The sequence below is a fragment of the Paenibacillus sp. FSL H8-0282 genome (assembly GCF_037963825.1).
Lineage (GTDB): Bacteria > Bacillota > Bacilli > Paenibacillales > Paenibacillaceae > Paenibacillus_AQ > Paenibacillus_AQ odorifer.
In genome coordinates this window covers 346,028-1,268,773 of sequence record NZ_CP150146.1, presented here as the reverse complement: position 1 = coordinate 1,268,773, position 922,746 = coordinate 346,028, and the positions used below count along the sequence as shown (strand labels likewise).

Sequence of the window (922,746 nt, the reverse complement as noted above, 5' to 3'; positions counted from 1 at the left end):
GGGCCGTGGGGAGTGTTGTCTGTGCAATCATTGCACCTATCGGTGGTGTACTAGGTATTGTTGGCATCCAAGGAATAGGACTAAATGCCTTTCCAGATTATGATTTACCGAACATTCTCAGCCTTCCAATCGGTCTCTGCCTCTCCTTACTTTTGTTCATTTCTTTCTATTACACTCGTCGTTTATTGCGTGGATGCCTGCATTTTATTAAAAACTAGCGAACTGTAACAAGCTTGTATTCTCTTTGTTAATAGAAAGTGACCTACAACGCGCTGTTTTATTCTATACTTAAGGGGACTGGACTTTATCCTGGAGGTAATTATGAATAAAATCATCGCTATCGGAGCTATCACGCTCTTTTTGGCCGGATGCGGAGCATCGGCAACCATAGATATGGATACAACAATGGCTATTAACCAAACACAAGCTACTTCAGCACCACTGAAACTAATCGTCGACGGCGAAGCCGTTCTTCCTACCCTCTCCCCTTTTTTCCTAGATGCTAAGGTCTATGTACCTGCAAAAGTATTAATGGAATACTACACCTCAGAACAAAAATGGGATAATAACTTAAAGACCTTAACCATCTCTGACGGAAGCAGCAGTTATGTTCTGACGCCGGACAATGAGTATATGCAAGCTGACGGATATCAAACCTCACTTGAAGGACCAGCTATTCTACGAAACGGTATTTTATATATTCCAGCCGATTCCTTAAACTCTCTGTCTGGTGCCACTGCGCAGCTGAATGCAGCTGAAACTGAAGTATTAATAACATCAGGGGATGTTAGTACTACCGTCAGAACACCCAGCGAACCTCTTGCTATTGCTACAGAAAATGACCAAGTGAAGCTGTATGCTGCCCTTAAAGATGGCGGTACCTATGAGGGATTTGTTGTAGAGGTGAACGGTAACAAGCATACATTTGATTGGGAAGCACCCAGACTCTTAAGTTACCCTCCTGAGATTCATTATGCCGACGTCGATCAGGATGGGCAGGAAGAAATCGTTGTCATTCTGTGGCTCGGAACAGGTACGGGCATGTCCATGCAAGAGCTTCACGTGATTAAGCCTAACCAGTGGGAAGAAGTCACTGTCCTTTCTGCAGATAAAGCTGCCTCCGCATTGGTTACGTCAAAAATTTCTAATGAAAAAGGGGACGCCCTGATTCAAATTCAAGTTAAAGGCTCAACTCCATCCATGGTGACTTTGCGATATCCAGATCGTGCTGAGGATGGCAATCTAGGCGAAGAAGCCGGCATTGGTGCTGTTACTCACTACATAGTGGAAGAGGGCAAGCTAAAGGCGGAAACAAATGTTTATATTGGATTTCTGGAGAGTATTGGCACACTAACTTTTGCCTACAAACCGGGAAAAGATGGAATGGAACCCGACTCTATTCGCTTTGAGGTTCATGAGGAATTAGCTTCTTACGTGGAGGGTGAACAGTTATGATTGATGCCCATATACATTTAGAGCAATATGAACCTGAAGTTGCCGAACAGATACTGAGTGAACTGCCTGAAATGGGAGTTAAAGCCCTTATCGCTGTCTCTATGAACTTGGACTCTTGTATACGCACCCAAAGACTTGCAGCCATAAATCCCGGCGTGGTCCGTCCAGCTTATGGCTTTCATCCAGAGCAACCCTTGCCGCAGGATGCTGAGCTGGCTGCTCTACTGAAATGGATCGAGAGTCAATCTAGTGAGGATTATATTGCTGTGGGGGAAATCGGGCTACCTTACTATTCGCGTGCTGAAGCCTTAGAACGTGGCGAAACCTTTGATATGGAGCCCTATATTGAGCTGCTGGATCAGTTGCTTGGGTTAGCTTCCCGTCTCAATAAACCTGTGGTGCTGCATGCTGTCTATGAAGATGCGCTTATTGCTTGTGATCTCCTGGAGAAACATAACATACAGCATGCCCACTTCCACTGGTTCAAAGGTCCGGAAGAAGCCATTGCCCGCATGATGAAGAACGGCTACTATATCTCCTTCACCCCGGATATCCTGTATGAGCCGGAGATACAGGCGCTTGCCCGCCGTTATCCCCCAGAGCTAGTCATGGCTGAAACCGATGGTCCTTGGCCGTTCGAAGGACCTTTTGCAGGGAAAATCACCCATCCGTCTATGATTCGTGAAGTCGCCGCTGCTTGGGGAGCGCTCCATGGTTACACTCCCGGTGAAGCGGAAGAGTTATTGACTGCGAATACTAAGAGATTTTATAGCTTGTAGATGCTCTATAGCTTGTAGATAGATCTATTCTAGGAGTAGAGGAAAGTCAGGGCCTTAGCTATCCTAGCCTAACGCCAGACCAACATTATGAATAAACACAGCTTGGCTTGTGAATCCGTATTTTTCATAGTGGAAGTACTGTTCACAAGCCAACTTACTTAATCCAGATCCCCTTACCAATTTTCGTTTGATTCGGTAATATTTTCGCGTACATATTTTTGCGTATGTATTTACGTGTACTTATACATGCACGTATTTACACAAGCGTATTTACACGTACTTATACCTGCACGTATTTACACAAACGTATTTACACGTACTTATACCTGTACGCATTTACGCAAACGTATTTACACGTATTATACCTGTACGCATTTACACAAACGTATTTACACGTACTTATACCTGCACGTATTTCCACAAACGTATTTACACGTACTTATACCTGTACGCATTTATGCGTGCTTATTTACCTGTACATAGTTACGTGTACGTAGTTTACGCGTACTTATTTATCTGTAGTATTTACGTGCACGTAGTTTACGCGCTTATTTACGTGTATCTATTTATCTGTACGCAATTACACGTGCATATTTACGCGTGTGAAGCCGCTATCGGACACCGCTGACCTTATATGCAGCAATTCCCCACTTTTGGGATGAGAACGGACCCCAGAGTCGCTATTGGTATAAAAAATACCCAATAAGGTGTTCTTTTTAAGGTATAACGACGCTGGAGTCCGAAACCATGCTCCAAAGGCTAATAATCTGTGAATAATGTCAACTGAGTCCGTAAGTCTCAGGTTGATGATACTCGAGGTGCCTGTAGGCAGCCCCCAATAATCATAACCGCTCCACACCCACTAACGTTCCGCCTGTGAACTCCATTTTATAAATATCCGGCTTTGTGGTTTGAAGTAAAAAATTCAGATCATATTTGGCATCAAAATAGTTCATCATAAGCGTCATGACTGCACCGTGAGTTCCAATAGCAACCTTTTGACCGCTGTGATTACTCAGAATTTCTGCCAGTACACTAACTGAACGCTTCTGACACGCATGAATGGATTCCCCACCAACTGGGACAAAATCCGGATCTTCAAACATTTTTGCCAGTAATGGATACAGTTCCTGATCAGTCATAATCGTACTTCCGTCCGAGAAATGGATCTCCCGCAGGTCTTCAACACTTTGAATCTCTGCTCCTAACTCCTGCGCCAATCCAGAAATCGTATGTATAGCCCGAAGGTATGGACTTGAATAGAAGACTTGAATTCCTTCCAGACGTAATTTTTCCGTTATCTTGCAGGCATCTGCCTCCCCTTTCGCGGTTAGTCCGCGAGTCCTTTCAGTTCCTCCGGGCAGTTTGGGCGACTCACCGTGCCTCACCATATAAATAAAAGTAGCCATCCTTTCCCTCCTTTACCTCTACAAATTCTAATGTTCTAGCCAATCTCCTCTACACACTAAAAAAGCCCTTACGGACGAGAAACTGTCCTATCGGGCTAGGTAATATTGTAACTTATAACGTTTCGTGCAGCAGTTGCTTTAGATCACAAAGTAATAACTTATTGAGAAGTCACTTATTAAGGAGATACTTATTGAGAAGTCACTTATTGAGATATCACTTATTGAGAAATCGCTCACTGAGAAGTCACATATTAAGGCGACTATGACTAAGGAGACTATTAATTGCACTATATACAACTATTAAGCGGTAAAAGAGGCCTCCTGAGCAAATAAGTGTACTCTGTGCAACTAAAAATCATCTTTCCTAGACTAAAAGGGAGAAAATCAAATAATAACTGCACAAAGTACAACTAAATCCCAGTTCGATCGCTGAAAGGGAATTTAACTGCACATTCTGCAACTAAATGCTAGAAAGTCACGCTAGTTTCTCTCTCCCACTCAAACTTTCTAGTCCGCTAGGGATCGGCTAGAGAGTCACCCAAGATTCTCTCTCCCACTCAAGCTTTCTAGTACCGCTAGGAAGTCACGCTAGCTAGACTAGCGTGCTACCTGCTAGCTACCCTCCATCACCTCAACCGTCCTAGCCTGCTCCGCAGAGCTATCGCTCTTCTCTTTCTGCGTAGGCCACAGTACGCGCCCGAAGGCGATGCCCAGCACACCAATCAGAGCGATTACGATGCCAAAATTCAAAAAGATACGGCTAGGCCCAGCAACCTGCACCATCACTCCGCCGAGGAGTGGCGCGCCAATCATAACTCCGCTAAGAATGGTACTCTGAATACCGAACACACGCCCTGTCATGTGCGGGGGTGTTTCTTTTTGCAGACAATAATTGAAGGTGATCATAAACATTCCATTCCCGAGACCCAATAAAAATCCTAGCAGCAATACAGTAAGGATGGAGACTCCCGGCTGAAGCAGGCCCAGCCCTCCGACCGATATACCAATAAGCGCGTAACCCGTACCCAGCTTCCAGCCGTAGCCTGTTCCCCTGTTCAATTTGTTCAGGACCATGATCATGAATACAGCCCCCACGCCTGTTGCCGCAACAAGCCAGCCCAGCATAGATTCCTCAGAAGGTGCAATAATTCTGAATAGACTAGTGAACTGGAAATCGATCATCTGAATGGCCAACGCACCAACTAAACCAAACAGCATGCTGTTTAGAAGCAGTCTGCTGCGCAGCATAAAGCTCCAGCCTTCTTTCCACATCGTACGGAGGGGGACACGTTCCGCTTGATCGCCCTTACCTTCTGTGCGAACTTGTTCTACATCACTTTTCTTAACTGTAAGTAGAAGCAAATAGGAACAGCCTCTGAGACAAGCATTGATCAATATACACCACTGAGGCGTAAGAACAGACAACGCGAAACCGCCCAGTAAAGGTCCCGCGATTTTCGAGCCTTGATTCACAAGCCCATTAAGCGAGGTGGCTTGGAGCAGCTGATCTTCTCTAACCATACTACGGGTCATCGACTGCTGAGCAGGCACGTTTAACGTAGAAATGGCAGCACGCAACATCAGTAATGGGAGCAACCACACCATACTGGGTGCAAATAATACGAATACGGTTAACAGTGCCGTAAGCAGATCACACATTCGCATCAGCTTCAGCTTGTTCAGTCGGTCAGCCACTACCCCTGCGAACGAGCCCAGCAAAATCCCCGGCAAAGCTATGGAGACCGGAATCAAAGCCAGCATTAGCGGGCTGGCCTGCCAGCGGTACCCTACGAGTACCTGAATCGCCAAGGCGTCAAACCAATCCCCAAAGGTCGCTGTCGCAAATGCGCTGTACACACGCATATACACCTTGTTCTTAAGCAGGCTCGTGCCTGCTTGTATTGAAGCATTCATTAAACATTCCTCCAAATTACAATTAAGAACTTATTAGCATGACCTTAATGTAATGGAGAATTGTCAGAGAATTATCAGGGGGCAGTCACAAGGTTCGTAAGCACGGTATCCAAGGATTGTTCTAACCGATGGAACCCCCGCTCTTCCTTCTCTCGTTCAAATAAATTCACATATTTGCGATACAAAGCTGGCTTGGGTGGAAACTCGTTACAAAAATGAACTATTCGATACAATGCATATATCCGCATCGGCACGAACCCTGACATCTCAAGCACCTGAAGTGCCTCATCCAACAGTTGCTCGGCTTCACGCCAAGACTTGCGCCGTAGAAACCACAAGCCCCTTGTAACTTTATAACTACCGATCTCACGCAAATAAGGTTTCTCCAGCAAAAGCGCTTCAATGTCTGTTGCCATCCGTTCTATTACGTGATCTTCTGTTCCCATCCACAAGTGTGCAAGCATTTCTGAGGTCGCCGTAATAGGAATGAAACTCTCATACCCCGGCTCTTTAATCACTTCATATGTTAGCTTTAGTCGTTCCAATGCTTTTTCCGGTTGCCCAGCCAGTATGTACAAATCCAGAATATTAAGGATCTCCACTTCTCGATGCTGAGGCGGCAAAAGAATCTTTTTCTCAAGGACTAACTCGCAGAACTCTAGTTTTTTCTTAGGATCACCCAATAGAACATAACAGATTAATAAGGAATAAAACCGTTCCTCTATCCCCACCTCGGTTGTGTTCAGCAGCCAATCCAAATCTCCCTGTACAAAATGAATATAGATCGAATAAAACGGATCCATCGCATACCCCAAAACATCCTGTTGGCGTGCGAGGATTAACATCGAGCGACCTTGGCCATATAGGTGATATTTCTTGAATACTTCCCGCATCGTCTTTTGCATCTCTAAGTCATATGTAGTCGGATTGGCCATAGCAGCTGAGGGCTCCTGCATAGTCAGACTATAACCAAATCCCCGAACAGTCTTAATATCTAAGTCTTGAAGCTTGCCTAGCTTTTTACGAAGCCGATAAATATGATCATCTACCGTTCGCTCTACCGGATATTCAAGCGGCCATACTTTATCCAATAGTTGTTCTCGACTGAATGTACGCCCTCTATTTTTGTACAAGAACTGAAAAAGCGTAAATTCTTTTGGGAATAATTCTATCGTTATCCCTTCTGCGGTCACTTTATATTCACTTTCATTTAATTCCAGCTGCATGATAGAACCTCACTTTCCCCGAACCCGCTCATTGGTTACATTATAACAGTCCGTCCAAGGCCTACTCCACCTCAAAAAAGAACATACAAAAAGAGCAACCCACAGATTCCTCTGCATGATTGCTCTCTCCTCTTCTAACCCATGCCACTTACCCAGCCATATTGTTAAAAGAATCCTGTTCACTAAATACGGATATGTGATCTACTGTACCGGTCGAGCTTGGAATAATAAATTTCAGCTGGTATTGGTCATTGGCTTGATAGGTGTAAATCTTATCCTCTCCGTTCACTTTGGTATCGTCAGGCTTACCGAGTGTTGCCTCAATTTGCTTCAGCGTCAGCTTTTGCAGCGCGGAATCACTTGAACGAACATCGAAGATTAAACTTCCTTTATTAAATCCAAACACGACATGTTTGTCAGTATAGGTTGCATAAATACCTTTTCCCGCTGACTCTTGTTGATCAGGTTTGCCCCAATCCGCTTCGACCTCATCAATGAGTCCGGTATGAGCGGCATATTTCACACCGGGTACCTTCCCCTTTTTGGCAAGCTCGAGTAACTCTTTAAGCTGTTTGTCGCTATTTTGTGAATTTGAGCTGGTTGAATCTTTATCAGTCTCCGTAGGGGAGGAAGTCGCTGCTGGTGCAGTTTCTGGTGCAGTTGCTGCTGGGGTGCTTGCTGGGCTCACTTCCGGCTCAGAGGTTGCTGTTACAGCCGTTTCTGTTGGCGCCGTTGCCTGGGATTCTGAATTCCCCGCCTCATTGTTCGAACTGCATCCAGCAAGCCCAATCATTCCTGTGAGCAGGATAGAGCCTGCTATTAATTTTATCTGTACTGACATGATGTCATCTCCTTAGTGGATTACCTTAAAGTCGACTTGCAAAAAATGAAACTGAACATACAGACGAGGTGAAAATCAAATAGTTGCAGGATAGCGGCAATACTTCTGGCTAACCCTCTTTTACCCATATCTACAAATATAAATTCATAAACACTCTATTTTTCTACATAAAACCCTTTTTTCCGACACCTAACTCAAGTAAGTTTCTCTTTAAAATCTCCACATAACTCCATTTAACTATAAACTCGTGAACTCATAAGCTCATAAACTCATGAACCATATGACCTTAGACGTCATTCCCTGCCTCGAAGGTTTCATTGCAGAACGTACAATAGAAAGGAGATAATCCTGCTTAAAAAGCAATCCATTGCATTCTGTGCAATAGATTCCAAAAGTAAACTGGTATCCGGCGTCCGGCATCCGGCGTCCTTCTGAGTACACGAACTGTAATCGCGACATTTGTTGAAGAATTTTCCATTCAAACGCAACCTTAATCCTCCAAGCCGCATCTTATTAGTAAAGGGAGGGGAGCTGCATCTGAATATTATAGAGAGAATTGTGGCAAAAGATGAGTCAGCTCTCCGCCTGTTAATGGACGAATATGGAGATATGCTGCTGCGAACCGCTTCTTTACTGCTCAAAGATAGACAAAGTGCCGAAGAAGCGGTACAAGATACTTTTATTCAAGCTTATGCCAAAATGAGTCAGTTACAGGAGCCGGATCGGCTGAAGGCATGGCTAATACGGATAGTGGTCAATCGCTGCCGCATGAGGCAACGGACTTGGAGCTGGCGTAATATTTTCCCGGCGGGAGGGTCAGAGCTGCAAACCAACGGGGATGCTGACTTCACAGCCGGAGCAGAAGAGCTTTTTATGGTGGAATGGCATAATGTCAGGCTCACCGAGTCCCTGAAAAATCTCGATTATCTATACCGGGAATGTCTAACTTTATATTACTTTCATGAGATGAGCATCCGGGAAATTTCCGAGCAATTAAATACATCTGAAAATACGATCAAATCCAGACTCGCCAGAGGCCGGACGCTCTTAAAAAAGATTTTGGTGAAGGAGGGACATTTCTTATGAATACAGAACGCGATGTGGTCAAAAAGCAGCTTGATGAAGAATTAAAAAACCTCCAGTTCACTGGACACGACCGGGTCATTAAGCAGACTCACCCTCCAACCTTTGGAGCCCGTTTATTGGCGCTGTGGAATAAGGAAATTGAGATCCCTGTCAAACCTATAGGTGCGATCGGTGCCATTATTCTAATCGTTTCGCTGACCCTGCATCAGCCAGAGATTAAACAACAGCCACAACAAAACACCCCGCAGCGTGCGAACCGAGAACTAATCGAAGCTGGAGGAAATACGTATTGGAAGGATATCTACGAGCAGGCGGTGAAAAAACATGAGAATTAAGATAAAAATCAAACATCTGGTGTTATTCGTGTTGCTCCCTGCCTCCCTGCTTATTCTTCTGTTTAACTTCTTACCTTCACAGAGGCAGATAGATCAGAGCACAGCTATTCAATCTAACATAGCTAGAACTGATCTTCTGCAAAAGCTGGCATCCACAACCGGGAGTAAACGTATGGAGCTAATCCGCACAAACATCCTTGATAAGGATCACAGCTATGATCCCTACAGATATGACGTTAATGTCAGTCCTTCGATGAGCCAGTGGAGTAATGATGAAACCCAGCGTTCCGGTTTATTACCGGAGGACATAGTACCTTTACTTGAGGAATATATCCTTGAGGGGCCTTCGGATAATACACGTATATTTGCGGCTAAGCAGTTAGCTTATGAATATGATGCTCTTGGCCGAAAGGAAGATGGAGATCAAGCGCTAATCACCGCAGCGAAACAGTTAAACAGCAGCTCCTCTGTAGCTAAACAGCTGGAGCTCCTTCGAGCGGAGCGGGCCCTAAATAGTGGCGATATAACAACCGCTGAAACAATTCTTGAACAAACCCCCTTTCCATCCGAGTCTCAGGAAGAGCTAAACGCACAAAAGGCATGGCTTACCGGGCGTTTACTCTTTACAAAAGGCGAAGCGCAGGAAGCACTTACCGTAGTAAACGATGGCTTGGAGAGCTACAAAAAATTCTGGCAGGATATTCATAAACAAATGAACGCTGCCACCAGCAGTTCGAACGAAGGCTCCAGAGACAATACAGGATCAGCAGCAGCACCAGAAGCTGGGACTTCAGATACTGAAAGACAGCTGGAATCGCTTCGAACCGCAATTCAGTCTGCTATAGATATGGGAAATACCTCAACTGCTGTCGTCTCCGGTACCCTTACACGAAGCGATGGCACCCCAGTTCCGCGGGCAGGTATTTTTCTCCGCGCTGAAAGCGAAGTTAACCATAGCATCACTTCTGCTGAACCGTACCGAATCGTCACAGATGCTGAAGGACGTTTCGAATTTCACGGTGTGATTCCGGGCTTTTATCAGTTACAGCTTGGACTTGGCTATGATCAGATCGACGGCTGGACTTGGCCTGTACAATATGACGATTGGATTGAAGTTAAACCATATGACAGGTTGAATGAGAGCATAGTTCTACAACCTCTGCTTGAACTGCAGTCTCCCATTAATCAGGAAACCCTAACAGGCAAGACCATAGATTTCCGCTGGAAAGCTGTTGAAGGAGCAGCTTACTATCGTTTAAGCGGTGGCGGGGAGGGGGCCGTGTTGGGCGTACAAATTCGGGATCGTATTGTAGATAACCATATCTCCATTCCTGTAGAAGAACTTTACGATGGCGGCGGTTTTTCCTATGGCAGCAGTGGAGATGGCTGGGAATCTATTGATCCCCTCTCCCTTCTCGGATTTATGAATCCCGAAGTGCGCTTTTCTTGGAATATTGAAGCCTTAGATGCAGATGGACACTTGATTACCCGCAGTAATGGCTACAGATTGAACGAAGACACCGTCGGCAATCTGCCGTTCTTTTATCTCAAGGAAAGAGAGCTTACTACGGCTGACCAACTCTTACTGGATAAGAAAACGGATCAGGCACTAGAAATGTACCAACAAAATATTGCCGATGACCCACAGGATGTTCATGCCCTGCACATGCTAGTAAAGTTGATGCTGGCAAAATCATCTCTCACAAAGGATACAACATTAGAAGATAAGGCGATTCCTTTACTCGAAAAGCTAATACAACTACAGCCTTCTACTAATTATGCCTTCACATTATCGCAGTACTATTTTGACCATGCGGACTGGAAGTCGTATAACGAATATTATTCCTACTACAACGAACTAAACGGACCCAATACTAACGGTTATGTACTTTCTATTAACGCTACAGCCCTCATGCAACAAGGGAAGCTTGAAGAAGCTCGTAAACAATTCGCGATCGCCCTAAAGTATGATGATAGCCATCGTTTTATTGGCAGCTTTTTGGCGGCAGAATTATACGCTGGTGAATCACTCTCTTCGGTAATGACACTTGCTGAGCGTTATCCTGAACACAGCTTTGGTCATAGTGGATACCGTTGGCCACAAATGATTAAACAACTGTTAGCGGAACGAAAAAATCAACCTAAAGTCTTTGACCAAGAGTTAAAAGAGAAGCTTGGATGGTATGTGAATGGTCAAACTGATGAGTTAAAGCAATGGATCGCAAATGCCAAACCCTCCGCTTTGAAGACCTTTATGCAGGCAGTTTTAGAGGTAAGCTAATTCATTAAAATAAACAAAAATCCGGTCCCGCTCGACAAATTCGAGCATGGACCGGATTTTTAATTACACATAATCTTTTATTTAGATTTAGCTTCCATCATGTAATTCTGGAAATCCGTGATACTTGGGTTAGACATATAGTGGCCACCCTCTACTTCAATCGTTTGGCCTGTGATGAATTTGGATTCATCCGATGCCAGGAACAAAACCGTATTGCCGATATCATCAGCTTCACCGTGATAAGGAAGCGCGTTGAATTTTTGGAAAATATCCAATACCGCTGGCGGCATATTTCTTGCAGCGGCAGGTGTTAGGATCAGCCCTGGTGCCACCCCGTTACAACGGATTTTGTCTTTACCATATTGTGTAGCGATGTAACGAGTAAGGTTCACAACAGCTGCCTTAGAGGAGCCATAAGCAGTACGCAATGAATCTCCAGCAAATGCTGACATCGAAGCTGTGTTAATGATCGAGCCTCCGCCCGCTTTAATCATATGAGGAATAGCAAACCGGCTGCCTAACAGAACACTTTTGGTATTTACGTTCATCAGGCGATCCCACTCTTCCAAATCTATATTGACCACATCAAGGTCTTTTTGCAGATTAGTTAGACCTACATTATTAAACAATATTGTGATGGTGCCATACTGAGCAACTGTGAAGTCAACAGCTTCCTTGATCGAATCCGCTTGGGAGGCATCTAAGAAAAGACCTTCAGCTTCTCCGCCTTCATTTTTAATCTTAGATGCTGCTTCTTTGGCTGCTACCACATTAAAATCGGCAATAACAACCTTTGCTCCTTCTCTAGCTAATAGAGTGGCAGCTGATAAGCCAATACCTGAAGCGCCTCCAGTTACTAATGCAACTTTACCTTGAACTCTTCCCATGTTCATACCCCTTTATAATGTTATTGTGCTTCTAAGATGACTTGGTTTATGTTTCAGAGCTATCAAAGCTCGTTAACAACTTCTCATAGATTTTCAAGAATTGCTGCAGTTCCTCCTCATTGAGCTTTTGGAACATTTCAGCTCTTAGCTCCTGTCCCTTAAGCTGTGCTTCCTTCAAAACGTCTTTTCCTTTGTCCGTGATAGATAGAAGTACATTCCGTCGATCATCTTCGTTATATTTTCGCTCGGCCATCTCCTGCTTAATTAGTCGATTAGCAATGTTAGTCATTGCTCCCGGCGTATATCCTAGTCTCTTAGCCAAAATAGTCTGCTTCAAGGGGCCTTTTTTATTCAATTCGCCCAAGACTAGAACTGGAGATATCCCAATATTGTGATCAAATGCGTTCATCCATCGGACAATAACTTCATTCGTAAATAATTCAACTGCATGTATTAGCTTAAAAATATCTGGATTTTCCAAGAGGTTCTCCTTTGGCATTCATGATGATCGGCTGCTTATAGAAGTATTTTAACACTAAAATATTTAATAGTAAAATATCTAATATTAAAAAAAAGAATGCTTGGTGAAAAGCATTCTTCAAATTGCGGATTTCTCAACAACATAAGTGCCAGCCAGCAAATCGTGAATCGCACGTTTACGGCGATGTAATCCAACCAACAAGTAATCCACCAGCATGATTGGACCCAGGACTTGAGTGAGGTCAAAAGCCAAATCCGACCATAAGGATAATTTGGCGGAAATAACGGTAAAGTCATAGCTGCTGACCGCAATTACCATTGAAAGAATCATACTAATCATTCGGAAAACATTTCGAATCAGAGCTTCCTTCACTGTAAGGTAATTCCCTTGCTCATTGACAATTTTTATTTTTAAAATCAGCTTCCCTGGAGTTCCGCCAAATCTAACGATCATAAAGATATCAAATGCGATAAACAAAATGTACTCCAGGATAATAGGTATCTCCGAGTGTAATGAAACAGCTAATGAATTGAGTATCAAGTATACGATAACCCCAGGTATTCCAATGACTAAGAAATCAAGAATGGAAGCCAGCACTCTTTTCCAAAACCCTATAAAATTCTCCTGATCCAAATGCTCGGGTAGAATGTTATCCATGCAAGCACTCCTCTCTCTATCATTTACTTTGTCGCTCAATCCCTATTTAACAATCCCTTAGGAGGATGCGGGTTTCCCCTCGCCCCTTAGTTCCTGTATTTGTCGCTGCAAATTAACGATTTCCGCCACTAGCGCTGCATTCTCCGCCTCAGAATCCACACCGCTACTCTGAATCAGCTGATTCAGACGCAGCTGCAGGAGGGCAAGGTTATCCTCCCGAGCCTGTTCTATACCAGTAAGCAGACGGGTTCTGTCTTTTGCGAAGTATTCAGCATACGTTCCTTGAAAAAACTTTGGTGCCTGAGACGGCTCTAATATCACCAAGCGATTAGCCACTTTAGAGTGAAGATAACGGTCATGCGAGACCATTACTAACCCGCCGGGATACACCATAAGTGCCTCTTCTACTCGTTCCCTAGTGTCAATATCCAGATAATTAGTGGGTTCATCTAAAACCAATAAATTCGCTTTTCCAAAATACAACTTGAGAAAAGCCACACGGCATTTCTCTCCCAGACTCAAATCCCCAATCCGTTTAAATACATCGTCCCGCGTAAATAAAAAGCAACCCAGAATCGTACGCGCCTCCGTTTGGGTCATTCCCGGCAGTTCAAGCAAGCTATCCAGAATCGTAGAGTTCATTTCTAAGTTATCTAGCTCTTGTGCAAAATAACCGATTGTCGTCCGTGGATGCAGCCGCACTTCACCTTTTGTAGGCTTATTGATCCCTGCAATCAATTTCAGCAGCGTAGACTTTCCAACACCATTAGGACCCAGAATAGACAGTCGGTCTCCCCGGTTTAGCGACAAACTGAAATCCCTAAGAAAAGGCGCACTCCCCTCATAGGCAAACTCTATCTCACGGAGTGTCAGTAAAGAATCTGCCAGAAACTCTTCGCTTTCCAGCTTCATCTTCAGCTTGCCAGTCTCGCGGGGCAATTCTACACGGTTCTTATTTAACCGTTCCAGTGCAGCTTCCTTGGCATGGAAACGAGACACATTCTTCTTGGATTTCGAACGCAGAAAATCATTTTGTCCGGCAGCACGATGCGCTTGCTGGAACCATTCTGCATACCGCCTAATGCTCTCCAGCAGCTTCTCCTTTTCTTGCTCCTGCTTTTTATATTGTCCCTCCAATGTTCTCAGCTCTATAGTCTTCTGCTCCCGGTATTGTGTATATCCACCCGAATAACGCCGGCACCCCTCCGGACTAAGCTCCAGCACAGACGTCGCAGTTCGATCGATAAATGTACGATCATGCGATACATAAAACACGGTTCCAGGGTAGTTGCACACCCAATGCTCCAACCACTCCATCGTTTCTCCATCTATGTGATTGGTCGGTTCATCCAGAATCAATAGCTTGGGCTGCCGGGCTAATAATGCTGCTAATTGCACCCGTGTCTTTTGCCCTCCACTAAGTGAGGCGTATGGCAAATCCCAGACTGCATGTTCAAGATTGAGCTGCTTTAGACTTTTTTCCGCTTTGACCTCCCAGCCATATCCATCAAGCTGCAAGTAACGATCGTACACCTCTGCATATTCAGCCAATTCAGCTTCGTTATCAGCTTTCTGCTCCTGCAGTCTCTGACTGAGGGCTTCGAGCTGGCGTTTTAATTCAGGCAGCTGTGCTGACCCTGAAAGAACGTAGTCCAATGCGGTTACTTCCCCCGGTACCTCAAGCTGTTGATCGAGCACACCCCATTCTTCAGATGGCAAACCATGATAGATACTTCCCTCTTCAAAAGTAAGCCGACCGATCAGCCCCTTAAGCAGTGTGGTTTTGCCAATCCCGTTTCGTCCGAATAAAAGCACGCGCTCTCCCTCAGCTATCTCAAAGGATACCTCCTTAAATAAAGGGATCCCATTCCATTCCTTACGTAAATTCTTCACTTTAATTACAGTCATCTTTCATTCCTCCGATTTCATTGCAAATAAAAAACCGCAGCCAACGGTCTGCGGTCGAATAGCGTATGAAGGGGGAATGTGCCCAGACATGGATAAACTACGGCCGTGTTCTCCTGCTGGATGCAGAGTAAACCAACACAATAGATAGAACTATCCATATAAAAGCATCGTAAGACCCCCGACCGACACACGTATCCCTGACCGTTATCACCCTGCGCGGGTGCTCCGTGACTTGTGCATATGCACTTCACAAACTTTATGGTCTGTTTCAGGAAACGTGTTAGTTATTCATCAGTCGGTGGCCCTCCGTAATTGTCCGTATTTTAGAATAAGTACAGTATATAACAATTTAAATCAGAAATAAAAGGCCAAGAACAATTATAACTTAATCTTTACCACCTGAGTCTGCGCATTCCACTGCACCTGAACAGCGAATAAATCAGGTAAGATACTCAGCGGAATTAGTAATCGGTTATTTTCGTTGCGTGACGGTAAAATCGTAATGGATTTCCCATTCACAATAGCCTTATTGGATAATGGCTTATGTGTCACCGTACGATTGCCGATCGTAATTATCAGTGCTCCTGTCCCCGCTTCACTATGCAAAGTACCACCCAGTAAGGCCACGGATTCTCTCAGCGGAACAAACACACGGGAATTTTCCAATATAAAAGGATCCTTCAGCTTTGTTGTCGTCCCATTGATCTCAAAAGTTCCCGCAAACTTATTACTTCCCACAGAGTACCCGTTTTTAGTTGCAATATTCTCCATAGCCAGTGTGCTCGTTGTAATGATAACTCGAGTATTCTTGGCTACTTTTGGATACAGCCAATGAATATCATCATTATGCATTCGAATACAACCGGCGCTAACGTACTTCCCTATCGATGACTCATTATTATTGCCGTGAATCGCATACGTCGTGCCATAGGTCCCGTTCACTTCCAGCCCCAGCCAGCGGTCGCCAAGCGGATTGGCCGGATCCCCACCGGGAATTTTCTCTTTGTAGTAGGGTCTGTTTTTTACTTTAACCACCATTTTGAAGCTACCTTCTGGCGTCAGTTCCTTCGACTTTCCTGTGGCAACCGGAAAAGTCTTCACCAGCTTGCCGTCACTGAAATACGCGAGTTTGTTTGTTTTTTTGTTCACGATAATCAGATCTGAGCCAGCAGCTTCCACCCTTCCAACTCCTGTAAAGCAAGCAGCGAACAAAAGTCCAAATACAAGCATCAGTTTAATGTTCCGCTGTAAAAAAGTTTGAAACCGGCCTCCCGAAAAGCATAAATTCATCTTGCTCCACCTCCGTTATATAAAGACGAAATCATTTCAAATATGTTGCGTACCAGCCTGTACCTATTCTTTTCAACTCGTCCACTCCCGCTTGACGCAGAGATTGCAATACTGTAACCAGTGAATGCATGACAAAAAGCCGACCTTTAGATACGTAAAGCTCAGCACGCGCATAAACACATAAGTTGCGGACTCCAGAGACCCTATTTGCAACTATTGCGCTGTTTTGGGATGCTATCGGACTCCAGCGCAGTTATTTGCTCAAATACCCTCGAATTCCTTGCTCTTCACGACCAATAGTGTCTCTCAGGTCCGAAACTCGCTCCAAAAGGCCTAAAACACGCGAATAGCTGCATCTGAGTCCGTTAGCACAGTTACCTACCACATCTCCACTACAACTCCACCACATCTCCACCACGCTCCTGACGCTCCAGCCCTAAACTAACTGCGCTGCACATTTGCCCGTATCCCATTATCCCGAAGCTCAACTCACCAGCCTCCAAACTAACTACGATTTTACCGTCGAAGATCAGCTAGCGCATAAGCGCATAAGTCGCGGACTCCAGAGACTCTATTTGTAATATTTTCGCCGTTTTGGGATGCTATCGGACTCCAGCGCAGTTATTTGCTCAAAAACCCTCGAATTCCTTGCTCTTCGGGACCAATAAGGTCTCTCGGGTCCGAAACTCGCTCCAAAAACCCTAAAACACGCGAATAGCTGCATCTAAGTCCTTTGGCAAACCAGTTAGTTTCAGGTTGGTTTCTAGTTTGTTTCCAGTACATTTCTGGTTAGTTTCTAGTTCGTTTCTTATTAGCTACTACTCGTCCCTACCTCCTCCCTATCTCTTTGTCAGCTCGTTTCTACTCCCTTCCGTTCTTCCTTCCGCTCTTCCGTTCTCCCCTCCCGTTCTCCCGTTCTCCCGTTCTCCCGCTCTCCCGTTCTCCTGTTCTCCCGTTCTCCCGCTCTCCCTACATCCCCATTACACACAAAAAAAGCCTTGATTCTCTAAATAGAGAATCAAGGCTTTCTAATTCGACCTTACACCCACCACATACCCTGAGGCTGGTCATGAATAAGAATGGATTGCAAATTGGTTACTGCACGTTGGAAGCCTTCGTCAACCGTCATAAGAGGGTCTTCATGCTCGATGCTCACCACGTAATCATAACCGTAAGTGCGCAGCGCGCTCATGATATCTGACCACTCAGATATGCTGTGGCCGCAACCAACGGAGCGGAAGGTCCATGCGCGGGTCTGCACATCGCCATAAGGTTGCATATCGGTCAGACCATACATATTGATGTTGTCCTGATCCAAGTAAGTATCCTTGGCATGGAAATGGTGAATCGCACCAGCTTTACCGAGAATCTTAATGGCACCTACAGGATCAATACCTTGCCACCACAGATGGCTCGGATCCAGATTAGCTCCGATAGCATCGCAGGTTGCTTCTCTAAGCTTCAAAATCGTATAAGGAGTATGGCACAGGAAGCCGCCATGCAGCTCGATGCCGATCTTAACGTCATGCTCCTCGGCCAGCTTGCCGATTTCCTTCCAGTAAGGGATCAGCTTATGTTCCCACTGCCAGGTTTTGATGTCGCTGTACACGGTAGGCCAAGGTGTGACTGGCCAGTTCGGTGCTTTTGCCTCATCGCTGTCCCCAGCCGTTCCCGAAAAAGTGTTCACGACCTTAACACCCATGAGTGAAGCCAGCTTGATCGATTTACGGAGAATTTCATCCCCGGCGCGGGCTTCTTCTTTATCTGGTGAAATCGGGTTATTATGGCAACTGAAGGCACTGATCATAATGCCACGCTTCGTGAACTTTTCCAAATATTCTTGACGTGCTGACTCGCTCGCAAGCAGCTCATCTGTCGGACAGTGAGCATTACCGGGATTACCGCCCGAGCCGATCTCTACCGCATTCAAACCTGCGGCGGCGATTTTATCTAACATCTCGTCAAGACTCAAGCTTCCAAATACAGGATCAAATACGCCTAATTTCATTTATACGACCACCTTTTCTTTAATAGGCTCTAAGGCTTCAGAATGTCCGTAAACCGGATAGTCACGTTTCGTTGGTGCACACCAGTTCACGCCATTGATGATAACTTTTTGAATATCCTTGTTGTAATAGGTTGGATAAGATTCATGACCAGGCTGGAAATAAAAGATCTTCCCGCTGCCTCTACGGTAGGTCGATCCGCTTGGGAAGACGTTGCCGCCTTCGAACCAGCCGACAAATACAAGACTCTCTGGTGCTGGCACATCAAAATGCGCACCGTACATTTCCTCTTGCTCCAAGTCGATGTATTCACCAATGCCCTCAGCAATCGGGTGACTTGGGTCCATGACCCACAGACGCTCCTTCTCCTCAGCTTCACGCCATTTCAGATCGCAGCTGGTGCCCATTAATTTAATAAAGATTTTGGACATATGGCCCGAATGAAGCACTACAAGTCCCATACCTTGCAGCACTCGCGCATGTACACGATTTACAATCTCATCACTTACTTCATGATGGGCGATATGTCCCCACCAGATCAGTACATCCGTGTTATCTAATACCTCTTGCGTCAGTCCGTGCTCTGGTTCATCCAGCGTAGCTGTCTGAGTGTCCAGTCCTGCCTCTTGAAGAAAACTTGCCAGTTGTCCATGAATACCTTGCGGATAGACCTTAAGAATTCTTTCTTCCTGACGTTCATGACGGAATTCATTCCATACGGTTACTCTTGTCACTTGAGACACGCTCCTAGTTCATATTTATCTATGACCATCGAATTTGCTTGATTATTCAAAAAACACAGGCATTCCAGTTTCAGAGGATTTATAAATAGCCTCCAAGATGCGAGTCACAACCAACGCCTGCTCCGGCTTCACTACAGGCTCGGTGTCATTTACAATGCTGTCAATCCACTGAGCTGCCTCTATCACCGCAGGATCATCTCCTGCACCATCATAAAAGTCGACGCCACCGGCATCCAGACCGATATGCTTTTCAAAGGTTTTACCGTAGGCTTCTCCGTTAATGCGCAGACCCTTCTCCATATCTGCTCCGCCTTCAGTCCCACAAAGTACCGTTTTGGCCTCACCGACATCGAGTGTATTCAGTGCCCAGCTTGCTTCTAAGACGATGGTAGCCCCATTCTCCATAGTGATGAATCCAATGGCGGAATCCTCCACTGTAAACTTCTCAGGATCCCACGGGCCCCAAGCATTTGCAGCATTTTTACGACCGGACAGCTTATGATAAGCGTTGCCCACGACATATTTAGGTTTGTAATTATCCATCATCCACAGGGTCAAATCGAGCGCATGGGTGCCGATATCAATCAACGGACCGCCGCCTTGCGCTTCTTCATCCAAAAACACACCCCAAGTTGGGACAGCGCGACGACGGATAGCCTTAGCTCTGGCGTAATAGATCTCACCAAGCTCATTATTCTCACATACCGCATGCAGATAAGCTGAATCTGGTCTGAAACGGTTCTGATAACCGATGGTCAGCTTTTTCCCAGTTCGCTCTGAGGCCTCGATCATCGCTTGTGCTTCTGCCGTGGTTTTAGCCATTGGCTTCTCACACATTACGTGTTTGCCTGCTTCCATAGCCGCAATGGAAATCTCCGCATGGGAAATGTTCGGCGTACATACATGAATCACATCTATACTTGCATCGTTAAGAAGCTCTTTATAATCTGTGTAAACTACGGACTGCTCATCTCCAAACTCCGCTTTTGCCTTCTCGGCACGTTCAGCGACGATATCACAAAAAGCAACCATTCGCGCACCTTCTACTTTTTTTAACGCTGGCATGTGCTTGCCGTTCGCAATACCTCCGCAGCCGATAATTCCTACTGTTAAAGTCATTCTGGTCTAACCTCCACTTATTCCTGTTTTGATATCTCTATCATACAAATCTGAGGAAGGGCTTTCTTCCTGTAATCTTGCTGTATTATTCCCGAATATTGTCTTGTGGTATTTCAGCGGGGATATCCCCGTTGCTTCCTTGAAAAAATGATGGAAGGTCTTCACGCTGCCAAACCCGGCTGCTTCCGCCACGGCAGACATCGGCAGATCTTCATTGATCAAGATCCATTTGGCTTTGTTAAGCCGGTATTCGTTTAAGAACGCGATAAAGGTCATGCCCGTGTTTTTCTTGAACAATTTGGTAAAATAATAAGGACTAAAACCCATATAATTAGCTACCTCATTCAGCGAAATAGCCTCCTGATAATGCTGCTCCACATAAATAAAAATTCGCTCTAGTCTCTCCAGTGTTTCTCTGGATTGATTCAGTGTATCTTCTGAGAACTTAGGCTGTTTATTGATCGAACTTTTCGGTACCTCACGTAAAATAACGGTCAGCAGTTCAAATAATCTAGCCTTGATTAGAAAAACATACCCTTCTCTTCGCTGTACATCTTCCTCGTAAATACTCTCAATCAGCCCTTTGACCTTCGCGGCAGTTGCCACGGGCCATCTAGAACTGGAATACTCCATAAGCGTAAAGACCTCACGAAGTGAGTAGTCATTACCGTTCAAAGCGGCTACTTCTTGAAACAAATTCAGGTCAAATTGAATCACTACCCGTTCACTCTCAGGGGAAGAGAGAAAATAATGCACATCCCCACCATTGATAAACTGAACCTCGCCCTGTTCCATGTGAATAGGGGTATCATTAATTCCCAGATTCAGGCTTCCTTTGGTAACATAGATAATTTCAATTTCTTTATGCCAATGCGGATAACACAACGTATCACCATTGCAAAGTAAACTGCGGTAAGGAAAGTGCTTATCCACATCCGGAATCTCGAGATAAATATTCATAAATACAACTCCTTATCCGAGTAAATCATTAAAACCAGGGCTTGCATGCCATATTTAAAAGTTTTACGTAAGCGTTTACTCTCTAAATGTTAGACCTCCAATATTCTTTTGTCAATTACATGTACAAATGATCTGTACAATCAAGTTATCACCTAAAACTAAACTGTGCTCTCTCCATTATTTTAAGTAATTTTTTGGTATATGTATCGCTTTCATTCTATTAAAAGAACTCTTGGTTTTACGTAGCTTTGATCATTTTTTTATATTTAAGTAGAGTTGACAAAAATACCTATCAGGATTTATATTCAGGGTAAGCGTTTACGTTGTTCGATGAATATAAATTCATTATTCACTACGTAAGCGTTTAATTCAAGGATAACCGTAGTTTAAGGAGCTCATAGGAATGAACCCAACGATTAAAGATGTTGCACAGAAAGCGAACGTTTCCATTGCCACGGTCTCTCGCGTGCTAAACAATTTAAGTGGGTATTCGGACAAAACGAAACAAAAGGTAAATGAGGCGATCAAAGAAATTGGTTATCAACCTAACGCGATTGCTCGTGGCCTAATCAATAAGCGTACGCAGACTATAGGTGTAATGTTTCCAAGTGTTTCCGGAGCTTTCTCCTCCAATCTGCTTAAAGGCATTGAGGAATTGGCCAATGACCGAAATTACAGTGTGATGGTTTGTAATACCGATCAGGATGGTAAGCGAACGCTGAAGTATTTGCAGTTGCTCAGAGAGAAGCAAGTCGATGGCATTATTTTTTCAAGTGAAGTCTTGAAGAAAGAATATTACGATGTGCTAGAAACCATGAAAATCCCAGTTGTGCTGGTCTCTTCCCAAACGGAATTTGCCAGTGTACCTTACGTAAAAGTAGATGATTACCAAGCTGCCTATGATGCTATCCTTTACTTAATTTCTAAAGGTCACAGAAAAATAGCCATGATCAGCGGAGATCAAAACGATATTATTGCGGGTGCACCCAGAGCTGAGGGATATCGTAAAGCACTTGAAGCAAATGGCATACCTTTTGACAGCCGTTATCTAACTTTTGGAGACTTTCATTATGAAAGTGGGAGTATTGCAATGGAAGCTCTCTTGGATCAAGCTCCTGATCTCACTGCCGTCTTTGCCGCTAGTGACGAAATGGCGATTGGCGCCCTTTCCACTGTCATCAAATATGGTTTAAGCGTTCCTGAAGATATCTCTATTATGGGGTACGATGATCTCGGAATGGCTAAAATGGTTATTCCACCGTTAACTACAGTTCGTCAGCCACTGTACGATATTGGTAAGATCGCTGTGGAAAAACTGATCCAAATGATTGAAACGGGCGAGACTGTGAATAGCAGAATCGTCGACCACCTAATTGTGGAAAGACAAACGGTAAGAACACTTACCTAAGTCTTTTGTCAATATAACGTAAACGTTTACTCTTTATCTTAATGTATATCCTCCGCCTATAAGTAGCAGAATATCTTTTAAGTATATGTTCAGAGTAAACGTTTACCCTTCTCTTCATCATCAGAATAACAAATTATTAGGAGGAATTATCATGAAAAAAACAATCAAACCTGTAGTGGTTAGCCTAGTGGCTATGTCCGTGCTTAGCGCCTGTGGCAATAACGCGGCTGACAACAGCACAAATAGCAGTGGGAATTCCTCCGGTGAAAAGGTAAAAGTCGAATTCTTCCAAGGTAAGTCTGAAGCCAAAGCCACCTTCGACAAGCTAGTCGCGAAATTTAATGAAGCCAATCCGAACATCGTAGTCACTCAAGTGAACCCGCCGGATGCTGAAACTGTGCTGAAGACTCGTGCGGCTAAAAAAGACATTCCTGATGTCGTGGGTATGGGTGCCACCGACACCTACAAAACTTTATCCGCAAGCGGTCTGTTTGAAGACTTCACTTCTGATCCGCTAGCTAAGAATATTCAACCTGCCTATGTCCAAATGATGAAAGACCTGACGGGTACAGACACGTTGAATGCTCTTCCATTCTCCTCCAATGCAAGTGGGGTCATATACAATAAAGCGATGTTCGCTGAAGCGGGCGTTACCGTACCAACAACCTGGGATGAGTTCATGGCTGTCGCTCAAAAGTTCAAAGATAGCGGTAAGAATGCTTTCTATCTGACTTTTAAGGATGCTTGGACAACACTTACACCTTTCAATTCCCTCTCAACGATCATTAAAGGTAATGATTTCTTCAAGGAGCGTACAGCAGGCACTGTAACCTTCGCAGACAGCTTTAACGAGGTTGCCGAAAAACTGCTTAAGCTGACGGAATACGGACAGAAAGATATCTTTGGAAAGAATTACAATGACGGCAACACAGCATTCGCTAAAGGCGAATCAGCAATGTACCTGCAAGGCGTATGGGCGATTCCAGAAATCGTGAAAGCCAATCCATCCATTGAACTTGGCGTATTCCCGTTCCCAGCGACAAATGATGCTGCCGATGCTAAGGTCATTTCTGGCGTAGACACATTACTGACTATTTCCAAGAACACTAAACATAAAGAAGAAGCCAAGAAATTCATTGACTTCCTACTTCAACCTGAGAATGTCACCCTATACATCAACGAACAAAAAGCATTCCCAGCAGTACAAGGTGTAACACAGGATGATCCAACGATGGACGGATTCAAAGCATCTTTTGAAGCAGGTAAACTCGCTGACTTTGCTGACCACTACATTCCAAGTGCAATGAAAGTTGAAACCATCAACCAAGCCTTCTTACAAAAGAAAGATATTAATGCTTACCTAAAACAGCTTGATACAGAATGGGATAAAGTAGCTGACCGGAAATAACCAGATCAGACAAACATGAACCGCGAAAGAGAACGGGGCTTCCCCTCTTCTCTTTCGCTTTTACAATGAGGAGGATTACATGATGGCCAAACGCCGAGTCGCCTTTTATCTGATGACTATACCGGCATTACTTCTTTTCTTTGCCTTTCATACCTTTCCTGCACTGCAGGGTATATATTATTCGTTCACAAACTGGGACGGCTTTAGTGACAGCTTTGATTACGTAGGATTTAAGAACTTCGTCAACATTTTTCAAGACGAAAATGTGTTGAATTCATATGTGTTCACTTTTAAATATGCCATCCTGACCACTATTCTTATCAACATCATCAGCTTGTTGATTGCGTTAGGACTAAATGCGAAAATTAAAGCCAAAAACTTTTTCCGCGGGGTATATTTCCTTCCTAATATCCTTAGCGTATTGATTGTCGGTTTTATTTTTAACTACTTGTTCGCTAATGTATTCCCTATTTGGGGTGCGAAACTCGGCAGTGAATTTTTATCACAGAACATTCTCGGTAACTCGGACTGGGCTTGGATCGGTATCGTCATTGTAGCCGTTTGGCAGGGGATTGCTTATAACACGATTCTCTATCTGGCGGGTCTGCAGACCATTCCTCATGATCTTTACGAAGCTTCCAATCTGGACGGCGCTAGCCGCTGGAGAGAATTCTGGAGCATTACTTTTCCAATGCTTGCTTCCTTCTTCACGATCAATATGGTACTCGCGATGAAGGGCGGCCTGATGGTATTCGACCAAATCGTTGCTTTGACAGGTGGGGGACCAGGACGTTCAACTCAATCCATTGCCCACTTAATCTACACAGGCGGCTTCCAAGGCGGAGAATTTGCCTACCAATCGGCGAACGCCGTGATTTATTTTATCGTGATCGTCGTTATCTCCGCCCTTCAGCTTAAATTTCTGCAGAAACGGGAGATGGACTTATGATCAAAAAATCAACCAACTGGCCTGTAACGACGCTTATCGCCCTAGGCTCACTGCTGATTCTTTTTCCGCTTTACATGACTATTGCCATCGCGCTCAAGAATCCCGAAGAAATGGCTCAATCTATCTTTTCGCTGCCGACTGGCCTGCATTTTGAGAACTTCGCCAATGCGATTAAGGCAACGAATTTCTTCAATGCTTTAGGAAATAGCACCATTATTACTATTACGACTGTTGTGTTCATATTGCTTACCAACTCCATGGTAGCCTATGCTATTGCACGTAATATGAAGCGGAAATTTTTCAAAGTGCTTTACTTCTATTTTATCAGTGCTATGTTTATCCCTTTCCAGATTATTATGCTGCCTGTGGTCAAAGTGACAACGGATCTGCACATGAACAATATTGTAGGGATTATTATTCTATACGTTGTTTATGGTCTGGCCTTTAACGTTTTTGTATACACCGGCTATATCCGCTCCATTCCGTATGAATTGGAAGAAGCGGCTACAGTAGATGGCGCATCGACCTTCGGAACGTTCTGGAAGATTATTTTCCCACTCCTCGCTCCTGTCAGTGCAACAATCGGTATCCTGTCTTGTTTATCGACTTGGAATGACTTTATGCTACCGCTGGTTCTGCTCGGAGATCAAGATTCCTACACGCTTCCGCTTGTACAATATGTCTTCCAGGGCCAGTTCAGCACGGATTTTAACTTAGCATTTGCTTCATATCTGCTCGCATTAACCCCGATGCTCATCGTCTATTTGTTCGCGCAAAAATGGATTATCAGCGGACTAACATCTGGATCCATTAAATAACTAAGATTTATATAGAGAGATAGGAGAGTTATACATGGATAAGAAATGGTGGAAAGAAAGCGTAGTGTATCAAATTTACCCCCGCAGCTTCAAAGACAGTAACGGGGATGGCATTGGTGATCTGCAAGGGATTATCTCGAAACTCGATTATCTAAATCATCTTGGTGTCGACGTAGTCTGGTTGTGCCCAGTGTACCAGTCGCCTAATGACGATAACGGTTATGATATCAGTAATTATCAAAGTATTATGGATGATTTCGGAACGCTCTCCGATTGGGAGGAACTGCTAGCTGGACTTCACAGCCGCGGCATGAAGCTGATTATGGACCTTGTGGTCAACCATTCCTCAGATGAACATGCCTGGTTCGTGGAGTCCCGCAAATCGCAGGATAATCCTTATCGTGATTATTATATCTGGCGTCCTGGTAAGGACGGACAGCCGCCTAACGACTGGGGCTCCTTCTTCAGCGGATCGGCTTGGGAATTGGATGAGAAATCGGAAGAATATTACCTCCATCTCTTCTCCAGAAAACAACCAGACCTGAATTGGGACAATCCAAAACTGCGCCAGGAAATCTATGATATGATGACCTGGTGGCTGGATAAAGGAATTGACGGATTCCGCATGGACGTGATCAACCTGATCTCCAAAGTACCGGAATTACCTAGCGTTTCTACGGAAAGTAACGTAGAACAGCCTACTTACCACTTCGGTGGAGACTATTTCGTTAACGGTCCCCGCGTACATGAATATATGCAGGAAATGAACCGTGAGGTGCTATCCAAGTACGATATCATGACAGTGGGCGAAGCTGTTAATGTTACTCCAGAAGAAGCTTCACTGTATGTTTCCGAGGATCGAAACGAGCTGAACATGGTATTCCATTTCGAGCTCATGGATGTCGATTCCGGTGCTGGAGGTAAATGGAATGTACAGCCTTGGAAACTGGCGGACATTAAGTCCATTATTTCCAAGTGGCAAGTTGCACTGGACGGTAAGGGTTGGAACAGCTTGTATATGAACAACCATGATCAGCCGCGTATGTTATCCCGCTTTGGGGATGATAAGCTGTTCCCGAAAGAGTCTGGAAAAATGCTGGCAACACTGCTTCACACACTCCAAGGTACACCTTACATCTATCAAGGTGAAGAAATCGGCATGACAAATGTACAATTTGCTTCCATCGATGACTACAAGGATATTGAAATTCTAAATATGTATAAGGAATACTTGGCTGCCGGTCACTCGGAAGAAAAAATCATGAATTCCATTTACATCAAAGGTCGGGACAATGGCCGTACGCCGATGCAATGGAACTCGGAACCGCAGGCAGGCTTCACCACCGGCACACCGTGGCTGGCTGTGAACCCTAACTACGAAGATATTAATGTGGAGCAGGCTCTGGCAGATCCCGATTCTATTTTCCACTACTATAAGAAGCTAATTGAGCTGCGTAAGCAGCATGAGATTATCGTATACGGAAGTTATACAATTCTGGCTGAGGAGAATGAACAGGTATATGCTTATCTGCGTACTCTTGGAGAAGAACAGCTACTGGTTGTATTGAATTTCTTCGGAGAGCCCGCGACCTTCGAACTTCCTTCTACTGTGAAATTCCAAGCGAAGGAATTGCTTATTGCCAACTACGAAGTAAATCCAGAAGAAGAACTAAACACAATTCAGCTTCGTCCTTATGAAGCTCGTGTGTATAAGCTTAATTAAGTACCCCCTTGCATGAAAAAACAAAAAGGAGCCTCCGGGCTCCTTTCTGCTTTTTCATAAACACTTTTGAGTTATAGACTTACATTTTAAACCGTTCCTTTTACCGGATTGACCTGTACCTGTCCCGCGTTCAATTTCTCAATAATCGCCAGTAAGAAGGTTTCGGCTAGGCTGTTCTTTTTAATCGCTCTGGCGGCTTCTTCCAAGGTAAACCATTCAGCATGATCAACCTCAGTACTCACCTGGCTCAAGTCCTCCGAATCTGCAACACCTATAAAATTCAGCATTAGCGTATTGGATGGTGCGAAGTACAAGCTGCGCATATATTCATAAGCGACAATATCAAGTCCTACCTCTTCTTTTACCTCACGTACGAGAGTCGTTTCCGCATCTTCACCTTTGTTCACGTATCCTGCGAGTAATATATAGTCTGGCCGATTATATTGCTGAATTAATAAAATCTTGTTTTTCTCCCTGTTTAATACTGCTGTACTAATCGCCGTGCTGAAAATAGGGAATCGGAACATTTCACACTCATTGCAATAAGGTACCTGCCCTTCCCCTTCACTTTCTTTCATTACTAACTCTGTCCCACATTCCAGGCAATACTTCAAACTGATCGCTTCCTTCTATTCTAAGTTAGCCTAATTCTACTCCAATTGAGGAGGAATCCGGTGATACGTAGCTTGTTCAAACCCGTATGCTAAGGCTATGAGCGTAGGCTCGCTATAAGCTTTTCCGGAAAAAACAACACCAAAAGGTCCCTTGGTCGAATCCCCATCCGCATCAATAATGCCTTGAGATACATATCCCGCCGGAACGGTAACTAATGGATAACCTAAGCGTGCCGCAATATACATGCCATCTACATCACCAGGCAGCAATAAGGCGTCTAAACCATATTGTTCCAACACATAATCTATTCCTTGCTCAAGTGCTAATTCCTTGTATTCTTGTTTCTTCTCTTGATAGACTTCTTCAGTTAAAGTTACTTCTTCTGATCTCGTCAGGGTGTCTTGCCCATATCGCAGGGCAATCTCAGCATGTCTTTCATTATAGGCTATCAATTCTTGCAAAGAGTGAATCGGAACGGAATCATCTACTTGTGCTAAATACTGGTTGAGCCCTTTTTTAAATTCATAACAAATCACATCATTATTCCAATTCTGTTGTTCAACATGTACTGTGACAGGATCTATAATGGTAGCCCCTTCATTCTTCAAGGTCAAGATAGCTGCTTCCATAATTGCAAGCCTCTCAGCGTCTAAATGCTTATAATAATGCCGTGGAATACCTATTCTTGCTTGTCGTATAAAGCTTTTATCTAAACTTGAAGTATAGTCTGTATAAGCGTATTTTTCGCTTGAAAATGTTGCTGAATCGTTGGCGTCCACTCCGGTTAACGCCCCTAAAATAATTGCCGCATCTGTAACCGTTCTAGCTATAGGCCCAGGGGTATCCTGGCTTACTGAAATAGGAATGACTCCAGAACGGCTCACTAATCCCACCGTAGGTTTGATTCCGACAAGAGCATGTTGGCTGGCTGGACCGACAATAGATCCTGCGGTTTCCGTTCCGATCGCTGCTGCTGCCAGATTCGCTGCTACGGCTGCCGCAGGCCCAGAGCTGGAACCACTGACAAATACCGTCCCAGGTCCATACGGATTCAGTACAAACCCGCCCCGCGAGCTATATCCCGCAGGCATTGTACTAGACATAAAATTAGACCACTCCGACATATTCGCCTTCCCAAGTAAAATAGCCCCCGCCAATCGAAGCTTGGCCGCTACAAATGAATCTTTTGCCGCAATTGATCCAGCTAAAGCTACAGAACCGGCACTCGTATGCATCTTATCCGCGGTGTCTATATTATCCTTCAATACAATAGGAATACCGTGCAGGCTCCCGCGGCTCCCTTTTTCTGCTCGTTCTTTATCGCGTGCTCGCGCGATTTGTATAACCTCTGGATTTATTTCTAAAATAGAGTTTATGTCTATATCGTATTTTTGGATCCGCTCCAGATATACTTGAACTATATCCTCTGAGGTAATTAAACCTGCTTCCAGAGCCTCTTGCATTTTAATTATATCCGTCTCAATAATCCATTCCTGAAGTTTATTCTTCATACGAATAACTCCTTCCAAAAAAATAAAATTGCCTCTAGTATAAACCTACCACAAAATTTCACCTCAATAATATGGAGAGTTTAACTATAGTTATATTCAGCTATTTGACTCCCTCGGCTACAGATGATAGGGTATTTTCGAAGTTAAATTTTTCCGGGAGGGAACACCCATGACGGAAGTAAAGCTTAGTATTGGATACGACGAATTCGAAGAAGGTCAAAGAATTGGCGAAGCAATTGAGAAGTTAAGCAGCAGCCCTGAAGGTGCATCGCTGACCAGCCTAATTATCGGTGATTGGGGGCAAGCCTACGAGAATAGCTCGGAAGAGGTTGTAGAGGCACTGGTTACGCATAGCGCCAGCTTCCCGGCTTTACGCAAGCTTTTTATTGGTGAGATGGGCTATGAGGAATGCGAGATTTCATGGATTACCCAAAGCGATCTATCACCGTTGCTCCCTGCTTTTCCAGAATTACAATCACTCACGATTCAAGGCGGGAATGAGCTGAGCCTCTCAGAGCTAAAGCATGACAAGCTGGAGGAACTGATAATTATTAGTGGCGGCTTAAGTAAAGCCGTACTTGAAAATATTGCAGCCAGCCAATTGCCGAATTTACGCAAGCTGGAACTCTATCTTGGCGTAGATAACTACGGCTTTGACGGAAGCCTCGCAGATATTCTACCTCTTATAGAAGTAGGAAAGTTCCCTAAACTTACCTATCTGGGATTAAAAAATAGCGAAATACAAGATGAAATCGCCGGTGCAGTAGCAAATGCGCCTATCTTAGATCAGCTGGATACGCTAGATCTATCTCTGGGTACCCTCAGCGACGAAGGTGCTGAATTGCTTCTTGCCAGCGAGAGAATCAAGGGACTAAAAGCATTGAATCTAAGCCATCATTTTATGTCCGACGAGATGATCAGCCGGTGGCAGCAGAGTGGATTACCTGTCGATGTCAGCGACAAACAGGAAAGCGATGATGAGGAAGACTGGCGTTATCCTTCCATCACAGAGTGAGCCCCCTATGCGGCCGATGATCGTTATCGGTATTCCTGGGGATAAACGGACTAGCGGCATTCAGCAAGCACGTTCCGATCTCGGAATGCCACCTGCCATCATTTTATCGTACGCTGAATTTCTGCAAGGCCAATCGTTAGGTGATCTGCTGGAAGTGCAGAAGCAGCTGTTATCCAGCCAGCCGGCTGTTTATAACGGAATAGATCTCAGTGCGGCTCCCCCGCTGCTGAGATTGGAATCGCCTGGCAGCAGCTTTGAAGTAGAACGTGCCTTAATCGCTCTTGGCGCACCTGATGCCGTTGATGTTGACGATTCGCTGCATCCCTACGCTGAAAGACCTGATCCGCGCCCACTCCGTGTGAAGGTAGCCCATCAATTGAAGGAGATGCAGGGTGTCCTGCATCATCCTTCGCAATGGTTCCGCGGTTATTGCCGCATGCTGGCTAGACTACAGCGCGAAGCCAAAGAGGTTTGTCCAGGCTCGCTATGGTTAAATGACCCCGCTGACATTGCGGCCATGACCGATAAACGGCGGGCACAACAGATTCTGAGTGAGGCAGGCATCCCTATTCCTCGTCCATTAGGCGAGGAACAGCAGCCTACCGACTATGCCTCTCTCCGTGAGATGATGATCTCCCGGCGAATGCACCGGGTATTCATTAAGCTAGCCTTCGGCTCTGCCGCTTCCGGGGTGATCGCCTATCAGCTCCATCCCGTTACAGGTGCCGAAATTGCCTTAACTACAGTGGGGGTCGAGAATTACATCACCCGACCGCCCATTTACTATAATTCCGGTAAACTGCGGCGATACACAGATACCGCCACGATCTCCGGCATTATTAACTGGATTTATCGGCATGGTGGTTATGCCGAGCAATGGATCCCTAAGATCGGCCATAACGGCAAAGCCTTCGATATCCGCCAGCTCGTGGTTCTCCGTGAGGCCTGTCATACAATTGCTCGTGTAAGTTCCACCCCAATTACGAATCTGCATTTACGCAGCCAGCGGATGTCTCCTTCAGAAGCCGGTTTATCAGAATTCATACAGGAGCAGGTACGAAATACCGCGTTGCAAGCGCTGGCGGCATTTCCCCGTTCTGGAGTTGCCGGGATAGACGTGCTGATATCTGGAGGATCGCAGCAGTGTTTTGTCGCCGATGTTAATCCTTTTGGCGATTTGCTGTACGATGTGAAATACCGCGGCTGCAGCACCTACGAATGGGAAATGAAGGTATTGACCGCCAGAGACTATATTACTCATCCCTCAACACCGCTTATAAAGGAAGGATCCTCTTAATGGATATGAACACTATCGTTGGCACCCATGACATTCTAATGATCACACTTGATACCCTTCGATACGATGCAGCTACTATGGAGGAAGCGAACTGCCCGAACCTGTGCGGAACGGGATCCTGGGAGAAAAGACATACTCCCGGCAGCTTTACTTATGCGGCCCATCACGCTTTTTTCGGCGGCTTCTTGCCTACTCCAGCTACAACGGATAAGACTGAGCATATCCGCATGTTCCATTCCCGAAACACCGGAATGAAGACGCATCCCCATACATGGCTGTTCGATACGCCGGATATCGTGTCAGGACTTGCTGCCGAGGGCTATCGCACGGTTTGTATTGGAGGTGTTATTTTTTTCACCAAAAAAAATCCACTCGCTCGTGTGTTGCCAAGCTATTTCCAGCAAAGCTACTGGCGGATGACCTTCGGTGTGACCAATCCGCGTTCCACAGAGCATCAGGTGAACCATGCCTTGAAGCTGCTAAAGGATACTCCTAGCGAGCAAAGATTGTTTATGTTCCTCAACGTCTCTGCCATTCACGGACCAAATCATTATTTTGTACCTGGTGCTAAAAAAGACTCCGTAGACAGCCAGCGCGCCGCTCTTCGTTATGTGGACGGTGAACTGGGCCGGTTGTTCGATGCGTTCCGGGAACGCGGCAATCCGGTCTTCTGCCTGGCTTTTTCAGATCATGGAACCGCTTATGGGGAAGATGGCTATCAGGGGCATCGCCTTGCCCACGAGACGGTATGGAACGTCCCTTATCGGGAGTTTATTTTATAATATTTATAACAAGGAAAGGATGGAGAACTGATATGACGTTATCGTCCTTCTCTTTAGAAGAGCTTCACAAGTGGAAAGACAGCATTACTGCTCACCCTTACCGTTCTTATCTGTATTCCTATCCACACAAAACGGCTTACAGGGATTTGCAGCCTCCGATGCCGCTAGAAACACTCTGGCGTGATGAGCCTGCGGAATCTTTCTTTCTATATATGCATATTCCGTTTTGTGGCGCACGCTGCGGATTCTGCAACCTATTTACCCTGCCTGATAAACGCGCAAATGTTCATGCCACATACGTGGATGCCCTGGAACGCCAAGCAAAGCAATGGGCGGAATTCACCAGACATAAACCTTATGCGCGTTTTGCGATCGGCGGTGGAACTCCCACCCTGCTGGCAGCAGATCAGCTCCGCCGCTTGTTCCACATTGCCGTTGATACGATGGGACTGGACACAAATACAGCCTCCATCTCAGTAGAAACTTCACCGGAGACGATTACCGAAGAGAAGCTGAATATTCTAAAAGAGTATACGGTGGATCGGGTCAGCATGGGCATCCAAAGTTTTGTCGCTGCTGAATCGGCGGCCATCTATCGCCCACAAAATCCGGATGAGGTATATCGGGCACTAGAGCTGCTGGGGAAATATGATTTTCCCATACTGAATTTAGATCTGATCTACGGGCTTCCGGGGCAGACGGTCGACTCTTGGCTATATTCGCTCAATCAAGCGATCAGCTTTGAGCCAGAGGAAATTTTCATCTATCCGCTCTACACCCGTGAGCATACGATTGTGAAGCCTGGTGATATCCAGCGTCAGGACGATATTCGCCTAGATTGCTACAAAGCCGCTGGGCAGCTGCTTAGAGCGAGAGGATATCGCCAATACTCCATGCGTCGTTTCGCCAAGGAAGACGCAGGAACAGCTAAACCCATTCTCGATTATAGCTGCCAAGAAGAAGGAATGGTCGGATTGGGCTGCGGAGCAAGATCCTACACCCGCCATGTGCATTACGCTTCCCGTTATGGGGTAAGCCGTAAAGCAACCGAGAGCATTATTGCTGATTACGTTGCGACGGATCGTTACGATACTGCGGATTACGGGATTGTGCTGAGTCTTGAAGAACAGAAACGCCGCTTTATTCTGAAGGCGATTCTACATAGCGAAGGGCTGAAGCTTGAAGATTACAGCCAGCGTTTCGGTCAATCGCTCTGGAGCGATTATCCTGAGCTGTCCAACCTGCTTCATTCCGGTCTTGGGCAGGAGGAAGATGGCATCCTGCGCCTTACCACCGAAGGGATGGGTTACTCTGATTCGATTGGGGATTGGTTTATTTCTGGGGAGATCCGAGAGCAGATGGAAAGGTTCGTATTGCCATGAATGCGGTCCTCTACTACCGCGGTTCCCTCACGTCCTGCAACTATGATTGCCCCTATTGTCCTTTTGGCAAAACAAGAGACAGCGCAGCTACGCTCGCCAAGGACCGCCAGGGGCTGGAAGCCTTCGTAGCGTGGGCCTCTGAGCAAGGTACGGCAGGTCATCGGCTTTCTATATTTTTTAATCCCTATGGCGAAGGGCTAATTCATCGCTGGTACAAAGAAGCAATGATTGCCCTCTCCAATATGGACCATGTAGAGAAGGTAGCGATTCAGACCAACCTATCTGCCAACCTGGGTTTCATCTCCCAGCTGAATCGTAAAAAAGTGGCCTTTTGGGCCACCTACCACCCCGGACAAGTGCGGGAGGATAAATTTCTGGCGCAATGTTTGACTTTATATGAGAACGACGTTCCATTTAGTGTGGGAAGCGTTGGAATACGCAGCGCTTTTTCAGCGATAGCTTCACTTCGTTCTGCGTTACCAGAGAACGTGTACTTATGGGTCAATGCTTACAAAGATAAACCTGATTATTATACAGCTGAGGATTTTGTCTTCCTTAGCGAGATTGATCCACATTTTTCTGTGAATGCTATGGATTATGAAAGCCTTGGCCAAGCCTGCAATGCAGGAAAAGATGTTTTTTACGTACAGGGCGCTGGGCTTGTGAAACGCTGCTATAAGGACAGAGGGGTCATAGGCAATCTTTACCGTGATGGGCTAGAGGGTCTCTCTGCGGTTAGAAGCTGCCGAATGAAGGTATGCGATTGTTATATCGGTTATATTCATATGCCCGAGCTGAAGCTGCGGAGCATCTATGAAGCTGGACTTTTGGAACGAATCCCGTATGGCGCTATGAATAACTGATTTAAAATTCCAGACAGGGTTTCTTTACTCTCTGTGGAATATGACAAGTAGCCCCCATCTATAGGGGCATAGCAAACACTAAGGTTGGAGGGACAATAACTTATGAACAACATCATTAATTTTGCGCATCGTGGAGCGTCGGCAGTGTGTCCAGAAAATACTATGGCAGCATTTCGCAAAGGTCTTGAGCTGGGTGCAACCGGAATAGAAACTGATGTACAAATGACCAAGGATGGCGGCCTAGTCCTCATTCATGATGAAACTCTAAACCGCACAACAAGCGGAACCGGCTATGTGAAGGATCATACACTCGCAGAACTGCTGGAAGTGGACGCAGGATCATGGTTCGGACCTGAATTCAAAGATGAGCGCCTTCCATTGCTGGAAGATTTATTAGATCTGCTGCAAGGTAGAGATACCATACTAAATATCGAGCTTAAAAATGGCACTTTTTTATATCCGGGTATGGAGGAAAAAGTGATCGCGGCCGTACGGGATTTCAAGATGAGCGATCGCGTCATTTTTTCGAGCTTCAACCATTATTCACTAGCTTACTGTCAGTCGCTGGCACCGGAGATCAGAACAGGAATTCTGTACGGGGAAGGCTTGTATCGTCCTTGGGATTATGCAGCTACACTTGGAGCGACTGCGTTGCATGCGTATCATTTTGCAGTACTGCCTGAATTCGTCGAAGAAGCGGCGAAGCATGGCGTTGTCTACCATCCTTGGACCGTTAACGATCCCGAGCGGATGAAATATTTAATTGAAACTGGTGTATCAGGCATTATTACCGATCATCCAGACCTACTCGCTGGACTCCTGGCTGACAAGGGAGTGTGATGGTGTGAAAAAAGTCTGGCTGCTCGGATTCGGCTTTTTCAGCATCAGCATTACATGGAGTCTGTATAACGCATTTGTACCTTTTTTCCTCGAAAAATATGTACATAGCGTGGCCCTAATCAGCTTCATGATGACGATTGATAATTACTTCGCCTTATTCTTGCAGCCTTGGATCGGCAATCGGAGTGACCGCACGACCTCGCGTTTTGGACGCAGAATGCCTTATCTTATGATCGGTATGCCCTTCGCTGCCGTGCTGACTATGCTGATTCCGTTTCATACCGGACTATTTACACTGCTTTTATTTATGATGCTGATGAATTTAGCCATGAGTTTATACCGTTCCCCTACCGTCGCTCTCATGCCCGACATAACACCTGAAGAGCAGCGTACAAAGGCTAACGGATTAATTAATTTCATGGGTGGATTCGGATCAATTCTGGCTTTCGGCGTGGGTTCGATCCTCTATAAATCAAATCCTGCGCTGCCATTTCTCGTTGCTGGACTGATTACCCTGTTATGTCTGTTTATCGTATCGCGCTTCATCAAAGAAAAACGGGATGGTGTGAATATAAGCCCTACGCTTCTATCCGATACAGCGGGGAGCCCTTCTGCGACGATAGTTAAGCCTTCCAGAGTCTCCTTTCGCGGCCAGCTGGATCGTACTACAGTCTTTCTACTGGCAGCGATTTTCTTCTGGTTTGTAGCTTATCAAGGGGTCGAAACCTTGTTTACATTGTATGGCAAAAACCATCTGGGCCTCAGTGAACAAGCAGCCTCCTTCTCCCTTACCTTCTTCTCCCTTGCCTTTGTGCTGTTCGCTATTCCGAGCGGTTGGCTGGGTGGGCGATTCGGGAAAAAGAAGATCATTATCATCGGCGTATGTGGCCTGATGACGGTCTTTGCGCTTGTTGGGTTTGCACAGGACCTGCTGGTGCTTCGAGCGTTACTCCTGACAGGAGGAATCTTCTGGGCTTGTATCAACATCAACTCTTATCCTTATGTTGTTGCAACGGGAACTGAGGAGAGTATCGGTACTCGAACAGGGATGTATTATTTGGTCTCTTCACTGGCAGCGATCAGCTCGCCACCTTTGCTGGGGCTAATGATTGATATTTTTGATTACTCCATCCTGTTCTATGTAGCAGCGATTAGTATGGCGGTTGCCCTGCTCTGCCTCTTCTTGATGAAGGGACGCAAGCAAGTCCCCCACAAGTTTCACACACCGGGAGCCTAAAAAAAAGCGTCAGCCTTAGACATCTATTTATGTCCAGGGCTGACGCTTATATTTTACACTTAACAAACTAATTTTTATAAACTGAATAACGACCTGTACCCAGCTGTTTGGCGGTGTACATCGCTGTATCTGCTTCGTGCAGCAGCCTGAAATGATCCACCTTGCCATGACTAATGCTGATGCCTATGCTCGCAGATACAAAGAGGTTGTGCTCTCCCAGCTGATAATGTCTGGTCGTCTTCTCCAGAATCTGCACCGCTAACTGCTCCGCTTCCTTCTGATTGCAGCCTTTAGCTACAATCACAAATTCATCGCCGCCTATGCGGAAAATATGGCGTTTTCTTTTGCTGGAGAATTGACTTAACCTTCCTCCCACCTCTTGCAGCAGTAAATCGCCCACATGATGTCCTAAGCTGTCATTGATTGATTTGAAACGGTTCAAATCCATAAACAATACGGCTAGTTGCTCATTTACTTTGCAGCGATCCCAAAAGTGATCCATTCCATTCTTGTTTAAGAGCCCCGTTAAGCCATCCTTATAGGCAAGTTCCTTAAGCTGCTCTCTTTCCGCCAAAACAAGGTTCAGCCGTGTAAGCAAAAACATTAAAACAGCTATCGTAAGCGCGTATATCAATAACGGAGTGAAAATCCCCCCATTGACCTCTATAGTTTCTTCTAAGGATTTTTTGCCTAGCTGATGCATTGCCCACAATCCAACGACAATAGTTATAATGGAAAGGCCCGTGTAAACTGCTCTTTGTTTTGGTTCCTTACTAGCAACATCCCGGTAAAATCTTAATACTAAATAACCTACAACCCCTGCGATGATAATGGACATTAACGTTTGTAAATAAATCTGAACCTCTACCACCTTTAATTCGCACATCCTTCTGAACTACAAATAATTAGCTTACTGTACTGCGATACCAATATATAAAAAAGCTCTGAACATTATCTGAACACTTACTCTTTCTCCAAATGCCGCGCACAATTATATAACTCGCAGTTCCAGGAGCCATCCGATTCGGATTTTGTTATTCGCGTAATTGACGTATTGTTCAATAATACTGTGCCGTCCAGTTCTGGAAGTAGTCTTCTAAGGCTACTGCGTAAAATTGCACCATGGCTAACGATCAGAATATTACTGCCTGGATGTCTCGCCGCAATTTCTTCAATGACTTCGCTGCCTCTGAGCTCGCTGGCTTCTGGAGTTTCCAAACCCAAATCTAACGTCTTCCAATCGGTTCCCCATCGTTCAATCCGCTCTTGCTGCGTAGTTCCTTCAATAAGTCCCGCATACATCTCTCGAATGCCCGGCGCTAAACCCGTGATCTCAAGGCCTAATCTTTCTGCAATAACCTCTGCCGTTTGCCGCGCTCTGAGTAAATCACTTGAATATATGTAATCCCATTGTTCTGTGCTAAGACGTTCAGCCAGTAGTTGTGCCTGTTGCAGGCCTTCAGCATCCAATGAATTATCCGTATGCCCTTGCACTCTGCCTTCTTTATTCCACGCGGTACTTCCATGGCGAATTAAACCTATCGTAGTCATAAAAATCTCCTTTTAGCTATTGAGTCTAGTGGCAATTGTGATGCTGGTTATGGTGCTAGTTATGGTGCTAGTTATAGTGCTAATCTCAGTGCAATTTCAGTGCTAATATAAATAATATAATCTATATTCTATCAGATTCACCCTATGAACATTTAAAAATAAAGGTTATCCAAGTTTTTGAACATGAGGTATAATAAACCTTGTCGTTTTTTACAACAGCTACAAGATAAGGAGTAATTGTTTATGATGAAAAAGCTAGGGTCCACTCTGTTTCTTACCTTCTTACTGCTCGTTCCGCTTGTCGCCACTTGCCCATCCACTGTTGGTGCAACACCAGTTCCTAAAAACACCGTCTATGTGGACAAGAATAACCATTCATACATACCACTGCGTCTCTTAAATAGCTTCACTGGTATACAGTCTGTATGGAATCCTAACGAAAAACGTATAAGCATTACGAATGCAGACACCACCATAACGCTTACATTAGGTCAAACCGCTGCGCTCGTCAATGAAAAGTCGGTTACACTAACTGATCTTGCTTTCAGTGATAATGGCACGGTATATATCCCGTTGTCTTTTATCAGCACAACGCTTGGCATTCAATTAACTTGGGATAAGGAAGCCTCTTCATTAACCCTTAAGAGTAATGATATTGCAACCACTGTTCCTGTACAGTCCGGCGCACTAATCAAAGCGGATTCTTCACCAGTTGTCAGCGCTAGTAAAACCTTCAAAGTTGGCGGCAGATCCTTCAAAGCCCAGACGGTTACAGTGTCCCTGCTGCATCCTAAGGTGAAACTTGATGTCGTACTGGCTGGAAATACGGTCGGAAAAGTAGAGGACCTAAGCAGTCTGGCTAAACGTAATAATGCCGTAGTTGCGATTAACGGAACATTTTTTGATGCCTATACAAAAGGAGCATACAAAGCTCCATACGGCTACATTGTCAGCGGCGGAAAAATGCTTAAAAATAGCTCCGGGGATCGCCGGACGATTTTTACCTATGACAGCAACCATCTGGCGTCACTGATTCCTGGGCTGGAATTCACAAGCCGCTTCGCTTCCGGTTCTATGGAAGGAGCTCTTCAAGCCGGCCCGCGTCTTCTTGTGAACGGCAAGGTATCCCTAAATGTCGCGGCAGAAGGCTTCAAAGATCCAAAAATCTTAACCGGCGGCGGAGCACGCAGCGCGCTCGGATTAACACGCGACCATAAGCTCATTCTACTGACCACTGGTGGAGCCACCATCCCACAGCTGGCAGAAATGATGAAGCAAGCTGGAGCGTATCAAGCCATGAATCTGGATGGTGGTGCATCCAGCGGGCTCTACTACAACGGCAAATATCTTACGTCCCCTGGGCGTCAGATCAGCAATGCAATTGTAGTCAAATATCAATAAAATCTCTTGGCCAGACGGCTAGTTGCGAGTGCTGAGCTTCGTGATTTGGCTTGGCTTGGCTCAGCTACGCTACTGCTCGGCTTCGGCTTCGGCTACTAAGAATATTGTACAAAGTGCAATCTGAGGCAGTTTGCAGCGCATAATTGCTATAGCGGTATGATTGCTGTGCGACGTATGAGATTACTTTGCAGCATATGATTGCCGAGCTCAAACCCAAAAATCCCCTTGATGACTTACCCATCAAGGGGATTTTTCATAAAACGTTGCCAGTTTAGATACTGCTGACAGATCCAATGTTAGGGGCAGCCGGTGCAACTTAATCTGTGTGACCTGAATATTCCCACACCTGCAACCAAACTTCTGTAGTAAAGCCCAATTTCTCGTAGAAAGGCTGCATCGAACCTACGTAAACTTTACTAGCTCCGAGTTGTTTTAAACGGTTAAATCCTTCGTGTAGAACCGCCCGTCCCAGTCCCAGCTTTCGATAATTAATGGATGTGCCTACAGGCTCCAGAGCACCAATTCTATTGCTGCTGTCCCAAAAAATATTACAAAAGGAAACCACTTCGCCCGCGTCATTCACAACGCTAAGATCGAGCTGCGGATTATAGCTTGGAGCGTTACTCATATTCCCATAATGCAGCAGCGTAAGCTCTGCCTCCGCCGTTTCTGCATAGTCGAAGGCCATGATATGTCCGAGCGCTTTTGCAGTAACCTCGATCTCATCTCCGCTGCATATTCTAAAGCCAGAGGGGAGCTCCACAGGAAATTCCTTATCCAATCGCAAGGAGTTTACGCTTTCCTTACCACCCGTTTGATGATACCCCCTCTTACGAGCAACCTCCGCCGCAGAGGTCATATTCTCCGGTATTGGCACATACAGCTCTACGTAACCACCGTTCTCTTCCTCAGCTTTTTGTTCAGCAAAAGCAAACATTTCTTCAAGTAATTTTTCCGGAGGATTCATCTCAGCACACTGAAAATAGAACCCATCGTCCCTGCACACTACAGCTGCAAGCTCTCCATTGTCATACTCCCATAAGCCCACTTTTTGTTCCCACTGCTCCAGCGTTCCACTTCTCGTCTCCTGAAAAAAAACAACAAATTCCCAGCGGTCTATAAGCCAGGTATTTGGAGTCTTTAGCTTACTATAACTTTGTATAAGAAAATGACGTACCTTTAGCAGATCTTCAGAACGGTAGCTTCTAAAATTAAAGTTCATTTTCCACGCCCCTCTCTTTAATTTCATATTAAGGGAGATGCAAAATGAAGCATATATCATAATTAGTTATTATTATTTTATACTACCGAATATGATCCGTACGTTCACAAAACAAACATTTCTTGAGTGAAAATTATGAGCTCCACGCATCCGTTAACTGCATTTAGTGCAACTATTTCCTCAGAATGCTCATTCAAAAGATAGTTAGTTGTATTTTGTGCAGTTAAATTTCTGGTTTTCCTTTAATTGCACCGAATTCACCCTTTTTAGCTGCACGAAGTGCAATTAAATGGCTTCTAGGGACTATTTACGGAGAAATAAGTGTACAAAGTGCAATTAGAGAAAGTTTTGGCGTTCGCGATCTCTTCCAGAGGAAATAGTCACTGATCAAGCTTTCTCAAGCGATAATTATGAGCTCCACGCATCCGTTAACTGCATTTAGTGCAACTATTCCTCAGAATGCTCATTCAAAAGTTAGTTTAGTTGTATTTCGTGCAGTTAAATTTCTGGTTTTCCTTTAATTGCGCTAGATTCACCCTGTTTAGTTGCACAGAGTGCAATTAAATGGCTTCTAATGAGTATCTATGCAGAAATAAGTGTACAAAGTGCAATTAGAGAAAGTTTGTTGAGTGGGCGATCTTCTTCCGAAGGAAATAGTCACTGATCAAGCTTTCTCAAGCGATAATTGTGAGCTCCACACATCTGTTAATTGTATTTAGTGCAACTATTCCTCAGAATGTGACTTAAAAAAATAGTTAGTTGTATTTCGTGCAGTTAAATATCTGGTTTTCCTTTAATTCCACTAGATTCACCCTTTTTAGTTGCACGAAGTGCAATTAAATGGCTTCTAGGGACTATCTACTCAGAAATAAGTGTACAAAGTGCAATTAGAGAAAGATTGTTGAGTGGGCGATCTTCTTCCGAAGGAAATAGTCACTGATCAAGCTTTCTCAAGCGATAATTATGAGCTCCACACATCTGTTAATTGTATTTAGTGCAACTATTCCTCAGAATTCTCCTTCAAAAGTTAGTTTAGTTGTATTTCGTGCAGTTAAATTTCTGGTTTTCCTTTAATTCCACTAGATTCACCCTTTTTAGTTGCACGAAGTGCAATTAAATGGCTTCTAGGGACTATCTACTCAGAAATAAGTGTACAAAGTGCAATTAAGTCTGGATAATCCGCTTGAGCGAAATCTGGATTGCTTAGAGCTAGATCAGCTAAAGCTAGATCAGCTAAAGCTAGTTCAGCTAGAGCTAGATCAGCTAAAGCTAGATCAGCTAGAGCTAGATCAGCTAGAGCTAGATCAGCTAGAGCTAGATCAGCTAGAGCTAGATCAGCTAGAGCTAAGTCAGCTAGAGCTAGATCAGCTAGAGCTAAGTCAGCTAGAGCTAGATCAGCTAGAGCTAAGTCAGCTAGAGCTAGATCAGCTAGAGCTAGGCCAGCTAGGCTAGACCAGCTAGACTAGGCCAGCTAGGCTAGGTCAGCTAGACTTAGATCAGCCAAATTCCCCTTCGGTAAAACTAGCTAGATTCTTACGTTGACCACGAATAAGAGTACTCTTTTTGCATAATTTTCCTTGTCCATGTTACTGTATAACTGAACAAAGGAGTGAAAATATGGAGACGATTCTAATCATAGAGGACGATGCCAAGCTGGCAAGCTTGCTGAGCACGTACCTATCGAAATATGGGTTCCATACAATTATTGTAGAGGATTTCAACAGAGTGCTGGAGACTTTTAATGAAAGCTCGGCTGACCTTATCTTACTGGACGTCAATCTGCCTAAATACGATGGGTTCTACTGGTGCCGCCAGATTCGTTCCCTCTCACTCTGCCCGATTCTGTTCATTTCTGCACGGGATAGTGGAATGGATCAGGTGATGGCGCTTGAGAATGGCGGGGACGATTATATCACTAAGCCTTTTCACTATGAGGTTGTACTTGCCAAAATCCGCAGCCACATACGTAGAGCATACGGTTCATACTCACAGACTCAAGAAGAGCATAAACTCCAATCTGGAGGTTTAATCCTCTATCCTGAACGATATATGATCCAATACGACGGGCACACGAGTGAGCTAACCCAGAAGGAAGCGGTTCTACTGGAAGCTTTACTGCTTAAGGAAGGACGAGTGGTTAACCGGGAGCGTCTGCTCGATCTCATGTGGAAGGATCAGCATTTCATAGATGACAATACATTAAATGTCTACATAACCCGTGTCCGCAAAAAGCTCAAGGATCTCGGTCTTGGCGACATTGTGGAAACCGTAAGAGGCGCTGGCTATCGGCTTAATGTTTCTAAGGATACGCCATGAGGCTTTTTTGGAGAGACCAGATCTCACTGATCCTATTCTATCTGCTTCAGATGCTGCTTATCCCTTTGCTGTATTGGCTGTCTGGTGAGAACAGACCGATCTCTATCATGCTTTATGGAATCGCCTTGAGTACCGTAGTTCTATTGCTATATCTAGGCTACCGATACGTTCAGCACCGGAGATTGTATGCAGCATTAAGCGAACCTATGGACATGCTCCAAAAACATCTTGTTTCCTTAGGAGACACTCCTCTTTCAGAAGCTATCCATGAGTTATTGCAGCTGATTGACCGCCAGTATCAGGAGCAAGTGAATGCGCATGCGCGCCAGATGGATCAGCATATCGTATTCATGAATCGCTGGGTTCATCAAATGAAGACCCCGCTCTCTGTAATTCAGCTTACGCTAAAGGATCTTGAAGAGGAGGCTGCCGCAAGTATTCAGGAGGAACTGGAACGTCTGCGCAGAGGGCTGGAGATGGTTATCTACACTTCAAGACTTGACCGATTTGAAAATGATTTTCAAGTTGAACCGTTACTTCTGCGCAAAACCGTTAGTGAGGCGGTAGCCGAAAATCGCAGACTATTCATACGCCGGGGTATAAAAGTAGATGTACAGGTGGATGCCAATCTCGCGGTATATAGCGATGCTAAATGGTTAATGTTTATGCTGGCCCAAATCTTAACCAATGCCGTAAACTATACCTCCGGTACTGGCAAGACCGTTACCCTCTCAGCTCAGCGTGTAGGCACCGACACGATTCTGGATATTACCGATCAAGGGATCGGCATTTCTCCTGAGGATCTGAAGCGGGTCTTTAATCCCTACTTTACGGGTGACCGCGGACGACATTATCATGAATCGACAGGGATGGGGCTGTATCTCGTCCGGGAGATTTGCAACAGGCTCGAACACAAGGTGGATATTCAGTCCCGGCTCGGGGAAGGAACCCGCGTGCGACTTATTTTTAGCAACAGTGATCATCTACAGAAATAATATTGAGGGGACTTCGTCGTCATTATTCATGGCTTTGAAGCCTCCTTCTTCTTTATAGGCTACTTATCTCTCAACCCATTCTCCACAAGGAGAAAGGCGAACATAACCTTAACGTCTCTGTAAGGGAACCTTAAGGTAAATCCATAGCAGCTAATCTCTCAATCTTATAAATTATATACATAACCCGTTCCCCGAATAAGGCGGATGAAATCATTTTTGTATTGGAAGGAATGAATGATATGAACGTATTGGAAGTCAAAGGACTTCATAAGGTATACCCCGGCAAAATAGTGACCCAAGCCCTCACCGATATTCATCTTAATATTGAAAAAGGTGAATTTGTCGGAATTATGGGACCGTCTGGTAGCGGTAAAACAACACTGCTCAATATGGTATCCACAATCGACCAGCCGTCCTCTGGCGAAGTGAATATCAATGGCAGCAACCCTTATCTTTTGAATAAAAAAGAGCTCGCCCACTTTCGCCGAAAACAGCTAGGCTTTGTGTTTCAGGACTTCAACCTGCTTGAGACGTTAACCGTCGCCGAAAATATTGTGCTGCCCCTGACTTTGGATAACCGTAAGCTCTCACAGATGGAGATCTTGCTTCAAAGAGTCGCTGAACGCTTAAACATTACCGATATTCTGAGCAAACGCACCTATGAAATTTCAGGGGGACAACGTCAGCGGACCGCAATTGCCCGGGCGATCATCACCTCTCCTTCGATTATTTTGGCCGATGAACCTACGGGTGCGCTTGACTCCAATTCTTCGCGGATGGTGATGGAATCGCTGGAGGATATTAACCACAAAGAAGGCACCACGCTAATGCTCGTAACACATGATCCACTGGCAGCGAGCTACTGCAACCGAATTGTTTTTATAAAAGACGGCAAACTAGCAGCGGAAATTCACCGGGGAGATAACCGTCAGGCCTTCTTCCAAAAGATTATCGATACACTTTCGTTCTGGGGAGGGAATAGTCATGAACTTTCCTCAATTCGCGTTTAATAACGTACGCCGTAATTCGCGCGCTTATTTTGCTTTTTTCTTAAGCAGTGCTTTTATGGTCATGATCTTTTTCTCTTATTCAGTCTTTATTTATCACCCTAGTATTACCAACATCGCGCTGGGTGCGAATTCAGCCTCCGGCATGCAAATTGCTTCTTACATTGTGTTTATCTTTGCGTTCTTTTTCGTACTATATTCGATTAGTGCGTTTCTGAAAATGCGTAATCTGGAGTTCGGCATACTGATGATTTTAGGCGCACGCCCTGGCCAGATCAACAAGCTGATTCTTATAGAAAACATGCTGATCGGACTGCTCTCTATAGTAACAGGTGTGTCTTTCGGCATGCTTTTATCCAAGTTATTCTTGCTGCTAAGCACGACAATTATGGGCATGGAGCCACTGCCCTTTTATTGGCCAATGAAGGCGTTAATGATTACTTCTATCTCTTTCATTTCATTATTTCTGGTCATTTCGATCTTCACATTATTGTTCATTCGTAAACATCAAGTTCTTGAACTGCTTAAGGGAAATGTTAAACCTAAAAAAGAACCCCGTGTCTCCTTGTTGTTCTCGCTCTTTGGGCTTCTACTGTTGACCGTCGGCGCTCTCGCGATTCGGAAGCAATTGTCCCCGTCCTCACTGTTAGTCGCCGCTGTCACAGGTATCGCTGGAACCTACTTTTTCTACTCTCAGTTATCTGTATTGGGCATTCGCCTACTAAAACTAAGACGCAAACGGTTATGGCGCGGAACCAATCTGCTGTGGATTTCCGAGATGAGTTATAAGATTAAAGACAATGCAAGAATGCTGTTCCTTGTAACTGTGGTTACCTCGCTTGCCTGCATGGCTTCGGGAATTCTTTTATCGATTAATCAAGCGAACTCAGACCTCTATAAAAAATCCCCATTCGCTGTGAGTTATACGATTTATGATCCGAAGGATGAAACACCAGATTTAGAGCCCATTCACACTAAATTAAAGAATGCTAAAGTCGAGTATACAGAGAATAAAGTAGATCTAATCTCTGCTTCCATTCAAGGAATCGATAAGGAAATAATACTTGGAATTGATCTGATCTCCCGCTCACAGTTCAATCAACTGGGCTTACAGATGGATGTGTCCGAGGTTGGACCCTTGTCTGAAAAAGAAGCTGTATTGCTGCTGAACCCACATATGGATTCACAGAATTATGCTGCTAATCGAGCGATTCATTTGAAGGTTCAAAAAGATGAGGAACTGATGTTAAAAGAATTACGAACACCAAAGGTACATCCAGTAGATCCAATGGCCACCTCACTTCTAATCGTAGATGACAACTTATATCATAAGATTTCTAATTCAACAGAGAAGTACACGAGACCTTATGTGAAATATCTATACAAAATCCCTGCATGGGACGGTCCTACACCTAATGACAGCTCAGCTGAAGCTGTTGTCACCAGAGACCTTATCCAATGGAATAAAGCCGCTAACAAGGCTAACCATCAATACAGCTCTATACTGGGATCGCGAGCAGACAGCTATCTATCGACCAAACAGGGAGCCGCCATGCTTAGCTTTATAGGGATTTTTATCGCACTGATCTTCTCGCTTTCATCGGCCAGCTTTCTCTTTTTTAAGCTTCATACTGAGCTCAATACAGATAAGCAAATGTATAATGCTTTGTCCAAAATCGGTTTAAGTACTAAAGAAATGTCAGCTTCTGCTACCAAACAGATTTCTGTGCTTTTCTATATTCCGATTATTATTGCCACCATTCAGACCCTTGTCGTGATACGCCCGATACTGAAACAGATTAATATCACAAATGTAACTGTGCCCGTGCTTACTACATCTGCTGTATTTCTGGTTGTGCAAACTATCTATTTCCTTATTGCGAGATCACGGTACATTCATAGTCTCAAGAAAATAATGGTGTAACACCATGTTGAAAAGAATCGTAACCCTGGATGTACTTCGCGGCTTGGAACTTATGGCAGCACCAAAAGGTTCTCTAGCTGATCAATAGGCAATTTGCTATAGTTAGTGAACTATTACTAATTAATGAAGCAAGGAGGTTCCTGATTTATGTCCAAGGCTGATCACATGATATCCATTCTCTGGATGCTCAAGCAACGGGGAAGAACCGCCGGGGAACTAGCAGAAGCGCTAGAGATCAGTGTCCGCTCTGTCTATCGTTACATCGACGCGTTATGCATCAGTGGCGTACCCATTATCGCGGATAGTGGACCTGGTGGTGGCTATAGCCTTCCGGAGCATTTTTCCGAGGTCCCGTTATTCTTTGACTCCGACGAACAACGTTCCCTCCTGCAAGCCGCCTCCTTTGCGCGGGGAACTGGATATCCTTATGTAGAAGCTCTAGATCAAGCAATCGCCAAACTGAAACGATACAGCAATGCGCAGCAATTAGAACAGATGGAGCGTCATGAGTGCGGGATAGAAACCATCCACTCCCCTGCTGCGCCGCTTCCCCACCTGCTGCAAGAGCTTGAATTAGCGACGGCGAACGGACATACCCTCCAGATGGAATATCGGAAGGGAAACGGGGAGACGATTTCTTCCCGCGCTATTGATCCTTATGGACTTGTCCTGTGGAAAGGGCAATGGTACACCGTTGCTTATTGCCATCAGAGGCAAGAAATTCGGTCTTTCCGAGTCGATAGAATAACTGAACTGCACCGCACAGAAGCTCTGTTTGCCCGTCCTGCTGACTTCTCTGCACGGGATTTTTTATTAAAAAGCTTGCTGCCCACACCAAATACTCCAGAGAAACTCATAGCAGTAGTCATCGCCGCCGATGAAGGAATCCTGAACGATCTATGCAGTCATTGGCTGTTTGGACATACGCTGGTCCAGCGCATTGACGGACAAGCCCGTTTTCAAGTCGATGAGACCTCCTTACTGACTTATGCGCCTTACTTCTTGTTGCCTTATGGATCAACACTACGAATCCTAGAGCCTTTAGCTCTGAAACAAAAGCTGTCCGCTATAGCTACCGATCTGGCAGCTTATTATAAGACTTAAAATGATTATTTTAGGATCACTGACCGTAGTTGTCAGTGATCCTTTTGTATAGTGTAAACAAGTCTAAGGGAATAAATGATTGTACAAACCAAGGAGGAATAAGGAATGAAAGAACTTCACTATGAATTTTATATTGGCGGAACACCTGAGCAGGTATGGGAGACTTTGATCTCTCCCGAAGGTACTAAACAGATTTACTACGGGAGCGTAATCCAATCAACTTTTAAAGAAGGTGAATTGCTTGAATATGTTGGTCCCGGTGCAGATGGCGATGAAACGATACATGTATATGGGACTCTGCTGGAGTTCACTCCACAAAAAGCGTTTCGTTTCACGCATAAGGTCGGCCCCTCCTATCATAAGGGTACAGAAAGATATGAATCGCGTATATCTTGGCTGCTTGAACCGGTGGGTGGAACTACTAAGCTTACGCTTATCCACGATGAATGGCATCCTGATGATCCTTCATATGCTGGCAGTATCAACGCCTGGTGGCAGGTTCTGAGTAATATTAAAACCTTGGTCGAGACCGGACGTACACTTGATTTTGGCAGCTGGTCGTAATTTTAATGTTAATTAGGAATTAAGCTCAACCCTGCGGAAAAGAGCGTACAAGCCCTCTTTCGTCAGGGGCTTTTTTTGCTTAATTTTATTTTGCCTAAGGGAAACATTCTTGTTGCAGGGACAAAGTTGTTGCCATATACTAATGTTGTGCCAGACTACAAGAAATGTTCTAATACACAAAATAAAAACCGTAGGCGGTAAAAATATAAATGAAAGAAGGGATCTCATGACTGGAACAACTATTCCTTTATCAGAGGCTGCAAAGGGTAGCACGCTGCGCATCAGCGACATTGAAGTTCAAGGTGTGCTTAGAAGAAGATTACTGGACCTCGGGTTCGTAGTCGGGAATATCGTAGAGGTGTTGCGGCGTAGTCCATTAGGAGATCCTATAGCTTTTCGGGTAAGCAATACGACCATTGCACTGCGTAGAGAAGAAAGTTCTTTAATATTCGGAGAATTAATTGGAGGTGTAGAAGCATGAGTCAGTTCACCGTCGCTTTTGCAGGCAATCCTAACACCGGAAAAAGTACACTATTCAACCTGCTAACCGGCATGCGACAGCATACTGGAAACTGGGCAGGTAAAACCGTCATTACTGCCGAAGGCGAATTCAAACACAATAACCATTCATACCTCGCGGTAGATTTACCAGGAACGTACTCCTTATACTCAAATTCCGCGGATGAAGAAGCGGCTAGAGATTATATTATTTTTGAACAGCCAGACGTGACACTTGTAGTGCTTGACGCTACTTCGCTGGAACGTAATCTCAATCTTGCCTTGCAAGTGCTGGAGATTACCGGACGGGCGGTTGTCTGCATCAACCTCATTGATGAAGCACGTAAGCTGGGCATCGACATCAACCTGAAGAGTATCTCCAAACGTCTCGGCGTACCCGTCGTTGCGATATCGGCACGCAATAAAATAGGGATCGATGCCTTATTGGATCAAGTGGAGCGAGTGGCTACAGGCTCATTCACAGCGCAGCCGCTGCGGATTAGTTACAACGAAGAGATCGAACGGGGAATTGCCGAGCTTACACCATTGGTAGAGCAAACCATCGGTACCAAATATCCCGCTCGCTGGATTGCACTGCGCTTATTGGACGGTGATGACAGCCTGCTTACTTCACTTAAAGAGCATATGAAAAGCAAGGATTTACCCGAAGCAAAGGAGGTCATCGGCCATGGAGTCACTGCCTATCACTAAGGGATCTGACGCTCTAGATTCCCTATTGTCCACCGCAAAAAAGCTCGCTGACGGCGGAGCCATTCGGGATGAGATTGTCAGTGGTATATATGGCGTATCCGCAGGCATCTGCGGAGATGCAGTTACTTATCGGGATAAGAAGAAACTGAACAGCACTTACAAGCTGGATAATATCGTGACCTCCAAAATTTGGGGTTTTCCCATCATGCTCGCCATTCTCGGTGTCGTATTCTGGATTACGATTGCCGGGGCTAACTACCCTTCTAGCTGGCTCGCTTCCTTCTTTGGCTTCATCGAAGGATATCTGACAGCGGGATTTGAGGCTCTCCATGCCCCAGCTTGGCTGCACGGCGTGCTTGTGCTTGGCTTGTATCGAGGCACCTCATGGGTAATCAGTGTCATGCTGCCACCGATGATGATCTTTTTCCCCGTATTCGCTCTGCTTGAGAATTTCGGGTATCTGCCACGCGTTGCTTTTAACATGGACCGACTGTTCAAAAAATCAGGTGGTCATGGCAAGCAAGCTTTAACCATGTCCATGGGCTTCGGCTGTAACGCGGCCGCTATCCTCTCCACACGAATCATCGAATCGCCGCGTGAACGAATGCTGGCTATACTGACCAACAATTTTGTCCCTTGCAACGGCCGCTGGCCCACGCTGATTTTATTGTCTTCCTTATTTATGGCAGGAGCCGCTACGACAGGCGCGCTTCGTACATTCACCACTGCCTCCGTCCTAATGGGAATGGTTCTAATCGGCATCATTGTTACCTTAACCGTTTCCTGGGTCATGTCCAAAACTGCGCTGCGTGGGGTTCCCACACATTACACTTTGGAGCTTCCTCCCTACCGCCGTCCACAAATCTGGAAGACCATACTTATTTCCTCCAAAGATAAGTCCCTTAACGTACTTACTCGGGCTATCGTCGTTGCTGCCCCTGCCGGGATTATCACTTGGATTCTAGGCAATCTGTTTATTGGCGGCGATTCTGTACTGAATCATATGGCTGCATTCTTTGATCCGTTCGCACATTTGCTCGGCATGGATGGCTTTATCATCATGGCCTTTATTCTTGGACTTCCTGCGAATGAAATCGTATTGCCTATCCTGCTTATGGGCTATATGTCCTCAGGCGCTATGGTTGATATCGACAGCTTAGGCAGTATCAAAGATGTCTTTCTCTCACATGGCTGGACCTGGCTGACCGCACTCAACATGATGCTGTTCTCCCTGCTCCACTATCCTTGTGGTACAACACTCGTGAACATTTACAAGGAAACAAAAAGCATGAAATGGGCCGTTCTCTCAGCAGTCATTCCGCTGGGTATCGCCATCGGAGTAACCTTTGCTGTCGCTCAGCTTGCCCGGTTATTTGGGTGGGTGTGACGAGGTAGGCTTGCGATCTAAACTCAAGTGACTTCACAACTCACTTCAACTGATTTCAACTTACATCGCAAAAATTCATCATTAACTCACTAAATTCACCTTAATCACATCACCCAAATTAACCTTGCTACACGGAATTCACCTTACTTTACCTTACAATCTAAAGTTCAACTTGCTTCACTTTGCAGCACCTACAATATCTAGAGTTCATCTTGCTTCACTTTGCAACACCTACAATATCTAGAGTTCATCTTGCTTCACTTTGCAACACCAACAATAACTAGAATTTGCTTCACAAAGTTCCGCCCACTTTGAAATCATATTTAGGGAATTTCTCCCTAATAATCGAACTTTATAAGCACATATTGAACTTTTTGCGGAATTTCTCCCTAATAATTAGCCGATTATAGGCAAAAAAGGCAATTTCCGCAGAATTTTAGGGAGCAATTCCCCAATTATCGCTAATAATGAGTAAAACACGATAAAATCAGGGAGGATTTCCCTAATTATTGATTCTAGATGATTCCGAGCTACACTTGAGCACCAGCACCAGCACCAGCACTAGACCTGCATCGCCCTTCCACACATACCAACTCTAGACCTACGCCGCCCTTCAGCACACACCAGCATTAGCATCAGTACCTTTTCGCCCACCAACATACTCCACCACTGGTCCACCAACACAGCCCAACACCAGTTACTCAAGGTCTTCTCAAACAAATAAGCGGTCGCTCGGATGTTTATCCCGAGCGACCGCTTATTTTATCACAACCCCTTATATACTCTTACGTCCTAACTTGATCCCACCATTACATTACATGACTTGACTCTACATTTAGAGTCATTTTTTGCGCGTTCCATCATTTCTACGACGGTATAGAACAGCCCCAGCTATAGCTGCTAGAACGATAATTATTCCAATAATCCCCACATTAACAAGTGAAAAGGAATCACTGTCCCCAGCCGGGTTCCCCGTTTGATCAGGCTCATTACTCCCAGCTTCTGACTCCGGTGAATTATTCGGGGTTACCTCCGGAGAAGCGGTAGGCGTCGTTGCCGAAATACCCGGTCCCAGCTCTTTTAGATCCACTGAGTCAGCGGTTAGCCGCTTAGTTCGACTGCATAAACTAGCCTCCAGATTACCAGATTCTCCACCGTCTCTAGCATAAGCATAGACAATGTAACTTTCCCCTTCCACAAATTCAAAGCCGCAGCTTGCAGAAGATAAAGCCGTAGTCAATGTAACTTGGTTTCCCTCGACCCCTTTCCAGCTGGAATCCACCTCAAAGGTTACCTTTACTGGATCAGCAGAAGAAATTATGTTCCCCTGTGACGGCTCCTTCATGTCCACTACTTTCCCGACAAAGACAGCTGTACTTTTCTCAAGAGCTTCCAGTGGCTCCGCAGGCATAACACAGGAACATGCATAAGTGACTGAGGGCCTCACCGTCAGCAAAGCCGTAAATATTAATAGGACACCTAGAAATATCATCATTGGACTTCGGAAATTGAACTTTCGGAAATTGATCTTTCGCACTTTGATAACCCCCTTCTTTACTTTACAGACGGAGCAAACGTGGAAAGTGTTACAGGAATTTCCAAACAAGTGATACAAGTCTATCCGGCAGCAATTAATCTAATCTTCTTCTTTAATTCCTCTAATCCTCTTTAACTCCTCATATCCTCTTCATTAATCCCCCATACCTGCTGTACCACTCACAGACTGTGCGCGATCCCAATCAAACGCTGTATTCCTTCGCGCAGCACCGCTTCGCTTGCAAAGGAATAACTTAGGCGAAGCCTTGACTTCATTTCCCCCAGTGGATCAAATAACTCCCCAGGAACAAAAGCGATCGACTGCGCCATACTTGAAGCAAACAGGCGATCCATCGTAAGATGCTCCGGTAGTTTCACCCATAGATTTAATCCGCCTTGCGGAGTCGTCCATTCCCAGCCAGTCCCCGCCAGCTCCTCTTCTACAATTTCCTTATGCACTTGAAGCGCAATGCGCAGCTTACCAAGATGCTGTTGCAAGCGTGGGGAGGTGTAGTAATGTAGAAATATTTTTTGATTCAGCAGCGGAGTGCCATTGTCTGCGAGTGATTTGGCCGTGATTAGACGCTCCATAAATGGATATCGGCAGGCCACCGCACAGATTCGTAAGCCAGGGGCTACATATTTACTGAAGCTGCTGATATAGATCACCCACCCCTCCGTATCATAAGCAAAAAAGGGCGGCGGCGGCTCCTCATCAAAATACATATCGCGGAACGGGTCATCCTCCACCAGTAAACAGCGATAACGTTCGGCCAGTTCTACCAACAGCTTGCGCTGTTGCACAGGCACCGTGTATCCAGTTGGATTGTGATGCGTTGGATTAATGTAGAACATACGCGGCTTATGCTTTTTCATCAAAGCTTCTACTTCCTCCAGATCATATCCCTCCGGAGTGATCTCTACCGGGACCAACCGTGCCCCCTCCCGGCGAAAAATATCCATAGCAACACTATAAGTAGGCCGCTCCACAAGCACCGTATCCAGAGGACCAAGCACAATCCGGGCAATCAGATTGATCGCCTGCTGCGCACCCGAGGTAATAAGCAGCTCTTCCGAAGTTAACTGCAGCCGATGTTGCTTCCGAAAGTGGTGGCTTAACGTCTCACGCAGCTCGTTATCCCCCTGGACCGAGGCATACGTTCCCATTACCTTGGGATATAGATCGAACACTTTTTTGACATAGTCAGATAGAAAAAGATTCGGCAGCAGCCCCGGATCAATCAGCGCCTGCGAGAACTGATACTTAACTGGCACTCTCTGAATATCAGACAGCGGATTAGTGAGCGCATAAGCCGATACTTCGGCTCCTACTTCAATAGCAGGAAGCGAGATTATGGGTGCCACGTAATATCCTGATTTATCTTTTACATAAACCTTTCCATCCTCCGTCAACCGTCTGTACGCTTTGAATACGGTCAGTCGATGTACCTTAAGCTCCTCCGCCAGCAGCCGTATAGAAGGAAGCTTATCATGTGCGACCCACTCCCCTCGCTCCATGCGATTTAATAGAAATTCATAGACCTGCCGAAACAAAGGATGATTATGCTCCGCTCCCACAACCTTTTTCATCTGGCTACAACTCCTCTCCGAACAACCTTGTAATCATATTGTACACGATTTCTGAATTAATCTGTTCTACACAAGGCAATCTGTTCTGTCCTCTCCCCTATATGATTAACAAAATGCCAGCTTATAAATTCTTATATTTTATAAAGCACACAAAAGGGGACTTTTCAAAATGATCTTATTTGCTTATGCACTTGTATGTCTGATCTTCGGCACGACCTTTCTAGCTATCAAAATCGGCGTAGATGCCGGTGCGCCTCCTTTCTTTTCAGCGGGCTTAAGATTTTTTGTCGCAGGCGCTGTTCTATTCCTATGGATGGTCTGGAAACGAAAAGCCAGCTTCTCCTTGCTGTTGCGCAAAGAAATGTTGTTCACCGGGTCTGCTCTAACCTTCGGCACCTTCGCGGGTCTCTACTGGGCTGAACAATATGTTTCTTCAGGGCTTGCAGCTGTACTCTCTGCCACTGGACCGATCATGATCCTGCTGCTCCAAACCTCTATTCTTCGGCAAAAAGCACCCGCCATCTCCCTATATGGCTGCATCATCGGCTTCACTGGCGTACTGCTGCTGGTTCTCCCCAATCTCGCCGTTGATATTTCACCACTGTGGCTCATCGGTTGCGCCGTAGTCCTAATTGGAGAGTGTTGCTATGCTGTAGGTGCGATTTACTCCAAAAAAGTAATTAACAGTATGCCTGAGGTCTCACCGATTGCGCTGAATGCGGCTCAAATGATGTATGGCGGTGCGTTGTTATTCATTCTTTCTTTTGCCACGGAAAAAGTACATCCTGCATTTCTCTTCTCATTCGAAACAGCAGGTTCACTGCTCTATCTCACAGTTATCGGCTCCATGGTCGGCCATACCTTGTTCTACTGGCTCGTAGCTAAGACCAACCCAGTGTTTCCTTCTACCTGGCTTTATATTTCTCCACCGATTGCGGTGGGTGTAGGCTTTTTCTTTTACAAGGAGTCCGTATCTTGGATTACGATTCTCGGAGTGTTCACCATCATTGCCGGAACAATCCTAGTGAATGCTGATGCTCTAAAGCAATTACTGCAAAAAAAGAAGATCAACACTGTTGCGTTAAAAAAATCAAATATATGACGTACTATATATTGCATTTATGACCACTATTGCGTATTATATAAACAAGTTAAATTAAACACAGCTAAATATGACTCATATATGAAAGGAGGATTCGCTTAACGGCGCTTCTTTTCTAAAGAGGAATGCCTTTTTTATCGGAAGTGGAGGGAATTGTGATCGAACTGACATCACGTCAAATAGAGATTATCGATATCGTTAACAAAAGAGCTCCGATTACCGGCGAACAGATTGCCGAAAGTTTGAATCTTACCCGGCCAACAATTCGCTCGGATCTGTCTGTTTTGGTTATGCTCAAATATATCGACGCCAAGCCGAAGGTCGGGTACTTCCCAGGATTGAAATCATCCAGTCGTCAGGGAAGCGGTTATCTGCTGCAGGAAACGATGGTCAAAGAAATTCAAAGTGTACCTATAGTTATCCGTGAGACCACAACTATTCAAGATGCCGTAGTTACGCTTTTTCTACAGGATGTAGGCACTCTTATTATCTGTGACGAAGAGGGTAAACTCACGGGCGTTGCTTCACGTAAGGATTTCTTAAAGGTAACCTTGGGTAACCCCGGTGCAGTCTCCATGCCCGTAAGCATGGTTATGACGCGCCAGCCCAAAGTGGTCACAACTTCACCGGATGAGCCGGTGCTTGAAGCTGCACATAAGATGATTTTTCACGAGGTAGACAGTTTGCCGGTGGTTGTTCCCAGCGCTGCTGAAGACGGTGGTACAAAACTGGATGTGGTAGGACGTTTAACAAAAACCTCCATCATCAAACTTCTCCTCGAACTTGAAGCCAAAGGATAACAGGAGGAACCCATGAGCATCGAGCAATCTTCCAACTTAATAACGATATGCTCGGATTCTATAGGAGATACGGCAGAGGCTGTCGTGCAGGCCGTTATTCACCAATTTCAGAATCAGCAGGTCACCATTAAAAGATACGGCAATATTAGGCATGAAGACGAGCTACGCAAGCTTATGGAAGAAGCAGCTCAGCATCAAGGTTTTGTCGCCTATACATTAGTGCAGCCAGAATTAAGAGAAATGATCCGCGAGGAAGCGGTACGTCTTGATTTACGGATCGTTGATATCATGGGCCCTATGATGCAGGCCTTCATTGATACCTTCGACGATGCTCCTCAGCAGCGGCCAGGTCTTCTACACCAGCTCGACGAGAATTATTTCCGCCGCATAGAAGCTATAGAATTCACCGTCGCCTGTGATGACGGCCGTGATCTGGGCGCCATGCTCAAAGCCGATATCGTTCTGCTGGGCATGTCCCGTACTTCAAAAACACCGCTTAGCATCTTTTTGGCCCATAGAGGAAAAAAAGTCGTTAACTATCCGATTATCCCGGAGATTGGTCCTCCGCAAGAACTATTAAGCTTGCCGCCGAACCGGCTTATCGGATTAACCATGAAAACCGAGTACATGCTGAAGGTCCGCTCTGAGCGGCTTAAGGTTCTCGGATTACCGACAGGTTCCCAATATGCAAGTCTGGAGCGGATCACCGAAGAGATGGAATACGCCGCTTCATTGTTCAACAAGCTGGGCTGTCCTGTAATTGATATTACTGACAAGGCTATAGAAGAAACCGCTGGTATTATTATGGGTTATATCTAAATTTCAGTTTACAAAATATATAGAATGCACTGGAGGGAATTAGAATGGAGCGCGAACTGGCCCTTGAGATTGTACGGGTAACTGAACTAGGTGCTTTATCCTCGGCTCGTTGGATTGGGCGGGGCGATAAAAATGCGGCAGATGATGCAGCCACGACTGCGATCCGTTCCATGTTCGATTCTGTGTCCATCGACGGAACTGTTGTGATAGGTGAAGGAGAGATGGATGATGCTCCAATGCTCTATATTGGTGAGAAAGTCGGGAACCAAAAAGGTCCTGCTGTCGATGTAGCCGTCGATCCTCTCGAAGGAACTGAGGTTGTTGCCTGCGGCCTGCATAATGCGCAATCTGTTATTGCTATAGCAGATAAAGGCAGCCTGCTGCATGCCCCAGACATTTATATGGAGAAGTTAGCCTGCGGGCCCGAGCTTGCCGGTAAGCTTAGACTCGAGGACCCTGTAGAGATCACTCTGCAAAAAGCCTGCCATTACACTGGCAAATCCCTCTCCGAGTTAACCGTAATGGTGCTGGATCGCAAACGGCATGAGCAGCTGATTAATAGCCTGCGTGAAGCCGGGGTACGAATTAAGCTGCTTGGTCACGGAGATGTCGCTGGCGCTATTGCGGCTGCACTGCCAGACAGCGATGTCGATTTATATATGGGTTCCGGTGGAGCACCCGAAGGTGTTCTTGCTGCCGCTGCACTGAAATGCCTTGGTGGTGAAATGCAGGGCAGATTGCTCCCGGATGGACCAGTAGAGCTACAGCGCTGTGTACGCATGGGAATTGCCAATCCAACGCGAGTGCTATACATGGAAGACATGGTTGGCACGGGCGACGTCCTCTTTGCCGCCACGGGTGTAACGTCAGGTGAGTTCCTGAACGGCGTCCGTTTCATCGGTAAAGAACGCGCGGAGACACATTCGGTAATTATGCGGGCACAGAGCGGGACGATCCGCTATATCCGCAGCATTCATTTCCTGCCAGGAAAAGAAATACCGACTGCGCTAACCGTTAGGCAAAATGCTGTCTCTCTATAAAACTGCAAAAAACAGGCTATCTCACTAGCAGTATCCTTTGCTAGTGAGATAGCCTGTTTTGTTTTTTTACACTGAATGCTAATTGCTTCTTATTTATTTCCAATACGTTCACTCGCTAATGGATCTATATTAGCAACTTTCTCAAAGCGTTCTGCGTTCAGGCTGTTATACTTTGCGAAGATTTGTTTCGCTTCTTGCTCCTTCTGCTCGCCTTCCACATCCACCATTACTAGAATATGACCTTCATCCACGTAATTATCGTAGCTCTCTGCTTCCTCTTCAGGGATGCCAAGGCCAATAAGTCCGCCGACTAACCCGCCACTGCCTGCGCCTATCGCCGCTCCGGCTAGTGTTGCCGCAAGGGGTCCGGCTGCAATAATAGGTCCAATACCAGGAATAGCCAAAGCGCCAATTCCCATCAGCAGCCCCGTTACTCCACCCAGCAGACCACCAGTAGCTGCACCTGTAGCCATACCCTCCGGGGCCACGGTTCCTGACTCGTCTCTAAGAGTTTCCTCATCCGCTTTATTTCTCGCGATAATCGAAATATCCTCTGTCCTACAGCCCTGACGCTTCAACTCCTCAATAGCTCGCGAAGCTTCGTATTCGGCAGCAAAGACACCCACTATTCTCTTATTCATCTCCATTACCTCCTATTGATGTAGTTAGCTCATACGTTCAGCTTCATAGCTTACTTAACCAAACTGGACAAGGATAAACTACGATCTTTGAATTGTCTGCAATTCCGAGTTAATATTCCTTCTAAAATATGCTGTATAATAAAAGTAAGCGGGTACAACTACCCTAGATCAACTCTATAGAAGAAAGAGAAGGAATCATCCATGGCGATATTTAACTATAATTCTGAGCGTCCCTTCCGAGGCAATCCCGACCTGCATCTCCATTACTGGGGGCGGGAGCAGTGTCTTCCCGGGCATTTTTTTGGGCCTGGGGTCCGTGACGTATATAAGATACATTTTATCCATGCAGGAACAGGTGAAGTTACTGTGGGTGAACAGACCCATTATCTTAAACCAGGACAAGCTTTTCTCACCTATCCGCATATCGTAACTGCCTACACAGCAGACATAGCAAATCCATGGGCCTATTCTTGGGTAGCTTTTACCGGGGAGCAGGTTGATTATATTTTGGCCAAAACCGCCTTGTCACCTGAGCACCCGATCTTTCCAATGGATGAACAGCTTATGCCGAAATTATACGAGCTCCTGACACAAGCAGCTGAAGCTTCGGACAGTCTGGATCTACCTCTAAAAGCAATTATGTATGAGTTCTTTTCTCTGTTACTTCGAGCGGTGCCAGCAGTTCCAGATGTACTTCCTTTACCACGTCAAAAGAGTATTTACGTCGAGCAATGCCTGCACTTTTTGCATACACATTATTGTGAAAATATTTCGGTTGAGATGATGTCCTCTTCGCTCAAGCTGGATCGCAAATATTTATCCTCCTTGTTCAAACGGACAATAGGTATGCCACCCCAGCAGTATTTATTAAATTTCCGCATCGCTAAGGCGTGCGAGTTGCTGACAGAGACCCTATGCACGATTGGTGAAATCTCACGTTCTGTGGGCTATCAGGACCCCTTACTCTTTTCGCGGATGTTCAAGAAGGTGAAAGGTTGTTCGCCAAAAGAATACCGTAGCCGTCATCTCGAAAATGACATTGTACTATAAACTTCTTCCTTGCTGACATACGTTTGTCCGCGATCTTTCGCTACAATAAGGACGTAACGTACTAAGTAATAAGTGTTTATAGGAGGAATAAATCATGTATAACGCAAGCGCTACCAGATATGACAATATGAAATATAATCGCACCGGAAAGAGCGGTCTACTCCTGCCAGCGATCTCGCTTGGTCTATGGCATAACTTTGGCGGCAACGACTTATTTGAGAATGGCCGCGCCATGGTAAGAAGAGCTTTTGATCTTGGAATCACTCATTTTGACCTTGCCAATAATTACGGTCCACCCGCAGGCTCCGCCGAAGAAAGTTTTGGCCAAATTCTTAAAAAGGATCTGACCCCTTATCGTGATGAGATGGTTATCTCTACTAAAGCTGGTTATTATATGTGGGCTGGTCCTTATGGTGAATGGGGCTCCAAAAAATATCTCGTCTCCAGCCTAGATCAAAGCTTAAAACGTATGGGACTGGATTATGTTGATATTTTTTATCACCACCGCCCAGATCCAAATACACCACTGGAAGAAACAATGGCTGCGCTGGACCTCGTGGTACGCCAAGGTAAAGCGTTGTATGTCGGGATTTCGAATTACGGACCTGAACAAACACGCGAAGCGGCACAAATTCTGCGTCGACTTGGCACGCCATGCCTGATTCATCAGCCAAACTATTCCATGATGTCCCGCTGGATTGAAGATGGCTTGCAGGATGTATTGTCTGAAGAAGGCATCGGCTCCATTGTGTTCTCCCCGCTACAAGGTGGCATACTAACCGATCGCTATCTAAACGGAATCGCTCCTGATTCCCGTGCCGCTGGCCCAAGTGTATTCCTGTCTGAGAATGCCATTACCGAAGAGGCGATCGGCAAGGTTCGCAAACTGAACGAGGTTGCTGCTGCACGTGGACAAAAAATGTCTCAGCTAGCGTTATCTTGGGTACTCCGTGGAGGCAAAGTAACTTCTGCATTGATCGGCGCAAGTAAGGTAAGCCAGATTGAAGACGCCGTCGCTTCCTTAAATGCCCCAGAGCTTAGCGCTGAGGAGCTAGAGCAAATTGAGGCAATTCTGCGGGGATAAAGCTTAGTTATAACAGCAAAGACCAATGAGGTCAGGCAGCTTAAAGCTGCTCTGGCATTTCATTGGTCTTCTTTTTTATAGATTAGAGTTAATTGCTCACCCAAATATCTGCGTGATGTACACCATGATCAATAATCCAAAAATAAAAGAATACGTCGAAGGCCGCTCATAACCATGGCCATGACTCTCCGGAATCAGCTCCTTGTAGACGATAAAGAGCATAGCTCCGGCTGCAAAAGCGAGACCATAACCCACAACATTATGCAGGTAACTGGCAGTAAAATACCCGATCACCGCAGATACCATCTCCATTAAGCCGGTAAGCGTAACGATTCCTAAGGCTTTTAGCTTGCTAGTTCGCGAATTCATCAGAAAGACCGCAAGAATCAAACCTTCCGGCATATTCTGTGCGCCAATGGCAATCGCCACGGTAGGACCTAAACTGGCCTGTTCGCTGGCATAACTGAAACCTGTACTGAGGCCTTCTGGTATGTTGTGGATGAACAGCGCAATCATAACAAGCAGCGCTTTTGAATCCATATTGGTATAACCGGGCTTATTCTCCACATCGATATGCGGGATGTTATTTTCAATTAAATCAAGCAGCAGCACTCCGGTAATCAAGCCCAAGGTTAAAGCGATGATCCCCGATTCTTTGATCGATTGCGGCATGAGTCCAAACGTGGAGGCGGACACCATAATCCCCGCAGTGAAGGCTACGAGGATATCTTTCCACTTCTCGGATAACCTCTTCACGAACAGGATCGGAAATGCTCCAAGAACGGTAGCCATTGCCGATACAAAGCTGCCAATAAGCGCAGATTCCAAACCTTCAACTCCTTTGGTACAAGTCGGATAGACCAACATATGTTTCAGAAAAAATAATTATTACTTTTTCATACATTTTCGAATGGTCCAATATAGTATGGATCATATCATAAAAGACCTCCCCTAGGTTCGGTTCATACCCTAAGGAGGTCTTTGTCTCACATATCATTATGCAACTCGGTTACACCAGCTTCTTCCGGATCTTGCCGGAAATCAAATCAATAATTGTGATCATCGCAATGATACCTAGCAGTATAATCCCCACGCGGTCCCAATTCCGTGAACTGAGCGCGAAGATTAACGGTGTGCCGATCCCCCCTGCTCCAATCACACCTAGAATCGTAGCCGAACGAACGTTAATTTCGAATCTATATAAGGTATAGGATAAGAATCCCGGCAGCACCTGCGGCAACACCGCAAACCACAATACCTGCATGCGGCTGGCACCAGAAGAAATTAAAGCTTCGAGTGGACCGTTGTCGATATTCTCAATCTCATCCGCGAACAATTTGCCGAGCATGCCCACCGAATGTAGTCCCAGAGCCAGCACACCTGCAAAAGAACCCGGTCCAACAGCTTTGATAAATAACAAAGCCATAATAATCTCAGGGAAGGTTCGTATAAAGCTCAACATCAGCTTGCCGGAACCTGAAATTACCTTTCCCTTGCTCATGTTAACTGCAGCCCAAAATGCAAAAGGAATACATAAAAAGGTCGAGATAAAAGTGCCTAGGATTGAAATAGCTAACGTCTCGAGCAATCCCCGCAGGAGATCCTCCCCATCTGGTAAATAAACGAAGGCCCAGTCAGGTGAGAATATCCCGGCAAAAATTGCTTTAGTAATGATCCCGGCGGTTTCTTTGAATCCATTAAACGGCACTCCCGAAAAAGCCCAAATATATAACGCGGCTAGGGCTACATAAATCAGCCAACGAAAACGATTTTTACGGGGTTTAGGGACAAGGGTATTCCATGATTTACTCATATTAATTTCTCCCGCAGCTTAGTGCTTACATAATCAATAATCAGTACTACTGCTAATGTGAACAAGATGATGGTGCAAGTCTTATCGTATTCCAAAAAGCCTAGGGTGACTTCATAATAGTGGCCGATCCCACCCGCTCCTACCAGACCTAAAACCGCCGCAGCACGAACATTAATCTCGAAGGCATATAGGACATAAGACATAAAATGAGCCTGTACCTGTGGAATGACTCCGAACATAATGCGTTGAATCTTATTAGCCCCCACTGAAGTCATTGCTTCCAAAGGTCCTTGATCAATCGTCTCCATCGTTTCATAGGTAAGCTTGGCGATCAGCCCCAACGAAAATATCGTCAATGCAAATATCCCAGGAAGCGCACCGAGGCCGAAAATAGCCACAAAGATAGAAGCCAACAGCAGATCGGGAATCGTACGGATCAGGTTCAGCAGCATACGGACCGGATAATGAAGCCAACGGCTATGCGTAATATTGCTTGCACACAACAGCGCAACCGGAACCGCAAGAATGGCACCAAACGTTGTGCCAACCAGCGCCATCCGGATCGTCTCCAGCATCGCATCTATAATGTTGTCAAAATACCCCCAGTTCGGGGGAAACATTTCCTTAAGCAAATCAAGCATATTCGGCAGACCGGAGATCAGCTCCCCGAAGGATGAATCGGTTAAGACAGCACTTCTCCACAGTAATACTACTAATATAATGGCTGTGAAATAATGTTTTATCTTCCTTGGCGGTTTGGGATGTAGCTTCTCTGCATTCACACTCATCTCACACGCCTCCGAGTACAGGCTCACCTAACAACTCATCCTGATGAATCGGTCTGCCGTAAATCTCAGCAAACCTCTCATCGGTTGCCTCTGATACAGGACCATCGAAGACAACCTCTCCTGCCCGGAGCCCGATAATCCGGGTAGCGTATTCTCTAGCCAGATCAATAAAATGCAAATTCACAATGGTTGTAATCCCGAGTTCCATATTAATCTTCTTTAGATCATCCATAACCTGCTTGGTTGTGAGCGGATCTAGTGAAGCTACAGGTTCATCTGCGAGGATAATCTGTGCCTCCTGCGCAAGAACACGGGCAATAGCTACACGTTGCTGCTGACCTCCAGATAGCTGATCTGCACGTGTATAGGCCTTCTCGGCGATATTTACCCGATCAAGGGATTCGAAGGCTAAATCGATATCCTTTTGTGGGAATCTGCCAAGTATCGTCCGCAGTGTGGAATGATAGCCCACCCGTCCTGCCAAAACATTACGAAGCACCGTCGTACGTTTCACTAAGTTGAAGCTTTGAAAGATCATTCCGATATTCCTACGGATCATTCGTAGCCGGCTTCCTTTTGCATTCGTGATGGACTGCCCGTTAATAAGAATATTACCTTCGGAAATATCATGAAGCCGGTTAATGGAACGCAGCAAGGTCGACTTCCCTGCTCCCGAAAGACCAACAATAGCTACAAATTCTCCGGCTGGAATGGTCAGGTTAATGTTGTTTAATCCTTTGGTTCCGTTTAGATACGTTTTGGATACATTACGAAGCTCTATCATGAAATCATCCCTTTATGTGTTTTCGTATATTCGTATAAAAGAGATAGCCAGATCCGGGGGGGAATCCGGAGCTGGCTATCCTTAATGCCTGTTATACACCAACATCGTTGTATCCTTGAACGGCCTGTTCTACTCTGTTTTTACTTTACTGTTGTATTCGCGAACAATGTCAAAGTTGCTGTCTTGTGATTTCACATAACCTTCATGAGAGTAAATGTCTTTGATAATCTCATGGCCTTCTGTGTCAGCTGCGATATCAATGAATGCCTGCTGGATTTTTTCTATCCATTCTTTATTCATATCTGAACGGACCGAAATCGTATCGTTAGGAATTTTATCAGTAAAGGCGAGAACTTGAGTATCTTCAAATACTTTTGGATAATCCTTAACGACCGTGTTCCGGGCATCTTGGAAAATAGCTGCTGCATCTACGTCACCATTCAGCACAGCAAGCACGCCTTGATCATGACCTTTAACCGTAATGGCTTGTACATCCTTCAACGGATCAAGTCCTGCATCCATTAGTGTTGCAGCCGGCCATACAAAACCTGCTGAGGATGTAACGTTTTGATAGGCAATTTTTTTACCTTTCAAATCGGCAACCGATTTGATCGCAGAATCCTTCTTGACGATAATCATAGATTTATAGAAATCCGCTAATTCATCTGTTGGACCACCGGTTTCATCATTTACACCAAAACGTTGAGCCTGAAGAATAACCTCAGCTGCTCCTTTTTCTTTAGCTAACACGTAAGCAGTTGGAGGAAGGAAACCTACATCCACTTTTTTAGAGGCCATAGCTTCGATAACGGTGTTGTAATCAGTAGAGACACTTACTTCTACAGGAATACCGAGCTTGTCACCCAGTAATTTTTCAAGAGGTTTCGCTTTAGCTTCGAGCGTATCTGCATTTTGAGAAGGAACAAATTGTACAGTAAGCTTCTCTGGAACATAACCCTCTGCTACAGGAGCTGCCGTTTCCTTCGGTGCATTTGCCCCGTCCGTCGATCCTTGGTTTGCATTATTTGTAGTGTTGTTAGCGCCACAACCACTAAGCAATGTAATAGACATCATTAGCGGCAATACGAATTTACTGATTTTTCTCAAACGAAAGACCTCCACTGTTTTCTATTTTTATTTTTGAGTACTTCTAAACTATAGATGTGTTTTATTAAATCAATAGCAACCAAGCATCAAATATATGTAAAATTTATTCCAATCTCTTAAAGTTACCAAATTATCTGCTAGAATGAGGTCTGAACTTATTATCAGGAGGAGCTACCTATGAATAAAGAGAATTCAATAACCTGTGAAATCCTCGTAACAAGTGATCTACATGGACATTTTGGGCCCGTCGATTACCGCACGGGGGAGAAACGACCAGCAGGCTTAGCAACAATTGCTACCCTCATTAAACAAGAAAGATCCCATACTCCTGAGCTGATCCTTATAGATAACGGTGATCTTATTCAAGGCACACCGTTAACTTATTATACAGCTACACATTATAGTAATGAGCTGAATCCGGGCATAGCTGCACTAAATGAATTGAAATATGACGCTGCAATTATTGGCAACCATGAATTCAATTTTGGCAAAACTCTGCTGAATAAAGCCGTTCAGGATTCCCGCTTTCCTTGGTTATCAGCTGGAATTATAGATAACACGACAAATCAACCCGCCTTTGGTAAACCCTATATCATCAAATGGGTAGATAAAATCAAAGTAGCCGTTCTAGGGGTTACGACGCATTACATCCCCCACTGGGAGAACCCTAGCCATATTGAAGGGCTTCAATTTGAGGATTCGCTAGAGACTGTAAAGCATTGGTGTGCCATTATACGGGCAGAAGAGCAGCCTGATCTGCTCGTTGTAGCTTACCACGGCGGATTCGAACGCGATCTAAGCAGTGGAGAACCTGTAGAAAGACTAACGGGGGAGAATCAAGCCTACGCCATGTGTACAGAGGTAGAGGGCATAGATGTGCTAATTACCGGACATCAGCACCGCTCCATAGCTGGGGAGTTGAACGGTGTTACAATCATACAACCTGGTTGTAATGGACTTTCCCTCGGTAAAATTTCGGTTATTTTCCAAAAAGAAAATACACACTGGAAGATTCAGCGTAAACATGCCGAGCTCCTTAACGCTAATGAGACAACAGCTGCAGATGATGTAATCCTAGAGCTGAACAGGACTCTTGAATCAGAAACACAAACTTGGCTGGATGAGAGAATAGGAACGGTTATCGGGGACCTGTCTATTTCCAGTGCTGATGAATGCCGCTTAGCTGACCACCCTTTTATAGAATTTATGAATAAGGTACAAATGGAGGCTACTGGCGTAGATATTTCTACAGCAGCCTTACTCAGTAACGATTGCAAGGGTTTCAGCGAAACCATCACACGCAGAGACATTTTATCGAACTTCATTTATCCCAACACCTTAACCGTCCTAAGACTGACAGGACAAGATATTAGAGAGGCCTTAGAACAAACCGCTAACTATTTCCAACAAGACGAAAACGGAATAATAATCGTTAACCCCGCCTACATCGAGCCTAAACCGCAGCATTACAATTATGATATGTGGGAAGGAATACAATACGAGCTTGATACCGCTAGACCTGCAGGCGAAAGAGTCCTCCATCTGCTGTACCAAGGACAGCCTATAGAGGACTCTAAAGAATATGAGGTTGTTATGAACAATTATAGAGCCAGCGGTGGCGGAGATTATGAGATGTATAAGGGTAAACCGATTGTTCAAGAAATTATGATCGACATATCTGAAATTGTCACGGACTACATTGAAAAGCATGGCCAAATTGAAGCTACCTGTGACCATAATTGGAGAGTTGTTTAGGCTTTAGCGATGAACACCCCAATGTCGCTCTCTATTAGCTTCAATGCACTTCTCCAGAAGTCGATGGAGTGAACATCTAGATCCATTGTTTTTGCTACATCAACAATATTATGTTTGCTGGTATCCCTAAGGAACTGGCGATACTTAGGGGCGAACTCTTCGCCCCTCTTTAAATATTCCGCGTACAGTCCTTTAGAGAATAACAAACCAAAGGAATACGGGAAATTCAAAAATTCATTACTAGCCATAAAATATCCAGCTTTGTTCATCCACATGTACGGATGGATTGTACCCGGGTCAATGCCCTCACCATAGGCTTCCACCATACAGGCAATCATCAATTCATTTAGCTCTTGAACAGACAGCGGGCCTAATGCTCTTCTCTCATATAATTTGATCTCAAATAAATAACGGGCATAAAAGTCTACAAGATAATAACCGGCATCAGAAATACTTCTCTCCAGAATAAGCAGAGCTTCCTTCTCCGTTGAATTTGTAATTATGGCATGGTTCACTATCGTCTCACAAAAAATCGAAGCCGTTTCAGCAATCGGAATCGGGTAATCCGTATTCAGCATCGTTTCATTAGCCAGACAGGAGCTATGATAGGCATGGCCGAGCTCATGTGCAAGGATACTAATATCTATGGCATTTCCGGTGAACTGGGTCATAATTCTGCTCTCGCCAATCGGAAAAATATCAATGCAAAGTCCATACCCCCCTTTGCCTGATCTAGGTTCTGCATCAATCCATTGCTGATCAAAAGCCTTCTGAGCAAAACAAGACAGTTCCTCACTAAAGGTTGCGAAGCTCGAGAAGATTGTATCTTTGGCGTTAGCGTATGTAATTTTCCCGTTTTCTACACCGACTGGTGCAAAAATATCGTAAAAAGGCAGCTTTGCCGGATGTCCCAGCAGCTCGGCTTTCTTTTGATAATAGGTATGAAAGGCTGGCAGGCTCTCCCGAAGAGCAGTGAGCATAGCGGCTAAAGTCTCACTGTCCATTCTCGAAGCGATTAACACTTTTTCCAAAGAAGATTGATAACCCCGCATGCCATAAATCGTCAGCGCCTCACCACTAATGCCATTTAAGCTGGCTGCGCAGACCTCAGCAATACGACTACAGGCTTCTGCCTCCGCTTCATAAGCAGCTTTTCTTAAGCTGGCATTATTCTCATAAGCCATACTTCTTAGCTCCGCAAGTGTCACTTGTCTAGTTTCCCCATCTACCACTAAATCTGCAAGTGCACTTGAAGTCCTCTCCATATACAGTCTGCTCCATGCTTTGGATCCTGTACTCTGCATTTTGGCTATGGCCATTTCAAGTTCTTCGCTTAACTCATAGCGGGATTGTAACAGGAGTTCTCGCAAATAAAATTGATGCTCCATTAGATAAGGTGAGCTAACGATAAGCTCATCCATATGATCACAAGTGCTAAACCAGCGCTTAAAAGCCACAACTACCCCGATGATTTCTGAATTGGCCTCCTCAATATCATCAGCAAGATTCATGGCTTCCTCGGAGCCACGATCTGCGCTGAGTGTTAACTCTGCATAAGCTAACAAGCATACATATATGCTTTTATAATCATTATAAATTCTTAAAAAGCCCTCCACAGGCATGGTTGTAACGTCTTTTACTTTCAAATGGTGCTCAGCCCACCGCTTTAAATCTTGTATATGCTGGTCCAGTAGCTTGCGATCCCTTTTTAACTGCTCCGATTCAAAGGAAGGATATAAATTATCTAAGTTCCATGTCATATTCATTCGCAAATCTCTCCCCCTTCGATTCCTATTCTTCTAAGCATAATCCATACCACCAGAAAAGTGCATCGACATAATGTACTTCTTCTCTTCATACACAAAAAAAGGACCCTGCCAACGTCCGGCAGGGTCAAAGTCTATATTATAAGGGGGTTATGTGATTACTATAACCCTCTTAGCTTAAAATAATATGAATAGCAGATAAAGATTGGCTTAATCTCCGAACCCTATTGACTTAAGGTTGAAGGATTCACTCTAGCCTTGTTAATCTGAATTCCCACATACACGATAAGGAACAACACCATAAACCCAGCCGAATAACGATACATTATCCCATAATCAGTTGCTGCCGAGATTGCCCCCAGAATAATGGCTCCGCTGGCTACACCCAAATCCGTTGAATTATAAAACATACTGTTGGCCATACCATATTGTGCAGGTGTTGAGGTGCGAAGCATCCAAGCCTGGATCGTTGGCTGAATAGCACCGAAACCAAGTCCATATAGCAGTGCAGAAACGATGAGCATTGGCATAGAGGTCGTATAAGAAAGCACAGTTAAGCTTGCAACGACGCAAACCGCCGCCGGAATTAGGACAGAAGCTGGTCCTCTTTTATCAAATAATCTGCCGGAGATAGGTCTTATAATGATGATCGTAACCGCATTAAATAAAAAGAACAAACCCACTTGCTCCAGATGAACTGATTCGCCGAATAAAGCGATAAAGCTTAGCAATCCCCCGTAGGTAATTGCCAACATGACATTTAGAATGGCGGGCAATACTAACTTTGTATTAAACGGAACCTTGAGAGGTTTGGTGGATTCGCTTTGAGTTGGGGTAGGCTTTTTTTTCGGTTGAGCTGGAAGTGAACGAGAAAATAAAAGTACTGGAAAAGCAAGAAGTAAAGTTACCATACCGATCATAGCCAGTGTTCCAAAACCCGATTGTTTCATCACATTCAAACCAATCATTGGACCAATCGACATCGCCAGACTGGTAGATAAACCGAAATAACCTATCCCTTCACCCATTCTTTTGCTTGGAATAATCTGTGAAACAATCGTTGGGATAATCGTGCTGGCAATCCCGAATCCAATCCCATAGCCCACACGCATCAGCAGCAGTGATCCGATAGAATCTGCTACAACATAAAGGCCGGTAATAGCGGCGGCAATTGCTAAGCCAATATATAATAATACATTGCGGCTAACCTTCCGCATCAGAAAAGCGGTCATAAAACGTGAAGCGATCGCAGTTAATGCAAAGACGCTGGTAACGAGGCTGACCATGATATCTCCGGCCTGAAATTCGCTTTTTACGTAAGACGGAAATGAAGATAACAACATCTGTAAATTCATAAATAAAAATAAAGCACTAATCGTTAAAGCAATAAAAGATTTGGTCCATAATTTCGTACGTAGTTCTTGTTGTTCTAACATAACTTGCCTTCCTACTCTCCATCTGTTATTTGATCTACATGATTGTTTATTCTTAGCAGCAATTCCATGAGCAACTCATATTCCTTACTAGAAATACAGTTCATAATCTCTTCTGTCACCTTATCTTCAATAGGAACGGTTTCCTTCACCAGAGACCTTCCTTTTTCCGTAATATAGACTTTAAAAGAACGCCGATCGTTCTCACCGGTTCTTTTATAGATCAGTCCCTTTCCTTCCAAATGATCCAGAATTCGCGTTGTAGTTGGCTTATCCTTACCAGAGCGCTTAGCAATGTCCTTCTGAATCAAACCTTCCGTTCTGTCAATATGAAAAAGGACTGACCATTGCTCCGGTGTTATATCATGTTCTTTCAGCCCACTTTGAAATAACATGCTTAATTTACGATAAGTCGTGCCCATCATAAATCCTAACGTAAGCTCGGATTGGTTATGCTTTGTCGTCATGATCGTATCCCTTCTCAATTAACACTGTTTTAATAGTTGCTTAAACAATTATATTCCTAACAACTAATTTTGTAAAGGTGAAGCAAAGCTATAAACTAACTATTATAAAGTTGCTTGACAAAGCACACTATGTGCGATATTATTATCTCATATTAAAGATACTTAACTTAAAGACAACCAGAGTTTACTACTCTTTTGATAATAATTTTTAAAGGTTGTGTAATTGATGGGATTCCTAGACAAACTATTTGGTAGAACAAAAATTGAGGAGGAACAAACAATGTCAAAATTAAACATCGGTATTATTCTCGGAAGTACTCGTCAAGGTCGTTTAAGCCCGCAAGTAGGAGAATGGGTTAAAAAGATTGCGGATGCACGCGGGGATGCTAATTATGAGATCATAGATATTGCAGATTTCAAGCTTCCACTATTGGGTGAGGCTGATGCAACTGAACAAGCAACAGCATGGAACACTAAACTTGCTACACTAGACGGTTTCGTATTTATCGTACAAGAATATAACCACAGTATTTCTGCATCACTGAAAAATGCGCTCGATTATGCCCGTGAAGCTTGGAATAATAAAGCAGCAGGTATCGTAAGTTATGGTTCCGTAGGGGGCGCTCGTGCAGCTGAACATCTACGCGGAATCTTGGGAGAACTATCTGTAGCAGACGTTCGTGTACACCCTGCATTGTCACTGTTCACTGATTTCGAGAACGGAACTGTGTTTAAACCAGCGGATCTGCATCTTACCAATCTTAATGGGATGCTGGATCAAGTCTTGGCTTGGAGTGGCGCATTGAAAACTCTACGTTAAGATAGCGCCTTACCCCTCTGTTATGTTATGAAGTACACCCTTTAGAATAGACATTTGATAAACCTTTGGTTTGTCCGGTCGATTCTAGAGGGTGTATTTTTTATGTGTGATGAAATGAGCACCCTGTGTAGAATCTAATCTGGTATAATCGGCGGGGATTTTAATCTACAGCAAGGAGCAATGATTATGTGGTTTATGTTTGCATTATTAACAGCCTTCGCTTGGGGAGGGGCTGACTTATTTTATAAAAAGGGGACCGATAGTCAGGATCGGTATAGCCATATTAAGATTGTCATTATCGTGGGGATAGTCATGGGTATTCACGCAACAGCTTATATGCTCATTCAAGGATTAACCTTTGATCCTATGGACTTAATCCGATATTTCCCTGTGTCTGCACTCTATATCCTGTCGATGGCAGTTGGTTATATTGGACTCAGATATATTGAGTTATCCATTGCCTCCCCCGTACAAAATTCATCTGGCGCTGTAACGACGATATTATTATTTATCTTTTTCACCCATGAGCTAGGGGCGCTTGAAATCGTTGGTGTTGCCGTTATCACCTTGGGCATTATCGGGATCGCCATCTTGGAAAAGAAAGCAGAACACCAAGCGCTTCAAAACAGCACCACACAGATTGATAAAAAATATCAGATTGGCGTGATCGCCATCATTTTTCCAATCCTATACTGCCTAATCGATGGACTTGGCACCTTTGCCGATGCTATTTATTTGGATGAACTCAGCCTGATTAGCGAAAAAGCAGCTCTGCTCGCGTATGAATACACCTTCTTTATATGTGCCATCTTGTCTTTTACATACCTGAAATTTTTTAAAAAGGTAAAGTTCAACCTATTTAAAGAACGGGATAAGGGCTTCGCAGCCATTCTGGAAACGACCGGACAATTCTTCTACGTATTTGCTATGTCCAGCAACGCGATTATCGCGGCACCACTTATTGCTTCATACAGCATTTTTTCCGTAATATTATCGCGAATCTTCCTCAAAGAAAAACTAAGCAAGGCACAATATGCCGTTATTATCGTTGTGATTCTAGGGATTGCTTTGTTGGGGGTTGCGGACGAGCTGTAGCTTCGGTACACAAAAAGACCTGCTAAGTAGGCTTCATTGCTTACTAGCAGGTCTATTCTATAGTTGCTTATTCCGGCCTATCTATTGTAAAAATCTCTCCAAGGGTTGCGTAATTATTTCCCGCCAAACGGCTCACAGCGTTTAGAACTCTCGGGTCAATATGCCCTTCCTGATAGATCGATTCATCGATATGGAATTGAACAATTTCGCCAATAAACAAGTCACTCCCAGGTTCTTCGCCCCCTAGAGGAATTGCTTGAACAAGCTTGCACTCCATCCGCACCTTCGCTTCCAAAACGCCAGGCACAGCTACACTTGTACTTTGAATCGGTGTAAGATTCGCCAATTCAATTTCACTTTCAGAAGCAGGTAATGTGGCTGCAGTCTGATTGATCTTCGCAACATTCTCCTCATCTACAATATGCACAACAAACTGTTGATTATCGTAAATATTACGGGCTGTATCTTTTAAACGACCTGCCGGTCTTTGAATAGCCAATGAAACCATTGGAGGATTGGACGAAACGATATTAAAATAGCTAAATGGTGCACCATTTAAGAGACCCTCTTCTGATTGTGTTGTGACAAAGGCTATTGGCCTAGGAATAATAGTGCCAATTAATAATTTGTAATTTTCCCGTTCACTGTTGTGCTTTGGATCAATTGAAATCAATTTCCTCAGCCCCTTCTTCACTCTTTCACAAAGTCGATCGTACTTCTAACGGTATCAATAGGACGGACTAACTTCTCAATTTGCTCACGTTTAGGTTCCAAGAAAGGTGGCAAAGAAAGCTTCTCGCCAACGGTCTCATATTCCTCATCTCCCATAAATCCTGGCCCGTCAGTGGCAAGCTCAAACAATATTTGTGGTGCAACACGTGTATACAACGACTCGAAGAAGTGACGATCTACATATCCTGAAGTTTGGAATCCAAAGCCTTCAAAACGCTCTGTCCACTCGTCCAGCATCGCACGATCCTCTACACGGAAAGCAGCATGGTGAACAGTCCCAAAACCTTGGCGTGAATTCGGTAAGAACTCATTATGCTCTACAATAATTTGTGCACCGTTTCCGCCTTCGCCAACTTCAAATAAATGATACGTCTCTTCCTGAGCAATTTCTTTAAACAACATCACTTTCTCCAATACTTCTTTGAAGTAGTTGAAATCAGCAATTCGTACAAAGATCGGTCCCAAGCCAGTTATTGCATACTCCAAAGGGATAGGTCCTTTTTGCCACGGTGTACCTGATACGACACCTTTATTCAATTCATCTGAAATAAGTTGATACTGTTGATCATCGAAATCTACGAAGGATAATGTCTTTTTGCCGAATTGCTCTTTAATGCCGGTATGCTTCACTGCAAGCCGATCAAAACGCTTAACCCAGTAGTCTAATGCTGCATCTGTTGGTACCCGGAAGGATGTTTTCGCAATCTCGTTAGTTCCATGAACCCCTTTAGGGATGTTAGGAAAATCAAAGAAGGTCATATCTGTTCCGGCGCTGCCCTTATCATCTGCAAAAAACAAATGATACGTCTGAATATCATCTTGATTAACTGTTTTCTTCACTAGACGCATACCTAACACGTAAGTAAAAAACTCGTAATTTTTCTCTGCACTGCTTGTGATGGCTGTAACGTGGTGAATCCCTTTTAAGTTTCTCATTGTTATACACTCCTAATGTTTAGTTGATTTTGACTCGTAATATAATTCCCAAGAACAAAAAGGTTTAGTTTAATTATCTTAATGTTAAGATATCACTTAAAAAAAAGATCTTTTTCTACTGTACAAGCTCTTTGGTGGATAGCATCGAGTTTTTTATCTTCACTTTAAATATCTTTAACTTAAGATAAGTTTAGCACTGAATCTGTAGGAAGTCAACGCTTTGAAGCTTTCCATATAAAAAAGGCTCCACACAAGTTCAATGAACTCGTATGAAGCCGGGATATTTTATATCATCTCATTAGGTTAAGTTATGATGCTGAGTGATGACCGCTGCTTGGCTTTGATGATCCATCTTATAACATATCAACGTAATCACACAGGCCAATATCGCCAGGATGGCAGCAGCTACAGGAAGAGAGATTAATCCTCCATGCCCGGCAACCACTCCACCGATCGCGGACCCGCCTGCAATTCCCAGGTTTGAGGCTACTGGATTCAATGAGGCAGCAAGATCCTTCGTTTTTGGTGAGAACTGCTTAGCTAAGTCAATCAAATAGAGCTGCGCAGGGGCGCTCACAATACTCGACATCATGGCTAGAGCCATTAGCACAATCATTCCTAGAATGGAAACAGATGCGGTCATACTAAAGATAACATAGACCACAGCTTGGATAAGGAACACGAATCTCAGCTTACTAACCGCATTACCGGTCGCAACCTTGCCACCAATCCAGTTGCTGACAATCGTGGCAATTCCGTATACAAACAGCACACCGCTAACCGAGCTTTTAGGAACGTTCATGACTTGCTCCAGAATAGGCGTAATGTAAGTGTACATCACAAATACGGCTCCCACTGCCGTAACCGGAATGAGAAATGCAAGAATAATGCGGCCGTTTGTGAGCAGTCCGATCTGATCCTTGAGTGAGCTAGGCACAGGTTTCGGTAATTGGCGTGGAATATAGATATAATTTAGGACTATGGCAACTCCAGCTAATATCCCATTCAGAACAAACGCTGCTGGCCAATTAAAAAACTGCCCGACGAAAGTACCGATCGGCACACCAAAAACATTCGCAATAGCAAAACCACTCAAAATTGTAGCAATCGCTTTGCCTCTCTTCTCCTGATCAACCGCTTCATTCGCTACCGTAATGGCTACAGAAAGAACAAAGCCACATAGTATGGCAGTAACTATTCTAGTCACCAGCAGCATACTGTAAGTTCCAGTTACAGCACTCCACAAATTTAGCAGTAAAATCAATACAAGTGATACAAGAATCGTAATCCGTTTCGGAACACGGCTGCATAAGGACATCATAATTGGTGTGCCAATGGCATAAGAAATCGCGAAGCCAGATACCAATCCCCCGGCTGTCGCAAGCGTAACTCCGAGGCTTGAGGATATTTCAGAGAGTAAACCAACAATAATATACTCCGTCGTCCCCAGAATAAAAGCCATAAAAGTAAACGAGAAAATCAATGCGTTCTGACGTGTTGTTTTCATGGTGCTCTCCATCCTGTTTATCTCTATTTTTATATGAACATACCTTACTCATAATACTCATTTAGACTATATTGAGCAATCCTATTTTTCATAAAAAAGAAGCTTCCCACAAGTTCAAAGAACTCATGAGAAGCTTCTAGTTTAAGCCGGTGGCAAAATAATTAAGGTAATGACTTGTTCCTCGGAATAAGATCTGGCTGTTCCAGGTCCATCCGCATCTGCTTTGAACTTAATGAGATAGGTCCCGGGTGCCGGCATCACTTTATTATGAAGTTCAAAAGCGATATCCGAAACACCTATGTTACTTCCTGTGAAAGTTAACGTATGCCCATTATTGCTAATTTGATCACTCGTCGGATGTGTCCATCCACTAATGGTATAATAGTCGTTTGTGGTAAAGGTAATGCCTTCCAGCGTTACCTGAATTTCAGCATTCGTAAAGCTTTCTCCGGAGAAAAAGTCGAAGCGAATGCGCGATTGTGTAGAACCCGTTATCAGTTGTTTTGTTTTTGAACCGCCGCCTCCGTCAAAGCCATATATAGAGCTAGTAACCGTAGGTGTGGTCAGAATACCATTAACAAGCTCAATCGTAACCGCATGTACAGCATTCTTCGCTGATTCATTATTAGATGAATCCTTAGCGGTAATCACGAAACGATACGTTCCTACGGTCAGATCCCCAATATTGGCCGCACTCACAGCTCCGTCTGCTTCGCTGGTGCCTAATGCGATGGCTGTTCCTAACTCGTCAGTATCTACTTCACCGTTCTCATTCGCATCCGTCCACAGGTAGGCTTGTACCGCTGCTCCTTGCTCGCCAATGGCTCCCGCTAACCCGCGAAGCTGATCTTGTGTCCCGTTGTAGTTGTCGATCGCCTCGAACTTGGCTGCGTCCACTACCGGTGCAGTCGTATCCGGAACTTCGTTTTTGCTTAAGGTCACCGTAACCGCATGTGCAGCGTTCTTCGCTGATTCATTATTGGATGAATCCTTAGCGGTAATCACGAAACGATACGTTCCTGCGTTCAGATCCCCAATATTGGCCGCACTCACAGATCCGTCTGCTTCGCTGGTGCCTAATGCGATGGCTGTTCCTAATTCGTCGGCATCTACTTCACCGTTCTCATTCGCATCCGTCCACAGGTAGGCTTGTACCGCTGCTCCTTGCTCCCCGATGGCTCCCGCTAACCCGCGAAGCTGATCTTGTGTCCCGTTGTAGTTGTCGATCGCCTCGAACTTGGCTGCGTCCACTACCGGTGCAGTCGTATCCGGAACTTCGTTTTTGCTTAAGGTCACCGTAACCGCATGGGCAGCGTTCTTCGCTGATTCATTATTGGATGAATCCTTAGCGGTAATCACGAAACGATACGTTCCTGCGTTCAGATCCCCAATATCGGCCGCACTCACAGATCCGTCTGCTTCACTGGTGCCTAATGCGATGGCTGTTCCTAATTCGTCGGCATCTACTTCACCGTTCTCATTCGCATCCGTCCACAGGTAGGCTTGTACCGCTGCTCCTTGCTCCCCGATGGCTCCCGCTAACCCGCGAAGCTGATCTTGTGTCCCGTTGTAGTTGTCGATCGCTTCGAACTTAGTTGCGTCCACTACCGGTGCACTCGTATCCGGAACTTCGTTTTTGCTTAAGGTCACCGTAACCACATGTGCAGCGTTCTTCGCTGATTCATTATTGAATGAATCCTTAGCGGTAATCACGAAACGATACGTTCCTGCGTTCAGATCCCCAATATTGGCCGCATTCACAGATCCGTCTGCTTCGCTGGTGCCTAATGCGATGGCTGTTCCTAACTCATCGGCATCTACTTCACCGTTCTCATTCGCATCCGTCCACAGGTAGGCTTGTACCGCTGCTCCTTGCTCGCCAATGGCTCCCGCTAACCCGCGAAGCTGATCTTGTGTCCCGTTGTAGTTATCGATCGCCTCGAACTTGGTACTTTCAACCATAGGTGCATTTGTATCTGAATTGCTGCTATGCTCACTTTGCGAAGAGGAAGACCCTCCAACAACAGGAGTAGGCACTGTTACCGGCTCTTTACTCGGTTGAGCAGTTGGGGTGGAGGCGGGCTGCTCAGTGTTTCCGTTCTCCTTAAACTTCAGAAACTTAGAGGCTACTAGAGCTACGGCCTGACGATCTACTTTGGCATCAGGATTAAAAAAATTATTATATCCGGTAATCAATCCATATTCCACAGCAGCAGCTATAAAATCTTTGGAATAATCAGCAATTTGGCTACTATCAGCAAATTGCAAAGTTCCAGCTTTACCCGTAGGATTGACTCCCAATGCTCTCACGAACATGACGACCATATCCTGACGTGATAAATTTTGCCCCGTACCGAAAAGATTACTGCCTGTACCCTTAATCAATCCGGCTTTGACAGCTGCCTCTACATAGCTGTATGCGTAGTTGCTTGTGGGAACGTCCAGAAAGGTTGGCAGTGCAGGAGGGTTTGAAACATCCAGCTTTAATGTCTTTGCTAAAATAATTGCAAAATCCTGCCTTGTAATATTCGACGTAGGATAGAACTTACTCTCTCCGACACCAGTCACTATCCCCTGATCGAATAGCTCAACAATCGCTTTCTTTGCATATGAGCCATCAATATCAATAAAGGAAGCCGCTGCCGATCCTTTGGTCGGCATAATGATAGGGCTTGATAATACAGCAGCAGCCAATATAGAGCTTATCCATTGCTTTTTGTTCACTTGCTTATCCCCCTGTTCTTTGGATGCGTTATGTCGTTTGTCTATAATCGATTCGTTAACACGATTCGACTTTATATTACAAACTTTTCATCTACAGGATTATAACAAGTATCAATAAACAGATTATAAACAAATAGCCGTGGATGAACATTCTCATATCATTGATTCTGTGCATTAAACGAAAAAAAATGATACTATGTATGATGGGTATAGGACTTTGCTATCCTTATATCGTTTTTATATATTACAACAAGAGGAGATAATATGAGTAACGAACAAAACTTTTGGCTTGATTTACCGAAGCCGTTTTTTATATTAGCGCCCATGGAAGATGTCACAGATGTTGTATTTCGGCACGTCGTTAGTGAAGCTGCAAAACCCGACGTATTTTTCACAGAATTCACAAATACAGAAAGCTATTGTCACCCTGTAGGAAAAGACAGTGTACGTGGTCGATTAACGTTCACAGAAGATGAGCAACCGATTGTCGCTCATATTTGGGGTGATAAACCCGTATTTTTTGAACAGATGAGCATTGATATGAAAAAACTTGGTTTTCGTGGTATCGATTTAAACATGGGGTGCCCAGCACAAAACGTCGCATCGAATGGAAAAGGTGCTGGATTAATAAAACATCCTGAAGTTGCAGCAGAAATTATTCAAGCAGCAAAAGCAGGTGGATTGCCGGTTAGTGTTAAAACAAGATTAGGATACTCTGATATTGACGAGTGGCGCGACTGGCTAGGACATATATTGAAACAAGATATTGCGAACCTTTCCATTCACCTTCGTACAAAAAAAGAGATGAGTAAAGTAGAGGCACACTGGGAACTAATCCCTGAAATAAAAAAATTACGCGATGAAATTGCTCCAAATACGTTGTTAACTATTAATGGAGATATTCCTGACCGCGCAACAGGATTAAAATTAGTAGAACAATACGGCGTTGATGGAGTCATGATTGGCCGCGGCATTTTCACCAATCCATTTGCCTTTGAAAAAGAACCTAAAGAACACAGCGCGAAGGATTTTCTCAATTTACTTCTTTTACAGTTGGATCTTCACGATAAATATTCAAATGAACTTGAGCCACGTTTATTTAAACCACTTCTTCGCTTTTTCAAAATCTATGTTCGTGGATTTAGAGGTGCAGGCGAACTAAGAAACCAATTAATGGATACAAGATCAACTGATGAAGTACGTCGTTTAGTAAAAACTGTTTTAGAGCAAGAATTAGATTAAATTATACCCACAAAAAAAATGAGAGACCTCTCAAAAGTTCAATGAACTTATGAAAGGTCTCTCATTTTTGTACTATGTGGTCAAATGGTGTTTCCTCTCAAGGAAACTCATCATCGAATTGCTTCGATAATGATTTCCTTACATCATGCCGCCCATTCCACCCATGCCGCCCATATCTGGCATGCCGCCGCCTTTTTCAGGCTCAGGCTTGTCAGCGATAACTGCTTCAGTAGTCAAGAACATAGCAGCTACGGATGCAGCATTTTGAAGCGCGGAACGAGTTACTTTAGCAGGGTCAACGATACCCGCTTCGAACATGTTCACCCATTCACCAGTAGCAGCGTTGTAGCCGATACCTACTTCTTCTTTTTTCAAGCGGTCCACAATTACGGAACCTTCTTGACCAGCGTTAGCTGCGATGGTGCGAATTGGCTCTTCCAACGCGCGAAGCACGATGTTAACGCCAGTTTTCTCGTCGCCAGTTACGTCTACAGCAGCAACAGCGTTATATACGTTCACAAGAGCTGTACCCCCACCGGATACGATACCTTCTTCAACCGCTGCGCGAGTTGCGTTCAGGGCATCTTCGATGCGAAGTTTGCGCTCTTTAAGTTCAGTTTCAGTTGCAGCGCCAACTTTGACAACGGCTACGCCGCCAGCCAATTTAGCCAGACGCTCTTGCAATTTCTCTTTGTCGAACTCGGAAGTTGTTTCTTCCAGTTGAGCACGGATTTGGCTTACGCGTGCATTGATGTCCGCTTTGTCGCCGCTTCCGTCTACGATTGTTGTGTTTTCTTTAGTTACGCGTACTTGACGTGCGTTACCCAGTTGTTCAATGGAAGTGCTCTTCAGATCAAGACCGAGCTTCTCAGTGATCACTTGGCCACCAGTCAGGGCAGCGATATCTTGCAGCATAGCTTCACGACGGTCGCCAAAGCCAGGAGCTTTAACAGCAACAGCGTTGAATGTTCCACGCAGTTTGTTCACGATCAGCATAGCTTGTGCTTCGCCTTCGATATCTTCAGCGATAATAACAAGCGGTCTAGCTTGTTGAACGATTTTTTCAAGCAATGGAAGAATTTCTTGAGTGCTGCTGATTTTTTTATCAGTGATCAAGATGTATGGATTCTCCAAAACAGCTTCCATTTTGTCTGTATCAGTAATCATGTATGGGGAAATGTAACCACGGTCGAATTGCATACCTTCTACTACTTCAAGCTCAGTAGCGAATCCACGGGATTCTTCAACAGTGATAACACCGTCTTTACCTACTTTTTCCATAGCTTCAGCGATCAATTGACCTACTTCATCGTCAGCAGCAGAGATAGCAGCTACTTGAGCGATAGCTTGGGAATCTTCGATAGGCTTAGCGATTTTTTGCAATTCTTCAACAGCTGCACGAACCGCTTTGTCGATACCTTTACGGATAACCATTGGGTTAGCACCAGCAGTTACGTTCTTCAGACCTTCGCGGATCATAGCTTGAGCCAGAACCGTTGCAGTTGTAGTACCGTCACCGGCTACATCATTAGTCTTAGTAGCAACTTCTTTAACCAGTTGAGCACCCATGTTCTCGAATGCATCTTCAAGTTCGATTTCTTTAGCGATCGTTACACCATCGTTAGTGATGAGTGGGCTACCAAATTTCTTCTCAAGCACCACGTTGCGGCCTTTTGGTCCAAGTGTAACTTTTACCGCGTTTGCCAGAGCATCTACACCACGAAGCATAGAACGGCGAGCTTCTTCACTGAATTTAATTTCTTTAGCCATTGTGTAATTACCTCCTAGAATTTTTTGTATATCATATTACTTTAAGTAGTTTAGATTTAGCTTATGATCGACTCTTGCTTAGTCAAGAATCGCGTGAATGTCGCTTTCTTTCATAATCAAATATTCTTTACCTTCATATTTGATTTCTGTTCCTGCATATTTTGAGAAAAGAACACGGTCGCCTTCTTTAACTTCAAGTGCTACACGTACTCCATCTTTCAAAGCTCCGCTGCCTACTGCAATAATAGTTCCTTCTTGTGGCTTTTCTTTCGAGGAGTCCGGAAGCACAATCCCGAATGAAGTTGTTTCCTCCTGCTCGCTCGGTAGCACCAATACGCGTTCACCTAATGGTTTGATCATGAAAAAATAGCCTCCTTTAAAATTATGTTATTTTGCTTCAAAACATAGTTTAGAACTTACCGGTCAAACTTAGAATGCTGTGATGTTCTTGAAAAATATCAATGGAACCCTGCTAATCTCCAGCCCATCTCCTATTTTTCAAGAGCGTTAGCACTCAACAGCGTGCAGTGCTAACAACAATTTTTATGATACTCAACTTGAGCCCGGATTTCAAGTCTTTTTACACAAATTCGTATTAGTTTTCGCAAAAAAATACGTTTCAATGCTTGTCCAAGCACACACTCTATTACATTGTATCCACGGGTTTTGAAAATATGCGTAGGATTCCAGCGCTTTCCTCTCACCCCTTATAGATATGAACGTTGCTAGAATGGTTAGACCTTTGCATCTAATGATCGTGATCGATCGATAACAATTACTTATTAAGTGTATTCAATCCAACTAATGAAATCAACTTATAGCAAAAAAGCTGCCACATTCGTAGAAAATCTACTTAGCGGCAGCCTCTCTCCTCACTCCTGCTTCTGAACATACCGTTCATCCCGTGCCGCGTCCGCAGCAAGTTGCTTGCGATAGACAAATGCAGATAAAAATACACTGAACTCATACAAAATGAGCAGTGGAATCGTCACGAGAAAGTCTGAGATAAAATCCGGGGGCGTGATAACTACAGCAATAAAAACAAGCGTGAAATAGGCGTACCGACGCATTTTACGCAAGCGTAGCGGGTTGAGTACTCTTAGTTTGGTCAGAAACATCACCAGCAATGGAAGTTCAAACAGCAATGCCAGCGGCAATACCAGGCTGAACATGAAGTTAAAATACTGTGCAATCCCGTAGGTCTCTTCCAATCCCATGCTTCTGGTAATTGAGATCGTGAACGAAAGTGCCATTGGAAAAACAATATAATAAGCAAAAGAAAGACCGATAAGGAAAAGAACAAACACATAGGGAACATAACGAAGTGTCGCATTTCGCTCCTCTGGCCGCAGGCCCGGACTGATAAATGCCCACAGCTGGTAGGCAATAAACGGGACAGAAATCACTAGCGAAACGGCCATCGCGATCTTCATGTACATCCCAATGCCATCCCAGAATGAGAATGCATGCAGAACAAAACCTTGCGCCAGGTCCGTGCTAATCAAATAATCGTAAATAGGCTTTGCACAAAATAAACCGCCAATTAATCCAAGGACAAATACGACTAACACATAAATAATCCGTTTGCGCAGCTCGGTGAGATGATCCACCACCGACATTTCTTCCGATTTCAGAGACATCCAGACACCATCCCATGACAAGAGTAAAAAAGATAACACTAACTTTCTTCAAAGCAGTGTCCGTTGCTGCGGAAAGCAAAGAAAAAGGGGCGTCTCCTCAAGTCTAGTAGACTCCTGAGATTGCCCCATTGAAAGATCTTCTATTATTCCGGCAGGCGTTTGTCCTGAGGAATATCTGCAGCGACCGTTTGCGGGGCCGTCGGCACAGGAGCTTCGCTCTTCTTCACCGGTTCATTATCCCCGATGATTTCACGCGCGCCTTCCTTAAATTCACGGAAGGTTCGTCCAACTGCACGGCCTAGCTCTGGCAGTTTATTTGGGCCAAAGAGCAGAAGTGCCAGTATGACCAACAAAATAATACCAGGAGTACCAATTCCACTAAACATTATTATTCCTCCTTGTCCACCTGTCCGTTCATGGTATCGTTTACTTTAATTTAATAATACCATAACTTATGTCACAGTTACATCCACTTTCTTCTATAAATAGATTATCATTGTGACGTGACAAGAAGATGACAAAGGGTTATTGACGGTATTGGCCAGTTACCATGAGCAGTGCTTCCGGTAATTGATCCATAATAGCTGCCAGATTCTCATGAACACCCTTCGGCGTTCCAGGTAAATTGACAATCAACGTGCGACCGCGAATGCCGCATATCCCACGAAAAAGCATAGCTGCACGGTTTTTTTGCATCACTGTGCTTCGCATAGCTTCTGAGAGCCCAGGCACTTCCCGTTCTACCACTCGCCGAGTAGCATCCGGGGTCACATCACGAATCGCCAGATCTGTGCCTCCGGTGGTCAGTACCAAATCTGCCTGAAAATAGTCCGTCAGTTCAATCAAGGCTGCGATAATCTCATCTTGTTCATCGGGAACGATTCGATATTCAATGATCTCGCCACCTAGTTCCTCTTCCACCAGCTCCCGAATAACCTGGGCGCTCGTGTCTTCCCGTTCGCCCCTGGCCCCTTTATCACTGGCCGTTAGGATTGCTGTCTTCCACGCCATAGGTTTGTCCTTCCTCTCTATATGTATAGTTGGCTGTACAGTTCAGCCTGCTCGCCTCAGCGCTTCGAACAAAAGCAGCTGATACTTATTCGAGCGCATAATCTCCGTTCTTGCCCCCGCTCTTAGATACCAGAAGCGTCGGTCCGATAATCATATCCTTCTGAATAGCCTTACACATGTCGTACACCGTTAGTGCTGAGGCAGAAACAGCGGTTAAGGCTTCCATCTCTACTCCGGTTTTTCCTGTAGTACGGACTGTTGCTTCTATATAAAGTTCATCTTCGCTGTTATCGGAGAAGCTGATATCAATACCGGTAAGTGGCAGCGGGTGGCACATCGGAATCCAGTCTGACGTCTTCTTAGCCGCCATAATCCCGGCGATCTGTGCAACAGCAAGGACATCACCTTTGCTGATCTTGCCACTCTTAATGGCGCTCAGCGTTCCAGCAGCCATCTTGATCATACTCCGCGCGACAGCTGTCCGCTTCGTAATCTCCTTCTCACTCACATCCACCATACGAGCTCTTCCCTGCTCGTTGAAATGGGTCAATTCCATGGCTCACTCTCCTTTTCGGCAGTGCACTATACCATTTTCAGTAATCAGCATGTCCATTAAAGCATCATGCTCATCCATCGGCACCCTTGGAACCAACTGCATGCCGTAAGCTAACCCGATCCATATCGGGGGCTGTGCGCTAACGTACCCGGCTTTCTCCCAAGACGCACGTAGCCGGTCATAGTATCCTCGACCGTAGCCAAGCCTGCCGCCTTGAAGATCAAATGCTAGCCCTGGTACGAACACAACAGCAGGTAGCTTAATCTCTTCAATCTCTAATAAATCTCTGCTGGAGACAATAGGTTCATGGATACCATAAGCCCCCGGCTCTAAATCGCTCCATGCATTCACCGCGTGGACACTCATTTCACCGCTTGCTGGAATTACACGCGGCAACAGCACCTTACGCTGATCTTTCCACGCCTGTGTGATAAGTGGGCGGGTATCAAGCTCTGAACGAAAAGACACATAGGCCATTAGTGAAGTTATACCCTTCGTCTCCAGCCACTCCAATGCATAGTGGCAGACTTCAGATGATAGTTTACTTCTCTGGTCCGAAGACAGCTCGTTTCGGGCGATGGTCTTCTCGGTTCGTAATTGTTGCTTTACTTTGGAGATCTCCGACTCCTTGCTGGACATTGTCGGCCTCCCCCTCTTATTCATCCCTAGCTTATCCTTGTTTGTAAATCCAGTTTACCACTCTTCTCCCCGGTTCGCCAAGGTGGATAGAACTGTGTTATCGGACTAGGTCGTTATTCCCTCCTTACATTAGATCGAACCCTCGCTTGGGAAACGCTTTTCATGTAAACTATAGAATAAGTTGTTCATACGGCTGAGGGATAAATACCAAGGCGAAATATGCAAGGGTGGAGGTTTCATCGTTATGCTTCTTCAAGCGACAGGAATTACTAAATCATATGGTATACAGAACGTACTGGATGGCATAAGCCTACAGGTAAATGAAAAGGAACGTGTCGGGCTAGTGGGTGTGAATGGTGCCGGCAAATCAACTTTTCTACAAATTCTGGCCGGTGAGATGTCTTATGACAGCGGTCAAATTCATAAATCAAAAGAAACAACAATCGGATATTTAGCTCAGAATAGCGGACTGCAATCTGACAAAACCATTCATGAAGAAATGATGGCGGTCTTCGCTCCGCTGATCGAAGCCGAAACTGAGCTGAGAGAGTTAGAAGTAAGTATTGCTGATCCTAAGCTCGCGGAAGACCCCAAGCGGTACGAAGAACTGCTTGAACGATATGCGCGGCGCTCGGATTGGTTCAAGGACCACGGCGGCTATGAAATGAATACACGGATTCGCAGTGTCCTACACGGCATGGGCTTCAGTGATTTCCCACCAGATACACCCATTTCTACCCTTAGTGGAGGCCAAAAGACCCGGCTCGCGCTGGCCCGTATTTTGCTTCAGGCTCCAGATCTTCTGATGCTGGATGAGCCTACTAACCATCTGGATATCGAAACGTTAACGTGGCTGGAGGATTACCTCCGCAGCTATGCTGGCGGGATTCTGGTTGTATCCCATGACCGTTATTTCCTAGACCGTCTCGTGACCACTATTGTAGAGATCGAGCGGCACCAGTCCCGGCGTTATACGGGTAACTACAGTCGTTATGTAGATTTGAAGGCTGCCGAATATGAAGCACGGATGAAGCAATATGAGAAGCAACAGGATGAAATTTCTCGAATGGAGGATTTCGTTCAGAAAAATATTGTCCGGGCTTCCACCACAAAACGTGCGCAGAGCAGACGCAAAGCGCTTGAGAAGATGGATCGTCTAGATCGTCCAATGGGTGATCTGAAGAAGGCTAGCTTCTCCTTTGAGCCAGACTTCATGTCTGGAAAAGAGGTGCTTCAAGTGCGCAATGTTGCGGTTGCCTTTAATGAAGGTTCACCTTTATTCAAGGACGCTTCTTTTGAGCTTCGTCGCGGGGAGACTGCTGCCCTGATCGGTCCCAATGGTATCGGTAAATCCACATTGCTGCAGTGTATGACCGGAACCCGTGAGCCTTCTGCTGGAACGGTGAATTGGGGCACTAAAGTAAAAATTGCTTATTATGATCAGGAACAGACCCGCCTTAATCCACAAAATACGGTTATGGAAGAACTGTGGAGTGAATATCCAATGATCGAGGAAGCCAGAATTCGTACGATCCTTGGTAATTTCCTTTTTAGCGGAGAGGATGTTCTTAAGAAGATTTCCGCACTCAGCGGCGGCGAAAAAGCTCGGGTTTCCTTATCTAAACTAATGCTCCGCGGTGCAAATATGCTAATTCTCGATGAACCTACCAACCATTTGGATCTGGTCAGCCGTGAGGTTCTGGAATCTGCTTTAATTGATTTCGAAGGCACCCTGCTGTTCATCTCCCATGACCGTTATTTTTTGAACAAAATGGCTGAAAGGGTACTGGAGCTGCATCCCGAAGGGATCGACCAATACCTCGGCAACTACGATGACTATGTCGAGAAGAAACGAGAATTAGAAGAGATTGCAAAAGATGCCGCTGAACTAGCTACTAAAAACGTCAATAAGGACGCTGCTGTACCTGAAAAAAGCGCTGTAACCTCTTTTGAAGCAGACAAGCAGGCTAAGCGTGAAGAGCGTAACCGCAAACGGCGTATCGCAGAGCTTGAGGAGAACATCGCCTCACTTGAAGAATCAATCGTATTTATAGAGCATGAAATGACTAAACCTGAAGTTTATCAGGATTATTTAGCACTTCAAGGTTATGAAGAGGACCTGAAGAACAAAAAATCTCAGCTGACAGATTTCTTTAGCGAATGGGAAATCCTTGCTGACGAATAATGTAAATCCTCCTTATAAATATTTTTTCATCGTTCTAGATTTGTTCATAAATAGTTATCCACAGCTCTATACACAGGTTCCGTGTATAACTCCCTACTTCAAAAGACCCTTCGGGGTCTTTTTTATGCGTTAAATCGGTATTTTCAAGGAAAAGGAATTATTATCCACGGATCTATCCACATTATCCACAATTCTCACAGTGTTTCATTGCCAACAAAATTGTTTATTAGAGCATTTTGAAAAAAGCCGTTATTGCTGATTTTACGCACTTTTTACACAACTCAGGCAGAATATGTGGATAACGTTGTCCACAACTTGACAAAAGACGTAACCCCATTTTACAAGACTGATTTTATGCTAAAAAAGAACCCGCTATCTCCTAAACTGACAGCGGGCACGTCGTATTTTAGACAATCTGTGTAGAGAGCAGGGCAGCATTACAGGCTGCGATATAAGCGATGCCTGCCGCCATAATTATATCTTGGTGAGTGGCCGTGCCTCTGAATTTAAGGCCCTCCCACTCCACCATCACCGCTGCTTCTGCTTGCGCATTCTCTCCGCTTCCAAGCGAATGAAGCTCGAGTCCTGCAAAGTCTATCTCCTCAGCAATCCCTTGCCCAATAGCGGCGATAATCGCTTCAAGCGGGCCTTCACCAGTGCTGGTATGTGACGTTTCCCGGCCAGTCTGCAGATGGCGTACCGTAACTGCAGCTACACGGCGCTGGGCACTGCCCGCCAATACCTGAACCTCACCCAGCTCATAGACCTGAGCTTGTTGTCCAGTTGTACTGCTTACCATTTGCAGCAGCTGGTCATCACTGACGACCTTTTGACGGTCAGCGGTCTCTTTAAAGGACTCATAAAGTGCATCCAGCTCCGCAGGCTCCAGCGTTATTCCATACTTCGCAGCCCGATCCTTCAGCGCATGTCTGCCAGAATGTTTGCCCAGAATGATCATGCTGCGGGGGATGCCCAGCCGTTCGGGATCCATAATCTCATAGGTACTACGATCCTTGAGCAGGCCATCCTGATGAATCCCGGATTCATGCTGGAAGGCATTTCTTCCGACGACCGGCTTGTTATAGGCGATTGGAAAATGCATCGCTCCACTAATCAGCCGTGAAGTATCATACAGTTTATCGAGCACGATGCCTGTTTCTGCACCGATTGCATCGCCGCGGGTTTCGAGCGCCATAACAAGCTCTTCCAGTGCGCAGTTCCCTGTGCGCTCGCCTACACCATTCACGGTGACTTCTATCTGAGTCGCCCCTCCATCAATCGCTGCCAGACTGTTAGCTACAGCCAGCCCCAAGTCATTATGACAGTGGGCACTATAGCTGACCTTGCCACCACCTCTTGCTCCCTGCCGCACTCTCCGGAACATCTCGCCATATTCATGTGGCAATGCGTATCCTACTGTATCCGGCAGGTTAATAATGGAAGCCCCTTCCTCTATAACTGCCTCAACCATTTCAATCAGATCATCAATCCCTGTCCGCGCAGCGTCCATGGCCGTGAATTCAACTACATCACAGAATTGTCGCGCATAAGCCGTCATCTCGCGCGCTTTAGCTACGACTTCAGCTCTGCTCATACGCAGTTGATGCTGCAAATGAATATCAGAAGAGGAGATGAACAAGTGAATCCGCCGACGTTCAGCATCTTGAGTCGCCCGGACTGCAGCATCGATGTCTCCTTTTACGGCCCGCGCGAAACCACAAATCTCCACGTTGCGCACCTTGCGCGAAATCGTCTGCACCGCTGCAAAATCTCCAGGACTCGATACCGGGAACCCCGGCTCCATTACATCAACACCCAGATCAGCTAGCTTATATGCCAGCAATATTTTTTGCTCAGGAGTCAGACTAGCCCCAGGGGCCTGCTCACCGTCACGCAGGGTCGTATCGAAAATTTGAATACGTTTCTTAACTGGAATAATCATCTGAATTCCTCCTAGTTTTGTTTTCATGTAATTGGATGCCTTATCTCTATCCTATGCTTCAGCGCAGAACCACACGTCGACTTGCGGTTCTGCTCATTTCCCACCCACTGCTGCCGGCAGCTGAAACAAATGAATCTCTGCACAATGTGCAGAGTGTTCACTTTTGGCGTCTTATGTAGCGTTGAGTCCATTCCCCGGACTTCTTCTACAAGAACGCAAAAACCCGCCGTCTCTAATAAAGAGACGGCGGGTTACCCCTCCGCGGTACCACTCTTTTTGACGCATCAGCTGTCACTAATAACAAGCCTCAAAGCTGCGTCCAGCTCTTCTTCCCGGTTCAAGCTGGCATGCCAGCTTAAATCCGGAAAGGTCCGATAACGAGGACAGCCGTAGGCAGCGTACTCTTGTTCCGCCGCTCCGCTCCCGGGCGAGCTTCAAGAAATCCGGTGACTGCGTCGCACCAACCCGCAGCTCTCTGTTCACCGTCAAACTCTACTACTCCCGTTCTTAGCGTGTATTATATAAATTACTCACCACTCTAAATCCATACAAAAAAGCCTGCCATCTCATTCAAGAGACGACAGGCTGTTAACCTTCGCGGTACCACTCTTGTTGATGCTCTGTATCGGCTAAGTTCCTGCCGATTCCAATTGAACATCCACTCTACGGTCCAGTATGTTAGGTACTAGACCACCCTATCACGGAGGTTACCCGTAAACGGTGTACAAACGTTCCGGCGACAATTGCCAGTAATGCTTCCACCGCTCCGCTCCCAGACGAGTTCAGGACTCCTTCGACTGCGTTGCACCCACCCGCAGTTCTCTTATCCCAGAGTATCCTTACTACTTCCGCTCATCGCGTTTGCTTGTTTAATTGAACTGATTATACTCGTTAGCTCCAAATGATGTCAATAGGCAGATACAGACCATTGTTCCAGTGAGAATCCAGGGTCAGCTACCATATCCAGCGGTATTCCACCGTCATGCTGCCACTTCACGTATGCAGCCGCTCCAATCATCGCCGCATTATCCGTGCAATACACCGGTGGAGGAATAATAAGTTCAATGCCCTCCGTTTCACAGCGCGAAATTAATGCCGAGCGGAGTCCACCATTAGCAGCGACCCCCCCACAGAGCAATAACTGTCTGGAGTTAGTGGCTTTAACGGCGCGTACCGCCTTTTCCACCAGCACTTCAACTACGGATTCTTGGAACCCCCGGGCGATGCCTGCGACATTGGGTTCAAGACCTTTCATTTTGCTCTGATTCACCACATTCAGCACCGCCGATTTTAGACCGCTGAAGCTGAAATCATAAGAGTTCGGCTCCAGCCATACCCGCGGCAATGCAACAACTTCCGTCGCTTCGCGTGCCAGGCGATCTACATGGGGTCCGCCGGGATAAGGGAACCCTAGCGCCCGAGCCACTTTATCATATGCTTCACCTACAGCATCATCACGCGTGCGGCCGATAATTCGAAACTCACCCTCACGCTCCATATGAACCAGTTCAGTATGTCCACCTGACACCACTAGTGTCATACATGGATACTGCAGCTCTGCAACCAGACGGTTAGCATAGATGTGGCCTGCAATATGATGCGTGCCAATTAACGGCTTGCCCCATGCAAGAGCAAGGCTTTTAGCTGCTACTACCCCGACCAGTAAAGCTCCCACCAAACCCGGGCCTTGAGTCACCGCTACCGCAGTCAATTGTTCGGGTGTAACGCCTGCCTTGGCGAGCGCTTCCTCGATTACGAGCGTAATTACCTCCACATGTTTACGGGAAGCCACTTCTGGCACCACGCCCCCAAAAGCACGATGTGTCTCTATTTGACTCGAGATGATGTTGGATAACACTTCTGATCCGTTTTTGACCACGGCCACCGAGGTTTCATCACAACTGGTCTCTATAGCAAGTATTAGTACAGGTTGAGCTGCGCCCGTTTCTGTCTTCATTTCAAGTCCACGCTTCCTTCCAAATAGCCATGCTCCTTATACTCCGGTAGATCCGCCCACATAATGAGTGCATCCTCGCGATTATCGGAATAATATCCTTTGCGCGTACCGGCAGAACGAAAGCCTTTTTTACGATATAAATTCTGAGCTACCTCATTGGATACCCGCACCTCAAGCGTAATGGATTTCATGCCTACGTAAGAGGCAGTATTCATTAACTCCTCCAACAGGCGCTCCCCCCATTTACGTCCACGATAAGCTTCGAGTAAGGCAATATTCGTCACATGCGCCTCATCCACGATAGCCCACATTCCAGCATAGCCAATTATATGACCTGCCAGCTCCATGACCATGTATTTAGCAAAATGATTATGCGTCAGCTCATTCCGGAAAGCTTCCTCCGTCCACGGCATGGTAAAGGCTTCGCGCTCAATAATAAGAATGTCCGGAATATCCTCCAGCTTCATCAGACGAAAAACAAGGTCAGCCTCTTGTGCTCTCAATGATTCCACTTCCGTCATCGTTTTAAGCCTCCTTTACTACTTAACCGCAGATTGGCCTCCGCTTCCGAAATCTGAGTATAGTTAGGGATCAAGCTATGAATATCATCATTCTCTACTTGCAGCCGGGCTTCACCAAGGAAGCCTGTCCAGCGGCCCTCCAGCTCATATGGAATAGCTACAGAAGTGCCGAGTTCCGCCAGCGGATGTAGTGATTCTTCGCTGCCATGTACAGCGGTTTCTCCAACAAACCATAGAATAGCTGGTTTAGTTCCTTCAGCTGAAGCCTGTTGTAAACGTTCTGCCAAGTACTCCACCCAGTCGGCCATCAACCGGATGGCATCTGGTTCAAGGCGGCTAAGAGAACTATTCCCATCCGCTGCGAATAATCCTGTGTAGACCTGTCCCCGACGCGCATCCATCAGTGGAATGATCCAGTCTGGACCGTAGCCACTGTTCGCAGTGGCTTGTCCTGACTCTGCTGTCGTCTTATTCTTAAGGGCTGTTTCATACCCACCCCATGCCACAGCATGCAGGCTCGAAATACCAACTACCGGGACATTCCATGCCCAAGCCAGTGTTTTGGCAGCGGTAACCGCGATCCGTGTTCCCGTATAAGATCCCGGGCCCACACCAACCGCAATCCCGCCCAGATTAGCAACGGTTGTTCCCGAAGCTTGCAGCGCCTGCTCTATAATCGGCAGCAAATGCACCGAATGATTCCGTTCACCGGAAGCATTAATTTCATGCAATAATTCTCCATTCTCGGTCACTGCAACCCCCAATACGGCAGTTGATGTATCCAGCGCTAAAAGCCGCTTGCGCGGCTCTGTATTCTCGTTCGTCATTTTTATTAACCCCACTTCTGGATCAGCTCCCGGCAAAGTTCACCATAAGGCTCCCCGATTCCGGTCACCGTAATGATTCGTTCCTCCGGTCCAACTGTTTCCATGTATATATGCATATGCCGCGGCGGCATTAAATCCGTAATAATACTACTCCATTCTACCAAACAAACACCCTGACCATAGAAATACTCATCCAATCCAAGCTCATCTGCTTCCTGAAGTGAAATCCGATATACATCCATGTGATATAACGGCAGACGACCTTCGTACTCTTTAATAATAGTAAAAGTAGGACTGTTTACGATCCCTTTCACTCCAAGATGGCGAGCGTAACCTTGCGAGAAGGCCGTTTTTCCTGCGCCTAGATCACCGTCCAAACCGATAACCATGCCTGCCGTTGAAGCAGCAGCTATTGCACTTGCCAGTTGCTCCGTATCCTGCAGATTATAAGAACGGTAAGTGAACACCGTTTCGACTGTTTTGTCCAACTACAACTACCACCTTTTAAAATATACCTGTCGAAAACCATTACATTCAATTATATCGGTATGGTCCATCCACCGCAACAACTGTCCCTGCCCATTGTTTAAGCCGAAGGAGGTACAGCCCTCTTCTTCACTTGCGTGGTTAAGCTGAATTTCGATACCGAACGCTGCGAGATTGGGTGGCTTCGACTGCCGCTAATCCGCTCATGCTGCTCCTACCATATCTGTAGCCTGAAAGAATAATACTGTGGCAATAACTCCTGAACACAGCGCAACAATAATGGACTGTCCTGCCTGATCCAATATATTGGTTTAAATCTTACACCGTCAACCTTGATGTCAGTTATGCTCCAAATCAAAAAGAGACCTTTACGCAAACTTAAGCATAAAAAGTCTCTTTTTTTAAAAACTATAATTCAGCTTTAACGTACGCTCTAAGTAGACCTTTGTTAGTGCTCTTGCTCTTCGAGTCGTTCAACACCCACAGTGTGCGTATTGGTTGGTCGAGAGCCAACTTGTACCGTAGCCATTCCGTTCTCTTCATCCACATGTTCAATCCATACAGGCTCCCCATCCAAATGTACACTTACAGTTTCTTTAGAAGCATAAATATCCTGTGCCCGTTTGACGTCCACAACTGTTCTCCTCCTTTATCTTTCCTAAAGTTTACGATTCTAAGGGTGACGTATCTTCGAGGGTTCGTTCCGCATCTAGCTTTTCCGAATCGGAAACCTGACTGGCCTCCGTGGACGCAATAATGCTCTCCCAATCCACAACTGTGGCCGGAATATCCTGCTCGCTCAGCGCATCGCTCCATTCGTTATCTCTTGGTTCCATACCTTAGATTCTCCTCCTCAACTTCACAGGTCCGAGTTTATTTTTTCCCAAGCTTCTCAAAAAATGCACCCGGCTAGAAAAGCCTTTCCTGCCTCATACTAACCCAAAGCAAATCAACTTAGATCAGGAGGTGTTTCTCATGCATACCGTTTGGAAAGGAGCCATCAGCTTCGGGCTTGTGCATGTTCCGGTTAAAATGTTCTCCGCTACGGAAGACAAGGACATTTCTCTGCGTTATATCCATAAGGAGTGTGGCAGCCCGCTGTCGTATGTACGCAAATGCCCGGTGTGTGACAAAGAGGTAGCTTGGGAAGAGATCGGTAAAGGATATGAGTATGAAAAAGGGAAGTTTGTGCTCTTCGACAAAGAGGAATTGGATCAACTATCCGACGAGACCAGTAAAAGCATCTCCATTCTCGACTTTGTAGACCTGACGGAGATCGATCCGATTTATTTTCAAAAAACCTATTATTTATCCCCGGATCAGGCAGGCTCAAATGCTTATCGACTTCTTATGGAGGCCATGAAGCAGACAGGTAAAATTGGTATCGCCAAAATTTCAATCCGCTCAAAAAGCAGTCTGGCAGCGATCCGTGTGCTTGAGGATTGCCTTGCGATTGAGACCATTTTTTATCCTGATGAGGTGCGGCCGATCTCGCAAGTGCCTGGTCTGCCCGAAGCAGGGACAGTGAACGATAAAGAGCTGGAAATGGCTAAGCTGCTGATCTCACAGCTATCCACTCCTTTTGATCCGGCAAAATATACCGATGATTATCGCCAGCGTATGCTTGATCTGATCTCACATAAAATTGCAGGCGAGGAATTTCATATCGCTCCTGCTAAACAGGAAAGCAATGTGATTGATCTAATGGCTGCCTTGCAGGCTAGTATTCAAGCTGTGCAGCATATTCCTTCAGACCCTGGTCCTTCATTAACAGGCAACACAAAAACCAAAACTAAAGCGGCTCCTGCTGCCAAAAGAAAAACAGCCAAGACCAAAACAACCGCCGCGGAACCTGCGGAGCAGCAAAACGAGGTCTCCGGGCCGACTCCAGTCATCACGCCAAAACCGAAACGCCGCAGCACGAAAAGCAAAACAACCGTATCTTAGGAGGCTCTGCGGATGAAGCTTCAGCCCATTATTCCTTTTGAACCTATACTGGCTGGGCAGCTTCCAGCAGGTGACCAGTGGATCGCACAAATTAAATGGGACGGCGTACGGATGTTGTCCTATTACGATGGAAGCACTACTCAGCTTATTAACAGACGTGGCAATTACCGTACCACGCAATATCCAGAACTTACTGATGTATCTGCTTACTGCAAGGCTGACTCCGTGATTCTTGATGGTGAGATTATCGCACTCAAGGACGGCAAACCCTCATTTCATGAGGTGATGCGGAGGGACAGTTTGAAAAATGGTTCCACGATTTCCGTCGTTAGGCATCAGGTTCCTGTCATTTATATGATATTTGATATTCTGTTTTATAATGGCCAATCGACGATGGATCAACCATTATTCTTGCGGCAGCAGCTGTTAAGTGACATTCTGCTGCCGCATCCCCATGTTCAAGCTGTGCCAAGTTATACCGATCCTACAGAACTCTTCGCCGCCACTCAGAACCAGGGCTTGGAAGGAATCGTCTGTAAGGACATCAACAGTACTTATGCTCCGGGCGGAAAAGATAAACGTTGGCAGAAACGCAAAATCAGTTCTGATATTACAGCTGTAGCCGGGGGTGTGACGTTCCGTGACGGTATCGTCAACGCACTACTTCTTGGTCTTTATGATGATAAAGGAAATTTGCATTATATCGGACATGCCGGTCCGGGAAAATTGACTGTGCAGGATAAACGCGACTTAACTGCGGAGGCACACCGCCTTAAGCTGGATCGGATGCCCTTTGCAGATGTTCCACAACGAGGTAAGGGTGCTTTTTGGATAAAGCCGGAGCTCGTCTTCAAAGTTCATTTTCTGGAATGGAACACCTCGGGCACTCTGCGTCAGCCTGTTACTCAAGCTAAAGTGAATCTTCCCCCGGAGGCATGCACAATGGAGCAAAAAGGATAAAAGAACGTCCTCCCAATCTGAAATGGGAGGACGTTTCTTATTGTGCTGTAAAACTTGTTACAAGGGCCTCAAGCTCTGCCTTTGTCTGCGCAGTATTTTTTGTACTCGTAAGTGTATAATCGACACTTCCATCAGCACTGGACCATACCAGCTGGACTTTAAGATCACCGTGATGAGGCCCAAAAACTGTGTAAATCGCCTCAACCCCGTTGATGGTCAAGCTCTCATCCTGATCCCCAGGCAGCTGGGCCAAAGTCACCCCTTCCGGTAGCGTGTATGCAGGTGCAGATCTTAAATTCAACCTCTCTCCATTTCGTAGATAGGTGATAGAGGTTTCTGTATTGCTCCACTTCAAGCTTTGCGAAATCACCTTTTTACCACCAGCTTGGGCTTTAGCTTTTAACTGATCCCTAAGGGTTTTATACTCTGAGCTAAAAAACATTGGAATCACTGGATTTAAAACGACATCCTGTAACTTATAATCCTCTGGTAGAGAAGTAGGTATCAGGAGTGACTTCCCGCTTAATGAAAGTAACTTCTGCGCCGCTTCGTTTATAGAACTGAATCTATATGGCATATAGCTTATACTCAAGGTTTCATGTGGATTAGATTTCTTATCATTTACATACAGGATCTTAAGTTCGCCTGCTTGTAAGGGAACTGTATTTTCTTTGGCAATCAAAGCTTCAATCGTTGAAGATATGGGCGTATTCTGCTCAACGGGTGCGGTAGCTTTACTTTTATTATTACTCCCCGCAGGCACTGCGCCTGCTGTTCCACTCACCGCACTTATCAATACTAATAAGCTTAAGGCTGTAATCGCCGCGCTTTTCTTAATCATCATTATAATATCCTCCTTTAGCCCCTTGGTTATTTGATCATGGTTTTAGCTACCGCCAGCATTTCATTTGTCGTCAGCGTACTGGCCCGATTGTCTGAAAGGGTATATTGTATCGTGCCTGAGTTATCCAGCCATACTAGCTTTGTGTTAAAGCTTGCGTCTTTAGCGGAATCAGTTGTAAGTACTACTTTCCTGCCGTTGACCGTTAATTCTTTTTTAGATTCCGAGGCTCTTACAAAAGGTACCGCTCCTTCCGGAAGTTTGGCGGGCGGCGACCCAGTTACAATGCTAAAATTGGCTTTTCCTTTGGCATACAGCTGCATAGACAAATTCGTCTGGTTCCAGCTGATGATTTTACTAAACAACTGTTTATTAGAATTACCAGCAACCGCTGCTGCCTTCAATTCCTGCTCTAGTTGCAAATACAGCTCTGAATCATTAGCTACAGCCGGTGGATAGATGATGGCTCTCGCCAGAGTGAAGCCTTTAGGAAGATTTCCGGGCTGCGGAATAGACGGACCCCTTAGCGCTTTAAACTTCGCAGCAAAGGATTTATAGTCCTTAAAAACAAACCCTTTGCCAGAGAAGCTGATCGCATCCTGTGGATTGGAGACTTTATCCCGTACGTAGTAGGCCAAAAGCGTACCTTCCTTCACTCCAGCTACGAGTGCCTGCAATTCCTTTTGGGTCTTCTGATCGGTTTGTGATGCAACCTGCGCTCCTGATGCCGCCGCAATTGTAAGAGACAAGCCGGGTACATCCACACCCCCGGCCACTCCTGTTCCCAGCAAGATTGCTGCAGAGAACGCGATAACTGTTTTTTTGAAATCAGAATGGAGCTTCAATTTCTAACATCCTCTCCTTCAATAAGGTAAATGTATTTTCACCCCTGTTTTTTAACTACACTTCTATAACAATCCAACATTAGAAAAAGGGACATTTTTTCACAAAAAAGAGGCTGTCCCAAAAGCCATGAAATAGTTGCTTGGGACAGCCTCTTTTTTGTTCTTAACATTACAAGTGCCGCATCAAGTGACGCTCCTAATGATGCAATAAGTGAAGCACTTATAGAACAATTGGGGAATTTCTCCCTAAACTTCAGAGATTTCTGTTCATCGGACCTATAATTAGGGAAAACTTCCCTGAAATTCAGCCAATTCGGCAACGAATAAAGCAATTCTCCTGATTATTAGGGAGGAATTCCCTGATTTCGTTCATTTAGAGCAAATAGCGGCTATTTTCAGGGAGTTTTTCCCTAATTAGTTTAAAGCATTCTATACATTGCACAAACACAGAACGTATCGCCCATAGTCCACCGTCACATATACCACTAATTCCACAAATCATCTACTGCAAGCCGCACGAAAATCATACATAGCACATCGCACATCGCCCACCGTCCCAACCATTAGCATAGAACTCTACGCGTGGCATATCGTCACATGGCACAGTAAAATCCATTATTCCCCTATTCCATAAAAAAGCTGCCTCCCAAGTAGAATTCACTACTTTTGAGACAGCTTCTCCTAATGTACAGTTAGAACAGTAGCTAGTGAATAAAACTGGTGGCAATCTTTTGCCATTGCTCACGAGTCAGTTTACTCTCCTGCTTGTCGCTTAGAGAAAAAACCATCTGGGTGACTTCATCATACCAATACAATCGATTCTGAGAAGACCAAGCATTCTTCCCTTTTCCAGTACCCGCCGCGATAAATATTGCCTCTTTACCTGTACCTGTCACAGACCATTTTTCAGCAGTCTGGCCTTCCAAGATAGACACTTGCATGGTATAACCCTTAAAAACACTCTGCCTTAAGGATAGTGTAATTCTTTGATCTCCGTTGTGGTAGGTAACCTCAGCATTATCTATGGAATTTGCAGCTATCTTCTCCATAAACAAGTTTTGTCCAGTTTTATCGGTTGTAGCCTTTTTTTGAAATTGTTCAAGGATTTCTTCATATTCTGTGTCTAGCGACTTGTATAGGGGAGCTGCATTAAAAGTTCCTTGCTCGAATTCATAACCATCAGCTAACGAGGAAGGCAACCCTGGCCAGAAATCGCCAACCGTTTTTAATTCTTTTACGAAGTCTTGATATTTCGAATACACCGGCGAAATAAAAGCAAACTGCAATTGATTTCCATAGCCTAACCCTAACTCCAGCTTATTTAATTCAGCATCCTTCACATAATAAGCAGCCATTTCCCCAGTGTTTAAACGAGCAAGCACTTGCTCTTTATAAGTCATAGATAAGCTCTGATACTTTTCTATCGCAGGCGAGGTTGTCGGATCAGGCGTATTATTATGCACCGTCTTCACAACAGCCTTCCCTCCGCTGTTCACTAGTGTAATAATACCACCTTGGGGTTTTGAGATATCAATTGTAACCTGGCTACCTTGTTTCGATAAATCTCCATCAGCAGATAGCTGAAAAGCACCCAACCCGATAATCCCTAGCAATACAGCCGCGGAGACTCCAGTGAGCACTCTTTTTCTAAACCTAGACGGGTGTTGGGGCATCTCTTTTTGCTTCTGCATAATAGGATCTTCCGGTTCTGGAAACGGATTCAGCTCGATAACGATGTTCGTCCTTTCACCGTCAATCCTATTCTGTTGTTCATGAATTGCTCTTACCCGCTTCATAACAGCTGCTTTTACATCCAGCTCTTCGCAGCTCCCTACCGCATCCATTTTCTTGATCATTTTCTCTTCAACAAAGCCTCGTTGCCGCACCATTCCGTTCCCCCTTTCTGAGCATTCAGCATTTTGCCAAGCTTCGTAATCGTTCGCCTGTATTTTTTCTTCACAGCATCAGTATTCTTATCCAGAATCTCCGCAATCTCCGGGAAGCTCTGTTCCTCAAAGATTCTAAGTACTAACAGGTTTCGCTCCTCTGTCTTCAGCTTCTCGAGGGCAAAAGTCAGATGTTCGTTAAATATGTAACGGTCCATCAACTGTTCCGGGCTTTCTGCAGGCGGATCTGGTTGAAAAAGCGCCATAAACTTTATTTGGCTTTGACGTTTGCGGATCAGACTGAGGCAATGATGGTAGGCAATTTTATATAGCCATGAAGAGAAGCTCGCGATAGGGCGGTATGTGCCTATATGCTGATATGCCTTTACCAGAATTTCCTGTACTGCATCCTCCGCTTCAGTACGGCTCCCAAGCAGCCGACAGCAATAGCGGTAAATCGGCTTTTGAAAAGCCTCGACGATCAAGGCGTAGGAATCTACCTCGCCTGACTGTACCCGAACAACAGTGTGCTCGATCCCGTCCAAAATCAGCAAACTCCCCTTTCTCATTAACGTATATCCTTATAAGTCTTATGATCATCCAAAAGGGACACTTTGGGAATATTTTTTTCATGAAAAGGAGCAGACTGACACATAATACCTTCATTCCTATCACAGAAAGGAGTTTCCCCGATGCCGGCAGCGATCAAAGGTACAATTACCATCGACGGAGAAGAAATCATCATCACTAACCCAGAGAAGCTGCTGTGGCCTGAATGTGGCATTACCAAACGGATTTATCTGCAAAAGCTCGCTGCACTCTCTCCCTATCTGCTGCGTTATTGCCGAGACCGGCTGCTTACCGTCATTCGTTATCCGCACGGCATCTCTGGAATGTCCTTTTATCAGAAAAATGCGCCTGATCCTCTTCCGGCCTTTGTCCAAACCGCTGTGCACGAGAATATTAACTATATCAAGCTGCAAGGTTTACCTGAGCTGATCTGGCTGGGGAATCTGGCTGCTTTGGAATTCCACCCTTCCCTGCATTATGTAGGCAGCGAGCTGCCCTGTGAGTGGATGATTGATCTTGATCCGTCACTTGAGATCGAACCTCGCATCATGGAAGCAACTGCGATCGTTGGGGCGGTCTTAACCTCTCTTGGCCTCTCCTCTGTACCCAAAACCTCCGGTGCTACCGGGGTGCAAATCATCGTCCCTATCGAGACTGGCGTTACTTTTGATGGATTGCGGAAAATCGGGCATTTTGTGGGTCGTTATGTCACCGAAAAGCATCCCAACCTGTTCACCCTGGAACGTCTAAAAAAGAATCGCGGAGATAAAATTTATTTTGACTACCTTCAGCATTATAGCGGCAAAACATTAGCTGCACCTTACACACCACGCGCAAGACCATTTGCTACAGTTTCTACACCCTTGCTCTGGGAGGAGGTTCAGCAAAATGTATCTCCCTCTAATTTTCATCTGCTCAATATCGAGGAACGCCTTCTGCGTATGGGAGATCTTTTAGAGAAAGTGCCCCCACAGCCCGTTGAACAGCTCATTGCTAAGCTCCCATAAAGGAGCAATCCCATAGAAAAAAGACCCTAAAAACAGCAATAAGCCCGCAGCATCAACTACATGCTACGAGCTTATTTGGCGTCCCACTCAAGGACAGAAGGTATACTATATAAGAATACGGCAGGCCGAGCTTTGTTCACCGTATTTATTGCTTTTTTATCCGTAAAAATACCTTCTTTCAGTTAATGATACTTAAGAGCTACGCTAGTGGATGGATTTCTTCTTGAAGCGGCCACCTTTAACATCATGGATGTTACCTATTGCGATGAATGCATCAGAATCCCAATCTTCAACAATGGTTTTAAGCTTAGCTTCTTCCAGACGGGTGATAACTACAAAGATCACTTTCTTGTTCTCACCGGAAAATCCGCCTTCTCCATCTAAATAAGTAACACCACGTCCAAGACGCTCTGTCAGAGCTTCCCCGATATCGCGGAATTTATCACTGATAATCCATACTGATTTCGATTGATCCAGACCCTCAAGGGTGATGTCAATAACCTTAAATGCAATATAATAAGCAATTAGGGAGAACATCGCGTTATTCCAACCGAACACAAATCCAGCTCCGGACAAGATGAACAGGTTGAAGAACATAACTACTTCACCTACAGAGAAGGGAAGCTTCTTGGCTACCAAAATCGCAACAATTTCTGTACCGTCTAGAGATCCCCCGAAACGTACAACTAATCCAACACCTACACCTAGAATGATACCGCCAAACACGGCAGCAAGCATCGGTTCAACTGTAAAGGCCTCTACATGATGCAGCATTGAAGTGCCGATAGACATAAGTAAAATCGCATATAAGGTAGATAAGGCAAATGTCTTACCGATTTGCTTATAACCGATTAACAGGAACGGAAGGTTGAGCAGTGTCAATAATATACCCAGAGGAATGTCAAATAAATGTGATAAAATAATGGAGATACCGGTAATCCCGCCATCAATCATTTGATTAGGTACTAGGAATATCTCAAGTGCAACAGCCATCATGGCGGCCCCTACGGATAACATGATCATACGCTGCGCGAACTTAGCCATTTTATGGGCACCGGTCTTCTGCAGTTTGTTCTGCTCCTCTTTGGTAAACATTTGTGGACTCACATTCATAGAACTCCCCCTACAATTTAACAGTATAGTTTTGAAACATTCGGAAGTATAACTACAATCTATACTTTCTTACATTTCTTCTTATACAATTATTATATCACAAAATATGCTCTAATAATGAATGGAACACGTACTATCCTTCGAAAAATTCAGATTTAGTCCTCTTTCCGGTCATAACAGCGGTGATAACAACTGACATAGCCCTTCACCGAGTTTGACAATTCTCCCTCTCTCCTTAAATTTTACAGGATCAATGAATTCACTGTTCTTTTGATCCTTTTCAAACCCCGCGACTAGCTCTGCTATCGTCTCAGGATGCAGCAAAACCGCTGTCATTTCGAAATTAGAATAGAAGCTGCGCATATCCAGATTCGCACTTCCCACCGTACCCAGCAGATCATCCACAATCATGACTTTAGCATGCATAAATCCTTTGGTGTAGCGATAGAACTTCACGCCTGCATCTTGTAAATTCTCCAGATAAGACAAAGAAGCATGATAAACAAGCTTATTATCAGGCTTCGCCGGAATGATGATTCTAACATCCACTCCACGAAGGACTGCACTCTTCAAAGCACGACAAATCGCAGGATCCGGAATAAAATACGGTGAAGTAATCCAGATCCGTTCCCTAGCAGAGCAAAAAGCGGCAAAATACATCTCCTGAGAAGCATCGATCGCAGCATCCGGTCCACTTCCTACAATCTGCACGGCCTCTTGCTCCTTGCAAGAGTGCTCAGGGAACAAACGAGGATGACTCATACCTTCACCAGAGGCCAGTCTCCAATCCTTCAGGAAGACATACTGAATATAATAAACAGAATCTCCTTCTAAACGCAGATGGGTATCGCGCCAGTAACCCATCTTGGCGTCCTTTCCTAAGTAATCATCACCGATATTCATTCCCCCCGTAAAACCAATCAATCCGTCCACCACTAGGATCTTCCGATGATTGCGGAAATTAAACCGACGATCCAGTAAAGAACTAATCGGAGGTAAAAAAAAGTGGAACTCCACCCCGGCATTTCTCAGGGTTCGAATAAACCTACGGCTTAATCGATGACTGCCCAGTCCATCACAAAGCAAACGCACCTTTACTCCCTGCCGCGCCTTTCGAATCATAACGTCCTGAAACTGTTCTCCGATCTCATCATCACGATAAATATAAAATTGCATGTGGATATGTTCTTTTGCCTCTTCCATGGCTTCCAGCATAGCGTCGTAAGCTTCTCTTGCAGTTGACAGCACTCTGCTTTTGTTATGGCCTGTAATAGGCCCTTCCGAGAGCTTTGCAAGCAAAACCAATAAACCCTCGTTATTCTCAAACTGAGCGTTTCCAGTATCCGACGCTTGTTTTACTACCTTAATCTTACCAGTGACATACGAACGGATTTCCCGGAAGAGTGAAGTACATCTTTTGTTCAATTTTCTATTCTGTCTGTAGTCACGACCTAGAAAATAATAGAATGCCAGACCGAGCGGTGGACAACAGAAGGAAATAAACAACCATGCTATAGCCCTTTGCGGGCGTCGGTACTCCAGAAATACAATCAATGCAATCTGTATGATAAAAAGAATTAGAATTATCGCGAAAATCTTCAATTCTCTACCCCCTCAATTAATAAAAACAGATGCAATAGACTCTCTGCGATGACTCTAGTACAGGTTTTGCCGTAACTCTCCTTCTTTATTCAAACAAACCGTTGTCATGTTCCTGAAAGATATGGAATACATAGAGTAGTAGGACAATTCGGATGAGCCTAATGGAAGAAAAGTCGTTAGCCTCAGGTATCGCAAGCGGCTGCCATAAGCCGCAGAAAGGAGAAGCCATGAAGAGTCAGCCAGATCATAAACGGATTACGCTGCTTGTCGTAAGGGATGCCGGACGTCCAGTCAAACAGCTCCACATTTCCAAACCGCTAGCGTTCGCCTTACCGGCAGCAGCAGCCCTGTCTATCTCCAGTCTGGTCACCTCTATGCATTTCCATGCCTCTCAGTCCATCTCACAGCTAGAAGCCGAGGCAGCCGCACTATCGCTAACCAATCTCCGCATGGAAATGAAGGTCGCCGACAAGGATAAAGATTTAACACAGCTTCGTAGCCAGGTCAGCGAACTTTCGGAAGAGGCAGATAACATTAAAGACAAGCTGAAGAGTGTAAATGCACTGGAACAGGAGCTGCAAGCATTGATTAACAAAAGCAAAGGTGCTGCTGCCGCTACAGACACGAATGAATCTCAACCGGAGAAATCCGCAACAGAAAAATCAAAAGCTGGATCGGCCACTTCAAATTCAACATTAGGTTTATCGAACCGTCTTTCTTCTCCTGTTCCTAAAGAGACTTCCTTTAAGCAGAGTACTGAAGTGAACTCATCTTCCACTTCTCTATCCGCCATAAGTTTCCGCTTTGGGGCCATCACCGCAGCCCTTCCAAAAACACTCACCCCGCAGGTTGGTGGAGAATACATCGCGGTGTATCAGAACGACGCTACGAGCTTGGTGGAAGAAACTAAGGATGACTTTGAGGAGATTCACGGGATGCTTGATGAAATGGTGGAAAGTATCACACAGACGATCACACAGGCAGAGCATGAGAATAACGTACAGGCAAATCTGCAAGCTCAAAAGGCCCGTGCAGAAAAGGCTAAACTTAACGCTGTACCGCTCTGGCCTACCGAGTCCAAAGTCATTTCTTCAAGCTTCGGCTACCGCTCAGATCCATTCAAAGGTTTGTCTGCGTTCCATTCCGGTGTCGATATTGCTGGGAACATCGGTGATCCTGTATATGCTGCCTTAGATGGCGAGGTTATTACTGCGGAACAAATGGGCGCACGCGGAAAATACATCGTGATTAAGCATTCAAATGGATTGGAAACCTGGTACATGCATTTGAACGGAATGATCGTATCTGCGGGAGACAAGGTTAGCAAAGGGCAGAAAATCGGCTTGCTTGGAAGCACTGGCCGAAGCACAGGTCCTCATCTTCATTTTCAGGTTGTGAAGCAGAATAAAACAGTCAACCCTTTGGCGTATGTCAAACCCTAAAGGGTTGCATTTAATTTCAAAATAGGAGGAATTTATAAATGTGGAACAAACGGCAGCAGCGTGTCCCCTTTAAATCTACCGATTCCCTAATTGGGCATGGAGGAACACTGGAGGGTAAGGTGCAATGTGATACAAACCTGCGGATTGAGGGTACCTTTAGCGGTGAGATTATTTGCAGTGGTGTCGTGACTGTAGGAGAAGAAGGAACAGTGCGCTCCAGTATTAAAGCGGAAGAAATCGTGATTGCCGGCAAAGTATACGGGGATGTTACGGCTGATCGCAGACTCATTATGACCGGAACCGGAGAATTGCATGGCAATATTTCAGCAGGAGCACTTAGCATTATGGAAGGCAGCCTCCTGAATGGCTCCATTGCCATGCAAGAACAGCCCACCTCTGAAAAAGCAGGTGAGCCCAAAAGTAATATGAAAAAGGACAAGGCAGCCAAGCGCTCCTCCAAAGCTCAAGGAACACTTGAAGCCGGCTAGACTTATTTCTATGAAGCAACGTCCCTTTTACGGAAGACAATCCAGGAAATGGCCAGGAATAGGATATAGTACACCGCTAATACAGCTATGGAGAAGCCAAGTGTTGAGCCCCCCGGACCCGTATCCGACAATAGGTAACCTCTTAGATCCATATGTGTGAAGATCAAGTATTGGGCCCATTCAAACCGTTCTGGACTAAAAATAACCGTAAAAATACTCTTGGCAAACATAATAAATAAGGATAATCCAATAGCCAGCCCACTTGCGCGGAATACGCTAGATACCATGAAAGCCAGAGCAGCAGTCAGGAAAAGCTCAATGTAACGACATAGGAGATCTAGGAAGGAATATTCCGCTGGACTCCAAGCCGTAATGGATGACATCGTATCTCCCGAAGATGAGGAGAAGATTAACGAAGCACCAAACCCAAAAGCAATCAATACTGCGGTGCTAAGCAAACTGAATAACACCATGGAAATATATTTCGAGAGCAGGATCTTGGAGCGACTCCACGGGCGAATCAGCAGCAGCTTAATGGTTCCCCAGGTAAATTCGCCCGCTACGGAGTCAGAAGCCACTACAACGGTAAAGATTGTATTCAAGAAGAACGCAATACTCACCGTCATCTGAAAGTTGTCCCAAAGCCCCATAAGCGATGAATCGCCTTCGCTTGTGAAATAAATAAGCGCAGGAAGCAGCACGCTCATCACTGCAAGAATAAGCAGCATAATCCATGTGCGGACACGGCTGTATATTTTGATATTCTCATTATGTATGAGAGCTGTAAACTCACCCAATTCCTTCACCTCCTGTAACCTCTAAGAATTGATCCTCCAGCGTACGGGCAAGGGTTCTGATGTTATACACCTTAATCCCACCTGCCACTAGCTTGGCATTTAATTCTGCAATCTCCTCACGCTCTGCCTCAAGCACAAGTCCCCCACTCTTAAATACTCCACGTCCAATGAGGGCTAACGCAGCCTCAGCATTATCAACCTCGAACAAGGTTTCTCCCAGAGGCATTACAGTATTGCCTACCCCTTTCAGCTGCTTCACATCCACCAGTCGTCCATTTTGGATAATCGCAACGCTGTCACACATGAGCTCCATCTCGGAAAGTAAATGACTGGAGACGAATACAGTTGTTCCTTCTTCCTGACATAAACGGCGTAAATAGTCTCGGAGCTCGCGTATCCCTTGTGGGTCCAGCCCGTTGGTTGGCTCATCTAGAATCAGCAGCTTGGGTCTGTGCAGCAGTGCTTGAGCCACTCCCAGCCTCTGACGCATACCTAGCGAATAGGTCTTAACTTTGTCATGAATTCTTTGACCTAGTCCGACTAGCTCGACAACCTCATCTATCCGTTGCTTTGTTACCCCTGGCACCATCCGTGCATATTGGCGCAGATTCTGATAACCGGTGAGGAACTTGTACATCTCTGGATTTTCTACAATGGCCCCTATATTTGCGATAGCCTCTTCAAAATGGTTTTTAATACTACGGCCACAGATCAAGATGTCTCCACGACTAATGGAAATCAATCCTACCATCATCCGTATTGTAGTAGTCTTACCTGCTCCGTTCGGTCCCAAAAAACCGAAGATTTGTCCAGGCGGGATGTCCAGCGTTAAATCGCTCACCAGCGTTTTCGAGCCGATTTTTTTGGTGACTCCCTGCAGGCGGGCAACAGGCTCCATCAATATTTCTGTATTCGACATAGTCTCACTTCCTTTCATCTATAACCTAGTTTACCACATATACCCTTTTTTTCGAAAATCACTAGAGGATAAGAGTCTGCCAGCTAAAAAAGGAACCTGACTTCTCCGGTATTAGGAAGAGTCAGGTCCCCTTATTCATTTAGTTCCTATTTCATTCAAGTACAACAGTTTAACCGCCAACACGGGCAAGCTCGCGCATATTTGCTTCAAATGCAGCCATCAACGCAGCTTCTCCGGTCAATCCGGTTTGTTCTACCTTGCGAATTTGCTCCATCATCCGTTTGTAATCCTTCGGAATGACACGAACGAAGTTCGGCAAGCTATCTGCCCACTGATTCAGTACTCGTGCGCCAGCCGCACTACCTGTAAGCTCGGTATGGCGGATAATCAGCTCACGCAGCTCTTCGATCTCCTCAGACTCTTCCACTCTCTCGAGCAGTACCATTTCGAGATTGCAGCGGCCGATGAAGGTTCTATCTGGGTCGTAGACATAAGCGATACCGCCTGACATCCCTGCCGCAAAGTTACGGCCAGTTTCACCAAGGACAACCACTCGGCCTCCAGTCATGTATTCACAGCCGTGGTCACCCACGCCTTCTACAACAACCTTCGCTCCGGAGTTACGGACGGCAAAACGTTCACCAGCGATACCGTTAATATAAGCTTCTCCACCTGTTGCACCGTAGAATGCAGTATTTCCGATAATGATATTGTCCTCAGCAGCAAAGGTAGCTTTCGGAGATGGCTTGATAATAATCTTACCACCCGACAATCCTTTACCTACATAGTCATTGGAATCTCCTTCCACCGTAAGCGTGATTCCCTTAGGCACGAATGCACCCAAGCTTTGACCAGCAGAACCGGTGAAATGAAGCCGAATCGTATCATCCGGCAAACCTGCGGCCCCATACTTGCGGGTCAGCTCGCTGCCAAGGATAGTTCCGACGGCACGATTAACGTTCGTGATTGGCAGTGATGTCTCAACAGCCGTACCTGATTCCAGTGCAGGTGCTGCCAGGTCGAGCAGCTGCGAAACATCCAGTGTCTCTTCCAGACCATGATTCTGGTATTTACTGCGGAAGCGTGTGCTTCCTTCCGGTAATTCCGGTGTATGCAGCAGGCTGCTCAAATCTATGCCTTTCTTCTTCCAATGCTTCGACGCCTGAGTTGCGTCTAGACAATCGGTACGGCCTACCATCTCTTCAATTGTACGGAAGCCGAGACTTGCCATAATTTCACGTAGATCCTGTGCCACGAAGGTCATAAAGTTAACTACATGCTGCGGATCACCGGTAAAGTTCTTACGAAGATCCGGATTCTGTGTAGCTACACCAACCGGACAAGTATCCATTTGGCAGACACGCATCATAATACAGCCAACAGATACTAGCGGAGCAGTGGCAAAACCATACTCTTCGGCCCCAAGCAATACAGCTACAGCCAAATCGCGGCCACTCAGCATTTTACCATCTGTTTCCAGAACTACACGGTCACGCAGATTGTTGAGCATCAATGTCTGATGGGTTTCAGCCAAGCCAAGCTCCCACGGAAGACCCGCATGACGAATGGAGTTCATCGGCGATGCCCCTGTACCTCCATCATAGCCACTAACCAAGATAATATCAGCGCGCCCTTTGGCTACACCCGCAGCAATCGTACCCACTCCAACTTCCGATACGAGCTTAACATTAATGTTTGCACGTGGATTTGCATTTTTCAGATCATAGATCAGCTCTGCCAAATCCTCGATAGAGTAAATATCATGATGCGGTGGAGGTGAGATCAGACCGACACCTGCTGTTGAGCCACGTACTTCAGCGACCCAAGGATAAACTTTACGTCCCGGAAGCTGTCCACCTTCCCCTGGTTTAGCGCCCTGAGCCATTTTAATCTGGATCTCATCAGCGTTAACTAGGTAGTTCGAGGTAACACCAAAACGTCCAGAAGCTACTTGTTTAATCGCACTGCGACGTGAATCACCATTGCTATCCGGAATATAGCGGGCTGGATCTTCGCCGCCTTCACCTGTATTACTCTTGCCACCGATCCGGTTCATCGCAATGGCCAATGTCTCATGTGCTTCCTTACTAATGGAACCAAAGGACATTGCACCCGTCTTAAAACGTTTCATAATGGACGATGCAGATTCTACTTCTTCCAGTGGAATCGGTTCATAGGCTGACTTGAATTGCAACAAGGAACGAAGCGTCAATTGCTTCTCGCTTTCTCCTTGAACAAGGGCAGCATATTTCTTGTACATATCATAATTCCCGCTACGCACAGAGTGCTGAAGCAGATGAATCGTCTGTGGATTGAATAGATGCTCTTCCCCATCATTACGCCATTGATAATCGCCACCGGAGTCAAGCACCTTATCATTTCCGTCTTTTTCTGTAAAAGCACGGTTATGATGGATAAGCGCCTCAGTTGCCACTTCCTCCAGGCCAATCCCCCCAATGCGGGAAGGTGTCCAAGTAAAGTAACGATCCACGAACTCAGAGTTCAGACCCACAGCTTCAAAAATCTGCGCACCGCGGTAAGATTGAATCGTCGAAATTCCCATTTTGGAAAGAATCTTAACTACGCTCTTAGTCGCAGCTTTAATATAGTTCTTCACTGCTTTTTCATGCGAGATTCCCCGCAATAAGCCTTGGCCGATCATGTCATCCAAGCTTTCAAAAGCCAGATAAGGATTTACTGCACTCACACCATAACCGAGCAGCAGCGCATAATGATGGACTTCACGTGGTTCACCGGATTCCAGCAAAATACTAACTTTCGTCCGTGTTCCTTGGCGGATCAAATGGTGATGCAGACTCGATACCGCAAGCAGAGCTGGAATCGCAGCATTCTCACTGTCCACACCGCGGTCAGTCAGAATCAGAATGTTATGCCCTTTAGCCATAACACGGTCAGCAGCCTCGTTCATGCGCTCAAGCGCGATGCGTAATCCTTCTGCCCCAAGCTCAGCCGGGAAAAGAATTGGAATAGACATCGATTTGAAGCCTGCACGGCGAACATGGCGAATCTTAGCAAAATCTTCGTTCGAAAGAATTGGCGTTTGCAGCGAGATCTGGCGACAGCTTTCCGGTTCCGGTTTAAGCAAATTACGCTCTGGTCCAATCGTAGTCTTTGTAGATGTAACCAGCTCTTCACGAATGGCATCGATGGGTGGATTCGTTACCTGAGCAAACATTTGTTTGAAATAGTTATAGAGACGTTGCGGGCGGTCCGAAAATACGGCGAGCGGAGCATCATAACCCATGGAACCGACAGCCTCAGCACCAGTAGATGCCATTGGCTCAAGCACCTTACGCAAGTCTTCAAAAGTATAGCCGAAAGCCTGCTGTAGCTGTTGTACATTGTCATGCTTAGGATTTGGCAGTTCAGGTGCATCCGGAAGCTCATCAAGACTGATCAAATGCTCATCCAGCCACTGGCGATAAGGCTTCTCAGAGGCGATAGCCGATTTAACTTCCTCATCGGAGATAATGCGGCCTTCCTTCGTATCCACGAGCAGCATGCGTCCAGGCTTCAGGCGGTCTTTATATAGGATGTCCTCTGCTGGAATGTCCAGTACACCGGCTTCTGAGGATAAAATAATCATATCGTCTTTCGTTACATAATAACGAGCAGGACGCAGGCCGTTACGGTCCAGAATAGCGCCGATTTGTATCCCATCGGTAAAGCCCATTGCAGCAGGCCCGTCCCATGGCTCCATTAGAGTACTGTGATATTCATAAAATGCTTTTTTATCAGCATCCATACTATCATGATTGCTCCATGGTTCAGGAACCATCATCATGGCTACCTGTGGCAGGGAGCGTCCGCTCAAATAGAGAAACTCAAAGGTGTTATCGAACATTGCAGTGTCCGATCCATCCGGGTTAATAACAGGCTTGATCTTATTCAGATCTTCACCAAACACTTCGCTCTTAAACAATGACTGGCGCGCATGCATCCAGTTCACATTACCACGCAAGGTGTTGATCTCACCGTTGTGGATCATAAAGCGGTAGGGATGCGCACGTTCCCAGCTTGGGAAGGTGTTCGTGCTGAAACGGGAGTGAACTAACGCGATCGCTGATTCCAGCTCTTCGTTCTGCAAATCAAGGTAGAATTGTCCGACTTGTTCTGTAGTCAGCATGCCTTTGTATACAATCTTACGGCACGACAAGCTTGGAATATAGAAGGATTCATCCTCTTCTGCACCACCGTAACGAATGGCAAGCTCTGCACGTTTGCGGATTACATAAAGCTTACGTTCAAAAGACAACTCATTCGTGACTGAAGCCGAGCGGCCGATAAATACTTGACGCACAAAAGGCTTAGCAGCTTTCGCTGTCTTGCCAAGCATTTCATCATAGGTAGGCACATCACGATAGCCGAGTACTATTTGACCTTCTTCAGCAATAATATTGCTTAAGAGAGCTTCATGCTGCGCCCGAACTTCTTCGTTATGAGATAAAAAAATCATGCCCACGCCATAATGGCCTTGTTCCGGCAAAGCAAAGCCTAGCTTCTGAGCTTCGCTTGCAAAGAAACGGTGCGGAATTTGAAGCATGATACCTGCTCCGTCACCAGAATTGGGTTCGCTACCTTGGCCTCCCCGATGCTCCATATTAAAGAGCATTGTCAAAGCATTACTTACGATATTGTGAGACGGTGTGCCTTTAATATGAGCTACAAATCCCATGCCGCAAGCATCTTTTTCGAACTGGGGATCATACAGGCCCTGTTTTACGGGCAGTTCAGTGTGTTTCATCGAACGCAACCTTTCTATTATAAAGTATGCAATGTCTTAGGAAAATTTTTCACATGAAAATCTTAATAATTATTCAATCCAGATTAGTGCTATTATTTTATCACCGAGGTATCATCAGCGCAATTTAAACTTTTTTATGATGCTGATTAACAATTGTTTTTGCATCACAGCTTTAGCGAGTAAAAGTTTAAAAAAACTTCATGTTGCATAATTATGCATAAATAACGCATAAGTGCATATGCAATGAAAGCGTTGCAAGATTTTTCACTCCTTCTAATATGTTTGCAAGAAAAAGGGTTTTTATGATTTTAAATCAAAAAAAGCGTCTCCCGGAGGAGACGCTTTTTTATACTTTTTTTTCAAAAAATTTATCAGTTTATACAGTCAAAACTTGTTCACTATTCACTCCAACTTCATTCTCACGGCTACGAGTCATGAAGTAAGCGAAGGTAAGAGCAAGGAATCCAAGACCAAAGATTGCCAGGATACCTACATCTCCCCACATTGCACTGAAGTCACCTGTAGAAATTACTGCTTTGAGACCACTAACTGTGTAAGTCATTGGAAGCAGTGGATTAAAGAATTTCATCCAGTTAGGAATCAATTCAAGTGGGAATGTTCCGGCACTAGTTGTTAATTGGAAGATAAGAATAACGATAACAACGAAACGTCCCGGTTGATCCATCCAAGTAACAATCGCTTGAACTACCCATGTGTAAACTAAGCTTGTTAAAAATGTAAATACGAAGAATAGCGGTTTACTTTGTACTTCCAGTCCAAGTCCGTACAATACAACCACAGCAGCCAGCATAGACTGGATAAAGCTCATCATTGTGAAGGTAAGCGTACGGCTGATGAAACGGTTCATACGGCTAGCACCAAGGACAGCCGAATCACGCATTGGAATAACAATTGTTGAAATCAAAGCACCTACAAATAATCCAAGGGATAGGAAGTAAGGAGCAAAACCTGTACCATAATTCGGAACATGATTCACAACTTTATCCTCAACCACAACTGGTTGTGCGAACATTTCCATCATTGCATCTGTTTTGTTCACACTGCCTGTTTTTTCAGCAGCATCGCCAAGCTTAGTTGCCAGTTCTGTTGATCCAGATTTTAGATCATCCATACCATCTTTCAGCTCGCCTGCGCCATCAGCCAGTTTTTTCGAACCATCTGCAACCGCACTGATACCGGAACCTAGTTCGCCTACACCGCTAAGCAGTTTTGAGGTACCATCACCAAGTGCTTTACCGCCTTCAGCCAGCTTGCTGCCTCCAGCTGCAGCTTCTTTAAGCTTCGCACCAAATTGTTGCATTCCTGCATTCAGCTTATCGCCACCAGTTACAAGTGCAGATGCGCCTTGTGCCAGTTTTTGTTGTCCTGTCAACAGCTGTGTGCTACCAGCATTTAATTGCTTTGCTCCATCATGCAACTGAGTTACACCAGCAGCTACCTGCTGTGAACCCGAGTGCAGTTGAGTTGCACCTTGTGCCAGTTGCTCTTGCCCACTGTGGAGTGCAGTAGCACCCTGTGCCAGCTGCTCTTGGCTTTGTTGCAGTTGCTCACTGCCTTGTGCCACGGCTGCACTAGCTGCCAGCAGCTTCTGTACCGCTGGATTTTGTGCCAGCTCAGGACTAGCCTGTGCCAATTGCTCCAATCCTTGAGCTACCGCTTTAGCACCCTCAGTTACCTTCGTGCTGCCTGCGGCGGAAGCTTGCAAACCCGCTTCCAGTTTCGCGCTGCCATCTACGGAAGAAGTTAAGCCCGCTTCCAGCTTCGCGCTGCCATCAACTAAAGATTGTGTTCCTGCTTGTAGTTTAGAAGTACCATCCACAGCAGACTGTGTTCCCGCCTGAAGCTGTGTAGCACCTGTTACAGCTTGTTTCAAGCCGTCACTAAGCTGTTTACTGCCGGCAGAACTTTGTGCAACACCGTCTTGAAGTTGCGTATGTGCAGTAGACAATTGTTGCAATCCGCTTGCCAACGTGGTTGATCCTGTTTTAAGCGCCGTAGCACCTGCATTCAAATCAGTCACACCTTGTGTAAGGGGTTCTACACCATTTTGAAGTTTACCTGTACCATCTGTCAGTACAAGTAGATTATCTTTCAGCTTCAAGGCTCCGTCATCTAGCTTACCAGCGCCATCAGCGATCTTGGAAGCACCATCTCCGGCTTCGCCCAATCCATCAGATACTTCTGTAATCTGATTGAATACAGACTCAACATAAGCTTCTGTTACTTTAGCAGATACTTTATTTTTAATTTCTGCTACAGCCGTACCACCGATCTGACCAGCCAAGAAGTTATAACCTTCATTTGGCTCATAAATAATTTTTGCCGGCTGTGGTTCATCATCCATAAGAGTAGTAGCTTTAGCAGAAAAGTCTTCCGGAACAATGATCGACATATAATAAGTATTGTCCTTCATTCCTGCTTCCGCTTCTTCAAGGGAAACGAAGTTCCACTGGAAGCCGTCGGTTACCTTCAACTCTTCTATAAGATCATTACCGGCTTGTAGTTGCTTGCCTTCATAATTAGCGCCGACATCCTGGTTGACCACAGCAACCGGAAGTTCATTCATCTTGCCATACGGATCCCAGAATGCCTTCAGGAAGAATCCGCTGTACATCACCGGAATAAATAGGATAGCAATCATCGGAATCAGCACCTTCGGATTTCTAAGGGCTGCTCCAAGATCCTTGGTAAATACGGATAATGATTTCATTCTGGTTCTCTCCTTATGAGCTTATGCTCTCTTTAAAATGCTTTGTTTGCGAAATATTACGTAACACTAAGTGACTGTTTTCCCCATTCGGTCAATTCAGGGTATAAAAAAATGCCTTGCGGCTCTTCTTCAATGCCTAATCATCTTGAGAATTGTTAAGGGAAAGCGAATCGAGTGATGCTGAGAACGCCATCCCTATCCTGAATCAACCCTTACTGTGCCAATCCTTCGGCGAGAAACAAATGAAAATACATCTTGATCTGTTCCTTGTCCAAGGGAGTATGTGTTTTATTCAGTTCAGCAGTCAATACAATATATAATCTGAACATGACTACCGAGACGATTTTGGGATCGCAAGGTTTGATTTCTCCCTGTTGGAGCGCTTGTTGCACCTCCCGTTCTAAATATTCTAAAACTACGTTCTCGATCTTCTCGAGTCCTTCTCCAGCCTGCGGCGTACCGAATTCGCGATTCTCCTGGGAAAGTTTTATGAATAGCTCCTGCTCACTTCGAAACTCAAGCAGAGCATCCAGCACACGATGCAAGTTATCAAAGAAAGGTCTGTCTCGCCTGATCTCCCGTTCAGCTATCGTCTTCATTTCCATCATCATATCGCGCAGGATCTCGTCAAACAATTGCTCTTTGTTTGTAAAAAAGGTGTAGATGGTTCCCTTACCGACATTTGCAATCTTAGCAACCTGATCCATTGTAGTTGCCTTATAGCCAAATAATGAAAAAGATTTCGCTGCGGCCTGAAGCACCTGCTGTCTTCGATCCACCACTGCCACCTGTGCACACTTCCTTTCTCCAGAAAATATCGTTCCCGCTGACTTCTGACCACTTTACTAATCCGGTCAATTGGTCATTCACTACTTTATCATGTTGTTTTCTAGTTTGCAATACTTTGGGCGAACCTTTTATTTTTTTATTTATTGCAGGGTTTTAACTTTCTATTTACGTCTTACTTGTATAATGTGAGTATAGTATAGATTTCCTAGTATAATTAGAAGAAGGAAAGCATTTCTATAGAAAAGGAAAGTAGCAGGTGAACTTATGCGAAAGAAAAGAGTACTGCTGTTTTCGGAAGGCTTCGGTACGGGCCACACAGGAGCAGCCTATGCTCTGGCCGAAGGAATAAAGCTGCTGAATCCGGATGTCCAGTGCCGAGTCATCGAGCTGGGGAAATTTCTTAACCCGACGGTCGCCCCTTGGATTCTTTCCGCTTACCGCAAAACAGTTAGCAGCCAGCCTAAGCTGGTCGGCATGATGTATAAGACACAATATCATAAATCATTGAACCCGTTGACTAAAATGGCGCTTCACCGGATTTTTTATACACATGCTTCACAGGTGATCGAACAGCTAAAGCCTGATTTGATTATCTGCACTCATCCCATTCCGGCTGCGGTCATTTCCAGACTAAAGCGTCGTGGATTAAATGTGCCTCTGTATACATTAATTACAGATTATGATGCACATGGGAGCTGGGTAAATTCCGAGGTCAATCGTTATCTCGTATCTACCCCACGCGTCAAATCCATTCTGACAGGCCGTGGGATCGCTCCAGAGCTAGTAACCGTCACTGGCATCCCAGTGCATCCAAAGTTCTGGGAACGCTCCAACAAGACGCTGCTGCGCAAGGAACTGGGATTGGCTGATATCCCAACCGTACTCATTATGGGTGGAGGCTGGGGGTTAATGTTCGGCAAAGAGATTATGCATTCCCTCACCGCCAGAATGGATGATATTCAGCTCGTGTTCTGTATGGGCAGCAATGAGAAGCTAATCGCCAAAATGAAGTCCAATCCACTGCTTAATCATCCCAATGTTAAAATTCTGGGATATAGCAGTGAAATCAATAAATTGATGGATGCCTCAGACCTGCTGATCACGAAGCCTGGAGGGATGACCTGCACAGAAGGTCAGGCTAAAGGAATTCCGATGCTTTTCTATAAAGCTATTCCAGGTCAGGAAGAGAAAAACTGCCAATATTTCGTAGAGCTTGGGCTGGCAGAGGTGCTCGACTCGGAAGTAGTGAACAAATGGTTCACTATGATGCTTCGTGAATATTCAGTTCTGGAAGAGCAACGCAGACGACGTCTCGCTCCAGATAAACATCAACCGCAAAGCTGTGCGACTACTGTTCTGAAGATGTTAGGTAACCCCGTAAGCGAGGCAACCGAAATCAGAGGCTCTAGAGCGCAAGCACGTAATGAAGAACCTGTATGTATTACACCTTAAAGAATAAGCAGGTAGTCAGGGAATTTCCCCCGGCTACCTGCTTTTTTTAATATAAATCGGATTGGTTTAAATTTCTACACTCTCACCAGCTTTAAGCGGGAAACCTTCTACTCCCTCTTGGTGCAGGCGATCGCAGAAATCAGCACCATCCTGAGCAATATCCGGAAATGTATTGTAATGTAGCGGGATCACCTTATCCGCCCGCAGCCAGCGTGCGGCCAGCAAGGCGTCATCTGGTCCCATGGTTAGCATATCGCCTATAGGCAGAGCTGCCAGGGCAATCGCATTCCTTTCTCCAATGAGGCGCAGATCGCTGAATAGCGCGGTATCCCCCGCATGGAAAATCGTCTTGCCCTCAATCGTCAACAAAATCCCCGCGGGTTGTCCAGCATAAATCCAAGAGTCGCCCTCCTGAATGGATGAGGAATGAAATGCCTGCGTAAATTTCACAGTCATCCCGGCATAGGTATGACTACCACCTATATTCATGTGCTTTACCTGTGCACCCTTCATCCGGCAATATTCGGCAAGCTCAAACACCGCAAAGATCGGACAATCATTCTGTTTGGCAATTTCGACAGCATCTCCAAAATGGTCAGAGTGGCCGTGAGTAAGCAGAACGGCATCAACGGAAATATCGGCAGGTGAAATACCGGAGTTCGGATTGCCTGACAAAAAAGGGTCAATAATAACCTTCACGTTCCCCGTCTCTACCAGCAGAGCTGAATGTCCATAATAAGTGATTTTCATGGTTATCTTCCACCTCCAGATTCATATAGTTTAGTTTACCCTATATAGCGCTGAGGTTCACAGATCCACCAAATTTATTTATAAAAAGTATGATTGCCAATGGTTTTAACATAAGTCTGTGTATGATGTACGGTCAGATCCTGTGCAAGTTTTAGCGACAAGAAAAAGTAAGTATTATCGGGAACTTCCTTTACTCCGGAGAGTGCAGCATTCACCGCTTTAATACTATCATCGTTAGGCTTCACACGGTTAAGACGCCCGTTAGCTACAGGGCTGAACTGGCTCTTCTGATAAATAACCTTATATATCGTGTCGGGGAAATTGGCTGACCGCAGCCTATTCAGAACAACGTTGGCAACTGCCACCTTGCCCTTGTACGGTTCACCTTCCGCCTCTGCCATTACAATTTTTTGTAGCAGAAGCAGTTCTTCTTCGGATACAGCGTAGCGCCGGGTTGCTTTACTTTGCTGCTCCTGGCTTAATAGCTCTGTCCGAGAGAAGTACAATGTTGTGAGGGGATGTTTCTGAGAAGCCGAGACTGTCTTCGCTGTCGCCTGACTACTCTTTGTTGCTGTTTCCGCCAATTGCGACGCTTTTTGCGCAGCTGGCTTGGATTGTACTACATCAGCCTTCACCCGAATAATGGAAACGTTCGATGTGTTTTTTGTGTTTTTTTGTTTTAATTTTTTTACACTAAGCCATTCCACACCCTTCGCCGGTTTCCAAGCGGAACTTAAAAGACTGAATGTGTTATTAAGCTTATTGGCTTGTGTAACTTCAGTAATGCCCCTCGTAATGCTACTCGTTATACTAGACTTCGATTCATCTTGCAAAAGAGAAAGTACGGATGCACGGCTAGTGGATTGCAACTTATCCATCTGCACCCTGTCCACCTTCCCTTCCGCAACTTGTTCGGGTTGCAATAAGCTTATGGCAGAGAAACACACTAGTATAACGCCAACGAGCAACGCAATATAGCGGTTTTGTTTAAAAATTAACATGATATTCCTCCTATTTCACGGCACATTCCTATTGTATGTAACCGAAAACGGAAGCTTTGAAAACTTTATTATCGATTTTAAACTGTAAACTTTTCAATAATTTCATACATAGGAATGGCATACATTCTGGTAGCATACAACACAAAACTATCAATCGTCCAGTCTCTCTGATAGTTTTTTAGGTTCCAATCATCATCCAATTTCAGTAAATTTTCCAGCAATTTATCATCATATGAATTTTTTCCCCGGTACTTTCGAGCCACAGTAAGATGCGGTTTATAGGCCCTGGATTCGCCTGAAAAACCTAGTGGAAACGTCGCTGAATGCACTCTGGCAGCTAATTGATTTAATGCCTCTATTTCGCCGGAAACCCCTATCCACAGGACTCTTGGGGAAGCTGGAAGACCAAATGTGTCCCATTTGTCCAAAGAGAGATTGAAGGGTCTGCCTTGCCCCGCAGTCTTCCTCAAGGATTTCACTAAATCTGGAATTTTGGCCTTTGGGGTATCTCCTAAAAATTGCAGGGTAATATGATAATCTTGCGGATTTGTCCATTTAGCAAAATCAAAATTTTCAGATAGCTTTGAACATGCCTGCGCCACTATTTCTTGCAGCTCAGAAGGTAATTTCACAGCTAAAAAAAGCCGTTCTGATTCGTTCTCTGATGCTTTAGCATCCATGGTCAATTTCACCTTCTCCAATAGATTTGGTATTCTTAACCTATAACATGATCCATATCCATTAAACCACAAAGTAGGAGGAACACATCATGACTAAGTCTATAGTATGTCTACAACCACTTACATCTCAGCAGCAGGAAAGGATCAAAGCGGCTGCCCCAGGCTATACATTTACACAAGGAGACGCAAAAAATCCGGATTTGCAGCTGCTTGCAGAAGCAGAAATTGTAATTGGCTGGGCAAAAGGTATTTCGGATACACTCCTTCGCCCCGAGTCCTCCCTTCGCTGGGTTCAGTCCTGGTCTGCTGGTATTGAGAAGCTTCCCCTCGATCGTCTTAAACAACAAGGAATCCTGCTCACCAGTGGGAGCGGAGTTCATGCCGAACCTATTTCTGCGGTAATCTTCGGGTTCATACTTCTCTTCACCCGTAATTTGCATACAGCTGTACGCAATCAGCAGAACCGTATTTGGAAATCTGATGGCAGTGAAAGCGAGCTGTTCGGTAAAACAGCCGTAATAGCTGGAACTGGAGCGATCGGCAGTGAAACCGCCAGAATTGCTAAAGCCTTCCGGATGAAGACTATCGGTGTCAGCCGTTCCGGTAAGCCAGTCGCAGACTTTGATCAAATCTATACAACAGATCGTTTATCCGAAGCTGTAAGTCAAGGCGATTTCATCATCAATACCCTTCCTATTACCGATGAGACCAAGCATTTATTTAATGCCACCAGCTTCTCCGCGTTTAAAGAAGGCTCCTATTACATTAACATTGGCCGGGGCGCAACTACCGATACAGAGGCGCTGATCGACGCATTGAATCGCGGACAACTCCGTGGTGCTGGGTTGGATGTTTTTGAGACCGAACCCCTTCCGCAGGATCATCCGCTTTGGTCTATGGAGCAGGTTATTATCACTCCACACTCCGCTGGAATTACAGATCAATACGCTGACCGGATCGTTAATATTTTTACCGAAAATGTGAAGTCTTACTTATCATCAGGCACACCTTCTCTAAATCTTGTTGATTATGACCGGCAATATTAATAATAAGCTTTACAAAACAAGAACATCTGTTCTATAATAATAAAATCCAAAGTTATCCATAAAGAGAGGGTTAGTGCAATGAAGGTCACGGTCACAGAATTTAACGAACAATGGAGTCTAATGTTCAACGAAGAAGCTCAGAAGATTAAAGATATCTTTGCTGATGCCCTCGTTGATATTCACCACATTGGCAGCACTTCTGTTTCCGGACTCAAAGCGAAACCAATCATAGATATAATGCCAGTAGTACGAAATATCGAAGCTGTAGATGAGTTCAACCAGCAAATGACAGCACTTGGTTATGAATGTATGGGTGAGTTCGGTATCAGTGGCAGAAGATATTTCAGAAAAGGCGGAAATAGCAGAACCCATCATGTTCATGTCTTCCAAATGGATAATAAGATAGATATCGGTCGTCATCTGGCTGTAAGAGACTACCTTCGATCATATCCGGAGGCGGTTAAACAGTACGGAGATTTAAAAGATACTCTTGCCAAACAATTCCCAGAGGATATTGGAGCTTATATAGACGGGAAAGAAGAATTTGTGGTTAATCTTGAAAAAACTGCATATGAGTGGTATTTAAATCAATAATCCTTATAAAAATAGCCCCTGCTGTTCATTTAGATCATCCTAAATGAACAGCAGGGACTACTTGTCTAAGAGCCTCTAATCCAAATCATAAATCGAGCCGACTTTCAGTCCGTACAGCTCATTATATATTTTCTCTGCAAAAGCATCAGTCATCCCTGCGATATAATCAATCACCATATGCTCCCAAGTCCAAATCGGCTTTGCCTGCTTCTGATCTTTCTCAAAGCGCTGCAGCCAATCCGATGGAATAATGGCTTTAGAGGTCTGTGGATCCAGAAATGCTCCCCATAGTCGGCGCAAAATCCACTCACTACGTTTCTGCAGCCGCTGCACACGCAAATCACGGATCATAGTGACCCATGCGAAGCTTTTCAACACACTGACGGTCCGCAGCATATCTTCATCTTCTTTTCCTTCCTTTATAAAGGTGACCTTCTTCCAGTCTCCATCTTGGATCACTCCCAAGCTTGCGACAAAGGTACTTACCCAATAAGCCTTAACTTCACGTCGAGTGCGGGAATAGTCGTTTTCACAGGTTGGCATTTTTTCCTTCCAAACCCGAAGAAATGAACTGAGCACTTCCTCGACCTTCGCGCGAATGCCTTCCTCTTCCCAGCCCTTCCAAAAGAAATCCTCGAGCGTGGTGATTTTCTCCACGATTAACCGTTGGATATAAGAATCATGCATAAAGTGTTCATGCACTTCAATCTTTCCGGCTTTAATCCCATCCTCCAGATCATGTGCAGAATAAGCGATATCGTCACAAAGGTCCATAAGCTGAGCCTCCAACGTTTTCTTACCTGCTGGTATTCCCCACTCTTTGCGGATCTCCGAAATATATCCCCATTCGTGCAGGTACATCCCCTTCTTCAGCGAGGTGCCGGGAAAAGGATACTTGTTTATGCCTAGCAGCACAGCATCCGACAGATTTAGGCCATCAATATTTTCACGCTTCTCCAGAAACATAATCAGCCGATAATTGTGGGCATTGCCTTCGAAATGCTCATAACGTTGCTTCATCTGCTCATGGATCAGCAGCCGATCCACACCCGTTGCGCCTGATTGCAGCGCAGCTTCGTTAGTTTTCTTTTCAATAAGCTGTTCCAAAATATTATCCAGCACTTCTTCCCCTTTATGTCCAAAGGGAGGATGGCCAAAATCATGAGCGATAGCTGCGCATTCCACTACCTCTGGATCGATAACAAGACCCGGATTCTCCGCCTTAGTGGTTTCCACTTCTGGATACGATCGCAGCAGACTTTTCGCCGCCTCACGGGCAATCTGCGCAACTTCAAGTGAGTGAGTCAGACGCGTACGGTAATAATCACCGGTCCCTGCTCCGAATACTTGTGATTTACCTTGTAGCCTACGGAAAGTAGGCGAATGAATCAGGCGTGAATAATCACGCTCATAAGCAGCTCTCGACGTTTCAAGGCGGGTAATCTCCGGATATTGCCGGTGTTCTCTTTTTTCAATAAGTGTCATATTCCCACCCCTAACCAAATGTCTGTATATAGTACTTCATTATAAGGCATTTTCATAACTATTTTCACATCAAAATACAAAAGCTAATTTAATTATAAACGGGCATGTCGATAACTATGTAATCATCAGAAGCCAAAATGAATCTCATAACCTGTACATGAAGGATAGTAGAAAGAAGAAAGAGCACGAAAAAAGACTGGTTGTCTTTACAAAACTTAAACTATGAATATACCGACCCCCAAAAGGAGCACTCTAAAATAAAAAAAACAGGTGAAATGATGAAAACTCGCAGCAAAATTATGATGATCACCCTTACACTCTTTTTATGCTTCACGAACTCTGCTCTAGGCAGTCCAAGCAAAAACCGCGACTACTACGAAAAAAGAGGAGACATGATTTGGGAAGTACATACTAACCAAAAAGTGATTGCATTGACGTTCGATGACGGTCCTGACCCTACTGAAACCGATCAAATCTTAAAGGTATTGAATCAATACCATGCGAAATGTACCTTTTTTGCGATAGGAAAAAGAATTGCAGCCTATCCAGAGGTAGCGAAACGAGTGATTGCTGAGGGGCATGAATTAGCTAACCATACCTACAATCACGTTTATTTTAAAAGACCTATTAATGAAGCCCAATTTGAGCAGGAGCTAAAATTGACCGAAGAAGAGATTATAAAAGTCTCCGGTAAACATAGTTCACTGTTCAGACCACCAGGCGGCATGTATGACGAGACCTTAGTAGATCTGTCTAACAATATGGGCTTGAAGCCCATATTATGGTCCTGGCATCAAGATACACGTGACTGGAATCGCCCAGGGGTATACAGTATTTCGAACAAGGTCATTCGAAATGCACGTAATGGAGACATCGTTCTGTTTCATGATCATGTGCACGGGCAGTCACAAACTAGAGAAGCGCTTAAAATTATTTTGCCCGAATTAGAAAAGAAAGGCTTTCGATTTGTCACTGTCTCTGAGTTGATCAAATTATCCAGTACACAACAGGCTGGGAAACAACAATAGCCTAATTGCACAGGACTTCAAAATAGGGTAGTCTTGTCCTAATATGAAGTTCTGGAGGCTTTTGTGATGTCCGATAATACATCCTATACGACAGAGGAAATTGCCCGCTTATTAAAAATATCAAAATTAAAAGTATATGATCTAATTAAAAAAGGGGAGCTCCCCTCCTACCGTGTAGGAAAACAAATGCGCGTGGATCAATCCGATTTGGAAGCCTACAAACAAAATACACGGAGTGGGGTGTCTACCGCTAACCCTACTACTATAATGGGCCAGACTCCACCAGCAATCCCCTTGGTCTTTTCCGGTACAAATCCAGCTCAAATGCCAGCACAATCTCCTCACCTTAAAGCTGTAGGACACAGCTTGGTGATTACAGGTCAGGATATGTCACTGGATATTCTAGCTACCTATTTAGAACGGGCTCTGCCTACTGAACGTCCTCTTCGTTCTTATGCCGGGAGTCTAGACAGCCTGATTGCCATGTATAAAGGGGAATCGGACATTGTCAGCACACATTTACTCGACGGGGATACTGGAGAATACAACCTACCCTATATCCGTAAAATACTCGTCGGATGTTCTTATGTTGTGGTTCGCCTGCTAACCCGAAGTGCTGGTTTATACGTACAAAAAGGGAATCCCAGAGGTATTCAGGAATGGTCTCACTTAGAGCAGGATGGACTCACGCTGATCAATAGAGAACGAGGCTCAGGTGCACGCGTATTATTGGATGAACAGCTTCGATTGCATGGCATTCCAGCAGCCACCCTATCAGGCTATATGAACGAGGAGAACAGCCATTTGGCAGTTGCCGGTAAAGTGGCCCGGGGAGAAGCTGATGTAGCCATCGGCACCGAGAAAGCCGCCAAGATTGTCGACGGCGTTGATTTTATTCCTATGATTCAGGAGTGCTACGACCTGGTGATGATAAAAAAACCGGAGCATGAGCAATGGATCGCTGCCGTGATTGATATTTTGCGTTCACCAGCCTTCCAGAGTGAGCTTGGATCCATTCACGGATATGATCTCACGGAAACTGGTACGATAATTTATGAGACTTAATGGTCGCAGACAGAAGAAGGAAGCACTCTGCAGAAGCGTTTAACTGTATTTCGTACAACTATATTACTTCGAACAACTAGCAAATTAGATATAACTGTATTTGGTACACCTATTTCTTTTGATTTACTACCCCATAGGCGTCTTTTCTAGTTTTAGTTGTATAGAATACAATTAAAACTAGAACGTTCCCTTATGCAGACCGAATAACTGGATAGAATGCAGTTAACTCACAGACTCCATCAAAATTTGGCGGTGCTAAAAGCTGCATCAAAGTCGCCGGGTTTCCACTTGCTCAGCATCCGCTCAACCGCCCGCTCCAAACCAAAAACACCAGACAGCAACTCTCCCATAACCGGAGAATCGCTGTCTGGTGTTTTTTTTAAGAACGCCGATTCACAAACATCAGCATAGCAGCTGAAATAACAATAATTGAGCATACCCACATCCACGCGAGCGTCATATTGCCTCCATCTACCGCAACATAGATCGCTGTGGGTAAGGTTTGCGTACGGCCCGGAATATTGCCAGCTACCATGATGGTAGCACCAAACTCCCCAAGACCGCGGGCAAAGCCAAGAACATAACCGGCTGCCAGCGACCGGCCCGCAAGCGGCAGCGTGACATAACGCAGTACCTGCAGTTCACTTGCCCCTTGTGCCCGCGCTGCATCTTCAAGATCTGCTTCTATCCCTTCGAAACCCGCCTTCACTGTGCGGTATACGAGTGGAAAAGCTACAACTACAGCAGCGATAACAGCTGCCCCCCATGTGAACAGGATCGTCTGCTCCGTCATCTGTTCATACCATCTGCCGATCCAGCTTCGTCGGCCTAAAATAACTAAAAGCACAAATCCTACGACCGTCGGCGGCAAAACGAGCGGAAGCAGCATTATAGTCTCTACCAAGCTGTGGCCGGGAAACTTCCGGCCTGCCATGGCCTTCGCAGCAGCTGTTGCCAAAATGAATACAATAATGCTGGTAATCACAGATATTTTTACGGAAAGCCATACCGGGGCGAAGAAATCAGTCCAATTTATTTCCAACCTTATTCCACCCGCTTCTACTCGTAATTTCTATTTAAGGAAGCAGGAAGCCATAACTTACAAAGATATCATTAGCTTCCTTGCTCTGAAGGTAACTATACAACTCCTTAGCTGCCTTTTGATTCTTCGAGCTCTTCACGATGCCTGCCGGATAATTAATGGCTTTGTGTACATGTGGACCGACCGTCAAAGCGATTTTAGTTTTCTTTGAAGTAAGCGCATCTGTCTTATAGACAAAACCGGCATCGGCATTTCCTGTTTCTACATAAGAGAGAACCTGACGCACATCCTTGGCAAATACAAGTTTGCTTTGCAGCGGATCCCATACCTTTTTCGCTGCCAGCGATTGCTGAGCATATTGACCCGCCGGCACAGATTCAGGCTGTCCTACTGCCACCTTCTTAAAAGCTTTATCCGTAAGCTGAGTAATTGTAGTTAATTTAACCTTTGAATCTGAGGGTACAACTACAACCAATTGATTCTTAAGCAGAACCTTATGATCGGAGACAAGTCCACCTTCCACCAGTGCATTCATCTGTTTATCACCTGCCGAGAAGAACAGATCCGCCGGCGCCCCTTGCTCAATCTGCTTTTGCAGAGTGCCACTTGCTGCATAATTAAAAACCAAATCAATATCGGGATGTTTCTTTTCATAAAGGAGAGCAATCTTATCCAGGCTGTCTTGCAAACTAGCCGCTGCGGAAACAATAATTTCGGTCTTCTTGGTGGCTGCTTGCACCTCTACACCTGAACCTGCAGATAAATTTACAACCAGAAGGATTGCCAATATCCCCATCACGGAGAGTGCCCATTTCTTAAACATTTCCATTCCTCCCAATTTCGTATGTATATATTTAGATGCTATTCTAGCATACAGTTTTTCGTTTTTCTACAACTACAGTTGTGTTTGGATATGTTTAGTTATATATTGTTATAATTAGACAATATATAACGATGATTTTGGCTTTTTGCACACAAAAAAGATGCCTTTGACGCCCCTAAATAGGGCTGCAAAGACACCACACGAATGATATTAATTCTTCACGTTAAAGCCCAGTACCGTCAACATAATGGATAATCCACTTCCCCAGGAATCTCACCCGGATTAATATATTCATTTTTAAGAATCAAATGAATCTTGAGAATACTTTTCTTCTATATAAAATTGAACAAAGGTCAAATTCGAGGATAAAAATAACCCTATAAATTATAATTATGTTATTTAATGTATGATGATATTATAAAAAGACTCACCAAACAAGAGAAATATTCTATAATTTTTGATTTGTAACAATATATGTAAACGAATATTTCATTTGAAGGTGAGAACCATCTTATTTATATTGTGATATCCATTTCTCCAACTGCTGCCTGAGCACTTCACGATAATATAACGGCTCTATGATTTCAGCATCCTCTTCGAATCTCTTAATCCAGCGGACAAACGCAATATCTTGTTCCAACGCGACTTTAAAATAACAACACCGAGCTTGACGGTCTACTTTATTCGGCTTATAGGGCAGATCCTCTCTCTTAAGCCCTTCCATGATTCGCTCCGAAAATTTCACTTTAAACTCTACCTGCAAACTATCGCGGTCAAGTGACCATTTTTTCTTCATAAAAGCTTGCAAATCAAATGATTCCTTTGAGAAGCAGCGGTTTAGTGGCTTCACGTTTGAAAAATCGTTGATATGATATGTACGAATAACACCCTGATGATGGCAAAATCCAATGAGATGATAACGATTTTCCAGTGGGACTAAACAATAAGGATCGATGGTTATTTCTTTCTCCTCCACCGCATTCTCACAATAATTCGCTTGAATACTCCTCTGCTTTAATAAAGCCTCCAATATAGGTGTTAAAAAAGATTGATGCTCCATCTGTGCACCGCTTCTTTCCAACCAGCTTGTACCTGCTTCTCTTCTTGCACGTTCTATCGTTTCTTCCCGCTCCGCCTTTCGCTTGTATTCAGCTGCAACTACTTTTTCATAAGCGCCTTCAAAATCGATAGGCAGAACGGGTTTAATATCTTCCATAATATAGCGTAGTTGCGAAAACGCAGACGCCTCTTCTTCCGACCAATCCAAAGGATAAAGTGCAAAATTGCCAATAAAAGCATAGCCTTTTCCATGTCCAAGGTGGGTTATAGGAATATGCATGGCGCTAAGCGCGTCCATATCCCGGTATATCGTTCTCTCGCTGTTGCCGCAGCGTTCCGCCAATTCACGGGCTAATATCCCTGGCTTGGCTTGAACAAGTGTAATAATGCGCATCAGTCGGATTAATCGGTCTGTCATATTCAGTTCCCCTTGATTTATGGTTAAATAGACCCATTATTTTATGAAAAAAAGTAATAGTGTGATAGAACTTTTTTACTATGTTACCACATTTTATATTACAATTCTTCTGATTATTTTCCGCCGAACCCGCTGACAAAACAAATTTATGTATAGGTCTTTTTTCGTCAATATGCATCTTCTAGTTGTATGTCCTATATCAATTTCCAGTAGCAGTTTTCCCCCGCTTCTGATACTCGAATCCAATCTGTTTATACAACATTTCGGCCTCTTTAAGTAGTAAAGGATCTCCAGAACGTACGGCTAGTAATAGTAATTTATCTGCGTGACGGCAAAGCATTTCATGAGCTTGACTATGTTGTCCTTCATTTTGCAACGTGGTTGCCTCCTCAATCGTTTCAGCTGTTTTTAACAATTCCAGATGTTTCTCTACGTGAAAGCAGCAGGTTTCACTCAGAACCTGAGTATGATGGGTGTATTCTAGCTCAAGAACCTTTACTGGAAGCTCTTGAACACGCTCTACGGTTGGCTTTTTATATTTCCACTGTAAGGAAAGAGCTTCATATCTACCTGCAATAGTAGTAGAGATATTGAATTCCAAAGCAATAAACTTTCGTTGCCCCGTTTTTATTTTGCCAAGCTTAAGAAGTAGCGATCTGCCCTCACCGACTTCAAACTCACACCCATACGAACGCTTAAAAGTTACATGGGGTTCAAGCCAAACCCGCAGCTCAATTTCACGCGCAACCACTTTATAACTGCTGGGTCGGCTGTGCTCTGCAGGTATATTCCCTTTCCATTCGACAAGCAAAATAACATTACGATTGCCGCCTGCAAAAATACGATTTTGACTCCATGTGAATACGGGATGAATACTTTCTATCATTATTTCCACCTCTTTCTTTTTTTGGGTCTTCTATTAATGTACCAATAATGGCGGACAACTCCATGTCATGGAATGTATGTTCGGTTCTATATTATCGACAAAAAAAGAGTCATTCTACATGCTTAGTAGACTGACTCTTGTAAAAACAACTCCTTTTGTCTATTTATGACGAAAATTTTATGTTTTTTTCTCATCGACTCCCTAATTTAGTCTGCATTCGCTCTCGCTTGAAAAATAGTCCCAGTGCCCATTTGGCACACCACAGAGAAAATATAAAAAACAGTGTGGCCCAAAATATAGCGGGTATGGGAGTCATTCTTGCCAGATTACTGGCATCTCCTGCACGGGACGGTGATACAGCAGCCGCGTATACCAAAAATAAACTTCCCATTACAGACTCCTCCAAGGTTAAAAAGGCCAATAACAAATAATAATATTTGCTGGCCGTCTTCCAAACCAGCAGCATTAGAATATTTAGCGCAATAAATCCGCCCAACCACATCATGCCAAAGCTTCCTCGCACGTATAGCAGGAGCATAATCAACGCCACACCCGTAGCTAAGATAAGGCCCCAATCATGGCGTCCCTTACTGTATAAATAGAAGAGCAGAAGTGCAAATAAGGAGGCTAGCAAATAACCCGAGAGGGAAACTAATATTGCCTTGCCCCCTTCTTGAATGGCTGAATAGGTTACACCGCTATGATCTGCGTATAATTCAATCCTCAGCACACTACCCGACAGTAGTAAGGTCATCAGAGCATGACCAAATTCATGAATCATCGTGTCTAAATTCCGAAACAAAGATGAAAATGGGATCAATCTAGTCAAAAAAGCAGATCCGATCAGAAGCAATATTGTTTTAAGCCATTTGTTCAATCGACAGCAGCCCCTTTCGTCCAAAGTATACGATAAATAGTACCTCTTCTCAATCGAGATAATCACGGACTGATCGTGTTTAATAATGAGTAAACGAAAACCTTAAGGAGGTAAAAATTACTTTCATTATAAGCATTACCAGTCCCATGGCGTACGCTGTCAGAAGCTGTCAAGCTGTGTTAAAATAAAAGAACTACAAGCCTAAATTGGGTGGTGATTATATAGATGAAACGACATAAATCCCGAGCATATCTACAGCTGTTATATTCGCTCCTGTTCTTGCTGACGCTTACTGTATGCCTGCCAGCTCCTGTAGCAAAAGCTAATATATTCAGTGATATCTATAATGGAGTTAAAAATTTCTCCGAGCTGCCAAACGAAGTGAATGAATTAAAGGAAGGTTTTCAGCAAACCGCTGAAGAGCTTCAGCAGGCAAAGGATAAGCTCGCGAATACCACGCAGGAGATAGAAGCTTACCGGATACAGAACGAAAGCCTACAAGAGCAGAATCGCCAACTAACGCAGATGGTTGATGAATTAAAAAATGACCGGACGGCACGCGAAGAATATTATCATAAAATCAAAGTGACTATTTTTACAGGGATTGGACTAATCCTAGGTTATTTTATACTGATACGTTTTATTCGTTTCAGCATGCTTTACCGTTCGCGAAAAGGCGACCGTCTGCGTTAGTCTTACGTATTCATTGAAGATCACAGTCACAGCATGAGGGAGATGAACTATGAACATCGATATCCAAGATGAAAGCGACAGTGGAAGCGGACAAGCCGTAGCCTTCTCCCTTGGGGAGAAAGAAGAGGTTCATATACTCCATCCACAACAAATTATCGCTTATCAAGGTCCTTCCTCAGGACGAGCGGACAGATTTATGGATGTGAAGGGCATATACCGCAAGCGAAAGTTGATTCGTTCCGATATGGCAGGTCCTTGCCATTTCGTCGCCGCCCTTCCACCAGGCTATCGCATAAAAATCCTGCAGCTCGATGGCAAAAGCGATCTGCTGTACGACTTTAAGCATCTCTTCTTCTACAGTATAGGTATTTCACTGGAGACCCGGGTGCTAAGCATGAAGAATGTGCTCGTTACACGGGATATTGTAAAGGTGAAATTCTCGGGCAATGGCATGATTGGCATACTGACGGAGGGTACGGTCTGTGAAGCTGTACTGCACCCGACCAACCCCCTTTATGTCGATGCAGGCAGCATTATTGCCTACCCTGAGAATGCCAAGCTGGAGCTCACCGTTTACGGCAACCATTTGGCTAGCCAGCATATGAGCTATCACTGGAAGATGACAGGTCACGGGCCTGTGCTGTTTCAGGCAGGACGTCAGAACCGCCGATTCGAAAGAGATAACAACGATGATGGAATTGTTAAACGATTTCTACGCGAGGTAGTTCCCTTCGGGGGTGTGTTTATTAAATAGTTGTGTTCAGTAGTAAAACAACAAAACAAAGAGCGCCATGCGTAGCCTATACGCAGGCGCTCTTTGTGGTTCTATCCTTTATAAGAATGTTGTCTTAGGCGATAAAAGCATTCAACATCCAAGCATGTTTCTCAATGCTGCTTCTAATACCAATCAGCAGATCCGCAGTGGGTTGATCAGCCAGTTCTTCTGCAGTAGCAATCGCAGCCTGCAGTTCTTTAGAAACAGTTGTAAAGTCTCTAACCAGCTCCATTACCATACCCTTGGCATCTTCGCCGCCACGAGCTTCCTGTAAATCGGAAAGCTCCAGATATTGTTTCATAGAGGAGGCAGGTTGTCCACCAATAGCAAGCAGGCGCTCAGCCAAATCATCTGCATAACCAGCAGCTTCATTGTAGAGTTCTTCAAACTTCTCATGCAGCGTGAAGAATTGGGATCCGCTAACATACCAGTGATAATGATGAAGCTTTACCCCAAGCAGGAACCAGTTCGCGGTCTGGCGGTTCAAAGCAGCGTGCAGTTCAGTTTGGCTCTTTAGTTGTGTAGTCATTAATAAAACCTCCTATGGTTAATTTATTATATTGTATTTAGACTCGTTCTAAATCTATATACAATTTAACACATCCTTTTGCTTTTTGCAACCACTCTGAAGATTTGCATGTTGCCGATTCTAGCATAACTTTTGTTATAACGCCTATTATCTCTGTCACACTCTGGATAACGTCCTCTTTCTAGACTTAAATCAAAGATATATTTTCCTCCGCCGTCTTCCCTTTCTGACTCCGGAAAAAAGCCCTCATCTCATCGCGTTTGCTCTTTGGACTTAAGACATATACAGTATCCCCTGGCTCAATGACGGTACTGCCATGGGGGGTGACAATGCTTTTATTCCGGATAATAGCAGTAAATAAGATATCATCTGGCAGTCCGATATCGGAGATTTTCTGCCCGGCAATGGGCATGTAAGGTTCAATTCCTATGTGGTTGAACTCGGAATCCGTCTTGCCAAGGGCGACCAGCTCCATCAGTGATGGCTGTGCTGAATCCTCTTGCCCCACCAGCTTCAACCGGGAAGCCAGCGGTGAAATGCTTGTTCCTTGAATCACTGCTGAGGTCAGCACGACGAAGAATACTACATTAAAGAACAGTCGGCCGTGGGGAAGATTAGCTAGCAGCGGATAGGTTGCCAGCACAATTGGAACGGCTCCGCGCAGGCCGGCCCAAGAAATTAGTGTTTTTTCACGAATAGAGAATCTGGAAAAGAGCAAGCTTATAAACACTCCTATTGGCCTTGCCACAACCATCAGAATGACGGACAGCAATATACCTTGCCAAGCCACCTCTGCCAGCTCCTGTGGAAATACCAGTAGACCCAGCAATATAAACATAAATATTTGCATCATCCAAGCAAAGCCATGACTAAAATTCATAATGGTTCGATGATACATCAGCTCGGAATTGCCAAGGGTAAGACCCATTACATAGACAGCCAGCAAGCCGCTGCTATGAACGAGTGCAGATAAGCCGTAGGTTAGGACAGCAAATCCAATTGCCAATACCGGGTAAAGTCCCGTAGAATCCAGGTTAATTCGATTGATAAGATATACTGCGACTTTACCAAGTACAATCCCTATCACCAAACCAACTGCCATCTCCCATATAAAGGACAGCACAAGTCCCCATATCGCCATATCCGGATGCTGAATCCATTCGATCAGCGATACTGTCAAAAATACCGCCATAGGATCGTTGCTGCCTGATTCCGCTTCGAGTGTCGAGGTCAGTCGTTTGTCAATATTCTTACCGCCTAATACCGAAAAGACCGCAGCAGCATCAGTCGAACCCACGATAGCTCCGAACAGAAAACTTTCTGCCCATGACACCTCAAGAATCAGCTTAGCGAACACCCCAACGATAGCTGTCGTTAACAATACGCCTACCGTGGATAAGGATAATGCCGGCCGAATAATAGGCTTGATATCCTTAATACTGGTCTGCATCCCACCTTCGAACAAGATAACAACCAGCGCAAAAATCCCAGCCATTTGTGTTAAGGAAGCATTGTTAAAAAAGATAAATTGACTCAGTACCATCCCCGCAGCAAGGAAAAGCACTAGAGCTGGCATTCCAAATTTAGTGGAGAATTTGGTGGAAAACACACCTACAAGTAAGAGAGCTGCCAGCAATAATATGATATTATCTGCAAGTTGGGTCACCGTTTATTCACTTCCCTTTCGCTTCTAGCTTAAAATATAAGCTTCCTTATTTATGTACGTTATTACCCTTATCCACCTCCTTTTGAGACATTGAATAATATAAGCAGGATTGAAGATTTCATCCGCTGGGGCTTATACTTAAAATAATTCCTTTCTACCCTACTCGTATTTACATATAAGGAGGCTGACTGTATATGCAATTGAGATTAATTAAACCTGCGGAGCTGGAGCAAGCCGCTCTTCTAGCCCATTCCATCTTTCGTAAAGCTGGAGACACTTCTATGAAAGAGCTGTTTCCGCTGATTTTCAGCCCTGGTTACACTCACTCTTATGCAGCCGTTGCCGAGGACGGTAACATCGCTGCTTTTATGGGATTGGTGCCCTCCACGATCTGCACTGGAGAAGCTTTCCTGAACGTGTTCTCCATCGGCGCGGTTTGCACAGATCCTGCTTATCGCGGCCAGGGACTAGCCGGTCAGCTTCTACAGCTATGCCAGACCCATGCTGCGAATGCCGGCGCATCGCTTATCTTTGTCTCGGGTGACCGCTCGCTGTATACCCGAGCGGGATGCGTACCGTTCGGCGGTACGCAATTTGCCGAGCTGAACGCAAGCTCGGCTCACGCACTTGCTGCCGCAGCAGGGGAAGAATGGACGCTGCGGCCCATGCAGCCGGGCGACTTCTTCGCCGTCAACCGGCTGCTGAATGAACGCGAAGCCGGACAGGTGTACAGTCCGGGTGAGCTGGCGCTGCTGCTGGGTGCCGAGGCTTACGCGGGTGTGCTGGGCTTGTCCCAGCGCACACTCGTAGCCGTGCGGGACGGCAGCATCGAGGGGTTCGCCGCGATGGCTGTGCCTGCGGCGGATGTGCCGGCGCCGAGCCCAGCGACGGCGGTGGAATGGGCCGGCCAGCCGCAAGCGGTAGCGGCGTTGCTGGCCAAGGCGGCTCTGTGCGGCGGTGTCGGCACGCTGCAAGTGCCTGTGCCGTGGCAGGAGCGCAGCCTGCTCGCGCTTCTGCGGGACGCCGGCGCCTCCTTAAGCGCCGGCGCGAACAGCGGGACGGTCTGCATCGCAGACCGGGAAGCGCTTTTGCGGCAGACGGAAGTATGCCGCAAGCGTAGCCTCGACTTGTCGTCTGTGGACGACAAGGAGCTGATCTCGCTGCTGTTTGATCCAGCGAGCCCGCTTCGCACCTCTGATTCCTTGGGGGAATCAGAGGCAATCCCTTTACCTTATATGTCAGGCCTCCATTTTATTTAAAGCACAAAAATAACCTCAGCGGGAGAAGGATCCCGCTGAGGTTATTTAGTATGCTCTATTAACAGTTATATAAATTCAAATAATTCTTATTCTCTGGAGTACACCTGTAGCTCTTGAATAGACCAATAATTCCCGCCGGCTCCGTTCTGCACAATTTTGACATACCTCGTCTTCACTTTAGAAAAGGATATCTTAGTAAGCTCTTTCGTACCTTTACCAGACGTGAGTTTTTTCCAGTTTTGAGCATCGTCAGAAATATAGACTACATAGTCTCTTGGATAATCAAACGGTGATAACGTGCTATCCAAATCTATTCTTTCAATTTCATGTGCTTCACCCAGATCAATCTGAAAATACTCACCGGAAACCTGATGTTTCCCCGTATCCCAGCGCGTGCGCCGATCCCCATCGATAGCCAGACTAGGAGCTGATGCTGCCGTATTCACATTTGAGGATACCTTCCATTTAGTACGATCCAGAGGAACCAGTCCAGTGGCTGTAATCTGAACTTTATCGGACAGTAAATTAGAGCCGGATACCCTTACCGCGTAGGTATATAACGTCCCTTCACGTAAATTATGATCCGTATATTCTGTAAGCTTCACATCGGTGGCCACCACCTTCATTTCCCCGCCGCTACCTTCAGCGCGAAGCAGCTCATAGCTTGCTCCTGGTGCCTCCAACCAATTTAATTTTACAGCTAAACCTTTTGTTGCTGCGGCTTTGAATCCTTTAGGTGCCGACGGCTTTACTTCAGAGGAAGGCTGCAAAATATACTGCACAGCCTCTCCTGGAGCAAGGGTCTCCGTAAAGGTTAACGTAGGAGTAGCCTTTTTACCTGTTACATAACTTCTTGCTTTTTCATACGTATCCCCGTTTCCAAAACGTTCCCCTTCATACACCCCGTTCTTCGGCATAGTCACATTTACACTCACAGTTTGTGGAGTAGACTCAAAGTTAACGAAATTAACCAGCACCTTATTTGAGGTCGCTCCACTTCCCGCAAGAGGCTTCAATGTAGAAGTATCCACGGCCCGAACATATACCAGCTTGTCGGCTAATACATCTTTGTTGGCAATTTGATAAGTTAGCGGAGCTCCATGTGTAGCATAGGCAAGACTGAGCCTTCTCATAATGCTGACACGTGAATCCTCATTTTCTTTTGTATAATAAATCTCTGTGGTCGCCGGATCATGCTCTTCTAAATTAAACCCGTATTTGAATAAACTGAAATCCTTAAAAAAAGCAGCATGCTGCACAAACATATCCGCATAACCAATATGTGCACGCATGATCCGGTCGAATACAGCCGCTGTCCGATCCGTTGCCCCGTATTGATAGGCATCCACATGACTGTCCGAGGTACCAAATTCAGTGGTCAGCATTTTTTTGCCGAGTCCATTGTCTGCGCCAGTGAAGGTCTTCAAATTCTCAGTAAAGCTTCCTCCATTACTAAAAATATAAGAGTCACCGTAGGAATGTCCATTGGTCAAATCCGTAACCTTCTCCAACTCCATACGTTGCTCTGGATCACGTTCCCAGCCATCCGGATCTCCACATTCCTTCCCAGTTCCCTTCTGATTACCACAGGAATCCTCACTGTAGCTCGGCCAATATGCCCAGCCCGGAGCAACAGTTTGTAAATGGGGCGCGATTTGCTTGCCCTTTTTATTCAGCCAGTCCGCAATTGCCAGGTTCACTGCCTTAGAACGATTGAATAATCCTGGCTCATTATCTACCTCATAATATTGAAAATAGGGGCTATATTGCTCAAAATAATCTGTCAGCTTTTTCTCCGCGTCAGCAGGCAACGATCCATCTGCCTTAAGCTTAATATCACCAGTATGCAAATACAAAGCAACCGCCTGCATGTTGTAATCCTGCAATACCTTGTAATATTCCATCATATCCGAGCAGGATCTCCCGACATCACTGGCACAGCTAGTACGCATCACATTCCCGCTATAAGCCATCCCTAGCCATTTGATAACATAAGGCAAGTGCGTAACTGCACCTTCATCGAAATAAAATTGTTTATTATTCACTACTGTTCCCGTCAGTGTATAGCTGCCATGGATAGGCTCAGAAATTGGAGCGTTAAGAGATTCTAAACGGAGATTATCCCAAGTCCACCAGGAATATTCGTCTTCTTTGTCACTGCAATATAAACAGCGAACCGTTTGCAGCTTCAATTCATTCGTTCCTATCTTTAATTGCTCCTTGGGAATATATAATTCATAGGTCTTTTGAAAGTTATATTCGCTTTCTGTGCCAGCAACGCCCGCAATTTGAATGATCCCCGACAATTGATGATTGGAGAACACACTCATTTGCGGCACGGATTTATAAGCATCCAGAATACCTACGCTAAATAAGACCCCATTCTCCGGGATCTTATTTAGCTGATAGGTGATTGTTAATTCCGGCTGGGTCTTTCCATTCAAGCCTGCAGGCAAGCTCTGCAGAGCCGATGATTTGAGCACCGAAGAAGTAACATTAAATTCCTTCTTGCTGCCAGAAGTGCCACTCGCAGCGAATTCAGCTGCTGAGCCATCATGTTGTCCCAGATTCCAGATCACAGTACCATCCGGTATTTCTGCTGCAGCATCAGTTCCTGCAGATAGTCTCGGTATATTGACACCTACCTTATAATCGTTTGTCCTATTTGTTCCGAAGACAGAGACAGACAACAGAAACAAGACGGTTAATGCGGCGAATTTTAGTAATAACAGTAATGGTTTGTTTGCAGATATCTTATTTTTTCTATTAGATATTCTCCTCGTTATTCCCATCCATAGGTCCTCTCTTTCTTCCGGAATGTCTTACCCTATCATTTCATTAGATTAAGGAAGGAACAATGCCCCTTGTGGAATTACCTGCTGCTTCTGGCTGGAACTCTCCCATAGCAAACGAAGATTGGCATCTCCTTCATTCTCATAATATTCAATTTGGATATCATAAAGCGTTCCGGCTGTGAGCGGGATACTTCCTTTATGAAGGGTTGCACTTTGATTTTTCCAATTGTCGATGATCAGCTTTCCGTCAATCCAGACACGGACTCCATCATCAGAGGATGCCGAAATCGTATATTTTTCACTGAATTTAGGTTTGAGTTTCCCTTTCCAGCGTACAGAAAAGTGATCTTCATTTATCTCTGAGGCAGGGGACCCACCATGCCAATTAAAATCAATCTTACGGTCATTGCGGATAAGTACCGCTTCTCCATCTAAATCAGTATTGTTATAGTATTCTCCAGTTAAACCCGTTAGGGTTACCGGAGTTACGGGTGCTATCGAAGGACCTCCTGTTGTGAGAACATAGTCCTCTCTCGATACTATAAATGAGTCTTTAAAAAAGCTTTTAATTGACTGTAGCGTATTATTTTCTGTCAGTAATTTTCCCCAGGTCATCATATAGACCCATTTATTTTGTTTCTCAGTTAATACATCCGGGTTCGGCAATTGCCCACTCTCCCCGATTCCGATAGGTTTACCCTCGGCCAATGCGAGCAGATCCTCATAGTAGGACTGTTTATAATCGTTATTGTAGATATCCGCAGCCAGAACATCGAGTTTATCCCCACCGGGATAATATGCAGCATATGGATCTGACCATTCATTCGGTGCATTCGGATTCCACACCCACAGTAGATTATTTAGCTTGTGTGTGTTTACAAAACGATCATAGACAATACTCCACAGCTCTGAAAAATTGTCCTTTTTCCCCCACCAAAACCAACCACCATTCATTTCATGGTAAGGTCGCCATAAGACCGGCACTCCGGCATCACGCAGCTGACCCAAATATCCAGCAACCTCGTCTAGATCTGAAATTAGCCTCTTATACTGAGCTGTCCCAGGTGTAACATAAGCATTAAATTTCTCTTGACTGAGACTTCTGTTTACATTGGACCATTCTGCTGAGGTTCCCGGTAAGCTCTGATGGAAGGTCATGGCTACAATGCCACCCTCTTGATGCCATTCAATTGCACTGTCTATAACAGCTTGCCGCTGTTCTGCGATCGTCCCTTCGGATTGATTATTAATCGCCCCTAATTCATAACCATGTAGAACGGCATTTTGTCCCGAAGTATTCTTCAGCTTATGAACCAGTTCATCTGGACTTTCTAGATAATCATGCTGGCCGGACAAGATCCCTTTGCCACGTAGATTCACCAAATTACTCAGCAGTTGCTTGGCTTCTTCAGAAGCCGAAGGATTGCTTGGTATAGCCGGAGGTAGAGAGGAAGAAACACTCATAGCCTTCGGAAGACTTTTAACCTCTCCCCAAGGCAGCAAGGAAAAAATAATAAACACCGGTAACATAGTAAACAACAATCTGTTTTTCTTATAATATTTACGCAAATAAATCCTCCTTTCGGTAGCTGTACTGCCTCCACAGGTGTTAAAAACATACCTGTTATCGGACAATCGTCTTCTGACCTAATGAGGACTATAGCTTAGTAGCTCTGCAATAACGCAGAGCCACTAAGGATCGACCTTTAATTTTCATCAATCAGGAGACATCCGGAAGAAAAAGTGCACTTGCTGGAACTGTCTCTTTAGCTTGACTAGCACTTTCCCACATCAAGCGGACTCTCGCATCGCCTTCATTCTCGTAATACTCCACCTTGATATCATATAGCTGGCCAGCCTTCAGCGTTATAATGCCCTTACGCTCAGTACCACTTTGCTTAGTCCAACTATCAATCACGGATTCCCCATTCACCCAGACACGGATACCATCATCTGAGGTAGTGTAAAATGTATATTGCTCATTATATAATGACTTAATTTTACCGCTCCAACGTATGGAGAACCGATCAATCCCGAGGGCGGCATCCGGCGAGCCTTGCCGCCAATTGAAATCGATTATTGCATCAGTTCTGTTAAGAGCTGCTGCTCCCGACAATTGCATGTTGTTGTAATACTCTCCTGCAAGCCCCTTCGCGAGAGGAATTGCTGCCTCCCCCTCTTCTTCAGAAGGTGCCGGCGCTGGTGCGGCGCTAGGTGTCGGTGCCAGACCAGTATTTAATTTATCTCTGGTCAGGGTATAGTTGCTATTCATAAATGTTTTGATTGTGTCTGCACTGTTATTCTCGTAAAGCATTTTTCCCCAGCTCATCATATACGTCCATTTACTTTGCGATTGCTGAAGCTTCTCCAGATTAGGCATTTCACCATTTTCCCCGATCGCAATCGGTTTGCCTGCGGCTAGACTCAATAAGCTGTCATAGTATTTTTGCTGGTAATCATTTTCGTATATATCTGCTGCCAGAATATCTACTTTATCAGCACCTGGATAAGTTAGCGCATAAGGATCTGACCAAACATTGGGAGCATTCGGACTCCACACCCATAACAAATTATTTAATTTATGAACGTTAACAAAACGGTCATACATAATATTCCATAGTTTAGAAAAGTTATTTTTCTTCCCCCACCAGAACCAGTTCCCGTTCATTTCATGATAGGGTCTCCAAAGCACCGGAACATTGGCATCGCGCAAGCTTTTTAAAGAGACGGCCACCTTATCAAGCTCAGCGATCAGATTGTTATATTGCTTGGTACCCGGTGTAACGTAACTATCGAACTCACTCTGGCTAAGTGTTTTTTTCACATTATCCCAGTCATAAGAGGTGCCCGGCAGGTTAGCATGAAAAGTCATAGCTACGATCCCGCCCGCTTTATTCCAGTTGATGGCGCTGTTCACCACATTTTGACGTTGCCAAGCCATCGTTGCTTCGGACTGGCCACTGATCGCACCCATTTCATAACCGTGAAGAGCCGCATATTGTCCGCTGGTTCCCTTCAGCATATTGTTAATTTCATCTGGACTTTCTAAATAGTCATGTTGACCGGCAATAATACCTTTTCCTGAGATCGAGTAAAAATAGTTAAGCAGCTTTACGGCTTCAGGTGAGGCACCTGGGGTAACTGGCGTTCCAGAATTTGAAGCAGCTATGACAACAGACGGCGAAATTCCAACAGCAAGCGGAAGTGCAGTCAGAAACAGGACGAGTGACAGAAATGCACCAAACAATCGATACGTACGGTAAGCTTTCAAAATAATCTCCCTTTCGGTAGCCAGGCTGCCACTCTTTCGAAGGCCCTATAGCTTTGCGTCCCTACCTTTCGATAGGTTTGCCTTTTCAATTTAAGAGAAATAATCTCTCTTACCGTAAGTATCGACGACAATTAATGATATATTTAGTGTTTTTATGACTTTTTTTGATAATTGAGTCAATTTACCTGTTTCAAGAAATTTTGAATTGGTTAAATAGATAGGTTAGACCTATGAAATGAATTGTTGTAGTTCTATATCATTCCAGTCTAAAGTAATACGTATGTTATCTTCTTCTACTAATTCAGACCCCGTCTGTACCTCTATAAACTCAACATCCGTCAAAGCAAGGATCGCGTGCTTCGTTCCTTCCGGTATACGTACCACGTCCCCAGCCTTCACATTATGTTTTTTCTCATTCAGCACAATACTTGCTTCGCCGCTGACGATTGTCCAAATTTCACTACGCTTGCGATGTAATTGATAGCTGATATTATTCCCCTCGGATATAAAAATCCGTTTGGTCAGCACTTCATTGCCTTCATCATATTTCACATAATCAATAACTTTGTAATGACCCCAACGGCGTTCCTCGTACATCGGTCTTTGTTCAAAGGTCTTCAGCACTTCTTTAATCCGTGGGCTCTCAGCTTTATGGGTAACTAGAATCCCATCCGGGCTAGCCGCAATGATCAGATCCTTCGCACCAATTACCGTAATCGGAATGTCCAGCTCATTAATCAAGCAAGTCCCCTCAGAATCCGCCGTCACAAAACCTTTTCCTACATGCTTGCTGCTCATTTCCTCTGTCAGCGTATTCCACGTTCCAAGATCCTTCCAGAATCCATCATACGGCTGCACCACAATATGTTTTTCTTTCTCCACCACTTCATAATCAAAGCTGATGGAAGACAATAGCTTATACTGCTTCTGCAATTCTTCATATCCTAAAGGCAACCCTTTACGCTGCAAAATATCTAACAAGTACCCTAAGCGGAAGGCAAACACTCCGCAATTCCACAAGGCATTTTGTTCGATGAGCTGTTCTGCTTGTATGCGGTCTGGTTTCTCTTGAAAGTGACTCACCTTCATAAAACCATTTTCCCCCGCCTCTTCGGTGGTAGGAATAATATATCCGTATTTCTCTGAGGCATGTTCAGGAACAACACCCATTAGAGCCAGATTTGCTCCACTTTCCAGCATGGTCTCCTCAAGCATAGCTATGGTATCGAAAAAGGATGCTTCTACATAAGGGTCAACAGGCAATATTGCTACCGTCTCCGCTGGAGAAACACCTGCCACTGAATAAAGATAGGTAGCTGTTAAGGCGATAGCCGGAAAAGTATCCCGACGCTCCGGTTCAACGATAATCGGCACATGACTTCCCAGTTGGCTTTGTATCATTTCTACTTGGCCGCGGCCGGTGGCCAGATAAGATGATTCTGCCATCCCTGCTTCCTCCAACTGTCTCCAGACACGTTGTACCATGGATTCTGGTTCACCTTGAGGGCTTTCAAGTACCTTTAGAAATTGCTTTGAACGTGAGTCGTTGGACAACGGCCATAACCGTTTACCTGAACCGCCTGATAGAAGTACCATTTTCATAGAATGAACCCTCCTTGAATTATGGAAATCGAGCATATTTGAATTGTTATCAAAACGTCAGCTTCCACTTAGCCTTATTTCGAGCGGATGCACTAAAAAAATTTGTTAGGTAGAAACCACTCCAAGGGATTTTGGACTTCCGATCGCTGTTATCCTCAGATTTCCTTATTGAACCGCTTCTAGCGGTAGAAATCCGAGGATAGCATATGCTTTCGAAGCTAGCTTTCCTACGGAAATCTTTCGGGCGAACACTCCGTTTCTACAGTTCCAAATTCCCTTTCCGTTCTTCACCTAACCAACTTCTTCTTAATACTTGATCCGTGCGTACCGGGCTGTTCCAGCCGGAAGCAAGCACGTTTTTCTAAAGATTTGCTTCTGCTCCGGGGGAGGCAGCTGCAACTGCAAGAACTGTAAGAACAACTGCAAGAACAACTGCAAGAACAACTGCAACTACAAGAGCAAGACTAATTGCCACCACAGAGACAGAGACAATGACAATGACAACTACAAATGCTACTGCTACTGCGGTATATAATCAGAGTACCTAACTTTATAAATTGCTTAGAAACTTAAGATAAGGGAACGGAGTGACGGAGGGGAATTTTGGAACTGTAAGAGCGATAGCGTCCGCCTTTGTCTGCGGATTTCTACCGCTATTAGCGGTTAGAATCAGGAAATCTGCAGACAACAGCGGCTGGAAGTCCAAACATTCACCGCAGTTGCGACTGACACTTAACTCAAATCATTAAACCGCTCCAGCCACACTAGCAGAATAACCGCTCAATCCACCCATCTGCGGGCGACCGACAGAATGATAAACGAGGCCGGTACCCTCGATTTGCTCCTTGGAATACACGTTGCGTCCATCGATCAGCACCCCATTGCGCATGCTTTTCGCCAGCTGATGCAGATCAATGTCCTTCAGTAGGCTCCAATCGGTCAAGAGGCATACGGCATCGCTGCCCTCAGCCGCCTCCTCTGGCAGATTGCACCAGCGAAGCTGCGGATGATCGTATTGCTGCCTGAAATTTGTAGCTGCGATTGGATCATATAGCTTGACTGTTGCCCCTTCAGCCACCAGTGCCTCAACAATCTCTCTGGCTGGAGCTTCGCGGACATCATCAGTGTTAGGCTTAAAAGCAAGCCCCCATATCCCAATTGTCGAACCGCGCAGGCTGCCAAGTGATTCATGCAGCTTGGAGATGATCATAAACCGTTGTCCCTTGTTCACTTCGACTACAGATTTCAATAATTTGAATTCGTAATCGACGTTGCCCGCAATTTGAATGAGCGCATTAGTGTCTTTCGGGAAACAGGAGCCTCCATAACCGATACCAGCCTGCAGGAAGGATGACCCGATTCTTTGGTCCATACCCATTCCTTGTGCTACCTCGGTTACATCAGCTCCCACTTTTTCACAAATATTGGCGATCTCATTAATAAAGGAGATCTTCGTGGCCAAAAATGCATTCGAAGCATATTTGATCATTTCAGCACTGCGTATATCTGTTACAAATACATTTTCTGTGAAACCCTTATGAAGCTCGCGCATGGTTGGTTCCAGCTCTGGATTATCAAGGCCAATGATAATTCTATCAGGATGGAGGGTATCGCGAATCGCTGACCCTTCACGTAAAAACTCAGGTGCAGACACGATATCAAAAGAATGTTGGGTATACTTAGAGATCATTTGAGAGATTTTTTCATTTGTTCCTACTGGAACTGTAGATTTAGTCATTATAATTTTGTGCCCTTCCATCGCTTTGGCGATTTCAGCGGCTGCACCCTCAATGTAGGTTAAGTCTGCTTCACCGTTAGGCAATGATGGCGTACCTACAGCAAGAATGATAATATCTGAACGGCGCACCGACGCTTGAAGATCTGCAGAAAAAGATAACCGTTCCTCACGAAGATTCAGTTCAATCAGTTCCTCGATTCCCGGCTCATAGATGGGCGATTCCATCTGTTTCAGCTTCTTAATCTTTTCCTCGTCCTTATCCACACAGATGACATGATGTCCGCCCAGTGCAAAGCACACGCCAGATACAAGACCCACATACCCAGTACCGATTACTGTCAGCTTCATATAATCATCCTCCTTTTAGAAAATTGACGTACGCCTGCTCAACATACTGCTTGAACTTAACCATAAACGCCTGCTCATCGAATTTACGTGCATGCTCCATAATTTGATCGATATCCCAAGCGTAGGACTCTACTTCATAAATAGCCTTAAGTAGATCCTCCACTTCTTGATGCTGAAAGAACACACCATTTACATAAGGAATAATAGTATCTAGTGCCCCACCTGCTTGATAAGCAATTACCGGTCTTCCTGCAGCGTTCGCTTCCAGCGGTGTAATTCCAAAGTCCTCTTCTCCTGGAAAAATAAATGCTCTACACTGTGCCATCATTCCAGTTACTTGTTCATCTTCTAGCCGGCCCAGAAACGATACATTATCCTTAGCCATGCCTTCGAGACGCTTGCGATCCGGTCCATCCCCTACGATATAAAGCTTAAGACCGTTACGATTGAAAGCCTCTACTGCCAGATCAATCCGCTTGTAGGAAACAAGCCGGGAGACAATTAAATAGTAGTCACCAATGGTAGAAGAGCTTGTAAACCGGGCTGTATTAATCGGTGGAAATATGACATCTGCATCCCGGTGATAATAATTCTGAATTCTCGTCTTCACTACTGAAGAATTGGCTACGAACTGATTCACATTTTTGGAAGTCCGTTGGTCCCACGTTTTGAGCTGCTGCATGTATACCTTAAGCATTTTTTTGAACAGCCCGGAATTCGACTGACGTTCCATGTAGGTGTCATAATCCCATGCGAAGCGCATAGGCGTATGGCAGTAACAAAGATGAAACGTATGTTTAGGAACTTGAATACTTTTCATAAAAGCACTGCTGGAACTCAGGACGATATCGAAACCGCGAAAGTCCAAATCACGGATGGCCATTGGATAAAGTGGCAGCACCCCTTTAAAATTGGTCTTTACCCCCGGAATCTTTTGCAGCCAGGAGGCACGGATATCCGCATCTTTGAGATTGTCAGTAAGGCGGCTTCCGTTAAAAACCGTTGTGTAGATTGGAGCCTCGGGATACATGTGATGAAAGACTTCCACCACTCTTTCCGCGCCGCCCATTTGGATTAAGTAATCGTGCGCTATCGCAATTTTCATGTGAATCATCCTCAAAGTTTTATGGAGCATCATCTTCAGAATTACCGCGTCATCTCATCTGTCAGGTGCCCGCCAACAAACCTTTATAGTAGTCAACGATGTCCTTGACCGTATTCTCGATAACAAAATGCTCTTTCACTCGTTTCATCCCATTGTCCGCCATCCGCCGTCTTTCCTCTGGGTGATCCAGCATCCATTTAATGGAGTCTGCCAGTATCGCCGCGTCACCAGGCTCTATCAGTAGCCCTGTCTCACCTTGAACTACAATTTCTACCGGCCCGCCTTCATTGGAGGCGATCACCGGCAATCCCGCTGCCATTCCTTCAACGATAACTTGGCCAAAAGGCTCAGGAGTTACCGAAGTGTGAATCAGTAAATCAGCAGTATTCATAAGGCCTTGAATATCATCCACATGCCCTAGCATGCTTACATTAGTAAGCTCGTCGTTTTTTATCTTTTGCAGCAATTCCTGCTTATAAGCCTCTTCTCCAAACAGAGCGTCTCCGGCCAGCCAGAATTTCACACGAGGTTCGTTCTTAAAGCTTTTTGCGGCTTCCAGCACAATATGCTGACCTTTCCAATGCGCCAATCGACCAACTAGCAGTACGTTAAAATCCTTCTGGTCCCGCATACCGATCCCATTACCAATCGCTTTAGCGAAAGCAGAGTATACGACCAGCGTTTTTTTCGAACGCGGCAGCTCCAAAGCATTCAGCGTAGAATGTGAATTTGCGATGACTCCATTGGGGAGCAGACGCGACAGCAAACGAATTCCTTTGGCAACGATTGGCTTTAAATAAGGAGCTCCAATATGATCCCGGATGTGCCAGATCAATGGAACGCCCGCTATTTTTGCAGCGATGGCTCCGTATAATGCAGATTTCAGGGAATTGGTGTGCACGCAATCTACCTTCTCCGCTTTTAAAAGCGGCGCAAGCTTGCGGCCATAAGCCAACAGCTTGAAGGCTGCAGCAGGTGCTCCCAAGTTGACTGCATTTCTACCACGACTTCTGATGCTCTCATCCAGCGGAATAATACGGACATCCATTCCTTTTTCACGTAGCCGTTCAGCCAGGGCACCATCCTCAGCCAGGATTACCAGGGGATCGATCTGTTCTCCAATATGGGTAAGGATGTTAAACAGGGCAACTTCTCCACCACTCCATTTAGCAGTGTGATCTATATAAGCCACTCTAAGCATTACGTGGTCACCTCCTCTCCTAAAGCTTGTAGGAACACGGATTCTACTTGATCCGTAACATGCTCCCAGGTATATCTCTCCAGTACATGCTCCCTACATTCATCCCGGCTCGGAAGCAGTTTTCGATTGCTAAGCATATGGATCATGCCTTCAGCCATGTGGTCGCTACTTGAACTCTTAAATAGCAGCTCCGGCCGGAAGCCTTGCAAAATTTCCTTATTGCCGCCAATCGGTGTAGCCATCACTGGCAATCCTGAAGATAAGGCTTCAACGGTTATCAAACCAAAGCCCTCCAATGCCTGTGAGGGAACCACGAACATGTCCGCTGCCTGATAATAAGAGGCCAGTTCATGATCAGGAATGTAGCCTAGCAGTCTTACCTTGTTGCTTAAGCCATAGTCGGCGATTTTTTCTTCCAGTTCCCCCCGCAACGGCCCTTTACCACCAATCAGCAGAATTGCATTTGGGAATCGCTCGGCAACTTGCTTCCAGGCTTCAAGCAGCTGGAGTAGTCCCATCCGATTGACCAAACGCCGGACAGTCAGCACGGTTGTTGCTCCCTCAGGTAAATTCAAGGTCCGGCGAATCGCCAATCGATTCGTAGCGGGAATAAAACGTTCCACATTAGCTGCGCCTGGAATCACAATAATTTTGTGTAGTGGCACTCCGTGCAGCTTATGGAGAATATCGCGGAACGTCTCACTAAGCACGATGAACTTATCCGCAAGCTTATAGGCTCTATGTTCAATGGATTTGGCGATGGTTGTTTTGACCCGGTGCTTAATGCCTTGGCCTTCGATTTTCATTTCTTCATTCCATGGGCCATGAAAAGTCATCACTACAGGAATCCCACGTTTCTTTGCTTCCAAGGCTGGACCAATACCATAAGGAGCAAAGTGAGTGTATAAAATATCTATACGGCCACTGCCCTCTCCCATCAGATCGGCCGCCTTACGCTGGAAAGCATCCTTACGTTTCCAGATCCCATCTTTTGGATCTCCGGCATTGTGAATAATCAATTCCTCAGGGGTAGCAGGCGTCTCTTGACTGCAAATCAGCGCATGCACCCGATTACGTGAGGAGAGTTGCTCGCAAACGGATTTGAAATACGTGTTAAGCCCACCCGGCTGTAGCGACGGCCAGCTAAGGCCTGTCGTCATAATGTTCAATCCGTCACTGTACGGCATAGCTTCTCTCTCCTTTATTCTCCTTCTCGGTCTGACTCGTCTTCGCATTGTGCTGAGTCAGCTTTCCCGATCTAATTAATTCGTAATGCTTGAAGCCGACCATGAATTCATACATGACCCAGAATACGGATACTCCGAAACCTGACATTCCCTTCTTGAACAACCCGTGTAAGAAATACTTTTGCAGGAAACGGGCTGGTGGTCTTAACAGCAGATGACTGACCCGAAATCGTTTGCCCTTGGCATACGCACTTTCAGCTTCCAAGTCAGTGTACTTATTGAAACGTGCCACATGATCGTTAATACTGCGGTAACCATAATGCCAGAGGGTTCCTGTCAAACGTATGGTTCGCTCTTCAGAGACCTCGGGCATCTCGTGCACCAAGCTATTTCGAATTCCATACGCTTTGCGGTTGTAAAGGCGCACTAGATATTCGCCACGATCCAGCCATCTGCCCATAAAATCGCCAATCCGGTAGATAGAATAGGCAACCGATTGATCCATAAGCCCCGGTTTCAGTTCAAGAATACTCGCGGCCAACTCGTCGCTGACCACTTCGTCAGTATCAATAAGGAAGACCCAATCATGAACCGCGCGTTCTACTCCGAACTCCCTCTGTTTCGCATATCCGGGCCAAGGGTTGACGTATACACGACAATTCAAGCTTTCAGAAAGCTGTACTGTCCCGTCTTTGCTGCCTCCGTCAATCACAACCACCTCGTCGGCGAATAACCTGCAGGATTGTATGGCCTTAGATATTCGAACTTCGTCATCCTGAGCGATGATGACAGCCGATATTGGATAATTGCCTTGGCCGCCTACCACGCTTTTTACTGAATCCATGAAGGTTTCCTCCTTTATCTTTCGCATTATCCATTCATATCCATAGGTTTCTTGCGAATGTAAGAATTCATCGTCGTCTTCATCCACTGAATGTCCTCCCGGGTAATGAGCAACCGCGGAAGTTTAACTTTTAAGGTGTACTTTATATTGAGAACAATGAAGAAAAATCGCAGGATTGCTGATGACAACATCGCTATCCCTGCTCCGAGTAAGCCAAATTTAGGGATGAGCAGGAACAACATTGGGATAACCAAAAGTAAGCCGAAACCTTGAAGCATCGAAACCACTTTTGGCTTGCCTAACGCCATAAATGCCTGCGCCAGAATGATCGTCCCTCCGCTAATGGTCACTTCAAGGAGCAATAAGCGAAACACGGTTAATGCCGCATTGAAGTCTTTGCCGTACATCAACGGAATTACTAAAGGGGCTAAGAGCATCAGGAATACCCCGCCAAGCATGGTGAAGGTCGTACTTATTCGGAAGGCTTTGAATGTTAACTCAACTGCCTGTTCTTTGGACAGCTCAGAAGCCTTAGGAAACAACACGATCGTAATTGAGCTTGAGAAAAAATTAACCATTCGTGATAGACTCACAGCCACTACATACAGCCCCAAATCAGCAGGTCTTAACAAACCGGCAATAACGATCTGATCGATATAGGTAGAGAAATTGCCAAGCAAGTCATTGCCGTAGGAACCAAGTCCGTAAGTAAACAATCTTTTTAAATTCTGATAGGCCCCTCTCATCTTCACCTTATAGGTACGAAGCAAGGAAATCGTCATTCCGATAAACAGCGGCGCTCCCGGAAGAAGATAGGCAACTGCAGTTGTAAATGGATTCATCTGATCCAGCGCGATCAATATCCCGATCATCGTCAGTGTAAGCAACGGCACTAGATAGCGAATCCAATTAAACCTCTTGTATTCACCTCTGAATTGAAAAGCTGCATTGTTAATTTGAGAGATCACTATAATCGGACACAGAATCATAGACCACTGAGCAAAGGTCACGACCTCCGGACTGAAGGATTTCAGCCAATAAGGCAAGACCACGATACCTATAATCATCGCTATGACTCCAAAAATGGTACCGAGCAGCAATGCCATACGATAAAGCACTCCGGCATCCTCCGGATTTTTCTTAGCGTTATAGATGAGAGCTGAAGGAATGCCAAAGCTCATGCTAAACGCCAGAAACTGTGACCAGTTAATCATTGCCGTCTGTTCCCCACGACCTGTCGGTCCAAGATAACGTGCGGTCAGTACACCAGTTAACATGTTAATCAATAGGATCATGACACTGACAAACATAGTTTTTACGGCTGCCGAGCTGTTGTCCTTGCTCTTGGCGAACAATCTAAAAGATGACCAGATTGTTCTAGCGGGGAGAGATTTTGCATTCAACTGCTGCATACGGTGTTCCCTTCCTTCTACTTTGAGTAATCTCCCTTGCGCTGAGGCCAAGACCGATCAGCATCCAGATTAAGTATCCCTTGAGTCCGGGAAACCCATTATCTGAAACTAGACTGACAATCGCACCGGTCCAAGTAGCTAACGCAAGTCGGGCGTAGGGCTGCAATTGGTCCCTGCTGATTACTCTAGCGAATATCTGTTTGACAACTGCGCCTAAAGCTCCGAAGAAGAAAACAGCACCCAGAACACCAAAGGTAAGCAGTAAAGCGATAACTCCGTTATCCATAATTCCGTACTCTCCAAGCTCGCCGTCATTACCAAGCTTAGTCCCTTGGCCTACACTACCAATTCCCTGACCTACTGGATTGGCGGCAACCATCGGCAGCATGTTTTGCCATAAGCTTAGCCGTTCATTATAAGAGTGATCTTCTTGAACAGAAGAAAGTGTCTCTACCCGAGCAACCAGTCCTTCGGCACCAGGCAATTTCGGCACAACCCAGAACAACGCAGCAGCCACAAAAACTAATTGGATCAAGGTTTTCCACTTTCCCTTAGAAGGAGAGGTTCCAATATACATGAGCAGCATCACCAGGAGTATCAGCCATGCCGCACGTACCAAAGTAGTCAGCAGGCAGATTACAACTAGCAGAACGCCGATCCAGCGCAATGTTCCCCGCCATTTTTTCTCCAGTATCATCGGAACTAAAGCAAACGCTAAGAAGGTTGCAGCCGGTCCGGGCGAATTCAGCGTAGAGAACACTCGGATTTCCAATGGATATGGATTTCCAATGGACATCATATCCGCATGTTTCATCCAGAACACATCCCAAGGTGGCACCGTCAAATACTGAACAATCCCGTAAATGGCAACTAGGACTGCAATATTGGCAAAAGCGGTAAGCAGTCGATCGATATCCTTCGGCTTGAACTTCGTGACGGCAAAGTACGGCAATAACAGCAGTGGCACAATATAATTCGCTAAGTCATAAACTGAGCCCATGCCATTCTTAGCCAAACCGATTAAAGCACCATAACCCAGCGCAACTGCGAACATTAACATGATCCGCGTGGAGGCTTTTTGAATATTATGAATCTCCTTCAGCAGCGGAATGATCAAGGTTACACCGGTTAACAAGGGAGCTAAGCTCAGCAAGGATACAGAGTGATACACTCCTTCTGACCAGTCAGCAATGCGGCGCAGCTCTGGAGCTACGGCCCAGATTAGCAAGGTATAAGCAACCAGCATTTTCGGTCTAAGTATGGCTAACAAGAAAGCTGGGAATAGGATGGCTGAGAGAATGGCTCCCTGCAGACTGTTCGATGAACTCAGCATCGCACTGGAGAAGCCGATGATCAGCGGAAGAGAGACACCTACAGCAGCAGTCCCCCCTATTAATCCAACTGTCTTGATGAACCTAAGTGATGGGGGCGTAAATACACTCATTCCAAGCCTCCTTCCTTCACCTTATCCCGCTTACGCAGTTCCTTAAGTAATAAAAGTAGAAATTGTGCATCGTCCACAAGATATCTTTTCCAGAGCCGGCCCGGCTCCTGGCTAAGCCGCCAGAACCATTCGAACCCTGTTTTTTGCATGAAGCTAGGCGCTCGTTTCACTGAGCCTGACAGAAAATCAAAGGTCGCTCCCACTCCGATCGATATCGGAGCTTGATAAGAGGTATAGTGGCGGTAAATCCACTTTTCCTGCTTAGGTGCTCCTACACCAACAAACACGATATCTGGCTGGCACTCTGTCAGCATTTCTATAATGCGTTCATTCTCCTCCTCATTGTGCTCGAATCCATAGGATGGAGAATAACAGCCAACCACATTTATTCCGGGATGTGCTGTTTTCAAATTCATCGCTGCCCGTTCCGCCACGCCTTCAGCTGAGCCTAAGAAGAACAGCCGGTACTTCCTTTGCTCAAAGGCGTTGCCCAATCGATTAAATAGATCCGCGCCGGATACCTTCTGCTTAAGCGGCTTGCCTAGCATTTTGGATGCCCAGATCAGTGGCATTCCGTCAGCAACAACTGCGCCTGCCTTCGAATATACCGTTTGAAATTCTTTATCCTTACGAAGCTTGATCACATGATCTACATTGCAAGTGAGGATATAAGACTGATTCCTCTCCTGAATGGTTTTATCAATGTAATCAAGCAAATCCATGAAATCATAGTTATCAAAATTGACATCGAACATATTCACTTGACTCATCGTATCACTTCTTTTTGTGGGGAATCGGTTGGCTGTGAAGATCGATACAGGCAGTTCAGGTACCAACAGAACGGAATAATAAATTGGACCGTCGACAGCGTGTTATCGGAGAATGAGTAGATTAAAAACGCTGCAATAAATAACAGATAATAAGGTTTGATCGGCGGAGCCAATGCTCTGTACACCAGAATAAATACAGCCAATAAAGAGAACATCAACAGAATAGCGCCAATATATCCCCCATCGAAGTAAAAGCGGATATACTCGTTGTGCGGAACTACAAAACCCTTATACAATGTTCCATCATTTGCTACCGTCACTGCTCCAAGCCCTCTACCAGACCAAGGAGAGTCCGCAGCCTTGTTTAAGAAATACTCCCATGCCTCTGACCTTCCTGATAAATCAACAGCCGTATCTGTCTGTCTCTCAAAGGAACGTTTCTCAAAATTATCGAGCTGCCAGAAAACGGCGACCATAATCAGGAAAAATGCACCCATCAACGGAATTAGCAGATAGGTTCTGCCCTTCAAATATTGGCGGAGAATATCATAGAAGTAATAGAGAACGGTAAGTCCAAGTGCCAATATAGGCCCTCTTGTTCCTGTTCCAATCAAGATAAAGAAATTTAGAACTAACATGATATAGAAAAAGCGTGCTTGCTGCGGATTCCGCTTCACCTCTATAAATGGAATCGCTACTCCCATAAAGGCCAGCATCGCTAAATGCGCAGGAATATTAGCCCCCTGAATCCGTACAGCGCCTGTATACTCGATGTTGAGAAAATTATGAACATGCGCAAGCTGCAGCAACAAACCAACCACTACACTAACAAGGGGAAGCATACAGATAATTTTGATTTGCAGCTCGGCTACATTCTTTTTCCAGTTGATTAATAAAAATACGAATGGAATGGATAGACCGATAAAAGCTTTAACTGCAATGGATGAGGTCATTTCCGGCAGCCAGATCGAAGACCCAAAGGTAATCACCAGCAGCGCTACCATTGCCCACAAGGGGTGACTCAGACGAAACCGCAAGCCATTGACCAGAATACAAGGAACAAGCAGCATCACGATAACCAATTTATAAAGGGACAGTATCTCCATTCCGAACATGCTGCCATCATATAAAAAGTTAATCGATATTGCCGTCGTGATTAGAACGAAATAACTGATCAGTTCAGGCCGTGAAATCGAGATTCCCAGCAAAATAATCAGAAGCACGGCAGCTATCGCAATCATCGGCTGGTAGATGACCGCCGTTCCAAAGAACAGGGCCGACATGAGATAGAGCATCCCGTATGGCAAAACATTTAATTTGGAGCCCCACTCAAAATTTGTCATGTTAATCCCTCACCCCGCTGCGGAATGCCTCTCCCGATTGAGAATCATATGAAGCGTTCCACGAATACTCTCCAGCCTGCATTTGTTCAAAAGCCTTCTTCCTTTACTTCTTGAGAGGATAGAATCAGCCAGGATATACACGAGCTTAGCGGCTGTCTTTCCCACTAGAAGCAGCTTGCCTTTTAGTCCTTCGCTTTTCATAGCGTTAGAGATACCTTGGCTATAATAGCGCCTCATAATCCAGTCTTCCGTCAAACGGGCCGCCGGCACGAAATGGTCAACCGCCATTTCCGGATGGTAGAGGATGGAATGCCCTTCTTTTTGAATCTGTCCGAATAACCAGGTCTCTTCACCAGAGAGCAGAGAATCACCCTTTCTTCCGAGATCTAGGGGAAAAAGACTGATGTCGAATACGAGCTTCCGCATCGCCATATTGGCCCCACAAGGATGAAGTTGCTTGGGATATTCCTTAATCCGGCTACCTAAATCAACAATCGTGTACGGAAGCTCAAAGGGTTTAATCAACCAGTCCGGACGTTTACTTTCAAATATCGGAGCGATTTTGCCTCCCATAGCCATGACCTCCGGTTTACTCTCGAAAGTACTGACAATCGTTGTTATCCAACGCTGGCAAGGTATCGCATCATCATCGAGAAAGGCAATCAGCGGCGATTTGGAAGCCAGAATTCCTGTATTTCTAGCCGCTGAAAGCCCCTGCATCGGCTCCATCATGTAGCGGATATCCACATCAGCTCCATGCTTTCCTATAAACTTTTTGACGCAAGCTTCAGTATCATCCTTGGAACAATTATCCACAACAATGATCTCCGCCTGCTCTAAGTGATCCAGCTTTAAAAGTGACTGAAGCGTCTTGATCAATAAAGGTGCTCTGTTGTAGGTACAGATGATAATGGAAAGCTTAGGAACGTCTCCGTATTCACGCATCGGCATTCACCTAATTTCCACATTATTAATAAGCATCTTTTGAACCGAGTAACATCAGTCCGGTTTTAGCAATGATTTTTAGATCCAGCATGGTGCTCCGAATATGGATGTAGGTTAAGTCCAGCTGTACCATTTCGTCGAAGCCGACACTGTTTCGGGCATTTACTTGCCAATATCCGGTACAACCTGGGGTAACCGTCAAACGCTGTTTGTCATAATCCGTATACTGAGCCACCTCTTCTGGCAGCGGAGGACGAGGACCGACCAGACTCATTTGACCTATCAGCACATTCCACAGCTGAGGTAGCTCATCGATGCTCGTCTTGCGCAGGAATCTCCCTATTTGTGTGATCCGCGGATCGTTCTTAATCTTGAACATGGCACCGCTCACTTCGTTATAGGCCATCAGGTTTTCTTTTAACTCCTCAGCGTTACTGACCATGGATCTGAACTTATACATCGGGAATTGCTTTTCATTCTTCCCAACCCGGTTTTGCCGAAAGAACACCTTTCCTTTCGGATCCTCCAGCTTGATCAGAATCGCCACGACAACAAATAATGGCATTAACACGAGAAGACCAAGAGCGGAAAAAAAGATATCGATCATCCGTTTCATTATCAAATAGGACTCTGCTTCTTTCCTTCTCTCATCGGTATGCAGCATGTAAAGTTTCGGCAGGACCGCCTCGTAGTCTTCCGGCAGTTTTTGCATGCTCATCCTCCTCATCTAAAATTTTGCGAACTCAACTTAACTACTCAAGCTGGTTTGTCCCATTTTATTCAGCCATTCCGCCATTGCATCCATCACCGGATAGCGCAAATCTTCGCTTTGCAGTGCAAATTCAAGTGTTGTCAAAATATATCCAAGCCGCTCGCCGACATCATATCTTGTTCCGTCAAAATTATAGGCATATACCCGTTCGCTCTGATTCAGCTTCTGAATGGCATCTGTCAACTGGATCTCTCCGCCAGCGCCTTCTTCCATCAAATCGAGATACTTAAAGATCTTCGGCGTAAACACATACCGGCCCATGATCGCAAGATTGGAAGGTGCCGTACCTAGTGGCGGCTTCTCTACAAAATTGTTAACCCGATACAATTTACCGTCCTGCAAATCCGGTTCAATAATACCGTAACGATTCGTGAATTCATCAGGAATCTCTTGAACTCCGATAACCGAGTTTTGTGTTTCTTCATATTGATCGATCAGCTGCTTAAGGCAAGGTACGGCTCCTGTGACGATATCATCGCCTAACATGACACCGAATGGCTCATCTCCGATAAACCGTCTTGCACACCATACGGCATGCCCCAGACCCTTCGGTTCTTTCTGGCGGATATAGTGAATTTCTACCTTAGCTGAACGTTGAACCTCTTTAAGCAGATCCAGCTTTCCATCTTCCAGAAGCCTAGACTCCAGCTCAAACGCATTGTCAAAATGATCCTCAATGGCTCTTTTACCTTTACCAGTAACAATGATGATATCTTCAATACCGGAAGCAATAGCCTCCTCAACAATGTATTGAATGGTTGGTTTATTGATAATCGGAAGCATTTCTTTAGGCATGGCTTTCGTTGCAGGAAGAAAGCGCGTACCTAGTCCTGCCGCGGGTATGATTACTTTTTTTACCTTTTTCATCGCACTTTACCTCCTAAAAGTTTTGTGAGCATTAGCTTCAATGATTTGACTTCGTACAAAACTCACTTCGAAAGCATAAACTTAAGTTTTGTGAGCATTAGCTTCAATGATTTGACTTCGAGCAAAACTTACTTCGAAAGCATAAACATTTACTTCGCCTGGTTCATGGCAATTCCGATTAGATTAGAGCCGGTCTGTTCAAGCAGCGTCTTCGCTTTGCGAATCGATTCCCGTTTGGACTTTCCGTATCTGGCCACCAGAATCACGCCGTCCGCTTGAGGTGCCAATATACGAGCATCACTGAAATCGACTGCCGAAGAAGAATCCAGCAGGATCAGATCGTAGTTTTCTTTTAGTTCCTCAAGCAAAGCGGTCATTTTGGGGTTCCCCAGCAAATCCGGCGGACTAACATGAGTTTTTCCTGCCGGGATGACTGAAAGATTGGCTAAGTTTCCGAGGACTGCGATGTTATCTGCTTCCTCTTGCCCACTTAAATAAGCCGCAAGCCCGTCACTCCCCTCTACTTCAAACACGGTGTGAAGACCGGGATGTCTCAGATTGCAGTCAACCACCGCTACCTTCTTGCCGTCCTGGACGAAAGAAACCGCGAGATTCGACAAGATTGTCGTCTTGCCTGCCCCAGCTTCTGCTGATGTAAAGAGCAGCACTTTTCCTCCGCCGCCCTGCGCTAGTTCAAGCTGACGTATATATGTGCGCAGTGATCGGAACGATTCGGAGATATGCGAGGATGGATTAACGTCTGTAACCAGACTCTTATTTAGCCGCAACATAAGCACCCTCCTTCACTCTGGTGTCGCCTGCCGCCTTACCCAAATCACGTTTGCGAATGGTTGCGATCGAAGCAATTACCGGTAGACCAAGGTCATATTCCGCTTCCTTTTCAGACCTTAATGTGCCGTTAAGTGTTTCCATCAGCAAAATAATTCCTAAGGCAGCCATAAGGGATACAACAAAGCTAATGATGAGATTCATCGCAAACCCGCCGTTCGAGGGCCCTGGAACATCAGTCGGATCGGCCGGTGTCAGCAAGGTAACATTGTCTACCCTCATCAGCGACGGCAATTCACGAATGAATGTCTGCGATACCGCATTTACGATCCCGGCAGCTTTGGTGTAGCTTTCATCCTGAACATTGAGGTTGATCACCTGACTCTTCTCTGAAGTTTTAATCTCAAGCTTCTGACTTAGTTCATCGGCCGTGAGACCAAACTCCGGGTGATTTTCTATTACGCTTTTCATGATGGTTGGTGATTTCATAATTTCCTTGTAACTCTCAATTAAATTCAGGCTAAAGCTCAAATCGTTAAGATTGTTGCTCTCGGGAGCTTTGGCAATGTTGTTGACAAGCAGCTGTCCGGAAGCGGAATAGACGGGTTCAACGAAGTTTTTGCTAACATAGTAAGTCGTAGCACAGGAGATCAAAACGAACACCATGATGAGCCAAAACCTTTTTTTAATCAGGTTAATGTAATCCAGAATCGTCTTTTCCACAGTAACCCTCCTTCCGCTAAAATTACATTCTGAAAGCATTCATGAAAGTTTCAGTTGTTGCTTTAATTCTATCAATCCACACCATTCGCCACATGGCTCATACCATCACTTTCCTCTTCACTTTGGAGTAAGACGTTATACCTCTTAAGAGGGGGATTAGGTATACTTTAGTGCCATATATAGGGCTGATTTAAGTTTTAACGCACAAAAAAACACGGACAACCTGTCCGTGTTCATGTACAATGCTTACGAATTATTTCAATTTTCACTCGTATGACATTTCATATTTGGTTAATCCGACAGCATTTGCATAAAGCGCTGCCTGTGTACGATCAGCCACCTGTAATTTTGCTAAAATCTGACTGACATGCTTTTTCACCGTAAATTCGCTAATGAAAAGACGTGAAGCAATTTCTCTGTTGCATGCGCCCTGCCCCAGCTCGATCAGGACTTCCTTTTCTTTGGGTGTCAATTCATCCGTTGGGCTGCTTCCACTCATGCGCATTTTATCTTCCATCAGACCAGGATCGTAATACTTTCTTCCCTTGTGCACCAATTGGATAGCAAATAGTAACTCCTCAGGCAACGCCTCTTTCAGTACATATCCATCTACCAGTACTTCTTCAGCCTTCAGGAAATCCTCTCTGCTCGCAGATGACGTCAACAAAATGAACTTACTAACGATACCACGAGCACGTGCTGTCTTAATGACATCCAATCCCGATTCATCTGCTAGCTTAAGATCAATCAATACGAGATCAGGCTGCGTCTCCTCAATCACAAGAAGCGCTTCTTGGCCATTCGTTGCCTCACCTGCAAACTGCACATTCGGCTGCATTGAAATGACAGATGCCAGTCCTCTTCTAACTAAAGGATGATCATCTACAATGACGATTTTCACAGAAACGACCTCCCGCCTAAAGTTTATGCATTCTTTAATTCAGCTACACCGACAGGAATCGAAATCATAATTCTTGTTCCTGTGCTCTCATTACTGGACAACTGAAAGTCGCCGCCGAGCGACTGGGTCAAATATTGCATATTCTTCATGCCAAGTCCGCTTACACTATCTTCAGATTCAATCCATAACAAATCAGTATCAAAACCAACACCATTATCACAAATCAATAATCGAATCCAAGTCGGCTTCAGAGACAGTTCTACCTCCACTCGACTGGCAGCGCCATGCCTGATGGCATTACCAGTGGCTTCGGAGATAATCCGAAAAAGCGCTTTGTGGTAAGGATAAGGGAGACTGAAATCATCGCCCGTTATTTTTAAATCAATATCAACATCATTTAACCTGGATAAGCTCTTCAAATGTGATCTTACCATGCCCAACCAAGTAGGACCGCCACTCTTCTTGGAGCTAAGACTGTAGATCGTGATCCGCAGTTCTTTAGCAACCTTTGTAGCAGAGTCATGAATAAGCTCAATTTGTTCTTCTAGCTCATGATCTGACATTCTCTTCCACGATTCCTTCAGCGAATGCGTCGCATACACAATACCAAAAAGGCTCTGCGATACACTGTCGTGCATTTCATCCGCAATCCGGTTCTGTTCGTTCGTGATGATCAACCGGTTCTCGATCACACCAAGCTCATGTCTTTCAAGAATATTCGCACTTAGCTCAGATAAGAATATCAATTGTTGAATATACCATCTGCGGCCTTCCAGCCCCTCTGTAGACTCCAGCTTGAGTCCAATCATCCCTACAAAACGGGTGCTCATCCGTACAGGCATCAGCAGGAAATCTCCTAATCCCGGCAGATTTCTAAAAATAGGCTCTCGCTGCAATCTCCATTCATGCTCATGTTTTCCCAGTTCTGAGAATAGGAACTGTTCCTCTTCCTGCTGCCAGCCGGTCTGCCTGCTCTGCGGAGCTGGTTCTCCGCTTTTCTTGGCGAACCAAAACAAAGCCTTATCCAGCTTCGTTAGCTTAACAACATAATCGGTGATCACTTGACCGATATTCATGAAATCATGTTGGCTTGAGGTTTCCACGATATGGTACAGGGATTTGATATGCTCCATCGTCTCTTTCGTGCGAGCATTCGATTCTTCACGTTGCCGCTTCATCCGATTAACGATCTGCATTATTATAACCGTAAGTACCAGTGTTAGAAACAGATTTCCATTTATAAATACAATTTCTAGAAAATTTCTGTTCGCAGAATTGATAAAAAAATAACAGAGCACCGCAAAAATACTGATGTAGCTTAAGAGCAACGACCATCCAAAATAAATGGACAATGAGCCTGCAGCAATCAATACAGGATTTAGCACATAAAGCCTAAAAGAGCTTTCGTACCCACCCGTAAACAAGGTCAATGCGATAATTCCCACCATCTCTATACTAACAGCCAGGACGAGAGTCTTCGGCCTGCTGCGTAGCCTTCGATAACAAAATGAGAACGTTTGTGCAAACATAACAAGTATAGCAATAATAAGTGATTTATAAATTATGGAAGGTCCCGTCTGATCTAGAAGATACATGAGTGATGTGAGGGACAATGAAAAATACCTGTAATACGCAATCAGTTTGTCTTCTGCAGTTGGTTTGATTTTCATCCCACCACCCTATTCTCCAGTTTTTTGGAAAATGCAAGATTGTACTGTGCTCGATAAAAGCATCATACATGAGAAAAATCACAATAACAAGTTGACATTTCCCATGTTTGCGCTTCCATTTGAAAAATAGTTACAAAAAATTTATTATTTTTTTAGTAGGTTTTATCACTAAAATTTGGAATTTTATCCACTATAGTTAATAAGAACTAACGTATTTATGTAATATTAATCCATAATTTTCAACATATCTTATAAAACGACAACAATTATACAAATTATAACAATTGCTGTTGGGACTCTAGTAGGATGATTTCGATTTAAATGTTATTCCGGCAAAGCTGGGGTGCGATCCCCATATATTTTTTAAATAAACGAGAAAAATAGAACGGATCATTATAATGAAGCATACTAGAAATTTCCTTAATTTGTAATGAGGTGTTGAAAAGCAACTTTTTGGCTTCCGCCATTTTTAGACGGTGAATATATTCATGAAGCGGGTATCCACTGCTGCGCCGAACAAGACGACGAAGCGTAGACATCGAAACATGATGTTTTGCCGCTATTTGTTCTAGGTCCATTTCACCATAAATGCATAAGTTCAGGTCTTCCCGAATCTGACGCATATAATCAGCCTGAGAATTCCAACTTTTTTCTTCTATTATAAAAGAACACTCCAGCAGCATTCTTTCGAGCAATAATGCTGCCCGATCCGCATCTACAGGTTCTCCGCTCTCCATCCGTTCCAGCACTTCTTCAAATAAGGTAGTAAGACCTACTATAGATTGGGCTTGAAAAACATTTCCCCCGGCTATGAGGCCCGATTCCAGCCATTCGGATACACGCGTGCCATTAAAGTTAATATAATACTCATCCCAGCTGCCTCCCGGTGGTGGACCAAAGTTATAACTGTAACCTGGGCGGAAAAAGTATAAGCTGCCTTCACGCACCTGCTGCTCTTTTCCCCCAATCTCCATGTAGGAGCCACTACCTGACACTATGTAAACAATGGCCCAGTGCTCAAAAACTACACCTGAACGGAATAACGTTCTTCCTGGCAGATGTCCTGCCTGTCCCACCCTTATATTCTTGAGCTTCAGCTTGGAGGATTCAACCTTGGGATCAATAATTCTTATTGGATATGGACTGATCATATAATCCATGTGCTTGGACATTATAGGCATTCCTCCCCTTGTTTAGTAGTGATAAGGTTATTGTGAAGATGATCATATTCTACATGAATAAGAGGTGTCCACGCTATGCTTAATCATTCTACACTACTGCTTTTCCCTAATCCGCGTGAAATCACATTGTCACAAGGCTCCTTCCATTTCCCAACAAGCGGAAGCATCGTGCTTCCTAATATGGAAGAACAATCTGCCATGCCAGCTGCACGAAAACTACAGGAAGTAATTGCACAAGCATTGAATCTGCAGCTGACTTTATCCATTGGCTTACGTCCAACCGTTGTATCTGTCTGTAACTTTAACTATGTGCCATTATTATCTGCACAGGCCTATGAGATTGTTGTCGAACAGAAGGGTATTGTTGTCTCCTATAGCTCTCCTGTAGGCGCTTTCTACGCAGCAGCAACCCTGAAACAAATCATAGAACAAAGTGGAAAATCTATACCTCAGCTGCATATTCGCGATGAACCTGATTTTGGAGCCAGAGGCCTGCTCATAGATATCAGCCGCAATAAAATCCCGAAGCAAGAAACCTTGTACCGGATCATTGACCTTATGGCTGATTTGAAGATGAATGAACTTCAGCTATATATAGAAGGTGCTCCGTTCGCTTATGAATCCTTCCCTCAAGTCTGGGAGCTTGAAACCCCAATTACCGGAGAGGAAATCCTGCTTCTGGATGCCTATTGCAAAGCACGTTATATAGAGCTTGTTCCCAATCAGAATAGCTTTGGGCATATGGAGGGCTGGCTTTCTCGTCCAGAATTCAACGCTTTAGCTGAAATTCCCGAAGGCTTTATGCTTCCGAAGAATTTGTATGCGCAGGACGTTTATCCAGAAGGCTTATTTATGCACCCTGGTACTTTTGATACCGAAGATCCTGCTGTACTACCTCTGCTAGACAAAATGTTTGACGATCTGCTGCCCTACTTTAGCTCCAATCAGTTTAATGTAGGCTGCGATGAGACCTATGAACTCGGCCTTGGTAAAAATAAAGCTCTGGCAGAAACTCAAGGCAAAGGTCAACTCTATTTATCATTCCTGCAAAAAATTTATGAGTTGGTTACAAAACGTGGCAAAACGATGCAATTCTGGGGCGATATCATTATCCAGCATCCCGAACTGATTCCTCAGCTTCCTAAGGATATTATTGCTATGGAATGGGGTTATAGCGCGGAGCATCCCTTCGAGTCCGATACGCTCAAATTCCGTGAAGCAGGTATTCCTTTTTATGTCTGCCCAGGCACCAGCTCATGGAACTCCATTACAGGACGCACAGACAATATGTTAGCCAACCTGCGCAGTGCAGCTATTCATGGCAAAAACAACGGCGCTATCGGTTATCTCATTACGGATTGGGGAGATTTTGGACACTGGCAGCATCTGCCGGTCAGCTATGCCGGCTTCGCCTACGGCGCAGCCCTATCCTGGAGTGTAGATCATAATCTGGAAGCAGATACTGCACAGTATTTAAATAGATTTATTTTTGCAGATCGTTCTGAGGGAATTGGCCAACTGCTCCTGGATCTCGGCAATTACTATCAGCTTGAATCCAGTATCAACCGTTCAAATGATGCAGAAATGTCCCTGCTGCTGCGTACCCATCTGGACAATTTCCTAATCATAGAGAAGCTTACTGAGGAACACTTCAATCATATCGAAGAATATCTACTCTCCATTGAGGCGCGGCTATCGGGGCTAGATCTTCAATGCGAGGATGCTGCTCTTGTGTTGAAAGAACTGAGTAATGGCATCCATTTCGTGAAGCATGCTGTGCAGCTTGGCAGAATCAAGCTACAGTTGACATCAGCACCAGATTCGCTTGATCCTGCGCTGATTACAAAGCAAATCAATGATCTTGATGTACTCCTTCACCAATATCGTCTCTTGTGGACGGAACGCAACCGGCTCGGCGGCTTGGAGCAAAGTATCTCGAAACTTCAACGCCTGCGGAGTCAATATGAAGCATTAAAATCAGAGCTCTCCGCATCCGTAAGTTCCTAATCCCTCTTATTAAGATTCACTATATAGCTGCTGTTGGGTAATCGAACGTTGAACTAACGTTTTCGGTTCGCCCAACGCAGCTCTTCATATTGATTCTCAAGCATCTCCCGCTCACGTTGCTCGTGTTGTTCCCTGCCAATTCCCTCCTGCTGGCTTTCCTGATCCTCATAGATTCGCCATAGGTCAGAGAACAGATAGTCTTTAATTTCTACCACTTTTCCCTGCAGGATTCCGTTTATCCAAAAAAGTCCTGTGGAGGTACGCATAACCATGCGGCCATCCGGTGTTTCCGCCTTTTGGCCCATTCGAATAGCCATAAGCATTTGGCCGAAAGTATACCATTCCATATTTGCTAATACCTCCTAAATTTTAGTTGTAATGGAATAAAGAGAAAGCTATAATCAGGGCAAAAGAACCATTTTCGTAAAAATTTTATAGGAGGATTGTTATGGATTGGCTAAATGACTACGAAGATGAACTGCGCTTGGTATTCCAAGAAAGCAGACGGATTATTTCCGAATTTCCAGAACCTCTAAATCAACAAGGCATGTCCTATCTTGAGCATTTTAACGTATTTAACGCTGAAAGCCACAAAAACTACATATGTTATCTTTTACCCTTTTGGCTGCAGAAGGGATGCGGAATCTCTGCAGAGGTTACTCGCCAGATGTCGATGGGCAACGTCTTTTTTATGTTGTATTTCTTCATACAGGATGACCTGATGGACAGCCAAGAATCCTCCGCATACGAAAAATTGCCCTTGGCAAATTTGCTTTATGTCGAATTTTTAAATATCTACCGGATACTATTTCCGGAGCCATCCGCTTTCTGGATCTTATTTAATCGTTATATCATGGAGTGGGCAGATAGTGTTAGCAACGAAAATACCAGTGACTATTTTCTTAATGATCGGGTCAAAATCTCCTATAAAGCCAGTCCGCTCAAGCTATCCAGCACTGCTGCCCTTCTGATGTCTGGAAAGAGTGATTTAGTGCCGCAAGCTGAAGAACTTATCCATTCGGTTTTGCTTACACTGCAAATGCTGGATGACTATGAGGACTGGAAAGAAGATTTATCCGCGGGCAACTATAATTGTCTTCTCTCCCTAACTCGCAAACATCTGCCAAACAGCAGTGCAGCTAAACTCACTACGCAAGAGGTCGAATTTTATCTATTCACTGCAAATGGTCTACATACCTATACGCAATTAGCACACGACACACATAACAAAGTTACAGCTTCCGACCTTGATGCCCCTCATCTTATTGCGTTCCATTCCATGCTAGTAAGTAACTTACAGCAGATCTCTGATTCCATCGAAGCGGACAAGCAGCTCTTGCTAAACGGAGGATTATATCATTGGTTGTCAAAAAATGTACATTAATTCTATTATTTTGTAATAAAAAGAATAGTATTAGTAGTTTTGCTATGTTATATTATTAAAGGTAAATATATACAATTTGGGAAGGGTGATTATTATGTCAGAAGCAATTCTTAGAAATCAAGTCATTCAAAAGGCATGGGAAGATCCAAGTTTCAAGAAAAGACTACTCTCAGACCCAAAAGCGGCTCTCCAAGAAGCATTAGGCGTAATCATTCCCGACAGCGTTACCTTGAAAGCCGTTGAAGAAGGCTCCAACGAATTCTATCTTGTAATTCCACCAAGTCCTACTTCCGATGTATTGAAGGCAACCGCAGCACCACGCGGTTCGTGGTAAGACAACAAGATTAACCCCCTAAGGAGTGAGAATCATCCGGAGCTTCTGCCAATGGCAGTATGGTGATGGATTCGGTTCCCACTCCTTTTTTGCTTGTAAATTTCACTTTACCTTGCATAGCTTCGATGATACGGAAAGTGACCATTAATCCAAGACCTGTCCCTTTATTCTTTTTAGTGAAATAAGGCTCTCCCAATCGGTGCAGGACATCCGCGTCCATCCCTTCCCCGTTGTCTTTGATATGAATGATTACGTTCTCCTCTTCCGCATACACCGACATATAGATAAACCCTTCGTCACGGAAAGATTCAATGCTATTTTTGATAATGTTGATGAAGGCTTGCTTAAACTTTGAGGAATTCCCCTTCACCCATAATTCGCCCGATACATCGAGAATCATTTTTCCTCCATTTAAATGACAAAGTGGCTGCATAATACTCTCAATATGCTTAAATTCATTATACAAATTCAGACTGGAAATCGTCTCAAATTCCGGTTTTGCGAAGGTTAAGAAATCCGTAATGATCCCGGAAGCACGATCCAGCTCACTAAGGGCCATCGACATAAATATTTCCTCTTCCCCAACGGATTTCTCGCTAAGCAGCTGAAGGAACCCCCTAGTTACCTGGAGTGGATTCCGCACTTCATGAGCAACAGATGCAGCAAGCTCGCTAATAATTTCCATTTTTTCTGAACGCTGCAATTCGTTGTTAAAACGCTCTAATTCTTTAGAATAGTTAACAACCTGTTGATGGCTATAGGCTAGTCTTCGCTCCAGAATTACGATCAAGGAGATTATGAAGGCAACAATGCCCCACTTCCACAAGAATAAATCATAGTTCCCCTTATGAATGTAATACCACAGTAACTCTGACACTACAGTAAATGCAGCCGTTCCAAAGCCAATGGCAAAAATGATAGCGTCCCTATTCCCTTTAAGCGAAAATATAATCACACATACGATCAGCAAGATGAACTGAAGGATGAGGATGAACCCGATAATAGTGGTGGATACAAAATAATAAAACTCAATATAGCTATTATTCGATAGAAAATTGATCAAAAGACATAGCAAACAAAATGAGGAGTAAATGACTTGAAATTGACGAAAACGACGGACGATCGCATATTTTCCACTGCCAAATATTTTTTCAAATAAAAGAGTAAGCGCCGGTAAAAGTGAGAATAAAGCCAAATCAAGAAATACATTACTAATCGCGCCTAAATCGCTGTAAAAGGTATAAATAAAAGGAGAATAGGTTATCGAGAGAATTCCGGTTGAACCTATTACAACGGCTAGTGAAGCCACACTGGAAAAATAGTCCCTATTAATGTAGAGAGAGCTTATAAATAGAACGATAGCCACAAGAAAAAAAGCACAGCCCAAAATCACATCGCTGAGTCCATTTTTAATATAATCATTGATTAACAGGTTGTGTTCACCGATCACTACTTCATTTTTAATTCCGATTCTATCCTGCAGCGTTTCAGTCCAAATGTATAATGTTTTCCCACTATCGCTTTGACTCAAAGGCAACAACAAAGAATAGTTATCCTTAATATAATTACGATCTTCCTCGAAGATCAAACGGTCGTTCACATACACCTTCACATGAAGAGCATATAAAGTATCAATGTAGATTGAAGGGGAGATATAACTAAAGTTAGGTATGGAAATACGAGTCCAAGAAGTGGATACGCCTGATGGCAGATGTGGGATTTCCTTCGTAGCATTCACATTTATCCAATACTGCTGGTCATTATTCTGTGGAACCTCTATGCCGCTGTTTTCGGTTCCATCGCCCCATCTCATCTGCCAACTGGTAATTTCTTGGGATGGATATGGGGTCGCTGCTGATACAACAATTGAACTATATCCTATCAGAAGGAGAGTAAGAGCTATTGCTATATGTAGGACTTTAATCATCAAGCGCATATATGCACCTCAGAAGTAAGTATCAGAAACAATATTCTGTCTGTACTACTTCGCTCAGCCCCTCACTCTTTCCTTCTAAAAAACGGAATTATCATAAATTACTTCTAAATTCTTCTAAGTTCTGGTATTTTTACTATAATTTCAGTCCCTTCCCCTTTCTCACTGCGAAACTCAGTGCATCCCTCCATCGCCTCAATAATCCGAAAGGTTACCATCAGTCCAAGCCCCGTTCCTTTGGTCTTATTGGAGTAATATGGTTCCCCTAACCGAGCCAGCTCATTCCGGTTCATCCCTTCCCCATTATCATGAACACTGATTATTATATGTTTTCCAGACTTCCAGGCTGTGACTTTAATCAGCCCATTGTCCTTTAAAGCTTCAATACTATTTTTGAGTATGTTGATAAACGCTTGCTTGAACTTGGCAGATGATCCAGTAACGTAAAGTCCTGGCTGCAGATTAAGTTCAATGACGCCCCCTTGCAGATTCGCTAACGGAGAAAGAATACCCGTCACATGCCTCAACTCTTCGGACACATCAAGCTGCTCTACGGTTTCAAGTCCTGGTTTAGCGAAGGTTAGGAAGTCTGTAATAATGAGCGTAGCTCGATCCAGTTCTGTCACTGCCATTTGCAGATATTCCCGCTCCTTTTGATCTGAACGCTCCCCAAGAATCTGCAGAAACCCCCGGGTAACCTGCAATGGATTCCGTACTTCATGGGCAACCGAAGCTGCCAGCTCACTAATAATCTCCATCTTCTCCGAGCGCTGCAAATCATTATTGAACTTCTCAAGCTGATGGGAATATTCAATAAGCTGTTCATGGTTTCGAGTAAACCTTCTTCCCAGAATGACGATTAAGGCAATTACGAAAATCACCATTCCCCATTTCCACCAATATAATTGATAGGATTGCCCCGATGCATAGAACATGACCAGTTCACTAAGAGACATGAAAGCAAATATTGAGAACCCTGAAGTAAAAATAACAGCATCTACATTGCCACGGTTCGCGTGTATAAAAGCTAAGCTGATCAAAAGTATAATTTGTACAATCATAAGAATACCTAGCACACTCGTAGTCATCAATCGATAAAAGTCATCCAACTGATAGGACAGAAGAATATTAATAACCATTAGGGAAAAACAAAATACAGAATAGACAATTTGAAACTTACGGAATCGTGTAACGATTCTCTTTTTCCCTGGACCAAATATTTTCTCAAAATAAAATGTAAAGGATGGCAAAAGCGTATATAAAGCTACATCAAAGAAAACAAGTACGATCTCTCCATAATCGCCGAGGATTGTCGGCAGGAATGATGAATACGTTACCACTAAGACGCCAATGGATAAAATAATCAGCACCAATAGAAATCCGCCTGAAAAATAGCCTTTTCTCATGAATAGCGAGCAGATCAGCAGTACAATCGCAATAAAAATAAGCGTCGTTCCAATGATCAGATCCATTAAGCCCTGCTTTACATAAACAGATAACAGCTCATCGTATTGGCCTACTCTTATTTCGCCGTGGATCCCTAAGTCTTTGCTGCCACCATGGGTCCATAAATATAGCTGTTGTCCTCCAACACTTTTGGACAGAGGAATGAAAACCTTACTGCCATTGAAATTAAAATCTTTTCCGGAATCATATATTAATTCGTTATTTAAATAAGCCTTAACATTATTTCCATATACTTTATCTATGAATAACGCAGATTTATCACTAATTTGTGGTAAAGTAAACCGCAGCCAGGCTGAGGTTGCTCCACTTGGAGTCTCTGGGCTTTTCCCATGAGGCATAACACGAGTCCATTCTTCATCAAGAGCTGCCACAGCTTCTTCAATATGATCTATTTCTATACGTTCAAATTTAATCTCCCAATTGGGCAGCGTAGAGTCTGATGATTCAGCACTCACTATCGCCGTACCAAAAGGAACCATAGCGGTCAGCAGTAGAATTAATAAAAAAGCAGCCGCTATATTGGGCTTTGGCAACTTCATCGTAGCACCTCAGTAATTCATTAGTTGTTTAAACGTTCATATATGCTTCTTAATTTCGACAAGCTTCGCACTATCCCTGCCTATTCTTGTAAATTTTCTCGAAAAAGAACGTTTTTCATCGGCTTTTGCTTTCACCCATTTTTTACTAATCTAATATAGACATACCCATTTATTGGATCAGCGATTCGATCATGGTCAAACGGGTAAAGATAAACATAGGAAGTTCAAATTTTATCATAAAAAAGGAGTGAACGGCTATGGATAGTTCACCAAATAAAACTGAGGCTGACTTTGAATATGAACGTTATATACAAGCTGATATGGATGAAGAGGATATTGTTGATGATGACGCAGATCCTGTCTTGGTTGGCGATAAATACTTGGCAGCAGATATTGGTTTAAACTCACCTAAGGATGTAATCGAAAGAGATGAGTTAGTGGAATCCGATGCATATCTAGCCGCTGAAACCGCAGGATTAACCCTAGATGATACGGATTATACTAAGGATGAGGAACTCTTGGAGATGGAAGAAGAAGATCAGCCGCTAGAGGATGTTCCAGATGCAGACGATGTATATCCAAATTCCATTATTGACCCTGCCTCCCCGCCAGTGGATGTTATGCCGGGAACAGACGTTTTGAACGGTTCGCAGGGAGAATAGCAGCTTAATATGAATAAAGCCGCCGGGCTATGAGCCCGGCGGCTTTATGTTGTTTCTAAATAACGACATGCTCATTGAGTTAGCAGTTAACCCTGCATCGTTGTTGGCTGTTCTGCGGGACGAGCAGCGGCGATTTGTGCTTCCAGCTTGCGGGTCTTAACCAATATCGCTGCTACCAGCAGCATCACTCCATTGATTACAAACACCCAGCGAATTGGAATCACCGCGCCTAATAAGCCGCCGATAATCGGTCCAGCCATCGTCGCAAGCTGAGATGCCGCCTGATTCAGGCCAAAGGCCCGTCCACGGAATCCCGGCTCAATTACTTGTACAATCATGGCATTCACTGACGGCAGCACACCTGCATAGAACAGGCCGTAAGCAAAGCGAAGGATAGCGAACTCTACATAGCCCGAAACAAAAAACTGCAGAATATTACCGATGCCGCCCCCGATCAGTCCAATAAATAAGATCATCCCAAAGCCTTTTCGGCTGCCGAGTCTGCCCCACTGCGGAGCCATCAGCACCGTAGCAATCCCCACAGCGGAGAATACGATTCCCGAGCTTAGCGAGGCACTATTTTTGGAGATCCCCATGTCCAGTAGATAAATTGGGATTAACGGTTCCAGAATCATAACGGAGAAGGTACTGATTCCCGCCAGCGAGAGCAAAGTAATAAAAGCTCGGTTACTTCTCGCTTCCCTGATATCATCACTTACATGTGACCTTGGAGCCGAACGGTCGAAGTTCTCCTCTTTTGCAAAAAAAGTAGCAATGAGCGCTGAGATAAGTACAATACCCGCTGAGAATAAAAAAGCAATCCGGTTGCTGGTATAATAGCTCACTACACCGCCAATTAATGGTCCAATAATACTACCTGTCGCTCCGGCTGTAGACATAATACTTAAAGCGTACCCCGTCTTATGCTCAGGTGTATTGGTGGCTACCATTGCAATAGCTGCTGGAACAAAACCGGCAAGCAGTCCTTGCAGCACACGCACAATCAAAAAAACATAAGGATCATGTACAAAATAATTAATAAGGTATAAAGCTGCCAGACTAAAACCCGAGCGAATAAGCATCGGTTTCCGACCATACTTGTCGGCTAGCGAACCCCAATAGGGAGAGATTAAAGCGCTGGCAAGAAAGGTTATTCCAAAACTAACCCCTGACCAAATCTCCAAATGATTTGAAACCCCAAGTTCGTCGCTCAAAAAAATGGAAAGGAAGGGAATCGAGATCGAATAAGCTGTACTACAAAAGAAAACCCCTATCCAAAGCACGATCAAATTCCGCTTCCACGAAAAGAGCATCCTATGCACATCCTTTCTCGATGTTCTCTTTGGAAACATCCTACCATTGTAAACTTCTTTTTAAGATGTGCCAATCCCAGAAGTCATAACTGACCTTTGCATGTAATAGGACAAAGGAGGTATTATGGGAAGTACCTACGAGATTATTCAATAAAAAGGAGAGATTATTTAGTGAAGTCTACACGAACAAAATCCGCTATTCTTCTGATCATGTTATGCCTGGTCATGGTTATTGCGGCAGGTTGCGGTAACAAACCAAACAATAACAATGCAAGCAGTAATAATGGAAGCAGCGGATCAGCACCTGGGGAAGGTGCAGCCCCAACTGAAGGCGTTCCTTCAGCTACGGCAAGTCATCCCTTAGTAACCATTGAAATGGAAGACGGGGATATCATCCAAGCTGAGCTATACCCTGAGGTTGCCCCTAACACCGTAAACAATTTCATCTCACTTATTCAAAAAGGATTTTATGATAACACTATATTCCATAGAGTAATTCCTGACTTCATGATTCAAGGCGGCGACCCTGATGGTACAGGTATGGGAGGCCCGGGTTACAGTATCGCCGGAGAGTTCTCTGGCAACGGGTTCACCAATAACCTTCTGCATACAGAAGGTGTTCTATCCATGGCAAGATCACAGGCTCCTGACTCTGCCGGTTCCCAGTTCTTTATTATGGATGCAGCTTACCCTAGTCTAGATGGAAGCTACGCCGCTTTTGGTAAAGTAACTGAAGGTATCGAAGCTGTAAAAAGAATTGTGAGCCTGCCTCGTGACGGTTCTGATCGTCCAGATGAGCCACCAGTCATGAAAAAGGTGACGGTCGACACCTTCGGCGTCACTTACCCAGAACCGCAAAAGGTTCAGTAATTAGGAATAAGCAGAAACCACGTTACCGTCCTCGAAAGAGAATAAACGTTTCTTGTAGAAATAAAAGAACATAAAAAACTCGGCAGTCCCTCCGAAGTTGTAATCGGATGGATCTTGCCGAGTTTTTTTACAGCTTATCCCCGCAGCGATCTTCTGCTAAGTGCATGTTGACCATTACGCAGGAAGGTGCTGCGGCTATTTCTTAATAGCGCTATCCGGTCCTCTGCAAGCTGGTTCGCAGCGGCATAAGTAGGTATTCCGTTCAAACGGGAAATTTCCATTACGCGGGTAATATTGTCGTAAATCTTCGCGACCTGCTTAAAGGCACGTTCCTTATTATAGCCGTTCAGCTCGTCCGCAATATTAATGACGCCACCTGCATTAATCACGTAATCTGGAGCATATACAATCCCCATCTCATGAAGTGCATCACCATGCGAGGAATCCTTCAGCTGATTATTAGCAGCTCCTGCAATCACTTTCGCCTTGATTACCCGTAAGGATTCATCGTTAATTGTCGCTCCAAGAGCGCAAGGAGCATAAATATCACAATCTACACTGATGATATCGCCTGGATCTACAGCCTTGGCGCCATAGGCCTCTACTGCACGTTGAACGGCTGGTTTATGGATGTCCGTTACGATAAGCTGTGCTCCTTCTTCATGAAGATGTTTGCACAGTGTAAAGGCCACGTTCCCCACACCTTGAACAGCTACTGTCTTCCCTTCGAGCGAATCACTGCCAAAGGCGGCTTTAGCGGCTGCCTTCATTCCTTGGTAAACACCGTAAGCCGTTGCTGGTGACGGATTGCCCGAAGAACCGTACGTAGGTGAGGTGCCAGTAACATAATCTGTCTCTTGATAAATAATGTTCATGTCCTCTTCCGTAGTCCCTACATCTTCAGCAGTTATGTACCGTCCATTTAAACCTTGTATGTATCTTCCGAAAGCACGGAACATGGCTTCATTTTTATCCTTCTTGGGATCTCCAATGATTACTGTTTTCCCACCACCCAAATTCAGGCCGGATACTGCATTTTTATAGGTCATCCCTTTTGCTAATCGAAGCGCATCAACAATAGCTTCCTCTTCTGTAGCGTAGGTCCACATCCGTGTTCCACCCAGTGCTGGTCCCAGTGTCGTGTCATGAATCGCGATGATCGCCTTTAATCCCGATGCCTTATCCTGACAAAATAATAATTCCTCGTAGTCGTCCCGTTCCAATGCTGCAAACAATTCCATTTCCAATATCCCCTATCCCTTTGTCATATTCCTCATGCTGGTTCAAAGTTCATGCAATTGGAAGAGGATCAGTTGGATCCCCTCCCAAAATATTGTAGCAGAATACGCCGTAAAACAAAAAGAACTCATGTCACCATCTTAACTACTGATGGGGCATGAGCTCTTTTTATCCAATCTACTCTCATAGACAGGATTTCTATTGTACAAAATACAACGCAACTGTCAAAATGCTTTACAGTTTAGCAATTGTCTCTGTAAGTACCGGTACGATTTGCGATTTACGGGATACTACACCCTTAAGAAGCGCTTTATTGTCATCAAGCTTCACGTTGTACGCCTGTTCTACTGCACCTGCAACACGGCCCAGAGCCAGACCCACCGAATCGTTGTTGAGGATATCTGTAACTACGAACAGGAACAGATCCAATTCTTTTTCAGCAATAATGGAAGTCAGTGCAGTTTCCAGTTCAGCCTGCTTGGAGAGTACATCATTAACGTCGACCGCGTTCACTTGGGCGATTTCTACTTTGTATTCACCCATTTTGAATTCCTTAGCATCCAAGGAGATCAGTTGAGCGATACTCTTGTCGCTAAGGTCAGCACCAGCCTTCAGCATATCAAGGCCGTAGCTTTCTGCATTTACACCAGCGATTTCAGCCAATTCGCGTGCTGCAGCTACATCTTCAGCGGTGCAGGTTGGAGATTTAAACAGCAAGGAATCAGAAATGATTGCAGACAACATCAATCCGGCGATGTCTTTAGGGATAGCTACACCGTTTTCTTTATACATTTTGTTAAGAATAGTAGCAGTACAGCCTACTGGCTCAGCACGGTAGTATAACGGATGTGCAGTCTCAAAATTAGCGATCCGGTGATGGTCGATAACTTCAATTACACGCACTCGATCAATGTCATTCGCACTTTGTTGGCGTTCGTTATGGTCAACAAGAATAACCTGATTAGCTTCTCCAGCTACGTTCTCTACCAGACGAGGAGCCTCTACTCCGAAATGATCAAGCGCAAATTGCGTTTCACCACTAACGTCTCCCAGACGAACTGGCTCAGCATCCCAGCCTAATTCTTTTTTGAGTGCTGCATAAGCAATTGCCGAACAAATAGTATCCGTGTCCGGATTTTTGTGTCCAAAGACCAATGTTTTTTCCATTTCCAATCTCCTTACTATGTTTTAGTGAGATTAATATACCATACATTGATAGCGGCTTCCAGATTGTGCGTGCTGAAAAAATGGTTTAGCCTCTCCCACCTACGGTTGTTCACGTCTGGTCTTTGGAAGCGGATCTGGTTTGGACTCACCATGCAGCGGTTCATTATCGGAGAAAAGATCAGGATTCTCTTTTAGCATCAGGCTTAAAATATCCGTCGTTTCTACTGTTCCACACACTCTAACTAGTGCATCCCCGAAGTTTCCCTTATGCATGGCACCGCCTTCCTCAAGCTCGCGTTCCACTTTCCAAAAATGCTCCGACCAAGAGAGACCACAATGTCTGCGAGAAGGCACCATGATTTCATCGCCACCCGGCGTCACCGTATATAATTCCTCATGACTATCCGTCATTCTGCCCGGAATATCCACCCACTCTTCAATACCGTGAATGAACGTATTCCGCCGCAGATCGACGCCCAGCAGTACTATTTCCGCCTTCCGATCAAGCAGCTTGCCCCACACTGAACCACGGGCGCATGGCGTATCCCAACGTTCATCCCCTGCAGTAAACGCCTCAGCATCAACACCCAAAGCCGCTACAGAGTGAGTCGGATGCCAAGAGCGGACAACACTTGGACGTTTTCTGAACAGCTCCGGTAATATCCCTACACAAGATGGGGAATCTTGAACAAAGAAGCGCGGATTATCCGCATTAATATAAGCCCATGTATGCGTTGGCAAAACAAGCAGCCCATCCTTCATATATTCACTGAGTGCATCCAGCACCGTGTTCGCGCCTCCTTCTACTTCGCCAACACTTTTTAACGAGGAATGAACTAGAATGGTCCCCCGTGGATCAATCCCTAACTCCTGTAATTGTTTCATCAAGCTTGTTGTTGTGTGCACTATACTCTCTCCTTATGTATGAATTAAATTTCATGAAACATTAATATCCACTTGCAAAAGTTTCTTATTACTATTAAAATTATAGTAACTTAATAATATTCACCAAAGATTCTATCGATATATTAAAAATAAATTAAAATAATCCACAAACCCAAAGCATTTACAAGGAGGTAACTACCATGAGTTTAACGTTAAAAGGACTTCACCATGTCTCAGCTATTACAGGCAAAGCACAGGAGAACTTTAAGTTCTATACAGAGGTACTCGGACTGCGTCTCATTAAAAAAACAGTAAATCAGGATGATATTTCAGTGTACCATTTATTCTATGGAGATGAGAAGGGTAATCCCGGAACCGAATTAACCTTTTTCGAGCTTCCGATGGCAGGCCGCAACCGTGAGGGCAATAACAGCATCTCCGCGCTCTCCCTTCGAGTGCCAAGCGATGCCGCACTTACCTACTGGGAGCAACGCTTCACCGAGCTTAACGTGGAGCATGGGACGATACAGGAACTTGGTGGACGCCAGACTTTATCCTTCCGCGATCACGAGAGCCAACGTTTCATTCTCGTATCCGACGAAAATGATAACGGTGTTGCCGGCGGTACTCCTTGGGCTAAAAGCCCAGTACCTGCCCAATATGGCATTGTAGGCTTAGGACCCGCACATCTCACAGTAGAAAGTGCAGAACATACAGCGGTAGTGCTGGAGCAGTTGCTCGGCTTCCGCCGTATAGGAACCTACCCTTCAACAGTTGCCGGTCAGCCAGATGTGCTCGTATTCGAGACTGGTGAAGGCGGATCAGGTGCTGAGGTTCATCTGGAGGAACGCAATGATCTGGAGCAAGAGCATTTGGGACGTGGCGGGGTACATCACGTCGCATTCCGCGTAGATAATGAAGACGAATTGAAGCAATGGATCGAACACATCCGCCAGGCACAGCTTCCTAATTCCGGTTTCGTCGACCGCTTCTACTTCCGTTCCCTCTATTTCCGCGAGCCTAACGGCATCCTTTTTGAGTTGGCTACAGACGGACCAGGCTTTGCTACAGATGAGCCTATGGAAAGTTTAGGTGAATCCCTTGCGCTGCCGCCATTTCTGGAATCGAAACGCCAGCAAATCGAGGCTTATCTGAAGCCGCTGGATACTCGGCAATAAACCTCTTCAGGTTACTAAATAAAAGGTGTGAGCCGCTTATGCGCTCACACCTTATTTTTTTATTGAAGGTTAGTAGCTTTCCCTACAATATCTAGTAGCTCCGACAGGTTTCGGATTTCGTATTTTGGCTGAACGCCGGACTCATTAATCTTCCCTAGCGGGTTAAACCAGCAGGTATCAATCCCATAATTAATTCCGCCTTGAATATCAGAGGTTAAGGAGTCACCCACAATCAATACTTTTTCCTTATCCTCAATCCCCAATTTGGCAAAAGCATAATCAAAAATCCCCGTCTCTGGCTTCTGACATCCTGCCTCCTCTGAGATAATGATCTGCTCAAATGTATCACTCAGCAGCGAGCCTTGGATTCTGGAAGTTTGCACATCCTTGATTCCATTCGTGATAATCGCCAGGCGGCAATCTGCAAGCTCTCCGCATAGCTCGATTGCTCCCTGCATCAGAAAGGTTCCTTCGCCTAAGAAACGTAGATAGGCCTCACTGAATGTTTCAGGATCAAGCTCAAGCGCATGTGCAGCAAACAACCGATTAAACCGCTCTACCCGCAACGCCGCAGATGAAATCCTTCCTTGTTCTAGATCCCTCCACAATGCGTGGTTAATCTCTTGATAACTGGCAGCATAATCTGCTGCACCTGTGGGCATCCCAAAGTGTAGAAAGGCATTAGACAACGCGTGACTTTCTGCCATTCCATAATCAAACAACGTATCGTCGGCATCAAATAAAATAACATCGTATTTCATAAATATCCCCCAAAGGCTTTTCTCAACAAGGTACTACAGCGTTGCTGGCAAGTCAACTTCACACCCCTCACGACAAAATTTTACTTTTTTAAGGTAGATTTAATCGATCTGTGGTATTTTAAAAAGAAAACGGTGGTGAGCGTCATTTTATACGTTTTATCATTTCTAATGTCATTTCTTATCGTCTACTTTCTAATTCCGCCGCTCGGCAAGCTTGCTTTTCGGCTTGATTTTGTGGACAAGCCTCGGCAGGACGTTGAGCGTAAAATTCATAGAGAGCCCATTCCGCTAACGGCCAGCTACGCCATATTCATCGGATTTTTTATCACTTATCTGGTGTTCGCGCGTGATTTCTCCATGGAGACTGTCGCATTATTTGTAGGTGGCGTACTATTGCTGACCATAGGCACGGTGGATGATTGGTACAAAACGAAAGGCAAAGATTTCCCAGCTCTGCCCAAGTTAATTGTACAAGTTAGCGCAGCGATCCTGGTTTATGTTTCTGGCAACGCCTTTACCGGATTCTACAATCCATTCTCAGGCGATTATATCGTTTTGCCTGTCATTCTATCGTTTCTGCTGACGATTATCTGGATCTTCGGTGTAACCACAGTTATTAATTTCTCGGATGGCATGGACGGTCTGGCTGGTGCCTTGACGGCCATTTCGGCGATTACGTTATTTGTTGTCGCACTGGCAAAGGGGCAATCCTCATCTGCCATTATGGCAATTTCACTGATTGGCGTTACGCTTGCTTATCTGCGCTACAATAAGCCGCCCGCCAAAATCTTTATGGGCGACGCCGGGGCAACCTTTCTCGGCTTCATCCTTGCGGTCATTGCACTCGACGGCGCGTTCAAGCAAGCCACCGTCCTGTCGCTGTTCATCCCGATTCTGGCGCTGGGCGTACCGATCTTCGACAACATTTTTGTCGTAGTCAAACGTTTCATCCAAGGCAAGTCCATTTATCAAGCCGATGCCACCCAGGCTCATTACCGCCTGCTTCGGGCAGGCCTGAACCAGAAGCAGGTCGTTGCCGTGCTTTGCCTGATTAGTGTTTGCCTATCCTTATCCTCTATCATTCTGCTGCTGATTGAGACCTAATGTATTAGGGACTAAGGGCATGTCTCATATACTGAGACTGCCCTTTGAAGTTATAAAAGGAGCAAGATTCCGATATGGAATCTTGCTCCTTTTGTGTTTGAGGGTAGCGAGAGATAACTGAGATGCGAGAGTTTGCCAGACCTTACGAGAGCTACGGGATCTGCGGGATCTGCGGGATCTGCGGGATCTGCGGGGTCTACGGATTTACGGAGATCCATGGCCAATTTCCCCAGCTTTTACTCTTACGGACTCAGGCGCCGTTATTCGTGGATTTTCGGCCATTTAGTCGTGTTTTCGGACTCCAGAGACGCTATCTACCCAAAATGGACTCATATTCAGTCTATTTCCACCCAATAGCTGCATTGGTGTCCGATAGCGCACAAATTAGAGTGATTTGTTACTTTTAGCGACTCCTGTGTCCTTTAGCACCCTACCTCCGAATACATCAATCACCCATCGTTCTCTTGCGTAAACTCGGCTAATCTGCGATAAATCCCAACGATCTCTTCCATCGGCATTCTAACTAATCCGCTAGAAGAGGGTGCAACAAATTCACGGACACCATCTACCTTTGGAGGTACGTCCCCTTGAAATCCCCAGTTAGCTTTTGTTCTGCGGCTAAACTCTGTATACACACCCTTACCTACAAAACAGGCGACTTGAGGCCGATATTTCTCCAGCTTGGAGCGAAGCATTTCCCGACCCTCCTGGTATTCTTCACGAGTAATATCGTCGATTCCCCGTGTGGGACGGGCAACAATATTTGTAAACCCATAGCCCAGCTTAAGCAAGTCCCCATCCTCAGACGCATCATACAACCGGGGAGTAAGTCCAGACTGATGTAATATTCTCCAGAAATTATTCCGCGGATTCGCGTAATGATGTCCTACCTCGCCAGAACGGATACTAGGATTGAATCCAATAAATACAATCTGTAATCCGTGATCTAAGTGATCTGGAATTTCATCCATGTTATTATGCCTCCTGACCAAACGTCGATCTAGTTCAACTTACGGGGTACACCTTAAGACAGGAAGGCGGTATATGACCTGCCAACCATACCTTATTACCCGCCTTATAAAAGGTTACACCCATTTGACCCGCTCTAATCGTATCAACGGTTAACAATATCAATTTCCCTCTGCGGACTTCCGGCTAAACTGGCAAAATGAGTCCCTTCAGACAAATGAACATACTGCCGTCCCATCGATTGGAGCCCCTCCTCCAAAATCACAGAAAGCACACCAGAATGAGTTCCGTGAAAAAGTATAGCAGGCGGAGTCCCCGGCTCATAAGTGATTTTTGTGTGGCTATGCCCGTACCGGGCTTTGATCCGGTCATCAACGATTTCCAATCGTTGCTTGTCGCAACCTGCAACCACTTGCCGAATATCTCCCACAGTCACCTCTGACCATCTAGGAGTGCTTACAATAACAAACAGTAAATCATCCAACCTACAGGAACCATCCTCTGGATCCAAAATAAGACCATATTGCTCCGGGGTATGCCGAAGCAGCTTAGTCATAAATTTACTTAACGACACTTCCGCTGTATTGCTTAACATTATATTTTCACCTCAATTTTTCCTATTTATATTATTCTACTAAAGGATCTCTTCGAAGCAGATTCCAGAGGCATTACAGCAATCACACATCCATGTATTACCTCTTACTATGCAAAAAAGACCATGGACTCTATCGTCCATGGTCGGGCTTCACCTAAATACAAAACTCCTTACCAGTTAATACAGCGATGTTATTTTACCGGAACGAATATACTGGTTCAGAGGCTGATCTAAAAGTTCCATTTCATCCTTCTCCTATCTCCAAAAGCATAATCCAACTATCCAGTTTATGTCAACCAGTAGTCTTTTATCTGTAATCTTTTACTTACCTTATTCTTAACTTATTCTTAACTTATTTCAGCAATGCTTTCAATTCAGGCGTCATATCCGATTCTTTTAACATTACGAAATCGCTATAACCCTCTTTGTACATCAACTTCACAATGTAGTTGCCATTCTCAACACCATAATGGAAATGATGGTCCAAAATATCTGTTAATAATGTCTTATCCTTCGTAACAGCCGTACGATTCTTTTCGCGTGCAAGCGCTACTCTTTGTTCAGGACTAGTAGGGTTCTTAGGTGTTTGCTCGTCCATATAATCATCTTTTATAATCTCTGCCGATTGGATATCTTCAGCTGTTATTTGTATTTTATCGGCATAACCTTTTTCGTTCATCCACTTTTCAAGCTCATGGAAAGAAGATTTCCATGGATAATTATAACCATAACTTGAAGAAACTTGATTGCTGTCCTCTTTTGCCTTTACCTCTATTTGGATATTAGCCACATCAGGTATTCCATCCTTATCTATCTGTACTTCGTAGGACATATTCAAAATTTCGCGTTTGATAATCTCCTTTAGCTCTAAAATTTCCCCGGGATCAGAGATCGCTACTTTTTTATTCCTGTTAGTAACCCACATATAATCCAGGTCTTTGTCTAAGAGAGCTAAATTATACTTTTCATACTTGTAAGCTTCGGTATCCTTAACCGCCTTGAGCTCTGATTCAAACCCCTTATTAGGGATCCAGTATTCCCTCACTAGCTTGTGACCATTCTCCAATTGATAAGCCAGAGTAAAATATTCATAAACGTATTGTTGTGAGGTAAGTTCTGGACGTACCGCAACTACCGCTTGATGGAGTTTACGGACAGCTTCTATATAATCTTTATCATCGGAAAAAGGGTTCTGCCCCATGTAGGGTGTAGTGTACAAATCATCCGTTGGGGCATACAACCGGTAGTTAGCTCCCATATATACACCGCTAATCTTATCACCGGAAGGCACTCTGGCTTCATACCCCGTAACACTTGATACCGGGATATACAGAAGTAACCCTATCATTACCGCATAAACTGCAAACTCAGCTACCATTTTACGCGTCATAATCTGCCATGTTTTCCGAACAATCATTTCTGCGGCAACATAACCAATAATGGCTCCGATGGCATATCCACCAATCACCCAGCCCATTTGCTGTTGCTTCATTTGCGCAAAATAATTACCGGCAATAAGCATGGCACATAACATAACCCCTGCTTTAAACAGTGGGTTGAAATATCCAAAGGCAATAGCCTGACCCGCTTTTTCCGTATTACGTTTACGGTATAACAGGTACGACAACCCGATAAATAGAAGTGCCAATACCCCATAAATCCATAATTCTGTATTGGTGAAGGGTTTGCCGGTAAAATAATACACGATATGAACAAAAGGAGACCATATCTGCGAAATAGAATCACGCAAGTTAGAGTTTGCATTTGCATATCCATAAAGATACATAGCTAAATGGCTGTGGATTAATGAGATCAGTACAGCAGGAAGAATAAGCAAAATATAAATGATAATTCCCTGAAGAATAGATTGGCCCGTACATATTCCCACAAAAACACTAAAGCAAAAGAGGAACAAAGTCAGAATACTAACTGTAATACACCATTGCCAAATATCTGCGCCTTGAAAAATATAAAAATTACCACTCCACGGCTTAACAACGGCAACCACCCCAGCAGTTAACCAAACAGGCAGCAATAGTAAGGTAAGTCCACTCGTCAGATGAGCTGTAAATATATGCTCTCTGCGTAAAGGCAGGCTATGCCAAAGATCTGCAGGTGATTTTGCCTGAAGGTATCGGAATAAGAATAGTCCTGCGGCAACTGGGATCGTAATGATAAACAAGGCTTGCACACTACCAGCTATGCGAAATAAATGATCAACTTCCTGCGGTTTTGCATCCGGATTGCTGCTCATGAAGAGCTGTAATGGAAGTGCAAATAATAAGCCGAGTGCATATATAATCCCTATCCAGCCATGCTGGCGGAAGTTCTGGCGAAAAATACTGCTATTAAAGTAGTAATGGCTGCGCATCATATCCGACATCCCCCATTTCATAAATAAAGATCTCTTCTAACGTTAATGGAAGCAAATCGAATACGTATGGCTCGTACACCTGAAAAGCCGCTTTGATCCGTTCACGATCCCCTTTTACAATATATAGGTTCACACTTCCCCGGCGCTCTTGATGCAGAACTTGTAACTTGGCAGCTAACGGAATCTCATGCCGTTCATCTCGGAACACCACTTGAATCTTATGTGTATCCGCCTTAAGATCATCCAGATCCTTCTCAATCAACATCTTCCCACCATGCATAATCCCGACATGATCGCACAGATCTTCAATCTCACGAAGGTTATGGGAAGAAATGATTACCGTCAACTCGCGTTCAGCAACCTCCTGAAATAGCAGGTTTTTGATCTGACGCCGCATCACCGGATCTAATCCGTCAATCGGTTCATCCATAATCAGCACATCCGGCATACAGCTTAAACATAACCAAAATGACGCTTGCCGCTGCATCCCTTTGGAGAAACGACTGAGTTTGCGTTTTTTATCGAGCTGAAATACGGTTCCCAAATCTTCAAAACGCTTCTGATTCCAGCTCGGATAAATCGAGCGATAGAAGGCCGCCATTTGCAGCATGGTGGATTGTGGGAAAAAGTAAGGAGCATCCGGCATAAAAATAACCCGTTGCTTAGTCGTCGGGTGTTCGAATACCGCTTCACCATCCACCCGCACGGTCCCCTTATCTAGAGAGTAGATGCCCGCCAATGTTTTGAGCAGCGTAGTTTTACCCGCGCCATTAGAGCCGAGCAGCCCATAAATTGTTCCTTTATGTACCGTTAAAGAGATATCGTCGACTGCCTTCTCGCCTTGAAATAACTTGCTGACTCCCCGAATCTCAATCATCACTCTTCCCTCCTTCTCTTTGCTTCTCCACTTGTTGGTACAAAGAACTAATCTCAGCTGCGGTGAACCCAAGGTATACCGCCTCCGCCATCAGCCTCAGCAACTCGTTCCGGACTTCCGCTTTTTTGATCGCATTTTGTTCTTTTTTCACTGGGGCTACAAAACTTCCTTTCCCCTGTAATGAATAGATATATCCCTCACGTTCCAATTCACGGTAAGCCTTCTGAATCGTATTGGGATTCACGGTTAGCTGCTGGGATAACGTCCTTACAGAAGGTAGCTGTTCATCCGTCTGCAAAATACCATGCAGAATCATCTCCTTGACCTTATCGGTCAGCTGCTCATAAATCGGCTTCCGACTACGAACGTCCAGTTCGAACATAACCTTCCTCCTTCCACTATCTTGCATTAAATCCATTATGATGTGTACTAACTGTACTACTATTATTAATACAGTTTTATTTATATGTCAACAAAAAAATCCCCAAGATTTTCCTTCGGGATTTATCTATTCCTTGCTATTAATCAAAATTACGTCCCATCGCGCCGAGCCAACCTCATCCACAGTAGTTTTAGGACCCTGATGACGCTGATTTCCGCTTATAAGGTCATCTGAGTCCGACAGCGCCGTGCCATCCTCATCCCCCGTAGCTTTCGGACTCAGATGACGCTATTCGCACATTTTCCGCCTTTTGAGCGAAGTTTCGGACTCCACTGCAGCTATTGTCTAGAAAGACGCTCATTTCGGGCGTTTTTCACACCAATAGCGACTTTGGGGTCCGTTACCACTCCAAATGACGCTGTTTCCAGCTTTTAAGGTCACCTGAGTCCGACAGCGCCGTGCCATCCTCATCCCCCGTAGCTTTCGGACTCAGATGCCGCTATTCGTACATTTTCCGCCTTTTGAGCGAAGTTTCGGACTCCAGTGCAACTATTGCCTAGAAAGGCGCTCATTTTGGGCGTTTTTCACACCAATAGCGACTTTGGGGTCCGTTACAACTCCAAATGACGCTAATTCATGCTTTTAAGCTCATCTGAGTCCGATCGCGCCAAGTCCCCCTCATCCCCTATGGATTTCGGACCCAGATGACGCTATTCGCACATTTTCCGCCTTTTGAGCGAAGTTTCGGACTCCACTGCAGCTATTGCCTAGAAAGGTGCTCATTTGGGGCATTTTTCACACCAATAGCGACTTTGAGGTCCGTTACAACTCCAAAAGCCGCTGTTTCCTGCTTTTAAGCTCATCTGAGTCCGATCGCACCGAGCCACCCTTGTCTCACGGGGCTTTCGGACTCAAAAGCCGCTGATTTCCGCTTTTAAGCTCATCTGAGTCCGATCGCGCCGAGCCTCCTTATCCCCGCTAGCTTTCGGACCCAGATGACGCTATCCGCATATTTTCCGCCTTTTGAGCGAAGTTTCGGACTCCACTGCAGCTATTGCCTAGAAAGGTGCTCATTTTGGGCGTTTTACACACCAATAGCGGCTTTGGGGTCCGTTACAACTCCAAATGATGCTGATTCCAGCTTTTAAGCTCAACTGAGTCCGATCGCGCCAAGCCCCCTTATCCCCCTGGCTTTCGGATTCAGATGACGCTATTCGAACATTTTTCGTCTTTTGAGCGAAGTTTCGGACTCAAATGACGCTATTCGCACATTTTCCGCCTATTGAGCGAAGTTTCGGAGTCCCGTGCAGCTATTGCCTAAAAAGATGCTCATTTCCGGGCATCCGCTACAACTAACCTCCGAAATAAACGCAAAAAAAGAGACGTCCCTAAGCCATTTTGGCTTTAGAGACGTCCCTTTGAGTATTAGTGTCTGTAATTAAGCATACCAGCCCCATACGAAGATGAAGAGCGTACCGAATATCGTAACTAGACCAACGAATAAGGCATAGGCGATATTGATGTAAAGTTCTTTCTTGGTATCTGCTGATTCACCAATATGCATGAACAGGAAGAGCTGCAAGGAAGCCTGAATGAGGGCTGTAACAAGCAGGATAGCCATGTTCGCAGTGTTGGATAGATCAAGGTAGATTACAGCAAGTGCAGCCACAGAAAGGACAAGAGAGGCTAAGAAACCCATCACATGGCGAATTGGAAACAATTGCTTCATCATGCTACATCAGTCCTTTCAGATAGACGAAGCTGAAAATAAAGATCCAGACAACGTCCAAGAAATGCCAGTACAGCGAGAAGATAAAGGATTTATTGGCCGTAGCCGGATTAATACCTTGACGCTTCAACTGGATTAGAATAGCCGCACCCCACAGGAAACCGAACGATACGTGAGCTCCGTGTGTTCCCAGCAGTACAAAGAGACTGGATAGGAAACCACTGGTTTGAAGTGTAGCCCCTTCGTGAACATAAGTGACAAACTCCGTGATTTCAATACCAAGGAAGCCGAGACCCATTAGAAGGGTTAGTCCGAAAAAGACCATCATGGCTTTTTGGTAACCATGCCGCATGGCATGAACTGCAAGACCAATCGTGAACGAACTTGTCAGCAGCAGCAATGTTTCGATCATTACTGGACCAATTTCGAAAAGATCCGGCCCGCTAGGGCCGCTGGCAAAACGGTCTACCATTACAAAATAAACAGTGAACAACGTAGCGAACAGTGCAATCTCCGCTCCTAGAAAAACCCAGAAGCCAAAGATTTTATTACTATTCTCTTCTGTTGAGTATTCAAGCGGCTTAGACGCATCTATTTTCATACTGTCTCACCCCGCAATTTCTTTTCAGTAGCAATAACTTCTTCTGCTGGGATGTAGAATCCGTGATCCCGATCAAAGGACATAGCAGCTAGAACAATGAGGATACCTACTCCAGAGAGGATCGCTGGAATCCAAAGACTGAAGACCAGAGAGAACCCTGCAATGAAGAAGATAACACCCAGAACAAATGGTTTTCCTGTGTTGCTAGGCATATGAATCTTAGTAATCTTATCTTCAAAAAGCGGTACTTTATCTTGTTTAGCAGACCAGTAAGCATCGCGTGTTTTTACATTTGGAACCACTGCGAAGTTGTAAGCTGGAATCGGGCTTTTCGTTGCCCATTCCAAAGTACGTGCATCCCACGGATCTCCATCAGTATCTCTTGGTTCGTAACGAGTACTCCAGTAAATGTTATAAACCAGGATTACAAATCCAATAGCGAGACCGATCGCACCTACGAATGAGACCATACTCAGCGGGCCAAATCCGGTATCCGCAGAATAGGTGTATTGTCGGCGGGTCATACCCTTAAGTCCGAGAATAAACAGCGGGAAGAACGATACGTTAAAGGAAATGATAATCCACCAGAAGGCATGCTTGCCAAGACGTTCATTCAGACGGAAACCGAATACTTTAGGGAACCAGTAATGGAACCCTGCGATAACGGCGAAGACCGCACCTGGAATAAGAACGTAGTGGAAATGGGCAACCAGGAACATCGTATTATGGTACTGGTAATCGGCACTGGCCATAGCCAGCATGACACCTGTTACCCCACCAATCGTAAAGATCGGAATAAAGGCCAGGGTGTATAGCATAGGTGTCGTAAAGGTTATTCGCCCTTTTCGTAAGGTAAATAGCCAGTTAAATATTTTCACACCTGTTGGTACGGCAATGGCCATGGTTGTAATCGAGAAGAAGCTGTTAACCATAGCACCTTGACCCATTGTATAGAAATGGTGAGCCCATACTAGGAAGGACAAGAGGGAAATGATCAACATACTGAATACCATGGATGTATATCCATACAGGTTCTTTTTAGAGAAGGTGGCGATAATTTCACTATAAATACCGAATGCCGGTAAGACAACGATATATACTTCAGGGTGACCCCATACCCAGAACAGGTTGGCCCATAACATATCCATACCGCCATTGGCCATCGTAAAGAATTGAGAGCCGAACAACCGGTCGAACATCATCAACGCGAGTGCAACCGTAAGCACAGGGAATGCGAATACGATAATTACGTTGGTGATCAATACGGACCAAGTAAACATCGGCATTTTCATCAACTTCATGCCTGGTGCACGCATTTTCAGAATCGTTACAATAAAGTTAACGCCTGTGAGGAGCGTACCAATACCTGAAATTTGTAGTGCGAGCGAGTAATAGTTATTACCCACCGTTGGACTGAACTCTAAACTTGCTAGCGGGAAATATGCGGACCAACCAGCATCTGGCGATCCCCCGATAACAAACGAAATGTTAAGCAGCATAGCTCCAAAGAAGAAGAGCCAGAAGCTGACAGCATTCAGACGCGGGAAGGCAACGTCTCTAGCACCGATTTGCAGCGGAACGATAACATTCATCAGACCGATAATAAACGGCATGGCCATAAAAAGGATCATAATCAAGCCGTGTGTTGTAAATACCTCGTTGTAATGCTGTGCGTCAAGAAATTTCATGTCCGGGGCTGCTGTTTGCAGCTTCATCATAATAGCGTCAACGCCGCCGCGGAAAAGCATAAGCAATGCAGCGAGGATATACATAATCCCAATACGTTTGTGGTCAACAGTAGTCAACCATTCGCGCCATAAATATCCCCATTTTTTAAAATAGGTCAGGCCGACGATAATCCCGATTGTAGCCAGAACAATACTTGCCATAGCTCCGTATATCAGGGGTTCGCCGTGGACCTTAAATTTATCCCAATCCATTAGGAATCGCTCCTTTCAAGTTGTTCAATTAACATTGACTAGTGTCCGTCATGTGTTGTGCTCTCTTCTAATGGAGAACTAGGTGTCGGCTCATCCAGTTCTGGATTAGGCTCGGTGTTGAATTCCGTCTCGCTGGATGGTGCTGGAGTCGGGTGAATTTCTTTATTATCCTGATGCTCCATACTTCCGTTATCCGTATCCATTTCAGTGCCACCATTACTCATATGGTCACCATGGCTTCCCGGAGGCGGGCTAAAGGATAAGTGAGTATTCGTATACGTTTTACGTCCGACATGTTCCATTTCCAAAAGACCTTTAAATTCATCTTCCGTCAGTGGACCCGCCGTTTCTTTAACGTCTTTCACCCATTCCTGATAGTCCTTATCTGTCATCGCAAGTGTTTCAAACTCCATGTGGGCAAAACCCTTACCATTAAAGTTCGCATTTCTTCCGACATAAGAACCTACAGTATCAGCTGAAAGATGCAAGGTTGTGATCATATCGCTCATCGCGTATTTTTGTCCTCCCAATTGTGGGATCCAAAGACTTGAGATCGTACCGAAAGAATACAGTCTGAACTCTACAGCGCGGTGAACTGGAATGTTAACGTAGTTTACTGTTTCGATACCTTCTTCTGGGTAGCTGAAGTGCCATTTCCAGTTAGAGGAGGAAGCATAAATTACAAGCGGTTTCTGATCTTTATAATCCGCTGCAACATTTTCTACATCTACTGTTGTTTTGACGGTGACTACGGAGAGGAATGCCACGATAATAATCGGAATGGTAATCCAGATAGCCTCCAGCCATTTGTTTCCTTCCTCGTGAGGAGGAATATAATCTTCGTTGCTTTTTTTAGCACGGTATTTCAAAAGCACAAAGACATATAAGATGTAGACAACTGCCAGAACGCCGAGCATCATAACAATGGAGAGAATGATCGTGTCAGATAAAGTTCTTGCAGCCGGCCCCTTCGGATTCAGAACAGCGATTGAACTGCATCCTGGCAAGAGTAAAATTAGGCTGAGAAATAAAGCGTATAACGGTCCCTTTTTGTTCATGCTTAAGCTCCTTCCTTCAATACTTCTTTTATTAACCCTCAACATTAACCTTAATATATAGTAAGAATTTATGGGGAAGAAAGCAAAAGACTTATTTTTCCATTTAGCCTAAAAAAGACCTTAATAATGGCGAACAAGTTAAATATGTGTGATCAATTTGTTACAAGTTTCTAATAGTATGATAAAGATCACTGTAACGGCGCTGTTTATGGGTTGAAAAATTCCGTTCAAACTTTGTTCAATAGTTTACTAAAGTTGCTAATTTAGACACATCTATTCTGCGCAAAACGGGGTGATTTTAACCATTTTTTGTTGATGCGCCAGTATTTAGCCGGAGTCGCGTGCTTTTTATGATTGTGGTTGAAATCACAGTTAACTTCTAAAAGGTAACAAATTATTCTGCTGGGGGTTACAATCTCTCAAATTTCATTCTATCAATGTATGTTAAGGTAATAGACAAATATACATAGATAGGAGATTTTTGACGATGTCTTTAAAGAAAGTATGGCTATTATTAATCGTATTATTCATTGGTTCCGGATCAATACGAGCGATAGATTCAGTGAATGCAGCAGGTGCAGGCTCCCTTAGGTTAGGTGTGAACGATAAGTTAACAACTATTGAAGCAGTTTCGGTAAAAGATACCTATTACGTTCCTCTACGTGATCTATCACAGGAACTTAAGTTAACGCTAACTGGAGTGAGCGATGGGATAAAAGTTACAGGTCAGAACAGATCAATCAAACTGCTGAATGATCATGCAACAGCTACTCTAGGCGATGGAAAGACCATATCCATGAGTACATTTTTGAAAAACGGAAAAACAATGGTTCCACTGAAATTGACCTCTTATCTTGGTTTTGGAATTTCTTTTAAAGCAGATCAATATTTATTGCGTGTAAAAGATGGCTCGGCTACATTAGATGATGCAACATTTGTAAGTAAGTTTAAAAAGGAATTGAAGCCAACCGCAACTCCTGGAACTTCTACGCCAACTGTTGGGAAGCAAGGTAAGACCGTATACCTCACCTTTGATGATGGGCCAACGGCTACAACTTCTACATTGCTTGATATTTTGGCAAAATATGATGCGAAGGCAACTTTTTTCATGATCGGACCGAATATGAACCAGCATACTGCGCAAGTGAAACGGATTGCGAATGAAGGGCATGGTCTCGCATTGCATGGAATGACGCACCGGAAAGAGAAGTTTTATGCTTCACCTGCGGCTGCGCTGGGAGAGATGGATAACGATAATGCCATTTTGAAAAAGATTACAGGTCAAAGCACTACACTGATTCGTCCTCCTTATGGAAGCAAGCCTTATTTCACAAAGGCCTTTAGAGATAAAGTGCTGGCTCAAGGTTATCATCTATGGGATTGGAACGTGGACTCAGAGGATTGGAAATACAAGGATGCTAGTACGACGATCTATAATTCGGTAATGAATCAGGTTCATAAGCTGCAGAAATCGCAGACCAATCCAGTGATTCTGATGCATGATCAAAAAGCTACACTTAAAGTACTTCCGCGTATCTTAGAGTCATTGAAAAAAGAAGGATATACATTCCACGTCATTAGCTCAGATCTGAAACCTCTGAATTTCTGGAAGGATACACGCTGAGTTTTTTTGAAAAAATCAAGAGGGAATCCCAACAGCTGTGAACTAGCTATTGGAATTCCCTCTTTTTTTGGTCTTGAACTAAACACTAATTTTTGTTTAATCCAACCACATTCATGCTCCCGAGTTTTTCTATCGGACCCAGATGACCTTAATTGCTGGATTTGCCTCTGTTTCGGGTGCTATCGGACCACATAGCCGCTATTGGTGCAAAAAACACCAGTTATCAGTGTTTTCCACACCAGCTGCACTGGAGTCCGAAACTTTGCTCCAAGGGCGATAAATGGGCAAATAGCGGCTGCTGTGTCCTAAACTTCGCTCCTATGGCGACAAATATGCGAATAGCGGCTACTGTGTAGTCCGAAACTCCACTCCCAAGCCACTAAATGAGCGAATGGCGTCTGCTGTGTCCGATAGCCTATGGGGATGAGTATGGGCCCACGCTATCGGATCCAGATGACCTTAATTGCTGGATTTAGCTATATTTCAGATGCTATCGGACCTCATAGCCGCTATTGGTGCAAAAACCACCAGTTATCAGCGTTTTCCACACCAATAGCTGCACTGGTGTCCGAAACTTTGCTACAATGGCGATAAATATGGAAATAGCGGCTGCTGAGTCCTAAACTCCACTCCCAAGCCACAAAATGAGCGAAGGGCGCCTGCTGTGTCCGCTAAACCAGTTGGGATGAGTATGAGTCCACGCATCGGACCCAGATGACCTTAATTGCTGGATTTAGCTATATTTCGGATGCTATCGGACCTCATAGCCGCTATTGGTGCAATAACCACCAGTTACCAGTGTTTTCCACACCAATAGTTGCACTGGAGTCCGAAACTTTGCTACAAAGGCGATAAATGGGCAAATAGCGGCTACTGAGTCCGATAGCAAATGGGGATGAGTATGAGCCCACGCTATCGGACTCAGATGACCTTAATTGCTGGATTTAGCTATATTTCGTATGCTATCGGACCTCATAGCCGCTATTGGTGCAAAAAACACCAGTTATCAGCGTTTTCCACACCAATAGCTGCACTGGTGTCCGAAACTTCACTACAAAGGCGATAAATGGGCAAATAGCGGCTACTGAGTCCGATAGCATATGGGGATGGATATGAGCCCACGCATCGGACCCAGATGACCTTAAACTGGGGAATATCAAGTAGACAGTGTGTTTGAAAAACTAGAGATCAGCCGGGAACACTAGGGTTACGGGTTACGGGTTACGGGTTATGGGTTATGGGTTACGGGTTACGGGTTACGAGGTACAGGGTACGAGGTACAGGGTACGAGGTACAGGGTACGAGGTACAGGGTACGAGCATACCGATCATCTCCAAGGTTTTTATTGTTTCCACGCCTCCGTCTTTCCACTAGTGTCGCTGGAGATCACATAGCATATGTTTGCCCGCAACTTGCTGGGACCAGCTTACGTCTATACGCTCCTGCTGCTGAGACCAGCTTACGTCTATACGGTCCTGACCTGCTGAGATCAACTTACATCTCTCCCCCCTGACCTGCTGAAACCAGCCTACGTCTATACGCTCCTGACCTACTGAGACCAATTTACATCCCTCCCCCTTGACCAACTGAGATCAGTTGGCTCGCACTTGCTCCCAATCTGCTAAAACCACAAACAGCAGAGCAGCGATCTCCGTTACTGGAGAACCGCTGCTCTGCTGGTTTTAACAATATTATGAAGCCTATAGTTTGAAGCTGGACAATGTCTTTTGCAGATCTTCTGCGAGCACCGCTAAATACTGAGCTGAAGCCGACATTTCCTCCATTGCGGATAGTTGCTCCTGACTCGCTGCACTTGTGTCCTGAACACCTTCTGCACCTTTGCTAGATATAACGTTGACCTGTTCCATAGCTGCTGCCACACCTTGTGATTCCATGGCCACATGAGCAACCGCTTCTCTAATCTCCGCTGTCTGTAAGGTAGCTTCTTTAATGGAAGTCTGAATCTCATGAAAAGCTTGAGATACCAGATGACTTTGAACTACGCCATTGGTGACTAGCTCAGTACCCAAAGCCATGGATTCTACTGCGCTTTCGGTTTGCTTTTGGATATGTGTAATAATATCTGTAACCCGCAAAGAACTATTTCTAGTTGCTTCCGCCAGATTACGAATTTCTCCAGCAACTACAGCAAATCCCCGTCCATGCTCACCGGCCCGTGCTGCTTCTATAGAAGCGTTGAGCGCAAGCAGATTCGTCTGTGTAGCAATACCGTTAATCGTTGTAATAATTGTATTAATCTCTTGTGACAATGTCCCCAGATTAGAAACAATCTCCTGACTCTGAGTTACACTGAGGTCAATTTCCTTCATCTGCACAATGATTTGGTCTACAGCCTCTACTCCACGATCCGATGAACCGGAGACTACTCCCATAAGATCCGACATTTCATAGCTACTGCCCTCTACGGCTGCAATATCATTGGTCATTGCTTTTATGGAACGTGTTGTACTGTTAATGCTCTCTGTCTGCTCATCAAATCCCGCAGCAATCTCTCCAGAAGATACAGCGATCATTTGTGAAGCCAATGAGGTCTGCTCAGCACTAGCGCTCATCTCTTCCGATGAAGCTGACAGCAGTTCTGCACTCTCTGCAATCCCTTGCATCATCTTCCGCAAGCCCTGCAGCATATTGTTAAATGAACTGTTAATTTGGCCGATCTCATCCTTAGCGGTGTAAGTTGCTACCACAGTCAAATCTCCATCTTCTGCCCGCTTCATTAGTCCTTGCAGTTCTTTAAGGGGTTTTGTTATCAGTCGAATAATTGCAATACTAATTACGAAACAAATCACCCAGGCGAACGTAATCATTATGGTATTGTTTACCCGCATGCTTTTAGCGGTTGCCATGGAATCTGAATTGTGTTCATCAGCATCTTTAAGCAAAGAATCACTAATTCCTTTAAGTAGGTTGATCATTTTTTCACGGGATTCGTTAAATTCGCCTGAAAATACTTTATAGGCCTCTTGATTATGATTACTATCAGCAATCTTTATAATGTTATCCCGCTGTGCACGATAATCTGGCAAAAAGGACTCATACTCTTTGATTTTACTTACAATAGCAGGATCATTATACTGAATCGCTTTCACCTTGTTCATAAGTTCATTATTATCCTGAACCTTCACTTGGATACTCTCAGAAAGTTCTTTGTTTTTGCTGGCATTTACGCTAATCAAACGCTCCAAAAGATAGGATTCAATAGCCCGATTATTCGTACGCATCTGCCCTACGTAAGAAACAGGCAATAAATTTTCATTATATGTCTCATTTGTTTTTTCGGCCATTTGGGTCATCGTAATGATGCCTATGCCACCTACAACATTAACCATGATTACAGCGAATACCAAAAGCAACCCTATTTTGTATTTCACTTTCAAATTTTTCATCTACACTCCGCCTTCACATTATCTTATGATCTATCTATTTTTATCGGTCGGAAGGGCTAAGAGTTTGATGATTTTTTAAATATTGTGTCGAATAAAAGTATATATTGTCATAAAACGACTTTCCTCAAATATAAAAAGGACGGGCACCCGATCCGCTATTACTCCGAATCCAAGTGTGCCCGCCTACTCAAACTTCCTCTTCCTTATTCTCCAGAGGTATAGTACCAGTACAAAGTATCACCGTTCTGCAAAATATAACTGTCTGCACTGATGCTTGGATCCGCATCCCGGTTCGTTTTATACTTCCATCCGCTGCTTGGGCCTCCATCAAATTCAGCCAACCCTTCAATAGATTTCACGTAGATGCTTCCAGCGTTGCCGGATGATACTACCTTAGTCCCTAATTGACTGACTAGTAAGCTATAAGCCGTTTCGCCCTCTTTTAGAGCTACTGTTGTACTGGCTAGGATGGTTCCTTTCCGGCTATCTCCAATCACTGAGAGGGTAGCGGTAGCTTTTGCTGGAGCAATAACAGACGATCCGACAGTCAGAGACTGAGTATAACGCGCTACGCTCGGTACGCTGTCTTTAGTATAACCGGTAACAGTCAGTGTATAGCTATTTGCCGGGAGACCCCCATCAACAACAGCTACACCTTGTTCATTCGTGATTACCTTCTTATCACCAATCGAAACCTGCACACCTGCAGCCGGTGAGATAACCGGATCAGAAGTGAAGCTTTCCTGATTCCACACCCACTTTTTCTGTGAAACCTTTACAGTAAAAGCTTCATTAGCTTTTGGCTGTGATGGGGAAAGCACCACAGAATCTACAACCTGTGTATTTTCTCCTGCATAATAGACAAGCACACGATCGGATTCCTGTAGTTCGAACGCATCCATACCCACACTTGGATATATCCACTCCCCGCCGCGTGATACCACGAAGCTCCACCATCCGTCGTAAGTACCTTGCGAAACTCCATGGATACCTGATACAAAGTTGCCATAAGACGATTTGGTGATATCTACTTTAAAATCATCGGTAGACCCTAGTTGTTGCAACGCTTCAAGGGCATTGGAGGCTTTTAAAGTCCCCTCACTAATCAACCCTTCCGGGCCTTCAACGGTAAGCGAAGCTGTTACATTCTTAGAAATCACCTTTAGAGCTTTTGTATATTTAGCAATCGTTGGGGCTTTACCTTCACGGTAGCCAGTTACAGTCAGTGTATAGTCACCTGCGGGCATATTTCCTGAGAATACGGCCTCACCTTTAGCATTCGTCGTTACCTTGTGAGCTCCAATTTGGACCTGAACACCCGCAGCTTTTGCAGTTACAGGAGAGGAAGTATTCGTAGCAGCGTCCCATTTCCACGTCTTACTAGTTACAGTGACGGTAAAAGAATCGCCCTCTTTAAGATTTGCTTTGGAAAGCGTAACGGAATCCACAAGCTTAGTGTCGTCTCCGGCATAATAAACCAGTACCTGATCTGAATCTTTAAGTACAAAATCACTCATGCCTACATCGGGATTAATCCATTTTCCGTCACGCGATACAACATACATCCATCCGTCATAACCACCAAAGCTTCCAGCAACAATATTTCCGATGCCAGTCACATAACTGCCCGAAGGATTCGTGATCGGCAAGTTCGTTTGAAGCGCCAGCTTCTCTAACGCTCCAAGTGCGTTGCCAGCATAGGCGTACCCTTGTGCCAACGTGGCCTGTGGTCCCTCAATCGTTACTGGAGCGTAGATGAGTGAGCTCTGAATGGAGGATTTGGAAAAATCGTATAGCTTACTGTTGCTTCCTTTATACAGCAAATTATAGGCAACCAGCGCCTGAAGCCCTTGCTCTGTCGCCAGAATATTACTGCTTCCACCACGGCTATGGGTGAAGCTACCATCAGCTAGACGATAGCTAAGCAGGTTCTCCATTAGATCCACTTTGTTTTTGGTGTATTCTAATCCACTAGGATCAACTCCGAAGGATGTGAGTCCAAGGATTGCTTGTGCGCTACTTTCAGCACTGTCACCGTAACCCCCATGGCTATCTTGAGCTGCGGATAACCAGGCTACGGCTTGTAGCCCTGCTAAGTAGGCTTCGGGATTATTTTTATGTGCCGCCAGAGCCGTCAAGGTTATCGCTGTCATATCAGGCTCACTTGCGCCTGAGGTTAGTGCAAAGCCCCCATCCGGATTCTGTTTGGAGAGAATCTCCGTAAGGAGTTTATCCGCCGTCCATTTCGCGTCACTTGGGATATTATATTTACCAGAATCCAGCGCAAGTAAAGCATATACCGGATTATTAAGCGTCTGTTCACTGAGCTTGCTATTATTATAAATTTTCTCAATCAGATTATAGCCAGGAGTCGTTCCGTTACCAGCAAAGCTAGTAGGATCTGCACCAATCGCTCTCACTGCGAGCACGATTCGAGCATAATCGGTTACATTGGTGAAATCGCCAGCTGCATCCTTTACTTTTTTCTCAAGCTCTGAAAGGTAACTAGCCGGCAGCTTGTACCCTGCTTGCGCTAATCCAATGGCTTGCCAATCCGATTGCACGCCACCTTTCAAGAGATATTCTGCAGCCGCATAAGTCGCATCCGCAACATTAATCCGCTCCGCAGCAGTTGCCTCCAGACCGGCGCCAGCGCTCGCTTCTGCAAATATTTGTCCTGCTGGAGCAAGAGATGTTCCTAGAATTGAAATGACCATGAATAAGGCCAGCCCAAGTGCTACAAACTTGGAAGACATGATTTTCTTCATTGTTTAACCTCTTTCTGTATAAGAATGGGTACTGCCGGGAATAAGACGCATAACATAAAGACCGCCCCTTTGGAGGGCGGTCAGGGAAGATTACAAATCGAGGCTGCGGCGCTTGCTTCCTGCCAACAGTCCATCTGTATATGTTCCACATTCTTACCCCACGAAGAATAGAAACGCTCACGAAAAAGGCAGGTCTCCTGGCTAATGCTTCATCGCTGTTCTTCACCTTCCCACCCTACCTTCGGGGCAGTGGTTTATAGAAGAAACGCTCCGCACATACAGTGGCGGGACCGCGCCGGACTCTTGCACCGGACTTCCCTTTTAAGCAGACGACTAGATTGATAGAGTCTGCACCTTTTCCAGTATGTAGTATCTTATTTTGACATCCATAATCATATCTATTAATACATAGCATGTCTATAGAAAAGCTAAGTATGGGCAGCAAAAAAAATGAACAGCAATACCTCCCGGTAGGTATTGCTGTTCAGAAAGCTTGTTATTCTGCTGTTCCTTCCGGACTTGCAGTCGGGGAGGGTTCAGCACTTGAATCAGAAGCTGGTGGAATATTAGGGTCGGGATCTACGATCAGTGTAAATCTTCCGGCTTTGATCATACTTTTCTCTAGAATTGTCACTCCAGGCTCCAATGTAACCTCAACCTGATAGGAAGGTTGTTCACCTTCAGTCACAGCTGTTGCGGAAGGCAACCCAGTGCTGTCCTCAGTATCAGAGGAAGGCGTAGGAGACGGAGATGCATCAGCTACAGCATTAGTAGCATCTGCACCTTCTGCTGTTCCTCCAGTAGTGCTAGCGGTATCTGACTCGTCAGCGGTGTTTCCCTCATCCGTCCCATCCGTTAACGGCACTGGACAAGTGCCATTCGTGGCAGCGACCTTAAAGCTTTTATCTATCTCTGTAGACGAAGACATTAAACTAATCTCAGTCGGTTGAAACTGCACACAGTCATCTGCACTTGCGAAGGTGAACACCAATATGCTGCTCCCCTTATCTCCTTCGACGCTCTGATCCTTCAAGTATACTGAAGCTGGAGGCAGCATATTGCCTGCACTCTGAACAGGGGTCGGCTCAGGGCTTGTCCCCGGCACAGCCGTCTTCGTATCATCCGGACGCAGCATACTGAATACGATAATTGCAATAATCACCAGAATACCCGTAATGGAGCCGGAGATTAAGAGTCGAAATCGGCTGCGGCTGATCCAGCGCGCCAGCGGGGAAGCCAGTTGGGAGCGGGCTTCATTGTACACATTTTGCAGAGCAGGCCGAGCTGCCGCGACATAGTTCTTTCGGAATTCCCGATTCTTGAACGCTTCACGATCACTGCTCAGGAAATACTTCAGAATCGCCTTACGGTAACCCGGTTGCAGCTTTTTATTCGAAACCGTAAATAAAGGATTGCCTTGCGACCAAGCAAAAAACCGATAGATGATTTCTTTGTCGGAACCGGCTTTACGCTTTAACAGCTCCAGAAGCGCATCGTAATCCAGCGGACCCCCTTCACGCTGAGTTGTATAGTAAAAGGCTAGCGGAAGCCGTTCAAAGGGTTCCAGAACACGCGCCTCTTTTAGCAAACGACGACCCAGTAGCTGCACATCGTCTAGTTCCTGCGGAGACAATCCTGTAAAAATCTCCTCACTCGGCTTCTCTTCACCAAACCAGCGGTAAGCGGCACGCAGCGCATTCTCTTTCTGCTTGCTAATCCTATCCAGTGGCGGCTGCCAATCGACAACATTACCATACCGTAAAAAAACTACCTCCAGAAGCTCCTCCTGCGTCATATCAGAAAGCGATAAGCGGTTCAGTAAGAATCTATCTGCTGAAGCAGCAAGATCCTGCATTAGGGAGAGTGCCTTAGGAGCAACTCCTGTTCCTTTGCGGCGATCTTTTTCTGCCTTATCTACAATTTCATGAATTTCCGCCACAGAAGCCACCGGATCATGCTCCAGCTGGAGCTTTTCTAGCAAATAATCCTTCACAGCATTTTGAGCAAAAGACTGCTCTAACGCCACTGGCAGGAACCGCCCCCAATGGAGCACAAAGCTCAGAATATCCGCAGATCTGGACGCCGCAGCTAGTCTTGATTCCATATAAGGCTCAAGTAGCTGCTTACGGAAATAAGTTTCAGACATCACGCGCTGGAAGTAAGCTGCACTTAACTCATCATTACTCTCAATGATCCCGTAAGCAGCACTCAAAATATCCTTGCGGCCCGCTTCCACACTATGAAGCATCCCATTGATGAAATAATCCACGATTCTGACCCTGTAATTGTGATCCTTAAGTACAAAATACTCTTTAAAGCATTCCATAATCGCCGGATCTGGCACATTTCTTTGCCGAATCAGATCAAATTCCCGGTCAAACCGTTCTAAGAAAATATCATTCAAGCGGATTCTAGAATGAATTGCACCGTCTGGTTTAAGGTAAGAAAGCAAACCACTTAGCACCGCACTCTTGTTTTCCGTATATAAATGCTCGTTCCCTTGCTCAATCTCATAAAATATAGCCAGCTCATTATAGAAAGAAAGGGATAGCTTGTGCTCAGGACTCTCTCCACGGAGAATCTGATCGGCGAAGCTTACGAAGTCGTTAATATCTCCTGGATTCAGCAGTAATAGCTTCCACACCAAATCAGCATAAGGCTGGCGGGTCTCGCCAAAATCGACATTCCCCATCCGTCCGGAAGCCAAATCAAAGGTATAATCCTTCTCAATACTGCGGTCACCGGGACGAAGTGAACCTTTTTCCACAAAGCTAAGATGTATATATTTACGGCTTTGCGGTTCATTCGCATACGTAATCACGCCTAATCTACGGCGGAATTCATACGGCAGCACGCTATACAGAATTTCTGTAAGCTCCACCGCCCGCGCGGACAACTCGGTGATAGGTACGTTTAGAGCCACATAGATTTTTTTCTTACCTGCTACAGAGAGCATTACGGCTTGCAATAACGCCTTGAATATCCCTTCATCAATCCCTAACAAGCGTAAGCCTGCGATTGGATCAGGGCTGCGGTCTGTGCGAACAACTGGAATAGAGGGCAGCTCCGGCAAGGTTCCACCAAGCTCTCCCGTATAACGCTCTGCAAAATCAGCATGCAGCCAGTCTCCATAGCTCTGCACAATTTCTTCGGAACGTGAAGCAGGAACTACATAGTTATGTGCAAAAAAAGCGCTTCGTTGGCCTGTGAAATCGGCCGCTTGATAACGACTAAGCCCAATAACTGTATCCCCGTTCTCAGCATGAAATAGGTGCAGCGCACCAGGATATGCAGCCTCATCCTTCTCTCCACGTGCGGTTAACTCCGCAGGAGCATCGTAGAGGCAGAAGGGATGAAGGATTTTTTTCACAAAATTATTGTCTAGACTATCTGATTTCGCTACCGTATCGAAGCCTTCTGTGGAACGAAACACTCCGCGACGTTCGCGGGTGTACATCTGTTGGGCGATTGTTGACCCTGAGAAAACATTCACGGGCCGTCGCTCCCCTCAATATACTTCAGCTTATGCAGCAGCCAAATAAAAGGCTCGTCTACACGAATCGGGCTTACTACACCCTCAATCTTTTGATTCACAGGATTGCTGCCCAACGCAGATACTGCAAAATAACCCGTATTCGCGAAATAAACATCCATTGTATCTTTAAAGGGTCTGTCCACCTTACCAATAAATCTGCGAATTTCCCCGTCGATATTATGGAACTCGTCCATGTTTAATGTTTTGCGGTGAACATAGTTATTGAACACATTGCTGTTGGACTTGATGTAATCGCCATCCTCATCCTTCAGCGAATGCAGCATATCACTTTTGGCAAGCACAACCGCTGTTGGAATGTCTGTCTTACTCTTTTCCTGATAGGCAATAAAATCACCGAACATCGTCAGCACCACATCGCGCGGCTCGTCATATTGTGAGACCCATTCTCCCGGGCGGTCACCGATGTTAATATGAATCTTTTCACGGATAGAACGGATTTGCAGCGGATCGACCATAAACAAAATACCCGCAGAGTTCTTGATATGCTGACCATGAAGTCCAAGATAATCCTGATCCACCATACCCTCACCTGCTACATCAAAGAATACAAGTGTCAGTGGCGGTTTATTTTCATCCTTAAAGACAAATTGAAAGATAAAAGGCTCCTGCATTTTTTCCTTCTGTGTAGAAGCCAACAGATCTCCACGCTCAAAAAGCGGTTCCTCATACAATGTACGGAACTTACGGCTAATCTCTGCATTAAGCGGCATACAAGCGGCATCAAAATGACCTGCTGTAGTATGCTGCAATGTGTGGATCAGCGAGGTCATATACACCGATTTCCCGACTTGGGATGCCCCGATAATCGAGATGATGTTACTTGGCACCTTCCCGGCAGTCACCGGCAGCTCATTATGGCAGGACGGGCAAAGCCGTCTGCGCGTAAGCACACCGTAACGATCCGTAAGCCCAGTTAACACATGATCCGTGTAATGATGATATTCTTCCGGAATATCCGCCGGGTTGATAATCGCTTCTATGTCATCTACCGTATCAAGCCCAAAGCGCTCACGGTATTTGTTCAAGGCGTCATCCTCACCCAATGCGTAATTTTCATCGTCCTCCCGGCTGTGCATAGCCCGAAAGACGACATCCTCCGGAGAGAACTTGGTGAAGCAATACGGACACACTATATCGTAAAAAAGCGGCCGCGGCTCCGGCTGATTCTTTTTCATAAAACGGCTAAAAAAAGACATCTACTCATCCTCCCAAAAGTTGTATCTACGTACTTGCTATGAACGCCACTGCTCATTACCCGCTTGTACGTGTAGACCGAGTCTCACTCCGGTACCAATTCGTAATAAAGCCCATATTTCTTGCCATCGGTGAAAAAGATGCGTACAAAATCATCCTTACCGATTTCAATCGGCGGAAGTACATTGCGTCCAGGAGCGAAATCCTGGACGAAGGGAAAGAGAATACCATCCTCTTTCCCTGCCGGATGCCCTCCACGTTTCTTGACATAACAGAGGACATCCCGTGCCACGGGCACTTCTGCCGTAATCGCCATATGTACGGTCTTTTGTTTTCCGAATAAGGCCTTTTTTTGTTGAATGGAATAATAGATCCGGGCTTTGCCTGCACTGACCATCACCCGGTTCACACCATCATTTTGCCTCACCAGGGCAGTCTCACCGTTCTCAGCAAGACGAGCAAATATCGTATAGGATATCAATCCGATCTCATCCAATCGATCACGATAACCATTGTTAGATTTGTATTCCTCACGAGTGTAGAGCTTCATCCCGATCGGCGGATCATCTCCGGTTCCCATGTCAGCCGCTTCTGCGGAGGTTTTGTGGATGTACACCGCCTGCACGCCGTCCGGCCAGCGCCATCTCAGCGTACAGAATCGGTCATCCACTTGGGATGTCACATCCGTTATTCCCAGAGCGGAAGCATTAACCTCGGCGTACCTCATTACTGTAAACCCCTTTCCGCTACACTAGAATCCTTTGCTGTTCCGGCTTCTGCGCCGACCCGGAAAGTTATCCGATGCTGGTGCAGGCGCTGCGTTATTGTTTCTTCTATTTCGATAAATACGTCCTTCTCCTACCGGAATGACGCCTGTAAATAATGCAATAATAGCAGCTAATATAAGAACAGCCAGAAGACGAATAAGACTATCTGTAAAGGAGTCACCGCTAAGTCCAAATTCCAGAATCAGTCCTGCGAACAAGCCTGATATTACGCCGCCAATCCCAAAGCTTTTAGCCAAATGACGGTTATCAAACATAATTCCCAGACCTAATCCAAACGCAGCTCCCATCAACATCAGTGACAAAATACGAACCGCAGCATAATAAGGACTGTCTGCCGTTGAATCACTGCGCTCAGTTAGCAGCGTCCGATCTCCCAGACGGTCATAGATCTGCTGGAATACATCGCCCAGAAGGGCTGAATCCTTGACATCATAATAGTGTCCGCCTGTCACTCTCGCAATATCCTGCAACAGCTGAGTGCCTGCTGGATCATTCAAGCCCAGACCAATGGTATTCACGGCAATACCGCGCTCTACATAAGCCTGCAACTCTCTTGTGGTATCGAAATTACTCACTCCGTCAGACAACAAGATGACCATGGCTCCTTGGTCTTTTTTGCCGTCACTGTCAATCTCCTTGAGTGCCTCCGAGACCGCACCGCTAATATTCGTGCCGCCTTCGGTTGGCTGCAGATTATCGATTGCAGTCAGCACCTTCTCACGATTCTCCGAATTTGAAAGTGGCGTTAAAGGTTGGACAACTACAGCTTCATTGTTAAAGGTCACCACGGCTACCTTATTGTCAGTGTCCATTTTTGTAATTAACGCTTTTGCTGCGGAATACCGGCTATTATCGGGATCACTCTGTGTCATACTGCCTGAGTCATCGATAGCCATTACTACATTCTTAACTGGTCTGGCTCCGCCAAAATTCAGCTCATAAACAAACTCCGTTAAGGCTCCAACACCAAGTGCAAGAACAATCATCAGAGGCAGCAGCTTCCACGATAACCCCAGATAGCGCTGCTTCCATGAAGCTCCGTTCAGTCGTGGCGAGATCATCTCTGCAAGCAGGCAGCCTACACCGACTCCCATCGCCACAATGGCAAAATAAATACCCACAAGCAGGATGGAAGGCAGATCGTTATACCAGCTTAGCAGCCATTCGCCAAAAAGAAAGGCGACCCCGCCGCCGATCAGACTGAAGAAGAGCAGCAGCAGATTGATTTTTCTCTGCATCGTTATACTTCCTTTCCGGGTAAAATCTGAATTGTACTCTTATCCTTTAAACATTCCGGGGGTTATGCTGCCTGATAAACGGGCTACCCGGATGTGTTATCATCCCCCAGATTGCACTTTGTGCAATAGAATGGAATAGGAGAAACATCTATTTCTATTCTATTGCATAGTGTGCAGTGGAAATAAGGAGAAATGTCCCTATCCCGGAACTCTAATTAAGAGTTATATCCGATGACTCTATTGCACAAAGGCAATAAAGGGACTCAAAGTGAGGGGACCTATCTATTACGCCATCAGCGCATCTCAGGAAGCTGATCTTCACTCAGCCCATGGAGCTGATAGCCATTCTGAGCATAAGTCTCATAATAGACCTTACCGTTGCGATAATAGAGCAGGTCCTCTAAATGAAAGCCGCCCATCAGGTTTAGCTTCTCCACTCCGCTCCTCCGCTGCTCATGCACGAATCCTAACCGGTAAATCCGGGTTGTCTCATCTACTCCAAAGGCGTAGCGTAGAAACTCTGATGAACTGTCTCCAAAGAAATATTTCTCCTCATGACGATGCTCTTGCGTATATTCGAATAACCGAACATTAATGGCCGCGCCCTCTTCTAAATTATGATACAAGCGCTTGAACAGCTCTTCCCTCGATAGAACCTGACGATTCTCATAGGCTGCCGCAACATTTGCACGCCGCAGAAGCTCTTCCTCAAAAGATAAATTGAAAGGTTCTGCTGTCAGCAGCTCCCGACGGCAAATATCAATCAAACGCTCAATCACAGCTTCTTTCCCTTGTTCTAAGAGCTTGGAGATACTGCCCATGTACTTCTCACTGAAGAATATTCCAGGTCCACGCCGGGTTTCGATATCCTTCATCACTTCTTCTGTGACTACGCGGTAGTATTCCATTACGTTCTGGCCCGTTGTTTCGTTTGTTCGCCCAATGCTGTCCATAACAGTAATACGCAATTCTTCCTCCAAAGTCTCCATAGCTTTCACACGGGCCATACTTTCCATATGAAGCTGCTCAAGTGCAGATTCCAAACGACTGCATAGGGCAAGCTCACTTTCTAGGCCCAATAGTTCATATTTTTTGCCATATACGGCTGAGAATAAATAATGAATGAAGTTACGTACTGTTCTTTTATCAAAAAGCGGCACACGCTGGAACGGCTGGCGCTCCACGCTTTCTGCGTAAAGGTCCTCAAGCTCCTCCTGCATGGAGAGAATCGCGGAACGCAGGCCTGCCATATGCTGACGTAAAAGATGGAGCACACTTCCGGCTTCATCACGATCTGCCGTCCACTCCGCAAGCTGATAAAAGCTTACCGCTGGCGTAGATGTTTCCTGTGCCGCCAGCATAGTGCGCCATTGGCGTAATGGATTCATTCCCTCTACTCTCCGGTTTGACTCTGCCACAAAGTTATTGCGGAAATAAGCTTCGCCCCCGTCACCGAACAACTGCCGTTCAGCTTCACGAAGTGACAGCTGCTTCAGTTCATTATAGGTAGGGCGTCCGTGACTCATTAACCCCGTCATTTCATTCAGGCCGTCTTTCTCCGGAAGTAGGTGTACCGCGTGTTCCCGCAAGCTGTCAGGGTCCAGCCCTAACAACGCCTGCCGTTCACGTATAGTCCACGAACTGCCCTCACGCATATCGGAGACAAGCCGCCGAAACGCATGATACAGCACCGCCAAAGCAATTTGAACATTAGGTCTTCTTACCCCGGAAAAGCCAGCAGAGGCGTAGCCTTGTCTTCCAGTGCTGCCCCTGATGCCGCTTTTGAAGGTCATATTGTTATATCCGCCATGACCAGTAGCCTGATCAGAAGCCGGGCGGACCCGATTTTTGAGCAGACTAATATGAGAAATAATCTCGTAGTTGTCATCCATACCGTGTGCAGACATCATACCGCGCTCATTCTTATCGGAGAGCAGATACACAAGGTCAAATAATGCGGAAGGACCATGGGCAACTGGAATCGACAGACCGTCTTCCGTCACAAGTAACGGCGCATTAAACTTATAGTCCGTAGCTTGCATTCTGTCCAATTCACGCAGAAAAGCCAGCCCTACTGAGCTGGAAAATCCAAAATTATCCCCTTGCTCCCGCTCATTGATCAGAGCGTAGAGATCTGTCTGTACGGACTTAAAGGACTGGCCGAGTACAGCACGAGCCAACAGTGTAATTTCCGGCAGCAATACATTAAGCGGATCATCAACCCGCGTAATGATAGAGAGATGGATGACGTCAAAAGATGAATATAGACGTCCATAATCCGCTATACTGTTGCTCAGCCGCCGGATAACTTTATTCATTTCAGCAAGATAACGTGTATCCTCATGAAACTTGCGGTAAAGTTCATGACGCACAGTGCGTGGATCTGACCCTGCCGTTTCCGGCAAGGCCATGGCCAGCACCCGGTCTTTTCCTCCCGCAACAGATCCACTTATACTTCCGTCTATTCCTTCTTTTGCCGCACCTGACACAGCATGTAATGCCATAACACCGCCGGCGTTATCCCATTTTCGTTCGCAGCTATCCAGCACCGGACCGATGGCCGGAGCAACCTTGTCGCCTACGAACAGAAACAGGGCAGGGTAATGGATGCTGCTGCGTCCATCCCCTTTGCTGCGCTGTGCCTCTTCCTGTACCGCATATTGTTCACCATAAGATAATGCCTGTGTTTTGATCATAGGCCTATTTCAACTTTCTGCGGATACTGCCGAGCTTGCTAGTCATGCTCTTGTAGAATCCGTACATCTCATCGCCGCTCTCATACTCTACCCGTTCGTACTCCAAGCTATCGCGTGCTTCCAGGAATGATACATACAGTCCTTCCAGCTTATAGAGCAGCGGGGTAACGTCTTCAGCGGCAGTCATTTCACCTGCACGACGTGCTGCCTTACGCAGCAGTACGCTGCGGCTCTTCTCATCCAGCTCCCGGAAGTGCCGATACACGGCATACTCTACGTAGCTGCGCTCTTTCATCAAATTAGCAAACGGCTCCCAAGCGTCCTCTTCTTCATCACGGTCATAAACGTAGAGTGCGCCTTTTTTGATAATGCTGTCCGTATACAAAGCTTCAATGAACTGATCCATCCACTTATCTTCGTCCAGATATTGATGAAGCACACCTTCAAGCTCAGCGGCTTTGGCAGTCAGTTCAGCATATTTAGCCAGCTCCACACGAACACGTGAAATCAGCTGCGGTGAACGAATGAGATTCTCCTGCGCCATGTCCTTGTTGATGCTGCCAAAGATATCTTTAATGCCTTCCCGCTCCAAGCCCTTCTCACGCAGGCTCTTCAGCTCATCAACCGCCTTCTTCACTTCACCGAGATTTGGGCGTGTAGATTGCAGCTGCATATCGAAACCGTTCAAAATGGCGTCCAGATCAAAAGGTTTGGTGAACACAACAGAATATCTGTTACTTGTGTTCTCATCTACACCTTTTTCAATAATGACTCCACTTGCCAGCGCTTTTGCAAAGTCTGCACGCACTCTAGCGTTATAATCACGTACACGAGAATTGACGTAAGTGTCGCCCCATGATTTTTCTGGAATCGGAGAAGGCAGGTACGTCCAGTTGTTCTTATCCGTCATCACGAGATGGCGGCCGATCCCTTCCTTGTCGAGAATGGTCCGCTCATAGTTTTCTTCAAACACCCGCAGCGGCGTGTATACGAAAAGTGGCACACCATTACGTGTATTAAGCCAGAAAATACGGTTTTTCACTTGGCTTTCCTTGATCGTAAATTGCGATTTGCCAAGCGCATTATTCTGATAATTACGAATCCCTTTTAGGATACCCGGCGCTTTAACAGGCACGGAAACGAAACCCCATGATGGGAAATGTAAGCTGCCTGAGCTATTGCTAAGGTGGAAGGTAGGCACAGCCTCTTCGTCCAATTTACCGGCAATAATCCGCTCAACGAATTTATCCAGCGGCTCTTCATGGCCGAATTTCATCACAAGGAAATCCTCCATCGAACGGGTAATCAGATCCCCAAACTTATCGCTAAGGAATTCCGAAATTGAGCGAACGATATCAATCTCCTGCTCTTTGACCCAACGTCCGGAATGCTTCAGCATTTCACGGGTGAAGTCGCGAATCAGGTCGTCGCCGTCCTTCTGATCCATGATCTTGGAGATGGTCGCCGAAATATCCGGCACGTTCACAATGTTCCAATAATAAGTTTTGTTTCCTTTATAGTCTGCCTGCTCTTCGCCATTGATAAGGATGTCCCCGTTCTTGGCAAAAATCGAGCTAAGCGCACTAAGAATCTCTGTAAACACACCGTAAATCCGGCTGTTCTCATCGTTTAATAGCTCATATAAGTCCTCGTAAAATTGAATCATTTGTTCAGTGCGTTCTACATCGGCGTGCAGCCAATACTCATTGATTTTAGCCTCAATATAGGCATTTTTCTTCTTCTCTTTGGAGACAAAAGCACTGCGGGCATCGCTCAGCTTCTCATCCGCACTGTCCTGCGCCGTCTCAATATCACGTGGCAAACGCAACAAGCTTTCACGTAAAGCCTCAATATAAGACTGAATCAGCTTTAAAATACAGAAGCCCTTCTCGGTATACAGCAGGCGGGAAACGTAGAACGGTCCTTGCTCTGGGTGCAGGAAGATGCGCTCCAGCTCTTCACTGAAACGTCCCACAATTTCGCCAGGCAGCTGCTTTTTCGATTTGATATATTCTTCACGGGCACGAGCCAGGAAGTTCTGCTCCAGCTCTGTATCCATGCTTACCACTTGATTCTTAACAACATTGGCATGGCTCAAGCGTTCGCTGTTCTCGTAGCCTGGCAACGGCTCAGGCACACGGGATTCAAATGTCTTAATCATACTGTCGAGATCAATCCCAAGCTTACGTGCGAATTTCTCTACATCCTCTTGACCTGGCGCCTGCTGGAACATTTTTTCCATTTTATCAAACAAGCGGAAAGCCAGGTAAGTCGTCATTTCCTCAATCGGAAGCACAGCGGACGAGGCACCGATAATGTTGTATTCATAGTTAGCTGGGTAGGTCTTGTTCATCTGCGCAATGTTAGTGCGGATATTACTGATATAGTCATGGATGGCGAATTCTTCACCAGACTGTTTTTCTTCACTCGCCATAAAGTTCGTGATGTTCTCCGCCGTTACGTTCATACAGTAATCGTACGCATTCTCCAGCAGCTTACCCTCGGTATTCGTTGCAGAGATCAAATGACATAGATTAAATGGAGGCAGCGGTGAATTTACCGTCAAAATATTACCGTATTGCTGCTGGAACCGCTCACCACGACTGTCCACATTCATCCAGTAATCCAGCTCTTTTAGCGCTGCATAACCGTTCTTGCGAATATATTCACGCGTGTGCTCGCTTAGACTTTTATTAGACAAATTCACGTCAGGTGTAAAGAGGTACCCCAGTGTGTTCACACGGTCAATACCAGCTGATCCATAGTCACGTTCAATAATACCGCGCACGATATAGGCAATATCCAAGAAAGCCCCACTGCCTGTACCGCCCGACAGACCTGTCAGGAGAAAGACCATCAGCTTTTTGTTAGTGCCTACGGATAACGTCTTGATCTTCTTATCAATCGCGCCTACAACCTGATTAATCTTGGTGAACAAAAGCAGACGTCCAGCCTGCCGCACACCAGCAGCACCATTCATACCATCTGTAATACTCAGCTCAGGTGACAGCCAATCCGTAATATAGGAATCGAGGATACTGCGGTTCTGCAACAATCCGCCGATTTCGGCATTCGCCAACAGTACAAATTCATTTTGCGGGTCCAGCCCAATGCCTTTGTATTTTTTTCCACGATCCTGTTCATTCGTCTCAAAAGCTAGAAATTCCACATTATCCGGCTTGTCCCGTTTCTTCTTGGATATCGGATCCTCCGGCAGCTTAAAGCGGCGGTTAATCTGATATTTAAGACGCAGCAGGGCATCAATGCCCGTGCCGCCTAGTCCAATGATCAGGATCGGATTATCAATCGTATCCACCCTGATTTTATCGCTGACAATCCCGCCGCCTAGTGATACATCCAACTGCTGTATATGCTCTCTTACTACTGGTTTCATATGCTTATCCTCCTAAAAGTTTTGCGGAAGCTGTACTTCAGATATCTTGCAGCAAAACTGTTTCTGCGGCATACATTGCCATTGCCTACTATACTAAATATTCCAGATAAATCGTCTTATCTACCGTCTGTAGAGATACTGAAACGCGGTCCCCACTCTTCAGTTCAAGACCACGCGAAGCATCCGCAGCACGTCCGGATCTCTCCACAGTAACACCTTCTCCGCTGCGTAACAGCAATCGGTCATTCTTAGCCGGTGTGAAAATAACAGTTTCGCTCTCCTTCAGTTCAGGCGCCAATTGCAGCAGCTGATGAAGGGTGAACTTGCCCTTGAAGCCTGCAAGCTTCTTATATTGTGGGTAGGTCTTCTCACCCGTATTGCTGTCTTTAACCTCTACTACCAGCTGTCCAACAAAACCACGTGCCGATTTCTTATTCAGCACATACCATGCTGCACCCGCTGCCAGCACTAAAAGAATGCCCCCTATAATGTAATACAGGGTTTTGGATGAGGCTTCCTTCAGGGGTTCTTCGTTGCCAGTCCCTGTAGAAGGTGCTGTTGTTGCTGCTCCGCCTGTCTTCGCGCTGATCTGGACAGGTGCACTTTCCCGATAAAAGCTGCTTTCCTCTGCCCGTACCTTCAACTCGTAGTTATGGCTTTCTTTTACCTCAAATGTACCCTTGAAGACAGCTCCGGAGTTATCCAGTTCGATTTCTTGCACATCACCTGTATCAATATCTGTAGCAAGCAGTACCGCCTTCATATCTTGATACAAATTACTGAGTGTTACCTGAGTACCGTTGCTGAACAGATGGGAGGTGATGTCGATTTTATCACCCTTTTTATAGGTTGCTGATGGCAGCGCATCGATCTTAAGCTCCAGGTCATAGTTAAAGACTAGATTAATATCAATCTTATCCTTTGGCACACCTTTAACCTGAAGTTTCCAATCTCCTTCCTGCGGTGACAGTAGCTTAATCAAGCTATAAGTAGAAGACTTGGACAGCAGGACATTGTTTGAGGGGATCGCAACTTCTTTACCTGACGGGTCCGTTAATTTCGCTGTCACAGGCTGTGAAGACATAATTGAGATATTGGCTTCCAAAACACTGCCGTTAGGCACGTTGACGGTCACGTCCTGATAATCGCCATTTGCAGTAATCGACTGCACAGGCACTACCTTCAGCTTCAAATGGCTGGCAAAAATCTCACTCAGGATTTGCGGCAGATCGTCTGCTGAGTCCGTCGAAAATGCTTTACCACCCGTCTCGTTGGACAGGTCGGCGAGGCTTTGTTTATTCAGCTTGCCATCTGCATTAAGTCCAATGGTATAGATGGGATAGCCATTTTTTTTGGCAACCTCTACGGCCGCCTTCAGCTCTTTATCTGATTCACTTTGCGTCCGGCCTGTCGCTTTGTTGAAATCGTTATTGCCGTCAGCGAGCATTACAATGATAGGCTCATGGGAAGGGTCACTTCCATTCTGCAGAACCTTTACAGCTTCCTCTACGCCAATAGCGATATCGGTGTAAGCTCCTCGGTCCAAACCATCAATAAAATCCTTCAAATCCTGCTTATCGCTCTCCGAGCTAATTTGCAGCAGGGCCTTTTCCCGTTGCACCTTGTCGGTATAGGCAACAATACCTACTTTATCACCTTGGGTGGATAACATATCTATGAACATTTTCATCGCTTCGTTGGCGATTTTGTTCTTGTCACTAGTCTTCATGGAGTTGCTGACATCAATAAGAAGCACAGCGTCAATGTGAGATTGCGCCGACGTTGCCGCATAGGCCTTAACAGCTGCAAAAGGCGAGGCAGCTAGACAAAGAGCCAGGAGCAATGCCGGAAAGATACGTAGAAAGAGAGTCTTGGTTGTTCTAATACTTTGATATTTACGAAGCATAAATAGGGCTCCTCTTGTGTTATATTAGGCACATATGACAGGTTCAGCACTATCGCTAAAATCTGTAAATAGCATGCCATTATGATATAATTAAACCTTGTAAACTTCAACTTTAGGACCGCCGGACCCAGTGCATTGATGCATAGAAGATTATCATTCTAAAAGCCATCTGGACTGCAGAGCGTCCATGAGAAAGGATTGTTCCATGATTTCATACGTCATTCTTGGGATTACGTTCCTAATTGCCGTAATTCAGATTTCCATTTATGCCGCACATCAGCGCAAACCACTGACACGTGATGATATTAACGATCGACTGCTAGCCGCTTTGAACGGAGGCGATAAAGGCCGTGAATAAGAAAAGACCCGTTACCTTCCGGCCTTTCAAGGCCCCGCGTTACGCTTATGACAAGCTGCGCATCTGTCGCCACTGCGGGCGGTATACCGCTCTTGGCGAAGACCGCTGTGGCAAATGTGGCAGAGCCTCACTTATTGCTGTAGAGCAGCACGCAGCATCACTAGCCAGACGGAAGATGCATACCCGCCTACTATTCATCTTACTGCTCACACTAGCCTCTGTCTATTTTGGAAATAGCATCCAACAAATGATATTGTGTGGTGCCGGGGGTCTTGTGCTTGCTGGACTATTGTACTATACGCAGCGAAAAGTAAGGCAGAACGAGAATCTTCGTTCTCTCAATGAGCTGCTTGGTCGTGGGATCGGCATCATCAAGGAAGGGCTGGAGGTCAACCGTCAGGAAGCTGTCTCCGTACTCCGTGAGGATGATGTTCTTGCCTATGAGAAGCTGCGCGAGCTCTCCATCCTGCTTCGCGGCGACCGGATCGCGCGGCAGCGAGTGGCTTTGCTGCATGGATTTTTACTCCGCAAGGATATGGATCTAGAACTGGAGCAGCTTCTTCTAAAAGACTTCGAACCACTGCTAGCCGAATATATCGGCGAGATCGCTAAAGTCCGTCCCGATCTCATTAAGGATCGTACACTACGCTACGTGAAGAACTATGAAGTGGAGATTCGCCAGATGGCTAACGGCTTAACCATCCTTACGAGCGTTGCAGGAGCGGCGGTAAGAATGAAGCGTTATGCCCTGCTCTACTCCAATATGATTGGCCGATACGTGCAAGATCTGCCCAAGGACCGTTTCTTGCGGTTGTCCAAACTCATTGCTGCGAATCCCGATGAACCTTGGAACGGCTTAGACCTCAGGGTAGCTGACATTCGTGAAGCCAAATACCGCTGGGACCCGGAGGTCCAATAGACCTGAAAGCTAAGATGAACCAATATAAAGCAAACATCCTTATTGATGACAACCAACCGTTTCTCAAAGAAATATAAGGATGTTGTATACCGTGAAACTTATACTTTCTTAGGCTTTCTTATATTTTGAAAAAAGAGGCTACTCTATATGACGTTCAAACAATTAATAACCCTGCGAAACTTTATGATCATTTTGTGTATATGCATGCTTGTGCTGCTTGGACAGAAGGTTTTTCTCATCGCAGATAAAATACAAATCACCAAAGAAGCCGACCGTCTCTACGCTGCCGGGGATCTGATTAATGCAGAGGATCAGTACCGTCAAGCAGCGGCCAACTATTCCATTGATTACCAGGAAGAAAGAGTCGCAAAACGTCTGGATGAATTAGCTCCAATCACAGACATCCGCAAAGTTCTGAATGATTTGGTAGCCTCTACTAAGGAGGAAGCAGCGACTAAGGATTTTGCCGGATTTATGAAAAGCTATCAAGCTCTGCTCAGTTTAAAAGCTACATATATGAAGCCAGGCGGTCCCTATGAATCCTATTATCGCCAGTTATCGTCGGCCTCAGGCATTTCAGACCAGTTCACCTCTTATTTCCGTCAGTTTAAGGAGCAGTTCCTTGCCGATCTTGCCCAGAACCAGAGCGGAGGGGTGAGTAATGAAGAGAACTTCAAATGGAATCTTTTGCAGATTCCTGATGCTTATTATGGAAGTGCAGCTTCCAAAGAGGATTTACTAGCCTCAAAGTTTAAAAGCCATGACACAGCTATATTAAAATCCTTAGCAGGAGCAGGAAACTTTACCGGCATGCTGGAAAGCACCCTGTCCCTGTTGAGTGCTTATAGCCAGCATAATTACGAAGCTCCTTGGGTACTTCAACAAGCAGAAAGCAGCGGGAAGATCATCCTGAACAAAGATCTTGAAGGTGACAATATCACAGCTTTTGCTGGGCATGCTGTAGCTTATCGTAATTTTGCAGGATCGGCAGGCATCACGTCATCCAAGGTGCTGACTTTGATCGATACTAGTAAGGCTAAGCTACTAAAAAACGCCAAACGTCTGACAACTAAAGGTCAATATGCTGAAGCGATACAATTATACGGAGATCTTGCCCCGCTAGAAGATACTTCGACAAACATTGCCGCTACTAGGCTGGCTTGGAATATCGCAGAGCCTGTTCGCCTCCTTCCTGGCGGTGAAGAGCAAGACAAATACAACAACGTCATCTCCCGCAAAGGACTATTGGGCACAAAAGTGATCGTTGCCGGGACGGATAATAGTAGCGTGCTCTATTATGCCGCGATGAATAACGACGACAATGTGGTCACATTAACCGGAAACAGCTTGCCACGCTTCGAGAGTCTGCGCAGTCTTACTTTTAATGAACAGTTGGCAACCTCTTCAGGTGTACCTGTGGTTTTAGCCCAATCTGAGGTTGAAGGTGGACGCACCCTTTTCACAGCGTATGAGATGAAATCAAATGGTATTTCACAGTTATTTTCTTTAGCTGGCGATAGTTATGAACTGCAGTCCGATGACTCTATTCTCGTGCCTAATGCGGATCTTGGAGACGGTGTTGACGGGCAAACGGCACTTTACCGTAAAGTAGACGGCAGCTATCAATTCGCGGAGATTGTTCAGGAGTATGCTGTAATCTCAGCTGCGGATCTTACCACTCATCCTTTTGAAAAGGTCACTTTTCATTGTGAGATCATCGTAGATAACTTCGGCAATAGTCTTGCTTACTCGGATGGGATTTATATTTTGCTCCAAGGAGAAGTGGGTTCCGTTACAGGTAACGCGTTAGTTAGTGGCCAATATCAGAATGGATATGAGCTCGTTGGAACAGACATGGGCGAGCAATATGTGCCTGTGTTTATAGTGGAATCCGTAGGTAGCATGAGCTTTGGGCGGTAGGGATTTGGGATACAGGATACGGGATACGGCATACGGGATAACCTTGTCTTTGTGTCGGCTCGACGATCCTGTAAGCTCCACCACTTATAGCAACTAGCGTTGGACAGCGCTTCGATGGTTAATAGGTACGTAATGCCATGAAGATCACATAGCTCGTTAATCATTCGTAATTATCCTGTAGTCTAAGTCTCGTTAATTTACCTATTGTGGATGTTTTTAACAAACCATTGAACTTTCAAGTAATCTGCTCTAGACGCTTTCACACCATTGGTTACGCATCATCCCTTATGTGATCTACGTTTGATGTAACATCTTCAAGCAAATTTGCCATTGTTAGCAGTACCTGTTGCTAGACAAAAAGACACTAACCGGGGGTTGGTGTCTTTTTGTCCATGTACTAGCAGTCTATGGATAGATGAAAAAAATCAAAAAGTAACCTGTTACGGGATAATGTCGTATTGCATTAAGCACGGTGACTTTTACTCAGCTACTCAATTGGCACTTTTAATTTCTAAAGCACTTCTATATAGGTTCCACTTAACCATTTTTTGATGAAATCAAATTCAAAGGTTTAAATCGGTGTTCTCGTTTACATAGAGCTCGCTGGGTTCAATTCGATGTTGGTGAGTATGCAACAGCTCTGGCAAACGCCCCATCCGCTCAGCCAAACGGGATAGCTTTTGCTCATGAAAATTAGATAATCCCGTATGAATCCGGTCTTGGAAAGGCTCAAGCCATCTTGTTTCCAGGCTGTCAGAACCAAAATAAACCCCGAGCAGAGAGCCTGCTGTTGCTCCAAAACTATCCGTATCGTTGCCTTGCATCACCTGCTTGCATATCCCGTCACCGACATTGTCTGCAAATCGAAATGTATTAATTAAGGTACCTATTTCCTGATAAACCTGACAGTGACCATAATTTGCATACTTATGGTTAATGCTCTGATAAGCTTCCAGCCAGTTATCTGCATTCGCTACCCTCTGCAGGCAATCCTGAGTAATCTCATAGAATCGGCTCCTTCTAGGTACGAATTGCAGTGCAGTACTTATTATTTTAATAGGATCGCGCAGTACTTGCGCAACTGCAATCGCAGCGGCGATGAACATCGTGGCGTAGATCCCCGTCCGGCGATGTGTAAAACTTGCATCACGCCAAGCTAGCTCAGCGGCAAGAGCGGGTTGACCGGGGCAGGCATAACCGTAAGCATCTGCGCGAATCGCTGCTCCGCATAGTTCTGTATCTTGCACCATGAAGTCGGGCCAAGCCTCTATTTCAGAATGATTGAATAGTTCTCTATCATGCTCCAAATAGCTAATCCCCGATCGAAGCAAGATGGTCCTCTCCGGCCCCCAAGTAGTACTTATCGGAAGATGATTTATCCATAAATCTCTTAAATTTCTTTTCGTAAAACCATCGCCAAATTGTTCTAACGCCATCATTCCCATTAATGTGTAATTGATATCATCATCAGGTGCCACATAACGAATTCGCCCCCGCGTCGTCTCAAACCAAGACCAATGTCGACGATCCAAAGCATGGAGAACTTCATCAGAAATGTAATCATTCAGTGGCCATTCCCCTACAGAAGTTAAAGCTTTACGCAATTCCGACAAGCTGGGGTTTACCTCAATCGGTTTGCCTAGCATTGAACCACAGACTGAAGCGAGGAATCCCGCCTCTACACGTTTGGAGCTATCCTTAAGATTCAAGATTCCGACTTGGCCTAAAGGTCGAGCCGGATCGCATTCCTGCCATATCTCTTCTAAATCGTTTGGTTCATAGTAAGGCCAATTGTCCCTCATTGGAATGTCAGCCAAGCTATGAGCGAATTCCAGATAGGCATCGTAGCTTGCGGGAAGCTGTTCCAGCTTGGCTAAATAACCCGAGGTTAGATGCCCCTGTGCAAATTTATTGCGTAAAATCCCCTCTAATTGACGTTTAAGAAATGCGAGTGATGGCAGCATGCTGTATCTCCTTTGTCCGTTTATTAATCTACGTAAAATAACTTCTACATGAGAATGTAAACGATGATTGATGGAAAGCAGCCCATCCCATCGCCTTCATTATAAGTTTAAATAAACGAGCATGCGATGATAGAAATAACAGTAAAAGCAATAAGTTTAATAGACTATTAAATAGGGAAAGACACTCTAAAAAACCTCCAATGGGATGCCAAATGAATCGTCACCCTTATGTCCTTCATTTTTTTGATTACGGGATTACAGGTTACAGGATTACGGATTACGGGATTACTTGTTGCGTTCAATTAGCTTATTACTTTGCCTAATGAGATCGAATGTAATGGTTTATAGCATACACTGTATCCACCTAGTGAACATTTATAATGAGTAGTCAAGCAACTATAGCGACTTGGGTGTACATATACGAAGCAGACAACTTTGAACGACTTGGGTAAACAATCCCTACGGATAGTACGCTCCTTCTGCTGACCATGAGAATGGGAACTCCTGTCTGGTCAGTTTTTTTGTCCAAGAGGTGTGGGTAGCCCGTCTATACTCTTTGTGTTTTTCTCTTGTCTATATTCTCTCAGCCCTGCCTCACCCTTTTGGATAGACCAACGCTGCAACGTATCCCGCTCACCCTCATAACTCATGAATGGGACCGAAAATCCGCAGGAAGTCTGTACTTTATGAACATCTATCAAAATGATCTGTCTAGCTCCAGGCAGAGATGTAAACAATGGGGACAGTGTTTCCCATTCTGCTGATTCAGGCAAAATCACAGCCCCTGTTCCATACAGTCTTAAAATATTAGGCGGCCCCTCAAACGCACAAAACATAACCGTCACTCTTCCATTTTCCAGCAGATGCGCGCTCGTCTCATTACCGCTGCCAGTCATGTCTAGATAAGCCACCTGATTAGGAGACAATATCCGAAAACAATCATGTCCCTTCGGCGAAAGGTTAACATGCCCATCTTCTGAAAGCGGCGCCGACCCTACGAAAAAAAGATGCTGCCGAAGAATAAACTCTTCATGTACAGGTAGTATAGTGGTAAATTGTTTTCCCATTTGGCATTCTCCATTTCTGTATATTTGTGTGTTGGCTAATTGGTCATCTCTACTCAACTCTATCGGATCTGCCGACTCAATGAGTTCCATGAACTACATGAACTACATGAACTACATGAACTACATGAACTACAGCAGCTTCACCAATTATCTCAGTTCCATCAACCACATTTGCTTAACTAACTAGCTTTGCCGACTACATTAACTTCTATAGTTACATTAGCTCTATCAACTCCGTTAGTTTCACCAACTGGATCAGTTCCTTAAGCGCATTAACTCCACTAACAATAACAGTTCCACTAGCTCCTCCAGCAAACTAACTTTGGGTTGGGGCACCTAATGTAGGGCATTTTTGACTCTCTTTCTTGCTATTTTAGCTCGGGGCGGCTAATGTAGGGCATTTTTGTCTCTCTTTTTTGCTATTTTAGCTTGGGGCGGCTAATGTAGGGCATTTTTGACTCTCTTTCCTGCTACTTTAGCTCGGGGCGCCTAATGTAGGACATTTTTGTCTCTCTTTCCTGCTATTTTAGCTCGGTGCGGCTAATGTAGGGCATTTTTGCCTCTCTTTCCTGCTACTTTGGCTCAATGCGGCTAATGTAGAGCACTTTTGCCTCTCTTTCTTGCTACTTTAGCTCAGTGCGGCTAATGTAAGGCATTTTTGTCTCTCTTTCTTACTACTTTGGCTTGGTGCGGCTAATGTAAGGCATTCTTGCCTCTTTTTCTTGCTACTTTGGCTTGGGGCGGCTAATGTAGAGCACTTTTGCCTCTCTTTCTTGCTACTTTGGCTCGATACCGCTAATGTAGGGCACTTTTGCTCTTATTTCTGACTAATTCGACGCTATGCAGCTGATGTAGAGTATTTTTACCGTACATTTCCCCACTTTGGCTCAATCCAACTATTCTACGGGATTTTCACCGTACATCCCCGCCACTTCTGCCCAATCCAGCAATTCTACGGGATTTTTACCGTTCATTCTCGCCACTTGAGCCCAATCCAGCAATTCTACGGGATTTTTACCGTTCATTCTCGCCACTTCTGCCCAATCCAGCAATTCTACGGGATTTTTACCGTTCATTCTCGCCACTTGAGCCCAATCCAGCAAATCTACGGGATTTTTACCGTACATCCCCGCCATTTCTACCCAATCCAGCAAATCTACGGGATTTTTACCGTATATTTTTCCGCAGACATATTAGTTAAGTATATATACTCTAGGGCTTTTCTTATGTCTCCCCCCGTCTGCCTAAATGCAAGCCTCAGCAAGGATTAACAACACATCCCGAGAATTTTAAGCTGTTTAAATTCTCTTCCACCGTCAAGTAACCCTTCTCCCCGGTACCTGGCCGTCAGCAAAAATAGGGACTACCTCTCGGCAGCCCCCTTTCTCTCGCAAGCTGCTTGATACTACTATCAGAAGCAACTCCCTTAAATCCCTTTTTCCCTATAAAATACTTCCCTTTAAACACTTCCCTATAACACTTTTCCCTAAAAAATCTCCCGCTTAAGCACTTAACCCACTAAGCACACAAAACCATCCTTCCCCTATCTATTCAATCGCAATATAAATCTCAACCTGCGTGTCAGCAGGGTCGAAATTCCGTGAATCATAAATCTCAAAATCCCCCGTGTAAGTTCTTACCTCCCCAGACTCCTTAAAGTACGCCCAAATCTCCCCCCACGCTTGCGCGACTACTTCAAATACCGGACCTTTTTTCGTCTTAAAAACCATGTATTTGCTCTCCGGTACAGCCGCATAGGAGAACTGGTTTTCCACTAGTTCGCTTTCCTCTAGTTCGCTTTCCTCTAGCTCGCTTTCCTCTAGCTCGTTTTCCTCTAGCTCGCCTTCCTCTAGCTCGCCTTCCTCTAGCTGACTTCCCTCTAAATGTCTCTCCTCAGCTACTTCATGCCCGATCACAACGGTATACGCTCCGCTCGCATCACTCTCATAATCCGTATACAAAGCATAGATGTACTCAGGATTTACCGTAGCTATCTGCCCCGCAATATTACTCTGAAAATAAGTTTCCCACAGCTGCGACAAACCTCCATCAGGTCCCATTTCTGCTTCATTAGTTGTGCGTATGCTAACCCCCGCCAAGGTCATTTTTGCTTTCTCTACAAAATAAGTATTCATCCATTCTCCCTCATTTCCTGTGATTGAACTTAGTATACACAGGCAAAGTGGACATCTGTCTGTCCAGTTCGAATAGATTGATTTCATTCTGGGTTATAAAGACCCCTTTAGGGTAATTAATAGTATGGAACTACACTCGAAGGGAATGACTACAGCATGTCAAAAATCAAATTAGCTGTCATCTACTACAGTGCCACAGGAACTAACTACCAGCTAGCACAATGGGCCGCGGAAAGCGCAGAAAAAGCAGGAGCTGAGGTAAAACTGCTGAAGGTGCAGGAACTGGTCCCCGAGGACAAAATTCAAGCAAATCCAGCCATGAAAGCCCTAGCTGAAAAAACAAAAGATATCCCAGTCGCCACACCCGACGATATAGTCGAAGCGGATGCGATTATTTTCAGTTCCCCAACCCGTTACGGTAACATTGCTTCCCAGATGAAGCAGTTCATTGATACAACCGGTGGCATTTGGGGCAAAGGACTAACAGTAAACAAAGTCGTCAGCGCCATGAGCTCAGCACAGAACCCGCATGGTGGACAAGAAGCTACGATTTTGGCACTCTATACGTCGATGTATCACTGGGGAGCCATTGTTGCAGCACCCGGTTATACCGATCCAGTCACATTTGGTGCGGGAGGCAACCCTTACGGAACAAGTGTCAGTGTAGATGGAGACGGTAAAATGATCGAAGATCAGGATCGGATCCGTGACGCTGTTTTTCATCAAGCGAAGCGTACCGTTGAAGTGGCCGGCTGGGTCCAGACAGGCAAAAACGCCAATAATCAGAACTAGCGCAGCTTAGTTAATATAACAACACCCCTCGGAGCTACTTGTGTAGCACTGCACCGAGGGGTGTTTAATTTATATTTTAATTACTCTCCAGGGTATTTAAGCCCCCACTGTGCACGCACTTGATCCAGCAGTTTCAGAATCGCTAACGATTCATCCAATGTCATCACCGGACTCTCTGTAAGCCCTGCCTGAAGACAACGTCCTACTTCCTCCGCTTCAAAACAATATCCAATAGAAGCACGGTCGTCCACAAAGCTCTCTACCTTCTCATCTCCTATATAAAGCGCAGCCGATTTCGGGTTCACTAATGTACCCTCTACAATAATACGGCCTTCTGTGCCAAACACATGCGCTTCCTCCAACATGTTAAGACGAATACCACCGTTCAACGAAGCGGTTTTCCCGTTACCATATGACAACAGCATCGAGAAATGCTCGTCCACTCCAGTCTCACCTATGTGCACTGTGCTGGAAATAGACTCAGGATGAGGTCCAAACACCATGGAGGCAAAAGAAACCGGATAAATCCCCACATCCAGCAGCGCTCCCCCGCCCAGCTTCGGATTCAGCAATCTGCCTTCCGGATTCCAGTCGGTACGAAACCCTAGATCTGCCTTCACCAATCGAACATCACCGATCTTGCCCTCAGCAATCCATTCTCTAACCTTCACAATCGCCGGGATGTAGCGACTCCACATTGCCTCCATCAGGAATAGCTTATGCGCTCTAGCATAGGCCACAACTTCTTCCAATTCCCCGCTGTTTACGGTAAAAGGTTTCTCACACAGGACAGCTTTGCCTGCACGCAGCGCCATTAAAGCATTTTCTTTGTGAAAAGGATGCGGCGTTCCAATATATACCGCGTCTACATTCGGGTCATTCAGCAATTCCTCATAGGTTGCATAGGCATGCGGAATCCCATGATTTTTAGCAAATTCATCGGCACTTTCCTGAGATCTTGACCCAACGGCATAAGCCACACCATTACTGGCATGCGCCAAATCAGTAACAAATTGATGAGCAATCCAGCCTGTGCTAATAATTCCCCATCTCACCTTGTAAGCGTTGTCCATTTTCATTTGCATGTTCCTCCTACTCCTTCTGCTAAGTCTCTTTAATTCTATCAGACCATTCTAATGAATGTATAGGAACTGATGCCAGCAAACACCACCGTCACCACCAAAATAGCAATATTCCAGATCTTGCTCAAGGCCGCTGAGTGCTCGTTAGAGTTTTGAATAAACGCTTTTTGCAAAAGGAACTGTAAAAGCTTCATAATTATGAATCCCAAACAACCCAGCCCGCTTTGCAAAATAACTTCCAGACTAGCTTTACTTACAAATCGATCTGCCATGTTCCCATCATAATGAATCGGGACGGTATCCGGCATTTTGGAATAAAGGAATAAATAAATAGCTACAGGAATCAAGGCCACCACACTGCTTAAGATCATCGTCAGTTTGGTTTTGAACAACGTTTTACCCTCCTTGTGCGGAAAAATAATCTCCCCGTTATTCTCCTTCCACTTCAATCAGATATATCCCCTTCTTAAATCTACCGCGACGTTTAGCTTTCTCTGCACGTTGCTTCTCCAGCTCCACGCTATTGCTCCCATGTGTCTCCGCCAGAGCCTGAATCACTTCCATCATATCGGCAAGCTCCTCCAGAGCTTCTTCATCACTTGCTGCCTGAAAATATTCCTTCGACTCTTCTTGCAATTTTTTACGTAGTTCAGTTATGTATTCTTTGGACTCTAATATCCTTGTGTTAAAATCTTTACCTTGAGAAGCTATCAAATCGGGGATGCCGTCACGCACTAGCTTTTCATATACAGGCATTTAAGCTCTTCCTTTCTTCTATATTATATCTCCCTTCAATCCGGCTTTGATTCCATCACTAGACGTTCTACAAAAGGAAGATCTGCCGGAGCAAACATGAACTGATCCAGTTCAGCCGGTAGCACCCACCTATGTTCGTCGTGATCCACCAGATCAATTACACCTCCCTGATACCGCGCTTTCCAAGCAATCAATTGGATCTTTATCTCTCCATAGTTATGCTCGTTCATGCCAAAGCTCTCATAGGGAAGGATTGTGATCCCCATCTCTTCCTGAAGCTCTCTTTGCAGACACTCTGCGATGCTCTCATCCTGCTCTATTTTGCCACCAGGAAATTCCCACAGACCTGCCTGCAATTTACCTTGCCGCCGCCGGGCAATAAGAATCTGCCCTTCTTCATTATGTATAATTGCTGCCGCCACCTTGATCACAAAGAACACCTCCACTATTGCTAGTTATTCGACAGATACTACTATTAAAACATACAATTCATTCCAAACCAAAGAGACTCTCCCAAACGCCAACACGGCCTGGGAAAATCTCTTCAGTACAGTCTCTCTATAAATTTCACAGCAGCGTTATCCTTACGAAAGAGCTACTATTTTGTCAGCACAAGCTCCAAACGAACCTCAAGATTATTTTCTGTATCCAGTACAACGGTGTGGGGATTGCTTAGACCAAAGTCAGAAAAGGCCACTGTTGTCGTTCCCGACAACATCAACTGTCCCCCGCTATACGCCGCTTGCGACTGAAAGGTGACGTCCTTTTCTACTCCTTTTACGGTAAGCGTCCCCTGCATTTCAACAGGCACAGTTGCTCCTTCAGTCCATTCTGCCGGCAGCTCCGAAAATGACTTCACTACAAACGTGGATTGTGGAAATTCCGTTACGGATAGAAAATCCTCTCCTTTTACATGCTCGTCCCGTTGGCTATTGCCAGAATCCAGAGCGCTCATATCCACTGTCCCTTCCCCGGCCATCGAAGTAGAATCCTCTATATTTACCTTCCAGGTACCCTGAACTTTGTTGTCTACGAAGTTTACTGTTTCTTTAGAGGTCGTCACTGACCAATAGACTTTAGAGGTTTCCCCAAGGGTCCAATCCCCGTTTAATTGTTCGGCTGTGACCGCCACCCCTGCTGATGCTCCAGTGTTATTTGTTGTCTCTCCAGCATCTGCTGTGGTTGTTTGATTTGGAATCACGGACTCGATCTCTACATTATTGCCCAGCGATTTATCCAGTAATGTATAACCTGTGACTACTCCTACGATAATAACTCCTGCAGCGATCAAGGCTATTCTTTTTCTCTTCATCCTGTTCCCTCCAATATTCATAATTTCTGTATGCTTTCAAGCTCGTCCCTCATTCTAACAAAGCAATATGTCGGGAAGAAGTCAGAGCAGAACGGGCTATGATGTGTTAAACTTGTCGTAAATTTTATGGACTGGAGGTACTCCAATTTGACGAAATCCATTCTTGTTGTAGAAGATGAAGAAGCCATCTCTAGGGTCCTCAGTGCTTATCTGAAAAAAGCAGGCTTTCAAGTCACCCGTGTAGCTGATGGACGCGCTGCGCTGGAGTCTTTTGCTATATCTCCTCCTTCATTAGTATTACTAGACATCATGCTGCCAAACATGGACGGCTTTGAACTGCTTAAGCTCATCCGTGAAAAAAGCAGCTGCCCTGTGATCATGCTGACGGCAAGAGATGGGATCAATGACCGGCTAGCCGGCCTCGACGGTGGTGCGGATGATTATATGTCTAAACCTTTTATTCCCGAGGAGGTGGTAGCACGCGTGAACGCTGTCTTACGCCGTCCCTCGCAGTGGTCTGATGGCAGCCGTAAACGGCATTATGGCAGTTTGTTTATCGACTTCACAGCACGTGCTGTCTTTTTAAATGGGGCTGAGCTGAGTCTTAGTCCTCGGGATATGTCAGTGCTGTTATTTCTCGCTGAAAGACCTAATCAGATTTGTACGCGTGAGCAATTAATAGAATTTGTATGGGAAATGGATTATGAAGGAAGCGACCGGGCGGTAGATTTGTCGATCAAAAGACTACGCCAAGCGTTGTCGCACTGGCCTACTAGTGAGGGGGAAATCCGTACCCTAAGGGGGACGGGATATCAATTATGGACAACTTAAAGAGAAACAACGCCAAACGTACCTCTATCCTTTCTTACTGGACGATACGTTATCTACTCATTATTAGTGGAGGCCTGCTCCTCACAGCTTTAGCTACATTATGGTGGATCCGTCAGGAGGCTATGAGCAATCGTCTGCAGACTGCGGGGCTTTTGGCACAGGAGATTGCAGATCGCAGCTTAAATATGGAAGGCTCCATTGAAATCAGCCATAATCTCGAAAAACTGATCGAAGACCGGAAGCGGTTTTTCAAGTTAACCATAGAGATGTGCGTGATCATTACTGATCAACAAGGTCAAATGCTATTCTCCCTGCCACCTCTAACTGACAAGGAAATGAGATATAAGCTAAATGATAGCCTGAACGACTCCCGCAGTCCTGAGTTTAAGGCTGCTGTGGCTCCCATAAATTCGGATGACAAAACACTGGGACAGGTTATTGTCCTGCAATCCAAAAAATCGCTGCGGCATATTCCACAGGAGGAGATCATATTTTTCTCCATACTGCTGCTGTTTCTAATCATCTTAAGTTGGCTAACCATTTACCTCTTATCTCGTAAACTGGCAAAACCCATTCAGAAGGTAGTCGAGGCTGCGGCTCAAATCAGCCATGGCCGTTATGATATCGTTCTAGATAAGGATGCTAAAGAGCGGGAAATTCATGAGCTGATGATGTCTTTTGAAGAGATGGCAGGCAAGTTACAGCAATTTGAGCAGTCTCGAGCCGTAATGCTGGCCGGAGTCTCCCATGAGTTGAAAACACCCGTAACTTCTATTAAAGGCTTGGTGCATGCTGTACGCGAAGGGGTCGTTGAAGGTGATGAAGCTGCGGAATTTCTGGATATTGCCCTGCTGGAGGCTGGACGGTTGCAGCGAATGGTAGCCGACCTTCTGGATTACAATGCCCTGACTGCAGGAATGGTTTCTGTTCGTCACGACCGACTGGATGCCGTACCACTACTATCAGAAATCGTATATCAATGGAAACTGACACAGGCGGAAGATGTTGCTGAACCCGTGCTTCATATGCCGATTAATCCCTTATTTTTGCGTGGGGACTCCCTTCGTATCCAGCAGATAATCGTCAATCTACTTAATAACAGTGTACAAGCCAAAGCTCCGGATCGAAAGGTGCAGCTTACAATAGAACTGCTGGATCAGCAAGGTCATGGCTTTGCCGAAATCCGTGTTCAAGATAATGGGCTTGGCATCTCATCCAATCATAGTGAGCATGTCTTCGAAGCCTTCTTCCGGGGCAGCGATAAGCAGAGCACACTGCGTGGTCTGGGACTCGGCCTAACCTTCAGCCGTCTGTTGGCCGAATCTATGAACGGAAGCCTCGTGCTTGAGGAGCACTCAGACAAAGGCTGCACCTTCGTGCTGTCTCTGCCGCTTGATGATTAAAAAATAGTCTGCGATCCATCGACATGGTATAATCATGTGCACAATCACACCGAAAACCGGAGGCTGTATATGCTTACTTTTGAACAAAAATTAGCGATTCTCGACTCTTACCCCCAGCTGGAACGCAAAAATGTATCCCTTGGGCGCGTGAACTATCACTACGAGGAAAGCCAGCATGATAAGAAAACCGTGGCTTTTCACCTGCATCCAAATGGTAATGGCTATGTGTTCGCAGGCTTACTGCGGGGCTACGAGACAGACGATAAGGGCTTCGTGAATATTCGCGACTACTCGGAATTCGAGCTGCGTAGTTTGCTGGATGCCTCCATCACCTCACTGTCTATTTACATTCCTGATGCTCCTGTAGCCAGCAAAAGAAAGAAAAAGGCTGCGGCAACTGCCGATACACTCTGGACTAATGATGAGGGCCAAACCCTAACCCTAAAGCTTGAGGATGATTTATGGTATGTCTATGCCGACCTCAATCTGGAGATGGCGTTTGAAACGCTTGAGGAAGCTAAAGAATATTTAGCGGAAGAGGGATTTACAGCAGCGCAGTAGTAATTGTCAGACTTTAATCTACACACTCACAACAAAAGAGGTGTCTGAGCAGCCATTTATTTTGGCCGTTCGGACACCTCTTTTCTAATAAAACGATCCTTAATATACAGGTTCCGTATATATGTAACTATAAATACCCAAATCGAGCTCAGAAACCACTTCATAATCTAGTTGGAATTCTATAGTCTTATTTGATAGACCTCCTACAAAATAACTGCCCTCCACAACCAACCTATCCTTCCCTCCAACTGGGGCGACCAAGATCAGCTGTTCAGCTTTATTGGCTGGGATCACAAAGTTTTGCAGCCCACCCGTCTGATCTTGAATATATTTACGGACAGACACGAGGTTACTGCCTAATTCCGAGAGGCCGGAATTGTTGTTCCGCCATACATCAAGCGCATCTTGTTGGGATTGGTTGGAACTGACACACGCCTGATTAACTGAAAATTCCGGGATTTTATATATATTCCCGCCAATATTATCGATAACTACTTTATGGGTTACTTCCGTACAATTTTCAATTTTCAGAGTCGGCATGGGGTCCTTTTCCTTTGAGAATGTCTTTATGATTTTTTGATCACCGGACTTAAAATTTATTGAGATGTCTTTATTATCCATGTTAGAAAATTCGAGCAAGCTATACAACTGATTATTTTTAATTCCGTAGTGCTTTACGATTATAACAAACCTGTTTCTCTCATCTGATAACGATTTTGATTGCTCTTGGCTTCCTACTGAAATTGTTCTGTTGACCGGGGCAATAATCTTCTCCTCGGCAACTGGTGAGGTTATGTAAATAGATTTTGTACCTTCATCCCAAGTGACACTACTACCCAACACTTCGCTAATAAATCTTAAAGGGACTAGTGTATTATTTTGAAAATTGATACCCTTTAAGACTTGCTCATGCTCTTTGGCGTTTACAATTACTCTTCCTTCCTTGACCAGATAAAAAATGTTAATATCCCCTTTAATCGCTGAGACCGACTTCGCATGATTATCCCATTTAATAGTTGCGCTTAAAGCTTCAAAGATCGCCCGCATAGGTACGTATGTAACTCCATCTTTCAGTATAGGACTTACATTAAAATGTAATTGCTTACCGTCCAAATAACATTTGAGATCACTGTCTTCCGCAAAGGCTTGACTTGAAGATAAAACAGCAAAACTTATCATCACCACAAAAAAAGTGATAATTTTTGAAGCAAAGTTGTGGTTTTTCATGTTCTTAATTTAGCTCCTAATCTAGAAAAATAAAAAAATTACAATGCAGACCTGAATATATCAAATGGCCAATCAAAATGTAAGTCTAAAAAGAAAACTACCAACGACACCCAAATTATGGTTAGATGAAGGAGAAGCCATATCCTAGAGGGAAAGAAGCGTGAACGCATATGAGTTTTGAAATCGTAGAGGCCACCATACCGGACATCCAAGCCGCATTAGAAGCCGGAGAAATTACGTCAAAACAACTAGTTCTCATGTATTATGAACGCATTGCTGATCACGACAAAAACGGCCTGACGATTAACTCTGTACTGGAGATTAATCCTGATGCGTTGTTTATCGCAGAATCTCTGGATGTGGAACGGGCAATTAATGGCCCACGCGGCCCCCTGCACGGGATACCTGTGTTATTGAAAGATAATATCAATACTGGGGACAAAATGCATACAAGTGCGGGTTCGCTGGCTTTGGCGAATTCTTTTGCCGGGGAAGATGCGTTTATAGTTACCAAGCTGCGTGAAGCCGGCGCCATTATTATGGGTAAAGCCAATATGACCGAATTCGCCAATTTTATGACGAACGGCATGCCCTCCGGTTACAGCTCCCGCGGCGGGCAAGTCCTTAACCCCTACAATATTTCTACGCCAACCGGCGGCTCTAGTGCGGGTTCAGCAGTAGCTGTCGCTTGTAATTTCTGTACGGTCTCTGTTGGCACAGAAACTTCGGGATCGATTCTTAATCCCGGTAATTTGGGCTCCATCATCGGCATTAAGCCAACCGTGGGGCTGCTCAGCCGTTCAGGAATCCTGCCGCTCTCCAATACACAAGACACCGCAGGCCCTATGGCTAGAACCGTTCATGATGCCGTGTTACTGCTAAACGCCATGCTGGGCAAGGATCAACGCGATGCAGCTATGGGAACAAATACAGGTAGAATCCACGAGGATTATACTGTATTCCTTGATCCGAATGGTTTGCAGGGCGCTCGAATTGGGATACCACGTGATTATTATTTTGAGGAGCTCACAGTTGAGCAGCTTGCTTTGTTCAACGCTTCCGTCGACAGAATGAGAGAGCTTGGAGCGACCATCATTGATCCTGCGGATATTAAGACCGCCCGCGAAATTAGTTACTCTTCGGTGGTATTAAACGAATTCAAAACAGCACTGAATGCTTATTTATCTCATTTGGGCCCCGGAGCACCTATGCGAACCTTGAAGGATATTATTGATTTTAATCATGCACACCCTGTGGAGACTTTGAGATTTGGTCAAGCTACATTAATAGATGCGGAATATACCTCCTCCGGCACACAAAGCGAAGCTCAATATTTACGCCATCGTGCGACTGACCTGAAGCTGTGCAAGGAAGAAGGGATCGATGCCACTATGAAAGAATACAATCTGGATGCCCTGCTGTTCCCTGCCGATTTTGGCGCCAGAATTACTTCCAGAGCAGGATATCCGTCCATCGTCGTTCCTTCTGGATACACTTCGGCCGGCGCTCCCTTTGGTGTAACCTTCTCAGCAAAAGCTTATCAGGAGCCTACGCTTATCAAGCTAGCCTATGCCTATGAGCAGCATTACAAAGTGCGAAAAGCACCTTCGCTAAAAAGCTTCATTTGATTAAACCTATTCCTGGAGTGGAACAATACCTAAATGCCTGTTTCCCTCATGGGACAGACTCCATGTACGCACTTCATAGCTACGAATGCCAGACAGCACGTAAGGATCTTTTTCGGCAAGGAGAACGGCTTCTTCGCGTGAGTTCGCTCTTACAATAACCATACCGCCAGGACAATCACTAAAGGGACCACACAGCACTAATTGTCCTTTACGGTCCAGCTCTTGTAAATGCTTAACATGACCACGAATAATCTCCATGTCTCTACGGTCTTGATTCGTCGGGCTAAGCAAAATAACATAACAAATATCTGCTTGATTGACCTCACTCATCCTATTCTCCGCCTCTCGTTCAAATAGAAACTAAAGCCCGTAACGGTGATTTCCCAATGCCGATTCGGGCTTTTTTATTTCGCGATGTCTTCGTTCGTAGCTTTATTCATAATCTCGCTGATTTTCTTCATCGGCAATATTTTGAATCTCATCAGAATGAATAAGAAACAGCTCGTAGTCCCCCTCTGCATGCAGCTTCAGCGCTCGTTCTTTAAAAAACTTCGGGCTGCCTTCCGCCGCATCCTCATCATAAAAGAGCAATATCCCGTCACTTTTGCGGAACAACAAGTCATCTCTGGCCCTGAACTGCCAGCTGCCGTCATAAGGGGCATTACTGACCGCCCTGCAAAAGTCCGCACCCGCAATAATACGTCGGTATTCCTCCTGCTTCTCTTCCTTCCACTTCTCTTCCTGTCCAGTATGCGCCGTAATGATCCCCAATTTCAATTCAGGATATTGAGTCTTGAGTTCACATACCACCTCACAAGCCCAAAGATCGACACCATACTGGCCAGGGGTAATAATCCATTCGACGCCTTCTTCAATTAGCGGCTTTAATCTGTTAGACAGCGCCTTTTTGATATAAGGAATTCCCGGATGCTTATTGTCAAAAATACCGAGCTCATGCGCACGGTAGCCTGTTACGAGTAAATTCTTCATGTACTGCCTCTTTCCTGAACGTTGGTTATCTCTTACCATGACTTACCTTTGTAGAGTTTTATCCCACTTATATGATTATTATATAGCATTTACATGATCTATTTCTTTAGGCAAACTTTCAGCTGATCTTAAGCAACCTTTCAGAACCGTCTGATATATTTCTCCTAATCAATCTAAAACTATTAAGGAGAGAAAATAAATGAAGAAATTAATACCGATTATGATCTCAGGAAGTCTAGTCGCTTCTCTACTATTGGCTGGCTGCAGCACCAATTCGGAGTCCGAAGGAACAGCTGTTGCTAATAACCCAGCGAACACGGCACCCGCAGATAACACTGAGGCACAGCAATCTCAAGGAAACGGCAATCAACAAAACGGCAGACCCGACATGTCCATGAATTTCGGCAAGATTAAGAGTATTAGCGACAACACAATTACAATCTATACGTCAGAAATGCCTTCCCCGCCCGCACAAGGCACTGGAGATACGGCTGGAGCCGATATGCAGAACGGCCAGGCTGGTACTCCACCGGAAAGACCCGAAGGTGATCAAGGCTCAGAAAACGGTACACCTCCAGAGGGGGGAATACCGGAAGGCGGAGCCCCTGACGGCGGTGGACAAGGTGGTGGACCACAGGGCGGCGGGATGCAGCAAACCTTCTCCGAGGAAACCACAGATATTACAATTGATGCTGATACCAAAATTGTAACGATGACCTTTGACAATGGTACGCGTCAGGAGAACACGATCAGCTTAGCTGACCTGAAAGCTGATGACATTATCCAATATACACTTAAATCAGATTCCACTGTGGCGGAGAGCATTACCTTAAGCAGCGGAAACCCCGGCGGATCCGCTCCAGACGGTAGCACGGGCAGCAGCAGCTAATCAGTTTCTTCACAACAAAAAAACTTTCCGGGGACAAGCTATGCCCGGAAAGTTTTTTAAAAATCGTATACTATAAACTATTTTTTATCCGACAAAATCAATACTCCACGACCCGGTACAACTGCTGAACCACTGATTACATTACCTGTCAGTAGATCAGTACGCTCAGCTGCCCCAATATCCGCGCTTAAATCCCCGGCAGTGTGGTTCAGTAAGAACAAGTAAGATACGCCATCCTTCACACGTTGAACAGATTCGATACCTTCCGGTGCAGTTACCAGCGGCTGAATGTTCTTTTCGGCACATAGATTCGCTAGGAATCCTTGTAGGAATCCAGCTTCTGGGCTAGTCGCCACATAATAAGCTTTACCTTCGCCAAATTTATTCACAGTCAACGCAGGCATTCCTTTATAGAAATCAGAACCGTACTCTGCCAAAACTTCTGCCCCTTCGGCATGGATCAGATCGCAGAGCAGATCACATTTATAAGAACCACTCAAGCTACCCCACGTTTTATCCAGCACGAGCTCATTGCTCATACCTGGCAGTAATGCATCGATTTCCTCTGCCCAAATTCCAAGCACTTTACGCAACTCGCCTGGATAACCTCCAACCGTCACGAGGTCGTTCTCATTAACAATACCGCTGAAATAAGTTGTAATGAATGTGCCGCCCGCTTTTACAAAAGCTTCAACCTTCTCTGCAAAACCTGGCTTGACCATGTACATTACGGGTGCGATAACAATTTCATACTTGGACAGGTTCTCTTCGACCCCGATCATGTCGGCTTCGATATTTTGCTGATACAGCGCATCATAATATTTGTGGACTTCATTCACGTAATCCAAGGCAACCGACGGACCGCTTGAGAGATCAAGCGCCCAACGATTTTCCCAATCGTAGATGATCCCTACTTTAGCTGCACTGCGCGCATCCAGTAGTTGATCTCCAAGCTGCTCCAGCTCTTTACCCAGCTCAGCACATTCACGGAATACCCGTGTGTGTTCATGACCCACATGCTCAATTACCGCTCCATGATACTTTTCACAAGCCCCTATCGAACGACGCAGTTGGAAGAACAACACAGTATCTGCACCACGCGCCACAGCCTGATAACTCCATAGACGCATAACGCCTGGACGTTTCAAAGAGTTGTACGGTTGCCAGTTCTGCTGGCTCGGTGTTTGCTCCATCAGCATGAACGGTTGGCCATTTTTTAATCCACGCATAAGATCATGTGTCATTGCTGTAAAGCTGACCGGTGTGTCCAGTGAAGGATAGTTGTCCCAAGAAATTACATCCATATGCTTGGCCCACTCAAAATAATCCAGCTCCGGATAAAAGCCCATCAGGTTCGTTGTAACAGGTACGTTGGTGCTGTGTTCTTTGATCGCTTCGTATTCGATTTTGTAACATTCGAGCAAGCTATAAGACATAAAACGGCGATAGTCCAACGAGATTCCTTGGAAGTTAGTACGGTTACCGTTCCATTCTTCACTCAGCTCATTTGGCACCACAATTTCTTCCCAATCATAAAACGTATGTCCCCAAAAGCGTGTATTCCAAGCCTTGTTCAAAGCATCCAGCGAACCATAACGCTCCTTCAACCAGACACGGAAGGCAGCAGCGGACTGTTCGGAATAATCATAGCCACCATATTCATTAGAAATATGCCAAGCTACCAGTGCCGGATGATCCTTGTAGCGTTCTGCCAGCTTACCAGCCAGCTTCGCTGCATACTTGCGGTAAACTGAACTGTTCGGATTGGAGTTATGACGTCCGCCGAACTTACGTTTTCTGCCCTGCACATCGACACGGGTCACTTCAGGATAACGATGAGCCATCCAAGCTGGATGTGCTCCTGTTCCTGTAGCTAGACATACATAAGTTCCATTTTTATATAGTCTATCCATTAATTCATCCAATGAGGAGAAATCATAAGTATCTTCGGAAGGTTGGATTAAAGCCCAGGAAAACACATTAATTGTGGCAACATCAATTCCCGCCAGCTTGAACATCCGTTCATCCTCAGCCCATACTTGCGCATCCCATTGCTCCGGATTGTAGTCTCCACCGTACCAAATTTTAGGTAATTTATCGTTAATCACACTTCGCACACCCTTTATAGTATAATTATATATCTATTGTAAATGGTTAAGGTTGCCCTTTAAATATAAAATAATATCTCATACATATAAGAATATAGAACTAACAGGAGAGGATAACATTGTCCGAAATCATGCATCGCAGGATCGTATTCGTCCATGAAGGTGGACAGCACTTGCCAATCACTTTAGACAGTATGGGGCACAATCATGATCAGGAAAAAGTATCCCGCCCCGATGGTTATGACACGTATCATTGGCTTCAAACCTCAGAAGGTGAAGGGATCATCCATTTTGACAATAAAACCTTTTCCCTGCCCGAAGGCAGCGGCGTATTACTACTTCCTTATACACCCCATCGTTATGAGGCTTCCACCAAAAACTGGGGTACCTATTATCTAACGTTTGGTGGCGATTCGGCACACTCTATTTTGGAGACGCTTGGGATGAATAGTAATTCTTTTTACCGTTGGGAAAATGAAGCGCCTCTCCCAAATCTGCTGAAGGAGATGCTGGATCGTCATGATGCCTATCAGGATATGTTTGGTCTCGGCGCCTCAACAGATGCTTATCGTTTTTTGCTTACTTTGAGTAAATATGGCCAGCTTCAAAATAATACGGCGATTTCCCGCAATGTAGATAAGCTGCAGCCACTGCTAAAATGGATGGACAGCCATTATGGCGATCCTGATCTTGGACTGAACGATCTAGCCGATGAACTAGGCGTATCTGGGCGCTATCTTAACAACCTATTCGTCCAAACTTTCGGACTCTCGCCTTATGCCTATTTCGTACGTTTACGCATCCGGAAAAGCAAAGAAATGCTCGTAAGCCAACCCGATCTTACGGTAAAAGCTATCTCCCAGCTAGTCGGCTTCCGCGATGTCAGCCATTATGTAGCCACATTTCGCAAGCAATCCGGGACTACGCCGGAGCAATTTAGACGCCTTCATTAAACATGCCCCGCCTGCTGTGGAGAAATTGCTCGCTGGGAATATGCGGCTAGAACGTAGTAAGAGTATGGTATGCGCTACTATTGTGTAGAAATGGGCGGTACGGTGAAGTGCGGTACGTTACGTTGGCCGGGTTCATTTGGCTGCGAGTGTACGGCACCTCTGAGATGGATCGTGCAGATCTGCTCATGGTGGAGTCCTTGTGAAAATCTGCTCATGGTGGACTCCATGGGGAATCTTGCTCATGTTGGGACTCCATGTGGAAATCTGCCCGCTTTGGACTCCATGTGGGAATCTGCTCATGTTGGGACTCCATGTGGAAATCTGCCCATGTTGGACTCCATGTGGAAATCTGCCCATGATGGGGACTCCATTGTGCAGCTCTCTTCAGTTCAGTATGAGTAAGTCAGACGAAATAATTGCACTTTGTACACTTAAAATAGCCTGCACGGCAGAAATTATCCATATAAGTGTATTTTGTGCAACTATATTCTCGGAATATGGCCTTGCAGCGGGATTAGCCAATTTTTAGCTGCACAAAGTGCAACTAAAACCAATTAAATACTCCAACACTTCAAATAAGTGTACGAAGTACAACTATTTTCTGTTGTGCTTCTGTTAAAGTTTCTGCATGCCCTACTCCACTCATTTTTTACTCCACACTTCCACTTACTTCACTATTCCTACTCCACACATCCCTCACTCCATCTTCACCAACCTTCACTTCACCCTACTCCACACATCCCTCACTCCATCTTCACCAACCTTCACTTCACCCTACTCCACACATTCCCCTCTCCACTTTCCCCTCTCCTGCCACACTCCCAAACCCACTCCAAAATCTCTTTACTCAAAACCACTCAAATCTCCAGCACCTCAACGCCATACGGCTCGAGCTGGAGCTCTCCCGATCGAATCTTATTATCCAGCAGGCTGCCGTATTCTCGTGGCAACGGAACGATCACCGACTCGCGGCTCAGGTTAAGCAGGAACAAGAAGCTTCCCTGATCTCCAGTCCGCACGGAGGCTTGTACTCCGTTTGGCAATCCTTCAAAGCGTAACAACCCTTTTTCCTTAGCCAGGTTCTCCAATAGAACTGTCCAGTATTGCTCATCCGCATGGGTTCCAAAGTAATAAACCTGACCTTTGCCGAAGGAATTAACAGTTACAGCGGGTGTGCCGCGATAGAAATCATCACCATACCAAGAAATTGGCTGAGCCACTACAGGTCGGAGGATGTCGCACCACTGCGTACATTCATATGGGTTACCCTCCCCATCCACGATGACATGTGCTTCAACGCCAATCGGATCATACTCAAGCACTTCAACGCCGGTACAATAGCTCAGCTGCCCAGGCAGCGGTTGCATGACTGCGATGTTGTTTATATTTTTGACGCCACTACGGTTGGTGATCAGCAAGGTCCCGCCAGCGAGGGCAAAATCCTCCAGATTTCGTACGATCTCCTCATCCAGCAAATATAAATTTGGAGCGATCACTACTTTGTATCCATCAAGCGGTTGTCTGAGGTCGATAACATCGCACCCCATGCCAAGCTTGGTCACCGCCCGGTGAATCTGCTTAATGTTCTCATAATAATCAAAGCCCTCTGCCTGCGGCTGAATATCCAGCGCAGCCTTCTCTTCATGAGAATGGAGGATAGCCACTTCGTTTTTCAGCATCGTTCCTTGGAGCTTGCCGCTCAGCCCATTAACCTCATGACATAGCTGCGTGAACTCCGCTAATCTGCGTCCGGGAACATTGCTGTGATCAATCAGCCCGTGCCAGAATTGTTCTGCTCCTGAAGTTGCACTTCTCCAGCGAAAATGAACAACAGTATCCGCACCTCTAGCAATCGCCTGCCATGCATAGGCACGAATCAGTCCCGGATAAGGGGTTCGCCACATCGGCATCCAACAACCCGGAGATCCACTCAACTGCTCCATGATCCAGAAGTTTTGGCGTTTGATGCCACGGGTTACGTCCAATGAAAGTGCTCCGCTATAAGGCGTTGTCTCTTGTTTGGTTGGCGAAGTATTCGGATAATAATCAAACGCAGCCACGTCCAGATCTGCACCCACTGCGTACATATCGAGACGCTGCGGATAGCTGTGAAAGTTATGGGTTATGAAATGCTCTGGACAAATCATACGCAAAATATTGATCTGCGCTGTCTGAAACGCTACCACCGAATCCCACTGAAACCGCTGAAAGTCCAATAGAAAAGATGGATTCTGATGAGGTGATCCGCCCAACGGCACGGTAAGCTCATTCCAATCGCTGTACTCCCCGCTCCAAACAACGGTTCCCCATTCTGCATTGACCTCAGCCAGTGTTCCGTATTTAGCTTGTACCCATGCTCGAAAAGCAGTATTACAAGTGTCACAATGACAATCCAACATGCCAAATTCATTATCAGTCTGCCAGCCTATGACAGCCGGGTGTTCACTGTAACGCTCGGCAAGACGCAGAATAATACGGCTGCCATACTCACGCAGTGATGTGCTGTTATAGCAGCGGTGTCCACGTACCCCCGGGTGAAAGGTCTCTCCATTAGCAAACACCGGAAGCACATCCGGAAATTTCGTCGTTAACCATCTTGGCGGTGTAGCTGTTGGCGTACCCATCACAACCTGCAGATCATATTGATGAAAAAGGTCCAGCGCACGGTCCAGCCACTCAAACTGGTAATTCCCCTCAGTAGGCTCCAGTCGGCTCCATGCGAACTCAGCAACCCGGACTACTTTAACACCTGTTTCTTTCATCAACTTGATATCTGGTTCCCACATGGATTCATCCCAATGCTCCGGGTAATAGTCCACTCCCATCTGAACATGATCATATCGTTTCATTGGCGCTTCTCCCCATCCCTTGATATTCAGCCCTGTTTCCCCAAAAAAGCGCTCCCCGTCTCAAATTGATGAGGTATACGGAGAGCGCTTCTGTTAACCACTAATATCCATTAAATCTTCTCTATAATGTGCTTTACTTATTTTTTTAGCTTGTCCCATGCAGCTTGCATACCAGTCATCCAGCCGTTAACGTCAACCTTGTCAGCGATGAACTGTTGGATCACGCTGGCAAATTCTTGCGTTACACCATCAGGGAATTTGGAGGATTGCAGGCCATAAACTTTGTTTTCTTTTACATAGTTCCATACGTCTGCTCCAAGCATACCGATGTCTTCAGGTGTTGCTTCGATTGTGGACAAAGCAGGGATGAATTTCCATTTTTTAACGATGTACTCTTTACCCATATCGGAAGTTACCAACCAGTTCAAGAAAGTTTTTGCTTCTTCTTTAGAACCGGATTCTTTGTTGACTACAAGGTTCGCAGGGATACCAACAGTCATTTTGTCATTCTTCTCAGCATCTTCATTGATTGGCATAGGGAACATACCAATGTTCATATCAGGAGTGATGTTATCAACAAGAGTTTGTGCCCAGTTACCTTCTTGCATCATTGCAGTTTCGCCTTTTGCGAACATTGCCAGGTGAGTGTTAGCATCTGTGGTCAAAGGATTCTTTTGTCCGTATTGTAAAGTCAGTTTGAGATACTTGCTCCACTCTTCAAACGTTTTATTTCCTACAATTGTACCAGTTCCTTCATTCAAACCTTTGATGAATTCATCTACATTATCTTGTTGTGCAAAGGCTACGCTGATCCCTTGGTTACCTAGCAGCCACCATTCCTGATATGCATTACCAAAAGGAGTTACGTCGATAGCTTGCAGCTTTTTAGCTGCTTCTTCAAGCTGTGACAATGTTTTTGGAGTTTCAGTGATTCCCGCTTTAGCAAACAAGTCCTTGTTATACACAATACCGATACCCTCAAGGTTCATTGCCATACCGTATACTTTGCCATCTTTAGTCATAGGCTCTGCAGCCATAGGAATCAGATCTTTTACCCAAGGTTGGTCGGACAGATCTTCCATCTTGTCTCCCCAAAGTTCCATTTCTGCATATCCACCATTGGAAAAAATATCAGGCGCATCGCCGGAAGCGAATTTAGTTTTCAATGCTGCTGCGTAGTCCGCACCACCACCAACTGTTTGGATATCCAGCTTGATGTTAGGGTATTCTTTTTCGAATTCTACCTTAAGCTCATTGAGGCCTTCTACGATTTCAGTTTTGAATTGGAAGATCTTAACGGTCTTCACTTCACCTGAATTTGTGCCAGCGCTTCCATTTTGTGAGTTACTAGAAGCGTTATTATTACCACCACATGCCGTTAGAGCTAAACTCATTGCCATTACTGCTGATAGAGCAACTGCGGAGTGTTTCTTCTTCATTATATATTCCCCCTTAAAATAGTGGACTGCTTAAAAAATATTTGGAACGGAGGGCTCGGTGTTAACCTTTCACCGAGCCAGCCGCTATTCCCTCAACAATGTAACGTTGCATAAACAGGTAGAAAATGATAATTGGTGCGACCCCAATTACGAGAGCCGGAAGTGCCATATCCCATTGTTTGGTGTATTGACCAAAGAAGGAGAAAGTCGCTAGTGGAATGGTCCGAAGCTCTGGTGCCTGAAGAATCAAGGATGGCAACAGATAGTCATTCCATATTCCAAGTGCGTTTAGCACGATTGTTGTCATCACCATTGGCTTCAGCAAAGGAAGCACAATACGGAAGAACACGGTAATAGGATTACATCCATCTACTGTAGCCGCCTCTTCAATTTCAAGAGGAACGGACTTGATAAAGCCGTGGAACAGGAAGATCGCCATCGGAACACTGATTCCTAGATTCGTGATAATCAAACCAAGGAAAGAGTTATTTACTCCAATAACATTTACGACCTTCAGAATAGGAATCATAATCGTTTGGAACGGAACTACCATTGCTGCTACAAAGATAAGCAGCAAGAACTGATTGAATTTCGTATTCGCCCGAACCATACGATAGGATGCCATCGCACTGAACAGAGAGATTAGAATAACACTGATCACTGTGATAATAACCGAGTTTCGGAATGCTTCACCGAAACGGGCTAATTTCCAGGCGGTTGAATAGTTCGACCACATAAATACCTTTGGCCAGCTTGCCGCATCACTCAGAATTTCACCGAAGGATTTCACCGAGTTTGCGAGCAAGAAATAGAATGGAGAGAGAAAGAGCAGCGCCAGAAGGATCATTATCACTTCCGTACCAATATTCCATCTCTTTTTTTCCGTAGGTTTCATTACGCTTCAACCTCCTTGCTCTTCGTGATACGGACCTGAATCAGAGTAATGATGGCTACAATTACAAAGAACAGCAGCGCTTTTGCAGTACCCAGCCCGTAACGATTGTTCAGGAAGGCTTCATTGTAAATATTCATAGCAACGGATTCCGTCGATTTGAACGGTCCGCCCTTCGTCAAGGACAAGTTAAGGTCAAACATTTTGAATGACCAGGAAATGGCCAAGAATAATCCGATAGTTACAGCAGGCATAATTAGTGGAACTACGATATTGCGTAGCACCTGCCAACGGGAAGCACCATCAATATCAGCCGCTTCTAGTACTTCTTTAGATACGTTACTCAACGAGGCAATGTAGATAACCATTAGATAACCGGAAGACTGCCAAACAAAGACCATTACAATCGCCCAGAATCCTGTTGTGGCATCACCGAGCCAAGGAAGATTAAAGAAGGACCATCCTGTCAGGTCGCCCATAGTGGCGAACCCTTTGATGAAGATAAATTGCCAGATGAAACCAAGCAACAATCCCCCGATAACGTTCGGCATAAAGAAAATAGTCCGAAGCATGTTACGTGTCTTTAAAGGTTTAGTTAACAGATAAGCTAAGAAGAAGCCTACCACGTTAGTCAAAATCACACCTAACACCGTAAATCTTACCGTGAACCAAAAGGAAGACCAGAAGTCAGGGTCATTTGAGAAAATAGTGGAAAAGTTTTGAAATCCGACCCAACTTACATTACCGGATACACCGTTCCAATCTGTGAAAGAGTAATACATCCCCATCAAAAATGGGATAATCGTTATTAAGGTAAAAAACAAAACTGCCGGACCAACGAAAAAAAGCTGTTGACCTAACTGGGACAACTTAGTGCCGCGCATTTATTGCCCCCCCCTTTCTTTTGCTCACTTACTTGTTTATGCTTTATACACATATTATCTGTTTTTTTCAGGGTACCTCACACCTACTAAAGTGATCTTTCAGGTGTAAAATATTGATCGGATGTGACAAATTTCGATGAAATGGAACACGATTCGCACAAAATTGATCGTTTTTATCCTACTGCCAACGTTAATCTGTATTATGGCCACCATGTTTATTAGCTATCACTATAGCACTCAATCCCTAAGAACAAGGGCAGTAGATGAGAATACGAACCTCCTCTTTCAAGGCAATAGAAACATCGAAAGTCTGATTCAGGAGATCAATCGTCTCTCCCTTATCGTCTATTCAGATTCAGATTTCTACAGACTGCTCGAAGCGGGATACGAGGATATGGCAGCAAATACACGAATTTATTCTTCTCTAAATTACATTTCTTCATCCATGCCAGATATATCCCAGGTGTATCTTTACGGTGTAAAGGATAGAAAAGCCACTTTGCTCACCCAAAATACACCCAAACGTTGGCAGGGTATCCCCCCTTATGCCGACTCAGAGATCACTAGCAGTTCTCCTGTGTTTATACAAAGTACACATATAAGTCACAGCTATGGCCTAACTTCACCTATCCCGCAACTCATACCGGAGCCTGTGTTCACATTGCATAGACGAATTGAAAGGATTCCAACTACCACCCCACTCGGCTTCCTGTCGATCGATGTTAAGCTAACGGCTCTTACCGACATCGTCAGCCAGTTATATGATCAGAAGCAGGAGAACATTTGGCTGCTGGATGGCGATGGCAGGATTGTATATGGAAGCAACAGTGAGGAATACGGCAAGCGCCTACACGCTTCTTGGTACAACAAGCAAATCGCCACAACTCAAAGCTCGCAAGGGTATTTTGAAGAGGAAGATGCTGTGTTTATTTACCAAAGAATCGAAACCCAAGGTTTAAATTGGACCCTCGTGAAGCAGATTCCTACGTCCTATCTTTTCCGGGAAGCCAATGAGGCGGCAGCGATCAATATAATCCTCCTTGTTCTACTTTTGATTACAATTGCCACGTTAACGACCCTGATCTCTTTTCGAATCACGGCTCCTATCAAGCAGTTGACTCGTTACATGAATCAGGTGCAGACCGGTAATCTTGATGTTGAAATTCAACCTATGGGCAAAGATGAGATTGGCGTGGTTACCGAGCGATTCCGCAGTATGATGGACACGATCAACAACCTGATTTTAAGAGAGTACAAGCTGGAATTGTCCAATAAGACCAATGAACTGCGGGCACTGCAGGCACAAATCAACCCGCATTTTCTGAATAACACGTTACAGATCATTGGCACGCTGGCCTTAGAGCTTAAAGTGCCCCAAATTTACTCACTTCTTTCAGCTCTAGCCAAAATGATGCGCTACAGCATGTACAATGAGGAGAAGATCGTAACTGTTAAGGATGAGCTGGATCATGTCAAAGCCTACATTGAACTGCAAAAGGAACGTTTTGAAAATAAGTTCAGTTTCCGCTACGATATGGAGGAATCACTTTTAGAGACGTTTATGCCGAAAATGATTTTACAGCCTATTGTAGAAAATTATTTCAAACACGGCTTTAATCTTTCCCGGAGTGACGGATTCATTGAAATCACCGCAGCAAGAGTGGATGACAACCGGATGGAAATCTGTATCCAAAATAACGGAAATGCGATCCCTTCAGCGAAGTTAGATCTTTTAAAGCAGAAGCTACAGCATCCTACTAGAACAGATATAGATTTATTAAGAAATACAGAGCAAACCAAGGAAGCTACAGGATCAGGTATTGGTCTGCCGAACGTTCTGGCTCGACTCAAGTTTGTGTGCGGAGATAGTGCCACTTTAACTGTGGATAACCTTAGAGCAGGCGGAGTAGTAGTGAAATTGGAAATTGAAATTATAGCGGAGCGTGAAAAGATATGAAGGCGTTGATTGTTGATGACGAGGCAAGAGTTAGAAAGGCAGTCAGACTGCTTGTCGACTGGGACGCCCATCAAATAGATGAAATTCTGGAAGCCGGAAATGGAAATGAAGCCATCGAGATCATCCGGCAGGCTAAACCAGCATTAGTCATTATGGATATGATGATGGAATCAGGTAATGGGATAGAGTTAATGACCTGGGTGAACGAATTCGCCGGCAACACTAAGTTTATTGTGGTCAGCGGACATAATGATTTTGAGTTCGTACGGCAGACTGTGCGGCATGGCGGGATTGATTATATCTTGAAGCCCATCGAAGCCGAGGCAATCAATGTAGCGGTAGCTAAAGCAGTTGCAGCCTGGCGCTCAGAAGAAGACGACCGAAGCGAACGGCAGAAACAGAGTATTCAGCTTAATGAGTTCAAGCCCATTTATGGGGAAAAGCTATTATCTGCACTAATTGATGATCCGATCAATTCTGATTTATCTTTGCGGAGGTTATGCAGTGATGGTATCATTCCGGAAAACATCCATTCCGCTCGGTTAATATTGGTGCAGACAGATGCGGGTAACAATCCGTTGATTAAACGTTTTGGCGGAGACACCGAGCTAATGAACTACGCTATCGTCAATATTTGTAATGAATTTTTGCACAGTCCGCATAAGGGTGTTGCTTTTCGTTATTGGGGAGGTCCTCCGGAGATTGCGATTATTCTGTGGGATATTCAAACCTCTGTTGTCGAGCTAATAGGCAGAATCAATCATGGCATCTACTCTACCTTGCAGGTCCGAATGCATTTTGGAATCAGCAGCATCGGCAACTTACCTAAGCAGTTACCTTATCAGCGTGCAGAGGTGGCAGAGGCCTTACAGCGCCGAAACTTATTAATTCATGAGGATTACTGCCATTTCTCCTCTTCCTCCGAAGAATTCAGAGATCGTAAAGAGATCGCCAAAGCAGAGGTTCGCGGTAATGTATCAACAACGAACTTTGCTGACGTCAAGGAAGATTGGAAAATGGCAGTCATCAGCGGAAGTCCAGAGATATTATCAACAGCTGCGCAGCACTGGGTAGATGAGCTTAGCCGAGGCGGAGTTGTTACGCCAGAAATCCTAAACTCATGGAAAAATGATGCTCTACTATTTCGTTCCCAGCTGGTACGGGAAATGTTAGGCCCTGAAGCTGAAGGCGCACTGGCCGAGCTTGAACAGGCCGACCAGCTTCACCCAGCTCCTTATACGAACGGTTACTCGTTCTCCTTATTCGCTTGGCGTGACTGGTCGTATACCCTAATGCAGGAGCTGGCCGAAGTAATCGCCCTGAAACAAGCTAAAGAACGTAATCCGATGCATGATATCGTCAAATACATCGAGCTTAATTACGCTTCCGACCTGTCCTTACAGGAAGTGGCCGGAAAGTTTTTTGTTAGCCGTGAATATATTTCCCGCCGATTCAAACAGGAATACGGGATTAACTTCTCCGACTTTATTGTTAATATCCGAATAGATAAAGCTAAACTACTATTGCAGAATCCTCGTCTGAAGCTGGCCCAAATCTCCGAAATGGTCGGTTTTCATGATGTTAAATATTTCAGCAAAGTGTTTAAGAAGCAGGTTGGATCTTCACCTAAGGACTACCGGGACACATTTAAGAGTTGATCAATACCAGTTTAAAAAGGCGTCCGCAACCGTCTTACCGGCTATGCCGTTCGGATGCGGGTCGTCTTGTCCACTCATATATTCCGGTCTGATCCGGTGATCGTCTGGTGCAGGCAACGATAATAGGCTTGCTATATCAAACACACGGTCTACTCCAGCGGGTGGGTTAGTCAGGATTTCATGATTCACTCTACGCCAAGTCTCTTCTCTTGCCTCCTGAAAATTAAACGGCGGCACCGTACTTAGAATAATACTAGCATCAGCATTTGCTGTTTTGATCTTAGCAATAATAGTTGTCAGATCACCAAGTAACTCATCTGCAGAGCGGCAGCCAATATCAATATCATTTACGCCGAGGACAATCATCAGTTCATCACTCTGTTTAGCTTTGTGAAGCCAAGGGCCATCCGCAGCCACATCATACGCTCTAGCCCAGCCTGAGCCGAGATTCCATACGCCAATCTCTGCACCAAGACCATCCGCAATTCTCGCTGCCCAATATTCGTATCCGTCCTTTAATGTCCGCACACCTTGAGTAATCGAATCTCCCAAAAATACTAGCTTCTTATTCACAGCTTTCTTATATCCGATATAGCTTGGCAGTACCAAAAGCTTGTCAGATTCTGTAAACCCATCGGCTGATTCCTGTGCAGCCAGATTTCCGGGCGCATCATAAGCGGTTGCCAGCATCCCTTCTACGTTGAAAGGAATGGATTTACCCGCAGTAGTTGTCTTAATCGTCCATGTAAACGCTAAGTAATGGCCATCAGGTAGGTTGATGCTTGTCTCATCACTCCAGAAGCATTCACCGGCCGCTACTGACTTGGAGACATTGCCTTCAAAAGTGACAGCATGTTGTGTATGCTCAATAATAGCTCCGTTTGGCTCAGTGCCCCCATCCGCGATAAATGCCGATTCGATCACCCAACTGCCCCCAGGTTCACTGCCCGAAGCTTCAAGCCCTTGGTCCCAGGTGGAATCCACCGCATTGCTATGCCAAAATTTCAGCTGCACCGGGCCGTTTTCCCGTAAACGAATATAAGTCCGGAAGGTATGTGTAAAAGGTTCTTGCCTATTCATAATAAAATTAGCGGCGGTTGAAAGAACCGTAGCAGAGGTATAGTCCGTCTGATTCAAAACTCCACTTCCCTTAATTAAATTAGTATTCATAACGTTTCCCCCGTTATTAGTTAAGATTGTAACACTAAAACCTCTCCTATAAACCAGGGAACGGATCGTTCACCCAGTCTACAAGAGAGGTTATGGCTATATCAATATGCTTTAAGAAATCATCTTATTTCAGTGTAATGGTAAACGATACAGATTTTGCACCTGCGTTTACTTTCACTGTAGTCTCATCCACTTGCTCTGCACCTTCTACGGAAGCGATAGCTCCCAGATCTTTAAGGGAAAGCGAAAATTCTTTACCGCTGCCTTCTGCAGTAACTGTTACGCTGTTGCCTTTGCGGACAGCCTTCACAGTCAATTCAGGAGCACCTTTAAGATCACGTACGGTTGCAGAAGTAGTAGTACCTTCTTCAAGTGAATACAGGCCAAATTTCACGCCATCCGCAAAGTCATAATCCGGTTTGTTGTCGATGCTGCCGATTGCCAGCAAGGAGTTCTGACGAACGAACAGTGGCAGGCTGAAGAAATCATATTTCTCTTTGCGCCATGATCCGCCTTGTACAGTTTCACCAGATAACAGGTGAGTCCAGCGACCTGCTGGCAGATAGTATTTCACTTCGCCGTTTTCTTGGAAAATAGGCGCTACGAGCAAGGAATCACCCAGCATGTATTGGCGATCGAGCACTTCGCATGTTGGATCTTCCGGGAATTCCATAACCATCGCCCGCATAGAAGCCCAGCCATGCTCTGCAGCCTGCCCAGCCACATCATACAGGTAAGGCATCAAGCTGCATTTAAGCTTCGTGAAGAAGCGGGTAACATCACAAGCTTCATCATCGTACGCCCAAGGCACACGGTACGAAGTGCTGCCGTGCAGACGGCTGTGGCTGGACAACAGTCCAAAAGCTAACCAGCGTTTAAATACATGTGCCGGAGCAGTGTTCTCGAAACCACCGATATCGTGACTCCAGAAACCGAAACCGGACAAGCCCAGAGACAAACCGCCGCGAAGGCTTTCTGCCATGGATTCATAATCTGCGTAGCAATCTCCGCCCCAGTGAACTGGGAATTGTTGGCCGCCAGCAGTTGCAGAACGTGCGAACAATGCTGCCTCATTCTTACCAAGCTTCTCTTCCAATACTTCAAATACAACTTTGTTGTACAGTTGAGTGTAGTAGTTGTGCATTTTCATCGGATCAGATCCGTCGAAATAAACTACATCTGTAGGAATCCGCTCACCGAAGTCTGTCTTGAAGCTGTCTACGCCCATATCTACCAAATCACGCAGGTAGCCGGCATACCATTCACAAGCCGCAGGGTTAGTGAAATCCACCAGTCCCATACCCGCTTGCCACAGGTCACATTGATAAACATCGCCGTTAGGCTTTTTGATCAGGTAGCCGTTTTTCTTGCCTTCTTCAAACAAGCGTGAACGTTGACCAATATAAGAGTTGATCCATACGCAGATCTTCAGACCTTTTTCCTTCAGGCGTTTCAGCATGCCCTCTGGATCTGGGAATACACGTTTATCCCATTCAAAATCAGTCCATTGATACTCACGCATCCAGAAGCAGTCAAAGTGGAATACATGCAGCGGCAGATCACGTTCTGCCATACCTTCTACGAAGGAATTTACAGTCTCTTCATCATAGTTGGTAGTGAACGAAGTTGTCAGCCACAAGCCAAAAGTCCATGCTGGTGGAAGCGCTGGTTTACCAGTAAGAGCAGTATAGTTGCTAATAACGTCTTTAATGGTAGGTCCATCAATCACAAAGTATTCCAAGCTTTCTCCAGCTACGCTGAATTGGGCTTTTTTCACTTTTTCTGAAGCGATTTCATAGGAAACCAATTCCGGATGATTCACGAATACGCCATAACCTTTGCTTGATACGTAGAAAGGAATGTTTTTGTAAGCTTGCTCAGAGCTAGTGCCGCCGTCTTTGTTCCAGATATCAACGGTTTGTCCATTTTTCACGAAAGCGGTAAAACGTTCGCCCAGACCATATACGAATTCGCCTACGCCGAGATCCAGCTCATCACGCATGTACGTGTTACCGTCTTGGTCGGTGATGTAAGCCATGGATTTAAAGCCACTGCCTGTAATACGTTCTTCGCCGCGATAGAAATCCACCGCCCATTGTTCGCCTTTGCGAATCACTACACGAAGTCCGCCGCTGATCAGCACGGTTTCGAGATCCGTTTCTTCAATCTTCACATGATCGCCAGTACCTTTAGTCAGTTCGAAAACCGGACCACGTTCCTGTACACCATCATGATGAATAATTTTAATGCCTACCACGCCTGGAAGCGGAGAATGGAATTTTACAGTAAGCAGGGTTGAATTCAGCGTTGCTGCGCGCCCTGTGATTGGAGTCGTTTGTGTAATTGCTGTTAATCCTTCGGGAGTCTTTTCTACAACATAATTTTGAACTGCGCCGTTAATCGTGATACCTTCACGAACCAGCCAGAGACCATCAGTAAATTTCATTGTGTACTTGCCACCTTTCAATTTGGTGTTTATAGTTGCATTATACCGATAAAAAATGAACAAAACTAATACTATATAGCTCATTTATAACACTATTTTGATGTTTTTCTAAGAAAAGAGGCCTTTATATGGACCGTACAACTCAGAGTTTGCTAAAAGAAAACAGAGTTCATGGAGATAGTATGTTTCCACTCGCAGCTTATTGGATAGAACTTCCATCCGGAACGCATGTACTCGATACACATTGGCATGAAGAAGCGGAGTTCTTTATGCTGCTAGAAGGAGAAATTCTGTTCCAAGTAGACACAGAATATTTTCCACTCCGCGCGGGCGAAGCGGTATTTATCGAATCTGGCGATATACACGCCGCCTATGTGCTGAACGAAGACACCCCCTGCAAATTCTGTGCGCTTGTATTTCTGCCTGATCTTTTGGCTAGCGCCCAGTACGATACGATCCAGCAAAACGCGATTTTGCCACTGCAAGAGAAGCGCCAGAGCTTTCCGAGACATATTACACCAGATGTCCCTTGGCAGCAGGAGCTGCTTCATCATCTGGAGCAAATGATGGAGGCATACGCTAATAAAATGCCCGGATTTGAGACCTTTATGAAAGGAACTTTGCTAATCATGCTTTCCAAGATTACCGCAGAGGGCCGATTTGAGAACCGCAGCCAATCGGATGATGCTGATACCACCAAAATTAACCGCCTTAAAAAGGTGATCCTTTATATCCAAGATAACTATCAGGAACCGATACGTACCCGTGATCTATCAGAGCTTATTCCCATGAGCGAGGGGCAATTCTGCCGCTTCTTCAAAATGATGACTCGTAAAACGCCAGTCGATTACATCAACTCATACCGGATTCGCCAGGCTGCCGATCTGCTGCAACAAAGTGAAAGAAAAATATCCGACATCGCATTCGAGGTCGGATTTGATAATGTAAGCTATTTCATAAAGGTTTTCCGTAAAGCGATGAAATGCTCGCCTTCGGAGTTCAGGAAAGGTGCAGGCTAGTTTCATCTACATCATAAAAAAACGATGGATTCCAATTGGAGGCTCGCGATGAACTCACCGATTCTTAGCTTTATCACACCGCCTATTCCTTATTTCATAGACTGTGGTCGTGCTCACTACAATGCTGGAGACTATCATATCAGTCGTAATTGCATCGGCGTATTTGATCTAATCATTGTTAAAAAGGGGATGTTGCCCATCGCCGAGAACGAGGTGCACTGGGAGCTAAAGGAAGGAGAATTCCTCATCCTTCGTCCAGATGCCCATCACTATGGTTTTGCCCCTTGTCCTATCGAAACAGAAATCATCTGGATTCATTTCCAGACCTTCGGCAGCTGGATCGAGTGTCAGGATATGAACGAATGTCTGGAGAATCAGAGCGAGCTCATCGAAAGCCATAAACAAAAAGCTTATTTAAATCACTGCGATGTATGCTCGATCTTTATTCCGAAGTATACGGAAATATCAGAGAAGGCAATGGAGGTATTAGAGTTCTTTTTCCATCTGGAACAAGAACCCCAGTCGATGCGCAACTGGAAGCGCCAAGCCTCCTTTCAACAGTTCCTGCAATTCTTGGACCGTGATCTGGCCGAGGCATCCGATGCAACCGCCATTCATCTTGCCGAGAAGATTGAATTGTTCATTCGGCAAAATTATACTCGTGATGTCTCTAACTCCTTACTTCAAAAAGAACTTAACTATCATCCCAACTATCTCGCCAAAAACATGCTAAAAATATACGGTGTGACCCCTATGGCCTATCTCCTGTCCTATCGTCTAGAACAATCCAAACGGCTGTTAATTCAAACTTCCTGGTCCATTGCCCGCATCGCTGAAGAGGTTGGCTTCCATCATATTACTTACTACTCTTCCTGCTTCTCCAAGAAAGAAGGCATTTCTCCCTCTAACTTTCGACAAAAATTCACCGGTAAATAGACATTACAAAGCCTGGAATCGAAAATATCTTCCTCTTCCGGGATAGTTTGGACAAAGAAGCTGTTAAGCGTCCATCAAACAACGCTGCGGCTAACAGCTCTCCTTATTAAGTATTGCTGCTGATTTACCGATATATTATAGATAGATCTTATCGTCGTAGGAGGATAATGAACCATGCACATAACGAATATGACCGCATCTATGGGAACGAGGTTTAATGTATCTGTTAGTCACCAAACTAATGATAAAACTATGAAATCAAACAGCAATACTAGTGGTAATGGTAATGGAGATAAATTATCAATAAGTAAATCTGCAAAGGCTGCTTTTCAAAATCAATCCAAAATGGACGGAATGGTTAACTCCCTGCTTAAACAAAAACAAAATATCATCGACAGTAAGAACAGTCTGATTGAAAGAACTACCAAAAGTTCACATAATCTCGAATCTATTCAAGATCAACTTAAGGAGTTCAACAAGCAGCTCCAAACGATTGACCAACAAATTGCAAAATACAGCTTCGAAGAGCAACAAAAGAACTTAGAAGATGCTCAAAAAGCTAATCCAAAGGATGAACCTAAAACCGAGCAAGAGATACAGAACGAAAGATTGAATACGATTGTTTCAGTAAGCCAAGATGTTAGCCAAATGGAGGTAGTTTCTTCTACCCACACTAAGATGCGTGGCGAGGCAAAAGTTCTGACCAAGGAAATAGAGCTGGATGAGGCTCGTTCTACTCATTCCGCAACAGCCAAACGGGAGCAGTTATCCAAAATCGAAACTAAACTATCGGAAATGAACGAAACGTTAGGCGATGCCATGAAAGACACGGGAGATAAAATTAAAGATCAGATCGATAAAGCAGGTTCAACAGAAATTAAACCTTCTGAAGAGAACACCAATGAGCGGACAGAACAATTAGCTACCTATCAAGAAATTCAACGTTTAGCCGAAGAATCTGATAAGTCGCAGCTAGAAGTACTAATCTAACAAGGGCACGAATCTCTATATAAAAAAGCAATCGGATCTCCTCCGCATCAGAGGGTCTGCCGATTGCTTTTTTTTAGATGCAGCTGATGTATTTTTCGGCTATTCCTTCCGAATCACAATAAAGCAGGTGCTGTCCGGCAGCGCCACTTCCTGTCCGCTCTCATCCATGAACCTTACTCTATCACGCAGAGCTTCGGTATAACCTTCTTGCAAGTAATGCCGGAAGACCTCAATCTTTGCCTGCTCTCCTAAAATCTGTTCAATAAATGAGGCAAACTCCGTAGGGGTGAAATAACCAAACTGTTCTTGGACTTCGTGAATATAAGCCTCTTCGCCCCAGGTATAAGTATATAAAAATTCCATGGCATCATTAACGGGCATGAGCACTTCTTGTTCCCCTAATCTCTGAAACTGAATCTGACGTCCAGCAAAATCCTTCGCATAACGCTCCAGCCACACCAGACCATCCTCTTCCAGAAAGCGAACTCTCCGCAGCAATGATGCAGGTTCAGTCATGATCCCATCGCGGATAATGATAACCCCGCCAGCTGACAATACAGCAAAGGCACTTCGCAGAGCTGCGGAGACGGTGTCGTGATTGAACTTATTACCATTTAGCGGCACATAAGAATATAGCTCATGCAAAATCGAAGAGAAAATTACCGTGTCCACCGTTCCGGCCTCCACGAAATCTTTAAGGTTCAACGCATCTCCCTGCAGCACCTCCCAGTGGCGACCTTCCCGCTGCTTGCGTTGTCGCAAGGCTTCCACTACATTGCTTGATATATCAATGCCGATAGGAGTAACCTCGGGCATACGCTCTTCCAGTAAATCCAGCAGCACACCGCCGCCCGGACCGATATCCAGCACTTTTTGTCCAGTGACATGATCTAGAATTACAGCTTTATAATCTGCTGTATTATTCATTTGGCTTAAGTAGGTATCTTCATTATGAAAACGGTCAAAAGCATCCCTGCGCAGCTCGAATAGATCGAATAACAGCAATACAGCACGTTCATACAAGGGTGATTTTTCAGCTTCCATACAAAATTCGATCAGCTTCTCTGCCGCTGCCGAGAATTGGAATTGAAAAAATACCGTGTCTGGCAGATGTTCCTTAGAATATTGCCGCAAGAGTAGGTGAGGGTTCTCAGCAGGCAAAGTCCCTTGCTCGATATCCTTCCATGTAAGCTCCGCTAAATATTTTTCGATAATCCGCTTCTTATAAACATTGGTCTTCTTAACACCCTTGTAATCGTAGTAAATGCTGTTCATGACATGCTCGAAGCTGATATGGCTTAAGGATTCATTCTGCGCCCTCTGGGCAGCAAGCACCATCACCTTCAGAAATTGCTCCAGCGAAAAGGTCTGTAGTGCAGATTCTACATACCAGAAGGTAATCTTACTTAATGACACCAACCGTTCAGCATGGAAACCTTCCTGCGTCAGCTTAGCCCATTCCGTAGTGAAATCCTCTCCTCTAGAGATCGGACCCAGCCGCATTCTGCGCAGTCGTTCCTTCATCGGCATAGGACTAGCAAGATTGCCTGAAGAAATCAGCTCAATAAGCTGCTTCACTTCATGCTGCACATTCTGCCATAACTCGGGAGACACAGCTCCGATGATGCAATGATTGAGCACGGTCAGAAGGCGTTCCAGTTCCTCCGCGGTCAGCAGCTGATCTTCCACTATATCATGGAGTGGCTTATTGACTTCCGGCGGCACTTCTCCGCGAATTTGCTGTCCTATAAGTCCATGAGTCTCAATAAGCCGCTGAATCATCGTACCTTTCTCGGAGACAGCCTTCCCTAAATATCTCTCATATAACTGTGCGGAACCTAAATTATGTACAAAACAATTGATCCCTTCCTCCTGCCAAACCAGCCGCTCCTTTGCTGTACCTCCCTTAGCCGTTTCTGACCAAATTAACGTTTCTTCCACCAGCTCTTTTATCCAAATAGACCGGGGAAGTTGGTCCAGAATCTGCAAGCTACGTTCCACATAGTCCAGTACGGGATTCCTGCGATCCAGCTCCTCCAGAGATTCCACACGTTCCAAATTTACAATCTGCTCCTCCGCTTGGACAATAAGCTTCAGCCAGAGGTGATCCTCCAAATGATCTTGCACACCTTCACGGTATAAGGCGATGGCTTCCAGTGATTTCAGCATATGCTCCTCCTTCGCTCCAAAGTAGAGACTATAAAGACCTATTATTATATATATACAATCCCGTTAATTAAAAAACAGAACCAGGACTCATGAAATAGCCATGTCCCGGTTCTGTTTGCATTCCAATCATTAGGTTCCGAACCGCTGCCGATACCCACATTTGCGGCACAGCTCCTCCACCGCTTCTCTACGTGAGAAGCCATAGAATAAATTGTTCGCCCGCTCCCCCTCTACAATCTCTGAGAACGGAGTTTCATGGATGTTGCCTAGGTTAATTACTCCTTCACCATCCAGACAGCATGGCACAACCGTGCCATCCACAAGGATTGCCGCTTGGCTCCGCAGGGCATGACAGAACCCTTTTCCGTCATCTTCCGGCTCATTCAGCGCTGGCCAACGGAACTCATGATCCTGATTAAGGTAGACGCGTGGGGCAATCTTGACACCACTGCCAGGCATAACCTTTTCTTCGATCTTGAAATCCAAGTTGAAGGCTTCCTCCAGCAGGGCAAGGGTTTCACGGTTACGGTTTCTCTCCAGATTCGTCAGATTATCCTCCGTCAAATTCCACAAGCGGAAAGAAATAATAACCCCTTGCGCTGAGGCTTCCCGTACAAAAGAAATTATCTCTGAAAGATAGCCTTCACGGTTCTCTGACCCTTCATGCCCATCAAAGCTGTGCAGAGAAAAGTTCATCTGACGCAGTGCGGGCTTACCAAGAATTTTAGGTCCGGCTTTATGAATTAACGTGCCATTGGTTGTAATATTAACCTTGAACCCTTTGGCATGAGCAGCATCCAACAGTTCACCGATCTTGGGATGCAGCAACGGCTCCCCTTTGACGTGAAGATAAATATGATTGCTGTGTGGTTTAATTTCATCCAATATCGTATTAAACGTATCAAGCTTCATGAAATTTTTCGTCCGGGCGGTTTGTGGACAAAAGCTGCAGGCGAGGTTGCAGACGCTTGTTATCTCAATATAAACCTTTTTAAAAGTCTTCAAGTCCTGCTCCCCATTCTATTTATTATAAATCTGAGGCATAGCGGAGACCGATCTGTGCTCTGGCTTCCTCCATAATCTCTGCTGCGGCCATGGAGTTCTCATGAGTATTAATTCTGCTCTCCCGTTCACCATTCTTAATCAAGTTGATGAATTCTTCCACCTCATAATACATAGGTTCAAACACCTGAGGCAACGTAAGCTCCTCAACTGTACCATCACGATAGTAAATTTTCACCTGATAAGGCTCATTGATTTTGTCGATCACCATCGTACCGTTCTCTCCATGAATCTCAGCTGGCAGATAGGAGTCGGAAATCTTGGAGTGCATAACTACCGCATCCATATCGTCATACTTCATAATGAGACTTCCTTCACCATCCACACCTGACGAGAGCATGACACCCACTGCCTGTACTGATTGAGGCTTGCCAAAGAGCACTACCATTGGATACAAACAGTACACTCCAAGATCCATTAACGAGCCATTGGAAAAAGCGGGATTAAACGCATTTAACACAGTCCCCTGCCGGTAGGCATCATATCTGGAGGAGTACTTACAGTAACTTGCAAAATAACGGCGAACTTGGCCGAGTTTATACAAATTATCACGAATCACTCCAAAGTTCGGCATAAAGGTCGATTTCATCGCCTCTACCAGTAGCACATCATTTGTGCGCGCAGCTTCAATCATAGCTTTAAGCTCCGTACTGTTGGATGCAGCCGGTTTCTCGCAGAGCACATGCTTGCCGTGATTTAAGCACATAATCGCTTGTTCTGCATGCATAGAATTTGGGCTGGCAATATATATAGCATCTACATCTTTGCTTTTCACCATATCTTCCAAATTCGTATAAATTGTAGCTCCCGCATATTTAGCAGCAAAGGCCTGACCTTTCTCCATTGTGCGAGAGTACACGGCTGTCAGGATAAACTCCTCATTCTCCAAGCCGGCTTGCACGAAGCGGTCTGTAATAAAGTTTGTTCCAATGACCCCGAAACGAATTGTCATGATGTTATCCCGTCCTTTTTAGTTATTACTAACTCTACATGCTATTTTCTCACTCATAGGTAGTCATGTCTACTTTTTAAGGCAAATTAACGACAATTTCTGATAAATTCAGCAATTCTCTTGTTACTGGCGGAGCACCGCTCATCGTACAACGCAAAAAAAGGCGTATCCCAGCCACCCTTTCATGGCTTTTGAGATACCCTTTTTTTGGAGTTACAATCATTCCCCGAGCTTACAGAACCAGATGAGCTCTATATAATCGTCCAGCCGCCATCTACAAACAAAGTCTGACCTGTAGTGTAGCTGGAAGCATCTGAAGCAAAGTAGAGCACGGCGCCGTTTAGTTCTCCCGGATTACCAGGGCGCCCCATCGGACACACTGCGTTGTACATTTTTAGCGCTTTTTCTGCAAATAACGTATTCTCAGTCATTTCAGTTTTGAACAAGCTTGGTCCAATCGCATTAACAGTGATACCATGCTTAGCATAAGTTGCCGCCACCCCTCTTGTCAGATGGATCACTCCACCTTTAGCAGCATTGTAAGAATGCGTAGGAACCGAAGCTGAAGCTGTAAGGCCTAGCATTGAGGCTGTATTGACGATTTTGCCGTAATTCCGTTCCTTCATATGCCGGATCACATGTTTCGACATCAGGAAAACACCTTTTAAATCCGTATCCAGTACCCGATCCCAAGCTTCTTCTTCCAGCGCCTCAATCGGAACCGCATCCACCACACCAGCATTATTCAGCAGAATATCAATTTTGCCAAAGGCTTCCATAACCTTTTGAACAGCCACAATAATCTGGTCCTCTTTTCTTACATCACACTCGATAGGAATTATTCTGCGTTCAGGGTATTTAGCCCGGATATCCTCGGCTACTGCTACAAGCTTGTCATATCTTCTGGCCAAAATAGCAATGTCTGCTCCTTGCTCAGCAAGCATCTCTGCGAATTGTACCCCGATCCCACTGGATGCTCCTGCGATAATAGCTGTCTTACCCGTCAAATCAAAAAGGTTAGTCATTCTAATTCCTCCTAATGTTTGGTTAGCCGATCCTTCTTCGGTTTCATTTCGTACAAACTCACTTCAAACACGTAGGCTTATACTGAGGAAACAGGTTGCAAATTGTTCTCCCACCAGTCCCAGCGGAGATAGCAGTATGGAAGATACTCCATTGGATTCAGAGGCTCCAGAATTTTACCTTTTTCAAGCACATTTGTACTGACGGTGTAAACCGCGCCCAGCATATTCACAACTTCAAGCTCACTCCAAGGATCATGCGGGGAGTCTTGGAAGGTGATAGAGGCTTCAGCCGCTTTATAGACTTTAACCTCACTTACTAAACGCTGTGTGACCAAGGATGGCATCAGATCGAAGCCGTTTCCGTCAATTGCATTGGCATATTTGATGTTATACAAAGGGATATCTTTGCCGTAATATTCCTCCAGAATCTTCTCGGCTCCATTGTCATTGAAGTGTCCATCCATAGTGGCTTTTACGTTGAAAAAGTCAATGCCATGCCGGCCGATTGCCCCATCAATGCCATCTTCTGAGGTGTTCATACGCACATCGGCCATTTTCTTAGGCAGCCCACATACTTCCCGGCCCATAGCCATCCCGATATCGCTTGTAATAGGCATCGACAGGCAGTAGTTGCCTAATTGTCCGTTATAGTCCGCTAGAACGAACAATCCAGCTTCACGATAAGGTGGACAAAAGTTCGTAGCTGGGTAATTGGCGATAAAAGCATTTACCAGCGGCCGGCTTGTTGGCTTCAGTGGCTTCGGCAACAAACGCTCGATAATCTCTGGTTTGGTCTCCCAATACACCGTCAGCATCTCTGCATCATAAAAGGTGGTTGGCTTGCCTCCGTATTTCTGCATATCTGCGAAACTTTTCACAAAACTCACCATGAATGAACCCTCCTTAGATTAGTAACCCTTTAGTTCAGCACAAAAGCCGTTTCGAATCCAGATTGAATGGCCTGTCCGATTCGGCCTGGCTTGCCTGCATCGCCGATCACCTTCACATTAGGCAGTACCTGCTTCAACTCATCAACAAATGAGCGATCGGGTGTAACACCAATGGATAATACAACAGCATCCGTCTTTTTCAGCGAAGTTTCCCCCGTGGACGTATTCTCAAGCACAATCGCGCCATCCTGCACTTCTACCAGCTTGGTTGATGCTAAGAGCTCCACGCCGTTCTTTTTCAGTCTAGTCACAATGTCGATCAGATTTGGCAGATAGGCATCTGGACCAACCCGCGGCTGCATTTCCACCACCGTGACCTGATTTCCCATATCGGCTAAATATTCAGCCGTTTCCAGCCCTGTCATGCCGGAGCCGATGACCACAGCCTGCTTGTTCTTAATCACAACTGACCCACTAAGTACGTCAACAACGGTGCAGACCGCTGCCTTCTTTACTCCCGGAATAACAGGCACTATAGGCTGTGCCCCAGCAGCAACAAATACCGCATAAGGGTTCAGTTGCTTCAGTTGTTCCAGCGTAGGTTTCGTAGAGAGACGGACATCAACATCCAGATCCTCTAACTGATGCTGCATATTATCAATAAACCAGTTCAGCTTCTCCTTCAATGGTGGCCGGCTTCCCAGCTCCACGCTGCCGCCTAGCACATCTCTGGCTTCGAACAATACAGGTTTAAAATCTCTGAGCGCCAGAATCCGTGCTGCTTCCATACCTGCTGGACCCCCGCCGATCACAGCTACTACTTTGCCAGCGCCATCTTTGGTTGGTTCTGCAAATTCAAGCTCACGGCCCACTCTGGCATTGACAGCACACTTGATTACCTTGCACTCCATTACTTCCTGAATACAGTACAGGCAAGAGATACAGGTTCTGATCTCTGCTTCTTTGCCTGCTGCCGCTTTGTTACCCCACTCCGGATCGGCCAGTTGGGCTCTTCCAAGGGCTACAAAATCCGTGTTTCCTTCCTGTAGCAGACTCTCAGCAAATTCAGGCTTACGGATCACATCACAAGCAATCACTGGAATTTGCACCGCTTGCTTAATGGCTGCGGAGAGATGTTTTTTCCAGCCTTGCGGGTAGGATATCGGCTCAATGATCGTATTGGATGATTCATAAGTGCCGGAGCTTACATTTATGCAATCCACTCCGATGCTTTCCAGATGTTTCGCAGTCTGGATAGCCTCATCCAGTGTAATCCCGCCTGAGACAAATTCATCGCCGTCGATTCGCACCGATACAGGGAATCCTGCGCCACAGGTCTTTTTGATGCCAAGCACAATTTCGTTCAGGAATGACATTCTACCTTCCAGTGAACCGCCATATTTATCAGTTCTCAGATTGGTAAGTGGGCTCAGAAACTGTCCTACGAGATAGCCGTGGGCACCATGGATCTCCACACCATCAATACCTGCTGTTTTAGCTATATAAGCTCCGAACACAAATTTACGAACTAACTCTTCTACCTCTTCAGTAGACAGCTCCCGGGGCATTTCCCCAATCGCTGAAGACATCACTGCGCTAGGAGCAACAATTTGTTTGCCTCCAATAAGCCGTCCGTGATTTTGCCGGCCCGGATGCTGGAGCTGAAGGAATATTTTGCTGTCATGACGATGCACAGCTCTTGCCAGTTTCTCCAGACGTGGCACAAACAGCAAGTCACTTGCATTCAGCTGGTTCGGTGTACCTACTCCGGTCTCATTATCCACACGCGTAATTTCCGTAATGATTAGACCACAGCCACCTGCGGCACGTTCCTCATAAAAAGCAATCATTTCATCCGATGCTTCACCACTGGCCGCAGCCAGTGACGTTCCCATAGCCGGCAATACAATTCTATTCTTAAGTTCAAGGCGTCCAATTTTACCTGCTGCAAACAGTTTTTCATATTTCATCTGCTTAGCACCTCCACCTTTAGTTTAAGGCGTCCAATACTTTGTGAATATATTTACAAGCACCAAAAATCACTTCTTTATAGTGCATATTGCACTATTATTGAACTAGGGGGCGATATGAATGGATGTTTCCTTAAATGAGCAAGTATCAGGTAAAATCGAAATGGAGCATTATACCGCATCTTTGTTTACTGCATACATTTCAGGTGCAGGCCTTTCAGCTATCGTACAGACAGCTGCCGAGCTACTGCAGAATCCCGTCATTGTATTTGATTGCAGCTTCAAAATTGTAGCTCACTCTGACCTTTCCGATATCGACGATTACATATGGAGTGATAATATCCGCAAAGGTTATTGCTCTTACGACTTCATTGCGGCTGTGAGCAAAATGAACAGTGTCCAGCGTGGGAAACAAAGCGATGAATCTTATGAGGTAACCTGCGAGGAAACGTCAAACTCCAAACTGATCTCCAAAATAAAAGTAGCCGGCAAACAAATCGGCAATGTATTGCTTCTAGGATGCACAAATCCTTTTCGCGCCAGAGATAACGAGCTGCTGTCCATCACCGCTACCATACTTGCCGAAGAGATGGGCAAAAATAGCTACTATCGCAACGCCAAAAATATAAAAGTTGAAGATTTTATCTGCGCATTGCTAGAGGAACAGCTTCAGGACAACCGGATTATTCAGGACAGGATGCGGAGTGCAGGACTAAAGTTCGGGAATCAGCTGCTTGTGCTGCTGTTCGATCTTACCTGGTATGAGGGTTCAGGCCGTTATGATGATTATTTAAGAGAACGTTTGCAACAGCTTTTTCCGGGCAGTCCTTCCACCTATTATGACGGGCAGATTGTAATGATCCATGATGGAAACCTCTCCAAAGAGCTTGTAACTAAGCAGCTGCAGGAATTTCTAGCCCAAACCGGCATCTCGCTTGGCATCAGCAATATGTTCACTAATCTTACGCAATGTAGGAGACACTATCTTCACTCCCGAAATGCTATTCGGATCGGTTCCATTCTCAGCCCGCAGCAGCAGCTGACTTACTATTCAGATATCCAGCTCTATGAGATGCTCTCTGCTGATGTTGTGTTTAACGAGGATAATAACTACTACCATCCAGAGCTGCTCAAGCTTCAAGAATACGATACTTTGCACCAGTCCAATCTGTATCATACCTTTTACGTTTATCTCAAAAATAACCGGAACATGCAGATTACCTCAGACGAGCTGTACATTCACCGGAATACACTCAGATATAAGCTCGATCTTATCAGCAGACTGCTGGACACCGACTTTACCGATTCTGAAAAAATGCTGGCGTACTATGTCTCTTATAAGGTCGCTGCTTTTTGTGAAAAAGCTAGGGAGCAGACCCGTACGCCGCAACGTTAATGTTAGAAGCTACTATAAACGCACAAACAGCCCCCGTCTTTATCCCAAGAACGGGGGCTGTGCTGTGAAGTAGGACTGTATATGATATTACAATCCGTAAAAAGCTTGCAGCTGACGCACGATTTCATTCTTGTCATGATCCACTACGGTTTGATGTTGTGGCATCTCGAACAATGCTTTAATCTGTGCCGGGAATTCCTGCTTAATATCAATCAAAGTAATTGCCTCATCGAACTTAGCTGGATGTGCAGTCGCAAAGGTAATGCCAATCTCATCCGGGCCATTAAAGGCTTCGTAAGCCGCGATTCCACATGCTGTATGTGGATCAAGCAGGTAGCCGTATTCTTTTTGATACTTAGCGATCGTATTCAAGCATTGATCATTCTTCACACCCAGCGCTGCAAAATCCTTCTGCACCTGCTGAAGCGCCTCGCCTTCAACCGTAATCTTGCCTTCGGTTTGCAGCTTGGACATATACGCGGATAACTTCTCAGAATCCTCGCCTACCAGATAATACAGATACCGTTCGAAATTACTTGCCACTTGGATGTCCATCGAAGGGCTGTAAGTGCTTGTGAAATTACCTGGTTTGTATTCGCCAGTATTCACGAAACGCTCCAAAATATTATTTTCATTCGTAGCAATGATCAGCTTGTTAATAGGAAGCCCCATTTGCTTAGCCAAATAACCCGAGAAAATATTACCGAAGTTACCGGAAGGCACGCTGATATTAATCTTTTTCTCGTTGCTGCCATCGACATGCAGATATGCATAGAAATAATAAACAGTCTGCGCCAGAATCCGCACAAAGTTAATGGAATTAATTGCACGCAGATGATACCGACCTTTAAAGTCCAGATCTGCGAACAGATCCTTAATCACCTTCTGGCAATCATCAAAGTTACCATGAACAGACAGATTCAGTACATTGCTGTCGTCCACCGTAGTCATCTGCAGCTCTTGCACTTTACTTACCTTGCCGTGTGGATGGAGAATACAGATCTTGATGCCTTCTTTGCCGCGTACACCTTGAATGGCCGCCGCTCCAGTGTCCCCAGAGGTTGCACCGAGGATGTGGATGATTTTGTTTTGTTTTTTGGAAATATACGAATACAGCTCACCCATAAACTGCAGCGCTACATCCTTGAAAGCAAAAGTAGGCCCATGGAACAATTCAAGGACATATAAAGAATCATCCACTTGGTGTATAGGTGTTACTTCAGGTGTGCGGAAATTAGCATAACTGGTGTTGACCATTTCCTGCAAATCCTGGTAAGGAATCTCACCATTGGTGTAATAGGCAACAATCTTCAGGAACAACTCCTGATAGCTGAGACTTCTCCACTCTTCCAACGTTGCTGCTGAAACCACTGGAATCTCGGATGGAACCATCAGCCCACCGTCGTCCGCAAGTCCCATCAACACCGTATCAATAAAACCTTTAGGTTCCACATTACCTCTTGTGCTTATAAACTTCATGCTCATCCTCCTGAACCCCTCGTTAATATATGACAAGAATATATGATAAGAAGAAACAACGTTGTCGTCCTATATAGAAGACAACTGTTTCTCGCAGAAATATAAGGCTGTTATAGTTGCACCACTTATAAATTCTTATAATTAACTATAAGTTTCACCCTAAACGTTATCCTTAAGCTAGTTAGGGATGATAAAGCTATTTCTGCTTGTTTTCCCTATATACTACCACGTTTACGCGCTAAAGTCCGTTAATTCTTTGTCTTATTTTGCAGCTCTCTCCAGACCGTTTTGTTGCTGTACTGCCGTTCTGTACTAACATCCTTACCGAACCATTCCGGCTCTTTAAAGCTTTCCGCTTCCTCCAGAGATTCAAATTCAACCTCCAATACGGACAATTTCAGCTGGGAATATACGTCGATCTCAACCGTTATGCCATTCCACACCGCTGTAATTCGCTCTTTGACCAAAGCTACCGCATTTACCGCTTCGATCATCTGATTATATAAACCCTCTGAGATAAAATATTCGATCTCTTCGCGTTTGATCCCTTTGCCATCCTTAAACGTATGCGTGTAGGTTACCTCACCTGAGTCCAGATCCGTAATTTTACGCACACGAAGCTCTTGACCACCATCTATCGCCAGATATGTCTGATCGATATTATGACGGGTAACAATCTTCAACTCTCCCTTTTGAATCAGCTGCTCCGGAAATTCCGGCAGCAGAAACTTGCGTTCGATCTCCAAAGCCATGATGTTTCGCTCCTCTTCGTGTCATATATTTTTATATTAATAATCATCATAGGGGTGTGACAAACCCAAGTCAATGTGGATTATAGGGAAATAGGACATGCTCTAGCTTAAAAAGGCTACCGTGGTGCTCATTGTGGGATTTATGGAGGCTGTGGAAGATGGAGCTCACCGTAGATTACTGGAAACTACGGATAATTAGCGAGTCAGCCGGCGATCATTGGAAAGCACCATTCGATGAGTTACTCCGTGTGCCACTGGTGAGGCTCCCCCATTCGATGAGTTGGTTCCGCTCCACTGGTCGCACTCACCTATTCGATTAGTTGGTCACGCTCCACTGGTCGTACTCACCCATTCGATTAGTTGGTCACGCTCCACGGGTCGTACTTACCCATTCGATTAGTTGGTCACGCTCCACGGGTCGTACTCACCCATTCGATTAGTTGGTCACGCTCCACGGGTCGTACTCACACATTCGATTAGTTGGTCACGCTCCACGGGTCGTACTCACCCATTTACTTACGGACCGTATAGCCACTATTTGCGAAAAAAACGCATATTTGAGATGGTATCGGACTCAGGTGCAGCTATTTACTCCAAAACACCCCATATGGTCGCGATAATTAGCCAATAACGTCGCTGGGGTCCGAAAGTAGCCTCAATTGCCTCTTTTCTAGCAAATAAGGACTTCTGAGTCCGATCCGAAGCAGGGTACCTAGGAACCTAGTAGCAGCCAAGGGACTCTCCATCATATGTAGCCGACGCCTTCTCATTCTTATCCCAGACCAAACCTAAAGATTAGACCATCGTTACTGGTGGCACTCCCCCATATCTTACGGACTAATAAAAAACCGAACGAAAATCAGAGGAAATCCTGAAATCCGGTCGGCTCGACGGCAGCACTTATTTTATTTCTTTCATAAATGCCTGAAAGTCTTTTACGATTTCTTTTGCTTTAGTGCGATATAAATAATGTCCCTCTTCAAACTTCACTATTTTTCCATGCACAGAGTCCTTGATTTGCTTTTCATGCTCTGGTATCCATCTATCCGTTGCTGGTTGATTCGCTTGTATAAAGAAAATAAGAGGAAGATTTTTAGGAAATGTTAAGCTTTCAGCTGATTTAAAATTAGAATACATCATTCCAGCTTCATTTAATTGGGTGGGATTAAATATGTTTTTGCGATTGATCAGTCTCATTTGTTCTTTTGTTTTATCATCAAATGGTAGTTCAGCAATTGGGTCAGCACTAAATTTCATTTGCAATCTGATTAAACCTGATTTTTTGAGCAGATTTATAGTTCTTAATTCCGAAGCTTCGATCTTCCTCTCGCTTATCGATGGGACACTACTATCAAGCCCGACAAATGCACTCACTTCATTTTCATACTTGTTAACATAATCTAGTCCATATATGCCTGAAATAGAGTGGCCCATTAGAATATAACGGTCAATATTAAGAGCCTGTAAAGCTTCATGAATTTCACTTACAATATTCTCCGTGCTGCGCTCCTTTTTGGTCAGATCACTTAATCCATACCCAAAAGGCTCAATCATGACAACTTTGTAAAACGGCGACAGTTCATCTATTAATGCTTTAAAATCAAGAGCTGGCGCTGCTGTGCCATAACCCGGTAGTAGCACGACTGTTTCTTCACCTTTTCCTTGAATATAAACATTCATGTTTTTCCCATCTACGGGCACTAACTGACCATAGGGTTCTATTTTATTTTGTTCCGATTTATTGCTGATCAAATTAACTGTATAGACAATAGCGAGAAAAAGCACGATTGCGATGATTATTGCTCCTACTACTTTAAGTAGTATGTTTAGTGTTTTACTTGTTCTCGTGCCCGCCTTCATTTTCATTACTTCTTTTATTTCCACTCGTATCTTCCCCTGTCATCAGCTGTGTATTGGACTACCATAACTAACTGCTAGGCTAAGATTAACCAATGAAGATGTACTCCCTATGACCTCAATATGAACGGAATATGAACATGCAAAAAAACTATAGCGTCATACACAAGGTAGCTTCACAGGATGCCATAACAGGAGGAATATGGAGGTGGATACGATCAAGGCTGCCTTGCCATCCGCAGCTTCAGCTGATTCAAATTCATCTTTGAACAAAAAAAGCAAACCACGAGCTAGGCTCATGGCTTGCTGATGACTTGCAATAAACTCTATTCCTGCACCTTCAATTTATAACATCCGCTAACAAAATCCTGCTGGATATCCGGCAGAGCCAGCCCAGCCTGCATTAGCCGATCACCACCGTAAACCTCACCACTTGCCTCCAGAATGTAATCCAGCTCCGGATTTAAACCATTCAGCTTCAGGCTACGGCGGGGCGGGTGCGGCACAGCCATTACCCGGAAGTAATAAACTAATGCCTCTCGCTGATCATCGGACACGAACATCCATGCTGTCTCATTGCCCTCAAACGGGCTTTGCAGCCGGTACAGATTCCCTTGCTGCACAAGACTGCGGATTTGTTTATAGTTCGCAACCTGTTCCTTCACAAGTTCCTTCTCTTCGTCTGTAAACTTCGTAAGATCCAGCTCATAACCGAAATTACCGGACATAGCTACATCTCCACGAAAAGACAGCGGGGTGATCCGTCCTACCTGATGATTCGGCACGGCAGACACATGCGCGCCTATCGAACTAACCGGATACACCAGACTTGTTCCATACTGAATCTTCAGTCGTTCCACAGCATCTGTATCGTCACTGGTCCAGGTCTGCGGCATGTAATGCAGCATGCCTGGGTCGAAGCGGCCGCCACCACTACAGCAGCTCTCGAACAGGATATGCGGAAACTCTGAAGTTATTCGCTCCAATAGCTCATACAGACCAATCACATAACGATGAGCGGTTTCCCCTTGGCGTTCAGAAGGTAACTCTGCAGAGCCAATCTCCGTTAAACAACGGTTCATATCCCATTTCACATAACTAATGGGCACGGTCGAGAAAATCCGGGACAGTGACTCATAAATGTACTGGCGCACATCCTCCCGAGTATAGTCCAGCACCAATTGCCAGCGGGCTTCGCTGCGGCGGCGTCCCGGCACATGCAGACACCAGTCGGGATGCTTACGATAGAGCTCGCTGTCTGGCGAGATCATCTCCGGCTCGAACCAGAGGCCAAACTGCAAGCCTAGATTGTTCACACGCTGCGCCACATCAGACAATCCGCCTGGAAGCTTGCGCAGATCCTCTACCCAGTCTCCGAGAGAGGAGTTATCTGCATCTCTTTTGCCAAACCAACCGTCGTCCAGTACGAATAGCTCTATCCCGAGTTTCGCTCCTTCCGCCGCAATCGACTCCAATTTATCCGCATCGAAGTTGAAATAGGTGGCTTCCCAATTGTTGACCAGAATGGGCCGTTCCTTATCTCTATATAACCCTCTGCATAAACGGGTCCGGTACAGGCGATGATAGGTTCTCGACATTTCCCCGATCCCCTCGGAAGAATACACCATCACTACCTCTGGGGTCTGGAATTGTTCGCCCGGCTCCAGCAGCCAGGAGAAATCAAAAGAATTCAGCCCCATCGTAAACCGGGTCATCCCGAAGGAATCGACCTCTGCCTCAGCTTCAAAGCCTCCACTATATACAAGACTGAAGCCGTAGGCCTCTCCATGATTTTCATCCGTTTCAGGTTTCACCAGCGCTGCAAATGGATTTAACTGGTGGCTGCTCATCCCTCTGCGGCTCCCAATGGTCGTACCCCCTTGCACCAGACGTCTACGGGTCAGATTACCTTCCCTTGACCAAGCTCCTGCCAAATAGATCATATCCATATCGCCAGACGAGAAATCGACACTAGCACTCAGTGCACGCTGCAATCGCAGCTGTGTTTCCCCCGCATTGGTGAACTCCACAGAGCGGGTGATTACGTTGGTATGTTCAAAAACCGTATAGCGCAAAATAACACTCAGCTTGGCGTAATCATCCTTAAGTGTAAGCTCCAACGTCTGTGCTTCTTGCGCAGACTCAACATATACAGATGGCAGACCCGGCAGTGAGGGTTTACCCTCAACTACCCGGTACCCGCTGTATTTCAGCTCTGTAATACGAGTGCCGTCTTCGAGCCGAACTTGATAAGCTGGTGTTCTGAAATCTCCCGTGCCGTATTGGGGATATTCCTGCGGGAGCCGGTCGAGACCCGTATTTCCTCCCAGATTCAACAGCCCTTCCAAATTGCTGCCACTACGCAGCTTCTTACCCCAATACACATGTGCCGGATAATCATTAACAAGCTGAAGAATATAACTCATCCCTGCGCTCTGTAAATGGAATAATCCCTTATCTTCCTGAACTAAAATCCCCATGTGCCAGTCCTTCTCTCCTTAGGATTTACAGCAAATCTTCGCTCACAAAATCAACCATCGATTGAACCTTTAGCCCTTTAGGTGCGGCAGGAATCCAGTCTCTTCCATCGTTCCCGCGTTGTGAGAACTCTATCGTCTTGGTCTGACCTGGGAGAAGGTCAAAATAATTGTCAGAGAATATTCCTTCCTCTTCCGAAGTCAGGTATACACCTCTAGCCAATACATCACTGGTCACGGTGAAGCTTAATCCACCGCTCTCTGGAGTTTCCAGCACGGTAATTACTGAGCGCTGCAACGGAATTTCTTTTTCCGGAGTAAAATAATGCAGCTTGTGATCTATCACCTGGCCATCCGCCTGCAAGCCAATTCCAAGCAATACATCACCCACCCCTTGACCTTCTAGCAGCTCTGCCACAGGAGACGAGAATACGATAGCAGCAGAATCAGCTTCCAGCTCAACGGGATGTGTCCACTCTCGCAGCACCGAACCGTTAAACTGATACAAAGTAAGCACCAACTCAGCGCTCACTGCTGTTCTTAAATCAGATACGACATGAATGTCTACCTTCTCACGGTCTGTACCGTCGATAGACAACAGAACATCTTGGAAGCTTGAACGCACGGTATATTGCAGGGCTTTCCAGCGCCCGTTATAATCCATGCCCGCCCAAGAAGCCACCGGCCAGCAATCATTCATCTGCCAGTATAAAGTGCCCATACAATAAGGTTTATTTCTTCTGTGGCTTTCAATCGCGATTCGGATCGCTTCGGCCTGCAGGATTTGACTCATATATAAAAAGGCTTTGAAGTCCTTTGGCTGCGGCAGATACATATCCATATATTCTTTGATCAGCAGATTACCGCGACCATTCTTCTGATGCGCCAGCATCACCTCTGAGGTAAGCTCCAAATCCTGCTCTTCTGCATAGCTCATTACCGTTTTTAGTTCCGGGAACGACTGGAAGCCATATTCACTCATGAAGCGGCCAACCTTTGTATTATAGTTCTCAAAAGGCTCGATCCCGTGCCACACGCCCCAGTAATGCACATCCCCTTCGCCCACAATCCGTGTCGCATGCTGATTAATATCGCCAGTCAGCTCCCGCAGCGGCGAAGACGGCCAATAGTCCACACCTGGATGGAACGCGGCTACAGCCTCCGGCAGAATACGGTGGAAGATTTTAATATAATCGGCCCACATTGTCGCTCTTTGCTCAGCGCCGAGTTTTTCTTTCCAGCCCCAGCCCATATTTTCCTCGAACTGTGACCAGGCCGAATCAATCTCGTTGTTGCCACACCATAAGGCGATGCAGGGATGATTGCGCAATCTTTTGACGTTGTATTCGGCTTCTTTTTTCACATTTTCAAGGAACGCCTCGTCTCCGGGATACATACTGCAAGCGAACATAAAGTCCTGCCAGACCAGCAGTCCGTATTCATCACAGAGCTGATAAAAAATATCTTCTTCATATATACCGCCGCCCCAAACGCGCAGCATATTCATATTCGATTCTACTGCCGTGGCAATTTCATGCCGATACCGCTCCTCGGTTACTTCTGTGGTGAAGCTGTCATTTGGAATATGATTGGCACCTTTGGCGAAGACGGAAACTCCATTCAGCGCAAAAGAAAACGAAGCTCCTTTGGCATCACGCTCCCGAATCAATTCAATACTGCGGAGTCCGGTTTTTACACTTTTGCTAACCTCTACTTCCGCATTTTGTACCAATTCTGCCTGGAATGTATATAAATGAGGCTCTCCGAACCCTCTGCACCACCAGAGCTGTGGCTCGGATATAACAATATTCATCTCTAATTGCTGCATGCCTTCTTCTAAAGTAACCGCTTGCATCCACTCCAAACCATCGGCACTTATTCGCAGCATTCCCCGCCAAGCAGCTGGAGCATCCACTTCTACAATTGCGGTCAGGCGAGCTTCTTCCTTAGCAATCACATTTTGACGGATATAGAGGTCTGTAATTTGAACGGTGTCACGTCCCACCAGAGCTGCCGCACGCCATATTCCACTGGTCAAGAAACGCGGGCCCCAATCCCAGCCGTAATGATAAGGTGCTTTGCGCGCAAAAATACTAATCCGTTGTTCATCTAATCCCCCAAGCTCGGATTGATCATTCGAGGCAGGCAGCGCGTAACCCAGCTTCGCTAATTTCGGTAAATCTTCCTTAACCGCAGAGCGGAACTTCACCCGTATATTATTTTCTCCAGTCTTTAACTGATCTTTGACATCCACTTTCCATGCCAGAAACATATTATCAGCAGCGAGCACATGTACATTATTCACGTACACATCTGCATAAGTATCCAGTCCCTCAAAAACTAGCTCCGTACAAGCAAGCTCCTGCCACTCTTCCCCCAACTGCAACGAGGTTTGATATTCCCAGTCCTTCTTATCGATCCACTGTAGATCATGTTCATTTGTTCCATAAAAGGGGTCTGAAATCTTCCCGTTCTTTAGTAAATCCGTATGGACTGTACCTGGCACAGTCGCCGGAAGCCACTCCTCATCACCACAGCCTCTAAATTCCCACTTCGCAAGATTCATATGCAAATGTTTCATAATACCTCCTAAAAGTTTTGTAAGCATAGACTTCTCTGAATGACTTCGCGCAAAACTCGCTTCGAAAGCAGATGCCTAAAGTTTTGTAAGCATAGACTTCTCAAAAATAGCATAAGACTTCAATTAATTCATTGAACCCTTTTGATATTCTTTGTATTTTGTTATCTGATTGTTAGGTACATGCTAATTATAAACGCAGAAACAAAACAAATAAAGACAATAAATAATAATACAATACATTTATTAACGGCTTCGATAAAGCTATAATGTTCATGTAAACGCTAACAATAAAAACGAAAAGGGGATTAAGCTATGAGAAATAAGTTATTTTCGTTATCCTTTGTTATGATTATGGTCTTATCTTCAACACTTGCTGGCTGTGGTTCGAATAATGACAACACCACGAATAACGGTGCTGCCGCAACTGAAAAGCCCGCAGCAACTAACGCAGAGAATACCGGCGGTGACACGAATGCAACTGCCGAACCTGCAGCAGGAGCTGATATCAGCGGCAAAATCACCTTCCTAACTAACAGAACAGACATGATCGGCAAAGAATATGACGAATATTTAAAGCGCTTTAATGAAAAATACCCGAACATTAAAGTCGAATTCGAAGCTTCCCAAACCGACTATAACCAACAGGCTAAAGTCAGAATGGCCAGCGGCGAGCTTCCAGACGTTATGTTTATTCCTTCTATCCCTAACTCGGACCTGCCAAAATATTTTGCTTCACTGGATGATCTCGGCTTGAACGATCAGATCACCTTTAAAGACTTCAAATCCTTTGATGGTAAGCTTTACGGAATTACTACAGGGAACTCTACTTCCGGTATTGTTTATAACAAAACAGCATTCACTGATGCCGGCATCACCGAAACGCCTAAGACTTGGGATGAATTCCTGGCTGCCTGCGAGAAGCTGAAAGCAAAAGGTGTTATTCCAATGTCCTCTAACTTTAAAGACAAATGGCCACTTGGTACTTGGGCTTATGACACACCACGCTTAATTGAAGGCAATCCTGATTTTCCAAATGCTAAGCTGAACTCTGAAACACCATTCACTATGGACAACGGTTATGGCAAAGCCTTCAGCCTACTTAGAGAGCTCAATGAAAAAGGCTATCTGGAAAAAGACATCAACTCCACCAACTGGGAGCAATCGAAAAAGGACATCGCTTCCGGCAAATTCGCTATGTACTATCTTGGCAACTGGGTTATTAACCAAGTTATCGGAACAGGCGCTTCTTCAGACAATGTTGGCTTCTTCCCATTCCCTTATGACAATTCGGGTAAACCATCTGCTACCCTTAGCCCTGACTTCTTCTATGCCGTTGCCAAAAACAGCAAAAATTTAGAGGCAGCTAAAGCCTTCGTAAAATGGATGATTGAAGATTCAGGTTATGAGGATTTCGCCGGCTTTATCTCTCCATTAAAAGGCAAGGAATCCAATCTGACTCAGCTGAAAGAATTCCAAGCTACCGGAGTAGAACTGGTAGAAGGAACTGTTGACGATGCAAAGGTTACAGAAATCGGCAACAAGGCACAGCTGGATCTCCCTGCTGTTGTACAGGAATTTGTACTTGCCAAAGATCCACAAACCGTATTAGACAAGTGGAATAAAGCTTGGGCTAAAGCCAAGAAGGACCTCGGTTATTAATTTGAGCTTTTGATTCGAAGTACACTACGGAGCAAAATGGATTATTGCTTTTACGGATAATCCATTTTGCCTTTCCATACCACGTTTTTATGAAAGAAGGGCTAGCGATGTTCGGAACACTTTCCTATAACAAACAGAAGACGATTATCATTGTATCCTTCCTCACGATTCCTTTGTTGCTGCTCGCAACATTCACGTATTATCCGGCACTCAAGCTGATTTATTACAGCTTTACGAACTGGGATGGCTATAGCCCTGAGAAGCCTTGGGTCGGTCTCGATAATTACCGCGAAGTCTTCTCCAACCCCGATATTTTCAAGGTATTTACCCATAACTTTGCTTATTTCGCGATGGGAATTCTCCAGAATATCGTCGCTATTTATTTTGCGATTGTGCTCAATAGTAAGTTGAAAGGAAAAAATGCATTTCGAATCTTACTGTTCCTCCCTTACATTATGAACGGTGTCGCCGTCGCCTTTATGTTTGGTTATGTCTTTGACACCACCAATGGCTCTCTGAATATGTTCCTGAATAGCATCGGTCTTACCGGACTAGGACAGACCAGTTGGCTTGGAACAGAAGGACTGGTTAACTATTCTCTGGCGTCCACAGGATTTTGGCGTTTCATGGGTTATAACATGGTAATCTACATCGCCTCCTTGCAGGCCATTCCAAACGATATCTATGAGGCCTCAAAGATCGATGGTGCCGGACCTTTTCAAACACTTTGGAGAATTACTTTACCGAATATGAAGCCAGTCATCCAGCTTAACTTATTTCTTACCGTCACAGGGGCACTGGAAGTATTCGATCTCCCCTTCGTGTTGACCAAGGGCGGCCCCGCAGGCGCCAGCGAAACATACGTACAAAAAGTTGTAGATACTGCATTTGCTTACAATAATTACGGCCTCGCTTCTGCCATGAGTATTATCTTGCTTTTCTTTGTCGTCATCGTACTGTTAGTACAGCAACTAGTTCTAAGCCGGGGAGGGGACAAATAGATATGACATACTCCAAATTTCGCTTCACAGATGTTATTAAATACTTCTCGCTGCTTATCGGCGTATTTGTTGTACTCTTTCCTCCGTATGTGGTCATCGTCAATGCCTTTAAATCCACTGACGAATTTAACAGCAGCAGCTCCATGGCACTGCCAAAAAGCTTTTTGAATTTCGATAATTTCACTGCCGTTTTCCAGCGCGGGGGTCTACTTAACGGATTTGGTAATGTGTTAATCATTATAGCTATTACTTTAATTCTGAACATTCTGTTCGGCACTATGGTAGCATTTGTATTGGGACGCTTCTCTTTCAAATTGAAACCCGTTGTCTTCGGTGCATATCTAGTAGCCACCATTATTCCTAGTATCACGACACAAGTGGCGACTTTTGGTATCATCAAAAGCATGGGGCTTTACAATACACTTGGCGCCCCGATCGTGCTTTATATTGGAGCGGATGTAATTCAAATTATTTTATATCTGCAATTTATCCGTAATATTCCCGTGGATCTCGATGAAAGTGCGATGGTAGAAGGTGCCTCTCTGTTCAGAATCTATCGGTCGATTATTTTCCCTTTACTTACCCCAGCTACGGCTACTTTGATTATTCTGAAAACCATTAGCATTTACAATGACATGTACATCCCATACCTCTACATGCCGAAACAAAGCCTTGGTGTAGTTACGACGATCCTAATGCGTTTTCAAGGGGTCAATTCGGGGGAATGGAATTTAATCTGTGCGGCTATTCTGCTTATCCTGCTGCCAACAGTAATTTTATATTTCTTCCTGCAGCGTTACATCTTTGAAGGCGTAACCAGTGGAGCGGTCAAATAAGGTAGGTAGCTTATTACAGGAAAGGAACAACGCAAATGCTATCATACATCCGGTTAACTTTACGCAAAATGTGGTTGTTCCTTGCCAATCTACCGATGGAGCGCAAGCTGATTGTTATCTTTGTCTTTCTGATCTCTCTGCCGATTACTTATGTAAGTTATCTATCGTCCCGCTCCATGTTCAACTCGGTTCTTGTGAATGCGACTGACGGTGCGGGTCAAATGACATCGAATGCTTCAGATACCATCGACCGATATATTGCCGACCTCAAAAGGTATACAGCCCTGCCGCTGTATAACACCGATGTGCAAGTCTACCTGACACAGCAAAATACCGACTGGGAAAAAAATACGGGCATGGCGATGTTCCTTAGCTATTTGAATCATACTAAGGAAGAAATCATTGCCGTGTATTTGGTGGATCAGTACGGTTCTGTCTTTTATGATAAAGACGCTGGAATTAATGAACTGTATCCCGAGGAACGATTAGCCAAATGGAGAACCATGAGTGAAGATGCCGGAGCAGCGCCTGTCATTCAGGGCAGACATACGATCCGCACCAACTCGAATGTCCATAAAGAGGTCTTTAGTGTTCTGCGTACGATTAACTCTGTAAGCACATTGCAGAATATAGGAATTCTCGTTTTCGATGTAGACATCAATCTGTTTAAGGGCATTATCGATCCCGTAAATGCAGTTACGCAAGGAAACACGTTCATTGTAGATAACAACGGAGATCTGATTTATGCCAGTGAAGATTCCGCGGTTCCGAATCTGGCTGCCGATACACAAAAAACTCTGAATACAAAGCTGTTGCTGCAGCAAGTAAATCAGCAGCAGGATCATTTTCAAATAGACTTGAATGGCCAGTCTTATCTTGCAGTGTATACCGTCTCGAAACAGACCGGGTGGACCACTATGGTTACGATTCCTTTAACACGTATCCTGTCCCCTGTACAAAAGAATCGTAATACGCTTATCTTGACCACACTGATTATCATTGCTTTTGCACTTTTTGTTGCGACTATAATTTCCCATGCCCTGACCAAACCCCTTAAATCCTTGGTCCGCTTAATGAAACGGGTGCAGCATGGTAATCTGGATGTCTGGCAGCATTCCAAATATAATGATGAAATTGGGATGCTGGGCAGTCATTTTAATCGGATGATCATAAGGATCAAAGATCTGTTACAAGAAGTGTCCATCACGGAGAAACGGAAGCAAAAGGCTGATATGCGGGCGCTTCAAAACCAGATTAATCCCCATTTTATTTATAATACGCTGGAATCCATCCGCATGCTTGCAGAGAGCAATGATGATCCACGTGTGGCGAAGCTAACCTATTTACTTGGGCTTCAAATGCGTTACAGCATTGTCCGAAACGAAGAGGCTGTTACAATTAGACAAGAGCTGGATCATGTGAGAAATTATTATCAGCTGCTGGAAATCCGATTCCCAGACAAGTTCAGACTTAACATCGACGTGCCGGACGAATTCCTTCATCTTCCTGTTATTAAGCTTGTCTTTCAACCGATCGTAGAAAATGCTGTCTTTCACGGTTTGGATCAAAAGGTAGGACCGGGCACCTTGAGCATCACCGCATGGAGCGAGCATGGAGATGCCGTATTCTGTGTAGAAGATGATGGGATCGGTATGGATGAAGCCACCCTTCGTTCCTTAAACAATAGTCTGCAGACTGGAACGGACAATGAAAGGTTCGGGATTGGACTACGAAATGTAAATGAAAGAATTCGCCTGCATTACGGCAGTTCGTTTGGTCTGCTTGTTGAGAGTGAGCTTGGAATCGGCACTCGTGTTACCCTGCGCATTGCGGATATTAACGCTAAATACAGTGAAGATGAATTTATTTAGGAGAGGGGCTGCTCAGATTGCTGCGTATTGCGATTGTGGATGATGAGATCTTAATCCGCGAAGGACTGGCCCGAATGATCAGTAAAGAAAGCGCCGAATTCCTGGTCATCGGCACCTACTCCGATGGAAAACATCTATTAGATAAGTTAAGCACACTTCAACTTGATGTTGTGATTACAGATATTCGTATGCCGCAAATCAATGGCTTGGAGCTGATTAAACAGTTAAAAGCCACCCATCCGCAGATCTACTCTATTCTAATGAGTGGATTTGTTGAATTTAATTATGCCCGAGAAGCCATCCGCAGCTCAGCTGTAGACTATTTATTAAAACCAATTAATAAAGTGCAGCTGTTCGAGTTGCTTTATCGGCTAGACAAAGAACGGCAGCTCGCGCGCGACAAGGAAGAACGCCACCGTTCCGGGCTTTTATTGACAGTCTTACATATCGAAGAGCCCTCTTCCCCTCTCCTATTATCCAGCCTTACCTTGCCCCAGCCTTATTTCTCGGTCTTTGTCCTCAAAGGGAGCGCCAGAGAAACCGTCTGCTCCTGCGCAGACAGTCTGCGGCAAGAGAAGGCGTTGAGCTTCGACAGCTTGGAGATTCAAAAAGGACTCTACGTCTGGATTGTATATTCTGCTGAGCCGCTGTCAGACAACGATTTAAAAGATATCGGTGACATTATGCGGATATCTGCACACGGAAAGATCCTACATGTAGGTACCAGCGGTTGTTATAATGAGGTATCCAAGCTTAGACAGGCATACCTAGATGCTAAACAAGCCTGCAACATGGGCATATATAATCCGGGGCCTGTACATTACGCGAATATTCAGAATATTCAACAGCCGGAGATGAACCTCCTGGATCACTTTAATACAATTAGAGAACCGCTGATCCATAACCTGCAGATTCTGAATGTGACAGGCGTCTTAGAATGGATTCATGACCTGTTCTCAGTGCTGAAAGCACAACAAGCCGGTCCTGACCAAATTCTCCGGGTCTGTCGATGGGTTGAAGAAACTGCACAAAAGGAACTGCAAGAATTCGAGGCCCGCAATAAAAGTGCTCCCGACCTCAGGTTGGACGACAGAATCGCGTCCAGTATGAGCTTTTGCGACATTGAGGAGATGTTTACCGCTCATTTCACAAACATTCTGACCGAAATCAGAACCCATCGTCTGGAGATGTCCGGCACAGCCATAGAAACCATAAAACGCTGGATATCCGCTAACTATAATCAGCATGCGGATCTGAACACTTTGGCGAATATGGTTTTTTTGACTCCAAGCTATTTAAGCAAGCTGTTCAAGCAAGAGACCGGACTTACACTGACGGACTACATCACGGAAATTCGGCTGCGCAAAGCCAAACATCTACTCAAGAATGCTCCGGACCTGAAGGTTCACGAGATTGGGGCAGAGGTTGGATATGGCGATCCTGCCTACTTCAACAAGCTTTTTAAACGTGTTGTCGGGGTTACACCCAATGAATATAAACGAATTAGTATTGTATAAGGAGATCGATCACTTGCATTCAGAGCTTCAAAGAAATAGCGAAAATCATGAAATAACCGTCTACGACACAACAGAACTATATGGTGAAAAAGGCTCCTTCCGTGTTATGCAGTTCTCGAATCATGCCACTCAAGGTGCGATGGATCTTAATGACCCGCAACGAGTTCTCTTTGAATATCCGCGGGCCATCATTCACTTCATGGAGTTCAACCTCCCTTCTTTTGAGGATGTTTTTCTTATTGGGCATGGAATTGGAACAATTGCCGGACATTTTCCGGACAAAAGATTTAAAGTAGCCGAGCTAGACAAACAAGTAGTCGAATTAAGCCGCCGCTGCTTTGGATATAGTCAAGATAACGTAGTGATCGGTGACGGACGTCAGATCCTTGAAGGCGAAGACCCGCAGGTATATGATTACATCATTTTGGATGCCTTTACTGCCGCTGGTACACCAAGGCATTTGATCTCCCGTGAATTTTTCAGTATTACCCGTTCGAAGTTGACCACAAGCGGATATATTCTCATGAATCTAATGGGAAAAGGTGAAAATGACCCGCTGATCAACGCGATTTATACGACGCTAGCCGAAGAGTACGCCTATATCAGAGCCTTTTCCCTGCCTTCAGAAGGGGCCGCCGATATCCAAAATATCATTATGGTTGGCGGCAGCACCCCTATCCGCTTTCAAGCCCGCCATTTGGCTGGCTTCAAAGAAATACAGCTGGGACAAGGATATCTGATTCAGGATTAAATCAGGATTAACTATAAAAAATGACCTCATCCTCCACTTCACTGTGGATTTCGAGGTCATTTTTGGGTTGTTTTCATACGGCACCATTTAAACCGGATTAGGCACAAAGCTGCCACCACGGCAATATTTCAAGTAATTCAATGCATGCACCTGGCCGGTCATTTCCAGCTCATCACGATACACTGGATCATGCCAGCCTTCGATATCAATCGTACCTTTATAACCCGCTTGGCGCAGGATGGTGATTACATCTACCCAATTGGTATCCCCGAAGCCAGGGGTTCGGTCCCATACATAAGGTTTGGGGCCATGAATACCGTATTCCTTGACGATGTCCCAAGCGATGGTCGCATCCTTGCCATGCACATGGAATACTTTATCCATCCATTTGCGCAGCTGCGGAAGCGGATCAATCAATGCGATCATCTGGTGGCAAGGCTCCCATTCCAATCCCAGATTATCCGCCGGAACGGCATTGAACATCTTCTCCCAGGCCGAAGGATTGTGAGCGATGTTCCACTCTCCGCTCTGCCAGTTTCCGCCCATAGCGCAATTCTCAAAAGCAATCCGCAGGCCACGATCTGCCGCTCTCTTCGCCAATTCTCCGAACACCTCTGTAAACTTCGGGATGGACTCGTCAATGGACAAGCCTGGCAATCGGCCGGTGAACCCGCCTATAATATCTGTGCCAAATAAATGTGCATGATCAATCAGCCGCTCCCAGCTGGCCAATGTGTCGGCATTGTCGCCGCTGCCATTCAGCGGATTGCCATAGATGCCCACAGAAGAGATGACAAAATCATGTTCAGCAGCTAACTCCCTCAGTCGTGCAGCCGTTTCTATCAAATCGGTTTCGCCGGTGGTCTGCCAAAAATTCAGATTAAATGATTCAAATCCATGCCCCACAATTTGTGGAATGACCTTAACGGCTTCTCCACCACGAACAATCGTACCTATTCTCAGTGTATCTTGCATTTGGGTTCCACTCCAATAAAGGTTTATAGTGTGATCTTAACGAGGTTTAATCATCTTGCAGGAACCACGCTTGAGCAATACCGCATCATAGACAATATGCTGATGGTTTGACCGTCCGGAAATGAGGTCGAAGAGAACACCTACACTGGATAAGGCCATTTCCGTACCCGGCTGGCTGATTGTATCAAGAGAAGGATGATAATATTCAGCCATCTCGATCCCGTCAAAGCCAATGATCGAAATGTCATCAGGGATAGATAACCCCGCGGTAAGCACCGCTTTGGCAGCACCGATGGCAATCGTGTCGGAAGCGGCAAATATAGCTGTAATTCCCTTATTCTTGTTGAGCAGTCTTCGCGCAGCATTAAATCCCGAGCTGGGACTGTATTCACAATCCTCAACCAACCCTGAATCATAGGGCAGACCCTGCTCTTCGAGTGCTTTTTTGTAGCCTAAATACCGCCGGTTGCCCGTGGTTTCATCCAATAATGGAGACTTGGCTAAAAAGCCGATATTCGTATGACCTAATGAGATCAAATAATTGGTAGCCTTATAGGCTTCCTTCGTTTCATTGATAATAACGCTGGAAAAAATAAGCGGGTTCACCTCCTGCGTTGAGGTGATCGTTGTCAGCACAAACGGAACCGTCAGCTGTTTGAACTTCTCTTCAGAATGATCATAGGTTCCACCCATGAAGATAATCCCACACAGATTCTTCTCCTTCACCAGTTGAATTGCAGCATTGATTTCATCGGTCCCATCCTCTACTTGCTGGATAAGAAACGGGTAGCCCCGCAGATTGACCTGCCGTTCAATTTCTCTGATCATATTAGAGAAAAAAGGATTGGTAATCCCCTTGACCATAAGTGCAATGTTCTTAGATTGTGTAGTTTTCAAATTCCGCGCGTTGGAATTGGGAATATAATTGTATTCCTTAACCACACTCATCACTTTCTCACGTGTAGACTTGCTCACCGGTCCCTTGTTATTGATTACCCTGGAGACCGTCGAGATGCCCACACCGGAAATCCGCGCGATATCCTTGATATTTACATCCACTTTACTCCCCCATTTATGGGTAAAGGAGCTATATCGAATTATAGCTCCCTTACACCCCTTAACTTTCTTTAGTTGACAGGAACAAACGCAGCCAATTGCTTCTCTACTTCGGCAATGACCTTGTCAACTCCTGCTTTTTTCAACTGATCACGGTACTCCGCAACAGCTGCTTTTGGATCTTTGCTTGTTTTACCAAGCATCAATTGAATACCGAGCTGTGAATTCACGTTGGAAATCGAAGCAATTTCAGTTGTAACATTGGTTGGATCAAAGCTGAAGCCATTGTAAGGATCATCGATAGCCACTTTATCCCATTCTGCGAATAAGGAGTTACGGATTGGGTTTTCTGTATCCGTAGGAACTACGAATTTGTCATTACGAAGTGACCAAGCAGCGAAACCTCCGCCGTCCGTTTTATCGTTGAAGCCTGCAGGCTGCTTTTTAACACCATTTTCCATCACATATTGTTTGCCTTCAATACCGTTTTGGATGAGGTTGTAGTAGCTTTCATCGGTCATGAACTTCTCGATCACCATCAGAGCGCGCTCTGGATTAGCTGAGTTCGTGCTGATTACAGTCGAGTTGTCAACGCCCATCTTACGTTTGATCTTCTTATTAGCTTCCGCAAAAGTAAAGAAGTAAGGATCTGATTCCGGTTGCGCCTTCAAATCCGCACCGTATTGGCCGATCCAGTCCTGAGCATGAGTCAAATAACCTGCGGAGTTAGCTGCTCTGAAGTTATCCTTGCTGCCTAGGGTTGCAGACAGCACATCTTTACTCCAGTAACCCTTATCCGCCCATTCACGCATCTTCACAGCCCAATCTTCAAATTCCTGAGTGAAAGCTGGATGGAAGACGGTCTTGTAGTCCTCTGGACTTTTGGTCACAAGATTCAGCTCATTCAAAGATATACCAGGAGCGTTAAGCCACATCCCTGTAGTATCTACGAGCATTCTGAACATATTGGCTGCATCTTCTGCCTTGCCGTTAATTGGTGGGAAGGACTCATTAGCAACCACATTATCCATGTATTTAACCATATCATCAATGGAAGTGATTTTGTCCATTCCATATTTCTTCAGCAAGTCAGAACGATAGGCATAACCGGCAGGTGTGTATTCGCTATAAAGACTTGGTACACCGTAAATTTTGCCTTTGTATTTTGTATTCTCCCACACACTTTCCGGGATTTCCGCTTTTAGCTTAGGAGCAACTTTATCCAGCATATCTGTAAGGTCCACTAGAGCGCCTTCACTAGCCAATGTGAAATAAGACACCGGAGCTCCGGGAGATGCATGCGACATATCAAATTCTTCGCCTGAAGCAAATAGCAGCGGGTACTTAGTAGCGATATCCGGCCAGTCAATATACTTCACTTCAATCGTAGCGTTTAGATCAGCCTTGAGCTTCTTGTTAATCTCAGCGAGGATTTCTTTATTTTTAACTCCTTCGCTGCCCCACAGGTAGTACACCAGCTTAGCTTCCTTGGAAGTATCCACTCCGCCTGCATTGGCTGAAGCCTCTGGAGCTTTCGTGGCTGCCGGATCATTACTCGGCTCATTGTTGTTCTTGGATGTGCAGGCTGTCAGTGCTCCAGTAAGCATGAGGACAGCAATTAAAGAAGACGCGATCTTTTTACCTTTCATTTAGGTAAGCCTCCCTTTTCTCTTCTATTTATGAAACTTTCATTTATAATAAACGCTCTTCGAAAAGAAGATTGCGTCCATTAACCCTTTACAGCCCCGATGGTGAGGCCTGTTACGAAATAACGCTGTACAAATGGATACAGGAGAATAATCGGTCCAGTGGCCAGCACAGCTGTAGCCATCTTGATGGATTGCGTCGGAAGATCAGCAGTATTGATGACCGCTCCCGAGTTGATTAGCGCTCCTAAGTTCGTCTGATTGACCATTCGCTGCAAAAAGTATTGGAGCGGATATTTCGTCGGACTGTCAATATACAACATCCCGTTATACCACTCATTCCAAAAGCCTAGTGCTGAGAAAAGTCCAATAGTAGCCAAGGATGGAACCGCCAGCGGAATAAATATCCGCCAATAGATGCGAAAGTCACCAGCACCGTCAATGGTAGCGGATTCATATAAGGAATCCGGAATCGCCTTCATGAAATTACGCATCAGGAAGATGGACCATGCACCAACTACACCCGGAAGAATCATGGCGAATAAGCTGTCCTTCATATGCAGGTGCTTAACCATCAGGATGTATGTCGGAATCAAGCCGCCACTGAATAGTGTTGTAAAGTAAATCAAGAAGGAAAAGAAGTTGCGGTACTTGAAATCCTTACGGTTGAGCACGAATCCGGCCATCGACATCATAAACAGTCCGAGTACCGTACCCACTACGGTGATGAAGATAGTTACCTGATAAGCATTCACCAGCTGAGTAGAGTTGTTGAATAGCATCTCGTAAGCCTTAAAGGAAAATGCCTTCGGCAGCAGCTTGTAGCCTTCACGAACAATTTCCTGCTCGTTCATGAACGATGAGGAGATCATCAACGCGAAGGGAAATAAACAGAATAGCGCAAAGATAGCGATACAGATATAACTGACTGCTTTTATGAGAATGCTTCCGGAATCCTGTTTGATTGTACTCTTTTCCATATTTATCACCCCTGTTTCGTGTCTAGTCTTAGAACAAAGCGCTGTCCGGTTCTACCTTGCGTACAATAAAGTTAACTACAAGCACCAGGATCAGACCGAATAAGGATTGGTAGAAGCCCACTGCGGCACCCATAGAGAAGTTGAATTGTCCCACCAGTGAACGGAAGACATAGGTATCGATGATATCTGTCTGCGGATACAGTACAGAGTTCGTACCGATCAGATTATAGAAAAGGTCAAAGGATCCCTTGAGAATTCCACCCATACCGAACAGTAGAAGCAGAATAAAGGTTGGCTTCAGAATCGGCAAGGTCATATAACGGATTCGCTGCCAGGTAGTCGCTCCATCCATATAAGCAGCCTCGTACAGATCATGATTAATCCCTGTGATCGTTGCCAGATAAACAATCATTCCATATCCGGTACCCGCCCAGATCTTGAAAGCCACAATAATATATTTCCAGATGCCCGGATCGGAATAGAACTCGTAACGGTCTAGCCCCATTCCAGTTAACATCGTATTGATAAACCCGGAATTGAAATTGAATATATTGTAGGCAAACACACCGACGATAACCATGGAGATGAAATTCGGTAACAGGATAACGGATTGTGATATTTTTTTGAACCACTTGCCTGAGATCTCAGACAACATAATTGCAAATACTATTTGAATGATATTACCTAAAGCCAGAAAGACGATATTATAGAGCAGCGTATTCTTGGTAATATTCCATAGATCCCCATTTTGAACCAGAAACTCAAAGTTCTTGAGGCCGATAAAGTTACTTCCAAAAATCCCCTTATTGAGCTTGTAATCTACAAATGCGACGTAAGCTCCAGGCATTACAGCATAGTGAAAGATAACGAAATATACGATTACAGGCAGCAACATTAGAAAAAGAACTTTGTTCTTAATGACTTCCCGAACAATGTTTCCACCCACAAGCTTCAGTCTCGCCAAAGTGCCCACCTCCAATTTGAAAGATGCATTCAGTCACATGCATAAATTACCTTCCTTTCTTGTCCAGCAGCCAGAATAAAAACAGTTTGCCCAACCTTCATAAAAAAGTGTATCGAGTGTTGTAGAAACGTTTCCAGTGTTTCTGTAAAACTCTCTGTGTGAGAAGCATACTCCCAAAATGTATGCGCTGTCAATTCATTTTATTTTTGAATTACAAGTACTAAAGTTACATATTTCACGTAAAAAAATATAAATTAGCTGTTTTTCCAAAGGCGATTGACTTTTTTTGGTGTTCAGACTAATATCGAGGTGTATCGTTTGTGGAAACGTTTTTATACTTTTCTTTCATAGACATGTCAGTCTCCATATGTAACATCTTAATGATGCAATCCTCTTCTGATTTAATTTATGCCTCATCCCTGTATCCGAAGAGAGAAATGCTATGATTTTCACAACAAATGAACCTGATTATAGCTCAGGCCCATTCCGCATCTCGGAGCTGTGTGCCAGGAGAGTAAACGGTTCACTCCCATCCTTATCGCCTATCTAACGTAAGTTTTGCTAATAAAATCATGCTTACGCTGCCCGGCGGGGAACTACACATCTATTTAACAAACTAACTTTCAATGCGCTCACGAGGAAGGAGTTAACCATGACTAAAACGTTTATCCAAGATCTTGTGAACGATATGACCCTGGACGAAAAGCTGGCCCAATTAACCCAGCTAGGTCCTCACTATTGGGGTTTGGACGATACCGTGGATTTAACCGGACCATTTAAGGAACTGAACATTAAACCGCAGGTAATGGAGAGCATCGGAAGTGTTCTGAACGGTATTGGAGCCCGGAATGTAATCGAGCAACAGACCCGACATTTGCAAACCAGCCGACAAAAGATTCCTCTGCTCTTCATGGCGGATGTCATTCACGGCTACCGGACCATCCTCCCTATTCCGCTGGCCATGGGCAGCAGCTTTGACCTTGAAGCCTGTGAAAGGTTTGCTGAAATCGCCGCCAAGGAGAGTGCGGCTGCCGGCATTCACGTCACCTTCTCGCCCATGACTGATCTCGTACGCGACCCGCGCTGGGGACGTGTCATGGAGACATCTGGTGAGGATCCCTATCTGAATGCCCGTGTCACCGAAAGTATGGTGCGGGGTTATCAGGGCAAGGACCTAAAAGAAAAAGGACGCATCGCCGCCTGTGTGAAGCACTTCGCTGGTTATGGTGCTCCCGAAGGCGGACGGGAATACAACACGGTGGATATGTCTTCCGGCGTATTGCGTGAGTTCTACCTGCCAGCCTATAAGGCTGCCGTAGATGCTGGTGTGGCCATGGTGATGGCCGCATTTAATACCATTGACCGTATCCCGGCAAGTGGTAATTCCGAGCTTCTTCGCGGGATTTTACGGGAAGAATGGGGCTTCAACGGCGTTACCATCGCCGATTTCAATTCCGTTAATGAGCTGATTCCCCATGGCGCCGCGATAGATGGCCGTGAGGCAGCCGAGAAAAGTCTGGCTGCTGGGCTGGATATTGAGATGATGTCCACTCACTATCTAAACCACGGCGCTGCTCTGGTCGAGGAAGGAAAGCTTGATATCGCCTTGATCGATGAAGCTGTTATCCGGGTGCTTGAGCTCAAGGACGCGCTTGGCTTGTTCGATAATCCATTTAAGGATGCAGATCCGCTGGTGGATGAGGCTCCGAAACCTAGCGCGGAGCATCTGCAGGCCGCACGGGAGCTTGGAGCTAGCTCAGTTGTACTGCTCAAAAACGACAATGATGCTTTGCCCCTTAAACGTGGCATGAAGATTGGTCTGGCTGGTCCTTTCGCCACCTCCATTCATGTGCTGGGCGGTTGGGCCGGGACAGAAAAAGATCCGGCTGTATCACTCTACACCGGCATTTCGCAAAAAACATCTGCCGAAAATATTTTTACGGCCATGACTGGTGAGCTGGGAAGCATGCTTGAGGGTGTTTTTGATGTGGAGGATGAAATTGAAGACGCCTACCAGGCGCTGAAGGATTGTGATGTAATTCTCGCCGCTGTCGGTGAGAATCAGCAGGATACCGGGGAAGGAGGAAGCAAATCCAATCTCCGCCTATCAGCCAATCAGGAGAAGCTGATCTGGCGTCTGAAGGATACCGGAAAAAAGGTCGTCACCATTGTATTCAGCGGCAGACCACTGGAGCTGAAACCCGTTCTTGATGCCAGCGACGCTCTGCTGCAGGCTTGGTTTCTGGGTACAGAGTCAGGAAATTCGCTGGCCGATGTGCTGTTCGGAGATTATAATCCTTCCGGACGTTTATCGATGAGCTTCCCCTACTCGGTTGGGCAAATTCCTGTCTACTACAATGCTTATCAAACGGGACGTCCTTATGATCCTATGTATCCTAATGTGCGTTATGTGACCCGTTATCTGGACTGCCCGAATGACCCGCTGTTCTGTTTTGGTTATGGCCTGAGCTATTCCAAGTTTGCTTACAACAGCTTCAATGTTGAAGCTGCGGATCGGGTTGTTGCCTCCATTGAAGTTGAGAATACTTCGGACATCGCCGGCAAGGAAACCGTTCAGCTCTACATCCACGACGTCAGCGCAAGTGTCGTGCGCCCGGTCAAGGAACTGAAAGGCTTCCAGCAGATTACACTCGCACCGCATGAGAAACAGGTGGTTTCCTTCGAAATCACCAGAGAAATGTTAATGTTCTACGGAAAAGACGATCAGTTGGTCTTCGAGCCTGGGGAATATGATATTATGATCGGTAGAAACTCTGGAGATCATTGCACTCAGCGGATCTGGATCGGCTGACCTGCGTATAGCTATGCTTCTAACGACGTCATCCCTCAACGCCCTCTTGGCGCAATGAGGGGTTGGCGCCTCCACAGCTTGCTATTCAATATTCGATAGTAAGGGAGATTATTCTAATGAGACACAGTTTATCATTTCAGCAAGATGGCACTTTTAAAATCGTACAATTTACAGATCTGCACTGGATGGATGGAAGAGCTGAGGATCAGCTTACCGAGGCACTGATGGAACGCATTCTGGATGCGGAACAACCTGATCTTGTGGTTTTCACGGGAGATCTTATTTACACGGGTCCTGTATCACCGGGAAACAAGGCATGCGAGCACCCCGCACAAGCTTTTCGTGAAGCTGTCGCTGCCGTGGAGAGATCCGGCATCCCTTGGACCTTTGTATTTGGCAACCATGACACAGAAACTCTGATTTCAAAGAGTGAACTGATGCAAATTGCCCTGGAACATCCCCACTGCCTGACCGAAGCCGGTCCAGAAGAGCTGGAAGGCTCGGGCAATTACACTCTTGAAATTAAAGATCAGGAGGACGACTCGGCTGCTATTTTGTATTTTCTGGACTCTGGCGGCTACTCCGAATATGAGGATATCCCGGGCTACAATTGGGTTGGGCGGAATCAGATCAACTGGCTGACGGCTGAATCTGCGCGGCTGAATCCGAAGACTACTGAGAACAGGCTGCCTGCCTTGGCTTTCTTCCATATTCCAATTCCCGAATATCGGGATGTCTGGTCTACACAAGTCTGTCATGGGCATAAGTTTGAGCGTGTATGCTCACCTGAGGTGAACTCGGGCTTATTCTCGGCTTTGCTGGAAATGGGTGATGTGCTTGGCACCTTCTGCGGACATGACCATATCAACGATTTTAGCGGCAGCCTGTATGGCATACGTCTTTCTTATGGCCGTGCTACCGGCTACAATACTTATGGAAAAGAAGGCTTTATGCGGGGAGCACGCGTCATCGAACTGGTCAAAGGCACTCAAGACTTCAATACCTGGCTTCGTCTTGATGACGGATCCGTTATAAATGAACAGCCGATTCATATGCCTGAACCTGCTGCCGATTCAGGACATTAATCTTTTATAGGATTAAATTTTAATAGTGATTAAATGAACCAGTGCGCAGATGTTACGCTGGTTCATTTTTTTGTGCAAATATTAGCTTGTCTCCATATTCCCCATTACATCACTTTTTTTGTTAAAATAGAGAAGTCGACGTATTAAGCACTACAGCGTCAGTCATGGAAACGGAGGCAAGTACCTGTGGATTATATTATTCTGGACATCGAATTCAACGGCCGTAAGTTTGCCAGCGAGCACCCTATGGAGGTCATTGAGATTGGAGCCGTCCGGTTAGACTCTTCACTGCAGTATAAGGATGAATTTTCTTCCTTGATCAAACCTATATATTTCTCCACCCTAAATTCCTTTATTAAGAAAAAAACGGGTATCCCTCAAGAGGAAATCGATATTGCCGCCCGCTTCCCCAAAGTCATCACTGCTTTTAGAGAGTGGCTTGATCTAAGTACAGACGGAGTTCTGCTGCTTACCTGGGGTGGCGAAGACATGAAGCGAATCATTCAGGATGTGCGCATGCACAAGATGGACGAATCCTACTGGATGTCCGCTACGTATTTCGATTTGCTCAAAGGAGTTCTTCGTGCGCGTGGTCTTAGCAATGATGTCAGCGTGGAAAGCGCGATGGCATTGTTTGAGCTTGAGCCTACTGGATCTGCACACCGGGCGCTGGATGATGCACGGATGACGTCAGAGATCTTCCGCGCCGTGTTTAAGGATCTGGATTTTGAGCGTTCACAGCATTACGTAGATACCTTCTCCAATGCCAAAGAACGCAAAACAGTTAAGGTAGCCATAAAGGCTATGACCTCACAAAAAATTGTACCTACCTGGGACCTTGTCGTTGAACACTACTTCTCAGACAAAGCAACCCTTGCGGACCCTCGTAAGCTGGAGGAATTGCACAATTATTTCACAGCACAAATGGGTCATAAATAAATTCAAGCAGCAGCAAAGCTCAACATAGCTCAACATTATAGACTTATTCATAGCAGCGGCAGACTTCCCCATGATCATTCAGAGGGTAGCTGCCGCTGTTTTGGATATGCTAAAAAAACCATTTGACCTTCACGTTACGTAAAGGTGTACATTTGATTTGTAGGAGGTGATACTACGGAATACACAGTGCAGAAGCTCGCAGAGTTAGCTGGAATCAGCACACGGACCCTGCGCTACTACGATGAGTTTGGCATTCTTAAGCCGGCGAGAATCAACTCTTCGGGGTATCGTATCTATGGCCGTACCGAAGTAGATCTACTACAGCAAATTTTATTTTATCGGGAGCTTGGCTTAAGTCTGGAACGTATCAAGGCTATTATGACAGAGCCCTCATTCGACGGAGCCAAAGCGCTGCGGGAGCATCATGACAAGCTACTGGAAAAAAGACAGCAATTAGATCTATTAATCGCTAACGTCGAAAAGACGCTGGCTCAAAAAGAAGGGAGAATTACCATGAGTGATACTGAAAAATTCGAAGGCTTTAAACAAAAGCTGGTAGATGACAACGAAAAGAAATATGGCCAAGAAATAAGGGAGAAATACGGAGATGACACCATTAATCAATCCAACCAAAAGCTTAAAGGAATGACAGAAGAACAATATGCCGCTATACAACAGCTTGAGGAAGAGATGTTCGAAACACTCTTGCAAGCAATGGAGCATGGTGATCCTGCCAGTGTATTAGCGCAAAAAAGTGCAGACCTACACCGTGAGTGGCTCTCCTTCTACTGGAATTCCTATTCCAAAGAAGCTCATGCTGGTGTTGCACAATTGTATGTTGATGATGAACGTTTTACCGAATACTATGACAAACGCCGCCCTGGACTCGCTGCGTTTCTAAGAGATGCCGTACATGTATATACGGGAAAAAATGCGTAAGCGCACGAACAATATTTTAAAATAGAAAAAGGCATCCGGATACTCCGGATGCCTTTTTTTTGAGGCAATAGCAATCAGCAGAAATCACAGACTGCGGTGCAGCAGCGACAATGTATTCCGAAGCTCAGCGACAGCTACCTGGCCAGGTGCAGAAGGTTTATGTGCAGCTCCGAAGGTAAGCGCTGAACCAAAAACTTCACCTGCCAAACGGCTGATCACCCCGGCTCCCGCCATAGACATCGTTATAATCGGACGGTCTGCATATTTTTCCTTCATGATGTGTGTAGCTTCCAGCAAAGTTAGCACATCGCCTGCATCTTGGGGCATAACGGCAATTTTGGGCAAATCCCCGCCAAGCTCCTGCGCCTTGCATAACCGTGAGATGATCTCCTCTTTAGGAGGTGTACCCTGAAAATCATGATTTGAAATAATGACAGACACGTTATGAGCATGAGCAGCTTCGACCAGTAGCTTTACATCCTGCTCATCATTAAATAGTTCAACATCTATTATATCTACTAGACCGCTCTCGGCAGCAGCTTTATTCAGTGCTGTGTAATATTCCGTGCTGACTTGCTTCTCTCCGCCTTCTTTTGCACTCCGAAAAGTAAAAATCAGCGGCAGATCTGGAATCACAGAACAGATTTCGCTTAGTGCGTTCTTTACAGCTGCAACGTCTTCCACTTCAGCAAAAAAATCCGTCCGCCACTCCACCAAATCAGGTTGCAGTACTTTCAGCGCTTCCGCTTCCTGCTTCAGCTCAGACAAGGTCGCTCCAATTAGCGGAACACATATCTTAGGGATTCCTTCGCCGATGATCACATTTTTAACGGTTACTGTTCTGCTCATTATTTAAGCTCCTTATCCTATCTCATCTAGTATAGATCTTGAATATCCTGTACTGTCTATTCTACAGCGATTTACGTTTTAGAAATTGCTCGACCTCGGACAACTGCGGCAATGAAGGGATCGCCCCTTCTTTCCCTACAGCCAATGCACCTACAGCATTAGCGAAGCTCACGGCTTCCTCCATGGTCTTCCCTATGACCAGCTGCTGGGCTAATGCGCCATTAAATGAGTCACCGGCAGCAACTGTATCTACCGCCTTTACCGGGAAGCCTGGAACAGCCTTGGCACCTTCAGCATTCACAATCAGGGCACCTTTTGAACCCAAGGTTACAATTACGTTCTGTACTCCTTTTTGCAGCAAAATACGGGCTGCCTGCTCAGCAGTCTCTGCGCTATCCACAGTCATTCCGGACAAAATCCCGGCTTCCGTCTCATTAGGTGTCAGGTAAGATACCTGAGCCAGCATCTCATCCTTTAGCACTCTAGCTGGTGCAGGATTAAGGATGACCGGAATCCCCTTACGATGGGCAATCGCAATCGCCTGCTCACTCATCGCCAGATCCATTTCAAGCTGCAGCACAATGATCTTAGCCTGGCTAATCACAGCCTCCAATGCCTGAATATCCTCTACCGTAAGCTCAATATTCGCTCCAGGTACCACGATAATCCGATTTTCTCCATCTTCTTCAATAACGATTGAGGCGACTCCTGTTGCCTCATGTTCACTTACAGAAATATGCTCTATATGAATGCCTTCATTCCTGATAATCTCCAGCATTTCGCTACCAAAGGTATCTTTTCCAACTCTTCCGATCATACTAACCTCTGCACCCAGACGTGCTGCGGCAACGGCCTGATTTGCCCCTTTTCCGCCAGGAGATAGAGCAAAGGCTTGTCCAATCAGGGTTTCTCCTGCATTTGGTGACCGGTTTGTACGTACCACCATATCCATATTCAAGCTTCCAATCACAACTATATCCAACTTAGACACCACCATTAATTATTTCTTCAATCTCTTTATCTTAGGGGCTTCTGTCCACTTTATCAATCAATTCCGCTCAATTGGATTCAAAATGGTTGTTTTCACCAAATTGACGTTATGCTTTTATTCATCGAGTGTGCTAGAATAGTGGTGCAATCGCTTCCACAATGATTGCCTGCACTATTTTGAGCAAACGTTTGCACCTAAGATAATGCCCGCAGCTTCACTGCAATTTAATCTAATCCGTGATTAGGAGGCTTATCAAGTGAACGAACAAAAATTACCGTCAGTCGCTTATTTTAGTATGGAGTACGGGCTGCATTCCGATTTCAAAATGTATGCCGGAGGTCTGGGCATTCTTGCCGGAGACTACATCAAGGGTGCAAAAGATATCAACGCCCCTATCATCCCTATTGGGCTGAAGTGGAAACAAGGTTACACGGACCAAAAGATTGATGCCAATGGCAATCCGTACGACTCCTATCACAATTATGTTTATGAGTTTCTTGAAGATACAGGGGTTAAGGTAACTGTTAAAGTCCGAAAAACCGATGTGGTATGCAAAGTATGGAAAACTGATTATTTTGGCAACAGCACATTGTATTTACTGGATACGGATATTCCCGAGAATAATGATGCCTGGATCACAGGCCAATTGTACGGCTGGTTCGGCGAAGAACGGATCGCACAAGAGATCGTGCTTGGGATTGGTGGAGTCAAAGCTATGCGTGCGTTGCAAATCCCTATTGATGTCTATCACTTCAATGAGGGTCATGCGGCTCTAGCGGCTATCGAACTAATCCGTGAAAAAATGTCCGGAGGCCATACCTTCGAAGAAGCGTGGAAAGCCACTCGCGAAGAAGTCGTATTCACTACCCACACACCAATCAAAGAAGGCAACGAAACCCATCCTCTCGACCGACTTGAGTATATGAGTGCGTTCAACGGCTTAACACGTGACCAGATGGAGCGGATCGGCGGCGAGCCATTTAATATGACGGTTGCAGGTCTAAGACTATCACGTATTTCCAACGCAGTAGCCCAGCTACACGCCGATACGGCTAATAAAATGTGGAAGGAAGTAGCCGGAAGATCGGAAATTATAGGCATTACTAATGCCATCCATACTCCTACCTGGGTAGATGATAGAATGACGCAAGCCTACGAACAGGATGGAGACTTATGGGCAGTGCATAAAGAGATCAAGGGCGAACTGATCCAGTTCATCAAAGAACGTTCCGGCATTAGCTTAAATGCTGACAATTTACTCATCGGCTTCTCACGCAGAGCAGCTCCATATAAACGAAGCGACCTGATCTTCTCGCAGCCAGAAATTATCGAACCTTATCTGGAGTCTGGAAAGATACAAATCGTATTCTCCGGCAAAGCGCACCCACTCGATGATAACGGTAAAAAAATCGTCAGTAACCTAGTAGCGATGATGAAAAAGTATCCAAAGAGTGTTGTGTTCCTCGAGAATTACGATATGACGATTGGTGCCCAGCTGACGCGCGGTGCTGATATTTGGCTCAACAATCCACGCAGACCATTGGAAGCCAGCGGCACCTCCGGGATGAAAGCAGCTATGAACGGTGTATTGAACTGTTCTATTCTGGATGGCTGGTGGCCGGAAGCCTGCATCGATGGCGAGAATGGCTGGCAGATTGGAGACGGCTTCGAAACTACAGACTTTGAGGTTCTGGATAAGCATGATAGTGATGCACTGTACAACACCTTATTGAAACGTGTGCTCCCAACCTTTTACGAGAATCGTGAACAGTGGGTACAAATGATGAAAAAGAGTATCGAAACCACCCGTACGGAGTTTGCCACCAAAAGAATGTTAGATGAATATTACAACAGAATGTACATTAAAGCCTAAGTACAAGAACCGAATATCTTCTATATCAAAAAATGCAGCGCACCCCTTCAGTGATGGTAGGGATGCGCTGTTTCTTTTTTAATTCTGCTAAGCAATTAATCACTTTGTCTATCATATATATCTGAATGTGCCAACGATGTATTGACGATTACCACATATTGTAATGAGTCAATTATTTAAAAAGTGTTGCAATTTCTCTAAAAAACATTAATATAGAACTTATACTAAATCTAAAATCAAATCTTATGAGGTGATTCTATTAATGAGCTCCAATAATAATAATCTTACAACCAGCTGGGGTGCTCCAGTAGGCGACAATCAGAATTCAATAACAGCCGGTGACCGCGGTCCCACTTTACTGCAAGATGTCCATTTGCTTGAGAAATTAGCCCACTTTAACAGAGAACGTGTTCCTGAACGTGTCGTTCATGCTAAAGGTGCAGGCGCTCACGGGTATTTTGAAGTTACAAAAGATCTAACCCAATACACAAAAGCTAACTTTTTGTCTGAAGTAGGCAAACGTACACCGTTGTTCATTCGTTTTTCTACTGTAGCTGGTGAATTAGGTTCTGCTGATACCGTACGCGACCCTCGTGGATTTGCCGTGAAGTTCTATACTGAAGAAGGAAACTATGATCTCGTAGGTAACAATACGCCTGTATTCTTCGTTCGTGATGCGATTAAATTCCCGGACTTTATTCATACACAGAAACGTGATCCACAGACACATCTGAAGAACCCGAATGCTGTATGGGACTTCTGGTCTTTATCGCCTGAATCTCTGCATCAGGTAACGATTTTGATGTCGGATCGCGGAATTCCAGCTACGCTGAGACATATGCATGGGTTCGGTAGCCATACCTTCAAGTGGGTAAATGCCGAGGGCAATGCAGTCTGGGTGAAATACCATTTCAAAACAGAACAAGGCATTAAGAATCTAGATGCAGACCTTGCTGCCAAAATCGCTGGGGAAAACCCGGATTATCATACAGAGGACTTGTTTAATGCTATTGATAAAGGAGATTTCCCTGCTTGGAAGCTCTACGTGCAAATTATGCCAATCGAGGATGCGAAGACTTACCGTTTTGATCCATTTGATGTAACAAAGGTCTGGTCGCAAAAAGATTATCCGTTAATCGAGGTTGGACGTATGGTATTGGATCGCAATCCGGAGAACTACTTTGCTGAAGTAGAACAAGTTACATTCTCCCCCGGCTCTTTCGTTCCTGGTATTGAAGCTTCGCCTGATAAATTGCTACAAGGCCGTCTGTTCGCTTATGGTGATGCACACCGTCACCGGGTTGGTCCCAACCATAACAGTTTACCTATCAACCGTCCAAAAGTAGAAGTGAAGAACTATCAACGTGATGGTGGCATGGCCTTGGGCAACAATGGCGGTTCCGGTGCCTATTACGAGCCTAACAGCTTAGGAGGACCTAAAGAATCACCGCAGCATAAAACATCTCCGTTCGAAGTCTCTGGTTATGCGGATAGTGTCTCCTACAATAGTGACGATCACTATACACAACCAGGTGACTTGTACCGTCTAATGTCTGAAGAAGAACGTACCCGTCTAGTTCAAAATATCGTTGGCGCTATGACTCCTGTTGAAAGTAACGATATCAAACGTCTCCAGATTGAGCATTTCTTTAAAGCTGATCCAGACTTGGGACAGCGTATCGCATCCGGTTTGGGTTTATCTGTACCAGACGGAATGTAAGATTGTAAATGCACTTATAACTAAAGAGGACCTTTGCCCGTAGATGGGAAAGGTCCTCTTTTTGCTAATTAGCTGAAAACATAATAAATGATGACAATCACAACGCCCAGCGTGGAGACAATGGATAGACATGAAAAAAACGTGTTCCAGTTATTGCCTTTCATTTGTCTTATACACGACCAGTATAGTGGTTCTTTGGTGCTCTGCCCCATCACGTGATGATTTAACTACCGAACCGTAACAGATATTCACAATCTGTTCCTCCCGTAGTCCTGCCAGGAACTCATTAGCTTTATTCTCTGCATAAGAATTGTCAGCATCTACAAACTCTTTAACTTGAATCATCCTGATCTCCTCCTTTAATAAATTAAGTAGTTATTTTATAGTTCTGGAATCTATATGTGAACTCAACGAAATGTACATGGCGTATCACTCCCCAGGTAACAATTAATGTAAAAATATCTTCAAAATACAGTATAGGCATTTCGCAGTTTTCTACGAAATGCCTATGCATCAGCCTATCATAGCACCCAAGTATGTAATAGTCAAAGGTTTTCATTACAATATTTAGAAGGTTTTAATTCCCCTTTTAAAATGGATTGGATTTACAAATAGAAGCTGGTATACTGATCAGAAGGTCTCCATTGGGGGACCTCTATTTGTATAGGAGGGATTTTAAGATGGCAACACACCATAACAGGTTTACAAGGAATGTGCTACTTAGAGGGGGTGAAATCTACTATGAACCATAGTCTTATCTATGAAGGCTCACGGACACAGCTGCTTCAGCAGCTTATCTATTTTGATGAGGAAAAAATCGCATTTCTAAATCAATACTTTCCGGTACGGAGCAAGGATAGAAGCAACGCTGAAACGCTGTTATCCCGTTATTGCTCCGAGCTGGAACAATTACTAACTGTGTTCAATGGTGAAGATTTAAATTCACAGGTCTTTATCGGAAGTCAGCTGCAGCTTCGTTACTTGGACGATAATACTACAGATATCTATACCATCGTATTTCCTAACCAAGCAGAACCTAACGATAACAAGATTTCTATGTTGTCACCTATAGGCATGCAGCTGCTGCTGGCTGAGCTCGGCAGTACTTGTCAGCTAGCGATTCCTTCAGGTCAACTAGAGGTGAAGATCGAAAGCATTAAGTTCGTGAATAATGGTGAAGTAGGCGTTCTTATATAAGGACGATCCCTTATATACCCACTACAGCAGCGTCCCTTTCCAGATATTAAGGAGGAGGACGCTGTTCTATTATTTAAGCCTCAAACCTTCTTCCAGCTTATTAACTGACTTCTGGATCCTTGCTGCTCTGGTTTCCGGTCTTTTCGCCCCTTCGATCCAGCTCACATATTCCTTCCGATAGGAATAAGCCAAGCTGTTATAATATACCTCTGCCTGCTCATTGCTGCTTAGTGCGTCCAGAAAATCTTCTGGAGCTTCTATCTCTCGCAATTGATGATCTTGTTCCATTGTCACCCGAACTATATCTCCAGGTTGAGCATGGGCTAAGTCTCGCAGTTCTTTTTTCACGACCATAAAATGTTTCCCATTACCATGCGGCATGAGTGTTCCTCTATAGGGAATGTCATTCAGGCTTCCTTTAACTTGTATCCTTGATTTAGTTTCATATATTTGTTCAGCGTCAAAAGGAACCGTAAGATATGTCCAACTCCCATTCGTATCTGGTCTGACTAACCTTGCTTCAAATTCAAACATTGGCCCCTCCTCAAATAAAATCTCTAGTTCCTATTGTATCCATACGTGCTTAACTATACAAAAAAACACCCGCCTAATACCGGCAGGTGTTTCTCATTATAAGCGGGTGATGGGAATCGAACCCACGCTATCAGCTTGGAAGGCTGAAGTTCTACCATTGAACTACACCCGCAAAGGTATAAAATCGGGATGACACGATTTGAACATGCGACCCCCTGGTCCCAAACCAGGTGCTCTACCAAGCTGAGCTACATCCCGTTAACAATACTATAACTGCTTAGTAATAAAAATGGCGCGCCCTGAGAGATTCGAACTCCCGGCCTTTTGATTCGTAGTCAAACGCTCTATCCAGCTGAGCTAAGGGCGCAAAATCTATATGGAGCGGACGACGGGAATCGAACCCGCGACCCTCGCCTTGGCAAGGCGATGCTCTACCGCTGAGCCACGTCCGCAAAAACATGGTGCGCGTGAAGGGACTCGAACCCCCACGTCGTGAAACGCCAGATCCTAAGTCTGGTGCGTCTGCCAATTCCGCCACACGCGCACACTTTAAAGAAAATGGTGAGCCATGAAGGACTCGAACCTTCGACACCCTGATTAAAAGTCAGGTGCTCTACCAACTGAGCTAATGGCTCTCATAAATGGCTGGGGATATAGGATTTGAACCTATGCATGACGGAGTCAAAGTCCGTTGCCTTACCGCTTGGCTAATCCCCAATAATAATTAACTAAATGGCGGAACCGACGGGATTCGAACCCGCGATCTCCTGCGTGACAGGCAGGCATGTTAGGCCAACTACACCACGGTTCCATAGACATAATGCATAAGTGTAAATTGGTTGCGGGGGCAGGATTTGAACCTGCGGCCTTCGGGTTATGAGCCCGACGAGCTACCGGGCTGCTCCACCCCGCGTCATTAATTAGTATATACTATTCATTTTCACCATACCAGCTTATCCCTAAACATAATGTATAAGAGTAAATTGGTTGCGGGGGCAGGACTTGAACCTGCGACCTTCGGGTTATGAGCCCGACGAGCTACCGGGCTGCTCCACCCCGCGTCAGTGAAAAAAATGGTGGAGGCTGAGGGGATCGAACCCCCGACCCTCTGCTTGTAAGGCAGATGCTCTCCCAGCTGAGCTAAGCCTCCATGATATGACCCGTATGGGATTCGAACCCATGTTACCTCCGTGAAAGGGAGGTGTCTTAACCCCTTGACCAACGGGCCATGCTAATAATTTTATGGCGGAGAGAGAGGGATTCGAACCCTCGAGACGCTTGTGGCGCCTACACGATTTCCAATCGTGCTCCTTCGGCCAAACTCGGACACCTCTCCATAAATGGCTCCCCGAACAGGACTCGAACCTGTGACAACTCGATTAACAGTCGAGTGCTCTACCAACTGAGCTATCAGGGAATATGGTGGGCCTTAGTGGACTCGAACCACCGACCTCACCCTTATCAGGGGTGCGCTCTAACCAGCTGAGCTAAAGGCCCTTCTAAGACATATTAATATTAAGGGCAAAAAAAATACCACGGGTAATGTGGTTGTCCGCTTGGCGGCGTCCTACTCTCCCAGGACCCTTCGGTCCAAGTACCATCGGCGCTGGAGGGCTTAACGGTCGTGTTCGGGATGGGTACGTGTGGAACCCCTCCGCTATCGCCACCAAACGGGCATTTACAGCGTAAATGCTCAGGCTTAATCGCCTGAAAACTGAATCCGAATTGAATTTGCGTCGCCCGTCATCTCTTCGGGGCCCCCGGAAAGTATTCGGAATTAGCTTCGCAGCCTTTTCTTCACTTTTTGGGGTATTTTTAGGATAAGCCCTCGACCGATTAGTATTGGTCAGCTCCATGCATTGCTGCACTTCCACCTCCAACCTATCTACCTCGTCGTCTTCAAGGGGTCTTACTAATTGGGAAATCTCATCTTGAGGGGGGCTTCACGCTTAGATGCTTTCAGCGCTTATCCCGTCCGTACGTAGCTACCCAGCCATGCTCCTGGCGGAACAACTGGTGCACCAGCGGTACGTCCATCCCGGTCCTCTCGTACTAAGGACAGCTCCTCTCAAATTTCCTGCGCCCACGACAGATAGGGACCGAACTGTCTCACGACGTTCTGAACCCAGCTCGCGTACCGCTTTAATGGGCGAACAGCCCAACCCTTGGGACCTACTTCAGCCCCAGGATGCGATGAGCCGACATCGAGGTGCCAAACCTCCCCGTCGATGTGGACTCTTGGGGGAGATAAGCCTGTTATCCCCAGGGTAGCTTTTATCCGTTGAGCGATGGCCCTTCCATGCGGTACCACCGGATCACTAAGTCCGACTTTCGTCCCTGCTCGACTTGTAGGTCTCGCAGTCAAGCTCCCTTATGCCTTTGCACTCTGCGAATGATTTCCAACCATTCTGAGGGAACCTTGGAACGCCTCCGTTACTCTTTAGGAGGCGACCGCCCCAGTCAAACTGCCCGCCTGACACGGTCCCCGTACCCGATAAGGGTACTAGGTTAGAACCTAGATACGATCAGGGTGGTATCCCAACGGCGCCTCCACCGAAGCTTGCGCTCCGATTTCTACGGCTCCCACCTATCCTGTACAGATCGTACCCAAATTCAATATCAAGCTGCAGTAAAGCTCCATGGGGTCTTTCCGTCTTGTCGCGGGTAACCTGCATCTTCACAGGTATTAAAATTTCACCGGATCTCTCGTTGAGACAGCGCCCAAGTCGTTACGCCATTCGTGCGGGTCAGAATTTACCTGACAAGGAATTTCGCTACCTTAGGACCGTTATAGTTACGGCCGCCGTTTACTGGGGCTTCGGTTCATAGCTTCGGGTTACCCCTAACCACTCCCCTTAACCTTCCAGCACCGGGCAGGCGTCAGCCCGTATACTTCGCCTTGCGGCTTCGCACAGACCTGTGTTTTTGCTAAACAGTCGCTTGGGCCTTTTCACTGCGGCCCCCTCGTGCTATTCACACTACCGGGGCACCCCTTCTCCCGAAGTTACGGGGTCATTTTGCCGAGTTCCTTAACGAGAGTTCTTCCGCGCGCCTTAGAATTCTCTTCTCGCCTACCTGTGTCGGTTTGCGGTACGGGCACCTTCTCCTGGCTAGAGGCTTTTCTTGGCAGTGTGAGATCATGACCTTCGCTACTACAATTTTCGCTCCCCATCACAGCCCAGCCTTAACGATGTGCGGATTTGCCTACACATCAGCCTCACTGCTTAGACGGACATCCATCAGTCCGCGTCACTACCCTCCTGCGTCACCCCATCGCTCATAGCGGATTACGGTGGTACAGTAATTTCAAACTGTTGTCCTTCGACTACGCCTTTCGGCCTCGCCTTAGGTCCCGACTTACCCTGAGCGGACGAGCCTTCCTCAGGAAACCTTGGGCTTTCGGCGGATCAGATTCTCACTGATCTTTTCGTTACTCATACCGGCATTCTCACTTGTGTAGTGTCCAGCGCTCTTTTCAGTACACCTTCAACCCCTACACAACGCTCCCCTACCCCAGATGCAAAGCATCTAGCCATAGCTTCGGTGGTGTGTTTAGCCCCGTTACATTTTCGGCGCAGAGTCACTCGACCAGTGAGCTATTACGCACTCTTTCAATGGTGGCTGCTTCTAAGCCAACATCCTGGTTGTCTGTGCAACTCCACATCCTTTCCCACTTAACACACACTTGGGGACCTTAGCTGATGGTCTGGGCTGTTTCCCTTTTGACAATGGATCTTAGCACTCACTGTCTGACTCCCGGCAATAAGTATATGGCATTCGGAGTTTGACTGAGCTTGGTAATCCTTGCGGACCCCGCACCCAATCAGTGCTCTACCTCCACTACTCTTATACCGAGGCTAGCCCTAAAGCTATTTCGGGGAGAACCAGCTATCTCCGAGTTCGATTGGAATTTCTCCGCTACCCCCACCTCATCCCCGCACTTTTCAACGTACGTGGGTTCGGGCCTCCAGTGCGTGTTACCGCACCTTCACCCTGGACAGGGGTAGATCACACGGTTTCGGGTCTACGTCCACATACTAATTCGCCCTATTCAGACTCGCTTTCGCTGCGGCTCCACCTTCTCGGCTTAACCTTGCATGTTAAACGTAACTCGCCGGTTCATTCTACAAAAGGCACGCCATCACCCATTAATAGGGCTCTGACTTTTTGTAAGCACACGGTTTCAGGTTCTATTTCACTCCCCTTCCGGGGTGCTTTTCACCTTTCCCTCACGGTACTGTTTCACTATCGGTCGCCAGGTAGTATTTAGCCTTAGCAGATGGTCCTGCTGGATTCATACGGGGTTTCACGTGCCCCGCACTACTCGGGATCCGTCTCGGAGAGAATACAGTTTAGGCTACAGGGCTTTTACCTCTATCGCGGGCCTTTCCAGACCTCTTCACCTACCATATTCCTTTGTAACTCCATGTGAGACGTCCCACAACCCCTAAGAGCAAGCTCTTAGGTTTAGGCTGTTCCGCGTTCGCTCGCCGCTACTGACGGAATCACTATTGTTTTCTCTTCCTCAGGGTACTTAGATGTTTCAGTTCCCCTGGTCTGCCTCTACATTTCCTATGTATTCAGAAATGAGTAACTGCGAATTACCACAGCTGGGTTTCCCCATTCGGACACCCCCGGATCAAAGCTTGCTTACAGCTCCCCGAGGCAGTTTCGTTGTTCGCCACGTCCTTCGTCGGCTCCTGGCGCCTAGGCATCCTCCGTGTGCTCTTATTAGCTTAACCTTGATTCTTCCGAAGAAAAATCTCACTAATAACATTTACTTGTTTGCACAAGTTGCTAAAAGATGTTCTAAAACGCAAATTCGTTTCGGTATCCAGTTTTCAAGGATCAAGTCTTACTTGAGAGCTTAAACTCTCAAAACTGAGCAACGAGTGAGTAACAGGCCTAAACCTGAGTTTTGGAAGCTTAGCTTCCGATTTGAATGTTCTCATTGCAGAGAACGATTCTCCATAGAAAGGAGGTGATCCAGCCGCACCTTCCGATACGGCTACCTTGTTACGACTTCACCCCAATCATCTACCCCACCTTCGGCGGCTGGCTCCCTTGCGGGTTACCCCACCGACTTCGGGTGTTGTAAACTCTCGTGGTGTGACGGGCGGTGTGTACAAGACCCGGGAACGTATTCACCGCGGCATGCTGATCCGCGATTACTAGCAATTCCGACTTCATGCAGGCGAGTTGCAGCCTGCAATCCGAACTGAGACCGGCTTTGATGGGATTGGCTCCACCTCGCGGCTTCGCTTCCCGTTGTACCGGCCATTGTAGTACGTGTGTAGCCCAGGTCATAAGGGGCATGATGATTTGACGTCATCCCCACCTTCCTCCGGTTTGTCACCGGCAGTCACTCTAGAGTGCCCAGCATTACCTGCTGGCAACTAAAGTTAAGGGTTGCGCTCGTTGCGGGACTTAACCCAACATCTCACGACACGAGCTGACGACAACCATGCACCACCTGTCTCCTCTGTCCCGAAGGCCGCTGCTATCTCTAGCAGATTCAGAGGGATGTCAAGACCTGGTAAGGTTCTTCGCGTTGCTTCGAATTAAACCACATACTCCACTGCTTGTGCGGGTCCCCGTCAATTCCTTTGAGTTTCAGTCTTGCGACCGTACTCCCCAGGCGGAGTGCTTACTGTGTTAACTTCGGCACCAAGGGTATCGAAACCCCTAACACCTAGCACTCATCGTTTACGGCGTGGACTACCAGGGTATCTAATCCTGTTTGCTCCCCACGCTTTCGCGCCTCAGCGTCAGTTACAGCCCAGAAAGTCGCCTTCGCCACTGGTGTTCCTCCACATATCTACGCATTTCACCGCTACACGTGGAATTCCACTTTCCTCTTCTGTACTCAAGCCACCCAGTTTCCAGTGCGACCTCAGGTTGAGCCCAAGGTTTAAACACCAGACTTAAATAGCCGCCTGCGCGCGCTTTACGCCCAATAATTCCGGACAACGCTTGCCCCCTACGTATTACCGCGGCTGCTGGCACGTAGTTAGCCGGGGCTTTCTTCTCAGGTACCGTCACTCCGGTAGCAGTTACTCTACCGGACGTTCTTCCCTGGCAACAGAGCTTTACGATCCGAAAACCTTCATCACTCACGCGGCGTTGCTCCGTCAGGCTTTCGCCCATTGCGGAAGATTCCCTACTGCTGCCTCCCGTAGGAGTCTGGGCCGTGTCTCAGTCCCAGTGTGGCCGTTCACCCTCTCAGGTCGGCTACGCATCGTCGCCTTGGTGGGCCGTTACCCCACCAACTAGCTAATGCGCCGCAGGCCCATCCCTCAGTGACAGATTGCTCCGTCTTTCATTCTTCTCTCAGGAGAAAAAAGAAATTATCCGGTATTAGCTACCGTTTCCGGTAGTTATCCCAGTCTGAAGGGCAGGTTGCCTACGTGTTACTCACCCGTCCGCCGCTAAGTTATTTTGAAAGCAAGCTTTCAAAATAACTCCGCTCGACTTGCATGTATTAGGCACGCCGCCAGCGTTCGTCCTGAGCCAGGATCAAACTCTCCAATTAGTATTGAAAAGAGCGATATGCTCATTTTGAAACATCTGACGAGAAAATTAATTCTCTAATTTGGATTTCACTTACGTGATTTCCTACTCACTCGTTGTTCAGTTTTCAAAGATCAAGTTCTCGTTGGCGCCGTTTAATGTCTCAGCAGCAACTCTTATACTATATCATGTTCGGCTATTTAATGTCAAGCTCTTTTTTCAACTTCTTTTTCGAGCTCGGCATGCGTACTTCTTGGCCGGACTTAGAATATATCATGTATAGAGATCCATTGCAAGCTTTATTTTAAAAAAACTAAACACATACTTCTACGCAATTGTATCGCAACCGTATTCCCCTTTTCCGCGTCTATCTATTTAACATCAGAGCCCCTTCATACATAGGTATCAATTCCATTATTTTTTGGCAAAGAGGTGATTCATATAAAGACCTTGCATGATCTCTAGCTTCCCTCTAAAAGGAGGTTGGAGAATCAATGAGCAGAAGTGTGAAAAAGCAACCCGTGTGCAGCGACCAACAGAAAGATGGTTCATCATGGGCTAAAAAACAAGCCAATAAAGCCGTCCGCCGTTACCCTGGCGACATCCCTAAAGGGAAATGGTATCAGAAACTGTATAACAGCTGGAACATTTGCGACTACAGCTTTTACCAAACTAAACAGCAGGCGATTCATGAATGGGAAACAAACAATTGGATCCAGATGAGATTCCCCTCCCGCCAAGAGGCCATTCAAGATTGGCACAAGTCTTATAGAAGAAAGTAAATCAAAAGATGCCCCGGCAGGGAAGCCCCGGGACATCTTTTTACTTAGAAGCTTAATTTCGCACCTACAGTTACAATCTCAGATGGTCCGACCTCTAAGTGGTGAACCGAAGACGTTGCTCCTTGTAAAGCAGGGTTAGGCTGCTCTAAGATATTGCTTTTAAATAAATACTCTTGAGGACTGTTCACTTTCAGTTGCAACTCTGTCTGCTGAGCGGACATATTGTACCAACGCAAAAACAAGTCGCCGGAAGCTCCGTTCATTTTCATGGATGAGAAGGCCATGTTGTCTCCCTCCCAAACCAATGGGGTATATCCAGAGTTCAACTTCCCGCTATGCAGGCCGGTCTGACATACCGTCCAAGGAGTCTGGAATTGATAGGCCTCCGTAAATGCCCGTTGTTCACTTCCCTCACCAGAATGAGGAATCAGCTCCAGTTGTGCTGTGTATTCGCCCAGGCACTGAGCTTCCGGAGTTGGGAACCAGCCCCAATCCCCCAATTCCCCTACGCTGCGTAGCAAGGTGACGGCAATAGTATTGCGTCCATCCCGCAGAACCTCATATTCGTTCAATCCCTGGTTGGCTACCGTAAGTCCTACATTGCCATTGCTGACATCGACAAAGGATTGCTGATGTTGAGTGTTGCTCGGATTTGCCCATTCTGGTGCCGGATTATTGTCCCGTGTAGCCACTTCAAACATAGAATCCACACGATGCACATCGGTAGACAGATCGGTCGGGAACAGCATTCGTATCCGGTGATCCTTGGCTTGGTTATTAATTGTGGATTCAATATGCACACCTTTGCCTTCCCGCTCCAGCGATACGACGGTACGAAGCTTCAAAACCACCGTATTTACACTCCGCTGCGCTTTACGCTCAGGATAATACACAAGTGCACGCTGTTCCGCCTCCAAGGTGTCATCCGCCGAAGCCGGAATCTCCCAGTCTATTCGGATCTCAATGGCCGCACGGAAGGGAGAGTCTTCAATCACCTTAATAACTGCAGGCTGGCCTTTGGTCGTCAGCGCTTGTTCACCTTCTGGCTGCTTGTACATGTATTCATTGCCTACGTCTCCGGTATTCTCGTAAATCCCCAACTCACGATAAGTGGTACCGCTATGCTTATCCAATAACGTAAATGAACCATCCTCAGCAACAACTACCTTGAGAGATGCATTCTCCAAGCTGCGCTCTCCTTCTATTAAAGAGCTTCCCTGAGCGGATTCCGTAGTTGATTGTACCCAAGCGTAAGTACAAAGCCCAAGTGCAGGCACATTGCGTGCTTCAAAAGTAAGTCTCACTTTGCGGCACATATACGGCTGACGGAATTGGTCATCAGGCAGATCATAACCAAAGCTTAAACCCAGATCTTCCACTGTAGACGCTAATTCCTCCCCTGTGTGATCGACGAGAATCCTGCCGGACAAATCAACAGCCAGCATTCTGCGGGCGGTCTCATCCAAAGGATAACCCTCGCGCAGATATAACCGTTCAGCATCCAGCTCTATAGTTACCGTTCCCGTACGCTTCCACCCCGTGGTATTCATCACTACAAAAGGAACTGCATCTTCCCCATATGCGGAAAAGCCAGAAGTCTCCACTTGATCTGCGATAAACTTAGCACTGTCATCTATGATGCTCTCAGCAACATGCCGGCTTTTATCAAAACGAGTTACCATCTCACGATGCACTTCATCCACACTACAACCACAGATACTGTCATGCGGATGGTTCTGCATCAGCGTCTTCCAGGCATAGGTGAATAGATGGTGCGGGTAGTCCTGTCCGGACAGGCGGGCGATGGAGGCCAGCGGCTCGGCTACTTTTTCCAAAAGAGTCTGGCCCAGCTGGTTCATCTGCTTCAAATAAACCCGGGCTGAGGCTGTGTTCACTAAGGTGCCCCATCCGTCTGTACGCTGGCTGCGCAGTTCCCCTGTAACGGTGGAGAGCTCCCGCTGACCCGAGGATAATTGCTGATCCAAGGCTTGCAGATAGTCCGGGAAATTTGAATGCACGAACTTCACTTCAGGGTATAGCTTTTCGGCGGTGCGGATAGCTTCCGGCAAATCCAATTGCAGAGGCTGGTGGTCGCACCCGTTCATGAACAATAACTCCCCCGTTGAAGCATACTTCTCTGCATCCGCAAGCTTACGGTCCCAGAATTCCCGAGCCGCACCTTCCTCAACAGGAACTTCATTGCCGTTAGAATACCAGTTGGCAAATAGGATACCGAGAATTTTGGATCCATCCGGCCCTTCCCAGATCAGCTCGGAGAAAGAGGACTCATAACCTGCATCCGATACAGTGTTGTTAAATCCCGTAGGCTTCACCCCGCGTCCAAAAAAAGCATTCGTAATCCCTGACTGCAACATCAGCTGCGGAGTCTGTCCGACCAATCCAAAGGTATCAGGAAAATAACCGATTTTGGAAGGCTCACCGTATTTCTCGGCATCCTGATGGCCGATCTGCATATTCCGCACATTTGCCTCGCCGCTCGTCAGGAATGCATCCTGCAAAATGTACCAAGGTCCAATCAAGATTCGCCCATCCCGGATATACTTCTCCAGCTTCTCTTTGTTCTCTGGCCGAACCTGAAGATAATCCTCCAGAATAATGGTTTGCCCATCGAGGTAAAAACTGCGGAAGGCGGAATCTCCGTCCAGCTTGGCAAGCAGTGCATCCACCAGCTGAACCAGACGGACGTGGTGTTTCTCATAGGGCAAATACCATTCACGGTCCCAGTGAGTATGGGACACGATATGGGCTGTTTTGGTTGTTGTGTGGGTCATCTGTGCGTACACCTCAGTTCTTCAGCATTTATTAAGCGTAATGTTAACCTCTTCAGGTCTGTAGACAGCTACCAGCTTGCCCGCTGAATCAGCTGCAAACAACACCGAACGTTCTTTCTCCAGTAAAAATGAGTAGTGAGCTCCAGTTGCAGGATCTTTTATTTCAAGTCCGGCATCCCAGGCGTATTCAGATACGAAGATATACAATGAACAACCTTCTGCAAAAGCAAGCTTTCGCCCGTACACACCTGGCAGGTCTCCACCGCTGATCCATTCCAGCCCGGTTTCGATACCTGCGGCTTGTGCAGCATATTGGTAGAGCGCGGCGATCGGCTCGTCGCGGTCATTCAGTTCTAAAGGTAGCGGGCACCAGATCAGGCGACCTGTGCCAAGCTGGCGTTCGATGAGGTAATCACCCACACCACCTGAGCTAGACGAATCAACATCTGCATTTGCTGGCATTTCTTTGACTAGCTCCGCGATTCGCTTCTGTCCATAGGACACCGCAAACTTGCGTCCGTTCAATAGAAGCTGCTCCTCACGGTGCATGTTGCCAAGTTTACGGGCTCCTACTATTGCGTCCATACGATCCGAAGGCTGCCAATACGCATCTACCCCCAATGCTCCAGTAATGAGCAGAACGGCACCTGTACGCTCCACTATGTCGAGCAATTGCTGAAGGGCGTCATTATCCAGATTGTGCACACTCGGCAGGAGAATCAACTTAGCCGGCTCTGCCTCCAGCGGAGCCAGATCGTATTCCGATACGGCGCGGAAAGGCAAATGAAGCTGATAAGATAAGATCCGTGTCAGGCGGGTAGTCGCATCATAGGCGAGCTTCCGGTTAGAGAAGTCATTAGAGTAAGGGAAAACCACGGCAATCTCTTCCAGCTTCCGCCCGTCAAATAATCCCCCGGCTTCGCCGATGAACCGCCCAAAATCATAAGACACATCCGCTTCCGGCTTCTCAGTCCCATCGGCCCGCAGCGCACCGATCTGTGATTCATTGGCATTATCCATATAAAAGTTCGTGTTCCAGATCCATTGCACAGCCCCGGCACCTCCAGAAGCAAACGCATAGGCATATTTGCGCTCCAGCATGGCCCGCAATTCTTCCTCACTGCGTTTAGCCCGTCCGTCTGGCGTCTCTACGTACATGATGCCGGTCTCCTGAATGAGGTTCGGTTTGTGATGGGTTTTGGCAAAAATTCCATCCCAGAGCAGATTGTCATTCAACCACCAGCTGTGAACAGTGGTGTAATCGACTTCGCGCTCATAAAAGAACGGCGATGGCCGTTGGGCACCTAAAGCCTCATCCTGCCCTACGGTCACTAAATGATCTGGGCAGAGTTCCTTGATAGTCCCGCTAAGCTCCCTTGCCCATACGTTGTGCATGTCCATGGAGAACAGGCAGTAGTCGAGCCAACGTGTGCCGCGCTTCCCGGAATGAATATCCTGCACACTAAAGTTAATCTCTTCTCGCTCAGGAGGTTGTGCAGCCGCAAAATCCGGCAATTCCAGCGGCGTCATATTCCAGCGCTCTTGCAGCAAAGTTATATCACCATGGCGTTCTTCCAGCCAAGCAGAGAAAGCAGCGTGTTCATATTTATCTCGCGCCGAGCTCGGTCCGTCCGAGAAAATCCGCGGCGGATCGAACATTGACGGTTCATTGATCAAATCCCAATCCACATGGGTTGTCGTGCGATGCCGTGCGATGATGGAGCGGATGAACCGTTTTTGCGCTTCTACACTGCGCGGATCGAGATAAGGATTCGTCCCTTCCCAAGTCTCCGGTGTAAAGGAGAAGAACGTAAAGGTTACCTGCAGCTCATGCCGCTTCGCAGTCAGTAGAAAAGCATCAATCGCCCGCAGCACTTCTTCCGAGGCATGACCGTCTACCTGCATAATATTGCGGTAGGCTGTCCAGATGCCAGTACGAATCCAGTTGATGCCTGCCTTCCGCATCTGTGCCATATCCCGATCCCAGACATCAGCATTTGGCAGGAATAGAAACTTCCGCGCTACGTCAGAGGTCATATAAGTCATGCCGACAACAGGTAAAGGCTGACCGTCTTTGATAAAATAATCTCTTCCAGCCTTAATCGGTTCCCCCTGCGATAACAGGCCCACGTCATATCCCCAAAAGCCTTGACGCAACATCCGCACTTCGCCTTCTTCCGATACAGCATGGCAAGAAAGATGATACAGGCCAGGTTGAATTTCTATAGCAAGCGGTACACGTAGGAAGTTCAGCTCGCGACTGACCTCAAGCTTGCACTCGTGAGTGAAACATGGGATAGACTCCCCGTCTTTGTTCAGAGTGATGTTCAGGGTCCACTGCGCTGATGTCGGTGACGATTGGCTACGGCTTAGCCGCTGACCCTGCAAAAACAGCAGCGGCCGCTCGCCTTCTTCATAAGAAGCATAGTTAGGCTTCAGCCACAGCTCTGTTACTCCCCGAGCGGCAAAGGTTGCCCAGCGGGTTAATGCTTCCGTTCCGCCTTGATTCCAGAAATCAGGCGTAAGCGGTTGGCCGATGAAGATCCAGCGGCCACCGGCAAAAGGCCCGCCGATATGCTCCCACAGCACAGCTGGAGCTGAAACTTCCCTTCCGGCGGCGGTAATGCCCTTAAGCAGCGGATAGATCCGCGTGTCCATGGGTCCACTGGAACCCATCTGCTCCGGCAGGTCACTGCTTTTAGTGACATGCGGCACCAGGTTCCAGGTATCCGCCAGAGCCAGCAGCTGCTCATCGCCTACGAAGAGCGGAATGTCTCTAAGCGCGACATGCTGCTGTATGCGATCTGCGCTGCTCACACGCAGCGCTTCATGGATATGCAGCTGGCGGTGATAGGCAGTCTGCTCAGCTTCGATCCGCCACTCTTCAGCGACTAGGCGGACTGGATGCTTAAACGGGGCACCGCCAATGCTGATCAAGCTGCCGCCTCTGCTCAAATAAGCGACGATGGAAGGCCAAGCTTCCTTCGGGAAGTATGGAGCATGGAAGCTAACGAAGCAGTCCCCGGCCTTGGCGCTGTCCAGCGTTTCGGCCAGCTGTGCTGCATGAACAGGAGGGTCAGTATGATGTATTCCTATAGACTGTGCCTGTTCCGCTGTCAGTCCGCCCGCTGCGGTATACCCGGGAAAAGACGGGTCCGCGAACAGGATGATACGGCCCCCGCTCACAGAATACCTTCGTTCATCGCCCGATAGACAAGCTGCGAGAACAAGCTGTTCGACCATGCAAACCAGCTGCGGGTAAATACACTAGGATCATCCACATGGAAGCCTTCATGCATATATCCGGTTCCGGCATCCGTACTTTCCAGCATCGCAATCAGTTCCAGCTTCTCTTCGGCAGTCTGAGCCGTAATGCCCTGCATAGACAACGCCATATGCCAGATATAGTTCTCCGGAGTGTGCGGGCTGCCGATCCCTTTGGCAGCTGTGCCTTCATAATAGAACGGATTTTCTTTGCTCAATGCGAAACGTCTGGTGTTCTGGTAGATGGGATCATCCGCCGAAGCGTAACCCAGATACGGAATGGAGATCAGTCCGGGCGTTCCCGCATCGTCCATCAGGCAGTAATTGCCGAAGCCGTCGGTCTCATAAGCATAAATCGGACCAAACTCCGGATGGCGATAAATGCCGTAGAGCTTGATGCCATGATCCACTTCAAATTCCAGCTCTTTAAGTTCAGCCAGGAATTCTAGGTCGCGGAAGACCCACTCCGCGAATTCCTGCATCTGGCGCAGCGCGACAACAGCGAACATATTGCCAGGAATGTTGTAGTGGAAATCACAGGCATCATCGCTGGACCGGAAGCCCGACCAGATCATTCCGGTATAGTTCACCGGCATGCCGAGACCGCTATTGCGCAGAGAATCTTCCGGAATGCCGTTATTGCGGCTGAACCGGTACGGAGACTGCTCGAAATGCCGCTGCTCTCTTTTGAACAAATCGAAAATCTGGCGCATGGCCGACTTGAACCCAGCGTCGAAGAAATCAGTCAGGCCCGTCTCTTTCCAGTAGGTATAAGCGAGGCGCACAACAAAACATAACGAATCAATCTCAAATTTACGCTCCCACACCCATGGCGACATCTCGGTCACATCCGTAGTGTTCCAGTGCCAGTCATTGGCCGACTCATTAAATGCATTGGCGTAAGGATCGATATGAATATACTGAATATGGCGTTTGATAAGACCGCCGATAATGCGCTGGAGATCGGGATCGTTTTTGGCCAGAGGCACGTATTGAATTACCTGCTCCACTGAATCACGCAGCCAGGAGGCCGGAATATCGCCGGTAATCACAAAGGTGGTTCCGTCATCCAGCAGTTTAGTCGTCGTCTCCAGCGTATTCGGAAAACAGTTCTTGAACAGCTGCAACAGCTTCGGGCGATGTGCCAGCTTCTCCTCTGCTTCGGCAAGCACTTCTTGTACGGCCTGCGGCAGCGGCAGCTGGGGCATTGCTATTTTGGGTAATCGGAATTGTTCCAAGTGAGTTATGCTCCTTTGCATCTGTGATGTGATTATTTAATTTCTGATGTAGATTGTTTTGATCTCGTAAGGGGCAAAGTGAAGTTCCAATTCACCGCCAGCCGTGTGTTCGATCAGTTCCAGCTGCTCTTCCAGAGCATTGGACAGGTAGACGCTCTGAACTGGATGCTGCCATTTGAGCTGAACCCGCTCGCGGCCTCCCGAGGATTCGTAGAAACGGAGAACAGTCCCCTGCCCGTCCTCGGATGGCTTAATCGTATCCAGCACCACATGCTCACCGGAGAATCCGATAAATGAGCCTGTTGGCGGCTGCTGCCCCTGTGTTGATGAAGCGGCAAAAGTATACAGCTCATGATTTAGCTCTGCTGCACGGCGAACAGTATGAGCCTCCCGCCAATCCCCACAATGCGGATATAGCGAATAGGTGAAGTCGTGCTCGCCGAGATCCGCAGTAGCATCCGGCCATTTCGGCGCGCGCAGGAGCGACAAGCGAATGGTACTGCCTTGAATGTCATAGCCGTATTTGCAATCATTCAGCAGACTGACGCCATATCCACGTTCGGATACATCGGCAAAACGATGCCCGCAAACCTCATACTGCGCCTGCTCCCAGCTGGTGTTGCGGTGGGTCGGACGTTCCAGCGCACCAAATGGAATCTCGTAAGTCGCCTTATCCGCGACAACATCAATCGGAAACCCTACCTTAAGCAGCTTATGGGCTTCGTTCCAGCTCACATGCGTCTGGAAATCAATCCGGAGATTATGGTGATGTAGAATCATATCCTGAGTAATCTCGGATTGGCCCAGCTTCCAGCGGAAGCGCAAAATATCCTGCACCGCACCAGTGCGGATCACTGCCTTTTCTATAAGTTCAGCCTCCCCGGCGGGTTGGGCTTCATAACGGTTGTCAATGTCCCAGGCATCCCAAAGCGTCGGACGGTCGTGGAAAAAGTGGAAGCGGTTCGCCGGCTCACCGGATTTTACGATCTCCCGGTTTCCTTTTTTATCAAAAAGACTGGTGATTTCTCCCCGCTCGTTAAAGGTAATACGATAATAGTCCGTCTCCCAACGGTCGCCGAAGGGAACAGCTCCTACAGCTGTTTGATTATGTTCAGCAGCGGCAGATTCTGCATTATTTTCAACGGATGTGTTCTGAGACAGATCACGAATCCAGATCGTTTTGTAACCAAAGGCTGGAATCTCCGGAACGAGAACCGAGACACCAGAAACTGCTGTCTCCTCCGTCAGGACATCTGCTTCCAGCAGTACGTTATCCTCGCCATACACCGCAAAGTTTCCGCTAGCGACTCCTTCTTCATTGAGGGCAAGTTCGACCACGGCATCCCGCATCCAACCCAAACCATTAAAAACAATGTAAGGTGTACCCTCGCCTGTCGTGTTAATGTTCCCGGCCAATGCCGCAAGCCCCGGCTGAAGCGCATCACGGCCAAGCTCAAATACCTCTGCGTATTCCTTCTCCGAGGTCTCGTAAGCTTCGGTAATCGCCGAGCCCGGAATAATATCATGGAACTGGTTCAACAAAATCAGCTTCCAGCCCTGATGCAGCTGCCCGGCAACTACGGCATGTTGCTCCGTGTCCAGCTGCGGCGAAGCTAATGTCTGCCACAGCTCCGCTTCACGGTACAACACTTCCGCCTTGCGGTTGTTCCGCTTGTTGCGGCCGTGCGTAGTGTAGGTGCCGCGGTGCAGCTCCAGATACAGATCGCCCCGCCACTGCGGCAACTGCGGCTGACAGCGTGTAATGCCTGCGAAGAAATCCGCGGCATTACTGTATTTACTCTCCGGCTGGCCGACCATTAGCTCGGCACGCTGGATATATTCCAGCATCTCGCGGGTGACCCCGCCGCCGCCGTCACCATGCCCATAGAGCAGCATCTGCTCATTATGTTTATCTTTTTCGCGGAAGGACTGATAGTGTTCATGCACATCTTTGGGCAGCGTATTCTCATTGACCCCATGATTCAGGTAAGACAACATCGGCGTGCCGTCAATGCCGACCCAATGGAACAGATCGTAAGGGAAGACATTTGTGTCATTCCAGCCCAGCTTGGTGGTCATAAAATATTTGATGCCACCATGCTGCAGAATCTGCGGCAGAGAAGCGCAGTAGCCGAAGGTATCCGGCAGCCACTCAATCTGCGAGGTGCGCCCGAACTCTTCGAGATAAAAGCGTTGACCATATAGCATTTGCCGCATCAACGATTCTCCGCTCGGAATGTTCAGATCCGGTTCGATCCACATCCCACCGACCAGTTCCCAGCGTCCTTCACGGATGCGTGCCTTGACCTTCTCATAGAGTGCCGGGTCATTGTCTTTCAAATATTCGAACAGCAGCGGCTGGCTCTGCGCATATTGATAGTCAGGATATTCGTCCATCAGGGCATTCACCGTCGAGAACGTCCGGCTCGTCTTGCGCACGGTCTCGCGCGCAGGCCACAGCCAGGCAATATCGATATGGGACTGGCCCACCATGTGGATTGTTCCTTCGGCATGACCGCCGATCTCCCCGACTCTGCCCCGCAGCTTCTGCTCGATTCGCGAAATCTCACCACCCTCGCGGATCTCCTGCGTGGTAAGGCCAACGAATTGATCCATTGCCACATACAAAGCTTCCAGCATCCGCTTACGGCGCTGGTCCTGCTCAGGCAGCAGAATTGCCGAATCGCGAATCACTACTGCCGTGTACATTAGACTCTGCACAGGTCTATTCACCAGCACCAGCTGGCTGTGGATCATCCGAATCGGCGGCTGGATCACCGCCTGTTGATTTAATGGGTCCACCGGCTCGGGGACCGGATCGAAGAGTTCGATTTCCAGGTCCAACGGACGGCCAGATGGATCACCTGTCAGGGTCACAAAGGTATGATTGCGGTCAAGTCCTTGCCGCGATTCACCGTTCACCCGCAGCAGCCCTTCCCCACCTGAAGCAAAAATCAGCCCGATGTGGCCCGGCAGCCAGTTAGCCGGAATCTCCAAAGTACGGCGGAAGAAATAGGTCGTTCCTTGCACACTCGGGAACAGATCATAATTGCTGCCGTCCTTATAAGGCTGCAGCTTGTCATACTGTCCCGGCAATTGATACACCGAGGACAGAATCTCCCAATCGCGCAATTCCTCCACCTCTAGCCATTGCTGCTCGGAGAGCTCGCGGATGAAGCGTTTAATGCGTTCCATGTCTTTACCCCCTCACCGTCAAATCGGTGCTCAGTGTATCATTTACATGCTTACCCACCAGCACTTTAAACGCTCCTGGCTCTACAACTGGTCTTAAATCCGGTCCGATATATTGCAATTGCTCCGGTCCTACCGTGAACAACACGGTTTGCTTCTCACCCGGAGCCAACTTGATTTTGTCAAAAGCCTTCAATTCCCTGGCAGGGCGCGTGACCTTACTGGCGACATCTGAAATATACAGTTGCACCACCTCTGCGCCCTCACGGTCTCCTGTATTCTGAACGTCCACGGAAACTGTAGCCGTCTCCCCAGCCGCAATTACTTCCGGTTCCACCTTCAACCCGGAGTACGTAAATTCAGTGTAGCTAAGCCCGAAGCCGAACGGATATTGAGGCTGGGAATCGGCCTCCAGATATCTTTTGCCACGGGAACGTTTGCCGTTGTAATAGACCGGGAGCTGGCCCACATGCTTCGGCACGGATACAGTCAGCTTCCCGGACGGGTTCACATCGCCGAACAGGATATCTGCAACAGCGTGCCCGCCTTCTTGGCCTGGATACCAGGCTTCCAGAATGGCATGTGCATGCTCGTCAATCCAAGGCTCACTCACCGGACGGCCGTTAATATAAACAACGATCACAGGTTTGCCGAGCTGATGAACCTGCTGGATCAGTTCCAGCTGCACTCCCAACAGGGTCAATGACACCCGGTCAATGCCTTCGCCGCAGTCCATATCATTCCAGGCATTCTCCGTCACCTTGGACGCGCCTGTCTTAAGATCAATACTGCCTTCCCCGAAATCGCGTGCACTGGAGCCGCCGACGACCATAACAACGGTATCGGCCTGCTCTGCACAAGCGAGCGCGGCTTCAAAACCTTCGCGCGAATCGCCTTTGATCCGGCAGCCCGGTGCATAGAGCACCCGCTCCGGCTCTGCAGCCAGCTTGCTGCGGATGCCGCTGAGCACGGTCGCTACCTTAGCCGGAGGCTGCGGTGAGGTATAATCGCCGAGCTGGTTATACCCGGCATCGGCGTTAGGGCCAATGACGGCGATCGTGCCGGCGGTCTTGGACAATGGCAGCACACCTGCTTCATTTTTCAGCAGGATGATGCTCTCGCCCGCCACTTGCCGGGCCAGCTCTTGATGCGCTTTGCTGCCGATGACGCGTTCAGCCGCATCGGGATCAGCGAATGGCTGCTCGAACAGGCCCAGCCTGAACTTGAGCGTCAACACACGGCGGACCGCCCGATCCAGCAGTGCCGGGTCCAGCTTGCCTTCACGAACGGCATCCACCAGGTATTTGCCGTACATTTCCCCGGACATCTCCATGTCGATGCCGGCTTCCAGTGACTGCACTGCTGCATCCATGCCATCTTCAGCCACATCATGGCCAGAGGCCAGCATCTCTATAGCTCCGCAGTCGGTAATGATTAGACCCTCAAACCCCCATGCTTCGCGGAGTATATCCTCTAGTAGTTCTGTATTTGTCGTGCAAGGCACGCCGTCTATTTCGTTATAAGCAGGCATAATGGAGACTGCACCCGCTTCGACCGCTTTTTTGAAGGGCAGCAGATCCACTTCCAGCAGTTCACGCCAGCCCATGTGCACAGGTCCGGCATTCCGGCCGCCTTCTGAGCTGCCGTATCCCACAAAATGCTTCAGCGTAGCCCCCACGCTGCCGCCGCTCTGCAAGGATTCCCCCTGCAGACCTTCAACAGCCGCAACCGCCATCTCGCTGATCAGGTAAGCGTCCTCGCCGAAGCACTCCTCGGTGCGGCCCCAGCGGGGATCGCGCACCACATCCAGCACCGGCGAATACGTAACCGCGCCGCCCTGACTGCGTGTCTCCAGCGCTACGGCGCGGCAGACCTCACGATACAGCTCCACATTCCAGGAGCTGCCGAGCGACAGGGGCACCGGGAATACGGTGGCCCCGATCGCCATGTGGCCATGCGAGCATTCCTCGCCGATCAATACAGGAATGCCCAGCCGCGAATGCTCCAGCACATACCGCTGGAGCGTATTCACCGCTTCCGCACCTTCACGCGGAGACAGGCCAGTAGCCAGCGTCACACCGGTCCACGGGTCAGCGCGCAACATCCCGTAAAGCGAGCCCACGCCGCCCCCGGCAACCTTCTCCTTGAAGCTTTCTGTCAAGGTCATCTTACCGTCTCTATGTTCATAGGCCTGCCAGCCAAAAGGCTGAATCAGCTGACCGGCCTTCTCTTCCAAAGTCATCAGTCCGAGCAGATGCTCCGCCCGTTCTTCAGCAGGTAAATTCGGGTTTGTATAACTCATTCCTTAACAGCCCCTATGGTAAGACCTTGAATGAAATAACGCTGGAAGAACGGATAGGCAAAAATAATCGGCCCTGTCGCCAGCACGACCATCGCCATCCGCGATGTATCCTGCGGCATGGAGCGAAGAGCTTCCAGACTTAGCGAACTGTTCTGGGAGTTCTGCAAAATAAACTGCATACTGGTCTCGATCCGCATCAGCATCGATTGCAGCGGGACTAAATTCGGGTTGTCGATGTACAGCAGCGCATTGAACCAGTCATTCCAATAGCCGAGGGTGCTGAACAAAGCAATCGTAGCCAGACCGGGCAGTGATAAAGGCAGCACCAATTTCAGGAAGATACGGAACTCGCCCGCCCCGTCGATTTTGCCGGATTCGATAATGGCATCAGGCACACTCGTGCTGTAGAAGGTGCGCAGAATCATAATGTAAAAAGCATTCACCGCCAGCGGCAAAATCAGCGCCCAGATCGTATCCTTCAGGCTTAGAAACTGCGTAACGATAATATAAGTCGGCACAAGTCCACCGTTGAACAGCATGGTAAAAAACGCGAAGAACGAGAAAAAATTGCGGTAACGGAAGCTTTTCCGGGAAATGGCATACGCATAAAAAGCGATAAACAAAAGGCTGATAATCGTCCCTATCACCGTTACAAAAATCGTCACACCATAAGAACGCAGCAGCATATCTCCGGATTCAAACACATAACGGTATGCGCCGAGACTCCATTTTGCCGGAATCAGCTTATAGCCATCCCGCGCCAGCGCCACCTCATCGGTGAAGGAGATGATCACGACGAACAGAAACGGAAACACGCACAGAAACGCAAAGATGCCGGCTATCAGATTAAAAGTGATATTCCAGGGCGTCGAGAGATGGTGGAAATCACGTTCTTTTTTAGTCTTAGTAATGGAAGACATATGGCCCACTCCTTTCATGAGGTTCTAGAACAAAGCGCTATCCTTGTTGTATTTGCGGACAATATAGTTAGAGGTCATCACTAGCGTAAAGCCGACAACCGATTGATACAGACCTGCGGCAGTGCTCATACCAATCTCACCCGTTGTTTTGAGGCCTTGATAGACATAGGTATCAATAACATTCGTGACACTGTAGAGCGTACCGGAATTACGAGGCACCTGGTAAAAGAGACCGAAGTCGGCGTAGAAGATTTTACCGATGGCCAGCAGGGTCATGATCGTGATAATTGGACTCAGCAACGGCAGTGTAATATTGCGAATCTGTTGGAACTTACTAGCTCCGTCGATCATCGCCGCTTCATACAGCGACTTGTCGATCCCCATAATAGCTGCGAGATAAACTACGCTGTTGTAACCAACTGCTTTCCACAGATAGACTAGGATCAGGATGAACGGCCAGTAGGCTTTTTCCGAGTACCACTGAATTGACTCTGCGCCAAAAAAGCCCATGATCTGGTTCAGCATCCCGCGTTCGGAGCTCAGGAAACTAAATGCAAAATAGCCGACAACGACCCATGACAGGAAGTAGGGCAGGAACATGCCGGTCTGATACACTTTGGCCAGCTTCTTGTTCACAATCTCGGACAGCACAATCGCCATCAGAACCGACAAGATCAAGCCAAGCAGGATAAATGCTCCATTGTAGAGCAAGGTGTTGCGGGTAATAATGTACGCGTCATTGGTGGTGAACAAAAACTTGAAGTTGTCTAACCCCACCCATTTGCTGTTGATAATACTCGCCCAGAAGCCGTCGCGGCTAAAGCGGTATTCCTTGAAAGCAATAATCGTCCCTATCATCGGCAGGTAAGAGAAAAAGAGAAACCAAAGCGCACCTGGTAAAACCATGAGCAGCATAATCTTGTTATTCATAATATTTTTTATAAATCCGCTGATTGTCTTCACACTTAGATCCCTCCTGTATGTCCTTATATTTCAAAAAAAGACCGGGTCCAGAGGCCACGCCCCTGCCCCGATCTTCTCTTACGTTGATGTTTTACTTGTTGTTGGACGCTTTCCAGGCATCAATTTGCGATTGCGCTTCAGCGATAATTTTGTCCAAACCAGCTGCCTTGAATTTCTCAATAGCTTTCGGTAGATACTCGTCAGGATCAACGGTTCCAGTCATCAGTGGTGACCAGTATTCTTCTTTTACGTTCTGAACCGCAGCGATTTCAGTAGTCACCTTGGAAGTGTCGAAGTTAAAACCAAGCAGCGGTGCATTTACACCGGATTCATTAAACTTTTTGAACTCTTCCCATTTGTTCTCAGGGTCACCCTCGTTCAAATAGTTGATCATGATATTGCCCAGCGAGAAGGTTGGCATGTCATAGTTCTTGGATTCATCCAGGTTCTTCATGGAATTCTCACCAGTCTTCTCGTAGTGCACGCCTTCGATTCCGGAGTCAATCATGTTGCGCAGCACCGGATCGGTGTTGAGCAGGTTCAGGAACTCCATCGCTTTCTCCGGATATGCGGAGTTAGCCGAGATGGCTTGCATCGAACCCATAACGGACCAGTTGTAAATGTAAGGTTTGCCAGCTGGCGTGGAAACTACAGGATAGCCGTAGCTTGCCGACCACAGATTGTCCGCCATCGGCTGGGTAGCCGCACGATCCATGAACCAGTTCGAAGATTTATAGAGATCATCCACCGAAGTTGTAGTTGCTACTTCCGGCGAGATATAACCTGCCTTGTAATATTTGCGAACGGTTTCAAGAGTGCTTTTGAGTTCAGGTGTTTCCAGAATGTTCACGATCTTGTAATCCTTTGTGTCCATATAAACAGCCATTGGCATCTTTTCAATGATGTAATCGAACGGCAGTACTGGCATGAAATCCTTCACCATAGCGTAAGGCGTGATGCCCGGTTCATTCTCTTTGATCGTCTTCAGCAGTGGTTCAATGCTTTCCATTGTGTTCACCCCGGAAATGTCGAGGTTATATTTGTCGAGCAGCTCTTTATTGAAGCGCCAAACTTCTTGCGCCGGAAGCTCTTTGTTGGCAGGTACGGCATAATTATGTCCATCTACCTTGGAGCCTTCCAGGAATGCCGGATCAATCGTGTCCACGATGCCTTTTCCATATTCATTAAGCAGGCTGTCCAATTCCATAAAAGCGCCTTTGCGGGCATTTTGCACATAATCGAACGCCCAGGAGCATGTAAAGAGAATGTCCATGGGTTCACCAGCGGCTACTTTAACCTGCATTTTTTGTGTATAATCGCCAAAATCAATCATATTCATCTTCAGGGTGACATTTATCTTCTCTTTAGTGTACTTATTGACTTCTTCCACGACACGGTCCAGATCCTTCTGCGGTCCGCCGATCGTGTACCAGATCAGTTCGACCGGTTTCTCGGATGATGCACCGTCGCCGCCCGCTCCTGAACTGTTAGTTGCCGCGTTGTTTGAATCGCCGCCACATGCGCTGAGCGCAAGCGAGAATGCCATAAGTGATGTCAGTAACAGGGAAAACCTTTTTCTTTTGTTGTTGCCCATTCCTGTATAACCTCCCCTTTGTTTACCTCAAGATCGCTGGCCTAATCCGGAATTAAACCAGCAGCTTTCTCCTTCAAGGACTATCTTTACTGTAATTTATGAAAGCATTTTCAAACAGAAGCTAAACTAAATAAATCATGTAGAAAATAAAGAAAAAGCTTGCAGCGGGGGTCCGCTAGACAAGCCCTTTGTACTCCGTAGGAGATATCCCGACATGCTTCTTAAATTGTTTGTAAAAATAGCCGGTCTCCCAATAGCCTACTTTGAGAGCGATTTCATGAACTTTAAGTGAGGTATTCCGCAGCAGCTCCTTCGCCTTCTCAATCCGGTATTTATTGATATATTCGGTGAATGACTCATTCACCTCTTTATGGAACAGCTGTCCCAAATACACCGGGTGAATATGGTATTGGGCACCGAGGGTCTTCAGTGACACATCTTCATTGTAGGACTCATGGATATAATTCAGCACCTGCTGCACGACTGGACTCTTTACGTCCCGAACTAAGGCGTCTACCGTAATGGTAGCGGCTTCCTGAATAATCTGAGTCAGTTCATTTATGGAAACTGTAGAGCGAATGAGGCCAAAACCGTCTGCGAAAAGCTCCGGTTCTTCCACATGACGGATCTCCTGCAGCTGCATCTTGAAGCGGATCAACCATTCCATGGCAATGCCTTGCAGCAGCACGGGTGTAATCCCCTCCATCCGCCGCAGCTGCTCAAAATGATCCTGGATCCGCACCAGCAGCGCTTCCTTATCCTTCGCCATAATCAGCTTGAGATCATCTTCCCAATTCAGCGGCATACCTTGGACGGCAACCTCATGCCTGTCCTGAACTTCCTCATAATGCAGCAAATTCCGCTCTGGAAACAGCATGAAATATTCCTGAGTCATCTTTGCATGGGCGTAACTCTGAGCCGCCGCCTCCTCCATCTCCTCCACCGTTCCTACGGACAGACGCATTGGCGGACCGCCAGTTAGGGATAACAGCAGCTGCGCATGAAGCCTTTCCACCGCTTCTTTACCCTGCTGATACTCACTAAGCAGATGCAGCAGCACGGTATCTCCATCCATATCCCGGAATGCAATCAAAGACGGGTTACCGCCTACAACCTCTTCCACCGCCTGAAATAGCTCGGCAGCGTCCTGTTCAGGGCGAAGCAGGGCTACCTGCACCAGCGGCTTATCTAGTCTAAGTCCCAGAAAATCAGTCCGTTCGCTGAATTCCTTCGGACCAATCTGGCACCGCAGCCAACGGTACATCACATTATCGCGCAGAATGGAAATACTATGCGCATTGAATTGACTCTCTTGACGGGAGACACCCAGCTTCTCGGCGGCAGTCACTAATGTTGCCCGGAACTCTTGCAAATTAATAGGCTTGAGCAGATAATTTTCAATGCCGAGCGCCATTCCTTCCTTAAGATAACCGAACTCATCAAAGCCGCTGAGGATAACAACTTTGATCTCCGGCTGGATCTCCCGCACAGCCCGGATCAAATCCAGCCCGTTCATCAGCGGCATGGAAATATCCGTAATCAGAATATCTGCTGGGACAAACCGCAACGACTCCAGCGCTTCCTGGCCGTTCTCGGCGTGGCCGACAATCTCCATCCCCAGTGCTGCCCAATCCACAATGTCATATAATCCTTCGATAATAAAAGGCTCGTCGTCCACAATGAAAATTTTATACATGGTTTGGATCATCCTCTCCCAGATCGGGAAAATACACAGTCACGGTTGTGCCGGTACCCGCTTCGCTTTGTAATTCAATGCCATACTCACTGCCATAAAGCAGCTTCAAACGCTCATGAATACTGCGCAGACCAAATGATTCCGATTGTTCATCTGGCTGCAAAAGACCTTCTTTGAGCTGGACCAATCTGTCCGGAGCAATCCCCCGCCCATTGTCTGTAACTACCGCACGCAAATATTTGCCGTCCTTGGCCACAGCCACACTGATGTGATTATCATTCTTGTCCACGCGCATCCCATGTAGAATGTAGTTTTCAATGATGGGCTGCAGCGACATTTTGAGTACAACTCTTCCGGTAAGCTCTTTCCCGCATTCCATTGTATAAGAGAATTTATCCTTATAACGGATGCGGAACAGCTCCAGATATAAACGGCAGGCCTCTAGTTCATCCTTCATCGTATGCTTGGGTTTCTGGTGAACATAGCTTTTGAACAACACCGACAAGCTGTAGATCATCTCCCCGACATCTGAAGCTCCTTGAGAGATTGCCCTCATTCGGATCACCTCCAAGGTATTGTAGAGAAAATGCGGGTTTACCCTGGCTTCAAGCGCGGCGATTTCGGTATGTTTTTGCTTGATTTCAGCCTTGAACACACGGTCTATATGAAGATTCAGCTCATCCAGCATATCGTTGAAGCTCTTGGAGATCTGCCCCAGCTCGTCTTCTCTGACATCGGTAATCCGGGCATCCAGGTCACCGTTTTTCACTTTGCGGGTGAACTTGATAATTTTATGAGTCCGTCTGGCAAAATTATTGATAAATAAAGTGGGTGTAATAATCGCAAACAACAGGCAGATCAAGCAGATAATGAAGATCATGTTCCGCAATCCCCTATAAGTGGCGGCTAATTCCTGCTTAGGTACAGCACTCAACACAGTAAATCCGCCTTGGGTGTGAGTCTGCTTAGTAATGATCATCCCGCCGACTTCTTCACCATCTGTATAGGCAGAATTCATCTGCTCGGGATAAGGATAGCGCTTTCCATAATAGGTGCCCGAGGTATCAAATAACACATCCCCATCCGCTGCCAGCACCAGAATCTTTCCCTTGAAGTCATCCTTATAATTGCCCATACTCCCCCAGACCTCGCTGGCATCAAAATAGACTAGAAGCTGACCAATGTTGCGCAGTGATATCTTGTTATTGACCGGGGTACGAACCGTAAACATCGGCCCCTCCGGAGATGAGATCGCCTGACTGACCCAAGTGTTTGGGGCGGTGACACTGCCTTCCTCCTCCAGATACAGCGCATCCGGTACAAAAGAGTGGGCTGCATTAGTGGAAATAATCTGAAATTTGCCTTGGTCGTTATAGACATACAACTGCTGCTCAGCTGCACTGTAGAGCATTAAACTGCGGATATCAGGATCATCTTCAACTTGATTGCGAAAAAACTGCACGGTATCCGTCGTAGCATTACTTTCGTTGAAATAGCGGTCCAGCCGGTACCTCACGTAATCTTCATACGGATGCTCCAGCAAATACGACGTATTAGCAGTCAGCTCCGTGTCCCGGTACACGTCCCGCATCATAGACTGTACAGAGTCATATTTCTGCTCAATATAGCTGTTGATGCTCTCCACGGTACGTTTCTGAATCTCCATCTGCCGCTGCACTACAGCCTGAGACATGAGCAAGAACATCAGGTAGGAGAAGGTGATAATGGTGACCACGGCAATGACTGAGAAGAGCAGGATGATTTTCATAAACAGATTATTCTTCAGATACTTTCTGTACAATTTCCCCGGAAACATCAGCAACCTCCTACAGCAGGGGGAAGACTAAGCTTCGCTGCTTGTCATTATGAATAAAGTATAGCATGAGGTGCTTCCTGCCTGTGGCTGGTAAAAGCTTGCAATCCTCCGCCAAGCAAAGACAGTCTGCCCATGGAGCAAAGGGCTCCTTGGGCAGACCGTGGTGAGGCTATATAATCTACCGGATGTAATTCAAGATGAACTGCGCAGCCTCGGCACGGGTCGCCAAGCCACCGGGAACAAACTTCCCGTCCGTGCGGCCATTCACCAGACCCAGTGATGAAGCAGCATTCACGCTGTCTGCCGCCCAGGCTGCTACCTCACCGGAATCGGTGAATGTTGCCGGGGCTGATGACTGAAGCGCTCCATGCTCCAGTACATAGGCACGCATTAGCATAGTGACAATCTCCTGGCGGCTGATGTTCGCACTCGGATCGAACTGCTCAGCAGTGCGTCCGCCTACAATACCTGCCCGGACCAGACGCGCCAGGTCCTGCTCATACCAGACACCAGAAGGCACATCACTAAATTTCAATTCCGCCTGATCTTGCAGTCCCAGCACGCCAGCCAGCAGCTTCACAAATTCCGCTCTTGTAATCCTGCGGGCGGGTTCAAATCCATTTTCGGAAGTGCCTTGTACCAGATGTTTAGCCGCCAGCTGGCGGATAGTGTCCGCAGCCCAGTGAGTAGACGGAACATCAGCGAAGGATTTATTGTACTCCAGCACAGCCAGCCTGCCTGTTCCGCTAAACTCCCCTTGCAGGAAGCCATTCGCATACACTCCGCCGAGATAGGTAAGCGAACCCCCTTCAGCAATAGCATATAAACCAAGCAAATTAGTATTATAATCCGTATTTGTTGCACTCCATTGTAAGGTTACTGGTTTGCTGAAGCTTGGAAGACGGCTAGATGTGCCATTCCCCGCGATGACGCTCAGATCAAACGTCATACCCGTACCCCGCAAGACCACCCCACGCTCTGCTTTCAGTGTGCTCATGTTCAAAGTCTCCGGGCTGAGCTTCACCTGAATCTTGCTGCCTGAAGCTTGGGCTTCATTAAGCAGAGCCTTCAATTGCACCAGCAATTCCGGCGCAATACCAAGTGTGGTTCCCGAAGCGGACAATTCAAGTTGACGGATCCCTAGCAACTCACCTGCATTTACAGGCAGCTCGATAGCTGTAACGCCTGCCGGCACCTTTACCGTCAATTTGCCGTTCTCAGTAGATGTACTGAGTGCACTTGCTGGAACTGTCAAAGTTGTGCTAGTAGGACTTGGAAGCGGCGTTGCTGTCGCTGCCGGAGTCGTCCCACCAGTTCCCGTACCTGTCCCTGGAGCCGATGTCGGCTGCGGTGTAGATACAGGAGTATTGTGGACCTTGAAATTAATAATTCCGCTCTTTTGAACAGCCGTATAAGGGTGACCATTCAGTATTTTGGTGTTGGTGACTACGGCCGTGTACTCGCCGCTGTCTGTTTCTTTTGCAGAAGGAATCGTATAATTACGCTCCACAGCACCTTCAATGGCCTGCCCGTCTTTCAACCATTGGTAGCTTAACTCGCCATAAACTGCAGAAGCTACTACGGCAAAAGACACCTTATCACCTACAACTGCCGGATTCTTATCTACACTATTAGAGGTGATAATTGGCGCATCGGGTGCCGGATGTACTGTCACCGTAAGTTCATTACCGGTTCTTGTTGAAGGCTCCGTTCCCTCTTTTCCAGTCAGAACCACACGGAACTGCGTACCGCTGTCTGTTTCAGAAGCAGTAAATGCGTATACCGCCGAAGTCACGCTCTCCGCCACAGTCCATTCCTCTGCGGTTGCTGCCTTCGTCTCCCAGCGAACCGATTCCACATCCCCGCGGATCTGTACGAACAGCTTCACTTCTTCACCAGTAATGACATCAAGTGCAGACGGAAGATCGGTTATGAAATCAGGCGCTTCCCATGGTGCTTCAGCCGGAGTTAAGTTAATTGTGTACTCTGCTTCACTGCTGTCACCAGATTCATTGGTGACGATGACCTTGTACTTATTGCCATCCATCCCGGTAGTCAAAGCAGGGATAGTATAGGAGGCGGACACTCCCAACGCATCTCCATAACCGCTGCCTGTGTCCGCATACCAGGCATAAGTCAGCTGCCCTGCGCCAGTGGCAACTGCCGTTAGTGTCGCGGACGTATTTTCACGGAAGGAACCTTCCCCTACGATCTGCACCTTTGGAGCTTGCAAGGCCCACTTCGCCTGCAAGTTCAGTTCACCGGTTATTAGATCTTCGGTAAAATTCCATCTTCGCGCACCTTCTCCTTCTCCAACATACCAGCCTTCCAGGTCATAACCCTCTCTGGCAATGCCTGTAGGCTCCATCAGCAAAGTGCCATACACAGCCTCGGCCACAGTATTTGCTGGTTCACCCCCATTAGCATCAAAGAGAACGGGATAGCTTCCTTTCAGATAGACAGATTTGGAGCGGTTGCCTGCATAATCCTCCATCACCACATGCACAACTTTTGCCGACGAGGTGAAGCTTAAGCTCGCCTTAGTTGTCCGTCCACGGATAATCATCGGCTTATTGCCAGAGCTATACGTTGTGGCAAAAGATTTTGCATTCCCATCCTCATACACATACATATACCGCCAGTCTCTAGTATTCGGCATCGGCAGATTCAGCTTACCGTCCGTCCAGGACCATTCTTCCGCGTAAGGTTCCGCAACCGTGTCGATGAACTGGCCGCTGACCGAGACTGGATCGGTGTTGCCTGCGGTAACGGTGACAATGTAATCATCGCCGTTTACCGGCATCCCCGTGAACAGCGCAGTGCTTGCACCTGCCGGGACAACCACTTGCTGTGACACCGGTTCGGATGTCGTAATCCAATTCAAAGACTGCACTCGAACGGTAATGTCACCGGAAGCTTGGGCGGAGTTCGTCCAATTCACAGTCAACTCCCCGTCCGGACTTGAATCCACCTTCACTCCGGAAACCGCCGCATCCAGATCAAAAGCCAGCGTTGCCGCTTCACCCTCCACTCCATCCGCACCCACTGCAACCACTTTAAGGGTTCCGGATTTCACCGGGAGATGCTTCAGGTAGAACACCTCATCGTATTTGCCGCCCATAAATACATCATTCACGTACACATTATATTGCTTGATCTTAGTGTAATCGGGATCTAGCTTCCACTTCACAACCATCTCACCTGTATCTGTAAAAGCTTCCGCAACTGCTAATTCCGCAGGAGCTGCGGGCTTTACGGCAGACCCGTCATAGACGCGCAGCTGTCCGACGTTCATCTGGTAGGTGGACGCTGTTCCTTGCCCGGGATCGAAGACCAGTCCAAGGGCTGCAATATTATGACCCGCGTATGCACTGAGGTCCAGCTCCTTTGTCAACCAACCGTCCGAGTGCTGACCACTGTTTGGAACAGCGACCTCTACGACGGTATTCGGATCATCAGCCAGGATGAGTCCTACTGCCATCGCCGAAGCATCTGTGGCAGATGGCTTGTTGAAGCTGATCGACAGCTTGGAGTTGCCATTGACCTCCAGCTCTGTTTTGTACAGACGCAAGAAGTTCTTCGCATTCAGATTGCCGTTCACCACCAGTGAACTGCCACCGTTATACGCACCGATCTGCTCATAGTTGTAACGGTTTGTACTCGCAAGGTTGTACTCCGGTCCATAATCAAAATCTACAGTAAGCTTATTGCCAGCAGTATCCTGCCACCACTGCCAAGTCACTGGGATATCCTGCAGGCTCATATTAGACCACTCATCCGGGTTCGATACTTCACCGTTCACGGAATAGGACAAGCCCTGTCCAGTGTTAAAATTGGTGTAAAAGTTCTTGTCCTTAATCACCGAACGCTCCGCAATGACGGACGAGATTCCCGGCCAGTAACGGTTGTCGGCATAAACATCGGCAACGGTATTGGTTGCCGATTTGACCGTATTCTTAGGGTCCACGTTCGGGCCTGACCACCATAGCTGCTCACGCAGTTTTGTCATCCATTGGTAGTCATTTTCGGATCTGTGCGAGACCGGGTAAGACAGGTTCATGTCCTCATCCAGACCGGCATGAACAAAGTCCGCACCGAGTGTAGCCAAGCTGAGCCGTGGCAAGCCATTGCTGTCCAGCTTGTTCATCAACGCTGTTCCGTTAACGGACTTGAACCGGTCACGGCCTGCTTCCAGCCCTGCAAAACCAACTTCAAACAAGTTGTAGCTTGTTCCCAGACTGGCATTCAGATTGCTTAAGTAACTAGCCGCGTTGGTAATCTGTGTATTGCCAGCCCCGTAGTCGAAGAAAAACGAATTGGAGACGGGTTCCTTGGTGCTTTTATCCACTAAAAAGGAGATATTGGTATCATTAATCGTCCGGGCGAACGTATTAGCACCGGTATTGGTGTTCAGCGAGTCGTACCACTGTACATACAGGCCGCCCTCTTGCAGCACCTTCATAAACGCGATGTAATCGGGGATATCCTGGGTCGCTACATTCGGATTCATCTCTTCCTGATTTACAAAATAACCGTCAAACCCGAAATACCCGGCCATCTCGATCAGTTTATCCGCCACCGGAAAATTACCATTCTCATCTTTAACTATCATTTGTTTGTACGTCTGCTGTCCACGGTCATTATTGGAAAAAAAGATCCCCGCCAATGACAACACGCCGTTTTTATGCGCTGCATCGGTGTAGGTAGGGTTCGGGATGTTCAGCATGCCGAATTCGAACCATTTTTGCTGCCAGTCCTTCTGGGCCAATTCATCATAATATTCCGGCGGGGTATACGCAGTCGCTGTACCATGCCAGTAGGAGTAGTAATCGATATATTGCCAAAAGTTAAAATGATACTGCGCAAACTTGTTCGTATACGGCGCGTTCTCAATAAAAGCATTCCCGTAGTCGCCAGCAACGTTGATCATCTGTGTATCTGCGCTAAGCGCTGGGTTAGCTTGGGTTGCAGCAAATGGGGCATTCCGCTTCTGCAGCGGCACCCGCGATCTCAACAGCTCTGCATCCGGATCGGTTGCCGGACTCCAGTTCGCAATATGGCTGCTCGTATATCCATGTACATTAGGCTGATTGGCACCCGGCGCACTGTCTCCTGTAAAAGGCCACGTATCGCCGGCGTAAGCCGTTAGGGGAAGTCCTGAAACTAGCAAAGCTGCCGCCAGAACAGCTGATGTCAGCTTACGACGCGCCTTTTTACCGGTGTGAAGGTTCATTTTCCACTCTCCTCGTCCTGTAGTTGTTTCGGTTACTCTCATCCATGAAGCGTAATGTGTCTCACTATGTCGCCGAACAGCAAGTAGATTACTTCTGTTGTCCCGTCCCTCTGCTGCTCCTACCCTCTTCTACTTCTACTTCTACTTCTTCTTCTTCTTCTACTTCTACTCTCTTCTGCCTACAGATTCTGTATCCAACCACATTCGTGCAAGCACATTCTGTATTCAACCCCGATCGTGCAAGCGCATTCAATTTTGTCGGCAACCCTCCTGCCTTACTTTGATTAGTCCACCCTAATCTAACCCAGATCTTTCCTTACAAATAGCCGCAAAATTAAAGATATGCTGGATAAATTAAAGATTATCGTGCTATCAGGGCTCGATATCCTGGCAATGAGTGGGTCGTTAAACATATGTTGGTTGAAAATATAAAGAGGATGAAGGAGCGTGGTCTCTTTTGCCTCTTATCTCCGCCACTCCGCCGCATTCACTCATTTCAAAGGCATTTTTGCCTCTCTTTTACGCCACTCCGCCATTTCACTCCAATCAGAGGCACTTTTGCCTCTCATATCCGCCAATCGCCGCATTCGCTCATTTCAAAGGCATTTTTGCCTCTCTTTCACGCCCATCCGCCGTATTCGCTCAAATCAAAGGCACTTTTGCCTCTCTTTCGCACCACTCCTCCGAATTCACTCATTTCAAAGGCACTTTTGCCTCTCTTTCACGCTAATCCGCCGCAATCGCTCATTTCAGAGGCACTTTTGCCTCTCTTTCACGCCAATCCACCGCATTCGCTCAAATCAGAGGCACTTTTGCCTCTCTTTTACGCCGCACCACCGTATCGCCGCCTCCCTCACACTACCCAGCTACGAAAAAAAGATTGCCTCTCCGTCATCAACGATGACCTTGAGGCAATCTTTTTTCAAACCATCCGATTTAGTTACTTTCCTTGCTTCTCCAGCAGGTTCAGAATGATTGTTACTGCTTCGGCCCGGGACGCTACCTGGTTTGGTGCGAAACGATTTTGTCCTATGCCATTCACAATGCCCGCTTCTGCTGCTGCCGCAATATATGGTACTGCCCATGCGGGTACATCCTTAGCATCATTGAAGGTTAAGGTCGCTTTTGGATCTACTGTAATACCCAGAGCCCTAACAACCATAACTGCTAATTCAGTGCGAGTAAGCTCCTGCGTAGGACGGAAGGTACCATCATCATAGCCGCTGATAATTTGCAAAGCTACTGCCTGAGCTACAAAGGACTTGGCCCATGCCGGAATCTTCGCTGAATCTTTAAAGCTTGAAGTGCTACCACTGTCCGGCAATTGCAGGGCACGAGCCAGCATAGTGATAAATTCAACCCGATTTACTTTCTGATTAGGACGGAAAGTATTATCCGGATAACCGCTAACGAAGCCCCCTGCTACTGCTTTCTCAATAGCCGCTGCTGCCCAATGGCTGCCAGTATCCGTCAATGATGGTTTGACTACTGGTGTTGCAGTTGGTGTAGGCACCGTTGTTGGTGCTGGTGTAGCTGTTGGTGCTACTGTTGGCGTTGGCGTTGCTGTCGGTTTTGTTGTTGCCACTGGTCCTGTTGATGATCCTGTTGTTGGTGCTGTCGTTGGCGCCGTTGTCGGTTCCGTTGTCGGCGCTGTTGTTGGTTCCGTTGTCGGCGCTGTTGTTGGTTCCGTTGTCGGCGCTGTTGTTGGTTCCGTTGTCGGCGTTGTTGTCGGTTCTGGTGTTGGGTTTACTTCAGGATCTGCTTCCTTAATAATACCGAACTCTTCCAGAACGTATGGTTTAGCATCATTAATATTCTGATCGATCTCATAAGATACAGCTGTTAATTTGCCAGCATCTACAGTAATACCTACAAAGGTCTGAACTTGACCGCGTTTGGGACGCGTAGCATCACTTGGGTCCGGTCCGTATTTAGCTGCTGTATTCTCATTTGCTACTTCGAAGAGATTATAATACGCATCTCCCAATTCTGGTTTCATGTTCTTGTAGTAAACCTTCGCTCCCGCTGTAGCTGGGATCAGATAGATCGTTCCATCTGGATTTACTGTGTACTCTACAGTTTGACCATTGAAGCTTTCCTTGATCTTCACTGTGTCTGCCGCAGTTCCATCAGCTTTAATTGGCTTGGTCCGGGCATAAATATGGTCGTGGCCTTGAAGAACTAAGTCAATGCCCAGTTCAGCCATCATTGGAGCAACCTTCGCTCTTTCTCCATTTGTACCCATAATGTCTTTGTCAGTAGCATGGTTAGAGGTTGTGTATGGACCTTTATGCATAGCTACGATAATCCATTTCGCACCAGCAGCTTTCGCTGCTTTTACGTCAGCCTTCATCCAATCCAACTGTGCTTGGCTGAAGTTAGCAAATTCATCGGAATTCTCATTTGTATTCAGGACTACAAAGTGAGCATTACTGTAATCATAGGAATAATAAGCTCCCGTTTCTGTTGCAGAGCCCGGTGCTTCCTTAATATTGTAGTGCTCATAGAAGGCATTTGCCTTATCCTCATGATTCCCTGCCACTGGCACGATTGTCGTGTTAAGCAGGGTGTCTTGCGAATGACCAAGCAGCCAATTCCATTGGGATTCATTAGTTCCGGTATCCACGATATCTCCGTTAATCGCCACAAACTCAGCATTCGGGAACGTCGTAAGTGCTTTTGCCATCGTTTCACCGGAAAGAATCGCTTCATCTTCGGTCTTAGCCTGTGTATCAGCCAAATCGATAAAAGTAAATGCTCCTGTCTTAGCGGCAGTTTCAAAAGTTCCCACTGCACTCCACAGGCCTAGTGCTTTATCCCCTACACGGAAGTAGTATTTTGTATCAGCTTTCAGGCCAGAAGCTTCCGCTTTATGAACTAATTCATCCTTTGAATTTCTGGAAACCGCCGAACGTCCTGTAAACTCAGCAGCCTTAGCAAAGTCTGGAGTAACGCCCGTATTTTCTACAACCTGCAGATCGTTTCCAGTAGACTTCAACGCTGTGTACCAAGTGAAGCCTTTTGCACTCACTGGGTCGCCATTAAAGGTAACTGTAACTTTTTTAATCGAATCCGTTGAAGCGATAGCAGCTTCTGAATTTGTTCTGTCACTTACAGCTTTGATAACAAATTGATAGGTTTGGTTTGGATTAGTATTTTCTACAGTGTAAGTATAAGAGGCTTTACCTTCTTCATTAGGAACACTGACCGTCCAATTTGCCGATACCAGATCATTTTGCTCATAAATACGATATCCAGACACTGGTGCACCGGAAGCTGGCGCATCCCAAGTCAACGTTATTTTACCACCATCTGCTGCAGTAGCCTTTGCATTTTGCACAGGTTTAACTGCTACTTCCGATTTATGAATGCTGTAGTTATCATACAAGTCTGTAGAACCACCAGTTGTTGTGGTGTAGGCTTCGTAAGAAAGCTCATCATTCGTTACCGTCATCCCCGTGAACATTTCCTTACCAGGCTGTCCGTATTTAGCTGCAAACGGGAATGTTCCTGAAGCTACGTTGTATTTCTTGTTGCCCGCTGCATTTGTAATCAGGTATAAAGTACCCTTAGGATCAGTTACTACTCCGTTTGAGTCCGGAACAATATCCGTCAATGGCTTGTTGTTGTACATCTGATAACTTCTAGCAAAGGTGTGGTCATGCCCGCCAATTACCATGTCAATGCCAAGCTCGTCAAATACCTTCGTTAATTGCGCTCTGTAAAAAAGTACATCTGTATCATTGGTGTGATTGGCAACGGAATAAGGAGATTTATGCAGAAGCACAACCTTCCATTTCTGATTGCTTTTTGCCGCTTCGCTACGAAGCCACTCCACTTGTTTATTGTAAATTTCGTTATTCTCAAGATTTGAGCTTGCACCATAATATTCTGTATTAATTACCATAAAGTGCGCTGAACCGTAGTCAAAAGAATATACAGAACCATCAGGTTTCGCGCCTGTATTCGAAACATTCGGCAAATTAAAATGAGCGCTATAATTGCTATAATTTTTGCTTTCATGGTTGCCTACCAAAGGGACCAACGGAATATTCGCTAAAATATCCTTAGGCTTATTGAAAAACCATCCCCATTGCTCCTCAATATCACCGTTATCCACCAAATCACCAGAATTCAGAATAAACTCACTTTCCGGGAATTTAGCTAATCCTTCTTGAAGGGTATGATTCCAGATATCAAAATCTTCTTCAGTTGTTCCTTGGGAATCCGTTGTATATAAGAATTTATAAGCCTGATTACTGGAGCTTTCTGTTTTAAAAGTTCCTACGTCACTCCAGTTATCAGCTTGTCCATCCCCAGCACGGTAAGCATATTCCGTTCCCGGCTGCAGATGATCCGCTATTACCTTATGGCTGGTTAGCACAACTGGTTTTTTAGCTGATTTATCCGCTTTTGTCATATACACACTAGTTGTAACGGATGTCCCTTCATAAGATTGAGCGCCTGCCGCTGGAAACTGGCCATTCTCCAATTTAGAAGCTTCTACTACTTCCAGTTTGGTGCCAGTCACACTTTCAGGTGCATACCAGTTGAATCCCATACTAGTCTGCGGGTTGCCATTAAAAGTAATTGCGATAGAATCAGGCTTCCCAACTCCAGGTTCTACTGTCTCCACTACAGGATAAGCAATCAGGCTCATATCCCAATAAAGGTCAGAGCTAGTGTCGCCCGTCTGGTGAACTTCAGCTGAAAGCTCATTACTTCCATCCTTCAGATTGGCTTTTACGATTTCCGTTAGGTCAACCTTTGTATACTCATTTGGATCACTGCCATTAGTTGTACTAAGTGTCTGATAGTCGATTTCACCAGCTGGCATAGCCTCGCGGTAGATTTCTGCACCATTCAGATACAGCACTACTCCGTCATCAAATGCAAAATTACCTAATACTTTATCCGATTTCGTAATTTCTTCCTTATTCACAGTTACATTTGTCCGGAAATAGGAAGTACGATATTTCTTCTTTTTATCCGTGCCGTAGCTTATATTTGTATTCAGAGCACCAAATTGCTTGCTGCTGACTCCGGCCCCAGAATCTTTATAACCAAGCGGCGCTTGGCCTGATGCCCATGTAGAATCATCGTAAACAGACCGCCATACCGAACCTTGATCCGTTCCGTTATCTAGATATTTCCATGTAGAATTGCCCGCCAGTAGTGTTATTGGCTCTAGCGTTTGTAATTGCAGTAATCCAGCATCCTCATTGCTGTCTTCTGCAAAAGCTGGCATTCCTGTAAATGTAAGTCCCAGTACCATAACGAAGGCTAGTGTCATGGATACTGCTTGTTTTAATAACCTGTTCATAATCAGTCTCCCTTACTGTTATTATGAAATGCTTGCATCCATTCATAGTAACTACTAAATATTTTCACAATGTACGGATTGATCCACTAGTTTGTAAAAACGGCTTGTGTATTTAATCAGGCAAAAGTGGTTACAGTAACGGCAAGGTTATGATCAAGGAGGACAAACATGGACGATACTCAGGCTTTTGTAGACAAAGTACACGACACCCAGAAGAAAGCAGAAAAGAACAAACAGAATCACGGTAAAGGAACACCAAGCCAAAAGCTGCCTAATAAACAGCACAGTAAATAGAACACGCCTACACGAAAACAAAAAAAGCAGCAAACCCTCCCGGATCGGAGTGACTTGCTGCTTTACTTTTTGTATATTGAGCTTTGCTTTTAAAGGAGTTATTTACTCCATTTCACCACATTGACGGCTACCTTCTCTAATTGCGCCTTGCTCAAAGCCTTGTCTGGAGAACTAATCGTCACAAAACGATCATCCAGTTTATAGGTCAAAAACAATGAATCGCTGGTAGGGCTGTACCACTTAGCTTCTGTACCATTGGAAAGCTTTACGGTATCGCCTTTGTAATCATAGGAGTAGTCACGTGGAGAAACGTTCACCCTCATATGGTCGAACAAAAAGTACACTCCATCTTCAGAGCTAGCTGCTTTTTGAAAAGCGTCTCCACTCACCATTTGTGCTGGTGCATAAACCGTTTTAAACCCATCGAAATTTGCAAAAGCTTTAGAAATTTGTTCTTTTTGAGCGTTGCTGTACTGTACTGGTGTTAATGTATCTTTATCCGGCACCACAGTTCCAGTACCCAGAATGACCTGATTCGCTGCCGCATCAAAAGTCACTGGCACCTTCAACACATCAGCCAAGGCACGTACAGGAAGATAGGTTGTATTGTTATAAGTAATCGGAGCTAATGTGTTACCTTTATTATCAACAGGCGTATAAGCTGCACCATTCACTTTAAATCCAATGCTGTGATTGAGGTATGCGGTGATTTTTTGCAGCTTAGTTCCTGCGTACACACCAGCCGAACCTGTAATTGCCATCCCAAATACCATCGTTGCTATAATGAACTTTTTACTTTTCATATGTTATGCCTCCTTAGAAGATCAATCTCGGTTTTTACTTTAGCTCAAGTTTTAAAGGAATATGTCTCTAAGTTGTATTTAACTTGTACCCAATTTGTAAAGAAACTATTCATCTGGAGCTCTGGTTTGTATAAGAAAAACAGCAACCCGCTTATCCCATAAGGAATTAACGGATTGCTGAGGGCTTTAACCTTGATACGGAGTTGTAACCTTATACACTTCTGAATATAAAATTTCTCTATAAAGTTGGAATTCTTCTTCATCAACAGGGTTAGGGTAAGTCATAATTAAGAGTGGTAAATCTTCATTTCCTTCACGCAAAGGAGGCTGCACATAATCGTAAGGGTTCAAATGAAAGCCCAGCCGCTCATAAAAGCCGATTCTCCGCTGCTCCATTTCACCCAGTGGCCGCTCAACTTCCAAAAGGACAGGCTTGTTAGATAGACTGATGTATTCAGTCATCAGCTTTTTGCCAATTCCTCCACCTCTGATGCTCGGGTCGACTGCTATATGTTCTACAAAACGAAAGCCGGGAAACTCCCAGCAGGCCATAAAAGCAACAATTTTACCCTCAGAATTCATCTCGGTAATGAGACGATAATCTGGAACGTCCAATAACTCCTGTTGTCCCTCAAAGGTTCTGATCTCAGAAGTAGGAAATGAGGCTTCCATAATAGCGAATATTTCATCAAAAGTTGTGTGATTCATAACATAAGTTCTCACTTTCTGGATTTGTGGTCTATTATAAGTTTACCTTACACATATTATCTTAACCCGAAATTCATTAAGAACTCAAGGTACTAGTACCTGGTACTAGGATAACGTGATATACTAAATAGAACAGTTATACACATCTTGTTTGATATAGGAGAGGTTCATATTGGATAATCAGCAATGGATCGCACCTGAGTTCTACAATCTCACTTCGGAAATGGAAAGCCATGCTCCTGAGAAGATTGCGCTTAAGTGGTTAAATGAGCAAGGAGATTATGAGGAAATTACTTACGGTGAATTACGCAAACAAGCTAACCGGCTGGCCGGAGGACTTGCGAAGCTTGGGCTGCAACAAGGGGATCGTGTTCTTGTTATGGTTCCACGCCGCATCATCGCTTATGTCATCTATTTAGCTTGTCTGAAACAAGGACTTGCCATCATTCCATCCTCAGAAATGCTGCGTGCCAAAGATTTATCCTACCGCCTGCGCCATTCTGAAGCCAGAGCCGTTATTGCTTGGTCCGAAGTAACCGGGGAAGTGAATAAAATCTCAGAGGATCTTCCTGCTCTCGATTACCGTCTTTCCGTATCTGGCAGCTCAGACGAACTCGGTGAAGGCTGGCTGGATCTAGAAAGTCTGATGGTTGGACAACCAGATACCTTTACAGCAGTCGCAAGCCGCCGGGATGATATGGCTATTCTCGCCTACACCTCAGGTACTACCGGCAACCCTAAAGCGGTCGTTCATAGTCATGGCTGGGGTTATGCTCACTTGCGGATCACCTCACCTCAATGGCTGGATATTCAAGGATCTGACACCGTCTGGGCAACAGCAGCTCCCGGCTGGCAAAAGTGGATCTGGAGTCCCTTCTTAACCGTTCTTGGTAACGGAGCTACAGGTTTTGTATATAGTGGATCCTTTCATCCCAAAAAATATTTGCAGCTATTGCAGGATCACAAAATTCAAGTATTATGCTGCACCCCAACGGAATATCGTCTAATGGCTAAAACAGAAGACTTAGGTCGTTACGACTTGTCTACCCTGCGTTGTGCAGTATCTGCCGGAGAGCCATTAAATCAAGAGGTCATTAACACCTTTCAGCGTGAGTTCGATATCACAATCCGTGATGGTTACGGCCAGACGGAAAGCACCCTAATTATCGGAACACTCAAAGATACTCCAATACGCATTGGTTCTATGGGTAAATCAATCGCTCCCGGCTTAGTCGAGGTTGTGGACGAAGAGGGTAAGCCACTACCTGCTGGAGTGGTTGGTGATATTGCCGTACATTTGAGTATGCCAGCCCTGTTCCACACTTATTACAAAGATCCCGGTAGAAAAGAAAGCTCCACACACGGCGAATTCTTCATAACCGGCGACCGGGCAAAAAAAGATGAAGATGGTTATTTCTGGTTCGAGGGTCGTGGGGATGACATCATCATTAGCTCAGGTTACACTATCGGTCCTTTCGAGGTAGAAGAAGCATTGATGAAGCATGCCTCCGTCAAGGAATGTGCGGTCGTAGCCAGTCCAGACGAGATCCGTGGGCACATTGTTAAAGCATTTATCGTGCTCAAGGATGAGATTGTTGGTTCACCAGAGCTTGTAAAAGAGCTGCAATCCCATGTTAAAGAGTGGACAGCCCCTTATAAATATCCGCGCAAAATCGAGTTTATTCAGGATCTTCCGAAGACGACCTCCGGTAAAATACGGCGAGTAGAGCTTCGTGAGCAGGAGAACCAAGCTGCGCAGGAATAAACATAGCCATATAAAATTCACCTTATTAAAAAATAAAGAGCAGCTAGTCCATAAATGGACTGCTGCTCTTGTTTATTTGGCATCAGGCCGTTACTCGGACCAATATTTCGCATCCGGGTTCAGCGCCGCACCAACTTCGCCTTCTAATACTAAATCGCAATCGAGGTAGCCCTCTTCATCCAGGAAATAAACCTCCTGCTTGTAGAACTCGCATAAGGTCTCCAGGAATTTATCAGGCGAATCATACATCACAATTAAATCACCGAAATCATGGAGCAGGTCACATACCTGTTCCACACCCTCAGCAGACTTGTAATAACAAATGAAATCACTGCCATAGTTCGTTAAGATAGGCAAGATAACTCCATCAGGATGTTGACCTTTTTCCTCCAATATCCCAGCTAATACCTTCATCTCCTCTTCATATTCATCCATATGAATCAGGCGGTACCCTGGAATAAATTCGATAAGGCTTGGTTCCTCTTCCTCACTGCTTGTCCCTGAGACAGTGCTATAAATAGCTTTCAGCAGTTCAGGAGTCTCCGGCAAAACAGCCGTAATCTTTGCTTCGTTACCACCCTTGCCCAAGCTGGCAATATAATCAGGGCGTAATTCTGCGGACAGCTTAAGGTATTCTTGAAATTGTTCTGTCAATTTATTGGTGTGCATATTGTCATCCTTTACTTATTTGCGGAAGTCCACATCTTCATCAGCCACGTATCGAAGTCAGCGCCTTTTTCACCTTCATAAGCGTCGTACACGTCAACTCTCATCTTCTTCAGCTTCTCTTTGAAGTCCTCGTAAGAATGATCTCTTGGCAGGCTCTTTTTAATTCTCAGCAGGATCTTGGATACGCCTTTAACTAGTTCAGGCTTGTTCTTCGATGGCACCTTAACGTCTTCACCAAAAGCCTTCAGCTTAAGGTAAGCAGCTTCTTGAACTGTATATACAGGATCGCTCTCCATTAAACGCGTCAGGATATCGATAATTTGTTTGTGGTTGGTCTGTCCCAGCTCTTCAACTGCTTCTAGACGCGCTCTCCAATCCGCAGAGCGGTTGGCAGCTTTCTTTAATTCCTCATAATTCTCCGGTAGTTCATTGTTCAGTTCTTCGATCATTCCGTTCAATCCCCTTCTATTAAAAACTATCTATCTTACAGTAACAGTATAACCAACCATTGCGCAAGCTAAGAGAGGAAGATCTTTGCATGAATTCATGTGAATATCATATTTCCGCAAAAATATGGGTAAAGTATCCGGAGTAAGTCCCCAGCGCAACATTCTATCGACTATATACGTTAGTAACTAGAGAAATTCAGACAATACATCAAGGAGAGTGACCTAAGTTGAAAAAGCATACCTTCATGCTAGCGTTAACCATTGTACTAAGTGTGGTGCTTGGCGCCTGTTCCAGCAACAACAGTAACAATGGGGCTGCCATTGAAACGAATCTAACTGCAAAAGAAATGGTCGATCAAATGCTGAGCAAAGTAGAGCAGCCATCATTAATGGAGCTTGATGCGGCTACAGTCGAACAGCTATATCATCTCAACCCAGAATTGCTTGAAGATTATAGCATTAGAATGCCTATGATGAATGTGAAAACTAACGAAATCGCCGTTCTGAAAGTTAAAGATGTAAAAGATATGACTACTGTTGAGGATGCCATCAAAGCGCGTGCAACAGATGTTCAAAAACAATTCGAAACCTATCTGCCTGATCAATACGAAAATGCCAAGAACTATAAACTTATTAAAAAGGGTAACTATTTCCTGTTCGTTATTGCTGATCCTGCGGATCAAGATAAACTCGTAGCAGACTTCGATACTTACTTCACAGAAAAATAAATAACCATGGTATTCAGCAGCCTACTTTTCCTATTCCTATTCCTGCCGGCTGTCCTAGCGCTCTATTATGTTTCGCCCTGGCGAATCAAAAACCTCATATTGTTTTTAAGCAGCCTGTTTTTTTATGCTTGGGGCGAACCTGTCTACATTGTAATCATGTTGCTGTCCACCATTACAGATTACAGCTTTGGTCTACTTCTCAGCAGACCAAAGCTGACTGCGGTGCAGCGCAAGTGGATTGTGGTTAGTTCCGTCATTATTAATCTAGGCTTATTGTCGTATTTTAAATACGCAGATTTTCTCATCCAAAATATAAATGGACTCCTCGGTACACATATTCCTTTAACGGATTTACCTTTACCTATTGGGATTTCATTTTATACTTTTCAATCCATGTCCTACATTATTGACGTCTATAGAGGAACTACGAAAGCACAACGCAATTGGATTGATTTCGGTACATTTGTAGCCCTGTTTCCACAGTTAGTAGCAGGTCCGATTGTTCAATATAACACCATTGCCGGGCAACTACGTGAACGTACGGTCGATATCCCCATGTTCGCAGAAGGTGTACGGAGATTCATAATCGGATTAGCCAAAAAAGTACTGCTCGCCAACAACATCGGTCTGCTCTGGCACACCATATCCAGCTCCAATCTAGATTCCCTGCCTGCTTTTACCGCTTGGCTTGGGGTTATTGCGTTTGCTTTTCAGATCTATTTTGACTTCAGCGGGTATTCGGATATGGCTATTGGTCTCGGTCTCATGTTCGGCTTCCGCTTTAATGAGAACTTCAACAAACCTTATATCTCTCAGAGTATTACTGACTTTTGGCGAAGATGGCATATTTCCCTTAGCAGTTGGTTTCGTGACTATGTCTACATCCCGCTTGGAGGCAACCGCCAGGGGTTAGGCGTTCAAGTGCGCAACATCCTCATCGTATGGCTGCTCACGGGTATCTGGCACGGGGCCAGCTGGAATTTTCTGCTCTGGGGATTATACTTCGGGGTCATTCTTATCTTTGAAAAATGGTGGGGATTAAAGCTATTAAGCCGCCTCCCCCGTTGGACAAGACATTTATATGCTGTAGTACTTATACTCATCGGATGGGTCTTGTTCGCTTTTGAAGAACTTCCTCTGGTCATTGGCTACTTACAAGCGATGCTTGGCTTTAATGGACAGCCGTTATGGAATAACACCACTTTATACTTCACTTACACGAACGCAATTCTACTCGTGGTGTTAACCTTTGCCTCTACACCTGTGAAAATCTCCAAGCGGATAGATTCTAGATCGGTTCCTGCTCTTGTTTGGTATGGCGTGTTATTTTTCCTATCTGTTGCCTACTTAGTAGATGCAACCTTTAATCCATTTTTATATTTCCGGTTCTAACCATTAGGGGGTGATTGTTTATGAAGCAGAAGACGGATCGAATCCTGGCTGGGGGATTTGTTGCAACGTTATTTCTGGTCGCTATCCTCTTTTTCTTACTGCCTGTTCAGCGTTTCTCTGAGCTTGTGAACCGGTATTTGCAAAAGGCCCCCCATCTGACATGGGACAATTTATTATCCCATACCTATGCGGAAGAGGCCGAAAGCTTTGTAACTGATCATTTTCCATTTCGGGCCAAATGGGTATGGGTGAAATCGGCGGTGGAACAGATGAGGCTACAGCAAGAGAATAACGGAATCTATAAAGGAAAAGACGGCTATCTTTTCGAAAAATTCGCAGCACCTGATTACACTAAAGTTCAGCAATATGCAGCAGCTGTGAAACGCTTTGCCGATAACAATCCCGATGCAAACACCACTTTCTTATTGGCACCTACATCGGTTGGCTTGTACAAGGAACGTCTACCCTGGTTAGCTCCTGTCTACTCGCAAGCTGAGGTGAATCAAACAATAGCTAAGGATGTAGGAGATAGCCTTACTTTTATAAATGGATTTGATGTTCTTAGCCCACATGCCGCAGAACCCATTTACTATCGGACCGACCATCACTGGACAACCTACGGTGCCTACTTAGCTTATGTAGCCTATGCTCAAAGCATGGGCTGGCAGCCTCTGTCCCAGAGCGAATACCAGATTCAGACTGTGAGTAATTCATTTCTCGGAAGCTATCATACCCGGGGGCAATTTATCGGGGTCACACCTGATTCCATTCAAATGTACAAACCTAATCATGAGGTATCCACCCAAATGTACATTCAAGATACCGGTGAGACTTTAAAAAGTATGTATGACCTAAGTTATCTGGAGAAAAAGGATAAGTACTCTTATTTCTTAGGGGGCGTACATGCGCTAATGAAAATCACCAGCCAGCTTGATCCAACAACGGTCAAACAGAAAAAGCTGCTCGTCATCAAGGACTCTTATGCACATAGCGTTATTCCTTTCCTGACTCAGCATGTGCCTGAAATCCATGTGATCGATATCCGTTATTATAATGGAAACATCAGTGATTATATGGCTCAAAATGATATCAAGGATGTCTTGCTGCTTTTTAATACGGCTACTTTTATTGATAATGCGGCGCTATTGAAGTTAAATTAAAGGCACTCAGGGAATAGGTGTTGTACGTAACTGCGGGAATGTTGGACTTTCGGTCGCAGTTGTCTCCAGATGTTTTTGATTTTACCGCTATCAGCGGATAACCTCCGGAGACAGCTTATGCTTCCGATGCGAGCTTTCCTTAGGAAAGCTTTCAGGCGAACGCTAACGCTCCTACTGTTCCAAAATTCCCTCCTTAACTTCAAACCAAATACTAAAACTAATATATGAGTCCTCTAATCTGGACTCGTATTTCAGATCGTTTTTAGCAAGTATCTCCGCGACGATGGACAGGCCAAGTCCAGTACCGGAGATTTCTTTATTTCGAGACTCTTCAATTACATAGAATGGGTCCCAGATATACGCTAAATGTTCCGTTTTCAGGCGAGTGGTTTTATTGGAGATCGTAAATTTTAATGTACGCGTAGTGTCACTCCGTAGTTTTATTTCAAAAAAATCCTCTTCACCATATTTAATGGCATTACTAATTAAGTTGTTGAATACTATCTCGATTTGGCTGATATCTTCTTCAACGATAGAGGATTCAAGCGAATGAAAGTCGCTCATTAAGGTTATGTTTTTATTTTTTAACGTAATATTATAATGTGAGATCACTTTTAGCAGAAGCTCTTTAAGATCAAAAGGCTCTTTATGCACTTCTGACTTCTGGATCTTGGACAATTTAATTAAATAATCCACCATATCCGACGTATACTTCACTTGCTCCAAAATGATATCCGTATACGTGCCATCATCCAGACCGTCCTGAATGCCAATCGTATAGGCTTGGATTAAGGATAATGGTGTTTTCACTTCATGCGAAATGCTTGAGATAAGGGTATTTAAACTTTGATTTTTCTCCTCTAATTTGGCATGGGTGCTCTTTAGACGCTGACTCATCTGATTGATGCTTTTCGAGAGCTCTTCGATTTCATCCCCCGTTTGAATCGTCACTTGTTTAAAATCGAGATTGGATATATCCTTCGCGACATCCTGTAATTGTTCTAACGGTGTAATGATCTTTTTTGAAAAATAAGCCACTAACAGCAAACTGATAATAATCCCCAGTAGAATGGAGTAAAAGCTGAATTGATTTACGAGGGTCAAGGCATCTGTATTGTGCACAACCACAGTTCCTATGAGGATTAGACTGCTATCCTGCTCGTATATTTTCGTTAACAGACTCGATTTCAATTTGCCCTGATTAAATAAAAGATTAACCGTGTTGCCTTGTTTTACTTTTTGTAATACCTCATCTGTGATCCAAAATTTATTAAGTGCCACCTTATCTTTAAACAACGCAAATTGAATATTTTCGTTAATTTCTGCTGTACTTCCACTGTTTTCAACCCTAACAATCGTTACGTTATTATTGTTCTCGATCCTGCTTTCATTTTCCATGAGTTGATCCAAACGGAGATCCTTTACTTCGTCATAAATGGTGTTGATCTTGGTTTTCATTTTGTATAGGTAATAATCTGCTGAGAAATAGTTGTGCAGGAAATAAGACGTACCAAAAACAATCAGCAAAATAATGCTCACCATGATCAATAACTTCGTACTTATTTTATGAATTTTTATCATGGAAGCTGTACCCCATTCCCCTATGCGTGATCACGTGGTCAGCCCCAATTTTATCGCGCAGCCTCTTAATATGCGTATCTACCGTTCTTTCTTCGCCCAGATAATCCATTCCCCAAACCGCAGACAATAAGGCATCTCTGGATAAAATACGTCCTTTATGCTCATACAGGAAGGTTAGCAATTCAAATTCTTTTTTATATAACGCCAGTTCGGCCCCATTCTTGTACACTTTCTTCCGCTCAAAATCGATTTCTAAATCCCTAATCGCAGCCACTTTTTCAGTGCCTAGCATTTTTTTAATTCTAAGCATCAAAATCCTTGGGTCGAATGGTTTTCTTATATATTCATCTGCTCCTATATCCAAGGCACTGAATTCATCATCATGGGAAGACCTTGCGGTCAGCATTACAACTTTAGCCAAACTAACCTTCTTGATTTCATTACAAACCTCAAGCCCGCTTCGCTTAGGCATCATCCAATCCAGCACCACAAGATCAATCCTATTGGAAAAAAAGAGCTCTAGCGCTTCCTCACCATCCGCTGCTGTCCAAACGTTATAGCCTTCTTTTTCAAAATAAGTCTTCAATATAGTGGTCATGTGTTTCTCATCATCCGCAATTAAAATATTCAAAGTAGATTCTCCTTCCTATAGTTATCAGAAGAAAAAGGCGAAATCCTTTACAGGTTTCACCTTTTCATATATTTTCATGCTACGTTATTGCAACTTCTCTAGCCCCTTCGTCAGTACGTTCCATATCGGGTTATCGACTGTCTTTCGATCAGGCTGTTCACCCTTCTCTATCGCTTCCCAATACTCCCAGGTTGGAGGCTCAGTGCCAAGTTCATAATCCATGCCATCCCAAGTATCCTCCCGGAACGCATAAAACGCCCAGTGCCAGCCGTAATCATCAAAAATCGAGATTAAATCAGCCAAGTATTGATCTGCTCCTTTTACAAGCCGGTTCGTGCCAAATTCTTCAGCGACAATACGATTAGCAGGGATGTTATTTTTTTCTGCCCACTGTGCGATAGGTTCTAGAAAATCCTTTAAGGCTTTCTTATTGAATGCTTTTTCCGTCTTCTCCTCACCTACTTTAACTGTTCCAGGATATTCATAGGTTAAGCCTTTTTTCTTATTTTGGCTGGTGAGTTCGTAGGGTTCGTACATATGAAAAGCATATAATACATTCGCATCATCGATGGGTTTCAAATATTTAAAGGCCCATGGTGTAGCATACAGACCAGAATTGACGATAATAGGGGTTTCCGTATCTACGGTTCGAATCGCTGTCACAATAGTCTCATATAAAAGATTCAAATCCGCCGGAGTATTCTCCACTGAGCTATACCATTCGTTGTAATCCTCTGTCCAGAAATCATTAAATCCAGTAGCTTGTTCAGGATGTGGCTCATTAATAAGATTATAGCCGACCACCGCAGGATGATCTTTTAATCTTTCCGCAAGATCCTTCCAAAATGTTGCCGCTTGTTCATGATAACTGAAATCCTTCCAGATTCGATCATCATTTGTATAATTATTAAACTGCCGCCACCGATCGCCGGGCAAACTAAGGACTGTCAGCACTACTTTTGAACCCCGCGCCTCGGCTGCATCCAAGTCTGCTTTTAACGCTGTAAAATCATCCTCAACAAGCCCCTCGTATTTATCTGCATTCCCTATTAAAAAGTCTTTATCTGGATTAGCATCCGGTTGATCGTTAAACAGGAAATCACTATCTTTTGCCCATTTATCTGGCGCAAGTCTAATGAACTCTATATTATTTTCTTTCGCTGCATCATAATTTTCGGGTATAGATTTGGAATTCATGAAATTTGTTCCTTTACGCTGTTGATCCCAGAAAGCGATCTTCTCATTGACCTCTTCCTTTACCTCCTTCTCCGGTTCAAGATTTGCTTGTGGTGTTGCTGCACTGCATCCTACGACTGCCAACAAAATCAATACGATAAATCCTTTAAACTTCTTCATTCTCTCACCTCGTAACCTATCGTAGCCAATCTCTGTTACAAGAGTGTCACAAGAGATACCTAAAAAGACTGCCCTAAGGATGTCGGCAGACATTCTAGGACAGCCCGATCATATTCATAGAATATAAAATAAATGCTTACTGATTAGTACTTCGACGGGAATGTGACTCCGCATAGGCATCATGACGAAAGTTCAGAATAGGATCTTCAGAGCATTCAATGCCGGCAGGTACAACTGTCGGATCAAAGACGTACTCTTGAGCCTTCTCGTCTGCCACGCCGGTGATCGACAAATGGCCGACAACAATCCGTTCCCGGTCTTCAGGCCAAGCAGACGTCGGGTCATCCGTAGGATCTCCCTCCTGTCCGAGGATTACTGTCAATTGAAACGCCACAGGACCTTTGGACAGTCTCTCGATTAGTTCATCCTCCAAATAATCGGGAGATCGATTCTCCACCTCTTCCTGGGCCAGAAAGTGCAGACCCGCTTCCGGTTCCCACTCATATTTAATAGCCCGCCGCTCGCCAGCAGCATTGGTGAAGTAATAGGCATGAATGGAATGATAAAGGTTGGTTGCAAAACTGAGTGGCGGTTGCAGCATTTTCACGGCTTGAAGCCCAGCCCGGCTTTCCGAATACTTCTCCATGACGGCTTTGAATTTGTCTGCAATAGTCGCTCCCTCAAACGAATTTTCTTTAATTGTACGTAAGATATTAATAAAGGATTGCGGTGTTTTGGCAAAAAAGATCGGCAATGTAATTGTCACCAAACTTGTCACGCCCCCATCAGGCAATACAAACTGAACCGCCATTCCTTTTGCAGGCGAAAAAACATCAGGGATGGACGGATTAGTCGAGCTATTGGAGAAGCGTACGAGAGCTTGCACCTCTTGATTTTGCAAATGTGCAGCTGTTGTTAAAGGACCCGCTTGGCCGTTAGGGGTGAACACCGCCTGGTAGACAACACCTTTGGCGTGCGCGCGTCGATAACCCGGATATTTGCCTGCTACCTCCTCAATGGAGTTTACCGCTTCTTCTGCGAGTTCAGACGACACTAATTTATTATTGTTCATTTTCGTTCACCTCTTTGTAATTTATCAGAAAGGAAAAGGGGACAAAGCCCCCTTTTCTAGTTATTTAGCTTTGTGATGCGTCAAGCAAGTCGTTCCAGGCCTTCGTAATTCGCTGTCCGCGCCAAATATCTCTGACCGTGGCATCGGGATAAGCACTGTACCAGCCGGATGCAGTGATCTGATGATTGGCGATGAAGTCTTTCGCTTCCGAAGATTCAATTCCCGGAAAATCCTTCACTTCATTAAACATGTTATTCAACAACTCTGGAATTTCAGTTCCAAAATCATCGATATAACTATCCCAATCTCCATCATAAGCCGTCGCGAACAACAGCCGCGTGTCGTTATCAAAGATTACGAAGCGCATGTCGTGAACGGTCGCGATCTTCGCCATCGTTTCGGCTTGTCTTGATGCGCTTTTTTTCAGCTTCTCACGGAGACGATCCGCCCCACCTTCTTTAAGCGGCGCAATGATGGTAAGCTCAGATATTTCACCTTCCCGCAGGCCGGCACGTCCAGCGCTTGTAATCGGATTAGTCTGATCTTGTCCTTCTAACATGTTAATTCCTCCTTAGATATATGTTGATCCAACTCTGCCATCCACCGTAATGCAGTCATACTGGGAACAAAGAAATACTCCCCGCCTTTGGTGATTGAAAAACTTGGAATTTCTTTCATCCGGTGGCGAATAGGTTTGTCCGGAATGGTAAACATCCCTTCCCCCTCATTCTTACCGGTAATAGGGTCTTTCTCGGTTGACATGCCCGCGAAATTGCCTCCATTTAACCAATCGCTCTTGATAAACTCGAATTGGCGGGACAATGAGCTGCATATACCTGCAAAAATAAGGCCTCTATCCTGACCATCATCCTCCATTACACCTTTTGGCAGTATAGGGCCATACATCGTTGACCGCCGGAGCAACCGGTGAATGTTCACATTAACAACCGAATCCTGCAAGCTGTCTCGGGGAAATGCACGACGGATATGCGAGCTTACCGGACATTTCAACCCTTTATGATCATCCCCGTACGTAAATGCGTTCCGTCGGCTGACGTCTTCGCCCAGTGCCGGGTCATCTGCTTCAGGAGCCAGACTTAAAGGGGCTCCGCTCGGCCATCTTCCTACCATTTTAGCGGCCAAAAGTTCTTCCTCTTCCCGGTTATCCGCATGCTCCCGCAAATAACGACGGAAAGTCGCGACCCTCATATGCAATTTACGGAAACTGAGGTAACTTCCATTGTGGCCAAGTTCTGCCGGCTGTGGTCCCTGTGTTATAGTGCCGGATTCATTTAAATGCCCGAACAGGAATTCACCGGCTTTAATCTCCGCTTCCTGCCCCACCGCATTGGGTATATGGTTTCCTTCGATTCTCGGATTGCTGATTCCATCCATGAAGCCCAGATGAGTACGTCCGTCAGGATTCATTCCGACATCCAGCTGGTAAACGACGGATACACCATTCAGTTCGCAGTGGATTCGATGGGCTGCTTCTTCTGCTTGAAGCAGCGCTTCTTTGGTAGGCGCGAACAGAGCAAGCGCCACATCGACTTTGTCAGTACCCAGCGGGTCTTCCCAGTGCTCCGGGCTGCTTTCGTTTACATCCCCTAGCTTAGCTGCCCGGGCAGCCATGCCCTCCCGGAACTCCAGGTCGAAGCTGTTGAGTGACTCCTTGGGAATCCCCAGCTTCTGGAGTCCTTGATAGGTAAAACCAACGTTGACCCAAGCACCTTCGTGAGGATTATTCCACTGTCCGGCCGACGTCACTTCGTCGAGAAGCCGCTTCAGCATCACTTTCCCGTCCTGTTGATGATCGATAGACAGCAATACATAGGTTCCTACGTAGGGGGTAGGCCGTTCTTGTAAGACGATTCCTTGAATGTCATCATAATTCAGTTCTTCCGTTTCTGTACCTATGACGCTCACTCCTCCCTCGTCTTAAAGTTGTTTTCATAATATTAAAAACGGGTATTCTCTCATCCGTCTCTCGATCTAATTAAACTTAGCCCTAAATGGTTAATCAGGTTAACAGTCCTCCCCAACTAGACAATAACGGTACATTGTCTAAAAAATAGACACATCGTTAGATTTGTCTAAAATCGAGACAAAAAAAGAGATATTCCAAAACCGGACCGGCTTTAGAACATCTCTTATCTTCGACTAACCTCACAAATCATATTCATAGTTATCAAACTTGCCATCTGATGCGAAGACATATTCGCAGCTGTTCTCACCCCATCTAGCTATAACACTAAAGACGCGACCCGAAGTGGGAATATCACTGGTGGATGCTGGAGGGTTCACAAATTCATATTTCCCTTCGACGAGTGTTACAGGAACTTCTACAATTGGAAGCTGCGATTCATCAAAGCTCTCAGTTAGATAGGCCATCTTTACTGTGACTTCACTCGGTGCGTAATCTCCAAAGTCGACCTGCAGTTTCTCCCCTGGTTTCAAACGATGCAGCCCCGTTAGAAGCGTAGGTTCACTATGCCAAGCCGTATAGTAAAAGGAAGCCCGATCATAGTCCGCTCCATTCCAGCTCGTCTTTAGAATGACATAATTCTCTATAGCATCTGTACTATTCTCATGTGTAATGATAAGGGGCGATGGCTCAGCAGGGCTTTTGAAAGAGCTCTCGGATTTACTCATTATTCCTCCGCGTTCCCCAAGCACCACCGCACCAATGATAACTACTGCCAACAGCATCAATGAAATCAATAATATCCTTTTAGACTTATTCCTATATTTGATAATAGCTCCCGCCTTTCCTTAAACTTCTAACCCTTCTTTCATTTAACACTTGATCATCAAGCCATGCAAGTAGGTAGCTGATGAATTATATAGAAAATCCAAGAGTTAACTCTCCTTCTATCATATTCTATTTCTAGGAGGTGAATATAAGATGACCATTCAGTTTGTAGATTTAAGACTATCCAACCAAGCTGCTTCTGATGCTACACCAGCAGTTATTCCACTAGCAGCGACTCCCCTTGTTTTTGGAGATATTGGTATTCAGACCGCAGGCGTGTCGGCTGAGAATCAAGGCAATGTCCGCGTACTTTTGACCGGATTTCTAAAAGTAGAAAACAATCCTCTTTTCAATACCAATACCGTTAATGTTCGCAGAAACGGAACGATCATTTTCACCACGACATTTGGGGTTGCGATCAGCAGAGAAAATGAAGCTTTCGGTTTTACAGCAGTAGATATTCCACCACCAGCGGCTGTCGCAACAGGGCAAATTCAGTACACAGCAGAGATCTTCACAAATGCAGCTGCAACAGATCCCTTTAATAATGTCCAAGCCAGAAACTTTAGTGGCGTTGCAGCTGCGGGTAACTCCTAACATGAACATGTAGTGGGTGAGGGAGCGAATTGCCCCTTTAAAAACAGAAGCTCAACCAAAGGTACTGGTTGAGCTTCTGTTTATTCCCCAAATAATAGATTCAGAATCCGTTCATCCGCCTTTCGGTTCTTCCCTTTATAAGGATAACAATGAATATGAATCGCTGGATTAAAGTTAATCTCAATAACGCTATAGTTCGTATCATTGGCTTCTTCCTTGATGTCATCAATCATCATATCCACTCCACAAAAAGTGGCGCCCGCAGCTTTAGCCGCTTGAATCGCCCGAGCCTTATAACTATCTGGGATCTCATCCGTAAAATCCAGGCTGTCACCACCCGTGCTAATATTAGAGTTCTCCCGAAGATAGATGACTTCGTTTAATGGAGGAATATCACTCCAAGCCTGAGCGTGGTTGTTCAAGAACATCGCTTCTGCTTCACCGATCTGAATTTTCTCAAGTGGTGTCTTATACCCACGGCCTCTTAACGGATCCTTATTTTTCTCGTGCACTAGTTGTTCAATCGTATGTACACCATCTCCAATCACATTTGCAGGAACCCGGTGCAATACTCCGACTACTTCATCACCCATGACAAGAAAACGATATTCTTTACCCGTCATGAATTCCTCTAGTAGCACTGTTCGATCAAACTCGAAGGCGATTTCGAAGGCTTTTTGATAATCTTCTTTAGAGAAGTCGTCTGTAAAAATAGTAATGCCGAGTCCAAAATTGGTTGATTTGGGCTTAATCACAATAGCCTTGTTACGGTAAGTGCCATGCGCATTCATTGCCTCTTCCAGATTTCGAAAAGCTTCTCCTGCGGGAACACGAATGCCTTGCTGTTTAAGAACTTCTTTCGTAACGATCTTATTCTCCATGATTAATACCGTACTATAAGAATCAAGGGAGGTCTTCGTAGCTTGCTTAATATATTCTTTATGATCACCTTGCGTAAGAACTACAAAGTTCTCTTCCCGATCGATCAATTGAAACTTAATGCCACGTTTAACCGCTGCCTTCAAAAGAAGCTGTGTAGATAGCTCCAGATCCTCATATCCCACAAAACGGTATCCATTCGCAAGACTTTCCTTAGCATATTGTTTAGCTTTATTCAGATGGTATTGTACAAAAGAGGATTGTTGAACTTCCGACTTCACAATAGCTGCAAAACTCCGGTCTGGCTCTACAATTTTATTCTTAGCTCCATGCAATACGTTCAAAAACACTTCATTCTCCGGGTTCAACAGTTGGATCATATTCTGCATCTCATGAATACAAGTTAATGCCTGCTGCTCCATCGTTGTACATGAATCCCCGTAATCATGCAAACATCCCTTTATTCCTTCCATGATTAGTTGATCATGATTAAGATTCGCCATCTTCTGATCCTCTACTCCGAACGGTTCGTCCTCCTTCAGCAGCATATACAGGATAAAAAGATGAATGAAAATCATCGTTTCTTTGCCGATTCCTATTTTGTAGAGTGGATTCAGATCAATAAACCGAAGCTCCAAATAAGCTATCCCATCTTGCATCAGTTCCTCTAAAGGGTGTTTGCCTCTTGCTGTCTTCACTCTAACCGGACTATAAAACTCTTTTACACTTAATAATTCTTCCGATTCGATCAAAGCTTGTAAATCATGAACATAATCCTTTAACGAAGCAAAAGATACATAAAGAGGTTTTTCATTTCGATACCCACATTCGCTATTCCGCAGTGAATTCATATTCTGATAATAAAAGCTTTTGTCGTCATCTGTTTCCCCGCGAGCTACACATTGTTCCATATAAGTCTTATCAAAAACAGGGCTGGCGCCTGTTAAATAGATAAGAAGCCAACGGTACCTCAATAGGTTACGGGCTATTTTTAAGTAGGTAGCGTCTTTGAATTCTTTAAAGCTCACCTGTGGATCTGTTATGTCATGAAGCTGTCTCAGAAATTGTTCATCAAAAGAGAAATTGTAATGGATTCCGCTCAGCAATTGTCTTTTGCGACCGTATTTGTCTGCTAGCTGATGTCTGTATTCATCCTCAATCGGATTACCCATCTTGGCAATGGGGATGTCCTGATCATTCGGTAGCCTTGGAGGATTACTACTCGGCCACAGATATTCTTCCTTGAGCTCAAGCGACACAATATCCTGCAGCGCCTCCAGAAAGTTATAAGTCTCATCAATAGAATCAAAAGAAGGGGTGACCATTTCAATTTGACTCTCTGAGAAATCGGTTTGAATATACGGGTTCTCCATTTTGTTGCCAAAAGCTTTAGGATGTGGTGTCAGCGCAAGCCTTCCCTCTGGATCCACTCTGACATTTTCTTTTTCCAGTCCAAATTCGCCGTGAAAAAGCTCCTTATTCAAATGGTTATCCCTCAGAAGCTGTATGAGTTTACGATTTAATAAAGCCATTTCAACGATCATCCTTTGCTTAGTAGTTTATCTGCTGTTTGTTCATTTTGAATAAAGATCTTCTAAACCAGAACACAAGAATAACCCCTTTAAACACACTGCTTAGAGCAATCGACATCCACACCCCATTCAGGCCAAAAGGTTCGGATAAAATCAAGGCTAGTGGAATTCGCAGTGCAGTAAATGTAATACTGAAGATCGGCGGGATATGAGTTTGGCCAATGCCGTTAAACGCACCTACTGTCATTAATTCCATACACATAAATAATTGAGAGTAGCCAATGATGCGCATATAATCAGTGCCTAATTCCAGGCTTGTCTGATCTGATAAAAACAAGGAAAATAGCTGCTGCGGGAACGCAATAAATATAAGCGATATGATCACGCCAAAGATGGAGGTTAAGATCAAAGCCTTACGATATCCCTGCCCTATACGGTCCAATCGGCGTGCTCCATAATTTTGTCCAAAAAAGGCAGCAATAGCTCCCTGTAGTCCTCCAATAGTCATATAAGAAATAGATTCAATTTGAATCCCTACTTTTTGCACCGCAATCGCATCCGCCCCAAAACGTACAATGATCTTAGCAATGACGATCGATATGAGCGTAAAGGTGACCCGTTGGATTGTGATCGGAAGTCCCATACGAATTACTTCTTTCATTTGACGACTGTCCCATGCTGATGTGTTCGAAATGATTTCTGACTTTCTTGTCTTTATGATAAAAAGAGCCGTAACTAAGATGTTCGCTGTCAATGTTGCCGTGGCTGCCCCCGCTACTCCCCAACCTTCAAAACTGCCCCAGCCAAAAATTAAAAATGGATCAAGGACGATATTAACCATAAGACCAACAGAGAAGATCTGAAACGGTTGTTTACTATTTCCCATCGAGTTTAAGAGTGTGGCAAACAAAGTATTTACGATGGAAAATACCGTCCCGAAGATCGAAATCATTAAAAATTGTCGTGCCATCCGTTCAACTTCATCACTTCCAAGACCAAAAAAACCAATCAACTGATTGTTGGTCAACAGAACTAAACTCATATAGAGAAGTCCTAATAAAATAGACATCGCAAACCCGTTTTTCATATAAGATTTAGCCTTCTCTATCTGGCCAGATCCCATACAAAACGCAACCTTAATCCCTGTACCGATCGTAATCATAGTCGACAATGCAATCGCTAGATTAATGAAAAAACTCGCCGTGCCAATCGCGGCAACAGGACCACTTCCCAATCTTCCAACCCAAATCATATCGACGAGGCCATAGGTTGTGGAGATGAAATTCGTCGCAATAATGGGAAGCGTTAATTTCATTAAGGTAGGCATAATAGGACCCTGAGTCAAATCATTCATGCCCTGAAATTCCTTCAAATCTAAAAACACCTTCTTCATCTGAGTTTCAGATTTATTATATAACCAAACACTTATATAATCAATTGATTATATTTGAGCAATCTACTCAGAACTCCTAAAAAGTATATAAATTGTGTAGACGTCAAAAGACAGTTCCTAATGCACAAAATGTGCCTACCGGAACTGTCTTTTTTTCGTAATTAAAATTTCTTTTGTTTTCAGTCGAAAAGCTATTGAAAATGGAATATAGTTCGTTTACAATAAAACCAATAAAAAGTTCTATAATTATAGAACTAATAAATGTTTCAGTAACTTACTCAAAGGATGGAGAAGCTCATGGAATATAAAGTAGAAGTCGATTTTGCCCCCATGTATGAATGTGTGAACAGTATGACTGCTTTTCTAAGCAAGCAGAACCATACTGCTATGGATTCCGGTAAGCTCTGGGTACGTGAAGTCCAAGCAAGATTTGCCCCGATGTTGCTTCGTAAAATGCAAGAGGTCGTTAAGAAACTTGATGATTTCAGTTTGGCTCCCTACATTTGGTGCTGTCCAGTAGAACGTTCGGTTAGCAGCTTTCTGGATTGGTTTGATCGGTTAACTTCGGGTGAACTGTATGAAATATCTGGACGTTTCGGCCAATCGGTCCCCTCTAATCTTTCCGAGCTAAGGGACACTGCCTCTGACATCCTGCGCGAATGGAACGCGGGTTACTTCAATGGAATCGACCCTAATATCCTCAAAGGGCTTGAACAGGAAGCCGAGTCAAGACGAACGATACTGAATGGGAACAATGATATGGAAGTCTTTGAAGCAGCAACCGACGGAATGCGTCTCTATCCAACCGAACGTCTGAAGCAGGTCATTATCATTCCGCAATATCATGCCCGCCCACTGGTCACCACCTCTATGTTTGATGAATTCGTGTTCACTAGCTACTCTTGTGATGTTCTCCCTCCGGAAGCTGGCCGGCCTGCTCCAGCACTACTTCGCCTTACCCGGGCACTCTCGGATGAGACGCGGCTGTATATCCTTCGTTTGCTTACAGGCAAGCAGTTGAATTTCACGGAAATCGTGCGGGAAGTCGGACTTTCTAAAAGTACAATCCACTACCATCTGATCGCGCTGCGCGCAGCAGGACTGGTCATTGTCCATACCAACGTTAAAAGCACATCGTATAGCCTGCGATTGGAAGCCTTAAATGGGCTACCGCAACAGATTGGGTCATATCTAGAGAATCAAGCATAAACGCCTTAAGCGTCCTTATAAGGACTGTAAGCGTATATGCGAGAAATATAAGAAAGGAGCGAACAGGCTATGATAAAACGCAGCTATTATGGTTTACTCTCAACCATAACTTTAAGTGCTTTTGGGGATGCTTTTGGCTTGTTGGCTATGGAATGGCTCGTCTATGAGCTGACGGGTTCCAAACTAGCGATGGGAGCACTCGCACTCAGCTCCGGCATACCTGAGCTGCTGCTGCGCTTGCTGGGCTCGCCGCTGTCCGACCGACTCCACCGGGTACGCTTTATGGCCTGCTTGGCAGCCATTCGCCTGCTGGCTATAGCATTGCCACTTGGCATGGGTCTGGCTGGCCAACTGCAGCTGTGGCATCTGTTTGTCGCCGCTGGTCTCAGCGGGGCCTGCGCCGCCCTGTTCATGCCAACAGCCATGGCTGTTATTCCCGGCGTTGCCGATAGCCGGAAGCTGGTGCGGGCTTTTGCTATCATCGATGGCAGCAAAAGTGCAGCAGTCTTGCTGGGCCCCGCCCTGGCTGGGGCGTTGACCGCTGCCAGTGGCGCGCTGCCAGCCCTTAGCATCAACATGTTATGTTACGTTGCGGCCATCACTACCTTGCTGTGCCTGCAGAAGCTACCCAAGCCCTCTCCAGCTCCAGGCCGTTTCTCCATTGCCATCTACGTTCGCGAAATAGCTGAGGGCTTTACCTTCTATAAACAATTCCCCGCCATGCTTACGATAATGATGATGGCCTCTATTAGTAATCTAAGCTCCATTGCCGTCTGGACCATGATGGTTCCTTTTGTACGCGAAGTGCTCCACCGTGATGCGGCGACGATGGGCACACTTAGTACAGTTTTCGCACTTGGAACCTTAGTCGGGCTAAGCGTCATTTCCATGATAGGGGAAATTAAAAAGAGGCGGTTTGTCATGCTCGGAAGTCTGGGGACCATCGGTTTAGTTACAACATTATGGGGGTTGTTTCCTAGTTTTTCTTTTGCTCTCGCCGCCGTATTCGCCACCGGAACGATAGGCCCCTTCTTCGGCTCCTTAAGCTCTTCACTCCATGGACGTCTGGTTCCGAGCAATCTGCAAGGAAGAGTCAACTCCATCCGTTTTTTAATCGGTGGCGGTTTACAGCCTTTTGGTGCTTTTGCCGGCGCCGCGATTGCTGAACTCTATGGTGTGCCTGCGCTTTTTGTCATCGCCGGCTTGCTTCCAATGCTCTGCGCCAGCGCAGCCTTGCTGCTCCCCGGACTCAAAACACTGGACGGCGACCTCTCCACACTTGAAGCCACTCATCGGCGCCCCGTGGTGCAAAGTTCATCGCAAAGTGTTGTAACTGAGCGATAGATGGAAATAGGCTTAAAAAAATTCATTTTAATTATTTATGATGAAATGAATAAAAAAAAGAGATGCTTATAAGCATCTCTTTTTTTGACTATACAGTTAACCTTTGTCTCGGATAACTCGCCGTCACGCACGATTATTTTATGTATAAATAATAACATATATTCTAAAATTAATAAAGAAAAAATCATTTAATACCTAGTTTAAACCAATCTGAATGCTTTCCCCGCCCCATTCTTTCGAACATCTTTACCATTAAGCTTTTTTCACGTTTTGAATTACAACGTCTAAAATAAAAATCTTTAAATAGCTTTTCTATATCTTTTAGACTTTCAAACTGGGAAAGTACTAATAAAGTGTCATATAGTCTTATTTCATAATAAGTTGAAATTCCTGCAGTATTAATTTTGGTTCTTAAACCTAAATCATTTATCAAACCCGAATCAATCCTTAAACGATTCGATGTCCGAAATCTATTAACTAATTGAAAATGTGCACAAGTATTTCTTAATTCAATAAAAATTCGTACTGAGTTGATAAACTTTTGTTTATCAATGTACTTCATCCCCATATCTTCAATGACCTTTTCAAAAACATCTCTTTCAAATCCTAATAATAAACTAAAGAGAGAACCAAACTCAAGGACTTTAATAGTCACCCAGAACGGCGGGTGATCATAAGTAGATATATAAGGATATTTAGCTCTGCAATGCTCAATGAAATTACTATACGTAGCCCCATTGAAATAAATATTTGTCTGAAATATTTTATGTCCTGAAATATTCTTAGCTAAATCTTTAGGTAAACTCAAATGATTTGAACGTGGATTCGTATACTTATTAATATCAATGTAACATGCAGAATCAGAAGCATTTAAATAATGTTTTTCACAAAACCGATATGCCATAGAAGATTTCAAACGGATTTCAAATTTATCTAAAATTTTCAAAATCTCTAAATTCAATTTTTTATCAAAATCATACAACAATAAAAAGTCTTCAAAAAAAAGACCATTGTATTCTTTATTAGTAGCTTTTGAATCAGTTAATAACAATGTTTCAAATCCATTTATCAAGTCAAAATAATTCTTTTCTAATAAATGTCGTTTAGCTTTTTCTTCATCTCTAATAATTAGTTTTCTTTCTTTTAATAAATCAATTTGTTGGTGTAAAGACTTGAATGTTTTGGTAACATGTGTGCTCAAATAAATCTCCCCATTATTTTTAATCTATTTATTTAAAGGTTCTATAATTTTCTAAATGAGCGAGCTACCTAGTTTACTTCCATTTTTCATAAGAAAATGTTAAAAACCACTCTGAATTATACATTAAATAAAAAAATAGGGATATGAACTTCTAGGACGTTTGGCATAATGAATGAGATACTCCACAGAATCGACAAAAACAGGCGATACCGGATACCGGAACATCGCCTGTTTTTATAAGTTTTCACCTAGGAGCATCGCTACTAGGTATATTCTCTTTTCAGTGGCTTGTCACAGTGGCCTGATTCGTAGCCACTAGTTCCCCTCCCCCTTCCGCTAAAAACCGAAGCGGGAGGCGTTGAGCCTTTAGTTTGTATTTGTGTTTGTGTGTTGGTGTTTTGGAATTCGCGCTGATAGCAGCGGAGAGAACGGACTGATTGTGGAAAAGCGGAGCGTCCGCCAGCGTAAAAAGCGCACAAACCTCCAAAAGCTAATACCAAGAACCTAAGGCTCAATCAACCCATATTTCGTTTTTATCCGATCCAACTTCTCAATCATAGGATTAGCAATAAAAAATAAAAACACCACCGTCGAGATCGCATGCACCATATCAAACCAAAAACCTGAAATATAAGTGGTCATTAAAGCCGGCCATGAGAACTCTGAAGTGAACATCATCAACGAGCCTATATTGATAATGCCTCCGTATACGAAAAACGTCGCTAAGCCTCCGAATATACACAGCGACAGCTTATTCTTTTTAAGCAGACCCTTCTTGAAGAAAATGCCCGCCAGGAAGCCAATGATGCCAAAACAAAACATTTGCCAAGGCGTCCAAGGCCCCTGCCCAAAGAAGAAATTCGAGACAAAGCCTGCAACAGCGCCAACCAGAAACCCTGCCTCCGCACCCAAGCTTACCCCTGCGATGATGACAATAGCAACCACTGGCTTAAACTGCGGCAACATAAAAAAGGCTGCGCGTCCCGCCACGGCAATGGCTGCTAACACCGCTATAACGATCAGCTCCCTCGCCTGCGGCTTCCGGTTCTCGAATACCATCGCAAAAGGAATCATCGTATAGATAACAATTAATAGACTGATAAAATAATACTTCCGATCATTTAGCACAAAGATGCCTAATAAAATCGTAGCTGGAATGACTATGAGGATTAGTAGTGCCGCTAATAAAGTTCGACGACTCAAACGACGATCCGTTATCTGCTTCTTTGACATAAATCAATCACACCCTCTATCGTTACTCCCTCATTCCATACATGACGCGCCATACGGTTGGCGGCCGTTGTATAGAAGCTGTTTCCCGCAAAAAACTTCTGTGCTTCATTCGTAGTGATGATACTTCCATCAAAAAACATGGCGCAGACCTCAGCGTATTTGGCACAAAATTCAACATCATGCGAGACCATTACAATAGTAACGCCTTCGGCATTGAGCTTTTGCAGGAATACGGCTAGCTTCTCTTTGAAGGGTCCATCCAGTCCTTTGGTCGGTTCATCCAACAGCAGAATCTTTGGTTCTAACAAAAGCACCTTCGCCAACGCTGCACGCTGTTGTTCTCCCCCGCTGAGATCATACGGATGCATGGAGAGGAGATGTTCCAGTTCTGCGAACTTTACCACAGCTTCAACTCTGGCGGTTTTTTCTTCCTTCGTCAAAGAGAGCTGGGATAACATTTCATATAAATCTAGCTCGACTGTTTTTTTCACAAATAAGGTTTGCGGATTTTGCGGAAGGATGCCCAGATTGTTAGTAAACAACGCTTTGGCATTCATCTTCGCAGGGTTGTTCCCACCGATTAGAACTTTCCCTCTGTATGGCTGAAGGATCCCGCTCATCAGCGACAGCGTCGATGTCTTCCCTGTTCCATTCCCGCCAACAATACAATAAAATTGCCCTTGCTTCACTTCAAACGACAAATCTTTAATGATATCCGGTCCATTTTTATCATATTTAAACCATACGTCCTTAAACTTTATGACTACAGGGCCGGCCTCTTTCGTGCTAGGCTGAGTTTCTGCCATCGTTGCAGGAGTCTTACCCTTTAGAAAAGCATCCAACCATTGGCGCCCTTCCTTCACAGTCACAGGCCACGCTAAGTCATGATCTACTCCTGCAACAATCTGCATCGGTGAGGGCATGGACAGAAACATCGGATGGTTCAGCTTACTTAAAGCCTCGCCCACCTTTTGCGGGGTATCATCGGCGATCACAACTCCCTCATTCAGCACAATCAACCGATCTGCAAGCGGAAGAACATCCTCTAGACGATGCTCGGTCATGATCACGGTTGTTCCCAGCTCACGATTTATTTTTTTGACCGTCTCCAGAAAATCGGAAGCCGCAATAGGATCTAGCTGGGAGGTAGGCTCATCGAGGATTAGAACCGAGGGATGCATAGCCATTATGGAGGCTAAGTTAAGCAGCTGCTTCTGGCCGCCTGATAACTCAGTCACACTTTTATGAAACCAGGTCTGGATCCCAAAAAAACTGGCCATTTCCGCCACACGCAGACGAATAGTAGAATGATCATACCCCAAACTCTCCAGCCCAAAGGCAAGCTCATGCCATACTTTATCTGTCACTATTTGATTGTCCGGACTTTGGAGTACATAACCAATTTCCGCTGCCTGCGTTCTTTGATCAATCTCCTCTACAGGTTGACCCTTATAATAAATTGCCCCTTGGCGACTGCCATGTGGGGTTAGAATTGTTTTCAGTTGTCTAAGCAGAGTGCTTTTGCCACAGCCTGACTTTCCACAAATAGTAATGAAGTCTCCACTTTCAATCGTAAGATTAATATTCGAAAGAGCCGCTTGCTCTTGTTCAGGAAAAGTAAAGCTTAGTTCTTCGATTCGATAGATTTCCATTTCATTGCCTCCACCATATTGATGAGCACTGGGAACATACATAACGCAAAATAAGCGATATATATAAGAATACTAAAAGGCGTAATTGCGCTCGCTTTAATCGACGGATAGAATCTCATGGTGTTCTCACCCATCACTGCCCCTACGGCTACCAGCGCAATTAAGCCTGTCATGATCAAGAGGGCTACTTTGTCTCGGGCATCTAACCGAAAGATAGAAAAGCTTGTACGGCCCGGCAATCCATACCCTCTCGATCTCATGGAATCCGCTGTCTCAATCGCATTTTCCAAAGCCCAGGTGGTCATAATGGAGAGGATCGTAATCCCATTCCGCGCACGCGCGAGGAGATTTCCCTGTGAGACATCCCGACCTATACATTTTTGAGCATTAGAAATCACCTTGATTTGCGCTAAATATCTAGGAACAAAACGAAGCACCATCGAAAAAATCAACGACAGTGCCGGCAGTATTTTTCCGAATATATAAATAAACTTATCCGAGGTCATCACGACGTTATAACAGGAGAACCAAATAATTACCGTCACAAACATACACGCCGCTGCCACGCCATAAAGAATCGATTCCTTCGTAATTGGGTTCCCGTTGTTTAAATAGAACAAGATCGTTACCCCTTGATGATTAAAAACAGGATTCATCACTGCCATAAACAGCAGAAAAGGAATCATGTAAAGCAGATTAAATCGGATGCCCTTTTTTCCTTTTAACATAATTGAGTAGGCTACAGCACTAATAAGGGCAATCACTTGAAATATAGGATGCATGAACACCATGCTAAACAGCAATACAACAACAAAATATAGAAAATTCACAAACGGATGAAAGGTAGAAAAGCTATCCTTCATTATTTCTGAGCTCCTCCTGTGGCTACATAACCACCCACATCTCGACCTAGATCACAAGTGTATACCCAATCAATGACATCGCCATCTTTGAGAACATAACGGCTACTGCCGTAGTTAGGGAACCAGCCATTTACTTTGTACATCCATCCACTGAGCTCTCCAGCGTCGAATTCATACAGATTATTTATGCCTTCAATATAATTACTGTTATAGATCGGCGTCATGCTAAATTCCATATGGATTTTATTCTTTTTCATTTCTCTTAGTAAAACATCAAACACAGACTCACCTTCATAAAAAGTTACCTTCTGCGCTTTATAAATGATACCATCTGCCGGCAATACTTCAAGCTTATCCTGATTAAAAATATCCATGTTATCTAAAATTGTTGCCGCTGAGACGGACAAGGTAGCCGTTAATTGCTTCTTCTTATCTACCGTTGCATCTTGCCATTCCACTGGTTTAGGTTTCCCGCTCGGCACTGGATCGGTAAGAAATTTATCCTTTTTCGATTCCTGCTTGGTTTCTGTTGTCGCTACTTTTGAATCAGGTTTTGTTACGGGTTTTGCCGTCGCTTTCGTTTCCGGCACGGACGTTTTAGCCGCTTTCGGCGTTGCGGTCGGTTGCTTCGTTGCAGCAGGTTTTGTTGTTGCGACCGGTGTTACAACTTCTGTTGGTGCTGAAGTTCCTGTTGGTGTTACAGCTTCCGTTGGTGTTGCCGATTCATTTGGTTTTAGGGTTTCAATGGGCTTAGCTGTTTCACTTGGCGTAGCTGACGGTGTTATCTCTGTTGTCTCGGTAGCGATTGCCTCAGTGGGTTCAACATCATCATTTGTTGCGGAAGCAGTGTTCTCTGGCTCTATAACCTGTGTCTCAACGCTACTATTTGCGACCTTGTTTGGGCTCTTCTGGTAATCCCCGCCCCAAAAGAAGGCGATAGCCAATACACCTATGATTAGTATCGCGGTTAACCATTTCTTCTTGTTCATTTCTCTAGTCCCACCTTAAATAATAAGCAAGGGTATACACGCTACCCTTGCTTATCTCTCTAAATATAATTCTATTTGACGTCTGTCATATCATAAAGACGGGTCTGGCCATTAACGAGCCGATCATAGGAAACCAGTGCATACATCGCCTGATCCGTAGCCATAAGATCTACTTCTCCTGGTTGCGCGCCTCCATTGCCTACTCCACCCTGCTTCACGTGATAAAAACCACCTTCAGGTGCAGCAAAACTAAGCAATGCGTCTACTGCGGAATGTCCATTTTTAATAAATCTGGAATCCTTATGCGGGTCAATACCAAGGCCAGTTAAAGCTACAATCACCTGAGCGATGCTTTCGGAATTTGTAGATTCCCAGCTTGCAAAACCACCGTCTGCTGTCTGTGTTTTGGATAACCAAGCAATCCCCCGGTCCACAGCAGCTGTTACTTTGGCGTTGGTTTTGTAATAAGGCGTTAAGCCTTGAATGACCATCCCCGTGATATCTGGATCAGCCGCTGTAGCATTACTGCCTAGTGCCCATCCACCACCGCTGATCTCTCTGCCCAAAATATAATCAATGAGCCTCTCTCTAGTCGTCTGCGTCTTTACATCCTTAACCACTGGAATGTCGTAATGATTACTGTCCAGTGCAATGAGAGCAAACACAGGTCCGTTAATACCTTGCTTAATTACAGTATCAAAATCCGCGAGCGGTTCCAGTAGGTTATAACCCGCCACTTTATCAATATTTTTGTTGATTGAAGTTAATGCCAAAATAACTCTATCATATTCCGTATATTTTACGCTATGCAGCTTCCCAGCTTTTTCTTTAAGAGTTGCTTCTACATTCGCGTAGTACTTAGTGTAATAACTATCTGGAACCTTCACGCCTGAACGTGCCAGCCCGAACACTGTCCAGTCCCCGCCAACCGAGGAGATAACCGGGTTTGTTACTGTTTTTTGCAAAAAGGCAGCTGTGTTCTGAATATAAGAACTAACTGCTTTATTCTGAATAGTCGGACTAACCACTTTGTTCCCACTCTTATAATCATGGGTTCTAGTAGCTACAACAGCCGCCATTTCTCTAGTTACAAGCTCTTTAGGTTTAAATTGATTATCATCACCTAACATCAAACCAGTCGCAACAACGGTCTCTACATCTGCTTTGGCCCATGCCGATACGGTGTTGATATCTTTAATCGCTGTTCCTGGCTTCGTCGCCGGGATGGCCAATGCTCTGACGATAATTGCTGCCATCTGCTCACGAGTAATCTTGTCATTTGGCTTAAATTCATTATTAAAGCCTGTGATTAGACCTGCCTTATGCGCAGCATTCACATATGGATAGAACCAATCGCCTAGAGCGACATCCTTATAGGTAATGCCTTTATCACTCTTAATATCAAGTTCTAATGCAGAAACGAGAATCTTAGTGAACTCCGCTCTTGTGATATAAGCTTTCGGATTCACCTGGCCATTATTACCTTGGATATATCCTTTTACTGTAGCTGTTTCAATCGCTGAATAGGCCCAGGAAGAGATCTTATCAGCATCTGTATACAGTTGTTTAATATCATTCGTGTTCTGGGTAGGATCCTTAGGAGTCACTGTTGGAGATGGACTCACATTTGGATCAACGCCGGCTTCCGGATTAGCTCCCCCACCAGGAGCAGGAGTAGCACCAGGCTTAGGCGTTGGGCTTGGAGTAGGGCTTGTAGTTGGTATCGGTGCATTTAGATCCACACCCAAATTCGTAGTATAACGCCACTGAATTCTGTCCCCGGAACTTAGGTCATATGAAGATGCTCCATAATTAGGATATTTCCCATTCACATTATACATCCATCCACTGCCGCTGCCATGGTCAAATTCTCCATCGCCTGCGATCGATTCTACATACACACTTCCATATTTACCGCTCCAAGAATCTCGATATTCGATACCGCGGCTATCTAATGTTCTTTTTAGTACAGACCACACCGTGTCACCAGATTGTAGCTCTACCTGTACAGATGGAACAACATATCCCTTATTAATTGTAAGCTTATCCACGGACAGGGTTACATATGGTTTCGATGGAGTGGTTTCGCCACCATTGTTGCCGCCATTTCCTTCACCATTTCCGCTACCACCGTCGCCGCCAGGTGTTTGTACTGCACTGGAAGCATACGCAATGTAGTCAGTGAAGTGATTGGTTTTTACAATTAAGTCATTTCCACTATCATAGGCATACTCAGACTTACCGCTTGCAAAACCTAAGTCATCACTTGCAAATTTTTGAATGGCATGAGGGGTGCCATTTTGAATATAAGCAGCTTCTTTTCCTTTAAGGTCCTTAAAGGTTAACGTAATAAATTGACTAAATTCTACTCTTGCACTACCACCCATGGAAAATGCTTGAAGAATGTTATCAAGCTTCTTGTCCCCAGGAATAATCTGATACACACTATCTTTTAGTGCAGATTCTGCACCGGTTAAAGCTGAAATCAGTTCAATCGCAGAGGCATCCCCACTTGTAACTTTTGCACCCTTAGGAATGACTACAGATACGTTACCTTTTATGGCCTCTATCTGAGGAAGGTCGCTGTTACTTGGTAAATTGACACTAACCTTCGATTGATTTTCTTCCGAAATAGCTACTGTGATTTCTTTGTTGCTATCTCCAGTGCTGATCGGAACGATATAATCATTAGCGTCATTTGGGATTTCAACTTTCGGGTTCTCCCCAGAAGGTAACGGAAGTTCTTTCGGACCCTCTGGTTGCCCAGGCCCCGGTTCTTCTGGTTGTTCCAGTTGCACATCATTCATATCAAAGAGACGGTTGCTATGATTGATCAGACGATCATAGGACACAAGAGCATACGTACCTTGGTCCGTCGCCATATTGTCCACTTTGCCTGTGAGGATATGCTTAAATCCACCCTCAGGTGCAGCAAAGCTAAGTAATGCATCAATAAGCGAATTTCCACTTTTAACAAATCTAGCGTCAGTGTGCGGATCTACGCCTACACCAGTTAAGGCTACAATTACCTGCGAGATACTTTCGCTGCTAGTGCTTCCCCAGCTTGTAAATCCGCCTTGATTGTTTTGGTTATCGGACAGCCATTGGATGGCCCGATCCACAGCAGCTTTTACATCATCACGGGATGCATAATAAGGTGCAAGAGCTTGCATCGCCATCGCAGTCATATCGACATCGGCTTTGGTTACGCCTAATGCCCAGCCACCAGCTTCTGCTGTACCTTTTTTAACCTCTTTATCTAAAATATACTGAACTAGTTTTTCTCTTGTGGTCTGTTCTGTAACTCCATCAACTACAGGAATTTCATAGTTATGGCTATCTAGCGCAATCAGAGCAAAAATCGGACCATTATTGCCTTGCTTTTGGATATATTGATAATCAGCGAGTGCTTTTCTCAGATCATATCCCGCAACATTTGTGATATCTTTTCCGATAGAGGTAAGTCCTAATATTGCTCTGGAATTCTCTGTGCTTTTATTGGCGTCGAGTTTTCCATCCTCTTTAATGATTGATGCTATTTTCGTTGCTACATTGTTGTAATAAAGATCGTAATAACCGTTAGGTACTGTATAGTTCGCCCGGGCCAGAGAAAGGATTGACCATTCTCCACTGCCTGTTCCAAACGACGGGTTCTTTACAGTGTTTAAAATATAGGCAAGGCTTTTATTTAATTGTTGTTTGGCTACAACAGTAGTAGGTTGTTCTAATTGCACATCATTCATATCAAAGAGACGGTTGCTATGATTGATCAGACGATCATAGGACACAAGTGCATACGTACCTTGGTCCGTTGCCATATTGTCTACTTTGCCTGTGAGGATATGCTTAAATCCACCCTCAGGTGCAGCAAAGCTAAGTAATGCATCAATAAGCGAATTTCCACTTTTAACAAATCTAGCGTCCGTGTGCGGATCTACGCCTACACCAGTTAAGGCTACAATTACCTGCGAGATACTCTCGCTGCTAGTGCTTCCCCAGCTTGTAAATCCGCCTTGATTGTTTTGGTTATCGGACAGCCATTGGATGGCCCGATCCACGGCAGCTTTTACATCATCACGGGTTGCATAATAAGGTGCAAGAGCTTGCATCGCCATCGCAGTCATATCGACATCGGCTTTGGTTACGCCTAATGCCCAGCCACCAGCTTCTGCTGTACCTTTTTTAACCTCTTTATCTAAAATATACTGAACTAGTTTTTCTCTTGTGGTCTGTTCTGTAACTCCATCAACTACAGGGATCTCATAGTTATGGCTATCTAACGCGATCAGAGCAAAAATCGGACCATTATTGCCTTGCTTTTGGATATATTGATAATCAGCGAGTGCTTTTCTCAGATCATATCCCGCAACATTTGTGATATCTTTTCCGATAGAGGTAAGTCCTAATATTGCTCTGGAATTCTCTGTGCTTTTATTGGCGTCGAGTTTTCCATCCTCTTTAATGGTTGATGCTATTTTCGTAGCTACATTGTTGTAATAAAGATCGTAATAACCGTTAGGTACTGTATAGTTCGCCCGTGCCAGAGAAAGGATCGACCATTCTCCGCTGCCTGTTCCAAACGTTGGATTCTTTACAGTATTTAAAATATAAGCAAGGTTTTTATCTAACTGTTGTTTGACGGCAACTGTAGTTTCCAGTTTGTAAGTAACCTGATAAGTTACATTTGTTTTGTTTCCAGCTCCGTCAAGAGCCGTTACAGTAATTGCATTACTGCCTGAATTCAGAGTAGCTTTGTACTCCCCATTTGCAGGTGATAAAGTAACTCCATTCAGCTTCACTTCTGGAGTAATGTCACTATATACATTGTCTGTGACAGCTACTTTGAAGCTTATTTCTTTATTGGATACTTCCTGTTTATCTTGTATGCCACTTACTGTAATAACAGGGGGTTCTATGTCTAATGCATTATTAAGACCGACAAGCGCATGATCTACACTTATTTGAGAGCTTGCCATGTTTTCGAGCACGGAATAGGCTTCATAAACTGCCGATTGCACTACTGGTCTGTCCAAAATAGTTTCTTTATTAGGGGCACTGTTAATCTCGGCGATTTCCGCAGTTAAAGCATCCTTATTGGCAAGTTGAACTGGGATTTCCCCCCAGCCGCCAAGATCAGAACCATAGCCATAAGTGGTGAACTGAGTTCGAATGATGTCACCGTCTTGAGGCTTATAATCGGTCATCCCAAACGGAGGAAACACATTATTTACTGCATACATCCAACCCGACATGGAGGTGTAGTCAAACTGACTTAACCAATCTGGGTCTGCTTTAGTGCCGACTGTATTCCCATCGGCTGAAATCATATCTAAAATATATTGTGGAATATTGACTTCACTTCTGCCACTATCTTTAACTTCTGATAAATAAAAACCACTATCTATATTTCCTAAATATCTATAATTGCCATCACCTAGCGCACGTGTTATTAAAGATGCGCCATTATCGCCTTCATAAATCGGAACTTTAATAGGTTCCTTAATATACCCTTGGCCTAAGGTGAATTTCTCTACGGATACAGATACATACCCTTTAAGGGTAGAGCTTGCTCCATCTGCTTGAGCCGGGATTACACTTGTAGAGAATGTCGTAATAAATACAGCTACAATAAGTAACCACGCTAAAAACTTATTTTTCTTCATTTTTCCATAACCCTTCCCTTCATACCTATGATAAAAAACAGAATAAACTTTCTCATAACCACAAAAAAACCACTCAACATAAACGTCAAGAGGTTAAGATAGTGAACCACGATAATAGCTGGCAAACACTATTCAAGCACCTCTCTATCGATCGTAGAGTTTGATGGTGTAACAGAAAAAGGCAGATATTCTGGCTCAAGTATCATCACCCTTGCTGCCTTCCCAGTTTCCCAGTGGCATTTTGCAAGGACTCCTCTTTCACAGCGGCGGGACCGCGCGGGATTCACACCCGCTTTCCATTTAACCAATCTATGATTGTACTTCCGCAACATTCATAGTTGGCACCTATTTCTAATTTTAAATTTTCATGCTTCATCATAACTAATATATATGCTTTTGTCATGTTATATTTCTTTTTTGTATAACGGGCAGCTAGAGATAATCCTATTGAATAACCAATTTCTACGAGTAGGGTTATTCAAATAATTTCTTTATCCAACTGTGGGGCAAATTAATTTAAATCACTAATTCTTATATGAATTTACCACAAATTAGTAAGGTACTCGCTAAGTGTATTCTATGTTAGGGTATATTCAGAAAGCGTTTACAAAATAAAACTGGAGGTGTTTGCGTTCATTTAACCACCAAGTACAGCGTCAAAGCCAGGTCCAAGCATCCTAAATTTATCTCACAAAGGAGAATTCAATGACTACGCGAATCCAGAAATCCTTCTTATCATTGACACTTGTCACCGCTCTTCTGCTCTCTCTGTTCTCATCCATGGCCGCAGCTGCAACTAAGGACGAGCAACAAGCTAAGGCAGCGCCAAAGAGTAAGATCCAATCCTATGTAGACGAAATGCAGCCCGGATGGAACCTTGGCAATACTTTAGATGCTACAGGTGAGGATGAAACCTCCTGGGGCAATCCACGTGTGACCCAAGATCTTATTAAAAAGATCGCCGCTCAAGGCTATAAAAGCATTCGGATTCCTGTGACCTGGGATACTCACATGGGTGCGGCACCAGACTATACCCTAGAAAAGGCCTACCTCGACCGTGTGGAAGAAGTTGTCGGCTGGGCACTGGACGCCAAGCTTTATGTCATGATTAATGTCCACCATGATTCCTGGCTATGGGTAAGCCATATGGAAGAAAAACACGATGAAACGCTGGCACGTTATAATGCAGCTTGGACTCAAATTGCCGATCGCTTCAAGGACAAATCCGATAAGCTGATGTTCGAGAGCATAAATGAACCTCGGTTCACCGATGGTGGAAGCACAGACGAAGCAAAAATGGAGCAAATGCTTACTGAACTTAATAACTCTTTCTATCAAATCGTGCGGAAATCCGGTGGGAAAAACGACCTCCGCCCACTTGTATTACCTTCATTAGAGTCTTCACCTACGCAAACAAGAATGGATCATCTCTATAAGACGATTACGGCTCTGAACGATCCAAATATTATTGCGACCGTTCACTTCTATGGCTTCTGGCCGTTTAGTGTGAACATTGCCGGCTACACCACATTTGAAAAAGATACAAAAAATGATATCACTCAAACTTTTGATAACGTTTACAATACATTTGTACCTAAAGGCATCCCTGTCATCGTCGGCGAATTTGGTTTATTAGGTTTCGATAAAGACACGGGTGTGATTGAACAGGGCGAGAAGCTTAAATTCTTCGAGTATCTGACTTATTATTTGAAAGAAAAGAAAATGACTTCCATGCTCTGGGATAACGGGCAGCATTTCAACCGTAAAACTTATAAGTGGTCTGACCCTGAACTCCACAATGTATTAATGTCTGGTCTGAAGGAGCGTTCCTCCAGCACCGAAAGCGATTTGGTCTACCTAAAAAAAGGTGCACAAATCAAAGATACCAAGGTTAAGCTGAACCTGAACGGAAATAAGCTAACCACCATTAGTGCCAACGGAAAGTATCTGACCAAAGGTAAAGATTACACCTTAAATGGTGAGGAGCTCATCCTCAAAGCCAGCCAACTTAAAAAGCTCACAGCTTCCCAAAAATACGGTGAAAATGCCGTGCTGACTCTGAAATTCAACAAGGGTGTTGCGTGGAGACTTAAGGTGATTGTGTATGACACAGCTAAATTAAGCGATGCAAAAGGCACGACTGAATCCTTTGCCATTCCGACCACCTTTAATGGTAACCAGCTTGCCACAATGGAAGCTGTATATACCGCTGGTGGCAATGCAGGTCCGCAGGACTGGACTCCATTTAAGGAATTCGGCAATACCTTCTCACCTTCTTATAACACTAAAGAAATCAAGCTGCTTCCCGCGTTCTTTAAAGATGTTAAAGACGGCGAGGTAATCCTGAAGTTCCACTTCTGGAATGGTGATATCATCACCTACAAGATCACGAAGAGCGGAACAAACGTTGTAGGAAAGTCCTCTTAACCCCCCGTCCTGTTAACAACACAAATAGGGGTGTCCTTCGCAGGAACATCCCTATTTGTATTGCACCGATCACATATAAACCTCGTCATACGAAATTATCATCAACCGATAAATTAAATAAACGCCAAGATAGGCTCCGGTAATAAGAAACATTGGATTTAAAAATATCGCATGGATCGAGGTCATAAATACAGCATGATCTCTTAATATTTCGTAAATTGCCAAGGCAGAAATATTTCCAAAGATAATCGTACTTAAGATCGAAACAACATTAAAAACCATACGCCACTTTATCGATTTCCCCTGTAACATCAGCATAACAATGGGAACAAGAATACTACCAAGTACGATTAGAAATTTCATCCAGCTCACCTCGGTAATTTTTTAATCGTCCAGTTCCACACTTTCGATTTGTCCGTCTGCATTTACCGTCCACTCGATTTCAACGCCATTGTTCAATCCGAGCTTGTCTTCATCTTCAATGACTATATGATCAGGAATCGTTAAGGTTTGCTCTTTACCGCCCTCCACTTGAACAGTAACCTGTTTACCCTTAACCGCAGTGATCCTTCCGTCATATTCAATCTGCTGCAAAACAATCTTTTGATTCGGATCTGTGATGGTGACCCGCTTGCCTCCGTCAGTTAGCAGCTCAACCTTTTTATGATAGTTATCTTTTAACGAAACCTCCTTGATAACTCTCTGAATGCTAACCCCCTCTGGAAGTTTCCCAGTATTTGAGCCGGGTGACGCAGATGTTAGGGGTTGTTCTGTTGCGTTATTCGTAGGTACAGGTGTAGTTGCTTCTGCAGAAGGTGCTGCGGTTTCTACTTGAGCTGTTGGAGTAGGCACTTGAGTCTCATCCGCTGCTTTAGTGCAACCACTTAGCAATACCGTACATGCACAAATACAACAAAGAATTGTAGCCCTGGTAAAACGTTGTGTTGTTCCTTTATTCGATATCATCTTTTACCCCCGCATTTTAATGTATTTTTTTCTCTATAGTGGACATAGTTTTACCTCTTATCTTCCTTTTATTCACCAGAATATGGCCATCTGAAAGCAACAGTTAGATAACAATTCATGAATATGTCAAAAAACCGCCCTGATTTAGATCAGTGGCGGTCTCCATGAAATGATGAGATAAATTAGATCCTATTAATTTACAATATGTGTGCCAGCCTGTTGGCTCATCGCAGCTTTCATATTTTCCGGATTGGTAATGATAACTCTGCGTCCCTCTTTTTTCAAAAAGCCAAGACTTGCTTCAATTTTAGGCTGCATACTGCCAGCAGGAAAATGACCCTGCTCCGCATATACCAACATTTCTGCCGCTGTAACTTCTTCAAGAGCCTTCTGCTCAGGCGTACCGAAATTCACACATACCTGAGGAACTCCTGTTGTAATGATAAGAGATTCTGCATCGATCTGTTCGGCCAGCAGACTTGTAGCAAAGTCTTTGTCAATGACTGCATCGATACCTTCGTAGGTATTATTTTCGGTTTTGATCACAGGAATCCCGCCTCCGCCAACAGCGATTACCACATAACCCGTCTCAATGAGTGATTTAATGACGTCTTTTTCAACGATATCAATCGGCTTAGGCGATGGAACAACACGGCGGTAACCTCGTCCTGAATCCTCAATGATGACCCAATCTGGCTTGGCACGCTTCATCTCCTCTGCTTGCTCAAGCGTGAAGAAGGAGCCCACTGGTTTCGAGGGAGACTGAAAATTCGGATCATTTTTGCTAACCTCGACCTGAGTAATGACTGTGGCAACCTTTTTGTCTAATCTGCGATGAATGAATTCATTTGTTAAGGCCTGCTGAATTAAATAGCCTATGCCCCCTTGCGTGCCCGCCACGCAATTGACCAGCGGAGTAACATCCATTCCAGTGACTTCCGAAGCCACCTCGCTTCGTCTCAGCTCGAATCCAACCTGTGGACCGTTGCCGTGAGTAACCACCACATCGTTGCCTGCTTGCACCAGATCAGCGATATTCACAGCAATTTCACGTACTGCCTCAGACTGATCCTCTATAGAATCGCGGCCATTGTCTTTCACCAATGAATTACCGCCAATGGCTACAACTATAAATTTACTCATTCCATTCCTCCTGACGGATCAGTTGATCCTCATTTATTAGCGTTTAAGGGCCAGCTGAAATTGTTCCTTCGCGGAGTGAAAATCCGGATTGGCAGGATTATAGCTGATAGCAATATCTATTTCTTGAATGGCCATTTCATGATCACCAAGTAAACCAAGTGACTGTGCCTTATGATGATGATATAAAGGATTGCTCGGATCGTTAGCAATTGCGTTCTCAATCGCCTCAACTGCCTCTTGATGCCGGCCAAGTGATCTCAAGCTGTTCGCCTTATGAAACGAGAAATCATACCGTTCAGGCTGCTGTTCCAGAAGCTGATCCATAACTTTAACCGCTTCCTCATGCCTGCCCAACTCTCTTAAATAATTGGATTTATGATAGCGGAAGAAGCTTTCGCCAGGATCGCGTTCTATCGCTTTGTCATACTCTGCTAACGCTTGCTCGGATCGCTTCATCATTCGGTAGGCATTTGCGGTATAGAAATAGAAATCAAGGTCATCCGGTTCGATAGTAAGTGCCTGTTGATAGGCTGCCAAAGCTTCCTCATATCTCCCGAGTTCCCCTAAGAAGTATCCTTTATAGTAATAGAAGTCTGAATTATTACTGTCCTCTTGCATTGCATGTTCCATAACCAAACTTGCTTTCAGGAAATCCTCTGCCCGAGCTAGCTCTTGAGCGCTTTGAATACTTGGATGAATCGTTAGCTTTTCTTTATTGAGAATACGGATGACCCTCTCCTGTCCCAGCTCTTCTGCATGCTGCAACGATGATTTGCCGTCACGATCCGGCAATTGAACATCCGCTCCAGCATCCACCAACAACTGAATAATATCAGAGTATAAACGGCCACCATTCCCGAGAATTACTGCCTCCAACAAGGCAGACCATCCCAGATTGTTCATATGGTTAACTGCAACGCCTGCTTCCAGGCATTTCTGAACAGTTCTTAGATACCCCTTCTCGCTGGAAGGAAGCAGTGTAGTTCCCCCAAAACGATTTACACTGGTTGTATCCGCACCTGCGGCAAGAGTTAAAGACAGAATCTCATGGAATCCATTGGCACCGGCACACAGGTAGGGTGATAACATAGTGATATCTCTTGCATTCACGTCACTGCCTGCTTCAATCAGCTTTTGAGCGAGAGGAATATGATTTTTTTGCGTTGCCGCCATCAGCGCAGTACGACCACTGGCATCCTTATGATGAACATCGGCACCACGAGCTAAAAGCTGTTCTACGGCAGCTAAATCCCCGCGATCCGCTGCTTGAATTAAATCTTCTGACAGAGTTTGATTAGTCATGGCTCTAGCTCTCCTATTTCTTTTTATCAATTATTTATTCGGATTGCAGCTTGTTCGCTGGGTCACGAAGGTCTGAAAAATGCTTATAAACAAATAATCCTGCAACCATCAAATAGGCGTATACGAACGGCATAAGTGAAGCTTGAGCAAATCCAACAGTCGGCGCGTGAATGATCCCAAATAAAGATAGGCCAGACGCGATTACAGCAAAGACAGCAGCCCGCAGTGGTTTATTCAGGATAGAGAAAATAGTGATGGAGCCCCAAATCAAGCTGCTAAGCGGTGCACCATTTCCTAAATGCATCAGGCCGTTGTAATAAACCCCTTTACTTAATAAGAGATCAATCCCCACCTTAGAAGCCGAAGTTTCAGCCGCATTAAAAATGTTGTTCGCAAGCGTTAAAGCCCAGTTAGCAATCCATGGGAACAAGGTGATAAAGATAACGGGAACTTCATTTTTAGGTGTCTCTCGAACCACCTGATTCGCCGTAACGACCCCGACATAGACCAGAATCGGAACAATCGCCACAACAGGTATGATAGACAACAGCAGTGCCCCTATACCAAAGAGACAAATAATTAACATGGAGAAACCAGAAGCTATGGTATAACCAAGTCCAGCCCCAATAGATTTCCAGCCTGCATGACCAATGTACACAGTTACCGGGAACGGATTACCTGTAAAAGCACCAATACTTGAAGCAACCCCGTTCGTTAGCATGACGTTACGAGTGTTATAAGGATCTCCCGCAGCATGTGCGCTCTCAATATTTTCAAGGTCAAAAATATAATTCGCCAGTCCCAATGGAATTGCAGAAGCCAGGTATGGCAAGGCATGCGGAATCCCTTGAATTAAGCTGGTAATATGCACCTCAGGTGGATTAAACCCCAGTGTTGAAAGAGCCGTTGTGATCGCTTCTGGATTCTGCAAGCCGAATATCCAAGCCAGCGCGGTTCCTGCAATCAGCAGCAGGAATCCTGTAGGAATTTTTTTGAATATCGGCGATTTGCCAAACCAGTTAATAAAGATGATCACAAGTACAACAAAAGCAACCACTGGTGTTTCGAAGGATTGCAGCATCGGGTTCATGGCCAGCAATAACAATCCAAGTCCAGATAAACAAGATAAAAGTACGGTTCTTGGAATAACCTTACGCAGCACATCTCCCAGAAATGAGCCGACAATAAGGATCAAAGCTTCGAACAGGCACCATACGAGACCAATTTGCAGCGCAAATGATGCATCATTGGTTTCTCTAAATACGGGAATTAACACTAGAAAAGTTACCGTAAAAATCGATGGAGCACTAGGTCCTGAAGGTAATGCGGTTATATCCGTTCGGCCTGTTTTTTTGGCTAGCTGATATCCAAACCAGCCATAAGCAATACTTGCGATAAAAATCGCGAGTCCAAACGCAGGAACGACTCTGCCGTAAACCATACCTTCCGGAAATCCTACTACAAAAATTAACAATGAAATCATCGTAAGCAGATTGGTTAAATTGTTAGCAAGCAGCCCGAAAAACGCGGCCCAATCTCCCTTTTTCCAGAACATCTTCATAAATACTTGATCCATAATAAATCTCCCCCTAGATCGTTAGCGCTTACATACCAATGGCTTATGAAGCCCTCAGGCCCTTGAATAGGCCTGAAGGGCGGGTGGTTCTATGAATGCATGCTCTGGCTAAAAGCGAGAATGGCTTGCTCGAAACACTCGATTGGAGGATGAGTGATTCCGGCTCCAATCATTCCGATGCCTGGATCCTTATGGGCAATAGCCGTGTTGATCACTGGCATAATGCTGGTTTGACCCACTTTACGAATATCGATTCCAGTAGGAATTCCGCGGAAGTTCAACAAAGGAATCGTCACATTTGGATTCTCCGTCGTAGTAATTTCCTTCATTTTCACAGAATAGTTCATGGCATCATCTACGGTTCCCCCAACTAATGCTACAATCGCCGGCGCGGTTGCCATGGCGAAGCCACCTATACCATACGTTTCGGTAATCGCACTGTCACCGATATCGAGTCCCGAATCTTCCGGCTTATACCCTGCAAACATCGGTCCGACAACCTTTTGCGCAGGGCCGGTAAACCAGGTATTGCCTGGCATTCCACTGACACGAATACCGAATTCCACGCCATTGCGGGCCATCGTTGTTACGATGGTGCTATGCTCGATGCCATGGGCAGCATCAAGCGCACATTTACAAAGAGCCATCCAGGTTGGTCCGGAGAAATAATCACTCATTGCCACAAAATCGAACACTTCGATTTTCTGCTCATTAGTAAAATCCGTTCTCAGGATAAGCGGCGTTAATGCCTGAATCAAAAGAGTCGTTCCAGCGTTGTTGCGGTTATGGCATTCATCTCCCATATGGAGCGCCTGTGATAACATGAGCCGCAGATCAATGCCGTTCTCAGAGAACTTCATCGCCTCACGCAGCATCGGTCCAAGCACATCTCTCATCCAGATCAAACGGGCAACGACCGTTTCATCGTTTGCACCCATCCGCAAGATTTTCGACAGTTGCTCACTAAGGTTCGTATAAGCGATGTTGCCATACGTTTTATTCTCTACAATGTGCATGAACATAGAGGCTGAGGTTACCCCTGCCATGGACCCCACACAATTATGCTCGTGACAAGGGGAGAACGTAATCTCACCTGATGCCGCTAGTTCGGCAGCTTCATTCAGATCCTTCGCCAAGCCCTCAAAGACCAAAGCGCCGGTAACTGCACCTTTCATGGGACCACTCATCTTATCCCAGGTAATCGGAGGCCCTGCATGTAATATCGTAGTCTTAGTCATCCCTGGTACGACATTGATCGCTTGATCAAAACCAACCAATACCGGTTGTGAATTCACGATTCGCTCTACAGCCAGCTTGTTGGCAGCCTCAATCTTTGCAGCAATCCCCTCTTGCTCTAACGCATCCAGTGCGGCAATTAATTCGGGCTTACCTCCACCAGGTGGCTTCCATTCCAGATGGGTTACGTTGCCTTTTTGCTTCAGGATATCATCCTTGAACATTTCTAGGCCGACATTGATAACGTGAAGTTCACTCTTAAATAACTCATTGATTCTGCTCATGTTATACTCCCTTCTCTACAAAACCTCTGGCAAGAAGTCCTGCATTCGTATTACTGCTTGCATAGGTAACGCCCGCGGATACCAGCTTATCAAGCTGTTCTTGGACGAAAGGTGTATCCAGATCGGTTCCAAGTACATAGCCGACAATCTCCAAATGTCTGCCTTCTTGTTCCGCTGCTTGCTTAGCCTCAATAATTGCAGGCACCATAACACCTACTGGATCCTCATGCGATCCATAGCCTAATACAAAATCCATAATGATCACGCCCACCGCCGGGTCCTTTGCTTCCTGCTTGAATCTGGCAATCCGTGAAGAAGGATCAATCATCGGATGTGGTTTGCCGTTAGTGAACCCATCATCCCCAAAGTCAATAAACGTATGCGCTTGGCTGATATGGATATCACCCAGCTGATATTCCGGATCTTTTGGAATATTGCTATAGACATCGTCGTATTTCTCCATCGCTAGATACATTGCTTCATCACATAAAGTACCGCCGCAGAATAACCCACGAATATACTTCTGTTCTGGCTTCAGCTTGACCTTAATCTCCTCAATCAGCGGAAGGTTTAGCGGATGCTTGTCAATTTGACTCTCATCAATGCCGGATAGAATTACCGCCTTTAGCGCGGCCTCTTTGGTTGTTTTGGCAAAATGTCCACCTGCTTCCAGAACAGCTTCCTCCGTTCCTCCGATAAAGCAGACCACGACAGGCTTATGCATATTTTTGATTTCATTCAGCACTTTTTGTTCCACACTTTTGGCGGGTGGCTTGGAAATCAACACAATGACCTTAGTGGCTTCGTCTTCGTTAAGCGCTTTCATCGCATCAAGCATCATTACTCCGCCGACACGTTCACTTAGGTCTCTGCCGCCTGTGCCAATCAACTGTGAGATGCCTCCGCCAAAATCGTGAATCCGCACGCTGATTTCCTGACTTCCTGTGCCGGATGCACCCACGATGCCGATATTGCCTTTACGAACCTTATTGGCAAAACATAAGGCCATATTTCCAATGATCGCGGTTCCGCAATCCGGCCCCATCATCAGCAATCCACGCTCATGTGCTATTTTTTTTAATTCAATTTCGTCTTCTACGCTTACGTTGTCACTGAACATCATGACATGTAGATTATTCTCCAGCGCTTTTCTTGCTTCTCTGGCTGCAAACGCTCCGTTGACTGAAATCACTGCAAGATTAGCTGCTGTCATATTCTTCACTGCCGACTCAATTGTTGGATATTTAAGCTCTGTACCGCCAACTGCACTATCTTTTTTAATAAACAGCTCTTCGATTGCTTCAAAGGCAACTTCAGCCAGCTCAGGGGATGCTGCTTTGATTACGATCATCAGGTCACTATTCTTAGCTTCCTCTAGCTCAGGGGTTATCAGCCCTACATTCGCTAATACCTCTTTATTCATTTGAGTAGCCATTGCGATAAAAGCTTGTTCGACACCCTCTATTTGATTCGCTTTGGTCGACAACGACATGAGCGAGACGGAATCAAAGTATGTGTTTCTTTTAATTACTATTTTAGTCGACATATCTTACCTCCAACGTTGTTCTAGATTAAGATTCAAACCGCTAATGATCCCCAAGGCAATATCTGTTCCGGAAGAAGAACCTATATCCAGCACTGCCGATAAGCCAAGAAGCATATTTTCCTTACTCTCATACATGAGCGAATGCAGCATCTGACCCATTGACTCTCTCACCTGACCCCAAGCCGCTTTTTTCAGAGCCATATAGCTTATTTCATTCGTTAATTCAGCTGCTTCGTTCACGACTTCCCTGCACCACGGCTGATATTTACTAATAGGACTCTGAGGCAGATGGATCGCAGCAAACAATCCAACTAAAAAATCATCTCCCGACGGAGTCAGCCCTGAGCCTAACCCCATTAGTCGAATTGCATAATGAGTAGCCTCTTCCATGCTGTCATTCGCCAAGGCATTGAGAAGACCTGAAGATCGCTCTTCCAGCAGCCGCATCGTTTCTCTCTCAAAGCTGCTAGAACCCGCAAACTGCTTCATACCGCCTGCTTTTCCATAGCTATTGATAAAAGCCCTTGCCGCAGCCAAATTATCTCTTAGCGTCTTTACTTCTATTGGAAAAATAGATAAAGAGCTCTGCCAAACTGTCAGTTCCTTGATCGATATTGAAAGCTTAGTGCCAATATATAATTGATCATTCTCCGCAAAAACTTCATCTCCCACAACCAGTCCAAGATCCGAAAAACTACTAACCTCTGTGATCAAAGTATTAGGCGCATTATCTATCCTACTGCTCGCAATGGTATATAATTCATCAGTTGCCTTGCACCTTACATTTATCGTCCGCTCAAATATGCTGTGTACATTTCCGAAAAATCTTGATTCTCGAATCCGATGAAAGAACGCGCTATCACTGGATATCCCAGCTTTTAAATAAGAGGTACACTTGCTCTGAGAATGCTCCGTTTGATCGCCCCCTTGAGAAGGAAGTAGATAATGGTTTGGTCACTTACTGTCAGGTTATCCTATATAGAAAGCGTTCTCATAAAAAAACCGTAACGGTTGATGATGAATGATAGAAGATGTTACACTCAGTTCATAAAATTCCAAGAATGATGAAGATTGAGCTGCTTTCTGTGTGAAAAAGGATATTTTTGTGAAATATATCACAGTTTAACGGATAAACGTTACCTGACACCCTTATTGTAGTCCTCCGTACACTGGGGGTCATCATACAAGAACACTAAAAACAACAAGTAATCACTATGCACATTGCACAATGGGCGAAGATGAGAGGTGTGAATTGATGCTAACGATAAAAGATATCTTACAAATCAAATCCATCGAAGGCATAAAGATCGTTGCGGGGCATTCTGGCCTAAACAATCAAATCTCCGTAGTTAATATCATCGAGAATCCGGACGTATTTGACTGGCTGACCTCGAACGAGCTGCTTTTATCCACCGGATATATCTTCAAAGACAGCACGGAGCTGCAGAACAAATTCATTCATGAGCTGGTGGAGAATAACTGTGCAGGACTCTGCATCAAAATGAAGCGATATTTCGATGCTATCCCGCAGAATATGATCGAGCTTGCTGATAAGCATGGACTCCCGCTACTGGAGCTCCCTTTTGAATACACCTTGTCCAGAGTCATTGCGATCATTAACGAAAAGACCAACGCGGATTACGATGCTGTGAACCGACGCTCGCTCGACCTTCATAATGCGCTGTTCAAAATCGCACTCGAAGGAGGCGGTATTGAGCAAATATCGGCGGAATTGTCCGACACGATCCATAACCCTGTTCTTATATTAGATAGAGACTGGAACCTACTCTGCTATACAGATCATAAGGATAACCCATCTCCACTTCAGGAATTCCTGCCACTGGTGAAGAACAGGCCTGTTTTTCCACCAGAGTTCACGGTAGCTTTCCCAAAGTATATTACTGAAATCAAAAAATCCATCAAACGCACCTACTATTCTCAGGGACAGCCGTACAAGTGCTGCATTATGCCGGTTTCTGTATCCAGTAACGCTTACGCGTATATCGTCGTTCTGCAAACGGTACGCAAGCTGGTTGAATTTGACTACACCGCGTTAGAGCATGTATCCACGATGCTTGCACTGGACCGGATCAAAGCCAAGGAAATCGAAGAGGTAAAGCATAAAATTAGGCAGGACTTCTTCGACGACTTATTAGCTGGCAATATTACTTCAACAGAAACACTGCATTCCCTATCTGCTATGCATGGGCTTAAAGTTAACTATGCGTATTACTGTACAGTTATCCATATTGAAGCTACACAGCTGGAAAACTACACGGACATGGTTTATAGAAAATACGAAATGGAGCATATGGTCAAAAAATGTGTCAATTTGATCTATGGCTTGTCCAGTAATGCAGGTGGAGAGCTAATCTGTTACTATCGCAATCAGCAAATTATCATCTTGATCGGAAAAAATGAAAATAAACCGCCAATTTCCGTAAGCGATACGAAAGCCTTTGCTCAAGAGGTGCTGCAATTGCTGGCTCAGGAAATGACTAAAAATCATTTTCTCATCGGCATTGGCAGTCAGTATAAGACACTTGCTTCGCTCCATCGAAGCTTCTTCGAGGCCCAGGAAGCTATGCGGCTCATGCAGCGGTTTAATAAAGACAGCCGGAGCATTGCTCACTTCGAGGATTATTCTGTCTATCATTTTTTGGATTCCAATATTAAGCCTACGGAAATGGAGACATTCTTTAACAAAGTTCTGGGAGGCATCCATGAACATGACCAGACGATGAACACGAGATTCATGTCTACCTTGGAGTATTATTTTATGTACAATCAGAATGTAACCGAAGCCGCCAAAGCGATGTTTATTCACCGCAACACCTTTATTTACCGGATTGATAAAATCAAAGATTTGCTAAATATAGATCTGAAAAACTCAGATGAGCTATTCGAGATTCAACTGGCACTTAACCTCTATCGATTGCTGCAAAGGGGTTAAAATAACGAAGGGTATTCCCGGCAACCATTACTCTAGTTGCACTGGAATACCCTTTTTTCATAACGTCATAGCCCGTCCATATCTTGCTAAATATTCTTCCTTCTCCTTATAATCCGGCATTAGGCTTCCAACCCGTCGCCAAAAGGAGCGATCATGGTTCATATGCAGCAAATGACATAACTCATGGATGATCACATAATCGATAACCTCCACGGGAGCCATGGCCAGACGATAGTTAAAGGTTAGCTTTTTATCGGAGCTGCAGCTTCCCCATTTGGTCCTGGACTCTACAATCTCGATACTCTTAGGTTTTACTCTAAGCTGCGTCTGGTACCTAGTGATCCGCTCTCCTATAAGCTTCTTGCAGCTAGAGAAATAGAACTTTTTCAGCTTTAACTGAAGTTGTTCTTCACTTAGCTCCGCTGTCTCTATAAGCTCATGCAGAGAATAATATTTGCCTAGATACAGGAACTTTCCTTCATCTTCGTACGCTCTGATCATCTTTGGTGTTTCACGAGCCGCTTCGAGACTTTGCAGCTTCTCCACAATCATTTTTCCATTACGCTCAACCACACTTTTAATCGTCTCTTCAGATGTTTTCTTAGGTACCTTGAGTGTTATGCGCCCTGACGAATCTATATGAATGGAGATTTTTTTTCCGTTTCCATATTGAACATTAAACTCGATCACCTGATTGTCATAATCAATCTTCATACCCACCATCGTTTCTATAAGATTATTCGCAATAAAAAAGAAGAACGCACCTAGGCGTTCTCCTATTTTAACACGATTCCTCAATACACCGGATATCCCGCTACAAACATTGCCAAGTACAGTATACTACCCACAACAGATATAACAGTGAGTGCAACATCCTTCGGCTTTTCATTAGTGAGCGCAACGGCAGCAAAAGCTAGCGGAAAGGCAACAAGCAAATAACGCGGGGCTGACAGCAGCCAGGTAGCTCCCACTACGAAAGCAAAATACACGATAAAATAAGCAGTGTAGGATGGCCGTAGTTTTCTTGCTCCCATAAACATGATAATTAGTGCTGAGAATATAGCGATTAAATTAGGCAGCCACATGCCGAGAAAAGAACGGCTATCTCCACTTTTAAAGGTGCCCACCGCATATTCCATCTGATATCTTACGGTATCGAAAAAGAGATAGAACTTCTGTGACCAATGCTCCCTCTGGTAAATACTGAACTGAAAAGCATTTCCCGTAACATAGTAGTTGATGTAAAGATAAGCCAGCAAACCCATCGATATGATAGCAAGACAGCCAATGGCGGTGGTCAGTTTATGTATAAACGCTTTTTTCTCTAGTAATTTATAATTCCCGATAAGTTCCCGTGCAAATTCAATCGCAACCGGTACAATCAACAGTACCCCTGGAGAACGCGTATACGCTGCAAGTGCACCGCATAAACATCCGATGAGCCATTCTTTTTTTCTCACAAAATATAAACACAACAGCGATAAGGCCAGAAATAAAGATTCGGTCATTGGGATGAAGAAAAAGAACGCAGCCGGAAATATAAAAATATACTTTACTACTCGCATAGCACTCTTTCGATGCATGTCTAGTGCGGCAAGCTCATAGGCGACCAAGGCAGCGACAAGCGAGCAAATATTAGAAACGATGAATCCAGCGACGAGATAATTCCCTACAAATACCTGAACTACTTTAATTAGATTTGGAAAAAAAGGAAAAAACACAATATGGTATTTCGGATCTCCCTCCGTCACATACCAATTCTCCGCGATGCCCAAATAATGTGAAGCGTCGATCCCCGATATATGCCAGGTCTCAGCTATTTTGCTAAACAAACCACCGGAATAGCCATTCTGTATGATCAAAAATATATACCCGATAATCATAAGCAAGACCCTACTAGCCACAACCCAGCCGATAATATATAGCCAAGCCTGCTTTCTGTCCCGTATTTTATCTTCCAGAGTTACTTCAGGTGCTGGATTTGTCAGAACAAAATCTGTCAAAACAGGTATAGTGCGGAGTCCCAATAATACAAAAAGTACGAAACAGGCTACGGAAGCAAGGGTACCCATCATAGTCCAACTAGTGGTCGAGTTTACCCAGAAAATAGCCGTCACCATCATAATGAACATGAAGATGAAGGAAATGATTTTGTCGTGCTTTTTCATTTGAACCTCCAAAGATAAATTCTTACAATAATCTAGTTAAAAAAGGAAAATATTACGCATAGAAATATAATAGTCTCTGGAAATTTTTTTGTAAATCATTTCTTAGATCATCATAGATTCTAAAAAAAGCCTATGCACTGAAATGCATAGACTGTATGTATAGCCCTATTTTAACAACTCTAACACGCCTTGAGGCTGTTGATTAGCTTGAGCCAACATCGCTTGTGATGCTTGAGATAAGACATTGTATTTGGTAAGCTTCATCATTTCCTTTGCCATATCCGCATCTCTTATTCGTGATTCAGCTGCTGTTAAGTTTACTTCGTAATTGGTTAGGTTATTATGGATATGTTCTAATGCATTTTGATACGCGCCGTACATTGAACGCCTGGATGAAACGGTATTTATAGCTTTGTCTATTTTCGAAATCGCTAATTCGGCACCTTGTCTAGTTGAAAGATCTATATCCGCAATTCCCAGAGCAGTAGTTCTAGCATCTGTTAATTTAACAGCGAAGTTATTCCCAGAGTTTGCTCCCACCTGAAGATTTACTGTTTTGTAATCATATGTGGTACCAGGGTTTGATCCGTAAGATACATTGAAATTGGTTATCCCAGTTGTAGTTGAAAAAGTGTAACTTCCGTCATCATTACTAATAATGTTATTTAGTCTATCCGTAGAGCCCCCACCATTTAGATTAACATTAGCCAATTCATTACCCTGTGGATCAAAGATGGAAAGACGATAATTATTATCTACTATTCCTCCAACGATGTAATTCCCATCTTTCATTTCTGTAATGCTAGTAAGTTGACTGGAGTTGGAAGTTTCATTTGAGATATTCTTCTCCCACAATACGTTTCCACTACTGTCTAGTTTATAGATTAATCCACTAGTTTTAGTAGAGTCGTTATAAGAACCAACAATTATGGCCCCTCCATCACTGGTTGCGATGGCCCGGTAACCTTCATCATCCCCAGCAGCACCGACTCGTGTGTCCCATAACGGATTTAAGTTACTATCATATTTCACAACCCAGCTTGACTTATCGGTATAAGAACCGTTTAGTTGGAGACTTGATGAACCAATAGCCAAATAACCGCCGTCAGCAGTTTCAATAATAGAATTAAATTCTTCGCTTCCATAGCCAACAGGATTGGATTGTGAAGAACCCACTATCGAGGTGGATTGTTGCACACCACTACTATTAAATTTAGCCATAAGGCCATCCCAATTTTGAATACCGGAACCCGTCCCTGCCACAATAAAGGAACCGTCACTAGTCTCAATTACTTCATTCCCCATAATGGAGTAGACACCAGATACCCCTGTACTCCACTGCTCATTCAAATTCGCATCCCATTTAATTATATTTATCCTTTGATCGGAAATTGCCCCTGCTGAGAAATCATTTCCTAATAAAATATAACCACCATCACTAGATTCCTTAATACTATACACATCCATATTAGGAATTGCTTGTGACCAAACCAGATTACCCATACTATCTAATTTGAAGGGATTATTACCGGGAATTCTTATTCCGACGTAACCTCCATCTGAAGTCTTAGATAAATCTCTGGCAGGTATGTTAGCGGTCCAGTTCGTACTTATATTGCCCTGTACTGGGGTAATATTCGTGTTTACTTCGAGGTCATTATTCAATAAATAAATTCCATTAAATTGAGTGTTATTAGCAATATCATTTATCCCAAGCTTTATCTGCTCAACTTCTTTTTGAATCAATGTTCGATCAAAATTTGTTAAGGTATCATTTGAAGCCTGTATTGCAAGCTCCCGTAGTCTTAGCAGATTAGGATCTTGTATAGTTCCAAGTCCACTCTCAGCAGTCTGAATTAGTGAAATACCATCCTGTGTATTCCTTGCTGCCTGAGACAATCCACGAATCTGTGCTCTCATTTTCTCAGAAATTGCTAATCCTGCAGCATCATCTGCCGCTATATTTATCCGAAGTCCAGAAGATAACCTCTCTAGTGAACTTGTAATAGATTTATTATTTTTATTTAATCTGTTCAAACTATTTAAAGACGTGATGTTGTGACCGATTCGCATTTAATCACCTTTCAATTGTTAGTATCTTCTATATCGGATAGTCCTTAGTAATTTTTTAGGTCAAATTACCCGTGTCTTAAGGCCTCGCCTTAAATTCCCACCGTCCCCCGCTGAAAAGTTGAATATTCACATACAAAAACGGCGATCTATCACCGGTTAAGCACCGACAACAGATCACCGCTAAAATTCTGACTAGATCATTATCATTCAAACGGATAAATCCAGAAATGTTCTGTTCCAAAACGAGCTTGGATCTCTTTATCATTTAAAGGTTTGCTGCCCAACAGCTCAGCAGCTTGGAATTGGGAACGATGCGCCTGAATGGACGCCATCTTGTGCTTGAGGAAATCTCTCACATCATTGATAACCTTTGGCTCCCCAATCTCTACAATATTATTAGCAAAAGCTATACAGTGAACAGGAGGTCTTTCTTCCTTTGGAAGTCTTGCAACGGTTCGGATCACTGCGGCTCCAGTAGCATCGTGATCAGGATGTACGCTGTACCCTGGATAGAAAGTGATGATCAACGAAGGTTTAAGCTCTTTCAAGAGCGCATCAATCTGCCCATCGAGCAAGACTTGATCTTCGAATTCTATCGTCTTGTCGTGAAAACCAAGCATTCTTAAATCCTGTATGCCAATAGCCTCGCAGGATTCCTCCAGCTCCTTCTTACGTATTTCCGGGAGGGTTACCCGATTTGCGAAGGGCGGGATGCCCATATTGCGGCCCATTTCTCCAAGCGTTAGGCATGCGTAGGTAACTTGGGTCCCATTTTGTATATGTTTGGCAAGGGTACCTGATATACCGAAGGCCTCATCATCCGGATGTGGCAAAATAACAAGAATATGTTTTTCCACAGAACTCTTCATCTCCTCTTCCATTAGAACGGCTCTCGGCTTAATTGTAACGATACGATCAGTTTGCCTTGAGCATCATGTCCAGCCATAATCAATCTGCCTGTCTCACTCTCTTCATAGTGAGTTAGCCCTTCCGAGTAAACCCAGCCCTGCGACATTTTTAAGCCGACCCGATAAGGACCGTTGCCGGAAATCGAACCATGGGAATATCGAATAACAGCATTGGTAATAAAAGTAGCGGCTGGATGCTTCGAACTATCTAAATGGGCAGCGTAGGCTCCCGTTGTCATCTCAAGATGGATATATAGATCCTGATCTTTAAGCAGGTCGATCCTATCTTGTACTTCCGATTGATTGATTAGCTGCAATGTTGCGCCTCCGTCTCTGACTGAATATATACATACAAAAAATAAGATCCATACCTTATAGAAGGACGGATCTGTTATATGATAAGCGGGTCCGTATTTCTTTTCAAAGTATAACGTGCAATGCTATGTAATTCAATGGATAGAGCGATCCCCTCCAAGTGTAACAGTAATGGACTGGCTTTTTACTGTTCACCTGAAGGGGATAATATCACTGAGAGGTTATGCTGTTTATATTAGATCACAAACTGATCTAACATCTTTATGATGACTTCACGCTTTACAGGCTTGCTGATATACTCGTCCATTCCGGCAGCTAGACAATTTTCACGGTCACCCTTCAAAGCATTAGCCGTGACCGCGATGATGGGCGGACATTTCTCTTGATGCTCATCTCTTAACATCTTCATAGCCTCTATACCGTTCATAATGGGCATGTGAAGATCCAATAAAATAAGATCAAAGGGTTCTTTCCGTGCTGCTTCAACCGCATCTATGCCATTTGTTACGGCGATAACGCTGTGACCCATTTTTTCGAGTATTTTGGTCAGCACTAGCGCATTGATAGAGTTGTCTTCAGCAAGTAAAATTCTCGCCTCACGTGCGGTATGAAGCTTGTTAATGTTAGCCTCTTGGCTAGGGATTACCACTGATTTCTTGGGCCTGATTGTGAAGGTAACCGACGTACCGCTCTTGCCGTCACTCTCCGCATAGATCTCACCACCCATCATTTCGACAATTCTGCGGCTGATGGCAAGGCCAAGACCCGTGCCTTCGTGTCTCCGCATCATAAAGCTATCCACCTGCTCAAACGGTTCAAAAATATCAGTAAGTCGATCAGGATCAATTCCAATGCCAGTATCGGTTACCGTAAAGGCCAGCAGGAAGGGATCTTCCTTTACAAGCCTCACTTTTACCGATATGCTGCCCGCGGGTGTGAATTTCACAGCATTCCCTAGCAGGTTCAAGAACACCTGCTTCAAGCGTTCCTCGTCACCGTAAATAAAGTCAGGAACATCATGATTTATGATGCTGGTGAGCTCCAGATGTTTTTGTTCAGCTTTTATTGCAATAACAGAAAAGCTGTCCTTGAGGCAAGTTCGCAGATCGAATGTATCCTCTTGTAGCTCGCTGCGGCCTGCCTCAATTTTTGAAAGATCAAGAATATCATTGATTATATTGAGCAGGATTCCTCCGCTTTTGCGAATGATTTCTACATATTCACGTTGTTCTTCATTAAGCTCTGTTTCAAGCAGAATATCAGTCATGCCTATCACCCCGTTCATGGGAGTGCGAATTTCATGACTCATCATAGCCAGGAACTCACTTTTAGCTCTATTCGTGGACTCTGCGGCTTCCTTAGCTAGCGACAATTGCCTTTGCTCGGAAATGTCCTTGCATATAAGATAAAATCCGATATTATGATTGTTCACATAAATAGGTGCAATACTGGTGAGCACTTCAACGACTTCGCTGTCCTTAGTGACAAGCTTATTGATATACTGCTCAACTGTATTATCGTAAAGGGCTCTTTCCAGAATGCGCTGGACATTCTCTTCTCCAATCAGACTCGCAAGCTTCATCCCGATCAACTCGGACTCGATGGCATAGCCCGTTATCTTTTCCGCCATACTATTGGTATTAATGATTCGACCATCAAGGTCAAAAGAAATGACGGCGTCATGGTTATATTTTTTAAGCGACGTATACCGTTCAACAGACTCCTGAAGGCGTTGCTCGGATTCCTTTTGCTTTGTAATGTTAACGATTTGGCAAATGAAGTATGCTGGCTGGTTCGACTCGTCGCTGAATAGGTGGAGCGTGAGCTGTCCCCAAATATAATCTCCATTTTTTGTGATAAACTGCTTTTCCATCTGCACTTCTGTTTCCTCACCCAAAACTGCTTTTAAATCATGAAGGTTGCCGAAATCCTCGGGGTGAGAAAGGTCTTCTAACCGCATACCCTCAAACTCTTCAGTGGAATAACCAAAAGTCTGCTCAAAGGCCGGGTTTACGGTCAGAATCAAACCATTTGGCGATAAAAGGGCGATCCCAAAGGAGGCGTGATTAATCACCTGTTGGTTGAATTGTTCCTGGTTTAGATTTACGCGATGCATAGCGACCTCCATGGGATGATGTAATTTTTGCGTGAAAAAATAGACCTTCTATTTAGAAGGTCCTATTTATAGCTTATAGTCTAATTTACCCACTTTGTTGTTAATTGAATCCGTTAATTTAACGGGATCGAATAGAACACTCTGGATCCTTTATTGTTCGTATACCAAATGATTTTGTCTCCACTAATAATAGGACTGCACTCTGATAAGGCAAAATGCTTGATCGTTTGGATGTCGCTAGTAGCTTTTCCCGCTCCATCTATAAGAACATATTTCAGATCACCCGGATGATTCTCTTTATCAAACTCCTGCCACAGCACCATCATTTTGTCGTCTGTGATTTTTACTAGCTTAGGGATGGACGCGATCAGGTTCGTGCCTACATATTTAGCCAAGGTAATGTGATTCACCGAATTACTGCTCAGGTTGGACTTGGGCAACACACTAAGCATGACATCCCTTTGGTCCGTTTCTAAACCCACCATCTCAAAAGATGTATACTCTTTGACTAGGGAATGATCTACCGAATTCATAGCGACTATATAGTTCGCCGGGGACATCTCAAATCCGCCTATAGAAACACCCGTCGCGTTCGCTCCGATTTTGCCGGGAATATTAAATAAATCCACTTCGTTATAACTGGCTCCGTCTCCTTTATTCAGAACAATCGAACGGGGATAAGCGTCGCCATGATCGACTAGAACATGCGCAGTACCATCAAACAATACATATTGGTCAAAAGAGTGACTGACATGATTCTTCTGGAATCTTCCCAGATCATTGGTCACGGTCATGGTTTTAGTATTTACAATAATGGTAAGCTGGGATTGATGATTTAATTTATCTTCTGTCGTGTATCGTGTACGTGAAGTGTGAAATACAAGCGTATCTCCAGCTTCAGCCATCCTGCCGGAGCCTGAATCAAAAGGGCTAACGGTATAGCTCTCCCCACCCTTTATGGAGACACTGTCTACTCTATTGAAGCTTTTATCATAACGGACAATACGAATGACTTCCTTGCTATCATTCTCTTCGCGGTTCTCTTGGCCAAAAGCAATATAGTTATACTTCTCCCCACTAAAGAATCCACCAAACACCGGAAGCTCAAAAGGAATGCTCTTATTGCCTGTTAGTTCGTACTTCTCATTGTACGTTTCAATCGTAAACTCTTTGTTCGCCTCAATAACACTTACAGTCCCATCCTTATTATTCACAAGGTAAGAAGAGGCCGTACTTTTCCATCTAGGAAAATAAGAAGATTCCCCGTTACTCTCAGCTACAGCCGCCGTCTTTACCCGGTAAGCATGATCTGGGATTTTGGAAAATAACGATATGCGGTCAGACTGAACGTCAAATTCAATATCGAACGGGATTTTGCCCGCCAAATCTCTCAACTGAAAATAATTGTTATCATCAATATTGTACGCTGTAATAGACTGTAACTGTCCGTTGACTAGCACCTTAGAGCTTGAAAGCGTAGCAGCATAATTTTTATTGCGGCTATAATAGTTACTTGTTGTTTTCTTTTCGGGCGTATAAGCTTGTCCAGTTATGATCTCAATCGCATTGTTCGCTTTATTCCAAGTGATATCAAACTGGCTGCTCGTTCCCGAGAAATACTCTGCCAAATCGCGTAGTCTGAAATAATTGTTATTCGATATGTTGAACCCATTCAGGTTCCGCTGTTCTCCATCAAAATATGTACTGCTCTCGGTTACCTTAGCCTTCACCGTATTGCTCGCAAAGGTTGTAGTGCCGAGTGCTGGTGTAACCAGTAATAACATCAGCAATATACTAAAAATCCTCTTCATCCGTCTTTCCTCCATTAGATATAATCATTAGCTATTATATTTATCGGTAATTTGCTGTGCCGCCTTAATTTTGAAATGAACGTAAAAAGCACAATCTGCATAGTCTCGCGATCTGCGTTCTATCGTTTGGTTGGGACAACCCGTTTCTCAAGAAAAAAGCCGGCCAAACTCAGGACAATACACCTGAAATTTAGTCGGCTGAATATTAAACTTAGTTTGTTTTAGAAGCAGGAAGCTTTTTTAATGTAATCTTTCATCAAACATGAGTTGGATTTGAATACCAAAGGGATCTTCAATGATACCGTAGGCTTTACTAAACACATTGCTAGATAACGGAGCAATAATTTTCACGCGCTCGTCTGTGATTAAGCTTTTATAAAAACCTTCAATCCCCTCTAAGTCAGCACTTTGAATACATAATGAAGTGTTATTGCCCACTGTATATTTCTCATTCGTATTCATTGTATCTTCTGCTATCATTATTTTTGTTTTTCCGATTAACAGGACAGAGTGAGTAATATAATCCTTATTTTCATCCGTAAGCTGTATGGAGCTGTCACGCTCTGCTAGTTGTTGATAGGTAACACGTAACAATTCATCTGCATCAAAATGCTTCTTGTAAAATTCTATAGCTTCCTTAGCTCTTCCATTCATCGATAAAAAAATAGCTACTTCTAGGGTTGTACTCATAGTATAAATCTCTCCTTTTTATATATTTGATATCTGGCCTTAAACTTATTATCCTATATAAAGGCATCAAAACATGACACCTTTATAAGGAGTTTTATATATGAAAAAATCAGAACGGTTAAATGACATGATGAGGTACTTAAACAATCGAGAATTCTTTAATTTAAGTGATCTCATGGATAAATACACTATTTCAAAAAGTACAGCTCTACGCGATATTAGTTCATTAGAACAATTAGGTATGCCTATTTTCGCGGAACATGGAAGACACGGACGTTATGGACTTTTAAAAAACAGATTGTTATCCCCTATTATTTTCACGATAGATGAAGTCTATGCGCTGTATTTTGCCATGCTGACATTAGAATCTTATCAATCTACACCCTTTCATTTAAGTGTTAACAAGCTAAACGAAAAGTTTGAGCACTGTCTATCGAGTACACAAATCAACCAGATTCACAAAATGAAAAAGGTCCTGCAATTCGAAATGTATCAGCATAAGCATGTCAGCCGTTTTTTAGATAAAATCCTAGCAAGTATTCTAAATGAGAGTGCCTGTAACATTGAATATACAAAAGAAAACCAAACAAAACGCTACCCTGTTCAATTCTTTAGGATTTCCGCTAAGTTTGGTCAATGGTATGCCACTGGAATAGAGCTTACGACGAATACATATAGAGTTTTTAGATGTGATCGAATAACCTTCATTGAAGAAAAGGAAAACAAAACTCGTTATTCTATAGAAGAACTTCTTAGTCGTTCATTAGAAATCTATCAGTCTGCGAAAAGTATTGACTTTGAAGTTGGGATTGCGGAACAAGCAAAGGATATTTTTTATAAAGAACATTATCCTTCTATGGAAATAGAGGTGGGTCCGAAAACAGTCATTAAGGGATTCTATAATCCAGGTGAAGAGGATTTCTTGGCTAATTATTTTATGCGATATGGTCATGCTGTTACATCCGTGAAACCTGAAGCCTTAAAACAAATGATTCAGAATAGAATAGAGAATCTCTTACATCATTATCAAAAATTATAAATTGGAAAAAAAAGAGGGGGCTACGCCCCTCTTTTTTGTATGGATTAAGATTTTATTTTTCCGATGGATAGACTCACTCGATAATTCCCATGATTCAAAAGTTGAGCCAGAAATGCCTCAAGCTCCTCATTAGAAGCAAAATGTCCGGTTAATACATAACATCCTTCTCCGCTAATTCGATGCACTTCGGTAATAGCATCCTCTGCCATCACGACCTTCTGAAATAAAGGATGATTGGCTGATTCCACAAAAAATGTAATAAAGGCTGTGATAGACAGACCTAGCTTTGCTTTATTAGTAACGATCGTATATTGCTCGATAACCCCCAAATCTTCTAAACGCCTAATGCGATTTCCGACCGCTTGGCCGGTCATATGTATCTTTTGGCCAATGTCCTTCCACTGAATTCTGGAGTTTTCTCTTAGTAATGCTAGTATCGCAAAATCGATATGATCAAAAATAAAAATCAATCCTTTCGTCATGAAAGCAAATGGACATATAGCGTTTCGCCAACTTATTCAGCATTTAAGCATGAATATCTATACTTAGTTATATCCTGATTCACTAGTTAGTAGCCATTGAAACAGTGATAACTAAAACACTTCAAAGGAGGCCCAAGAATGCTATTACAAGAAATTTTGGAGTATAACGATCAGTTCGTAGAAGACAAGGAGTATCTACCTTATGAGGGAACGAAATTCCCTAAAAAACGCATGATTGTCGTAACATGCATGGATGCTCGACTGATTGAGCTGCTGCCTAAAGCCCTAAACATACACAATGGGGATGCCAAAGTCATCAAAACAGCAGGTGGAACGATTACCCATGCATTTGGAAGCATTATGCGCAGTATCGTAACGGCTGTCTACGAACTGAATGCGGAAGAAATTTATATCATCGGTCACCACAATTGTGGTATGAGTCAAAGCAACCCTGAAGGAACACTTCAAAAAATAATGGATCGCGGAGTCGCGACACCAGAAATTCTTTCTTCACTTGAATATGCAGGTATCGATCTTCATAAATGGTTGTTCGGCTTTACGAATGTCGTAGATTCGATTAGAGGAAACATAGATCTGGTGCGTAATCATCCGCTCATTCCGAAAGAGATAGCTGTTCATGGTCTGGTGATTGCACCAGACACTGGTAAACTCGATCTGATTGTAAATGGATATGAACAAGTAACAGGCCACGACAAGCACTAAGCGATACTCATTATACTAAACTAAAGGGAGCAATGAAATATGAATAGAAAAGAAGCGACACAACAGATATTGGACGCTAAATTTGCAAAAGGATTAACTTGGGGCGAAATCGCAAAGGTAAGCGAGCATTCAGAGAGCTGGGTTGTAACTGCACTGTTGGGTCAAGCAACAATGACACGTAATGAAGCAGATAAAATGGGGGAATTGCTTGAACTCGACGAACAAGTGGTTCAAGCGCTCGCACAAATCCCACACCGTGGTGATGTCATCGATATGCCGCCTACAGATCCAGGATTGTATCGCCTATACGAAATGCTGCTTGTATACGGTCCAACGATTAGAGAACTTGTTTTAGAGAAGCTTGGCGAAGGTATCATGAGCGCAATCGATTTCCAATTCGACGTACAAAAGCAAGAAGATCCGAACGGTGACCGCATCATTCTGACGATGAACGGAAAGTTTTTGCCATATCGCAAATGGTAATAGATTAATAAGCAAGCCACCTTTTAACGATTTCAAATCGAAAGGTGGCTTTCATTTTCCGTATAGATTGTAAAGTTAACAATAGTAAAGGTGAGTTGATATGGAGAATAAACGCGTTACTAATAGTCTCAGTACTGTACAATGGTTTATTTTTTTGCTAGCCAATGCAGTGGCTCTGCCCATTGTCATTGGAGGTATTTTTCAATTGTCGTTTGAACAAATTTCAACCTTAATGCAGCGGACGTTTTTCGTTGTAGGAATCAGTTCTTTTATTCAGGGGTGCTTCGGACATAAATACCCTATTGCAGATGGACCTGCGGGATCATGGGTAAGTATCTTTGTCATATTAGGCAACTTAGCCTTCATTCAAGGGCAAGATCAGATGCATACATTACAAATTCTAGAAGGAGGATTAATCGTAGCCGGTCTTCTTCTCTTCGTATTAGGAACTACAGGGCTAGTTTATAGGCTTCAATTTTTATTTACACCCTTAGTTTCAGGTTCATTTTTGTTCATTCTCTCCTTGCAATTAAGCGGTGTATTAGTCAAGGGCATGCTTGGATTACAGGGAACAAGCGCCGAACCAGATGTTATGGCAGCACTCATATCCTTTTTTATTTTTGGACTTGTTATTTTTCTCTCTATCAAAGGAAGAGGATGGATTAGTAGTTACGCCGTACTGATTGGAATCGGCTTGGGTTCGGGACTATTTGCAGCATTGGGGAAAGTGAGGCTAACATTTACAGCTTCAACTCCCGTCTTGAAGTTCCCTCAAATTTTTGCTTGGGGAGTACCTCAATTCGATCTAGGGATCGTGATTACCTCACTGTTGTTTACGTTTTTGTTAGTATCCAATACAATTTCTTCTATTTCCGCTGTAAAACAAGTAGTTCTGGTTGTACCGAAAGATGAAAAAACAGCATTAAGTCGAGGGATTTGGACGGGAGGGATCTCTCATATACTAGCCGCCCTATTCTCAACGATAGGCGTTGTTCCATTGCCAGCCTCGGCGGGCTTTATGAAATTAACGGGGCAAAAGCGAATTCGGCCATTTCTTATGGCCTGTCTGTTACTAACCGTTATCGCGCTTATGCCGTCCGTTGTCAATGTGCTAGCGTTACTTCCAGCGCCAGTAGCCAGTGCAGCACTTCTAGCTACTTTTGTACAAATCGTAGGGATTGCATTCCAATCCTTGTTGCGGGAACAGCTTGATCATCGCCGATTAACGATACTAGGAATAACGTTGTTGGTGAGCATCGGACTTATGTTTTTGCCTCCAGCGGTATTTCAGAGTCTTCCTTCCACACTTCGATATATTTGCAGTAATGGTCTGCTTGTCGGCACTATACTGGCCATGCTTTTAGAGCAATTGTGGAAGGGTGAAAAGAAAATAAGCCATTATCAAAAAATATAAAGCTAATCAAAAGGGGTGAAAAACATAGCTTGGAGAACTGCCTTAGCCTTTTTGAGGTTACGCGTATCCAGTTGGTTAAGCATGTCTACGATTTGACTCATTTCATCGTTTTTCATTGCCTCAAGAGATTCTCCAGTGTTTAATAGTTCTTCTTCAGCAACCGATTCCGAATGAACCCATGATGCTTCTAAAGTATCCCTGAACGCTTGGATCAGAAATAACAATTCATCTGTGTTATATCTCTGTAGAAACCGGTTTATTCCTTTATTCATCTGATGATGTAGAGCTTGGTGCAAAACGAATATTTCTTTCCCTAGAGGTGTTGTAAGAAAAAGCACTTCTTTTTTATTATCGGGGAGAAACTCCGTGCGAATAATTTCTTGTTGCACTAATTTTCTAGTGATTTTGGACACGCTGCCTTTCGGAATTCCGAATTGCTTCGAAATGGTAGTGCCATTCACCGGCTCAAGCTGTCCAATCGCATCTATTACATGCAGCATCATGACTGTGGAGTCTTGGAGGAAATCAATGATAAGGGGGTTACTGCAGTTCTGAATCAACCATTCCTTCTCTTCATCATCCTCCGATTGAAATCGCTTTTGTAGTTGGGGAATCATCTCTATCATTTTTTTTATCAAAATATCCTTATTAGGTAAGTTCTCGAAAGAATGCGTCACTGTTAAGTCTCCTCGTAAATTCATCTTATGCACATTTTAACAAGACACAGATCATAAATAAAGTTTCCTAGAAATAATATTGACAACAAGGAAACTTAAAACGTATTATTGTTTCCATAGTTAATATTTTATTTCTGGGAAACAATAATACGAAAAGAAGGTATTTATATGAATGTCTTAATTATTTTTGATCATCCATACGGAGCAACAGCGTCCGAGAATGTCCCCCATCAGCGAAGCTATTCCGCAGCCTTATTAGCCTCCGTAATGCGAGGTCTCACCACCAAAGGCCATACGATTGATCTTATCGATCTGCATGCCGATGGATTTGATCCCGTCATGTCGCACGAAGAACTCACTGCTTGGCGGCAAAAGAGAACCCCCGACCCGCTAGTCGCCAATTATCAGCAGCGTCTTATAGCAGCGGATCATATTGTCTTCATTTTCCCTATATGGTGGGAAGCCATGCCCGCTCTTACCAAAGGTTTCCTTGATAAGGTATTCGCAAAAGGCATTGTCTACGAAGAAACTAAACCTGGGCGGCCCTTCAAATGCTTACTCCCGAATATTAAAGGAGTATCCCTGCTGACCGTAATGAACACGCCCGACTTCTTTTATCGTTGGATTTTTGGCAACCCCATCACCAAAATTCTATTTAGAGGCACCTTCCGCAAAATGGGAATACGGAAGAACCTCCGTTGGTATAATTATGCCGGGATGTCAGATCGCAGCTTAGAAGAGCGGGTGAAACATCTTGATAAAACAGAACAACGGTTTGCACGACTGGACTAAACTAGACTAGATCAAATTACTCAAGCGCTGACTGATTCTGAGAACTGAATCTCTGGTTTCTTCATCTCCCTAAGCACCAGCAATCCAATGAATAAGGATACAACGCCGATAATCATCAGCAGCGCCCCCAGCTCCTGACTGTAGGCTGTTAGCGCCCCATCCCGAAAAGCCATTCCACGTATGAGGCGATTAAGCCAGTTCATAGGTAATACCCATGCGGAAATTTGAAAAAACTCTGGAAAGGCAAGTGGACTCAGCTGGATTCCAGTAGCAAGAAACGACGGATACAACACGAAATTGGTTCGTAAATTAACTTTGGATACATCTTTGGCAGTATAACCAATCAACAGACCCATAAGCGACAAGGCAAAGGCATATACAAACAGTGGAATAATAAACAGATAAAGCGCTGCTTCAAAGCGCATTCCCCCCACCTGCTTTAATAAGCCATAACATAGGAGCAGCGAAATAGTGGTCAAAACAGCGTAAGGTACACTGCGAACCCAAATCTGCCAAGGAGACTTCCCGTTTGCAAAGAGTTTCCCCTCCTGTCGCAACCGAGGGACAATTGAACCCGCTGCGCTTGTTGTAATCATCAGCACCACAATATTCACAAATCCAATGACCATAAAACCCACATAACTTGTGGTCGGGTTAAATAACATCCGCTGCTGGAGAGATAACGGAGAAGCAAGCCCTTTAGAGGTTTCGGCATCCATCCCCTTTTGGAGGAGCCGGGTCATAGAAAGAGTCACATTTTCCGTCTGGATGACTTCCTGAATCGCAGTCCGGATGCCGGTTAACCCTGATGGCATTGTATTATCCATTAAGATGCCAATATTCGTTGATATCCCCTGCTGCTGATGTTGCCCCAGCTCTTTGGGAAGCATGATGACCGCTACAGCCTGCTCATTTGCCAGTAACGTCTCTGGGTTCAGGCGGCTGGAGTACACATTTGTTACGTTCATATATGGAGAGGCATTTATCTTTGAGATCAGCTGTCGTGAATACGAACTGTGATCCTCATCAATGACAATAACATGCGATTCGCTGATTTGGTTCTTCGAGAACATTAAGCCAAAAAACAGGGCCGCAATAAGCGGACCTATAAAAATCAGGCGTAAATACTTACTACCCGCCACGTACTTCCATTCGTCAATCAGTGACTTCATCGAGCTTCACCTCCGCCGTCATCCCCGGAAGCAAATCAGCATTCCCATCCATAGTTACACGGACAAGAAACATGCTTAAATCGGCTTGCCCTTTTTCACGTGACATACGTAAGCTCGCAAATTGAGGCGCGGCTGCGATAGATGTAATTACACCTGTCACCTCCGTTGGGTGCTCCAAATATGGAAAATGAACGCCAATACTTTGATTCACCTCTAGCTTTTGGATTTCACTTTCTTGTATGTAGAGATCTGTATAAAAGCTGTTTTTTTGCAAAACCGCCATTGGCATTCCTAGCTGGACTAGATCCCCCGGCTTTACAATAATCTTGTTGACTGATCCGTCCTCCGGCGCAACTACATCCGTTTCTCCTTCAGCAGATTTAACCTTAAACAGCACCTCTCCCTGTTTTATAGAATCACCTGCAGCCACACCGACCTCGACAATTGATCCTGGACTATTCTGATAAAATATTGTCTTTTGCTCCGCATCTAGAATCCCTTGTTTCCTGCTCTCAGCCTGACTGACTGCATCCTTTCCTTTTACAGCAAGAAGCGCCCCTCCAACAATCAGCACAATCGCAATTCCTATATATAGCCCTGCTTTTATCTTCATTTTCCACTCTCTTTCATCACCATTTTTTTAACTGCATTTTCAGCAGCCTCCATAATTACTTCTCCCAATGTGGGATGAGGGTGAATGGTCATCGCCAAGTCCTCCACAGTGGCTCCCATCTCAATAGCAAGAGCAAGCTCCGACACGAGTGTGGATGCCTCTACTCCAACGATTTGTGCCCCCATCACGACTCCTGAATTTAGGTCCGCTACAAGCTTGACGAAACCTTCCGTCTCCCTCAAGGCCAAGGCTCTCCCGTTAATCCCAAAGGAGGATTTGCCAATAACCAGCGAAATGCCTCTTGCCTTTGCTTCTGTTTCACTTAAGCCGACACTGGCCAGCTCTGGGTGCGAAAAAACAACGAGCGGGATGGCTCGATAATCAACTTCGGAGGAGAGACCTGCAATGGCCTCTGCCGCAATCTTGGCTTCGTAGGATGCCTTGTGAGCGAGAGTCGGGCCTGCCGTAATATCTCCAATTGCAAAAATATGCGGGATAGCTGTTCTGCACTGTTCGTCCGTCGCAATCAATCCCCTACTCGTCACTGGCAAGCCTATGCGATCTAGTCCTAAATTGCCGTCTGTATTTGGTTTTCTGCCCACAGTAACTAACACATATTCCGCTGTAACATGCTGCTGTTCCTGATTTTTTAAATAATGCAGTGTAATGGTATCTGCACTCTCTACTACGTTCACAGCTGTCGCTCCGGTAATAATCTTCATGCCATCGGCTTTCAGCTGCTTTCCAACAGGGCTCACAAGCTCCGCCTCAAATCCAGGCAGCACTTGTTCTCCCCCTTCCAGAATCGTTACCTTTGTTCCGAATTTGGCATACATCTGCCCCAGCTCGACACCAATATAGCCCCCACCTATAACTACTAGGCTAGTTGGAATCTCAAGGAGCGACAGCGCTTCTGTGGAAGACAAAATACGTCCGCCAACAGGAAAGGCTGGCAGCTCAATCGGACGAGATCCTGTAGCCAGGATAGCGTTTTTAAAGGATAAGGTTTGCTCCTGTCCAGACTGACTGATGATAACTGTATGTTCATCCACCAAGCTAGCCTCTCCTTCGAAAATGCTCACCCCAGCAGTCTTTAATAAATAACTGACTCCACCTGCCTGCTTATTCACAACTCCTTGTTTAAAATCCTGAGCATTTTTAAAAGATGCTGACGCATCTGCAAAATTGAAAGGACTGAGCAAATCATAGCGATGGGATTCAGCAATTAATGCTTTGGATGGGATACATCCAACATGCGTGCAGACTCCGCCAAGCTGGTTGCGTTCAACAATCGCTGTCTTCATCCCAAGCTGTGCAGATCGCAGCGCCGCCACATAACCTCCCGGACCTGATCCAATGACCAATGTTTCTACGGCTTCAAGCTTACTCATCTCCTGATACCTCCTGTTGAACTTTTTAAAATATGATGATCGTAATATATTATTACCATCATATTTTAAAACAGTCAATAACCTTGCCTCGCCTTTCACAAGCTAACTTTCTCAGAATCGCTAAATTGACAGGCTTTATTATGACGCCTATAATATTTTAAAAGTAGAACTATGAAGCTGTGGAGTGATTACAATGCCGTATCCCAAAGGTCATAAAATAAAAGTTCGAAATAAAATCGTTGAAAGTGCTGCTCAGGCTTTTCGCACCAACGGTATTCACGATGTAAGCGTTCCGTTCATTATGAAGGGGGCCGGATTAACTCATGGGGGGTTTTATTCCCATTTTGACAACAAAGAACAGCTTGTAGCGGAAGCCTGCCGGTATGCCATCAGCGATACCATCGCACTTCTGCAGAAGGTCGCTGACCAGGAAGAGCAGAACCCCAAAATCGATGCTGTCATTGATTATTATTTAAGTCCGTATCACCGCGACAAAATGGAGATGGGCTGCATTATTCCTGCCCTTTCTAGCGAAATATCCCGTTCCTCAGAAGAAGTTCGGCAGGTATTCACGCAGGAAATGGAGCGGATGATTGCTTTTATCTCTAATCTGGCGGGAATTGACGCGTCCAAAGGTAGTGCACTGTTCAGTACTATGGTTGGCTCCCTTGTTCTTGCACGGACGGTTAAAGATCCTGAACTGAGCGACAACCTACTCTCGTCTGGCAAACAGTATGCCAAAGCGCTAGTAAGAGCCTAATATAAAAAAACACGCCAATAAATGGCGTGTTGTAGTTAAATTTATTAAAATTCTTCATACGATGCGGGATCTTGATCAGCTATGCGACCTGTTGGCGAGGTTAATCCGGAAATAACGGTCATCTCAGCTTCCGATAATTCAAAATCAAAAATATTCAGATTATCACGCTGATGCTCTAGAGAAGAAGCCTTTGGAATGGGAATAGCCCCAAGCTGTATATGCCAACGTAAGATAACCTGCGATATCGATTTATTATGAACCTTGCCTATTTCCGCTATTTCCTCATTTTCCAGTACACTGCTAGCCCGTCCCAATGGACTCCACGATTCAATCACTATCCCATGCTCTTTGTTCCATGCACGCTGTTCTTCCTGATTAAAATGAGGATGCAGCTCAATCTGATTCATACTCGGCGCTACACCAGTTTCTTGTATCAAACGTTCAATATGCTCCGGCAAAAAGTTACATACACCGATGGAGCGAATCAAACCTTGCTTACGTGCCTCGATCATCGCCTGCCAGGCCTCAACATATAAATTCACTCTAGGGTTAGGCCAGTGGATGAGATAGAAATCATAGTAATCCAATCCGGCTCTGAATAAAGACTCCTGTATAGTAGACAACGCTTCTTTATAAGAGTGATGGCGTCCTGGCAGTTTGGAAGTAATGAGTAGCTCTTCCCTAGGCACAGAACTTTGCCGAACAGCCTGGCCTACAGCACCTTCGTTCTCATAATTAAACGCAGTGTCGATCAGACGATAGCCAACATCAATCGCCTTAGTGATGTTTTGTGCTCCTTCAGTTCCGTTTAACGCGTAGGTACCAAAACCAATCGCAGGCACCTTCACTCCATCGTTCAATACGATTTCAGGTATTCTCTCAGTCATCGTCGCTCTTCTCCTTTGTTGTCATTTAAACCTCTGTCGATCCATCTTATAATTATTATAACATCCTCATAGTAAACTCAATCATCGGGTCACCTGAACAACCTCTAGCCTATTAGTAAGCCGCTTTCGTGGGTATCCGATTTATTTTTTATAGTAAAATGAATCTACAACACAGGATTTTCGTAATGTTATGAATTAAAAGTAGAGATAAGAGGTGTATCCAATGAAGGAGCAATATCCTGCTAGGCTTGAATTGTTCGCAGACAACGCTCAGAGGATCAAAAAAGCTTTCCCATGGCAAAATGCAATGGTTAATCGGTTAGCGGCACTATTGTATGCTGTAGAAGACAAAGTTGCAGATGACGAAGCCATCCGTGCCAGCTATGAGCTAATTAAGGAGAGTACCGGGATTTTCTCTCAATTTAGAGGGACTTCGGTGATCAGCATTGCTGCCCTGCTCTCTCTTTCTGACGAGAAGGAAACTCTGCTTGCAAACACACTTGCCGTGTATGATTTAATGAAGGAAGCCAAATTCAGAGCCTCTGATTATCTCGTCGTTGCTGCCTATCAAATCGCTGCTAATGCAACATCGGATCAATATCAGCATACGGTAGAACGGGCAAAGCTATTTTACGATAGTATGAAGGCAAAACATCGTTTCCTTACCGGACAGGACGATTATATCTTCTCCGCGATGCTTGGTCTTTCCGATATCGATGTTGAGAGTGGCGTGGACCGCATGGAGCAGCTCTATGTAACGCTTAAGCCCGAGTTTATGTCAGGCAACAGTGTGCAAGCCCTGACCCAGGTATTGGTTCTTGGGGAAGAAGCCCCTCAAGCAGCGGACCGTGTATTGGCATTAAGAGATGCATTTCGTGCAGAGGGTATCCGGCTAGACAAGGAATATACCCTCTCCTCACTGGGCGTGTTATCCCTGCTCCCTTGCAACAAGGAGGACATCGTTACTGATGTCTCGGAGACTTACGAATTTTTGCGTACAAAAAAGGGCTTCGGGAACTGGTCTATTAGTAAGCAGGAATTACTGCTCTTGTCTTCTGCACTGGTAGCCTTCAGATCTGTGGAGGATGTGCAAAACGGCGTATTAACTACGATGCTTTCTACCAACATTACCAATATTGTAATTGCGCAACAGGCTGCTCTTGCCGGGGCAGCGGCTGCATCAGCTGCGGCTGCAGCTTCTTCTTCGAATTAGATTGAATCGTGAGGGAAAGATATGGACTCAATAAAAATCTTCACAACTAGAAATGAAGAATTGTTAAACCGTCTACTGAACATTTGGGAATCATCCGTGCGGCATACTCATCTTTTTCTATCCGAGCAGGATATTGATGCTTTGCGGCCGCTGGTCACGCAGGCGCTTGAGGGCATAAGCGATTTGTTTGCTTTTACAGATGATGAGGAACAGTTGCTTGGCTTCATAGGGGTTCAGAATAAAAAGATTGAAATGCTGTTCGTAGAACCTGCTGCAATGGGAAAAGGGGTTGGAAAAGCGCTAGTAGCTTATGTCATGCAGAAACTCGCCGTACACCTCGTGGATGTGAATGAGCAAAATCCCCAAGCTTTAGGTTTCTATGAGCATATGGGATTTCAGGTTTTTGAGCGTTCAGCACTCGACGAACAAGGTAATCCTTTTCCTATCCTGCACATGTCGCTTAAGTAGCTTTTTCCTATGCAGGAGACAGTTCAATGCATTTTAATATTGTAAAAAGACAACAGAGCAGCGATTCTCTCGTTTGAGAACGCTGCTCTGTTGTTTAGTTGTCTGCAGTTTAGGTTGGCGAAGCTAGGAGCGGATAGGAGGAGCTAGGCGTAGATAGGCGAAGCGGCTCCGAGTATTCGGCTCAGCTGTATCTACTTCTGCATCTACATCTACATCTACATCTACATTTACTTCTACTGCTACAGCTACTTCTACTTCTACTGCTTCTGCTGCTGCTACTGCTTCTGCTACTGCTACTGCTACTGCTACTTCTGCTTCTGCTTCTGCTTCTGCTTCTGCTTCTACTTCTACTTCTACTTCTACTTCTACTTCTACTTCTACTTCTACTTCTACTTCTACTTCTACTTCTGCTTCTGCAACTACTTCTAAATCTACGCATAAACCCTCATGCACATCGCCGAATCATAGCTCTCTGTTGCTTCCGGACTCAGATGACGCTATTTGCTCATTTATCACCTTTGAGGCATAGTTTCGGACTCCAGTGTCGCTATTCTATAGAAAGAGCATCATTTCTGGCGTTTTTTATGCCAATAGCTGCTATGGAGTCCGATACCATGGCAAATGGCGGATAATCCGGCGTTTAAGGTCATCTGGGTCCGATGGAATCCGCTAGCGTCAGTTCCTAACCATCCCCAGTTACTTCCGGACCCAGGGGGCGCTATTTGCTCATTTATCACCTTTGAGGCATAGTTTCGGACTCCAGTGTCGCTATTCTATAGAAAGAGCATCATTTCTGGCGTTTTTTATGCCAATAGCTGCTATGGAGTCCGATAACATCTCAAATGGCGGATAATCCGGCGTTTAAGGTCATCTGGGTCCGTTAGCGTCCGATAGCGTCAGTTCCTAACCATCCCAACTTGCTTCCGGACCCAGAGGACGCTATTTGCTCATTTACCGCCTTTGAGGCATAGTTTCGGCCTCCAGTGTCGCTATTCTATAGAAAGAGCCTCATTTCTGGCGTTTTTTATGCCAATAGCTGCTATGGAGTCCTATAACATTCCAAATGGCGGATAATCCGGCGTTTAAGGTCATCTGGGTCCGATAGCGTCCGATAGCGTCAGGCATAGTTTCCGATAGCATCTAATATCGTCAGAAATCGTCGGATGGCATCGATAGCGAACGATAGCGAACGATAACGAACGATAGCGTCGGGTCCTAACTATCCCCTGTTCCTTACGGACTCAGAGGACGCTATTTGCTCATTTATCGCCTTTGAGGCATAGTTTCGGACTCCAGTGAAGCTATTTCATAGAAAGAGCCGCAGCTCTGGCATTTTTAGATGCTATTCCACCGACTTCAAAGCCTCTATCATATGGATTCGTTTGAGCTTAATATGCATGAACGCCATGACTATACCGGAGAACAATAGGGTTAGGAGCGCCGCATAAATATAACTTGGCCACTTGATGATCGGAGCGAACATCGTCGCATCCAGCTCGGCCGTCTTCAGGACGAAGCTATGCAGCACTATGCCGAGACCCGATCCAGCCACAATACCGAGTAGGCTAAGCAGCATATTTTCGCGGTAAATATACATGGTTACTTCCTTGTCGTAGAAGCCCAGTACCTTAATGGTTGACAGCTCCCGGATCCGCTCGGACACATTGATATTGGTCAAATTGTAGAGGACGACAAAAGCCAATGCCGCCGCTGAAACAATGAGCACCAAGGTTACAACGTCCATACTCTTCATAGTCTCATCGAAGGCGGAACCTACACTGCTGGAAAAGCTGATGGCAGCGACGCCCTCATTAGCCGTCAGCTTCTCACCAAATTTGTCTTCCCATGTTTTATCATGTGCGGTGTAGTTCAGCAGTTCTGTATTGAATAGCGGTTTTTCTCCGAACACAGAAGCATAATACGCCGGTGTCATATAAATATAGTGCATTACATAATTCTCTGTAATCGCCGCGACCTCAATCTCGAACGTCTCATTATCTTTGTCCACCACGGTCAATTTATCACCAGACTCCAGCCCATACAGCTTAGCTAGCTTCTCTGAGATAATAGCCCCATCATCCGTAAGCATCCGCCCTTCTCCACTTTTTCGATCCCGCAACTCCACGAAATCGGATAAAGAGTTAACAGAGGTAGGAACGAACAGATGAACCTCTTGGTCATTTACACCAATAGCATGTGCGGTCATCCGTTCTTGCGCCACACTCAGCGTCCCAGTTACTGCAGATTCACCAGTGATTAGTTGGTCGTAGGCTTTTAGCACATCGGCAGATACATCTTCATGCAGTGCCACAAGTGCATCATATTTCATAATCGTGCCGAATTGTGACCCGGCGATGCTGCCAATTGAATCCTTGAGACCAAATCCCGTCAGGATCAGCGCTGTACAGCCAGCCACGCCGAATACAGTCATGAACATCCGCTGCTTATAGCGGAATAGATTCCGTGCGGTAACCTTTTGGACAAAGCTCAATCGCTTCCATATAAAAGTGATCCGCTCCAGTAAAATACGCTGGCCACTCTTTGGTGCCTTCGGACGCATCAATACGGAAGCATTGCTGCGTAGTTCTACCCGTGAGGCAATCCACGCCGTCAACGTAGTACATATTAACGCTACGATAACGGATATGATCGAATAGGAAAGATAGAAGTTCTTCGTGATATCCGGTAAATTATAGATTGCACTATACGCATCGTAGATAATACCCGGAAACAGGGTAAAACCAACCGCAAGACCCGCAATTGAAGCCGCCAGACTGGCAAGTGTACCATAGACCAGGAATTTCGCCATAATGTCGCGATTGCCATAACCGAGTGCTTTCAGTGTCCCAATCTGCAGGCGATGCTCCTCAACCATCCGTGTCATGGTCGTCAAGCTGACCAGCGCAGCAATCAGGAAAAAGAACACAGGAAACGCACTGGCAATCGCCGACAACCGATCAGCGTTATCTTTATATTCGGCATATCCCGGATTAGCGCTTCGGTCAGTAACGTAGACCTTAAGCTGCTCCAGCTCTGCAAGCTTTTGCTCCCCTGCCGCCAATTCCTCCTTGGCAGAAGCAAGTCCGGCAGCAATTGCCTTCATACTTGCAGCCTGTTCCTGCTGCACTTCCTCCGGCTGGCGCTGCAAATCCGCAAGCTGCTGCTCGGCGGCGGTCACCTTTGCGCGGCCACCAGAAAGCTCTTTCTCGCCTTCCGCCCGCAGCTCAGCAAGCCGTGCTTCCGGCACGCCGGACATCGCCTGCTCTACAGCATGGGTATGCTGTTCGATCAGATCTTCATATTCCGGCGAATAAGCCTTCACCCCGGTTGTATCCTTAAAGGACAGATAGACTTCCGTATACACCGGAAGCTTGAAATCTGACTCCGGGATCGCGGCGAACGCATCCGCCGTACCTTTGCCGATCCCACTGGTGCCCCGGGTACTTTGCTCAATAAACTGTGGACTTCTAACAAAGCCAACTACGGTATACTCCAATGTCTCGAAGCTGTTCGACAACTCCGCATCCGTACCGTTTCCACTGAAAGATACCTTGTCACCCAACGCATATTCTTCCGCTAGCTTATCGTCCAGCACGATTTCACCGGAATGCTCCGGTAGATGGCCTTCAATTATACGGTATTGATTAAGTGGTTTATCCGTGTTGTAAGAATTGACTTTAAGTATTAAGGCATTATCACCTATGAATACATCTGCACTATAGCTCGGTTGAATCTCATCGATCCCCTGTACATTTCTGAGTAATCCAATGTTGTCTTCGGTCAGGCCGTAGTTAGTCTGCACCTTCAGATCCATCAAGCGCTGCTCTTTGTAAAAGGTTCCAGCTGTATTCAGCATATCTGGCCCAGTAGCCTTGATTCCGGCAAAAAAGCTGACGCCTAACATAATAATTGCAAAAATCGAAATAAACCGGGCTTTGGTATGCCCAATTTCACGAAAAATATCTTTCCACAATGCTCGCTTTTTCATAGATGCCTTCTCCTTACCATTCAATATCGTCAACGGATACCGGCGAAGGATTGATCACCATCTTCCGTACCTTAGCGTTGTTAATCTCTATAACCCTGTCAGCCATCGGAGCGATCGCCAGATTATGTGTAATTACGATGACCGTTGTCCCGGTGTTACGACAAGTATCCTGCAGCAGCTTCAGCACCTGCTTGCCGGTGTTATAATCAAGCGCCCCTGTCGGCTCGTCGCAGAGCAGCAGCTTCGGCTGTTTAGCCAACGCTCTGGCGATAGCGACACGTTGTTGCTCACCACCGGACAACTGAGCCGGGAAATTATCTAACCGCGCGCCCAGACCCACATCCTCCAGCACCTTACGTGCATCTAGTGCACGCGGGGAAATCTGCGAAGCAAGCTCAACATTTTCCAGTGTGGTCAGATTAGGTACTAGATTATAGAACTGAAATACAAAACCTACGTCATTTCGGCGGTAGCCTGTCAGCTCCTTGGCACTAAACTTGGCGATATCAATGCCATCCACAATGACCTGACCTTCATCGGCGGAATCCATGCCACCCAGAATATTAAGCACCGTAGATTTACCCGCACCACTTGGGCCGACGATCACGGCAAATTCACCTTTTTTTATCTCAAAATCAATCCCGTCATTCGCGACAATTACATTCTCGCCCATCTTGTAACGCTTGTACTCCCCTTTTACAGCAACAAAACTCATTCCTCTTCCTCCTGTCCCTATCCGAACTAAGTCTAATTACTCTACATTGTCTCAGTTTATCATAATTAGAACGCCCAAGCCCGAATGGCAAACCCTCATTACACAAGGTGAAATTCACATCATTAATAAGTTCATTTTTTTGTAACAATAATGTAACAAGGAAATTTTACCGTAAACGATACTTAGTCATTTGATAATGTTATAATCACTTTGTTTTATTTACTCTTTTCAGGCAAGAGTGAAAGAACAAGAACAATCAGAAACAGGTGATCAGATGTTCGAACTGAAATGGCTATGGCAGAACCTAGAGGGAAACCGGACGCGATACATTCTGGCACTCTGCCTTTCGGTGGTGGGCTCAAGTCTTACAATCGTGAATCCGTACATCAGTCAGCGCATTGTCGATACGTTTATAGCTGGTGACAACGCCCTGCAGAATCTTACACAAGAACGGCAATTATTGATTATGCTCTGTCTGGGCATGATCGGATTTTCTCTACTGCGCACAGGTCTCGCATATTTCACGACCATGCAGTACGAGATATCCTCGCAAAATATGATGTACAATGTCCGCATTTATTTGTACAACAAAATTCAGGGACAGGACAGAAAATACTACGATCATAATCGTACCGGCGATCTCATGACCAAGATGACAGGCGATCTGGACATGGTCCGTCACTCTATGGCCTGGATTTTTAAGACGATCATTGAATCGCTAACGATCTTCCTTGCCGCCGTTATCTATTTTTTCACCATAGATGCGGAACTGACGCTGTGGATGCTTATCCTGTCACCGCCCATTTTTATCGTGGCTTACATATTCGCTAAACGCGTCCGTCCTATGTACATTGACCTGCGTGAACGGCTGTCCCAGCTTAACACGACTACACAGGAGAATATCTCAGGCAACCGTGTGGTCAAGGCTTTTGCCCGTGAAGAATTCGAGGTCGAAAAATTCACAGAGAAGAATGTCAACTATTCTACAGCGAACAAAAAGGCTGCCCTTGTATGGCTTGATTATTTTCCTTATCTGGAATCCTTCGCTCAGGGCTTCAACGTAATCCTTATGTTGGTTGGTGGTTTGTTCCTTATGAACGGCCGGATCACCTTCGGTGAGTTTATGGCCTTCTCTTCGCTTATTTGGGCTATATCGAACCCTATGCGCAACATCGGTATCATTATCAACGACATTCAGCGCTTTTTTGCGAGCTTGTCCAAAATCGTAGATATCTATTATGCCCGGCCAAATATTGTTAATGAGCATACTGTCACTGACAAACGCCGTTATGAAGGCCGTATTGAATTCGATCATGTCCGCTTCAAATATGATAGCGCTATCGTACTGGACGATATTAGCTTTACCGTTGAACCCGGTGAAACTGTAGCAATCATGGGCGCGACAGGATCAGGCAAAACAACAATCATCAACCTCATCCCTCGCTTCTACGATGTAGCTGAAGGGCGCGTACTCGTAGACGGTGTTGATGTTCGGCAGCTGGAGCTTGATGAACTTCGTGGAAATATCGGCATGGCGACCCAAGATGTACTCTTGTTCTCTGATACCATTGATGGAAACATCGCCTATGGCGATCCTGATCTTCCGGAAGAAGATGCAATGGGTTATGCAGAGCTTGCAGCCGCACACGACTTCATTACCAAAATGCCTGAAGGTTATGATACCGTTGTCGGGGAACGCGGAGTCGGACTGTCGGGAGGGCAAAAGCAGCGTATTGCCTTAGCGCGTGCTTTGGCGGTACACCGTCCTATCCTGATTCTCGATGATACGACCTCTGCGGTCGACCTTGAGACGGAGGAGCATATCCAAAAAAGTCTACGTGAACTGGACTATCCTTGTACGAAAATTATTATTGCGCAGCGTGTATCTACTACCTCGCAAGCCGACCGTATTCTTATTCTGGATGGCGGGAAGCTAGTTGAGGAAGGGACTCACACTGAACTGCTAGCGAAACGTGGTTACTATTACGAAGTGTTTAAACTGCAGAACGAGGGTATTGGAAGGCAGGTGACCGCAAGTGGCAAGGAATAAATTTGACGTCGATGAAAATCTTGAATCGCCGTTTAATATAAAACACTTCCGGCGTGCGATGGTATATATCAAACGAAAGAAAACGCCAATGATTGTTGCGTTCGTGCTCAGTGCACTTTCAGCAGCCATTTCACTGTCGGCTCCGCTGATCATGCAACATGTCATCGACGTGACCATTCCGGCAAAAGAGAAGCTTGCACTGCTGGGTTGGGCTGCACTGATGCTTGTGACCATCGTGGTCAGTGTTTATCTGGCTACGATACGCTCGCGCATCATGACGAGTGTTGGGCAGGATATTATTTTTGACATCCGAACGGATTTGTTTAAGCATCTGCAAGAATTGCCTTTTAAATATTATGACGACCGTCCACAGGGCAAGATCCTTATCCGGGTCGTAAACTACGTCAACGCCGTTTCAGATGTGTTGTCCAACGGGATTATCAACTTTATTCTAGAAATCGTGAATTTGCTCTTTATCGCAGCCTTCATGTTCGCTGTCGATGTACGACTCTCATTTGTCATCCTTGCCGGACTGCCAGTCTTCCTTGGCATCATGCTGCTGATCAAAACCCGGCAACGCCGGGCATGGCAAGCAGTGTCCAACAAAAGCTCCAACCTGAACGCCTATCTGCAAGAGAGCATCAGCGGTATTGGTGTGACGCAAATGTTCTCCCGGGAACAACGTAACGAAGGAATCTTCACACGTCTCGCGGGTAATTTCCGTAAAGAATGGATGAAGGCTCAACGTTACAACTTACTTATTCCGTTCTCCGTAGACAACTTGTCCACGATCGTTACATCATTGATTTTCCTTGTAGGCCTACTAACACTGAGTCCTCAAGACATGACCCTCGGTGTCATTCTGGCGATGAGCAGCTACGCTGCCCGCTTCTGGCAGCCGATTCTGAATCTTTCGAACCTGTACAATAACTTCATCAACGCCGTTGCCTATCTTGAGCGTATCTTCGAAACGCTGGATGAACCGGTTACCGTCAGTGATATCCCGGATGCCAAAACACTGCCATCTGTACAGGGCCATGTCACCTTCGACGATGTAACTTTCGCCTATGACCCGGGGCTTAATATTCTGGAGAATATCTCCTTCAAGGTCAAAGCGGGAGAAAGCATCGCGCTGGTAGGACCCACAGGTGCGGGCAAAACAACCGTCGTCAATCTGATCTCTCGCTTTTATAACATTTCCAGTGGTCAGATTCTGATCGACGGCCAGGATATCTCGCAGGTGACGTTAAAATCTCTTCGCAGCCAGATGGGGATTATGTTACAGGATAGCTTCATCTTCTCCGGTACCATTCTGGACAATATTCGGTACGGCCGACTGGATGCGACCGAAGAAGAAGTAATCGCCGCTGCAAAGGCCGTTTGCGCCGACGAATTCATCCGTGAATTCGATCAAGGGTACATGACAGAGGTCAATGAACGTGGCTCCAAGCTGTCTCAAGGACAGCGGCAGCTCATTTCGTTCGCAAGAACACTTTTAGCAGATCCGCGCATTCTCATCTTGGATGAAGCCACTTCTTCCATTGATGCGAAGACTGAGCGCTTATTGCAAAAAGGGCTGAATGAACTGCTTAAGGGACGCACCTCGTTCATTATCGCGCATCGCCTCTCCACCGTAAAAAACTGCGATCGTATTATGTACGTATCTAACAAAGGCATCGCGGAAAGCGGCTCACATGATGAGCTTATCGCACAACGGGGCCTTTATTACCGCCTCTACACAGCACAGAAGATGGAAGCTTAATTGAATAAACACCAAAAGAGCTCAGGCCGATTTGCAGCCTGAGCTTTTTTGATGTTTTATTATTTTCAAAAAATATCAAAAACTAATCTATCGCCGTCCAAATATTTAGCGCAAGTGAGCGAACCGCAAGGTTCGTGTGATCTCTGTACAACCGCAGACGCTCTGCAGGCTCTGGACTCCACAATAGAGCACTTCCGGCAACTTCAAGCAACGAAAGTCCAATATACTGAGATTCGTAACGACTCTCAGACCCTAGAACATCTACAATTTCCAATAAAGTTTCCGGACTCCAGTATCCCGTGCTCTCTTCTAAATTATACGCGACCTGCTTATAAACATCGCTTAATAGCTGGGGTTGATTTGAAATAGTGGTAACCATCCGATTGAGATAATTGGCGGATTCCTTCACATTATTCCAATCTATTGCTGCTATATACAATTTCATCACAGCTTGCTGTAAGGTCTCATCAGATGCCAGACAGTCAATCAGATCCGTATACAAAGGGATAAGGTGCATCCGGGTGATTTTTGGCAAAGCTATCAGCTGGTTGACTAATTTCAGTAGACGTTGCCGATGAGGCAAATCTCTTTTGGCAGTGGCGTTCCATTCATCCCTTATCGCTGCACTAACCAGTCTCTGACATACACCAACTACAACCTCATTGATCTTACCATCGCGACAGGTTTCTACCAGCGTGTTCATAGCAGTTTCCCATCTAGTGCTGTCTTCCAAATCCGTAATAGACTGAGCGGTGGCAGCTGCAACAATCCCTTCATTTCCATTTGTCCACCGCATCATAGAAATGAAAGCATATCTGCCAATATACGCATCTTGGTGCCTTGCGATTTCAAGGATTAATCCTAGATAACGTGGTCTAAAGTCTAGCGGAAGAGCATTAGGCTGTTGAGATAATAAACTTCCTGCAATGTCACTTTCTGATGAAGAAGCCATTGTACTTAACATATCCCAAGCGCGTTCATCATCTAAAAGCTGTTTCGCAGCATGCCCTATGGCTATGATTACATCCTTGTGTGCATTGGGTTTCTCGAACTCATTCATCAATAGTGGAAGGCTGTCATCGCTTCTATAAGCGCCCAGTAAGCGGATGGCTTCTTTTCTGACAGTGATCTTCAGCTTATCCCGATTCAGAAGCTCTTTCAGCATGGTAACCAGTAACACCGGATTCACCCTGCGGATGCATCTGGGTATCGAGTACATGGCTACACGGGCCCGGTCCCCATCCAGATTCTCTAGCAGAACGGGAAGTGCCTTCTCCGGTTCTTCCATAAGCGAAAAGGCATGAAGTGCAGCTTCTACTACAGTTACTTCCTTATCCTGCATAAGCCCAAGTAACCTATCCGAACCGAGATCAGGCATGCTTGCCATGATCTTAATAACGCTTGCACGCTCCCAAAGATTACGTTTGGCATCGTATGCAATTTTTTCTAATAAGGCACTTAAAGCTTGTTGCTGACGTGGCAGCCATCTGTGGAATCCATCCGCGGCCGGCACAAGATAGATAGTTTTGCCTGATAGGAACTTGCCCTTAATGACAGCTCCTGAAATAAAAGGATCGAGCCATTCCTGACGCTTCAGATGCAGATGCTGGAACACTTCATGGATCGTAATATACGATTTATCTAAAGCTAATAATTCCTTAACTCTGGCATCACGCGTTGTACGAGGCGCAAGCCAGTATCTGGCCGCTTGTATGGCTGTAGAATCCGCCTTTGCCCTCGTTGCTTCCTTTAACAGATTCTGAAGTTTTATAATACCGTAACCTCTTTTACCGAATGAGCTAGCTAGGCTTAATACCAGATTGTAGTCTTCTCTTTTGTTGGCCTGTACAGCTAATGTATAAATTTCGTCGAAGATAATCTCTTCTACTCCCCGGGGTAAATTCTTCTCCAAGGATGGAAGGGAAAGCTGCCCATTCTGCTTGGCCAATTTCTGAATCGTATTTAAAGAAAACTTAAACAGCTCACCGTGAGGAAGTAATGCGTTATGCCGGAGAATAGCAAACGCCAGTTGTTGAACGGAAAATTTTGTGCCATATGAAGTATCTCTAGCCTCTATAACACTATCAACAAGCAAAGTAAGCTCTTGTACATGGGCATCCGTGAACACAGACGCAGGACTTTCCGATAGCTCTTTAAACACAGCGCCCCGGACAGGATCCTGATCATTTTTAATCCGGCCCAGGTACACCAAAGTTTCATTCATACCCTGTCTCGACAGAACGGTACTTCTGATCAGCTGCATAAGCGCCGTGGCACGTTCGTCTGCACTGGATACCTGTGTTGCTTGTTCAAGTCCCGCTCTTGAATGAAGAATAGAACGGCAAGCTGTAAATCTGATTGTTCTCTCCCTGTCATCATTGATTTCACGAAGGCCAAGCATCCTGGTGGCTTCCTTCTCACGCAAGACATGCGGTAATACATACAGTAATCTTTCCGGAAAAATACGTTCATTACGTTTATCTTCTTCATACACAGCATCGAAAATGACTTTGCGGTTAGAAGGTGCAATATTATGAAGCAGCTTTGCTATGTGCATAGGGTGATCTGCGAGTAGTTTCGCTATCTCCATCCATTGATCCATGGATAAATATTTTTTCCTTTTAAGAACAGCTTCAGGAATACCATAAGAAATCAGATCGCTCCGCGACTCCGTTCGTGTTAACAGTTGATATACCTTATTAGGATTTTGGCGTACAAGCGTGCCAAGCTGTTCTTTTAACGCAGGATGTATGATGCCCATAGGTCCATGATTCAGCGCACACTCCAGCACCAAGTCTGCCTGCAGATTGCATAGGATCTCCAGAGCTGATGAGAATCTCCACCAGACATAGCCTTTTTCCCTGAGTGGTGTGCTTTCCAGTGTTGTTGCAAAGTATTCTGCTACTACGTTAAGATGCCGGCTGGATAATTTCTTCCAGTCTTTTATGGCATACCCGATATCAGCAAGCCATTTACTTACCGTAGCCGAATAACAGGCCTGCAATATAATCGCGGCTTCCTCCGCTCCCCATCGGGCATACACTACAGGCAATAAGCGTTCTGCTAATTCCTGACGGTTAATCTGTGAAATACTATGCAGCAGCTTGCGGCGGCAATCATGGGATAAATGGGGGAGCTCACGTTCAATATCAGCATCCGAAGCCACCTTTGCCAAAAGACCCGCAGCCGTATTTCTGATACTTGCCTTGGGATGCCGCAGTGCTGATAGAATAATAGCAGCATCTTGTGTTGCAATGGCGCCGATTAAGGCAAGTCGTGCTTCATAAACACCATCCTCCAGCAAAGAGGCTAGTAATTGGGAGTACTGGACAGATCCGAGATGATCACGGCCTAAGATTGCTACTTTTTTGATTCTGTCGGAATAGCCTAGCGAATCCAATTCTTTAAGTAAGCTCTGTTTATCCAATGGATCTCTTTTGAAAATCATAAGTCCTCCTCGTTAACCTGATCTTATTCCACCCGAACTTTATTCTCTATACCCTAATCTATCCCCTTTAAAAAAACTAGAATTCAGCATCTGGTTTCGTTGATCAAAAAATAAAGGTAACCCTGAAGCTGGTTATTCAACCCCCTTCAGAATTACCCATCATGTTTTGCTTGCTCTAGTCATTCTTTTTCTGAATAAACACATACGTACTCTCATCCGACAGCTCATCAGCAAAGCTGAAATCAAATCCGTCGAAGCCTTTGATATCCTCCACACAGCTGATTTGCCGCTCAGCCATGAAGCGTACCATTTCACCTCTGGCCATCTTGACCAGGGTCGCTCTCTCTACTACCTTACCGCCGATCTCCTGCCCGAATACACAACTAACCATTCGAACATTCCCGCCAATGTAAGGGGAGATGCACTTGCTGTATTCCTTAGAGGCCAGATTCAGAATGATGTCAGTCTCCGAAAACAGCTGATCTGCCAGCTTCCTGTTCCAGAACTCGTAGATAGACTTGAAACCAGGTCCGCTAAGCTTTGCCTGCATCTCCAGCCTGTACGGCACAACGCCGTCAAATGGCCGGACGATTCCATAGAATCCGGACAATATCCGTAAATGCTGCTGAAGATATTCCAGCTCCTCCATTTGAAGTATCCCGGGTGCCATGTACTGGTACTGGATACCCTCATAAGAAAAGATAGCCGGTGTAAGATTCCGTGTTACATCCATATCCCGAATCCGCTCCACATTCAGCGTGGCGATAGCATCATTGCATTTCCATAACGATTTGGCTTCTTCATAATTCAACTTTTGTAATAAGACCAGAAGAGTCTGCGACTCGCTTATGAATTGCGGCATCTGGCGGCAATCCAAGAAATCCGTATCCATCTTCATCTTCTTGGCAGGCGATATAATGATTCTCATGGTGCTCCCTTTTCTTACCCCCGCGGGGAATTTAAATGTAACCTTATCCTATCACACTTAATCTTCGTAGGCTTGGGGCAAGTTCATGAAATTTGTTCACTGCCGCCCACTTTGTGCGCCACCGCCATCTGTACCTGGGTTGCCGTTTCTCCTTGACCCACCATTCATGCCGGGAGATCCGCCCCCATCTTTCCCCCGTCCGCCGGTGAAGCCCTGTCCCCCGTTCGCTCTTGACCCGGAGTCAGTACTCGTTATCTTCTGTGCGGTAATAGCATCGCAGGAGACGAGCACCATGGAACAACTTAGCACTGCTATGAGCAAAGCGAAATACCGCTTGATCCGCATCTTTGAATCCCCTCTTTCCGAGCGAACATAGTTAACGTGGAAAATATCTTTTTAACATATAATCGTATACGTCCTTAAAACCCATGTAGGATAATACGATCAGCAGCGGATACACCGGGTAAATATACCGGGACTTGATCTCCCATAAAAGATAGAATCCGATAAAGCCCAGCACCACAAGAATCAAAGAGGTCTCTTCAAATCTTTTGGCTCTTATTCCACCCATTAAGCGAACGAGTATAAATACATACATCAGAAAATTCAGGACATACAGCAGCCACAACATTCCGCTTCTATAATTGGAGTCTGCCTTAAACAAATCCGTAGCAGCATTAGTGTAGCTATAACGGTCCATGACAAAGCCCATTCTTCCCCCGTTACTGGATGATCCGTCATTTCCGAGCCCATATCGTTCCATCTGGTAGGTTCCTTCCGTCCAGGTCCAAACGATTTTTTTATAATACATCTTCACTAAGTCACTTAGGCCCGCCTCGGAGAGTTTATTACTGATTTCTTCTTTAAATAACTCCGTACTTTCTGCCTTATTATAATTTGCATCCTGCTGATAGATAGCGTAGCTCTCCCGGTTGTCCCAGAACCCAAACGTCTCCAGATTGATCCCCATATTCAGCCACATGTAGACAGGTGCGGAATTTTCGTTCATCGGTTCATCTGCAACATTCGTCGCCTGCAGCACAGCATTTTGCGTCCAGCCGGGAACATTAAACAATATGGCCGTGATAAACAAAGCGCTAAAAACCTTTTTCACCCCGATAGAACGTATGTTAAATAAAAGACCCGCCACCACGGTAATCAGAAAAATAACACCGATACTGCGGAAATAGTTGCCTATTGCCAGTAAGAGAGCTGCGAAGAGAATATCCTTAATGGACCTTCTTTTGATAAATCTTATGGCAAAATATAAAGCACTTGTCAGAAAGGCGGTAGCGATCACATCGTTATAGATAAAATTACTCATAAACAATGAAGGGATATAGGTTGCAGCAAACACGAGGATGCCATAATCCTTATCCTTGGACTTATAATTGAGCTCTTTATACAGCATGTAAATCATTAATGAGGTTAAGAGTGTAAACAGAATATTAAATATTTTGATTACCAGATAATTATCCGGAAAGATCAACAACAACGTCTTTAAATATAAAACGATCGAAAAATTAAACGGAAACATATGCAGATAGCCGTTCGTGTCAAACGACGAATAATCATTCCTGTACAGCATGTCGAGTGCCAATGAAAGCACTGTCTGCGAATCATCCGTCGGCAAGCGTGGAAACAGAAAGATAATCACCATCTGGATTGCAAAAGAAAACAGCAGTATGGCTGGAATGACTATTTTCCAACTGTACTTATTAAGCTTCAGGCACATTTTATACAAAATAACGCTTAATGCCAGCACCACTGCGATCACTAGAATAAAAAGACCCAGCTGTTGTCTCTCCAAAATTGGCGTGTCCCCATATACGAAATAATTATATTTCGCCCTAATAAAAAAGGAGGATGCGATAAAAAGACCGATAAAGAATGCAAGTATGAGATACAATGTTTTTTGAATTCCTCTTATCATGGAAAACCTCCTTTGCGCAATCGAAAGCCCTTTACAATCCGCTGCCCCGATTCATAAAAAGCATTATAAACACCCAAACTGAAAATCCAATGAAAATCGGAAGTTTGGGAATTCGCAAAGAAGAGATTTAGAAAGAGAGGTACGTCCTACAATTGGGAATCAAAAAATCGCAAATGTGATACGGAAGTTTCAAAATGGAGAGAGTTGCGGAGACAAAGAGAGGAAATGGAAAACTACTCCAATCCTAGGGAGTATTATGACAAGAGTCTTAATTCTCTTTCAAACGATTATGCTATACTGGTGGAGCAAATAGAATAGGCTTAAAGGGTCGGTCGGCTACCTCTCACCGAAGGGAGGGATGCCTTGTGACAGTGTTTGAAGCAATGATGCTTATGCTAACCTTTGGTTCGCTTATCGTAGCGCTGCTGTCCAATAAACGCAAATAGACCGCCCACTCACAAAGGCATGCGGTCTATCTGTCGTGTCCTATTTGCTGAAGCCTACCGCCCTTAAAAGCGGCTATTGCCTTGGGAGTCGTGTTACAGCACGGCTCTCTTTGCATTTTACGTCTTTTCTACCTTTAATATACCACAAATAATTTAATAACGTAATAATGTACGGTGTTACATTACATTTCCAATCTCCCAGAAAATCCATCCATCCTTGCGTACATCAGAACAATTTACTATCCATCTTTTTTAAAAACCGATTATTAGCGATTAAGCCTTTCACTCTCTTCGTTGTATTAGGCCCTTTCGGTGTGCTACCTCTTCTATTCAGCAAAATCCACCGTAGACATGCCCAAGCTTCAAAGATCTCAAGTTCTTCCTGATCCATATCATTTTCCAATAGATAAGCAGTTCGGAACACATCAGCATAACGCTCAGAGATATATATTTTCAGCAGAATAAGTGACCAGGCAAAATCATATCTAGAGTCTCCCAACTGGCCGTTCGTCCAATCGATTATGGTATATCGCTCTTTATCCTCCACTATATTTCCGATATGAAAATCCCCATGAATGATACAGTCTTGCTTCATTGGAGTTTGCTCAACAAGAGCAGTCAACACATTATAAATATCAGATTGTTCTTTGGCTTCAGGGAAAAAATAGCCGATGAAATCGTATTTTGGCAGTTGTATATTTCCAATCTCTTCAACGCGAATCTTATGTATTTTTGCTAATAGGCTTGCGAGTTCCTTCATTTTCCTGGTATTCATTTTATGAATAGGGGTTCCGTCAAAACTTGTTAACAACACCTTATGTCCCTCCGGATTGATTCCCCAGCCCACTGGTTTAGAGACGGCTACTCCTCGTTCGGATAGAACATCCAATAAACGATATTGAAACTGGACATCCGGTCTGGATTCCTTATTCCATGTTTTCAGTACATAGCTCTCTTGATCAGAATTAATCCTCATGACCTCAGCTTCAAATCCTTGATCCATTGTATGCGCAGTTAAGCTGTCTTCCTGATTTAATAAGTCGTTCATGATTTCGTTGTGCTCTAGCCAATTTATGATAGATATAGGAGTTTTCAAAAATGGGTTCTTCCTTTCGGAGTCAGCTACAACAGATTAACGCAACTCAAAATTACAAATAACATAAAATAGATTGTTCTATCCAGTACATAAATACAGTATCCGGGCTTTTCTTTTCAAACTTTTTCATTTTTAAATACATGTCCATTCCATCAGAAACATCATGCCATAAATCCGTAAATACAAAATCATATTTTTCCTTAGACATATGTTGTTCTGCATATTCGAAAGCATCTGCTTGGATAAGCCTGATCTTGTGAGCATTACTGAATTGTGGCAGTACATATTTATTAAATAAATCAATGACATCTTGATTTTTTTCAACAACCGTTATGCTTTCAACATTAACTTTTTCAGAAACCATATAAGCATAATAGCCAAGTCCAAGCCCAAATGTAAGAACATTCCCAAACGCTTTATCAACAGCTTCTTTCATTGTTTCTATTTCATTTGGTGTGATCGTCATCCATATTCTTTCATTCTCCAAGACAGCCGGGAACATGAATTCAGTTTGAAAAAAACCAACCTGAGGAATTTGTCTTCCCTCTTCTGTCCGGATGATATCATTGCAAACAAAACCTTCAAAAGGTTTATATTTTTCATATTTTAATTCACTATTATTAATCTTTATAGTAGGTATCTTGATATTTTTATAATATGGATTGTCATAATATTCATTTGCATCAAGCTTATGAAGCATATTGCTAAAATATTGGTTGAACAATTCCTTATCATCAACATTATCAACCGTATCCATCCCAAAAGCAGCAGCCAGCATTAAACCAAAAGCGTATTCATAAGATACACCACAGTTTACGATTTCTTCAATTTCTTCTTTGTTAATAAAGTCGGGGGTATTATTCAAATAGCGGCTTAGTAAAGCAAATACTTTATAGTTATCTTCTTTTACTGTTTCTTTTATTACATTATTAAATTCCATATTCTCACCTATTAATTAGAATTTGTTTCTATGTCTCATGTTAGTCTTTCCGGATTGACTAGTAGGCAATACTCTCATTTTACCATTTAAAAATCCAGAAGAACAAAAACCGCTTTACTAATCCGTGACAGTTACCACTTCTACAGTGAGAAAATCTCACGCCAAATCTTCTAGTTATATGGTTTATGGTCCATTTTCCGCCTAATCTGCTCAATATTTCGTTACCCTATGTTAGAATAGACGACTTGTATAATTTGTGAAAACTTTCACTAATAGTCATGATTGATGGTATACTTAATAAGAAGATGAACTAAAGAGAATAACGATGGAAACTGTGGACGTAACCGTAGAAGATTTGAAGTTAGGAGTATAACAGCGACGCGCGCGCTTCTCCACTTCCAACTCCCTCTGATACTTCCTTTCTTTTTTGTCGGGTTCTTTTGGTACATCTTAATAGAGAAATATAAAAGTGGAGGGTTAACAATGAAAAAGAAAGCAGCTGGTGCTCTGAGTCTCGTCCTCTCTGTCATGCTCGTTACCGCAGGTTGCGGTAATGGAAACGACAAGGTGAACGAGAGCAAGAGTAATAACAACGAGAAAAAAGAAGTTGAAGCCGTCTCCGGGGCATCTGAAGCAAGCTACACACCATTCGATCAATTAAAAGATAAATATGATATCATCATTGTCGGTGCGGGTGGTGCGGGAATGTCCGCGGCGCTTGAGGCCAAAGAGAAAGGCATGAACCCTGTTATTTTGGAAAAAATGCCGGTTGCCGGCGGGAACACAACCAAATCCTCTTCGGGAATGAACGCTTCTGAAACGAAATTCCAAAAAGAACAAAACATTGAAGACAGCAATGATTTATTTTATGAAGAGTCATTAAAAGGTGGCCATGACACTAACGACAAAGAAATGCTTCGTTTCTTCGTTGATAATTCCGCGAGTGCGATCGATTGGCTGGATTCCATCGGAATCCGCTTGAACAATATCACCATTACAGGCGGCATGAACGAAAAACGTACACACCGTCCTGAAGATGGCTCTGCTGTGGGACAATACCTTGTCAAAGGTTTAGTGAAAAACGTACAAGAGAAAGAAATCCCTCTTTTCGTGAATGCTGATGTCAAAGAAATCACTGAAAAAGATGGCAAAGTAAATGGCGTCAAGGTCCTCTTTAACCAAACAGAGGAAAAAACAATTACGGCAGATGCTGTCGTTGTAACCACTGGCGGATTCGGTGCCAATATGGATTTGATCTCCGAAGTAAGACCTGACTTGGAAGGCTACGTTACTACTAACCAAATCGGCAGTACCGGAGACGGCATCAAGATGATTGAGAAACTCGGCGGCACAACCGTCGATATGGATCAAATCCAAGTTCACCCGACTGTGCAGCAAGAAAAATCCTACCTCATCGGCGAAGCTGTTCGTGGGGAAGGCGCTATCCTTGTTTCCAGTGAAGGTACACGGTTCACCAATGAATTGGATACCCGTGATAAAGTAACAGCTTCCATCAATACACTACCTGAAAAAGCAGCTACGCTGGTCTTTGATTCCGGTGTTAAATCCCGTGTGAAGGCTGTTGAACAATATGACAAAATGGGCTTCGTGATTCAGGCGGATTCCATCGAAGCTTTGGCCAAAGAAATCGGTGTTCCAGAGGATAAGCTGGCAACAACGCTTGATACTTGGAACAGCGCCGTTAAGAATAAAAAGGATGCCGAATTTGGCAGAACTACAGGAATGGACAATGACCTGTCCACTGGTCCTTTCTACGCTATTAAAATTGCTCCTGGGATTCACTACACCATGGGTGGCGTGAAGATCAATACGAACACAGAGGTTCTAAATAAAGATGGTGAAGCTATCGCTGGTCTGTTTGCGGCAGGCGAAGTTACAGGCGGCTTACACGGACAAAACCGGATTGGCGGCAACTCTGTTGCAGAAATCATTATTTTTGGTCGTCAAGCCGGGATCAAATCTGCTGAATTCATAAAAGCAAAATAAGTAGATAACAGATACTATAGGCCTCACAGCAAAAAGCTCAAGCATCGGCAAGTTAGCCGCTGGCTTGAGCTTTTTTAATGGGATTAATCGCCAATAGTTCGGATAATAGTATCAAACGGATCTAATTCCAGGGTTTGTTGTCCATATTCCGTATCAATCGTAGTTTTTTGAAGCTGGTCGCTATTGTTAATCACGACGAGTATTTTACTTTCTGGATAATAAGCACACTCTGTATATAAATTATCCGTAATGTACTTTGTTTCCTTTAACTCATTCCCGGCATAACGAATCACATTTAATAGCAATCTTGTATTTTCAAAGCTTAAGGTGAAAGAAGGCAGGTAGATCCCCTTTCCTTTACCAAAGGCATGGGTGGACAATGTTATCATCCCACTCTTTTCACACAATACCGCTGCTGAGCCATCCGTAAGATAGATGTTATTTTTAGGTGTTATGCTGGCTCCTTCAGGCACTAAACCTTGCTCATCTCTAGCCTCAAATGTCCATCTTCCATGAGCTACCTTGGAGCCTGTATCCTCATCCAGACCAAGCACATGTGCCATTCTGAAAAAGCTGTCATAACCATCAAGCGCCGAAGGCTGATTGATACCTATAAAAGTACCGCCCTCATAAACCCATTCTGTCAGTAAGTCCACGCACTTATGGTCACTCCAATATTCTCCACCACTCCATGCTGAACCTGCCGAGCCGGCATTGATCACTACATCACACTCTTGTAATACTCCCTTACGGATATCTTCAAAATCAATGAACTGCACCTCAACCGGCAACCCGGACAAAGCCTCGTTGATATGAATCAAATCATGCATATACGTTTCATGGAAATGTCCGGACAAGGTCCACGATCTCAATTTGCCCCAAGCGTGCAAAATGGCTACCTTCGTCTTAATGTGATACGGTTTGCCTTTATGATGCAGCTCTTTAATTTCTCTGAATTCATCCGCGATCTTTTCGATATAATCACAAAAATCCGGATAAGGCTCTACAAGATGCAAATATCCGCCCAGTCCAATCCGATCTATAGGCTCTCTGAGCAAGGCGCGCCGGATATTAATCCAATACTTTTTGGCATCGAGCGTAGGGTTACCTCCCTCCATAAACGTAGGAAGCCCTCCCAATCCAACCGGAAATAAATAGGGATGCAGCCGAATCTCATGGGTATCTACTTTTACACCAGAGCAAAGCCTTGCCTCATACCCTGAGAACACACATTTAATCATCCCGTCAAAACCAAACTCCTCAAAACGGTCATTGTAAGGCTCCATGCCAACCCAACTATCATCATAGAAGACATACGCCAGCTTATCGTGCTTATGCACAATATCAATTAATTGCTTACCAAATTCGATGACAAAATCATTGATAAATGCCATATAGTCCAGCTTCCGCTGCTGCGCCGGGATATGACTGACCCGATATTTCCCACCATTCACAAAATCCTCGGCCGTGAGCGAATACCCATATTTCTTGGCAAACAGATCAAGCGCCCTTGAGCTTACCGTAAAATCATATGAACCCCAGTCCGAGAACAAATGGCGATTGCGCTCATCACTGCCCCAGATCCAGGCGAAATTATAAAAGAGGGAGGTGAACCGAACCACTGTTGTTTCCTTATGCTTACGACACCAATCTTCAATCCAATGGAGTAAATATTTTTGCGTTTCTACATAGATGGGATCAATCTGCATCAGATGCTCTTTTTCCCAGTGATTCGTGGTGTGATTGTACATGGAGATCTCTTCCCAAATCCGGTAGACCATGAAGCTGACTGTGTATTTATGCCAAGGCGTTATTCCAGTAATGACTACATTTCCCGATTCCCGCTCATAATTCCACAGTTCTCTTGGAACCTCTTCGCCCGTCGTTCGGTCAAAAACCTGCCAGTACTTAAACGCCTCTTTGGAATCATTCACTCGGAATTGTTCAGCAAAAAAATCCTCCATCAGATAGATGGATAAATAATCTTGTACCGCTACCTTCGGATTAGTTATTAAAAAGCTCTGCTGCAGTTTGTCTGAATTCTGTGACGCCCATTCGTTATGATCTCTGATGATGCAGATTGTAGAATAAATGCCGTATCCTGCGTTGATAATCTCATCGGACAACTGTGTGCCGTCACTGTCACGGATGACATCGGCACCCCAACGTTCAGCTAATTCCAGGGTCAATGCCTCATAACCGGATTCTCCCGGCAGTGTAAAGGCCCCCGTTGTTTGTTTGGACAACTTGGATCCCTCCTATTTAAGCATATCGGATAGAAAAGCTAATGCTAAGCCTTGCCCCCAGCCTTGAATCCAGTCTTTTGGAATATTGCGGTATCCTTCCCGGTCCTTCATAACCGCTGTTCCGCCAGAGACACCCAGTACCCGTCCATCTTCGCTGATATTGTTCAAAATACCTTTTAGGGCTTTTTGCACATATTTGGTATGCAGCGGATTGCCGTTATTGATCATAGCAGCCGCAATGCCGCAAGACGCGGATACTTCTTCATAAGACTCCTCGTCATCGAGTACTGTCCGCCACAGGCCGTTCTCCGTTTGCACCAGCTTGAGTGCGGCCAGCTGATCGCGCAGCGAACACTCCACGTCCATACACTGCGGATACAGATACCATTCTTTCAAAAGCTTTTTAACTTGCGACATGGTGTATGCGCCCCAAGCATTCGCTCTGCCCCAGAATAGTCCAGACATGTGATCCTGCTTCACATTATTGTAGCCATGGTACCAAAACCCGCTGCTAGGATCTTGCAGGTATTTGATATGCCAATAATATTGATTCAAGGCATCTTGAATCATTTCCTGATCCTTTAATTTGCTTCCTACACGGAGCAGGAAAAATGCCGCCATAAACAAGGTATCCGCCCATGCCTGTTCTGGAAAATCATTAGAAATAGAGACGGTATGCTGCAACACATGATCTCCGAATCTAAGCGCATTGTTCTGCAGATAATCTACTTTGCTCATCACAATATCCCAATATTTCTGATTGCCTGTTTCCTCATACAAAGTGATCAGCATATGGCCCATGGCACAGGTATTTACCGTCCAATCCGGCAGACCCAGCTCGATATATTCATCTGCCCACTGGACAAGCATATCCAAATACTCTTTATTTCCTGTAGTTTCATAAGCTCTGGTTACCCCATAATAAGCCACACCACAAGGCCAGTCCCATGTTAAATCCATCGCCATTGTTTTTCTGACCACTTTGTCGATGACCCTTAAAATCTCTTCTCTGTCATAAGTTAATTGAAGCATCTGGTTTCTCCTCTCTTTCGCACACGCCCCCAAAGGCGCTTGAGAGCTGTCCGTCCATATTGTAAACGCTTTACTAACTCTATTGTAAGTAGTAAAATGGTCTGATTCTAAGCATATTCATAACTAAACTGTGCAATTTCAACCATTAACTAGTAGTTCTTATATTTCGGGATTGGCCGTGACTACAGAGAAAGTTTGGACTTCCGGCCGCTGTTGTCGTAAGAATTTCTTGATTTGTAATGCTATTAGCGGTTGAAATCCGGAGACAAAGGCGGACGCTACGCCCCTAAAGTTCCAAGATTCTCCTCCGCCACTTTTCCTCAAATTGTATAATATCAAGTTCTCTTTATATAGTTGAATTTGATATAACGTTAACCTATAATCTACTCAACCTACGTAATAAGAATGGGAGTATTGAGAATATGCCCAGAAAAAAGAAACCCATCATTGAATACCGCCACTACAGCTTACCGATAAACTTTCCTATCTTGCTGTTAAGCGGTGAACGTTGGAAGATTTCTGATATTAAAAGTGAACATCTGCATTTCCATAATCATTTGGAGATTGGCATTTGCCATTCGGATAGCGGCATCATGGAGATCAAAGGAGAATCTGTGCCTTTTAAAGCCGGAGATGTGACCTTCATCCCTAGGTATCTCCCTCATACAACTTATAGTTCGCCGAATGAAGCCAGTCTGTGGTCTTATATCTTTTTTTCGCCTGAGGATCTTTTTCAGCAATCCTTCAAAAGCGCTTACAGCAACTTTGAGCCGAATCTGTGGGCAATTAAGGGAACAAACTGTATTTTGAATAAAGAGGAACATCCCAAGGTATATACCCTTACGACATCGGTCGTAGAGGAATTGAAACAAAAAAATCCTTACTATCAAGAAAGTGCTTACGGCTTATTATTATCGCTTTATATAGAGCTTCTTAGAATTCATTCCCGGAATGAACCCTTGGTTAATCAAGACACAGAGCATAGCCTGAAGGGCGATTTTGTCATCTCACCCGTTCTGGAATACATCACTACAAACTACATGATGCCGATTACCATCGATTTTTTAGCTGATCTGTGCCACCTAAGTACCACTCATTTCCGCAGGAAATTCCATGAGATTATGGGGTCCGCACCTCTCGACTTCCTAAACAGTACCCGTATTGAAGAGGCCTGCAAGCAGTTAAAAAGTACGGATGATTCCATTCTCTCCATCTCTGAGCAAGTAGGTTTTCAGTCCATATCCAGCTTCAACCGATGTTTCTCCAAGCTTATGGGTGATTCACCTAAACAATGGCGTAAAGGCGCACAATCCGAAGCACAATCCGCTAAAGCGTCTATATTGGAATTTACGGGGTGGGTATGATCCATTGATCCATTGGTCTATTCTAGATCATCTTTCTCCCGATCGTTTTATATAACATGGTTCTTATCTTCTTTAACTGCGCAAAGTTTTCTTCAAATGAAATGCTGTGGGTCAGTGCCAGCCCTTTTGAGAAATCTTTTTTATATAGAAAAATTGATTCCAAATACAAACCTATGACATGAATCTGATTCCAAGTAGGATAACTTGAATGATGATAGAAGACAGTCAGCGTTTCTAATGCATAAAAATTATGACACCATCTCGCTTCCTCCATTATGTACTTCATTGCCGGTCCGTTATTGTTAATCATTATGTCTCGGAATTCATCTAAATGATTAGGCTGAACATCGACATATTCAATTGCATAAAATGGCTTTACATGCCGTTTTCGCGCGCCTTCCCCTGGTGTAGGGTACGTGCTGTTTGGTGTGGTTACAAGTAACTCTATACGGATTGTTTCGAGCACGAAAGGTATATTCACATTTTTTAAGTTAGGTAAAATGATTTCGGCATCTTCTTTTTCCTTGATCTGCATTAGGATAAGATAATCCCATATAATGAATTCTCCATGTTTTTCGGCTGTTTTGTTATGACTGTAAACTGAAATATCCTCCACAGCATTATTTTGAGTCATGGATCCTAGAACGTCTGTGAGTTGGCTCTTTATTTCTTTTTTCATATGCTTTTTATACTTCTTATCGACTCCGATACTCCAAGCAATATAATAAGTATCATTTTGTGGTGTCAGTTTTAGATTCTCTACGCTTATTTTCTTATCCATTTCTGTTTCCCTTTCTGTACAAGTCCCCAGCCATCGATGTATAATTCGTCTAAGATTTCTAATAGCTCGGAAGGGGTCTGAAGCAAGGCTGCTTATGGTTAATCGTAACCCTGCTTCCCAATAAACGCAAATAAGCCCCCCCCCTCTGAACTGCCCCATCAGGCACAACAAAAAGGCATGCGTCCGGTAAACTACCGAATTCATACCTAACAAGTCGCCTAATAAAATAAGCTGTTATGTGATAAGGCTAGCCTTTACTTGACCTCACAAAATCTATTTAACAAGGGAATGATTTGTTCCTTGCTCATAGGGGCGTCGTGCCCCGGGATATACGTAGTAAATGAAAGAGTGGATAAAAACACAATATATTCTTTCATTTTTATCGGATCAATTTTACCTTCTCCATGATAATAATCCCCGCTATGTGCATCGCCTGCGAATAATACTCCCGCTTCTTTTATATATACAACACAAGAATCGTCTTCATGTGGCCCTCCTACCTTTATAATCTGGCAAGTGGTGCCCCCTAAATCCAGCGTTAAAGCATCCTCGAACATAATATTTCCTGTGCTAACCTTAATCTTATCAAACGTATCATATTCTTTTTTCATACAGTTATAGGCGAATGCTATTTCTTCTTTGGTCTCTAAGCGTTTTACAACAGCTTCTTCATCCCATTCCCATTCTTTCAGGCGCTGTAGTGCCTCATTCGTTGCTGAAGAGACTATAGTTCCCCCGTCAAAAGCATGCATACCAAAGGTATGATCCCAATGCCAGTGCGTGATCAAAGCATATTTGGGACGTGGCAGATTGTTATCATCTAAACACTTTATAAAGGCATCTAAATGCGATTTTGAATTACCACAATCAATCATAATTGAAAAGCTGTCACCTACAACATATCCCAAAACAGGTCTGTCTGTTTCTCGGACACTTTCCAAATAATAAATAGAGTCATTTATTTTTTTGAGTTCCATCCTATTTTCTCTCCTTTATGGATACAGGTAAAAATACGCTCTATGGAGGAGATGATTACCTATTTATAATGGATGAAGCAGGTCCCATTTGGCAAGGGAGAGTTTAGTTATATTCACAATGTACTACGACGTAGTTCATAAAAATATTGCACAATCGGATGCTTTAACTGCATCTTCTCGCTCATGTTTAAAATCCGCTTTTTCCCAACCCGTCTGTCCACTAAAGCCAGAATATTCAATAAGATATCATCGCTCTCTATACTTTCCTCTATAGAAGTAGATAAAAACTTATTAGCTATAACGATAAAATTCGATTTACTTAATGACGTCTGTGCTGACAAAAGCTCCTTTGCAACTTCTGATATCTTTCTGCTTCTTGCAATGACTATTAGACGATCCTCAGGGATGTTCCCTTTACTATCTTTTCTAACCGCTTCAATGTCTTCAGGGTGGATTGGAATTTGGAGTTCTGAATCATTCTTAATCTCCTGCTCCGTCTGATACCATCTGATTGAGTTAGTTCTATCATTCATATTGAGTACGTTCTTTTTATCTACCGAAATATAACAGCTCCCTGATTTATCAGGTAAATAACGGTAGCTGCTTGCGCGATATTCAACCTTGCCAGATAACGCAGGACAGAGAAAACTCTCCAGTTGTTGCTTTAATTTGCTCCAGGACATGTATCCTCCAACAAGACGATCTCTTCTCCTCGTCTTTGTCTTATTTTTATATTTTCTTTTCCCCAAGAACACATAACATCCACGATCTTATTGGCTGTAACGCCATATTCCGTGAGGCTGTATTCAACTTTTGGCGGCATCTGCTGGTACACGAATCTTTTGACAAGCCCATCCCTCTCAAGTTCACGAAGCTGCTGGATCAGAACCTTTTGTGAGATGCCCTGAATATTACGCTGTAATTCACTTGTTCTTTTGGCACCGGACATCAAAAAGCAAATGATCAAAGCTTTCCACTTTCCGCCGATGATTTCTAGTGTTGCCTCTATCCCTAAATGATATTGTTTCATAGAATAACACCTCGTTCATGCTGATCAAATTAAGCTTACTCAAAACTTCATTGTTGCATATATTTTTTTCGGAGTCCAGTACACACCTCGAAGTAACCATCTTACTTTATTGTGTGTATTTTCTTTTTTTACAACCTGCAAGATAATAATAATATTCATAAATAATATAGGCCTGAGAATGGAGATTCATCATGAAAACACTAGTGATTTTGGCGCATCCGAACCTTGAGAATTCGAGGGTCAACCAGCGCTGGAAAGAAGAACTGCTGTTATATCCCAACGATATTACCCTTCATGAGATTTATAAAGAGTATCCTGACTGGAATATTGATGTTTCTAGAGAGCAGAATCAAATGGAAGCTTATGACCATGTGATCTTTCAATTCCCGTTGTATTGGTACAGTTATCCGCCGCTATTAAAAAAATGGTTTGATGATGTGTTGGCTTACGGATGGGCTTATGGATCAAACGGGAACAAGCTTAACGGGAAAAAGTTAGGGTTGGCCCTATCCATCGGTGATAAAAAAGAAAATTATCAGCCAGCGGGCTCTGTTTCTTTTACCGTAGACGAAGTGATCGCACCCTTTAAAGCCAGTGCCAAACATGTAGGCGCAGAAGCCCTACCGTACTTTGCTGTTTTTGGAGCTTCATTCCAAGCCAGCGATGAAGAAATTAATACTAGCGCAAAAGAATATATCGAATATATCTTTAATCACCGTATTTGACACAAAACAAATTGGGCTATCCTTAGTCTTGTTCAAAGACTTTAAGGATAGCCCATAACATTGTTGAAGCGGTCTAAAGATTCTCTGTAGTAAGGGTGAATCCTTCGATCACGGCATCTTCGTCAACCTCAATCAAAATGCAGCGTCTCCCATGATAATTCACTTGCTTCACATATTTTAAATCCTGCGGGCTGACCGAAATCGTAGCTACCTTTGTATCGATCTTAATCGATTTGGTAGTGAATTTCGGCATTACGCTGCTCGCCTTCATCTCATAATGCTTATCGTCAACGATCGTTTCAAACGCCCGTTCCACTTTTTCCATTGTCACGTTCTCTACGCCACTTACCGTTAGTACACGTTCCAGGTCTCTATAATCGAGCTTTGGAGGTTCTTCCTTATCGTCGTTGGTTTCGATGACCTGATGGATCTCCTCGTACACCTGTGCAAGAGTGGTTGCATCAAGCTGTTCGCCCGCCACTTCCTTCACGATGTCTTCGAATATAGCTCTCTCTTCCAGGGCCGTCATGGATCTTTCGGCATTCAAGACCTCTCCGACAAAATGCGGATCTGGAAAGTTCGATTTCCCCGTACAATACAGAATGCGGTTCACATCGGAATAATTGTCCGTCACGCTTGGGTAAAAGAAACCTTGCTCCGGCGTGCTTAACTTGACGATCGGATCTACAATGACATTGTACTTGAACTCCCGCTCCACGTAATCAAACAAGAGAGCTTTCCGTTGTTTCTCCGTGGAATTCACGCTGCATAGGATAAAAGGATGCGCGAATAATTCGTTTTTCTCACTTTCCTCGGCTTCATCGTTTCTATCTTTAGTCGGGCGGAAATACTGTCCGCGAACGAAAGTGATCACCGTATCCCGTTCATAATGAGTATCCGCCATCATTCTGTCCACCAACAGTAGCATCAGGTCCTGCCATTCATCCGGATCCCCTGTCACCAAAGCTTGATGAAGCATCACCTGCGCTGGCTCCTCCGCTTCCGCTTGAAACTTCAACTCGAACAATTTCTGATCCAGTTCACCGGTCAGGAGTTTTTTGAAATTGCCCATATACAGCTCCTGCTTCTCTCTGTCCACCATTCCAAATGGCTGGCGCTCCCAATGATAGATTTCGTTGCTTTCCTTCATAATATACACGTTGAGAATATCGTAAATACTCATTAAATCGTGATCCAGCTTAAATTGCTTGCGTATATGCGCGACTTCTTTCTTTATCATGATTCGTTAGACAACTCCTAGGAAGATTAATTGGTCTTTTCAGTATAAAGGATAAAAAAAAGCTTCGCTAGAAGGGGTTTTTAACGTTACTTCATTTCAGTTTTGTTCCAAAGCAATAATACAACGACTTTACGTGATAATACTAGGCGGCTTAATCAGTTGAGACTCACGAATCGCTTGTGGGCGCGATAGTCTTCACTCTCTACTTTTGCAACAATGCTCTCTTGGGTCCAAAAATTATAAAACTGATCGCGGCCAACACCCAGACACCAATACTGCCATAGAGCATCACCAAACCAAAGCCGTGTACAAGCGAGGCATGGACGATAGCTCCAGATGCATCCAGTGAAGATAGTTCTGGAAAACCCTGATTGAGAGACGAAGTGTTTCCGGCAGCTGTTTTTTCGGCCAAAGATCGCAATTGTAAAACATCGACAGTCTCAGGAAAAGCTTTCTTCAAATAAGAAAAGATGCCTTCCTGTAAAATGAAGCCCATTACGGCGATGTTGATGGCCAGACTGATTAATCTGGCACTCATGTCTATGCCGGAAGCCATACCTGCACGAGTACTAGGTACCGAGCCGGTAGTCGTGTTGGTGACAGGCGTGTTGGTTAATCCCAGCCCAATACCAGCCAACAGAGAGCCGGGGAGCATAGTCAACCAGCTGGCATGATCACCGCTGCTGCCATACTTCATCAAAATGAAGCCCAAGCCGATAACGAATAGACCCAATGGGATAACTATGCGCGGTTGGTAGCGGAGCGAAAATCGCTCTGCCAGAGGCGGAATTACCAGGGTGGGCAGTGCATAAGCCAGAACAGACAACCCGGCACTTACGATGTCGTAATCAAGCCCGCTCTGGAAATAAATTGGAAGATAGATCATGAATGGCCAAAAACTGAAATTCATCCCGACGGAGCCAAGGAGAGCACCAGAAAAATTACGTATCTTGAATACGGAAAAGTCGAACATTGGATGAGCACTGTGCTTCTCCGCAAATAGAAATACTATGAAACTTATTGCCACTGCAACAAGGATGCTGAGGGATGCTGTACCTCTAAAACCAAGTTCCGACCCTTGTGTGATAAAATAGACCAGGCCAAAAACCGTCAACGAAAGCGTGACGATGCCGATAATGTCCAGCTTTTTTGCCTGTGGATCGCTGGACTCCTCCACGCCGCTGAAGACAAGGATCAAAGTAAAAAGGGTCAGCGGGACATGGACCAGAAAAACCCAATGCCAGTTCAATACAGCCACGATCATACCGCCAATGATAGGTCCAAAACCGAGACCGATACCAAACACGATCCCCCATGTGCTAAAAGCTTTGCTGCGTTCTTCTCCTTTCTGAAACCGATGTGAAAGAATGGCTATCTGGCAAATCTGCATCGCGCCAGCACCCACGCCTTGAAGGAACCGGCTGGCGATCAGAACCGATGTGCTTTGCGCCAAGCCACAAATCAAAGATGTAATACCGAACAAGATAAGGCTGATAATAAAAATACGCCTCCTTCCATACCGGTCAGCCAGCGTTCCAACAGCCATCAGAACTGTCGCACAGGCAATGGTGTAGGCGTTCATAATCCATTGCATATCCTTGAGGCTACCGTGCAGTACCTTTTCCAGGGTAGGCAGTATCACAGGCACACTGGAAATTTCGAGGCCAAACATCAATGCGGACAAACATATAGCAGCTAATGTGATTATATTTTTGCGGGAGTGGGAGAGTCTCATTGGGAGTTTCCTCCAGACTCATCAATACGTGCCTGTAAATCTTCTGTACCTACTTTATTTAAATCAAATTTTCTCAATGGTAGCCATCCTCTCTAACTTTCCAAGTGTAGATCATCATTTTGGTGAGAGTCATATTATATAATGTAAATTATTCATTTTACATATTATAATCAATCAATTATGATGATTTAACAAAGTAATTAAAGGAGTTTTAATGAATTACCTTAAATATAAAGGAGGCCATCCAAAGTGGATCATGTAGACAAACAAATTCTCTTCTATCTTCAAAATCAAGCGAGGATTTCAATGACAGAACTGGGGAAATCCGTAGGTCTGTCTCAACCTGCGGTTACGGAACGAGTTAGAAGAATGGAAGAGAAAGGAATCATTGAGGAATATCGCACCATCATCTCCCCTGAAAAAATCGGGAAAAATACGGCAGCCTATATGTTGTTTCGGACTAGAGACTGCCTGGCATTTCTTGACTTTGTCCATGCCTCTCCCCAAGTTGCCGAGTGCCACCGTATAAGTGGAGAACACAGCTATTTATTAAAAGTAGTGACCGAATCTACACATGCTCTTGAAGAGTTTGGCAATCAATGTGATAAGTATGGAACCTATACGATCCTGATTGTTATGTCTTCACCGATAGATCATAGATTTCTCATTCATTCTCTCGAAGAGGCATCTAAAGTTGACTAATGCCAAGCAGAAGGACAACGAGTTTACAGAGAAGTAGCTTTATTAAGAGCGTCTTACAATAAGCAGGAATAAATGTTTAGTTAAAAAAACGACATCTCTGTCGTTTTAAGGAATACGTATGGTGGCACTTTAGCGGATCGAATCGCTACCTCCTTTTTTACTACTCATTTATCGCATGCTCTAATGCATAGTCTTCAAGCTGAATATCTACCTGTTGATTCATGGCCAGCTTGGCCAGCTGCTCACCAAGAAAGGGTCCCATCGTTAATCCGGATGACCCTAGTCCATTAGCAACAATTAGTTTATTCCATCCTTGAACCCTGCCCAACACGGGAAGAAAATCTGCTGTAAATGGACGGAACCCTACTCTTATCTCATTTAGGCTACAATCCGCAAGACCGGAAGCCGTTTGCAGACCTTTATTTAGAATTTCTTGCATTCCTCCTGCGGTTACAGCAGTATCATAACCTACGACATCATTTTCGTGAGTAGCACCTACCACGATATTTTGATCCGCAAATGCGAGTATATATTGATCTGTAGGCGGCATTACCACAGGCCATTGCTCTGTACTCGCTTGTTGAGCAAGCTTCAAATGCATAATTTGAGCTTTTTGATAACGCACCTGAAGCATGATCCCAAGCGGATGAAGCAAAGCGTTAGACCAAGCCCCTGCGCACACAATCACTTCATCCGCTGTGAATGTCTGTTCTCCTACACTAACCCCTTTAATTTCATGTTCATCATGTTCTAAAATAGCATCGCCCTCAATCATTTGCGCACCATTACGCTGAGCAGCCCTTAGCAAAGCATCACGTAATTCACGTCCGTTCACTCTTGCTGCACCCGATACATGCAGCGCATGGTAACCTTCCGACAATAATGGAAACTTCTCTTGCGCTTCAAGATCCGTCAGCATCGTAAGTTCCCCTATTTCAGGGGCGTCCTCTCTGCGCAGCTCCGCTCTTTCTTTCATCGCGAGTAACTTTTTCAAATCCTCATGGATACATATCGCTCCAACTTTTGCGTATCCAGTCTCGGTTTCTCCAGCCTCTTCCAACTCTTGAATAAGTGCCGGATAAAAGCTTGCTCCCGCTTTAGCAAGACGATACCATGCTTTGTTTCTGCGTTGAGACAACCATGGACAAATAATCCCTGCTGCTGCATCCGTTGCTTGTCCAACATCCTTACGATCTATAATGATGACCTCAGCACCTAACTTACTTAGCTGATAAGCTGCTGAAGCCCCTAATATGCCTGCACCAATTACAATAACCTTGTTCATATTCGAAGTCCCTTCAGTTATTCATTTTTTTAATCATTCACTACTTACCCATTGTATCTTAAATTTGACATTTCTAATGAATTATCGTACTATAAATTTCACTCAGTTAAAAGTACTTTAATTGAAGTACTAAAATAAAAGCGTTATTCAGAAGAAAGAAGGAATACAGTTGAAGTTTTCACAGTTTTTGAAGTCCAAAGGGGCCATTGGTTCTATTTTTATGGGTGTGTTCTATGCCATTGCGATGCTTGGAATTTTCTTACCAGGGTATACAGCACTTCCAGGAAACATGGATGATTTAAAAATTGCTATTGTCAATGATGATGCAGGTCAATATGGGGCTCAGATTTCGAGTCAGTTCTCGGAGAGCTTACCATTCAAAACGATAAAAACCGATGTATCGAATAAAAAAGCGATGGATGAATTAGAACATAATAAGTTAGCTCTAGTTGTCCATATTCCAGAAGAATTTTCAGCCAACGTTCAAAGCGGTAAGGTATCCGCAAGTATTGATTTCACAGTCAACGAAGCTTCTGCCACCATGGTATCTTCAGCCATGTCTTCCGTTGTAGGAGAAATTAACAAACAATTAAGCGCGAACTTCTCAGAGCAAACCGCAAAAGGTGTGTTAATGAACTTTAACGTACCAGAAGAACAAGCCACCGCAATGGCTACACAAATTGAAAATAGCTATGTCGGGAATTATGTTGTCATCAATGATGTTCCGGACGGCATGCACAACAACATGTTACCTATGTTCTTAACTATGGCTGGTTATGTTGGGGCAATGATTGCCTCCATGCAATTAGTTGCTTCTTTTAAAGCAAACCGCGGGAAAGCAAGCAAGACAAAACTGTTTATGTTCGTTCAATTCACAGCTTTATTAATCGCTGTATTATCAACAGTCGTTGCTTTAACCATTGCCTTCTCTGTTGCAGATGTAGACCTATCCTTACTGTTACCAGTTGCTGCTCAGCAAATTCTAATGTATATGGCTGCATTCAACGTGTGTGCGATTATGGTCTTCCTAGTTGGCGAAGGCGGTATGGTCTTAAATATTCCAATCCTGCTCATGCAAACCATCGCCAATGGTGCTACCATGCCTCGTGATATGATGTATACACCATACGATTGGTTCGGCCGCATCACCCCGATGTATTATTCTGTGCAAGCTTATTTGGCACAAATGTTTGGTTCCATTAGTCCAGCCCCCTTCTTATGGGGATTAGCAGGCGTATTTGCCGGGGCTATGATGATTAACATTGTAATCGTCCGGTTTGTTCATAAACCTGTACCTGTAACTAAAGAAACTATACTGCCCGTTGAAGTTAAAAATACAGCTGAAATAACCGCCTAGGTTTGGTAAGATAGAGTTTAGCCAACAATTAGGAGTGGGTTCTGTGATGTCAATTCAAATTTATATCTTAAGTAAGTTAATGGATGAAAATAATTATCCTTATAAATTAAAAAAAGAACTATCCACCCCTATTCCTTTTGATAAATTGCTCAATCTATCTGAAAGCAAACTGTATTATCACTTTGAATCTCTTACGAAACAGGGCTTAGTTGAACAGGTAGAGATTATCAAAGAAGAACATCGTCCAGACAAACAGGTGTTTTCCATTACCGATAAAGGGCGCAAGCAGCTCCCGCTCAAAATTTATAAGGTAATAGAAGATGCAGAATCTATTTCAGATATGATTGTCGCTCTTGTGAATCTTCGTTTTGTAGAGACTGATAAAGTGATCCCGATTATCGAGAAGAAAATTGAACAGTCACTTATAAAAAAAGATCAATTAAATCAAATCTACCAGCAAATAGATGTAGATAGCTCCACTCGTGAAAGTGTAGATTTCATGGAAAGCTACTATGCTTCTCAACTTGAGCAATCTATACACTGGTGGAAAGTTCTTTTAGAAAAGCTGAAAACGAAAACGATATAAAAAAGAATGCCTTGGATTATTGCATAATCAAGGCATTCTTTTTTTATTTCCAGCATCAATCACACAATAGCTTTTTTCAGTTATTCACTTTTAATTAATAAATATAAAAAGTATGGAGCACCGATTAAAGCCACGATTACTCCTGCTGGTATTTCAGTATTGGCTACTACCATTTTACCAAGCGCATCTGCAATAACAACTAATCCGCCACCGATTAATAAACATGCGGGAATCATTATTTTATGGCCACGAAAGAGTCGTCTAACTAAATGTGGAACTACTAGTCCTACAAATCCAATGCTCCCACTGACAGCAACCGCTGGTGCCGCCAATAATACACTACATACTAAAAACCAAACGCGATACTTATTTAGAGATACCCCTAAACTAATGACTACAGGATCGTTAAGCCTTAGTACATCCAATATAAGATGATTCCGAATTAATAAAGGCACAATAAGAAGTAACCAAGGCAGCATAGCATACACGTGGCTCCAATTACTATTCCCTATGTTCCCTGCCAGCCACACCTTAATCATCTGATATTGCGAAGGATCTAGTACGAAGGTTAACACAATCATAAATGCACTAATCGCAGCCGCAACAGCAATACCAGTATAAATTAATCGAATGGGAATAATGCCTTGATTGCGATCATAGGAAAGCATAAATAATAGAGCGACAACGATAAATCCGCCCAATAAAGCATACAGTGGCTGAACATAAGTATGTAAGCCGGTTGAGCTATTTTGTAAGAGTAAAAATAACATCATGGATAATCCAGCACCAGCATTTATCCCCAGTATGCCCGGGTCGGCCAAAGCATTTCGGCTTATGGCTTGCAGCAGCATTCCTGCTATTGCCAACGCGCCACCTACTAGAAAACCCAAGATCATACGTGGAATACGGAACTGAAAAAGTACAAGCTCCTGTCTCGGTGTTCCATTTCCCAATACGGTTTGCCATAACTCTTGTAAGCTTAAGCTGCTTTGACCAGTAGATACACTATATATAAAGCCTAGCAGTAAAATGATTGCTATAATTATAAATTTCCATCTTAGCTTCACTATAGCTCCCGCCTTTCTTTACGTGCCAAATATAGAAAGAACGGAACACCAATAACCGCAATTACAGCACCTACAGGGATTTCATAAGGGGCATTTACGATACGTGCCACTAAATCAGCAAGCACAACAAGGATGGCTCCCAGAATTGCGGATAATGGAATAATATAACGATAATCCACACCCACTATGTAACGTACCAAATGCGGAGCAATTAAGCCCACAAAGCTTACAGATCCGGCTAAAGCACATGAAATCCCAGCTAACATAAATGCGGCTAAAAGCGAAAGATTTTTGATAAGTTTTATATTAACGCCTAACCCTTCCGCTGTCTCATCCCCTACAGAAAGTATAGTAATCGACTTTGAAATTACGATGGCAAGTAATAGCGCAAGAAGCATCCACGGCAACATTTGCTGTAGATGGGCCATGCTAATGCCACTTAAACCTCCTCCATACCAAAAAGCCACCTGCTGAGCCACTGAAAAAAAGATACTTATTCCTTCACTTAGGGCAGTTAGCATAGCAGAGATGGCAGCACCCGCCAATACAAGCCGAATAGGCGTCATGCCTCGTTTACTTAATAAACCCACACTAAAGACTAAACCCGCTCCCAATCCCGCACCTAGAATACAGAGCCAAAGTGTACCTGTGAATGAAATCGTCGGCAGGAAAACCATAGCAATAACTAACGTGACCCCTGCCCCAGCATTTAATCCAAGAATCCCCGAATCGGCTAAAGGATTGCGACTAATCCCTTGAATAATCGCTCCACTTACTGCAAATCCAGCGCCTGTTGCCATAGCGGCAAGTACCCGGGGTAAACGAATCGACTGGATCACCTGATGAGTAGACGCCTTAGCATCAAAAGCGATGATCGACATGAATACATCTGCGAAGGGTATTTTTTTCGCGCCAAGGGCCATGGCAAGCACTAATACGCCTATTAATAGGAGGAGCATGAGGATTAGCAATAATAAAAAGGAGAACTTTTTTTCTCCTGCTAGTGATGATTTCTGAACATTTGCGGCCAATGTTTCCAACCCTTTCCCTTCACTTTACAAAAAGAGCCAGCCAAGGGCCAGCTCAGATGCAAACGAATATGATTTCTATCTAACTTAAGTCAGAGGATGTGGTAAGCAAAAATTTGACGGCCCGACTAATCGCACCCGAGATTACGCTCACATGCTCCTCTTGCTCAAGCAATGCCCAGTTTACTTCAAAGCTTGGAAGGTGTAAGGCCATCATGCTGTTACATAAATCCAAGCTATCCTTGACCATATAATCCAGCTCTTCCCCACCGGCAATCATAAGCGTTTTAGGTAACTGACTTAGCGTATTGCTGTGTAAATCAGCTTTAAAATTCTCATACTCCTTTAAAAGTGCGTAATCATTCCACCAGATGGAAGCACTGCTTGCAATATAATGTGAAAACAAGGTGGGTTGTGTAAACAACGCATGCAGAACAAATAATCCGCCAAAGGAATGACCAAACAATGCTTGCTTCTGCTTATTGATAACGAACCGCTGGACAATGGCTGGCATTAACTCTTTTTCAAAAAAAGCTAGCAGCTCATCTGCCCCGCCAAATTCAGGCCATGGCTCCCCATTGGGACGTTTCGGTAAATTCGCGAGCTCGGCTGGCATGGTTAAATCATAGGTTCGACGCACGGTATCAAACGCCTCACCTCCAGGATAACCAATGCCAACAACAATCGCGGGTGGATAGCCTTTAGGCTTACGCGTCAGCAATCGGGTGATTTCAGCAGCGGTTTCAAAAAGCCCATTACCGTCTAGTACATAAATGACACCGTAGCCATCTTTTGTAGGCTCATCCAAAGGTTTGGCAATAAAAATTTCATAGTCCTTATGATTAGCTTTACTCGTGATCAGCATCGTTTCATAGTTTGGTTTTACATACGGTTTGATAATCATGGCAGCAGGAACGCTACAATATCGTCCATCGTTTTTTGATAAGCAATTAATCCACTGGATCTCCAGTGATCGCCATCCACCTCGAACACTTTACCTGCTTGAACTGCAGGCAGCGCCTTCCATAAAGGACTAGCTTTAATGTCTGCCAGGAAAGCATCTCCCAGACCATCATTATCGTTAATAAAGATATAATCCGCGTCTAAATCAGACAACATTTCCAGCGAAATATCAGCGGACATTTCTCCTTCTACAAGAGCACTTTGAGCAAAGCCTAGCTCACTCAGCACATAACCCCCGTAATGGAAGTTACCCACTAAAAAGATCGCACGGGCATTCGCATTAATATAAATTGCTTTTTTACCGGCAGAAACGCTGGCTAACTGTGCTTTAGTTGCTTCTAGCTTTGTATTGTAAGCAGCAATAGCTTCTGTTGCTTTATCCTCTAAACCTAGCAATTTCGCAATCGTTTCTGTGGCCTCCACTACATTGCCGAGTGCATTCTTAAACACGTAAGTTGGAGCAATTTGCGAGTAGTTTTCATAAACACCATTTTGTGCATAAAAAGCAGTGGGGAATATAATTAATTCCGGCTCCAAATCTACTACAGATTCTGGAGAGGGAACACCATTAGCGAAGCTGATTTCTTGTACGCCACTTAACGTATCCTGTAGATACTGCTGCGGTCTTTCACCCGTGGACCATTGGGCTACTGGGGTTACACCAAGGGTAACTAAGTAATCCTCTAGACCAGGGGCATACACCTTTTGTACAGTCCCCGGAATGTTTACTGTATTGCCTACTTGGTCAGTTACTACAAACGCTTCTCTAGCCGCTACTTCCGGTTCTTGTACAGCGGGTTCCTCCGTTGCAGTTGCACTCGCTTCACTGGTTGTTACTGGAGTATCTGTTGCTTGCTGATCAGCTGTATTATTGCCGCCGCAAGCTGTCAGTAGAATGGATAATAAAGCAACCATTACAACATAACTTATTGTTTTTGTATTAAACCCCTTCATGATAGACCTTCCCTCTTTCCTATATTCTCAATAATAATCATTCTCAGTATTGAGTGTATAAGAGATAGGACGCATTGACCATGTAACATCTTATGATTAGACATGTACATTTTCAAGGTATCATCATTACTGCAACTTCCTCTAGCATTCGTTTTAAAGCCACAGGAGAGTATTCAAACCAAGGATCGGAGTGAATAACATAGATTTGTCCCTGTTCGATAGCCTCTAACTGTCTAAACCCAACATCTCTCTGCAAATGATGCCAAGTTGCTCGTGACTCATCATCGGGGCAAATAATCGTAAACAACTTATCCACCTTCAATCTACTTAACTCTTCAAAAGTAATCTCTGCATTATATAGACCGGGCTGCTCATAACTAGATTCCGCTCCCAAATCCTGAAATAAAAGATGCTGAATGCCTGTATTACAATAAGCAAAGATTTGCTGCTGATAGATACGTATAACTAGAACTTTAGGTGGTGTAGAGGTCCAGTCTAACCTGCGCCGAACGTCTTCCAATCTTGCCCTATACTGTGTGATCCACTGTTTCGCTTCTTCTTGTTTATTTAGTCGGGCAGCAAGTTCAGTTAAGGCTACTAAACAATCTTGCTTATCATCCAGCCAATAGATTGGAAAATGATCCTCTATCCGTTTTACCAGCTCTGACGACAAATCTTTGGGAGAAATAAGAAGATCAATTGGCAAATGCAATAGCTCATTGGGGCTGCAATAATTTTTGTTTTGTGTCAAGGTTACCTTATGCTCGATTTCTTGCGCCCACAAATTATAGTAGTACGGTGTCCACTTTGCACTTAAGGGTGCAGCAAACGGAATGACTCCTGCCGCATGTAAATACCCCATCATGTTCCCAGTTACAACACCGATATGAGATTTTTGCTGGCTGGAATACATCGTTGGCGAGATCCCTTCAACCTTTTTGAACACTCGGCTAAAATAAAACTCATCACTATATCCAACCGCTTCTGCTATAAACTTCAAGCGAACGTCTTGTTTCTGCAATAATTGTTTAGCCTTTTGAATCCGTAGCTGGGTAACATACTCCATTGGACTTTGTATATATTCCTGTTTAAACGCCGAGGAAAAATAACTGGAACTAAGTCCAGAAAGATTAGCTAAATGTGCTAAAGACAAGTGCTTCGTGAAATTCTCTTCTATATATTTTCTAACCTCGCTTAAATCCGTCTTTTGCGATTGTTTTTGCATTCTGTCACCTCTTTGCTGCTTATATAAATACACTTAACTCTTTATTCATTCATTAATTGATAATCATTATCAATTATACTTTTGTTTTTGGGGGGTGGCAATGGTTGGGGAACGTTCTATAAAAGTGTGCTCAAAAAAGAAGACGCTCAGGGGACTAATCCCCTCGCGTCTTCTGTGTGTAACTATAGGCTGCTGCTGCCCGGAGTAAGTCTTTTATTCCGAATCTACAGCCGGAGCCGGAGCTGCAACCGCTGCTCCATTCTTTTGCAAGTTCTCCTTCACTTGACCTTGCTCTAAAGGCTGAACAGGCGCACCAATCTTAAAGCTATCAATGATTTCCCCTAGTGTAGCTTGGTCAAAGTCTACTTGGGAATACAACTCTACTGTATAGCCATCCTCTTCCCAAATCACAATTCCATTTGCATAATAAACCTTAGTCCCGTTAATTACTTCTGTCTTCACTTCTTCCGTAGTGCTGATCCCATTGTCCCCGCCCTTGGAGATTAGAAAATTCACAGCATTCTCACCGGAATTATACTGCACTTCAACCATGCTGGTCCCCTGAAGAACACAATTCACAAACTCATAATCTCCCATCCAGTCGGGTGCCGGGAAGTTCATGCCAAGTGCTGCACGTGCTTCATCTAGGCTCAACTTAGCTGCAACCGGCAATTCAATGACCGCATTCTCCCCACCTTGGGCATCTTCAGATGGAGTCATTGACTGTGCAGCCGATGGGATTTCCTTATCGTATTGTGTGATTTCGAGATTTCCCACTTCAAACTTTGCCATGATCGACTGGAACATATCCTGTGCATAGGAGGTTGCAGAGAATGCTCCACCCAGACAAATTACTGCACTGCCAATCACTATTGCATTTCTCCAGCTGCTTTTTTTCATCGTTATCCCGTCCTTTTTCTCTGATTTGAGTTCAAGAGCTCCATGGTCCAGCTTGTATACTAAACGGTTATAAATTCTTTCCTTGGCGGCTGTGTTATCCTGTTCAACATTCTCAAGCAGCTCTATGGTTTTGCTGAATTTTGTGAGATCATCATTTTTCTTATTCATGGTTGAATCCTCCTGCTTTTAAGGAAATATGCAGTTTCTTCAGACTTCTATGCAATACGACACCAATATTGGACTCACTGACGCCCATGATCTGTGCGACTTCGGAATTTTTCAGTCCAGCCCCATATTTCATTGCAATGATATTACGTTCCTTCTCACGTAGCTTGGAGAGCGCCTTGAACAGTGCTTGATTATTATCCTCACGAATCGCCAGTTCCTCCGGAGACGGCTTGGGAAATATGAGCTCCAGCAAAGAATCTAGTGAGGTGTAGCTTCTTTTCTTCTGCCCCCGGAAGTAATCCGTCACAGCGTTCCTTACAATGGCAAACAGCCAAACCTCAAAATTCGATTTTTCTTCTGAAAAGCTGTAATACTTACACATCACCGTCTCAAACACCTGACTACAAATGTCCTCCGACACGTGGTGGTTATTAATACGATAACTAATATATTTGTAAACACGTTTGTAGTACGTATCGTACATCCGGGTAAATTCCTCTTTTGACATCATGGCACCACGTGATCTTTCGATATTCTTGTAACGGTCCGCAGTACCCTGGATAACTTCCATCTTCACCCTCCTTCCACCTCACCTTCATCGAAAAGCTAAACAAATTGCGCAATTTGTTGTGAAGAAACTTACATAAGTTAATACGTAGAAAAGCCCAAACCATTAACAAATGTTTTGATAATTGTGGGATGGTGGGAAAAAGGGTGAAAGATCACAATCCGTAAAAGCGGCGATACTTGAGTTGCGGGGTGGATATTTGTGCGGGAGAGAAGGGGAGAAGCTCAGCGCTATAATTCAATGATTTCATAGTTATGTACTTCAAGACTTTCAGAATCTATACAAAACACTTGTACATCCAGTGCATCTATAAGCTTTTCCATGTGATCTCTTTCTATATAACTGTTATCATAACATGTTCATTCCAAGTACCGTCTATTAACAGGATGTTTTGTATTTGCCCAATTTAAAAATCCTGCCATTATCCAGCGGGATGCTTGATAAATGGCAGGACAATAACCTTACTTCATTTTCACTAACTTTAAATATTCCGAACTTCCACAACCTTTCCTAAATCCACAAACTGCTCATGATCGACCTTCACCTTCACTCTGCCCTTTCGGCGCTTCTCACGCCATTCACGAAGATCTTCCTCCGTTTCTAAGCGAAGCTCCGCGATTTCCAGCGCTCGGTCTAGGACATATTTGCTTGTGTAAAGGACTGTATTTATTCCCTGTCCCCCTAAAGCAATGTGAGGCTTTAAAGGTATCCATTCCTCGACAGTGAATCTAACATAATCTTTCTCTTCCTTATGAGGCTCAGGGACAATCTCCTTTATTTCCTTTCGTTTCACCACTTCCCAATCTACCACTTTACCCACCCAATGAATTCCTGTCTTTGCAGGATCGAAGAATTTCCTTCTGGATTGACACATAGCTACATATTCGATCTGGGTTATTATCTTCTGGCTTGTAAGGTTCTCCACAGGTACATGGTAAAAAGAATGCTGCCTGGCCACCTCCACTTGTTTGGGGCCACGAACAGAGCCGACAAGAACATTTTTACCCGCGAGTTGGTTGGCATAGTATTCTTTCGTACCGCGTGGACGGATGGAACATTAGTAATATTTTTTTATATGAGATTTTCTCCACTAAGTATGTATAATTTGGTAATTAATCCATTATATTCAGTCCTTCCGCATATTATATAAATCCACCAGATAACAAAACCTTCTGTACTTCGACTGCGCGGTTTTATCTTGTTCTAACTTGATTTCACTTACATCATCATTTAAGTGACTCAACTGCTCATCCACATTCAATCCAAAACTAAGCGCAGTTTGCATAATTACAACCAGCCCATCAAGCAGTCCATTGGGATAGGTCTGTAGAAAGCAAGCATAATCATGCAGAAGTTCTACTTTTCCAGATAAAATCTCTACAGCATATAAATTCATTTTTGCCAAACATCGAAATTCACGAGCAATCTCTTGCCCGTCCGGTCCTAAATCCTCCAACCACCCAAGTTCTACGTATCTGTAAATGCTATCCCTGGCTTGCTCGTAATCCCCCAGATGTTGATATGCAACTCCCCGCATCTGTTGACTGAACCCATAATAATAAACAAGTGGATGCTGCATCTTAATTAGAGGTATTGTCGTCCCCATCGCCTTATAGTACAGTCGCTCTTCATATATACGCTGGGCATAGCTATACAAAATATCTGCAGTGTATAGCAGCTTATCCCACTTTTCAAAGTAATGTGCAGTTTCCAACATTTCGACAAGAACATCCGGGTTGAAGGCTTTAAGAATAGAGAGATGCAACCGTAAATCCCCCTTTTTTATCCATTTATACCTTCATTGTATATTTTGTAATCTAGAGGGTCAATATAAAAAGTACTAATAAGTACAGATTTAGTGATTATCAAGTTGCCTTTAATAGTCTGTTACGGTTAGCATTCCTCTTCTAACCTTAATGTAGAGGTGATCCTATGAATTTACCAGAAAGCGTCGGCAATCGCATTCGCGAGCTTAGAAAAGCAAAAGGATGGACACAAGAACAACTTGCCGAAGCTGCTTCGCTTCACTACAGTTACATAGGTGGTGTCGAACGAGGAGATCGAAATATCTCATTAGAGACACTAGAAAAAATTATTGCGGCGTTTGATGTTCCAGCTATAGAATTCTTTCGATTCGAGGATGAGACACAGCGTCGCAAGGCGTTGGATGAACATATGGCTTTGCTAAGCAGTAAAAGTGCAGAAGAAATAACAGCACTCACTCAGGTAACTCGAAAAGTGATTGCTGCTATTGGGTTAAGTAAGGATGAAAAGTAGCAACTTCTAAAAATTAACGTTGTTGCATATCTTTTCGAATTCAAAGACTGTATAGATTGTAATTGAAAAATCACAACGATGTGTATATCCCTCAAAGCACCAATCAGATTGAAACTTAACCTTCATACATCAAAGGCCCCTTCTGCCGAAAACGGCGGAAGGGGCCTTTGATGTAGATGGAATAAGCTATTTACCATATAGTTGTGTTGTAAATGCACCACAACGTCCTCCAGCATTAGATTGGAGATGTAACTATGCCGTGTAACGGTGTCTTCAGTTCATGAGATGTATTGGCCAGAAACTCGTTTTTTAACTGATAGAGAAAATGCAACTTTTCTAACAGGTTACTGATAGTGCTATAGGCTCTCAAATCCGCTGGGCGGAGATATAGACCTAGCTGAATATAAAGAAAAAGCCTCACGGAAACTTCCATTCCCCCTTTCTTCTATCCTTACAGTATATTTATGGCTTGCACTCTTAACCATTTTTAATATTATACTCAATATCTAAAGGTTCTAACTGAGTGCCTATTTAAAGAAATTTTTATATTCTTCAAAGAAAAAGAATACTTTTTTACGATCTTTACTAGTTGAACATTTGTTCGTATTGAGTTAAAATGAAAAATATTGCACGTTATTACGTACGTAATAAAGGAGAATGCTGATGAACTTCAGTTACACCTTCCCAGCTTTAAGAGGAATTCAAGCAGGTAGAGAATTCTATACTGTCATGTGTCCACTCCGTTTAATAGCTAAAATTTTCCTGTTTGACGAAGAGGAAATTCCTGTTGAGCATCGGGCACAACGTCTAATGAATAGGTCGCGGATTCCTGATATCACCAATTATATTTTAGAGAATCCTAAGGACTATATCTTCTCTTCTCTAACAGCAAGTGTGGACGGTACTATGAGATTCAAAGAAGTTTCAGATGAGATGAAAGACATAGGACAACTGACTATCTCTCTTGATTCTAAGTTTTTAATTAATGACGGACAACACCGTAGAGCGGCAATCGAAGAAGCCCTGAGGATCTCTCCTGAGCTTGGAGACGAAACAATTTCAGTGGTCTTTTTTCATGACTTTGGCCTTACTCGCTCTCAACAAATGTTTTCAGACTTGAATCGTCACGCCGTCAATACAACATCATCAATCGGAATACTTTATGACCATCGAGATCAATTATCATTAATTACAAAAAGTTTAATATCTGATATCCCATTATTAGAACGATATACAGACCGAGAAAAAGTATCTCTTTCTAAGAATTCACCGAAGCTTTTCGCGCTAAACCATGTTTTTAATACAACTTCTCGTCTTATCAATAAACGTAAAGGCGAACTTATATCTGAACAAGAGAAAGAATTTGTTACCGCCTTTTGGGAGTTACTATGTGTATCAATCCCAGAGTGGCAAGAAGTTATTAAAAAGAAGATCTCACCTCGAGAACTACGTATTCAATCAATCGTCGCTCACGGGATTTTTCTGGAATCTCTTGGAATAATAGGCTATTATCTATACCGGTATCATCCGGATGAATGGCAGTCCTATATTATGAAACTCAACACCATCGACTTGAGTCGAGAAAATAAAAAAGACTGGCAAGGACGCGCTTATAGCAATACTGGCAGAATTAATAAAAATGGTGAAACTATTCAGTTGACTGCAAACTTGATTAAGTCCAAAATCAACCTCCCACTCACCGAACAAGAACAGAAGATTGAAAACAAATTTAAGGAGGTGTCTATAAATGGGTAATTTAGGACTCAATATATTCAATACTGGTACCAAATTCATTGAAGCAAAAGAGTTGATTAAGGAAGTTTATTTAATGGACGAGCGTCCATGGGTTGTTGGTTTTAGCGGCGGTAAAGATTCTACAGCTGTAGTTCAACTTGTCTTTCAGGCACTTCAAGAACTTAATCCTTCTGAGCTGCACAAAAAAGTTTATGTTATCTCTTCTGATACCCAAGTGGAAACACCACTTATTATAGATAAAATCACCCGTACATTAGGTCGAATACAAGAAAAAGCATTAAATCTTGGTCTCCCAATTGAGACGCAAAAGGTCCGTCCTAAGGTTGAGCAGACCTTTTGGGCTTCCATTATCGGTAAAGGTTACCCAACACCTCGTCAAAAATTCAGATGGTGTACAGACCGTTTAAAGATTGAGCCTGCAAATCGCTTTATTCTCGATAAGGTTGATCAATTTGGTGAAGTTATTATGCTACTTGGTGTTCGTGACTCCGAAAGCTCAACACGAGCTGCAGTAATGCAGTCACATACTATTGAAGGTAAAAAGCTAATGCGTCATTCAACATTAAGAAATGCATTTGTGTTTGCTCCAATTCGGGCCTTTGATGTTGATGATGTTTGGGAATTTTTGCTTCAGTATGAATCCCCTTGGGGTGACGATAACAATGAATTGCTCGAACTGTATCAGAATTCAAGTAGCGAGTGCCCACTAGTTGTTGATAAAGAAGTTAAAGAAAGTGCAGGATCTTGTGGAAATAGCCGTTTCGGTTGTTGGACTTGCACAGTTGTTTCTGAAGATAAAGCTCTGAGTGGGTTTATTAACAATGGAGTGGATTGGTTGCGTCCTCTCTACGAATTCAGAAACTTCTTAGTACAAATTAGAGAAGATCACACGAAGAGACAAAAACAGCGGATGAATGGTGAAGTATACCTACTTCCGTATCACGAGGAACCAACACCAGAACAAGAGATAGTTGATAAGGAAAAGCTAAAAGAATACCTCAACACAAATAACATTAACTTAGCTACTGTAGAAGAACTTAATATTCTAATTAGAGAAGAAGATGGCACACATAAGCGCCTTGGGGTCGGCCCATTTACCTTAAAAGCTCGTGAAGAAATACTTAGACAATTATTACGAGCACAAAGACAAATTCGTGAGCTTCACGATCCGACTATTGAATTAATTAGTCTTGAAGAACTTAAAGTCATTCGTAAGTACTGGCATAAAGACTTGCAGTGGGAAGATCGTTTGCCATTAATCGTCGAAGAAGAAACAGGTGAAATTTATGATTGGAACCATGATGATCGCCCTGTATTCAAAGATGATCAACTCACTGACCTTGAAACATTGTGTCAAGAAGAGGGCATCAACTTGAGCGTACTCAAACAATTAATCTCAATAGAAAAAGATTATTCTGGAGTAAAAGTTAGACGCGGATTATTCCAAGCATTTGATAAAACTTTAAAGCAAGACTTCTTGCATTTATAAAGGTGGACTAGCATTTTATGCAAATAACAAAATTAGTGCTCTGTAACATTGGAGCTTACTTCGGGAATCAGAATACATTTAATTTTAAGACCAATGAAACTAAAAATGTAGTTCTTTTAGGCGGAAAAAATGGAGCTGGAAAAACAACAATTTTAGAGTCACTTAGAATTGTATTATTTGGATCAATGGCTTATGGATTTGTGAATGATAATGAACCGTACTTCCGAAAAATTTCATCCTTCCTTAATAGAAAAGCTATAAATGAAGAAAGCAATCCTGATTTTCGAATTATTATCCAGTATGATTCCACAGAGGATTTCGAAATCCAGAGTTATACCTTGACAAGAAGTTGGAGAATTAAAAATAAGAAAATCAAAGAAGATTTCTACGTTGTTAGAAACGGAAAATCATTGAATAATCAAGAAAAATCGGATTTTCAAAATCGACTACGTGAGGAAATGCCCCCTCGTCTCTTTGAACTATGTCTTTTCGACGGCGAAGATATTTCTCGAATTGTATCGGAAGAGAAGATCCCTGAATATCTTAGTGAATCTGGAAAAATCCTTTTCAACTTAGACCTTTTTATGAACTTAGAAAAAGATCTTCAGTCTTATCGAATACAATATGCGCAACAAAATGCAACTGCAGCCAAAGATATTAAAGATCAAGAAGAATTAGAATTAAAGATCATAGAAAATAAGAAGATCGTTAGTGAAAAAGAATCTATTATTTCCGACTCAGAGCAAGAAATAGATCTTCTTAATGATGCAATTAAACAGCACAAAAGAGATTTTGATACGCATGGGGGTTTGTTAAGAGATAGACGACAAGAATTAGTCACCGAATTGAATACAATCGAAAATCAACGCAAATCTAATTCTGAAAAAATACGTTCGCTTACTACCAGCCTCCTTCCTTTTTACATTACGAAAGATTTACTTGGTAAGGTTGTAAAACAGCTTGATTTAGAGAAAGAAACTGAATCTTTTGAATATATAACCTCTTCATTAGAGAAAGATAAGCTAATTAAGCTTATTGATCAGTTACAACAACTAAATAAAACAAAACCTATAGATATTGATATTGATCTGCTACATAAGGGCCTTTTAAACATTATGCAGCCTGAGCATATCCAATTATTACATCGCGCATCCTTCGCACAACGTAGTGAGATTCTGCAGTTATTTAATCAAATTCAAAAGTTAGAGCCTGAATTTTACCTTCAACTTTTCGATCAGAACGCTGAGTTGCTCGTTCAAGCCCATGTAATTCGAAAAACAATAGAACAGAATGATCACTCTAGCGAATTTAAAGATCTCTTGGAGCAAATTGAGAATAAGACAAAACGTGTTGAGCAGTTGAGATTACTTATTGAACAGTCTACTAAAGAAGTTCTTGAAGCAAATGATGCTATCCGAGTGCATATGATCACTTACAATAAAATTACGGATAAAATCAGGGACTTTCATAAAGCTGAAAATTCCTATGTCATGACCGAAAAGCTCTTACACGTCAGCAAACGTTTTAGAGAAAGACAATGGCGTAAAAAGTTAGATGACGTAGCCAACGAGTCAACTAAAATGATTAATATTCTTTTTCGAAAAAAAGCTTATATTGAACGAATTCATATCGATCATCTAACCTTTGAGCTGCATCTCTTTGATCGCCAAAAAAATGAAATTACGAAAGAACGTTTATCTGCTGGCGAAAAAGAAATGCTAATGCTTACTGTTATTTGGGCCATGTTTAAAGTCTCTGGTTGGAAACTCCCATTTGTATTTGATACGCTCATGGGACGACTAGACCAAGACCATAAGAAAGCATTAATCGAACATTTTATTCCTAAATGTGGAGAGCAAGTATTAATGTTTACAACCGATTCTGAGGTCTCTGCCGAACAATTTGAATTAATAAAAGGTAATACTGCTAGATTCTACACTTTAGAATTTGATGAAATCTTCGATAGTGCAAAGATTGTTAAAGGGCGCTATTTTAACCTTAGTAAGGAGAGTGTTCTACTTTGAATTTTACTTTGCGAACCTCCAAATATGCTAAAGATATTCTTACCCAACTTCATGCATCAACCGGTATCACACCAAATATTCTAATCCGCTATGCTGTTAGCCTCTCTCTTAGAAACAGTACAACTGATAATAAAGTAATACCTATTACTAAAGACTTTTCAGATGGTCTCGTGCTCAATCGAAATACTGTTACGGGAGAATATGACTATGTTTTTAAGGTCCTTATCACACAAGCTGCTGAGAAGCAATTAACTGACGAGGATTACTTTCCTGGATACTTTAATGCGCATTTAGAGCGAGGAATCCGCTCCTTAGCAGGTGAGTTTAAGAGTACTGGAAATTTTGAACGCTTTATTCGAGCTTTACTAAGTTAATAGGATGTAGGAGGAATCTAAATGCTTTATTTAGATAATAGTGCCACTACCAAAATTCTCCCCGAAGTACTTGAGGCAATGATGCCTTACCTCAAGGAGGAGTACGGAAATCCTTCCAGTAAATTTTACTCTTTAGCCGAAAATGCAAAAAAAGCTGTCGCGAAAGCTCGTGAGCAAATAGCATCGTTGCTTGGTTGCGATCCAGACGAGGTTATCTTTACCAGCGGAGCAACAGAGAGTAACAATATGATTATAAAAGGCATTGCCGATTATTATAACGACGGCAATATCACGAATAAACGCTTACTCACCTCGAAGGTGGAGCATCCTTCTATAATAGAAACCTTTAATTTCCTAAGTGAGCGTGGGTTTGAGGTTTCATTGATAGATGTTGATCAGTTCGCAAGAATTGATGTTCAAAAAGTAAAAGAAGTGACTGAGCAAGCTCAGCCACTTCTTACATCTATCATGTGGGGTAATAATGAAATCGGCTCACTAAATCCAATTGATGCACTTTCCGATCTCTTTAAGGATAACGGTTTGTTCTTTCACACTGACGCTACACAAGTAATAGGAAAAGTCCCTATTGATCTTAATAAATTAAAAGGAATTCGCTTCTTGTCAATGTCTGGCCATAAGATTGGTGGCCCAAAAGGTATTGGAGCAGCAATCATTCGAAAACAGACGAAAGAAATATATACTCGGATTACACCTCTTCTGCATGGGGGCGGACAGGAAAATAATTATCGTAGTGGTACCTTAGCGGTTCACAATATTGTTGGCTTAGGCAAAGCTGCTGAACTAGCTACAGCTAATTTAGAGCAAAATGTGAAACGTTTGAGGGAATTAGAGGATTACTTAACTAATATCTTTAAGACCAACCTAGGAAATAAAATTAAATTCAACAGCGATACAAAAGATAAAATCCCCGGTTTAATTAGCTTACAGTTTATTGGTGTTAATAACGAACTCTTACTTAAGAAGCTTGCCGGCCATGTCGCCCTTTCCACTGGATCAGCTTGTAGTTCAAGTAAACCAAGTCATGTTTTAAGTGCATCTGGTAAAACTCTAGAGGAAGTTCGGCAGACTATTCGTGTGACTTTAAGCCCAGAGCTTAGCGAGAACCAATTAGACATATTCAAAGAAATCCAGTAATTTTTTTCATTTTCTGTAGCCTATTTGAATATTAATTTTCATCTATAACATTCAGGAGTCGATACTTTGAAACTTTACGATGCCGCTATTTTAGCCCTTAAAGAAATAAACTCCCCCTCTCCTGTTCACGAGATATTGAAAGTAATAAAAAAGAACCATTGGTTTGATTTTAATACAACTGATGAGCTGGGTGTTTTGAATATGACATTAAAGCGAAGGACCCAAGATTATATTATATCTCAAGCTATCAAAGTTAAAAGTTTCCGACTTAAAGATGGTTTATTTTCTTTAATTGAAGATAGAGATGCCATGGACTCTGTTCCCCTTAAAGTCGAATTAATTGAGTGGAAGAGCCGTAGAAATAGATGCATTGAAGATATTAAAAAGTGTCTAAAATCAAATAAGCTATCATTATTTTTAGGAGCAGGAGTCTCTAGATCTGCTGGGATTCCAACATGGGATGTATTATTAGAGAAAATTAATGAAGCTGTCTTTAGAGAAATGAAAAATAATAAAAATGAAGGTAAATTAAGAAACTATCGAATATCTAGTAAAGAAGCAGTTGCCCTAACAAATTTATTAAGTCAATTAGGCGATGATTCCCCAATTATTAACGCTTCTTTTTTAGAAACTAACTTAGGTAATAATTCATTATCAAAAGAAATCCGGGCAGCCTTATATGGGAAAGGTAGACGTAAAGTTTTCACTTCACCCACATTACAGTGGCTAGCCAAATTATGTAACCATAGAGGGAGCTATCAAGTACAAAGCGTGGTTACCTTTAATTATGATGATTTGTTAGAACAGCATTTAAAAGAGGTCCCACTAACTTATATGCCAATATTTAAAGAAGATGATGAAGTAGAACCTAATTGTTTGCCAGTATACCACGTTCACGGTTACCTACCACAAAACACTCAAATCTATGATTCTCATCCTATAGTGCTTACTGAAAAGTCATATCATGATGTTTATACTAACTCCTACTCTTGGTCAAACATAACTCAGCTATTAACTTTAAAAGAAAATAATTGTGTATTTATTGGCTTATCAATGAGTGATCCAAATATGAGGAGAATATTAGATATAGCAGCGGGAAAAAACCATAACAAGGTAAAACACTTTGCATTCATGCAGCGACTTGAATTAGAAATTGAAGAAAGACAGTTAGAAGATGATATCAGCACAATATCGGAAGAGATACTAGAAGCTTTTTTAGAAGACTTCCATCTTTCTCGAGAAAAACACTATGCTCGGTTAGGAATTCAAATTGTTTGGTTTGAAGACTTGGCAGAGATTCCTCAACTAATCAAATCACTAGTGGATTAAAGGAACAGCCTGTACTTCGATAATCATTAAAGTACAGGCTGTTAGTAGTCATTTAATTAGTAAAAAAATTATTCTTTATTTAATTCCCAAAAAGCTCGATCTCTCATCCAAACCGGCTGCCCCGATCCTGCCTTCATAATACTATAATGTTTCTGTAATGATTTGATTCGGTTCATAATATTCTCTTCCTCAGCCTTACTCTGCGTACTGAACACCATCCGAATCTCTTTAGCAGATAACTCAGAAACATTATGAACAATCCATGTAAGAATGTAATTTGCATAATCATTATCCGATGTTGAAAAATGACTTAGGAACTGTGTAGATAGAATGGTACCTACTCCATATTCTCTACCTTCCTTAAGAATTTTCTTAATTGAGGTGAAATCCTTGCTAAGAAAATTATCTGCTTCATCAACCAGAATCATCTTTGTAATCTCACGATAATTACCGTTAATACCACTATGACCCTGCATCTGCATTTGATTATAAAATACATCGAGAGTAATCGATACTACTAAATTCTGAATACTTGCGTTAAATCCAGATAGGTTAATAACAGTAATACCATCGATCATATCAAAAAGTGAGATTGTCTTACTAGCATCAGGCTCAAAGACCTCCATCTCATAAAGCTCTTGAAGCGCTGCGTATAGACTATCAACTTTCACATCTTCTCGCTCTGTATAAAGTTCATAGATATCACTTAGAGTAGGAGCTGCCTTTTCCCAAGTTATTGCGTCGTTTTTGATAATACCTTTTTGGTTGTAGGCATCCATTATTACTCCTTTAAGAGTATTCACTTGTACCTGTCCAAGGTTAAATGCCTTTGCGATCGTATCTGTCAATGTGCTACTAGTATGCACTGGCAACAGTGGACGCAACGGTTTCGTTACATAGAGAGATAATGGATTATATGGTAAGTGGTATAAATCATAGACCTTCGCACCTGTAACTTCAGTGAAATCCGATTTGATATAGTCGCCTTTGTAATCAAAAATCAAGATTCCAATTGGCGTTTCATTCACGTTATCAGTACTGTTACGAAGTATCTGAGTAATCAAGGATTTAGTGAATTGCGTTTTCCCTGTACCCATTGTTCCAATAATGCCTGTGTTAGTGTGCATTATTTTATCAGTCGAGGTCGGATACCATTTTACTTCTTCTTGACTCTGTGCATTGTGACCGAACAAAATCTCCAATGGTTTTACAGGTTTAACTTCAATTTTTAAATTGCTATTTGTATGATCATTATCAAGGGAAGGCTGCACGTAATTATCTGTTCTGTAGCTACCTGATTGATCAGCGGCATTTTCACAATAGTTGTCAGTGTTTTCTTTTCTATAAATTAAACCTATTTCTGATTTATACAACTTTGAAAGAAGTTGATCTGATCGAATATCCCCATCCTCACTTTGGATATGGTCCTTAATTTCCTCAATATTCTTAATGATAAAATCATATCCGCTCTTTTCTGGATAATCAAAGACTAAGACATCCTCTGTTCTTTTGATTCCTGAAAATACACAATCTTTTTTAAAGGAGATGACTGCTCCATCACCGATATACTCTTGCAGTGTATTTGAAATTCTATAATCATCGTTGAGCAATCTTCCCCTCAACCTACTGTCCGTAACATTTCTCCAGTATTGCTCTGGCCAGATCGAGTAAAGATTCATTTTTTCAGCACTAGCGATCGCTAATTGTATAAAGAAGTTACGATATAATTTCGATTTAAAGACGTTCTCTTCAGATTCTAACAAGAAGTCTATTAACAATTTTTTAGTTTCCTTAACTTGGTCTACAGCCTTATCATATACTGACTTAGGGTTATTCCCAATCTTCACTTCAATCGGATAGAAGTGAACCGTTAGATCTTCGCCCTGCTCCTCAATACCAATTAGTAGCAAATCATCGCTGTAAGAGCCAAACTTTCCAAGGTTCCTAGCTGAAAACAACCCTTCCGATTGCCTTAGTCCAGTACCACCAGATATTCGTAGAATCTCTTCCATTGAGATAGGTATCCATATAATATCCCGATGGGCAAAAGCAGCTAAAGCCAATTTTACAGCAGACAAAATACTGATTTTTTCTTTCGGAAACTGATTTTTTTGAGCCAATAATCGTAACAACCAGTTTCCGTTAATTGCATTAAAAAAATTGATTATTGGAGGCAACACTTCATCAGATGCTATAATTTGGTGAGAGTCCAAAAATTCTTTAATTAGCCGTTGATATTGCTTCGAGCGTCTTGTCACAGTGATTGCATCAAAGCCACTAGAAGAGGTGTACTGATCACTGTAATGGATAACAAGCAAATCCTTCTGCTCATCATTATTCTTAAAGAAACTGAGATCTACCTTGGGTTCAATAAAAGTAACCCAATGTGACGAATCGTATACAGCATCTAACTTTTGCTTATGCTCGGCAGAGATAGCAGTTACGATATTCATATCTTCTTGATAATTATCTAGTGTCCTTGCAACTCGAAGCAAAGAATTGAGTTTAGGAACAAGGTTTAGCAACGGTGCTTCGGATGTTCTGTAATATTTAGTACCAAACCCTGTCTTGTAATCCTCATTAATGAATACTGATGGAACACCAGATACCAATCCAAATAAGGATAAGCCTGTAATAATCTCAGATGCATTGCTTGTGGCTACTTGTTCTATTTTGCTCATTTGGTAGAAGGTAATATGGCAGTATTCATATTGATTAGTGACAACATCACGTGAATAAAATTTAACTTGGTCTCTAAAGATATTTAATATCTCTTCGGAGTGGTATCCTTCTAACTCCAACTTTAAGTTGAAATTTTTAGCAATTTCCTCTGCATCAGAGTACTGTGACATCTCTTCAAAGACATTATTAATCCCTTTTTCTGCATAGATATGTAGTTCGATAGGGAGTAGGTCACTCTTCTGAACCTCTCTCTTAAGCTGTCTTTTATAAAATTCAAACAACCCTTGCAGAATTTCCTGACAATCACCCATATTAATTGTGTTTATTTTCAAAGGTGCTCGATAATCTAAATCGAACAAATAAGAAAAATGCTCAGTGAATTCTTCGATCTTCTCCTGTACCAGCTTATTTACAAAGAGTTTTGAGGACTCAAATCTCGGTAGACTTTGGTCAATATAGGTTGTCCATTCATATGAATCGCTAGGTTCAATCACTTTATACAAACCGCCATTAAATGAGACATAAGGAACTAGATGTGTTGGTCTTAATGTACGGAGCAGCTCATCATTAATCGTCTCTTTGTCAATCAAGTCCTTTAGCTGTAGTTGATAAGCAAGATTAAGCGGGTGCAGAGGCGTATATAGCCATTCTGGGTCCTTAAGTCCTTTACGAATTGTGCCTAGTAAAACTAGATCACGTTGTGTTTGAACTAACGATTGTCCGTTTTGCAATTGTTCTAATTCTTTAATATATACTTCAACATAGGCTCGAGCTAGTAAGGAGTAATCTTCATCCAAATAAGCCAGACTGGGAAGCAGTTGGTTATCACGGAAGTAACGAAGTAGATTAATATAAGCTTCTCTAACGGTTTCTGGCACGTTAATTTGTTCCGGGTGAAGTTCACCAGCTTCTTCCGTGAAGTACAGATGATTGGCACCAATTAGTTTCAGTTCACGTTCAAGATTCTTTTTGAATTCACCTTGGGCATAAGTTTCACGAGTACCTTGTATGATTTTCATCTTATCATTTTCTATACGGTACTTAAAATGATCCTGTTTCTCACGTTTTAATTTCCATACATTAAATCCACCAATCGGAACAGGTCGTTCAACTACATCCTGGACAGAAAGTGGGATTTCAGTCATCGGTAGTTTTATAGCAAAGTGAATTAAGTCTTCCTCACCTTGATTTTCCGAGTTTTTTGTAACCACTAGCTCTTCAGATTCTGTAATTTGAAATTGATTATTTTCAAAATCTTCCATGAGCTCCACCTGAACTACATCGGATTTACCTTTGTTAAAGATCCACTGCTCATGGTCTGAATTAATTAAAATACTCGAATGTCTTAATTTTGATTTTACTAGGTTGATTGTGTAGGAAGTCTGGATCGCCTGAAGCAAATTTTCTGACGTTTCTACAATCGCTATTCTAAACTCATAAGTTGGTGAAACATCTGTTTTATATTTAACTCCATAGAATGTTGTTTGTCCTGGGGCATGTGTAAGTTCTACCTTTATTTTTTTCCCCGATTGCTCAGGATTAATGTTATGTTTTATTGCAATTCTAGAAATAAAATCTTGTTTAATAAAGTCGTTAAACTGAAACTCCAAAGTAACTTTTTTTTGTTGTTCAGGATTAAATACTATAATATTACGCTTACGCTGTTGGCTCTTTCCTTCTCCATCTGCTCTTTCCCAGTAAATTAGGCCTTCATTAGTTGCTTTTACTTTTTTAGTAGACTCTATATACTCTAGCCCCTTACCCTCTAGCTTCTTCTGATTAGACTGTTTTACTTTTCCGAAGTCAGTTAGTTGCCATTCCATATCAGAGAGCAATTTTACGCCCTGCTCATCAAAATGCCTTTCCAAGCTAATATCAATAGGACCATACTGATGGGCCAATTCAACATTACTGAAAAGACTGTGATTTTCAGTTAAACGAGCTTGAATTTGCTTTTCCGTCATAGGTGTATTGAAAAATTCCGAATCCTGAAACAAACCAAAATCTTTATAATCGTAATTTTCAAGCCTTTCGTTGTTTAGAACGGTAAGAATTTTCTCATAATCAAACAAGGTTACTTGCTCATGGATTCCTTGTTGAGCTCTATTCGTCTCCATACTAAATTTTAGTATTTGCTTTTCCGGTTTTGTAAGAAGGGAATTCTCCATCATATTCTGAAGATTCTCTTCAATTGAGTTAATGTGGAACGGCATTCCTTCTTTGTCAAATGAGGTCATACCCTGTACTAAGCTATCTAGGTTTGAGTTGTGAATTAGTAGCATGGCTTTATCGATAAATAGCTCTTCATTAATTCCTACTTTATTCCGCAGCGTAGTTAGAAAATCTGGTGTCACCTCGTCAGTATTTGAAGCTATTAAAACTTTGGCATTTGATCCCATCAGAGATTTGGATTGGTAGATTCCTTCCTCTGTTTGCATATAAAAGGGCTCAGCTGTGGATAATGATTTAACTTGTTCCACAAGCAATTCTACTTGCTCATCACGTTCAAATTGAATATGATATTTATCTCCTGGCTGAACATTTGTACGAATAAAGAATTCCACAATCTGCTCAGCCAAGTAATTATAAAAATGCTTTGACATAAATAGCATCCCCACTATCACTTTTTTTCTCAAGTAAGTTAAGTTTCTCAAAATAATCAACAATCGCTGTTTGTGTATCTCGGTCAAATATCATACCCCGTGCCTCGAACTTTTCGAATAGTCTTTTCAAACGGATTTTACTCTCATCTTTAATCATTAATTTAGTCAAAAACAAAAGATAATCTGTATCAAGTATGAGCATTTTACCAGAACGTCCTCGTGACTTTAAAAAAGTTTTCTGGCAAAAGTGAACGAACCATTGTCTGTACTCGTTATAAGGCTTCGATCGAGAAGTTTGGTTAAATTGATGGTCGATCATCCTGAATAACTGATCTATTTTATTTAGAACCGACAATTCATACCGTTCAGTAAATGTCCCCATTAGCATCCATTTACTGTCCCCAGACAACTTTTGCTTATATTCTTCAGTCAATAGGTCAATCTCTTCTTCAAGCACCACTTGCTCTTCTCCTGACATTTCACGGATACAAGTAGCAATTTGCTGATATGAAAATGGGGCATTCCAATTTTCTTCCTTATGTTCATTAGATGTAAAGTTCAACATTTTTAAAAGGTTAATATGCGAGAAAATTTTCCCAATAGATTTCTCGAGATTTTTCCACCCATACTCGTAACTCACACGGGTTTTAGACAATCTTTCTTCTTCTTCAAAGGTAAAATAGATTGGCCGAATTTTCTGATCAACCGAGTTAAATAAACTTTCACTTTGGATGGCAAACTGTGTAACGTAAAAGAAGTAATAATAAGAGATAATTTTCTCAACTTGTTGGGTAAATAGATCACTTTTTGTAGATAACCATTGGAAATCTTGAAAAAATAACTTTGATACCTCTGGCAGCATAAGTGCATAATTATTTTTAATTTCGTTAGCAGTTATTAGTTCAGGTAATGACCTAAAGAGCAATGTACTCATCAGGTCAGATTCATTTTCAGTCGCAACATCTACAGACCACGCATCTCGTTGATTCCAAAGGACGTTATATAAAAAGAGTGCTAGCTTTTTATTTTCATTGTCGACAGTATTGATGTAATACAACATTTGAGGATGAAATAAATAAAGCTGCTCATTCTCGTCCAAAAAGAGCGTCTTAACCATTTGTTTGAATTCGCCACGTTGATTTGCCTGTCCAAATGAAATAGAATCTAAAACATTACTTAATAGCTTTTCAGCATCAACAGCCTCAGGTAATTTTTTTCGTCCCACCAGCCGCATAAACTCCCCAACAACTTCTCTAAAATTGTACTGTGTTTCTTTAAACTTTGTGGTGTAGGGCAAAAATTCTAGTGGGATTCTAGGATTGTGTTTAATAGAAGTTTCAAACTTAAACTCTTTTCGTATTTCCTCTAGATTTATAAGATAACTCATATTATTCACGTCTCCATAAATGAGTATTGATCAAAAGTTTCATCATACTGCAGGCGATAGCGGGTGGACTTTCCAAACTGCTTGCTTTCGAAGATAATTTCATTCTTCTGATTACCGGAGTTGTTCAACTTTTCAATAAACTCAACGAATTTAATAAACTGAAATTTGTCCTTTTTATTTGGACGGTATCCGTTCTTAATTCGAATTATTAAGGCATAAAGAGAATAATCAACATCGATAGAGGGAACAGTTGCATCGCTCTCATAAGTCACATTTTTGGTTTTGAATTGAATAGTCATCATCGTCAAAAATTTAAATAATTCCGAATGAGAAAGAACACTTCGCTTGTCTATATGAGGATCAATCTCTAATTTTTGAAGAGCATGATATTGTGTCTGTGGCTGACCTATCTGAACATATACCAAGTCACCGTTAGCTTCTCCATTCCATTTGTAGATCGCGTCACGCACTTCGCCTTTATATAGATTGGCTAATTTACTAATATCCCTCTTGTTCCAGTAGAATAAATACCTCATAAATTGCTCATATGTTTCGTCAACAAAAAAACTATGTTCCTCCTTAGGGAGGAAGTAATATAAATATACAAATAGTTTGATTAGTCTTTTCTTGAAGTTTTGTTCCTTACCATCCGAATTCCGCCATGGCGAATTTTGAAATATGGATTTTGATAAATAAGGTAGTCTACTGACGTTAATATGATTGGCGAATAGGCCTGCTCCTTCTTTAAGAGATTTAAATTCTATTAGATATCTATCCATCTGCTCTGTTCGTATCCGGGTCGGATTGATTTGGTCAATCGCTCGATGAATGGCTGATGCATCAACCTTCTCGAAGATCTGGAACGGAAGCAAACAGGCTACATAATCCTTAAAATCTTGCTCTTGTACGTATTCGATAATTTGATTATGACTCATATTCTCCATAACAGATGGAACAAGCAAGTTATACACAAAATCTAGCAAGGCGCGTGTAGAGATGATTAGTTTTTCCTTTACCATAACTTGAATCAAGAGCGCGATGATTCTATCTTGCACATCCTCATGCTGTAGTAAATCATAGTTTTGGATGATTGGATTCTTCGATGCGCTTTCTCGATCTTCTTCAAGATCTCTAAGGTAAGCTTGATAAAAGGGATTATCTACTGTATTCTGAGTAACTTTTTGGAAGATCCCTTTTATATAATCCGATTTTGGTCCTTGCTCAGTCAGCTGATACATATGATAGTCACTAAAATTCACATATCGAAAAATATGATCATCTGGACTAACTTCATCAGCAATTACTGACTCTAGAATTTTTTTTTGATATACATAAGCCTTTAGTCTAGAAAAGGCCTTACCTTCTTCAGAATCAACGAAGTTATTTAAGGCTCCTAAGTTGATGGCTAGAATGATATTTATGGTTCCGCCAACTTCTAGCTCAGCATCAGAAAATGGTTGTAGTACATTGGATAAAGTTTCAATGGATGTTCTTCTAGGAGAAAAGCTTTCAGTAGCATCATTATGTAAATAAAAATTTGATTCATCGTTTAGAAAGGGATATTTGCTTTTTAAGTAAGATAAGATATGGGACTTTCCATCTCCGACCCCACCACAGACTAAAATCAATCGTGCTTCGGACGATTCATAGGCTTCATTAATCTGTTGCTCAAGTTCCACTTCTACTGGCCGTTGAATATGCAAGTATTTCTTGAAATCACTAAAGCCCTCCAGGTTTTCAACGGCTTCTTTGGATGATTGTTTGCATTTTTTCAGAACATTGATGAAGTGTTGAGACTGTGTTGTACTCATAGGATTCCTCCATTACTCTGATGACCGAAGTATTATTTGTAATTAACCTTGTTAAATAGAAGGTCTTAAGATATAGGCCATTAGTAACTACATATTTTTTTAAGTATACCTTGTTTGGAGATTGGTGGGAAATGTAAATACTCATCATTATTGATATTGTTGATCTCTAGTCCCAAACTAATTACATAATTAGAAATTCCAATTTTAAACCCTCCACTTTTAAAGTTATAAAAAAGACCCGCAAACTTTATTTGCGGGTTTACATATAACTAGATTTCCTAAATCAGCTGACCTTCTAATACTTATTATGAAAATATTCTTTTCAAGAAACTGTGATGGTCTTCATTCACAACCACCAAACCTTCCCCAGATTCATTCGCAGTCTTAACATTAAATTTAAATACACTAGTTAAGATATTGATAATTTCATTTGAATCTTCCTCTGAAATATCTTCAAACCATTCAGGGAATTTTTCGTTTTCAGATAATATATTATATAAATACGGATTTCTTAAATAAGTACTATCTAATTTTGCTATGAAATCGGCTTGTTTACTAAATAAAACTTTATAGAAGTTATAGATATCTATATAGTCTGCTTCTAGCTTTGATACATAGTAAAATTTCCCATTAAGATTAAACTTTATTTTCACCTCACAGTTTACTACTTCATTCTCATATTTACTTATTGATATCCTTATAAAATTACCATAATCCTTAAAATTTAGTGAACCAAGTAATGAATCTATAGTTAGTTCAACCTTGATCTTTTTATTTATCCTTTGACTTAGCCGTAGATATTCATTATATTCCGCTTCCGTCATTAAAAATATATTATGCGCCCAATAATTTCGGTAGTCATAAATTCTATTCCATTCTTCCACTAAATCAGGTTTAATATGAGCATAAATATCCTCAGAATATAGGTCATTAGCATTACCCACGGAGATTTTCAATTGATTTATTTCATCAACAATATCATCCGTAATTTCATTTAAATCTTCACTTTTCTTAGCTGCTTTTAAAATATCCAATTTACTATCTAATAAATCTAACTTTTCAGTGATAATACTTCTATTCCTCCTAATATTTTCTTTAACAAAAACACTTAGGTTTTTGAAATTATGGTCATCCAATGGGTTAGCAAGGTATTTAAAAACATCGTCTTTCCTTCCTGTTTTTCGGTCATATGTATTATCATTAGATACTAGATATTGGTTTCTCCACAAAGGTCCTACTTGACGAAGCATCTTAATTTCGATTAAGTTTCTAAAGTTCCTTTCAAGTTCATAAATAGAAGAAGATATCTTCTCCAAATATTCAACGGTTTGGGAATCATAAAGAATTGAAAGATATGTTCCATCAATCATTCCCAATGTTTCAATAATTGCTTTTTTTGTTTTTTCATACTTTTTCGGCTTCTCCGCTTTGTCAAATATCGAGAAAAATATCATCTTTTCAACTGGATTAAATACATAATCAATATTGTCAAACTCCTCAGAGGACAATACTTCTTTTAGTGTTTCATTACTATATGTTTTTGTGAATTGCAAAACAAAATGCGTATGATGCAATTTGCATTCCTCCAAATAATATTTTCCTAATAACTGCATATTCACTCTTCCGGCTTTTCAGGTTTATCCTCTTGTGGATCCTGCTCTTGCATAATTTCCTGAGTGCCGATGCTCGCTCTTAAATCGACGTTTATCTCCTCCGCTGCGGCTTGCTCATCAGGTTCAGTTGTACCAAATTGATTTGTTTTATCCACTGGAACAAGTTGTTTAATTATTTCTTTTTCAGTTTTATTTTGAGCTAACAAATCTGTTAGTAAATTATTTGTTAACTGTAGAAAGGCACTGAAAGGTTCATATTTCGTTGCATCAACTGAAAAATATCCACCATTATCAAGAAAACCTTTGGGTATAACTTTAGAGAGCAGTTTATTAAAAGTAATTTTATTCTGTAATGTTATTCCGTTTTCAACTAAATATTTATTGCAATCCAGATATCTCTTCAGCGATTCATTACATTCAGAAGATTTATTAATTCTAAACACATAATCAAAAACCAATTCCTTCGGTAAAAAATTATTTAGTATAATACTAATTTTATCTTTAATATTAATAAGAGCCTCAATATCATCGTTTACTCCCTCAGTATCGAGTTTGTTAATCAATATCTTACTTATATAGCTTAATGTTATTTCTTTAACGTAAAAATTTTTATCTGTGGGCTTCTCCTTTAGTTTTAGAAAAATATAATCCCAAAAGGCTCCAAATACAGAATAATAATTGTCATTTTTATATAAATGTTTCTTATTATCAACTAAGACCCCTTCAATTGTACTCAATGTATTTTTAAACTTTTTTTGTAAGAAATCCTCTATTATTTCAATACAATTCAGCATATGAGAATAAACTATCTTTTCTTTTGACTGCTTACCTTCCCATTCAATTATTTCTTTTATATCGAGATGGTCTGAGACGTATTTCAATCCTATTAAATTTGAAGTTGTAGTTGAAAAACGATCTGAGACGTTATTTTGTACTTTCGTACTCTTATCGTTGATTGTATGGAACAATTTTCTATGTAACTCTGGACTTAATTCTTCTATAATCAAAAAGGGTATTTTCTTAGAACCAAATTCAGAAAGAAATTCTGTATCAGCCAGTATCTCATTTATTGCCTTAATCCGATGTTGCCCATCTATAATAGTAAGGCTACTTTCTTCAATCTCCATTAGGCTATTTACAGAATCATACTTTATTTTATTTGAGCAATTCATTATTACTGGTGGAAAAAAGATCTCCTCTCCTTCATTTTTCATATATTTTATTATTAAATCCACGCTGGCATCATTAATTAATCGATTCATAGATTGGTCTTTAACAATATTTACATACTTTCCAACCTCATTATATGACATGAAGCCAGTAAAACAATTTTTGGTATTCCAGAAATAAACAACTGCTTTTATTTTTCCCCTTTTCGCCATTCATATATTCCCCCTACTTATTTCATTGTTTCTAACTGTCTATCTTAGAAATATCAACTACATCCTCCTAAAAGCCCCCTTTGAAGGATAGGGTAGCATATAAAAGCCTATAAACCTAACAATAATATGCTATATATTAATTCTACATCTAATTATTTGCATTCTAACACAGTAAAAGTAAACAAATTAATTTTTTTCAATAACGAAGACAACCAAAAAACACCTTTTTTTAATATAACAGGTGTTTTTCCGAAGTTTTTTGTCAAAATCAGCAATCTTCACTATTTTACATCTTCTATTTATGTTTACATCTCATCTATACTACTCCCAAAACTCACTCCATCACAGTAAATCCAGACTTCTCTATTGTTCCTCATTAATAACGCCACCGACTCCAAATGCGTCGAGTACACAGCGGGAACAAATCTTATACGATATGCCCATTTTTAATGGAAAGAAAGACCTCAAAAAATTGCAGTCTGGTTCTTTTTTTACCCATCCTTAATTTTCGGAGTGATATGTAATTTTAACTCTATTCGATAATCTTATAGTACCTACATTACCTGCACTTCCAATCCTCTTTGTCATATCTATAAAATAGATTTGAGCCGTAACTCCTTCATAACTTCCGTATTTTATTGATACTTCAATTCCAGACATGGCGGCTATCCAAGATAGACCAGAAACTAGATCAACTAACAAAAAAAAAGCGGATTCAGCCCTATGCTGAATCCACTCTTCCATTACTCACCAATCTAATCAATAAGACCCGACTTCTGCAGCAACCGCTGAATCAGAACTGTCACTTCCGCACGGGTGACATTAGCCTTTGCCTCCAACTTATTGTCGCCACGGCCGCTGATTAAGCCAGCTTTGACGGCTAGCGCCAGACTGTCCTTAGCCCAAACGCCTATGTTGCCGGCATCTGTAAAGGTTGCAAGTACGCTTGTTGCATCCACTGTTCCAGTCTGGTCCGCAAGGCCGGTTAACTTCATCGCTTTGGAGATAATGTTCATAGCCTGCTCGCGTGTGATTGGAGCATTCGTCTGGAATGTGCCGTCCTCAAAACCGGTGATCAGACCATACTCGGATGCCGTTTCAACAGCCCCTGCATACCAGCTATTCGCTGGTACATCTGCAAACGCTGTCTTCCCGTCCCCAAGTTTCAGTCCTAGACCGCGTACGATAATCGCTGCGAACTCCGCTCGGGTGATATCTGCATTCGGGTTAAACGTCGTTTTGTTCACTCCATTAATCACCAGACGTGATCCCATATCGTTCACTGCGTCCTTCGCCCAATGATTCTCCACATCCGCAAAAGTCAGCGGATGCCAGATCACCGAATACGAGCTATTCGTCACACTCTTAATAACTGCGTAGTATTTGCCGTCCTTCAGAACGAACCTAGTCGGTACATGGCGCACTGTGCCATCTGGCTCCACAACGACTCCAGTCGTAATCCGATTCGGATCAATACCACCTGGAAGTGCCACTATCCGCTCCACGTAAGCATTGAACTGACTCACTTCCACTGTCGATGTACCGTAAGTAGCGGTAACAGTGAAATCTAGTGACGGTGCAACGAGTGTGAAGCCACCTCTGCTTGCAGCACCTGCCACTACCTGATTCATAGACGGCGAGGTCTCGCTGATCGTAATCTTCAGTGTGATATCTTCCAGCTTCAAGCCGCTTCCAAATTTTTTAGCTAACGCATCAATATTGATTTCGTCGGCTGGCAAAGTATAAGTCCCTTTGCTTGTCTGAAACACTAGAGTAGCCGATGCGTTCTCCATGTTCTTAATTATTTGACCATTTAACTCAGCAACGATGATGTTGGAATCCTGCGTCACCGGAACGATCACCACCGCCCCATTACCTTCCGCGTCCAGCTTCGCTTGGAGTTTAGCTGGGTCGACGACGATAATAGTTGTTGCCACGTTTCCTAAGGTCGTTGTTGTTGCTTTGCCCGCGTTCTCTTCCTTACCGTTAACAAGAACGATCACATCGGTAACAACTGTGTTCGCATTACCGGGGGTTGTTCCGCTATTCGAGTTGCTTCCGGATCCTGGGCTGACCGGATCAGTCCCCGGTGTTACGGTATCAGCCACCACAGCTGCTGTTGCACTACCGTATTTCACCACTTGGCCGTCAGCATCTACCTCTGCAATCCCAATCATATCCCCATTGGACGCAGGAACCAATCCCTCAATGCCTACAAGCGTGTATCCAGTCAGGACCTCTCCCACATTTGGTACGACTACGCTACCAGCGCCAAAGTTCTTATAAAAGAGCTTATGTCCTTCAGCCAGCGCAGGTATAACGGTGATTTGTGTATAGCCGTTATTTGCCGAGCCACTTGGATCGATGGCGATCACGTTCAAGCCATCGGCAGGGTTAAGCATATTAATTGTAAAGGTCAGCGTGGTTGCTGGTCCCGCCGGAACGGACCCGCTAGCTACCACCCGTACCTTAACAATGTGCTCACCACTCAAGTCTGGGGAGTTAGTTCCGTCGTACCGTACGTATGGTCCGTCGTCCACTGAAAATTCCATACTTGTGTCCAGACCAACAATCGTATTGTTCAGATCATCAGCCGTGACTTCAGGCGCGGACGGGATGACCGCATTCGAGTCATGAACGATAACCTGAGCAGCAATAGAAGCGAATGCTGTTGCCGTTGCCTTGTCCCGAACATAATACGTGTCCGGCGCAAGGTCAGTAATCATTGTGTCTGTAACTTCTGTCCAAAGACTAGTGCTGCCTATTTTGTATTCCATTTGGACTGTCAGATTCTGAATGGTACCGTTATTAGCCCCATTGTACGTTACATCCGTAACAGTCACACCTACCGGAGCCGCTGCACGAGATGGAATGTTTAAAGTCTGTACCGCACTGTCCGTAGTTGTTGAACCGTCACCTTTCTTAAGGATGCTCAGTGACGTTCCCAACCAGCTGCTATCAATTTCCAGCTTGCCATCTACTGGCACCGTAATCGCTGTATCGTTTACCATGTATGTGCCACTTGGCGTCAGGCCTGCCAACTGTTCAGTAGCATAGTCGATGACGGCTGCTGGCATCGCTTCTGGCATTTTCGTGAATGCCGATACCGTCACTTGCACCGAAGCCGAGGTAAATGCCGTCGCTGTTGCTTTCGTCCGCACATAATACGTGTCTGGAGTAAGCCCCGTCACGCTTGTACTAGGTACATCTGTCCATGCACCTGCTGTACCTTTCTTGTATTCCATTGCACTAGTAACATTGATGAGCGTACCATCGTTTGTGTTCAATCCCGTTTCACCCGTTGCTGTCACACCAATCGGCGCCACTGAACGGGACGGAATGCTTAGCGTCTGCACCGCGCTATCCGTTGTCGTCGAGCTGTTGCCCTTCTTCACGATGCTTAGCGATGTTCCTATCCAACTACTATTAATGTCCAGCTTACCATCTGCTGTCGCCGTAACCGCTGAACCTTTTACCGTGTACAGGCCACTTGGCGTCAAGCCTGTCAACTGCTCTGCCGCATAGTCAATGATGGCTGTCGGTGTTGCTTCCAGCGTTGGCACGAACGTAGCCACCGTCACGATCTTCGCTTCTGACGCAAATGCTGTCAAAGTCGCTTTCGTCCGGACATAATACGTGTCCGGAATAAGTCCTGTCACGGTTGTGCCTGACACATCCGTCCATGCACCTGCTGTGCCCTTCTTGTATTCCAACGCGGTTGTTACGTTCGTCAATTTGCCATCGTTGGCATTTATCGCCGTTTCATCCGTCGCCGTTACACCAGTCGGCACCCCTGAACGGGACGGAATGCTTAACGTCTGCGCCGCACTATCCGTTGTCGTCGAGCCATTGCCTTTCTTCATAATACTTAGCGATGTTCCCAACCAACTGTTACCAATAGCTAATTTTCCATCAGCTGTCGCTGTTACCAAAGCTCCGTTTACTGTGTACGAGCCATTTGACGTCAAGCCTGTCAGTTGTTCGACCGAATAATCAATAACGGCTGCCGGTACCACTTCCGGTGTCGCCACAAAAGCAACCACCGCCACTTGCACTGAAGCTGACGCAAATGCTGCCCCAGTCGCTTTCGTCCGCACATGGTACGTGTCCGGAGTTAGTTCCGTTACGGTTACACCCGTCACATCCTTCCATTCACCTGCCGCACCCTTCTTGTATTCCATCTCCGTTGTCACGTTCGTCAATGTACCATTGTTAGCATTTATCGCCGTTTCGTCTGTCGCCGTTACACCTATCGGCGCCCCTGGACGGATCGGAATGCTTAGCGTCTGCGCTGTGCTATCCGTTGTCGTAGAACTATTGCCCTTCTTCACGATGCTCAATGACGTCCCCAACCAAATGCTATCAATAGCTAGCTTGCCATCAGCTGTCGCTGTTAGCGAAGCCCCGTTTACCGTGTACGAGCCGCTTGCCGTTAAACCTGTTAACTGCTCAGCCGCATAATCAATGGTGGCTACCGGTGCCGCTTCCGGCGTTGGCACAAACGTAGCCACCGTCACGCTCTTCGCTTCTGACGCAAATGCCGTAGTCGTCGCTTTCGTCCGCACATAATACGTGTCCGGATCAAGTCCCGTTACGGTTACACCTGCTACACTCGTCCATACACCTGCTGTACCTTTCTTGAATTCCATCTCGGTTGTCACGTTCGTCAATGTACCATCGTTAGCACTAATCTCCGTTTCATCCGTCGCTATCACACCAGTCGGCGCCCCTGCACGTGGCGGAATGCTTAGCGTCTGCGCCGCGCTATCCAATGTCGTCGAGGCATTGCCTTTTTTCACGATGCTCAGCGACGTATCCAACCAACCACTGTTAATGGCCAGCTTACCATCTGTTGTCGCTGTTACTGCCGTACCGTTCACCGTATACGAGCCGTTTGGCACCAGACCGGTTAACTGCTCTGCCGTATAATCAATGATGGCTGCCGGTGTCACTTCCGGTGTTGCCACAAACGTAGCCACCGTCACGCTCTTCGCTTCTGACGCAAACGCCGTCACCGTCGCTTTTGTCCGGACATAGTACATGTCCGGATCAAGTCTCGTTACGGTTGCACCTGAAATATTCGTCCAAGTACCCGCCACACCCTTCTTGTACTCCATCGCAGTTGTTACGTTAGTCAATGTACCATCGTTAGCACTTATCGCCGTTTCATTCGTCGCCGTTACACCAGTCGGTGCCCCTGGACGGAATGGAATAGTCAGCGTTTGTGCCGGGCTATCCGTTGTCGACGAGCCATCGCCTTTCTTCACGATGCTCACTGACGTTCCCAACCAGCTGCTGTCTATAGCCAGCTTACCATCCGCTGTCACCGTTACCGCTGTACCGTTGTTAACCGAGTAGGCGCTGTTTGGCGTCAGTCCGGTCAGTTGCTCAGCCGCATAGTCAATGATAGCCGCTGGTGCCGGAGCTCCCGTCTCAAATATTTTAGCGGTTATTCTATAATGATCAGCATCCGTATTATCGGTTGTCACCAAGACAAGCTTGTCACCAAAGGTGGGATACAATTTGAAGCTTGGATAATATTCCACAGCGTACATCCAAGTGGCTTCATTGAAACCCTGCATAGCCACCGGAGCGGAATCCACCGGCTGATCCGATGTAAAGACTAAGTTACCGTCATTGTCATAATAATTCAGGTAAGCATACTGCGTTCCCGACCATTCTTTAAAGTTGTTGTACGCATCATTGATGGCATTGGTAGAAGTGGGGTCCGTACTTACGGTTACAAAGCCCGGCTTTGCACCATCCCTATAAATAGCAGCCGAAGATTCGCCTAGAGAGCCACTTACTGTAAAATCACCCTTACTCGTACCGTTCTTATCATATAAAGAAACCGTTGATGAGTCGTTTCTATAGTTATATTGGCTGAACATGAAATTCCCGTTGTTCAACGTGGATAGAAACAGCTGTTTTTCATCCGTTCTTATTCCTTTATTAATCGTATTTAACAGAGTCCCACTATTACTGAATATTTTCAGATAAACAGTATCCGTCTGGGGTCCTACTCCTGAATTGTAAGCAACCATATATACACCGTCTCCAGCGGATACATTAGACATGCTCGCATTATGGGAAACCAGAAGTGTTTCTCCCGAAACTGGGTTACCCTCAACAGTGAACACACGCGTAGCCGTGCTAATATTGTCGTTCCGTTGCCAGGAAAAAGCTATATTGCCGTCAGACAATTCCGTTATAGAGACAAAGCGCGTGAGTGCCGGGGTACTTGCGGCAGAGTATGTATTAATCTGTGTCTGACCGACCACCTTTTGTCCTGACTGGTTTAGCACCATGAAATAGGCATTGGGAGTACTCTCCCTAACGGTTCCCAATTGCAAATTGTTATCGCCGCTGTCGCTTTTATGGTAAGTAATCAGAATCCTTCCATCACTTAGCGCAAGCATATTCACATCAATCATTTTGTAATAGGTATCCATTAGACTACTCAGATCAACATCTGATCTAAGTGCTCCCGTGCGGTCAAAAATCTTTAAAAAATAAGAATAAACATAGGAATTGCCTTGATAAGCGAATGTGTTCAACACTACTGCGGTACTTCCGTCAGGAAGAACATCAACATCAGAAACATTCTTACCCGAGGCGTTTGTAACTGGAGGCTGAATGGGAAAGTCCACCGTTTTGGTGAATGAGGGGATGGCAGCGTATGCCCGGAGTGAAATCATCGGCAGCAGTCCAATGACTAATATAAAAGCCAATCCAATCTTGCCTAACTTTTTTAACATTGCTTTCCTCCTTGTCGAATGACTATTCATATAATTGTTAACGCTTCCGTAATTGCAGTTAATACAGAAAAGCAGATTTCTATCCTATTATATCGACATTTCTTAGAAAATAGTTTATTTTTCGACAAAAAAATACGCTAAATCACGAATTTAATATGACTTTAGTCATATATATTTGTGTTCAAAGAAAAAATCATAGATTCGCACATTAAAAAAGCCCTCTCTGTCTATTAAACAGATTAGGCCGTCACGTTTTGAATTCCTCATCCTGATTGCCGATGAAAAAAACGATCTATGATCATAGTTCTAGTTAATACAAAAAAAACCGAGAAAGGCACTTTATTTAAAAGTGTCTATTTCTCGGTTAGAGTTTTTTCATCCGTTACGTTAACTAGCTAGATTGCTCTTCCATCGCTCTAATAGATTCATCAACCTTTACCATCATGGAACATTCGACTCTTTTGCGGAAGACGTCACAGCTGAAATCATAGGTTCCGACCAGGGAACCCGTCGCGTGCAGTGCATTGGCTGGACAACCACCGCTGCAGTAGAGTTTAGCCCAGCAGTCCTTGCATTCCGGCTTCGAGTAGCAGTTGCTCTCTTGGAATTGACATTGCAGCTCAGGTTTTGTGATGCCATCCCAGAGGTTCCCCATGCTATACTCTTCATCCCCTACGAACTGGTGGCAAGGAAAAAGCTCTCCCCAAGGGGTGACGGCAAGATATTCGGTTCCTGACCCACAGCCAGTGATTCTCTTCTGGATGCAAGGTCCTTCCGAGAGGTCTAGCATGTAGTGATAAAAGGTAAAACCCTTGCCTTGTTCACCGCGACCGATCATTTCCTTCGCGAGAATTTCGTACTGGTTGTATATCTCCGGCAGGTCCTCCTCGGTAAGTGCATAGGGCTCCTTTGGATCACAGATGACCGGTTCCATCGAAATTTTGTCAAAACCAAGGTCTGCGATATGAAATATATCGTTGGTGAAATCGACATTGTTACGAGTGTAAGTTCCTCGTACATAGTACTCTTGGTCTCCGCGCTTACGAACGAATTCCTGGAACTTCGGAAGAATATGATCATAGCTGCCTTTTCCGTTAACCGTTTGGCGAAGTCGGTCATGAACCTCTTTTCTTCCATCCAGGCTTAATACGACATTGTACATTTCCTGATTTAAAAACTCAGTGACCTCATCGTTCAGCAGCATCCCGTTTGTCGTGAAGGTGAAGCGGAACTTCTTTTTGTATTCTTGTTCTTTGCTTCTTGCATAAGCTACGATCTGTTTAACCACTTTCCAAGCCAAGAGCGGTTCCCCGCCGAAAAAGTCGATGTCAAGATTACGATGATGACCCGAATTTTCAAGCAGGTAATCGATAGCTTTTTGTCCAACCTCATAGCTCATGATTGCTCGATCTCCGTTGTATTTCCCCTGACTAGCGAAGCAATAGTCACATGACAAATTACAGGTATGCGCAACATTGAGGCAGAGTGCCTTGACATAAGTTTTGCGTTTTTTTAAATCGAGCGAGAGGTTCTCATACTCATCTTTTGTAAAAAGCTGTCCATCATTTATAAGCTCCTCGATATCCACGATGGTTTCTCGAATGTCGCTCTCGGAAATGCTGGAATCATCTTTATATTTATCCAACATTGTTGTCACGATTTGATCGACAGAAGTTTTCTCATAATCCGCTATAATTTCATATGCTAGGTCATCAACAACATGCACCGAGCCACTATAGGTATCGAGCACGATATTGTATCCGTTTAGTTTATATTGATGAATCATACTTACTAATCAAGCTCCTTTTGCACACAAGTAGAAACGGCTTCGCCATCCTTTAGGGATAGTATCCATTTCTTAAAAATAGCCGCCCATCAGCAGAGCAATGGGCGGTAAAATTCCAGATCCTATCTGTTCATTGCATTTTCACACTTCTGGTTTGCAACGCCGCAGGAAGTTTTACAAGCGGACTGGCAAGAGGTCTGGCATGCGCCGCATCCGCCGTGTTTTGCGGTATCCATCAGTTTGCGGGTGCTTAGGGTTACGATTCTTTTCACGATAAATGACTCCTTCTGTAATTTCTTGTGATCACTTTCACTTAATTTCCATGGAACATCGTAGCAACCTCACGTAAGTACGTCTATGATTCCCGTCACCCAGCAGAGTAGAGAGGACTTAAACATAAGCATCAACACTAATTTTCGTGCAGTCGTTCATGCTTTTGATCGTAGGATGCGGTAGCGGGAACCAGAGTCAGTGCAATACTAAAAAAGTGAAACAAAAAAGAGACGGCAATGATGCCATCTCTTTAACAACATTTTTTCTCATACTTGTCCGTAAAGTCCAATAAATATAAGGATCTCATAGCACTGTATCCTTCCTTACCAGTAGAGCGACACTCTATACATGCGTGGGTGGACAATGTGAACAAACTTATATGAGGAGTCCTAAGACACTTCCGGACAGTTTATCTGCTCTTACGGCTTAGTTCATAAAAATATTGCACAATTGGATGCTTTAACTTCATCTTCTCGCTCATGTTTAAAATCCGCTTTTTCCCAACTCGTCTGTCCACTAAGGCTAGAATATTCTATAAGATATCGTCGCTTTCTAAGCTCTCCTCTATGGAAATAGATAAATACTTAGTAGCTATAACAATAAAGTTCGATTTACTTAATGATGTCTGAGCTGACAAAAGCTCCTTTGCAAGTTCTGATATTTTTCTGCTTCTTGCAATAACTATTAGCCGATCCTCCGGGATGATCCCCTTACTATCTTTTCTAACCGCTTCAATTTCTTCATGGTTGATAGGAATTTGAAGATCTGAACCGAGCATAACATCTATGGCGTGCTGCAGAGGGACGAGAATGGCCCTCCTATCCATAACCGAACGGATGCTTTTTGTACTCTAAGGGGCTTGAGCCGACTCTATTTTTGAACACACGACTAAAATAGTACTGGCTCTTATACCCTACCTTCACGGCCAGATCCCCGATTTTGATATTCGGCATTACGTCATCCAGAATCTCCTTCGCCTTCGATATCCGAAGCTCGGTGACATAGTCAAGGAATGAAGCACCGATTTCTTGCTTCATACGCTTACTAAGATAGGTTTGGTTGATATGAAATAGTGCTGCTACTCGAGTAATAGACAGCTCCGGATCCTGATAATGACTGTCAATATACTCGGTCACTTTTTGAATAAGCACTGTCCCATCCCCTGTATACCCGGGAAGCTCCGGCTCCTTATCCACCCTGCCTTCATGTGAATGCAAAGGATATTTTACCTGAAGATGCTCATCGATCCGATGAAGCAGCTTGTTCAGATCACTCTTCGGCACAGGTTTCAATACATAATCGAATGCTTGCAGTTGCACGGCTTGACGCGCATATTCAAAGTTATCGTACCCGCTGATGATGACAACCAGAACCGACGGGCAGCGTTCGCGCAATATGTTCATCAGATCGAGCCCATTCATATTCGGCATGTTGATGTCCACAAGACATACATGTGGTGGGGCTTCCTCCACCATATTCAATGCTTCGTTTGCACTTTTCGCTTCTCCTGCAACCTCAAAAAGATACGGACTCTCCTCAATGTATTGTCGCAAGCCTTTGCGAATGATCGTTTCATCATCGACGATGACAATCTTCCACATCTTCATTCCACTCCCCGTCCAAAGGTATTCGAATGACCATAACGGTAATGCCATCTTCGCTCTTCACTGCAAGGCCATATGGCACTCCGTAAGCTAGTCGAATGCGATGGTTTACACTGTATAGCCCAAAGCCTGTGGCAGAACGATCATATGTATCATCAAGAAGGGCTTGATTTATCTGCTCAAGCTTCTCTTCCGGAATCATAACCCCATTATTTTCAACCTTAATGACCAAATAATCGGCCTGTTTATATGCTGTAATCGAAATTTTGCACTTTTGATCCCCAAGTGGCTTAATCCCGTGATAAATCGCATTTTCCACCAAAGGCTGCAGTATGAAGCGAACGACTTGGCACTGAGCAAGCTTTTCATCATATCGAAGCTCGTAGTCCAGAATCTCCTCATATCGCACACCTTGAATATGAAGATAACTCTCGACATGGTACAACTCCTGATCAAGCAGAATGTAGGGACTGCCTGTGCCAAGCCCTAATCGGAAATACGCGCTAAGCGCTTCCACCATCTCCACCACATTGTCTGCTCCATGTTCCGTTGCCATCCACTGGATCGTATCCAATGTGTTGTATAAAAAGTGCGGCTTGATCTGCTCATGAATCAGTCTGAGTTCCATCTCCTTTCGGTCCTGCTCCACAGCGTATAATTGAACAAGCATGTCATTGAAGCTTCGTCCAAGATCGCCGATCTCATCCGAGCGCGTAACATCTGCTCGTATGGTTTGGTTGCCGTTCTGCACATTTTCCATTACCTGGCGAAGCGACTGAATTGGACGAATAATGGAAGAAGCAAGCAGCACCAGAAAGACGATAAACGCACTACCGATAAGAACGCCTACCAGCAATGCAGTCCGCTGGGTTTTGATCACCGCTAACGATAGACTTGAATTCGGTACTTTGAGTACTAACTTCCAGCCTTCCACATTTTGAATTGGAGCCTCAAATACACTCATGTTCTTCTTATCTGCTGTATCCTCCGCTCCATCTTCTTCACCCAGCTCTCTGCAATCGACGATAAGCTGGCCTGACTGGTCATATAGCATTACATCTTGAGCAATCTCCCTCATCTTCTTGACGGAGACGGCTGCGGCAATATAAGCTACCTCATCATTCACCGATGGATTCACGCGATAAAGAATGACGACGATTTCGGCTGCATTCGCTTTGGATACGATCGGATTGCTTACCACATAATTGGAATCTGAATTCAGCAGTTTTCGATAGTAGGGTCGGTTTAGTATCGAAAAAGGCTTGTCCCTTGCTGACCAGGAATTTCCGTGAATATCCACCACGCGTATGGATTCGTACTCTACTTTCTTCTTCGCCTCGAACTTATCGAACTCTTGCAGCAATTCATCTCGTGTCCACTGATGGTCCGAAGCTAGAGAAGCAAGCATGTCTATCTCTCCAATGCGCTGATTAAACCAATAATCAATCTGGTCGCTGCGTGCAGTAACCACTTGCTGCGTTAAGTTCTTATTCAAAGGGACAACCGTATGGTTCATCTCCAAATATATTGTTACAAGCAATGCAACGAACAGCAGCAAGAAGCAGCCTCCTGCGATTAACGTAATCTTTAAGTGAATTGATTTCATTGTAATCATAGCCCTTCACAATATCCGTTTCTTACATGCCCGAAAAAGACAAAAAAACACTAATCTGTGCAAATACATAATGCTGTACTAAATCTATAATAGGTCTTGTGCATATTTTCACATGAAATAACATTCATGTCTAGGCTAGAGATAAAGGATTTGCCTAGCAAATCTTCCTCTCCCTAGTGTATGTAACCAATCCACAACAGAATGAAGGAGATATTATGCGAACTCACACGAAAAAGCTGTTATCTATTCTACTAGTCCTCAGTCTTATGTTCACGCTTGCTGCTTGCGGCAGTGAAGATGCAGAGCCCGCTGCAGATGCAAACGGAGTTCAAGTCTTTGAAGGAGTTGGGCAAGGTAAACATGGCGATATTAAAGTACAAGTCTCCTTATTAGATAACAAGATCACTGACATTAAAGTGACAGAGCATAAGGAAAATGAAGTACTTGCAGAACCTGTTTATACGCAGCTCAAGCAAGAGGTCATGGCAACTAACAGCGCAAAAGTTGATGCCATTAGCGGATCTACAGTTACAAGCAAAGGATATCTCGAAGCCATTCAAGATGCAATTACGAAGTCTGGACTTACCCTTGTCGCTGGCGCTGCAGTCAGTGGAAGCAAAGACAAAGAAGAAGTCGAGCAAACCTATGATGTTGTCGTCATCGGTGCCGGGGGTGCTGGCTTTAGTGCGGCTATCGAAGCGAAGAGCGCTGGAGCTAATGTAGTTCTGCTCGAGAAAATGCCAGCTGTTGGCGGCAACACATTGATCTCCGGTGGTGAGATGAATGCGCCGGACAACTGGATTGAACGTGCTCTTGGCATCACAGATGACACGGCTGACTTGTTCTATAATGATACGATGAAAGGCGGAGACAACCTCGGGGATCCAAAGATGGTTCGTATTCTTGCCGACAATGCTCTAGCATCTGCCGAATGGCTGCGCGATGATATCAAGGTAGAGTTCTTACCTGATCATCTGTTCCAATTTGGTGGCCATTCCAGAAAACGTGCGTTGATTCCTGTAGGTCATACAGGTGTTGAATTGATTACTAAGTTAAAAGCCAAAACAGACGCTGATCAAATCACGATCAAAACGAATATGAAAGCCGAAACCTTGCTGAAGGACGAAAGCGGCAAAGTAACAGGTGTAACTGCGACTTCGGGTACTGGCGACAAGATCACATTCCATGCGAACAAAGGCGTCATCATCGCTACCGGTGGTTTTGGATCCAATGTAGAGATGCGTAAGAAGTATAACCCTACAATGGATGAAAAATATATGACTACCGATACACCAGGATCTACAGGTGACGGTATCATTATGGCAGAAACGATTGGCGCCAAACTGACAAACATGGAGAGTATTCAAACGTATCCAATCTGTAATCCTGAGACAGGTGTTATTTCCCTGGTTGCAGACTCCCGCTTCGATGGTGCAATCCTGATTAACCAAGAAGGCAAGCGCTTCGTTGAGGAATTAGAACGTCGTGACGTTATTTCTAAAGCAATTCTTGCCCAAACGGGTGGATATACGTATCAATTATGGAATCAAGGCATTGAGGATATCGGTAAAACGATAGAAGTTCATCAAGACGAATACGATCAACTCGTTAAACAAGGCTTGCTCTTTAAAGCCGATACGATTGAAGAGGCCGCTGATTTCTTTAAAATTGACGTGAACACTTTGAAAGAAACGATTAATAAAGTAAATGATTATGCGAAAACAGGTAAAGACCTTGATTTCAAACATCGCGGTGGATTGAAATCTCTTGAAAAAGGCCCTTACTACATCGAAAAAGCTGTACCCTCCGTTCACCATACAATGGGCGGCTTGGTGATCGACGAGAAGACTCGCGTTTTGAATGAAAAAGGCGAAGTCATCCCTGGGTTGTTCGCTGCAGGTGAAGTAACAGGGGTCATTCATGGTACAAACCGTCTTGGCGGTAATGCCATCGCTGATATCTTCACATTCGGCCGGATTGCAGGCAAACAAGTTGTAGCAGAGTAATCTTATTTTTTGTGTAACTGCTCTATTAATAAGTTAGCCTTAAAAACGTGCAAGATAGTTTGTAAAGTGCAGGTTGACTCTAACTTTCAAGCTGCCCTCTATGACTTAGCAAACCGCCCTGTTCGCAACATTGCGAACAGGGCGGTTTATTTATGTATTCGTGTCATCGGCATGAAAAAAATAAGCACTGTGACCAAAAGTGTGACCACGATGATCTTCACGATTTTTTTATGGTGGAGCCTAGGGGCTACGCTCGTCAATTGCTACAGTATATTCTATTATTAACGAAATAAAGTAACTTTCCAAAAAACATATTCCTCAAATGATAATATCTTGACTTGCATTATAAGTAACAATTGGATAGTATTTAATAGGTAGCTTGCAATACAAGCTACCTATTTATTTACTCAGTACCTTGTTGAACAATATAGCTAGGGGCTACAATTGGAGGAATGCACGTGTTCACTCAAATGGTTAGAGGGGTGCTTGAGGGATGTCTTCTTGCAATCATTGATGAAGAGGAAACATACGGATATGAAATTATGGAAAAGCTTGCTCTTAGTGGCTTCGTGTTCGCAAAGGAAGGGAGCATCTATCCCCTCTTACTTCGTCTGGAGAAAGAAAATATTGTAGCAAGTACACTACGTCCCTCTGCTTCGGGGCCAAACCGCAAATACTATCGCCTAACCCTAAAAGGAGAACAGCAGCTTCAATTATTCCGTGGAAATTGGAACGAACTAAGTAATGCGGTAAACAGTATTATAAAAAAAGAGGATGGTGCTAAATGCTGAACGAAAAAAATAAATCCCTCTTAAACGAAATGAGATTCTACATTCAGAGCAACTCTTCCGTATCGGATACCAGCGCTAGTGAGATCCTCACGGAACTCGAAGATCATTTATTAACGGCTCAGCGGGAGGGGAAATCATTCGAACAAGTATTTGGCCAAGATCCCAAGTCCTTTTGTAATGAGATCATTCAAGAGCTTCCCAAATCATCGAAATGGGAACAAATAAAAACAATTGCACCTATGGTCCCTTTGCTTCTTATTTGGCGTTTTCTAAACGGTTTCAGCGGAGACCTAACGATTCCGCTATATGAGAATATCGTATATCTAGCACTCTCACTAGCCCTATCCTATGTTTTATTTACCATTCTTCGTGCTGGCTCTTTCTCCTCAAAGCACAAATCCTTCTGGATGATTTACGGACTAGGAATGGTCATTATACTCGTATATGTTGGATTCTTTCTTGTGTCCGATCGTATTCTGCCTGCTAGACCACATCTCGTTCTTCATGATGGCGCTGCTTATATTACCGCTACGGTCAGCCTTGTTATCATTCTCTATTCGTTATTTGGTACATTTGTGAAAAAGAAACGTTGACCGACACAATAAAGCAAAGAGTGCTACTTCGCTAGTTAGAACGAGAACACACTCATCTGTTAACCATTAAGATCAATGAGAAAAATAATTAGAATTGTAGGTAATTATATGTTCCCAAGTATCTTTGAAACTATCTTATATCTATTACTAGGTTGTATTATTTATCTGGTTGGCGTCTTAACTGGAAGATGGAGTAGTAAATTGGGTTATGCAAGTGAAATTACCGGAGCTATTATAGCAATTGGATTTATCTTCTACCAACAGGGCTTTCCAGAAGGTTTCATTTATTTTGCGTTTGTTTCGGCTGGGTACTTATCGATGTCTCTTTTAATGACGGGTCAGGGGAAGTTTGGAGAGCTAAAGGAAGAAGTCATCCAACTAGAAGTCGAGGAAATAGGAATTATTCGAAATAATCAACGGATACTTGGGGAATTGGGAATTTCAATTCTTGTATTTACTGGTGCCTTCTTATATTTGATATATGGACCCGAAAATAGCCCATTAAAATACTTAATTGTATACGGGCTGCTCATTGCTATTACCGAAATGATCAAACGTCTTGTGATCTATTTTACAACTAGCCTGTATTTTTCTAAACAACAAGGCAACTTATATATCATTTCCCGCTTGGACTCAAGAAAATTTTCAATCAAAGATATACAGGAGATAACTATCGAATCAACAGTAGACCTGTTAAAACTTCATCCATATCTTACCCTGTTCACATCAAATACCGACTTTACAACTAGCTTTAACAAAGTATTACGACTTCAATTACCAGGAGAAACAATATACCTGACAATTAAAGAAACAGAAAAGTGGAAAACTGAATTGGGAACGGGAACCAAATTTGAAAATACTATTGAAAATGAGCTTTACATTCTGCCATTTTATCATAAACGGAATATCAAACGGCTTCTTGGCAAGTTCTATTTTGCTATAACAGTAAAGGGGGTATCCGCTTATACTGGGATGATATTGCTCCTAAATTACTTTAGAACTCCTGCGTGGTTGATGGTTAGTATAGCGATTGTTTATTGGTTATTTAATATATATATATCTGATCGTGTACTACAGGTTGCCATGGATGCTAAACTTGCAACCGATCCTGAAGTGATATCAGTAGCTGAAAAGGTATTTGCTAAAGCTAATATTCCAAACGTGAAAGTTTATGAGACTGATTCCGCACAATACAATGGACTAGCAACAGGTATGAATATTGGACGGTCAATGGTAACTTTAACAACCGCTACATTAAAATTGCCCATAGATGCTATTGAAGGGATATTAGCCCACGAAGCAGTTCATGTAAAGAAGAGAGATATCCTGTTTGGGCAACTGTATAGAGTTCTATTAATGTTAATTGTGGTTGTTTCACTTTTATTTATCTTCAAACAAATTTCTGATGTTGAAGCTTTTGCTATTCCTTTATTTTTTTTAGTTTGGTTACTTGTAATTCTATTTCCAGTATTTCAATCATTCTGTTCTCAATTGATGGAAGTAAGGGCAGATCATCTAGGCGCTTCATTTCTTGATGGAGGAACGCTGCAAATGGCTAATAGCTTAGCGACTCTTGCTACATCCCAAGATGAAGCGAACAAGAAAACAGCAGAGTATAGTATGAAGAAAAATGATCTGAAAGAAATAAAGTCATCTCTTGCAAGGTCGCCTAGGTTCTTAAGGTTCTTGGAATTTCAAATGATGGATCATCCACCTATGTACTGGCGAGTATATACGTTAAGAGTTTACGGTCATAAATGGGGAAAAGAAATTCGTAGACGTTGGTGGATCGACCGATTTAAGGAATCATTTACAAAGTGATCAATGTTCTACACAATGGACTATGCCTCGAATGACCCATATCGAAATTCAAGGCGGAGTTAACGAAATTCGCCTTGCTAGAAGTAAGCAACGAGGAAATCCTGAGAGATATGATTCACAAGATGATTAACCGTGTATTCCTTCACGAAGAAGGTTCAATCGAGATAAGTTACAACTTCCAAAACCCACTAAAGCAGGCGGCGTAACCTATATAGACTCGCCCCTCAATACTACACTCTCCACATGGGATGAGTACTGACGGTAGATAGGTATATTTTACATTAAGATGTGGCTGTTACTCACCTAAAATAAAAGCTATGTTAAACTATAATATCCTAGTAATACCATTCATTTTTATAGGGAATACACTTCTTGAAATATTCTTCTCGTCTCATTCCGATTTTCTCCATAACCCGATAAGATGGAACATTTTCTGGCTGACAAGTTGCAATTATTCGGTGCAAATTCATTTGTTCGAAACCATATTTCAAAATTGCTAATGCCGCTTCTGAAGCGTATCCTTGACTGTGAAAGCTTGGATTAAATACCCATCCAATTTCATATGTATGCTCACCAAAATGTTCATGAAAAACAATATCACCCATAAGCCTTCCATTATTCTTTAATACGACAGGTAAATTTCTGGCTTCTTTATAAATTCTTTGACTGTCTCTTCGCCAAAAACCCCTTCAGATGCTTGTTTTTTAATATGGCGGTTTGAGTTAAGCAAACGGATCGATGCCCCCCTGCCACATTTTCATATATAAATAAAAAAGAGTAGGGACTTCTCCCCACCCTTTGCTGTATCCACCAATACACCTCAACTATTAGTCTTTCCTGACCAACACCGCCACCGACTCCACATGCACCGTATGCGGGAACATGTCCACCGGAGTTACCTCCACTGTCTTGTACCCTCCATCTTCGAGCACCCGCAAGTCTCTTGCCAGTGTCGATGGATTACAAGACACATACACCACGCGTTCCGGCTTCATCGCCAGAATCGTCTCTAACAACCGCGGATCGCAACCCTTACGCGGTGGATCGACCACGATAACATCTGCCGTTATCCCCTGCTCTTTCCAGTTAGGGATTACATCCTCAGAGGCACCAACCTCGAACACTACATTCTTCATCTCATTTAACTTTGCATTCGCCCGGGCATCCTCAATAGCTTCCGGTACAATCTCGACACCGTATACCTTAGCCGCATGCTGCGCCAAAAAGAGGGAGATCGTACCGATGCCGCAATAGGCATCGATAACCGTTTCGTTGCCAGTTAGTCCGGCATATTCAACGGTTTTACCGTACAGCACTTCGGTCTGTGCCGGGTTCACTTGATAGAACGAACGTGCTGAGATAGCGAACTGTACATCGCCGATGTAGTCATAGATGACATCTCTGCCCCACAGGACGCGGGTTTCGCCACCGAAGATGACATTCGTGCGCTGAGTGTTGACGTTCTGGCATATGCTGACTACATCCCGCAGCTGTTCGCGGATGCTGCCAAGCCAGGCGTCCAGGTGTGGGATGTCGCGGCCGTTGGTTACAAGAACGACCATCATTTCACCGGTGCGGAAAGCTTTCTTCACGACGACATGACGCAGCAGGCCACGGCCGGTTTCTTCACTATAAGCAGAGATGCCAAGTTCTCTGCCAATGTCTTTCACCTTGCGCACAACGTCATCATTATCTTCGTGCTGGATTAAGCACGTCTCCATATCGATGATACGGTGACTTCCCCGTGCGTAAAAACCGCCTACAAGGCCACCTTCGGTTACGCCAATTGGCACCTGTGCCTTATTGCGGTAACGCCAAGGTTCGTCCATGCCGAGTGTAGGGCGAACAAGAATGCCATCTGTCTGAGCTACTCCAGCGCCATCAGTCGCACCATCCACGATGCCACCATCGTTGGCACTGTCCGTCTGACTTCCACCAGCATTACTCTCTTTGCTCTTTCCGCTGTTCCCGCCACCATCCACCCGGAGCTTCCCAATCCGCTCCAGGTTGTCCACCACCAGCTGCCGTTTCCACGCCAGTTGTGCGGTGTAGTCCATATGCTGCAGTTGGCAGCCGCCGCATTGGTCATAGATCTCGCAAGGCGCTGCGATGCGTGCGCTGCTCGCTTCTACTATATTAAGCAGCTTGGCGTAGCCATACTGCTTTTTGGTCTTAAGCACCTTTGCCCGGACTTTCTCTCCGGGAAGGGCTCCCTGCACAAAAAGGGTAAAGCCTTCTACGCGGCCTACCCCTTCACCTTCATGGGTCATGCCGATAATATCGAGCATAACCTCATCATTTTTATTCACAGGCAGTCCGGCGACAGGCGCCTTGCCGGCTGGGCGGCTGGTGCTGCGTCCACTGCGGTGTTTACTCATTATTTATTGTTCACTTCTTTCATTATCATCGCTGTATAATCCCACACTCTTACTTTCAATCAACCCTAATTATTCTGAGCAAAAATCCGCAGATGCTGCGGTAAAATCCGAAAACGACCCGGCAGCTCTCCGCCAAGTTCTCCATCCAAGTTCAATTGGACATGCCCTGGAGAGATTACATCCATTGCATCCGTACGGAAATACACAACCTTTTTATCCTGCAAATGCTCGCCACGAAGGGCCAATCTAACCAAACGGACAAACTCTGCCAGGTTGCATTTTTTAACCGCAATAACATCTAACAGACCGTCATCGATTCGAGCGCCGGGGGCAAGTTTTTCAAAGCCGCCGACAGAATTCGTATTTGCAATCAGGAACAGCATGAACTCATCATGAATAACCTCCTGCCCATTGGCACGAATGATTAGTTCCTGAGGAGATAGGCTGACCATTTTTTCAATACCTTTTAAATAGTACGCAAGCTGCCCTATCATGGTCTTCAGCTTACTTGGAACTTCATAGGTCAGTTCGGTTAGACTGCCACCGCCTGCTATATTAATGAAATAACGATCATTGGCTTTACCGATATCAATCGGACGCGACTCTTGACGAAGGATTAAATCAACGGAATCTTCCCAATTCTTCGGGATCCCCATCGCACGTGCAAAATCATTGGTAGTCCCAAGTGGCAATACGCCAAGCGGGGGGAGATTAGGTTTCTCCGCCATACCATTGATAACCTCATTTAAAGTGCCATCCCCACCGGCTGCTATGATTAGATCATAACCGCGCTCTACTGCATCCGCAGCAGCTAACATAGCATCGCCTTCTCCGGTCGTTGCATGGCAGGAGGCTTCAATGCCACCCGTATCCAGCCGGTCCAAAATGTCGGCGAGCCGCTTCTTCATTTCTTCCCGTCCAGAAGTGGGATTATAAATCAATCTCGCAGTTTTCATTACCGGAACGCCACCTGTTTTTTATAATAGAATAACCTAATTGATTATACCTAATTCGGACCACTACAATCAATGTCAGAGGACATTTATCGTAAATATTCCATTATACAACAATTCACGACACCTTATTAGGCAAAAACAACTATATATATGTCTATGCAGCAAATCCCGTATTATCCACGGAAATGGGCACTATTTTTCATGATTAAGTGGGCTAAAAAGGAAGCTTTTTAACTCTTTTTTCGAATCTGTTCGAGGAGTGTCTCTACCTGTCTCTCAATCCAATGCGGAAGAAGCGGGTGCGGCAAAAGCGTCTGGCCAGAATACTTATAGGTTAACCCTTTAAGTCTGTTCGGAACCACATGTTTAGTGAAATAACCTTCACTCAAAAAAAGCGGCGCCACCAAAACCTCGTGACCCTGCTCCTGCCAATACTCCACTTTGCTTCTTACACTGTCCGGATTCAGCAGACCGTAATCGGCAGCTGCTACGCCGCTCACCTCACGTACACGTCCTGCTAGTGAAGAGATGCCCTGCTGCCAACGCTGGCGGAAGCCATCATAAATGCTGCCGTGACCTACCAACAGAATCGTCTCACGTTCAGGTTCCGTAGACAGCTTACGGAGCTTGTCCCAGATCATCACAGCGATGTCCGGGTCATCGTCGACAGGATAACCATAGTGAACCTTAGCCTTCACGTGGAACGGCTCTAAATCGGTCTCACGTTCAGGTGCAGGTTTAGCCCCTAGTGCATATTCTATTTCATCGACATGTGTGCTTCCCGAGGAAACGAACAATGGGATCACAATTATATCTGTGACCCCTGCATGTTCCAGTTCATTTATTCCATCTTGAATCAGACGGCCCTCTACCAGCTCTAAAAAAGAGACCACCACTGGCATCTCTTCATCTAGCGATAATTCGCTTACGGCCTCTTCCACGATCGACACCCAAACCTCGTCGCGGGAGCCGTGACTGATAATAAGTACGCCCGGTACCATAAATTAGCGTCCCAAACGTTCCAGCGTTAATTTATAACCATCATTTCCGTAGTTCAGGCAACGTTTTACACGGGAAATAGTAGCTGTACTTGCTCCTGTCTCTGCTTCGATCTGATTGTAGGTCGAACCTTTGCCAAGCATACGCGCTACTTCCAGTCGTTGCGACAGCGATTGAATCTCGTTCACGGTGCACAAATCATCAAAGAAAACATAACATTCTTCCATATTCTTTAATGTTAAAATGGCTTCAAATAATTGGTCTATACTTTTATCATTTAACTTCTTAAGTTGCATCAATTTTTCATCCCCTAAAAGTTCTATCAGCATTAGTTTCTCTGATTAAGCTCCGTACAAAACTAGCTCCGGAAACATCAACCTAATGTCACTATCCTGCCTTTACTATATTGCACTGGAGCGCATTTTTCAAGCATTAACGATTTCACGCTGTAAAGAACGAAAATGATGGACAAACGTCCACCCCACGCGCACACCATTTATGTACCCCAATACAAGTATTTTTCTCTACATAAGAATTATCGCCTACACTATAGTACTACAAAAGCGCCGAAAATCAAGCTCGTACACGGTTTCTTCACTACTTTAACCTGTTTATAGGCATACGCCCTTTTCCGCTCCTATCCCTATTACCCGGGCATTCGTCTATACCGTATGTTCGCCCATGACATACAGTATAGCAGACCACTAACAAAGGAATGTGATATTATGCCTGATCATTACTATAATCATTCCCGCCGGAATCAGCGTTCACTGAGCGATTCGTATAATGCCTCTGCCTACCCCGGCCTCAGTTCATATGCGCCCTCAGCTCTCCCAGGTGAGACCGGAATCCTTCCTGCTTTAGGAGCAGAAGCTGCCACCGAAACTGCGCTAGCGCTCCCTGCAGCTGAAGCTGCAACAAAGGCAAGCGGCGGGCTTGCCGGACTGCTCAGCGGCTTAGGCGGCGGTGGCGGAATTGGTGGGAATATGGAGCAAATCAAAGGTATCATCGATCGTATGGGCGGCATTGACGGGATCGTAAACTCTATGGGTAAAGTACAAAAGGTGATGTCCGGCTTCCAGCAGATGGCTCCAATGGTTAAGCTGTTCATGGGTAGCTTCGGTAAAAACAAAGGCGCAGCAGGCGCACTAGCCGCCGAAGAGGATGCCGCCCTGTACAGTCCTAATCGCCGCAAAAAAAAGCGCTCCACCTCACCCCGTCGCAAATCTACTACAACTACTCGCCGGCGCTCTACTTCTTCCACCGGAAAACGTCGCCGCAAATAGCGGTGACGTTTTCTAGCTATGTATCAGAAAAACAGCAATTCTCGCGGGAAAGAGATTTGCTGTTGGCGCTTCTGCTCTATTTTCACTTAAACCAGCCACTCCGTCGGAACCATCGGAACATCCCAAAACCAACCACCAGCATAAACAGCAGCACACCAAAATAACCATACTTCCACTCTAGTTCAGGCATCTTCACAAAGTTCATCCCGTAGATCCCGGCGATAAGCGTCAGCGGCATGAATACGGTGGTGATTACCGTTAGTGTTTTCATAATCGAATTCATCCGGTTGGAATTGAGTGAAATGTAGCTGTCACGCAAATCCGCTGTCATTTCCCGATCAGCCTCAATCATATCGGAGAGTTTTAGCAGATGGTCATAAATATCGCCAAAATAAATCCGTTCCTCGCCATTGCTCTGGACATGCTGTGAATTCACGATCCGGTACATCAAGTCGCGCATCGGCACAATCGTTCGCCGCATTTTGAGGAGTCTTCCGCGCACGCCAAACACCTGGCTCATCAATTCCTCCACCGACTCACTGCTGCCGCTGCTTTCCAGATCCGCAAGCTCGTCCTCTAAACTGTAGAGACATGGAAAATATTTATCCACCAGCTTGTCCATCACCGTATATGCAGCTGCCATCGGCCCACCCGACCAACCTTTTCGACTATGTATTTCGCTCTTCACCTGTTCCCACGCTTCATTCATCTCTGCTTTTTCCTGATGGTGATAGGAGACAAGAAAGTTCGCGCTTAAAAATAGGTCAACCTCCTCAGCATCCAACGTCCGCTCATTCAGCGCATGCAGCACAAAAAACTGCACATTCTCGTAATGATCCAGCTTCGGCCGCTGCAATACATGCATACAGTCCTCTATCGCCAAGGGGTGAAAATGAAAATATTGATCCAGCAAAAGCGTTTCTTCTGGCGTAGGCGTAGCAAAATCTGCCCATATCCAAGCATAATCCTCCAGCCGGATATTTTGCAGAGGGATCTCTGTCAGCACCTCACCTTTATGTGTGACAACAAGTGTACGTATCATAAATGTTCCTCCGCTTCATCTTCTTCCACGCCTCTATTGTACAGCAAGAAGACAAGTCTTCCAAAAAGCAAAAAACATAGCCAGCAGCACCGCTCAAGCTAGACTAAGAAACATTTGGTGCTTCGTCGTTCGTTAATGCTCGATTCATTTGTGTAAGGTTGGTTGCGCTGGGGGCGAGCTGTCCTTATTCTCTGCTGTCGGTATCGGGTTTATGAGTGAGATGAATTCATAGCTGTGAATTACTATCGCTATTTTTACTAATTAGTTGGTGAAAAGGTGCTCATAAGGGATAGTAAACAACCCTTCGATCGTAAGCAGACTGACCTTGATTTCGCAAAAGGTTGAGTCCCTCGCCTCGCGTTCATTTAACGTAAGTAACATATGGTTTACTTTGGGGCTGATAGTGTTTTGTGGGATTGGGATGCAATCCTTGCCTGTAAAGTTGAGTGCAAGTGGGAATTGTGAATATAGTGATGCTCATGGACGGCAGAAAAGCAGGGAGAAAGAGAATAGGGTTGGGTTGGGTTGGGTTGGGTTGGGTTGGGTTGGGTTGGGTTGGGTTGGGTTGGGTTGGGTTGGGTTGGGTTGGGTTGGGTTGGGTTGGGTTGGGTTGGGTTGGACTAGTTACTTTGCGCAAGATTGGACTGTGGTGCGGTGGATTCCGTTGGAATGTGTTACGTCGGACTGGGCTGAGTTAATTTGGGCTAGGTTACTTTATGCAGGGCTGGACTTCGGTGCGCTGGATTCTGCTGAAATGAGGTAAATTGGGCTGAGTTGAGTTAGTTGGATCTAGGTTACTTTACGATGGACTGGATTAGGGTCGCTGGGTTCCCTTGAAATGTGTTACACGGGGCTGGTCCAACCTCATACAAGTCAGGTTCCGTCATTCTAAGGCATTTATGCCCTTATTTCTGCTTCTTCGACGAAGTGTCTCCAATTCTAGGGCAATTATGCTCTTCTTTTTGTCACCATCCTCGAATTTCGTAAATTCAGCGGGATTTGTACCGTACATTCCCCCTCCAGCGCCAAACTTCGTCATTTCTACGGGATTTATACCGTACATTCCCCCTCCAGCGCTAAACTCCGTCATTTCTACGGGATTTATACCGTACATTCCTCATCCATCGCCAAACTTCGTCACTTCTACGGGATTTATACCGTACATTCCCCCTCCAACGCCAAACTTCGTCATTTCTACGGGATTTATACCGTACATTCCCCCTCCATCGCCAAACTTCGTCATTTCTACGGGATTTATACCGTACATTCCCCATCCATCGCCAAACTCCGTCATTTCAACGGGATTTATACCGTACATTTTCCCTCCATCACCAAACTCCGCCATTTCTACGGGATTTATACCGTACATTCCCCATCCATCGCCAAACTCCGTCATTTCTGCGGGATTTATACCGTACATTCTCCCTCCATCGCCAAACTCCGCCACTTCTGCGGGATTTATACCGTACGTTCTCCCTGCAACGCTAAACTCCGTCATTTCTACGGGATTTATACCGTACATTCTTCACCCATCCTCATGTCCAAACAACAAAAAAAGATGTCCGCAGCCCAATGGCTAACTGACATCTTTATTAAAGGGTGTTTAAAAAATGATTTTGAAAATCAGACCTGCTAATACCGCACTGATTGGAATCGTGATGAACCAAGTGACCACAATACGTCCGGCTACTCCCCATTTCACTGCAGAGAAACGTTTGGCAGAGCCTACCCCAAGGATCGCTGATGTGATCGCATGCGTTGAGCTTACTGGCAAATGCAGCAGCGTTGCTGAGAAAATAACAGATGCCGCGGAAATATCAGCCGCGAAACCGTTAATAGGTTCGATTTTGAAAATCTTCGTACCCATAGTCTTAATAATCTTCCAACCACCGATGGAGGTACCGAGCGCCATAGCCGTAGCTGCAGCTATCTTAACCCACAAAGGGATAACATCCATAGTTTCTTGACGTCCTGAGGTAACGAGTGCAAAAGTAATGATCCCCATCGCTTTTTGCGCATCATTCGTACCATGTGTGAACGACTGTAACGCTGCCGTAAGGACCTGCATAGAGCGGAAGCCCTTGTTGACCGTATGTGGACTACGCTTAGCAAAGATCCATTTCAGGATGGTCATGATAATATAACCAATAACAAACGCAATGATTGGGGAGAAAATCAGTCCTTCGACAATTTCCACAAACCCGCCCCAATTGATGTGTGCTGAGCCTGCCCCCACGTATACTGCACCCGCTAAAGCGCCGATCAGTGCATGAGACGATGAGGATGGAATTCCGAGCCACCAAGTAATCAAATTCCAAATAATCGAAGCAATCAGCGTGGCTATTATGATATCCAACCCATTTTCAAGCAAGGTCGGGTCGGTGATACTTCCGCCGATTTTTTTGGCCACACCTGTAAACATCAAGGCCCCAACAAAGTTCATCAGTGCTGCCATAATAATTGCTGTTCGCGGTTTTAAGGCACGTGTTGAGACAGAGGTAGCAATTGCGTTGGCCGTATCATGGAATCCATTGATAAAGTCAAACGCAAGCGCGAGAAATATAACAATTCCAAGAATCCATATAGATGTTTCCATATTCTAGTACCCCTTATGAGTTGCGCATGATGATCGATTCCAACATGTTGGCTACATCTTCACATTTGTCTGTAGTGGTCTCGAGCCGCTCATACAGTTCCTTGCGTTTAATCAGCTCAATCGGGTCTTTTACAGTTTCGAACAGGACCTTAGTACAAATACGAAGCACTTCGTCCCCTTGATTCTCAAGGTCATTCAGACGGATTGTATATTCACGAATCGCAAGCAGCTTCTTCTGGGAGAGCAAATGAACCGCTTTTTGGATTTCATAAGCACACTGACGAAGGATTTCGGCGAATTGTACAATGTATTCATCCGGGTCAAGAAGGTTGTACATATAGAAACGTGAGGCGGATGCCTCCAGACCATCGATGACATCATCCATGCTTGTGATCAAGTCCATAATGTCGTCACGTTCAAGCGGCGTAATAAACGTCTTGTTCAATTCTTTGATGACGGTGTGCGTGTAAGTATCACATTGGGATTCGTACTTTTTCATCTCTGCAGCGAAATTATCGACATTATTCCGGAGATCAGTGATATTCTGAGCAAAATAATCTGCAGCTTGGACAATAGTATCGGCCATATTTTCCAGCGTCTCAAAGAATATGTCCTTTTTTCTCAACTTCATTGTTTTAAACCCCTTTACATAAAATTACCGTGAATACAGAGCCATTCATATGTAAAAAGCATGAAAATGAATGACAACCCTTGTTATCTTATCATATCCGTACAAGGTATAGAAGCTATAGAAATGAACTTTTTTACACTCTATTAACACATACCCATTATTCCGAACACAAATCTGTATAACACTGGATATTCCGACTTTCTTATGTTGTACCATCCGCCCCGCCATATACCACATGACTGCTAAATGAAGGTGCATTAGGGACCACCAAAATATGGGTAATTCCTGGATACATCAGCTCTTCTTTTCCATCCCTCACAAAGCGGATCACATCCCCTGGTTCACGCGACCATCTGCCTTTGGTGACCTGTCCCCGCTGAAAAAGCAACGCTTCCCCGCCAAGCTCCACATCAATCTGAAGTCTTCCGACATCATCAAGCACTTTATGATCGGCTCCAATAACCATCACATTGGCCGCTTCCACCGGATTATCGTTATTTAGATCCAAATGAGGTTTGTCATTCACATAACGCTGATAGGTCTGACGTTTAGGATCATATTTATAGTCAACTTTATAACTTTTGAGCAGATAGTTTATGCTAAATTCAGCGGCTTTCTCTCCGTCCGCCGGTATGTAATCTGGATTGTTAAAAAGATACCCGGGTACCTTCACACTTTGCGCAAACCCAAGCTTCTCGGCACCTTCCCGCAGTTTGGCTGCGTTGCTGTACAGGTTATGAGGTGCTTTTCGCGCTTTATCCCGCCAAAAATAAGCTCCGGCACGGCCGATCTCGTCCATATCTTCTTTTTTCTCTTTTTGCAAAATGGCGTAAGCTGCCGGACTTCCTCCTGCATGCACCGTCACACCACCGTAGCTCTCGCCAATATCCAGCAGATAGGGGCGGATGCTGCGAATCGGTCCGATTTTCACCACACCTGTATGGCTCTGAAAAATACCAATCAAACGCGTAATACCACCTTCGGCAAGAATCTCATACAAAATATCTGCTTCACTAACCCCCGATTGCGGCCGGGCGGCAGGAGCATTATTTATCATTACGGCCAAGGGACGTGGAAGACTGTCTTCAGAAACTGGAAGACCTGTTAATCCGGATACGAGCTCAGCAGCGGGATCAATGGTAGGTGAGGGTTGAATCGTTTCGATAGGCGTGGGCTCTGCGGTAGGCTGCTGTGTCGGGGTGATCTCATTATTTGCACTCTGTGTTCCGCAAGCGGAGAGCAATAGGGTGGTCAATACAATGGCAGATAACAGACGGGAAGAAGAGCAATTTACTTTCATAAGCTTGTAGTTCCTCCTAAACGTTTTATGAAACTCACTGATTCCTTCCATTTAATCACAGTCAGTCCCATTTGTCTTGATCACCTTCTCCCTTTTTTCATAGCAAGCATAAGGAAATTTTATAGCATGGAATAGATAAATTCTTATATTAAAAAAAGGGTACAGCCATTGCGGCTGCACCCTGCGGGTCTCTTATTCATTCAGTTAGTCTAGCTTCCAGCAATTCAGACTTAATGTCCCATACTGATAAGCCTGAAAAATCCGCTCTGCCTTCCTGCTGCCATCCGCTGTTCCCATCGCGTAAAAGAGAGGTGCAAAATGCTCTCTTCCATAAGAAGGAACCGCATCGCGTACATGTGGAGCTTTTTTCTCATACGCAAAAAGTGAAGGCAAATCCCAGGCTTCTAGTCCCTTGGCAATCCAGGCATCGAATTCAAGTGCCCAATCCTCAGGCTGCTCACTTTCACTTAGCATCCGCAAATTGTGAACAAGTCCACCGCTTCCAATCAGCAGTATGCCTTCGTCACGAAGCGGTGCTAACATCCGCCCGATATTGTACTGCTCCTTGGGAGAGCGCAGGGAATCGACGGATAAAGCAACTACCGGAATGTCGGCGTTCGGGAACATTTTTTTCAGTATCACCCAGACTCCATGATCGAGTCCTCGCCCCAGAACGGGCTGATGTGATAGATTGTTATCCTTGAAGAGCTCAGAAATCCGTCTTGTTAGGGCCGGATCGCCCGGGGCCGGATAGGTCAGCGTGTAAACTTCTTCAGGGAATCCGTAGAAGTCATGCTGTGTCTCGTGCAGTTCATCAACGGTAAGTAGCTGTTCAGGGCTATCCCAATGCGCTGAGAAAACTACTATACCGCGTGGCGCTTCAAGTTCTTGACCAAGCCGCTCCAGAAAACGGGTATACTCGTTATCCTCCAGTGCGAGGAGCGGAGAACCGTGCGCAATAAAAAATGACGGTAATTTCATAGGATGCCAACCTCCATAACCCAGTATATGGTGTGCATCTTTATTTTACCGCTTATTGCAAGTTAATGCGAATAAAAACCTTCTCCTAAATCATCCAATTCTGCCACTCTGTCTGCAGATGCTCTTGTTCGTTCATCCATTCTATAGTCCGCTTAAGCAGCTGCTGCTGCGCCGGTCCAGAAGAAAAGGTGTGATCCCCTTGAAAAATGATCTCTTTATCGCAACGTCCTTCGGGACGTGTCCAGAACAGCTTCTGGTAAAGAAAAGCGTAATCCACCGGAATGACATCATCAGAGGTGCCATGAATGACGAGTACATCGCCGCTAAATTTGCTCGCTTCTTGGAAGGGCTGAAAAGCCGCCAAAGAATTAAAATATACCGGTGTAAACGAATAGCCCACATAATCCGCTGACCCATTCTTCACAGCACGATCATACGCCTCCCGCCCTACAATTTTCACAATATCATTGAAAGGATAACCAACAGAGGCCCATAACACGAGATTCTTCACGCGGCGATCGCGAATACTTGTCAGCAACGCCACCGCGCCACCCAGGCTATGGCCAATCAGCGTCACGCGCTGTGGGTCCACATCAGCAGAGCTAATTCCGTAATCAAGCACCGCTCTAGTCTGAGCGATCATCGATTCCATGTCTTCGCCGCCATAATTCCCGCTGCTCTCGCCGCAGCCCACATAATCAAAACGAATAACCATATATCCCTCTTGTGCCAGCTCACGAGCAGCCTTCACAAAAATCCGGTCTACGCCAATCCGATTCCCCACAAATCCGTGGCAGATCACGGCTAATGGCAGTCTATCCTTGCAACGCGAAGAGGTTCCCTTCTCTTTGTTCGGGTAATGTATGCTCGCCGTCAATTCTTCTCCGTTATGCCGGATTACAATATTCCGTTCCATTGCCGCATCCTCCTATAATTATATTTATATTTATAATTTAATTTATTTTAATTTATTAGAATTCCGATTAACTTAGTATGAATTATAATCTAATTATAAAGATTTCGTTCATATTGTCAACAGCAAGGGGACAATTCTTAATAAACGCACGGAGTATTTGGGCATTAGAGTCTGCGCGACAAATAGGGTGTCCCGTAAGATATGAACATGACTCTAGGGCTCCCACGTCGAGTGGATTGAAACCGCCAATCCGGGATTCAGCAGCTCTATCGGATTCAGTAGCTCCAGCAGACTCGGCTGCTCTATCGGACTCAGTAGCTTCATCGGACTCAGCAGTTCCTTCGGACTCAGTAGCTTCATCGGACTCAGCTGCTCCTTCGGACTCAGTAGCTTCATCAGACTCAGTAGCTCCAGCGGACTCAGTAGCTCCTTCGGACTCAGTAGCTCCTTCGGACTCAGTAGCTCCTTCGGACTCAGCAGCTCCTTCGGACTCAGTAGCTCCAGCGGACTCAGTAGCTCCAGCGGACTCAGTAGCTCCAGCGGACTCAGTAGCTCCAGCGGACTCAGTAGCTTCATCGGACTCAGTAGCTTCATCGGACTCAGAAGACCCTATTCGCAGATTTAGCACACTTTTTGAATTCTATCGGACCCCATAGTCGCTATCACCCTGTAAAACAGCAAATAAGAGCTACTTTTCGAGCAATAGCGTCACTGGGGTCCGAAAATGTGCTGAAAAGGCGATAATTTGGCTAATAACGTCATCTGAGTCCGAAAGATGGTGGATGCTACGACAACCGGGGGTCTGGGGGGTCTGGGAGCTCTGGAGTTCCCGGGGGTCTGGGGTTCCCGGGGTTCCGGGGTTCCGGGGTTCCGGGGTTCCGGGGTTCCGGGGTTCCGGGGTTCCCAGGGTTTCAGAACCCCACCAAAAAACAAAGAGCAGCGATCCCCAGTATCGGAGGATCGCTGCTCTGTTGTTTTTTCGAGATGAATGACCAGGGTTGTTAATTAATCGTAGCTGTCGTTAAACATCTCATGGGTTTCATGGGTTTCATGGGTTTCATGGGTTTCATGGGTTTCATGGGTTTCATGGCTGCCTTGCCAATCCTTAAGCAGGCCCTCGGGGGTATCTTCCGCGGAAATCCCGCTGCTGAATCCATCGGATTCAGCAGCTCTATAGGACTCAGAAGACCCTATTCGCAGATTTAGCACACTTTTTGAATTCTATCGGACCCCATAGTCGCTATCACCCTATAAAACAGCAAATAAGAGCTACTTTTCGAGCAATAGCGTCACTGGGGTCCGAAACTGTGCTGAAAAGGCGATAATTTGGCTAATAACGTCATCTGAGTCCGAAAGATGGTGGATACTACGACAACCGGGGGTCTGGGAGCTCTGGAGTTCCCGGGGTTCCGGGGTTCCCGGGGTTCCGGGTTCTGGAGTTCTGGAGTTCTGGAGTTCTGGAGTTCCGGGGTTCCGGGGTTCCGGGGTTCCGGGGTTTCAGAACCCCACCAAAAAACAAAGAGCAGCGATCCCCAGTATCGGAGGATCGCTGCTCTGTTGTTTTTTCGAGATGAATGACCAGGGTTGTTAATCAATCGTAGCTGTCGTTAAACATCTCATGGGTTTCATGGCTGCCTTCCCAATCCTTAAGCAAGCCCTCGGGAGCATCTTCTGCGGAATCCCACATGCTGAATCCATCGGAGCCGCCCCAATCTCCCATTGAATTATTGGGCGTAGGCTCGAAACCGTTGCCCATGGATCTTCCCTGTTCTTTCTTGTTCTCATGTTCCATAAAGCTCCCAACCTTTCCCAATGCTATATTGATCAAGCAACAACATTATCAGTGTTCACTCTTCTAAAAGGATTATGCATATCGCCATAGAAATGGTTGTCCTTGCGTAGACCTGTCATGCAAACGTATACTCTAGGTTAAAGACTATACCGATTAACAACACTGGAGGTTTACATCCAAATTATGAAAGTGAAAGATATGATTAAGGAAAATAACGCCCTGCGTGAGCAGTTGACGCCCTTCAATCGCTCCTATTTAGAAGATATGATTCTTGCGGTGCGGGCCAGTCGAATTGAACCCCTGCGCGGAGAAGAACTTTTGCTGGATGCGGCCAAGCTGCTGTTGAAGGAACAACGTAAAGGGAAAAATGCCAAGCAAGTATTCGGCGAGAATCCGCACGATTATTTTAAAGAAATCATAGACAGTGTTCCCGGGCGCCCGGTGCGCAGTAAATGGAACTATTACTTGATGATTCCCTGCGCAGCTCTGACCTGTCTTTTTGGGATATTGGCAATCGGTGGACTCTTCTTCCAATGGACTGACGATTCACCTGGAATGTTCGGACAGATCAGCCTTTTCACCCTGCTCGCTGTGGGAGTAGGCTCCATTATCTTAATTGAACTCATTATGAAATGGATGTCTTCCTTGTCGGAAAGCGATGCCCCCAGTGCCAAACCTTTTGATATAAAAAGCCTTGGCATCTATATTGGCATCGCAGTAGCTGCTGTATTTATCGGTATGTTCCTCGATCGGTTATTTCCGGTCATTACAATATCCCCGTGGGTAAGCTTAATTCTGTGCATCATTGGGGGGTTGGGACTGAAATTTATATTTTTCAAAAAATAAATACCTAGGCTGAAAACTTTATTCCATCCGATAGATAGGGGGAAACTTCCATGATTAAGAAGCATTATATTCTCTACTCCGTTCTAGCTATAGCCTTAAGGCTAGGCATAGTGCCCAGTGCTATTCACGCCGAAGGTGCTACCAGCCCTCCTGGGGAAGGCGCTAAGGCAATAACCCAAGCAGCTAGCAATAATCATGCGGAGGCTGTCTATAAAGCTGCGTTACCGCTGTTATCTACCTCTGACAAGTTACCCGAAGCCATAAAATATTTGAACTCCAATATGTATGCGGTAGGTTCGTATCGTGCAACAATGCTGACGCTGAAGCTTGAGAATCTGCATAAAGCTGCGCTGCAAGCCTGGGAAAGTAAATTCAGTACCAATGCTGTCCAGCGGAAGCTCACCGCCATTTATAAAGCAGGCGCCAGCATGTCTTCTCTTGCCGCTATTACCGATGATCTCCAGCTGCGTACACTGCTGAAAAGTGCCAGCGAAAGCGGATATAAGCTGGAGACAGCAGAGGGTACTTTTTTCCCGGTGATCGATTATGGGGCTTACCGCAAGTACAAGCTATACGTCACCAATGATATCAGCGCTTATATTACCATTATGGCCACCGAATCGGACCTGCCCTCTTCCAAGGACAACGGGCTAGTTATCGCCTGGACTGAGGTAGCAGCCAGAGCTTTATCTCAAGAGCAATTCATTCAAAATCATCCGAAATCAAACCGAATTTCTGCTGTAAAAGCCTTGTACACTATGTATGTGAATAATACGTTTTACGGCCAGAATAACACTCCTCTCTTCCATTATGACAATCTGGAAATGGATTTGGAGGCGCAAAAGGCTTACTCCAGTATTCTGACCAAAAATAATGACAGCAGCCCATTTCTACAAAAGCTGGATAGCTTCATGAAATTAATGAAAGATAATAGCTATAAATTGACCGATGAGGTCGAGCAATATCGTAAGACTTCGTTACCTCTCTAATAAAGAAACCACAAAAGCCCGTCCCTGAAATGAATAGGGACGGGCTTGTTTATGTTCATTAACGTGATTATGAAGTGGATGCGAGCCTTAAATAAGGATGTTAAAGAGATTAGAATCCTTATTGATCTCTACATAATCGACGCCCTTCTGCTGCATCCGTTCGATGAGAGGTTCGTAGGCATCCGTTGACAATAATTCAATGCCCACAAGCGCGGGACCATTTTCTTTATCATGCTTCTTGATATACTCGAAACGGGTAATATCATCGTGAGGTCCAAGGATTTCGCCCAAGAACTCACGCAGCGCACCTGCACGTTGCGGGAAGTTCACCATGAAATAGTGTTTTAAGCCTTCGTAAATCAATGAACGCTCTTTGATCTCCTGCATCCGGTCAATATCGTTGTTGCCGCCGCTTATGATACAGACAACTGTTTTGCCGCGGATTTGATCACGATATTGATCAAGCGCTGCGATAGGCAGCGAACCTGCTGGCTCAACCACTATGGCATTCTCGTTATATAGTTCCAGAATCGTGGTACAAGCTTTACCTTCAGGCACCATCACGATGTCATCCAGATGACGGGAGCAAATATCATATGTCAGGCCACCAACACGTTTTACAGCCGCTCCGTCCACGAACTTATTAATTTCCTTTAGAGTCACCACTTCTCCAAGCTTAATCGCTTCCGTCATAGAAGCTGCTCCGAGTGGCTCCACACCAATCAACTTGGTAGAAGGACTAACTGTCTTCACATAGGTGGCTATGCCCGCTGCCAGGCCGCCTCCACCAATGGTTACGAACATAAAGTCTGCAGGGTTGTCCAGACTCTCCATCACTTCCATTGCAATGGTGCCGTTGCCCGCAATGATTCGTGGCTCATCAAAGGGGTGGATCAACGTCATCCCATGATCTATACAAGCTTGCAGTGCTTCATCATAAGCGTCATCAAAGGTATCGCCCTTCAGAATGACCTCAACAAACTCACCGCCGAACCGCCGAACCTGCTTAACCTTCTGGTTAGGTGTAGTGCTTGGCATATAGACCTTGCCTTTAATTCCAAGCGCCTTACAGGAATAGGCTACGCCTTGTGCATGGTTGCCCGCACTCGCACAGACAATCCCTTTCGCTCTATCTTCTGCTGACAAACTACGAATCATATTATAAGCTCCGCGGATTTTGAAAGAACGTACAATCTGCAAATCCTCGCGCTTCAAATACACATCACAATCATACTTGGCTGACAGCACAGCATCACGTTGTAGGGGTGTCCGGATTATGACTTCACGCAGTACGTGATGAGCCCGCACAATATCTTCCATTCCTACGATTCGGTCTTCCTCTTCTCTCATAACCCTCTCGCCTCACTATCTATCTGTTATTCTACTTCTTGTAACATACTCTCCCGAGGACATTTTTTCAAGCATCCTAATCAGTGATAAAGAAAAAGAGACTAAAGGAACCCTATAGTCTCTTACTAATATTTGCTATCCCTACGCTATGAAACCTACTAGTCCTGTTGCTTCAGCATCCACTTCACCAGGTCTGGTAAGCTTGTCCACAAACGTGAATGTACAATAACATATTCGATAGCCTCGTTAGCGTCACCCACGCCTACAAAATCAGGCAGGTTATGCGGTAATCTTTTGATACCTAACAGATAATCCGGCACATGCTTGTTCACATTCTTTGCCACGCGGTAGAGCATTTTGAGCTGGGAAGTGATCCCGTTCTTCTTATATTCTAAAACCATTCGGTCATATGCTACTGTTGCTGCTGCATCCTTGCCGAACTTCTCCAGTACCTTCTCAGTCTTCTTAAGCTTATTAGTGTAAAGGTACGTTGCCGTTAGAAGGTAACGTGCACCTGTGTTATCTTCTGGGTTCAATTCTAGAATGTGCTCCAGCGTCTTTTGTGCTTCTTCTGCATTTCCGCTAAACCAGCAGGAGTCAGCGTAGCTTTTGCAGATTCGAATGTACGAACGTGTCTCGTAAAGACCCCAGAAATGTCCTTTGTTCTCAGTGAAAAAGGCTTCTCCAAGCTCACGCGCACCCGCTTCCATCCCTGCTTTCAGATAAGCACGGGCATCTGCTTCATTCTCGGCTTCCTCAGCCAAAATGAGATAGGCGTCCGGACTGTCCGGATAAACTTCCAATGCCGCTTCTGCTAGCTGTATCCGGCGATTGGATGCTTTAGTTTCCATTGCTTTTTGCAGCAAAGCCTGTTCCTGATCCTTCGGAGTGCCTGAAACGTTGAGCAAAAGTAATTCTTCCTCTGCCCCGCCCATGCCGTACTGTTCGATATAATTAAGCATCTCTTTAACTTTTCTGGAGATGGTAGGTGCAGTAACCTCATGTTTGATCGCTAGATCAACTTGAGTTTGAAGGAATCCATATTCCTCAGACAAGATAAACTCGATAGCTGCACAGAAGGAGCCCATTTTCTTCACTGCAGGCTTGATGTGACGGGAATAACCATTCCATAGAACCAGACCTTCCCAGATTAGCTCCCGGTCATAGCTGTCTCTCATGGTCTCAATAAGATGCAGAGCCAATTGTTCATGTGCCGGATGCTCCCATTTCAGATCACGTGACACCTTTTTTTTGAGCGTAGTTAGGGTAAGCTTAGCTTCAGGAATTGCTGCCGCTTCTGGTTTCTCGGCCACAACCACAGTAGCAGCGGATTCTTCCGTTGTTACCAGTCGCATGATGGATTCCACTGCAGAAGTTTCTTTCCCTAGGCAGCATTTCTTATATTTTTTCCCGCTTCCGCAAGGACACATATCATTTCTTCCAATCTTACTCAAAACGAATTCCCCCTTAAATCTGTGAGTAGCCATTCGCCATAAGCGTATCGCTAGTATGCACTATAAGTATCAACATTTTCAGGCACGAGGCATCCTTTATAAGGTTACTGCACAAAGTCTGAAGGACTCCGATTTAAAAGGGCCTTCCCATGATCGGAAAGGCCCTTATCTGTATATATCCGCACATTTTCCCCCGTACGTGTAGTATTATAGCACTTCTTCTATCACTTGTCAGTCCTTTTTTAGGACTTAAAGCGCAAAAAATTGCTAGATACAGTGCTTTATCCTTATACCAGAGCCTTCATAGCGATGTCGCTGCGATTCTGTTTCCCGGAAAAAGAGATTCCTTCAGCCCTAGCATAGGCTGCTGAACGAGCTTCGGCAATCGTAGCACCCAGGCCTACCACGCCTAAGACCCGTCCGCCGTTCGTTACCCAGCTGCCATCTGCCCCCCGTGCTGTACCGGCATGGAAGATCAGCCCTCCTTGGCTGTCTTCAAGCCCTTCGATCGGTACTCCCTTAGGATAAGAGCCTGGATATCCTCCAGAAGCGAGAACCACGCACACAGCTGCTTCGTCGCTCCATTCAATGTCGATATCCGCAAGTCTGCCCTCGGTTACTGCCAAAAAGATTTCTAACAAGTCGCTCTTCAATCTAGGCAGCACGACCTGTGTCTCCGGATCCCCAAACCGGGCATTAAATTCAATGGTCTTTGGTTTACCTTCTGGAGAAATCATCAGCCCTGCGAACAAAACGCCGCTAAATGAACGGCCTTCAGCTACCATAGCCTTAGCTGTTGGCTTAATGATGGTCTCAATCGCTTCTTGGATAATCGCCTCGTCGATATGCGGCAGAGGCGAATAGGTACCCATTCCACCGGTATTAGGACCCTTATCTCCATCGTAAGCGGGCTTATGATCCTGAGCGGCAGCCATCGGGCGAACTGTCTCTCCATCAACAAAAGCCAAAATCGACATTTCTTGACCCGCTAGGAACTCTTCAATGACAACCTGAGCGCCAGCTTCACCAAACACTTTGGTTACCATAATATCAGCTAGTGCCTGCTCTGCCTCTTCCCGTGAATAGGCAACGGTCACGCCTTTTCCTGCGGCAAGCCCATCTGCCTTGATTACGATCGGCAGCGGTTGCTCGCGTAAGTAAGCCAGTGCAGCTTCATAGCCATCAAATTTTTCATAGGCTGCTGTCGGAATATTATATTTGTGCAAAAGATCCTTCATAAAGGTTTTGCTGCCTTCGATCTCAGCTGCATTCTTACGTGGACCAAACACAGGAATAGCCTGTGCTTCAAAAGCATCCACAATGCCCCCTGCTAACGGATCATCCGGTCCGATTACAACAAGACCTACTTCCTTCTCTTTTGCAAAAGCCGTCAGACGGTCGAACTCAAACACACCGATAGGCACACATTCTGCTAGCTGCGCGATCCCGGCGTTGCCGGGTGCGCAATAGATTTTACCAACCTTTGGGCTTTGGGACAGGCTCCAAATAATCGCATGCTCCCGGCCGCCGCCGCCAACCACTAAAATATCCATTAGAATAAAATCCTCCCAGCGTTCTAGTGTTTGAAATGACGGACGCCTGTGAAGACCATAGCAATTCCATACTCATTCGCGACCTTGATCGATTCTTCATCTTTAATGGAGCCGCCTGGCTGAATAACTGCGGTAATGCCTGCTTTGGCTGCCATTTCAAGTGTATCTCCCATTGGGAAGAAGGCGTCAGAGGCAAGGACTGATCCTTTGGACTTCTCGCCAGCTTGTTCAATCGCAATTTTTGCCGCGCCAACGCGGTTCATTTGCCCTGCACCTACGCCAACTGTCATATCATCCGCCGCTAATACAATTGCATTAGATTTCACATGCTTAACTACCTTCCAGCCGAACAACAGCTGTTTCAATTCTTCTTCGGTTGGCTTACGGTCCGTAACAACTTGTAGATCATCCGGGTTCACAGAATGCACATCGCTCTCCTGTACAACCATTCCTCCATCAATAGAGGTGACTACGAAGCTGCTCTTACGCGCGCTAGCCGTGCTGAGATTGCCGATTTTGAGCAGACGCAGGTTCTTTTTCTTCGTAAGGATTTCCAGTGCTTCTTCCGTAAAGCCTGGCGCCAATACGATTTCGAGGAAAATCTCTTTTAGCAGAGTAGCAGTGTCCGCGTCGATAATCCGGTTAGCGGCTACAATTCCGCCAAAGATAGAGGTTGGGTCTGCGTTGTAAGCTTTTTGATAAGCTTCGTATACACTTTCACCGACACCTACACCACAAGGATTCATATGTTTAATGGCTACGACAGCAGGTTCTTCAAATTCTTTCACGATTTGCAGCGCTGCGTTAGCATCGTTGATATTGTTGTAGGATAATTCTTTGCCATGCAATTGCTCAGCTGCTGTAAGAGTATCCCCCGCAGCCAAAGGCTTGCGATAGAAAGCCGCTTTTTGATGCGGATTCTCGCCATAGCGCAGATCCTGAATTTTCTCATAAGTCACGGTGTAGCGCTCAGGAAGCGGTTCGCCAGTAACATTAGCCAAATAATCGGAAATTAAGGCATCGTAAGCCGCCGTATGACGGAACACTTTTGCCGCAAGACGTTTGCGTGTTTCCAGCGTTGTATCTCCACCTGCGCGAACCTCTTCAAGCACTGTAGCATAGTCGTTAGCATCTACCACTACACTTACAAAAGCATGGTTCTTCGCCGCAGAACGCAGCATCGTCGGTCCGCCGATATCGATATTCTCGATGGCTTCTTCATACGATACATCCGGTTTAGCAATGGTTTCCGCGAACGGATACAGATTTACTACTACCAGATCAATGTAGTCCAGACCAAGCTCTTTCATTTGACGCGTGTGTTCCTCATTGTCACGAACCGCTAGCAATCCGCTGTGTACAGCCGGGTGCAAGGTTTTGACACGTCCATCCATGATTTCCGGGAATCCTGTAACATCGGAAATACCGATGACTGGAACACCTTCCTTAGCCAAAAGCGTGCTTGTTCCACCTGTGGAAATAATCTCTACGCCTAATGCAGACAACTCGCGGCAAAAATCCACGATACCTTGTTTATCCGATACGCTAACTAGCGCTCTTTTGATACTCACTTTGAATAGTCCTCCTTCGGGTTGTACGTGCGATTTAATGTGATGACATCTAAAAGCTTGGGAAATTACTATAAGAAAGAATCTGACTCTATTACCTACTACACGACACATAATGCCGCTTATGCAATATTTCCCGAGAAATACCCTGAAATCTCTCCGCCTGTCACCAAATGTCGATCCAAAACTTCGAATGGCTACAGTGTGGCTTACTTTTCGCGGATAATCGTCTTTCTTCCACTTAGTTCCACTTTCCCGCTGGCAAAAGCGCCCACCACTTCAGGATACAACTCATATTCAACCTTATGAATCCGTTCCGCCAATGAATCCGCCGTGTCGTTATCCAACACAACTACGCTACGCTGAGCAATAACCGGCCCGGTATCCATACCTCCATCGACAAAATGCACAGTGACTCCCGTCAGCTTCACGCCATAATCCAGCGCTTGGCCGATCGCATCCTTTCCGGCAAAAGCAGGCAGCAGCGATGGGTGAATGTTAATAATCCGACCCGCATACGGCGTTAAAAGCACTGGTGTAATGAGGCGCATATACCCTGCCAACACAACCAGCCCGATTTCCCGCCGCTGAAGCTCTGCTACAATCTCTGCTTCGTAGAGCTCACGGCTGGCGAAGTCTTTTGGCCGCAGCAAGAGGGCGGGAATTCCCGCATCCTCCGCACGTTGTGCTACAGGCGCTTCCGGCTTGTCCGAGACAAGCAATTCAATCCTGCCGTCTCCAAGCAAACCTGCTTTCTGTGCCTCGATCAGTGCTGCAAAATTGCTGCCCTGCCCCGAAGCAAAAACAGCGATTCGACTTGATTGCATCACACTTCAGCTCCAGTAAAGGTTACTTTGCGTTCCCCTTCCGTTACTTTCCCAATGATATACGCCTCTTCTCCGCTAGCTTTAAGCAGTTCAAGAGCGCGTTCTCCATCAGCAGCGCTAACTACGAGAACAAGACCAACTCCCATATTAAAAGTAGTGAACATATCACGGTTGCTTACATTTCCTTTGTCCTGCATCAATCCGAAGATTGGCAGAATCGGCCACGATCCGTAATTGATCTCCACATCTACATTATCAGGCAATACGCGTGGGATATTCTCGATAAATCCGCCACCCGTAATGTGAGCCATACCTTTTACCGGAAGCTGCTCCAGCAGTGCCAGCAAAGGCTTCACATAAATCTTAGTTGGTGCAAGGAGTACATCCGCCAGCGGAGCGCCAAGCTCAGGAAGCACGTCATTCAGACCATAACCCTCTTGCTCAAGCAAAAGCTTACGCACCAGCGAGAAGCCATTGCTGTGCACACCACTGGAAGCCAGACCAATCACTGTGTCGCCAGCAGCGATGTTAGCGCCTGTTACCAGCTTCGCTTTGTCAGCTACGCCCACTGTGAATCCAGCGATATCATATTCACCTGCTGAATACATACCCGGCATCTCAGCCGTTTCGCCGCCAATCAGTGCACAACCCGCTTGGTGACAGCCTTCAGCGATTCCAGCTACGATAGCTTCGATTTTCTCCGGCACCACTTTGTCGCAAGCCAGATAGTCGAGGAAAAAGAGTGGCTCTGCACCTTGCACTACAATGTCGTTCACGCACATAGCTACAGCGTCGATGCCAATCGTGTCATGGCGATCCGCCGCGAACGCGATTTTGAGCTTTGTGCCTACACCATCGGTTCCCGATACAAGCACTGGCTCTTCATATTTATCTTTATTGAGGCCAAACAGCGCTCCGAACCCACCAAGATCCGTCATTACTTCTGGACGGTAAGTACGTTTTACGTGCTTTTTCATGCGTTCTACCGCTTCATTACCAGCCGCAATATCCACTCCGGCGTTTTTATAAGCTTCCGACACTATTGGACACCTCATCTTTTAATAGTTTAGAGCGCGTTTGGGCGCATTCGGCTTTTGGGTGGTTGTAGGGGAGTTACTGCGAGGAATGTTTGGACTTCCGATCGCTGTTATGGTTGGATTTCCTGATTCGAACCGCTCTTCGCGGTAGAAATTCAACCATAAAGGCGAACGCTACGCTTCTACAGTTCCAAACTTCCTCTCCATAACTCCCTCCAACCACCGCTTTGTCCCTACTGCAAGCCGCAGTGCGCGCCTTGCACACGGACCTCAAGACCTCGGTGCATGAGCTGCGCCATGCACCTCCTTAAGCGAGACAAGCGGCCCTCGTATTTGCGAAGCAAACAGAGGGAAGCTTGGCGAGCCAGTCCCGGCGGCGGATGCAGCCGGGGGGCGGAGCGCCGTAAAGCATGTCCCGTCCGTGCGCAGCACACAGGGACAAAGCGAGCACTCGTACCCAAGTCTTCTTAGCAAGTTATAACCCAACTCCTACCGCCGAGCTTTCGGGTGGCCGGAGGGCAGAGCCCTTCGGAATCCCCCTTTGAAAGGGGGACTTAGGGGGATGTCAACACGAGCAGCCATCTTTCTCTGCCCCGCCAAAATCCACCTGCGTCGGGTAATCATTATCAAAGCAAGAAAGGCAAAGTCCGCCTTTGTAGTCGTCTTTGTTGTGTCCACCAATGGAAGAGATTAAGCCTTCCGGCGACAAAAATGCCAAGGAATCGGCGTTGATCTCTTCGCACATTTCCTCAATGGTCTTGTAGGACGCGATGAGGTCGCGGCGGTCTGGTGTATCAATGCCGTAGAAGCAAGGATTCTTGAACGGTGGCGAAGTAATCCGCACATGCACTTCAACAGCTCCCGCTTCCCTAAGCAGATTGACGATTCGGCGTGAGGTCGTGCCACGAACGATAGAATCATCGATCATAACGACACGTTTGCCATCAACTACGCTGCGCACGGCGCTCAGCTTCATCTTCACACCTTGCTCACGCAGTTCTTGGCTCGGCTGGATGAAGGTCCGTCCAGTGTACTTATTCTTAATGAGCCCAAGCTCATAAGGAATTCCCGTTTGCTCGGCATACCCGATGGCTGCTGAAATACTGGAATCCGGCACACCGGTTACGAGATCAGCATCGACAAAAGCTTCCAGTGCCATGCGGCTACCCATCCGCTTACGGGCGGAGTGCAGGTTAGAGCCGTTCATATCACTGTCTGGGCGTGAGAAGTAAATATACTCCATCGCGCACAGCGCTTTACGTTTGGGTTCGGTAAAACGGTCCTCCAAGAGACCGTTTTTGTCGAGGACTAGCAGTTCGCCCGGCTCAATATCTCGAACCAGCTGTGCCCCAATGACCTCTAATGCGCAGGACTCGGAAGCAAAAATATAAGCTTCACCAATCCGTCCCATCACTAGCGGACGCAAGCCATGGGAATCTGAAGCGACAATTAACTTATCATTTGTCATAAGCAGAAAAGCAAACCCGCCAACGAGCTGCTGCAGCGCATCTTTTGCCGCTTCAACAAAATCCTTTGGCGAACGGGCAATTAAATGCGCCAGCACTTCTGTATCACTCGTAGTTTGAAAGATCGATCCGCTTTGCTCCAGTTGTTTGCGGATCAACGGTTCATTTACTATGTTGCCGTTCGTAGCAATTGCCAAATCGCCGTCACGATATTTAAATACCAGCGGCTGCGCATTGGTTAAACGGCTGTCTCCACTAGTGGAATAACGTACATGCCCAATGGACATGTCTCCAACCAATGAGGCTATTTTGTCCTTGTCGAATACTTCTTTTACTAACCCCATCCCGCGGTGATAGTTGAAATCGCGGCCGTCTGCTACGCAGATTCCCGCACTTTCTTCTCCACGGTGTTGTAAGGCGTGTAAGCCGTAATAAGACATGGACGCCGCTTCCGGGTGTCCGAAGACCCCGAAAACGCCGCATTCCTCTTTTAATGTGTCAAAAATATCTCCCGAGCCCGTTCCTTCATTGTAAAAGTCACCAGTCCACAGGATAGGAGTCTCCTGCTCTTTCCCGGTCTTTATTTCATAAGACATGGAATAGCATCCTCCCAAACGAATTTCAATTCTGCTACAGCTTCATCTAGTGCGGACACACCGTCCAGATTTACGCGCAGTCTGTCTCCACCTACAGTTCCGATGATCTCCACTGGAACACCGCTGGTTGCAATCGCTGCTTTCAGCTCTTCCGCACGTTCAGGAGCGGCTGTCAGCACAATGCGTGATTGGCTTTCGCTAAACAATGCTACATCAGATCTAAGAGCGTTAGCTGAAAGTTCAACGTTCGCTCCGATTTCGCCGCTGATACAGCTCTCTGCAAGCGCTACGGCAAGTCCACCTTCGGACAAGTCATGTGCGGAACGCACCAGACCGCCACGAATTGAGGTAAGGACTGCGTTCAGTAGTTTTTTCTCAGTAGCCAAATCCAAAGCCGGAGGACGACCCTCGGTCACACCATGAACAGCATATTGGAATTCACTGCCGCCCAGCTCAGCCTTGGTCACTCCCAGCAGAAGAATGGAATCTCCTTCTTGCTTGAACCCTTGAGTCGTAATATGATCCGTGTCCGCTACTAAACCAACCATGCCGACAACCGGCGTTGGATAGATGGAACCCGTAGTATTTTCGTTATAAAGACTGACATTACCACCGATAACCGGAGTATCCAACACACGACATGCTTCAGCCATACCATCAACCGCACGCTCCATTTGCCAGAACACATCAGGCTTCTCAGGATTTCCGAAGTTCAGATTATCCGTGATAGCCAGCGGTTCAGCACCGGAACAAACGATGTTACGTGCCGCTTCGCTGACTGCAATACGTCCACCCACTTCAGGATCAAGATGAACATAACGGCCATTACAGTCTGTAGTCATCGCAAGTCCTTTACGAGTACCATGAATGGTAACTACAGCCGCGTCAGATCCAGGGCGTACAGCTGTGCTCGTCCGCACCATGTAATCGTATTGATTGTATACCCATGCTTTACTTGCTACGGTTGGTGATCCAAGTACTGTACGCAATGCACCGCCCAGATCCGTAACTTCCTCGTAACGAAGGGTATCTACCTTTTCATTCGCAATATAATAAGCAGGAACCTCAGAAGGTTTGTTATATACTGGGCACTCATCCACGAGCGCCGTTACTGGCATGTCACCAACAACCTCGCCGTGATGATACAATTTCAAGCGGCCATCATCCGTAACTTTACCGACTTTACAGCAGATAACACCCCAGCGGTCAAAAATCTCTTGTGCCTGGGCCTCATCCTTCGGCTCAACGACGAACAACATCCGTTCTTGTGATTCTGAAAGCATCATTTCGTAAGGCGTCATGCCCTCTTCACGTTGTGGCACCTGATCAAGATACAGCTCCAGACCATTGCCTGCTTTACTTGCCATCTCCGCACTAGAGCATGTAAGGCCAGCTGCACCCATATCCTGAATCCCGATAACGATGCCGCTGTCGATCAGTTCTAGACAAGATTCCATAACGAGCTTTTCCATAAATGGATCGCCGACTTGTACAGCGGTACGTTTAGCTTCTGATTCCTCACTAAGCTCTACCGATGCAAAAGTAGCACCATGAATTCCATCACGTCCTGTAGGAGGGCCTACATAGAAGACAGGGTTGCCTACACCCTTAGCTACACCACGTTGGATTTTGTCATGATCGATCAGACCCACACACATTGCGTTAACTAGCGGATTGCCGTCATAGCTATCATCAAACATGATTTCGCCGCCAACCGTTGGAATCCCGATACAGTTACCATAACCGGCAATACCAGACACTACATGTTCGAACAAATACTTCACTCGATCACTTTCCAGCTTCCCGAAACGTAGTGAATTGAGGATTGCGATAGGTCTGGAGCCCATGGAGAAAATATCACGGATAATCCCGCCGACACCCGTTGCCGCACCTTGGAAAGGTTCTACCGCTGAAGGGTGGTTATGACTTTCGATTTTGAAAACAACCGCTTGGTTGTCACCGATATCTACAATCCCTGCGCCCTCGCCAGGTCCCATCAGGACACGTGGTCCGGAAATTGGGAAACGTTTCAGGAGGGGTTTGGAGTTCTTATAGGCACAGTGCTCGGACCACATTACGCTGAATACGCCGATTTCAGTGTAGTTCGGCAAACGTCCCATAAAAGACTTGATCAGCTCATATTCGCTGTCCGACACACCGAACTGGCTGTAAATTTTCTGCTCCGCAATCTGTTCTGCGGTCGGTTCCTTAACGGATACTTGCTGCGTCATGACGATCCCTCCAAGTCTTCAGTATGGATGTAAACATTCTTTTGCCATCTTCTGAACCAAGTAAACTATTAGCCGCGCGCTCAGGGTGAGGCATCATGCCAACCACATTCCCTTGTACGTTACTAACACCCGCAATATCGGCTACGGAGCCGTTAGGATTATCGCTATAGGTAAACACGATCTGATTGTTAGCTTTCAGCTCTGCCAAAGTCTCGTCATCACAGTAGTAGTTTCCTTCACCGTGTGCGATTGGGATGATGATTTCTTCATCTTTAGCATAGTCAATAGTAAATGGGGTTTCATTATTAACAACCTTAAGCACTGTATCGTGACAGCGGAACTTCATCGACATGTTGCGGCGAAGCGCACCTGGCAGCAAACCAGCCTCAGTAAGAATTTGGAACCCATTGCATATGCCTAGCACGTATTTCCCTTGCTCTGCTGCTTTAGCAACTTCCGCCATAACAGGAGCAAATCTCGAAATCGCGCCACAGCGCAGGTAATCACCATATGAGAATCCGCCTGGAACCAAAATGCAATCATACGCCGACAAATCCGTCGCTGTATGCCACACATAATCGACTGGTTCGCCGAGACTGTCCTCTACCGCCTTGTAGCAATCAATATCACAGTTGGAGCCTGGGAAGACAAGTACAGCAAATTTCATGTCGTTTAGTCCTCCAATTCGTAGCGGTAATCCTCGATCACCGTGTTGGCAAGTAGCTTTTCGCACATTTCCTTGAGACGCACTTCCGCTTCAGCACGGTTATCCGTATCCAAAGTCAGCTCCATATATTTCCCGATACGCAAGCTTTCAACTTCTTGGAAACCTACCGAATGAAGTGCTCCTTGTACTGCTACCCCTTGTGGATCAAGAACGCTTTTCTTTATGGTGACATATACCGTCGCTTTTAACATATGCTTGTAGTTCCTCCTAAATTTTAATGAGCATACCCTCTGAAACTGAAATTCTACAATGAGTACATTTAGCTTCAAAAATATATACTTAATTTATTCCCATGAGTGCACACACTATGTTGAACTATAAAGACTTGCCAGTAAGACGATGATAAATGTCCAGATAACGCCGTGTAGTTTCTTCTACTACTTCCAGTGGGAGCGGATCAGGTTTACTATTCTTGTCCCAGGCAGATGCCGATAGATACGTACGAACAGGCTCTTTATCCATACTATCAATTTCAATATCAAGCGCGTATTTATCCTTAGCCCAGAAGCGGGAAGCATCCGGTGTAAAAATCTCATCGATCAGAATCACCTTACCGTCCAACAAGCCGAATTCGAATTTGCAGTCCGCAAGAATGATCCCACGCTCAGCACAATACTCTCTAGCAAAAGCGAACAGCTTTAAGCTCTTTTCCTGCAGCTCAAGCGCCAGATCAGCTCCGATTAATTCCTGCATTTTCTCAAACGGAATATCCTCATCGTGACCTACATCATTTTTAGCCGCAGGAGTAAAAATCGGTTCTGCCAGCAGCGCGTTTTTGCGGAGGTTAGCAGGAAGTTCAATACCATTTACCTTGCCGGTTTCTTGATACTGTCTCCAGCCGCCGCCAGTGATGCATCCACGCACTACGCATTCGATATCAATACGCTCCGCTTTGCGTACCACCATGACACGGTTTCTGAGAGCCTCTTTGTCCTTAACTACGTCGCCGAGCAGATCCACATCGATATGAACGACATGATTCTCCATCAGCTCTTTAGTCTGTCCGAACCAGAACGCACTCAGACGGTTAAGCACATTGCCCTTTTCAGGGACCGCCGGGTCCAGCACATAGTCAAAAGCAGATATCCGATCTGTAACTACGATCAGTACATTTTCCCCTAAATCGTATAGCTCACGAACCTTCCCTTTGTAGAGCAGCGGCGCATTGATGAGTTCCACGGCTGTGGATACGGCCGATGATGTCATGACCTTTCCTCCCTTGAACTAATGATCTTCCTAAGTTGGGCTGGTCTAGGAGGAAGCACTTCCGAGGAATGTTTGGACTTCCGATCGCTGTTATCCTCAGATTTCTTGATTTGAACCGCTTCTCGCGGTAGAAATCCGAGGATAAAGGCGAACGCTACGCTTCTACAGTTCCAAACTTCCTCTACAGTGCTCCCCCATCCAGCTTTGCATTTATTGCAGCGTTCCTTAGTTCACCACTAACTTATCTTTTTTAGAGTCTCAAAGGCGTAACTCCGAGGAATGTTTGGACTTCCGATCGCTGTTATCCTCAGATTTCCTGATTGAACCGCTGCTGCGGTAGAAATCCGAGGATAAAGGCGAACGCTAACGCTTCTACAGTTCCAAAATTTCTCTCCGTTCCTTATCGACCAGTTGCATTTCAATTCTGCACAACCTTAACCGCTCGTACTATTCCTAGCTCCTTAGTTCACCACTAACTTATCTTTTCTTAGATAAGTTCTAGCTTGCGGAAGATGGTATCCACATGCTTAAGGTGCCAAGAAGGGTTAAATGCATCTTCAATCTCTTCTGGGGTGAGGACATTAGTGATTTCAGGTGTAGCTTCCACGATATCACGGAACTGCTTTTGCTCTTCCCAAGCTTGCATCGCACGTGGTTGAACAGTGTCGTATGCTTGCTCGCGGCTGAAGCCTTTATCAATCAGCTTGGTTAAGATCCGGCCAGAGAAAGGAACGCCGAAGGTACGGTTCATGTTACGCTTCATATTCTCTGGGAATACAGTCAGGTTCTTCACGATGTTTCCGAAACGGTTCAGCATGTAGTTCAATAGCATTGTTGCATCCGGAAGGATGATACGCTCCACTGAAGAGTGCGAGATATCGCGTTCATGCCAGAGCGGCACGTTCTCGTAAGCTGTAACCATATGTCCGCGAATCACGCGGGACAGACCGGAAATATTCTCGCAGCCAATAGGATTCCGTTTATGCGGCATAGCAGATGAACCCTTTTGACCTTTGGCAAAAGCTTCTTCTACTTCGCGAATCTCACTCTTTTGCAGAGCGCGGATTTCGGTAGCGAATTTGTCTAGCGAGGTTGCTACCAGAGCAAGAGCTGCCATATATTCAGCGTGACGGTCGCGCTGTAGAGTTTGTGTCGAGATCGGTGCAGGGCTTGTACCCAGCTTACTGCAGACAAATTCTTCTACGAATGGATCGATGTTGGCATACGTACCAACGGCTCCGGAGATTTTGCCAAATTGCACACCGTTCGCAGCATGGCGGAAACGCTCCAGGTTACGTTTCATTTCTTCGTACCACAATGCCATTTTCAGACCAAAAGTAGTTGGCTCAGCATGAACCCCATGTGTACGGCCCATCATCGGTGTATCTTTATAAGCAATAGCTTTATCTTTAAGGATCTCAATGAAGTTAATAATATCCTTCTCTAGAATCTCATTCGCTTGACGCAGCAAGTAACCCAGTGCTGTATCCACCACATCTGTGGAAGTAAGGCCGTAGTGTACCCATTTGCGTTCTGCGCCAAGGCTTTCGGAAACCGCACGTGTAAAGGCGATTACGTCATGACGTGTTTCCTGTTCGATTTCATCAATACGTGCGATGTCGAATTTAGCATCCTTACGCAGCTTAGCAGCGTCTTCATGTGGGATGACTCCCAGCTCCGCCCATGCTTCACAAGCGCATATTTCCACTTCCAGCCATGCTTTGAATTTATTCTCCTCAGTCCAAATGGCCCGCATCTCGGGTCTGCTGTAACGTTCGATCATATTCTTTAGTTCCTCCAAAGTTTAGATTGCTCCACCCAGGATAAGCCGTCTCCGGTATCCTTGCACAGCAGATTGATATGACCCATCTTACGACCAGTCTTACTCTCAGTCTTGCCATATATATGAAGCTTAGGTACAATACCCAGCTTATTATCTTTTTCCTCATGTGTACAGGTCGCTTTAATCGCACCATCCAAATGCTGACCTAATACATTTACCATAACTACAGGTGTCAAAAGCGTTGTATCGCCCAGCGGCAGATTACAAATCGCCCGGACATGCTGCTCGAACTGTGAGGTCACGCAAGCATCCATGGTGTAATGGCCGGAATTATGCGGTCTTGGTGCCAGCTCATTGACGAACAATTCACCGTCCGCTGTGACGAACATTTCCACGGCAAGCAGTCCAACCGCATTCAGCCCTGCGATTAAAGTCTCAGCCAGCTCGCAAGCTCTGCGCTGAATGTCCGCTGACACTCTTGCAGGCACAATGGACAGATGCAAAATATTGTTTACATGAATGTTCTCAGAAGGCGGGAAGCTTTTGACCTCCCCAGATGCACTACGTGCAGCAACAACGGATATTTCGCATTGAAAAGCTACAAACTTCTCAAGCACCAGCTCCGGAATCACCTCACCGGGTGCAACCTGCCGGAAAGCTTCTTCCAGCTCTTCTTCCTGACGAATCACAGCTTGACCCTTGCCGTCATAACCGCCTGTGGCTGTCTTGAGCACACAAGGTAGTCCAAGTTCAGCCGCCGCCTCTTTTAGCTCCGCAAGGCTGTCCACCTTCCGGTACGGGGCGACCGGAACGCCCGCCGCCTCGATGGCGGCTTTTTCGCGCAGCCGATGCTGCGTGGTATACAGCAGCGCGCTGCCCTGCGGCACGTACGATTCTTCCGCCAGCAGCGCTGCTACGCCCGCGTCGACGTTCTCGAACTCGTACGTGATGACGTCCGAGCGGCGGGCCAGCTCCCGCGCCGCGTCCCGGTCGTTATACGCCGCCGTAATCTGCGGCGTAACTTGACCGCTAGGCGCATCCGGCGCAGGATCCAGCGCCACGAAGCGGTACCCCATGGCGCTGCCGGCCAGCGCCATCATGCGCCCGAGCTGCCCGCCGCCGAGCACGCCGACGGTCGAGCCGGGCAGCAGCGTCCGGACGGTGTCCGCACCGGACGCTTGTGCAGCTGGCGAAGCTGCGCCGCCAGCCTCCTGCAGCTTCAGCTCCTCCGGCCTCATAAGCTGTCGCTGCTTTCCAATACTTCATCGCGGATCGCATCCCGACGCAGCTGCACACGCTGCTGCACTTCAGGGTCGAACGCTCCGATGATCTGTGCGGCCAGCAGGCCCGCATTTACAGCGCCTGCTTTACCAATAGCTACCGTTGCTACCGGTATGCCTCCAGGCATCTGCACGATGGAGAGCAGCGAGTCCAGCCCATTAAGTGCTTTCGACTGCACGGGCACTCCAATCACTGGCAGGATTGTCTTTGCAGCCACCATACCCGGCAAATGCGCGGCGCCGCCTGCTCCTGCAATAATCACGCGAATGCCGCGGCCTGCGGCTTCCTCCGCATAGCGGAACATCAAGTCCGGTGTACGGTGCGCGGATACTACCTTCTTCTCATAAGACAATCCCAGCTCTTCCAGCACCCCACAAGCGTGCTCCATCGTATCCCAATCCGACTTACTACCCATGATGACAGCTACCTGCACAGACATGATTCGACCTACCTTCCAATCACTAGTATGAGATATCTTTATCTTGTAAATCCGAACAAGCAGAGACTACATTCTCGTCCTTCAGGGATGACTATCGTTTTCCTTAATAATATAAGGTTGATGTATTACGTGTAACTTATTCCTTATATTAAAAAAGCCCGATGTCCAGACGCATTTTGCTGCGGGAGGATCGGACTAGTAAAGGAATTAGGAAAAAACACTCCCGCTTGCCTCTCACCAAACTGGCATTAAGCGCGGAAAGCTGCACAATGCATCACTCCATTATCTGGACTGCATTATCGCATTCTAGCATCCTATTTCCTCGTAGTCCGGTAATTTACGGTTCCCGGGTAGAAACTTCCGGGCCATATTCCCGGTTTTATACGAGCTCTTCATGACATCAGTTTAACAATCCCCTACACATGATGTCAACTCAAACACGAACATTGGTAAAATCACCATAATAAATGTTCGCTTTTGGGCGAATTTAAATTCTCAATAACCTTATATTTTGTGAAGAAGTACTTCTTTCCGTACGCTCCTACCTCTAGCGCTCTATGGTGTTTAAGCTCCAGATTAAGACCTGTACAGCCTTAAATTGAAAAAAAGGAACGCTATCAGCGTCCCTTTGAACTCTATATTATTTTACAACCAGCACTGGAATACGAGCGCTTTGTACTACATTATGGCTGACACTGCCCAGAACAAATTCACGTATACCGCCAAGCCCGCGGCTGCCGATAACTATGATGTCTATAGCATTTTCCTTAGCATATTTCAAAATCACTTCCGCAGGAGATCCTTGTAAAAGCTCAACCTCAGCATTCAGGCCTTCAGCCTCAAGGCGTCCCTTCACTTCCTCGGTTGTCTGCACTGCCAAATCATAATATTCTTTATTTACTGAAGCTGGTAGTGGTGCAAGAGCTTCTCCGATAAAAAATCTTGGGAATTCAAATGCGTGTACGACATGCAATATAGAACCTGGTGTGACTTTAGCGAGTTCAATTGCGCGCTCCAATGCTTGATTAGAAGCCTTTGAACCGTCATAGGCTAGCAAAATTTTAGAGAATAACATGTACGCCACCTCTTTTTCTAGTTTGTAATCCTAAAGACTATTATCTTAAAAAATAGCTGTACAAAAAAATATTCAGCAGCAGCAGAAGCGGAATTCCGATCCTGAAGGATGTATGACGCGTCTTGTGGCGCTTACGGTACATGGCAATCAGCACACCTAGTGCACCGCCCATGGCTGCCAGCAGAAAAAGTGTTTTCTCAGGTACACGTTCCCGCCTTTTGCGGGCTTTGTTCTTGTCCTCGGACATCACTACATACCCGATAATATTAATTACCACAAACCACAACATTACAACCTTGACCATTCTCCCGGGCTCCTCCTCCTTGCTTCCTATCTCTATTATATTCCCCTTTTGCACAAAAAACCAATCATCCTTACACGCTCTGCCGAGTCTGTTAAGTTTCTTTTAGCTGCTTCTGCTTCGTATCCTTCATCCATACCCAGGATAAAATTGTAGCCAACGCCGCCGCAATCCCACCTAACCAGAATCCTCCGGTCAAGCCATATACAGAGCTCATCCAACCTGCTACGAATGGCCCTGCTGACATCCCTATCGCATAAACGGCCTGATAGAAACCCATAGCTGTAGCCCGTTTAAAGGGATCTATTTCTGATACGGATTTACTCAACAGCAGCGGAAAAATAAGTCCCTGCATAAAACCATTCCCCACCTGAGTCAGACAAAGCGCCGCTAACGTCGGCATAGAAGGAATGAGCAGCGTAAACAGTGCGCTTCCCGCAAAGCCTAGCATAAGCTTCCCTCTATCACCCAGCAGCCCTCCAAACAGACGTGAGCCGTAGAGCGTTGCGATGGCATGCGGAATCATAAAAGCGAGTGTTAGCCAGCCCAAGCTTTCTTTACTTGCTCCGATATTCAGCGCCTGGTTCGGAGTATATCCGAACATCGTTATAAATAGCACACAGTGTGCCAGCACAGACAACAGTGATACTTTTACCAGCAAAGGTTCCTTTACGACACCAGCCAGCTCCTTGATCTGTATGGCATTTTGCCGTTTTTCCTGCTTTTGTTCCGGTAACCGAAGCGCAAGTATTAGTGCCGCAATAGCTACAATTCCACCAATCAGGAAGGGGGCATTCCAGCCCCAATGCTCTACCATATAGCCGCTGATCATCATGCTGGTCAATTGGGCGATTACTGTAGTGAATTGCAGCATGCCCATCGCTTTTCCAGCTTCCTCTTTTGGAAAATATCCTGCGAACATCACAGAGTACACAACCCATGCCGATGCTGCTATCCCGGATACCGCACGTGCTGCCAACGCCCAACCCGGCTGTGCTCCCCACATAAAAAGAAAACAGCTGACTCCACTCGCAATCAATCCCAGATAGATAAACGGCCGCCGCCTATTTAAATAATCTGAACCGATGCCAATGGGTATACGGAATAGGATCTGCATTAACCCATATATCCCAAGCACCATGCCCACCATAAAATACGATGCTCCCAAATGCTCAACATATGGTGAAAGCACCGGCACATAAATATAAGAAGAGAACCAAAACATAAATACAATAACCAAAAAGAAAAACCTGCTGCTTCCTTGCCCCTGTGGGCGATCTGCCGCTTTCAACGGATTCGCCTGCTGCTCAGCTGCCACCTAATCACCTGCTCCACTCATTTGCTTACCATTCTAATTCAAAGCCTATCCGTAGACCACATAAACTTACTAGGATAGAAAAAAGACTGCTGAGCACACTCAGCAGCCTTCATTATTCTAATCATTCGTTTTAATTGAAGCTAACCATCCGATGATTCCTACTACTTATCCTTCTTTTGTCCTTCAAGCGCTGCTTTCAGCAGTTCCCCAAGGTTAGAACCAATGCTTTCCTGCTTGCTGTATTGCTGCACCAGCTTTTGCTGTTCACGTTTATTAACATGCTTGTGATCCTTATCTAAGGTCTCTGTGATTCCACAGCCTAGACATTGTACGAACATGCCTGCTTTACCCTCTTTAAGCTCCATTTTCTTATGGCACTGTGGGCAGCGGCGATTCGATAGTCTTTTCTCACCTGCACGGGTGTAACCACAGTTATCTGCAGGACACACCAGCAGCTTCCCTCGTTTGCTCTTCTTCTCGAGCAGTCTTGTACCGCATTCCGGACAATGACTGTTAGAGACATTATGCGGCTTATATTCTGCTCCGCTAGTTTTCACACCTGTTACCAATTCCTGTGCCATACTGCGGATACCTTGTAAAAAGAGCTCCGGTTTGCCTTGACCACGCGCTATTTTCTCCAGCTCAGCTTCCCAACGTGCGGTTAGATCCGGGGTTCGTAGCTGAGTGGATACCAGCTCGATTAACTGCTTACCTTTTCCTGTCGGATGCAGGAGATTACCTTGCCGCTCAATCGTATCGGAGCTTACCAGCTTCTCAATAATATCCGCGCGTGTAGCCGGGGTTCCGAGGCCGTGCTTCTCCATTTGCGTCAACAGCGAAGCTTCATTATAACGCTTCGGTGCCTGTGTTCGGCCAGCACGCACCATACAGCGGCCAATCGTGACAGTAGCCCCTTCGCGCAGCTCAGGCAGCTTTACACTGCCCGCTGCCGGCTCGTCCGCAGATTCCTCCTCGTCATCACTACTCATATCCCCGCCGTATACTTCGCGCCAGCCGGCATCTTTTACTGTCGTCCCTTTGACATGGAAGCTTTCGCGTTCCACATTGACGGTTACAGCTACCGCATCATAACGAGCTGGCGGATAGAACAAGCTTATAAAACGCCGCACAATCAGATCATACAACTTACGTTCTTCAGTACTCAGACCATTTAACAATACGGTCTGTTCTGTAGGAATAATAGCGTGGTGATCACTGACTTTACTGTCATCCACGATTCGCTTCGTAATCGGCAGCTGCTTGCGCAGCAATGGACGTGCTAACGCTGCATATGGACCGACCGCAACACTATCCAGTCTTTCCTTGAGTGTGCCCGTCATATCTGAAGTTAAGTAACGACTGTCCGTACGCGGGTATGTGACAAGTTTATGCTGCTCATATAACCGCTGCAGCACACTGGAGGTCTGCTTCGCGGAGAAGCCGAACTTCCGGTTCGCATCACGCTGCAGTTCAGTCAGATCATAAGCCAGTGGATGAGGTTCACTTTTCTCACTCTTCTGTACCTTAATAATACGGCCGCTGCGTCCTGTAAGCTTATCCTTTAAGCTGGCTGTCTTATCCTTTTCGAATATTCGACCATCACCGTTACTGGCCCGCCATGCCGCTTGGAAATCCCCAAAATCAGCAGTCAGCGTCTCAAAATCGACGGAACGGAAACCCGTAATCTCCTGTTCACGATCCATGATCATTCCTAATGTCGGCGTTTGTACACGACCTGCTGAGAGCGGCGAACCGAACTTACAGGTCAAAGCTCTCGTGACATTCAGTCCAATCATCCAATCCGCCTCTGCGCGGCAACGTGCAGATTCATACAACCGATCAAATTCCCGGCCCGGACGGAGTTTTGCAAATCCCTCTTTAATTGCCTTATCAGTCTGCGAGGATATCCATAACCGCCGGAATGGCTTTTTCCACCCTGCCATATTCATAATCCAGCGAGCCAGCAGCTCCCCTTCACGGGCAGCATCTGTAGCAACAATAAGTTCCTCAATGTCCTGACGCTTCATTAGATGCTGGACAGCTTTGTATTGCTGGTTGGTCTCCCGCAGCACCTTCAGCTTGGTCTTCTCCGGCAAAATCGGCAGATCCTCCAAGGCCCAAGTTGCAAACTTTTTATTATAATCCTCTGGTTCTGCCAGGCCGACCAAATGACCCAGCGCCCAGGTAACCACATATTTTGGACCTTCAATATAACTCTTCTGTTTATTATTACATCCCATGACCCGTGCAATCTCGCGTGCAACAGACGGCTTCTCAGCCAATACTAATGTCTTCATAATGCTCCCCTTTCCACATCAAATTTCATTATAGCATTAAATGAATGTTAGCAAATATCGTCAGGCTTTACCGTATGCCTCTGTTATACACTAGATCATATCTGATACCCGAAAGGAGTCATAGTCAATGAATGAACAAGAAAGCTATAATATATTATCTATAGGATCGGTTAGAGGTACAGCACATAATTTGCGGCTTGAAATCAACCCGGAATTCAGACCAGCGCTTAAAGGTTTATCTCAGTTTAGTCATTGCCAAGTGCTTTGGTGGCTGCATGAGTTTGCAGAGGATCATTTCCGGCAGACTACACAGATTCAGCCTCCTTATGATGCGACCTTAACTGGAGTATTCGCTTCCCGTTCCCCTATTCGCCCTAATCCGATTGGGCTAAGTGTAGCAGCAATCCTGTCTGTCGATGTAGACTCTGGAATAGTAGAGGTGGCCGGGCTTGATGCCTATCCGGGCACACCGGTTCTCGACATCAAAGCCTATTTTCCTAGTGCAGATCGCGTAATGGAAGTGACTGTTCCCGATTGGGCTGCTGCTTGGGGCGACTGGACAGCAAATCATTGAAGTAATCGTGCTAGACACCATTTCTATTAACTGTTATGGGAGGACATCTCTTGAACAATCGCCAACTAATCATTCAAGCCTTAGATCTCATTGAGGGTCGCTTAACTACGTTTCTTCCTGTAGCTGTCCTCTCCAAAGAAATGGGATACTCCCTTTATCATTTCACCCGTCTATTTCAAGCAGTCACTGGGATAGCACCCGGCGACTATATAGCCAGACGCAAAATCACTGAAGCAGCCTTAGACATTCATCGAATGCCAGAACGTTCACTCCAGGACATCTCCTTAGACTATAACTTTAGTAACTATGAGACCTTTACGCGTGCCTTCAAAAGAATGCTGCACACGACTCCCTCTCTTGTTCGAAAAAGACTTACTGAAACGAAACTCCCTTTGCTCCCTAGACTATATGAACAGGATCTACTTCAAGTCCTTTCTGATAGTGATCTCTCCCCCCAGCTCGTTGATTTCGGAGAAATTATACTTCAAGGACCCATAGTTAAAGTAGACCATGATTTCTCCGTCATTTCTGATACTTGGCCTTTGCTTTTCAATAAGGTAGTCACTATATCGGATAGAATACAGCCTGAAAAATATTATCAGCTTGGCTTCTGGCCAGATGACTATGAGAGTAATGGGTTTTCGATCATGTGTGCCTGCGAACTCAGTCCTATAAAAGCAGACCACAATCAGACTTTCCCCCTTCAGATCTTACCACCCATACGTTATCTGAAATTCATCCATAAAGGCCGCTCTTGTGATATCCCTTCTACCTATAAATATATCTACGGAATCTGGCTGCCGAAAACAGAATACAGGATGTCCATTCCATTTGAATTAGAATATTATGGTGAATTGTACCTTGGACCAGATAACGAAAACTCGGTGAGTGAAATCTACATTCCATTAGAATTTTTACAAGAAGAGACTACGTTGTCGTCTTTTATAGATGACAACCGTTACTCTTAGAAATATAAAGATATTATAGTTTTTCAGCTTATAAATTCTCATTTTTTAACAAAAAGCCCGTATCTGCTATGCAGACACGGGCTTCTTTTTGCTTATGGGATTAATAGTTACTTTTGCTCCACCTGAATCGTTTGTTCAAGCTCCGGATAATAATGTTTAACTTGTTTTCCTTCTTCATCCCTTAATGCTTTATGATTTTCATCAATGGAGTAAGTAAACGGCTTAACTGTAATTGTCTTTGGTGTTTGCGCGAACGGTATGAAATCTTTGTCTACCAAAGGATAGACTATAGCTGGCAAGTTAAATGAACCACCCGATGAGAACGCATTACCTAGTTCATCAACGATTTCATAGAACATTTCAGAGGTTGTGTATCCATCCTTTTCTTTCACAGTTGGCGCTTTACCTTCTTCGCTGAGCTGTAATCTGCTTGTGGCTGGAGTTAATTCCAGCTTGGTAATCGTATAACTGAATTCTTCTGCCTCTTTTGTTTGGTTCAGATCAAGCTTGATAATTCCTTCCGTTACTTTTTTCACCGGCACCTTGATTACAAAAGGCTCTGCAATTTGTGTAACCGGCACACTGATGCTTAATTCAAATTCATCCCCCAAAGCCTCTATATTATTTAGATTTCTGTAATCGTATAAAATAGCATTCTTTTTTCCCTCAACATCACCAAAAGATGACATTTGGCTCTCCAGTTTTTTCCCATTCGGCAATTTCACTTCTGCTGAACCCAACAACCCTTTTTCGGACTGGTTCATTGTCACTTTCGCATGTTGTTCTGTTAGCGATGGATCGAACTCAATCGGTTCAATAATCATCTCAGCCATCATCTTATCATTATCAATGCCTTCCCGTTCAATCGCAAAAGCCAACCGCGAGCCGTCATAATAGGCATCGGTAACCTTTAAGGTCACTCCATCATGGGTAACGCTTTGGTTAGGGGCAGTAGATAATCCTTTTTCCTCAGCAGCATTTAGACCTTTATCGTCAATCCCCTTAAAAATACTTCCTACAACAGGAATCTGCTTCAATGTTTCAGCCATGACCGGGGATACAAATCCGCTACCGATTATCCCCGCACCCAACACTGCTGCTGCCGAGGCAGCCACCAATGATTTTTTCAGAAACTTATTTCCATTCTTTCTTGACGCTCGTTTTTCCATTCCCTCGTCTCCTATTCGCTTCATAATTGAATCGCTGAAACTGTCTACCGGCATTTCATGATTTTGGAATGTTTGACGAATGTGCTCCATCTTCTGACTTTCAGTTCGATCTTGCCATTTCTCCATGAGGGCTGCCTCCTTCATTCATTCTTTGCCGGACTAACTTTTTGCGTAGACGTTCAAATTTCTTGCGTAAAGTAGCTGAATTACAATCCATAATCTGACCCATTTCTTCAAAGCTGTACTGCTCAACCACCTTAAGAATCAGGAGATTGCTCTCTTCGGCTGTCAGGTCATCCATAAATAACTTCTGCAATGGCTCCTCATCGTTAGGATTATAATAGGCTTTGGGCTGCTGCTCTTTATATAGCGACAACAGACGGTTTCTTCGCTTGCGTTTGCGAACCTGATCCAGACAATGATGATAGGCCACTTTATACAGCCATGCACTAAAAGAGACTCGTTTCTCATAACGTCTGAGTTCCTGATACACTTTTACAAATATATCTTGCACAGCATCCTCTGCTTCTTCATGACTTCTCAAAATATAATAGCAATACGTATAAATCTTTCTTTCATAGGCTTGTATTATAGTTCTATAGGCTTCGCGGTTACCCGCAAGTACCTGATCGATAGCCTCTTCAATTATTGTTTGATTCACTTGGACCCCGGGGCTGCGACGTTCCAAAGAATCACCTCCTTGTTATTGACTACAACTATATAACGAATGTGATCCCTTTAATTGTGACAGGCTCAAAAAAATTTTCCAAATATGTTAGAAACATCATCCGTTTTCAATAAAAAAAGCGATTGCCCCGATTGATGTTCGGAGAAATCGCTTTTATAATAATATTCCATATTTATAAATCACTTACTTATTCGTACTATTGGACACCTTTTAACGCTATACATGCTTCAAAATATACAGTATCACTATTCTGACCGCGTACATATATACCATCATCCGTTACAGCTGAACGTAAAATAGTCAGTTCATCCCCAAACTTAGCTTCTTGTAGATAAGTAATCCGGAAGCGTGTGAACTCTGCATTATCCCATTCCGCTAAAGTGAGCGCATCACAACATAAATCCCCGTATCGGGCATTATTCAAATGTCCGTTGCTGTCAAGCCCACTATATCTTACCTGATACCGATAAGCTTCTTCCATAGTAATATCAGAAGGGATCGTTACCTTAACAGGCATATCGCCTACTGAATCGCCATTATAGTGCTTAACCTGAACTGGAAGGGCATTCGGTCTAAGTATCTTTCTCTTCTCAATATCTACTAAAGCCCATATGGATCGTGCTGTGGCGATTTCTATATGATCTGCATCGAAAATACGATAATCCCGTTGCCACAGTGCCCCTTTAGTGCCTTTACTCCAGGTATGTACGCTAAGCACATCATTCGGGCGGGGAATACGCTTAAAATCAAGATCTAACGTGATCATCATCCAGCCCATTCCTGCATTCAGAATTTCTTCCACACTTATCCCCAAATTACCCACTGCGAAGTCTGCCGCACATTGCATGATATCCAGAATAAAGGATAACTTACCCTGCGAACGATAATCCGTGTCGCTCGCATGTACAGAAAAATCTTCTATCCACACAAGATTGCTACTGTTGTCCATTGTTTATCCTCCTGCCATGCAAAATATCCTTGCATTTACTTGAAGTATCCACATATACCACTGCTCTATCCACATAAATTGGGGACTACTTTCATTTTTGAATATATTTTATTATTTCATCCACATGTTAGTAACTTTTATAATTTCGTTAATTCCCCATAACTTATCCACATTTTTAAAATTAAGCGGTAAAGGGAACAAAAAAGCCATTGTTGATAAATCAACAATGGCTTCGTGTGCTTGGCAACGTCCTACTCTCCCAGGACCCTTCGGTCCAAGTACCATCGGCGCTGGAGGGCTTAACGGTCGTGTTCGGGATGGGTACGCGTGGAACCCCTCCGCTATCGCCACCAAACATGCATCTGTGAAACAGACGCTGCCGCGTGAAATTCAGTTCATCACAGAAGTGACAATGAATTTCTAAGCGTGTTACAGGCTTGATGCCTGAAAACTGAATCCGAAACGAATCTGCATTCTACGTATAGGATAAGCCCTCGACCGATTAGTATTGGTCAGCTCCATGCATTGCTGCACTTCCACCTCCAACCTATCTACCTCGTCGTCTTCAAGGGGTCTTACTAATTGGGAAATCTCATCTTGAGGGGGGCTTCACGCTTAGATGCTTTCAGCGCTTATCCCGTCCGTACGTAGCTACCCAGCCATGCTCCTGGCGGAACAACTGGTGCACCAGCGGTACGTCCATCCCGGTCCTCTCGTACTAAGGACAGCTCCTCTCAAATTTCCTGCGCCCACGACAGATAGGGACCGAACTGTCTCACGACGTTCTGAACCCAGCTCGCGTACCGCTTTAATGGGCGAACAGCCCAACCCTTGGGACCTACTTCAGCCCCAGGATGCGATGAGCCGACATCGAGGTGCCAAACCTCCCCGTCGATGTGGACTCTTGGGGGAGATAAGCCTGTTATCCCCAGGGTAGCTTTTATCCGTTGAGCGATGGCCCTTCCATGCGGTACCACCGGATCACTAAGTCCGACTTTCGTCCCTGCTCGACTTGTAGGTCTCGCAGTCAAGCTCCCTTATGCCTTTGCACTCTGCGAATGATTTCCAACCATTCTGAGGGAACCTTGGAACGCCTCCGTTACTCTTTAGGAGGCGACCGCCCCAGTCAAACTGCCCGCCTGACACGGTCCCCGTACCCGGTAAGGGCACTAGGTTAGAACCTAGATACGATCAGGGTGGTATCCCAACGGCGCCTCCACCGAAGCTTGCGCTCCGATTTCTACGGCTCCCACCTATCCTGTACAGATCGTACCCAAATTCAATATCAAGCTGCAGTAAAGCTCCATGGGGTCTTTCCGTCTTGTCGCGGGTAACCTGCATCTTCACAGGTATTAAAATTTCACCGGATCTCTCGTTGAGACAGCGCCCAAGTCGTTACGCCATTCGTGCGGGTCAGAATTTACCTGACAAGGAATTTCGCTACCTTAGGACCGTTATAGTTACGGCCGCCGTTTACTGGGGCTTCGGTTCATAGCTTCGGGTTACCCCTAACCACTCCCCTTAACCTTCCAGCACCGGGCAGGCGTCAGCCCGTATACTTCGCCTTGCGGCTTCGCACAGACCTGTGTTTTTGCTAAACAGTCGCTTGGGCCTTTTCACTGCGGCCCCCTCGTGCTATTCACACTACCGGGGCACCCCTTCTCCCGAAGTTACGGGGTCATTTTGCCGAGTTCCTTAACGAGAGTTCTTCCGCGCGCCTTAGAATTCTCTTCTCGCCTACCTGTGTCGGTTTGCGGTACGGGCACCTTCTCCTGGCTAGAGGCTTTTCTTGGCAGTGTGAGATCATGACCTTCGCTACTATAATTTTCGCTCCCCATCACAGCCCAGCCTTAACGATGTGCGGATTTGCCTACACATCAGCCTCACTGCTTAGACGGACATCCATCAGTCCGCGTCACTACCCTCCTGCGTCACCCCATCGCTCATAGCGGATTACGGTGGTACAGTAATTTCAAACTGTTGTCCTTCGACTACGCCTTTCGGCCTCGCCTTAGGTCCCGACTTACCCTGAGCGGACGAGCCTTCCTCAGGAAACCTTGGGCTTTCGGCGGATCAGATTCTCACTGATCTTTTCGTTACTCATACCGGCATTCTCACTTGTGTAGTGTCCAGCGCTCTTTTCAGTACACCTTCAACCCCTACACAACGCTCCCCTACCCCAGATACATACGTATCTAGCCATAGCTTCGGTGGTGTGTTTAGCCCCGTTACATTTTCGGCGCAGAGTCACTCGACCAGTGAGCTATTACGCACTCTTTCAATGGTGGCTGCTTCTAAGCCAACATCCTGGTTGTCTGTGCAACTCCACATCCTTTCCCACTTAACACACACTTGGGGACCTTAGCTGATGGTCTGGGCTGTTTCCCTTTTGACAATGGATCTTAGCACTCACTGTCTGACTCCCGGCAATAAGTATATGGCATTCGGAGTTTGACTGAGCTTGGTAATCCTTGCGGACCCCGCACCCAATCAGTGCTCTACCTCCACTACTCTTATACCGAGGCTAGCCCTAAAGCTATTTCGGGGAGAACCAGCTATCTCCGAGTTCGATTGGAATTTCTCCGCTACCCCCACCTCATCCCCGCACTTTTCAACGTACGTGGGTTCGGGCCTCCAGTGCGTGTTACCGCACCTTCACCCTGGACAGGGGTAGATCACACGGTTTCGGGTCTACGTCCACATACTAATTCGCCCTATTCAGACTCGCTTTCGCTGCGGCTCCACCTTCTCGGCTTAACCTTGCATGTTAAACGTAACTCGCCGGTTCATTCTACAAAAGGCACGCCATCACCCATTAATAGGGCTCTGACTTTTTGTAAGCACACGGTTTCAGGTTCTATTTCACTCCCCTTCCGGGGTGCTTTTCACCTTTCCCTCACGGTACTGTTTCACTATCGGTCGCCAGGTAGTATTTAGCCTTAGCAGATGGTCCTGCTGGATTCATACGGGGTTTCACGTGCCCCGCACTACTCGGGATCCGTCTCGGAGAGAATACAGTTTAGGCTACAGGGCTTTTACCTCTATCGCGGGCCTTTCCAGACCTCTTCACCTACCATATTCCTTTGTAACTCCATGTGAGACGTCCCACAACCCCTAAGAGCAAGCTCTTAGGTTTAGGCTGTTCCGCGTTCGCTCGCCGCTACTGACGGAATCACTATTGTTTTCTCTTCCTCAGGGTACTTAGATGTTTCAGTTCCCCTGGTCTGCCTCTACATTTCCTATGTATTCAGAAATGAGTAACTGCGAATTACCACAGCTGGGTTTCCCCATTCGGACACCCCCGGATCAAAGCTTGCTTACAGCTCCCCGAGGCAGTTTCGTTGTTCGCCACGTCCTTCGTCGGCTCCTGGCGCCTAGGCATCCTCCGTGTGCTCTTATTAGCTTAACCTTGATTCTTCCGAAGAAAAATCTCACTAATAACATTTACTTGTTTGCACAAGTTGCTAAAAGATGTTCTAAAACGCAAATTCGTTTCGGTATCCAGTTTTCAAGGATCAAGTCTTGCTTGAGAGCTTAAACTCTCAAAACTGAGCAACGAGTGAGTAACAGGCCTAAACCTGAGTTTTGGAAGCTGAGCTTCCGATTTGAATGTTCTCATTGCAGAGAACGATTCTCCATAGAAAGGAGGTGATCCAGCCGCACCTTCCGATACGGCTACCTTGTTACGACTTCACCCCAATCATCTACCCCACCTTCGGCGGCTGGCTCCCTTGCGGGTTACCCCACCGACTTCGGGTGTTGTAAACTCTCGTGGTGTGACGGGCGGTGTGTACAAGACCCGGGAACGTATTCACCGCGGCATGCTGATCCGCGATTACTAGCAATTCCGACTTCATGCAGGCGAGTTGCAGCCTGCAATCCGAACTGAGACCGGCTTTGATGGGATTGGCTCCACCTCGCGGCTTCGCTTCCCGTTGTACCGGCCATTGTAGTACGTGTGTAGCCCAGGTCATAAGGGGCATGATGATTTGACGTCATCCCCACCTTCCTCCGGTTTGTCACCGGCAGTCACTCTAGAGTGCCCAGCATTACCTGCTGGCAACTAAAGTTAAGGGTTGCGCTCGTTGCGGGACTTAACCCAACATCTCACGACACGAGCTGACGACAACCATGCACCACCTGTCTCCTCTGTCCCGAAGGCCGCCACTATCTCTAGTGGATTCAGAGGGATGTCAAGACCTGGTAAGGTTCTTCGCGTTGCTTCGAATTAAACCACATACTCCACTGCTTGTGCGGGTCCCCGTCAATTCCTTTGAGTTTCAGTCTTGCGACCGTACTCCCCAGGCGGAGTGCTTACTGTGTTAACTTCGGCACCAAGGGTATCGAAACCCCTAACACCTAGCACTCATCGTTTACGGCGTGGACTACCAGGGTATCTAATCCTGTTTGCTCCCCACGCTTTCGCGCCTCAGCGTCAGTTACAGCCCAGAAAGTCGCCTTCGCCACTGGTGTTCCTCCACATATCTACGCATTTCACCGCTACACGTGGAATTCCACTTTCCTCTTCTGTACTCAAGCCACCCAGTTTCCAGTGCGACCTCAGGTTGAGCCCAAGGTTTAAACACCAGACTTAAATAGCCGCCTGCGCGCGCTTTACGCCCAATAATTCCGGACAACGCTTGCCCCCTACGTATTACCGCGGCTGCTGGCACGTAGTTAGCCGGGGCTTTCTTCTCAGGTACCGTCACTCCGGTAGCAGTTACTCTACCGGACGTTCTTCCCTGGCAACAGAGCTTTACGATCCGAAAACCTTCATCACTCACGCGGCGTTGCTCCGTCAGGCTTTCGCCCATTGCGGAAGATTCCCTACTGCTGCCTCCCGTAGGAGTCTGGGCCGTGTCTCAGTCCCAGTGTGGCCGTTCACCCTCTCAGGTCGGCTACGCATCGTCGCCTTGGTGGGCCGTTACCCCACCAACTAGCTAATGCGCCGCAGGCCCATCCCTCAGTGACAGATTGCTCCGTCTTTCATTCTTCTCTCAGGAGAAAAAAGAAATTATCCGGTATTAGCTACCGTTTCCGGTAGTTATCCCAGTCTGAAGGGCAGGTTGCCTACGTGTTACTCACCCGTCCGCCGCTAAGTCACTTTGAAAGCAAGCTTTCAAAGTGACTCCGCTCGACTTGCATGTATTAGGCACGCCGCCAGCGTTCGTCCTGAGCCAGGATCAAACTCTCCAATTAGTATTGAAAAGAGCGATATGCTCATTTTGAAACATCTGACGAGAAAATTAATTCTCTAGTTTTGGATTTCACTTACGTGATTTCCTACTCACTCGTTGTTCAGTTTTCAAAGATCAAGTTCTCGTTGGCGCCATTTAATGTCTCAGCAGCAACTCTTATAATATATCATGTTGTTTTCAGAAATGCAAGTTTTATTTTTCGAAGCTTTTTATCAGCCTCGTCTGTATCGCCTGTACGCTGTCTAACAACGCTTACCTATAATACCCCAACTATTAATAGAAAAGCAACCCCTAATATAAAAATAAACAACTAGCTAAATAATTAAGCTAGTTGTTTATTTAATAGAGTTATGTTTCTAGCGACGAACTTAATAGTATTTTGCCGCAGTATATTTGCTTGAGGCTTTAATTAAATCGGTTTTCTTATCACTCTTTGAAAGTCCTGCATCCACTGTAGTATCAATGGTAACCCACTTCCCATTAAGCAACACTTCGTTCCAGGCATGATATTGCGTAACGTAGCTTGTATTCCCCATTACCAACTTAGCAGGAACATCTACACTCCGCAGCATTGCGGCAAAAAGAGAAGCGTAATCATAGCAAATCCCTTTTTTAGTAGTCAATGTCTTATCGATGCTTGGAATATAATCAGTAGTTACACTATTAGCAAGAGAGTAATCATATTGTACATTCGCAACTACATAGTTATAGATCGCTTTAACTTTCTCTTCGTCTGTTGTTTTGCCTTGTACTAATTGTTTAGCTTTGACAATCGCTTTATCAGAAGAACTCCATTTCACATTCTGTACGGAGCCCAAATATACGGAATTCGAGTCACTCATGGTTACGTCTACTACTTCGGAATATAACGCTTTGTATTTATTGCCGGTTGTATTCTCCAGAACAGAAACCTTATAAGTCCCATTTCCTTGTTGCAAAGGGAAGTCCTCAGCTTGTCCAGAAGCATACAAGTTATATGTATAGCTGCTGTTATCTTTGGTGATCATGAGTTTGATTCTTTTATCTTTCGGAATATCATAGTTAATACCAATAACACCTTGAGCCACTTTGGATGTAATCAACCAGCTGGCATCTGCACTTGCAGCTTGAGCTGTACTTACCGGAACTGAAGTCATTAGGACGAACAACGCCACCAGCATAAAATAAACCTTTTTCACGGATAAAACTCCTTTCGGTAGCTGGCTGCCATCCTTTCGGGAAGGCCCTTTAGCTTTGCGTCCCTACCTTTCGATAGGTTTGCCGTTATCGTATAAGCTCTATCTGTTCTAGCTTTACTAGATATAATTGATAGAATCCATTTGAAACAAACAAAAAAAGCCTCTTCATTCGGTAGCTGGCTGCCATCCTTTCGGGAAAAGGCCCTTTAGCTTTGCGTCCCTACCTTTCGGAAGGTTTGCCGTTATCGTGTTTAGCTTTCATAGTATAATACTATCATATTTATAGTTGTGAACAAGACCTAATTTACTAGATTACCCATTATTTTATAAATATCTCCCGGTATTTGTGTTTTCTTGTCATTCACTATTCTCCTTTTGTTAATTTGGCATGAACAATCAGACGATGCGTTGGATTCACTAGCGGATCACATGTAATCAGAGTAAGAATCTTATCCTTGTCATTCCCGTCAAGAACGGAGACATCACTCGGATCTACAACAGAAATATCGTATACCTCATAGTTAAACACCTGATCACTAGTCTTTACCGTGATAACATCCCCCACAACAACCTCATTCAATCTGTTAAACAAACGACCCGTAGTTCGAGCCCGATGCGCCGCGATTGCAGCATTCCCGATCTCTCCAAGGGGTGCCGTTTCTTTCATATGGGCTGCAGCATGTTTCATATTAGCTTTTGTAGCCCCTTCTAATACAGGCAGCTTCAAATCAATCTTATCGATTTCAATTAGTGCGATTACTTTGCCACCGACTTCAATCTCCGGTTCAGGCTTTTCTGTCTCTTGGGGTTGGGGCTGTGCTTGGGCATCCAGAACCGATTCCTCTGCTAACAGCTGAGTAACTTCAGCATACCTGCTCCTCAGATCTGACTGGGGAGTACTATCGGCAGTGCTTAGTTCAGCCGTTTCTAATAACTTCTCCTGCTGCCTGTCGTTGTACCATTCGTTAGCTGTCGGATATAACATGATAAGTATCCCAGCCAGTATGAGTAGATAGGAGAATTTACGCAATGTTATTCGCCTCCGTATATTGTTTCTATGGTTATATACAAATCAAGCAGAAAAAGCTACTTGCCTTTAAGCATAGCAACTCCTTCTGCCTGAAATTAATGTTTAAAATACCCATTTACGACTTCCAAAGAAATTGATGATCACCGTGATAAAGGTAACCAGCACCTTGGAGATCAAGACTTGAATACCTAGTTTGTCTGTCAACAGATGCATTAGCAGCAGTGATATTCCGAGCACTACCAGATTCAGCACGATAAACTTGACCAGCTGCACGCGGTCGAAGCCTTCTTTATTCCCCCGGTTGCGATCACGAAAGGTTACTTTTTTATTCAAAATAAAGCTATTCGCCGTGCCTGCACTATAGGAGATCACCTGCGCCAATGCGTATACCATCCCTAGTGAATTCAACAATGTAAAAATCACAAAATCAATAAGCGTATTGAGCAAACCTACGGCATTAAATTTGAGGAACTGTATGAATGCAGCGCGCAAGTTCTTATCTAACATCATTGTGGTCCTTCCGGCGGTCCAGTTGTTCTTCGTTCTGGTAGCCTTTAGTCTCACTAACAATATATAGCGGTCTATCTTTAGACTCGTCATAAATCCGTCCGATATACTCCCCAATCACACCCAACAGCATCAGAACGATACCATTAAAGAGCAGATTAACGCCTACAATGGAAGCCCAGCCCGGAACCGTCCAGGAGGTAAAAAATATCTTTTGAAACAAGACGAAAAATAAATAGAGAAAGCTAGAGAATGAAAGGAAGAATCCAATATACGTAGCAATCTTAAGCGGCTTATGTGAAAAAGAGGTGATGCCATCTAACGCAAAACGAATCATTTTCTTCAGCGGATATTTGGTTTCTCCGGCAAAACGTTCTTCCCGTTCATATTCCACCATAGTCTGCTTGAAGCCAACCCAGCTCACCAAACCTCTGACATAGCGGTTCTTTTCTTTAAGTCCCCGCAGGACATCACATACCTTACGGTCAATAAGACGGAAATCGCCTGTATCCGTTGGAATATCCACACTTGTCATACTGCTGAGCAGGCGGTAAAAAAGCTTCGCGGTGACCTTTTTGAACATCGTTTCTCCGTGGCGCTTCAGGCGTTTCGCATATACAACGTCGTAGCCCTCTTTCCACTTCTCGATCATTTGCAAAATGACCTCCGGAGGATCCTGAAGATCAGCGTCAATAACAACAACCGCTTGACCTTCGGCATAGTCCATGCCAGCTGTAATCGCTACCTGATGTCCGAAATTACGCGAGAAGTCAATCAGCTTGACATGCTCGTCTCGTTCACAGATCTCCCGAATCATCTGGGCGGAACGATCACGACTGCCGTCATTGACGAAGACCAGCTCATAAGTATCGCCGCACTCGTCCATTACTTTTTTCAAACGTTCATAAGTATGGCTAATTACTTGCTCCTCATTGAACATGGGTACAATCACACTATATCTGGCTTTCACCTTTATTCCTCCTACAAGCTTTTTGGAGCGTTACATCCATCTACACTTCATAATAACGCTGCATGCATAAACTTATTTTATAGATTTTTATTAAATCCTAGAAAACCCAAGTAGGGAACCAACGCAGCATATCTTTCACGTAATCTCCACTGACCTGCATCCCTGACAGTACCGGGTAGAAAGCGATAAAGAGCAGCAAAGCAACAGCTACATAGACATACTGTACGTAACGGGCCTCAGGGAATTTAGTATCCAGCAACTTCATTATATATACAATACCAAGAATCATAAATGGCACCATAGCAAAATAATGGTAAATAAATGTTTCTCTTGGGACAAGCATCCACGGAACATATTGCGAGAAGAAGGCAATCCAGATCATGTAGAGATTCTTATCTTTACGTTTCAGCGTAATCCACAGTGTTGCCAACATTGCAAAAATACCCGTCCACCAGATAAGAGGATTCCCCATAGTCACTATACTGCTGACCTGACCTTCCGGCAAACCTTCACCACCGCTAAAGAACCAGACCGGTCTCTTCATAAACGGCCATTGCCACCATGAGGAAGCAAAAGGATGTGTAGCTACAAGCTGGCTGTGGTAGTTGTACATATTCTTTTGGGAATCAATCAAACCTTTTATAGTGAAGCCCTCTGCTGATGCAGATAACCCCGGTACAAAAGATAAGCTATAAATAATTACTGGAATAATTACAAAGAACCCGATACAACTAGCCAACGTAATAATAGTCTTTTTCCAAAAAGAATCTACTGCTTCACGACAGGTGCCCAGCAATTCCTTGTCTTTAATCTTCCCCTCTGCCAGCAGGCGTCCGGAGGCTTGGTATTCTCTGTAGCGTTCAAAAAGGGAGATAGCCAGCATAATGGCCAGCCCTGCTCCTCCATAGAGCACAATCCATTTCGAAGCTACGCCGATTCCGAAGAATAAGCCAGACCAGAATAACGGAATTAATGTTTTTCTTAAAGGCTGCTTGTAGAAATTCATTGTGTAATACCGCTGCATAAAATAGAACATCAACATAATGAAGAATACTCCGTATACGTCAATGGTGGAGATTCTTGTCTGTGTGAAATGCATGAAATCCAGCGCAAACAATCCTGCCGCGAGGGCGGCGTATTTGCTTTTCTTAAACAAACGCAGCGCCATTACATATATGAGAGGTAACATGGCAACTCCGAACAAGGTTCCGATAATACGCCAGCCGAATGGATTGACTCCGAACAGCTCCATACCTATGGCAATCAAAAGCTTGCCAAGCGGTGGATGCGTATTCTCGTAAGGCACTATCCCGTGTGTATATTCATAAGCTGTTCGCGCATGATAGATCTCGTCAAAATAAGTGCTATTCATAAAGTTAGAATATTCCGGAATGAGCGACTGCTCGTCAAAAAGATTGGCCGCTGCTCCTCTTTTAGGTACTGCGTTAGCATCCGGTGTCACACCGGCAATAGGAAGGGGGATTCTTTCTCCCCCCTGCTCATAAAAGGCCATTTCGTTCAAAGTGAACCCTGGAGATGTAACTGTAAACTTCACATATCTCGCAGTAACGTTCAGGGGTTGGCTTTTCCAGATGAAGACATTCCCGACATCCTCACTGACATCCATCGGACTGCTCCAGACCTCAGGATTGTCGCTGAATTCCAGCTTGAACTTCCCCGTGCCCACGCCTCCAAAGATATTGACCCGTTCCAATGGTTTACTCTGCCCCAAATCTACATAGAAGCTTTCACCACTGGCAGCAGGCTCCCATAAGGTCTCTGGAGATTTAGTAGAGCCAAGATTATATAAAGCAAGCGCTGCGTAAACGGCCGTAATAGCTATTATGCATATCCAATCTATACGCTTAAACTTCATCGTTAAATCGCCCTCCCTTCTGATGCGGTTTAATTTGCCCGACAACTCTCAAATCTTCTTCATATTGTTCTTCCGGTGTAATTGGTGCTGGAAGAGGTTTTATTCCCTTGCGGACATACACATCGTATCCGATATTCAGCATATAAAGCAGCAATGCTAGATTAGCTATAGCAGTCACTAATACGATTCCGTCTGCACCCGGGCTAACATCTGCATTCAGGTGGGATAAGGTGTACGCCACATTGATGTATTGCGTTAAGCTGAATCCGAGAAATAGCGATAAAAAGCGGCGGTCCCGACTTTCTATATAAGTAAACAAACAAAGAATAAGAGCAGGGAACATATAACGTTCATGCATTTTGGTGCCAAGCACAAAGACCACTACTATAAGCACCATGCCGATAAAATAGGATTTGGTCAGGTCCAAGCGATCCTTTTTAAAGGAATAAAATGCCGCAACAGCTACAGCCACTAAAATAAATATGAAGCCCCATACACGGTATGGAATGCCAAGCCAGGTTAGATCAAGGGATGACCACATCGGATCAGTCAGTGCATACAGATTAAATGCATTCACTGAAGAATACGGATAGGAAGATAACGTACTCTTGTAAAGATCAATAATCCCTACCAGACCTCCGTTATTCCAGAAAAATGGTGCCGCAAGCAATCCGAAGATCCCTAATCCATACAAAGCTCCGAATCCAAGCTGCTTCCAAGCGCGGTGATGATAAAAAGCAAACAACAATACCGGCGTGAATATCAACGCTTGCGGTTTAATTAGCGTCGCTAAGGCAAACAAAATTGCGGAGCGGACAAACTTTTTGTTCGCAGCGCCATGGATACTGAGCAGCAGGAAGATCAAAAAGAATGAATCTGCTTGTCCCCAAGCCGCTGAATTAATAAGTACCGCTGGGTTAAACAGAAACAACAGCATTAAGCCGAAAGCTATTCCTGTGCCGAGTTTTTTGCGTGACATTTGATAAATGAAGTAGCCGAGCACCAAATCAGAAAGGATCGCAGGGAGCTTGAAGAGCAAATTCTCTCCACCTGAGCCCTGAGTGAATCCTAAAACGCCACGAATGGCGCTAAGCACGTACAATATGTACAAATAGCCAGGAGGATAATCGGCAAAATAACCTTCTTCATAAAATTTGCCTGGACCTAAATCCACCATACGCTGTCCCCAAGAAATAAAGGTATTCATATCATTCTGATATCCTTGCGCGGTAAGACCAATCCACACTCTCAGGATAAAAGCAATTCCGATGGCAATGCTCAGCCATTTGGAATAAATATTCTCAGGCTGCTTCATAAGCTTCTCACTACGGAATGCCTTAGTATAAAGCACTGCAAAAAACACGCTAAACAGCGCTGAGATCAGCAACATCTTAGTTGGAGATACTTTATATGGAGTGTCTGCCTTTTTGTCGCCGGCATCTGGACTAACCGCTGAACTATCCAGCGAAATGACGTTAGCCCCTTCGGGAGCCGCGTCTAATTTTTCTACAGCAAAATCATCAAAATAAGCCTTACCTTGAATCAAGCTAGAGTAGCCGCCCAGACTTGCGCCTATGCCAAATGACTTCTGCTCCGGTCCTGTCTGGCCGATATATTCAAGATACTGCCATTCACCTGCCGTATCAGTTACGCTGGGATACCCCCCGCCTACTCCAACGGCAAGAATGTTGGCGCCCATTCCCTCGCCTGCTGTACTTACTACTTTGATCCATCCAGAGATTTTATAATAACTATTCGGCGTAGCCTCAATCGTCTGCACCCATTTCGAATGATTGGGCTCGATATTCTCAATGACTGCCGCCTTGCTGCCGGAATGAACTTCCTCCGATTGGATTGAAAGTAGAGCTGAGTTGTCTCCTGAAATCCACATATCCTTAGTCCAGTTAGAAGGCGCATCATCTCCCCCCTCCTCAAAGCCAGGGTTCTGCAATAGATTCCCCTCTGCATAAATGCTTGTTACAGGAAGCACAAACAATAACAGCATCAATACAGTCATTACGGCCGCACGTGTACTCTTGATCATCGTCCCAACCTCACCTCGTCCTATATTCATCTTAGTCCAGCCAAAAGCATATCCCTTCTGAAAAACAGCTCCCGAATTAGTGTATTTCACCGTTGCTAAGAAATCATTCGGATTGATTTTCTCATAAAAGAGCATATAAATATAGGGTATGTTAACCTTATCTGGATCGCAGACCCTTCCATGCACAATATTCCATTCCATAGGATCGCCCTAAGCTTCAAGGCTCTTATATAGACTCTTATATAGAATAGAAGAATCGCAGTGGCTAAAGCAAATACCGGAGCAAAAAAACAGGCCATTCTATCAGCATAAAGCGAGAGAACTAACAAAATGGTAAGACCATAGGACCACCTAGGGGTTTGAAGTATTTTCAGTACAAAATAAACAGAGATCAGGATCAAGGAGGGAACAAATTGGACTCTAACGCCAAGGCTGCCTCGTCCTGAACATCACCTCTTCAACAATATAATCTAAATCATAGATGATGAAAAGCTAGAAACATAGACTAGGCTGAATGGTTAAGTGCCAACAAAAATATAAAAAAAGGGCCCCCTCAGTTATGAAGGAGCCGTTGAATGCACATCTGTATGCTATATATGAGTTAGCCCGCACTACCAAGAAATACATAACGGAGAATAATCAGAATAGCAAGTACCCACATCATCCAGTGAATATCGTATTTTTTCTTGCCAGCAAGGTTAGCTACACAAGCAAGGATTACATAAGTTACGATGCCAAAGGAAATACCATTAGCAATATTATAAGTGAAAGGCATGATTACTAGAGTAAGGAACGCTGGAATCGCAACAACCATATCTTGAAAATCAATTTCGCGAATCGATTGTGCCATGAGCACGCCTACGACAATCAATGCTGCGGCTGTAGCAGATCCAGGGATCAGAGCCACTATTGGTGCAAGGAATAACGCAAGCAAGAAGCACACACCCGTTGTTACAGCTGTAAGACCTGTACGTCCACCTTCAGCAACACCTGCCGCGCTTTCTACAAAAGCAGTAGTAGTGGAAGTACCCAATGCCGCACCACCAGCTACAGCGATGGCATCGACAAACATTGCATTACCTACACGTTTGTTACCTTCTTCAGGGTTGTCCATAATACCAGCGCGTTGAGCAGTACCTACAAGTGTACCAAATGTATCGAACAATTCTACAAAAGTGAATGTTGCGATTGCTGAAACAATACCGGTGTGCAGGATACCATCCCAGTCAAATTCGAAAAAGTTCAATTGCGTCAGGTCAGGCACCCAAGGGGTTGTCGGACTGGACAATGAGCCAAAATCAACTACACCCATCAGTATACCCGCGAGGGTTGTACCCAAGATACCGAATAAAATCGCACCTTTAACTTGCAGTACCATCAGGATGGAAATAAGAAGCAATCCGATAATTACCAATTGTACATCAGTGTTCTCTAGGCTACCCATATGAATAATTGTTTCAAAGGATAGGACATCTGTGAATGTATTGGCGGAAATATCTTTACCAGCTTCGACACCAATCGTCATCAAACCACTGTTCTTAAGCCCAAGGATTGTAATGAACATCCCGATACCTACGGTAATGGCATGCTTCAAGCTGTCAGGAATGGCTGTCAGTAAGATCTGCCGCACTCGGGTAACCGTGAGCAGGATGAAGATCAAACCGGAAATAAATACTGCGGTCAGACCCATTTGCCAAGTGAATGGATGTTCTGAGGTTGCAGAAGACAAAATTACGGAAGCAAAGTATGCATTAAGTCCCATACCTGGTGCCAATGCTACTGGAAAGTTTATAAACACGCCCATTGCAATGGTGAAAATACCTGCTGCCAGCGCAGTCGCTAGAAATACAGAGTACCAGCCCATATCGATGCGGCCAAATGCTGTTAATGTGCTCGGATTAACCGACAGGATGTAAGCCATAGCCATGAACGTAGTCAAGCCGGCCATTATCTCTGTACGTACTGTAGTGCCGTTCTCTTTCAACTTGAAAAACCGATTCAAATTGTTCTCCCCCTAAGGTATGTTGTGGCTGACAGCAACAAAAAGCCGGTATCTGATCGACACCGGCTCGAAAAAAAGAGTAGCACCCATGACTATAGCCCTAGATTCAGGACAATACGGGTTGCTCAGCTCTTCTTAATCGTAGCCAGGTCATTACGGTGACCTCGTAGAAACTTCCAGGCCTATTCCCGGAAATATACGAAAGAATTATGTTGTTGTGCTTTATCATTTTAGGTGGACATCACATAAGTTGTCAATGAAAAAAGCGAACATTTTCGACTTTATTTTTTCTATTGTTCGTAATTCATACATTTTTATCTTTAACTTCAACCCCAAAATCCTTTAAATCATGCAGCTTATTAACTATCAAAAGCCTTATCAAATGGGTATTTTTCCCTATAAAACAATTTCGATGTTCCCTGGCTTATTGCCCTTTGGAATACTGATAGCTATGCCAAGAATTAGCAAAATGCCCTATAGCTAAACAAATCACTGCAATACCCAACCAGAAAGATCTGCCCCATATAGCCGCAAATCCAAATGCACAAACAGGGAGAACTGCCATGGGAATCGGAAGAAACAATAGTGGAGCCCATAATAATCTGAATTGCTGTCCCTTAACCATATAACGAATCCATAAACCGTAATAAATCGTGATAAACACAAAGATAAGTGCAGCCCAGATCCCGAATTCTACATTTTCAAAGTCATCCTTTGAAATCGCAAGAATGGCTATACACCCCAACTGCCCTACTCTCTCCAAAAGAGTGTAAAAGATACCGGCATCTTTTAAACCGCTGGGAACATGATCGGGCGGAAACTTAATCATCAGTAAACTTGGGGCAAGAATAACCATAGCTATTAGTGTTCCAATAAGTGAGAATCCCATTCTAATGGCTCCTGTAAGTTTATTTTTCCCAGTTTATCACATTCTCTAAAGTTGCTATATAGGGTCCGTCACAAGCTTCACGGTTAATAAAAAAAACCTGCAGTCCCTTAATAAATAAGGAGCTGCAGGTTTGTTATTGCTATATGCTATTCCCACTCAATCGTTGCAGGTGGTTTCGAAGTAATGTCATACACTACCCGGTTTACATTCTCAACTTCGTTGACAATACGTACAGAGATTTTCTCAAGAACATCCCATGGGATACGTGCCCAGTCAGCGGTCATGCCATCGATGGAAGTTACTGCACGAACACCTACTGTGTAGGAATACGTACGAGCATCACCCATAACTCCGACACTCTTCATGTTAGGCAGGGCAGTGAAGTATTGCCAAATTTCACGGTCTAATCCCGCTTTAGCAATTTCTTCTTGCAGAATGTAGTCAGAATCACGAACGATGGTAAGCTTGTCCTCTGTTACTTCACCCAAGACACGAATAGCAAGACCTGGACCTGGGAAAGGCTGACGCCATACGATCGCACGTGGCATGCCAAGCTCTTCACCGAGTTTACGAACTTCGTCCTTAAACAAGGTGTTTAGCGGCTCGATCAAGCTGAATTTCATATCTTCTGGCAGGCCGCCCACATTGTGGTGGGATTTAATGGTTTGCGCTGTAGCTGTTCCACTCTCAACGATATCCGTATAAAGCGTACCTTGTGCAAGGAATGAAAAATCTCCGAGCTTAGCTGACTCTTCGTCGAAGCAGTAGATAAACTCGTTACCAATGATTTTACGTTTTTGCTCAGGGTCTTCAACACCTGCAAGTTTGCTCATGAAGCGATCGCGTGCATCGATTTTCACTACATGAATATCGAATTTGCCTACGAAAGTCTCCATAACGCTTTCTGCTTCACCTTTACGCAGAAGGCCGTGGTCAATAAACATACAGGTCAATTGATCTCCGATTGCACGGTGGATAAGCATAGCCACAACGGAAGAATCCACTCCGCCACTAAGAGCGCAGAGTACTTTTTTATCTCCGACTTGATTGCGAATATCTTGAACGGCTTCATCGATAAACGATTCCATTGTCCATTTGCCGTCGCAACCACAAACTTGGTATAAGAAGTTCGAGATCATCTCGTTACCTTGAACGGAGTGACGTACTTCTGGGTGGAATTGCACAGCGAACAGTTTGCGCTCCGCGTTGCTCATTGCTGCAATTGGAGCACTTTCTGTACCTGCATCCAGCTTGAAGCCTGTTGGAAGCTCAACTACATGGTCACCGTGGCTCATCCATACAGTCTGGCGGTTCTCCAATCCTGCAACTAAAGCAGTTCCTTCTGCAAAGTCAACATCAGCTTTACCATATTCCCGTTTAGCCGAACGTTCTACTTTACCATCAAGCTGATGAGCCATCAGCTGCATACCATAACAAATACCGAAGATCGGCACTCCTAGATCATAAATAGCCGGATCTACGTGTGGTGCATCTTCAGCGTATACACTGCTAGGTCCGCCGGAGAAGACAATTCCTTTAGGCGAAAGTGCTTTAATCTTGTCAACTGGCGTATTGTACGGCAAAAGTTCGCTGTATACTCCCAGGTCCCGAATTCTGCGCGCGATAAGTTGGTTGTATTGTCCCCCAAAATCGAGAACGACGATAATTTCATTTGGCTTGTTCATTACGTGCCTCCCTTGATTATTGGATTCATTATACTCATGGTTAATTCTCATCGTCAAGGAAAGGAGGACACGCCTCTCATAATCAGAGAGTGATAAAACTTCATGCAGAACCTTCCTTGCTATGGCATAAATTAGATAGCGGATCTAAGCGTTATTAGCCGTTTATGTTAAACGGAAGGTAATGAGCAGACATTCGCGAATAAACGCGGCCGCATCAGAAGCCGCAGGTTCGCCGCCAAGGGCGGGAGCGGAGTCTACGGGATTGTCGCGGGCAGAGATCACGGCTGTGGAGGCCGAAGCTGGCGCGTACGCCAGGGTCTCCCACTGGCGGACAAACTGCCGGACGGCTACATCTAGTCCGGCATCGTAAATCCGCAGGGAGTCCACATACTCCCTGCCAGTAACGCCGGGCGGCGGCGGTCCAAACCGCTCCGCCAGCCCGTGCCAAGCCAGAGAGGCCGCGCGCAGCTGCCTCTCACGGCTCAAGCTGCTGCCGCGACGCGCGGCCAGCAGCAGAGCCAGGCTGCGCCGCCAGCGCCAAGCGGCGGCGGGAAGCAGCGCCGCGGCAGTCAGCGGCGCTGAAAAGGGCCCGCCCGCCAGCGGCAGGGCGGGCAGTTCCGCGCTGCGCGTTGCTTGCGGTGCGACTGCTGCGGCAGCAGGCCGTGCCGGCGCAGGGAAGCCAGCCGCAAGCGCAGGACCCGGCGTCGGATCGAAAGGAACCCAACCTGCGCCGGCAAAATAAACCTCTACCCAAGCATGCGCATCCCCTTGGGTGACTAAATACTTCGCCGGCATGGCTTCCTCCTGCTGGGTTCCAGGTCCGTAGCCTTGAACATACCGCGCTGGAATACCTGTGCTTCGCAGCAATACGGTCATCGCTGTGGCAAAATGCACACAGTAACCCTGTTTGGTCTCAAACAGGAAATGATCCACAAAATCAGCCCCAGCTGGCGGAACCATGGTATCCAGCGTGTAAGAATACCCGTTTTGCAAATAATCCCGAATGGCGGTTGCGGAATCATATCGGTTGCCCGAGGAAGCTGTGAGCTTCTCTGCCAGAGCTTTCACTCGCTCAGGTAATAAATCAGGCAGCTGCAAGTATTTATTCTTTATTTCTTGTGGATCAGCGTCACCCAAACCGCGCAGCAGTACTGGATTACTCTCGGGAAGTATAGAATCAACTATATACTCAGTGATCCGAGTTGACCCCACCGAATCTGGCAGACGAAAGGTATCCCTGTCCTTATTCGCCAGAACATAACCAAGCTGGCTGCCATTGGATAGTTGAACTGTCTCAACATCCGTTATGGTACCCGCATTGAATACAGGAATTCCACCGGAAGAGGGAATAGCAAATTGTATCCGCTGTTGCAAAGTCCGCCCCCCATTAGTAGTGGTTACCGTCGCCGGAATCTGAGGCAGGCTGGACAAGTTAAGCGGAGTAAACTCCTCACCACCTCTGATCCAACGGCGACCGTCATAATAGGCAATGCTCTCCCCGCGCCAATAGGTACGCTGACTGGTCAACGCTGTGAAGACTGGCTCGGTATTGCGTGATAATGGAGCACCCAGTTCTCCATCATTTGTACTATACCCTGTTGTTCCTGCAGGTATAGCCTCATTATCTTCCGGCATATGGCCCGAAGCCCATTCCTGCAGCTTTTCAAAGGTTGACTGGAGTGTAGTTTGGTTAGGCGGTCGTACTTCATATACCTGCCCACCAAACCATGCTGTCATCATGACGAATATAGCAGCCGCTAATGCCAAAACTCCCCATCGGGCATACGGCAGGTGAATGCTGCCCACCCGTTCCCGCAGACGGAGCAAACCACTCATTGCTTGCATCCATACAATAAGCCCGACTGATATTACAACATCCGTTGTCGTATTAACGCCAAAGCCAATATCCAGAACTAATAGATAAATGAGGGTCACCGCCGTAAACAGCAGCGTGCTTCCTCTGAAAAGTGCAAGCTGCTGCACCGAAGATACCAGCAGCCCCCAGCCAACAATCAAAATCAAAAGTCTGCTGATCTCGCTTAGCTGAGAGACATGCCCGGAAAAGAGCAAAATCAGATCATTTGGAATTTCTACTGCATAAATGCCCAGCCATCCTGTCCCTACGCCCTCGCTGCATAGATATAGCCAAGCTGTGCCGATCATCAAACATTGGATACTTAGCAATAGCCACCCGGGAATCTGAAGGATTCCCCACATCAACAGCACGGCAGCAGAAATCATCAGAATCTGCAGCAATCTAGCAGTATCTTCCAATGAAGTCGTTCTATATAAAGGGAGCAGCCATTCTAAAAACAGCCCCAAAATAGCCAAAGAGAACAGCATGCGATAATACAGAGGTATCTTTCTCTGTTTACCGGCATGACTGTTCTCCAGTTTTTCCAAATGGAGCTGCTTTGGTTCCTTCCCACTGTGCTCATTCATAGAGAAGCTTGTGTCACCCGGTATCCGCTTACCGTAGCGTTGGTTTTCCGGATGATTCATGGTACTCTACCTCCCTGAGCCTGTAAGCTGGCAATGCATCATCCAGACAAAACATCCGTGCTCCCAGACGACCCAGACTATCCCCGACCGTTCCCCGCACAGGCTGGCGGATCTCCTGCAGCATTACCTCAGCAGGCAGCGGAGCTGGCTGATCCCAAGCATAATAGAGCTCAACTTTTACACCTTGCACTAAGAATTTAGCGATAACCTTAGCGGATTGTTCCTCTAATCTTCCGGTCACTATAGCAACGGTCATTCCCGGAATCCAGCCTCTAGAAGCATCCTCCAACAGCTCGGACAGGGTTCTTGTTCCATTCGGAGAAATATCAGTTAGAATATCCAGCACTCTCCCTGGGATTTTACCCAGTCCTTCATGCCTAGCCATTCCTTCCGGCCAGCCTCCGCTAAATAACTGGACATAAGCACCTGACTGCTCAGCAAAGAGCATCAGCCCCATCGCCGTTGACACCGCCTTCTCAAATACCGGAGGCTGCTCCTCCCGACTGCCACGAGGTGTAAGTGCATTGGCTGGAATCTCATAGCTTTTGGGATCATTAGCCAACACGATACAGCTCATTCTTGCCTTTTCACGCTCTGGAACTTTGCTCTGCAGATTTCCTAGCCGGGCGCTGTTCTTCCAATGAATTCGGCTAAGCGGATCACCGGGCTCATATTCCCGCGATTCCATGGTCTCATCATTGCTGCTTCTTCCCCTTCTGGAATAGAGCGAATTACCGCTAATAAAGCCGCTGTCCGGGACTGCTCCGCCATAATATAGGGGGGCTGGCAGCACTTTAACGCTATGCTCTTCAGCAGGCTCAGATCGGCCTGTGAACCAGCCGGGCAAATCTCCCCAGGTTACTCTACAGCCCTGCAAATGATGATGTCCCCGCGGCATGTTCTCAAGAAGGTAGATGTATTCAAAAGAGCGTCTGAATCCCGGAAACAGTAGCTTGTGATGTCCTCTGTCCCCCCAAAAATCAGCGATAGTCAGCCATGGCAGTGGAAGCCGGGCAGAGAAATTCACCCGCACCTTCACAAGCAGTGTACTTCCAGCTATCGGTCTTACTGGAGTGATTGTCCGTTCAATCTTTATCGCCCGTGGACCTGAAAGTTGAACAATCAGTCCGCCAACCATGATAACGCCTACAGCGATCAGCAGAAATAAGAGTGATGCGCCTCCGCGCCATGCATATAAAACACCTATAATTCCAGCCACAGTCAGCATCCGCAGCCATTCAGCCAACGCACTACGGCTACGCGGATAGCTTCTAACTCTTTCAGTCTTGTTATTTAATTTGTGTTCTACTTTTTTTGAAGAGGACAATGGAACGAACACCCTTCCTTTGGGTCTAGACTTGTTCCCAGCTGAGGAACTTATTACTATCTATTCTTCCCATGAAAAAGGGTGCCCAGACATTGTTTTTTTCTTTTAAAAAAACTGCCTGAGCGCTAAATCTCAGAAGGCTATTACCCGGCGCTCACCTTCCGTCACGCTTATATTTAAAGGAGGATGATCGGCTGTCTCCAGCAGCTCACGCAGCGATACCCAGATAGAACCGCCAATCATCTCCACACTGGCACCGTTTATCTTTTGAACATGATCAGGAAGATTTAACAGGAGTTCCTTGTTCGCCACATCCGCGATGATATCTTTGCCGTTCCAGGCAATCTTCCCACTGCGACTGCCCGCATCCCAACTAATCTGCCCTCCCAGCCGTTCGATCACAGCGCGAAGTGGCACCATATATTTCCCTTTTTGCAGAGCATATTCACCTGGCGCCAGCTTCGTCTCCAGCTTTCCAACCTCCAGCACCAAAGGTTTGCCGGGCGCAAACAGCTCTGCATTCGGTATGATATTCGAGGTGATCCAAGCTTCCGAAGGTTTCACTCTGCCCAAGCTATTTGCTTTTGAGGAGACTCTGAATTGTACAGGCTCCACCGTCTCATCTAAAAGGCCAAAGCTGTACCCAGCAGCCTTATAACGCGCAATAATATCAGGCAGTGCTTTAACACTCTCCTGATGGCCGCCGCCATCATGCAGCAGCAGAATAACCCGAGAGGACTTCAGATCTGCAGTTGACTCTTTTAAGATTTCTGACGCCGGTACCCCTTTGCGTTTGGAATCCCCGCTGTCCACCGTCCAATCCGTAACGATATAACCGGCTTGCTTCAACAAATTGAAGTAGGTATTATCAAAGTGATCAAAGGTTCCGCCCGGGGCGCGGATAAGTTGTGGGCGAACCCCTGTAATGCCCCGAACAATTTCTTCGGTCTTTTTAATCTGGCTCCAAAATTCAGTGAATCCACTATATAAATCATGGTAATTATGATTATAGGTATGATTGCCAATAGCATGTCCTTGTTCCCATATGGCATTAATTAGCTCTGGATGGCTTTTCGCTTGATTACCAAGGACAAAAAAGGTCGCCTTCACACCTTGCTGCTGTAAAATTTTTAGAACGTTGAAGGTATTGTCACTCGGTCCGTCGTCAAATGTAATATAGACCGTTTTTGAAGCTTTCTTTGCGGCCGCAATTGCTGAATACGTTGTCGACACCTTGGATACTTGTGCCGTACCGGAATTCAATTTAACTTCTGGAGAAGCAGTCACAATGGACTCTGCTTTAGGAGGCAATTCTTGCATCGCCACTAACGGGAGATTATTCTTAACAGAGACAGACTCCGCACTTGCGGACTGTAATGAACGATTCATCCAAGAATCTACACTCTCCCCTGCGTTCCATCCCAGCATTACGATGACGATTACAACCATAACAAGCAATCCGCTTATCAAGTTTCGGCGGCCGTGAGTGTTTTTGTTACCTTTCATCTTCTCTACCTCCAGCATTCTATTGGCTCAAAAGCCATTTGGTAGATTGTATGAAGACAAGCTTCAAAATAGAATAAGGCAACTGCCCCTTGGAGAGTGAGAATCTTATGGAAATGCTGAACTTTATACAAGAATTATTCAGCAAATATGGATATAGCGTATTGTTTTTTGGATTGCTGCTCGAATTCGTTGCCTTGCCGTTTCCCGGAGAAACTACCATGGCTTTTGCAGGTTTTCTTTCCTATACGGGAAGACTTGATTTCATAACGTTGATTCTAGTGGCGTTTGCTGGGACCACAGCCGGGATGACCCTCACCTATTTTGTCGGCTTAAAAGCCGGAATGCCCTTCATCCAGCGATACGGAAAGTGGTTGCTGTTCTCCCCTGCCAAGCTGGATAAAACGCAAAAATGGTTCGAGAAATACGGCAGTATCCTTATTTCCATCGGATATTTTATTCCAGGCGTTCGTCACTTTACCGGCTATTTTGCTGGTATAGTTGCGCTGCCCTTCCGTAAATTCGCCCTCTACGCTTATAGTGGAGCATTATTCTGGGTAGTGCTGTTTCTTGGCATAGGACGGGTATTTGGTCCGCAGTGGATGGGTATTTTCCATTTATTCGAGTTATATGCACTATGGATTATCTCTGGCGGTGTAGCTATAGCTGCCCTTGTAATCCTGTATCGCTACCGCAAAAAGATAAGCATCCGCCTGTTCCCGCGCAAAGCTGCCATTAAGCTACAGACTCAGGTTAAAAAAACTTCCAAGGGACGGTGAAGCCACCGCCCTTTTTAAGTACGTTTTTTCTTGCTGCGTACCCCCGCGTATCCTGCGAGTAAAAGCGCAACTATGGCAAATCCCGCTCCCCCAGCAAACCCTACCATTCTTGGTTCTACCCCTTCTAATAGCCACCCGGCGAACAGCATAGATAATCCCAGCAGCGTATTTCCTACTGCAGACAGGAGTCCAAACACAAAGGGCTGCATAGCAGATGGGGTTTCCTGCATAACGAGCGTATCCAGACAGGCATTCCCCGTCCCCCCGGCAAATGACAGCAGGATGTATAACATAAATGCTACCGCAAAATGATTACTGACACTGATGCCCATCAATAATACTCCTTCTAGTAAAAGCCCTCCGATGGCTACAATCAGCAGCCCCTTTTTTAAATAACGTGAGGTAAAAAAACTAAGGCTAAGACCGATGCCAAGCGCCGCATAAAATGCCCCCACTCCAATATCCCCCGCGTGAAATACCTGTATCGCATAGACACTGATCAGTACATTATCCAGACCATTTAGCAACGGCACCAACAGCTCATAACCGAAAATGACCTGCAACGTTAAGCTTCCGCCAATTACCATTCCCAGAGCACGCAGCCGACCGTATTGTGCTTCTTTATCGGATTTTCTAAGTCCCCCTCAGGAGAATATGTAGCCTTCTTAGCCACCGTCACCATTTCCGTATGTTGTGGAAAATCGATACCGTAAATTAACATCGCTGCGATTAAAAAAGACACTGCATTCATAATGAACGCTGCCTCCGGACCAAACCACATCGACACCACCCCTCCACTGAACGCTCCAAGGATCAGCACGCAGCCGCTCATTAACTGCTCTAGTCCGTTGACGGTCAGCAGAGAATCTTTGGTGACGAGCAAGGGGATAGTGGACCTACGAACAGGGCTGTAAATGGCTTCACCCGCTGCCAGCAAAAAACTTGCCATATATAACAACCACAGCTTCTCCTCCCCATCCACCCATAAAAAGGCTAAGGCTACTGGGACCCTCAGCATATCTGTAGCTATCATGATATATTTGCGTGGAATTTTGCTGCTAAGTATGCCTCCAAGCGGGGCCAGAAATAAATAAGGAAACAGTCTCACACCTAACGAAATCCCTACCGCCATGCCTGATCCCGTCAACTGCAGAACCAGCGCCAGTACTGCAACGCTAGTAAAACGATCACCAATTCCATTGATCAAGCCGGCTGTGAACAATCGTGAATATCCCTTATGACTCCTAAACATCGCAACAGCTGAGTGATTATTCATAAAATAAACCTCATTTCATCTATTTATACACATATCTAATTAGATATTAATCGAATCATTAATTTATGACAATGCTTTATTTTCAAGGATTTGCTAAGATGAAATACAGCATTACTTCACGGAAATCTCCGGGAAAGAAGGAATTGTCTTTTGAAAATAGATCGATTGCTCTCTATCGTTATCCTGCTAATGAACCGCCGCCTAATTCAGGCGAAGGAGCTAGCCGATATGTTCGAGGTATCTGTGCGCACGATTTATCGTGATATTGAAAGCATTAATGGGGCCGGAATTCCTATCGTTACCTATCAGGGAGCGAACGGTGGGATCGGGCTTATGGAAGGATACCGGCTGGACCGCAATGTTTTGACGGATCGTGAGCTGGCGGATATTTTCACGGCTCTGCAGAGCGTCTCGTCTTATGGAGGAAATGAACATACTCTGCTCATGGAAAAAATCAGCAGCGTAATCCCGCCCTCCCAATCCGCCGCCTTCCGCAGCAAAACGACTCAGCTCATCATCGACTTCTCCCCATGGGGTCTTCAACGTATTCTGGAAGAAAAGCTTGCCACTCTAAAAGAAGCACTTGAGGAAAGCGTGACCGTAAACTTTGATTATGTGGATGCTGCGGGTCAGACAAGCCAGCGTTCGGTAGAGCCCTATACTTTAGTGCTAAAGGGGCAAGCATGGTACTTATATGGATTTTGTCTCAATCGTCAGGATTTCCGTCTATTTAAGCTGTTGCGCATGAAAGAGCTCGTTAAGAATACCCAAGTTTTTATTGCAAAAGATGTGGATGCAAGCGAGCTGCCTTGGAGCAACGAGTATCAGAGATCAACCGTAACAACAGCAACACCCATCGTTTTGCAGTTTAGGGCTGAAAGCAAACATCTAGCGGAAGAGCGGTTTGATTCTACCGAGCTACTGCCCGACGGTAATGGAGGTTACAAGGTTACCATCAACTATCCTGAGGATGGATGGCTGTATGGTTTCCTGCTAAGCTTCGGGATGCATGTAGAAATCTTAGAGCCACCGCATATTCGGCAAAAGCTGGGGCAGCTTGCAGCAGGCATAGCAGCAAAATATACAACCTAACAATAAACCTGACGGAATGCCGTCAGGTTTATTGTTCTATACTGAACTTAAAGCGGGCGCTCGAGAGCTTGCATACCTTTAAAGGAGTGTTAAATATGGGACATGAACATGTAGAGCAAGGAGATCTTAAAATTTGTCAAAGCTGTGGGATGCCAATGCCTACGGCGGAATTGCTTGGAACGGACCAGAATGGCAACAAGATCGAAGATTACTGCGTGTACTGCTATGAGAATGGCGCATTCAAACAGCCTAATATCACGTTGCAAGAAATGGCTGACATTTGTACAGGCTATATGGTCGAAGAAGGAATGGATGAGAATGTTGCCCGTAAACTTCTCGCGGAGCAGCTGCCACATTTGAAACGCTGGAGTGATCCTGCAGCTGTGTCTCCAGCTAACTAATAGCATCACAACAAAAAGAAGCGCCCTAGGAACCATAACGGTTCGTAGGACGCTCCTTTTTCCATTCTTTTTTAGCCCAGTTTTTTATTGATTGTCCTGCTGTGGCTGCACTTCTTCCGTCTTCAGGAAGTCTGGCTGCGGTGAAGTCTTTTTAATAAAGAAAGCCAATACCAAAGCAACTACAGTGATCCAGGTAGCAATGTTAAAGGCATGCGTAACCCCGCTAATTGTAGCCTCTTGCGTAAGCTTAAGCATCGCTGCTTTATCGTTTAACGAAACCGTTCCGCTCATAAGCGTATCAGTGATTGTGCTCTTCGTCTTATTGGTCATTAGACTGACGAACAACGCCATTCCCAGCGCGCCTCCGACCGTCCGCAACGTATTCGACATTGCTGTACCATGCGAGCTTAAACGCTGTGGAAGCTGGTTAAGTCCAGCCGTTACAATCGGCATCGATAACATCGACATGCCTAACATCCGAACCGTGTAAGTAATAATCATATGCGTATACGTCGTACTGTCTGTAAGCTGGCTGAATTGCCAGGTCGTAATTACTGTAATAATCAGGCCTACCACAGACAGCCATCTTGCCCCGATTTTATCAAATATAATCCCCGTGATTGGAGACATAATTCCCATTAGAATGGCTCCCGGCAACAGCATAAGACCGGACTCCATTGGCGTAAAGCCACGGATCGTCTGCAAATAAATCGGCAGCAAAATCATACCCGAATATAAAGCCATCGTAATGATGATATTGATTAATGTCGTGAGTGAATACATATTGTATCTGAAAATCCGGAACTCAAGCAGAGGTGTCTCAGCCTTAAGCTCTCTCCATACGAATAAAGCCAGTGCAATCACACCCACAATGAGGCAGGTAATGACTGTTGCACTTCCCCAACCATCGGTTCCAGCATCACTGAAGCCGTACAACAATCCCCCAAAACCAATTGTAGACAGGATAACACCCGTTTTATCCAGCTTCGGAGAGGTTGTTTGCCCTACATTTTGCATTGTTTTCATACCTAGCAAGGTAGAAAGAATAGCCAGCGGAAGAACGATAAAGAACAATACGCGCCAAGAATAGTTCTGAACTACCCACCCTGACAACGTTGGACCTACAGCTGGAGCAAAAATCATGGCTACCGCCATTAGCCCCATCGCTTTTCCCCGCTCTTCAATTGGGAAGATGCGAAGAAACACAATATTCATTAACGGCATCAAAATCCCTGCGCCAACCGCCTGAATGACTCTGCCGACCATGATCATTTCAAAGCCTGTTCCGATTCCACAGACAAGTGTACCTAACGAAAAAAGTGACATCGCGGTGATGAATAGCTGGCGGGTCGTAAACTTTTCCACCAGAAACGCACTAATCGGTATCAGCACACCGTTCACGAGCATAAATCCCGTTGTTAGCCACTGTGCCGTATTCGTTGCGATTTTTAGATCGTCCATTATGCTCGGCAATGCCACATTAAGAAGTGTTTGGTTCAAAAGTGCGACAAATGCACCTATTAAGAGCGCTGCAATAATCGGTCCTCTACGTATTCCCTTAGTTGCCGCTGCAGCGTTACCTGTAATTGTACTCATAAATTCTGTTTGTCTCTCCCCTGCTCTAAGATCTGAATGATTTCGGTATGAATCCTAAGTAATTCGCCTGCATCCTCGGCAGGTATATTGGATAGTGGAAGTAAGTGTCTTCTGAGCGATTGCTTACTTCTTTCCCTGATCTCTCTGCCCTTTTCAGTAATCGCCAAGTTGTATATACGCCGATCTACCTCAGAGCGCTGTCTTGTGATCAAATCGGCTTTCACCATCCGGTCCACTACTCCGCTCGCTGCACTGTTCCCCAAATGTAATAGCTCGGCAAGATCTGTAATGCCAATATCGGGATTTGCAGATATTTTGCGGAGAACCATCAACTGTGTTGGTGTGATGTCCAGCTCTTCAGCATCCTTCCACAGCAACTGCTGAAATGCATGGCTAATCCGGCGAAAAGAGGAGAATATATCATCTAATTGCTGCTCCTTATCTTCCAAATCTTCACCTCCAAAGAATTAATTAGTTAGACCATCTAATAGTTCGCATGCGTACTATTTTACACCTTAACTAAATTTCGGTCAATATTTTGCTGTAACTTTCTGAAAGTTAATTTTGTATTGCAGGAAAAACATGAAAATCATACATAAGTGCACAAAGCATAAAAAAAGCGAACCAAGGTAGATCCTTGGCCCGCTTTTTCGTCTGAACAATGCTCAGGTTAAGCTGTATGAACTTTCAGGTAAAGTCTGCTGCTGAGGCTTATCCTGCAGTTTTAAATTAGATGGCTTAGTCTCTTCCTGGCTGCTGGCAATTGACATCATCAGCTTAATCCGATTCGCTTGGTTGACTACGCTAACTCCAGCATCATAGTCAATCGCCACGATATTTGCACCCGGATATAATTCCTTAAGACCTTTAATCATCCCACGCCCGGTGATATGGTTGGGCAGGCACGCGAACGGTTGAATACAGGCGATGTTGTTCACACCATTATCCAACAAATCCATCATTTCTGCGGTTAAAAACCAGCCCTCACCCATCTGATTCCCTACGGACACCAGTCGGCTGGCCTTCTCGGCAAGACCATAAATATTCTCCCGTCCTTTAGCCAGCCCCGCATCCTCAAGGGCAACCTTAATCGGCTTACGGTAAATTTCCAGATAAGAGATCAGCATGGGATTGATATAGCCGAGCCGTTTGCTTTTGCCGAATTGCTCAGCTTTGTAGATCGGATTATATACACAATAGAAAATGAAATCCAGGAAGTCCGGCATTACCGCTTCCCCGCCCTCTGCCTCGATCATCTCTATAATGCGGTTATTGGCATTCGGATGGAATTTGATCAGGATCTCACCGACAATGCCTACTCTTGGTTTAGTAATACCTGTAACGGGCAGCTTGCAGAACTCTGCAACAATCTCACGAATCAGGCGTTTGTATTCTCGGAATGAAAAGTTGGATAAGCTTGCCTTGCAACGCTCCATCCCTTTGCGGAATAGAACTTCCGCACTTCCTGAAACAACCTCATGCGGCCTAAAGTGATTTAACATCCGCATCATAAGATCACCATAACAAGCGGCAGCTATCAACCGATTCGCCAGCTTAAGACTGATACGGAAACCCGGCTGATTCTCCATCCCTGAAGCGTTGAGTGAAATCACCGGAATTTGTTCAAGGTCTGAATCCTTTAAGGCTTTGCGCAGCAAAGAAATATAATTCGTAGCCCGGCAGCCGCCACCCGTCTGTGACATAATCACAGCAGTACGATCCGGATCGTATTCCCCACTTTTCAGCGCCGACAGAATCTGGCCAATCGTCACAATTGCCGGATAACACGCATCATTATTAACGTATCTCAGACCTTCTTCTGTCTCTTCGGGTCCGGTCGTCTCAAGTATCTTCAGGCGGTATCCGGCATCGCGAAACACCTGCTCAAACAATTCAAAATGAATAGGCGACATCTGTGGCGCAAGAATGGTATAGGTCTCTTTCATTTCCTTTGTAAATAACACATTAGCCTGCACTTTTGGCGGCTTTTGCGGCACTACCTTACCTTTTTCACGCTCACGCATTGCCGCCAGCAATGAACGAAGCCGAATGCGCGCTGCACCAAGATTGCTGATCTCATCGATTTTGATCAATGTATATACCTTGTTATGTCTTTCCATAATATCCTGTACGGCATCACAAGTGATCGCATCGATCCCACAGCCGAAGGAAGTCAATTGAACAAGCTCCAGATCCGAGCGGACTGCAGCAAGGCGGGCTGCACGGTACATCCGGGCATGGTAGGTCCACTGATTAACAACAGCCACATCCCCTTCGCTGTGGTCCAGATGGCAGACAGAATCTTCTGTCAGCACGGCGAGTCCCATCCCGGTTATCATATCCGCTATCCCGTGATTAATCTCAGGATCGGCATGATAAGGGTGTCCACAGAGCAGGATTCCTTTGGTTCCAGTATCAGCTAGGTACACAAGGGTCTCTTCCCCTTTGGTACGCACATCACCTTTGGCGTTATCAGCCTCTGTAAGTCCCGCCTGCACCGCGGACGCAATCTCTTCTCGCGGAATGCTGGTAAATGTCTTCACCAGCCCTTTGGTCAGCGCAGAAATATCATCGAAGGTCAGGAATGGACTGACAAGCTTGATTCCATTGTCCTTTAACCCATCCATATTGTTGCGAATGACTTCGGGATAAGAGGCGACCACTGGACAATTGAAGTGATTATCCGCAGCTTCATCTTCTTTTTTCTCATACACCACCGCTGGATAAAAAATAAAATCGACACCTTTACCGATCAGGCTTTGCACATGTCCATGCGCCATCTTCGCAGGATAACATATCGATTCTGAAGGAATCGTATCCATTCCGCTTTCGAAAAGCTTCTTGCTTGATTTAGGGGAGAGAATCACCCGATAGCCCAGTTTGGTGAAAAAAGTGTGCCAGAACGGGTAATTCTCAAACATATTCATGGTACGCGGAATCCCGACGGTCCCCCGCCATGCCCCTGTTTCCGGTAAACTCTCGTACTCAAAAAACCGTTCATATTTATACTGCATCAGATTCGGCAGGACATTTTTCTCTTTTTTGACTCCTGCGCCGCGTTCGCAGCGATTGCCGGTCACATAAAAGCTCTTATCCGGAAAACGACTGATCGTCAGCGCACAGTTATTCCCACAGCGGCCACAGCGGCCTGAGGAGACCTCATATTTAAAGCTGGCAAGCTCCTCTGGTCCAAGCAGCGTACTGGATCCGTTAACCCCTGCTTGCTCACGCGCAATCAGTGCACAGCCGTAAGCTCCCATTACGCCAGCTATATCCGGTCTAACCACCGTCCGCCCCGTCAAGGACTCAAAGGCGCGCAATACAGCTTCATTATAGAAGGTACCGCCCTGAACGATGATATTTCGCCCTAAGTCCTCCGGATTGCGGATTTTAATTACCTTTTGCAGAGCATTCTTGATCACAGAGTAGGCAAGACCCGCCGATAAATCCGCTAATGATGCGCCCTCCTTCTGAACCTGCTTGACCTTAGAGTTCATGAACACCGTGCAGCGCGAGCCCAAATTAACAGGCTGAGTCGCTTCGAGTGCAGTTTTGGCAAATTCCTCGATCCCAAGTCCGAGGGCAGAGGCAAAGCTCTCCAGAAAAGAGCCACAACCGGCTGAACAAGCTTCATTGAGCATAAGGCTGTCGATAGCACCGCCACGGATTTTGATGCACTTCATATCCTGACCACCGATATCCAGTATGAAATCTACTTCTGGCATGAACTTGGAAGCTGCCTTGTAGTGTGCAACAGTCTCTACTTCTCCGCCATCTGTCCGCAGAGCGGCCTTGATTAACCCCTCACCGTACCCTGTCACATATGATCCTGCGATATGGCAGCCTTCAGGCAGAACCCGGTAGATCTCCTTCAGTGCATCGCTGACCGAATGCAGCGGGTTGCCTTTGTTGCTGCCATAAAAGGTATAGAGAATTTCGTCAGCCGAACCGGTTAACACGAGTTTAGTTGTGGTTGAGCCGGCATCAATTCCTAGATAACAAGGTCCACGATATAAGGCTAAATCTGATCTCGCTGCAGAGGCTTTGCCGTGACGAAGCCGAAATTCTGCAAGCTCAGCGGCATTCTCAAAAAGCGGAGGCAATTCAGCATCCGCAGCTCGATCCGCAGTAAAATCAACCGCCGCAATTCGCGTGATCCAGCTTGAAAGTGGCAATACGACTGGATCAGCTTCGGAGAGCGCAGCTCCAATCGCCACGAAATACTGTGAGCGTTCCGGGAACAGGATATCCTCCGCCGCCAGCTCCAGCGTTTCCGCAAAACGCTGCCGCAAGGCAGGCAGGAAGGTCAGCGGGCCGCCAAGAAAAGCCACCCGTCCTCGAATCGGACGTCCACAAGCAAGACCGCTAATCGTCTGATTAACGATACTCTGAAAGATCGAAGCCGCCACATCCTCCCGGCGTGCTCCTTCATTAAGCTGCGGCTGTACATCGCTTTTGGCAAATACACCACAGCGTGAAGCTATGGGATAGATTCGCTCATGCTTCTCCGCCAAAATATTTAAGCCTGCCGGATCGGTCTGCAGCAGCGCTGCCATCTGATCGATGAACGCTCCCGTTCCGCCCGCGCAGGCTGTATTCATACGCTGCTCAATGCCGCCCCGAAGATATATTATCTTAGCGTCCTCTCCACCCAGTTCAATCGCCGTGTCACATTCCGGAATCAGCGCACTGATCGCCTTCGTGCAGGCTATCACCTCCTGAATAAAGGGAACTCCACCTAATTTGGATAAAGACAAACCCGAGGAACCGCTTACAGTAAGCCTAGCTCCCCTCTCTGGGAATCTGTCACGTACATCAGACAGAAGAGAGAGGGCCGCTTTTTTAATATCGCTATAATGTCTTACATAGTCTTGATAAACAATGATGTCCCGCTCTATGACAACTAATTTAGCAGTAGTTGATCCGATATCAAGCCCAATATGCAGCATTATCACTCCACCACCTCTTCTTGCTCCAAATTTGAAGCAATTATGAGGAAACTATATCATGACAACACCTTATATAAGCTGTTAAAAATGTAATAGACATCAATAAAAAGTAATTAGTAAAATTTATGATTCGCTTATTCCTGCTATCGTGTTTGCGACATGCCCTTTTACCCGTACCTTCCGCCATTCTTCCACTAATATCCCCTGCTCATCAATCAGAAAAGTAGATCGCACAATTCCCATAAATTCTTTGCCGTAAAGTTTCTTGAGCTGCCATACGCCGAACATTTCACTTACCTTATGATCCTCATCAGACAGCAGTGGAAAGGGCAAACTATGCTTCTCTGTAAATTTAGCGTGTGATGCCAAAGAGTCCGGACTAATGCCCAGAACAACCGCACCCACCGCCGTGATTTGATCAAAAGCGTCACGAAATTCGCAGGCCTCCTGCGTGCAGGCTGGTGTCATATTTTTAGGGTAAAAATATAAGATGACCTTTCGGCCCAAGAAATCACTCAAACTAACCTCATGCCCATTGGAAGAGGGAAGGGTGAAATTGGGTACTTTTTGTCCAATAGCTACTTCGATCAAGATATATCCACTCCTTCTTAAGATTGGGGAATTATTCCTAAATTGCACGTATCCCCAAAAGAAATTATAATGTAGTCAACGTGAATGCGAAAGGAAGAACGAGAAATGCCACCTAGAAAGAAAAGGCACGCAAAGACTGGTAAGTCAAAAAAGAAACCGCTGCTTTGGACGCTGGCCATTATACTCCTCCTTATTATCGGTGGGGCCATTTTCTACATTACAACCATTTACAATGAGCTTGGTAGCATGTCGAATACTGAAGATTCCCCTTTTCAAAATGCAGAGACCGTTGATGTCGACACCCCTGAGCCTCCTAAGTGGGAAGGTACAGAGCCTGTTAATATCCTATTAATGGGTGTAGATGCCCGAGGTGTGAAGAAAGGGGAAATCCCCCGTTCAGATACAATGCTCGTCGCTTCTCTCGACCCTGTGAAGAAGAAAATCAGTGTATTTTCAATACTGAGAGATACGTACGTTCCGATTCCAGATCATGGCGAGAAACGTATTAATACAGCGATTATTTATGGACCTAATACTGCGATGCAGACCGTCAGCGATCTGCTCGGTATCCCAATTCAATATTATGTCTACACGGACTTCCAAGGATTCATCAAGCTGGTTGATGCCGTTGGGGGTGTGGATTATGAAGTCGAAAAAGATATGGTCTACAAAACCGTTGCAGACGGTCCGGAATATGATATTGATCTAAAAAAAGGATATCAGCATCTTGACGGCAACATGGCGTTACAATATGTTCGCTTTCGGCATGACGCTACCTCTGATTTCACTCGAACCGAGCGTCAACGCGGTTTTCTCAAGGCTGTGGCTGATAAGCTGATCAGCACCACCTCCATTGTCAAGCTGCCAAATATCCTGTCGCAGGTTACGCCTTATATTGAAACCAATATGTCAGTTAATGATATGTGGAAGCTGGCAAGCGTAGGGTATAATAGCAGTATGGGTGGCAGTGAGCAAATTCCGCCAATGGATCTGCTCACTGAGGAGACTACAAGTGACGGATCACAGGTTATCGGAATTCGTAGCGAAAAGAAGCTAAAAGAATTTATACAGGATACCATAAATGGTCCTGAGCCAACATCAACCCCTACATCGGAGAACACCTCCAATAGCAGTTCTGGCGGGACCCATTAAGGGCCTGACAAGCAAAGTTCACATGTACACAAAGCAGTGACTTGGTATAATACGGGCGGACAACGGAAAACACCGTTGTTCGCCCGTTCCCTTGAGCACCAACAATCGAAAGGATGATCACATTATGAATCGCTCCACATCTGAACAACTTTATCACGAAGCCCTCCAGCATATCGTTGGGGGTGTAAATAGCCCTTCCCGCTCCTTCAAAGCCGTTGGCGGCGGAGCACCTGTATTTATGAAACGCGCCAGTGGATCTCACTTCTGGGATGAAGACGGCAATGAATATATCGATTATCTCCAAGCCTATGGACCGATCATTACCGGCCATGCCCACCCTCATATTACCAAAGCAATTACGACAGCAGCAGAAAATGGTGTTCTTTACGGAACCCCAACCCAGCTCGAAATTAAACTTGCTAAAATGCTAAAAGAAGCCATTCCTTCTATGGATAAAGTACGTTTCGTCAATTCTGGAACCGAAGCGGTTATGACAACGATTCGTGTAGCCCGTGCCTATACAAAACGCAGCAAAATCGTAAAATTCGCTGGCTGTTACCACGGTCACTCTGATCTGGTGCTTGTAGCAGCAGGATCCGGACCTTCTACACTTGGCATTCCAGATAGTGCCGGTGTTCCAAGCAGTATCGCCCAGGAGGTAATCACCGTTCCCTTTAATGATCTGGACAGCCTGAAAGAGGCGCTGGAGAAATGGGGCGAAGATGTCGCAGCTGTTATGGTTGAACCGATTGTGGGGAATTTCGGCATGGTGATGCCTAAGCCTGGTTTCCTCGAAGGACTTTGCAAGCTGGCTCACGATAATGGCTCCCTTGTTATTTATGACGAAGTCATTACTGCCTTCCGCTTCCATTATGGTTCTACACAAACCTATGCGGGGCTGGATAATCATGAGGACATTACTCCTGACCTTACTGCACTTGGCAAAATCATCGGTGGCGGCCTGCCTATCGGCGCTTACGGCGGCCGCAGGCATGTTATGGAACAGGTAGCTCCACTTGGACCGGCATATCAAGCCGGCACAATGGCGGGCAATCCTGCGTCTATCTCTGCAGGGATTGCTTGTTTAGAGGTTCTGAGTGCAGAGGGTGTATACGAAGAAATGGATCGGCTTGCAATCCGCCTCGCCGATGGACTTCAAGCATCTGCAGACCGTCATGGCATTCCACTGACAATCAACCGCATCCGTGGTTCGTTCTCCACTCATTTCTGTAATCATCCGGTTACGAATTATGACGAGGCTCAGGATACAGACGGCGAATTGTTCGCCAGCTTCTTCCGGCATATGCTGAACCGTGGCATTAACCTTGCCCCTTCGAAATACGAAGCTTGGTTCCTGACCACAGCACATACTGATGCAGATATTGATGCTACACTTATCGCAGCTGAAGAATCCTTCCGCGCTATGGCGGCTGAGAAATAAGAATGGATTATGAAACGCAGTGCTCTATAAGCTGAATAACAGCTGCATAGATTAAGGGGCTGTCCCAGTCCCATAAACCGCAAATGTTAAAAGAGCAGCGATTCTCCTATATTGGAGGATCGCTGCTCTACATTTTTACTCATCCACGGTCTGCCTCTGTAGCTTGTGGCAAGCTTAAGCCAGCCGATCTCAAGCGTCAATTTCTCTAGGCTACGTAACAGGTATCGCCAGACCTTCCCGGAGTTTAGTACAAGGGTTAGGGAGCTTGAATAGATAATCAGGGAAACCCTCCCTATAATTTAGCTGATTTAGCGGAAAACAAAGAACTTACCCCATTTTTTAGGGAGGAAATCCCTAATTCTGTTCATTTACAGAGAATATAGGTTATTTTCAGGGAGTTTTCCCTAATAACTCTGTAGCTCACACCGCAAAAAGCAGACACACACCGTATATAGTCTAGGGGTTAAAGAAAGAATCGTTTTGTAAGAGTGTGAGCGATAGTGACCACCTTTATCTACGGATTTCATCCGCTAACAGCGTTTGGAAGTCCAAATATTCTACTGCTCTCATGTAAAATCCACCTGCTTGTCCAACGTAATCTCAGTCATTAACGGTCTTAACATTTGCTCGCTCCCAGGTACTAGTGAAAACTCTACACCCTCCAGATGCTCCGGCAGCGTTGGGGCGACCAAGAATTGCATTTGTGTATGCGCTCCACCTCCATGACCACCATGCGGCTGCACTTCATATTCATTCTCACCCGCCACTTCAAGCGTTAAAGCCGTTCGAAGATGGATATGTCCTACAGCTTCTTTTAAATATTTGATTTCCACAGTAACTATGCTGAAGGCTTCATACTGCATAGCATGCGTAAGTATATATTCACATTCTTCAACGACCGTCCGCTTCACAATCGGAAGCACTCCCAGCAATAAACCAGGCTCTTCCCAATATTGTCTTCTGGGTACAGTTTCATTCATAAGGTGCAAATGCTGCACAATCTGAGTAGTATTCATCTCGAATCTAGTTGCCCATTCCTCAAGTAGCTTACTATCAGGGGATAATCGTTTCTTGCCTGTTATAGCTTTACGTTCCTGAATCAGACTCAAAATCTGCTCATCAATCTTTTTAACCTCATCATTGTATTCGTTGGCGAATCCTCTAATTGGCATTCTGCTCCAGTTCATTTAACGCCCTCCTCTTATTACTAATTTAAATCCATTAATTGTAAGGGTACATCCTTCCGATTGATTTGTAAAATATTTGAAATATCATAATCTTGCCGATAGGTAAAAAAAAGCGACCATCAGCTTTACGCTGTAAGGTCGCCCGCTTTTTAATTCAGAGTTACTCTCCTACTCATATAAGTTCCGGATCTCCACGCCCTGAGGCAGCTTAAACGGGTTCTCCTTGTTAATTCGGTCATAGAACATAATCCCATCGAGATGGTCTATTTCATGCTGGATGATGATAGCTTGGTAGCCCTTAAATTTAAGGACAACCTCCTTGCCCTCCAGATCATAACCCTTCACCTTCACGGTTTCATACCGAGGTACAAAGCCATGCACGGGACGATCAACGGACAGACAGCCCTCGCTTTCTGGTAAGTACACCATAGACAAGGAGTGGCTTATGATCTTAGGGTTAACCCAAGCATGCTCTACAGCCCGCCCTCTCTCGTCTGTAAGATACATCGCGAACATACGCTTCTCCAGTCCGATTTGATTCGCCGACAGACCTACGCCAGAGCGCAGCTTATATTCTTCGGAAATCTCCGGGTCCTGACTGTTCTTCAGAAATTGAAGCATACATTGCAAAGCCTCACGATCTTCCGCCTGTAATGGAAGCTCTACTGGTTGTGCTACGGTACGAAGTACGGGATGACCCTCCCGCACTATATCATCCATGGTGATGATATATTCAGCATTATATTTTGAACTAGACAATATTCCATCCACCTTTTCCTTACGGGCTTAATTTAATTTCTTATGATGTATAGTATGCAGCTTTATGGATTTATGAAAGCAGTTCGCAGTTTGCTGCTGTAATTAACATCGAATCCAAGTCCTGTCGCCAAAGCGGCAAGGGGTAAGTAGGTTTTGTCCTCCTTGCCTACCTTTTGCAGAAAAGCTGGAGTATCAATAGCCACGTTCTCTCCATTCACCTTAATAAATTTCGAGCCAATGGTGATCACAACGGTTCTTCCACCATACACGATGGTAGCGCTGGAGGTTTTGTTATCCCACTTCCCGCTTGCGCCCACGGCATTTAGAATATCTTTTAGCGCCAAAAAGTTCTGCCCATTTTTAAGGATAGGCTTATTGGGTGTATTCAACTCCACGCCCTTCACTACAATCGACATCGGTACCGATGCAGTAGCCATTGTAGCTACACTAGGAACGCGATACTCTCCCCATTGTAACTCCGCAAAGACCTTAGCAATAGTCTCGTATCCAAGCTGCGTCGGGTGAAAATCAGTTTGCCCTGCTCCAATAATATGTGTCAGCGAGCCTTCTACCCCGGCAAACTTTGCCGCAACATGAGCTACAAGCACCTTCGCTCCCTCTTGGTTCACGCTTGCAGCTACACTATCCGCTGCTTCCGTAAATTTGCCCGCTGCCGTCATTAATCTGTTGTACATTTGACCAAGCGCAACCTTAGGGGCAGGCTGATATTGATCGGCCAGTATAATCGTCGTTTGCGGACTTACCGCACGAATATTCTCCAGCAATGCCTTCACATTTGTTTGATAATCCGCTAGCCGCTGGTCCAGCTGTGTTTGGAAATCCGCATCCGTCAGCTCCTTGAACTGCAAGAACAGACTGCTTACATCATTCCCGCCAATCGTAATGGTAATCAGATCAGCTTCCTTAAGCTCTGCTGCGATCTGCGGAGTTAGCTTCACGAACTGCTCTATTCGTGGATCTGGGAGACCTGCCTGAACTCCTTCAGCAGTAATCACTGAACCATCCTTGATCGCTCCTGTGTAATTACGTAATCCGGCCGTAGTCAGCCCTAGAATACCATAATTAGTAAGTGCACTTCTGCCATGATACCAGCCCTGCTCAAGCAATCTCTCCGCATAGCCGTATGGCTTAGTATTCACGTCCGTCATTCCTGGCTCGTAGCCAGCAGTAATGGAATCACCTAGAGCTACGATGCGAAAGACATCTTGCCCAGAGTCTTGTATCGCAGTCGTGTCAGCCGCATTTGCCGTGCCTGCTCCTACGCTAATCAGCGCAGATAACAAAAGCAGGCTGCTTATGCCAGCTGCCCAAATTTTTTTCCAATTGCCTAGCATCGTATCCCTCCCAAATTGTTCTAATTCCATTCTACCATCCAGGATAGCAACGCAAAAGAGCGGCCTCCTATATTCAGGAAACCGCCCCTCGCAAATCACTGGCTATTATTGTCTGAATCTTCATCTGACTCTAACTTCTGCCCTGCACGCTCCAGATATTTATCATAACGGTCATCCAGCTCATATCCAATCTTACGATAACGTAATGTTTCTTCCACAATAGGATCGAGCGTAGTCTGAATACGAATTTCATATTTAGGTGAGATTTCCCGGATTTCCTTAGCCGTACGATCGCCTTGTTCCATCTCACCATCTACCAACATTTCGCTCAGCTTGCGTTCCAAATCATCCTTCTCACTCATGCTGTATCGTCCTCCCTAAAGCTTATATCCTGTTGCTTCAGCATTCTTCAGTGACGAAACCAAATATTCGTGAATGTGGCCATTACTTGCTACTACATGACGTGTACCAATATCATATGAACGTCCTAGGGTATCCGTAATCTTGCCTCCTGATTCAAGTACAAGCAGTACTCCTGCTGCACAGTCCCAAGGGCTTAAGCCCACTTCCCAATAGCCATCTACACGGCCTGCCGCCACATAAGCCAAATGTAGAGCAGCCGCGCCTCCGGCACGAATACCACGAATCTGCGGAAGAATACTTTGCAGTCCGGCCATATTCACAGGTTGTGCAAACTCACGATCCGGCGGAAAGCCCATAGCAATCAGGCTGTCCCCAAAATCAGTCTCCGTAGAGACCGAGGTAGGGACACCGTGCATATAAGCTCCCTTTCCTTTTTCAGCGACGAACATTTCATCACGAGTCGGATCATAAATAACGCCTACTGTTAGTTCACCGCGAATCACCAATGCTATGGAGACACAGTAAAAAGGAAATCCGTGTACGAAATTAGTCGTACCATCTACAGGATCTACAATCCACAAATATTCATGCTCACGAGCTTCTTCCAATGCAGCGGTAGCCGCTGCTGCTCCCGGCGAAACCCCCTCTTCCCCGAGAATGGCATGGTCGGGAAAATGTGTCAGGATCAGCCTGCGGATCATTTGCTCAACGCCTTTATCAACTTCCGTAACCAGATCTTGTGCTGAAGTTTTTGTATTCAGCTCCTTCACGAGACCCTGTCTGCTCTTTATCCATTCTCCTGCTTTGGCAGCCGCATTAATGGCCACCGCCGTATGTCCCTTGCTTGTTACTACATAGGGTTCACGTTCATTCTTACCCTCTGGATTTAAAGGACTCATATCTTCACTCCACTTTCTTGAACATAATCGCCAATGGCTTTAATTCTAAAGCAATCCTATTCACAATACCGTGCAATACGTCAAAACGTTCCCCAAGTTCCCAAAGTTCCGCCAAAAGAGGACCCAATTCTCATCTGCGAGCATAAATGCCCCAGGTCCATATAAAGACGATAAGCGATTAAAGTTTCATTCAACGTACCCTATTTCAAGTTACATATCAAGTCATGATAGGACCCGTATTCGGGACCTATCTCCTTATTTTCATTGTTTAAGGTTCAATATTCACGCTTGCCCCATTTAATAAGGAAATTCCGTTACCAGCCTCAGCCAGCTCCTTCATAGCCTCCATCAATCCAAATAACGCGCCATCTTTTAGTTTCGCCTCAATCATAACATCGACAGCAGGCGTATCTGCGGCAATACGTTTCAGAAAAGCCAGCAAAGGCGCAGGTTCCACGCCATCCGCATGGCTGCGCGGATCAGACGGGCTGCGCGGACTGGATACATGAATCTTAGGCGGCAAAAGCTCTCCCGAAGGAACGTCCTTCTGTGCTAGCTCGCTTCGCCATGTCTGCAAAATGTCAGGCCACAGCTCCCAAGGGAGCTCTCCTTCATTATTCACCCATTGGTGGTGAATATCCAGCACCATCGGTAATCCTACGCTCTGACTGACTGCCAGTGTCTCCGGAGCTGTAAATGTCTTATCGTCATTCTCCAGCGTTATACGCTCCTGCAGCGCTGCCGGCAGCGCGCGGAAATGCTCCTCGAATCGCTTCGCCGCTACAGGCTTGTCCCCATAAGCTCCGCCAATATGGATATTGTTCTTCGCCATGGCAGGAAGCCCCATAGCAACCAGCATGTCCACATGGTACTGCAAATCCCGTACGGAGTTTATCAGCACCTCCGGACGGGGTGTACTAAGTACTGTAAAGTGATCTGGATGAAAAGAAACGCGCAGCCCGTGCTTTTTCACATATTGGCCCACTTCCGCAAATTCCTCGGCGAGCACCGCAAACGGATTCCAGTCCTGCAAATCCGGATGCGTCGCCAGAGGAATGATTTTGGAAGTGAGGCGGTACACCATGATGTCCGAAGCCACATTATGCTTCATCAACCGCAGCGTATTATGCAGATTCATTCTAGCGATGTTCTCCAAACGCCGAAGTGCCGCTTCACGGTCATCCAGCTTCTTAAAAGAGGCCATCGTCATTGTCTTAGATGGGGAGCAGTCTTTGATAACGGTGGACATCGCTACATATCCGAAGCGGACAATCATCCCTGTGCTCCAAAAAACATTTCCTCAGCCAAAGCCGTCTGCACTCTGGACTCTTCTTCATTCAGCTTTCGCACAAGCTCCATCTCGACCGCGGTAACCTCATGCCCTTGAAAATTAATCTCTGCAATCGAGGCTGAAATTTTGACAATGGCTACAGCTACGTTCTCAGGGGTGTAAGCAATAACCTTTTGGCCCGTCGGATACACACGAAAGCCTTGTTTCACCATTTTGGTGCGCCCATATTCCAGCAGCTCGTACAGCTCTTGTTCACTCTTGAATTTGCAGACGGAGTTGAATTCTGTTTGAAAACCCATGTTTCTTCTCTCCTTCCAGTCGGGATATTCCCGCTATAGCTTCTATTACTCGTTGTCGTACTTAAGACCTTGTTTAAAATTATAGCGCTCCAAGGCTAACTCAATCATTCGGTCTAACAGAGCTCTATAAGATACACCCGTCTCACGCCACAATAGCGGATACATGCTGTAAGGAGTGAAACCAGGCATCGTGTTCACTTCGTTAATTAGAATTTTACCATCTGATTTTCGCAAGAAGAAGTCTGCCCGGGTAATTCCACTGCCCTCAATCGCTCGAAAAGCAACTATCGCGGACTCCTGCAAACGATCGGCCACTTCAGAATCCACTGGTGCAGGAATCATCATTTGCGATTTGCCGTCCGTATATTTGGCTGCGTAATCATAATATTCACCAGAAGAAACGATTTCACCCGGAACAGAGGCTTCTGGTTCATCATTTCCAAGCACGCCAACCTCTACCTCACGCGCATCCACAAACTCCTCAATAATAACTTTGGTATCATAGCGGAAAGCAAAATCAATGGCTTTTACAAGACTATCCTTATCGGCAGCCTTAGAAATACCTACACTTGAGCCTAGATTGGCAGGCTTCACGAATACCGGATACCCCAGTTTATCCTCTACACCAACAATCAACTCATGACGTTTTCTTTTCCAAGCGCTGATGTTGAAATAACAAAACTCGCATTGATCCAGACCGGCATCAGCGAACAGCTTCTTCATGACCACCTTATCCATACCTGCCGAAGAGGCAAGAACACCAGCACCGATGTAAGGAATATTCGCCATTTCGAACAACCCTTGAATCGTTCCGTCCTCACCATACGTGCCGTGCAGCAGCGGGAACATTACGTCCACTGTTTGGTCAGCACCCGATAATCCACTAAATACCACGTTCAGGGCTGTGCCCATATCTTCGGTCGCTTCTGCAAGCTTGAGCTGCTCCACTTGGCTGTAAGGCGCTGATAACTTCTCTCCAACCTTCCACAATCCCTGTTTTGAAATGTAAAAAGGTATAATCTCATATTTATCATAATCAAATGAGTTCATCACGGCAAAAGCCGTCTGTAGCGATACCTCATGTTCTCCTGATTTGCCCCCGTACACCAGCCCTACGGTTAGTTTTGCGTTCCCCATTCCCTTAACCTCTTTCTGTACTATAAGTAGTCGTTAATATGAAAAAAACGGTATTTTGTTTGATCAGTCCATGCGTAGGAATCACGATAATCCCAATAGCGATGACGGCTGCTAACGGTACGTGCATTCACAAGCGGCATGCCTCCTGCATCAAAGGCTGTGACGATTGTGCTGTGCTGATACTGCCCGTTGCCATCCCAGTCATATTGAATGATATCGCCCAGCATCAATTGCTCCGGCCGCTCCATGACTTCCGCACGCAAGCCACTGCTCCGACTTCCGCTCAAATAGCGTTGCAGACTGTCTGACACAGCCCAGCTATAGCTCCACCATTCTTGTTTGCCTTGGTAACCTTTGTACCACCAGCCCGTTTCTCTTTTACCAGTATAGTTGATAGGTGCTCCCCCTGCAAAGAGACATTGGGAGACATAATTTGTGCAATCCACCTCGAAGGTTTCGAACTCCGGATTGCCGTCTTTCCACCAGCGGTCGGCATACGCCACAGCTTCTTCACGGTTATAACGAACCTCTCTTGAACCCGCAATTTCTCCGAGAACATTCCGGTTAAGCAGGGGCTGTGATGGCAGCGGTGCCGGCAAAGCCTCTCCCCATTTGGATAGTCTGCCCGATAGCTCTACCTCTGCCCGATGAACCGTATTTCTTTCAGGGACACTTCGTTCCACACCAGCAATCTCCCAGCCCCCACCGTCCCGTACAAAGGTCAGCCGCTCCAGCTCGATAATATCCTCCCGGTGGTTAACGCCGCCTTTTTCATAATAAAGCGCACTATGCAGTGTAACCTCTGCTACTACCTCGGTCGGAGTCTGCCGGACGGTCCGCAAAGTCTTAACCCCTGTCTCTCCGCGCAAAGGAGTTATCCCACGTTCTTTATACCACTCCGCAAGACGTCTTGAACGCTCCCCTTGTTCTACCAGAAAACGCGGATCCTTAACGGACACGGAAACGGTATGCGATGATGACTTAGGCTCCACCCTGGCCTTATTCACTTGATCAATATATACATAAAGACTTTGCTTCCACTGTTGTTCCATTATACTCGCGCCCCTTCTTTCCCTTTTAACTGCTGTTCTATGTATATGAAAGGAAACAGGCCGCTATACAGATCGGTTGAATAGTTAAGAATGTTTCAAGCAAAAACTCTAACCCCAAGTCCGACATCTCAATCCAATATCGACAACGAGGACCCTATCACCTAATAACTGAGGAAGAGAAATTCAGTGTGTATTTCGCCTAATAATTAAGTAAAACCAAGGATTCCGGTGAATTCTTTCGTATTATCTCCTTTAAATGGCTCTTTTTGAGGTAAAAAGAATATCCCGAAACGATACAATGTAACAATGGAAGGGTAGCTTGGCATTTTCTCAGGCATAATTCGGGCTTTAGATGTAGGAAAAAAAACTTTACTCCCCACTTTGTAACCGTTATAATTAAGCTAGAATCAATTTGAAATTGGGTTTCATTAGACGAAACAAGGAGGCGCATATATGCCAAGCAAGGATCATTTTTCATTGGCTCGGACCCTGGAATCAGGCGGCAAATCTTATCGCTATTATGATCTGAAGTCCCTTGAGGAACAAGGATTGGGCTCTATTTCTTCCCTGCCTTTTTCGATCAAAGTCCTACTAGAGGCTGCTGTACGTCAGTTTGACGGACGGGCAATTACTGAAGAACATGTGAAACAACTGGCCGATTGGTCAGGTGACATTGACCGTAATAAAGAAATTCCATTTATCCCTGCTCGTATCGTGCTTCAGGATTTCACCGGAGTTCCGGTAGTCGTGGATCTCGCAGCTATGCGTGATACTGTAAAAAAAGCCGGAGGAGATCCTAAACAGATCAATCCGCTTGTCCCGGTTGACCTTGTAATTGACCACTCTGTCATGGTTGATGCTTTCGGTACAGCAGACGCCTTGGAATACAATATGAACGTTGAGTTCGAACGCAACGAGGAGCGTTACCGTTTCCTTCGTTGGGCACAGACAGCTTTTAACAACTTCCGTGCAGTTCCACCAGCAACAGGTATCGTGCACCAGGTAAATCTAGAGTATTTAGCTTCCGTTGCCACTACTAAAACTATCGATGGTGAAACTGTCGTTTATCCAGATTCCCTTGTAGGAACGGATTCCCATACCACGATGATCAATGGTCTGGGTGTTGTGGGCTGGGGTGTAGGCGGTATTGAGGCTGAAGCAGGAATGCTTGGACAACCGCTCTATTTTGTTACACCTGATGTAGTGGGCTTCAAGCTTACAGGCAGCCTTATCGAAGGAGCTACAGCAACGGATTTGGCACTGACAGTAACTGAAATGTTGCGTAAAAAGGGTGTAGTCGGCAAATTCGTCGAATTCTACGGACCTGGCCTTGCTAACATCAGTCTGGCTGACCGGGCAACTGTTGCCAACATGGCGCCAGAATACGGAGCAACTATCGGTTTCTTCCCTGTAGATGACGAGACACTCGCTTATCTTCGCAGCACGGGCCGTCCGGATGATCTGGTGGCGTTGGTTGAATCTTATTACAAAGCACAAGGGATGTTCCGTACCTCGGATACGCCAGACCCTGAGTTCAGCGATGTGATTGAGCTTGACTTAGCTTCTGTCGTTCCTAGCTTGGCTGGACCAAAACGTCCACAAGACCGGATCGAACTTACGCATATGAAGGAAAATTTCGAAGGTATTATCCGTACACCTGTAGACAAAGGCGGTTATGGTCTCAGCGATGAGAAAATCGCTCAAGTCGTAGAAGTACAGCATAAAAATGATACTACCAGCAAGCTCAGCACAGGCGCAGTCGTAATCGCAGCTATTACTAGCTGTACGAATACTTCCAACCCTAGCGTTATGCTTGGAGCAGGTCTTTTGGCGAAAAAAGCTGTGGAACGTGGTCTGACCAAACCAGCTTACGTTAAGAGCAGCTTGACTCCAGGATCCTTGGTGGTTACTGAATACCTGCAAAAAGCAGACTTGCTGAAACCGCTCGAAGCACTGGGCTTCTACTTGGCTGGTTATGGCTGTGCCACTTGTATCGGTAACTCCGGTCCATTGCCTGAAGAAGTTAGTCAAGCCATTACTGACAATGACATGACCGTAGCCGCAGTCATCTCCGGTAACCGGAACTTTGAAGGCCGCGTACATGCTCAGGTAAAAGCAAACTACTTGGCTTCACCGCCGCTCGTAGTTGCTTACGCACTGGCTGGTACAGTAAATATCGATTTGCAAACTGAGCCACTTGGATTTGATCCGCAAGGTGAGCCAGTATTCCTGAAAGATATCTGGCCAACCACTGCTGAAATTCGCGAAGCCATTGGTCTCTCCCTTAGTCCGGAGATGTTCCGTAGCAAATACGAAAATGTATTCACCGCTAACGAACGTTGGAATTCGATTCCTGTTCCGCAAGGCGAGCTGTATGAGTGGGATGATAATTCCACGTACATCCAGAATCCGCCATTCTTTGAACATCTGGCAGACGGTCTGGGAGACATTAAGGATATCAAAGATGCACGCGTTCTAGCGCTGCTTGCTGATTCCGTAACAACCGACCATATCTCACCAGCGGGTAATATCTCTACCTCTGGTCCTGCTGGCGAATATTTGCGCGATCATGGTGTAGAACGTGCAGACTTCAACTCCTACGGCTCACGCCGCGGAAATCACGAAGTCATGATGCGCGGTACGTTCGCTAACATTCGGATTCGTAACGCAGTAGCTCCTGGTACAGAAGGCGGCGTTACTACCTTCTTGCCAAGCGACGAGGTTATGTCCATCTATGATGCTTCCATGCTCTATCAGGATGCTGGACAAAATCTGATCGTCATCGCTGGTAAGGAGTACGGTACAGGAAGCTCACGTGACTGGGCGGCTAAGGGTACGCTTCTACTTGGCGTTAAAGCAGTTATCGCTGAGAGCTTTGAGCGGATTCACCGCAGCAATCTGGTCGGTATGGGTGTACTCCCACTTCAATTCCAAGAAGGCCACGGCTGGAGCAGCTTGGGACTGACCGGACGCGAGACCTTCAACATTACTGGTCTCGATAACAACGTGGCACCAAGTCAAGAGCTAACTGTCACGGCTACCCGTGAAGACGGCACACAATTCGATTTCCCTGTCATTGCACGACTCGACAGTACAGTCGATATTGATTACTATCGCAACGGCGGTATCCTGCAGACTGTTCTTCGCCAGATGCTGGCAGATGCTACAGACTCTTCCGCGGTGTCGGTAGAATAGATTTAAAGTAACTTAAAAAGGGACTGTTTCACGGCCATGAGTGGCTGTGAGCAGTCCCTTTTTTATGGAGTCGTTCCAGCAGCCAATTTGTGGCGGGTGGGGTGCCACTGTCTGTTGTCTTTGGGATCTTCACCATTGCTGCGTGAGGCTCAGGGGACATTTAGGATTCCGCGCGCCTCAGGGGACGCCTAGGATTCCGTGCTATCGGACTCAGATGACTCTATTCGCTCGATTATCCGACTTTTAGTGTGCGATCGGACTCAGATGACTCTATTCGCTCGATTATCCGATTTTTGGCGCGGGGTCGGACTCAGATGACTCTAAATGAACAAATTTACGAATTTTGGCGTGCGATCGGACTCCATAGTCGCTATTGGCATAAAAAACACGCTGAATGAGCCCATTTTTGCTTAATAGCTGCACTGGAGTCCGAAACTACGACAAAATGGCTTTAAATTCGCAAATAGCGTCCCTTGAGTCCGAACGCCTCAGGGAACCCTAGGATTCCGCGCTATCGGACTCAGATGACCCTATACGCTCGATTATCCGACTTATGGCGTGCGATCGGACTCCATAGTCGCTATTGACATGAAAAACACGCTACAGGAGCCCATTTTTGCCGAATAGCTGCACTGGGGTCCGAAACTCTGCCAAAAAGGCTTTAAATGGGCAAATAGCGTCTTCTGAGTCCGGAAGCCTCAGGGAATATCTAATTATCAACCCGAGATTACTTGTGTACGAGTTATGAGATACTTGGGTTCGTGGGTTCGTGGGTTCGTGGGTTCGTGGGTTCGTGGGTTCGTGGGTTCGTGGGTTCGTGGGTTCGTGGGTTCGTGAGTTCATTAACTCGTGGGTTCGTGGGTTCGTGGGTTCGTTGGCTCGTTGGCTTGTAGGTTCGCGGTGGATTCTCTACCCTCCCGTCCTTCCATCCTCCCGCCCCTCCGTCCCTCTGCCTATCTAGACTCGGGGTTCTAACTCTCTAGACTCAGCATTACGAGTTACTGAGGCTTCCAAAGAAACGTATATTCACTGAAGCTCACCAAACCAACGCAAGGTAGGGAGCCGTTAGCCATTAGCTAGCCGTCAGTTAGCTGTTGATTACCCATCAGTTACCCATCAATTATCCATCAGTCACTCATCAGTCACCCATCAGTCACTCATCAGTCAACCAGCAATTATCCATCAGTTACCCATCGTTTCCTGCCACTTACCCACAATCGACTAAGCCCTCCCCAAAACAGCAAAGCAGCGATCCTCCAGTAACGGAGAGATCGCTGCTTTGCTGTTTAACAAGGTATGTCTCAGCCAGCGAATTAAGGAATCATCATGCCCATTTCACTAGCCGCTTCCTTCAGTACCGCGGCATATTCCACTAGCGTATCTCGGGATAGGCGACTAACTGGGCCTGACAGCGATAACGCCGCGATCACATTTCCACTGCGGCCCGTAACAGGCACCGCCACCGCGGCCGCGCCGGGCTCGCGTTCCTCGAAACTAGTGGCATATCCGAGCCGGATAATGTCATTAAGCTGCTCTTGATAGACATCCTTCTCAACATAGTTCGGCCATCCCGAACTCTCCAGCAATTCTTTCAGCACCTCTGGAGGAGCATAGGCTGCCAGCACTTTACTTGATGCGCCCACAGATAAAGGCAATCTCGCACCGATCTGCGCCACTCGCCGGATGGCCTGCTGGCTCTGAACCGCCTGAATCCGCACACGTTCTATGCCGTCGCGTAAGTATAAACTAACGGTCTCCCCTAACCGATCCCGCAGTCGTTCCATTGACGGCAATAATACCGCGGCCGACTCATCAAAAGCAGGCAAATGCGTAGACAATTCCCAAATTCGTATACCCAAACTATATTTCTCAGTGGCCGGATTACGAATGAGGAAGCCCTTTTCCTCCAAGGTTGCCAGCAGCCGATGGACGGTACTTTTATGTAAATCAATCTTTGAAGCGATCTCCGTCAACCCTAAATCTCTGTCCTGCGTAAAACAAAGCAATATATCAAGCGCACGTTCTACCGCACGCACTGTAAGCTTTCGGTCCTCCATGACAATCTCCCCCTCGTGTTTCATCAAATGAAACTCGGTTACATTATAACTAACTCTATCTTAGTGCAAAACTCTATGGAAAGTCCAGTATATTCACTCCGCCGGAGTTGTGCCAAAAATGTGCCGGAAAAGGTTGGGCCGCACTTTACAGTTACATTACAAAAGCATCTAATTCATTGACTTTGTAAGGGCTTTTTCATACGATTAACATATTAAATTATCTACTGATGCTTTAGAATCATTTTTACAAATTCTTCTAGGCACTAGTACTCACATCATTCTTAGGAGGGGACCATATGGATCTGGCAACTCGCCAAACCGGCACAACCGTCTCCCGTCGACCTAAACTACCTAAACAAGGCAGTTCGTCCCGGCTATCGCTGCGGATGATTCGTGTGAAGCATATTATCGTTGCACTGCTATTATCTATTTTTTTCTTCTTAGCCTTCTGCTTTGTCTCACTTCATGGCTATATCGCCTGGGTATTATCTAATCCAACGGTCGCACCTCTGTATTCCAATCCCATGCAGGCCAAAGGTCTAGCATACGAGGATGTGACGTTTCCAGCTAAAGATGGAAGTCGGATGATGAGCGGCTGGTATATTCCCTCCGAAGGGGCTACCAAAACTATCGTGTTCAGCCATGGCTATGGCGCCAACCGGGAAGAATCTTGGGTACCTATGTACGATCTCGCTCACTATGCACACAGTCTGAATTTCAATGTCGTGATGTTTGATTACGGCTTTGCTGCCCAAGGCAACAAGGATATTGCAACCGGAGGTAAAAAAGAATCCCAGCAGCTTCTAGGAGCTATTGATTTTGCTAAAGAACGTGGAGCTGAGGAGTTAGTGGTATGGGGCTTCTCCATGGGAGCAGGCACAGCACTGCAAACAGGATTAGTATCAGAGGACATTGACGCGATGATTCTGGACAGCACCTTTTTGTTAGAGCCAGATACGCTGTATCATAATATTAAGCAAAATATTGATCTGCCCCGCCAGCCTTCCCTGGCGATTATGGAAATGCTGTTCCCAGTTCTAAACGGTACGGGGCTGAATCAAATTCCTTATGCGAAGGTCAAATCCGAAGATTATCCTTTCCCTATTCTACTCATGCATGGAACCGAAGATGATAAAGCTCCTTATCCTATTGCCGAAAAGCTGGCCGCGAACCAAAGCAATCCGTTCTCAGATTCCTGGGTCGTAGAGGGCAGCCATCATGAATTGCTATTCCGTGAGCACCCGCGTGAGTATTTGCGGCGAGTCTCTGCTTTCTTAGGAAATGTTCAACTAGCCAAAACCTACAATGGCAATCAGCCGGCGATGGCAAGTAACTAGTTAAGCACTACAATCCGCCTCTGTCCCCTGATGGGTCAGCTGCTTCAACCATTTACCACGGCGAAAACGCACGTAACCTATAACCAATCGAACAGCCTCTTCCAGGGACAGAAAGAAGTATACCCAGGGAAGAGGCTGTTTCCATCCCCATGACAACAGTAGCCCTAGAGGCACCCCAAGCAACCAAGTTGTGGAGGCTTCCATAATAAAGACGAATTTACTATCGCCACCACTCTGCAGGATCCCTCCCGCAATCATCATATTGCCCACCTTTATCCATAAAAAAAGAGCAAAAAAGCAGATAACGGAAGTGGCCATTCGTCGCTCTTCCACTGTTAAGTTAAAGGCTGAGACGTAGAGCGGGGCAAGAACAGCAATAAGAACACCAAGCAGCAATGAAATCCCTACTCCTATTCGAACAAAAAAACGAGCATACTGAAAAGCACCTGCATTATTATTCTCTCCCAGCTTATGTCCGACCATAATGCCAGCTGCACCAGAAAGCCCTGCCAGAAGCCCAATCGTCAACCCCTGCAGCGGAAAGGTCACTGTCATAGCGGTCATCTCTGCTGTGCCCATACGGCTATATATTACGGAATAACAAGCCTCCCCTAAGACCCAAACCAATTCCGTTAAAACAATAGGTGCTATCGTTCTTAAAAAAGGTATGCACAGCGCTTTCGAAAACGAACTGAGTTCCTTAATACCTCCGGCACCCGGCAGCTTTCCACGATATACGGCTCCGACAATCAAAGCACTTTCGACTATACGTGAGATTAACGTTGCATATGCCGCACCTGCAAGTCCAAGCTCTGGAAATCCCCAATGCCCAAAAATAAGCGCATAGTTTAAAATAATATTCATTCCTACAGCAGCTATGCTAACAATCATTGGATACTTTACATGTCCTGAACTTCGTAGAACCGCCGAATAGAGCATCGTCAACATCGTTGGAATATAACTGAGGGCAACGATTTTCAGAAAAATGTACCCATTCTCCAACACTTCTTTATCCGTTGTAAAAATAGACAGACATAGCCGAGGGTTGAAAAAAACAAATATCGTAAATGAACCCGACAAGATCAGGCCAATTCCAAGACTTAATCCCAGTAGTGGTGTGATGCTCTTTCGGTCTTTACTCCCCCAATATTGAGCCGCGTATATAGCAAGACCCGTAGCAAGACCCGCCAGTACCACTGAAATCACGCTATAGATTTTACTAGCCATCCCAACCGAAGCGATTGCTACACCCCCAAGCTGCCCTACCATCAATTGATCTACTAAATACAGCACCGCCATGACTAGACTTTGGAGGGATATCGGTACCGCTAATTTTAACAGCTGATTATAAAATTGCTTCTTCTCAAGCTTGTTCATACCCTCATCTCATTTCTCAAAGTTTTTCTACTACCCCATAGGATTTCATTAATCGGTCCACACGACAAAAAAAAGGTACACCCTCCTTTTCGCGAGGTTGTACCTTTCGGTATCATTGCCTTTATTTTCCTGTATTATTTCACCATATCAAACGGTTGTCAACGATATTATTATCGCGTTCTTATGCTCTTCATAAGCTATCATGAGCACACATATAATGGACTGATGAAGACATATCACGGGAGGTTTTCTTGGAATGTTATATGTATACGGGCCGATGCTGCCAGTACGTATTTTAGAAGAAATCGTATTCTGGAAAACACAAGAGAAAGAGCATACCGAGGTTATCAAAGCAATCGTACCTAACCTGGAGGAACCCTATGTTAAACTGCTGGATGAATGGGCAGTGGTCTTCGGTGCCACAGAGATGGCCGCTCAGCAGTTATTGAATTCTGCCCTCTCTGCTTCTCCACCAAGTCAGGCTGAACTCACTGCGGAAACAGAAAAGCTGCTGCATATCTCCTGTACCCAATCCCAAGAATTTGTTCGACAGCTTTTTGCCATTATGGAAAGTAGCGCAGCCGTCAAAGCCGTCCCCCTTGCAACCACTGTGATCCTGCATATTATTCGCGAATCAGAGTATTTCCTTGCCGTACTGCACACTCTGAGCTCACCCGGACAGCTCACGCAAATTATGAGAGATTATACAGCAGCCGACTATGTCGTAAGAACAGAAGAGGACAATGTCACGCGGAATGAGGGACTTATTCCTTCTACAGATACTATCCTTGATATTCGTGAAATGAGTGCTGTGCCAATTGGCGGACATACGCTGCCTCCATTGCCTTATGCTTATAATGCGCTGGAACCATACATCGATGAGAAAACCATGCGGATTCATCACGATAAACACCATCAAAGTTATGTAGATGGACTAAATAAAGCGGAGAACAAGCTAGCTGAGGCTCGCAAGAAAGGAGATTTCGATCTCGTTAAGCATTGGGAGCGGGAGCTAGCCTTTAATGGGGCAGGCCACTATCTCCATACAATCTTCTGGAACGTAATGTCTCCACAAGGTGGCGGGCGTCCAACTGGAGCCTTACTGGAAGCCATTGAACAAAGCTTTGGCAGCTATGACAGCTTCAAGAAACAGTTCACAGAAGCTGCGAATAAGGTTGAAGGTGGCGGCTGGGCTATTCTCGTCTGGAGTCCACGCAGTCATAGACTGGAGATTTTGACTGCGGAGAAACATCAGAACCTATCACAATGGGACGTGGTTCCGTTACTGGCTCTGGATGTATGGGAGCATGCCTATTACCTTAAACATCAGAATAATCGGGCCGATTATATAGAGGATTGGTGGAAGGTCGTTAACTGGCCTTACGTCTCAGAACGTTATGCTGCTGCCAGTAAACTGGCCTGGAAGCCTTTTTGATATTATTTCAATTCACAGTGAACATCACTCTTATTGCCACACCCTGACCAAAAAGGACCCATCATTCACATTACGTGAACGATGGGTCCTTCCAATTTCGAGGTATGCACCCCGATATTTATTCCTTAATCAAGCTTAGAAACTCCGCACGAGCGGCGGCATCCTCACGGAAGACCCCTCTAGTAGCCATAGTTACCGTTTTGCTGCCTGGCTTCTTCACTCCGCGTGCACACATACACAGATGCTCTCCCTCCACAACAACCATAACACCGTGGGGGCCTAACACCTCCGTCATAATATCAGCAATTTGCGCCGTAATGCGTTCTTGAACCTGTAGACGCCGGCTTACTGCTTCAACAAGCCGAGCTAATTTGCTGAGTCCAGCAATACGTCCGCTCGGAATGTATCCTATATGCACTTTACCAAAGAAAGGAGCCATGTGGTGTTCACATTGGCTGTAATAGACGATATCCTTAACGATCACTAGCTCTTCATGAGACTCATCAAAAGTAACGCCGAGCGCCTCGCGGGGATCTATCGAATAACCGCCGAATATCTCCTCGTACATCCGCGTAACACGTGCCGGTGTTTCCAGCAGTCCCTCGCGGCCGGTATCTTCACCGATTAATTCTAATATTTTCTCAACGTGATACTCGATTTGCTCACGGTTCTCTGCAACTTTACCGTTCACATATTCCTTGATGTTCCCCATGATGTCTCCCCCTTCCGCACCCGTATACATGTTATCCGGATCCGGTTACTTACTTCTACGTTTATTCCCTTTAGCTGCTCCTGGGCGCGCACCTGGCTGTCCCTGAGTCTTCATCATTTGCTGGGCACGCTGCATTTGCTTCCCGTTCAGGTTATAACCCATTTGCTTTGCAACCTTTTGCAGCATTTCAGGATCATTCTGCATGTTTGTCATTTGTTTGCGCAGATAATATACACCGATGAAAAAACCACCGATGAGACCTACGACCAATGTAATAATAGGTAATGCGATACTCATCTAAAGCCCACCTCTACACTCTATTGTCTGCATCGCCATATGGCACGCGAATCTATCATAGCATTTCAGGAACTGGACAGCAATTGGCAATATGCAACCTGTCTATGAACTTTTTCCTCCATTAATATCGCTGTCCTCCCGTGCCTTCTTCCCAGTAAGGAGCACATCCTGCGCCCGGCTTAGCATTTCCCTCACCGTGCTATCCTCCTCGCGCTCTAAACCCGCTTCTACAGCCGCTAGAGCCTCATCACCGCCAATACGTCCAAGCGCCCAAGCAGCAGTGCCCCGCATCTCTAGCCGCGGCTCTTTCAGAACAATCTCTGATAGCTTTGGCACAGCCCCGGCTTCCTTAAAATTGCCTAGGGCAATGATCGCATTTCGCTGCATCGGCTTTTTGCCTCTCCAGGCTGCTGAGCTATTGCCGAATTTCTCTTTGAACTCACGATTGCTAAGATCAAGGATCGGCAGCAGCAGCGGCTTCACAATTTCAGGATCAGGTTGCATCTGAGGGCGATGATTCCAGTTCTTACCTCTATTCTTGGGACATACAATCTGGCAAGTATCACAGCCGTATAGACGATTGCCGATCTTGGTCATATACTCCTCGCTGAGGAACCCTTTAGTCTGCGTCAAAAAAGAAATACAAGCCTGTGCGTTAAGCTGACCCGGACCCACCAGCGCTCCGGTCGGACAAGCATCAATACACTTGGTACACTCCCCGCAGCCTTCTTCAACAGGTTCATCCGGAGCAAAAGGAATGTTCGTAACCATTTCCCCAAGATAAATCCAAGATCCCCATTTTGGCGAGATGATAGAACAGTTTTTGCCGCTGAAGCCTATTCCCGCTCTTTCCGCTACCGCTCTATCTACTAGAACACCAGTGTCCACCATACTTTCCAGCACAGCCTCTGGTACACGCTCGTGAATAAATTCCTCTAGCTTACTTAAGGCTTCCCTCAGCACATGGTGATAATCCCTGCCCCAAGATGCCCGGGCGAGGATGCCTCTACGTGCACCCGGCTCAGATTTAGGAGGGTTCTCCATTTTAGAAGGGTAAGCCACTGCAATCGAAATAATAGATAACGGCTTGTCTCCAGAAGACAATGCTGGAACTGTCCTTTTATCCAGATCGGGTTCCTCGAAGCCAGATTCATATCCTTTGTCCCGGTGGTCTTGCAGTATATTTTTTAAATATAAAAAAGGTTCTGCTGTTGTAAACCCTATATCATCAATACCGAGTGATGTCGCAGCCTCCTGAATCTCTGCTTTAAGCTGTGCCCACTTGGAAGGCGGGGGAGCATACGATGACTGAAATGTATTGGTCATTTCCGCCTTCTCCTTTCATATCTTCGCTGACTTTCTTATAATCTATTCAGTTTTGACAGAGGCCACCATATATAATCAGCCCTGCCGACAATCATATCCTGTGAAATAGAGCCGAAGTAACGGCTGTCCTTGCTGGCTGAAGCATGACGGTTATCGCCCATTACAAAATAATTGCCACTTTCCACGGTTAACGCTGCAAAATCCGGATCTTCAATCTCAGTATCGATATAGGGCTCATTCACTATTTTTCCATTCACGTATAACTGATGATTCCGTACCTCTATGATATCTCCAGGTATGCCAATCACTCGCTTCACTAAATACTCCTTATGACTAGGTCCAGTACTTGGATCATGAAGAATGACAACATCACCATGTTTTGGATTTACGAAGAGCAATGAAATTTTATTAATGAAGAGCCTCTCACCCTCCCAGAGCGTTGGCTGCATAGACTGACCTTTAACCGTTGATATATTGAACACAAAAACATTAAGAACAGACATCACAGCAAAAACAATCACAGCTGTAAGCAGCCAATCCTTCATTTCCGAGACCAAACGACCGCCCAGGGTAGTCTTGGATCTGGAGGATCTATGTCTTTGTTTCCTATTTCTCGTGTAATCTACTTGGGGCTCCTGATTCAATATGTCACCTCTGTTCTCAATAATTGAAGTCTATACTTGCAGATATTATAACAATAAAAAAGCATATCTCCCAGCCATTAGCAATGGACTTCTGGAAAATACGCTCGAGTATGAATGAAACAGACTATATCGTCAGCTATAGTTCTTTTTTCTAGAAAATGTTTCCGCTTTCGCAGCTGAGTGATCAAAATTACCCAACAATGCTCAGCTTCCGGACAGATTTGAAGATTTGATTCTCGCTATATCCCATAGCTTCATACAATGGCAAAGCAAAAGAATTATGCTCATCGACGGCTACATAGATACCACTGACTTTACGAGCTTGAAACCTGGATTCCATAGCTGATACCAGACTTCTACCGACTCCTCTGCGGCGATAATCAGGATGTACAGCAATCCGGAAATAACAACCGTGGTTTTTCTCAATTGTACCAATCAGTGCTCCAACAATTTCTTCTTCATCTTCCGCAACTACAATGAGATCTGAATCCCAAGAAAGCTGCCTGGAGAAAGGCTCGATAGTGTTCTCGAAACACTCTTCCGATAATGCGGTTTGCAGCAAATCAGTCACAGGGCTAACGTCGCTTAATTGAAAGGAACGAACGTGCATTCTTTAAAATCTCCCTTGTCTATGGCTTATGAATTTAACAAAAAGAAGGGGTTCCCTTAACATAGAGAAAATAAAAAAAAGCATCAAATATCGAGGAATACCTGCTTTTAAATCTATTAAAGCACACTTTTCTCGTGATATCATCATTTTTCTTTTGAAAGCGCTTAATATCAAGCGTTTACATTTCGGATGGGGTTCATTTCTTCATTAAAAGGGTATTAATAAGGATATATGTCTATAGGTTAGGGACTATTTATTTTAACATTCTAAATACAATTGTAAAACCCTTTCCCTCTCCAATTATACTTTATAAACATTTATGTTTGTTTAGTGTTGCATTATTGGTCTAGATACGGTTTAATTAAAGTATCCTATTGGGCGAAACCCTATAGTACATATTTACAATAAAGGATTTTGACGTTAGTTCGCCAGAATTCTTTATCTATAACAAAATTCTAATATAACTCAGGAGGGATTTTTCCATGGCATTTCAATTACCGGCACTTCCTTATCCGAACAACGCACTCGAACCACACATCGACGCATTGACGATGGAAATTCACCATGACAGACACCATAACACATATGTAACTAATCTGAATGCAGCTTTGGAAAAAGCACCTGAATTGCAAAGCAAAAACATTGAAGAGCTTCTTACAGATCTGAACGCTGTACCTGAAGCTATCCGTACTGCTGTTCGCAACAATGGTGGCGGACACGCTAACCACACTTTGTTCTGGGAAGTTATCGGACCAAACGGCGGCGGCGCACCAACTGGCGCATTGGCTGAAGCTATCGATAAAGAACTGGGCGGATTCGAAAAATTCAAAGAAGATTTCGCAGCAGCAGCAACTACTCGTTTCGGCAGCGGCTGGGCTTGGCTAGTTGTTAAAGATGGCAAACTGGCAGTAACAAGCACACCTAACCAAGACAACCCAATCAGCGAAGGCGCTACTCCAATCCTCGGACTGGATGTATGGGAGCACGCTTACTACCTGAACTACCAAAACAAACGCCCTGATTACATCAAAGCGTTCTGGAACGTAGTAAACTGGGAAGAAGTTGGCAAACGTTACGAAAGCGCAAAATAAGAAATTCCATTTGGCTTATGCCATTTAACTAAAAAAGAAGGTATCTCAGAGCCGAATAGGCTAAGGGATACCTTCTTTGTTTAGGTTGGAGATAAAGATAAAGATTGATTGATTCAGATCCTCCCAGACACCGCATTTCACGCCGCTTGCGTCGCTTAAATGGATGCAACTGGATCGGTATAGATCAGAATAGATCGGTATAGATGAGAATAAATCGGAATAAATCGCAATAAATCTATACTCGGCTTACGAGAATCTGCGTTTGGAGTCGCTGAGCAATAGATTAGGGAATAACTCCCTAAAATTCTGCGATATACTCCATAAACACGAGTAATTAGGGAAATACTCCCTAAAAATCATCCTTTTTGGGCATAAAACTGATATTTCCCCAATTATTAGGGAGGTTTTCCCTAAAATGATCAATTACAAGCCAATTCGACCTATTTTTAGGGAAAAATTCCCTAATTAAATTCCATTCACTCTCGTAGCCATAGGAACACCAGAAGAATTTAGTTGGAACAAGACTGAACTAGTCTGAGCCAAATAAACAAATATTTGCTACGAACAGACTGAAGTATACGACCCTACTTAGGCGCATACGACCCTACCTAGATGCATACGACCCTACTTAGGCGCATACGACCCTACTTAGGCGCATACGACCCTACTTAGGTGCATACATCAAACTCAGGTTTTGTACATTTAGCACTTTAGCAACGCAACACGGCGAATCTTCTACTTCTCTAGCTTCGCCCGCTCTTCCTGCTCATCAAAATAAAGGTTCAGTAGCTTCAGAAAAACGTTAGGGAACGCATAGTTAGCCATGTCTTCGCGGCTGATCCAGCGCACTGCTCCGCCATCCTCTGGACTAGCGGTCCCGTCCTCAAATCTCTCGATAGGCATGCTGCTGTCGATCCCTGAGAACAAGTCCGCGTCCGCGTTGTACACCGCCCGTCCTTCTGCCGCTATCGGCAGCGGAAGGGCGTCCTCTTCGCTGCAGCGGTACACCTGCAGCGTCCACACGATATGGCTGAAGATATGCTCAGCAGCCATCCAGTGCTTCTCAGGCCGGGCAGAGATCCCGGCCTCCCGCAGTGACCGGCGCAGCCGGTCCAGCGCCGCCGCTTCCGGCAGCCGCGCGCCTTTGGCGCCGCCTTCCACAGGCGGCGCCGGCCAGTGCGGCAGCTCCCACATGCGGGCTAACAGCCCGCTTTGTGGCCGCTGCCGGATGAGCACTTGGCCCGCGTTGGCACCGCGGCCCTCAATCAAAGCCGCCAGCCGCTCCTCAGGGCGCGGCGGCTTGGCCTTGGTCTTGACGGGCAGCGAGGTCTCGCAGCCCGCCAGGCGCGCGGCGCAATGCTCCATCACCGGGCAGGTTAAACAGCGCGGTGATTTAGGAGTGCATACGAGCGCCCCAAGCTCCATCAGCGCCTGATTAAAAGATGCCGCTTCCCCCTCCGGGATCAGTTCAGCTGCCAGGCGCTCCATTTTTACGCGGGTGGGTCCCTTGGCGATATCATCCTCTATCAGGAAGTATCGGGACAACACCCGCATCACATTGCCGTCGACCGCTGGCTCCGGCCGATTGAACGCAATGCTAAGGATAGCCCCTGCCGTATAAGGTCCCACTCCCTTTAAACTGAACACAGCCTCACGATCATTCGGCACCTGCCCGCCATACAGCTCTTTGACCTGTTTGGCCGCATGCTGTATATTGCGAGCACGAGAATAATAACCTAAGCCTTCCCAGCACTTAAGAACGTCCTCTTCTGGTGCATCGGCGAGCGACTCCACGGTAGGAAACCTTTCGATAAACCGATTGAAATACGGGATTACCGTATCCACCCTTGTCTGCTGCAGCATTATTTCAGAAATCCAAATATAATAAGGATTGCGGTGCCGACGCCAAGGCAAATCCCGTTTCTGCCCTTGATACCACTCCAGCAAATGATAGCTGAAATATTGCTTAGCCTCCCGCAGCTCCTGTTCGTCTTGAACTTGTAGATCTTGTTGTGTCATTATAACGCTCCTTGCCCTTCTATAATCAGGGTTCAATTTATGAACCTGGCCCTTCCACGACGGCAAAAGCCGAAGCCAAATCACGGCCATGTGTTATCGTAAGATGAATGGTGTACCTCTGTCCATTTGGCAGATCTAGTCTGCTCCAAGCTTCACACGATAAAGTTACCTCTGGTTTTCCTTTAACATCAGGCAATATCTCAATATCGTGAAACCCAACTACATTGCCGATGCCACAGCCTAAAGCCTTCACAACTGCTTCCTTGGCAGCAAAACGTCCGGCTACGAACTCAGCCAACCTCCCGCTTCGCTCTTCAGCAAGTTGATATTCTTGCTCTGTTAAGACCCGCTGGTTAAATTTCTTACCCAGTCCTCTATTTATTACCTCTGAGATTCGTTCAATTTCTAACACATCATGTCCGATTCCGTAAATCAACACTTCACGCTCCTTATGGACGTGTATCCCATTTTGCTTCAATAATGGTATGATCAATCATATGAAGTATTATTAAAAGTAATAGTCCTGCAAGATTCTTTCTGCTATCTTAAAAGAAAATGCGCTCTAAGTCTAATAAGACTATCCAGCGACTTCACGATAGACTAGCTGATTTACTTCATTTTTATATATGGAGAGGGGATTACCCTATGAATCATCGTAATTTTGAAATACCTGCCGGAGACGGAGCTGTTCTCCGCTGCTCACACTTCCCAGCCCAAGGCAAAGCCAAAAGCGTTATAGTTATAGCCCATGGCTACAAAGGTTTTAAAGATTGGGGAATGTTTCCTTACATAGCCACAACTCTCAGCCAAGAGCATGAAGTAATTACTTTTAACTTCTCTCATGCTGGCATCGGGGAAGATCTGCTGCATTTCACTGAACTTGAGAAGTTCGCCCGCAACACCTATCGCCGCAGCTTGAAGGACATGGAAATCCTGTTGTCCTATCTTAGTCAACACCCGAAATTCGGCAGCCTGCCGTTATTCCTTCTCGGCCACAGTCTCGGAGGGGGAATTTGTTTGGTCTACACGCTTGATCATCCCAATGAGATCAGCGGAGTAATCTCCTGGAACGGGGTTACGAAACTCGATTTGCTGACGGAAGAACAAAAGCAGCAGATGAAGGAAACAGGAAGAACCTATGTCCTTAATGGACGTACTGGCCAACAAATGCCGCTGGATGCTGTAATTTTAGAAGACATGGAGAACAACAAAGAACGCTATAACATCCTTGAACGCATACAGAAAGCGTCCTTCCCAGTTGTCCTTATTCAAGGCAGTCAAGATGGAGTACATCTCCGCCAAGGATCTGAGCATCTCATCAAACTTCGGCCAGATATTAGCTGGGTGCAGGTTCCTGAGGGTAATCATACGTTCAACACTGTGCATCCTTTTGCTGGCACGACTCCGCAATTAGAGCTCGCGATTGCTGCGACAACTAATTTTATCGATCAGACACTTACGCTTACAGAATAATTATTCTTCTTAGTCTATCCAGCTATCCAACTCACAAAAACCGCCACGAGCGCTGCTGCTACGCAGACCCGTGGCGATTTCTAGTTCAACCTATTCTAAATCCCCGGAATAACATTACGCTTATGTGCCGTTCTCCGGTAATAATTCTCAAGCTTCTCAGCTACTTCAGGGTTAACCTGTTTACCTTCAAGATAGTCGCTGTTATCGTCATAAGTAATGCCCAGCTCGGTTTCATCCGTCTGACCCGGCCATAAGCCCGCCGTAGGTGCTTTTGTGACAATATCCGCAGGCACACCGATATGTGCAGCCAATTGACGTACCTGACGTTTATTAAGTGTGGATAGTGGTGTAATATCTACAGCGCCATCGCCCCACTTCGTGTAGAAGCCGGTAATCGCTTCAGAAGCATGATCCGTTCCTACTACAATTAGATTGTTCTCAAAAGCGAGTGCATATTGCATAACCATACGTGTTCTGGCTTTAACATTTCCTTTGCCTTGATGCGTCATATGGCGGTGTTGGCCTATTGATTTCAGACCATGCTCAACTTCAAGGGCAATTTCATTTACCGCTTCCTCAATGTTGGTCTCCACAGTATGAGTCAGATTAAAAGCTTTGGCAACATCATAGCTATGCTGAATATCTTCCTGAACCCCATAAGGCTGGAATACTCCAAGCGTCATATACTCTGTGCCTTTTTCTGCCGACAGCTCGTCCGTAGCCTGTTTACAAAGACCCGCGGCTACCGCACTGTCCACTCCACCACTAATGGCGATCAATAATCCTTTAGCCCCTGCGTTCAGCACGTACGACTTTAAGAAATCAACCCGTTTTCGTGCCTCAACCTCTACATCAATCGTTGGCTTCACGCCAAGATCCGCAATAATTTCTTTCTGTAAACTCACCAAACACACCTCGTTCCATCAGAAATGGTTCCATATCCATCAAAATATCCACCCAAACGAAGCTCATGCTTCTAAGCATATTCTATCCCATTATTGCTCTTATATTTTGAAAAATCCCGCATGCAGCCGATTTACCGGCTGATGCGAGATTATATGGAATAACTGTTTTTACTGGCACAAACGATTGAAGACTTCTTTCAATTCAGCAGCAATTTCAGCAGCCGAACGATCTTCTACACCATGACGTTCAATAAAGTGAACGAGTTCTCCATCCTTCATCAGTGCGATGGAAGGTGAGGATGGCGGATAAGGAGCAAAATATTCACGTGCTTTAGCAGTAGCTTCTTTCTCTTGACCTGCAAACACTGTGAACAAGTGATCCGGAGTGATTTCATTTTGCAAAGCCTGAGCTACACCTGGACGACATTGTCCAGCAGCACAACCACAGACCGAATTTACGACTACAAGCGATGTTCCTTTTGCGGTTGGAAGAGTTGCTTCCACCTCTTCTGGAGTCATAAGCTCCTGAAACCCGATACTTGTCAGGTCATCACGCATAGGCTGAATTGAATCTCTCATATATTGATTAAAAGACATGGACATTTCTCTGCACTCTCCTTCACTTTTCAACTGTTTGTCAGATAATATTACAGCAGTACTTACTAACTTTATTATACATTCATACTCTGTGAAAGCAAGAGATGCTGTAGAGGGTGATTCAATCTAAGAGCGAACCCCGCTGGGTTCCTCCTTATCCAATGGGAAGGAGATCGTAAATACCGTACCCTCTCCTTCTACAGACTCTACATTTATTTTACCGTTATGCCGCTCCACAATACTAAGACACAAGGATAAGCCTAGACCTGTTCCCTGAATTTTCGTCGTAAAAAAGGGTAAAAACAGCTTCTCGCGTTGACTTTCTGACATACCAACACCGCTATCGGTGACAATCAACTCCACTTTATCATGAGTACTGCGTGTCTCCAGTGTCAGCACCCCCTTGGGTCCCATAGCCTCCATACCATTACGTCCTAAATTGAGAATAAGCTGCTTGATTTCCCGGACATTTAGCTCCAATTCATGCAGTGATGGGCTCAGCTTCAGTTCAACACTTTGACCGCGAAGATTAGCATCAGCCCACAGCAATGGACTAACTTCTTCTATAATATGGTGCAGCAGCACCTTCTCTTTATCAGAAACCCGGCTCTGTGCCAAGGATAAAAAATCATTAATAATACTATTAGCGCGGTCCAGCTCTTCCATCACAATCTGATAATAAGAATCCAATTCTTGAGCACTCTTTTCTCTCATCAGCTGCAAAAAACCCCGAACTACCGCCATAGGATTACGAATCTCATGGGTAATTCCAGCAGCCATCTGCCCGACCAAGCTCAAACGTTCCACATGATCCAGCTCTACACGTAGTTTTTCCTCATTGGTCATATCCTGCACAATAATTACAGCACCACTTGTTACCCCTGAGCTCTTATGCATTAACGGCGCTGAATAAATCTGATAGATGCGCGACTCATGAATCATTTTTTCACTGGAACGCCGTTTAGAGCGGATATTATCACTTACCCGCATATATGCCTGTGTATCCACTGAGCTGTGAAAAAACTTTTTTACCGGTTCGTCAATAATATCCTCTTTTCGCAAATTGGGATAATGAGTCCTCATCATTCCTAACATACAATCATTAAGATCAGTTACAACTCCGTGTTCATCCAGAGACATAATACTCAGAGGGACTACATTGGTAATCTGCTGCAGCTTCTCGGACTCCCACTGGAAACTTTCACTGATACTCTCCATTTGTACTTTATCCCGCAATCTACTTCTAACCATCTCAACAAAATATACAAAAACACCACCTAGCGCGATGGTAAAAAACAGATACACCGTAATCAGAAATGCTTGCACGGAATTTGATTCATATATATTTTCCCCGCCTATAATCGGGACTAACGCAATAAATAGCATGCTTGGACAAAGAATCATCCATAACATACCGATCTTCTCAACTACTGTACCTTTCTTAAAAGGTTTGGCCAGTCCAAACAGTAGCGGATATAATAAAACCCCTGAATTCAATATCACGTTACTGATTCCTGTAGGCTCCGCAATGATTACATTGCAGATAAGCAAGAAAATGGACAGCAAAATGCCCGAACGGGTAGTTCCATATAAAATACCAATATACGCAGGGATTAATCCTAAATTCAAATAGGCTACACCAAACAGAGTTGTCGAAAGAAGAGAGCACAGGATAAGACTAAACGTACACGCCAAAATTAAAAAGGTCTGATCATTTGGGAGCTTCCCCTTTTTCCGAGTCACAAATCTACGGTCCACCCACCATTGAAAAAGAAAAAGAAAGGAGCATGCTGCCGATATTTGCAATAAGATATCCTTAACCGCACCAATAATTACAATCACACCCCAAAATGGACAAATTACCCTACATGCTTAGATTAAAGCACAGGATTACTCTCCTGACAACGATAATCACCTAATGATTGGACAAGACTGGTTACATGTGAATCAGAATGGTATGATTCCGTTAGGAATACCCGCGGAAATCGCTTCCGTGTCTTAACATGTAAAGGAGTAAAATTTCATGAGCAATTACGATGTGATCGTCATTGGGGGCGGCCCTTCGGGTCTAATGGCAAGCGTGGCCGCTGCAGAACACGGGGCATCCGTTCTGCTAATCGACAAGGGAGCAAAACTAGGCCGAAAGCTCGGAATATCTGGTGGCGGACGCTGCAATGTTACCAACGTCAAGGAAAGAGACGAGCTAATCGCCCATATTCCAGGAAACGGGCGTTTTTTGTATAGTGCCTTCGACCATTTTAATAACCAGGATATCATCGCCTTTTTTGAAGGTTTAGGCATTGCATTAAAAGAAGAAGATAACGGGCGGATGTTTCCCGTTTCCGATAAGGCCTCTAGTGTCGTCTCTGCCCTAATCAGCAAAGTACGGAGTCTAGGCGTGCAGATTATGACCGACAGTCCCGTCTCAAGAATAATCTATAACGAAGAGGCTGTTAAGGGAGTCCAGCTGAGCTCGGGCAAGACGATCGCCTGCACTGCTGTTATCATCGCCACCGGAGGCAAGTCTGTACCACAGACCGGTTCCACTGGAGATGGCTACCCTTGGGCAGAAGCCGCAGGGCACACGATCACCGAGCTGTTTCCGACAGAGGTGCCGATTCTTTCACGGGAAGAATGGATTAAGTCAGGCGAGCTGCAAGGCCTGTCGCTACGTGATGTAGCCCTCACTGTGTGGAATCCTAAAGGAAAGAAGGTCATCTCTCATCGAGGAGATATGATATTCACCCATTTTGGATTATCAGGGCCCATTGCACTGCGGTGCAGCCAATTTCTGAGACAAGTCCAACGTAAATCCGGCACAGATACGGTGGAGATGTCCATTGATCTCTTCCCTGATCTGAACACACAGGAAGTAGAATCAATGTTGCAGGATAAGCTGGATCAGGAACCTAAGAAAGCGATCCGCAATTCGCTGAAAGGACTGTTGCCAGAACGTCTCATCCCCCTCTTGCTGACTAAAGCTGACTTAGATGGGGATACAACTGGCCATCACGTCTCCAAGAATGGGTTGCTTCTATTAGCTGGGATTTTGAAACGCATGCCGGTTTATGTGCATGGCACCCGTTCCCTATCCGAGGCCTTTGTTACCGGGGGCGGGGTAAACCTGAAGGAGATCGATCCCAAAAGAATGGAATCGAAGCTTATGCCGGGGTTATTCTTCTGCGGCGAGGTACTCGATATCCATGGCTATACAGGAGGCTACAATATAACAGCGGCCTTCTCAACAGGATATACAGCAGGCAAACACGCTGCTGACATTCGACTGGGATAATCTCTAATGCAACGTGAATATCCTCCAAGCAGCTTACTACTTTGAAAATGGCGGTCTGCGCGATTCTCTCATTAATTGGAGAATCGCTCCTCTGTTTTGGGTTCCTCAGCTGCTATGTGGAGCGTCTGTCCTAATCAGCTACTGCGGCTTCGGATCCAGATGACGTTATTGGCGAATTTATCACCTTATGGGCAGTGTTTCGGACTCCAACCACGCTATTCATTATAACGAGACTCATATATGGTGTTTTTCATGGCAATAGCAACTATGGAGTCCGTTAGCATCCCAAAAGTGGAAAAATAGTATGTTTAGGGGCAGCTGTGTCCGATAGGCTAGCTAGGTACCTCATACGTACGTGCGTGCAATAGATCGAATCAAGACAAAAAAAGAAGAGTGCCCCAGCAGCCTTTTCACGGCTTATGAGGCACTCTTCCGTTCTATTTATATCTTTATTTCGCTAAGCGAAATGTTCCAAATATTCTAGAGCTAAACAGTGCAACGATATAACCTAGCGGGATGAACAGGATAATCCCAAACCATCCATATAAGGAAATACAGATCAGCGCAGAACAAATGATTGAAAAAGGAAGCAGTAAGATAGGGACCGCACGCAGCCCCGCTTCGGCTTTTTGTTCCTTTGTAAACGGCAGAATTCCGATGTAATCATCTCCCACGAATAACGACCAGAACGACAACAGCCAATTGGTCATGAGAGAAACTAAAACTATAAAGCCCAGCCATTTGAACCCTGATGGAATGATAAATATCGCTAGAAGGGACACAGCAGTAAACGATAAGTAGAGCTTTAAATGAGCAGGATTCCGTACAAGGGCCTTAATCGCTGCCGCAGAGAAACGACTCTCGGCAGTTTTTGATTTTAGCAAAGGCTGTGATTTCCGGAAAATCCACGGCTTATGGCGGGTCGGACGTGGCTTATCCAGTACACCGCGGAGTAATAGGGCCGCTATTTTCATCCGCTGCTTATAATCTTCACGCACATCGTTCATGAATGTCCCACGCATCACTATACGCCGCTGAAGAGCGATTACCGCTACGACTGCAAAGAGTGCTGCGATCAGCAGCATAAAAACTGGACTGTTGTTCCAAAACGTAGCTGCACGGAAATAGATCCCACAAGGAACGGAGATGGCCAGAATCAGCCACAGCCAGCGCCGCCAGCCTTGCTTTTGTACTTTTACAATATGCCCCAGTAATTTAATGCACCAGCTACATGCCAAAGTCAGAGCGAACAGCGCCCATACCTCTGATGACAGCATTCCATATCCCCGAACCAGAAAAGGTAATAACAGCACAAAAGCTACACAGAACTTCAACGATGTTACGATCAGGCTGTACAGCAACCCGCGAAACATAATCGTATTTATCCATCGCTGCCGTTGTCTTAGAAATAATAGATCGCCTTCCTGCAATAATAGCACCAGTCCCCCTCTACAGAGCAGGAGCACTAATAATGAAGGAATGAGCATAAACGGCAAATCTCCACTCCAAGCTGGCAATGCCTCGTTCCAGAACCCGTAATATAACCGTCCTCCCAGAAATCCCCCGGGAATCAGTATATATAACAGCACAGTCCAATCGGCAGCCGTACGGATAATAGCAGATTGCTCACGCCAATGAGAAAATAATCGCCGCCAGAATAGCTTTTTGGAGGTAGGAAAAGCAAACCCTCGCTGCTTCTGCTTACTCATGTCAGTTCGTCGAAGCAATCAAACAACGACGCCTCCGGCAACCCAGCATAATCACGTATATCTTCGAGCGTTCCAGCAGCGGCAACCCTGCCACCCGAGATCAGCACAAAATCATCGCAAATTTTCTCAGCAGTATCCAATACATGCGTAGACATTAATACACCAGCTCCGCGCTGCCGCTCCGCTTCCAGCAGCCGCAGGAAATCTTTAGTGGCCCGAGGATCCAAGCCGATAAAAGGCTCGTCCACAATATAAACATCCGGCTGCACCAAAAAGCCAAGCATCAGCATCATTTTCTGTTTCATACCCTTAGAGAAACCAGCTGGAAGATCATCACGGACATGATTCATGCCGAACTGCTTCAGTAACCTCTCCGCCGTTTCTTGAAACTGCTCATATTTTAGTCCATAAGCAGCAGCAGCCAAATCTAAGTGCTCCCATAAGGTCAGGTCCTCATAAAACACCGGCTGCTCCGGTACATAAGCATAGGATTTATTAACTCCATTAAAGGAGACCTTAGCTTTGGTATTCTTAAGCAAACCGAGCAGTGTTTTGATTGTAGTACTTTTTCCCGCACCGTTTGGTCCGATCAGTCCGAGCAGCTGTCCACGCCGCACCTGAAATGAAATATCGAATATGCATGGGGCACCTGCTTCATAGCCTGCTTCATCGATCTCAACATCGAGTACAATCTCTTCGTCGCTCTCGGTATCCCCTGTTATTTCTACATTCTCCATATTCGCCAACTCCTAAATATTTCTAATGAATATTATTATCGAAATTCCAATCCAGAAAGATAGCTTCTCTAATCGTACTATATATACTTTCTCCAAGGAAGCAAACTGATTTTTTCACAGCTCAGAGAACTACTCTCCTATTTAAAAAAGAAACCTCCCATTAAAGAGAGGTCTGTCCGAGAAGCTCTAGGTTATTTGTTGCTGAAATTTCTTCTTCACGTTTAATTGCCGCTTCATCTCTACGCTCGATTTTACCACGCAGCATTAACAGTAACACTCCGAGCAGGGCTGTAAGCAAACCAGAGAGAATGAAAGCCGGGACAGGTCCTGACGCTGTAACTAAAGCCCCACCGGCCACAGGTCCCAAGATAACAGCCGCACTTGTTAGACTGCCTATAGTTCCAAATACACGGCCCGTGTATTCCGCAGGGGTCCGCTGTTGCAGCATAGAATTGAAGGGAATGAATGCAAGGCCTGCTCCCACACCAGCAAACATAAAAGAACCAAATAAAGCGATGTTCATCCATAATCCAGCCTGACCGTGGGCAGTTACAATTCCTGCACTTGAGAAAACAACCCCCATAATTACAGCTCCCAATCCCATAAAGACGAGCGTATGTTTACCACTGCCTATACGGCTTACAAGCAGGGCTGACAGTAAGGTGCCAAGACCACTGGCTGCCACACACCAACCCAGCAGATCACCGTTCACACCCGGAATTTCCCGGAATAACGTTACAATCTGCGAATCACCAATTTGCAGCATTAGCAGCACTAGCACCAGCATAGCAATCCCGCAAAGTACTACAGGCATTCCCGCGATCACCTGCAGACCCGCCGACATTTCTTGGCGAAAAGACTTCTGAGCACCATTTTCCCCTGTGCTATCCTCTGCTGCATCTTTCTTCAGTGCAGCCGCACGCGGCAGTCCTATTAAGATGACCGCCGATAAAATGAAGGTAGCCGAGTCAATCACATAACAAGCGGCAATACCAAATGCGGCAACCAGCAGTCCACCTAGAGCAGGACCTACAATTTTGGTTATTTGTTCAATAGATGAGCTAAGCGCCATGGCTTTATCCATCTGGGCCGCAGGGACAAGCTCCTTGAGCTTTCCGCTTTTGGCTGGTGAAAAGAGTACATCCATGATCCCTTTAGCCACCAGCAGGACATATACCTGCCAGAGAGAACCTGCAAATACCAAACAAACAACGATTCCGGCACGAGCTAGATCCGAACCAATCATCAGCGCCTTGCGGTTAAAACGATCACTTAAATAACCTGCGAACGGTCCTCCTAAGAGCAACGGCACAGCCATACATAAAGATATAGCCGTAATTTCCCACGGTGTCGCATTCCATTTAAAACCTACCATTGTCAGTAGCGCTAGGATATGCAACCAGTCTCCCACATTCGATACAAGCTGTGCGGCAATAAGCAGCATAAAGGGCTTATTCGCCGTTAGCTTTCCTTCTTTTGAATCATGAGCCAGTTGTTCCTCCATCTTACTTCACTCCCCGTTACTATTTCTCGATGAAGTAATAGTAAAATATTAGAGAACATCAATCATCCGTCTGGAGGCGTAAATAGCGCTTGAACCTAAGACTGAAATTCTTATCCTTTCAAAGACTGAAATCAAAAAAACCTTCGTTTTTATCGTATTCAAAAAATTGTTTGATTTTTAATAATTAAAAGTGTGCTCATTGTGACAAATCACATGTTCTTCATTCGCTCTTTCACGTATTCTAAGGTTATCTCAAGGTTCGTTGCACAGGTAACCCGTGCACTAATGACTATTGATTGCAAACTGTGCGATGAGTTCACACATGATTAACGATAGAGGGTGGAGAAGCATGATACAATCTTACGAACGTGATACGCAATTAACACTACATTTGTACCGGGTATTTGCCAAGTCTTTTAAGAGCATTAATGAACATGCTGTTACCGGCAGCAAAATTGAAGGTTTTAATCCGACTGCCTTTGCCGTTATGGAAGTGTTGTACTATAAGGGACCACAACCCATTCAACAAATTGGCGCCAAGCTGCTGCTGCAAAGTGGCAACGTTACTTATGTAATCGATAAGCTTGAGGAACGCGGCTATTTGCAGCGTAAGCCTTGTCCGAGCGACCGCCGTGTGATTTTTGCGGAGCTGACTACGGAAGGTGAACGTCTCATGAATGAGATGTATCCGAAATATTCAGAACGCCTGCATCTTGCTTTCAGCGGTCTGAATGATGATGAGAAGGAACAAATGATTGTTCTGCTCAAAAAGATGGGTCTACAAGCTGAGAAGCTATCCCCTCTTCCTCGTAAGTAAGAGTCGCTTATTTATGTGTTTTAGACAAGCTGTTATTGATTTCTGTTAATGTTAAAAAGAAAACCAATAGGCGATTCTCCGATTTATTTGAGAATCGCCCATTGGTTTTCTTTGTTCTGCGCCGGCTTACTTGAGCAGATGATCGGTAAGTCGATGCCGAAGACGGACTTTGAGGTCCGCTTTTGGCAAACCTCGGATCATAGTCATCCTTATTCGGCAGGCGGGACTTGCGAGCACGATTCTGATTGGACTTGGCGTGCACACCTTAGATTGATGTCCCTTCTAGCTGACCGTAACTATCGCTCTCAGTAAAATCCACTTTCGGTAAAATCCACTTTTGATATAACCCGCTATATTTTCAGCGCCCGATCTTGATGGGAACCTGAGCAGTAGCTAAAGGAATAACTGCATTCTATACAGCTATTTCGTATGCAAATCGGATTATTCTAACTTTAAGTGTATTCTGTACAATTAAAAACCAGAAAAAGTACCCCTAGGCGAGTAAATCAAGAAAATAGATGTACTAAATACAGCTATATCCATTGAAGAGTTAACGGCAGGATTATAGTTGTACAAAATACAACTAAATTTGCCTAACGATTGCTTCCACTGCTTCCATCGACGCTCTACTCTAGAGGTTGCATCAATCTGGCGTGCCACCCATCCGTTATTCCATGTGTCATTCCATATGTCACTCCATGCGTCACTCCATATGTCATTCCATGCGTCTTTCCGTGTGTCATTCCATGTGTCTTTCCGTACGCCACTCCGTGCGTGATTCCATGTGTCACTCCATGCGTCATTTCATGTGATACTCCGTCCGTTAGTCCATGCGTCATTCCATATGCCACACCGTCGGTCATTCCATGCGTCACTCCGTACTCCACTCCAGGGAGTAAATTCGTATGGTTCAACCACTTTAACACGCTATCTACCTAATAAGTTATGCCTTTTTCAAGGACGATGAAGCATCCTCTACTGAAGGCACACCCTTGCGCAAACCCCAGGATATTATCAGCGACAAAACAGCGAAAACTGCCATTACGATAAATAATGAATGAAGACCACCTTCAAGGGCATCACGCAGACTGTTTGATACTTCCCCAGACAGGTTGGTTCCTGCATGTGATCCAAGCAGCTTATTAATATCATCTCCTGAGATGTTCGAATCTGGTTGTTTTCTTAACAGCTTATCAATATTCAAGTTCAGCCAGGAACCAAAAATAGCCACCCCAACAGTCTGTCCTAAAGAACGCGTGAACGCATTAAGCGCTGTAGATGCTCCCCGTTGCTCATACGCAACAGAGGACTGCGCGATAATCGTAAAGACTGTAGAAGAATACCCAAAGCCAACTCCACAGACCAGCATCAAGCATAAGAGCAGCAGCTGTGAAGACTCTCCTGTTAAGAAAGCCAGACCAATAGCCCCGGCAGCGATCATAATCAATCCAAGCATTGCGGTTCGACGCGAACCTGCTTTTAGAATCATCCGCCCTCCGGCGATCGAACCAAACATCCAGCCTACCGACATCGGCGCCAGTAGCAAACCTGAGATGGCGGCGCTTTTTCCGGATACACCCTGCACCCATAATGGCACATACGTAGAAAGCCCAATAATTAATGTGCTTACCAGCAGGTTAGCCCCAGTAGACACCGCTATGTTGCGGTTCGAGAATAGACACAGCGGCAACATAGGTTCAGGAGCACGACGCTCCACAAAGAAAAATAAAACTAGCAGGATAACAGCCACACTTAGAGTTGCAATTAGCAGTGGGGATGTCCACTCCAGATTCTGTCCTCCTGTGGAGAGACCGAAGAGTAATGCGCCCATACCAGCAGCGAATAGCAGCACCCCTGCCACATCAATTTGTGCTTTCCGACGTACCTTCTCTTCCTTCAAATAACGGGCAATAAATACCATTGCTAGTAAACCAAATGGCAGATTAAAGACAAATACCCAGCGCCAGCTTAGGTAATCTACAACATATCCTCCAAGAAGAGGGCCTACCAAAGAGGAAATCCCCCATACAGAGCTAAGTAATCCTTGTGTCTTCGCTCTCTCTTCAATACTGTAAATATCCCCGATAATGGTAAAGGTCATTGGAATGAGCGCACCCGCGCCAATCCCCTGTATTGCCCGGAACAGGATCAGCTGTTCCATACTTTGCGAAATACCGCATAATAATGAGCCTAATAAAAAAACAGCTGCCCCCCACATGAACACCGGCTTGCGTCCAAAGAGGTCACTGATTTTGCCGAAAATAGGAGTAGTAATAGCCATTGCCAGCAAATAAGAAGTGAATATCCAGCTAAGCCACTGCATTCCCTGAAATTCACCTACGATAGCTGGACCCGCTGGTCCTGTTACCGTTCCTTCAATCGCAGCCAAAAAGGTAGCTAGCAGCACCCCTATCAGTATTAATTTACGTTCTAAATCCCCTGTTGACTTCAATGTTCCAAACCCTCTCTTTATGTAATCAAATCATTGCCATTCCCCACGCAGAAGCGCATGTAGAGTCACATCCTGAAAGCCGGAAGGGGTCTGACGATATTGACGCAGTATACCTTCCTTCTGAAAGCCGAGCGTTTGAACCAGCCTCTCCGCACGATTATTATCAGGATGACACAGCGCTTCTATCCGATTCAGCCCCATCCTATTGAAGCCGAAGTTGAGCACTAAACCAAGCGCTTCTTTCATATATCCAAGCCCCCAAAAGGCAGGCGCCAGATCGCAGCCAATTTCCCCGCGGTAAGCTCCCTGTAACTGCCAATAGTTATACCCGCAGCTCCCTATAACTTCACCTCCGGGTCCTACAATACTCCAGCGTAAGCTGTCCTCTTCCTGAGCCATCTGTGATAAAAATGCAATCAGTTGCTCAGTCTCTTCGATAGAGGATAATGCTGGAGCCCCCAGCCAGCGGGTGACCTCTGGATGAGACCAGATCTGATACAATGCTGAAGCATGTTCAGTAGTCATAGCACACAGCTTCACTCTACTGCCGACCAGTGTGGGTATCACTCCATTGCAGTTATACAAGTCTCTGCCCCCCTTCAACTTATCAATTATACATCATTCAAGAGTATATCCTTAAGATAAAAGTTCTAAATTCTTTAACATTGAAAAGAACAAATTCTACGCGTTAACGTAAAAAGACGTCTGCAGCAGGGAGCAAACACTCCCTAAATACAGACGCTTTTTATTAAACTTAACTACAATGATTTCATTCCGCTTCATGAATAACTTCACTGCATAACACCTGAAGTTTGGCTCGAATATCCTTGAACTCTTCAATTCCAGTCCCCGTAATACTGTACCCTTCGGTATGGGCAGTCAGAAAGTTGTCCAGTGTCAGCTTTTCCAATTCCTGTTTCACTTCGCGTTCTCCTACACGATACCCCAGATCTTCAAGTCCGAGCAGCATCTCTGAGATCGTCACATCTTTATCCCGTGCACAATAAAGCATATGAATTCCTATGAACAAGTTCTGTACATCAGCGCGCATATTCCACCTCTTCCGGCTATATAGCCTTCGGTATTTATACTAGCATTACCCTCTGACCGATCCCCGGAAACATTATTGTGGCTGTTCCGCATTTCATGGACTTCAAGGAACATTCCATATTGTTACAGATTGGTATTGTCGCTTGACGTATTATGTCTAGCTGTACTATGTTGATAATTACAGTTATGAGTTCATATTTGAATTTAAAGTACAGGAAGGTGATGCTTCATGTTTCAAGCTATGCCTTACGATGGAACACGCAACGAGCAGTTTGAAGCGGTTCTAATCCAACTAGAAGCATTAGTAAAGGACGAACCAAGTGCTACGGCCAACCTGGCCAATGCTTCGGCACTGCTTAAACACGCTATGCCGGATACGAATTGGGCCGGTTTTTATTTATTTGATGGCAAGGAGCTTGTGCTCGGGCCTTTCCAAGGTCTTCCTGCCTGCATCCGCATCCCGTTGTCTCGTGGAGTCTGCGGAACGGCTGCTGCGGAACGACGCACGTTAGTAGTTGGAGATGTGCATGCATTCCCTGGACATATCGCCTGTGACGCCGCTTCAAACAGCGAAATTGTTGTCCCGCTGATCAAGGATGATCGTTTGCTTGGCGTACTCGATATCGACAGTCCGCTGAAAGATCGTTTTGATGATGAGGAACGCCGGTTCCTGGAGCGGTTCGCAGCCCTGGTATCGGAAGTTATCTAAAGCAGCTCTGCCCTATAGAGCATAAGAAATAGGCTGTCTCATTTGTAGGAATCTCCTACTTATAAGTCAGCCTATTCTTGTTGAGCCTATAGCCGTACCGGACTGATATTCCAAATCTCCGCGGCGTAGCGGCTAATCGTGTTATCACTTGAGAATTTACCGGAATGACCAATATTTATAATAGACTTTTTCAGCCACTCCTGACGGTTGCGGTATGCCCGGTCAATCTCGACATGAGTCTCGACATAACTTGCGAAATCCTTAAGCACAAAGAATTCATCGTTATTATCCAAAAGAGAATGGAAAATGGTCTCAAACTCCGCACCATGACAGCATATAGGTCCCGGATTAACCAACTGATCCAATACTTCCTTCACACGGCTATCCCCATTGTAGATATCACGTGCGTGATAGCCGCCATGCTGATAATAATCCATTACCTGCTCAGCACGAAGACCGAACAGGAACATATTGTTGTCCCCTACCATCTCATGCATTTCCACGTTAGCACCGTCCATCGTACCTACGGTTAATGCACCGTTCATCATAAACTTCATATTCCCCGTACCGGAAGCCTCTTTACTCGCTGTAGAAATCTGTTCACTAATATCCGCAGCAGGAATGATCTTCTCGGCCAAGGATACCGAATAATTCTCAAGGAAAAAGATACGGATCTTGCCTTTAACATCCGGATCCTTGTTGACAGCCTCCGCCACAGTATTGATCAGCTTGATAATTCGCTTCGCCAAATGATAGCTTGGTGCCGCCTTTGCTCCGAATATAAACGTGCGCGGTACCATATCCATCGAAGGATTATCTTTGATTTGGTTGTACATATGCAGAATATGCAAAATATTTAGCAGCTGCCGCTTATAAGCATGCAGGCGCTTCACCTGAACATCAAAGATAGAGTCGGGGTCTACATGTACTGAATGCTTGCTGTAAATGTATTCAGCCAACTTGAGCTTATTCCGCCGTTTAATGCTGGCTACTTGTTCCTGAAAGGAAGCATCCTCACAATATTTAATCAAACCAATCATCTCTTGCGGATGGCTCATCCAGCGGGTTCCTATCGATTGATTGATAAGGTTAGCCAGATCCGGATTGGCATGCATCAGCCAACGCCGGTGAGTAATCCCATTCGTCTTATTATTGAAGCGGTGCGGGTACATTTCATTAAAGAGCCGCATTTCGCGTTTCATCAATATTTCTGTATGCAGCGCTGCTACCCCATTGACACTATGGCTCGCCACAATCGCCAGATGAGCCATGCGAACCTGATCGTCATGAATAATTGCCATCTGTGAAATCCGGTCCTGATCGCCGGGATAACGACTCATCAGCTCGCCGCAGAAGCGGGCATTAATCTCTTCAATGATAAGAAAAATACGTGGAAGCAAGTCCCTGACCATTTGAATAGGCCATTTCTCCAGGGCTTCGCTCAAGATCGTATGATTTGTATAGGACACCATACGAGTTGTAATACTCCACGCCTCATCCCATCCTAATCCATGTACATCCATCAGAATCCGCAGCAATTCAGGAATTACAAGCGTCGGATGTGTATCATTGATATGAAGCGCAACCTTGTCGGGCAGCGATTGTATAGGGAGTCCAAGCTTTCCAAAGGTTCGCAGAATACTTTGCAGGCCAGCGCTGCAGAGGAAGTATTGCTGCTTCAACCGCAACAGCTTGCCTTCGTATTGAGAGTCATCCGGATACAGGAACTCCGAGATGGATTCTACGGAACGCTTATATTCCAGGAATTTATGATAGTCTGATCCGGCAAAAGAGCCAAAGGTTCTGGTAGGCTGGGTGATGGACTCCGCGCTCCAGTTGCGCAGTGTATTCACATGCCGCCGATCTGCACCAATGATAGGCACATCATACGGAACTGCACGAACGGCCTCATATTGACTATGCTCAAAGATAAGCCGCCCGTTCTCCTCCCGAGTCTCAATCACACCCCAGAACCTTACTTCTACCTGCTTGTCTTCACGACGCACTTCCCATACATTATCATTTTGCAGCCAGTAATCGGGCAGTTCCACCTGATACCCGTCAACGATTTTCTGCTCGAACAGGCCGTATTTATAACGTATGCCGCAACCATGCCCCGCATATTGCAGGGAGGCCAGTGAATCCAAGAAACAAGCAGCTAGACGTCCAAGTCCTCCATTGCCAAGCCCAGCGTCGGCTTCTACCTCCTCTATATCCTGCAGCGAGAAACCAAGATCGGCCAATCCCTCACGCACGACCTCCAGCACGCCCATATTCAGCAGATTGTTCCCCAGAAGTCTTCCGATCAGAAACTCCATAGAAAAATAGTATACCTGCTTATCCTTATCCGTCTTGTACTTTTGATTGGTATCCGCCCAATTTTTCCCGGCATTCTCGCGAATCATGTTGCCTAATATTTTATAGACATCAGCATTCGAGGCTTCCTCCAAAGGTTTGCCCAATTTACTGATGAGCGTCTCGCGAAACACCTGTTTGAAAGTTTCTTTATCGTTAAACAACAGCAGGTTCCTCCTGACAAAAGCTTTTTTTAGGGATGCATTAGACTATGCCTGTAGATCAGATAGGTTATACTGTTTCGTTTCATCTAATCCAGTTGGTTTATATTTTGCTGCTCTTGGCGATCACAAATGGACGTTTACTATCCCCGACGAGAATTCGATTCTTACTTAAATGTACGTCCTTATCCATGATCACATTCTCAATAACAGCATCTTCCTCTATAATGCACTTCTGCATAATTACAGAGTTGATGATCTTCGCTCCTTTACGTACCTGAACCCCACGAAAGATCACGCTGTTCTCCACCGTTCCAGCTATAATGCAGCCGTTAGCCACCAGTGAATTGCTGACATTTGCGCTCTCTAAATATCGGGTAGGAGCCTCATATTTAATCTTCGTCTGCACTGGACTTTCTTTGAACAGACTAAAGTAATTCTCCTGCTGAAGCAGCTCCAGACTATTCTTATAATAGCTTTCCAATGAATTAATTACGGCATGATAGCCATGATACTCATAAGCAGCGATTTTGAATTTATGGCGGTTTTTCTGAATGACATCACGGAAAAAGTAACTCTCCCCATGTGCAATGCAATGTTCCACCTGCTCCAGGAACAGTTTTTTCTCCATAATGAAGATATCGAGATATAAATTGGGATGATCCTTCTCATGATGGATATTGGTCACATTATTCTCTTCGTCCACTTCAATACGCTGGCATAACTCATGCTCTGGCTGCAATTGCTCTATTTTTTTGTATACTACTGTAACATCGGCACCCTTCTCCAAATGGTAGCTGTACAAGTCCTGGAGATCGATAGTATTAATATGCTGGCTGCCGGAAAACACAATATATTTTGCAGATCCCCGTTTAAAAAGATCCAGATTATTATGATAATGCTGAAGGTCGCCAAGAGAAGTATCGGTGGGATCATTCCAGTCCGGAGGCAAAATAAATAGTCCCCCATGCTTGCGATTCATATCCCAAGATTTCCCGTCACCCAAATGGTCCATTAAAGAACGGTATTTACGGCGAACAAACAGGCCCACGCTCTCCAGATCCGCACGCATCATATTGGAAAGCACGAAATCTATCAACCGATAACGACTGGCAAAAGGTACGGCTGCACCACAGCGGAAATAAGTGAGTTCATTTAGTTTATCGAGTTCATGATCCAGATTAATTACACCCATGAGTTGCTTCATCGGAATCCACCGTCCTCTTATAATTTATAAGAAAGTATAAGTTTCACTATATACTTTATCCTTATAAATCTCGCATAAACGCTTACCGTCCCTAGAAGGACGCCGAAGGCGTTTTAGCTTGATTATATGGTTTTGGCCACAGCTGATTTACGTTTCTTGCTTTTATTGTCGATCAGCAGAATTTCGTTCTCGTTCTCCCGCTCGATGCCTATTTCCATATAATCGTCGATTACCGTATTCTCACTAATAATCGCTTTATGAATGCGTACGTTCTTACCAATCTTAACCTTAGGCATAATTACGGAGTCCGTAATCACACTGCCTTCACCTACCTCTACGCCATAAAAAAGAACCGAGTGCTTCACTTCACCATGCACAATGCACCCTTCATTAATAATGCATCCTGACACTTTCGCCCCAGGTGCGACATATTGAGCAGGTTGATTCGGATTACGTGTAAATATGCGCCAGTTGGGATCATTTAGATTAAGCGGTGGATTATCGCTCAGTAAATCCATATTCGCTTCCCACAGGCTTGCTACCGTTCCAACGTCTCTCCAATACCCTTCAAAAGGGTACGCAAATAAAGAGTTCCCGTCTTCCAGCATCAAAGGAATGATATCCTTACCAAAATCGTGAGATGACCCTATATTCTCTCCGTCCTCCAGTAAATGCTTGCGGAGAATTTCCCATTTAAAGATGTACACACCCATAGAAGCTAGCGTGCTTTTTGGCTGTGCAGGCTTCTCTTCAAATTCGTAAATTTTCAGATCGTCCTCCGTATTTAAGATTCCAAATCGACTTGCTTCCTCCAGCGGAACGTCAATCACAGAAATTGTGCAATCTGCATTTCTCTCCTTGTGGTATTGCAGCATAGCATGATAATCCATTTTATAAATGTGATCACCGGATAGAATAAGAACATGCTCAGGGTCGAACTGATCTACAAATTTAAGATTTCGATAAATCGCATCGGCTGTTCCCCGATACCAGCTGCTTCCATTCTCACGTTCATGCGGTGGCAATACGAATACTCCACCATTCTTACGGTTCAAATCCCAATCACTGCCTACTCCGATGTAAGAATGTAGTATAAGTGGCTCATACTGTGTCAATACACCGACAGTATCAATACCCGAGTTGGAGCAGTTACTTAAAGGAAAGTCGATGATCCGATAAGTGCCCCCAAAATAGACAGCGGGCTTGGCAAGCGATTTGGTTAAACCTTTCAATCTTTTGCCTTGGCCTCCAGCCAATAGCATGGCTACCATTTCTTTTTTCTTCATGGAAAAGCCTCCCTTGACTTATGGGTAATATAAAGTTCAGCAAACCTAGGATGAATGAACAGAATTCCAAAAAGAAGTGAATTAGAAAAGAAATACACCAGAAAGAAATGAGCCTTGATAGGAAGATGACAAAGTTGAAAAAACGAGGAAGGAAATTTTACACGTTCGGATGATCTAACCTAAAATAGGGAGAGCATTCTCCAAAATCAGGAGCCTGAATCAGGAGATTATCCTTATTGTAAAGTGTTCTATATTCTTCGTCAAAACCCTTTATCGCAATTCCGAAAATCCGGAATTTTTAACCCTGTTTGTCATTAAACACGTTAATATTCCTTATAACTAGATTAACCAATTTAAAGCCATGTGAAAGAAATTCACTCATTTATTCTAGAAAAAGAATCATTCGGTCTTCAGCAAACATTCAACCGGATATGGCATAATGAAGCTATCTATCACCGATTTGGAGGAACCTATGATGAAAGCAGTACAAGGAGTTCGACTTCTGCTCGTAGATGATGAGCCTCATATATTACAGTTCCTGGAGCTGGGTCTCCTTAACGAAGGTTTTGAAGTACGAACCGCGTCGGACGGGCTAAGCGCCATTTCGATTGCAGCTGAATTCAAGCCCCATGTAGCTATCCTGGATGTTATGATGCCGGGTATGGATGGATTCGAGGTATGTCACTATCTGCGCTCAGAAGAGACAGAGGTAGCTGTCATCATGCTTACTGCAAAAGACGAAGTGGATGATCGCGTAAAAGGACTATCTATTGGTGCTGACGACTATATGGTCAAGCCCTTCAGCTTTGATGAATTACTAGCGCGGATCCAAGCGCGGCTGCGGAATCAGTTTCCGGGGCTGCTAGGTGAGGTCCGCTGCGGTCCTTTCCGAATTGACAGTCGGCGAAAGGAAATTCGCTTCAGGGAGGAAGTACTTGAACTCTCCCCTACGGAATACGAGTTATTACAGTATCTCGTTATCAATCACGGCCTTGTACTCAGCAAGCCTATGATTCTTGATAAAGTGTGGGGCTATGATTTTGGCGGTGAGGAAAATATTGTTGAGGTCTATATCCGTTCGCTTCGTGAGAAGCTCGGAGATAAGGAGCACCGTATTATCCGTACCCTGCGGGGTGCAGGCTACCGGGTGGATCTATGAGCACTCCCATCTTCAGATGGCTTCGCAGACTGCCTGCACCACGTTCCCTGCGTAAACAGCTGCTTGCCACATCGCTGCTTATTCTATCAGGATTGCTGCTGCTAATTGGAGTCTTACAATATATCCTTATGCGAGATTTTATATACAGCAATAGAGCCGAGTCTATGGAAGCGCAAATACGTTCTGTCCCCCGTGAGATGTTCTTTAACTTTTTTAATTCCTATGACGAGGACAGCACAGGTATAAATGACACAAACAACGAGTTTAACAGCAATTTCCCGTTGGAAAGAGAAGACATGAATAAAATGCCAAGTGGGCTGCGAACTGGCGAGAACCGGCGTCCGCTTTTGCTTGATGCCCATACAACTCTCGCCATGTACAGCTCGGATGGCACCTTCAGGGATTTACAGCAATTAACCCTCTCAGATATAGCAGCACCCAGGCTGACCAATGAGCAATACGATGCGCTGCTGATTCACACCACGGATAGGGCAACAGGAAATTACAAGCTCATCCAAGCTGAAGACGGCACTGAACATCTAGCCATATTCATGAATCTTTATAGGCCTGGAAATACTAGATTGCTGCTGCAAATGAGTGTGAGCACGGGGCCATTGACGGATGTGATAATGCAGCAGCTGCTGATCTACGCAGGTTTGTCAGTGATTGCTTTATTGACTGGATTATTCCTATACTTGCCGGCCCTGCGAAAGACGTTAGTTCCTCTATCTAATATGGGAGAATCGGCTGAGATCATTAATGCCGGTAATTTGGATATTCGGTTTCCAGTTGACCAAGGACAGGCCGAGATCGACAAGCTTGCTCATTCATTCAATGGTATGCTCGAACGTCTCGAAATATCCTTTCATAATGAACGGGAGGCCAAGGAGCAGATGCGCAGGTTCGCTGCCGATGCTTCCCACGAGCTTAGAACTCCGCTTACCTCAATACACGGTTTTCTTGAGGTCTTGCTGCGGGGCGCCGCCGATAATAAAGAACAGTTATATAACTCGTTGCGAAGCATGCATGGTGAATCGAAACGGATCAACAAGCTGGTCGAGGATCTGCTACTGCTCGCTCGAATGGATGGAGCTCCACAACTGCAGATGACTGATCTGATTCTCAGCGAGGTAATTCACGAAATGAAGCCGCATCTGCTTTTGCTCGCAGATCAACGTAAAGTTACCTTTGATATCTCCTATGGCATCCGTGGTAAATATGATCCCTATAAGCTCAAGCAGGTGATTCTGAATCTGTTCCACAATGCAGTTCAGCATACCAATGCCACGACAGGGAGCATTCATCTCTCTTTACAAGCGGAAGGAAATCAGGCTCTATTAAGCGTGCGGGATAATGGCTACGGAATTCCCGGAGAGCACATCCCACATATCTTTGATCGATTCTACCGCAGTGACTCCTCTCGTACACGTAAATACGGCGGATCAGGGTTAGGCCTCTCCATTACAAAATCTATTGTCGAGGCACATCACGGCAAGATTAGTGTAAATAGCACCGTTGGGGAGGGCACAACGTTTACGGTTAGTCTGCCTTGCGAGGAAGGATTAGCCAAGGAAGAGTAACAACCGTTATAATTAAGAGGAACTGGAGCGTCGCTCCACAAAACTTAAGCGTATGCTTTCGAAGTGAGTTTTGCTTCACAAAACCAAGCGTATGATTTCGTTGCCAGTTTTGCTATGTAGTCCATTCTAAGGAGCATCGCTCCACAAAACTTTTAGGAGGTAAATACATGTACGAAATCGCCGTAATTGGCGCCGGTCCTGCCGGTGCAAGCGCAGCCCTGTTCGCCGCCAAGGCGGGCAAAAAAACGCTGCTGATCGACAACGATAAGGGCATGACCCGCAGAGGTTGGTTTGAGAACTTTTATGGAATTTCCGAAGTAGGTGGTCCTGAGCTGGTCGAAACCGGGCATAAGCAAGCCGTTAAATTTGGCGCTGAGCTGGTTTCCGAACAGGCTATCAACCTCACCTCCAGCGGCAATGGTTTTGTCATTGAAACTGAAGATGGAATTATCTATGAAGCAAAACATGTCATTCTTGCCACAGGCGCCCTTACAGATCTAGCTGCCAAAGCTGGTGTGGAGACTAAGGATGGTACAGAGCCAAGAATCAAAACTGTAGTAGCCGTTGATGCTGAAGGCAAAACGAATATCGCAGGTATTTGGGCTGCTGGTACTGTTGCTGGAGTAAGTGTACATGCCATTATTACCGCAGGCGATGGTGCGAAGGTAGCTATTAATGTAATTAGCGAGTTAAATGGTGCGCGTTACGTTGATCATGATGTGCTGAAAGCTTAATCTATACTCAAAACATAAATCCGGAGGATGATTCTTAGGAATCGGTCTTTCGGATTTTTTCGTCACCCAGGAGAAACAAGTTACGAAATTTAAAAATAACTGCACTTGATGCAGCTATTTCATACAATAACACCCACACGGCTGTTTTAAGTGTATTTTATGCAACTAAAAACAGGCTAACTGAGCATTCTAGCTAAAATGTAAAGATATAGATGTATCAAGTGCAACTAAATCGATTTGCAGCTGTCCCCCATACTTTTAATTGTATAAAGTACACTTATTTGCTCGTCCCTCACCGTCCTTTGAACACCACACGCAAAAAAACTGCTTCAAAACCTCATCCCACCACCGAAGCCGATGTTATGATCGTTTGAAACAGTTTCTCTCCCTCAACTGTGTATACTCCAATGCAAGGAATCCACTTCTTCTTCTCTTCCCTTAAGACTAGCAGCCAGCTCCTGCAAATACGGAACCAATAATGGGCGCAAATCCTCCCGCATCAAACCTACCTCCAGCGTGGCTTTAATGTAACCAAATTTATCACCAATATCATAACGTTTGCCGATTAAATCCAGCGCCAGCAATCCTTCTTGCCGGCATACCTCGTGCAAAGCATCCGTCAGTTGATATTCACCGCCCGCTCCACGTTCGAGGTTAGCCAGTACTGAGAATATCGAAGGCTCCAAAATGTATCGCCCCATAATGGCGTATTCTGAAGGTGCTGTTTCAGGCGAGGGCTTCTCTACCAATCCTTTTACTTCATGAACTCCATTTAGTGAGCCGCTGGAAGCTATAATCCCATATTTGTTAACCTCCTGCCGTGGCACCTGCTGCACACCGACGATAGTCTGCTCCTCTTGCTCATACAATCTCATCATCTGCAGCAGCGCCGGGTCCTCCGAAACCATAATATCGTCACCAAGCAAAACAGCAAAAGGTTCATCACCGATAAATTGTTCCGCACAAAGGATGGCATGGCCTAGTCCCAGCGGCTCTTTTTGCCTAATGTAATGGATGCTCGCTAGCTCACTGATTAGCTGGACTTCACGAAGTAGATCCTCTTTCCCTTTTTCCAAAAGCGTCTGCTCCAGCTCCACCGATTTATCAAAATGATCTTCAATCGACTTCTTATTGCGGCCGGTCACGATGATAATACTTTCAATACCAGAGCGGACGGCTTCTTCTACGATATATTGAATCGCTGGTTTATCCACAATGGGCAGCATTTCTTTTGGCTGAGCCTTAGTGGCAGGCAGGAAACGAGTGCCTAAGCCCGCGGCGGGAATGACAGCTTTTCTAATCTTCATCATGAATCCCTCCCTTGCAGTTTATTTACGGAGATGGGTCACAGGGTGCTCACGAATGTTCTTTTGCTGCCCCTTACCTTCATAGAACTCTTGGACAATATAAAGCGGACGTCCCTTAGTTTCGTCATAAATCCGGCCGACATATTCACCTAGTATTCCTAGCATAATGAGTACAAATCCGTTGAAGGTCAGCGTAATTCCAATCATCGAAGCCCAGCCCTTAACAACTGAGTCTGTAAAAATCACCAGGTACAAAACATACATAAGGTACAGAAAACCAGAAGCCGACAGCAGTGCGCCCAAATATCCTGCCAGCTTCAGCGGCTTATAGGAAAAGGAGGTGATTCCGTCCAAAGAGAGCTTGATCATACGTTTTAGTGGATATTTAGTTTCCCCCGCCAGACGTTCATCCCGTTCATATTCAATCGCCTTCTGACGGAAACCAACCCAGCTGACCAGTCCGCGCACGAAACGGTTTTTCTCCGGTAGACGTTTGAGCTCTTCGCAGACCCTACGATCTATAAGCCGAAAATCACCCGTATCCACAGGGATAGAAATATCGGTTGAATAACGCAGAATTCTATAAAAGAGGCTGGCCGTCCACTTTTTGAATAGGGATTCACCGTTTCGCTTCACCCGCTTAGCATATACAACTTCATACCCCTTCTTCCATTCCGCAATCATGTCCAAGATCAGCTCAGGCGGGTCTTGCAAATCAGCATCAATAATGACAACTGCATCCCCAAGGGCATAGTCCATTCCGGCAGTAATAGCGATCTGATGTCCAAAGTTACGTGACAAATCGATCAGCTTCACACTCTCATCCCAGTAGCTATATTCCTCGATCATCTGGGCACAGTTGTCGGTGCTGCCGTCATTCACGAAGATCAGCTCATACACTTCCTCCGTCATTGCCATCACTTTTTTAATACGGCGATACGTTTCCTGAATGACTGCCTCTTCATTAAACATCGGTATAATAATGGAATAGCGCACGTTGATACTCATGAGCAGCTCCTCCTTTAATTTAAATGCTGAAGCGTGCCTGCAAATGTATTAGCACGCTTCGTACTCTAAAACACTGAACTAGTTAACTGTAACTTTGTATAACGTTCCGCTGTTGCCAGCGTCATTTCCTGCCCAATCCGCTGCTGGAACCTCTGTGCCATTGTCGGTAATCCAGGTAGAGAGCGTAGAATTCCCTCCACGTCCACCACCCATACCGCCGCTGCTCAGCAGGAAGTATTTCACCTTTCCACTCTTTACTAACGCCTTTAGGGTATCTGTGGTATATACTGTGTCCGAATTGGAAAAACCGTTCAGAATAACAACCGATGCCCCCTTATCGACGATATAAGGAGCTGCTGTGCCATAATCCAATACGGCAAACAGATAAGGCTCCCCGGTATTATTTTCCTCCAGATAGGACAACAGACTCTCATTCGCACTTGTGGCGCTATTACGTCCAAAGTTGCTAGAATTGCCGCCCATTCCTCCTCTGCCCTCACTGCTGCCTGGTCCTGCTTCAGGGGTTTGACTGTTCAGGCCATAAGTAATTGGGGTAGCTGCCCAGTAGAGCGGGCCAATTAACAATACTAGTACAGCAACAATACTTGCCGAGAAAACAAATGGCTTCTGCTTGCCTTTAAGAACGACCAGCACCAAAGAAACAACTATACCGGCAGCCAGAATGCCAATCGACCAGCCCCTGCCAATCGTATCGTCATAAGGATGAATAATGTACCATTGAAAAACTGCTGTAACCAGCGTCGCAACTGGCAATAGCCATGACAGCCAACCAGAGTGCTCACGATACAGACTCCAGAGCTTTGACCAGCCTGCACCGACCAGCGCGGCTATCGGCGGAGCCATCATCACCAGATAATATTGATGGAAGAATCCCGCAATACTGAAGAATCCCATCACCGGCACCAGCCATGCTAACCAGAATAGAGCTTCTTTATGCCCTTGCGTAAAGTTCCTTCTCCGCAGATTAGCGAATAATCCAATACAACCAAACAATACAAAAGGCAGCATCCAGCTTGCCTGACCTGACAGCTCTGATTGGAACAGGCGCAGTGGACCTGCGGTTCCAGTATTGAACATTCCACCTCCGCCGCCATTCATGCCGCCGCGTTGTCCTTGACCCCCACCTTCACCACCAAATTGCCGGTTTTGATTATCTGTTCCACCGCCGGGTGGTTGCCCTGGAGAACCTCCATCATCGGCGCCATTTTGACTGTCTGAGGTTGAATTCATACCTTGCCGACCCGAAAATGATCCACGTCCGCTATCCGTACCATTTTCAGCATCTGCCCCGTTCATAGCGGGTCTTTCACCGTTCATAGCTGGCATCTCGCCATTCATGTTCGGCATCTCACCACCATTCATTGAAGGCATTCCACCTCCGCCACCACCTGTCCCCCGATCACCCGTCAATCGGGCGACACCATTATAACCAAAGGCAAGATTGAGCACGGAGTTAGTACCGCTGCTGCCGATATAAGGTCGTTTACTAGCGGGAATCGAATCCACTATCACTGCCCAGGATAACGAGACCACGAGTAATATAGCTGTCGAGGCCGCTAATACTCCGGTTTTTCGCTTCCAGTTCACTTTCGCAGCCAAGACATAAAAGAGATAAAAAGCCGGCAATACCATATAAGCCTGCAACATCTTCTCATTAAACCCAACACCGATTAAAGCGAATGCGGCAAGGAGACTGCCCAGCTTATTACTCTTCGTTCCTTTAAATAAAAACCAAACCGCCAACAGTAACGTGAATACTAACAAAGCATCAATGTTATTCGTCCGGCTAACAGCCGCCGCTACTGGAGTTGTTGCCATGGCCAGCGCTGCTAAACGAGCTGCTGCTTTACCAAAGGTAGGTTTTACCAGAAGGTATACGAGCAACACGGAGCCCACGCCCCCAAGCGCCTGAGGTAAAATTACACTCCAGCCATGCAGCCCGAAAATGAGTGCGCTAAGAGTCTGAATCCAAAAGGTGACCGGTGGTTTATCCACCGTGACTGAACCTGCAGAGTCGAGTGAAGCGAAGAAGAAATTATGAAAGTTTTGCAGCATACTTCCCACGGCAGTGGTGTAGTATGTATTCACATAGTGGTCATTCCAAACTCCATAACCGTACAAAAAAGCAGCGAGTATTAAAATGAGCCACAGTATAAGATCCGAGCTTATTTTTCTAGCAAAACTCATCTCCATTTCACTCCTATCCCTTGATCATTCTATATGCCGGCAGTTCTGTAACTCCGGCCCAAGCTTTCCGTAGGTGTATTATTTCATCCATACCTTAACTCTCAATGAGTGCAAGCTGAATGTTTGCTGAATAAATGAGGCTGCCGGAACGCAAAAAAGACCCCACAATGTGGAGCCTTTCGGTACCCTGTTCAATCCAAACTATGTTATTCCATCTTGCCTATGGCAACAAGCTTATTCACCGTGTTCCAGTTGCGTGCGGTAATGGGCATCCCGAGTATTTTGTCAAAAGGGACTTTAAAAAGCGATGATTGGCTCACACTGACCTCATATAATATATACATCTCTCTGCCGACAAAACGCACTTTATCCGGTCCATTCTCATAAGTGCACAGTTTATCCAATGCTTCCCCTGAAGGCTCGGCTGGTAAAAAAGTAACATACCATCTTTTGAATTCCTCTGGCTCGGACAGCTGAAAGGGATCGTTAGCGATCACATTCTCCATTTCTGCTAAAGTACGGATAATAACAGAGACCTCGAATCCAAAAACCTCATGAATCTGACGTTCAATGACTCCTCTAAGCAGGCTTACCGAACCTTCATCACTCTCAAAAACGACATTTCCACTCTGAATATACGTTCGTACATTTGCAAATCCAAGAGACTGAAACATCGCCTTCAGGTCCAACATTTTAATAATTTTGTTCCCGCCGACGTTAATTCCACGCAGCAGCGCTATATAGGTAGTCATAGAATACGCCTCCGTTTTTGTGCCATGATCAGCTTACCTCTGCGGCTAAGGTGTGTAGACGTTTACGAACTTCATTTACCAGCAGCTCCTTCTCTGGAGGCGAAAGCCCCTCCACCAGACGTGCGGCAGCGATCGGCAAAATCCAGCGGTCTACGTCCTCATAAGTGTGTCCTGATAATCTGAGATACTCTTGAATGTATCCCTTAGTTAATCTTTTTCTTATAAAACCTAACATTAATTTGGAGAAGGCCGAAGCTCCCGGAGGCATAGCTCCCAAACTGAACATCACTACGGAACGCGCAGCATCTCCAGCAGGTTCTCCCACTACACCCGTCATCCAGTCGATCACCCAGAGCTGTTCATCCATAAGCACATTGTCGGGATGAAAATCCCCATGACATAAACGAGTGCCTTCCGGCAGCTTCTCCAGATACTTCAAAATGACGGATTTTTCCTCTTCGCTCAGCATAGGGGCAACCATGATCTGACTTTTCAGCATATCCTTTTGCTGGCCGATTTCCTCTGTAGTTTCAAGCTTATGTAAATCACAATGAAGCCCCGCCATCAGCCTGGCATATTGGGTAACTTTCCAAGGCTTCTCACCCATCACCTTTAGTAAAGAGGGACCCTGAATTTGTTGAAAAACGATACCTTGTCGATTCTGTTCAGAAATAAGCTCAAAAGGCTGGGGGGTCCGAACACCCCGCGCATGTACAAACTGGCTGATTTTATATTCCCGGCTGACGTGTTGCTCTGCTATATCCTCCCGGTACAATTTAAGAATCCTCTGATCGTCATGCTGCCAGATCTCCGCTGTTCTGCCTTCCCCAACAAGCTTGGCCTTCATTCGGTATCCTCCATTTAGTCCAGATTAATGCGGGTAAAATGCTCAACTACCGGAAATGGGTCGTAGTAATGGTGAAGGAGTGCTTTCCATTCCTGATATTGGCTGGATTCTCTAAACCCAACAGTGTGGTCTTCAAGCGTTCTCCACTTCACCAGCAACAGATACTTATGTTCATCCTCCAAGCAATGTTGTAATTCATGGCCCAAATAACCCTCTATCGAGGAGATTAAGCTTGATGCCTCCTTGAAGCTTTGCTCAAATTCAGTAGTCAAACCAGGCTTCACTTGCAGCATCGCAGCTTCCAAAATCACACTCATCATCTCCTAAAGTTATTAATTTAAAGCATCCCGGAAAAATTCATGATAGAAATTAATGATGACCAGCAGTATTGCTAGTGACTCGTTGACACTGCCTACCTCCAGCGAATGATTGGCATCATCGATTCTATACACCTTCAAATGATTCAGCCCACTAATTTCACCCGAATGCTCTTCACCAAATAAGGGGTCACTGCCTCCATAAATTACAGTCCCCCGACTCCGCTGAATCAGCGGCACCGCCTCAGGCAACGGGGTGATATATAGATGAGACGTCTTCTTCTGTATTTCTAGCTCTTCAGCTATTCTACCTGCAATAACAGCTCCCATGCTTTTACTTATAAAAAGAAACCTCTTATAATCCGGCAGAGAAGCAATCACGGCTTTACATTCCTCAATGATAATACTCATTTCTTCACGCTTGAAATCCACCCTAGCACTCTGGTAACCATATTCTAAAAGCAGAACATCACAATTATGCTCCCGGGCAGCTTTAGCCGCATAATCCAGCAGAGAGCGATCAGCTGAATAATTTTTACCCGGAAAAATAACAGCCAGCGCTTTGGAACCTTGGGTGATATACTTATGTTTAACCTCTCTACCCCAATAAGAGGACATAATGATATTGCTAACGTTCATACATGTTTCCCCTCTTCTGCTCCTTAAACGGATTTAAAATATTTAAAGAAATCTATCGTTTCTTGCAAATCTGCCTCATCTTTATAGATACTCATTACTCGCCCAATTTCAAGCGCAAAATCTACATATCCATTCGGCTTAGCGGTAATGATTGTTCCATCGACAACGACGTTAGATACGCCGGATTCATTGTCCACATAAACCTTACCATCCAGTACTCCGGCTGCCTTAAGAATGGATACCCCACCGCAAATGCCCGCGATGACTTTGCCTGCTCGATTCAGGCTTCTGATTAAATCTAATAGAGCCTCCTGCCCTATTAAATTATCTGTTTCCCCACCAGGGATAATCAATAAATCTATGGTGCTAACGTCCACATTTTCAACCAATACGGATGGATTCACAGAAAAACCCTCGCAGGAGATTAACGCCTTATCTTCCAAACCTAAGGTATAAACCTCACCCTTTGTTTTCATAAAATAAGCTGCCAATGTAACCTCAAACTGCACAAAGCTATCATATATAAGAATATATGTATTCAATGATGGATCAGCTCCCCTGTTCTCAAAAAAAGTAACCTCTATTCTATGTATCTATCATTATAGCATCATCGCCCTCTCCTGAAACTTACGGACTCAGAGGACGCTAATCAATAACAACTATGCGCTCCGCTAAGATTCCGAATGTGGGATTTCACCTAATTACTCATAACAAAAAGGACACAAGCATCCCAACAGCCACCTTTTATGGCTCACGAGACACCTGTATCCTCCTATTTAGAGCTATTGCTGCGACTGCGGCGCTATCTGTTTATTTTTACCTCGGCTCACAACAATTTCAGCGCAAATCCATAATATCAACGGAATAATCACCTGGAAAGGAAAGGCGTATATTTTATAAATATGGTAAGAGAAATAGTACATTTCCATAATATCCTTGTACACAAAATCCGCAAAATAGATCATGAGTAGTCCCATCTGAAGCACAACGGAGCGGTAACTCTTGAGCTTGAATACTTTAGCTACTCCAATGCAAGATACGTAAAGGCATAAACTTCCTTTTATAAATGTTGTGATTACAAAAGCCACTGCCGATGACGCTTCAATTCGGGTCAAAAAATCTCCTACATTAATACGCCCTGCAGACACATAAGCCGGAAAATATAAACTAGACAAGACCTCAGGACCCAGCATCAATAGGTTCCGTAGTGTAGCCATAATAATAATTGCCCCAGCAATCGCTACGCCACCAAATAATACCTTCTTCGCTGAGCTCTTCTTCGATAAATTACCGAATACCCCCAGAAAGACTACAACCTCTGCAAATGGAAAAGAAAATGTGCCCAGCGTATCGTTAAATAATGGCTTCCAGCCTTTATCCAACAGCGGAAGTAAGTGATGATATTCCATTTTGGAAAAAGCTAAGGTGACAATGACTAGATTAACAAATATTGCGAACAGTAATAGAAGCTTAGAACTTCTCCCCAGCACTTCAATCCCAGCCTTAACTATCCATATACACAACAGTCCAAGACATGCCATAGGTGCTATCATTGGTGTTTCGGTTAAAGTAACGGATCTACTGAATTCTCCAAAAACCCTAAGAATTAGTGTCCCTAGATGAAAGGTATACCAAATATAGAGACAAGAAATGATTCGACCCAAGACGCCTCCAAACACGGTAATCAACATATCAAATAGATCCTTGCCTGGTAATAGGATGTGTAGTCTGGCATATATCAGCAGCAGTGGGACCACCAGTACCATGGCTAATAATACGGCGATCCAGTTACTGTTACCGGATTCTCCCGGCACACCCATAAATATTGAAGTCCCCATAATAAACAAGACAGCAATACTAATAGCATGCCCTGTTGATACGATCTCTTTGTTCATACTCTATTCTCCCTTAGGCTTGTCCCCTAAAATAGCATCTTAATCCAGTGTTCTAGGTATGGTGAAGGACTAGGGAGTGACCATCTCATTGCCAATGCAAAAGCAATACAGAATGATACCAGACATAGTGCGGAAGAAACATAAAAATCCCGCTTCATCCCCTGTTTCCATAGACCATAAGGATCACTCAAAACAATTACCGCATAGATAAATATGACCACAACAACCAATTTTATCACCTATTTTTGATGAATCTTGATAGACCTTGACGTTTGTGCACTGCTCTCGATAATCACCTTGGAATTCACTACTATCTCTACGTTGGAAAATTCCTTCCCCCAGTTTTTCTCGATTTTCTCCCAGGTCCGTGGCATTTTCTCATGAAGAAGCTCTCCAAATCCAAAAATATCTGCTTGGTAATCCTTCTGAACCTTATGAATAACGGAGAGAATCTGCTCCTCCAGTTCTTTTTCAGCCCACCTTTCTATAGTCTTCTTGCTGTCCAGATTATTGAATTCCCCCGAAGATTTGACCTCGTCCAGTCCTGCGTGTGTCAGTGTATTAAGCTTTATTTGGAGCTTACCGTTTATCCATACAGGTTTTATTTTTGTACGATTGGATAAAATTTCGAGGGAAAAGGCAGGTTCTCCACTTTCATCCTTTACGATTAACACACCTCCCTGGATTTGATTGTTGGCAAACAACATGTATTTCGTTTCTTCGCCACTGATCATACCGATCATTTTATCCATCCTGAAAATAGCTGTTCCGCTAACTCGTGCATTCTTCGTCTTATTTTGTTCATGAACATAAATTAATGGAGCGATGGCATATTCACCAGAAGCCTCGAGCTTATCTATGAAGTCCCAAATTTCCACAACCGGCGCTGTACTTACATTTTTCTCAGTCCTCATCTGCTGTGCAAGTGCATAGGACATAATACTCTCAGTCGAACTGCTGAGACTTATGATTTCTTGAGCCGACTTCTCTTTAGCGACAAAAATATACACATCCGATCGGGTTTCCGTATCCCTGTTGTACCAATCTATTACTTTGGTGACTCCCTCCCTTGCAATCTCCTCACTAAGGATAATCGCCTTAGAATGGCTCCAAAATAACTTTTTTCCAGTGATCGAGATCATTCCCCTCACAATATCAAACATGGTCTCGCCCGCGAGCGTGATCATTTTGAAGCCAGCCTGACTTGATTTCATTCCTTCCTTCGTATCTACAATCTCTGTTGTCACCAATAACTGACCGTCTTTTTTCCCCTTATCAATCGCGACCCCGGCAACAATCGACATATCGTCAATTTCAAAGTAGTTCCAGCAGCCTGTATTGCAGATCAGAAGCATCATGGATGTAACAATCAGAAGTATCCTTTTCAGCTTGCTCATGGTCTTCTCCTTATTTTATTGGAACCTTTTCTCCTCATATTTCGTGCCCCAATTAACGCCGGACGCAGATACATATGCCACCACGGCGCCCTGATCGCTGTATCTTTAATGTCCTGAGGACGGATTGAGCCTACTCCAAGCATGTATGGAACCCCAAAACTACGCAGACTCATCAAATGAACTACTAAACCAAGCATTCCAAGAAAATAACCGTATATCCCTAGAAAAAAACTCGCACCCAGCAGCAATGTTCTTACGATAATTAAAGGACCGGTCAACCTAGGGTTAAGTAGCGTCATGATTCCTGTTAAACCGACTACAATAATCATTGGAGCACTAACTATTCTAGCCTCCACTGCTGCTTGTCCTAACACGAGAGCGCCTACGATACTGATAGCCTGTCCTATATAGGTAGGTATCCGCTCACCCGCCTCTCTTAATATTTCAAATATAGTTAACATGAATAACGCTTCTACTATTGTAGGAAAAGGGACTGCTACTCTTGCTGTAGAAATACTGAGCAACAACATGGTTGGGATCATTTCCTGGCTATAGGTAACTAAAGCTACGTAAAGAGCAGGTATACTGATCGACAAAAAAGCTCCAAAAACTCTCAACATTCGATTGAAGGAACCAAAATAAAAGTTAATGTAATAATCCGAGCTGGCTTGAAAATTCTCTACAAATACATAGGGGACAGTCATTGCAAACGGGCTGCCTTCAATGAGCACGGCAACTCTGCCCTCCATCATGTTACTGACTACAGCATCCGGGCGCTCTGTACTTCCTGTCATTTCAAAGGGCGAATAGGGCTCGTCTCTAATTAATTCCGCCAGAGATGCCGTATCTAGAATAAGATCTATGTCAATCTGTTCCATTCGATTCTGTAATTCTTTGAGAATAGCCGGTGATGCTAACCCCTCCATGTAACAGATACATATCGGTGTTTTGGACCGTGTTCCCAGTGAACTAAAAACAAATTTTAACTCGGAATCTTGTACCCTGCGCCGAATAAGAGTGAGATTTACTAACAGTGATTCCGTAAATCCCTCCCTTGGACCTTTCACACTTTTTTCGGTAACCGGTTCCGCAAGAGCTTTCGTCTCCCAACCCTGTGCACCAATGTTCAGAACACCGGCATAACCGTCCATCAACAGTAAGGTCTTGCCAGCTATAATCGCATAGATCATTTCATCAAAATTCTCAGAGGCAACCACATCGCTAATACTAATGACCTGCGTCCGGATGTTCTCCATCAGCTCGGCTTTATTGCCACAATCCTTTTCGGTAAAATCAAATGCCATGACGGGCTTGATAATCCCCTCTTGGATCATATGTTTGTCAACCATTCCGTCAACATAGACTAATCCAAAGCGAAGACTATCACTAAACATGTTGCTAAACACTCTGATTCTAAGCGTTCCATCGTTCTTGAATATGTCTCTAAACACAGTCATCATTTCATCCAGTGACGTACTCAGAGTCTGCTCAGATTTTGTGTTTTTTTGAGACGTATTGCTGTTCCCACCTGCTGGCCGTTCCTCCACAGTAGTCACTCCTGTCAGAATTAGGTTTCCTAGAAATTATCCCCCGTCTCTCCAAATCCTATCCGCCAAAATTATACTGAAAAGGGATCAACAAGAAAGAAAATGAGACTGCTCCATAAGCTGGGTTCCGCAGGTAAGTCACTAAATCAGCCCTTGGGGTCATGCCAATAGCGAGCGACTCACTGCATACATCCTCAGACACTTTCGGCTCAGGCACTCAACACCGCATACATCCTCAGACGCTTACGGACTCAGGAGGCGTTATTGGCTCAATTACCGCCTTTTGGGCACATTTTCGGACTCCAGTGCAGCTATTTCATTCAAAGTGGCTCTGTTCGGGCGATTTTTATGCCAATAGCGACTATGGAGTCCGATAGCACGCCAAAAGTCGATAAATGCAACGTTTAGGGACTACTGGGTCCGTTGCCGCCGAGTCACACTCATCCTTTGGGCTTACGCACCTAGCACGATAACACGAATACACTCTCAAGTACTTACAGATCTAGGTACGATAACACCGAGTGCATCCTCAGACGCTTACGGACTCAGATACGATAACACCGAGTGCATCCTCAGACGCTTACGGACTCAGGAGGCGTTATTGGCTCAATTACCGCCTTTTGGGCACATTTTCGGACTCCAGTGCAGCTATCTCATCAAAAGTGGCTCTAATCGGGCGATTTTCATGCCAATAGCGACTATGGGGTCCGATAGCACACCAAAAGTCGATAAATGCAACGTTTAGGGGCTACTGGGTCCGTTACCGCCGAATCACACTCATCCTTTGGGCTTACTGACCTAGCGCAATAACACCGAACACATCCCCTGAGGCTTACGGACTCAGATACGATAACACCGAGTACATCCTCAGACGCTTACGGACTCAGGAGGCGTTATTGGCTCAATTACCGCCTTTTGGGCACATTTTCGGACTCCAGTGCAGCTATCTCATCAAAAGTGGCTCTAATCGGGCGATTTTCATGCCAATAGCGACTATGGGGTCCGATAGCACACCAAAAGTCGATAAATGCAACGTTTAGGGGCTCCTGGGTCCGTTAGCGATCTCTTGCGTGCAAATTACATACCATGAAGCAAAGTTTGTTTTAAGAGCGTGGTGGATACGAGCATGAGATTAGGCGTTTGGGGTTGGCAGCAAAAAAACACAGGTGCCCAGCAGTCATGATCATGACTACGGGACACCTGCGTCTTTTTTATATCTTGTATTGCTGCACGATTTTTTATATCTTGTATTGCTGCATGATTATTGAAGCTGCTCAAACAGGCGGAAGATCACGGTCGCTGCTTGCGCTCTTGTAGCCTTGCCGTTTGGTCCAAATTGGTTGGATGTCATACCGTTAATAATTCCACTAATACGCATCGCTTCTACAGCTTTGGCTGCATCCGCAGACAACTGGTTCACATCAGAGAATGCTTCACCAGAAGCCTTTGTTCCGTCGGTCAATGGGATATTAATCGTCTGAGCCAAACGATAAATCATGACCGCCATTTCCTGACGAGTAATCTCCTCGCTTGCACCAAAGTTGCCATCCGCTTTGCCTTTAACAATACCGAGCTTTTGAGCGCTCGCAATCGGACTGGCATACCATGCCCCATCCTTAACGTCTGTAAATGTGCTTACAGCCGTCTCATCTAGTAAATCAAAAGCGTTCATCAATATTTTGATGAATTCTGCACGGGTCACATTTCCACTTGGATTAAAGTGTTCAGCATCCATCCCTTGGATTGCGCCTCGTGCTGCGAGTGCTTCAATACTGTTTACCGCCCAATTAGCTGTAGCGGTATCTTTGAATGAAACATTCGAGTGAACCACTACATAACTGCCAAGCTGTTGCAAATTTAACTCAAGCATCTGTGTCCCTGTATTAAATCTTCCGTTCTTAACGATCTCTAGTTGCTGATTACTGTTCAAGTAATAAACCACTACTTTATGTGCTTTCTCACCAGACTTCAGCGTATAAGGAAGTGCCAGCTTGATCCCCGATGTCTTCAGTACATCGCCTGGAATAATCACACCATCTACGCTAAGACTGATGTCTTTAATTGTACCTGCATTCAACTGACTGCTTACCGAAAGTGGCAATCCGGATATATCTCCAGTGCCCACAATAAGCTTAAGTTTGCCGTTCTTAGCATCTTTGTAAGTCTTCAGGAAATTTTCCGGCAGCATTATGCTTGCTGTTCCTGTATCAATCTTGAGGGATTTAACATTCCCCGCTGCTGCCAGTGACTGCAGTGGCAGCTCAACTACAATTTGTTTCGCGTTTCCGGTAGGATTCACGACAATGGACAGAATACCATCCTTTGCATCCTTTGCTGCCTTTTCAACATCTGCGGCAGCCAGTTCAGCCAATGCATTTCCATCTGCTCCGATGACCGTCTGGACAACGATTTTACCATTGCTTACAGCAGGGGCAGCTGTCGCAGACGCGCTAGGCGACGGTTTTGCCGTGGCTACCGGCACATAAGTACCCGGTGCATCTGTTGGTTTCGGCGTTGCCGTTGGCGTTGGTGTCGTTGTCGGTGCAGGTGTTGATGTTGGCGTAGGTGTTGGCGTAGCTTCTGAAAGCAACTTCAGGCCCGCAACCGCCGCAGTAAGCTGACTTAATGCCTCATCAATGTCTGCCTGAGTAGCAGTTCCACTCTCCAGCAACATCACTGCACGTGCTACCTCTTTCTCAAGAGTATTCCAGCTCTCCTCTACATAAAGGCTCTTATCCAGAGCCTCTATTGCTCTAAGCTTCTCCTCCAAGGCTGCCGTTATGAGAGGTGGATTTACAGAAACTAATGTTAAGGTATACGTTCTGGTCGTTGTTTTATCCAGTGCCGTCACAATGACCTTGTAACCCGTTTGAATTTCTCCCGCAATAGTAATGCTATCGGGTTCATACACAGCGAAGGTAACCCCTACCGGCACAGTAAGTCCTTCCTTCAGCTCATCAAGTGTAGTCGTATCCGGTAAAATAATTTCTTTGGCTACCTGATCAATAGATCCGCCCGGAATTGTGATTCCGCTGATCGTTGCATCATGAGCTTCGACAGGCTGTAAGGCTTCAAAGGCATTTTTCAAATTGGAATATGCCACATTAATATCACCATCGGTAGCACCGTCATTTGCATAAGTGGCTTTAGCAGCCTCTAGTGCAATGCGTAGTGCCTCCCATTGCTCAGGCGTTCCGGTATAATTCTCTTCATTTATCGAAGGATCTTCCGCTGTATCAATGGCTGCTTTAAGTTTAGATTTATCGTACCTCACACTGATGCGGCAGTTGGCAGCAATATCGGTGCCCGCCACTTTACCAAATATAGTGAAGTCTGTAGCAATGGTGAGTTTGTTAAGGGGAATTTCCTCCCATACCACACTTGCCAAGCCTGTCGTTTTATCGGCGTAAGTTACCGTAACCTTAGCTGGAAGATTAGGCACGACGTTAACTGTCGTACTCACCGCAATCTGTTCAATGCTTACAATCGCACCATGGTCGCCGGGAGCAGGAACTTCTCCTTCTGGCTTAGACGAAATTGCCCGCCATTCCTTAACGCCTGTCCAAATACTAGTGGACTGCTTATTAAGAATCAAACGGAGTTTATCCGTCTTCACCTCGTCAAAGATTACCTCGTTAAATGCATTTCTTGCTTTGCCTTTCTCGCTCAAGCCCGTTACCGGTACGTATTTTCCGGCATCCTTATCCCAATATTCGAAGCTGTAATCTCCCGGTACCTGTACACCGCCTTCATCATCATAGAAGTACACGGAGCTGCCTGACAAAGTTACGGGCTCTTTCCAGGTCAGTTGTAGCCAGTGGCTTTCACCGGGGCCGCCCCAGTTCCCATACTGAGTTTCTGCTTCGCTATTGTAAATACTTGCTGAAGTATAAGGGATATAACCATCATTAATGCCATACACAGACTCCCATGCCGAAGTGTAAGAGGCACTAGGGGTAGCCAAAAGGGCAGCATTTCTGTATCTAAGGTTATCCACCGCCATCCGCATTTGATCCGTTGCCACTTTGATCTCTTCCAGTGTATATTCTCCCTGAGCCAGTAATGCCTTGGCAGCAGTCAGTGCAGCTTGCAGCTCTTGCCATGTTGCCGCAGTAAAATCATCCTTGTTCCGGACAAGTCTGCCGGAATCCCGATCCGCAAACTTCGCGATCATCTCTGTCAGTTCTGCAGTAGCTACAAATACGGTGACTGGAACCTTCACGACAGTTTCAAGTTCCCCATCGCTGACAGTCAGGCGGTATTCATATTCACCAGTCGCCTTAAAGGTTGCTTGCAGCATGGCCTTATCAAGCCCTGTCTCCTCTACTTCTCCTTCACCTGAAATCTTCTCCCAGGTATAAGTCAGCTTGCCACTTGGCAATCCATCATCAACGATTTGCGGCATAATCGTCAGAGGCGCATTTTGCTCAACCTTCAATGGTGTTTCTAGATAAACCTTTGGTGCCTGATTGGCAGCCGCCTTAACCTCCAGATTATTGTTGTAGATCTGAATCTCCTTTATGGCGGTCGCAAGTTCCAGCGAATGCGTCACATGAATGCGAATCGCTGCAGTGTTAACCTTTTGGAACTCTACATTGTTATAGTTGGAAGCAATATACTCCGGATAGCGGAATTGCCCCTCCACTGGTTTCCAGCTTCCATCAGCATCCTGATATTCGACACCGAATGTCTGTGGTGTACCATAACCGTTCAGAAGCCGGTCATTATAGAAATAGACTTTTACATTGTCCACAGCCTGGACTCCATCAAATTTGAACGTAACCGTATCGACGGAATTCGGCGAACCTCCGAATAAAGCTGTGTTTGACGTATGATTAATCGATGCGATTGTCGAATTGTCCGCCAGGTTGCGGATGTTCGAACCGCTCTTGATATAAGTCGATTCAACAGTAGTGCCTGAAGCAACAGCCAGATTCGTACCGTCATTAACAATATCTACGCCTGCTTTATTAAACATATCGACAGTCTTCTCATTGCTGGCTAGGGATGTTTGATCTGCCGCAGCAAGTGTCGTAGCACTGCCTTTTTCATATAACACCTGTGTCTTCGAGTTATCGCCAACAGCCCCAGTTACATCACCTGAAGGTTTTTCCACCTTACCAGTAGCTGTATCATAAATCAGATGGGACATTTCGTTAGTTGTCATTACGAGTTCATCATTAATGAAGAGCGAATAACCTGCTGGAATACCTTGATAATGAGGATTGTCGCTGTATTTAGCAGGATCCTGCCATACGATAGATAAGTTAGCATCATGATAACGCACGTTATCTACAGCAAAATAGTCATAATCAACATTAATCGGCCATAGCTCGATCTTGTCATCTGTCCGTGGCTGAATACCCGCCATATCTTCAACCACAGTGTAATTCATCATGCCAAGCGTATCGTGGTGAATCCATGCCCGTACCATATCTCCACTAGGGTTAGGAGGATTGTCTTTTGTCCATGGCGTGCCGAAGAAGTAATCCTCCAGCCAGAAAAATTCATTAGAGTCCAGGTGGTCCGTATTGCCCGGCTCCACTGTATGCAACCAAGCGCCCCAATCAAACAGTGTTTTGTAAACGTCACTGTTGATGTTATCTATAGGATAATAGCGCAGAGAGGCACGAACGGTATTAATATAGTTGCCGAAGTTACACCATGCGAACTGGTCTGTACCGAAGGCATCCGTCTTGCCATTCTTGAAATCTTCCACCCGCTTCATAATGCTGTTCTGATCCGCTGTAAAGAAGGGAAAGATCGGATAATAATTCGGATCTGCGTAATCAGACAACTGGGATAAATATTTCGCCTCATATCCTTCTTCACCTTCAGTTGGTACTACACCAAAGTTAAAGACAAACATGTTATTATCCCGCCAAGGGTTGAATACATCGGTACCACCCACAACTTTTTTGTGCAAAAAGCTGCCTGTACCATTCGTATCTGCCACACCGTCACCATCAAAGTCAGCCTTGTCGTACCACATCTCATTCAGAATTGAATTCTTAATATTCTGCGCCACAGTGTTCATTTTAGCTGCACCCGCAGTATCCCCAAGCTGCTCGTACATCTTCGCTGTTGCCACTGCATTGGCGTAGGTAGTAGAAGAACCATCCAGCCGGGCATAGTTACCACTGCCATTCCAGTGCATGGATACGGTATCTCCGTCATTACCTGTAATCGGACCATGGTTATAATAAACAAGATTTGGATTAGTGCCTTTAAAATGTTCAAGTGTGCCGGTAACATCAGTGGCGGAAAAATCAGCGAACTTCTTCAGTATTTCCTGACCACCACCGTAAATCTTGTAAGCATCCCAGCCTACTTGCGACGTGTTCTGCATCATATCCCAAGTCCAGATGTTAGGACGTCCGGGATTATTTTTATAGTTCTTATTCTCGGAATATTCCCCTTGAGCCAGCCAGGTTCCATACAAGTAGGAAGGATCACGCAGCCATTTCAGATCCTGCATCGCCCAAGGTACACTGACCGTAATCCCGTTGTTGTAGCCGAGAACGCCCTCCATGTTCATCGGGAACTGCCAGTCATTGCCCGGAATGTTGGTATCCAGCAAATTAAAGCGGTTACACCACCAACGATAATAAAGTACCTTCTTCACATTCTCATCGGGAACATCGATATATGGAATGTTCTCTGCCCACCACTCGTTGTACTCCCGCACCTGTGCGGAGAAGGCTGTATCATTGCTGTCAGCAGCCTTAAAGCTCTCATAATGCAGCTTTGAGCCTGGTATTTCATCCGCGAGCCAACCCATGACTACCTTTTGGTCAACGGAGCCACCGGCGGGCACTGTAATCTCTTTAACCAGTTCATTTCCGGAAGGACTCATGCCGTTTCCGCTCAGGTGAACATCCACGTAGGACATTGCTTCAACTACCTTTTGCCCGGCTTTGCCTATCATTAGCGGAGCAGCCACTCTGTAACCCACCAGCTCATCACCCTCAGCTGCTGAGACGAAAGGTGATTTAACCTTCATCGTCAACGTTATATCGCTGGCTGTAGGATTCTTCAATTGAAGCAGCGTTACAGCACTGTTATAGCTGGAAATAAATTTCCGCTGGTTAATCTCCAGGCCTCCGCTTGTGTAGGTCTGATTCTCATGACTCGGGTAGTTCTTCCGCACATTTTTCTGTTCCGCCAAGTCTCCTGTAGAAAGGGTGATGTTATACATCGTGTCCTTGTTCAAAGTATCCGCGTAATGCACTGTTCCCACAAAACCCAGCTTGGTATTATCCTGAGTCTTCATGTACAAAGCGCTTCCCCGGCTGAATAGAGTATTGGCGCTAACTTCGTCGTTGACATCATCCGGAATGACACCTTCGTTAACTAGCAAGGCGTCAAGCCAAGGCAAATCGGAATTATCTTTTGCAAAAGCCTCAAAATCAAAAGCTTCAATTGCCTGCATCATTTCTCCGACGGTGACATCGCTGAAATTAACGCCTTCCTTAACAATAGAATTATCCTTCCACTTCGCCTGCCCGTAATCGGTGCCTACACCTTCATGATAGAAATCAGTCGTGTAGTTAGCCGATACGGGAACAATCCCTGCATTTAATACCACAGCCGCGCATAATGCCGCTACAGAAGCTCTTCTGGGCCATTTATGACTTGACATTTGGATGAATTCCTCCTTTTTATCCCTTGATTCCTGTTAATGTAATGCCCTCAACAAAATATTTGTTGCCGATCAAGAAAAATACTAGACAAGGAGCTGTAACGACGAGCGCCAGTGCCATGACCTGTTCATAGTTCGGAATGCGCATCCCGTTCACAATATACAAGCCCATAGGCAGCGTATAATCTGCTTCAGTCTTTAAATAAATCATGGTGTAGAAAAATTCATTCCAACAGTTGATAAAGCTGAACAACGCCACAACAATCATTGCGGGACGTATAAGCGGCAGCATGATGCGGGAGTAGATACGGAAATAACCCGCACCGTCAATCTTGGCAGCTTCACTGAGTTCTAGTGGAATCGTCATGAAAAATTGCCGGAGCAAAAAGACAAAATACGCGTTGCCGCCTGCACAGAAAAAGGCCGGAATAATAAGAGCAGGTTTGCCAGCTAGTCCCAAAGAAGTGTACAGAGAATATTGTGGCAGCAGGGTTACGGCACTAGGCAGCATCATCGTACTGATGACCAGCACGAACCACATCCCGCGCAGCGGAAAGTTCAGCTTAGCAAAGGCATACCCAGCAAAGCTTGTCGTCAGCACCGTCCCGATCACATAAGGAACTACAATCGAAACTGAATTCCAGAGCTGCCGCAGGAACTGAATACGTTCCAATCCAAGCCGAAAATTATCGACATTTAGTGACTCGGGGAAAAACACAGGCGGCCGCGCCAGTATTTCTGTATGGCTCACGAAGGCACCTCGCAGCAGCCAATAAAGCGGAAAAGCAAACACCACTGCGAGTATACAGGAGAGCAGAATCAGCCCGGTATTGATGGCTTTAGCTCTTTTCTTTTTTTTCTGGATACTTGTATAATTCATAATTGCGGTAGCCGCCATTATCTCGCCTTCTTTCTTTTGCCCATCGAATCGTCCCTTTTAAATGCGCCCTGGAAGTAGAACAGCACACCAGTAATGGCCATAGTGATTAGGAAGACGACCCATGCCTCAGCAGACGCCAAACCGCGCATCCCTACCTGAACAAATGAATGGTCATAGATCATAACGTTGATAAAATAAGTCATCCGATCGGGTGCACCATTTCTGGACAACACCACACTTTGCGTATAAATCTGGATAGAGGTCATCATGCACATAATCAATTGGAAAAAGAGGACAGGCTTGATCGTCGGATAGGTTACTTTGAGGAACTTGTGCCAAGCATTTCCCCCGTCCATCTCGATAGCTTCCAGCAATTCTCCCGGAACATCCTGCAGCGTAGCGATGAACACAACAATCGTCCCACCACAGGTCCACAAGCTCATGATAAACAATGTCTCAAAAATACGGATGGGATCTGTCAGGAAATCAACAGGGGCTATTCCTATCTGCAATAAAATCCAGTTAAGCAATCCACCCTTGGCTTGGTTCTGTAGAAGCATCTGCCACACAATTGTTGTCGCCAGCATCGGAACTACAGACGGCAGAAAGAATATAGCCCGCATCAAGTTTCTGCCGATAAATTTACGGTTCAATAAGAGTGCAACAATCAGACAAAAGGTGATTACAAGCGCCACGTTAATGAAGGCATAAATCAAGGTTACCGTTATGGATTTTTTGAATTCGGAGCTGGTATTGGTGAATATGTACCGGAAATTATCCAGTCCAATCCACTCCATAACTTGGCTTCCGCTCATAATCGTTATTTTATGAAAGCTGTAAAACAAACTGGCCAACATCGGATAAAGCGTCAATACCAAAAATCCAATAATGGCCGGTGCTGCAAACAAATATCCAGCCACCGCCTCTTTGGTGACACCTCTGGCATGCTTTTTAACATAGACCGCAGCCGTTTCGGTTTTGCTCTCTGGGTTCATAAGCAATAGCCCTCTTTTCAAATATAAGCTCTAATTAGGAAACCTTGCCGCTCTCGAACAACTGCTTGATCGCTGGCATGATCGCGTCATAGACTTCTTTAACACTTTTCTTACCTGCCAACGCCTGATCAATAGATTTCTCATATTCAGTATTCATCTTGAGGTAGGCAGGAACGTAATATGCAGGCCATTGTGCGATAGCGTCTTTCGTTGTGGAATAACTAAGGATAGTTTCTTTTGCGCTTTCAGGAAGATCGGAGGTCCACTTTTCAACCAAGGTAGGATCGGTATACCAATCTGCCTGGTTCGGCAACCACGCACCACTCTTCAGCAGCTCCAGACTGTTCTCAGGGTTGACCATGTAAGCATAGAATTTCTTGGCTTCCTCAATGTGCTTCGATGTATTGTACACAACAAGCGGAGCACCACAGTTCATCGTTACTGCCTTTTCCATCTTAGGCAGAACGCCAACGCCGATATCTTCATTACCTTTGATATTAGCTAGATCCCAAGATCCGCTGATTGCCATGGCATAACCACCACTCAAAGCGTCTACCGCAGAACCAATTCCAGAATTCCAAGTGTAATTGAAAGCGGATGCAACCTTGTCTTTGTTAACGAGGTCAGCTAGCTTCTGGATGGCATCAACCGTTTTGGGAGAATCCCATTGAAACTCCTTTCCATCCGGGGAAACAATCCCGCCACCGTTGGCATAAGCTGCCCAGAAGTGGTGGAACTCCCGTCCCGCTGTCATACCAAGCCCGTAGTTCTCGGTCAGAGCAGCATCAAAGCCTTCATCTGCCGCTGTTTTTCCTTTAGTATCTGTCGTTAGCTTTTTCGCGTTTGTCACGAATGTATCCCAATCCCACGCATTTTCAACTTTGGAGGGTGGATATTCAAGACCTGCTGCATCAAATTTGGACTTGCTATAGTAAAGCAGCTCCAACTGGTTGGATAGGCCGACTCCAATCACTTTTTGCTCAGGTGAATGGATTGTAATCGCTGATAGTTTTTCAGGAATGCTTCCGTCCGCTAATAAATCGCTGATATCTTCGATAATTCCCATTTCATTGTACTTTTGGATATCGCCTTCACCCATATAACTGATATCTGGAAGTTCACCGGATTCGAGCCGGGTCTGAATAAATGTATCAAAGGAGCCATCTGCTGGAAGTACTTGTGCATTGATTTTCACTCCGGTGTCGGCTGTATATTTTTCTGCTGCCGCTTCTACCAGCTTTTTCTGTACATCATCACCCCAATACAATAATTCCAAGGTTACATCTTTATCAGGCGTAGTTTCCTTGTTGGCTGCTCCAGACCCTTCAGATGCCTTTGGAGCCGCGTTGTTGGAATTGCCCGAACAGCCTGCCAGTGCGGAAAAAACCATCATTGATGCTAAAGATAGAACTAGAGTACGTTTTCCAAACTTCATGTTTGTTGCCTCCCTTTTTTTCATATCTATTTATTTCAAGCCAAGCATTTAAAGCTTTAGCCTAAAATCATCATGGTTTGTCATTCTTAGCGATTACAGACAAGGGCTGAATATTCCTCCGCCTGCCAGTCTTACGCGAGGCTCTAGTATCCCCTCAGTTGTGCGATATTCGAGCTTATCCTCAAGCAGCACATATCTTGACGGATATGCAGCGTAACTTGTTACGATCCAGCCCTCCGAGTCTTCTTCAATATAACCGTTAATACAGCGCATCTTTCCGCGTGGATCCCTGTACAAATATGTGGTTGTCCCGAAGCCCATTAGATAGGCCACTAGCTCCTCCCCCATATCCCAATCATCTCCTGTCACACCCGAGAACAGCGAAGCAAACAAGGAATCACTTGCCCCCACAAATACGGATTGCCCAAAACGGTTTCGCGACAATTCTGGCATGTTCAGGTTAGGAGCTGCCACACTATATGTAGAGGCTGCCTCTCCAGGCAACAAACGGCGTGGAGTAGAGCGTACATTCCAATCGTAACAATTGAATACTGCCATCGTAGAACGGTAAGCGGCTTCCAAATATTCAGGGTCTTCAAGGAATTCATAGGCAACCCGGGATGCACCTGCTACCAATCCACCCCAAAGGGAATGAATCATATACGACAAAGCTTCCCACCAGCGATCCGGATTCTGCACTCTGTAATCATTGCTGAATCCGATATTTGCCAGAATTAGTTGCCCATAACGCTGAGCCTCCTCTTTATTTCCAAGGTGACACAATGTTTCACAGGTAGGACCAAATCCTGCATTATCGTAAAAATGCTCCGTTATAGCTCCCTCATACTGCTGTATCCCTGTCTCCAGATTTCTGCCAAATTGCTCCCATAAGGTAAGTAGACGTTTATACTCTTCTGAAAGACCGCTCTGCTTCAGTGCCTCTAATAAATCAAGAATATAGAGCACAAATATACCATTTAGACGGCTCTCATCCTGTTCACGCTGCCCACTATGCCGATCAGGGTCTAGGCGAAGGCACATGATTTCGGCAGTCCATTGTAGATATTCTCTAGGAGAATGAATTTTAAGTAATGAACCATCCATTCGTGACAATAGATAAAAGACATGCCCAATATAATCCAGATCATAAATGCGGTAGAATTCTCCATACAAGGGACGCGGATGATTGAAATCTCCGCCTTCAAACCAATGCTCCTTCACATCCAATACTGCGGCAATCTCGGCCTTAGCTACTTGTTCGGGGACAGCCTTGGCCATGCTATTCTTCATCAGAAGAAAAGCAACCTTACCCAGCGATTCTCCCTGATTCGATAGCGGACGGAAGGCATATGGCCTCTCAGCCTCACCTGTCCCTCCAAAGTTGTTATTTACCAACCACTCGGCTCTCTTTTCCAGAATCAGGTCAATCGACTCCAGTACATTCCAGACCAGGATATCGGTCCGTCCATCTTCTAGCCCCAGCTCCAGCTTATGTTCTCCCGGCTCCAAACGCTGTAAAGATATAGTGTAGCTGCTGCCTGACTCCAACCGTACAGCTTCGTTCGTAATATTCTCCTGGCGGATCAGCTCCGTTGCCGTTGAAGTGCTATACAAACGCAGCTCACGTAGAGCCTGGCCCTGCGGCAGATCAACAACAGCTTCGAACCTTCCTCCCCGGGTTAATACAGGCGTATAGCTCCAGCGCGGATGTCCATAGGCCATACCCTGCCTATAGAAATCATCTCGATTCTGACAGGGATGGAATATGTATTCCCAGCTGGAGGTTTCTCCAGCGTCAAGATCCAGCGGACTGTAAGCGCCACCATATATCCAGTCGGCAGCTGCAGATTCGGTCATAGATGATCCGTCCTCCACCAACGATAGCCGATGATACAGCAGACCATCCAAAGAAGGGGAAACCTGCTCAAGAAAACGATTCTTATAACTACAATAAGTACCTACGGTTACTGTTCTGCCCTGAACACCATAAACACCCAGATGTGGTGCTTCGTTGCTCCGTCGAATGGCAGCAATTTTAGCGAAATCTCCACCAAGATGGGGGAATACTGCACAGGACTGACTCATATTGCGCTGCACATTTTCATCTCGGTACATGACATAAGCGAGCGAAAACCACACATGAAGTCCATTAATTCTTACAGACTGTGTTGATCGGTTCATAGCTTCAATAGTCCATCTTAGTCGCTCATCTTCCAAAGAATATGTAAGTCTGATTGCAATCGGCGCACCTTCAAAATCCACAAATACACGGTTTTTTCCTTCTGGTGTGATTTTGGGCAACAGATCAGTGCTTTTTATGATATTCCCGTCTAGCTCTATTGTCCATTCTCCGAATAGCTTATCTGTATCCGCATAACCTGCCTCTTTCAAATAAGACGGATCAACTACCCAATTCATTTCACTAGGGTCGCCCTGTAATATCAGAGACTGAAGTGCTCCGCGGTCGCTTAGCTCCATCCTGAAATTTTCGTTGCCTAGAATCGTCATTGCCTAGCACCTCTTCAATATTTTAAGTTAAACGTTTAGATTTATGAGGAAAAAGGAGCTGTGAAACTTATTTTTGTCTCACAGCATTTTTTAACGTAGCCACAGAATCACGTTCGATCAACCGGCACTCCGGCATGGTCAGTGAATCCATCTTCGTCCCCTTGATTAAATTGAACAAAACCTCAATAGCTTGATAGCCCATCTCATGTAGCGGAAGTCCCATTGTTGTTATACGCGGGCGTAAGTAATCACTGAATTCACGATTATCAAAACCGACAACCGACAGATCATCCGGTATTTTAAACCCTTTTTCCTCTGCCGCCTGCAAAATACCTACAACCATTACATCATTCATGGAAAGAATCGCGGTTGGAGGCTCCGGCAAAGCGAGCAACTCGGAGGTAAGACGATACCCTGATTCCCTCTCCCAGTCTCCCATCTTAATTAACAGTGGATCGAACGGTAATTGATATTCAGTAACGGCCTTGTAATAACCGTTCAGTCTTAATCTGGAAGGGATTGAATCCATCAAACCACTGATTACAGCAATTCTGCTATGTCCTTGGTTAACCAAGTAGGACATGGCTTGGTAAGCAGCTTGCTCATCATTATACTGGATAGAGATATCGTCCTGTGTGTAAGAGTAGGTATACACAATAGGCTTACCTTCCGTATCGATTAAACCCGTTAAATCACGGGGATGAACACCGATATAAATAATCCCATCCACTTGATTACTGAGCAGTTCGGCAACCGCATTAGCGGCATACTTTCGATAGTCTTCCGTATTCGAGAAGTTACGGCCGATACGCTTGTCCAAACGAAGATTCACCAGTAAAATATGCAAATCATTACGATCTCCAAAATCATTAATTCCATCGATAATATCGGGGGTGTTAAATACCGTCACATCTTCTGCAATAACACCTATTGTATTCGTACGGTTGAGTTTGAGACTCTTCGCAATAGCATTCGGCTTATAATTCAACTCCTCAATGGCTGCAACAACTCGTTCCCTTGTATCGGAACGTACATTGCGGGTACCATTAAGCACATAGGAGACTGTAGCAATCGAAACATTAGCCTTTGCGGCTATGTCTTTAATGCTGGTTTTCCTCATTACACCTTCTCCTATCTTATTATGGGAACTCTTTTAATCACGTTGTTAAACGTTTAGATTATTTTTACAGTTAAAATATACCACGCGTATTTATTGCTTTGCAACCCCTTTTTTGCTATTCTCAAAAAATCCTCCTGTTCGTCCCCCGTTTCGTTTAGAATTGATTTATCTGTTGTTCATTGGATAAAAATAAGATATAGGAGCTTGAGCTTGCTATGACACCATTTACTGAGAGAGTTATTCATATCATACAGTCTATACCAGAAGGTAAAGTGATGACTTACGGAGGAGTTGCCCGCGCGGCAGGCAGCCCAAGAGGAGCGAGGCAGGTCGTTCGCATCCTTCATTCCATGAGCAAAAAATATAAGCTGCCCTGGCATCGGGTCATTAATGCTAAAGGAATGATCGCACTAACTGAGGATGAGTCTAACTCCCTCCAGAGGCTCTATCTACAGGGAGAGGGAGTTAGTTTTAATGAAAAAGGTGTGGTAGATCTGAAACAATTCCAGTTTGAGCCGGAGTGTACCGATTAGTACCCTCTGGTAACTCTTCGTCTTTCTCCGGTGCCAAGAGCATTGAGTAGACAATACATCGTCGCGTAAATGACCAGCAGGACAAAGGCAATGAACAAGCTGAAAAATACGGACTGGAGATTCAGGCTATCCAGAACAAGTTGATACAACTGATGCCTGTCCGTCAGGACGTCCCAGCTATTGAGTCTGTAGACTCGGCCAAGCAGTACACCATATCCCCCGAGCATACATGCCGCAAGCACGAATACCCATGACCACAGCAGGTTGCTTTTACGATAAATGACCGTCTGGAACTGATACAATGAGAAAAAACCGGTCAACCATCCACTCCAGGTGAACAATAAAAGAGTGACCAAGTCATACCAGTAGCGATTCTGAATGGCTCCCTCCACGATATATCTACTTTTTCTTACCGTTAAATGCACCAGGTCAGTCATGAGATAAGGCGCGTTGGGAAAGAACAGCAGCCACGCGACACCCAAAGGAAGAAGTAATAGACCGCCTATCTTCCTTTTGTCTAGCTCATAAGCAGCCATGGAGAATAAAAACGGAATCCATGCTAAGAACAAATTCCAAATTAAAAAACCGTAAAACGAATCCGTCTGAAGTGACACTACACGATATACCGCCAATGTAGCGACAGACAATCCCGCCAAGAGCATAAACACCTTCGGATAATTCAATTCCTTCATGAGCTTATATTCTCCTTATCGATATTGATTACATTAAACTTATACCTAATTGTACAAATTCAGAATTCCGAAGTCCAATTTTAATACAAAAGCCCAGACGCAAGAATAGCGCCCAGGCCGACTTTATTTATTAAGCTCAAGTACCGCTGATTAGTTCAGAGGCAATGCTGGCTTCTTGCGTCCTGTCAGACCTCGTAGTCCACCTGCATCCTCCTGACAGGATAATGCCGTACACTCCCTAAACGCCGCATGACTGCATCCGATACATTTATTGTGATTAATACTGCTAAGAGCTTCATTGATCGCTTCACCGGTATGATGATAGAACTGTGCCTCTCCTATTTTGTCATATAGCCCGGTTCTCTTAAGTAGCTCAAGCGGCTGCGGCTGAACACCGGAGATCATCAGTTTCCCTCCAACAGCATGGAGATGCCGCACCAGCTCCGCCAGATTGGATTCGCCCGTAGTATCCATGAATGGCACTTTTCCCATCCGCATTAATATAATTTTCGGCTGATCGGAGCCATAACCCGGCATGGTGTCATCAAATCTATACGCAGCGCCAAAAAACAGCGGCCCTTCCACGGTATAAATCCCAATCTGCGGACAATCATGACTCTCCGTTACCATATGTGCTCCTACCTTGACGGAATTAGGATCAGGCAATACTTTGGATACCAGATGAACCTCTCCCATCCGTTTCACAAACAAAATCACCGCAAGAATCAATCCCACCTCTACAGCCAGCGTTAAATCTGCAAATATCGTCAACAAGAAGGTGATGAATAACACCAAAGAATCACCTGTTTTGATTTTAAGCAAATGAAGAAATTGTTTACGCTCACTCATATTCCAAGCTACTACCATCAAGATAGGAGCCATCGCTGCCAACGGAATACTAGAAGCATAGGGTGCAAACAACAGAAGAATTAGGAATACCACTACCCCATGAACGATCCCTGAGATCGGAGAAACTGCGCCGCTTTTGATATTTGTGGCGGTTCTGGCAATGGCACCCGTGGCTGGAATTCCTCCAAACAATGGAGCTGCAATATTGGCGATTCCCTGACCAATCAGTTCACGGTTGCTGTTATGGCGGCTGCCCGTCATCCCATCAGCTACGACAGCTGACAATAAGGATTCAATAGCACCCAACATCGCGATGATAAAGGCCGGACGAATCAGCAGTATAATCCGCTCCCAGGTAATGGTCGGAAAACGGAAGCTTGGCAATGTATTAGGGATATTCCCATAGGCCAAACCAATCGTAGTCACCTTACCGCTAAAAAATAACGCTGCTATGACAGTTGCACAAAGAAGACCGACCAATGAACCCGGCACCTTCGGAGCAAAGCGAATCGCTAGGATAACAACGGCCAGACAAATCGCGGCGGTCAGGATACTATATCCATTGATCGTCGATAGATGAAGTCCAATTTCTTTCATGTTATCTACAAAGCTCTCGTGCCGTTCAATATCCCTTAACCCAAGGAAGTTAGCAATCTGTCCGGTGAAGATAATAACCGCTATTCCTGCTGTGAAACCAATCGTGACCGGCTTCGGAATAAATTTAATCAGTACACCCAGCCTTAACAATCCCATGAGGACTAAAATAACCCCCGCCATCATCCCCGCTAACAGCAGGTTCTCATAACCATACTGCATCCCAATGGCGAACAAGATAGGAATAAATGCACCTGTCGGTCCACCAATCTGAAATTTCGATCCCCCGAACAATGAAATACATATGCCGGCAACGATTGTCGTATAAATGCCATATTCCGGCTTTACACCAGAAGCAATAGCAAATGCCATCCCTAAAGGAATGGCAATAACCCCGACGATTGTCCCTGATATCAAATCCTTGCGAAAAGCGTTCATGTTGTAGCCTTTATAACGACCCCGCCCTGTCATGTTCAAACCTTCTTTTCTTTAAATATCTGATTATTTGAATATAAGAAGAACATTACTCTAGGACGCGACTGTTGTCAACGCCAAAATAACGTTAATCTATTCCATTTTCACTCGCCGCGCATGCCTTCCAGCAATGAAATGGTATTCACGAGATGGTTATCAAATATTTGTTTGGCCACGACCAGAAGGTCCTTGATCAGAGGATCACGCAAGGCATAAATGACTGTGGTGCCTTCTTTCACACTGGTTACTACATTTTTGGCGCGTAAAACAGCTAGCTGCTGGGATACAGCAGAACCTTCCGAGCCGAGAATAGCCTGCAGTTCATTCACATTCTTCTCACCTTCGCTAAGCAGCTCCAGAATACGAATACGCATCGGATGAGCCAGCGCCTTGAAGAATTCGGTCTTAAATTGCTGAATTTCGGTGTTCATAGCTTTCTACTCCTCATGCTTAACTTTCTGAATCTAATGTTATCTTTGTATGTTATCTTAGTCCCTAAGAAGCGTCAAATACTGAAGGGATAGATTCGCACATCACGGACCTGCAATTCTACGAACACACCCAGTGCCATAGGTTCACCGAGACACTCGAACATCACTAACCCTTCACCTATTCGTAAAAATCCTGTGCCATCTTCTTCAATATTCTCCAACACGCCCGTAAAAATAACCCTATCCTGTTCGAGCCTGATGTTGAACTCACCTGCAGGCACAGGATGGATATCCACCCACCTCATAAGCAGCTCCGAAAGCTCCAATTCCACATCCATTTCTGCCCCTGGATTCACAGGAGCACCACACCAGATTCCCCGGCCCTCCCCAAATTCTGTGAGAAAAAATACCTCGTCCTTTTTCAAACCACTTTTTGTAATTTTGATTTGCATAGCCCATACTCCACCCTAATGATTTATAACGATCATTATATCATGAGAATTAGCCCAATTTATCAAGTATAATTCTGGGTTGCCTTATTCAGATAAGTACTAGGGTGTAACCAAGGATGCTTAAAGAACTCACTTTTACTGGTAATCTTCCGCGAGACACTCAGGTCATAATCGATCATAGACTTTATCTGCTCTGCAAAGGCCTCCCCTTTTACCAGCATTCCCAGCTCAAAATCGTGGCAGGCACTTCTTTCGTTGATATTATATGAACCATGAAAAACGGCTTGTGATCTATGATCATAGGTAATTTTCCAATGGGAAAATCGACCGGTGGCACTGTAGTCATAGAAGGAAACACCGTTAATAAACGGCATATACATATTGCCTCTTACCGCCGCGCGATTTGTAGGATGATCATTAACCTCCAGCGGGTTACAAATGTTCAAATTACACGAGCATTCTGGACCAAGCAGCCCGAGCCGATCCCAAAAATCCTGATCAATCAAATAAGGATTCACGATGATAGTCTCTTCAGCCGCGTAAGTAATTAAATCCAGATAATATTGTTGAATCAGGTTAACCGGGTTACCTGGAAAGCTTGCTAACAGCGTACATTCTTCCTCACCAAAATGATAATCCACATCCGGATAATAAAAGACATCATTCACATCAAAATGATCTCCGCCTAGAAGCAGCCAGCGAGAATAGAACATCGCATTCAAAGGCTGCGCTGCAGCGCCGCGAATCCGGAAGCAGCCATCATGCCACTCAGCCTCTTTACTAGGAATCCCCTGTGGATGTCCATCTATACTCATTGCAGAGGATGCCTGCACTGGGGTCTCATACGTATATTGGTCACCAATATTTACACTGCCTATAATCGAGGTTACCCCATCTATGACCATAAACTTCCGATGATCGATGACATTCAGTCCTGTGACCTCAACATCCTCTTGCACTTTATCCTGCAGAAACAGGATACTTTCCGGCACTCCCTCTTGCTCCAGCGCCTTTCGTTTCACCCGCCATTCAATAGCTGAATAATACGAATTGAAGGTATTCAACAGCTTGGCGCCTGCATTCTCGAGCTGATCAGCAATCTTGGAGAACTGGCCGTACTCCAGATTATTTCCGTACCCCAATGCCGTCAATGTGTAATTGACCATAACCCTTACCTTAACGCCACGCTTAAGAGCATAAAACAGTTCATCTGCAACCAGATTGCCCGAGCGATCATTAAAAAAAAGCATGACAGACAGGTGGATATAATGCTGCGCTTTTCTGATCTCCTCTAATATCATTCCTAGACACTCCGGACCATTCACGTAAGGTGTTACTTGATTATTCCACGTAGTCTGCGGAGCCAGAACCTTTAGCTTGCCTGAGTCTAGTCTGCCCAATACTTCAGTAAGTTGTTCCAGTAAGCTTGGGCTAAATCCAGGAAGCTGGAATAGCTGCTGACTTGTCGTAATGACTCCGCCAAGCGTCTGACGATAGGCTCTGGCAGCCTCTAGGTCTATCCCCTCAAGCTTACGCTCCACCTCTTCTCCTGCTACACCCATAATACGGGCAAGCGATCCGCCGGATAGATAATAATTCAAGAAATCAATCATATTTCTCTGTGTCTTCATATGTAAAGTCCCCCATCGTTTATATTGCATGCCTTTGAATCAAGGTAAGGATAGATACCCTAGATCTCCTTTTTATAAACGGGGTGAAATGCAAAATAGGGATGCCCCACAGCCTTTATGGCTATGGATCATCCCTGTTTAGGTTTAAATAGAATTCGCTAAGAATGGAGACAGCTTATTTTACCTGTTCTGCGCTAAATACTTTAACATCTAGAGGAGCAGCCAAGAATTCGCCAGCTTTAGCTGAGAAAGCAGTGAAATGAGCGCTCGTATTGTGGCTGGATACTGCTTCAGCATCACGCCATTGCTCAATCATAATAAATGAGTTGGCTTCTCCAGCATTCTCATATAGCTCATAAGAAAGGTTACCCTCTTCAGCATGAGTAGCAGCCAGTAATGCTTTAGACTCCGTCAAAAACTGTTCACGACGCTCTGGATTAACTTTAAGTACAGCATGAATAATGATCATTGTATATTCCTCCTAAGATTAGTGTTTATGGTAGCGCGTTTTACTAACTTTAATAATTATTTCCACTCAGCAACTTTATCGATAGGCAGACGAACAGAGGGGTAACCTGCATCAACAGCTTTACCAATGGAGAGCAGCATTACAGGAACATAACGATCTTTTTCCATACCAAACGCTTCAGCGATTTGGTCTTTTTCAAATCCACCAATTGGGTTTGTATCGTAACCATGTGCACGAGCAACCAGCATCAGCTGCATAGCAACAAGTGCGCCATCGATAAGCACGGTGTCTCTGTTAATTTCCCGTGGCAGGTTAGCGAAATGAGCGGATAATCTGGTTAATTGATTTTCTTTTACTTCAGCAGGCATAAGTCCACGTTCAACAGCCGTACCGTAAATTTCTTCAGCGTAATCGAAGTTGTTCAAATCACCAAAGATGGCAATCATAGCCGCAGAAGTCTCTACTTGTACGTTATTAAAACGAGCGAGAGGCGCTAAGGTAGCTTTAGCTTCGTCACTTTCAATGACCAGAAAACGCCAAGGCTGCATGTTCACTGAAGATGGAGCAAGTGTAGCTTCGGCAAGGATCTGTGTCATTTCTTCTTTGCTGATTTTAACGGATGGATCATATTTGCGGATAGAGCGGCGTCCTGTAATAATTTCTTGAAAATCATTTGTTTGTGTAGCGTTCATATGATTAATTCTCCTTTGAGTGTGTTTTGTAAGTTACAACAGAATGATATTAGATTGCAGACGATTGAGCATATCAATGAGCACTGCTCGCTCCTGATCGTTAAAACCTGTTAGCAGAGTAGCGATAAACCGCCTTTTCTCTTCGCTATATTTAACCATTCTTTCCCGACCTTGATCGGTTAATGAGACCAATGTGACCCTGTTATCGGCTGGGTTATTGCGGCGAGCGATCATGCCACTCTCTTCCAATCCCTTCAGATGACGTGTGACGGCTGCCGCATCAATATCCATTTCCTTTTGCAGACTGATTTGGCTGACTTCATCTACCCGAAACAGTTCATGCAGGAGGCGAAGCCGTGTGGGACTGATCCCTGCACAACGTTCGAATTTTGGAGAGATTCCTTTGTTTAAGGCCTGCAGCAGTTCAAATATATGTTCTTCCTCAGGACAGTACTCCGTCAAAATATACCTCCTTTCTATATTTAATTGCATGCAATTGTTTTGTATGAAATTATACTAACGCATAATCATTGACCCGTCAACTAATATATCAAATCATTTTTAAAAAATCAACATTGCTTATCCTCATCCGGTGCTATACGCTTGAACAAAAGAGGAGGATACCTATGAGAATATCCCTGATTCAGCTGGATATAGCATTTGGCAATCCCGCTATGAATTATGCTGCTGTTGTCCAGAAAATAAAAGAAGCCGCTGTCGCTGCCCCCGATTGTCTGATTCTCCCTGAGCTATGGACCACTGGTTATGATCTAACTCGCTTAGAAGATATTGGCGATCCGGAAGGAGAAATTACCAAGGCATTTATCTCCAGCTTGGCTAAACAATACAGCATCAATATCATCGCTGGTTCTGTCGCTAGCCGAAATGATACTGGTGTAACTAATCGCATGTATGTATTTAATCGATCAGGTGAGCTCGTCGGACAATACAGCAAGCTGCATTTGTTCCAGCTGATGGATGAACATTTGTATCTGCAGCCGGGAGAAGCCAAAGGACTATTTACATTAGACGATACGTTATGTGCAGGGCTAATCTGTTATGATATCCGGTTTCCGGAATGGGTTCGCGCCCATACCGCACAAGGGGCGGAAATCCTGTTCGTCTGCGCTGAATGGCCACTGCCCAGATTGTCCCACTGGCGGGCGCTGTTGATCAGCCGGGCCATCGAGAACCAATGTTTTGTTGTAGCCTGCAACCGTGCAGGCAGCGATCCTGCCAATTTCTTTGCTGGGCATTCAATGATTATTGATCCTTGGGGAGATATTGTGTGTGAGGCTTCTGAAGAGGAAGAAATTCTAACCGGAGAGATCGATTTACATCAGGTGCGTGAGATTAGGAAACAAATTCCGATTTTTTCGGACAGACGTCCTGAGTTGTATAATTAAAAGAGCGTCATTGTTGAATATTAAAAAAGACGTTACGTAGGCTGGCATTATCCAGCTTTCCGTTACGTCCTTTTTTAACAGACTCCAACCCATGCTCAGCCCTTAGGAATACCGCTCGCGCAGCACCCGCGTTGCATCGAGCACACGTGGATCATCATAGTCCAAGCTGTATCCTGTCTCTTGCTGCAAAATGCGGGATGCTCTAAGAGAGACTCCACGACGAATTAAAGCCTGAATAATCCCCTCCCCAAACACTTTCGCCACTTCAGGTCCACCGAGTTCACCCAGTCCAGCAATCGTCTCTGGACGAACCTGTGGATATGATAGTGAGGAGTCTCCTCCGGAGGCTTGCGCATAGAAATTACGAATTTGTTCACCGCGTTCTTGTCCCGAGCCAGAAACTACAACAAATGCATGTACAAAATAGGCATTGTTCTGCCTACGCTGAGCAATACCACAAAACTTCCGGCCACCAATGGCCAGATCGAAATCACCAGGGCAGTAAGAACCAACAATCTCACCAGCCTCAATTTGCGCCGCAGCCTGTGGATGACTTATAGCAACCGCTTCCGTGATCAAAGCAGCCAAGAGCTTAAAGTCATCATGAAAGTCCAGCTTTCCACGTCCTTTGGGCAGAACTAGAGAAACATTAATGATCCCTGCATCCAGAGGCACCGCAGCCCCGCCGGAATGCCTAACCGCTGTTCTAATCCCTTGCGCCTCAAGCGTAAGCATCGCCTGAGCTGCACACGGTAGCTTACTGTCCCGAAGTCCAAGTGCCACACCACCAGAATGACTCCACAGATGTAAGCTAGGAGGTATAAGTCCCGCTCCAACATCCCGGCATAAGGTTTCCTCAAAAGCGAATGGGACCAGCATATCCTCTAAGCTCCCTGCTTCTGTACCTTTGCTCTCATCCCTTGCACTCAGATGTTGAAAGAGCCCCATTTCTGAAGGAAGTTTACTAAATATTGAATCATACTCACGAGTATCCACCAAAGCCCCTCTTTCCCGAATATGAGCCACGAGACCTGCTATTCTCTACCAGCTAAAGATCCAAGCCTATCCGTATAAATAATGATAGTAATATTGTAACCGATCTGTCTCCATGCTGTGAGTAGAGAATTGAAATGAGGTTATGATAACGCTATTCTTATAGTAAATGGACTTGCCCCAGAGCATAATAGGGGAAGACCTAAATTCATGCTATCCCAAACGTTAAGGAGTGATGCTGCATGACAGGAGACAAGCTGACCAAAGAACGACAGCTAACCAAAACAAAGCAATGGGAACAAGCCCTTAACCACCTTTATATCAACTTTTGGGATTACAGCCATGACGCATTAAATAAATTCGCGGATGAAGATATCCACCAGGCAAGAGTGAACTGCCGTAAGCTGCTAAGTCTATTATCCATTCTTGATCCGCGGCACACTTCAGGCCTGTACCCTATTTTCAAAAAAGCGCAAAAGAGATTAGGTAAAGTGAGAGATGCAGATGTTCTAATAGAATCTTTCAAGAACAAGCGCAAGCAAGCGAAGGAGAACGGAGATTCCAAAACTGCAGACCTGTTAAAGGCAGTGTTTGCTTACCAAAAGGACAAGCGCAAAACTTACCGCAAGAAGCTCGCTAAGGAGCTGCCTGAACTAATCAATGAAGACCTCGAGGAAAAGTGGAAGACCTTCCTAAGCGAGCAGCTTGAAGCCCTAGCCGCCAAAAAGAATGTTAACGTTGTTATGCGTGAGCTTGAGATCGCTTATGAGCAGAAGAAAAAAACCTGTAAAGCTATTTTCCATGAAGACAATGCCGAATCTAAAGAAGCCTTCGACGCTTTGCACCAGCTAAGAATCGCTGCTAAGGAACTTCGTTATACCGCGAGTGCGGCCGATTTTGCGTTAAATCAGAAATTTCATGCGCATGAGGAGATCTATAAGGAGATTCAAGATCAACTTGGGCTGATTAACGACAAACGTCTATGGCTGGAAACACTGAATGCTATTGGACGTGAAGAGCTGGACATCGGTAAAAAAGCATGGAATGCCTTCACGTCGCAATTAAAGGATGAAGTGCTCGATGCACTGCATCATAATGATGTCATTCCTATCCAGACACAAACGAAGTAAATTGCAAATGGTCCTTTCTATTCAGCCGATGTATCTGATGCACCATACTCTTCAATATTTAGTTTCACTTCATAGGTAATCGGAATCTCACTAAAGGTTTCATCCCAGTTATCCTCTACGCTCCGCCATACGGCTGGATGTTGAATACGTAAAGCGTTGCCGAAACCTGCAACCTCTGTATGCAGCTCCTTCTGCATTTTTTTCACAGTGACCTGAAGCATGTCTAAGACATGCTTCTCTAGCACTGCTTTATCCTCCTTTACAATGCCGTCATGTAACTTCTTTGCACTCTTGGCAAAAGCCTCACCATATCTCCCCGTAGATTCTATTTTCACATGAAAAGAGATCTTCCCATCCTTCACATTAGCTTTATACTTACTACCCAGGGATTTGATTTCATAGGTAATGAGCTTATTGTTAGACGGGTCGTATGCTTTGAGAGCACCCCCCTCTCCCTTTCCAGTCAGCCAGACCATACCTTCCAGCTCCGATGCATCTAAAAAACCAACGAGCTTTCCCGTTTTCCCTTTAATTACGCCTGCTCCATCCAGCTTTGTCTCCTTCTCTTTTTCTAAAGAAATTACATTCTGCAACATGAAACTTCTTTTACCATGCAAAGGACCCGCCACTTTAGCTATTGAAACCGGCTCCCATATCCTCGTGCTCCGACTTCTATTCACAAAAATCCCCTCTAGTACAAATGAAGGGGTTTGGCCCGGCAGCGCATTTTCCAATACATCTTTGGCTTTTCCCTTGCTGACATATAGTAGAACACTGGGACGGATATCGTTATCCCTGCTAAAGAAATCAATTAACTCAGAAAACTTGGTAGAACGTGCAAGCTTCTCACCGATCACAATGACCTTAAGGTGATGTCCGATCGGAGTACGTCTAGTACGCAGTGAAAGTGCCCGTAATGCTTCAAACATCGAATCACTTACTTCACTCATGTTATAGTAATTTCTGGTTGAGGATGGGGAAGCCCCAGACTTCATACCTGACCCTCCTGAGCCTTGAGGAATCGTAAACTGGTAGGTACTCATTATTTGGGCAGGCATAGGATTTCCCCCGCCTCCTTGCTGGGTTGCCTCCTCATCCCCTGTCTCCTCCGCACTGTCCAGGGCAACACCAATCTCCATACTTAACTCCTCAACAGGTGTGCTGCTCCAGCAACCGGTCAACAGAATACATACTATAAGAAATGTAATCGACACTCTCCATTTTTTCATGAAGCCGCCCTCCGGAAATGTGCGATGATCAACAGCGGCAATGGAATTAATCCAAATAAAACGATCATCCAATTACCTACGACTGTTCCTAATGCAAATAGAGCATTCACATTTGGTGGCATTCTGGAAACTACATAGGCTACTGGAAGTATAGCCAATAAGCAGCTATTAAATCGTTTATGAAATATTTGAGAAACTCCCAAAGCAGCAGCATAAATAGTGATGCAGAAGGTGCAGAAAATTTGCATAATCCAAATTACCAGCAGCAGCGATTCAAACCTCTCAAAAATAAGATAATTCACCTCAAAGCTTCTCACTAGATCAAGAAATGGCCAAGTTCTTGTGACCACTCCATCTATAGAAAACGCACCAATAGTCATTACAACAGCTAAAAGATAAAAGAACGTTGATATACATGATCCAGCAATAATTACCTTTACTGCTTTTTGTGGCTTATCCATAAAAGCAACAACGAACAGCATCGCTTCACCAGCAGTAAAAGTCAGAATGGTTGGCCTGATGCCCTTCCATACCGGTCCTAAACCATCTCCAAGGAAAGGCCGCAAATTATCGATATCGAAAACTTCAATACTAAGCAAGCATACTCCAACAAAAACTGTCCAAGTAATCGGAACAATCAACCTACACATGCTAGTGATAGCATTAAGTCCTCCTCTGCATAAATAGAAGGCTATCCAAATAAACACAGCAACAATAGCCCAAGGAGGGGTTCCCTCCAACAGAAAAAAAGAGGTCACTTCCTGTACGGAACGTGCTTCAAAACTGGCTATACACAGAAAATAAACAATCACTAATATAGAGAGCATCACTCCAAGTGGCTTGCCAATGATTTTCCCGCTAAATTGAAAAATAGTTTGACCTGGAAACCGTTGGCTAAGTTTCACTATAATTAAACCTGTTAAAAAGGTAATTACTCCCCCTAAAAAAACGGAGATCCACACGTCTGGAGTTTCACTAGCCTCTACAATCGTCCGAGGAAGTGTAAGTATCCCTGCCGCAATAGTATAATTGGCTAGTATGATCGTCGCTTGAACAGCAGTAATTCGGTCCTTCACCTCGGTACTCATATTCGCTTCCTCCTTTACTTCGATCTCTCACCCTTTGCGTCGGGGGTCCTTCGGCTTCAACAGCGTAGGGCGGCCTGTTAGAAATTGCAGTGGCATACGGAATATAAAATCTTTCCAATCCTTAATCTTATACGGTATAAACATGCCAAGATAAGGCATGCCGAAGCTTTTTAGCTTGATTAAATGGGCACTCAGGAAAAGGAAAAATAACACAACTCCATATAATCCAAAGACTGCTGCAGAAAACATCGCTATAAAACGGAGCATACGCAGCGTCATTCCCGCACTATACATAGGGATGGTGAAGGAGGAGATTGCTGTAACTGAAACAACGATGACTAGAATTGGACTCACAATTCCCGCTTCTACCGCGGCTTGGCCGATGATTAGACCGCCAACAATCCCCATCGCGGGACCGATAGGTTTAGGCAGCCGGAGTCCAGCCTCCCGTAATATTTCGATTGAGGTCTCCATGATCAAAGCTTCGATTAATACCGAAAAAGGTACACCTTGGCGGGAGCTGATGATTGAAATGGCCAACTTTGTCGGAATCAATCCCGGCTGAAAGGAGAGGAAGGAAATATATAGTGCCGGTGCAAACATTGATATCAATGCGGCGAGAAAACGCAGTAAGCGCACCAACGACCCCACCATCCACCGATCGTAATAATCCTCTGGGGATTGCAACAGCATCCCGAAGGACACGGGCATGATCAAGGCAAAGGGTGTGCCATCCAGCAGGATAGCTACTCTCCCTTCCAATAACGCTGCCATTACGCGGTCAGGTCTTTCCGTATTCTGAATCTGCTGGAATGGCGTGAAGCTATTATCTTCGATTAATTGCTCCACATAACCAGATTCTTGCACATCATCTATATCAATCGTCCTAATTCTTCGTTTGACTTCTTCGACAAGTTCATCGTTCGCGATATCTTTGATATAAGTTAGAACCAGATCCTTCTTCATCCTCTTTCCTACAGTAAAAGAAATCATGGCTAGCTCTGTGCTCTGCCCATGTCGGCGCAGTAATGCCGTGTTATCACTTAACGTCTCATTAAATCCGCTTCGAGATCCCCGCAAGACAGCTTCTGATTCAGGCTCCTCTATCCCTCTTGTGTTCCCCTTCGGGGTGCTGAGCACAATAGCCTCCTGTATCCCTTCTACTAACAGCACTACAGAGCCGAACAATACCTTTTGAAGGGAGAGCTTCACATTATCCGTAAACTCAACTTCCGAAATAAGCACGATCTCATGAATGAGAATATCTTTTAGATCCTTGGCTTCCGGTATCGTATGGGGATCTTTAAAAACCTTATAGGCATCCATTAAAGGCTTCAGAATATTCCGATCCATTTTATCTTTATCTGTCAGTCCATCTACAAATATAAGGGCCGCTTGCAGCTTTATACCTCCGATACGCAACTCCCGAAAACTCACATCATGCATATCTGTGCTCATCTCTTTAAATCTTTGCAAATCCTCCCGAAATTGACCGCTATAGCTTGCTTCTGTAGGAGATTCTTCACTGATTCCAACGGAATCGTCCGCCTTAGTAACCTTTTTCGTATTGCTAGAACCTAGAGATGCTTCTCCGTAAGGAACCCCACCACCTATGCTGCCGGCAGCTTTTTTTGCTCTAGTACTTATCGTATCTTCCTTTACATTAGCCCAACTCATTATCCGGATTAGAATAAACGGAACGAAAAAGATCATAATAGCTTGGAAAATCACACTCCATTTAGGAATTATCTCTAGAATAATATTCCACACCCTCATCACCTCCTTTATAGCTGTGTTCGTATTTTTTACCGAAGATGGGTAAATCATGCACGCAAAAAAGACCCCACAATATGGAGTCTCCCTAATTTCATCTTTAAAATTATCGCCTTATGCTTGAAGAACCTTGTTCAGTATGCCTTGGTAGGCTGCTTTCGGACGCAGACCGACCAGCTTTTCCACGGGCTGCCCCTCTTTATATACAATGACTGTAGGCATCCCCATAACACCCGCTTCTCCAGCCAAATCCGGCAGTTCATCACAATTCACCTTAACAATAGAAACATCGTCTCCATATTCCTGGTGAAGATCTTCCAGAACAGGCAGCAGCACCTTACAAGGGGGGCACCATGGCGCACCATAATCCACCAGTACCGTTCCTCCACCACGTATTTCTGACCGCACCCAATCCGCACTATCGGCATTTATAATAGACATTTGCCATTCCTCCTCATATTTTTCAACACCAGCAGTACTATTCCAAGTTCTCCAGTGGACACGTTCCCAACTTGCTCTCATCCTGCTCCTGCAGAATAGATGCCATTCGTTCTTCCAAATTCCTCTTGATCTGATTCAGCTCTACAAGCTGACGTTCAATATCTTCCAATTTACTGCGGTATAGTGGCATCACTTCTGCGCAGAAAGCTTCTTTGTTCTTCAAGACACAATGTAGAAAGCCCGCGATCTGCTCTGTCGACAGACCCAGGTTCAAATATAGTTTAATCGTTTCTACCGTCTCTACAGCAAGTGAAGAATACTCCCGATATCCGTTGGCCTGACGGATCGGCGAGATTAATCCTTGACTCTCATAGTAACGAAGTGAACGGACGCTTACGCCCGTCAGTTTAGCAAGTTCACCTATTTTCATAGCATTCTCCCCGGGGTTCATGAGAATTGTTCTACACCAGTATAAACCCTGACACCAATGTTAGAGTCAACAAAAAAAATCCAACCGCAGCTAACCCGCAGTTGGACTCGTGTTTTATGTTACAACAGGTATATCCGCTTATATCCTACAATAATCCTGCCGCCCAAAGTCCACCTCTAAGAATCATCTGGCGAAAGGGCTCTACGGAAAATGACGGCAAATGATGACCAGGCATTAAATAAACAACCCGGCCTAGACCAAATTCATGGCACCAAGCCGCCTGTCTCATTGCCCCATCATGAGGATATTCCATAAGCACAGTTGTTTCGAAATAGGGATGCTGCTCAAAATAATAAGGCTCATCATCGATCACAAATTCTTCGATTCCCTGCATAATGGGATGCTCCTGTACCGGTATGGACATCTGGAGCGAAGTGAATTCTGGATGATGAGTGAAATGCGCTCCCAGCATAGCGCCTAGCTCCTGATTACGCTGTAAGGAGATTCCGTTATGTACCACTAGTAATCCGCCACCGTTAGCCACATAGGAGAGCAATGCGCTGCTTTGTTCCGCCGGTATTTTATCATCAGAGAATTCGGTATAAGAGATCACCAGCTTGTAGTCAGATAATGTTTCTTTATTAAGCAGCCCATAATCCTCCGAGGAGAATACCTGCAGGTCATTGGCAAGGATCTGCTCAATCTCCCGGTCTACTCCCGCAAATGGGTGATATTTAACCTCCGAATAACTTCCGAGTGCCAGTGCTTTTAGTGTAGACATCCTATCATCGCCTTTCTTCGTGTAGTTTTTTTGATTACGGGAAGCCCATCTACCAAGGCCATGTATTTCCATCCACGTCAAGATAGGCCGGCTCATCCCCTAGATACTTTTTATACTCCATAACCTGACTTATAATCTGGTCTGCAGACACATCGGGTGAAATATCCGCTTGCTCATTTTTTTCGCCATGCATATAAGTCTTCATCCAGCCGGGGTGAAACACCATCACTTGACCCCCAAGCGTCTTTAGATGATTGTGCATCAGGGAGGATTGCATATTGAGAGCCGCCTTAGACATGCAGTAGCCGTACATATTAATACGTTTATTTCTGCCAATGCTGCCCGCTTCCGAAGAAATATTAACAATCAATTTATCCTTACTTTGCAATAAAAGTCCCATAAGTGCATTGCTGACTCTCAACGCGCCTAGCGTATTCACATTATAAATCTCCGCCATGCCCTCATCATCCATATCCACCAGCATCGTAGCATCATCTGCGGAATGAATAATTCCGGCATTATTAATAAGAATATCAACATGCCCAGTTCTGCTGGCGATAGCCCTTGCTGCCTGCTTTACACTGTCCTTACTACCAATATCGAGTGGAATAAGTTCCAGCTGTTCCGGATACTCCTCTTTAAGCGCTTTCAATTCATCTGTATCTCTCATGTATTGTCCAGCAAATACTGAGAACTGTTTCTCTAAAAGAGAGTGCACAAGAGACAATCCGAGACCCCGATCAGCTCCAGTCACACATGCGACTCCGTTCATTCTTATCAACACTCCTACCTAGTAAGGATTATTGAAGCAAGTTGTCTTCCTTTCACCTTAGCATGCCATCCCCTTTTTTTCAACGCGCTAAAATGAGGGTTTGGTCATCCTTGGATTAGCTGCTCCAGAATCCTTTTTGTTTTAAATTTAATATATGTTACAATCATGATTACAGGTTGTTAACAACACAATGGTTAGTAAAATAACGATCCCAGGAGGGTGATATCTATGTCTATTCAACAACTTCATACATTGGAAGATCTTGAGCAGTATGTGGCTAAACCTGGCAAGAAGCTGCTGTTCAAACACAGCACTACCTGCCCGATTAGCGCCAAAGCTAATGAGGAGTTCCAGGCTTATCTAAAGGATGCGGATACTGCAGCAGCAGTGGTTCTAGTCATCGAGGATCGTCCAGTTTCCAATCAAATTGCCGAGGATTTCGGGATTAAGCATGAATCTCCACAGCTCTTCCTGCTTGAGGATAATGAGGTCCGCTGGAACACTTCCCACTGGAAGATCACAAGAGATGCTATCAAAGAGGCTGTGAACCAATGAGCCAGCAAGTGATTGTTTATTCAACAGCAGGCTGCAGCGACTGTAATCTGGTCAAACAATATCTTACGGAGCAAGGTATCCCTTTTGAAGTAAGAGATGTTATGACTAGCACCGTCTATCAAGAGGAAGTCGAAAAGCTTGGTTTCATGGGTGTTCCTGTTACTGTAGCAGGGGATCACGCCACCAAAGGATTCAATCTTCCCGAGCTGAAAGCACTTCTCGAAGCTGCTCAGTAATTCATTCGTTTAATTATTTAGCACTTGATATATGCTTACAAAAAAGGGGATTCCAGCAGCCACTCGGCAAGGAATCCCTTTTTTTTCATTGTTCTAAAGCTTAGGGTTCCTCACGCATAAGATTTGCCACGACCAGTACATCTACATTTCTGGCCGAACGCAAAATCTGTTTAGTGACATCCCCGCGTAGCCATTTGCGCACCCATGAGCGTTGGGACTGGCCGATAATAATCTGTGTGCTCTGTAAGGCTTGAGACCTTTCAAGCAGCAAGGAAGACACTCGTGCCGGGAGCACGTTAGGAATCATCTTAAACGTTCCACCCAGTCGTTCCGTCAATTCTTTCAAATCATTAATTCGTTTATCGTAAGAAGGCCCGCTCTGCTTATATTCCTGTACGTACGTAACATACCAGCAAGCTTTTAGACGATAGGCAATCCGAAAACCGCGCCGAATCAGACGTTCCGCATGATCTCCTAAGGTGATGCACACATAGATCGCTTCCTGCCGCCGCCAAGGTCCCCGCAGCGACCCGACACGTTCCCAGGCCTCCAGACGTTCATCCACATCATCAGCAATTTCCCGCAGCGCCAGTTCACGGAGGGCGATTAGATTGCCGATTTTGAAAAAAGCCCCCAGCGCCTGATCCACTTTGGTCATCGCATATATTTTTCCATCCTTCATCCGCTCTTGCAGTGTTTTGGGGGATACATCGATAAGTTCAACCTCGTCGGCCCGTTGCAGAATGCTGTCTGGGAAAGTCTCTCTAACTCTAACTCCGGTAATTTGTTCTACTGCATCATTCAAGCTTTCTAAATGCTGAACATTCACTGTGGAGATTACAGAGATCCCCGCATCCAATAGCTCCATAACATCCATATACCGCTTCTTATGCTTGCTGCCCGGCATATTGGTATGTGCCAGTTCATCTACCAGTACAACCTCCGGATTACGCTTAATAATAGCTGCCGTATCCATTTCCTCAAGGACAGTCCCCCGATAGTCAATGCTCAGTCGCGGAAGGATCTCCAGCTCACCGATCTGTTCAAGCGTTTCTTTACGTCCATGCGTTTCTAGTAGTCCAATAACAACATCAATCCCTCTCTTTAAGAGATCATTTCCTTCTCGCAGCATCTTATAAGTCTTGCCCACCCCGGGAGCAGCACCAATGTACACTTTAAATGTGCCCCCACGAATCGCATCGATTTTATCCTTTACTTCCTGAGTGCTTAATCTGTGATAAGCATCAGCTTTCCGCTCATTTCGGCTCTGCCGGGTAGGAAGAACACGTTCTCCCTCACGCTCAGCACGATCAGCCACGAAAAACACATCTACTCCGCGGATTTGCTTTAACAATGAGTTAGCAATCGAACCCTTCCATAGCTCCTGCCACGCCGTTTGCTTAGAGTGACCCATAACGATACGGGTAATATTATGCTGGATAGCGTATTTCACTAGAAGTCCCGGAATCTCCCTCTTCGAGCGAAAAGAAATCTCCTCCATCGAGGCCCCAATCTTCTCAGTCAGCTTCCATAGGGATCGCTTGAAGGTTGCTGCTTCCTTAGAGGGCGTCAGGCCCTGCTTCCAGAAGGATACCACCGCCAGATCTCCGTTTAACCGTTTAGCGATTTGCTGCCCACGGCGGATATGAATCGAGCCATTCCAATAATACTGTGCAGACACCAACACTTTTTCGGCAATCCCCGAAGCCCCCAGCAATCCTTGCTCCTCCCGATGCTTCTCCAGCGAACCATTAACATCCTCCGCAACCATTCTCAGCGCCAGCTCCCGCAGCTTGCTTAGATTCCCTTTGTTAAAAAGCGAAGTCCGCTGCTTCTTGCCCAAATGTCCTTCGGACAAACGTTGAAGTATCTTTTCCGGAGTCACATCAATTAGAACGATATCATCTGCAAGGGTGAGCACTTCCGCAGGCAAGGAATATTCCACCTCAATCCCCGTCCACTTCCGCGCTAGATCTGCTGCGCCCTCCAGCTCGTATACGTTTACAGTTGTGATGACACTAATTCCACAGCCCAATAAATATTTGATATCCTCCAGCCTAGTTGATCTCTCCGCACCCTCGCGATTATGATGAGCCAATCCATCGGTCAGTACAACCTCTGGATTACGTGCCACAATGGCCTCCACGTCCAGATCCTTCTTCTCGATCTCCTTCTGAAACCAATGAATACTTGGAATTCGTTCCAAGTCACCCAGCTGATCCCTTGTTTCTGGACTCTGGTTGGTTGAAACCGCACAGATTACAACATCGATGCCCTGTGCTTTCAGCGCCTGACCCTCACGCAGCATCTGATAGGTCTTGCCTGATCCACTGACCGGACCTATATAGATCTTCAGGCGTCCACGATGCAGCTCATAAATAGAGAGCAGCAGTTCCTCCGGCGTCTTCCTCCGATATGTTCCCATCAAGACCACTCCTTAATAACCCGTTCATCCATTCACTCTTCTATGCCAGAAAGCAAGATATCCCTGACCCAGTTTGAACAATCGGGCAGGGATATTAGCTATATTTATTTGTTCGTTAATTTCTGCAGCTCCATGTTCAGCTTAAGAACATTTACCCGCTTTTCACCAAACAGCCCTAGATCGCGACCTTCGGTCTGCTTATTCACTAGCTCTTCCAGCTGCGCGGCTGGAATCCCAGTCAAATTACTGATCCGGGGAATCTGCACAATTGCCGACGCAGGAGTGATATGCGGATCAAGACCTGAACCCGAGTTGGTTACTAAATCAACCGGCAGCTTGTTTACAGGCACATCCGGATTATCAAGCTGCCACTGTGTGATGGAATCCTTCGTCCGCTGCAGCATATCCGGGTTGGATGGGCCGTAGTTATTGGAACCTGAGGCTTCCGCTTTATAATCAATGCTGGATACACGGCCATGGAATAATGCCGGGTCCGTAAAGCTTTGCCCGATGAGTTCTGAGCCCACAACTACTCCAGCGTCATTCTTCAGCTGACTGCCGTTTGCTTGCGATGGCATCAGAACTTGAGCAATCGCTGTAGTAGTCAGAGGATAAATCACTCCGCAAAGAACAATAAACACTAGACATAGCCGTAATATAATAAAGAAATTAGCACCCTTCGATGATGACAACTGTTCTTCAGCGTCCGCAATCGATTTTCTGTTATTCACGATGCTCTCACCCTTTCAATGATTAGTCAATCCGTTGTTAAATCCATACACTTACGAGCAAATCAATAAGCTTGATGCCCGCAAAAGGAACGACTACTCCACCTAAACCATAGATAAAAATATTACGTCCCAGCAGCTTCGTAGAACTCATCGCTTTATACGAGACACCTTTCATAGCCAATGGGATCAGCAGCGGAATAATAATCGCATTAAATATTAATGCAGATATAATTGCCGAGCTAGGTGAACCCAATCCCATGACATTCAGGGCTTCCATTTCGGGAATGGCGAGCATGAACATTGCCGGAATAATTGCGAAGTATTTAGCGATATCATTCGCAATACTGAACGTTGTCAACGCGCCCCGCGTCATCAGTAGCTGTTTACCAATAGCTACAACCTCAATGATCTTCGAGGGATCGGAGTCCAGATCAACCATGTTTGCTGCTTCCTTAGCGGCTGTAGTCCCACTGTTCATCGCTAAGCCCACATCAGCTTGGGCAAGGGCAGGTGCGTCATTCGTACCATCACCAGTCATTGCCACCAGCTTGCCTTCGTTCTGCTCACGGCGGATAACCGCTATTTTATCCTCAGGTGTACTCTCTGCAATAAAATCATCTACCCCTGCTTCACGGGCAATAGTAGCTGCGGTCAGCGGATTGTCCCCTGTACACATGATAGTCTTGATTCCCATTTTTCGCAGCTCATCAAACCGCTCTTTCATCCCTGGCTTAACCGTATCCTTTAAGTAAATAAGTCCATAAATCCGGTTGTCTACCGCAACAGCAAGCGGGGTCCCCCCCATCCGAGCGATAGCATCGGAATTACTGTCGAGGTTCGCGGGAATGACTCCGCCCTTCGACTGTACCCATTTCTTCACGGAATCGACTGCCCCTTTACGAACAGATCGTCCATCAAGTAGATCTATACCACTCATCCGGGTCTCAGCCTTAAACTCTACGAACTCTCCGCCTTCAGCAAGTTTGCTGTCATAGCTGCGCTCCAGCTTCTTAGCCAGCTCAATAACCGAACGTCCTTCCGGAGTCTCATCCTTTAGCGAACTAATAGCTGCCCAAGCCGTAAGCTCAGCTTCCGTTTCATCTCCAACAGGCACAAAATCACTCGCCATCCGGTTTCCGAAAGTAATCGTACCTGTCTTATCTAGAATCATTGTATTAATGTCGCCGGCAGCTTCAACGGCCTTCCCTGACATAGCAAGGACATTAAACTGTGTGACGCGGTCCATCCCTGCTATCCCGATAGCGGAGAGCAGTCCCCCGATTGTGGTCGGGATCAGACAGACCAGCAAGGCGATCATAACAGGAATATCTAGATCAACGCCCAGATAAGTCGCAATTGGCCGCAAGGTCACTACTACAATCAGGAAAATCAACGTCAGACTGATCAAGAGTGTATTTAGTGCAATTTCATTGGGTGTCTTTTGACGTTTCGCCCCTTCAACGAGGGAGATCATCCGATCCAGGAATGACTCACCGGGATCACTGGTAATTTTGACTTTAATCTCATCACTGACTACCCGGGTGCCGCCTGTGACTGAGCCAAAATCTCCGCCGGCTTCCTTAATAACAGGTGCAGATTCACCTGTAATTGCAGATTCATCTACGGAGGCCAGCCCTTCAATTACTTCACCATCGCCAGGGATAAGTTCTCCCTGACTGACGATGACAATATCTCCTTTACGAAGCTCGGAAGAAGAAACGGTCTTCACAGACCCTCCAACGAGTTTGTTAGCTGTGATATCCTGTTTCGTTTTCTTGAGTGAATCCGCCTGGGCTTTCCCGCGGCCTTCAGCCAGCGCTTCAGCGAAGTTGGCAAACAGCACTGTGAATAGCAGAATGAACAACACTGTGATATTGAAGCCTACCGATTTCTCTGCATTAAAATATCCGGGGGCCAGTACCATAAGCAATACAATAATCGTACCGATTTCGACTACGAACATGACCGGATTTTTAATTAACGTCACCGGGTTAAGCTTAATAAAGCTATCCTTTACAGCGCTTAGGAGTATGGGTCCCGTCAGCAGCTTTTTTCTTTTTACAGTACTCATCTTGTTCTCCCTCTTCCTACCGTAAGGTCAAATATTCTGCAATCGGGCCGAGCACAATGACTGGCAGAAACGTCAGAGCCCCGATAATTACAACGGTACCAATCAGAATTCCGGTGAACAGACCATTGTCTGTGCGGAATGTGCCAATCGTCTCAGGAACTGGCTTCTTCTGGATCAGTGAGCCTGCAACTGCCAGCATCGCGATTATAGAGACATAACGGCCAAGCAGCATTACGATCCCGGTTGTAACATTCCAAAAGGTGGTGTTGTCCGCAAGCCCTTCAAATCCTGAACCATTGTTCGCGGCAGAAGAGACATATTCATATAACACTTGGCTAAGTCCATGGAATCCGGGATTCGTGATGGCACCGTTGCCCAAGTCCGTTAAGAACGCACCTGCTGTTGGTACAAGGATAATGAACGGATGCACAAGGATAGCAATCGCAATTAGCTTCATCTCCTTGGCTTCTATCTTTCGCCCGAGAAACTCTGGTGTTCTGCCAACCATTAGTCCACATAAGAAGACACCCATGATGGCATACATCAGCATATTGATTAGTCCGACACCTTTTCCCCCGAAGACGTTGTTGAGCATCATTAGGGCCAGAGGGGTAATGCCACCCAGCGGTGTCAGCGTATCATGCATATTGTTAACACTACCTGTCGTAGCTGCCGTTGTTACCGAAGTGAACAGCGAAGATTGCGGGATACCAAAACGTACCTCTTTACCTTCCATGCTGCCTTGCGAAGACTCGATCCCCAGCGCATTGATAGCTGGATTGCCTTTGGTTTCCGCATAATAATTCAATCCCAGCAGTAGTACGAACAAGGTCATCATTGCTGTGAAAATCACCCAGCCCTGACGTTTGTTCTTAGCGAACAATCCGTACATATATGGCAGAGAGGCTGGCAGCATCCACATAGAGAGAATCTCCAGAACGTTCGTAAGTGGATTAGGGTTCTCAAAAGGATGCGCTGAATTGGCTCCGAAGAAGCCGCCACCATTCGTACCTAAGTGTTTAATTGATTCCAAAGAAGCGACTGGACCGATAGCGATTTGTTGCGTCTGCCCTTCGAGTGTAGTGACCTCAAGCGATGGCTTGAGCGTTTGTGGCACATGCAATCCTACCAGCACCAATGAAACTAGCAGAGCTAATGGAATGAATACACGAATATGTGCTTTTACGAAGTCCTCGAAAAAGTTCCCGACTGATTTCTGTCCTGTAATCCCTCTGACAAAAGCAACCGCAACAGAAAATCCGCTCGCTGCAGACGTGAACATCATCATCGTGATGACTGCCATTTGTGAAAAATACGATAGTCCCGTCTCCCCGCTATAATGCTGCAGGTTCGTATTGGTCATAAAGCTGATCACCGTATTGAATGAAAGCGTCTGTTCCATATCGGCAATTCCATTCGGGTTCAGCGGCAATCCCCGCTGTAATCTTAGAAAAATATAACTGAAAGCAACCAGTACGATATTAGTTAAAACAAAGCTGAGTGCATACTTCTTCCAGGACATTCCGTCCCGTTTTTTCAGGCCGATCAGCTTATAAATACCTTTCTCTGTGCCTGCAAACCAGCGATCCGTACGATTCGGTTCGTTAGAAAATACATGATATAAATACGTTCCCATCGGCTTGACCAGCAAGATGAGAATTACAATTACGACGACTATTTGCAAAATGCCCATGAATGCCCCTCCTTAAAATTTCTCAGGATGAATCAACGCGTAAACCAGATATATAAACAACAGTAGGGTAACAGCGATTACTAGAATCACAGCTTATCCCTCCCCGTATCCTCAACTACACCTGCGCACCAGCGCATAAAGCCATAAAATAACCCGTAAATTACAGCTAACGAAGCCACCATATACAGATCCATCATATCTTCCGCACTCCTTCCATTATCCTTGATGAGGTGATCTATCGATTAGAAAATCAGCATCACCACTATGGGAATAGATTACATAGCTCGCACCAAGTCTTTTATAGACCAATCTAGGATTTATTGAACTTGTAATCACAAAAATCGGCTGTGTCGTCCAGGTACGGCACATCTGAATATAGCGGCAGCAAAGCGGAAAGCTGCTCTCAAACAGATATACCCTGCCTACCGGGAACGATGGGCGAAACCAAGTGCTCTGATGGCGGGTATCCACTAGAATAACCTGCTCAATCCCGAGCTCCTCAAGTAAAGCTTTCTCAGCCACATTGTTGGTTAATCCCGCCATCTTAATACCCCTGAACTTCAGAAGTTTAATGAAATGTTCTCCCGCCTTTGTAGGCGCACATACAAGCACATATTCATTCTGATCCGTCATCTTTTTTTCTCCTCCTGCTCATTTACAACAAGGAGGCAACGAAAATCTCCGAAAGGATGTTGACCTATCGTCATTTTCGGGCACAACCTAAAGCTCGGTTGTGTCACGTCATTAGACGCTGCCTTACAAATACCGCTAATGATGAATTTAGCGACCTCTTAGGGGAGGCCTCCATAAATGCTTTGCTTCTAAGAGCACAGCAAAAAGCCACAAAGGATCTCCTCTGTGGCTCGCTAGCGGTCACATTGCACTCATCCTCTCTCCATACGCTTACGAGGTTAGCTGTCGGATTCGGGCGGTGAGAGTCGCCCTACCTGTATAGATGCGAGCTCACTCACACCCTCTACAGGATTCACCCCATAATCGGCTTCCGACTCTCACATCGGCTGCCGATTGTTGGTTCCCCCGCTTTCCTTACCGGAAATTAAGCGGATCAAATATTCGATTGTCGTTGAAACAGGAGTAATCATACTCTTATGCACGAAGACTTGTAAAACCTGAATGATGCCAAAATAATGCAAATTAAAAACTATTTTCCCATTAGATAGCGCTTACTTGATATCTAATCTCTCTATATCTCTTGTTTACTCGAGTTTGGAGCGTTTAATCGCTATCTATAACCCATGTGATTTTATTCACCTTTTTAGAGCGAAAATACTGCAAATTCCCATTATAGGTAGAAACGCAAGAAGCTGAGGCTGAGCGAGAAAGAGGCGCGATAACACGCCATAAATACCTATTTACCTCGTTTTTCAGTCGTAGTCGGCAGGATATGGTTAAAATTGCTCTAAAAGAACATTTTCCGTTTTTTACAGAAAATCTTGAAAAGAGTATGATTCGGGTTGAATCTAATTCATGAAAAACAATCAACGCTGAGTTCCTGCATTCGCAGGGAACGGGGGAACCATCAGGCCACCTGGCCTACTTGGGGTGAATCCAAAGGAGACTGCATAAGTCTCAATAGGTAGGGCGACTCTCACCGTCCGAATCCGACAGCTAACCTCGTAAGCGTAAAGAGAGAGACCCTTGATCCGCCACGCTTTGGCCCAGGTATATCTGCCTGTAATCCAAAACCGCAGCAGAGGTCCTCCTCTTGCTGCGGTTTTTGCGTTACCTGAGCTTATTAGGTGATAGCACGCTGGATGGGGTGAATGTTTTGAAGCACTATTATTTAGGGATACATCAAGGGCTGCTTGAGCCGATAAGTCTAAATTACGTTTGTTTCGGGGCCTTGTGGTTCGAAGAACATAATCACAGGTACATTGTAGGCTATGCATTTGGCCAGAACCAGATCCAAGCCCTTCGCCAGTTCAGCACACCTTCTTCTTGTAAAGACTGTTTAGACTCTAAGATTGTATATGAGATATATAAAAAAATTCGAGAACAACAGCAGCAGCAGGATTGGTCATCACACCAAAAACTCCCGTGGTTTACAGCCTTCAAGGAGCCTTGGAAAGATGTAAGCGCCGGTTGGTATGTCTTGAGATCCCGCAGCACCTTTCCCTTACATCTATCTGTTATACGGAAAGAGAAGTTCCGACTATGGCTAGAGCATACCGCAGTCTGTGAGAATAAAATGGAAATGCTCGCTTGTGTAGAAAAGGCTAGTGTCACTCATCATGTAGACTTAAAGCTTTTGGAAATCTAAGGAGGAACCCTACTATGGACCAGCGCAGACTATCCCGCATTGAAGTATTTGTATTGGATGAACCCGAGCCTATCCACTATGGAATGGAAGGGGCTGAAGGCTGCCGTTATGGTATTCTAAAACTCACCTGTAAGGGAGGCTGCAGCTGGGGGGCTTGTCTGATCTCTGCCAACACCAAAAATTTCGATCTCATTAAATGGAGTTCTTTTTTACGGGCTATCTGTCATTGCCGTCTTGAGGAAGCGCTGGATAAGGTCCGCCGCGAAGGTTCAGATTGGGAGCAGGTTAAGCTTGAGCTAGTTCAGGGTGCTTTGCAGGATTTAAAGGCCAAGCTCCAGGGTAAATCCTTGGCAGGGCATATTCAGCAAGGGCGTCTGTACAGTGTTGCAGCAGGGGGGAGCAATTCCAGAAGTGAACGGCTCTACTACAAACCTTCCAAAGCTTTATCCAGTACCTCCCAGCAGAAACACAGTTGCCCGGAACCAGACACCGCTGATCTCATCAATAAATCAATCTCTTACTTTTCTATATTATAGATTCAAGCAAATCTCTCATTCTGAAAGGATCGTGTTTCACCATGCCTGACCCCTTACCTCCCGAGTCCACCTACAGTACTAAATTTGCAGAGTGTGTCCAAAAGTATACTAATGAAGTCTACGTACTTAGTTCCATGTTGTTAGAACAATCTAATGAGGCGGACAAGGTTACTATACGCACCTTCACAGAGCTTCATAAAATATATCGTCAGGATGAATTCGATCCTCAGTTATTCTCTATCCACGCTTACCGCACTTGTATTCACCAGTGTGCTGATTCTTTTGCCCGGCGCTCCCTTCTATCGGCTAAGGCATTACCTTGGGAGGAACAGCTTGTGAAGGTCATGTGGTACGGCCTAAAGCTGCCTCTTTCTCAAATAAGCATTATTCTGCAAAAAAGTGTTCCCGCACTGAAAACACAGCTTAGAGCTCTACGGGAGCAGATGACCGCCCAAGCGGATGTACTAACGAGCGCAAATCTTTCTATAATTTAGTCTCTGACTAGAATTCAAACGATCTTTGAGCGCATGAAGCATCTAACGGACTCAGGAGCCTTTAATTGAAGCTTTTCCACAAATATGGCCGGCGTTCGGACTCCAGTAAAAATCTCGAGCGATGAGCGTCTTGGATCGTCTTAAAGCAAGCCCTAATCATCTTCCACCAAGACAAGGCTTACGGACCCAGATGACGTTACTTGCACGTTTATCGCCTTTTGAGCATAGTATCGGACTCCAGTGCAACTATTTGGTTAAAAGAGCTACTAATTCACCATTTTTCATGCCAATAGCGACTATAGTGTCCGATATCTTGCTAAATCTCGATGATTGTTGCATTTAAGTGCTGCTGGGTCCGTTAGCTATATCAGCTCGTATACAAAGAGATTGCCAACTCAAAAACGGGGATATCCCAACAACCATAAATGGCTGTTAGGATACCCCCGAAAATTCAGTTCCTACTATTACACTTTACTCTTACGCGCCTTACCGTACATCCACAATCCTGCCAACATCCCCACTATAGCAACACCAGTCAATACGCCTTGAACGAAATCCATAAAAGTGGAGCCATCCGGAAGCATTCTACTAACCGTAGCCAGCGATACAGAACTCATTAAAAGCATAATGTTATATTGTTCGCTTGTAGACATCATTAGCACTCCTTAAAAGTTATATGAGGTCTTCTTAGATCTTGTAAGCTTTCATTGCTTTTCTGATTTCTTTAATACTTGGGCGTTTGCCGTACATCAGTACGCCGGTACGATAGATCTTGGCTGCCAGCCATCCGAAGATGAAGGTAGTCACAAGCAGGATCAGCAGCGATACAATGACTTGCCAGATCGCCACCTCGCCGACACCAATTCGGAGCAGCATCGTCAATGGTGAGGTGAAAGGCACATAACTCGCTATCTTAACCACTAGAGTATCTGCATTGGAGATACTGAACAGTGGAACATAGAACGCTACGAAGCCTAACATCATGATTGGCATTACCGCCTGACCGAGATCCTCCGTACGGCTGACAATCGAACCTACAGCCGCATACATCAAGGCATAGAGGAAGTAACCTAATACGTACAAGACAAATCCATAGAGCAGCAAGTTAATATTGAGCTGGCCTAAATCGAGATCAAAATCAGCCAATACAGTCGCATTATGTGGGAGCGTCAAATTGACGACGATCGCTGCGACAAAGATCCCAATTTGCAATATTCCTACTAGGAAAACACCGATAACTTTACCGAACATTTGCGCTAAAGGTGAGGCACTTGTAATCAGAATCTCCATAATCCGCGAGCTTTTCTCAGAAGTTATCTCTGCGGCAATCATGTTGCCTGTCATCATAATGGACATAAAGAACAACATAAGCATGGCATATACGATAATGTAGTTAATGGCTGGAGTGTCCTCCTGAGAGCTTTCACTGCCACCGCCTGCGTTAAGCTGTTGTGTAGTAATCTGCACAGGCGTTGACATTGCAGCAATCTGTTCAGAGGTCAGCTTGTCGCCAACGATGAATTGTGTGTTTGCTTGCTGAAGTGCATTTTGGAGATAAACTTGCACATCTCCGTTTAGTTCCCCATCATTACTATGATAAGTAACGGGTGGAAGCCCTTCACCAGTAGGTTCCGCAAAAGTAACATAACCTTCTACGGTCTCTTCATCTAATGCTTTCTTTAACTCGGCATCCTCCGCAGAAGCATATTGTACTATCTTAGCCTGTGGCATGCCCTCTGGCGCAGTATAAGCCTTCAACAATTCTGCAACCTGATTTCCCTCTTCAGCAATCACAGCAATTTGAGTAACTTCACTTTTGGCCGAATCACCCTTAAACTGATCGATGATATAGGGAAGATTCATCCCTATGCTGAGCAATAATACTAGAATCAAAGTAGTAATCATAAATGATTTCGTTCTAACTTTATTTTTAAAGGTAAAGCCGATAATTGTCCCCATCTTATTCATTAGATTCACCCACCGCTCTGATAAAGATTTGGTTTAACGTAGGTTCCTTGATTTCAAAATGCTCCACTTCACCCTGTGCTATCGCCTGCTGTAAAATACGCTGTGCTGCACCGATCTCACTGATCGATAACAGATACCCACGCTCCAGCCGTTTAACTGCTGTAACACCTGCGATGGACTCCAAACCTTTTACCTCATTAGCTGTACGCAGCAATACTTCTTCCCGCGGGTAGCCATTCTTGATCGTGCGGATATCCCCTTGAACGACCGTATTGGATCGATCGAGAATCGTAATGTTACGGCATAGCTCTTCCACATGCTCCATCCGGTGCGTAGAGAAGAGGATACTTGTTCCCGAATCACGTAATTCTTTGACCGTATCTTTCAGCAGCTCCACGTTTACTGGATCCAGCCCGCTGAAAGCTTCATCTAGAATCAGAATCTGCGGCTTATGAACGACAGCGGCGATAAAGCCCATTTTTTGCTGATTTCCTTTGGAAAGCTCTTCTATTTTTTTATTGTAATAATCCGGAACCTCGAATCGATCCAGCCAATAGCGCAAGCTCTTATCTGCATCACTAGCTGACATCCCACGCAGGCGGGCCAAGTAAACGATTTGATCGCTGATCTTCACCTTAGGATATAGTCCACGTTCTTCGGGCAGATAACCCATAAGTTGCTGCAGTTCACTGTTGAAAGGTTTTCCGTTATACAAAATCTTGCCTTCATCAGGGTAGATTAGGCCGAGCACCATACGCATCGTGGTTGTTTTCCCCGCGCCGTTCGCCCCCAGTAATCCGTAAATTTCCCCTTTACCTACGGTTAGGTTAATTCCGTTTACTGCGGTTTTTTCTCCATATTGCTTAACTACACTTTCCAGCTTTAAGGCTTCCATTTCTCTAGTCCCCTCTCTTGTGGTCAATTAGAATAGGACGATGACCCTGTGTCCATAAACTTAATATTTCGTCCAGTTCCAAACTGCGGCTCTTGATAACCTTTACGCCCAAGTCATGAATGCGTTTCTCGTTTTCAGAAAATTGTTCTATGATAAAAGAAGCTACACCCGGTGTATCCATGGTAAAGTGCAAGCCTCCTGGCAACTCAGCCGATAACTCCGCAAGCTCCTCTTCATCCGCAGCATTCACCCAAACCTCGGTCCAAGCACCGAACAGACTGTCTTTTTCAGCCATACCCAGCAGTTCTCCCCGATGCATAAGGACGATATAATCCGCCAGCCGCCGCACCTCATCCACAATGTGTGTGGAGATGATAATCGTTGCGTTGTGCTCATCCATATATTTACGAAGTGTCTCGATCATAATCTTCCAGGCAAAAGGATCAAGACCCGATGAAGGTTCATCCAATAGCAGCAGACTTGGCCGTGCCGCAAGTGCTGCAGCAATTTCGAATTTCCGGCGCTCCCCTTTAGACATCTTCGAAAGTCTCATATGATACGGAACCTCAAAGCGATCCATCAGCTCGTGAAAATACTGATCGTCCCAATTTGGATACCAATACTTCCGAAATCGTGCTGCCTCCTCTGCATTCCAGTGGTTCTCCTCAGTAATTGACGTTTCAGGAACATAGGCAATGGTCTGGCGAAGCTCCAGAGACAACCCGCTATCATACCTGTTCTCGAACCAATATATCTCGCCTTCCTCTGGATTAGTCAGCTGCATCAGCAGATTCAGCAGCGTGCTTTTGCCGGATCCATTCTGACCTACCAAAGCTGTAATATATCCTTTAGGCAGATTCAGGGTCAGTGGCCCTATCGTCTTGTTTCGCCGCCGTTTAAGTACATTCCGCAATTCTATAGCCATCTGTACCATATGAGTAAGCGCCCCCTCTCAATCCTTTTCTCTATACTTGCGTTCTACAATCTCCATAAAAATCTGTTCAAGTTCATCCTTGCTGCAATGTACCGATCGGGCGATATCCACTGCACTTTCAAGTGCTTTGCCAACCGTTTCACGTTTATATTCTTCCATGGCTCCGTCACCTACATGGGATACAAAGGTACCCGTTCCTTGTCGCGTTCGCAGCAAACCTTCGTTCTCCAGATCCTGATATACCCGCCGCACGGTAATTACACTGCATTTCAGATCTCCTGCGAACTCACGAATCGAGGGCAGCAGCGTACCTTCTGTAATGACTCCGCTAATGATTAATGATCTAAGCTGAGTCTCTATTTGATGATAGAGGGGCTCTGCACTATTTTCGTTGATTTGTACCGGTATCCACATTATTTACACCTCGCCTTCCACTCTAGCGTGCTAGAGCGCAGTCCTTGCCATTTCCGATTTTTTATATGAGATTGCGACTTTTCAGCCGATGTATAGTCCATTTAGAGAATAACTGCACAGATATTGTTCCCAGCAGAAGTGACCCCCACATGATCGGAGATAACAGCCCCCACTCCTTAGAATAGGAGATACTGTATAAGAACAAACTGCCTCCGCCCAGTGTAACTAGGAACGATGTTGCCCACGATAAAACTACGATAAGCAATGTTAGCCATAGATAAGCTTTGCCGCTAAAAAGATATTCAATAAAAATATATAGACCTGAGACCATGAATCCGAAGCCGAGCCAAGTAATCGCAAAAGCTATATACGATGGAACCGCCAGCTCTGCCCGAAAATTCTCTCCTAACAAGTAAATAATACCGAAGAATAACGTGCCATTTAGAGTAAAGGAGATCACACCCTGAAGTTTTCTCCGCAATAATATTACTGAAGCTGGAATCGGTAAAGTTCGTAAGTAAACCAACATTTTTGTGTATGAGTCTTCACTCCAATATTTCATGGAACGGCGAGAGAATGTTAATCCCAATAAGGGGATAAAGGAAAGAAATAAGAAATCCGCTAGCATCGTCCGATCCTGCTCACCTAGTACATCATTTGCTATCAGGCTAGTCAGTCCACCAAGATAACTCATAAAAACAACTGTTATCACGAGGGTCCCTAATATTTTTAATTTGTCTCCGCGAAAATCAGAGCGCAACATAAACCATGAATCTTTTAATGTTCTCATTAATGCTAACCTCGCTTTACAATGTCTTCAGCGTCTAGCAGAAGCAGGTGTTCATATCCCTGTGCTTACTGTATATATCTATATACACAGTATATGACCTTGGTTTTTCATTGTCAATCCTGTAACTGGAAATTATTCTAAAGAAATAGGAGGTTTGGGCAACCTCATACTTCAAGCTTATGAAGACACTCTCAGACGTTAGGTAACGCTTATTAATTGAGATTAACTACAATGAGGGGGAATTGAGGGGGAATTGAGGGGGAATTGAGGCAGAATGCTACGGGGCGAATGTAACTGGGATAATTGAGTTTATTAGATAATTCATTCTGGAAATGAAGTAGTAGGAGCTCACTCTCTGCTTCTATGCAACGTGTTGGTGTGATGTGTGTTGAGGGAGGCGGGTATGGCGGATGGTGCGGTATCGGGGGCGGGGTGCTGATTCGGCTGCTGACTGGTTCAGGTTTCGGGTGTGGGATACCGTTTCGGCTGCTAGTGCAGTTTCAGGTATGGGATATGGGCGACTGCCGAGCGGATTAACATTAGGGAAACACTCCCTAAAATCTGCCCAACCGAGCTTAGATTATTAGTTTTTAGGGAAAAACTCCCCAAAATTTCAGCTATTACGCTGTTATTGGATTAATTCCATTCACTTTCAGGGAGGATTTCCCTAATTATGGCCTTTTTTAGCTAATTTCGTGCATTATCAGGGAGGTTTTCCCTAATTGCGTCTTTTTCGAGCTAACTTCGTTCAATTTCAGGACAGATCCCGAAGCTCTACAAACCAAAATAAGCCCATCACCCGCAATCCCTACTCAGGAACATGCGGATATATAGGCTTATTTCATAACTATTTACGGTTCTGCTACTCTAGTGCTGTTCATTCGCTCAACGCACTAAACTCTGTGCTCTATTCAAGCACTTATTTTACGCACCCAAAATAACTTCCCACACCGGCTTGGTGTGTCCACCTGGATACAAAACATACAACAGCACGTACACCATAACGCCTGTAATCGCTGTGATAAACCAGATTATGGATGTCACTCTGCCCCACTTACGGTGCTTGGAATACTTCGCCTTGAAACCAAGTGTTAACGTAGTAAGTCCGAATACCGCAGCTACGGTTGCCAGAACGATATGGAAGATCAAAAACACTTGATAAATTGTCTTCAGTTCATCCGGTCCACCCCATGAGGTATTTCCCACAAACAACGTTCTCGATACGTAAACAATAAAAAACAGCAGCGCAGCGATAGCGGCAGCAATCATCGTTTTCTTATGCGCCTCGCGTTTGCCCTTGATAATGAGCCACCAACCTATAGCCACCAGCACCGCGCTGATCACGATGAATGACGTACTAATAGTCGGAAACACTGTGAAAATATCCATGATTCTCCCCCTCGGCAGTCTACCAGTTATGCACGGTTCAAGTTGCTCTCCTGAAGTGTTGAGGATGGCGTCGACAATTCATCGTCGTCTTGTCCGTTCTCTTTTTTATACCAATGATAGAACACATAAGCAAGCATAGAGGCAAAAATAAATTCCTGAATGAACTTCATCGCGATGCCTCCCACCTGTTGATCCACCTTCGGCGACATCACTTCAAAGAATGCAGGACCTCCAAAATTCTGAAGTAAAACAGAGGGGTCTCCCGAGATACAATAGCCCATAGCACGCGCCCAAGTCTCTGGATCACTGTAAGTGGCGTAGAGCGGATGATCGGCAAATATAATCAGCCCGCAAGCCGGCGTCAGCAATACCATGTTCAGAAAAATAAATCCAATCTTCCCAAGCCCACTCGCCATACGATGTTCCGGCAGCGGATTAATCAGTGTCCACCACATTAAAGCAGAGGTCAGGAACAAAACAATGTAATAAATACGATGAACAGTAAAATGCAGCATCACATAATCATGAATAACAGGAATATGGTACAAGGAAAAAAGTCCGTTAAACAATAGAGCAGCTACTACCGGATGAGCTAAAAAAGATAACCGCCGAAGCGGATTCACCTTTAGTATCCTGCGCCAGATAAAATCTGGAATTCCAAGCATAATCAGCGGCACCGCTACCAGATAAGACAAGGCCATACTGACCATGTGGAAGGAAAACATCATATGCCCTAAAAGGCTAATGGGTCCTCCTTGTGCCAGGTAAAGGGCAAGCATCCCACAGACAAATAACGCTCTACGCCAAAATGGCACCGGTAATGAATCGGCATAACGCCCAGCAATCGGACCAATCCACACAAAATAACCTGCTGTCAGCAGCAGCATTACCGCTAGAAAAAGCGGACTCCATAGTTCAGCAAAGTTAAAGTATTCTAATCCCAGCATAATCCCAACCTCCTAGCGCAGGAATTCATATATCTAAACATCAAAAAGAGGGGGCATCGCAGCCCACCTCTTTCATTATCGTCCGTTAATTCCACCAAACCCAATACAGCGACATAACAATACAGGTCCCAGCGATAAAGAAGCCGCCCAGCATGAAGAGAATCGGCAGAAGATGCCCTTTATCTTTTAGATGCATCCAGAAGCCCATCTGCACAATGACCTGAAGAACAGCCATTACCAGCAGCAAAATAATCGCAAAGGTTGCATTTACGCCCCCAGCCGCAACAGCAGCGAAAGCAATCAATGTTAAGACAATGGAGAAAATAAAGACAACAATATGTTTCTGTGGTCCTTCATGCCGATGACGTTGCTTATACCCGCCGCTATCTGGCATATGCTGATCCGTCGTCATAGTGCCTAGCCCACCTTTCCGAGTAGGTATACAACCGTAAAGATGAAGACCCATACTACATCGATAAAATGCCAGTACATGGCTGACACATACACTTTTGGTGCAGTAACAACCGTTAACCCCTTGCGGGCGAGCTGCCCGATCAAGATGGAGATCCAAGCGATCCCGAAGGCTACGTGCGCACCATGAAATCCTACCAGTGTGTAGAATGCCGAGCTGAATGCACTTGTGGTCATTCCGAATTCTTCGTGTCTTACATATTGAGTAAACTCATAGATCTCCAAAACCAGGAAACCTAAACCTAAACCTACAGTAACTAAAAGCCAATTCCGTAGCAGTGCCGGCCGATTTCTGTGCATTGCTTGAATAGCGAATACACTCGTCAGACTGCTTACCAGCAGGATGAATGTTGCAGCGGCTACAAGCGGCAGATGAAACAGTTCATTCGCCGAAGGCCCCTCATTCGTCTGATTACGCAGTGCGAGGAAAGTAGCGAACAACGTGCCGAACAATACCGCTTCGCCGCCTAGAAACAACCAAAAGGCAAGAACCTTGTTGCGTCCTTCGAGCGTAGCTTTTTCCGGCTCGTGCGGAAAGGTATCCTTAGAAGCTTCTGCATGTGCCGTTGTCATGTCCGCTCACTTCCTTCCAGCTCTTCAGGTTCAATATGCCATCCGTGATCATCATACAGCGAACGCATCAGCATGGATCCAAATGTAATAATAAGACCGATGGCTGTAACGATATAATTATTAAACAGGAAGCTCATAAAAGCATTGCCGAATTCATCACGGCTAAACATAAAGCCAAGCCCAGCGATAAAAATTCCGACAGACATCGTAAACGGTAAAATCGTTGCCGACGGCATATGAATTGAGCCCACCGGCTCTGCTGGTGTCATGCCTTTATTCCCTGCTACTTTTTCTTTCCAGAAGGCATCAATCCCCCGAATAAGAGGTGTTTGCTTGAAGTTATATTCTGGCGGCGGTGAAGGAATGGTCCATTCCAATGTACGTCCATCCTCCCACGGATCATTGCCTGCATCCGCTGGTTTTCTGGAAGTCAGGAAGATGTTCACCAAGAAAATAATCATACCGACGCCCATTAGTCCTGCACCAATGGTACTGACTAGATTTAGCAAATCAAATTGCTGATTTGGTAAATAAGTAAATACGCGGCGCTGCATCCCCATAAGCCCAAGGAAATGCTGTACAAAAAAGGTCAGATGGAATCCGATGATAAACGTCCAGAAAGTCCACTTGCCCAGCGTCTCACTCAGCATCCTTCCGAACATTTTGGGCCACCAGTAGTGCAGACCTGCGAACAGGCCAAGCACCAAGCCACCTACAATAACATAGTGGAAATGCGCTACAACAAAATACGTATCATGGAACTGAAAGTCAGCAGGTGCGGACGCCAGCATCACTCCAGTTACTCCCCCCATAGTGAAAGTAGGAATAAATCCTACAGCGAACAGGTTAGGGGTTGTGAAACGTACTTGCCCGCCCCACATCGTGAACAACCAGTTAAAAATTTTAATCCCGGTCGGAACCGCAATTAACATCGTTGATACGGAAAACAACGCGTTAGCTACAGGTCCAAGTCCAGTTGTGAACATGTGGTGAGCCCAAACCATAAAACCTAAAAAGGCGATCAAGATGGTTGCAAACACCATGGAGCTATATCCGAACAGTCTTTTACGCGAAAAGGTTGGGATGACCTCGGAAATAATCCCGAAGGCAGGCAGAATGAGAATGTACACTTCCGGGTGACCAAATATCCAGAAGATATGCTGCCATAGCACTGGACTTCCTCCGGCTCCGACTTCGAAGAAATTGGCTCCTAGAATCCGGTCGAATGTCAGCAGTACTAAACCTACCGTTATTGCTGGAAAAGCAAATAAAATAATGGCAGAAGTGATAAATGTGGTCCAGGCGAACATCGGCATCCGCATATAGGTCATTCCCGGCGCACGCATCGTAATGATCGTGGCTAGAAAGTTAATCCCCCCGATGAGGGTCCCTAATCCGGCAATTTGCAAGCCGATCGTATAGAAGTCTACACCGTGTGTAGTGCTGTATGTACTCGTAGATAGTGGGGTGTAGGCGGTCCACCCGGCATCAGGAGCACCACCCATAACCCAGCTAAGATTCAGTAGAATCCCGCCGAACAGGAAGGTCCAGAAACCAAGTGCATTTAGAAAAGGAAAGGCTACGTCACGTGCACCGATCTGTAGCGGAATGACGGCATTCATGAGTGCGAAGATGACTGGCATGACGCCGAGGAAGATCATCGTCGTACCATGCATGGTTATGAGTTCATTAAACGTTTGTGCATCCAAAAAGTTATTCATCGGCTTGATGAGCTGCCAACGAATCAGAAGCGCTTCAATTCCCCCGATGCCAAAAAATAATCCTCCGGCCCATAGGTACAAAATCGCGATTTTTTTGTGATCGACGGTTGTTAGCCAATCCATAAGTCCTGTATGGCGCTTCACACTGTGGCCGTGCCCCAGAGGCTTGGATGAATTCAAGGTATGCGCTGCTTGAGCCAAAGTTCGTCCCCCCTTTTCGAAAGTTCCGCCCGCCTTTAGGCTAAGGCATTAGTCCAGCTTATAGTTGGCCAGATACTCTGCAATGCCATCAATCTCAGCATCACTCAGGCCCAGATCTTTGGGGTTAGGCATCAGATTGCCTGGTTTTACGGATTGCGGGTCGTGCAGCCAGGTTTTGAGATTCTCTTCAATCGGCGCACCATCTTCCCTCGTGTCGTCGTTGAGCAGAATTCCAGCAATCGATTCCCGAGAACCAATTCCGGTCAAGTTCGGCGCATTATTAATCCCTTGATCGCCTACAGCGTGGCAAGTCAGACATGCCGCTTTGAACTTCTCAGCTAAAGCAGGATCCTCTGGCAGCACAGCTACAGGTGCTTTCATCGAATCAATCCACTTTTGAAACTCTTGTTCACTAACTGATTTCACCTTAAATTCCATCAATCCATGAGAAGGTCCACATAGCTCCGCACATTTCCCACGGTAAACGCCTTCATTAGGCGCACTAAAGCTAAAGCGGTTAATCGTTCCAGCTGGGTTGGTATCGATTTTACCGGAAAGAGAAGGGACCCAGAAGGAGTGCAGCACATCTTTAGTTTCCAGTTCAAAGGCGATATCTTTGCCCACCGGAATAATCAAGTCCTGCGCTGTAGTTACCTTATAGTCGGTATACTCAAACTCCCACCAGTATTGGTGGCCGGTTACTTTAACCTTGATCGCATTCTTGTCATTGGAATGATCATCTCCAGCGGCAAACACAGCTTTAACCGTTGGCACGGCCAGTACTACAACAAGGATGAGCGGAATGACTGTCCAGAGAATCTCAAGTTTCATACTGCCCTCAACCTGCTCAGGGATTTCATTCTGACCCGGTCTTCTGCGGAAGCGGATCAGTACATAAGCTGCAATCGTAAAGACAATCAGCAACACCACGATCATAATGCTGATCGACAGCTCCATTAATCCGTAAGATCTGTCTGCTGCAGGTCCCTGTGGTCTGAGTACTGACAAGTCCTCACGACCGCACCCGGCAAGAAAGAGTCCAAACATAGCGGTCATGGGAAGGAGTCGCTTTACAGCCTGCCACGTTTTCATCATTGATCTACCCCGCTTTTCCCGATTTCGTAGATTCCTGTTTTTTTCTGTCAATTATAACAATCACTATTAATATAAGTTTAAGGGAAAGTTTTGTCAATCGTTCACAACTAGTTCACATTGTAATTTTCGACACAATAAACCCTTGTCCCATCTGGATTTTATAGCATTTTATGAAAACGCAAACAAATAAAAAATAATAAAGAAAGCGCATTCAATTTAAAATGTGTCTATTAATTCATTTGACTATTCTATGAGGAAGACTTTTCCTTATTCGTAAATGGACATACAAAAAAAACCGATTCCAGCAACAAAAGTCGCTCGGGCACGGTTTATAAGAATCCTCGTGGATGTTATTACTCAAAATGATGTCTAAAGTTAAGCAAGTGACAAACGTATCTGTTAGCTAGGAGACGGATGAATTCATCCGTACCAACTCGTGTTCCACGACCATGGTCAGTTCTTCTTCATAGCCTCCTGTAATCCGATACTTTCGGACGTACTCCTTTACGAATTTCTTGGGATCTTTGGGCCGGAAAATGCGTGTCATTTCCCGTAGACTTTCCTTGACTTCGTTATGACCTTTACTTGCCATGATCAGTTCCCTCCCAAAACATTGAAAATGAATGCTCCGTTGTAGAGAATGCATGATGAAAAGTACGCCGTAACCTCGAATGCAAGTGAAGTATCCATTACACATACGTGGCTTGCACTATCCGTCAACACGTGGAATCTAAAGCTAAATCTAGCCTTTGAAACACCGCCTTGCCGGTGAAGCAGGTTCGTCGTGATTTGGGCTGAGAGTAAGGACGCCTGATGAACGATAGCTCCTTGACACTTTTATTACCCGAAGAGCCACTTACTGAATCACTCCTTTCGGGCCTTATCGTTATATTGTATCATATTCCGGATTAACTTCCACCTTTCCTTGTAAAATGTACTATTTGGAAAATATTATTTTTTACAGCTGCCTTCGTAAGTCAGATGTCTCCAAACTGGTTAAAATAAAATAACCTAAACAGCAAGGGAAACTGCATTTATCAACAAATGAGAAGGAGATCGTTATGGCTCAGCCTGTAATTCCCCTAATGACTACCGCAGCGCCAGAAGACACCGATACACGCCTGGAGTGTCTTGAACAAGCCCATCAAGCTATCCTAAAAGAATACCCCAAGATGCATAGCATGCTTATTGTGCGTCACGGAAAACTTATCTTCGAACGTTATTATAACGACCATCATGCTGGAGCATTAAATGATCTCCGTTCTGCCACCAAAAGTTTTGTCAGCGTCCTTACGGGAATCGCTATCGGCCGTGGAGAGATGCCTGATCTCCATATTTCTGTGTCCGAGGTTCTTCGCAAGCATATTCCATACCTTCACTCCCCACATCTCTCAAAGATCACACTCCGTCATCTTCTTACCATGACTTCCGGTTTTAGCTGGATCACAGGGAAGAAACTTGGTGAACCGCTCGTTCGGAACCTCCATCGCAGCCGCCGCTGGGGTTCCTTTGGCCTTAGCTTGAACATTATTCCAGAACAAATCGGCCAGTTCCAATATCGAAGCATCGACTCACATCTAATCTCGATAATGATTAGTGAATCTACAGGTCTTGATGCATTTCCCTATGCAGCACAGCATTTATTCACTCCACTCCGAATGGCTAATACCGCTTGGTTACCTAGCCCCGAAGGACATAGCATGGGTCATATCGGTTTGCACCTAACGTCTCGGGATATGGCTAAATTCGGAATCTGCCTGCTGAATAATGGAGTGTTTGCAGAGCAGCAAATCATCCCAGAACATTGGTTGCAGGATGCACTTACCGCTCAAGCTGAGGGATATCCAGCGTTTGGTGATTACGGATATCAGTTTTGGATCGGTACGATGAGCGGGCAGCCCTACAAGCTCGCCCACGGGCATGGCGGGCAGCAGATTCTGCTCTTTCCCAATCTGGATGCTGTAGTGGTCTTTACAGCAGAGAGCAAGACAAACAACTGGAAGAACCCTCGCAGGCTGCTTGAAAAGTATGTTCTCCCTTCAATGAGCTAAACATACTTTTTCCTGACAAGTCATAGGCTTGTAAGGAAGAAGGATTCGAACAATCAAGCCCCTTCTTCTCCAAGCAGAAGGAGAGTGAGCCCATTGTCCCCTTTTAAATCATCCACCGGATTGCCCGATAATATAGCGGGCGCGTTGTGTTACTTTTTCCCTTTTCTCGGCGGCGTCGTCTTTCTCGCATTGGAGAAACGCAGCCGCTTTGTGCTGTTCCATTCGCTGCAATCACTGATTACCTTCGGGGTGCTGATGATCCTCCACGTTCTAACCGGATTGGTCCCATTCCTCGGTCCCTTGATGAGTGCCCTCGTCTCTCTTTGCAGCTTTGGGGTGTGGCTGTTAATGATCTACCATGCCTTAAGTGGCAGGTGGTATAAACTCCCTTGGGCAGGTGATATCGCAGAAAGTCAGATTCGCCATCTGTAATCCCCCAAAAAGCAGCCCCTCTGATCGCTGAAAAGTATTCCCTTTTGCCCATCCACTCCTTACAATGTAGAAAGGGCATCAATGGAATTCTACAGGCTGGAGGAAATCATATGTATCTATTTATCATAAACCCGCGTTCCGGCGGGGGAGCAGGCGGCCGGACCTGGCATACTGTAGAGGTGCTCATGAAGGAGCGTTCGCTGCCTTTCATGTCCTTGTTTACGCACAGCGTAGAGGGTGCAGAAGCCCTTGCTTTAAATACACTAAAGCATCGCGAGGATTGGAAAGCCGTGATTGTAATCGGTGGTGACGGCACGCTCCATAGCATTTTGGGTGCACTTTGCGGCAAAGATATCCCCATGGGCGTGATTCCTGCCGGCTCCGGCAACGACACCGCCCGGGGGTTTGGCATTCCACTTTCAATAGAAGCCGCGCTGGAGGCCGCCCTTAGCGAGCGGTATATCGAAGCAGACCTGCTTTCAGGAGCAAACGGACTGACCGTAACAGCCGTTGCCAATGGCTTTGATGCTCAAGTGGCCGAGAATGTGAATGCCAGCCGATACAAAAGGCTGTGCAATGCCATTGGAGCAGGCCAGCTCGCGTATATCATCGGCATATTGCATACGCTGATGACGTTCAAGCCCTGCCGGGTAAGCGTAGTCTGCGACGGTACGGAGCACGCCTTCGAGAAGGCATGGCTGGTCTCGATCTGCAACCTGCCCAGCTACGGCGGCGGGCTTTTGATCTGCCCGCAGGCAAAGGCCGATGACGGCCAGCTTGACGTCTGCGTCGTGCATGGGTGCAGCCGCGGGCAGTTGCTGCGGTTGTTCCCCACGGTACTGAAGGGCAAGCATGTGGCTTTGCCCTTCGTGTCTATGCTGCGCGGACGTAGCGTAGCTGTAGGCTTTGCCGAGGCCCGGCCAGCGATCGGCGACGGCGAGAGCCTCGGCAAAGGGCCGCTGGCCGTTCGCTGCGAGCCGGGGGCGCTGCGGGTGCTATCGCCGCTGGCGGCGGACAGCGTACAGCTGCCCGTCGACACTGCAGCGGCATGCGGCAGCAACGGGTAACCTGACCCGTGCATACCATACACACAAAAAACAGCAAGCGACTGGTTCATTACCAGTTCGCTTGCTGTTTTGTATATCCTATAGCTTTTGTTTGAGAATGCATTCCAAAAGCCTCAAACAAGAGGCTCTTCCTCGTCTTCCACGAAAGTGACTCTTCCGTCCTCCAGTGAAGCAATACGCACAAGTGACTCTACGCGATATCCCGCTTCCTGCAGCAGCCGATTCCCTGGCTGGAACGCTTTTTCGATCACAATACCAATTCCAACCACACTTCCCCCCGCCTGCTCAACAATACGGGCAAGTCCGAAGGCGGCTTCACCATTCGCCAAGAAATCATCAACAATCAGCACCCGTTCTCCGGGAGCAATGAATTTCTTCGAAACGGTAATTTCATTCGTTTCTTTCTTCGTGAAGGAGTAGACCTTCTCCACGTAAATGTCTTCTGTCAGCGTCAGCGATTTCTGCTTACGGGCAAAAATCAGCGGAACCTCCAGCTCTAATGCTGTCATAATCCCCGGAGCAATCCCCGAGGATTCTATAGTCAGCACCTTCGTAATTTCTTCGCCAGCGAACCGGCGGATAAACTCACGGCCAACCTCACGCATCAGGAAGGGGTCCATCTGATGATTCAGAAAAGAATCCACCTTGAGCACTCCTTGCCCGAGTACAATACCTTCTTTCAACACTTTTTGTCTCAACAGCTCCATAGTGCTCCTCCTTCTCCCATCATTGAATCCATTCTCCCCACATTACAGACCTGTCGGCTTCTGAGGCAATAAATTTCCAACGATCGATTTTAAATTATGATCATCCTTGCTCTTTTCCTGACCGTTATCATAACCCGTAATTCGAATCTCCAAGAAATCCCCCGGATTTACCGGTTTAAAAATCAATTTTTCGCGGTCTTCCAGTCTCACGTTAAAATTCATATCCTTAAACATTTCGACTAATTCTGCTTCTCCAGGAGATGCTCCCTTATCCAGAAACAACAGTCCACGCAATTTTTTAGGACCATCATTGTGCACCACTTCAAAATGAACGATACATTCCATGCTTCTCACCTCCCTATGATAATAACTACTGCGCCTGTTCTTCCCCATCATCGCCTTGATCATACATAACATATTTGCTATGAATTTTGCTGTAACGTTCTCCATAACGCTCTACTAATTCTGCGCCCATATCCTGCTCCAGCTCGAACAAGACCATTTCCTGTGTGAAATGATTCAACAACAGCTCCACTAACACCGGGTGCTCTGTTACCACTGCTTGCGCGGATCCATCATCATAACGCATCCCCAGCATACACCAGCTCCGGTCAATCACAAATGAGAACTTCCGTCCATCCGCCCGCTGCGAATTTTTTCCGAATGACGGCCATACCGGGTAAGAGGCAGCAGCAGCATTGCCACCGTCAAAAGCCCATAAAAGCCTAACGCCACGCAGTTCGGCCTGTTCAAGTTCGCTCCGCAGAAGCGACGCTTCCTCGCGCCACATATCCACTACAATTTCCTGCTCCGCCATGTTAAGCTGGCGAATCAGCGCCCCCATTACATTGCGGTCGCCCTCTACATTATAAAAAGAAGGACTAACAGGCCCTCCGCGAGGCATCTCACTTTCCATATAAGCCAGCGAAGCTTGAACTCTTCCCGAGATCATCGTCGCCAGCTCCTCTGGATTGAGAACACTATACCGCGCAGGCTCTCCTTCACCACATCGTACATATCCCTGCTGTGTTAGGCGCTGAAGCGCCGCATACACATTTGATCTTGAAACTCCGAGCTGTTTGGCAACCTCATAGCCAGAAGCCTGACCTTTAGTCGCAAGCTCGACCATGATTTTGGACTCCATCTCCGTGAAGCCCAGATTGCGCAGATGCAGCAGCAGTTGTTCCATCTTGTTGTCCCCCTAAGCCCTAAGCTGACTGATATCTGTACTATATCTGTACTATATTTGCTCCGATCCACAACGTGGGCACCATAAGGAGCCCTTTGGCAATTCATTCCGACAGATTTGACACTTAATCATATCACGAACACCACTGTCCTGGGTGACTGCGGACTCCTCCTGATGTTCATTCGCGTTCCAATCGCGGATGCGACGATCCAGCTCAAGCTGTCTTTGTCTTTCCCGTTCCAGCTGATCAGCATGTCTGCGATCCCGTTCAATGTCATGTTCGTTCGCCGCATATTCCTCCAATGGCAGCTCATCATCCTCTGAAGGCAGGATCTCAGAATACACCACACTTTGCGGATGGAGCTTCATTGCAATCTCCTTCTCTTCATCCGTTAGCTCATCCGCACCATAGTATTGATCCTCATCCTCTTCGTCCTCATCCACAGTTTTGACGAATACCGGCGGTGACGGAATCTTTCTTGATGTGGTTAGCTCCTCCAGCTTACTTCCACACTTTGGACAAAAGTTTGCATCGAGCGCCACAACATTGCCGCAAGAACATAACCGTTCATTTTTCAGTTCAGCAATTCTTGCGCGTTGGACTTCAATTTTTTCCTGAAGCTTGGAACAGGTCCGTGCCAGTTCTACCATTTTGCCTTCAGCTACAGACATATCCTTAGAGCGATACCCTTCATAAAAAAGCCTGCCCATTTTCGTGAATTCCACTTCCATCTCACGTTCAATATCGGAAATAAGCCCGTTCAGCTTGCCGATCTCAACAGAGCTTTGTGCTTTTTCAGTAACCCGGCTCGCACTATCTTTGATTCGTTTCATAAAACTCATTACAGTTCCTCCCTCTCCAGCGATACGTGTTTCTATCATACCAAATGTATCGAACAGATTCATTAATGTGCTTTAATACGCGATTTAGCGGAGAATGTTCCTATAAATTCTTATTTTCCCTGATTTCAGACGTTATTTTGCGTCAGGGGTTCTACATCGGTTAAAATAGAATTAATCACAAATAACGAAATTGGGAGAGTTTCAGTGGAAGAACATGACAGCACACAGCTTACGCTAAAACAGATGCAGGTACACGTTAAGGATCTGCAACATTGGCAGGATAACGAGGATTTCACAAATCTTATCAATGAGTTCAAGTCTCTGCCAGCACTCTATCGCCATGCACTAAATGATCTTGAGAATAAAATCGATGTGATCAAAACGGAATGGCAGGTCCGTGACGGCTTCAGTCCCATCGAGCATGTTAAATGCCGAATTAAAGAACCCAAGAGTATCCTTCAAAAGATGGAGCGCAAAGGTTTCGAGTTCAACTTGGAAAATATGGAGCAGCACATTCACGATATTGCAGGTATGCGGATTGTATGTGCTTTTGTTAAAGATATTTACCGTCTGGTTGATCACCTCAGCACACGCGAAGACATTCGCGTATTGGAGATCAAAGATTATATAGCCCATCCCAAGCCGAATGGGTATCAAAGCCTGCATCTTATCGTCGCAATTCCGCTCGTCCTGCTGGAAGGAACACGCTGGGTCAAAGCAGAAATACAGCTGCGAACCCTAGCCATGGACTTCTGGGCAAGTATGGAACATATTCTGTATTATAAATTCGATAAGCAGCTTCCTTCGCATGTTGCGGAGGAATTGAAGGATGCCGCACGCGCCGCCGATGAACTGGATCAAAAAATGCTGCGCCTACGCCGCGAGATTCTGGAACTTGCAGAAGGGGAATCCCCTGCCGGCGGGCAGGTTTAAGCTTTCATATTTCTACATTTCTCAAAAATTAAGGGGATGTCTCATAAGCCATGACAATGGCTGCTGGGACACCCCCTTCTTTTTAATCGATTAGGCCGTTTGATCGTTACCCTTCGCCGCCGAAGCAAGGTGCTATCGGACACAGCCGATCTTATTCGCAAAATAATCCTCCATTTTGCATACTAACGGACCCCAAAGTCGCTAACGGCATAAAAAACGCCGGATCTGCGCCCTCCTATATAAAATAGCTGCACTGGAGTCCGAAAACATACTGGATAGGCGATAAATGTGTGAATAACGCCTCCTGCGTCCCTAAGCCTCAACCAACGGCTAATCATGACTCCGGCATTCCGCTGTATTCAGCCTTAAGGCTTACTAACCAAAGGCTTCCATGTAACGCCACCATCTGTAGTGGTCTGTAGAAATCCTGGACCCGCCAGCCAGCCGTTTTTCGGCGTAACGAACTGAATGTTTTCTGCCTTCGCGAATAACTGTGATGTTGCAATCATCCTCCAGCTTACTCCCCCGTTGACAGTCGCCACCAGTTTGCCGCCCTCCTGCAAAGCCCAACCTTCACGAGCGTTCAGCCATGTTGTTCTCGCTGCCTCAGTACCGAGCAATTGAGGGCCAAGCTTCCATGTCCTGCCTCCGTTATCACTTGTGTAAAACACCATACTTCGAATTCCATCGTCAACAATCTCCAGCGGCAGGATGCCTTTCATATTGTCTTTGCCTGAGAATTTAGGCGGATAACTATTACTGTAAGTAAAGGCTGCCAGAGCAGCTGGCTTCTTTAATTGCTCCGGCTTCCAGCTCTTCCCGCCATCCGTAGTTCTGAACGTTAAAATGTATTCTTGCCCATGGTTGCTGGAGGTGATCCAGCCATTCTGGGAATCCTGAAAGGTTATCCCTGTTGGATAGGCTTTAATACTCCCCGTTAGATTTCCGATTCGCTTCCAGCTGTTCCCGCCATCAGCCGTGCGATACAAGGATTTCTCCATCATCCCGAGACCAGGTTCTGAATCCAGCAACACATACCCGTTATTCACATCGATAAAATGAATAAATCCGCCACTGTATCCTTGCTCCCAATCCTCCGTGACGGGAAGTTTTGTCTCCTTCCAGGTCTGGCCCTGATCAGAGGTATGATAGATCTGAATAGGTTGACCCATACCATGACTACTAATAATCCAGCCATTTGTGGCATTCAGGAAAAAGCTTGCTGCGGCAAAGATGCCTGTTTCTTGTGGAATAGGAACGATATTGCTGTCCGGATGGTACCAACTACTTCCTCCATCGTTCGTAGTCCATAATCCAGTCTCGTCTATTCCCCATCCATGCTTTATGTCATTCATGCGAAATTTAGCAGGATACCCCTGCAAAGAATTCATATTCGTCTTCAGCTCAGCGGTATTTGTCCCCATACTCGAATCTAAACCAAGATTATCGTTTACCATGTAGGATTGCAGAAATAACCCAGCAATGATTATCGGGGCAAAAACGGCATATAGTCTCAAATGAAACCCTCCTTTTTCCATTTCCTTCTATTCTATAATCATAGACAGAGTTTAATAGTAAAAGGTTACAGAAGCTTTACACAAAGAAGAAGCCGCCTCCTCAGATAGGAAGCGGCTTCTCTAAACTCCACTGCTGTTTAACTACGCCTTACTTGCACGACGGGCAGCAGCTTCTGCTACTCGATTCATAATCAAAGTTAGGCCTTCTAGAGCCTTAGGTGTCTGAGGCAGCAAAGCTCCCCAGTCTTCCGTTACCGCTGCTACTACCGGCGATGAAGGAAATGGCCTAGCCGTAATCTCATGGAACTGCGGTCCCGGCTGGTGAAGCGAACCTTCAGCAGCCGCTTCTGCAAGCCATTCCCCAGAAGAAATTGCGGGGCCCTTGCGCTCTAGCCGTGCTAATTCTGTTGCAAGCTCACTAGCTGGGGCTGCCTCTGTCTCAGAATCATCGGCAGCTATATCACTTTCAGCCCAAAGGGCAAATATTCCATCCAGGAGTTCTCCCTTAGTAAATCCTCTCAGAGAAAGCGCCAGCAGCGGCTCTTCAGCAAGTCGTTCTTTTATAAGCTGCAGAGTCTCCGCCTGGTTCTCTAACCCTTCCCCCTCAAAGAGGGCTTGCTCCAGCTCTGTATCTGTAGGCAGAAGCTCCAGTTCCGCCAGCCCACCCGTCAATCTCCCTTGCAGCAAAGCAAATACCTCATCCGGACTTAGCGCCAGACGCCGCAATATTTCTTTTCTACGGGCAGCATGCCAGACTGGAACCTTCAGAGAGAGAGGTTGCTCCGTTCTTTGTCCCTGAGGAACAGCAGAAGTACCGACATTCCATTCACCTTTTGCCCGCGACCCTCCCGTCACTTTCCCGGGCGAAGCCGTCCATGCTGCTTTTACTAATCCAGGCACAACTTCCAGCCGCATCTCTAACAGTTCACTCATTGTTCGATCCCTCCGTATTGCTCATGTCTTTCCTTACATCCAATCCTGATCCTGCAGTTCAATAAGCTCCTTCAGTTCATGATTAGACATCTCGGTCAACCATGTTTCACCAGAACCAACAACCTGCTCCGAAAGGCTTTTCTTCCGCTCAATTAATTCGTCAATACGTTCCTCCAGCGTTCCTTGGCAAATCAGCTTATGAACTTGTACGTTCTTATCCTGCCCAATTCGGAAAGCCCGGTCTGTCGCCTGATTCTCCACGGCCGGATTCCACCAGCGATCGTAATGAATAACATGATTGGCCCGGGTTAGGTTCAAACCTACTCCGCCCGCTTTAAGAGATAACACGAAGAAGGCTGGCCCCTTGCCCTCCTGAAAATCATGCACCATCTCGTCCCGCTCCCGTTTTGGAATCCCCCCATGAAGGAACAGCGGCGATGTACCATAACGCTTAGTAAGCTTGCTCACCAGCAGCTCCCCCATCGCTACGTATTGCGTAAAGATCAACACAGATTCGCCAACTTCAGCGACACTGTCCAGCACCTCGAACATAACCTCCATTTTACCGGAATGTTCATTGCGTGGACTCCGTCCTTCTTCTTTCCGGAATAGCTGAGGATGATCGCAAATCTGCTTCAGCTTCGTCAGAGAGGATAACACCAGTCCACGGCGAGCCATACCGCTGCTCTCCCCGATCACACCGAGCATTTCATCCACGACACCCTGATACAGGGCAGCTTGGGTCTCGGTCAGCGGGCAATAAGACTTCAGCTCCAGCTTCTCCGGTAAATCCTTAGAAATATCCGGGTCACTCTTCAGACGCCGCAACAGGAAGGGGGATACCAAGCGATGTAGCTCCCGCAGACGTTCCCCACCTTCACCAGACACATAACGCTGCCGGAAGGAATGATAGGTTCCTAAATAGCCCGGGTTTAAAAAGTGGAAAATAGACCATAACTCGCCAAGTCTGTTCTCTACCGGAGTACCTGTCATAGCTATGCGATGCGGCGCTGATAACTTCATCACACTCTGCGCCTGCTTCGTCCGGTGATTTTTAATATATTGAGCTTCATCCAGCACCACTGTTGACCACTGAACATTGGCCAAATCCTCACTGTCACGGCCTGCCAAATGATAGGTCGTCAGTACGATATCATGACTGGTTGCCAGTTCTAAGAAGCTATCTCCCCGAACACGGCGTCCACCATGATGTATGTGTACATTAAGCGAAGGTGCAAAGCGCTGCAGCTCCCGCTGCCAGTTGCCAAGAAGCGATGTTGGGCAGAGAATCAGCACAGGCTCCTGCTTCTCTTCAGGGGGAGCACTTAACGCCCGGTCCAGCAGGCAGGTGATAACCTGCACCGTTTTACCTAGACCCATATCATCGGCGAGGCATACCCCAAAACCCAGACCACTGAGCTCGGCCAGCCACTGATAACCCCGCTCCTGATAAGGCCTTAAAGTTCCATGCAGACCCTCAGGTACGGGACGCACCGGAAGATTACGTAATACATCTCCGCGCATAAGCGATGCCAACAGCCCGGATGTCTCCATCCCAGTGACGGACATTCCTTTCCAGAGCCGATCTTCACCATCCTCGGCTTCTAGACGCATCCAATCCGCGGCAGTCATTTCTCCGTTTTCATGGCGTTTCATATATCTAAGAACCTGGCGGATTTCTTTAGGATCTATCTCGATCCATTCCCCGCGGAAACGTACAAAAGGTACACCGGCCTCTACTAATGCATTTAGTTCTTCCTCACTAATCGTACTATCTCCAAGCGAGGCCTCAATACGGAACGAGATCAGCTCTTCCATACCCAGAGCTGCGGGCGCAGGGCTATCGCCCCCGTTCACGCCCGGCTGCATTTTCATCTTCATGCCAATGCGGCGGCGTCCCTCACGGCTCCAGCGCGAAGGCATCTGCACCGTTATTCCCCGATCGCGCAGCTGCTGCACCGTCTCCTTCAAAAAGAAATAAAGACGCTCCGGTTCCAAATCCGCCCCCGTAGGCGCAGGCTTAGCAAGAGCGCGCTGAATATCCGGCGATATCTTCGCAGCCCGGCCCAGCGCTATAAGCAGCTGCTGCTGGATATTGCGATAGCGTTTACCCCATAACGTAAACTCTCGTTCTTTACTACTCCAGATCGATTTGGCGGGAAACCAGAATTCCCCTTCTTCCTTATTCTCCGCCCAGAAGGTTAACCGCCAGACTTCATTATTGTTTTCATTGTCTTCTGGCGGCTCCAGCCGTAGCCCAAGACCCAGCTGCCCGCTCCGTGCTTCCTCTGGCTCTGAATGTGGCACATCGCTGCCAGCGGTCTCGTTCACAGTGACCAAAAGGTCTGTCACCTCTGCTGGAGTTCCTTGCACGGGTATATCTCGGCTTCCAGTGAGAAGGCTATTCCACCACAGTTCAGTTAAAGGGGAATAACCCCGGCGATAATTCGCTTTATAAGGGGTTAACTCACTTTCAATGCCCGCAATTACTTTTTTTATCTCAGCAGTCATTACAGCCTGCATAAAGGAGTAAAGCACATATGCTCCAGCCTCATCACGAGAGGATAAATCCCCTGCCTCTGCGATATGCGTTCCTAGTGCAAGAACAGGCATGGATGCTGCCAGCTGCAGAAAGATCTCTTTGTCCTCCTGCTTTCGGAAAGCTGGCGACCAGCAGACCGTCGCCGCCTGTTCGCCGCCGCGGCGACGTGAGCCCACAGGGCGTGGTGGCAAGGCACCCGGCGTAATCCCGCCAGTACCCATCAGCTCCAGCGCAAAACGTGCCGCTGCTGCCCAGTAACGCAGTTCGCCGCCTGGCTCCACTCCCTGATCTCGGCATAACGTCTCATCCCATGCCAGAAGCAGTTGAAATGCATCGCTAGGAACCAAGGCGAGCCCTTCGAACGTTCGTCCGGGCAATCCGCGCCGGGCTGGCTTCCCCTCTACAGGGGGAGCCGGATATTTCACTTCTGCCAGACGCAGAGCAGCAGTTGCAAAAGGACGCACTCCTCCCTGTAGCTCCATCCGCTTCACTACGCGAGTCCAAGCGTCAACCTTCGGCTCCGAAGTTTCGCCAGAGAAGCAAAATAAAACGTCCCCTAACCATATTGCATACAGATGCTTAGTCATCGGTGATCTCCTGTCTTTTAAGCAAGCAAAAAAAGAACCAGCCCCATACCATCAGGAAGGGTAACTGCAACCTTTTCCGCGAGAAATAAATTTTGAAGCTATACAAGTAGAAGTCGCTTCTTCCTCTTTTAGAGAGGGAATGCGGTCCTGCGGTAAATATAAGGATAAAGAACTAGGACAAAACTTATATTTTCTTGAATCTTCATCTCTTCATCTTATACGAAAAAGCGCTGATTTAAAAACATTTCTGCATATTTTCTGTAGATTTTTATGAAATAAAGTTGAAGGATATAGAAACACCCCGTAATTTGATTCATTTAAAATACCCCGCACTACTGCCCTGCTATCCAAGAATGTTATGACTCACTAGTCACTTCTTTTCTTTTTATAGTCTTAATTAGGCCAAAAAGGGGTATATTCTAAATAAGCAACACCCTATTAAAAAAGCTAGGGAGTGAATTATTTGAGACGTTATAATCCTTATAAATGGTGGAACCTCGTATTCTTTGTGGGTGTAATTATCGTAAATGTGCTGGCGGTAACCTTGCCTTTGGGCGGAAACAGTACAGGAGAAATCTCTGACAAATATAAGACTTACATGACTCCTGCTGGCTACGCGTTCTCCATTTGGTCGCTGATCTACCTCTTGTTAGCCGGTTTCGTTATTTATCAATTCCGCTCCTATACAAGTTCTAGGGATTCTGTACGAGCTATTTCGTTCTGGTTTATCCTGAGCTGTGTTTTTAATATGAGCTGGCTTTTCCTCTGGCAGTATCTATACATCGAGCTTTCTTTGATTGCCATGGTGTTAATGTTAATTTCCATCATTGTTATCTATCGCCGAACGCGCCAGATCGCAAATCCTACTTCAGGTGAGAAATGGCTGATCAAGCTACCCTTTAGTATATACCTTGGCTGGATCTCTGTGGCGACTATCGTGAATGTTAGCGTTGTGCTGGAGAAAAATCATTGGGATGGGTTTGGACTTAGCGGGATAACCTGGGCCGTGATCATGCTCTGCGTGGGGACACTGCTTGCGGTGTTAGTCAGCTATCCTAACCGAGACAGCATCTATCCTCTGGTCTTCGTATGGGCTTTCATCGCGATCGCCTTGGAACATAGAGAAGCTAATGCAGTCTTTGTAACGGGCACAGTAACGGCAGGTCTTCTGCTGCTCTACAGCATTTGGCTATTGCTCACACCACGCCGCAGAAGATACAGCAGATACTGATTGTCCTCTTGATAATATAAAAAGGCAGGCTAAGAAGGTGATCCTCCTTAACCCGCCTTTTTTTGTAGAATAATCTAGAAGTGCGAAATCATATTTATTTCTTACGTGCTACCGCTTCGATCTCAACAAGTCCGTCTTTGGGCAGCCGAGCAACCTCAATGGCACTGCGGGCAGGATAAGGTTCTTTAAAGAAAGTGCTGTAAACCTCGTTAACTGCTGCAAAATCATTCATATCTTTTAGGAATACGGTGGTCTTCACTACATGATCCAGTGATGCACCAGCTTCCTCAAGAATAGCTTGTACATTGCTAAGTGCTTGACGAGCTTGTTCCTGAACGCCTTCAGCCAAATTCCCTGTCTCGGGATTAAGGCCCAGTTGTCCTGAAGTGTATACCCAACTACCGGTGGTAATGGCTTGACTATAAGGACCAATGGCTCCTGGTGCTTTTGTAGTAGCTACTTGTTTTTTACTCATCTTGTTACCCCTCTCCATTAAACGCTGATCATTTATTGTCCATTGTAAGTCCTGTTCTCACCGTAATGCAAATTTATTAGCAGCCCGAAAAACTTAACGTTTTCCAATCACATGTATTACTTCATTCGTGTAGATATGCAAACCATGCGTGTCAGCAGAGGCAATGTTAACCATAGCTCTCGCCACAGTTACACCAGGTATGGCACGATATTTAGCCGCTTTGCCAACCATCACAAACTCCAGCGCTTTCATCAATCTAGCCGCGACGCGTTCTCCCAGTCTGAATTCCTTACGATGACCCAGCAGCAAGGATGGCCGAAACAAATGCAGCCCTTGAAAACCGATTTTGCTTAACGCTTCCTCTGCTCTCCCCTTAGTCCGACTGTAGAAATTGCGCGATTTGGCATCTGCCCCCATGGATGAAACAACCAAGAACTGTTTAACACCGTTATCTCTCGCAATAGCAGCAGCTGCAAGCGGATAATCCAGATCGACTCGTTCGAACTGCTCTTGTGAACCTGCCTTCTTGATCGTAGTCCCGAGGCAACAGAAGATGGAATGAACGCCTTTGAACGAATCGCTATACTCCGCCAGGCTCTCCCAATCCACAACGATTTGCTTAAGCTTAGGATGTTCTAAAGCTAATGGAGTCCGTACAAGCACTCTCACCTCACCCCAACCTTCACGATTCAGCAATTCCTCCGTAACCGCTTTCCCTACTAACCCAGTAGCCCCTAATACCAACGCAATCCTTAACATGGAATAGTCCCCTTTACTTCTATTCGTCCTTTAGAATACGACGGCCCAGCAGGAAGGCAAGAGCGATCATAAGCGTTCCCACTACCAACTGCATGCCGTATACTTGGGTCCATTGCGGCCAGTGGGCAATTTTTTCATACAGCTGTCCCCCAATAAGCGGACCAAAAAAGGATGATAAACCCGTAAGCGCCGCATAGGTCGCCATATACATAGGCCGTTCTTTTTTCGGCGTGTCTCCAATAATAAAATTAAAGGCCAGCTGGTTGAAACCGCCTACACCTACACCAAAAACAATATGAGCGGCAAACAACACCAACAGCATCGGCAACACAGACAAGAGTCCCCACATCAACGAGGACAAGGCAATAATCGGCAACGTAAAGAACAACAGACGTTTATTGCTATATTTTGCATTTAGATTACCCCAAACGTAGAAACTAGCCATCATAAAAAGAGTCTGGGACACATTAAGCAGTGATAACGTTTCATAATTTATATGAAGTAACTGCAACATGACATACGAGTATAGCGGAACAGTTAAATTCTGCAGCAGCAACCAGGCGGCCAGAAACAAAGTAGACTTCATAAATAAAGTATCTTTAAGCGGTTTCTTAAACATCGGCAAAAATTTATGTTCTTCCGATTTTTCGAAAGGCACGTCGGGATAAAAAAAGAATACAACAACGTTAGAGATCGCGAAGATCCACACGACAATATAAAGAATCAGAAAGCCATGGCTCCCGGGATAACGATCCAAAACGATACCCCCACCATACATCACCAGACTACCGAGTGCATTCAGGAACGTATTACGAATCCCAAAATAACGTCCACGCACACGTGCCGGAACAAGATCGCTGATCACAGAGCTCCACAGCACACCACCCGCCGTATTGGCAATAAAAGCAGTAGTATATAAGGCTATAAAAGCCATGACCCAATACTCTTTAGGAAAAATAAACGGAATTAGCCCCGTAGAACTCCAAAGTATCCTATGCAGGCCGATAAAAGTAACCATAGCCCATTTGCGGCTTGGCAGCTTCTGAATCAAAAAAGCTACCCCGATCTGCATCACGTTAACCAAAGTGGTAAGCGCTAGCACAAATCCAATTTGACTTGAAGTGGCTCCTAAATATAGCAGGAATCCTGTTAGAAACTGCCCTTGCAGCAGGACCTGGAAAATGGTCGATGGCACACCTTCCCAGGTAGCAATGCGCAAATTCCTGCGATGTACTGAGGTTTTACGGACACGCTTTGAACTAGTAACTGTGTGCTTAGTTTCCATGTTGTTCATAGAAAGGTGTAACACTCCTTTGATGCGGCATTTGCTTCATTCTACTCCGCATCAATCTACTGTCAATACGCCAAATTAACAAATAATATTGGAGCTTACTCTTCTATGAATTCGAGGGGTAAATAAAGCGAAAAACGACTCCCTTTACCCTCCTCACTTTCTAAAGTAATGAACCCTCCGAGCAGTCTGGCCAAATCATTACTAATAGAAAGTCCTAATCCTGTTCCGCCATATTTTCGACTAATTGTTCTATCCGCCTGTTGGAAGGCTTCAAAGATCATGGCATGCTTCTCTGGTGCAATACCTATCCCACTATCTTCTACCTCAAATACAATCCAATGCTTCACAATAGCTCTTTCCCCACGTTCCTCTTGACGAATACGGAGTGCGACATGGCCAGACTTTGTAAATTTAAAAGCATTAGAGAGCAAATTACGCAGGATCTGCTGAATCCGCTGTGGATCGGAATGAATCATTTGCGGGATATTTTCTTCCATAGCAATAGTAAATTCCAGTTCCTTTTGTTTAGCCGTGACAGCGAATTGCATAGCCAGGATCTCTGGGATCTCAATAACACTTAAATCTTCATTTATAATATCTAATCGACCTGCTTCCACTTTGGAGAGATCTAATATATCGCCAATTATCATCAATAATTCTTCACCAGAACGGCGGATAATGGCTGCATACTCACTCATTTCTGCTTCCGTAAGAGAATTATCATTGTCTTCAATTAATTGCGATAAATTAATGATGCTATTCAGTGGTGTTCGAAGCTCATGAGACATATTGGCCAGAAATTCGGATTTAAATTGCGAAGCCATCATTAACTGATCGGCACGTTCTTCAAGCGCTATCTTATTCTTATGCAGCTCCTCCGTCTGGGCAGACAGTTGTTCATTAGCACGCTGAATCTGCACATTCCGTAAGAGTCCTAATTGAAAGTCACGAATAATTAAGGAGAATAGAACACTTAGAATCAACCCCGCAGGGAAAGTAATCGGCATAATCTCTCTTATGTACTCTGGGGCGGGAATCACACCAAACACCATAATGTTGATTGCATTCATTACATTTACGACTAGAATCACGATCAAACCTTTGTTCACTATACATAAGCTAGATCGTCTGACCCAGTAGCTAAGCGCAGCACAAACAAATCCTAGAATGGACAAATTAATTGTACCAGCCATTGCTGCCTCATTTACTCCAAAAGTTAACCGTGTAAGACCTGTTCCTATACCAATCAAAACAAGAATGAAAGGATGCGGATAAGCCAGCGTTGAAATAATAAGTGGCACAAAACGCAAATCAAAAATCACATGCTCATCCAGCCTATATCCAAAAAGAGTACTAATCCACCCGGCAAAGATGGCTAGTAATACCCAGCTTACTTTCTTTATTCTCACACTTGCATTTGAAATGGTGCTTTTATATATAAGATTAGCCAAATAGGCTACAGCTATTAGCATCGCGGTGTTTCCAAAAAATATTTTAAGATAACCCATAGATTCACTCCCACCTTGGCAAAATAAATTACAACTTTCATCTCATAATACTACCATACTAAAGCCCTATTCGATAACTAACCGCCCACGGACGCAGAAGAAGAGCGCAAATCAGATGCGATTTGCGCTCTTCTTCTGGAATTTTATTATAGACGTCATTAGTAACGAATTAATCGCGGTAGGAACGTCCCCAAGTTTGGTACTCTTTTTCCGCGTCTTCTTTCGTGTGTCCATAACGTTCTTGTAGTTTACCTACTAATTTATCCTTTTCACCATCAATTACGTCAAGATCATCATCTGTAAGCTTGCCCCATTGCTTCTTGGCCTCGCCTTTGAGCTGTTTCCATTTCCCTTTAAATACATTGTTGTCCATTATAAGCTCATCTCCTTAGCTGAATTAATTAGGGTAGGATCGTTATCCCGTGTTACCTTTACTTACCCTTCCCCATTCGCTATGAATCTTTCCGCCATTCATGGCATTAGCAAATTAAGTCGTATTCTGTCACATATATTTTTTAATTTATGTATTCAAATCTTTTAAAATTTGATATAATCCAGATATAAATTAAATATTTAATTTTTTAAGTGATTTATTTCACAAATGTTTTCCTAGTCCATGTGCTAGAATGCCATCGGAGATAAAACAACATCATTAAATTTTTTCCTAATGTATGCCGATATAAGTCATGATACTGTTACAAACGGGTAATAAGGTATGAGATTAAAGTGACAAATATCATTTATAAAGTGATTTTTATCACTTCGCTCGACTATTAAAATGTTTTACATTTTAATATATATATTTTAAACTATATTTTTGGAGGTCATTTGAAATGAAAAAAGCTTCTGTTATCTTGTCGAGCGCACTTATCCTTGGATTGCTCGCAGGTTGTGGTAACAACACAGACAACGCCGCAGCCCCTACTAACGCACCAGCTGAAACAACTGCTCCTGCAACAAATTCCGGTAACGCTGGAACTGAAGCTGGACAGTACAAAGACGGAGTTTACTACGGTACTGCTGACGTTGATGCTAAAACTGGCTGGCAATATTTCGCACTCTTAACTGTAGAAGGTGGAAAGATCACTAAAGCTGACTGGGATGCCTTTAACGTTAACACTGCAGGCGACCTGAAGAAAAAGGTTTCTGAAGATGGTAAATATGGCATGAAAGCTGGCGGTGCTTCTTCTGAATGGCACGAGCAAGCAGCTAAAGCTGAAGAATTCCTGATCGAAAAACAAGATCCAGCAGCTATAACTTTTGATGCTGAGGGGAAAACTGATGCCATCTCTGGTGTATCCGTACACGTATCTGACTTTGTAAAAGCTGCTCAAGCTGCTCTTGCTGCTGGTCCAGTAGAAGCTGGTCAATATAAAGACGGAGGCTACCATGCTGAAGGCGAAATGGACGCTGAATCCGGTTGGAAATCCACTGTTGACCTGACTGTTGCTAACGGTAATGTTGTAGCTGTTAAATTCAGTGGTTTGAATGCTGCTGGCGATGACAAGAAGCAATTCTCCGTTGATGGTAAATATGGTATGAAAGCTGGCGGCGCTTCTGCTGAATGGCATGAAGAAATCGCTTTGGCTGAAAAATACTTCCTTGAAAACAAAGGTACTGCTCCAACGCTTGATGCTGAAGGCAAAACTGATGCAATTTCCGGCGTGAGTATTCATGTTGGTGAATATTTTACACTTGCAGAAAAAGCACTCGAAGGCGCGAAATAATTTCGCAGGACCTTCTGCAGCTAATCAGACGAATGAGGTGAATTTCTCTTGAAGAAAATAGTCATTTTGGGCGGCGGCTACGGCGGCGTACTCACGGCTAAGAAACTGGCAAAGAAATTTAAGAAAAACAAAGATGTTGAAATTACACTGATCGACCGGAATCCATATCACACTCTATTGACTGAGCTGCATGAGGTTGCCGCGAACCGTGCTCCAGAGGATTCAATCAAGATCGATCTTAAGAAAATTTTTGCGGGCCTTAAAGTAGATGTTGTTCTTGATGAGATCAGCAATATCGATTTCAAAAACAGAAAACTTAAGTCCGATAAAGCTACCTACGCGTACGATTACCTTGTAATCGGCACAGGTAGCAAACCAACCTTCTTCGGCATTCCAGGCGCAGAAGAAAACACCTTCTCCTTCTGGTCTTACGATGATGCGGTAGCATTGAAACGCCAAATCCGCGATATGTATACCAAGGCGGCTATGGAGAAAAATCCAGCTGTACGCCGTGCTATGCTAACGTTCGTTATTATCGGTGCCGGCTTTACTGGTGTCGAGCTGGTTGGTGAAATGGCTGAACAACGCGAGGAATTATGCAAGGAGTTCTTTATCGACCCATCCGAAGTAAGACTGATTGTGGCTGATATGGCTCCGAAGATTCTGCCTATCCTTCCAGATAAGCTGATTCAAAAAGCTGAAGCTCGCCTTCGTAAGCTGAACGTGGAAATCGTTACTGGCGCTAAAATCACCGAAGTAGGCAATGGTAGTGTTGCACTTGGTGAAAAAAACGTCGTTGATTCCCAAACAATTGTTTGGACTGCTGGTGTTGAAGGCTCCGAAATCGTTGGTGGACTTGAAGTTCAACAACAAGGCCGCAAACGGATTGTTACGAATGAGAACCTGGAAAGTGTAGATCATAAGAACGTCTACGTAGTAGGGGACAACATTTTCTACATTCCTGAAGGTGAAACTCGTCCTGTACCACAAATGGTTGAGAACGCTGAACAAGCCGCTCCGATTGTTGCTGGCAACATTGCCGCCGACATTCAGAACACTGCTAAAAAAGCTTACAAACCAGGTTTCCACGGTACAATGGTCTCCATTGGTAGCCGCTACGGTGTAGCAAACGTTGGTCTGCCAGGTAAGTTCTTTATGCTTACTGGATTCATGGCAATGCTATCTAAACACTTTATTAATATGTTCTACCTTTCTCAGGTTGTCGGATTCAATAAAGTATGGACATATATGATGCATGAATTCTTCCATGTTGAGAACCGCAAGAGCTTCTTGGGTGGTCACTTCTCCAAACGTTCACCTAATTTCTGGCTCGTTCCACTTCGTGTTCTACTTGGGGGTATGTGGTTATACGAAGGTATTGAGAAGATCCAAAAGATTTGGAAAGATCCAGATAAGATTTTCTTGATTCCAGCTGCTCCTTTTGCAACGGATGCTTCATCAGCAGCCAGTGTTGCAGTAGATGCAGTTAAAGACACCGTAGATGCACAATCTGCAGCTTCAGCAGTATCCACTGCAAAAGAAGCAGTTGAAGCGTTGCCTGTACCTAACTTCGTATACAACATTACAAACTGGTTCATGGATTTGATGTTTTACAACAACGACGGAAGTTACACTTTCCTCGCGAAATGGTTCCAAATCGGTATGGTATGTGCAGAAATCGTCTTCGGTATTATGCTCATCGTTGGTCTCTTCACAGCGCTTGCTTCTATAGCGACCGTAGGCATGTCGGTCATGATTTGGTCAACCAAAATGGCCTCGACAGAAATGTTATGGTACGTTGCTGCTGGTATTGCCTGCATCGGCGGATCGGGAAGCACACTTGGTCTAGACTACTATGTACTTCCTTGGCTTAAGAAACAGTGGAAGAGAATTCCGCTCGTCAGACGATGGTATCTATACACCGACTGATAATAAAACCCTGAATTTGTGTAATTTATCATATAGAACATATGTGCAAATTGTATTTTATTAGGGTTAAATATGGATATACTTCAGAGTAATGTGTCCCTAGGACACATTACTCTCCTTATTTACAAGAAGAAAATAACCTTCCTAATCCTAGGAAATGGTGGTTTTTTCTTGAATGAATGGTTTTGTAGGGATGATCGGGGTATGGTTTCTTCCGGCAAAACCGACAAGAAGGAGAGAATCTTGTGAACAAACAACTCATAGAAGATACCCTCCGGTTGTTGCATACTGAAATGTCACCTATTGCCGGAATTGAGCTTCAGCCCTCTCCGGCTGCATGTGAACAGCTAATCTCGGTACTGGAACGCCATGATCTGGAATACAGCCGCAAAGTCAATTTGCTGGGTATTTACACTATTCTCACTTTGGCAGCAGAGCGCCATATGGAATGTATCCCACATCATCCCGACCTTACACGCAACATTTTGGATGGAGATTATTTGTATAGCTTTTACCTGCAGTTTGCGGTGAAATGCCGTGAGCTCGACTTAGTTGCTTATCTAGCTCCTTCGATCAAAAAAATGCAGATTAGACGGTCAAATGGAGACTTCGCGGAACATGATCCAGCTACTGGAATCGAAGAGTTCTTGATTCAAGAGTGCAGACAGCGTAGTCGCACAAGCAAAGCCATTTGACAGGTGGGATCCATAAATGAAGCTGCATGAGGCCTTAAATATAGACATAAATGAAATCAACCGCGAAATCGTAAACCTTGTGACGCGTGATAAAGATGTACCTAAGAAATCTCAGCTCGCGCAAAGTGTTCTAGAGCTTATAAATTCCGGTGGTAAACGCCTTCGTCCCCTCATGGTCATTGTTGGCAGTCGGTTTGGCCGTAAGGATACCGGTCGCAGAGCGCTTCAATTAGCTGCTGCTGCTGAATTTATTCATGCCGCCTCATTAATTCATGATGATATCATTGACCGTTCTGAGTTACGGCGGGGCGTACCCGCCTTACATATTAAGACGGGTACATTGTCAGCAGTACATGTTGGTAATTACATGTCCGCTCGGGTCATCGAGCTGCTGAGCAAATATACAGGAGATAAAAACAGATACGTTCATGACTTATCCTCTGTAGCCACCGCTCAGCTGTGTCTGGGTGAATATCAGCAAATGGAACATGCTTTTGATTATGAAATTACAATGGATCAGTATTTGGAGAAATCCTTAAACAAAACCGCTCTTCTTATGGCAACCTGCTTACGGGTTGGTGCACTGTCCACTGAAAGCACCGAAGAAGTTGCCAATCTCCTTTATAATTTTGGAGAAGCCTTAGGGATGTCCTTTCAGATACAAGATGACTTGCTAGATTTCACACAGTCCGCCGATGTCCTAGGCAAACCTGCCGGTAGCGACCTGCGACATGGTCAGGTCACCCTGCCAGTGCTGTACGCCTTGCAGGACCCTAAGCTCTCGCCTGTGATCCGTGCAATCGGCCCGGATTCTTCCGACGCTGAAGTAGCACATGTGCTCACCCTAATTAACAATAGCGATGCCCTCGCTCGCGCTGAACGGGTCAGCCAGAACTATCTGGATAAAGCTGCAGCTATTGTGCAGCAGCTCTCCTCCTACCCTGCGCATGCTGATCTGGAAACGTTGCTGCAATATTTTGCGGACCGTGATCGCTAAAGCGTACGATCTAATACAAATAAAAACGGATACCTCCCATTCACTTGGGGGTATCCGTTTTTTTGATTTAGACACATCATTTTATTGATCTTGTCGCAATTCAACTGCTATTTTTCCGCTTCAACAGGACAAGCTAAACACGCAAACGCAGCGTAGCGCACATGAGCTAATTCAGTCATTCTACTCCATCGGATATAATTAGGGAAAACCTCCCTAAAATTAGCTAATAATCGTTCGAAAACCACGATATTAGGGAATTCCTCCCTAATAAAGTCCACTTTAGCATGCTTTTAAGAGTAACCAGCTATATTTCAGGGAGAAATTCCCTAATACAGAGTCAAAGGATAAAAAACTCAATAAGATTAGGGAGGTTTTCCCTAATCTTTGCATTCAACTCGTAGCTTCCCCCTTGCAGAGCGGGGACCCGAGTCAACACAAAAAAGGAAAGCTAGCGTAGCCAGCTTTCCGATCCCCTTGCTTACCCCTTTTGGGTAGGCTATTGTCTTTTGTTGTTAGTTTGAGGGCAATGTGCCAATGCTCAGCCAGCCGGCTCACCAAAGCCCGCTCCCTAACTAACATAGAAAAAATCAATCAGCGTACACAATAATATCACTATGCTGATCACCTGATTTAGATTATAAGAAGCCACCTTCATCAGCTTACGATTCGAAGGTTTTATAATCTTATGCTCGGTCATCAGGAGCAATGTAGCGATGCCAATCCCAACCAGATACACCCAGCCGAGATCCTGCCATACGTATAGAAATAATAGCAGCATAATCATAATGAAATGTAGACCTTTGGCGATACGCAGCGCATTCTCTAATCCAAAGAAGCTCGGAATAGACCATAACCCATGCCGCCGGTCAAATTCAATGTCCTGAGTGCCGTAGATAATATCAAATCCGGCAATCCAGAGCATAACTACCGTCCCGATCACAAACGGGGTAAATGCGATATTTCCGGTTACGGCAAACCATGCACCAATCGGTGCGGAAGCAATAACAAAGCCTAAATATAAATGGCTTAGAAAGGTAAAACGTTTTGTATAAGAATAAGTCGATATTAACACGATTGCTACCGGCGATAAGAGCAGGCAGAGCAAGTTCAGCATGCCTGAAGCCACAATAAAGATGGCATAATTGACAATAACAAAGACAACCACTTCTTTTTCTGCCAATAACCGTTGTGGCAAATGCCGATGTGCCGTACGAGGATTCTGTTCATCAAACGTACGGTCTGCCAGCCGATTGAATGCATTAGCGCCATTACGGGCACCGATCAATGCAATCAGACCCCAGATCATCACATGCCCTGATGGCCAGCCCCCAGCAGCCCACACCATCGAGATAATGGCAAACGGCAGCGAAAAGAGCGTATGAGAGAACATCACCAGTTCACTGAACATTTTAAGCTTTAGCCCTGCAGTTTTAAAAATGTTTAGAATAGCCATTCGTTTTCCTCTTTCTTCGCTACTTGAAATTCATTATATTAGTCATTAAGCTCCGCAAGGACTTCATTCAGGTTGTTAAGCAGCCCGTCGATATCCTCTTCCGTAATAATCATCGGCGGTTGAAAGGCTAGTACGTTGCGTCCTATGCCATTTTTGCCGATCAGGTATCCTCTGTCTTTCATCGCTTCCAGTACTTGATCTGTAAGCGCCGCAGAGCCTTCTGCATCCTCACCAGCAAGCTCCGCTCCCAACATAAGCCCAATTCCCCGTACATCCACAATAAGCGAAGGATAACGGTCTTGAAGGGTCTTTAGCCCTGCTTTCAATCGTTCTCCGAGCAGCACTGAGCGTTCAGGAAGCCGTTCATCGCGAATATAATCAAGCACAGCCAGCGCCGTTGCAGCAGATACCGGATTGCCTCCAAAGGTTGAAGCCGACGGACGGTTCAGCGCGAGTGCAATCTCATCCGTTGTCGCAAAGGCTGCCACCGGAATTCCATTCCCCAGTGCCTTGGCCATACTAATAATATCGGGCATTACGTCAAAATGCTCCATAGCAAATATTTTGCCTGTACGACCAAATCCAGTTTGAATTTCATCAGCGATCAGAAGCACGCCGTATCTCTCCAGCAACATTTTGACCTCACTGAAATAGGTTGGCGTTGGCATAATCATACCACCATTGCCTTGGATTGGCTCTACGATCATTGCGGCGATAGTATTCCCCTTCTCCTCAAGCACTCGCTCCAGAGATTCCAGGGATAGTGCAGCGGCTTCCTCTAGAGATAGTTCTGGATGATATGGGCGAGGAATAAACTCAACGTCATGATCCAAGTATTTATCGGTACGCCACATCGGCAGACCTGTCACACTCATAGTTAGATTGGTGCGGCCGTGTAAACCACTTTCCAGTGCAATGAACCCTTTGCGTCCTGTATACATCCGGGCAAGCAGCAGTGCGCCTTCATTTGCCTCTGAGCCGCTGTTCACGAAAAAGGTTCGGCGTAGACCGCCTGGCATAACCTCTTCCAGACGTTCAGCCAAATCCACATTTGGCTGAGTTAAATAGATCGTGGACGTATGCTGCAGCTGCTGCAGTTGCTCAATCGTACGTCCAGTTATGGCTGGATTGCAGTGCCCACAGGCAACTACAGATACACCTGCGAAGAAATCTGTATATTGTTTGCCATGTTCATCATACACAAACTGCATCGAACCTCGCACAAGCTGAGGCGCATCGCGGTAAAAATGCTGTGTACACGGATAGAAATATTGCTTACGCTTTGCCGCTACGGCTTCTCTTCCGATGAATTCTTGTTGTTCCATGATTGATTCCCTCTCTTCTTGTGAAAATAGTAACTTATTCATAGAGTACTGTGCATTCTTCTTACTAGCAGACGGTATTTTGCCCCAAAAAATAGAATTAGTTAAATTGCAGCGAACCTAGAGTATAACCCGCATAAATGGGCTCAAGACCACCTAGCATATCATCTTTCACTTCAGTACGATTCATAGCTTGTTGATAAGAAATTATAATTTCACGCAACTGCTTAGCGCTATATGTCGCTCCTTCAATACGGAAACTAGATATGCCTAGATCAATCATCTCACCAAGCAACGGCAAATAGCAGAGCTCCTTCGCGAACAAAAGATGGCAACGGCCGTGCTGATCACGATATACCGGATTTTCACCTTTGTCTGTTTTTAGAACCAATACATTATTGTGCACATATTGATTATCCTCTTCAGCAATAGGCTCCATTACTTCAGTATTCTCATAAAGATCATGTTCCATATACATTAGTGCAGGTGTACCATGTACAACAACTTCCAAAGGCGTGTCACAACGCGAGGCAAAGGTAGCAAAGTGCTCCAGCGTCATTTCCGGTGAAACCGAAAGCTGAGTTAAACCTAATTTTGCATATAATTGGGCGGAAAGATGATTGTAGACATTTAAACTACCATCTCCAATTAACGGATAACCTGTAGAACTGTATCTGCGAATCGCTCCCAAATTAGTAACGATTAGACCGTCGATCGGCAAGCGTTCTCCACCAAGCAATTGATCATATTGATCGAAATGCAGCTCGGTCATCATGCGTGGCAACCCTAAATAGATTTTGCTATCGCCTTTTAGTTCACCAAGTTCCTTAATATCACATTTTGTAAAAGGTCTGTCCGGTTCAAATACATCCCCCGGCAAGTATAAACTATCCACACCCAGCTCCAATACTACGCGCGCCTGTTCCATATTATTCACACGTACAGCCAGCTTCGCTTTTGTTGCCTTAGGTTTCTTTTCTTGCGCCAAACGTTCCCGCAATTCCTCTACACGTTTTTCAGATAGCTCACGTTCTGCGGTTGGGGTGCTAAATACTTTTCCAGTGCTATAGAATTTGCCCGTGCCTTCATAACGACGGTTAATGTTAGCTAACCCTGGTTTACCAAAAGCATAAGCTGTCGAAAAGTCACGCTTGCGGTTGTTGTACAGCTCTTTAGTATCAACCGTACGATCAAAGCCAATCGGATCATCGATATATCGGTCAATGGCTTCGCCGTAGCTATTCGCCAGCATCACCATAAAATCCTTATCACGCATACGGCCTTCTATTTTGAAGGAAGTAATACCTGATTCAATCAATTCCGGAAGATGCTCATACATAAACATATCTTTGACAGCCAGTGGATATTCAGCAGGATATACATATCCGTCTTTTTTAACCCGATAATCCCAGCGGCAAGGCTTCATACATTTTCCCCGGTTGCTGCTCATGCCAAAAACATGGGAACTGAAGTAACAATTTGCACCATGCACAGAGCACATATCCCCGTGAATAAAATATTCCAGCTCCATACCACTCCGCTGACCAAGCAGCTTAGCTGTCTGCAGGTCCATTTCCCGCGAGGTAACTACACGAGTTACACCCAGATCACGCAGCGCATAGATCATCTCCAGGTTGTGAACATTCATCATTACAGAAGAGTGAATAGGAAGGTTAAGCTCCATCTCCCGAATAAGCTCCAACACTGCCATATCCTGAACAATCAAGGCATCTGGCCGAGCACCATCAAGGAAACGCAAGTATTCTCTAGCTTCCTCCACATCTTCCTCACTAAAAAGATTATTCACAGTGATATACACTTTTTTGTCTAGACGGTGTGCGATATCAAGTGCCTCTACGATCTCTTCATGAGTAAGATTATAACCTTTACGCATCATTCTCATATTCAATACAGGTCCACCAAAATAAACTGCATCACACCGTGATTGGATCACTTCCTTGAAAATCTCAAACGTTCCTGCGGGTGCGAGTAATTCGACTTCTCTACCGTTAAAATAACGTGCCATTCAAGTTCCCTCCCAAGTTGATACTACTAATAGGGAATGAGTATTATAACAAAGCTACTGCAATTCCCATGACCACAAACATCCCAATAAAAACAGTATCGAATTTGCCCCACCTTAGGCGGTGATACCGACTGCGGGGAGCATCCATGCGAAAACCGCGGGCCTCCATGGAATACACCAGATCCTGAGCACGCCTAAAAGCACTGGCGATAATCGGGACCAGCAGGGAGACTAACATCCGTCCCTTTTCCTTCAAAGGCAGCTCTTTCAGATCGGCTCCCCTTGAGGCCTGCGCTTTCATTATGATCTGCGATTCATCTAGAATCGTAGGAATGAAACGAAGTGAAATGCTGATCATCAGCGTGATACGGTCAGGGGATAAGCCAAGCTTTTTGAAGGGTGTCAAGATCCCCTCCAGCCCTTGATTCAGCTTCCCCGGCGTTGTTGTGAAGGTCAGAAGCGCTGTAAAGGTGATAAGAAAGAACATGCGGATGACCGAAAATGCCCCTAATCTCAGCCCTCCCTCATAGATAGACCAGGAACCAAGAGTCAGCATTACCTCCCCTGTCTTTACAGACACCACCTGCACAATAAAGATAAACAACATTAAATAACGTAAAGGCTTAGCTGCTTTCAGGAAGTATTTAAGCGGAATCTTCGTTGAAGCCATAACGGCTATCGAAAAAATAGCCAGCACAGCCATGGCCATCCACGAACGTGAGAGCAGGATAACAGCTACGTATAATAGCATGCCAGTGATTTTGGCACGAGCATCCAGCTTGTGCACCCACGAACCGGTCTCAATACTCCGACCTAAGGTCAGTTTCTCATTCATGGTCATCCCTCTTTCCATCGGGCTTACCAGTGCTTATTGATTCCGCTGGCAGCGAAGCTATAAGCTCTGCCAGACTCTCAGCCGTCAAGCGGGGGGCTTCATCCACAAGACCTAAATGATCAGCAACTGCACGCCAGTAACGAAGGGACTGCGGAACCGTCAAACCACACTGTTCCAGAATCGAAGGATCATCTGCAAGCGCCTTTACACTGCCCTGAAACGCCGTGCTGCCCTCTTTAAGTACAACCCAGCTGTCCGCATAGGGCAATAACTCATCCATCCGATGCGTGACGATAATGATCGTTCTGCCCTGCTCACGGCATAATCTCTCCAGCAAGCTGATTAGCTCTGCACGGCTAATGGGATCAAGCGTTGCCGTGGGCTCATCCAGAACGATGACCTCAGGGTCCATAGCTAGCACGGAAGCGATAGCCGCCTTACGCATTTGTCCACCGCTCAATTGGAAAGGATTCCGCTCTAGCAGTGCGAGATCCAGCCCCATATCTGACATGGCCTGACGTGCACGTGACTTTGCCTCTTCGAGACTCATCCCGAAATTAAGGGGACCGAAAATGAGATCCTTCTCGACCGTATCTTCGAACATCTGCTGCTCCGGAAATTGAAATACCAATCCGACTCGGCGGCGCAGTGGCATTAGCTTAGGTGACTTCTCACCAGCCTGAATAGTTACATCAAGCACTTTTACCGTACCCTCGGTTGGTTTCAGTATCCCGTTAAACAATTGCAGAAGCGTCGATTTACCTGAGCCCGTCGCCCCCGCAATACCAACCATCGAGCCGATGGGTACACTGAGGTTAATGTCCCGGAGCGCCGTCAGCTTCCAGAGGCTTCGGTCAGCGTAGGTGTAACTTACTTGCTGTAATTCTATGGCCATAACGTGTCTATAAGCTCCTTTTCACTGGTCGGAACATCCACATGAATACCCTGGTTCTGCAGCTCGCGTGCAAGGCGCCAAGGATAAGGTTCACGCAGATGGCATTTTTCCAGAAGCTCCTCGTTCCGGAACAACTCCGCCGGTGTAACATCTGCAGCCAAACCACCTCCATGCAGCGCAAGCACCCGATCCGATGCCAAAATCTCATCTGCATCATGCGTAATCATGAGGATCGTGTACTTCCCTTCTGCCCGCATATCCTGCAGAATACCGAGAAGGTCATTTCTGCTTCCTTCATCCAACATAGAAGAGGCCTCGTCAAAAATGACGATGCCTGGTTCCATAGCAAGAATGGAAGCGATAGCAACACGCTGCTTTTGACCTCCCGACAGCTCACCCGGATGCTTGGACAACAGATGATTTATTCCTAGTCTCGTCGTATAGGAGTGCAAACGTTCAGCCATCTCTTCGTACGGCAAACAAAGCCCTTCCAGGCCGAATAGGATATCTTCCTCTACAGTGGCTCCAATAAACTGATTATCCGGATTTTGGAACACCATTCCGATACATTGCCGAATGCTTCCGATCGTTTCCTCACTAAGCAGCATGCCACTAACCACAATCTCACCAGCCCCCTTAGGCAGGAGAGCATTGAGCAGCTTGACCAACGTAGACTTCCCGCAGCCATTAGGACCAACCAAGCTGACCCATTGTCCTCGAGAGATAGATAACGTTATATTTTGAAGAATCGGATGCTCGGGATCATAGCCAAACGATACCCCATCCAGAGAGATGACTGCTTGTCCCTCTCCCTCTAAGTCTTGACCTTCGTATGATTCATTCATGTTAGTCATCCTTCCGCTGATGTGACTAATCAGTCCAAAAATTCTTCAAACAGCGATATTTTTGACAATGACGCCACCAAATAACGGACTGCATAGCCCACGGCAATTCCTGTTACTACCCCAGTGATCAGCAGCATGGGAAGATAATAAAAAATACTAAGTGATGCAAATACCATAGAAGCTGCCAGCAGCTGACCGATATTATGCGCAATCCCACCGGCTATACTAATTCCGATCAAGCTTATACTCTTACCTTTGCCACTAATCAGCATCAGCACAAACATAACAACAAAGCTAAAAAGTGAACCAAATAAACTAAACAGCAAGCTTGAGAAGGTACCTAGCAGAAATGCAGTAAGCAGTGTTTTGAGGATGACAAGCAGCAAAGCATCCCGTCCACGTAAAAAGTAAATACAAGTCAAAATCATAATGTTGGCCAGTCCGAGCTTAGCACCCGGCACCAGTCCCATCCCGGATAACGGAATCTGTGCCTCTATTAAACTTAACACTACTGCCACTGCGGCGAAAATCGCAATAATCACTGTTCTTTTTAAAGCTGTTGCAGATTCACTACTGGACATAGGCATCTATATCATCCTCCCCCGACGCACTGGTGATTTCGACTAATACTCTATGCGGTAGACAGACAATCGTCTGTTTGGGCAGGGTAATAAAACCAAAACCTAGGCAAACTTTATCAGCGCAATCGGCATCGTACATTTCAATCCCGTAATCATGCACCTTCAAAATGTTATAGCCGCGTTCCGTGCGGACCTCAATGGTTTGTTCTTCTTTTGTAAGCTTTACCGTTTTAAATAACTCACCGTCCACCGTTACATTGGCTATGAGATTTTTACCGGCCCCACCTTTGTCATCATTGTCCGAAAACCATCTCGGTACGAGAAAAGCGAGCGCAGCAATCAATACGATGGAAATCAGCCACACATCTGCGCGTTTCATAAAAATCTCCCTTATTTTTTAATTAAAATCCAGACTTATTAATTATAACGGTCTACCCTCAATCCTTCAATCAATGTTGGAGTTTATTGTCAGTTTTAGAGAGCTGTTCACAAAATAGGCACGCAAAATAACCCCAGCAGACACAACCCATTCGTCTCTGGCATTTTCAGTTGAAGTTTGTAGCGTTTGCAAAAATATCCAACTTACATTTTAGCCCATTTGCACCGAGATCGCCCATCTCCTCTGGTTTACTAGCTTTTCCGGAATAATTCACAATTAACCCAATTTAAGTTACTTTCAAAATCTAAGCGCCCCTTATCGAGGTTTGTTCCTCTCTAGAATCAAATAAACCTTATCTTGGAATTCATTATTATATTTGCCTTTTAAACAATAGTGTGTTATATTTATATGGTATTTGTTTTTCGATATATTGAATATCCCCACCAAGAAGATGTCAGGCCGACTATTATACACATCGGCATTTTGGACAAAGAGGCTTTATGTTTTCTTGCAGTACTCTTCCTTTTTATGAGATTAAATTCGAAATATAGCATTCCGATTCACACTGGCGCGGTCAATGGAGCCGCAAGGGCAAAAGAGAGGTAGGGCTTTTGTCGTATTGGAAGGATTATTCTCGCCACACGGCTGCTGGAAATAACAAGGAATCAAGACACCCGTTACTCACGAACGGCGGGGGATGAATATAACGAGAAAGCATGACGGTACGTTCCTTATTCAAGGACTACGTCATGTGTGGAAAAATATAGGCGCCCGATAACCGCTACCTAGCGGATATCGGGCGCTGTCTACGTTCAGGACTTATTTTACATATCGACTTACAAAAGCTGTTACTACATCTATATACCCCGCCTTATCCGTATCATAAGACAATCCATGCCCCGCTTGCGGCACTATGAGTCTCTCTTTTGGACTCTGGCATGCCTCATACAATTCATTCATCATAGCAAAAGGTACAAAGTTATCCGCATCCCCATGAATAAAAAGAATCGGGACCTTCGCTTTCCGCACTTGTTTTAATGCAGAGGCTTCACCAAAACCATACCCCGCCTTCAAGCGGGTGATTAGACTTGCACTTTGAACGAAAGGGAAACTTGGCAAGCGATACATGCGTCGTAGTTGGTAAGATAATTGTGCTTTTACTGAGGTATAAGCGCAGTCCGCAACAATAGCTTTTACCTGCGGCGGAAGATCTTCCCCTGAGGTCATTAGCACTGTAGCACCGCCCATAGAGACGCCGTGAAGCACAATTTGAGCACTGGGCCCAGTCTTTTTAATCATGTATTCAATCCATTGCAAATAATCTTTTCGTTCCGGCCAACCAAAACCAATGTAATCCCCTGCGCTATCTCCATGCCCTCTTGCATCGGGAATTAGGATGTTAAAGCCTAAGTTCTCGTAGTAGATTTTGGCGTACGCCCCCATATCCTTTGCTTTACCTGAATAACCGTGGGCTAGAATGGCTGTGCGTCCCGCAGCACGATTAGATTGGAGTAAGTAACCCCTTAGTTTAAGTCCATCTGCAGATACGATCTCAATATTCTCGAAGCTCTGGCGAGAGACCCAATCCTTCCCCTCCCCCCAAGAAGCTCCGGCAACCGGAGGATCAGCCTTCAGATTAGGATTATTACTTAGAAATACCTTTGGCGCTCGTTTAATAGCAATACCATAGAAGAAAAATCCCACATAGATTAGAATCCCTATGATGATTACAGCGCTAATAATGAACCATATCAATTCGCCTTCGCCATCCCCTCTACATTTCTTTTCCAACAAGAGTATACCATCTACTTAGAATGCACCAAACTATCGCAATCATGACATACAAATAGAGCCGCCATCGGAACACTCCCGAAAGCGACTCTATGTTGATCTACCCTTTATTATTTATTCTTTTTGGAGAACTTGGTTCTCATTAATAATCCGATAAGTGCAAAACCTAAACCTGCTACATAGTAAGGTGCAGGACTTGATTCACCCGTTTTTGGCAATTCCTTCACAGGTGGCTTACCTAATGGGATCGTATCGTCCACTACGATGATTTCATCAGGTGTTGGTGTTGGCGTTGGTGTCACTGCAGGTACCGGACCTAATGGGATCTCATCATCATCAACAAGTACTTCTGTGCTATTCGACGGTGTTGGTGTTGGTACTGGCGATGGTGTCGGCGAAGCTACAGGCCCAAGCGGCACAGGATCTTCTGCAAGAACTATAGTGCCAATTACGGATGATGGCGTTGGTGTCGGGAACACCGAAGTCTCTGGTGTCGACGTTGGTGTTACCTCTGGTGTTACCGTTGGTGTTGGTGTTACCTCTGGTGTTACCGTTGGTGTTGGTGTTACCTCTGGTGTTACCGTTGGTGTTGGTGTTACCTCTGGCGTTACCGTCGGTGTTGGTGTTGCTTCAGGCGTCGGCGTTGGTGTCGGCGTCACTGTCGGCGTCACTGTCGGCGTTGGCGTTGGTGTCGGCGTCGGCGTTGGTGTCGGCGTCGGCGTTGGTGTCGGCGTCGGCGTTGGTGTCGGTGTTGGTGTCACTGTCGGCGTTGGTGTCACTGTCGGCGTCGGCGTTGGTGTCACTGTCGGCGTCGGCGTTGGTGTCACTGTCGGCGTCGGCGTTGGTGTCACTGTCGGCGTCGGCGTTGGTGTCGGTGTTGGCGTTGGCGTTGGTGTCACTGTCGGCGTCGGCGTTGGTGTCACTGTCGGCGTTGGTGTTGGTGTCACTGTCGGCGTCGGTGTCACTGTCGGCGTTGGCGTCACTGTCGGCGTTGGTGTCGGTGTTGGCGTCACTGTCGGCGTTGGTGTCACTGTTGGCGTTGGCGTCGGCGTTGGTGTCACTGTTGGCGTTGGCGTCACTGTCGGCGTTGGTGTCGGTGTTGGCGTCACTGTCGGCGTTGGTGTCGGCGTCGGCGTTGGTGTCGGCGTCGGCGTTGGTGTCGGTGTTGGTGTCACTGTCGGCGTTGGTGTCACTGTCGGCGTCGGCGTTGGTGTCACTGTCGGCGTCGGCGTTGGTGTCACTGTCGGCGTCGGCGTTGGTGTCACTGTCGGCGTCGGCGTTGGTGTCGGTGTTGGCGTTGGCGTTGGTGTCACTGTCGGCGTCGGCGTTGGTGTCACTGTCGGCGTTGGTGTTGGTGTCACTGTCGGCGTCGGTGTCACTGTCGGCGTTGGCGTCACTGTCGGCGTTGGTGTCGGTGTTGGCGTCACTGTCGGCGTTGGTGTCACTGTTGGCGTTGGCGTCGGCGTTGGTGTCACTGTTGGCGTTGGCGTCACTGTCGGCGTTGGTGTCGGTGTTGGCGTCACTGTCGGCGTTGGTGTCGGTGTTGGTGTTGGTGTCACTGTCGGCGTTGGTGTCGGTGTTGGCGTCACTGTCGGCGTTGGTGTCACTGTTGGCGTTGGCGTTGGTGTCACTGTTGGCGTTGGCGTCGGTGTCACTGTCGGCGTTGGCGTCGGCGTTGGCGTCGGTGTCACTGTCGGCGTTGGTGTTGGTGTTGGTGTCACTGTCGGCGTCGGACATGGTGTTGGCGTCGGTGTCGGCGTTGGTGTCACTGTCGGTGTTGGTGTCGGTGTCACTGTCGGCGTTGGCGTTGGTGTCACTGTTGGTGTCGGCGTCACTGTCGGCGTTGGCGTTGGTGTCACTGTCGGTGTTGGTGTCGGTGTCACTGTCGGCGTTGGCGTTGGTGTCACTGTTGGTGTCGGCGTCACTGTCGGCGTTGGTGTCGGCGTTGGTCCAGGTTCATCACCATCGTATGGATAGTGGTGAAATTCACCACCACCAGTACCTTTGAGTGAAGCCGCCACTAAAGTACCGTTAATCTGACCATTAATAAAATCAACATGAGCATAGGGGGCAAGTATGCTTCCCATTACACCTATGCCTGCCATATCAAGATACGCAGCTTGGCTAAAGTTAAGCAAAATTTTCTTGCTGTTCAACACGTTATTAGGTAGAAATCCGAAGTTTTTCATTTTTACGTTAGAACCATCAATATTAATAATTGCAGTAGATCCTGAAGGAACATTTATTGTAATTCCGTAGGTATTAGAGACGTTATCTCCTGAAACATTAAAAACATTGACCGCAGGATCTGTACCTGTCAGGGTAAGGCTGCCATATTGGTACACTGTTGTTCCATTCGCCGGCAATGCTGCAAGTTCTGCTGATTTGTCCTTCAAAGACTGACCTACGGCTGAAAAGTCAATCGTACTCCCCTGTCTTTTTGCACCACCCTTGAGGAGCGTTACATTCCCTGAAAAATCTCCCCCGTACACGATATTCCCATAAACAGTACCTCCGTTGAAAGTAAGATTCCCTCCAACAACAAGTGTGTCAGTCAGGGAAACCTCTGCTGCGGTCAACCTATCTCCAACACTATAGTTGGTTAAGTTAACGTTACCTCCAGCAGCAAACCTTCCTTCCGTATCCGAAACTGTCGTTATATCCCCTAGAATAAACACGTTGTAGACCGCTGCAATTCCCAATGTAGAAGAACTACTAGCTCCAGCAACTCCAGCTCCCAATGAGGAAAGCCCACTACCTACCGTCAAAATCCCAGCTAATACAAGCGAGAGTAACGGTTTTATTCTTCTTTTCAAATGGCACACCTCCTAAAACTATGATTTATATTAATCAGAATAATTACCAGAAACTCTAAAGGACCTAACAACAAAAAAGACCGCCAAAAAGAAGTGAAATTCCCTTCTCATGGCAGTCGGACGGTCATTGTGCCTTTAAGACACTTTAGACTCCTGGACTTTGCGTCCCGCCCTTTCAGACGGTTTGCTATTATCATGACTATATATATGTATTACACTGCAAGTCCAGAACTGGTAGCTGAAGCATTCTATCCAATAACAGTCTATGACTTTTAATACTTTTGAATTAATAACAGTTTAGCTCCCGACACCCACAATTGTCAATCAATTCCTTTCGATAATTCCCCGCATTAGTACCACACAAAAAAAGCGCCTAAAGGCGCTTCGCATAAGGTTTTTCATTAAATTTTAAAGTAACTGTATATAGCCCAATATGGATATCCATAAGGGAACACTCAGAATTAAACCAAAAAACAATCCACGCTGGAGGCTGCCCTCTTTTTCCATCATAATTCTCCTTTATTTGCGTTCGATACATTAATTTTTATTATTACAATTTTTAATATAATTTATTCTTCGTTATTTAGTTGTGAATTTTATCACATTGGATAAGCTGTTTAGAAATACCATTGATTATTTTTGGAATATCGGGGTAGAATACGAATATACGTTCCTATTAGAGGTGATGAGATTCATGCATAGAGCAGAAAGCAGGGACAACATGCTGGTGAAATCTTATTTATTGCTTCCGATGATTTTATCAGCTTTCGAACGGGACTCCGCCATTTTATCTACACACTTACGAACACCCGCCCCTTATCTGGAGGTGCTTGGAACAGCTGCTGCAGTAGCTACAACAGATCTAAGGGATGTTCGTGCAGAAATGAGAAGACGGGGAATCAAGGTGTATGAGCAAAACAGACTTAATACGGGAATTGAAGCCAAGTATATATGTCGTGGCTATCATGAACGAATGCTGCTGTTGAATGACATTGTTGCGGCTCAGGCTGCCATCCATATGCGCAGATATCTAGGGCTGGATATTTCATCTTTTAAGAGTTACGAAGAACAGTACCAGATTAAGTAAAGCTGTATAGAAGCCGCTGCGCTCTCTCCCCCCAATCAATTAGTGAACAAAAAAATAGGCCTTACCATGGGAGTTGGCAAGACCTGAGAGAGATATACCACAAAACACTGGGGGGTGTTTGGTGTCTCTAATATATACCTCGAACCTGAAAAAAAGCTGATAGGCACATAAAAATTACATTAAAAATATTGTTCGCCGTTCAGAAGTGAGTAGAGTGCTCCCACAAGCTTAGCCGACCTTTAGCTGGAATTGGATGGCTTAATGGATGAACCCCTTCAAGCTTCCAGGCAAACCGTCCTTCACTATAGTCGCCAAAATCATATTCGTTCCCATTGATCCATTCCCTTAAATCCACCTCTGGAGTAACCACATAACATCCCGCGAGCTGACCTGTAGCAATAATAGCTCCTGTCGGCAAATTATTCGCTGTATAGCCATGTTTCGCCAATACTGATTTGTACGGTTCCTGTTCACAAATCTTTTTGTCAATCCTCACTCCGGCATGGATGCCTAACTCGCCGCGGTAGGCTGTTCTCCATGAACGAGTTTCAAACTCTTTTTCACCAAGAGCAATTAAGGTCGCCCAAGGCTGCCGTATTGTTATACACCGCATGATATTTATCCCCTTTGTTTTACATACATTCTTTATACAATAACAAATTATTATTATTATGGAATATAAAAGAATATATTGATTATCTATCACTATATTTCATAAATAGGAATTTATGTTTGGACAATCTTTGATGAGTTAGATAAATTTGTATAGTTATTAATATACATAAGGAGTTGTATTCTTTTGTTAAAAAAAACAACATTACTACTTAGTTCTATAATTCTTATCTTAAGTCTGTTCTCAGCCTTTTCTGTATCCGCTGAAGAAACTGTAAAATGGGAAACAAAAGCTAGTTTGCCCATAAACTTGATGGGATCAGCATCAGCAGAGTTGAATGGAAAGATATATATTTTCGGGGGAGCAAATGGATCAGGAGAGGCAGCTACAGGAACAAGAACAAATAAAACTTACATGTACACTCCAGAAACTAACAAGTGGTCTGAAAGAAAAAGTATGCCCTCTGCTAGAGCCGCAACAACTGCTGCAGTTATAGACGATAAGATATATGTTATTGGAGGTTACTATAGCGGGGGTAGAACCAACGTTGTTGAAATGTACGACCCTATAGCAGACAGTTGGGAAACAAAATCACCATTACAAACTCCTAGATCATGGTCAAGTTCAGCGGTAGTCAATGGGAAAATATACGTTTTTGGTGGATCAAAAGATAGCAGCGGACTTTCATTATTTACCGTCGAGGAATACGATCCATCAACTAATCAATGGACTTTTAAAAATAATATGCCTATTAACCCGAATGGCCCTTTTATCGCTACTGTTAATGATAAAATTTACATTACTGGCGGGACCAATGTTGCAGCAGGTGCTTCAATATTCTTCAAAAATCTTTATGAATATGATCCTGTGTTAGACACATATACTGAAAAAAAGAGTATGCCCACTCAAAGATCCGGTGGTGCCGCAGTTGTAATAAATGGAGAGATCTATTATTTAGGTTATGGTCTTTCTGTTGAGAAGTACAGTCCTCAAACTGATACATGGAGTGTTTTTACCAACTTAACTTCATGGAGATTTCAAAATTCAGCCGCGGTAATTAACAACACTATTTTTATCATCGGAGGTTCGAATCAAACTGCCGCTATATCAACAGTAGAAGCAATCACTATACCTATACCTGAAGTTACTCCTACACCAACACCAACCCCTGAACCAACACCGGGTCCGGAGCAACCTACTGGTGATCGCGCTATACTTGTCATAACAATGAATACAGGACTTGAAAAAGAATTTGATTTAAGTATGGATGAGGTTAATGCCTTTATAAATTGGTATGAGAATAAACAAACTGGTGCAGGAACTGCATCTTATGCCATTAATAAGCACGATAATAATAAGGGGCCTTTTACCAGTAGAAAAGATTATGTCATTTACGATAAAATACTAACCTTTGAAGTCAGTGAGTATACAATTTAATAAACAAAAAAAGCCCGCCAACCATTTAAAATTGACGGGCTTTTTTATGAAGTTATAAATGGAGGCTTTAGTATTGTTCCCAAATTCAAAGGAAGAAAACTGTATGTAGAATTAATTGAATTAAAAGTATCATTCTCAATTTATATAATTAAGCTTTTTATAAGACACCTATGAAATAGCTAGTCACCACTTATGATTGACGCATTAAATTTACTATTTATATTGATTAAGAAAAAATTGTTGCAAATCCAATTCAGATTTTATACTCTCAATAACACTTTTCAAACCAGGTACCCAGAGAAAAGTATCTTGTCGGATATAATTCATTACTAGCTCATAACTACGCTCAAACTTTTCAATGTTAGGACTATGTTCGTTTTCCAGTACTGTACGTACCCTTTCTGCTAATTCTACGTAGTCAGCATCAATGTGCTCTTGTTTATAGCTCTCCGCCGATTTTAACTTGGTCCAGGCAAAGGCCCCGCCAGCTACAACTTCTTCAGATCCTTCTACGTATTCAATGCATGAATCATAATTTATAAATGCATTAATTCGTTCTTCAAGCAATTTAAAATCTTGTACATAATTAAGGGTTTTTTCCAAATAAGACACCTCCCCAAATGATAAGAAGATGTGATCTAAACTCACCAAAAAAATTCTAGTTGGTAATCACAACTTGATAGTGAATCCAGTATATACTCTTTTGAAACATAAATATATGTATTATTTTTCACATATAAATTCACACTTATTGTTGAGTTGGGATAAATGTGTTTATAGGTATAGCATTAGTGATAATGTAATCACTTAAAAAAAGAGGTGGCTTGTTTTGATCAACAAAAGAGTCGAAGAGTCAATAAAAGAACATTCACCAGTGCGCCTATACTTAATCAGTGGCGAAACCTTTGAAGGCATTTGCGAAGAAAATTTTAGTGACCAATTCGTCCATTTAAACACAGGTAATGGTATTATTTCATTTCCGCTTTGGGTAGTAAAATATATCCGATTACAACCTTTATAGTGCATATATTGATAAGGAAACTCTAACCTTGTTTCCTTCACTGGAACTCCTAGTGCAAACTCACTGGGGGGGTTATTTTATGTATGCTCTGAGTTCAAATCGGTCCCGAACGAACCGGGCTCCAGCAATTTTGATGGACCCGTAGTATATGAGACTGTGACAGAGCAGCCGTTAAAAATTCAGAGTCTGTCTTAAGGACTTTGTATACATTACTCAACATGATCATTCCTATGTAATATAACGAATCTTTAGACTGGTCTCTTACCTTTAGATCGTTTTTCCAATATAAAATTTATACATTTTTTTGTAATCATACATTGCTTCACAACTATATCGGCATTCAAAGGTCACGCCCTAGTAAGTGACTAAATGTTTATGTACATCTTCGGGCTTAATCCCTACGAATTCTAATCTTTGATTTCTTGCTTCAGCAATTCGCAGCTTAACTTCTCATCTCATAACCTCCTGATAACGAAATACCCCGCCATCTGGCAGGGTTTCGGCACTTTCGAATCAATAAGTTAAGTATGGTTCGTCTGGACTATTTTGTATATAAACTTTAAGCAGTTGATTAGCAAATTATCCTTAGGAATAATTTAGCAAGCTAGCAAGCTAGCAAGTTGCGAAGTTCGTAATTTTACAATACATACCGTTAGATAACGATTGCGGACCAGTTAAAGCGTATATTTTCCCATGGTGGCCTTCTTCAGTGAGCACTTTGACTGCAACAGCGGCAATATCTGCCTCGTGAATTCTAACGCCCAAAGCATCAGGGAATCCCGTTCTTACAATTCCTTCTTTTTGAATGGATTCTGCCCAAAAATATAATGCATTCTTCATAAATTCTGACGGCCTTAAGATTGTCCATTCCATTCCGCTATTTTGAATAACGGTTTCGATAGGGTTTCCCCCGTAATCCATTAAGGCTACAATTTTCTTTACATTTGCCCAATTACTGTATGACAATTAAATAGAAGAGAGCTGCTAAAACAAACCGGTATAGAGCAAACCACTCCAATCGAAGTCTCTTAATCAGTTTGATGAACGTCACTACTGCAATCATTGCCACAAGAAAGGATGTCGCAAAGCCAATTAACATTAGAAGCAAATCGTCAGAACTCAGCAAATCACGACTATCGTACAAATCCAACAAGCTTGCACCAAACATAACAGGCACAGAAATAAGGAATGTAAAATCTGCAGCGGCTTTTTGGCTAGTGCCAAGCAACAGGCCACCTGAAATCGTCGAACCTGATCTCGAAAATCCCGGCCATAACGCCAAGCATTGGAACAGACCAATTCCGAAAGCCTGTTTATAATTAATCCCATCGATAGTACCAGCGGTTTCAGTCCGCCTATTCCGCGCTGCAATGATCATCAACACGCCACCAACAACTAGACCGATCAAAACAGGGGTTGGGCCAAATAATTGGCTTTTTATTGTGTCCTTGAAGAGAAGATATAGGATTAATGCTGGTAACATAGCCAAAATCATATGAATGACATTTAATCCTTTGCTTTTGGAAAAATCCATTCTAATCATATTAACCCCAATCTTCAAATACCTTTTCCAATAAAGAATTAAAACTGCCATCACTGCACCCAACTGAATAACAATTTTAAAAGTTATTGCAGCATCTCCCTCAAAGCTAAGCAAATCGCCTGCTAGAATAAGATGTCCAGTAGATGATACTGGTAAAAATTCAGTTAAGCCCTCTATTATGCCAAGTATTATTGCTTTAATTACATCAGTCATTAGTGCATTGTCCCCTTTCGGAAATAAAATCATTTAATTTCCAGTATAAGGGAGACACGTAAACTTCCCCATCGATTAACCTAACAATATTCAATTCAGAATGACATAATTGTCACATTGCTCATTATTCCAGTCTTAAGTAACTCCTTTATTAAACTATCCTTTCCCGTTAGCATAACAACAGTATCAAACATTAAATTCAACCTGTATCAATAAAAAATCCGTTAACCTTCTGAACTTGCTGCCCGTTATTTTGGATAATCAAGTTCAGAGCATACAGCAGATATGAATACCGAAACGTAACTTCCATTTGATCATTCTGCAGCCGCGTGCGTGGAGCCTCAATGACCATCATGATTCCAAAGCGCTGAGAAACCACACAGAACCGCCACCCCGACCAAGAATAGGGGGTCCTTTTTTTGGCAAAACACAAAATATTAAGTATAATGTTATTGTCGAAACGCTAAGGCGTCTGTACAGGATGGCTACCTGGCACTGATGATGGCAGGCCAAGCGCTTTATAAAGTTTTCTTTATGTGTATTTATACTTTAGGAGCGTGGTTATCTATGAAAATTAATATTACCGCACATTTTAACATTGATATTACTTTATCTCTTCATCTGTTAGCCGTAGCCAGTCTTGCTTATGAACTCAGTTCACTGACGAGCTCGTGAAATTCGAGCGAAAAGTATCTGTACTAAGACACCTTGTGGTGTCTTTTTTTATTTTTATAGTAATTACCATCTAACCGATCTGCCCCCGCAAGAGAAAAGCAGCTTATGATGCTCCTCCTCCACCATTCTTCATTCTGATTGCTGTCAGCTTGCGCCACACCTTCCGTCTGCTCGACAGTGACCACTAGTCATACCGTTTTCATTAGCGATTTCGCGCCATGTCTTATCTTCCTTGATACGTTTCTCCAGAAGAACAGGGAACGGCATTGGCTGTCCATCATATTCGACTTCAGGAAAGATTAGGCCATTCATCAATAAATATCACCCTGGGTACTTATTCACATGTTCTCCCCAACTTGCAGGAAGCAGTGCCCCGATGTATCTGAGATTCTATTCTAGGAACCCGAAAAGAAGTGGAGAAAATTGACGAGACACCCACTTTACTCGGATAAAGGGTAGAAGAATGGAAGAAGTCAGGGGGATTTAACGAAAAATGGCACGGTCCCGGAATCCCGGAAAACCGCGCCATTGCGCCATTCTTAGATATGCTGGTGAAGGGAATTGAACCCCCGGCCTACGCATTACGAGTGCGTTGCTCTACCCCTGAGCTACACCAGCTTAACGCTGTTTTTCTGTCAAACAAAAAATATTATACAACTTCCAGCCAGAAACGCAAGCCTATCTCTCCCTGTTTTCCGCCCTTCTAAACTGCTAATCCACCTGTAGCTTACGCTCCACAGACTCTAACTTTCCACGGCTAGTAGAGGGTTTATCGCGGCGGTCGTCTATTTTAAGTGAGGTAGAGACACGTTCTGCACCTGCGTCAAAAGGAGACTCATGCAAAGCTTCTACCGCGGCAAAAATGCGTTGCAGAGGCCCTTCGATGATCGTCCCCATGGACGTAAGTTCATAAGTAATCCCTTCTACTGTCTTCAGCACCCGCTGCATATCCGCAACATAGCTGCTAAGACTGGTGCTGCCTGTTCCAATTGGAATAACTGTAACTTCAGCAATAGGCATGAGAATACCTCCTCGAAATTTTATAGTAGCTGTCTCCTTCCATTGTAACAATTCCACCGCTCTGTCACAAACTAAGCAAGATTATCCTCCCTTATCTCTTCTATTTCTTCTGATTACTCCAAAATATGACTTGGGCTAAGAGTATTTTCTCATGAGCAAATTCTAGGGTCATCTGCACTATATTTATGGACTCTTTGTGGCATCTTTTCGGACAATTTATGAATCATTTCGCATCTCCCTGTGGATCAATTGTGGATTACTTATGGACAGCCTGTGGATCATTTGTGGAGTACTTTTAAAGAACCCGCTCCCCGCGCGGGTTTTCTAAAAAACTGTTTACAAACACAACATCTTGGGTTATTTTTATCTAACGACAACAAAATATAGTGGAGACAGGCGCTTTGATCCTTAACCGGATTTAGAGCTTAATAGGGAAGCGCGGTGAGAATCCGCTGCGGTCCCGCCACTGTAACCGGATGGCCTTCTTAAGCTTCTGGGAAGCTTGAGAATCCACATCTCCCGGCAAATGCCACTGAGGGTTAGGAACACCCTTGGGAAGGCGCCGAGAGATCCCACGGAAGCCAGGAGACCTACCTGTTTCGACGACACCAACTATTGATGCCTGCGAGGAACAGGGATGGTGTCCGCATGCGGTCATCTACGTAGAGACCTCTGCAAATATCCGTGTGGATATTTACATAACGCATCGGGCATTTTCTGCCATCCTCGGGTAGGGGATGCTTTTTTTATGTAATCTGAACAAATATACGACTGCTTATAGCAGTCCAACTTCTTATGGATATATGGATTTGATGATAGATGTTTTTCTTTTATACTGAGAGGAGAGCTGTACAATGACGTTGTTGGAGAGACAATTTAATGGAGTAGAAAATGCACGGGAAGTTCTTTTAGAAGAGCTCATTGATTTAGGCCGGGATATTATCGACAGTCGGGATATGGACCTATTGCGCGAGAATGCCAATTTGAATGGAGAGAGTTTCTCCGGTAAAATGAGCAAGTTCGGCAGTGAATATTCAAAATGGTACGCCCGCAATTTTACGATGCCGCCACAGCTAGTGCAGGCTATTGATGACAATGTCGTCTATGTGCATGATCTGGATCAATATGCGATTGGAACGACGAACTGTATTTTTATCCCGTTTGATAAACTTCTCCGTGAAGGTTTCAATACCGGCAACGGCAGCGTTCGTCCTCCGAACTCAATAATGACAGCTATGTCTTTGGTAGCGATTATTTTCCAATCCCAGCAAAATGCTCAATATGGTGGTGTATCCGCCAATAAACTCGACTATGATCTGGCACCTTATGTAACCAAATCCTTCGCCAAGCTGTTCCGCAAGGGTCTGAATTATTTTGAAGAAGGACAAGCTGATGAATCTTTGGGCGAGATTACGATGAGCCGGACCGATCTGGCGGAGTTATATCCAAGAGCGTTCCGTTTTGCACTAAAGGAAACCGAAATCGAAACTCTGCAAGCGGCTGAAAGTATGGTACATAATCTGAATACCATGTCCAGCCGATCCGGTGGACAAATACCGTTTACCAGCATCAACTACGGTACTTGTACTTCACCAGAAGGTCAGCTTGTGATCAGTTCTCTGCTAACCGCAACTATGAACGGACTTGGCAGCGGAGAAACACCAGTGTTCCCGATTCAAATCTTCAAATGCAAGCAAGGAATCAATCAACAGCAAGGCGATCCTAACTATGAACTGTTCCTAAAAGCGGCTGAATGTTCTGCGCGCAGACTATATCCAAACTTCGCTAATCTGGACGCTCCGCTCAACTTGCAGTATTATGATCCAAGTGATCCTGATACGGAGTTCGCTACAATGGGCTGCCGAACCCGAGTGCTCGGTGACCGTTTTGGGCGTAATCATTGCTCTGGGAAGGGCAACCTTTCCTTTAATACACTGAATCTGGTTCGGCTAGGTCTGGCACACGGCACAGTAACAGGCAGACGTACCGTCGCAGACGAAGCTGGCTTCTATGAAGATCTAAATCATTACATGGATATTGCGCTGGAAGGACTTCTTCATCGCTTCCACATCCAAACCGCACAAAAAGCTAAAGCTTCCGATTTCATGATGCGAGAAGGCGTCTGGGAAGGCGGCGAACATCTTGCACCTGATGACACTGTAGGCGATCTGCTGAAGCATGGCAGTCTGTCTCTTGGCTTCATCGGTATGGCGGAATGTATGAAAGCTATGTACGGTAAACACCATGGCGAGGATATGGAAGTTCATGCCAAGGCGCTGGCTATCGTGCGTCATATGCGGGACTATTGCGATCGGAAAAGTGAGGAACTGGATCTTAACATCACCCTGTTCGCAACTCCAGCAGAAGGTTTGTCCGGTAAATTCACCAAAGTTGACCGCAAGGTACTGGGTTCCATTCCGGGCGTAACCGACCGTGAATATTATACGAACTCTTTTCACATCCCTGTATACTTCGATCTGGGTGCTGCTCAGAAGATCAGCTTGGAAGCTCCTTTCCATGAATACTGCAATGCCGGGGCTATTTCTTATGTCGAATTAAACGGCAATGCCCGCAACAACCCATCGGCTTTTATCAAAATCATTAAATATGCGCTCGAACAACAGGTCAGTTATTTCAGCATTAACCATCCGATTGACCGCTGCTCCAGCTGTGGATACGAAGGCGTAATTGGGACAAACTGTCCTTCCTGCAACGCACATGAGAATGACGTGCACATCCGCCGTTTGCGCAGAGTTACAGGTTATTTAACCGGCGACTATCAGACCCGCTTTAATGCCGCCAAACAAGCTGAAGTTCGGGATCGCGTTAAGCATCTATGAATATTTGCGGTTACTATCCGGAGTCGATTAACGAGGGAGAGGGCATGCGGGCCGTCCTCTTTCTCAGCGGCTGCCGCCATCGTTGCCCGGGATGTTTTAATCCCGAGACATGGAACTTTAAATATGGAGAAGTCTTCACCTTAGAACGACAACATGAAATCATTGCAGAAATCGCCGCTAACCCTTTGCTGGATGGTCTGACACTGGCAGGCGGCGATCCTTTTTTCTCAGCAGAAGAGTTGCTGGGGTTCATTCATGAGCTTCGCACTGTACTGCCAGGGTTCTCAATCTGGATTTACAGTGGTTATACGTACGAAGAACTTACAGCCCTTCCCGGTACACCGGAGTGGAATCTACTTAAACAGTGTCAGGTGTTAATAGATGGAAGATTTGTAGAAGAACTGAAAGATACTACGCTTCTCTACCGGGGAAGCTCCAACCAACGCATTATCGACATTCCGGCCAGCATGAACGGCTCGGAGGTCTTTCTGTGGCAGCCTGCTGCGCTATAATATATCAATTTTTGATATTGAAAATTAATTTGAAATAAGAAGGGATGAACTAACTATGCCGCAATTCGTAGTAAAACCGGATAATCGCCAACTGGCTTTTGATGAGAACCGTCTCTCCGTCTACGCTGACCGTATTCTGGAAGGTCTCGATCAACTAAATAAAGAAACTTTGCTGCGTGGAGTGAATTCCAAACTGCGTCGTGACTCGGTAAGCGGAGAAGAAATCAGCAATGCCTTCACCATGAGCGCTCTAGAGCTTGTAACAAAAGAAGAGCCTAACTGGAAGTTCGCAGCTGCCCGCGCCCTTCTGACTACCCTTTATAAAAAAGCTGCCGTTCATCGCCGCTACAAAGCTTATCCAGAAGAGCCTTACGGTGAATTGTATCCACTAATTACGGATCTCGTGAAAAAAGGAATCTATCGCGAAGAACTTCTAAGTCATTACACCAAAGAACAAATTATCGAACTAGGCGGTTGTATCGATTATACACGCGACCTTTTGTTTGACTATATCGGTCTGCTTACGCTATCCGACCGTTATTTGGCGCATGATTTTGACGGCCGTGTAATGGAGCTTCCACAAGAACGTTATATGATTATTGCTATGTACCTGATGCACCGTGAGCCAGCTGAGAAACGTCTTGAGCTTGTAAAAGAAGCTTATTGGGCTATGAGCAACATCTACATGACTGCTGCTACACCTACAATGTCCAATGCCGGCAAAAAGGTCGCTGGACAACTATCCAGCTGCTTTATTGATACTGTAGACGATTCCCTAGAGGGTATCTTTGACTCCAATACAGACGTAGCACGTCTAAGCAAAATGGGTGGCGGCATCGGCGTTTACCTTGGAAAAGTACGAGCACGTGGTTCGGATATCCGTGGCCACAAGAACACAAGCTCCGGCGTAATCCCTTGGATTCGCCAGTTGAACAATACAGCAGTCAGCGTAGACCAGTTGGGCACACGTAAAGGTGCTGTAGCTGTTTATCTTGATGTATTCCATAAAGATATTCTCGCTTTCCTCGATCTTAAGCTGAACAACGGTGACGAGCGCATGCGTGCACATGACGTGTTCCATGGCGTCTCCCTGCCTGACCTGTTCATGGAAGCTGTAGAATCGCGCAGCCATTGGAACCTCTTCTGCCCTCATGAGGTGAAAAAGGTCATGGGCTGGACAGATAAAAATGGCCGTCCACTAGGATTGGAAGATTTCTACGATGAAGAGCTTGGCAAAGGTACTTTCCGTGAAAAATATGCTGAGGCTACAGCGAACCTGGAATTATCCCGGATCACTGTTCCTGCGATCGACATCATGAAACGGATTATGAAATCACAGCTAGAGACGGGTACACCGTACATGTTCTACCGCGATACCGTGAACCGGACCAACCCAAACCGTCATCAAGGTATGGTTTTCTCCTCCAACCTGTGTACAGAAATTATGCAGAATCAGTCTGCAACAGTTATTGAGCAAGAAGAATTAGTAACTAAAGATGGCCAGACCCGGATCGTTATTTCCAAAATCCCTGGCGACTTCGTAGTCTGCAATCTGAATTCGATTCACTTAGCACGGGCGATTCCAGCTGGCGTATTAGAAAGACTTGTTCCGATCCAAGTTCGTATGCTTGATAACGTAATCGACATTAATAATATTGAAGTTCTGCAGGCACAATACACGAACAGCCAGTACCGCGCAGTAGGTCTCGGCACATTCGGCCTGCATCACCTATTGGCACTCAAGGGCATTCGTTGGGAATCCGATGAAGCCGTAGAATATAACAATCATTTATATGAACATATCAACTACCTGTTGGTTCGTTCGAGCATGGAGCTTGCCCGTGAAAAAGGCCGTTATCCGAAATTTGCTGGATCCGATTGGGAGACTGGCGCATACTTCACTTCCCGCGGTTATGTTAGCGGTGAGCAAGAAGGTAAATATGTAACGACTGAGCAATGGCGCGAGCTGCAAGAAGAAGTAGCTAAGGACGGCGTACGTAACGCTTGGATGTTCGCCATTGCGCCGAATGGATCTACATCGATTATTGCCGGCTCCACCGCCAGCATTGATCCGCTGTATGAACTGCTTTCCTATGAAGAAAAAACAACTTATAAGATTGCTAACCCAGCACCGGATCTGTCCGACAAAACGATCTGGTACTATAAGACAGCATTTACGATTGACCAAAACTGGTCGATCCGCATGGCTTCTGCTCGCCAGCGTCACGTCGATCAAGGCCAAAGCTTCAACCTGTATGTCCGTCCTGACATCAAGGCTACCGAGTTCCTGGAACTGCATCTGAATGCCTGGAAGGGCGGCTTGAAATCAACTTATTATGTGCGTAGCCGTGCTTTGACTATAGAAGAGTGTGAATCTTGCGCTAGCTAATTATCTTAGTGCCCTGAATAGAAAAACGATGATGAATTTCGTAACTGCGAGGAATGTTTGGGCTTCCGGCCGCTGTTGTCATCAGAGGTCTAGATCTTTACCGCTATTAGCGGATGACATCCGATGACAGCATATGCTTTCGATGCGAGCTTTCCTACGGAAAGCTTTCGGGCGAACGCTGACGCTCCTACAGCTCCAAACTTCCTCTCCGTTACTCCATCACCGTCTTTCTATGAACAAGACACCAAGAAAGATTACCCGCGCAAAAAATGGAGGGATAAGAAATGCAATTACAAAAGATTTTTAATACTGAAGCACCTAACCAATCCACACGCATTATCGACGGTGAATGCTCAGGTATTCTGAACTGGAATGACATTCGCATGCCTCATATGTACAAGCTGTATAAGGTACTGCTGCTTAATCACTGGATCGCGGATGAAATTCCAATGTCCAAGGATGCGCAACAATTCCCGATGCTGGATGCCGAGGAACAACGCGTATTTAAGATTAATATCTCCCTACTCGCTGTGCTGGATTCGATGCAGACGATGTTCGTGAGCGACGTGAAGCGTTATTTCACCGATTCCTCTTTGGAAGCTATCTCCGCTATTATCGGGCAGCAAGAAGTGGTGCATAACCAATCCTATTCCTATGTTCTTTCCTCTATCGTGTCGGAGAGTGAGCAGAAGGAAATTTTTGAATATTGGAAAAAAGATCCTGTCCTGCTGGAACGTAATCAGTTTATCTCTGATATTTATCAAGAGTTCCGTGATAACCCTACGAGACAGACCTTTTTCCATGCGCTGGTAGCAGATCTCATCTTGGAAGGAATTTTCTTCTACAGCACTTTCGCCTTCTTCTACAATCTGGCCCGTGACCAGAAGATGATGGCGACTAGCCAAATGATCTCTTATATTCAACGTGACGAGAATCAGCACTGCTACTTCTTCGCAGAAGTATTTAAGCAGCTGCTTGTAGACTTCCCTGAGCTGAACACCAAAGAAAACATGGATTACGTATACCGTACCATCGACCGCGCGGTAGAGCTCGAAACCAACTGGGCTTATTACACACTTACTAACGTGCTTGGTATTGATCTTAACGAGCTTAGCGACTACATCAAATATACAGCGAACAAACGTCTGACTTTGATGGGTATGGAAAAAGCTTATCAAGGTGTTGACGTTAACTGTATGCCTTGGATCAAACCTTTCTCCGATGATGCGCTTAATGCTACCAAAACTGACTTCTTCGAAGCCAAATCCCGCAACTATGGTAAGGTTGGCGACGATAACGGATTCGACGATTTGTAAGACCGGATATATAACGATCCCTATATAAAAAAAGAGGCCATTCTCTATTTTCTTAGTGAGATGGCCTTTTTGCTATAGCTTATATAATGCAAAAAGCGCCCCTCTCCCCTGGTATCAGGGATGAAAGAGACGCTTATACGTTTGTTATTAGCACTAAGCACAGAAGGCTTGCTACTTAGTCTTATGCCTTGCGTTCCACACGATGTGTAGTTTCTTCTGCAAGCTCATCTAATGCATCGTTCAGGCGCAGCTTCAGCTCCTCAGCAAGCTCTACCACTCCGTGATCATTACGAACCACTTGAGAATCCACGGCATAGACGCCGCCAAGAATGTAACGCGCGCCCAGTACAGACAACACAGGTTTCAATGCGTAATCAATTGTGAGCAGATGTGCAAGACTGCCGCCCATGAACAGCGGGAGTACAACTTTTCCGGCCAATCCCTTTTGTGGAACCAGATCTAAAAAGGTCTTCAACACGCCTGTATAAGAAGCTTTATAAACCGGGCTAACCACAATTACCGCATCAGCTTCCGCTACAAGGCCATTGGCTTTGACGATAGACTCACTTTCAAACTTAGTGTGAATCAAATCCTCCGCTGGTAGTTCTGCTACGTTAATACGCTCAACCTCGAAGCCCTGATTGGTTAAGCTGGCCTCCGCATATTCTATAGCTGCATTGATACGCGATACCAGGGAAGGCGTTCCGTTAATCACAACAATTTTAGCCACTTTTCCACCTCTTCCATCCCACTTAAGCAGCTCACACTGCTTTATTTATTATCCCGACAAAATTACTTTAAATTAATACTAATCCTAACGTAGAATTGATATTTTTGTCAAACCATAACCACTTGCGCTCCTCCTACTCTTACGTTATACTAAGCAACAATATTAAATCCAACAATCAGGCCAATGATCGGCATCCAACCGTGAGGCGTCTGCGACCGGAGTCTACAACAACTCCCTAAGTTCACCGGGTTTCGCCCGTTATCGCGAAGACCAAAGAGGGTCGGATTGTTCCTGCAGTTAAGGAGATTCGATCAACCTGGGTGGCACCGCGAGCTGACGCTCCTCGTCCCATGGATGAGGGCGTTTTTTGCGTTTTTTTAACCAAAAAGGAGCGAAACGGTATGCTGGATATGAACTGGATCAAAGACAATCAGGAACTTGTAAGAAACATTACGGCTTGGAAAAGAGTCGACTTCCCACTGGATGAACTGCTGGAATGGGATGAGAAACGGCGCGAATTGCGCCAAGATACGGAACAGTTGAGAGCCCAGCGTAACGGGCTGACCAAAGAGGTTGAACGACTTTTACGACAGGGTGACAGCGTGGCAGGAGAAGCAGTTAAAGAACAAGTAAGAGAACTGAACAACCGCCTGAATCTCTATGAGGCAGAACTAACTGAGGCAGACCGGCGCTGTGGAGAACTCATGCTGCTCGCACCAAACCCTGTATCGCAGGATACACCGATTGGCCATGATGATAAAGATAATGTAGAACTGCGACGAACCGGAACGTTGCCGGAATTCGGCTTTAAACCGCGTGATCATGTAGAGCTAGGCGAGCTCCACAATATCATCGATATCCCCCGTGGCGTCAAAGCAGGCGGCCCACGCAGCTATGTGCTGAAGGGTGCAGGGTTGTTGTTACATCTCGCTGTACAGCGGCTGGCCATTGATGTACTAACTGCCCGCGGGTTCACGGTGATGGATGTTCCCGTGATTGTCCGTCCGGAAGCGCTGGAACGTACGGGCTTCTTCCCCGGCGGGATGGATCAGACCTATGAGCTAAACGGAGACAATCGCTGGCTGGTAGGCACATCGGAGGTGTCGCTTGTCTCGCTGTATAGCGATGAGATTGTCGAACTGGATTCGCCAATGCGACTCGCCGGAATGTCGGCCTGCTTCCGCCGTGAGGTAGGATCGGCGGGACGAGACGTGCGTGGCCTGTACCGTGTTCATCAATTCTCAAAAATTGAACAAGTTATCTTATGTCGGAATGATGAGGGCGTATCAGAGGGCATGCTGCAGGAGATTCTTGCGAATGCAGAGCATATTCTACAGCTCTTGGAACTTCCCTATCGGATCATGTCTGTCTGCACAGGAGATATGTCCCTGAAGACACATAAGCAGTATGACATCGAAACTTGGATGCCAAGCAGAGAGGCATACGGAGAGACACACTCGGCTTCCAACCTGCTCGATTTCCAAGCTCGTCGTTCGGGCATTCGTTACCGGGATGCCGACGGTAAGCTGCAATACTGCCACACCCTAAACAACACCGCAGTGGCTACACCAAGGATCCTAATTCCGCTGCTGGAGAATCATCAACTGGAGGATGGATCCATTTACATTCCGCAGGCACTGCGTAAATATATGGATGGAATTGAACGGCTTGAGCTTCCGCACCAGCAGTGATGTGTTGTCCAAGTAGATTTAAAATTAATAATGCCCTTCCACTTCTGGATAAGAAGCTGGAGGGGCATTATTTTTGTTCCGATACATTCTATATAATTCTAATCTCTATTGTTTTCCCTATGTAAAAATTAACAAAACTCTAGAATAAATTTGTCGCAATCCATAATAAATTCAACAATATATATAACATAAAATTAAAATATCGGTGATCTATTAACCATAAAAATACTAAATTTATAATTAATATTGTATTTATGCACTGTTTTTATACTAAAATCACAACATTTCAATTTTTAGATTTAAATGATGCAAACTTTAATTTATATTCATGAAAGACAACCTTTCATTTTACATTTGAATGCTAAGATTTAATAGGTTGTAAATAAAAGATTCGAGGGGAGAATGACTTATCCAAATGATTATTTCTTCAAGAGTAAGGAAATGGTTCGCTACTGGACTGGCAATGTTAATGGTTGCCGGCAGTGTGTTACCAGCTGTCCAGACTGCCGAGGCAGCACCGGATAATAGCAATATTGTTATCTCGCAGGTCTATGGTGGTGGTGGAAACGGCGGAGCGGAACTTAAAAATGATTTTATTGAATTATACAATCCTACAAATCATCCAGTAGATTTGACTGGATGGAAAGTTCGCTATACCTCAGCTGCCGGAACCTTTAGTAGCGGAACAGACTTAAATGGAACCATCCCGGCAAATGGATACTTCCTTATTGAGGAGGCCGCTGGAACGGGAGGAACTACCGACTTGCCTACTCCTGATGTTAGCAAGGGAATCCTTGCTATGAGTGGTACAAACGGCAAAGTCGACCTCGTTGATAAATCAGGTACAACAATTGATTTAGTTGGCTACGGAACAGCTACAAATGTCGAGGGAAGTGCGACCGCTGCTCTCTCCAATACGACAGCCGCTATCCGTAAAGCTGCGGCTGGTGCACCGGCTGATAGCCGCGGTCTAGATACGGATAACAACTCTACGGATTTTGTTGTCCAAGCACCAAGTCCACGGAACAGCACCTACGGTACGTTACCTGAATTACCGGAAACTGCTAGTTCCGCAGTAGCTTTACCAGCCCCTAATGCCTGGCCGGCTGGTACAGAAATATCTTTGAATTCTCCAACGGTTGGAGCATCCGTCTATGCAGCTGTTTATGGATCAGGTGGTTCAACTAATTTCCAACCTTACACAGGGCCTATTACCTTAACTGAGGACACTACGATTAAAGCGTATGCTTCAGAACCAAATATGCCAGACAGCCCTATATCGACTTTTGACTACACCATTCTGGCCAAAACAGATGTTGCAACAGCACGCCTTGCTAGTAAAGGTCAGAATATTTTAACAGAAGGTATCGTAACTCACATTAATGCAGCAAAAATGTATATTCAGGATGAATCCGGCGGGATCGTACTTTATGGTTTCCCAGAGTTCGCAAACGTTGGAGATCGTGTTGAAGTAAGCGGCACAATGGATATCTACAGCAACCTGCAAGAAATCAAATTCCAAAGTGGACTTCAATACAATGTAGCTGCACAAAATGTTGGGGTGCCTGCACCAAAATTGATTACAGCAACCGACTTGTCTGCCGCGAACGGCGAAAGCCACGAAGCTCAGCTGGTAACTATGAATAATGTGACCATAGACAATGTAAATGGCAGCACGGTGACTGCTAGCCAAGGTGGACAACAATTCACAATTTTTTCAACCCTGCCTAAACTAGTTAAGGGTAAAACCTTTGACAATATCACTGGGGTTATCGAGCAATATAGTACGACTTATCAATTCATTCCACTTAATGAAAATGCTTTGGTGGAAGAAATTTTCTCCGTTATGGCCAGCCCTGGCGCAGGTCGCATCATCAAAGGAAGTTCTGTGACCCTATCCAGCCCTACTCTTGGAGCACAGATTTACTACACGACCAACGGAACTGAACCAACAACAGCAAGTAAGCTTTATTCAGATCCGATTACAGTTAATCAAGATCTTACCATCCATGCAATTGTCGTAGCAGATGGCAAGACAAGTAAGGTTTATACCTTTGCATATAAAGCATCTGAACTCCCTCGTATACATGATATTCAAGGAGAATCTCATACTTCTGAGTATGCAGGTCAGAACGTTTCCGATGTAGAAGGCATCGTTACCCAATATGGGTACACCTTCGCCACTGGCGCTTATAGAGGTTTCTTTATGCAAGACCCTCAGCCAGACGATAATGTAAACACTTCGGAAGGTATTTTTGTATACAGCACTAATTCATCCCTTAAGCCTCAAATTGGAGATTTAGTCCAAGTTAGTGGAGCTGTTTCCGAATACAACGAAGGTAACGCAAGTAATTTAACCTCTACTCAAATTACTATGACTTCAATAAAAGTAGACTCCTCTTCAAGTTATACTGTGCCGGAGCCTGTCGTACTTGGTAAAGGCGGGAGAGCCATTCCGTCTTCCATAATTGACAATGACGGCATGGCTGATTTTGAGCCTAATGAAGATGCAATTGATTTCTACGAATCGTTAGAAGGTATGCTCGTCAAGCTCCCTACCCCTACGATTATCAGTCCTTACTGGACAAGTGGTAGCGGAAATTCCATGCTGTATAACATCCCTACAAGAGTAGAAAATGAAACACCTGATGTCATCACACCAGCTGGTGGATTAGTTCTCAAAGAATACAACCAATACAATCCTCAGCGCCTCATCATTGCTTACGGAAATCCGGGTCAAGAAGTCATCACCGGAGATAAGTTCGCGGGAGATGTAACTGGCGTCATCGGATACAACAACGGTAACTTCAAAGTGATTCCGGAAAACGGTAAGCTTCCAGCCATCACTCCAAGTACCTTTAAGCAAGAAACAACTACTCTTGAAGTCAATGATAGTAAGTTGTTGATCGCATCGTACAACATTGAAAACTTCTACCCGGGTGTCGGAGCAACAAAAATCCAGAAACTAGCCGACTCCATCACAAACAATATGAAAAAACCTGACATTATCGGCGTTGTCGAAATGCAGGACAGCAATGGTGAAGCCAATAATGGTATCACTGAAGCAAGTGCAGCCGAATTGATTAAGGCTATTGAAACCGCTGGCGGTCCTGTATATAAATACACAGATATCGCTCCGGAGAACAATATGGATGGCGGTGCCCCAGGCGGAAACATTCGCGTAGGATTCCTGTACAATCCAGCAAGAGTACAGCTTGCAGACAGTGTGAGCGGACAAAAAGGTACAGCTACACAATCCGTTGGATATAACGCAGCGGCAGATCAATTGACCTACAATCCAGGACGAATTGATCCAACAAACTCTGCCTTTGCAAGTTCACGTAAACCCCTTGCTGCACAGTTCGTATTCGGTGGCGAAACAGTAATTGTGATCGCTAACCATTTCAATTCAAAAGGCGGCGATACCGGTCCTTTCGGAAATGTTCAGCCCCCTGTATTGTCCAGTGAAACACAACGCCATAAAATCGCGGCGGTCGTAAACGGATTTGTCAAAGAGGTTCTGACTGCAAATCCTAAAGCCAACATCGTAGCTCTTGGCGATTTGAATGATTTCCAATTTACTAAAACTGCAACCCTCTTAAAAGGTACAGAACTAGATAATTTGATCGATACATTGCCTTTAAATGAGCAGTATACGTACACCTATGACGGAAACTCTCAAGTGCTAGATCATATTCTTGTCAGTAAAAATCTAACGGCTTCTTCTAAAGTAGATGTCGTTCATCTAAATGCCGACTTCTCACCATCGAACGGTCGGGTATCCGATCACGATGCGGTTTTGGCACAGATTGATTTTAATACTGCTGAAGACTTCCCACTAACCATTCTGCACACCAACGACACACATGCAGGATTAGATACTGTCAGCTCGCCAAACAACATCTTACGCCGTGTAACAGCAATTAAAGATGCCAAGGCGACTACAGAGAATCCTATTCTTGTGGACGCAGGTGATGTGTTCTCCGGAACACTTTACTTCAATAAGTATCTGGGTCAAGCAGACCTGGCCTTTATGAATCTGGTCAAATATGATGCTATGACTTTCGGTAATCATGAGTTTGATAAAGATTCAGATGTACTGTCCAAATTCATTGGCAACGCAAAGTTCCCATTTGTCTCCTCCAATGTGAACTTCTCAGCGGATGATATTCTTAGCAAAATGTTCACCAATGAAATCGGCCGCTCAGGTAATGCTGGAACCATCTACCCTGCGCTGATCAAAGAAGTAGACGGCCAACAGGTCGGTATCATGGGTCTGACGACAGAAGATACAGCGAACATTGCTTCACCAGGTAAAGTGACCTTCGAGAATGCCTTCGCTAAAGCGGAAGCAACGGTCGCTATGCTTGAAAAAGAGAAAGTTAACAAGATCATTGTTCTTTCACACCTTGGCTATGAAGAAGATCTCAAGCTAGCCAAAGCCGTTAACGGCATTGATATTATCGTTGGGGGTCACAGCCACACGCAACTGGATCAAGCCGTTGTAGATAACACCGATCCTAACGCACCGAAGCTTATTGTACAGACCGGTGAAAAAGGTCTTTTCCTTGGCCAACTTGAAGTTAAATTTAACAAAGATGGCGTACTGACCGATTGGAAAGACCAATTAATCTCCATCGATGCTAAAAACGGTACTAACTACGTTATCGCAGAGGACCCTGAAGCTAAAAAGATCCTGGATACCGAGTATAAGCCGGGTATTCAAGAACTAACCAATGAGGTAGTAGGAAATTCAGAGGTTGTTCTAAACGGCGTTCGTGATAATGTGCGCACAAAGGAAACTAATCTTGGTAACCTGATTGCCGATGGCATGCTTTATGCAGCTCAAAAAGCGGGCACTAATGCCGTAATCGCCTTGCAAAACGGCGGCGGTATTCGCGAATCCATCAACGAAGGACCGATCACACAAGGCGAAGTACTCGGCGTACTTCCATTCAACAACGATCTGGTTACGATCACTTTGACTGGACAAGAAATTAAGGATGCTATGGAGAACGGGGTTTCCAAAACGCCGGCAGCAGACGGACGTTTCCCACACGTTGCAGGGTTGAAATTCTATTACGACTCTACGAAACCTGTGAACGAACGTGTATTGCGTATTGAAGTGAAAAACGGGGATAAATACGTTCCTCTGGATCTGAACGCATCCTACGAAGTAGCTACGAATGCTTTCACAGCGAAGGGTGGAGATTTCTATACTTCACTTGAAAAGGCCTATAAAGAAGGCCGCGTGAATCTGCTGTACCTACCGGACTTTGATGTATTTACGAAGTATCTGCAGAAGGTTGGAACGGTCACTGCGAACACTTCCGCCGTTGAAGGCCGGATTGTTGATCTGAAAGGTGCACCACTGCCGGAGACAAATCCAACTCCGACACCAGACCCAACACCAGTACCAACACCAGTACCAACACCAGATCCAACTTCAGTGCCTACATCAGTACCAACTTCAGTACCAACATCAGTACCAACATCGGCTCCAACAGTACCAACAGCTACACCATCACCAACTGTTGCTCCAACTGTGGCTCCAATTGCTTCAGCACAAGTAACAACAATTGATGCTGCTGATCTAACCAAACAACTTGCTGAACTGCCAACGGGTAGCCAAGAGCTGGTTATTCCGGTTAAAGCCACTACAGGCGGCGCTCAAGTAGTGCTTCCAGGCAGTGTGCTTGTAAAACAAGCAGCAGCACAACCTAACACAGTTCTTACCTTTACTACTGATGGTGCTTCTTATTCCTTGCCACTCCGTGTTGTAAACAGCGCAGCACTTGCCGCTCAATTAGGCACCAGCGACTTTACAATTACGGTATCCATTCTAGTAGCGAATTCGGGAACACTAAGCAGCACAAACCAAGCTATAGCATCACAGCTAGGTAATGCTACTTTAGCTGCTCCAGTAATCGAATTCAGCGTTTCAGCGCAAGCCGGAACTAAGAGTGTGCCGCTGAACAATTTCGGCAGCACTTACGTGAAGCGCACGATCAATGTACCTGCCGTCTTAAATTCAAATAACGCAACGGCAGTGGTCTTCGATCCTGCTTCAGGTAAGATCTCCTTCGTGCCTGCTATCTTTGTTCCTAAAGCAGATGGAACAACGGACGTTACGATTAAACGGAACAGTAACAGCTACTACACCGTTGTTAAGTCTTCCAAAACGTTCGCAGATACTAACGGACACTGGGCTAAATCATCCATTGATCTATTAGCTACCAAACTAATTGTCAGCGGAACAAGCAACGATACGTTCTCTCCTTCACAGTCGATCACACGTGCTGAGTTCGCCGCATTAATTACGCGTTCTCTGGGACTTGCGACAGCTAATGGTGAGACCACATTTAAAGATGTAAACTCAAGTGCTTGGTATGCTGATGCTATACGCACCGCAGCAGAAGCCGGATTGATTTCCGGTTATACCGATGGCAGCTTTAAGCCGGGTAGCCCAATCACTCGTCAGGAAATGGCCTCGGTATTAGCGAAAGCCATCAAGTACACAGGTAAAACCTTAAATGCCGATCCTGCGGCACTGGCTAAATTCAGTGACGCAGCAAGCATTCCTGCTTGGTCTCAAGCAGCAGTAGCAGAAATCGCTGCTGAGGGAATTATCCAAGGAGCAACAGATGGATCCTTTGCTCCACAGAAGCTGGCAACTCGTGCCGAAGCGGTTACGATGCTGGAGAAGACATTGAAATCTCTCCAGTTTATCAACTAGCAAAAGCTGATCTCCAGCTCTGAAGTCAAAAAGGCGGTTCTTCGAGTGCGTAATGCACCCGAGGAACCGCCTTTTTTTATAAACCCAATCTGATCTGTAGGAAGTGTTATGATTCCATCCCAGCTTCACTCTCTTCGTAATGGCTCGTATCCCCATGCAGCAGGATTTCCGGCACACCATTCGTAAAATCAACCCTGCATAAGCAGGTCGGATAAATGTAAGGCAGATCCCAGAGCTTAGGCAGCGCTCTGCCCTCAAAATAGGCCATTAACAGCTTAATCACTACTGTATGTGTGACAATAAGAATGGTCTCACCTTGATGGTCAACGAGAATTTCCTGAAGCTTACCCAGCGCCCGTGCCTGCACCTCTGCGAAGGTCTCACTACCCTCCACTTTAAACTGCTCAGGGTCTTGCCAGAAATTGCGATGCTGCTCCGAATACTCGCTCTCCAGCTCAGTAGAATCACGGCCTTCCCACACACCCATGCCAATCTCTTTGAACGCCTCAGAGGTCTTAAGCGGAGTACTCCGCTCTCCACGAATAATCTCAGCTGTGCGCAGCGCCCTTGGGCTGGGGCTTGCATAGATGACATCCAGCTGTTCAGTGCGCATTCCCCGGCTCAGCCATTCAGCCTGTTGTACACCAAGCGCTGTTAGTTCAGAATCCATATGTCCCTGCATCCGATGCTGCACGTTCCATTCCGTTTGACCATGCCGGGTTAAAAATATCGTTGTTGTACTCATGCCAGCTTCTCCTTCCGTTTCCCCTATCCAATGAGGTTTTACTTCCTGTTCTGTTCCATCCAGTTCACTGCATAATCTACGATTTCCCGTTGCGGAATCAATTGAGCGGTTGCGGAAGCAACCTGTCCATATGTAATAAGTCCCGTCTCTTGTCCAAACTGATCTGCCAGCTGAACGAAATCGTCAGAATCCCAATCCAGCTCCTTAAATTCCACCCACTGCCTAACTCCATCCACCATAATGGGCGCCCCGCCAAGGGTTTCCTTCTTGCCAGCATAAGATGCGCGGCATTCGGCAAGATGCAGAGAAGTATTATTAAGATTGCCAACACCCAGCAACAGTACATGTCCGCCCAAATCGTAAATCCGAGCCAACGGAGAATCTTCCCCCAGACCCATTTCAATCGAATGACCATACATAATTTCGTCTCTATGCTTGCCCCAAGCGGCAAACGAATGAATCGGATGGTCACTGCGTTTTACTCCTTTTTGTTTACGGAAGCAGTCCGGAATAACCCCCATTCCTCTAAGCTGGGTCAGGTCTGGATCATAAGCCGGCATCTGCTCGCGGATACTCTGCCACCACGCCTCCGGCACCGGTGGGTTGCTCCAGCCTGCGGGATCAGTCAGGTCACTGGAATGAGTGGGCATTACCAGCGTGCCAGATTCTCCGAGGACCTCCTCCAATGCCAAAATAACAGCGACCGGGCCCCCGGCTACCCATTGGCCTAACGATTTAAAAGAAGAATGCAATAAAATCGTCATGCCCGCCTTAACGCCCAGTCGACGAAAATCCGCTGCTAATGTCTGAACCGTAATCAAATTGCCTTGTATTTCTTCCACCCTTCATTCCTCCAATGAATCTTCTCAAATCCATTATATAGGAGGGCCGCTTCTAAATGCATCTTCAATAGCCTCAACACTCTTCGGATACTATTTTCGCTCTATAATCACCTGGGGAAATCCCCTCCAGCTCTTTAAAAACACGGGCAAATTGTTTACTGTTCTCGAAGCCTACCTCTTCTGAGACTGTTGCGAGCTTACTGCAGCCTTTTGCCAATAGCTCTTTAGCATGACGGATGCGGACCTTTTTTAAATAGATAACAAAATTCTCACCGGTATATGCCTTAAAGGCTTCGCTAAAATAAGAATAATTCAAGGATACATGATTGCTGACCATAGCCATATTCAGTGGACGGGCATAGTTGGCTTCAATATAGCTCAGTGCCTCTTCCATATCCGCATGCTCGGTATGCGCAGACCTTACGCCTACAATGTATTCATTCACACTCAAGAGTAAGTTCTCCAGCGCACGATAATATTCGTGGAAATGACGATAGTTGTACATATTGCCTACCGTACGATACAGCTTCAATACCTCTACCGAGGCTTCGCCATGTACCCGAAACACTTCATCCAACACCAGTTCGTTTACATTCTGTCCCACGGACTCCAGATAAGCTAGGTCCAGTTCCTTCAAATGCTCAATTTGAAAAATCACAGATAGAAGATGCTTCATCTCCTTCTCGCGTTCTGTTCCCAGCATATTGAGCAGCTTGCGAAGCTCTTCCTTAGGTAACGGAAAGTTAGACCGTCCCTGTCCAACATCCCCATAATCCAACAAACTCACTTGCGGATATAAAAAAGTATATTGCAGTGCCCGGCATGCTTCCTTATAACAGGAACGGAGGTCCTCAAGACTTCCTCCTTCGCTGCTAATCCCAATCGATAATCCCTTTATTTCCTTAGCTTCAGCTTGTCTGAACAGCTCTATAAAATCCTGTTTTCTGCTCCCGATCAAGACTAATTTGCCATCCCAATCCGTTGTGATTTCCGAGAAAAACTTTTCAAGCGGTCCGATCAATCGTTCCGCCAGTCCTTGAACATCCCCCGACTTCATTCTTGTTCCGTCATTGTAATAGTAATTCAACACACCAACTGTAAAAGGTGCTTGTAGATCACTTAGCCACTCTTGCTGCTCACGCTCCAGCGGAACCTCCTGCTGCATTAGCAGTCCCCGCAAACGACTGGACCGCAGTTCCCTGCGGAAGTGTTCCGTTTCCTGTTCCAGCTGCCTTGCGCTGAGATCCTGTTCTTCCTGTTCCTTATCGATATTCTTCAAAATTTCGAACAACTCATCTCGGCGAATCGGCTTCAGCAAGTAATCCTTCACGCGATAACGAATCGCGCTTTTGGCATATTCGAAATCATCATAACCGCTTAAGATGAGCACTGCTGGGCTTTTCTCACCACTTGTTACCTTAGATATCTGCTCCAACAGTGTAATTCCATCCATCACTGGCATACGTATATCTGTAATAATAATATCTGCACCTTCGGTCTTAAATATCTCGAAACCCTCTGCGCCATTACTCGCCATTGTGATGGTATACACGGACGGAAATTCTCTTTCTATCATAGTCTTGAGACCGTAACGGATATTCTTTTCATCATCAATGATCAGTAGCTTCTTCATAGTTGTTTTTCTCCTGTCAAAAGAACTTTCGGCAAGGTCAGACGTACCATCGTCCAACTCCCTGCTTCACTCTGTACTACAAGCCCATATTCATCACCATAAAAGATTTGCAGTCGCTGATGTACATTTCTCAGTCCAATACCACCTGTTCGGCGGTCAACATCCCTCTGTTCTGAAGCACTCTCACGGCGCTCATCTTTCGCATAAATCGCCTCGTTCAAAGCAACCAAACGCTCTGGAGTTAAGCCGATGCCATTATCACGAAGCTCTATGCAAATATCACCTTCCGTTTCCGAAATATGAATATGAATGTTCGGGTCCTGTAAATTCTCTTTCTCGTCGCACCAAGCATGCTTAACACTGTTCTCTACAATAGGCTGCAGTGACATTTTCAGCACCTCCAGCTCCAAATATCGAGGTTCAATATGAAGCACTAACTTAACCGGATATTCAAAACGAATATTCATCACTTCAATGTAATTTTCAATGTGGCGGACTTCATCCCGCAGCTTCACATACTCTCCGGCCCATTTAAAATTATAGCGCATCATCCCACCCAGCGAGGTTAGTGCATCCGAGATCGTTCGCTGGTTCTCAATTTCAGCCAGCATTTTTATATTTTCCAGCGTATTATACAAAAAATGTGCGTCAATCTGGTTATGCAGCGTACGCAGCTCAGCCTCTTTAGACAACGCCTGCTTGCTCACTGCCTGAGCCACCAACGTATTGATGGTGTTCATCAGCTTGGAGAAATGATGGGCAAGCTCCCCGACTTCCCCTCCACCACGAATCATTATTCCAGTGTACGCTTCACCTCTACGCACTTTTTTCATCGTTTCGGTCAATCTACGCAGATTTTTTAGAATAAAGGCATTTGTCACATAAGCGATCAGCGTTAGTAAAGTAATAAAACCAACATTGGCTCCAATGATTAAGTTGCGCGTGCGGGAGATATCCTTCATCACTCCCTCCATTGACACTACATTTAACAAATAAGCATCAATTCGTTCTAGCGGAGTGTTAATTAACAAAAACGATTTACCATTCTCCGAGTAATTACTGTCCCATTCGCCAGTTTCCCGGAACTGCTTATACCGTTCTGCAATCATATCAGCCATCTCTAGATTATCCTGCAAAAAAGAATTGTCCGGCCTGGTAAAAAGCTGCAGCTCACTATCCACAAGGAACATCTGGGTCTGATTATCCCGTACATCTGTATACGTCTTGGGTGTAAACCGACTAAGCAGCATATCCACCTGCACCATGCCGATATGATTGTCTGCTGGCCGACTCTTCTCACGCAGCAAAGAAACCTTTGGCAGACTCTCCGTCGGTGCTCCCGAGTATCTCTGCATCAAATCCGGATCATTTTTCTGAAAAGACCAGTATTCCTGCCCCTTCAATTGAAGCGCTTTCTGAAACCATGGGGTGGAAGAAACCCGCTCTTCGCGAAAGATAATCGGCCAAATTTCATGCACCTTATTACTTCTCGAATACAGTCTTAAATGCTCAATATTCGGATTATTAAATTGAATACGAGTCATATTTACATAAGCATTTGTATTAAAATCAACCAAATCTACTAGCTGCGGTTCGGTTTCATTCGCTAAGAATTTTTCTACTTCGGCATCAGAATAAGCCATTTGCGCCGCCCGTTCCATCGCTTCGATCTGATTATGAATATGCAGCTTCTCCATTTGCGACAAATAATCATTTTTCTCGACAGCATCGCGGAGATAGGTATTATTAATGGCTTTATAGGAGTAGACAGAAACCAGCATACACGGGCCTAAAACAATAAAAACATAAGCTGCAATTAAACGGCTCTGAAGTGATCTTCGCCCCCACCAATAACTAAAAGAATGCCATAATGCTCTGGTTCGATCTCGCCTATTCACTTTATACACTTCTGTCCTGTCCACCTCGCTAAAATAGTGAATATTCAAATACTTAATATCTATTCCTTATTATAATTCGAAAATAACCCAAAAGCCCGCAGTTAGCGGGCATTTTGGGTCATGCTTTTTATTTTATGGACAGCTTCACTTTATTCTCTTCATATTTCTTTTGTTGGTAGGCATCAAATACATCTTCGCCTTCCTTCTTTCTCTTCTCTAAATACTCATTCCAAATCTTATCGAATTCCGCATCGGAGGAAGCCATGAGCAATTTCGGCATAGTTTTACCGCGCAGCTGTTTCAGCTTCGAAGCGATGATACCTTCAGGAGAGTTTCCTGTTGGTTCGATTTGTTGGAACTCGGAGGAGCCTATGGATTTACCTCTAGTCCAATCTTCCAATTGCTTAAATGGTTCTACCGATTTAGGAGCCCATTGGTCTGTGATATTCGTATTTTGCAGCATCCAGAATGTAAAGGAAGATCCGATTTGCTTATCAAACGTCGAACGGTCTTTATTCATCAAATCAAACACTTCTGGTTTAAATTGATCTTTTCCATCAATCGTATCGTAGCTGACACCTTTTTCGCCTAAGAACAAGTCTTTGTTGCCTTCTTCACTGTTCAAGTAGCTGAGGAAGCGGATAGCACGTGCTTTATCCTTAACATCTTTGGAGATCAGTGTTACCGTCCAACCGGAGATACCGGGCCCATCAAGGGTTGGTTTATCCAAGTTCGTATTGGAAGGTCCGTCAACAGCGATATACGTTTTAGTTGGATCCTGTTGGTAAATCGTTCCTAGTTGTGCTGCAAAGTCTGTACGTTGATACAGCATTGCGAAATAACGGCCTTGGGCAATTTTTTCTTCCATTTGTGGGCGTTTGTCGATAAAGATATCTTTAGCCAGCAGACCGTCTTGATTCGCTTGACGAAGTGCCTTCATCCAGCGGATATATTCAGGATCGGTTTCACGAGCATATACCTTGCCATCTTTTTCTCTTGGGATTGCCAAGAAGTTCTGCAGGTAACCTTCCAAAGAATCGTTACCGTTCTCGGTAAATTCATGCAAACCAAGTGGAATAAGCGGCTGTCCATTTACGTCAGGGAATTTCTCTTTCGCTAATTTAAGCGCATTCAAGAAACCTTCTGGTGTGCGCATATCTGGACTTCCAATAGCTTCATACATATCCTTGCGGACAGCGAATACTTGGTTGGATACGTAATTTTCTCCATATTTCTCATAGTCGGCAGGAGAGGAAGAAGAGTTAGGATAGCCATACACATTGCCGTCTTCTTGTGTATACCAGCCCAGCTTATCAGCATCGGATACTTTAAAGAAGTACGGATCATATTCATCAGCAAGTTTGTTCAATGGAAGAACAAGTTCACCTTCGACCATTTTCTTAATCGCATCTTCCCAGAAGCCCAAAGTGATGAAATCAGGCAATTTACCGGATGCAATCAGCGTGTTAAGCTTCTCATTCTCGTTACCAGCCGGAACGATGAAATTAATATCAACTCCGGTCTTCTTAGTTACATATTGGGAGGTTGGGTCTACGCCCCATTTATTAGGGAACCATGAGAAGTTCAGGTACCAGTCAAATGTAATGGGTGAAGTATCAATCTTCCATCCCGGTTCATCTGCTGATAATGCAGCAGCAGTCGGTTCAGCACTTGCCTCCGTATTAGTAGCTTTAGCGCTGTTAGCATTACCTTCGGCATTCTTGCCAGCATTATTCCCGCTGGAGCAGCCTGCGGCTGACAATGACATCATTATTGCGAGAAGCAGAACTCCCATTGCTTTTGGCTTACGTTTCATGCCCATGCTTGTTTACCCCTTTTCTATGAATGTTAATTATAAGCTCAACCCCAGTGCCTACAGCTGTAGGCAACCGGAGGAGTTATCACTGCTAGACATCAGCCCTTAATGGAGCCGATCATCATCCCTTTAACGAAATAACGCTGCAGGAACGGATACACGAATACTATCGGCAGTGTGGTCACTACCATCGTCGCCAGCTTAATGGACTGTGACGTTACGCTTCTCGTAACGCTGCTGCCTTGTACAGCGACCATCATTTGACTAGAGCTCGATTGTGCGACGACCCGGAACAAATACGTCTGAATCGGCTGCAGATCAGTATTATTGATATAGATCATACCCGTGAAGTAATCATTCCACTGATACACGCCATGGAACAGCGCAATGGTAGCAATTACAGGCATGGATACTGGAAGTACGATTCTTAGAAAGATGGACCAATCATTAGCACCGTCAATCCGTGCCGCTTCTTCCAGCCCATCGGGAATCTCCCGGAAGAAGGTCATGAAGATAATAAGATCAAAGAAGCTAAACATAACCGGAATAATATAGACTAGGAAATTCTCCAATAGGTGAAGGTCCTTCATCAGCAGGAAGGTAGGAATGAGTCCCCCGCCAAAAAAGAGAGTCACTGTACCCATCAGCATGTAGAACTTACCGCCAATGAGGTTTTTTCTGGAGAATGCATAAGCTACCATCGCTGTGAAAAATACATGCAGTACAGTACCCAAAAGTGTTTTGGCGACAGTAACCCACATCGCCTGCATGATGCCGGGGCTGGCAAACACGGCCTCGAAATTCTCAAAGCTGAACATCCGCGGCCACCAGTAGATTCCTCCCCGCATGGCGTCATTACCGTTATTGAAGGCGTTAACCAATACGTACCAGATCGGGTAAAGCGTTATGAAGCAGATACATAACATGATAAGGTTATTGATGATATCGAACAGGGCCTCGCCCTTGGTTTTACGCTTAAGTGCAAACATATATGGTCCTCCTTATCCTAGAACAACGATGTATCGTTGATTTTTTTAGATACTTGGTTGGCAATCAGCAGCAATATTAGAGCGATAACCGATTTTAACAATCCAACTGCAGTTGAGTAAGAGAAGCGGCCTGAGAGAATCCCTGTATAGTACACATAGTAATCAATTACATTACTTGCACTATCATTCAGTGAGTTGCGCAGGACCAGAATCTGATCAAAGTTGGAGTTCAGCACTCCGCTGACCGCGAGAATGAAGAGAATGCTGATTGTCGATTTAATCGCCGGCAAGGTAACATACCACATCTTCTGAAATCTGCCCGCGCCGTCGATTGTCGCCGCCTCGTACATTTCAGGAGATACACCGGAAATTGCTGCTAAATAGATAATCGCTGACCATCCAAGTTCTTTCCAGATATCAGAGGAGATAATAATTGTCCAGAAGTAACCAGGCTCAGCCAAGTATGTAATTGGCTGATCAATCAGATGAAGCGCTAGCAAAATGTTATTGATAATTCCTACATCAGCAAGCCATGTAGCCAAAATCCCTCCGAGTACCACCCATGAGAGAAAGTGGGGCAAATACGAAATCGTCTGTATGGTCTTCTTGAATTTCATTGAACGAACTTCATTCAGAAATAGAGCAAATATTATTGGCAATGGAAATCCGATAATTAGCTTAAACAAGCTGATGCCGAGCGTATTTTTAATTACATTCGAGAGATTGTCATCATCCATGAACTCTTTGAAATGTGTAAGTCCCACCCATGGGGCTTCTGCAATCGTTTTAACGATGTTGTAATCTTTAAAAGCAATGATAATTCCATACATGGGAATGTAGTTAAAGATTATCATCCACGCAATGCCGAGTAGAGCCATTGTCTGCAAATGACGCTGGGCAATGAACCTCTTCCAAAGCGGGCTCCGATTTACTTTACCGGTTTCGAAATTGCCAGGAATTAACGGCTTCATCGCTGAGCTTACTTCCATGCTTTTTTTGTTCTCCATCCTTTGGACCTCCAGGCTCTATATCTGTATTTAATCTAAAGCGCTTACAATGGTTATGTATCCATTGTATTTGCTTTTGCCTGTCTCCGTAAGGCTTTGAATTTCGGATTATAGGTACCATTTTTCGGATTGAGTGAAAATTTAGGGGCGAGCCGCAGCTCGCCCCTCTATTTTTATGCTAATACTGCTTGAATTTGTGCAATTTCTCCACGCCGCAGAGCCTCTGCCTCTTCACCGCGCACGAACGCTCCAGATATTTTAGTCACAGTTCCATTACGGTATACAAGCATCAAAGATTGAATGCTGACCTTCTTCTCGCCAAAGGTATTTTCACGTTTTGGATTAGAATAGATTACCTCCGTATTCCCTAGGAAAGTGAAAGACAGTTTGCCCTCTTCATCAAACAGCCATCCTGGCAATACCGGATCGAGAGACAGCGTAAGCGCTCCATCCTCCATTCTGAAAACATGGCTTCCAGCCATCATTGTTCTCCACATGCTTAAGAATTCCGCGGTCGATCCACTAAGTCTCGCTACGAACCCTCTACCATGGTTATTTGGATCAGGATTGCCTCCAGTTGCGATAAATGATGAATTCTCCAGTGTACTGCGTCCATAAACAGCAGGATCAAGGAATGGCACCAGCGACGTCTTCAGCTCGCCGTAGAATTCCTCATACAGCCCGCCCTTCAGCAGCTCAAGCAAATACTTATAGGACATGTGCAGGAAGTTAGACTCCCGTTCTAGCCAGCCTGGTGTGAAGGCTCTCATCCGTCCGATTTCATGCGATTCACCTTCTAGACTAACAGAGGTCTGATACATAGATGTTGCCTGATCATACAGCTCTGTTTGCTTAATCAGATTATAGATTTCTTTTGCCTGCACCGGGTTCTTCATCGTCTTCAACCAGCGGGTAGGTCCTTCAAGGAAATAAGGCAAGGCATAAGCCTTAAACTCCTCTACCACAGCCTTTGGCAATCCGTATCCGCTAATGACTGGCTGACCCTCAGCATCTGTTACCTGATGGAATTTCTCCGCTTCAAAACGGAAATAGGTTGGGGTAAGTCCATTGCCCATTTCTACCGCCTTGTTGATCCCCTCATCAATTTTAACCAGGAACTTGGAAAGGGCTTCGCGGATGTGTTCCAAGGTTACTTCAGTTTCAGCACCCGTAATGCCAAACCGGATACTTGCTCTATAAGCTTCACGGGCTGAAGCTACTGTATCCCAATAGTTGAATTGTTCCACTTCTCCTGCTAGGACAGCAGTTACCGCGTGATATACCGCTTCAAGCAGCTCCGCGATTTCTTCTGGCAGCTTTACAGCTCCCTGTACATTCTCAGCACCGTTCAGCACATCCAGCAAAAAGACTACAGTACGCTTCAGCTCAAAAGTCTCACTCATTCCGGAGCCAAACAATCCCGGCAGACCGTTCATAGCATCGTTCCAGCCCGGCTTGTTGCCTTCCATCTCCACACCCATGCCGTAAGGGTCAAGCGTAGCAAATTTATTCAAAGCAAGAGACAACATCTTCACGAACAGATTGGTGTGGTAAATAGCACCTTGCCCACCTTTGGTACGCAGCCAATGGGTATCTCCAGCTTTCCATTTCAGCTTATGCAGCTTCTCCTCATCCTCAAGGAGGGCGCCATATTGCCGGGCTTTTCCGTCACTAATTACATACTTCTCACTACGTGGCAGCACATATGCTGGGCTGTCATAGAACGCATAAGTACTATCCCCAAATAAAAGCTCCTGCTTCTTGTCAGGGAAAATGTCCAAATAACCTACTACGAGATCCAAATTATATGTCCAGTGATCAGACCAGAAGCCTTCGCCAAAAGCAGCCTCAATGTTTTGCTGTGAAAGAGCCAGCAGACCCGACAGAAACTCCTGCTCACTAACCTTCAGCGTAACGTTTTGATCCGCAATGTAATTGATCAGGCTGCCTGGGGTGAACCGGCTGTTGCATAGCTTAACAAGCTCAGCTTGATGATCCGCAGCCGCTTCTCCGATCCATTCCGCAGCCTTAGCTTTGCTGTCTGGCTTCACTTCAAAGGTTGTTCCTTGAACACTTAGTGGATTGTAGCCATCTGCTTGAATCAAGCTATAGAACATTTTGATGTTGAAGCTGCCCACCTTCGGATTAAAAAACACATCATTCCGGCGGTTCTGATTCATGTCGCGGAAGTTACCGTTCCCCTGTGAATAGTATTCTGGGGCAAGTGAGAAGAAGTTATAGTCGCGCTCCAAATCGCCATGCTTGCGGGAATATAAATGAACTACAAAGCCATCTCCGCCATTGTCAAAAATAAAAGGATAGCCTCCCCGCAGGAAGTTATCGAGATAGGACTGACGGCAATAAGCATCAAACACAGCCGATGAAGTGTGCGTGGCAATGTCTTCTGTTAATTCCTCTGTCAGACCTGCGGCTTCCTTGGATTTGGACAGGATATATTCATCCCGGCATAACCGCTCCGCCTTTTTATTGATTTTGTCGATGTCATTTACATGCCCAACCAAAGTATTCAGGGTCAAGCTGCTGCCGGGTGCCAAACGTCTAGCCACACCACTGAAGCCGCAAGGAACCTTATTGACTGGATATTGTGGAAGCTCACTCAGCTCCGAAAGCGTTAATCCCGCAAAGCGGTCTGGGTAAGTAAGAGAGGTATTGCCGCCGAAAATAAGTTCGAAATCAACGATTGGCGCGACTTTTTCTCCATCTCCAGTAAACGACAGATAGAAATGTCCATTTGTGATTTCGCTAACCTGTGCACTATCATTGGTGCTGGAACGCAGCTTATAGAACGGAATACCGTTCTCCAGATTGTATACGTCCATCCAGCTGCGCAGCAGGTTACCAATCTCCTTGTAGCCGCTGTTTTCTACTCCGTAAGGCAAAATCTCAGGCAGACCATCCATCAGCTCCAGCTCAATCTCTTTGCCACCGATATTCTCAATCTCCACCCGACGTACCAACGCGGCATAATCGTCATTAGGCAGATTAAAATAGTGTACAGTCGTCTTCAGCCCATGCCCGGCATGGCTTTCTTCAAGGGTCAGTCCGTTAGGCAAAATGGTCATGATCCGCTTGGCGGCAGGATCTGGACGTGCCGATTGAAATGGCTCATAAATCTCTTGCTCGCCTTTTATTTTAATAAAGGTTCGGAATCCGGTGGTTCCTACGTCTTTATAAGAGATATTTGCTGGAGAGAATTCCATGATTGGCGAGTTCTTGTCGCGTACCCCAAAGCTGCAAATCGCTTGCCCCCGGTTTACATAAAAAGTCCACATTGGAATTCCCTTAAGACCTGCAAGACCTGGCAGGAAACTAGAGAAAGGCTTTCCTGTATCAAACTGCTCCATTACAAAGTTACCTGATTCGAAATAATAATTACTCACGTTAATGTCCTCCTAAACTGTTACTTATTTATGAAATCAGATGCGTTACGATAGAATGAGGGGATAGCTCGCAGTTGGCAATCTCTTCGCCAAGCCCCAGGGTTACCGTGCGAACTTCTTCGCTCTCATTCATCAATATGACAGCAATGCTGCCGTCCGGATTACGGAATGCTGTGGATAGGATTCCTTCCGCTTCAGAAGTAAAGCCAATCCGTACCGCACCTGGCGCGATAAATTTACTGAAATGCCCGATATAATAATAAGAGCTGTTATAGTGCAATTCGTCTGTTGTTGTATCTGCAATAATTGGGGCATCACAGAGATTCCCTACATGATTGGGCCCGCCGGTCTCATCCAGTACCAGGTTCCAGTCCAGGTACCCTTCTGTCCATGCATTGAGATCCCCAATCATATTTCTGCCGTAACGTTCACCTGTAAACCATTCGCCAAGCTTGACGCCGCCCTCTTGACAGCCCTCAGTGAACAATAGATGTTTCTCAGGAAATAGATCATGTACCTTTTGTACCTTGTCGAACTCCTCACCACCATACCAGTGGATGCCTGTACCCCACACATATTGTGCAGCTTCAGGATCAGACAATACGACCGAAGCACGTTCGACCATAATATCGCGGTTATGATCCCAGATGACAATGTTCACATCGGAATGGCCTGCCTGCTGCATCACTGGACCGAGATGATTTTTAACAAAATCGCGTTCCTCTTCCGCACTATAAATACAAGAATCCCAGACTTGAACAGCAGCCGGCTCATTTTGCACGGAAACCGCCCAAATAGGTACGCCTTCTTTCCCATAAGCTTCGATAAATTTGGTATAATAGCGTGCCCAAACTTCAGCGTATTCTGGCTTGAGTGATCCTCCATTATTCATTTCACCATTTGTTTTCATCCATGCCGGAGGGCTCCAAGGAGACGCCAACATCGTGAACGGCCCGCCTTTTACCTGCATTGCATCCTTAATCAGCGGAAGCACCCACTTATGATCATGAGAGATATCAAAGGTAGCCAGCTCCGTATCATGATCAGCGACATAAGTATAATTTCCAAGAGCAAAGTCACAGCTATGGATATGAACACGACCCATGTTATAGCCTAACCCCTCTACCGGATGAAAATAGCGGTGAATAACCTCTGCCCGTTTCTCAGGACTGAGCCGTGACAACGTATAGGCCGCAGCTTCTGTGAAAGCGCCACCAAATCCTATCATCTTTTGGAACTCCTGCTCTGGCCTAAGCTCTACATCGGCAGATCCAGAATCTACTCTTGTGCTAAAAACAATTGCCTCTTTCGGAGTTAAGCGTTCCCCTGTATCTTTTGCAGTTACTACAGTTTGAACTTTTGCCATTTCATCCATCTCCTCTAATTGTTTTGTTACTAACAACAAGCACTGCCTTTACTGGATCACCATCCGATGTTAGGGTTCGGAGCGATGGGCCACTGAAACGTTTGAGAAAATTCAAGGAAGCCCTCGGTAAATTTTGATTTCATCTCAATTCGAAACCTATTATCGAAACCGGTTTCGATTATAACGAAAAAAAATGATCTAACGAGAGCAGGAAAAAAGCGGCATAACAATATGCCCATTATAGCCCTATTCCTCTGAATACGCTGTAGCAAATACCACATAGGAAAAATTCGAGCTATGATGTCCTCTACTTTATCAGGACTCTTTTCTCTACGTCAAGATTTATCCTGTGGATAGCAGCCCGCTCTCTGTAGTTATGGAATTTGATACAGCTCTAATTCCTGCTAGCCGGAGGCGCACAGGATTCCCGTTCGATCACTTCTACCGGAACTAAAACCGCTTCCTTATCCAACTGTTTCCCTTCAATCGATGCTAAAAGAATGTCCGCTGCCCGGCTTCCTAAAAGTGCCGTATCCTGACGAATGGTTGTCAATGCAGGTGTAACATACTCAGCTAGATCAATATCATCGTAACCCACAACTGAAATGTCCCGCGGTACGGAAAGTCCACTATCTTTTGCCGCCATAATAGCCCCTAAAGCTAACATGTCACCCGAAGCAAAAACAGCGGTTGGCCGATCAGGCAGCTTAAGAAGCTCCAGCATCGCATGGTAACCACTTTCACGAGAATAAAAAGCTCCATTCACAACATAGGACTCCGGCACGTCAAGCCCCTGCTGCTTCATAGCGTTCTTATACCCTAACTCCCGAGTTTTACCGGGAAAAGTGTTCATCCCCCCGGAAATATGAGCAATCTTGCGATGACCCAAAGAAACTAAATACTCTATCGCAAGCTGAGCTCCAGCCGTATTATCCGAACATACCGTATGCGACTGCGTAGTCTCAAAATCCAGAATCACAGTAGGAATATCACTCTCTAGCAGCTCACGGAAATAGGGGTCCTCGTAATCAGACAAGAAAACGACAACACCATCTACACCACGGATTCGGCAATTCTCCAAATACCCGCTTTGTTTACCCCCAACATCCTTGGAAATAAACATGAGGGCATACCCCTTATCCACAGCAACCTTCTTAAAGCTCTCAATCACAGCGCTAAAAAAGGGATGGCGAATACCAAATCCCGTATTCTCTACAAATAATACACCAATGGTCCATGATTTCTTAGTAGTCAGTGTACGGGCATGGGAATTCGGCAAATATCCCATTTCTTGGGCAACCCGGAAAATTTCCTGGCGAGTCTTCTCCCGTACATCGGAATAATTATTAAACGCCTTGGATACCGTTGTAGGAGAGTAACCGGTTCTTTTGGCAATATCGTATATAGTTGTCAATCCGGTTCACTCCTTGCCCAGACTAATAAAATACCTTCTGTTCACTGCAATTTTAACGTCTTTCGGTACCGCCGTCCAGCAAAAAGTAACTTTGTACGGAAGGAAGCAGCGTAACAGCTTGGATCAAAAGCCCTAGACTCATATAGACCAGATGTATGATTACCACACTGTCGAGCATATACGTCTGTACCATAATCCAAATAATTAGACCAAATCCGATATATAGGGACAATGCCCAGAAGCTATATAATTTCTTAAAGGGATTCAAAGTATTCACCCAATGCCATTCTGGTCTCTTGATCAACCCATATAACACGAACATAGGCAGGATACCAAATACGATGAATAGCAAGATACCCGGAATTAAAAAATCTGAAAATGGCGATCTTTCCAGCATAGATGTGGGTATGTGTATCAGATCACCACTAGGATCTATGACCATTGACCCGCCTCCTGCTAACGCTCCAACCCCCAAAAATATATGAAGAATATAAAGCAATGTTACCGTAAACGGCCTTCTTTTGGTTGGCTTCATTTCAGTTCCCCTTCCCATGTTTAAAAAGTAGAGCATTCCTTATAGCTCTTTTCGATTTTACATGTTTTTCCTGAATGTCACCAAGACAGATATCACACAAAAAGCCGTATTTAAGCTTTTTTTGAGTGCGATGTGAACGATTGTATTTTACGCTATACTAAGATTAGAACGAAATGTTAACCCTGCCGACTGAATCTAATAAATAAAATACATTGGATCCTAAAAAACAAGGAGACAGGACGGGCGCTAAGTTGCGCTGAACCTAACATATCTATGAACGATACCCATCTTTTATCCACCAAACAATGTACCTATTGCCAGCAACAGAAGCCGCTCTCTGAATTTCGTAAACGCACCGGCAAACGTTCCAAAGGTCAGTCTCGCCGTGGCGCTTGTCGGGAGTGCCGCAAACAACGACAAAACATAGATCTCACTCTTGCAGCAGGTCCCATTCCAGTACAACCTGATACCATTCAATCCCCTTCTTTGGCTGTCAAGGAACGCTCCAAACAAGGAAAGCCTTCTTCCACGGTTGCTTCTTCACCGCAATCCAACCCAAATCAGCGCATACGGGGCTTGGAACAACGAAGGAAACATTCTCATTCTCAAGGCGCGGAACTGAGTCCGGAAGATCCAACGCAATTGATTCCCTCTGCCAAAGGGAAAATTCTAATGCGTGGCCACAGTGATAAAGGACGGCGCTGGCATCAGGAAATTGACTACGAGCTTGCGGTTACTCTAGTCAGAGAACATGCCGCTATCGTAGTGAATCGCCGAACCATCCGCCGGATTTACAGCAATAAGGATTTCCGTGCTTATATATTGACCAGAGACAACTATACTTGCTACTTCTGTGGCTCCTATGGAGACACTATAGATCATTTGCTCCCCCGTGCTAAAGGCGGCCATACTACTCCGGATAATTGCGTTTGCGCTTGTACGTTATGTAATCAGACCAAAGCCGATCAGTCCGTTGAGGATTTTATGAGCAGATAAAAAAGAAAAGCGCCCCAATTTCTGTTGATTAGGGGCGCTTTTTTATAAAAATCAAAGGTAAAGTTTATTGTTAGTTAGCAACAATATTCTTAACTCGTCCTACCTGTCCACTGGTTAAACGCACCTTGATGCCATGCGGATGTCGAGGTGAGTTCGTGAGAATATCCTTTACCGTTCCATGTGTTAGCTTACCCGTCGGCTGATCCTGCTTAAGCACAATATCCACTTCAAGCCCAGGACGAATATCGGCTCTTACCTGTCCGTTCATGATGTAATCCCCTTTCAATGGGTTATAATGTTGTCAACTATACTACATAAGGAGGAGACGTAATGGCCTTCGGCATCAACAGAGAAGAATTAACCCGCTGGAAAAAGGCTGTCTCCGCAGGAGAGATCGCTTTCTTAACCCATTACTGGCTAGACCCGCGTTTTCCCGGCATGACTACTGTCACCAAGGTCGGCTGTAGTGACCTGACCAGACTAACATATTGGTGTGAGGAAAATGGACTGCCGGCTAAATATATTCATAATCGTTCGCCATTCCCCCACTTTGACCTTTTGGGACCCAAACAAGCAGAAATCCTTCGGAAGGAAGGATTATGGGAACAGTTGGAACGTTTCAAAATGCTCTAAAATCACTTCTTTTTACGTAAATCCTGCATGATCTTGCGGCCGGTAGGTGTCTGTGCTAATCCGCCACCTGCGGTCTCACGGTGTTTTTCTGGCATAGCTGAGCCTACCTCAAGCATGACCTTGATTACTTCATCTGAAGGAATCACGCTACGTACGCCAGCCAGTGCCATATCGGCGGCGGCGAGCGCGGTCACTGCACCGAATCCGTTTCTAACGATACAAGGAATCTCTACAAGTCCTCCCACCGGATCACAAATCAGTCCTAATGTGTTCTTAAGCGCCAGTCCAACAGCATGCACTGCTTGTGCAGGCGTTCCTCCACGCAGTTCGGTTAAAGCTCCTGCCGCCATCCCGATGGCCGACCCGACCTCCGCCTGACAGCCACCCTCTGCACCAGATACAAACGAATTGTTGGCAATGACATAACCGATCGCTCCTGCAGCGAACAAACCGGAAACCATATAGTCATCATCCCAGCCAAACCGTTCCTGGCAGCTGAGAAATACACCCGGAATAATTCCGCATGAACCTGCGGTAGGTGTAGCAATTATGCGGCCCATTGAGGCATTAACCTCGGACACAGCCAAGGCATAGGCCATTGCTTGACCAGCGGGTCCACCTAGGCATGGTTCATCTGCTGCGTTATAGGCTCCTACACGTTGGGCATCCATTCCCGTAAGGCCGCTGCGCGAAGTGGTATCTTCATGCATCCCACGATGAACAGCCTCTTTCATCACCCCATAATATTCACGCATAGTGGCAAATTCCTGTTCACTGGAACGTCCAGATTCCGCGCTTTGCTCTTCAAGCATAAGGGCTCCAATGGTGAGGCCACGTTCCTCACATAATACAGCCAGTTGGCTAAGTGTTTGAAAATTCATGTTAAGCTTTCCTTCCCCTTCTCATCTTGCTTACCTTCGTTTAAATTAACCAATTTCACCGATTTCACTGCAGTGAGCGCTTTAAGCGCTTCAATAAGCTCTGGAGTAGCAGCTTCATCCAGCTCCAGTACCGTTAAGGCTGCACCGCTGCGATTCTTCCGATCCAGAGACATATGCCCTATATTAAATTGTCCGTTACGCATCACTTCTGTAACACTCGCCAGAACACCTAAATAATCCATATGATGAATCAATACCGTCGGATACATTCCCGTAAGCTTTACTCCAAAACCATCCACATCGACGATCTCAATGTTTCCACCACCGATGGATGTCCCCGTTAAAGTCAGCTCACTTCCTGTCTCTTGTCCGATAAGATGCAGTTTAACTGTGTTAGGATGAGGAAACAATCCCGTTCCTTGCTCAAAAGATACGTCCATCCCAGCTTCAGCCGCTAACTCCAGAGAGTCGGGTAACCGATGATCATCGGTAGCGTAATCCAAAAGTCCTCCGACAATAGCCCTGTCTGTGCCATGGCCCTGATAAGTAGCTGCAAAAGAACCAAAAAACGTCACTTCTGCCACACGCGGCACTTCACCCAGCACCTGCCTTGCAGCCCTTCCGATCCGTGCCGCACCGGCTGTATGCGAGCTTGAAGGCCCGACCATGGCCGGACCAATAATTGAAAACACATCTTTGAAACGCATAAAAGACCTCCTGCCTGCAAATAGGCAATTATCAAACTCATATATAGTATACTGCACTGGCAGTCGGAGTTCACCGTTACATTTGCTGTGATATATCCACTTCTAATCTAATGATATTTTACTTAGATAGTATTTTCATTTCGCATCTTATGTATCACAAGATATCCTGGGAGTATAACATAATTCCACCTCTATACTGCCAGCCTATCCCTTCCCAGAATCCTCTTCCTTGTTCATTGGTTCCAATCACCATCAGATGACATTTTGCGATACCAGCTGCATGTAAATTACCGAGGCAACGCTTTACAAGCTCACGCCCGATGCCCATGCCTCGGCAGTCATTACTAACTGCAACATGATACATATAACCTCTTCGCCCATCATGTCCACACAATGCAGTTCCTACAATCCGGCCGTCTTCATTCTCGCAGATCTGGCTGAAGCCAGCATTACGCTCCAGATAACGCGTAATCTCCAGTCTCGAATCCGCTTCACTAAGTCCCATTCCCTCTGTATTTTCCCATAGCTGGTGGGCAGCTTCATAATCATCCGCAATCATCTCTCGATAATTCATGTCTATCCCCTCGCTTGTATAGAATGACAAAAAGCATAAAGAGCACTCCGCGGAAGCTTTTCCAGCATCAGCAGCGCTTCATAAGGGTCGCCTTCCAAGCCCAGCACTTGCGCGAAGGCAGGTTCGGTCTTCCACCCGTTTGTTTTCATTGTAATGATCTGCTGGCGAAAATCATTATCCAGCTGAGCTAGAATTTCCGCTTCAATGATCATATGTAAGTAACCATTCTGCAGAGCTGTGGGTCGCGGCTGCCCAAACAGTTCTATAGGCCAGCCCCCGGCCATAAAGTTAATTTTCGTTCGTGGGACCCCATCAACCACACGCGATACACTAGTAAACTCATCCATGGTTCCGAAATATCGACTAACAATGTCCGTAAACTTTACGGAATCATGCACCTCACAAATAATATCCAGGTCGCTGCCCTTCACCTGAATTCCAAGCGGCACTGTGCCAACCAGCACCGGGTTATAGTCGGCCAGCAAACTCATAATATTTAATTTTCTTAACAGGGTATAGACCTCTTTTTGCACTGGAGTTCCACGATTCAGATACTCTATGTTTCGCCAATCATTCATCTCTGACAAACGCTCCCTCGAACTAGGTTATAAACACAGGCAGGACCGGATAACAGCGCACGCTTTTCTAGGCACATGCATAGAAATATACGGAAGATAGAAGGCAAGGAGGAGTGTATGTAAAAATGAACCCCACCTACCCCTATTATGGGGAACAAACGATATGTAAGGAACAGCCTATTGCTTTTCCCCCACAGCACCAAGACCGTCAGCCTGGTCTAGAGAGTCTAATGAATCCTCGCCCCATCAGTGAAAATCCGGAGATCACCGGCAGCGGAAAGCTAAAAGGAAAAATTGCACTCATCACCGGAGGCGACAGCGGAATTGGTAAAGCGGCGGCCATTGCTTTTGCAAAGGAAGGCGCAGATGTCGCTATAGCTTATTTATACGAAGCTTCAGATGCAGAGGTCACTCAGCGGCGAATTGAAGAATTAGGGCAACGTTGTTTGCGGATCGAAGTTGATTTACGCCATAAGGAAAACTGCTTCAAGGCTGTGGAGCATACCCTTCGCACTTTTGGCAAGCTGGACATCCTCGTCAACAATCATGGTGTCCAGTATCCGCAAAAAAGTATTCTGGATATCACGGAAGCACAGCTCTACCAAACGTTTCAGACGAATATATTTCCATTCTTTTACCTGACACAAGCCGCACTTCCACATCTAAAAAAAGGCGCAGCCATCATCAACACTGCTTCCATTACTGCCTATCAAGGAAATAAAGAGCTTATAGATTATTCCTCAACTAAAGGTGCGATCGTCTCCTTTACCCGCTCTTTAGCCTTATCACTCGTAGACTCTGGCATTCGTGTCAATAGCGTAGCTCCCGGACCTGTATGGACACCACTAATTCCCTCCAGCTACTCTGCAGATGAGGTTAGTGTATTTGGGACGGATACACCCTTTAAACGTGCCGTACAGCCATATGAGTTAGCAGGAGCCTATCTTTATTTAGCGGGACCGGATTCTTCGTATGTTACCGGGACATGTATTCATGTCAATGGTGGAGACATGGTCACCAGCTGATGCATTACACCACGAGAGGAATGTATATCAAATGAATAAGATAAATGATTATGATATCTCTTCTGTCCGCCTAAGCAGTGGCATGTACGCATTAACCAAATTAGCCTGCGCAGGGCTAACTTACGTCCTTATTACCTTACTTATGCTTGGATTTCCACAATCCGATGGAATTCCTGAAGGCTGGCCACTATCGATTCCTTATGCCATTTATGCTTATGGATTGCCTGCGGCGTTAGTAGCAGATGTACTGCTGCGTATTCTGCGCTCCAAATCCCCTATCCTGCCCCTTGCTGTATATGTCGTCACAGGTTTTGGTGCAGGTCTATGGCTGGCAGCGGAACAAGGTGCAGAGTATCTGCTATGGGGTCTGGGTGGAGTCCTTGGACTACTCCTTCTCAGAGTGACCCAGCTTGGTGTAGAAAGGTTTCCTCTGTTGCTGCCAGTATTCGCCCTATTTCTGCCACTGCTCTGCTTACTGCTGTCATAAGCCTTATTAGGGATACTCAAAGCGCTTCAATGATATCTCCGGCAATAATAGCCGCCGGATTATTCCGCTGACGGGCCGCTCCCTCTCCTGCTAATCCGTGCAGGTATACCCCAAAAGCTGCTGCCTGCGTAGCATGAAGTCCCTGAGCCAGCAGGCTGGAAATCATGCCCGTTAGCACATCACCAGCTCCACCAGTGCCCATGCCGGGATGGCCTGTGGTATTTACATAAGCTTGCCCTTCAGGAGTTGCTATCACGGTATGTGCTCCTTTTAACACAAGTGTAACCCCATGCTCCTTGGCATAGTCCATAACCAGACCGATTCGGTCACGTTGGACCTCAGCCGTAGTTAGGTTAGCCAGGCGAGCCATTTCGCCTGGGTGAGGTGTCAGAATTACAGAATGACTGCGCCGCGCCCAACTCTTATAATCGGAGTCAGCCAGAATATTTAAAGCATCCGCATCGATAACCAGCGGGCAATCACTGCCTTCCCAAAGACTGCGAAGCCAATCTGTATCACCCGGGAACCGTCCAAGACCTGGTCCCACAGCGATTACATCTCGCTCTTCGCTTAACTTCAGTAGCTCGGACGCGGTCTCAGCCTCCCAGTTTCCCTCTTCACTGCCACCTACTTCAGCCAGCATGAGTTCAGGAACAACACCGATGACGGAAGGTAACAGATTCTTAGGAAGCGCCCACGTCACCAGTCCGCAGCCCGTGCGCAGCGCAGCACGGGCTGCAAGTAGTCCGGCGCCGCTCATCCGTAAGGTGCCGGCAGCAAGGAGTACATGCCCATAAGTCCCCTTATGGCCTTCAGGCGATCGCCGCCGGGCCAGATCGACACCCAGATGGGCATGCAGCACTTCCGGTGTCAGCAGGTGAACCTGCACACCGCTGTTAAGAGCCAGAGCAGTCGGAATGCCGATGGCCCGTACCTTGACATGCCCCGCTGCGCCTGCACCGGGGTATTGCAGGAGGCCTCGCTTGAGAAACGCGAGGCATACCGTCACTGACGCATGAATGCAAGGCTCATGCGTCTCTCCTGTGTCCGCGTTCAGACCACTGGGGATGTCCGCGGACACAATGACCTTGCCGCTGCTGTTCGCTGCGGCAATCAGCTCCGCATAGGCGCCGCGCGGGGCTCCCGCGCCGCCGGTGCCGAGCAGCGCATCCAGGATGCCGCTGCACTCGGCAAGGTCCAGCCGATCCCTGCCGTATACTACGGCAGGCAGGCCCATGGCTGCAGCCGCATCGCGCTGCAGGGCGGCCTCGCCGGAGAGCAACTCCGGCGGCACCGCATAGACGAGCGTGACGGCGATGCCGGTCTCGCGAAGGTACCGTGCGGCGGCGAGGCCATCGCCGCCGTTGTTGCCTTTGCCGACGAAGATGAACCATCGCTCGGCGGCGGCAGAGGCAAGCGTCAGCGCATGATCTGCGCTGACCTTAAATGCCTTGCCTGGGTTACCCAGCGCGGCCTGCTTTAGCCCGGCATCGTTCCCTTTGGCTGCATTCCTGCAGCCTGCCCCGCCTCTCTCCCGGCAAAGCGCGATGATCTCCTCTGCGATAACTCTTCCCGCATTCTCCATCAGCGCAATCGCTGGAATCCCCAGCTGCTGGATCGTTTCGCTGTCCAGCTGCCTCATTTGCTCAGCAGTTACCAGATACATGATTTAGCCCCTTTCCGCTATCTACCGTTCCAAAGCTTCACAGGCAATTCCAAATACAAGTCCGAGCGCAAGTCCGGCGCAAGTCTGATATCAGTAAGCGACAGTAAATCGGGCCCGACTAAAATTCCCTTCCTCCAGCTCGTCCACCATAGCTACAGCGAAATCCTCCACACTAATCTTGCTTTCACCATTCTCATCTAGAATAAGACGGTCCAATCCGATGCGGAAATGACCTGTACGACGACCTGGATGAACTACCGCAGCAGGACTGAGATACGTATAATCCAATTCTGTATTTTTGTAAATCTCATAAGCCTGCGCATGCGCCTCTGCAACTGGTTTAAACTCTTCCGGAAAATCCGGTGTATTCATCAGCAGCTCTCCAGTTTCAGTCTTTAAGCTACCTGCACCTCCAACAACCAACAGCCGATTTAACCCTGCCGTCTGCATACCCTCCACCAACGCTTTTGCCGCCGTAATCAGATCCTGCTCGCGGCCCGCTCCTGGTCCATAAGCACTGATTACCTCTTCATGGCCACGGACCGCAGCTGCTACTGAAGCCGGATCAAGAATATCCACCGTTGTGACATGTAAACGCTCGTGTTCGAGAGTTACTGACTCTGGATTGCGTACCGCAGCTGTTACTTCGTGTTTTCTTTTTAATGCCTCCTGTACAATTGCCTTTCCAATCGTTCCTGAAGCGCCCAATATTACAACATCCATCTTGTTGTTCCTCACATTCTACGAGCAAGGCCATTATCGTGCAGCCTTCCTGCTCTATTATTTTTTTGATGCTCATCTGAATAGCTTTTCCCTTACAGCCTTTAAACATTATTTATCCCCTGAGATCCAATCGAAACCAGATCGCACCTACTACTCCACTTCCAGACCAAAAACCCCTTAACCAATACAAGGGGCACTCTCTACTAAAAAAGCAGCATGAATTCGCCTTAGCTTAGCGACGCAAAAACATTCCCTGAGAACGTGGCATAACCGATTCAAATCCGTATTGTGCATAGAGCTTCGAGGCTTCTCCATCTGCAATCAGACTTACATAAGCCTTGTCAGGTACAGTATTAAGGAACTCCCTGATTTCCCGCATGATCAGCTTTCCCAAACCTCGTCCTTGATGTGAAGGCTTGACCGCGATATCCGTGACCTGAAAAAAGCATCCCCCATCGCCAATCACCCGCCCCATCCCGATTAGGTTATTCTCCTCATACAAAGTTACCGCAAAAATAGAACGAGGCAAACCGATCGCTGCACCTTCCACACTCATTTCACTCAGCCCAGCTTCTTTTCTCAGCGCCAAATACTGTTCCACTGAAGGCTGTTCATGGCGTATATCAAGCTTACTAGTTGTTTCCATCCGCACTCCTCCGTTCAGCATTGCTGTTCCCACTATATACGACTGCATGGTTCACAGGCAAGGCTCACTGCTAGGGATGTTTTTGAAACTGAGGGATAAGCATTATATTCTTGAATTCCTTTACTGACTGTGTGGAATAGTATCTGTAACAATATTTTTAAAAGGGTGGGTGAAGCATTATGTCTCCTGTAGCCAAGCTGTTTAAATGGGGAACATGCCTTTATGAAGCTTTTCTGGCTCTGCCGTTGATTGGCGGACTCTTTATCATTGCTAATGGTTGGGTCCCTTTGGCCATTGCCTTTTTGCTTCATGCTGTAGCCGTTGTTGTGCTGCAAAGAGAACATAAACCATTCATGGGGAACGTTCTGGGCATTATCACCTCGATTTTAGCTTTTGTTCCGATCGTTGGTTGGATTATGCACGCCATTACTGCGTTCATCCTGTTGATGGAGGGCGTATCCGCCTCACGCCAAGCCCCTCGTTATTAACAAACGTACCTGCAACATCAAAATAAGTAGCTGCCCTACGGGCTGATCATTTGTATATGTCGTAAAGGGACAGATCATCCTCTGCGACCTACGAACCCGGATGACATCTTGCTGTGTTCTTATTGGTAGGCAGTCTGCTTCAATAGTCATCATTCCCTGCGACCTACGGACCCAGATGACATATTGCCGTGTTCTTACTCATGGGCAGTCTGCTTCAACACTCATCATTCCTGCGACTTACGGACACAGATGACGTATTGTATGTTCTTACTAATGAGCGGTCTGCTTCAACACTCATCATTCCCTGCGACTTACGGACCCAGATGACATATTGTGTGTTCTTACTCATGAGCAGTCTGCTTCAACACTCATCATTCCTGCGACTTACGGACACAGATGACATATTGCTGTGTTCTTACTGGTAGGCAGTCTGCTTCAATAGTCATCATTCCCTGCGACTTACGGACCCAGATGACGTTATTTGCGCCTTTTCAGCTTTTGGAGCGTGGTTTCGGACTCCAGGGACGTTATTGCTTAGAATCAGGTCCATATGTGGTGTTTTTTATGCCAATAGCGGCTATGCGGTCCGTTAGCGGTGTAAATGTGGCATAATACTGTGTTTAGCGTCAACTGAGTCCGATGGGGTGCGTCATATGGTGCGTCATACGTGCCAAATATCAAGCATACGAAGAAAAAGGAGTTGCCCCAGCAGCCATTTCGTGGCTTATGTGACAACTCCATAATCTTTTATCCAAAAAGATGATATATACCTTTATGATTGCCCAGAGATTGAATCAACGTCCCGCCGATTGAGAATCGGCCCGCCGGCTGCCGCTTTCACCAATATAACGTCCATTTGCGTTGCCACTGCTATTCTCAAACCGTTTGCGTTCCGTACGCTCCATCTGAACAATCTGACCTTCATGAACCACAATATGCAATGAGCCAAATTCCATATCATCCAGAAGTCCTGCAATCCGCGTAAGCCATAAATCGTCCACTTTCAGCGGTTTAGCCATTCTCTAGCCTCCCTTTCTCACCAAAGGATTATATCCGCCTAAATTCCTTTTTTCCTCAATTCCGTTATTACCAACCAGTATACTATGAATTAACTTAGCATGGAACTAAAAGTCATGTCAATGGGCATTTTTTCGCGACAACCAGCTTTTAATAATCATCGTTACCAAAGCCAATAACAGGAGCAAAGAAGCTACTGCAAAAGATGCTGAAAATTGATATTCGTTGTACAAAATCTCAACATGCAGCGGCAGCGTATTCGTCTCCCCACGGATATGCCCGGACACCACAGAAACCGCACCAAACTCACCCATGGCCCGCGCATTACACAAAATAATGCCGTATAGTAACCCCCATTTAATATTAGGCAGCGTGACTCTGAAAAAGATTTGCCACCCATGTGCGCCGAGTGTAATTGCCGCTTCTTCCTCCTGTGTACCCTGATCCTCCATCAGCGGGATTAACTCACGCGCTACAAAAGGAAACGTCACAAACAACGTGGCTAGCACGATACCCGGAAGCGCAAATACGATCTTAATATCATGGGCGCTCAGCCAAGGGCCAAACCATCCGTTTGCTCCGAAGACGAGTACAAAGATTAGGCCGCCGATGACTGGCGAGACTGCAAAAGGGAGATCAATCAAGGTGATCAGAAACCCTTTGCCGCGGAAACGGAACTTGGTTACAGCCCACGCCGCTGTTACACCAAAAAAGGTATTCAGAGGCACAGTTATCGCCGCAACAAGCAGCGTCAATCGCAGTGCTGAGCGGGCATCCGGATCAGTCAGGGCAGCAATATATACGTCCCAGCCCTTTTTAAGTGCCTCGGTTAACACAACAACTAATGGCAGAGCAATCAGCCAAAAAAGGACTAGCCCAGCCGCTCCGATCAACACCCATTTTACAATTGGGGTTTCCGTTGTCGCGGACGAGGACGCATTCTTTTGTAGCCGGGGGGTATGGAGAGGGACGGTACCGGCCAAAATTATTCCTCCTTTAAAGGGTTTTACGAAGACAAGATAGCTTGGAAAATTCAGTATCGACGGCAGATATCGAGTGTCTCCAAGTAAGTTTGAACATGTTCAGACGTCTGCTGTCATGGCAATTACCTCAACGAGAAGTCTTACGAACCCAGCGCTGAAGTGTGTTAATAACAAGTAACATTAAGAAAGAGATGAGGAGCAATAGCAGGGCTACGGCGGTAGCTCCGGCATAATCATATTGCTCCAGTTTAGACATAATAAGCAGCGGAGCAATCTCCGTCCTCATCGGCATGTTACCGGAGATGAACACGACGGAGCCGAATTCACCGATGCCCCGAGCAAAAGCTAGAGCAAAACCTGTTAGCAGTGGCGGAAACAGCTCAGGCAGAACTACTGAACGAAAGGTTCTCCAGCGGCCTGCGCCAAGGGTTGCCGAAGCCTCCTCCATATCTCTGTCCAAATCCTCCAGCACCGGCTGCACCGTCCGGACAACGAACGGTATGCCGATGAACATCAAAGCCAAGGTAATCCCGAGCGGAGTGAATGCCACCTTTAATCCCAGCGGCTCAAGCCAAGACCCAATCCAGCCATTGCCTGCATAGAGCGCCGTCAAGGAGACACCGGCTACAGCTGTCGGCAAGGCAAACGGGAGATCGATCAGCGCATCAAATATTCTTTTGCCCGGAAATTCATAACGTACCAGTACCCACGCCAGCAAAAGACCTAGAATTGCATCTACAAAAGCGGCGGCAGCAGCTGTCGACAGGCTCACACGATACGAAGCTAATACCCGCGGGTCCGTAGCTACATCCCAGAATTTCGCCCAGCTCAGACCTGTAGAATTGAACAGCAGCGCCGAAAGTGGCAGTAGAACCACTAGACTCAGATATAATACACTGTAGCCCATCGTCAGCCCGAAGCCGGGCAGTATTTTGCGCCGCGTTGCTGCTGGTGCAGCCGTAGTGGTGACATTCATCCCCTATTCATCCTTTCTCGCCTTCGGCCTTTTAGCCGATCAGCCCCTACCGGGACAAATCTCAATAATCATATCCTGCATTTCATTCATCTGTTATTTGGCACCCGGCACATAAATCTTGTCAAAGATCCCGCCATCATTAAAATGCTTCTCTTGCGTTTCTTTCCAGGTTCCGAATTTGTCAGCCAATGTAAACAGCTTGATTTCCGGGAACTTATCTTTGTATTCTTCTTTCACGCTATCTAATGTAGGACGGTAATAGTTCTCAGCCGCGATTTTTTGTCCCTCTTCACTATAGAGATACTTCAGGTACGCCTCGGATACCTCACGCGTGCCTCTTTTGTCCACAACCTTATCTACTATAGCTACTGGCGGTTCAGCCAGAATGCTCTCCGAAGGATTCACGATATCAAATTTGTCCGGTCCCAGCTCTTCCACGGATAAATAGGCTTCATTCTCCCATGCGATCAGCACATCACCAATTCCACGTTCCACAAACGTTGTCGTAGATCCACGCGCGCCGGTATCCAGCACTGGCACATGCTTGAACAGTTCTTTTACAAATTCCTCAGCCTTAGCCTCATCATTATTGTTCTGGTCTAGTGCGTAACCCCAAGCCGCTAAGTAGTTCCAGCGTGCTCCACCTGATGTTTTCGGGTTTGGTGTAATAACCTCTACGCCCTCTTTGAGCAGATCTGGCCAATCCTTGATTCCTTTCGGATTCCCTTTGCGTACAAGGAACACGATAGTCGAGGTGTAAGGCGAGCTGTTATGATCGAATTTACTTTGCCAGCCCTCGTTGATCAGTCCCTTTTCCTGCAAGGCATCAATATCATAACCAAGTGCTAATGTCACAACATCCGCTTCCAGGCCATCAAGCACAGCACGGCTTTGTTTCCCCGATCCACCGTGGGATTGTTTAATGGTGACCTTCTGTCCTGTTTCTTTCTCCCAATAGGCAGCAAAAGCTTTATTATAATTCTCGTACAATTCGCGAGTAGGGTCATAAGATACGTTCAGTAGTTCTACTGGATCTTTAGATGGAGTTTTGGTGGCTTCAGCCGCATTTGTGGCCTCCGCTGAATTGGTTGTTGCTGGTGCGTCTGTTGCCGGACTGGCACTATTACCGTTATTGTTATTGCTGCCGCAAGCAGCAGTAAGCCCTGCCGTAAGCAACAAGCTAAACCCTACAAGAAGCCCTTTATTCATCTTTTTCTTCATCTTTTCCACTCCCCCATGTTTTTTCGTACCAGACAAACCCTTGGGTAACACAAAAAGAACGGAGGAAAGCCTACGTATGGCAGGTCAAACCGGTCCTAAGACCGTGTCTGCGAGCCTAATGCAGGCGTTCCTCCGTTCGTACGGTAAGAACTTTCTTCAATTATTCCTATCTACTTAGTTGGTTTATATGGATATAATACTGAAACCCTTTAACTGTGTCAAACCTTTTTTTCCAGCCTATGTCAAAGAAAACTCCCACACACCACACCATACAAGCTATGGGGTCGGTTCCTGTAAGATCCACTTGTTATTGATGCTATAAAGTAATATTATTGCTACAGCTTATGGGTTAAGAGAAATTACCGCTTTATGTCAGGGGAGAGAGTCATGGGTATGGATTTAGAGTACGTCCCTGTGCCGTTGAAACCGCGGCTCCACAGACGTATGGCTCAAGAAATTGGACGAAGAATTAGGGGAACCTACCGTTACGATACAGCAGTTTGGAGAACAGCAATAGCCGGTCTGTGGATAATATGCTTTTTAGCCTTTAGTACTGCCGTGTTAGGCATTCCTACTGGATTAGGTAAACCTACCGATATCGCTCTTGCTGCAGGTGCAGGCACTGTCCTGCTGGCGATTTCCGGCAATATCTTAGCTGTTCTGCTAGCGTTGACCGGACTGCGTATCCCAAGATTATTCGCAGGCTGTGTATTGAGTGATTTTGGAGCTATTCTACTAATCTTATATTATGCAGATTTTGAAATTGAGGCTGCGGTTGTCATTGCGGTCGTGCTTGCACTGCTAGGAGCACTAGGCGGATTAGCCATTGGCCTGCTCCGCAGCAAAAGAATAACACTAGGACTTCTGCTAACAGTGGCAGTGACTTTTTCCCCACTTGCGCTGGCAAGCGGAGTGCAAGAACTGCCTATTTCAGAGTCGGTCGACATCAACGATACGGAAGTTGTTCCACTTACAGCCTCCGATCCTGGAAAACCAGGTAATCTAGCTTATCAGACCTTCACCTATGCCAGTGGTACCGATCTACATCGTGCCGAATACGGTAAGGATACAAGCTTGATATCTTCTACGGCCGATGCTTCTGCTTATATTAAGGATTGGTCAAAGCTGCGCACTTTATTCTGGGGTTTCGATTATAAGGCACTTCCCTTGAATGGTCGCGTATGGATGCCAGAAGGCGAAGGTCCATATCCAGTAGTACTGATGGTGCACGGCAATCATATGATGGAAGATTACTCTGATGGCGGGTACGCTTATCTCGGCGAACTATTGGCAAGCCGGGGATTTATCGCGATCTCGCTCGATGAGAATTTCCTGAATTATTCTGCTTGGTCCGGTATTCCGGACAATGATTTTAAAGTACGGACTTGGATCCTACTGAAACATTTAGAGCAGCTAGCAGATTTTTCAGATGATCCGGGCAGTCCTTTTTATCAGAAAATAGATTTCACAAAAACCGCCCTGCTCGGCCATAGCCGCGGAGGACAAGCCGTAGCTATGGCCGCGGATGCCACTCGTTGGTTCAAGGATGATCCGGTGATGGCGGCAGTTAATCGCTTTAATATAACCTCTGTAATCGCGCTTGCACCAACGGACAAAACGATAGATGACCAGCAAGCCCGTCTCAAAGACATCAATTATTTGACCCTGCAGGGAGCCCGCGATGGAGATGTACATGATTTCTATGGTGATCGGCAGTATATACGTACCTCCTATTCCCAAGGATCGTCTGCTTTCAAAAGCTCGCTGTATATTGCGGACGCCAATCACAGTCAATTCAACAGCGATTGGGGCGGATATGATCAGACCTTGCCAGCTGGACTCTTTTTAAATCGGGCACAAATCATGGATGCAGACAAACAACGGCAAATCGCTAAGGTCTATGTATCAGCTTTCTTGGAGACCACCTTGCATGAAAAAGAGGAATACCAAAGCTTGTTCCGGGATTATCGCAGCGGGCTGAAGTGGTTACCAGATACCGCCTACTACAATCGATTCCAAAGCGGAGGATATCGTCCTGTAGCCACATTCGACGATGACCGTAACAAAAATACAGTAGAACTGGGAACAGCAGAAGCATCGGGTGTTTCTTGGTCAGAAGAGCTGGCTAAAGACCGGGAGTCAAAAAGCAAAGCCACCTATGGTGTTGTCCTTGAACGCACAGCCAGCAAAAACGAAGAAGCTTATTACAACATTAAGCTTAACGACAGTGTCCGTACTGAAACTGCTCTTTTAGGGGCAGATGGCCTTACGTTCTCTATGGCAAATCTGAATGGTGACATTAGTGAAGAAATGGATGTTCCACTACCTCCAAAGGTTGAGGTGGAGTTAACTGACCATAATGATACCTCAGCCCGCTTGACGCTGGATGAAGTAATGGACATACTGCCGCTTCCACAAACTCAGTTCACGTTATTCCCATGGCTTGAAGAGCGGATAAACGATGGCAAATACGGTGACCTTTCCGAAGCTGTATTTCAAACCTACGAGATGCCGTTCGAACAATTTCAAGAGGAAGAACCAGAGCTGGATCCTGACAACCTGACGGAAATCACCTTCTATCTTGATGAAGAAGGCGACCGGATCATGCTGGATGACATCGGTTTTTACGATTTAGGTATCAGAAATACATTTTAAAAATCACTTGCTATTATCCTTAGGTCTTCATTTGCAAAATAGGGCTATTCCCAACCTCCACTCACGAAAAAATGAATGGATTACGGGAATAGCCCTTATTTTTACGACATACAATAACCTAGTCTCAGCCTACAACACTTGCACACAAACAGGTGACTTCATTTCTAATTCATTTCCTGTAGGGATTAATCTGCCACTCTCACTATCGATGGAGAACGAGGTAATATTATCACTATTCTGATTAGCAGCAAGCAGCTTATCCCCAATAATCGCAAAGTTACGCGGAGTACGCCCGCCGGTACCCTGCCAATCCACTGCTTCAAGCAGACCCGTTAATTCATCGATATGGAACAGGGCGATACTGTCTTGTCCCCGATTGGAGACATACAGGAATCTGCCACAAGGGGAGACATGAATATCGGAAGCTGTATCGTCACTACCGGCAGTATAATTATCAGGAAGCGTGCTAAGATGCTGTAAAACATTTAGATTTGCATCCTGTTCATCATTAGCAAATGCCGTTACTGTACAATTCAGTTCATTCGCCAGGTAGATCCATTGTCCAGAGGGATGCACCGCCAGATGACGTGGACCTGAACCAGGTGGCAGATTAAGCTCACGATGTTTTACCAGTTTGCCCTCTTCAGGGCGATAGATCACAATTTGATCCAGTCCCAAATCGCACACCAGCACATGTCTACCACTTGCGTCCGGAATGACAGAGTGCGGATGCGGAGCCTCCTGACGGTCTTCACGAATGCCTGAACCCACATGTTTTACTTGGTCGGACATCTCTTGAAGCGAACCATCTTCATTTACAGGAAAAGCATTAACATTGCCTCCCGAGTAATTGGAGACGAATATGTAATCTTCCTTAGGACTAATGGAGACATAACAAGGAGCGCCACCTTCCGTAGGACGACTTCCAAGTGATTTCAACGCTTTAGTTGCAGGATCAATTGCATATGCGTAAACCTCACCTTGATCCTTCTCACTAACTGCATACAACACGCTGCCTGCTTTATTCACAGCTAAAAACGATGGATTCTCAATTCCCTCGGTACCCTCAAGAATTCTCATTTCCCCCGACAAAAGACTAAGCGCACATAACTGAATCGCCTTCTCGTTCTCAGAGTTATACGTTCCTACATAAAACAATGCCTCATTAGCCCGTTCCATAATAGTGGCTCCTTTATCTCTTATGTATTGTATTACTTCTTACTTACCCTTTACTAATAGGGGTTTACTCATAATTTTATAATATTTTTTCACTATAGCATGTTTATAGTTGTAATACATTATCGAAACTGCATTTAGAGCCTACTTCCTAACCATTCCGGAAGAAGTAAGTTTTTCCATGTGGTTTAAAGATGGTCACAAAGGTTAATAGTAGACATCGCAAACAACAAAACGAAGGAGTTGAAGTAACATGAGTTTTCTATGGATGTTAATCGTTGGTGGGGTTATTGGTTGGTTGGCTGGTCTGATTATGGGCAGAGATATTCCTGGTGGTGTTATCGGTAATATCATCGCTGGTATTATCGGTTCATGGCTCGGTGGCGTGCTTCTGGGAAGCTGGGGACCTAAAGTAAGTGATTTCTACTTCTTCCCTTCTTTGATCGGTGCCGTTGTGCTGATCTTTATCGTGAGCCTTATTCTTCGCTCGACAAGTGGACGCAGCCGTTCGTAAGTCTGGGCTGAGATAATAATATTCACATCAATAAATCCTCGTCAGAGTATGCTCTGGCGGGGATTTTTGTATGTATCGTTCCTTTAAGAAAAAATTCCTCTGCTGGAATTGTTGCGAGGATGGAGCCAATACACTTCAATGTTTTGCCATCGTTTTTCTGTTATAATGAAGATACAAGTGACTGAAATCATAGAGAGGTCGTGTATCATGGGTAACATAAACCCCTCGCTTCTACATATTGGCTCCACATTAGGGGCTTTGTTCATGGCGCTGATGGTTATTTTCATTCGTCTAAAAGCAAGCGCACGTCCGGTTACTATTCGAAAAATATGGATTCCACCTCTCGGTATGTCGACGGGTTTTGCCATGTTTGTGGCACCTGCGGTCAGATTCCCATTATGGTGGGCGGCAGTCGCCTTTTTGATTGGCTGGTTCATCTTCGCGTATCCTCTTATACGCAGCACCCACTTTGAACAACGTGATGGACAAATTTACGCTCAACGCTCCAAGAGCTTTGCGTTTATCCTGCTCGGACTTCTTCTAGTCCGCACTTTACTCCATGAATTTATTAACCGTTATGTGTCTATTCCACAGTCCGGTGGTTTGTTCTTTATTTTAGCCTTCGGCATGATTGTTCATTGGAGATTTTTTATGTTCAAGCGTTATAAGGCTATGACTTCCTCGGGGAGTCTGCTGCCGCAGCCATGATTATCAATAATAATCCTAAGAAGCCATCTCAGGGTTCTTACCCGATATCCTTGAGATGACTTCTTGCCTCTTGTAACTCAAGCTTATGTTCTCCTCTGCTTTTTTCTACTTTTCACCCTTTTCTGACATCAATTAGCCATCCTCTTATTACATCCTCTTTAAGCACTTTACATACACTATAGGGATAGATCTCCTGAAATAACTAACTCATCATGTCACCTATTCAGCATTAAACAGAAAAAATATAATCTTTGTAAGTCCGATGTCAGGTAACTTGCGAAGGGATACGTTAAACTATAAGCATACCTAACGATAAGCTTCCAAAAGACCTTAATGCTGAAATAAATATCATTTGGAAGCCTATACTGCGTATAACTTTTAGAGAGTGAGGACAAGGCAATTGAAAAGTAAATCGAGAAAAGTAGCCATCGTCGGGGCCGGAATGGTGGGTTCAAGCTGTGCTTACTCCATGGTTAATCAGGCCATTTGCGACGAAATTATGATGATCGACCGCACCTATGATCGGGCTATGGCACAAGCACTTGATCTCTCGCACTGTATGGATTTCACAAACACACGCACAAAGGTGTATGCCGGAACCTATAGCGATTGTGCAAAAATGGATGTCGTTATCTTAACCGCTGGCGCTAATCCAACAGCCGGGCAGACCCGACTTGACGTATTGGAAGCCTCTGCGGTTATTACTCGAGAAATCATTACCAACATCATGGCTGGGGGATTTGATGGAATTTTCGTAGTCGCCGCTAATCCGGTCGATATTGTCACTTATATGGTCTGGAAAATATCAGGTCTGCCTCGCCACAGAATTATTGGTACCGGGACCTCCATTGACTCGTCGCGCCTAAAAACCCTGCTCTCCGATGTGTTCTCCATTGACCCGCGCAGTGTTAATGGCTACGCCTTAGGTGAACATGGCGAATCCCAATTTGTAGCTTGGTCCCATGTAACAATTGGCGGCAAGCCTATTCTGCAAATTTTAGATCAGCATCGCGAGCGGTTCCCGCATTTGGATCTGGAGGATATCTCCCGCAAGACAAAAGATGCCGGCTGGGAAATTTTCACCCGTAAAGGCTCCACACATTTCGGGATTGGCAGCGCACTTGCCTACATTACCCGTTCGATCCTGAATGATGAGCACAAAATCATCGCCGTATCCGCCATTCTGGATGGAGAGTACGGACAAAGTGGTGTATGCACGGGCGTGCCCGCCATCATAGGCAACACTGGGATTCAAGAGCTGCTGGAGCTTAATTTAAATACAGAGGAAACCCGGAAATTGAACCACTCCTGCAACATTGTACGTGCAGGCATCGAGAGCCTACAGCTGGAAGACAGCGTTTAATTCATAAAAAAATCGCTACTTTGGGAATGGGTGAGATCACCCACCAGCTCCCAGAGAGCGATTTTTTGTATTATTAGGAGATGAATCTCAGTTTATCTCCTACTTTTTAAACTTTTCGATTTCTTCTTTCAGCACAGACATCACTTCATTAAGTGATTCCGCGGAGGACACGACATCCTTCATAATCTCTGTCTGCTCCCCTGAAGCTAAGGAGACCGCCTGAGCATTCTCAGCAGATTCTTTAGCTATTCCGAGCATATCGGATATAGAAGCCGTTATTTCTTCCGTGCCGGCTGACATCTCTTCATTAATTGCTGACACATCCTGTATTTGCGACGATACTTCACGGATCGAAGAACGGATATGATCAAAGGAAACACCGACGTTTTGCATTTTCCCCATTCCATCGCCAATTTCCTCAATACTCTTCTTCATGGAATCCGCTGCACTTGTTGTTGAAGACTGAATGCCGCCGATTAGCTCCACTATACTAATGATGGAGCTGTTTGTCCGCTCTGCTAACTTCTTCACCTCATTCGCAACTACACCGAAGCCACGACCATGTTCTCCAGCTCTGGCAGCCTCAATAGAAGCATTCAAAGATAATAAGCTTGTCTGATTGGATATCTCAGAAATTACATCCACAATTTGTCCGATTTGTTCCGATTGCTCACTTAATTTGCCAATCATCTCGGCTGTCTGATTAGCTGTGGAACTGATAACAGCCATCTGTTGCAGTGTAGATTGGATTTCCAAATAGCCACTCTCTACTTCTGAGTTGACCGTCTCAGCCTGATCTGATACCGCTGCAGAGGACTCAGCAATACGTTGCAAACCTACGGCCATCTCTTCCGTAGCTCTTGCGGATTGCTCGGAGCCTCTAAATTGCTCTTCCATTCCTTGAGCTACTTCTTGGATAACTGTGGCAACCTCTGCTGAAGTATAGGACGAACGTTGAGCCGATTTCAGCATTCCTTCTGAGGAATAAGCAACCTCCACTACTGTTGTATCAATCTTGTTGACAATACCGGAGAGTGTCTCAATCATATCATTGATATTTTGACTCATCTCGCCGATCTCATCTCCGGACTGCACTTTAACCCTCTCATTTAGATGACCCTCTGCCACCTTTTTCATAGTCGAGGAAATAGCTTTAATGGGTCTAACGATAAGACGAGTAAGGTACAGTGAAACAAAAATTATGACAAGTATAACTGCCAGTAAGATGAACATTGCTGTTCTTTGTGCAGAGGTCACTTTGGCAAAAACCTCTTTCTCCGGCACTGTTACAAGAAGCTTTAGATCGGTATCTGGAATTGTCTTAAAGTATGTAATGACTTTCTTACCATCTTCGCCCTTATAAGTTTCAGACCCCTCTTTATTGCTTAAAATCTTGTCAACGACCTTCTGAAGAGCCGGCTCTTTAGCGAAATCGGTAATTTTTTTGCCCATACGACTGACGTCTGGATATGTATAATACATGCCATCATTTGAGATTACATATCCAAATCCGGTATCCGCCATAGTAATTTCATTACTCATTTGGGCAAGAACTTCAGGAGTAATCGAGAAGACAATACCTCCCATAAATTGCTTATCCTTATCCATGACAGGAACTACGATTGGAATGATATATTTATCAAGCTGCTCCAGATAGGACATTTCCCCCAACACAGGCGCATGTGTTTCTTTCGCTTTCAAGAAATAGCTCGCATCTGCTACATTTGCGGTCATGTTCATCATATTGGTTAACTGGCCGTCTTTACTAATGACACTGTAACCTTCTGTCTCACTGTCACTTTCCTCCAGCACTTCTATCACAGGGAAGATACTTGCCGGATTTGTAAAATCGAACTCAGGATGCTGGGACACCAGATCCTTTACGGACGAGGTTTTGTTGGATAGCCACTCATCCATCCGGAATGTGTTCGTATTAATGGTGTCCTGCGCCATTTGCTCACTGTCTGTGCGTGTGACATTGCCGAAATAATCAAGTAAAAATATGGTCGCTACCATGAGCGGCACGATTGCAATAGCTAATATAACAGATGACCACTTAAGTTGAATTGACGTCGCTTTTCTCTTCGTTACATTTTTTCTCATTTTTTTCATCTTGTTTCCTTTCATTTCATTTTCATTCACGATGAAATAGCCTCCTCACTCCATTTGTTATAATATCTCCTGATGTGGATATATCTTCTATATCGGCAAAAATAGACAAATTCTTTGCTGGAGAATAAAAAAAATAAGCCCTAAGACCCTTAAAACCGGAATCCTAAAGCTTACTTTTGTTGAAATCATTTATTTAATACACCAAAGATTCTTAACCCTCGTCTTGCACTTTTAAAGCTCGAATACTGTTCAGTACGGCAAGTACGGTTACCCCTACATCTGAGAATACAGCCTCCCACATCGTGGCAATCCCAAATGCACCGAGCAGAAGGAATATAGCTTTTACACCTAAAGCAAAAATAATATTTTGCCATACGATGGCTCGAGTACGCTTGGCAATTCCGATAGCTACAGCAATCTTCGAAGGCTCATCGGTCATAATTACAATATCTGCTGCTTCAATGGCAGCGTCGGAACCAAGTCCTCCCATAGCGATCCCGACATCGGCTCTAGCCAGTACAGGAGTATCATTAATTCCGTCTCCGACAAAAATAATCTTCTCGCGTGGAGACTTATCACGATCCAGCTTCTCGATGGCCTCTACCTTATGCTGTGGTAAAAGCTCTGCGTGTACCTCATCTACCCCTAACTGCTTCCCTACATCTTCAGCTACGGCGGAAGCATCACCTGTCAGCATCACCGTCTTGCGTATTCCCAGCTTTTTGAGGCGCTGAATGGCCTGCAGTGAGTCCTCCTTCACTTCATCAGCGATCACCAGATAACCTTCATATTGATGATCTACCGCTATGTGAACAACTGTACCGCTCTGCTCTGGGACCTCATAAGCAATTCCCTCACGCTCCATCAGACGTGCGTTACCTGCAAATACGGTCTTGCCTTCGATAGTTACTTCGATACCATGACCAGAGATTTCATTGTAATTCGAGATAGCTTCCTTAGAAATCTGTTCACCATAAGCCGTCCGAATCGACTCAGCGATCGGGTGATTGGAATGGCTCTCCGCATAAGCGGCTGTCCGCAGTAATTCATCCTTAGATTTGCCACCCGACGGATAAATTCCTGTCACCTTAAACTGTCCCTTGGTCAACGTTCCCGTTTTATCAAAGACAACTACCTTCACATCATTTAGGGCTTCCAGGTAGTTACTTCCCTTAATCAGAATACCGCTGCGTGAAGCTGCACCAATCCCTCCGAAGAATCCCAGTGGAATCGAGACCACAAGCGCACAAGGACAAGAGATTACGAGGAATACAAGTGCACGGTAAATCCAATCCGAAAAAGTTGCACCACTGATCAGCAGTGGAGGAACGACGGCCAGCAGGACTGCTGTGATCACTACTACAGGCGTGTAGGCACGTGCAAATTTAGTAATAAAGTTCTCCGTTTTAGCTTTGTTGCTTGACGCATTCTGCACTAGCTCCAGTATTTTGGATACGGCCGATTCTCCAAAGGTCTGAGTAACTTGCACAGTAATTACGCCGTTCCGGTTAATAAAACCACTTAACACCGCACTTCCTGGACCAGCTGATCGTGGTACCGACTCTCCAGTAAGTGCAGATGTGTCCATCATGGCGTTACCTTCAAGTATTGTTCCGTCAAGGGGTACCTTCTCACCGGGTTTAACAACAATCAAATCTCCGATGGCTACTTCCTCAGGTGAGACCTTCTTCAGATCATTTCCAAGCTTGAGATAGGCAAACTCGGGGCGAATATCCATAAGTGCCGTAATAGATCGGCGTGAACGATTCACAGCCAGACCTTGGAACAGTTCTCCAATCTGGTAAAACAGCATTACTGCCACGCCCTCTGGATACTCACCAATCGCAAATGCACCGATAGTTGCCAGAGCCATCAGGAAATTCTCATCAAACACCTGGCCACGGATGATGTTCTTAACCGCCTGCCAGACAACTTCACCACCCACGATAAGATAGGCTGCCAAAAAGATCAGCAATTCAACTACTCCATTCACGGGCAGGAATATCCCAGCTAGAGCAAGAATTCCACCAGCGCCTAACCGCAGCAATATTTTGCGTGTATCACCTTCCCCGTGCTCGTGAGTATGACCATGACCTTCAGCATCCTCATGACCATGATGATGTCCAGCAGCTTGATGGCCGTGCTCATGACCATGCTCGTGATCATGCGTATGTTCATGAGCGCCACTATTGCGCGCCTTGTGATTGCCCCCAACCTTCTCTTTCACATTTACGTGGGGCTCAAGTGCCTTCACCGTCTTCTTCGCTTCTACAATCGCTGACTCCTCATACCCTGCGGCAGTTTCCAACGTCATTGTTTTTGTTACAAAATTAACGGAACAAGACGATACACCTTCAATCTTCTTCACCTTATCTTCAATTTTCATCGCGCAATTGGCGCAATCCAAGCCTTCTAATTCCCACTGACGTTTTAATTTTCCTTGCATTGTATCCATACGGCACATCTCCTCAAATAAAAACCATATATGAGCACTTGTTCATATGTTATCTTAGCCCTATTATATTCCCTTTATATTTCAAGGTCAATACGCGATATACACCATTTTTCTACATTATCTTAAAAATTAAATCAATTGACCTTTACGTGAAAATATGTAAAATCATGTATGACCCAAAGTAAGTTTCTTACATACGAATGACCCCATTATCAATGAAGCTCGATGGGCAAATGATTTACACAGAAGGGATGAATTTAGAACATGTCAAAGCTAGCCAAAACGTCTTCTTTTTCACAGAAACACCCTATTTGGAGCGTAGTTATTATCGAGGTGTTATTACTTGTAGCCGTAACTGCCGCCGGGGCTTACGCAACAATTAAGGAACTTGCGTACACCGCCCCTGTACTTATCTCCTTCATCCCAATCGCGCTTGTACTCATCATCTACTTTACAGTTAAGCGCAAATGGAGCACGCTTGGCTTCCGACCTCTAAACACCATATCCTCGGGCAACTGGATCTATTATGCCCCGCTAGTAGTGGTCCTGATTACCATATCCTTTAAGGGATTTCGTGAGATCAGTGCATCTGAGGTACTGTTCTTTATCTTCTTCACCCTGCTGGTCGCTTTTGTGGAGGAAAGTATCTATCGCGGTTTGATTTTTAAGACCTTGCTTCCTAAAGGGGCTAAAACAGCAGTGATCACTTCAAGTATTCTTTTCTCTATTACCCACTTACTTAATGCATTATCCAGCACAGATATCACACAAATTCTTCTACAACTCGTATATGCGCTTCTGATCGGTTTTGCGCTAGCCTTGTTGATGCTAAAAAATAATAATATTCTTCCGCTGATATCCTTTCACTTTATACATAATTTAATTCAGTTTGTGGGCAACGATAATACGAGTGAATACATGGGAATCGATCTATTTATCCTGCTAGTGCTTGCTGTGCAATGTGTCTGGCTAGTGTTGTCCTTTAGAAAACCAAACCTAACGAAGAACCTAAATCAAGCCAGCTAATAAGCTAAATCCTTACTTCGAAATACAAGGCTTCAGTGGATTTAAACGCATTGGTTAACCCCGACGCAGCCTGGTTTAATTGGGATGCTACTTAGTTTAGTTGAGATGTTACTTAGTTAAGCTGAGATGCCACTTAGCTTCATTAGAGCAATATTAGTCGCAAACCACACAGCTAACGGACCCAATTGACACTAAAAGCAGTATTATCCCCGGTTTAGCATATTATCGGACCCCATAGGCGCTATTGGCATGAAAAAGAGCAAAATAAGACCTCTTTCTAAAGAATAACTGCACTGAGGTCCGCAACTCTGCTCAAAAAGCGATTATTGTGCAAATAACGTCAGCTGGGTCCGTAAGCCGTAGTGGATGGTTGGGACTCGTCGGCATAATAAAAAGAGGGACTCCCAAAAGCCATCCAATGGCTGCTGGGAGTCCCTCTTTTTTTGCAACTAGCTATTCGTGTCGGACATGCTCGTGGGTCTGCAAAAAGATCTGCTCCACATGCGCATCGTTCAGCGAATAGAATACCGTTTTCCCCTCTTTACGGCGCTTCACGATCCGTAGATTCCGTAAATAACGGAGCTGATGGGATATCGCAGATTGGCCCATATCAAGGATCACGGACAAATCATGTACACATAATTCTTGCTGTGACAAAGCGTAAATGAGCCGCACTCGTGTTGGATCACCCAACGCTTTGAACATTTCTGCCATTTTATCAGTAATCCCACGGTCTGGCAGGATCAATGCAATGGATTCCGGTTCAAGCTCTGAACCCTTGCATGTATTGTCGCAGTCCTCTAATGCTGTTGGCTCCATGCTCTCGCCCTCCTCCATCTTAGCTAATTATATTCTTTAATTATAAGAAAAACAGCAGGGGATGTCCATTGAGGAGGAGTTTATAGCCTCTGATGGTGAATTAGACTGCTTTACGATAAAAGGAGATTAGTCCTGCGGCAAAAAAGACCATCAAGCTTCCTCCCACTATCATCATCAGTGTCTCTAAAGGCAGATTAAAGGCACCAAATCCGTCATCACCATAAGGACTCATGGCCAACAACGGCTGTACCCAAGGATAATAGGGGCCGTAGGTTGAAGAATTAGCGATCAGTATATTGGGAATGGTCAGACTCACATTCAGCGCCAGCGGTGCGCCGAAGCTGCTCCAGCTTTGCGAGATCGCCAGCTGCAATGCGGCGAGAGGTAGACAGGCTACAAAGCCGCCAAATATTGATTTTAGCAGTAGCGCCCAAGGGATTGGATCTGGAGCCCCTCGGAACAAGCCCATTCCCAGCACCATAACGAGGAACGTTACTTGCACAGCAGCCAGCAATCCGATGATCATCACATATTTTGAGAGATACACCGACAACCGGGTTACAGGCAGAGACAACAATAGCTTCCAACCACCGTCATGATGCTCATAACGACAGATCAGGGCCGCAAAAATGCCTGAAAGCACAGGCAGAAACAGCAAAGCATGCATCATTGACATCACACTTAACAGCAGCTCCCAAGACATCTTCTCACCTTGATTATCCGATAACAATCCGGGAACCAGTGATAAAACCGGACTTCCTATGACTAAAAGCCAAACATATGATTTAGACATTTTTAATCGCTCTGAGGACAATACTCTCCAAAATGACATCATCTTAATCCACATCCTTTCGAGCGAAATGCACTGCACCCGGCAAAAACACCAGCATTCCCAGCAGCAGACCCGCACCGCAGAACAAAAGGCGATTAGAGGAGTCCCACGCCAAATATGGCCATGTTAAAGGCACCCACTCCGAAAGGAACATGGAGAAAAATGACGTCAAAGATAATGTGATCCCCAGGGCAACTGGCAGTGTCTGATTACGATTAGCCAGGGAAAGCCACAGCTGTAGCGCGATGACCGGCAGAGCCGCAATATAGGACATAAAGCCAATCCGCACTACATCCACATAAGGAATAAGATCAGCTTTGAAGCCCAAAATAAGCCCTAAAACAACTATCCCCACTGAGAGCAACAAGCAGGAAACTGCCACTAGCAGCAGACAGAGCATTAACTTAGCCATAAACACTGAGGTACGAGAGATAGGCAGTGCCAAGAGCTGCTTCCATGAACTCATCTGATGTTCGACATTTGCAATCAACGAGCATACTAAAGTGCCTCCCAGAAAAAGAGCTGTGGGCACAAACCCGGACACATTATCCAGAAGTCCTCCCCATAAATCCGCGCTATACTGCTGACGCAGATAATCATAACGAAGGCCAAAGTTAAGGCCCTGCATGGCTACTAGACCAATCGGTCCTAGAAACACTAGAAACCAAATTCCTTTGCCGCGGATTTTAAGCCAATCCGCTGACAACGCCCGCCACATCATGATTCCCCGCCTCCCACAACCTGTAGGAAGAAGTCCTCAAGCGATTGTCTCCGCTCCTCTACACGATAGACAGCGTGCCCATTCTCTACCAAAGCCTTGACTAGCAGCGCTACTCTTGCATCGTTCATTCTTGAAAAAATCAGTTTTTGCTCTTGTAGTGTCCCTTCATACCCCCGGCCTCCAGCGAGACGTAACGCAGACTCTGGTTCCGAAACCGCAAGGCGTATCTCGCCAGCAGCCTGTTGTTGCAGATTAGCTATTGTATCTTGGTATACCATTTGCCCTTGGCGAATAATACCCACGGTATCTGCCATTTGTTCAATTTCACTAAGCAGGTGACTGGATACTACAACCGTAATTCCTTGCTCCTGTGGCAAACGTTTGATAAGCCCACGAATTTCCTGAATCCCTGACGGGTCGAGTCCGTTCGTTGGCTCGTCCAGAATAAGCAGCTCTGGATTCCCTAGCAAGGCAGCTGCGATACCGAGTCTCTGCTTCATCCCGAGGGAGAACCCTTTGACCGGACGTCTCTCTTCCCCGGTTAAAGAAACAATATCTAGCACCTCAGCAATTCGTGACTTCGGAACATCCAGAATACGGCGGATCGCTTCGAGATTGTCCACAGCACTCAGATGCCCATAATACGAGGGGGATTCGACAAGCGACCCTACCTTCCGTAAAATTTGCAGCTTATTCCTCCGAAGATCCTGGCCGAACACTTCAATTTTTCCAGATGTCGGTGTAATTAGGCCAAGCAGCATACGGATTGTTGTAGTTTTCCCAGCTCCGTTTGGACCCAGAAAACCATAAATCTCTCCCTTACGGATATTTAAATTCAAATTTTCTACCGCAGCCCGGCCACGATATTTTTTCAATAAATCCTTAGTTTTAATCACTGTTTCTTCCATGTTCTTCACCTCGGTATACAGCATAACGTCCCAAGGTTAAGGACAAGGAAGTGCCAAGTTTAAGTTTTGTTTAAATTTCACGATGCGGATCAAAGATTACAATAGAAGTGCCTTTGCCTGTGCTCTCCACAACCCATTCCAGCTCCATATGCTTCATCAAAAGATCGACGATAGACAATCCCAAACCTGCCCCCTTGTAATCGGATGGACTCTGAATGCCTCGACCATGATCCGCAATAATTATGGCACGTTGTTCATTACGTTGCTCCGTTGAGATCCCGACATAATGCCCGCTGCTGGCATGTCGTACAATGTTTTGATACAAATTATCGAGAATACGGCGGAACCAGACCTCATCCACCCTCCAGAATAGCGGTTCGGCTTCCAGGTTAATATCAATATCGAAGCCCTCTTTTTCCCATACGGGGTACCAAGCAGCCGCACTTTCCCGTAACAAGCGTAAAACATCTTTACGTTCCAGCTTCAAGGTTACCCGTCCACTATTGAGCAGATTGTAAGATAAAAGATTCTCGATCAGGACGCTAAGATCCGCAATACGCTCATCCATAAGCTGTAAGGACTGCTTACCTTTTGAGGTCAGATCCTCTTTGGTCATAACATGGATATGGCTGCGAATGACGGTTAGGGGTGTGCGTAAATCGTGAGATAAATTCGAGACTAGACGCTTACGCAACTCTTCCTCTTCTATTTCCCTGCGTCGGCTTTCATCCAGTTTAGTTACCATCGTATTAAAAGCTTCCTCCAATCGACCGATCTCGTCCAGTTTTCCTGTCACTATAGACTTAGGCATTCTATCCGGGCCTGTGATCGTCATCGCGGTTTGCAGTTGCAGCAGCCGTTTGCGAATTTTTCTAAAGAACATCCATGAAACCAGAGCGAACCCTCCAAAAAGGGTAAATAACACAAAGTTATACCAAGCCCAAGCCCCTAATCCCCCATAAGCCCCTTTGTTCAGCAGCTTGCTTGGAATTTGCATCACCATAAATCCCTTGTCTGCCTCCACTTTGTCCCCCACGAAAGCAACGATGGCTAATGGATCACGATTCGTACTTTCTTTCATAAATGAAATAGCCTCAGCCGCAGTCCACTGATCAGGAACTTCAGGGTAAATCTTATCCTTATCCCCTTCTTCAGGCGTGAGAATCAACTGGGTTTTTCCCTGCCCGTCTACCCAAAACATAGTAGCCTCGGTGTATTTTCGACTCAATTCAATCAGCCGCTGATTTATGGCTTCCGAAGAAGCATTTTCTAAGTGAAGTGCCTCTTTATGCCACATAGTCTCCAGCGGTGCAATATTCGAATACAGGGATGTATCTACAGGCGGGGCACCTTTGGTCACTTCGTTAAGAATATTGTAGCCAACAAAAGACAACGGAAGGACCACAGGGATAAATAGCAGTGCAGATACGATAATTAGCAAATACCCTGATAACAAGGAGGAATTACGTTTCTTGCGAATGCGCTCTAATCCTCTCATGCTCTTACCCGGTAGCCGATCCCACGGACAGTTTCGATAATTTCCGGATTACCCGGATCAAGCTCCAGCTTTTCGCGCAAATAACGAATATGTACCATCAGAGTTTTATCCCCTTCGATATAAGCCTCACCCCACACGGCCTCGTAGATCTGCTCCTTCGTCATAATTTGGTTAAGATGACGCAGCAAATAGGAAAAAATCTGAAATTGCTTACCTGTAAGCATGATTTCTTCCTGAGTCTGAGCATTCATTACGCGGTTATCCCCTTCATATACGACTAGATGTTTAAGTGTGAGCGAATCCTGAACAGATGCCCCATTCCTTCGGAGCAGCACCTCAATTCGAGCGGCCAATTCATCCGGATGAAAAGGCTTGGTCAAATAATCATCTGCGAACTCCAAACCTTGCAGCTTATCATCAATAGAGGTCCGGGCGGAAAGCATCAAAATGGGCAGCTTAGGGTAAGAACGTTTCAAACGTTGCCCGATCGTAAACCCGTCCAGACCTGGTAGCATAACATCGAGAATAGCCAGTTGGCAGGCGCCGGCTTCTTCCATTGCTCCTTCGCCGCTCCGTAACCAGCGGACACTATATCCTCTTTCGCTTAAATCAGCAGACACTACACTGCCAATTTCACGATCATCTTCAATATATAACAGAGTAACGCTCATGTAGCTTTAGCTCCTCCCCGATATGAATACCTAAAAAGTTGAAGTCATTATAACACATCAAACAGCCCTCCTACCCCATATGGGATAGGAGGGCTGTTTGATCAATTCAAAGCTATAGCTTACGGCTGCCATACTCCATGCTCTTTATTGCTGCCTACATACTCAATACGTGTTGGAGTAAGCTCCAAAATTACATAATTAGGATCATCAGGTCCTGTAAACCATGGCTCCAGCTCTTTATTCCATACCTTGGAGCGCAAGCCTTCATCCTTAGAGACGGTAGCAGTTGCTTCAATCTCCAGCACATCTTTGCTTCCGCCTGCCTCATAGCCAAGCAGTACAAAAGCATTCGGATTATCGGATAACTCCTCCACTTTATGAGTTTTGCGATTTGTAGCCAAATAAATTCTCAAACCCTCATGGAAAATGGCCATATAACGTACTTTCGGCTTATTTCCTTCTTCGATCGTACCAAAGGAACCGAACTTGTTGTCATCCAATGCCTTAATAATGAGTTGCTCCAGTTGTTTGTTATCCATTACGTAAATCTCTCCCTTCAAGCATGTAAACAAAAGTTTATATATCCAAGCTCACCGTTTGGATTTATCATAACAATGGTGCTTATTATAATGTACCCTTCAGGTTCACATTGAATCCGACCTTACCTCATAAACTACTTCAAGATAAGGAGCTTACTTCGTGAAAAAACTGATTTGGATCGGCTGTCTTTCCTACTTCGTTATCGGTCTGGCACATGTTGTGCTGGGATCTATTCTGCCCGTTCTACTGCAACATTATGATCAAAATTATAGTGCTGGCGGTGAATTAATCTTTAGTCAATTCGCTGGTTTTTTAGCAGGTGTGTTGGTCTCTCCCCTGCTTAATCGCCGCTTCGGAAAACGTGGAGGCATCCTCATTGCCACCAGTCTTCTACTAGTTGCAGAAATTGCCTACGCCTTTCTACCGCCTTGGGGCTGGATGTATGTTATCGCTGTTGCCGCAGGTTTTGGTTTCGGGATGATCGAAGCTGTTATCGGCACCATTATTATTGGTGCTGTAACCGAAGGAACTGCTATTGCAATGAGCCGGCTTGAAGTGCTATTCGGGATAGGCGCACTCGTGATGCCGCTTATCGCCAGTCCGCTCATTGCTGCCGGAGCGTGGAGATTGGCCTTTCTAATCGTCGCTGCCTTCTCCTTAATTTCTCTTATCCTCTGGACAAGAGGGCACTTCGGTAATCTACAACGAATGCTGGATGAACGTGCCTCTGTCCAAGGAGCAGACAATTCGCAATCCTCAAGCTCACGTTCTAACAAAAAATTTCCGTATAAAGGTAAGCAATGGATTCTGTTAGGGATCTTCATCGTTTTCTTTTTTCTTTATGTAGGCACAGAGATGAGTTTAGTCAACTTTATGCCGGCTATCTTTATTGCCAAGCTAGGGATGACGGAGTCTGCCGCAGCACTGACAGTCACTTTCTTTTGGCTGGCGATGTCTACAGGAAGATTGTTTGCGGGTGTAATTGCCGAAAAAATATCTTACCGCGTGTACATTCTCAGCAGCTGTTTACTAACCTTGTTACTGCTGACACTCTTTCCGTTCACTGACAATCGAATGGCTGCTTTCATTGTAATTCTGCTGCTGGGGCTGTTTATGTCCGGTATTTTCTCCATTGCTTTAGTCTTCTCCAGCAAAATGCTGCCTGGCACCGAAGAGTCAACACCCAGCATTATGATTGCTTCCGGAGGTGTTGGCGGTGCTTTGCTACCTCTGTTTATGGGCTGGTCTATGGACCATTTAGAAGTGGCACAAACAGCCGGATTACTCGCCGCTTTTGCCGCCTTCTTGTTTCTGCTAAGCATTGCCGCATGGAGGTTCCAGTCCATGCAAGCGGTGAAAGGAAAGAGTTCCCGTATTTAGAACAGTATCAACGTTATCCTTTTAGGGTAATGTGATCTATAAGCATATTCTGAGCACAAGGATGGACGATGAATGAATGAGTCTTCAACTGAGCCTTTGTTACATACTGCGCTCATGCAGTTTATATTTCCCTTTTCTATAAAAAAGGGCGATTCTAAGCAGCTTATCCAGCAATTACAGAACGACGGCTTCACACGTTTTTTTCTGGATAATAAAGAGCTTGAAGCTGCCTATTACGGAGATGGCTACTGTGTTTCCCATGAACGAATGGAGCGCACCTATTTACCGTTTGCTGCACATGTCCTTTTTCCACGCAGGAAGGATGCCGACTCGTTTCGCCGTTTTTCCAGAGTAAATAATCTCGACTGCATTCTGGAGATTCCGCAGCAATCTATATTTTTCAAAATTCTCTCGACGGATATATTCATATGTCCTTTTCAGCTTGGATTCGTGACGATACGTGTCCAGCTGGAGGGGGATTCAATTCCCTTTAGTATTGCCCTAGAATTCGCGGATCGTTTCCGTGCGCTAGAGAATACCTTCATACAGGATGATTACACTTATATTCATTGCGGGGAACAGACCTATGAGATGGTAGAGGATTTTGTCTTCCGAAATTTGGTGGATGGACTGGAGCCATATCTGGATCAATCGGATATCAATGGGGCTTATTTCGAGACCCTTCCTTTTTTCGTAGATGAAAGAATGCAGGTGCAAGCTTTTTACGGCTTTCAGAATGAAGAAAGCTCTGATGAGATTAGTGTAAATCTACGCTATCGCGCCTCACAGCTTGATGGAATTAATCTGAACGGAAAGCCCTATGCCAGTGCCAGCGATCCAGCGTATATTGCAAACTATTGTCATGAGCATTCCTATAATCGCTGGGGTCCAGACACATATTATATGATGAATGAGCAAACCTTTTGCTGCATGACCCGCGCTGAACAGGAGATTGCTGTTAGTCTAGCCAACCAGATGTACGGGCAATATTATTACGGATTTTTACTCAATATTTTCCACAAAATCGTTCTGCTAAAGCTCGCCAATATGCACTCCCGACTTCGGATTAATCATGATTATGAGGAAATAGACAATCTAATCTACTCCATCAATAAGTTCTCGGCAAAGTTCTACTTCTTGGAGTTGATTTCCCAGTCGCAGGGCCGGGAGATATTTCTTCAGCTGCGTAAAGTATACGGAAACGACGCTTTGTTCGAGGAAGTGAAAGAAACCTTAAATGACCTGTTTCAGTATCAGGATAAGTTTCAGTCCAAGCGACGGGATAATCTGCTGATGATTCTTACTGTATTTACGGTAGTAAGCGGGATTTACGGCATGAATCAGGTCATTGACGATCTGGATGGAAAGATTCAATGGAGTAAAATGATTGGTTATTCTCCCTTTGAATTTCTTGCCCTCTTCGTGATCATGAGCGGGATTCTGATCAGCGTTGTCCTCACGCTAGGGGCGCTGGTTAGTGAGCTTAAACGGCGTCACCGCAAGAAATATAAAGATCTAGACTAGCAAAAAAGAAACTACTTGATTGGAAAAATTCAGGAGTGCACTACTAGACATTCCGAGTACAGCCGTCTATAATACACCGTATGCGAGAAATATAAGATATAAAGTATGGGTACAAAACTTATGCTTACTTATATTGCACATAGAAATACCCGTTAACTTCATAGAACCAGGGGTGCTGGAATTGGCCGGCTGAGATTGTATCCCACAAGATACTGACCCTTATACCTGATCTGGATAATGCCAGCGTAGGAATCGCCAATTGGTTCTGGTCCCTGTGACCTTAACTAACCTTGCGCCAAGCCAGCGTCCCGATCACTCGGGGCGCTTTTTTTGTAAGATCACTAAAAGATGTAGAAAAACGTACATACTACACTTTACGGTTCATGTTGTGAAGACGGGATTCTTGTAACCTTAAAGGAGAGAAGAAGACATGCACCTTAAAAAAGCACTTACGTTGTGCCTCACCTGTGTACTCATTCTTGCCATTGCCGGATGCGGCAGCAACAATGGGAATACAGCCGGAAACAAAGCAAATGCTACTGATCCAACTGCTGCGGCTGGGACGGATGCTCCAAAAGAGCTCACCAAAGTTAAAGTCGCACTCGACTGGACACCGAACACGAATCATACCGGTCTATACGTAGCTAAGGATCTTGGTTACTACGCTGAAGAAGGTCTGGACGTCGAGATCGTTCAGCCAGGCGCAGCGGGTTCTGATACTATGGTTACTTCTGGCGAAGCCGCATTTGGCATCAGCGCCCAAGAAGGATTAACACTAGCCCGTCTACAAGGCGTGCCCCTTGTCTCGATAGCAGCTATTATTCAGCATAATACGTCGGGATTCGCTGCTCCAGTAGATCGCAATATTAAATCACCAAAGGATTTCGAAGGTAAAACCTACGGAGGCTGGGGCTCACCGGCCGAAGAAGCAGCCATGAAAGCTATCATGGATCCTGAAGGTGGCGATGTGAAAAAGGTGAAGCTGATCAGTATCGGTGAAGCTGATTATTTTACCGCCGTCAAACGTGACATTGATTTCGCCTGGATTTTCTACGCTTGGACTGGTGTTGAGGCTGAGTTGCGTGGCGAGCCATTGGATATGCTGTACTTAAAGGATTATGCGCCGCAGCTCGATTATTACACGCCTGTGCTGACGACGAGTGAGAAGCAAATTGCAGATCATCCTGATCTGGTGAAGGCCTTCATGAAAGCCACATCAAAAGGTTATCAATATGCCATAGATCATCCGGAAGAGGCTGCCGGTATGTTATCGAAGGCCGTTCCTGACCTGGACGCCGACCTTGTCCTAGCTAGCCAAAAATGGCTTAGCCCAAAATACAAGGACGATGCTGCCCGCTGGGGCGAGCAAAAAACCGAGGTCTGGCAGAATTATGGCGACTGGATGTACGATCTGAAGTTGCTGGATAAACCGCTGGATGCTGCTAGTGCATTCAGTAATGATTTTTTACCGGCGGAGTAGAGAGCGGACTTCAGAACCAAGAAGGTTGGACGTTACTTAAGGAAGGAGGAACGGAGCGTAGTGATGTGCTACGTGAGTACCGGACTTCCCAAGTTCGTTCAAGATTCGATGTCGAGTTTGCTTCCTGAATTACTTCGTTATCAAAGTTGGCTTTTTGAACTTACCTTATAATTTAAGAGTTCAAAAAGTCGGCTTTCAGAACCAAGAAGGTTGGACGTTACTTGAGGAAGGAGGAACGGAGCGTAGTGATGTGCTACGTGAGTACCGGACTTCCCAAGTTCGTTCAAGATTCGATGTCGAGTTTGCTTCCTGAATTACTTCGTTATCAAAGTTGGCTTTTTGAACTTACCTTATAATTTAAGAGTTCAAAAAGTCGGCTTTCAGAACCAAGAAGGTTGGACGTTACTTGAGGAAGGAGGAACGGAGCGTAGTGATGTGCTACGTGAGTACCGGACTTCCCAAATTCGTTCAAGATTCGATGTCGAGTTTGCTTCCTGAGTTACTTCGTTATCAAAGTTGGCTTATTGAACTTACCTTATAAAATGAAAGGATTGATTATTGTGGCTAACACCCTACTAAGCATTCAAGTAATTCCAAAAACTCCGAACAATGAGGATTCCATCCCATACGTAGATAAAGCGATTGAGGTCATTCAGAAATCCGGTGTTAAACATCAGGTGAATCCGCTGGAAACCACAATGGAAGGTGAGCTTAGCGAGCTGCTGGAGGTTGTGCGTCAGATGCAGGAGGCGTTGATCGAAGCAGGCAGTCCAAGCGTAATTTCGCAGATCAAAATCGCTCATAATCCTAACGGAATCAGCATGGATAAATTGACGGAGAAATATCGGCCGTGAGATCGACCTGGAAGCTAATATGGCCGCCCCTTGTGGCGGTCGTCTTCTTTTTAACCGTATGGCAGCTATCTGTATCTGTATTTCATATCGAATCCTGGATTCTGCCGAGTCCTGCTGATATTGCCCGTGAATCCACCAGTAACGCTTCTGGTCTTTGGGCTCATACGATGGCTACGCTGCGGCTCACTTTAATTGGTTTTCCCATTGGTACGGGGGTAGGCCTGATCGTTGCTTTGCTTTTGCATCTTTTGCCTTGGGCTAGACGGGCTTTTTATCCACTTATTATTCTGAGTCAAAATGTTCCCTCCATCGCGCTCGGACCCCTGCTCATTATCTGGTTCGGCTTTGGTCTTTTGCCCAAAATCGTGCTGATTACACTAGTATGTTTCTTCCCGGTAGCTGTCGCTGCGATGGGCGGTCTGGCCCAAAGTGATCAGGTCATGATGAATTATATGAAAATGGCTGGCGCAAGCAAGTGGCAAATCTTCACCAAGCTGGAGCTGCCCTCTTCTATCCCGGCACTATTTTCCGGCGTAAAAATATCTGCTACTTATGCGGTTATGGGCGCCGTGGTCGCTGAATGGATTGGTGCGGATAAAGGTATTGGCTATTATATGCTCCTGCAGAAATCCGCATATCGTACGGATCGGATGTTTGTCGCTATTGTTATTATTGTGCTTTTAAGTCTTGTACTCTTTGCTATTATTGCATTGCTGGAAAAATGGCTGGTTCGCTGGAAGCCGCGCCGTAACTCATAGAAAGGAAGATGCCTGTATGTCTCAAGCGACGCAAATGCAACACAGAACAACAGAAGTCATAAGCTCTCCTGAAGCTCATACCGTGGCACCCGCCCTTGAAGTGAGCGGCATCTCCAAATCTTTTTCCCATCGTCGCCGTGAGATGAACGTTCTGAATAATGTCTCTCTCAAGGTAGAGCAACAAGAATTCGTTTCGATCGTTGGTCCTTCCGGCTGCGGAAAAAGCACCTTATTCCATATGATTGGCGGCCTTGTGAAACCCGATGCAGGCACGATCCGCATGAACGGCAAGGTCGTTACAGGTCAACGCGGTGAAATTAGTTATATGCCGCAGCAGCCTGCGCTTTTTCCTTGGCGTACAATTGAGGATAATGTGCTGCTTGCTGGGGAGATCAAGGGTGCACTGCGGGATGGAGCCCGCGAGGAAGCGCGCCAGTGGCTTGCCAAGGTTGGGTTAAGCGGGTTCGAACATGCTTATCCGCATATGTTGTCTGGCGGGATGCAGCAGCGTGCAGCTTTTCTCAGAGCATTGCTCGCTCCCCAGGAGCTAATGTTGCTGGATGAACCTTTCAGCGCACTCGATGCACTAACTCGCAGTGAAATGCAGCGCTGGCTGCTTGAGCTGTGGGAAGAGAATCGCCGCTCTGTGCTGTTCATTACTCACAACATCGAAGAAGCGTTGCTGCTCTCTAATCGTATCTATGTATTTTCCGGCCGCCCCGGCTCCATTCTGCATACAGTCGATGTGCCGTTTCCGCGGCCACGCCGTGATGAGATTACGGACTCTCCCGAGTTCCTTAAGCTCAAACGCCAGTTGTCACAGTGGATGCGAGAGGAACAAGCTAAAAATAGGCAGCCGCTAGCTTAATCGCTAAGCTCTGTAAACTGATATCGCTGGTATAGCGGTGTCAGTTTTTTATTTGCAGCGATAAACTCCTGCCCTATTTATAATTGACGCGGATGTATCTGCTCAATTAAACAAATTTCACTCATCATAGTAGGGATCACATTAAATGTGCGGCGAAAACCGACTCCCTGTTGGTAATGGATAGTAACCGGGCGGGTTGGGGACATTTACGGGATTTATACCGTTGATTTGTTTCGTTGGACCGAATTTGGCTCATTCTACGGGATTTATACCGTTGATTTGCTGCTTCGGGCCGGACTCGGCTCATTCTACGGGATTTATACCGTTGATTTACTTCGTCGGGCCGGATTTGGCTCATTCTGCGGGATTTATACCGCTGATTTGATTCGTTGGGCCGGACTCGGCTCATTCTGCGGGATTTATACCGTTGATTGCTTCGTTGGGCCGGACTCGGCTCATTCTACGGGATTTATACCGCTGATTTGATTCGTCGTGCCAGATTCGGCTCATTCTACGGGATTTATACCGCTGATTTGTTTCGTTGGGCCGGACTCGGCTCATTCTGCGGGATTTATACCGTTGATTGCTTCGTTGGGCCAGATTCGGCTCATTCTACGGGATTTATACCGTTGATTTGTTTCGTTGGACCGGATTTGGCTCATTCTACGGGATTTATACCGTTGATTTGCTTCGTCGGGCCGGATTTGGCTCATTCTGCGGGATTTATACCTCTGATTTGATTCGTCGGGCTGAATTGCACCCGATCTAGGGCATTTTTGCCTTTCTTTTGCCTCTTCGGGCTGAAATGCACCCGATCTAGGGCATTTTTGCCTTTCTTTTGCCTCTTCAGGCTGAATTGCACCCGATCTAGGGCATTTTTGCCTTTCTTTTGCTACTTCGGGCTGAAATGCAACGATTCAAGGGCATTTTTGCCTTTCTTTTGCCTCTTCGGGCTGAAATGCACCCGATCTAGGGCATTTTTGCCTTTCTTTTGCCTCTTTAGGCTGAATCGCACCGATTCTAGGGCATTTTTGTCTTTCTTTTGCTACTTCGGGCTGAATTGCACCCGATCTAGGGCATTTTTGCCTTTCTTTTGCCACTTCGGGCTGAAATGCACCCGATCTAGGGCATTTTTGCCCTTGTTTTGGCACTTCGGCTGAATCACACCGATTCTAGGGCATTTTTGCCTTCTATTTCCCACTTCGGCGGAATTCCAGTGACTCAGGGGCATTTTTGCCCTTATTGTTCCTCTTTAGCTTTTAGTTTGAATTAAATACGAGACTATGGCATCAACCAGAATCGGTGTTGTTTATTATTATTAATTTGTTTAAAGGTCACAGCTATAGTCGCACTTACATTCTACTCATTACTCTTACACATACTCCCACTACTCACTTTTACTCCTACTCCTTACTTCCTACTCTCACACCTGCCCCCTCCTCCTCTCCCACCAATCGAACCTAAAAAAGGCCCCATAAACGAGGCCTTTTCTTCATTTCCTAATCATAGCTCGGAACACGAATTTGGGCAGCACTGCCTGTCTGCGCCATCGCGACTTTTGTCCCTTCGCAACGGGAGCGAACAAAAGTCTATGCAACCACTCCAGATTGAGTTTTTTCCATAGCGCTGGTGCAGGAGTAACTTTTCCCGCTATTACATCTAAGCTGCCGCCCACGCCAAAAACAACTTTTACCTGCGCAAGCTCCTGTTTGTGCTTATATACCCATTTGTCAGAGTATGGCGCACCCATCGCAACGATCAGGAGATCTGGCTGTGCGCGCTGTATTTCTGCTACAATGGCAGGCTCCTCTTCCTTGGTAAGAAAACCATTATGTCTTCCTGCAATCTTCACATTCGGATATAACTCCGTGATCTTTTCGACCGCTTTACAGCTGGTAAGCTCATCTGTTCCCAAGAAATAAAAACTCCATCCCAAGCTATTTCCTTGCTCCAAAAGCTCAAGAAGCAGCTCATATCCAGTTACCCTCTCAGCAATAGGATCGCCTTTTCTTTTTGATGCCATCACAATGCCAATCCCGTCAGGAGTGATTAAATCCGCTTCTTGAAGTATGGTTCGTAGCAGCTCGTCCGATTGACTTGTTATCGTAATTTCCGGGTTAGCCGTGATCAAATGGAAAAGTTTCGGTTCCCCAGATTGAATATGTTTTGTTAGATGAAGTGTTGTCTCATGTAGTGTTAGTTTTGAAAAGGGAACTCCTAATATTGAAACTGTCCCGTCCATATAATCACCTCTCACTAAAATTCCACTTCAATATACCTTACCATAATCAAGAGGAGGAAGGGGAGTCATTTAAGTTACTTAATCACCACAGCTACTACGCCGCTACAGCTAGCTATCCACTACGATCACCCAAACACTATAGCCATCTCAACCATCCGACCATTCCACCACCCCAGCTACTACGCTACCCAAACACTTCAGCCATTCCACCGCTTCAACCATTTCAGCCCACTACAGCCATCCCCAGCACCCCCGCCACCACAGCTACTCTACTCACCCAAACACCCTATAGCTCCACTCACTCCTCCATAAACTTCCACCACTCTACTAACCAAGATTCATCGATCCCCCGCATGCGGAATTCCTCTACAAGTATCTTCCGGAATCGTTTTTCCATTTTGACAAAGTTATTATCCTCCTGGTACATAGGGGCAAAGGATTCATCATCTCTAATAAAACTCCAAAAATCGCCCGCACACTCCAAAATCTTTCGGCCGACAGTCGTTTGTTTGGCTACAGGTACCAGCCATTTGTCATAGGGGTAGGGGTGACCTTCAATAGTAATGGCACAGCGTAATGCTTCTTTATAAAGAGAAACCGCTAAAAATAAAATAGGAAAGGCGTCGCCACGCACTACCGGATTATCTAAGCTTTTGGCATAACTTCTTAACTGTATGTATGAATTCTTACGAAATCTCATTAGGACTTCAGGTTGGAGGGGCACATAGGCATCAAAAAGTGACTTTACATCCAATCGGTCATAGTAGATATATGAAATAGAAGCATTCCACAGCCATTCCATATTTCCGCTCATTAACGCCGCTTTAATTTCTGATATTTTATGCAGTGTGTAATGTCCGGACTTGCCGCTGGGAAGTCGTAAATCCATAAAAAAACTACTTTGCTCCTGGATCAGCCCCGCTTGCTCGAACCGATGATTAATGCTGCTATAATACTCATCCTGACAAATAATGATTACATCCACATCCGACTGCTCATCCACCACACCAAGTGCGGTCGATCCATCAAGGAGAATACTTACCCGCTGACTCTCCTCTTTCATTAACGGATGATTTAGAATTTCTTGTGTGATATACTGCCCAATTTCCTCTAATAATTCGCTATGAACCTGCGTCTTATCAGGTGTTAATAAAATATCCGACAACACTGATTTCACCATCTCAACCCCAACCTCCAATCAATCTCAATTTCTCAAAAAATAAAACGTTTACACCTAACCTAATATTTGGATAATGGAGTACCATTCTACACTCCTAATATATATCTTGCAAGGATAAATGAAGTACCCTTTTGCCTAAGCCTAAATATAATGAAGTATCTATTTACTTGGAAAGGGGTAAAAGCATGGCGCAGCCAAAAGTGATTGCTACAGTCCGCTCTGCCGGACCGATCGGAGATATAAAAGTAAATGTCGTCACGAATCGAGTATACTTTGTAAACCCAGACACCGAGGCTGGAACTATCGGGGTATTGGAGGGCAGAACTAATCGCATTATCGCTCGGATCCCTGTAGGAAGACTGCCGTCTCAGCTCGGAATCAACCCCCAAACCAACCGGATTTATGTACCTAACTTCCGTGACGAAAACGTATCTGTCATAAACGGGCGGACAAACCAGGTAATCAAAACTGTCAAAGTAGGCCGATTCCCAGACAATATCGGAGTAAATGTTCGAACCAATCTGATTTATGTAACTAGCGCATTCGGAACCCTATTCGTCATAGACGGGAAAACAAATCAGGTCCGTAAAAAGATTGAAATCGGTGGACGCCCCTCCAGAATTGTTATCAATGAGCTTACCAACCGTGTCTATGTGACCAATACAGTAAATGATAGCGTCACCGTCATTAACGGAACTACACAGGCGATCATTGCGACAATAAAAGTCGGAAGTAACCCCGTGATAGCGCCAGCACTTAATAAAATTACCAATCGTATTTATGTCGCTAATAACTTGAGCCGGTTTCTTTCTGTGATCAATGGCCGAACCAATAAATTGTTGCGTAATGTACAGCTGGGACGTTTGCAAAGTGAGGTCGTTATAAATCCGCTGACGAATCGTATTTATGTCTCAAGTGCACAAGTGGAGGGTAAGGGCAGGCTGTTTGTCATAGATGGGCGCAACAACAAAATTATAACCACAAAGGTGTTGCCTACCTCCTCCAACACGATTATCAACCCGAATACAAATCATTTATTTGTTGGTAATTTCGATAAGAATCATATGTCCGTTTATAACGCCACCACGTTTAAACGGCTCGCAAGATTCTCCTCCGTATCAGGCAGCACTGTGCTAAACCCGCTCACAAATAGAATTTATGTAGGTGGAAACGACTCCATAACGGTCATTCAAGATGGACCAAGACTCACTCAGAGTTCTATTTTTAATTAAGACAAAAAGACGCCCACCATAGGTGAGCGTCTTTCTACATATCAAATTACATCGATCTAGCGGATGAAACTTGTTTAACAGCCACTTTTTCCTCGGCTGTTTCTGTATCCTTAGGCTGTATCCCTCTTTTTATGAAGAAAGCTAGGATAAAGGCAATAATGGCAACGCCTACTGACACTAAGAACGCATCATTAATTCCTTCGATCGTTGCTTTTGCGATGACTTGGTTTTGAATGCCAAGCAATTGCTCTGCAGAAGGCTTAGCCGTTAATTTACTCACAGCCTCAGCTACCATATCTTTGACATGTGAAGTAGTACTGTTAGACATAATCGTTACAAGCAGCGCCCCGCCAATCGCCCCGGAGACTTGCTGAATCGTACTGTTCATGGCTGTACCATGCGGTGTATATTTAGCCGGGATGGAGTTCAGACCATTGGTCATCACAGGCATCATAACCATTGAAATCCCGAACATTCTCACAGAATACAAAATCATAAGTGTCGAATATTTCGTTGTTTCAGTTAGATCACTAAAGAAATACGTACTGATCACTACGATAGCCAGACCGATTAACGCCAAGACTTTGCCGCCGAATTTATCGAACAATTTACCTGTGATTGGAGACATAACCCCCATAATCAACGCACCAGGCAACATTAGGAGTCCCGAATCCAAAGGTGAAATGCCTCTAATATTTTGCAGATAAATCGGCATTAACATCATGGCTGAGAACATCGCCATATTCAGTGTAATCGAAATCGCTGAGGATAAAGCGAACATCGGATATTTGTACACTCTGAAGTTAAGCATAGGCTCCTTCATCTTCATCTGGCGCATAATGAATATCACTAAACCAATAACCCCGATAATAAGGGTGGAGTAGACCATTGGATCATCCCATCCTTTATTCCCAGCGGAACTGAAGCCGTATAGAAGACCCCCGAACCCAATCGCTGATAGAACTACGGATAGAATATCAATTTTAATAGCCACATCTTTTTTAGGATCATGCAGTTTGAAGAAGGCAAGAATGAACACCAATACGGCGATCGGTGCAATCATAAAGAACAGCACAGGCCATTCATAATGCTGAATAATCCATCCTGAGAGTGTAGGACCAATGGCTGGTGCAAAAATCATAACCAAACCAAACATCCCCATGGCCGAGCCACGTTTTTCAGGTGGAAATGTGGTGAACAATACATTCATTAATAATGGCATCATAATCGCGGCCCCTGAGGCTTGGACCATTCTCGCAATCAATAATACAGGGAAACTTGGAGCAAAGCCTCCAATGAAGGTCCCTATTGCAAATAATCCAATGGCGATTAGGAATAATCGTCTGGCTGTATACTTTTGAATTAAAAAGGCCGTTGAAGGAATCATGATCCCGTTCACTAACATATAACCCGTCGATAACCACTGTACCGTTGAGGCACTGACATCAAAATCCTTCATAATCGATGGTAAAGCTATATTGAGCAAGGTATTACTCAGTAAAGCAACAAATGCACCAATCATAAGGATTGCCAAAATCCCATAGGACGCTTTACTTTCTTTCGTTTTCATTTTGGAATCCTCCATTCTATAATCATACCGTCGGTTCAATTTTGAACTTATGTTACAATGTAGAATATATTACTCTTATATTTACTGCTTGGCAAGTCAGAATTCATTTAAAAACTAAATTGTATTAAGTGGAAATATAAGCTAGTCTATTCTACGTGAAGTGTTTTTTTTGCACAAAAGAGTCCAGCTTAAAGGGGCACCTAAGATGATAAATAAACGGAAAGAGCAAGTGATTCAAAAAGCACATGAATTATTTATTGAAAAAGGCTACCACGCCACATCCATACAGGACATTCTGAATCACAGCCGGATCTCCAAAGGATCTTTTTATAATTATTTCCCTTCCAAGGGGGATCTCTTTAAAGCTGTATTCACCTCTATTCATGACCAGCTGGAAGAAGGCAGAAATGGCCTGCTCATTGGCCAGGACCCCTCTGACATTGATATATTCGCTAAACAAGTTCAACTGGTTATGAAAATCAATAAAAAAAATAAATTGTTGCAGCTGGTTGAAGATGCCCTGGTCTCCAATGATCCGGATTTAATTACGTTCATCAAAAAAACTAAATTCACCTTATTAACCTGGGTGCATGAACGTTTCCTGCATATATTTTCTGAAGATAAAAAACCCTATCTACTGGATGGAGCCATCATTTTCACAGGCATCTTGCAACATATGCTGCAAATTAACAGTGCCATGAATGAAGTCATTACCTCTCAACAAATCATTAATTATTGCACTACTCTTATCCAGACGATTGTTGAGGACTTAAGTGAAAAAGGAATGCAGCTTATCTCCCCCGATCATGTAGGGAAACTATTGCCTGTTGCTGAATACACTGATTTTTTTAATAATGATTTATCGTTTGCGACCGTAAGCTTAAAAAAAATCATTGATAAATCATTCGCCGCCGATGATCCCAGCCTGTCCAATGCACTGAAGCTGTTATATTTTATCCAAGAAGAGATCATGAACAATAAGGAACCAAGAGAGTTCTTAATCGAAAGCGCCCTGCTCTCCTTGAAAATGTGCCCTCAGTTTAATGAAACGAAGGAATTTGCACATTATCAGACAGTGTTATCTGCAATGCTCTAAGCACAATCAAAGTATGGCTTCAATCATTTAAGCGTATTCTAAACGCAAGGCACGAAACTAAAAGTGTGGTGACCGATTTGTTCAAGCTTTTATTAATCGAAGATGATACAACGCTGTTTAATGAGATCAAAGAACGGCTTACGCAGTGGTCTTATGATGTATATGGCATTCAAGATTTCAACAATGTTACGCAGGAATTCACGGAAATCAAACCTGATTTAGTGATAATTGATATCCAATTACCCAAATTCGATGGATTTCATTGGTGCAGAATGATTCGCTCTCACTCTAATCTGCCGATTATCTTCTTATCCTCTCGGGATCATCCGACAGATATGGTGATGTCCATGCAGCTGGGAGCCGATGATTATATCCAAAAGCCCTTCCATTTCGATGTACTCATTGCCAAGGTGCAAGCCATTCTCCGGCGTGTGTACAATTACAATACGGATAACATTGAACTCAAAACGTGGTGCGGAGCTACCGTCGATTATGAGCGGAATTCAGTGACCAACGACACGGGAACGATTGAGCTTACCAAAAATGAGATTTTCATATTGAAATTGCTCATTGAGAAAAAGAATAAAATTGTCACCCGCGAGGAATTAATTAATAGCTTATGGGACGATAAGCGCTTTATTAGCGACAACACCCTTACCGTCAACGTAAATAGGCTGCGCAAAAAGCTCGACGAGCTTGAATTAGGGGCGTTTATTGAGACGAAGGTTGGACAAGGGTACGTAGCCATTGAAGAGGATTCTCTATGATTAAAAAGTACCTGCTCGAAAGACTCGGTTGGATTTTGCTTTTTCTCTTTGTACATCTATTTATGCTCTTTATCACCTTTATGGACCCGACCATCCCCCTGTCTTCAGTGCTCTATCTGGTCTCTTTATCGATGATTTTTTTCGTAATTTTTCTAGTCATTCGCTATCCTAAGGAAACCAGATTTTATAAAAGCTTAAATGAGCGGGACGATGATCTCGATCTGACAAGCATCGCTCTTGCCGAAAGTCCTTTTGAGAAAATCATCGAAGAGAGCATCACCAACCAAGTGAAATTGTTAAAGCGGACTGCTTCAGACAATTTAATGAATTTGGAGCAAGAGAAGGATGAGCTGTTATCCTGGATTCATGAAGTAAAGACTCCACTGACCGCAATGCATCTAATGATTGAGCGTATAGAAGATGATGTTATGAAGGGGCACTTGACCTATGAGTGGCTGCGTATTCACCTGCTGCTGGATCAGCAGCTCCATCAAAGACGGATACCATTTATTGAAAACGACCTGTACATGGAGCAAATCGATATAGAAACGCTTATTTTTAGTGAGATTAAGACATTACAATCTTGGTGTATTCAGAAGGGAATCGGCTTTGAGTTGAACTTAGAAGCTGCTGAAGTGCTTAGTGATGCTAAATGGCTGGCTTTTATCCTCAGACAACTCCTAACCAACGCCGTAAAATATAGTGAGGCTTCTGATATTACAGTGAATAGCTACCAGCAAGCTGAACATATCGTTCTTGAGGTGAAGGATTGCGGGCGCGGGATAGATCCGAAGGACCTGCCGCGCATCTTCGACAGAGGGTTTACTTCCACTACTGTACATCGCGACAATGCCGCCACAGGCATGGGCTTATATTTAGCTCAGAAAGCAGCTCAATCCTTACTCATCATCATCGGGGTTCAATCCAAGCTCGGAGCGGGATCAACATTTACGCTAACCTTCCCACTCAAAAATGAATTCGTTAAAATCTCAAGCATGTGACAACAATGTCACATGCTTTTATATTTTGTTCGGGCAATCGCAGGATAAGAACAATAAACTTTTTTATAATAAAGCTATACAAGAAGAAACGAAGGAGTGAATCATTATGGCAATTCTAGAAGCTACTAAAATTCATAAAAGCTATGGCAATAAATTAAACAAACAATCCGTGTTAAGCGGACTCGATATTCGTATAGAAGAAGGCGAATTCGTTGGCATCATGGGGCCTTCCGGTTCAGGTAAAACCACCCTGCTCAACGTACTCTCGTCGATCGACAAAATCAGTAACGGATCTATTACCATCGAGGGCAATGAAATCTCCAATATGAAAGAGAAGCAGCTCGCTGAATTTCGCAAGAATCATTTAGGTTTTATTTTTCAAGAATATAATCTCTTGGACACGCTGACGGTAAAGGAGAACATCCTGCTGCCACTATCCATTACCAATACACCCAAGAAAGCCGCCAATCAGAAATTCGAAAGTCTCGCAAAGGAATTGGGGATTTTGGAATTAAAAAATAAGTACCCCAATGAAATCTCTGGCGGTCAAAAACAACGTACCTCAGCAGCTCGTGCCTTCATTCATGATCCAAGTATTATTTTTGCAGATGAGCCTACCGGGGCGCTGGATTCTAAATCCGCTTCTGATTTATTAAATAAGCTAAGTGAACTCAATCAAAAACGAAGAGCAACCATCGTTATGGTTACACATGATCCAGTGGCTGCCAGTTATTGCAGTAGAGTTATTTTTATAAAAGATGGAAAAATCTATACGCAACTAAATAAAGGAGAACAATCAAGACAAGTTTTCTTCAACGACATTATAAAAACACAGGGTGTATTAGGCGGTGTGCAGAATGAGCATTAATGTATTAATGATTCGAAATCTGCGAAAAAACATCCGAAATTACTACCTATACGTATTTGCGCTAGTTTTTAGTGTGGCCTTATATTTCGCCTTTGTCACCTTGCAATACGATCCCTCGATGGATGAGCTGGAAAGCTCTATCAAAGGGGGCGCAGCCATCACGGCTGCCTCGGTTTTACTAGTCGTAATTGTCTCTATTTTCCTGTTATATGCTAATACGATCTTCATCAAACGACGCGGCAAAGAAATTGGCTTATTTCAGTTAATTGGAATGACCAAAAATAAAATCTTCCGCATTCTTTCGGCAGAGAACTTTATTCTGTATTTCGGTTCCTTGGTCCTGGGGATATTAGTAGGCTTTTCTATCTCAAAATTGATCCTCATGATCTTATTTAAAATAATGGGGGTCGATGCTATAGCCTCCCTTCATTTCTCTATCGAAGCTTTGATTCAGACGTTGATCGTATTTTGTGTGATTTATCTTTTGATCATGCTGATGAATTATGGATTTATTAAAAGACAAAGTATCTTATCCTTGTTCCGGGTAACCTCAACAACAGAAGGTACAGTGAAAAAGTTATCCTTCTTTGAAATGATCATAGGGATTGTCGGAATTGGCCTAATCCTACTGGGCTATGTGCTCTCCTCTAAATTACTTACCGAAGACGTAACCTCAATGAATCAATTGGCTATATCCATGATTACTATTTTGGGATCCGTCATTATTGGGACCTATCTATTTTATAAAGGCTCGGTAAGTTTTATTTTTCATATCATTCGTAAGCGGAAAAACGGCTATCTGAACATTAGAGAGGTTCTATCTCTTTCCTCCATTATGTTTCGCATGAAATCCAATGCCGTATTATTAACCATCATTACAACGGTATCGGCACTAGCCCTGGGTTTATTATCCCTTAGCTACATTTCCTTTTACTCTGCTGAGAAAACTTCCAAGCAATATGTCCCAACGGATTTTGTATTCACGAATGCCCAAGAGGCTGAACAATTTACAAAGATCCTAACGGCAAATGATTTAGTATTTACAGAAAGAAGGACCCAAGTCCTTCAGGTCGATGTAGATGTTGAAGAGATTCTTGTTAAAAAACCGGACGGAGACAATATGTTTTCAAATATTATGACCCTGGCGGTCATAAGTGAAAATGCACTTGAAGACGTTGATCTAACTCCAGATAAAGCTTATTTTACGAAATCAAGCAGTGCACTGGATAATTTTGTTACTATGAAAGATAAAGGTGCGATTGAACTCAAAGGGTTACATGAGGTTTTTCCACAGGATTATAAAAGATTAGATATCGAAAGTCCCATTTCAGGGTATTACACAGGTGGTGGCTTACCGGTTGCGGTTGTAGACGAATCGATCTTTAAGCGCTTAAAGAAGGATTTAGATCCTGCCCTTCAAAGAGGATCCTCCCTTAATATCGGGATTGATATGAAAGTCCGGGCCAGCGTTGAACAGGCAAATGAACTTTTTAAGACCTTGAAATTTGATGAGAAAAACAAACAAGACTCTCAATTAGAGTCGATAAAAGGTCAAAAACAAAATATGGGACTCATTATGTTTATCGTTGCTTTTCTGGGGTTAACCTTCTTGATTACCTCCGGATGTATTCTATACTTTAAACAAATGGATGAAAGTGAAAATGAAAAACCTAACTACACCATTCTGAGAAAGCTAGGGTTCACGCAAGGTGATCTGCTCAGAGGTATACAGATGAAACAATTGTTCAACTTCGGTATTCCATTAGTCATAGGTCTGCTTCACAGCTACTTCGCCGTTAAATCCGGCTGGTTCTTATTCGGCACAGAGCTTTGGACACCGATGATTCTGGTGATGCTGTTATACACTGCTTTGTATTCGATCTTTGCAATATTGTCCGTCTTCTATTACAAAAAGGTAATTAAAGAGGCGCTTTAAAATAACAAAGGTGTTCCAAAAGCCATCATGGCTTAGGGACACCTTTGTTTGATTTGATATCATTTACAGGTAGGAGGCACCGGCATCTATCGGACACAGATGAACCTCTTTCTAAGTAATAGCGTCACTGGAGTCCGAAACCCTGCTCTATAGGCTAAAAATTCGCAAATAACGCCAACGGGGTCCGTAACGCTCAGAGGATCTGTCGAATCCCTCAGCTATTCACAATCCCCAATACAAATCCATCATAACCTTTGCTTCCCACCGTCTGAATGGCAGTAGCCGAAATTCTAGGCTCTTCAGCCAACAGATCATAGAATTCCCGTACGCCTACTACACGAGCGTCTTCGCTATTCTCATTAATGACCTCACCTTCACGAATCACATTATCTCCAAGGATCACCGTTCCGGGCTGGGAGAATTGCAGCGCCCACTTTAAATAGTTAGGATTATTCGGTTTATCGGCATCTATAAAAATAAAGTCGAAGGGTTCAACGCCCTCTTGTTTCATCTGAGACAGTTGCTCTAATGCATCCCCTACACGAAGCTCTACCAGATGATCCACCTCGGCAAGCGAAAGATTAGCTTTAGCTACCTGCGCATGAATGGGATCCAGCTCCAAGGTAACTATCTGTCCGTCAGACGGCAGGGCTCTTGCCATCCAAATCGTACTGTACCCGCCCAAGGTGCCAATCTCCAAAATCCGGCGTGCACCTTTCATTTGCACCAGTAGATTGAGGAATTTCCCCTGACTAGGCGAAACATCAAAGGGCGGCAGCCCTGCCTGTTGATTGGTGACCAACACTTCTTCCAACACAGCGTCCTGTGGAATCAGGCGCTCTGTAATATACTGATCGACTTTATCCCAAGTAGTCGTTTGATACATATTTATCACTTCTCCTTTAGTATTGATTTTGGTTTAAATGAACTTATAATTTCCACATTTAGGGATCGTTCGTAACTACGAGGAGTGTTTGGACTTCCGGTCGCTGTTGTCTCCAGATTTCTTCAATTTAAACACTGTTCATGTTTGAAATCCGGAGACAAAGGCGATCGCTACGCTCCTACAGTTCCAAACCTCCTCTCCATTACTCCTTTCCCTAATCTCATCTTTCCAAGTTCATCTTTATATCTGTATTGTAAATCAGTTATAATCATAAATATAATATATCTTTATATTTAATTTATATATTTAATATATGAATCGAAGAATGGGAGTTTAACCATGAACCTACATGCCTTACGCTTATTCCATGTAATCGCATCGGCAGGCAGTGTGACACGCGCTTCAGAAATTTTAAATATAAGTCAGCCTGCCATCACTGCGCAGATTAAGAAGTTCGAAAAGGAACTGTCCTTTGCCCTATTTAAACCTCAAGGCAGAGGAATTGCTTTAACGGATGCAGGGGAAGAGCTTACTCTACTCGCCAAGCGACTATTCGCCGTAGAACAACAAATTGAGCAATTCGCTCAAGATTATGTTAACGGCAGTAACGGAAGTATCCGTCTAGCCGCAACGTATTTGCCTGCTCACTTTCTCATTCCTACCTGGATTGCAAAGTTTAAGCAGCAATATGAACAAGTGGAGATGATGATCACCACTACCAACTCAAGTGATGCCCTCAAGCAGCTGTTGAATGTAGATGTGGATATAGCTATTTATGGAGGAATCGCCGAGGCTTATCCAGATACAATCCAGACAGAGGAGTTATTTCAGGACGAGTTATGGTTTGTAGTCGCACCCGATCATCGTTATGCCAATCAGCAAGTTTCTCTATCCGAAATGATGAAGGAACCCTTCGTTATGCGTGAAGAAGGGAGTTCAACGCGGGAGCGATTATTATCTTTATGCCGCACATACAACACACCCGCTCCTATCATCTCTCTGCAATTTAATGGACTACATGAAGCCATCAAAGCCGTTATCACCGGATATGGTGCAAACTTCGTTTCTTCATTAGTCGTACGCAAATATGTAGAGCGTGGAGAATTGTGCCGAGTATATGTAGAAGGCGTCCATCTGAAAAATACCATTGCGATCTGTACACGTAAAAATGAGCCCTTATCAGCAGCCGCAGTGAATTTAATTGAGATGATTCGACACAATCCTTATACGATATAGCGGAATGATTGCTCATTCCCAACAAAAGAGGCCTTCCCTTTCGGGAAAGCCTCAAAGCTTCTTTTTTACACCGTCCGATCCAATTTAACTTCAAACGCACCTCCAGTTACATAATCCATGTACCTAGTATTTCCGTCGAAATCCAAATAAGCTTGATAGCGGGTACGAATAGCCGCTGCAGAAATCAGATCCAGCACCTTCTCCTTGGCTACCCACATCACTTCAGATGTTTCCTCCGAAGTACTTAATTCTCCACCCACGGGCTTGCAGATAAAGTCTAACATGACCTTGGTAGGAACATCCGTCTCACCGTCATACCATTTATGCATACCTGTATTCGAATACACGCCAATCAGTTGAGAAACAACGACATCTATTCCACTTTCCTCTTTAATCTCGCGAATTAGTGCATCCATTAGGTTTTCTCCAACTTCCACTTGTCCTCCAGGAAATACCCACCCACCATGATGTGTTTTTACTAAAAGAATATCTCCCTCTTCATTTATTGCAATTCCACCCACCGCTACAATATGTGTTGGCCAAGCCATAGATAGCACCTCTTTTTTTAGAAGAGTCTAGCAATTTATCGATAATCTGTAAACGATATTTTTCTATTCCATAACGCTTTAAAAGCTTCGCACTGTTCTATTAAATCATCAAACTTCCCTTCCCCAACAATTGATCCTTGATCCACTACCAATATCTTATCAACGTCTTTTATAAAATTAAGCCTGTGGGCCACTATGATGATAGTTTTATCCTTAAATTCATTCAAAATCGTCTCCATAAGACTTTGCTCAGTGATATTATCAAGCGCTGACACGGGCTCATCCAGAATTAGAATATTTCTTTTTTGGGCAATGACTCTGGCAAACGCTAATCGCTGTCTTTCGCCACCTGATAATTTGAGACCTTTTTCGCCTACCAAAGTATCTAAGCGATCCGGCAAATGACTTACTTTTTCCTGCAAATGAACTTTTTCCAAAATCTCATATAGCTCCTCATCGGACAGAGTATCCTCATCAAATACAATATTATCCCTTATCGTAGCATCAAAAATCGGCGTGTCTTGGGATAGATAGGAAATATGATCATAGTAGCTATTCAAACGAATCTCATCGATATCCTTACCGTCCAGTAAGAGTTCACCTTCGCCCTTTTTTAATAACCCCACAATCAATTTAATCAGCGTAGATTTCCCGCCTCCACTTAATCCGACAATAGCAACGGAAGCTCCTCGCGTAAGCGAAAATGACAGGTTATTCAGAATCTGCACATTCCCATAAGTAAAGGACACCTCCCTAAACTCAATATTGCCTTGGAGCTCAGTGATGGCTTCTCCGGATTCCAAGTTCTTATCTTCTGGGGCAGCAATAAATTCCTCGAATCTTCTGTAGGTCACTTTATTCAGTCTGTAATCTACAAATAAAACATTAAAGATGGCAATTGGGGTATAAATTTTATCGATGAACATAAACAATGCGACCACAATACCTAGTGAGGTCTCGCCTGCGACAATGCTTTTCACACCATAAATCAGGACAACAACTTTAATGATCGTGACAAATAACTCGAATATAGCAAAAAAAGCTTCATGAATCATTTTTAGCTGAGCATTTTTATGAATGATAGTGCGTGCAGTCTGGCTTAATTTATCGATCTCTTTCTCATATCTCTTGTTGGTTCTAAAGACGACCAATTCCATAAACCCGCGGATAGAGAATCTGGACATCTTTTCTTGCTCTTGGAGAATGGCAGCCTTCATGGCATACAGAAATTTCAACAACAGATTTGTTATCAGAAAGACAACCACGTAGCCAGCTGCAATCACTAACATGATCCTTAGATCATAGAAGCTGATAAAGACTAGACTGAATAGAAGAGTAGGTAACAACTCATGTAATGTTTTGAGAAAAAAAGAAAAAATAATGCTGTTTCCAGCCGCTGCCCCGTTCTCGATCACCTTAATCATCTGCCCTGTTCCCATATCCTGATACGCTTGATAATCCATTTTTGATATTTTGGACAGTGCAAGAATCTTTAACCGCTCCGTGATGCTGTTCGATAAAAACACACTCGGGTATTCGTCTATATAATTCAGGATCGCCACCCCAGCTAGCAGAGCCCCATACACTATAATTAATGTGGATATTTCACCAAAACTGTTGATTACCGTGGCCTTATCTAATATTTTTTGAAAGACAACAACCCCTAAACTACTTAACAGCTGAATGGCAAAACCCAATAAAATATAACCACATACCCACCACTTTAGGTGAGCTAGACTCTTTTTTAACATATCGTTTATCCCCTCTTTTAATTGAATGCAAAAAAGCCAGACGCTCCTATCCCACTGTAAAAAACCATCCACAAATAAACGGTTCTCTAAGTTAAATAGGTTAAGTGCCTGGCTCTACAAAAATAGCTGCCTATGGCACCGTTCAAAGCTCTAGTTAGTTGTAATCAAAAGGGTAGACTCCCCCCTTGATAGCTGGTACGCGTTTCACCCAGCCCGATAACTAGTTCCTTGTAACGGTACGGAAAGACATCCATTTCACCTCAATTAAAAGAATTGACCCTATTATAATTCTGTAAGCCTTTTTATTCAAGAATTACGTTTAACGATACGTAGTCCGGCCACTTGGCCAACCTTATGTCCTTCATGAGAAGCAAACTTGATCGTAACTGCTGATTTGCCGCTCGTGATCGGCTGCGGGAGTTCATAGCGAATCGTCTCCAGCTTATTCATCTCCTCAGACTCAAGAGTGCCTACACCAAGTTGCTCCCCATCCGCCAAAATATCAAATGCCAGCGAAGTATCGTTCGACTTCAGATACGTGACCACCAGATCCACTTGCTCATCCGGCAAAACTTCCATCGTGAAGGAGAACCAGCCATTGATCCAGCTGTCCCGATACTTGCGATTGTGGATTTTACCTAAGCCTACAAATTCACCTGTGAAATTATGATCGCGTTCAGGCTGCATTTCAGCAGGTTGTACCGAATCGACAGTTAACTGCTCAAGCAGCAAGTTATTCTCCACGGCTTCGCGATATTCAGCCTCTGCCAGCTTCCACTCTTCCGGTGTGAATAAATCCCAATACACGGAATAACGATGATCATGCATAGGGTAGAACGGACGAAGCTCATGATCCCCTGTATACCCTAAACCTTTCATCCGGAACACATTTTTGCTCACATTAGATTGGATGAGGTTGTCCGTCAGTGTGTCCCGATCTCCGATTAATACGGAAGCAAGGGCGCGATCGCTATTGGCCTCTGCATTTATAGGCCCAAAATCACCTGCCAGCACAAGTGGCCCGTAAAGGAATGCAACTCGGTTCGGATTATCCGGCATCGTCTCGATTCTCACCGACATCGGAATATCGTATTCGACAACGTCTCCATCCTGCCATTCTCTATCCAAAGTAAAGTAGTTAGATTTGCCTACATTTACTTGAACATCTTCACCATTTACGCTAACACTCATCCCTTGCTCAGCCCAGTAAGGATATCTTAGCTTTAATGTGAATTTCGTTGACTGTGCTGCACTGATCCGCAGTACACCTTGTCCCTCTGCCGGGAACTTGGTCTCTTGCTGCAAGCTAATGCCTTGCTCTTTCCAAGCCACTGTAGAAGGTACGTACTGATTGACATAAAGCTCATCTGCACTATGGAAGTATATCGCCGAGCCATACATAGAATGGCTTTCCATTCCCGAACCTACACAACACGTAAAGCTTTCGAACTGCGAATTAAACGATTTATGTCCACCCATCTCGAGAGATACGAAGTAACATACCCGGCCATCTACCGGCTCCTGAGAGGCTAAGATGTGATTATACATCGCACGTTCGTAGTAATCCGCATACGCTGCATACGCATCCCATTGGAACATATGCTTAGTCAGCTTCAGCATGTTGTACGTGTTGCATGTCTCACAGGAACCTTCACCCAATCGATCATTTAACTTATCCGGTTCACCAAAATGCTCATTATAGCTGTTGCCGCCGATCACATAAGAATGATGATTCACGACCCGATCCCAGAAGAAGCGGGAAATACCTGCATAATGCTCCTGCCCAGTTACCTCATATTGTCTAGCAGCTCCGATGATTTTTGGAATCTGTGTATTAGCATGTCTTCCAGCTAGGGTATCTTTTTCTACGGCCAGATCATTAAGCACTTCCCCATGATAAAAGCTTTCCGCTAACGCGAGGAAACGATCTTCTCCGGAATCCTCTGCCAAATCCGTCAGCGCTTCATTCATGCCGCCAAACTCACAACGCAGTACCTCTTGGATCTGATCTTTACTCAGCCCTGCAAAAATATCCTCAAGCCACAGCCCCAGCTTCGTTTCAATAACGAGCGCCTTCTGATTGCCGGCCAATCGATAAGCATCGCGAAGACCTGCAAACAGCTTATGCATCGTGTAAAGCGGCACCCAACCTCCGTTGAGGTCAAAGCCCTGTGAGCGAATGTCGCCTGCCTTCACTTCCTCAAATAACTCCTTGCCACGAGGAATGCCGGAAATAAAGCCATTGCCATGCGCATCCTGACATTGCTCTAATTCATCTACTACATAATTCACGCGTTGTAGCAGCTCTTCATTTCCCGTAGAGGCATACATTAACGCACATCCAGAAATAAAATGGCCTAACGTATGGCCGCTAATACCCTGAGATTCCCAGCCCTCGTAGTGAGCAGCCTTAGGCTCTAAGCCAGCATATTCGCGAAAACGCGACAGAAGCCGATCTGCCTCAAGCTTAAGTAAATAATCAGTATTTAACTCCATCGCATGGAGAAGTGGACCTGAATCAATTCGTACGTTCTGTAGATCAAAAGCTTGCGTCTTCAATGAAATCGCTCCCTCGCAATCTTGTCAGGGTTAGATGACAAGTGTATATTTGTATCCATAAGATAACACCGGAACGTTGATTTGTCGGTAGATCAGTCGTACAAATAGTGGACAAACCCGACTTATTGATTGCTAGGAGGACCGCATGACCTACTTAAAAATAAATGCAGATGTACCTGTTCATTTTACAGCGGCAGGTGAATTTATCTCAGAAACACCATGGAAGCATGTGGAGCGTGTTATGGGGAACTACGAACTAATCATTGGCGTGAACGAAACGGTATATTTGAGTGAGGAGAACAAACAATTTGAAGTAGGTCCTGACGAAGCTTTTCTGCTCATGCCTAATCGCACACATGTCGGCTATAGAGAGTCACGACCCGGGGTTAAGTTTTATTGGTTTCATTTCGAACTGACAACCGAGGGGTTATTACTGAGTGAGGAGGAAATGAAGCCTGAGGCAGAAGAAATCTTTTCGCGCACACAGCGCTTATGGTCCGTACATGATCTATATCTGCCCCAAATCATAAAAATCGAACATAGTGACCGGATTCATATTCTGGCGAATCAAATCCTTCATGTGGCCAACTCGGGGTATTTAACCTATTCCAGCGTTAATTATTTGCTGACCTCGCTTTTAATTGAGCTGTCTGAGCATGCACTTCAGCCGTTCGCCAGTAAGCTGATCCGCGCACAGCAAGATGTCACCTTCGTCAAAATAGCTGAGTGGACAAGGATACATGCAAGCGAACCGCTTACCGTGGCCATCATCGCGGATAAATTCAATTACAACAAGGACTATCTAGCTCGGCTATTTAAACAGCATACCTCCATGGGGCCATTAGAATATATCCATTCAGTACGTGTGACTAAAGCGAAGGAGCTACTAACCAGAACCGCATTAAGCGTGAGGGACATCGCGACAGAGACGGGGTTCACCGACGATAAATATTTCATGCGCCTCTTCCGAAAATACGAAAACATGACACCCACCCAATATCGTAACGCTTATCATAAGACGTTTATGAATAATGACTGAAGTAAAGCCACCCCTAAATATGGAGTGGCTTCTTGTTTGGGTATTGTCTATTGGATAGAATGAACTTCACACCAATTACGTAGGAATTGCAGATTAGTATTGAAGTAATGATCGTTTTGCCACCCGCAACTCCAAACCTGTGCGTTCCCTGTGTGCAGACCCATCAACCATATCTCCCGGATAGCAACAAATATAGGGATTGCCTTTAAATCGTTCTCAGATAATACTTTATGCTTTTGGTATGAGTTCAGGAAAACAGTCCATTGTTCATTGTCAAAATGCTCTCGTTCTTTCCCTCTAACCCTTGACCACAGAAACACGGAAACATCATAGGCCCTCCAGCCAAAACCTCCGCAATCAAAGTCGAAATGAGTCAGGGTATCCTCGTAGAAATGTACGTTCGCTCCATGAAGATCACCATGACATGCCCCCCAATCCAGCTCTGATGAGATTTCAGCTATGCTATTTGCCAATACTTCCGACAAAGATTCTAGATAATCGATATCCTCTTGCCTGTGGGATAAAGGCTTGCGAATCGATTGAAGCGGTTCTTGAAGCAGATGATCCAGATTAAGCGTAAATCTTTGCTGCCCACATTCGAAATCATCCATAGCCAGATGCATCTTAGCCACTTGTTCACCGTATAATTCACAGCTAGCTTTTTCATCGGAATAATTGCCTTTTGCAAAAGTAAACAGAACTGCGTAACGTGTTCCTTCAGGAGCCTCCAGCTCAATTAGGTAACCACCATCCCTGCTGATTACCGGAGCCGATACCGGGATATTCTTCTTATTTAAGTGATTCAATAACTCCACTTCAAAATCAATCTCATGTTTATTTCGCCAATGAGCTTTATAGATCCTAAGAATGTATTTATCAATAGAGGTCTTTAGTAAATAGGTATCATTAAGTCCGTTCTCATAAAAACTACACTCCAAAACATCCCCGATTTCATAAAGATCATTAATTACGGGTACTATGGCATGGGAAGAAATTACGGAATGATACACCGGCAGTTTCAGCATATAAATCACCCTTCAACGTTAATTACTACTCACTATTTATTTTCACGTTTGGCCCGTATAAAGGCGAGGGATTTATTAAATATAGCTAAACTTTCCGCATCGTTAATTTAATTGCTCTATAATGCTCTGCTTCGATATTGATCGTCTAACAAACTGAACCATACCAGTCTGGACAAGTAAAATAACCAAGAAATACAGGAAAATAGCACTCCAAGGGAATTGGTATTGAATGTAGGAAAGCCCCCCCATATTCCCTGCACTCTTACTTATCATGTATCCCATTAGATTGCCCGTAAAAAGAGCCATCGTAAAGCTTCCAACCACTAAAAATCCTGTTTCATAGGTTAACATAGCCATTAATTGTTTTCGGCTCATTCCTATGGCTTGCATAAGGCCTAGCTCCCCTTTTCTTGCAGAAATAGTGGTGATTATGGTGTTCAAGAGATTGATCATACTGAATACTGCTATAAAAACCATAAAACTATACACTGAAATAGTGATAGTTCTAAAAGCAATTCTATTGGATTCCACAACTTCGGAAAAAGACAATAATTTGAGTGTATCCTCATTGAGAATCACACCCTCTAACTCACTCTTTATTGACTCTTCATTCGATTTATCCATAGTAATAACTTCGTAGCTCTTATTGCTATTAAAAGGGGCTACAGTTTGCATTACTTTGGGTGGAAGATAAAATGAAGTTCCTGAATTCTTATCCGTAATATCTCCAATGATCTCAAAATCATGTTTGGCCTTCTCCTGATCATTAGCAATTATGAATGAAATATGATCACCGACAGCGTAATGAGCCCCGTAATAATCTAAGTCACTACTGGCGCTGTTAAGGAGTATGTAGGATGCATCCGACGAATCAACATCTGGGATCTTCCCCTCAGCCAAATGACTACTCCATCTTTCGTTGTTTAACGTAGGGATATTCTCAATACTGACTATCGCGGCCCCGTCATCCGTTTTTATTCCTTCGATAGCAGCTTCAATATACTGATGTTCGATTACGTCCTCAACTTCATTTATAGCTAGGATTTTATTTTTTAAAGAAGTAGATAGTTGCCCTTCCGTCTGAAGATCACTTAATGAGGTTGTTTCAGAATACAACTCATTATTAATTTGAATATCAAACCGACCATGATTCGGAAAATATTTCTCTGCTTTTGAGATTGGATCGACCGAGTTTAATAATGTCCCCAAGGAAACAAATAGCGTTCCGCTTAAAAAAAGAGACAGCAAAGTTAACACCGTCTTTTTCCTGCTTCTTGATAAGTTCAATGCAGCTAAAGAAAATGGTGTGAGTCTTTTCGAGTTTCTTTTCTCCTTTTTTGTATTAACATCGGCATCTACATGTCTAATCGCCGTTATAGGAGAGATTCTTGATGCGAATTTAGATGGTGCGTTTAATGAAGCTCTAACTGTTACTTTGGTGAGCAAACCGGCTAAAAAGGCAAGTGAAAAACTTGGAACTGCATTCCAGTGAAAGCCACTTAAAATCCAGCTCATTAAACATCCTAAGATAACTCCAATAGGGATATATTTTCTTGAAAGATTTTTCCCTTCATATAGAACTAGCTGTTTTATCTGCTTTTTTGTTGCACCGATTGCTCTAAGTTGTCCGTATTGTTTAATTCGCTTAGTAATTGAAATATAAAAGATATTGTAGATAACTAGCCAACAAGCCAGTGCGATGATCAGCATGATAGACAAGATGGATATCACAGTGCTTCCTGACAGATTATTACTGTCCACATTCACATTATTGATCTGAATATTTCTCTCAGAGATACCCATTCGCTGCCCTATTTCTTTGATTTTTGACTTCAGTTCCTCGTTGGAATAACTGCTGCTGTTGTTGATGCTAATTGCCGCGGAGTAATCCTCTTTGGAAAGAAACGGATCTGCCTCAACGAACGCGCTTGATACCAGAGCATTGTAGCCGATTCGATTCTCGTTACCTGATGCGGTTGTTTGCAGAATTCCAGAAATCACAAATTGGCTGGTTTGAAATTCTTTGCTGGCATTGTTTCTAAATTGCAAAGAAATAGAATCGCCAAGCCCCAGGCTTCGATCATCGGATAACTGAAAGTCTTTTTCTATTGCAATTTCATTTTCTTTTGTAGGGAACTTCCCCAGAACGATATTGGCATTTGATAAATCCATCATGGCTTGATCCGTGTAGAGAATGGACAATAAGCGTTCTTCTTTTTTCTCTCTGCCTATTTCCTTATAGAGTCCGATTTTATTAATTCCCTCTATTTCTTTCAATCGTGAGATTTCATTGTTATTGAGATTATAGAATAAAGCCTGGAAATTCGACTCATGTTGTAGGTTAGTAAAAGAATTATAACCAAAGGTCATTACAACAGTTAATAAAAACGCAGCTAAAGCTATCACACTGCCTACAAAGTAATTTTTGGTTTTTTCCGCTTTTAAATTTGCTTTTGCAATTCTTATCATTGCTGTTTTATTCTGTATGGACATTGATACATCATCCTCCTATCGTATAACGAATATTCCTCCCTTTGCATCATCAAGTGAATACTTTCACTATTTATTCTATAGATAATATTCTCCAACAAAGATCAATCACCCTTTAAATAGATGATATATACTATATTTACTATTCATATAATATATGGATACAACAAAAAAGACTTCCCCCTCTGGAGCGTTTGAGTATCTCCAAATTAGCGGAAGTCTTTTTATGCTCAATATGCCTTGTGTAGCAAACATTTAGATTAATAAATTACGCCTCGGCACTTCTCTCCTGAAGCGCACCGACCAACGGATTCCACCGCCAGCGCGGAGTCAATCCTTGCAGATGTACACCTCCAAACCACTCATCGCTGCCATTCTTCTGCACCCAGTCTTCGTTTCCAGCTATTACACTCTTACCTAGCTCTGTTAATACAAGCTCACAGTCTTTAAATTGCATTACTGAATCGTTATAAACAGGGAACTCATTGCATCCATGGGTTTGTAGCAAAGGGTACGTGCCTTGTACCATCTTTCTTAGGATATGCCAATATTGCAAGTCGCCCATTCCCAAGATATGAAGCTTATCACCCACATTTTTGAACAGCTCATAGGGTGATTTTATTCCCTCATGGATCATCTCCAGCGTGATTTGTTCTACGATGCCAAGTCCGTTTGTAGTAGAAGGAAAGCGCGATAAATGCGCCCGGAAGGCGTCATGTGCAAAGGGTAAAGCCGATGTATCTGTAGTTAATCGTTGTTGCAGCAATTCTGGATTCGGTGATACATAGGCTTCCCAGAGTGCTTGACCTGCTTCTAATTCTTTGGCTCCGATTAGCTTCCATGTGCCTGATAATGTTTCCATCTGCTCTATAGAAAGTTGTCCAAGTCCTCGAAATAACTTTATTCCCGGATACTCTCCAATGCATAGTAAGCTTAGCTTGGTGGTTAACATTTTCTGCTTCGAGAACCAATGGAGTAAATAACTGAGCATCGTCTGATCGAAAAGGTCATGCTCGAACCATAACACCACTTCTTCATATTTATGGAAATCAGCTAAAATCTTCTCTTGCCTCTCACTATTGGCGATAAATTCCCTCTGCGGAATCCCCATCGTTTGTTCCAAATATTGCGCTCGAACAGCGCGGTTATCTCCATCGGCAGGATCCAAAAATACCGGCCCATGCGAATATACCTCTCTCCACACTAGTACATCACCTTTCACGATTCCTTGCCGCAGCTTCTCTCCCACTACATCTCCATTTACAATGTGAAGCACAGCTTTTCCCCCTTCGTACAAATGGTTGAATACGGAAAGAACATCTGCCACAGGCAATGCACCTTTCAGCTTGCGGCGGGCATCAAAAAGTCGCTTCTTCAATACCGAAACCGAAGTCCCCAGAAAGTCAGCAATCTCTTGTAGTGAGTAGCCTTGAAAATAATATAATTGAACGGCAATCCGCATATTGGACGTTAATGCAGCTATAGACTCGTGAACCAGCCGTTGGGTTTCCTTTTTCTCAATAATATCTGCTATAGAAAATGAAGATTCTGTCGCTTGCGCAGCTTCATCGTAGGGTAATGCAGGATGCTGCTTTCTTCGCAAGATGCGATAACATTGCCGCACCACAATAGCTTTAAACCAGCCCGGGAATGCCTCTACTGCTCGTAATTTATTCAAATGCAAAAAGGCTTCTGTGAAAGCTTCCTGCACAGCATCTTCCGCTAATTGATAGTCACGCAGCTTTTCGAACGCAACTGCATTGGCCATCGGTGTAAAGTGCTTAACAATCTGTTCAAAAGCTTGTCGGTCTCCTTGTTTAGCCTCTTCGATATACTGAAGCATCTGTCCTCCGCTCCCTTCTTCCGTATTATATACAAGTGCCAATGAAGTTCCTAAAGGTTACGGATGGGATTGAAAAGTCAGACGTTATTTATTTTTTCCTATTACATCCTTTGCAACCTCTAGAGCTGAAGAGGCTCGCGGCCAACCTACATAAAAAGAAAGGTGGGTGATGGCCTCCACGATTTCTTCAAGTTGTAAGCCGTTCTCTAAAGCCAAGTGCAGATGATAGGGGAGTTGTTCCGTCATGCCCCCCATCACCAAGGCAGAAATCGTAATCATGCTACGATCCCGAAGTGATAATTGCTCACGTCTCCATAAGTCCCCAAATAACACATTTTCCGAGTAGTCGACGAATGCCGGAGCGAACTCCCCTAACGATTCCCGTACATTTGTGACGATTTTCTGATGCGCCATATTACACCTCCCTAACCGGAGGTTGTAGCATTTGAGCAACACCGTTACCAAACGACCAATCTTCGAATTCCGTATCGACGAGCACAATGAATATATCTTCTTTTCTGATGTTTAGCGTCATCGATAATTCCTCGGCTAGCCTCGCGTAAAAGCTTTTCTTCTGTTCCGTTGATCTTCCGGATTTTAGCGTAACTTGGATATATATCAGTCCGTCGCTTCGTTCAATATTTAAATAATCTTTACTATAAAAAAATTCCCCCGCTTTATGCGCATGAAAAACCTGAAACATATCATCCTCCGGTACATGGAAATGCTGAATTAACGCGCTCATAATCGCTCTGCATATTCCTTCTAGCTGATGAATGTCGTATTGTTGCTCCAGATAACTGACTCTAATGAATGGCATTTTAATTCACTCCTTCTTTGGAATTCTTTTATTGTACTCTCAGTATTTTGATTTATATAATTGAATAAGATAATAATCTTAATCAATTATACCGATAGAGGTGACAATCGATGGATCTAAAAGAACTGATGGCTTTTAAGACCATTCTTCAAGAAGGCACTTTCTCACGCGCTGCCGAGAAGTTGAATTATGCACAGTCTACTATTACCAACCAAATTCAACGACTTGAAAAAGAACTGGGCATACAACTCTTTCACAGAGGCTGGGAAGTAGAACTGACAAGTGCTGGGCAAGTTTTTGCAGGGGAAATCGATAACCTTATTCAACATTGGAACTATGTAACAGAACTCACCAAAGCTTTACAGCATGACGAAATTGGTACACTTCATATCGGAAGCATTGAATCCATGATGGAATCCGTCCTACCGAACGCCTTGCGAAAGTTTCAGGAGCAAAAAACAAAGATGGCATGTAACTTCATTCAGGGTAACACTGATTCCCTCTCACAACTTGTTCTACAAAGAGAACTGGATTTCGCCATCTGCGGTGAGCCGTCCGACCTGTCTTTCTTTTATTTCGAACCGCTCTATCACGAAAAGATCGCTTTTATAGTAGATGAAAATCATCCTTTAAGCGGACGAGACGAGATTTCATTTCGAGAAATTCTTGAATATCCAATTATAGCTGGAGGACGCACTTGCTTATATCACCTTCGGTTAGCTAAGCAATTTTCGAGATTCGAATCAAAGCCCACTTTATCCACCATAAGCCAAATTTCTGCTATTCCTCATTTTGTAAGAAAGAACCCTGGGGTGGGGGTAGTGCTTGATTCGACAGCTTTAATGACAGATATCGTAAAAATAGATATTGAACTAAGCGAGCCGTTCATTCAAGTGGGTATATTACAGCAGCGCAACCGAGAATATCTAGCAACATCATCTAAAAAACTAATCCTACAAATCATAAAAGAAGAAATTGAGAGGATTAGTAACGCTTATCCTACGCTCCACATTTGAACCTCAAGCTAGTTCCATATATGATAGCTTTATCATCGTTATCAGGGGAGGATTCATAGAAGTGGCAGTATTAATCAATGAACAAATCAGAGCATCCGAAGTAGTTCTTACAGGACTTAGGGGTGAGAAGCTGGGTATCGTCTCACGGGAAGAGGCGCTGGCCATGGCCAGATCAGCGGGAGCTGATCTGGTATGCACCTCGCTAATGAGCAGCCCACCGCCCTGCAGCCTAACTGCAAAGGGCAAAGCAAAAGCGGCCGCGCAGAAAGAAGCAGCCTCAGCACGCAAGGCCAGTGGGGGCTCAGCTGCAAAGGGCGGCAGCAAGGAGAAGGTCAAAGAGCTCCGCTTCACTGCTCATATTGAAGAGCATGACTACGATACGAAGCTCCGTCAGGCCGAGAAGCATCTACGCTCCGGCAAGCCGGTGCAATTAGTTGTCAAAGCTTCCGGTGCGAAGGAAGCTGCTGCCGCAAAGACGGTACTAGAACGCCTCGTAGCTGACCTCAAGGAAGTCGGAGTCAAAGATACCGGCATCCAGACAGGCGGCAAAGGTTCACAGGTGAAATTAAATCCACGGTGAGAGTGGAATTTCAGATAATTTAGGCTCAAAACCAAAATTAGTGGACCATTTCATGAAAATGCTGCTGCTATCTGCAAATGTAGCTTTATTGCGAGCAGAATTCAGAATTGCGTTCGGACACCACAGCCCTTATTCGTAACTATTTCGCTGTTCTGGGATGCTAACGGACTTCAGAGACTTTATATCACTAAAATAGCACGATATTCCCTCCATTTATGGAAAATAAGATCTCTCGAGTCCGCAACTTCCTCCAAAAGGCTTAAAATGTACAAATAGCTGCATCTAAGTCCGTTAGCACAATAGCAAGTGAAATCAGGAACTGGGCAAGGGGCATGATTCTTATATGCAAGCAAAAGCGCCTTCGGTGTCCCTAAAGAACGGTAAGCGCTTATGCGAGAAATAGAAGGATAATGTATCGTGCCAAACTTATACTTTCTTGTATTATTAAAAAAGGCCATCCTCTACAGGATGGCCTTTCACTTCATAGACAATGTCCTTGCTCGCTCTTAATCAGTCACCTTAAACATGATTACCCATTAATCCCCTTGGGCGAAAGTTCATACCCCCAGCATAGAGGTGGGAGACATCTCCCAATCCAATACATCTGGGAACTGCATAGTGCTCGCTGCGCTCTTCAAACAAGATCGTCGTTACCGAGCTTGGAGCAAGCCAAAATACGGACCAAGCCAAGGCTAAAGGAATCTGCAATAAATGGGCTAGCCATGCAAGGCCAAAGCCACCATGACACACAACTCCAATCTTCTTGGTAGAAGGCTCGAGGATACGATATAGGCCATCCTCTCTTTTATAGTGGTGGCGAAGCAAGAATTGATCTGAAGCCGCTTGTAGTTCGCTAAACCGCAATTTGTATTCCTCTTGTTTTAACCAATGATCTGTTTGATCAGACCATTCTCTTTTTCCACTCGATAGTTCACTAATATGTTCTCCGGGGCTATCCCATATAGGTGCCAGTTGTCCATCCAACATAATCCCTGTCCAATCCAATTCACAAGTCCAAGGTTCTGTCTGAATTACAAGTCCCGTCTCTTTGGCCACATAACTTGCTGTTGTCTGTGCTCTACCCAATGGTGAAGCATATAATTCATCCAGTCCGATAGATCCCATGCGTTTTCCCAATGCCGCTGCTTCCTGATGCCCGAATTCCGTTAGATCATCTATAGAATAGTCCGGATCACCATGACGAATCAGAAATATTTGCATAACAATGCCCTCCTCCCCTCAAATCCAGCCTTTTTCTTCCGCCAGCCGTACCGCCTCAATCCGGCTTTTCACTTCCAGCTTATTGAGTATTTCAGAGATGTAATTGCGGACAGTGCCATAAGATAGATGCAGCGAAAAGGCTATCTCGCTCGCGGTTTGCCCTTCTCCAGCCAGTTTTAAAATCTCGCGCTCCCGTGCTGTTAATGGATTCTCCTCCCGCAGACTGCCGAAGACTAACTCAGGAGATACCTCCCGATGTCCAGCCATGACACGACGAATAGATTCAGCTAGCTTATCTACAGGCTCGTCCTTCAACAAATACCCTTGAATACCAGCCTTTACTCCACGCTCAAAATACCCTGGACGGGCAAAGGTAGTCAAAATAATAATTCGGGTCGGACAACCCTTACTCCGCAATATTTCTGCAACCTCCAGCCCGCTCTTGAACGGCATTTCAATGTCCATGAGACAGACATCCGGCTGAAGCTTGTCGATTAAAGCTAACGCCTCCGCCCCATCACAAGCTTCTCCGACTACTTCGATATCGTCTTCAAGATCCAGCAAAGAAGCCATCGCTCCCCGAAGCAGACGTTGGTCCTCCGCTATAACAATGCTTATCATGCAGTCTCACCCCCTTGTGCATCTTTTACGATTAGCGGGATGGTAACGATCAGCGTAGCTCCCTGACCCTCAGCTGAGCTTAGCGACAGGGAGCCATCAATCAGGGATAGACGCTCTGCCATTCCCTTCATGCCATTTCCATCGCTAAGCCCACCATTCCCTCTCTCCCCATGCTGTAGACCAATGCCGTTATCCTTAACGGTAATTCGCACTTCTCCAGCCAGCTTTGCCACTCCTATGAAGCATTTGTCCGCTCTACTATGCTTTACGATATTAGTCACTGCTTCTTTGATACAGAGGCTGAGGATATTTTGCGTCAGATCGGATACCCCCTCCAGAGAGATATCCCCTTCCACTTCTAAGGCGATCTCTGCCGTCCGCAGCATCTCTCCAGCTTCAGCCAGTTCCTCTGCTACTGAGACCGCACGCATTTCCGACACTAGCTCACGCACTTGACGGAGCGCAGCCCGTGAAGTGCGCTGAATTTCCCGCGCCTCCTCTTGGGCTCGCTCCGTATTTTTCGTCACCAGCTTCTCTACGAGTTGGCTCTTTAACGTAATCAAGGACAAGGTATGGCCAAGAGTATCATGCAGGTCACGGGCGATTCGCATTCGTTCCTCACGCTTCACCAGCTCTTTAATCACCTCATTGGCTTGATCCAGCTCTTTCTCCAGCTTCTGATTCCGATTCATGGACCTCACTCCGAACGGACTAATCAACATAATAATAATAAACGGAGCTAAAAACATCACGCTTCCCCACTCCATCTCACGACCCACTAAGACCAGCACCGAAAGGATCATGATCACAAAAGAAGCAAATGCAATTTTGAACCCTTTATTCTCCGTATAATATGCGATAAAATTTGCGGTGAAAAAGCCCATGTACAGATTATAGGGGGTATAGAACAAACTAAGCACCACGATGATTAACATTTGAATAAATAACCAAACATTAAACACTCCACCCCGCACCCAATACAGCTGGCGATAGCTGAGGGCAAACACCGCTATCATAATCCCGCCCAGGATGAGCTTCATTCCAGTCTCCCCGCGCAAATTCAGGATGGGCAAAACCAGATAAACAGCCCATACAAAAGGGAAAAAACCCTGTTTTTGTGGAAATAACCGGAACTTCGCACGCTCAGCCATTCATTCACACCGCTTCCTGTTTTTTTCGAATATAGACCGATAGTAACATAAAAACTACCAAATATCCGAGCAAAATCAAGACATTACTCCACGTCGGAGCTGATCCACGAACGATCTCCCAGGCTCCATTCCCATAGTTATAGGAAGGCAACCAATGACCAATCCGCTGCATTAATCGTGGCAGAATCTCAATCGGCATCCACATGCCCCCTGCTACAGCAAGAGCCATATAAATCACGTTGCTGACTCCACTGGCTGTATCCACCCGTTTCATAGCACCTACAAGCGTACCAATCGCTAAAAATGGTAGAGAACCGATCAGGATCCACAGCCCGCTAAGCACCCATTGACCTGCGGATAAAGAAACGCCATTGATTAAATAGCCTGCGATAAAAATACAAATGACCGAAAACAGATGCATCATCGTCTGTCCGAACATTTTTCCGAAAAAATAGATCGATCCCGGCAGCGGTGTAATCCGAATAAAGGTGGTCCAGCCTTGTGTTCGTTCTTGCACCAACCGGATGCCAAGCGTCATAATGGCTGAGCCCATTACACTGAAGGTCGCCATAGACATTAAATAATGAGCACGCCACGTTAGGTCATCGCTACCTGTATTGACCACCCGGGTGAAGATGAAATAGAACATGATGGGCATGAGCAAAGACCAGAACACATAATAGGGATTACGGATGATCCGCAGCATTTCCGCTTTACACTGTACAGTAATTAGTCTCATGGTTAGACAGCCTCCTCTTGGTTCATGGTCAATTGTTCAAAAGCCTCATCCAAACGTCCCTGATCAATTCGAACATCTTTCACAGGAAGTCCAGCCACAAAAATCGCTTTAAGCGCCTCATCTGTATCCTCTGTGGTCACGTGAATGCGGCCATCTTTTTCATAACAATCCTCTATAGCAGCTAGGTCTAGCAGGTTTCTGCGCAATTGCGAGCGATCACCCACAGGCAGGAAGGACACGGAACGCTTCACAATCCGCGATTTAATCTCATCTGGACTTCCGTCCGCAACTAAGTGGCCTTTACTGAATAACAGAATACGATCCGCGATATCTTCTGCTTCCTGCAAATAATGGGTCGTGAACACAATCGTTTTTCCTTGCTCTGCAAGTCCACGAACCGTTTCCCAGAACCGCCGCCGGGAAGTAATATCAAGTCCGACTGTAGGTTCATCGAAAAAGATCAGCTCCGGATTACCCGCGAGGGCTAGCGCAAAGCCCAAACTACGCTTTTGACCGCCCGAGAGCTTCTCGGCGTATCTATTCAAATCGGCTGGCGCAAGTCCAGTAGCCTTAATTAGAAACTCCATATCCATAGGCTTTGGATAATAGCTGCGGATCAGATCAATGATCTCCCGCACCTTTAGCCGATCCATTACACTTACTTCCTGCAGCATCGCTCCAGTCTTTTCACGTACTGCTTTATCCTTAGGATGATGACCGAACAACTCCACTGTACCCTCGGTAGGCTCTATTAGCCCCAGCAGCATGCCTAATGCCGTTGTTTTACCCGCTCCGTTCGGTCCCAGAATAGCTGTAATCGAACCTTTAGCAATGTTAAAGCTGATATTATCTACGGCCTTTTTATCCTTATATATTTTGCTGACCCCGTGCATTTCTATAATATTATCCATAACGTAATCCCTCCGCTTCCGAATGCGTTTGATCTATTTCAATCATATGGAAAAAGAAGACATGACATTAGTATGGACTGTCATTTCTTTAAGATGACAACTGTCACCTTCCTGGCTTCGAATAAAAAAAAGAGGCTGCCCTATCAGTAGAATGAACTACTAATAAGGCAGCCTCTTTAGGTGAAGAGAGTTTAGTTATCTCCGGAGGAATCCTTTTTCCAGCAGGAACTCCTTCATATGCAGCCGTGCTGGCTGTGCCAATCGCTCCGCCATAATGGCCGACCAAGGGGTGTCTTTGGCGCCGTGGGTCCGCTCACGCATATAGTCTGAGGAGACTTTATCGTAAGTTTTGACCTGCTCCACAGTGGTTTCCGCATTGTAGCGATTACGATGCAGAACAGCCTCTAGTGGAAGCCGCGGACGCAGGCCCGAAGCTCCGTCAGGATAACCTACACACATCCCAAATAGCGGATAGACCAATTCAGGCAGTCCCAGCAATTCCGATACCTCCGCGATCCGGTTACGGATTCCACCGATATATACAATTCCAAGTCCTAGTGATTCCGCAGCCACTGCAGCATTCTGTGCAGCAAGCGCAACATCAACGGTAGCTACAATCAGGTTCTCAGCAGAATCTTCATAAGAAGTCTCTCCCTGCAAATGAGGTTTCGTCACCTCGCGCAGCCGATACAGATCAGCGCACCAGACCAAAAATACTGGGCATTGTTCTATATAAGCCTGATTGCCCGCTAGTCCCGCAAGCTCCGTCTTTAGTGCCGGGTCAGTAACTGCAATAACACTATAAGCCTGAACATTACTTGAGGTTGAAGCCATCTGAGCTGCTCCAATAATAGCGCTAAGCTGATCTTCACTTACTGGCTTATCCTGAAACTTGCGGACAGATGCATGTTTCATTAACAGAGAAATTGTATCGTTATTTACTTGCACTGTGGCCACTCCCTAAATAGTGATAGTGATATTACAGCTTTACCCGCTGTAGCCGAAGTGCATTCAAAACAACAGACACGGAGCTAAATGCCATCGCAGCTCCTGCCAGCCATGGGGCTAGAAACCCAAGTGCAGCAATCGGTATTCCTATTGTATTGTAAGCAAGCGCCCAGAACAAATTTTGTTTAATATTTCTCATCGTTTTGCGGCTCATCATAATCGCATCAGGAATACTCTTCAAATCCCCGCGCATCAGCGTAATATCTGCTGCTTCCATAGCTATATCCGTTCCTGTCCCAATCGCCATACCCGTATCGGCAGTAGCCAGTGCCGGAGCATCGTTGATCCCATCCCCAACCATGGCAACCTTAGTCCCATTTTGCTGTAGCTTGCGAACCTCTTCGGCTTTGCCCTCTGGCAGAACCTCTGCTAACACTTTTTCGATCCCTGCCTGCTTCGCAATAGCCTCAGCTGTAATTTTATTGTCACCAGTGATCATTACGACTTCAATACCCATATCATGGAGCGCGGCTACAGCCGCTTTTGAGGTCGGTTTAATCGTATCAGCAACGGCCACAATCCCAGCGATTTCACTCTCTACCGCTACTAGCATAGCTGTCTTCCCCGACTCCTCCAGCTTCTTCATAATTGGAGTCCATTCTGTGATATCAAGCTGATGATCTTCCATCATCCGCCGCGTGCCTACCATAACCTGCTGATCGGAGACAACGGCCATAATTCCACGTCCGGGCACATTATCAAACTGCTCAGCAGTAGGCAAAGCCAAACCTCTATCAGCAGCGCCAGCAACAATAGCTTCCGCAAGTGGATGCTCAGATAGCTTTTCAGCAGCTGCAGTTAAAGCTAACAATCGGTTTTCCGCGTTTTCTTTTCCATAAGCTGCAATTCCAGTAGTAGTCACAACATCGGTAAGCACGGGTTTACCATTCGTCACTGTACCTGTTTTATCTAGTACAACGGTCTGAATCCCTTGCGCTCCCTCTAAATGCTCCCCACCCTTGAAGAGAATTCCAAGCTCTGCTGCCCGGCCCGATCCTGCCATAATGGAGGTTGGCGTTGCCAGACCTAGCGCACATGGACAAGCGATTACGAGCACTGCAATGGCTTTTTCGAGGGCATCAGCGAACTGGCCAGGGGCTGCCCAGAAATACCAGATCAGAAAAGTTATTACGGCAATACCCACAACAATCGGCACAAAAATCCCTGAGATTACATCGGCAATCCGCTGAATCGGAGCTTTGGAGCCTTGAGCTTCCTCCACTACTCGGATAATTTGAGCCAGCGCAGTGTCGCGACCCACTTTATTGGCTTTGATTCTCAAGATACCATTCTTATTCATAGTGGCACCGATCACGGTATCCCCTGCTTTTTTCTCCACAGGAATACTCTCTCCGGTCAACATAGACTCATCCACAGAAGAAGATCCCTCGACTACCTCACCATCCACAGGTACCTTTGTTCCGGGTTTCACCAGTACAATATCGCCAGGAATGACTTCATCTGTCGGGATATTCATTTCTTGCCCATCCCGAATTACGAGGGCGGTTTTTGCCTGAAGCCCCATTAAGCTTTTGATTGCGTCAGAGGAACGGCCTTTCGCCAGCGCCTCAAACCATTTACCGACAAGGATAAGTGTAATGAGTACAGCACTCGTCTCATAATACATTTCTACAGTATGATTCATTCCCTTCATGCTTAAGGAATCAATAGTCAGATAAAGACTGTAGAAATAAGCTGCCGACGTCCCTAATACGACTAACACATCCATATTGGCACTCCGGTTACGAAGGGCTTTATAAGCACCGACGTAGAACTGCCAACCGATGATAAATTGCACAGGGGTAGCCAGCACAAGCTGGAACCAAGGATTCATAAATATATCCGGTGTTGGAATCCAGCCGGTGAAGGAGAAATGACCCGCCATCGCCCATAACAATGGGAACGAAAGAATTGCAGAAATGATCCATTTCCACTTTTTATGCTGAATTTCTTTTCCACGACGATCCACATGATCCTTGCGGTCTTCTTTAAGAGAAGCTTTATAGCCGATACTGCTTACCTTCTCCATGATCTCCCTTGGACTGATATTACCGGGTGTATATTCTACATGTGCTGTTTCCAGCGCCAAATTCACATTAACTGCTGCTATGCCCGGTGTACGGCTCAACACTTTTTCAATCCGTGAGGAACAAGCAGCACAGGTCATCCCCGATATATCAAAATCCGCAGATTCTTTAATAGTGTCATAACCAAGAGAACGGATTTTATCTTCAATTTGTGGCAACCCTGATACTGTCGGATCAAATCCAACAGTAGCCTGTTCCAAGGCTAGATTCACATTCGCACGAGATACGCCGTCCATCCGGGACAAACCCTTCTCAATTCGGGTTGCACAAGCGGAACAGGTCATACCTGTAATCTGTACAGTTGCCTGCTGTTCGTTTGGTGAAGCTGTTGTTTTGGTTTTATCCATGATTTCCACGCCTCCACATACCCCTATAGGGTATGATAATTTCTAAAAGAAAAGGCATTGGAGCTTTGGGCAGCTTCCCCATATCACTCCAAGCCTTATTACTGTGCTTCAAATTAAACTACGTCATACCCTTGATCTACAATTGCTTCTTTAATCGCACTAAGGCTTACTTTGTTCTCATCATACTCGACGGAAACTTTCTTAGCAGCAAGATCAACTTTAGCTGTGGCTCCAAGATTGCCTACGGCTTTCTCTACAGAGTTAACACAGTGACCACAAGACATTCCTTCAACGTTTAATGTAGCGTTTGACATTAATATAACCTCCAATAAATGTTGTGAAGCTATGCTCTAGAAGCATTAGCTTATTATTTCATTAATTTGTTAACCGTAATTAGGAGCTCGTCGATAACCTCATGTTCGCCAGCTTCGATTCGCTCAACAATGCAACTTTTCATATGTCCTTCTAACAGCATCTTACCGACACCATTTAACGCCGCCTGTACCGCCGCGAGCTGGTTGAGTACATCATCACAATAGGTATCCCGCTCAATCATACCCTTTACCCCGCGGATCTGGCCTTCAATCCGGTTGAGGCGCGTATTCAAGTTATTCTTGAATTCTGCCGAATGATGACTTTTTCGTTCTCCTGATGATGAAGAATGACAATTTATGTCGCAGGATTCTGCAGCTTGCTCTTTCTTGGCAGTAGACATAAGAATCAGCCTCCTTGGTTATAATATAATATACCCCCGTAGGGTATGTCAAGAGGCATTCCTAATTCATCCACAGATGATCTCCACGGGTAGTTTGTCCCTATATTACCGCCGTATTCTTCTACGGTTGGCTATACATCTCTATTTTTTCAAAAAAACTATTGCCTCCCTATTCAAATTTGAATATAATAAATTTTGCTTCTAATTATGAACATTTTTCGAACAGAACTATCACTATCACTATCACTATTAAGAAAAAGGAGCTGCGAAGCATGCATACTAAAGAAAGTAATCTTAAACTCGTAGTGGTTGGCCTGCTGCTTGGGATTCTTATGTCCGCAATGGACAATACCATTGTAGCTTCAGCTATGGGAACGATAGTCTCAGATCTTGGCGGTCTGGATAAAATCGTATGGGTCACCTCCGCTTACATGGTAATGGTAATGGCCGGAACCCCTATCTTCGGCAAGCTCTCTGATATGTATGGACGTAAACGTTTTTTCATTTTCGGATTGATTGTATTCCTGATTGGCTCGGCTCTGTGCGGTACTGCCACCAGTATCACACAGCTCAGTATTTACCGTGCCATTCAAGGGATCGGCGGCGGTGCACTAATGCCAATCGCCTTCACCATCGTTTTCGACATTTACCCGCCTGAAAAAAGAGGGAAATTGACCGGTCTCTTTGGAGCCGTCTTCGGAATCTCCAGTGTACTTGGACCTTTACTCGGTGCCTATATTACCGACTATGTTGGTTGGCAGTGGGTATTCTACATTAACCTGCCGCTAGGAATTATTGCACTGTTCCTGATTGCAACTTCTTATAAGGAGTCGATCTCCCACGCTAAACAGCGCATTGACTGGGGCGGAGCCTTCACTCTAGTTGGCGCGATTATCTGCCTAATGTTCGCTCTGGAACTTGGTGGTAATCAATATGCTTGGGATTCCAGTGCCATCCTTGGCTTATTCGTAGGTTTTGCTGTTCTCTTGCTGGCGTTTATCCTTATTGAGAGAGTAGCTGCTGAACCTGTGATCTCGTTCGCTATGTTCCGCAAACGGTTGTTTGCAACAAGCAGCGTGACCAGCCTATTTTATGGCTCTGCTTTTATCGTAGCTACTATTTACATTCCTATCTTTGTGCAGGGTGTATTTGGCGGCTCAGCTACGAACTCAGGGCTGATCCTTATGCCGATGATGATCGGTACGGTCGTTGGCAGTCAGACCGGGGGGCTGCTTACAACAAAAACCAGCTTCCGCAACATTATGATCCTATCCGCAGTCTGCTTTGTTGCAGGGGTCTACAGCCTAAGCACTTTATCACCAGATACCTCCCGCCTCATGCTTAATGTATTTATGGCTCTGACTGGGTTCGGCGTAGGCTTTTCCTTCTCCGTGCTGAGCATGGCAGCTATCCATAATTTCGATATGCGCCAACGGGGGTCGGCAACATCAACCAGTACCTTCATGCGCTCCCTTGGAATGACGCTGGGAATTACGATCTTCGGGATTATTCAGCGGAATAGCTTTACTAACAGTCTAAGCGATGCTTTTGGCGGTAGTGAACAGTCAGCAGCTTTCGGAGATCCACGCGCTGCGTTAACACCTGAAGCAAGAGCGAAGATCCCTGCTGAAATATTAGAGAAAATATCAAGTGCGTTATCCACCTCTATTGCCCAAACCTTTATGTGGGCTTTGATTCCTGCAGTGTTCGGTCTAGTCTTTGTACTGCTCATGCCAAAAGACCGTCTTACCATTCCTGCTAAAGCTGTTCAGGCGTCTGAGGGCAAAAGGTAACCATTATGTCCATGAAATTAGCCATTTTAGGTTTACTGCTGGAGCGGAACATGCATCCCTATGAAATCACATTAGTGATGAAGGAACGTTCCATGGACCGGATCACGAAGCTGCAGATGGGATCACTCTATTATGCTGTGGATAAGCTTGCACAAGATGGTTATATAGAAGCTTTAGAGGTCATCCGCAGCAGTGATCGGCCGGACAAAACAATCTATGCCATAACGGAGCAAGGTAAAGCTTTATTCGAACAGCTTATCCTGCAACAAATTAAGAAAAACGAACCCTTCTATCATCCGATGTATATGGCCCTGGCTATGTCCCGTCATATCGATCAGAGCAAGGTTGAGAAGCTGCTCGAGGAACGCCTCCGGGAAACAGAACATCAGGTTAATCTGGCTTATCAGGTATACGAGGAGCATATCTCCATCGTGCCTCGTTCTGCCCTGCATCTAATGTACGGTACATATGAGCACACCCTGACTGAGCTGAAATGGCTGCAGCGCCTATACGATGATGTTGTAGCACGCAAGCTAAAAGACATAGGGTCACCGTTGAATTTAGAGGCCTAATGGCCTCTTTTTCTGTTTAAGGGAGTCAAAATACGTTTATTAACGAGCACAATATCCATTAAATCTCAAAGGAAGGCGAGGCGGTAAAAATGACCCAAGAAAAACATCAGCTGAATAGTGACAAACGTGATCACCCGGAACAATATCCAACAGAAAAAGAAAGTCTATTTGATCTTCATGAAAGTGAGCAGAATGTAGACCCGATTCCGATGGAAGATTTAACGCTGGAAAAGCAAGAGGAAAAGAACAAAGAGGAGACCAAACACCGCTCTTCCAGCGACAAAAAATACCATACGGGCTTCTGAGAGTGTACAATATCTACAAGTACGCAATCATAATTTCCAAGGAGGAATCACATTGTTGAAAGCGTTACCTTTAAACAAGCGCGGGATTCCCGCAAGCCGCATTGCTTTAGGCTGCATGGGGCTAGGCGGTGACTGGGACCATGAGCCGATTACTGCGGAGAATGTTAAACAGGGACATGAAGCGGTTGATGCCGCCCTTTCCATCGGCATCAACATGTTTGATCATGCAGATATCTATACTCGTGGGAAGGCGGAGAAGGTATTCGGTCAGATTTTTAAGGATCGTCCAAGACTACGTGAAGAAATCATAATTCAATCTAAATGTGGAATTAAGCTAATGGAGCCTGGAGACAGCACTAATACGTTTGATTTCTCTGGCCAACATATTCTGAACAGTGTAGATGGAATATTGTCACGACTTGGGACCGAATACATTGATATTCTTCTACTGCATAGACCTGATCCCTTAATGGATCCCGAAGAAGTAGCCTCCGCATTACATCAACTGAAGGCCGCTGGTAAGGTTCGTCATTTCGGGGTTTCCAATATGAGCGCCGCTCAGATCAAGCTGCTGCAGACTTATTGCGATGAACCTTTTATCGTAAACCAGCTGCATATGAGCTTGGCTAAGATCAGTTGGGTGGATGCTGGAATCAGTGTAAATCGTGAACCCTGGAAGGATATTATCTTCCCTGAGGGAACCCTTGAACATTGTCGAATGGAGAACATTCAGCTTCAAGCCTGGGGGCCACTCGCCCAAGGTCTATTTAGCGGGCGTTCATTAGAGGATCAACCGGAGAATATCGTCCAAACAGCAGCTATGGTCCAACAGCTCGCAGATGAAAAAGGAACAACACCCGAAGCCATTGTACTGGCTTGGCTAATGACACATCCAGCTGCCATTCAGCCTGTTATTGGAACTGTGAATCCGAAGCGTATTACTGCCTGTGCCGATGCGGACAAGCTGGAGCTTAGCCGTAAGGAATGGTATGACCTGTATGTTAGTTCACGCGGTTCAAAACTTCCGTAACATATACATTTATATTCTCAACTTCATTACTCCGCTTATGCCCGGCTCGCGTTACTACTGCGAGCCGGGTATTTTTTTGCGAATCACCCTAACTTATCGTTCTTTATTGCGAATATATTTAGTAATCGAGCGATAAATGGAGTTATTAAGAGATAAATTATCATTTTTGTTCTTTATAGAGTACAAATGCGCGTTATTGGCAGTTTTCTTTTTGATTTATTCCATGTATGATTCATTACAGAAGTTGTTCTTAATAAAGAACGATAATAACGAACCAAAGAAACAGACATTGAGGGGAGGTATTCCTCTGAGACCCAGATCAGCAAGGAGAAGACCTAGAAGAAACAGGAAAATCGGATTACGTATACTGCAATCAGGAATGGCTGTCTCCGTCTTATTTCTATATACCTCGCAGCAAGTTGGTGGTACCTATGGAGGCTTTGGAGCCGCTACGCAAACCACTAGCACGATTAGCTTTTGCGAAGTATTTCCGAATTCGATCAAGGCACTGCTTACAGAGTTCAAAGAGCATGTTAATCGAGCGCTCACTTTAAAAGAATTACTACAGCCCTTTTCCACATCAGCTAACTACTCGGACGTTTCGGGAATAGAAGGGATGTCGCTGGAAGAGCTTGATGTCGCTGCAGAAGAGATTTCTTCGCAAATAGCGGCGCTTCAATCCCAAATAGATAGCGTTAACGAGCAACTGGCGGCTAACAGCCAAATTTGGAACCAAATCCACAATGAGCTAAGTGCAGCAGCAGCCTTACTCTTCCAGATAGGAGGATATATGACTTCTCTAGATTCCAACTGTCTAGAAATCAAGGATGAGCAATTTTTCAGAGATTTACAAAGCAGCCTGAATCAAAGCGGTGTGATCTCGGAATCCTTGAATGCTTCCTTAAATGGAGTTATTAGTTACCTAACCTCCATACACGATGTCGGTCTTCCATTCGCATCGGTAGTTACCAGTGATGTTTATGGACAACTTGAATTACGCGAAGGAGAGTTCCCACAGCCACTGCCATTCCTGATTACCTTCACTCAACCAGACGGCGTGATCTCTAGCGACCTCACCTCATCTTATGAAGCTCTAAATACCGAATTGACTAACCATAAAGAATCGGCAACCTCAGGTATCACTACCCTTCAAGATAAACTCCAATTGATCAGTCAGACTCGCGAGCAAAAACTAGAAGAGCTTGAAAAAGCTCGGCTAGAAGAAGAGCAAGCAAAGAAAGAAGAAGAAGCGAAAAAAGAAGAAGAACGTTTGGCTGAGGAGAAAAAGCAACAAGAAGCCGAGGATAAAGCGAAAGCTGAGGCAACCCCTCCAACATCAGGCGAAGCTGCTCCGGAAGCCCCAAATAAAGAACAACCTGAAGCCCCAGCCACTGATCCGGTTAAGCCGGAAATTGACGAAGAGCTCACAATTCCAAAAGATGTCCCTCAGCAAGAGGCTCCACAAGAGACGCCAAAGGCGGAAGACAGTACGACTACCCCGCCGGTAGCAACCCAAGCTCCTTCGGACCCTCAACCTGAGAAAGGTGGAGAATAAGATGCGAATTAAAAAAATTATCAATAATACCCTATCGAGCTTAATGCTTGTGATCTTTATTCTGCTGGTGGCAGCCGTAGTGTTATCCAAGGCCTCCGGCGGTGAACCTGCTTTCTTCGGATATGAGATCAAAACCGTACTCTCAGGATCGATGGAACCAGGAATTCAGACAGGCTCAATTGTCGCATTAAAACCCGGAGGGGATATGAATCGTTTCAAACCAGGCGATGTCATCACCTTTAGGAATGAAGATAATCTGCTCATTACTCACCGGATTGTAGAAGCGACCGTCAATAACGCTACTGGTGAAGCTGTTTATCGCACTAAAGGCGATAACAACGACGCGCCCGACATGAACCCTACCAGTTCTGTGAATGTTGTAGCTCAGTATACCGGGGTCACTGTACCCTATGTCGGTTACGCTATGAATTTCGCGGTTTCCAAAGCTGGAAGTGTAGTCCTCATGATCGTGCCTGGCTTGATGCTTCTGCTCTATGCTCTGTATACCTCTTGGAAGGCTGTAGCTGCATTAGAAAAGAAAAATGCTGCCCTACTGCCAGCCTCACCGCCCCCAACAGAAACACAGCCCTAAGTTGATTGTCCACTTCCGCTTACGAACCGGAAGATACAATATATAAATTTTATAAAAAATTCAAACACAAATTTGAGGAGGAATTTTATTATGGGTATCAAGAAAACATTGGGTCTTGGCGTAGCATCTGCAGCACTGGGTTTATCATTAATCGGCGGAGGAACCTTCGCATACTTTAGCGACACTGCGCAAAGCACAGCTACATTCGCAGCGGGCACGCTCGATCTGAACTCCGACCCTTCTGTCATCGTTAATATTCCTAACCTGAAACCAGGTGATACGGTAACTAAATCCTTCAAATTGAAAAACGATGGTTCGCTGGATATCGGATCTATTATTCTGAATACATCGACTCAAATCACGGATGCTAAAGGAGATAACTACCTGGATTTAGCCGAGTTCATTAAAGTTAAATTCCTTAGAAATAATGATAAAGGAGTACCTATCGTCTCTCCTGAAAATGTAGTTTATGAGACTACACTTGCTGCTTTAAAAAGTCAGCATCCGGATCTCGTAAAAAATACAGGTTGGGATCAACTCTTTACCGAAGCATCCGGTATTAAAGCCGGTACCAACGACAGCTTCTCCGTCCAATTCGAATTTGTGGAAAATAACCAAGATCAAAATATTTTCCAAGGCGATAGCTTAACACTGACTTGGGATTTCGTAGCTAAACAAGGTGCGAAAAAAGACTACTAAGATCAATAAAGTAATTTAATAAAATACTCGAAGAGCAGCAGATCCTGAATCCGGCCACGGATAAGCAGATTGCTGCTCTTCTCTTTACAATAAACTTTGTCCGATTTATTGATATTTGCTATACTAATAACAAAAATTACGGAGGGGCGTCAGCATAGTGCCACAGAATATGGGCCAACGTATCCAGCAGCTCCGCCTAGACAAGGGTTTCTCCCTATCTGAGCTTGCGGACAGAGCAGATGTGGCTAAGTCGTATCTTAGCAACGTGGAGAGAAACATCCAATCCAATCCATCCATCCAGTTTATCGAAAAAATCGCTGACGCGCTTCAGGTATCCATTCATGCCCTACTCTATGGAGAACCCAATGATGCAGAGGAATCACATTTAGATTCGGAATGGTTCCGATTGGTGCAGGAAGCTATGGACTCAGGCATTAGCAAACGCGAATTCAAAGAATTTCTGGACTATCAGAAATGGAAGCTCGATCAAAAGGATTAATACTTCCTACTAATCTGGTACGATCCTCTCTTCTACTAAATCATATCGAAAAAGGACACAGCGAAGAACCGCTGTGCCCTTTTTCGATATGTAACCCCTCTAATGTATTACTGCACGATCTGCACAGTTTTCTCATGAAAGAACTGGCGAATTTCATCTGCCTTAATGCCAGCCTTCTTAGCTGCTAATAATAAATGTACCCACTCTTGATCCAGATCAATAAACTGCTGTTCTCTGTTGCTACCCTGGTTGGACTTTTCCAAAAAATCTCCCCCTAAGATTTTACGTCCCCAGGCAATCCGGCTGTCATAGTATCTCTACCTTAGACCCGCGACTTTGTGCCCCTGCCTTTCGGCAAGTTTACCTTTTACTGGACCCTTTTCACGAAAGGATCTACTTAAAAAACTATAAAATTACTATCTGCAATAACATTATACAAAAAGAAAGCGGAAAAGTGTGTCGATTCCTGGTTACTTTCTATTTTAAAAACGAAAAATAAAAGATTTTTTTTCAAAGATCTTGTCCGATTATCACGATACTCGTCCGTTACATAAAATAAATTGTACTAGCAAAATAAATATTTACTGACCTAATAGTTAAAAATAAGGATAATAGAATCATTTTAATAGGCCTTTAGAATGGGTAATGAGAAGAAACACCCTTCTTTTCATTAGAACAAGCTAACCCATACCATTTTGCGAACGTATTGGACGAAAGAATGAATTGATTACAGTGGCCGAAAGTAGCACAATAAGATGAGAAATGAAACCGCAATCATCACAGCTCCAGTAAGCGTTGACACAAAATGTCACGTATGGAGTTCATCCGTTAAGGAGGATGTATTCATGGCAGCCAAAGAGCCCTATAACGAATCCATTTGGAGTAAGTATTACGGACCCAATTTAGGCTACATTCAAGAAAGATATGAACAGTTTGTGAAAGATCCCTCCACCGTAGAAAATAATTATCGCGAGCTTTTTACAAATTCGGGACCTCCTCCCCTAACTCCGGATAGCGAACCGGCTCCTCAGCCGCGCATCTCGGGAGACACCGAATGGCTTAGAAAAGCAGTAAGAGCTTCCAAGCTAATCGCCAATATTCGTATATATGGCCATATGGCCGCTGAAATTGATCCGCTGGTACGCGATCAGAATCCCATGGCAAAATATCTTGAGCTTGAAACCTATGGGCTGACCCGCGAAGACCTGATCGCACTGCCTGCCACGCTTATATGGGAAAATGCGCCGAATGATGTGCATACCGGATGGGATGCCGTGCAACGTATGCGTCAGGCATACACCAAGACCATCGCCTATGAATTCGGGCATGTGCATGAAGAAAAAGAACTGCAATGGCTAAATAGACAGGCAGAATCCACCAGCTCACCAGCACCCCTAAATAATACAGAACGCAAAGAGCTCCTGAACCGCCTGATTCAGGTAGAGCAATTTGAAACCTTCCTCCACAAGACTTTTGTAGGTCAGAAGCGTTTCAGTCTTGAAGGCAATGATGCTCTTGTGCCGATGTTAGATGAAATCGTACGTGCTGCTGCACATGACGGTGCGGAGCATATTTTGATGGGCATGGCGCATCGCGGCCGCCTCAACGTTCTTGCACATATTTTGGGCAAACCTTATGATATCATATTTTCAGAGTTTCATCATTCTCCGAACAAGGAGCTTTTCCCTTCCGAAGGCTCCACAGGCATTAACTATGGTTGGACAGGTGATGTGAAATACCATCTCGGTGCAGACCGTGCTGTCCGTGAAGGAGAAACCGTACGCACAAGAATAACACTAGCGAATAACCCAAGTCACTTGGAATTCGTCAATCCTGTCGTGGAAGGTTTCACTCGTGCCGCACAAGAAGATCGGAGCACTGCAGGACTGCCGAAGATTGATACCAGTAAAGCTATGGCGGTGCTGATGCATGGCGATGCTGCTTTTCCAGGTGAAGGCATTGTTGCAGAAACGCTTAATATCGGCAAACTTCAAGGTTATCAAAATGGTGGGACGATCCATATCATTGTTAATAACCGAATTGGTTTTACGACTGAAAGTGAAGATTCCCGTTCTACGCATTATGCGAGTGACATCGCCAAAGGGTATGAAATCCCAATAGTCCATGTCAACGCTGATGACCCAGAGGCCTGCGTAGCAGCTGTACGTTTAGCTAGCGCATACCGCCATCAATTCAAAAAAGATTTCGTAATTGATCTCATCGGCTACCGCCGTCATGGTCACAACGAAATGGATGATCCTGAAACCACACAACCTATTGTCTACGGTAAGGTTCGCAATCATCCAACCGTCTACAAGGTTTATGCAGAGAGACTGAAAAACGAAAAGGTTCTTACCGCCGAAGACGTACAAAAGATGAATGCTGAAGCAGAAAGCGTATTGCAGCGTGCGTACGATAATATGAAGGAAGGCAATCATAAGAAAAAAGAACCCAAAGCCTTCATTCCTCTACAAACGGACCGCGCAGCGGCAAACACTACAGCGGTATCCATCTCCAGCCTGCAGGAGATCAATCGTGAACTGTTGACGGTTCCTGCTGGATTCCAGGTTTACCCGAAGCTGGAGCGCATTTTACAACGTCGTAAAGATGCACTGAATGAGGGTCAAAAGGTCGACTGGGCACTGGCTGAAACATTAGCCTTCGCTACCATTCTGAAAAATGGAACGCCCATCCGACTGAGCGGTCAAGATGCCCAGCGCGGAACCTTCGCACATCGCCATCTGGTGCTGCACGACAGTAAAACAGGAGATTTATTCTCTCCGCTGCATCAGCTAAGCGATTCCCGTGCCTCCTTTGGCGTATACAACAGTCCATTGTCAGAGGCATCAGTATTAGGCTTTGAATATGGTTATAATGTGTTTGCACCGGAAACCTTCGTAATCTGGGAAGCACAGTATGGTGATTTCGCCAATGCGGGTCAGGTTATTTTTGACCAGTTCATTGCCGCTGGACGCGCCAAATGGACACAGCGCAGCAATCTCGTCATCATGCTGCCGCATGGCTACGAAGGACAGGGACCTGAGCACTCCAGCGGTAGGCTGGAACGGTTCTTGCAGCTATCCGCTGAGGAGAACTGGACGGTCGCTAACCTGACTACCGCTTCGCAATATTTCCATCTGCTGCGGCGCCAAGCAGCGTTATGCGGGCAGGAAGATGCTAGACCGCTAGTCATTATGACGCCGAAAAGTCTCATTCGGAATACGCGCAGCACTTCTGCCGGAACCGAGCTGGCTTCAGGACAATTCAAGCCTGTATTAGCTGAATCTTTGCTTGGCCAGAAACCAAGTGAAGTTAAACGGCTCGTAGTCTGCAGCGGTAAAGTCGCTATCGACATCCAAACAGAACTGGAAGCAGCACCGGATAAGGATTGGTCATGGCTGCATGTTCTTCGCCTAGAGCAGCTTTATCCGTTCCCGGAACAGGAGCTAAGCGAACATTTAAACTCCTTCAGCTCCCTTCAGGAAATTGTCTGGGTGCAAGAAGAGCCGAAAAATATGGGCGGCTGGAGCTATAGTGAGCCTCGGTTACGCGCCATCGCACCGAAAAATGCCGGCGTAAGATATATCGGCCGTCCGGAACGTTCCAGCCCGGCCAGTGGTTATGCAGATGTGCATAGCTTCGAACAACGTAGAATTGTAACAGAAGCCCTAAAATCAAATTCGAACGTACAAGCGGCTGTACCGTCCTCTTAAGAGGACGGTATCACAATAGCGTAAACCATTATGTTTGGGGAGGAAACGGCCTGTGTCAGAAATCTTAGTACCCGATCTGGGAGAATCCATATCCGAAGGAACCATCTACAAATGGCTGGTTAAAGAAGGCGACACGGTAGGTCAAGGCGATGTGCTCGCTGAGCTGGAAACGGATAAAGTCAATCTGGAAATTAGTGCAGAGGTGGAGGGTGTCATCTCCACCATCCTGCGTCAAGCGGGCGAGAACGTAGCCGTTGGCGAAGCCATCGGCATCATTGGAGCCGCAAGCGGCAGTACGCCGCGGGCCGCTGCAAGCGAAGCCGAAGCGCCTAAAGCGGCTCCGGCAGGCGGCAACGCAGTAGCAGCCGCCGCGCCTGTAGCTGCGCCCGAAGTGCCTGCAGCAGGTGGCGACAGCCACGCTGCCTTGGCATCGCCGGGCGCACGCAAGCTGGCACGGGAGCGCGGCATCGACCTCGGCGAGGTTAGCGCCCGTGATCCTATCGGCCGGATTGGTCAGGCCGATGTGTCCGGTCATGGTGCAGCAGCACCGCAGGCCGCTGCACCGGTAGCTCCGGCGCCGCAAGGCAAGCCGGAGCCAGCGAAGCCGGCAGCGGGTAAAGCCACGCCGGACGAGGGCAAAAACGTGGAGCGCAAGCGCATGTCGCGCAGACGGCTCACGATTGCCAGCCGCTTGGTCGAAGCGCAGCAGACCGCGGCCATGCTTACCACCTTCAACGAGGTGGACATGACAGCGATCCTCGACATCCGCAAGCGCCGCAAGGATGCATTTAAAGAAAAACATGAAGTTGGACTAGGCTTCATGTCCTTCTTCACCAAAGCCGTGATCGGTGCGCTTAAAACCTATCCACTGCTGAACGCCGAAATCGACGGTGAAGATCTGGTCGTTAAGAAATTCTACGACATCGGTATTGCTGTTGCAGCGAAAGAAGGACTTGTAGTTCCAGTAGTTCGTGATGCGGATCGGCTCAGCTTCCCGGAAATCGAGCGCCAGATTGGCGAGCTCGCTTCCAAAGCACGTGCCAATACGCTCAGCCTCTCCGAGCTGCAAGGCGGAACATTCACCATCACCAACGGTGGCGTATTCGGCTCCTTGTTATCCACACCGATTCTGAATACACCACAGGTGGGTATTCTTGGGATGCATAAGATTCAATTGCGTCCAATCGCGCTGGACGAAGAAAGAACCGTAAACCGTCCAATGATGTACATCGCCCTTTCCTATGATCACCGGATCGTTGACGGCTCTGAAGCGGTAAGCTTCCTGGTCAAAGTGAAGGAATTGCTGGAAGATCCGGAAGCACTACTGCTAGAAGGCTAACGCTCTTCGAATTTTCGAAGACATAAGAATATAAAGAAGGTATCCCTACAGCTCTCGCTTTGGGGATACCTTTTTTTATATCTGGATCCAATTGCTGCCTTCCTTGCATACGATTTAACTGTATTTTATACACTTATTTATTTCTGATCCGCTCATAGCCTCTTCTCTAATTGCATTCTCTACAACTAAAATCCGAAAAACGTCTATTTCCACTAATCTAACCAATAATAGCTGCATCAAATACAACTAAAGTACTTATATACAGATATTGGTGAACTTTAATTGCACATAATACAACTAACTTAGCGCATGCACCTTCAAACTACACACTACATACTACGCACTACGCACTACTAACTACTAACTACTAACTACTAACTACTAACTACTAACTACTAACTACTAACTACTAACTACTAACTACTAACTACTAACTACTAACTTCAAACTTCAAACTTCAAACTTCAAACTTCAAACTTCAAACTTCAAAACTCTACTTCAATAGCTCCTCAGCCAGCTGTAAAAATTGCTCCTGGGTCAAAATCTTATCTCCATAGCTGGTGAGTGTATAATACGCATCCTGCTTCTCGTTATACCAGTTCAGATAATCATAGCTGACTTCTTCCCTTACTACCTTGTTATAGATAACTTCTGTCCCTGCAACTGTGAGCTTATTAGCTTGATTCTCAGGCGTTTGTTCCACGAAAACCTTGCCCCCATGCATGAGCGTTGCTGAGATCCCTATAAAAGCATTGTTCTTCGAATAAGTTACACTTAGCCCCCCTGGCTCGGACCACGGTATAGCCTTCATAAACAAATTGCGGGTCCCCTTGTCCTTATTTGCCTGAGCGGTAAGATCATTTAATGTTTCCTTATACAGAGAACCTAGCTTAGCTTTATCCGTAGTCGGAGAATTAGGATGGATTACACCATATTTAAAAGCGTACCCCGCTGCCATTTCGGGAAGCATTGGCGCCCCTGTTCTTTTGATTTCTTTTAAAAAATCAGAATACGCATCTATCCGCTGCTCTTTATACTTAAACTGCAATTCTGTCGCCAAGCCTGCTGCACCTGCTTTATTTTTCACAAGATAAGCGATCAATTCACCCGGTTTAGCGAACTCTTCTGCTTGCTGCGCATATTTATCATAAGAAGCCCTTTCTGCAGATTCAGTCGGCGCAACATGTTGGACCTTCACTACTCCTTCACTATTGCGGATTTGGATATATTCAGACGCAGCATACGCAGTCACAGAAATCAGCAGAAACAGCGTTAACATACTGGCCACTGCCGTTGTTTTATTCATCACCCTCAGCGAGAACGATCGCTTTCGACCTGTTATGCCAGTAATACGCCCCATGACCTTATCTTCTACATCTACCTCATCCAAAAGTTCATTGCCCGCCGAGGCATAAATTATATCTTGGTATTCATTGCTGATTTTGTTTCTTTCCATGTGATCTCCTCCTCTGACTTCATAGCTTCCTGAACCTTTAGCTTGATCCGATTCATTCTTTTAGTTAGCGCATTGGGACTGCCCCCTAGAATCTCACTTATCTCTGCATAAGTTTGTTCTTCAAACACCCGCAGAATAAGCATGTTTCTCTCCTCAAGCGACAATCCCGCTAAAGCCGCAGACAATGAAGGACTGTACAACCGAGCATCCAGCTCCTGTTCAGGACTTGCAGACAGTACTTCCGGACGAAAAATACGCATGACTTGCTTATGCAGACGACGCCTGCGCAGCAGATTTAAGCAATGATGATATGCGATACGATAGAGCCATGCCGAGAAATGCATTTGCGATTTGTATTGCCGGATAGATTGATAACCCTTTACCAAAATATCCTGAACCGCGTCCTCCGCATCCTGCTTGTTTTCTAACAAACGATAGCAATATCGATAGATCGGCTTTTGGAATGACCTGACAATTAAAGCATACTGCTCGGAATCTCCCTTTTGAATCCTAACGATTAGCTCTTCCAACTCTGTCGAGTCTAGCGAATCCTGTGGCGATGTAAGCACCTCCTTAACCCTTATATCTCTATAACACTTGACCACCGAAAAAAGTGCCTATGTAAACCAAACTAAAGGAAATTTTATAAAAGCTGACAGTCACGGCTTCGGAGAATGTTTGAATCACTGACTGCTGGTGTCCCCGGATTTCTTACTTATACCATTATGCACGGTTAAAATCTGGTGAGTCTATGCTTAGCAGATGCATAACAAAACCTCCCATTAGACCTGATAACTCCAGGTTTGCTTCTAATGGAAGGTTTTTTAATAAGGCTTATTACTCTAAAACTGAGGTGTAACGTCAACGTCTGCTAAATTGTAAATTGTTGCAAAGGTTACTCTCTTATCATGGAAGGAGATAGAGTGATCGTAATCGTCTTATCGAACGGAGTCATAAAATTGACCAACACCGCCTTGCAGTTATCCTGCAGCTTCGCCTCACGCACCGTAGCCGCCAGATGGCCAAGCTCGCCCCCTGTCAGTTCAATCCAGTCCTCTTCATAACTATAGCGGAGGTTACCGCCGTTCCAGAGATAATGGTCCTCTCCGACAGCCTGCAATTCACCCGATGTGAAACATCCTTCCCGTCCAAAAATAAAAGACAGCTGTGTCATAACCTCTGTAGGTTCCTCAGCATGCAACCGGAGGGTCCACCCTCTGTCCGTGCGTTGAACCTCCGTCTCCACGCGGAATGTCTGTTCATGCGTAAGTGCGCGGCTCTGATGCGGTAACAGATACCAAGGGCTTACTGGCTCCCCAGATGTTTGCGGAAGCAGTTCACCTTCTACAGGACCGTAATAACCCTTCTTTTGTTCTCCTGACAGGTGGTATCCGTCAGGTAGTTTGATCATTTTCTGCATCGGGACATAGCCCGGATTAAAGTAAGAAGCCAGTTGCACTGCAAGCAGCCTGACGGCACCGTGACGGAGTGCAAAAAAAGACGGCGTCTCCGTGATTAAGGTCACGCTAGTGTTCCCGTCCCTGTAGCGCGCAACCGGTGCTCCGAAATCAGTATGCAGCCGGCTGTGGTAAATTCGCCCTTGATGGCCGGACTTCTCCATATCCTGCAGATAGCCGTGTCGCGGAAAATCGCCGTTCAGTATTTTCTCATATTTTACAGGCAGAGCTGCCGAATCTTCAAAAGGTTGCTGAAGCTCCGGCTCCAGCAGCATACGTACAAGTACGTTGACAGAGCAGACCCCCGGATTTTCCAGTGCTCTGCCTGCCCATTCGGCCATCCCCGCAAACAATGGCTCCTTATCGGAACGGGCCAGAATAGCGTACGGTAAATAATATGGAGATAGGTCGTGAAAGCTCCCCAGATCCTGGCGCCCAGAATAATCGGTCACAACTTCGCCCTTAGGATGCACCAAATAGACCATCATGTGTAAATTCAGACGAACTGGCTCCAGCAACTGCGGCCGATCCAGCAGACGAGCGGCATGAATCAGCATGATGTCGCTGACCGCACTATAAATACCGTTGCTGCGCTCCGTCCATTCTCCATCAGGTGTAATATCCATCCCTTCCGCCAACCACTGATCCGCCCGTTGGACAGCCTCCTCCAGTCCGAACAGTTCATGCAGAAACCCCAGTGCTGCACACAATACCCAACGGTGATTCGGCGTGTGACAGCCCCCTGTAAGCATGACGGGAATAGTTCGCTTAAGAAACAAGAGCATATTATCAAGCACCTGTTGCAGTGGCGCCCAATCCTGCGACGCCAACAGTTGGTATAGCTGAGCATAGCCGACGATGACAAAGGCTGTATCCGGGGGAGAATGATAGTTCGTCCAGCCCGGAGAGATCGAGCCATCCTCATGTTGTGCACGCAGCACGAACTCCGTCGCCAGCAGCAGGCGGGCCAGCAGCAGCTCATCACGGTAGAATGCGGAATCCGGGTTAACCAGAGCCGCTCCCCAATAACACATATCGGTTGGTGTGCCGGTCGTATGATTAACCCAGGCAACGCCAGTACCCGGATCTATTGTCCCTCCATAATAGCGGCTCGTCGGATCAAGCACCTGCCGGGATAATCCCTCCACTGCCGCTCTATCATTACTGGCTACCAGTTGCTTGTACATTATACTTCCCTCCATGTTAACAATCTGCTCAATGTCTGGGTGGTAACAGGAGCTGAAGCCGCGCCAGCTCTTGTCGGATACGGTCAGGAATTTCCGTGAACAGTTGATTCCAAGAAACGAACAATTCCTCCCGGTCCGCATATTCCCAGCACGAATAGAACAGGGAAGGCGTGAACCGGCAGGTTTGCAGATAACGGTGGACAAGACGGTCAGTTTCTCCATCGGACGCCAGAATGCCGTGAAAAAAGTCGCCATAAATCAGACCCTCCGCACCTGCTCCATCCTGTGTACTGGATGCGAATCCCGGTAACAGCTCAAAGACTTCAGGGAACGGGGCAAGAGCATGCTTGCCGGGTTGGACATAGAGGTCCACCCGTGTCCCGCTTAGATTGCTGCCCCCGCGCAGCAGCGCTTTAAGGAATTTCCCGTGAAAGCTCGCTTCGGCATCCACCACTTCCCCGTCTCTACCGATGTAAACCCACACATGCTCCAGATCATATAAATGCTGAATATCATAATCGTAATAAATCGCGTATTCCACAACGGCCAGCACATCCGGATGGTTCACAGCTAGACGGCGCCGGAAGGAAGGAGACTCCTCCTCCTGCCGCATCACCGTTATACCGAGACGTACCGGAAAAAATGGCTCGTTCTGATCGAATAATAAGCGCGGAGCATACTTCATAGCTAACCTACGGTCTTCATCGTTCAACATCAGACCTGTCCTCTACGCGCCAACTTGGCCATAAGCAGCTGATGACTTTCAGCAATTTCTTCCGGCTGGCAAGCTGCCTTCAACTCATACACCTTGACCCGCGCCCGTTCAATCATCGGCAGATAAGCATCATAGAATTCCATATTCCCGCTGTTTACATAAGGGCACCAGTGATCAGACAGACCGATGGTCTCATGAATGTGAACACCTACAATATCATCCATCAGACCTTCCATTTCCCCCACACTGTCGTACAAACCCAAACGGTCCATCATAATGGCATGCCCGGTGTCATACCATATGCCCACAGGCGATCCTTTTAGCGCCTTAATAATCATTTTGGCTTCCGCAAGCGTCGGAATCTGCTGCGGTTTGGAACGTGTTTCGATACCAAAGCGTACGTTTAGCCCCTCAGAAACTGCCCGGTTACATACTTCATCTAGGCTTTCAATAATTTTCTGCACATAGCCGGCGCTATAGGCTTCCCGCCGCTCCATCAGTTCCGCCCATTTGCTGCGATAAGCGTTAGAATCTCTACCCTCTCCGTTATAAATCTGCTCCAGCTCTTTGCTGATATCATTTGGAAAGGGTACCTCACCGGGATGCACAACAACAGCTTCTCCTCCGTAACGCTGAGCGTACTTAGCCGAGCCAATCAGCAGCTCAATCGCCCGCTGCCGCTTCTCCTCATCCTCAAAACCTAGCAGCACGGAATCTGTGCCATAATCGGAGTCCTGCACATGCGGGAAGGTGTTGTGGACACTGGAGATCCCCATCTCCCCCCGCTCAAGCATCGGCTCGATCGTTTCCAGCATTTCCTTAGTCACATTATAGTTCAGCTCCACTCGCTGAAAGCCCAGATCGCGGATTTCCCGCAGCATTTCACTGCCGATGGAATGACGCTTAATGTTCCAGCAAGTTGAGAACGAAAATATGCCTTTGTCCTCCATAATTATGTTCTCCTCCCTTGTTACAGCTTACGGTTCAACCTTTTACGGCACCAAGCATTACACCGCTGACAAAATATTTCTGCAGCCATGGATATACGGCAAGGATCGGTACTGTTGCAAAGATAACGGTGGCCGCTTTTAGGCTCTCTGGTGTCAGTGGGGTCCGGTTGGCACCTTCCATTTGTGTCAGTTCGGATACCATATTGTTCTGCACCATCTGGAACAGCTTGAGCTGGAGCGGATACAAATCCGGATTATTGATATACATCAAAGAATCCTGAAAGCCGTTCCACCTTCCCACTGCGTAGAAAAGCGCCAATGTGGCCATAACCGGCATGGATAGCGGAAATATAATACTCATCAGGGTACGAAGATGGGAACTGCCATCGATTTCGGCCGATTCCTCCAGGCTGGCAGGGATGTTATTGAAAAAGGAGATCAGGATAATCAGGTTAAAGGGGCTGACCAGACCTGGCAGGATAAGCGACCAGACCGAATTAATCAAATGCAAATCACGGATCAACAAATATTCAGGAATAATACCGCCGCTGAAAAACATAGTGATAACGATCAGATACATAAAAAATTTACGGCCCTTCAATTTTCTTTTGGTCAGCGGATAAGCTGCTGCGACAGTGAAAAGCATACACAGCACCGTTGTGGCAAACGTCAGAATAACCGTAAAGACAAGAGAGCGGATCATCGCATTATTGGAAAAAACATTAATGTATGCATTCCAGTTCAATTCAATGGGGAAAATCGTTACTTCTCCAGAAGTAATTGCCCGGTTGGAACTAAGCGACACGGCAATCACATGCAAAAACGGAGCCAAGCAGAACAAAACGAACAAGGCAACAAACGTTATATTGACGATATCGAATATCCGGTTTGAGGTACGTTCACTCATAGCACTCCGCCTCCTTCTTTCTTTATCATAAAATACCGTCTCCGGTCACTTTTTTCGAAATATAGTTGGAGCCAAAAATAAACACCAGTCCCACCACGGCCTGGAACAATCCGACTACAGTAGCCAACGTATATTGTCCGGATTCTAGACCCACCCGGTACACAAAGGTACTGAGCACATCAGAATACTCACGCACAGCAGTGTTACCGATAATGTAAGGGCGGTCAAAACCGATGCTGACCATCTTTCCCAGATTGAGGATAAGCAGCGTCACGATGGTTGGTTTTATGCTAGGAAGCGTAATGTAGCGGATTTTCTTCAGCCTTGTCGCTCCATCCACTTCAGCAGCTTCAAACAGCTCTCGGTTGACACCAGTTAACGCCGCCAGATAAAGGATAGTCCCCCAACCGGCACTTTGCCAGACGCCTGTGAATAAATAAGTGATCAGCCACGGATTTTTTTCAGTCAGAAACGGGATGGGAGTAAGGCCTAAGCTCTCCAGCACACCGTTCACCATACCGGACTGGTTGCCGAACAATTGATATACGATCCCCCCGATGATCACCCAGGAAATAAAGTGGGGGATATACAAAATCGTCTGCGATATTTTCTTGAACCACACCGAACGAATTTCGAACAGCATAATCGCCAGGATAATCGGAGCCGGAAAAGAGACAAGTAAATCCAGAAAATTCAGCATAAAGGTATTGCGCAAGGTGGTGTAGAACTCTCTCATTCCAAAAACCTCGCGGAACGCATCAAAGCCAATCCACTCGCTGCCTCCAATCCCCTGAAACAAATTGAAATCCTTAAAAGCAATCTGCACACCATACATCGGACCATAGCGGAAGATCAGGAAATAAATAATAGGCAGAGAAAGCAGCGCGTACAATTGCCAATACCGTCTAAAGTATGTCGCTTTGCTCAAGTCGTTTTCCTCCTAAGGAGAAAAACCGGGTGGAGCGCAGCACCATCTCCCCCCGGTTTTCACTATATATTTGTTTATTGAGCCGAAAGTTCCTTAAACGACTTCTCCAGTTCCTCTTTCAGCTTGGTTCCGCCCAAAGTCATGTAATCTTTCATTTCTTGCTCGTAAACCGCTTCAAATTGCTCTGGTTTGGCCATTGCCGTCTTTACAATAATTACGTTGAGCTTATCTTTGAGCGTTGTGCCATATTGCGATTCCGCTTCTATCGGCTTGCCGAAGACGAGCGGCCCCACCGTGTCAGCGTTGGCGATAGCGATAGATTGAGTCAGCATCTCCCGGTTACGTTCCGGGAAGCCCAGCGCCCATGCTTTTTCATTAGTGGCCTGATCACCGATGTTTTTGCCGTTGGAGATAATGGCCATGTCGCCAGCATTAAATAGACGATCGGCGAACTCCTGGGAAACATCTGTTTTGGCCACTGGAATACCGTCTACCAGGTCGTAGTTTTCACCTTCTACGCCATTTTGGATATCAATCAGATTATTATCCGAAGCCATCCAATCGAGATACTTAACGGCTTCCACGGCGCGTTTACTACTCTTCGGAATCATGATGTACATGCCGTTGGAGGCATACCGGGATTTAATGTGCTTGTTATCAACGTTGGCGTTGGTTAAGACGTCTACCGGCAGCACCTTGCTTCCCTCTACATTTTTGTAGAGATTATCTAGGGTACCATCGGCATAGAACAAAACATCCACATCCTCCGACCAGTAGCCTACATTGCCGTTCTGGATATCCTTGGCCAACTGTGTTTTATCCTCGTCCAGACTGAAGTCCTTACTGATCATCCCTTCATTGTAGAGCTTATTGAGAAATTGCAGGGCATCCTTAAAGCCCTCATGCAGCGGCAGCTCATAACGTTGGCTGTAGGTCAGATCGCCGCTGATCGGCTTCATGAAAGAGAAAATCAACGTCTCGAATTGGGCTGGTGCAAGTGCCATGCCCATCGGGATGTTTTTGCTGCCGAGATTGCCCGGATCCTTTTCTTTAAACGCTTTCAAAGTAGTGTACAGCTCATCGGTCGTCGTTGGCACAGGCAATCCTAATTTATCTAACCAATCCTGACGGATGTAGGAGCTATAACGGCCTGTGATCGCCCGTTTACCAGGGATCGCATACTGCTGACCTTCAAGCTGGCCGAACGCCAGCGTATCCTCGCCAATAAACTTTTTCAGATTCGGCCCATATTCATCGAGAATTTCTCCGACATCAGTCAAGCCACCTTGCTGGGCATACCGATAAAACACACTGGAATCATACGTAAATACGATATCGGGCACATCCGTATTGCTCGCCATCAAAACATTCAGCTTGGTAACTTCCTCAGAACGCTGGATAGGTACAAATTCTACATCAATGTTATTCGGATCTCCGAACTTTTCCTGCACTAGTTTAGTTAAGTAGTTATTGGTAATGGTATGAGGGGCTGGGCTGTTGCCGCGGTCAAACACTTCCACCTTTAATGTAACGCGCTTGGCACTTTCGCCGGCTGCGACACCCTCGGATGCTGTGTTGTTTTTAGAATCATTGGAACAGCCTGCTAGCAGAGAAACGCCCATTATTGCGGTTAATCCGATCCCGATTGCTTTCTTCAGAACTCCTTGATGTACGTTCACTGTCATTTTTCCATCCCCTTCGCCCTTGCAGGCTTTAATGGTGTATTTATGATCCCCTAGCCTTAACTCTATCCATCCCCAGCGGAATCCATATCACGTGATGCTTTTTACTGCCGTGCTACTGGGTCGCTTGTTGTTCTGGATGCCCACAGTATTTCATGAATTTCGGCAGTCTGACAATAAACCTCTTTCGGATGCTCATATCCCAGCAAAATCGGACTTCCGGTTTATCCATACAACCATTTTCGTAGAATAAACCGCTTTCAAAAGTGTGAAAATAAAGACCGCATCGGTGTTCGCGCCCTCATCATAGAGGTTGGCGTGCACAGATGCGGTTATAAAAACTATTGTTCACGTGCTATTGGATTAATAAAGTCGGCAGCTATAGTCTGGAGGTCCCGCGCCCGCGCTTTAAAGAACGGTAGTCACCCGGCGTGATTCCTAATACTCGTTTGAATACCCTGCCGAATGTAATTGCATTCGCATATCCCACCTGGAGTGCGATATCCTGCAGCGAACATTCCGTTTCCACTAAAAGCTTTTCGGCTTCCTTCATGCGTAGCTCTGTAAGAAAATCAACAAATTTCATTTTAAATTCTGTTTTAAATAGATAGCTGGCATATTTGCCGGATACCTGAAACCGGTCGCTCAAATGCTTTAGGGAAAGATCGGGATTTGTAAAATTCTCTTCAATATAATTCTTCATCTCGGTTACCATCGCCCGGTAGCTTTTAGTTTCACTGACAGAAACATAAGTACGGAATAAATCAGTCAAATACTCAAACAAAATCCCCTTCATTTCATCTATGGATTCTGCCTCTTCCAGCCGCTTCAGCTGCTTCTCCGCATTTTCTGCTGACAGCTCATCCTGCAGCTGCTCAGACATGACAGCCACTTCCCGGCTCAACATCTGTAACATGGCCTGAATTAGAGAGCGAATATCATCATCTTGTAAATAATCCTGTTTAAAACCATCAAAAACACCTTCCAGCAGTTCCCGCCATTGGCCGCTCGACATCCGGAACTGCTTAACAAACTCGGCAATCATTTGTAGATACTTGAATGTCTCAAGAAGCGGCTGGCGCGTTTCTCCAAATTCCGTTAAAGCGATGTCTTCGTGCATTAAAAGCTTGTGCTGCATCACATTCTCCGCTGCCGCATAGGAATCCCGGATCTCCCCTGGCCCAGCCGCCACTGGCCCGATAGCGAAGCTTAAGGAGAGGCGCAAGTTCTGCTCCACCCAGGTGCGGCAGTCCTCAGCGAATACACGGATTTTCTCTGCCATCTCTTCATCACTTCCTGTGGTCAGGAAGAGAATTGCCGCCCGGTCAGTCCCAATCCACTCCGCCCAAGCTTGCAATTCCGCACTCCGCGCCAATTCTTGAAAGACATTCATCAGGGCAAATTTAAGCGTGTTCTGATCGCCCCTTGTATACCGATCTTGAAAAACCTTGTCGTAGCGGTTGATTTCGCTTAGCACAACCATAAAGCGGGATGTGGAATGAGCTCCGGAGAGCGGCGACAGCTCTTCCATCCGCTGGACGACATTGTCCAACCGCTCGCTTTGCAAGAGATCGTTGAAAAGCTTGCTGCGCTGTAACAGCAAATTCTCTCTGCTTTTCTTATCATAATCCGTCATATGGTTGATTAGATCTTCCAGCACCCCGTCAATGAGCATCATTTCGTCCGGTCTGTCGCTGGATTGGTCCAGCTTGCGAATTTGATGACCTTCAATCCGGTTCATAATCACCTGAATTGGCTTATAGTTCCGCCGCGTAACATAGATCAGGTAAAAAATCGCGCACACAACCGTACCTAAGGCAATAGCTACCCAAAGGTAAGAAATCACTGACACCCAGCTGAATAGACTGCCCGTTTTGATCCCGCTGGAAAACGTCCAGCCAAGCCTTTCCATATATAAAGTGTTCAACTGCTTCCCATTCTTGGCACCTTCACTGTCCGAATGCGCCTGATAGACCACCTGTCCATCTGCGCCAAATATGGTCAGAAAGGACAACTGTTCATTGACCATACCGTCGACGATCTGTTCCATTCCGCTCATTTTGAGATTAATTACGAGCACTCCCTCCGAACCGAAGGGCAGCGGCATACCTTTATTTATGGTAAGCACACGTATAGACGTGCGCTGAAATTCATCTTTGTATTCCCTAACAGGCTGCCAGCCTTCCGATAAAGAGCCGGAGGTGATGCGGCCAATCCAATCCTCGTCTACAAATCCTGAAAGGTCCTTTAATCCAGTTTCTGTTAAAACGCTTTCATTTCTCTTGTCATAAAGATAGATGGACTGAATATAGGGCGATTCACGCGTCAGGTTGCGTAGATTCTGGGCAACAGCGTAGACGGTCGCCATATCAATCTGGCCTTGATTGTTAAAATAACGTTTATAAGCATCGCTGCGTTCAGCAGCCTCCAGCACTGACAGTTCAGCTTCCTTGATCGTTCGGTCCACATTATCCATAAGATAACTGGCGGTGATACGGTCCGCTTTTTTAGTTTCCATTCGTGAAATATCATTAATAAATACAAAAGAGGCAAAAATCAGTATCGTCACAGTAAGCAAAAAAATAGGAAAATAGGACAGCAGCAATCGGCGATACCAGGAACGGAACAATAGATAACCCCCTCTGTACAACCGTTAGGATACCCGGCCACGGTTCAGCCGTTAATGCACGAGTAGTTCATAGATATTTGGCTGCACCATCATGGAAATGGAAACTCTTCCGCCTAATTTGCTGCCATTATAACACATACAACATGAGCCCGACCAACGAAGCCATTCGTATTTTACACCTGCTCATTAAAAAGGCGAGGTGCGCACAGCCATAGCCGTGAACCCCCGCATATAAATCTGTCCGAGCAGCCGCCAAGCACCAAGTTGTAGCCCTCCTCGGCCTATAAACCACTCAGATCTCTGATATAACGGCGCGCCTTGATCGCATATTCCAGCGGATCGGCAAGTGCCGGATCCTGCTCCGCTTCCACTACAAACCATCCCGTATAAGAGTAACTTGCCAATTCGCTGAAAATCTCCGCAAAGGATATACATCCATCGCCAGGTACGGTGAATGCGCCCGTTTTTACAGCCTGGAGAAAACTGAGCTGATCCCGCAGCACACGCTGAACAACCTCCGGACGTATATCCTTCAAATGGACATGTTTAATCCGAGGTAAATGGATGCGCAGTACCTCTAAGGGATTCTCACCCGCAAAGGCTAGATGCCCGGTATCGAACAGCAGAGACACCTCTTCCGGTTCCGTGAGCTCCATTAGCTTAGCAATTTCGGCCCCAGTCTGCACCCCTGTCCCCATATGATGATGGTATACAAGCGCCATACCTTTTTCAGCAGCCAGCCGGCCAAGCCCACCCAGTCCATCGGCAAGTGCGGCCCACTCCGCTTCTGTGAATACAGGTTTATTAGCAAATAGCGGCGTATCCATTTGTCCCTGAATACTCCGCCCTTGCTCTGAGACGACAATCACCTTCGCACCCATCTCATATAAAAAATCACGATGCGCGCAAAAAGCCTCCACTGTCTCCTCATATGGCCGCACAGTCAGATATGCGCTGAACCAAGCGCTGGCAATCTCAAGTCCACGAAGCTCAAGTGCCCGGTGCAGCCGTTCCGGAGAGCGTGGATACTTGTTGCCCACCTCGCTTCCCTGAAACCCGGCAAGCGCCATTTCGCTAATGCACTGTTCAAAGGTATTGTCTTTTCCCAGTTCAGGCATATCATCATTAGTCCAAGCGATAGGAGCAATCGCCAGCTTGACCGCATGTTCTTTGAACATCATCGATTCTACCCCTTCCGTTTCACAGTATTACTAATACTAATAACTGCGGGCCTTTCCAAGCTGTTCAAGCTTCTGCTCGTGGGCAGCCCGAACGGCTTCACTGCCGGACACTTCTGGAACACCAACATTCCACCAGGCTCCGTAACCATGTGTCATTGTCTTGGGCAGCACCTTAATGTCAATTAGGGTGGAACGATCCTGCAGCTGAGCCTCCCTCAAAGCGTCACGCAGCTGCTCAACCGTTGACGCACGAAAGGTCTTCACTCCATATCCCGCGGCACTTGCTGCATAATCTATGCCTATCAGTTCGCCGCTCAGCTGACCTTCCGGGCCCCGGTAGCGGAATTCAGTCGCCATGCTATCCAGTCCTTGCTCCATCTGCAGGTTGTTGATGCAGCCGAACCCCATGTTATCCAGCAGAATGACGTTGATCTTCTTGTTCTCCTGAAGGCTCGTCACTAGTTCCGAATGCAGCATTTGATAGCTGCCATCGCCCACCAATGCATATACCTCCCGGTCCGGCTCCGCCAATTTCACACCGAGTGCACCGGAGATTTCATACCCCATACACGAAAAGCCATATTCCATATGGTAAGTATCCGGCACAGTGGAATTCCACATCCGCTGCATGTCGCCCGGTAAGCTGCCTGCGGCCCCTATCACAATGGCGTCTTTCGGAAGATATTCATTGAGGATCCCGAGTACCTGTGTTTGCGCCAGCGAAGTGTTCAACTTCGTCGCATATTCAGATAGCTTCTCGTCAAGATGTCCGGCAACTTCCGGCACGAAGGAAACTGAAGAACGATCTGGACGATCTGCCTCCTGATTCACCGTATACTCCACGTCAGATAGACGCTTTCTTTCCACTTCCCATGCCTTTTTTGCCACTACAATTTCATCTGTATAAGCGGTGCGGTAACCGCGCTCCTCCAACGTAGCAGACAGCGCAATAAGACCTTCGGCAGCATCACAGACCACAGCCAGTGCATCCAGCTTGGAGGCATGGTAAAGGGAAGCGTTAATTGTCAGGAACTCCACCTCGGGATGGGCGAACAAACTCTTCGAACCTGTCGTGAAGTCCGTAAACCGGGTACCCACACCGATCACCAGATCCGCTTCTGCGGCCAACGTATTAGCACAGCCATTCCCGGTAACTCCTATGCCACCGAGATTGTAGGCACAGTCGCTTGCCACGGCACTTTTTCCGGCTTGTGTCTCACCGAATGGGATGGCGAACTTCTCCGCAAACGCACGTAATTCCGTCCCTGCATCCGCATATCGGACTCCACCCCCACAGACCAGCAGAGGTCGCTGTTTGCTAGCAATAAGATCAGCTGCTGCAGCAAGCTCATCCGGATGCGGAGTACGGGAAACGATCCGATGGATGCGCTTGCGGAAGAACTCAAGTGGATAGTCCCAGGCCTCCCCTTGCACATCCTGCGGCAGCGCAATCGTGACTGCCCCGGTATCTGCCTGATCAGTCAGCACACGCATCGCGTTCAGCAATGCTGTCATCAGCTGCTCTGGCCGATAAATCCGGTCCCAATATTTGCTCACCGCTTTGAAGGCATCGTTGACCGTTATCGACAGATTGTAGGTATGCTCCATTTGCTGAAGTACCGGATCCGGTTGACGGGTGGCAAAGGTATCGCCGGGGAGCAGCAGCACGGGAATCTGATTCGCCGTCGCAGTGGCAGCGGCTGTCAGCATATTAGCTGAACCCGGTCCTACCGAAGCGGTGCAGGCCATGATTCGCCGTCTGCGGCTCTGCTTGGCAAAGGCAGTCGCCGCATGCACCATTCCTTGCTCATTCCTCCCCTGATAGACCGTCATCTCACCCGGCGCTTCCTGAAGTGCCTGCCCCAGTCCAAGTACATTGCCATGGCCGAAAACGGTGAATATACCGTGTACAAAACGCTCCGGTCCATTGCCAAAGTTCACATATTGCTGGTTCAGAAATTTCACCAGCGCCTGCGCCGTCGTTAATCTAATCGTATCCACGTGAAACCTCCCTTTCGCCGTTTTTGTTACTGCCAGCGGGCAGTGACGACTTTTTTGCGTGTATAAAATTCAACCCCGTCGCTTCCATTCGCATGCAGATCGCCATAGAAGGAATCCTTCCAGCCGGAGAAAGGGAAAAAGGCCATCGGGGCTGGCACTCCGACATTGACACCCAACATGCCTGACTCGATATTTTCCCGGAAATAGCGTACTTTCCCGCCGTCATTCGTAAAAATACAAGCCCCGTTGGCAAAACGAGAGGTATTGGCAATTTCAATCGCCTCTTCTACATCCTTGACACGGATCACTGCCAGGACAGGCGCGAAAATTTCCTCCTGCCATATTTTCATTTCCCGGGTCACTCCATCAAACAACGTTGGGCCGATAAAATAACCCTGTCCCTGCACCGCAGCATCCGCCCGGCCGTCTCTTAGCAACTTAGCGCCCTCGGCCATGCCTTGTTCAATATAAGCGACCGTTTTGTCTTTATGACTTTGGCGGATAACCGGCCCAAGAAACGTGTCGTCGTCCAAACCATCGCCGATGTTCATCTGCTCACATTCACGCAGGAGGATGGAGATCAGCTCATCAGCAACCTCTTCCTGCACCGTTACCACGGAGCAAGCCATACAGCGCTCTCCCGCCGAGCCGAAGGCTGCGTTGACAATCTGTGTTGCTGAAGCCTCAAGGTTCGCGTCTGCCAACACAATAGAATGATTTTTCGCCCCTGCCAACGCCTGAACCCGCTTCAAACACGCCGTTCCCTTCTTGTAGACATATTCGGCCACTGGCTGTGAGCCAACGAAGGAAATCGCCTTCACATCAGGATGCTCCAGCAGGCCGTTTACCACCTCATGCGCACCGTTAACCAGATTGAGCACACCTTTCGGAAGCCCGGCTTCCTCTAACAATTCGACCAAACGTGCTGCCAGCAGCGGTGTGCGTTCGGAGGGCTTCAGCACAAAGGTATTCCCACAGGCGATGGCCAACGGGAACATCCAGCAAGGCACCATCATTGGAAAATTAAACGGTGTGATCCCGCCGACTACACCGATGGGATAGCGATACATCCCAGACTCGATGCCTGTCGCGATGTCGGGCAACTGCCGGCCCATCATCAGCGTCGGCGCACCTGCCGCAAATTCCACACACTCAATGCCGCGCTGCACCTCTCCGTAGGCCTCTTTGAAGCTTTTTCCATTCTCCAGCGTGATCGTCTTCGCCAGTTCATCCCAATGGTCCACCAGCAGCTGCTGATATTTGAACAAGATCCGCGCTCTGCGCGGTACCGGTGTCTTGGACCAGCCTGCAAAAGCCGCCTTTGCCGCAGCCACCGCCCGATCAACATCGACTCTGCTGGACAGCGGAACCCTTGCCATCTCCTCTCCAGACGCTGGATTGTATACCGTTTCTGAGTGCTCCGTAGCCGCCTCTACCCACTGCCCGTCAATATAGTTGTTCAGCACTTGCACGGTTTGCTGTGCCATTCTACTCACTCCTTCATCTCTATTAATGCGATCCCGCGAATCTAATCTAATCTAATCTTGCATAGCTATTCGATCTGGGGTTGTTTGAGTTGTGTCCTCTCCAACCTCTGCCTACTTACTCTGCACCTGAAGTGATTTCCTCGTTATACAATAAAAACGCTTCCAATTCGTCCAAGGTTGGCATGGCATCCGAACAGCTGTGGCGGGAGATGACAATGGATGCCGACGCGCTGCCGCGGCGCATGGCCTCACCGACGCTTTCTCCCCGCATTAGACTGTGAATGAAGGCTGAGGCGTAAGAATCTCCGGCTCCAAATGTCTTCAATACTTTAGCGGGAAAAATACCGCTCCGATGCTTCTGCCCATCCGCTGTGTAGGAGATTGAACCACTCCCGCCATGCTTGATAACGACCAGCTTTGCTTGGTGCGAGAACCAGCGGTTAACTGTTGCTTCGTCATCTGCATCTGTCACATTGTACAGGCTCTCCATCATATTAAATTCCTCACGGGTACCGATGATACAATCGCATTTCTCAGCTGCCAGATTATAATAGACCGCTGTTTCTGCGGCTGACTTCCAAGTATAGGGGCGATAATCCAGATCAAAAAATACAGTGACATTGTGCTTGCGGGCGAACTCCAAAGCGACAAACACAGCCTCACGGGACGGACTTTGTGCCAGTGCAGTACCTGAGATCAGCAGTGCCTTGGACTTCCGAATATACTCTTCCGAGATCTCCTCCGTACTCAGCAGCAAATCAGCCACATGATCCCGGTACATCAGAATGCTGCACTCCTGAGGACTCTTTATTTCAGTAAAAGCAAGCCCAGTCACTGCACCAGTCTGGTCAACACTCACCTGGCTATCGTCAATGCCATTCCTTTGCAGATAAGTTCGGATAAAACGGCCCATCTGATCATCGGATATCTTACCGATAAAGCCAGTGCGCATCCCTAGCCGTGCTGCTCCAATTACGATATTGGCGGGAGAGCCGCCGACATATTTGGTAAACGTCAGTGTCTCTTCCATTGGTCTTCCGGTTTCATTAGCGTTTAAGTCAATACAGAGCCGACCGACAGCAATTAAATCCAGCGGTCGTGCAGGATCGAACTGTAAACCGTTCATTATGACGCCTCCTTGAGAAAACTTCAGTAAAATGGATTAATGAGATACAACAATCATCGGGAGATGGGTTAAGCGCTTAACCTAATTTCCATTAGTATAGTTTAGAAATTGGAGTTTGGCAATCCTGAACTTAAACGAAGTTGGGAACTGAACCCATGTACCAGAAAAAAACAAAGAAAAGACCTGTCCCTCGCCGCTAAGCGAGGTACAGGTCTTCAGATAGGAGTCGGCGTTCTTACTCCGTTTGTAGAGTTTGTGCCTTCCTAATGCGGTGCCGGTCCGGTGGAATGGCGGACTATCAGTTCCGGCATCAGCATGATCTTGCGCTTAGGACTATCGGGATTGTCGATAGATTCGTTCAGCAGAATCATCGCCTGTTCCGTCATCTCACGCAGAGGCTGAGCAATGCTGGTCAAGGTGGGATGGCAAATTTCAGCCAGCATTGTATTGTCAAAACCCACCACGGACAGATCACGGGGTATTGACAAGCCTGTGCTGCGCGCCTCCTTCAATATCCCAATCGCGAGCAGATCGTTGCAGGCGAATATGGCGGTCGGCCGGTCTTCCTGCGCCTGAGCCAGCATCGCGGCAGCCGCTTTGCGGCCGTTCTCCAGCGTGGCTGAAGTATGCGTGAGATTAGCCGGATTGTCAAAGCCAACACCCGCTGCCTTGAGCGCATCCATAAAGCCTTCCACGCGCAGCTTACTCCCCGGTAAATTGTCAGAGATAATGCCGAGCCTGCGATGGCCCAACGACAACAGATATTCTGTCGCCTGATAGCCTCCCTTATAGTCATCCACCGTGACGCTGTTGCTCTCCATCCTCCGGATATCAGCCGAAAATAACACAAGCGGTACGTGATCAGCCAGCAGGCGGCGGACCATATCCGGATTCCCTGTATGAGAAGCAATGATTATACCGTCCACCCGTTTGCGCAGGAGCAGTGAGATATACCGGGCCGCCTTCTCATCATCCCGGTCTGTACTGCATACAATCAAGTCGCTTCCCTGCTCCTGGGCATAATCCTCAATACCTCGGGCCGCCTCAGCAAAAAAAGGGTTGGAAATATCGGGAATCATCAGCCCGATCGTTCCCGTTCGGCGACTCGTCAGCGCAGAGGCCACCAGACTCGGCTGGTAATTCAGCTCCTCCATGATCCGATGAACCTTCTCCCGTGTCTTATCGCTAATTCTCCCGTTCTTGTTCAACACCTTGGACACCGTAGCGATGGAGACTCCCGCTTCCCGTGCCACATCATATATCGTAGGTTTCATCGTTAGTGAGCCCGCCTTTACGTTCGTACAATCCTATACCTAGATTATAAGGAACTCTTCTGACAGTGTCTATTCAGCGGTGCAAGAGACTCTGTTACTGTGGCGATCATTTGGTCAATACATCGACACAAAGAAGGAGCCTCCGCCTTGCGGAAGCCCCCTTTTCGTGCGTGCTGCTACACTATTTCTTCTTATCCTTCTGGTGTTGCTGCATCTCGAACAGCCATTCATGTTCCGGATCATTATGAAAAACCCATGTGCGGACCGGACCTGCCATCACATTGAGATAATAAGAATCATAACCCGGCGGTGCCGATACAGGATGATAGCCCTCCGGAACCAATACAATACTGCGGTCAGACACGGCCATCGTCTCATCAAGGCTGCGATCGTCATTATACACCCGCTGCACTACAAAACCATGAGCCGGGTTAACCCGGTGGTAGTATGTCTCTTCCAGGTAAGACTCAGCAGGTAGATTGTCACAGTCATGCTTGTGCGGAGGATAGCTGGACCAATTGCCGCCACCCGTACGTACTTCCACGACCAGCAGGCTCTCGGCTTCACTCTGCTCAGGCAAAATGTTGACCACTCGCCGTGACATACTGCCACAACCGCGGGCTTCGGCCACAGTATCGCACGGAGCGATCAAACGCGGCGCATATTTGCCCGTTCCTGGTGCAAGGCAAACCGCAAGTTCCAGCTCCGTCAAGGCCGTAACTTCATAATGCCCTCCCGCCGGAATATACACCGCATACGGCGGCAAATCCTCAAATACAGACATACGTTCACCGATCCCGGCGAACAACTGGGCGCCTGCTCTCACATCCGCCTTGCCCGCCAGCAGCACCAGACAGATTTCATTCCCTTCCGCGCTGCGGCTCAGCGTATCCCCAACCTGCAGCTGGTACACTTCAAAACCTACATACTCCCATCCAGCGCTCTCCTTGCTAACTGCCGCTACAAGTCCATCTTTGCCGGGTGCTCCGGCTTTTATGATTAGATTGGACATCTTCACAGACCTCCCCCATCTTCCTTCAGCATCTGCATCCGCTTACAAAGCTTGTGTTGCCGATATTCCCTCTCCGGCACAAGAATACAACTTGACCGGAAGCCCGGTAAGATAGGATTCCTTAGCGGCTTCGGCAATCCGTTCCGCCTGTTGCCCGTCAAGCCCGCTGCAAATGATAGGCTCCTGCAGGCGGATTGCCCGGGCAAACGCGGCAACCTCTTCTACGAAAGCCTGGTTATACCGCTCGAGAAAGAAATGAAGCGGCTGATCGCGTGTGACCGAAGCAGCGGTTGAAACCTCTACAGTTGTTGGACGGCAGTTGTCGGCGGTGGCTGAGCCGCAGGAACCGAACACCTCCACGCGTTGATCATAACCATATACAGCCTTACGGCTGTTATCAATGACGCAGATTGCGCCACTGGCAAAGGTCAGCGTGATGACAGCTGTATCCACATCATCGCAGCGCCCAAACATCGGATCAACGAGATTGGCACCTCGGGTATAAACTTCTGTTACTTCCTCACCCATCAGATAACGGGCCATATCAAAATCGTGAATCGTCATATCCATAAACATCCCGCCGGAAGACCGCACATAAGCCTCACCCGGAGGCTGCGGATCACGTGATGTAATCTTCACAATATGTGGACTGCCTAGCTCTCCTGATTGAACCAGTTGCTTAAGTTTGCGGAAGCTAGGGTCCATTCGCCGGTTGAAGCCGACCTGTAGCAATACACCCTCATCCTCCACTATCTTCAGTGCCTGGTGGGTAAACTCTGACGACAGGCTGATCGGCTTTTCACAGAAAATATGTTTTCCAGCCCGGGCTGCTAGCTCAATCCAAGAGGCGTGGGTATCCGTAGGTGTGCAGATAAACACAGCCTCGATCTCAGGGTCATTAAGAATGTCTTGCCCATTCACAAATGCAGAGCCAAGATTCCGGCTCTCTGCCCAGACCAGCAATTCCTCACTTACCACAGCCTCCGCAATGGATTTCAACTTAAACGACGGCATCACACGCAGATTATCTGCATGAAGCCGGCCAATTCTGCCTGCCCCAATAATGCCAACTACGATCGGATTTACCATGTTTGCTTATCCTCCCTCGAGGTAAGCGCTTAACCATCCCGAAAATAGTATACTCCAAGCACAAGTGAAGTTACAAGCAAATATTTCTCCAGCTTTTTTAACTCTCTCCTTAGCTATCTACTCCTCCTCAACAGTAATGTAACGCTTCACCTAGTGCGACTAAAACCATGGCCTGTCCGTAGGCCATAGGGGCAATAATGATTTCCTTATAATCTTCTTTTGCAGCACCAATCGGAGTGCCGCCGGATACACCAAGCACCGTGCCTTCATCGTCAATTCTGTCCAGCACCGCCCGGATCGCTTTCAGGGCATGATTTGCATACGATTCCGGCAACAACCCCCTGCGTACGCTATGCAAAATACCCGCTGCGATAGCTGCTGAGCCTGACGTTTCAGTATAACTGCTAGAGTCGTCTAGCAGCGTATGCCATAATCCGTCTCCGCTCTGGCAGGCTAATAAAGCTGTTGCCTGTGCGTTCAGGATCGCTTGAAGATATTCAAACACTCCACTGTCCAGATACGGCCCCATCAACTCCAGGTATTCAGGCAGACCGAGTGTAAACCAGCTATTGCCCCGGCACCAGAAGGCTTCACTGAAATTATGCCGGCCGCCAAAATGCCAGCCATGAAAAAAAAGCCCCTTCTTCTTATCATAAAGGTATTTGATATGCAACAACAGTTGGTAAAGCGACGCTTGCCGCCATGCGGAATTATCGTATTTCACACCCATTTTTGCCGTGAACAAAATAGCCATAAATAACGTATCAATCCAGATTTCATTATCATTGAGCGTAACTTTATCCTTGCTCGCTCCTGTTGTGACATGCTGATAACCAGACTCCTCCGTCCGCGGCAGGCCATGCATCAACCACTGCACCCATTCCAGGCTTAATTCCTCCGCTTCCTTCAGTTCCATTAATGACAGCAACGGCGCTGTTGTATTGATATTCCGGCTCGGCAGTCCCTTGCCCAGTTGCTTGCTCATCCAAAGCTTGGCATATTCTTGATAACGCTCATCCTTGAAATGCTGCTCAAGCTTTTGAAGTCCGTAAAGCCCCACTCCCTGCGGCCAATCCCATTCCTCCATGCCAAAATCACGGGCAAAATACCCCCGTCGTCCCGCATCCTCCCCTAAATTTTGCAGTTCGGCTTCGTTTTCCGGCCGCTCCAGCTTCAGCAGCTTATCCGTCACGCGGTTCAGCTTTTCAATGATCTCAACTTTACTAATCCGGCTGTTGTTCATCTGTTTCCCGCCCCTTCGCCTGCTATTTTGGGTCTTCCCTCATGTTGGGTAGTTCCATTCACCCGTAATATATCAAACCATTCCATACAAAAACTACTTTATATTTGCTGTAATAACCCTCATATATTGCAAATCTTGCTTTTCTGAACCTATAATAAGTGCATATTACAGAATAAGGCGGTGAGAGCATTTGCTTGAAAGCGACTTACTGTACGAACAAGGGTATAGCGTACGTATCAACACGCCCGTTGACCCCCTTTTTTATTATTTTGATTATGACCAGCGTTCTCATGATATCAATATGGAGTTTCAGCATTTTCATGATTTTTACGAGATTCATATCTTAATGGATTCCCGAGCCACTCATATTATCGATGGGAATGTCTGCGCCCTCCAGCAGTATGACATCGTGCTCCTGCGTCCTTATCGGATGCATAAGACACAATATCCGGAAGGGCCGCCGTTTAAGCGGCTGATCATAAACTTCGCCATGCCCAAGGATATACCCGGTTTAGAGAACGCTTACAAAAGTATGTTCCTCTCATTTTGGGAAGAAATACCGATCTACCGTTTGCCAAAAGAGTTACGCAAAGCCGTGTTTGATCCTCTTAACGCTATCTTCACCTTATCACACAGCACTTCACCGTTAAATCCAGTACTGATTCACAGCCTTTTCCAACAGTTCCTCTGTGCTTTATACCAGCGTAGAGACCAGAACAGCTATGTCCCAGAGGAGATCGGAAATGCCATTATGCAAAAAATCTACTCGATCACCGCATACATCCATAGCCATTACAACAGCGAGTTGTCCCTTGATTTCCTCGCTAAAGAGTTCTTTATCAGCTCCTATTACTTATCACACCAATTTAAGTTAATTACCGGCTCCACGCTGACAGAATATATTCAGATGACCCGGGTCCGTAATGCCCAGCAATCGCTGATCTACACCCGCCTGAAGATTTCCGAGATCGCCGGGCAATGCGGATTCAACAGCTTCTCCCAGTTCAACCGCATATTCAATAAACTTAGCGGGATGTCCCCATCCGAGTTCCGCAAGAACCAGGTCATATCCAACACTGCTTCGACCACACTGTCCTATTGATGTACTTGCTTACCTAGTTACTAAAAATCCGCTGTGCGTCCGACAAATCTATCTACCCTCTAAGTAACTATATTGAGCAGTAACAGAGGCAATGTTTAGACGCAAAAGAGAGACGAAGGGAAAGGGATAGCAAAAGCGATGGTGCAGGCACACACATGTTGGTATAGATGCAGGTACTGGTGTAGGTGCTCGTAGTGATGTAGGTGCTGGTGATGTAGGTACTGATGTTGGTGTTGGTGCTGGGGCTGGGGCTGGGGCTGGGGCTGGGGCTGGGGCTGGGGCTGGGGCTGGGGCTGGGGCTGGTGCAAGGGTAATCACATTTAACTGTATTTCATACAACTATTTTTTCACGCATCACGCCACCATTAGATATAGCTGTATTTGGTGCAGCTATTTCCTTGGTTTTTTCGCCTCTAAGCAACATCTCGAGTTTTTAGTTGTACAGAATACAACTAAAATCCGAAGATTCACTATTTCATACGGAATAGTTGCACAGAATGCAGTTACTTCTCAGATCCCAGCAAAACTCCTTCTCCCAATTGAAGATAATCCGCCCAAACAAGTCACAGCTCAGCAAGCCACCACAAATCAAAAAAACCAGGCAGCGATTCTCCACTAACGGGAGAATCGCTGCCTGGTTCTAGCTTCAATTACATCTTAAGCCGTACGTTCCGTTGCTTTGAGACGCAGCGCTTTCTTCTCTTTCGACTTCGCCACTGGCGGTTTCAGGGAAACCGCGATGATGCAGGCCAGCAGGCACAAGAGGCCAAAGATAACAAAGGTTGGTTTAAATCCGCCTAGGAAGACGGCGATAAACGAACCGGAAAGGGCACCAATACCAAAACCTTGGTAAACGATTCCGTAGTTCTTACTGTGATTTTTCAGTCCGAAGAAGTCGCTGACAATGGCGGGGAACACCGTGATATTCCCGCCAAAGCAGAACGCAATGGCTGCTACACAAGTGAAGAAAAGTCCGAAATTCAGGGTCGCGTAGCTGAGGGTCAGCATAGCTGCCGCAGTTACAGCAAGCGATGCGCCTACCAGCTTCAAGCGACTCATTTTGTCAGATAAAGCACCCAGAATTAAACGTCCCGCTGTATTAAAGATCGCAATCATAGCCACTGCACTAGCTGCTGTCTGTACATCAAGTCCAGCCAGCTGCACGCCGATATCTTTTACAATACCGATCAAATACAGACCACACATACAAGCGGTGAAAAAGATGATAAATAGCAGATAAGCTTCTTTTGTCCGCAGCATTTCTTTGACCGTATAGTCTTTCGGTGAACTCATTACTGTAGCTGTCGTTGAACCCGCTGGTGTTGGGGCCGCTTGAACCGGAGCTTCTCTTACGAGCAAGGAACCGATTACAATCATGCCCATAACAATCAAACCCCAATACATAAATGTATTAGACACACCCACTGAGTCAATCAACCCGCCGTTAATATATTTAAAGATCAAACTCCCCGTTCCATAAGCACCAACGGACACGCCGGAGATTAAACCTTTATTATTCGGAAACCATTTAATTAAATTAGATAATGAAGTGATATAAGCTGTCCCATCCGCAAAACCAACGATCACCCCAACCAATAAATAGAACATGAAGAGTGAATTGGCTTGGGAGCTAAGAATCAATCCTAGTCCGAGCACAATCCCAGCAGTAGCAGTCAAACGGCGAAGCCCGAAACGATCCTGCAGCTTCCCTGCGAACAAGGTCGCGAAAGCGAGTGCAAAGCTCGTTATAGAAAAAGTAATCGAAACAGAGTTAAGCTCCCAACCAAATTTTGTTACCAGATGCGCATTAAATAAACTCCATGTATAGATGGTACCTAGGCCCATTTGCATAATTACTGTACCTAATACGATTAGCCACCGTTTGGTGCTTTTGCTGTCCATTGTCGTAGTCATGGTCTTTTCCTTCTTTCTCTCTCGTTGTCTGCTACAAGAGCTTCTATCGCCTCTTTATTGTAGCTAAACCAGCCGATGTTGAGAGAAATCCGGCATGAGATGACGGAAATGAAGAATGAATTGCATTTATAAGCGCATAATCTGCCTGAATTCCTTTACCTTACTACGACTTACCGGCACTTCAAAACCTAAATCATGCAGGCGCAGCAAATACGTATTGTTGAACCACGGGATGATTTCCTTGATCTTGGACAGGTTAACAATATAGGAACGATGGCAGCGAAAAAAACGATCCTGCGGCAGCCGCTGAAAGAAATCGCTAATACTAAGTGCCATGCTGTATTCCTCACCTTTAGTCATCACACTTGTACTTTTTTCCTGCGCGGAGGCGTAATAAATATCGTCGGCATTCACTACAATAATCTTTTCATTTTTCCACAGATTAACCTTGTCACTGACCGGATTACGCTCTTCTTCCCCCTGTCGTCCACGGCTGGCAAATGCATTTTCCAGCTTGTGCAGCATGGCTTTGATGCGTACCTCGCTATAAGGCTTAAGAATATAGTCAAAAGCTTCAATCTCAAACGCCTCAGCAGCATGCTCCTTATACGCAGTGATGAACACTATGTAGGGTTTTACCGAGAATCTACTGATATTTTGTGCCAAAAGCACCCCATCGATGGAGGGAATATTAATATCCAGAAAAATCACATCTACCGTATCACTCTGCAAAAATTTAAGCGCGTCCAGCCCATCTTCAAACTGTGCCGTTATATCGATCCCGCTGTGCGTCTCTATTAAATAAGCCAGCTCCTGTCTTGCCAGCTCTTCATCTTCTACGATGATCGCTCTCATTGGTCCTCCTTTTTAACATCAAAAAAGATGTTCGTCCCTTTATCCAATCTCTGAATGGTAAGTCCAGTCCCATAGATCAGCTTTACCCGTTGGTGTACATTAAACAGCCCGATTTTATTCTCCGGCATATCGCCAGTATAGACCTTCTCTATCGTTTCCTCGCTGATGCCAGCTCCGGTATCGCGAATGCCCACCCGTACGGTATCCCCGTGGTCTTTTACAGAAATCGTTACTGTTCCTGTCCCTCTTACCTTCAGTATGCCGTGTATAATCGCATTTTCTACAAGCGGCTGAATGATCAGACTGGGAATTCGAACCTGAACCTCATCAATATCATAAAGCACGTTAAGCCGGCTTCCAAAACGCGCCTTTTCGATCTCTACGTATTGCTGGACCTGCTGTAGTTCTCGTTTGATATCAATGAATTCATCGGTAAGCTCCAGATTGTATCTCATATAACCGGACAGATTCACAATCAGCTCGCGTGCCTTATCCGGGTTAATTCGAATCGAGGACGCAATCGCATTCAGTGCATTGAACAAAAAATGCGGGTTAATGCTGGTCTGCAGTGCCTTCAGCTCCGCTTTGTTCGCCATTTCCTTAATGCCTTCCACCCGCGACACTTCCATCAAGGTAGAGATCATTTGTGACAGACCCACAGCCATAGCTTGAAGCGAATAGGTAATCTTGTGGGCTTTGGTGTAATAGATTTTGAGCGCTCCCGTCACCTCACCCTTTTCCTTCAAAGGAATAATGATCAGCGACTTGATCTGCGGATTCACGTAATCACTATCATCGTTACGGATGGTAATTTCACCACTGGACAACGTTACTTTAGTTTCTTCACTGATAATATCGTTAGTTGTCTCATAATCCTCCTCACCCACGCCAACATAGGCACGAATAAACCGAGTATCCGTAATCGCTACAGCGTCTGCACCGATATCCTCTTTGATGATCTGGCAGATGGTGTGCAGCGACTCCTGATTAATATTGCGAAAATACGGCAAGGTCTTATTGGCAATATCAAGCGCCAGCTTGGACTGCTTAGCCGCGATCCGTTCCTTCTCACCTTCCACGCTCTGCACTAGCACAACAATCAGGCCGACACTAATCTGGCTCATAATCATCGGAAAAGCGATCTTGGACACGATATCCACACCCAGCGACATCGGCTGAGCCATCGCTAGAATGAGCAGCATCGTCAGTGCCTCACAGGCCATTCCCGCCAAAATCCCTGCTATCCAGCGACGTTCACCAGAGGTGCGGCGATAGATTATCCCAGACACTATGCCTGCGGTGATACTCGTAATCAGACAAGGAAGAGAGGTTACCCCTCCGATATCAATCAGAAAACGGTGAACCCCTGAGATGATGCCTGTTATAAGTCCAACCCATGGTCCGAACAAAATCCCGCCAGATACGATGGCGATAATTCGCACATTCACAAGCGAACCTTCCACATTAATCCCGCTATAAGTGCCGAAAATGGCAAATAAGCTGAAGATCATCGTCGCAATAGCAAGCTCTTGCGGAGCGTAACTCCCTTTTTGAAAAACCTCTTTAAACCGCGGCAGACGAGTCAATACAAACAGACACATCAGCAATAACGCAGCTCTTTCCAACAATTGCAGTAATATAGTAAACGTATATTGCACGGTCACCGCCTCCAAAGGTCTCGATGTCGATTCATTATAAAGATAGTTCATGCCTCTGTCCATTCAGCCTGTCCCTTTATACCTCTATTGAAACTCTTGTTGTATGATATTAACAGATTGGAAGCATGAATATTCGGAGGTGGCAGTTTGCACAAGATAGAACACGAGGCAGATATCATTCAGCTTGTACATAATGATCCCTGGATGATGGATATTTTAGAAAATGCCAGATCGCTACAGTTACCTGACTGGTGGGTTTGTGCTGGGTTTGTACGTTCAAAAATCTGGGATACCTTACATGGCTTTGAAGAGCGGACCCCTTTGCCAGATATTGATGTTATTTATTATGACGGCAGCAATCTTCATGAGGAAGTGGAAAAGCAATGGGAGGCAAAACTAAGAAATTTAAATCCCCATGTGCCATGGTCCGTTAAGAATGAAGCAAGAATGCATACCATTAACAACCTTGCGCCCTATACGTCATCTGTAGATGCCATCTCCAAGTTTCCGGAAACAGCTACAGCGCTTGGGCTTTCCTTAGATGAATACGGTAAGGTTATCCTAACCGCTCCGCATGGGATTGCAGATGTTATTAATGTAGTGTTACGGGCTACCCCTCATTTCAACAATAATCCGAACTTACTCCCTATTTATGAAAAACGAATTGCAAAAAAAAACTGGCAGGCAACGTGGAAGCAATTGCAGGTCAGCGCTACCTAAAGCTAAGTTGTGTTAGCATCGGAATAAAAAAGACAGCAAGCCTCTGCTACAGAAGGGCTTGCTGCTGTTGTTTTATTACACCGCTAAATCAATACCAACCACGCCTACTACATCTCCCTGACGATTCCGGATTGCTCTAGATAATGTAATACAAGAACGTTTCGTAATCGCGGATACATAAGGTTTAGAGACATATTCACCTTCATTCATGGCCCCATTCCACCAATCACGCCGCTTAGCATTCAACAGGCCAGCCGCTGGCTCGGAGTAGATAAAGGTTCCATCCGTCCGATTGGACCAAATGGCTTGTACATCTGGAATTTTCTTAATGTAAGCGTTCAAAACACCTTGATGAACTTCAGTATCTGGAGCGTAAAGTTCTTCCTTGGCGGAAATTGTCTCCAAGAGACTCTGCATTTCCTGAAGCCGGGCTGCATATTGGCTCATCTCAATTTCCGCTCTGCCCGCAATGCTAGTAACCGATTGCTGCAAGGATTGCGACTCCGCTAACAGATTGGCGCTGACTTCGTTCAGCTGCCCAATTTGATCCCGCTGCCGTGTCACCTGCTCCAGCGTAAGGTCTACATTGGCAATCGTCTCATTCACGATAGCCACCGCACCGCTCAGCTCCGTTGTCACTTCTACAATCAGCTTGCCCTGCTTCGCGGCAGCATCGATTGTTTCCGTCACGGCGCTGCCTACTTCATCTACTCTCGACGCGATATCATCGAGTCGAAGCTTAACCGTGCCGACCTCGTTCACCCCACGCTCCACTGAGACTTGCTCTTTCGTAACGGATTCCAGCACCTTCTGTACTCCATTATTAATGTCAAGCAAGATGCCTGAGGAGCGGTCTACCGAGCTCTTACTTTGATCAGCCAGCTGCCGAATCCGGCTGGCCACTACTGCAAATCCGCGGCCCTGTTCACCGGCCCGGGCCGCTTCAATAGAAGCATTCAGCGCGAGTAACGAGGTCTCATTCACAATGGAGTTAATCAATGTATTGATCTCCTCTACCATCGCAATATGATTACTCAGGGTAGTAAACTTAGCTAACATGTCCCCACTCTGTGTTTGCAGATCCTTCATAACCACATCTGCAATGCTCAGGGAATCTACCATTGCTGTCATTCCTTGCCGAGCATATTGCATATTCGAGCCTAGTTTTTCCGTCAATTCTTCAATATGTGCTGTAACTGAGGCTACACCGCCCATCGTCTGATAGGCCCCTTCAATATTGGCTTTAGCTTCGTTGCTGCGAATCCTTAAATCCGTTTCATACGCGTGTGAATAATCTGCTGTCTGCTGCAGCTGCTCTGTATGGCGACTGATTTCTTCAAGCGCACCATGCAGCCGATCCGAGGTAACTACAATCTCATTGCCAAGAAGCTCCACTTTGTTCTGTGACTCCTTCAGCAGCGCTTCTTTGCGATAACCGTAGCGGGATGTATTCAGCGAGAACCATCCTAGAGAACCCATAAGCAGAATAATCACCAGCTTATGCATCCAGAGCATATCAATCAATAAGCTGTACACACTGACAAGAAGCAACAGGACGACTACGAAAATCTGGTTTCGACGGATCTGCATCTTTACTTCCACTCCACTCGATTGATGTTATGTATTCTAACATTATATCAGCAGAGTTAATTAAAGGAAATACTTTCTATAGTATTCCTTTTCGATCAATCATTCCCCGGGCCAGGCAATCTCCCCTTATAAAGATGCTTGTTGATCTCCCGCTTCCAAGAGAGCCATCAAGAGGAAACCTGAGCTTATTGTCGAATATATAAGCATATTGCCACTGGAAAAGAGGATCACATTATGCGCGCCACACCTCAAACTCCTCGTCAGACCTATTGGAATCGTGTGCTTCTCAATTCATTCTGGATCATCCTGATTGTGTATTTAAGTATTCAGTTCATTGTTTCTCTATCCTTATGGAGCCAGCGTCCGGAAACCCCAACCAGGAACGATTATATTGAGCACTCGTTGATTTCTGATTCCATCATAGTGAGTTTGATCATTATTCTAGAAGTAATCTATAGATGGAGGCCTCGCTGGGCCCAACTCGCCATTACGGTTGCAAGCCATCTATTTGCGCTTTTGATTATCGTCAATCTCAGCGATGAGTTGCATGTTAAATCATTAATTATGCTGTTCCCGCTACTAGTCTCGATGATCTATCTGAAGAGCAGTTATATGATAGCCACTTCTGCTATTTCTCTACTGTACACGATCATTTTATTCACCAAGACATCCATTCACGAGTACTTCCCGATCACCCAAACAATCATTATCGCTCTTATTTTTGCAGGCACTGCTTTGGCAGGTTTTGCAGTAATCGTTCGTGGACGTGATTTGATGCAATCCCTGCAGAACTCCGTCAAGTCAGAACAGGAATTACGCATTCAGAATATAATCATGGATCGTCTATCTAAGATAGATCCCCTGACTGATCTGTATAATCACAAGACTTTTCACGAATATTTGGGTTGGCTAATCGAGCATCAGCAGAGTAATCCATTCTCCATGCAGCTTGCCGTTATGGATATCGATAATTTCAAAAAAGTAAATGATTGCTATGGACACTCCGTTGGAGATATCGTATTACAAAAAGTCGCAGCGATCCTGCTCGAGTATATCGGTCCTGATGATTTCGCCGCGCGGTACGGGGGCGAGGAATTCATTGTCATTCTGACAACCAAAACCTTTGAACAATCCTATGAAATCATGCAACAAATTCTAGCCAAAGTCGCCGATACCCCTTTTGCCGAAATGGAAGGGAAAAGCATAACCGTCAGTATCGGGATGCATGATTACACAGGTGCAGACTCCAAAAATTCTACTTTTCAGCAGGCTGATGATGCACTTTACGAAGCTAAAAACACCGGGAAGAATAAAATTGTCATCAGCTAATGGCAAGCTTCACAGATGCTGTTTATCTGTCGGAGCTTGTTTTTTTTGCAAAGCCTTAATTTCAGAAGCATTTCATACCAAAAACCCCCACCTTGAGATGAGGGCTGTGTATCCACTGCTATATTCCGTAACGCTTCTGCGGTTCCAAAAGCTCCACCACTTCCTGCTTCGGAACAGGTCTGCTAACCAGATATCCCTGTACCTTATCGCAGCCCGATTTTCTGAGGAAATCCAGCTGGCTGATCTCTTCCACTCCCTCCGCAACGACCTCCAGCCCCATATTGTGGCCCAGCTGTATAATGGTCTGCACAAAAGACTGGCTGTAAGCTTTTTCCGAAAGCGAATCGATAAAGGTTTTATCCATTTTAAGCGTAGAAATCGGCAATTGCTGCAAATAACTAAGAGATGAGTATCCCGTTCCGAAATCATCCAGCGCAATACGAATGCCTTGGGATTTGAGGAATTGAAGCTTATTCACGATACTCTCAAACGATTCCATAAAAATAGACTCGGTGATTTCCAGTTCAAGACAACTAGGCTTTAGCCCACTTTCAGCCAGACTTTCCTGCACCATCTCGACGAAATCATCCTGCAATAGTTGAATAATGGAAATGTTAACTGATATCTTGTAAGGAATGCCCATACGATCTTGAATGCCCTTCATAAAGATGCACGATTCCCTAAGCACCCATTCTCCAATATAAATAATCAGCCTGGAATCCTCGGCGATTTTGATAAAGGAAAGTGGAGATACAAAGCCCAGCGTTGGACTATTCCAGCGAATTAAAGCCTCAAAACCAGAGATTAATCCAGACTGGATATCCACCTGCGGTTGATAATATAACTCAAACTCATTATTATTCATGGCACTGCGCAAATGTTTCTCTATATTCATCCGTTCATTAAACGCAGTATGCATAGATTTGTCATATACCACATAAGTCCCCTTACCATCCTCTTTTGCCCGGTACATAGCGACATCCGCATTTTTTAAGATTTGCTCGGTGGTCTCACCATCTTCCGGATAAAAGGAAATTCCGATGCTTACGGAAACGTACAAATAACTCTCTCCGATTAAAAAGGACTGCCTGAACGCTCTCATGATACGCTCCGCCAGGTCTAGCACATCCTCGTGGTTTTCTATATCCTTAATAAAAATCACGAATTCATCCCCGCCGAGCCGAGAGAGCATATCTCCTTCCCGCACCACCGACTGCAGCCTTTTGCTAGCCTTCTGAATAAGAACATCACCGGATTTATGCCCTAAGGTATCATTGATGTATTTAAAATTATCGGTATCTACGAACAACAGCGCCGCCTTGCCTCCTGAACATTGCAGATATTTCTCCATAGATTCCAGTAGACATACACGGTTGGGTAGATTACTAAGCTCATCCACATAAGCTAGACGATGCATGTGTTTTTGATTCTCCACCAGCATATCGTATTGCTCTACAAGCTCCTGCTGTGTGGCTGTAAGCTGTTCATAGGTTGCCTCAAGCTCCTGATAACTGTTGCTCAGCTTTAGCTCTACCTGCTTCCGCTTACTAATATCAATCAGCGAACCGATAAATAACACAACTTCATTCTTTGGATCAACGATAGCTTTACCACTTACCTCAAACCAGACGAACTGATTATCTTTGGTCCGCATGCGGTATTCCGTCTCGTAGATAGGTGTTAAACCTGCCAGATGATCATGTCTTGCCTTTTGGGATGATGGCTGGTCATCGGGATGAATAATACTAAGCACCCCATTTTCGAAGGAATTGATTTCATCCTCCGTATAGCCCATGAGCTTGTACCAGCGATCCGATAGATTATACAGTCCTGTCTCCCAATCAAGCTCCCACATGTATGCACCAGAACCCTCTGTCGCGAGACTGAACCGTCGTTCACCTACTTGCAGCTTAGCAAATTGCTCCTGTAGCTCGACCTCTGTCGCTGACAGCTCTTCGTAAGTAGCTTCCAGTTCCTCATAACTTTGCTGAAGCCTTAGCTCATTTTGTTTGCGCTCATCGATATCCACTCCTACAAGCACAAAAATATCAGCTGCCTGCTTATCCAATCCTTTCAACAAGGTGGTCCGAAATGAAAAATACCGCGCTGCTGGCGAATTGTCCGGAAGTTTATGCTCGATATTATCAACATATTCAAGCTGTACGGCCCTTTCCAACAGATTCCGAATAGCCGCCGTACTGCCTGTCAGCCCCTCTATATCCTCAATGTTTTTGCCCACTACTTCATTCTCGCATAGGCCCGTCATTCGCTCAGCGTAATTGTTAAACCGAACTACCTTTTTATCCGCCTGCACAGCCCAAACCACCATACCGCTATGCTCTATTACATCTTCAAAAAATTGCTGTTCCGAATAAACCGCCCGCCGTAAGTGATTAATATACATTTTTAGCAAAACCGCACTAATGATCAGAAGGCCGAGCAGAATAATGGCTCCCACAATAAATCTATTGCGCATCATAACTTTATAATAATCTGAATGAACGAAGAAATAGTGCTGATACAGCTCTTCAAAAGCACCTGAACGATGCAGGCGATCCAATCTCTCGTTAACATAAGTCACTAGCTCCGGAGAGGATTTACTTATTGCAAAAGCGACATCCCTAGGGTAGAGATTGCTCATTTTTTTGATAATACTCCCCTTCAATTTCTGTTCAGCAATCAGATAATCAATCACTTCCTGATTCTCAAATAGAAGGTCGATTTCCCCCTTTTCTAAAGCCTTCAAAGCTTCAGGAGTCGTTGCATATTCTATGTAATTTGTAATCCCCACCTTGCTGTTCAGCACGGTTGCAGAATACTGTCCATTCCCTAACCCAATCTTATAACTTCCCAACGTCTTTAAATCGATCTCATCCTCAAGCTCTCGCCTTGCATAGATGGAAATATAATTCTTAATAACTGGATCTGAAAATAACACCTCTTGGTTACGCGACTCCGTAATTGCCATAAGACCTGCTATCTCAATATCTCCTTGAATCAGCCGACTGTATACTTCATCCCATTGCCCAGTACTGTAGTGAATAAGGTAATCCTGCTTCTCAAAAATCATCGTGCTCAAATTAATATCAAACCCGGTCAAATACCCGTTTTCTACATATTTATAAGGTGGATATTCCAGTTCTACTTGGTACCTTATATCCTCTCTTTCGGCGTGAGCGGCTGTAGGAGGTACGAGCAAAAGCAGAAAAATAATCAGAAGCAACATTGTGCACCGCTTCATTGCCCAATTCCCCTTTTTGCTAAAATTTAGAATTTAAAGCATTATTCTAAAAAGTATTCGACAAAATATGGTAAGATTCCTGCTAATTCTTTCCTAAAACCACACATTATACGCAAATCCCCATCTTTCGATGGACTCTTTTATTTGTAAATGATAAAAGTTACGAAGTCTTGATTTTTATATTGCTTTTTACATAGAAAATGTGGATAATAGCAATAACGATAAACGTTGATAATGATTATCATTATTATAAGCGTTAATAATTTCAATTTACTATATTTAAGTTAAAAGGAGACTGATCACCCATGAACGTTACCTCTGCCCGAACAACATTACAGGTTGACGATTATCTGGATCTGCTCAATCTTGCCGTTAAAGTTGGAGATTTGAAATGGCAAAAAGAAATTAAATCCAGATTGCAATACATTCTCTGTCTGCCGACAAGATAATACTTCCGAGTATACGCCGTGTTCCCTTATTTTTTGGGGGCATGGCTTTTTTTGTTGGTATGCAGACATAACTATATAATAATTGGAGTATCTCCAGGTCACCTGATGGTTAATGATATAGTATAATTATCAGCATAATATATTGAATAAAAAGTCCTTCAGATCGGAGCGTGTCAGCTTGAAAAAGTATATAGCTTTATTCTTAATGCTCAGCCTGTTATGGGTACCTGGTGCATACGCCGCTGGAATTCCTGCACAGCAGGGATTTGTTACCGATAACGCTGAAATGTTCAGTTCCGCAGAAGCCGCATCTATTTCTGCTACCGCCACTGGAGAACTCATGACCATCCATGTACTCACTGTAGATTCCACAGACGGTACTCCAGCTGATAAGTATGCAGACAAGGTTTACGACTCGTGGAAACTGTCCACGCGGGATCTTCTACTGCTGATCTCCGCTGGTGACCAGTCCATTGAGCTAAATTTCTTAAATCCAGACTTTCAAAGCTCGTTAAATACTTGGTCTAAGAATCAGGGAGGGTCCTCGGGAAGTTCAGCCATCCAAAAACTGCTCGACACCTATTTCATTCCTTATGCCAAAAAAGGGGACTTCGCTGGCGGGACAAAGGCTTTGATTAATGCCATCCATTCCATCGGAGATCGTGCCGGCAATACTGGAGGAACCGCAGGAAGCGGGAGCGCAGCCGGGGTCGGGAATGATGTAAACCGCTCCAGCAGCTCCATGTTTATGATTGCAGCGATTCTTATCGGAGCCCTTCTAATCCTCCTTCTACTCTTTGTAATGGTTACAGGTCTGCGTCGACGCAAGCAACTTAGCGAGCAACAGAAACAGTTATCTAATTTAATGGTCCAGGCAAATCGGGCACTGGAATCGCTAAACCCTTTTCAAGGGATCGTTCAAGGGAAGACGGGAGAACTAGTCGAAGGTATTTCCAAGCGGCTGTCCGCCAAGCTCGTTGAAATCTCCGCACTACAAAGCGAAGGTCAAGGCGTTCAGCCAGCATTTTATCGCTTGGCTGCCCTCAAGACAGCCGTGAAACAATTGCAGCAGACCGAAGCTGCCTTCCGCACAGCGCTTGAAGAGGAAGAGAAACACATAGCTGTCATTAGCGAAGCTGACCGCAATGTCAAACAGCGTATTACAGAGCTGAAAGAGGATACGCCAGAGCTTGAAGAACAGCTGCAAGGTGCAGTTAAAGAAACCGGGTATGAGCTTCAAGAAATTGTAGAGGAACTTAAAGAGCTTGCGGAGGAAACTGCTAAGGCAGACCAATTGGAGCTTTTTGATCCCATTGCTGCACAAGAGGTTACCGAGGATGCACAGGAACGTCAGGAAAAAATCGAACAGGATCTGAAGGATGTTGATCTCTATGATGATAAGCTAAACAAATTTCCTACGGTATTAGCTGCGGCACGTGCCAAAATCACCGGGATCATTGAACAGAATTCACTGCACAATATGAAGGTTAAGCCATATGACCACCTAGAGCAAGCCCGCGTAGAATCGTTGACTCTTGAAGCGCCGCTGCGTATAGGAGATATGGATGAGGTGCGCAGAATCGGCGCCAGTCTAGATCTGCTTCTGGATGAAGCTGTTGCTATGACAGAGCAGCAAGCACTGCTGCGGCAGAATAACCGCAGAGATCTAGAGACATTCCGCACCACATGGAGCCACTTGAAGCAGCGGCGAGACGAGCTGCAGGCCCGAATTACAGAAGCACGTGTACATTTCGAAGAACAGCATATAGTTAGCGTAGAGAACATTCTGACGGAGTGGAGCACACGTCTTCGGGAAGGCGCAGGTGAAGTGGCGCAAATTGAGAACTGGACCAGTGATGAACGGGGCGAATATGACAAGGCCCACGATGCGCTGGAGCGCTTGCTGTCCTTGCAGGATGAAGCTGGCCGGCAATATGACGGCGTCTCTGAAAGTCTAAATGCATTAAATGAAAGACTGGATAAAGTACAACGTCTCTTCTCCGAAGGACAAAGTCGGGTAGAGACGACCCAGCGAATGCTGCACAGCAGAGGCTTGTCTTCCAGAATCCGCTTTGAGTTATCCTTACTGCCGGAATATAGCCAGTTGGAGCAACGGTTGTCATCCCGGCCTTACAACCTGGAGGAACTGGAATCGATTGGCCGCGCTTATGACGCTCAGATCACTTCCTTTGTGAATGAAGCGAACCGAATCATTCGCCAAAAAGAAGAGGAAGAACGGCTTGCCCAGCTAGCCATGATGAGAGAGCAACAGCGGCGTGCGCAAGCCCGTAAACGGATGTCCTCTGGTCCTCCTTCTTCAGGCGGATTCGGTGGGGGACGTTCCTCCGGCGGCTCTTCCTGGGGTGGTGGCGGCAGTGGCGGCAAATCCTCCGGCGGCTCTTCTTGGGGCGGTGGCGGCGGCAAATCCGGTGGAAATTCATCGGGTGGCTCTAAGTGGTAATTCCTCACCATTAGATGCAAATGGATATACAAAAAGACTCTTTCGCTTATATGGGCGGAAGAGTCTTTTTAATTATGAATTATTATTGCTGTTTCATTTGTGGTATGAATGTGCCATCGGAAGATAAATTGTAACGGCCGTGCCCACTCCCTCTTCACTAGCTATTGCCACATATCCTCTGTGGGCAGTCACGATTTTTTTGACAATCATGAAGCCAAGTCCATTCCCATCGCCTCTAGTCGTGTGAAAAGGCTCTCCTAATTTCTCCAGAACTTCCTTATTCATACCCTCTCCATTATCGGTGAAGGTAATCACCTGAAATTCATCCTTCACATCAAGAGTCACTGTAATGCTCCCACCAAAAGGCAAAGCTTCCATTGAATTTCTTAGGATATTGAGGAAAATCTGCTTAATCTGATTGCGGTCACATTCGATCTCAGCATCATAATGGATCTTTGTATTTAACGCTATATTATTCATCTCCACCTGAATCGCGAAGATATTCAATACTTCCAGCAGGATCGTACTACATTGTTCAGTCATATAATGCGCAGCCTGCGGTTTACCCAGAATAAGAAACTCGCTCACAATAAGATTCATTCTTTCCACTTCTGACATAATGAGATCATAATGCAACAGACGTGAATCTTTATTAGCCAGTTGAAGCATCCCTTTCACCGTAGTCAGGGGATTGCGGATCTCATGTGCAATGCTCATAGCCAGTTGTCCTGCGACCACTAGCTTTTCTGTATTGCGCAGCACTTCTTCCGTTCTTTTCATCTCCGTGATGTTGCGCAAACTTCCAATCACACGCGCTAAGTAACCATTCCCATCGTAAACGGGTAGTACATCTAACATATAATGCTCGAACAACCCGTTTTTCTCCTGAATCACTTCTAACCCGGCACATGCGACATGATGTATGATGACATGTTGAAAGTATGCACCCACATTCCTAATTTCAAAGACACTAGTTCCAACAACAGACTCTTGATGCTCACCACCCAAATGAAGCATAGCTAAACCGTTCTCATTTATATTCACGACTGTTCCGAATTGATCTGTTATGATTACCCCTAAGTAATTGGTCTCTAGCAAAATCCGATTTAATAATTGCAGCTGAGAATTCCCTCTTCGCAACAAAATCTCACGTTCAATCGAGTCAGCCATCGTACAGAGCAGAGGCAGCAAATGGGGATGGGCTACATCTATATCTGCCATAAATGAAATTGTACCTAAAATTTCTTGCCCATTTTCTTTATAAAATGGAGCTGTACAGCATACTAAATGATGCAAAATATGATGGAAATGGTCTCGTCCTGTCAGCTGGAATGGCCTCTGATATTCAAGGGCTAAAGCGATTGAATTGGTACCCACCTCTTTATTCATCTGCACGCCTTCTTTGATGCCTACCTGTCCTACGAGATCTATAATCGTCGCATCTCCTTGGAACGCCAATAGATAACCTGCATCATCCGAAATCGTAACTAGGATCGGGTTCCCTTTGACTGAGGAAAGAAATTTTTTGACAAAAAATTCGATAACCTCAATCACTTCACTATATGCGCTAAGCTGTGCCCCCAATTCATCAGTAGAATATCCCTTTGCAAAGACAGGCGGTTGCTCAGGATCAATTCCTTGGTCAATACAATGCTGATTGGAAGCCTTAATAATGGTCTCATCCGTCAGTATCCCTGTTGTCTCATCCAAAGCCCTTACCCCATTCTGTATGAATCTTCAATTTTGCATTGCATAATTATGTATTCTACCTCTCTTCCTCTAATCCTTTTCAATCCTTAAAAATCAAATAATCCCAATGTTAAAAAATAACTTTCTGCACAAAAAAACTCCACCCCTATAAAAGAGCGAAGTTTTGGAGGATTATTATTTTCTATTTTTCTGTTAATGCTTAGTGTCATCCAAAAAAGGTTTATTCACATAATAATACATTACCCCCATCAGTACGCCACCGCCAATTAAATTGCCGATCGTAACGGGGACAAGGTTATGCACCACGCCATACCACGATACCGTTCCGGGATGATCAAGTACAAGCGCAATCGCAAAGGTACACATATTGGCAATACTATGCTCATAGCCGGAGATGAAAAAACAGAATACGAATAAGACCATGGCGAACATTTTGGCCCCATCGCCTTTCATATTCATCGGTATAAAAAAAGCCATACAAACGAGCCAGTTACAAAGAATAGCCCGAAAGAAAAGCTGACCTGCCGGGGCTTCCATCTTATGCTCCACTACATATAGCAAAAAACCGTTTACATCTGAGCTATAGAACAGTCCTGTCAAAAAAATCAGCAAGGCAAAAACGGCAGCCCCAAGAATATTACCGATATAACTCATGATCCACATGCGGACAACCTCAGACCATTTCATTTTCCGTCTTAGTGCCGTGTATGTGTAATAAAAAGTATCTCCGGTGAATAAATCCCCACCACCAAAAGAAATTAGAATAATAGCCGCTCCGAAAGTAATCGCAGCCATTGGATATGCAAAGGGGGATTGCTCCATAAAGAAATAGTTGCCTGTCTTAAATGCTACAATTACACCGAATCCGATAAACATACTGGCCAGCATGGCTCTGGCAATATAGCGCATTACGCTTTGCCGGAATATCTTCTGTTTCTTAAGTGCTAATTGTTCAACCTGAAGCAGTGCCTCGTTCTCCATGTGACCTCCTTAGGGATTTTGGTATTTCCAGCTGATTATGGGCTAATCGACAGCCTTGCGTTATTATACCCAATAACCCGCTGGAAATTACTTGAACCAACTCGCGGCAAAAAATCCCTGAATACTTACGGGGAAGCGAAGCTACCTCTTGCTAATTGTCTTCATTCATTTTAGCAATGGCTTCTGCTTTTTCACTGCTGGCGACGATGATAAGCACGAGTATCAAACAGCCTAAAACCATAGCCTATCCCCACTTCCTCCACATGTAGTCTTGTGACAACTTATGTATGTGGATAGGGCTTTATGTTTGGCTACAGCAAACTTCATTTGATTAGATCACGTTTACGCCTATGCAGTAGTTGAAGCAAGCTACTTCATATCCAAAAAAAAGCAGAGCAGCGAACCCCCAGAAATGAAGGCTCACTGCTCTGCTATATTTTTACGGACTTTTTTTAAAACAATTAGTTCAAGAAGCTGCTCAGTTGGCTCTCTGCTTCACCTTGTTTCAGCGCCTCAGGCTTGTCCGCTTCATTGAGTCCTAGACGATTGCCCAGTTGGGTATTGATCGTCGTCATTTTGGATGTATAATCCTGGCAGCTTTCGATAATACGACGGTTTGACTGTTCCGAAGTATCCAATGCGCTAAGCAGATCGCCGATCGCTTGATTCACGGCTTCCATAGACATGGAAGGTTTGGATAGAAGCTCGGTCGTTTTTTCTGTAGTCGTACGCAGCAAGCGTGCATTTTCTTTAAACTGATCTTCAATCGTCTTATTTGTTGCTTCTACAGCGTTGATAACATTCTCCTGATCGGCCAGCGACATCGCAATCATTGCCGACACTGTAATCAGATTAGAAGTTTTATCAATCGCATTATTTACGGAATCGATCAGTTTATCATTATTGTCATTGATGATATCTGTAGCAGCAATCGCTTGATTGTAGAGCAGAATCATCTCTGTCATGGACTGAATACGAACCATCACTTTACGCAGACCACGCTCCAGATAAGCTTTACGGAACTCATTCTCAGGCTTCGCAATCTCCACCTCGAACAGCTCTTTTAGCTTATTGCCGAAGGCAATTTTGGTTTGAAGGTTATAGATCTCCTCCATAGAGGTACGTTTCAGCTGGCGCATATTTACAATACTCTCTTCGAGGGTATCTCTGCCGTCGCGTAGACCAGTAACAATCGCATCAATATTTGTGCGGACAGACTGATATTTGTACACATAGTTCTTCATCGGACTCTTCCGCAGCATTTTGCCGAAAAAGCTAACATTCTTACTCTGTTGCAGATTTTCACACTCATTCCGCAGCTTCATAATCATGTTAGGCACTTCAACACGTTTGCCGGACATCAGGTCATTTACCGGACGATCCAACAGCTTGAGGGTTTGGCCTGCTTTTTCTTGCGTCTTCACCCCAAGCTTCCCGATATCATCCATTAAAGAATCCAACGTGACTGTATCTGTCTGGGATACCTTCTCGATCAATTGTGCGGCTTCTTCGACTACCTTTTGTTCATCTTCTTTTTTTAATTGGATCAACTGCGTGGACATGGGTTTCCCTCCTATAATTCGGAACTGCTATACCGCTGATGAATCAGTTCCGCCTTCGTCTGAAGTTCCATCAGGTCTTTATGTTCGATCGTCGAAGCAATATCCGATATTTTGGAATCAACATCTCTTAGACCGTTCAGCAGCGTTCTCCGATTCTTCGTCTTCGCTTCACCGCTTAGGCGCAAAAATGGGTTAATCACACCATTTAAATCCTTCAGAATCAATCTGCGGACCGTATGATTAATATCGCCATTATTGAGCTCCTGCAGCAGCGGAATTACACGTTGAAGTCTCGCAAAAAGCGCCAGTGATTTCTCGACAATTTCATTGTCCAGTGTATCCTTCTGCCCCTCGGAGATAATCATATCTTCCAGAATGCTAAGGTACTCAACTACTGGAGCAAATTCCGGTCCAATCTTCGTTGGTTCGGCCTCAGTTCTACCACTATTGCCCGGATTACCTGGTGCAGCATTATTTGCCGCACTAGGTAATTGCGGAGCATTTGCAGAGGGAGCTGGAGCAACAGGCAACGTCTCTGGACCTGCTGGCAGCACCTCAGCCGGAAGGTTGGTTCTTGGACTTCTCGTTGCAAGAACCCCTACCGCTGCACCCGCTACAGGCAACAGCAAGGAGAGTAACTCAGGCAAAAAAGAACTCGTCAATACAGCGACAACATAGCCAATACCGGCATACAGCAACACTTTCGATTTAAATTTAATTTTTCTCACCTCTTGTGAGCGAGATTGCGAACGCTCAATTCACGGGATCCGGAATTACGGATTCGCCGTTTATTTTCATAATTAGCGGCTGCTCTACATGGCTGGCAAGCACATTATCGCCGAACTCCGCAGGCTGGACCTCTCCGCCGAGTGCACTTTTGACAGCCAGGTATGGAAAGTTAATTCCAGACAGACAAGAAATATGAAGACCTCCAGACATCCGGGGGTTAATCTCCAGCAGTTTAGGAATTCCACCACTATACTTCATTTGAATATTGAAATTGAAAGGTATTTTATATACCTCTGCTACCCGGGAAGCGATCTCCTCCAGCTCCGGAATATGCTCCATCAGCCGCAGACGACCGCCAGCTTTACGACGGGGTACAGCCGCTAACAGCCTGCCATTCTCATCTGACAAGCAATCTATACTGTATTCATAACCTTCCAGCAATTCCATCACCATAAGTTCAGGGAATGTAGGTTCACTTCCCAGAATACGATAGGCCTCATCGAAGGATATCAGCGGAGTTACATGACCAAACAGCTCCTGTAAAGGACTACGTGTGTTATCAATGATACGGAAGCCAAGGCCTCCCTCTGTCTCCGTGGGTTTAAAGCATACGTGGTGTCCTTTGGCTACAAGATCATGATAAGCCTCTTTGAACTGCTCTGCTGTACTCACCACATGATAATCAGGAATTGTCATAATCCCTGTTTCCTTAACACTTTCGTAGAACTTCCCCTTATCCATGATGGTCTCCAATAAGTCCAAATCTCTACAGACCAGAACCTTGGTGCCAATCGCATCAAACATAGCAGCATGCAAAGCTATATCCAGCATATGTAACCGTGGAATGAAGATATCGATCTCATTGCGGCGACAGAAATCCACGCAGAATTGAACATATTCTATTCCAGTCAGTGCTGGTTCAGTCCCAGCAACATCAGCACCTTGAAGGGACATATGGTGAATATCAGGATGCGTGGCGAAGATTTGTACAGGAACGCCATCCTCATTATTGCGGATGAGATTCATATAATGGTAAGCGACGGAAAACCAGCGATTGAAATAAATGTTTACCTTTTTCATAGTGGCCCAACTCCCAATACGGTTAAGTTATTATAGATCATGTTTACATACTGTAGAATTTCATCACCAGCAAAAACACCCGCTTGCTTCGTAAAGGGATACCTTGATTTTACAAGACCACTCTGCTGCTCTGCAAATATTTCTCCATGACAAGGAGCAATCGCATAGTCCGCACTTTCTAGTAAACTCTTATCCAACAAGGAATCTCCCGATGCTACCATCGGTTCTGAACGAACCGTCCGGCGCACATGAACAATCGCATCACTTTTATTCACAGCGGCAGGAACGACATATAGCTTGCGTCCTTGTAAGGATACCCGCCAGCCCAAATCGTATAATCGCTCTGCCAGATTCGTGATCTCATCCATAGGTAATAAATCACGCACTACCACAAAAGTATAAAATAAATCATCACAATACCGCTCACTAATGATCCATTCCTCGTGCACTACAGACCTAACGTGCATTCTAACTTCTTCTGCCGCAGCCGATTCATTTTGAACAAGCCTGCCCACCGAAGCTCTCCAGCTCTTATCTACTTCGCCACCAATCAGAATATTCCCGCCATTACTAGTAATCGCGTAGTCTGGAATAATCGTGTCTTGAAACAGATTAATACGCTTATACTGCGCTATTGTACGTGTTGTAACGGGCATAAAGATAATACGGGAAGTAAGCTCCATCAGATCAGCCAATGCTTTTTGCGAAATGTATGAAACCGTCTTGCCATCCACAACCTCCGCAGGAACCAGGCCCGGAGTATTCTCCGGGACACCGATTGCATTTAAGGAATAGATTAACGTTCGGTCCAAATCACTGGCATAGATCATTCCGTCTCACCTCTCAGCGGCTTAATAATCCCGCAACAGGAGTAGGTGAGTCCAGGGAATACTTCTACTGGAACCCCTCTATCCTCTGCTAAGAGAATAATATGACGAAGATTTGGATTATCCATAGTATCGACAAGAATCTTCCATGGTACTCTGCGCAGCAGCACTCGGGTTGTTTCTCCGACTCCGGGCTTGACCAAATTGATGTTATCTATGCCGAACACTTCTTGAATACTCTGAATATCACGCAGGCCCTGCCATGTAATTTCTGGCGGGGATTGCTGCATCTGTTCAGCAATCGCTTGTGCTTCTTCCGCAACGGAGGAGAAATACGGGCAGATCGCCGCAATGAATACATTAGATACATCCGTATCGAGCCATTCCTTGTAGAATTTAGCCCCATGGAATTCTTCCGGACCGATTAAATCATCGCGCAGCACTGTCCGGCTCATCAATCCTGACACCGTAGAATTGAGGCATGCACTAGGAATAAGATAATCCTCTCTAGTCCCGAACGTGCCTGAACAGTTCCCGGGATCAGCCAATACGGCCAGGTCATCATTTAGCCGAATGCCATATTTCTCATATAGGCTGTTGCACGCCTCAATCAATACCTGGCGAATAGCCCCTTTCCCCGTCCATCCGTCGACAAACTGCAAATCAGCGTCAAGCCCATGCTTTTGCAGAATATAGAGGATTGCGTTCTCATCAATCCCCTTGCCCCGAATGATAGAGATACTATAATGCGGCAGATCAGCATCATATCGCTCTTGGATATAACGCTTAATCAGTACACCAATTGGTGTTCCCGCTCTTGCCAAAGAGACTAACACCGTATCAAGTCCCCGTTGAGCGACAATCATCTCAGAGACTACCGCTACTGCTAGAGCAACCTTCTCCGCAGATTGCTCCAGCGTCTCGTGAAATAACTCAATATACTGCTCAGTAGGCTGATATTCCACGGGCAGCATCTCAGAGTAGTGTACACCTGATTGAATGGCGGCCTCTCTTTCGTCAGTCGCCCGCTCCAGTGAAACATCGCTCAGATCCTTAAGCAAAAATATAACATCTGACGGAGAATAGCTGCCTAGCGGAACCGGTTCGGCTATACTTCTGTTTAGAATTTTTTCAGTTACTGTTCCCTTCATAGGTAGGGCCTCCACTTCTTCTTTCCGAGGTCAGTACAATAAGATGCACTTTATGGCGGGCCAGTTTCTTCAGTATATCAAGCATAGGTTTCATACGCTCATGCGGTACATCACGCTCAATCAGCACAAATATATCATCGTATTGACCAGGAGCTATATTATAAATAAAGTTTGTGATTTCCGGATCACCAGCTGAAGGATACGCAGCAGCACTATGTACCCCATAATCCGGCCGACGCTCAGGGTGGATTGGACTTCTAGTGGAAGACTGGTAAGCAATCCCTTCCCCCATTTCCGCCGCCACTCTCATCGGAAGATACATAAATTCTCCTACACCCATTACCAAGGCTTTCGGCCCTCTACGCAATTGCCGCAGCTGCTCAGCTATTCGTTTCACACCCTGATCAAGCTCCAGATTATCCTGTGACTCCATTCCGAACCGTCCACTATATTTCATATACGGCGCTGTGTTGATCTCACCATAGGAATCGATAGAGGATACCTCCAGTCGTTCCATTCCATCTTGAGCATAAGTAGTTACAACCTCACACTCAAAAATGGCCTCTCTATCCAGCTGCTCAGTATCCTTATTAAACACCGGTGAACCTATCACTTCAATATTCCCTTGCAGCAGACATAACGACTTAATGCGAATCCCCAGCTCCTGCTCAAGCTCACTATAGTGTTGAAGATTGTTGCCGCTTCTCCAATCCAGAAGAGAGACTACCACATATTCCTCCCGCGGGAATTTTGACTGAATATCTCGAATTGTATTGATCGCGGTTTTCCCGGTCGTAATCTCGTCATCTACCAATATAATGGGCTCTGTCCCAGATAAGAGTTCGGTATCCAAGGCATAACATAGATGATCAACTGCATGGGAATGCTCTTCTACAAAACTTACAACAGACTCCAAATCAGGAATATGCTCACGCGTAGTATGAATATAGGATGCCTGCTCAGCAAAGATGTTGTACACACTGTGACCCAGTGCAGTTGCCGTTTCTGCGAATCCAATAAAAACCACAGGCTTGGGCAAAACCAGCCGGGCCGCTAGTAAATGCTGATAGGCTTCCTTAGCAAATTCAGGATGAATCAGCCCATGAACCGCCATATCCAATAACTTTGTCATACGATCACTATCCACGGAATCACCGTTTATCTCCTGATATAACAGCAGCGCCAACGCTGCTCCGCTTAGAAGTGAAGTATACGGATCGACGGGGATATGCTTGCCAAGCACCTTACTGACAAACAGAAAAGTTCGTTTTTTATTAATTCGCGCCGCCATCGAAAATAAAGAATCCAGAGGCATATGAAAGGGGTTAAAGGTTTCGGTTACATTCACTTGCAGGTTCTCGACTATGTTATACGTGCGTAAATTCGTTTTCGGGTAATAATCCGACAAAATGCTGTTGTTCATGTAACACCCCGTATATTTGAGATCGTAGTAAAATTCGTCTTGCCCAATTCAGATGGGGCTTAATTTCGTTCATTTTATTAAAATATTGACTCTTAAATACGCCCAGACTGCCATCATTACTTTCTACAATGCTTAAAGCGTCGACGTATTCCTCATGCATCACCGTATACATCGCCTGAACAGGTCTGAGATGAGAAGGATGGATAATCGTCTTACCCACAATTCCATTCTCTTTATCCAAAATAACCTCACGAATTAGCCCGTCCACACTGCTCGAGATATAGCTATTCCGCATATCACGGCCGTTTTTGCCGTAAGTATCCTCAAATGGCGTCTGCCGCAGCTGCGGCCGGAGAACTCGATGACCTTTATTCGCAAAATACTCCCAGACAGGTCCTGAGATCACATATCCCTCTTCAACCCGCCCAAACACATTGATAATGTCCGAGATACAGTCACGGATAGGAGTAAGATCATAAATACTAACATCAGGACTGCGACGCAGTCCGAACAGGCTGGAGAAATCCGTTGCCCCAATTCTGACGTTTAGGACAAGCTCACGGTAATTACGGAGTAAATCACGGATAGATAGCAGACTGTCCACTCGACTTTCCCGATAAATAATAGGTGCAGTTTCCAAGATTGGCATCCCGTAAAGCACAGGATCATTATAACCACGCGTATTGTTGTACTCAGCTAACGTTTCAAAATATTGAATTCCATTGTCCACAGAGAACTTAGGAAATACAAACCCTGTTAACATCGTTACCAAGGATCCCAAGCGGAAAATCATTTGCCGGAGTTGGTCCGGGTTACGTACTCGTATAAAAAGAAGCGGGAGGCTGTTCGATGAATCCAGCTCATTTTCTGCGTAAGCAGCTAGGTAAATAAGATGCTGGATAATAGACTCCTCTGCATTGTCAACCTGGTCATCTCCGATTGCGTCCTCCAGATCTATAATAACCGTCACTAGACCTGCATTTTTGAGCTTAATGATGTCTTCTGCAACACTTGCACGGGTAGCCGGCATATAGAGGGCAGCGCCGACAGCGTAGGCTAGCAGTTCCTTGTTCGTGGTATGATCAAATGAGATAGGCGGAGTGTAAAACAAAGAGATTTCTTGTTCTTTCGTCAGGTAATCGAAGTATCTCAAATCGGTTCCCCCTTATAGTTTTGCGAAGCCAAGCAAAACAAGCGTAGACCTCTCCTCATAGAGAGTGTCAGAACCGGCAATACTCTCCCTTGGGGATGGCATCTTGGCTCTCTCAAATATAAGTGAAGGCCTACGCTATAACATATACGATTACCTGAAAGAAGCAGGCGTTTCTATTCTTGCATGATCGGCTCCGACTTCTCTATGGTGCAATTACTTTTTTAATCATGCACTTTTATGGGCATCTTTTTTCTTACGTCTAGCACTATAGAGGATCGTACCCACGAATACCGCTATAAGGATTGTAAAGAATACGACATGCGGCAATTCAAAACCAAAAGCACCTGCTAGCATCTTACCCGCAATAATGGCGATAAGCAGGAACGCTGCCTGTTCCAATTCAGGGAATTTATCAATAAGCTTCAAGAATACCTGCGCCACTCCGCGCATCATCAGAACCCCTAAGATACCACCCATAAAGAGAACCCAAACCTGATCGCTAAGTCCAAATGCTGCAATAACACTGTCAATACTGAAAGCAATATCCATTAATTCAACAAGGAGAACTGTCTTCCAAAAAGAAGTGCCTTTATTCTCCGTATGCTCTTCGCCACTGCCCTTAAATAAACCTTTATATGCGATATAAAAGAGATACAGTGCACCAAGAACCTTAACCAAAGTAAACTTAATAAGAAATGTCCCTAGTCCAATGGCCAGGAATCTGAACAAATAAGCCCCTAAGATACCGTAGAAAAGCGCCTTTTTCTGCTGCTCCTTAGGTAGATGCTTAACCATAACGGCAAGCACAAGCGCATTATCTGCAGAGAGCAAACCTTCTAGTAGAATTAAGCTCCCGATAATCCCCCAGCTCACAGGATCAGAGAGTGTACCTACTACATCACTCCATGAGAAAAAATGCCCGTAATTCTCACTAATATTTCTAAAAAAATCTGCGAACCAATCCATTACACTTTGCGCCTCCGGTAAAATCGATTATTTGCTGCCCGCAACCCAGCGCAGCCCCCAGCCATAGGCTTCATCCATCTCACGATGACCACTGTAATATTGCACCAGCCGTTCAACACTAAATGTTTCATTGCTTACATTCCGGAATAACGCAATGGCACACATCCCTTTTCGGTTGTTATGCTCGTCCAAATTTACAATGATATCAGGTCCTCCGCCTTGTTTGATGGTGACAACCCCATCGGCCTCCGACCAGTTGGTTACCCCTTTATAAATAAAGGAAAACACTAGAATGCGTTCAATCTCGGAAATTTTGATACCATTTATACGCAAATTCTCACCAGTAGTTACGGAGCCTGTCCGATCATCCCCATCAAGCATGACATAAGGAGGTTGATTCAATGAGCCAAAGGCATTGCCCAACGCTTGTACCACTCCTTTACTGCCATTCTTCAGTTCATACAGACAAGCAAGATCTAGATCTACGCCATTTTTACGACTAAAGAGTCCGCCCTGCTTCTGGTTCCAGTTGAGATTAATCAACACTTCCCCTAAATCACCACTGGCTGATTTTTTCAAATTGATGGAATCGCCTTTTTTCTTCAGCTCGATTTTCTTCAAGTTGAGATTCATTGGCGAAGGCGGGGGTGTGGCTGGAGAGCTCTCTTCACGTTTCACTGGCTGCGCAGGCGGCGTTGCGAAGATTTGTGGTGGAATCTGCGGCTTAACCTCCGGCTGTGGAGCAGCAGGAGCAGGCTCCTCATTCGCTTCAATACCGAAGTTGCTGCATATCTCTTTCAAACCTCCGGCAAACCCCGCTGCAATGGCACTGAACTTCCATTCACTGTTATATCTATATAATTCCCCTACCACAATGGCCGTTTCCACGGAGAAAAGATTGTCGAGATCACATCGGAGCAGTTCCGCACCTGTCACTTGATTGAGAATCCGAAAATAAGCCTGACTAACTTGCCCAAAACTTTGACCCCTTTTCTCCCCATCATAAATGGTAAGTGTAAAGGCAATCTTCATCACATCGGAAGGAATCTTATCCAATTGAACTTCGAATTGCTTGCGGTCATTGAATCCTGGCACATCCTTATACCTAATATAAGATGTGGCTGGATTATTATAAAATATTAAATCCTCGTCTTTACTTACTTTACCCTCTGATCCAAGCAGGAAAGCAGAGCTATCAATCTCCAGAGCAGCCGGAGCATGCCAGCCAATCTCTACGATTATAGAATGAAGTCCAGCATTGCCTTTGGTCAGATCAGCTTTTTGCCCTTTGACTACGTTAACACTCATTCTTACGCCACCTTTATAAATGGAGTAAACCAACTAATAATTTTGTAAAAAAGAACCCCACAAAGTGGAGTCTGTACTGCTCTAAATATTTAGAAAAAGGGCAGGATCGGTAATGACCCCGCCCACTTGGATGTTATTGCGCGTCCAGTCCATAGTTTCTGCATAAAGCGCTTAGACCGCCGGCAAAGCCACTTCCAATCGCCTGGAACTTCCAATCCGCACCATTGCGGTAGAACTCACAGAATACAACAGCTGTTTCAGTTGAAAAGTCTTCACCTAAATCGAAGCGAAGCACTTCACGATCATTAGAAGCATCTACTACACGTACAAAAGCATTGGAAACCTGTCCAAAGTTTTGTGCCCGAGTTTCATAATCATAGATCGTTACCGTTATTCCGATGCGCTGAATATGAGCAGGGATTTTGCTGAAATCAACAACAATCTGCTCGTCATCTCCGTCACCCTCACCTGTACGGTTATCCCCCGTATGAGTCAAGGAACCTGCGCCACCCGAAGGATTGTTGTAGAATACAAAATCATCGGAGCCCTTGGCCTTACCATCTTCATGCAGTAAAAAGGCTGAGGCATCAAGGTCAAAATCTTGGCCGCCGCTATACTTATTAGTATCCCAGCCCAATCCTACTACTACCTTCGTCAAACCCGGATTAGTCTTGGTAAGATCAATCCGTTGTCCTTTAGAGAGACTGATCGTCACTGACAAAACCTTCTTTCATTTATGAATTCAATTCATCTTTAGCATGCAGAATGAAATTTATTGCAGGCCGTAGTCGCGAGTCAAACCGCTCAAGCCGTCTTTGTAGCCACTGCCGATAGCATTGAACTTCCATTCTGCACCGTTACGATACAATTCGCCTACAACAACACCAGTTTCAATAGAGAAATCCTCACCTAGGTCGAAACGAATCAATTCTTCATTGTTCAGATCGTTTACGATACGTACGTAGGAACGGGAGACTTGTCCAAAGTTTTGGCTTCTTGCTTCAGCATCATAAATTGTAATAGTAAAAGCTACTTTGTCTACATCAGCAGGGATGTTCTGAAGATCCACTTGAACCTGCTCATCATCACCATCGCCTTCACCTGTACGGTTATCTCCGGTATGAACAACAGAAGCATTCTCATTTTGCTTGTTATTGAAGAAAATGAAGTTGGTTTCTTTATCAACTTTACCACTAGCATTGGTCAAAAAGACGGATACGTCCAAATCGAAATCTTTTCCGCCGTCATATTTATTAGTGTCCCAACCAAGACCTACTGTGATTTTGGATAGACCTGGGTTTGTTTTCGTTAAATCGATTTTTTGACCTTTGGATAGATTAATTGCCATGATTACATACCTCTTTTCTTATATTTGGATTATACGTAGCGTTCTGCAAGTTGATTGATATGAGCGGCGTGGCTGCCTTCACCAATTGCAGCGAACTTCCATTCTCCACCTTGGCGGTAAAGCTCTCCACAAATAAGTGCCGTAAAACCTGTGTAGTTGTCTGACAAGTTGAATTTAATCAACTCACTATTCCCGGCAGCATTTATTACCCGAATATACGCTGATTTGATCATTCCAAAATCCTGTTTGCGATTCACCGCATCGTAAATGTTAACGACAACCAGAACCTTGTGAACATCGGCAGGAATGGCTTTCAAATTAACCATGATTTGCTCGTCATCTCCGTCGCCTTCACCCGTCAGATTATCTCCGGAATGAATGACCGAGTTGCAAGGACTTTGCTTGTTGTGGAAGCAGATCAGGTTACCCTTCTTAGTTAGCTTACCATCCTCATTTAATAGCAGTGCTGAGGCATCACAGTCGACATTCGCCTGTTTCTTGACTCCAAAGAATCCCCGCGAGGCTTCAATTGGATCCCAGCCTAAGCCCACAATTACATTGGACAAGCCCGCATTACCTTTAGTCAAATCAATCTTTTGACCTTTTACCAGATTAATTCCAGCCAAATCAACGTACCTCCGTTTCCGATAAAAATCATTATCTGTTAGTCTAGCTTTTAGGTGTTATATCAGTGATACGATAAAGAATAAATTACGTTTCAACGAACTTTTATCTATGACTTCACCTAATTTATAAACTGAATTCGCTAGGGTTTAATCCTAAGACACCACAAATATTCCGCACAACTGCTTTTTCATAATCATCAAAATCACCATCAGCTGATCCAATTGCCGAGCATACGCCCACGATCAGACGGCCCGCTTCTGGTTTGCCGCTAAACTTAGCGATCGCTTTCAAAGCCTCTTGTTTCCCTATTTCCGGAGAGAACTCGAAGTTACTAACATAATGGTTGAATTGAGCAATGACATCTCTCATGTCAAATACCTTCAATTCATTACTTAGATTTATATAGCCGACCATTTTATTCTTCTCTGCATCTTCTATTTTACCGTCAGCCGCAGCAACCAAAGCGCAGCCTGCAACTATCGCGTTCATGAAGTCTTTATTTTTGAATTTTTTCACTTGATCTGTTAGTCCGTTTTTGGTTGTGTTTAACCAGTTTTTAAATGTGCTCATCGTATTTCTCCCTCTATCACTGCAAGATTATGATAACAAAAGATATCCCCAGAGCCTCCTCTCCACGTTCCGACAGATTTTGCATATAAATCCCTGAATTAACCGTTACTCTTCTAATATACCTGATAAAATAACAAGATTCTACTTTCCACTAAATTACAGCACCTTTGATAGAAAGGATCGTGTCCGTTCTTGCATAGGATTTCCGAACAGCTGCTCCGGACTTCCTTCTTCCACAATCTCACCTTGTTCCATGAACAGCACCCGATCCCCCACCTCACGCGCAAAGCCCATTTCATGTGTCACCACGACCATCGTCATCCCCTCACGGGCCAGTTCCTTCATCACCGCCAGCACTTCCCCCACCATCTCCGGGTCAAGCGCTGAGGTTGGTTCGTCAAAGAGCATAATTTGGGGCTCCATAGCCAGCGCCCTTGCAATCGCTACCCGCTGAGCCTGACCCCCAGACAATGAGGCTGGATACATCTCTGCTTTTTCACTTAGACCTACTTTTCGCAGCAGCTCCAGCGCTTTTTGCCGCGCTTTATCCGGAGACCATTTACGCACCTGAACCGGCGCCAGCATAATGTTTTCTATAACCCTCATATGAGGAAATAGATTAAACTGCTGAAACACCATCCCAAGCTCTGTACGGATATCGTTAATCTTCGTACTCGCCGCCATCAAAGAAGTGCCTTCAATTACAATCTCGCCCCCCTGCGGCTGCTCCAGTAAATTAAGGCAACGCAAAAAGGTGGATTTACCCGATCCGGACGGCCCAATAACCACCACTACCTCCTGACTGAAAATATCGATACTTATGTCGGCCAGCACCGTATTTGTTCCAAATGATTTATGTAAGTTCCGTACTGAAATCATAGGCTCCATCCTATTTCAGCCTCCGTTCAACGTAATTCAGCAGCTTGCTAAGAGAATAGGTAAGAATGAAATAAATAAGTGCCGCTGTCAAATAAGGCTCCCATATCCGCAAATATTGCCCTTTCATCGTGTTGGTCCAATACATTATTTCCGGTGCAGCCACCAAAGCCAGAAGAGAGGAGTCTTTCACAAGCACAATAAACTCGTTACCAAAAGCCGGAACCATCCGTTTGATCGCTTGCGGTAAAATAATAAATCTCATCGCTTGCCGACTAGTCATCCCCAGTGAAATAGCCGCTTCCCGTTGCCCACGATCAACCGACTGAATGCCTGCCCGAAAAATCTCAGCCGAATAAGCAGCCGAATTAAGCGACAGAGCAACAAACGCAGTAATTAGAGCATTGGTTTTGCCGTAAAGCGGGGGAATCACTCCAAAGTGAACAATCAGAATCTGCACATACAATGGTGTTCCTCGAAAAAAATTGATATATGAATGAAAAGGCCAGCGCAAATACCATTTTGGGGCCATTTTGCCGAATCCGATCCCCAGTCCCAAAATAGAGCCAAATAAAATAGAAACTACAGAAATACCGATAGTCAGCAGTGTCCCTTTTAAAAGGACGGGTAAATAATGAATGATAATGTCCATTCTAAAATCCATAGGACTCTCCCCTTCTCTTCTTTATGTCATCTCTCTTTAAAAAAATAAGCATGCGCAATAGCTATCATTACGCATGCTTATTAGGTTTTTTCCTTATTTTGCGTTCAATAAGCTATCCAGGTTAGGTTCTTCGCCGAACCAAGTTTTGTAGATTTCCGCGTACTTTCCGTTTTCCAATACCTTCTTAATAGCCGGATCCAGTTTCGCTTTTAACTCACTGCCCTTAGGGTAAAGAATGCCGTAATATTCCGCTCCGAAGTTCTCCGTGTCTACAATCCCCACCAGCTTCTGCTTAGGATTGTTTTTCATGTACTCACGTACAATGGCAATATCCGCTACAACCGCATCGGCTCCTCCGCCATTCAGTTCCATCAATGCCACCGCATTGCTGTCAAAACGTTTCAAGTTAGGGTTGTCGACACCCATTATTCCGCTCATCAGGTCATCTGCAGTTGTGGCCCCTTGTATTGCAACTACTTTATCTTTAAGATCAAGTGCGTTTTTGATGTCGCTGCCTTCTTTAACCATAATCATATTGGTAGATTCGAAATAAGGGATGGAATAGTCATAGGTTTCTTTACGTTCATCCGTAATCGATACTGAAGATAGCCCTGCTTGATACTCCGTTCCCTGCTTCACACTTTGCAGCATCGTTTCCCAGCCTGTGTTCGTTACGTCATAGTCTATTCCCGCTTCTTCCATAACTGCCTTAATGAAATCGATGTCGAATCCTTTGATTTTATCCGTGTCCATATACTCCATAGGAGCGTAGCTGGCATCACTGGCAAACTTAATTTTCTCCGCTGAGGATTCGTTACCAGCTTTACTGTTATTTGCTCCACAACCTACCAATGCAACCACCACAAATGATATAAAAACTGACATTAAAACACGACTTTTTATTTTCATATCCCCATTCCCCCTATTTTCGGAAATAACTTAAAGAGATTTTAACAGATTAAAGGATTCATGACAATTAACTTTTCTAAATTGTGTAAGGTTATATAACACAATATTATTATTTTATAAGTTTTATGCGTACATCACTCAAAAAAAATTACCATCAAACAAAAAAAGGCACTGCCAGAGATTCTATTCTCTCTAGCAATGCCTTTAGCATATTTAACTTTAAACCTATTAAAGTGTGATATCTCCATCATAAGAACCGATCAATTTATACAGATCCGGCCGGCGGTCACGGAAGATTCCCCACTCGATCCGGCCAACTTCCAAAGCATCCAGATCGAATTCGCTTACCAGCACGGTTTGCTCCTCACGTCCAGCCTCAACGATTTTATTGCCCTGAGGACCTGCAATGAACGATGAACCGTAGAAATTAATGCTCGAATCCTCATCAATTTCCTCACCAATACGGTTGGAAGCCACGACTGGAATAAGATTCGCAGCTGCATGTCCAAGCATACAGGTCTGCCAATGATCCTTGGAATCGATCGATCCATCCTGCGGTTCAGACCCAATAGCCGTTGGATAGAACAGAATTTCTGCTCCCATCAGGCTCATTACTCTAGCCGCTTCTGGATACCATTGATCCCAGCAGATGCCTACACCAATCTTGGCATAACGAGTGTTCCATACCTTAAAGCCAGTATCTCCCGGATTAAAGTAGAACTTCTCTTCATAACCTGGGCCATCTGGAATATGACTCTTGCGGTATTTGCCCAGCACCGTTCCATCAGCATCAATTACAGCAAGTGAGTTGTAACGCGCGTAATTCTTTTTCTCATAAAAACTAATCGGCAGTACCACTTGCAGCTCCTTGGCTACTGCTTTGAAATGATTAATCGCCTTGTTATGCTCAAGCTCTGTTGCGTATGCGTAATAATCAGCTTTCTCTTTTTGACAGAAATACGGGGTCTCAAACAGCTCCTGGAGCAAAATAATTTGCGCACCCTGTGCTGCCGCTTCTCTGACCAATGTCTCGGCTTTGCTGATATTCTCCTCAATATTGCTGGAACAACTCATTTGTGTCGCAGCTACTTTTACATTTCTCAAGTATCTGTCCTCCTTGTATATAAATGTCCCTTTGGACGTCTAGTTTCCTTCAATTATAGCTGTGCAGGCATTTGCTGCGTAGTGCAGTGGACATTTCCGCCTTCGGTGATAACGGCCATTCCGTTAACTGTACGAATCTTGCGATCCGGGAACAAACCAGCCAGCACTTTCTCAGCAAGTGTATCCGTTTCTGTCGCGGTGCCGCCAAACACAGGCAAGATAATTCCGCCGTTCACGAAATAAAAGTTCAAATAACTGAGCGTCAGACGACTGCCGTCATGATCGACCCGTGGTGGCTGCTGAATCTTGATAATCTCCAGCTTACGCCCTTTGGCATCTGTAGTGTTCTCCAGAATACGCAGATTCTCTTGCGTAATCTCATAGTTCTCATCCTGCGGGTCCTCACAGACCTGGATAATAACTTTGCCTGGTGCAGCAAAACAAGCAATATTATCGACATGACCATCGGTTTCATCGCCACTAAGGCCACGTCTCAGCCAGATAATAGCTTCTGTACCTGTATAGTTCCGCACGTACTCTTCGATCTCTTCGCGCTTCAGCTCCGGGTTGCGGTTTAGGTTAAGCAGACACTCTTCTGTAGTAAGCAAAGTGCCTTCTCCATCCGTATGAATCGAGCCACCCTCCATCACAAGCGGTGCATCAAAACGGGTGATCTGCGCATGCTCCAGAATCTGCGGAGCCACTTTGTCATCCAAATCCCAAGGTGAATATTTACCGCCCCAAGCATTAAACTTCCAGTTCACACCTGCCATTTGTCCTTCTTTATTAACAATAAAGGTAGGTCCGTTATCACGCAGCCAAGCATCGCTATGCGCAATAGGCAGCAGCGTTACATTCGGTCCGCCGACCAAATGTTCTACCCGCTCCACATCCTCCGGGTTCACAATAACCGTGATCGGTTCAAACTCGGCGATGGCTGTGATAATGTCAGCATAACCTTGGCACACTGACTCGTGGTTGTCCGGGAAACACATAGATTCCTGCACCGGCCAGGAGATAAAAGTACGTTCATGCTTGCCCCATTCCGGTGGCATTGTATAGTTCAAATCTTTAGGATTCATGTGTTAACTACCTTTACTAATATATTTGGAGCCAGTCCTACCCTTAAAACTCCTTCCTCATCATACAATAATATGTTCTAGTGCTCAATTCCCTGGGACATTAATAATGTTGGAAGGAATTTTTTTGTGCGCAGCCCCCATTTTACAGTTAAAAAATTTAAGTTTTCATCCGTTACAACGAAGCTAAATTTAATTATTTTAATATAAATCAGGATATCATTTAATAATTTTACTTGTTTTAGTGATTCTATTTTCATTTCTAATGGATTTTATATAATTAGCTTAAAGGAGTGAGTTGCAATGGATGACATCGATCTTCAAATCTTGGAATTACTGAAAAGCAACGGCCGCATGACCAGTTCGGCATCTGGCGTCCTTCTGTCTCATAGCAGCTCCAATATGCCGTTTCTAGTTAGCGGCGTCTTTCTGGGTTCCGCATTATGGTGGATGGGTTTGACAGGGAGCACCGCTTTGTTCAGAATCAACATAATGTCAGGGCGTTCGAAACAGCTCATGTTCAACAAACTGTCCGGATTGGTAATGTTGTCTTTCGGCGTTGTCTCCCTTATTCAATCTCTCAATCTTCAGGAGTTCCTTTAAACGATATCTCTCACTATACGGTAATCTTTTTTACCACATTGCCTTCAAAATCCTTAACGATAAATTGCCCGCCCTCTAGAATAGCATAGGAATTCGGATTATTCTCTTTAGGCAGCGATATGGAGCCGGGATTCAGTACATACACTCCCCCTTTTACATCGGCAACTGGTATATGGGTATGTCCCTGAATAAAAATATCCTTCTCGGAAAGCGCCGGCAAATGCTCAATGCTAAAGCCATGACCATGTGTAGCGTAAATCCGTCTGCCTTCGTGCAAAAGCATAACATAATCGCCCATCATCGGGAATTCCAGCAGCATTTGGTCTACCTCGGCGTCACAGTTTCCACGTACTGCGGTTATCGGCTTGTTTTTGTTATATGCATTAAGCTTATTAGCAACCTCTTGTGGGTTATAGTCCTTCGGCAGCGGATTTCTTGGACCATGATATAAAAAGTCTCCTAGAATAATAAGACTGTCCGGCTGCTCTTCTTCTGCCTTTTCCAAAGCCCGTTCCAGCCAAAATAAAGATCCGTGAATGTCGGAAATAAACATTAACTTCATCATGTATTCTCCTTTTCAACTTAACTTAAGTAAATATGCGCTTAGACAATAATCTTAACCTTGAACATACCACAACGCAAAGCGGACGTTCCCAAAGGAACGCCCTGCCCGCTATATCTTAACACTCACGGCAAATTCGAGGATCCCATCAAAAAGCGGTCTACTTCGCGCGCAGTCTGACGTCCTTCGTCAATAGCCCAGACTACAAGGCTTTGCCCGCGCCGCATATCGCCTGCTGTGAACACACCTTCTACATTGGTTGCTTGTGCTCCGAACTCTGCTTTGGCGTTCCCCCGCTCATCGCGTTCCACCCCAAGCTCGCCCAGTACAGCTTCTTCAGGCCCTGTGAATCCCAAAGCCAGTAATACCAGCTGCGCTTGCAGGGTCTCCTCACTGCCCGGCACTTCGACCGGTACCATTCGTCCCTGTTCATTATGAGTCCATTCAATGCGCACTGTACGCAGCTCCTGCACTTGCCCGCCCTCATCGCCGACAAACCGTTTCGTCGAAACCAGATAACGGCGCGGATCTTCTTGATACAGTGAAGCGGCCTCCTGCTGACCATAGTCCACTTTAAGCACCTTTGGCCATTCCGGCCAAGGATTGTTAGACTGACGTGTCAGCGGCGCCTGTGGCATAATCTCAAGCTGAGTCACACTGCGGCAGCCGTGACGGATCGAAGTGGCTACACAGTCTGTTCCAGTATCCCCACCGCCGATTACAACTACATCCTTACCTGCTGCTGATAAATATTCCCCATCGGCAAGCCCTGAATCCAGTAGGCTCTTTGTATTCAGCGTTAAAAACTCCATAGCTTGATGAATCCCACGCAAATCGCGTCCTTCTATCGGCAGATCACGTGCCTGAGTAGATCCACCACACAGTACTACAGCGTCATGCTCTGCCTTGAGCTGTGATGCTGGGAGATCTCGGCCGATCTCTGTTCGAGTTACGAAGGTAATGCCCTCAGCTGCAAGCAGATCCACCCGGCGCTGTACAGTCTTTTTATCCAGCTTCATGTTGGGAATACCATAGGTAAGCAGTCCGCCAATCCGGTCCGCCCGTTCATACACAGTCACCGTATGTCCTGCCTTATTAAGCTGTGCCGCACAGGCAAGCCCCGCCGGACCTGAACCCACTACAGCTACCTTTTTACCCGTGCGATGAAGCGGCGGCTCAGGCACAATCCAGCCTTCTGCAAAACCTCTATCTACAATCGACTTCTCAATAGATTTAATGGTGACAGGTTTGCCATTCATCCCTACCGTACAAGAGCCTTCGCAAGGAGCGGGACAGACACGGCCTGTAAATTCAGGAAAGTTGTTAGTCTTATGCAGACGTTTCAGCGCTATCTCCCAATTTCCACGATAGACCATATCGTTCCATTCAGGAATCAAGTTGTGCAAAGGGCAGCCGGAAGCCATACCAGACAACAGACGTCCTACATGACAAAATGGCGTACCGCAATCCATACAACGCGCCCCTTGCTCGCGCAGCTTTTCTTCATCCATAGGTATCGAGAATTCATTCCAATTCTTAATTCGCTCCAATGCCTCACACTCGGAGGGTGTCTGTCGTTCAAACTCTAAAAATCCGGTTGCTTTCCCCATCTCTTTCATCCTCTCACCAAAGAAAAGTACTCTCTGTCACTTTCTGCTGTTATGCCACTCTAAAGCGCCAAAGTAAATGCCTTAATATTAGCATCCTAGATCTTTAACGAAAATGAGTAATGTCACCTTTTTATGTAAAATAAGAGCATCCATTCAAAAGAAAGTTCCACACAAAAAAGCACGCAGTGTACTGCACTCATTGAGCACAATACACTGCATGCTTTTGAAGAATTATCTGTAAAAAAACATCTAGTCCGCCGTCAGCATTACCATTCCAATCCCGCTTACAGTTAGCTTATTACCCGTCAGATTCTGCACAAGATCGGCTCCAAAAATTGTTTTCCATGCACCAAGCTGTGGCAGAACCAAAGCCGTCTGTTCTACATTAGCATTAAAAAGCACATAGATATGCTTCGCCGCATCGCCTCCAGCATGGCCACGCAATGTATACGCTACCGAACTTACCGATGCTTTTTCAAATACTAGATGATTCCGAATGTCATCTGCCGTTCGCATACGGAAAGCCGGATGTGCTTTACGCAAGGCAATTAGCTGCTTCAGATAAACCACATCATCTTGATGAGCAGCGCACAGTTCCCAATCCAATTGGTTGATCTTCACCGAGGATTTATAGCTGTTCTCTACCCCGTTTTTCGTGCGCATAAATTCCTGACCCGCATGGACAAAGGGGATTCCCTGACTCATGAACACTATCGCAGAAGCTAACCTATGCATAGATTGGCGCTGTTTGTCCGTCTGCCCTTGTGTGGACAGTAATATTTTATCCCATAACGTATGATTATCATGACATTCCACATAATTGACGGTTTGCTGAGGCTCCACGGCAAATTGTCCAATGCCTGGGGCATAAGCAATGCCTCCCGCGACCCCTGCCTTTATCGCAAGCTCCAGTCCCATCATTCCGCTGATGAAGCCCGGTTGATCATGCAGAAAAATATTCCCTTTAATGGCATCCCGGAAATCATCATTAAAATGTCCGATTCCCGGCAGAAGCGCAGCATTCTTCTGATGAGCGAGCCGCTCCATCGGCAACTCTGTCCCCATCATCCAACCTTCACCAATCGTCATGATGGACGGGTCAATCCCATCCAGACGACGCCGGATTTCCTCCATCGTGTCGAGGTCAATCAAGCCCATCAGGTCAAAACGAAAACCATCGATATGGTATTCTTTGGCCCAATAAACTACGGATTCCACGATGAAGCTGGACATCATCAAGCGTTCTGAAGCCACGTCATTCCCGCAGCCAGAGCCATCCGACAGGCTTCCGTCTTGCTTGTAACGCAAATAATAGCCGGGAACCAGCTTTGTGAAATTCACACGATAGCCATCGTACACATGGTTGTAAACCACATCCATAATGACGCGGAGACCGCGATCATGAAGTGCTTGAATCATTGTTTTTAGTTCCCGGATACGCAGTCCAGGCACATATGGATCTGTAGCATAGGAGCCTTCTGGCACATTATAATTCTTCGGATCATAACCCCAGTTATAATGCGGTTCATCCAGCCTCGTCTCATCTACACTCTCTGTAGAATAATCATAGACAGGCAATAGCTGCACATGGGTTACACCGAGGTTCGCGATATGATCGAGTCCAGTGAGAATACCCTCCGGTCCGCGGGTTCCTTCTTCCGCCAAAGCAAGATATTGTCCTTTATGGGTCATACCGCTTGCTGGATGAATGGATAAGTCTCGCAAATGAAGCTCATAAATGATGGCATCCACAGGATCATCCAAGGGTGGCTTATCTTCCGTCCACCGTTCCGGATCTGTTTTACGTAAATCTAAAATAGCTCCCCTATCACCGTTCACTCCTACAGCACGTGCATAAGGATCAACCGCCTCATTCCACTGTTCTCCAAGACGTACTCGGTAGGTATAGAACTTGCCATCTAAATCACCGTCAACTGTAATTCTCCACGTTCCCCGGACATCACGGATCATAGAATACTTACACTCTGCTGCTCCCTGCCATGAATTATAGAGTACCAGCTCCGCTTCTTGAGCGGTGGGCGCCCATAAACAAAAAGCTGAACTCCCCGGTGAGTACGTTAGGCCAAGATCGTCCCCATCATAGCTGAATAACTGATCAAACTCCTGAGCAAACACGGAAATCCCTCTAGTAGCCGCAGGATCCCCATAATAAATGGGTTCCTTCATTTCCCTTTGTACGGACAAAGCACCTATCCCCTTTTCCAGTTATTAACTGGATTATAGTATGATCGTCTAAGTAGTGCAAACGTTTGGACTCAAATTTTTCAAGCTATTTTGTCAGGACAATCCCTCTACCTCGATGCATCGTCAATATCTAGCCCAACCATCGTAATAATATCTTTATTCGCAAAATACGGAATACGCCGTTCTTTCCCTAGAGTGACTCTACCGTCCTTGTACCGCACACCATTATCGTGAACAATCAGGTTAGCACGCTCTCCGTCCTCAAATCCCTCATATCCTATACCTAGTACCCAATGGTAGTCGTAAGTAAACTCACCTCTCCACCGCAGACGAAACCACTTATCAAATTTAACAGCCACAGGCCGGCCGGCATCAATTTCTGTTTTATATACTTCAAAATCATTAAACGTAGTAATAAGTAACTTTTGCTGATCCTTAGGTAAAATCACTGAATGGATATAGTTCTTCAGTCCTTTGGTAAAACGGCGCACACTCATCCCCCAAGGTCTTCCACCGTGATGGCTGTATATGTAATTAATATGAGCGGCTTTGGAAGGAAAATGACCTTTGCCCCGAATAAAGTCCGCTCCTAAATGGGTGTTCCAATACTCCGCTAACGCGGCCATCGTAGCTGGGCCACATGCAGAGGACGGGGATTCGACCCCAACCTCCCACTGTGTATATGGCTCCGCAGGCAGTTTCTTGCTAATCCGAGGCTGTCCATGCTTCATTCGGATAGATCCCCTCTTAAAGGGCTAGACTTAGGAGCACAATGTGGAGTTGCCTCCGGAAGTAGAATTACATTTGCACCGGCATCCAATTCTTCTTCTGCAGCTGCTGCCCCTTCCATTGTTGTCTCCCGTTCTTCTGTTTGCACTGTATCTTCCACATTTATCTCAGATTTACTACTATCAGGATTAATCTGCAGCGTGAAATAGAAATTAGAGCCCTCTCCTTCACTGCTCTCTACAGCGATAGCTCCGCCCATCAGCTCAACGAGCTTTTTACAAATTGCCAGCCCCAATCCGGTCCCGCCATATTTGCGATTAAACGAGGAATGCAGCTGATAAAAGGACTGAAACAGCCGATGCTGCTTCTCTAGAGGAATGCCGATCCCCGTATCCCTAACATTAAATTTCAAAGTTAATTTCTTTTGATCTGCGGACAGCTTCTGCTCTACGTAAATACTGATACTGCCCCGATCTGTAAACTTGATTGCATTGCTGACCAGATTGACCAATATCTGACGCAACCGCCCGGCATCGCCCATAATCAGTGGCGGGACTCCAGGTGCCATGCTGCATGATAACTGAATATTTTTCTCCAAAGCCTTAGCTGTAAATAGATCGATTACGCTGTCCAATACGGCTTGAAGCTGCACGGGCTCATTTACAATCATCATTTTTCCGGCTTCAATTTTGCTGTAATCCAGTATTTCATTCAAAATAGATAGGAGCGAGCTGCTGCTCTCCTTAATAATGTCAGTATATCCAAGCTGTTCTTCATCAAGCTCCGTCTCCGCCAGGAGATCCGTCATCCCTACAATTCCGTTCATCGGCGTACGGATTTCATGGCTCATAATAGCTAAGAACTCAGACTTAGCCTGGTCTGCTTTTTCTGCGGATTCCTTCGCCCGAATGATTTCCTTCTCATCCGTGATGTCCCGAAACACTACAACAACACCCTTCGGCTCCCCTTTATCAAACAGAGGGGTTACCTGGTATTCCGCAAGAAAGCTAGAACCGTCCTTACGCCACAAGACCGCATCTTTACTCTGATAAGATACACCTGACTTAATAGCCTTCATCAGTGGAGATTCCTGCGGCCGATAATGGCTCCCATCAAGCGCTATTTGCTGAATATGATCCAAATAAGGATGGCCCATAATTTCATCATGTTCATAGTCCAGCATTTGCAAACCTGCAGGGTTAATGAACGTCACCTTCTCCTCCATATCGAGTCCAAAGATGCCTTCTGAAACCGCATTTAAAATAAGGGTATACTCATTGCTAAGCTTCTCAATTTGTTCTGTATAACGGATGCGCTCTGTAATATCACGGGAAATCCCATACACACCCACTACTTGGTCATCTACAATGATCGGAATATTGGTAGTATTAATTTCTACAAAGTGTCCGTCTTTATGAATAAGCGTTAGATCATAGCTTTGAGGATAACCCTGGGCGGCTAAGTTAAAATGATACAAAGTCTTCTCTATGTCCTTCTCATGCACAATGGGGCCAAAGTACATTCCGATCAGTTCCTCCAGAGAATACCCGGTCAACTTCTCCAAATTCGCATTGGCAGTCAAATAGTCTCCATGCAAATTCATAGAGTACACAGCAGATGGATTGTATTCAAACAATGATTTATACCGTTGCTCGCTCTCCTTAAGCTTGAACTCGAACTGCTTGCGCTCCGTAATTTCCCGCCCAATCGCTATAATCTCCATGACATTTCCCTCATCATCATAGGTATAACGACTGCTCGACTCGAACCAGACATAGGTGCCATTCTTATGGCGGTAGCGGTAAGCTACAGCCGGAATAACGCCAGAGCTGCGGCTCTGCTCCATTAAACCTTGCATCATAACTAGATCATCGGGGTGAAGATAATTATAGGCGCTTGTCCCAACCATCTCTTCAGGTTCATAACCAAGCAAGGTACGGCTAGCTGAAGAACAATATAAGAAAACACTGTCTTTGACCGCATGACGCGAGATTAAATCCAGCGAATTCTCAGACATCAATCTATAATTGCGTTCACTTTGGCGAATTTGTTCTTCCATTTGCTGCTGCTGATCCCGATGATCCACCGTTTCCTGAGCTGCGATCTTTAGTTCCGTAATATCCTCGGCGTATACTATAATATACGAAGGGGCTTGTCCTTCTTCTGCTCCTAATCCAGAGAACATGAGAGACAGGCAAACGGGTTGACCTTCTTTGTTTAAAAAACAATGTTCCTTCTTCCAGCTGCCCGCTGGCGATTTCTGAAGCTCGTCCATTACTAATCTATAGGAGAGCTCTTTTGAATGTGCCTCTCTATTTTCCGATTCTGTAAAAAGAGCCCCGGCAAGAAACTCGGCCTCCGTAAAGCCAAGTAGATTGCAAAAAGCCGGATTGACTTTTATCCAGTTGAAATCGCCGTTATTCGAAAACAGTACGGCCATTCCTTCTGGAGACCTCATAAATGCATGATCCAGAATTGCGTTAAATTCTACCGAGCTGCCCATTTAAGCCAGACCTCCTTTGTTGCTAGTGCTAAAGCTCTCATACCTTCTTATGTCAGTATACGATAAGAGAACTGGGGAAAGAAATGTCTAGCGCATTATTTTAAATTGGAAATATTTAAATTTAAATTATTGACGCTAGCAAATAAACAACTTATATTTAAGAATAAATATATCGTTCGTGACCTATTACGATGGAAGCACCCGTAATAAAGGCTTTTGCCTTTGCTACGGGTGCTTTTTTGTTGTCTTCAGGGATACGGACAAAAGGAGGAGCAAATTAATGAACGCACTAAAGTCATTCCCCTTACTACTACTGGTGATCCTGCTATCGTTAAGCACATCAACGGAAGCTTTTGCTGCAGCAACGACTGAATTAACACCCTCTATTCAAGCGGCTTTTGATCTAACAGCTGCGACTGCCGACGGTCCTACAAGGATAAAGATGACTAATCTGTACAATGATTTATCTACTTTAAAGATGCAATACAATAATCGTGAGGAGCAGATCCGAACCCTTCACTATAATAATGAGCAAACACTGATTGCAGTACGTAAGCAAATTAAAGAGATTGATTTAGAAACCGTAGCTCAACTGGAGGCTACCGTTAAGAGCTGCAAACAGCACTATCAGCCCTTATTCGACCAGTACAATGCGCTTAATAAGCGTATCAAGATCGCCAAGGGTCTTAAAAACAAGACGTTGAATACCGTATTACAAGCCCAAGGTGATGCTATGAAGATCCTGGTTCAGTTGGCACGCAAAGAAATTAGCGACAGACAGAATCAGTTGAATGCAGCGAAACAGACACGTACCCGAAAGATAACCTATGCCCGCAAAACCTTGTCTGGCATTGATAGTCCACAGGTCTCAATTAAATCAAACAAAAGCGTAGTCACCTCATTGAATAAACGGATTTCCGCAGATTGGAGTGACTTCAAAGCAGCGATTCGCAAGCAAAACCTTACATTAACCACTCAGTCTCTGTCCTCACTCGTCTCCGGTTACCGCCAAATCGCAACACACAAGCAAAAAATCATAGAATTAGAACAAAAGATTTCTGCTGTCATTGCAAATACGAGGAAACAGATCATTTAACGGACTTTTTCTTCTCATTCGCTCTGCGGTAAGCCATTACTTTGCGGTACATGCTTTTATCAGAAAGATGTTTAAAAATATACGGGTCCGGACTAGTATTCACTTCAATAATCCAAGGCGTCATGGATCTATCCAATCCTACATCGACACCAATCTGTCTAAACCCAGGATATTTCTTATGGTAGAAACGTCCGGTATCTTCTCCTAGCTTTCTCAGGATCTTAAGCATTTGCGCTTGCTGAGCTTCGTTTAGATAAGGAGACAGCAGCTTTTCCATAGCAGTTAGTTTGCCGCCGCTATGATAGTTGGTAACAATCTTACCTTTCTCAGCTACCCGACCGATCAGACCGGTAGTTTCCCATTTGCCCTGCGGGCTGAGCTGGACCATCACACGGATATCAAAGCGGTGTTTCCCGTGCTTTAGCAAAACTATTCCTCTCTGGATCAGGTAACTACGTCCACGCGTTGCTTTCTTTAAAGATAAATGGAAGGCGTCGAAGGTTCTAAAGGTTTTGAGTCTTGTTCCACTTTGGTACTTATATTCTGTTCCATGAGCCTCTCTACTCTGCTCAACCTTCATCACACCATTGCCATAGGTACCGTATTCCGGTTTAACATAAACCATTCCATATTTCAGCAGCATAGCTTTCAGATTGACTTTACTGAATTTTATCGTTTCGGGAATCAACGGTGAAATTTCAGCGCTTCGCATGAGCACCTTGGTTTTAATCCATTTGCTGGTCAATGCAGACTTTAACTTCTTTCCCAACTGTCCTCTCCCCTGTCCCTCAAAAAATAATCACGGCCTTAGTAAGCCTTAGTATTTTATGCTGCAACTGTACAAATGGCATGAGTGAAACGCCCTCTCCGCTTTCGGATGTATCTACTGTTTACTGTGTTGCATATGGTGGAATAGGATATCCATTAGCGGATAAAAGGAGGCGTGAACCATGCACATTTGTATCATTGCACCGGAGCAGTTCCCAGTTCCGGGAGACGGTTCTGTAGAAATCTGCATTTGGGCCATTGCCAGAAGACTGGCGGAGAGACATAAGGTAACCATTGTTAGTCGGAAGGTACCTGGACTACCTGCTGCCATTATATTGGAGCAGGTCAGAATTATCCGATTGCCTGCAAGCACCCCAGCCCATTATCTTACTTCGGTATTAGAATACATTCAGAAAGAATCCTTTGACATCATTCAGGTTGATAATCGCCCCCATCTTATGTCTGCTGTAAAGAAGCAGCTTCCTCATATCCCGGTATTTCTGTTCCTGCACTCGCTTACCTTCACACCGGGTACAGATAAAGTGGCCAATGCCTTAGCAAAAGCAGATCTGATCATTGCCAACAGCCACTCCTTACAGCGAAGATTGGATCGCCGCTTCCCGCAACTGACCACAGGGATTCATATTGTCTTATTGGGAGCTGATCTTGACCGGTTTACCCCTGTGCAGATATCTGAAAAACAACAGCTTCGTAGTTTCTACAAACTCCCGCAGACCTTCACAGTTTTGTTCGTGGGTCGGGTTATACCCCGCAAAGGAGTGCCTATATTAATCCGTGCTATGTCGCATTTAAACAAACACCTCCCCGCTCATCTGGTCATCGCCGGCAAAGGCAAACCGTCGTACATACGGCAGTTGAAGCTCCTTGCACGGCGGCTGAGAGTGTCTGTTACTTTTCTAGGAAATGTGGCTCATGAGAATATTCACACCCTTTATCAGGCGGCAGACTGCTTTGTATGCCCTTCCCAGAACCATGAATCCTTCGGTCTTGTTAATGTAGAAGCTATGGCCTCCGGTCTACCTGTTATCGCTTCGAATAATGGGGGCATCCGAGAGATAGTCGCCTCTGGCCATAACGGTTATCTGGTAGAACGATATCGCGAGCCTTTACCCTTTGCCCGGTATTTGCTGCGGATAGCCCGCCATCCACAATTGGCAGTTACCATCGGATCACAAGGGAGAGCCGACGCGCTTGAAGCCTTCAATTGGCAGCGTACAGCAAACCATTTAGAACAGCTGTATCAAGCTTCTGCAACACCACAGCAAGGGTACAGAACTCTTGCAGATGGAATGCAATTGTAGACTCACCCAAAGTAGGGGCCTCCTAAGCCATCAACTGGCTGCTGGGTCCCTTTCTTTTTGAGCTTGCTTGAGCTAAACACCAATCTCCGTATGAATTAGGTAACATATGCGCATACAAGGTAGCTATCGGACACAGCTGACCCCAAACGCAGCTTTATCCCTCATTTGCAATGCTAAGGACCCTATAACCCCTATTGGCATGAAAAATGCCCCATATGAACGTAATCCATAGGAATAACGCCAGTGGAGTCCGCAAGCATGTTCCAAGAGCCAAGAACTAACAAATAACGTCATATGGGTCCTTAAGCCTCAGAGGAGGATTATTACTCCACGATGCAGACAGGCCATGAGCAACAACAAAAAGCAGCGATCCTCCCTCACGGGAGAATCGCTGCTTTTCTTTTTTTCTTATTTTACAATAAATAGTAAGTTTCATTCAAATCAATTGAATAACTGTAAGCACAAGCCCTACGACAAACCCGCATAAAGCTCCGTTCACACGAATCCATTGCAGATCTTTACCCACTTTATCTTCCAGCATATTCACTAGACTAGCGTCATCCATGCTGTCCAGATTCTCTTTTACCAAAAGACCTATTCTGTAGTGGTTAGCCTCTACAAAGGCAATTAGCGAAGCGCGAATCCGCTCTTCCCAGCTGCTGATCCATTCTTGTTCCTTGCCAATACGACGTACAAGCAGGGTATAGAGCGTGAACAGCTTGCGTCCGCCAGCCGCCCGATCTTCCTCCAACAGGGAAATTGCTTTGCTGCGAATGTTCTCCAATTGCGCATGCAGGAATTCGGTTGCTGCTTCGCCTTCAAGCTCATTCAGTGCCCATTCTTTTAATGAAGCCAGTCTAGCCTCGTCATTAACAATCTGGAACAGGGCCACTCGAATCTCGCGGATAATCTCTTCACGGTATGGGCTATCCTCTTCCCGAAAATCGCGGATACCGGACTGCAACATACCTTGCAGCATTTCACCAAGCATATCTGCATCCATAAACCCGACAAAAGCCTGAAAAGCCATACCTTTAAGTCCGCCAAGCTTCACTTCAGCCAATTTCTCGCTGGCAATCTTGCCCAGCATAGCCTTCGTTTCAGGACGTCCGCTCCAAGTAGACACCCCTTCCAGCGCATAGTCCAGAGCAGCTACATCTTTACCGTCATTCATTAACTTAGTAACTATTTTATCAGCCGCAACGCCAAGCTCAGCTTCACGAACATATTCGGAGGCTGCCTTTTGCAGAAACGGTACTGCCTTCTCTACCGGAAGACGAGACACGAATTCGCCAAGCTGCTCCAATATTTGTACTCTTGCCTTCTTTTTACTAAAGAACTTTGTCAGTAGCTTGGAGCCCATTGATATAAAGCCAAACTTACGCAGCTTGTTCTCAATGCTTTCCTTGTTAAGAAGCTCAGTCTCCATCGCGGTGATTAGTGATTGGATGATCTTATCGCGATTCTTGAGCAGTAGTGAGGTGTGTGGAATACGTAGCCCCATCGGATGGCGGAACAGCGCCGTTACCGCGAACCAGTCGGCAATCCCCCCTACCAAACCGGCCTCGAAACCACCTCTCAGTAGAATCACGGCTAGGTTTTCAGGTAGAAACAGTGTAATCAGAAACCCACATGCCATAAAGGCGAGTGACATGGTGGCTAAGTTTTTGGATCTCATAAATAGTCCCCTTTACATAAGCAGCTGCCGATGTCCTTACACAGGAAAAATACCGTCGGGTCACGTTCCACGAACATAAGCTGACGATAGATTCGGCTAGTCGGTTAGTTTGATAACTATTGTACCACGACTGAACTATTATCTAAAAATATACTGTAAAAACCTTTTATCTCTTGTTGAACGTTCATTATTGTACAGTTGCATGAAAATGGTTTTTGGTTTTCAGAATATTAATGATAAGATACAAGTAACGTTTCAATCCCCCTTAAAAAGTACCACTTTACCTGGAAAAGGAGCTCATACAATATGCTGATTGCTTTAGATATGGATGGAACATTACTGAACGAAGAAGGAAACATCAGTCCAAAAAACCGCGAAGCTATTATAAAAGCTCAGAAACTAGGTCACATTGTTATCATTGCCACAGGCCGCTCTTTTATGGATGCAGAACGTCAGCTTCGGCTAGCGGATCTGGAATGTCCTGTAGTCAGTCTAAATGGCGCAGTCGTCACATTATCTGATCGCACCCTCGCGGCAAGCACGCCGCTGAATAAAGCAGACATCATTCCCGCCCTGCGCTGGATGAACGAAATTCCGGACTTGTATTACGAGGTATACACTGAGGATAACGTTTATGTAGAGCTGAACAAACGTGTACGGTTAGAGAAATTATCTGCACTAAGCGATGATGAAGTTCCTGAAGAAGTCAGCTGGCTGCTGAAAGCAATGATCGATCAACAGTTTCAACAAGCAGCGGTAACCTATGTGGAGAGTATGGAAGAGGTGTGGAGCAAGGAGGAAAATGTTATTTATAAAACATTGGCTTTTTCTCTAAACCGAGAGCTGCTCAAGGAAGCTTCCACACGCTTCGCAGCTATTCCGGGCTTAATTATTACCGCCTCCCATGTAAATAATATCGAGATTAACCATGAAGAGGCCAACAAGGGCTCCGGTGTAACCATGCTTGCTGACCATTATGGGATCCCGCTAGCGGATGTAGCTGTCATGGGCGACAGTTATAACGATCAGCCGATGTTCGAGAAGGCCGGCTACCGGATTGCTATGGCTAACGCAGCGCCAATTCTTAAGGAAATGGCGGAATTCATTACCACCAGTAATGAGGAAGACGGAGTCGCGGCAGGAATTGAGCATCTTTTGAATAGAAAATCTAAAGAATAATTTCTATATAAAGCAGTGAATGCACAAATAGCACCGTGGGCGTTCTGCTCACGGTGCTATTTGTGGGTTTATTTTTGCTAGGTAGGGGGCTTCCATCACACTTTAGGTTTAGATTTAGCTTGTGGTTTAGCTTGTGGCTTGCCTATAGCTTACTTATCGCTTTCCTGTAGTTTACTGTGGCTTGCCTATTGCATCTCCGTCCTCTTAATAATTAGTTGTACTTCGTACAGTTAAATGCCCTCTTTTAGGCGCTAATTCGGATTTAATTGCACTCTGTACACTTATATTCAGCAAATCTATTCAAAACGTAAAAATTCGCGATTTTTAACTGTACAAACTACATCTAAATCGCAAGGGATTCGCTACTCCACGAAATAGTTGCACTGAATACATCTATTTCACTTCAGCCGGTCAATCTCCCCATGTCTACAACTGCCTCCGGGTTAAAGCGAACTACCTTTCCATTCATCCCAAATCATCAAGGAAGCTCCCCTCCCCCTCCCATTCAGCAGACACTCGTACGTAGTCATCCACCTCAGGAAATTCCAACAGTTCAATAATAATCAATTCGAGCGCTGTAATGGCCCGCAGTCCATGCTTCGTACCAGCAGGTACCGTGACCGTGTCCCCGGCGGCAACCGCATGAAGATGGCCATTCATCCGGTATTCTCCATTTCCAGAAAGAAAAGACCAAACTTCCTTAGTATGCCGATGAAAATGGTAGCTGGTGTGCTCGCCTGCCAAAATAGTTATTTTAGAGGTCGTAACCTCAATACCTGCCGCCGTACGAGAGAAGTCCAAAATGCGTGAGGTGCCCCAGCGTTTTTCTTCAATCATCGGCTTCGCCGCATGGCCCTCCAGCTTCTGCTTAATTCGTTTCGCCTGCTCTATCCCAGCAACCAAAATGCCATCTGGCCCCGACGCCACGATTAAACCAGGAGCGCCGATGATATGCACAGGACAAGAGAGTTCGTTGATCAAATGGGTACCTTTTGAATCCTCAGAAATACTCCCACTGCCAATTACTCTTCCTTGCAAATGGGGAACAAGTGCATCCCAGCTGCCAATATCCGCCCACACCCCAATATAGGGGATGACTACCGCACGCCGCGTGTGTTCTAGCACCTCATAGTCAAAGCTTCGTTCTGGCAATTGATCATAATGCTCCATAAATTCCATGTAATCTACTGGAAGATCCCGTTCCACCATACTTGAGAGCAAGTACCCTAATGAGCAGGAAAACACGCCGCAATTCCACAGTCCTCCCTGAGAAATGAACTCGACGGCTGTCGATTCGTTCGGTTTCTCTGCAAACTGCTTAACATTTAAAAAAGACGTCCCCCCTACCCCAGACCCTTCACCCGGCAGAATATAACCGAACTGTGTAGAAGGAAATTCAGGTAAAACACCAATCAAAGCAATGTCCGCTTGTGATTCGGCAAGCACACTCGGAAATTGATGAAGCTGCTTAAAAAAAGAAGCCTCCACATACGAATCCACCGGAATGACCACTACGATCTCTTTTGAGTCCATACCCTTCACAGAATGCAGATAACTCGCCGCCAGAGCTACTGCAGTAAAAGTCCCCCGTTTCTGCGGCTCTGCTAATAAAGGGACTTGAGCACCAACGGATTTGCGAGTAATCTCCACCTGACTGCGATGAGTCACAATGCAGCTTGAATCCAACAAACCTACTTCTTCCAGCCCTCTGCATACCCGTTCGATCATCGACTCCACACCGCCAGCTTCTGTTGGAAGCAGCCTTAAAAAAGCTTTTGACCTGATCTCATTTGATAGCGGCCACAACCGCTTCCCCGATCCCCCTGAAAGGAGTACGATCTGCAACCCTATCGCCCCCCTGCGCTGGATTTAGCCCCCGGTATTCTCACATACCCCTTTCGTTTATGAAAAGACAATGATCTATACTTCTCAGCCAGCTGATTCACTTTCTGCTTGGATAGCTGTCCTGCATTCATATGGAGACCTTTATTACGCGCTTTTTGAATCTTCATTCCCTCGCGATTCTTCGAATACAGGTAATTGGCATAGGTTTCGAATTCAGAAAAGGCAAATTGCTTGGAGCGGTTCATACTGTGTAAAATAGCTCGATACCAAGGCATTTGGTGTTTTGCTTCTATCTCTCTTTTCATTTGAGCCAATTGACTGCGTTCAAACAGCATGTAATGGGTCACAAATGATGATTTTGCGGTCACCTTGCGGCCCATGAGTTTCCTATAGGTTACAAAATACTGTGGTTGGCTCCAGTTCCGGCTGTAAAAGAGTGTCTTGCCATTGGCCCGAAAATGGTGGGGGGTGATCAGAACGGTATCGGCATCAATGACCAAAAAATAATCCGCCGTGCAGAGCTTGTCGCCATTCAGCTTCAGCAGCTGTTGGAATAGCCAGCCGGAACGTTCCCAGGTGCGTGAGCGGTAATGAATGTCTTTTTTCGTAATCGGCAGCACCGTATTCTCGTCAATAAAGGTACAGCCTTTTGTGCGGCAGAACTCAATCATCCGTTTCTTTTTGGGAGCAACAATTAATATCCGGCCGATGGGATGCTTAACCTGCTTTCTAACAGCGTCAATCACATGGGGAAGGGTCTGTAAATCTTTTTCAATCGCGGGAATCAGTACATCTATAGTAACGGCATGTCTGATGCGGGCCTTACTGGGCGAGGGCATAGGGTCATCTCCATATCATGTTTTTGCTTTAGGATATGAGCATGATAGGAAAAGGGAATGGGCATCACAGAATTGTTCAGGAGAGTGGCAAATATGCGCTGGACAAGCCTGCGATGCGCGGGGCAGAAATTTTTATATTATAAAAATAGAAACCGACCTGCACCCGGCACCGTTTACTGGGGCAAATATGCCTCTCTTTTCGCTTATGGAGGCGGGTTTGCCCTTATTTAGGGCATTTTTGCCTCTCTTCTACGTCGCAGCTCCTCTTCTGCTCATTTCTAGGGCATATATGCCTCTCTTTTCGCTTACGGAGGCGGATTTGCCCTTATTTAGGGCATTTTTGCCTCTCTTCTACGTCGCAGCTCCTCTTCTGCTCATTTCTAGGGCATATATGCCTCTCTTTTTGCTTATGGAGGCGGATTTGCCCTTATTTAGGGCATTTTTGCCTCTCTTCCATGTCCCAGCTCCTCTTCTGCTTCTTTCTAGGGCATATATGCCTCTCTTTTCGCTTACGGTGGCGGATTTGCCCTTATTTAGGGCATTTTTGCCTGTCTTCCACGTCGCTGCTCCTCTTCTGCTCATTTCTAGGGCATATATGCCTCTCTTTTTGCTTATGGAGGCGGATTCGCCCTTATTTAGGGCATTTTTGCCTCACATTTCGCCCACGCAGCCACATCCCAGCTTATCTACGGGATTTATACCGTACATCCCGCCCACGCAGCCACTTTCCATCCAATCTACGGGATTTATACCGTACATTCCGCCCACGCAGCCACAATCCATCCAATCTACGGGATTTATACCGTACATTCCGCCCACGCAGCCACATTCCAGCTAATCTGCGGGATATATGCCTCACATTCCGCTCAGGCAGCCACATCCCAGCCTATCTACGGGATATATACCACCGTTGTGTCCCACTCTCACACCAATCCCCAGATTTTTACTGGCTCAATATCCAACACTTTTCCTGTGCAGTAAAAAGCCTGGGATGGTATATTGTAGATTGGCTAAATTTTCGGCACATTTTAAGATGAACTCAAACATCATAGAACTAGATTTGTTGAGACCACTCTATACAGAAATAATGAAGGTGAATCTATTGAATAAGCTTTTATTTCATAATATCCCACTGGGAGCTACTGGTGAGCGGATCCCGCAAGCGGCTGTGGCCTCAGCGCAGACAAGCCAAGAGCTGGTGAAGCGGGAGGATGAGGACTCCGCTTTTTTTCGCAGGCTGGAAGAAGGCGGCATCCTGCTCAACCGTCCGCAGATTTCCGCGGTACGGCATCATAAAGGGCCGCTTCTAACACTGGCCGGCGCAGGCTCCGGCAAAACCTCGGTTCTGATCTGCCGAACCGGTTATTTGTTGTCCGTGCGCGGTGTCTCGCCAAGTCAGCTGCTATTGCTGACTTTTTCGAGTAAAGCTGCGGCTGAAATGCGCGAACGGATCGCCCTTTTACCGGGAGTAGGCCCAGCGGACGTCGCGCGGCTGCAGGCCCGCACGTTTCATTCCTTTTTCTTATTTTTCTTGCGCAGACAAGGATTGCAGCAAGAGATTTTCAGTGAGACGCGGCGCCAGCACATCCTGCTAAAACAAATCATGCGTGAGCTCGGGCTACCTAAGGATGCCTATCCACCGGAAACGCTACTCTCCCTGCTCTCTTCCTGTAAGATGAACATGGGTACCGTAGAAGGCTTGCCTGAAGGAACCACCGCTGAAAAAGAAATGAAATCCATTCTGGAAATCTACGAACAATGGAAACTAGACAATTTCAAAATCGACTTCGACGATGTCCTCTTAATCGCCTATCGGATGCTGAAGGAGCGTCCTACGCTTTTGCAGGAATTGCAGATGAGATATCTATACGTGATGGTGGATGAGTTTCAGGATACCAATGCCCTGCAGTACGAGTTAGTCAAAATCATTGCTCACCCGCAGCATAATCTGATGGTGGTTGGCGACGATGACCAGACGATTTATTCCTTCAACGGGGCACGCAGTGAATTCATTCTGGAATTCGAGAAGCTGTACCCGGGAGCAAGGGTTATTACACTTGATATTAATTACCGTTCTGGTCCAGCTATAGTCGGACTCGGTAACGGTATTATCCGGCACAATACGCGCCGGCGTTCCAAAACCCTGCAAGCTGCCAAAGGCAGCGGGAGTCAGCCCCGGTATATGCGTCCGCAGACAGCAGACGAGGAAGCTGAGCAGATGGTTGAGCATATTTTAAACGAGGTTTCGAGCGGCAAAAGAGAATATAGCGACTTCGCCATGTTATATAGAGCGTCCAGCAGCAACCGGGCCGTTCTGGAATTACTTCTTTTACGCGATATTCCCTATATTGATTATGGAGAAGGCCAATTACTGTACGAACACTGGCTAATTTCCCCGGTCGTGGATCATATGCGTCTTTCCGTGAATCGGCGGAATTTCGCGGCTATGGAGAACATCCTGCCTACTCTATATATGAACCGTGAAAAAGGTATGAATCACATCCGGCAGATGGAAGCCAGACAACCAAAGCAAGGCCCACTAATCCATCTGTTGTCCATGCCCGGCATGGAGGATTTCAAGGGCACTAAGCTTAGAGAGCGGCTGGATCTAATTCGCAATATGCGCGAGTTAACCCCAGTCCAAGCGATCCGCCAGATCCGCACGCAATTCTATGATTATTTCATCGAAGCGAATGAGCGGCATCAAGCAACCTTGCATCGCGAAACGTTAAAAGAAATGCTAGATGAACTAGAATCGTCTGCAGAGCGATTTGATAGTATTCCTGCCTTTTTAGATTTCATAGATAATGTTACGGAACGTAATGAACATAATCGTCAGCCGGGCACCAAAGAACAAGGGAATCGGATCGCGCTTATGACCATTCACAAATCCAAGGGATTAGAGTTTCCTGTGGTCTTTTTGATTGGAGCCTCTGAAGGAATTCTCCCGCATAGCTCCGCCCTGGAGGGCGACCGGCTCAAGGACCGCAAGCTGGCCGCTGCAAATAGTGGAAGTTCAAGCTTGGCTGCCCTGGAAGAGGAGCGAAGACTGGCTTATGTAGCTGTTACTAGAGCCCGGGAAGAGCTATTTATCAGTTCACCTGCGAGGCATCGGGGCAAAAAAGCAGAGGTCTCCCGCTTCATGTTATCAGCCTTCCGCTCTGCCGTTTCTTCCACAGCAACGACTACGGTGAGCAGAACAGTGACAACAAGATCCTTACCTACCAGCCGGACAACTGCGACAAGAACCCATGTCGTTGCGGTATGGAATTGTACAAGCAGTACCTGTCCTGGCTGGACACGCATGAAAGCGGGCGGAGCTGAGGATCATTTAACCTCAAAGCCCTGCCCGTTATGTAGTTCCCCTATGGCAAAGGACCAACGAGAAGTTCCTGTATGATTCAACGCAAAAAAAGGCAAGTTTCCTCTTCCCTGGAAACTTGCCTTTTTTATAAAAATATATGTTTAAGCTGGAGTTACTACCGCTTCTTCTTCCTCTTCTTCATGCACGGTCTTGATCTGGATCATTACGGTTGACGGTTCGGTCAACACTTCAATCCCGTCCTTGAAGATCAGATCAGAGACGAGCAACTGGTCGCCAATATCCAGTCCGCTGATATCCACTTCCATGGAGGTAGGAAGATCTTCAGGCATACAGCGAACTTCCACTTCATAAATTTCAACCTGAAGCGTGCCGCCTGCTTTAATCCCTACGGCTTCACCTGCAAAATGAATAGTCACCTTGCTGTCCATGCTCTTTTTCATATTTACATGTTGAAAATCAATATGCAGAATTTTGCCGGACAGGGTATCCTTCTGAATGTTCTGAACCACGACCGGAACCTCTAGCTCTTCCGATACCTTACCTTGCAGAATTGCGCGCGGATTCTTTTTGAGAATGTCCAGAAGTTCTTTTTCATTCACTTCCAACGTCAGAGTCTCTTTACCAATACCATATAATACAGCCGGAATACGTCCTTGCTTACGCGCCTGATTGATGTTGGACTTGGTGTCAGTCTTACGTGTGTTGAATTGAATAAACTTATTCATTGGGTTTCCCGCTCTCTTTGACCATAAATTCTTGTCACACCAAGTGTAACATGACCATATAATCTAGTCAAACTTACTGGAAGAACGCTAGGATTCATATTCGTCAAATGGGTCTGCGATTTCAATCTGATATGCTTCTGCGTCACTCACCCCTACAGACAATACCGCCCGGCCTCCTCCAAGACGTTTCAAGCCACCACTGAAGATGACATCCTCCAGTTCTTTGCGCTTGCCCGGGCCCGCCGGAAAATCACTGCGGACTGCTATTATTTTGACCGGAGTTGCCTTATAAGTCTCAGGATTCAGCGAAAAAGCCATGGCATAATAGTGTTTGTTTCCGGCACTATCGAAGCAAGCAATGTGGCCCAATACGCCCACCATTCCACCCCGCAGCAGATGAGCTTCATTGGCTCCCCCCCACTCTTCGGGCACGAATTGATCCTGTAAAACCTCGGCATCAATGAAGGTCTGCTCATTTAGTTCGTCCAGCGAAGGAATCACTGTGAACCCAATCTGCCCCCGCCCACCCCGCTCGCCCTGCGGCCGGGTAAATACGCCTACACTGCCATTATCAAGCTCGATAAGTCGGATATCCTTCATCGTGCCGGGACCTGAAGAAAAGTGGGTCAAAGAATCGATGTGATATCCCCGGTAGAACTGGGTCACCCAGGAGACAATCCGGTGCGGATCATCCGCTGCCGTAATCACTTCCACCCCGCCCACAATAAGTTCCCCCCTGATCCGGGTCCAGCACGGGTCCTGTAAATTGTACGTATGCGTATGCGCACGAGGTCTCCAAACCCCATCATGGCATGTAAAAAAGAAGACTTGAGAGAACTCACTGTCCCGTTCCTCAACTCTTCCCATTAGTACCTCTTCCCCGTTATACATAAACGGGGCGGTTATATTATAGACATCCCGGTGCCCAACACCCGTGAACGTCATTTTATTTACAGTGGTTGTACCGCGTCCGGCATGATATGTATCCAGAAGCTGCTTACAGGTGGCTGTCCGTGCCGGGTTCCTTGTCATCGCCGTCCTCCTCGTAATCATTTGAACGATCGATCACCCAATCGTTGTCTTCCGCATCCATGGCAATCAGCTCGCCGGGCTGGACATTAAAGTATACACATAATTTTAGCAACAGATCCCTTGGATACTGCACCATCTCATTCTTATACATTCGGCGTACCGAATCAAAATGGTAATTGATCTCTTTAGCAAGCTTGCGGATCGATAATTTCGGATCATGCCTCTCCATGACCTCACTCAGTTTACTGCGTATGACTGGCATTCCTACACCTCCTCCAATAATATATCCGCACTAACCCCAAGGCGTCAATCGAATTGACAAGATAAAACGGTCATGTTACAGTGGGATTAGGAAATAATTTGCAACATTTTTAATTTCAGAAAACCAAATACCTTTCCCTATTCAGAAAATAGAGTCTTCTTTATTTTCTTTTTTTGTATCCAGACCAATCGCAAGACCATTAGGGAGGCTCTTTGAATGAAAAATACAGTCCGTAATCACAACATCGTGTTCCTGGGAACCAGTCTGCCGCGAGAGTGCGGTATCGCCACGTTCACACAGGATCTGCTAGATGAACTTATCCACCTTCCCGGCTTCAACCCGCCCCGGATTATTGCCATAAACAACAATGAAACCTACGCTTACGATCAGCAGGTAATACGGCAGATCGACCAGCATAATTACGCAGATTATATAGATACGGCCGATTTCCTCAACAATTCCGATACCGATTTGTTGGTCATCCAACATGAATTTGGCATCTACGGCGGAGAAAGCGGTGAATACCTGCTGCCCTTTGTCGAACGTTTGAACATTCCGTATGTTGTTGTTTTTCACACAGTGTTGACCAAGCCCTCCCCTAAGCAGCATCAGATCATCCGATGTCTGGCCGAGCGTAGCGTGCAGGTCGTGACGATGGCGGAATCAACCCTTACTGATTTATCTACTATTTATGAGATCCCAGTTTCCAAAATCACATTCATCCATCACGGTGTCCCTCAAGTGAGCACAGCTTCACGCTCCAGCCTCAAAGCACAATACGGTTATCCAGACCGCAAAATCCTCTCCACCTTCGGCTTCCTCAGTCCCGGCAAAGGGATTGAATACAGCATCGAAGCCATGCGCGGCGTGGTCAAGCGACATCCCGAAGCACTTTACATTGTTTGGGGCAAGACCCATCCGGTCGTCAAGCTGGAATCCGGGGAAGTTTACCGCCAGAAACTGACGGACCTCGTAGAAATGTTTGACCTGCAGGACAATGTCCAATTCGTCGATAAGTTGCTGACCCAAGAAGAAGTAATAGAGTCCTTGGTCATGTCAGATATCTATGTGACTCCTTATCTGGGTAAGGATCAGGCCGTCAGCGGCACCCTGGCCTACGGAGTCGGTTATGGCCGGGTTATCGTGTCTACCCCTTACCGCTACGCCCAGGAAATGCTGGCAGAAGGCCGCGGTCTACTGGCTGATTTTCATGATTCTGCTTCCTTGGAAGCCTGCATTTTGCGCTTGCTGAACAGCCCTGCTCTGGTGCAAACGATGGAAGACCGTACGTTGAAGCTCGGGCTCACTATGCGCTGGAACGAAATCGCCAAAATCTATGCCGCCTTGTTCCACAGCCATATCCAGAGCTCGGCGTCAGCTGATCGGAGCGTGATTTAATGGAAACCTCCACCACAGTACAGTCTAAACCAGGCTATATGCGCAGAATCACGGACGATACAGGAATCTTTCAGCATACCAAGTTTGGGGTTCCGGACCGTTCCAAGGGCTACACTACCGATGATAACGCCCGCGCCCTGATTGCTGCGGTCTTAATGTACGAGAATTCCCGGGATGCCGTGGCACTCGATCTCATTCATACGTATATCTCTTTTATCTATCATTCCCAGACAGCGGACGGCAATTTTCGCAATTTCATGGATTATAACCGCTCCTTTATAGAGGATAAAGGTTCTGAAGATTGCCAGGGACGTACCTTGTGGGCACTCGGGTTCGCCCTGTCGCATGCTGCTTCCCTGCCCGATAACCTGATGAATACCTGCCGGTATTTGATCAATCAGGCACTGCCGCATCTGGAAGCCTTGGGCTCACCTCGGGCTGGAGCCTATGCCATCATCGGCCTAAGTTATCTTACCGAAGCACCGGGCTCATTAGGTTATGCTTTTCCATACCCGCATACTGAAAACACGACCGAAGAAGCCGCCTTTCTGCCAAGGGCAACCATTGAGAGTCTGATCGAAAATATTGCGGTTCGGCTGCATAATCAATATACCCGCTATAAGGGGCACGGCTGGAATTGGTTCGAGGACAGCATCACTTATGGCAATTCCATGCTGCCCTGGGCTCTGCTTCGGGCCTTCCTGATCTCCGGGAATAAAGACCTGCGGGAGACCGCCAAGGAAAGCCTGG

The 922,746-nt window shown here is 45.2% G+C and carries 754 protein-coding genes, 16 tRNA genes, 6 rRNA genes, 4 pseudogenes, 13 riboswitches and 2 other annotated features (2 of these 795 only partly in view); of the genes and pseudogenes, 229 read left to right on the top strand and 551 right to left on the bottom strand.

The window, feature by feature from the left end; genetic code table 11:
• The 3 genes from NST94_RS05435 to NST94_RS05425 all read left to right on the top strand — a co-directional run.
• Positions 1-218, top strand: the 3' portion of a protein-coding gene (locus NST94_RS05435) for a hypothetical protein (RefSeq protein ID WP_076129542.1). Its footprint begins 94 nt before the window's first position; 218 of the gene's 312 nt are visible here — the last part of the coding sequence; its start codon lies off the left edge, out of view; it ends in the stop codon at positions 216-218.
• 103 nt (positions 219-321) lie between these two features.
• A complete protein-coding gene (locus tag NST94_RS05430) occupies positions 322-1,455 on the top strand; it encodes a copper amine oxidase N-terminal domain-containing protein (RefSeq protein WP_076303366.1) in 1,134 nt (377 codons plus the stop codon).
• On the top strand, positions 1,452-2,234 hold the full coding sequence (locus NST94_RS05425; RefSeq protein ID WP_076277896.1) for a TatD family hydrolase: 783 nt from the start codon (positions 1,452-1,454) through the stop codon (positions 2,232-2,234). Before NST94_RS05430 ends, NST94_RS05425 begins: the two co-directional genes overlap by 4 nt.
• A gap of 842 nt (positions 2,235-3,076) precedes the next feature.
• Here the strand turns inward: NST94_RS05425 and NST94_RS05420 are convergent.
• The 4 genes from NST94_RS05420 to NST94_RS05405 all read right to left on the bottom strand — a co-directional run bounded on the left by NST94_RS05420 (position 3,077) and on the right by NST94_RS05405 (position 7,624).
• A complete protein-coding gene (locus NST94_RS05420; protein WP_339281757.1) occupies positions 3,077-3,643 on the bottom strand; it encodes a histidine phosphatase family protein in 567 nt (188 codons plus the stop codon).
• A 612-nt stretch (positions 3,644-4,255) separates the two neighbouring features.
• Entirely contained in the window at positions 4,256-5,557 is a 1,302-nt protein-coding gene (locus NST94_RS05415) for an MFS transporter (protein ID WP_339281756.1), read from the bottom strand.
• A 74-nt stretch (positions 5,558-5,631) separates the two neighbouring features.
• A complete protein-coding gene (locus NST94_RS05410; protein WP_081393669.1) occupies positions 5,632-6,783 on the bottom strand; it encodes a winged helix-turn-helix domain-containing protein in 1,152 nt (383 codons plus the stop codon).
• Positions 6,784-6,931: 148 nt separating this feature from the next.
• On the bottom strand, positions 6,932-7,624 hold the full coding sequence (locus NST94_RS05405) for a YjgB family protein (protein WP_339281755.1): 693 nt from the start codon (positions 7,622-7,624) through the stop codon (positions 6,932-6,934).
• Positions 7,625-8,182: 558 nt separating this feature from the next.
• On the opposite strand from NST94_RS05405, the gene NST94_RS05400 reads away from it, so the two are divergent.
• Genes NST94_RS05400 through NST94_RS05390 form a run of 3 tightly spaced genes read left to right on the top strand, consistent with a single transcriptional unit; the run spans position 8,183 to position 11,326 of the window.
• Positions 8,183-8,710, top strand: coding sequence for a sigma-70 family RNA polymerase sigma factor (locus NST94_RS05400; protein WP_339171830.1), 528 nt, complete (start codon positions 8,183-8,185; stop codon positions 8,708-8,710).
• Positions 8,707-9,045, top strand: coding sequence for a hypothetical protein (locus NST94_RS05395; protein WP_076129549.1), 339 nt, complete (start codon positions 8,707-8,709; stop codon positions 9,043-9,045). The genes NST94_RS05400 and NST94_RS05395 overlap by 4 nt, the downstream gene beginning before the upstream one ends.
• A complete protein-coding gene (locus NST94_RS05390; RefSeq protein ID WP_339281754.1) occupies positions 9,035-11,326 on the top strand; it encodes a carboxypeptidase-like regulatory domain-containing protein in 2,292 nt (763 codons plus the stop codon). Before NST94_RS05395 ends, NST94_RS05390 begins: the two co-directional genes overlap by 11 nt.
• A 77-nt stretch (positions 11,327-11,403) precedes the next feature.
• Here the strand turns inward: NST94_RS05390 and NST94_RS05385 are convergent, their stop codons facing one another.
• The 9 genes from NST94_RS05385 to NST94_RS05345 form a co-directional block, all read right to left on the bottom strand.
• The gene (locus NST94_RS05385) at positions 11,404-12,213 is read right to left on the bottom strand and encodes an SDR family NAD(P)-dependent oxidoreductase (protein WP_339281753.1); all 810 of its coding nucleotides are present in this window, start codon (positions 12,211-12,213) and stop codon (positions 11,404-11,406) included.
• A gap of 46 nt (positions 12,214-12,259) precedes the next feature.
• Positions 12,260-12,694 (bottom strand): MarR family transcriptional regulator, encoded by a 435-nt coding sequence (locus NST94_RS05380; protein WP_076129552.1) that lies wholly within the window; start codon positions 12,692-12,694, stop codon positions 12,260-12,262.
• 117 nt (positions 12,695-12,811) lie between these two features.
• Complete coding sequence (locus NST94_RS05375; protein ID WP_339281752.1) at positions 12,812-13,351, bottom strand: RDD family protein; 540 nt, start codon at positions 13,349-13,351, stop codon at positions 12,812-12,814.
• Positions 13,352-13,408: 57 nt separating this feature from the next.
• A complete protein-coding gene (locus NST94_RS05370) occupies positions 13,409-15,259 on the bottom strand; it encodes an ABC-F family ATP-binding cassette domain-containing protein (protein ID WP_339281751.1) in 1,851 nt (616 codons plus the stop codon).
• Positions 15,260-15,637: 378 nt separating this feature from the next.
• Positions 15,638-16,549 (bottom strand): L,D-transpeptidase family protein, encoded by a 912-nt coding sequence (locus NST94_RS05365; RefSeq protein WP_339281750.1) that lies wholly within the window; start codon positions 16,547-16,549, stop codon positions 15,638-15,640.
• 1,039 nt (positions 16,550-17,588) lie between these two features.
• The gene (locus tag NST94_RS05360) at positions 17,589-18,557 is read right to left on the bottom strand and encodes a sugar phosphate isomerase/epimerase (RefSeq protein WP_076186757.1); all 969 of its coding nucleotides are present in this window, start codon (positions 18,555-18,557) and stop codon (positions 17,589-17,591) included.
• Entirely contained in the window at positions 18,558-19,289 is a 732-nt protein-coding gene (locus NST94_RS05355; RefSeq protein WP_076186759.1) for a ThuA domain-containing protein, read from the bottom strand.
• 51 nt (positions 19,290-19,340) lie between these two features.
• Positions 19,341-20,417, bottom strand: a complete 1,077-nt coding sequence (locus NST94_RS05350; RefSeq protein ID WP_076129559.1) for a Gfo/Idh/MocA family oxidoreductase — start codon at positions 20,415-20,417, stop codon at positions 19,341-19,343.
• Between the two features lie 6 nt (positions 20,418-20,423).
• Positions 20,424-21,377: an AraC family transcriptional regulator gene (locus NST94_RS05345; protein ID WP_076186764.1), complete on the bottom strand. Its 954-nt coding sequence runs from the start codon at positions 21,375-21,377 to the stop codon at positions 20,424-20,426.
• A gap of 403 nt (positions 21,378-21,780) precedes the next feature.
• On the opposite strand from NST94_RS05345, the gene NST94_RS05340 reads away from it, so the two are divergent.
• The 5 genes from NST94_RS05340 to NST94_RS05320 all read left to right on the top strand — a co-directional run bounded on the left by NST94_RS05340 (position 21,781) and on the right by NST94_RS05320 (position 27,683).
• Positions 21,781-22,785, top strand: coding sequence for a substrate-binding domain-containing protein (locus NST94_RS05340; RefSeq protein ID WP_076186767.1), 1,005 nt, complete (start codon positions 21,781-21,783; stop codon positions 22,783-22,785).
• Between the two features lie 151 nt (positions 22,786-22,936).
• Positions 22,937-24,193: an extracellular solute-binding protein gene (locus tag NST94_RS05335; protein WP_076186769.1), complete on the top strand. Its 1,257-nt coding sequence runs from the start codon at positions 22,937-22,939 to the stop codon at positions 24,191-24,193.
• Positions 24,194-24,275: 82 nt separating this feature from the next.
• The gene (locus tag NST94_RS05330) at positions 24,276-25,142 is read left to right on the top strand and encodes a sugar ABC transporter permease (RefSeq protein WP_076186771.1); all 867 of its coding nucleotides are present in this window, start codon (positions 24,276-24,278) and stop codon (positions 25,140-25,142) included.
• Positions 25,142-25,960 (top strand): carbohydrate ABC transporter permease, encoded by an 819-nt coding sequence (locus NST94_RS05325; protein ID WP_076186790.1) that lies wholly within the window; start codon positions 25,142-25,144, stop codon positions 25,958-25,960. Before NST94_RS05330 ends, NST94_RS05325 begins: the two co-directional genes overlap by 1 nt.
• Before the next feature lie 34 nt (positions 25,961-25,994).
• Positions 25,995-27,683 carry an alpha-glucosidase gene (locus tag NST94_RS05320; protein WP_076186774.1) on the top strand — a complete coding sequence of 563 codons (1,689 nt, stop codon included), beginning with the start codon at positions 25,995-25,997 and terminating at the stop codon, positions 27,681-27,683.
• An 86-nt stretch (positions 27,684-27,769) separates the two neighbouring features.
• Here NST94_RS05320 and NST94_RS05315 read toward each other — a convergent pair whose 3' ends face one another.
• Positions 27,770-28,297 carry an NUDIX domain-containing protein gene (locus NST94_RS05315; RefSeq protein WP_339281749.1) on the bottom strand — a complete coding sequence of 176 codons (528 nt, stop codon included), beginning with the start codon at positions 28,295-28,297 and terminating at the stop codon, positions 27,770-27,772.
• Between the two features lie 36 nt (positions 28,298-28,333).
• Positions 28,334-29,809 (bottom strand): amidase family protein, encoded by a 1,476-nt coding sequence (locus NST94_RS05310; RefSeq protein WP_339281748.1) that lies wholly within the window; start codon positions 29,807-29,809, stop codon positions 28,334-28,336.
• Positions 29,810-29,978: 169 nt separating this feature from the next.
• On the opposite strand from NST94_RS05310, the gene NST94_RS05305 reads away from it, so the two are divergent.
• From NST94_RS05305 to NST94_RS05275, 7 genes are all read left to right on the top strand, one after another.
• Complete coding sequence (locus tag NST94_RS05305; protein WP_076129565.1) at positions 29,979-30,824, top strand: STM4015 family protein; 846 nt, start codon at positions 29,979-29,981, stop codon at positions 30,822-30,824.
• Positions 30,784-32,121, top strand: coding sequence for an STM4014 family protein (locus NST94_RS05300; RefSeq protein WP_339281747.1), 1,338 nt, complete (start codon positions 30,784-30,786; stop codon positions 32,119-32,121). Before NST94_RS05305 ends, NST94_RS05300 begins: the two co-directional genes overlap by 41 nt.
• Positions 32,121-32,903, top strand: a complete 783-nt coding sequence (locus tag NST94_RS05295) for an STM4013/SEN3800 family hydrolase (protein ID WP_076129567.1) — start codon at positions 32,121-32,123, stop codon at positions 32,901-32,903. The genes NST94_RS05300 and NST94_RS05295 overlap by 1 nt, the downstream gene beginning before the upstream one ends.
• 32 nt (positions 32,904-32,935) lie before the next feature.
• The gene (locus NST94_RS05290) at positions 32,936-34,285 is read left to right on the top strand and encodes an STM4012 family radical SAM protein (protein WP_076129568.1); all 1,350 of its coding nucleotides are present in this window, start codon (positions 32,936-32,938) and stop codon (positions 34,283-34,285) included.
• Positions 34,282-35,148 (top strand): STM4011 family radical SAM protein, encoded by an 867-nt coding sequence (locus NST94_RS05285; RefSeq protein ID WP_076303450.1) that lies wholly within the window; start codon positions 34,282-34,284, stop codon positions 35,146-35,148. The genes NST94_RS05290 and NST94_RS05285 overlap by 4 nt, the downstream gene beginning before the upstream one ends.
• 102 nt (positions 35,149-35,250) lie before the next feature.
• Positions 35,251-35,988 (top strand): glycerophosphodiester phosphodiesterase, encoded by a 738-nt coding sequence (locus NST94_RS05280; protein ID WP_076303451.1) that lies wholly within the window; start codon positions 35,251-35,253, stop codon positions 35,986-35,988.
• A 4-nt stretch (positions 35,989-35,992) separates the two neighbouring features.
• Positions 35,993-37,225 (top strand): SLC45 family MFS transporter, encoded by a 1,233-nt coding sequence (locus NST94_RS05275; RefSeq protein WP_248547896.1) that lies wholly within the window; start codon positions 35,993-35,995, stop codon positions 37,223-37,225.
• A 67-nt stretch (positions 37,226-37,292) separates the two neighbouring features.
• Here the strand turns inward: NST94_RS05275 and NST94_RS05270 are convergent, their stop codons facing one another.
• Both NST94_RS05270 and NST94_RS05265 read right to left on the bottom strand, forming a co-directional pair.
• Positions 37,293-38,111, bottom strand: coding sequence for a GGDEF domain-containing protein (locus NST94_RS05270; RefSeq protein WP_081387703.1), 819 nt, complete (start codon positions 38,109-38,111; stop codon positions 37,293-37,295).
• Between the two features lie 77 nt (positions 38,112-38,188).
• On the bottom strand, positions 38,189-38,776 hold the full coding sequence (locus NST94_RS05265) for a histidine phosphatase family protein (RefSeq protein ID WP_339281746.1): 588 nt from the start codon (positions 38,774-38,776) through the stop codon (positions 38,189-38,191).
• Positions 38,777-39,022: 246 nt separating this feature from the next.
• Here NST94_RS05265 and NST94_RS05260 point away from each other — a divergent pair, with 246 nt between their 5' ends.
• Entirely contained in the window at positions 39,023-40,177 is a 1,155-nt protein-coding gene (locus NST94_RS05260) for a phosphodiester glycosidase family protein (RefSeq protein WP_076219736.1), read from the top strand.
• Positions 40,178-40,493: 316 nt separating this feature from the next.
• Here the strand turns inward: NST94_RS05260 and NST94_RS05255 are convergent, their stop codons facing one another.
• The gene (locus tag NST94_RS05255) at positions 40,494-41,399 is read right to left on the bottom strand and encodes a GNAT family N-acetyltransferase (protein ID WP_076129573.1); all 906 of its coding nucleotides are present in this window, start codon (positions 41,397-41,399) and stop codon (positions 40,494-40,496) included.
• Positions 41,400-42,548: 1,149 nt separating this feature from the next.
• Here NST94_RS05255 and NST94_RS05250 point away from each other — a divergent pair.
• The 10 genes from NST94_RS05250 (at position 42,549) to NST94_RS05205 (ending at position 51,905) form a co-directional block, all read left to right on the top strand.
• Positions 42,549-42,851 (top strand): hypothetical protein, encoded by a 303-nt coding sequence (locus tag NST94_RS05250; RefSeq protein WP_339281745.1) that lies wholly within the window; start codon positions 42,549-42,551, stop codon positions 42,849-42,851.
• A 165-nt stretch (positions 42,852-43,016) separates the two neighbouring features.
• On the top strand, positions 43,017-43,715 hold the full coding sequence (locus tag NST94_RS05245; RefSeq protein ID WP_076303434.1) for a response regulator transcription factor: 699 nt from the start codon (positions 43,017-43,019) through the stop codon (positions 43,713-43,715).
• Positions 43,712-44,710, top strand: coding sequence for a sensor histidine kinase (locus NST94_RS05240; protein ID WP_076187328.1), 999 nt, complete (start codon positions 43,712-43,714; stop codon positions 44,708-44,710). Before NST94_RS05245 ends, NST94_RS05240 begins: the two co-directional genes overlap by 4 nt.
• A 239-nt stretch (positions 44,711-44,949) precedes the next feature.
• Positions 44,950-45,720, top strand: coding sequence for an ABC transporter ATP-binding protein (locus NST94_RS05235; RefSeq protein ID WP_036679832.1), 771 nt, complete (start codon positions 44,950-44,952; stop codon positions 45,718-45,720).
• The gene (locus NST94_RS05230) at positions 45,695-47,641 is read left to right on the top strand and encodes an ABC transporter permease (protein WP_339281744.1); all 1,947 of its coding nucleotides are present in this window, start codon (positions 45,695-45,697) and stop codon (positions 47,639-47,641) included. The genes NST94_RS05235 and NST94_RS05230 overlap by 26 nt, the downstream gene beginning before the upstream one ends.
• A gap of 147 nt (positions 47,642-47,788) precedes the next feature.
• A complete protein-coding gene (locus NST94_RS05225) occupies positions 47,789-48,745 on the top strand; it encodes a YafY family protein (protein ID WP_339281743.1) in 957 nt (318 codons plus the stop codon).
• 105 nt (positions 48,746-48,850) lie between these two features.
• The gene (locus tag NST94_RS05220) at positions 48,851-49,309 is read left to right on the top strand and encodes an SRPBCC domain-containing protein (RefSeq protein WP_076104700.1); all 459 of its coding nucleotides are present in this window, start codon (positions 48,851-48,853) and stop codon (positions 49,307-49,309) included.
• Between the two features lie 226 nt (positions 49,310-49,535).
• A complete protein-coding gene (locus tag NST94_RS05215) occupies positions 49,536-49,790 on the top strand; it encodes a FeoA family protein (RefSeq protein WP_036679839.1) in 255 nt (84 codons plus the stop codon).
• Positions 49,787-50,518, top strand: coding sequence for a FeoB small GTPase domain-containing protein (locus NST94_RS05210; RefSeq protein WP_076130631.1), 732 nt, complete (start codon positions 49,787-49,789; stop codon positions 50,516-50,518). Before NST94_RS05215 ends, NST94_RS05210 begins: the two co-directional genes overlap by 4 nt.
• Complete coding sequence (locus NST94_RS05205; protein ID WP_076220490.1) at positions 50,496-51,905, top strand: nucleoside recognition domain-containing protein; 1,410 nt, start codon at positions 50,496-50,498, stop codon at positions 51,903-51,905. Before NST94_RS05210 ends, NST94_RS05205 begins: the two co-directional genes overlap by 23 nt.
• Before the next feature lie 841 nt (positions 51,906-52,746).
• Here the strand turns inward: NST94_RS05205 and NST94_RS05200 are convergent.
• The gene (locus NST94_RS05200) at positions 52,747-53,397 is read right to left on the bottom strand and encodes a hypothetical protein (RefSeq protein ID WP_339282127.1); all 651 of its coding nucleotides are present in this window, start codon (positions 53,395-53,397) and stop codon (positions 52,747-52,749) included.
• Between the two features lie 224 nt (positions 53,398-53,621).
• Complete coding sequence (locus NST94_RS05195) at positions 53,622-55,031, bottom strand: PLP-dependent aminotransferase family protein (protein ID WP_248547902.1); 1,410 nt, start codon at positions 55,029-55,031, stop codon at positions 53,622-53,624.
• 169 nt (positions 55,032-55,200) lie between these two features.
• On the opposite strand from NST94_RS05195, the gene NST94_RS05190 reads away from it, so the two are divergent.
• The 4 genes from NST94_RS05190 to glpX all read left to right on the top strand — a co-directional run bounded on the left by NST94_RS05190 (position 55,201) and on the right by glpX (position 58,792).
• The gene (locus NST94_RS05190; RefSeq protein WP_076130627.1) at positions 55,201-56,133 is read left to right on the top strand and encodes an EamA family transporter; all 933 of its coding nucleotides are present in this window, start codon (positions 55,201-55,203) and stop codon (positions 56,131-56,133) included.
• Between the two features lie 125 nt (positions 56,134-56,258).
• Positions 56,259-56,933, top strand: coding sequence for a helix-turn-helix transcriptional regulator (locus NST94_RS05185; protein WP_051490920.1), 675 nt, complete (start codon positions 56,259-56,261; stop codon positions 56,931-56,933).
• Positions 56,934-56,951: 18 nt separating this feature from the next.
• Entirely contained in the window at positions 56,952-57,752 is an 801-nt protein-coding gene (locus NST94_RS05180; protein ID WP_339282126.1) for a pyruvate, water dikinase regulatory protein, read from the top strand.
• A gap of 44 nt (positions 57,753-57,796) precedes the next feature.
• Positions 57,797-58,792, top strand: coding sequence for a class II fructose-bisphosphatase (gene glpX, locus NST94_RS05175; RefSeq protein WP_076187316.1), 996 nt, complete (start codon positions 57,797-57,799; stop codon positions 58,790-58,792).
• 89 nt (positions 58,793-58,881) lie between these two features.
• On the opposite strand, the gene NST94_RS05170 is transcribed toward glpX, so the two are convergent.
• A complete protein-coding gene (locus NST94_RS05170; RefSeq protein WP_076187314.1) occupies positions 58,882-59,433 on the bottom strand; it encodes a general stress protein in 552 nt (183 codons plus the stop codon).
• A 201-nt stretch (positions 59,434-59,634) separates the two neighbouring features.
• Between NST94_RS05170 and NST94_RS05165 the strand changes: the two genes are divergently transcribed.
• Together NST94_RS05165 and NST94_RS05160 are read left to right on the top strand one after the other, a co-directional pair.
• Entirely contained in the window at positions 59,635-60,483 is an 849-nt protein-coding gene (locus NST94_RS05165; protein ID WP_339281742.1) for an AraC family transcriptional regulator, read from the top strand.
• A gap of 91 nt (positions 60,484-60,574) precedes the next feature.
• A complete protein-coding gene (locus tag NST94_RS05160) occupies positions 60,575-61,567 on the top strand; it encodes an aldo/keto reductase (protein WP_076130623.1) in 993 nt (330 codons plus the stop codon).
• Positions 61,568-61,663: 96 nt separating this feature from the next.
• On the opposite strand, the gene NST94_RS05155 is transcribed toward NST94_RS05160, so the two are convergent.
• The 5 genes from NST94_RS05155 to NST94_RS05135 all read right to left on the bottom strand — a co-directional run bounded on the left by NST94_RS05155 (position 61,664) and on the right by NST94_RS05135 (position 66,059).
• Positions 61,664-62,395 (bottom strand): ZIP family metal transporter, encoded by a 732-nt coding sequence (locus tag NST94_RS05155; RefSeq protein ID WP_036676473.1) that lies wholly within the window; start codon positions 62,393-62,395, stop codon positions 61,664-61,666.
• Positions 62,396-62,576: 181 nt separating this feature from the next.
• Positions 62,577-63,380, bottom strand: a complete 804-nt coding sequence (gene phnE / locus NST94_RS05150; RefSeq protein WP_036676480.1) for a phosphonate ABC transporter, permease protein PhnE — start codon at positions 63,378-63,380, stop codon at positions 62,577-62,579.
• A complete protein-coding gene (gene phnE / locus NST94_RS05145; RefSeq protein ID WP_339281741.1) occupies positions 63,377-64,168 on the bottom strand; it encodes a phosphonate ABC transporter, permease protein PhnE in 792 nt (263 codons plus the stop codon). Before phnE (NST94_RS05145) ends, phnE (NST94_RS05150) begins: the two co-directional genes overlap by 4 nt.
• A 1-nt stretch (position 64,169) precedes the next feature.
• A complete protein-coding gene (gene phnC / locus NST94_RS05140; RefSeq protein ID WP_038568965.1) occupies positions 64,170-64,952 on the bottom strand; it encodes a phosphonate ABC transporter ATP-binding protein in 783 nt (260 codons plus the stop codon).
• Positions 64,953-65,081: 129 nt separating this feature from the next.
• A complete protein-coding gene (locus tag NST94_RS05135; protein ID WP_038568963.1) occupies positions 65,082-66,059 on the bottom strand; it encodes a phosphate/phosphite/phosphonate ABC transporter substrate-binding protein in 978 nt (325 codons plus the stop codon).
• Positions 66,060-66,236: 177 nt separating this feature from the next.
• Here NST94_RS05135 and NST94_RS05130 point away from each other — a divergent pair, with 177 nt between their 5' ends.
• The gene (locus tag NST94_RS05130; RefSeq protein ID WP_339281740.1) at positions 66,237-67,814 is read left to right on the top strand and encodes a bifunctional UDP-sugar hydrolase/5'-nucleotidase; all 1,578 of its coding nucleotides are present in this window, start codon (positions 66,237-66,239) and stop codon (positions 67,812-67,814) included.
• On the opposite strand, the gene NST94_RS05125 is transcribed toward NST94_RS05130, so the two are convergent.
• The 3 genes from NST94_RS05125 to NST94_RS05115 form a co-directional block, all read right to left on the bottom strand.
• A complete protein-coding gene (locus NST94_RS05125; protein WP_339281739.1) occupies positions 67,811-69,580 on the bottom strand; it encodes a M3 family oligoendopeptidase in 1,770 nt (589 codons plus the stop codon). The two genes, NST94_RS05130 and NST94_RS05125, sit on opposite strands and share 4 nt — an antisense overlap.
• A 224-nt stretch (positions 69,581-69,804) precedes the next feature.
• Positions 69,805-71,016, bottom strand: coding sequence for an MFS transporter (locus NST94_RS05120; protein WP_076130619.1), 1,212 nt, complete (start codon positions 71,014-71,016; stop codon positions 69,805-69,807).
• 11 nt (positions 71,017-71,027) lie between these two features.
• Positions 71,028-71,480 (bottom strand): MarR family transcriptional regulator, encoded by a 453-nt coding sequence (locus tag NST94_RS05115; RefSeq protein ID WP_036676493.1) that lies wholly within the window; start codon positions 71,478-71,480, stop codon positions 71,028-71,030.
• Between the two features lie 280 nt (positions 71,481-71,760).
• On the opposite strand from NST94_RS05115, the gene NST94_RS05110 reads away from it, so the two are divergent.
• Both NST94_RS05110 and NST94_RS05105 read left to right on the top strand, forming a co-directional pair.
• Entirely contained in the window at positions 71,761-72,300 is a 540-nt protein-coding gene (locus NST94_RS05110) for an NADPH-dependent FMN reductase (RefSeq protein WP_036676495.1), read from the top strand.
• A 186-nt stretch (positions 72,301-72,486) separates the two neighbouring features.
• The gene (locus NST94_RS05105; RefSeq protein WP_280752532.1) at positions 72,487-73,395 is read left to right on the top strand and encodes a DMT family transporter; all 909 of its coding nucleotides are present in this window, start codon (positions 72,487-72,489) and stop codon (positions 73,393-73,395) included.
• 67 nt (positions 73,396-73,462) lie between these two features.
• Here the strand turns inward: NST94_RS05105 and NST94_RS05100 are convergent, their stop codons facing one another.
• The 4 genes from NST94_RS05100 to NST94_RS05085 all read right to left on the bottom strand — a co-directional run bounded on the left by NST94_RS05100 (position 73,463) and on the right by NST94_RS05085 (position 79,294).
• A complete protein-coding gene (locus NST94_RS05100) occupies positions 73,463-74,068 on the bottom strand; it encodes a flavin reductase family protein (RefSeq protein WP_038568951.1) in 606 nt (201 codons plus the stop codon).
• 17 nt (positions 74,069-74,085) lie between these two features.
• The gene (locus tag NST94_RS05095) at positions 74,086-75,063 is read right to left on the bottom strand and encodes a ring-cleaving dioxygenase (RefSeq protein ID WP_038568948.1); all 978 of its coding nucleotides are present in this window, start codon (positions 75,061-75,063) and stop codon (positions 74,086-74,088) included.
• A gap of 298 nt (positions 75,064-75,361) precedes the next feature.
• Complete coding sequence (locus tag NST94_RS05090) at positions 75,362-76,570, bottom strand: MFS transporter (RefSeq protein WP_036676501.1); 1,209 nt, start codon at positions 76,568-76,570, stop codon at positions 75,362-75,364.
• 141 nt (positions 76,571-76,711) lie between these two features.
• Complete coding sequence (locus tag NST94_RS05085) at positions 76,712-79,294, bottom strand: S-layer homology domain-containing protein (protein WP_280767917.1); 2,583 nt, start codon at positions 79,292-79,294, stop codon at positions 76,712-76,714.
• Positions 79,295-79,558: 264 nt separating this feature from the next.
• Here NST94_RS05085 and NST94_RS05080 point away from each other — a divergent pair, with 264 nt between their 5' ends.
• Entirely contained in the window at positions 79,559-80,536 is a 978-nt protein-coding gene (locus NST94_RS05080; RefSeq protein ID WP_076129221.1) for a tRNA-dihydrouridine synthase, read from the top strand.
• Positions 80,537-80,674: 138 nt separating this feature from the next.
• On the opposite strand, the gene groL is transcribed toward NST94_RS05080, so the two are convergent.
• The 7 genes from groL to NST94_RS05045 all read right to left on the bottom strand — a co-directional run bounded on the left by groL (position 80,675) and on the right by NST94_RS05045 (position 86,152).
• Complete coding sequence (gene groL / locus NST94_RS05075; RefSeq protein ID WP_076129222.1) at positions 80,675-82,306, bottom strand: chaperonin GroEL; 1,632 nt, start codon at positions 82,304-82,306, stop codon at positions 80,675-80,677.
• Positions 82,307-82,384: 78 nt separating this feature from the next.
• Positions 82,385-82,666 (bottom strand): co-chaperone GroES, encoded by a 282-nt coding sequence (groES, locus tag NST94_RS05070; RefSeq protein ID WP_036676506.1) that lies wholly within the window; start codon positions 82,664-82,666, stop codon positions 82,385-82,387.
• A gap of 512 nt (positions 82,667-83,178) precedes the next feature.
• A complete protein-coding gene (tatC, locus tag NST94_RS05065; protein WP_076302851.1) occupies positions 83,179-83,946 on the bottom strand; it encodes a twin-arginine translocase subunit TatC in 768 nt (255 codons plus the stop codon).
• A 143-nt stretch (positions 83,947-84,089) separates the two neighbouring features.
• A complete protein-coding gene (locus NST94_RS05060; RefSeq protein ID WP_036676510.1) occupies positions 84,090-84,332 on the bottom strand; it encodes a twin-arginine translocase TatA/TatE family subunit in 243 nt (80 codons plus the stop codon).
• Between the two features lie 139 nt (positions 84,333-84,471).
• Entirely contained in the window at positions 84,472-84,957 is a 486-nt protein-coding gene (locus tag NST94_RS05055) for a MogA/MoaB family molybdenum cofactor biosynthesis protein (protein ID WP_036676512.1), read from the bottom strand.
• 85 nt (positions 84,958-85,042) lie between these two features.
• Entirely contained in the window at positions 85,043-85,513 is a 471-nt protein-coding gene (gene moaC, locus NST94_RS05050) for a cyclic pyranopterin monophosphate synthase MoaC (RefSeq protein WP_076129224.1), read from the bottom strand.
• Positions 85,514-85,516: 3 nt separating this feature from the next.
• Entirely contained in the window at positions 85,517-86,152 is a 636-nt protein-coding gene (locus tag NST94_RS05045; RefSeq protein WP_076129225.1) for a 5-formyltetrahydrofolate cyclo-ligase, read from the bottom strand.
• A gap of 244 nt (positions 86,153-86,396) precedes the next feature.
• Between NST94_RS05045 and abc-f the strand changes: the two genes are divergently transcribed.
• Positions 86,397-88,337 (top strand): ABC-F type ribosomal protection protein, encoded by a 1,941-nt coding sequence (gene abc-f / locus NST94_RS05040; RefSeq protein ID WP_076129226.1) that lies wholly within the window; start codon positions 86,397-86,399, stop codon positions 88,335-88,337.
• A 406-nt stretch (positions 88,338-88,743) separates the two neighbouring features.
• Here the strand turns inward: abc-f and NST94_RS05035 are convergent, their stop codons facing one another.
• The 8 genes and pseudogenes from NST94_RS05035 to NST94_RS05000 all read right to left on the bottom strand — a co-directional run bounded on the left by NST94_RS05035 (position 88,744) and on the right by NST94_RS05000 (position 94,906).
• Entirely contained in the window at positions 88,744-90,279 is a 1,536-nt protein-coding gene (locus NST94_RS05035; protein WP_036676518.1) for a 2-isopropylmalate synthase, read from the bottom strand.
• A 236-nt stretch (positions 90,280-90,515) separates the two neighbouring features.
• Positions 90,516-90,797: a binding site (T-box leader), on the bottom strand.
• Positions 90,798-90,849: 52 nt separating this feature from the next.
• Positions 90,850-91,144 (bottom strand) — a binding site (T-box leader).
• A gap of 42 nt (positions 91,145-91,186) precedes the next feature.
• The gene (tsaD, locus tag NST94_RS05030) at positions 91,187-92,236 is read right to left on the bottom strand and encodes a tRNA (adenosine(37)-N6)-threonylcarbamoyltransferase complex transferase subunit TsaD (protein ID WP_076099403.1); all 1,050 of its coding nucleotides are present in this window, start codon (positions 92,234-92,236) and stop codon (positions 91,187-91,189) included.
• Positions 92,233-92,757: a ribosomal protein S18-alanine N-acetyltransferase gene (gene rimI, locus NST94_RS05025; protein ID WP_036676521.1), complete on the bottom strand. Its 525-nt coding sequence runs from the start codon at positions 92,755-92,757 to the stop codon at positions 92,233-92,235. The genes tsaD and rimI overlap by 4 nt, the downstream gene beginning before the upstream one ends.
• A complete protein-coding gene (tsaB, locus tag NST94_RS05020) occupies positions 92,754-93,584 on the bottom strand; it encodes a tRNA (adenosine(37)-N6)-threonylcarbamoyltransferase complex dimerization subunit type 1 TsaB (RefSeq protein WP_076129228.1) in 831 nt (276 codons plus the stop codon). Before tsaB ends, rimI begins: the two co-directional genes overlap by 4 nt.
• Before the next feature lie 5 nt (positions 93,585-93,589).
• Positions 93,590-94,051: a tRNA (adenosine(37)-N6)-threonylcarbamoyltransferase complex ATPase subunit type 1 TsaE gene (gene tsaE / locus NST94_RS05015; protein WP_248547976.1), complete on the bottom strand. Its 462-nt coding sequence runs from the start codon at positions 94,049-94,051 to the stop codon at positions 93,590-93,592.
• 190 nt (positions 94,052-94,241) lie between these two features.
• A pseudogene (locus NST94_RS05010) lies at positions 94,242-94,369 on the bottom strand (multidrug resistance efflux transporter family protein); the annotation flags it as partial.
• Positions 94,370-94,518: 149 nt separating this feature from the next.
• On the bottom strand, positions 94,519-94,704 hold the full coding sequence (locus NST94_RS05005) for an H-type small acid-soluble spore protein (protein WP_036676525.1): 186 nt from the start codon (positions 94,702-94,704) through the stop codon (positions 94,519-94,521).
• 31 nt (positions 94,705-94,735) lie between these two features.
• The gene (locus NST94_RS05000; protein ID WP_175617343.1) at positions 94,736-94,906 is read right to left on the bottom strand and encodes a hypothetical protein; all 171 of its coding nucleotides are present in this window, start codon (positions 94,904-94,906) and stop codon (positions 94,736-94,738) included.
• A 139-nt stretch (positions 94,907-95,045) separates the two neighbouring features.
• Here NST94_RS05000 and NST94_RS04995 point away from each other — a divergent pair, with 139 nt between their 5' ends.
• Together NST94_RS04995 and NST94_RS04990 are read left to right on the top strand one after the other, a co-directional pair.
• Positions 95,046-96,017, top strand: a complete 972-nt coding sequence (locus NST94_RS04995; RefSeq protein ID WP_076185058.1) for a Ku protein — start codon at positions 95,046-95,048, stop codon at positions 96,015-96,017.
• 12 nt (positions 96,018-96,029) lie between these two features.
• A complete protein-coding gene (locus NST94_RS04990; protein WP_339281738.1) occupies positions 96,030-96,977 on the top strand; it encodes a DNA ligase in 948 nt (315 codons plus the stop codon).
• A gap of 37 nt (positions 96,978-97,014) precedes the next feature.
• Here NST94_RS04990 and NST94_RS04985 read toward each other — a convergent pair whose 3' ends face one another.
• The 4 genes from NST94_RS04985 to NST94_RS04970 all read right to left on the bottom strand — a co-directional run bounded on the left by NST94_RS04985 (position 97,015) and on the right by NST94_RS04970 (position 101,118).
• On the bottom strand, positions 97,015-97,821 hold the full coding sequence (locus NST94_RS04985) for a hypothetical protein (RefSeq protein ID WP_076185056.1): 807 nt from the start codon (positions 97,819-97,821) through the stop codon (positions 97,015-97,017).
• A 26-nt stretch (positions 97,822-97,847) separates the two neighbouring features.
• Positions 97,848-98,663 (bottom strand): hypothetical protein, encoded by an 816-nt coding sequence (locus NST94_RS04980; RefSeq protein WP_076302847.1) that lies wholly within the window; start codon positions 98,661-98,663, stop codon positions 97,848-97,850.
• 704 nt (positions 98,664-99,367) lie between these two features.
• Positions 99,368-100,552, bottom strand: coding sequence for a hypothetical protein (locus NST94_RS04975; RefSeq protein WP_076276845.1), 1,185 nt, complete (start codon positions 100,550-100,552; stop codon positions 99,368-99,370).
• The gene (locus NST94_RS04970; protein WP_248547910.1) at positions 100,516-101,118 is read right to left on the bottom strand and encodes a sigma-70 family RNA polymerase sigma factor; all 603 of its coding nucleotides are present in this window, start codon (positions 101,116-101,118) and stop codon (positions 100,516-100,518) included. The genes NST94_RS04975 and NST94_RS04970 overlap by 37 nt, the downstream gene beginning before the upstream one ends.
• 123 nt (positions 101,119-101,241) lie before the next feature.
• On the opposite strand from NST94_RS04970, the gene ligD reads away from it, so the two are divergent.
• Entirely contained in the window at positions 101,242-102,126 is an 885-nt protein-coding gene (gene ligD / locus NST94_RS04965; RefSeq protein ID WP_076276844.1) for a non-homologous end-joining DNA ligase, read from the top strand.
• 204 nt (positions 102,127-102,330) lie between these two features.
• Here ligD and NST94_RS04960 read toward each other — a convergent pair whose 3' ends face one another.
• Positions 102,331-103,170 (bottom strand): YitT family protein, encoded by an 840-nt coding sequence (locus tag NST94_RS04960; RefSeq protein ID WP_248547977.1) that lies wholly within the window; start codon positions 103,168-103,170, stop codon positions 102,331-102,333.
• A 240-nt stretch (positions 103,171-103,410) separates the two neighbouring features.
• The gene (gene cls, locus NST94_RS04955) at positions 103,411-104,841 is read right to left on the bottom strand and encodes a cardiolipin synthase (RefSeq protein ID WP_076129238.1); all 1,431 of its coding nucleotides are present in this window, start codon (positions 104,839-104,841) and stop codon (positions 103,411-103,413) included.
• A 152-nt stretch (positions 104,842-104,993) separates the two neighbouring features.
• Here cls and NST94_RS04950 point away from each other — a divergent pair, with 152 nt between their 5' ends.
• The gene (locus tag NST94_RS04950; RefSeq protein ID WP_081386428.1) at positions 104,994-106,283 is read left to right on the top strand and encodes a peptidoglycan DD-metalloendopeptidase family protein; all 1,290 of its coding nucleotides are present in this window, start codon (positions 104,994-104,996) and stop codon (positions 106,281-106,283) included.
• A 38-nt stretch (positions 106,284-106,321) separates the two neighbouring features.
• Positions 106,322-106,771, top strand: coding sequence for a polymer-forming cytoskeletal protein (locus tag NST94_RS04945; protein WP_038568928.1), 450 nt, complete (start codon positions 106,322-106,324; stop codon positions 106,769-106,771).
• A gap of 8 nt (positions 106,772-106,779) precedes the next feature.
• Here the strand turns inward: NST94_RS04945 and NST94_RS04940 are convergent, their stop codons facing one another.
• From NST94_RS04940 to NST94_RS04920, 5 genes are all read right to left on the bottom strand, one after another.
• Positions 106,780-107,568, bottom strand: coding sequence for an ABC transporter permease (locus NST94_RS04940; RefSeq protein ID WP_076185050.1), 789 nt, complete (start codon positions 107,566-107,568; stop codon positions 106,780-106,782).
• Positions 107,561-108,487 carry an ABC transporter ATP-binding protein gene (locus NST94_RS04935; RefSeq protein WP_232061156.1) on the bottom strand — a complete coding sequence of 309 codons (927 nt, stop codon included), beginning with the start codon at positions 108,485-108,487 and terminating at the stop codon, positions 107,561-107,563. The genes NST94_RS04940 and NST94_RS04935 overlap by 8 nt, the downstream gene beginning before the upstream one ends.
• 169 nt (positions 108,488-108,656) lie before the next feature.
• Positions 108,657-113,252, bottom strand: coding sequence for a glutamate synthase large subunit (gene gltB, locus NST94_RS04930; RefSeq protein WP_339281737.1), 4,596 nt, complete (start codon positions 113,250-113,252; stop codon positions 108,657-108,659).
• 376 nt (positions 113,253-113,628) lie between these two features.
• A complete protein-coding gene (locus NST94_RS04925; RefSeq protein ID WP_339281736.1) occupies positions 113,629-115,983 on the bottom strand; it encodes a YhgE/Pip domain-containing protein in 2,355 nt (784 codons plus the stop codon).
• Between the two features lie 212 nt (positions 115,984-116,195).
• The gene (locus tag NST94_RS04920; protein WP_076129243.1) at positions 116,196-116,771 is read right to left on the bottom strand and encodes a TetR/AcrR family transcriptional regulator; all 576 of its coding nucleotides are present in this window, start codon (positions 116,769-116,771) and stop codon (positions 116,196-116,198) included.
• Between the two features lie 265 nt (positions 116,772-117,036).
• On the opposite strand from NST94_RS04920, the gene NST94_RS04915 reads away from it, so the two are divergent.
• Complete coding sequence (locus NST94_RS04915; protein ID WP_076129244.1) at positions 117,037-118,224, top strand: glycosyltransferase; 1,188 nt, start codon at positions 117,037-117,039, stop codon at positions 118,222-118,224.
• A gap of 66 nt (positions 118,225-118,290) precedes the next feature.
• Here NST94_RS04915 and NST94_RS04910 read toward each other — a convergent pair whose 3' ends face one another.
• The 3 genes from NST94_RS04910 to thpR all read right to left on the bottom strand — a co-directional run bounded on the left by NST94_RS04910 (position 118,291) and on the right by thpR (position 120,655).
• A complete protein-coding gene (locus NST94_RS04910; RefSeq protein ID WP_076304996.1) occupies positions 118,291-118,974 on the bottom strand; it encodes a metal-dependent hydrolase in 684 nt (227 codons plus the stop codon).
• 74 nt (positions 118,975-119,048) lie between these two features.
• Positions 119,049-119,975, bottom strand: a complete 927-nt coding sequence (locus tag NST94_RS04905; protein WP_076185046.1) for a cell wall hydrolase — start codon at positions 119,973-119,975, stop codon at positions 119,049-119,051.
• Positions 119,976-120,052: 77 nt separating this feature from the next.
• Positions 120,053-120,655 (bottom strand): RNA 2',3'-cyclic phosphodiesterase, encoded by a 603-nt coding sequence (thpR, locus tag NST94_RS04900; protein WP_076194205.1) that lies wholly within the window; start codon positions 120,653-120,655, stop codon positions 120,053-120,055.
• An 89-nt stretch (positions 120,656-120,744) separates the two neighbouring features.
• On the opposite strand from thpR, the gene NST94_RS04895 reads away from it, so the two are divergent.
• On the top strand, positions 120,745-121,701 hold the full coding sequence (locus NST94_RS04895) for a D-2-hydroxyacid dehydrogenase (RefSeq protein WP_076129248.1): 957 nt from the start codon (positions 120,745-120,747) through the stop codon (positions 121,699-121,701).
• A gap of 78 nt (positions 121,702-121,779) precedes the next feature.
• Positions 121,780-122,295, top strand: coding sequence for a GrpB family protein (locus tag NST94_RS04890; RefSeq protein ID WP_076279904.1), 516 nt, complete (start codon positions 121,780-121,782; stop codon positions 122,293-122,295).
• 75 nt (positions 122,296-122,370) lie between these two features.
• Here NST94_RS04890 and dgt read toward each other — a convergent pair whose 3' ends face one another.
• Positions 122,371-123,780 carry a dGTP triphosphohydrolase gene (gene dgt, locus NST94_RS04885; RefSeq protein ID WP_038568916.1) on the bottom strand — a complete coding sequence of 470 codons (1,410 nt, stop codon included), beginning with the start codon at positions 123,778-123,780 and terminating at the stop codon, positions 122,371-122,373.
• A 278-nt stretch (positions 123,781-124,058) separates the two neighbouring features.
• On the opposite strand from dgt, the gene NST94_RS04880 reads away from it, so the two are divergent.
• On the top strand, positions 124,059-124,808 hold the full coding sequence (locus NST94_RS04880) for a polysaccharide deacetylase family protein (RefSeq protein ID WP_076129284.1): 750 nt from the start codon (positions 124,059-124,061) through the stop codon (positions 124,806-124,808).
• 66 nt (positions 124,809-124,874) lie between these two features.
• Positions 124,875-125,873 carry a helix-turn-helix transcriptional regulator gene (locus tag NST94_RS04875; RefSeq protein WP_339281735.1) on the top strand — a complete coding sequence of 333 codons (999 nt, stop codon included), beginning with the start codon at positions 124,875-124,877 and terminating at the stop codon, positions 125,871-125,873.
• A gap of 379 nt (positions 125,874-126,252) precedes the next feature.
• On the opposite strand, the gene modB is transcribed toward NST94_RS04875, so the two are convergent.
• The 5 genes from modB to NST94_RS04850 all read right to left on the bottom strand — a co-directional run bounded on the left by modB (position 126,253) and on the right by NST94_RS04850 (position 130,978).
• Positions 126,253-126,909 (bottom strand): molybdate ABC transporter permease subunit, encoded by a 657-nt coding sequence (modB, locus tag NST94_RS04870; protein ID WP_172628881.1) that lies wholly within the window; start codon positions 126,907-126,909, stop codon positions 126,253-126,255.
• A gap of 40 nt (positions 126,910-126,949) precedes the next feature.
• Positions 126,950-127,738: a molybdate ABC transporter substrate-binding protein gene (modA, locus tag NST94_RS04865; protein WP_076185041.1), complete on the bottom strand. Its 789-nt coding sequence runs from the start codon at positions 127,736-127,738 to the stop codon at positions 126,950-126,952.
• Between the two features lie 511 nt (positions 127,739-128,249).
• The gene (locus NST94_RS04860; protein WP_280753490.1) at positions 128,250-129,215 is read right to left on the bottom strand and encodes a WYL domain-containing protein; all 966 of its coding nucleotides are present in this window, start codon (positions 129,213-129,215) and stop codon (positions 128,250-128,252) included.
• A gap of 199 nt (positions 129,216-129,414) precedes the next feature.
• A complete protein-coding gene (locus tag NST94_RS04855) occupies positions 129,415-130,101 on the bottom strand; it encodes a hypothetical protein (RefSeq protein ID WP_248547913.1) in 687 nt (228 codons plus the stop codon).
• Between the two features lie 190 nt (positions 130,102-130,291).
• A complete protein-coding gene (locus tag NST94_RS04850; RefSeq protein WP_248547914.1) occupies positions 130,292-130,978 on the bottom strand; it encodes a M50 family metallopeptidase in 687 nt (228 codons plus the stop codon).
• A 225-nt stretch (positions 130,979-131,203) separates the two neighbouring features.
• On the opposite strand from NST94_RS04850, the gene NST94_RS04845 reads away from it, so the two are divergent.
• Both NST94_RS04845 and NST94_RS04840 read left to right on the top strand, forming a co-directional pair.
• Positions 131,204-131,671: a hypothetical protein gene (locus tag NST94_RS04845; RefSeq protein WP_076304990.1), complete on the top strand. Its 468-nt coding sequence runs from the start codon at positions 131,204-131,206 to the stop codon at positions 131,669-131,671.
• A 49-nt stretch (positions 131,672-131,720) separates the two neighbouring features.
• Positions 131,721-132,425 (top strand): AIM24 family protein, encoded by a 705-nt coding sequence (locus tag NST94_RS04840; protein ID WP_076185036.1) that lies wholly within the window; start codon positions 131,721-131,723, stop codon positions 132,423-132,425.
• 94 nt (positions 132,426-132,519) lie between these two features.
• On the opposite strand, the gene NST94_RS04835 is transcribed toward NST94_RS04840, so the two are convergent.
• On the bottom strand, positions 132,520-132,975 hold the full coding sequence (locus tag NST94_RS04835; RefSeq protein ID WP_076129259.1) for a Dps family protein: 456 nt from the start codon (positions 132,973-132,975) through the stop codon (positions 132,520-132,522).
• 187 nt (positions 132,976-133,162) lie between these two features.
• A complete protein-coding gene (locus NST94_RS04830; protein ID WP_076137164.1) occupies positions 133,163-134,641 on the bottom strand; it encodes a potassium/proton antiporter in 1,479 nt (492 codons plus the stop codon).
• A 194-nt stretch (positions 134,642-134,835) separates the two neighbouring features.
• Here NST94_RS04830 and NST94_RS04825 point away from each other — a divergent pair, with 194 nt between their 5' ends.
• Positions 134,836-135,900, top strand: a complete 1,065-nt coding sequence (locus NST94_RS04825) for a GNAT family N-acetyltransferase (RefSeq protein ID WP_339281734.1) — start codon at positions 134,836-134,838, stop codon at positions 135,898-135,900.
• 86 nt (positions 135,901-135,986) lie between these two features.
• On the opposite strand, the gene NST94_RS04820 is transcribed toward NST94_RS04825, so the two are convergent.
• The 21 genes from NST94_RS04820 to NST94_RS04720 form a co-directional block, all read right to left on the bottom strand.
• Positions 135,987-138,692, bottom strand: a complete 2,706-nt coding sequence (locus NST94_RS04820) for a discoidin domain-containing protein (protein ID WP_339281733.1) — start codon at positions 138,690-138,692, stop codon at positions 135,987-135,989.
• 51 nt (positions 138,693-138,743) lie between these two features.
• Positions 138,744-140,264, bottom strand: a complete 1,521-nt coding sequence (locus NST94_RS04815) for a glycosyl hydrolase (RefSeq protein WP_339281732.1) — start codon at positions 140,262-140,264, stop codon at positions 138,744-138,746.
• Positions 140,265-140,415: 151 nt separating this feature from the next.
• Positions 140,416-141,966 (bottom strand): glycosyl hydrolase, encoded by a 1,551-nt coding sequence (locus NST94_RS04810; protein ID WP_081383414.1) that lies wholly within the window; start codon positions 141,964-141,966, stop codon positions 140,416-140,418.
• 12 nt (positions 141,967-141,978) lie between these two features.
• A riboswitch (cyclic di-GMP riboswitch) is annotated at positions 141,979-142,058 on the bottom strand.
• A 136-nt stretch (positions 142,059-142,194) separates the two neighbouring features.
• Positions 142,195-143,568 (bottom strand): sugar phosphate nucleotidyltransferase, encoded by a 1,374-nt coding sequence (locus NST94_RS04805; RefSeq protein WP_076185033.1) that lies wholly within the window; start codon positions 143,566-143,568, stop codon positions 142,195-142,197.
• Between the two features lie 745 nt (positions 143,569-144,313).
• Positions 144,314-145,654: a UDP-glucose/GDP-mannose dehydrogenase family protein gene (locus NST94_RS04800; protein WP_076129263.1), complete on the bottom strand. Its 1,341-nt coding sequence runs from the start codon at positions 145,652-145,654 to the stop codon at positions 144,314-144,316.
• 4 nt (positions 145,655-145,658) lie between these two features.
• Positions 145,659-146,759 carry a glycosyltransferase gene (locus NST94_RS04795; RefSeq protein ID WP_036676592.1) on the bottom strand — a complete coding sequence of 367 codons (1,101 nt, stop codon included), beginning with the start codon at positions 146,757-146,759 and terminating at the stop codon, positions 145,659-145,661.
• Between the two features lie 61 nt (positions 146,760-146,820).
• Entirely contained in the window at positions 146,821-147,960 is a 1,140-nt protein-coding gene (locus NST94_RS04790) for a glycosyltransferase family 4 protein (RefSeq protein WP_036676593.1), read from the bottom strand.
• Positions 147,960-149,147: a glycosyltransferase family 4 protein gene (locus tag NST94_RS04785; RefSeq protein WP_036676596.1), complete on the bottom strand. Its 1,188-nt coding sequence runs from the start codon at positions 149,145-149,147 to the stop codon at positions 147,960-147,962. Before NST94_RS04785 ends, NST94_RS04790 begins: the two co-directional genes overlap by 1 nt.
• Entirely contained in the window at positions 149,134-149,991 is an 858-nt protein-coding gene (locus tag NST94_RS04780; RefSeq protein WP_038568901.1) for a glycosyltransferase family 2 protein, read from the bottom strand. Before NST94_RS04780 ends, NST94_RS04785 begins: the two co-directional genes overlap by 14 nt.
• Before the next feature lie 26 nt (positions 149,992-150,017).
• The gene (locus tag NST94_RS04775; RefSeq protein ID WP_076129264.1) at positions 150,018-151,403 is read right to left on the bottom strand and encodes an oligosaccharide flippase family protein; all 1,386 of its coding nucleotides are present in this window, start codon (positions 151,401-151,403) and stop codon (positions 150,018-150,020) included.
• Entirely contained in the window at positions 151,369-152,847 is a 1,479-nt protein-coding gene (locus tag NST94_RS04770; RefSeq protein WP_076129265.1) for an O-antigen ligase family protein, read from the bottom strand. Before NST94_RS04770 ends, NST94_RS04775 begins: the two co-directional genes overlap by 35 nt.
• Positions 152,844-153,617, bottom strand: a complete 774-nt coding sequence (locus NST94_RS04765) for a WecB/TagA/CpsF family glycosyltransferase (RefSeq protein ID WP_036676606.1) — start codon at positions 153,615-153,617, stop codon at positions 152,844-152,846. Before NST94_RS04765 ends, NST94_RS04770 begins: the two co-directional genes overlap by 4 nt.
• Complete coding sequence (locus NST94_RS04760) at positions 153,614-154,960, bottom strand: O-antigen ligase family protein (protein ID WP_036676609.1); 1,347 nt, start codon at positions 154,958-154,960, stop codon at positions 153,614-153,616. The genes NST94_RS04765 and NST94_RS04760 overlap by 4 nt, the downstream gene beginning before the upstream one ends.
• 9 nt (positions 154,961-154,969) lie before the next feature.
• Positions 154,970-155,905: a glycosyltransferase gene (locus tag NST94_RS04755; RefSeq protein WP_036676610.1), complete on the bottom strand. Its 936-nt coding sequence runs from the start codon at positions 155,903-155,905 to the stop codon at positions 154,970-154,972.
• A gap of 25 nt (positions 155,906-155,930) precedes the next feature.
• Complete coding sequence (locus NST94_RS04750; protein WP_076129267.1) at positions 155,931-156,623, bottom strand: sugar transferase; 693 nt, start codon at positions 156,621-156,623, stop codon at positions 155,931-155,933.
• A 30-nt stretch (positions 156,624-156,653) separates the two neighbouring features.
• Positions 156,654-157,544: a UTP--glucose-1-phosphate uridylyltransferase GalU gene (galU, locus tag NST94_RS04745; protein WP_042185171.1), complete on the bottom strand. Its 891-nt coding sequence runs from the start codon at positions 157,542-157,544 to the stop codon at positions 156,654-156,656.
• A 149-nt stretch (positions 157,545-157,693) separates the two neighbouring features.
• Positions 157,694-158,335, bottom strand: coding sequence for a CpsD/CapB family tyrosine-protein kinase (locus NST94_RS04740; RefSeq protein ID WP_339281731.1), 642 nt, complete (start codon positions 158,333-158,335; stop codon positions 157,694-157,696).
• Complete coding sequence (locus tag NST94_RS04735) at positions 158,319-159,056, bottom strand: Wzz/FepE/Etk N-terminal domain-containing protein (RefSeq protein ID WP_076129269.1); 738 nt, start codon at positions 159,054-159,056, stop codon at positions 158,319-158,321. Before NST94_RS04735 ends, NST94_RS04740 begins: the two co-directional genes overlap by 17 nt.
• A gap of 265 nt (positions 159,057-159,321) precedes the next feature.
• Complete coding sequence (locus NST94_RS04730; RefSeq protein WP_036676623.1) at positions 159,322-159,957, bottom strand: response regulator transcription factor; 636 nt, start codon at positions 159,955-159,957, stop codon at positions 159,322-159,324.
• 23 nt (positions 159,958-159,980) lie between these two features.
• On the bottom strand, positions 159,981-161,627 hold the full coding sequence (locus NST94_RS04725) for an ATP-binding protein (protein WP_076129270.1): 1,647 nt from the start codon (positions 161,625-161,627) through the stop codon (positions 159,981-159,983).
• A gap of 317 nt (positions 161,628-161,944) precedes the next feature.
• Complete coding sequence (locus NST94_RS04720; RefSeq protein ID WP_038568894.1) at positions 161,945-162,799, bottom strand: helix-turn-helix domain-containing protein; 855 nt, start codon at positions 162,797-162,799, stop codon at positions 161,945-161,947.
• Positions 162,800-162,883: 84 nt separating this feature from the next.
• Here NST94_RS04720 and NST94_RS04715 point away from each other — a divergent pair, with 84 nt between their 5' ends.
• Positions 162,884-164,815: a glycoside hydrolase family 20 zincin-like fold domain-containing protein gene (locus tag NST94_RS04715; protein WP_339281730.1), complete on the top strand. Its 1,932-nt coding sequence runs from the start codon at positions 162,884-162,886 to the stop codon at positions 164,813-164,815.
• Positions 164,816-164,868: 53 nt separating this feature from the next.
• Here NST94_RS04715 and NST94_RS04710 read toward each other — a convergent pair whose 3' ends face one another.
• Positions 164,869-165,162 carry a hypothetical protein gene (locus tag NST94_RS04710; RefSeq protein WP_076129272.1) on the bottom strand — a complete coding sequence of 98 codons (294 nt, stop codon included), beginning with the start codon at positions 165,160-165,162 and terminating at the stop codon, positions 164,869-164,871.
• Positions 165,163-165,263: 101 nt separating this feature from the next.
• On the opposite strand from NST94_RS04710, the gene NST94_RS04705 reads away from it, so the two are divergent.
• Positions 165,264-166,199: a hypothetical protein gene (locus tag NST94_RS04705; protein ID WP_076147137.1), complete on the top strand. Its 936-nt coding sequence runs from the start codon at positions 165,264-165,266 to the stop codon at positions 166,197-166,199.
• Positions 166,200-166,293: 94 nt separating this feature from the next.
• Positions 166,294-166,533, top strand: coding sequence for an NHLP leader peptide family RiPP precursor (locus NST94_RS04700; RefSeq protein ID WP_170914256.1), 240 nt, complete (start codon positions 166,294-166,296; stop codon positions 166,531-166,533).
• A gap of 10 nt (positions 166,534-166,543) precedes the next feature.
• Here the strand turns inward: NST94_RS04700 and NST94_RS04695 are convergent, their stop codons facing one another.
• A complete protein-coding gene (locus NST94_RS04695) occupies positions 166,544-168,460 on the bottom strand; it encodes a sensor histidine kinase (protein ID WP_256717070.1) in 1,917 nt (638 codons plus the stop codon).
• Between the two features lie 113 nt (positions 168,461-168,573).
• Positions 168,574-170,472 carry a sensor histidine kinase gene (locus NST94_RS04690; protein ID WP_076147144.1) on the bottom strand — a complete coding sequence of 633 codons (1,899 nt, stop codon included), beginning with the start codon at positions 170,470-170,472 and terminating at the stop codon, positions 168,574-168,576.
• Positions 170,473-170,729: 257 nt separating this feature from the next.
• On the opposite strand from NST94_RS04690, the gene NST94_RS04685 reads away from it, so the two are divergent.
• Positions 170,730-171,134, top strand: a complete 405-nt coding sequence (locus tag NST94_RS04685) for a hypothetical protein (protein ID WP_051490926.1) — start codon at positions 170,730-170,732, stop codon at positions 171,132-171,134.
• Between the two features lie 86 nt (positions 171,135-171,220).
• On the opposite strand, the gene NST94_RS04680 is transcribed toward NST94_RS04685, so the two are convergent.
• Positions 171,221-172,447 (bottom strand): MFS transporter, encoded by a 1,227-nt coding sequence (locus tag NST94_RS04680; RefSeq protein ID WP_076137142.1) that lies wholly within the window; start codon positions 172,445-172,447, stop codon positions 171,221-171,223.
• Positions 172,448-172,657: 210 nt separating this feature from the next.
• Between NST94_RS04680 and NST94_RS04675 the strand changes: the two genes are divergently transcribed.
• Positions 172,658-173,317 carry a peptidylprolyl isomerase gene (locus NST94_RS04675; RefSeq protein ID WP_051491160.1) on the top strand — a complete coding sequence of 220 codons (660 nt, stop codon included), beginning with the start codon at positions 172,658-172,660 and terminating at the stop codon, positions 173,315-173,317.
• A gap of 134 nt (positions 173,318-173,451) precedes the next feature.
• Here the strand turns inward: NST94_RS04675 and NST94_RS04670 are convergent, their stop codons facing one another.
• From NST94_RS04670 to NST94_RS04660, 3 genes are all read right to left on the bottom strand, one after another.
• Positions 173,452-174,558: a Glu/Leu/Phe/Val dehydrogenase gene (locus tag NST94_RS04670; RefSeq protein ID WP_076129277.1), complete on the bottom strand. Its 1,107-nt coding sequence runs from the start codon at positions 174,556-174,558 to the stop codon at positions 173,452-173,454.
• Positions 174,559-174,790: 232 nt separating this feature from the next.
• Positions 174,791-175,723 (bottom strand): manganese-dependent inorganic pyrophosphatase, encoded by a 933-nt coding sequence (locus NST94_RS04665; RefSeq protein ID WP_076129278.1) that lies wholly within the window; start codon positions 175,721-175,723, stop codon positions 174,791-174,793.
• Between the two features lie 99 nt (positions 175,724-175,822).
• Positions 175,823-176,629: an AAC(3) family N-acetyltransferase gene (locus NST94_RS04660; protein ID WP_076302833.1), complete on the bottom strand. Its 807-nt coding sequence runs from the start codon at positions 176,627-176,629 to the stop codon at positions 175,823-175,825.
• Positions 176,630-176,808: 179 nt separating this feature from the next.
• Between NST94_RS04660 and NST94_RS04655 the strand changes: the two genes are divergently transcribed.
• Entirely contained in the window at positions 176,809-177,786 is a 978-nt protein-coding gene (locus NST94_RS04655; RefSeq protein WP_076129280.1) for a ring-cleaving dioxygenase, read from the top strand.
• Between the two features lie 59 nt (positions 177,787-177,845).
• On the opposite strand, the gene NST94_RS04650 is transcribed toward NST94_RS04655, so the two are convergent.
• The gene (locus tag NST94_RS04650) at positions 177,846-178,547 is read right to left on the bottom strand and encodes a YjjG family noncanonical pyrimidine nucleotidase (RefSeq protein WP_076194170.1); all 702 of its coding nucleotides are present in this window, start codon (positions 178,545-178,547) and stop codon (positions 177,846-177,848) included.
• A gap of 168 nt (positions 178,548-178,715) precedes the next feature.
• Between NST94_RS04650 and NST94_RS04645 the strand changes: the two genes are divergently transcribed.
• A complete protein-coding gene (locus tag NST94_RS04645) occupies positions 178,716-179,651 on the top strand; it encodes an MraY family glycosyltransferase (RefSeq protein WP_076129282.1) in 936 nt (311 codons plus the stop codon).
• A 449-nt stretch (positions 179,652-180,100) separates the two neighbouring features.
• Here the strand turns inward: NST94_RS04645 and NST94_RS04640 are convergent, their stop codons facing one another.
• From NST94_RS04640 to qoxA, 9 genes are all read right to left on the bottom strand, one after another.
• On the bottom strand, positions 180,101-180,622 hold the full coding sequence (locus NST94_RS04640) for a mismatch-specific DNA-glycosylase (protein ID WP_076129577.1): 522 nt from the start codon (positions 180,620-180,622) through the stop codon (positions 180,101-180,103).
• A gap of 143 nt (positions 180,623-180,765) precedes the next feature.
• Positions 180,766-181,215 carry an RNA 2'-phosphotransferase gene (locus NST94_RS04635; protein ID WP_305953966.1) on the bottom strand — a complete coding sequence of 150 codons (450 nt, stop codon included), beginning with the start codon at positions 181,213-181,215 and terminating at the stop codon, positions 180,766-180,768.
• Positions 181,216-181,567: 352 nt separating this feature from the next.
• Entirely contained in the window at positions 181,568-183,610 is a 2,043-nt protein-coding gene (locus tag NST94_RS04630; RefSeq protein ID WP_143766481.1) for a hypothetical protein, read from the bottom strand.
• Positions 183,564-184,466 (bottom strand): ABC transporter ATP-binding protein, encoded by a 903-nt coding sequence (locus NST94_RS04625; RefSeq protein ID WP_339281729.1) that lies wholly within the window; start codon positions 184,464-184,466, stop codon positions 183,564-183,566. Before NST94_RS04625 ends, NST94_RS04630 begins: the two co-directional genes overlap by 47 nt.
• On the bottom strand, positions 184,459-184,848 hold the full coding sequence (locus NST94_RS04620) for a GntR family transcriptional regulator (RefSeq protein WP_076129581.1): 390 nt from the start codon (positions 184,846-184,848) through the stop codon (positions 184,459-184,461). The genes NST94_RS04625 and NST94_RS04620 overlap by 8 nt, the downstream gene beginning before the upstream one ends.
• Before the next feature lie 1,438 nt (positions 184,849-186,286).
• Positions 186,287-186,577, bottom strand: a complete 291-nt coding sequence (gene qoxD / locus NST94_RS04615; RefSeq protein ID WP_036680878.1) for a cytochrome aa3 quinol oxidase subunit IV — start codon at positions 186,575-186,577, stop codon at positions 186,287-186,289.
• A gap of 4 nt (positions 186,578-186,581) precedes the next feature.
• Entirely contained in the window at positions 186,582-187,178 is a 597-nt protein-coding gene (qoxC, locus tag NST94_RS04610) for a cytochrome aa3 quinol oxidase subunit III (protein ID WP_042124373.1), read from the bottom strand.
• Positions 187,175-189,118 (bottom strand): cytochrome aa3 quinol oxidase subunit I, encoded by a 1,944-nt coding sequence (qoxB, locus tag NST94_RS04605; protein WP_076129582.1) that lies wholly within the window; start codon positions 189,116-189,118, stop codon positions 187,175-187,177. The genes qoxC and qoxB overlap by 4 nt, the downstream gene beginning before the upstream one ends.
• A gap of 38 nt (positions 189,119-189,156) precedes the next feature.
• On the bottom strand, positions 189,157-190,176 hold the full coding sequence (gene qoxA / locus NST94_RS04600) for a cytochrome aa3 quinol oxidase subunit II (RefSeq protein WP_036680822.1): 1,020 nt from the start codon (positions 190,174-190,176) through the stop codon (positions 189,157-189,159).
• 487 nt (positions 190,177-190,663) lie between these two features.
• Here qoxA and NST94_RS04595 point away from each other — a divergent pair, with 487 nt between their 5' ends.
• On the top strand, positions 190,664-191,800 hold the full coding sequence (locus NST94_RS04595; protein ID WP_076129583.1) for a polysaccharide deacetylase: 1,137 nt from the start codon (positions 190,664-190,666) through the stop codon (positions 191,798-191,800).
• A 1,370-nt stretch (positions 191,801-193,170) separates the two neighbouring features.
• Here the strand turns inward: NST94_RS04595 and NST94_RS04590 are convergent.
• From NST94_RS04590 to NST94_RS04545, 10 genes are all read right to left on the bottom strand, one after another.
• Positions 193,171-193,362, bottom strand: coding sequence for a hypothetical protein (locus tag NST94_RS04590; RefSeq protein ID WP_339281728.1), 192 nt, complete (start codon positions 193,360-193,362; stop codon positions 193,171-193,173).
• Positions 193,363-193,500: 138 nt separating this feature from the next.
• Positions 193,501-195,207, bottom strand: coding sequence for a methyl-accepting chemotaxis protein (locus NST94_RS04585; RefSeq protein ID WP_076185021.1), 1,707 nt, complete (start codon positions 195,205-195,207; stop codon positions 193,501-193,503).
• Between the two features lie 203 nt (positions 195,208-195,410).
• Entirely contained in the window at positions 195,411-197,975 is a 2,565-nt protein-coding gene (locus NST94_RS04580) for a DUF4430 domain-containing protein (protein ID WP_339281727.1), read from the bottom strand.
• 169 nt (positions 197,976-198,144) lie between these two features.
• Positions 198,145-198,348: riboswitch (cobalamin riboswitch) on the bottom strand.
• 123 nt (positions 198,349-198,471) lie between these two features.
• The gene (locus tag NST94_RS04575) at positions 198,472-201,468 is read right to left on the bottom strand and encodes a glycosyltransferase (protein WP_339281726.1); all 2,997 of its coding nucleotides are present in this window, start codon (positions 201,466-201,468) and stop codon (positions 198,472-198,474) included.
• Positions 201,465-202,727, bottom strand: coding sequence for a hypothetical protein (locus tag NST94_RS04570; protein ID WP_076129587.1), 1,263 nt, complete (start codon positions 202,725-202,727; stop codon positions 201,465-201,467). Before NST94_RS04570 ends, NST94_RS04575 begins: the two co-directional genes overlap by 4 nt.
• Before the next feature lie 83 nt (positions 202,728-202,810).
• Positions 202,811-203,452, bottom strand: a complete 642-nt coding sequence (locus NST94_RS04565; RefSeq protein WP_076307181.1) for a beta-mannanase — start codon at positions 203,450-203,452, stop codon at positions 202,811-202,813.
• A gap of 24 nt (positions 203,453-203,476) precedes the next feature.
• A complete protein-coding gene (locus tag NST94_RS04560) occupies positions 203,477-204,751 on the bottom strand; it encodes a VWA domain-containing protein (RefSeq protein ID WP_076282102.1) in 1,275 nt (424 codons plus the stop codon).
• Between the two features lie 293 nt (positions 204,752-205,044).
• Entirely contained in the window at positions 205,045-207,447 is a 2,403-nt protein-coding gene (locus NST94_RS04555) for a transcription initiation factor TFIID (protein ID WP_081386453.1), read from the bottom strand.
• A gap of 4 nt (positions 207,448-207,451) precedes the next feature.
• Positions 207,452-210,841, bottom strand: a complete 3,390-nt coding sequence (locus NST94_RS04550) for a tubulin-like doman-containing protein (protein ID WP_076194441.1) — start codon at positions 210,839-210,841, stop codon at positions 207,452-207,454.
• Between the two features lie 88 nt (positions 210,842-210,929).
• Complete coding sequence (locus NST94_RS04545; protein WP_076185016.1) at positions 210,930-212,747, bottom strand: vWA domain-containing protein; 1,818 nt, start codon at positions 212,745-212,747, stop codon at positions 210,930-210,932.
• 205 nt (positions 212,748-212,952) lie between these two features.
• Between NST94_RS04545 and NST94_RS04540 the strand changes: the two genes are divergently transcribed.
• The 3 genes from NST94_RS04540 (at position 212,953) to NST94_RS04530 (ending at position 215,944) form a co-directional block, all read left to right on the top strand.
• Positions 212,953-213,105 (top strand): hypothetical protein, encoded by a 153-nt coding sequence (locus tag NST94_RS04540; protein WP_155986556.1) that lies wholly within the window; start codon positions 212,953-212,955, stop codon positions 213,103-213,105.
• Positions 213,098-214,024 carry a hypothetical protein gene (locus NST94_RS04535; RefSeq protein WP_076224969.1) on the top strand — a complete coding sequence of 309 codons (927 nt, stop codon included), beginning with the start codon at positions 213,098-213,100 and terminating at the stop codon, positions 214,022-214,024. The genes NST94_RS04540 and NST94_RS04535 overlap by 8 nt, the downstream gene beginning before the upstream one ends.
• Before the next feature lie 147 nt (positions 214,025-214,171).
• Positions 214,172-215,944 (top strand): hypothetical protein, encoded by a 1,773-nt coding sequence (locus tag NST94_RS04530; RefSeq protein ID WP_076302825.1) that lies wholly within the window; start codon positions 214,172-214,174, stop codon positions 215,942-215,944.
• A 563-nt stretch (positions 215,945-216,507) separates the two neighbouring features.
• Here NST94_RS04530 and NST94_RS04525 read toward each other — a convergent pair.
• From NST94_RS04525 to NST94_RS04510, 4 genes are all read right to left on the bottom strand, one after another.
• Positions 216,508-217,908, bottom strand: coding sequence for an ADP-ribosylglycohydrolase family protein (locus NST94_RS04525; protein WP_076302824.1), 1,401 nt, complete (start codon positions 217,906-217,908; stop codon positions 216,508-216,510).
• 512 nt (positions 217,909-218,420) lie between these two features.
• Positions 218,421-218,975 (bottom strand): pyridoxamine 5'-phosphate oxidase family protein, encoded by a 555-nt coding sequence (locus tag NST94_RS04520; RefSeq protein ID WP_076302823.1) that lies wholly within the window; start codon positions 218,973-218,975, stop codon positions 218,421-218,423.
• 896 nt (positions 218,976-219,871) lie between these two features.
• Entirely contained in the window at positions 219,872-220,111 is a 240-nt protein-coding gene (locus NST94_RS04515) for a hypothetical protein (protein ID WP_339281725.1), read from the bottom strand.
• 411 nt (positions 220,112-220,522) lie between these two features.
• Positions 220,523-221,110: an effector binding domain-containing protein gene (locus tag NST94_RS04510; protein ID WP_339281724.1), complete on the bottom strand. Its 588-nt coding sequence runs from the start codon at positions 221,108-221,110 to the stop codon at positions 220,523-220,525.
• A gap of 156 nt (positions 221,111-221,266) precedes the next feature.
• Here NST94_RS04510 and wrbA point away from each other — a divergent pair, with 156 nt between their 5' ends.
• On the top strand, positions 221,267-221,902 hold the full coding sequence (gene wrbA, locus NST94_RS04505) for an NAD(P)H:quinone oxidoreductase type IV (RefSeq protein WP_339281723.1): 636 nt from the start codon (positions 221,267-221,269) through the stop codon (positions 221,900-221,902).
• Positions 221,903-221,982: 80 nt separating this feature from the next.
• Here the strand turns inward: wrbA and NST94_RS04500 are convergent, their stop codons facing one another.
• From NST94_RS04500 to NST94_RS04480, 5 genes are all read right to left on the bottom strand, one after another.
• Entirely contained in the window at positions 221,983-222,975 is a 993-nt protein-coding gene (locus NST94_RS04500; protein ID WP_036680866.1) for a Gfo/Idh/MocA family oxidoreductase, read from the bottom strand.
• A gap of 50 nt (positions 222,976-223,025) precedes the next feature.
• Positions 223,026-223,376, bottom strand: coding sequence for a DUF1648 domain-containing protein (locus tag NST94_RS04495; RefSeq protein WP_339281722.1), 351 nt, complete (start codon positions 223,374-223,376; stop codon positions 223,026-223,028).
• Positions 223,377-223,413: 37 nt separating this feature from the next.
• Complete coding sequence (locus tag NST94_RS04490) at positions 223,414-223,740, bottom strand: nucleoside triphosphate pyrophosphohydrolase (RefSeq protein ID WP_339281721.1); 327 nt, start codon at positions 223,738-223,740, stop codon at positions 223,414-223,416.
• Positions 223,741-223,775: 35 nt separating this feature from the next.
• A complete protein-coding gene (gene mutT, locus NST94_RS04485) occupies positions 223,776-224,171 on the bottom strand; it encodes an 8-oxo-dGTP diphosphatase MutT (RefSeq protein WP_339281720.1) in 396 nt (131 codons plus the stop codon).
• 167 nt (positions 224,172-224,338) lie between these two features.
• Positions 224,339-225,052: a YceI family protein gene (locus NST94_RS04480; protein WP_339281719.1), complete on the bottom strand. Its 714-nt coding sequence runs from the start codon at positions 225,050-225,052 to the stop codon at positions 224,339-224,341.
• A 147-nt stretch (positions 225,053-225,199) separates the two neighbouring features.
• Between NST94_RS04480 and NST94_RS04475 the strand changes: the two genes are divergently transcribed.
• The 3 genes from NST94_RS04475 (at position 225,200) to NST94_RS04465 (ending at position 227,847) form a co-directional block, all read left to right on the top strand.
• On the top strand, positions 225,200-225,883 hold the full coding sequence (locus tag NST94_RS04475; protein ID WP_232061150.1) for a response regulator transcription factor: 684 nt from the start codon (positions 225,200-225,202) through the stop codon (positions 225,881-225,883).
• Complete coding sequence (locus NST94_RS04470; RefSeq protein WP_339281718.1) at positions 225,871-227,286, top strand: HAMP domain-containing sensor histidine kinase; 1,416 nt, start codon at positions 225,871-225,873, stop codon at positions 227,284-227,286. Before NST94_RS04475 ends, NST94_RS04470 begins: the two co-directional genes overlap by 13 nt.
• A 69-nt stretch (positions 227,287-227,355) precedes the next feature.
• Positions 227,356-227,847, top strand: coding sequence for a hypothetical protein (locus NST94_RS04465; protein WP_280753479.1), 492 nt, complete (start codon positions 227,356-227,358; stop codon positions 227,845-227,847).
• A 99-nt stretch (positions 227,848-227,946) separates the two neighbouring features.
• Here the strand turns inward: NST94_RS04465 and NST94_RS04460 are convergent, their stop codons facing one another.
• The gene (locus tag NST94_RS04460; protein ID WP_339281717.1) at positions 227,947-229,074 is read right to left on the bottom strand and encodes a copper amine oxidase N-terminal domain-containing protein; all 1,128 of its coding nucleotides are present in this window, start codon (positions 229,072-229,074) and stop codon (positions 227,947-227,949) included.
• A gap of 170 nt (positions 229,075-229,244) precedes the next feature.
• Here NST94_RS04460 and NST94_RS04455 point away from each other — a divergent pair, with 170 nt between their 5' ends.
• Positions 229,245-230,702 carry an amidase family protein gene (locus NST94_RS04455; protein WP_339281716.1) on the top strand — a complete coding sequence of 486 codons (1,458 nt, stop codon included), beginning with the start codon at positions 229,245-229,247 and terminating at the stop codon, positions 230,700-230,702.
• 6 nt (positions 230,703-230,708) lie between these two features.
• On the opposite strand, the gene NST94_RS04450 is transcribed toward NST94_RS04455, so the two are convergent.
• Entirely contained in the window at positions 230,709-231,032 is a 324-nt protein-coding gene (locus NST94_RS04450) for a YciI family protein (protein ID WP_051491142.1), read from the bottom strand.
• A 102-nt stretch (positions 231,033-231,134) separates the two neighbouring features.
• Positions 231,135-231,692: a DUF1273 domain-containing protein gene (locus NST94_RS04445; protein ID WP_036680784.1), complete on the bottom strand. Its 558-nt coding sequence runs from the start codon at positions 231,690-231,692 to the stop codon at positions 231,135-231,137.
• 199 nt (positions 231,693-231,891) lie between these two features.
• On the opposite strand from NST94_RS04445, the gene NST94_RS04440 reads away from it, so the two are divergent.
• Positions 231,892-232,581, top strand: a complete 690-nt coding sequence (locus tag NST94_RS04440; protein ID WP_076185004.1) for a hypothetical protein — start codon at positions 231,892-231,894, stop codon at positions 232,579-232,581.
• Positions 232,582-232,658: 77 nt separating this feature from the next.
• Here the strand turns inward: NST94_RS04440 and NST94_RS04435 are convergent, their stop codons facing one another.
• Complete coding sequence (locus NST94_RS04435; RefSeq protein WP_076185003.1) at positions 232,659-234,689, bottom strand: beta-galactosidase; 2,031 nt, start codon at positions 234,687-234,689, stop codon at positions 232,659-232,661.
• 119 nt (positions 234,690-234,808) lie between these two features.
• Between NST94_RS04435 and NST94_RS04430 the strand changes: the two genes are divergently transcribed.
• Positions 234,809-235,642, top strand: coding sequence for an AraC family transcriptional regulator (locus NST94_RS04430; RefSeq protein WP_254848824.1), 834 nt, complete (start codon positions 234,809-234,811; stop codon positions 235,640-235,642).
• Between the two features lie 69 nt (positions 235,643-235,711).
• Positions 235,712-236,044, top strand: a complete 333-nt coding sequence (locus NST94_RS04425) for a hypothetical protein (RefSeq protein WP_139329898.1) — start codon at positions 235,712-235,714, stop codon at positions 236,042-236,044.
• A 455-nt stretch (positions 236,045-236,499) separates the two neighbouring features.
• Here the strand turns inward: NST94_RS04425 and NST94_RS04420 are convergent, their stop codons facing one another.
• The 4 genes from NST94_RS04420 to NST94_RS04405 form a co-directional block, all read right to left on the bottom strand.
• Positions 236,500-238,491 carry a beta-galactosidase gene (locus tag NST94_RS04420; protein ID WP_339281715.1) on the bottom strand — a complete coding sequence of 664 codons (1,992 nt, stop codon included), beginning with the start codon at positions 238,489-238,491 and terminating at the stop codon, positions 236,500-236,502.
• 137 nt (positions 238,492-238,628) lie between these two features.
• Positions 238,629-239,930, bottom strand: a complete 1,302-nt coding sequence (locus NST94_RS04415; RefSeq protein WP_094902687.1) for an extracellular solute-binding protein — start codon at positions 239,928-239,930, stop codon at positions 238,629-238,631.
• A 61-nt stretch (positions 239,931-239,991) separates the two neighbouring features.
• Complete coding sequence (locus tag NST94_RS04410; protein WP_036680774.1) at positions 239,992-240,825, bottom strand: carbohydrate ABC transporter permease; 834 nt, start codon at positions 240,823-240,825, stop codon at positions 239,992-239,994.
• Entirely contained in the window at positions 240,825-241,706 is an 882-nt protein-coding gene (locus tag NST94_RS04405) for a sugar ABC transporter permease (protein WP_036680772.1), read from the bottom strand. The genes NST94_RS04410 and NST94_RS04405 overlap by 1 nt, the downstream gene beginning before the upstream one ends.
• Positions 241,707-241,842: 136 nt before the next feature.
• Between NST94_RS04405 and NST94_RS04400 the strand changes: the two genes are divergently transcribed.
• A complete protein-coding gene (locus NST94_RS04400; RefSeq protein ID WP_076129607.1) occupies positions 241,843-243,663 on the top strand; it encodes a sensor histidine kinase in 1,821 nt (606 codons plus the stop codon).
• On the top strand, positions 243,660-245,321 hold the full coding sequence (locus NST94_RS04395; protein ID WP_076129608.1) for a helix-turn-helix domain-containing protein: 1,662 nt from the start codon (positions 243,660-243,662) through the stop codon (positions 245,319-245,321). The genes NST94_RS04400 and NST94_RS04395 overlap by 4 nt, the downstream gene beginning before the upstream one ends.
• On the opposite strand, the gene NST94_RS04390 is transcribed toward NST94_RS04395, so the two are convergent.
• Together NST94_RS04390 and yicI are read right to left on the bottom strand one after the other, a co-directional pair.
• Positions 245,322-246,491 (bottom strand): GDSL-type esterase/lipase family protein, encoded by a 1,170-nt coding sequence (locus tag NST94_RS04390; RefSeq protein WP_076129609.1) that lies wholly within the window; start codon positions 246,489-246,491, stop codon positions 245,322-245,324.
• A 124-nt stretch (positions 246,492-246,615) separates the two neighbouring features.
• A complete protein-coding gene (gene yicI / locus NST94_RS04385) occupies positions 246,616-248,937 on the bottom strand; it encodes an alpha-xylosidase (RefSeq protein ID WP_339281714.1) in 2,322 nt (773 codons plus the stop codon).
• Between the two features lie 128 nt (positions 248,938-249,065).
• On the opposite strand from yicI, the gene NST94_RS04380 reads away from it, so the two are divergent.
• The 3 genes from NST94_RS04380 (at position 249,066) to NST94_RS04370 (ending at position 251,882) form a co-directional block, all read left to right on the top strand.
• Entirely contained in the window at positions 249,066-249,956 is an 891-nt protein-coding gene (locus NST94_RS04380; RefSeq protein WP_076129611.1) for an AraC family transcriptional regulator, read from the top strand.
• 48 nt (positions 249,957-250,004) lie between these two features.
• Positions 250,005-250,892 (top strand): helix-turn-helix transcriptional regulator, encoded by an 888-nt coding sequence (locus NST94_RS04375; protein ID WP_076129612.1) that lies wholly within the window; start codon positions 250,005-250,007, stop codon positions 250,890-250,892.
• Positions 250,893-251,066: 174 nt separating this feature from the next.
• Entirely contained in the window at positions 251,067-251,882 is an 816-nt protein-coding gene (locus tag NST94_RS04370; protein ID WP_339281713.1) for a hypothetical protein, read from the top strand.
• 99 nt (positions 251,883-251,981) lie between these two features.
• Here the strand turns inward: NST94_RS04370 and NST94_RS04365 are convergent, their stop codons facing one another.
• The 6 genes from NST94_RS04365 to NST94_RS04340 all read right to left on the bottom strand — a co-directional run bounded on the left by NST94_RS04365 (position 251,982) and on the right by NST94_RS04340 (position 259,950).
• Positions 251,982-254,051 carry a class I SAM-dependent methyltransferase gene (locus NST94_RS04365; protein ID WP_076279879.1) on the bottom strand — a complete coding sequence of 690 codons (2,070 nt, stop codon included), beginning with the start codon at positions 254,049-254,051 and terminating at the stop codon, positions 251,982-251,984.
• A gap of 129 nt (positions 254,052-254,180) precedes the next feature.
• Positions 254,181-255,056 (bottom strand): radical SAM/SPASM domain-containing protein, encoded by an 876-nt coding sequence (locus tag NST94_RS04360; protein ID WP_076105414.1) that lies wholly within the window; start codon positions 255,054-255,056, stop codon positions 254,181-254,183.
• Positions 255,057-255,078: 22 nt separating this feature from the next.
• Positions 255,079-256,065 carry a Gfo/Idh/MocA family oxidoreductase gene (locus NST94_RS04355; RefSeq protein ID WP_038568824.1) on the bottom strand — a complete coding sequence of 329 codons (987 nt, stop codon included), beginning with the start codon at positions 256,063-256,065 and terminating at the stop codon, positions 255,079-255,081.
• A 251-nt stretch (positions 256,066-256,316) separates the two neighbouring features.
• Positions 256,317-257,090, bottom strand: a complete 774-nt coding sequence (locus NST94_RS04350; protein ID WP_036680744.1) for a glucose 1-dehydrogenase — start codon at positions 257,088-257,090, stop codon at positions 256,317-256,319.
• A 77-nt stretch (positions 257,091-257,167) separates the two neighbouring features.
• On the bottom strand, positions 257,168-257,980 hold the full coding sequence (locus tag NST94_RS04345) for an acetoacetate decarboxylase family protein (RefSeq protein WP_081383412.1): 813 nt from the start codon (positions 257,978-257,980) through the stop codon (positions 257,168-257,170).
• Positions 257,981-258,009: 29 nt separating this feature from the next.
• Positions 258,010-259,950, bottom strand: a complete 1,941-nt coding sequence (locus tag NST94_RS04340; RefSeq protein WP_076219701.1) for an NAD(P)/FAD-dependent oxidoreductase — start codon at positions 259,948-259,950, stop codon at positions 258,010-258,012.
• Between the two features lie 121 nt (positions 259,951-260,071).
• Between NST94_RS04340 and NST94_RS04335 the strand changes: the two genes are divergently transcribed.
• Positions 260,072-261,346 (top strand): helix-turn-helix domain-containing protein, encoded by a 1,275-nt coding sequence (locus NST94_RS04335; RefSeq protein ID WP_076219702.1) that lies wholly within the window; start codon positions 260,072-260,074, stop codon positions 261,344-261,346.
• 87 nt (positions 261,347-261,433) lie between these two features.
• On the opposite strand, the gene thrC is transcribed toward NST94_RS04335, so the two are convergent.
• The 6 genes from thrC to NST94_RS04305 all read right to left on the bottom strand — a co-directional run bounded on the left by thrC (position 261,434) and on the right by NST94_RS04305 (position 270,492).
• Entirely contained in the window at positions 261,434-262,825 is a 1,392-nt protein-coding gene (thrC, locus tag NST94_RS04330; protein WP_339281712.1) for a threonine synthase, read from the bottom strand.
• A gap of 248 nt (positions 262,826-263,073) precedes the next feature.
• Entirely contained in the window at positions 263,074-263,577 is a 504-nt protein-coding gene (locus NST94_RS04325; protein ID WP_076302808.1) for a CYTH domain-containing protein, read from the bottom strand.
• Between the two features lie 900 nt (positions 263,578-264,477).
• Complete coding sequence (locus NST94_RS04320) at positions 264,478-265,443, bottom strand: alpha/beta hydrolase (RefSeq protein WP_339282125.1); 966 nt, start codon at positions 265,441-265,443, stop codon at positions 264,478-264,480.
• A 150-nt stretch (positions 265,444-265,593) separates the two neighbouring features.
• Entirely contained in the window at positions 265,594-265,734 is a 141-nt protein-coding gene (locus NST94_RS04315) for a hypothetical protein (protein WP_339281711.1), read from the bottom strand.
• Between the two features lie 26 nt (positions 265,735-265,760).
• The gene (locus NST94_RS04310) at positions 265,761-267,914 is read right to left on the bottom strand and encodes an alpha-galactosidase (protein WP_339281710.1); all 2,154 of its coding nucleotides are present in this window, start codon (positions 267,912-267,914) and stop codon (positions 265,761-265,763) included.
• Positions 267,915-267,939: 25 nt separating this feature from the next.
• Positions 267,940-270,492, bottom strand: a complete 2,553-nt coding sequence (locus NST94_RS04305; RefSeq protein WP_339281709.1) for a glycoside hydrolase family 2 protein — start codon at positions 270,490-270,492, stop codon at positions 267,940-267,942.
• A 312-nt stretch (positions 270,493-270,804) separates the two neighbouring features.
• Here NST94_RS04305 and NST94_RS04300 point away from each other — a divergent pair, with 312 nt between their 5' ends.
• The 6 genes from NST94_RS04300 to NST94_RS04275 all read left to right on the top strand — a co-directional run bounded on the left by NST94_RS04300 (position 270,805) and on the right by NST94_RS04275 (position 278,127).
• Positions 270,805-272,151 (top strand): extracellular solute-binding protein, encoded by a 1,347-nt coding sequence (locus NST94_RS04300; protein WP_339281708.1) that lies wholly within the window; start codon positions 270,805-270,807, stop codon positions 272,149-272,151.
• Between the two features lie 107 nt (positions 272,152-272,258).
• Complete coding sequence (locus NST94_RS04295) at positions 272,259-273,152, top strand: sugar ABC transporter permease (RefSeq protein WP_076105422.1); 894 nt, start codon at positions 272,259-272,261, stop codon at positions 273,150-273,152.
• A gap of 2 nt (positions 273,153-273,154) precedes the next feature.
• Entirely contained in the window at positions 273,155-273,988 is an 834-nt protein-coding gene (locus tag NST94_RS04290) for a carbohydrate ABC transporter permease (RefSeq protein WP_076130664.1), read from the top strand.
• A gap of 35 nt (positions 273,989-274,023) precedes the next feature.
• Positions 274,024-275,859, top strand: coding sequence for a sensor histidine kinase (locus tag NST94_RS04285; protein ID WP_339281707.1), 1,836 nt, complete (start codon positions 274,024-274,026; stop codon positions 275,857-275,859).
• A 17-nt stretch (positions 275,860-275,876) separates the two neighbouring features.
• A complete protein-coding gene (locus NST94_RS04280; RefSeq protein WP_339281706.1) occupies positions 275,877-277,376 on the top strand; it encodes a response regulator in 1,500 nt (499 codons plus the stop codon).
• Positions 277,348-278,127, top strand: a complete 780-nt coding sequence (locus NST94_RS04275; RefSeq protein ID WP_339281705.1) for a fused MFS/spermidine synthase — start codon at positions 277,348-277,350, stop codon at positions 278,125-278,127. The genes NST94_RS04280 and NST94_RS04275 overlap by 29 nt, the downstream gene beginning before the upstream one ends.
• An 87-nt stretch (positions 278,128-278,214) precedes the next feature.
• Here NST94_RS04275 and NST94_RS04270 read toward each other — a convergent pair whose 3' ends face one another.
• The 5 genes from NST94_RS04270 to NST94_RS04250 form a co-directional block, all read right to left on the bottom strand.
• The gene (locus NST94_RS04270; protein ID WP_076310568.1) at positions 278,215-279,102 is read right to left on the bottom strand and encodes a sugar phosphate isomerase/epimerase family protein; all 888 of its coding nucleotides are present in this window, start codon (positions 279,100-279,102) and stop codon (positions 278,215-278,217) included.
• 36 nt (positions 279,103-279,138) lie between these two features.
• Positions 279,139-280,161, bottom strand: a complete 1,023-nt coding sequence (locus tag NST94_RS04265; protein ID WP_036686912.1) for a LacI family DNA-binding transcriptional regulator — start codon at positions 280,159-280,161, stop codon at positions 279,139-279,141.
• Positions 280,162-280,229: 68 nt separating this feature from the next.
• The gene (locus NST94_RS04260; RefSeq protein WP_076105428.1) at positions 280,230-281,807 is read right to left on the bottom strand and encodes a DUF3502 domain-containing protein; all 1,578 of its coding nucleotides are present in this window, start codon (positions 281,805-281,807) and stop codon (positions 280,230-280,232) included.
• 80 nt (positions 281,808-281,887) lie between these two features.
• Positions 281,888-282,784 (bottom strand): carbohydrate ABC transporter permease, encoded by an 897-nt coding sequence (locus NST94_RS04255; RefSeq protein ID WP_076105429.1) that lies wholly within the window; start codon positions 282,782-282,784, stop codon positions 281,888-281,890.
• 28 nt (positions 282,785-282,812) lie between these two features.
• Positions 282,813-283,757, bottom strand: a complete 945-nt coding sequence (locus NST94_RS04250; RefSeq protein WP_305953532.1) for an ABC transporter permease subunit — start codon at positions 283,755-283,757, stop codon at positions 282,813-282,815.
• A 643-nt stretch (positions 283,758-284,400) separates the two neighbouring features.
• Between NST94_RS04250 and bglX the strand changes: the two genes are divergently transcribed.
• From bglX to NST94_RS04230, 4 genes are all read left to right on the top strand, one after another.
• Complete coding sequence (gene bglX, locus NST94_RS04245) at positions 284,401-286,560, top strand: beta-glucosidase BglX (protein ID WP_339281704.1); 2,160 nt, start codon at positions 284,401-284,403, stop codon at positions 286,558-286,560.
• A gap of 116 nt (positions 286,561-286,676) precedes the next feature.
• The gene (locus NST94_RS04240) at positions 286,677-287,645 is read left to right on the top strand and encodes a metallophosphoesterase family protein (protein WP_076310567.1); all 969 of its coding nucleotides are present in this window, start codon (positions 286,677-286,679) and stop codon (positions 287,643-287,645) included.
• 186 nt (positions 287,646-287,831) lie between these two features.
• The gene (locus tag NST94_RS04235; RefSeq protein WP_036686897.1) at positions 287,832-288,584 is read left to right on the top strand and encodes a 3'-5' exonuclease; all 753 of its coding nucleotides are present in this window, start codon (positions 287,832-287,834) and stop codon (positions 288,582-288,584) included.
• Positions 288,585-288,770: 186 nt separating this feature from the next.
• The gene (locus NST94_RS04230; RefSeq protein WP_076282127.1) at positions 288,771-289,523 is read left to right on the top strand and encodes a MerR family transcriptional regulator; all 753 of its coding nucleotides are present in this window, start codon (positions 288,771-288,773) and stop codon (positions 289,521-289,523) included.
• An 84-nt stretch (positions 289,524-289,607) separates the two neighbouring features.
• Here the strand turns inward: NST94_RS04230 and aroD are convergent, their stop codons facing one another.
• Both aroD and rbsK read right to left on the bottom strand, forming a co-directional pair.
• A complete protein-coding gene (aroD, locus tag NST94_RS04225) occupies positions 289,608-290,372 on the bottom strand; it encodes a type I 3-dehydroquinate dehydratase (protein WP_076130672.1) in 765 nt (254 codons plus the stop codon).
• A gap of 61 nt (positions 290,373-290,433) precedes the next feature.
• Complete coding sequence (gene rbsK, locus NST94_RS04220) at positions 290,434-291,363, bottom strand: ribokinase (RefSeq protein ID WP_339281703.1); 930 nt, start codon at positions 291,361-291,363, stop codon at positions 290,434-290,436.
• Positions 291,364-291,619: 256 nt separating this feature from the next.
• Between rbsK and glgP the strand changes: the two genes are divergently transcribed.
• Positions 291,620-293,236, top strand: coding sequence for an alpha-glucan family phosphorylase (gene glgP, locus NST94_RS04215; RefSeq protein ID WP_076219778.1), 1,617 nt, complete (start codon positions 291,620-291,622; stop codon positions 293,234-293,236).
• 262 nt (positions 293,237-293,498) lie between these two features.
• Positions 293,499-294,956, top strand: a complete 1,458-nt coding sequence (gene katA / locus NST94_RS04210) for a catalase KatA (protein ID WP_339281702.1) — start codon at positions 293,499-293,501, stop codon at positions 294,954-294,956.
• 150 nt (positions 294,957-295,106) lie between these two features.
• Here katA and NST94_RS04205 read toward each other — a convergent pair whose 3' ends face one another.
• Positions 295,107-295,301, bottom strand: coding sequence for a sporulation protein Cse60 (locus NST94_RS04205; RefSeq protein ID WP_036686883.1), 195 nt, complete (start codon positions 295,299-295,301; stop codon positions 295,107-295,109).
• Positions 295,302-295,697: 396 nt separating this feature from the next.
• On the opposite strand from NST94_RS04205, the gene NST94_RS04200 reads away from it, so the two are divergent.
• The gene (locus NST94_RS04200) at positions 295,698-296,153 is read left to right on the top strand and encodes a GreA/GreB family elongation factor (protein ID WP_339281701.1); all 456 of its coding nucleotides are present in this window, start codon (positions 295,698-295,700) and stop codon (positions 296,151-296,153) included.
• A gap of 69 nt (positions 296,154-296,222) precedes the next feature.
• Here NST94_RS04200 and NST94_RS04195 read toward each other — a convergent pair whose 3' ends face one another.
• From NST94_RS04195 to NST94_RS04105, 19 genes are all read right to left on the bottom strand, one after another.
• Positions 296,223-296,687, bottom strand: coding sequence for a YdeI/OmpD-associated family protein (locus NST94_RS04195; RefSeq protein ID WP_076279888.1), 465 nt, complete (start codon positions 296,685-296,687; stop codon positions 296,223-296,225).
• Positions 296,688-296,788: 101 nt separating this feature from the next.
• A tRNA-Gly gene (locus NST94_RS04190) sits at positions 296,789-296,859 on the bottom strand.
• A gap of 12 nt (positions 296,860-296,871) precedes the next feature.
• Positions 296,872-296,945: transfer RNA gene (locus NST94_RS04185), tRNA-Pro, on the bottom strand.
• A 32-nt stretch (positions 296,946-296,977) separates the two neighbouring features.
• Positions 296,978-297,054: transfer RNA gene (locus NST94_RS04180), tRNA-Arg, on the bottom strand.
• A gap of 10 nt (positions 297,055-297,064) precedes the next feature.
• A tRNA-Gly gene (locus NST94_RS04175) sits at positions 297,065-297,139 on the bottom strand.
• 7 nt (positions 297,140-297,146) lie between these two features.
• A tRNA-Leu gene (locus tag NST94_RS04170) sits at positions 297,147-297,231 on the bottom strand.
• Between the two features lie 15 nt (positions 297,232-297,246).
• Positions 297,247-297,322, bottom strand: a tRNA-Lys gene (locus tag NST94_RS04165).
• A 7-nt stretch (positions 297,323-297,329) separates the two neighbouring features.
• A tRNA-Gln gene (locus NST94_RS04160) sits at positions 297,330-297,404 on the bottom strand.
• A 16-nt stretch (positions 297,405-297,420) separates the two neighbouring features.
• Positions 297,421-297,498 (bottom strand) — tRNA-Asp (locus NST94_RS04155).
• A gap of 25 nt (positions 297,499-297,523) precedes the next feature.
• Positions 297,524-297,600 (bottom strand) — tRNA-Met (locus NST94_RS04150).
• A 71-nt stretch (positions 297,601-297,671) separates the two neighbouring features.
• A tRNA-Met gene (locus tag NST94_RS04145) sits at positions 297,672-297,748 on the bottom strand.
• A gap of 13 nt (positions 297,749-297,761) precedes the next feature.
• Positions 297,762-297,837, bottom strand: a tRNA-Val gene (locus tag NST94_RS04140).
• A 6-nt stretch (positions 297,838-297,843) separates the two neighbouring features.
• A tRNA-Glu gene (locus tag NST94_RS04135) sits at positions 297,844-297,915 on the bottom strand.
• Between the two features lie 15 nt (positions 297,916-297,930).
• Positions 297,931-298,023: transfer RNA gene (locus NST94_RS04130), tRNA-Ser, on the bottom strand.
• Positions 298,024-298,028: 5 nt separating this feature from the next.
• Positions 298,029-298,104: transfer RNA gene (locus NST94_RS04125), tRNA-Asn, on the bottom strand.
• 3 nt (positions 298,105-298,107) lie between these two features.
• Positions 298,108-298,184, bottom strand: a tRNA-Ile gene (locus NST94_RS04120).
• Between the two features lie 57 nt (positions 298,185-298,241).
• Positions 298,242-298,358: ribosomal RNA gene (gene rrf / locus NST94_RS04115) — 5S ribosomal RNA — on the bottom strand.
• Between the two features lie 145 nt (positions 298,359-298,503).
• A 23S ribosomal RNA gene (locus NST94_RS04110) occupies positions 298,504-301,429 on the bottom strand.
• Between the two features lie 232 nt (positions 301,430-301,661).
• A 16S ribosomal RNA gene (locus NST94_RS04105) occupies positions 301,662-303,219 on the bottom strand.
• The 16S, 23S and 5S rRNA genes sit together here with 15 tRNA genes alongside, the layout of an rRNA operon.
• Positions 303,220-303,691: 472 nt before the next feature.
• On the opposite strand from NST94_RS04105, the gene NST94_RS04100 reads away from it, so the two are divergent.
• Positions 303,692-303,979, top strand: coding sequence for a hypothetical protein (locus tag NST94_RS04100; RefSeq protein WP_076302934.1), 288 nt, complete (start codon positions 303,692-303,694; stop codon positions 303,977-303,979).
• A gap of 44 nt (positions 303,980-304,023) precedes the next feature.
• Here the strand turns inward: NST94_RS04100 and NST94_RS04095 are convergent, their stop codons facing one another.
• From NST94_RS04095 to NST94_RS04035, 13 genes are all read right to left on the bottom strand, one after another.
• On the bottom strand, positions 304,024-306,771 hold the full coding sequence (locus tag NST94_RS04095) for an alpha-mannosidase (RefSeq protein ID WP_248549467.1): 2,748 nt from the start codon (positions 306,769-306,771) through the stop codon (positions 304,024-304,026).
• A 21-nt stretch (positions 306,772-306,792) separates the two neighbouring features.
• A complete protein-coding gene (locus tag NST94_RS04090) occupies positions 306,793-310,014 on the bottom strand; it encodes an alpha-amylase family protein (protein WP_339281700.1) in 3,222 nt (1,073 codons plus the stop codon).
• Entirely contained in the window at positions 309,954-311,273 is a 1,320-nt protein-coding gene (locus NST94_RS04085) for a glycoside hydrolase family 125 protein (protein WP_339281699.1), read from the bottom strand. The genes NST94_RS04090 and NST94_RS04085 overlap by 61 nt, the downstream gene beginning before the upstream one ends.
• Before the next feature lie 36 nt (positions 311,274-311,309).
• Positions 311,310-314,468 (bottom strand): glycoside hydrolase family 38 C-terminal domain-containing protein, encoded by a 3,159-nt coding sequence (locus NST94_RS04080; RefSeq protein WP_339281698.1) that lies wholly within the window; start codon positions 314,466-314,468, stop codon positions 311,310-311,312.
• A gap of 4 nt (positions 314,469-314,472) precedes the next feature.
• On the bottom strand, positions 314,473-316,767 hold the full coding sequence (locus NST94_RS04075) for a glycoside hydrolase family 3 N-terminal domain-containing protein (RefSeq protein WP_248549463.1): 2,295 nt from the start codon (positions 316,765-316,767) through the stop codon (positions 314,473-314,475).
• Positions 316,764-317,687, bottom strand: coding sequence for a carbohydrate ABC transporter permease (locus NST94_RS04070; RefSeq protein WP_248549462.1), 924 nt, complete (start codon positions 317,685-317,687; stop codon positions 316,764-316,766). Before NST94_RS04070 ends, NST94_RS04075 begins: the two co-directional genes overlap by 4 nt.
• 24 nt (positions 317,688-317,711) lie before the next feature.
• A complete protein-coding gene (locus NST94_RS04065) occupies positions 317,712-318,641 on the bottom strand; it encodes an ABC transporter permease subunit (RefSeq protein ID WP_036684959.1) in 930 nt (309 codons plus the stop codon).
• Positions 318,642-318,741: 100 nt separating this feature from the next.
• Positions 318,742-320,244: an ABC transporter substrate-binding protein gene (locus NST94_RS04060; protein ID WP_076130103.1), complete on the bottom strand. Its 1,503-nt coding sequence runs from the start codon at positions 320,242-320,244 to the stop codon at positions 318,742-318,744.
• Between the two features lie 175 nt (positions 320,245-320,419).
• On the bottom strand, positions 320,420-321,940 hold the full coding sequence (locus NST94_RS04055; RefSeq protein WP_248549461.1) for a response regulator transcription factor: 1,521 nt from the start codon (positions 321,938-321,940) through the stop codon (positions 320,420-320,422).
• Positions 321,933-323,756 (bottom strand): sensor histidine kinase, encoded by a 1,824-nt coding sequence (locus NST94_RS04050; RefSeq protein WP_036684922.1) that lies wholly within the window; start codon positions 323,754-323,756, stop codon positions 321,933-321,935. Before NST94_RS04050 ends, NST94_RS04055 begins: the two co-directional genes overlap by 8 nt.
• 178 nt (positions 323,757-323,934) lie before the next feature.
• Positions 323,935-328,989 carry an S-layer homology domain-containing protein gene (locus NST94_RS04045; protein ID WP_339281697.1) on the bottom strand — a complete coding sequence of 1,685 codons (5,055 nt, stop codon included), beginning with the start codon at positions 328,987-328,989 and terminating at the stop codon, positions 323,935-323,937.
• A gap of 88 nt (positions 328,990-329,077) precedes the next feature.
• Entirely contained in the window at positions 329,078-329,254 is a 177-nt protein-coding gene (locus tag NST94_RS04040) for a hypothetical protein (protein WP_339281696.1), read from the bottom strand.
• A gap of 675 nt (positions 329,255-329,929) precedes the next feature.
• A complete protein-coding gene (locus tag NST94_RS04035) occupies positions 329,930-334,312 on the bottom strand; it encodes an S-layer homology domain-containing protein (protein ID WP_248549459.1) in 4,383 nt (1,460 codons plus the stop codon).
• Between the two features lie 168 nt (positions 334,313-334,480).
• On the opposite strand from NST94_RS04035, the gene NST94_RS04030 reads away from it, so the two are divergent.
• Positions 334,481-334,606: a DUF4023 domain-containing protein gene (locus NST94_RS04030; RefSeq protein WP_051491363.1), complete on the top strand. Its 126-nt coding sequence runs from the start codon at positions 334,481-334,483 to the stop codon at positions 334,604-334,606.
• 98 nt (positions 334,607-334,704) lie between these two features.
• On the opposite strand, the gene NST94_RS04025 is transcribed toward NST94_RS04030, so the two are convergent.
• Positions 334,705-335,409 carry a hypothetical protein gene (locus tag NST94_RS04025; RefSeq protein WP_076130101.1) on the bottom strand — a complete coding sequence of 235 codons (705 nt, stop codon included), beginning with the start codon at positions 335,407-335,409 and terminating at the stop codon, positions 334,705-334,707.
• A 186-nt stretch (positions 335,410-335,595) separates the two neighbouring features.
• Positions 335,596-336,117, bottom strand: coding sequence for a GNAT family N-acetyltransferase (locus tag NST94_RS04020; protein ID WP_036684918.1), 522 nt, complete (start codon positions 336,115-336,117; stop codon positions 335,596-335,598).
• A 169-nt stretch (positions 336,118-336,286) separates the two neighbouring features.
• Between NST94_RS04020 and NST94_RS04015 the strand changes: the two genes are divergently transcribed.
• A complete protein-coding gene (locus tag NST94_RS04015; RefSeq protein ID WP_248549471.1) occupies positions 336,287-337,882 on the top strand; it encodes an AMP-binding protein in 1,596 nt (531 codons plus the stop codon).
• Between the two features lie 90 nt (positions 337,883-337,972).
• On the opposite strand, the gene NST94_RS04010 is transcribed toward NST94_RS04015, so the two are convergent.
• Positions 337,973-338,551, bottom strand: coding sequence for an SMI1/KNR4 family protein (locus NST94_RS04010; RefSeq protein ID WP_076190140.1), 579 nt, complete (start codon positions 338,549-338,551; stop codon positions 337,973-337,975).
• 11 nt (positions 338,552-338,562) lie between these two features.
• A complete protein-coding gene (locus tag NST94_RS04005) occupies positions 338,563-339,000 on the bottom strand; it encodes a HEAT repeat domain-containing protein (protein ID WP_036684913.1) in 438 nt (145 codons plus the stop codon).
• Between the two features lie 227 nt (positions 339,001-339,227).
• Here NST94_RS04005 and NST94_RS04000 point away from each other — a divergent pair, with 227 nt between their 5' ends.
• Genes NST94_RS04000 through NST94_RS03990 form a run of 3 tightly spaced genes read left to right on the top strand, consistent with a single transcriptional unit; the run spans position 339,228 to position 342,280 of the window.
• Positions 339,228-339,728 carry a DUF4358 domain-containing protein gene (locus NST94_RS04000; RefSeq protein WP_036684911.1) on the top strand — a complete coding sequence of 167 codons (501 nt, stop codon included), beginning with the start codon at positions 339,228-339,230 and terminating at the stop codon, positions 339,726-339,728.
• 6 nt (positions 339,729-339,734) lie between these two features.
• Positions 339,735-341,120, top strand: coding sequence for an MBOAT family O-acyltransferase (locus tag NST94_RS03995; protein ID WP_280753828.1), 1,386 nt, complete (start codon positions 339,735-339,737; stop codon positions 341,118-341,120).
• 20 nt (positions 341,121-341,140) lie between these two features.
• Entirely contained in the window at positions 341,141-342,280 is a 1,140-nt protein-coding gene (locus tag NST94_RS03990; protein ID WP_339281695.1) for a DHHW family protein, read from the top strand.
• A gap of 171 nt (positions 342,281-342,451) precedes the next feature.
• Here the strand turns inward: NST94_RS03990 and NST94_RS03985 are convergent, their stop codons facing one another.
• The 7 genes from NST94_RS03985 to NST94_RS03955 all read right to left on the bottom strand — a co-directional run bounded on the left by NST94_RS03985 (position 342,452) and on the right by NST94_RS03955 (position 349,641).
• On the bottom strand, positions 342,452-343,861 hold the full coding sequence (locus NST94_RS03985) for a HAMP domain-containing sensor histidine kinase (RefSeq protein ID WP_081383602.1): 1,410 nt from the start codon (positions 343,859-343,861) through the stop codon (positions 342,452-342,454).
• Positions 343,845-344,492, bottom strand: a complete 648-nt coding sequence (locus NST94_RS03980; RefSeq protein WP_036684906.1) for a response regulator transcription factor — start codon at positions 344,490-344,492, stop codon at positions 343,845-343,847. Before NST94_RS03980 ends, NST94_RS03985 begins: the two co-directional genes overlap by 17 nt.
• An 84-nt stretch (positions 344,493-344,576) precedes the next feature.
• Complete coding sequence (locus NST94_RS03975) at positions 344,577-345,848, bottom strand: cellulase family glycosylhydrolase (protein ID WP_248549454.1); 1,272 nt, start codon at positions 345,846-345,848, stop codon at positions 344,577-344,579.
• 136 nt (positions 345,849-345,984) lie between these two features.
• Positions 345,985-346,920 carry a catalase family peroxidase gene (locus NST94_RS03970; RefSeq protein WP_248549453.1) on the bottom strand — a complete coding sequence of 312 codons (936 nt, stop codon included), beginning with the start codon at positions 346,918-346,920 and terminating at the stop codon, positions 345,985-345,987.
• Positions 346,921-346,984: 64 nt separating this feature from the next.
• Positions 346,985-347,479, bottom strand: a complete 495-nt coding sequence (locus tag NST94_RS03965; RefSeq protein ID WP_111502622.1) for a hypothetical protein — start codon at positions 347,477-347,479, stop codon at positions 346,985-346,987.
• The gene (locus NST94_RS03960; RefSeq protein WP_248549452.1) at positions 347,473-348,846 is read right to left on the bottom strand and encodes a Dyp-type peroxidase; all 1,374 of its coding nucleotides are present in this window, start codon (positions 348,844-348,846) and stop codon (positions 347,473-347,475) included. The genes NST94_RS03965 and NST94_RS03960 overlap by 7 nt, the downstream gene beginning before the upstream one ends.
• Before the next feature lie 240 nt (positions 348,847-349,086).
• The gene (locus NST94_RS03955) at positions 349,087-349,641 is read right to left on the bottom strand and encodes a hypothetical protein (RefSeq protein WP_076130093.1); all 555 of its coding nucleotides are present in this window, start codon (positions 349,639-349,641) and stop codon (positions 349,087-349,089) included.
• A 184-nt stretch (positions 349,642-349,825) separates the two neighbouring features.
• On the opposite strand from NST94_RS03955, the gene NST94_RS03950 reads away from it, so the two are divergent.
• Positions 349,826-350,269, top strand: a complete 444-nt coding sequence (locus NST94_RS03950) for a hypothetical protein (RefSeq protein ID WP_036684901.1) — start codon at positions 349,826-349,828, stop codon at positions 350,267-350,269.
• A gap of 80 nt (positions 350,270-350,349) precedes the next feature.
• Here the strand turns inward: NST94_RS03950 and gshAB are convergent, their stop codons facing one another.
• Together gshAB and NST94_RS03940 are read right to left on the bottom strand one after the other, a co-directional pair.
• The gene (gene gshAB / locus NST94_RS03945) at positions 350,350-352,680 is read right to left on the bottom strand and encodes a bifunctional glutamate--cysteine ligase GshA/glutathione synthetase GshB (RefSeq protein WP_339281694.1); all 2,331 of its coding nucleotides are present in this window, start codon (positions 352,678-352,680) and stop codon (positions 350,350-350,352) included.
• A 19-nt stretch (positions 352,681-352,699) separates the two neighbouring features.
• Positions 352,700-354,052 (bottom strand): MATE family efflux transporter, encoded by a 1,353-nt coding sequence (locus NST94_RS03940; RefSeq protein WP_339281693.1) that lies wholly within the window; start codon positions 354,050-354,052, stop codon positions 352,700-352,702.
• A 318-nt stretch (positions 354,053-354,370) separates the two neighbouring features.
• Between NST94_RS03940 and NST94_RS03935 the strand changes: the two genes are divergently transcribed.
• Both NST94_RS03935 and NST94_RS03930 read left to right on the top strand, forming a co-directional pair.
• Entirely contained in the window at positions 354,371-355,282 is a 912-nt protein-coding gene (locus tag NST94_RS03935) for a winged helix-turn-helix domain-containing protein (protein WP_339281692.1), read from the top strand.
• A 69-nt stretch (positions 355,283-355,351) separates the two neighbouring features.
• Positions 355,352-356,626, top strand: coding sequence for an MFS transporter (locus tag NST94_RS03930; RefSeq protein WP_339171432.1), 1,275 nt, complete (start codon positions 355,352-355,354; stop codon positions 356,624-356,626).
• Positions 356,627-356,810: 184 nt separating this feature from the next.
• Here NST94_RS03930 and NST94_RS03925 read toward each other — a convergent pair whose 3' ends face one another.
• The 6 genes from NST94_RS03925 to NST94_RS03900 form a co-directional block, all read right to left on the bottom strand.
• A complete protein-coding gene (locus tag NST94_RS03925; protein ID WP_339281691.1) occupies positions 356,811-357,827 on the bottom strand; it encodes an Abi family protein in 1,017 nt (338 codons plus the stop codon).
• Between the two features lie 504 nt (positions 357,828-358,331).
• The gene (locus tag NST94_RS03920) at positions 358,332-359,060 is read right to left on the bottom strand and encodes an ECF transporter S component (protein ID WP_036684891.1); all 729 of its coding nucleotides are present in this window, start codon (positions 359,058-359,060) and stop codon (positions 358,332-358,334) included.
• The gene (locus NST94_RS03915; RefSeq protein WP_339281690.1) at positions 359,042-360,712 is read right to left on the bottom strand and encodes an energy-coupling factor transporter ATPase; all 1,671 of its coding nucleotides are present in this window, start codon (positions 360,710-360,712) and stop codon (positions 359,042-359,044) included. Before NST94_RS03915 ends, NST94_RS03920 begins: the two co-directional genes overlap by 19 nt.
• Complete coding sequence (locus NST94_RS03910) at positions 360,685-361,575, bottom strand: energy-coupling factor transporter transmembrane component T (RefSeq protein WP_339281689.1); 891 nt, start codon at positions 361,573-361,575, stop codon at positions 360,685-360,687. The genes NST94_RS03915 and NST94_RS03910 overlap by 28 nt, the downstream gene beginning before the upstream one ends.
• Entirely contained in the window at positions 361,575-362,564 is a 990-nt protein-coding gene (locus NST94_RS03905; RefSeq protein ID WP_339281688.1) for a DUF4430 domain-containing protein, read from the bottom strand. Before NST94_RS03905 ends, NST94_RS03910 begins: the two co-directional genes overlap by 1 nt.
• 71 nt (positions 362,565-362,635) lie before the next feature.
• Complete coding sequence (locus NST94_RS03900) at positions 362,636-368,227, bottom strand: S-layer homology domain-containing protein (RefSeq protein ID WP_339281687.1); 5,592 nt, start codon at positions 368,225-368,227, stop codon at positions 362,636-362,638.
• A gap of 162 nt (positions 368,228-368,389) precedes the next feature.
• A riboswitch (cobalamin riboswitch) is annotated at positions 368,390-368,591 on the bottom strand.
• A gap of 341 nt (positions 368,592-368,932) precedes the next feature.
• Here NST94_RS03900 and NST94_RS03895 point away from each other — a divergent pair.
• Positions 368,933-370,654, top strand: a complete 1,722-nt coding sequence (locus NST94_RS03895; RefSeq protein ID WP_339281686.1) for a cellulase family glycosylhydrolase — start codon at positions 368,933-368,935, stop codon at positions 370,652-370,654.
• Between the two features lie 69 nt (positions 370,655-370,723).
• Here the strand turns inward: NST94_RS03895 and NST94_RS03890 are convergent, their stop codons facing one another.
• From NST94_RS03890 to NST94_RS03855, 8 genes are all read right to left on the bottom strand, one after another.
• Positions 370,724-371,017, bottom strand: coding sequence for a transposase (locus NST94_RS03890; protein WP_076310523.1), 294 nt, complete (start codon positions 371,015-371,017; stop codon positions 370,724-370,726).
• 21 nt (positions 371,018-371,038) lie between these two features.
• Entirely contained in the window at positions 371,039-371,620 is a 582-nt protein-coding gene (locus NST94_RS03885) for a hypothetical protein (RefSeq protein ID WP_076305183.1), read from the bottom strand.
• A gap of 192 nt (positions 371,621-371,812) precedes the next feature.
• On the bottom strand, positions 371,813-372,763 hold the full coding sequence (arcC, locus tag NST94_RS03880) for a carbamate kinase (RefSeq protein WP_076128616.1): 951 nt from the start codon (positions 372,761-372,763) through the stop codon (positions 371,813-371,815).
• A 36-nt stretch (positions 372,764-372,799) separates the two neighbouring features.
• The gene (locus NST94_RS03875; protein WP_339281685.1) at positions 372,800-374,065 is read right to left on the bottom strand and encodes a tetratricopeptide repeat protein; all 1,266 of its coding nucleotides are present in this window, start codon (positions 374,063-374,065) and stop codon (positions 372,800-372,802) included.
• 34 nt (positions 374,066-374,099) lie between these two features.
• Positions 374,100-375,641, bottom strand: coding sequence for a hypothetical protein (locus NST94_RS03870; RefSeq protein ID WP_036684876.1), 1,542 nt, complete (start codon positions 375,639-375,641; stop codon positions 374,100-374,102).
• Positions 375,642-375,730: 89 nt separating this feature from the next.
• On the bottom strand, positions 375,731-377,161 hold the full coding sequence (locus tag NST94_RS03865; protein WP_076302917.1) for a DUF1116 domain-containing protein: 1,431 nt from the start codon (positions 377,159-377,161) through the stop codon (positions 375,731-375,733).
• A gap of 1 nt (position 377,162) precedes the next feature.
• A complete protein-coding gene (fdrA, locus tag NST94_RS03860) occupies positions 377,163-378,707 on the bottom strand; it encodes an acyl-CoA synthetase FdrA (protein WP_076302916.1) in 1,545 nt (514 codons plus the stop codon).
• Positions 378,708-378,710: 3 nt separating this feature from the next.
• Positions 378,711-379,379 (bottom strand): DUF2877 domain-containing protein, encoded by a 669-nt coding sequence (locus tag NST94_RS03855; protein ID WP_339281684.1) that lies wholly within the window; start codon positions 379,377-379,379, stop codon positions 378,711-378,713.
• A gap of 583 nt (positions 379,380-379,962) precedes the next feature.
• On the opposite strand from NST94_RS03855, the gene NST94_RS03850 reads away from it, so the two are divergent.
• Positions 379,963-381,660, top strand: a complete 1,698-nt coding sequence (locus tag NST94_RS03850) for a PucR family transcriptional regulator (RefSeq protein WP_076305179.1) — start codon at positions 379,963-379,965, stop codon at positions 381,658-381,660.
• 57 nt (positions 381,661-381,717) lie between these two features.
• On the opposite strand, the gene NST94_RS03845 is transcribed toward NST94_RS03850, so the two are convergent.
• The 8 genes from NST94_RS03845 to NST94_RS03810 all read right to left on the bottom strand — a co-directional run bounded on the left by NST94_RS03845 (position 381,718) and on the right by NST94_RS03810 (position 391,741).
• Positions 381,718-382,374: a SprT family zinc-dependent metalloprotease gene (locus NST94_RS03845; RefSeq protein ID WP_038574107.1), complete on the bottom strand. Its 657-nt coding sequence runs from the start codon at positions 382,372-382,374 to the stop codon at positions 381,718-381,720.
• A gap of 80 nt (positions 382,375-382,454) precedes the next feature.
• Positions 382,455-383,828 (bottom strand): hypothetical protein, encoded by a 1,374-nt coding sequence (locus NST94_RS03840; protein WP_076302914.1) that lies wholly within the window; start codon positions 383,826-383,828, stop codon positions 382,455-382,457.
• 165 nt (positions 383,829-383,993) lie between these two features.
• Positions 383,994-385,901 (bottom strand): flagellin, encoded by a 1,908-nt coding sequence (locus tag NST94_RS03835; protein ID WP_076302913.1) that lies wholly within the window; start codon positions 385,899-385,901, stop codon positions 383,994-383,996.
• A 203-nt stretch (positions 385,902-386,104) separates the two neighbouring features.
• Positions 386,105-386,758 (bottom strand): bacillithiol biosynthesis deacetylase BshB2, encoded by a 654-nt coding sequence (bshB2, locus tag NST94_RS03830; protein WP_038574105.1) that lies wholly within the window; start codon positions 386,756-386,758, stop codon positions 386,105-386,107.
• A 23-nt stretch (positions 386,759-386,781) separates the two neighbouring features.
• Positions 386,782-387,126 (bottom strand): YojF family protein, encoded by a 345-nt coding sequence (locus NST94_RS03825; protein ID WP_076128602.1) that lies wholly within the window; start codon positions 387,124-387,126, stop codon positions 386,782-386,784.
• A gap of 233 nt (positions 387,127-387,359) precedes the next feature.
• Positions 387,360-389,240 carry a PAS domain S-box protein gene (locus tag NST94_RS03820; RefSeq protein ID WP_076185104.1) on the bottom strand — a complete coding sequence of 627 codons (1,881 nt, stop codon included), beginning with the start codon at positions 389,238-389,240 and terminating at the stop codon, positions 387,360-387,362.
• Positions 389,241-389,353: 113 nt separating this feature from the next.
• Positions 389,354-391,051: a hypothetical protein gene (locus NST94_RS03815; RefSeq protein WP_076302912.1), complete on the bottom strand. Its 1,698-nt coding sequence runs from the start codon at positions 391,049-391,051 to the stop codon at positions 389,354-389,356.
• A 240-nt stretch (positions 391,052-391,291) separates the two neighbouring features.
• Entirely contained in the window at positions 391,292-391,741 is a 450-nt protein-coding gene (locus NST94_RS03810; RefSeq protein ID WP_076185108.1) for a VOC family protein, read from the bottom strand.
• 100 nt (positions 391,742-391,841) lie between these two features.
• Between NST94_RS03810 and NST94_RS03805 the strand changes: the two genes are divergently transcribed.
• Complete coding sequence (locus NST94_RS03805; RefSeq protein WP_280753661.1) at positions 391,842-392,780, top strand: YafY family protein; 939 nt, start codon at positions 391,842-391,844, stop codon at positions 392,778-392,780.
• A gap of 44 nt (positions 392,781-392,824) precedes the next feature.
• Here NST94_RS03805 and NST94_RS03800 read toward each other — a convergent pair whose 3' ends face one another.
• Positions 392,825-393,262 carry an Lrp/AsnC family transcriptional regulator gene (locus NST94_RS03800; protein ID WP_339281683.1) on the bottom strand — a complete coding sequence of 146 codons (438 nt, stop codon included), beginning with the start codon at positions 393,260-393,262 and terminating at the stop codon, positions 392,825-392,827.
• Positions 393,263-393,400: 138 nt separating this feature from the next.
• Here NST94_RS03800 and NST94_RS03795 point away from each other — a divergent pair, with 138 nt between their 5' ends.
• The 3 genes from NST94_RS03795 (at position 393,401) to NST94_RS03785 (ending at position 395,882) form a co-directional block, all read left to right on the top strand.
• On the top strand, positions 393,401-393,985 hold the full coding sequence (locus NST94_RS03795; RefSeq protein ID WP_076302910.1) for a carbonic anhydrase: 585 nt from the start codon (positions 393,401-393,403) through the stop codon (positions 393,983-393,985).
• Positions 393,986-394,024: 39 nt separating this feature from the next.
• Positions 394,025-394,468: a cyanase gene (gene cynS / locus NST94_RS03790; protein WP_076302909.1), complete on the top strand. Its 444-nt coding sequence runs from the start codon at positions 394,025-394,027 to the stop codon at positions 394,466-394,468.
• Positions 394,469-394,568: 100 nt separating this feature from the next.
• A complete protein-coding gene (locus NST94_RS03785) occupies positions 394,569-395,882 on the top strand; it encodes a purine/pyrimidine permease (protein WP_076302908.1) in 1,314 nt (437 codons plus the stop codon).
• 2 nt (positions 395,883-395,884) lie between these two features.
• On the opposite strand, the gene NST94_RS03780 is transcribed toward NST94_RS03785, so the two are convergent.
• Positions 395,885-396,559 carry a winged helix DNA-binding protein gene (locus tag NST94_RS03780; RefSeq protein ID WP_256721080.1) on the bottom strand — a complete coding sequence of 225 codons (675 nt, stop codon included), beginning with the start codon at positions 396,557-396,559 and terminating at the stop codon, positions 395,885-395,887.
• Between the two features lie 168 nt (positions 396,560-396,727).
• On the opposite strand from NST94_RS03780, the gene NST94_RS03775 reads away from it, so the two are divergent.
• A complete protein-coding gene (locus tag NST94_RS03775) occupies positions 396,728-397,351 on the top strand; it encodes an NAD(P)H-dependent oxidoreductase (RefSeq protein WP_280753659.1) in 624 nt (207 codons plus the stop codon).
• 20 nt (positions 397,352-397,371) lie between these two features.
• Here the strand turns inward: NST94_RS03775 and NST94_RS03770 are convergent, their stop codons facing one another.
• The 3 genes from NST94_RS03770 to lpdA are packed head-to-tail and all read right to left on the bottom strand — an operon-like array spanning position 397,372 to position 400,527.
• Complete coding sequence (locus tag NST94_RS03770) at positions 397,372-398,523, bottom strand: ABC transporter permease (protein ID WP_339281682.1); 1,152 nt, start codon at positions 398,521-398,523, stop codon at positions 397,372-397,374.
• On the bottom strand, positions 398,507-399,136 hold the full coding sequence (locus NST94_RS03765; protein WP_076128586.1) for an HlyD family efflux transporter periplasmic adaptor subunit: 630 nt from the start codon (positions 399,134-399,136) through the stop codon (positions 398,507-398,509). The genes NST94_RS03770 and NST94_RS03765 overlap by 17 nt, the downstream gene beginning before the upstream one ends.
• Positions 399,133-400,527 carry a dihydrolipoyl dehydrogenase gene (gene lpdA, locus NST94_RS03760; protein WP_248549435.1) on the bottom strand — a complete coding sequence of 465 codons (1,395 nt, stop codon included), beginning with the start codon at positions 400,525-400,527 and terminating at the stop codon, positions 399,133-399,135. The genes NST94_RS03765 and lpdA overlap by 4 nt, the downstream gene beginning before the upstream one ends.
• Before the next feature lie 193 nt (positions 400,528-400,720).
• Here lpdA and NST94_RS03755 point away from each other — a divergent pair, with 193 nt between their 5' ends.
• Positions 400,721-401,287 carry a TetR/AcrR family transcriptional regulator gene (locus tag NST94_RS03755; protein WP_248549433.1) on the top strand — a complete coding sequence of 189 codons (567 nt, stop codon included), beginning with the start codon at positions 400,721-400,723 and terminating at the stop codon, positions 401,285-401,287.
• A 44-nt stretch (positions 401,288-401,331) separates the two neighbouring features.
• On the opposite strand, the gene NST94_RS03750 is transcribed toward NST94_RS03755, so the two are convergent.
• Positions 401,332-402,174, bottom strand: coding sequence for an aldo/keto reductase (locus NST94_RS03750; protein ID WP_248549431.1), 843 nt, complete (start codon positions 402,172-402,174; stop codon positions 401,332-401,334).
• 223 nt (positions 402,175-402,397) lie between these two features.
• On the opposite strand from NST94_RS03750, the gene NST94_RS03745 reads away from it, so the two are divergent.
• Both NST94_RS03745 and NST94_RS03740 read left to right on the top strand, forming a co-directional pair.
• On the top strand, positions 402,398-403,387 hold the full coding sequence (locus NST94_RS03745; protein ID WP_248549429.1) for a DUF4003 family protein: 990 nt from the start codon (positions 402,398-402,400) through the stop codon (positions 403,385-403,387).
• Between the two features lie 21 nt (positions 403,388-403,408).
• On the top strand, positions 403,409-403,855 hold the full coding sequence (locus NST94_RS03740; protein WP_076190108.1) for a GNAT family N-acetyltransferase: 447 nt from the start codon (positions 403,409-403,411) through the stop codon (positions 403,853-403,855).
• A 123-nt stretch (positions 403,856-403,978) separates the two neighbouring features.
• On the opposite strand, the gene NST94_RS03735 is transcribed toward NST94_RS03740, so the two are convergent.
• From NST94_RS03735 to NST94_RS03725, 3 genes are all read right to left on the bottom strand, one after another.
• The gene (locus tag NST94_RS03735; protein WP_339281681.1) at positions 403,979-404,308 is read right to left on the bottom strand and encodes a hypothetical protein; all 330 of its coding nucleotides are present in this window, start codon (positions 404,306-404,308) and stop codon (positions 403,979-403,981) included.
• An 889-nt stretch (positions 404,309-405,197) separates the two neighbouring features.
• The gene (locus NST94_RS03730; protein WP_339281680.1) at positions 405,198-407,843 is read right to left on the bottom strand and encodes an FtsX-like permease family protein; all 2,646 of its coding nucleotides are present in this window, start codon (positions 407,841-407,843) and stop codon (positions 405,198-405,200) included.
• A gap of 13 nt (positions 407,844-407,856) precedes the next feature.
• A complete protein-coding gene (locus NST94_RS03725; RefSeq protein ID WP_036684849.1) occupies positions 407,857-408,558 on the bottom strand; it encodes an ABC transporter ATP-binding protein in 702 nt (233 codons plus the stop codon).
• Between the two features lie 274 nt (positions 408,559-408,832).
• On the opposite strand from NST94_RS03725, the gene NST94_RS03720 reads away from it, so the two are divergent.
• On the top strand, positions 408,833-410,608 hold the full coding sequence (locus NST94_RS03720) for an ABC transporter ATP-binding protein (RefSeq protein WP_076098706.1): 1,776 nt from the start codon (positions 408,833-408,835) through the stop codon (positions 410,606-410,608).
• On the top strand, positions 410,595-412,370 hold the full coding sequence (locus tag NST94_RS03715; protein WP_036684845.1) for an ABC transporter ATP-binding protein: 1,776 nt from the start codon (positions 410,595-410,597) through the stop codon (positions 412,368-412,370). The genes NST94_RS03720 and NST94_RS03715 overlap by 14 nt, the downstream gene beginning before the upstream one ends.
• An 82-nt stretch (positions 412,371-412,452) precedes the next feature.
• Here the strand turns inward: NST94_RS03715 and NST94_RS03710 are convergent, their stop codons facing one another.
• The 6 genes from NST94_RS03710 to NST94_RS03685 form a co-directional block, all read right to left on the bottom strand.
• Entirely contained in the window at positions 412,453-415,818 is a 3,366-nt protein-coding gene (locus NST94_RS03710) for a HEAT repeat domain-containing protein (RefSeq protein WP_339281679.1), read from the bottom strand.
• A 175-nt stretch (positions 415,819-415,993) separates the two neighbouring features.
• Positions 415,994-416,746, bottom strand: a complete 753-nt coding sequence (gene yaaA, locus NST94_RS03705) for a peroxide stress protein YaaA (protein WP_339281678.1) — start codon at positions 416,744-416,746, stop codon at positions 415,994-415,996.
• 96 nt (positions 416,747-416,842) lie between these two features.
• Positions 416,843-417,091: a hypothetical protein gene (locus tag NST94_RS03700; RefSeq protein WP_076306694.1), complete on the bottom strand. Its 249-nt coding sequence runs from the start codon at positions 417,089-417,091 to the stop codon at positions 416,843-416,845.
• 31 nt (positions 417,092-417,122) lie between these two features.
• On the bottom strand, positions 417,123-418,679 hold the full coding sequence (locus NST94_RS03695) for a glycosyltransferase family 39 protein (protein WP_339281677.1): 1,557 nt from the start codon (positions 418,677-418,679) through the stop codon (positions 417,123-417,125).
• 672 nt (positions 418,680-419,351) lie between these two features.
• Positions 419,352-420,173: an aminoglycoside phosphotransferase family protein gene (locus NST94_RS03690; protein WP_339281676.1), complete on the bottom strand. Its 822-nt coding sequence runs from the start codon at positions 420,171-420,173 to the stop codon at positions 419,352-419,354.
• A gap of 100 nt (positions 420,174-420,273) precedes the next feature.
• Positions 420,274-421,161: a hypothetical protein gene (locus NST94_RS03685; protein WP_339281675.1), complete on the bottom strand. Its 888-nt coding sequence runs from the start codon at positions 421,159-421,161 to the stop codon at positions 420,274-420,276.
• A 483-nt stretch (positions 421,162-421,644) separates the two neighbouring features.
• On the opposite strand from NST94_RS03685, the gene NST94_RS03680 reads away from it, so the two are divergent.
• Positions 421,645-423,168 (top strand): flavocytochrome c, encoded by a 1,524-nt coding sequence (locus NST94_RS03680; protein ID WP_339281674.1) that lies wholly within the window; start codon positions 421,645-421,647, stop codon positions 423,166-423,168.
• Positions 423,169-423,251: 83 nt separating this feature from the next.
• Here the strand turns inward: NST94_RS03680 and gnpA are convergent, their stop codons facing one another.
• Together gnpA and NST94_RS03670 are read right to left on the bottom strand one after the other, a co-directional pair.
• Positions 423,252-425,414, bottom strand: coding sequence for a 1,3-beta-galactosyl-N-acetylhexosamine phosphorylase (gene gnpA, locus NST94_RS03675; protein ID WP_076302897.1), 2,163 nt, complete (start codon positions 425,412-425,414; stop codon positions 423,252-423,254).
• A gap of 12 nt (positions 425,415-425,426) precedes the next feature.
• Complete coding sequence (locus NST94_RS03670; RefSeq protein WP_076128555.1) at positions 425,427-426,446, bottom strand: glycoside hydrolase family 88 protein; 1,020 nt, start codon at positions 426,444-426,446, stop codon at positions 425,427-425,429.
• A gap of 422 nt (positions 426,447-426,868) precedes the next feature.
• On the opposite strand from NST94_RS03670, the gene NST94_RS03665 reads away from it, so the two are divergent.
• The gene (locus NST94_RS03665; protein WP_339281673.1) at positions 426,869-427,810 is read left to right on the top strand and encodes an AraC family transcriptional regulator; all 942 of its coding nucleotides are present in this window, start codon (positions 426,869-426,871) and stop codon (positions 427,808-427,810) included.
• Positions 427,811-427,832: 22 nt separating this feature from the next.
• Here the strand turns inward: NST94_RS03665 and NST94_RS03660 are convergent, their stop codons facing one another.
• The 4 genes from NST94_RS03660 to NST94_RS03645 form a co-directional block, all read right to left on the bottom strand.
• Positions 427,833-428,750: a hypothetical protein gene (locus tag NST94_RS03660; protein WP_339281672.1), complete on the bottom strand. Its 918-nt coding sequence runs from the start codon at positions 428,748-428,750 to the stop codon at positions 427,833-427,835.
• 95 nt (positions 428,751-428,845) lie between these two features.
• Positions 428,846-429,568, bottom strand: coding sequence for an MBL fold metallo-hydrolase (locus NST94_RS03655; protein WP_076306688.1), 723 nt, complete (start codon positions 429,566-429,568; stop codon positions 428,846-428,848).
• Positions 429,569-429,681: 113 nt separating this feature from the next.
• Positions 429,682-430,251 carry a hypothetical protein gene (locus NST94_RS03650; RefSeq protein ID WP_076185132.1) on the bottom strand — a complete coding sequence of 190 codons (570 nt, stop codon included), beginning with the start codon at positions 430,249-430,251 and terminating at the stop codon, positions 429,682-429,684.
• Positions 430,233-430,598 carry a helix-turn-helix domain-containing protein gene (locus tag NST94_RS03645; RefSeq protein ID WP_076128545.1) on the bottom strand — a complete coding sequence of 122 codons (366 nt, stop codon included), beginning with the start codon at positions 430,596-430,598 and terminating at the stop codon, positions 430,233-430,235. Before NST94_RS03645 ends, NST94_RS03650 begins: the two co-directional genes overlap by 19 nt.
• Positions 430,599-430,789: 191 nt before the next feature.
• On the opposite strand from NST94_RS03645, the gene NST94_RS03640 reads away from it, so the two are divergent.
• A complete protein-coding gene (locus NST94_RS03640) occupies positions 430,790-431,323 on the top strand; it encodes an NAD(P)H-dependent oxidoreductase (protein WP_076190093.1) in 534 nt (177 codons plus the stop codon).
• Positions 431,324-431,396: 73 nt separating this feature from the next.
• Here the strand turns inward: NST94_RS03640 and NST94_RS03635 are convergent, their stop codons facing one another.
• Together NST94_RS03635 and NST94_RS03630 are read right to left on the bottom strand one after the other, a co-directional pair.
• Positions 431,397-432,563 carry a DUF4317 domain-containing protein gene (locus NST94_RS03635; RefSeq protein ID WP_076185135.1) on the bottom strand — a complete coding sequence of 389 codons (1,167 nt, stop codon included), beginning with the start codon at positions 432,561-432,563 and terminating at the stop codon, positions 431,397-431,399.
• A gap of 202 nt (positions 432,564-432,765) precedes the next feature.
• Positions 432,766-434,298 carry an MFS transporter gene (locus tag NST94_RS03630; RefSeq protein ID WP_339281671.1) on the bottom strand — a complete coding sequence of 511 codons (1,533 nt, stop codon included), beginning with the start codon at positions 434,296-434,298 and terminating at the stop codon, positions 432,766-432,768.
• Positions 434,299-434,547: 249 nt separating this feature from the next.
• Here NST94_RS03630 and NST94_RS03625 point away from each other — a divergent pair, with 249 nt between their 5' ends.
• The gene (locus NST94_RS03625) at positions 434,548-435,000 is read left to right on the top strand and encodes an Lrp/AsnC family transcriptional regulator (protein WP_076128537.1); all 453 of its coding nucleotides are present in this window, start codon (positions 434,548-434,550) and stop codon (positions 434,998-435,000) included.
• A gap of 160 nt (positions 435,001-435,160) precedes the next feature.
• Here the strand turns inward: NST94_RS03625 and NST94_RS03620 are convergent, their stop codons facing one another.
• Positions 435,161-436,285 carry an FAD-binding oxidoreductase gene (locus NST94_RS03620; RefSeq protein WP_076128535.1) on the bottom strand — a complete coding sequence of 375 codons (1,125 nt, stop codon included), beginning with the start codon at positions 436,283-436,285 and terminating at the stop codon, positions 435,161-435,163.
• 169 nt (positions 436,286-436,454) lie between these two features.
• Between NST94_RS03620 and NST94_RS03615 the strand changes: the two genes are divergently transcribed.
• The gene (locus NST94_RS03615; RefSeq protein WP_076185138.1) at positions 436,455-437,642 is read left to right on the top strand and encodes an ABC transporter permease; all 1,188 of its coding nucleotides are present in this window, start codon (positions 436,455-436,457) and stop codon (positions 437,640-437,642) included.
• 46 nt (positions 437,643-437,688) lie between these two features.
• Positions 437,689-438,228 carry a helix-turn-helix transcriptional regulator gene (locus NST94_RS03610; RefSeq protein WP_076128531.1) on the top strand — a complete coding sequence of 180 codons (540 nt, stop codon included), beginning with the start codon at positions 437,689-437,691 and terminating at the stop codon, positions 438,226-438,228.
• Positions 438,229-438,308: 80 nt separating this feature from the next.
• Here the strand turns inward: NST94_RS03610 and NST94_RS03605 are convergent, their stop codons facing one another.
• The 9 genes from NST94_RS03605 to NST94_RS03565 form a co-directional block, all read right to left on the bottom strand.
• Entirely contained in the window at positions 438,309-439,295 is a 987-nt protein-coding gene (locus NST94_RS03605) for an iron ABC transporter permease (RefSeq protein WP_162164281.1), read from the bottom strand.
• The gene (locus NST94_RS03600; protein WP_339281670.1) at positions 439,295-440,335 is read right to left on the bottom strand and encodes an iron ABC transporter permease; all 1,041 of its coding nucleotides are present in this window, start codon (positions 440,333-440,335) and stop codon (positions 439,295-439,297) included. The genes NST94_RS03605 and NST94_RS03600 overlap by 1 nt, the downstream gene beginning before the upstream one ends.
• 70 nt (positions 440,336-440,405) lie before the next feature.
• Positions 440,406-441,227: an alpha/beta hydrolase-fold protein gene (locus tag NST94_RS03595; RefSeq protein ID WP_339281669.1), complete on the bottom strand. Its 822-nt coding sequence runs from the start codon at positions 441,225-441,227 to the stop codon at positions 440,406-440,408.
• Positions 441,224-442,240, bottom strand: coding sequence for an ABC transporter substrate-binding protein (locus NST94_RS03590; RefSeq protein ID WP_339281668.1), 1,017 nt, complete (start codon positions 442,238-442,240; stop codon positions 441,224-441,226). Before NST94_RS03590 ends, NST94_RS03595 begins: the two co-directional genes overlap by 4 nt.
• Before the next feature lie 112 nt (positions 442,241-442,352).
• Positions 442,353-443,465 (bottom strand): helix-turn-helix domain-containing protein, encoded by a 1,113-nt coding sequence (locus NST94_RS03585; RefSeq protein WP_339281667.1) that lies wholly within the window; start codon positions 443,463-443,465, stop codon positions 442,353-442,355.
• Between the two features lie 213 nt (positions 443,466-443,678).
• Entirely contained in the window at positions 443,679-444,533 is an 855-nt protein-coding gene (locus NST94_RS03580; RefSeq protein WP_339281666.1) for a hypothetical protein, read from the bottom strand.
• Entirely contained in the window at positions 444,526-445,104 is a 579-nt protein-coding gene (locus tag NST94_RS03575) for a sigma-70 family RNA polymerase sigma factor (RefSeq protein ID WP_052404147.1), read from the bottom strand. Before NST94_RS03575 ends, NST94_RS03580 begins: the two co-directional genes overlap by 8 nt.
• A 478-nt stretch (positions 445,105-445,582) precedes the next feature.
• Positions 445,583-446,026, bottom strand: a complete 444-nt coding sequence (locus tag NST94_RS03570) for a hypothetical protein (RefSeq protein ID WP_339189538.1) — start codon at positions 446,024-446,026, stop codon at positions 445,583-445,585.
• Positions 446,027-446,227: 201 nt separating this feature from the next.
• The gene (locus tag NST94_RS03565) at positions 446,228-446,866 is read right to left on the bottom strand and encodes a DNA-binding protein (RefSeq protein ID WP_339189537.1); all 639 of its coding nucleotides are present in this window, start codon (positions 446,864-446,866) and stop codon (positions 446,228-446,230) included.
• A 167-nt stretch (positions 446,867-447,033) separates the two neighbouring features.
• On the opposite strand from NST94_RS03565, the gene NST94_RS03560 reads away from it, so the two are divergent.
• Positions 447,034-447,378, top strand: coding sequence for a helix-turn-helix transcriptional regulator (locus tag NST94_RS03560; RefSeq protein ID WP_339189535.1), 345 nt, complete (start codon positions 447,034-447,036; stop codon positions 447,376-447,378).
• A gap of 235 nt (positions 447,379-447,613) precedes the next feature.
• Here NST94_RS03560 and NST94_RS03555 read toward each other — a convergent pair whose 3' ends face one another.
• Positions 447,614-447,811: a histidine kinase dimerization/phospho-acceptor domain-containing protein gene (locus tag NST94_RS03555; RefSeq protein ID WP_339189534.1), complete on the bottom strand. Its 198-nt coding sequence runs from the start codon at positions 447,809-447,811 to the stop codon at positions 447,614-447,616.
• 230 nt (positions 447,812-448,041) lie between these two features.
• On the opposite strand from NST94_RS03555, the gene dndB reads away from it, so the two are divergent.
• The 6 genes from dndB to NST94_RS03525 all read left to right on the top strand — a co-directional run bounded on the left by dndB (position 448,042) and on the right by NST94_RS03525 (position 455,504).
• Complete coding sequence (gene dndB, locus NST94_RS03550) at positions 448,042-449,133, top strand: DNA sulfur modification protein DndB (protein ID WP_339189532.1); 1,092 nt, start codon at positions 448,042-448,044, stop codon at positions 449,131-449,133.
• Positions 449,126-450,622, top strand: coding sequence for a DNA phosphorothioation system sulfurtransferase DndC (gene dndC, locus NST94_RS03545; RefSeq protein WP_339189530.1), 1,497 nt, complete (start codon positions 449,126-449,128; stop codon positions 450,620-450,622). The genes dndB and dndC overlap by 8 nt, the downstream gene beginning before the upstream one ends.
• Before the next feature lie 17 nt (positions 450,623-450,639).
• Positions 450,640-452,646: a DNA sulfur modification protein DndD gene (gene dndD, locus NST94_RS03540; RefSeq protein ID WP_339189528.1), complete on the top strand. Its 2,007-nt coding sequence runs from the start codon at positions 450,640-450,642 to the stop codon at positions 452,644-452,646.
• Complete coding sequence (dndE, locus tag NST94_RS03535) at positions 452,643-453,020, top strand: DNA sulfur modification protein DndE (protein WP_339189527.1); 378 nt, start codon at positions 452,643-452,645, stop codon at positions 453,018-453,020. Before dndD ends, dndE begins: the two co-directional genes overlap by 4 nt.
• 21 nt (positions 453,021-453,041) lie before the next feature.
• Positions 453,042-454,175, top strand: coding sequence for a cysteine desulfurase family protein (locus NST94_RS03530; RefSeq protein WP_339189526.1), 1,134 nt, complete (start codon positions 453,042-453,044; stop codon positions 454,173-454,175).
• A gap of 66 nt (positions 454,176-454,241) precedes the next feature.
• Positions 454,242-455,504 carry an SIR2 family protein gene (locus NST94_RS03525; protein ID WP_339189524.1) on the top strand — a complete coding sequence of 421 codons (1,263 nt, stop codon included), beginning with the start codon at positions 454,242-454,244 and terminating at the stop codon, positions 455,502-455,504.
• Between the two features lie 68 nt (positions 455,505-455,572).
• Here NST94_RS03525 and dptH read toward each other — a convergent pair whose 3' ends face one another.
• The 12 genes and pseudogenes from dptH to NST94_RS03465 form a co-directional block, all read right to left on the bottom strand.
• The gene (dptH, locus tag NST94_RS03520) at positions 455,573-460,765 is read right to left on the bottom strand and encodes a DNA phosphorothioation-dependent restriction protein DptH (protein WP_339281665.1); all 5,193 of its coding nucleotides are present in this window, start codon (positions 460,763-460,765) and stop codon (positions 455,573-455,575) included.
• A 4-nt stretch (positions 460,766-460,769) separates the two neighbouring features.
• Positions 460,770-462,176: a DNA phosphorothioation-dependent restriction protein DptG gene (dptG, locus tag NST94_RS03515; protein ID WP_339189520.1), complete on the bottom strand. Its 1,407-nt coding sequence runs from the start codon at positions 462,174-462,176 to the stop codon at positions 460,770-460,772.
• A gap of 5 nt (positions 462,177-462,181) precedes the next feature.
• Positions 462,182-463,987, bottom strand: a complete 1,806-nt coding sequence (dptF, locus tag NST94_RS03510) for a DNA phosphorothioation-dependent restriction protein DptF (RefSeq protein ID WP_339189519.1) — start codon at positions 463,985-463,987, stop codon at positions 462,182-462,184.
• A gap of 305 nt (positions 463,988-464,292) precedes the next feature.
• Positions 464,293-465,606 (bottom strand): hypothetical protein, encoded by a 1,314-nt coding sequence (locus NST94_RS03505; protein ID WP_339281664.1) that lies wholly within the window; start codon positions 465,604-465,606, stop codon positions 464,293-464,295.
• Positions 465,603-466,982 carry a DGQHR domain-containing protein gene (locus NST94_RS03500; protein WP_339189516.1) on the bottom strand — a complete coding sequence of 460 codons (1,380 nt, stop codon included), beginning with the start codon at positions 466,980-466,982 and terminating at the stop codon, positions 465,603-465,605. The genes NST94_RS03505 and NST94_RS03500 overlap by 4 nt, the downstream gene beginning before the upstream one ends.
• Before the next feature lie 501 nt (positions 466,983-467,483).
• On the bottom strand, positions 467,484-467,726 hold the full coding sequence (locus NST94_RS03495) for a hypothetical protein (RefSeq protein WP_339281663.1): 243 nt from the start codon (positions 467,724-467,726) through the stop codon (positions 467,484-467,486).
• Positions 467,727-467,737: 11 nt separating this feature from the next.
• Positions 467,738-473,740, bottom strand: coding sequence for an S-layer homology domain-containing protein (locus tag NST94_RS03490; RefSeq protein WP_339281662.1), 6,003 nt, complete (start codon positions 473,738-473,740; stop codon positions 467,738-467,740).
• A gap of 391 nt (positions 473,741-474,131) precedes the next feature.
• Entirely contained in the window at positions 474,132-475,526 is a 1,395-nt protein-coding gene (gene scfB, locus NST94_RS03485; RefSeq protein ID WP_339281661.1) for a thioether cross-link-forming SCIFF peptide maturase, read from the bottom strand.
• Between the two features lie 122 nt (positions 475,527-475,648).
• Positions 475,649-475,798, bottom strand: a complete 150-nt coding sequence (scfA, locus tag NST94_RS03480; protein WP_076098734.1) for a six-cysteine ranthipeptide SCIFF — start codon at positions 475,796-475,798, stop codon at positions 475,649-475,651.
• Between the two features lie 410 nt (positions 475,799-476,208).
• Positions 476,209-476,565 (bottom strand): annotated as a pseudogene (locus NST94_RS03475) (hypothetical protein); the annotation flags it as partial.
• Between the two features lie 52 nt (positions 476,566-476,617).
• Positions 476,618-477,400, bottom strand: coding sequence for a response regulator (locus NST94_RS03470; protein WP_339281660.1), 783 nt, complete (start codon positions 477,398-477,400; stop codon positions 476,618-476,620).
• Positions 477,375-479,009, bottom strand: coding sequence for a histidine kinase (locus NST94_RS03465; RefSeq protein WP_339281659.1), 1,635 nt, complete (start codon positions 479,007-479,009; stop codon positions 477,375-477,377). Before NST94_RS03465 ends, NST94_RS03470 begins: the two co-directional genes overlap by 26 nt.
• Before the next feature lie 224 nt (positions 479,010-479,233).
• Between NST94_RS03465 and NST94_RS03460 the strand changes: the two genes are divergently transcribed.
• From NST94_RS03460 to NST94_RS03445, 4 genes are all read left to right on the top strand, one after another.
• Positions 479,234-481,024: a flavocytochrome c gene (locus NST94_RS03460; protein WP_339281658.1), complete on the top strand. Its 1,791-nt coding sequence runs from the start codon at positions 479,234-479,236 to the stop codon at positions 481,022-481,024.
• A 452-nt stretch (positions 481,025-481,476) separates the two neighbouring features.
• A complete protein-coding gene (locus NST94_RS03455) occupies positions 481,477-481,815 on the top strand; it encodes a PadR family transcriptional regulator (protein WP_076308436.1) in 339 nt (112 codons plus the stop codon).
• Positions 481,809-482,408 carry a DUF1129 family protein gene (locus tag NST94_RS03450; protein ID WP_339281657.1) on the top strand — a complete coding sequence of 200 codons (600 nt, stop codon included), beginning with the start codon at positions 481,809-481,811 and terminating at the stop codon, positions 482,406-482,408. The genes NST94_RS03455 and NST94_RS03450 overlap by 7 nt, the downstream gene beginning before the upstream one ends.
• 75 nt (positions 482,409-482,483) lie before the next feature.
• Complete coding sequence (locus NST94_RS03445) at positions 482,484-484,229, top strand: M56 family metallopeptidase (protein WP_339281656.1); 1,746 nt, start codon at positions 482,484-482,486, stop codon at positions 484,227-484,229.
• A 335-nt stretch (positions 484,230-484,564) separates the two neighbouring features.
• Here NST94_RS03445 and NST94_RS03440 read toward each other — a convergent pair.
• The 5 genes and pseudogenes from NST94_RS03440 to NST94_RS03420 form a co-directional block, all read right to left on the bottom strand.
• A pseudogene (locus NST94_RS03440) lies at positions 484,565-484,950 on the bottom strand (GNAT family protein); the annotation flags it as partial.
• Between the two features lie 106 nt (positions 484,951-485,056).
• Complete coding sequence (gene rlmD, locus NST94_RS03435) at positions 485,057-486,607, bottom strand: 23S rRNA (uracil(1939)-C(5))-methyltransferase RlmD (protein ID WP_339281655.1); 1,551 nt, start codon at positions 486,605-486,607, stop codon at positions 485,057-485,059.
• A gap of 65 nt (positions 486,608-486,672) precedes the next feature.
• Entirely contained in the window at positions 486,673-487,563 is an 891-nt protein-coding gene (locus NST94_RS03430) for a diacylglycerol kinase (protein WP_036680719.1), read from the bottom strand.
• Between the two features lie 230 nt (positions 487,564-487,793).
• Positions 487,794-488,564 carry a CbiX/SirB N-terminal domain-containing protein gene (locus NST94_RS03425; protein WP_036680721.1) on the bottom strand — a complete coding sequence of 257 codons (771 nt, stop codon included), beginning with the start codon at positions 488,562-488,564 and terminating at the stop codon, positions 487,794-487,796.
• Positions 488,565-488,567: 3 nt separating this feature from the next.
• Positions 488,568-488,858, bottom strand: a complete 291-nt coding sequence (locus tag NST94_RS03420) for a YerC/YecD family TrpR-related protein (RefSeq protein WP_019913624.1) — start codon at positions 488,856-488,858, stop codon at positions 488,568-488,570.
• Positions 488,859-489,287: 429 nt separating this feature from the next.
• On the opposite strand from NST94_RS03420, the gene NST94_RS03415 reads away from it, so the two are divergent.
• Positions 489,288-489,848, top strand: coding sequence for a hypothetical protein (locus tag NST94_RS03415; protein ID WP_038568686.1), 561 nt, complete (start codon positions 489,288-489,290; stop codon positions 489,846-489,848).
• Positions 489,849-489,930: 82 nt separating this feature from the next.
• Here NST94_RS03415 and corA read toward each other — a convergent pair whose 3' ends face one another.
• Positions 489,931-490,890 carry a magnesium/cobalt transporter CorA gene (gene corA, locus NST94_RS03410; protein WP_076136897.1) on the bottom strand — a complete coding sequence of 320 codons (960 nt, stop codon included), beginning with the start codon at positions 490,888-490,890 and terminating at the stop codon, positions 489,931-489,933.
• 430 nt (positions 490,891-491,320) lie between these two features.
• On the opposite strand from corA, the gene NST94_RS03405 reads away from it, so the two are divergent.
• A complete protein-coding gene (locus NST94_RS03405) occupies positions 491,321-491,653 on the top strand; it encodes a hypothetical protein (RefSeq protein ID WP_339281654.1) in 333 nt (110 codons plus the stop codon).
• A gap of 120 nt (positions 491,654-491,773) precedes the next feature.
• Here the strand turns inward: NST94_RS03405 and NST94_RS03400 are convergent, their stop codons facing one another.
• The 10 genes from NST94_RS03400 to NST94_RS03355 all read right to left on the bottom strand — a co-directional run bounded on the left by NST94_RS03400 (position 491,774) and on the right by NST94_RS03355 (position 499,106).
• Positions 491,774-492,004: a hypothetical protein gene (locus NST94_RS03400; RefSeq protein WP_339281653.1), complete on the bottom strand. Its 231-nt coding sequence runs from the start codon at positions 492,002-492,004 to the stop codon at positions 491,774-491,776.
• 3 nt (positions 492,005-492,007) lie between these two features.
• The gene (locus NST94_RS03395; protein WP_339281652.1) at positions 492,008-492,412 is read right to left on the bottom strand and encodes a hypothetical protein; all 405 of its coding nucleotides are present in this window, start codon (positions 492,410-492,412) and stop codon (positions 492,008-492,010) included.
• Positions 492,413-492,493: 81 nt separating this feature from the next.
• Complete coding sequence (locus NST94_RS03390; RefSeq protein ID WP_036686873.1) at positions 492,494-493,486, bottom strand: inorganic phosphate transporter; 993 nt, start codon at positions 493,484-493,486, stop codon at positions 492,494-492,496.
• Between the two features lie 13 nt (positions 493,487-493,499).
• Positions 493,500-494,117, bottom strand: coding sequence for a DUF47 family protein (locus NST94_RS03385; RefSeq protein WP_036686871.1), 618 nt, complete (start codon positions 494,115-494,117; stop codon positions 493,500-493,502).
• Positions 494,118-494,319: 202 nt separating this feature from the next.
• Entirely contained in the window at positions 494,320-495,417 is a 1,098-nt protein-coding gene (locus NST94_RS03380) for a DUF3048 domain-containing protein (protein ID WP_076104156.1), read from the bottom strand.
• Between the two features lie 204 nt (positions 495,418-495,621).
• Positions 495,622-496,398 carry a class III extradiol ring-cleavage dioxygenase gene (locus NST94_RS03375; protein ID WP_038568677.1) on the bottom strand — a complete coding sequence of 259 codons (777 nt, stop codon included), beginning with the start codon at positions 496,396-496,398 and terminating at the stop codon, positions 495,622-495,624.
• Positions 496,399-496,483: 85 nt separating this feature from the next.
• Positions 496,484-497,314, bottom strand: a complete 831-nt coding sequence (locus tag NST94_RS03370) for an alpha/beta fold hydrolase (protein ID WP_076195105.1) — start codon at positions 497,312-497,314, stop codon at positions 496,484-496,486.
• Between the two features lie 213 nt (positions 497,315-497,527).
• Entirely contained in the window at positions 497,528-497,908 is a 381-nt protein-coding gene (locus NST94_RS03365; protein ID WP_339281651.1) for a hypothetical protein, read from the bottom strand.
• Between the two features lie 411 nt (positions 497,909-498,319).
• Positions 498,320-498,523 carry a hypothetical protein gene (locus NST94_RS03360; RefSeq protein WP_036686857.1) on the bottom strand — a complete coding sequence of 68 codons (204 nt, stop codon included), beginning with the start codon at positions 498,521-498,523 and terminating at the stop codon, positions 498,320-498,322.
• A 382-nt stretch (positions 498,524-498,905) separates the two neighbouring features.
• Entirely contained in the window at positions 498,906-499,106 is a 201-nt protein-coding gene (locus NST94_RS03355) for a hypothetical protein (RefSeq protein WP_036680885.1), read from the bottom strand.
• Positions 499,107-499,304: 198 nt separating this feature from the next.
• Here NST94_RS03355 and NST94_RS03350 point away from each other — a divergent pair, with 198 nt between their 5' ends.
• Positions 499,305-499,952, top strand: coding sequence for a DUF1129 family protein (locus NST94_RS03350; RefSeq protein ID WP_339281650.1), 648 nt, complete (start codon positions 499,305-499,307; stop codon positions 499,950-499,952).
• Between the two features lie 50 nt (positions 499,953-500,002).
• Positions 500,003-500,941, top strand: coding sequence for a hypothetical protein (locus NST94_RS03345; protein WP_339281649.1), 939 nt, complete (start codon positions 500,003-500,005; stop codon positions 500,939-500,941).
• 87 nt (positions 500,942-501,028) lie between these two features.
• Here NST94_RS03345 and ilvA read toward each other — a convergent pair whose 3' ends face one another.
• The 18 genes from ilvA to NST94_RS03255 all read right to left on the bottom strand — a co-directional run bounded on the left by ilvA (position 501,029) and on the right by NST94_RS03255 (position 523,450).
• Positions 501,029-502,291, bottom strand: a complete 1,263-nt coding sequence (gene ilvA, locus NST94_RS03340; protein WP_076104158.1) for a threonine ammonia-lyase IlvA — start codon at positions 502,289-502,291, stop codon at positions 501,029-501,031.
• Positions 502,292-502,449: 158 nt separating this feature from the next.
• A complete protein-coding gene (locus tag NST94_RS03335; RefSeq protein WP_339281648.1) occupies positions 502,450-503,745 on the bottom strand; it encodes an SEC-C metal-binding domain-containing protein in 1,296 nt (431 codons plus the stop codon).
• A gap of 287 nt (positions 503,746-504,032) precedes the next feature.
• Complete coding sequence (gene purD / locus NST94_RS03330; protein ID WP_076142419.1) at positions 504,033-505,298, bottom strand: phosphoribosylamine--glycine ligase; 1,266 nt, start codon at positions 505,296-505,298, stop codon at positions 504,033-504,035.
• A gap of 23 nt (positions 505,299-505,321) precedes the next feature.
• Positions 505,322-506,869, bottom strand: coding sequence for a bifunctional phosphoribosylaminoimidazolecarboxamide formyltransferase/IMP cyclohydrolase (purH, locus tag NST94_RS03325; protein ID WP_076100608.1), 1,548 nt, complete (start codon positions 506,867-506,869; stop codon positions 505,322-505,324).
• 206 nt (positions 506,870-507,075) lie between these two features.
• The gene (gene purN / locus NST94_RS03320) at positions 507,076-507,693 is read right to left on the bottom strand and encodes a phosphoribosylglycinamide formyltransferase (RefSeq protein WP_076128467.1); all 618 of its coding nucleotides are present in this window, start codon (positions 507,691-507,693) and stop codon (positions 507,076-507,078) included.
• Positions 507,693-508,733, bottom strand: a complete 1,041-nt coding sequence (gene purM, locus NST94_RS03315) for a phosphoribosylformylglycinamidine cyclo-ligase (RefSeq protein ID WP_339281647.1) — start codon at positions 508,731-508,733, stop codon at positions 507,693-507,695. The genes purN and purM overlap by 1 nt, the downstream gene beginning before the upstream one ends.
• A gap of 562 nt (positions 508,734-509,295) precedes the next feature.
• Positions 509,296-510,792 (bottom strand): amidophosphoribosyltransferase, encoded by a 1,497-nt coding sequence (gene purF, locus NST94_RS03310; RefSeq protein WP_036680905.1) that lies wholly within the window; start codon positions 510,790-510,792, stop codon positions 509,296-509,298.
• Positions 510,777-513,023, bottom strand: coding sequence for a phosphoribosylformylglycinamidine synthase subunit PurL (purL, locus tag NST94_RS03305; RefSeq protein ID WP_280753605.1), 2,247 nt, complete (start codon positions 513,021-513,023; stop codon positions 510,777-510,779). Before purL ends, purF begins: the two co-directional genes overlap by 16 nt.
• Positions 513,001-513,690: a phosphoribosylformylglycinamidine synthase subunit PurQ gene (gene purQ, locus NST94_RS03300; RefSeq protein ID WP_036680909.1), complete on the bottom strand. Its 690-nt coding sequence runs from the start codon at positions 513,688-513,690 to the stop codon at positions 513,001-513,003. Before purQ ends, purL begins: the two co-directional genes overlap by 23 nt.
• A 5-nt stretch (positions 513,691-513,695) precedes the next feature.
• Entirely contained in the window at positions 513,696-513,941 is a 246-nt protein-coding gene (gene purS, locus NST94_RS03295; RefSeq protein WP_036680912.1) for a phosphoribosylformylglycinamidine synthase subunit PurS, read from the bottom strand.
• A 124-nt stretch (positions 513,942-514,065) separates the two neighbouring features.
• Positions 514,066-514,956, bottom strand: coding sequence for a phosphoribosylaminoimidazolesuccinocarboxamide synthase (locus NST94_RS03290; protein WP_076136913.1), 891 nt, complete (start codon positions 514,954-514,956; stop codon positions 514,066-514,068).
• A gap of 487 nt (positions 514,957-515,443) precedes the next feature.
• Complete coding sequence (gene purB / locus NST94_RS03285; protein ID WP_076305628.1) at positions 515,444-516,739, bottom strand: adenylosuccinate lyase; 1,296 nt, start codon at positions 516,737-516,739, stop codon at positions 515,444-515,446.
• A gap of 5 nt (positions 516,740-516,744) precedes the next feature.
• Complete coding sequence (gene purK, locus NST94_RS03280) at positions 516,745-517,977, bottom strand: 5-(carboxyamino)imidazole ribonucleotide synthase (RefSeq protein ID WP_076309277.1); 1,233 nt, start codon at positions 517,975-517,977, stop codon at positions 516,745-516,747.
• The gene (gene purE, locus NST94_RS03275; RefSeq protein WP_036680920.1) at positions 517,974-518,459 is read right to left on the bottom strand and encodes a 5-(carboxyamino)imidazole ribonucleotide mutase; all 486 of its coding nucleotides are present in this window, start codon (positions 518,457-518,459) and stop codon (positions 517,974-517,976) included. The genes purK and purE overlap by 4 nt, the downstream gene beginning before the upstream one ends.
• A gap of 305 nt (positions 518,460-518,764) precedes the next feature.
• Positions 518,765-518,866: riboswitch (purine riboswitch) on the bottom strand.
• Between the two features lie 233 nt (positions 518,867-519,099).
• Positions 519,100-519,534 (bottom strand): universal stress protein, encoded by a 435-nt coding sequence (locus tag NST94_RS03270; protein ID WP_036680923.1) that lies wholly within the window; start codon positions 519,532-519,534, stop codon positions 519,100-519,102.
• A gap of 40 nt (positions 519,535-519,574) precedes the next feature.
• Positions 519,575-519,838: a DUF1294 domain-containing protein gene (locus NST94_RS03265; protein WP_036680925.1), complete on the bottom strand. Its 264-nt coding sequence runs from the start codon at positions 519,836-519,838 to the stop codon at positions 519,575-519,577.
• Between the two features lie 91 nt (positions 519,839-519,929).
• Entirely contained in the window at positions 519,930-521,153 is a 1,224-nt protein-coding gene (locus NST94_RS03260) for an MFS transporter (RefSeq protein ID WP_339281646.1), read from the bottom strand.
• A 161-nt stretch (positions 521,154-521,314) separates the two neighbouring features.
• Positions 521,315-523,450 carry a DNA topoisomerase 3 gene (locus NST94_RS03255; RefSeq protein WP_339281645.1) on the bottom strand — a complete coding sequence of 712 codons (2,136 nt, stop codon included), beginning with the start codon at positions 523,448-523,450 and terminating at the stop codon, positions 521,315-521,317.
• A 127-nt stretch (positions 523,451-523,577) separates the two neighbouring features.
• On the opposite strand from NST94_RS03255, the gene tsaA reads away from it, so the two are divergent.
• Both tsaA and NST94_RS03245 read left to right on the top strand, forming a co-directional pair.
• On the top strand, positions 523,578-524,024 hold the full coding sequence (gene tsaA, locus NST94_RS03250; RefSeq protein ID WP_076128454.1) for a tRNA (N6-threonylcarbamoyladenosine(37)-N6)-methyltransferase TrmO: 447 nt from the start codon (positions 523,578-523,580) through the stop codon (positions 524,022-524,024).
• A 50-nt stretch (positions 524,025-524,074) separates the two neighbouring features.
• Positions 524,075-524,992: an AraC family transcriptional regulator gene (locus tag NST94_RS03245; RefSeq protein WP_076279488.1), complete on the top strand. Its 918-nt coding sequence runs from the start codon at positions 524,075-524,077 to the stop codon at positions 524,990-524,992.
• Positions 524,993-525,099: 107 nt separating this feature from the next.
• Here the strand turns inward: NST94_RS03245 and NST94_RS03240 are convergent, their stop codons facing one another.
• From NST94_RS03240 to NST94_RS03155, 18 genes are all read right to left on the bottom strand, one after another.
• Positions 525,100-526,287, bottom strand: a complete 1,188-nt coding sequence (locus NST94_RS03240) for a DUF4179 domain-containing protein (RefSeq protein WP_076128451.1) — start codon at positions 526,285-526,287, stop codon at positions 525,100-525,102.
• Positions 526,262-526,849, bottom strand: coding sequence for an RNA polymerase sigma factor (locus NST94_RS03235; RefSeq protein ID WP_076128449.1), 588 nt, complete (start codon positions 526,847-526,849; stop codon positions 526,262-526,264). Before NST94_RS03235 ends, NST94_RS03240 begins: the two co-directional genes overlap by 26 nt.
• Before the next feature lie 196 nt (positions 526,850-527,045).
• Positions 527,046-527,798, bottom strand: a complete 753-nt coding sequence (locus NST94_RS03230) for an acyl-ACP thioesterase domain-containing protein (protein ID WP_339281644.1) — start codon at positions 527,796-527,798, stop codon at positions 527,046-527,048.
• 238 nt (positions 527,799-528,036) lie between these two features.
• Positions 528,037-528,153, bottom strand: a 5S ribosomal RNA gene (gene rrf, locus NST94_RS03225).
• 127 nt (positions 528,154-528,280) lie between these two features.
• Positions 528,281-531,207, bottom strand: a 23S ribosomal RNA gene (locus NST94_RS03220).
• A 232-nt stretch (positions 531,208-531,439) separates the two neighbouring features.
• Positions 531,440-532,997 (bottom strand): 16S ribosomal RNA (locus tag NST94_RS03215).
• A 367-nt stretch (positions 532,998-533,364) separates the two neighbouring features.
• Positions 533,365-534,174, bottom strand: a complete 810-nt coding sequence (locus NST94_RS03210) for a transglutaminase-like domain-containing protein (RefSeq protein ID WP_081387329.1) — start codon at positions 534,172-534,174, stop codon at positions 533,365-533,367.
• Positions 534,175-534,187: 13 nt separating this feature from the next.
• Positions 534,188-534,268: riboswitch (cyclic di-GMP riboswitch) on the bottom strand.
• A gap of 74 nt (positions 534,269-534,342) precedes the next feature.
• Positions 534,343-534,425, bottom strand: a riboswitch (cyclic di-GMP riboswitch).
• 113 nt (positions 534,426-534,538) lie between these two features.
• Positions 534,539-535,204, bottom strand: a complete 666-nt coding sequence (locus NST94_RS03205) for a class D sortase (RefSeq protein WP_339171160.1) — start codon at positions 535,202-535,204, stop codon at positions 534,539-534,541.
• A gap of 102 nt (positions 535,205-535,306) precedes the next feature.
• Positions 535,307-535,714, bottom strand: coding sequence for a GtrA family protein (locus NST94_RS03200; RefSeq protein ID WP_339281643.1), 408 nt, complete (start codon positions 535,712-535,714; stop codon positions 535,307-535,309).
• Positions 535,701-536,681, bottom strand: coding sequence for a glycosyltransferase family 2 protein (locus tag NST94_RS03195; protein WP_038568643.1), 981 nt, complete (start codon positions 536,679-536,681; stop codon positions 535,701-535,703). Before NST94_RS03195 ends, NST94_RS03200 begins: the two co-directional genes overlap by 14 nt.
• Before the next feature lie 97 nt (positions 536,682-536,778).
• Entirely contained in the window at positions 536,779-538,557 is a 1,779-nt protein-coding gene (locus NST94_RS03190) for a phospholipid carrier-dependent glycosyltransferase (RefSeq protein ID WP_339281642.1), read from the bottom strand.
• Positions 538,547-540,802 (bottom strand): glycosyltransferase 87 family protein, encoded by a 2,256-nt coding sequence (locus tag NST94_RS03185; protein WP_339281641.1) that lies wholly within the window; start codon positions 540,800-540,802, stop codon positions 538,547-538,549. Before NST94_RS03185 ends, NST94_RS03190 begins: the two co-directional genes overlap by 11 nt.
• Before the next feature lie 400 nt (positions 540,803-541,202).
• On the bottom strand, positions 541,203-542,603 hold the full coding sequence (locus tag NST94_RS03180) for an NCS2 family permease (protein ID WP_036679893.1): 1,401 nt from the start codon (positions 542,601-542,603) through the stop codon (positions 541,203-541,205).
• 122 nt (positions 542,604-542,725) lie between these two features.
• A riboswitch (purine riboswitch) is annotated at positions 542,726-542,825 on the bottom strand.
• A gap of 202 nt (positions 542,826-543,027) precedes the next feature.
• Positions 543,028-543,492 carry a hypothetical protein gene (locus NST94_RS03175; protein ID WP_076130535.1) on the bottom strand — a complete coding sequence of 155 codons (465 nt, stop codon included), beginning with the start codon at positions 543,490-543,492 and terminating at the stop codon, positions 543,028-543,030.
• A 146-nt stretch (positions 543,493-543,638) separates the two neighbouring features.
• Complete coding sequence (guaA, locus tag NST94_RS03170) at positions 543,639-545,177, bottom strand: glutamine-hydrolyzing GMP synthase (protein WP_036679874.1); 1,539 nt, start codon at positions 545,175-545,177, stop codon at positions 543,639-543,641.
• Between the two features lie 162 nt (positions 545,178-545,339).
• A complete protein-coding gene (locus tag NST94_RS03165; RefSeq protein WP_339281640.1) occupies positions 545,340-547,679 on the bottom strand; it encodes a transglutaminase domain-containing protein in 2,340 nt (779 codons plus the stop codon).
• Positions 547,648-549,006 (bottom strand): DUF58 domain-containing protein, encoded by a 1,359-nt coding sequence (locus tag NST94_RS03160; protein ID WP_339281639.1) that lies wholly within the window; start codon positions 549,004-549,006, stop codon positions 547,648-547,650. The genes NST94_RS03165 and NST94_RS03160 overlap by 32 nt, the downstream gene beginning before the upstream one ends.
• 132 nt (positions 549,007-549,138) lie before the next feature.
• A complete protein-coding gene (locus NST94_RS03155) occupies positions 549,139-550,512 on the bottom strand; it encodes a polysaccharide deacetylase (RefSeq protein ID WP_076305525.1) in 1,374 nt (457 codons plus the stop codon).
• Between the two features lie 107 nt (positions 550,513-550,619).
• Here NST94_RS03155 and NST94_RS03150 point away from each other — a divergent pair, with 107 nt between their 5' ends.
• Positions 550,620-551,288 carry a DedA family protein gene (locus tag NST94_RS03150; protein ID WP_076106058.1) on the top strand — a complete coding sequence of 223 codons (669 nt, stop codon included), beginning with the start codon at positions 550,620-550,622 and terminating at the stop codon, positions 551,286-551,288.
• A 14-nt stretch (positions 551,289-551,302) separates the two neighbouring features.
• Here the strand turns inward: NST94_RS03150 and NST94_RS03145 are convergent, their stop codons facing one another.
• Positions 551,303-551,875, bottom strand: coding sequence for a hypothetical protein (locus NST94_RS03145; RefSeq protein WP_339281638.1), 573 nt, complete (start codon positions 551,873-551,875; stop codon positions 551,303-551,305).
• The gene (locus tag NST94_RS03140) at positions 551,869-552,564 is read right to left on the bottom strand and encodes an MFS transporter (protein WP_339281637.1); all 696 of its coding nucleotides are present in this window, start codon (positions 552,562-552,564) and stop codon (positions 551,869-551,871) included. Before NST94_RS03140 ends, NST94_RS03145 begins: the two co-directional genes overlap by 7 nt.
• 150 nt (positions 552,565-552,714) lie before the next feature.
• Between NST94_RS03140 and NST94_RS03135 the strand changes: the two genes are divergently transcribed.
• Together NST94_RS03135 and NST94_RS03130 are read left to right on the top strand one after the other, a co-directional pair.
• The gene (locus NST94_RS03135) at positions 552,715-553,656 is read left to right on the top strand and encodes a YafY family protein (RefSeq protein WP_339189427.1); all 942 of its coding nucleotides are present in this window, start codon (positions 552,715-552,717) and stop codon (positions 553,654-553,656) included.
• A 95-nt stretch (positions 553,657-553,751) separates the two neighbouring features.
• Positions 553,752-554,057 carry a zinc ribbon domain-containing protein gene (locus NST94_RS03130; protein ID WP_052096752.1) on the top strand — a complete coding sequence of 102 codons (306 nt, stop codon included), beginning with the start codon at positions 553,752-553,754 and terminating at the stop codon, positions 554,055-554,057.
• Between the two features lie 84 nt (positions 554,058-554,141).
• Here NST94_RS03130 and NST94_RS03125 read toward each other — a convergent pair whose 3' ends face one another.
• From NST94_RS03125 to bcp, 4 genes are all read right to left on the bottom strand, one after another.
• On the bottom strand, positions 554,142-555,653 hold the full coding sequence (locus NST94_RS03125) for a DHA2 family efflux MFS transporter permease subunit (RefSeq protein ID WP_076106051.1): 1,512 nt from the start codon (positions 555,651-555,653) through the stop codon (positions 554,142-554,144).
• Positions 555,650-556,102 (bottom strand): MarR family transcriptional regulator, encoded by a 453-nt coding sequence (locus tag NST94_RS03120; RefSeq protein WP_076130529.1) that lies wholly within the window; start codon positions 556,100-556,102, stop codon positions 555,650-555,652. Before NST94_RS03120 ends, NST94_RS03125 begins: the two co-directional genes overlap by 4 nt.
• A 216-nt stretch (positions 556,103-556,318) precedes the next feature.
• On the bottom strand, positions 556,319-560,602 hold the full coding sequence (locus NST94_RS03115) for an acyl-CoA dehydratase activase-related protein (RefSeq protein WP_339282124.1): 4,284 nt from the start codon (positions 560,600-560,602) through the stop codon (positions 556,319-556,321).
• A 123-nt stretch (positions 560,603-560,725) separates the two neighbouring features.
• Positions 560,726-561,193 (bottom strand): thioredoxin-dependent thiol peroxidase, encoded by a 468-nt coding sequence (gene bcp, locus NST94_RS03110; protein WP_076186308.1) that lies wholly within the window; start codon positions 561,191-561,193, stop codon positions 560,726-560,728.
• Positions 561,194-561,298: 105 nt separating this feature from the next.
• Here bcp and NST94_RS03105 point away from each other — a divergent pair, with 105 nt between their 5' ends.
• Together NST94_RS03105 and NST94_RS03100 are read left to right on the top strand one after the other, a co-directional pair.
• Positions 561,299-562,345, top strand: a complete 1,047-nt coding sequence (locus NST94_RS03105; protein WP_076305528.1) for an LCP family protein — start codon at positions 561,299-561,301, stop codon at positions 562,343-562,345.
• Between the two features lie 124 nt (positions 562,346-562,469).
• Entirely contained in the window at positions 562,470-563,786 is a 1,317-nt protein-coding gene (locus NST94_RS03100; protein WP_339281636.1) for a glutamate-1-semialdehyde 2,1-aminomutase, read from the top strand.
• Positions 563,787-564,352: 566 nt separating this feature from the next.
• On the opposite strand, the gene NST94_RS03095 is transcribed toward NST94_RS03100, so the two are convergent.
• From NST94_RS03095 to NST94_RS03055, 9 genes are all read right to left on the bottom strand, one after another.
• The gene (locus NST94_RS03095; RefSeq protein ID WP_076220196.1) at positions 564,353-564,973 is read right to left on the bottom strand and encodes a hypothetical protein; all 621 of its coding nucleotides are present in this window, start codon (positions 564,971-564,973) and stop codon (positions 564,353-564,355) included.
• Between the two features lie 168 nt (positions 564,974-565,141).
• A complete protein-coding gene (def, locus tag NST94_RS03090; RefSeq protein WP_036679906.1) occupies positions 565,142-565,693 on the bottom strand; it encodes a peptide deformylase in 552 nt (183 codons plus the stop codon).
• 101 nt (positions 565,694-565,794) lie between these two features.
• Complete coding sequence (locus NST94_RS03085) at positions 565,795-567,087, bottom strand: stalk domain-containing protein (protein WP_339281635.1); 1,293 nt, start codon at positions 567,085-567,087, stop codon at positions 565,795-565,797.
• A gap of 95 nt (positions 567,088-567,182) precedes the next feature.
• Positions 567,183-567,449, bottom strand: coding sequence for a hypothetical protein (locus tag NST94_RS03080; RefSeq protein WP_076130524.1), 267 nt, complete (start codon positions 567,447-567,449; stop codon positions 567,183-567,185).
• A gap of 15 nt (positions 567,450-567,464) precedes the next feature.
• Positions 567,465-568,349, bottom strand: coding sequence for an inositol monophosphatase family protein (locus NST94_RS03075; RefSeq protein WP_036679857.1), 885 nt, complete (start codon positions 568,347-568,349; stop codon positions 567,465-567,467).
• A 268-nt stretch (positions 568,350-568,617) separates the two neighbouring features.
• Positions 568,618-569,625, bottom strand: a complete 1,008-nt coding sequence (gene uvsE, locus NST94_RS03070; protein WP_339281634.1) for a UV DNA damage repair endonuclease UvsE — start codon at positions 569,623-569,625, stop codon at positions 568,618-568,620.
• On the bottom strand, positions 569,622-569,939 hold the full coding sequence (locus NST94_RS03065; RefSeq protein ID WP_036679853.1) for a hypothetical protein: 318 nt from the start codon (positions 569,937-569,939) through the stop codon (positions 569,622-569,624). The genes uvsE and NST94_RS03065 overlap by 4 nt, the downstream gene beginning before the upstream one ends.
• Before the next feature lie 45 nt (positions 569,940-569,984).
• Entirely contained in the window at positions 569,985-571,076 is a 1,092-nt protein-coding gene (locus tag NST94_RS03060; RefSeq protein WP_339171125.1) for a D-alanine--D-alanine ligase, read from the bottom strand.
• Positions 571,077-571,096: 20 nt separating this feature from the next.
• The gene (locus NST94_RS03055; protein ID WP_339282123.1) at positions 571,097-572,131 is read right to left on the bottom strand and encodes an amidase domain-containing protein; all 1,035 of its coding nucleotides are present in this window, start codon (positions 572,129-572,131) and stop codon (positions 571,097-571,099) included.
• Between the two features lie 450 nt (positions 572,132-572,581).
• Between NST94_RS03055 and acnA the strand changes: the two genes are divergently transcribed.
• Positions 572,582-575,323, top strand: a complete 2,742-nt coding sequence (gene acnA / locus NST94_RS03050; protein WP_038568617.1) for an aconitate hydratase AcnA — start codon at positions 572,582-572,584, stop codon at positions 575,321-575,323.
• 1,313 nt (positions 575,324-576,636) lie between these two features.
• On the opposite strand, the gene NST94_RS03045 is transcribed toward acnA, so the two are convergent.
• Entirely contained in the window at positions 576,637-577,380 is a 744-nt protein-coding gene (locus tag NST94_RS03045; RefSeq protein WP_076305673.1) for an IclR family transcriptional regulator, read from the bottom strand.
• A 296-nt stretch (positions 577,381-577,676) separates the two neighbouring features.
• On the opposite strand from NST94_RS03045, the gene NST94_RS03040 reads away from it, so the two are divergent.
• Positions 577,677-578,717 carry an alpha/beta hydrolase gene (locus NST94_RS03040; protein WP_139329954.1) on the top strand — a complete coding sequence of 347 codons (1,041 nt, stop codon included), beginning with the start codon at positions 577,677-577,679 and terminating at the stop codon, positions 578,715-578,717.
• On the opposite strand, the gene NST94_RS03035 is transcribed toward NST94_RS03040, so the two are convergent.
• A complete protein-coding gene (locus NST94_RS03035; RefSeq protein WP_076277871.1) occupies positions 578,718-580,094 on the bottom strand; it encodes an MATE family efflux transporter in 1,377 nt (458 codons plus the stop codon). It lies immediately after the preceding gene.
• Positions 580,095-580,350: 256 nt separating this feature from the next.
• On the opposite strand from NST94_RS03035, the gene NST94_RS03030 reads away from it, so the two are divergent.
• Positions 580,351-581,529 carry a Fe-Mn family superoxide dismutase gene (locus tag NST94_RS03030; protein ID WP_076138416.1) on the top strand — a complete coding sequence of 393 codons (1,179 nt, stop codon included), beginning with the start codon at positions 580,351-580,353 and terminating at the stop codon, positions 581,527-581,529.
• A 118-nt stretch (positions 581,530-581,647) separates the two neighbouring features.
• On the opposite strand, the gene folE is transcribed toward NST94_RS03030, so the two are convergent.
• The 5 genes and pseudogenes from folE to NST94_RS03005 form a co-directional block, all read right to left on the bottom strand.
• Positions 581,648-582,241, bottom strand: a complete 594-nt coding sequence (gene folE, locus NST94_RS03025) for a GTP cyclohydrolase I FolE (protein ID WP_036676830.1) — start codon at positions 582,239-582,241, stop codon at positions 581,648-581,650.
• A 45-nt stretch (positions 582,242-582,286) separates the two neighbouring features.
• Positions 582,287-582,538, bottom strand: coding sequence for a YneF family protein (locus tag NST94_RS03020; protein ID WP_036676828.1), 252 nt, complete (start codon positions 582,536-582,538; stop codon positions 582,287-582,289).
• Positions 582,539-582,709: 171 nt separating this feature from the next.
• Positions 582,710-583,864 (bottom strand): annotated as a pseudogene (gene queG / locus NST94_RS03015) (tRNA epoxyqueuosine(34) reductase QueG); the annotation flags it as partial.
• A gap of 35 nt (positions 583,865-583,899) precedes the next feature.
• Positions 583,900-584,508: a signal peptidase I gene (gene lepB / locus NST94_RS03010; RefSeq protein WP_076101394.1), complete on the bottom strand. Its 609-nt coding sequence runs from the start codon at positions 584,506-584,508 to the stop codon at positions 583,900-583,902.
• 190 nt (positions 584,509-584,698) lie between these two features.
• Positions 584,699-585,118 (bottom strand): GNAT family N-acetyltransferase, encoded by a 420-nt coding sequence (locus NST94_RS03005; protein ID WP_036676822.1) that lies wholly within the window; start codon positions 585,116-585,118, stop codon positions 584,699-584,701.
• Between the two features lie 482 nt (positions 585,119-585,600).
• Here NST94_RS03005 and NST94_RS03000 point away from each other — a divergent pair, with 482 nt between their 5' ends.
• The gene (locus NST94_RS03000; RefSeq protein ID WP_339281633.1) at positions 585,601-586,209 is read left to right on the top strand and encodes a superoxide dismutase; all 609 of its coding nucleotides are present in this window, start codon (positions 585,601-585,603) and stop codon (positions 586,207-586,209) included.
• 735 nt (positions 586,210-586,944) lie between these two features.
• Here NST94_RS03000 and mutY read toward each other — a convergent pair.
• Both mutY and acpS read right to left on the bottom strand, forming a co-directional pair.
• Complete coding sequence (gene mutY, locus NST94_RS02995; RefSeq protein ID WP_280753253.1) at positions 586,945-588,228, bottom strand: A/G-specific adenine glycosylase; 1,284 nt, start codon at positions 588,226-588,228, stop codon at positions 586,945-586,947.
• Between the two features lie 37 nt (positions 588,229-588,265).
• Positions 588,266-588,664 (bottom strand): holo-ACP synthase, encoded by a 399-nt coding sequence (acpS, locus tag NST94_RS02990; RefSeq protein WP_076186292.1) that lies wholly within the window; start codon positions 588,662-588,664, stop codon positions 588,266-588,268.
• Between the two features lie 209 nt (positions 588,665-588,873).
• Between acpS and NST94_RS02985 the strand changes: the two genes are divergently transcribed.
• Positions 588,874-589,701 carry an alpha/beta fold hydrolase gene (locus NST94_RS02985; protein WP_036676817.1) on the top strand — a complete coding sequence of 276 codons (828 nt, stop codon included), beginning with the start codon at positions 588,874-588,876 and terminating at the stop codon, positions 589,699-589,701.
• Positions 589,702-589,796: 95 nt separating this feature from the next.
• On the opposite strand, the gene nadE is transcribed toward NST94_RS02985, so the two are convergent.
• The 3 genes from nadE to NST94_RS02970 form a co-directional block, all read right to left on the bottom strand.
• A complete protein-coding gene (gene nadE / locus NST94_RS02980; protein WP_076124401.1) occupies positions 589,797-590,606 on the bottom strand; it encodes an ammonia-dependent NAD(+) synthetase in 810 nt (269 codons plus the stop codon).
• A gap of 168 nt (positions 590,607-590,774) precedes the next feature.
• On the bottom strand, positions 590,775-591,209 hold the full coding sequence (locus tag NST94_RS02975) for a BrxA/BrxB family bacilliredoxin (RefSeq protein ID WP_036676813.1): 435 nt from the start codon (positions 591,207-591,209) through the stop codon (positions 590,775-590,777).
• A 120-nt stretch (positions 591,210-591,329) separates the two neighbouring features.
• On the bottom strand, positions 591,330-592,832 hold the full coding sequence (locus NST94_RS02970; RefSeq protein ID WP_081393520.1) for an ATP-binding protein: 1,503 nt from the start codon (positions 592,830-592,832) through the stop codon (positions 591,330-591,332).
• 394 nt (positions 592,833-593,226) lie between these two features.
• Here NST94_RS02970 and NST94_RS02965 point away from each other — a divergent pair, with 394 nt between their 5' ends.
• Positions 593,227-594,495: an NAD(P)/FAD-dependent oxidoreductase gene (locus NST94_RS02965; RefSeq protein WP_339281632.1), complete on the top strand. Its 1,269-nt coding sequence runs from the start codon at positions 593,227-593,229 to the stop codon at positions 594,493-594,495.
• Between the two features lie 449 nt (positions 594,496-594,944).
• Here NST94_RS02965 and NST94_RS02960 read toward each other — a convergent pair whose 3' ends face one another.
• From NST94_RS02960 to NST94_RS02950, 3 genes are all read right to left on the bottom strand, one after another.
• Positions 594,945-596,204 (bottom strand): ABC transporter permease, encoded by a 1,260-nt coding sequence (locus NST94_RS02960; protein ID WP_339281631.1) that lies wholly within the window; start codon positions 596,202-596,204, stop codon positions 594,945-594,947.
• Entirely contained in the window at positions 596,201-596,941 is a 741-nt protein-coding gene (locus NST94_RS02955; RefSeq protein WP_036676805.1) for an ABC transporter ATP-binding protein, read from the bottom strand. The genes NST94_RS02960 and NST94_RS02955 overlap by 4 nt, the downstream gene beginning before the upstream one ends.
• A 160-nt stretch (positions 596,942-597,101) precedes the next feature.
• Complete coding sequence (locus tag NST94_RS02950; protein WP_339281630.1) at positions 597,102-598,445, bottom strand: MFS transporter; 1,344 nt, start codon at positions 598,443-598,445, stop codon at positions 597,102-597,104.
• A 349-nt stretch (positions 598,446-598,794) separates the two neighbouring features.
• Between NST94_RS02950 and NST94_RS02945 the strand changes: the two genes are divergently transcribed.
• On the top strand, positions 598,795-599,262 hold the full coding sequence (locus NST94_RS02945; protein WP_036676802.1) for a MarR family transcriptional regulator: 468 nt from the start codon (positions 598,795-598,797) through the stop codon (positions 599,260-599,262).
• Between the two features lie 626 nt (positions 599,263-599,888).
• Here the strand turns inward: NST94_RS02945 and NST94_RS02940 are convergent.
• From NST94_RS02940 to NST94_RS02925, 4 genes are all read right to left on the bottom strand, one after another.
• Complete coding sequence (locus tag NST94_RS02940; RefSeq protein ID WP_339281629.1) at positions 599,889-600,176, bottom strand: hypothetical protein; 288 nt, start codon at positions 600,174-600,176, stop codon at positions 599,889-599,891.
• A gap of 29 nt (positions 600,177-600,205) precedes the next feature.
• Positions 600,206-601,714: an MDR family MFS transporter gene (locus NST94_RS02935; RefSeq protein ID WP_339281628.1), complete on the bottom strand. Its 1,509-nt coding sequence runs from the start codon at positions 601,712-601,714 to the stop codon at positions 600,206-600,208.
• Positions 601,715-601,744: 30 nt separating this feature from the next.
• Entirely contained in the window at positions 601,745-602,299 is a 555-nt protein-coding gene (locus NST94_RS02930; protein ID WP_248549067.1) for a GNAT family protein, read from the bottom strand.
• Positions 602,300-602,483: 184 nt separating this feature from the next.
• Positions 602,484-602,765, bottom strand: a complete 282-nt coding sequence (locus NST94_RS02925) for a hypothetical protein (RefSeq protein WP_036676794.1) — start codon at positions 602,763-602,765, stop codon at positions 602,484-602,486.
• A 228-nt stretch (positions 602,766-602,993) separates the two neighbouring features.
• Between NST94_RS02925 and NST94_RS02920 the strand changes: the two genes are divergently transcribed.
• On the top strand, positions 602,994-603,473 hold the full coding sequence (locus NST94_RS02920; RefSeq protein WP_036676791.1) for a GAF domain-containing protein: 480 nt from the start codon (positions 602,994-602,996) through the stop codon (positions 603,471-603,473).
• A gap of 86 nt (positions 603,474-603,559) precedes the next feature.
• Here the strand turns inward: NST94_RS02920 and NST94_RS02915 are convergent, their stop codons facing one another.
• The 3 genes from NST94_RS02915 to NST94_RS02905 all read right to left on the bottom strand — a co-directional run bounded on the left by NST94_RS02915 (position 603,560) and on the right by NST94_RS02905 (position 608,482).
• Entirely contained in the window at positions 603,560-605,992 is a 2,433-nt protein-coding gene (locus NST94_RS02915; protein WP_036676789.1) for a glycogen/starch/alpha-glucan phosphorylase, read from the bottom strand.
• 100 nt (positions 605,993-606,092) lie between these two features.
• Positions 606,093-607,196: a glucose-1-phosphate adenylyltransferase subunit GlgD gene (gene glgD, locus NST94_RS02910; protein WP_036676786.1), complete on the bottom strand. Its 1,104-nt coding sequence runs from the start codon at positions 607,194-607,196 to the stop codon at positions 606,093-606,095.
• A 122-nt stretch (positions 607,197-607,318) separates the two neighbouring features.
• Positions 607,319-608,482, bottom strand: coding sequence for a glucose-1-phosphate adenylyltransferase (locus tag NST94_RS02905; protein ID WP_076278140.1), 1,164 nt, complete (start codon positions 608,480-608,482; stop codon positions 607,319-607,321).
• Between the two features lie 475 nt (positions 608,483-608,957).
• Between NST94_RS02905 and NST94_RS02900 the strand changes: the two genes are divergently transcribed.
• The 3 genes from NST94_RS02900 (at position 608,958) to NST94_RS02890 (ending at position 611,955) form a co-directional block, all read left to right on the top strand.
• Entirely contained in the window at positions 608,958-609,641 is a 684-nt protein-coding gene (locus tag NST94_RS02900; protein ID WP_038568592.1) for a response regulator transcription factor, read from the top strand.
• Positions 609,638-611,221, top strand: a complete 1,584-nt coding sequence (locus NST94_RS02895; RefSeq protein ID WP_076186276.1) for a HAMP domain-containing sensor histidine kinase — start codon at positions 609,638-609,640, stop codon at positions 611,219-611,221. Before NST94_RS02900 ends, NST94_RS02895 begins: the two co-directional genes overlap by 4 nt.
• Before the next feature lie 167 nt (positions 611,222-611,388).
• Positions 611,389-611,955: an FAD-dependent oxidoreductase gene (locus NST94_RS02890; protein WP_036676776.1), complete on the top strand. Its 567-nt coding sequence runs from the start codon at positions 611,389-611,391 to the stop codon at positions 611,953-611,955.
• A 389-nt stretch (positions 611,956-612,344) separates the two neighbouring features.
• On the opposite strand, the gene galU (NST94_RS02885) is transcribed toward NST94_RS02890, so the two are convergent.
• The 17 genes from galU (NST94_RS02885) to NST94_RS02805 form a co-directional block, all read right to left on the bottom strand.
• Complete coding sequence (gene galU / locus NST94_RS02885; protein ID WP_179089473.1) at positions 612,345-613,265, bottom strand: UTP--glucose-1-phosphate uridylyltransferase GalU; 921 nt, start codon at positions 613,263-613,265, stop codon at positions 612,345-612,347.
• Between the two features lie 18 nt (positions 613,266-613,283).
• A complete protein-coding gene (locus NST94_RS02880; RefSeq protein ID WP_076138397.1) occupies positions 613,284-614,270 on the bottom strand; it encodes a glycosyltransferase family 2 protein in 987 nt (328 codons plus the stop codon).
• 78 nt (positions 614,271-614,348) lie between these two features.
• Positions 614,349-616,478 carry a glycosyltransferase family 39 protein gene (locus NST94_RS02875; RefSeq protein WP_248549069.1) on the bottom strand — a complete coding sequence of 710 codons (2,130 nt, stop codon included), beginning with the start codon at positions 616,476-616,478 and terminating at the stop codon, positions 614,349-614,351.
• Between the two features lie 206 nt (positions 616,479-616,684).
• The gene (locus NST94_RS02870) at positions 616,685-617,230 is read right to left on the bottom strand and encodes a DUF1697 domain-containing protein (protein WP_076186269.1); all 546 of its coding nucleotides are present in this window, start codon (positions 617,228-617,230) and stop codon (positions 616,685-616,687) included.
• A gap of 28 nt (positions 617,231-617,258) precedes the next feature.
• Positions 617,259-618,077 (bottom strand): aminoglycoside phosphotransferase family protein, encoded by an 819-nt coding sequence (locus NST94_RS02865; RefSeq protein WP_248549070.1) that lies wholly within the window; start codon positions 618,075-618,077, stop codon positions 617,259-617,261.
• A 14-nt stretch (positions 618,078-618,091) separates the two neighbouring features.
• Positions 618,092-618,388 (bottom strand): antibiotic biosynthesis monooxygenase, encoded by a 297-nt coding sequence (locus NST94_RS02860; protein ID WP_076303402.1) that lies wholly within the window; start codon positions 618,386-618,388, stop codon positions 618,092-618,094.
• Between the two features lie 21 nt (positions 618,389-618,409).
• A complete protein-coding gene (locus NST94_RS02855; RefSeq protein ID WP_076138393.1) occupies positions 618,410-619,033 on the bottom strand; it encodes a hypothetical protein in 624 nt (207 codons plus the stop codon).
• A 23-nt stretch (positions 619,034-619,056) separates the two neighbouring features.
• Positions 619,057-619,575 carry a DJ-1/PfpI family protein gene (locus NST94_RS02850; RefSeq protein ID WP_076303403.1) on the bottom strand — a complete coding sequence of 173 codons (519 nt, stop codon included), beginning with the start codon at positions 619,573-619,575 and terminating at the stop codon, positions 619,057-619,059.
• Positions 619,576-619,815: 240 nt separating this feature from the next.
• The gene (locus NST94_RS02845; protein ID WP_076303404.1) at positions 619,816-620,928 is read right to left on the bottom strand and encodes an endospore germination permease; all 1,113 of its coding nucleotides are present in this window, start codon (positions 620,926-620,928) and stop codon (positions 619,816-619,818) included.
• A 239-nt stretch (positions 620,929-621,167) separates the two neighbouring features.
• On the bottom strand, positions 621,168-622,325 hold the full coding sequence (locus NST94_RS02840) for a Ger(x)C family spore germination protein (RefSeq protein WP_076278130.1): 1,158 nt from the start codon (positions 622,323-622,325) through the stop codon (positions 621,168-621,170).
• Positions 622,322-623,872, bottom strand: a complete 1,551-nt coding sequence (locus NST94_RS02835; protein ID WP_139331104.1) for a spore germination protein — start codon at positions 623,870-623,872, stop codon at positions 622,322-622,324. The genes NST94_RS02840 and NST94_RS02835 overlap by 4 nt, the downstream gene beginning before the upstream one ends.
• 1,261 nt (positions 623,873-625,133) lie before the next feature.
• Positions 625,134-631,514: an S-layer homology domain-containing protein gene (locus tag NST94_RS02830; RefSeq protein WP_339281627.1), complete on the bottom strand. Its 6,381-nt coding sequence runs from the start codon at positions 631,512-631,514 to the stop codon at positions 625,134-625,136.
• A 19-nt stretch (positions 631,515-631,533) separates the two neighbouring features.
• The gene (locus NST94_RS02825; protein ID WP_081386388.1) at positions 631,534-632,412 is read right to left on the bottom strand and encodes a carbohydrate ABC transporter permease; all 879 of its coding nucleotides are present in this window, start codon (positions 632,410-632,412) and stop codon (positions 631,534-631,536) included.
• Positions 632,412-633,389: a sugar ABC transporter permease gene (locus tag NST94_RS02820; protein WP_081383334.1), complete on the bottom strand. Its 978-nt coding sequence runs from the start codon at positions 633,387-633,389 to the stop codon at positions 632,412-632,414. The genes NST94_RS02825 and NST94_RS02820 overlap by 1 nt, the downstream gene beginning before the upstream one ends.
• A gap of 34 nt (positions 633,390-633,423) precedes the next feature.
• Positions 633,424-634,824 (bottom strand): extracellular solute-binding protein, encoded by a 1,401-nt coding sequence (locus NST94_RS02815; RefSeq protein ID WP_076304356.1) that lies wholly within the window; start codon positions 634,822-634,824, stop codon positions 633,424-633,426.
• Positions 634,825-634,917: 93 nt separating this feature from the next.
• Positions 634,918-637,332, bottom strand: coding sequence for a hypothetical protein (locus NST94_RS02810; RefSeq protein WP_248549073.1), 2,415 nt, complete (start codon positions 637,330-637,332; stop codon positions 634,918-634,920).
• Positions 637,333-637,399: 67 nt separating this feature from the next.
• Positions 637,400-638,452, bottom strand: coding sequence for a LacI family DNA-binding transcriptional regulator (locus tag NST94_RS02805; RefSeq protein ID WP_076193723.1), 1,053 nt, complete (start codon positions 638,450-638,452; stop codon positions 637,400-637,402).
• A gap of 215 nt (positions 638,453-638,667) precedes the next feature.
• Here NST94_RS02805 and NST94_RS02800 point away from each other — a divergent pair, with 215 nt between their 5' ends.
• On the top strand, positions 638,668-638,985 hold the full coding sequence (locus NST94_RS02800; RefSeq protein ID WP_036676747.1) for an MGMT family protein: 318 nt from the start codon (positions 638,668-638,670) through the stop codon (positions 638,983-638,985).
• On the opposite strand, the gene NST94_RS02795 is transcribed toward NST94_RS02800, so the two are convergent.
• The 8 genes from NST94_RS02795 to NST94_RS02760 form a co-directional block, all read right to left on the bottom strand.
• Positions 638,982-639,677, bottom strand: a complete 696-nt coding sequence (locus NST94_RS02795; RefSeq protein WP_038568569.1) for a DUF1361 domain-containing protein — start codon at positions 639,675-639,677, stop codon at positions 638,982-638,984. The two genes, NST94_RS02800 and NST94_RS02795, sit on opposite strands and share 4 nt — an antisense overlap.
• A gap of 150 nt (positions 639,678-639,827) precedes the next feature.
• Positions 639,828-641,591, bottom strand: a complete 1,764-nt coding sequence (locus tag NST94_RS02790; protein ID WP_076279648.1) for a SulP family inorganic anion transporter — start codon at positions 641,589-641,591, stop codon at positions 639,828-639,830.
• A 107-nt stretch (positions 641,592-641,698) separates the two neighbouring features.
• Positions 641,699-642,025, bottom strand: coding sequence for a metalloregulator ArsR/SmtB family transcription factor (locus NST94_RS02785; protein ID WP_036676741.1), 327 nt, complete (start codon positions 642,023-642,025; stop codon positions 641,699-641,701).
• Positions 642,026-642,099: 74 nt separating this feature from the next.
• Positions 642,100-642,477, bottom strand: coding sequence for a hypothetical protein (locus tag NST94_RS02780; protein WP_076279647.1), 378 nt, complete (start codon positions 642,475-642,477; stop codon positions 642,100-642,102).
• 62 nt (positions 642,478-642,539) lie between these two features.
• Positions 642,540-644,108, bottom strand: a complete 1,569-nt coding sequence (locus NST94_RS02775) for a phospholipase D-like domain-containing protein (protein ID WP_339281626.1) — start codon at positions 644,106-644,108, stop codon at positions 642,540-642,542.
• Between the two features lie 175 nt (positions 644,109-644,283).
• The gene (locus NST94_RS02770; protein ID WP_036676736.1) at positions 644,284-644,577 is read right to left on the bottom strand and encodes a putative quinol monooxygenase; all 294 of its coding nucleotides are present in this window, start codon (positions 644,575-644,577) and stop codon (positions 644,284-644,286) included.
• A 56-nt stretch (positions 644,578-644,633) separates the two neighbouring features.
• The gene (locus tag NST94_RS02765; protein WP_076223389.1) at positions 644,634-645,269 is read right to left on the bottom strand and encodes a nitroreductase family protein; all 636 of its coding nucleotides are present in this window, start codon (positions 645,267-645,269) and stop codon (positions 644,634-644,636) included.
• Between the two features lie 33 nt (positions 645,270-645,302).
• Positions 645,303-645,731 carry a MarR family transcriptional regulator gene (locus NST94_RS02760; RefSeq protein ID WP_076304354.1) on the bottom strand — a complete coding sequence of 143 codons (429 nt, stop codon included), beginning with the start codon at positions 645,729-645,731 and terminating at the stop codon, positions 645,303-645,305.
• A 158-nt stretch (positions 645,732-645,889) separates the two neighbouring features.
• On the opposite strand from NST94_RS02760, the gene NST94_RS02755 reads away from it, so the two are divergent.
• Positions 645,890-646,675, top strand: coding sequence for a carbon-nitrogen family hydrolase (locus NST94_RS02755; RefSeq protein WP_339282122.1), 786 nt, complete (start codon positions 645,890-645,892; stop codon positions 646,673-646,675).
• Between the two features lie 102 nt (positions 646,676-646,777).
• Here NST94_RS02755 and NST94_RS02750 read toward each other — a convergent pair whose 3' ends face one another.
• Complete coding sequence (locus tag NST94_RS02750; RefSeq protein WP_081391852.1) at positions 646,778-647,671, bottom strand: hypothetical protein; 894 nt, start codon at positions 647,669-647,671, stop codon at positions 646,778-646,780.
• 239 nt (positions 647,672-647,910) lie between these two features.
• Between NST94_RS02750 and NST94_RS02745 the strand changes: the two genes are divergently transcribed.
• Positions 647,911-648,798: a CHAD domain-containing protein gene (locus NST94_RS02745; RefSeq protein ID WP_339281625.1), complete on the top strand. Its 888-nt coding sequence runs from the start codon at positions 647,911-647,913 to the stop codon at positions 648,796-648,798.
• A 17-nt stretch (positions 648,799-648,815) separates the two neighbouring features.
• On the opposite strand, the gene NST94_RS02740 is transcribed toward NST94_RS02745, so the two are convergent.
• The 7 genes from NST94_RS02740 to NST94_RS02710 all read right to left on the bottom strand — a co-directional run bounded on the left by NST94_RS02740 (position 648,816) and on the right by NST94_RS02710 (position 655,312).
• On the bottom strand, positions 648,816-650,027 hold the full coding sequence (locus NST94_RS02740; protein ID WP_339281624.1) for a Ger(x)C family spore germination protein: 1,212 nt from the start codon (positions 650,025-650,027) through the stop codon (positions 648,816-648,818).
• Entirely contained in the window at positions 650,024-651,115 is a 1,092-nt protein-coding gene (locus tag NST94_RS02735) for a GerAB/ArcD/ProY family transporter (RefSeq protein ID WP_076179795.1), read from the bottom strand. The genes NST94_RS02740 and NST94_RS02735 overlap by 4 nt, the downstream gene beginning before the upstream one ends.
• Before the next feature lie 27 nt (positions 651,116-651,142).
• Positions 651,143-652,891: a spore germination protein gene (locus NST94_RS02730; RefSeq protein ID WP_339281623.1), complete on the bottom strand. Its 1,749-nt coding sequence runs from the start codon at positions 652,889-652,891 to the stop codon at positions 651,143-651,145.
• A gap of 111 nt (positions 652,892-653,002) precedes the next feature.
• Complete coding sequence (locus NST94_RS02725) at positions 653,003-653,329, bottom strand: thioredoxin domain-containing protein (protein ID WP_076124458.1); 327 nt, start codon at positions 653,327-653,329, stop codon at positions 653,003-653,005.
• A gap of 37 nt (positions 653,330-653,366) precedes the next feature.
• Positions 653,367-653,759 carry a MerR family transcriptional regulator gene (locus NST94_RS02720; protein WP_076185170.1) on the bottom strand — a complete coding sequence of 131 codons (393 nt, stop codon included), beginning with the start codon at positions 653,757-653,759 and terminating at the stop codon, positions 653,367-653,369.
• A 145-nt stretch (positions 653,760-653,904) separates the two neighbouring features.
• Positions 653,905-654,612, bottom strand: coding sequence for a ThuA domain-containing protein (locus tag NST94_RS02715; protein WP_339281622.1), 708 nt, complete (start codon positions 654,610-654,612; stop codon positions 653,905-653,907).
• A complete protein-coding gene (locus tag NST94_RS02710) occupies positions 654,590-655,312 on the bottom strand; it encodes an SDR family NAD(P)-dependent oxidoreductase (protein WP_280753274.1) in 723 nt (240 codons plus the stop codon). Before NST94_RS02710 ends, NST94_RS02715 begins: the two co-directional genes overlap by 23 nt.
• Positions 655,313-655,540: 228 nt before the next feature.
• Between NST94_RS02710 and ytxJ the strand changes: the two genes are divergently transcribed.
• Complete coding sequence (gene ytxJ / locus NST94_RS02705; protein WP_042123836.1) at positions 655,541-655,867, top strand: bacillithiol system redox-active protein YtxJ; 327 nt, start codon at positions 655,541-655,543, stop codon at positions 655,865-655,867.
• Positions 655,864-656,103 (top strand): glutaredoxin family protein, encoded by a 240-nt coding sequence (locus NST94_RS02700; protein WP_076124465.1) that lies wholly within the window; start codon positions 655,864-655,866, stop codon positions 656,101-656,103. Before ytxJ ends, NST94_RS02700 begins: the two co-directional genes overlap by 4 nt.
• Positions 656,104-656,203: 100 nt before the next feature.
• On the opposite strand, the gene NST94_RS02695 is transcribed toward NST94_RS02700, so the two are convergent.
• From NST94_RS02695 to NST94_RS02675, 5 genes are all read right to left on the bottom strand, one after another.
• A complete protein-coding gene (locus NST94_RS02695; RefSeq protein WP_339281621.1) occupies positions 656,204-658,528 on the bottom strand; it encodes a histidine kinase in 2,325 nt (774 codons plus the stop codon).
• Positions 658,529-658,632: 104 nt separating this feature from the next.
• A complete protein-coding gene (gene kdpC, locus NST94_RS02690; RefSeq protein ID WP_076193779.1) occupies positions 658,633-659,241 on the bottom strand; it encodes a potassium-transporting ATPase subunit KdpC in 609 nt (202 codons plus the stop codon).
• A gap of 55 nt (positions 659,242-659,296) precedes the next feature.
• A complete protein-coding gene (kdpB, locus tag NST94_RS02685; RefSeq protein WP_076124469.1) occupies positions 659,297-661,330 on the bottom strand; it encodes a potassium-transporting ATPase subunit KdpB in 2,034 nt (677 codons plus the stop codon).
• Positions 661,331-661,346: 16 nt separating this feature from the next.
• Positions 661,347-663,023, bottom strand: coding sequence for a potassium-transporting ATPase subunit KdpA (kdpA, locus tag NST94_RS02680; protein ID WP_076302353.1), 1,677 nt, complete (start codon positions 663,021-663,023; stop codon positions 661,347-661,349).
• Between the two features lie 216 nt (positions 663,024-663,239).
• Complete coding sequence (locus NST94_RS02675; protein WP_076124472.1) at positions 663,240-663,656, bottom strand: hypothetical protein; 417 nt, start codon at positions 663,654-663,656, stop codon at positions 663,240-663,242.
• A 251-nt stretch (positions 663,657-663,907) separates the two neighbouring features.
• A riboswitch (cyclic di-AMP (ydaO/yuaA leader) is annotated at positions 663,908-664,097 on the bottom strand.
• A gap of 419 nt (positions 664,098-664,516) precedes the next feature.
• A riboswitch (cyclic di-AMP (ydaO/yuaA leader) is annotated at positions 664,517-664,681 on the top strand.
• A gap of 68 nt (positions 664,682-664,749) precedes the next feature.
• Between NST94_RS02675 and NST94_RS02670 the strand changes: the two genes are divergently transcribed.
• From NST94_RS02670 to NST94_RS02660, 3 genes are all read left to right on the top strand, one after another.
• Positions 664,750-665,304: a hypothetical protein gene (locus NST94_RS02670; RefSeq protein ID WP_076124474.1), complete on the top strand. Its 555-nt coding sequence runs from the start codon at positions 664,750-664,752 to the stop codon at positions 665,302-665,304.
• Positions 665,305-665,318: 14 nt separating this feature from the next.
• Complete coding sequence (locus NST94_RS02665; RefSeq protein ID WP_076302352.1) at positions 665,319-665,840, top strand: hypothetical protein; 522 nt, start codon at positions 665,319-665,321, stop codon at positions 665,838-665,840.
• Between the two features lie 134 nt (positions 665,841-665,974).
• Positions 665,975-666,334, top strand: coding sequence for a hypothetical protein (locus tag NST94_RS02660; protein WP_339281620.1), 360 nt, complete (start codon positions 665,975-665,977; stop codon positions 666,332-666,334).
• A gap of 464 nt (positions 666,335-666,798) precedes the next feature.
• Here NST94_RS02660 and NST94_RS02655 read toward each other — a convergent pair whose 3' ends face one another.
• The 6 genes from NST94_RS02655 to NST94_RS02630 form a co-directional block, all read right to left on the bottom strand.
• On the bottom strand, positions 666,799-666,990 hold the full coding sequence (locus NST94_RS02655) for a hypothetical protein (protein WP_339246181.1): 192 nt from the start codon (positions 666,988-666,990) through the stop codon (positions 666,799-666,801).
• Positions 666,991-667,021: 31 nt separating this feature from the next.
• Positions 667,022-668,302 carry an ABC transporter permease gene (locus NST94_RS02650; RefSeq protein ID WP_076124479.1) on the bottom strand — a complete coding sequence of 427 codons (1,281 nt, stop codon included), beginning with the start codon at positions 668,300-668,302 and terminating at the stop codon, positions 667,022-667,024.
• Positions 668,295-669,197, bottom strand: coding sequence for an ATP-binding cassette domain-containing protein (locus NST94_RS02645; protein WP_036676693.1), 903 nt, complete (start codon positions 669,195-669,197; stop codon positions 668,295-668,297). The genes NST94_RS02650 and NST94_RS02645 overlap by 8 nt, the downstream gene beginning before the upstream one ends.
• 4 nt (positions 669,198-669,201) lie before the next feature.
• Positions 669,202-670,131 carry an ABC transporter ATP-binding protein gene (locus NST94_RS02640; RefSeq protein WP_076124480.1) on the bottom strand — a complete coding sequence of 310 codons (930 nt, stop codon included), beginning with the start codon at positions 670,129-670,131 and terminating at the stop codon, positions 669,202-669,204.
• 18 nt (positions 670,132-670,149) lie between these two features.
• Entirely contained in the window at positions 670,150-670,545 is a 396-nt protein-coding gene (locus NST94_RS02635) for a GntR family transcriptional regulator (RefSeq protein ID WP_076124482.1), read from the bottom strand.
• A 61-nt stretch (positions 670,546-670,606) separates the two neighbouring features.
• Positions 670,607-671,335, bottom strand: a complete 729-nt coding sequence (locus NST94_RS02630; protein WP_076185183.1) for a hypothetical protein — start codon at positions 671,333-671,335, stop codon at positions 670,607-670,609.
• A gap of 363 nt (positions 671,336-671,698) precedes the next feature.
• On the opposite strand from NST94_RS02630, the gene NST94_RS02625 reads away from it, so the two are divergent.
• The gene (locus NST94_RS02625) at positions 671,699-671,872 is read left to right on the top strand and encodes a hypothetical protein (RefSeq protein ID WP_179088739.1); all 174 of its coding nucleotides are present in this window, start codon (positions 671,699-671,701) and stop codon (positions 671,870-671,872) included.
• Positions 671,873-672,259: 387 nt separating this feature from the next.
• Here the strand turns inward: NST94_RS02625 and NST94_RS02620 are convergent, their stop codons facing one another.
• The 7 genes from NST94_RS02620 to NST94_RS02590 form a co-directional block, all read right to left on the bottom strand.
• Positions 672,260-672,724: a DUF420 domain-containing protein gene (locus NST94_RS02620; protein ID WP_076124485.1), complete on the bottom strand. Its 465-nt coding sequence runs from the start codon at positions 672,722-672,724 to the stop codon at positions 672,260-672,262.
• A 26-nt stretch (positions 672,725-672,750) separates the two neighbouring features.
• A complete protein-coding gene (gene ctaG, locus NST94_RS02615; RefSeq protein WP_248549082.1) occupies positions 672,751-673,671 on the bottom strand; it encodes a cytochrome c oxidase assembly factor CtaG in 921 nt (306 codons plus the stop codon).
• A gap of 85 nt (positions 673,672-673,756) precedes the next feature.
• The gene (locus NST94_RS02610; protein ID WP_036682505.1) at positions 673,757-674,083 is read right to left on the bottom strand and encodes a cytochrome C oxidase subunit IV family protein; all 327 of its coding nucleotides are present in this window, start codon (positions 674,081-674,083) and stop codon (positions 673,757-673,759) included.
• Between the two features lie 5 nt (positions 674,084-674,088).
• Entirely contained in the window at positions 674,089-674,715 is a 627-nt protein-coding gene (locus tag NST94_RS02605; RefSeq protein ID WP_038568531.1) for a cytochrome (ubi)quinol oxidase subunit III, read from the bottom strand.
• On the bottom strand, positions 674,712-676,559 hold the full coding sequence (gene ctaD, locus NST94_RS02600; RefSeq protein WP_076185229.1) for a cytochrome c oxidase subunit I: 1,848 nt from the start codon (positions 676,557-676,559) through the stop codon (positions 674,712-674,714). Before ctaD ends, NST94_RS02605 begins: the two co-directional genes overlap by 4 nt.
• A gap of 126 nt (positions 676,560-676,685) precedes the next feature.
• Entirely contained in the window at positions 676,686-677,732 is a 1,047-nt protein-coding gene (gene coxB / locus NST94_RS02595; protein WP_076124488.1) for a cytochrome c oxidase subunit II, read from the bottom strand.
• A gap of 403 nt (positions 677,733-678,135) precedes the next feature.
• Positions 678,136-678,324 carry a hypothetical protein gene (locus NST94_RS02590; protein WP_019913840.1) on the bottom strand — a complete coding sequence of 63 codons (189 nt, stop codon included), beginning with the start codon at positions 678,322-678,324 and terminating at the stop codon, positions 678,136-678,138.
• A 48-nt stretch (positions 678,325-678,372) separates the two neighbouring features.
• Between NST94_RS02590 and NST94_RS02585 the strand changes: the two genes are divergently transcribed.
• From NST94_RS02585 to NST94_RS02570, 4 genes are all read left to right on the top strand, one after another.
• Positions 678,373-678,504, top strand: a complete 132-nt coding sequence (locus NST94_RS02585) for a hypothetical protein (RefSeq protein ID WP_256719505.1) — start codon at positions 678,373-678,375, stop codon at positions 678,502-678,504.
• A 289-nt stretch (positions 678,505-678,793) separates the two neighbouring features.
• On the top strand, positions 678,794-679,783 hold the full coding sequence (locus tag NST94_RS02580; RefSeq protein WP_339281619.1) for a serine hydrolase: 990 nt from the start codon (positions 678,794-678,796) through the stop codon (positions 679,781-679,783).
• 93 nt (positions 679,784-679,876) lie between these two features.
• The gene (locus NST94_RS02575; RefSeq protein ID WP_036682511.1) at positions 679,877-680,215 is read left to right on the top strand and encodes a membrane protein; all 339 of its coding nucleotides are present in this window, start codon (positions 679,877-679,879) and stop codon (positions 680,213-680,215) included.
• Between the two features lie 110 nt (positions 680,216-680,325).
• Positions 680,326-681,282, top strand: a complete 957-nt coding sequence (locus NST94_RS02570) for a diacylglycerol kinase family protein (RefSeq protein WP_339246165.1) — start codon at positions 680,326-680,328, stop codon at positions 681,280-681,282.
• A gap of 113 nt (positions 681,283-681,395) precedes the next feature.
• Here the strand turns inward: NST94_RS02570 and NST94_RS02565 are convergent, their stop codons facing one another.
• From NST94_RS02565 to NST94_RS02550, 4 genes are read right to left on the bottom strand one after another with little or no spacing between them, the layout of a single operon-like run.
• Positions 681,396-681,989, bottom strand: coding sequence for a xanthine phosphoribosyltransferase (locus tag NST94_RS02565; protein WP_076101352.1), 594 nt, complete (start codon positions 681,987-681,989; stop codon positions 681,396-681,398).
• Between the two features lie 42 nt (positions 681,990-682,031).
• Positions 682,032-682,334 carry a hypothetical protein gene (locus NST94_RS02560; RefSeq protein ID WP_038568522.1) on the bottom strand — a complete coding sequence of 101 codons (303 nt, stop codon included), beginning with the start codon at positions 682,332-682,334 and terminating at the stop codon, positions 682,032-682,034.
• A 25-nt stretch (positions 682,335-682,359) separates the two neighbouring features.
• Positions 682,360-683,178, bottom strand: a complete 819-nt coding sequence (locus NST94_RS02555) for a TrmB family transcriptional regulator (protein ID WP_076124492.1) — start codon at positions 683,176-683,178, stop codon at positions 682,360-682,362.
• A 51-nt stretch (positions 683,179-683,229) separates the two neighbouring features.
• Positions 683,230-684,021, bottom strand: coding sequence for a zinc ribbon domain-containing protein (locus NST94_RS02550; RefSeq protein ID WP_076193702.1), 792 nt, complete (start codon positions 684,019-684,021; stop codon positions 683,230-683,232).
• Positions 684,022-684,225: 204 nt separating this feature from the next.
• Between NST94_RS02550 and NST94_RS02545 the strand changes: the two genes are divergently transcribed.
• Positions 684,226-684,954, top strand: coding sequence for a GTP pyrophosphokinase family protein (locus tag NST94_RS02545; RefSeq protein WP_076218890.1), 729 nt, complete (start codon positions 684,226-684,228; stop codon positions 684,952-684,954).
• 365 nt (positions 684,955-685,319) lie between these two features.
• On the opposite strand, the gene NST94_RS02540 is transcribed toward NST94_RS02545, so the two are convergent.
• From NST94_RS02540 to NST94_RS02530, 3 genes are all read right to left on the bottom strand, one after another.
• The gene (locus NST94_RS02540; protein WP_339281618.1) at positions 685,320-686,471 is read right to left on the bottom strand and encodes a YCF48-related protein; all 1,152 of its coding nucleotides are present in this window, start codon (positions 686,469-686,471) and stop codon (positions 685,320-685,322) included.
• A 141-nt stretch (positions 686,472-686,612) separates the two neighbouring features.
• Complete coding sequence (locus NST94_RS02535; RefSeq protein ID WP_076193698.1) at positions 686,613-687,404, bottom strand: hypothetical protein; 792 nt, start codon at positions 687,402-687,404, stop codon at positions 686,613-686,615.
• A gap of 33 nt (positions 687,405-687,437) precedes the next feature.
• Positions 687,438-690,533, bottom strand: coding sequence for a DEAD/DEAH box helicase (locus NST94_RS02530; protein ID WP_339246155.1), 3,096 nt, complete (start codon positions 690,531-690,533; stop codon positions 687,438-687,440).
• Positions 690,534-690,996: 463 nt separating this feature from the next.
• Here NST94_RS02530 and NST94_RS02525 point away from each other — a divergent pair, with 463 nt between their 5' ends.
• Entirely contained in the window at positions 690,997-691,764 is a 768-nt protein-coding gene (locus NST94_RS02525; protein ID WP_076124500.1) for a TspO/MBR family protein, read from the top strand.
• A gap of 94 nt (positions 691,765-691,858) precedes the next feature.
• On the opposite strand, the gene NST94_RS02520 is transcribed toward NST94_RS02525, so the two are convergent.
• From NST94_RS02520 to NST94_RS02500, 5 genes are all read right to left on the bottom strand, one after another.
• Positions 691,859-692,239: a RidA family protein gene (locus NST94_RS02520; protein ID WP_036682524.1), complete on the bottom strand. Its 381-nt coding sequence runs from the start codon at positions 692,237-692,239 to the stop codon at positions 691,859-691,861.
• A 93-nt stretch (positions 692,240-692,332) separates the two neighbouring features.
• Positions 692,333-692,998 (bottom strand): oxidoreductase, encoded by a 666-nt coding sequence (locus tag NST94_RS02515; protein ID WP_339281617.1) that lies wholly within the window; start codon positions 692,996-692,998, stop codon positions 692,333-692,335.
• A gap of 19 nt (positions 692,999-693,017) precedes the next feature.
• Positions 693,018-694,283, bottom strand: a complete 1,266-nt coding sequence (locus tag NST94_RS02510) for an MFS transporter (protein WP_036682545.1) — start codon at positions 694,281-694,283, stop codon at positions 693,018-693,020.
• A 104-nt stretch (positions 694,284-694,387) separates the two neighbouring features.
• Complete coding sequence (locus tag NST94_RS02505) at positions 694,388-695,800, bottom strand: ATP-binding protein (protein ID WP_076179738.1); 1,413 nt, start codon at positions 695,798-695,800, stop codon at positions 694,388-694,390.
• Positions 695,801-695,969: 169 nt separating this feature from the next.
• Positions 695,970-696,173, bottom strand: a complete 204-nt coding sequence (locus NST94_RS02500) for a CsbD family protein (protein WP_036682530.1) — start codon at positions 696,171-696,173, stop codon at positions 695,970-695,972.
• Positions 696,174-696,633: 460 nt separating this feature from the next.
• Between NST94_RS02500 and NST94_RS02495 the strand changes: the two genes are divergently transcribed.
• From NST94_RS02495 to NST94_RS02480, 4 genes are all read left to right on the top strand, one after another.
• Positions 696,634-697,527: an FMN-binding protein gene (locus NST94_RS02495; RefSeq protein ID WP_076124505.1), complete on the top strand. Its 894-nt coding sequence runs from the start codon at positions 696,634-696,636 to the stop codon at positions 697,525-697,527.
• 48 nt (positions 697,528-697,575) lie between these two features.
• Positions 697,576-699,456 (top strand): FAD-dependent oxidoreductase, encoded by a 1,881-nt coding sequence (locus NST94_RS02490; RefSeq protein ID WP_076179739.1) that lies wholly within the window; start codon positions 697,576-697,578, stop codon positions 699,454-699,456.
• Positions 699,457-699,701: 245 nt separating this feature from the next.
• Entirely contained in the window at positions 699,702-700,151 is a 450-nt protein-coding gene (locus NST94_RS02485) for a hypothetical protein (protein ID WP_076124508.1), read from the top strand.
• A gap of 16 nt (positions 700,152-700,167) precedes the next feature.
• Complete coding sequence (locus NST94_RS02480) at positions 700,168-701,148, top strand: polyprenyl synthetase family protein (RefSeq protein ID WP_076124510.1); 981 nt, start codon at positions 700,168-700,170, stop codon at positions 701,146-701,148.
• 568 nt (positions 701,149-701,716) lie between these two features.
• Here the strand turns inward: NST94_RS02480 and NST94_RS02475 are convergent.
• The 10 genes from NST94_RS02475 to NST94_RS02430 all read right to left on the bottom strand — a co-directional run bounded on the left by NST94_RS02475 (position 701,717) and on the right by NST94_RS02430 (position 714,091).
• Entirely contained in the window at positions 701,717-702,601 is an 885-nt protein-coding gene (locus NST94_RS02475; protein ID WP_076179740.1) for a UbiA-like polyprenyltransferase, read from the bottom strand.
• 38 nt (positions 702,602-702,639) lie between these two features.
• Positions 702,640-703,926: an aspartate aminotransferase family protein gene (locus tag NST94_RS02470; protein ID WP_076179741.1), complete on the bottom strand. Its 1,287-nt coding sequence runs from the start codon at positions 703,924-703,926 to the stop codon at positions 702,640-702,642.
• A 97-nt stretch (positions 703,927-704,023) separates the two neighbouring features.
• The gene (locus NST94_RS02465) at positions 704,024-705,949 is read right to left on the bottom strand and encodes a U32 family peptidase (protein ID WP_076179742.1); all 1,926 of its coding nucleotides are present in this window, start codon (positions 705,947-705,949) and stop codon (positions 704,024-704,026) included.
• A 43-nt stretch (positions 705,950-705,992) separates the two neighbouring features.
• Complete coding sequence (locus NST94_RS02460; protein ID WP_076179743.1) at positions 705,993-706,784, bottom strand: energy-coupling factor transporter transmembrane component T; 792 nt, start codon at positions 706,782-706,784, stop codon at positions 705,993-705,995.
• Positions 706,777-707,679, bottom strand: a complete 903-nt coding sequence (locus tag NST94_RS02455; RefSeq protein WP_076124517.1) for an energy-coupling factor transporter ATPase — start codon at positions 707,677-707,679, stop codon at positions 706,777-706,779. The genes NST94_RS02460 and NST94_RS02455 overlap by 8 nt, the downstream gene beginning before the upstream one ends.
• A complete protein-coding gene (locus tag NST94_RS02450) occupies positions 707,670-708,524 on the bottom strand; it encodes an ATP-binding cassette domain-containing protein (RefSeq protein ID WP_076179744.1) in 855 nt (284 codons plus the stop codon). The genes NST94_RS02455 and NST94_RS02450 overlap by 10 nt, the downstream gene beginning before the upstream one ends.
• Positions 708,525-708,553: 29 nt before the next feature.
• Entirely contained in the window at positions 708,554-709,111 is a 558-nt protein-coding gene (locus NST94_RS02445; protein ID WP_076124520.1) for a Gx transporter family protein, read from the bottom strand.
• Positions 709,095-709,484: a NusG domain II-containing protein gene (locus tag NST94_RS02440; protein ID WP_036681022.1), complete on the bottom strand. Its 390-nt coding sequence runs from the start codon at positions 709,482-709,484 to the stop codon at positions 709,095-709,097. Before NST94_RS02440 ends, NST94_RS02445 begins: the two co-directional genes overlap by 17 nt.
• 819 nt (positions 709,485-710,303) lie before the next feature.
• Complete coding sequence (locus tag NST94_RS02435) at positions 710,304-711,278, bottom strand: alpha/beta hydrolase (RefSeq protein WP_256717233.1); 975 nt, start codon at positions 711,276-711,278, stop codon at positions 710,304-710,306.
• Positions 711,279-711,385: 107 nt separating this feature from the next.
• A complete protein-coding gene (locus NST94_RS02430) occupies positions 711,386-714,091 on the bottom strand; it encodes a choice-of-anchor A family protein (RefSeq protein ID WP_339281616.1) in 2,706 nt (901 codons plus the stop codon).
• 108 nt (positions 714,092-714,199) lie between these two features.
• Positions 714,200-714,290, bottom strand: a riboswitch (cyclic di-GMP riboswitch).
• A gap of 495 nt (positions 714,291-714,785) precedes the next feature.
• Here NST94_RS02430 and NST94_RS02425 point away from each other — a divergent pair.
• On the top strand, positions 714,786-715,178 hold the full coding sequence (locus tag NST94_RS02425) for a hypothetical protein (RefSeq protein ID WP_051491249.1): 393 nt from the start codon (positions 714,786-714,788) through the stop codon (positions 715,176-715,178).
• Positions 715,179-715,377: 199 nt separating this feature from the next.
• On the opposite strand, the gene NST94_RS02420 is transcribed toward NST94_RS02425, so the two are convergent.
• A complete protein-coding gene (locus NST94_RS02420; RefSeq protein WP_339281615.1) occupies positions 715,378-715,791 on the bottom strand; it encodes an ASCH domain-containing protein in 414 nt (137 codons plus the stop codon).
• A 186-nt stretch (positions 715,792-715,977) separates the two neighbouring features.
• On the opposite strand from NST94_RS02420, the gene NST94_RS02415 reads away from it, so the two are divergent.
• Entirely contained in the window at positions 715,978-717,228 is a 1,251-nt protein-coding gene (locus NST94_RS02415; RefSeq protein WP_339281614.1) for a kelch repeat-containing protein, read from the top strand.
• A 213-nt stretch (positions 717,229-717,441) separates the two neighbouring features.
• On the opposite strand, the gene NST94_RS02410 is transcribed toward NST94_RS02415, so the two are convergent.
• Complete coding sequence (locus NST94_RS02410; RefSeq protein ID WP_339170978.1) at positions 717,442-717,831, bottom strand: hypothetical protein; 390 nt, start codon at positions 717,829-717,831, stop codon at positions 717,442-717,444.
• Between the two features lie 226 nt (positions 717,832-718,057).
• Between NST94_RS02410 and NST94_RS02405 the strand changes: the two genes are divergently transcribed.
• Positions 718,058-718,249, top strand: coding sequence for a hypothetical protein (locus NST94_RS02405; protein ID WP_339170976.1), 192 nt, complete (start codon positions 718,058-718,060; stop codon positions 718,247-718,249).
• A gap of 612 nt (positions 718,250-718,861) precedes the next feature.
• On the opposite strand, the gene NST94_RS02400 is transcribed toward NST94_RS02405, so the two are convergent.
• The 6 genes from NST94_RS02400 to NST94_RS02375 all read right to left on the bottom strand — a co-directional run bounded on the left by NST94_RS02400 (position 718,862) and on the right by NST94_RS02375 (position 721,700).
• The gene (locus NST94_RS02400; RefSeq protein ID WP_339170975.1) at positions 718,862-719,089 is read right to left on the bottom strand and encodes a hypothetical protein; all 228 of its coding nucleotides are present in this window, start codon (positions 719,087-719,089) and stop codon (positions 718,862-718,864) included.
• A 112-nt stretch (positions 719,090-719,201) separates the two neighbouring features.
• Positions 719,202-720,005, bottom strand: coding sequence for an undecaprenyl-diphosphate phosphatase (locus NST94_RS02395; protein WP_339281613.1), 804 nt, complete (start codon positions 720,003-720,005; stop codon positions 719,202-719,204).
• Between the two features lie 199 nt (positions 720,006-720,204).
• On the bottom strand, positions 720,205-720,384 hold the full coding sequence (locus NST94_RS02390; RefSeq protein WP_076185198.1) for a hypothetical protein: 180 nt from the start codon (positions 720,382-720,384) through the stop codon (positions 720,205-720,207).
• Between the two features lie 440 nt (positions 720,385-720,824).
• The gene (locus tag NST94_RS02385) at positions 720,825-720,992 is read right to left on the bottom strand and encodes a hypothetical protein (RefSeq protein WP_175617348.1); all 168 of its coding nucleotides are present in this window, start codon (positions 720,990-720,992) and stop codon (positions 720,825-720,827) included.
• Between the two features lie 234 nt (positions 720,993-721,226).
• Positions 721,227-721,298: transfer RNA gene (locus NST94_RS02380), tRNA-Thr, on the bottom strand.
• Positions 721,299-721,391: 93 nt separating this feature from the next.
• On the bottom strand, positions 721,392-721,700 hold the full coding sequence (locus NST94_RS02375; protein ID WP_339281612.1) for an MTH1187 family thiamine-binding protein: 309 nt from the start codon (positions 721,698-721,700) through the stop codon (positions 721,392-721,394).
• Between the two features lie 377 nt (positions 721,701-722,077).
• A riboswitch (cobalamin riboswitch) is annotated at positions 722,078-722,313 on the top strand.
• A 241-nt stretch (positions 722,314-722,554) separates the two neighbouring features.
• Here NST94_RS02375 and NST94_RS02370 point away from each other — a divergent pair.
• From NST94_RS02370 to NST94_RS02355, 4 genes are all read left to right on the top strand, one after another.
• Complete coding sequence (locus NST94_RS02370) at positions 722,555-724,540, top strand: anaerobic ribonucleoside triphosphate reductase (RefSeq protein ID WP_339281611.1); 1,986 nt, start codon at positions 722,555-722,557, stop codon at positions 724,538-724,540.
• On the top strand, positions 724,537-725,052 hold the full coding sequence (nrdG, locus tag NST94_RS02365; protein ID WP_076124537.1) for an anaerobic ribonucleoside-triphosphate reductase activating protein: 516 nt from the start codon (positions 724,537-724,539) through the stop codon (positions 725,050-725,052). The genes NST94_RS02370 and nrdG overlap by 4 nt, the downstream gene beginning before the upstream one ends.
• 55 nt (positions 725,053-725,107) lie before the next feature.
• Complete coding sequence (locus NST94_RS02360; RefSeq protein WP_076142084.1) at positions 725,108-727,441, top strand: ribonucleoside-diphosphate reductase subunit alpha; 2,334 nt, start codon at positions 725,108-725,110, stop codon at positions 727,439-727,441.
• Positions 727,442-727,725: 284 nt separating this feature from the next.
• Positions 727,726-728,757 (top strand): ribonucleotide-diphosphate reductase subunit beta, encoded by a 1,032-nt coding sequence (locus tag NST94_RS02355; protein WP_339281610.1) that lies wholly within the window; start codon positions 727,726-727,728, stop codon positions 728,755-728,757.
• A 181-nt stretch (positions 728,758-728,938) separates the two neighbouring features.
• On the opposite strand, the gene ssuE is transcribed toward NST94_RS02355, so the two are convergent.
• The gene (ssuE, locus tag NST94_RS02350; RefSeq protein ID WP_036682586.1) at positions 728,939-729,487 is read right to left on the bottom strand and encodes an NADPH-dependent FMN reductase; all 549 of its coding nucleotides are present in this window, start codon (positions 729,485-729,487) and stop codon (positions 728,939-728,941) included.
• 401 nt (positions 729,488-729,888) lie between these two features.
• On the opposite strand from ssuE, the gene serS reads away from it, so the two are divergent.
• Together serS and NST94_RS02340 are read left to right on the top strand one after the other, a co-directional pair.
• Positions 729,889-731,178, top strand: a complete 1,290-nt coding sequence (serS, locus tag NST94_RS02345) for a serine--tRNA ligase (RefSeq protein ID WP_076124541.1) — start codon at positions 729,889-729,891, stop codon at positions 731,176-731,178.
• Between the two features lie 415 nt (positions 731,179-731,593).
• Positions 731,594-737,914 (top strand): 5'-nucleotidase C-terminal domain-containing protein, encoded by a 6,321-nt coding sequence (locus NST94_RS02340; RefSeq protein WP_339281609.1) that lies wholly within the window; start codon positions 731,594-731,596, stop codon positions 737,912-737,914.
• A gap of 106 nt (positions 737,915-738,020) precedes the next feature.
• On the opposite strand, the gene NST94_RS02335 is transcribed toward NST94_RS02340, so the two are convergent.
• The 11 genes from NST94_RS02335 to NST94_RS02285 all read right to left on the bottom strand — a co-directional run bounded on the left by NST94_RS02335 (position 738,021) and on the right by NST94_RS02285 (position 753,467).
• On the bottom strand, positions 738,021-738,659 hold the full coding sequence (locus NST94_RS02335) for a histidine phosphatase family protein (RefSeq protein WP_339281608.1): 639 nt from the start codon (positions 738,657-738,659) through the stop codon (positions 738,021-738,023).
• A gap of 38 nt (positions 738,660-738,697) precedes the next feature.
• Positions 738,698-739,501, bottom strand: a complete 804-nt coding sequence (locus tag NST94_RS02330; protein ID WP_076278895.1) for an AAC(3) family N-acetyltransferase — start codon at positions 739,499-739,501, stop codon at positions 738,698-738,700.
• 73 nt (positions 739,502-739,574) lie between these two features.
• Complete coding sequence (locus NST94_RS02325; protein ID WP_339281607.1) at positions 739,575-741,134, bottom strand: response regulator; 1,560 nt, start codon at positions 741,132-741,134, stop codon at positions 739,575-739,577.
• Complete coding sequence (locus tag NST94_RS02320) at positions 741,131-743,041, bottom strand: histidine kinase (RefSeq protein WP_339281606.1); 1,911 nt, start codon at positions 743,039-743,041, stop codon at positions 741,131-741,133. Before NST94_RS02320 ends, NST94_RS02325 begins: the two co-directional genes overlap by 4 nt.
• Positions 743,042-743,159: 118 nt before the next feature.
• Positions 743,160-744,854: an extracellular solute-binding protein gene (locus NST94_RS02315; RefSeq protein ID WP_036682600.1), complete on the bottom strand. Its 1,695-nt coding sequence runs from the start codon at positions 744,852-744,854 to the stop codon at positions 743,160-743,162.
• 92 nt (positions 744,855-744,946) lie between these two features.
• The gene (locus NST94_RS02310) at positions 744,947-745,837 is read right to left on the bottom strand and encodes a carbohydrate ABC transporter permease (RefSeq protein ID WP_036682603.1); all 891 of its coding nucleotides are present in this window, start codon (positions 745,835-745,837) and stop codon (positions 744,947-744,949) included.
• 17 nt (positions 745,838-745,854) lie between these two features.
• On the bottom strand, positions 745,855-746,808 hold the full coding sequence (locus tag NST94_RS02305) for an ABC transporter permease subunit (RefSeq protein WP_051491255.1): 954 nt from the start codon (positions 746,806-746,808) through the stop codon (positions 745,855-745,857).
• A gap of 209 nt (positions 746,809-747,017) precedes the next feature.
• Complete coding sequence (locus tag NST94_RS02300) at positions 747,018-750,245, bottom strand: cellobiose phosphorylase (RefSeq protein ID WP_339281605.1); 3,228 nt, start codon at positions 750,243-750,245, stop codon at positions 747,018-747,020.
• A 28-nt stretch (positions 750,246-750,273) separates the two neighbouring features.
• Positions 750,274-751,611, bottom strand: coding sequence for a glycoside hydrolase family 30 protein (locus NST94_RS02295; RefSeq protein ID WP_280753295.1), 1,338 nt, complete (start codon positions 751,609-751,611; stop codon positions 750,274-750,276).
• Between the two features lie 394 nt (positions 751,612-752,005).
• The gene (locus NST94_RS02290) at positions 752,006-753,025 is read right to left on the bottom strand and encodes a LacI family DNA-binding transcriptional regulator (RefSeq protein ID WP_280753296.1); all 1,020 of its coding nucleotides are present in this window, start codon (positions 753,023-753,025) and stop codon (positions 752,006-752,008) included.
• A gap of 52 nt (positions 753,026-753,077) precedes the next feature.
• Positions 753,078-753,467, bottom strand: coding sequence for a hypothetical protein (locus NST94_RS02285; protein ID WP_248549100.1), 390 nt, complete (start codon positions 753,465-753,467; stop codon positions 753,078-753,080).
• 366 nt (positions 753,468-753,833) lie between these two features.
• Between NST94_RS02285 and NST94_RS02280 the strand changes: the two genes are divergently transcribed.
• The gene (locus NST94_RS02280; RefSeq protein WP_280753298.1) at positions 753,834-754,556 is read left to right on the top strand and encodes an HNH endonuclease signature motif containing protein; all 723 of its coding nucleotides are present in this window, start codon (positions 753,834-753,836) and stop codon (positions 754,554-754,556) included.
• 70 nt (positions 754,557-754,626) lie between these two features.
• Here the strand turns inward: NST94_RS02280 and NST94_RS02275 are convergent, their stop codons facing one another.
• Complete coding sequence (locus tag NST94_RS02275; protein ID WP_036682616.1) at positions 754,627-754,824, bottom strand: YwbE family protein; 198 nt, start codon at positions 754,822-754,824, stop codon at positions 754,627-754,629.
• Between the two features lie 62 nt (positions 754,825-754,886).
• Here NST94_RS02275 and NST94_RS02270 point away from each other — a divergent pair, with 62 nt between their 5' ends.
• Entirely contained in the window at positions 754,887-755,189 is a 303-nt protein-coding gene (locus tag NST94_RS02270; protein ID WP_076124555.1) for a hypothetical protein, read from the top strand.
• Between the two features lie 2 nt (positions 755,190-755,191).
• On the opposite strand, the gene sdaAA is transcribed toward NST94_RS02270, so the two are convergent.
• The 4 genes from sdaAA to NST94_RS02250 all read right to left on the bottom strand — a co-directional run bounded on the left by sdaAA (position 755,192) and on the right by NST94_RS02250 (position 757,929).
• Positions 755,192-756,070, bottom strand: coding sequence for an L-serine ammonia-lyase, iron-sulfur-dependent, subunit alpha (sdaAA, locus tag NST94_RS02265; RefSeq protein WP_036682621.1), 879 nt, complete (start codon positions 756,068-756,070; stop codon positions 755,192-755,194).
• The gene (gene sdaAB / locus NST94_RS02260) at positions 756,067-756,777 is read right to left on the bottom strand and encodes an L-serine ammonia-lyase, iron-sulfur-dependent subunit beta (protein WP_076124558.1); all 711 of its coding nucleotides are present in this window, start codon (positions 756,775-756,777) and stop codon (positions 756,067-756,069) included. Before sdaAB ends, sdaAA begins: the two co-directional genes overlap by 4 nt.
• Positions 756,778-756,931: 154 nt before the next feature.
• The gene (locus NST94_RS02255) at positions 756,932-757,351 is read right to left on the bottom strand and encodes a GNAT family N-acetyltransferase (protein ID WP_076142075.1); all 420 of its coding nucleotides are present in this window, start codon (positions 757,349-757,351) and stop codon (positions 756,932-756,934) included.
• Between the two features lie 2 nt (positions 757,352-757,353).
• The gene (locus NST94_RS02250) at positions 757,354-757,929 is read right to left on the bottom strand and encodes a DUF4269 domain-containing protein (protein WP_076124562.1); all 576 of its coding nucleotides are present in this window, start codon (positions 757,927-757,929) and stop codon (positions 757,354-757,356) included.
• Positions 757,930-758,054: 125 nt separating this feature from the next.
• On the opposite strand from NST94_RS02250, the gene NST94_RS02245 reads away from it, so the two are divergent.
• A complete protein-coding gene (locus NST94_RS02245; RefSeq protein ID WP_339281604.1) occupies positions 758,055-758,954 on the top strand; it encodes an SDR family oxidoreductase in 900 nt (299 codons plus the stop codon).
• 31 nt (positions 758,955-758,985) lie between these two features.
• On the top strand, positions 758,986-759,441 hold the full coding sequence (locus NST94_RS02240; protein WP_076142073.1) for a hypothetical protein: 456 nt from the start codon (positions 758,986-758,988) through the stop codon (positions 759,439-759,441).
• A gap of 16 nt (positions 759,442-759,457) precedes the next feature.
• Here the strand turns inward: NST94_RS02240 and NST94_RS02235 are convergent, their stop codons facing one another.
• From NST94_RS02235 to NST94_RS02225, 3 genes are all read right to left on the bottom strand, one after another.
• On the bottom strand, positions 759,458-761,107 hold the full coding sequence (locus NST94_RS02235; protein ID WP_339281603.1) for an NAD(P)H-hydrate dehydratase: 1,650 nt from the start codon (positions 761,105-761,107) through the stop codon (positions 759,458-759,460).
• A gap of 90 nt (positions 761,108-761,197) precedes the next feature.
• Positions 761,198-761,830, bottom strand: coding sequence for an NAD(P)H-binding protein (locus tag NST94_RS02230; protein ID WP_339281602.1), 633 nt, complete (start codon positions 761,828-761,830; stop codon positions 761,198-761,200).
• Between the two features lie 232 nt (positions 761,831-762,062).
• A complete protein-coding gene (locus NST94_RS02225) occupies positions 762,063-762,476 on the bottom strand; it encodes a GNAT family N-acetyltransferase (protein WP_081383325.1) in 414 nt (137 codons plus the stop codon).
• A 179-nt stretch (positions 762,477-762,655) separates the two neighbouring features.
• Here NST94_RS02225 and NST94_RS02220 point away from each other — a divergent pair, with 179 nt between their 5' ends.
• A complete protein-coding gene (locus NST94_RS02220) occupies positions 762,656-762,964 on the top strand; it encodes a hypothetical protein (RefSeq protein ID WP_076134873.1) in 309 nt (102 codons plus the stop codon).
• Positions 762,965-763,758: 794 nt separating this feature from the next.
• Here NST94_RS02220 and NST94_RS02215 read toward each other — a convergent pair.
• The 4 genes from NST94_RS02215 to NST94_RS02200 all read right to left on the bottom strand — a co-directional run bounded on the left by NST94_RS02215 (position 763,759) and on the right by NST94_RS02200 (position 767,161).
• Positions 763,759-763,983 carry a YezD family protein gene (locus NST94_RS02215; protein WP_076101319.1) on the bottom strand — a complete coding sequence of 75 codons (225 nt, stop codon included), beginning with the start codon at positions 763,981-763,983 and terminating at the stop codon, positions 763,759-763,761.
• Positions 763,984-764,100: 117 nt separating this feature from the next.
• Positions 764,101-764,964: a sulfate ABC transporter permease subunit CysW gene (cysW, locus tag NST94_RS02210; protein WP_076101318.1), complete on the bottom strand. Its 864-nt coding sequence runs from the start codon at positions 764,962-764,964 to the stop codon at positions 764,101-764,103.
• A gap of 127 nt (positions 764,965-765,091) precedes the next feature.
• Complete coding sequence (gene cysT / locus NST94_RS02205; protein WP_076124574.1) at positions 765,092-765,940, bottom strand: sulfate ABC transporter permease subunit CysT; 849 nt, start codon at positions 765,938-765,940, stop codon at positions 765,092-765,094.
• A 93-nt stretch (positions 765,941-766,033) separates the two neighbouring features.
• Positions 766,034-767,161 (bottom strand): sulfate ABC transporter substrate-binding protein, encoded by a 1,128-nt coding sequence (locus NST94_RS02200; RefSeq protein ID WP_339281601.1) that lies wholly within the window; start codon positions 767,159-767,161, stop codon positions 766,034-766,036.
• Between the two features lie 387 nt (positions 767,162-767,548).
• On the opposite strand from NST94_RS02200, the gene NST94_RS02195 reads away from it, so the two are divergent.
• Entirely contained in the window at positions 767,549-769,816 is a 2,268-nt protein-coding gene (locus NST94_RS02195) for an alpha/beta hydrolase (RefSeq protein WP_339281600.1), read from the top strand.
• A gap of 129 nt (positions 769,817-769,945) precedes the next feature.
• Here NST94_RS02195 and NST94_RS02190 read toward each other — a convergent pair whose 3' ends face one another.
• Positions 769,946-770,995 (bottom strand): lactonase family protein, encoded by a 1,050-nt coding sequence (locus NST94_RS02190; protein WP_339281599.1) that lies wholly within the window; start codon positions 770,993-770,995, stop codon positions 769,946-769,948.
• A 250-nt stretch (positions 770,996-771,245) separates the two neighbouring features.
• Here NST94_RS02190 and NST94_RS02185 point away from each other — a divergent pair, with 250 nt between their 5' ends.
• The 3 genes from NST94_RS02185 (at position 771,246) to NST94_RS02175 (ending at position 773,577) form a co-directional block, all read left to right on the top strand.
• On the top strand, positions 771,246-771,506 hold the full coding sequence (locus tag NST94_RS02185) for a GlsB/YeaQ/YmgE family stress response membrane protein (protein WP_036682650.1): 261 nt from the start codon (positions 771,246-771,248) through the stop codon (positions 771,504-771,506).
• A gap of 207 nt (positions 771,507-771,713) precedes the next feature.
• Positions 771,714-772,214 carry a cytochrome c biogenesis protein CcdC gene (locus NST94_RS02180; protein ID WP_036682651.1) on the top strand — a complete coding sequence of 167 codons (501 nt, stop codon included), beginning with the start codon at positions 771,714-771,716 and terminating at the stop codon, positions 772,212-772,214.
• A gap of 400 nt (positions 772,215-772,614) precedes the next feature.
• Positions 772,615-773,577 carry an L-lactate dehydrogenase gene (locus tag NST94_RS02175; RefSeq protein ID WP_339281598.1) on the top strand — a complete coding sequence of 321 codons (963 nt, stop codon included), beginning with the start codon at positions 772,615-772,617 and terminating at the stop codon, positions 773,575-773,577.
• Between the two features lie 99 nt (positions 773,578-773,676).
• On the opposite strand, the gene NST94_RS02170 is transcribed toward NST94_RS02175, so the two are convergent.
• Together NST94_RS02170 and NST94_RS02165 are read right to left on the bottom strand one after the other, a co-directional pair.
• A complete protein-coding gene (locus NST94_RS02170; RefSeq protein WP_256718929.1) occupies positions 773,677-775,719 on the bottom strand; it encodes a methyl-accepting chemotaxis protein in 2,043 nt (680 codons plus the stop codon).
• A 181-nt stretch (positions 775,720-775,900) separates the two neighbouring features.
• Complete coding sequence (locus tag NST94_RS02165; RefSeq protein WP_076307936.1) at positions 775,901-778,144, bottom strand: heavy metal translocating P-type ATPase; 2,244 nt, start codon at positions 778,142-778,144, stop codon at positions 775,901-775,903.
• A 264-nt stretch (positions 778,145-778,408) separates the two neighbouring features.
• On the opposite strand from NST94_RS02165, the gene NST94_RS02160 reads away from it, so the two are divergent.
• The gene (locus NST94_RS02160; RefSeq protein WP_076124584.1) at positions 778,409-779,170 is read left to right on the top strand and encodes a CPBP family intramembrane glutamic endopeptidase; all 762 of its coding nucleotides are present in this window, start codon (positions 778,409-778,411) and stop codon (positions 779,168-779,170) included.
• 453 nt (positions 779,171-779,623) lie between these two features.
• On the opposite strand, the gene NST94_RS02155 is transcribed toward NST94_RS02160, so the two are convergent.
• From NST94_RS02155 to NST94_RS02125, 7 genes are all read right to left on the bottom strand, one after another.
• Positions 779,624-779,989: a metalloregulator ArsR/SmtB family transcription factor gene (locus tag NST94_RS02155; RefSeq protein WP_036682656.1), complete on the bottom strand. Its 366-nt coding sequence runs from the start codon at positions 779,987-779,989 to the stop codon at positions 779,624-779,626.
• A gap of 100 nt (positions 779,990-780,089) precedes the next feature.
• The gene (locus NST94_RS02150; protein ID WP_339282121.1) at positions 780,090-780,821 is read right to left on the bottom strand and encodes an ABC transporter permease; all 732 of its coding nucleotides are present in this window, start codon (positions 780,819-780,821) and stop codon (positions 780,090-780,092) included.
• 4 nt (positions 780,822-780,825) lie between these two features.
• Positions 780,826-781,542, bottom strand: a complete 717-nt coding sequence (locus NST94_RS02145) for an ABC transporter permease (RefSeq protein ID WP_339281597.1) — start codon at positions 781,540-781,542, stop codon at positions 780,826-780,828.
• Positions 781,539-782,450, bottom strand: a complete 912-nt coding sequence (locus NST94_RS02140) for an ABC transporter ATP-binding protein (RefSeq protein ID WP_076302328.1) — start codon at positions 782,448-782,450, stop codon at positions 781,539-781,541. Before NST94_RS02140 ends, NST94_RS02145 begins: the two co-directional genes overlap by 4 nt.
• Before the next feature lie 70 nt (positions 782,451-782,520).
• Positions 782,521-783,948, bottom strand: coding sequence for a HAMP domain-containing sensor histidine kinase (locus NST94_RS02135; protein ID WP_339281596.1), 1,428 nt, complete (start codon positions 783,946-783,948; stop codon positions 782,521-782,523).
• Positions 783,945-784,619 (bottom strand): response regulator transcription factor, encoded by a 675-nt coding sequence (locus tag NST94_RS02130; RefSeq protein WP_038568445.1) that lies wholly within the window; start codon positions 784,617-784,619, stop codon positions 783,945-783,947. The genes NST94_RS02135 and NST94_RS02130 overlap by 4 nt, the downstream gene beginning before the upstream one ends.
• Positions 784,620-784,738: 119 nt before the next feature.
• Positions 784,739-785,158 carry a pyridoxamine 5'-phosphate oxidase family protein gene (locus NST94_RS02125; RefSeq protein WP_038568443.1) on the bottom strand — a complete coding sequence of 140 codons (420 nt, stop codon included), beginning with the start codon at positions 785,156-785,158 and terminating at the stop codon, positions 784,739-784,741.
• 160 nt (positions 785,159-785,318) lie between these two features.
• Between NST94_RS02125 and NST94_RS02120 the strand changes: the two genes are divergently transcribed.
• From NST94_RS02120 to NST94_RS02085, 8 genes are all read left to right on the top strand, one after another.
• Positions 785,319-786,539 carry an MFS transporter gene (locus NST94_RS02120; RefSeq protein ID WP_076192749.1) on the top strand — a complete coding sequence of 407 codons (1,221 nt, stop codon included), beginning with the start codon at positions 785,319-785,321 and terminating at the stop codon, positions 786,537-786,539.
• Positions 786,540-786,611: 72 nt separating this feature from the next.
• Positions 786,612-788,063, top strand: a complete 1,452-nt coding sequence (locus tag NST94_RS02115; RefSeq protein ID WP_076307940.1) for a hypothetical protein — start codon at positions 786,612-786,614, stop codon at positions 788,061-788,063.
• Positions 788,064-788,221: 158 nt separating this feature from the next.
• Positions 788,222-788,332, top strand: a riboswitch (TPP riboswitch).
• Positions 788,333-788,493: 161 nt separating this feature from the next.
• Positions 788,494-789,543 carry an ABC transporter substrate-binding protein gene (locus NST94_RS02110; protein WP_076124596.1) on the top strand — a complete coding sequence of 350 codons (1,050 nt, stop codon included), beginning with the start codon at positions 788,494-788,496 and terminating at the stop codon, positions 789,541-789,543.
• Between the two features lie 560 nt (positions 789,544-790,103).
• Positions 790,104-790,397: an MTH1187 family thiamine-binding protein gene (locus tag NST94_RS02105; RefSeq protein ID WP_036682688.1), complete on the top strand. Its 294-nt coding sequence runs from the start codon at positions 790,104-790,106 to the stop codon at positions 790,395-790,397.
• Entirely contained in the window at positions 790,394-791,155 is a 762-nt protein-coding gene (locus NST94_RS02100; protein WP_036682669.1) for an ABC transporter permease, read from the top strand. Before NST94_RS02105 ends, NST94_RS02100 begins: the two co-directional genes overlap by 4 nt.
• Positions 791,156-791,189: 34 nt before the next feature.
• Entirely contained in the window at positions 791,190-792,023 is an 834-nt protein-coding gene (locus NST94_RS02095; protein ID WP_339282120.1) for an ABC transporter ATP-binding protein, read from the top strand.
• A 228-nt stretch (positions 792,024-792,251) separates the two neighbouring features.
• A complete protein-coding gene (locus tag NST94_RS02090; RefSeq protein ID WP_339281595.1) occupies positions 792,252-792,509 on the top strand; it encodes a hypothetical protein in 258 nt (85 codons plus the stop codon).
• Positions 792,510-792,606: 97 nt separating this feature from the next.
• A complete protein-coding gene (locus NST94_RS02085; RefSeq protein WP_248549112.1) occupies positions 792,607-792,792 on the top strand; it encodes a hypothetical protein in 186 nt (61 codons plus the stop codon).
• Between the two features lie 723 nt (positions 792,793-793,515).
• On the opposite strand, the gene NST94_RS02080 is transcribed toward NST94_RS02085, so the two are convergent.
• Together NST94_RS02080 and NST94_RS02075 are read right to left on the bottom strand one after the other, a co-directional pair.
• Complete coding sequence (locus NST94_RS02080; RefSeq protein WP_339281594.1) at positions 793,516-794,154, bottom strand: WecB/TagA/CpsF family glycosyltransferase; 639 nt, start codon at positions 794,152-794,154, stop codon at positions 793,516-793,518.
• Between the two features lie 409 nt (positions 794,155-794,563).
• The gene (locus tag NST94_RS02075; protein ID WP_339281593.1) at positions 794,564-795,445 is read right to left on the bottom strand and encodes a nucleotidyltransferase domain-containing protein; all 882 of its coding nucleotides are present in this window, start codon (positions 795,443-795,445) and stop codon (positions 794,564-794,566) included.
• A gap of 185 nt (positions 795,446-795,630) precedes the next feature.
• Here NST94_RS02075 and NST94_RS02070 point away from each other — a divergent pair, with 185 nt between their 5' ends.
• Entirely contained in the window at positions 795,631-796,677 is a 1,047-nt protein-coding gene (locus NST94_RS02070) for a YncE family protein (RefSeq protein ID WP_076278911.1), read from the top strand.
• 46 nt (positions 796,678-796,723) lie between these two features.
• Here the strand turns inward: NST94_RS02070 and NST94_RS02065 are convergent, their stop codons facing one another.
• Positions 796,724-798,247, bottom strand: a complete 1,524-nt coding sequence (locus NST94_RS02065) for a DHA2 family efflux MFS transporter permease subunit (protein WP_312149629.1) — start codon at positions 798,245-798,247, stop codon at positions 796,724-796,726.
• A 205-nt stretch (positions 798,248-798,452) separates the two neighbouring features.
• Here NST94_RS02065 and NST94_RS02060 point away from each other — a divergent pair, with 205 nt between their 5' ends.
• The 5 genes from NST94_RS02060 (at position 798,453) to NST94_RS02040 (ending at position 803,915) form a co-directional block, all read left to right on the top strand.
• The gene (locus NST94_RS02060) at positions 798,453-799,343 is read left to right on the top strand and encodes a TetR/AcrR family transcriptional regulator (protein WP_248549116.1); all 891 of its coding nucleotides are present in this window, start codon (positions 798,453-798,455) and stop codon (positions 799,341-799,343) included.
• A 77-nt stretch (positions 799,344-799,420) separates the two neighbouring features.
• Entirely contained in the window at positions 799,421-800,110 is a 690-nt protein-coding gene (locus NST94_RS02055) for a response regulator transcription factor (RefSeq protein ID WP_076124606.1), read from the top strand.
• The gene (locus tag NST94_RS02050) at positions 800,107-801,111 is read left to right on the top strand and encodes a sensor histidine kinase (RefSeq protein ID WP_076185674.1); all 1,005 of its coding nucleotides are present in this window, start codon (positions 800,107-800,109) and stop codon (positions 801,109-801,111) included. The genes NST94_RS02055 and NST94_RS02050 overlap by 4 nt, the downstream gene beginning before the upstream one ends.
• Positions 801,112-801,217: 106 nt before the next feature.
• On the top strand, positions 801,218-801,979 hold the full coding sequence (locus tag NST94_RS02045) for an ABC transporter ATP-binding protein (RefSeq protein WP_076192732.1): 762 nt from the start codon (positions 801,218-801,220) through the stop codon (positions 801,977-801,979).
• Positions 801,969-803,915, top strand: coding sequence for an ABC transporter permease (locus NST94_RS02040; RefSeq protein ID WP_076192730.1), 1,947 nt, complete (start codon positions 801,969-801,971; stop codon positions 803,913-803,915). The genes NST94_RS02045 and NST94_RS02040 overlap by 11 nt, the downstream gene beginning before the upstream one ends.
• A 214-nt stretch (positions 803,916-804,129) precedes the next feature.
• Here the strand turns inward: NST94_RS02040 and NST94_RS02035 are convergent, their stop codons facing one another.
• The gene (locus NST94_RS02035; protein WP_076304321.1) at positions 804,130-804,801 is read right to left on the bottom strand and encodes an O-methyltransferase; all 672 of its coding nucleotides are present in this window, start codon (positions 804,799-804,801) and stop codon (positions 804,130-804,132) included.
• A 339-nt stretch (positions 804,802-805,140) separates the two neighbouring features.
• On the opposite strand from NST94_RS02035, the gene NST94_RS02030 reads away from it, so the two are divergent.
• Complete coding sequence (locus tag NST94_RS02030) at positions 805,141-806,037, top strand: LysR family transcriptional regulator (RefSeq protein WP_339281592.1); 897 nt, start codon at positions 805,141-805,143, stop codon at positions 806,035-806,037.
• A 65-nt stretch (positions 806,038-806,102) separates the two neighbouring features.
• Here NST94_RS02030 and NST94_RS02025 read toward each other — a convergent pair whose 3' ends face one another.
• The 3 genes from NST94_RS02025 to NST94_RS02015 all read right to left on the bottom strand — a co-directional run bounded on the left by NST94_RS02025 (position 806,103) and on the right by NST94_RS02015 (position 810,895).
• The gene (locus tag NST94_RS02025) at positions 806,103-806,585 is read right to left on the bottom strand and encodes an NUDIX hydrolase (protein WP_076101239.1); all 483 of its coding nucleotides are present in this window, start codon (positions 806,583-806,585) and stop codon (positions 806,103-806,105) included.
• Positions 806,586-806,620: 35 nt separating this feature from the next.
• Positions 806,621-808,336, bottom strand: a complete 1,716-nt coding sequence (locus NST94_RS02020) for an ABC transporter ATP-binding protein (protein WP_339281591.1) — start codon at positions 808,334-808,336, stop codon at positions 806,621-806,623.
• A 306-nt stretch (positions 808,337-808,642) separates the two neighbouring features.
• Positions 808,643-810,895 (bottom strand): beta-L-arabinofuranosidase domain-containing protein, encoded by a 2,253-nt coding sequence (locus NST94_RS02015; RefSeq protein WP_339189285.1) that lies wholly within the window; start codon positions 810,893-810,895, stop codon positions 808,643-808,645.
• A gap of 145 nt (positions 810,896-811,040) precedes the next feature.
• Between NST94_RS02015 and NST94_RS02010 the strand changes: the two genes are divergently transcribed.
• Positions 811,041-811,934 carry an AraC family transcriptional regulator gene (locus NST94_RS02010; protein ID WP_076124617.1) on the top strand — a complete coding sequence of 298 codons (894 nt, stop codon included), beginning with the start codon at positions 811,041-811,043 and terminating at the stop codon, positions 811,932-811,934.
• Positions 811,935-811,981: 47 nt separating this feature from the next.
• Here NST94_RS02010 and NST94_RS02005 read toward each other — a convergent pair whose 3' ends face one another.
• From NST94_RS02005 to NST94_RS01985, 5 genes are all read right to left on the bottom strand, one after another.
• Positions 811,982-812,959, bottom strand: a complete 978-nt coding sequence (locus tag NST94_RS02005; protein ID WP_076304317.1) for a phosphotransferase — start codon at positions 812,957-812,959, stop codon at positions 811,982-811,984.
• A 102-nt stretch (positions 812,960-813,061) separates the two neighbouring features.
• A complete protein-coding gene (locus NST94_RS02000; RefSeq protein ID WP_076185659.1) occupies positions 813,062-815,452 on the bottom strand; it encodes an ABC transporter permease in 2,391 nt (796 codons plus the stop codon).
• A 265-nt stretch (positions 815,453-815,717) separates the two neighbouring features.
• Positions 815,718-817,292 carry a sigma-70 family RNA polymerase sigma factor gene (locus NST94_RS01995; RefSeq protein WP_076192795.1) on the bottom strand — a complete coding sequence of 525 codons (1,575 nt, stop codon included), beginning with the start codon at positions 817,290-817,292 and terminating at the stop codon, positions 815,718-815,720.
• 84 nt (positions 817,293-817,376) lie between these two features.
• Positions 817,377-817,706, bottom strand: coding sequence for a carboxymuconolactone decarboxylase family protein (locus tag NST94_RS01990; protein ID WP_076124622.1), 330 nt, complete (start codon positions 817,704-817,706; stop codon positions 817,377-817,379).
• A 1-nt stretch (position 817,707) separates the two neighbouring features.
• Positions 817,708-818,112, bottom strand: a complete 405-nt coding sequence (locus NST94_RS01985; RefSeq protein WP_076185657.1) for a tautomerase family protein — start codon at positions 818,110-818,112, stop codon at positions 817,708-817,710.
• Between the two features lie 110 nt (positions 818,113-818,222).
• On the opposite strand from NST94_RS01985, the gene NST94_RS01980 reads away from it, so the two are divergent.
• Positions 818,223-819,128, top strand: a complete 906-nt coding sequence (locus NST94_RS01980; protein ID WP_339281590.1) for a LysR family transcriptional regulator — start codon at positions 818,223-818,225, stop codon at positions 819,126-819,128.
• Positions 819,129-819,189: 61 nt separating this feature from the next.
• Entirely contained in the window at positions 819,190-819,708 is a 519-nt protein-coding gene (gene infC / locus NST94_RS01975) for a translation initiation factor IF-3 (RefSeq protein WP_076185653.1), read from the top strand.
• A gap of 519 nt (positions 819,709-820,227) precedes the next feature.
• Here the strand turns inward: infC and NST94_RS01970 are convergent.
• The 9 genes from NST94_RS01970 to NST94_RS01930 all read right to left on the bottom strand — a co-directional run bounded on the left by NST94_RS01970 (position 820,228) and on the right by NST94_RS01930 (position 828,508).
• Positions 820,228-820,929 carry a histidine phosphatase family protein gene (locus NST94_RS01970; RefSeq protein WP_076192717.1) on the bottom strand — a complete coding sequence of 234 codons (702 nt, stop codon included), beginning with the start codon at positions 820,927-820,929 and terminating at the stop codon, positions 820,228-820,230.
• Positions 820,930-820,947: 18 nt separating this feature from the next.
• Entirely contained in the window at positions 820,948-821,550 is a 603-nt protein-coding gene (locus NST94_RS01965; protein ID WP_036682756.1) for a response regulator transcription factor, read from the bottom strand.
• Positions 821,547-822,701: a sensor histidine kinase gene (locus NST94_RS01960; RefSeq protein ID WP_076192714.1), complete on the bottom strand. Its 1,155-nt coding sequence runs from the start codon at positions 822,699-822,701 to the stop codon at positions 821,547-821,549. Before NST94_RS01960 ends, NST94_RS01965 begins: the two co-directional genes overlap by 4 nt.
• 4 nt (positions 822,702-822,705) lie before the next feature.
• A complete protein-coding gene (locus NST94_RS01955; protein WP_036682760.1) occupies positions 822,706-823,440 on the bottom strand; it encodes an ABC transporter permease in 735 nt (244 codons plus the stop codon).
• 2 nt (positions 823,441-823,442) lie between these two features.
• On the bottom strand, positions 823,443-824,351 hold the full coding sequence (locus NST94_RS01950; protein ID WP_076124631.1) for an ABC transporter ATP-binding protein: 909 nt from the start codon (positions 824,349-824,351) through the stop codon (positions 823,443-823,445).
• 195 nt (positions 824,352-824,546) lie between these two features.
• The gene (gene nfsA / locus NST94_RS01945; protein ID WP_076220221.1) at positions 824,547-825,299 is read right to left on the bottom strand and encodes an oxygen-insensitive NADPH nitroreductase; all 753 of its coding nucleotides are present in this window, start codon (positions 825,297-825,299) and stop codon (positions 824,547-824,549) included.
• A 31-nt stretch (positions 825,300-825,330) separates the two neighbouring features.
• Entirely contained in the window at positions 825,331-827,793 is a 2,463-nt protein-coding gene (locus NST94_RS01940) for a heavy metal translocating P-type ATPase (protein ID WP_076124633.1), read from the bottom strand.
• A 113-nt stretch (positions 827,794-827,906) separates the two neighbouring features.
• Positions 827,907-828,107 carry a copper chaperone CopZ gene (gene copZ / locus NST94_RS01935; protein WP_339281589.1) on the bottom strand — a complete coding sequence of 67 codons (201 nt, stop codon included), beginning with the start codon at positions 828,105-828,107 and terminating at the stop codon, positions 827,907-827,909.
• Between the two features lie 53 nt (positions 828,108-828,160).
• Positions 828,161-828,508, bottom strand: coding sequence for a metal-sensitive transcriptional regulator (locus tag NST94_RS01930; protein ID WP_076124636.1), 348 nt, complete (start codon positions 828,506-828,508; stop codon positions 828,161-828,163).
• A gap of 272 nt (positions 828,509-828,780) precedes the next feature.
• Here NST94_RS01930 and NST94_RS01925 point away from each other — a divergent pair, with 272 nt between their 5' ends.
• The 8 genes from NST94_RS01925 to NST94_RS01890 all read left to right on the top strand — a co-directional run bounded on the left by NST94_RS01925 (position 828,781) and on the right by NST94_RS01890 (position 835,553).
• Entirely contained in the window at positions 828,781-830,301 is a 1,521-nt protein-coding gene (locus tag NST94_RS01925; protein WP_339281588.1) for an MDR family MFS transporter, read from the top strand.
• A gap of 5 nt (positions 830,302-830,306) precedes the next feature.
• Positions 830,307-830,873: a PadR family transcriptional regulator gene (locus NST94_RS01920; protein WP_248549126.1), complete on the top strand. Its 567-nt coding sequence runs from the start codon at positions 830,307-830,309 to the stop codon at positions 830,871-830,873.
• Between the two features lie 89 nt (positions 830,874-830,962).
• Positions 830,963-831,178, top strand: a complete 216-nt coding sequence (locus NST94_RS01915) for a hypothetical protein (RefSeq protein ID WP_051491260.1) — start codon at positions 830,963-830,965, stop codon at positions 831,176-831,178.
• A gap of 52 nt (positions 831,179-831,230) precedes the next feature.
• Positions 831,231-832,208 (top strand): aldo/keto reductase, encoded by a 978-nt coding sequence (locus NST94_RS01910; RefSeq protein ID WP_076124641.1) that lies wholly within the window; start codon positions 831,231-831,233, stop codon positions 832,206-832,208.
• A 379-nt stretch (positions 832,209-832,587) separates the two neighbouring features.
• Positions 832,588-833,763 (top strand): hypothetical protein, encoded by a 1,176-nt coding sequence (locus NST94_RS01905; RefSeq protein WP_339281587.1) that lies wholly within the window; start codon positions 832,588-832,590, stop codon positions 833,761-833,763.
• Position 833,764: 1 nt separating this feature from the next.
• The gene (locus tag NST94_RS01900) at positions 833,765-834,355 is read left to right on the top strand and encodes a signal peptidase I (RefSeq protein WP_076124645.1); all 591 of its coding nucleotides are present in this window, start codon (positions 833,765-833,767) and stop codon (positions 834,353-834,355) included.
• 90 nt (positions 834,356-834,445) lie between these two features.
• The gene (locus tag NST94_RS01895; RefSeq protein WP_036682781.1) at positions 834,446-835,054 is read left to right on the top strand and encodes a TasA family protein; all 609 of its coding nucleotides are present in this window, start codon (positions 834,446-834,448) and stop codon (positions 835,052-835,054) included.
• Between the two features lie 169 nt (positions 835,055-835,223).
• Positions 835,224-835,553 carry a helix-turn-helix domain-containing protein gene (locus NST94_RS01890; protein WP_036682795.1) on the top strand — a complete coding sequence of 110 codons (330 nt, stop codon included), beginning with the start codon at positions 835,224-835,226 and terminating at the stop codon, positions 835,551-835,553.
• Between the two features lie 107 nt (positions 835,554-835,660).
• On the opposite strand, the gene NST94_RS01885 is transcribed toward NST94_RS01890, so the two are convergent.
• The gene (locus NST94_RS01885) at positions 835,661-835,816 is read right to left on the bottom strand and encodes an anti-repressor SinI family protein (RefSeq protein WP_232061118.1); all 156 of its coding nucleotides are present in this window, start codon (positions 835,814-835,816) and stop codon (positions 835,661-835,663) included.
• 27 nt (positions 835,817-835,843) lie between these two features.
• A riboswitch (cyclic di-GMP riboswitch) is annotated at positions 835,844-835,928 on the bottom strand.
• 470 nt (positions 835,929-836,398) lie between these two features.
• Between NST94_RS01885 and NST94_RS01880 the strand changes: the two genes are divergently transcribed.
• The gene (locus NST94_RS01880; RefSeq protein WP_339281586.1) at positions 836,399-839,266 is read left to right on the top strand and encodes a 2-oxoglutarate dehydrogenase E1 component; all 2,868 of its coding nucleotides are present in this window, start codon (positions 836,399-836,401) and stop codon (positions 839,264-839,266) included.
• Positions 839,267-839,318: 52 nt separating this feature from the next.
• Positions 839,319-840,605, top strand: a complete 1,287-nt coding sequence (gene odhB / locus NST94_RS01875; protein WP_076124648.1) for a 2-oxoglutarate dehydrogenase complex dihydrolipoyllysine-residue succinyltransferase — start codon at positions 839,319-839,321, stop codon at positions 840,603-840,605.
• A 493-nt stretch (positions 840,606-841,098) separates the two neighbouring features.
• On the opposite strand, the gene NST94_RS01870 is transcribed toward odhB, so the two are convergent.
• The 17 genes from NST94_RS01870 to NST94_RS01790 form a co-directional block, all read right to left on the bottom strand.
• Positions 841,099-842,061: a hypothetical protein gene (locus NST94_RS01870; RefSeq protein WP_339281585.1), complete on the bottom strand. Its 963-nt coding sequence runs from the start codon at positions 842,059-842,061 to the stop codon at positions 841,099-841,101.
• Positions 842,022-842,630 (bottom strand): RNA polymerase sigma factor, encoded by a 609-nt coding sequence (locus tag NST94_RS01865; protein WP_339281584.1) that lies wholly within the window; start codon positions 842,628-842,630, stop codon positions 842,022-842,024. Before NST94_RS01865 ends, NST94_RS01870 begins: the two co-directional genes overlap by 40 nt.
• Before the next feature lie 326 nt (positions 842,631-842,956).
• Complete coding sequence (locus NST94_RS01860) at positions 842,957-844,705, bottom strand: hypothetical protein (RefSeq protein WP_339281583.1); 1,749 nt, start codon at positions 844,703-844,705, stop codon at positions 842,957-842,959.
• 28 nt (positions 844,706-844,733) lie between these two features.
• Positions 844,734-845,420, bottom strand: coding sequence for a hypothetical protein (locus NST94_RS01855; protein WP_339281582.1), 687 nt, complete (start codon positions 845,418-845,420; stop codon positions 844,734-844,736).
• Positions 845,420-846,370, bottom strand: a complete 951-nt coding sequence (locus NST94_RS01850) for a TIM barrel protein (RefSeq protein ID WP_248549131.1) — start codon at positions 846,368-846,370, stop codon at positions 845,420-845,422. The genes NST94_RS01855 and NST94_RS01850 overlap by 1 nt, the downstream gene beginning before the upstream one ends.
• A gap of 34 nt (positions 846,371-846,404) precedes the next feature.
• Entirely contained in the window at positions 846,405-847,277 is an 873-nt protein-coding gene (locus NST94_RS01845; RefSeq protein WP_339281581.1) for a carbohydrate ABC transporter permease, read from the bottom strand.
• 25 nt (positions 847,278-847,302) lie between these two features.
• Positions 847,303-848,205, bottom strand: a complete 903-nt coding sequence (locus tag NST94_RS01840; RefSeq protein WP_038568353.1) for an ABC transporter permease subunit — start codon at positions 848,203-848,205, stop codon at positions 847,303-847,305.
• Between the two features lie 74 nt (positions 848,206-848,279).
• Positions 848,280-849,890 (bottom strand): extracellular solute-binding protein, encoded by a 1,611-nt coding sequence (locus NST94_RS01835; RefSeq protein WP_280753318.1) that lies wholly within the window; start codon positions 849,888-849,890, stop codon positions 848,280-848,282.
• Between the two features lie 376 nt (positions 849,891-850,266).
• Positions 850,267-852,516, bottom strand: a complete 2,250-nt coding sequence (locus tag NST94_RS01830) for a helix-turn-helix domain-containing protein (protein WP_248549132.1) — start codon at positions 852,514-852,516, stop codon at positions 850,267-850,269.
• Between the two features lie 281 nt (positions 852,517-852,797).
• Positions 852,798-853,694 carry a myo-inosose-2 dehydratase gene (gene iolE / locus NST94_RS01825; protein WP_076307985.1) on the bottom strand — a complete coding sequence of 299 codons (897 nt, stop codon included), beginning with the start codon at positions 853,692-853,694 and terminating at the stop codon, positions 852,798-852,800.
• A 39-nt stretch (positions 853,695-853,733) separates the two neighbouring features.
• Positions 853,734-855,698 (bottom strand): 3D-(3,5/4)-trihydroxycyclohexane-1,2-dione acylhydrolase (decyclizing), encoded by a 1,965-nt coding sequence (gene iolD, locus NST94_RS01820; RefSeq protein WP_076307953.1) that lies wholly within the window; start codon positions 855,696-855,698, stop codon positions 853,734-853,736.
• A 26-nt stretch (positions 855,699-855,724) separates the two neighbouring features.
• On the bottom strand, positions 855,725-857,185 hold the full coding sequence (locus NST94_RS01815) for a CoA-acylating methylmalonate-semialdehyde dehydrogenase (RefSeq protein WP_076185626.1): 1,461 nt from the start codon (positions 857,183-857,185) through the stop codon (positions 855,725-855,727).
• 115 nt (positions 857,186-857,300) lie between these two features.
• Complete coding sequence (gene iolC, locus NST94_RS01810) at positions 857,301-858,311, bottom strand: 5-dehydro-2-deoxygluconokinase (RefSeq protein WP_339281580.1); 1,011 nt, start codon at positions 858,309-858,311, stop codon at positions 857,301-857,303.
• A gap of 263 nt (positions 858,312-858,574) precedes the next feature.
• Positions 858,575-859,585, bottom strand: a complete 1,011-nt coding sequence (locus NST94_RS01805) for a LacI family DNA-binding transcriptional regulator (RefSeq protein ID WP_339281579.1) — start codon at positions 859,583-859,585, stop codon at positions 858,575-858,577.
• A 181-nt stretch (positions 859,586-859,766) separates the two neighbouring features.
• Positions 859,767-860,597, bottom strand: coding sequence for a 5-deoxy-glucuronate isomerase (iolB, locus tag NST94_RS01800; RefSeq protein ID WP_076185620.1), 831 nt, complete (start codon positions 860,595-860,597; stop codon positions 859,767-859,769).
• A 42-nt stretch (positions 860,598-860,639) separates the two neighbouring features.
• On the bottom strand, positions 860,640-861,686 hold the full coding sequence (iolG, locus tag NST94_RS01795) for an inositol 2-dehydrogenase (protein ID WP_339281578.1): 1,047 nt from the start codon (positions 861,684-861,686) through the stop codon (positions 860,640-860,642).
• 127 nt (positions 861,687-861,813) lie between these two features.
• The gene (locus tag NST94_RS01790) at positions 861,814-862,929 is read right to left on the bottom strand and encodes a glycoside hydrolase family 88 protein (protein WP_339281577.1); all 1,116 of its coding nucleotides are present in this window, start codon (positions 862,927-862,929) and stop codon (positions 861,814-861,816) included.
• Positions 862,930-863,119: 190 nt separating this feature from the next.
• Here NST94_RS01790 and NST94_RS01785 point away from each other — a divergent pair, with 190 nt between their 5' ends.
• Positions 863,120-864,031, top strand: a complete 912-nt coding sequence (locus tag NST94_RS01785) for an AraC family transcriptional regulator (RefSeq protein ID WP_339281576.1) — start codon at positions 863,120-863,122, stop codon at positions 864,029-864,031.
• 657 nt (positions 864,032-864,688) lie between these two features.
• Here NST94_RS01785 and NST94_RS01780 read toward each other — a convergent pair.
• The 3 genes from NST94_RS01780 to NST94_RS01770 form a co-directional block, all read right to left on the bottom strand.
• Complete coding sequence (locus NST94_RS01780; protein ID WP_339281575.1) at positions 864,689-865,945, bottom strand: OFA family MFS transporter; 1,257 nt, start codon at positions 865,943-865,945, stop codon at positions 864,689-864,691.
• Between the two features lie 126 nt (positions 865,946-866,071).
• A complete protein-coding gene (locus NST94_RS01775) occupies positions 866,072-866,800 on the bottom strand; it encodes a LytTR family DNA-binding domain-containing protein (protein WP_076275969.1) in 729 nt (242 codons plus the stop codon).
• Positions 866,797-868,401: a sensor histidine kinase gene (locus NST94_RS01770; protein ID WP_280513476.1), complete on the bottom strand. Its 1,605-nt coding sequence runs from the start codon at positions 868,399-868,401 to the stop codon at positions 866,797-866,799. The genes NST94_RS01775 and NST94_RS01770 overlap by 4 nt, the downstream gene beginning before the upstream one ends.
• Positions 868,402-868,662: 261 nt before the next feature.
• Between NST94_RS01770 and NST94_RS01765 the strand changes: the two genes are divergently transcribed.
• Positions 868,663-869,178 (top strand): nucleotidyltransferase family protein, encoded by a 516-nt coding sequence (locus NST94_RS01765; protein ID WP_076282400.1) that lies wholly within the window; start codon positions 868,663-868,665, stop codon positions 869,176-869,178.
• A 75-nt stretch (positions 869,179-869,253) separates the two neighbouring features.
• Here the strand turns inward: NST94_RS01765 and NST94_RS01760 are convergent, their stop codons facing one another.
• Positions 869,254-870,768 (bottom strand): methyl-accepting chemotaxis protein, encoded by a 1,515-nt coding sequence (locus NST94_RS01760; protein ID WP_076192691.1) that lies wholly within the window; start codon positions 870,766-870,768, stop codon positions 869,254-869,256.
• 234 nt (positions 870,769-871,002) lie between these two features.
• Between NST94_RS01760 and NST94_RS01755 the strand changes: the two genes are divergently transcribed.
• Positions 871,003-872,097, top strand: a complete 1,095-nt coding sequence (locus tag NST94_RS01755; protein ID WP_339281574.1) for a GGDEF domain-containing protein — start codon at positions 871,003-871,005, stop codon at positions 872,095-872,097.
• Positions 872,098-872,215: 118 nt separating this feature from the next.
• Here the strand turns inward: NST94_RS01755 and NST94_RS01750 are convergent, their stop codons facing one another.
• A complete protein-coding gene (locus NST94_RS01750; RefSeq protein WP_076282361.1) occupies positions 872,216-875,338 on the bottom strand; it encodes an EAL domain-containing protein in 3,123 nt (1,040 codons plus the stop codon).
• Between the two features lie 305 nt (positions 875,339-875,643).
• Between NST94_RS01750 and NST94_RS01745 the strand changes: the two genes are divergently transcribed.
• Both NST94_RS01745 and NST94_RS01740 read left to right on the top strand, forming a co-directional pair.
• Entirely contained in the window at positions 875,644-875,787 is a 144-nt protein-coding gene (locus tag NST94_RS01745; RefSeq protein ID WP_339281573.1) for a hypothetical protein, read from the top strand.
• A 178-nt stretch (positions 875,788-875,965) separates the two neighbouring features.
• Positions 875,966-878,248, top strand: coding sequence for a TPM domain-containing protein (locus NST94_RS01740; protein WP_339281572.1), 2,283 nt, complete (start codon positions 875,966-875,968; stop codon positions 878,246-878,248).
• A gap of 93 nt (positions 878,249-878,341) precedes the next feature.
• Here the strand turns inward: NST94_RS01740 and NST94_RS01735 are convergent, their stop codons facing one another.
• The 20 genes from NST94_RS01735 to NST94_RS01640 form a co-directional block, all read right to left on the bottom strand.
• Positions 878,342-879,958 (bottom strand): ATP-binding protein, encoded by a 1,617-nt coding sequence (locus NST94_RS01735; RefSeq protein ID WP_076185603.1) that lies wholly within the window; start codon positions 879,956-879,958, stop codon positions 878,342-878,344.
• Positions 879,959-880,150: 192 nt separating this feature from the next.
• The gene (locus NST94_RS01730; RefSeq protein WP_076124688.1) at positions 880,151-880,939 is read right to left on the bottom strand and encodes a formate/nitrite transporter family protein; all 789 of its coding nucleotides are present in this window, start codon (positions 880,937-880,939) and stop codon (positions 880,151-880,153) included.
• A gap of 461 nt (positions 880,940-881,400) precedes the next feature.
• Positions 881,401-882,501: a toxic anion resistance protein gene (locus tag NST94_RS01725; RefSeq protein ID WP_036687432.1), complete on the bottom strand. Its 1,101-nt coding sequence runs from the start codon at positions 882,499-882,501 to the stop codon at positions 881,401-881,403.
• A gap of 11 nt (positions 882,502-882,512) precedes the next feature.
• Positions 882,513-883,220, bottom strand: coding sequence for a hypothetical protein (locus tag NST94_RS01720; protein ID WP_076185690.1), 708 nt, complete (start codon positions 883,218-883,220; stop codon positions 882,513-882,515).
• 34 nt (positions 883,221-883,254) lie between these two features.
• The gene (locus NST94_RS01715) at positions 883,255-884,310 is read right to left on the bottom strand and encodes an ATP-grasp domain-containing protein (RefSeq protein WP_076185601.1); all 1,056 of its coding nucleotides are present in this window, start codon (positions 884,308-884,310) and stop codon (positions 883,255-883,257) included.
• Entirely contained in the window at positions 884,307-885,140 is an 834-nt protein-coding gene (locus NST94_RS01710) for an HAD family hydrolase (RefSeq protein ID WP_036687429.1), read from the bottom strand. The genes NST94_RS01715 and NST94_RS01710 overlap by 4 nt, the downstream gene beginning before the upstream one ends.
• Positions 885,137-886,288: a cysteine protease StiP family protein gene (locus NST94_RS01705; RefSeq protein WP_076185598.1), complete on the bottom strand. Its 1,152-nt coding sequence runs from the start codon at positions 886,286-886,288 to the stop codon at positions 885,137-885,139. Before NST94_RS01705 ends, NST94_RS01710 begins: the two co-directional genes overlap by 4 nt.
• A complete protein-coding gene (locus tag NST94_RS01700; RefSeq protein WP_339282119.1) occupies positions 886,269-887,579 on the bottom strand; it encodes a phosphoribosyltransferase family protein in 1,311 nt (436 codons plus the stop codon). Before NST94_RS01700 ends, NST94_RS01705 begins: the two co-directional genes overlap by 20 nt.
• Before the next feature lie 76 nt (positions 887,580-887,655).
• Positions 887,656-888,864 carry an HpcH/HpaI aldolase/citrate lyase family protein gene (locus NST94_RS01695; protein WP_232061116.1) on the bottom strand — a complete coding sequence of 403 codons (1,209 nt, stop codon included), beginning with the start codon at positions 888,862-888,864 and terminating at the stop codon, positions 887,656-887,658.
• Between the two features lie 225 nt (positions 888,865-889,089).
• Entirely contained in the window at positions 889,090-889,830 is a 741-nt protein-coding gene (locus NST94_RS01690; RefSeq protein ID WP_036687425.1) for a TerC family protein, read from the bottom strand.
• Between the two features lie 27 nt (positions 889,831-889,857).
• Positions 889,858-891,138 (bottom strand): TerD family protein, encoded by a 1,281-nt coding sequence (locus NST94_RS01685; RefSeq protein WP_076124694.1) that lies wholly within the window; start codon positions 891,136-891,138, stop codon positions 889,858-889,860.
• A 133-nt stretch (positions 891,139-891,271) separates the two neighbouring features.
• The gene (locus tag NST94_RS01680; protein WP_036687422.1) at positions 891,272-891,853 is read right to left on the bottom strand and encodes a TerD family protein; all 582 of its coding nucleotides are present in this window, start codon (positions 891,851-891,853) and stop codon (positions 891,272-891,274) included.
• A 57-nt stretch (positions 891,854-891,910) separates the two neighbouring features.
• Complete coding sequence (locus tag NST94_RS01675; RefSeq protein ID WP_036687420.1) at positions 891,911-892,486, bottom strand: TerD family protein; 576 nt, start codon at positions 892,484-892,486, stop codon at positions 891,911-891,913.
• Positions 892,487-892,515: 29 nt separating this feature from the next.
• On the bottom strand, positions 892,516-893,112 hold the full coding sequence (locus tag NST94_RS01670) for a TerD family protein (RefSeq protein ID WP_076124695.1): 597 nt from the start codon (positions 893,110-893,112) through the stop codon (positions 892,516-892,518).
• A gap of 124 nt (positions 893,113-893,236) precedes the next feature.
• Positions 893,237-893,683, bottom strand: coding sequence for a tellurite resistance TerB family protein (locus tag NST94_RS01665; protein ID WP_076185595.1), 447 nt, complete (start codon positions 893,681-893,683; stop codon positions 893,237-893,239).
• Between the two features lie 156 nt (positions 893,684-893,839).
• Positions 893,840-894,562 carry an amino acid ABC transporter ATP-binding protein gene (locus tag NST94_RS01660; protein ID WP_339281571.1) on the bottom strand — a complete coding sequence of 241 codons (723 nt, stop codon included), beginning with the start codon at positions 894,560-894,562 and terminating at the stop codon, positions 893,840-893,842.
• Between the two features lie 10 nt (positions 894,563-894,572).
• Positions 894,573-895,223, bottom strand: a complete 651-nt coding sequence (locus tag NST94_RS01655; protein WP_076124698.1) for an amino acid ABC transporter permease — start codon at positions 895,221-895,223, stop codon at positions 894,573-894,575.
• Between the two features lie 93 nt (positions 895,224-895,316).
• Positions 895,317-896,132, bottom strand: a complete 816-nt coding sequence (locus NST94_RS01650) for a transporter substrate-binding domain-containing protein (protein ID WP_076275962.1) — start codon at positions 896,130-896,132, stop codon at positions 895,317-895,319.
• Positions 896,133-896,360: 228 nt separating this feature from the next.
• The gene (gene aguB, locus NST94_RS01645; RefSeq protein WP_076124702.1) at positions 896,361-897,236 is read right to left on the bottom strand and encodes an N-carbamoylputrescine amidase; all 876 of its coding nucleotides are present in this window, start codon (positions 897,234-897,236) and stop codon (positions 896,361-896,363) included.
• A gap of 53 nt (positions 897,237-897,289) precedes the next feature.
• The gene (locus tag NST94_RS01640; RefSeq protein ID WP_076302297.1) at positions 897,290-898,318 is read right to left on the bottom strand and encodes an agmatine deiminase family protein; all 1,029 of its coding nucleotides are present in this window, start codon (positions 898,316-898,318) and stop codon (positions 897,290-897,292) included.
• Positions 898,319-898,618: 300 nt separating this feature from the next.
• Here NST94_RS01640 and NST94_RS01635 point away from each other — a divergent pair, with 300 nt between their 5' ends.
• The gene (locus NST94_RS01635) at positions 898,619-898,918 is read left to right on the top strand and encodes an AsnC family protein (RefSeq protein WP_076275960.1); all 300 of its coding nucleotides are present in this window, start codon (positions 898,619-898,621) and stop codon (positions 898,916-898,918) included.
• Positions 898,919-898,931: 13 nt separating this feature from the next.
• Here NST94_RS01635 and yfcE read toward each other — a convergent pair whose 3' ends face one another.
• From yfcE to NST94_RS01610, 5 genes are all read right to left on the bottom strand, one after another.
• Complete coding sequence (gene yfcE / locus NST94_RS01630; protein WP_339282118.1) at positions 898,932-899,480, bottom strand: phosphodiesterase; 549 nt, start codon at positions 899,478-899,480, stop codon at positions 898,932-898,934.
• Positions 899,481-899,605: 125 nt separating this feature from the next.
• Positions 899,606-901,090, bottom strand: a complete 1,485-nt coding sequence (locus NST94_RS01625; RefSeq protein WP_076185581.1) for a glutamate synthase subunit beta — start codon at positions 901,088-901,090, stop codon at positions 899,606-899,608.
• Between the two features lie 249 nt (positions 901,091-901,339).
• The gene (gene pulA / locus NST94_RS01620) at positions 901,340-903,295 is read right to left on the bottom strand and encodes a type I pullulanase (RefSeq protein WP_339281570.1); all 1,956 of its coding nucleotides are present in this window, start codon (positions 903,293-903,295) and stop codon (positions 901,340-901,342) included.
• Between the two features lie 107 nt (positions 903,296-903,402).
• Positions 903,403-904,026: a C39 family peptidase gene (locus tag NST94_RS01615; RefSeq protein WP_076185575.1), complete on the bottom strand. Its 624-nt coding sequence runs from the start codon at positions 904,024-904,026 to the stop codon at positions 903,403-903,405.
• A complete protein-coding gene (locus NST94_RS01610; protein WP_339170852.1) occupies positions 904,023-906,527 on the bottom strand; it encodes a PAS domain S-box protein in 2,505 nt (834 codons plus the stop codon). The genes NST94_RS01615 and NST94_RS01610 overlap by 4 nt, the downstream gene beginning before the upstream one ends.
• Before the next feature lie 280 nt (positions 906,528-906,807).
• Between NST94_RS01610 and NST94_RS01605 the strand changes: the two genes are divergently transcribed.
• Positions 906,808-907,623, top strand: coding sequence for a hypothetical protein (locus tag NST94_RS01605; protein ID WP_076220534.1), 816 nt, complete (start codon positions 906,808-906,810; stop codon positions 907,621-907,623).
• Here the strand turns inward: NST94_RS01605 and NST94_RS01600 are convergent.
• Positions 907,616-908,392, bottom strand: a complete 777-nt coding sequence (locus NST94_RS01600) for a YheC/YheD family protein (RefSeq protein WP_232061115.1) — start codon at positions 908,390-908,392, stop codon at positions 907,616-907,618. The two genes, NST94_RS01605 and NST94_RS01600, sit on opposite strands and share 8 nt — an antisense overlap.
• 181 nt (positions 908,393-908,573) lie before the next feature.
• Between NST94_RS01600 and NST94_RS01595 the strand changes: the two genes are divergently transcribed.
• Entirely contained in the window at positions 908,574-909,713 is a 1,140-nt protein-coding gene (locus tag NST94_RS01595) for a glycosyltransferase family 4 protein (RefSeq protein WP_339281569.1), read from the top strand.
• Positions 909,714-910,149: 436 nt separating this feature from the next.
• Here the strand turns inward: NST94_RS01595 and NST94_RS01590 are convergent, their stop codons facing one another.
• Positions 910,150-911,391 carry a DUF445 domain-containing protein gene (locus NST94_RS01590; protein WP_076220722.1) on the bottom strand — a complete coding sequence of 414 codons (1,242 nt, stop codon included), beginning with the start codon at positions 911,389-911,391 and terminating at the stop codon, positions 910,150-910,152.
• A gap of 306 nt (positions 911,392-911,697) precedes the next feature.
• Between NST94_RS01590 and NST94_RS01585 the strand changes: the two genes are divergently transcribed.
• Positions 911,698-912,570, top strand: coding sequence for a Cof-type HAD-IIB family hydrolase (locus NST94_RS01585; RefSeq protein WP_280753336.1), 873 nt, complete (start codon positions 911,698-911,700; stop codon positions 912,568-912,570).
• A gap of 465 nt (positions 912,571-913,035) precedes the next feature.
• On the opposite strand, the gene NST94_RS01580 is transcribed toward NST94_RS01585, so the two are convergent.
• The 3 genes from NST94_RS01580 to NST94_RS01570 form a co-directional block, all read right to left on the bottom strand.
• A complete protein-coding gene (locus NST94_RS01580) occupies positions 913,036-914,415 on the bottom strand; it encodes a sugar phosphate nucleotidyltransferase (protein ID WP_339281568.1) in 1,380 nt (459 codons plus the stop codon).
• Positions 914,416-914,417: 2 nt separating this feature from the next.
• A complete protein-coding gene (locus NST94_RS01575; protein ID WP_248549146.1) occupies positions 914,418-915,254 on the bottom strand; it encodes a DUF6492 family protein in 837 nt (278 codons plus the stop codon).
• Between the two features lie 651 nt (positions 915,255-915,905).
• A complete protein-coding gene (locus tag NST94_RS01570; RefSeq protein WP_339281567.1) occupies positions 915,906-916,073 on the bottom strand; it encodes a hypothetical protein in 168 nt (55 codons plus the stop codon).
• A gap of 283 nt (positions 916,074-916,356) precedes the next feature.
• Between NST94_RS01570 and NST94_RS01565 the strand changes: the two genes are divergently transcribed.
• Complete coding sequence (locus NST94_RS01565; protein WP_339281566.1) at positions 916,357-918,654, top strand: UvrD-helicase domain-containing protein; 2,298 nt, start codon at positions 916,357-916,359, stop codon at positions 918,652-918,654.
• Positions 918,655-918,719: 65 nt separating this feature from the next.
• Here the strand turns inward: NST94_RS01565 and NST94_RS01560 are convergent, their stop codons facing one another.
• The 3 genes from NST94_RS01560 to NST94_RS01550 form a co-directional block, all read right to left on the bottom strand.
• Complete coding sequence (locus NST94_RS01560) at positions 918,720-919,304, bottom strand: 50S ribosomal protein L25 (protein WP_076101172.1); 585 nt, start codon at positions 919,302-919,304, stop codon at positions 918,720-918,722.
• An 87-nt stretch (positions 919,305-919,391) separates the two neighbouring features.
• Positions 919,392-920,336 carry a DUF1861 family protein gene (locus tag NST94_RS01555; RefSeq protein WP_076186146.1) on the bottom strand — a complete coding sequence of 315 codons (945 nt, stop codon included), beginning with the start codon at positions 920,334-920,336 and terminating at the stop codon, positions 919,392-919,394.
• Positions 920,302-920,598, bottom strand: a complete 297-nt coding sequence (locus NST94_RS01550; RefSeq protein ID WP_051491502.1) for a helix-turn-helix transcriptional regulator — start codon at positions 920,596-920,598, stop codon at positions 920,302-920,304. Before NST94_RS01550 ends, NST94_RS01555 begins: the two co-directional genes overlap by 35 nt.
• Before the next feature lie 216 nt (positions 920,599-920,814).
• Between NST94_RS01550 and NST94_RS01545 the strand changes: the two genes are divergently transcribed.
• Both NST94_RS01545 and NST94_RS01540 read left to right on the top strand, forming a co-directional pair.
• Positions 920,815-921,996: a glycosyltransferase family 4 protein gene (locus NST94_RS01545; RefSeq protein WP_076275948.1), complete on the top strand. Its 1,182-nt coding sequence runs from the start codon at positions 920,815-920,817 to the stop codon at positions 921,994-921,996.
• A protein-coding gene (locus NST94_RS01540) for a glycosyltransferase (RefSeq protein WP_339281565.1) crosses the window boundary here: on the top strand, positions 921,996-922,746 show its 5' portion. 356 nt of this gene lie beyond the right edge of the window; only the first 751 of its 1,107 coding nucleotides appear in the window; its start codon is at positions 921,996-921,998; the stop codon falls past the right edge of the window. The genes NST94_RS01545 and NST94_RS01540 overlap by 1 nt, the downstream gene beginning before the upstream one ends.

Bases quoted from the DNA above. Each gene is read 5' to 3' on its own strand.
- NST94_RS03655 (WP_076306688.1), bottom strand. From the start codon at position 429,568: ATGGAACTCAAAAAAATAAATGACTCTATTTATTATTTGGAAAGTGTC.
- NST94_RS05115 (WP_036676493.1), bottom strand. From the start codon at position 71,480: ATGACGACAAAGCATAACCAATCCGAGCTTACGTTAGGATTTATGATG.
- NST94_RS02160 (WP_076124584.1), top strand. From the start codon at position 778,409: ATGTCAAAGCTAGCCAAAACGTCTTCTTTTTCACAGAAACACCCTATT.
- purQ (WP_036680909.1), bottom strand. From the start codon at position 513,690: ATGAAATTTGCTGTACTTGTCTTCCCAGGCTCCAACTGTGATATTGAT.
- NST94_RS03650 (WP_076185132.1), bottom strand. From the start codon at position 430,251: ATGTCCTGGAGCAAATTAAAGCAACAACTGGAGAGTTTTCTCTGTCCT.
- NST94_RS02185 (WP_036682650.1), top strand. From the start codon at position 771,246: ATGAGTTTTCTATGGATGTTAATCGTTGGTGGGGTTATTGGTTGGTTG.
- NST94_RS04260 (WP_076105428.1), bottom strand. From the start codon at position 281,807: ATGAAAGGTAAAAAGATCGCGTCTTCTTTAATTGCTGTCCTCATGCTT.
- NST94_RS02235 (WP_339281603.1), bottom strand. From the start codon at position 761,107: ATGTATCTGGTAACTGCTGAGCAAATGAGGCAGCTGGACAGCGAAACG.
- glpX (WP_076187316.1), top strand. From the start codon at position 57,797: ATGGAGCGCGAACTGGCCCTTGAGATTGTACGGGTAACTGAACTAGGT.
- NST94_RS03975 (WP_248549454.1), bottom strand. From the start codon at position 345,848: ATGAAGAAGTTTAAAGGATTTATCGTATTGATTTTGTTGGCAGTCGTA.
- NST94_RS04520 (WP_076302823.1), bottom strand. From the start codon at position 218,975: ATGGGAAAACAATTTACCACTATACTACCTGTACATGAAGAGTTTATT.
- NST94_RS05265 (WP_339281746.1), bottom strand. From the start codon at position 38,776: ATGACTACGATAGGTTTAATTCGCCATGGAAGTACCGCGTGGAATAAA.
- NST94_RS04410 (WP_036680774.1), bottom strand. From the start codon at position 240,825: ATGAAACCTACGGAAAAAAAGAGATGGAATATTGGTACGGAAGTGATA.
- NST94_RS03580 (WP_339281666.1), bottom strand. From the start codon at position 444,533: ATGAATAAGAAAAATGATGATCTCACAAAATTCAGCAAAACCATAGAG.
- NST94_RS03850 (WP_076305179.1), top strand. From the start codon at position 379,963: ATGCTAACGATAAAAGATATCTTACAAATCAAATCCATCGAAGGCATA.
- NST94_RS01660 (WP_339281571.1), bottom strand. From the start codon at position 894,562: ATGATTTCAGTACGGAACTTACATAAATCATTTGGAACAAATACGGTG.
- NST94_RS02845 (WP_076303404.1), bottom strand. From the start codon at position 620,928: ATGAACAAAGAGATCGTATCAACAGGGCATGCTATTAGTATTGCTGTC.
- NST94_RS03230 (WP_339281644.1), bottom strand. From the start codon at position 527,798: ATGGACAACAGTAGCAATCTTGTGTGGATAGAAGATTTTTCTGTACAT.
- NST94_RS04820 (WP_339281733.1), bottom strand. From the start codon at position 138,692: ATGGGAATAACGAGGAGAATATCTAATAGAAAAAATAAGATATCTGCA.
- NST94_RS04095 (WP_248549467.1), bottom strand. From the start codon at position 306,771: ATGACCCACACAACAACCAAAACAGCCCATATCGTGTCCCATACTCAC.
- NST94_RS04545 (WP_076185016.1), bottom strand. From the start codon at position 212,747: ATGCTTCGTAAATATCAAAGTATTAGAACAACCAAGACTCTCTTTCTA.
- NST94_RS04100 (WP_076302934.1), top strand. From the start codon at position 303,692: ATGAGCAGAAGTGTGAAAAAGCAACCCGTGTGCAGCGACCAACAGAAA.
- NST94_RS01805 (WP_339281579.1), bottom strand. From the start codon at position 859,585: ATGAAACCTACGATATATGATGTGGCACGGGAAGCGGGAGTCTCCATC.
- NST94_RS03970 (WP_248549453.1), bottom strand. From the start codon at position 346,920: ATGAACAATAATAAATTAGTGTCGTCTGAACTCGCAGAAGAAGCGGTA.
- NST94_RS03785 (WP_076302908.1), top strand. From the start codon at position 394,569: ATGGAGAATAAACGCGTTACTAATAGTCTCAGTACTGTACAATGGTTT.
- NST94_RS02565 (WP_076101352.1), bottom strand. From the start codon at position 681,989: ATGGAGCTGTTGAGACAAAAAGTGTTGAAAGAAGGTATTGTACTCGGG.
- dptG (WP_339189520.1), bottom strand. From the start codon at position 462,176: ATGAGTTATCTTATAAATCTAGAGGAAATACGAAAAGAGTTTAAGTTT.
- NST94_RS02790 (WP_076279648.1), bottom strand. From the start codon at position 641,591: ATGACAGGGCGGGGTCGTTATAAAGGCTACAACATGAACGCTTTTCGC.
- NST94_RS01655 (WP_076124698.1), bottom strand. From the start codon at position 895,223: ATGGATTTTAGAATGGACATTATCATTCATTATTTACCCGTCCTTTTA.
- thpR (WP_076194205.1), bottom strand. From the start codon at position 120,655: ATGGATGCTAAAGCATCAGAGAACGAATCAGAACGGCTTTTTTTAGCT.
- NST94_RS03265 (WP_036680925.1), bottom strand. From the start codon at position 519,838: ATGGTCAAGGTTGTAATGTTGTGGTTTGTGGTAATTAATATTATCGGG.
- NST94_RS04075 (WP_248549463.1), bottom strand. From the start codon at position 316,767: ATGAGTTATACAAACCCGAATTTACCTGCTGAAGAACGGGCGGAGCAT.
- NST94_RS04565 (WP_076307181.1), bottom strand. From the start codon at position 203,452: ATGAGGTACGCCGAGGTTAATGCTTCCGCTCTGGGAATAACGGATGTG.
- dgt (WP_038568916.1), bottom strand. From the start codon at position 123,780: ATGACACTTATTGAAAAAAGAGAACACCGGCAATATCCGGAGATTACC.
- NST94_RS03355 (WP_036680885.1), bottom strand. From the start codon at position 499,106: ATGGAACATGAGAACAAGAAAGAACAGGGAAGATCCATGGGCAACGGT.
- NST94_RS02780 (WP_076279647.1), bottom strand. From the start codon at position 642,477: ATGCAAATCAAAATTACAAAAAGTGGTTTGAAAAAGGACGAGGTATTT.
- NST94_RS02920 (WP_036676791.1), top strand. From the start codon at position 602,994: ATGTTTCAAGCTATGCCTTACGATGGAACACGCAACGAGCAGTTTGAA.
- NST94_RS03555 (WP_339189534.1), bottom strand. From the start codon at position 447,811: ATGGAAGTTTCCGTGAGGCTTTTTCTTTATATTCAGCTAGGTCTATAT.
- NST94_RS04790 (WP_036676593.1), bottom strand. From the start codon at position 147,960: ATGCTTAGAGTGGCTTATATAGATCACACTGCTAAATGGAGTGGTGGA.
- NST94_RS02130 (WP_038568445.1), bottom strand. From the start codon at position 784,619: ATGAGCGTTACTCTGTTATATATTGAAGATGATCGTGAAATTGGCAGT.
- NST94_RS05290 (WP_076129568.1), top strand. From the start codon at position 32,936: ATGACGTTATCGTCCTTCTCTTTAGAAGAGCTTCACAAGTGGAAAGAC.
- NST94_RS02310 (WP_036682603.1), bottom strand. From the start codon at position 745,837: ATGTTTGCACTTAAGCGTAAAACCAAGGGCGAGGCCCTGTTCGATATC.
- NST94_RS03395 (WP_339281652.1), bottom strand. From the start codon at position 492,412: ATGTACGGTATAAATCCCGTAGAAATGACGGAGTTTAGCGTTGCAGGG.
- NST94_RS02325 (WP_339281607.1), bottom strand. From the start codon at position 741,134: ATGAAGAAGCTACTGATCATTGATGATGAAAAGAATATCCGTTACGGT.
- NST94_RS01590 (WP_076220722.1), bottom strand. From the start codon at position 911,391: ATGAGATCCAAAAACTTAGCCACCATGTCACTCGCCTTTATGGCATGT.
- NST94_RS02520 (WP_036682524.1), bottom strand. From the start codon at position 692,239: ATGAGTAAAAAACAAGTAGCTACTACAAAAGCACCAGGAGCCATTGGT.
- NST94_RS02050 (WP_076185674.1), top strand. From the start codon at position 800,107: ATGATTAAAAAGTACCTGCTCGAAAGACTCGGTTGGATTTTGCTTTTT.
- galU (WP_179089473.1), bottom strand. From the start codon at position 613,265: ATGATGAAGATTAGAAAAGCTGTCATTCCCGCCGCGGGCTTAGGCACT.
- NST94_RS03890 (WP_076310523.1), bottom strand. From the start codon at position 371,017: ATGAAATTTCTAATCGTACTTGGTAGTATTCTTGTTCCCATTGTTATG.
- NST94_RS04470 (WP_339281718.1), top strand. From the start codon at position 225,871: ATGGACAACTTAAAGAGAAACAACGCCAAACGTACCTCTATCCTTTCT.
- NST94_RS02280 (WP_280753298.1), top strand. From the start codon at position 753,834: ATGAACGATACCCATCTTTTATCCACCAAACAATGTACCTATTGCCAG.
- NST94_RS05120 (WP_076130619.1), bottom strand. From the start codon at position 71,016: ATGTTAGAACAACAAGAACTACGTACGAAATTATGGACCAAATCTTTT.
- NST94_RS03985 (WP_081383602.1), bottom strand. From the start codon at position 343,861: ATGATAAAAATTCATAAAATAAGTACGAAGTTATTGATCATGGTGAGC.
- NST94_RS03915 (WP_339281690.1), bottom strand. From the start codon at position 360,712: ATGGAAATCTATCGAATCGAAGAACTAAGCTTTACTTTTCCTGAACAA.
- NST94_RS02675 (WP_076124472.1), bottom strand. From the start codon at position 663,656: ATGACGGATCAGAATGAATATGTGCTTGTATGTGCGCCTACAAAGGCG.
- NST94_RS01610 (WP_339170852.1), bottom strand. From the start codon at position 906,527: ATGGGCAGCTCGGTAGAATTTAACGCAATTCTGGATCATGCATTTATG.
- NST94_RS02480 (WP_076124510.1), top strand. From the start codon at position 700,168: ATGAAGCTGCATGAGGCCTTAAATATAGACATAAATGAAATCAACCGC.
- NST94_RS05185 (WP_051490920.1), top strand. From the start codon at position 56,259: ATGCCTTTTTTATCGGAAGTGGAGGGAATTGTGATCGAACTGACATCA.
- NST94_RS03585 (WP_339281667.1), bottom strand. From the start codon at position 443,465: ATGCAAAAACAATCGCAAAAGACGGATTTAAGCGAGGTTAGAAAATAT.
- NST94_RS02445 (WP_076124520.1), bottom strand. From the start codon at position 709,111: ATGCCTATGTCCAGTAGTGAATCTGCAACAGCTTTAAAAAGAACAGTG.
- NST94_RS02630 (WP_076185183.1), bottom strand. From the start codon at position 671,335: ATGAGAACATTAAAAGATTCATGGTTTATGTTGCGCTCTGATTTTCGC.
- aroD (WP_076130672.1), bottom strand. From the start codon at position 290,372: ATGAGCAGAACAGTAACCGTTAAAAATGTGATCATCGGCGAAGGAATC.
- NST94_RS01790 (WP_339281577.1), bottom strand. From the start codon at position 862,929: ATGAACAACAGCCGGATTAGTAAAGTTGAGATCATTGAAAAGCTGAAC.
- NST94_RS02785 (WP_036676741.1), bottom strand. From the start codon at position 642,025: ATGAACACCGAAATTCAGCAATTTAAGACCGAATTCTTCAAGGCGCTG.
- NST94_RS02660 (WP_339281620.1), top strand. From the start codon at position 665,975: ATGTTGTTAGAACAATCTAATGAGGCGGACAAGGTTACTATACGCACC.
- copZ (WP_339281589.1), bottom strand. From the start codon at position 828,107: ATGTCAAACGCTACATTAAACGTTGAAGGAATGTCTTGTGGTCACTGT.
- NST94_RS04970 (WP_248547910.1), bottom strand. From the start codon at position 101,118: ATGAGAAAGGGGAGTTTGCTGATTTTGGACGGGATCGAGCACACTGTT.
- scfB (WP_339281661.1), bottom strand. From the start codon at position 475,526: ATGATTCATCAATATAAACTAAACGGATACAATATCGTGCTCGATACC.
- NST94_RS02270 (WP_076124555.1), top strand. From the start codon at position 754,887: ATGGCCTTCGGCATCAACAGAGAAGAATTAACCCGCTGGAAAAAGGCT.
- NST94_RS04540 (WP_155986556.1), top strand. From the start codon at position 212,953: ATGATTTCATACGTCATTCTTGGGATTACGTTCCTAATTGCCGTAATT.
- NST94_RS01930 (WP_076124636.1), bottom strand. From the start codon at position 828,508: ATGTCTACTGCCAAGAAAGAGCAAGCTGCAGAATCCTGCGACATAAAT.
- NST94_RS01915 (WP_051491260.1), top strand. From the start codon at position 830,963: ATGACCCAAGAAAAACATCAGCTGAATAGTGACAAACGTGATCACCCG.
- NST94_RS02625 (WP_179088739.1), top strand. From the start codon at position 671,699: ATGCAACGTGTTGGTGTGATGTGTGTTGAGGGAGGCGGGTATGGCGGA.
- NST94_RS02000 (WP_076185659.1), bottom strand. From the start codon at position 815,452: ATGTCCATACAGAATAAAACAGCAATGATAAGAATTGCAAAAGCAAAT.
- NST94_RS01545 (WP_076275948.1), top strand. From the start codon at position 920,815: ATGAAAAATACAGTCCGTAATCACAACATCGTGTTCCTGGGAACCAGT.
- NST94_RS01555 (WP_076186146.1), bottom strand. From the start codon at position 920,336: ATGACAAGGAACCCGGCACGGACAGCCACCTGTAAGCAGCTTCTGGAT.
- NST94_RS01870 (WP_339281585.1), bottom strand. From the start codon at position 842,061: ATGGAAAGAAACAAAATCAGCAATGAATACCAAGATATAATTTATGCC.
- NST94_RS03630 (WP_339281671.1), bottom strand. From the start codon at position 434,298: ATGAGACTCTCCCACTCCCGCAAAAATATAATCACATTAGCTGCTATA.
- NST94_RS03875 (WP_339281685.1), bottom strand. From the start codon at position 374,065: ATGACTAATCAAACTCTGTCAGAAGATTTAATTCAAGCAGCGGATCGC.
- NST94_RS04845 (WP_076304990.1), top strand. From the start codon at position 131,204: ATGAAACGACATAAATCCCGAGCATATCTACAGCTGTTATATTCGCTC.
- NST94_RS04720 (WP_038568894.1), bottom strand. From the start codon at position 162,799: ATGTCCAAGCACATGGATTATATGATCAGTCCATATCCAATAAGAATT.
- NST94_RS02190 (WP_339281599.1), bottom strand. From the start codon at position 770,995: ATGGAACGGGCTAATGAGGCATTGTTTTATGTAGGAACGTATAACTCT.
- sdaAA (WP_036682621.1), bottom strand. From the start codon at position 756,070: ATGAATTTTCAAACACTTAGCCAACTGGCTGTATTATGTGAGGAACGT.
- yaaA (WP_339281678.1), bottom strand. From the start codon at position 416,746: ATGAGAATCATTATATCGCCTGCCAAGAAGATGAAGATGGATACGGAT.
- NST94_RS04750 (WP_076129267.1), bottom strand. From the start codon at position 156,623: ATGAGCATGCAAAAACTGCCGGAAGACTACGAGGCGGTCCTGCCGAAA.
- NST94_RS03885 (WP_076305183.1), bottom strand. From the start codon at position 371,620: ATGATATCGAATAAAGGAACAACACAACGTTTTACCAGGGCTACAATT.
- NST94_RS03175 (WP_076130535.1), bottom strand. From the start codon at position 543,492: ATGGGATTCTCACTTATTGGAACACTAATAGCTATGGTTATTCTTGCC.
- NST94_RS05215 (WP_036679839.1), top strand. From the start codon at position 49,536: ATGACTGGAACAACTATTCCTTTATCAGAGGCTGCAAAGGGTAGCACG.
- NST94_RS01860 (WP_339281583.1), bottom strand. From the start codon at position 844,705: ATGTACAAGCAACTGGTAGCCAGTAATGATAGAGCGGCAGTGGAGGGA.
- NST94_RS04005 (WP_036684913.1), bottom strand. From the start codon at position 339,000: ATGATCGAAGAACTGAACAATGAACTACCGGAGAATTATGAGGAATTA.
- NST94_RS04395 (WP_076129608.1), top strand. From the start codon at position 243,660: ATGAAGGCGTTGATTGTTGATGACGAGGCAAGAGTTAGAAAGGCAGTC.
- NST94_RS04375 (WP_076129612.1), top strand. From the start codon at position 250,005: ATGAACTCACCGATTCTTAGCTTTATCACACCGCCTATTCCTTATTTC.
- NST94_RS02005 (WP_076304317.1), bottom strand. From the start codon at position 812,959: ATGCTGAAACTGCCGGTGTATCATTCCGTAATTTCTTCCCATGCCATA.
- NST94_RS05345 (WP_076186764.1), bottom strand. From the start codon at position 21,377: ATGAATATTTATCTCGAGATTCCGGATGTGGATAAGCACTTTCCTTAC.
- NST94_RS04200 (WP_339281701.1), top strand. From the start codon at position 295,698: ATGAACCATAGTCTTATCTATGAAGGCTCACGGACACAGCTGCTTCAG.
- NST94_RS03620 (WP_076128535.1), bottom strand. From the start codon at position 436,285: ATGAACAAGGTTATTGTAATTGGTGCAGGCATATTAGGGGCTTCAGCA.
- NST94_RS03350 (WP_339281650.1), top strand. From the start codon at position 499,305: ATGATTAAGGAAAATAACGCCCTGCGTGAGCAGTTGACGCCCTTCAAT.
- NST94_RS02385 (WP_175617348.1), bottom strand. From the start codon at position 720,992: ATGAATGGCCTAATCTTTCCTGAAGTCGAATATGATGGACAGCCAATG.
- rlmD (WP_339281655.1), bottom strand. From the start codon at position 486,607: ATGAGTAAACACCGCAGTGGACGCAGCACCAGCCGCCCAGCCGGCAAG.
- ilvA (WP_076104158.1), bottom strand. From the start codon at position 502,291: ATGAGAGAAGAGGAAGACCGAATCGTAGGAATGGAAGATATTGTGCGG.
- NST94_RS03930 (WP_339171432.1), top strand. From the start codon at position 355,352: ATGATAAAACGCAGCTATTATGGTTTACTCTCAACCATAACTTTAAGT.
- NST94_RS02900 (WP_038568592.1), top strand. From the start codon at position 608,958: ATGAAAGCAGTACAAGGAGTTCGACTTCTGCTCGTAGATGATGAGCCT.
- NST94_RS02560 (WP_038568522.1), bottom strand. From the start codon at position 682,334: ATGGAATGTATCGTTCATTTTGAAGTGGTGCACAATGATGGTCCTAAA.
- ctaG (WP_248549082.1), bottom strand. From the start codon at position 673,671: ATGCTGGGATTAGAATACTTTAACTTTGCTGAACTATGGAGTCCGCTT.
- NST94_RS04045 (WP_339281697.1), bottom strand. From the start codon at position 328,989: ATGAACCTTCACACCGGTAAAAAGGCGCGTCGTAAGCTGACATCAGCT.
- NST94_RS02305 (WP_051491255.1), bottom strand. From the start codon at position 746,808: ATGAAGCCGTTAATTCCTGGCAATTTCGAAACCGGTAAAGTAAATCGG.
- NST94_RS04440 (WP_076185004.1), top strand. From the start codon at position 231,892: ATGAAGAAATTAATACCGATTATGATCTCAGGAAGTCTAGTCGCTTCT.
- NST94_RS05425 (WP_076277896.1), top strand. From the start codon at position 1,452: ATGATTGATGCCCATATACATTTAGAGCAATATGAACCTGAAGTTGCC.
- NST94_RS04755 (WP_036676610.1), bottom strand. From the start codon at position 155,905: ATGCGTGAATACGGAGACGTTCCTAAGCTTTCCATTATCATCTGTACC.
- NST94_RS02945 (WP_036676802.1), top strand. From the start codon at position 598,795: ATGATACAATCTTACGAACGTGATACGCAATTAACACTACATTTGTAC.
- NST94_RS04950 (WP_081386428.1), top strand. From the start codon at position 104,994: ATGAGCCTAATGGAAGAAAAGTCGTTAGCCTCAGGTATCGCAAGCGGC.
- NST94_RS02375 (WP_339281612.1), bottom strand. From the start codon at position 721,700: ATGCCTATTGCTGAAGTTACAGTTATTCCAATTGGAACAGGCAGCACC.
- NST94_RS03665 (WP_339281673.1), top strand. From the start codon at position 426,869: ATGCCCAGAAAAAAGAAACCCATCATTGAATACCGCCACTACAGCTTA.
- NST94_RS04785 (WP_036676596.1), bottom strand. From the start codon at position 149,147: ATGCCGTACAGTGACGGATTGAACATTATGACGACAGGCCTTAGCTGG.
- NST94_RS03375 (WP_038568677.1), bottom strand. From the start codon at position 496,398: ATGAAATTACCGTCATTTTTTATTGCGCACGGTTCTCCGCTCCTCGCA.
- uvsE (WP_339281634.1), bottom strand. From the start codon at position 569,625: ATGATTGTCCGCTTCGGATATGTAGCGATGTCCACCGTTATCAAAGAC.
- NST94_RS04640 (WP_076129577.1), bottom strand. From the start codon at position 180,622: ATGGATGAAATTCCAGATCACTTAGATCACGGATTACAGATTGTATTT.
- NST94_RS02515 (WP_339281617.1), bottom strand. From the start codon at position 692,998: ATGTTAAGGATTGCGTTGGTATTAGGGGCTACTGGGTTAGTAGGGAAA.
- NST94_RS04550 (WP_076194441.1), bottom strand. From the start codon at position 210,841: ATGAAACCAGTAGTAAGAGAGCATATACAGCAGTTGGATGTATCACTA.
- NST94_RS05260 (WP_076219736.1), top strand. From the start codon at position 39,023: ATGAAAAAGCTAGGGTCCACTCTGTTTCTTACCTTCTTACTGCTCGTT.
- NST94_RS03495 (WP_339281663.1), bottom strand. From the start codon at position 467,726: ATGGAAGAGTGGATTCAGCATAGGGCTGAATCCGCTTTTTTTTTGTTA.
- NST94_RS04995 (WP_076185058.1), top strand. From the start codon at position 95,046: ATGCATACCGTTTGGAAAGGAGCCATCAGCTTCGGGCTTGTGCATGTT.
- NST94_RS04975 (WP_076276845.1), bottom strand. From the start codon at position 100,552: ATGGTGCGGCAACGAGGCTTTGTTGAAGAGAAAATGATCAAGAAAATG.
- NST94_RS01635 (WP_076275960.1), top strand. From the start codon at position 898,619: ATGGATGACATCGATCTTCAAATCTTGGAATTACTGAAAAGCAACGGC.
- NST94_RS03635 (WP_076185135.1), bottom strand. From the start codon at position 432,563: ATGATAAAGAAAGAAGTCGCGCATATACGCAAGCAATTTAAGCTGGAT.
- NST94_RS04275 (WP_339281705.1), top strand. From the start codon at position 277,348: ATGAATATAAACGAATTAGTATTGTATAAGGAGATCGATCACTTGCAT.
- NST94_RS03795 (WP_076302910.1), top strand. From the start codon at position 393,401: ATGCTATTACAAGAAATTTTGGAGTATAACGATCAGTTCGTAGAAGAC.
- thrC (WP_339281712.1), bottom strand. From the start codon at position 262,825: ATGAAGTTTATAAGCACAAGAGGTAATGTGGAACCTAAAGGTTTTATT.
- lpdA (WP_248549435.1), bottom strand. From the start codon at position 400,527: ATGAGTAAGCTTGAAGCCGTAGAAACATTGGTCATTGGATCAGGTCCG.
- NST94_RS01725 (WP_036687432.1), bottom strand. From the start codon at position 882,501: ATGTCCACGCAGTTGATCCAATTAAAAAAAGAAGATGAACAAAAGGTA.
- NST94_RS02335 (WP_339281608.1), bottom strand. From the start codon at position 738,659: ATGAGTACAACAACGATATTTTTAACCCGGCATGGTCAAACGGAATGG.
- NST94_RS02215 (WP_076101319.1), bottom strand. From the start codon at position 763,983: ATGGCTAAACCGCTGAAAGTGGACGATTTATGGCTTACGCGGATTGCA.
- NST94_RS01775 (WP_076275969.1), bottom strand. From the start codon at position 866,800: ATGAGAGCGATCATCGTAGAAGATGAAGAGCTGGCAAGACAGGAGCTG.
- NST94_RS03770 (WP_339281682.1), bottom strand. From the start codon at position 398,523: ATGAAGTCACTGATTGACGAATGGAAGTACGTGGCGGGTAGTAAGTAT.
- NST94_RS01760 (WP_076192691.1), bottom strand. From the start codon at position 870,768: ATGCAGATCCGTCGAAACCAGATTTTCGTAGTCGTCCTGTTGCTTCTT.
- NST94_RS02895 (WP_076186276.1), top strand. From the start codon at position 609,638: ATGAGCACTCCCATCTTCAGATGGCTTCGCAGACTGCCTGCACCACGT.
- NST94_RS05305 (WP_076129565.1), top strand. From the start codon at position 29,979: ATGACGGAAGTAAAGCTTAGTATTGGATACGACGAATTCGAAGAAGGT.
- NST94_RS03920 (WP_036684891.1), bottom strand. From the start codon at position 359,060: ATGTCAAAGAAGCAGATAACGGATCGTCGTTTGAGTCGTCGAACTTTA.
- NST94_RS03035 (WP_076277871.1), bottom strand. From the start codon at position 580,094: ATGAACAAGCTTGAGAAGAAGCAATTTTATAATCAGCTGTTAAAATTA.
- NST94_RS02020 (WP_339281591.1), bottom strand. From the start codon at position 808,336: ATGTTAAAAAAGAGTCTAGCTCACCTAAAGTGGTGGGTATGTGGTTAT.
- purK (WP_076309277.1), bottom strand. From the start codon at position 517,977: ATGAGGCCGGAGGAGCTGAAGCTGCAGGAGGCTGGCGGCGCAGCTTCG.
- NST94_RS04880 (WP_076129284.1), top strand. From the start codon at position 124,059: ATGAAAACTCGCAGCAAAATTATGATGATCACCCTTACACTCTTTTTA.
- sdaAB (WP_076124558.1), bottom strand. From the start codon at position 756,777: ATGCGTTTCAAAGATGTGTTTTCAATTATTGGTCCGGCCATGGTCGGG.
- NST94_RS02610 (WP_036682505.1), bottom strand. From the start codon at position 674,083: ATGACGACGGATCAGCATATGCCAGATAGCGGCGGGTATAAGCAACGT.
- NST94_RS03680 (WP_339281674.1), top strand. From the start codon at position 421,645: ATGAAAAAGAAAGCAGCTGGTGCTCTGAGTCTCGTCCTCTCTGTCATG.
- NST94_RS02620 (WP_076124485.1), bottom strand. From the start codon at position 672,724: ATGGATATTTTCACAGTGTTTCCGACTATTAGTACGTCATTCATCGTG.
- NST94_RS03730 (WP_339281680.1), bottom strand. From the start codon at position 407,843: ATGAAAAAGCGAGCATTGTGGAAAGATATTTTTCGTGAAATTGGGCAT.
- NST94_RS02495 (WP_076124505.1), top strand. From the start codon at position 696,634: ATGAAAAAAGCTTCTGTTATCTTGTCGAGCGCACTTATCCTTGGATTG.
- NST94_RS02775 (WP_339281626.1), bottom strand. From the start codon at position 644,108: ATGAAGACACAGAGAAATATGATTGATTTCTTGAATTATTATCTATCC.
- NST94_RS04380 (WP_076129611.1), top strand. From the start codon at position 249,066: ATGGACCGTACAACTCAGAGTTTGCTAAAAGAAAACAGAGTTCATGGA.
- gltB (WP_339281737.1), bottom strand. From the start codon at position 113,252: ATGAAACACACTGAACTGCCCGTAAAACAGGGCCTGTATGATCCCCAG.
- NST94_RS03460 (WP_339281658.1), top strand. From the start codon at position 479,234: ATGCGAACTCACACGAAAAAGCTGTTATCTATTCTACTAGTCCTCAGT.
- NST94_RS05340 (WP_076186767.1), top strand. From the start codon at position 21,781: ATGAACCCAACGATTAAAGATGTTGCACAGAAAGCGAACGTTTCCATT.
- NST94_RS02220 (WP_076134873.1), top strand. From the start codon at position 762,656: ATGTCTCCTGTAGCCAAGCTGTTTAAATGGGGAACATGCCTTTATGAA.
- NST94_RS02195 (WP_339281600.1), top strand. From the start codon at position 767,549: ATGGGTATGGATTTAGAGTACGTCCCTGTGCCGTTGAAACCGCGGCTC.
- NST94_RS04560 (WP_076282102.1), bottom strand. From the start codon at position 204,751: ATGCAGAGAAAAATCAATCTGCTGCTGCTCTTCTTCAGTCTGATCGGC.
- ytxJ (WP_042123836.1), top strand. From the start codon at position 655,541: ATGTCTATTCAACAACTTCATACATTGGAAGATCTTGAGCAGTATGTG.
- mutY (WP_280753253.1), bottom strand. From the start codon at position 588,228: ATGACACAACAAGATCTACAAGTTCAAGACGAACAGGAGCTGCGGGAG.
- NST94_RS02905 (WP_076278140.1), bottom strand. From the start codon at position 608,482: ATGAAGAAAAAAGAAATGGTAGCCATGCTATTGGCTGGAGGCCAAGGC.
- NST94_RS02570 (WP_339246165.1), top strand. From the start codon at position 680,326: ATGTATCTATTTATCATAAACCCGCGTTCCGGCGGGGGAGCAGGCGGC.
- NST94_RS05125 (WP_339281739.1), bottom strand. From the start codon at position 69,580: ATGAATATGACATGGAACTTAGATAATTTATATCCTTCCTTTGAATCG.
- NST94_RS03800 (WP_339281683.1), bottom strand. From the start codon at position 393,262: ATGACGAAAGGATTGATTTTTATTTTTGATCATATCGATTTTGCGATA.
- NST94_RS03815 (WP_076302912.1), bottom strand. From the start codon at position 391,051: ATGAAGAGGATTTTTAGTATATTGCTGATGTTATTACTGGTTACACCA.
- NST94_RS02720 (WP_076185170.1), bottom strand. From the start codon at position 653,759: ATGAAAATAGGTGAACTTGCTAAACTGACGGGCGTAAGCGTCCGTTCA.
- NST94_RS03500 (WP_339189516.1), bottom strand. From the start codon at position 466,982: ATGGCGAAAAGGGGAAAAATAAAAGCAGTTGTTTATTTCTGGAATACC.
- NST94_RS03400 (WP_339281653.1), bottom strand. From the start codon at position 492,004: ATGTACGGTATAAATCCCGTAGAAATGACGGAGTTTAGCGCTGGAGGG.
- NST94_RS04090 (WP_339281700.1), bottom strand. From the start codon at position 310,014: ATGGTCGAACAGCTTGTTCTCGCAGCTTGTCTATCGGGCGATGAACGA.
- NST94_RS03150 (WP_076106058.1), top strand. From the start codon at position 550,620: ATGGAAATGCTGAACTTTATACAAGAATTATTCAGCAAATATGGATAT.
- NST94_RS04390 (WP_076129609.1), bottom strand. From the start codon at position 246,491: ATGAATACTAATTTAATTAAGGGAAGTGGAGTTTTGAATCAGACGGAC.
- NST94_RS02230 (WP_339281602.1), bottom strand. From the start codon at position 761,830: ATGGATGTTGTAATATTGGGCGCTTCAGGAACGATTGGAAAGGCAATT.
- NST94_RS04345 (WP_081383412.1), bottom strand. From the start codon at position 257,980: ATGGTGAGTTTTGTGAAAAGTTTCGCAGATATGCAGAAATACGGAGGC.
- NST94_RS02880 (WP_076138397.1), bottom strand. From the start codon at position 614,270: ATGAGTATCAACGTGCGCTATTCCATTATTATACCGATGTTTAATGAA.
- NST94_RS01895 (WP_036682781.1), top strand. From the start codon at position 834,446: ATGGGTATCAAGAAAACATTGGGTCTTGGCGTAGCATCTGCAGCACTG.
- NST94_RS02145 (WP_339281597.1), bottom strand. From the start codon at position 781,542: ATGATGTGGCGGGCGTTGTCAGCGGATTGGCTTAAAATCCGCGGCAAA.
- NST94_RS01650 (WP_076275962.1), bottom strand. From the start codon at position 896,132: ATGAAAATAAAAAGTCGTGTTTTAATGTCAGTTTTTATATCATTTGTG.
- NST94_RS03030 (WP_076138416.1), top strand. From the start codon at position 580,351: ATGTTATATGTATACGGGCCGATGCTGCCAGTACGTATTTTAGAAGAA.
- NST94_RS03045 (WP_076305673.1), bottom strand. From the start codon at position 577,380: ATGGAGGACCGAAAGCTTACAGTGCGTGCGGTAGAACGTGCGCTTGAT.
- NST94_RS02740 (WP_339281624.1), bottom strand. From the start codon at position 650,027: ATGAAAAAATGGAGAGTGTCGATTACATTTCTTATAGTATGTATTCTG.
- NST94_RS02805 (WP_076193723.1), bottom strand. From the start codon at position 638,452: ATGAGGAAAACCAGCATTAAAGACATAGCCGCAAAGGCTAATGTTTCG.
- NST94_RS04400 (WP_076129607.1), top strand. From the start codon at position 241,843: ATGAAATGGAACACGATTCGCACAAAATTGATCGTTTTTATCCTACTG.
- cynS (WP_076302909.1), top strand. From the start codon at position 394,025: ATGAATAGAAAAGAAGCGACACAACAGATATTGGACGCTAAATTTGCA.
- NST94_RS02590 (WP_019913840.1), bottom strand. From the start codon at position 678,324: ATGGCAAGTAAAGGTCATAACGAAGTCAAGGAAAGTCTACGGGAAATG.
- NST94_RS03645 (WP_076128545.1), bottom strand. From the start codon at position 430,598: ATGAAACAATATCATTTAGGGATAGAGGCAACACTAGAAATCATCGGC.
- NST94_RS02075 (WP_339281593.1), bottom strand. From the start codon at position 795,445: ATGGTGAAATCAGTGTTGTCGGATATTTTATTAACACCTGATAAGACG.
- NST94_RS04035 (WP_248549459.1), bottom strand. From the start codon at position 334,312: ATGAACAGGTTATTAAAACAAGCAGTATCCATGACACTAGCCTTCGTT.
- NST94_RS03910 (WP_339281689.1), bottom strand. From the start codon at position 361,575: ATGAAGGATAGCTTTTCTACCTTTCATCCGTTTGTGAATTTTCTATAT.
- NST94_RS04070 (WP_248549462.1), bottom strand. From the start codon at position 317,687: ATGTCTTCCATTACTAAGACTAAAAAAGAACGTGATTTCCACCATCTC.
- NST94_RS01970 (WP_076192717.1), bottom strand. From the start codon at position 820,929: ATGCAAATATTTCTGATTCGTCATGGTGATCCGGACTATTCTATAGAT.
- dptF (WP_339189519.1), bottom strand. From the start codon at position 463,987: ATGAGTACAACACAGTCTCAACACTTCATCAATGTTCTGAAAAAATGC.
- NST94_RS01730 (WP_076124688.1), bottom strand. From the start codon at position 880,939: ATGGAGAACGAGGCACTGCTTCAGGTTGAACAATTAGCACTTAAGAAA.
- NST94_RS02890 (WP_036676776.1), top strand. From the start codon at position 611,389: ATGTACGAAATCGCCGTAATTGGCGCCGGTCCTGCCGGTGCAAGCGCA.
- guaA (WP_036679874.1), bottom strand. From the start codon at position 545,177: ATGAACAAGCCAAATGAAATTATCGTCGTTCTCGATTTTGGGGGACAA.
- NST94_RS03270 (WP_036680923.1), bottom strand. From the start codon at position 519,534: ATGTTATTCTCTAAAATTTTGCTAGCCTATGACGGTTCAAAGGCTTCT.
- NST94_RS01940 (WP_076124633.1), bottom strand. From the start codon at position 827,793: ATGGATAAAACCAAAACAACAGCTTCACCAAACGAACAGCAGGCAACT.
- NST94_RS04285 (WP_339281707.1), top strand. From the start codon at position 274,024: ATGCTATCATACATCCGGTTAACTTTACGCAAAATGTGGTTGTTCCTT.
- NST94_RS02695 (WP_339281621.1), bottom strand. From the start codon at position 658,528: ATGGGAACATATCGGAGGAAGACGCCGGAGGAACTGCTGCTCTCTATT.
- NST94_RS03755 (WP_248549433.1), top strand. From the start codon at position 400,721: ATGCCGTATCCCAAAGGTCATAAAATAAAAGTTCGAAATAAAATCGTT.
- NST94_RS03465 (WP_339281659.1), bottom strand. From the start codon at position 479,009: ATGAAATCAATTCACTTAAAGATTACGTTAATCGCAGGAGGCTGCTTC.
- qoxB (WP_076129582.1), bottom strand. From the start codon at position 189,118: ATGGATTGGGATAAATTTAAGGTCCACGGCGAACCCCTGATATACGGA.
- phnE (WP_339281741.1), bottom strand. From the start codon at position 64,168: ATGAGTGTGAATGCAGAGAAGCTACATCCCAAACCGCCAAGGAAGATA.
- NST94_RS05090 (WP_036676501.1), bottom strand. From the start codon at position 76,570: ATGAAAACAACACGTCAGAACGCATTGATTTTCTCGTTTACTTTTATG.
- NST94_RS01920 (WP_248549126.1), top strand. From the start codon at position 830,307: ATGTCCATGAAATTAGCCATTTTAGGTTTACTGCTGGAGCGGAACATG.
- NST94_RS02045 (WP_076192732.1), top strand. From the start codon at position 801,218: ATGGCAATTCTAGAAGCTACTAAAATTCATAAAAGCTATGGCAATAAA.
- NST94_RS04770 (WP_076129265.1), bottom strand. From the start codon at position 152,847: ATGAGTGTATTTACGCCCCCATCACTTAGGTTCATCAAGACAGTTGGA.
- NST94_RS04305 (WP_339281709.1), bottom strand. From the start codon at position 270,492: ATGAAACATTTGCATATGAATCTTGCGAAGTGGGAATTTAGAGGCTGT.
- arcC (WP_076128616.1), bottom strand. From the start codon at position 372,763: ATGAGTAAATTTATAGTTGTAGCCATTGGCGGTAATTCATTGGTGAAA.
- NST94_RS02455 (WP_076124517.1), bottom strand. From the start codon at position 707,679: ATGGCCATAGAATTACAGCAAGTAAGTTACACCTACGCTGACCGAAGC.
- NST94_RS02250 (WP_076124562.1), bottom strand. From the start codon at position 757,929: ATGAATGATTGGCGAAACATAGAGTATCTGAATCGTGGAACTCCAGTG.
- NST94_RS04450 (WP_051491142.1), bottom strand. From the start codon at position 231,032: ATGAGTGAGGTCAATCAAGCAGATATTTGTTATGTTATTTTGCTTAGC.
- NST94_RS04055 (WP_248549461.1), bottom strand. From the start codon at position 321,940: ATGTATAAAATTTTCATTGTGGACGACGAGCCTTTTATTATCGAAGGA.
- NST94_RS04655 (WP_076129280.1), top strand. From the start codon at position 176,809: ATGAGTTTAACGTTAAAAGGACTTCACCATGTCTCAGCTATTACAGGC.
- NST94_RS01990 (WP_076124622.1), bottom strand. From the start codon at position 817,706: ATGGCGCATCAGAAAATCGTCACAAATGTACGGGAATCGTTAGGGGAG.
- purB (WP_076305628.1), bottom strand. From the start codon at position 516,739: ATGATCGAACGTTACAGCAGACCCGAGATGCGGGCCATTTGGACTGAG.
- NST94_RS03155 (WP_076305525.1), bottom strand. From the start codon at position 550,512: ATGAAAGGTAACAAAAACACTCACGGCCGCCGAAACTTGATAAGCGGA.
- NST94_RS01950 (WP_076124631.1), bottom strand. From the start codon at position 824,351: ATGGATAATATTATAGAAATGCACGGGGTCAGCAAAATATATAAGGAT.
- NST94_RS05300 (WP_339281747.1), top strand. From the start codon at position 30,784: ATGATGAGGAAGACTGGCGTTATCCTTCCATCACAGAGTGAGCCCCCT.
- NST94_RS01690 (WP_036687425.1), bottom strand. From the start codon at position 889,830: ATGGATTGGTTCGCAGATTTTTTTAGAAATATTAGTGAGAATTACGGG.
- NST94_RS05240 (WP_076187328.1), top strand. From the start codon at position 43,712: ATGAGGCTTTTTTGGAGAGACCAGATCTCACTGATCCTATTCTATCTG.
- NST94_RS04985 (WP_076185056.1), bottom strand. From the start codon at position 97,821: ATGATGATTAAGAAAAGCGCGGCGATTACAGCCTTAAGCTTATTAGTA.
- NST94_RS02925 (WP_036676794.1), bottom strand. From the start codon at position 602,765: ATGCGCGCTGATGTACAGAACTTGTTCATAGGAATTCATATGCTTTAT.
- NST94_RS03380 (WP_076104156.1), bottom strand. From the start codon at position 495,417: ATGAAAGTAAATTGCTCTTCTTCCCGTCTGTTATCTGCCATTGTATTG.
- NST94_RS04420 (WP_339281715.1), bottom strand. From the start codon at position 238,491: ATGAAACGATATGATCATGTTCAGATGGGAGTGGACTATTACCCGGAG.
- NST94_RS03130 (WP_052096752.1), top strand. From the start codon at position 553,752: ATGGGACATGAACATGTAGAGCAAGGAGATCTTAAAATTTGTCAAAGC.
- NST94_RS01765 (WP_076282400.1), top strand. From the start codon at position 868,663: ATGATGGATATTTTAGAAAATGCCAGATCGCTACAGTTACCTGACTGG.
- NST94_RS05110 (WP_036676495.1), top strand. From the start codon at position 71,761: ATGTCAAAATTAAACATCGGTATTATTCTCGGAAGTACTCGTCAAGGT.
- NST94_RS01925 (WP_339281588.1), top strand. From the start codon at position 828,781: ATGCATACTAAAGAAAGTAATCTTAAACTCGTAGTGGTTGGCCTGCTG.
- NST94_RS01755 (WP_339281574.1), top strand. From the start codon at position 871,003: ATGCGCGCCACACCTCAAACTCCTCGTCAGACCTATTGGAATCGTGTG.
- NST94_RS05415 (WP_339281756.1), bottom strand. From the start codon at position 5,557: ATGAATGCTTCAATACAAGCAGGCACGAGCCTGCTTAAGAACAAGGTG.
- NST94_RS01685 (WP_076124694.1), bottom strand. From the start codon at position 891,138: ATGAGTGTTAACGTAGTCAAAGGGCAAAAAGCTGATCTGACCAAAGGC.
- NST94_RS02155 (WP_036682656.1), bottom strand. From the start codon at position 779,989: ATGGAGCCAACAGCATTAGAGGACTGCGACAATACATGCAAGGGTTCA.
- NST94_RS05080 (WP_076129221.1), top strand. From the start codon at position 79,559: ATGAGTAACGAACAAAACTTTTGGCTTGATTTACCGAAGCCGTTTTTT.
- NST94_RS04500 (WP_036680866.1), bottom strand. From the start codon at position 222,975: ATGGACAACGCTTACAAGGTGAGATGGGGAATTATTAGCACAGGCTGG.
- NST94_RS04765 (WP_036676606.1), bottom strand. From the start codon at position 153,617: ATGAGTCAAGTGAATATGTTCGATGTCAATTTTGATAACTATGATTTC.
- NST94_RS02010 (WP_076124617.1), top strand. From the start codon at position 811,041: ATGACCTACTTAAAAATAAATGCAGATGTACCTGTTCATTTTACAGCG.
- NST94_RS03000 (WP_339281633.1), top strand. From the start codon at position 585,601: ATGGCATTTCAATTACCGGCACTTCCTTATCCGAACAACGCACTCGAA.
- NST94_RS03750 (WP_248549431.1), bottom strand. From the start codon at position 402,174: ATGACTGAGAGAATACCTGAAATCGTATTGAACGATGGAGTGAAGGTG.
- NST94_RS01750 (WP_076282361.1), bottom strand. From the start codon at position 875,338: ATGAAGCGGTGCACAATGTTGCTTCTGATTATTTTTCTGCTTTTGCTC.
- NST94_RS01585 (WP_280753336.1), top strand. From the start codon at position 911,698: ATGCTGATTGCTTTAGATATGGATGGAACATTACTGAACGAAGAAGGA.
- NST94_RS01605 (WP_076220534.1), top strand. From the start codon at position 906,808: ATGAACGCACTAAAGTCATTCCCCTTACTACTACTGGTGATCCTGCTA.
- NST94_RS04740 (WP_339281731.1), bottom strand. From the start codon at position 158,335: ATGTTGCGGCTAAATAAGAGTCTGGTTACAGACGTTAATCCATCCTCG.
- NST94_RS03720 (WP_076098706.1), top strand. From the start codon at position 408,833: ATGTTCGAACTGAAATGGCTATGGCAGAACCTAGAGGGAAACCGGACG.
- NST94_RS04365 (WP_076279879.1), bottom strand. From the start codon at position 254,051: ATGCTGAAATCACTGGAAGCCATCGCCTTATACCGTGAAGGTGTGCAA.
- phnE (WP_036676480.1), bottom strand. From the start codon at position 63,380: ATGAGTAAATCATGGAATACCCTTGTCCCTAAACCCCGTAAAAATCGT.
- NST94_RS04300 (WP_339281708.1), top strand. From the start codon at position 270,805: ATGAGAAATAAGTTATTTTCGTTATCCTTTGTTATGATTATGGTCTTA.
- NST94_RS04290 (WP_076130664.1), top strand. From the start codon at position 273,155: ATGACATACTCCAAATTTCGCTTCACAGATGTTATTAAATACTTCTCG.
- NST94_RS01985 (WP_076185657.1), bottom strand. From the start codon at position 818,112: ATGCCATTCATTAGAGTCAGTTATCTGGAGCAACAATACGACATTCAT.
- kdpA (WP_076302353.1), bottom strand. From the start codon at position 663,023: ATGGGCATTTTGCAAATAGTCGTCGTAATTGTAATTCTCATCTTGCTG.
- NST94_RS04685 (WP_051490926.1), top strand. From the start codon at position 170,730: ATGGATAGTTCACCAAATAAAACTGAGGCTGACTTTGAATATGAACGT.
- NST94_RS02200 (WP_339281601.1), bottom strand. From the start codon at position 767,161: ATGAAGAAAAAGATGAATAAAGGGCTTCTTGTAGGGTTTAGCTTGTTG.
- NST94_RS03415 (WP_038568686.1), top strand. From the start codon at position 489,288: ATGCCTGATCATTACTATAATCATTCCCGCCGGAATCAGCGTTCACTG.
- NST94_RS04255 (WP_076105429.1), bottom strand. From the start codon at position 282,784: ATGGAAAAGAGTACAATCAAACAGGATTCCGGAAGCATTCTCATAAAA.
- NST94_RS04780 (WP_038568901.1), bottom strand. From the start codon at position 149,991: ATGGATTCAGTAAAAAGCGTGGTAGGCGGCCAAGGCAATTATCCAATA.
- iolC (WP_339281580.1), bottom strand. From the start codon at position 858,311: ATGAACGGTTTACAGTTCGATCCTGCACGACCGCTGGATTTAATTGCT.
- NST94_RS05270 (WP_081387703.1), bottom strand. From the start codon at position 38,111: ATGTGCGAATTAAAGGTGGTAGAGGTTCAGATTTATTTACAAACGTTA.
- NST94_RS05105 (WP_280752532.1), top strand. From the start codon at position 72,487: ATGTGGTTTATGTTTGCATTATTAACAGCCTTCGCTTGGGGAGGGGCT.
- NST94_RS04710 (WP_076129272.1), bottom strand. From the start codon at position 165,162: ATGGAATGGTATACTTTCGGCCAAATGCTTATGGCTATTCGAATGGGC.
- NST94_RS01960 (WP_076192714.1), bottom strand. From the start codon at position 822,701: ATGGCTGAGCGTGCGAAGTTCCGGTTATTTCCACAAAAACAGGGTTTT.
- NST94_RS03685 (WP_339281675.1), bottom strand. From the start codon at position 421,161: ATGGAATTTAATAATGTAATAAAAGAAACAGTAAAAGAAGATAACTAT.
- NST94_RS03095 (WP_076220196.1), bottom strand. From the start codon at position 564,973: ATGAACTGGAGCAGAATGCCAATTAGAGGATTCGCCAACGAATACAAT.
- dndC (WP_339189530.1), top strand. From the start codon at position 449,126: ATGGGTAATTTAGGACTCAATATATTCAATACTGGTACCAAATTCATT.
- NST94_RS04860 (WP_280753490.1), bottom strand. From the start codon at position 129,215: ATGACAGACCGATTAATCCGACTGATGCGCATTATTACACTTGTTCAA.
- NST94_RS05190 (WP_076130627.1), top strand. From the start codon at position 55,201: ATGATCTTATTTGCTTATGCACTTGTATGTCTGATCTTCGGCACGACC.
- NST94_RS02865 (WP_248549070.1), bottom strand. From the start codon at position 618,077: ATGAAGGCCAAGCTTGTTGGGGAAGGCAGAACAGCGGAGATCTGGCAG.
- NST94_RS03490 (WP_339281662.1), bottom strand. From the start codon at position 473,740: ATGTTAAAAAAGTTAGGCAAGATTGGATTGGCTTTTATATTAGTCATT.
- NST94_RS01640 (WP_076302297.1), bottom strand. From the start codon at position 898,318: ATGAATCCTAAAGATTTGAACTATACAATGCCACCGGAATGGGGCAAG.
- NST94_RS02555 (WP_076124492.1), bottom strand. From the start codon at position 683,178: ATGGAACAACTGCTGCTGCATCTGCGCAATCTGGGCTTCACGGAGATG.
- NST94_RS03255 (WP_339281645.1), bottom strand. From the start codon at position 523,450: ATGAAGACATTAGTATTGGCTGAGAAGCCGTCTGTTGCACGCGAGATT.
- fdrA (WP_076302916.1), bottom strand. From the start codon at position 378,707: ATGTCGACTAAAATAGTAATTAAAAGAAACACATACTTTGATTCCGTC.
- NST94_RS02500 (WP_036682530.1), bottom strand. From the start codon at position 696,173: ATGGACAACAATGTATTTAAAGGGAAATGGAAACAGCTCAAAGGCGAG.
- NST94_RS03640 (WP_076190093.1), top strand. From the start codon at position 430,790: ATGAAAACACTAGTGATTTTGGCGCATCCGAACCTTGAGAATTCGAGG.
- NST94_RS03390 (WP_036686873.1), bottom strand. From the start codon at position 493,486: ATGGAAACATCTATATGGATTCTTGGAATTGTTATATTTCTCGCGCTT.
- NST94_RS02530 (WP_339246155.1), bottom strand. From the start codon at position 690,533: ATGACTAAGCATCTGTATGCAATATGGTTAGGGGACGTTTTATTTTGC.
- NST94_RS05330 (WP_076186771.1), top strand. From the start codon at position 24,276: ATGGCCAAACGCCGAGTCGCCTTTTATCTGATGACTATACCGGCATTA.
- iolB (WP_076185620.1), bottom strand. From the start codon at position 860,597: ATGTCCAATCTAATCATAAAAGCCGGAGCACCCGGCAAAGATGGACTT.
- NST94_RS03455 (WP_076308436.1), top strand. From the start codon at position 481,477: ATGCACGTGTTCACTCAAATGGTTAGAGGGGTGCTTGAGGGATGTCTT.
- NST94_RS01845 (WP_339281581.1), bottom strand. From the start codon at position 847,277: ATGAGTGAACGTACCTCAAACCGGATATTCGATATCGTCAATATAACG.
- tatC (WP_076302851.1), bottom strand. From the start codon at position 83,946: ATGTCTCTGAAATCGGAAGAAATGTCGGTGGTGGATCATCTCACCGAG.
- NST94_RS03425 (WP_036680721.1), bottom strand. From the start codon at position 488,564: ATGGTACCGGGCGTACTTATTATCAGTCACGGCTCCCGCGACGAGGTT.
- NST94_RS02800 (WP_036676747.1), top strand. From the start codon at position 638,668: ATGACACCATTTACTGAGAGAGTTATTCATATCATACAGTCTATACCA.
- NST94_RS03420 (WP_019913624.1), bottom strand. From the start codon at position 488,858: ATGCAACTTAAGAAGTTAAATGATAAAAGTATAGACCAATTATTTGAA.
- modA (WP_076185041.1), bottom strand. From the start codon at position 127,738: ATGTTTAAGAAATGGGCACTCTCCGTGATGGGGATATTGGCAATCCTT.
- NST94_RS04555 (WP_081386453.1), bottom strand. From the start codon at position 207,447: ATGATCAAAACACAGGCATTATCTTATGGTGAACAATATGCGGTACAG.
- NST94_RS04700 (WP_170914256.1), top strand. From the start codon at position 166,294: ATGTCAGAAGCAATTCTTAGAAATCAAGTCATTCAAAAGGCATGGGAA.
- NST94_RS04625 (WP_339281729.1), bottom strand. From the start codon at position 184,466: ATGATTGAGATTCGGGGAGTCAGCAAGTTATTTCAAGGCGAGAAGGCA.
- NST94_RS03805 (WP_280753661.1), top strand. From the start codon at position 391,842: ATGAAAAAATCAGAACGGTTAAATGACATGATGAGGTACTTAAACAAT.
- NST94_RS04080 (WP_339281698.1), bottom strand. From the start codon at position 314,468: ATGGAACGCATTAAACGCTTCATCCGCGAGCTCTCCGAGCAGCAATGG.
- dndB (WP_339189532.1), top strand. From the start codon at position 448,042: ATGAACTTCAGTTACACCTTCCCAGCTTTAAGAGGAATTCAAGCAGGT.
- NST94_RS02955 (WP_036676805.1), bottom strand. From the start codon at position 596,941: ATGGAGAATGTAGAAATAACAGGGGATACCGAGAGCGACGAAGAGATT.
- NST94_RS04060 (WP_076130103.1), bottom strand. From the start codon at position 320,244: ATGGGCAACAACAAAAGAAAAAGGTTTTCCCTGTTACTGACATCACTT.
- NST94_RS02735 (WP_076179795.1), bottom strand. From the start codon at position 651,115: ATGAGTACCGAGGTGAAGGACCGAATTACTGCTGTTCAAGCGACGATC.
- NST94_RS03185 (WP_339281641.1), bottom strand. From the start codon at position 540,802: ATGGAATGGAATATTGTGCATGGAAGGGTCTGCGATCCAGATAAGGTT.
- NST94_RS03060 (WP_339171125.1), bottom strand. From the start codon at position 571,076: ATGGGGAACGCAAAACTAACCGTAGGGCTGGTGTACGGGGGCAAATCA.
- NST94_RS05000 (WP_175617343.1), bottom strand. From the start codon at position 94,906: ATGGAACCAAGAGATAACGAATGGAGCGATGCGCTGAGCGAGCAGGAT.
- NST94_RS03950 (WP_036684901.1), top strand. From the start codon at position 349,826: ATGACCATTCAGTTTGTAGATTTAAGACTATCCAACCAAGCTGCTTCT.
- NST94_RS03470 (WP_339281660.1), bottom strand. From the start codon at position 477,400: ATGTGGAAGATTGTCATCGTCGATGATGAAACGATCATTCGCAAAGGC.
- NST94_RS03765 (WP_076128586.1), bottom strand. From the start codon at position 399,136: ATGAAGATAAAAGCAGGGCTATATATAGGAATTGCGATTGTGCTGATT.
- NST94_RS03165 (WP_339281640.1), bottom strand. From the start codon at position 547,679: ATGAATCATCCGGAAAACCAACGCTACGGTAAGCGGATACCGGGTGAC.
- rimI (WP_036676521.1), bottom strand. From the start codon at position 92,757: ATGACGGAAGTGGAATCATTGAGAGCACAAGAGGCTGACCTTGTTTTT.
- NST94_RS04650 (WP_076194170.1), bottom strand. From the start codon at position 178,547: ATGAAATACGATGTTATTTTATTTGATGCCGACGATACGTTGTTTGAT.
- tsaD (WP_076099403.1), bottom strand. From the start codon at position 92,236: ATGAAGACAGAAACGGGCGCAGCTCAACCTGTACTAATACTTGCTATA.
- NST94_RS04050 (WP_036684922.1), bottom strand. From the start codon at position 323,756: ATGTTTCCGGGGAAATTGTACAGAAAGTATCTGAAGAATAATCTGTTT.
- NST94_RS03200 (WP_339281643.1), bottom strand. From the start codon at position 535,714: ATGATGTTAGATAAGAACTTGCGCGCTGCATTCATACAGTTCCTCAAA.
- NST94_RS03835 (WP_076302913.1), bottom strand. From the start codon at position 385,901: ATGCGAATCGGTCACAACATCACGTCTTTAAATAGTTTGAACAGATTA.
- NST94_RS05335 (WP_076186769.1), top strand. From the start codon at position 22,937: ATGAAAAAAACAATCAAACCTGTAGTGGTTAGCCTAGTGGCTATGTCC.
- NST94_RS02450 (WP_076179744.1), bottom strand. From the start codon at position 708,524: ATGAATGAATCATACGAAGGTCAAGACTTAGAGGGAGAGGGACAAGCA.
- NST94_RS03115 (WP_339282124.1), bottom strand. From the start codon at position 560,602: ATGCTGCATATTGGGCTTGATATCGGATCAACTACTGCTAAATTAGTT.
- tsaB (WP_076129228.1), bottom strand. From the start codon at position 93,584: ATGACGAACGAGAATACAGAGCCGCGCAAGCGGCTTTTAGCGCTGGAT.
- NST94_RS01715 (WP_076185601.1), bottom strand. From the start codon at position 884,310: ATGAAAAAGGTAAACATTTATTTCAATCGCTGGTTTTCCGTCGCTTAC.
- corA (WP_076136897.1), bottom strand. From the start codon at position 490,890: ATGATACGTACACTTGTTGTCACACATAAAGGTGAGGTGCTGACAGAG.
- NST94_RS03005 (WP_036676822.1), bottom strand. From the start codon at position 585,118: ATGCACGTTCGTTCCTTTCAATTAAGCGACGTTAGCCCTGTGACTGAT.
- NST94_RS05310 (WP_339281748.1), bottom strand. From the start codon at position 29,809: ATGAAGAATAAACTTCAGGAATGGATTATTGAGACGGATATAATTAAA.
- NST94_RS01900 (WP_076124645.1), top strand. From the start codon at position 833,765: ATGCGAATTAAAAAAATTATCAATAATACCCTATCGAGCTTAATGCTT.
- NST94_RS05035 (WP_036676518.1), bottom strand. From the start codon at position 90,279: ATGATTATTCCAGTTAAGAAACGTATTCAAATTTTCGATACGACCCTG.
- NST94_RS05060 (WP_036676510.1), bottom strand. From the start codon at position 84,332: ATGTTTAGTGGAATTGGTACTCCTGGTATTATTTTGTTGGTCATACTG.
- NST94_RS05230 (WP_339281744.1), top strand. From the start codon at position 45,695: ATGAACTTTCCTCAATTCGCGTTTAATAACGTACGCCGTAATTCGCGC.
- NST94_RS04030 (WP_051491363.1), top strand. From the start codon at position 334,481: ATGGACGATACTCAGGCTTTTGTAGACAAAGTACACGACACCCAGAAG.
- NST94_RS03385 (WP_036686871.1), bottom strand. From the start codon at position 494,117: ATGAAGTTGAGAAAAAAGGACATATTCTTTGAGACGCTGGAAAATATG.
- NST94_RS03445 (WP_339281656.1), top strand. From the start codon at position 482,484: ATGAGAAAAATAATTAGAATTGTAGGTAATTATATGTTCCCAAGTATC.
- NST94_RS03695 (WP_339281677.1), bottom strand. From the start codon at position 418,679: ATGATAAGAGGAATTCAAAAAACATTGTATCTCATACTTGCATTCTTT.
- NST94_RS03775 (WP_280753659.1), top strand. From the start codon at position 396,728: ATGAATGTCTTAATTATTTTTGATCATCCATACGGAGCAACAGCGTCC.
- NST94_RS03995 (WP_280753828.1), top strand. From the start codon at position 339,735: ATGGTATTCAGCAGCCTACTTTTCCTATTCCTATTCCTGCCGGCTGTC.
- NST94_RS04675 (WP_051491160.1), top strand. From the start codon at position 172,658: ATGTTATGCCTGGTCATGGTTATTGCGGCAGGTTGCGGTAACAAACCA.
- NST94_RS04915 (WP_076129244.1), top strand. From the start codon at position 117,037: ATGCGAAAGAAAAGAGTACTGCTGTTTTCGGAAGGCTTCGGTACGGGC.
- groL (WP_076129222.1), bottom strand. From the start codon at position 82,306: ATGGCTAAAGAAATTAAATTCAGTGAAGAAGCTCGCCGTTCTATGCTT.
- NST94_RS04875 (WP_339281735.1), top strand. From the start codon at position 124,875: ATGTCCGATAATACATCCTATACGACAGAGGAAATTGCCCGCTTATTA.
- dndD (WP_339189528.1), top strand. From the start codon at position 450,640: ATGCAAATAACAAAATTAGTGCTCTGTAACATTGGAGCTTACTTCGGG.
- NST94_RS01890 (WP_036682795.1), top strand. From the start codon at position 835,224: ATGGGCCAACGTATCCAGCAGCTCCGCCTAGACAAGGGTTTCTCCCTA.
- NST94_RS02950 (WP_339281630.1), bottom strand. From the start codon at position 598,445: ATGGAGGAACAACTGGCTCATGATTCAAAAGAAGGAAAGCTAACGGCG.
- NST94_RS04480 (WP_339281719.1), bottom strand. From the start codon at position 225,052: ATGAAGAGAAAAAGAATAGCCTTGATCGCTGCAGGAGTTATTATCGTA.
- NST94_RS02870 (WP_076186269.1), bottom strand. From the start codon at position 617,230: ATGACTACCTATATAGCGCTGCTGCGTGGAATTAACGTCGGCGGGAAC.
- NST94_RS02645 (WP_036676693.1), bottom strand. From the start codon at position 669,197: ATGGAAGCCTTAAAGCTGGAAAGTGTAGTTAAGCAATATGGAGAAAAA.
- NST94_RS02745 (WP_339281625.1), top strand. From the start codon at position 647,911: ATGACAGGAGACAAGCTGACCAAAGAACGACAGCTAACCAAAACAAAG.
- NST94_RS04835 (WP_076129259.1), bottom strand. From the start codon at position 132,975: ATGACTACACAACTAAAGAGCCAAACTGAACTGCACGCTGCTTTGAAC.
- NST94_RS02795 (WP_038568569.1), bottom strand. From the start codon at position 639,677: ATGAAGGAATTGAATTATCCGAAGGTGTTTATGCTCTTGGCGGGATTG.
- NST94_RS01550 (WP_051491502.1), bottom strand. From the start codon at position 920,598: ATGCCAGTCATACGCAGTAAACTGAGTGAGGTCATGGAGAGGCATGAT.
- NST94_RS02030 (WP_339281592.1), top strand. From the start codon at position 805,141: ATGAACCTACATGCCTTACGCTTATTCCATGTAATCGCATCGGCAGGC.
- NST94_RS02070 (WP_076278911.1), top strand. From the start codon at position 795,631: ATGGCGCAGCCAAAAGTGATTGCTACAGTCCGCTCTGCCGGACCGATC.
- NST94_RS02315 (WP_036682600.1), bottom strand. From the start codon at position 744,854: ATGGGCATGAAACGTAAGCCAAAAGCAATGGGAGTTCTGCTTCTCGCA.
- NST94_RS02710 (WP_280753274.1), bottom strand. From the start codon at position 655,312: ATGAACGGAGTCGCATGTGTGACTGGAGCTGATCGGGGTCTCGGATTG.
- NST94_RS05280 (WP_076303451.1), top strand. From the start codon at position 35,251: ATGAACAACATCATTAATTTTGCGCATCGTGGAGCGTCGGCAGTGTGT.
- NST94_RS04960 (WP_248547977.1), bottom strand. From the start codon at position 103,170: ATGGCTAAGTTCGCGCAGCGTATGATCATGTTATCCGTAGGGGCCGCC.
- NST94_RS03990 (WP_339281695.1), top strand. From the start codon at position 341,141: ATGAAGCAGAAGACGGATCGAATCCTGGCTGGGGGATTTGTTGCAACG.
- NST94_RS05095 (WP_038568948.1), bottom strand. From the start codon at position 75,063: ATGAGAAACTTAAAAGGGATTCACCACGTTACAGCCATCACAAGCAGT.
- NST94_RS02730 (WP_339281623.1), bottom strand. From the start codon at position 652,891: ATGAGGGTGTGGAATATTATTCTAGAGATAATTCCTAAATGGAGTGTG.
- NST94_RS04895 (WP_076129248.1), top strand. From the start codon at position 120,745: ATGACTAAGTCTATAGTATGTCTACAACCACTTACATCTCAGCAGCAG.
- NST94_RS03670 (WP_076128555.1), bottom strand. From the start codon at position 426,446: ATGCTTCAATTAACTTATGACAGAGAAGAGATTTTAAGGGTCATCGAC.
- NST94_RS02510 (WP_036682545.1), bottom strand. From the start codon at position 694,283: ATGGAAACTAAGCACACAGTTACTAGTTCAAAGCGTGTCCGTAAAACC.
- NST94_RS03905 (WP_339281688.1), bottom strand. From the start codon at position 362,564: ATGAACAAGAAGAAATGGTTAACCGCGATACTAATCATAGGTGTATTG.
- NST94_RS01595 (WP_339281569.1), top strand. From the start codon at position 908,574: ATGCACATTTGTATCATTGCACCGGAGCAGTTCCCAGTTCCGGGAGAC.
- NST94_RS03345 (WP_339281649.1), top strand. From the start codon at position 500,003: ATGATTAAGAAGCATTATATTCTCTACTCCGTTCTAGCTATAGCCTTA.
- NST94_RS04670 (WP_076129277.1), bottom strand. From the start codon at position 174,558: ATGGAATTGTTTGCAGCATTGGAACGGGACGACTACGAGGAATTATTA.
- NST94_RS03690 (WP_339281676.1), bottom strand. From the start codon at position 420,173: ATGAACGACTTATTAAATCAGGAAGACAGCTTAACTGCGCATACAATG.
- NST94_RS04680 (WP_076137142.1), bottom strand. From the start codon at position 172,447: ATGCTCTTTTCGTGGAAGCGGAATTTGATCGTGCTTTGGATAGGGGTT.
- katA (WP_339281702.1), top strand. From the start codon at position 293,499: ATGAGCTCCAATAATAATAATCTTACAACCAGCTGGGGTGCTCCAGTA.
- NST94_RS02605 (WP_038568531.1), bottom strand. From the start codon at position 674,715: ATGACAACGGCACATGCAGAAGCTTCTAAGGATACCTTTCCGCACGAG.
- NST94_RS04925 (WP_339281736.1), bottom strand. From the start codon at position 115,983: ATGAAATCATTATCCGTATTTACCAAGGATCTTGGAGCAGCCCTTAGA.
- NST94_RS02370 (WP_339281611.1), top strand. From the start codon at position 722,555: ATGACGTTGTTGGAGAGACAATTTAATGGAGTAGAAAATGCACGGGAA.
- NST94_RS02125 (WP_038568443.1), bottom strand. From the start codon at position 785,158: ATGGATAACAAACAACTGGAGCAACTCATTATTAAGGCATTGGATGAC.
- NST94_RS03745 (WP_248549429.1), top strand. From the start codon at position 402,398: ATGAAGGAGCAATATCCTGCTAGGCTTGAATTGTTCGCAGACAACGCT.
- NST94_RS02285 (WP_248549100.1), bottom strand. From the start codon at position 753,467: ATGGTCATAGATCCTAGTGGTGATCTGATACACATACCCACATCTATG.
- NST94_RS03725 (WP_036684849.1), bottom strand. From the start codon at position 408,558: ATGAGTTTTGTTGCTGTAAAAGGGGAGTACAAGCGTTACAAGATGGGC.
- NST94_RS04935 (WP_232061156.1), bottom strand. From the start codon at position 108,487: ATGTCGAATACAGAAATATTGATGGAGCCTGTTGCCCGCCTGCAGGGA.
- NST94_RS03820 (WP_076185104.1), bottom strand. From the start codon at position 389,240: ATGCATCGCGTAAATCTAAACCAGGAACAATTCAACCAACAGGTGATT.
- NST94_RS01815 (WP_076185626.1), bottom strand. From the start codon at position 857,185: ATGGCACAGCAAACCGTGCAAGTGCTGAACAACTATATTGACGGGCAG.
- purF (WP_036680905.1), bottom strand. From the start codon at position 510,792: ATGTCTTATGAAATAAAGACCGGGAAAGAGCAGGAGACTCCTATCCTG.
- NST94_RS04760 (WP_036676609.1), bottom strand. From the start codon at position 154,960: ATGACAAATTTTGAGTGGGGCTCCAAATTAAATGTTTTGCCATACGGG.
- NST94_RS05165 (WP_339281742.1), top strand. From the start codon at position 59,635: ATGGCGATATTTAACTATAATTCTGAGCGTCCCTTCCGAGGCAATCCC.
- NST94_RS02180 (WP_036682651.1), top strand. From the start codon at position 771,714: ATGGGTAACATAAACCCCTCGCTTCTACATATTGGCTCCACATTAGGG.
- NST94_RS03075 (WP_036679857.1), bottom strand. From the start codon at position 568,349: ATGAGTCCTTTAAATCCAGAGGGTAAGAATGAACGTGAACCCTATGTA.
- NST94_RS04795 (WP_036676592.1), bottom strand. From the start codon at position 146,759: ATGAAAATTGCGATAGCGCACGATTACTTAATCCAAATGGGCGGCGCG.
- NST94_RS01710 (WP_036687429.1), bottom strand. From the start codon at position 885,140: ATGATCTATGCCAGTGATTTGGACCGAACGTTAATCTATTCCTTAAAT.
- NST94_RS02985 (WP_036676817.1), top strand. From the start codon at position 588,874: ATGAATCATCGTAATTTTGAAATACCTGCCGGAGACGGAGCTGTTCTC.
- NST94_RS02725 (WP_076124458.1), bottom strand. From the start codon at position 653,329: ATGTCTATTATAAATGCCGATAGTGCGGATTGGGTGCGGTCAGAAATA.
- purS (WP_036680912.1), bottom strand. From the start codon at position 513,941: ATGTTAAAAGCGACGGTATATGTCACCATAAAGAAAAGCGTTCTTGAT.
- NST94_RS03610 (WP_076128531.1), top strand. From the start codon at position 437,689: ATGTCAATTCAAATTTATATCTTAAGTAAGTTAATGGATGAAAATAAT.
- NST94_RS01675 (WP_036687420.1), bottom strand. From the start codon at position 892,486: ATGGCAATTAATCTATCCAAAGGTCAAAAAATCGATTTAACGAAAACA.
- NST94_RS01995 (WP_076192795.1), bottom strand. From the start codon at position 817,292: ATGCTTCAGTATATCGAAGAGGCTAAACAAGGAGACCGACAAGCTTTT.
- NST94_RS04705 (WP_076147137.1), top strand. From the start codon at position 165,264: ATGGATTGGCTAAATGACTACGAAGATGAACTGCGCTTGGTATTCCAA.
- NST94_RS02295 (WP_280753295.1), bottom strand. From the start codon at position 751,611: ATGGCAAAAGTTCAAACTGTAGTAACTGCAAAAGATACAGGGGAACGC.
- ctaD (WP_076185229.1), bottom strand. From the start codon at position 676,559: ATGGATTGGCTAACAACCGTCGATCACAAAAAAATCGCGATTTTGTAC.
- NST94_RS04825 (WP_339281734.1), top strand. From the start codon at position 134,836: ATGCAATTGAGATTAATTAAACCTGCGGAGCTGGAGCAAGCCGCTCTT.
- NST94_RS02420 (WP_339281615.1), bottom strand. From the start codon at position 715,791: ATGCGGTGTATAACAATACGGCAGCCTTGGGCGACCTTAATTGCTCTT.
- NST94_RS02475 (WP_076179740.1), bottom strand. From the start codon at position 702,601: ATGGCTATTCTAAACATTTTTAAAACTGCAGGGCTAAAGCTTAAAATG.
- NST94_RS02245 (WP_339281604.1), top strand. From the start codon at position 758,055: ATGAACCCCACCTACCCCTATTATGGGGAACAAACGATATGTAAGGAA.
- moaC (WP_076129224.1), bottom strand. From the start codon at position 85,513: ATGGAATTGACCCATTTCAACGAGCAGGGAAGAGCTCGTATGGTGGAT.
- NST94_RS03840 (WP_076302914.1), bottom strand. From the start codon at position 383,828: ATGAAAAAGCACGACAAAATCATTTCCTTCATCTTCATGTTCATTATG.
- NST94_RS03100 (WP_339281636.1), top strand. From the start codon at position 562,470: ATGAATCGCTCCACATCTGAACAACTTTATCACGAAGCCCTCCAGCAT.
- NST94_RS03365 (WP_339281651.1), bottom strand. From the start codon at position 497,908: ATGAAGCTACTGAGTCCGATGAAGCTACTGAGTCCGCTGGAGCTACTG.
- NST94_RS02535 (WP_076193698.1), bottom strand. From the start codon at position 687,404: ATGAGTGAACTGTTAGAGATGCGGCTGGAAGTTGTGCCTGGATTAGTA.
- NST94_RS01905 (WP_339281587.1), top strand. From the start codon at position 832,588: ATGGCTGTCTCCGTCTTATTTCTATATACCTCGCAGCAAGTTGGTGGT.
- NST94_RS02975 (WP_036676813.1), bottom strand. From the start codon at position 591,209: ATGTCCATGTCTTTTAATCAATATATGAGAGATTCAATTCAGCCTATG.
- NST94_RS04645 (WP_076129282.1), top strand. From the start codon at position 178,716: ATGTCATTTCTTATCGTCTACTTTCTAATTCCGCCGCTCGGCAAGCTT.
- NST94_RS04460 (WP_339281717.1), bottom strand. From the start codon at position 229,074: ATGAAAAACCACAACTTTGCTTCAAAAATTATCACTTTTTTTGTGGTG.
- NST94_RS03870 (WP_036684876.1), bottom strand. From the start codon at position 375,641: ATGGATCAAGTATTTATGAAGATGTTCTGGAAAAAGGGAGATTGGGCC.
- NST94_RS03935 (WP_339281692.1), top strand. From the start codon at position 354,371: ATGGAATATAAAGTAGAAGTCGATTTTGCCCCCATGTATGAATGTGTG.
- NST94_RS02440 (WP_036681022.1), bottom strand. From the start codon at position 709,484: ATGAAACGCGCAGATGTGTGGCTGATTTCCATCGTATTGATTGCTGCG.
- NST94_RS05200 (WP_339282127.1), bottom strand. From the start codon at position 53,397: ATGATATTTCTAGGTGTCCTATTAATATTTACGGCTTTGCTGACGGTG.
- NST94_RS05395 (WP_076129549.1), top strand. From the start codon at position 8,707: ATGAATACAGAACGCGATGTGGTCAAAAAGCAGCTTGATGAAGAATTA.
- NST94_RS02635 (WP_076124482.1), bottom strand. From the start codon at position 670,545: ATGTGGATACCGGTACAAATCAACGAAAATAGTGCAGAGCCCCTCTAT.
- NST94_RS02580 (WP_339281619.1), top strand. From the start codon at position 678,794: ATGGCTCAGCCTGTAATTCCCCTAATGACTACCGCAGCGCCAGAAGAC.
- NST94_RS02715 (WP_339281622.1), bottom strand. From the start codon at position 654,612: ATGGAAATACATGGCCTTGGTAGATGGGCTTCCCGTAATCAAAAAAAC.
- purE (WP_036680920.1), bottom strand. From the start codon at position 518,459: ATGTCTGTGCAGGTAGCTGTCATCATGGGTAGTAAGTCGGATTGGGAT.
- iolG (WP_339281578.1), bottom strand. From the start codon at position 861,686: ATGGTAAATCCGATCGTAGTTGGCATTATTGGGGCAGGCAGAATTGGC.
- NST94_RS03125 (WP_076106051.1), bottom strand. From the start codon at position 555,653: ATGAGTACAATTACAGGTAACGCTGCAGCGGCAACTAAGGGAATACGT.
- NST94_RS04910 (WP_076304996.1), bottom strand. From the start codon at position 118,974: ATGAAAATCACTTATTATGGACATTCAGCTCTGCTGGTAGAGACGGGG.
- NST94_RS02875 (WP_248549069.1), bottom strand. From the start codon at position 616,478: ATGAGTTTTGCTAGAAAAATAAGCTCGGATCTTATACTGTGGCTCATT.
- NST94_RS05360 (WP_076186757.1), bottom strand. From the start codon at position 18,557: ATGAAATTAGGCGTATTTGATCCTGTATTTGGAAGCTTGAGTCTTGAC.
- NST94_RS02340 (WP_339281609.1), top strand. From the start codon at position 731,594: ATGATTATTTCTTCAAGAGTAAGGAAATGGTTCGCTACTGGACTGGCA.
- NST94_RS05285 (WP_076303450.1), top strand. From the start codon at position 34,282: ATGAATGCGGTCCTCTACTACCGCGGTTCCCTCACGTCCTGCAACTAT.
- NST94_RS05225 (WP_339281743.1), top strand. From the start codon at position 47,789: ATGTCCAAGGCTGATCACATGATATCCATTCTCTGGATGCTCAAGCAA.
- NST94_RS02040 (WP_076192730.1), top strand. From the start codon at position 801,969: ATGAGCATTAATGTATTAATGATTCGAAATCTGCGAAAAAACATCCGA.
- NST94_RS04405 (WP_036680772.1), bottom strand. From the start codon at position 241,706: ATGCGCGGCACTAAGTTGTCCCAGTTAGGTCAACAGCTTTTTTTCGTT.
- NST94_RS02470 (WP_076179741.1), bottom strand. From the start codon at position 703,926: ATGGAACAACAAGAATTCATCGGAAGAGAAGCCGTAGCGGCAAAGCGT.
- gshAB (WP_339281694.1), bottom strand. From the start codon at position 352,680: ATGGCTTTATTAAATCGTAAACTCATACAGCTTCTGAGGGATAACCAT.
- NST94_RS04465 (WP_280753479.1), top strand. From the start codon at position 227,356: ATGCTTACTTTTGAACAAAAATTAGCGATTCTCGACTCTTACCCCCAG.
- NST94_RS02135 (WP_339281596.1), bottom strand. From the start codon at position 783,948: ATGAGAGGATTAGAGCGCATTCGCAAGAAACGTAATTCCTCCTTGTTA.
- NST94_RS03370 (WP_076195105.1), bottom strand. From the start codon at position 497,314: ATGGAACGGAATATTGTAATCCGGCATAACGGAGAAGAATTGACGGCG.
- NST94_RS04630 (WP_143766481.1), bottom strand. From the start codon at position 183,610: ATGAAATGGGGGATGTCGGATATGATGCGCAGCCATTACTACTTTAAT.
- NST94_RS03595 (WP_339281669.1), bottom strand. From the start codon at position 441,227: ATGATTATCAAACCGTATGTAAAACCAAACTATGAAACGATGCTGATC.
- qoxC (WP_042124373.1), bottom strand. From the start codon at position 187,178: ATGAAAATAGATGCGTCTAAGCCGCTTGAATACTCAACAGAAGAGAAT.
- NST94_RS02240 (WP_076142073.1), top strand. From the start codon at position 758,986: ATGAATAAGATAAATGATTATGATATCTCTTCTGTCCGCCTAAGCAGT.
- NST94_RS05210 (WP_076130631.1), top strand. From the start codon at position 49,787: ATGAGTCAGTTCACCGTCGCTTTTGCAGGCAATCCTAACACCGGAAAA.
- NST94_RS04855 (WP_248547913.1), bottom strand. From the start codon at position 130,101: ATGATAGAAAGTATTCATCCCGTATTCACATGGAGTCAAAATCGTATT.
- NST94_RS04370 (WP_339281713.1), top strand. From the start codon at position 251,067: ATGCACATAACGAATATGACCGCATCTATGGGAACGAGGTTTAATGTA.
- NST94_RS04800 (WP_076129263.1), bottom strand. From the start codon at position 145,654: ATGAAGCTGACAGTAATCGGTACTGGGTATGTGGGTCTTGTATCTGGC.
- NST94_RS01955 (WP_036682760.1), bottom strand. From the start codon at position 823,440: ATGAGACTAATTACTGTACAGTGTAAAGCGGAAATGCTGCGGATCATC.
- NST94_RS05350 (WP_076129559.1), bottom strand. From the start codon at position 20,417: ATGACTTTAACAGTAGGAATTATCGGCTGCGGAGGTATTGCGAACGGC.
- folE (WP_036676830.1), bottom strand. From the start codon at position 582,241: ATGGGGAACATCAAGGAATATGTGAACGGTAAAGTTGCAGAGAACCGT.
- coxB (WP_076124488.1), bottom strand. From the start codon at position 677,732: ATGATGAAAACGTGGCAGGCTGTAAAGCGACTCCTTCCCATGACCGCT.
- yicI (WP_339281714.1), bottom strand. From the start codon at position 248,937: ATGAAATTTACTGATGGTCTCTGGCTGGTTCGTGAAGGTATCACGATT.
- NST94_RS05405 (WP_339281755.1), bottom strand. From the start codon at position 7,624: ATGTCAGTACAGATAAAATTAATAGCAGGCTCTATCCTGCTCACAGGA.
- galU (WP_042185171.1), bottom strand. From the start codon at position 157,544: ATGAAAAAGGTAAAAAAAGTAATCATACCCGCGGCAGGACTAGGTACG.
- NST94_RS03080 (WP_076130524.1), bottom strand. From the start codon at position 567,449: ATGAGTGAGAAGGATGATTTGGAACGCAAGCTGAGCGAAATGTTGGTA.
- NST94_RS04715 (WP_339281730.1), top strand. From the start codon at position 162,884: ATGCTTAATCATTCTACACTACTGCTTTTCCCTAATCCGCGTGAAATC.
- wrbA (WP_339281723.1), top strand. From the start codon at position 221,267: ATGTCAAAAATCAAATTAGCTGTCATCTACTACAGTGCCACAGGAACT.
- NST94_RS04205 (WP_036686883.1), bottom strand. From the start codon at position 295,301: ATGATTCAAGTTAAAGAGTTTGTAGATGCTGACAATTCTTATGCAGAG.
- NST94_RS01835 (WP_280753318.1), bottom strand. From the start codon at position 849,890: ATGACAGTGAACGTACATCAAGGAGTTCTGAAGAAAGCAATCGGGATC.
- qoxA (WP_036680822.1), bottom strand. From the start codon at position 190,176: ATGAACAAAAAGGGACCGTTATACGCTTTATTTCTCAGCCTAATTTTA.
- NST94_RS02505 (WP_076179738.1), bottom strand. From the start codon at position 695,800: ATGGGTTATCTTAAAATATTTTTTGGAAACACCGCGATGCTAATAGCT.
- NST94_RS01615 (WP_076185575.1), bottom strand. From the start codon at position 904,026: ATGAAGCATGGACAGCCTCGGATTAGCAAGAAACTGCCTGCGGAGCCA.
- NST94_RS04195 (WP_076279888.1), bottom strand. From the start codon at position 296,687: ATGTTTGAATTTGAAGCAAGGTTAGTCAGACCAGATACGAATGGGAGT.
- NST94_RS04320 (WP_339282125.1), bottom strand. From the start codon at position 265,443: ATGAAAATGAAGGCGGGCACGAGAACAAGTAAAACACTAAACATACTA.
- NST94_RS04585 (WP_076185021.1), bottom strand. From the start codon at position 195,207: ATGAAAAATTTGAAAGTGAAATACAAAATAGGGTTGCTTTTGGTATTC.
- NST94_RS01770 (WP_280513476.1), bottom strand. From the start codon at position 868,401: ATGTGTCTGTTTGTATTGACTCGTCTGCCGCGGTTTAAAGAGGTTTTT.
- NST94_RS02400 (WP_339170975.1), bottom strand. From the start codon at position 719,089: ATGAAGAATGCATTATATTTTTGGGCAGAATCCATTCAAAAAGAAGGA.
- tsaA (WP_076128454.1), top strand. From the start codon at position 523,578: ATGAATGAACAAGAAAGCTATAATATATTATCTATAGGATCGGTTAGA.
- NST94_RS03145 (WP_339281638.1), bottom strand. From the start codon at position 551,875: ATGGTAATTGGCGGAAGCTTAACGTTGCAGGTCATTTTCGGTTATGAG.
- NST94_RS04620 (WP_076129581.1), bottom strand. From the start codon at position 184,848: ATGTTCGAACTGGACGTTCGTAGTCGGAAGCCGATTTATGAGCAGCTG.
- NST94_RS04295 (WP_076105422.1), top strand. From the start codon at position 272,259: ATGTTCGGAACACTTTCCTATAACAAACAGAAGACGATTATCATTGTA.
- NST94_RS04025 (WP_076130101.1), bottom strand. From the start codon at position 335,409: ATGAAAAGTAAAAAGTTCATTATAGCAACGATGGTATTTGGGATGGCA.
- NST94_RS04455 (WP_339281716.1), top strand. From the start codon at position 229,245: ATGAGTTTTGAAATCGTAGAGGCCACCATACCGGACATCCAAGCCGCA.
- NST94_RS04270 (WP_076310568.1), bottom strand. From the start codon at position 279,102: ATGCAAGATACACTGAGAATAGGTACGATTGTTCGTGGTGGAGAAGCC.
- NST94_RS04525 (WP_076302824.1), bottom strand. From the start codon at position 217,908: ATGCTGCCATCACTCGCATTTCTTAAACGTCAATTAGAGGGGATTTTA.
- def (WP_036679906.1), bottom strand. From the start codon at position 565,693: ATGGATGATATAGTGCGGGAGGGTCATCCCGTACTTCGTACCGTAGCA.
- NST94_RS01745 (WP_339281573.1), top strand. From the start codon at position 875,644: ATGAACGTTACCTCTGCCCGAACAACATTACAGGTTGACGATTATCTG.
- yfcE (WP_339282118.1), bottom strand. From the start codon at position 899,480: ATGAAGTTAATGTTTATTTCCGACATTCACGGATCTTTATTTTGGCTG.
- phnC (WP_038568965.1), bottom strand. From the start codon at position 64,952: ATGATAGAGCTTCGTAATGTATCCAAAACGTATCTAAACGGAACCAAA.
- NST94_RS01705 (WP_076185598.1), bottom strand. From the start codon at position 886,288: ATGAAGGGAACAGTAACTGAAAAAATTCTAAACAGAAGTATAGCCGAA.
- NST94_RS05375 (WP_339281752.1), bottom strand. From the start codon at position 13,351: ATGGATAACATTCTACCCGAGCATTTGGATCAGGAGAATTTTATAGGG.
- NST94_RS02830 (WP_339281627.1), bottom strand. From the start codon at position 631,514: ATGTCAAGTCATAAATGGCCCAGAAGAGCTTCTGTAGCGGCATTATGC.
- NST94_RS03140 (WP_339281637.1), bottom strand. From the start codon at position 552,564: ATGAATAATCACTCAGCTGTTGCGATGTTTAGGAGTCATAAGGGATAT.
- NST94_RS01665 (WP_076185595.1), bottom strand. From the start codon at position 893,683: ATGAGCACATTTAAAAACTGGTTAAACACAACCAAAAACGGACTAACA.
- NST94_RS03560 (WP_339189535.1), top strand. From the start codon at position 447,034: ATGAATTTACCAGAAAGCGTCGGCAATCGCATTCGCGAGCTTAGAAAA.
- NST94_RS03710 (WP_339281679.1), bottom strand. From the start codon at position 415,818: ATGATTTTCAAAAGAGATCCATTGGATAAACAGAGCTTACTTAAAGAA.
- NST94_RS04695 (WP_256717070.1), bottom strand. From the start codon at position 168,460: ATGATTAAAGTCCTACATATAGCAATAGCTCTTACTCTCCTTCTGATA.
- NST94_RS03740 (WP_076190108.1), top strand. From the start codon at position 403,409: ATGGACTCAATAAAAATCTTCACAACTAGAAATGAAGAATTGTTAAAC.
- NST94_RS05320 (WP_076186774.1), top strand. From the start codon at position 25,995: ATGGATAAGAAATGGTGGAAAGAAAGCGTAGTGTATCAAATTTACCCC.
- NST94_RS02255 (WP_076142075.1), bottom strand. From the start codon at position 757,351: ATGAATTATCGAGAGATGATTGCGGATGATTATGAAGCTGCCCACCAG.
- NST94_RS04020 (WP_036684918.1), bottom strand. From the start codon at position 336,117: ATGAATCACACAACTTTTGATGAAATATTCGCTATTATGGAAGCCTCA.
- NST94_RS03020 (WP_036676828.1), bottom strand. From the start codon at position 582,538: ATGAGTATCGCATTACCTATTATTACATTGGTCGTAGGTCTCATCGGT.
- NST94_RS05385 (WP_339281753.1), bottom strand. From the start codon at position 12,213: ATGGGAAGAGTTCAAGGTAAAGTTGCATTAGTAACTGGAGGCGCTTCA.
- NST94_RS02140 (WP_076302328.1), bottom strand. From the start codon at position 782,450: ATGGAAGAAACAGTGATTAAAACTAAGGATTTATTGAAAAAATATCGT.
- NST94_RS02150 (WP_339282121.1), bottom strand. From the start codon at position 780,821: ATGTCATTTTGGAGAGTATTGTCCTCAGAGCGATTAAAAATGTCTAAA.
- NST94_RS02810 (WP_248549073.1), bottom strand. From the start codon at position 637,332: ATGACGATTCTAGGCAACGAAAATTTCAGGATGGAGCTAAGCGACCGC.
- NST94_RS03895 (WP_339281686.1), top strand. From the start codon at position 368,933: ATGACTACGCGAATCCAGAAATCCTTCTTATCATTGACACTTGTCACC.
- NST94_RS04415 (WP_094902687.1), bottom strand. From the start codon at position 239,930: ATGAAGAAGAAACACTCCGCAGTTGCTCTATCAGCAGTAATGGCAATG.
- NST94_RS02765 (WP_076223389.1), bottom strand. From the start codon at position 645,269: ATGAACGCTACACAAACAAATGATTTTCAAGAAATTATTACAGGACGC.
- NST94_RS04350 (WP_036680744.1), bottom strand. From the start codon at position 257,090: ATGACTAACCTTTTTGATTTGACGGGTAAGACAGCTATTATCGCAGGA.
- glgD (WP_036676786.1), bottom strand. From the start codon at position 607,196: ATGAAGCAACTCATGGGTGTAATTAATCTGGATCATGAACTCGATAAA.
- purD (WP_076142419.1), bottom strand. From the start codon at position 505,298: ATGGATATTTTAGTGGTTGGCGGCGGCGGCCGGGAGCATGCGATTATT.
- NST94_RS02700 (WP_076124465.1), top strand. From the start codon at position 655,864: ATGAGCCAGCAAGTGATTGTTTATTCAACAGCAGGCTGCAGCGACTGT.
- ligD (WP_076276844.1), top strand. From the start codon at position 101,242: ATGCCGGCAGCGATCAAAGGTACAATTACCATCGACGGAGAAGAAATC.
- NST94_RS04890 (WP_076279904.1), top strand. From the start codon at position 121,780: ATGAAGGTCACGGTCACAGAATTTAACGAACAATGGAGTCTAATGTTC.
- NST94_RS02460 (WP_076179743.1), bottom strand. From the start codon at position 706,784: ATGAATGAGAAACTGACCTTAGGTCGGAGTATTGAGACCGGTTCGTGG.
- NST94_RS04840 (WP_076185036.1), top strand. From the start codon at position 131,721: ATGAACATCGATATCCAAGATGAAAGCGACAGTGGAAGCGGACAAGCC.
- NST94_RS04775 (WP_076129264.1), bottom strand. From the start codon at position 151,403: ATGCAGCAGTTGAATGCAAAATCTCTCCCCGCTAGAACAATCTGGTCA.
- NST94_RS02165 (WP_076307936.1), bottom strand. From the start codon at position 778,144: ATGGATACAATGCAAGGAAAATTAAAACGTCAGTGGGAATTAGAAGGC.
- NST94_RS02815 (WP_076304356.1), bottom strand. From the start codon at position 634,824: ATGAAGTTTGGAAAACGTACTCTAGTTCTATCTTTAGCATCAATGATG.
- NST94_RS04805 (WP_076185033.1), bottom strand. From the start codon at position 143,568: ATGAAAATGGTACTTCTATCAGGCGGTTCAGGTAAACGGTTATGGCCG.
- NST94_RS03810 (WP_076185108.1), bottom strand. From the start codon at position 391,741: ATGAGTACAACCCTAGAAGTAGCTATTTTTTTATCGATGAATGGAAGA.
- NST94_RS02275 (WP_036682616.1), bottom strand. From the start codon at position 754,824: ATGAACGGACAGGTAAGAGCCGATATTCGTCCTGGGCTTGAAGTGGAT.
- NST94_RS05430 (WP_076303366.1), top strand. From the start codon at position 322: ATGAATAAAATCATCGCTATCGGAGCTATCACGCTCTTTTTGGCCGGA.
- NST94_RS04635 (WP_305953966.1), bottom strand. From the start codon at position 181,215: ATGTTAAGCAATACAGCGGAAGTGTCGTTAAGTAAATTTATGACTAAG.
- NST94_RS02115 (WP_076307940.1), top strand. From the start codon at position 786,612: ATGAATGAGTCTTCAACTGAGCCTTTGTTACATACTGCGCTCATGCAG.
- NST94_RS05245 (WP_076303434.1), top strand. From the start codon at position 43,017: ATGGAGACGATTCTAATCATAGAGGACGATGCCAAGCTGGCAAGCTTG.
- NST94_RS04355 (WP_038568824.1), bottom strand. From the start codon at position 256,065: ATGACAATTCGTTTCGGGGTCATTGGAACAAACTTTATTACAGACCGC.
- NST94_RS04445 (WP_036680784.1), bottom strand. From the start codon at position 231,692: ATGAAGAATTTACTCGTAACAGGCTACCGTGCGCATGAGCTCGGTATT.
- NST94_RS01780 (WP_339281575.1), bottom strand. From the start codon at position 865,945: ATGACTACGACAATGGACAGCAAAAGCACCAAACGGTGGCTAATCGTA.
- NST94_RS03590 (WP_339281668.1), bottom strand. From the start codon at position 442,240: ATGAAGGGGTTTAATACAAAAACAATAAGTTATGTTGTAATGGTTGCT.
- NST94_RS03865 (WP_076302917.1), bottom strand. From the start codon at position 377,161: ATGAGCAGAATCAATGAGTTATTTAAGAGTGAACTTCACGTTATCAAT.
- NST94_RS02770 (WP_036676736.1), bottom strand. From the start codon at position 644,577: ATGATCATTATTCATGCTGTACTTAAAGTTAATCCAGAGCGTCGTGAA.
- NST94_RS02825 (WP_081386388.1), bottom strand. From the start codon at position 632,412: ATGGCGGCTACCGCAATTATGAATTATACAAGTATCCAGAAAAAAAAG.
- NST94_RS04425 (WP_139329898.1), top strand. From the start codon at position 235,712: ATGCGCTACTATTGTGTAGAAATGGGCGGTACGGTGAAGTGCGGTACG.
- NST94_RS03660 (WP_339281672.1), bottom strand. From the start codon at position 428,750: ATGGGGCAGTTCAGAGGGGGGGGGCTTATTTGCGTTTATTGGGAAGCA.
- NST94_RS05055 (WP_036676512.1), bottom strand. From the start codon at position 84,957: ATGGCGTGGAAGACAGCAATCCTAACGGCCAGTGATAAAGGGGCCAGG.
- NST94_RS04690 (WP_076147144.1), bottom strand. From the start codon at position 170,472: ATGAAGTTGCCAAAGCCCAATATAGCGGCTGCTTTTTTATTAATTCTA.
- NST94_RS04510 (WP_339281724.1), bottom strand. From the start codon at position 221,110: ATGAATACTTATTTTGTAGAGAAAGCAAAAATGACCTTGGCGGGGGTT.
- acnA (WP_038568617.1), top strand. From the start codon at position 572,582: ATGCCAAGCAAGGATCATTTTTCATTGGCTCGGACCCTGGAATCAGGC.
- NST94_RS05295 (WP_076129567.1), top strand. From the start codon at position 32,121: ATGGATATGAACACTATCGTTGGCACCCATGACATTCTAATGATCACA.
- NST94_RS04310 (WP_339281710.1), bottom strand. From the start codon at position 267,914: ATGGGGATTTTAGTTCAGGAAGATAAGGGATTATTCCATTTACAGAGC.
- NST94_RS02025 (WP_076101239.1), bottom strand. From the start codon at position 806,585: ATGGCTTGGCCAACACATATTGTAGCGGTGGGTGGAATTGCAATAAAT.
- purL (WP_280753605.1), bottom strand. From the start codon at position 513,023: ATGACGCAGCAAGTATCCGTTAAGGAACCGACCGCAGAACAGATTGCG.
- bglX (WP_339281704.1), top strand. From the start codon at position 284,401: ATGACTAAAACGTTTATCCAAGATCTTGTGAACGATATGACCCTGGAC.
- nrdG (WP_076124537.1), top strand. From the start codon at position 724,537: ATGAATATTTGCGGTTACTATCCGGAGTCGATTAACGAGGGAGAGGGC.
- NST94_RS04335 (WP_076219702.1), top strand. From the start codon at position 260,072: ATGGATGTTTCCTTAAATGAGCAAGTATCAGGTAAAATCGAAATGGAG.
- NST94_RS02965 (WP_339281632.1), top strand. From the start codon at position 593,227: ATGAGCAATTACGATGTGATCGTCATTGGGGGCGGCCCTTCGGGTCTA.
- NST94_RS05045 (WP_076129225.1), bottom strand. From the start codon at position 86,152: ATGTCCAGCAAGGAGTCGGAGATCTCCAAAGTAAAGCAACAATTACGA.
- NST94_RS02395 (WP_339281613.1), bottom strand. From the start codon at position 720,005: ATGACTGATGTAATTAAAGCAATAATACTTGGCATAATAGAGGGCTTA.
- NST94_RS03290 (WP_076136913.1), bottom strand. From the start codon at position 514,956: ATGACATCATCGGCCGTATCCACAGCCGTGGAACTCATCAATGCGCCG.
- NST94_RS02655 (WP_339246181.1), bottom strand. From the start codon at position 666,990: ATGATGTCTACAAGCGAACAATATAACATTATGCTTTTAATGAGTTCT.
- NST94_RS02110 (WP_076124596.1), top strand. From the start codon at position 788,494: ATGCACCTTAAAAAAGCACTTACGTTGTGCCTCACCTGTGTACTCATT.
- NST94_RS02960 (WP_339281631.1), bottom strand. From the start codon at position 596,204: ATGAGTAAGCAGAAGCAGCGAGGGTTTGCTTTTCCTACCTCCAAAAAG.
- NST94_RS02465 (WP_076179742.1), bottom strand. From the start codon at position 705,949: ATGGCACGTTATTTTAACGGTAGAGAAGTCGAATTACTCGCACCCGCA.
- NST94_RS04595 (WP_076129583.1), top strand. From the start codon at position 190,664: ATGTCTTTAAAGAAAGTATGGCTATTATTAATCGTATTATTCATTGGT.
- NST94_RS02065 (WP_312149629.1), bottom strand. From the start codon at position 798,247: ATGAAAACGAAAGAAAGTAAAGCGTCCTATGGGATTTTGGCAATCCTT.
- abc-f (WP_076129226.1), top strand. From the start codon at position 86,397: ATGCTTCTTCAAGCGACAGGAATTACTAAATCATATGGTATACAGAAC.
- NST94_RS05220 (WP_076104700.1), top strand. From the start codon at position 48,851: ATGAAAGAACTTCACTATGAATTTTATATTGGCGGAACACCTGAGCAG.
- NST94_RS04340 (WP_076219701.1), bottom strand. From the start codon at position 259,950: ATGAAATATGAAAAACTGTTTGCAGCAGGTAAAATTGGACGCCTTGAA.
- NST94_RS03450 (WP_339281657.1), top strand. From the start codon at position 481,809: ATGCTGAACGAAAAAAATAAATCCCTCTTAAACGAAATGAGATTCTAC.
- NST94_RS02650 (WP_076124479.1), bottom strand. From the start codon at position 668,302: ATGAATAAGATGGGGACAATTATCGGCTTTACCTTTAAAAATAAAGTT.
- NST94_RS04580 (WP_339281727.1), bottom strand. From the start codon at position 197,975: ATGAAGAAAATCATGTCTTCCAAGTTTGTAGCACTTGGGCTGGCCTTA.
- NST94_RS01850 (WP_248549131.1), bottom strand. From the start codon at position 846,370: ATGGAGGACAAAGGCATATTTTCGTTCTCAACTTGCTGGAACATTAAG.
- NST94_RS01625 (WP_076185581.1), bottom strand. From the start codon at position 901,090: ATGGGGAAAGCAACCGGATTTTTAGAGTTTGAACGACAGACACCCTCC.
- NST94_RS02855 (WP_076138393.1), bottom strand. From the start codon at position 619,033: ATGAACGTTAGCAATATCATTATGTCCTCTTATTGGGGTAGAGAGGTT.
- NST94_RS05370 (WP_339281751.1), bottom strand. From the start codon at position 15,259: ATGACTGTAATTAAAGTGAAGAATTTACGTAAGGAATGGAATGGGATC.
- NST94_RS05390 (WP_339281754.1), top strand. From the start codon at position 9,035: ATGAGAATTAAGATAAAAATCAAACATCTGGTGTTATTCGTGTTGCTC.
- qoxD (WP_036680878.1), bottom strand. From the start codon at position 186,577: ATGAAGCAATTGTTTCCAATTCGCCATGTGATGGGTTTCTTAGCCTCT.
- NST94_RS02585 (WP_256719505.1), top strand. From the start codon at position 678,373: ATGCATGATGAAAAGTACGCCGTAACCTCGAATGCAAGTGAAGTATCC.
- NST94_RS04490 (WP_339281721.1), bottom strand. From the start codon at position 223,740: ATGCCTGTATATGAAAAGCTAGTGCGTGACGGCATCCCCGATTTGATA.
- NST94_RS03065 (WP_036679853.1), bottom strand. From the start codon at position 569,939: ATGGGTTTTCAAACAGAATTCAACTCCGTCTGCAAATTCAAGAGTGAA.
- NST94_RS05205 (WP_076220490.1), top strand. From the start codon at position 50,496: ATGGAGTCACTGCCTATCACTAAGGGATCTGACGCTCTAGATTCCCTA.
- NST94_RS04570 (WP_076129587.1), bottom strand. From the start codon at position 202,727: ATGTCTTTTTTTAGCCGTTTTATGAAAAAGAATCAGCCGGAGCCGCGG.
- NST94_RS05410 (WP_081393669.1), bottom strand. From the start codon at position 6,783: ATGCAGCTGGAATTAAATGAAAGTGAATATAAAGTGACCGCAGAAGGG.
- NST94_RS02820 (WP_081383334.1), bottom strand. From the start codon at position 633,389: ATGAACCCAGAGAGCAAAACCGAAACGGCTGCGGTCTATGTTAAAAAG.
- NST94_RS04725 (WP_076129270.1), bottom strand. From the start codon at position 161,627: ATGAAAATCAAACCAACTGCAGAAGACAAACTGATTGCGTATTACAGG.
- NST94_RS02095 (WP_339282120.1), top strand. From the start codon at position 791,190: ATGCAACACAGAACAACAGAAGTCATAAGCTCTCCTGAAGCTCATACC.
- serS (WP_076124541.1), top strand. From the start codon at position 729,889: ATGCTGGATATGAACTGGATCAAAGACAATCAGGAACTTGTAAGAAAC.
- NST94_RS04530 (WP_076302825.1), top strand. From the start codon at position 214,172: ATGACGTTCAAACAATTAATAACCCTGCGAAACTTTATGATCATTTTG.
- NST94_RS03900 (WP_339281687.1), bottom strand. From the start codon at position 368,227: ATGAAGAAAAATAAGTTTTTAGCGTGGTTACTTATTGTAGCTGTATTT.
- NST94_RS02360 (WP_076142084.1), top strand. From the start codon at position 725,108: ATGCCGCAATTCGTAGTAAAACCGGATAATCGCCAACTGGCTTTTGAT.
- NST94_RS05130 (WP_339281740.1), top strand. From the start codon at position 66,237: ATGAATAAAGAGAATTCAATAACCTGTGAAATCCTCGTAACAAGTGAT.
- iolE (WP_076307985.1), bottom strand. From the start codon at position 853,694: ATGTTCAAAGAACATGCGGTCAAGCTGGCGATTGCTCCTATCGCTTGG.
- NST94_RS03965 (WP_111502622.1), bottom strand. From the start codon at position 347,479: ATGTTAGAAGGACAAGATCAGACTAATCCGATTACAAGCGCTGGACGT.
- NST94_RS05365 (WP_339281750.1), bottom strand. From the start codon at position 16,549: ATGAATTTATGCTTTTCGGGAGGCCGGTTTCAAACTTTTTTACAGCGG.
- NST94_RS01965 (WP_036682756.1), bottom strand. From the start codon at position 821,550: ATGATAAGCATTGTTATAGCGGAGGACCAACGTCTGCTTCGGGGAGCG.
- NST94_RS04945 (WP_038568928.1), top strand. From the start codon at position 106,322: ATGTGGAACAAACGGCAGCAGCGTGTCCCCTTTAAATCTACCGATTCC.
- NST94_RS05255 (WP_076129573.1), bottom strand. From the start codon at position 41,399: ATGAACTTTAATTTTAGAAGCTACCGTTCTGAAGATCTGCTAAAGGTA.
- NST94_RS04905 (WP_076185046.1), bottom strand. From the start codon at position 119,975: ATGTTAATTTTTAAACAAAACCGCTATATTGCGTTGCTCGTTGGCGTT.
- NST94_RS01880 (WP_339281586.1), top strand. From the start codon at position 836,399: ATGGCAGCCAAAGAGCCCTATAACGAATCCATTTGGAGTAAGTATTAC.
- NST94_RS03530 (WP_339189526.1), top strand. From the start codon at position 453,042: ATGCTTTATTTAGATAATAGTGCCACTACCAAAATTCTCCCCGAAGTA.
- NST94_RS02425 (WP_051491249.1), top strand. From the start codon at position 714,786: ATGCATAGAGCAGAAAGCAGGGACAACATGCTGGTGAAATCTTATTTA.
- NST94_RS02640 (WP_076124480.1), bottom strand. From the start codon at position 670,131: ATGGTACAGATGGCTATAGAATTGCGGAATGTACTTAAACGGCGGCGA.
- NST94_RS01980 (WP_339281590.1), top strand. From the start codon at position 818,223: ATGGATCTAAAAGAACTGATGGCTTTTAAGACCATTCTTCAAGAAGGC.
- NST94_RS05195 (WP_248547902.1), bottom strand. From the start codon at position 55,031: ATGAAAAAGGTTGTGGGAGCGGAGCATAATCATCCTTTGTTTCGGCAG.
- NST94_RS03430 (WP_036680719.1), bottom strand. From the start codon at position 487,563: ATGAAAACTGCGAGATTGATTTATAATCCCACTTCTGGACGGGAAGAA.
- NST94_RS02035 (WP_076304321.1), bottom strand. From the start codon at position 804,801: ATGTATCAAACGACTACTTGGGATAAAGTCGATCAGTATATTACAGAG.
- kdpB (WP_076124469.1), bottom strand. From the start codon at position 661,330: ATGAGTACTGTAAAAAGAAAAAAGCTGCTGACGGGACCCATACTCCTA.
- NST94_RS01700 (WP_339282119.1), bottom strand. From the start codon at position 887,579: ATGGCGGCGCGAATTAATAAAAAACGAACTTTTCTGTTTGTCAGTAAG.
- NST94_RS05420 (WP_339281757.1), bottom strand. From the start codon at position 3,643: ATGGCTACTTTTATTTATATGGTGAGGCACGGTGAGTCGCCCAAACTG.
- NST94_RS02060 (WP_248549116.1), top strand. From the start codon at position 798,453: ATGATAAATAAACGGAAAGAGCAAGTGATTCAAAAAGCACATGAATTA.
- NST94_RS02550 (WP_076193702.1), bottom strand. From the start codon at position 684,021: ATGAGTTTTATGAAACGAATCAAAGATAGTGCGAGCCGGGTTACTGAA.
- NST94_RS03240 (WP_076128451.1), bottom strand. From the start codon at position 526,287: ATGGAGAAATGGCAAGATCGAACTGAAAGTCAGAAGATGGAGCACATT.
- NST94_RS01855 (WP_339281582.1), bottom strand. From the start codon at position 845,420: ATGTTGAACGATGAAGACCGTAGGTTAGCTATGAAGTATGCTCCGCGC.
- NST94_RS05170 (WP_076187314.1), bottom strand. From the start codon at position 59,433: ATGAATAAGAGAATAGTGGGTGTCTTTGCTGCCGAATACGAAGCTTCG.
- NST94_RS02665 (WP_076302352.1), top strand. From the start codon at position 665,319: ATGGACCAGCGCAGACTATCCCGCATTGAAGTATTTGTATTGGATGAA.
- NST94_RS02225 (WP_081383325.1), bottom strand. From the start codon at position 762,476: ATGGAAACAACTAGTAAGCTTGATATACGCCATGAACAGCCTTCAGTG.
- NST94_RS03085 (WP_339281635.1), bottom strand. From the start codon at position 567,087: ATGCTAGGCAATTGGAAAAAAATTTGGGCAGCTGGCATAAGCAGCCTG.
- NST94_RS02355 (WP_339281610.1), top strand. From the start codon at position 727,726: ATGCAATTACAAAAGATTTTTAATACTGAAGCACCTAACCAATCCACA.
- NST94_RS03700 (WP_076306694.1), bottom strand. From the start codon at position 417,091: ATGCGGATCAAGCGGTATTTCGCTTTGCTCATAGCAGTGCTAAGTTGT.
- NST94_RS04515 (WP_339281725.1), bottom strand. From the start codon at position 220,111: ATGGCGGGGATGTACGGTAAAAATCCCGTAGATTTGCTGGATTGGGCT.
- NST94_RS04325 (WP_076302808.1), bottom strand. From the start codon at position 263,577: ATGGCTTTGGAGATCGAACGCAAGTTTCTGCTGCCGGAATTTCCGGAG.
- NST94_RS04665 (WP_076129278.1), bottom strand. From the start codon at position 175,723: ATGGAAAAAACATTGGTCTTTGGACACAAAAATCCGGACACGGATACT.
- NST94_RS03105 (WP_076305528.1), top strand. From the start codon at position 561,299: ATGCCACCTAGAAAGAAAAGGCACGCAAAGACTGGTAAGTCAAAAAAG.
- groES (WP_036676506.1), bottom strand. From the start codon at position 82,666: ATGATCAAACCATTAGGTGAACGCGTATTGGTGCTACCGAGCGAGCAG.
- NST94_RS03190 (WP_339281642.1), bottom strand. From the start codon at position 538,557: ATGAAGTTTAAGCGTATAGATTGGATATGCATAATAGCTATTACGGCC.
- purN (WP_076128467.1), bottom strand. From the start codon at position 507,693: ATGCAATCAAGTCGAATCGCTGTTTTTGCTTCGGGGCAGGGCAGCAAT.
- NST94_RS01560 (WP_076101172.1), bottom strand. From the start codon at position 919,304: ATGAATAAGTTTATTCAATTCAACACACGTAAGACTGACACCAAGTCC.
- NST94_RS03575 (WP_052404147.1), bottom strand. From the start codon at position 445,104: ATGGAAGTTATCCAGGGTACTGCGGACCGTTACAAGAATATCGAAAGA.
- NST94_RS04990 (WP_339281738.1), top strand. From the start codon at position 96,030: ATGAAGCTTCAGCCCATTATTCCTTTTGAACCTATACTGGCTGGGCAG.
- NST94_RS02840 (WP_076278130.1), bottom strand. From the start codon at position 622,325: ATGAGCAAGCTGAAAAGGATACTTCTGATTGTTACATCCATGATGCTT.
- NST94_RS01575 (WP_248549146.1), bottom strand. From the start codon at position 915,254: ATGCCCTCGCCCAGTAAGGCCCGCATCAGACATGCCGTTACTATAGAT.
- NST94_RS05235 (WP_036679832.1), top strand. From the start codon at position 44,950: ATGAACGTATTGGAAGTCAAAGGACTTCATAAGGTATACCCCGGCAAA.
- NST94_RS04315 (WP_339281711.1), bottom strand. From the start codon at position 265,734: ATGAGCCTAGCTCGTGGTTTGCTTTTTTTGTTCAAAGATGAATTTGAA.
- NST94_RS04240 (WP_076310567.1), top strand. From the start codon at position 286,677: ATGAGACACAGTTTATCATTTCAGCAAGATGGCACTTTTAAAATCGTA.
- NST94_RS03845 (WP_038574107.1), bottom strand. From the start codon at position 382,374: ATGAAGATTGATTATGACAATCAGGTGATCGAGTTTAATGTTCAATAT.
- NST94_RS04010 (WP_076190140.1), bottom strand. From the start codon at position 338,551: ATGCACACCAATAAATTGACAGAACAATTTCAAGAATACCTTAAGCTG.
- cysT (WP_076124574.1), bottom strand. From the start codon at position 765,940: ATGAATGTCACCACTACGGCTGCACCAGCAGCAACGCGGCGCAAAATA.
- NST94_RS03040 (WP_139329954.1), top strand. From the start codon at position 577,677: ATGGATCTGGCAACTCGCCAAACCGGCACAACCGTCTCCCGTCGACCT.